The 917,809-nt window shown below is 66.1% G+C and carries 839 protein-coding genes, 8 tRNA genes, 1 other RNA gene, 7 pseudogenes and 4 riboswitches (2 of these 859 only partly in view); of the genes and pseudogenes, 359 read left to right on the forward strand and 496 right to left on the reverse strand.

Annotated features, from left to right (window positions below):
• Together AzCIB_RS18335 and AzCIB_RS18340 are read left to right on the forward strand one after the other, a co-directional pair.
• Positions 1-633: the 3' portion of a glycosyltransferase family 2 protein gene (locus tag AzCIB_RS18335; RefSeq protein WP_050417214.1), read on the forward strand. The gene continues 273 nt to the left of window position 1, outside the view; the window shows 633 of its 906 coding nt (coding positions 274-906); its start codon lies off the left edge, out of view; the stop codon is at positions 631-633.
• Positions 630-3,812, forward strand: a complete 3,183-nt coding sequence (locus AzCIB_RS18340; protein WP_198149563.1) for a sulfatase-like hydrolase/transferase — start codon at positions 630-632, stop codon at positions 3,810-3,812. The genes AzCIB_RS18335 and AzCIB_RS18340 overlap by 4 nt, the downstream gene beginning before the upstream one ends.
• On the opposite strand, the gene AzCIB_RS18345 is transcribed toward AzCIB_RS18340, so the two are convergent.
• The 6 genes from AzCIB_RS18345 to AzCIB_RS18370 form a co-directional block, all read right to left on the reverse strand.
• The gene (locus tag AzCIB_RS18345) at positions 3,781-4,620 is read right to left on the reverse strand and encodes a tetratricopeptide repeat protein (protein WP_050417216.1); all 840 of its coding nucleotides are present in this window, start codon (positions 4,618-4,620) and stop codon (positions 3,781-3,783) included. The two genes, AzCIB_RS18340 and AzCIB_RS18345, sit on opposite strands and share 32 nt — an antisense overlap.
• Before the next feature lie 38 nt (positions 4,621-4,658).
• Entirely contained in the window at positions 4,659-5,810 is a 1,152-nt protein-coding gene (locus AzCIB_RS18350) for a glycosyltransferase family 4 protein (protein WP_232299265.1), read from the reverse strand.
• A gap of 22 nt (positions 5,811-5,832) precedes the next feature.
• On the reverse strand, positions 5,833-7,104 hold the full coding sequence (locus AzCIB_RS18355; protein WP_050417218.1) for a hypothetical protein: 1,272 nt from the start codon (positions 7,102-7,104) through the stop codon (positions 5,833-5,835).
• A 16-nt stretch (positions 7,105-7,120) separates the two neighbouring features.
• Positions 7,121-8,641: a glucosyltransferase domain-containing protein gene (locus tag AzCIB_RS18360; RefSeq protein ID WP_050417219.1), complete on the reverse strand. Its 1,521-nt coding sequence runs from the start codon at positions 8,639-8,641 to the stop codon at positions 7,121-7,123.
• Between the two features lie 69 nt (positions 8,642-8,710).
• Entirely contained in the window at positions 8,711-10,147 is a 1,437-nt protein-coding gene (locus AzCIB_RS18365) for an MBOAT family O-acyltransferase (protein ID WP_050417220.1), read from the reverse strand.
• Positions 10,144-11,163 carry a hypothetical protein gene (locus AzCIB_RS18370; RefSeq protein ID WP_050418445.1) on the reverse strand — a complete coding sequence of 340 codons (1,020 nt, stop codon included), beginning with the start codon at positions 11,161-11,163 and terminating at the stop codon, positions 10,144-10,146. The genes AzCIB_RS18365 and AzCIB_RS18370 overlap by 4 nt, the downstream gene beginning before the upstream one ends.
• 104 nt (positions 11,164-11,267) lie before the next feature.
• Between AzCIB_RS18370 and AzCIB_RS18375 the strand changes: the two genes are divergently transcribed.
• Positions 11,268-13,133, forward strand: a complete 1,866-nt coding sequence (locus AzCIB_RS18375) for an asparagine synthetase B family protein (protein ID WP_232299266.1) — start codon at positions 11,268-11,270, stop codon at positions 13,131-13,133.
• Here AzCIB_RS18375 and AzCIB_RS18380 read toward each other — a convergent pair.
• The 18 genes from AzCIB_RS18380 to AzCIB_RS18465 form a co-directional block, all read right to left on the reverse strand.
• On the reverse strand, positions 13,066-14,421 hold the full coding sequence (locus AzCIB_RS18380; protein WP_050417221.1) for a putative O-glycosylation ligase, exosortase A system-associated: 1,356 nt from the start codon (positions 14,419-14,421) through the stop codon (positions 13,066-13,068). The genes AzCIB_RS18375 and AzCIB_RS18380 overlap by 68 nt on opposite strands.
• Positions 14,403-15,260, reverse strand: coding sequence for a formyl transferase (locus AzCIB_RS18385; RefSeq protein WP_050417222.1), 858 nt, complete (start codon positions 15,258-15,260; stop codon positions 14,403-14,405). The genes AzCIB_RS18380 and AzCIB_RS18385 overlap by 19 nt, the downstream gene beginning before the upstream one ends.
• Positions 15,257-16,474, reverse strand: a complete 1,218-nt coding sequence (locus tag AzCIB_RS18390) for a prenyltransferase/squalene oxidase repeat-containing protein (RefSeq protein ID WP_050417223.1) — start codon at positions 16,472-16,474, stop codon at positions 15,257-15,259. Before AzCIB_RS18390 ends, AzCIB_RS18385 begins: the two co-directional genes overlap by 4 nt.
• A complete protein-coding gene (locus AzCIB_RS18395) occupies positions 16,471-17,862 on the reverse strand; it encodes a phenylacetate--CoA ligase family protein (RefSeq protein ID WP_050417224.1) in 1,392 nt (463 codons plus the stop codon). The genes AzCIB_RS18390 and AzCIB_RS18395 overlap by 4 nt, the downstream gene beginning before the upstream one ends.
• A 13-nt stretch (positions 17,863-17,875) precedes the next feature.
• Complete coding sequence (locus AzCIB_RS18400) at positions 17,876-18,985, reverse strand: glycosyltransferase family 4 protein (RefSeq protein WP_050417225.1); 1,110 nt, start codon at positions 18,983-18,985, stop codon at positions 17,876-17,878.
• A gap of 1 nt (position 18,986) precedes the next feature.
• Positions 18,987-20,585, reverse strand: a complete 1,599-nt coding sequence (xrtA, locus tag AzCIB_RS18405; protein WP_050417226.1) for an exosortase A — start codon at positions 20,583-20,585, stop codon at positions 18,987-18,989.
• Positions 20,582-21,781: a TIGR04063 family PEP-CTERM/XrtA system glycosyltransferase gene (locus AzCIB_RS18410; protein WP_050417227.1), complete on the reverse strand. Its 1,200-nt coding sequence runs from the start codon at positions 21,779-21,781 to the stop codon at positions 20,582-20,584. The genes xrtA and AzCIB_RS18410 overlap by 4 nt, the downstream gene beginning before the upstream one ends.
• 15 nt (positions 21,782-21,796) lie before the next feature.
• On the reverse strand, positions 21,797-23,725 hold the full coding sequence (locus tag AzCIB_RS18415) for an XrtA/PEP-CTERM system amidotransferase (RefSeq protein WP_050417228.1): 1,929 nt from the start codon (positions 23,723-23,725) through the stop codon (positions 21,797-21,799).
• A gap of 16 nt (positions 23,726-23,741) precedes the next feature.
• Positions 23,742-24,887 carry a TIGR03088 family PEP-CTERM/XrtA system glycosyltransferase gene (locus tag AzCIB_RS18420; protein WP_083447066.1) on the reverse strand — a complete coding sequence of 382 codons (1,146 nt, stop codon included), beginning with the start codon at positions 24,885-24,887 and terminating at the stop codon, positions 23,742-23,744.
• Positions 24,830-26,155, reverse strand: a complete 1,326-nt coding sequence (locus tag AzCIB_RS18425; RefSeq protein ID WP_083447067.1) for a TIGR03087 family PEP-CTERM/XrtA system glycosyltransferase — start codon at positions 26,153-26,155, stop codon at positions 24,830-24,832. The genes AzCIB_RS18420 and AzCIB_RS18425 overlap by 58 nt, the downstream gene beginning before the upstream one ends.
• Positions 26,156-26,157: 2 nt before the next feature.
• The gene (locus AzCIB_RS18430; RefSeq protein WP_050417229.1) at positions 26,158-27,195 is read right to left on the reverse strand and encodes a FemAB family XrtA/PEP-CTERM system-associated protein; all 1,038 of its coding nucleotides are present in this window, start codon (positions 27,193-27,195) and stop codon (positions 26,158-26,160) included.
• Positions 27,196-27,218: 23 nt separating this feature from the next.
• On the reverse strand, positions 27,219-28,055 hold the full coding sequence (locus AzCIB_RS18435; RefSeq protein WP_050417230.1) for an XrtA system polysaccharide deacetylase: 837 nt from the start codon (positions 28,053-28,055) through the stop codon (positions 27,219-27,221).
• A 1-nt stretch (position 28,056) separates the two neighbouring features.
• Positions 28,057-29,145 (reverse strand): non-hydrolyzing UDP-N-acetylglucosamine 2-epimerase, encoded by a 1,089-nt coding sequence (gene wecB / locus AzCIB_RS18440; RefSeq protein WP_502685640.1) that lies wholly within the window; start codon positions 29,143-29,145, stop codon positions 28,057-28,059.
• A gap of 55 nt (positions 29,146-29,200) precedes the next feature.
• On the reverse strand, positions 29,201-30,283 hold the full coding sequence (locus AzCIB_RS18445) for an XrtA/PEP-CTERM system-associated ATPase (protein WP_050417232.1): 1,083 nt from the start codon (positions 30,281-30,283) through the stop codon (positions 29,201-29,203).
• A gap of 11 nt (positions 30,284-30,294) precedes the next feature.
• Entirely contained in the window at positions 30,295-31,839 is a 1,545-nt protein-coding gene (locus AzCIB_RS18450; protein ID WP_050417233.1) for a TIGR03016 family PEP-CTERM system-associated outer membrane protein, read from the reverse strand.
• Entirely contained in the window at positions 31,805-32,800 is a 996-nt protein-coding gene (locus tag AzCIB_RS18455) for an XrtA-associated tyrosine autokinase (protein ID WP_050417234.1), read from the reverse strand. Before AzCIB_RS18455 ends, AzCIB_RS18450 begins: the two co-directional genes overlap by 35 nt.
• A gap of 22 nt (positions 32,801-32,822) precedes the next feature.
• Entirely contained in the window at positions 32,823-34,358 is a 1,536-nt protein-coding gene (locus AzCIB_RS18460) for an XrtA system polysaccharide chain length determinant (RefSeq protein WP_050417235.1), read from the reverse strand.
• Positions 34,359-34,420: 62 nt separating this feature from the next.
• Positions 34,421-35,053, reverse strand: coding sequence for an XrtA/PEP-CTERM system exopolysaccharide export protein (locus AzCIB_RS18465; protein ID WP_050417236.1), 633 nt, complete (start codon positions 35,051-35,053; stop codon positions 34,421-34,423).
• A 262-nt stretch (positions 35,054-35,315) separates the two neighbouring features.
• Between AzCIB_RS18465 and AzCIB_RS24305 the strand changes: the two genes are divergently transcribed.
• A complete protein-coding gene (locus tag AzCIB_RS24305) occupies positions 35,316-36,014 on the forward strand; it encodes an N-acyl amino acid synthase FeeM domain-containing protein (protein WP_157058529.1) in 699 nt (232 codons plus the stop codon).
• A 102-nt stretch (positions 36,015-36,116) separates the two neighbouring features.
• On the opposite strand, the gene AzCIB_RS18480 is transcribed toward AzCIB_RS24305, so the two are convergent.
• Complete coding sequence (locus tag AzCIB_RS18480; protein WP_050417239.1) at positions 36,117-37,223, reverse strand: porin; 1,107 nt, start codon at positions 37,221-37,223, stop codon at positions 36,117-36,119.
• A 322-nt stretch (positions 37,224-37,545) separates the two neighbouring features.
• The gene (locus AzCIB_RS18485) at positions 37,546-38,679 is read right to left on the reverse strand and encodes a porin (RefSeq protein ID WP_050417240.1); all 1,134 of its coding nucleotides are present in this window, start codon (positions 38,677-38,679) and stop codon (positions 37,546-37,548) included.
• A gap of 388 nt (positions 38,680-39,067) precedes the next feature.
• Between AzCIB_RS18485 and rpoH the strand changes: the two genes are divergently transcribed.
• Entirely contained in the window at positions 39,068-39,916 is an 849-nt protein-coding gene (gene rpoH / locus AzCIB_RS18490) for an RNA polymerase sigma factor RpoH (RefSeq protein WP_050417241.1), read from the forward strand.
• Between the two features lie 47 nt (positions 39,917-39,963).
• Here the strand turns inward: rpoH and AzCIB_RS18495 are convergent, their stop codons facing one another.
• From AzCIB_RS18495 to AzCIB_RS18585, 20 genes are all read right to left on the reverse strand, one after another.
• A complete protein-coding gene (locus AzCIB_RS18495) occupies positions 39,964-40,557 on the reverse strand; it encodes an SCO family protein (protein ID WP_050417242.1) in 594 nt (197 codons plus the stop codon).
• A gap of 28 nt (positions 40,558-40,585) precedes the next feature.
• A complete protein-coding gene (gene cyoE / locus AzCIB_RS18500; protein WP_050417243.1) occupies positions 40,586-41,509 on the reverse strand; it encodes a heme o synthase in 924 nt (307 codons plus the stop codon).
• On the reverse strand, positions 41,481-42,518 hold the full coding sequence (locus AzCIB_RS18505; protein WP_050417244.1) for a COX15/CtaA family protein: 1,038 nt from the start codon (positions 42,516-42,518) through the stop codon (positions 41,481-41,483). Before AzCIB_RS18505 ends, cyoE begins: the two co-directional genes overlap by 29 nt.
• Entirely contained in the window at positions 42,515-43,198 is a 684-nt protein-coding gene (locus tag AzCIB_RS18510) for a redox-active disulfide-containing membrane protein (protein WP_050417245.1), read from the reverse strand. The genes AzCIB_RS18505 and AzCIB_RS18510 overlap by 4 nt, the downstream gene beginning before the upstream one ends.
• Complete coding sequence (locus AzCIB_RS18515; RefSeq protein ID WP_050417246.1) at positions 43,176-43,916, reverse strand: SURF1 family protein; 741 nt, start codon at positions 43,914-43,916, stop codon at positions 43,176-43,178. The genes AzCIB_RS18510 and AzCIB_RS18515 overlap by 23 nt, the downstream gene beginning before the upstream one ends.
• A 13-nt stretch (positions 43,917-43,929) precedes the next feature.
• The gene (locus tag AzCIB_RS18520) at positions 43,930-44,781 is read right to left on the reverse strand and encodes a cytochrome c oxidase subunit 3 (RefSeq protein ID WP_050417247.1); all 852 of its coding nucleotides are present in this window, start codon (positions 44,779-44,781) and stop codon (positions 43,930-43,932) included.
• 110 nt (positions 44,782-44,891) lie between these two features.
• Positions 44,892-45,134, reverse strand: a complete 243-nt coding sequence (locus AzCIB_RS18525; protein WP_050418448.1) for a DUF2970 domain-containing protein — start codon at positions 45,132-45,134, stop codon at positions 44,892-44,894.
• A 5-nt stretch (positions 45,135-45,139) separates the two neighbouring features.
• On the reverse strand, positions 45,140-45,703 hold the full coding sequence (locus AzCIB_RS18530) for a cytochrome c oxidase assembly protein (protein ID WP_050417248.1): 564 nt from the start codon (positions 45,701-45,703) through the stop codon (positions 45,140-45,142).
• Positions 45,700-45,822 carry a hypothetical protein gene (locus AzCIB_RS24925; protein WP_286130871.1) on the reverse strand — a complete coding sequence of 41 codons (123 nt, stop codon included), beginning with the start codon at positions 45,820-45,822 and terminating at the stop codon, positions 45,700-45,702. Before AzCIB_RS24925 ends, AzCIB_RS18530 begins: the two co-directional genes overlap by 4 nt.
• Positions 45,823-45,976: 154 nt before the next feature.
• On the reverse strand, positions 45,977-47,557 hold the full coding sequence (gene ctaD, locus AzCIB_RS18535; RefSeq protein ID WP_050417249.1) for a cytochrome c oxidase subunit I: 1,581 nt from the start codon (positions 47,555-47,557) through the stop codon (positions 45,977-45,979).
• Between the two features lie 41 nt (positions 47,558-47,598).
• A complete protein-coding gene (coxB, locus tag AzCIB_RS18540) occupies positions 47,599-48,726 on the reverse strand; it encodes a cytochrome c oxidase subunit II (RefSeq protein WP_083447069.1) in 1,128 nt (375 codons plus the stop codon).
• 158 nt (positions 48,727-48,884) lie between these two features.
• Positions 48,885-49,307 (reverse strand): nuclear transport factor 2 family protein, encoded by a 423-nt coding sequence (locus AzCIB_RS18545; RefSeq protein ID WP_050417250.1) that lies wholly within the window; start codon positions 49,305-49,307, stop codon positions 48,885-48,887.
• On the reverse strand, positions 49,304-50,092 hold the full coding sequence (locus AzCIB_RS18550) for an SDR family NAD(P)-dependent oxidoreductase (protein ID WP_050417251.1): 789 nt from the start codon (positions 50,090-50,092) through the stop codon (positions 49,304-49,306). Before AzCIB_RS18550 ends, AzCIB_RS18545 begins: the two co-directional genes overlap by 4 nt.
• Entirely contained in the window at positions 50,079-50,612 is a 534-nt protein-coding gene (locus AzCIB_RS18555; protein ID WP_232299452.1) for a DUF3833 domain-containing protein, read from the reverse strand. Before AzCIB_RS18555 ends, AzCIB_RS18550 begins: the two co-directional genes overlap by 14 nt.
• Entirely contained in the window at positions 50,606-51,874 is a 1,269-nt protein-coding gene (locus AzCIB_RS18560) for an MFS transporter (protein WP_050417253.1), read from the reverse strand. Before AzCIB_RS18560 ends, AzCIB_RS18555 begins: the two co-directional genes overlap by 7 nt.
• Positions 51,864-52,451 carry a chalcone isomerase family protein gene (locus AzCIB_RS18565; protein WP_157058530.1) on the reverse strand — a complete coding sequence of 196 codons (588 nt, stop codon included), beginning with the start codon at positions 52,449-52,451 and terminating at the stop codon, positions 51,864-51,866. Before AzCIB_RS18565 ends, AzCIB_RS18560 begins: the two co-directional genes overlap by 11 nt.
• Entirely contained in the window at positions 52,420-53,640 is a 1,221-nt protein-coding gene (locus tag AzCIB_RS18570; RefSeq protein ID WP_050417255.1) for an SAM-dependent methyltransferase, read from the reverse strand. Before AzCIB_RS18570 ends, AzCIB_RS18565 begins: the two co-directional genes overlap by 32 nt.
• Positions 53,637-54,419, reverse strand: coding sequence for a DUF1365 domain-containing protein (locus AzCIB_RS18575; protein ID WP_050417256.1), 783 nt, complete (start codon positions 54,417-54,419; stop codon positions 53,637-53,639). Before AzCIB_RS18575 ends, AzCIB_RS18570 begins: the two co-directional genes overlap by 4 nt.
• Positions 54,416-55,777: an NAD(P)/FAD-dependent oxidoreductase gene (locus AzCIB_RS18580; RefSeq protein WP_050417257.1), complete on the reverse strand. Its 1,362-nt coding sequence runs from the start codon at positions 55,775-55,777 to the stop codon at positions 54,416-54,418. The genes AzCIB_RS18575 and AzCIB_RS18580 overlap by 4 nt, the downstream gene beginning before the upstream one ends.
• Complete coding sequence (locus AzCIB_RS18585) at positions 55,774-56,019, reverse strand: hypothetical protein (RefSeq protein ID WP_050417258.1); 246 nt, start codon at positions 56,017-56,019, stop codon at positions 55,774-55,776. Before AzCIB_RS18585 ends, AzCIB_RS18580 begins: the two co-directional genes overlap by 4 nt.
• Positions 56,020-56,097: 78 nt before the next feature.
• On the opposite strand from AzCIB_RS18585, the gene AzCIB_RS18590 reads away from it, so the two are divergent.
• Both AzCIB_RS18590 and rfaE2 read left to right on the forward strand, forming a co-directional pair.
• Positions 56,098-57,015 carry a MerR family transcriptional regulator gene (locus AzCIB_RS18590; protein ID WP_050417259.1) on the forward strand — a complete coding sequence of 306 codons (918 nt, stop codon included), beginning with the start codon at positions 56,098-56,100 and terminating at the stop codon, positions 57,013-57,015.
• 86 nt (positions 57,016-57,101) lie between these two features.
• Positions 57,102-57,590, forward strand: a complete 489-nt coding sequence (gene rfaE2, locus AzCIB_RS18595) for a D-glycero-beta-D-manno-heptose 1-phosphate adenylyltransferase (RefSeq protein WP_050417260.1) — start codon at positions 57,102-57,104, stop codon at positions 57,588-57,590.
• 14 nt (positions 57,591-57,604) lie between these two features.
• Here the strand turns inward: rfaE2 and AzCIB_RS18600 are convergent, their stop codons facing one another.
• The 3 genes from AzCIB_RS18600 to AzCIB_RS18610 form a co-directional block, all read right to left on the reverse strand.
• On the reverse strand, positions 57,605-59,602 hold the full coding sequence (locus AzCIB_RS18600) for a sensor histidine kinase (RefSeq protein WP_232299267.1): 1,998 nt from the start codon (positions 59,600-59,602) through the stop codon (positions 57,605-57,607).
• Between the two features lie 127 nt (positions 59,603-59,729).
• Positions 59,730-61,964 carry a putative bifunctional diguanylate cyclase/phosphodiesterase gene (locus AzCIB_RS18605; RefSeq protein WP_050417261.1) on the reverse strand — a complete coding sequence of 745 codons (2,235 nt, stop codon included), beginning with the start codon at positions 61,962-61,964 and terminating at the stop codon, positions 59,730-59,732.
• Between the two features lie 10 nt (positions 61,965-61,974).
• Positions 61,975-62,247 carry a hypothetical protein gene (locus tag AzCIB_RS18610; protein WP_050417262.1) on the reverse strand — a complete coding sequence of 91 codons (273 nt, stop codon included), beginning with the start codon at positions 62,245-62,247 and terminating at the stop codon, positions 61,975-61,977.
• A 175-nt stretch (positions 62,248-62,422) separates the two neighbouring features.
• Between AzCIB_RS18610 and recQ the strand changes: the two genes are divergently transcribed.
• The gene (gene recQ / locus AzCIB_RS18615) at positions 62,423-64,252 is read left to right on the forward strand and encodes a DNA helicase RecQ (protein WP_050417263.1); all 1,830 of its coding nucleotides are present in this window, start codon (positions 62,423-62,425) and stop codon (positions 64,250-64,252) included.
• Positions 64,253-64,265: 13 nt separating this feature from the next.
• On the opposite strand, the gene AzCIB_RS18620 is transcribed toward recQ, so the two are convergent.
• A complete protein-coding gene (locus AzCIB_RS18620; protein ID WP_050417264.1) occupies positions 64,266-64,868 on the reverse strand; it encodes an EAL and HDOD domain-containing protein in 603 nt (200 codons plus the stop codon).
• A 325-nt stretch (positions 64,869-65,193) separates the two neighbouring features.
• Between AzCIB_RS18620 and AzCIB_RS18625 the strand changes: the two genes are divergently transcribed.
• Positions 65,194-65,868, forward strand: coding sequence for a cytochrome b/b6 domain-containing protein (locus AzCIB_RS18625; RefSeq protein ID WP_050417265.1), 675 nt, complete (start codon positions 65,194-65,196; stop codon positions 65,866-65,868).
• A gap of 55 nt (positions 65,869-65,923) precedes the next feature.
• On the opposite strand, the gene AzCIB_RS18630 is transcribed toward AzCIB_RS18625, so the two are convergent.
• Positions 65,924-66,784 (reverse strand): cation diffusion facilitator family transporter, encoded by an 861-nt coding sequence (locus AzCIB_RS18630; protein WP_050418451.1) that lies wholly within the window; start codon positions 66,782-66,784, stop codon positions 65,924-65,926.
• Between the two features lie 75 nt (positions 66,785-66,859).
• Here AzCIB_RS18630 and AzCIB_RS18635 point away from each other — a divergent pair, with 75 nt between their 5' ends.
• Positions 66,860-67,357: a YidB family protein gene (locus tag AzCIB_RS18635; protein WP_083447071.1), complete on the forward strand. Its 498-nt coding sequence runs from the start codon at positions 66,860-66,862 to the stop codon at positions 67,355-67,357.
• A 68-nt stretch (positions 67,358-67,425) separates the two neighbouring features.
• Here AzCIB_RS18635 and AzCIB_RS18640 read toward each other — a convergent pair whose 3' ends face one another.
• The 3 genes from AzCIB_RS18640 to AzCIB_RS18650 form a co-directional block, all read right to left on the reverse strand.
• A complete protein-coding gene (locus tag AzCIB_RS18640) occupies positions 67,426-68,478 on the reverse strand; it encodes a Glu/Leu/Phe/Val dehydrogenase dimerization domain-containing protein (RefSeq protein ID WP_050417267.1) in 1,053 nt (350 codons plus the stop codon).
• Between the two features lie 270 nt (positions 68,479-68,748).
• Complete coding sequence (locus AzCIB_RS18645; protein ID WP_050417268.1) at positions 68,749-72,354, reverse strand: indolepyruvate ferredoxin oxidoreductase family protein; 3,606 nt, start codon at positions 72,352-72,354, stop codon at positions 68,749-68,751.
• A 291-nt stretch (positions 72,355-72,645) separates the two neighbouring features.
• Entirely contained in the window at positions 72,646-73,917 is a 1,272-nt protein-coding gene (locus AzCIB_RS18650; protein WP_050417269.1) for an Hsp70 family protein, read from the reverse strand.
• A gap of 387 nt (positions 73,918-74,304) precedes the next feature.
• On the opposite strand from AzCIB_RS18650, the gene AzCIB_RS18655 reads away from it, so the two are divergent.
• The 5 genes from AzCIB_RS18655 (at position 74,305) to AzCIB_RS18675 (ending at position 79,165) form a co-directional block, all read left to right on the forward strand.
• Positions 74,305-75,450: a branched-chain amino acid ABC transporter substrate-binding protein gene (locus AzCIB_RS18655; protein ID WP_050417270.1), complete on the forward strand. Its 1,146-nt coding sequence runs from the start codon at positions 74,305-74,307 to the stop codon at positions 75,448-75,450.
• A gap of 162 nt (positions 75,451-75,612) precedes the next feature.
• On the forward strand, positions 75,613-76,545 hold the full coding sequence (locus tag AzCIB_RS18660; protein WP_050418452.1) for a branched-chain amino acid ABC transporter permease: 933 nt from the start codon (positions 75,613-75,615) through the stop codon (positions 76,543-76,545).
• A 19-nt stretch (positions 76,546-76,564) separates the two neighbouring features.
• Complete coding sequence (locus AzCIB_RS18665) at positions 76,565-77,653, forward strand: ABC transporter permease subunit (RefSeq protein ID WP_050417271.1); 1,089 nt, start codon at positions 76,565-76,567, stop codon at positions 77,651-77,653.
• The gene (locus AzCIB_RS18670; RefSeq protein ID WP_050417272.1) at positions 77,650-78,420 is read left to right on the forward strand and encodes an ABC transporter ATP-binding protein; all 771 of its coding nucleotides are present in this window, start codon (positions 77,650-77,652) and stop codon (positions 78,418-78,420) included. Before AzCIB_RS18665 ends, AzCIB_RS18670 begins: the two co-directional genes overlap by 4 nt.
• Positions 78,410-79,165 carry an ABC transporter ATP-binding protein gene (locus AzCIB_RS18675; protein WP_050417273.1) on the forward strand — a complete coding sequence of 252 codons (756 nt, stop codon included), beginning with the start codon at positions 78,410-78,412 and terminating at the stop codon, positions 79,163-79,165. Before AzCIB_RS18670 ends, AzCIB_RS18675 begins: the two co-directional genes overlap by 11 nt.
• Before the next feature lie 35 nt (positions 79,166-79,200).
• On the opposite strand, the gene AzCIB_RS18680 is transcribed toward AzCIB_RS18675, so the two are convergent.
• From AzCIB_RS18680 to AzCIB_RS18765, 18 genes are all read right to left on the reverse strand, one after another.
• The gene (locus tag AzCIB_RS18680) at positions 79,201-79,659 is read right to left on the reverse strand and encodes an Lrp/AsnC family transcriptional regulator (protein WP_050417274.1); all 459 of its coding nucleotides are present in this window, start codon (positions 79,657-79,659) and stop codon (positions 79,201-79,203) included.
• 113 nt (positions 79,660-79,772) lie between these two features.
• The gene (locus AzCIB_RS18685) at positions 79,773-80,117 is read right to left on the reverse strand and encodes an FKBP-type peptidyl-prolyl cis-trans isomerase (protein ID WP_050417275.1); all 345 of its coding nucleotides are present in this window, start codon (positions 80,115-80,117) and stop codon (positions 79,773-79,775) included.
• Between the two features lie 33 nt (positions 80,118-80,150).
• Positions 80,151-80,714 carry a peptide-methionine (S)-S-oxide reductase MsrA gene (gene msrA, locus AzCIB_RS18690; RefSeq protein WP_050417276.1) on the reverse strand — a complete coding sequence of 188 codons (564 nt, stop codon included), beginning with the start codon at positions 80,712-80,714 and terminating at the stop codon, positions 80,151-80,153.
• A 56-nt stretch (positions 80,715-80,770) separates the two neighbouring features.
• Positions 80,771-84,784, reverse strand: coding sequence for a translocation/assembly module TamB domain-containing protein (locus tag AzCIB_RS18695; RefSeq protein WP_050417277.1), 4,014 nt, complete (start codon positions 84,782-84,784; stop codon positions 80,771-80,773).
• Positions 84,785-84,796: 12 nt separating this feature from the next.
• A complete protein-coding gene (gene trpC, locus AzCIB_RS18700; protein WP_050417278.1) occupies positions 84,797-85,585 on the reverse strand; it encodes an indole-3-glycerol phosphate synthase TrpC in 789 nt (262 codons plus the stop codon).
• A gap of 13 nt (positions 85,586-85,598) precedes the next feature.
• Positions 85,599-86,630 carry an anthranilate phosphoribosyltransferase gene (gene trpD / locus AzCIB_RS18705; protein WP_050417279.1) on the reverse strand — a complete coding sequence of 344 codons (1,032 nt, stop codon included), beginning with the start codon at positions 86,628-86,630 and terminating at the stop codon, positions 85,599-85,601.
• Positions 86,631-86,699: 69 nt separating this feature from the next.
• Positions 86,700-87,275 carry an aminodeoxychorismate/anthranilate synthase component II gene (locus tag AzCIB_RS18710; RefSeq protein WP_050417280.1) on the reverse strand — a complete coding sequence of 192 codons (576 nt, stop codon included), beginning with the start codon at positions 87,273-87,275 and terminating at the stop codon, positions 86,700-86,702.
• Between the two features lie 82 nt (positions 87,276-87,357).
• A complete protein-coding gene (gene trpE, locus AzCIB_RS18715; protein WP_050417281.1) occupies positions 87,358-88,845 on the reverse strand; it encodes an anthranilate synthase component I in 1,488 nt (495 codons plus the stop codon).
• A 229-nt stretch (positions 88,846-89,074) separates the two neighbouring features.
• Positions 89,075-89,752, reverse strand: a complete 678-nt coding sequence (locus AzCIB_RS18720) for a phosphoglycolate phosphatase (protein ID WP_050417282.1) — start codon at positions 89,750-89,752, stop codon at positions 89,075-89,077.
• 8 nt (positions 89,753-89,760) lie between these two features.
• Entirely contained in the window at positions 89,761-90,456 is a 696-nt protein-coding gene (gene rpe / locus AzCIB_RS18725; protein ID WP_050417283.1) for a ribulose-phosphate 3-epimerase, read from the reverse strand.
• An 84-nt stretch (positions 90,457-90,540) separates the two neighbouring features.
• Positions 90,541-92,901, reverse strand: coding sequence for a GspE/PulE family protein (locus AzCIB_RS18730; protein WP_050417284.1), 2,361 nt, complete (start codon positions 92,899-92,901; stop codon positions 90,541-90,543).
• An 80-nt stretch (positions 92,902-92,981) separates the two neighbouring features.
• Positions 92,982-93,749 carry a 3',5'-cyclic-nucleotide phosphodiesterase gene (locus AzCIB_RS18735; RefSeq protein WP_050417285.1) on the reverse strand — a complete coding sequence of 256 codons (768 nt, stop codon included), beginning with the start codon at positions 93,747-93,749 and terminating at the stop codon, positions 92,982-92,984.
• Between the two features lie 115 nt (positions 93,750-93,864).
• A complete protein-coding gene (locus tag AzCIB_RS18740) occupies positions 93,865-94,569 on the reverse strand; it encodes an FHA domain-containing protein (protein ID WP_050417286.1) in 705 nt (234 codons plus the stop codon).
• Positions 94,570-94,596: 27 nt separating this feature from the next.
• Positions 94,597-95,367, reverse strand: coding sequence for a PP2C family protein-serine/threonine phosphatase (locus AzCIB_RS18745; protein ID WP_050417287.1), 771 nt, complete (start codon positions 95,365-95,367; stop codon positions 94,597-94,599).
• Between the two features lie 25 nt (positions 95,368-95,392).
• Entirely contained in the window at positions 95,393-96,346 is a 954-nt protein-coding gene (locus tag AzCIB_RS18750; RefSeq protein WP_050417288.1) for an ornithine cyclodeaminase family protein, read from the reverse strand.
• Positions 96,347-96,471: 125 nt separating this feature from the next.
• Positions 96,472-97,755, reverse strand: coding sequence for a TRAP transporter large permease (locus AzCIB_RS18755; RefSeq protein ID WP_050417289.1), 1,284 nt, complete (start codon positions 97,753-97,755; stop codon positions 96,472-96,474).
• Positions 97,752-98,456: a TRAP transporter small permease gene (locus AzCIB_RS18760; RefSeq protein WP_050417290.1), complete on the reverse strand. Its 705-nt coding sequence runs from the start codon at positions 98,454-98,456 to the stop codon at positions 97,752-97,754. The genes AzCIB_RS18755 and AzCIB_RS18760 overlap by 4 nt, the downstream gene beginning before the upstream one ends.
• Positions 98,457-98,550: 94 nt before the next feature.
• Complete coding sequence (locus AzCIB_RS18765) at positions 98,551-99,555, reverse strand: TRAP transporter substrate-binding protein (protein WP_050417291.1); 1,005 nt, start codon at positions 99,553-99,555, stop codon at positions 98,551-98,553.
• A 158-nt stretch (positions 99,556-99,713) separates the two neighbouring features.
• Here AzCIB_RS18765 and AzCIB_RS18770 point away from each other — a divergent pair, with 158 nt between their 5' ends.
• The 3 genes from AzCIB_RS18770 to AzCIB_RS18780 all read left to right on the forward strand — a co-directional run bounded on the left by AzCIB_RS18770 (position 99,714) and on the right by AzCIB_RS18780 (position 102,743).
• The gene (locus tag AzCIB_RS18770; RefSeq protein ID WP_050418453.1) at positions 99,714-101,684 is read left to right on the forward strand and encodes a two-component system sensor histidine kinase NtrB; all 1,971 of its coding nucleotides are present in this window, start codon (positions 99,714-99,716) and stop codon (positions 101,682-101,684) included.
• A complete protein-coding gene (locus tag AzCIB_RS18775; RefSeq protein WP_050417292.1) occupies positions 101,681-102,298 on the forward strand; it encodes a response regulator transcription factor in 618 nt (205 codons plus the stop codon). The genes AzCIB_RS18770 and AzCIB_RS18775 overlap by 4 nt, the downstream gene beginning before the upstream one ends.
• A 73-nt stretch (positions 102,299-102,371) precedes the next feature.
• The gene (locus AzCIB_RS18780) at positions 102,372-102,743 is read left to right on the forward strand and encodes an RNA-binding S4 domain-containing protein (RefSeq protein ID WP_050418454.1); all 372 of its coding nucleotides are present in this window, start codon (positions 102,372-102,374) and stop codon (positions 102,741-102,743) included.
• A gap of 30 nt (positions 102,744-102,773) precedes the next feature.
• On the opposite strand, the gene tilS is transcribed toward AzCIB_RS18780, so the two are convergent.
• Together tilS and AzCIB_RS18790 are read right to left on the reverse strand one after the other, a co-directional pair.
• Positions 102,774-104,108: a tRNA lysidine(34) synthetase TilS gene (tilS, locus tag AzCIB_RS18785; RefSeq protein ID WP_050417293.1), complete on the reverse strand. Its 1,335-nt coding sequence runs from the start codon at positions 104,106-104,108 to the stop codon at positions 102,774-102,776.
• Positions 104,077-105,045, reverse strand: coding sequence for an acetyl-CoA carboxylase carboxyltransferase subunit alpha (locus AzCIB_RS18790; RefSeq protein WP_050417294.1), 969 nt, complete (start codon positions 105,043-105,045; stop codon positions 104,077-104,079). Before AzCIB_RS18790 ends, tilS begins: the two co-directional genes overlap by 32 nt.
• 449 nt (positions 105,046-105,494) lie before the next feature.
• Between AzCIB_RS18790 and AzCIB_RS18795 the strand changes: the two genes are divergently transcribed.
• Positions 105,495-106,829 (forward strand): hemolysin family protein, encoded by a 1,335-nt coding sequence (locus tag AzCIB_RS18795; RefSeq protein ID WP_050417295.1) that lies wholly within the window; start codon positions 105,495-105,497, stop codon positions 106,827-106,829.
• A 48-nt stretch (positions 106,830-106,877) separates the two neighbouring features.
• Positions 106,878-109,568 (forward strand): cation-translocating P-type ATPase, encoded by a 2,691-nt coding sequence (locus AzCIB_RS18800; RefSeq protein WP_050417296.1) that lies wholly within the window; start codon positions 106,878-106,880, stop codon positions 109,566-109,568.
• A gap of 76 nt (positions 109,569-109,644) precedes the next feature.
• Here the strand turns inward: AzCIB_RS18800 and AzCIB_RS18805 are convergent, their stop codons facing one another.
• The 3 genes from AzCIB_RS18805 to AzCIB_RS18815 form a co-directional block, all read right to left on the reverse strand.
• The gene (locus AzCIB_RS18805) at positions 109,645-110,310 is read right to left on the reverse strand and encodes a Bax inhibitor-1/YccA family protein (RefSeq protein ID WP_050417297.1); all 666 of its coding nucleotides are present in this window, start codon (positions 110,308-110,310) and stop codon (positions 109,645-109,647) included.
• 42 nt (positions 110,311-110,352) lie between these two features.
• Positions 110,353-110,700, reverse strand: a complete 348-nt coding sequence (locus AzCIB_RS18810; RefSeq protein ID WP_050417298.1) for an HPF/RaiA family ribosome-associated protein — start codon at positions 110,698-110,700, stop codon at positions 110,353-110,355.
• Positions 110,701-111,016: 316 nt separating this feature from the next.
• Positions 111,017-111,101 (reverse strand) — tRNA-Leu (locus tag AzCIB_RS18815).
• A 48-nt stretch (positions 111,102-111,149) separates the two neighbouring features.
• Here AzCIB_RS18815 and queA point away from each other — a divergent pair.
• The 6 genes from queA to AzCIB_RS18845 all read left to right on the forward strand — a co-directional run bounded on the left by queA (position 111,150) and on the right by AzCIB_RS18845 (position 117,306).
• Positions 111,150-112,187 carry a tRNA preQ1(34) S-adenosylmethionine ribosyltransferase-isomerase QueA gene (gene queA, locus AzCIB_RS18820; RefSeq protein ID WP_050417299.1) on the forward strand — a complete coding sequence of 346 codons (1,038 nt, stop codon included), beginning with the start codon at positions 111,150-111,152 and terminating at the stop codon, positions 112,185-112,187.
• Positions 112,177-113,289 (forward strand): tRNA guanosine(34) transglycosylase Tgt, encoded by a 1,113-nt coding sequence (gene tgt, locus AzCIB_RS18825; RefSeq protein WP_050417300.1) that lies wholly within the window; start codon positions 112,177-112,179, stop codon positions 113,287-113,289. The genes queA and tgt overlap by 11 nt, the downstream gene beginning before the upstream one ends.
• Positions 113,290-113,430: 141 nt before the next feature.
• Entirely contained in the window at positions 113,431-113,757 is a 327-nt protein-coding gene (gene yajC / locus AzCIB_RS18830) for a preprotein translocase subunit YajC (protein WP_050417301.1), read from the forward strand.
• A gap of 81 nt (positions 113,758-113,838) precedes the next feature.
• On the forward strand, positions 113,839-115,698 hold the full coding sequence (gene secD, locus AzCIB_RS18835) for a protein translocase subunit SecD (protein ID WP_050417302.1): 1,860 nt from the start codon (positions 113,839-113,841) through the stop codon (positions 115,696-115,698).
• A gap of 38 nt (positions 115,699-115,736) precedes the next feature.
• A complete protein-coding gene (gene secF, locus AzCIB_RS18840; protein ID WP_050417303.1) occupies positions 115,737-116,666 on the forward strand; it encodes a protein translocase subunit SecF in 930 nt (309 codons plus the stop codon).
• Positions 116,667-116,685: 19 nt separating this feature from the next.
• Positions 116,686-117,306 carry a MarC family protein gene (locus AzCIB_RS18845; RefSeq protein WP_050417304.1) on the forward strand — a complete coding sequence of 207 codons (621 nt, stop codon included), beginning with the start codon at positions 116,686-116,688 and terminating at the stop codon, positions 117,304-117,306.
• Positions 117,307-117,356: 50 nt separating this feature from the next.
• Here AzCIB_RS18845 and AzCIB_RS18850 read toward each other — a convergent pair whose 3' ends face one another.
• Both AzCIB_RS18850 and purB read right to left on the reverse strand, forming a co-directional pair.
• Positions 117,357-117,674: a DUF2322 family protein gene (locus AzCIB_RS18850; RefSeq protein ID WP_050417305.1), complete on the reverse strand. Its 318-nt coding sequence runs from the start codon at positions 117,672-117,674 to the stop codon at positions 117,357-117,359.
• 89 nt (positions 117,675-117,763) lie between these two features.
• Positions 117,764-119,131, reverse strand: a complete 1,368-nt coding sequence (purB, locus tag AzCIB_RS18855; protein ID WP_050417306.1) for an adenylosuccinate lyase — start codon at positions 119,129-119,131, stop codon at positions 117,764-117,766.
• 107 nt (positions 119,132-119,238) lie between these two features.
• Here purB and apaG point away from each other — a divergent pair, with 107 nt between their 5' ends.
• A complete protein-coding gene (apaG, locus tag AzCIB_RS18860) occupies positions 119,239-119,622 on the forward strand; it encodes a Co2+/Mg2+ efflux facilitator ApaG/CorD (RefSeq protein ID WP_050417307.1) in 384 nt (127 codons plus the stop codon).
• Positions 119,623-119,629: 7 nt separating this feature from the next.
• On the opposite strand, the gene AzCIB_RS18865 is transcribed toward apaG, so the two are convergent.
• The 4 genes from AzCIB_RS18865 to secA all read right to left on the reverse strand — a co-directional run bounded on the left by AzCIB_RS18865 (position 119,630) and on the right by secA (position 126,978).
• A complete protein-coding gene (locus AzCIB_RS18865; RefSeq protein ID WP_232299268.1) occupies positions 119,630-121,195 on the reverse strand; it encodes a PAS domain-containing sensor histidine kinase in 1,566 nt (521 codons plus the stop codon).
• A gap of 99 nt (positions 121,196-121,294) precedes the next feature.
• Positions 121,295-122,533: a bifunctional glutamate N-acetyltransferase/amino-acid acetyltransferase ArgJ gene (argJ, locus tag AzCIB_RS18870; RefSeq protein WP_050417309.1), complete on the reverse strand. Its 1,239-nt coding sequence runs from the start codon at positions 122,531-122,533 to the stop codon at positions 121,295-121,297.
• An 84-nt stretch (positions 122,534-122,617) separates the two neighbouring features.
• Positions 122,618-124,165, reverse strand: coding sequence for an HDOD domain-containing protein (locus AzCIB_RS18875; RefSeq protein WP_050417310.1), 1,548 nt, complete (start codon positions 124,163-124,165; stop codon positions 122,618-122,620).
• Between the two features lie 89 nt (positions 124,166-124,254).
• Complete coding sequence (secA, locus tag AzCIB_RS18880; protein WP_050417311.1) at positions 124,255-126,978, reverse strand: preprotein translocase subunit SecA; 2,724 nt, start codon at positions 126,976-126,978, stop codon at positions 124,255-124,257.
• Positions 126,979-127,146: 168 nt separating this feature from the next.
• Between secA and AzCIB_RS18885 the strand changes: the two genes are divergently transcribed.
• Positions 127,147-127,581 (forward strand): DciA family protein, encoded by a 435-nt coding sequence (locus tag AzCIB_RS18885; RefSeq protein WP_050417312.1) that lies wholly within the window; start codon positions 127,147-127,149, stop codon positions 127,579-127,581.
• A gap of 108 nt (positions 127,582-127,689) precedes the next feature.
• Here the strand turns inward: AzCIB_RS18885 and AzCIB_RS18890 are convergent, their stop codons facing one another.
• The 21 genes from AzCIB_RS18890 to rsmI form a co-directional block, all read right to left on the reverse strand.
• The gene (locus AzCIB_RS18890) at positions 127,690-127,878 is read right to left on the reverse strand and encodes a hypothetical protein (RefSeq protein ID WP_050417313.1); all 189 of its coding nucleotides are present in this window, start codon (positions 127,876-127,878) and stop codon (positions 127,690-127,692) included.
• A 10-nt stretch (positions 127,879-127,888) separates the two neighbouring features.
• Positions 127,889-128,806, reverse strand: coding sequence for a UDP-3-O-acyl-N-acetylglucosamine deacetylase (lpxC, locus tag AzCIB_RS18895; RefSeq protein ID WP_050417314.1), 918 nt, complete (start codon positions 128,804-128,806; stop codon positions 127,889-127,891).
• A gap of 206 nt (positions 128,807-129,012) precedes the next feature.
• Complete coding sequence (ftsZ, locus tag AzCIB_RS18900) at positions 129,013-130,152, reverse strand: cell division protein FtsZ (RefSeq protein ID WP_050417315.1); 1,140 nt, start codon at positions 130,150-130,152, stop codon at positions 129,013-129,015.
• Between the two features lie 145 nt (positions 130,153-130,297).
• Positions 130,298-131,527, reverse strand: a complete 1,230-nt coding sequence (gene ftsA, locus AzCIB_RS18905) for a cell division protein FtsA (RefSeq protein ID WP_050417316.1) — start codon at positions 131,525-131,527, stop codon at positions 130,298-130,300.
• Positions 131,524-132,372, reverse strand: coding sequence for a cell division protein FtsQ/DivIB (locus AzCIB_RS18910; RefSeq protein WP_050417317.1), 849 nt, complete (start codon positions 132,370-132,372; stop codon positions 131,524-131,526). The genes ftsA and AzCIB_RS18910 overlap by 4 nt, the downstream gene beginning before the upstream one ends.
• Entirely contained in the window at positions 132,356-133,270 is a 915-nt protein-coding gene (locus AzCIB_RS18915) for a D-alanine--D-alanine ligase (RefSeq protein WP_050418455.1), read from the reverse strand. Before AzCIB_RS18915 ends, AzCIB_RS18910 begins: the two co-directional genes overlap by 17 nt.
• A 38-nt stretch (positions 133,271-133,308) precedes the next feature.
• Positions 133,309-134,724: a UDP-N-acetylmuramate--L-alanine ligase gene (gene murC, locus AzCIB_RS18920; RefSeq protein WP_050417318.1), complete on the reverse strand. Its 1,416-nt coding sequence runs from the start codon at positions 134,722-134,724 to the stop codon at positions 133,309-133,311.
• Positions 134,721-135,791 (reverse strand): undecaprenyldiphospho-muramoylpentapeptide beta-N-acetylglucosaminyltransferase, encoded by a 1,071-nt coding sequence (gene murG / locus AzCIB_RS18925; RefSeq protein ID WP_050417319.1) that lies wholly within the window; start codon positions 135,789-135,791, stop codon positions 134,721-134,723. The genes murC and murG overlap by 4 nt, the downstream gene beginning before the upstream one ends.
• The gene (gene ftsW / locus AzCIB_RS18930) at positions 135,788-137,020 is read right to left on the reverse strand and encodes a putative lipid II flippase FtsW (protein WP_050417320.1); all 1,233 of its coding nucleotides are present in this window, start codon (positions 137,018-137,020) and stop codon (positions 135,788-135,790) included. Before ftsW ends, murG begins: the two co-directional genes overlap by 4 nt.
• The gene (gene murD / locus AzCIB_RS18935) at positions 137,017-138,414 is read right to left on the reverse strand and encodes a UDP-N-acetylmuramoyl-L-alanine--D-glutamate ligase (protein ID WP_050417321.1); all 1,398 of its coding nucleotides are present in this window, start codon (positions 138,412-138,414) and stop codon (positions 137,017-137,019) included. Before murD ends, ftsW begins: the two co-directional genes overlap by 4 nt.
• Positions 138,411-139,499 (reverse strand): phospho-N-acetylmuramoyl-pentapeptide-transferase, encoded by a 1,089-nt coding sequence (gene mraY / locus AzCIB_RS18940; protein WP_050417322.1) that lies wholly within the window; start codon positions 139,497-139,499, stop codon positions 138,411-138,413. Before mraY ends, murD begins: the two co-directional genes overlap by 4 nt.
• 3 nt (positions 139,500-139,502) lie before the next feature.
• Positions 139,503-140,903, reverse strand: a complete 1,401-nt coding sequence (locus AzCIB_RS18945; RefSeq protein WP_050417323.1) for a UDP-N-acetylmuramoyl-tripeptide--D-alanyl-D-alanine ligase — start codon at positions 140,901-140,903, stop codon at positions 139,503-139,505.
• Entirely contained in the window at positions 140,897-142,405 is a 1,509-nt protein-coding gene (locus AzCIB_RS18950) for a UDP-N-acetylmuramoyl-L-alanyl-D-glutamate--2,6-diaminopimelate ligase (protein WP_050417324.1), read from the reverse strand. The genes AzCIB_RS18945 and AzCIB_RS18950 overlap by 7 nt, the downstream gene beginning before the upstream one ends.
• Complete coding sequence (locus AzCIB_RS18955) at positions 142,402-144,156, reverse strand: peptidoglycan D,D-transpeptidase FtsI family protein (RefSeq protein WP_050417325.1); 1,755 nt, start codon at positions 144,154-144,156, stop codon at positions 142,402-142,404. Before AzCIB_RS18955 ends, AzCIB_RS18950 begins: the two co-directional genes overlap by 4 nt.
• A complete protein-coding gene (gene ftsL / locus AzCIB_RS18960) occupies positions 144,153-144,419 on the reverse strand; it encodes a cell division protein FtsL (RefSeq protein WP_050417326.1) in 267 nt (88 codons plus the stop codon). The genes AzCIB_RS18955 and ftsL overlap by 4 nt, the downstream gene beginning before the upstream one ends.
• The gene (gene rsmH, locus AzCIB_RS18965) at positions 144,416-145,354 is read right to left on the reverse strand and encodes a 16S rRNA (cytosine(1402)-N(4))-methyltransferase RsmH (RefSeq protein WP_050417327.1); all 939 of its coding nucleotides are present in this window, start codon (positions 145,352-145,354) and stop codon (positions 144,416-144,418) included. The genes ftsL and rsmH overlap by 4 nt, the downstream gene beginning before the upstream one ends.
• Positions 145,351-145,794 carry a division/cell wall cluster transcriptional repressor MraZ gene (gene mraZ / locus AzCIB_RS18970; protein WP_050417328.1) on the reverse strand — a complete coding sequence of 148 codons (444 nt, stop codon included), beginning with the start codon at positions 145,792-145,794 and terminating at the stop codon, positions 145,351-145,353. Before mraZ ends, rsmH begins: the two co-directional genes overlap by 4 nt.
• A 294-nt stretch (positions 145,795-146,088) precedes the next feature.
• An RNA gene (gene rnpB / locus AzCIB_RS23565) (RNase P RNA component class A) lies at positions 146,089-146,471 on the reverse strand.
• 27 nt (positions 146,472-146,498) lie between these two features.
• The gene (locus AzCIB_RS18975; protein WP_050417329.1) at positions 146,499-146,918 is read right to left on the reverse strand and encodes a hypothetical protein; all 420 of its coding nucleotides are present in this window, start codon (positions 146,916-146,918) and stop codon (positions 146,499-146,501) included.
• Between the two features lie 12 nt (positions 146,919-146,930).
• Positions 146,931-147,965, reverse strand: a complete 1,035-nt coding sequence (gene pyrC / locus AzCIB_RS18980) for a dihydroorotase (protein ID WP_050417330.1) — start codon at positions 147,963-147,965, stop codon at positions 146,931-146,933.
• A gap of 56 nt (positions 147,966-148,021) precedes the next feature.
• A complete protein-coding gene (rsmI, locus tag AzCIB_RS18985; protein ID WP_232299269.1) occupies positions 148,022-148,888 on the reverse strand; it encodes a 16S rRNA (cytidine(1402)-2'-O)-methyltransferase in 867 nt (288 codons plus the stop codon).
• Here rsmI and AzCIB_RS18990 point away from each other — a divergent pair.
• The 3 genes from AzCIB_RS18990 to AzCIB_RS19000 all read left to right on the forward strand — a co-directional run bounded on the left by AzCIB_RS18990 (position 148,881) and on the right by AzCIB_RS19000 (position 150,654).
• Positions 148,881-149,300, forward strand: a complete 420-nt coding sequence (locus tag AzCIB_RS18990; RefSeq protein WP_050417332.1) for a YraN family protein — start codon at positions 148,881-148,883, stop codon at positions 149,298-149,300. The genes rsmI and AzCIB_RS18990 overlap by 8 nt on opposite strands.
• 128 nt (positions 149,301-149,428) lie before the next feature.
• Positions 149,429-150,022 (forward strand): phosphoheptose isomerase, encoded by a 594-nt coding sequence (locus tag AzCIB_RS18995; RefSeq protein ID WP_050417333.1) that lies wholly within the window; start codon positions 149,429-149,431, stop codon positions 150,020-150,022.
• Positions 150,022-150,654, forward strand: a complete 633-nt coding sequence (locus AzCIB_RS19000; RefSeq protein ID WP_050417334.1) for a BON domain-containing protein — start codon at positions 150,022-150,024, stop codon at positions 150,652-150,654. The genes AzCIB_RS18995 and AzCIB_RS19000 overlap by 1 nt, the downstream gene beginning before the upstream one ends.
• A 215-nt stretch (positions 150,655-150,869) precedes the next feature.
• Here AzCIB_RS19000 and mpl read toward each other — a convergent pair whose 3' ends face one another.
• The gene (gene mpl, locus AzCIB_RS19005) at positions 150,870-152,234 is read right to left on the reverse strand and encodes a UDP-N-acetylmuramate:L-alanyl-gamma-D-glutamyl-meso-diaminopimelate ligase (RefSeq protein WP_050417335.1); all 1,365 of its coding nucleotides are present in this window, start codon (positions 152,232-152,234) and stop codon (positions 150,870-150,872) included.
• Between the two features lie 97 nt (positions 152,235-152,331).
• Between mpl and AzCIB_RS19010 the strand changes: the two genes are divergently transcribed.
• Genes AzCIB_RS19010 through AzCIB_RS19045 form a run of 8 tightly spaced genes read left to right on the forward strand, consistent with a single transcriptional unit; the run spans position 152,332 to position 158,354 of the window.
• Entirely contained in the window at positions 152,332-152,949 is a 618-nt protein-coding gene (locus AzCIB_RS19010) for a hypothetical protein (protein ID WP_050417336.1), read from the forward strand.
• A gap of 12 nt (positions 152,950-152,961) precedes the next feature.
• Positions 152,962-153,513 carry a TlpA family protein disulfide reductase gene (locus AzCIB_RS19015; protein ID WP_050417337.1) on the forward strand — a complete coding sequence of 184 codons (552 nt, stop codon included), beginning with the start codon at positions 152,962-152,964 and terminating at the stop codon, positions 153,511-153,513.
• A gap of 57 nt (positions 153,514-153,570) precedes the next feature.
• Complete coding sequence (aroQ, locus tag AzCIB_RS19020; RefSeq protein ID WP_050417338.1) at positions 153,571-154,062, forward strand: type II 3-dehydroquinate dehydratase; 492 nt, start codon at positions 153,571-153,573, stop codon at positions 154,060-154,062.
• Positions 154,063-154,115: 53 nt separating this feature from the next.
• Complete coding sequence (gene accB, locus AzCIB_RS19025) at positions 154,116-154,565, forward strand: acetyl-CoA carboxylase biotin carboxyl carrier protein (RefSeq protein ID WP_050417339.1); 450 nt, start codon at positions 154,116-154,118, stop codon at positions 154,563-154,565.
• Between the two features lie 10 nt (positions 154,566-154,575).
• Positions 154,576-155,937 carry an acetyl-CoA carboxylase biotin carboxylase subunit gene (gene accC / locus AzCIB_RS19030; RefSeq protein WP_050417340.1) on the forward strand — a complete coding sequence of 454 codons (1,362 nt, stop codon included), beginning with the start codon at positions 154,576-154,578 and terminating at the stop codon, positions 155,935-155,937.
• A 19-nt stretch (positions 155,938-155,956) separates the two neighbouring features.
• Positions 155,957-156,865, forward strand: a complete 909-nt coding sequence (prmA, locus tag AzCIB_RS19035; RefSeq protein ID WP_050417341.1) for a 50S ribosomal protein L11 methyltransferase — start codon at positions 155,957-155,959, stop codon at positions 156,863-156,865.
• Positions 156,865-157,941 carry a zinc-ribbon and DUF3426 domain-containing protein gene (locus AzCIB_RS24740; protein ID WP_050417342.1) on the forward strand — a complete coding sequence of 359 codons (1,077 nt, stop codon included), beginning with the start codon at positions 156,865-156,867 and terminating at the stop codon, positions 157,939-157,941. Before prmA ends, AzCIB_RS24740 begins: the two co-directional genes overlap by 1 nt.
• Positions 157,942-157,961: 20 nt before the next feature.
• Positions 157,962-158,354, forward strand: coding sequence for a diacylglycerol kinase (locus tag AzCIB_RS19045; protein WP_050417343.1), 393 nt, complete (start codon positions 157,962-157,964; stop codon positions 158,352-158,354).
• Between the two features lie 36 nt (positions 158,355-158,390).
• Here AzCIB_RS19045 and AzCIB_RS19050 read toward each other — a convergent pair whose 3' ends face one another.
• The 3 genes from AzCIB_RS19050 to AzCIB_RS19060 are packed head-to-tail and all read right to left on the reverse strand — an operon-like array spanning position 158,391 to position 160,262.
• On the reverse strand, positions 158,391-158,822 hold the full coding sequence (locus tag AzCIB_RS19050) for an outer membrane lipoprotein (protein WP_232299270.1): 432 nt from the start codon (positions 158,820-158,822) through the stop codon (positions 158,391-158,393).
• Between the two features lie 38 nt (positions 158,823-158,860).
• On the reverse strand, positions 158,861-159,796 hold the full coding sequence (locus AzCIB_RS19055; protein ID WP_050417345.1) for a carbohydrate kinase family protein: 936 nt from the start codon (positions 159,794-159,796) through the stop codon (positions 158,861-158,863).
• A 55-nt stretch (positions 159,797-159,851) separates the two neighbouring features.
• Positions 159,852-160,262 carry an HIT family protein gene (locus AzCIB_RS19060; protein ID WP_050417346.1) on the reverse strand — a complete coding sequence of 137 codons (411 nt, stop codon included), beginning with the start codon at positions 160,260-160,262 and terminating at the stop codon, positions 159,852-159,854.
• Between the two features lie 118 nt (positions 160,263-160,380).
• Here AzCIB_RS19060 and AzCIB_RS19065 point away from each other — a divergent pair, with 118 nt between their 5' ends.
• Both AzCIB_RS19065 and AzCIB_RS19070 read left to right on the forward strand, forming a co-directional pair.
• Entirely contained in the window at positions 160,381-161,139 is a 759-nt protein-coding gene (locus AzCIB_RS19065; protein WP_050417347.1) for a GNAT family N-acetyltransferase, read from the forward strand.
• Between the two features lie 95 nt (positions 161,140-161,234).
• Entirely contained in the window at positions 161,235-162,026 is a 792-nt protein-coding gene (locus AzCIB_RS19070; RefSeq protein ID WP_083447074.1) for a lysophospholipid acyltransferase family protein, read from the forward strand.
• Here AzCIB_RS19070 and vapC read toward each other — a convergent pair.
• The 19 genes from vapC to AzCIB_RS19160 all read right to left on the reverse strand — a co-directional run bounded on the left by vapC (position 161,980) and on the right by AzCIB_RS19160 (position 183,143).
• A complete protein-coding gene (gene vapC, locus AzCIB_RS19075; protein ID WP_050417348.1) occupies positions 161,980-162,375 on the reverse strand; it encodes a type II toxin-antitoxin system VapC family toxin in 396 nt (131 codons plus the stop codon). The two genes, AzCIB_RS19070 and vapC, sit on opposite strands and share 47 nt — an antisense overlap.
• Positions 162,375-162,584, reverse strand: a complete 210-nt coding sequence (locus tag AzCIB_RS19080) for a type II toxin-antitoxin system VapB family antitoxin (RefSeq protein WP_050417349.1) — start codon at positions 162,582-162,584, stop codon at positions 162,375-162,377. Before AzCIB_RS19080 ends, vapC begins: the two co-directional genes overlap by 1 nt.
• Before the next feature lie 70 nt (positions 162,585-162,654).
• Positions 162,655-163,452, reverse strand: coding sequence for a symmetrical bis(5'-nucleosyl)-tetraphosphatase (locus tag AzCIB_RS19085; protein WP_050417350.1), 798 nt, complete (start codon positions 163,450-163,452; stop codon positions 162,655-162,657).
• Positions 163,453-163,580: 128 nt separating this feature from the next.
• Entirely contained in the window at positions 163,581-165,437 is a 1,857-nt protein-coding gene (locus tag AzCIB_RS19090) for a polysaccharide biosynthesis protein (RefSeq protein ID WP_232299271.1), read from the reverse strand.
• Between the two features lie 175 nt (positions 165,438-165,612).
• On the reverse strand, positions 165,613-166,647 hold the full coding sequence (locus tag AzCIB_RS19095; protein ID WP_050417352.1) for an MraY family glycosyltransferase: 1,035 nt from the start codon (positions 166,645-166,647) through the stop codon (positions 165,613-165,615).
• Positions 166,644-167,588, reverse strand: coding sequence for an NAD-dependent epimerase/dehydratase family protein (locus AzCIB_RS19100; RefSeq protein WP_050417353.1), 945 nt, complete (start codon positions 167,586-167,588; stop codon positions 166,644-166,646). The genes AzCIB_RS19095 and AzCIB_RS19100 overlap by 4 nt, the downstream gene beginning before the upstream one ends.
• 268 nt (positions 167,589-167,856) lie before the next feature.
• Positions 167,857-168,981: a glycosyltransferase gene (locus tag AzCIB_RS19105; RefSeq protein ID WP_050417354.1), complete on the reverse strand. Its 1,125-nt coding sequence runs from the start codon at positions 168,979-168,981 to the stop codon at positions 167,857-167,859.
• A 21-nt stretch (positions 168,982-169,002) separates the two neighbouring features.
• Positions 169,003-170,145 (reverse strand): glycosyltransferase family 4 protein, encoded by a 1,143-nt coding sequence (locus AzCIB_RS19110; RefSeq protein WP_050418456.1) that lies wholly within the window; start codon positions 170,143-170,145, stop codon positions 169,003-169,005.
• The gene (locus AzCIB_RS19115) at positions 170,142-171,035 is read right to left on the reverse strand and encodes a GDP-mannose 4,6-dehydratase (RefSeq protein WP_050417355.1); all 894 of its coding nucleotides are present in this window, start codon (positions 171,033-171,035) and stop codon (positions 170,142-170,144) included. Before AzCIB_RS19115 ends, AzCIB_RS19110 begins: the two co-directional genes overlap by 4 nt.
• Positions 171,036-171,046: 11 nt before the next feature.
• Positions 171,047-172,081 carry a GDP-mannose 4,6-dehydratase gene (gmd, locus tag AzCIB_RS19120; protein ID WP_050418457.1) on the reverse strand — a complete coding sequence of 345 codons (1,035 nt, stop codon included), beginning with the start codon at positions 172,079-172,081 and terminating at the stop codon, positions 171,047-171,049.
• An 86-nt stretch (positions 172,082-172,167) separates the two neighbouring features.
• Complete coding sequence (locus AzCIB_RS23915) at positions 172,168-173,145, reverse strand: flippase-like domain-containing protein (RefSeq protein ID WP_083447075.1); 978 nt, start codon at positions 173,143-173,145, stop codon at positions 172,168-172,170.
• A 46-nt stretch (positions 173,146-173,191) separates the two neighbouring features.
• A complete protein-coding gene (locus tag AzCIB_RS24310; protein WP_157058532.1) occupies positions 173,192-175,138 on the reverse strand; it encodes a DUF7024 domain-containing protein in 1,947 nt (648 codons plus the stop codon).
• A 98-nt stretch (positions 175,139-175,236) separates the two neighbouring features.
• Positions 175,237-176,568, reverse strand: coding sequence for an NAD(P)/FAD-dependent oxidoreductase (locus AzCIB_RS19130; protein ID WP_050417357.1), 1,332 nt, complete (start codon positions 176,566-176,568; stop codon positions 175,237-175,239).
• 28 nt (positions 176,569-176,596) lie between these two features.
• On the reverse strand, positions 176,597-177,655 hold the full coding sequence (locus tag AzCIB_RS19135; protein WP_083447171.1) for a lysylphosphatidylglycerol synthase transmembrane domain-containing protein: 1,059 nt from the start codon (positions 177,653-177,655) through the stop codon (positions 176,597-176,599).
• Positions 177,655-178,431: a glucose-1-phosphate cytidylyltransferase gene (gene rfbF / locus AzCIB_RS19140; RefSeq protein ID WP_050417358.1), complete on the reverse strand. Its 777-nt coding sequence runs from the start codon at positions 178,429-178,431 to the stop codon at positions 177,655-177,657. The genes AzCIB_RS19135 and rfbF overlap by 1 nt, the downstream gene beginning before the upstream one ends.
• Positions 178,432-178,450: 19 nt before the next feature.
• A complete protein-coding gene (locus AzCIB_RS19145) occupies positions 178,451-179,428 on the reverse strand; it encodes a glycosyltransferase family 2 protein (RefSeq protein ID WP_198149565.1) in 978 nt (325 codons plus the stop codon).
• Between the two features lie 27 nt (positions 179,429-179,455).
• On the reverse strand, positions 179,456-180,391 hold the full coding sequence (locus tag AzCIB_RS19150) for an NAD-dependent epimerase/dehydratase family protein (protein WP_050417359.1): 936 nt from the start codon (positions 180,389-180,391) through the stop codon (positions 179,456-179,458).
• 1 nt (position 180,392) lies between these two features.
• Complete coding sequence (rfbG, locus tag AzCIB_RS19155; protein WP_050417360.1) at positions 180,393-181,493, reverse strand: CDP-glucose 4,6-dehydratase; 1,101 nt, start codon at positions 181,491-181,493, stop codon at positions 180,393-180,395.
• A gap of 81 nt (positions 181,494-181,574) precedes the next feature.
• Complete coding sequence (locus AzCIB_RS19160) at positions 181,575-183,143, reverse strand: glycosyltransferase (RefSeq protein ID WP_050417361.1); 1,569 nt, start codon at positions 183,141-183,143, stop codon at positions 181,575-181,577.
• 176 nt (positions 183,144-183,319) lie between these two features.
• Between AzCIB_RS19160 and AzCIB_RS19165 the strand changes: the two genes are divergently transcribed.
• Complete coding sequence (locus tag AzCIB_RS19165) at positions 183,320-184,450, forward strand: ISAs1 family transposase (RefSeq protein ID WP_083446821.1); 1,131 nt, start codon at positions 183,320-183,322, stop codon at positions 184,448-184,450.
• Between the two features lie 1,649 nt (positions 184,451-186,099).
• Here the strand turns inward: AzCIB_RS19165 and AzCIB_RS19175 are convergent.
• The 7 genes from AzCIB_RS19175 to AzCIB_RS19205 form a co-directional block, all read right to left on the reverse strand.
• Positions 186,100-188,421 carry a hypothetical protein gene (locus tag AzCIB_RS19175; RefSeq protein ID WP_050417363.1) on the reverse strand — a complete coding sequence of 774 codons (2,322 nt, stop codon included), beginning with the start codon at positions 188,419-188,421 and terminating at the stop codon, positions 186,100-186,102.
• On the reverse strand, positions 188,418-189,683 hold the full coding sequence (locus tag AzCIB_RS19180) for an ABC transporter ATP-binding protein (RefSeq protein WP_050417364.1): 1,266 nt from the start codon (positions 189,681-189,683) through the stop codon (positions 188,418-188,420). Before AzCIB_RS19180 ends, AzCIB_RS19175 begins: the two co-directional genes overlap by 4 nt.
• The gene (locus tag AzCIB_RS19185) at positions 189,683-190,477 is read right to left on the reverse strand and encodes an ABC transporter permease (protein ID WP_050417365.1); all 795 of its coding nucleotides are present in this window, start codon (positions 190,475-190,477) and stop codon (positions 189,683-189,685) included. Before AzCIB_RS19185 ends, AzCIB_RS19180 begins: the two co-directional genes overlap by 1 nt.
• A gap of 118 nt (positions 190,478-190,595) precedes the next feature.
• The gene (locus AzCIB_RS19190) at positions 190,596-192,044 is read right to left on the reverse strand and encodes a mannose-1-phosphate guanylyltransferase/mannose-6-phosphate isomerase (protein WP_050417366.1); all 1,449 of its coding nucleotides are present in this window, start codon (positions 192,042-192,044) and stop codon (positions 190,596-190,598) included.
• Between the two features lie 188 nt (positions 192,045-192,232).
• Entirely contained in the window at positions 192,233-193,240 is a 1,008-nt protein-coding gene (locus AzCIB_RS19195) for an NAD-dependent epimerase (RefSeq protein ID WP_050418460.1), read from the reverse strand.
• A gap of 219 nt (positions 193,241-193,459) precedes the next feature.
• Positions 193,460-193,885, reverse strand: a complete 426-nt coding sequence (locus AzCIB_RS19200; RefSeq protein WP_198149566.1) for a putative toxin-antitoxin system toxin component, PIN family — start codon at positions 193,883-193,885, stop codon at positions 193,460-193,462.
• Positions 193,882-194,106 (reverse strand): AbrB/MazE/SpoVT family DNA-binding domain-containing protein, encoded by a 225-nt coding sequence (locus AzCIB_RS19205; RefSeq protein WP_050417369.1) that lies wholly within the window; start codon positions 194,104-194,106, stop codon positions 193,882-193,884. The genes AzCIB_RS19200 and AzCIB_RS19205 overlap by 4 nt, the downstream gene beginning before the upstream one ends.
• A gap of 199 nt (positions 194,107-194,305) precedes the next feature.
• Here AzCIB_RS19205 and waaA point away from each other — a divergent pair, with 199 nt between their 5' ends.
• Positions 194,306-195,568, forward strand: coding sequence for a lipid IV(A) 3-deoxy-D-manno-octulosonic acid transferase (gene waaA / locus AzCIB_RS19210; RefSeq protein WP_050417370.1), 1,263 nt, complete (start codon positions 194,306-194,308; stop codon positions 195,566-195,568).
• A gap of 99 nt (positions 195,569-195,667) precedes the next feature.
• Here the strand turns inward: waaA and AzCIB_RS19215 are convergent, their stop codons facing one another.
• From AzCIB_RS19215 to AzCIB_RS19245, 7 genes are all read right to left on the reverse strand, one after another.
• On the reverse strand, positions 195,668-196,981 hold the full coding sequence (locus tag AzCIB_RS19215; RefSeq protein WP_050417371.1) for a TolC family outer membrane protein: 1,314 nt from the start codon (positions 196,979-196,981) through the stop codon (positions 195,668-195,670).
• 31 nt (positions 196,982-197,012) lie between these two features.
• The gene (locus tag AzCIB_RS19220) at positions 197,013-197,336 is read right to left on the reverse strand and encodes a rhodanese-like domain-containing protein (RefSeq protein ID WP_050417372.1); all 324 of its coding nucleotides are present in this window, start codon (positions 197,334-197,336) and stop codon (positions 197,013-197,015) included.
• A gap of 11 nt (positions 197,337-197,347) precedes the next feature.
• Positions 197,348-198,001 (reverse strand): protein-L-isoaspartate O-methyltransferase family protein, encoded by a 654-nt coding sequence (locus tag AzCIB_RS19225; protein ID WP_050417373.1) that lies wholly within the window; start codon positions 197,999-198,001, stop codon positions 197,348-197,350.
• 67 nt (positions 198,002-198,068) lie between these two features.
• The gene (locus AzCIB_RS19230) at positions 198,069-201,284 is read right to left on the reverse strand and encodes an efflux RND transporter permease subunit (protein ID WP_050417374.1); all 3,216 of its coding nucleotides are present in this window, start codon (positions 201,282-201,284) and stop codon (positions 198,069-198,071) included.
• On the reverse strand, positions 201,281-202,375 hold the full coding sequence (locus AzCIB_RS19235) for an efflux RND transporter periplasmic adaptor subunit (RefSeq protein WP_050417375.1): 1,095 nt from the start codon (positions 202,373-202,375) through the stop codon (positions 201,281-201,283). Before AzCIB_RS19235 ends, AzCIB_RS19230 begins: the two co-directional genes overlap by 4 nt.
• Complete coding sequence (locus tag AzCIB_RS19240; RefSeq protein WP_050417376.1) at positions 202,372-203,019, reverse strand: TetR/AcrR family transcriptional regulator; 648 nt, start codon at positions 203,017-203,019, stop codon at positions 202,372-202,374. Before AzCIB_RS19240 ends, AzCIB_RS19235 begins: the two co-directional genes overlap by 4 nt.
• Before the next feature lie 191 nt (positions 203,020-203,210).
• Positions 203,211-204,611 (reverse strand): carbonic anhydrase, encoded by a 1,401-nt coding sequence (locus AzCIB_RS19245; protein ID WP_050417377.1) that lies wholly within the window; start codon positions 204,609-204,611, stop codon positions 203,211-203,213.
• A 149-nt stretch (positions 204,612-204,760) separates the two neighbouring features.
• Positions 204,761-204,941: riboswitch (yybP-ykoY riboswitch) on the forward strand.
• Position 204,942: 1 nt separating this feature from the next.
• Between AzCIB_RS19245 and AzCIB_RS19250 the strand changes: the two genes are divergently transcribed.
• Positions 204,943-205,521, forward strand: a complete 579-nt coding sequence (locus AzCIB_RS19250) for a TMEM165/GDT1 family protein (protein ID WP_050417378.1) — start codon at positions 204,943-204,945, stop codon at positions 205,519-205,521.
• A 31-nt stretch (positions 205,522-205,552) separates the two neighbouring features.
• On the opposite strand, the gene AzCIB_RS19255 is transcribed toward AzCIB_RS19250, so the two are convergent.
• From AzCIB_RS19255 to AzCIB_RS19280, 6 genes are all read right to left on the reverse strand, one after another.
• Positions 205,553-206,386 carry a thiazole synthase gene (locus AzCIB_RS19255; protein ID WP_050417379.1) on the reverse strand — a complete coding sequence of 278 codons (834 nt, stop codon included), beginning with the start codon at positions 206,384-206,386 and terminating at the stop codon, positions 205,553-205,555.
• A 3-nt stretch (positions 206,387-206,389) separates the two neighbouring features.
• Positions 206,390-206,593: a sulfur carrier protein ThiS gene (thiS, locus tag AzCIB_RS19260; protein WP_198149567.1), complete on the reverse strand. Its 204-nt coding sequence runs from the start codon at positions 206,591-206,593 to the stop codon at positions 206,390-206,392.
• 136 nt (positions 206,594-206,729) lie between these two features.
• Positions 206,730-207,698 (reverse strand): lipoyl synthase, encoded by a 969-nt coding sequence (gene lipA / locus AzCIB_RS19265; protein ID WP_050417381.1) that lies wholly within the window; start codon positions 207,696-207,698, stop codon positions 206,730-206,732.
• A 53-nt stretch (positions 207,699-207,751) separates the two neighbouring features.
• The gene (locus AzCIB_RS19270) at positions 207,752-208,876 is read right to left on the reverse strand and encodes an acetoin dehydrogenase dihydrolipoyllysine-residue acetyltransferase subunit (protein ID WP_050417382.1); all 1,125 of its coding nucleotides are present in this window, start codon (positions 208,874-208,876) and stop codon (positions 207,752-207,754) included.
• On the reverse strand, positions 208,876-209,886 hold the full coding sequence (locus tag AzCIB_RS19275) for an alpha-ketoacid dehydrogenase subunit beta (protein ID WP_050417383.1): 1,011 nt from the start codon (positions 209,884-209,886) through the stop codon (positions 208,876-208,878). Before AzCIB_RS19275 ends, AzCIB_RS19270 begins: the two co-directional genes overlap by 1 nt.
• A 29-nt stretch (positions 209,887-209,915) precedes the next feature.
• Positions 209,916-210,890, reverse strand: coding sequence for a thiamine pyrophosphate-dependent dehydrogenase E1 component subunit alpha (locus AzCIB_RS19280; RefSeq protein WP_050417384.1), 975 nt, complete (start codon positions 210,888-210,890; stop codon positions 209,916-209,918).
• Between the two features lie 393 nt (positions 210,891-211,283).
• On the opposite strand from AzCIB_RS19280, the gene AzCIB_RS19285 reads away from it, so the two are divergent.
• Complete coding sequence (locus AzCIB_RS19285) at positions 211,284-213,314, forward strand: sigma-54-dependent Fis family transcriptional regulator (RefSeq protein WP_050417385.1); 2,031 nt, start codon at positions 211,284-211,286, stop codon at positions 213,312-213,314.
• A gap of 54 nt (positions 213,315-213,368) precedes the next feature.
• On the forward strand, positions 213,369-213,728 hold the full coding sequence (arsC, locus tag AzCIB_RS19290) for an arsenate reductase (glutaredoxin) (RefSeq protein WP_050417386.1): 360 nt from the start codon (positions 213,369-213,371) through the stop codon (positions 213,726-213,728).
• Positions 213,729-213,844: 116 nt separating this feature from the next.
• Here arsC and AzCIB_RS19295 read toward each other — a convergent pair whose 3' ends face one another.
• The 3 genes from AzCIB_RS19295 to AzCIB_RS19305 form a co-directional block, all read right to left on the reverse strand.
• Entirely contained in the window at positions 213,845-214,276 is a 432-nt protein-coding gene (locus tag AzCIB_RS19295; RefSeq protein WP_232299272.1) for a c-type cytochrome, read from the reverse strand.
• Between the two features lie 94 nt (positions 214,277-214,370).
• Complete coding sequence (locus AzCIB_RS19300) at positions 214,371-216,032, reverse strand: pyrroloquinoline quinone-dependent dehydrogenase (RefSeq protein ID WP_050417387.1); 1,662 nt, start codon at positions 216,030-216,032, stop codon at positions 214,371-214,373.
• A gap of 28 nt (positions 216,033-216,060) precedes the next feature.
• Complete coding sequence (locus AzCIB_RS19305; protein ID WP_083447077.1) at positions 216,061-216,960, reverse strand: transporter; 900 nt, start codon at positions 216,958-216,960, stop codon at positions 216,061-216,063.
• Between the two features lie 379 nt (positions 216,961-217,339).
• Between AzCIB_RS19305 and thiD (AzCIB_RS19310) the strand changes: the two genes are divergently transcribed.
• The 14 genes from thiD (AzCIB_RS19310) to mgtE all read left to right on the forward strand — a co-directional run bounded on the left by thiD (AzCIB_RS19310) (position 217,340) and on the right by mgtE (position 232,203).
• A complete protein-coding gene (gene thiD / locus AzCIB_RS19310) occupies positions 217,340-218,179 on the forward strand; it encodes a bifunctional hydroxymethylpyrimidine kinase/phosphomethylpyrimidine kinase (RefSeq protein WP_050417388.1) in 840 nt (279 codons plus the stop codon).
• 145 nt (positions 218,180-218,324) lie between these two features.
• A riboswitch (TPP riboswitch) is annotated at positions 218,325-218,434 on the forward strand.
• Positions 218,435-218,484: 50 nt separating this feature from the next.
• Entirely contained in the window at positions 218,485-220,401 is a 1,917-nt protein-coding gene (gene thiC / locus AzCIB_RS19315) for a phosphomethylpyrimidine synthase ThiC (RefSeq protein ID WP_050417389.1), read from the forward strand.
• A 255-nt stretch (positions 220,402-220,656) separates the two neighbouring features.
• Positions 220,657-221,658 carry a c-type cytochrome gene (locus AzCIB_RS19320; RefSeq protein WP_050417390.1) on the forward strand — a complete coding sequence of 334 codons (1,002 nt, stop codon included), beginning with the start codon at positions 220,657-220,659 and terminating at the stop codon, positions 221,656-221,658.
• Between the two features lie 361 nt (positions 221,659-222,019).
• Positions 222,020-222,547, forward strand: coding sequence for a DUF2478 domain-containing protein (locus AzCIB_RS19325; RefSeq protein WP_157058533.1), 528 nt, complete (start codon positions 222,020-222,022; stop codon positions 222,545-222,547).
• Between the two features lie 3 nt (positions 222,548-222,550).
• Positions 222,551-222,808: a YkgJ family cysteine cluster protein gene (locus AzCIB_RS19330; protein ID WP_050417391.1), complete on the forward strand. Its 258-nt coding sequence runs from the start codon at positions 222,551-222,553 to the stop codon at positions 222,806-222,808.
• A 110-nt stretch (positions 222,809-222,918) separates the two neighbouring features.
• A complete protein-coding gene (locus AzCIB_RS19335) occupies positions 222,919-223,743 on the forward strand; it encodes an undecaprenyl-diphosphate phosphatase (RefSeq protein ID WP_050417392.1) in 825 nt (274 codons plus the stop codon).
• A gap of 62 nt (positions 223,744-223,805) precedes the next feature.
• Positions 223,806-224,393: a YqiA/YcfP family alpha/beta fold hydrolase gene (locus AzCIB_RS19340; protein ID WP_050417393.1), complete on the forward strand. Its 588-nt coding sequence runs from the start codon at positions 223,806-223,808 to the stop codon at positions 224,391-224,393.
• Positions 224,390-225,238 (forward strand): methyltransferase domain-containing protein, encoded by an 849-nt coding sequence (locus tag AzCIB_RS19345; protein WP_050417394.1) that lies wholly within the window; start codon positions 224,390-224,392, stop codon positions 225,236-225,238. The genes AzCIB_RS19340 and AzCIB_RS19345 overlap by 4 nt, the downstream gene beginning before the upstream one ends.
• Positions 225,235-226,134: an EamA family transporter RarD gene (gene rarD / locus AzCIB_RS19350; protein ID WP_050417395.1), complete on the forward strand. Its 900-nt coding sequence runs from the start codon at positions 225,235-225,237 to the stop codon at positions 226,132-226,134. The genes AzCIB_RS19345 and rarD overlap by 4 nt, the downstream gene beginning before the upstream one ends.
• Before the next feature lie 72 nt (positions 226,135-226,206).
• On the forward strand, positions 226,207-228,120 hold the full coding sequence (locus tag AzCIB_RS19355; RefSeq protein ID WP_050418464.1) for a ribonuclease catalytic domain-containing protein: 1,914 nt from the start codon (positions 226,207-226,209) through the stop codon (positions 228,118-228,120).
• A 12-nt stretch (positions 228,121-228,132) separates the two neighbouring features.
• A complete protein-coding gene (locus AzCIB_RS19360; RefSeq protein WP_083447078.1) occupies positions 228,133-229,089 on the forward strand; it encodes an energy transducer TonB in 957 nt (318 codons plus the stop codon).
• A 13-nt stretch (positions 229,090-229,102) separates the two neighbouring features.
• On the forward strand, positions 229,103-229,936 hold the full coding sequence (gene aroE / locus AzCIB_RS19365; RefSeq protein WP_050417396.1) for a shikimate dehydrogenase: 834 nt from the start codon (positions 229,103-229,105) through the stop codon (positions 229,934-229,936).
• The gene (gene mtgA / locus AzCIB_RS19370; RefSeq protein WP_050417397.1) at positions 229,933-230,625 is read left to right on the forward strand and encodes a monofunctional biosynthetic peptidoglycan transglycosylase; all 693 of its coding nucleotides are present in this window, start codon (positions 229,933-229,935) and stop codon (positions 230,623-230,625) included. Before aroE ends, mtgA begins: the two co-directional genes overlap by 4 nt.
• 135 nt (positions 230,626-230,760) lie before the next feature.
• Positions 230,761-232,203, forward strand: a complete 1,443-nt coding sequence (mgtE, locus tag AzCIB_RS19375) for a magnesium transporter (RefSeq protein WP_050417398.1) — start codon at positions 230,761-230,763, stop codon at positions 232,201-232,203.
• Between the two features lie 144 nt (positions 232,204-232,347).
• On the opposite strand, the gene hemL is transcribed toward mgtE, so the two are convergent.
• The 3 genes from hemL to thiD (AzCIB_RS19390) all read right to left on the reverse strand — a co-directional run bounded on the left by hemL (position 232,348) and on the right by thiD (AzCIB_RS19390) (position 235,306).
• Positions 232,348-233,631, reverse strand: coding sequence for a glutamate-1-semialdehyde 2,1-aminomutase (hemL, locus tag AzCIB_RS19380; RefSeq protein WP_050417399.1), 1,284 nt, complete (start codon positions 233,629-233,631; stop codon positions 232,348-232,350).
• 84 nt (positions 233,632-233,715) lie between these two features.
• The gene (gene thiE, locus AzCIB_RS19385; protein WP_050417400.1) at positions 233,716-234,360 is read right to left on the reverse strand and encodes a thiamine phosphate synthase; all 645 of its coding nucleotides are present in this window, start codon (positions 234,358-234,360) and stop codon (positions 233,716-233,718) included.
• Positions 234,341-235,306, reverse strand: coding sequence for a bifunctional hydroxymethylpyrimidine kinase/phosphomethylpyrimidine kinase (gene thiD / locus AzCIB_RS19390; protein WP_198149568.1), 966 nt, complete (start codon positions 235,304-235,306; stop codon positions 234,341-234,343). The genes thiE and thiD (AzCIB_RS19390) overlap by 20 nt, the downstream gene beginning before the upstream one ends.
• A gap of 390 nt (positions 235,307-235,696) precedes the next feature.
• Here thiD (AzCIB_RS19390) and AzCIB_RS19395 point away from each other — a divergent pair, with 390 nt between their 5' ends.
• From AzCIB_RS19395 to AzCIB_RS19415, 5 genes are all read left to right on the forward strand, one after another.
• On the forward strand, positions 235,697-236,092 hold the full coding sequence (locus AzCIB_RS19395) for a response regulator (protein WP_050417401.1): 396 nt from the start codon (positions 235,697-235,699) through the stop codon (positions 236,090-236,092).
• A 16-nt stretch (positions 236,093-236,108) separates the two neighbouring features.
• Entirely contained in the window at positions 236,109-236,474 is a 366-nt protein-coding gene (locus AzCIB_RS19400; protein WP_050417402.1) for a response regulator, read from the forward strand.
• Between the two features lie 6 nt (positions 236,475-236,480).
• The gene (locus AzCIB_RS19405) at positions 236,481-236,996 is read left to right on the forward strand and encodes a chemotaxis protein CheW (protein ID WP_050417403.1); all 516 of its coding nucleotides are present in this window, start codon (positions 236,481-236,483) and stop codon (positions 236,994-236,996) included.
• Between the two features lie 67 nt (positions 236,997-237,063).
• Positions 237,064-239,199 carry a methyl-accepting chemotaxis protein gene (locus tag AzCIB_RS19410; RefSeq protein WP_050417404.1) on the forward strand — a complete coding sequence of 712 codons (2,136 nt, stop codon included), beginning with the start codon at positions 237,064-237,066 and terminating at the stop codon, positions 239,197-239,199.
• A gap of 29 nt (positions 239,200-239,228) precedes the next feature.
• On the forward strand, positions 239,229-245,156 hold the full coding sequence (locus AzCIB_RS19415; RefSeq protein WP_050417405.1) for a hybrid sensor histidine kinase/response regulator: 5,928 nt from the start codon (positions 239,229-239,231) through the stop codon (positions 245,154-245,156).
• A gap of 25 nt (positions 245,157-245,181) precedes the next feature.
• On the opposite strand, the gene AzCIB_RS19420 is transcribed toward AzCIB_RS19415, so the two are convergent.
• On the reverse strand, positions 245,182-246,621 hold the full coding sequence (locus tag AzCIB_RS19420; protein WP_050417406.1) for a cryptochrome/photolyase family protein: 1,440 nt from the start codon (positions 246,619-246,621) through the stop codon (positions 245,182-245,184).
• Positions 246,622-246,717: 96 nt separating this feature from the next.
• Between AzCIB_RS19420 and AzCIB_RS19425 the strand changes: the two genes are divergently transcribed.
• The 5 genes from AzCIB_RS19425 to AzCIB_RS19445 are packed head-to-tail and all read left to right on the forward strand — an operon-like array spanning position 246,718 to position 250,490.
• Positions 246,718-247,284 (forward strand): YqgE/AlgH family protein, encoded by a 567-nt coding sequence (locus AzCIB_RS19425; protein WP_050417407.1) that lies wholly within the window; start codon positions 246,718-246,720, stop codon positions 247,282-247,284.
• A complete protein-coding gene (ruvX, locus tag AzCIB_RS19430) occupies positions 247,277-247,756 on the forward strand; it encodes a Holliday junction resolvase RuvX (RefSeq protein WP_050417408.1) in 480 nt (159 codons plus the stop codon). The genes AzCIB_RS19425 and ruvX overlap by 8 nt, the downstream gene beginning before the upstream one ends.
• Positions 247,743-248,243, forward strand: a complete 501-nt coding sequence (gene pyrR, locus AzCIB_RS19435; protein WP_050417409.1) for a bifunctional pyr operon transcriptional regulator/uracil phosphoribosyltransferase PyrR — start codon at positions 247,743-247,745, stop codon at positions 248,241-248,243. The genes ruvX and pyrR overlap by 14 nt, the downstream gene beginning before the upstream one ends.
• Entirely contained in the window at positions 248,236-249,210 is a 975-nt protein-coding gene (locus AzCIB_RS19440) for an aspartate carbamoyltransferase catalytic subunit (protein ID WP_050417410.1), read from the forward strand. Before pyrR ends, AzCIB_RS19440 begins: the two co-directional genes overlap by 8 nt.
• Positions 249,210-250,490, forward strand: a complete 1,281-nt coding sequence (locus AzCIB_RS19445; RefSeq protein WP_050417411.1) for a dihydroorotase — start codon at positions 249,210-249,212, stop codon at positions 250,488-250,490. Before AzCIB_RS19440 ends, AzCIB_RS19445 begins: the two co-directional genes overlap by 1 nt.
• 24 nt (positions 250,491-250,514) lie before the next feature.
• On the opposite strand, the gene AzCIB_RS19450 is transcribed toward AzCIB_RS19445, so the two are convergent.
• The 4 genes from AzCIB_RS19450 to AzCIB_RS19465 are packed head-to-tail and all read right to left on the reverse strand — an operon-like array spanning position 250,515 to position 252,920.
• Complete coding sequence (locus AzCIB_RS19450) at positions 250,515-250,817, reverse strand: DUF167 domain-containing protein (RefSeq protein WP_050417412.1); 303 nt, start codon at positions 250,815-250,817, stop codon at positions 250,515-250,517.
• Positions 250,814-251,392 carry a YggT family protein gene (locus tag AzCIB_RS19455; protein ID WP_050417413.1) on the reverse strand — a complete coding sequence of 193 codons (579 nt, stop codon included), beginning with the start codon at positions 251,390-251,392 and terminating at the stop codon, positions 250,814-250,816. Before AzCIB_RS19455 ends, AzCIB_RS19450 begins: the two co-directional genes overlap by 4 nt.
• A gap of 5 nt (positions 251,393-251,397) precedes the next feature.
• Positions 251,398-252,210, reverse strand: a complete 813-nt coding sequence (gene proC, locus AzCIB_RS19460) for a pyrroline-5-carboxylate reductase (protein WP_050418467.1) — start codon at positions 252,208-252,210, stop codon at positions 251,398-251,400.
• Between the two features lie 8 nt (positions 252,211-252,218).
• Positions 252,219-252,920 (reverse strand): YggS family pyridoxal phosphate-dependent enzyme, encoded by a 702-nt coding sequence (locus tag AzCIB_RS19465; protein ID WP_050417414.1) that lies wholly within the window; start codon positions 252,918-252,920, stop codon positions 252,219-252,221.
• Between the two features lie 102 nt (positions 252,921-253,022).
• Between AzCIB_RS19465 and AzCIB_RS19470 the strand changes: the two genes are divergently transcribed.
• Both AzCIB_RS19470 and AzCIB_RS19475 read left to right on the forward strand, forming a co-directional pair.
• The gene (locus AzCIB_RS19470; RefSeq protein ID WP_050417415.1) at positions 253,023-254,063 is read left to right on the forward strand and encodes a type IV pilus twitching motility protein PilT; all 1,041 of its coding nucleotides are present in this window, start codon (positions 253,023-253,025) and stop codon (positions 254,061-254,063) included.
• Positions 254,064-254,194: 131 nt separating this feature from the next.
• Entirely contained in the window at positions 254,195-255,328 is a 1,134-nt protein-coding gene (locus AzCIB_RS19475; RefSeq protein ID WP_050417416.1) for a PilT/PilU family type 4a pilus ATPase, read from the forward strand.
• A gap of 82 nt (positions 255,329-255,410) precedes the next feature.
• Here AzCIB_RS19475 and AzCIB_RS19480 read toward each other — a convergent pair whose 3' ends face one another.
• From AzCIB_RS19480 to AzCIB_RS19490, 3 genes are all read right to left on the reverse strand, one after another.
• Positions 255,411-256,571: a THUMP domain-containing class I SAM-dependent RNA methyltransferase gene (locus tag AzCIB_RS19480; RefSeq protein ID WP_050417417.1), complete on the reverse strand. Its 1,161-nt coding sequence runs from the start codon at positions 256,569-256,571 to the stop codon at positions 255,411-255,413.
• Between the two features lie 85 nt (positions 256,572-256,656).
• On the reverse strand, positions 256,657-257,076 hold the full coding sequence (locus tag AzCIB_RS19485; protein ID WP_050417418.1) for a CopD family protein: 420 nt from the start codon (positions 257,074-257,076) through the stop codon (positions 256,657-256,659).
• 9 nt (positions 257,077-257,085) lie between these two features.
• Entirely contained in the window at positions 257,086-257,970 is an 885-nt protein-coding gene (locus tag AzCIB_RS19490; RefSeq protein WP_050417419.1) for an NAD-dependent epimerase/dehydratase family protein, read from the reverse strand.
• A gap of 21 nt (positions 257,971-257,991) precedes the next feature.
• Between AzCIB_RS19490 and AzCIB_RS19495 the strand changes: the two genes are divergently transcribed.
• Complete coding sequence (locus AzCIB_RS19495) at positions 257,992-259,011, forward strand: CDP-6-deoxy-delta-3,4-glucoseen reductase (RefSeq protein WP_050417420.1); 1,020 nt, start codon at positions 257,992-257,994, stop codon at positions 259,009-259,011.
• Positions 259,012-259,015: 4 nt separating this feature from the next.
• Positions 259,016-260,152 (forward strand): EAL and HDOD domain-containing protein, encoded by a 1,137-nt coding sequence (locus tag AzCIB_RS19500; RefSeq protein WP_050417421.1) that lies wholly within the window; start codon positions 259,016-259,018, stop codon positions 260,150-260,152.
• Positions 260,153-260,219: 67 nt separating this feature from the next.
• On the opposite strand, the gene AzCIB_RS19505 is transcribed toward AzCIB_RS19500, so the two are convergent.
• The 4 genes from AzCIB_RS19505 to AzCIB_RS19520 form a co-directional block, all read right to left on the reverse strand.
• A complete protein-coding gene (locus AzCIB_RS19505) occupies positions 260,220-260,528 on the reverse strand; it encodes a c-type cytochrome (RefSeq protein ID WP_050417422.1) in 309 nt (102 codons plus the stop codon).
• A gap of 176 nt (positions 260,529-260,704) precedes the next feature.
• Positions 260,705-261,397 carry a PA4824 family protein gene (locus tag AzCIB_RS19510; RefSeq protein WP_232299274.1) on the reverse strand — a complete coding sequence of 231 codons (693 nt, stop codon included), beginning with the start codon at positions 261,395-261,397 and terminating at the stop codon, positions 260,705-260,707.
• A gap of 128 nt (positions 261,398-261,525) precedes the next feature.
• Positions 261,526-262,377, reverse strand: a complete 852-nt coding sequence (gene queF, locus AzCIB_RS19515) for an NADPH-dependent 7-cyano-7-deazaguanine reductase QueF (protein ID WP_050417423.1) — start codon at positions 262,375-262,377, stop codon at positions 261,526-261,528.
• Between the two features lie 143 nt (positions 262,378-262,520).
• Positions 262,521-263,984 (reverse strand): TolC family outer membrane protein, encoded by a 1,464-nt coding sequence (locus AzCIB_RS19520; protein ID WP_050417424.1) that lies wholly within the window; start codon positions 263,982-263,984, stop codon positions 262,521-262,523.
• 236 nt (positions 263,985-264,220) lie between these two features.
• Between AzCIB_RS19520 and AzCIB_RS19525 the strand changes: the two genes are divergently transcribed.
• Positions 264,221-264,928 carry a transglutaminase-like cysteine peptidase gene (locus AzCIB_RS19525; protein ID WP_050418469.1) on the forward strand — a complete coding sequence of 236 codons (708 nt, stop codon included), beginning with the start codon at positions 264,221-264,223 and terminating at the stop codon, positions 264,926-264,928.
• 37 nt (positions 264,929-264,965) lie between these two features.
• Positions 264,966-266,882 carry a bifunctional diguanylate cyclase/phosphodiesterase gene (locus tag AzCIB_RS19530; protein ID WP_050417425.1) on the forward strand — a complete coding sequence of 639 codons (1,917 nt, stop codon included), beginning with the start codon at positions 264,966-264,968 and terminating at the stop codon, positions 266,880-266,882.
• Positions 266,883-266,947: 65 nt separating this feature from the next.
• Here the strand turns inward: AzCIB_RS19530 and AzCIB_RS19535 are convergent, their stop codons facing one another.
• Genes AzCIB_RS19535 through AzCIB_RS19550 form a run of 4 tightly spaced genes read right to left on the reverse strand, consistent with a single transcriptional unit; the run spans position 266,948 to position 271,435 of the window.
• The gene (locus tag AzCIB_RS19535; RefSeq protein ID WP_232299275.1) at positions 266,948-267,253 is read right to left on the reverse strand and encodes a hypothetical protein; all 306 of its coding nucleotides are present in this window, start codon (positions 267,251-267,253) and stop codon (positions 266,948-266,950) included.
• Positions 267,254-267,273: 20 nt separating this feature from the next.
• Positions 267,274-267,897, reverse strand: coding sequence for a LuxR family transcriptional regulator (locus AzCIB_RS19540; protein ID WP_050417427.1), 624 nt, complete (start codon positions 267,895-267,897; stop codon positions 267,274-267,276).
• A complete protein-coding gene (locus AzCIB_RS19545; RefSeq protein ID WP_157058534.1) occupies positions 267,894-269,312 on the reverse strand; it encodes an HlyD family type I secretion periplasmic adaptor subunit in 1,419 nt (472 codons plus the stop codon). The genes AzCIB_RS19540 and AzCIB_RS19545 overlap by 4 nt, the downstream gene beginning before the upstream one ends.
• Entirely contained in the window at positions 269,312-271,435 is a 2,124-nt protein-coding gene (locus AzCIB_RS19550) for a type I secretion system permease/ATPase (protein WP_232299455.1), read from the reverse strand. Before AzCIB_RS19550 ends, AzCIB_RS19545 begins: the two co-directional genes overlap by 1 nt.
• 332 nt (positions 271,436-271,767) lie before the next feature.
• Between AzCIB_RS19550 and AzCIB_RS19555 the strand changes: the two genes are divergently transcribed.
• From AzCIB_RS19555 to AzCIB_RS19575, 6 genes are all read left to right on the forward strand, one after another.
• Entirely contained in the window at positions 271,768-272,133 is a 366-nt protein-coding gene (locus tag AzCIB_RS19555) for a PilZ domain-containing protein (RefSeq protein ID WP_050417429.1), read from the forward strand.
• A gap of 69 nt (positions 272,134-272,202) precedes the next feature.
• Positions 272,203-272,646, forward strand: coding sequence for a Fur family transcriptional regulator (locus AzCIB_RS19560; RefSeq protein ID WP_050417430.1), 444 nt, complete (start codon positions 272,203-272,205; stop codon positions 272,644-272,646).
• Positions 272,647-272,708: 62 nt separating this feature from the next.
• Complete coding sequence (locus AzCIB_RS24315; protein WP_157058535.1) at positions 272,709-272,903, forward strand: hypothetical protein; 195 nt, start codon at positions 272,709-272,711, stop codon at positions 272,901-272,903.
• Positions 272,900-273,658: a zinc ABC transporter ATP-binding protein AztA gene (gene aztA, locus AzCIB_RS19565; protein ID WP_050417431.1), complete on the forward strand. Its 759-nt coding sequence runs from the start codon at positions 272,900-272,902 to the stop codon at positions 273,656-273,658. The genes AzCIB_RS24315 and aztA overlap by 4 nt, the downstream gene beginning before the upstream one ends.
• Complete coding sequence (locus AzCIB_RS19570) at positions 273,655-274,524, forward strand: metal ABC transporter permease (RefSeq protein WP_157058536.1); 870 nt, start codon at positions 273,655-273,657, stop codon at positions 274,522-274,524. Before aztA ends, AzCIB_RS19570 begins: the two co-directional genes overlap by 4 nt.
• A 16-nt stretch (positions 274,525-274,540) precedes the next feature.
• Positions 274,541-275,488, forward strand: a complete 948-nt coding sequence (locus tag AzCIB_RS19575; protein WP_050417432.1) for a metal ABC transporter substrate-binding protein — start codon at positions 274,541-274,543, stop codon at positions 275,486-275,488.
• 20 nt (positions 275,489-275,508) lie between these two features.
• Here AzCIB_RS19575 and rhtB read toward each other — a convergent pair whose 3' ends face one another.
• The 6 genes from rhtB to ilvD all read right to left on the reverse strand — a co-directional run bounded on the left by rhtB (position 275,509) and on the right by ilvD (position 281,186).
• Complete coding sequence (gene rhtB, locus AzCIB_RS19580; RefSeq protein WP_050417433.1) at positions 275,509-276,123, reverse strand: homoserine/homoserine lactone efflux protein; 615 nt, start codon at positions 276,121-276,123, stop codon at positions 275,509-275,511.
• A gap of 31 nt (positions 276,124-276,154) precedes the next feature.
• Entirely contained in the window at positions 276,155-276,961 is an 807-nt protein-coding gene (locus tag AzCIB_RS19585; protein ID WP_050417434.1) for a sulfite exporter TauE/SafE family protein, read from the reverse strand.
• Positions 276,962-277,288: 327 nt separating this feature from the next.
• Positions 277,289-277,591: a cell division protein ZapA gene (locus tag AzCIB_RS19590; RefSeq protein ID WP_050417435.1), complete on the reverse strand. Its 303-nt coding sequence runs from the start codon at positions 277,589-277,591 to the stop codon at positions 277,289-277,291.
• 1 nt (position 277,592) lies between these two features.
• Positions 277,593-277,787 (reverse strand): hypothetical protein, encoded by a 195-nt coding sequence (locus tag AzCIB_RS19595; protein WP_050417436.1) that lies wholly within the window; start codon positions 277,785-277,787, stop codon positions 277,593-277,595.
• A 46-nt stretch (positions 277,788-277,833) separates the two neighbouring features.
• Positions 277,834-279,279, reverse strand: a complete 1,446-nt coding sequence (locus tag AzCIB_RS19600) for an EAL and HDOD domain-containing protein (protein WP_050417437.1) — start codon at positions 279,277-279,279, stop codon at positions 277,834-277,836.
• Positions 279,280-279,335: 56 nt separating this feature from the next.
• The gene (gene ilvD, locus AzCIB_RS19605) at positions 279,336-281,186 is read right to left on the reverse strand and encodes a dihydroxy-acid dehydratase (RefSeq protein WP_050417438.1); all 1,851 of its coding nucleotides are present in this window, start codon (positions 281,184-281,186) and stop codon (positions 279,336-279,338) included.
• Between the two features lie 141 nt (positions 281,187-281,327).
• On the opposite strand from ilvD, the gene AzCIB_RS19610 reads away from it, so the two are divergent.
• The 6 genes from AzCIB_RS19610 to AzCIB_RS19635 all read left to right on the forward strand — a co-directional run bounded on the left by AzCIB_RS19610 (position 281,328) and on the right by AzCIB_RS19635 (position 288,475).
• A complete protein-coding gene (locus AzCIB_RS19610) occupies positions 281,328-282,014 on the forward strand; it encodes a YceH family protein (RefSeq protein WP_050417439.1) in 687 nt (228 codons plus the stop codon).
• Between the two features lie 19 nt (positions 282,015-282,033).
• Positions 282,034-282,834: a prolipoprotein diacylglyceryl transferase gene (gene lgt, locus AzCIB_RS19615; RefSeq protein WP_050417440.1), complete on the forward strand. Its 801-nt coding sequence runs from the start codon at positions 282,034-282,036 to the stop codon at positions 282,832-282,834.
• A gap of 130 nt (positions 282,835-282,964) precedes the next feature.
• A complete protein-coding gene (locus AzCIB_RS19620) occupies positions 282,965-284,344 on the forward strand; it encodes a malonyl-CoA decarboxylase (RefSeq protein ID WP_050417441.1) in 1,380 nt (459 codons plus the stop codon).
• A gap of 21 nt (positions 284,345-284,365) precedes the next feature.
• Positions 284,366-286,819: an EAL domain-containing protein gene (locus AzCIB_RS19625; protein WP_083447079.1), complete on the forward strand. Its 2,454-nt coding sequence runs from the start codon at positions 284,366-284,368 to the stop codon at positions 286,817-286,819.
• A complete protein-coding gene (locus AzCIB_RS19630; RefSeq protein WP_050417442.1) occupies positions 286,816-288,042 on the forward strand; it encodes a porin family protein in 1,227 nt (408 codons plus the stop codon). The genes AzCIB_RS19625 and AzCIB_RS19630 overlap by 4 nt, the downstream gene beginning before the upstream one ends.
• A gap of 10 nt (positions 288,043-288,052) precedes the next feature.
• The gene (locus AzCIB_RS19635; protein WP_050417443.1) at positions 288,053-288,475 is read left to right on the forward strand and encodes a hypothetical protein; all 423 of its coding nucleotides are present in this window, start codon (positions 288,053-288,055) and stop codon (positions 288,473-288,475) included.
• Between the two features lie 45 nt (positions 288,476-288,520).
• Here AzCIB_RS19635 and AzCIB_RS19640 read toward each other — a convergent pair whose 3' ends face one another.
• Complete coding sequence (locus AzCIB_RS19640) at positions 288,521-289,228, reverse strand: fumarylacetoacetate hydrolase family protein (RefSeq protein ID WP_050417444.1); 708 nt, start codon at positions 289,226-289,228, stop codon at positions 288,521-288,523.
• A gap of 131 nt (positions 289,229-289,359) precedes the next feature.
• Here AzCIB_RS19640 and hemP point away from each other — a divergent pair, with 131 nt between their 5' ends.
• The 18 genes from hemP to AzCIB_RS19725 all read left to right on the forward strand — a co-directional run bounded on the left by hemP (position 289,360) and on the right by AzCIB_RS19725 (position 306,159).
• Positions 289,360-289,599: a hemin uptake protein HemP gene (gene hemP / locus AzCIB_RS19645; RefSeq protein ID WP_232299276.1), complete on the forward strand. Its 240-nt coding sequence runs from the start codon at positions 289,360-289,362 to the stop codon at positions 289,597-289,599.
• A 43-nt stretch (positions 289,600-289,642) separates the two neighbouring features.
• Positions 289,643-289,879 (forward strand): (2Fe-2S)-binding protein, encoded by a 237-nt coding sequence (locus AzCIB_RS19650; RefSeq protein ID WP_050417446.1) that lies wholly within the window; start codon positions 289,643-289,645, stop codon positions 289,877-289,879.
• On the forward strand, positions 289,876-290,352 hold the full coding sequence (gene bfr, locus AzCIB_RS19655; protein ID WP_050417447.1) for a bacterioferritin: 477 nt from the start codon (positions 289,876-289,878) through the stop codon (positions 290,350-290,352). The genes AzCIB_RS19650 and bfr overlap by 4 nt, the downstream gene beginning before the upstream one ends.
• A 111-nt stretch (positions 290,353-290,463) precedes the next feature.
• Positions 290,464-290,589, forward strand: a complete 126-nt coding sequence (locus tag AzCIB_RS24930; protein WP_286130874.1) for a hypothetical protein — start codon at positions 290,464-290,466, stop codon at positions 290,587-290,589.
• A gap of 24 nt (positions 290,590-290,613) precedes the next feature.
• Positions 290,614-291,423: an energy transducer TonB gene (locus AzCIB_RS19660; protein ID WP_083447080.1), complete on the forward strand. Its 810-nt coding sequence runs from the start codon at positions 290,614-290,616 to the stop codon at positions 291,421-291,423.
• 2 nt (positions 291,424-291,425) lie between these two features.
• Positions 291,426-292,181, forward strand: coding sequence for a MotA/TolQ/ExbB proton channel family protein (locus tag AzCIB_RS19665; RefSeq protein WP_050417448.1), 756 nt, complete (start codon positions 291,426-291,428; stop codon positions 292,179-292,181).
• Entirely contained in the window at positions 292,181-292,597 is a 417-nt protein-coding gene (locus AzCIB_RS19670; protein ID WP_050417449.1) for an ExbD/TolR family protein, read from the forward strand. Before AzCIB_RS19665 ends, AzCIB_RS19670 begins: the two co-directional genes overlap by 1 nt.
• Positions 292,598-292,865: 268 nt before the next feature.
• On the forward strand, positions 292,866-294,161 hold the full coding sequence (locus tag AzCIB_RS19675; RefSeq protein WP_050417450.1) for an efflux RND transporter periplasmic adaptor subunit: 1,296 nt from the start codon (positions 292,866-292,868) through the stop codon (positions 294,159-294,161).
• Positions 294,158-296,146: a MacB family efflux pump subunit gene (locus AzCIB_RS19680; protein WP_050417451.1), complete on the forward strand. Its 1,989-nt coding sequence runs from the start codon at positions 294,158-294,160 to the stop codon at positions 296,144-296,146. The genes AzCIB_RS19675 and AzCIB_RS19680 overlap by 4 nt, the downstream gene beginning before the upstream one ends.
• 7 nt (positions 296,147-296,153) lie before the next feature.
• A complete protein-coding gene (locus AzCIB_RS19685) occupies positions 296,154-297,554 on the forward strand; it encodes an efflux transporter outer membrane subunit (protein ID WP_050417452.1) in 1,401 nt (466 codons plus the stop codon).
• 199 nt (positions 297,555-297,753) lie between these two features.
• Complete coding sequence (locus tag AzCIB_RS19690; RefSeq protein WP_050417453.1) at positions 297,754-298,524, forward strand: N-acyl amino acid synthase FeeM domain-containing protein; 771 nt, start codon at positions 297,754-297,756, stop codon at positions 298,522-298,524.
• 165 nt (positions 298,525-298,689) lie between these two features.
• Positions 298,690-299,235 carry an iron transporter gene (locus AzCIB_RS19695; RefSeq protein ID WP_050417454.1) on the forward strand — a complete coding sequence of 182 codons (546 nt, stop codon included), beginning with the start codon at positions 298,690-298,692 and terminating at the stop codon, positions 299,233-299,235.
• Entirely contained in the window at positions 299,235-300,743 is a 1,509-nt protein-coding gene (locus tag AzCIB_RS19700) for a carbohydrate porin (protein WP_050417455.1), read from the forward strand. The genes AzCIB_RS19695 and AzCIB_RS19700 overlap by 1 nt, the downstream gene beginning before the upstream one ends.
• Before the next feature lie 78 nt (positions 300,744-300,821).
• Positions 300,822-301,169 (forward strand): cupredoxin domain-containing protein, encoded by a 348-nt coding sequence (locus AzCIB_RS19705; RefSeq protein WP_050417456.1) that lies wholly within the window; start codon positions 300,822-300,824, stop codon positions 301,167-301,169.
• A 21-nt stretch (positions 301,170-301,190) separates the two neighbouring features.
• The gene (locus tag AzCIB_RS19710) at positions 301,191-302,009 is read left to right on the forward strand and encodes an FTR1 family iron permease (RefSeq protein ID WP_050417457.1); all 819 of its coding nucleotides are present in this window, start codon (positions 301,191-301,193) and stop codon (positions 302,007-302,009) included.
• Complete coding sequence (locus AzCIB_RS19715) at positions 302,006-303,382, forward strand: 4Fe-4S binding protein (RefSeq protein ID WP_232299277.1); 1,377 nt, start codon at positions 302,006-302,008, stop codon at positions 303,380-303,382. Before AzCIB_RS19710 ends, AzCIB_RS19715 begins: the two co-directional genes overlap by 4 nt.
• 111 nt (positions 303,383-303,493) lie before the next feature.
• Positions 303,494-303,967: a (2Fe-2S)-binding protein gene (locus AzCIB_RS19720; RefSeq protein ID WP_050417458.1), complete on the forward strand. Its 474-nt coding sequence runs from the start codon at positions 303,494-303,496 to the stop codon at positions 303,965-303,967.
• A complete protein-coding gene (locus AzCIB_RS19725) occupies positions 303,964-306,159 on the forward strand; it encodes a xanthine dehydrogenase family protein molybdopterin-binding subunit (protein ID WP_050417459.1) in 2,196 nt (731 codons plus the stop codon). Before AzCIB_RS19720 ends, AzCIB_RS19725 begins: the two co-directional genes overlap by 4 nt.
• 139 nt (positions 306,160-306,298) lie before the next feature.
• Here the strand turns inward: AzCIB_RS19725 and AzCIB_RS19730 are convergent, their stop codons facing one another.
• Positions 306,299-308,404, reverse strand: coding sequence for a TonB-dependent receptor (locus AzCIB_RS19730; RefSeq protein WP_050417460.1), 2,106 nt, complete (start codon positions 308,402-308,404; stop codon positions 306,299-306,301).
• 348 nt (positions 308,405-308,752) lie between these two features.
• Between AzCIB_RS19730 and AzCIB_RS19735 the strand changes: the two genes are divergently transcribed.
• The 5 genes from AzCIB_RS19735 to AzCIB_RS19755 all read left to right on the forward strand — a co-directional run bounded on the left by AzCIB_RS19735 (position 308,753) and on the right by AzCIB_RS19755 (position 315,516).
• Positions 308,753-310,879 carry a TonB-dependent receptor gene (locus AzCIB_RS19735; RefSeq protein WP_050417461.1) on the forward strand — a complete coding sequence of 709 codons (2,127 nt, stop codon included), beginning with the start codon at positions 308,753-308,755 and terminating at the stop codon, positions 310,877-310,879.
• A gap of 73 nt (positions 310,880-310,952) precedes the next feature.
• On the forward strand, positions 310,953-313,073 hold the full coding sequence (locus AzCIB_RS19740; protein ID WP_050417462.1) for a TonB-dependent siderophore receptor: 2,121 nt from the start codon (positions 310,953-310,955) through the stop codon (positions 313,071-313,073).
• Between the two features lie 7 nt (positions 313,074-313,080).
• Positions 313,081-313,722: a PepSY-associated TM helix domain-containing protein gene (locus tag AzCIB_RS19745; RefSeq protein ID WP_050417463.1), complete on the forward strand. Its 642-nt coding sequence runs from the start codon at positions 313,081-313,083 to the stop codon at positions 313,720-313,722.
• A gap of 281 nt (positions 313,723-314,003) precedes the next feature.
• Positions 314,004-314,471: a rhodanese-like domain-containing protein gene (locus tag AzCIB_RS19750; RefSeq protein WP_050417464.1), complete on the forward strand. Its 468-nt coding sequence runs from the start codon at positions 314,004-314,006 to the stop codon at positions 314,469-314,471.
• Positions 314,472-314,604: 133 nt separating this feature from the next.
• Positions 314,605-315,516: a bestrophin family protein gene (locus AzCIB_RS19755; protein ID WP_050418474.1), complete on the forward strand. Its 912-nt coding sequence runs from the start codon at positions 314,605-314,607 to the stop codon at positions 315,514-315,516.
• A gap of 144 nt (positions 315,517-315,660) precedes the next feature.
• Here the strand turns inward: AzCIB_RS19755 and AzCIB_RS19760 are convergent, their stop codons facing one another.
• The 7 genes from AzCIB_RS19760 to AzCIB_RS19790 all read right to left on the reverse strand — a co-directional run bounded on the left by AzCIB_RS19760 (position 315,661) and on the right by AzCIB_RS19790 (position 320,259).
• Entirely contained in the window at positions 315,661-315,987 is a 327-nt protein-coding gene (locus AzCIB_RS19760) for an AzlD domain-containing protein (RefSeq protein ID WP_050417465.1), read from the reverse strand.
• On the reverse strand, positions 315,981-316,688 hold the full coding sequence (locus AzCIB_RS19765) for an AzlC family ABC transporter permease (RefSeq protein WP_050417466.1): 708 nt from the start codon (positions 316,686-316,688) through the stop codon (positions 315,981-315,983). Before AzCIB_RS19765 ends, AzCIB_RS19760 begins: the two co-directional genes overlap by 7 nt.
• A gap of 90 nt (positions 316,689-316,778) precedes the next feature.
• On the reverse strand, positions 316,779-317,243 hold the full coding sequence (locus tag AzCIB_RS19770) for a c-type cytochrome (protein ID WP_050417467.1): 465 nt from the start codon (positions 317,241-317,243) through the stop codon (positions 316,779-316,781).
• Positions 317,233-317,568 (reverse strand): hypothetical protein, encoded by a 336-nt coding sequence (locus tag AzCIB_RS19775; protein WP_050417468.1) that lies wholly within the window; start codon positions 317,566-317,568, stop codon positions 317,233-317,235. Before AzCIB_RS19775 ends, AzCIB_RS19770 begins: the two co-directional genes overlap by 11 nt.
• Before the next feature lie 53 nt (positions 317,569-317,621).
• Complete coding sequence (locus AzCIB_RS19780) at positions 317,622-318,092, reverse strand: DUF411 domain-containing protein (RefSeq protein ID WP_050417469.1); 471 nt, start codon at positions 318,090-318,092, stop codon at positions 317,622-317,624.
• Between the two features lie 14 nt (positions 318,093-318,106).
• Positions 318,107-319,588 carry a heavy metal sensor histidine kinase gene (locus tag AzCIB_RS19785; protein ID WP_050417470.1) on the reverse strand — a complete coding sequence of 494 codons (1,482 nt, stop codon included), beginning with the start codon at positions 319,586-319,588 and terminating at the stop codon, positions 318,107-318,109.
• Positions 319,588-320,259: a heavy metal response regulator transcription factor gene (locus AzCIB_RS19790; RefSeq protein ID WP_050417471.1), complete on the reverse strand. Its 672-nt coding sequence runs from the start codon at positions 320,257-320,259 to the stop codon at positions 319,588-319,590. The genes AzCIB_RS19785 and AzCIB_RS19790 overlap by 1 nt, the downstream gene beginning before the upstream one ends.
• 155 nt (positions 320,260-320,414) lie before the next feature.
• On the opposite strand from AzCIB_RS19790, the gene AzCIB_RS19795 reads away from it, so the two are divergent.
• From AzCIB_RS19795 to AzCIB_RS19820, 6 genes are all read left to right on the forward strand, one after another.
• Positions 320,415-320,774, forward strand: a complete 360-nt coding sequence (locus AzCIB_RS19795) for a copper-binding protein (RefSeq protein WP_050417472.1) — start codon at positions 320,415-320,417, stop codon at positions 320,772-320,774.
• A gap of 228 nt (positions 320,775-321,002) precedes the next feature.
• Positions 321,003-322,355 carry a TolC family protein gene (locus AzCIB_RS19800; RefSeq protein WP_050418475.1) on the forward strand — a complete coding sequence of 451 codons (1,353 nt, stop codon included), beginning with the start codon at positions 321,003-321,005 and terminating at the stop codon, positions 322,353-322,355.
• The gene (locus tag AzCIB_RS19805) at positions 322,352-323,890 is read left to right on the forward strand and encodes an efflux RND transporter periplasmic adaptor subunit (RefSeq protein WP_050417473.1); all 1,539 of its coding nucleotides are present in this window, start codon (positions 322,352-322,354) and stop codon (positions 323,888-323,890) included. The genes AzCIB_RS19800 and AzCIB_RS19805 overlap by 4 nt, the downstream gene beginning before the upstream one ends.
• Positions 323,891-324,084: 194 nt before the next feature.
• Positions 324,085-327,255 (forward strand): efflux RND transporter permease subunit, encoded by a 3,171-nt coding sequence (locus tag AzCIB_RS19810; protein ID WP_050417474.1) that lies wholly within the window; start codon positions 324,085-324,087, stop codon positions 327,253-327,255.
• Between the two features lie 58 nt (positions 327,256-327,313).
• Positions 327,314-327,616 carry a hypothetical protein gene (locus tag AzCIB_RS19815; protein WP_050417475.1) on the forward strand — a complete coding sequence of 101 codons (303 nt, stop codon included), beginning with the start codon at positions 327,314-327,316 and terminating at the stop codon, positions 327,614-327,616.
• Positions 327,613-328,161 (forward strand): hypothetical protein, encoded by a 549-nt coding sequence (locus AzCIB_RS19820; protein WP_050417476.1) that lies wholly within the window; start codon positions 327,613-327,615, stop codon positions 328,159-328,161. The genes AzCIB_RS19815 and AzCIB_RS19820 overlap by 4 nt, the downstream gene beginning before the upstream one ends.
• 103 nt (positions 328,162-328,264) lie before the next feature.
• Here AzCIB_RS19820 and AzCIB_RS19825 read toward each other — a convergent pair whose 3' ends face one another.
• Both AzCIB_RS19825 and AzCIB_RS19830 read right to left on the reverse strand, forming a co-directional pair.
• Positions 328,265-328,528, reverse strand: a complete 264-nt coding sequence (locus AzCIB_RS19825; protein ID WP_050417477.1) for a type II toxin-antitoxin system RelE family toxin — start codon at positions 328,526-328,528, stop codon at positions 328,265-328,267.
• On the reverse strand, positions 328,515-328,748 hold the full coding sequence (locus AzCIB_RS19830; protein ID WP_050417478.1) for an RH3 domain-containing protein: 234 nt from the start codon (positions 328,746-328,748) through the stop codon (positions 328,515-328,517). Before AzCIB_RS19830 ends, AzCIB_RS19825 begins: the two co-directional genes overlap by 14 nt.
• A gap of 357 nt (positions 328,749-329,105) precedes the next feature.
• Between AzCIB_RS19830 and AzCIB_RS19835 the strand changes: the two genes are divergently transcribed.
• On the forward strand, positions 329,106-329,534 hold the full coding sequence (locus AzCIB_RS19835) for a pilin (protein ID WP_050418476.1): 429 nt from the start codon (positions 329,106-329,108) through the stop codon (positions 329,532-329,534).
• A gap of 425 nt (positions 329,535-329,959) precedes the next feature.
• On the forward strand, positions 329,960-331,063 hold the full coding sequence (locus tag AzCIB_RS19840) for a transposase (RefSeq protein WP_050417479.1): 1,104 nt from the start codon (positions 329,960-329,962) through the stop codon (positions 331,061-331,063).
• Positions 331,064-331,162: 99 nt separating this feature from the next.
• On the opposite strand, the gene AzCIB_RS19845 is transcribed toward AzCIB_RS19840, so the two are convergent.
• The 6 genes from AzCIB_RS19845 to AzCIB_RS19870 all read right to left on the reverse strand — a co-directional run bounded on the left by AzCIB_RS19845 (position 331,163) and on the right by AzCIB_RS19870 (position 336,462).
• Positions 331,163-331,648: a hypothetical protein gene (locus AzCIB_RS19845; RefSeq protein WP_050417480.1), complete on the reverse strand. Its 486-nt coding sequence runs from the start codon at positions 331,646-331,648 to the stop codon at positions 331,163-331,165.
• Complete coding sequence (locus AzCIB_RS19850; protein WP_050417481.1) at positions 331,645-331,944, reverse strand: nucleotidyltransferase domain-containing protein; 300 nt, start codon at positions 331,942-331,944, stop codon at positions 331,645-331,647. The genes AzCIB_RS19845 and AzCIB_RS19850 overlap by 4 nt, the downstream gene beginning before the upstream one ends.
• Positions 331,945-332,037: 93 nt before the next feature.
• Positions 332,038-333,429 carry a sigma-54-dependent transcriptional regulator gene (locus AzCIB_RS19855; RefSeq protein ID WP_050417482.1) on the reverse strand — a complete coding sequence of 464 codons (1,392 nt, stop codon included), beginning with the start codon at positions 333,427-333,429 and terminating at the stop codon, positions 332,038-332,040.
• Positions 333,426-334,994, reverse strand: coding sequence for a sensor histidine kinase (locus AzCIB_RS19860; RefSeq protein ID WP_157058538.1), 1,569 nt, complete (start codon positions 334,992-334,994; stop codon positions 333,426-333,428). The genes AzCIB_RS19855 and AzCIB_RS19860 overlap by 4 nt, the downstream gene beginning before the upstream one ends.
• A gap of 2 nt (positions 334,995-334,996) precedes the next feature.
• A complete protein-coding gene (locus AzCIB_RS19865) occupies positions 334,997-335,251 on the reverse strand; it encodes a PP0621 family protein (protein ID WP_050417483.1) in 255 nt (84 codons plus the stop codon).
• A 53-nt stretch (positions 335,252-335,304) separates the two neighbouring features.
• On the reverse strand, positions 335,305-336,462 hold the full coding sequence (locus AzCIB_RS19870; RefSeq protein WP_050418478.1) for a pyridoxal phosphate-dependent aminotransferase: 1,158 nt from the start codon (positions 336,460-336,462) through the stop codon (positions 335,305-335,307).
• Between the two features lie 67 nt (positions 336,463-336,529).
• Between AzCIB_RS19870 and mtnA the strand changes: the two genes are divergently transcribed.
• Entirely contained in the window at positions 336,530-337,597 is a 1,068-nt protein-coding gene (mtnA, locus tag AzCIB_RS19875; RefSeq protein WP_050417484.1) for an S-methyl-5-thioribose-1-phosphate isomerase, read from the forward strand.
• On the forward strand, positions 337,594-338,247 hold the full coding sequence (locus AzCIB_RS19880) for a class II aldolase/adducin family protein (protein WP_050417485.1): 654 nt from the start codon (positions 337,594-337,596) through the stop codon (positions 338,245-338,247). Before mtnA ends, AzCIB_RS19880 begins: the two co-directional genes overlap by 4 nt.
• 226 nt (positions 338,248-338,473) lie before the next feature.
• Here the strand turns inward: AzCIB_RS19880 and AzCIB_RS19885 are convergent, their stop codons facing one another.
• A complete protein-coding gene (locus AzCIB_RS19885) occupies positions 338,474-339,352 on the reverse strand; it encodes an NAD(P)-dependent oxidoreductase (protein ID WP_050417486.1) in 879 nt (292 codons plus the stop codon).
• Entirely contained in the window at positions 339,352-340,236 is an 885-nt protein-coding gene (locus tag AzCIB_RS19890; protein WP_050417487.1) for a 2-hydroxy-3-oxopropionate reductase, read from the reverse strand. Before AzCIB_RS19890 ends, AzCIB_RS19885 begins: the two co-directional genes overlap by 1 nt.
• A 49-nt stretch (positions 340,237-340,285) precedes the next feature.
• Between AzCIB_RS19890 and ybiB the strand changes: the two genes are divergently transcribed.
• The gene (gene ybiB / locus AzCIB_RS19895) at positions 340,286-341,188 is read left to right on the forward strand and encodes a DNA-binding protein YbiB (protein WP_050417488.1); all 903 of its coding nucleotides are present in this window, start codon (positions 340,286-340,288) and stop codon (positions 341,186-341,188) included.
• Between the two features lie 241 nt (positions 341,189-341,429).
• Here the strand turns inward: ybiB and AzCIB_RS19900 are convergent, their stop codons facing one another.
• On the reverse strand, positions 341,430-342,323 hold the full coding sequence (locus AzCIB_RS19900) for a pirin family protein (protein ID WP_050417489.1): 894 nt from the start codon (positions 342,321-342,323) through the stop codon (positions 341,430-341,432).
• 98 nt (positions 342,324-342,421) lie between these two features.
• Positions 342,422-343,021 carry an FMN-dependent NADH-azoreductase gene (locus AzCIB_RS19905; RefSeq protein WP_050417490.1) on the reverse strand — a complete coding sequence of 200 codons (600 nt, stop codon included), beginning with the start codon at positions 343,019-343,021 and terminating at the stop codon, positions 342,422-342,424.
• 233 nt (positions 343,022-343,254) lie between these two features.
• Between AzCIB_RS19905 and AzCIB_RS19910 the strand changes: the two genes are divergently transcribed.
• Positions 343,255-343,761 (forward strand): disulfide bond formation protein B, encoded by a 507-nt coding sequence (locus AzCIB_RS19910; protein ID WP_050417491.1) that lies wholly within the window; start codon positions 343,255-343,257, stop codon positions 343,759-343,761.
• Between the two features lie 18 nt (positions 343,762-343,779).
• Here the strand turns inward: AzCIB_RS19910 and AzCIB_RS19915 are convergent, their stop codons facing one another.
• The 6 genes from AzCIB_RS19915 to AzCIB_RS19940 all read right to left on the reverse strand — a co-directional run bounded on the left by AzCIB_RS19915 (position 343,780) and on the right by AzCIB_RS19940 (position 350,199).
• A complete protein-coding gene (locus AzCIB_RS19915; RefSeq protein ID WP_157058539.1) occupies positions 343,780-344,097 on the reverse strand; it encodes a PilZ domain-containing protein in 318 nt (105 codons plus the stop codon).
• Between the two features lie 178 nt (positions 344,098-344,275).
• Complete coding sequence (locus AzCIB_RS19920; RefSeq protein WP_050417493.1) at positions 344,276-344,503, reverse strand: YgaP family membrane protein; 228 nt, start codon at positions 344,501-344,503, stop codon at positions 344,276-344,278.
• Positions 344,500-347,754 carry an efflux RND transporter permease subunit gene (locus tag AzCIB_RS19925; RefSeq protein ID WP_050417494.1) on the reverse strand — a complete coding sequence of 1,085 codons (3,255 nt, stop codon included), beginning with the start codon at positions 347,752-347,754 and terminating at the stop codon, positions 344,500-344,502. The genes AzCIB_RS19920 and AzCIB_RS19925 overlap by 4 nt, the downstream gene beginning before the upstream one ends.
• Before the next feature lie 10 nt (positions 347,755-347,764).
• Positions 347,765-348,817 (reverse strand): efflux RND transporter periplasmic adaptor subunit, encoded by a 1,053-nt coding sequence (locus tag AzCIB_RS19930; protein ID WP_050417495.1) that lies wholly within the window; start codon positions 348,815-348,817, stop codon positions 347,765-347,767.
• Positions 348,818-348,988: 171 nt separating this feature from the next.
• Positions 348,989-349,381, reverse strand: coding sequence for a sirohydrochlorin chelatase (locus AzCIB_RS19935; RefSeq protein ID WP_050417496.1), 393 nt, complete (start codon positions 349,379-349,381; stop codon positions 348,989-348,991).
• A complete protein-coding gene (locus AzCIB_RS19940) occupies positions 349,378-350,199 on the reverse strand; it encodes a tRNA threonylcarbamoyladenosine dehydratase (protein ID WP_050417497.1) in 822 nt (273 codons plus the stop codon). The genes AzCIB_RS19935 and AzCIB_RS19940 overlap by 4 nt, the downstream gene beginning before the upstream one ends.
• A gap of 101 nt (positions 350,200-350,300) precedes the next feature.
• On the opposite strand from AzCIB_RS19940, the gene AzCIB_RS19945 reads away from it, so the two are divergent.
• Entirely contained in the window at positions 350,301-350,978 is a 678-nt protein-coding gene (locus AzCIB_RS19945; RefSeq protein ID WP_050417498.1) for a tetratricopeptide repeat protein, read from the forward strand.
• A gap of 19 nt (positions 350,979-350,997) precedes the next feature.
• On the opposite strand, the gene AzCIB_RS19950 is transcribed toward AzCIB_RS19945, so the two are convergent.
• Positions 350,998-351,963 (reverse strand): MBL fold metallo-hydrolase, encoded by a 966-nt coding sequence (locus AzCIB_RS19950; RefSeq protein ID WP_050417499.1) that lies wholly within the window; start codon positions 351,961-351,963, stop codon positions 350,998-351,000.
• Positions 351,964-352,078: 115 nt separating this feature from the next.
• On the opposite strand from AzCIB_RS19950, the gene AzCIB_RS19955 reads away from it, so the two are divergent.
• Positions 352,079-353,245, forward strand: coding sequence for a MalY/PatB family protein (locus AzCIB_RS19955; RefSeq protein ID WP_050418479.1), 1,167 nt, complete (start codon positions 352,079-352,081; stop codon positions 353,243-353,245).
• 44 nt (positions 353,246-353,289) lie between these two features.
• Here the strand turns inward: AzCIB_RS19955 and AzCIB_RS19960 are convergent, their stop codons facing one another.
• The 13 genes from AzCIB_RS19960 to AzCIB_RS20020 form a co-directional block, all read right to left on the reverse strand.
• A complete protein-coding gene (locus AzCIB_RS19960) occupies positions 353,290-355,335 on the reverse strand; it encodes a sigma-54-dependent Fis family transcriptional regulator (protein WP_198149570.1) in 2,046 nt (681 codons plus the stop codon).
• A 361-nt stretch (positions 355,336-355,696) separates the two neighbouring features.
• Positions 355,697-356,344: a CoA transferase subunit B gene (locus AzCIB_RS19965; protein WP_050417500.1), complete on the reverse strand. Its 648-nt coding sequence runs from the start codon at positions 356,342-356,344 to the stop codon at positions 355,697-355,699.
• A 3-nt stretch (positions 356,345-356,347) separates the two neighbouring features.
• Complete coding sequence (locus AzCIB_RS19970; protein ID WP_050417501.1) at positions 356,348-357,046, reverse strand: CoA transferase subunit A; 699 nt, start codon at positions 357,044-357,046, stop codon at positions 356,348-356,350.
• A gap of 21 nt (positions 357,047-357,067) precedes the next feature.
• Positions 357,068-359,062: an AMP-binding protein gene (locus AzCIB_RS19975; RefSeq protein ID WP_050417502.1), complete on the reverse strand. Its 1,995-nt coding sequence runs from the start codon at positions 359,060-359,062 to the stop codon at positions 357,068-357,070.
• A 132-nt stretch (positions 359,063-359,194) separates the two neighbouring features.
• Positions 359,195-360,523, reverse strand: a complete 1,329-nt coding sequence (locus tag AzCIB_RS19980) for a DUF1329 domain-containing protein (RefSeq protein WP_050417503.1) — start codon at positions 360,521-360,523, stop codon at positions 359,195-359,197.
• A gap of 17 nt (positions 360,524-360,540) precedes the next feature.
• On the reverse strand, positions 360,541-362,160 hold the full coding sequence (locus tag AzCIB_RS19985; protein ID WP_157058540.1) for a DUF1302 family protein: 1,620 nt from the start codon (positions 362,158-362,160) through the stop codon (positions 360,541-360,543).
• An 80-nt stretch (positions 362,161-362,240) separates the two neighbouring features.
• On the reverse strand, positions 362,241-364,616 hold the full coding sequence (locus AzCIB_RS19990; RefSeq protein WP_050417504.1) for an efflux RND transporter permease subunit: 2,376 nt from the start codon (positions 364,614-364,616) through the stop codon (positions 362,241-362,243).
• Positions 364,617-364,626: 10 nt separating this feature from the next.
• Positions 364,627-365,646, reverse strand: a complete 1,020-nt coding sequence (locus AzCIB_RS19995; RefSeq protein ID WP_050417505.1) for a WD40/YVTN/BNR-like repeat-containing protein — start codon at positions 365,644-365,646, stop codon at positions 364,627-364,629.
• Between the two features lie 194 nt (positions 365,647-365,840).
• Positions 365,841-366,347, reverse strand: coding sequence for an acetone carboxylase subunit gamma (locus AzCIB_RS20000; RefSeq protein ID WP_050417506.1), 507 nt, complete (start codon positions 366,345-366,347; stop codon positions 365,841-365,843).
• Positions 366,348-366,370: 23 nt separating this feature from the next.
• Positions 366,371-368,695, reverse strand: coding sequence for a hydantoinase B/oxoprolinase family protein (locus AzCIB_RS20005; RefSeq protein WP_050417507.1), 2,325 nt, complete (start codon positions 368,693-368,695; stop codon positions 366,371-366,373).
• 90 nt (positions 368,696-368,785) lie between these two features.
• On the reverse strand, positions 368,786-370,939 hold the full coding sequence (locus AzCIB_RS20010) for a hydantoinase/oxoprolinase family protein (RefSeq protein WP_050417508.1): 2,154 nt from the start codon (positions 370,937-370,939) through the stop codon (positions 368,786-368,788).
• 444 nt (positions 370,940-371,383) lie between these two features.
• Positions 371,384-371,878 carry a single-stranded DNA-binding protein gene (gene ssb, locus AzCIB_RS20015; protein ID WP_050417509.1) on the reverse strand — a complete coding sequence of 165 codons (495 nt, stop codon included), beginning with the start codon at positions 371,876-371,878 and terminating at the stop codon, positions 371,384-371,386.
• A gap of 24 nt (positions 371,879-371,902) precedes the next feature.
• On the reverse strand, positions 371,903-373,087 hold the full coding sequence (locus tag AzCIB_RS20020) for an MFS transporter (protein WP_050418482.1): 1,185 nt from the start codon (positions 373,085-373,087) through the stop codon (positions 371,903-371,905).
• Between the two features lie 134 nt (positions 373,088-373,221).
• On the opposite strand from AzCIB_RS20020, the gene uvrA reads away from it, so the two are divergent.
• Both uvrA and AzCIB_RS20030 read left to right on the forward strand, forming a co-directional pair.
• Positions 373,222-376,056, forward strand: a complete 2,835-nt coding sequence (uvrA, locus tag AzCIB_RS20025) for an excinuclease ABC subunit UvrA (protein ID WP_050417510.1) — start codon at positions 373,222-373,224, stop codon at positions 376,054-376,056.
• Positions 376,057-376,168: 112 nt separating this feature from the next.
• Positions 376,169-376,468, forward strand: coding sequence for a hypothetical protein (locus AzCIB_RS20030; protein WP_050417511.1), 300 nt, complete (start codon positions 376,169-376,171; stop codon positions 376,466-376,468).
• Positions 376,469-376,508: 40 nt separating this feature from the next.
• Here the strand turns inward: AzCIB_RS20030 and galE are convergent, their stop codons facing one another.
• The 47 genes from galE to AzCIB_RS20260 all read right to left on the reverse strand — a co-directional run bounded on the left by galE (position 376,509) and on the right by AzCIB_RS20260 (position 409,681).
• Positions 376,509-377,528 (reverse strand): UDP-glucose 4-epimerase GalE, encoded by a 1,020-nt coding sequence (gene galE, locus AzCIB_RS20035; RefSeq protein WP_050417512.1) that lies wholly within the window; start codon positions 377,526-377,528, stop codon positions 376,509-376,511.
• A gap of 104 nt (positions 377,529-377,632) precedes the next feature.
• On the reverse strand, positions 377,633-378,037 hold the full coding sequence (gene rplQ / locus AzCIB_RS20040; protein WP_050417513.1) for a 50S ribosomal protein L17: 405 nt from the start codon (positions 378,035-378,037) through the stop codon (positions 377,633-377,635).
• A gap of 27 nt (positions 378,038-378,064) precedes the next feature.
• Positions 378,065-379,045, reverse strand: a complete 981-nt coding sequence (locus AzCIB_RS20045; RefSeq protein WP_050417514.1) for a DNA-directed RNA polymerase subunit alpha — start codon at positions 379,043-379,045, stop codon at positions 378,065-378,067.
• A gap of 39 nt (positions 379,046-379,084) precedes the next feature.
• Positions 379,085-379,714, reverse strand: coding sequence for a 30S ribosomal protein S4 (gene rpsD, locus AzCIB_RS20050; RefSeq protein ID WP_018987843.1), 630 nt, complete (start codon positions 379,712-379,714; stop codon positions 379,085-379,087).
• A gap of 14 nt (positions 379,715-379,728) precedes the next feature.
• Positions 379,729-380,118: a 30S ribosomal protein S11 gene (rpsK, locus tag AzCIB_RS20055; RefSeq protein ID WP_011237995.1), complete on the reverse strand. Its 390-nt coding sequence runs from the start codon at positions 380,116-380,118 to the stop codon at positions 379,729-379,731.
• 12 nt (positions 380,119-380,130) lie between these two features.
• Entirely contained in the window at positions 380,131-380,493 is a 363-nt protein-coding gene (gene rpsM, locus AzCIB_RS20060) for a 30S ribosomal protein S13 (protein ID WP_050417515.1), read from the reverse strand.
• A gap of 53 nt (positions 380,494-380,546) precedes the next feature.
• A complete protein-coding gene (gene rpmJ / locus AzCIB_RS23920) occupies positions 380,547-380,660 on the reverse strand; it encodes a 50S ribosomal protein L36 (protein ID WP_076603157.1) in 114 nt (37 codons plus the stop codon).
• Positions 380,661-380,681: 21 nt separating this feature from the next.
• Entirely contained in the window at positions 380,682-380,900 is a 219-nt protein-coding gene (gene infA, locus AzCIB_RS20065; protein ID WP_050417516.1) for a translation initiation factor IF-1, read from the reverse strand.
• Positions 380,901-380,903: 3 nt separating this feature from the next.
• A complete protein-coding gene (secY, locus tag AzCIB_RS20070) occupies positions 380,904-382,229 on the reverse strand; it encodes a preprotein translocase subunit SecY (RefSeq protein ID WP_050417517.1) in 1,326 nt (441 codons plus the stop codon).
• Positions 382,230-382,243: 14 nt separating this feature from the next.
• Positions 382,244-382,681, reverse strand: a complete 438-nt coding sequence (gene rplO / locus AzCIB_RS20075; protein WP_050417518.1) for a 50S ribosomal protein L15 — start codon at positions 382,679-382,681, stop codon at positions 382,244-382,246.
• A gap of 1 nt (position 382,682) precedes the next feature.
• Positions 382,683-382,865 (reverse strand): 50S ribosomal protein L30, encoded by a 183-nt coding sequence (gene rpmD, locus AzCIB_RS20080; RefSeq protein WP_050417519.1) that lies wholly within the window; start codon positions 382,863-382,865, stop codon positions 382,683-382,685.
• Positions 382,866-382,868: 3 nt separating this feature from the next.
• The gene (rpsE, locus tag AzCIB_RS20085; RefSeq protein WP_050417520.1) at positions 382,869-383,393 is read right to left on the reverse strand and encodes a 30S ribosomal protein S5; all 525 of its coding nucleotides are present in this window, start codon (positions 383,391-383,393) and stop codon (positions 382,869-382,871) included.
• Between the two features lie 12 nt (positions 383,394-383,405).
• Positions 383,406-383,759 (reverse strand): 50S ribosomal protein L18, encoded by a 354-nt coding sequence (rplR, locus tag AzCIB_RS20090; protein ID WP_050417521.1) that lies wholly within the window; start codon positions 383,757-383,759, stop codon positions 383,406-383,408.
• A gap of 12 nt (positions 383,760-383,771) precedes the next feature.
• Entirely contained in the window at positions 383,772-384,305 is a 534-nt protein-coding gene (rplF, locus tag AzCIB_RS20095) for a 50S ribosomal protein L6 (RefSeq protein ID WP_050417522.1), read from the reverse strand.
• Positions 384,306-384,314: 9 nt separating this feature from the next.
• Positions 384,315-384,710, reverse strand: coding sequence for a 30S ribosomal protein S8 (rpsH, locus tag AzCIB_RS20100; RefSeq protein WP_050417523.1), 396 nt, complete (start codon positions 384,708-384,710; stop codon positions 384,315-384,317).
• A gap of 12 nt (positions 384,711-384,722) precedes the next feature.
• The gene (gene rpsN, locus AzCIB_RS20105; protein ID WP_050417524.1) at positions 384,723-385,028 is read right to left on the reverse strand and encodes a 30S ribosomal protein S14; all 306 of its coding nucleotides are present in this window, start codon (positions 385,026-385,028) and stop codon (positions 384,723-384,725) included.
• A gap of 7 nt (positions 385,029-385,035) precedes the next feature.
• Positions 385,036-385,575, reverse strand: a complete 540-nt coding sequence (rplE, locus tag AzCIB_RS20110; RefSeq protein WP_050417525.1) for a 50S ribosomal protein L5 — start codon at positions 385,573-385,575, stop codon at positions 385,036-385,038.
• Positions 385,576-385,584: 9 nt separating this feature from the next.
• Positions 385,585-385,902, reverse strand: a complete 318-nt coding sequence (gene rplX / locus AzCIB_RS20115; protein ID WP_050417526.1) for a 50S ribosomal protein L24 — start codon at positions 385,900-385,902, stop codon at positions 385,585-385,587.
• 12 nt (positions 385,903-385,914) lie between these two features.
• A complete protein-coding gene (gene rplN / locus AzCIB_RS20120) occupies positions 385,915-386,283 on the reverse strand; it encodes a 50S ribosomal protein L14 (RefSeq protein WP_050417527.1) in 369 nt (122 codons plus the stop codon).
• A gap of 148 nt (positions 386,284-386,431) precedes the next feature.
• A complete protein-coding gene (rpsQ, locus tag AzCIB_RS20125) occupies positions 386,432-386,701 on the reverse strand; it encodes a 30S ribosomal protein S17 (RefSeq protein WP_050417528.1) in 270 nt (89 codons plus the stop codon).
• Entirely contained in the window at positions 386,698-386,892 is a 195-nt protein-coding gene (gene rpmC, locus AzCIB_RS20130; RefSeq protein ID WP_050417529.1) for a 50S ribosomal protein L29, read from the reverse strand. The genes rpsQ and rpmC overlap by 4 nt, the downstream gene beginning before the upstream one ends.
• Before the next feature lie 2 nt (positions 386,893-386,894).
• Positions 386,895-387,308 carry a 50S ribosomal protein L16 gene (rplP, locus tag AzCIB_RS20135; RefSeq protein ID WP_050418483.1) on the reverse strand — a complete coding sequence of 138 codons (414 nt, stop codon included), beginning with the start codon at positions 387,306-387,308 and terminating at the stop codon, positions 386,895-386,897.
• Positions 387,308-388,099, reverse strand: a complete 792-nt coding sequence (rpsC, locus tag AzCIB_RS20140) for a 30S ribosomal protein S3 (RefSeq protein ID WP_050417530.1) — start codon at positions 388,097-388,099, stop codon at positions 387,308-387,310. Before rpsC ends, rplP begins: the two co-directional genes overlap by 1 nt.
• Positions 388,100-388,108: 9 nt before the next feature.
• Positions 388,109-388,438 (reverse strand): 50S ribosomal protein L22, encoded by a 330-nt coding sequence (rplV, locus tag AzCIB_RS20145; RefSeq protein WP_018987827.1) that lies wholly within the window; start codon positions 388,436-388,438, stop codon positions 388,109-388,111.
• Positions 388,439-388,447: 9 nt separating this feature from the next.
• A complete protein-coding gene (gene rpsS, locus AzCIB_RS20150; RefSeq protein ID WP_018987826.1) occupies positions 388,448-388,723 on the reverse strand; it encodes a 30S ribosomal protein S19 in 276 nt (91 codons plus the stop codon).
• Between the two features lie 10 nt (positions 388,724-388,733).
• Entirely contained in the window at positions 388,734-389,561 is an 828-nt protein-coding gene (gene rplB / locus AzCIB_RS20155; RefSeq protein WP_050417531.1) for a 50S ribosomal protein L2, read from the reverse strand.
• Between the two features lie 5 nt (positions 389,562-389,566).
• Complete coding sequence (gene rplW, locus AzCIB_RS20160) at positions 389,567-389,872, reverse strand: 50S ribosomal protein L23 (protein ID WP_050417532.1); 306 nt, start codon at positions 389,870-389,872, stop codon at positions 389,567-389,569.
• The gene (gene rplD / locus AzCIB_RS20165) at positions 389,869-390,489 is read right to left on the reverse strand and encodes a 50S ribosomal protein L4 (protein ID WP_050417533.1); all 621 of its coding nucleotides are present in this window, start codon (positions 390,487-390,489) and stop codon (positions 389,869-389,871) included. Before rplD ends, rplW begins: the two co-directional genes overlap by 4 nt.
• Before the next feature lie 11 nt (positions 390,490-390,500).
• Positions 390,501-391,145, reverse strand: coding sequence for a 50S ribosomal protein L3 (gene rplC, locus AzCIB_RS20170; protein WP_050417534.1), 645 nt, complete (start codon positions 391,143-391,145; stop codon positions 390,501-390,503).
• A gap of 115 nt (positions 391,146-391,260) precedes the next feature.
• On the reverse strand, positions 391,261-391,572 hold the full coding sequence (rpsJ, locus tag AzCIB_RS20175) for a 30S ribosomal protein S10 (RefSeq protein ID WP_018987821.1): 312 nt from the start codon (positions 391,570-391,572) through the stop codon (positions 391,261-391,263).
• 63 nt (positions 391,573-391,635) lie between these two features.
• The gene (tuf, locus tag AzCIB_RS20180; RefSeq protein ID WP_050417535.1) at positions 391,636-392,826 is read right to left on the reverse strand and encodes an elongation factor Tu; all 1,191 of its coding nucleotides are present in this window, start codon (positions 392,824-392,826) and stop codon (positions 391,636-391,638) included.
• Positions 392,827-392,851: 25 nt separating this feature from the next.
• Positions 392,852-394,951, reverse strand: coding sequence for an elongation factor G (fusA, locus tag AzCIB_RS20185; RefSeq protein WP_050417536.1), 2,100 nt, complete (start codon positions 394,949-394,951; stop codon positions 392,852-392,854).
• Between the two features lie 107 nt (positions 394,952-395,058).
• Positions 395,059-395,529 carry a 30S ribosomal protein S7 gene (gene rpsG / locus AzCIB_RS20190; RefSeq protein WP_050417537.1) on the reverse strand — a complete coding sequence of 157 codons (471 nt, stop codon included), beginning with the start codon at positions 395,527-395,529 and terminating at the stop codon, positions 395,059-395,061.
• Between the two features lie 32 nt (positions 395,530-395,561).
• On the reverse strand, positions 395,562-395,939 hold the full coding sequence (rpsL, locus tag AzCIB_RS20195; protein ID WP_018987817.1) for a 30S ribosomal protein S12: 378 nt from the start codon (positions 395,937-395,939) through the stop codon (positions 395,562-395,564).
• Between the two features lie 131 nt (positions 395,940-396,070).
• Complete coding sequence (gene rpoC / locus AzCIB_RS20200; RefSeq protein WP_050417538.1) at positions 396,071-400,300, reverse strand: DNA-directed RNA polymerase subunit beta'; 4,230 nt, start codon at positions 400,298-400,300, stop codon at positions 396,071-396,073.
• Positions 400,301-400,341: 41 nt separating this feature from the next.
• Positions 400,342-404,475, reverse strand: coding sequence for a DNA-directed RNA polymerase subunit beta (rpoB, locus tag AzCIB_RS20205; protein ID WP_050417539.1), 4,134 nt, complete (start codon positions 404,473-404,475; stop codon positions 400,342-400,344).
• A gap of 177 nt (positions 404,476-404,652) precedes the next feature.
• Entirely contained in the window at positions 404,653-405,027 is a 375-nt protein-coding gene (gene rplL / locus AzCIB_RS20210) for a 50S ribosomal protein L7/L12 (RefSeq protein ID WP_050417540.1), read from the reverse strand.
• 39 nt (positions 405,028-405,066) lie between these two features.
• A complete protein-coding gene (gene rplJ / locus AzCIB_RS20215; RefSeq protein ID WP_050417541.1) occupies positions 405,067-405,567 on the reverse strand; it encodes a 50S ribosomal protein L10 in 501 nt (166 codons plus the stop codon).
• Positions 405,568-405,800: 233 nt separating this feature from the next.
• A complete protein-coding gene (gene rplA / locus AzCIB_RS20220; RefSeq protein WP_050417542.1) occupies positions 405,801-406,499 on the reverse strand; it encodes a 50S ribosomal protein L1 in 699 nt (232 codons plus the stop codon).
• A gap of 2 nt (positions 406,500-406,501) precedes the next feature.
• The gene (gene rplK / locus AzCIB_RS20225) at positions 406,502-406,933 is read right to left on the reverse strand and encodes a 50S ribosomal protein L11 (protein ID WP_050417543.1); all 432 of its coding nucleotides are present in this window, start codon (positions 406,931-406,933) and stop codon (positions 406,502-406,504) included.
• A gap of 104 nt (positions 406,934-407,037) precedes the next feature.
• On the reverse strand, positions 407,038-407,571 hold the full coding sequence (gene nusG / locus AzCIB_RS20230; protein WP_050417544.1) for a transcription termination/antitermination protein NusG: 534 nt from the start codon (positions 407,569-407,571) through the stop codon (positions 407,038-407,040).
• Between the two features lie 2 nt (positions 407,572-407,573).
• Positions 407,574-407,921, reverse strand: a complete 348-nt coding sequence (gene secE, locus AzCIB_RS20235) for a preprotein translocase subunit SecE (RefSeq protein ID WP_050417545.1) — start codon at positions 407,919-407,921, stop codon at positions 407,574-407,576.
• 26 nt (positions 407,922-407,947) lie between these two features.
• Positions 407,948-408,023 (reverse strand) — tRNA-Trp (locus AzCIB_RS20240).
• Positions 408,024-408,097: 74 nt separating this feature from the next.
• Complete coding sequence (gene tuf / locus AzCIB_RS20245; protein WP_050417535.1) at positions 408,098-409,288, reverse strand: elongation factor Tu; 1,191 nt, start codon at positions 409,286-409,288, stop codon at positions 408,098-408,100.
• A gap of 68 nt (positions 409,289-409,356) precedes the next feature.
• Positions 409,357-409,431: transfer RNA gene (locus AzCIB_RS20250), tRNA-Thr, on the reverse strand.
• Positions 409,432-409,458: 27 nt separating this feature from the next.
• A tRNA-Gly gene (locus AzCIB_RS20255) sits at positions 409,459-409,532 on the reverse strand.
• Between the two features lie 64 nt (positions 409,533-409,596).
• A tRNA-Tyr gene (locus AzCIB_RS20260) sits at positions 409,597-409,681 on the reverse strand.
• 175 nt (positions 409,682-409,856) lie between these two features.
• Here AzCIB_RS20260 and AzCIB_RS20265 point away from each other — a divergent pair.
• The 4 genes from AzCIB_RS20265 to AzCIB_RS20280 all read left to right on the forward strand — a co-directional run bounded on the left by AzCIB_RS20265 (position 409,857) and on the right by AzCIB_RS20280 (position 416,568).
• Positions 409,857-411,263 carry an FAD-binding oxidoreductase gene (locus AzCIB_RS20265; protein WP_050417546.1) on the forward strand — a complete coding sequence of 469 codons (1,407 nt, stop codon included), beginning with the start codon at positions 409,857-409,859 and terminating at the stop codon, positions 411,261-411,263.
• 107 nt (positions 411,264-411,370) lie between these two features.
• Entirely contained in the window at positions 411,371-414,943 is a 3,573-nt protein-coding gene (locus AzCIB_RS20270; protein ID WP_050417547.1) for an indolepyruvate ferredoxin oxidoreductase family protein, read from the forward strand.
• 59 nt (positions 414,944-415,002) lie between these two features.
• Positions 415,003-415,758 (forward strand): class I SAM-dependent methyltransferase, encoded by a 756-nt coding sequence (locus AzCIB_RS20275; protein WP_050417548.1) that lies wholly within the window; start codon positions 415,003-415,005, stop codon positions 415,756-415,758.
• Between the two features lie 96 nt (positions 415,759-415,854).
• A complete protein-coding gene (locus AzCIB_RS20280) occupies positions 415,855-416,568 on the forward strand; it encodes a P-loop NTPase family protein (RefSeq protein ID WP_050417549.1) in 714 nt (237 codons plus the stop codon).
• Between the two features lie 54 nt (positions 416,569-416,622).
• On the opposite strand, the gene AzCIB_RS20285 is transcribed toward AzCIB_RS20280, so the two are convergent.
• Positions 416,623-417,252 (reverse strand): response regulator transcription factor, encoded by a 630-nt coding sequence (locus tag AzCIB_RS20285; protein ID WP_050417550.1) that lies wholly within the window; start codon positions 417,250-417,252, stop codon positions 416,623-416,625.
• A 334-nt stretch (positions 417,253-417,586) separates the two neighbouring features.
• On the opposite strand from AzCIB_RS20285, the gene AzCIB_RS20290 reads away from it, so the two are divergent.
• The 3 genes from AzCIB_RS20290 to AzCIB_RS20300 all read left to right on the forward strand — a co-directional run bounded on the left by AzCIB_RS20290 (position 417,587) and on the right by AzCIB_RS20300 (position 420,980).
• The gene (locus tag AzCIB_RS20290) at positions 417,587-418,534 is read left to right on the forward strand and encodes an ABC transporter substrate-binding protein (RefSeq protein ID WP_050417551.1); all 948 of its coding nucleotides are present in this window, start codon (positions 417,587-417,589) and stop codon (positions 418,532-418,534) included.
• Complete coding sequence (locus AzCIB_RS20295) at positions 418,531-420,456, forward strand: hybrid sensor histidine kinase/response regulator (protein WP_083447081.1); 1,926 nt, start codon at positions 418,531-418,533, stop codon at positions 420,454-420,456. Before AzCIB_RS20290 ends, AzCIB_RS20295 begins: the two co-directional genes overlap by 4 nt.
• A gap of 89 nt (positions 420,457-420,545) precedes the next feature.
• The gene (locus tag AzCIB_RS20300; protein WP_050417552.1) at positions 420,546-420,980 is read left to right on the forward strand and encodes a PhaM family polyhydroxyalkanoate granule multifunctional regulatory protein; all 435 of its coding nucleotides are present in this window, start codon (positions 420,546-420,548) and stop codon (positions 420,978-420,980) included.
• A gap of 52 nt (positions 420,981-421,032) precedes the next feature.
• Here the strand turns inward: AzCIB_RS20300 and AzCIB_RS20305 are convergent, their stop codons facing one another.
• The 15 genes from AzCIB_RS20305 to AzCIB_RS20375 all read right to left on the reverse strand — a co-directional run bounded on the left by AzCIB_RS20305 (position 421,033) and on the right by AzCIB_RS20375 (position 440,971).
• Positions 421,033-421,923, reverse strand: a complete 891-nt coding sequence (locus AzCIB_RS20305; RefSeq protein WP_050417553.1) for an AEC family transporter — start codon at positions 421,921-421,923, stop codon at positions 421,033-421,035.
• 74 nt (positions 421,924-421,997) lie between these two features.
• On the reverse strand, positions 421,998-423,164 hold the full coding sequence (locus tag AzCIB_RS20310) for a CaiB/BaiF CoA transferase family protein (RefSeq protein ID WP_050417554.1): 1,167 nt from the start codon (positions 423,162-423,164) through the stop codon (positions 421,998-422,000).
• A 79-nt stretch (positions 423,165-423,243) separates the two neighbouring features.
• Positions 423,244-424,476: a phenylacetate--CoA ligase family protein gene (locus AzCIB_RS20315; protein ID WP_050417555.1), complete on the reverse strand. Its 1,233-nt coding sequence runs from the start codon at positions 424,474-424,476 to the stop codon at positions 423,244-423,246.
• 230 nt (positions 424,477-424,706) lie between these two features.
• Positions 424,707-425,516: an ABC transporter ATP-binding protein gene (locus AzCIB_RS20320; protein WP_050417556.1), complete on the reverse strand. Its 810-nt coding sequence runs from the start codon at positions 425,514-425,516 to the stop codon at positions 424,707-424,709.
• 114 nt (positions 425,517-425,630) lie between these two features.
• The gene (locus tag AzCIB_RS20325; protein ID WP_050417557.1) at positions 425,631-426,956 is read right to left on the reverse strand and encodes an ABC transporter substrate-binding protein; all 1,326 of its coding nucleotides are present in this window, start codon (positions 426,954-426,956) and stop codon (positions 425,631-425,633) included.
• Between the two features lie 90 nt (positions 426,957-427,046).
• Entirely contained in the window at positions 427,047-428,111 is a 1,065-nt protein-coding gene (locus tag AzCIB_RS20330; RefSeq protein ID WP_050417558.1) for a branched-chain amino acid ABC transporter permease, read from the reverse strand.
• Positions 428,112-428,141: 30 nt separating this feature from the next.
• On the reverse strand, positions 428,142-429,071 hold the full coding sequence (locus tag AzCIB_RS20335) for a branched-chain amino acid ABC transporter permease (RefSeq protein WP_050417559.1): 930 nt from the start codon (positions 429,069-429,071) through the stop codon (positions 428,142-428,144).
• A 14-nt stretch (positions 429,072-429,085) separates the two neighbouring features.
• A complete protein-coding gene (locus AzCIB_RS20340) occupies positions 429,086-429,928 on the reverse strand; it encodes an ABC transporter ATP-binding protein (RefSeq protein WP_050417560.1) in 843 nt (280 codons plus the stop codon).
• Between the two features lie 10 nt (positions 429,929-429,938).
• A complete protein-coding gene (locus AzCIB_RS20345; protein ID WP_050417561.1) occupies positions 429,939-431,915 on the reverse strand; it encodes an AMP-dependent synthetase/ligase in 1,977 nt (658 codons plus the stop codon).
• Between the two features lie 314 nt (positions 431,916-432,229).
• Positions 432,230-434,209 (reverse strand): cytochrome c, encoded by a 1,980-nt coding sequence (locus AzCIB_RS20350; RefSeq protein WP_050417562.1) that lies wholly within the window; start codon positions 434,207-434,209, stop codon positions 432,230-432,232.
• A gap of 179 nt (positions 434,210-434,388) precedes the next feature.
• The gene (locus AzCIB_RS20355; protein WP_050417563.1) at positions 434,389-436,554 is read right to left on the reverse strand and encodes an MtrB/PioB family decaheme-associated outer membrane protein; all 2,166 of its coding nucleotides are present in this window, start codon (positions 436,552-436,554) and stop codon (positions 434,389-434,391) included.
• 19 nt (positions 436,555-436,573) lie between these two features.
• Positions 436,574-437,572 (reverse strand): DmsE family decaheme c-type cytochrome, encoded by a 999-nt coding sequence (locus tag AzCIB_RS20360; protein ID WP_050417564.1) that lies wholly within the window; start codon positions 437,570-437,572, stop codon positions 436,574-436,576.
• Between the two features lie 78 nt (positions 437,573-437,650).
• Positions 437,651-437,998, reverse strand: coding sequence for a c-type cytochrome (locus AzCIB_RS20365; RefSeq protein ID WP_050417565.1), 348 nt, complete (start codon positions 437,996-437,998; stop codon positions 437,651-437,653).
• 287 nt (positions 437,999-438,285) lie between these two features.
• Positions 438,286-438,936 carry a response regulator gene (locus tag AzCIB_RS20370; RefSeq protein ID WP_050417566.1) on the reverse strand — a complete coding sequence of 217 codons (651 nt, stop codon included), beginning with the start codon at positions 438,934-438,936 and terminating at the stop codon, positions 438,286-438,288.
• A 13-nt stretch (positions 438,937-438,949) separates the two neighbouring features.
• A complete protein-coding gene (locus tag AzCIB_RS20375) occupies positions 438,950-440,971 on the reverse strand; it encodes a PAS domain S-box protein (RefSeq protein WP_050417567.1) in 2,022 nt (673 codons plus the stop codon).
• Positions 440,972-441,229: 258 nt separating this feature from the next.
• Between AzCIB_RS20375 and AzCIB_RS20380 the strand changes: the two genes are divergently transcribed.
• Together AzCIB_RS20380 and AzCIB_RS20385 are read left to right on the forward strand one after the other, a co-directional pair.
• On the forward strand, positions 441,230-441,871 hold the full coding sequence (locus tag AzCIB_RS20380; protein WP_050417568.1) for a DedA family protein: 642 nt from the start codon (positions 441,230-441,232) through the stop codon (positions 441,869-441,871).
• A 140-nt stretch (positions 441,872-442,011) separates the two neighbouring features.
• Positions 442,012-443,892, forward strand: coding sequence for a putative bifunctional diguanylate cyclase/phosphodiesterase (locus tag AzCIB_RS20385; protein ID WP_050417569.1), 1,881 nt, complete (start codon positions 442,012-442,014; stop codon positions 443,890-443,892).
• A 27-nt stretch (positions 443,893-443,919) separates the two neighbouring features.
• Here the strand turns inward: AzCIB_RS20385 and gdhA are convergent, their stop codons facing one another.
• A complete protein-coding gene (gene gdhA / locus AzCIB_RS20390; protein WP_050417570.1) occupies positions 443,920-445,263 on the reverse strand; it encodes an NADP-specific glutamate dehydrogenase in 1,344 nt (447 codons plus the stop codon).
• 354 nt (positions 445,264-445,617) lie between these two features.
• A complete protein-coding gene (gene icmF / locus AzCIB_RS20395; protein WP_050417571.1) occupies positions 445,618-448,896 on the reverse strand; it encodes a fused isobutyryl-CoA mutase/GTPase IcmF in 3,279 nt (1,092 codons plus the stop codon).
• 150 nt (positions 448,897-449,046) lie between these two features.
• Here icmF and AzCIB_RS20400 point away from each other — a divergent pair, with 150 nt between their 5' ends.
• From AzCIB_RS20400 to AzCIB_RS20415, 4 genes are all read left to right on the forward strand, one after another.
• Positions 449,047-450,138, forward strand: coding sequence for an AraC family transcriptional regulator (locus tag AzCIB_RS20400; protein ID WP_050417572.1), 1,092 nt, complete (start codon positions 449,047-449,049; stop codon positions 450,136-450,138).
• Positions 450,139-450,293: 155 nt separating this feature from the next.
• Positions 450,294-452,405 (forward strand): PAS-domain containing protein, encoded by a 2,112-nt coding sequence (locus AzCIB_RS20405; RefSeq protein WP_502685641.1) that lies wholly within the window; start codon positions 450,294-450,296, stop codon positions 452,403-452,405.
• Positions 452,402-453,154 (forward strand): response regulator transcription factor, encoded by a 753-nt coding sequence (locus AzCIB_RS20410; protein ID WP_050417574.1) that lies wholly within the window; start codon positions 452,402-452,404, stop codon positions 453,152-453,154. The genes AzCIB_RS20405 and AzCIB_RS20410 overlap by 4 nt, the downstream gene beginning before the upstream one ends.
• A 121-nt stretch (positions 453,155-453,275) precedes the next feature.
• A complete protein-coding gene (locus AzCIB_RS20415) occupies positions 453,276-453,752 on the forward strand; it encodes a VOC family protein (RefSeq protein WP_050417575.1) in 477 nt (158 codons plus the stop codon).
• Between the two features lie 8 nt (positions 453,753-453,760).
• Here the strand turns inward: AzCIB_RS20415 and ypfJ are convergent, their stop codons facing one another.
• From ypfJ to scpA, 8 genes are all read right to left on the reverse strand, one after another.
• Positions 453,761-454,633 (reverse strand): KPN_02809 family neutral zinc metallopeptidase, encoded by an 873-nt coding sequence (gene ypfJ, locus AzCIB_RS20420; protein WP_050417576.1) that lies wholly within the window; start codon positions 454,631-454,633, stop codon positions 453,761-453,763.
• 54 nt (positions 454,634-454,687) lie between these two features.
• Positions 454,688-455,848, reverse strand: a complete 1,161-nt coding sequence (locus AzCIB_RS20425; protein ID WP_050417577.1) for a S1C family serine protease — start codon at positions 455,846-455,848, stop codon at positions 454,688-454,690.
• 40 nt (positions 455,849-455,888) lie between these two features.
• Positions 455,889-456,044: a hypothetical protein gene (locus AzCIB_RS24495; RefSeq protein ID WP_198149571.1), complete on the reverse strand. Its 156-nt coding sequence runs from the start codon at positions 456,042-456,044 to the stop codon at positions 455,889-455,891.
• An 84-nt stretch (positions 456,045-456,128) separates the two neighbouring features.
• Positions 456,129-456,965: a M48 family metalloprotease gene (locus tag AzCIB_RS20430; RefSeq protein WP_232299278.1), complete on the reverse strand. Its 837-nt coding sequence runs from the start codon at positions 456,963-456,965 to the stop codon at positions 456,129-456,131.
• 151 nt (positions 456,966-457,116) lie between these two features.
• Positions 457,117-459,108 carry an acetyl-CoA carboxylase biotin carboxylase subunit gene (accC, locus tag AzCIB_RS20435; protein ID WP_050417578.1) on the reverse strand — a complete coding sequence of 664 codons (1,992 nt, stop codon included), beginning with the start codon at positions 459,106-459,108 and terminating at the stop codon, positions 457,117-457,119.
• A gap of 22 nt (positions 459,109-459,130) precedes the next feature.
• Positions 459,131-460,663 carry an acyl-CoA carboxylase subunit beta gene (locus AzCIB_RS20440; RefSeq protein WP_050417579.1) on the reverse strand — a complete coding sequence of 511 codons (1,533 nt, stop codon included), beginning with the start codon at positions 460,661-460,663 and terminating at the stop codon, positions 459,131-459,133.
• A gap of 179 nt (positions 460,664-460,842) precedes the next feature.
• Positions 460,843-461,862, reverse strand: a complete 1,020-nt coding sequence (meaB, locus tag AzCIB_RS20445) for a methylmalonyl Co-A mutase-associated GTPase MeaB (RefSeq protein WP_050418486.1) — start codon at positions 461,860-461,862, stop codon at positions 460,843-460,845.
• A gap of 127 nt (positions 461,863-461,989) precedes the next feature.
• Positions 461,990-464,149, reverse strand: coding sequence for a methylmalonyl-CoA mutase (scpA, locus tag AzCIB_RS20450; protein WP_050417580.1), 2,160 nt, complete (start codon positions 464,147-464,149; stop codon positions 461,990-461,992).
• A 340-nt stretch (positions 464,150-464,489) separates the two neighbouring features.
• Here scpA and AzCIB_RS20455 point away from each other — a divergent pair, with 340 nt between their 5' ends.
• Positions 464,490-465,161 carry a GntR family transcriptional regulator gene (locus AzCIB_RS20455; protein ID WP_050417581.1) on the forward strand — a complete coding sequence of 224 codons (672 nt, stop codon included), beginning with the start codon at positions 464,490-464,492 and terminating at the stop codon, positions 465,159-465,161.
• A 214-nt stretch (positions 465,162-465,375) separates the two neighbouring features.
• On the opposite strand, the gene fumC is transcribed toward AzCIB_RS20455, so the two are convergent.
• Positions 465,376-466,776 (reverse strand): class II fumarate hydratase, encoded by a 1,401-nt coding sequence (fumC, locus tag AzCIB_RS20460; protein WP_050417582.1) that lies wholly within the window; start codon positions 466,774-466,776, stop codon positions 465,376-465,378.
• A gap of 202 nt (positions 466,777-466,978) precedes the next feature.
• Here fumC and AzCIB_RS20465 point away from each other — a divergent pair, with 202 nt between their 5' ends.
• From AzCIB_RS20465 to cpaB, 13 genes are all read left to right on the forward strand, one after another.
• Complete coding sequence (locus tag AzCIB_RS20465; protein ID WP_050417583.1) at positions 466,979-468,682, forward strand: sensor histidine kinase; 1,704 nt, start codon at positions 466,979-466,981, stop codon at positions 468,680-468,682.
• A gap of 13 nt (positions 468,683-468,695) precedes the next feature.
• Positions 468,696-469,376, forward strand: a complete 681-nt coding sequence (locus AzCIB_RS20470; RefSeq protein WP_050417584.1) for a response regulator transcription factor — start codon at positions 468,696-468,698, stop codon at positions 469,374-469,376.
• A 220-nt stretch (positions 469,377-469,596) separates the two neighbouring features.
• Entirely contained in the window at positions 469,597-471,210 is a 1,614-nt protein-coding gene (locus AzCIB_RS20475; protein ID WP_050417585.1) for a S8 family peptidase, read from the forward strand.
• 296 nt (positions 471,211-471,506) lie between these two features.
• A complete protein-coding gene (locus AzCIB_RS20480) occupies positions 471,507-471,818 on the forward strand; it encodes a CopG family ribbon-helix-helix protein (RefSeq protein ID WP_050417586.1) in 312 nt (103 codons plus the stop codon).
• Positions 471,815-472,105, forward strand: coding sequence for a type II toxin-antitoxin system RelE/ParE family toxin (locus AzCIB_RS20485; protein ID WP_050417587.1), 291 nt, complete (start codon positions 471,815-471,817; stop codon positions 472,103-472,105). The genes AzCIB_RS20480 and AzCIB_RS20485 overlap by 4 nt, the downstream gene beginning before the upstream one ends.
• A gap of 281 nt (positions 472,106-472,386) precedes the next feature.
• On the forward strand, positions 472,387-473,403 hold the full coding sequence (locus tag AzCIB_RS20490) for a type IV toxin-antitoxin system AbiEi family antitoxin (RefSeq protein ID WP_050417588.1): 1,017 nt from the start codon (positions 472,387-472,389) through the stop codon (positions 473,401-473,403).
• Positions 473,366-474,280 carry a nucleotidyl transferase AbiEii/AbiGii toxin family protein gene (locus tag AzCIB_RS20500; protein ID WP_083447082.1) on the forward strand — a complete coding sequence of 305 codons (915 nt, stop codon included), beginning with the start codon at positions 473,366-473,368 and terminating at the stop codon, positions 474,278-474,280. Before AzCIB_RS20490 ends, AzCIB_RS20500 begins: the two co-directional genes overlap by 38 nt.
• A gap of 232 nt (positions 474,281-474,512) precedes the next feature.
• On the forward strand, positions 474,513-474,923 hold the full coding sequence (locus tag AzCIB_RS20505) for a response regulator (protein WP_157058626.1): 411 nt from the start codon (positions 474,513-474,515) through the stop codon (positions 474,921-474,923).
• 326 nt (positions 474,924-475,249) lie between these two features.
• Positions 475,250-475,441: a Flp family type IVb pilin gene (locus AzCIB_RS20510; RefSeq protein ID WP_050417592.1), complete on the forward strand. Its 192-nt coding sequence runs from the start codon at positions 475,250-475,252 to the stop codon at positions 475,439-475,441.
• A gap of 115 nt (positions 475,442-475,556) precedes the next feature.
• Positions 475,557-475,727 carry a Flp family type IVb pilin gene (locus tag AzCIB_RS20515; RefSeq protein WP_198149572.1) on the forward strand — a complete coding sequence of 57 codons (171 nt, stop codon included), beginning with the start codon at positions 475,557-475,559 and terminating at the stop codon, positions 475,725-475,727.
• Positions 475,728-475,814: 87 nt separating this feature from the next.
• Complete coding sequence (locus AzCIB_RS20520; protein WP_050417594.1) at positions 475,815-476,384, forward strand: A24 family peptidase; 570 nt, start codon at positions 475,815-475,817, stop codon at positions 476,382-476,384.
• A gap of 22 nt (positions 476,385-476,406) precedes the next feature.
• Positions 476,407-477,714 carry an ATP-binding protein gene (locus AzCIB_RS20525; RefSeq protein ID WP_050417595.1) on the forward strand — a complete coding sequence of 436 codons (1,308 nt, stop codon included), beginning with the start codon at positions 476,407-476,409 and terminating at the stop codon, positions 477,712-477,714.
• A 131-nt stretch (positions 477,715-477,845) separates the two neighbouring features.
• Positions 477,846-478,694, forward strand: coding sequence for a Flp pilus assembly protein CpaB (gene cpaB, locus AzCIB_RS20530; RefSeq protein ID WP_050417596.1), 849 nt, complete (start codon positions 477,846-477,848; stop codon positions 478,692-478,694).
• Here the strand turns inward: cpaB and AzCIB_RS25005 are convergent.
• Positions 478,678-478,872, reverse strand: a complete 195-nt coding sequence (locus tag AzCIB_RS25005) for a hypothetical protein (RefSeq protein ID WP_353611525.1) — start codon at positions 478,870-478,872, stop codon at positions 478,678-478,680. The two genes, cpaB and AzCIB_RS25005, sit on opposite strands and share 17 nt — an antisense overlap.
• Between AzCIB_RS25005 and AzCIB_RS20535 the strand changes: the two genes are divergently transcribed.
• From AzCIB_RS20535 to AzCIB_RS24935, 10 genes are read left to right on the forward strand one after another with little or no spacing between them, the layout of a single operon-like run.
• Positions 478,790-480,433 carry a type II and III secretion system protein family protein gene (locus AzCIB_RS20535; protein WP_502685654.1) on the forward strand — a complete coding sequence of 548 codons (1,644 nt, stop codon included), beginning with the start codon at positions 478,790-478,792 and terminating at the stop codon, positions 480,431-480,433. The genes AzCIB_RS25005 and AzCIB_RS20535 overlap by 83 nt on opposite strands.
• Positions 480,434-480,444: 11 nt before the next feature.
• The gene (locus AzCIB_RS20540; RefSeq protein ID WP_050417598.1) at positions 480,445-480,726 is read left to right on the forward strand and encodes a hypothetical protein; all 282 of its coding nucleotides are present in this window, start codon (positions 480,445-480,447) and stop codon (positions 480,724-480,726) included.
• A 31-nt stretch (positions 480,727-480,757) separates the two neighbouring features.
• Positions 480,758-482,023 carry a TadE/TadG family type IV pilus assembly protein gene (locus tag AzCIB_RS20545; protein ID WP_198149573.1) on the forward strand — a complete coding sequence of 422 codons (1,266 nt, stop codon included), beginning with the start codon at positions 480,758-480,760 and terminating at the stop codon, positions 482,021-482,023.
• Positions 482,024-482,060: 37 nt separating this feature from the next.
• Positions 482,061-482,480 carry a TadE family protein gene (locus AzCIB_RS20550; protein WP_232299279.1) on the forward strand — a complete coding sequence of 140 codons (420 nt, stop codon included), beginning with the start codon at positions 482,061-482,063 and terminating at the stop codon, positions 482,478-482,480.
• On the forward strand, positions 482,480-482,932 hold the full coding sequence (locus AzCIB_RS20555) for a TadE/TadG family type IV pilus assembly protein (protein ID WP_050417601.1): 453 nt from the start codon (positions 482,480-482,482) through the stop codon (positions 482,930-482,932). The genes AzCIB_RS20550 and AzCIB_RS20555 overlap by 1 nt, the downstream gene beginning before the upstream one ends.
• Positions 482,933-482,968: 36 nt before the next feature.
• Positions 482,969-484,132 (forward strand): CpaE/TadZ family protein, encoded by a 1,164-nt coding sequence (locus tag AzCIB_RS20560; protein ID WP_050417602.1) that lies wholly within the window; start codon positions 482,969-482,971, stop codon positions 484,130-484,132.
• Between the two features lie 33 nt (positions 484,133-484,165).
• Complete coding sequence (locus tag AzCIB_RS20565) at positions 484,166-485,518, forward strand: TadA family conjugal transfer-associated ATPase (RefSeq protein WP_050417603.1); 1,353 nt, start codon at positions 484,166-484,168, stop codon at positions 485,516-485,518.
• A gap of 7 nt (positions 485,519-485,525) precedes the next feature.
• A complete protein-coding gene (locus AzCIB_RS20570; protein ID WP_050417604.1) occupies positions 485,526-486,500 on the forward strand; it encodes a type II secretion system F family protein in 975 nt (324 codons plus the stop codon).
• A gap of 27 nt (positions 486,501-486,527) precedes the next feature.
• Complete coding sequence (locus AzCIB_RS20575) at positions 486,528-487,469, forward strand: type II secretion system F family protein (protein ID WP_050417605.1); 942 nt, start codon at positions 486,528-486,530, stop codon at positions 487,467-487,469.
• 31 nt (positions 487,470-487,500) lie between these two features.
• Positions 487,501-489,000: a LytR C-terminal domain-containing protein gene (locus AzCIB_RS24935; RefSeq protein ID WP_050417606.1), complete on the forward strand. Its 1,500-nt coding sequence runs from the start codon at positions 487,501-487,503 to the stop codon at positions 488,998-489,000.
• 122 nt (positions 489,001-489,122) lie between these two features.
• Here AzCIB_RS24935 and AzCIB_RS20585 read toward each other — a convergent pair whose 3' ends face one another.
• The 4 genes from AzCIB_RS20585 to AzCIB_RS20600 all read right to left on the reverse strand — a co-directional run bounded on the left by AzCIB_RS20585 (position 489,123) and on the right by AzCIB_RS20600 (position 491,789).
• Positions 489,123-489,407, reverse strand: coding sequence for a type II toxin-antitoxin system RelE/ParE family toxin (locus AzCIB_RS20585; RefSeq protein WP_050417607.1), 285 nt, complete (start codon positions 489,405-489,407; stop codon positions 489,123-489,125).
• Complete coding sequence (locus AzCIB_RS20590) at positions 489,404-489,637, reverse strand: ParD-like family protein (RefSeq protein ID WP_050417608.1); 234 nt, start codon at positions 489,635-489,637, stop codon at positions 489,404-489,406. The genes AzCIB_RS20585 and AzCIB_RS20590 overlap by 4 nt, the downstream gene beginning before the upstream one ends.
• 155 nt (positions 489,638-489,792) lie before the next feature.
• Positions 489,793-491,469 (reverse strand): cation acetate symporter, encoded by a 1,677-nt coding sequence (locus tag AzCIB_RS20595; protein WP_050417609.1) that lies wholly within the window; start codon positions 491,467-491,469, stop codon positions 489,793-489,795.
• Positions 491,469-491,789: a DUF485 domain-containing protein gene (locus AzCIB_RS20600; protein WP_353611527.1), complete on the reverse strand. Its 321-nt coding sequence runs from the start codon at positions 491,787-491,789 to the stop codon at positions 491,469-491,471. The genes AzCIB_RS20595 and AzCIB_RS20600 overlap by 1 nt, the downstream gene beginning before the upstream one ends.
• A gap of 203 nt (positions 491,790-491,992) precedes the next feature.
• On the opposite strand from AzCIB_RS20600, the gene AzCIB_RS20605 reads away from it, so the two are divergent.
• Positions 491,993-492,775: an enoyl-CoA hydratase/isomerase family protein gene (locus AzCIB_RS20605; protein ID WP_050417611.1), complete on the forward strand. Its 783-nt coding sequence runs from the start codon at positions 491,993-491,995 to the stop codon at positions 492,773-492,775.
• Between the two features lie 226 nt (positions 492,776-493,001).
• Here the strand turns inward: AzCIB_RS20605 and AzCIB_RS20610 are convergent, their stop codons facing one another.
• Positions 493,002-494,468 carry a cobyric acid synthase gene (locus AzCIB_RS20610; RefSeq protein ID WP_050417612.1) on the reverse strand — a complete coding sequence of 489 codons (1,467 nt, stop codon included), beginning with the start codon at positions 494,466-494,468 and terminating at the stop codon, positions 493,002-493,004.
• Between the two features lie 57 nt (positions 494,469-494,525).
• Between AzCIB_RS20610 and cbiB the strand changes: the two genes are divergently transcribed.
• The 4 genes from cbiB to AzCIB_RS20630 all read left to right on the forward strand — a co-directional run bounded on the left by cbiB (position 494,526) and on the right by AzCIB_RS20630 (position 498,463).
• Positions 494,526-495,452 (forward strand): adenosylcobinamide-phosphate synthase CbiB, encoded by a 927-nt coding sequence (gene cbiB / locus AzCIB_RS20615; protein ID WP_050417613.1) that lies wholly within the window; start codon positions 494,526-494,528, stop codon positions 495,450-495,452.
• Between the two features lie 123 nt (positions 495,453-495,575).
• On the forward strand, positions 495,576-496,559 hold the full coding sequence (gene cobD, locus AzCIB_RS20620; RefSeq protein ID WP_050417614.1) for a threonine-phosphate decarboxylase CobD: 984 nt from the start codon (positions 495,576-495,578) through the stop codon (positions 496,557-496,559).
• A gap of 1 nt (position 496,560) precedes the next feature.
• Entirely contained in the window at positions 496,561-497,532 is a 972-nt protein-coding gene (gene mnmL / locus AzCIB_RS20625) for a tRNA modification radical SAM protein MnmL/YtqA (RefSeq protein WP_050417615.1), read from the forward strand.
• A gap of 7 nt (positions 497,533-497,539) precedes the next feature.
• Entirely contained in the window at positions 497,540-498,463 is a 924-nt protein-coding gene (locus AzCIB_RS20630; protein WP_050417616.1) for a cobalamin-binding protein, read from the forward strand.
• A 16-nt stretch (positions 498,464-498,479) separates the two neighbouring features.
• Here the strand turns inward: AzCIB_RS20630 and AzCIB_RS20635 are convergent, their stop codons facing one another.
• Positions 498,480-499,613: a M48 family metallopeptidase gene (locus tag AzCIB_RS20635; RefSeq protein ID WP_050417617.1), complete on the reverse strand. Its 1,134-nt coding sequence runs from the start codon at positions 499,611-499,613 to the stop codon at positions 498,480-498,482.
• 324 nt (positions 499,614-499,937) lie between these two features.
• Here AzCIB_RS20635 and AzCIB_RS20640 point away from each other — a divergent pair, with 324 nt between their 5' ends.
• Complete coding sequence (locus tag AzCIB_RS20640; protein ID WP_050418487.1) at positions 499,938-501,485, forward strand: DEAD/DEAH box helicase; 1,548 nt, start codon at positions 499,938-499,940, stop codon at positions 501,483-501,485.
• A gap of 22 nt (positions 501,486-501,507) precedes the next feature.
• Here AzCIB_RS20640 and rquA read toward each other — a convergent pair whose 3' ends face one another.
• Positions 501,508-502,200: a rhodoquinone biosynthesis methyltransferase RquA gene (gene rquA / locus AzCIB_RS20645; protein WP_232299280.1), complete on the reverse strand. Its 693-nt coding sequence runs from the start codon at positions 502,198-502,200 to the stop codon at positions 501,508-501,510.
• Positions 502,201-502,399: 199 nt separating this feature from the next.
• A riboswitch (cobalamin riboswitch) is annotated at positions 502,400-502,622 on the forward strand.
• A 179-nt stretch (positions 502,623-502,801) separates the two neighbouring features.
• Here rquA and cobM point away from each other — a divergent pair.
• The 13 genes from cobM to dinB all read left to right on the forward strand — a co-directional run bounded on the left by cobM (position 502,802) and on the right by dinB (position 515,002).
• Positions 502,802-503,611, forward strand: coding sequence for a precorrin-4 C(11)-methyltransferase (cobM, locus tag AzCIB_RS20650; protein WP_050417619.1), 810 nt, complete (start codon positions 502,802-502,804; stop codon positions 503,609-503,611).
• Positions 503,608-504,570: a sirohydrochlorin chelatase gene (locus AzCIB_RS20655; RefSeq protein WP_050417620.1), complete on the forward strand. Its 963-nt coding sequence runs from the start codon at positions 503,608-503,610 to the stop codon at positions 504,568-504,570. Before cobM ends, AzCIB_RS20655 begins: the two co-directional genes overlap by 4 nt.
• Before the next feature lie 3 nt (positions 504,571-504,573).
• Positions 504,574-505,260, forward strand: coding sequence for a precorrin-8X methylmutase (locus tag AzCIB_RS20660; protein ID WP_050417621.1), 687 nt, complete (start codon positions 504,574-504,576; stop codon positions 505,258-505,260).
• A 15-nt stretch (positions 505,261-505,275) separates the two neighbouring features.
• Entirely contained in the window at positions 505,276-506,439 is a 1,164-nt protein-coding gene (locus tag AzCIB_RS20665) for a cobalt-precorrin-5B (C(1))-methyltransferase (protein ID WP_050417622.1), read from the forward strand.
• Positions 506,418-507,737: a bifunctional cobalt-precorrin-7 (C(5))-methyltransferase/cobalt-precorrin-6B (C(15))-methyltransferase gene (locus tag AzCIB_RS20670; RefSeq protein ID WP_050418488.1), complete on the forward strand. Its 1,320-nt coding sequence runs from the start codon at positions 506,418-506,420 to the stop codon at positions 507,735-507,737. The genes AzCIB_RS20665 and AzCIB_RS20670 overlap by 22 nt, the downstream gene beginning before the upstream one ends.
• A 175-nt stretch (positions 507,738-507,912) precedes the next feature.
• Positions 507,913-508,725, forward strand: coding sequence for a precorrin-2 C(20)-methyltransferase (gene cobI / locus AzCIB_RS20675; protein ID WP_157058628.1), 813 nt, complete (start codon positions 507,913-507,915; stop codon positions 508,723-508,725).
• Positions 508,726-508,861: 136 nt separating this feature from the next.
• Positions 508,862-509,635, forward strand: a complete 774-nt coding sequence (locus AzCIB_RS20680; protein WP_050417624.1) for a cobalamin biosynthesis central domain-containing protein — start codon at positions 508,862-508,864, stop codon at positions 509,633-509,635.
• On the forward strand, positions 509,635-510,057 hold the full coding sequence (locus tag AzCIB_RS20685; RefSeq protein ID WP_198149575.1) for a cobalamin biosynthesis protein: 423 nt from the start codon (positions 509,635-509,637) through the stop codon (positions 510,055-510,057). The genes AzCIB_RS20680 and AzCIB_RS20685 overlap by 1 nt, the downstream gene beginning before the upstream one ends.
• Before the next feature lie 41 nt (positions 510,058-510,098).
• Positions 510,099-510,284, forward strand: coding sequence for a CbtB domain-containing protein (locus tag AzCIB_RS20690; protein WP_050417625.1), 186 nt, complete (start codon positions 510,099-510,101; stop codon positions 510,282-510,284).
• 14 nt (positions 510,285-510,298) lie between these two features.
• Entirely contained in the window at positions 510,299-511,063 is a 765-nt protein-coding gene (locus AzCIB_RS20695; protein ID WP_050417626.1) for a CbtA family protein, read from the forward strand.
• Between the two features lie 116 nt (positions 511,064-511,179).
• Positions 511,180-512,142 (forward strand): precorrin-3B C(17)-methyltransferase, encoded by a 963-nt coding sequence (gene cobJ, locus AzCIB_RS20700; protein ID WP_083447084.1) that lies wholly within the window; start codon positions 511,180-511,182, stop codon positions 512,140-512,142.
• 152 nt (positions 512,143-512,294) lie between these two features.
• Positions 512,295-513,590 (forward strand): acetyl-CoA hydrolase/transferase family protein, encoded by a 1,296-nt coding sequence (locus AzCIB_RS20705; RefSeq protein WP_050417627.1) that lies wholly within the window; start codon positions 512,295-512,297, stop codon positions 513,588-513,590.
• A gap of 272 nt (positions 513,591-513,862) precedes the next feature.
• Positions 513,863-515,002: a DNA polymerase IV gene (gene dinB, locus AzCIB_RS20710; RefSeq protein WP_050417628.1), complete on the forward strand. Its 1,140-nt coding sequence runs from the start codon at positions 513,863-513,865 to the stop codon at positions 515,000-515,002.
• Between the two features lie 54 nt (positions 515,003-515,056).
• Here dinB and AzCIB_RS20715 read toward each other — a convergent pair whose 3' ends face one another.
• Both AzCIB_RS20715 and scpC read right to left on the reverse strand, forming a co-directional pair.
• On the reverse strand, positions 515,057-516,502 hold the full coding sequence (locus tag AzCIB_RS20715) for a YdgA family protein (protein ID WP_050417629.1): 1,446 nt from the start codon (positions 516,500-516,502) through the stop codon (positions 515,057-515,059).
• Positions 516,503-516,718: 216 nt separating this feature from the next.
• Positions 516,719-518,230, reverse strand: coding sequence for a succinyl-CoA:acetate CoA-transferase ScpC (gene scpC / locus AzCIB_RS20720; protein ID WP_050417630.1), 1,512 nt, complete (start codon positions 518,228-518,230; stop codon positions 516,719-516,721).
• Between the two features lie 325 nt (positions 518,231-518,555).
• On the opposite strand from scpC, the gene gcvA reads away from it, so the two are divergent.
• The 3 genes from gcvA to AzCIB_RS20735 are packed head-to-tail and all read left to right on the forward strand — an operon-like array spanning position 518,556 to position 520,615.
• A complete protein-coding gene (gene gcvA, locus AzCIB_RS20725; RefSeq protein WP_050417631.1) occupies positions 518,556-519,515 on the forward strand; it encodes a transcriptional regulator GcvA in 960 nt (319 codons plus the stop codon).
• A gap of 16 nt (positions 519,516-519,531) precedes the next feature.
• A complete protein-coding gene (locus tag AzCIB_RS20730) occupies positions 519,532-520,266 on the forward strand; it encodes an SDR family oxidoreductase (RefSeq protein WP_050417632.1) in 735 nt (244 codons plus the stop codon).
• A 28-nt stretch (positions 520,267-520,294) separates the two neighbouring features.
• Positions 520,295-520,615 carry a heavy metal-binding domain-containing protein gene (locus AzCIB_RS20735; RefSeq protein WP_050417633.1) on the forward strand — a complete coding sequence of 107 codons (321 nt, stop codon included), beginning with the start codon at positions 520,295-520,297 and terminating at the stop codon, positions 520,613-520,615.
• Between the two features lie 137 nt (positions 520,616-520,752).
• Here the strand turns inward: AzCIB_RS20735 and AzCIB_RS20740 are convergent, their stop codons facing one another.
• The 5 genes from AzCIB_RS20740 to AzCIB_RS24760 all read right to left on the reverse strand — a co-directional run bounded on the left by AzCIB_RS20740 (position 520,753) and on the right by AzCIB_RS24760 (position 523,672).
• Positions 520,753-521,379, reverse strand: a complete 627-nt coding sequence (locus AzCIB_RS20740; RefSeq protein WP_050417634.1) for a LysE family translocator — start codon at positions 521,377-521,379, stop codon at positions 520,753-520,755.
• A 49-nt stretch (positions 521,380-521,428) separates the two neighbouring features.
• On the reverse strand, positions 521,429-522,076 hold the full coding sequence (locus AzCIB_RS20745; protein ID WP_050417635.1) for a HugZ family pyridoxamine 5'-phosphate oxidase: 648 nt from the start codon (positions 522,074-522,076) through the stop codon (positions 521,429-521,431).
• Between the two features lie 79 nt (positions 522,077-522,155).
• Complete coding sequence (locus AzCIB_RS20750; RefSeq protein WP_050417636.1) at positions 522,156-522,557, reverse strand: FKBP-type peptidyl-prolyl cis-trans isomerase; 402 nt, start codon at positions 522,555-522,557, stop codon at positions 522,156-522,158.
• A gap of 141 nt (positions 522,558-522,698) precedes the next feature.
• A complete protein-coding gene (locus tag AzCIB_RS20755; protein ID WP_050417637.1) occupies positions 522,699-523,310 on the reverse strand; it encodes a 3'-5' exonuclease in 612 nt (203 codons plus the stop codon).
• A gap of 23 nt (positions 523,311-523,333) precedes the next feature.
• Complete coding sequence (locus AzCIB_RS24760) at positions 523,334-523,672, reverse strand: DUF5710 domain-containing protein (protein WP_353611528.1); 339 nt, start codon at positions 523,670-523,672, stop codon at positions 523,334-523,336.
• Positions 523,673-523,862: 190 nt separating this feature from the next.
• Here AzCIB_RS24760 and AzCIB_RS20765 point away from each other — a divergent pair, with 190 nt between their 5' ends.
• Positions 523,863-525,821, forward strand: a complete 1,959-nt coding sequence (locus AzCIB_RS20765) for a multicopper oxidase family protein (RefSeq protein ID WP_050417639.1) — start codon at positions 523,863-523,865, stop codon at positions 525,819-525,821.
• Positions 525,822-526,051: 230 nt separating this feature from the next.
• On the opposite strand, the gene glmS is transcribed toward AzCIB_RS20765, so the two are convergent.
• Both glmS and glmU read right to left on the reverse strand, forming a co-directional pair.
• A complete protein-coding gene (gene glmS, locus AzCIB_RS20770; RefSeq protein ID WP_050417640.1) occupies positions 526,052-527,878 on the reverse strand; it encodes a glutamine--fructose-6-phosphate transaminase (isomerizing) in 1,827 nt (608 codons plus the stop codon).
• Between the two features lie 15 nt (positions 527,879-527,893).
• On the reverse strand, positions 527,894-529,252 hold the full coding sequence (glmU, locus tag AzCIB_RS20775) for a bifunctional UDP-N-acetylglucosamine diphosphorylase/glucosamine-1-phosphate N-acetyltransferase GlmU (RefSeq protein WP_050417641.1): 1,359 nt from the start codon (positions 529,250-529,252) through the stop codon (positions 527,894-527,896).
• Positions 529,253-529,445: 193 nt separating this feature from the next.
• Here glmU and AzCIB_RS20780 point away from each other — a divergent pair, with 193 nt between their 5' ends.
• Together AzCIB_RS20780 and AzCIB_RS20785 are read left to right on the forward strand one after the other, a co-directional pair.
• The gene (locus AzCIB_RS20780; RefSeq protein ID WP_050417642.1) at positions 529,446-530,858 is read left to right on the forward strand and encodes a bifunctional enoyl-CoA hydratase/phosphate acetyltransferase; all 1,413 of its coding nucleotides are present in this window, start codon (positions 529,446-529,448) and stop codon (positions 530,856-530,858) included.
• Positions 530,855-532,042: an acetate/propionate family kinase gene (locus AzCIB_RS20785; RefSeq protein ID WP_050417643.1), complete on the forward strand. Its 1,188-nt coding sequence runs from the start codon at positions 530,855-530,857 to the stop codon at positions 532,040-532,042. The genes AzCIB_RS20780 and AzCIB_RS20785 overlap by 4 nt, the downstream gene beginning before the upstream one ends.
• Positions 532,043-532,254: 212 nt before the next feature.
• Here AzCIB_RS20785 and AzCIB_RS20790 read toward each other — a convergent pair whose 3' ends face one another.
• From AzCIB_RS20790 to AzCIB_RS20835, 10 genes are all read right to left on the reverse strand, one after another.
• Complete coding sequence (locus AzCIB_RS20790) at positions 532,255-533,718, reverse strand: glutamate synthase subunit beta (protein WP_050417644.1); 1,464 nt, start codon at positions 533,716-533,718, stop codon at positions 532,255-532,257.
• A 2-nt stretch (positions 533,719-533,720) separates the two neighbouring features.
• On the reverse strand, positions 533,721-538,394 hold the full coding sequence (locus tag AzCIB_RS20795) for a glutamate synthase-related protein (RefSeq protein WP_050417645.1): 4,674 nt from the start codon (positions 538,392-538,394) through the stop codon (positions 533,721-533,723).
• 250 nt (positions 538,395-538,644) lie between these two features.
• Positions 538,645-539,769 (reverse strand): deoxyguanosinetriphosphate triphosphohydrolase, encoded by a 1,125-nt coding sequence (locus tag AzCIB_RS20800; RefSeq protein WP_050417646.1) that lies wholly within the window; start codon positions 539,767-539,769, stop codon positions 538,645-538,647.
• Positions 539,766-540,848, reverse strand: a complete 1,083-nt coding sequence (aroB, locus tag AzCIB_RS20805) for a 3-dehydroquinate synthase (RefSeq protein WP_050417647.1) — start codon at positions 540,846-540,848, stop codon at positions 539,766-539,768. The genes AzCIB_RS20800 and aroB overlap by 4 nt, the downstream gene beginning before the upstream one ends.
• 1 nt (position 540,849) lies before the next feature.
• Positions 540,850-541,338: a shikimate kinase gene (locus AzCIB_RS20810; protein WP_050417648.1), complete on the reverse strand. Its 489-nt coding sequence runs from the start codon at positions 541,336-541,338 to the stop codon at positions 540,850-540,852.
• Positions 541,339-541,429: 91 nt separating this feature from the next.
• Positions 541,430-543,604: a type IV pilus secretin PilQ gene (locus AzCIB_RS20815; protein ID WP_050417649.1), complete on the reverse strand. Its 2,175-nt coding sequence runs from the start codon at positions 543,602-543,604 to the stop codon at positions 541,430-541,432.
• A complete protein-coding gene (locus AzCIB_RS20820; RefSeq protein WP_050417650.1) occupies positions 543,601-544,116 on the reverse strand; it encodes a pilus assembly protein PilP in 516 nt (171 codons plus the stop codon). The genes AzCIB_RS20815 and AzCIB_RS20820 overlap by 4 nt, the downstream gene beginning before the upstream one ends.
• 7 nt (positions 544,117-544,123) lie before the next feature.
• Positions 544,124-544,792: a type IV pilus inner membrane component PilO gene (locus AzCIB_RS20825; RefSeq protein ID WP_050417651.1), complete on the reverse strand. Its 669-nt coding sequence runs from the start codon at positions 544,790-544,792 to the stop codon at positions 544,124-544,126.
• Entirely contained in the window at positions 544,789-545,361 is a 573-nt protein-coding gene (locus tag AzCIB_RS20830) for a PilN domain-containing protein (RefSeq protein ID WP_050417652.1), read from the reverse strand. Before AzCIB_RS20830 ends, AzCIB_RS20825 begins: the two co-directional genes overlap by 4 nt.
• Positions 545,358-546,431 carry a pilus assembly protein PilM gene (locus tag AzCIB_RS20835; RefSeq protein ID WP_050417653.1) on the reverse strand — a complete coding sequence of 358 codons (1,074 nt, stop codon included), beginning with the start codon at positions 546,429-546,431 and terminating at the stop codon, positions 545,358-545,360. Before AzCIB_RS20835 ends, AzCIB_RS20830 begins: the two co-directional genes overlap by 4 nt.
• Positions 546,432-546,601: 170 nt before the next feature.
• Between AzCIB_RS20835 and AzCIB_RS20840 the strand changes: the two genes are divergently transcribed.
• Positions 546,602-548,959 (forward strand): penicillin-binding protein 1A, encoded by a 2,358-nt coding sequence (locus AzCIB_RS20840; protein ID WP_050417654.1) that lies wholly within the window; start codon positions 546,602-546,604, stop codon positions 548,957-548,959.
• 27 nt (positions 548,960-548,986) lie between these two features.
• Here the strand turns inward: AzCIB_RS20840 and cyaY are convergent, their stop codons facing one another.
• Positions 548,987-549,310 (reverse strand): iron donor protein CyaY, encoded by a 324-nt coding sequence (gene cyaY / locus AzCIB_RS20845; RefSeq protein WP_050418490.1) that lies wholly within the window; start codon positions 549,308-549,310, stop codon positions 548,987-548,989.
• Between cyaY and lptM the strand changes: the two genes are divergently transcribed.
• On the forward strand, positions 549,309-549,527 hold the full coding sequence (lptM, locus tag AzCIB_RS23925) for an LPS translocon maturation chaperone LptM (RefSeq protein WP_232299281.1): 219 nt from the start codon (positions 549,309-549,311) through the stop codon (positions 549,525-549,527). The two genes, cyaY and lptM, sit on opposite strands and share 2 nt — an antisense overlap.
• Positions 549,524-550,786, forward strand: a complete 1,263-nt coding sequence (gene lysA / locus AzCIB_RS20850) for a diaminopimelate decarboxylase (protein WP_050417655.1) — start codon at positions 549,524-549,526, stop codon at positions 550,784-550,786. Before lptM ends, lysA begins: the two co-directional genes overlap by 4 nt.
• On the opposite strand, the gene AzCIB_RS20855 is transcribed toward lysA, so the two are convergent.
• The 5 genes from AzCIB_RS20855 to rfbB are packed head-to-tail and all read right to left on the reverse strand — an operon-like array spanning position 550,759 to position 554,517.
• Positions 550,759-551,133, reverse strand: a complete 375-nt coding sequence (locus AzCIB_RS20855) for a hypothetical protein (RefSeq protein ID WP_050417656.1) — start codon at positions 551,131-551,133, stop codon at positions 550,759-550,761. The two genes, lysA and AzCIB_RS20855, sit on opposite strands and share 28 nt — an antisense overlap.
• A gap of 3 nt (positions 551,134-551,136) precedes the next feature.
• Positions 551,137-552,030, reverse strand: coding sequence for a dTDP-4-dehydrorhamnose reductase (gene rfbD, locus AzCIB_RS20860; protein WP_050417657.1), 894 nt, complete (start codon positions 552,028-552,030; stop codon positions 551,137-551,139).
• A complete protein-coding gene (rfbC, locus tag AzCIB_RS20865; protein WP_050417658.1) occupies positions 552,027-552,572 on the reverse strand; it encodes a dTDP-4-dehydrorhamnose 3,5-epimerase in 546 nt (181 codons plus the stop codon). The genes rfbD and rfbC overlap by 4 nt, the downstream gene beginning before the upstream one ends.
• A complete protein-coding gene (gene rfbA, locus AzCIB_RS20870) occupies positions 552,572-553,456 on the reverse strand; it encodes a glucose-1-phosphate thymidylyltransferase RfbA (RefSeq protein WP_050417659.1) in 885 nt (294 codons plus the stop codon). The genes rfbC and rfbA overlap by 1 nt, the downstream gene beginning before the upstream one ends.
• Positions 553,453-554,517 (reverse strand): dTDP-glucose 4,6-dehydratase, encoded by a 1,065-nt coding sequence (gene rfbB / locus AzCIB_RS20875; RefSeq protein ID WP_050417660.1) that lies wholly within the window; start codon positions 554,515-554,517, stop codon positions 553,453-553,455. The genes rfbA and rfbB overlap by 4 nt, the downstream gene beginning before the upstream one ends.
• Before the next feature lie 152 nt (positions 554,518-554,669).
• Between rfbB and dacB the strand changes: the two genes are divergently transcribed.
• A complete protein-coding gene (gene dacB, locus AzCIB_RS20880; protein ID WP_050418491.1) occupies positions 554,670-556,118 on the forward strand; it encodes a D-alanyl-D-alanine carboxypeptidase/D-alanyl-D-alanine endopeptidase in 1,449 nt (482 codons plus the stop codon).
• A 20-nt stretch (positions 556,119-556,138) separates the two neighbouring features.
• Here the strand turns inward: dacB and AzCIB_RS20885 are convergent, their stop codons facing one another.
• The 11 genes and pseudogenes from AzCIB_RS20885 to AzCIB_RS20935 all read right to left on the reverse strand — a co-directional run bounded on the left by AzCIB_RS20885 (position 556,139) and on the right by AzCIB_RS20935 (position 565,239).
• On the reverse strand, positions 556,139-556,555 hold the full coding sequence (locus AzCIB_RS20885; protein WP_050417661.1) for a DUF4870 family protein: 417 nt from the start codon (positions 556,553-556,555) through the stop codon (positions 556,139-556,141).
• Between the two features lie 50 nt (positions 556,556-556,605).
• Positions 556,606-558,096 carry a 4-hydroxy-3-polyprenylbenzoate decarboxylase gene (gene ubiD / locus AzCIB_RS20890; protein WP_050417662.1) on the reverse strand — a complete coding sequence of 497 codons (1,491 nt, stop codon included), beginning with the start codon at positions 558,094-558,096 and terminating at the stop codon, positions 556,606-556,608.
• A gap of 31 nt (positions 558,097-558,127) precedes the next feature.
• On the reverse strand, positions 558,128-558,943 hold the full coding sequence (gene pyrF, locus AzCIB_RS20895) for an orotidine-5'-phosphate decarboxylase (protein WP_050417663.1): 816 nt from the start codon (positions 558,941-558,943) through the stop codon (positions 558,128-558,130).
• 120 nt (positions 558,944-559,063) lie between these two features.
• The gene (locus tag AzCIB_RS20900; protein ID WP_050417664.1) at positions 559,064-559,315 is read right to left on the reverse strand and encodes a PA2433 domain-containing protein; all 252 of its coding nucleotides are present in this window, start codon (positions 559,313-559,315) and stop codon (positions 559,064-559,066) included.
• A gap of 81 nt (positions 559,316-559,396) precedes the next feature.
• Positions 559,397-560,284, reverse strand: coding sequence for a 4-hydroxybenzoate octaprenyltransferase (gene ubiA / locus AzCIB_RS20905; RefSeq protein ID WP_502685642.1), 888 nt, complete (start codon positions 560,282-560,284; stop codon positions 559,397-559,399).
• On the reverse strand, positions 560,281-560,838 hold the full coding sequence (locus AzCIB_RS20910; RefSeq protein WP_050417666.1) for a chorismate--pyruvate lyase family protein: 558 nt from the start codon (positions 560,836-560,838) through the stop codon (positions 560,281-560,283). Before AzCIB_RS20910 ends, ubiA begins: the two co-directional genes overlap by 4 nt.
• 72 nt (positions 560,839-560,910) lie before the next feature.
• Positions 560,911-562,928 (reverse strand): annotated as a pseudogene (recG, locus tag AzCIB_RS20915) (ATP-dependent DNA helicase RecG).
• A 19-nt stretch (positions 562,929-562,947) separates the two neighbouring features.
• Positions 562,948-563,328 carry a deaminase RidA gene (gene ridA / locus AzCIB_RS20920; protein WP_050417667.1) on the reverse strand — a complete coding sequence of 127 codons (381 nt, stop codon included), beginning with the start codon at positions 563,326-563,328 and terminating at the stop codon, positions 562,948-562,950.
• A 96-nt stretch (positions 563,329-563,424) separates the two neighbouring features.
• Positions 563,425-563,868, reverse strand: a complete 444-nt coding sequence (fliW, locus tag AzCIB_RS20925) for a flagellar assembly protein FliW (protein WP_050417668.1) — start codon at positions 563,866-563,868, stop codon at positions 563,425-563,427.
• 85 nt (positions 563,869-563,953) lie between these two features.
• A complete protein-coding gene (locus AzCIB_RS20930; RefSeq protein WP_050417669.1) occupies positions 563,954-564,676 on the reverse strand; it encodes an SPOR domain-containing protein in 723 nt (240 codons plus the stop codon).
• A complete protein-coding gene (locus AzCIB_RS20935) occupies positions 564,673-565,239 on the reverse strand; it encodes a DUF2802 domain-containing protein (RefSeq protein ID WP_050417670.1) in 567 nt (188 codons plus the stop codon). Before AzCIB_RS20935 ends, AzCIB_RS20930 begins: the two co-directional genes overlap by 4 nt.
• Positions 565,240-565,357: 118 nt before the next feature.
• On the opposite strand from AzCIB_RS20935, the gene AzCIB_RS20940 reads away from it, so the two are divergent.
• The 9 genes from AzCIB_RS20940 (at position 565,358) to AzCIB_RS20980 (ending at position 578,009) form a co-directional block, all read left to right on the forward strand.
• Positions 565,358-566,131 (forward strand): YdcF family protein, encoded by a 774-nt coding sequence (locus AzCIB_RS20940; RefSeq protein WP_050418492.1) that lies wholly within the window; start codon positions 565,358-565,360, stop codon positions 566,129-566,131.
• A 219-nt stretch (positions 566,132-566,350) separates the two neighbouring features.
• Positions 566,351-568,969 carry a hypothetical protein gene (locus AzCIB_RS20945; RefSeq protein WP_050417671.1) on the forward strand — a complete coding sequence of 873 codons (2,619 nt, stop codon included), beginning with the start codon at positions 566,351-566,353 and terminating at the stop codon, positions 568,967-568,969.
• An 18-nt stretch (positions 568,970-568,987) separates the two neighbouring features.
• Positions 568,988-569,881 carry a hypothetical protein gene (locus AzCIB_RS20950; protein WP_050417672.1) on the forward strand — a complete coding sequence of 298 codons (894 nt, stop codon included), beginning with the start codon at positions 568,988-568,990 and terminating at the stop codon, positions 569,879-569,881.
• A gap of 31 nt (positions 569,882-569,912) precedes the next feature.
• Entirely contained in the window at positions 569,913-571,688 is a 1,776-nt protein-coding gene (locus tag AzCIB_RS20955) for a hypothetical protein (RefSeq protein ID WP_050417673.1), read from the forward strand.
• Between the two features lie 11 nt (positions 571,689-571,699).
• Positions 571,700-573,232, forward strand: coding sequence for a c-type cytochrome (locus AzCIB_RS20960; RefSeq protein WP_050417674.1), 1,533 nt, complete (start codon positions 571,700-571,702; stop codon positions 573,230-573,232).
• 16 nt (positions 573,233-573,248) lie between these two features.
• Entirely contained in the window at positions 573,249-574,757 is a 1,509-nt protein-coding gene (locus tag AzCIB_RS20965) for a c-type cytochrome (RefSeq protein ID WP_050417675.1), read from the forward strand.
• A gap of 33 nt (positions 574,758-574,790) precedes the next feature.
• Positions 574,791-576,413, forward strand: coding sequence for an LCCL domain-containing protein (locus tag AzCIB_RS20970; RefSeq protein WP_050417676.1), 1,623 nt, complete (start codon positions 574,791-574,793; stop codon positions 576,411-576,413).
• Between the two features lie 37 nt (positions 576,414-576,450).
• Positions 576,451-577,344, forward strand: a complete 894-nt coding sequence (locus AzCIB_RS20975) for a pirin family protein (RefSeq protein ID WP_050417677.1) — start codon at positions 576,451-576,453, stop codon at positions 577,342-577,344.
• Positions 577,345-577,373: 29 nt separating this feature from the next.
• Positions 577,374-578,009: a malonic semialdehyde reductase gene (locus AzCIB_RS20980; RefSeq protein WP_050417678.1), complete on the forward strand. Its 636-nt coding sequence runs from the start codon at positions 577,374-577,376 to the stop codon at positions 578,007-578,009.
• A 48-nt stretch (positions 578,010-578,057) separates the two neighbouring features.
• Here AzCIB_RS20980 and AzCIB_RS20985 read toward each other — a convergent pair whose 3' ends face one another.
• From AzCIB_RS20985 to AzCIB_RS21025, 9 genes are all read right to left on the reverse strand, one after another.
• Entirely contained in the window at positions 578,058-578,858 is an 801-nt protein-coding gene (locus AzCIB_RS20985; RefSeq protein ID WP_050417679.1) for an enoyl-CoA hydratase/isomerase family protein, read from the reverse strand.
• A 408-nt stretch (positions 578,859-579,266) separates the two neighbouring features.
• Positions 579,267-580,466 (reverse strand): acetyl-CoA C-acyltransferase, encoded by a 1,200-nt coding sequence (locus AzCIB_RS20990; RefSeq protein WP_050417680.1) that lies wholly within the window; start codon positions 580,464-580,466, stop codon positions 579,267-579,269.
• Positions 580,467-580,479: 13 nt separating this feature from the next.
• On the reverse strand, positions 580,480-582,861 hold the full coding sequence (locus tag AzCIB_RS20995) for a 3-hydroxyacyl-CoA dehydrogenase/enoyl-CoA hydratase family protein (protein WP_050417681.1): 2,382 nt from the start codon (positions 582,859-582,861) through the stop codon (positions 580,480-580,482).
• A 149-nt stretch (positions 582,862-583,010) separates the two neighbouring features.
• Complete coding sequence (locus AzCIB_RS21000; protein WP_050417682.1) at positions 583,011-584,327, reverse strand: OmpP1/FadL family transporter; 1,317 nt, start codon at positions 584,325-584,327, stop codon at positions 583,011-583,013.
• 128 nt (positions 584,328-584,455) lie between these two features.
• Positions 584,456-584,863 carry an acyl-CoA thioesterase gene (locus tag AzCIB_RS21005; RefSeq protein WP_050417683.1) on the reverse strand — a complete coding sequence of 136 codons (408 nt, stop codon included), beginning with the start codon at positions 584,861-584,863 and terminating at the stop codon, positions 584,456-584,458.
• A 16-nt stretch (positions 584,864-584,879) separates the two neighbouring features.
• The gene (locus AzCIB_RS21010; protein WP_050418493.1) at positions 584,880-586,883 is read right to left on the reverse strand and encodes a 3-hydroxyacyl-CoA dehydrogenase NAD-binding domain-containing protein; all 2,004 of its coding nucleotides are present in this window, start codon (positions 586,881-586,883) and stop codon (positions 584,880-584,882) included.
• Positions 586,883-588,163, reverse strand: a complete 1,281-nt coding sequence (locus AzCIB_RS21015; protein WP_050417684.1) for an acetyl-CoA C-acetyltransferase — start codon at positions 588,161-588,163, stop codon at positions 586,883-586,885. Before AzCIB_RS21015 ends, AzCIB_RS21010 begins: the two co-directional genes overlap by 1 nt.
• Entirely contained in the window at positions 588,160-590,649 is a 2,490-nt protein-coding gene (locus AzCIB_RS21020) for an acyl-CoA dehydrogenase (RefSeq protein WP_050417685.1), read from the reverse strand. Before AzCIB_RS21020 ends, AzCIB_RS21015 begins: the two co-directional genes overlap by 4 nt.
• A 90-nt stretch (positions 590,650-590,739) precedes the next feature.
• Positions 590,740-591,441, reverse strand: a complete 702-nt coding sequence (locus AzCIB_RS21025) for a TetR/AcrR family transcriptional regulator (protein ID WP_050417686.1) — start codon at positions 591,439-591,441, stop codon at positions 590,740-590,742.
• Positions 591,442-591,628: 187 nt separating this feature from the next.
• Between AzCIB_RS21025 and AzCIB_RS21030 the strand changes: the two genes are divergently transcribed.
• Positions 591,629-593,464, forward strand: coding sequence for a fibronectin type III domain-containing protein (locus AzCIB_RS21030; RefSeq protein WP_050417687.1), 1,836 nt, complete (start codon positions 591,629-591,631; stop codon positions 593,462-593,464).
• Positions 593,465-593,628: 164 nt separating this feature from the next.
• Here the strand turns inward: AzCIB_RS21030 and AzCIB_RS21035 are convergent, their stop codons facing one another.
• Entirely contained in the window at positions 593,629-594,567 is a 939-nt protein-coding gene (locus tag AzCIB_RS21035; protein ID WP_050417688.1) for a LysR family transcriptional regulator, read from the reverse strand.
• A gap of 107 nt (positions 594,568-594,674) precedes the next feature.
• On the opposite strand from AzCIB_RS21035, the gene AzCIB_RS21040 reads away from it, so the two are divergent.
• Positions 594,675-595,349: a carbonic anhydrase family protein gene (locus tag AzCIB_RS21040; protein WP_050417689.1), complete on the forward strand. Its 675-nt coding sequence runs from the start codon at positions 594,675-594,677 to the stop codon at positions 595,347-595,349.
• Here the strand turns inward: AzCIB_RS21040 and AzCIB_RS21045 are convergent.
• Entirely contained in the window at positions 595,346-596,137 is a 792-nt protein-coding gene (locus AzCIB_RS21045) for an endonuclease/exonuclease/phosphatase family protein (protein WP_050417690.1), read from the reverse strand. The two genes, AzCIB_RS21040 and AzCIB_RS21045, sit on opposite strands and share 4 nt — an antisense overlap.
• Before the next feature lie 276 nt (positions 596,138-596,413).
• On the opposite strand from AzCIB_RS21045, the gene AzCIB_RS21050 reads away from it, so the two are divergent.
• Complete coding sequence (locus AzCIB_RS21050) at positions 596,414-598,222, forward strand: ABC transporter ATP-binding protein/permease (protein WP_050417691.1); 1,809 nt, start codon at positions 596,414-596,416, stop codon at positions 598,220-598,222.
• On the opposite strand, the gene AzCIB_RS21055 is transcribed toward AzCIB_RS21050, so the two are convergent.
• Complete coding sequence (locus AzCIB_RS21055; protein WP_050417692.1) at positions 598,202-599,308, reverse strand: glycoside hydrolase family 5 protein; 1,107 nt, start codon at positions 599,306-599,308, stop codon at positions 598,202-598,204. The two genes, AzCIB_RS21050 and AzCIB_RS21055, sit on opposite strands and share 21 nt — an antisense overlap.
• Positions 599,309-599,530: 222 nt before the next feature.
• Here AzCIB_RS21055 and AzCIB_RS21060 point away from each other — a divergent pair, with 222 nt between their 5' ends.
• A complete protein-coding gene (locus AzCIB_RS21060) occupies positions 599,531-601,204 on the forward strand; it encodes an alpha-glucosidase (RefSeq protein ID WP_198149576.1) in 1,674 nt (557 codons plus the stop codon).
• Here the strand turns inward: AzCIB_RS21060 and AzCIB_RS21065 are convergent.
• On the reverse strand, positions 601,180-602,574 hold the full coding sequence (locus AzCIB_RS21065) for a DNA recombination protein RmuC (RefSeq protein WP_050417693.1): 1,395 nt from the start codon (positions 602,572-602,574) through the stop codon (positions 601,180-601,182). The two genes, AzCIB_RS21060 and AzCIB_RS21065, sit on opposite strands and share 25 nt — an antisense overlap.
• An 86-nt stretch (positions 602,575-602,660) precedes the next feature.
• On the opposite strand from AzCIB_RS21065, the gene AzCIB_RS21070 reads away from it, so the two are divergent.
• The 3 genes from AzCIB_RS21070 (at position 602,661) to AzCIB_RS21080 (ending at position 607,327) form a co-directional block, all read left to right on the forward strand.
• A complete protein-coding gene (locus AzCIB_RS21070) occupies positions 602,661-604,484 on the forward strand; it encodes an ABCB family ABC transporter ATP-binding protein/permease (RefSeq protein WP_050417694.1) in 1,824 nt (607 codons plus the stop codon).
• Between the two features lie 99 nt (positions 604,485-604,583).
• Positions 604,584-606,323 (forward strand): cation:proton antiporter domain-containing protein, encoded by a 1,740-nt coding sequence (locus tag AzCIB_RS21075; RefSeq protein WP_050417695.1) that lies wholly within the window; start codon positions 604,584-604,586, stop codon positions 606,321-606,323.
• A 23-nt stretch (positions 606,324-606,346) separates the two neighbouring features.
• A complete protein-coding gene (locus tag AzCIB_RS21080; protein WP_050417696.1) occupies positions 606,347-607,327 on the forward strand; it encodes an asparaginase in 981 nt (326 codons plus the stop codon).
• Here the strand turns inward: AzCIB_RS21080 and cysB are convergent.
• Positions 607,315-608,256 (reverse strand): HTH-type transcriptional regulator CysB, encoded by a 942-nt coding sequence (gene cysB / locus AzCIB_RS21085; protein WP_050418495.1) that lies wholly within the window; start codon positions 608,254-608,256, stop codon positions 607,315-607,317. The two genes, AzCIB_RS21080 and cysB, sit on opposite strands and share 13 nt — an antisense overlap.
• A 106-nt stretch (positions 608,257-608,362) precedes the next feature.
• Between cysB and AzCIB_RS21090 the strand changes: the two genes are divergently transcribed.
• The 10 genes from AzCIB_RS21090 (at position 608,363) to AzCIB_RS21130 (ending at position 618,822) form a co-directional block, all read left to right on the forward strand.
• Entirely contained in the window at positions 608,363-609,142 is a 780-nt protein-coding gene (locus tag AzCIB_RS21090) for a sulfite exporter TauE/SafE family protein (protein ID WP_050417697.1), read from the forward strand.
• Positions 609,143-609,180: 38 nt separating this feature from the next.
• Positions 609,181-610,863 carry a nitrite/sulfite reductase gene (locus AzCIB_RS21095; RefSeq protein ID WP_050417698.1) on the forward strand — a complete coding sequence of 561 codons (1,683 nt, stop codon included), beginning with the start codon at positions 609,181-609,183 and terminating at the stop codon, positions 610,861-610,863.
• Entirely contained in the window at positions 610,856-611,389 is a 534-nt protein-coding gene (locus AzCIB_RS21100) for a DUF934 domain-containing protein (RefSeq protein WP_050417699.1), read from the forward strand. Before AzCIB_RS21095 ends, AzCIB_RS21100 begins: the two co-directional genes overlap by 8 nt.
• Positions 611,386-612,156 carry a phosphoadenylyl-sulfate reductase gene (locus AzCIB_RS21105; protein ID WP_050417700.1) on the forward strand — a complete coding sequence of 257 codons (771 nt, stop codon included), beginning with the start codon at positions 611,386-611,388 and terminating at the stop codon, positions 612,154-612,156. Before AzCIB_RS21100 ends, AzCIB_RS21105 begins: the two co-directional genes overlap by 4 nt.
• 4 nt (positions 612,157-612,160) lie before the next feature.
• Positions 612,161-612,322, forward strand: a complete 162-nt coding sequence (locus AzCIB_RS24320; protein ID WP_157058545.1) for a hypothetical protein — start codon at positions 612,161-612,163, stop codon at positions 612,320-612,322.
• An 8-nt stretch (positions 612,323-612,330) separates the two neighbouring features.
• The gene (gene cysD, locus AzCIB_RS21110; RefSeq protein ID WP_050417701.1) at positions 612,331-613,266 is read left to right on the forward strand and encodes a sulfate adenylyltransferase subunit CysD; all 936 of its coding nucleotides are present in this window, start codon (positions 612,331-612,333) and stop codon (positions 613,264-613,266) included.
• A gap of 458 nt (positions 613,267-613,724) precedes the next feature.
• A complete protein-coding gene (gene cysN, locus AzCIB_RS21115) occupies positions 613,725-615,005 on the forward strand; it encodes a sulfate adenylyltransferase subunit CysN (protein ID WP_050417702.1) in 1,281 nt (426 codons plus the stop codon).
• A gap of 154 nt (positions 615,006-615,159) precedes the next feature.
• Positions 615,160-616,434 carry a nitronate monooxygenase gene (locus AzCIB_RS21120; protein ID WP_050417703.1) on the forward strand — a complete coding sequence of 425 codons (1,275 nt, stop codon included), beginning with the start codon at positions 615,160-615,162 and terminating at the stop codon, positions 616,432-616,434.
• Positions 616,435-616,621: 187 nt separating this feature from the next.
• Positions 616,622-618,052, forward strand: a complete 1,431-nt coding sequence (locus AzCIB_RS21125; RefSeq protein WP_050417704.1) for an NfeD family protein — start codon at positions 616,622-616,624, stop codon at positions 618,050-618,052.
• Positions 618,049-618,822, forward strand: a complete 774-nt coding sequence (locus AzCIB_RS21130; protein WP_050417705.1) for a slipin family protein — start codon at positions 618,049-618,051, stop codon at positions 618,820-618,822. Before AzCIB_RS21125 ends, AzCIB_RS21130 begins: the two co-directional genes overlap by 4 nt.
• A 16-nt stretch (positions 618,823-618,838) precedes the next feature.
• Here the strand turns inward: AzCIB_RS21130 and AzCIB_RS21135 are convergent, their stop codons facing one another.
• The 6 genes from AzCIB_RS21135 to AzCIB_RS21160 form a co-directional block, all read right to left on the reverse strand.
• Positions 618,839-619,549: an alanyl-tRNA editing protein gene (locus AzCIB_RS21135; protein ID WP_050417706.1), complete on the reverse strand. Its 711-nt coding sequence runs from the start codon at positions 619,547-619,549 to the stop codon at positions 618,839-618,841.
• 17 nt (positions 619,550-619,566) lie between these two features.
• Positions 619,567-620,442, reverse strand: a complete 876-nt coding sequence (locus AzCIB_RS21140; protein ID WP_050417707.1) for an AEC family transporter — start codon at positions 620,440-620,442, stop codon at positions 619,567-619,569.
• Between the two features lie 89 nt (positions 620,443-620,531).
• On the reverse strand, positions 620,532-621,050 hold the full coding sequence (locus AzCIB_RS21145; protein ID WP_050417708.1) for an acyloxyacyl hydrolase: 519 nt from the start codon (positions 621,048-621,050) through the stop codon (positions 620,532-620,534).
• An 8-nt stretch (positions 621,051-621,058) separates the two neighbouring features.
• The gene (gene hslU / locus AzCIB_RS21150; protein ID WP_050417709.1) at positions 621,059-622,390 is read right to left on the reverse strand and encodes an ATP-dependent protease ATPase subunit HslU; all 1,332 of its coding nucleotides are present in this window, start codon (positions 622,388-622,390) and stop codon (positions 621,059-621,061) included.
• Entirely contained in the window at positions 622,387-622,926 is a 540-nt protein-coding gene (hslV, locus tag AzCIB_RS21155; protein WP_050417710.1) for an ATP-dependent protease subunit HslV, read from the reverse strand. Before hslV ends, hslU begins: the two co-directional genes overlap by 4 nt.
• Before the next feature lie 37 nt (positions 622,927-622,963).
• Positions 622,964-624,133, reverse strand: coding sequence for an STAS domain-containing protein (locus tag AzCIB_RS21160; RefSeq protein ID WP_050417711.1), 1,170 nt, complete (start codon positions 624,131-624,133; stop codon positions 622,964-622,966).
• 183 nt (positions 624,134-624,316) lie between these two features.
• Between AzCIB_RS21160 and ybgC the strand changes: the two genes are divergently transcribed.
• The 20 genes from ybgC (at position 624,317) to AzCIB_RS21260 (ending at position 642,718) form a co-directional block, all read left to right on the forward strand.
• Entirely contained in the window at positions 624,317-624,763 is a 447-nt protein-coding gene (ybgC, locus tag AzCIB_RS21165) for a tol-pal system-associated acyl-CoA thioesterase (RefSeq protein WP_050417712.1), read from the forward strand.
• Positions 624,760-625,434, forward strand: a complete 675-nt coding sequence (gene tolQ, locus AzCIB_RS21170; protein ID WP_050417713.1) for a protein TolQ — start codon at positions 624,760-624,762, stop codon at positions 625,432-625,434. Before ybgC ends, tolQ begins: the two co-directional genes overlap by 4 nt.
• A 16-nt stretch (positions 625,435-625,450) precedes the next feature.
• Complete coding sequence (gene tolR, locus AzCIB_RS21175; RefSeq protein ID WP_050417714.1) at positions 625,451-625,861, forward strand: protein TolR; 411 nt, start codon at positions 625,451-625,453, stop codon at positions 625,859-625,861.
• A complete protein-coding gene (locus tag AzCIB_RS21180; protein WP_050417715.1) occupies positions 625,858-626,712 on the forward strand; it encodes an energy transducer TonB in 855 nt (284 codons plus the stop codon). Before tolR ends, AzCIB_RS21180 begins: the two co-directional genes overlap by 4 nt.
• Positions 626,713-626,795: 83 nt before the next feature.
• Entirely contained in the window at positions 626,796-628,088 is a 1,293-nt protein-coding gene (gene tolB, locus AzCIB_RS21185) for a Tol-Pal system beta propeller repeat protein TolB (protein WP_050417716.1), read from the forward strand.
• Between the two features lie 47 nt (positions 628,089-628,135).
• Positions 628,136-628,669 (forward strand): peptidoglycan-associated lipoprotein Pal, encoded by a 534-nt coding sequence (pal, locus tag AzCIB_RS21190; protein WP_050417717.1) that lies wholly within the window; start codon positions 628,136-628,138, stop codon positions 628,667-628,669.
• Positions 628,669-629,397 carry a tol-pal system protein YbgF gene (ybgF, locus tag AzCIB_RS21195; protein WP_050417718.1) on the forward strand — a complete coding sequence of 243 codons (729 nt, stop codon included), beginning with the start codon at positions 628,669-628,671 and terminating at the stop codon, positions 629,395-629,397. The genes pal and ybgF overlap by 1 nt, the downstream gene beginning before the upstream one ends.
• A 7-nt stretch (positions 629,398-629,404) precedes the next feature.
• Positions 629,405-630,067 (forward strand): 7-carboxy-7-deazaguanine synthase QueE, encoded by a 663-nt coding sequence (gene queE / locus AzCIB_RS21200; protein ID WP_050417719.1) that lies wholly within the window; start codon positions 629,405-629,407, stop codon positions 630,065-630,067.
• Positions 630,068-630,119: 52 nt separating this feature from the next.
• On the forward strand, positions 630,120-630,803 hold the full coding sequence (queC, locus tag AzCIB_RS21205) for a 7-cyano-7-deazaguanine synthase QueC (protein WP_050417720.1): 684 nt from the start codon (positions 630,120-630,122) through the stop codon (positions 630,801-630,803).
• Between the two features lie 189 nt (positions 630,804-630,992).
• Positions 630,993-632,792, forward strand: coding sequence for an ATP-binding protein (locus tag AzCIB_RS21210; RefSeq protein WP_050417721.1), 1,800 nt, complete (start codon positions 630,993-630,995; stop codon positions 632,790-632,792).
• Between the two features lie 20 nt (positions 632,793-632,812).
• Positions 632,813-633,799, forward strand: coding sequence for a response regulator (locus AzCIB_RS21215; RefSeq protein WP_050417722.1), 987 nt, complete (start codon positions 632,813-632,815; stop codon positions 633,797-633,799).
• Between the two features lie 68 nt (positions 633,800-633,867).
• Positions 633,868-633,943: transfer RNA gene (locus AzCIB_RS21220), tRNA-Lys, on the forward strand.
• Positions 633,944-633,984: 41 nt separating this feature from the next.
• Positions 633,985-634,060, forward strand: a tRNA-Lys gene (locus AzCIB_RS21225).
• A gap of 145 nt (positions 634,061-634,205) precedes the next feature.
• Positions 634,206-635,867 carry a putative bifunctional diguanylate cyclase/phosphodiesterase gene (locus AzCIB_RS21230; protein ID WP_050417723.1) on the forward strand — a complete coding sequence of 554 codons (1,662 nt, stop codon included), beginning with the start codon at positions 634,206-634,208 and terminating at the stop codon, positions 635,865-635,867.
• A gap of 185 nt (positions 635,868-636,052) precedes the next feature.
• Entirely contained in the window at positions 636,053-637,693 is a 1,641-nt protein-coding gene (locus AzCIB_RS21235) for an acyl-CoA synthetase (RefSeq protein WP_050417724.1), read from the forward strand.
• Positions 637,694-637,999: 306 nt separating this feature from the next.
• The gene (locus AzCIB_RS21240; RefSeq protein ID WP_050417725.1) at positions 638,000-638,755 is read left to right on the forward strand and encodes an ABC transporter ATP-binding protein; all 756 of its coding nucleotides are present in this window, start codon (positions 638,000-638,002) and stop codon (positions 638,753-638,755) included.
• Positions 638,748-639,476, forward strand: coding sequence for an ABC transporter ATP-binding protein (locus AzCIB_RS21245; RefSeq protein WP_050417726.1), 729 nt, complete (start codon positions 638,748-638,750; stop codon positions 639,474-639,476). The genes AzCIB_RS21240 and AzCIB_RS21245 overlap by 8 nt, the downstream gene beginning before the upstream one ends.
• A gap of 28 nt (positions 639,477-639,504) precedes the next feature.
• Positions 639,505-640,722: an ABC transporter substrate-binding protein gene (locus AzCIB_RS21250; RefSeq protein ID WP_050417727.1), complete on the forward strand. Its 1,218-nt coding sequence runs from the start codon at positions 639,505-639,507 to the stop codon at positions 640,720-640,722.
• A gap of 87 nt (positions 640,723-640,809) precedes the next feature.
• Positions 640,810-641,694 carry a branched-chain amino acid ABC transporter permease gene (locus AzCIB_RS21255; protein ID WP_050417728.1) on the forward strand — a complete coding sequence of 295 codons (885 nt, stop codon included), beginning with the start codon at positions 640,810-640,812 and terminating at the stop codon, positions 641,692-641,694.
• A gap of 94 nt (positions 641,695-641,788) precedes the next feature.
• Positions 641,789-642,718 carry a branched-chain amino acid ABC transporter permease gene (locus AzCIB_RS21260; protein ID WP_050417729.1) on the forward strand — a complete coding sequence of 310 codons (930 nt, stop codon included), beginning with the start codon at positions 641,789-641,791 and terminating at the stop codon, positions 642,716-642,718.
• 16 nt (positions 642,719-642,734) lie between these two features.
• Here AzCIB_RS21260 and AzCIB_RS21265 read toward each other — a convergent pair whose 3' ends face one another.
• Positions 642,735-644,648: a flagellar assembly protein A gene (locus AzCIB_RS21265; RefSeq protein WP_232299284.1), complete on the reverse strand. Its 1,914-nt coding sequence runs from the start codon at positions 644,646-644,648 to the stop codon at positions 642,735-642,737.
• 182 nt (positions 644,649-644,830) lie between these two features.
• On the opposite strand from AzCIB_RS21265, the gene thiL reads away from it, so the two are divergent.
• From thiL to ilvA (AzCIB_RS21320), 11 genes are all read left to right on the forward strand, one after another.
• Entirely contained in the window at positions 644,831-645,790 is a 960-nt protein-coding gene (thiL, locus tag AzCIB_RS21270) for a thiamine-phosphate kinase (RefSeq protein ID WP_050418496.1), read from the forward strand.
• A gap of 21 nt (positions 645,791-645,811) precedes the next feature.
• Entirely contained in the window at positions 645,812-646,291 is a 480-nt protein-coding gene (locus tag AzCIB_RS21275; protein ID WP_050417731.1) for a phosphatidylglycerophosphatase A family protein, read from the forward strand.
• A 4-nt stretch (positions 646,292-646,295) separates the two neighbouring features.
• Complete coding sequence (locus AzCIB_RS21280) at positions 646,296-646,775, forward strand: nicotinamide-nucleotide amidohydrolase family protein (RefSeq protein ID WP_050417732.1); 480 nt, start codon at positions 646,296-646,298, stop codon at positions 646,773-646,775.
• Between the two features lie 85 nt (positions 646,776-646,860).
• Positions 646,861-647,895 carry a recombinase RecA gene (gene recA / locus AzCIB_RS21285; protein ID WP_050417733.1) on the forward strand — a complete coding sequence of 345 codons (1,035 nt, stop codon included), beginning with the start codon at positions 646,861-646,863 and terminating at the stop codon, positions 647,893-647,895.
• A 17-nt stretch (positions 647,896-647,912) separates the two neighbouring features.
• Positions 647,913-648,362, forward strand: coding sequence for a recombination regulator RecX (gene recX / locus AzCIB_RS21290; RefSeq protein WP_050417734.1), 450 nt, complete (start codon positions 647,913-647,915; stop codon positions 648,360-648,362).
• Positions 648,349-649,071: an LPS export ABC transporter ATP-binding protein gene (gene lptB, locus AzCIB_RS21295; protein ID WP_050417735.1), complete on the forward strand. Its 723-nt coding sequence runs from the start codon at positions 648,349-648,351 to the stop codon at positions 649,069-649,071. Before recX ends, lptB begins: the two co-directional genes overlap by 14 nt.
• Before the next feature lie 18 nt (positions 649,072-649,089).
• Positions 649,090-650,535, forward strand: a complete 1,446-nt coding sequence (locus tag AzCIB_RS21300; RefSeq protein ID WP_050417736.1) for an RNA polymerase factor sigma-54 — start codon at positions 649,090-649,092, stop codon at positions 650,533-650,535.
• Between the two features lie 29 nt (positions 650,536-650,564).
• Positions 650,565-650,891, forward strand: a complete 327-nt coding sequence (hpf, locus tag AzCIB_RS21305) for a ribosome hibernation-promoting factor, HPF/YfiA family (protein ID WP_050417737.1) — start codon at positions 650,565-650,567, stop codon at positions 650,889-650,891.
• Positions 650,892-651,027: 136 nt separating this feature from the next.
• Positions 651,028-651,513, forward strand: coding sequence for a PTS IIA-like nitrogen regulatory protein PtsN (gene ptsN, locus AzCIB_RS21310; RefSeq protein ID WP_050418497.1), 486 nt, complete (start codon positions 651,028-651,030; stop codon positions 651,511-651,513).
• Entirely contained in the window at positions 651,482-652,423 is a 942-nt protein-coding gene (gene hprK / locus AzCIB_RS21315; protein WP_050417738.1) for an HPr(Ser) kinase/phosphatase, read from the forward strand. Before ptsN ends, hprK begins: the two co-directional genes overlap by 32 nt.
• A gap of 86 nt (positions 652,424-652,509) precedes the next feature.
• On the forward strand, positions 652,510-654,030 hold the full coding sequence (gene ilvA / locus AzCIB_RS21320; protein ID WP_050417739.1) for a threonine ammonia-lyase, biosynthetic: 1,521 nt from the start codon (positions 652,510-652,512) through the stop codon (positions 654,028-654,030).
• Here the strand turns inward: ilvA (AzCIB_RS21320) and AzCIB_RS21325 are convergent.
• A complete protein-coding gene (locus AzCIB_RS21325; RefSeq protein WP_083447086.1) occupies positions 654,009-654,626 on the reverse strand; it encodes a 5-formyltetrahydrofolate cyclo-ligase in 618 nt (205 codons plus the stop codon). The two genes, ilvA (AzCIB_RS21320) and AzCIB_RS21325, sit on opposite strands and share 22 nt — an antisense overlap.
• A 39-nt stretch (positions 654,627-654,665) precedes the next feature.
• Between AzCIB_RS21325 and AzCIB_RS21330 the strand changes: the two genes are divergently transcribed.
• From AzCIB_RS21330 to AzCIB_RS21345, 4 genes are read left to right on the forward strand one after another with little or no spacing between them, the layout of a single operon-like run.
• Positions 654,666-656,597 carry a lytic transglycosylase domain-containing protein gene (locus AzCIB_RS21330; protein ID WP_050417740.1) on the forward strand — a complete coding sequence of 644 codons (1,932 nt, stop codon included), beginning with the start codon at positions 654,666-654,668 and terminating at the stop codon, positions 656,595-656,597.
• A 33-nt stretch (positions 656,598-656,630) separates the two neighbouring features.
• On the forward strand, positions 656,631-657,608 hold the full coding sequence (locus tag AzCIB_RS21335; protein ID WP_050417741.1) for a complex I NDUFA9 subunit family protein: 978 nt from the start codon (positions 656,631-656,633) through the stop codon (positions 657,606-657,608).
• 37 nt (positions 657,609-657,645) lie between these two features.
• A complete protein-coding gene (locus AzCIB_RS21340) occupies positions 657,646-658,302 on the forward strand; it encodes a glutathione S-transferase family protein (RefSeq protein ID WP_050417742.1) in 657 nt (218 codons plus the stop codon).
• Positions 658,302-659,531 carry a multifunctional CCA addition/repair protein gene (locus tag AzCIB_RS21345; RefSeq protein ID WP_050417743.1) on the forward strand — a complete coding sequence of 410 codons (1,230 nt, stop codon included), beginning with the start codon at positions 658,302-658,304 and terminating at the stop codon, positions 659,529-659,531. The genes AzCIB_RS21340 and AzCIB_RS21345 overlap by 1 nt, the downstream gene beginning before the upstream one ends.
• A 39-nt stretch (positions 659,532-659,570) precedes the next feature.
• Here the strand turns inward: AzCIB_RS21345 and AzCIB_RS21350 are convergent, their stop codons facing one another.
• Positions 659,571-659,765, reverse strand: coding sequence for a DUF2905 domain-containing protein (locus AzCIB_RS21350; protein ID WP_050418499.1), 195 nt, complete (start codon positions 659,763-659,765; stop codon positions 659,571-659,573).
• A 238-nt stretch (positions 659,766-660,003) separates the two neighbouring features.
• On the opposite strand from AzCIB_RS21350, the gene AzCIB_RS21355 reads away from it, so the two are divergent.
• Both AzCIB_RS21355 and AzCIB_RS21360 read left to right on the forward strand, forming a co-directional pair.
• Positions 660,004-660,810 (forward strand): alpha/beta hydrolase, encoded by an 807-nt coding sequence (locus tag AzCIB_RS21355; protein ID WP_050417744.1) that lies wholly within the window; start codon positions 660,004-660,006, stop codon positions 660,808-660,810.
• Positions 660,811-661,029: 219 nt separating this feature from the next.
• The gene (locus AzCIB_RS21360) at positions 661,030-661,239 is read left to right on the forward strand and encodes a hypothetical protein (RefSeq protein ID WP_050417745.1); all 210 of its coding nucleotides are present in this window, start codon (positions 661,030-661,032) and stop codon (positions 661,237-661,239) included.
• A 104-nt stretch (positions 661,240-661,343) separates the two neighbouring features.
• Here AzCIB_RS21360 and AzCIB_RS21365 read toward each other — a convergent pair whose 3' ends face one another.
• On the reverse strand, positions 661,344-662,504 hold the full coding sequence (locus AzCIB_RS21365) for a class I SAM-dependent methyltransferase (RefSeq protein ID WP_050417746.1): 1,161 nt from the start codon (positions 662,502-662,504) through the stop codon (positions 661,344-661,346).
• A gap of 109 nt (positions 662,505-662,613) precedes the next feature.
• Here AzCIB_RS21365 and AzCIB_RS21370 point away from each other — a divergent pair, with 109 nt between their 5' ends.
• The 7 genes from AzCIB_RS21370 (at position 662,614) to AzCIB_RS21400 (ending at position 672,161) form a co-directional block, all read left to right on the forward strand.
• Complete coding sequence (locus AzCIB_RS21370; RefSeq protein ID WP_198149577.1) at positions 662,614-663,360, forward strand: pteridine reductase; 747 nt, start codon at positions 662,614-662,616, stop codon at positions 663,358-663,360.
• Between the two features lie 53 nt (positions 663,361-663,413).
• Positions 663,414-664,364, forward strand: coding sequence for a tRNA 2-thiocytidine(32) synthetase TtcA (gene ttcA / locus AzCIB_RS21375; RefSeq protein ID WP_050417747.1), 951 nt, complete (start codon positions 663,414-663,416; stop codon positions 664,362-664,364).
• A 126-nt stretch (positions 664,365-664,490) separates the two neighbouring features.
• On the forward strand, positions 664,491-665,342 hold the full coding sequence (locus AzCIB_RS21380) for an FHA domain-containing protein (RefSeq protein WP_050417748.1): 852 nt from the start codon (positions 664,491-664,493) through the stop codon (positions 665,340-665,342).
• 82 nt (positions 665,343-665,424) lie between these two features.
• On the forward strand, positions 665,425-665,844 hold the full coding sequence (locus tag AzCIB_RS21385; protein WP_050417749.1) for a YqaA family protein: 420 nt from the start codon (positions 665,425-665,427) through the stop codon (positions 665,842-665,844).
• Positions 665,845-665,860: 16 nt separating this feature from the next.
• Complete coding sequence (locus AzCIB_RS21390; RefSeq protein ID WP_050417750.1) at positions 665,861-666,220, forward strand: RidA family protein; 360 nt, start codon at positions 665,861-665,863, stop codon at positions 666,218-666,220.
• 146 nt (positions 666,221-666,366) lie between these two features.
• A complete protein-coding gene (locus AzCIB_RS21395; protein WP_050417751.1) occupies positions 666,367-670,269 on the forward strand; it encodes a DUF3683 domain-containing protein in 3,903 nt (1,300 codons plus the stop codon).
• A 95-nt stretch (positions 670,270-670,364) separates the two neighbouring features.
• Positions 670,365-672,161, forward strand: coding sequence for an ABC transporter transmembrane domain-containing protein (locus tag AzCIB_RS21400; protein WP_050417752.1), 1,797 nt, complete (start codon positions 670,365-670,367; stop codon positions 672,159-672,161).
• 85 nt (positions 672,162-672,246) lie between these two features.
• Here AzCIB_RS21400 and AzCIB_RS21405 read toward each other — a convergent pair whose 3' ends face one another.
• The 4 genes from AzCIB_RS21405 to pyrE form a co-directional block, all read right to left on the reverse strand.
• The gene (locus AzCIB_RS21405) at positions 672,247-673,029 is read right to left on the reverse strand and encodes an NAD-dependent deacylase (RefSeq protein WP_050417753.1); all 783 of its coding nucleotides are present in this window, start codon (positions 673,027-673,029) and stop codon (positions 672,247-672,249) included.
• A complete protein-coding gene (locus tag AzCIB_RS21410; protein ID WP_083447087.1) occupies positions 673,026-675,101 on the reverse strand; it encodes a molybdopterin-containing oxidoreductase family protein in 2,076 nt (691 codons plus the stop codon). The genes AzCIB_RS21405 and AzCIB_RS21410 overlap by 4 nt, the downstream gene beginning before the upstream one ends.
• A 112-nt stretch (positions 675,102-675,213) precedes the next feature.
• Positions 675,214-675,843, reverse strand: coding sequence for a hypothetical protein (locus AzCIB_RS21415; RefSeq protein WP_050417754.1), 630 nt, complete (start codon positions 675,841-675,843; stop codon positions 675,214-675,216).
• On the reverse strand, positions 675,821-676,468 hold the full coding sequence (gene pyrE / locus AzCIB_RS21420) for an orotate phosphoribosyltransferase (protein ID WP_050417755.1): 648 nt from the start codon (positions 676,466-676,468) through the stop codon (positions 675,821-675,823). The genes AzCIB_RS21415 and pyrE overlap by 23 nt, the downstream gene beginning before the upstream one ends.
• A gap of 33 nt (positions 676,469-676,501) precedes the next feature.
• On the opposite strand from pyrE, the gene AzCIB_RS21425 reads away from it, so the two are divergent.
• Positions 676,502-677,284 (forward strand): exodeoxyribonuclease III, encoded by a 783-nt coding sequence (locus AzCIB_RS21425; RefSeq protein WP_050417756.1) that lies wholly within the window; start codon positions 676,502-676,504, stop codon positions 677,282-677,284.
• Positions 677,285-677,296: 12 nt separating this feature from the next.
• Here AzCIB_RS21425 and AzCIB_RS21430 read toward each other — a convergent pair whose 3' ends face one another.
• Positions 677,297-678,352, reverse strand: a complete 1,056-nt coding sequence (locus AzCIB_RS21430) for a GlxA family transcriptional regulator (RefSeq protein ID WP_050417757.1) — start codon at positions 678,350-678,352, stop codon at positions 677,297-677,299.
• A gap of 122 nt (positions 678,353-678,474) precedes the next feature.
• On the opposite strand from AzCIB_RS21430, the gene AzCIB_RS21435 reads away from it, so the two are divergent.
• The 4 genes from AzCIB_RS21435 (at position 678,475) to AzCIB_RS21450 (ending at position 680,994) form a co-directional block, all read left to right on the forward strand.
• Positions 678,475-679,791, forward strand: coding sequence for a tetratricopeptide repeat protein (locus tag AzCIB_RS21435; protein WP_050417758.1), 1,317 nt, complete (start codon positions 678,475-678,477; stop codon positions 679,789-679,791).
• A gap of 189 nt (positions 679,792-679,980) precedes the next feature.
• On the forward strand, positions 679,981-680,292 hold the full coding sequence (locus tag AzCIB_RS21440; RefSeq protein ID WP_050417759.1) for an ElaB/YgaM/YqjD family protein: 312 nt from the start codon (positions 679,981-679,983) through the stop codon (positions 680,290-680,292).
• A 4-nt stretch (positions 680,293-680,296) separates the two neighbouring features.
• Positions 680,297-680,680 (forward strand): phage holin family protein, encoded by a 384-nt coding sequence (locus tag AzCIB_RS21445; protein ID WP_050417760.1) that lies wholly within the window; start codon positions 680,297-680,299, stop codon positions 680,678-680,680.
• Positions 680,677-680,994: a YqjK family protein gene (locus AzCIB_RS21450; RefSeq protein ID WP_050417761.1), complete on the forward strand. Its 318-nt coding sequence runs from the start codon at positions 680,677-680,679 to the stop codon at positions 680,992-680,994. Before AzCIB_RS21445 ends, AzCIB_RS21450 begins: the two co-directional genes overlap by 4 nt.
• On the opposite strand, the gene AzCIB_RS21455 is transcribed toward AzCIB_RS21450, so the two are convergent.
• On the reverse strand, positions 680,987-682,231 hold the full coding sequence (locus AzCIB_RS21455) for a uracil-xanthine permease family protein (RefSeq protein WP_050417762.1): 1,245 nt from the start codon (positions 682,229-682,231) through the stop codon (positions 680,987-680,989). The genes AzCIB_RS21450 and AzCIB_RS21455 overlap by 8 nt on opposite strands.
• An 8-nt stretch (positions 682,232-682,239) precedes the next feature.
• Positions 682,240-682,875, reverse strand: coding sequence for a uracil phosphoribosyltransferase (gene upp, locus AzCIB_RS21460; protein WP_050417763.1), 636 nt, complete (start codon positions 682,873-682,875; stop codon positions 682,240-682,242).
• 114 nt (positions 682,876-682,989) lie between these two features.
• Between upp and AzCIB_RS21465 the strand changes: the two genes are divergently transcribed.
• From AzCIB_RS21465 to AzCIB_RS21495, 7 genes are all read left to right on the forward strand, one after another.
• The gene (locus AzCIB_RS21465) at positions 682,990-683,547 is read left to right on the forward strand and encodes a hypoxanthine-guanine phosphoribosyltransferase (RefSeq protein ID WP_050417764.1); all 558 of its coding nucleotides are present in this window, start codon (positions 682,990-682,992) and stop codon (positions 683,545-683,547) included.
• A gap of 10 nt (positions 683,548-683,557) precedes the next feature.
• Complete coding sequence (locus AzCIB_RS21470) at positions 683,558-683,893, forward strand: DUF1840 domain-containing protein (RefSeq protein WP_050417765.1); 336 nt, start codon at positions 683,558-683,560, stop codon at positions 683,891-683,893.
• Positions 683,881-685,287 (forward strand): fused MFS/spermidine synthase, encoded by a 1,407-nt coding sequence (locus tag AzCIB_RS21475; RefSeq protein WP_050417766.1) that lies wholly within the window; start codon positions 683,881-683,883, stop codon positions 685,285-685,287. Before AzCIB_RS21470 ends, AzCIB_RS21475 begins: the two co-directional genes overlap by 13 nt.
• Positions 685,288-685,471: 184 nt before the next feature.
• On the forward strand, positions 685,472-686,497 hold the full coding sequence (locus AzCIB_RS21480; RefSeq protein WP_050417767.1) for a helix-turn-helix domain-containing protein: 1,026 nt from the start codon (positions 685,472-685,474) through the stop codon (positions 686,495-686,497).
• Positions 686,498-686,629: 132 nt separating this feature from the next.
• On the forward strand, positions 686,630-687,496 hold the full coding sequence (locus tag AzCIB_RS21485; RefSeq protein WP_050417768.1) for a complex I NDUFA9 subunit family protein: 867 nt from the start codon (positions 686,630-686,632) through the stop codon (positions 687,494-687,496).
• Positions 687,493-687,972, forward strand: a complete 480-nt coding sequence (locus tag AzCIB_RS21490; RefSeq protein ID WP_050417769.1) for a DUF2269 family protein — start codon at positions 687,493-687,495, stop codon at positions 687,970-687,972. The genes AzCIB_RS21485 and AzCIB_RS21490 overlap by 4 nt, the downstream gene beginning before the upstream one ends.
• Positions 687,969-688,550 carry a DUF4166 domain-containing protein gene (locus AzCIB_RS21495; protein WP_050417770.1) on the forward strand — a complete coding sequence of 194 codons (582 nt, stop codon included), beginning with the start codon at positions 687,969-687,971 and terminating at the stop codon, positions 688,548-688,550. Before AzCIB_RS21490 ends, AzCIB_RS21495 begins: the two co-directional genes overlap by 4 nt.
• 19 nt (positions 688,551-688,569) lie before the next feature.
• On the opposite strand, the gene AzCIB_RS21500 is transcribed toward AzCIB_RS21495, so the two are convergent.
• Positions 688,570-690,249 (reverse strand): FAD-dependent oxidoreductase, encoded by a 1,680-nt coding sequence (locus AzCIB_RS21500; RefSeq protein WP_050417771.1) that lies wholly within the window; start codon positions 690,247-690,249, stop codon positions 688,570-688,572.
• A gap of 175 nt (positions 690,250-690,424) precedes the next feature.
• Between AzCIB_RS21500 and AzCIB_RS21505 the strand changes: the two genes are divergently transcribed.
• Both AzCIB_RS21505 and AzCIB_RS21510 read left to right on the forward strand, forming a co-directional pair.
• Positions 690,425-691,246, forward strand: coding sequence for an IclR family transcriptional regulator (locus AzCIB_RS21505; RefSeq protein WP_050418502.1), 822 nt, complete (start codon positions 690,425-690,427; stop codon positions 691,244-691,246).
• Positions 691,247-691,309: 63 nt separating this feature from the next.
• The gene (locus AzCIB_RS21510; protein WP_050417772.1) at positions 691,310-692,047 is read left to right on the forward strand and encodes an N-acetylmuramoyl-L-alanine amidase family protein; all 738 of its coding nucleotides are present in this window, start codon (positions 691,310-691,312) and stop codon (positions 692,045-692,047) included.
• 13 nt (positions 692,048-692,060) lie between these two features.
• On the opposite strand, the gene AzCIB_RS21515 is transcribed toward AzCIB_RS21510, so the two are convergent.
• The 6 genes from AzCIB_RS21515 to AzCIB_RS21540 all read right to left on the reverse strand — a co-directional run bounded on the left by AzCIB_RS21515 (position 692,061) and on the right by AzCIB_RS21540 (position 701,686).
• The gene (locus AzCIB_RS21515; RefSeq protein ID WP_050417773.1) at positions 692,061-692,699 is read right to left on the reverse strand and encodes a c-type cytochrome; all 639 of its coding nucleotides are present in this window, start codon (positions 692,697-692,699) and stop codon (positions 692,061-692,063) included.
• 130 nt (positions 692,700-692,829) lie between these two features.
• Positions 692,830-693,846, reverse strand: a complete 1,017-nt coding sequence (murB, locus tag AzCIB_RS21520) for a UDP-N-acetylmuramate dehydrogenase (protein ID WP_050418503.1) — start codon at positions 693,844-693,846, stop codon at positions 692,830-692,832.
• Between the two features lie 19 nt (positions 693,847-693,865).
• Positions 693,866-694,336 carry a PACE efflux transporter gene (locus tag AzCIB_RS21525; RefSeq protein WP_050417774.1) on the reverse strand — a complete coding sequence of 157 codons (471 nt, stop codon included), beginning with the start codon at positions 694,334-694,336 and terminating at the stop codon, positions 693,866-693,868.
• Positions 694,337-694,431: 95 nt separating this feature from the next.
• Complete coding sequence (locus tag AzCIB_RS21530; protein WP_050417775.1) at positions 694,432-696,585, reverse strand: DUF6600 domain-containing protein; 2,154 nt, start codon at positions 696,583-696,585, stop codon at positions 694,432-694,434.
• Positions 696,586-696,718: 133 nt separating this feature from the next.
• Entirely contained in the window at positions 696,719-699,928 is a 3,210-nt protein-coding gene (locus AzCIB_RS21535; RefSeq protein ID WP_050417776.1) for a transglycosylase domain-containing protein, read from the reverse strand.
• 120 nt (positions 699,929-700,048) lie between these two features.
• Entirely contained in the window at positions 700,049-701,686 is a 1,638-nt protein-coding gene (locus AzCIB_RS21540) for a peptide chain release factor 3 (protein ID WP_050417777.1), read from the reverse strand.
• 210 nt (positions 701,687-701,896) lie between these two features.
• Between AzCIB_RS21540 and AzCIB_RS21545 the strand changes: the two genes are divergently transcribed.
• The gene (locus AzCIB_RS21545; protein WP_050417778.1) at positions 701,897-702,163 is read left to right on the forward strand and encodes a hypothetical protein; all 267 of its coding nucleotides are present in this window, start codon (positions 701,897-701,899) and stop codon (positions 702,161-702,163) included.
• A gap of 52 nt (positions 702,164-702,215) precedes the next feature.
• Here AzCIB_RS21545 and AzCIB_RS21550 read toward each other — a convergent pair whose 3' ends face one another.
• On the reverse strand, positions 702,216-702,977 hold the full coding sequence (locus tag AzCIB_RS21550; RefSeq protein ID WP_050417779.1) for a TerC family protein: 762 nt from the start codon (positions 702,975-702,977) through the stop codon (positions 702,216-702,218).
• Between the two features lie 249 nt (positions 702,978-703,226).
• On the opposite strand from AzCIB_RS21550, the gene AzCIB_RS21555 reads away from it, so the two are divergent.
• From AzCIB_RS21555 to AzCIB_RS21575, 5 genes are all read left to right on the forward strand, one after another.
• Positions 703,227-705,263 carry a TonB-dependent receptor plug domain-containing protein gene (locus AzCIB_RS21555; RefSeq protein WP_157058546.1) on the forward strand — a complete coding sequence of 679 codons (2,037 nt, stop codon included), beginning with the start codon at positions 703,227-703,229 and terminating at the stop codon, positions 705,261-705,263.
• Positions 705,260-705,808: a DOMON-like domain-containing protein gene (locus tag AzCIB_RS21560; protein ID WP_050417780.1), complete on the forward strand. Its 549-nt coding sequence runs from the start codon at positions 705,260-705,262 to the stop codon at positions 705,806-705,808. Before AzCIB_RS21555 ends, AzCIB_RS21560 begins: the two co-directional genes overlap by 4 nt.
• A 25-nt stretch (positions 705,809-705,833) precedes the next feature.
• A complete protein-coding gene (locus AzCIB_RS21565) occupies positions 705,834-707,054 on the forward strand; it encodes an exo-beta-N-acetylmuramidase NamZ family protein (protein WP_050417781.1) in 1,221 nt (406 codons plus the stop codon).
• A 354-nt stretch (positions 707,055-707,408) separates the two neighbouring features.
• Positions 707,409-707,720: an EF-hand domain-containing protein gene (locus AzCIB_RS21570; protein WP_050417782.1), complete on the forward strand. Its 312-nt coding sequence runs from the start codon at positions 707,409-707,411 to the stop codon at positions 707,718-707,720.
• Positions 707,721-707,898: 178 nt separating this feature from the next.
• Complete coding sequence (locus tag AzCIB_RS21575) at positions 707,899-708,840, forward strand: ribose-phosphate diphosphokinase (RefSeq protein ID WP_050417783.1); 942 nt, start codon at positions 707,899-707,901, stop codon at positions 708,838-708,840.
• Here the strand turns inward: AzCIB_RS21575 and AzCIB_RS25090 are convergent.
• The 10 genes from AzCIB_RS25090 to AzCIB_RS21625 all read right to left on the reverse strand — a co-directional run bounded on the left by AzCIB_RS25090 (position 708,764) and on the right by AzCIB_RS21625 (position 722,510).
• Positions 708,764-709,777 carry a DedA family protein gene (locus AzCIB_RS25090; RefSeq protein ID WP_232299286.1) on the reverse strand — a complete coding sequence of 338 codons (1,014 nt, stop codon included), beginning with the start codon at positions 709,775-709,777 and terminating at the stop codon, positions 708,764-708,766. The two genes, AzCIB_RS21575 and AzCIB_RS25090, sit on opposite strands and share 77 nt — an antisense overlap.
• Before the next feature lie 113 nt (positions 709,778-709,890).
• Entirely contained in the window at positions 709,891-710,268 is a 378-nt protein-coding gene (locus tag AzCIB_RS21585; protein ID WP_050417784.1) for a hypothetical protein, read from the reverse strand.
• Positions 710,269-710,378: 110 nt separating this feature from the next.
• Positions 710,379-714,068 carry a methionine synthase gene (gene metH / locus AzCIB_RS21590; RefSeq protein ID WP_050417785.1) on the reverse strand — a complete coding sequence of 1,230 codons (3,690 nt, stop codon included), beginning with the start codon at positions 714,066-714,068 and terminating at the stop codon, positions 710,379-710,381.
• 81 nt (positions 714,069-714,149) lie between these two features.
• Positions 714,150-714,219: riboswitch (S-adenosyl-L-homocysteine riboswitch) on the reverse strand.
• Between the two features lie 246 nt (positions 714,220-714,465).
• Complete coding sequence (locus tag AzCIB_RS21595) at positions 714,466-717,702, reverse strand: pilus assembly protein (protein ID WP_050417786.1); 3,237 nt, start codon at positions 717,700-717,702, stop codon at positions 714,466-714,468.
• A 29-nt stretch (positions 717,703-717,731) separates the two neighbouring features.
• A complete protein-coding gene (locus AzCIB_RS21600; RefSeq protein WP_050417787.1) occupies positions 717,732-718,415 on the reverse strand; it encodes a hypothetical protein in 684 nt (227 codons plus the stop codon).
• A complete protein-coding gene (locus AzCIB_RS21605; protein WP_050417788.1) occupies positions 718,403-719,656 on the reverse strand; it encodes a PilW family protein in 1,254 nt (417 codons plus the stop codon). The genes AzCIB_RS21600 and AzCIB_RS21605 overlap by 13 nt, the downstream gene beginning before the upstream one ends.
• A 2-nt stretch (positions 719,657-719,658) precedes the next feature.
• The gene (locus AzCIB_RS21610; RefSeq protein ID WP_050417789.1) at positions 719,659-720,144 is read right to left on the reverse strand and encodes a prepilin-type N-terminal cleavage/methylation domain-containing protein; all 486 of its coding nucleotides are present in this window, start codon (positions 720,142-720,144) and stop codon (positions 719,659-719,661) included.
• On the reverse strand, positions 720,138-720,650 hold the full coding sequence (locus AzCIB_RS21615; RefSeq protein WP_050417790.1) for a GspH/FimT family pseudopilin: 513 nt from the start codon (positions 720,648-720,650) through the stop codon (positions 720,138-720,140). Before AzCIB_RS21615 ends, AzCIB_RS21610 begins: the two co-directional genes overlap by 7 nt.
• Positions 720,644-721,126, reverse strand: coding sequence for a type IV pilin protein (locus tag AzCIB_RS21620; protein WP_050417791.1), 483 nt, complete (start codon positions 721,124-721,126; stop codon positions 720,644-720,646). Before AzCIB_RS21620 ends, AzCIB_RS21615 begins: the two co-directional genes overlap by 7 nt.
• Positions 721,127-721,424: 298 nt before the next feature.
• Entirely contained in the window at positions 721,425-722,510 is a 1,086-nt protein-coding gene (locus AzCIB_RS21625; protein WP_050417792.1) for a c-type cytochrome, read from the reverse strand.
• Positions 722,511-722,904: 394 nt separating this feature from the next.
• Between AzCIB_RS21625 and AzCIB_RS21630 the strand changes: the two genes are divergently transcribed.
• Complete coding sequence (locus AzCIB_RS21630; RefSeq protein ID WP_050417793.1) at positions 722,905-723,273, forward strand: VOC family protein; 369 nt, start codon at positions 722,905-722,907, stop codon at positions 723,271-723,273.
• Between the two features lie 22 nt (positions 723,274-723,295).
• Here the strand turns inward: AzCIB_RS21630 and AzCIB_RS21635 are convergent, their stop codons facing one another.
• The 3 genes from AzCIB_RS21635 to AzCIB_RS21645 form a co-directional block, all read right to left on the reverse strand.
• Positions 723,296-724,132: an alpha/beta fold hydrolase gene (locus AzCIB_RS21635; RefSeq protein WP_050417794.1), complete on the reverse strand. Its 837-nt coding sequence runs from the start codon at positions 724,130-724,132 to the stop codon at positions 723,296-723,298.
• An 83-nt stretch (positions 724,133-724,215) separates the two neighbouring features.
• Positions 724,216-724,812: an outer membrane protein assembly factor BamE domain-containing protein gene (gene bamE / locus AzCIB_RS21640; RefSeq protein WP_502685643.1), complete on the reverse strand. Its 597-nt coding sequence runs from the start codon at positions 724,810-724,812 to the stop codon at positions 724,216-724,218.
• Positions 724,813-724,831: 19 nt separating this feature from the next.
• On the reverse strand, positions 724,832-725,317 hold the full coding sequence (locus tag AzCIB_RS21645; RefSeq protein ID WP_050417795.1) for a hypothetical protein: 486 nt from the start codon (positions 725,315-725,317) through the stop codon (positions 724,832-724,834).
• Between the two features lie 153 nt (positions 725,318-725,470).
• Here AzCIB_RS21645 and AzCIB_RS21650 point away from each other — a divergent pair, with 153 nt between their 5' ends.
• The 6 genes from AzCIB_RS21650 (at position 725,471) to AzCIB_RS21675 (ending at position 732,059) form a co-directional block, all read left to right on the forward strand.
• A complete protein-coding gene (locus AzCIB_RS21650; RefSeq protein WP_050417796.1) occupies positions 725,471-726,583 on the forward strand; it encodes a branched-chain amino acid ABC transporter substrate-binding protein in 1,113 nt (370 codons plus the stop codon).
• A gap of 537 nt (positions 726,584-727,120) precedes the next feature.
• Entirely contained in the window at positions 727,121-728,236 is a 1,116-nt protein-coding gene (locus AzCIB_RS21655) for a branched-chain amino acid ABC transporter substrate-binding protein (protein WP_050417797.1), read from the forward strand.
• Between the two features lie 274 nt (positions 728,237-728,510).
• Positions 728,511-729,443 carry a branched-chain amino acid ABC transporter permease gene (locus AzCIB_RS21660; protein ID WP_050417798.1) on the forward strand — a complete coding sequence of 311 codons (933 nt, stop codon included), beginning with the start codon at positions 728,511-728,513 and terminating at the stop codon, positions 729,441-729,443.
• 18 nt (positions 729,444-729,461) lie between these two features.
• Complete coding sequence (locus tag AzCIB_RS21665; protein ID WP_050417799.1) at positions 729,462-730,562, forward strand: ABC transporter permease subunit; 1,101 nt, start codon at positions 729,462-729,464, stop codon at positions 730,560-730,562.
• On the forward strand, positions 730,559-731,335 hold the full coding sequence (locus AzCIB_RS21670; protein ID WP_050417800.1) for an ABC transporter ATP-binding protein: 777 nt from the start codon (positions 730,559-730,561) through the stop codon (positions 731,333-731,335). Before AzCIB_RS21665 ends, AzCIB_RS21670 begins: the two co-directional genes overlap by 4 nt.
• Positions 731,325-732,059 (forward strand): ABC transporter ATP-binding protein, encoded by a 735-nt coding sequence (locus AzCIB_RS21675; RefSeq protein ID WP_050417801.1) that lies wholly within the window; start codon positions 731,325-731,327, stop codon positions 732,057-732,059. The genes AzCIB_RS21670 and AzCIB_RS21675 overlap by 11 nt, the downstream gene beginning before the upstream one ends.
• A gap of 181 nt (positions 732,060-732,240) precedes the next feature.
• Here the strand turns inward: AzCIB_RS21675 and AzCIB_RS21680 are convergent, their stop codons facing one another.
• Positions 732,241-732,825: a phosphatase PAP2 family protein gene (locus AzCIB_RS21680; RefSeq protein WP_198149578.1), complete on the reverse strand. Its 585-nt coding sequence runs from the start codon at positions 732,823-732,825 to the stop codon at positions 732,241-732,243.
• A gap of 109 nt (positions 732,826-732,934) precedes the next feature.
• On the opposite strand from AzCIB_RS21680, the gene AzCIB_RS21685 reads away from it, so the two are divergent.
• The 5 genes from AzCIB_RS21685 to AzCIB_RS21705 all read left to right on the forward strand — a co-directional run bounded on the left by AzCIB_RS21685 (position 732,935) and on the right by AzCIB_RS21705 (position 737,018).
• On the forward strand, positions 732,935-733,765 hold the full coding sequence (locus tag AzCIB_RS21685; RefSeq protein ID WP_050417803.1) for a TOMM precursor leader peptide-binding protein: 831 nt from the start codon (positions 732,935-732,937) through the stop codon (positions 733,763-733,765).
• A gap of 18 nt (positions 733,766-733,783) precedes the next feature.
• The gene (locus AzCIB_RS24325; RefSeq protein WP_157058548.1) at positions 733,784-734,242 is read left to right on the forward strand and encodes a hypothetical protein; all 459 of its coding nucleotides are present in this window, start codon (positions 733,784-733,786) and stop codon (positions 734,240-734,242) included.
• A 37-nt stretch (positions 734,243-734,279) separates the two neighbouring features.
• Entirely contained in the window at positions 734,280-735,554 is a 1,275-nt protein-coding gene (locus AzCIB_RS21695; RefSeq protein ID WP_198149579.1) for a YcaO-like family protein, read from the forward strand.
• 7 nt (positions 735,555-735,561) lie between these two features.
• Complete coding sequence (locus tag AzCIB_RS21700; protein ID WP_050417806.1) at positions 735,562-736,305, forward strand: SagB/ThcOx family dehydrogenase; 744 nt, start codon at positions 735,562-735,564, stop codon at positions 736,303-736,305.
• A 143-nt stretch (positions 736,306-736,448) separates the two neighbouring features.
• The gene (locus tag AzCIB_RS21705) at positions 736,449-737,018 is read left to right on the forward strand and encodes a metal-dependent hydrolase (protein WP_050417807.1); all 570 of its coding nucleotides are present in this window, start codon (positions 736,449-736,451) and stop codon (positions 737,016-737,018) included.
• Positions 737,019-737,034: 16 nt separating this feature from the next.
• Here AzCIB_RS21705 and AzCIB_RS21710 read toward each other — a convergent pair whose 3' ends face one another.
• The 12 genes from AzCIB_RS21710 to AzCIB_RS21765 form a co-directional block, all read right to left on the reverse strand.
• Positions 737,035-737,880: a fumarylacetoacetate hydrolase family protein gene (locus AzCIB_RS21710; protein WP_050417808.1), complete on the reverse strand. Its 846-nt coding sequence runs from the start codon at positions 737,878-737,880 to the stop codon at positions 737,035-737,037.
• 16 nt (positions 737,881-737,896) lie between these two features.
• Positions 737,897-738,751 carry an SDR family NAD(P)-dependent oxidoreductase gene (locus AzCIB_RS21715; protein ID WP_050417809.1) on the reverse strand — a complete coding sequence of 285 codons (855 nt, stop codon included), beginning with the start codon at positions 738,749-738,751 and terminating at the stop codon, positions 737,897-737,899.
• Positions 738,696-741,335, reverse strand: coding sequence for a PEP/pyruvate-binding domain-containing protein (locus AzCIB_RS21720; protein WP_050417810.1), 2,640 nt, complete (start codon positions 741,333-741,335; stop codon positions 738,696-738,698). Before AzCIB_RS21720 ends, AzCIB_RS21715 begins: the two co-directional genes overlap by 56 nt.
• On the reverse strand, positions 741,332-742,312 hold the full coding sequence (locus AzCIB_RS21725; protein WP_050417811.1) for a peptidase U32 family protein: 981 nt from the start codon (positions 742,310-742,312) through the stop codon (positions 741,332-741,334). Before AzCIB_RS21725 ends, AzCIB_RS21720 begins: the two co-directional genes overlap by 4 nt.
• Before the next feature lie 5 nt (positions 742,313-742,317).
• Entirely contained in the window at positions 742,318-743,247 is a 930-nt protein-coding gene (locus AzCIB_RS21730; RefSeq protein WP_050417812.1) for an ABC transporter substrate-binding protein, read from the reverse strand.
• Between the two features lie 161 nt (positions 743,248-743,408).
• On the reverse strand, positions 743,409-744,365 hold the full coding sequence (locus tag AzCIB_RS21735; RefSeq protein ID WP_050417813.1) for a peptidase U32 family protein: 957 nt from the start codon (positions 744,363-744,365) through the stop codon (positions 743,409-743,411).
• 2 nt (positions 744,366-744,367) lie between these two features.
• A complete protein-coding gene (locus AzCIB_RS21740) occupies positions 744,368-745,312 on the reverse strand; it encodes a peptidase U32 family protein (RefSeq protein ID WP_050417814.1) in 945 nt (314 codons plus the stop codon).
• Between the two features lie 15 nt (positions 745,313-745,327).
• Positions 745,328-746,320, reverse strand: coding sequence for a peptidase U32 family protein (locus tag AzCIB_RS21745; RefSeq protein WP_050417815.1), 993 nt, complete (start codon positions 746,318-746,320; stop codon positions 745,328-745,330).
• 13 nt (positions 746,321-746,333) lie between these two features.
• On the reverse strand, positions 746,334-747,701 hold the full coding sequence (locus tag AzCIB_RS21750) for an aminotransferase class I/II-fold pyridoxal phosphate-dependent enzyme (RefSeq protein ID WP_050417816.1): 1,368 nt from the start codon (positions 747,699-747,701) through the stop codon (positions 746,334-746,336).
• Between the two features lie 186 nt (positions 747,702-747,887).
• Entirely contained in the window at positions 747,888-749,081 is a 1,194-nt protein-coding gene (locus AzCIB_RS21755) for a multidrug effflux MFS transporter (RefSeq protein WP_050417817.1), read from the reverse strand.
• A 64-nt stretch (positions 749,082-749,145) separates the two neighbouring features.
• A complete protein-coding gene (locus AzCIB_RS21760; protein WP_050417818.1) occupies positions 749,146-750,645 on the reverse strand; it encodes a YifB family Mg chelatase-like AAA ATPase in 1,500 nt (499 codons plus the stop codon).
• Positions 750,646-750,757: 112 nt separating this feature from the next.
• On the reverse strand, positions 750,758-751,021 hold the full coding sequence (locus AzCIB_RS21765) for an accessory factor UbiK family protein (RefSeq protein ID WP_050417819.1): 264 nt from the start codon (positions 751,019-751,021) through the stop codon (positions 750,758-750,760).
• Between the two features lie 329 nt (positions 751,022-751,350).
• Between AzCIB_RS21765 and AzCIB_RS21770 the strand changes: the two genes are divergently transcribed.
• The 5 genes from AzCIB_RS21770 (at position 751,351) to AzCIB_RS21790 (ending at position 756,274) form a co-directional block, all read left to right on the forward strand.
• A complete protein-coding gene (locus tag AzCIB_RS21770; protein ID WP_050417820.1) occupies positions 751,351-752,094 on the forward strand; it encodes a TorF family putative porin in 744 nt (247 codons plus the stop codon).
• A 50-nt stretch (positions 752,095-752,144) separates the two neighbouring features.
• On the forward strand, positions 752,145-752,483 hold the full coding sequence (glnK, locus tag AzCIB_RS21775; protein ID WP_050417821.1) for a P-II family nitrogen regulator: 339 nt from the start codon (positions 752,145-752,147) through the stop codon (positions 752,481-752,483).
• Positions 752,484-752,494: 11 nt separating this feature from the next.
• Complete coding sequence (locus tag AzCIB_RS21780) at positions 752,495-753,952, forward strand: ammonium transporter (protein ID WP_050417822.1); 1,458 nt, start codon at positions 752,495-752,497, stop codon at positions 753,950-753,952.
• A gap of 178 nt (positions 753,953-754,130) precedes the next feature.
• Complete coding sequence (locus tag AzCIB_RS21785) at positions 754,131-754,577, forward strand: rhodanese-like domain-containing protein (protein ID WP_050417823.1); 447 nt, start codon at positions 754,131-754,133, stop codon at positions 754,575-754,577.
• Between the two features lie 62 nt (positions 754,578-754,639).
• On the forward strand, positions 754,640-756,274 hold the full coding sequence (locus AzCIB_RS21790) for a methyl-accepting chemotaxis protein (protein WP_050417824.1): 1,635 nt from the start codon (positions 754,640-754,642) through the stop codon (positions 756,272-756,274).
• A 42-nt stretch (positions 756,275-756,316) separates the two neighbouring features.
• Here the strand turns inward: AzCIB_RS21790 and purU are convergent, their stop codons facing one another.
• The 3 genes from purU to ilvA (AzCIB_RS21805) all read right to left on the reverse strand — a co-directional run bounded on the left by purU (position 756,317) and on the right by ilvA (AzCIB_RS21805) (position 759,311).
• Positions 756,317-757,192 carry a formyltetrahydrofolate deformylase gene (gene purU, locus AzCIB_RS21795; RefSeq protein WP_050417825.1) on the reverse strand — a complete coding sequence of 292 codons (876 nt, stop codon included), beginning with the start codon at positions 757,190-757,192 and terminating at the stop codon, positions 756,317-756,319.
• A gap of 4 nt (positions 757,193-757,196) precedes the next feature.
• Entirely contained in the window at positions 757,197-757,808 is a 612-nt protein-coding gene (gene thrH / locus AzCIB_RS21800; RefSeq protein WP_018988526.1) for a bifunctional phosphoserine phosphatase/homoserine phosphotransferase ThrH, read from the reverse strand.
• Between the two features lie 261 nt (positions 757,809-758,069).
• Positions 758,070-759,311 carry a threonine ammonia-lyase gene (gene ilvA / locus AzCIB_RS21805; RefSeq protein WP_050417826.1) on the reverse strand — a complete coding sequence of 414 codons (1,242 nt, stop codon included), beginning with the start codon at positions 759,309-759,311 and terminating at the stop codon, positions 758,070-758,072.
• A 208-nt stretch (positions 759,312-759,519) separates the two neighbouring features.
• Between ilvA (AzCIB_RS21805) and AzCIB_RS21810 the strand changes: the two genes are divergently transcribed.
• A complete protein-coding gene (locus AzCIB_RS21810; protein WP_050417827.1) occupies positions 759,520-760,731 on the forward strand; it encodes an HD-GYP domain-containing protein in 1,212 nt (403 codons plus the stop codon).
• Between the two features lie 202 nt (positions 760,732-760,933).
• Here the strand turns inward: AzCIB_RS21810 and AzCIB_RS21815 are convergent, their stop codons facing one another.
• Positions 760,934-762,865 (reverse strand): ATP-binding cassette domain-containing protein, encoded by a 1,932-nt coding sequence (locus tag AzCIB_RS21815; protein ID WP_050417828.1) that lies wholly within the window; start codon positions 762,863-762,865, stop codon positions 760,934-760,936.
• Between the two features lie 65 nt (positions 762,866-762,930).
• Between AzCIB_RS21815 and AzCIB_RS21820 the strand changes: the two genes are divergently transcribed.
• Positions 762,931-763,563: a hypothetical protein gene (locus tag AzCIB_RS21820; protein WP_232299287.1), complete on the forward strand. Its 633-nt coding sequence runs from the start codon at positions 762,931-762,933 to the stop codon at positions 763,561-763,563.
• 135 nt (positions 763,564-763,698) lie between these two features.
• Here the strand turns inward: AzCIB_RS21820 and AzCIB_RS21825 are convergent, their stop codons facing one another.
• The 6 genes from AzCIB_RS21825 to AzCIB_RS21850 all read right to left on the reverse strand — a co-directional run bounded on the left by AzCIB_RS21825 (position 763,699) and on the right by AzCIB_RS21850 (position 769,893).
• Complete coding sequence (locus AzCIB_RS21825; RefSeq protein WP_050417830.1) at positions 763,699-764,301, reverse strand: 2-hydroxychromene-2-carboxylate isomerase; 603 nt, start codon at positions 764,299-764,301, stop codon at positions 763,699-763,701.
• A gap of 62 nt (positions 764,302-764,363) precedes the next feature.
• On the reverse strand, positions 764,364-765,263 hold the full coding sequence (locus AzCIB_RS21830; RefSeq protein ID WP_050417831.1) for a DMT family transporter: 900 nt from the start codon (positions 765,261-765,263) through the stop codon (positions 764,364-764,366).
• Positions 765,263-766,318 (reverse strand): FAD:protein FMN transferase, encoded by a 1,056-nt coding sequence (locus tag AzCIB_RS21835; RefSeq protein ID WP_083447093.1) that lies wholly within the window; start codon positions 766,316-766,318, stop codon positions 765,263-765,265. The genes AzCIB_RS21830 and AzCIB_RS21835 overlap by 1 nt, the downstream gene beginning before the upstream one ends.
• Positions 766,315-767,271, reverse strand: coding sequence for a glutathione synthase (gene gshB / locus AzCIB_RS21840; protein WP_050417832.1), 957 nt, complete (start codon positions 767,269-767,271; stop codon positions 766,315-766,317). The genes AzCIB_RS21835 and gshB overlap by 4 nt, the downstream gene beginning before the upstream one ends.
• Before the next feature lie 9 nt (positions 767,272-767,280).
• A complete protein-coding gene (gene gshA, locus AzCIB_RS21845) occupies positions 767,281-768,573 on the reverse strand; it encodes a glutamate--cysteine ligase (RefSeq protein WP_050417833.1) in 1,293 nt (430 codons plus the stop codon).
• A gap of 90 nt (positions 768,574-768,663) precedes the next feature.
• Positions 768,664-769,893, reverse strand: coding sequence for an Eco57I restriction-modification methylase domain-containing protein (locus tag AzCIB_RS21850; RefSeq protein WP_050417834.1), 1,230 nt, complete (start codon positions 769,891-769,893; stop codon positions 768,664-768,666).
• 315 nt (positions 769,894-770,208) lie between these two features.
• Here AzCIB_RS21850 and AzCIB_RS21855 point away from each other — a divergent pair, with 315 nt between their 5' ends.
• The 3 genes from AzCIB_RS21855 to AzCIB_RS21865 all read left to right on the forward strand — a co-directional run bounded on the left by AzCIB_RS21855 (position 770,209) and on the right by AzCIB_RS21865 (position 772,338).
• Positions 770,209-770,853 (forward strand): PEP-CTERM sorting domain-containing protein, encoded by a 645-nt coding sequence (locus AzCIB_RS21855; protein WP_050417835.1) that lies wholly within the window; start codon positions 770,209-770,211, stop codon positions 770,851-770,853.
• A gap of 141 nt (positions 770,854-770,994) precedes the next feature.
• Positions 770,995-771,786 (forward strand): EcsC family protein, encoded by a 792-nt coding sequence (locus tag AzCIB_RS21860; protein ID WP_050417836.1) that lies wholly within the window; start codon positions 770,995-770,997, stop codon positions 771,784-771,786.
• A 135-nt stretch (positions 771,787-771,921) separates the two neighbouring features.
• Positions 771,922-772,338: a DUF488 domain-containing protein gene (locus AzCIB_RS21865; protein WP_050417837.1), complete on the forward strand. Its 417-nt coding sequence runs from the start codon at positions 771,922-771,924 to the stop codon at positions 772,336-772,338.
• A gap of 52 nt (positions 772,339-772,390) precedes the next feature.
• Here AzCIB_RS21865 and AzCIB_RS21870 read toward each other — a convergent pair whose 3' ends face one another.
• Positions 772,391-773,530 carry a S8 family peptidase gene (locus AzCIB_RS21870; RefSeq protein ID WP_050417838.1) on the reverse strand — a complete coding sequence of 380 codons (1,140 nt, stop codon included), beginning with the start codon at positions 773,528-773,530 and terminating at the stop codon, positions 772,391-772,393.
• Between the two features lie 208 nt (positions 773,531-773,738).
• Between AzCIB_RS21870 and AzCIB_RS21875 the strand changes: the two genes are divergently transcribed.
• The 9 genes from AzCIB_RS21875 to AzCIB_RS21915 all read left to right on the forward strand — a co-directional run bounded on the left by AzCIB_RS21875 (position 773,739) and on the right by AzCIB_RS21915 (position 785,539).
• Complete coding sequence (locus AzCIB_RS21875) at positions 773,739-774,227, forward strand: C-GCAxxG-C-C family protein (protein ID WP_050417839.1); 489 nt, start codon at positions 773,739-773,741, stop codon at positions 774,225-774,227.
• A gap of 155 nt (positions 774,228-774,382) precedes the next feature.
• Positions 774,383-776,044: a type I restriction-modification system subunit M gene (locus AzCIB_RS21880; RefSeq protein WP_050417840.1), complete on the forward strand. Its 1,662-nt coding sequence runs from the start codon at positions 774,383-774,385 to the stop codon at positions 776,042-776,044.
• Between the two features lie 397 nt (positions 776,045-776,441).
• Entirely contained in the window at positions 776,442-776,861 is a 420-nt protein-coding gene (gene tnpA, locus AzCIB_RS21885) for an IS66-like element accessory protein TnpA (RefSeq protein WP_083446906.1), read from the forward strand.
• Entirely contained in the window at positions 776,858-777,205 is a 348-nt protein-coding gene (gene tnpB, locus AzCIB_RS21890) for an IS66 family insertion sequence element accessory protein TnpB (protein WP_050415268.1), read from the forward strand. Before tnpA (AzCIB_RS21885) ends, tnpB (AzCIB_RS21890) begins: the two co-directional genes overlap by 4 nt.
• Before the next feature lie 63 nt (positions 777,206-777,268).
• Positions 777,269-778,798 carry an IS66 family transposase gene (gene tnpC / locus AzCIB_RS21895; protein WP_050415269.1) on the forward strand — a complete coding sequence of 510 codons (1,530 nt, stop codon included), beginning with the start codon at positions 777,269-777,271 and terminating at the stop codon, positions 778,796-778,798.
• Between the two features lie 2 nt (positions 778,799-778,800).
• The gene (locus AzCIB_RS21900; protein WP_050415270.1) at positions 778,801-779,385 is read left to right on the forward strand and encodes a plasmid pRiA4b ORF-3 family protein; all 585 of its coding nucleotides are present in this window, start codon (positions 778,801-778,803) and stop codon (positions 779,383-779,385) included.
• Positions 779,307-780,395, forward strand: a complete 1,089-nt coding sequence (locus AzCIB_RS21905; RefSeq protein ID WP_083447095.1) for a restriction endonuclease subunit S — start codon at positions 779,307-779,309, stop codon at positions 780,393-780,395. Before AzCIB_RS21900 ends, AzCIB_RS21905 begins: the two co-directional genes overlap by 79 nt.
• Positions 780,392-782,272, forward strand: a complete 1,881-nt coding sequence (locus tag AzCIB_RS21910) for a DUF8451 domain-containing protein (RefSeq protein WP_232299288.1) — start codon at positions 780,392-780,394, stop codon at positions 782,270-782,272. Before AzCIB_RS21905 ends, AzCIB_RS21910 begins: the two co-directional genes overlap by 4 nt.
• A 42-nt stretch (positions 782,273-782,314) precedes the next feature.
• Positions 782,315-785,539, forward strand: a complete 3,225-nt coding sequence (locus AzCIB_RS21915) for a type I restriction endonuclease subunit R (protein ID WP_050417843.1) — start codon at positions 782,315-782,317, stop codon at positions 785,537-785,539.
• Positions 785,540-785,692: 153 nt separating this feature from the next.
• On the opposite strand, the gene AzCIB_RS21920 is transcribed toward AzCIB_RS21915, so the two are convergent.
• Positions 785,693-786,559 carry a YicC/YloC family endoribonuclease gene (locus AzCIB_RS21920; protein ID WP_050417844.1) on the reverse strand — a complete coding sequence of 289 codons (867 nt, stop codon included), beginning with the start codon at positions 786,557-786,559 and terminating at the stop codon, positions 785,693-785,695.
• A gap of 93 nt (positions 786,560-786,652) precedes the next feature.
• Between AzCIB_RS21920 and AzCIB_RS21925 the strand changes: the two genes are divergently transcribed.
• From AzCIB_RS21925 to hemW, 5 genes are read left to right on the forward strand one after another with little or no spacing between them, the layout of a single operon-like run.
• Positions 786,653-787,603, forward strand: coding sequence for a serine/threonine protein kinase (locus AzCIB_RS21925; RefSeq protein ID WP_050417845.1), 951 nt, complete (start codon positions 786,653-786,655; stop codon positions 787,601-787,603).
• 14 nt (positions 787,604-787,617) lie between these two features.
• Positions 787,618-788,535 carry a PP2C family protein-serine/threonine phosphatase gene (locus AzCIB_RS21930; RefSeq protein WP_050417846.1) on the forward strand — a complete coding sequence of 306 codons (918 nt, stop codon included), beginning with the start codon at positions 787,618-787,620 and terminating at the stop codon, positions 788,533-788,535.
• Between the two features lie 9 nt (positions 788,536-788,544).
• Entirely contained in the window at positions 788,545-789,264 is a 720-nt protein-coding gene (gene rph / locus AzCIB_RS21935; protein ID WP_050417847.1) for a ribonuclease PH, read from the forward strand.
• Positions 789,265-789,268: 4 nt separating this feature from the next.
• Complete coding sequence (gene rdgB / locus AzCIB_RS21940; RefSeq protein WP_050417848.1) at positions 789,269-789,865, forward strand: RdgB/HAM1 family non-canonical purine NTP pyrophosphatase; 597 nt, start codon at positions 789,269-789,271, stop codon at positions 789,863-789,865.
• Positions 789,862-791,088, forward strand: coding sequence for a radical SAM family heme chaperone HemW (gene hemW / locus AzCIB_RS21945; RefSeq protein WP_050417849.1), 1,227 nt, complete (start codon positions 789,862-789,864; stop codon positions 791,086-791,088). The genes rdgB and hemW overlap by 4 nt, the downstream gene beginning before the upstream one ends.
• A 3-nt stretch (positions 791,089-791,091) precedes the next feature.
• Here hemW and sppA read toward each other — a convergent pair whose 3' ends face one another.
• The 4 genes from sppA to thiS (AzCIB_RS21965) form a co-directional block, all read right to left on the reverse strand.
• Positions 791,092-792,903, reverse strand: a complete 1,812-nt coding sequence (sppA, locus tag AzCIB_RS21950; RefSeq protein ID WP_050417850.1) for a signal peptide peptidase SppA — start codon at positions 792,901-792,903, stop codon at positions 791,092-791,094.
• 121 nt (positions 792,904-793,024) lie between these two features.
• Positions 793,025-793,786, reverse strand: coding sequence for a tRNA (guanosine(46)-N7)-methyltransferase TrmB (gene trmB, locus AzCIB_RS21955; RefSeq protein ID WP_083447096.1), 762 nt, complete (start codon positions 793,784-793,786; stop codon positions 793,025-793,027).
• A 112-nt stretch (positions 793,787-793,898) separates the two neighbouring features.
• Positions 793,899-794,684 (reverse strand): thiazole synthase, encoded by a 786-nt coding sequence (locus tag AzCIB_RS21960; protein ID WP_050417851.1) that lies wholly within the window; start codon positions 794,682-794,684, stop codon positions 793,899-793,901.
• A gap of 55 nt (positions 794,685-794,739) precedes the next feature.
• Complete coding sequence (thiS, locus tag AzCIB_RS21965; protein WP_050417852.1) at positions 794,740-794,943, reverse strand: sulfur carrier protein ThiS; 204 nt, start codon at positions 794,941-794,943, stop codon at positions 794,740-794,742.
• Between the two features lie 127 nt (positions 794,944-795,070).
• Here thiS (AzCIB_RS21965) and AzCIB_RS21970 point away from each other — a divergent pair.
• Together AzCIB_RS21970 and AzCIB_RS21975 are read left to right on the forward strand one after the other, a co-directional pair.
• Positions 795,071-795,144 (forward strand) — tRNA-Gly (locus AzCIB_RS21970).
• A gap of 223 nt (positions 795,145-795,367) precedes the next feature.
• Positions 795,368-797,236: a tyrosine-type recombinase/integrase gene (locus AzCIB_RS21975; RefSeq protein WP_050417853.1), complete on the forward strand. Its 1,869-nt coding sequence runs from the start codon at positions 795,368-795,370 to the stop codon at positions 797,234-797,236.
• An 85-nt stretch (positions 797,237-797,321) separates the two neighbouring features.
• Here the strand turns inward: AzCIB_RS21975 and AzCIB_RS21980 are convergent, their stop codons facing one another.
• Positions 797,322-797,963 (reverse strand): LysR substrate-binding domain-containing protein, encoded by a 642-nt coding sequence (locus tag AzCIB_RS21980; protein WP_050417854.1) that lies wholly within the window; start codon positions 797,961-797,963, stop codon positions 797,322-797,324.
• Between the two features lie 103 nt (positions 797,964-798,066).
• On the opposite strand from AzCIB_RS21980, the gene AzCIB_RS21985 reads away from it, so the two are divergent.
• On the forward strand, positions 798,067-798,360 hold the full coding sequence (locus AzCIB_RS21985) for a helix-turn-helix domain-containing protein (protein WP_050417855.1): 294 nt from the start codon (positions 798,067-798,069) through the stop codon (positions 798,358-798,360).
• A 27-nt stretch (positions 798,361-798,387) separates the two neighbouring features.
• Here AzCIB_RS21985 and AzCIB_RS21990 read toward each other — a convergent pair whose 3' ends face one another.
• Positions 798,388-799,287 (reverse strand): LysR family transcriptional regulator, encoded by a 900-nt coding sequence (locus AzCIB_RS21990; RefSeq protein WP_050417856.1) that lies wholly within the window; start codon positions 799,285-799,287, stop codon positions 798,388-798,390.
• 222 nt (positions 799,288-799,509) lie between these two features.
• On the opposite strand from AzCIB_RS21990, the gene AzCIB_RS21995 reads away from it, so the two are divergent.
• The 6 genes from AzCIB_RS21995 to AzCIB_RS22020 all read left to right on the forward strand — a co-directional run bounded on the left by AzCIB_RS21995 (position 799,510) and on the right by AzCIB_RS22020 (position 805,304).
• Entirely contained in the window at positions 799,510-800,490 is a 981-nt protein-coding gene (locus tag AzCIB_RS21995; RefSeq protein ID WP_246261329.1) for an IS630 family transposase, read from the forward strand.
• 112 nt (positions 800,491-800,602) lie between these two features.
• Complete coding sequence (locus tag AzCIB_RS22000) at positions 800,603-801,961, forward strand: IS1182 family transposase (RefSeq protein ID WP_050417858.1); 1,359 nt, start codon at positions 800,603-800,605, stop codon at positions 801,959-801,961.
• A 369-nt stretch (positions 801,962-802,330) separates the two neighbouring features.
• The gene (tnpA, locus tag AzCIB_RS22005; RefSeq protein WP_198149581.1) at positions 802,331-802,777 is read left to right on the forward strand and encodes an IS66-like element accessory protein TnpA; all 447 of its coding nucleotides are present in this window, start codon (positions 802,331-802,333) and stop codon (positions 802,775-802,777) included.
• Complete coding sequence (tnpB, locus tag AzCIB_RS22010) at positions 802,774-803,121, forward strand: IS66 family insertion sequence element accessory protein TnpB (protein ID WP_050417860.1); 348 nt, start codon at positions 802,774-802,776, stop codon at positions 803,119-803,121. The genes tnpA (AzCIB_RS22005) and tnpB (AzCIB_RS22010) overlap by 4 nt, the downstream gene beginning before the upstream one ends.
• A 66-nt stretch (positions 803,122-803,187) precedes the next feature.
• On the forward strand, positions 803,188-804,717 hold the full coding sequence (gene tnpC / locus AzCIB_RS22015) for an IS66 family transposase (RefSeq protein ID WP_050417861.1): 1,530 nt from the start codon (positions 803,188-803,190) through the stop codon (positions 804,715-804,717).
• 2 nt (positions 804,718-804,719) lie between these two features.
• Positions 804,720-805,304, forward strand: a complete 585-nt coding sequence (locus AzCIB_RS22020) for a plasmid pRiA4b ORF-3 family protein (protein ID WP_050417862.1) — start codon at positions 804,720-804,722, stop codon at positions 805,302-805,304.
• Positions 805,305-805,597: 293 nt separating this feature from the next.
• Here AzCIB_RS22020 and AzCIB_RS23930 read toward each other — a convergent pair whose 3' ends face one another.
• From AzCIB_RS23930 to AzCIB_RS22070, 14 genes are all read right to left on the reverse strand, one after another.
• On the reverse strand, positions 805,598-806,422 hold the full coding sequence (locus AzCIB_RS23930) for an alpha/beta fold hydrolase (protein ID WP_083447098.1): 825 nt from the start codon (positions 806,420-806,422) through the stop codon (positions 805,598-805,600).
• A gap of 99 nt (positions 806,423-806,521) precedes the next feature.
• Complete coding sequence (locus AzCIB_RS23935) at positions 806,522-807,898, reverse strand: OmpP1/FadL family transporter (RefSeq protein ID WP_083447099.1); 1,377 nt, start codon at positions 807,896-807,898, stop codon at positions 806,522-806,524.
• A 182-nt stretch (positions 807,899-808,080) separates the two neighbouring features.
• On the reverse strand, positions 808,081-808,938 hold the full coding sequence (gene bphD, locus AzCIB_RS22025) for a 2-hydroxy-6-oxo-6-phenylhexa-2,4-dienoate hydrolase (RefSeq protein WP_050417863.1): 858 nt from the start codon (positions 808,936-808,938) through the stop codon (positions 808,081-808,083).
• 50 nt (positions 808,939-808,988) lie between these two features.
• Entirely contained in the window at positions 808,989-810,023 is a 1,035-nt protein-coding gene (dmpG, locus tag AzCIB_RS22030) for a 4-hydroxy-2-oxovalerate aldolase (protein ID WP_050417864.1), read from the reverse strand.
• A gap of 16 nt (positions 810,024-810,039) precedes the next feature.
• Positions 810,040-810,990 (reverse strand): acetaldehyde dehydrogenase (acetylating), encoded by a 951-nt coding sequence (locus AzCIB_RS22035; protein WP_269469643.1) that lies wholly within the window; start codon positions 810,988-810,990, stop codon positions 810,040-810,042.
• 191 nt (positions 810,991-811,181) lie between these two features.
• Positions 811,182-811,964, reverse strand: coding sequence for a 2-oxopent-4-enoate hydratase (gene dmpE, locus AzCIB_RS23940; protein ID WP_083447177.1), 783 nt, complete (start codon positions 811,962-811,964; stop codon positions 811,182-811,184).
• Between the two features lie 171 nt (positions 811,965-812,135).
• Positions 812,136-813,071 (reverse strand): VOC family protein, encoded by a 936-nt coding sequence (locus AzCIB_RS23945; RefSeq protein ID WP_174718467.1) that lies wholly within the window; start codon positions 813,069-813,071, stop codon positions 812,136-812,138.
• 26 nt (positions 813,072-813,097) lie between these two features.
• Positions 813,098-813,931 (reverse strand): cis-2,3-dihydrobiphenyl-2,3-diol dehydrogenase, encoded by an 834-nt coding sequence (bphB, locus tag AzCIB_RS22045; protein WP_050417867.1) that lies wholly within the window; start codon positions 813,929-813,931, stop codon positions 813,098-813,100.
• Between the two features lie 58 nt (positions 813,932-813,989).
• Positions 813,990-815,231 (reverse strand): NAD(P)/FAD-dependent oxidoreductase, encoded by a 1,242-nt coding sequence (locus AzCIB_RS22050; protein ID WP_050417868.1) that lies wholly within the window; start codon positions 815,229-815,231, stop codon positions 813,990-813,992.
• Entirely contained in the window at positions 815,228-815,557 is a 330-nt protein-coding gene (locus tag AzCIB_RS23950; protein ID WP_083447100.1) for a non-heme iron oxygenase ferredoxin subunit, read from the reverse strand. Before AzCIB_RS23950 ends, AzCIB_RS22050 begins: the two co-directional genes overlap by 4 nt.
• A 41-nt stretch (positions 815,558-815,598) precedes the next feature.
• Entirely contained in the window at positions 815,599-816,045 is a 447-nt protein-coding gene (locus AzCIB_RS22055; RefSeq protein ID WP_050417869.1) for a BphX family protein, read from the reverse strand.
• Positions 816,046-816,116: 71 nt separating this feature from the next.
• Complete coding sequence (locus AzCIB_RS22060; protein ID WP_050417870.1) at positions 816,117-816,671, reverse strand: aromatic-ring-hydroxylating dioxygenase subunit beta; 555 nt, start codon at positions 816,669-816,671, stop codon at positions 816,117-816,119.
• Positions 816,672-816,777: 106 nt separating this feature from the next.
• Positions 816,778-818,142, reverse strand: a complete 1,365-nt coding sequence (locus tag AzCIB_RS22065; RefSeq protein WP_174718468.1) for an aromatic ring-hydroxylating dioxygenase subunit alpha — start codon at positions 818,140-818,142, stop codon at positions 816,778-816,780.
• Positions 818,143-818,227: 85 nt separating this feature from the next.
• Positions 818,228-818,962, reverse strand: a complete 735-nt coding sequence (locus AzCIB_RS22070) for a GntR family transcriptional regulator (protein WP_083447101.1) — start codon at positions 818,960-818,962, stop codon at positions 818,228-818,230.
• Positions 818,963-819,265: 303 nt separating this feature from the next.
• Between AzCIB_RS22070 and AzCIB_RS23955 the strand changes: the two are divergent.
• The 4 genes and pseudogenes from AzCIB_RS23955 to AzCIB_RS23960 all read left to right on the forward strand — a co-directional run.
• A pseudogene (locus tag AzCIB_RS23955) lies at positions 819,266-819,511 on the forward strand (IS66 family transposase); the annotation flags it as partial.
• Positions 819,512-819,632: 121 nt separating this feature from the next.
• Positions 819,633-819,989: a hypothetical protein gene (locus AzCIB_RS22075; RefSeq protein ID WP_232299290.1), complete on the forward strand. Its 357-nt coding sequence runs from the start codon at positions 819,633-819,635 to the stop codon at positions 819,987-819,989.
• Between the two features lie 146 nt (positions 819,990-820,135).
• Positions 820,136-820,543, forward strand: a complete 408-nt coding sequence (locus AzCIB_RS24765) for a tyrosine-type recombinase/integrase (RefSeq protein WP_232299460.1) — start codon at positions 820,136-820,138, stop codon at positions 820,541-820,543.
• Between the two features lie 205 nt (positions 820,544-820,748).
• Positions 820,749-820,986 (forward strand): annotated as a pseudogene (locus AzCIB_RS23960) (transposase domain-containing protein); the annotation flags it as partial.
• A gap of 35 nt (positions 820,987-821,021) precedes the next feature.
• Here AzCIB_RS23960 and AzCIB_RS22085 read toward each other — a convergent pair.
• Positions 821,022-821,366 carry a winged helix-turn-helix transcriptional regulator gene (locus AzCIB_RS22085; RefSeq protein ID WP_050417872.1) on the reverse strand — a complete coding sequence of 115 codons (345 nt, stop codon included), beginning with the start codon at positions 821,364-821,366 and terminating at the stop codon, positions 821,022-821,024.
• A 144-nt stretch (positions 821,367-821,510) separates the two neighbouring features.
• Between AzCIB_RS22085 and AzCIB_RS22090 the strand changes: the two genes are divergently transcribed.
• Complete coding sequence (locus AzCIB_RS22090; protein WP_169138093.1) at positions 821,511-822,296, forward strand: NAD(P)H-binding protein; 786 nt, start codon at positions 821,511-821,513, stop codon at positions 822,294-822,296.
• Positions 822,297-822,668: 372 nt separating this feature from the next.
• On the opposite strand, the gene AzCIB_RS24770 is transcribed toward AzCIB_RS22090, so the two are convergent.
• Entirely contained in the window at positions 822,669-822,851 is a 183-nt protein-coding gene (locus AzCIB_RS24770) for a hypothetical protein (RefSeq protein WP_050417873.1), read from the reverse strand.
• A 344-nt stretch (positions 822,852-823,195) separates the two neighbouring features.
• Between AzCIB_RS24770 and AzCIB_RS22100 the strand changes: the two genes are divergently transcribed.
• Positions 823,196-823,456 carry a luciferase domain-containing protein gene (locus tag AzCIB_RS22100; protein ID WP_050417874.1) on the forward strand — a complete coding sequence of 87 codons (261 nt, stop codon included), beginning with the start codon at positions 823,196-823,198 and terminating at the stop codon, positions 823,454-823,456.
• A 10-nt stretch (positions 823,457-823,466) separates the two neighbouring features.
• Complete coding sequence (locus tag AzCIB_RS22105) at positions 823,467-824,558, forward strand: alkene reductase (protein WP_232299291.1); 1,092 nt, start codon at positions 823,467-823,469, stop codon at positions 824,556-824,558.
• 128 nt (positions 824,559-824,686) lie between these two features.
• Here AzCIB_RS22105 and AzCIB_RS22110 read toward each other — a convergent pair whose 3' ends face one another.
• The 14 genes and pseudogenes from AzCIB_RS22110 to AzCIB_RS23965 form a co-directional block, all read right to left on the reverse strand.
• A complete protein-coding gene (locus tag AzCIB_RS22110) occupies positions 824,687-825,793 on the reverse strand; it encodes an ABC transporter permease (protein WP_198149583.1) in 1,107 nt (368 codons plus the stop codon).
• 38 nt (positions 825,794-825,831) lie between these two features.
• The gene (locus tag AzCIB_RS22115; protein ID WP_050417877.1) at positions 825,832-826,986 is read right to left on the reverse strand and encodes an ABC transporter permease; all 1,155 of its coding nucleotides are present in this window, start codon (positions 826,984-826,986) and stop codon (positions 825,832-825,834) included.
• Positions 826,983-828,944: an ATP-binding cassette domain-containing protein gene (locus tag AzCIB_RS22120; protein ID WP_050417878.1), complete on the reverse strand. Its 1,962-nt coding sequence runs from the start codon at positions 828,942-828,944 to the stop codon at positions 826,983-826,985. Before AzCIB_RS22120 ends, AzCIB_RS22115 begins: the two co-directional genes overlap by 4 nt.
• Positions 828,923-830,032: an HlyD family secretion protein gene (locus tag AzCIB_RS22125; protein WP_050417879.1), complete on the reverse strand. Its 1,110-nt coding sequence runs from the start codon at positions 830,030-830,032 to the stop codon at positions 828,923-828,925. Before AzCIB_RS22125 ends, AzCIB_RS22120 begins: the two co-directional genes overlap by 22 nt.
• 13 nt (positions 830,033-830,045) lie before the next feature.
• On the reverse strand, positions 830,046-831,350 hold the full coding sequence (locus tag AzCIB_RS22130; protein ID WP_050417880.1) for a TolC family protein: 1,305 nt from the start codon (positions 831,348-831,350) through the stop codon (positions 830,046-830,048).
• Positions 831,347-834,628 carry an efflux RND transporter permease subunit gene (locus AzCIB_RS22135; protein WP_050417881.1) on the reverse strand — a complete coding sequence of 1,094 codons (3,282 nt, stop codon included), beginning with the start codon at positions 834,626-834,628 and terminating at the stop codon, positions 831,347-831,349. Before AzCIB_RS22135 ends, AzCIB_RS22130 begins: the two co-directional genes overlap by 4 nt.
• On the reverse strand, positions 834,628-835,707 hold the full coding sequence (locus AzCIB_RS22140; RefSeq protein WP_050417882.1) for an efflux RND transporter periplasmic adaptor subunit: 1,080 nt from the start codon (positions 835,705-835,707) through the stop codon (positions 834,628-834,630). Before AzCIB_RS22140 ends, AzCIB_RS22135 begins: the two co-directional genes overlap by 1 nt.
• A 266-nt stretch (positions 835,708-835,973) precedes the next feature.
• A complete protein-coding gene (locus AzCIB_RS22145) occupies positions 835,974-838,502 on the reverse strand; it encodes an MGDG synthase family glycosyltransferase (protein ID WP_232299292.1) in 2,529 nt (842 codons plus the stop codon).
• 2 nt (positions 838,503-838,504) lie between these two features.
• Positions 838,505-839,284: a polyprenyl synthetase family protein gene (locus AzCIB_RS22150; protein ID WP_050417883.1), complete on the reverse strand. Its 780-nt coding sequence runs from the start codon at positions 839,282-839,284 to the stop codon at positions 838,505-838,507.
• Entirely contained in the window at positions 839,277-840,224 is a 948-nt protein-coding gene (locus tag AzCIB_RS22155) for a patatin-like phospholipase family protein (protein ID WP_050417884.1), read from the reverse strand. Before AzCIB_RS22155 ends, AzCIB_RS22150 begins: the two co-directional genes overlap by 8 nt.
• A 2-nt stretch (positions 840,225-840,226) precedes the next feature.
• Positions 840,227-841,897: an ABC1 kinase family protein gene (locus AzCIB_RS22160; protein WP_050417885.1), complete on the reverse strand. Its 1,671-nt coding sequence runs from the start codon at positions 841,895-841,897 to the stop codon at positions 840,227-840,229.
• Complete coding sequence (locus AzCIB_RS22165) at positions 841,897-842,757, reverse strand: DUF2934 domain-containing protein (protein ID WP_083447102.1); 861 nt, start codon at positions 842,755-842,757, stop codon at positions 841,897-841,899. Before AzCIB_RS22165 ends, AzCIB_RS22160 begins: the two co-directional genes overlap by 1 nt.
• A gap of 89 nt (positions 842,758-842,846) precedes the next feature.
• Positions 842,847-843,473 (reverse strand): TetR/AcrR family transcriptional regulator, encoded by a 627-nt coding sequence (locus AzCIB_RS22170; protein WP_050417886.1) that lies wholly within the window; start codon positions 843,471-843,473, stop codon positions 842,847-842,849.
• Between the two features lie 89 nt (positions 843,474-843,562).
• Positions 843,563-843,799 (reverse strand): annotated as a pseudogene (locus AzCIB_RS23965) (transposase); the annotation flags it as partial.
• Between the two features lie 251 nt (positions 843,800-844,050).
• Between AzCIB_RS23965 and AzCIB_RS22175 the strand changes: the two are divergent.
• A pseudogene (locus AzCIB_RS22175) lies at positions 844,051-845,180 on the forward strand (ISAs1 family transposase).
• 314 nt (positions 845,181-845,494) lie between these two features.
• On the opposite strand, the gene mobH reads toward AzCIB_RS22175, so the two are convergent.
• Positions 845,495-847,306 carry a MobH family relaxase gene (gene mobH / locus AzCIB_RS22180; protein ID WP_050417887.1) on the reverse strand — a complete coding sequence of 604 codons (1,812 nt, stop codon included), beginning with the start codon at positions 847,304-847,306 and terminating at the stop codon, positions 845,495-845,497.
• A 246-nt stretch (positions 847,307-847,552) separates the two neighbouring features.
• Between mobH and AzCIB_RS22185 the strand changes: the two genes are divergently transcribed.
• Genes AzCIB_RS22185 through AzCIB_RS22195 form a run of 3 tightly spaced genes read left to right on the forward strand, consistent with a single transcriptional unit; the run spans position 847,553 to position 848,791 of the window.
• Complete coding sequence (locus AzCIB_RS22185) at positions 847,553-847,939, forward strand: type II toxin-antitoxin system PrlF family antitoxin (RefSeq protein ID WP_444541836.1); 387 nt, start codon at positions 847,553-847,555, stop codon at positions 847,937-847,939.
• Positions 847,939-848,403, forward strand: coding sequence for a type II toxin-antitoxin system YhaV family toxin (locus AzCIB_RS22190; RefSeq protein ID WP_050417889.1), 465 nt, complete (start codon positions 847,939-847,941; stop codon positions 848,401-848,403). Before AzCIB_RS22185 ends, AzCIB_RS22190 begins: the two co-directional genes overlap by 1 nt.
• A gap of 19 nt (positions 848,404-848,422) precedes the next feature.
• Complete coding sequence (locus AzCIB_RS22195; protein ID WP_050417890.1) at positions 848,423-848,791, forward strand: DUF3742 family protein; 369 nt, start codon at positions 848,423-848,425, stop codon at positions 848,789-848,791.
• A gap of 25 nt (positions 848,792-848,816) precedes the next feature.
• Here AzCIB_RS22195 and AzCIB_RS22200 read toward each other — a convergent pair whose 3' ends face one another.
• The 20 genes from AzCIB_RS22200 to AzCIB_RS22290 form a co-directional block, all read right to left on the reverse strand.
• A complete protein-coding gene (locus AzCIB_RS22200) occupies positions 848,817-850,346 on the reverse strand; it encodes a conjugal transfer protein TraG N-terminal domain-containing protein (RefSeq protein WP_050417891.1) in 1,530 nt (509 codons plus the stop codon).
• A 15-nt stretch (positions 850,347-850,361) separates the two neighbouring features.
• Positions 850,362-850,718: a hypothetical protein gene (locus AzCIB_RS22205; RefSeq protein WP_050417892.1), complete on the reverse strand. Its 357-nt coding sequence runs from the start codon at positions 850,716-850,718 to the stop codon at positions 850,362-850,364.
• A complete protein-coding gene (locus AzCIB_RS22210; RefSeq protein WP_050417893.1) occupies positions 850,715-852,115 on the reverse strand; it encodes an integrating conjugative element protein in 1,401 nt (466 codons plus the stop codon). The genes AzCIB_RS22205 and AzCIB_RS22210 overlap by 4 nt, the downstream gene beginning before the upstream one ends.
• Before the next feature lie 10 nt (positions 852,116-852,125).
• Entirely contained in the window at positions 852,126-853,076 is a 951-nt protein-coding gene (locus AzCIB_RS22215) for a TIGR03756 family integrating conjugative element protein (RefSeq protein WP_050417894.1), read from the reverse strand.
• Positions 853,073-853,525 carry a TIGR03757 family integrating conjugative element protein gene (locus tag AzCIB_RS22220; protein ID WP_083447103.1) on the reverse strand — a complete coding sequence of 151 codons (453 nt, stop codon included), beginning with the start codon at positions 853,523-853,525 and terminating at the stop codon, positions 853,073-853,075. The genes AzCIB_RS22215 and AzCIB_RS22220 overlap by 4 nt, the downstream gene beginning before the upstream one ends.
• Before the next feature lie 168 nt (positions 853,526-853,693).
• The gene (gene radC / locus AzCIB_RS22225) at positions 853,694-854,188 is read right to left on the reverse strand and encodes a RadC family protein (RefSeq protein WP_050417896.1); all 495 of its coding nucleotides are present in this window, start codon (positions 854,186-854,188) and stop codon (positions 853,694-853,696) included.
• Positions 854,189-854,382: 194 nt separating this feature from the next.
• A complete protein-coding gene (locus AzCIB_RS22230) occupies positions 854,383-855,192 on the reverse strand; it encodes a DsbA family protein (protein WP_050418511.1) in 810 nt (269 codons plus the stop codon).
• Positions 855,193-855,205: 13 nt separating this feature from the next.
• Entirely contained in the window at positions 855,206-858,076 is a 2,871-nt protein-coding gene (locus tag AzCIB_RS22235; protein WP_050417897.1) for a conjugative transfer ATPase, read from the reverse strand.
• A complete protein-coding gene (locus AzCIB_RS22240; protein ID WP_050417898.1) occupies positions 858,076-858,510 on the reverse strand; it encodes a TIGR03751 family conjugal transfer lipoprotein in 435 nt (144 codons plus the stop codon). The genes AzCIB_RS22235 and AzCIB_RS22240 overlap by 1 nt, the downstream gene beginning before the upstream one ends.
• Positions 858,491-859,948, reverse strand: a complete 1,458-nt coding sequence (locus AzCIB_RS22245; protein ID WP_050417899.1) for a TIGR03752 family integrating conjugative element protein — start codon at positions 859,946-859,948, stop codon at positions 858,491-858,493. Before AzCIB_RS22245 ends, AzCIB_RS22240 begins: the two co-directional genes overlap by 20 nt.
• Entirely contained in the window at positions 859,938-860,855 is a 918-nt protein-coding gene (locus AzCIB_RS22250) for a TIGR03749 family integrating conjugative element protein (RefSeq protein WP_050417900.1), read from the reverse strand. The genes AzCIB_RS22245 and AzCIB_RS22250 overlap by 11 nt, the downstream gene beginning before the upstream one ends.
• Positions 860,852-861,541, reverse strand: coding sequence for a PFL_4703 family integrating conjugative element protein (locus tag AzCIB_RS22255; RefSeq protein ID WP_050417901.1), 690 nt, complete (start codon positions 861,539-861,541; stop codon positions 860,852-860,854). Before AzCIB_RS22255 ends, AzCIB_RS22250 begins: the two co-directional genes overlap by 4 nt.
• Complete coding sequence (locus tag AzCIB_RS22260) at positions 861,538-861,975, reverse strand: TIGR03750 family conjugal transfer protein (RefSeq protein WP_050417902.1); 438 nt, start codon at positions 861,973-861,975, stop codon at positions 861,538-861,540. Before AzCIB_RS22260 ends, AzCIB_RS22255 begins: the two co-directional genes overlap by 4 nt.
• 12 nt (positions 861,976-861,987) lie before the next feature.
• On the reverse strand, positions 861,988-862,353 hold the full coding sequence (locus AzCIB_RS22265) for a TIGR03745 family integrating conjugative element membrane protein (RefSeq protein ID WP_050417903.1): 366 nt from the start codon (positions 862,351-862,353) through the stop codon (positions 861,988-861,990).
• A gap of 23 nt (positions 862,354-862,376) precedes the next feature.
• Positions 862,377-862,616, reverse strand: a complete 240-nt coding sequence (locus AzCIB_RS22270) for a TIGR03758 family integrating conjugative element protein (RefSeq protein WP_050417904.1) — start codon at positions 862,614-862,616, stop codon at positions 862,377-862,379.
• Positions 862,613-862,978 (reverse strand): integrative conjugative element protein, RAQPRD family, encoded by a 366-nt coding sequence (locus AzCIB_RS22275; RefSeq protein ID WP_050417905.1) that lies wholly within the window; start codon positions 862,976-862,978, stop codon positions 862,613-862,615. Before AzCIB_RS22275 ends, AzCIB_RS22270 begins: the two co-directional genes overlap by 4 nt.
• 176 nt (positions 862,979-863,154) lie before the next feature.
• Entirely contained in the window at positions 863,155-864,039 is an 885-nt protein-coding gene (locus AzCIB_RS22280; protein ID WP_198149730.1) for an IS630 family transposase, read from the reverse strand.
• A complete protein-coding gene (locus AzCIB_RS24500) occupies positions 864,040-864,183 on the reverse strand; it encodes a hypothetical protein (RefSeq protein WP_198149584.1) in 144 nt (47 codons plus the stop codon). It abuts the gene before it with no gap.
• A gap of 185 nt (positions 864,184-864,368) precedes the next feature.
• Complete coding sequence (locus tag AzCIB_RS24940) at positions 864,369-864,617, reverse strand: transposase (protein WP_050417906.1); 249 nt, start codon at positions 864,615-864,617, stop codon at positions 864,369-864,371.
• A gap of 176 nt (positions 864,618-864,793) precedes the next feature.
• Positions 864,794-865,975, reverse strand: a complete 1,182-nt coding sequence (locus AzCIB_RS22290; RefSeq protein WP_050417907.1) for a multidrug effflux MFS transporter — start codon at positions 865,973-865,975, stop codon at positions 864,794-864,796.
• A 95-nt stretch (positions 865,976-866,070) separates the two neighbouring features.
• Between AzCIB_RS22290 and AzCIB_RS22295 the strand changes: the two are divergent.
• A pseudogene (locus AzCIB_RS22295) lies at positions 866,071-866,871 on the forward strand (IS5 family transposase).
• A gap of 151 nt (positions 866,872-867,022) precedes the next feature.
• Here AzCIB_RS22295 and AzCIB_RS22300 read toward each other — a convergent pair.
• From AzCIB_RS22300 to AzCIB_RS22390, 20 genes are all read right to left on the reverse strand, one after another.
• Positions 867,023-867,814 (reverse strand): crotonase/enoyl-CoA hydratase family protein, encoded by a 792-nt coding sequence (locus tag AzCIB_RS22300; protein ID WP_050417908.1) that lies wholly within the window; start codon positions 867,812-867,814, stop codon positions 867,023-867,025.
• 35 nt (positions 867,815-867,849) lie between these two features.
• Positions 867,850-868,860: an acyl-CoA dehydrogenase family protein gene (locus tag AzCIB_RS22305; RefSeq protein WP_050417909.1), complete on the reverse strand. Its 1,011-nt coding sequence runs from the start codon at positions 868,858-868,860 to the stop codon at positions 867,850-867,852.
• Between the two features lie 12 nt (positions 868,861-868,872).
• Positions 868,873-870,024 carry an acyl-CoA dehydrogenase family protein gene (locus AzCIB_RS22310; RefSeq protein WP_050417910.1) on the reverse strand — a complete coding sequence of 384 codons (1,152 nt, stop codon included), beginning with the start codon at positions 870,022-870,024 and terminating at the stop codon, positions 868,873-868,875.
• Positions 870,021-871,334 carry an acetyl-CoA hydrolase/transferase family protein gene (locus AzCIB_RS22315; protein ID WP_083447104.1) on the reverse strand — a complete coding sequence of 438 codons (1,314 nt, stop codon included), beginning with the start codon at positions 871,332-871,334 and terminating at the stop codon, positions 870,021-870,023. The genes AzCIB_RS22310 and AzCIB_RS22315 overlap by 4 nt, the downstream gene beginning before the upstream one ends.
• A 481-nt stretch (positions 871,335-871,815) precedes the next feature.
• On the reverse strand, positions 871,816-872,952 hold the full coding sequence (locus AzCIB_RS22320) for an acyl-CoA dehydrogenase family protein (RefSeq protein WP_050417912.1): 1,137 nt from the start codon (positions 872,950-872,952) through the stop codon (positions 871,816-871,818).
• A gap of 158 nt (positions 872,953-873,110) precedes the next feature.
• On the reverse strand, positions 873,111-874,136 hold the full coding sequence (locus tag AzCIB_RS22325; protein WP_050417913.1) for a 2-oxoacid:ferredoxin oxidoreductase subunit beta: 1,026 nt from the start codon (positions 874,134-874,136) through the stop codon (positions 873,111-873,113).
• A 40-nt stretch (positions 874,137-874,176) separates the two neighbouring features.
• Positions 874,177-876,084 carry a 2-oxoacid:acceptor oxidoreductase subunit alpha gene (locus AzCIB_RS22330; protein ID WP_083447105.1) on the reverse strand — a complete coding sequence of 636 codons (1,908 nt, stop codon included), beginning with the start codon at positions 876,082-876,084 and terminating at the stop codon, positions 874,177-874,179.
• A 202-nt stretch (positions 876,085-876,286) separates the two neighbouring features.
• Entirely contained in the window at positions 876,287-876,526 is a 240-nt protein-coding gene (locus AzCIB_RS23970; RefSeq protein ID WP_083447106.1) for a YfhL family 4Fe-4S dicluster ferredoxin, read from the reverse strand.
• Positions 876,504-876,929, reverse strand: coding sequence for a hypothetical protein (locus AzCIB_RS23975; protein WP_174718469.1), 426 nt, complete (start codon positions 876,927-876,929; stop codon positions 876,504-876,506). Before AzCIB_RS23975 ends, AzCIB_RS23970 begins: the two co-directional genes overlap by 23 nt.
• A gap of 230 nt (positions 876,930-877,159) precedes the next feature.
• On the reverse strand, positions 877,160-877,930 hold the full coding sequence (locus tag AzCIB_RS22340) for a cyclohexa-1,5-dienecarbonyl-CoA hydratase (RefSeq protein ID WP_050417915.1): 771 nt from the start codon (positions 877,928-877,930) through the stop codon (positions 877,160-877,162).
• A gap of 13 nt (positions 877,931-877,943) precedes the next feature.
• Complete coding sequence (oah, locus tag AzCIB_RS22345; protein ID WP_050417916.1) at positions 877,944-879,080, reverse strand: 6-oxocyclohex-1-ene-1-carbonyl-CoA hydratase; 1,137 nt, start codon at positions 879,078-879,080, stop codon at positions 877,944-877,946.
• Positions 879,081-879,104: 24 nt separating this feature from the next.
• A complete protein-coding gene (gene had, locus AzCIB_RS22350; protein WP_050417917.1) occupies positions 879,105-880,172 on the reverse strand; it encodes a 6-hydroxycyclohex-1-ene-1-carbonyl-CoA dehydrogenase in 1,068 nt (355 codons plus the stop codon).
• Positions 880,173-880,257: 85 nt separating this feature from the next.
• Complete coding sequence (locus AzCIB_RS22355) at positions 880,258-881,121, reverse strand: 3-hydroxyacyl-CoA dehydrogenase family protein (protein ID WP_050417918.1); 864 nt, start codon at positions 881,119-881,121, stop codon at positions 880,258-880,260.
• Positions 881,122-881,133: 12 nt separating this feature from the next.
• A complete protein-coding gene (locus AzCIB_RS22360) occupies positions 881,134-881,904 on the reverse strand; it encodes an enoyl-CoA hydratase/isomerase family protein (RefSeq protein WP_050417919.1) in 771 nt (256 codons plus the stop codon).
• Positions 881,905-881,914: 10 nt separating this feature from the next.
• Entirely contained in the window at positions 881,915-883,111 is a 1,197-nt protein-coding gene (locus AzCIB_RS22365) for a thiolase family protein (RefSeq protein WP_050417920.1), read from the reverse strand.
• Positions 883,112-883,124: 13 nt separating this feature from the next.
• The gene (locus tag AzCIB_RS22370) at positions 883,125-883,967 is read right to left on the reverse strand and encodes an amidohydrolase family protein (protein ID WP_050417921.1); all 843 of its coding nucleotides are present in this window, start codon (positions 883,965-883,967) and stop codon (positions 883,125-883,127) included.
• 621 nt (positions 883,968-884,588) lie between these two features.
• Entirely contained in the window at positions 884,589-885,410 is an 822-nt protein-coding gene (locus tag AzCIB_RS22375) for an acyl-CoA dehydratase activase (RefSeq protein ID WP_050417922.1), read from the reverse strand.
• A 3-nt stretch (positions 885,411-885,413) separates the two neighbouring features.
• On the reverse strand, positions 885,414-886,223 hold the full coding sequence (locus AzCIB_RS22380; protein WP_050417923.1) for an acyl-CoA dehydratase activase: 810 nt from the start codon (positions 886,221-886,223) through the stop codon (positions 885,414-885,416).
• A 21-nt stretch (positions 886,224-886,244) separates the two neighbouring features.
• Positions 886,245-887,411, reverse strand: coding sequence for a 2-hydroxyacyl-CoA dehydratase subunit D (locus tag AzCIB_RS22385; protein WP_050417924.1), 1,167 nt, complete (start codon positions 887,409-887,411; stop codon positions 886,245-886,247).
• Between the two features lie 20 nt (positions 887,412-887,431).
• Positions 887,432-888,769: a 2-hydroxyacyl-CoA dehydratase subunit D gene (locus tag AzCIB_RS22390; protein ID WP_050417925.1), complete on the reverse strand. Its 1,338-nt coding sequence runs from the start codon at positions 888,767-888,769 to the stop codon at positions 887,432-887,434.
• 543 nt (positions 888,770-889,312) lie between these two features.
• On the opposite strand from AzCIB_RS22390, the gene AzCIB_RS22395 reads away from it, so the two are divergent.
• The 6 genes from AzCIB_RS22395 (at position 889,313) to AzCIB_RS22420 (ending at position 895,749) form a co-directional block, all read left to right on the forward strand.
• Positions 889,313-890,506, forward strand: coding sequence for an ABC transporter substrate-binding protein (locus tag AzCIB_RS22395; protein ID WP_050418513.1), 1,194 nt, complete (start codon positions 889,313-889,315; stop codon positions 890,504-890,506).
• 104 nt (positions 890,507-890,610) lie between these two features.
• Positions 890,611-891,483, forward strand: coding sequence for a branched-chain amino acid ABC transporter permease (locus AzCIB_RS22400; RefSeq protein ID WP_050417926.1), 873 nt, complete (start codon positions 890,611-890,613; stop codon positions 891,481-891,483).
• 1 nt (position 891,484) lies between these two features.
• Positions 891,485-892,474 carry a branched-chain amino acid ABC transporter permease gene (locus tag AzCIB_RS22405; RefSeq protein ID WP_083447181.1) on the forward strand — a complete coding sequence of 330 codons (990 nt, stop codon included), beginning with the start codon at positions 891,485-891,487 and terminating at the stop codon, positions 892,472-892,474.
• On the forward strand, positions 892,467-893,243 hold the full coding sequence (locus tag AzCIB_RS22410) for an ABC transporter ATP-binding protein (RefSeq protein ID WP_050417927.1): 777 nt from the start codon (positions 892,467-892,469) through the stop codon (positions 893,241-893,243). Before AzCIB_RS22405 ends, AzCIB_RS22410 begins: the two co-directional genes overlap by 8 nt.
• Positions 893,224-893,937, forward strand: coding sequence for an ABC transporter ATP-binding protein (locus AzCIB_RS22415; protein ID WP_050417928.1), 714 nt, complete (start codon positions 893,224-893,226; stop codon positions 893,935-893,937). The genes AzCIB_RS22410 and AzCIB_RS22415 overlap by 20 nt, the downstream gene beginning before the upstream one ends.
• 231 nt (positions 893,938-894,168) lie before the next feature.
• Entirely contained in the window at positions 894,169-895,749 is a 1,581-nt protein-coding gene (locus AzCIB_RS22420) for a benzoate-CoA ligase family protein (RefSeq protein WP_050417929.1), read from the forward strand.
• Positions 895,750-895,957: 208 nt separating this feature from the next.
• Here AzCIB_RS22420 and AzCIB_RS22425 read toward each other — a convergent pair whose 3' ends face one another.
• The 4 genes and pseudogenes from AzCIB_RS22425 to AzCIB_RS22435 all read right to left on the reverse strand — a co-directional run bounded on the left by AzCIB_RS22425 (position 895,958) and on the right by AzCIB_RS22435 (position 899,399).
• Positions 895,958-896,602, reverse strand: coding sequence for a TetR/AcrR family transcriptional regulator (locus AzCIB_RS22425; RefSeq protein ID WP_050417930.1), 645 nt, complete (start codon positions 896,600-896,602; stop codon positions 895,958-895,960).
• An 88-nt stretch (positions 896,603-896,690) separates the two neighbouring features.
• A pseudogene (locus tag AzCIB_RS25095) lies at positions 896,691-896,865 on the reverse strand (transposase DNA-binding-containing protein); the annotation flags it as partial.
• Between the two features lie 170 nt (positions 896,866-897,035).
• Positions 897,036-897,692, reverse strand: coding sequence for a response regulator transcription factor (locus AzCIB_RS22430; protein WP_050417931.1), 657 nt, complete (start codon positions 897,690-897,692; stop codon positions 897,036-897,038).
• 69 nt (positions 897,693-897,761) lie between these two features.
• Positions 897,762-899,399, reverse strand: a complete 1,638-nt coding sequence (locus AzCIB_RS22435) for a PAS domain-containing sensor histidine kinase (protein WP_050417932.1) — start codon at positions 899,397-899,399, stop codon at positions 897,762-897,764.
• Between the two features lie 305 nt (positions 899,400-899,704).
• Between AzCIB_RS22435 and bssD the strand changes: the two genes are divergently transcribed.
• From bssD to AzCIB_RS22495, 13 genes are all read left to right on the forward strand, one after another.
• A complete protein-coding gene (gene bssD, locus AzCIB_RS22440) occupies positions 899,705-900,703 on the forward strand; it encodes a [benzylsuccinate synthase]-activating enzyme (RefSeq protein WP_050417933.1) in 999 nt (332 codons plus the stop codon).
• 18 nt (positions 900,704-900,721) lie between these two features.
• Positions 900,722-900,904 (forward strand): benzylsuccinate synthase gamma subunit family protein, encoded by a 183-nt coding sequence (locus AzCIB_RS23980; protein WP_083447108.1) that lies wholly within the window; start codon positions 900,722-900,724, stop codon positions 900,902-900,904.
• Positions 900,905-900,927: 23 nt separating this feature from the next.
• A complete protein-coding gene (locus tag AzCIB_RS22445; protein ID WP_050417934.1) occupies positions 900,928-903,522 on the forward strand; it encodes a glycyl radical protein in 2,595 nt (864 codons plus the stop codon).
• Between the two features lie 76 nt (positions 903,523-903,598).
• Positions 903,599-903,829, forward strand: a complete 231-nt coding sequence (locus tag AzCIB_RS22450) for a benzylsuccinate synthase beta subunit family protein (RefSeq protein ID WP_050417935.1) — start codon at positions 903,599-903,601, stop codon at positions 903,827-903,829.
• 47 nt (positions 903,830-903,876) lie between these two features.
• Positions 903,877-904,737, forward strand: a complete 861-nt coding sequence (locus AzCIB_RS22455) for an AAA family ATPase (RefSeq protein ID WP_050417936.1) — start codon at positions 903,877-903,879, stop codon at positions 904,735-904,737.
• A gap of 8 nt (positions 904,738-904,745) precedes the next feature.
• On the forward strand, positions 904,746-906,488 hold the full coding sequence (locus tag AzCIB_RS22460) for a vWA domain-containing protein (protein ID WP_232299294.1): 1,743 nt from the start codon (positions 904,746-904,748) through the stop codon (positions 906,486-906,488).
• A complete protein-coding gene (locus AzCIB_RS22465) occupies positions 906,485-907,057 on the forward strand; it encodes a DUF4125 family protein (protein WP_050417937.1) in 573 nt (190 codons plus the stop codon). Before AzCIB_RS22460 ends, AzCIB_RS22465 begins: the two co-directional genes overlap by 4 nt.
• Positions 907,054-907,335 carry a MoaD/ThiS family protein gene (locus tag AzCIB_RS22470; protein WP_050417938.1) on the forward strand — a complete coding sequence of 94 codons (282 nt, stop codon included), beginning with the start codon at positions 907,054-907,056 and terminating at the stop codon, positions 907,333-907,335. The genes AzCIB_RS22465 and AzCIB_RS22470 overlap by 4 nt, the downstream gene beginning before the upstream one ends.
• A gap of 13 nt (positions 907,336-907,348) precedes the next feature.
• Positions 907,349-907,873, forward strand: coding sequence for a hypothetical protein (locus AzCIB_RS22475; protein WP_050417939.1), 525 nt, complete (start codon positions 907,349-907,351; stop codon positions 907,871-907,873).
• Positions 907,874-907,896: 23 nt separating this feature from the next.
• Positions 907,897-908,481: a YgiT-type zinc finger protein gene (locus AzCIB_RS22480; RefSeq protein ID WP_050418515.1), complete on the forward strand. Its 585-nt coding sequence runs from the start codon at positions 907,897-907,899 to the stop codon at positions 908,479-908,481.
• A complete protein-coding gene (locus tag AzCIB_RS22485; RefSeq protein WP_050417940.1) occupies positions 908,478-909,401 on the forward strand; it encodes a DUF4037 domain-containing protein in 924 nt (307 codons plus the stop codon). Before AzCIB_RS22480 ends, AzCIB_RS22485 begins: the two co-directional genes overlap by 4 nt.
• A gap of 23 nt (positions 909,402-909,424) precedes the next feature.
• Entirely contained in the window at positions 909,425-910,369 is a 945-nt protein-coding gene (locus AzCIB_RS22490; RefSeq protein ID WP_050417941.1) for an SDR family oxidoreductase, read from the forward strand.
• Positions 910,366-911,922, forward strand: a complete 1,557-nt coding sequence (locus tag AzCIB_RS22495) for an amidohydrolase (RefSeq protein ID WP_050417942.1) — start codon at positions 910,366-910,368, stop codon at positions 911,920-911,922. The genes AzCIB_RS22490 and AzCIB_RS22495 overlap by 4 nt, the downstream gene beginning before the upstream one ends.
• A gap of 68 nt (positions 911,923-911,990) precedes the next feature.
• Here the strand turns inward: AzCIB_RS22495 and AzCIB_RS22500 are convergent, their stop codons facing one another.
• The 4 genes from AzCIB_RS22500 to AzCIB_RS22515 all read right to left on the reverse strand — a co-directional run.
• A complete protein-coding gene (locus AzCIB_RS22500; RefSeq protein WP_050417943.1) occupies positions 911,991-915,140 on the reverse strand; it encodes an EAL domain-containing protein in 3,150 nt (1,049 codons plus the stop codon).
• Positions 915,141-915,371: 231 nt separating this feature from the next.
• Complete coding sequence (locus AzCIB_RS22505) at positions 915,372-916,001, reverse strand: YbhB/YbcL family Raf kinase inhibitor-like protein (RefSeq protein WP_050417944.1); 630 nt, start codon at positions 915,999-916,001, stop codon at positions 915,372-915,374.
• Between the two features lie 62 nt (positions 916,002-916,063).
• A complete protein-coding gene (locus AzCIB_RS22510) occupies positions 916,064-916,834 on the reverse strand; it encodes an enoyl-CoA hydratase/isomerase family protein (protein ID WP_050417945.1) in 771 nt (256 codons plus the stop codon).
• Positions 916,835-916,869: 35 nt separating this feature from the next.
• Positions 916,870-917,809: the 3' portion of an acyl-CoA dehydrogenase family protein gene (locus AzCIB_RS22515; RefSeq protein WP_050417946.1), read on the reverse strand. Its footprint extends 281 nt past the window's final position; 940 of the gene's 1,221 nt are visible here — the last part of the coding sequence; its start codon lies off the right edge, out of view; it ends in the stop codon at positions 916,870-916,872.

Consider the following 917,809-nt stretch of genomic DNA (forward strand, 5'->3'; position numbering starts at 1 on the left):
GATGCCGACGATCGCTGGCTACCGTGCAAGCTTGCTCGCCAGGTCGCGATGCTCGGCAGTCACCCGGAGCTGGCGTTTTGCGCCGCCGTCGCGACGATCGAGGACCTGCAGGGCAAGACACTCGGCGAGTGGCGCGGCGCGCAGGGGCGGACCGCCGATGTCGCGGAGGTGTTCGAGAATCATGCTGCGGTGGCGGGCGGGGCATCGGCCGTGCTGGCGCGGCGTGAGCTCGTGGTAAGGCTCGGGGGCTTCGACGAGACGCTCGCCGGCGCCGAGGATACCGATCTCTGGATCCGTCTGGCCGCGCACGGCGGCTTCGCCTGCATCGACGAGCCGATGGTCGTGGTGCTGCGCCGTCCCGACAGCGTGAGCCGCAATTTCGAGGCGATGCGCCGCGGCGCCCTGACAATGATCGGCAAGAATCGCGATCTGCTGCCGGCGGAACTGCGCGACGCGCTCTGGCGCAAAGTCTATGCGGGAACGCTTTGCGACTATGCGAAATGGGCCTATCGCGACGGGCGACGGGGGGCTGCGCTGCGCGACGTCCTGACCGCCCTGTGGGTGTCGCCGCTCGAACGCGGCCGGCTGGCGATCAGTCTCGCGCTGGCGATGCTGACGGGGCAGCGGATATGACGAACACCGGGGCGGCAACAACGGCGGGAATGAGCCTGACGGTGCTGATCTGCACGCACAACCGCGTCGAGTTGCTGGAGCGGGTCATCGCCTCCCTGAATGCGGCGCACCGGCCGCCGGATACCGAGGTGCGATTGCTGGTCGTCGCAAATGCGTGCACCGACGGCACGCACGACCTCATTTCCAACTACCGGATCGGTGACGATCGCCTGCCGCTGGACTGGATCGCGGAACCCACTCCGGGCAAGTCCCACGCCCTGAACCGGGCGCTGCCGCAGGTGAGCGGTCGCGTCGTGGCCTTCGTCGATGACGATCATCGGGTCGACAGCGATTATCTGGTCGAGATCGCGAACGCGGTACGCACGTGGCCCGAGGCGGGCCTGATCTGCGGGCGCATCCTGCCGGACTGGGACGGCACCGAACCCGAGTGGGTGCACGACGACGGCCCCTATCGCATCTATCCGCTCCCGGTGCCGCGCTATGACCAGGGCGACACGCCGATGCAGGTCGACCTCGACGGTGCGATTCCCGGCGGCGGCAATCTCGTCGCGCATACGGACGTGATCCGCGCAACCGGGCCGTTCCTGACGGAACTGGGTCCGACCGGGCACGACCTCGGCGGGGCCGAGGATCTCGAGTGGATCCGGCGGGCGCTGCGTGGCGGGGCCACCCTGCGCTACGCGCCGGCGATCGTCCAGTACCACTACGTCGACGGCGAGCGGCTGACGCTGTCCTACCTGATGCGCAAGGGCTTCCACCGCTCCAAGTCGGTGATGCGCTTTCGCCGCACGGAAAGCGGCGTGCCGCTGTACATGTGGCGCAAGGTCGCCGGCTATGCAAGTGGCTGCGCACTTGCGCTGAACGCGCAGGCGCGGCGCTTCTATCTCGTGCGGATTGCTTCGGCCTTCGGCGAGGTGAGCGGCATGCGCGAGGCCGCGCGGCATCGGCGCCGGCGCGCCCGTCTCCCGTGGCTGCCGGTGCAGACCAGCCTTGCGCTGGCAGGGCTGCTCGGCATCACGGGCTTCGTGCTTGCCGCAAGCCTTGCCTGGCACCGGGCGATGGACGCGCTGCTGCCCGCAGCGCTGGTCGCAGTCGCGCTGGCGCTGTCGCTGGTCGCAAAATCGGTCGTCGACTTCTCGCAGACCGGACCGCAGCTGCGCGAGGAAATCGTCAAGCGCTACCGCGCCTATTTCCCGTTCGCGATGGCCCGCCTGGGCCTATGGACCTTCGCCGTCGGTCTGTTCTGCGCACTGCCGGGGGCGGTCGTCGCGACGGCCTCGGCCGATGCGCAGGGGATGCCGTACGCCCCGTGGCGGGCGGGACTGGGCGCGCTGCTGACGCTCGCCCTCGCAAGCGGCTACCTCACCTGCCGCACCCTCGTGCAGAACCCGGGATTGATCGTTGCTTCATGGCAGTACCGAACCGATCGCCTGCATCGTCTGTGGCGCCTGTTGTCCGCCGACGGCCTCCGCCGGGCTGCATCGCTCGGCGCCATCGGCGTCGCCGGACTTGCCGCGGCGCTGGTGCTTGCGCTCGCCGTTACCGGCCACGGGGAATCCGCCGCGGCCTTGACCAGCCTGGCGATCGGCTACTGGGGCGTGTTCGTGTTCGCCCTGTGGGAGCCGGAGGGCAACACGCCGGTTAAGCACCAGCGCACTCGTCCGAACCTGCTCCTGATCGGCTCGGACACGCTTCGTGCCGATCGCGTCGGCGCGTTGCGGAACGGTCAGTCTCTGACACCGCACATCGACGCACTGGCCAAGCGCGGCACGCGCTTCGACACCTGTTACGTGCCATGCGCGAGGACCGCACCGAGTCTGATCTCCCTGCTTACGGGAACCTGGCCCCACACGCATGGCATACGCGACAACTTCGTGGCCGACGATGAGACGCAGCTCGAAATCCAGGCGTTGCCGATGATCCTGCGTGCGCTCGGATACCGGACGGCGGCCGTCTCCGACTGGTGCGGCGCGGATCTCGGAAAGTTCTCGCTCGGCTTCGACGTCCTCGACCTCCCCGAGGACCAATGGAACCTGAAATACCTGATCAGACAAGGCCCGAAGGACATCCGCCTGTTCCTGTCGGTATTCCTGCACAACCGGATCGGCCGCCTGCTTGTCCCGGAAATCCATTACCTCGGCGGCACGCCGCAGACGACCCAATTGGGCCAACGCACCCGCCGGCTGATCTCGCGCCTCGCGAGCACCGCCGAACCGTTCATGCTCAACGTCTTCTACTCGACGACGCACCCTCCTTTCGCCTCGGAATACCCGTTCTACCTGCGCCATGCCGATCCCGACTATGCCGGCGCTTCGAAATTCGCCATGGCACGACTGACGGACCCGTTCGAGATCATTCGGCGGCAAGGCGAACCGCGCGAGGAATTCGACCTCGACCAGATCCTCGCGCTGTACGACGGATGCGTATCACAGTTCGACGACGAAGTCGGCAAGATCATGAGCCACCTTGAAAGCAGCGGACTCGCCGACAACACGATCGTCGTCCTGTACAGCGATCACGGCATGGAGTTTTTCGAACACGACACCTGGGGCCAGGGCAACTCGGCGGTGGGCGATTTCAGCGCGCGGGTGCCGCTCGTGATTGCCGACCCGCGCAAGAAGCGGCACCCGCGGGTCGATCAGGTGGTGCGCTCGATCGACCTGCTGCCAACCCTGCTCGACCTCCTGGAAGCTCCGTCGGTAAAATGCGACGGCGTCTCGCTGGCCGGCGCGATGGACGACCCGCAACTGGATCTGGGCCTGAAGGCCTTCAACGAAACCGGTATCTGGATCGCCCACGTTCCAGGATTGCCGCCGGATCATCTGAGCTACCCGGACCTGCTGGAACTGCTGGATATTCCCAATGAAACGAGCGGATCGCTGTCGATCAGGCAGGAATACAAGGATCGCGTGATCATCGCCAAGGATCGCATGATGCGCCACGGACGATGGAAACTCGTCTATCAGCCTCTCGAACGCGGCATGCGGCTGGCGCTGTTCGACGTGGAGACCGACCCGGGCTGCACACACGACATCTCTGCGGTAAACCCCGAGCAGGTGGAACTGCTGTGGCACGAATTGCGCAACTGGATCGAGCGCGACCCGGTCGCACGCCGCCATTTGCGGACGTACCACAGCACGCCCGCGGCTACTCCGGCTTCTTCTCCTGCGTTGACTTGAAGGACTCGACCCAGCGGCGATGGATCTCCTCCGGCGGGCAAAAACGACAGGAGCGACCTGCGCTCGCTGCATCCGGCGGCCCTGCCTGTTCTTCTTCGGACGACTTACCCTGCCGTTCTGGAGCTGCATCGACCTGAATGACCGGATCGACGGGCGGCAACCCTTGAGGCTCCGGCACGTCCGGTTCCACGGCCTTCTTTTCCGGTGCAGGCTCAACGCGCGCAATCGGCTCGGGGAAGGGCTTCTTTCCACCGAGTTCAAGATAACGCTTCTGCAACAGCGCGGCGTCGGGGTTGTGCTGCAGCCCGCGTGCAATGGTCTCGCGGGCCTCCGCCTTCTTGCCGCGGTCCTCCTGAAGCAGAGAAAGTTCGACGAAGGCGTTGACCTCCGTTGGATCGATCTCGATCGCGGTGGAGAACTCCTGCGCGGCCAATGTCCTGTCGCCCATGAGCTTCAACGCCCTGCCCTTGTCGACATGGACCTTCGGCCGCATGCTGAATGCTCTTGTCGTATGTTTCAGAACATAGTCGCAACCACCGATCGCGCTCTCGAGGTTGTACCTGAACTCCGCCTTGTCACCCATGGTGCGAATCGCGCGATAGCGGAATCGAATGCAGTCGCAGTAGTGGTGCATGTGCTGCCAATCGCGTCGATTACCCACGTCTTTGGCTCCGGCCCCATACACGTAGGTGGAACAGAGCGCTTCTTCCTGCGGAGTTCTGGCGAACGACTCTACAGCCCCTGCCGGAGCGCCATATGCCGAGACCGCGAGCGCCAGCAGTACCCCAAGCTTCCTTCCGTCCTGCATCGTCGTCAGCTCCTCCAAAGTCCTGCACCCCGCCGGCCCTACAGGGCGGTCCGGGTCCGGATCGCCACCGCGTCCCAGCCAAACTCCCCGCGCGCGCGCTGCATCGCCTGGCGCGCCAGCGCGTCGAGTTGCGCCCCATCCTCGAGCAGGCGACGGATCGCCTCCGCGACGGCAGGCTGATCGTCTCCGTCGGCCCGGACTCCGGTTACGCCGTCGAGTACGGCGGATCCGGTACCACCGGCCTTGCCCGCGATCGAGGCCTTGCCGCAGGCAGCCGCCTCGAGAAAAACGAGCCCGAAGCCCTCCGTATCGCCAGCGATATCGCGATTGACGAGCAAGAACAGGTCGCACGCGTTGTACCAGCGCGGCAGATCGTCCATTGCCACGTGCCCCAGCAGGTGGACACGCTCCTGCACGCCGGCATCACGTGCCACGCTCTCAAGATACGCGCGATCCTCACCGATGCCCACGATCGCGTAATGCACGTCATGCCCTGCTGCGCGCAGGGCCGGCAGGCAGCGGATCACCGTATCGAAACCCTTGCGCCGGCTTAGCCGTCCCACCGACAGGAGCAGGCGCGCGCCGCGCGGCAGCCCGATGCTGTCGCGGAGATCCTGGAACGGGAGGCCGGGGCGGAACCTCTGAATATCGACCCCGGGGTTGATGATGACGATCCGCTCGCGGGAGACCCCCATCCCGGCGAGCACCTCGCAGGTGAAGTCGCTGTTGGCGACAACGTGATCGGCGTGTCGCAGGACGAAGCACATCACCCTGAACTTGTTCCCGCGCCCCCAGCCGGTCAGTTCCTCACCATGTGCGTACACGACCACCGGCCGCCCCGCAAGGCGCGCGACGACCAAGGCGACGAGCCCTTCCGGCAGCGCGCGACCGGCGTGGACCGCATCGAAGCGCTGACGCAAGGCCAGCGCGAGAGACTTTGCGAAGAGCTTGAGGTACATGCCGAGCGATTCGGGTCGCAGCCAGCGCACGCGGCGCAGGCCGACGCGGTGGACGGCATTGGGGTGATCGGCATCATGAGCGGCATCGCCTGGCACTGCGGCAGTGACGATGGCAATCTCCTTCCCCCCCAGACGCCGGTAGACTTCGTCGAACCACACAGCGGTTCCGCCCTTGGTCGGCAGGAACAGTTCGGTAATGACGAGATAGCCCTGCTTCATCGGTCGTCGCATCCATCCAGAATCCCGAAGGAGTCTAGCAACCGGCAGCACCCGGCGAGCGTCGGAATGTCACGTCGCCGAACAAATATCGAGCGGCTCGCAGGACCGCCCCGAGACCGCTGAATTTGAGCAGCCGAGCGGCCTCGGGGTCGCGCTCCAGTCGCGCGCACCAAACGGCGAGACGCTGCCGCAACGCCAGCACGCGCAGGGAGGAACCGGGATCGCGCAGCGCCCCGGCGAGTTCCGCCGTGCTCATGAACCGCAGGTCGGGATGGCGCGCCAGCGCCCCGCGCAGGGCACGCTCCAGCTCCGCGATGGCCGCATCGCGCACCTGGACCGGTCCGACAAAATTCGAGCGGTGAGTCTCCAGCAGGACGGGCCGCCCTTGGGCGACCTTTTCCGCAAGAGCTTCCCACACGCGCTCCGCGCGATGGCCGCGCAGCGGCTCGAAATACACGTCGCGCACGACGTAGCAGACGTCGCCGCAACCGCGCTCACCGTTACGCATGCGCCGTGTCGCCCCAACAAGCTGCCCAGCCGCATCCCGCCCTTCATAGCGGCGGCCCGGTGTCACGACACAGCGCACTCCGCTCGCCGCCCAGGCCTGCTCGACGCGGTCGTCCCAGACGAAGGTGTTGGGCACCGCTACGTCCGGCGCATCGCCGAACACCTGCCGCAAGAGGTCGGCCTCCTCGCGCACCGCGCACTCGACTTCTGCAGTGGCAAGGGGCGAACTCGGCAGTTGTGCGCAATCGGCCCAGCGGCTCTGCAGGTAAGCAGGAAGATCCTCGGTGCGCACATCGGAGGTATGCAGCCAGCGCCGCAACGCATCGGCTTCGGCAGGACTTCCGCTGGAGGAGCCTCCTCGAAGCCGGGCGAGCAGGGACGCAGGCCAGAAATGTTCCAGCCCGTGCCGCTGCAGCGCGAACACACCGCTACTGCAACCGGCGCGTATCGCCATGACGATCGGCGCAAAGTCGGGTTCAGCGAGCGTACGACGGACATACCGCGCCCCCGCCGACGCATCGATCGCGGCACCGTGCGGGACGCCGCTCACGACGCCGAGGGTCATCACCGCAGGATGCCCGCCGGCGTCGCGAACCACCTCCAGAGTATCCAAAAGGACGCCCAAGGCCGTGGCATCCTCCGGTGGCCCCGGCCCCCAATCGTCGCTTTCGATGATCAGCACCGGACACGCCAGCACCGGCTCACGCCATGCCGCAGCAAGCGCCCGCCCGTGCAATGCGATCAGCAAGCCCACCGCGGCGCCGAACCAGCCAATGATCAGGGTGAACAGTGTTTCCATTCAGGGTGACATTTCTTCATTTTCCAGGCGGCGCCTTCGCAAGGACGACGATCCCGACACCGTCCACCACTCCTATGCTTTCCGAATGAGGCCATGCCGGACGAGTTGCCGCGAACGCTAGGGCTTGCGCACTCCCGTCCGCCTCGTGGATCACATCGACTTCGGTTCGCAGGAGTTTCGCCACGGCCCAGAAATGCTCGGCATCGATGAAATCCGTGGCCACACCGGTGGCACGCTTGAACGGATAGTAACCGGGCATCGAATAGTTTCCGATCACCAGAATGCGCCGTCCGTCCCATCCGCTACTCGGCAGAGACCCGAGACGTGACAGGATCTGGGAGGTAGTCGAGAAGTGCGCGACCATGTTCAGATAATTGATACTTGATATCCAGTTGGCCTGGGCAATGAAACCCAGGAGCAGCAGCACCGCAATACAGGTGGTGATATTGCTCAGAGCCGCTTTCCGGAAGCGATAAATCACGGCCAATGCGCCCGCGGCAAGAACCGCATACGCGGTGAGAGTGAGGTTGTGGTAATGCCCGGACGGATGGATGACTTGAAGCACGCGTGGCGCGAGAAAGGCCATCACGATCATCGCCGTTGCCAGCAGCTTATTGGCGATGCCCTTGGGTAACCAGACACCGAGCAGCACGCCGACAATCAGCAAACCGAGCTGAAGATCCTTCAAGTTGGCGGGAAAATAGTTCTCGGGCCAGACAAGGGAGGCCCGCGTTCCGTCCAGAACCGCCCTCAGCGTCAGAAGCCGGTCCGTACCCAGTTGCAGATCAAACGCCTTATCCGCCCCCTGATAGGTGGACAAGGGCAGTCCCAGCGCCTTGACTGCAAGATAGTAGAGGGCTCCGCCGATGCCGATCGCCGCGAGCGTCGCAACCACAGGCAGGATCACAGATCGGCGACCGGAGGCATCCCCTGCCGCAGGGAAGGCGAGTTGCAGGACGATCCAGACCCCGAGGATCGTCAGGGCGTTCGCGATCACGCTCTGATAGATCGAAAAGGCCGCAAAAAGTAGCAGGCTCGCGAGCAGTACCCGCAGAAGCGATGGCCTGATCGCGATCAGCATGGCCAGGGCGCTCAGCGCATGTGCGAGCGGATACAGAGCCATCGAGCTGTTGTACTGATAGGTCTGCCCGACGTAGGGATAAACGCAGACGATGGCCCCTGCCAGCGCAATCTCCAGTGTCCGCTGCAGACCCCAAATGTGGCACACGATCATGCCGTAGACGGCCATCAGCACGATCCCCTGCACCATCTGGACGAGCGGGATGATGCGGGCACCTTGCATGTAGTAGTTCAGCCACCCGAACCCGAAGCGGCCGACGTTGTGCTGCAGGTTGTCGCGCTGAACAAAGATCTGCAACACGTCGTCGTGGTGCAGGATGAGATTGGACATCTCGAATCCGAATGCGAGCACGCTGACCAGGATGCAGAACTGGAACGCCTTCCTGAATGGAGCGGGAAGGGATTCCCATCTCTCCACGACAATGCGGTCGATGGGCTCGGTCAGAAGACTTTTCAAATGCAGGGTCCTCGGGAGAATGGCCCGGCAGACAGCGGAAACAGCAAGCTTCTGCCAGCCGAGAATCCGTCAAAAATCAAAGTAGATGAACTTCTGGGTCGGACCGCCGAAGACGACGATCGCGAGTACCAGAGACGCATAGGCAACGCCACGCAGCGGGAACGGCACCCGCCACCACCAATCCACCCCACGACGTTCGAAAACCGCAACGATGCGCGGCTCGATCAGGACGAGCACGACCGTCACGAGCACGCCGACAATTTCATACAGGCGCACGGACAGGAGGGCGGACGGCTCGGCAAGCCCCAGCATCGCAGCGCACACGGTCCACGCGTCGGAGAAATTCGGCGCGCGGAAGAATACCCAGGTGAAATGGATCGCCACGAAGGTCAGCGGCCAGCCCAGCCACGACAGGGCGCGATCGACCGATGCCCCTTCCGCGATACCCGCCACACGCAGCGCCGCATTGAGCAAACGGTGCCCGATCAGCAGGGTGCCGTGCAGGAATCCCCAGAACACGAAGGTCCAGTTCGCACCGTGCCACAAGCCGCCCAGCAGCATCGTGATCATCAGGTTGCGGTAGCTGGCAAAGCGCCCGCCGCGATTGCCGCCGATCGAAATGTAGAGGTAGTCGCGCAACCAGCGCGACAGCGACATGTGCCAGCGGTGCCAGAACTCGGTCGCGCTGCGTGCCATATAGGGAAAGCGGAAATTCAGCGGCAAGGTAACGCCGAACATGCAGGCGAGGCCGAGAGCCATTTCGCTGTAGCCGGAAAAGTCGAGGTAGATCTCCATGCCGAACCCCAGCGTGGCCAGCCAGGCCAGCAGGAAATCGAGTTTCGCCGGTTGTGCGAACAAGGCATCGACCAGCGGGGCCAGATTGTCGGCCAGAAGCGCCTTCTTGATCAGACCACCGGCAAAGATGAAAGCGCCGATCTTGAGATTGCGCCAGCTCACCGGCTGCAGGTCTTCGAGCTGTGCCACGAGCTCATGGACACGCACGATGGGGCCGGCGATCAGCTGCGGGAAGAAGCTGACGAACAGGCACCAATGGCGGAAGCTGATGCGGCGCGTGCAGTCGCCCCGATAGACGTCGATCATCGCGCTCAGCATGTGGAAGGTGTAGAAGCTGATGCCGAGCGGCAGCACCCAGTCGATCCACGCCGGGCGCGCCACGGCCACCTCCGCCCCCGCAACACGCGCAAGCCACAATGCGGACTCGATCAACAGCGCAAGGTATTTGAAGCAACCGAGCACCGTCAGATTGGCTGCGATCGCGGTGATCATCAGCGCACGCGAGCGCGTCGCCAGCATGCCCCGATACACGAACCAGTTTGCCGTCACCGACGCGCCGAGCAGGATCAGGTAGGCCGGCTTCCACGACGCGTAGAAGATCAGGCTCGCCATGAGCAGCACCGTGGCACGCTGCGTCGGCGAGCGGGCGAGCAGGTACGTCGCCAAAACCGCTGCGAAGAACACGGCGAAGGACACACTGCTGAAGATCATCGCGCACCCACCCTCACGGGGCGAGCCCCGTCATCGGCCAGCGCCCGTCCGAGCATGGCGCTGAAGCGCTGGGCGCCTCGGTCGTTAAGGTGGCCGGCGTTTACGAATTCGGCGGGATCACGGCGCTCGCCGGCGGCCAGTGCCAGCATGGGCACCTCGCGCGCGGCCAACTCGGAACGGATTTTCAGGTAGGGTGCTGCCGCCGGGTGCGCCTCGTCGAGGTAGAGCACCTGACGCGTCAGCAGCGGGGGAAACACCACGCTCGCCCTCACCCCGCGCTGACGGAGCAGATCCAGCATTGCCAGCAGGTCGGCCTCGGCGATGCGGTCGGGCGGCGCGGTGGAGCCCGCCTCCTGACGCATGACCTGTTCGGCATCCTGCGCCGCGGCGCCGAAACCCGGCCGATAGCCCTGTCGCCGCGCGGCCCCGCCGCCGACCGGCTCAACCGGCCCGAGCACGGCGCGAACCAGTTGCTCCAGTTTCGCAGGTTCGCGCAGTTGCTTGAGATTCCCCGCATAGCCCCAGCCACGCAGGATGCTTCGCGCGAGATTCGCGTAGTCACCGTGCGCAAGCATGCGCTCGCGGTCGCCGAAGAACACGAGATAGCCCAGAGAGTCATCGGCCTGCACGAGCCCCTCGTCGAGTCCGATAACGACCTGCTCGATCGCGCCCGGCCTTAACAGGCGCGCGGAGTCCAGCCGGCGGACGATGCCGTAGAGAACGCTCGCATTGGCGCCGGGCAGGCCGAGATTGAAGCCCGACGGGCCGGACCGGCCACCGGCGTGCTCGACGACCGTCACGGGATCGAAGCCGTTGTCGACGCGGCTGTTTCCCAGCAGCAGCAGGCGTGGCGGATTGCCCTCGACATGCAGGAGTTTGTCCATCGCCCGCCCCGCCGCGAACACCGCGCGAAACCGATGCAGGACCGTGTCCGAATGCAGCAGGGCCTCGGCCCCCAGCAACAGCACAATCGCCACGGCAATCCCCGCGCCCGGACGCAGCCATGCCCACTTCATCGCGCTGCCCTCGGACGTTTGCATGTGCAAGCGTGACCTCTGCGGCATTCCCGCCACACTGCATCGGCTACCATTGCCGCAGCCCCGATCAACCGGATGACGGCATGCTCATGAACACTCGACGGATCCTGTGCGGCTGGGTAAATCTCGCGGAGGCTGATGCTGCCCCGCCGGGGGCGCTGCAGGCAATGTTCGCTGCCGATGCGGCCGGCGAACCCGGAGCCCTGCTCGAAATGCACGGCGCGGGCTGCATCGCGACGGGGTCGGCGACAAGCTGGCTGGCCCAGCACGCCGGCGCACGCCATACGGCAGCGTTGCTCGGACGGCCGCGCTGGACGGACGCGGCGACCGCGGCCCACGCGGCTGAGCACGGCCACGCTGCGGCCGCAATCCGGCGTTACGGTGAGGTCGGCGATCGACTCCTGGATGATCTCCAGGGGAACTTCGCGTTGGTCCTGGTCGACCTGGCGAAGGGCCGAGCGTTGCTGGCCGTCGACCGCACCGGCATCGAGCGCCTGTGTTTCGCACGGGTGGGCTCCCTGTTGGTGTTTTCCACCAGCGCGCGCGCCGTCGCCGCACATCCGGCGGTCAATGCCGCACTCGACCGCCAGGCACTGTACGAATACCTGTATTGCCACATGGTGCCCAGTCCCGACACCGCGTTTCGCGCGGTCGAGAAGCTGCTGCCGGCGCAATGTCTGGTAGCGACCGGGGGAGACACGACGCGGCACTTCTACTGGGCGATGCCCTTTGCACCGGACAACGGGGCAGACGAGGCGCACCAGGAACGAACGTTCAGCCAGCTCCTGCGTCAGTCGGTGCAGCGCCACGTGGATGAGCTGCCGGTCGGAGCCTTCCTGTCCGGAGGAACCGACAGCTCGACGGTTACCGGCCTGCTCGGCGAGGTCAGCGGCAAGCCGGCACGCACCTTCTCGATCGGCTTCGACGCCGAGGGCTTTGACGAGCTCGATTACGCGCGCATCACGGCCCGGCATTTCGGTGCCGACGCGACCGAGTTCTACGTCACCCCTGAGCATGTCGCCGAGGCGTTGCCGCTCATTGCCGCCGCCTATGACGAACCCTTCGGCAACGCGTCGGCCGTGCCGACGTACTTCTGCGCCCGCATCGCGCGCGAACACGGCATCGAGGCGATGCTCGCGGGTGACGGCGGCGACGAATTCTTCGGCGGCAACGCGCGCTATGCCAAGCAGGGAGTGTTCGAGCATTACCACTCGCTCGCGCCGGGGCTGCGGCGCATGCTCGAGCCGCTCGTGCTGAATTTTCCGCTCGGATCGGCGTTGATGCCGGTGCGCAAGGCACAGAGCTACATCCGACAGGCGCGCATCCCGCTGCCCGACCGTCTGGAAACCTACAACTTCCTGCATCGCGATCCGCTCACGGAAATCTTCGAGAAGGAGTTCCTCGCCGCGGTCGACACCGAACGTCCGCTGGCGCTGATGCGCGAGGCGTACTTTCGCGCCGCATCGCCGGAACCGGTCGACCGCATGATGCATCTCGATCACAAGATCACGCTGGCCGACAACGATCTGCGCAAGGTGTCGCGGATGTGCGAGGCCGCGGGGGTCGAGGTGCGCTTTCCCTTCCTCGACGAGGATCTGATCGCCTTCTCCGGAACGCTGGCCGTGCGCCAGAAAGTGAGCGGCACCCGCCTGCGTGTATTTTTCAAACAGGCGCTGCGCGACTTCCTGCCGGGCGAGACGATCACCAAATCCAAGCATGGTTTCGGCCTGCCGTTCGGCCTGTGGCTGGCCGCCGACGGCCCGCTGCGTTCGCAGGCGGTCGCCGCACTGGACAGCCTCGCCCGTCGCGGGATCGTTCGTCCGGACTATCTGCAGAAGCTGTGGCGGGAACATTCGTCGGGCCATGCGAGCTATTACGGCGTCATGATCTGGGTACTGACCCAACTGGAACTCTGGCTGCAGCGGAATGGCGGTCCGGCCGAACCTTGACCGGCACTGCCGCAGGCGCCGCCCGTGCAGCGAGACCAACCGTACGCCTCCCGGCGGCTTCGGCTTCACGCACCAGTACTCTCGCGACCACCACGATCAGCACGAGGTTGTAGTAGTAGTCAAAGTACGCCATGCCAAGGAAGGCTCCCGCCGCGAGATAGGCGACGATGCTGACCTGCACCATCGCGGCAAGATCGCCCAGCCAAGCATGCTCGGAATCCGGTTTGACAGCCCTCGCGACGGCGCCCGCCGACCGCCAGGTGAATACCGCCAGCAGCAGGAACAGGAACAGGCCGACGAAGCCGTGTTCGCCCAGCACTTCGAAATAGATCGAGTGCACGTCACGAACGTTGGATGGATCGGGCGCGTACAGATAGAACATTTCGCGCTGGAAGGTTTCGAAACCGCCGCCCAGCGGCCGGTCCATCGCAAGATGAAACGCCATCCACCACGCGTTGATGCGCCCCAGCGCGGACTGGTCCTCCTGGTAGGTATTGATCGTCGCCATGCGTTCGTACCACGCCTCCGGCATGATCAGCCAGATCATCAGAATCGACAGTCCGCCAAGTACGATGACGAGAAACTTGTGTCGCGCCTTGAGCCAGAACACCAAACCCATCGCTGCCATGCCCAGCAACGCGCCGCGCGACTGCGTGCCGATCGCCGCGGTCGCCGTGAGCAGGGTTGCGACGTACACCGCGGGCCGCAGCCAGCCATGCACGGTGCTGCGCGCAAGGAAGTACAGGAGCGGCACGGTCATCGCAAGGGCGAGACCAAGCTCGTTGTTGCCCTCGATGAAGGTGCCCGACGGCCCTTGCACACGGTACACCCCGCCATTGACGATCGTGAAGATGCCGCCCTTGACCCCGTAGAACGCCAAGGACAAGGCGATCGTCCATACGAGGGCTTTGAGCCTCTCGGGTGTGTTGATGAGGATCATCGCGACGAAGATCATCAGTTGGATCTTGATGACCTTCTCGAATTGTGGCCAGGCAAAGATCGGGTAAGCCGCAAATATCGTCGTGACCAGCATCCACACGACAAAAAGCAGCAACACAACGGACTCCCGCTCCCACGGGATGCGCTTCGGCTCCTTCGACAGCAACATCGCGATCAGCGTCGTCAGCGCCACGATGTAGGCGAAGGGCATCGTCGTGCTGAACCCCCACGCGAGGCGATGCGGATTCATGAAACCGAGCCACGTCCACACGAGGATTCCGATCCACGGCCGCCGGAGGATGAACGGCAGGGTTGCGAAGACCGCAAACGTTACTGCGATGTCGCGCATGCGGTGTCGACCTCACGAATATCCCGCGTCTCATCCGCAGGAAACCAGCGGGTACGCGCCGGTAGACGGATGCCGGCCGGAATGCCGTGTGGCATCCGCCGGGCAAGCGCACGCTCGTGCCGCAGCAGGCGGTCCTTCACCTGATAGAGCCGCCCCCGTCCCGGCTGCCGCTGACCAAAGCGCTCGCCCGCGGCGAAACGATCGAGGAGTTCCGCGAAGACATCGGTGCTGTGCGCGACCGCGCGCCAGAACAGCGTCAGCTCGTCGTCGCCGGGCCTGACTTCGGGGCTGGCATGGGCGATGAGGCTGCCGGTGTCGATGCCGGGATCGATGTAGTGGATGGTGCAGCCCACCTGTTCCGGCTCGCCGTTGTGCAGCGCCCAGAACGTGCAGTCGGCGCCACGATACTGCGGCGAAAGGCCCCCATGCAGATTGACGAGCCGCGGACGGCCTGCCTCCAGCAACGCTCCCTTGATCAGCGACGTACCGAACACGGCGATGAGATCGGGCGACAACGCGGCGACGAGATCGGCCACGCCGGGATGATTCACGGTCGGAAAGCTGCGGACGAGGTCAGCGCGATCGAGCGTGGCCGGCACGTCGCCGAAGAAGAACTTCGCCTCGCGGTCGCCCGTGTAGCGCCTCCGGTCGCGCAGCCAGCGCCAGGCTTTGCTGGACAAAGTCTTCGGTCGCAGCACCCGCAGGATCTTCTCGCGGTTCCACTCCCCTCCGCTTTCCTGAACGATCGCGAGGACGTCGGCGCGCCGGCACAAGGCATTCGCGAAATGCAGGTGACGCGGCGCCCCGCCGCAAAGGATCAGCAGGCGCAGCCGGCTCATGCGGGAACCCCGCACTCGCGCCGCGCCACAAGCGGCGGCAGCGCGCGACCGGTCTCGTCCATGATCAGCGCATCGGCAAAGAACTTGGCCGCCCAGTTCGGAAACTCGAACCGCGAATAGTCGCCCCAGATCGGCGCCGAGCCCGGGATTGCGCCGCGCACGATGTCATCCTCGTCGGCGAGGCGCTGCGTCCTCTTCACGTAGCCGATCGCCCGGCGGGCAGCAGCGGTGAAGTCGCACGAACCGGTGATCTGCCCCAGACGCAGCCAATTCAAGGCCATCTGCGCCACACCGGTCACGCAGGCGTAGGAGCAGGTCGTGACCCAGCCGTCTCCATAGCGTCCGGCGAGCCCGCCATTGTCACGCAGCACCCCCATCATTCCGCGCGCTGCGCGCTCCGCGGCCTGCAGGTAGCGCTCGTCGTCGAGCAATGCACCGCATTCGACGAATCCCCGGATCGCGTAAGCGATCGTGTGCGTGAACGGGTCCTGGCCAGCGGTGAAGGCATTGGTCCGGAACCAGCCGCATTCGGTCTGCTGGGTAAGCGCCCAATCGAGATTGCGCCGCGCGCCATCGACGAGGCCCTTTTCACCCGACAGCAGGCCGGTCGCGACGAGCGCCCAGATCGCCCGCGTGTTGTAGACGTGCGGCACACCGTTATGCTCCGAGCGCCGGAAACAACCGTCCGAGTCCTGCTGGCGAATGAGCCACCAGCCGGCGTGCACCGCCGCGTCGAGACACTCGGTGCGCTGCAGGCTAACCGCCCCGGCGATCATGCCGTGCATGATCTGGCCGGTATTGAAGATCACCGGTTGGCTGCCGGGCTCGCCGAAATGCCCGGGGAAGGCGCCGTCCTCATGCTGCAGCGACATCTCCCAGTCGATCATGCGTCGCGCCCGTTCAAGGAGTTCGGGCCGTTCGAGGACCTCGGCGGCAGCAATGAAGGTTTCGATGATGTAGCCGGTGGTCTCGGGGTAACCGGGCAACCAGCCGTCCTCGAAGCTCCACCCGGCCGAAACGCCTCCCGCGTCGGACTCGCGCATGCGCACATCCTGGGCGCGGCACAGCCAGTCGATTGCCGCCTGCAGGTGCATGCGGTGCTCGCGCTCCGGCTGACGTGCGGCGCCGCCAAGGTCGTTGAGGATCAGGCGCGCGTGGCGCGGCGACCACGGCTTGTAGCGCAGGGGCAGGCGCAGGACCGCGAGCGAATTCATGCCGTGACCCCGGTGGCTGACTGGAGGCGGGGCGCCAGCGCGACATGACTGACCACATAGCGGTGTTTGCCTGATGCCTCGGGCGGGATCTCGTCGAGCAGCCGGCATTCGACGCGCAAGTCGGCGCCCAACCGAGCCCTCAGCCCCGTCGCAATCTGCGCCTCACGCTCCGGCGACCAGCCGCGATCCGGGACCACCTGGACTTCGATCACGTCCGGCGCATGCTGGATGCACTTGAACTGCTTGATGCCGTCTACCGCCCGCAGCACATAGATCACCGCCAGCGCGTGCATGACCGTGCCGTCCGAGCGCACGACGAAGTCGGTCTGCCTCCCGGCGACCTGGTCGATGACGTGCAGACCGCGCCCGGCCCGGCAGGCCTCTGCCGACAGGCGCAGCATGTCGCCGGTCCGGTAGCGGATGAAGGGCTGCCCCTCCGAACACAGGCCGGTCATGACAGCCTCCCCCGTCTCGCCGCTGGCAACGGGCTGACCCTGCGCATCCAGCACCTCCAGCACAACGCTCTCGCTGATCAGCAGCATCTGCCCTTCCGGCGTCTCATGCGCGGTGAATCCGATGTCGCGGCTGCCGAATTCGTTGGCGACCGGCACCCCGAATACCGAACCGATCAGCTCCCGCTGGTGCTCGAACAGCGGCTCCCCGGTCGTGCAGACGACCTTCAGCGTTGGCAGGCGCATGTCCGCACCACGATCCTGAGCGTGCGCCGCCAGCAGCGCGATCGAACTGGCGTAGCCATACACGCACGCAGGCCGGTAGGCGCGGATGGCATCGAGATAGCCGTCCATCGTCGCCTCGGACATATTGAACGCATTCAGCACGAGCTGATTGAGCAGTCGATCACGGACGACTTTGACTACATCGGTCTTGTTCAGCTCGACCGGAGCGCCCCACAGATAGACCTCGCGCTCGCCGACCTCCACGCCCCACCAGCGACGCGCGCGCATGCGCCCCGCTGCGTCCGACGCCTGGCGTGCGCGGCCGAAATAGAAGGACAGCGGCACGCCGCTGGATCCGCCGGTGTTGTAGGGAAATACGCCCCCGGGCGCGTCGCGCCAGACGATCTCGTCGCGATGGGCGCGGGCGTCCGCCTTGTCCATCGTCGGCAGCTTGCGCAGATCGGCAAGCGCGAGCTCACGGCCATGAGGGTCGAGCCCGGCCTCGTCGATCCGTTGGGCGAACCACGGGCTGCGCGCGTGTGCCGTGCGTAACAATGCGCTGAGCTTGCGCGCCTGCAGCAATTCGATCTCGTCGCGCGACAACCACTGGCTACGTTCGAGCTCATCGAGATACGTGAAGGTGGGGCGCCCCATCAAGCGCTCGTGGAGCGGAAACAGCGCATCACTGACCAGTCGGGCAGGCAGGCTCATCGATATCTCCAGGTCACCGCGCCGCCATCGGTGCCACTCCGTTCTGCACGGCGGCCGTGTAGCCGGCGAACAGCGTGTCGCGCACGGCCGTCCAGGTATAACGCCGCACTTCGCGACGCCCGCACTCGACCAATTGCTGGCGGAGCTCCGGCGAGCGCAGCAGACGCGTCACGGCGGACGCCATTGCCGCCGCGTCATCACGCGGCACAAGCAGCGCACTGCGACCGTCTTCGACGATATACGGCACGCCGCCGACCGCGGTGCTCACCACCGGCACACCACTCGCAAGCGCCTCCAGTACGGAATTCGGCGTGTTGTCGACACGCGATGGATTCAGCATCACATCGGCGTCACGATAGAGCCTGGCCATTTCGTCGCGATCGAGCCGGCCGGTGAAGCACACATGTCCCTCCAGGCCCAGCTGGGCAGCCAGACGCTCGAGTTCGCCAGCCTGGGGGCCCGAGCCGGCCACGGAAAGCCGCGCCTGCGGGTAATCCGCAAGAATCCGCGCAAACGCCTGCAGGGCCACCGAAATTCCGTAGATCGGCTCAAGGTTGCGCGCGACCACAATATGGGGCGCCCCTCCCCCCCCTTGCCGTGACGAAGCGGGTTTGAAGCGCGCAAGATCGACGACGTTGGGCACGATATGGGTTTCGACCCCATGACGCGAAAAGATCTCGCGCAGAAAACCCGACGGCACCAGTACGCCACCGGCCCGCAGGAGCGTCGGCCTGACCCAACGCGCCGAGCGCGAGAGAAAATCGTCCGCCTCGCCGCCACGGTAGTTCACGACCACCGGCACGCCACGCAGTACGGCAACCCACACCGCCGGCGCGGCAAAAAGGTGCCACGACCAGCCCGAATTGGCCATCACATGCATCAGGTCGGCCCGTCCTGCGGCCGCCCACAGACGCATCAGGTAAGGGACCAGCCGGAATCCCGCGCGCAGGCCCTTCACGCTGCGAACCCAAGCCGGCTTATAGGGCGCATTCACCCGGACGAGCTCCACATCAAGCCCCTCGGCGCGCAACAGCTCCCCCAGCTGGCGCGTCTGGTTCGCGATACCCCCCGCCGGCGGCGGCAGCGGGCCGATCAGTGCGATGCGCTTGCCTGCCCAGTTCACGCTAACGCCCCATCGCCAGAGCGAGGGAGTCACCCAACTCGCTCCCCTTGTCCCGCAGGAATGACGCGAGTGCGGTCTCGGCCGCGCTTCGCTCCCCTTCGCCCAGCGACGTATAGATCATGACGGCGGCCGAATCGTCGCCGCGCCCGCGCAAGCGTGCCAGCGTCTGGTAAAGCTTTGCGGCGTATTCACTGGTCGTCCAATGTCCGTCGATCCAGTACCAGTGCCAGATCAGCAGCCGATCGGTGGCGCCATTGACGATTTCGGTGCTGAGCACATTCACCTCACGCCCGCCGACCTGCACCGGCAGATCCCGATGTGCCGCCACGCTCCATTGCCTGTCTTTGTACTTCAGCACCCGGTTTTCGGAATTGACGAGTTCCTCGCCGGGCCCCTGATTGCGGTAGTAGGCAACGTACAGCCCGATCGGCACATTGCCATTCGCCCATGATTCGCGCAGTTCACCGCGCATACCCGAGTAATGCGGCTTCCAGTCGGGAATGCGGTCGCTCGCAACACGCTGCCAGCCCCCGCCGGACTGCGGCCCGGCAAGGCTCACCGGCCCGTGCGCACCTTGCGCGTTGAGCACGCCGAGCAACGGCGGCCACAACAGCACCAGAGCAACCGCGACGACCGGCATCGGCGCCACGAACCACGACGACCTGGTGGCGGAGCCGCCCGCAGTGACCACTGCACGCGGCGCCGACGCATCGTAAAGCGCATCCTCGCGCCAGCGTGCCCCGACCCAGAACAAGAGCATCATGACCAGCCCGAAGAATACCCAGCCATAGATGAGGTGATCGACACCAGCGGCAATGCGGTTGTCGCTCATGTGCGCGAGCAGCACGATGCCGTAAGCCCTGAGCCAGTTCGCAATGATGGGCAGCACCACAGACAGCGCGACGAAGATCAGGCGCCGGAGCAGCGAACGGTAGGTGAGGTACGCATACAGGCTGCCAACCACCACGGACGCGATCAGATAGCGCACCCCGCTGCAGCCCTCGACGACCTCCCAATGCCCCGACGGAATCACCAGACTGCGCCCCTCCGCGTAAACCGGCACGCCCGAGGCGCGCAATCCCCAGATGATGAAGTCGGTAGTCCGATCCATCATCGCCGGGAACAGGAATTCACCGAAGGGCACGAGGAAGAACAGGAACCCCAGCGGAAAAGCCAGCGCACGCGCGACCCGCGTCCCCATGACAGCCCAAACCAACGCCACAGCCATGCCGACGAAGGCAAACTGCGACACGCTAGCGACGCTCGCGAGTTCGCCGAGCAGCCATGCGAAACCTGCCGCGGCTGCGGCCGCCATGCCGAGCAGAGAATGGGTCAGCGGCAGCCCGCGCAGCCGCTCACGTTCGCGCCAAATCAGCCAGCACGCGATCGGCACGATGAGGTAGCCGTGCGCGAAGGTGTCGGAGCGGCCCCAGATCTCAATCATGGATCCGACCGTGTCGCGGTAGGTCGCGACGAGTGCGACAAGCGCCGCCGCAAGCACCGCGAGACGGATTACCGTCTCGCGCGAAACACCGGCCGCGGGCACCGCAAGTGCAACGCCGCCGGCCTGCTGCCGCACTTGGTCTTCCGGCGCGCTCATGTCGCCCCCGCCAGCCGCGCATAGGGCACACGATACGCCCCGACGCTCTTGCGCCAATTGCGCTCGGACTCGACGAAGCGCCGCCCCGCGACCCGGTAGTCGCCCCACTGGCCCCGCTTGGCCAGCATGTCGACGACCGCCTCGGCGAGCGCCTGCGGATTCCCCGCACGGAACAGTCGCCCGGTCACGCCATCACGCACGAGTTCCTTGTGGCCACCGACATCGGAGGCGACGAAGACCCGCCCCTGCGCCATCGCCTCGAGGGGCTTCAGCGGTGTCACCAGTTCCGTCAGGCGCATCGAGTGCCGCGGGTAGGCCAGCAGGTCGATGAGATCGTAGTAGCGACTCACCTCGTCATGCGGCACGCGGCCGGTGAAGATTACACGGTCGGCGATCCCCAGCCGCTCGGCCCGGGCCTTCAGGCTCGCCTCCTGCGGGCCGCCGCCGACCAGCAGAACGCGCAGGTCGGGCAGACGTTGCAGCAACGCGGGCACCGCTTCGAGCAGCAGGTCCAGGCCCTCATAGGCGTAGAACGAACCGACGAAGCCGACGACCGTCTTGCCCTCCAGCCCGAGACGGGATTTCAGCGCCGCGTCGGGCTCGCCCGAGAGCTGGAAGGATTCGATATCGACCGCGTTGGGAATCACGGTGACGCGCTCGGCGGAGATCCCCCGTCCGACGATGTCGGAGCGCAATCCCTCGCAGATCGTGAAAACGTGATCGACCCGCTTCAATGCCCAGGTTTCCAGCGCATGCGTCATGCGATAACGCAGCCCCTGCTCGCGTGCCGTGCCATGGTCGACCGCGGCGTCCTCCCAGAACGCCCGGATCTCATAGACGACGGGGATGCCCAGCCGACGGCCGGCGCTCAGGGCTGGCAGCACGTTCAGCACCGGCGAATGCGCATGAATCACGTCCGGCCGCAGCGTCGTGGCCACCTCGACGATTCGCTTTCGCAACGCCCGCATCAGTGCCGTCTCGCGGAGCACGGGCGTCGCCGCCGAGACGGGCGGCGTGCGGAAAAATCGGAGACCGTCGACGTCTTCTTCCAAGGCGGCGGTCACGCCCTGCTTCGGCGAAGTCACGTGGAAGGTTTCCCAACCCAGCGCACGCTGTTCGCGCAGGATCGCCGCGGAGCGGAAGGTGTAGCCGCTATGCAAGGGGATCGAATGATCGAAGACGTGCAGGATTTTCATCGCTCAGGTCGCCACTCAGACCGCCACTCTCGACGCTTCGACCGGCCCCGCGAGGGCACCGCTCTGGCGGACGAAGGACTCGAACATCAGCAGCGTCCAGAGCGGCGCGCTGTAATCGCGGGCACCGGATTGATGGGCGTCGACGAGATGGCGCAGGGTATCGGCGTTGAACAGCCCGGTGGACGCAAGCGTCCCGCCCAGCATCGCCTCCCTCACCCGCTCCTTCAGTGGCCCGCGGAACCAGCGCACGAGCGGCACGGCGAAACCCATCTTCGGCCGATACAGCACCTCGTGCGGCAGCAGCGGTTCCATCGCCTTCTTGAACAGATACTTGCCCTCGTTGCCCTTCACCTTGAGGCCGGAAGGCAGCGTCGCCAGCCATTCAACCAGCGGGTGGTCCATCAGCGGCTCACGCACCTCCAGCGAATGCGCCATGCTCGCGCGATCGACCTTGGTGTTGATGTCGCCGACGAGGTAGGTCTTGAGGTCGAGGTACTGAACGAGCGCCAGCGGATCGTCCGTCCCTGCGTTGGCCGCGTGCCGGCGAAACACGTCGACGGCGTTGTAGCCGCCAAGCTGCGCCTTGAAGGTGCTCGAATAGAGCTGCCGGCGCAGGTCGTCGCGCAGGATCGACACGGAATGGAAATAGGCCTGCACCGAATCGCGCGCCAGCGCCTGGAAGGTCGTCTTCGCGCGGAACACGCGCGGCGCCCAGTCGGCCTTGGGATACAGCCGCCCGAGCATGCCGAACATCGGCCGGCGCACACCCAGCGGCAGGCTCGCGCGCAGCTTTTCCTCCATCATGTGCAGGCGGTAGCGGCGATAGCCGCCGAAGCTCTCGTCGCCGCCGTCGCCCGACAGGGCCACGGTCACTTTCTTGCGCGCGAGCTGGCACACGCGCCAGGTGGGGATCGCGGAGCTGTCGGCGTAGGGCTCGTCATACAACGCCGCGAGCTTGTCGATCAGCTCGAAATCGTCGGACTGCACCGTCTCGACGTAGTGGTTCGTGCGATAGCGCCCGGCCACCTGCTGTGCGAAGGCGGCCTCGTCGAAGGCTGGGTCGTCGAAAGCGATGGAGCAGGTATTGACCGGATCGTCGCTCAGACCTGCCATCGTCGCCACCACGGCACTCGAATCCACGCCGCCGGAGAGGAAGGCGCCGAGCGGCACTTCCGCAATCATGCGCAGGCGGACGGACTCGCGCAGGCGTTCGGTCAGCTCCGCGGTCGCGTCGGCCAGCCCGATCGGGTTGTCGAGCGTGAATCGCACGTCCCAGTAACTCTTCGGCGCCGGCACCGGTTCGCCGCGGCGGACTGTCAGCGTTTCGGCGGACCCGAGCTTTCTTGCACCGACAAAGATCGTGCGCGGCTCGGCGACATAGCCGAGCGCGAAATACTCCTCGACCGCGCACGGATCGATGCGCCGGTCCAGCGCCGGATGCTGCATCAGCACCTTCAGCTCGGATCCGAAGGCCAGCGTTCCATCCGGTAGCAGCGCGTAATGCAGCGGTTTGACGCCCAGACGGTCACGCGCGAGAAACAGCGTCTCGCGCTTGCGATCCCACAGCGCGAACGCAAACATCCCGCGGAAGCGGCGCACGCAGTCCTCGCCCCACTCCTCCCACGCGTGCACGATGACCTCGGTATCGCTGCGGGTGTGGAAACGGTGGCCGCAACGCTCCAGTTCGGGCACCAGTTCCTGGTAGTTGTAGATCTCGCCATTGAAAACGACGGCGACCGAACCATCCTCGTTGAAGAGCGGCTGCTGGCCCGTGGAGAGGTCGATGATCGACAGGCGCCGATGGGCAAGCGCAACACCCGGCTCGAAATGCACGCCCCCCTCGTCCGGCCCGCGATGAAACTGGACGTCGTTCATACGCTGCACGAGATCGCGCGGAAATTCCCGCTTGTCACGCGTGTGGAACAGCCCGGCGATTCCGCACATCCACGTTTCTCCCGCTTCAGGTCGCCGGCACCGGACGCCCCGCCGCACTCAACAAGGACTCGTACAGCTGCGCATAGCGCGCCACCATGCCGTCGATGCTGAACTCCGCCTCGGCGCGCTTCCGCGCCGCCTGCCCATGCTGCTGCAGCATCCGGCCGTCCTCGACGTAGCGCGCCAGCGCATCGGCCAGCGCAGCACTCTCTCCGGCCGGAACCAGCATTCCCGTTTCGCCCTCGACCACCAGTTCGGCATTCCCGCCCACCCGCGTCGCGATCACCGGCAAACCACAGGCCATCGCTTCCAGGATGGTGTTGGAGATGCCCTCCGCCCGCGAAGGCAACACGAACACATCCATCGCCCGCATCGCCTCCGGCACGTCGCGCCGCTCTCCGGCCAGCCACACGCAAGCGCCAACGCCCGCCCGGGCGATCTCCGCCTCGAGCTCGGCTCGCAGGGATCCGTCGCCAACGATCATCAGGCGCAAGCGCCGCGCGAGTTCCGGTGCCTGACGGAGCAGTTGCACGAACGCGCCAAGCAGGTTCAGCGGATCCTTGATCGGCTCGAGCCTGCCGACCGTGCCGATCACGCACAGATCGTCGCCCTCGAACGGCGACCCCGCCAGCACCTCGCGTGCCCGCACGCCCGGCCTGAAACGCTGCGTATCGACCCCGTTGCAGATGCGGGTCATGCACGCTGCGCCCACCCCGACCGACGCGTTCAAATATCGCAGGAGATGATCGGACAGCGGTATGTAATGGGTCACGAACGGCCGATACAGCCGACGCATCCATTGAAAGCGCCGCCGCGTTCCGTCGGGATCGGACACGTCCCATCCGTGCTCGCCATGCACGCGCACCGGCACCCCGGCGGCCCACGCGGGCACGACGGCTTCCAGCGCGGCGAGGTTGCGCGTATGCACCACCGCGGGCCGCAACTCGCTGAACAGCCGGAACAGGGCCGGGTACAACTTCACGCCGTGCCCCGGCGGCTTGTGCAGCGAAACGAAACGGACGTCGTCGTGCACGACGCGCTTGCAGAATGCCGGATCACACTCGGTCAGGGCGACGACGGCGTGGCGGAAGCGGCTGACCGGCAGCCGGTTGATCAGGTTGACGACCCCGTTTTCCAGCCCGCCGACCTGAAAGCGATACACGACATGCACGACCAGCGGCCGCGGGTCGTGGTCGGCGGCGTCCGCGCTCGCGGTCGCGCGACGGCTGGCTCGCGCGCCGCGTCGAGCAGCGCATCCAGGCGTCCTAGGTGAGCATCCCAACTGTACTCGGCCAGCACGCGGGCGCGGGCGCACGCGCCCATCCGCTGCGCCCGCTCCGGGTCAGCGAGCAGCCCGAAAATCCGCGCTGCAAACTCATCGGACGTCGCAGCAACCTCGAAGTCATGCCCCGGCTCGCCCGCCAGACCGGTCGCCGACGACGCCGACACCACCACCGGACGCGCCATCGCCATCGCCTCCAGCACCTTGTTCTGGATACCCCGTGCGATCCGCAGCGGCGCCGCGACGACCTGCGCATGCTGGATCCATGGCCGCACGTCGGGCACGCTGCCGGTCACCACCACCGACGGACCGGCCAGCGCCAGCACCGCCGGCGCAGGATTCATCCCGACGATGTAGAAGCGCAAATCCGCACGCGACCGCCGCAGCAGCGGCAGGATGTCCTGCACGAACCACACGACCGCATCGACGTTGGGCCAATAGTCCATCGCCCCGGTGAACGCGACGACCGGCCCGCCGGCAGGATAGGGGTTCGCATGGCCCGCGCCGGGCGAGAAGAACTCCGCATCGACCCCGTTCGGCATCGCCACGACCCGACCGGACACCTCAGGTGCTACCCGCCGGAACAGATCCGCCTCGGCATCGGTCACGAAGATGCTCGCATCCGTCGCGGCAGCCACGTCCCGCTCGAACGCCAGCAGCCTTGCCCCCTCCCGCCGATACAACCAAGACATCGGCCATGCGCGAGCGCCCGCATAGTCGGTCCACTTCGCTGAATCGACATCGCAGAAGTCCACCACCCGACGCTCGAGCCCAGCGTGATCGAGGTACTGCGCCATCGGCCCGGAGAACGCCACCGCACGACGGACCCCCTGGGCCCGGACGGTTGCTTCGACCCAGTCCTGCAGACCCCGACTGCGATAGTAGGGCAGGCTCAGCGCCTCCCCGCTCAACAGCCCGCGCAGACTTGCGAGTCGCGCACGTGCTGGCGACAGCGGAATCGCACAAACCTCTGCGCACCACTCGTGGAGGGTTTCGACATGAGGCGCATCCTCGGCGCGATCGACAAAGGTACCCAGATAGACACGATACGATCGCGCCAGATGACGCAGGATATGGAACGACCGTACCTTGTCGCCCTTGTTCGGCGGATACGGAATCCGATGCACCAGATACAACAGCGGCGGGCGGACGTCCATGCTCACCCCAGGTTGCGCACGATATGCGGCCCCAACGCGTTCGCAATCGGGAGAGGCAGCCGTCGCCACAGTGCGATCAGGGCCCGGTACTTCGGATTCATCGGGTTGTTCTGCGGCACCGCGTCGCGCTTGTACAGGCGATACTCGTACGCCAGAGGCTGCGGCTCGAAGCCCCAGTTCTTCTTGAAACTGTAGGGACCGGTGCCGAGCTTGCTGCGGCCGAAGTCGAACAGGGTCGCCCCGCGGCCGGCAGCCCGCCGCATCAACTCCCAGTACTTGAAATCGTTCGCGGCCAGCTCGCGCGCGGCCGGCGCATCGCCGGCGTAGTAGGGCAGGACTTCATTGCGGAAGTAGAAGCTCAGCACACTGGACATCGGCGTACCCGCCGCATCCGTGACCGTCAGCACCTCGCAGTTCGCGCCGAATTCGCGCAACAGTCGCGCGAAAAAGGCCTTCGGCAGCGCGGGCGTGCCATGCCGCAGCACGTTCCCGGCATACAGCGGGAAGAAGCGCTCCACGCCGTCATCGATCCGCGCGACCAGTCCGTTGCGCATCCCCTTGCGCACCATCGCGCGCTGCTTGCGGGGGATTGCCGACAGGTTGGCCTCGTCGTCGGGAGCGATCTCCTTGCGGAAAGTCACGTACAAGTCCTGGCGCGGCCAATCTGTATGGCGCGCATTCAGGTTGCGGTATTCCAGATGCTGCACGCCAAGCCGCTGCGCCAGCTTTTCGGCTTCCGCCTCCAGCGCGGCGACCGCATCGGACGCACCCGCCACGCCACCGTAGGCGCAGAAAGGCAGCGATGCGAGCGCATGCCCGAAGAGGCGGCTCCTCACCTCCGCCAGCGGCAGGATCGCCACGATCTCGCCGGCCCGCTCGGCGTACAGGAAGTGCGTCCGGTGGCGGAACACGTCCCGGATGATGTCCTGCCACGCCGCCAGGTGAAAGAAAGTCGCCTCAGGGCAGGCGTAAACGAACGCATCCCAGCGTCGACGGTCGGTATCGTCGAGGTGCTTGACCAGCAAGGGCGGACGGTCCATCGCGGTTGCCCTCCCCGGCCGCGTCACAAATCCACAAAAACCCGGTCGGCGCGTCCCCAGGCGAAGTCGCGCAGAAGGCAGCGCAGGCGCCCTTCCGTCCGCTCGAGATTCACGTAGTGGCGAAATTTCGTCTTCATCGACGCCCTGCTCACCCGCGGCTGTTCCGGATCGATCTCCCACGGATGAAAATAGAAGATCGCCGCGCGGGCATCGTCACGATTCACCTTGGTAATCTGCCAGCGCGAAACGGCATAGGGCAGCAGCCGGAAATAGCCCCCGCCGCCGGCCGGCCAGTTGCGCCCCATCCAGCGCATCGTGGTGACCGGCACCTCCAGCAATCCGCTCTCCAGCCGGTACGGAAAGCGGGGCGCGTCAGGCATGCCGTAATGGTCGTGCTGCACCGGGTACACGCTGGAACTGTAGGCATAACCGGCCTCGGCGATGCAATCGTGCGCCCACAGGTTGGCCTTGCCGATGGAAAAACTCGGCGCACGATACCCGGCCACCGATTCGCCACCGATATCCTCCAGTACCGCCTTCGCCAGCACGATGTCGGCCAGGAAGCGATCGCGCGGCTGCGCGCTTGCGCGCTCGTGCTCGTAGCCGTGGCTGGCGATCTCGTGGCCCTGCGCGACAATCATTCGAACCAGTTGCGGGTAACGCTCCGCAACCCAGCCCAGCACGAAGAACGTCGCGCGTGCGTCATGGTCGTCGAGCAACTGGAGGATCAGATTCACGTTCCGCTCCACTCGACACGGCACCTGTTCCCACTCAGCGCGCGGAAAATGGGGCGCGAGCGCGGAGACCTGGAAATAATCCTCCACGTCTATGGTCAGCGCGTTGACAATCCGCTCGCCCATGTCACACGGTCCCCGAAGACACGCGCTCGCTCAACCACTCGACGAGGTGAGCTGCGATGCGCTCGGCAGCATGGCCATCCCAGTACTCCGGCACGCGACCGCGCTTGCCGCCGCCCTCGAGCACCGCGTCGGCAGCGTCACGCAATGCGGCGGGATCGACGCCCACCAGCGTGTTCGTTCCTTGCTCCACCGTGATCGGCCGCTCGGTATTCTCGCGAATCGTCAGGCAAGGCACGCCCAGCGCGGTGGTCTCCTCCTGGATTCCGCCCGAATCGGTCAGCACCATCGTCGCCCCGGCCATCAGGCCGAGCATTTCCAGATACCCCTGCGGCGGCAACACCAGGAAGCCCGGCGCATCGAGCTTGTCCAGCATCCCGAACCGCTCGAGATTCGCACGGGTACGCGGATGCAGCGCAAAAACCAGCGGCAGGCGCCCGCTGATCGTCCGCAGCGCATCGACGATCGGTCCGAGCGTGTCCGCATGATCCACGTTCGACGGCCGGTGCAGCGTCACGACCCCGTATCCCCGTCGCAGACGCTCCAACCCGAATCCCGCCGCCGTCATCAGATCGGACGCCGAAGGCGCCTTCGACAGGTTCGCAAGCAGGCTGTCGATCATCACGTTGCCGACAAACACGACCCGCTCAGGCGCAATCCCCTCGCGCACCAGATTGGCGTGGGCGCTGCGCTCAGTCGTGTAGAGAACGTCCGCAATCTGGTCGGTCAGGACGCGATTGATCTCCTCCGGCATCGTCCGGTCATAGCTGCGCAGGCCCGACTCCACGTGCACGACGGGAATTCCCCGCTTCGACGCGACCAATGCGCAGGCCAGCGTCGAGTTCACATCCCCCACCACGAGGACGGCCCGTGCGCCATGCTCGTCGATCACCGGCTCGAAGCGTTTCATCACCTCGGCCGTCTGCACCGCATGGCTAGCCGACCCGACACCAAGATTCACGTCCGGCTGCGGCAGTTCGAGATCCGCAAACAGACGATCGCTCATCGCCACATCGTAATGCTGCCCCGTGTGAACCAGCAGGACGGGCACCGCGGGCGCATGCGCCTTCAAAGCCCGGATGATCGGCGCCATTTTCATGTAGTTCGGTCGTGCGCCGACCACGCAGATCACGGGGCAAGGGGAAGTCTCAGCGTCCATCCGGCGCCCCGCCTTCGTCGTCGCGGCGGACGGCCTGAAGAAGCTGGTTCAGCACATCCAGCGTCGCCGCCATCGACTGCTCCAGACCGGCGATGCGCGCCTCGATGCGCTGCACGTCGAAGCTCGCCGCCATCCCGGTCACACGGTCGGCAAGCGCCCCCGGAACCTGCAAGCGCCGCGGATCGATCGCGCCCGCGGCATGGGACGCATGCCCGCTACCGTTGAGCCCTCGGGGCGCCGTTGCGTGGAGTCGCGGCGCGGCGAATTCGTCCTTCAATTCACCCACCACCTCCTGCACGTCTGTTTGGACGATCGTGTGCCGGTCCGCGATGAAGGCTGCAAGCATCAGGCGATCGCACAGCGAATTGATGCGGCGCGGAATTCCGTCGGTATTGGCGTAGATGAGCGCGAATGCGGCATCGTCGAAGCTCGGGTTGCTCTGCCAGCCGACATGGTGAAGCCGGTGCTCGATATAGGCACGTGTTTCGGCTGCATCCATCGGCCCCAGGTGATACGACGCAATCACCCGCTGGCGCAGCTGCTGCATCTGCGGCCCCTGCATGATGTCGCGGAATTCCGGCTGCCCGACCAGGAAGCTCTGCAGAAGAGCATGGTCTTCGAGCTGGAAGTTCGACAACATCCGCAGCTCCTCCACCGCCAGCGGGCTCAGGTTCTGCGCCTCGTCGACAATCAGCAACGCACGCTTGCCCTTCGCAGCGAGCGACACGAAGAAGGTTTCGAGGGCCAGCAGCAACCCCGCCTTATCGAGACCACGACTCGGGACGCCGAAAGCCGCCGCAACCATGCGCAGGATGTCATTCTCATCGACCTGCGTGCTCACCAGATTTGCTGCGACCACCTTGTCGGGGTCCAGATGCTCGAGAAGACTGCGCACCAGCGTCGTCTTGCCCGCCCCGATCTCGCCCGTCACGACGATGAAGCCTTCGTTCTGGTGCAGGCCGTACTCCAGGTAGGCCATCGCCCGCTTATGTCCACGGCTGCCGAAGAAGAACGCCGGATCGGGATTCAGCTGAAAGGGCTTGGCGCGCAGCCGGAAATAGGATTCGTACATTCCAATTCTGCTCAGAAGTTCATCGAAATCGTGGCCGTAATCACGTTCTCGATGAAATCGCTCAAGCCTTCCGAGCGCTGGTAGCGGTAGGTCAATCCACCCGAGGTGTTCGGCCCGAGCTGCTTCGACAGCGCAAGGCTGAACGCTGTCCGTTCGGTCTCGGAACCATCTGTTCCGCTTCCGGTCGAGCGCGAGCGTGTCAGACTCGCGCTCAGCGACGTTTGCGGCGCGAGCCGGTGATTCAGCGCAACCGTCGCAGAGCGCGTCTTCACGTTGTCCAGCCGCGCAAAATCGTCCAGCGGGTTCCCCGTCACCGCTGCTCCGAGGCGACTGCGCTCGGACTGCTGTAGCGACAAGGTCAGCACGTTGCGCACCCCGATCAGGGACACGCTCCCGGTCAGGTTGCGCGTCACGAAGCGGGCGTTCGACAGGAACATGTCGCGCGGACCGAGATCCGGGTAACCCAGGAGCCGGCGGACCACGGCTTCACGCAGCAAAGGATCGGGAATCGCGCGCTCGAGGGCATCGTAAAGCAGACGAAACTCCGGATCCCGGAATACATCGACTCCCAGCAGTTCGAGCGAGGAGGAGATGTCCCGCGAATACGAAAGGTTCCAGTTCGACAGTGCATGGCGGTGATTGAACTGGAAGTCATAGCCACGACCGAAGAAGCGCTTCTCCGTCGTACCCGAAATCGTCGTCCGCTCGGTCGGATTCCAGTCGAAACCACCGCCCACGATAGAGCTGCTGTCGCCGGACGCGGTATCGTAATCATTCCGCTCGTGGCCGACGATTCCGCGCAACCTGAATTGCGGCGTCACCGTCACGAACAGGGTTCCTCGCGCGGTTTCTTCCGACGAACTCCCGGTAGTCCCCGCACGCCCCGAGTCGCTTTCCGAACGACTGTACGACACGCCCCAGCCGACACGCCCGAACTGCACCGGATTGGAGACCTGCGCATTCAGATCGGAATCCCGCCGGTTACCCAGCCCCCCGCCTCCACTCATCCAGCGCGTCATGTAACTGGCCGTGCCGCTCGTTTCCGGCCCCAGCCTGAAGTTCAGCCGAGGTCCGATACCGAACATCTGCGTTTCGTTGTCGCTCGAGATATCCTGGGAATCGCCCGCGGCGCGCCCGAAAAACGCCGAGCGGTTATGCCGGCTCATCGAAGCGTCCATATCGATGAACAGGGTCTTTTCGACCGCTTCGAATTGCCCGTGCCCGTTGAGCACCAGGAAGGTGTCGTTGCGGTCGGATTCGCGCATGTACACGATATTGCGCAGCATGGCGTTCAGGTTGCCCCGCAAGCGTCCGCTATCGCGCAGCACGGATACCCCGGGCGCCGCCTCGAGGCTCAGGTCGCCGTCCCCGCCTTGCCCATCGGCTCCGACGTTGTCCGAGTACGTCATCGTCGCGCTGACGTAGGGCCGAACCAGCAGACTCTGGGCATTCGCAATATCCGGCGCGGATATCGTCGCCAACGCCAGTCCGGCGCAAATGGCCTTGAGGAGCGGATTGAGCTCAGGCAACTGCATCCGGGTGCGCGTCGGAGCCATGAGTCCGTCCGTATCCGTAGCCGTAGCCATATCCATAGCCGTAAATGCCACTTCTTCCCCCCTCCGTCGCCTTGTTCAGGACGAGGAGTTTCACCGGGCAATTCTCGATGGTGGCCAAGGCCTGCTTCACGGCACCGTGCGTCGTCCGCCCCGATTCGACCACCATCACCACCTGCCCCATGTGCGACGCGAGGACGCGCGCCTCGGTGGTGGACAGCAATGGGGGTGAATCGAACACGATGATGCGTTCCGCGTATCGGGTCGCAATTTCCTCCAGCATGTGGGTCATCGCATCCGACGCGATCAGTTCCGTCGAACGCTGATGCGTCATGCCGGCAGGCAGGATCGACAACTTCTCCACATTCGTGCGCAGCATGACTTCCGCAAGATCGGAAACATCTCCGACGAGCACATCCATGAGTCCCTTGCGCGGGGGAAGCCCGAAACGCTGCAGGATCGACGGACGGGCGAAATCGGCATCCACGAGCAGCACCGTATTGTCGAGTTCCATCGCGATGCTCATCGCGAGGTTCATGGCCGTGAACGACTTGCCCTCACCCGGCAATGCGCTCGTCACCATGATCAGGTTGCCGTTCTCGACCGGCGCGGCGCCCCGCCCCTGGGCATTGCGTATCAGCGGGCGCTTCACGACGCGGTACTCTTCCGCAATCGCGGATTGCGGAAAATCGGGAGTGACCATGCCCATCTGCTTCAGCCGAGCAAGGTCGAGGACTACCGCATTCGCCGCCCCTGCACCGGCCCCACCGTCGGAATGCGCGCGCGCGGCCTGATGCGCGCTCGCGGCAATCGGCTCCTGCATTACCGCAGCGCCGGCAGGCTGCACACCAACATCGGACTCCTGCGCCGAACGCTCCTCCGCAAACGCATCCGTTCCGGCAAGATCCTGCTCTGCCCGCTTCAGTTGGTCCAGCCGCTCGACTGCCTTCTCGATCAGACTCATGAAACGATCTCCCTGGTGCAGCTCACGTCTGCAGCCACTTGAGCAGCACGGTCATCGCCCCGACCGCAACAGCGAAACTCGCGACCCCTCCGCCGAACAACATCAACCGGCGCCGATCCGCCCTTTCCTTCGCAGGATCGGGCAAGAGGGAGATCACCCCAAGCACGGGCAGCCCCGTCACTTCACGCAAGTCACGAGGTTCGGCGAAAGCGGGGCGCAACTGCGCGATCAGGAAGGTGACTGCAACGCCTGCAGCCAAGGCCAGGAAACCGGCGAGCGGCATCAACAAGAGTCGGTTCGGCGCAGCCGGCGTGCGCGGCAGGGTGGGCGGATCGATCACGCGGAACTCGGTAATCCCGCCCTGGGCACTCATCTCGACGGACATAGAGGCCGATTCACGCCGCTGCACAAGCGTCTCGTAATTTTGCCGATGAACGTTATAGTCCCGATTCAGCTGGGTCTGCTCCGCCTCGATCTTCGGCAACAGTTCCTGCTGCGAGCGCAAGTGCGTCAACCTCGAACTCAACTCGGCGAGGCGGGCGCGAAGTGATGCCACCCTGGCGTCGGCCTCCGAAAGGGCCATCTTCAGTTGCTGAAACACGGGATTGGAACCAGGTGCCGCCCCCTGGCCGCCCCCAGCCTTGAGCATCGATTCGATTTCCTGCTGCTTTTCGGTTTCAAGCTGCGCGATGACCCGTCGCACGCCGACCACATCCGGATGCTCGTTCGTGTAACGCAGCATCATCTCGTCCAGATTCTTCTTCAAGAGCGCCAGGCGCGCGTCCACTTCCGGAACCGACACCATCGACGGATCCGACCGCAGCATCGGATCTTCGACCGCGAGTTGACGCTCGAGCGAACTGCGCGAATTCTCCGCCTCCTTCAGCTCGAGTTCGGCCTCGTTCATGCGATTCGTCAACTCTGCGATCTGCGCTACGTAATCCCTTCCCCCATCTCCAAGCAGGGCCATGTTCCGCAAGCGGAACTCCTTGAGCCGATTCTCGGCCTCGGTCAGCTTTACCTCATAATTCGCGATCTGCTCGTCGATGAAGCGACGGGCCGAGCTCGAGTCCTGCTGCTTCCCGACGAGCCCGGACTCGACGAACAGCGACACAAGCGCCTGTACGACCCGGTGTGCGCGCTCCGGCACCTGATCGCGATAGGCCAGCGTGAAAAGGTTGTCCCGCCCCGTACTGCGAATCTCCAGATCGCTCATCAAGGACGTGATTAACGATTCACGCTCGGTTGGCGTACGCGTCGTGATGTCCAGATCGGCCATCGAGATCAGCTTCTCGACATTCGGGCGCGTGATCAGCGTACGGCTAAGGATTGCAACTTGCTGATCGACGTTCGGCTGCACGGCAAGGCCGGACATCAATGGCCGCAGAACGGACTGCGTATCGACGAAGATCCGGGCCGAAGACTCGAAGCGGTCGGGGATCGAATACACGACAACGCCACCCACGACGCCCACCACCCACGTCACGGCGAGCCCCCACCAGCGGAAGCGCCACATTCCGCGCAGGTAGCCGTACAACCGGGTCAGGAGCTCTTCCATGAATCTACCTGTAAGTTCGCGCGACCGGAATCACGTGGATACCGCGGGGAATCGGCAGCAGATCAGAACCAGCTCTGCGGGATGATCAGGACGTCCCCCGGCCGCATCTCGACATTGGCGGAAACATCTCCACGTTTCACGAGATCCTTCAGGCGGACGCTGTACTGTTTGTTCCCCTCGGCCGTGCGCAGGATCGTCGCTGCGTTGCCGTCAGCGAACTCGGTCACTCCCCCGACCTTGATCATCACGTCAAGCAGGGTCATTTTCTGCTGATAGGCGAGCGTCTGCGGCTGTGCAGCTTCACCCACGACGCGGATCTGCTCGCTGTACGGCCCGATGAAGGACGTCACGATCACGGTGACGACCGGCTCGCGAATGAACTTCGAGAGCGCTTTCTCGATATCGCGGGCCAGGGTTGACGCATCCTTGCCCAGAGCCGGCAGATCTTCGACCAGCGGCGTCGTGATCTTCCCGTCCGGACGCACCGGAACGGACATCGAAAGCTCCGGATTCCGCCACACCACGATGTTTATCGCATCGCCCGGCCCGATCACGTAGTTGTATTCGGCTTCCGCGGCACCGGCCGGTGCGGGCGGATAGCTCCATGTGGCACAACCGGCCAGCACCCCGACGAGCAGCGACAGCAAGCACAGCTTGCTGATCCGCGCCCCCAACTTCGATGCACCGAAACTCATGACTGAAGTCTCCCACGTTCGTCGGCGTCGAATAAGCATAGCGAGCCTTTGCACATGCTAGGTGACTTCGGGTGCGTTTCGACAGGAACAATTACACAACCGCTTACAGCACCTCAACTGCCTCGCCGTTAAAGTCCGCACACCTTGGGACAGATAGTTTCCCGCCGCGTATTGACACATCGGAACTTTCACGAAAATGATGAATAGAGCCGCCAGCATTCATGAAACGCGCCCGCAAAGCGCACGCATTCCGAGCGGGCCAATGCACGCCCGTCGCGGCCTGCGCGGAGACGTTCTCCACCCGGAGTTCGCCCTGCGGCGCAATGGCTACCATCTGCGCGTCGTCCCCCCTCACGGCCCCCTCCGCGCGGACGTCGACCGCCTGATTCACCGGATGTACTCGTGGCGAGGATTGACGCCGTACCAGGGACACGACTCCACGGGGCAACCAATCCAGACCACCTTGGTGGCCTGCAAGGGAGATCGACCGTTCGGAACGCTTACGGTAGGCATGGACGTCGGCAAGGGACTTCTCGCCGACACCCTCTACCGTTCGGAGATCGACTCAATGCGCCATCGCGGCGGGCAGGTGTGCGAAGTGACGCGGCTCGCGATGGATCCCGAGCACAGCACCCCGGAAGCGATGGCGGCGATCTTCCACCTCGGCTTCATCATCGCCCGCCTCGTGCATGGCATGACCGACAGCTTCATCGAGGTACACCCGCGCCATACGTCCTACTACCGCCGCACACTGGGTTACCGTGTCGCAGGCCCGCACCTCACCTGTCCCCGCGTCGGCGCGCCCGCTATCCTCATGCATCTGCCGCTTTCGCATGCAGAGCAGCAAGCCCTGCGCTACGGCGGCAGCGCTCAAGCGCACAGCCGAAACCTGTATCAGCTGTTCCTCTCACCGTCGGAACAGCGCACCGTCCTGAACTCGCTGCACCGCCCGCACGCATAACGGCAGCTTGGCCCGGGCTGCGGCATAGCTGCGCCGCGAACGGCACGCGGAAAATGAAACGGGCGCCGAAGCGCCCGTTGCGGTCACACGATCCGGGAAGGATCAGAAGTTGTGACGCAGGCCGACACCGAAGGAGGTGTTGTCCAGGCCCAGATCCGAGCCCAGGAAGCTGTACGCGCCACCGCCGTCATACGCGCCGCCGTTGTCGATCGACACCTTCTGCTTGTCGTTGTCGATCTTGGTCCATTGTGCGTAGACCTTGGTGCGCTTCGACAGGTTGTAGTTGTAACCCAGCGTGAGCTGCTTGGCACCCGTGTCGTCCGTGCTGCTCCAGTCGCGCGCGACGCCGTAGTTCACATGGAACTCATTGGCACCGACCGGCACCATCGCGGCAACACGATAGTGGTTGCGATGGTGGTCGCCGGTCAGACCCGTGATGTCCTGAAGACCACCATTCTCCGACTTGTTACGCTCGAACAGGCCGCCGATAACAACAGCCTTGAAGTCATACACGGCAGCCAGCGCCAGCGCACTGTCCTTGCTCTTCCCTTCGGCGAAGTTGAAGAACTTGTTGGTGCGGGCGTAGCCGAAACCGACGTGCAGCGGGCCATTGTCGTAATTCAAGGTCGCAGAATAGTGCGTCGGGCGGGCGCTGCGATTGAGAGCGACGGAGTCGGTCGCCCGTTCGTTCAGAGCCGAATACTGAGCCTCGAACACGAACCCGCCGCCAAACGTCGGGCTGGCGTAGGCAACCGAATTGCGCAGGTAGAAGTCTTCCGGATCGTAGGCCGGCACCCACAGGAACGCATCCGACGACGTACCGGTGTCGTGGTTCGACATGCCCAGATAGTCGTGCGTCGCGTAGTACAGCGGGCTGGTGATGCGGCCCAGTTTGACCGTACCCAGAGTGTTGCTCTTCAGGCCGACGAAAGTATCGCGACTGGCGAGATTGCCGCCGCCGGCATCGGAGTTGAAGCCGCTTTCGATCTGGAACAGGGCCGACATGCCGCCGCCCAGGTCCTCGTTTCCACGGAACCCGATACGGGAACTGTTGTTGATCATCTTGGTGACGCTATCCTCACCCTGGACCTTGGTCTGTTCCAGCGAGGTATTCAAACGACCGTAGATGGTCACGTTGGATTGCGCCTGGGCGGCGCCCGCGACACCGATGGCGGCCAGCGCGATGGCCAGCTTCTTGACGTTCAGCATTGATTCGACTCCCCACTTGTAATGGATTGATTGTCGGCTTTCCGCATCAAGGCCGGTCCGGAACCCGGGTAGGGACCCGCAGCCACGGCGGAGGCACCGGGCGATTATAGGTGTGCGCACAATGGAAGGAAGTGAAAGCACATCGGTTCGTCACGCAACTGTCGCATCGTTGCAACAACACGAACGCAGCGGACATCGGGCATGCCGGAACACGGCGAAACAGCCCGTTGGCACGAACCGGCTGCCCGCGCGACCATCGGGCACGTAGACGAAAAAACGGGCGCCGAAGCGCCCGTTTTGATCAATTCCGAAAGACTCGGAATTAGAAGGTGTGACGCAGGCCGAGGCCGAAACCCTGCGGATCCTGGCCGGCCGACGAAACGCCGACTTTGCTCAGGTAGAAGTCCGCAGCCGAGCCGCTGTCGTTGTTCAGGCGGGTGTAGTACGCCTTGACCATCGTGCGCTTGCTCAGAGCGTAGGTGTAGCCCAGGGTCCACTGCGAGAACTCGGTGTTGTCGCAAGCGTCGAAGTCGCATGCGTCGCCGTCCAGTTCCTGCGAACGAGCGTACTGCAGATACACAGCCTGGTTGCCGCCGAACTTCTGCTCAGCACCGACCATCCACGCGTTGCGCTTGACTTCGGTGTCGCCAAGGGAGCTCGAAGCTTCATACTTCGCACGATCGTACAGAGCCGACACCGACGTGTTCGACGGGAAGGTGTACTTCGCGGCGATACGGGCGTCCTTCAGCTTGTCGCTGATGCCAGCCACCGGAACGCCCAGAACCGAGGCCGCAGCCTGGGGATCCTGCGCCACGGCATAACCGGCCGAAACGTACAGCGGGCCGTTCTCGTAGGCGGCAGCCAGCTGGTACGACTGCGAGTTGATGCCCTCGCCGTCGTTGATATCGGGCGACTTGCGGTTTTCGCCAGCCGAGTAGGCCAGCTGAGCCGTCAGGCCGCTGAAGTTCGGGGTCGTGTACATCACGGCGTTGTTGATGCGCTCGTCGATACCGGTCTGAGCAACACCACCGATCGTGCCGTAGGTAGCGGCCTGGAAGCCGATACCGGTAGCGGCCGGGTTGAAGTCAACCTTGGCGCCAGCGGCACGCATGATGGTGGTCAGCTTGCCGAGTTGCACCTTACCGAAGCCACCTTCGAGCCCGACGAAGGTGTCGCGGCCAGCCAGGGTGCCGCCACCCGCGTCAGCGGAGAAGGAGCTTTCAACCTGGAACAGCGCCTTCAGGCCATTGCCCAGGTCTTCGGTGCCACGGAAGCCGATCAGCGAGCTGTTCGACGTGACGCGGGTGCGACGATCGACTTCGAACGCATCGCCGCCGCTCGCCTTAACCGACTCGACGGTCACGTCGACGACGCCGTACACGGTGACGTTGGTCTGCGCGAAAACCGGAGCGGACGCCAGGCCAGCGATGGCCAGGGCGATCAGTTTCTTTTGCATGTATTTCTCCTCTAATTGAAGCTGAAGCCGCGGTCGTGACCCCGGCCCGACTTACCTCTCAAGCGAGAAGTTGTCACGATTGTGCGCAACGGGCCGGCTGCGGTGCAAGAATCGTTCGCCCGGAACACCGCAAATGGATAAAAGTTGTTGCATGGGTGCAACAGACGCCAGGCCGTTCAGCCACCTGTACTTGCCGGGCCAAGCCCTGCACCGACCTGAAAGCCACGCCTGGCACGGTTTTCGGACGAGAGACCATCCGGCCCGGATGGCTTGCAGCGGGAATTTCACGTGGACGGCATAGTCGGTCGCGCCGCGCGGGAACTCTTCTCCTCCCTTAGCACTCCGAGTCGCTGAGTGCTAATATCACGCGCATGGAGGATTACCGTACATGAGCCAAGCCCTGTCCTTCCCCGTCCCGTCCGCGGTCGGCAGCATCGATCAGTACATCCAGTCGGTCAATCGCATTCCGATGCTCACGGAGCGCGAGGAGGTCGATCTGGCGACGCGTCTGCGCGACGAAGGGGACGTGGAGGCGGCGCGACGTCTGGTGATGTCGCACCTGCGCCTGGTGGTCGCAATTGCACGCGGCTACCTTGGCTACGGCCTGCCGCATGCCGACCTGATCCAGGAAGGCAACATCGGCCTGATGAAGGCAGTGAAGCGTTTCGACCCGGCGCGCGGCGTGCGGCTGGTCTCGTTCGCAATCCACTGGATCAAGGCCGAGATCCACGAGTACGTGCTGAAGAACTGGCGGCTGGTGAAGATCGCGACGACGAAGGCGCAGCGCAAGCTGTTCTTCAACCTGCGCAGCCTGAAGAAGGATTCGACGACCCTGAGCGGCGACGAGATCCACGCGGTAGCGATGCAGTTGGGGGTGAAGCCGGAGGAAGTCGTCGAGATGGAAACACGCCTGAGCGGGCGCGACATTCCGCTCGAGGGCGACAGCGACGACGATGACGAGCGCTTCGCGCCCATCGCCTACCTGCCGGACCCGCACGCGGAGCCGCTGGAGGTGCTGGAACGCGCCGAGCTCGCGCACCTGCACGACGTCGGATTGCACCAGGCGCTCGCGAGCTTGGACGAGCGCAGCCGCACCATCGTGCAGCGGCGCTGGCTGACGGAAGGCGACAGCGCGACGTTGCACGAGCTCGCGGCGGAGTACGGCGTTTCGGCGGAGCGCATCCGCCAGATCGAGGCGAAGGCGATGCAGAAGATGCGCGGCCTGCTCACGGTCTGAGCAGCTTTCTCCCCCCGTACGCGGACGGCAGCTTCAGGCTGCCGTTTTCATTTCTTGGCCAGCAGGCTGCGGATGTCCGCGACGATGTTGTCGGCGGTCTCGCCATGCTTCACGTACAAGCGAACCCGTCCCGCGGGATCGAAGACGTAGGTTCCCGTCGAGTGGTCCACAGTGTAGTTGTTGCCGGACGTGTCGCCGCTCTTCTGGAAGAAGACGCGGAATTCCTTGGCGACCGCGGTGGTCTGGGCGGCGTCGCCACGCAGTGCGATGAAGCGCGGATCGAACACGGGGACGTATTGCGCGAGGAGTTGCTGCGTGTCGCGCTCGGGGTCGACGGTGACGAACAGGACCTGCAGGCGCTCCGCGTCGGGGCCGAGCTGGCGCATGACCTCGGCCATGGTCGCGAGGTTCGTGGGACACACGTCCGGGCACTGCGTATAGCCGAAGAACAGCATGACGACCTTGCCGCGAAAATCGGCCAGCGTGCGCGGCGTGCCGTTGTGGTCGGACAGCGCGAGTCCCTTGCCGTAGTCGGCGCCGGTGATGTCGGTGGCGCGGAAGGTGGTCGTGGCGGAGGGGTTGGAGCAGGCGGCGAGGGTGGCGACTGCGAGCGTTGCGGCGACGATCAGGGCGCGGAGCATCTTTCCTGGGACCGGGACATGGAGGGGATCAGAAACGCAGGTAATGATCCGCCAGCAGGGCCGCGAAGAGCAAGAACAGATACAGAATGGAGAAGCGGAAGGCGCGTCGTGCGCGGGCGTCGCTGTAGTCGACGTACAGGCGCCATGCGTGCCCGAGGTAGCAGCCGCCGAGCGCGATCGCGGCGATGAGATAGGGGATGCCGCTCATGCGCGTCGCGAACGGCAGCAGCGTGACGCCGAAGAGGATGCATGTATACAGCAGCACCGACAGCCGCGTGAATTCGGGGCCGTGGGTGACCGGCAGCATCGGCAGCCCGGCGCGCGCGTAGTCGGCGCTGCGGTAGAGCGCGAGGGACCAGAAGTGCGGCGGGGTCCACGCGAAGATGATAAGGAAGAGGAGCAGCGCGTCGGCGCTTACGTCGCCGGTGACGGCAGCCCAGCCGAGCACCGGGGGCATGGCGCCGGAGGCGCCGCCGATGACGATGTTTTGCGGCGTGCGCGGCTTGAGGAAGATGGTGTAGACCACCGCGTAGCCGACGAAGGTGGCGAGCGTGAGCCACATCGTCAGCGGATTGACGAGCTGATGCAGGATCAGGAGGCCGCTGCCGCCGAGCGCGCTGGCGAAGGCGAGCGTCTCGCGCGGGGTGAGCTCGCCGCGCGGCAGTGGGCGCCCGCGGGTACGGGTCATGCGCGCGTCGATCTGCGCTTCGATGAGGCAGTTCATCGCCGCGGCGGCACCGGCGACGCACGCGATGCCGACGGTGGCGGCGAGCACGATGGCGGGCGACGGCAGGCCGTCGGGGACGGCGAGGAACATGCCGATGATGGCGCAGAACACGATCAGGGAATTCACCCGCGGCTTCGTCAGCACGTAGAAGGCGTGCAGACGGGCCGTTGCGACGTGGGAATCCTCGACGTGAGAATCAGGCGTAAGAATTTTCGCGGCCCGCATGACCTGCCCTCCTCTGCGCAGCCGTTGCGGGACTGCGGGCCCCGCGCAGGCTGTGGTTGATCCAGACCATCACGATGACGAGTGCCGCAGCGCCGGCGTTGTGCGCAACCGCGAGCGGCAGCGGCAGACTGAGCACGACGTTGGCGATGCCGAGGGCGAGCTGGGCGGCGAGTGCAAGCAGCAGGACGGCAGCGAGACGGCGCGTGACGGAGCGGCGCAGCAGTGCGCCACCGAGCGCGATCAGCGCCATGCCGGCAATGACTGCTCCGACACGATGCGACCAGTGGATGGCGGTGAGTGCCGCCAGCGGGAGCACTTCGCCGTCGGCGGTCATGCCGAGTTCGCGCACGACGTGGAAGGCATTCGCGTAGTCGGCCGGTGGCCACAAACTGCCCTGGCAGGCCGGAAAGTCGGTGCAGGCGAGCGCGGCGTAGTTGGTGCTCGTCCAGCCTCCGAGCGCAATCTGCACCGCGAGCAGTGCGAAGGCCGCACGGGCGAGGACGAGGAGGCGGCGCGGGACCTCGATCCGCGCCGGCGCTTGGGCATGCAAGGCAAGCCAGGCGAGCAGCGCGAGGGTCGTGAGGCCACCGAGGAGGTGGGCCGTGACGATGGCCGGCTTGAGCAGCAGCGTGACGGTCCATTTTCCGAGCAGGCCCTGGAAAATCACGATACCGACTAGGGCTGCGGCGAGCCGCGGGGCGACGCCCGGGGTGCCGCGGCGGCGCCAGGCGAGGAACGCGATGACGAGGATGAGCAGGCCGAGGGCGGCGGCGAGGTAGCGGTGGATCATCTCCTTCCACGCCTTCGGGAGGCTGACCGGTCCGCGCGGGTCGGCGGCGTGGGTTTCGCGGATCGCGTCGGCGGCGTGGTGCGGGCTGAGCTGGCCGTAGCAGCCCGGCCAGTCGGGGCAGCCGAGGCCGGCGTCGGACAGGCGGACGTAGGCGCCGAAGACGACGACAAGGGTCGTGAGCGCGAGTGCGAGGAGAATCAGGCGGCGGTAGGTGGTCATCGTGCGGTGCGATCGTCGGTGACGGGGGTCGAACGCGCCGGGGGAGTCGTCTGCGCCCGCCCGAGCGCGGAATACTTGAGCAGGCGCTGCAGGTCCTTGATGACGCGGCGCGGCTCGGCGTTCTCGGGGAAGCGCATGATCACGCTGCCACGCGGATCGACCAGATAGACGTGACGCCCCCGCTCGGCGGCAGGCAAACGTGCGAGCCATGCGGGTTCGGCGCGGGCAAGGCGCAGCCCGTCGTGGGCCGCGAGCAGTTCGGCAGCCGGCATCGCGGCGTCGGAGACCAGCCACAGGCGCGCGACGCGCTCCATCTCTTCGCCCTGCGCGAGACGGGACTGGCGCATCAGGTACAGGGCATCCGCACAGGCGCGCTCGCAGGTGGCGGATGCAGCGAGCAGCAGGGTCCAACGGCCCTCGAGTTCCTTGCGCGCGAGATCCGGCTGGCCAGCGACGCCCGGCAGCACCGCGTCGGGCAGGGACGCGGGCACGAGCAGTTCGCCGTAGTTGGCCCGCCCTTCCGGCTGCCAGACGTAATAGGCGAAATAGGAGGCGAGGACGGGCAGCACGCAGACGAAGGCGAGCAGCGCGAGCGTGCGGCGTCCGGTGCGGGTGCGCGCGACGGCGTTCGGCGCGGGTGCGGGTGCAGGCGAGGGCTCAGAGAGGCTGGCGCTGGTCATGCCGGGGACTCCGAAAAGCGTTCCACAGGTAGCACAGGGTGAGCGCCGTCGCGAGGGCTGCGAGGGCGTACCACTGGAGGGCGTAGCCGCGGTGGCGCTCGATGCCGGCATCGGGGTCGGGCCAGCTGCGGATCAGGCCGTCGTCGGCGGGGCTGGTCTGCTGCACGTAGAAGTCGGCCACCGGCAGTCGCGTTTCGCTGCGGTAGCGGGCGAGATCGAGCACCTGCCAGACGCTGCCCGAGGGGGCGTCGGCGGCGAGCATGAAGGGTTTTTCTTCGGGATGGCGCACGCGGCCGGTGACGACGGTCGCGCCGGGCGGGTTGGCGATCCGGGGGGGCGGTTGCGAGCGGTCGGCACCGGCCCCGATCCAGCCGCGGTTGACCAGCACGACGGCCCCCTGCCCTGTGAGTTGCAGCGGCGTGAAGACGTGGTAGCCCGCGCGCCCCGCGTGAACGCGGTTGTCGATCAGGATGCTGCGCCCGGGGAGCCATTCGCCATGGAGTTCGACGCTTTGCCACTCGGCAGGGGGCGTCGAGTCGAGGGGCAGCGCGAGGGGCTGCGCGGGGCGCTCGGCCGCGGCACGGTATTCGGCCTGCAGTTCGGCCTTTTCCGCGGCGCGGCGCGTCTGCCAGTTGCCCAGTTGCAGCGTGAGCAGCGCAAGCGCCACGCCCGCGAGCAGCGGCACGGGATGGAGGCGGACGTGACGACGCAGGCTCATTCGCAGCGGGCGCTTACAGCAGGTAGACGACGACGAAGAGCAGCAGCCATACGACATCGACGAAGTGCCAGTACCACGCGGCGGCCTCGAAGCCGAAGTGGCTGTCGGGGGTGAAATGTCCGGCCAGCGCGCGGCCGAGCATGACCGTGAGCATGATTGCGCCGACCGTGACGTGCAGGCCGTGGAAGCCGGTGAGGAGATAGAAGGTGGAGCCGTAGATGCCGGTATCGAGGCGCAGGTTGAGTTCGGCATAGGCGTGGCGGTATTCGTAGATCTGCAGGCTGAGGAAGAGCACGCCGAGCAGGATGGTGACGAGCAGGCCAAGCTTGAGCTGGTTTCGCTTGTCGTGGCGCAGGCCGTGGTGCGCCCAGGTGAGGGTCGCGCCGGAGCTGAGCAGGATGAGGGTGTTGAGCGCGGGGATGCCCCAGGCGCCCATCGGCGTGAAGGGGTCGGGCTTGTCGGGGCCGGCCGTGGGCCAGCCGCCGGCGAAGCCCTGCCACAGCAGTTCCATGGTGTCGCCGGTGGCGAGCCAGGGGACGGAGAGGACACGGGCGTAGAAGAGCGCGCCGAAGAAGGCGGCGAAGAACATGACTTCGGAGAAGATGAACCAGCCCATCGACCAGCGGAAGGAGCGGTCGACCTTGCGGCCGTACTTGCCGCCTTCGGATTCGTGCACGACCTGGCCGAACCAGCCGAACAGCATGAAGACGAGGATCGCGATGCCGAGGAAGAACGCCCAGGGTCCGGCCTTGAAGCCGTTGAGCCACATCGCGGCACCGCTGCCGAAGAGCAGCAGCGCGATCGAGCCGAAGATGGGGTACTTCGAGGGTTCGGGGACGAAGTATTTTTCGAAGGTTTGCGTCATGTCTACCCTCCTGACTCCCCGGCGTTTTCGCGCGCCGGAACGTAGGGCGGAAAAGCGAAGCGCCTTCCGCCGAATGGCTTGCGGTCATGCCGTGTTGGCCTCGCCATGTCTCAGCCTCCGACGATCAGGCGCACGACGGCGACGAGGGTGAGCACAAACGCGAGCCCTGCGAGCAGGCCGGCGACGACGACTGCGCGCGGGTCGAGCGAACGGGTGTCGTGTTCGTAGTCGTGGCGGCGCCGTATGCCGATGAAGGACCACAGCACGGCGCGCAGCGTGGCGAGGAAGCCGGCGCGGGGCGGCGTGGCGGGATCGTTGTGGGGCGGCGCGTGGCGCGGGTCGTGGTTCTGCATGGCGATCACGAACGGCCTCCCGTGCCGTCACCGGCGACGCGGCGCCCGGCGATTTCGAAGAAGGTGTAGGAGAGGGTGATGACCGTGACGTCCGCGGGCAGGCCGGGGTCGACGACGAAGGCGACGGGCATGGTGCGTTTTTCGCCGGCGGCGAGCGTCTGTTTGGCGAAGCAGAAGCATTCGAGCTTGTGGAAGTACTGGCCGGCGAGTTGCGGGCCGTAGCTGGGGACGGCCTGGCCGGTGACGGGTTCGCTGCGGGTGTTGGAGACTTCGTAGGCGACGGTGGCGAGTTCGCCGGGGTGGACGCTGATCTGGGTCTGCAGGGGGCGGAATTGCCACGGCAGGTCGTGGATGTTGGCGTCGAACTGGACGGTGACGGTGCGCGTGAGGTCGATCTGGGTGTTGGCGGCGGTGTCGGGTTTGAGCAGGTTGTTGATGCCGGTGACTTCGCAGATCTTTTCGTAGAAGGGCACGAGCAGGAAGCCGAAGCCGAACATGACGACGGCGGCGACGGCGAGGCGCACGAGCAAGCGGCGGTTTTCGGCGGCGATGCGGGCTCGCGCACTCATGGAGCGAGCCCCTTGAACTTGAAGAGCGCCGCAAAGAAGAACAGCAGCGCGACGACCGCCAGCAGGAGGGCGGTGCGGCGGTTCGCGGCGCGGCGGGCGGGGTCGTCGCTGTGGGTCATGCTGTTGTTGCCTGCGATCCGCGCCGCGCCGGGTATTCGCGCCGCCGGCTGCGGAACTCGCCCTGCGGGCTCAGACAGTCCTCGCCGGCTCTGCGAACACCCGACACGCCGCTCGCATCGGTACCGGCTCGACGGCTGATTTTGGCTGGGCTGTTCATTTCACCACCGGCGCTTCTTCGAAGGTGTGGTGCGGCGCGGGTGACGGGACCGTCCATTCCAGTCCTTCGGCGCCTTCCCAGGCACGTGCGGCGGCCTTTTCGCCGCCGCGCACGCATTTCACGACCGCAGCAAGGAAGATGAGCTGGGAGAGGCCGAAGCCGAAGGCGCCGATCGAGGCCATCATGTTGAAGTCGGCGAACTGCAGCGCGTAGTCGGGGATGCGGCGCGGCATGCCGGCCAGCCCGAGGAAGTGCATGGGAAAGAAGGTGATGTTGAAGAAGACGATCGAGCACCAGAAGTGCAGCTTGCCGATGCGCTCGTCGGGCATGTGGCCGGTCCACTTCGGCAGCCAGTAGTAGGCGCCGGCGAAGAGCGCGAAGAGGCTGCCGGCGACGAGCACGTAGTGGAAGTGGGCGACGACGTAGTAGGTGTCCTGCACCTGGATGTCGATCGGGGCGATGGCGCAGATGAGGCCGGTGAAGCCGCCCATGGTGAACACGAAGATGAAGCCGACGGCCCACAGCATCGGCGTCTCGAAGGTCATCGAGCCGCGCCACATCGTGGCGATCCAGTTGAACACTTTGACGCCGGTGGGCACGGCGATGAGCATCGTCGCGTACATGAAGAAGAGCTGACCGGCCGCGGGCATGCCGGTGGTGAACATGTGGTGGGCCCACACGCTGAAGGAGAGGATCGCAATCGACGCGGTGGCGTACACCATCGATGCGTAGCCGAACAGCGGCTTGCGCGCGAAGGTGGGGATGATCTGGCTGATGATGCCGAAGGCCGGGAGGATCATGATGTAGACCTCCGGGTGGCCGAAGAACCAGAAGATGTGCTGGTACATCACCGGGTCGCCGCCGCCGGCGGCGCTGAAGAAGCTGGTGCCGAAGTGGCGGTCGGTGAGGACCATGGTCACGGCGCCGGCGAGCACCGGCATCACGGCGATCAGCAGGTAGGCGGTGATGAGCCAGGTCCAGCAGAAGAGCGGCATCTTCATCATCGTCATGCCGGGCGCGCGCATGTTGAGGATGGTGACGACGATGTTGATCGCGCCCATGATGGAGCTCACGCCCATGATGTGGATCGCGAAGATCGCGAGATCCATGCCCATGCCCATCTGCACGGAGAGCGGCGCGTAGAGCGTCCAGCCGGCAGCGGTGGCGCCGCCGGGGACGAAGAAGGAGCCGATCAGCAGGGTCGCGGCCGGCGGCAGGAGCCAGAAGCTCCAGTTGTTCATGCGCGCGAAGGCCATGTCGCACGCGCCGATCATCAGCGGGATCTGCCAGTTCGCGAAGCCGACGAAGGCGGGCATGATGGCGCCGAACACCATCACGAGGCCGTGCATGGTCGTGAGCTGGTTGAAGAACTCGGGCTGCACGACCTGCAGGCCGGGCTGGAACAGCTCCGCGCGGATCGTCAGCGCCATCACGCCCCCCGAGAGGAACATGATGAAGCTGAAGACCAGGTACATCGTGCCGATGTCCTTGTGGTTGGTCGTCGTGATCCAGCGCATCAGGCCGGTGGGGCCGTGATGGTGGTCGCCGTGCAGGTGATCGGGCATTACCGCCGCCATGCTGCCTCCTTGACGATTCAAGCGTTCAGGCGTTCGTGGCTTCACTTGCCCCGCGCCGCCGCGATCTGCGAGGGCTGGATGGCTTCGCCGGTCTTGTTGCTCCAGGTGTTGCGCGTGTAGGTGATGACGGCCGCGATGTCGGCGTCGGACAGCAGCGCGCCGAAGGCGGCCATCGGCGTGCCGGGACGTCCCTTCAGCACGACCTCGATCTGCGCGGGCGCTTCGCCGAGCACGATGGCGGCTCCGTCGAGCGGCGGGAAGGCGGGCGGCAGGCCCTTGCCGTCGGCCTGATGGCAGGCGACGCAGTTCGCTGCGAAGACCTTGGCGCCGTGCTCGACAAGCTCGGCGAGCGCCCATTCGCGCGCCCCGGCGCTGGCGGCGGCGGCCATTGCGGCCTGCCGGTCAGCGACCCACTTGGCGTAGGCCTGCTGCGACACGACATGCACTTCGATGGGCATGAAGCCGTGGTCCTTGCCGCACAGCTCGGCGCAGTTGCCGCGGTAGACGCCTTCCTGGTCGGCACGGAACCATGCGTCGCGGATGAAGCCGGGGATGGCGTCCTGCTTGACGCCGAAGGCCGGCAGCCACCACGAATGGATCACGTCGGCGGCGGTCATCAGCACGCGGATCTTCTTGCCGACCGGGACGACGACGGGGTTGTCGACCTCGACCAGATAATGCTCGCCCTTGGTGGCCTTGCCGTCGACCTGCTCGCGCGGGGTCGACAGGTTGGATACGAAGCGGATGCCCTGCCCTTCGCCCTGCAGGTAGTCGTAGCCCCATTTCCACTGGTAGCCGGTGGCCTTGATGGTGATGTCGGGGTCGCGCGTGTCCTTCATCTCCAGCACCGTCCGGGTCGCCGGCCAGGCCATGCCGAGGAGGATGAGGATGGGGATAACGGTCCAGGCGATCTCGACCGCAGTGTTCTCGTGGAAGTGGGCAGCGACCGCGCCCTTCGACTTGCGGTGGTGGATCACCGCCCAGAACATCACGCCGAACACGATCACGAAGATGAGCAGGCAGATCAGCAACATGAGCGTGTGCATGTCGTAGATCTGCGCGGCGATGCCGGTGGCAGGGGGCTGGAGGTTGTAGCGGCTTTGGGCCTGGAGGGCCGGCGCGGCGATCACGAGGGATACGGCGACTGCATGACGACCGGCAAGACTCATGTCCCAACCCCCATCGAATGCGGCGGCTCCCGCGAGCCGTATTTCAGCGAATGCGAATTGATCATGCCATAGCGGGTTCTCCGGTCGCAATACGAGTTTTTGAGCTTTATCAACATATTGCAGCGCAATATGTGATATTCGCCCGGTCGCAGCAGCGATCAAGGTGCGGCGAGACGGTGCCGCAAGGTGCGCAGGATGCAGCCGATCAGGGGAATGTGCTCGTAGAGCTGGCGCGCGGGATCCCAGTGGTCGATGTGCTCGACGACCCGCCCGTCGGCATCGAAACGCAGGTGCGTGACGCCGCGGATCTCGCGGCACGCGCGCCCGGCGCCGAAGCGGAAGGTCCACGCCAGCATGGCCTGCTGCTCGCCCGCGAGACAGCTCGTCACCTCGAAGCGCGGCGTCTCGACGGTCGCGAACATGTGGCGGAAGATGCGCGCGATGGGGTCGAGGCCGGTGACGTCGTTGAAGGGATCGACAAAACGTGCGTCCGGTGCGTAGAAGTCCGCGAGGGACGCGAGCGACTGCGGCGTGAGCGTCGCATAGAAATCGGCGAGCCTTTCGGCGGCTGCGCGCGTCATGAGCCGGTTACCCGCCGCACGAGCGGAAAGTACAGCCGGTACGGCAGGACGCGCAGCAGCTTCATCAGTCGCGTGAAGCGGCGCGGGAAGTGGGTCTCGAAGTCGCCGCGGGCGAATCCGGCGACGATCTCCGCCGCAGCGTCCTCGGGCTGCATCAGGGCGGGCATCGTGAAGGGGTTCTGCGCCGTGAGGCGGGTTGCGACGAAGCCCGGACTGATGAGGTGGACCGCGACCCCGCGCGGCGCGAGGTCGAGATACAGGGACTCGGCGAAGTTGACGAGCGCGGCCTTCGACGCGCCGTAGGCCGCCGCCTGCGGCAGTCCGCGGTAGGCCGCAACGCTGCCGACGATCGCGATTGCGCCGCGCTCCTGCGCGAGAAGGGTCGGGAGGACGCTCGCGACACCGTCAATCACCCCGAGCAGATTCACGTCGAGGGTCGCGCGCACCGCCTCCGGCTCGAGCTCCCACGCGCGCATCGGCCGATAGGTGCCGGCGTTGAGGACGACGAGGTCGATGCCACCCCAGGCGGCGAGCAGATCGTCGCGCACGCACGCGTATTCCGGCGCCCCCCGCGTGACGTCCATCGTCAGCGCAAGACTGCCGGGGCACTCGGCGGCGACCGCGGCGAGGCGGTCGGCATCGCGCGCCGAGAGCGCGAGCCGCGCACCGCGAGCGGCAAGATCGCGCGCCAGCGCCGCGCCGATCCCGGCCGAGCCACCGACCAGCCAGACGCGCAGGCCGCGCCAGTCCCGGATCGGCGGATTGAGCGGCTCAAGGAAGCGCATGCGCCTTTCTCTTCACGAAGGACAGGCTGACCTCGCCGAGACGGACGCCGAACTTGCTCATCACCGATCGGTTCAGCATCACGCGCTCGTCCATCAGGAACATCCAGTCGTCGAAATCGACGTGCCAGATCCGGTCGCCGACCGGCAGCGCGAGCACGTAGCGCCAGCGCAGCGCGTTGCCGCGCGCCTCGCCCTGCGCCTCGCCGACCACATCGGCCGCGACGCCACCGTAGCGGTGCGCGCCGTGCCGCGTAATCGTCCATACGCGCTGCTGGGTGGTGCCGTCCGAGTAGGTGAAGCGCTCGTCGAGCGTGCCCACATCCCCGCGCCAGCTCGCCTCGATGACGACATGGAAGCGCTTGACGACCTTGCCCGAGCGATCCTGGAACATGCCGTAGGCGTCGAGCGTGCCATCGAAGTAGGTGCGCAGGTCGAGGACCGGCGTTTCGGCGGCGTACTCCTGCACATCGATGCCGGCGCAACCGGCCATCCCCGCGACCATCGCAAGGGTCATCAGCATTCGGCGCATCGCCGCTCCTCCTCCATCAGATCACTCCGGTAACGCCACAGCAGAAACACCGCCAGCGCCTTGAGCGCCACCGGCAACAGTGCGTACACCCCCGCGAGGACGGCCAGCGCGTCGGGGTCGCGGGTGCCGGGTGCGTAGCCCAGCCGGTCGAGGAGCGGCAACGCGAGCCCGGCGGCAATCGCGAGATTGGCCTTGGAGACAAGGTTCCACCACCCGAACCAGGCGCCCGCGCGCGGCCCCGCCGAACGCTCCCGGGCGAGCAGATCCGCGAGCATGGCCGCCGGCAGGGCCAGGTCCGCCCCCAGGGCCGCACCCGAGAGCACGCAGATCAGCGCGAAGCTGCGCAGGTCGCCCGCGCCGAGCGTCGCCGCCCAGGCAAACACCGCCATCGCGAGCAGCATGGCGATCAGCCAGGCACGGTGCTTTCCGAAGACCGACGCGCAACGCACCCACAGGGGCATGCTCGCGGCCCCGGCGAGGAAATACAGGATGAGGAACAGGCCCGATGCGGATTCGGCCTGCAGCACGTCGGAGACGAAGAACAGCACCGTCGCGGCGGGGATCGCGGCGGCGATGCCGTTCGCGGCGAACACCACGAGCAATCGCGCGAAGGGACGACAGGCGAGCGCGTCGCGCATGGCCGAGCGCAGGGACACCGCGCCGCCTTCCACCTTCACCACCGCCGGCGCGAAGCGCAAGGTGAGCCCCGCGCCGAGCAGGAGAATGAAGGGGAAGGTCCAGCCGAGCCACGCCAGGCCGCTGGCGGGGTCGTTCCCAAGCACGGAGGGCAATCCGGCCGCGAGCACGACGCCCGCCAGCGCGAAGCCCTCGCGGCTTGCGACCACGCGCGTGCGCCCATCGGGCGTATCGGCCAGTTCCGCGCCCCACGCGGCGTAGTTGATGGTGGCGAGCGAGTAGCCGAGCGTGACGAGCAGCAGCGACGCCGCCAGCCACAGGAGCCCGGCACCGGCCGGCGGACCGAGCAGCGCGATGAATCCTGCGGCCAGCAGCGGCAGCGCCGCGACGATCCACGCACGTCGCGCCACGAAACGATCGCTCGCCCAGCCGATGATCGGATCGGTGACGGCATCGACGATGCGCACGCCGAGCAGGACGGCGCCGATCGCCGCGAGCGGAAGGCCCAGGCCATCCGCGTAGAGCTTGGGTGCGTGCACATAGATCGGCAGCGCGGCGAAGGCCAGCGGCAACCCCAGCACGCCGTACGCCAGGGCGGGTCCGCGCTCAACCTTCATCGCCGATCCCCAGCAGGCTTGAACGCAGGGCCGGCTCGCGCGTGCGCGGGTCGAGCCAGATCGCGAAGAAGGCGCGCGCGAAGTCCGCGTCACGCAACTCGGCGGTCAGCGCCCCGCGATGGTAGAAAGCCACCCGACCGTCGGGTTCCGCCAGCCCGACGATCGTGTCGCCGGGTTCGACGGACGGGAATGCCCGCGCCAGCAGCGGTCGCCAGGTCTCGCGCCGCTCCGCGTCCGCGAACCCGAGACGCGCCATCTCGTCGAGACTGGCCGCGACGAGGCGCTCGCCGCGGATCGGTCGCGCGTAGCGGATCTCCAGCGCGAAGGGCCGCTCGGGGCGCCAGGGCGAGGCACCGCGCGTCCACAGGCTGGCGTCGTAGAGCGCGAGACCGAACCAGCGCATCGTGCCCTGCCCCACGACGCCCCAACCCGCGCCGACGCCCGGCGCCCGCGCCTCGAGTCCGGACGCGGCCGCGCGCCCGCCCCCGAGCACGCACGCGATCGCGATGCAGCCCGCAAGCAGCAGCGGCCGCAACCCCGCCCGCTCAGCGGTGGGCAAGTTCGAAGTGATGGACATCGATGTCGCCAACGAGGAAACCGGCCTCGCAGTACGCCAGATAGAAGCGCCACAGCCGCATGAAGCGCGCGTCGAAGCCCTGCGCCGCGACCTCGGCGCGCTTCTCGTCGAATTGCACGCGCCAGCGTTCCAGCGTGCGTGCGTAATCGCGTCCGAAGGCGAAGTCCCCGACCAGTGCGAGTCCGGCCGTCTCGGCCTGACGGCGCACGATGGCCGGCGTCGGCAGCATCCCGCCGGGGAAGATGTAGCGCTGGATGAAGTCCGTTCCCCGCCGGTAGCGCGGGAACAGGGCTTCGTCGATCGTGATCGCCTGCACCACGCAGCGACCGCCGCGCCGCAGGCGGCGCGAGAGCGTCGCGAAATAGGTCGGCCAGAAGCGCTCCCCGACCGCCTCGATCATCTCGATGGACACGACGTGGTCGTACTCGCCGAGCACGTCGCGGTAGTCGCACAGCGCGAAGGTCGCGCGATCGGCGAAACCTTCGCGCTCGGCGCGGGCGCGCGCATGGGCAAGCTGCGCGGGCGAGAGCGTGATGCCGAACACGAGACAGCCGAACTCTTTTGCCGCGATCTCGGCGAAGCCGCCCCAGCCGCAGCCGACCTCGAGGATCGTCTGACCCGGCTGCGCATCGAGGCGCTCGAGGATGCGCCGATACTTGCGCCGCTGGGCCGCCTCGAGCGGCTCCGCGGCATCGCCGAAGAGGGCCGCCGAATAGCTCATCGTGGGATCGAGCCACAGCGCGTAGAAGTCGTTGCCGAGGTCGTAGTGCGCCTCGATGTTGCGCCGCGCCCCGCTGCGCGTGTTCGCGCGCAACGCGTTCCACAGGCGGTAGCCCACCAACGGCAGCAGGCGCCCGTAAACGGCGCGCGCCAGGCGTGTGCGGTTCTCCGCCAGCAGCGTCAGCAGTGCGGTCAGGTCGTCGGTGTCCCAGAGCCCGGCCAGGTAGGTCTCGCCGAGACCGATGTCGCCACGTGCCAGCGCCGCCGCGAAGGTCTCGTGGTCGCGCACGCGCCAGTGCGCACGCAGCGGGCCATGACCGAGGCGCAGGGTCTCGCCCCCGGGCAACTCGAGCGCCAGCGCCCCACCCTCGAGCGATTCGAGCAACCCCAGCGCCAGCCGGGTCGCGCGCGGCGCACTGGACGCCGACCACGCCACCGGTTTCGCGAGCGTATTTTCGAGGGAATTCATCGCGTGGTTTCCTCCAGCGGGGGCAACGGTTTGTGAAAGAAGCGGACCCTTTTCAGCCACAGGCGCAGCGCCTGCCAGTGGATTCGCGCGACGACACCTAGGGTCATGAGCGGATAGCGCAGCAGCCAGGCGAGCATCGCCGAGCCATCGAGGGGTCGGGCGCGCCCGCCGACCGCCGTACTGAGGCGGAGCTCGCCGCCCTCCCAGTAATCGATCGCGACGGCCGGAACGACGCCTGCGGCGCGGAAACGGAAGCGGTATTCGCCTGCCACGGGCAGGAAGGGGGACACATGGAAAACCTTGATCGCGCGCATCTCGTCGCCGGGGCGGATCGGCCCCAGGTCGCGGTGATGGATGAGGTAGTTGTGATGTTCGCCGAAGGTGTTGCTCACCTCGGCGAGCACCACCCGGAGGGCGCCGGCACGGTCGTGACAGAACCAGAAACTCACGGGATTGAACAGGAAGCCCAGCATGCGCGGCATCGTCTGCAGCACCACCTCGCCGTCGGCGACCCCGACCAGCCCGTGGCGCGCGAGCAAGCCACTCAGCCACGGCAGCAGCGGCGTGCCGTCGCGCGGACCGTGGTCGCGGCTGCGAAACGAGAAGACGTTCGCGCGCTCGACCCCGAGCAGCGGCACGGACAGGTCGTCCAACCGCGACAAGGGCAGGCGCAGGAAGGCGGTCGGATACATGAAGCGGTTGTGCACCGGCGCGTGGCGCTCGTGAAACACCGCGCCGAAACACACGGCCGGCATCAGCGGGTCGTGCGCCGCGCTCATGCGCCGCACGCCTCCACGACGCTCTCACTCCCGCGCGCACTCCCGCGCCAGGGCACGCGACCGCCCAGCGCCTCGACAATCGGCAAGGCAGACTTCAGGCCGTCCTCGTGAAATCCGTAGCCGGTCCACGCGCCCGCGAACCACGTGCGGCGCACGCCCTGGATGCCGCCGAGCGCACGCTGCGCCGCCACCGCCGCGGCGTCGAACACCGGATGGGCATAGTCGAAACTCGCCAGCACGCGCGCCGGGTCCGGTTCGCGCACGGGATTCAGCGTCACCACCACCGGCGTGTCGAACGGCACGGGCTGCAGCCGGTTGATCAGGTAGCTGACCGAGACGGCGCCCGGGACGGGCTCCGCACTCTCCCCGCCCGGGGCCGCGGCGTAGTTCCACGCCGCCCAGACGCCCTGCCGCCGCGGCAGCAGGCTGGCATCGGTATGCAGCACGGCGCGGTTGGGCTGATAGCGCACCGCCGCCAGGATCTCCCGCTCGCCTGCCGTCGCATCGCCGCCGAGGATCGCCAGCGCCTGGTCGCTGTGGCACGCGAACACGACCTCGTCGAAACGGTCGACCCGCTCCGGGGTATGCACCCACACCGCGTTGGCGTCGCGAAACACCCCCAGCACCGGCGTGTCGAGACGCAGGTCGTCGAGCTGACTGCACATGCGCCGCACGTACTCGCGCCCTCCCCCGCGCACCGTCATCCACTGCGGCCGATCGGCGATCTGCAGCAGGCCGTGGTTGTCGCAGAAGCGCACGAAGGTCTCGAGGGGATAGTCGAGCATGGCCCGCGTCGGGCAAGACCAGATCGCCGCAGCCATCGGCAACAGGTACCAGTCGCGAAACTCGCGGCTGTAGCGGTTCGCCGCCAGGTATTCACCCAGCCGCAGCCCCGCCGCCCCGTCGCCGCCAAGCGCGAACCGGGGGGCCTCGCGGTTGAAGCGCAGGATGTCGCGCAGCATGCGCCAGAACCCCGGCCGCGCCGCATTGCCCGGCTGGGCGAAGAGGCTGCGCAGACTGGTTCCCGACCACTCCAGGTCCGGCTGCGCGAGGCTCACGGAAAACGACATCTCCGTCTCGACGGCCTCGACGCCGAGCAGGCCGAAGAGCGCGATCAGGTTCGGGTAGGTGCGGCGATTGAACACCAGGAAGCCGGTGTCGACGGGGTGAGTCACCCCGTCCAGCGTCACGTCGACCGTGTTCGTGTGCCCGCCCGCCTGCTTGCCGGCCTCGAAGACGGTCACGTCATGCTCGCGCGACAGCATCCACGCACAGGCCAGGCCGGAGATCCCCGCGCCGACGACCGCAATCCGCCGCGCCGGACGCGGCTCCCACGGGAAGGCTTCGCGCATGTTCATGATGAGCACCCCTGCACCGTCGCCGGCGCGTAGTCGCCGCGATGAAGGAAGAGTTTCAGTGCCAACCCCTCGTCCACGGCATAATTGTCCTGGACAGAAACCACTGCCGACGGATCGACCGGCGTGGCCGCAGCGGCCCGCGGAGCTGTCACGTAGATGAACAGCGCAGCACCTGCGACGACCGTCGCCGCAAGCAGCAGGGTGCGTTGCACGAGAGAGAACCTAAGGGTCTTGGCTTTCATTTTGTCCTGGACAAAATTTGTACACGGCTCTAACTTAGAGCCATTCGCACACCGCGTCAAGGATTTGTCCACGACAAAATGAAAAATCTCGCCAACCACCCCGACGGCTTCGGCATTGCCGCGGTCGAACGCGACACCGGGCTGCCCAAGGACACGCTGCGCGTGTGGGAGCGCCGCTACGGCTTTCCGCAGCCCCTGCGCGACGCCAACGGCGAGCGCGTGTACCCCGCCGCACAGGTGGACAAACTGCGCCTCATCCGCCGCCTTCTCGACCAGGGCCTGCGCCCGTCGCGCATCGTCGCGGCCAGCACGGAAGAACTCGCGCAGCTGCTCGAGGCGTCGCCCGAGGCCGCTCCGCCCGCTGCCCCCGCCGGCTGGAACACCCTGCTCGCCTTCATGCAGCGGCAGGACGGCGCAGCCCTCCAGCGCGCACTGCAACAAAGCCTGCTTAAACAGGGCCTGCAGCGCTTCCTCACCGACACGCTCACCCCCCTCACCGATGCGGTCGGGCAGGCGTGGCTGCGCGGCGAACTGAGCGTGGCCGGCGAACACCTGTACACCGAGCAGGTGCACAACGTGTTGCGCGGCGCCATCGCGAACCACGGCGGGCATGGCGGGGCGCCGTCCATCCTGCTCACGACCTTCCCGAACGAACTGCATTCGCTCGGCCTGCTGATGGCCGAGGCCATGTTTGCGCCCGAGGGCGCGCACTGCACCTCGCTCGGCACCCAGACGCCGCTCGCCGACATCGAGCACGCCGCCACGCAGGCCGGCATCGACGTCGTCGCGCTGTCCTTCAGCGCGGCCTATCCGCCGCGCCAGGCGGTCGAGGGCCTCAACACGCTACGCGCCCGCCTGCCCGCCAGCATTGCACTCTGGGCCGGCGGTCTGGCCGTGCGCGAGCAGCAGCGCAAGCTGCCGGGCATCCGCGTCATCGCAGACCTGCACGACGGCATCGCCGCCCTCGCAGAGTGGCGCGCCGCGCATCCCGCATGAGACGCCGGCAGGCGCATCCCGGGCGCGCGCGCTAGAATCGCGCCTTCCGGGACCGCACGCGGTCCCCGTCCCGCTCTCAGGAACCGATGCCCTACCCTCGCCCCGCCTTCGAAGGCAAGATCTGCCCCCCCGAGGCGCTGCGCGCCCGCGCCGCGGCCCTGTCGCGCCCGCTCGTGTTCACCAACGGCTGCTTCGACATCCTGCACCGCGGGCATGTCACCTACCTCGCGCAGGCGCGCGCGCTCGGCGCGGCGATGGTCGTCGCGCTGAACACCGACGCGTCGGTGAAGCGGCTTGGCAAGGGCGACGACCGACCGGTGAATCCGCTGGAGGACCGCGCCGCCGTGATGGCCGCGCTGGAATGCGTCGATCTCGTCACGTGGTTCGACGAGGACACGCCGCTGCAGCGCATCCTCGACGCACGCCCGGAGGTGCTGGTGAAAGGCGGCGACTGGCCGGTGGACCGCATCGTTGGCGCCGCGGAAGTGAGCGGCTGGGGCGGGACGGTGCATTCCATCCCGTTCGAGCACGACCGCTCGACGACCGCCCTGATCGGGCGCATCCGCAGTCTCTGACGCCGGCGCGGCGCTCAGCCCGCCGACGGCCCCCCTGCGCTCACGCCCGCCTGTGCCGTGAGCGGCGCGACACGCGGCAGACGCACGCGCATCGTCGTCCCCGCCCCCGGCTGACTGACGACCGAAATCGTGCCGCCGAGCACGTTCGACAGCAGGCTGTGCACGATGTGCAGGCCCAGGCCGCTGCCGCCCTTGCCGAGGCGCGACGTGAAGAAGGGCTCGAAGATGCGCCCCTGCAGCTCCGGCGGGATGCCGCACCCGTCGTCGCTGACCTCCAGCAACACCCAGTCGGCGCCCTCGGCGCGGCCGACGATCCGCACCTCGCCCTCGTTCCGCCCTTCCAGACCATGCAGGACGGCATTGTTGATGAGGTTCGCGAGCACCTGCCCGAGCGCGCCGGGGTAACTGTCGAGCCGCGCCGACACATCGACCTCGGTCACCAGGCGGAACGGCAGGCGCTTCAGCGAAGGGCGCAGCGTCATGACGATCTCGTCGACCACCTCGCCCAGGCCGAACTCGCGCCGCTGCGCGCTCGACTGGTCCACCGCGACCTGCTTGAAGCTCGCGACGAGTGCCGCGGAACGCTCCAGGTTGCGCTCGATGATCGCGTTGCCGGCCTCCGTGTCTTGGAGATAGCGCTCCAGCGTTGAACGCCGCAGCCCGGATTCGAGCTCGCGCCGCAGCGCGCGCGTCTGGTCGCGCACGGTGTTCGCGGCGATCAGGCTGTTGCCCAGCGGCGTGCCGAGCTCATGCGCGACACCGGCGACGAGCGCACCGAGCGCAGCCATCTTCTCGGAGCGGACCAGTTCCTCCTGCGTCCGCCGCAGGGTTTCGAGTGCCCCTGAAAGCTCCTCGTTGCTGCGGTGCAGCTCCACTGTGCGCTCGGCGACGCGCGTCTCGAGCGTCTGGTTGAGCTCCTGCAGCTCCGCCTGGCTCGCCACGATCGCCGCCTCGCGCTCGCGGATCGCCTGCCCCATGTGCTGGAAGGCGGCGGCGAGCCGGTTGAACTCGCGCACCCGCGAAGACCTCCACGCCAGGTCGTAGCGCCCCCGTTCGACGCCACGGGCGAAGAGCGACAGGTCGCGGAACAGGCGGCCGAAATAGCCGGCCTGGATCGCTGCGCCGACCAGGCCGACGATCCAGGCCGTTGCCAGCCCGACGAGCATGATCAGTTCGGCCGTTTGCGAAGCCCGGAACGCCTCCGACTGCGGCCGGATCACGAGCACCTGCCAGCCCAGCGGCGATACCGGCACGCTGCTGCCGATCATGTCGATGCCGTCCACGGTCAGGAGCACCTGACGGCTGCCGTCGTCGTGGTCGTGCCGCGCCTCGTGCGGCACGTCGGCGAGCACGGGCACCGCCCCGGCCTTCAGGCCGGCGGTGTCGCCGAGGAGCGCCCCGCGGCCATCCAGCAGCAGCGTGCGCAGCCCACCGTCGTCCATCACGTCACCAACGGCGTGCAGCAGCGGCCCGGACGACAGTTCCCCGAACAGCGTCACCCCCGCATGCCGCACGGCGACCACCGCGAGCGCGTCGCCCGCTGACGGCGACAGCACGACGTCTGACCAATGCACGCCCGGCGCGCGCTTCAGCGCCGCCACCAGCGGATGCAGCGACACGTCGCGCCCGACAAGCTCGGCTCGCGACCGGCGGCGTTCCGGCGGCAGCCCCACGGCAAAGATCCTGCCGTCGTCGTCGAGCGCGTACACGGCCGCCAGGGCGTCATTGCTGTCGACGAGGCGGTCGAGCAGCGCCGAAACCGCCTCGGGGCTCCACGGATCGCCCGTCACCAGGACCTGCGAGATCGCACGCACCGCCGCTTCCGGACGCGTGACCTGCGCCTCGATCTGGGCCGCGACCGCGTGCGAGATCTGATGCTGCCGCAGGGTAGTGTCGCGGTCGATCTGCGGCAAAAGCCAGAGCTCCATCAGGCCGTAGACGACTGCGAAAGTCAGCGTCGCGACCAGCAGCGAGCGCAGGAACAGCAGCCGAGAGAGGCGGACCGGGCGCATCAGGCGACGTTCGTGGCAGATCCTGCGGTCACACGGCAACGCTCATCGCCGGACCACGGCGCGACCATGTCTTCCGCAGCATCGCTCGTCACCGCGCGCGGTGCTTGGTGCGGCAGGCCGCGCGCGTTCAGCATCCGGGCTGCGCGCCCGATCCCGACGAGTGCTCGGCCAGCCAGACGCGCCAGTCGTCGGCCGGCATCGGCCGCGCGAAGTGGTAGCCCTGGCCGAGCTGGCAGCCCATCGCCTGAAGCCGCCCGGCCTGCTCGGCCTGCTCGATGCCTTCGGCGATCAGCTCGATGCCCAGCCGGTCGCCCAGCCCGCACACGAGGCCGGCGATATCGCCCCCCTTGCCGGCACCGCCGATGTCGTTGATGAAGGCGCGGTCGATCTTCAGGCGGTCGACGTTCATGCGCTGCAGGTGGCTGAGCGACGAGAAGCCCGTGCCGAAGTCGTCGATCGCGATATCCAGCCCCATCGCCTTGACGTGCCCGAACAGCTCGATCATGCGGTCGCCCTCGCCCATCGCGACCGACTCGGTGATCTCCAGCTCGATCTGCCTCGGCGACACGCCGCTGTCCTCGATCGCGGCGCGCAGGCGGCCGAGGAAGTGCGGATCGCGGAACTGGATCACCGAAACGTTGATCGCCATGCGCACCGCGCCGTGCCCCGCCCGTGCCATGCGCGCGGCCTCCTCGCAGGCACGCCGCAGCACCCACTCGCCGATCGCCACGATCAGACCCGAGCGCTCGGCCAGCGGGATGAAGCGGTCGGGGGGAATCATCGCCCCGTCGCTCGTGCGCCAGCGCAGCAGGGCCTCGGCCCCGACACAGCGCCCGCTCGCGAGTTCGATCTGCGGCTGGAACACGAGGAACAGTTCGTTCGCGCCGAAGGCGCCACGCAGGTTGTGCAACAGGTTCACGCGCCCGCGAATTTCCTCGCTGACGCCGCGGTTGTAGCGCGCGACGGACCCTCGCTCGGCCTGCTTCGCGCGCTTGAGCGCGAGGTAACCGTCCTCCAGCGCCTCGCTACCGTCCCCGGCGACGTCGTCGAGGCGGACGATACCCACGGTCACGGACACGATGACGCTCTCGCCTTCGACCTCCAGCGGATCGGCGAACAGGCCGTCGAGACAGCTCACGTCCGCATCGTGGGCCGTCCAGAACACCGCAAAGCTGTCGCTGCCCACCCGCGCGACACTGACATGAGTGCCGCAGCCGGCAACGATGCGCGCGGCGACGCCCTTGAGCAGCGCATCGCCGTATTGATAGCCGAAGGCGCCGTTGATCTCGCCGAAATGGTCGACGTCCACCACCGCGAGCACGCCGCGACGGCCGTCATGCTCGCGCAGATGTGCGTCGAGCAGCTCCAGCAACTGCCGACGGTTGGGCAACTGCACGAGCGGATCGAAATACGAATACTCGTTGAGCCGCTGCACGAGATCGACGTTGTCCAGGCACACCGACACGTTCGCACAGAACACTTCGAGCAGGGCCGGATCGAGCTCGTCGGCCAGGTAACCCGTTTCCACGTAGGCGGCGAGGTCGCGCCCGGGCCGCGAGCCGAAGTACAGCGCGATGCCCTGCCCCGGTTCGACGACGTTCGCACGCTGCGTCAGCGCGCGTTCGAGGATCGTGCGGATGGCCGGATCCTGCAGCGCGTCGAGCGGCTGGCGGGTGGCGTGGCCGAAACGGCCGGCTGCCGCGATCACTTCGCACGGCGCGCCGGCGTCACGGCGCGCACACACCAGCCCTTCGGGCGGCAGCGCGAGCAAGCCGGCGATCTGCGTGATCACGCCGCCCGCGAAGTCGGCGAGCCCCTCGCAGCGCAGCAGTTCGGCGCTACCGCGCACGATATGCGCCAGCCCGGCACGGCTCGCGCTGACGATGCGGATCTGCTGGTAGGCACGGATCGCGGCGGTGAGTGCCGCGTACAGCCGGGTACGAGAGAGCTCCGACTTGTTCTTGTAGTCGTTGATGTCGTAGTCGCGGATCGCGTCGAGTTCCGGCGCGTACCCGGGCTGGCCGGTGCGCAGGATGATGCGCACGTCGCGCATGTGAAAACGATGGCGGATCTCGTCGACGAGCTGCAAGCCGGCATCCTGCGTTTCCATCACGACGTCGAGCAGGATCACCGCGATGTCGCGCTCGGCGGCGAACAGCGTACGCGCCTCGGCGGCGGAACGGGCATGCAGGAAAGCGAGCGGACGCCCCAGGATCTCGGTGTTGGCGAGGCTCAGCTCGGTGCTGCGATGGACATCTTCGTCGTCATCGACGATCGCGACCTTCCACCGGGCAGACACGGCGACCGGCTGGAGTTGCGCTTCGGCCGCGAATTCGAGCAGATCTTCATCGGGAAGGCTCATCTACGACACGTCACCCCTGGATTCCCCGCCGCGACTCGCCCACGGTGTCGCGCCAGTCGGACGTGATGTTTTCCTCGAATTCCGGAAACTCGCGATCGTGCTCCATCAGCAGACGCAGGATCGTGCGCGCATGGTCGCCGGGAAAGCCTCGCCGCTGGCCGTCGCGCGTGTCGTTCATGAGCCGGTTGATGAACTCGCGGCAGTCGCGCGTTCCCCACAACTCGTCGATCCGCACGAGGTGAGGATAAGCCTCGTAGAGCTTCGAAACGTTGGTCTTCCGCATGGGATCCCCCGCCGTGCATGACCCGCAACTTTAGTGATAGACGAACGATAACACCGTCATCGACCGGAGTCGAACCCCGGTCGGCGCCTGCCGGGCGCACCCATCCCATTGACATTACCATGAAACGTAACCTGGGCGCTTCCCAGCCTGTTTAGAGCCGGCCTGCCCCGGTACAATGCCCGCGATGACCGCACACGCCACGCCCTCCCCGCTCCACGTCCTCGAGCACGTCTTCGGCTACACCGCCTTCCGCGGCGAACAACAGGCCATCGTCGAACACGTGACGGCAGGCGGCGACGCGCTGGTATTGATGCCCACCGGGGGCGGCAAGTCGCTGTGCTACCAGGTTCCGGCCCTGCTGCGCCCCGGCACTGCCGTGGTCGTGTCGCCGCTGATCGCCCTGATGCAGGACCAAGTCAGCGCCCTGAAGGAGGCTGGCGTGGCGGCAGCCTACCTGAACTCGAGCCAGGCGGCCGACGAATCCGTCACGGTGGAACGCGACCTCGTCGGCGGTCGGCTCGACCTGCTGTACGTGGCGCCAGAACGCCTGCTCACCGGCCGGCTGCTGGCGACGCTCGACCGCCTGCACGAGGCCGGCCGCATTGCGCTGTTCGCGATCGACGAGGCGCACTGCGTGTCGCAGTGGGGCCACGACTTCCGCCCGGAGTACCTGCAGCTCTCGGTGCTGTCGGAGCGCTACCCGGGCGTGCCGCGCATCGCGCTGACCGCGACGGCGGACGCCGAGACGCGCGAGGAGATCGCGCAGCGCCTGGGACTCGCCACCGCACGCCGCTTCATCTCCAGCTTCGACCGGCCGAACATCCGCTATCGCATGGTCGACAAGGACAACCCGCGCAACCAGCTGCTCGCCTTCATCCGCGACGACCACGCGGGCGACGCCGGCATCGTCTATTGCCTGTCGCGGCGCAAGGTCGAGGAGACCGCCGCGTGGCTGGAGGAACAGGGGATCCGCGCGTTGGCCTATCACGCCGGGATGCCGCAGGACGTGCGCGCGGCAAACCAGAGCCGCTTCCTGCGCGAGGACGGGCTGGTGATGTGCGCGACGATCGCCTTCGGCATGGGCATCGACAAGCCCGACGTGCGCTTCGTCGCCCACCTCGACCTGCCGCGATCGATCGAGGGCTACTACCAGGAAACCGGCCGCGCGGGCCGCGACGGCCTCGCTTCGCAGGCGTGGATGGCCTGGGGCGCGCAGGACATCGTGCAGCAGCGGCGCATGATCGACGAATCCGAGGGCAACGAGGACTTCAAGCGCCGCGGCCGTGCCCGCCTCGACGCGCTCGTCGGCCTGGTCGAGACGACCGCCTGCCGCCGCCAGCATCTGCTCGCGCATTTCGGCGAGACAGGCCAGCCCTGCGGGAACTGCGACAACTGCCTGGAACCGCCGAGCACCTGGGACGCCACGGATGCCGCGCGCAAGGCGCTGTCGGGCGTGTTCCGCACCGGCCAGCGTTTCGGTGCTGGCCACGTGATCGATGTGCTGCGCGGCGAGCTCACCGACAAGGTGCGCGACTGGGAACATGACAAAGTGAGCACCTTCGGCATCGGCGCCGACGTCGACGAGAAGACCTGGCGCACGCTGTTCCGCCAGCTCGTCGCCCGCGGCCTGCTGGCCGTCGACCACGACCGCCACAACGCGCTGACGTTGACCGATCTGGCGCGACCGCTACTGCGCGGGGAGTCGGGGTTTGCGCTGCGGCTTGCGCCCGAGAAGCGGCGCACGAAGCGCACGCGCAGCAACCGCATGGAGATCCTCGACGGCGTGCCGCTGACGCTGTTCGATCGCCTGCGCGCCTGGCGCGCGGCGACCGCCCGCGAGCGCAATGTGCCGGCGTATGTAATCTTTCACGACGCCACGCTGCGCGAAATCGCGCTCGCGCGGCCCGCATCGATCGAGGAACTCGCACATATCTCGGGTATCGGCGATCGCAAGCTCGAAGCCTACGGGGCGTCGATCATCGCCGAGATCGCGCGCGACGTCTGATCGCGCGCGGCTTTCAGGCCATCAGCAGGGACGGGCGGGCGAAGAAGTAGCCCTGGAAGAGATCGAAGCCGAGCTCGACGCAACGGCGGGCGCGCTCCAGCGTATCCACCTTTTCCGCCAGCAGTTTCGCCGGATGCAGCCGCAGGCGGCGCACCAACCGTTCCAACGCTTCCGGTTCGAGCTGGAGAATGTCAATTTTGACGACATCCACGATGTCGAGCAGCGGCTCCATCTCGCGACTCACGCTGCAGACGTCGTCGAGGGCGAGGCGGTAGCCGAGGTGCTTCAATTCGGAGCAGCGATCCACGACGGCGCAGTCGATCGTGACGGTTTCGAGCAATTCGAGCACCACGCGATCGCGCGGCAGGCTTTCGACGCGACAGCTCATCAGCATTTCCGCATCGACATTAACGAAGCCGGCACGGCCGCCAATCACGCTGTTCAGGCCGAGACGGCCGAAGGCATGCGCAATGACCTGCGCCGTGGCCCGCGCGTCGTCGGTGACGCGGGCTTCGCCCGATTCATCTTCGCGAAAGAGCAGCTCGTAGGCAGCGACCTTGCGCTGCCGGTCGAAAATCGGCTGGCGCGCGAGAAAAATGTCGTTCCTGGATTTCATGGCTGCCTCCTCGGCGGGCGAAATTCCTGCCCCGCAACCGTAACGAGCAATACTCGTGCCGTGTCTGTACTAACGCGCGGACCGCGCGTTCCGCCGACAGAAGGTGTGATTTACCCCAAGCGCCGGCGTCGATTCGGGTGATTTTCCCCACCGATAATGGGGGACCGGTCGTCCGTTCACATTCCGCAACAGAGCATTGCCAACTTGTTAACGGCCGGCTTGACCCGAATCATCCGGGCGCGCGAGGTCGACTGGTAAAATTATGTTTCAGAATCGATTTTCGACCCCGACCGCCAGCAGCGGCGACACACGACACATACAAGACATGAACGACCCGCACGCAGCCAGACTGCAGGCAAGCACAGTTTTTGCACAGACCCGGATCAAGGTCTGGGACATTCTCGTACGCATCTTCCACTGGACCTTGGTGGTGTCCTTCACGACGGGCTACCTGATCACCGACAAGTTCCCGCTGCACGCGTACGCCGGATACACGATCTTCACGCTGATCGTGATCCGCATCGTCTGGGGATTCGTCGGCACGCAATACGCCCGCTTCTCGGCCTTCACCTACAGCGTCAACGAGACCGTGCAGTACTTGCTGTCGGCGCTGCGCATGGGCAAGGCGCGCGAATATCTCAGCCACAATCCCATGGGCGCGCTCATGGTGTATCTATTGCTGACGATGCTGCTATGCAACACCGTGATCGGCACGATGCTGTACGCCGCACAGCAGCTCGAAGGTCCGCTGGCCGAGATCGTGCCGACGATGTGGGACGAAAACCTCGAGGTGGTGCACAAGTTCATGGCCAAAGCCCTGCTCACGCTCGCGGGCTTCCACCTCGCCGGAGTGCTGTGGGCCACCTGGTGGCACCGGCAGAACTACGTGCTCGCGATGTTCACCGGCTACAAGTCGGCCTTCACGCGACGCGATCACCGCGAAGGGGCGGGCGAGGTGTGGACACCCGAGGAACGCGCCCGGCATCGCACCGGCCGCTGAGCGCTCCCCCGGGGCTGCCTGTCTCCACGCAGCGTCCCCGACATCGCCGCAGGCGCTACTCAGCCGGCTCCACATGCGTCGTCAGACGCGCGTCGGCCTGCAGTTCAACCGCCCGCTCGACTTCGTCGGCAAGCGCATGGGCGCGAGCGACCGACCAGTCGCCCGGCAGGCGGATGTCCACATGCGCGAAATGCATCGCTCCGGCAACGCGGGTCTTGAGGTTGGCGAAACGGCAGCCGCGGGCGGTGAATGAGGCGAGCACCGCCTCGATGCGTTCGATGTCCTCGGCGGCGAGCGCGCGGTCCATCAGTCCATCGACCGAGCGCTGCATCAGCCCCCAGCCTTCGCGCAGGATGTTCAGCGCGACTGCCGCGGCGATGAGCGGATCCAGCCACCCGAGACCGCTTGCACTCGCGAGGGCGACGCCGACGACCACCCCGGCAGTGGTCCACACGTCCGTCATCAGGTGGCGAGCGTCTGCCTCCAGCGCCAGCGAGCGGTGCGCGCGCCCGACCTGGAAGAGGATGCGCGCGACGACGAAGTTGACCAGGCTCGCCCCGACCGACAGCCCGGTGCCGATGCCCAGCTCGCCCAGCGGCTGCGGATGAAGCAGGCGCTCGCCGGCGACGAACAGGATCGCCAGCGCGGCGATGAAGATCATCACGCCCTCGAATGCGGCGGAGAAGTATTCGGCCTTGCCGTGGCCATAGGGGTGCGCGGGGTCGGCCGGCGCCCGCGCAAAGGAGACCATCAGCAGCGCAAAGGATGCCCCTGCGAGGTTGACGAGCGATTCGAGAGCATCCGAAAGATAGCCGACCGATCCAGTGAGCCACCACGCACCGGTCTTCATGCCGATGGTCGTGAGCGCGGCAGCGACGGAGAGCAGCAGCGCCTGTTGGGGAGTTAGCGTACGCATGATGTCGGTAAGGTTGCGATAGCCCACATGGTAAACCACGCAGGATGGCCCCATGCGCAATGGCCAGCACCGAAGATGCTTGCGGAATGGATTCGAAGCGCCAACAATGCCCGATCTGTCGCAAACTCCAAGGAGAGCAAAATGGGATTGTTGGACGGACTGGCCGGCCAGGTGCTGGGAAGCGTGTTGGGCGGCGGGCAGCAGCAGGGAGCGCAGGGAACGGGTGGCGCGCTGCTGCAGATCGCGATGAACCTGCTGCAGAACCAGCCGGGCGGACTCGCCGGCCTGCTGCAGCAGTTCCAGAACGCGGGGCTCGGCAATGCGGCGGCGTCGTGGGTCGGTACCGGCCCGAACACCGCGATCAACGGCGATCAGCTTTCGAGCGCGCTCGGGGGCGACACGATTGGCGGCATCGCGAACCAGCTTGGCATCCCGCAGCAGGAAGCAGCGGGCGGGCTCGCGGCACTGCTGCCGCAACTCATCGACCAGCTCACGCCGCAGGGGCGCCTGCCGGACGACAATGCCATGCCGGGCGGCCTGGCGGATCTGGCGTCGAAACTCCTGCGCGGCTGATCGCGCGCCGCGGCCGGCTCCCTTCCTCCGCCGGAGGTTGAGAGCGCCGGCAGCGCGCGCGCCGACGCTCAGCGCTTGAAGCGCTCCTCGGCGATCGCGTCGGCGACTTCCCCGGTCGGGCGCTCTTCCTTGCGCGCACGCGCGAAGATTTCCATCAGGTTGTCGTAGATGCTCTCGATGTGGGACTTCAGCGCGGCGCGGTCGAAGTTGCCGGTGCGCTCGTAATACACGTCGATGATGCCGCCGGCGTTGATGACGTAGTCGGGCGCGTACAGGATGCCCTTGTTCATCAGCGCGAGCCCGTGGCGCGGCTCCGCGAGCTGGTTGTTGGCGGCGCCGGCGACGATCTTGGCCTTCAGTTGCGGAAGGGTCTGGTCGTTGATGATCGCGCCCATCGCGCAGGGGGCGAAGACGTCGACGTCGAGGCCGAAGATTTCGTCCGGCGCGACGACGGTCGCATCGAGTTCCTTGCCCGCGCGGATCAGTGGCTCGCGGTGGATGTCGGTGACCCACAACTGCGCGCCGGCTTCCTTCAGCTGGCGGGCGAGGTCGAAGCCGACATTGCCGAGGCCCTGCACGGCGATTTTCAGACCGGCGAGCGAGTCGCGGCCGAGGCGCTCCTTGACGGCGGCCTTGATGCCGACGAAGGTGCCGTAGGCAGTCGCGGGCGAGGGGTCGCCGCTGCGCACGCCATTCTCGGACGGCTTGTCGATGATGCCGGCGACGTGGTCGGTGAATTGCGACATGAACTTCATGTCGTCGACGCCGGTGCCGGAATCTTCCGCGGCGATATAGCGGCCATTGACGCGCTCGACGGCCTGGGCAAAGGCCTTCAGCAGCTCGGGCGTCTTGTCGGTGCGCGGGTTGCCGATGATCACGGACTTGCCGCCGCCGAGCTTGAGGTTGGCCATCGCCGACTTGTAGGTCATGCCGCGCGACAGGCGCAGCACGTCGCGGATCGCTTCCTCTTCGCTGGCATACGGCCACATGCGGCAGCCGCCCAGCGCCGGGCCGAGGTTGGAGTTATGCACCGCGATGATGGCCTTGAGGCCACTCTTCTCGTCGCTGCAGAAAACGACCTGTTCGTGGTCGGCGAAATCGCTCAGGTTGAAAACGCTCATGATGTCTCCTTCATTGGTCTGGAAAGGGTGCAACGCGCCCTCCGCCACGGCTCGTGGCCGTGGCGGAAGGTTTGCTGCGGGGGGGTTACGTGATCTCAGGTCGAGCGCAGCACTGTCGCTCCCTCCCCTTCAAGGGGAGGGCTGGGGTGGGGATGGGGTTAAGCACACGCGGCCGAAACCCATCCCCCTCCTAACCTCCCCCCTTGAAGGGGGAGGAACAAAGTCCCCGACCGTGCAGTCCATCATTGCTTGCCGGGCTAGCAAGATTCCTTAGCCCGGAATCACCGCAATGGTCTTGCGGACTTTGGCGCCGCTGCCGTCCGCCGGGCGCTCCTTGCGGCGGAAGGCCGCGAGGAGTTCCGCTTCGCGCATCCGCGCGTTGCGCAGGTAGCGCTCGCGGATGTGGCCGAAGCCGCGGATCTGGTCGGGCAGGTTCGCGAGTTCGACGGCGGTTTCGAAGTTCGCCTTCTCGAGCCCGGCGAGGATCTCCTCGACGATGCGCTCGTAGTCGGCGATCAGCTGCCGGTCGAGCTTGCGGTCGTGCGTGCGGGCGAAGGGGTCGAGCGCGCTGCCGCGCAGGCCCTTCATCTTCGCGAGCATGCGCATCGCCTTGAGCATCCACGGGCCGTATTTCTTCTTCTGCAGCTGGCCGGTCTGCGGATCCTTGTCGGCGAGGGCCGGCGGTGCCATGTGGAAGACGAGCTTGTAGTCGCCTTCGAACTGCTCTTCGACGCGCTTCAGGAAGTCGCTGTCGGTGTAGAGGCGCGCCACTTCGTACTCATCCTTGTAGGCGAGCAGCTTGTGGTAGCCGCGCGCGACGGCTTCGGTCAGCAGCGTCATGCCGGGCTGGACCTTGGCTTCGGCGGCACGTACGCGCTCGACGAGCTTCGCGTAGCGTTCGGCGTAGGCGGCGTCCTGGTAGTCGGCGAGGTAGGCCTTGCGGCGGGCGATCACTTCATCGAGCGAGGCCGACAGCTTGTGGTGCTCCGGCGTGCCGTGCTGCGGCTTCGCGGCCTTGGCGACGGCCTCCGGATCGACGGCGGCGCGGCGGCCCCACTGGAAGGCGGACTTGTTGGCGTCGACGCCGGCGCCGTTGAGCTCGATCGCGCGCATGATCGCGTCGCGGGAGAGCGGCACGAGGCCACGCTGCCACGCAAAACCGAGCATGAAGAGGTTGGTCGCGATCGAGTCGCCGAGGATCGCGGTGGCGAGACGCGAGGCCTCGAGGAACTCGACGTTCTGGCTGCCGACGGCGTCGACGATCTGGCTTTCCATCGAGCCGGCCGGGAACTGCGGGTCCGGGTGCTTGACCACGTTGCCGGTGCGCGCCTGGGCGGCGAAACCGCGGACGAACTCGCTGGTGTTGGTCTGGTCGCGGTTGATCACGACGCGGGTGTGGCCGGTACGCATCTTCGCGAGCGATTCGTCGCTCGCGGAGACGACGAGATCGCAGCCGATGACGACGTTGGCTTCACCGGCGGCAACACGTGCGGCGAAGATGTCTTCCGGACGATTCGCGATCTTGACGTGCGACCACACTGCCCCGCCCTTCTGCGCGAGGCCGGCCATGTCGAGGATCGACACGCCCTTGCCTTCGAGGTGCGCGGCCATGCCGAGCAGCGCGCCGATCGTGACGACGCCGGTGCCGCCGACGCCGGTGATGAGGATGCCCCAGGGGGCGTTGGTCGAGGGCAGCGTCGGTTCGGGCAGCGATGCGAACACGTCGGCGGCCGCTGTCGCGGCTTTGCCCTTACGCAGCTTGCCGCCTTCAATCGTCACGAAGCTCGGGCAGAAGCCCTTCACGCACGAGAAGTCCTTGTTGCACGCGGACTGGTCGATGGTGCGCTTGCGGCCGAATTCGGTCTCGACGGCAGCGACCGACATGCAGTTCGACTTCTCGCTGCAGTCGCCGCAGCCTTCGCAGACGAGGTCGTTGATGACGACGCGCATCGCCGGATCCGGGAACTTGCCGCGCTTCCTGCGGCGGCGCTTCTCGGCGGCGCAGGTCTGATCGTAGATGATCGCGGTGACGCCCGGCACTTCGCGCAGCTCGCGCTGCACCGCATCGAGTTCGTCGCGGTGGCGGATCGGCACGCCGTGCGGCAGGTCGGCCGGACCGTAGGCGCGCGGTCCGTCATTGACGACGATGATGTTGCCGATGCCTTCGGCGGCGAGCTGGCGCGCGATGATCGGCACCGACAGCGTGCCGTCGTGCGGCTGGCCGCCCGTCATCGCGACGGCGTCGTTGTAGAGGATCTTGTAGGTGATGTTGACCTTTGCCGCGACGGCCGCGCGGATCGCGAGGATGCCGGAGTGCATGTAGGTGCCGTCGCCGAGGTTGGCGAACACGTGCGGGGTCTTGGTGAAAGGCGCCTGACCGACCCAGGGCACGCCCTCGCCGCCCATCTGGCAGAAGGTCTGCGTCGTCTCGGGGGACAGCCAGGTCGCCATGTAGTGGCAGCCGATGCCGGCGATCGCGCGCGAGCCTTCGGGCACCTTGGTCGAGGTGTTGTGCGGGCAGCCGGAACAGTAGTGCGGCACGCGCTGGATCGACAGGCGCGGCTTCGCGAGCGCGGCTTCCTTGGCATCGAAGAAGGCGAGACGCGCCTTGATGCGGTCGGACGTGTAGAAGCGGGCGATGCGCGCGGCGATCACGCGGGCGATCATCGCCGGCGTGAGGTCGCCGGCCGCGGGCAGCATCCAGTCGCTATGCGGCAGGGCCCATTCGCCCTTTTCGTCGAACTTGCCGATGACGCGCGGGCGGACGTTCTCCTTCCAGTTGTAGAGCTCCTCCTTCAACTGGTATTCGAGGAACTGGCGCTTCTCCTCGATCACGAGGATCTCGTCGAGGCCATCAGCGAATTCGCGCACGCCCTCGGCTTCGAGCGGCCACACCATGCCGACCTTGTACAGGCGGATGCCGATCTCGGCGGCAGTCGCGTCGTCGATGCCGAGATCTTCGAAGGCCTGGCGCACGTCGAGGTAGCTCTTGCCGGAGGTGATGATGCCGAGCTTGGCGTTCGGGCTGTCGATCACCGTCTGGTTGAGCTTGTTGGCGCGGCAGTAGGCGAGCGCCGCGTACAGCTTGTGGTGCATCAGGCGCTTTTCCTGCACCAGCGGGGGATCGGGCCAGCGCAGGTTGAGCCCGTCGGCGGGAATCGGGAAGTCGGCCGGGATGATCGTCTCGACCTTGAACGGGTCGATGTCGACCGAGGCCGAGGTCTCGACGGTGTCGGTCAGCGCCTTGAACGCGACCCAGCAGCCCGAATAGCGCGACAGCGCGAAGCCGTGCAGGCCGTATTCGAGATAGTCCTGGATGCCGGCGGGCGCGAGCACCGGCATCATCATCGCCTTGAAGACGTGCTCGGTCTGATGCGGCAGCGTCGAGGACTTGGCGCCGTGGTCGTCGCCCGCGATCACCAGCACGCCACCGTGCTTCGAAGTGCCCGCGGCGTTGGCGTGGCGGAATACGTCGCCGGTGCGGTCCACGCCCGGGCCCTTGCCGTACCAGATCGAGAACACGCCGTCGTACAGCGCGTTCGGATCGAGGTTCACCTGCTGCGTGCCCCACACGGCGGTCGCCGCGAGGTCTTCGTTGAGGCCCGGCTGGAAGCGGACGTGATGCGGTTCGAGGTATTTCTTCGCCTTCCAGAACTCCTGGTCGACGTTGCCGAGCGGCGAGCCGCGGTAGCCGGTGACGAAGCCGGCGGTATTGAGCCCCGCGGCCTGGTCGCGCAGCCGCTGCATGATCGGCAGGCGCACCAGCGCCTGGATGCCGGTCATGTAGGCACGACCGGAGGTGAGCGTGTATTTGTCGTCGAGTGCGACGGCGGCGGGAGCCTGCGGGGCGTGGGTGTTCGAATGGGTATTCGACATGGCGCGTGAATCGTCGCAAGCCGCTGGACGCGTGGCGCTCGTGACGCCCGTATCCGGCTTGCCGACGTTGTCTCCTGTATGGTTGCTGTTGTGTGCGTCCGCGGCATCGAACGCGAGTGAGCATCGTAAGGAGATGGCGTCGGGGAGTTTTTTCTCGTTGCGGGGGAATTCAGGCTTCGAAGGAAAAATTTTCCCCTGACTGGCGATTTGCGGAAATATCAGCGGGATTGCAGGCATTGCACCGCAGCATCCCGACCTCGCCAGCGTGCACGAGCGCGAAAATCGCCCTGCTCAGCCGTAGCGGCGCGCCGCCTCCACTGCGAGACCAGCCCCGATGCTGCCGTACAGGTCGCCCTCGACGCTGCGCGCCTGCGGCAGTTCGGCAGCGATGCGCGCGCGCAGTTGCGGCACCGCGCTGCCGCCGCCGGTGAAGTAGATCGTATCGACCTGCTCGCGCCGCACGCCCGCCTCGTCAAGCAGCGAACGCACGCAGGCCGCGACGCGGTCGACCAGCGACAGCGTGGCATGGGCGAAATCCGCAGCGGTGATCGTGTGGCCGAGGCCGGCCTGGAGGCGATCGAGGTCCATCGTCGCCGCCGGCGCCGCCGACAGATCGATCTTCGCCTGCTCCACCTGCAGCGCGAGCCAATGCCCCTCGCGATTGCTGATGACCTTCGCGAGACGGTCCAGCTCCGCGCGCGCGGCGGCGTCGCGATAGACGTTCTGCAGGTCCGCCCACGCCTGTCGCGTGTAGGCGAAGTTGATCGTGTGCCAGGTCGCGAGCTGGAAGAACACGCTCGACGGAATCTCGGCGCCGCTCTTCATGCGGCTACGGTAGCCGAGCAGCGGCATCACGCATTCGAGGCTCAGCGCGCGGTCGAAGTCGGTGCCGCCCACATGCACGCCGCCATTGCCGAGCAGGTCCTCGCGGCGGTCGTGCTCGTCGTGCGAGCGTTTCGCCCGCTCAGGCGACAGGCGCACCAGCGAGAAGTCCGCGGTGCCGCCGCCGATGTCGGCGATCAACACCAGTTCCTCGCGCGCGAGCGACAATTCATAGTGCAGCGCGGCACCGATCGGCTCGAACTGGAAGCTCACGTCGCGGAAACCGACCTGGGCGGCGATCTCGGCGAGCGTCTGCTGCGCCCTGCGGTCGGCCGCGTCGTCGTCATCGACGAAGCGCACTGGGCGGCCGAACACCGCCTGGTCGAAGGGGCGTCCGGCCTGCGCCTCGGCGCGTGACTTCAGCTCACCGATGAAGCTCGCGAGCAGGTCGCGAAAGCGCAGCGCCCGCCCCTGCACCTCGGTCTGCCCGTCGATCAGGCTGCTGCCCAGCAGGCTCTTCAGCGCGCGCATCAGGCGGCCTTCGTAGCCGTCCAGGTATTCCGCCAGCGCGGCACGGCCGAACGCGGTCGTCTCCTCGTCGGCGTTGAAGAAGATCGCCGACGGCAGCGTCGGCTTGCCGTCCTCGAGCGCGAGCAGGGTCGTCGCGCCCGGGCGAACCCAGCCGACCGTGGAGTTGGAGGTGCCGAAGTCGATACCGCAGGCGCGGGCGGGGTGGTCCATGAAGCAAGTATCCGCAGGATGGGTCCGCGATGCTACCGGAGCACCGTGCCGGCAGGAACTTTCGCGCAAGGAAATGGCCGCCACGAAGGGATGCGTGTTGCACCGCGCCACACGCTTTCGGCACGAATGCCGCCAAAACCACCCCGGAGCCGGAAGAATTTTCCTCCCGGCATCCGTGAATCCCGCAAAAGCCGCAAAACAATTCCGCACTGCCGTCCGTACCATTCATCACCTCGCAACCGCCCCACGAACGGCTGCGAAAAAAAATACAGGCAGGAGACAAACCATCGTGGATCGACCGGTTGCCGCGCGAGCGGCCGGTGTCCCTTCGTCTCCGCAGCGCCTGTGCAGCAGTACCCGCGCACCGCCCACAAGGAGGAGACACCCATGAAGCAGAACAAACTGATTTTCGCCCTTACTACCGCCGGCCTCGCTGCGAGCCTCGCCGCCGGAGCCGTCCACGCCAAGGACGTCGTCGTGCGCATCGGCCACGCCGGCCCGCTGACCGGCCCGGCCGCCGCCTTCGGCAAGGACGGTGAAAACGGCGCGCGCCTCGCGATCGAGGATGCCAACGCGAAGGGCATCAAGATCGGCGGTGACACGGTCAAGTTCGAGCTCGTCAGCGAGGACGACCAGGCCGACCCGCGCACCGCGACCACCGTCGCGCAGCGCCTGACCGATTCCGGCGTGAAGGGCGTGGTCGGCCACGTCACCTCCGGCGCCTCGATCCCCGCATCGCGCATCTACGAGCAGGCCGGCATCCCGGTGATCACCCCGTCCTCGACCAGCCCCAAGCTGACCCAGCAGGGCTACAAGATGACCTTCCGCGTCATCGCCAACGACCTGCAGCAGGGCAATGCGCTCGGCAAGTACGCGGTCGATCAGTTGAAGGCGAAGAAGATCGCCGTGATCGATGACCGAACCGCCTACGGCCAGGGCCTCGCCGACGCCTTCGCGAACTCGGTGAAGACCTCCGGTGGCCAGATCGCCGGCCGCGAATTCACCAACGACAAGGCGACCGACTTCATGGCGATCCTCACCAAGATCAAGGCCATGAACCCCGACGCCGTGTTCTACGGCGGCATGGACGCCCAGGCCGCTCCGCTCGCGCGCCAGATGAAGCAGCTCGGCATGACGGCCAAGCTGCTGACCGGCGACGGCGGCTGCACCGGCGAGATGATCAAGATGGCCGGCGACGCGCTGTCGGCGACCACCTTCTGCACCCAGGCCGGCATCCCGCTCGACAAGATGCCCGGCGGCGCGGCCTTCCGCACCCAGTTCAAGCAGCGTTACGGCAACGACATCCACGTCTATGCCCCCTACGCCTACGACGCGATGATGTCCGTCATCGAGGCGATGAAGACGGCCAACTCGGTCGAGCCGGCCAAGTACCAGCCCGCGCTGCGCAGCCTCGCCTACCAGGGCGTCACCGGCCCGGTCGCGTTCGACGACAAGGGCGACATCAAGGGCGGTTCGATCACCGTCTATAACTTCGACGCCGGCAAGTGGGCGCCGCTGCAGACCATCCAGTAACAGTTCTCCTCGCGCCGGCCGGCAGTTCCGCGGTCGGCGCACCTCTTCCCCAGATCACGACGCTCGCCCTGCGTCCGCCCACGCGCGGACACAGCGGCAGCGCTCGTCCGGCAATCCGGCGGCGTCCGCCGTCGAGGTGTGCGCAACACCAAGGGTGAATCGATGGAAACCTTCCTGCAACAAACACTGAATGGCCTGGTGTCGGGCAGCATCTATGCGCTCGTCGCCCTCGGCTACACCATGGTCTATGGCATTCTGGGCCTGATCAATTTCGCCCATGGCGACCTGTTGATGGTCGGTGCGCTGGTCGCACTGCAGACCGTCTCCCTGCTCAACGCCGCGGTCCCCGGCCTGCATCCGGCAATCCTGCTGATCGCCGGCATGGCCGTCGCCGTACCGGTGTGCATGGCCGTCGGCTACCTGATCGAGCGCATCGGCTATCGCCGCCTGCGCAACGCCCCCCGCCTCGCTCCGCTGATCACCGCGATCGGCGTGTCCTTCCTGCTGCAGACGCTGGCGATGATCATCTGGGGCCGCGAGTTCCACGTCTTCCCGCAGCTGGTGTCGACGACCCCGATGGAGCCGATGGCGGGCGTCGTCGTGTCGCCGCTGCAGATCTTCACCATCGTCGTCGCCTTTGCGCTGATGGGCGGGCTGATGCTGCTGGTGAACAAGAGCCGCCTCGGCCGCGCGATGCGCGCCACCGCCGAGAACCACCGCGTCGCCGGCCTGATGGGCATCAACGCCAATGGCGTGATCGCCGCCACCTTCATCATCGGCTCGGGCCTCGCCGCGCTCGCCGGCGTGCTGTTCGCGTCGAACTACGCGATCGCGCACTACGCGATGGGCTTCACGCCGGGGCTGAAGGCCTTCACCGCGGCGGTGCTCGGCGGCATCGGCAACCTGCCGGGCGCGATGGTCGGCGGTCTGGTGCTGGGCCTCGTCGAAAGCTTCGGCGCCGGCTACATCGAGCACCTGACCTTCGGCTTCCTCAACTCGAGCTACCAGGACATCTTCGCCTTCGTGATCCTCGGCGCCGTCCTGATCTTCCGCCCGTCCGGCCTGCTCGGCGAACGCGTCGCCGACCGCGCCTGACCTGCACAGGAAAGCATCCATGACCACCACTTCTTCGACCCTCACGCTGCCGGCGGGCTTCGCGCTCGACCGCCGCGTGCAGCGCCCGCTCGTCATCCTGCTAGCACTCGCGGCGCCGCTCATCGCCCTCGCCATGGGCAAGAGTTGGGTGCGCGTGCTCGACTTCGCGCTGCTGTACGTACTGCTCGCGATCGGCCTCAACCTCGTCGTCGGCTTCGCCGGCCTGCTCGACCTCGGCTACATCGCGTTCTACGCCGTCGGCGCCTACACCTGGGCCTTCCTCGCGTCGCCCCACTTCGGCATCCACCTGCCGTTCTGGATCGTGCTGCCGCTGGGCGCGGCCTTCGCGGCGCTCGCAGGCATCGCGCTGGGCTTCCCGACCTTGCGATTGCGCGGTGACTACCTCGCGATCGTGACGCTGGGCTTCGGCGAGATCATCCGCATCTTCATGAACAACCTGAACCAGCCGATCAACATCACCAACGGCCCGCAGGGCATCGACTCGATCGACCCGCTGACCATCGCCGGGCTCGACCTGTCGCGCGACCTCGACCTGTTCGGCTTCCAGATCTCGTCGCTGCTGCTGTACTACTACGCCTTCCTCGCCTGCGTGGTGTTCGCGATCATCCTCGTGCGTCGGCTGCAGATTTCGCGCATCGGCCGCGCCTGGGCGGCGATCCGCGACGACGAGCTGGCCGCCAAGGCAATCGGCATCGACACGCGCATGATGAAGCTGCTGGCCTTCGCGCTCGGCGCGACCTTCGGCGGCGTGTCAGGGGGGCTCTTCGCGGCCTTCCAGGGCTTCGTCAGCCCGGAGAGCTTCAGCCTGATGGAGTCGATCGTCGTGCTGACGATGATCGTGCTCGGTGGCATGGGCAACCTCGCCGGCGTCATCGTCGGGGCGATCCTGCTCACCGCGTTGCCGGAAGTCCTGCGCCACTTCGCGGTGCCGATGCAGATGGCGCTGTTCGGCAAGACCCTGCTCGACCCCGAAGTGCTGCGCATGCTGCTGCTGTCGCTGGCGATGATCGTGATGATGCTCGTCCGCCCCGCCGGCCTGCTCCCCGCCCGTACCCGCTATGCCCACCGTGACCGGAGGAACGCATGATCACGCTGCTCGAATCCCGCGCCGTCAATAAACGCTTCGGCGGCCTGAAGGCGCTCACCGACGTGTCGCTGACGATCCGCAAGGGCGAGGTGTACGGCCTCATCGGCCCCAACGGCGCCGGCAAGACCACCTTCTTCAACGTGCTCACGGGTGCCTACGCGATCGATGGCGGCGAGTTTGTCATGAACGGCGCCGAGCTGCCCGCGGCCAAGCCGCACCTCGTCGTGCAACACGGCATCGCGCGCACCTTCCAGAACATCCGCCTGTTCCGCGAACTCACGGCGCTGGAGAACGTGATGGCCGGCCACCACATCCGCTCGTCCGCGGGGGTGTGGGGCATCCTCACGCAAAACCGCGCCGCCCGCGAGGAGGAGCGCCTGATGCAGGAACGCGCGCTGGAGATCCTCGACTATGTCGGCATCGGCCGCCACGCCGACACCGTCGCGCGCAACCTCTCCTACGGCGACCAGCGCCGGCTGGAGATCGCCCGTGCACTGGCGACCGAACCACAACTGCTGGCGCTCGACGAACCGGCCGCCGGCATGAACGCGACCGAGACCGTCGGCCTGCGCACCCTGGTCGAGACGATCCGCGGCGACGGCATCACCGTGCTGCTGATCGAGCACGACGTGAAACTCATCATGGGACTGTGCGACCGCGTCGCCGTCCTCGACTTCGGCAAGAAGATCGCCGAAGGCACCCCGGCCGAGGTCCAGCGCGACCCCGACGTCATCCGCGCCTATCTGGGAGGCCACCGTGCACACTGAAAATTCCACCGCTCCGATCCTCGAAGTCCGCGGCCTCAAGGTCGCCTACGGCGGCATTCAGGCCGTCAAGGGCATCGACCTGCAGGTGCGCAAGGGCGAGCTGGTATCGCTGATCGGCGCCAACGGCGCCGGCAAGACGACCACGCTCAACACGCTGGCCGGCGTCGTGCCGCATAACGGCGGCGAGATCCTCTACGCCGGTGAGCAAATCGGCAAACTGCCCTCGCACCTGCGCCTGCGCAAGGGCCTCGCGCTCGTGCCGGAAGGCCGCGGCATCTTCACGCGGCTCACCGTCGCGGAAAACCTGCAGACCGGCGCCTACACGCGCCGCGACACGGACGGCATCGCCGCCGACATGGAGAAGGTTTTCGCGCTGCTCCCGCGCGTGAAGGAACGCCTCAACCAGGTCGCCGGCACGCTGTCCGGCGGCGAGCAGCAGATGGTCGCCATCGGCCGCGCGCTGCTGTCGCGCCCGCAGTTGCTGCTGCTCGACGAACCGTCGATGGGCCTCGCGCCACTGGTGGTCGAGAAAATCTTCGAGGTGATCCACTCCATCACGCGCGAAGGCATGGGCGTGCTGCTGGTCGAGCAGAACGCCAACCTCGCGCTCGAAGTGTCCGAACGCGCCTACGTGATGGAGGGCGGCCTCGTCACGCTGGAAGGCACCGGCAAGGCGCTGCTCGACGACCCGAAGGTGCGCAGCGCCTATCTGGGCGAAGACATCGAGGAGCTGGCCGCGGCCTGAGTCGGTCCACCGTCACGCCGACGGCGTTGCCCGCCCTACAGCGGCAGCGCCGTCTCGTTCTTGATCTCGCGCAGCGCGACGCTCGAATTCGTGACGTCGACTTCCGGGATCTTCAGCAGGAAGTTGTGCATGAAGGACGACAGTGCTTCGAGGTTGGGCAGGTAGAGTTTCAGCAGGCAGTCCGTCTCGCCGAGCAACTCGTAGCACTCGATGACCTCGTCGCAGCCCTTCACCGCCTGCTCGAAACGGTCGAGCACTTCGGCGCTATGCTTCTTGAGCTTGACGCGCACCCACACGCAGGTCTCGAGGCCGAGCTTCTTGCGGTCGAGCAGCGCGACGTAGCCGCGGATCAGGCCTGCCTCTTCCAGCTCGCGCACCCGCCGCCAGCACGGCGACGACGACAGTCCCACCTTCTCGGCGAGATTCTGCGTACTGATCGTCGAGTCCTTTTGCAGCAACGCGAGGATGCGCCGCTGTACCGGATCGAGTTTCATGTCTCCCCTCTTGTTGTCGTGACGGGCGAACGGGCGCCCGTGGCGGCGCGCCGGCCGGATGCCCGGCAGCGCGACGCCGGGGCCTATGCGTGGCCCCTTGCCGTATTACGCGATCAGAGAACCTTCAGCAGCTCGACTTCGAACACCAGGGTCGCGTTCGGGGGAATCACGCCGCCCGCGCCGCGCGCGCCGTAGCCCAGCTCGGGGGGAATCGTCAGCTTGCGCTTGCCGCCTTCCTGCATACCCTGCACGCCCTCGTCCCAGCCGCGGATCACGTGGCCGGCACCCAACGGGAAGTCGAAGGGGTCGTTGCGATCCTTGCTCGAATCGAACTTCTTGCCGTCGGTCAGCCAGCCGGTGTAATGCACCGACACGCGCTTGCCCGCAGCGGCGGTGACACCGCTGCCGACTTCCAGTTCCTCGATGACGAGGCCGCTGGCGGTGGTGGTTTGGGACATCGAAACTCTCCTGCGCGGGTTAAAACCGCGATTCTAACCGCCCCGCCGGCGCCGGCTCGCGAACTTCTCGCGGAACTTCGCGATCTTCGGCGCGACGATGTACTGGCAGTAGGGCTGGTCGGTATTCTTCGCGTAGTAGTCGTGATGGTCGTCCTCGGCCGGCCAGAAGGTACCCGCGCGCTCGATCTTGGTGACGATCGCGCTCGGGTACAACCGCGCCTCGCCCATGTGCTCGATGAGGTCCAGCGCCGTGTGCAGCTGCTCGTCGCTCGTCGCGAAGATCGCCGAGCGGTATTGCGTGCCGATGTCGTTGCCCTGGCGGTTGAGGCTGGTCGGATCGTGGATCACGAAGAAGATCTCCAGCAGGTCGCGATAGCTCACGAGCGCCGGATCGAACACGATCTGCACGGCCTCCGCATGGCCGGTACCGCCATCGCATACCTGCCGGTAGGTCGGCGCATCGAGACGACCGCCGATGTAGCCGGAAGTCACCGACTCCACGCCGTCCACTTCCTTGAAGACGGCTTCCAGACACCAGAAACATCCCCCCGCCAGGATGGCGGTGTCGCGTGCTGCGGGTCCTTCAGTCTTCGTCATGCATCCGCCTCCTTCGATCTCGCGACTATGACAGCATCGACGGGCCGCGATTCCCGTCATTCGAACGAGATCGTGTAATAGATATCGGCCGCGTTGTCGCTCCCGCCGCGCGCCACCAGCGACACCCTGCGACTGAGCTGGTAAGTCAGCTTGACGAGGCTTTCGGCCCCGCCCAGGCTCTGCTCGAAGGACAGGACGAGGTCCGACGACAGACGCTTGCCCAGCGTCAGGACCTGCCCGCCGACGTTGTCGCCACCGCTTACGATGGTACCTTCTCCGACAACGCGGCTGGTGGCCGTTCGGGTGACACCGCCAACTTCTCCCTGCCCGATCGACAATTCATCGAAGCCGAGGCTGCGCGACAGCTGTTCGGTCATGCCGCCGCCCGACCCGCCCAACAGGGCTTGCGCCGCCGGCAGCAGCAAACCCATGTCCCCGCCGCCGCCCGCGCTCGGCGCACGCCCGAGCACGATCCACGACAGTTTCTCGGGGTCCGGCACGTTCGGCTCCGACACCAGCCGGATGCGCGGGCGCCGCGCGCTGCCAACGATCTCGATGCCCGCCTCGACCGCCAGGCCCTTGCGCAACGCGACGACGTTCAGGCCGGGGTTGTCGGGCGCGCCCTGGAAGTTGATCCGCCCCCGCTCGATCGCCAGCAACTGGCCATAGCCGCGGTAGGTCCCGCCGGCCGTCGCGATCGTGCCGATCGCGCTCGGCGGCACGCCATCGCGCAGGCGCAGGCGCAGCCCCCCGGTCAGGCGCGTATCCACACCCAGCGCCGACAGGTAGAAATGATCCCCCAGCGCCACCGCGACGTCGGCCGCGACACGCACCCCGCCGCCGCTGGTGCGCGGTTCGCGGCCGAGGATCACGACGTCGTCCGAGAGACTCGGCGCCGGCGTATCGGCCAGCTCGATGTAGCCGGCATCGGCGCTCAGGTTCGCCGCAAGGTCCACGTGCGTCCAGGTGCTGTTGGCCGCACCGACGCCGGACAGGATCAGCCAGCGGTCGCTGCGCTGCAGGATCGGCAGTCGCTCCGCGTCGAAGACGAAATGGCCCTTGCCGCTGTCCAGCGCGATCTCGCCGCTCGCGCTGAGACGCCCCGGCGTGGCCGTGAGCCGCGCCACCGGGGGGCGGGAGTCGCGCGGACGCACCCGGTTGGGCGATGCGAACTCGAGGCGTGCGAGCCGCAGGCGGTCGCGATCGAACTCCGCGAGCAGATCCCCGCCCGACAGGTGCAGCCCCTGATCCACCAGCGCCAGCGACAGCTCGCGCCCCGTGATCGTGCCGCTCGCCCGCGGTGCGGCCGGCGTGCCGGCGAGCGCCAGGCTCGCACCGAGGCTGCCGCCGGTGACGACGTTCTCCTGCATCAGCCGACCGACCCAGGCCACCGACGGCATCGCCAGGTGTGCCGAGCCGAGCAGCGCCGCATCTGGAGCGAGACGCCAGCCGCCACCCGGCGTGCGCTCCGCCTGTGCGGTCGCGGCACCGGCCAGTTCACCCAGCTCGCTGCCGCGCGCCTCCAGCGCCAGCGCGAGGCGGTTGTCGTGGGCCCCGAGGCGCGCCTCCAGATGCTCCAGTCCCAGGCGCGCCGGGATCTCGCCGGTCACGGTGAGGTCGCCCGCCTCGCGGAACACGCGCGCCGAACCCTGCGCCACTTCGCCCAGCGTCAGGTTCCATTCCGCCCCGAGCACCAGCGGCCCCGGCCCGCGACGCGGACGTCCGTCCGGACGCGCCACCAGGCCGAAGGTGAGACCCGTCAGGGAACCGCGCGCGACGATGCGCTGCGGCGACCAGCTGGTTTCATCCAGGCGAATGCGCCCGCGTTCGCCGGCATCGAGCGCCGCCGCGCCCAGCAGCACGCGCTGAGGTCCAAGCTCCAGCGACGCAGACGCGGTCAGGCGCGTGGGCCAGCGCCCCCCCGTTTCCAGTGTCGCCAGACGTCCGCGCCAGGGGACGGTTCCGTCGGCCGTGCGCGCATCCGGCGCGTCGCCGGCGAGGCCGCCTTCCAGCCGCAGGCGCAGGCTGCCCCCCCCCAGACCGGTGGCGACGACATCGACGGCATGCGCACGCCGGGTCCCGCCGATCCGCAGGCTCGCCTCCGTCACCCAGTCCGGCTCGTCGGCGGCGCGCCCACCGGTCGGCGGCGGCTGCGCGTCGCGGGCGACGGACTTGACCCCCCGCAGCCCCATCGCAAGCCGGACCTCGCCGTCCGCCCCTGCCGCGAGCGCCCCCTCGCCGTCGGCCGACGCAATGCGGACGTCGCCCGGCAGGCGCAGCGCCTCGGCCGCGAACTTCACGCTGCCGGCCGGCTGAGCCGCGCCCCCGGAAAGGCTTCCCGCAAACGTCAGCCGGCCGCCGAGCCGCGCATCGAGCGCCGCGAGCGCCGGCGCGTCCACATCCACCTTCAGCACGTCCCGGGGTGCGCCCCAGGCACCGCGCGCGCGCACGCGGTTGCCGGCGAGATCAACGTCCAGCTCCCCGTCGGCAAGGCGCGCCGCTTCCACGACCGCGCGCAGCTTGCCGCGCACGGGCTTGCCGCGCAATTGTCCCGGCTTCAGGTCGACGGCCGTCTCGTAACGGGCTACCTCGCCCAGCGTCGCGCCGAGGCGGAAATCCAGATTCAGCTTCGCCTCGGGGGCGTCGGCGATGAAGATGCGGGGATCGAAGGACGACACGTCGCCGCTCGCGGCGAGGCTGCGCACCCCGGCCTCCCCCTGCGCGGTCACCACCGCCTGGGCACGCATGCGCATGTCCTTGACGCGCAAATCGAGCTCCGCGCTCTGGCGCTCGCGGTCGCCGTCGGCGTTCAGCCGGCCGACCAGCACCGAGGGCGGCAGACGTCCGTCCACGCGCTGCAGCTCGATACCCGCCAGCTGCAGCGTGGCGCTCAGGCGGCCGAGCGGGTCGGCCGCAGGGGGCGCCGCTGCTGCCGCGTCCGCACCCTCGGCCACTACCGCACCGCGCCCCCCCGGCCGCCACTCCACGGCGCCGGTAACCCGCCCCGCCCCCGCCATCTGCAGGACCAGGTCTTCGGCCCGCACCCGCTCGGGCGTCCAGAGCAGCCGTGCGGCAAGCTTCGTGAAGGGCAAGCCCTGCCGGTCGATCGCGTCGGGATGAAGATTCTCGATCGTTATCGGCCCCGACAATCCCCAGCCCCCCTGCCCCTCGCCCTGCGCCGACAGGTCCGCCGCAATGCGCAGCGCCGCGCGCGGCGCGGAAGGCTCGAACACGGCCGGGTCGAGATCGCCCAGCGCGAGGCGCAGCCGGCGCAAGGGCACCGCCTCGAACGGAGATGCAAGCATCTCGCCGTCGCCGCTCAACCCCGCCCCTTCGGCCCCGATCCGCAGTTGCGGCGCAAGCAGATCGCCGGTCGCGACGAGCTGCAACCGGTATTCGTGCCCGTTGTTCGTCACGGTCAGCGCCGCGCTCGCAGACAGTGCGAACGGCGCGCGTCCATCGATCTCGCCGACAAACTCGGCCCGCCCGAAGGGCAGGGTCGCTGCAAGGGATTCGATGCGATGGCGGCCGCCGTCGCTGCGTGCGCGGGCCGCGAGGTCGGCGATTTCGAACACGGACCCGGCAGCGGCAAGTTCGCCGTCCGTCCATTCGTGCACCGCGAGCCGGCCGATGCCGAGCGATTGCGCCGCCAGGGAAACCGGCAGCACGAGGGATTCGGGCGGCGTCCGCTGCGGGAGTTCATCCTGCGGACGTGTGGCGATGTCGACCCGCTCGGCCGTGAGTTCGTCGATTGCGATGCCGCCATCGAACAAGGCGCCCGGACGCCAGGTCAGCGTAAGCCCTTCGACCCGCAGGCGCAGGTCTGGGCCGTCGATGCTCAGCACCCCGATGCGCAGCGGTCCCGCAAGGCGACCAGCCGGGGAGTCCAGCGCCACCTGTCCGCCGCTCAGCACCCTCGCAAGGACGGCGGCCGCCCGCAGGCCGGATTCGGTCAGCACCAGCCACGCCGCCGCCAGTGCGACCAGCACCGGCAACGCGAGCGCCGCCAGCCACAGCCGCGCCGGCCGTCGGCGCGGGCGAACCGGTTTGGCGGGGACCGGCGACGTCATGCGTCGCTCCGCTTAGCCGAACAGCGCGCGCAACTCCTCGCCCGGATCCGGCGCACGCATGAAGGCTTCGCCGACGAGGAAGGCGTGCACGGCGTTCGACCGCATCAGCGCCACGTCCTGCGGCTTGAGGATGCCGGACTCGGTGACGACGATGCGGCCGGCAGGGACGCGCGGCAGCAGGTCCAGCGTCGTCTGCAGGCTGACTTCGAAGCTGCGCAGGTTGCGGTTGTTGATGCCGACGAGCGGGGTCGCGAGCTGCAGCGCGACGTCGAGCTCGGCCGCATCGTGCACCTCGACGAGGACGGCCATGCCGAGACTCGTCGCGATCGCCTCCATCTCCTGCATCTGCGCGAGATCCAGCGCCGCCGCGATCAGCAGGATCGCGTCCGCGCCCATCGCGCGCGCCTCGTACACCTGCCACGCGTCGACGAGGAAGTCCTTGCGCAGCGCCGGCAGGGCGCACGCCGCACGCGCCGCCTGCAGGTAGTCGGGAGCCCCCTGGAAGAACTGCCGGTCGGTCAGCACCGACAGGCAGGCTGCTCCCGCGCGCTCGTACTGCACCGCGATCTCGGCCGGGCGGAAGTCCGCACGGATCACGCCCTTCGACGGGCTCGCCTTCTTGACCTCGGCGATCACCGCGGCGTCGCCGGCGGCGATCTTCGCGCGCATCGCACCGACGAAATCGCGCGCAACCGGCGCAATCTCGGCCTCCGCACGCACGCGCTCCAACGGACGCACCGCCTTGCCCGCCGCCACTTCCTCGGCCTTCACGGCGAGGATCTTGTTCAGGATATCGCTCATGCTAGTGCCTGCCTCACGCGAACTGGCGGTTGAACGCGAGGAACTCCTCGAGCTTCGCCCGCGCCGCGCCGCTGGCGATGATCTCGCGCGCACGCACGATGCCGTCGGCTATCGAGTCGGCGAGATTCGCCGTGTACAGCGCCACCCCCGCGTTCAGGATCACGATGTCGCGCGCCGGGCCCGGCTTGTTGTCGAGCACGCCGAGCAGCACCGCCTTCGATTCCTCGGCGCTCTGCACCTGAAGGTTTCGCGTGCCGGCCATCGCCATGCCGAAGTCCTCGGGATGGATCTGGTACTCGCGGACCTCGCCGTCCTTCAGTTCGCCGACCATCGTCGCGGCGCCCAGGCTCACCTCGTCCATGCCATCCATGCCATAGACGACCAGCACGTGCTTCGCGCCCAGACGCTGCATCACGCGCGCCTGGATGCCGACGAGATCCGGGTGGAACACGCCCATCAGCGTGTTCGGCGCGTCGGCCGGGTTCGTTAGCGGGCCCAAGATGTTGAAGATCGTGCGCACGCCCATCTCGCGGCGCACCGGCGCGACATTCTTCATCGCGCTGTGGTGGGCCGGTGCGAACATGAAGCCGATGCCGGTCGCTTCGATCGAGGCCGCAACCTGTTCGGGCGTCGCGCCGAGCTTCACGCCCAGCGCCTCGAGCACGTCCGCGGCGCCGCTCTTCGACGATACGCTGCGCCCGCCGTGCTTGGCGACGCGTGCGCCGGCCGCCGCGGCGACGAAGATCGTCGTCGTCGAGATGTTGAAGGTGTTGGCGCCGTCGCCGCCGGTCCCGACGATGTCGAGGAAGTTCTGGTCCGGCCCCGCGACCTGCACCTTGGTCGACAGTTCGCGCATCACGGTCGCAGCGGCGGAGATCTCGCCGATCGTCTCCTTCTTCACGCGCAGGCCGGTGAGAATCGCCGCGGTCATCACCGGCGAGATCTCGCCGGCCATGATCTGGCGCATCAGCGACAGCATCTCGTCGTAGAAGATCTCACGGTGGTCGATCGTGCGCTGCAGCGCTTCCTGGGCAGTAATCGTCATGGCAATCCTTGTCTGTTCACGCAGACCACGAGCGTGCGCTCGGGTTCACCTCGGTTGTCACCTGAGCTTTCAATTCTCGCGGCTCTGATCGAGGAAATTCTTGAGCATCGCGTGGCCGTGTTCGGTCAGGATGGACTCGGGGTGGAACTGCACCCCCTCGACCGCGAGCGTCTTGTGGCGTACGCCCATGATCTCGCCGTCGTCGGTCCAGGCGGTCACCGCGAGGCAGTCGGGCAGGCTCTCGCGTTCGATCGCCAGCGAATGGTAGCGCGTGCAGGTCACCGGGTTGGGCAGGCCCTTGAACACGCCGACGTCCTGATGATGTACCGGCGAGGTCTTGCCGTGCATCAGGCGCTTGGCGTGCACGATCTTGCCGCCGAAGGCCGCGCCGATGCTCTGGTGGCCGAGGCACACGCCGAGGAGGGGGATCTTGCCGGCGAACTCGCGGATCGCCGGCACCGAGATACCGGCCTCGGCCGGCGTGCAGGGTCCGGGCGAGATCACGAGCTGCTCGGGCTTCATCAGCGCGATCTGTTCGAGGGTGATTTCGTCGTTGCGATACACCTTCACCTGCGCGCCGAGCTCGCCGAAGTACTGCACGAGGTTGTAGGTGAAGCTGTCGTAGTTGTCGATCATCAGCAGCATGGATGCATTCCTTCTTGCGCGTCGGCACGCGGAGCGCGCCGGACGGGGAACACGGCGGCGCGTCGGCCACCGCTCCGCAGGTTCAGTCGATGCGGGTATCGAGCCCGGATTCCGCCATTTCCGCGGCACGCAGCATCGCCCGCGCCTTGTTCTGCGTCTCCGTCCATTCGGCATCCGGATTGGAGTCGGCGACGATGCCGGCACCGGCCTGCACATGGATGTGACCGTCCTTGATCACCGCAGTGCGGATCGCGATCGCGAGGTCCATGTCGCCGTGGAAGCCGATGTAGCCGACCGCGCCCGCATAGACGCCGCGCTTGACCGGCTCCAGTTCGTCGATGATCTCCATCGCGCGCAGCTTGGGCGCACCGGACACCGTGCCCGCGGGGAAGGTCGCGCGCAGCACCGCCAGCGCGTTGAGATCGTCCTTCAGGCGCGCCTCGACGTTGGACACGATGTGCATCACGTGCGAATAGCGCTCGATCGTGAACTGGTCGGTCACCCGGACGCTGCCCGTCTCGGCAACGCGCCCCGCGTCGTTGCGCCCGAGGTCCAGCAACTGCAGGTGCTCCGCGCGCTCCTTCTCGTCGGCGAGCAGGTCGGCTTCCAGCGCGTCGTCCTCGGCCGGCGTCGCGCCGCGCGGCCGGGTGCCGGCGATCGGGCGCACCGTGACGCGCTTGCCCTGCCCGTCCTCGTCGAGGCGCACGAGGATTTCCGGGGACGCGCCGACGACGTGGAAGTCCTCGAAGTTGAAATAGAACATGTAGGGCGAGGGGTTCAGCGAGCGGATCGCGCGGTACAGCGCCATCGGGCTCGCCGCGTAGGGCTTGCTCATGCGCTGCGACAGCACGACCTGCATGATGTCGCCGTCGACGATGTACTGCTTGGCGCGATTCACCGCCGCCTTGAAGGCTTCCTCGCCGAAGCTCGACACCGCCGGCTGCGGCTCGACGTGCATGTCCTCGGGGATCTGCACCGGCGCGCGCAGCCGCGCGAGGAGTTCGCGCAGGCGCTTCTTCGCGCGCTTGAAGGCGCCCGGCACTTCCGGCTCGGCATACACGACCAGCGTGAGCTTGCCCGAGAGGTTGTCGACGATCGCGATTTCCTCGGACAGCAGCAGCAGGATGTCCGGCGTGCCGATCGTGTCCGGCTTCTGCGCGTGGGCGAGGCGCGGCTCGATGTAGCGCACGGTGTCGTAGCCGAAACAGCCGACCAGGCCGCCCGCAAAGCGCGGCAGGCCGTCGCGCGGCGGCACCTTGATGCGCTCCATGAACTCGGCGACGTAGTTCAGCGGGTCGCCGTAGTCGCGCCGCTCGACGAGGCGGTTGCCGGTCAGCAGCAGCGCCGAGCGGCCATACACCTCGATGCGCGTCGAGGCCGCCAGCCCGATCATCGAGTAGCGACCGAAGCGCTCGCCGCCCTGCACCGATTCGAGCAGGTAGGAATACGGTTCGTTGGCGAGCTTCAGGTAGATCGACAGCGGCGTGTCGAGGTCGGCGAAGGTTTCGAGCGTGACCGGGATGCGGTTGTAGCCCTGCGCGGCCAGCGCGTTGAATTCCTGCTCAAGCATGGAGACTCCACGGAAAACGGTTCTATTCGGCAAGGGGTGCGGGCAAGTCGTCGCCCGCGAAGCATTCGCGTATCAGTGGCCCGCAGGCCACGAGCGCCAGCCGCGCCAGCGCAGTTGCGCGGCGACAAACTGGGTGCTTTCCTTTACCGAATCCCGGTTCCTGTAGATCACGATGTCTCGATCGGATGATGGTGTCTTGCGGCGAGTCTTGCCGAGATGCGCCGGAGTTTCACGCCGCTTCGATGCGGTCGAGCGCCCCGGTAGCGATCGATAGTAGCCCATCGCATTCGATGGTGTCCACCGGCATGCCTTCGCTATATCCATAGGTCACGAGCAGCACCGGCATCCCCGCGCCGCGGGCGGCGAGCGCGTCGTTGGCCGAATCGCCGATCATCAGCGCCTGCGGCGACCGCACGCCCAGCAGCTCGCACGCGTGGTGCAGCACCGCGGGGTCGGGTTTCTTCACCGGCAGCGTGTCGCCGCTGACGACCGCAGCGAAATACGGCGTCAGGCCCATGCGCTCGAGCAGCGGCAGCGTGAAGGCCTCGGCCTTGTTCGTGACGCAGGCCAGGCGCAGCTCCATCGCGCGCATCGCCTCCAGCGTCTCGACCACGCCGGGGTAGATGCGCGTGCTGCGACCGTTTACGACGGCGTAATGCCGCCTGAACACGACGACCGCCTGCTCGATCTCCTCCTCGCCCGCCTCGGCATCCTCGGTCATGCAGCGGCGCACGAGGTTGGGGATGCCCTTGCCGACGAAGGAATGGATCTGTTCGAGCGGGCGCGCCGCACGGCCCATCTCGGCGAGCATCAGGTTGGCCGCGTCGGCCAGGTCGTGGATCGTGTCGAGCAGGGTGCCGTCGAGGTCGAACAGCACCGCCCGCACCGGGAAGCGCGCGAGGCTCACTGATCCGCTCACTGCCCGACCTTGGCGAGCTCGGCGCGCAGCGCGGCGATCACGCTGTCGTAACGGTTGGGATCGCTGTCCTGCCCGGCACCGAACACCGCCGAGCCGGCGACGAAGGTGTCGGCACCCGCGGCGGCGATCTCGGCGATGTTGTCGACCTTCACACCGCCGTCGATCTGCAGCTGGATGTGGCGTCCGGTGGCCGCCTCGTAGGCATCCAGCCGCTCGCGCGTCGCGCGCAGCTTGGCGAGCGTGCCGGGTATGAACTTCTGCCCGCCGAAGCCGGGGTTCACGCTCATCAGCAGCACCATGTCGATGTTGTCGAGCGCGTGGTCGAGGTAGTGCAGCGTGGTGGCCGGGTTGAACACCAGGCCCGCCTTGCAGCCGTGGTCGCGGATCAGCGCGAGCGTGCGGTGGATGTGGTCGGAGGCTTCCGGGTGGAAGGTGATCACGTTGGCGCCGGCCTTGGCAAAGTCGGGGATGATGCGGTCGACCGGCTTCACCATCAGGTGCACGTCGATCGGCGCCGTGGTGTGCGGGCGGATCGCTTCGCACACCAGCGGGCCGATCGTGAGGTTCGGCACGTAATGGTTGTCCATCACGTCGAAATGGATCCAGTCCGCGCCGGCGGCGATGACGTTGCGCACTTCCTCGCCGAGGCGGGCGAAGTCGGCCGAAAGCAGGCTGGGAGCGATGCGGTACATTGTCGTGTTCTCCTGTTGGGCTGGCGCGATTCTAACCGCTCAGGCAACCCGCGCGCCCTCGGGGTTCCCCCCGATCGCGACAGCTCATCGCACGCACACGCGCCGCACCTGCTCCATGTCGGTGACGCCGGCCAAGACCTTCTCGATGCCGTCCTGGCGCAGCGTGCGCAGGCCTTCCGCAAGCGCGAGCGCCAGCAACTGCGCGACGCGCGCGCGCTCCTGGATCAGTCGCTTGACCTCGTTCGAGGCGACCATCAGCTCGTGCAGGCCGACGCGCCCGCGATAGCCGCCGTTGCACTCGGTGCAGCCCACCGGGCGGTACAGCGTGAATTGGCCGTCGGCATCGCCATGCTCGGCCTTCAGCCGGGCCAGCACCGCCGCGCGCGCCGCCGCCGGATCGGCCTGAAAATCCGGCGTCCCCACCATGTCCTCGCAGTACTCGTCGAGGATCTGCTGCACCTCGGCGTCGTCCGGCCGATAGGCCTCCTTGCACTTGCACAGGCGCTTGGTGAGGCGCTGCGCGAGCACGCCGAGCAGCGCGTCGCCGAAATTGAACGGATCCATGCCCATGTCGAGCAGGCGCACGATCGATTCCGGCGCGCTGTTCGTGTGCAGCGTCGAGAACACGAGGTGGCCGGTGAGCGAAGCCTCGATGCCGACCGAGACGGTCTCCTTGTCGCGCATTTCGCCGACCATGATCACGTCCGGGTCGGCACGCAGGAAGGAGCGCATCATCGTCGCGAAATCCAGCCCCGCCTTGCGGTTCACCTGCACCTGGCGCAGGCCCTTCTGCGTAATTTCGACTGGATCCTCGGCGGTCCAGATCTTGGTCTCGGGCGTGTTGATGTGCCCGAGGATGGAATGCAGCGTCGTCGTCTTGCCCGAGCCGGTCGGGCCGCACACGAAGAACAGGCCGTAGGGCTTCACGATCACCGATTTCAGGCGCGCGAGGTTGTGCGGACTGAGCCCGAGCTTGTCGAGCGGCAGCGGTTCGCTGTTGGCGAGCAGGCGCATCACGACGTCTTCCATCCCGCCCGCGGTCGGCACCGTGGCGACGCGCAGCTCGATGTCGAGCGGCGCGAACTTGCGGAACTTGATCTTGCCGTCCTGCGGCCTGCGGCGCTCGGAGATGTCGAGGTCGCACATGATCTTGATGCGCGTGACGAGCGGGTTGCGGTAGCTCGCCGGGATCTGGATGTAGGGCACGAGCGTGCCGTCCTTGCGGAAGCGGATCAGCGTCTTTTCCTTGCCCGGCCGCGGCTCGATGTGAATGTCCGAGGCGCCCTGGCGGTGCGCGTCGATGATGATCTTGTTCACGAGCTTCACGAGCTCGTTGTCGGCCGCCGCGGAGACGTCGTCGGCGACGGAGCCATCCTGCTCGTCGTCCATGAGGTCGTGCAGCAGGTCATCGACCGAACCGCTCTCGATCGTGGGCTCGAAATAATTGTCGACGGTCTGCTCGAACTCGCAGTGCGTCGTCACGCGGTAAGCGAGCTTCTTCCGCGGGAACACGTTCTCGGCAACGCGCGACACGCGCACCTGCTCGGGATCGTAGGTGAGCAGGACGACGCCCTCGTCGGTTTCCTCCAGCGGCAGCCACTGGTTCTGCTGTACGTATTCGCGCTTGATGTTGCGCAGCAGGTCCATCTGCTTGACGCGATCGGAGCGGAACGGCTCGTACGCGACGTTGAAGAAGCGCGCGGCCGCATCGCCGATCAGCGGCAGGCTGAGACCATATTTTTCCACCAGCACGTCCTCGACGTGGGCCCCGGTCTCGCGCGAGATACGCATCGCGTCATCCATCTCGCCCGCGACGATGCGCCCGTCGGCAATCAGCGCGTCGTAGCGCGAGCGCAGCGCTGCCGGCGCGTTGCTGCGCTGCGCGAAGGCCACGCCGAGCGTCTGCGCCAGCCCCAGCAGGCCTTCCTTCGCGACGGACGAGAAATCGGCACCACTCAGCGGATTGATCACCTGGATGACGCCGTGCAGCTTGTCGCTGTTCGGATCGACGATCGGCGCGCACAGCATCTGCCGCGTGCGCACCCCGGCAAGGTTGTCGCTGATGGTGCGAAAACGCAGCGCCGGCGAGATCGCGGCAAGCTCGACGGCATCATAGACGTCATGCAGATTGAGCGCCTCGCGGGTCAGCGCAACGTAACCCGCAATGCTGCTCTCGTCGATCGGCAGGCGTGCGCCCGGCGCCGCTCCGCGGCCGGTCTTGACCCGGGCCACCAAATGCGAGCCGCTTGCGTTGACGACGAAAAACGACAGGCGCTCGGCCGCAAACAGGGCGCACAGATCAGACGACAAGTCCGACACGATCTCGTCGATATCCTTGCTCGCGTGGATACGGGCGGTGATCGCCTGCAGGCCCTTGAAGAAGGCCAGCCGCGTCGCGACCTCTCCCCCGGCTCCGGGTCTTCCTTGCGTCGTGCTGATGGACATGCGGGTACCTGCTGTGCGGGACGGTTGAATGGCAAGCATTCGGAACCGGCCATTCTAGCGATACCCGGGCAGCGCGAGAATCAGAACTCGATGACCTGCCCCTGTCGTAACGCGGTCGCGTGCAGACGCGCCCCCGCGGCCGCGATCTGCGCCATGACGCGCTCGCCCTGCCCCGGCTTGATATGGCTGATATGCACTTCGGGTGTACGCGCGATTTCGTCGAGGAACGCAGCCACCATGCTCGGGCTCATATGGCGTGCAGCGAGCGCGAGTCCGTGCTGCTCGTCGGAAAAAGCGGTTTCGATGATCAGGTGGCGCAGGTCGCGGCAGGCATTGATTGCCGCCACCAGTTCGGGCGAGTACGTGGTGTCCCCCGTATACACCAGCTGGCCGTTCCCGCTGTCGAGGCAATAGGCCACCGCGGGCACGCTGTGCAGCGCCGGCAGCGCAGTGATCGTGCGCGTACCGAGCCTGACCTCCTCGCCGACCTTGATCGCCTGAAATCGCAGGAAGGGTCTGCGCCGATCGGGAATGGCGGTGAAATCGGGCCAGATCAGCCAGTTGAAGACATGGGCGCGCAGGATGCGCAGGACTTCGGGGATCGCATGCACGGTGATCGGCACGCCGCGCATTTCGCCGACCGCATCGACAATCAGCGGAATCGCCGCGATGTGGTCCATGTGCGAGTGCGTGACGAAGATGTGATCGACGGCCGCAAGCGCCTCCAGCGCCAGGTCACCAACCCCGGTGCCGCAGTCGATCAGGATGTCATCGTCGGCGAGGAAGGCGGTCGTGCGGGCCTCGGGTCCGCCAATGCCTCCGCTGCAGCCCAGCACCTTCAGCTTCATCGTCCCCCGCGCTTGCAGCGCCGCTCGACCCGACATCTCGGCAGCTCGTTTTTCGTCCCCGATACGCTAGCATCCACCCTCCGGAAACGTCGTGCACTAAGGCACACGGCCGGGCTCAGTCGGCGAGCGAGAACGCCATGCGCACGCCGGCAATCTCGAGAATGTCCCCGTCGTTGAGCGCATGCGCACCCGCCTCGATCGGGCGGTTGTTCACCTGCGGAAAGCTCCCGCCTTCGGCATGGGCGATGAAATACCCCTGGGGGCGCCGCGTGATCACTGCGACCTGCACGCCCGGCTTGCCCAGCGTGGTCATCGCCTTCGCAAGCCGGAGTTCGCGACCCGCCGTGGGCCCGGTCAAGACCTTGACGATCCCGAGCCGGGAGTTGTCGTCGGTCTCTTCCGCCGTCACGCTCGCGAGCACATCCGGCGGCAGCATCTGCGTCGCATCGCCGCGCTGCTCGGCGAATGAACCCGCGGCCGAGGAGCGCAGTGCCGCCGACGGCTCCACCCGATCCCCGCGCTCGCGGCGCTTCACGTCGGCGATGAACTTGAGCCGGTACTTGCCGAGTTCGATCACGTCGTTGTTGCGCAACACGCACTTCTTCACCGGCTGGCCATTCACATAGCTGCCGTTCGTGCTGTTCTGATCCTCGAGGAAGGAGTCCTCCAGGATGGTCGTGATCAGCGCGTGCTGGCCGCTGATCGCGAGATTGTCGATCTGGATGTCGTTGTTGGGCTTTCGTCCGATGGAGATCTTCTCCTTGTCGAGGGCGATTTCCTTGAGCACCAGACCGTCCATGCTGAGGATGAGCTTCGGCATCGTTACCTTTCCTTCGTCATGCGGCGCTCATGCCGCCATGCGCATCAGAATCACGGAAATATTGTCGCGCCCGCCCTGCGCGTTGGCCAGCGCCACGAGACGGTCGGCGGCTTCTTCGGGACGAGTCGCCAGCGCTTCGACCGGCTGTAGCACCGCCGCGATCGCGCCGTCGTCGAGCATGTCGGTGAGCCCGTCGGAACACAACAGGAAGACGTCACCGGGCCGGGCGGAATGGGTTCCCGGCTCGGGCAGCACCCGTGACGCGACACCCAGGCCGCGGGTCAGCAGGCCGCGGAATTGCGAGTGCGCGACGTCCTCCGGCGCGAGGATGCCGGCGTCCAGCAGCTCCTGCAGCATCGTGTGGTCGCGCGTCAGCCGCTCCAGCAGACCGCCGCGCAGCCGGTACATGCGCGAATCGCCGACATGCACGGTCAGCACGCAATCGGCGAGAAACACCGCGACCACCAGCGTCGAGCCCATGCCGAAGAGATTGGGGTCGCGCCCCGCCTCGGCGCGGATGGCGGCATTGGCATCGTGCACAGCGGCCTCCAGCACCGCCGCGACGCGCACCGGCACACCGTCATCGGGGGCGACCAGATCGCCATGCAGGCGCTGCACGGTTGTCTCCACGGCCATCCGCGATGCGACGTCGCCGCCGCGATAGCCGCCCATGCCGTCCGCCAGCACCGCCCACCCGCGACGCTCGTCGACCGCGAGCGAATCCTCGTTGCGCTTGCGCACCCGCCCGACATCGCTGCGCGTGCACAACTCGAAGCGAAGCGGCGAAACGGCAGACATGACCCGTCGGCTCCCCGGCCCGCCCTCAGTACGGCAACTCGCAGCCGAGGCCGCGTTCTCGCGCGAGGGCGACGACACGCGCCGCGACCGCGATGTCCTGGATCGCCATGCCCTGCGACTCGAACAACGTGATCTGCCCGGGCGAAGTGCGCCCGGGCCGCACGCCCGCGATCACTTCGCCCAGTTCCACCCAGCGCCCCGGCTGCGTGCGCCCCTTCTCCAGCAGCGGCATCAGGTCGCCCGCCTCGCGCACGGCGATTTCGCGCGAATCGACGCAGATGACTGCCGCGCGCTGCACCGCCGCTTCGGACAGTTCCTGACGGGCCAGGCTGTTGGATCCCGCCGCGGTGATGTGCGTACCCTCCTCGAGCCAGTTCGCATCGAAGAGCGGCTTGGGCGAGGTCGTGATCGTCACGACCACGTCCGAACCGCGCACGGTGTCCTCGGCGCTGGCCGCCGGCACCACCTCGCGCCCGGTCTCGCGGCTCATCTGCGCGCAGAAAGTCGCCAGCCGCTCCGGGTTGCGCGCAAACACCTTGACGCGCTCGATCGGCCGCACGGCGCACAACGCAAGCACTTGCCCCTGCGCCTGCCAGCCCGACCCGAACACGCCGGCCACGCGCGCATCGGGCCGCGCCAGCCACCTCGTCGCCACGCCGCCGGCCGCGCCGGTCCGCATCATGCCGAGGCGGTCCGCTTCCAGCACCGCGACCGGATCGCCGCTGGTCGCATCGAACAGATGAACCCAGAAGCGGTTGCGCCCGCCCGCAGACGTGTAAACCTTGAGACCGCTGAGATTCAGCTCCGGCACGCCGCCCTGCAGCAGATGCGTCATCGACGCCGGCAGGCGCACGCGCTGGCGCGGGAAGTCCACCGTTTCGCCGCGCCCGTGGGCCGCCATGACCTGCTCCACGGCATCCAGCACCAGCGGCATGTCCAGCAGGCTGCCGACCTCTTCTTCATTCAGGTAGATCGTCATTTGCGCGAAGTCGTCCTTTCACGATGGGGGAGCCGCACGCGGCCGATAGGTCAGTCTACTCCAGCTTGGCAGCGACGAAAAAAAGCCCGCCGGAACGGGCGGGCTTTTCCGTCGGGCACCGGGCACTACATCATGCCGAGCGCCCTCGGCAGCGCCAGCGAGATCCACGGCACGTAGGTAACGATGACGAGGAAGATCAGCATCGACACCAGCCACGGCCAAACGGCGACCGTCAGCTCGGTGATGCCCATCTTGGTGATGCCCGAGGCGACGTAGAGGTTGAGGCCCACCGGCGGGTGGCACATGCCGACTTCCATGTTCACCACCATGATGATACCGAAGTGCACCGGGTCAATGCCGAGCTTGATCGCGATCGGGAACAGGATCGGCGCCAGGATCAGCACGATCGACGACGGCTCCATGAAGTTGCCCGCGATCAGCATCAAGATGTTGGCCATGATCAGGAAGCCGATCACGCCCACGCCGGTGCCGATCATGAAGTCCGCCATCTCCTGCGGGATGTTCTCGTGCGTCAGCAGGAAGGAGAACAGCACCGCGTTGGTGATGATGTAGAGCAGCATTGCGCTCATGTTCGCGGAGTTCAAGAGCACCCTGGGCACGTCCGACATGCGCAGGTCCTTGTACACGAACACCGCGACGAAGAACGCATACACCGCGCTCATCGCGGCCGCTTCGGTCGGCGTGAAGATGCCGGTATAGATACCGCCCATCACCACGACGATCAGGAACAGGCCCCACGCGGACTCCTTGAACGCCTTCAGCCGCTCGATCCAGCTCGCCTTCGGCTGACGCGGGTAGTCGAACTTGCGCGCGCGGTACCAGGTGGTGAAGCCGAGGAACAGGGCCAGCATCAGGCCCGGCACGACGCCCGCCATGAACAGCGCACCCACCGAAGTGTTGGTCGACACCGAGTACATGACCATCACGATCGACGGCGGGATCAGGATGCCGAGCGCACCGGAGGTGGTGATGACGCCGGCGCCGAACTTGTTCGGGAAGCCCTGCTTCACCATCGCCGGCAGCAGGATCGCGCCGATCGCGACCACCGTCGCGGGGCTGGATCCCGACACCGCAGCGAACAGCGCGCAGGCCATCACGCCGCCGAGACCGAGGCCGCCATACCAGTGCCCGACCATCGAGGTGGCGAAGTTGATCATCCGCCGCGCCACCCCACCGTGGGTGAGGAAGTTACCGGCGAGGATGAAGAACGGGATCGCCATGATCTCGAACTTCTCGATGCCGGTGAACAGCTTCAGCGCGACCGACTCGATCGGCACCTGGGTCATCGTGAACAGGAAGGTCAGGACCGTCAGACCCAGCGAGATCGAGATCGGCATGCCGGTGAGCATCAGCACCAGCAGGATGACGAAGATGATTGCGGCGCTCATTGCTTGCCTCCCTGGCCGTTCGTACGGTCCTCGCCCATCTGCTTGTGCTTGAGGTCGTGCGGATGCAGGTTGTCGCCCATGTCGTAGGGGTTCACATCCACCGGCAGGTGTTCCTCGTCGATGCCGTCCACATGGCCGTGGTCATGGTGCGGCAGTTCGCCAGTGCGGAGGAAGGACACCATCACCTGCAGGAAGCGGAAGCACATCAGGTAGGAGCCGAGCGGAATCGCCGAATACACGATCCAGGTCGGCCATTCGAGGTCGGGCGTCGTCGGGCCTTCATACAGGTCGCCGACATCCATGCCGAACCAGGTCAGGAACTGGTAATGCGCGCCGTTCTCGAGCACGAAGGTCAGGCCCAGCGTACCGACGATGCCGGTGAACAGCGCCCCGGCACCGAGGCCGATGACGACGAACTTGGCACGATTGGCGTCCGACAGGCGGTTGATGAGCACATCGACGCCGACGTGGATGCCGGTGCGCACGCCGTACGCGGCACCGAACTTCGCCATCCACACGAACATGATGATGGTGAGCTCCTGCGCCCAGCCGAAATGCAGGGACAGCAGCCAGTCCTGCACGCCCGGAATGGACAGGCCGGAGCCGTAGCGATGGACAACGGACACGAAGATGATGAGCGTGGCCGCGCCCATGAGGAAGGTGATGAGCCACTCCTCGATGTGATCGAGCACTTTAAGCATGGGGGTCTCCCGTCGCACGGCAAGCCCCCGCCACGCATGCGCGCAGCGGGGTCCCTGCCGGATCAGTTGGCGGTCGTTACGTTACGACGGTGAGTTACAGCTTCGACGGGTCGAACCCCGTGTCCTTGTAGATGGACTGGATGGTCTCGGCGCCAATGCGCGATTCCATCTTCTTGTGCACCGGCACGAGCGCCTTCTTGAACGCCATCTTCTCGGCGTCGGTCGGCTTGTAGATCGCGGTCTTACCCGACGCGCGCACTGCCTCGAGGGCCTTGTCGTTCTCCTCGCGCGCGATCTTGTTCGCGAACTCGGTCGACTCCTTCATCGCCTGCTCAAGCTGGCCACGCAGCTCGGCCGGCAGGCCGTCCCAGAACTTCTTGTTGGTGATCACCGCATAACCCAGGTAACCGTGGTCGGTCAGGATCATGTGCTTCTGCACCTCATGCATCTTCTGCGTGTAGAGGTTCGAATGCGGATTCTCGGTGCCATCCACGACACCCGTCTGCAGCGCCTGGTACACCTCGGAGAAGGCCATCACCTGCGGGATCGCGCCCAGCGTGCGCATCTGCTCCTCGAGCACCTTGGACGACTGCACGCGCAGCTTCTTGCCCTTCACGTCCTCGGGCGCCTTGATCGGCGTGTTCGCCGACAGCGACTTGAAGCCGTTGTCCCAGAACGCCAGGCCCTTGATGCCGCGCCCTTCGAGCTTGCCGAGGAGCTGCTTGCCGACCGGGCCCATCGTCACCTTGTGCAGATCGTCGTAGCCGTCAAAGATGTACGGCAGATCGAAGACCTCGAACTCCTTCACGCCCAGCGGGCCGAACTTCGCCAGCGAGGGAGCGAGCATCTGCACGGCGCCCAGCTGCAGCGCCTCCATTTCTTCCTTGTCCTTGTACAGCGTGCTGTTCGGGTAGACTTCGACCTTGACGGCACCCTTGGTGTACTTCTCTGCGAGTTCCTTGAACTTGTCTGCAGCCTTGCCCTTGGGCGTATCGTTGGCAACGACGTGGCTGAACTTGATGACTACGGGATCGGCGGCGACCGCGGCAGCGGAAAGCCCCATGGCGACAAGACCGATGAAAAGGGCGCGGATCTTCATTTCCCTATCTCCTCCAAATTGCATAGTTATTTACCTGACCCATGTCCGGGCGGGTGCCGTGCAGCAACCAAAAGCGCCGGACACTTTCATCAGTCTATGAAGGCACGCGCATCTATTACATTGTGGACATCCACAACACCGGACACGGACGTGTGCACATGACCCCTCGCCAGACGATCGCCCTGTCCGCCCGGCAGCGCTGGCTCACCGCGGTGCCCTACCTGACGGTGCTGCTGTTCCTCGCGGTGATCGCCGCGCTGGTGTGGTTCACGCGCAGCTACGACGAGGAAGAGCAGCGCGCCACCCTCATCAGCGACGTGCTGTGGATGGAGCAGAACCTGCAGTTCAAGCTCGAGCGCAACGCGTCGCAACTTGCGCAGATCGGCCAGGAGATCCTTGCTGCCGATCGCCACCAGCCGCAGGCCTCGGCCGCGCTGCGCCAGCTCGTGCGCTCGGAAAACGGCCTCGTGCGCGTGATGTGGCTCGACGCCGCGGGCCGTCTGCAGGGTGCCCTGCCGCCCATCGGCGAAGGAGAAATGCTCGGGGAATTGCTGGGCGAACAGTCGGCTTCCAGTTTCCGGCTCGCCCAGGCGCTGGAAAGGCGGGTCTACGGCCAAGCCTATGCGGCTGCGGGCAACCGCCAGCAGTTCGAGGTCCATGTCCCGATCTATACCGAGGACGGCTTCGCCGGCGCAATGGTGGGGGTCTATTCGCTGCACGACCTCGTCACCCAAGAACTGCCATGGTGGTTCGCCGAGCGCTACCGCGTGAGCGTGCTCGACAGCGACGGACGCGAGCTCGTCTCGAAATCCAAGGTTGCGCCGCTATCCGACCGCCAGAGCTACTCGATGGCCTTCGATCCCCCGGGCGGCGGCCTCACGCTGCAGGTCACCGCCTACCAGGGCGAAACGCGCTGGGTCCAGGTCCTGCTGATCGGCTCCATCCTGCTGCTCGGCGGCATCCTGATCTGGAGCGTGCTGCAACTGCGCCACGAACTGCAACGCCGCCACCGGGCCGAACAGGCCCTGCGCAGCGAATCCCTGTTCCGGCGGGCGATGGAAGACTCGATGCTCACCGGTCTGCGCGCACGCGACCTCGACGGACGCATCACCTACGTCAACCCCGCCTTCTGCAGGATGGTCGGCTACAGTGCGGAAGAACTCATCGGCCGCACCCCGCCCATGCCGTACTGGGACCCCGAGTTCCTGCAGCAGACGCAGGAAATCCACGACCGCATCCTCGGCGGCGACGCGTCTCCCGAAGGCTTCGAACTCCGCCTGCGGCGCAAGAACGGCGAGCGCTTCGACGCGCTGATCTTCGAAGCCCCGCTGATCGACGCCGCCGGCCGGCACACCGGATGGATGGGTTCGATGCTCGACATCACCGCACAGAAGCGCGCCGAAGAACTCGCGCGCCAGCAGGAAGAGCGCCTGCAAGCCACCTCCCGCCTGATCACGATGGGCGAGATGGCCTCGACCCTCGCCCACGAACTCAACCAGCCGCTCGCCGCGATCGCCAGCTACAACACCGGCTGCCTCAACCGCCTCGAACAGCCCGACATCGACCGCAGCGAACTGAAGGACATCTTCGACCGCATCGGCCGGCAGGCGCGCCGTGCCGGCGACATCATCCGCCGTGTGCACGATTTCGTGCGCCGCTCCGAGCCCAAGCGCGAGCCGCTCGACATCAACCTGATGATCCGCGAGGCGATCGGCCTGATCGAAGCCGACTCGACCAAGCGCGGCATGCGTATCGAGACCGAACTCGAGGAATCGCTTCCCCCCGTCGCCGCCGACCCCGTGATGATCGAGCAGGTCATCGTGAATCTCGTGCGCAACGGCATGGACGCCATGCGCGACAATCCCCCCGCGCGGCGCACCGTGCGCGTCGGCACGCGGCGCGAGGGCGACACGCTCGTCGTGCGCGTCGCCGACAACGGCACCGGCATCGATGCCGAAACCGGCCGCCGCCTGTTCGAACCCTTCTTCACGACCAAGGCCGAAGGCATGGGCATGGGCCTCAACATCTGCCGCTCCATCGCCGAACTGCACCATGGCCGGCTCGGTTTCGAAACCAACCCAGACGGCGGTACCATCTTCACCCTGTCGCTACCCGTGGAAACCCCATGACCCAGCCCTGCGCCCACATCATCGACGACGACGAAGCGATCCGCGACGCCCTGCAGTGGCTGTTCAAGACGCGCGACGTCGCGTGCGCCACGTGGCCGAGCGCCGAGAGCTTCCTCGCGGCGCTGCAGCCCGGCTGGCGCGGCTGTGCCGTGCTCGACATCCGCATGGAAGGCATGAGCGGCCTGGAATGCTTCGACGTACTGCGCCAGCGCGGCAACCAGCTGCCGGTCATTTTCATCACCGGCCATGGCGACGTGCCGATGGCCGTGGCCGCGCTGAAGAAAGGCGCCTTCGACTTCATCGAAAAACCCTTCAACGACAGCGATCTCGTCGACATCGTCATGCGCGCGCTGGAAATCGACGCCAACAACCAGCGCGCCGAAGCCACGCGCGAAACCGTCGAGGCACGCCTCGCCCTGCTCACCGCGCGCGAGCAGGAAGTCATGGAACTGATCCTCGCCGGCAAGTTCAACAAGGTTATCGCCGACGAGCTGTGCATCTCGATGCGCACCGTGGAAGCGCACCGCTCCAAGGTATTCGAGAAGATGGAAGTGCGCTCCGCCGTTGAGCTCGCGCAACTTGTGAACCTGGTCCGCAACCGCGGCGGCCACTGAACCCTGCAACGGAACCCGCTTCAACGTGCAGCCCCCCGATCACCTCTCCGGCCGCCACTCCGCCACCGAGCGCATGCGCATCGACAAATGGCTATGGGCCGCGCGCTTCTTCAAGACCCGCTCGCTCGCCAACCAGGCCATCGAAGGCGGCCACGTCAGGCTCAACGGCCAGGCGGTGAAGCCCGCGCGCGAACTGCGCGTCGGTGACAACCTCGACATCGTCGCCGGCGGTTCGCACTGGACCGTCATCGTGAGCGGCCTCAACGAACAGCGCCGCCCCGCCGTCGAGGCGCAGCAGCTGTATGAGGAAACGCCCGAATGCGCTGCCCGCCGCGCGGCCGAAAAGGAAGAACGGCGCCTGGCCCCGGCGCCCGGCAGCGACCTGCGCGGTCGCCCGACCAAGAAGGCTCGCCGCCAGCTGCGCGGCTTCAACGAAGGCTTCTGAACGCGCAACGACGCCCGCAGCAGCCGGCCTTCAACGCCGCCACACCGGCACGACGCCCGGTTCGCCTGGTGCGCACAGGAACTCCGCCGCGACGCCGACCTCCCCGACCCACGCCGCCACGCCGTCCACCCTCAGCACCGGCAGGCCGTCACGCAGCCACGCGGGAATGCCGGCCTCCTGGCACAGGTTCTTGAAACTGCGGCGCGGCCGGCCGACCCCTTCGCGCAAAGAGAGCCCTGCCCAGCGCCGCCCCAGCACCACTTCCCGCGCACGTTCGAGGGCCGCGCGGCTCAGCCCCTCGCCGACCGCCTCCACAAAAACCACCCCGCCCGTCCCCCACGGCAATTCCGCCTCGCCGTACCAGACACTCACCTCGGGCGCCGGCATCCCGCCCTCCGGCTCCAGCCACAGCCGGCCGCGATAGGCACAGCAGACGACCGCCCCCAGCGGCAGCCGCAACGCCCGCTCCGGCGCCGCCCGCAGCTGTCGTACCGCCTCGACGAGCCGCGCTCGCACGGGCGCCTCCAGCCCCATCGCGCGGATTCGCCAGCGCAGCAAGTTGCGCACACGCTCGTCGGACAGCAGCAACAGTTTCGCGCGCTCCAGCATCGCCCCGCCGCAAGCAGCCTCATCGAGCCGCGCCAGATCCCCGAGCAGTCCGTCCGCCTCGCGAAACTGCGCGCCCGCACGCGCCAGCACCGGCACCGCACCCGGAAAAGCGGCTTCCAGCACCGGCATCACGCGGTGACGCAGCAGGTTGCGCGTATAACGCTCGTCGGTGTTGCTCTCATCCTCGACCCACGTCAGCCCGTGGGCTCGCGCGTAGGCGACGATCTGCGCGCGCCGCAGGCCCAGCAGCGGCCGTAGCCGTCCCGGCGTTCCCGGATCCACGTCCGCCATCGCCCCCGCTCCGCGCACCCCGGCCCCCCGCAGCAGGCGGAACATCAGCGTCTCGGCCTGATCGTCCTGATGGTGCCCGAAGGCCAGCCAGTCGCACGGCACGCGGGCAAGCGCGGCGTGGCGGGCGGCACGGGCAGCAGCCTCCGGACCGGCCGGATCGTCACGCCGAACCTGCACTCGATAGGGATGGAATGCGACGCCGAGGCCGTCGCAGGACGTGCGGCAGGCCCCCAGCCACGCGTCGGCGTTGGGACTCAGGCTATGGTGGACGTGCGCAGCCGCGAGCGCGAAACCGCCGCGCCCGCGCAGGCGCGCCAGGATGTGCAGCAGCACGGTCGAATCGACCCCGCCGCTCAGCGCCACGCATACGGTCTCGCCCGGCGCGACGCCAGCCGCCGCCAGCACGGCGGCGACAGCCCCTTCCGCGACCGGATCAGGCGGCGTTCTGTTCCTTGTAGCGGCCATAACTCATCAGTCGCTCGAAACGCTTCTCGACGAGTTCGGCCGGCGACAGGTCCGCGACCTGGCGCAGCGCATCCTGCAGCGCCCGCTTGAGCGACTGCGACATCACGCGATAGTCGCGGTGCGCGCCGCCCACCGGCTCATTGACGACGCGGTCGACCAACCCCAGCGACTTCAGGCGCGCGGCCGTAATACCCATCGTCTCGGCCGCCTCGGGGGCCTTCTCGGCGCTCTTCCACAGGATCGACGCGCAGCCTTCCGGCGAGATCACCGAATAGGTCGAATACTGCAGCATCATCACCTGGTCGCCGACGGCGATCGCCAGCGCGCCGCCCGAACCGCCCTCGCCGATCACCGTGGCGATGATCGGCACCTTGAGCTCGGCCATCACATACAGATTGCGGCCGATCGCCTCGGACTGGCCGCGCTCCTCCGCACCGATCCCCGGATACGCACCCGGCGTATCGACGAAGGTGAACACCGGCAACCCGAACTTCTCCGCCATGCGCATCAGGCGCAGCGCCTTGCGGTAGCCCTCGGGGCGCGGCATGCCGAAGTTGCGCAGGATCTTCTCCTTCGTGTCGCGCCCCTTTTGGTGGCCGATCACCATGCAGCTCTGCCCATTGAAACGCGCCAACCCGCCGACAATCGCCTTGTCGTCGGCGAACGAGCGGTCGCCGTGCAGCTCCTGGAAATCGGAGAAGATGAGGCGTGCGTAGTCCAGCGTATAGGGACGCTGCGGATGGCGCGCCACCTGCGCGATCTGCCAAGGCGTGAGCTTGGCGTACAGATCCTTCGTGAGCGACTCGCTCTTGGCTTCGAGGCGAGAGATTTCCTCGGAGATATCCACCGCCGAGTCGTCCTGCACGAATCGCAGCTTCTCGATCTTCTCTTCGAGATCGGCAATCGGCTGTTCGAAATCCAGAAAGGTGGTCTTCATCCGACCCGTTCCAAGTAACCAAAACGCGCCATTGTAACGCTTCGCACGCCGGCATCGCATTGCGGCCTTCACCCGGACGCGTGACAGCGACCGCAGCACTGATGCATCATGCTGAAATCCAGCACACAAGGAAGGAGTAGCGGGGTCTGCACGAACCCCGCGCTATGGGTAGTCGAATTTTGCCTCATCCACGCCGCAGGCCCCGCCTGGCGAGCCCTCCGGGCGCATGCACCCGCACCTCGCCCGGCCGATGTTGTCCGGCGCACCCCGACATCCGACCCGCCCGGGCACACCGACTGCCCGCATGCCTTGCGCACCACGGGCATCCCTCCCTGACGGCTGCGCGATCCCTCCGCGCCGTCGCGGCTCCGCACCATTCGGTTCTCCCCGCACGCCCGCCGTGCACGCCGGCACGCATCGCGCGCCCCTGTCCTGCATAGCCCGCAAAAATGGAAATCATCCTTCTCGTCGCCCTGATCCTGCTCAACGGGGTCTTCGCCATGTCCGAGATTGCCCTCGTCACCGCACGCCGCGGGCGCCTCACTCGCCTTGCCGAGGACGGCGACGCCGCTGCGGTCGTCGCGATCAAGCTCGGCGAGGAGCCGACGCGCTTCCTGTCGACGATCCAGATCGGCATCACCTCGATCGGCATCCTCAACGGCATCGTCGGCGAAGCCGCCCTCGCCGCGCCGCTCGCGATGTGGCTGCAGGAACTCGGCCTCGCGCAGCGCCCGAGCGAAATCGGCGCGACCGTGCTGGTCGTCGTCGTGATCACCTACGTCTCCATCGTGGTTGGCGAACTCGTCCCGAAACGCATCGGACAGATCAACCCGGAAGGGATCGCGCGCCTCGTGGCCCGGCCGATGAACGCGCTCTCCGTCGCATCGCGTCCTTTCGTGCGCTTGTTGAGCTGGTCCACCGTGCTGCTGCTCACGCTGATGGGCAAACGTGACGAGGCCGCACCCGGCGTCACGGAAGAAGAGATCCACGCCCTGCTCGAGGAAGGCTCGGAAGCCGGCGTCATCGAAAAGAACGAGCATGAGATGGTGCGCAACGTCTTCCGCCTCGACGAACGCCAGATCGCCTCGCTGATGGTCCCGCGCTCCGACGTCGTGTGGCTCGACATCACCCTGCCGCTCGACGACAACCTCGCGCGCATGGCCGAATCCGAGCACTCGCGCTTCCCCGTGTGCCGCGGGGGCCTCGACGACATCCTCGGCATCATCTCGTCGAAGCAGCTCTTCAACCAGACCCTCAAGGGCGGCACGACCGACCTCACGAAACAGCTCGAACCCGCGATCTACGTCCCCGAATCGCTCACCGGCATGGAACTGCTCGACCAGTTCCGTGCCTCCAGCACCCACATGGTGTTCGTGATCGACGAGTACGGCGAGATCCAGGGCGTGGTCACGCTGCAGGATGTGCTCGAAGCCGTCACCGGCGAGTTCCGCCCGGCCAGCCTCGACGAGGCCTGGGCCGTCCAGCGCGAGGACGGCTCGTGGCTGCTCGACGGCATGATCCCGGTCCCCGAACTCAAGGACCGCCTCGAGATCAAGGCCGTCCCCGAAGAGGACAAGGGCCGCTACCACACGCTCAGCGGCATGGTCATGTGGCTGCTCGGCCGCATCCCGCACACCGGCGACGTCACGACCTGGGAAGACTGGCGGCTTGAAGTCGTCGACCTCGACGGCAAGCGCATCGACAAGGTGCTCGCGACGCGCTTGGTCGAGATCTCAGCCGAACAGGAAGCCCCCTCGCAGGCCGACACGCCACCTGCCGATTGACGGCAGCGCGGCGACCGCCGCGCCGCCCTGCGCGAGGATACTCCGGCTATGACCCCCGAAACGCCCTGGCACACCCGGTGGCACACACTCGGCCGGACCGCCACGGCGGCCGCCCTCGAAGTCGATCCTGAACGCGGACTCGCCAGCGCGGATGCCGCCCAGCGTCTTGCGCGTAGCGGCGAAAACCGCTTGACCGAGACTCCGCCCCGCCCCGCCTGGCTCAAGTTCCTCGACCAGTTCCGCAGCTTCCTCATCGTCGTGCTGATCTTCGCGTCGGCGCTCGCCTGGGCCATCGGCGAACTCAAGGACGCGCTCGTCATCCTCGCGGTCGTCGTCCTGAACGCCAGCCTCGGCTTCTGGCAGGAACACCGCGCCGAACGCACACTCTCGGCGCTCAAGAACATGCTTGCAGCACGCGCCCGCGTGCGGCGCGACCGCAGACTGATGGAAGTCGACGCGGCGAGTCTCGTACCCGGAGACGTCGTGCTGCTCGAGGCGGGCGATCGCGTGCCCGCCGACGGGCGCCTGCTCGCCGCACACAACCTGGAGGTCGACGAAGCGGCGCTGACCGGGGAGTCCCAAGCCGTCGGCAAGATCACCGACACGCTGGACGCGCCCGAACTTTCCCTCGGCGACCGCGTGAACATGCTCTACATGAACACGGTGGTCACGCGCGGCCGCGCCGAGATGCTGGTCGTCACGACCGGCATGGCGACCGAGATGGGCAGCCTTGCCGGCATGATCGCAAGCACGACCAATAGCGAGACCCCGCTGCAGCGCCAGCTCGACGCGCTCGGCAAACGCCTGGCGCTGATCGCCGGCGGCGTCGTCGCGGTGATTTTCGCCCTGGATGCCGCGCGCGGCCTGCCCTGGATCCAGGCGACGATGACCGCCGTCGCCCTCGCCGTCGCGGCGATTCCCGAAGGCCTGCCGGCGGTCGTCACCGTCACGCTCGCCATCGGCATGTGGCGCATGGCGCAGAACGGCGCGATCCTGAAGAAGCTCGCCGCGGTCGAGACCCTGGGTTCGACGACGGTCATCTGCTCGGACAAGACCGGCACCCTCACGCTCAACCAGATGACCGCCCGTGCCGGCTGGTTCGCCGGCTGCCGTTTCACCGTGGACGGCGAGGGCTATCACGCGAGCGGCCGCATCTGCGGCGAAGGGCTTGCGGACCTGCACCCCCTCCTCCTGCCGATGGCGCTGTGCTCCGACTCCAGCGTGCGCGAGGCCGCACTGGTCGGCGACCCCACCGAAGGCGCACTGTGGGTGCTGGCACAGAAAGGGGGGGTGGATCCGGTCGCCGAGCGCGACCACAACCCACGCATCGCCGAGATCCCTTTCGATTCCGCGCACAAGTTCATGGCGACCTTCCATCACCGCGGCGACTGCGTGGAAATGTGCATCAAAGGCGCCCCCGACGTGCTCCTCGCCCGCTCCTCGGCGTGGCACTCCGGCGCACGGGAAGGCGCACGCGACCGCCCCCTCGACGACGGCGTGCGCGCCACCATCGCCGCGGAAAACGAGCATCTCGCCGGCCAGGCCCTGCGCGTGCTCGCGGTCGCGCGACGACAGATTCCCGCCCGGGATTTCGACCCCGCCGGCGACCTGTGGGCATGGGCGCGCGACTGGACCTTCATCGGCATCGCCGGTCTCATGGACCCGCCACGTGCCGAAGCCGCGGCCGCGATCCGGCGCTGCCGTCAGGCGGGCATCCGCGTCAAGATGATCACCGGCGACCACAAGGCCACCGCCGCCGCGATCGGGCGCGAACTGGGCCTGCAGGGCGAAGTCGCGAGCGGCGCCGAACTCGACGCGATGGACGACGCGACGCTCGCCCGCCGCATCGATTCGATCGGGGTGTTCGCCCGCGTGTCGCCGGCGCACAAGGTCCGTATCGTCAAGGCGCTGAAGGCCGAAGGCCACGTCGTCGCGATGACCGGCGACGGCGTGAACGACGCCCCCGCGCTCAAGGCCGCCGACATCGGCATCGCGATGGGCATCACCGGCACCGCGGTCACGCGCGAAGCGGCGACGATGGTGCTCACCGACGACAACTTCGCGACCATCGTGCGCGCCGTCGAGGAAGGCCGCGTGATCTTCGACAACATCGTCAAGTTCGTGCGCTTCCAGCTGTCGACCAACATCGGCGCCATCCTCACTGTACTCGCCGCGACGCTCGCCGGCCTGCCCTCGCCCTTCACCGCGATCCAGCTGCTGTGGATCAACATCATCATGGACGGCCCGCCGGCGATGACGCTCGGAGTCGAACCTGCACGCCCCGGCATCATGCGCGCACCGCCGCGTCCACAGGCTGCCCACATCCTCACCCTGCACCGGCTCGCCCGCCTCGCCTTGTACGGCGCCACGATGATGGTCGGAACGCTGTGGCTCTTCCACTCCGCACTTGACACGCACGGCGAGCAATACGCGCTCACGCTGGCCTTCACGACCTTCGTGCTGTTCCAGTTCTTCAACGTGTTCAACGCCCGCCGCGAATACGGCAGCGCCTTCAACCGCCAGTTCCTGCACAACGCCAAACTGTGGCTCGCCCTCGGCGGCGTCCTCGCGCTGCAGGCCGTGGTCGTCAACTGGCCGCCCGCGCAAGCCATCTTCGGCACCGTCGCGCTGTCGGGAACGGACTGGCTGCGCTCGGCCCTCGTCGCATCCAGCGTGCTGCTCCTCGACGAAGCCCGCAAGCTCCTGATGCGCATGCTGAAGAAGGCGCCTGCGGCATGAGCCGCCCGTAGACGCAAACGGGGCGACCCGCAGGCCGCCCCGTTCCTTGCCTGCGCCCTCGCCGGGCGCCACGGCATCAGTCGTCGTTCAGGACCCCCAGCAGGTGCAGCAAGCTGGTGAAGAGGTTGTAGATCGACACGTACAGCGTCACGGTTGCCATGACATAGTTCGTCTCGCCGCCATGGATGATGTTGCTGGTCTCGAACAGGATCAGCCCCGACATCAGCAGCACGAACATCGCCGACACCGCCAGCGACAGGCCCGGCATCTCGAAGAACACCGCGCCGAGGCCGGCGAGGAAGGCGACGAGGATACCGACAGTCAGGAACCCGCCCATGAACGAGAAGTCCTTGCGCGTCGTCACCGCGTAGGCCGACAGACCGAGGAAGATCGCCGCCGTGCCGCCCATCGCCTGCATCACGATCTGGTGCCCGTTGGGCAGCGCCAGGTACTTCGACACGATCGGCCCCAGCGTGTAACCCATGAAGCCGGTCAGCGCGAACACGAACAGCACGCCCAGCCCGCTGTCGCGGAACTTGGTCGTCAGGAACAGCAGGCCGAAGTAGCCCACCAGCGTGATGATCAGCCCCGGATGCGGCAGGCCGAGCGCCATCGAAAGCCCCGCGGTCGCCGCCGAAAACACCAGCGTCAGCGACAGCAGCATGTAAGTGTTGCGGATCACCCGGTTGGTCGAGAGGACCGATGCCTCCGGGCGGGTCATTGTTGCGATACGGTTTTCCATCGACCGATTACCTCCTTCAGTTCGAGTTTTAGGTGAATTCCATCAGGCGCCGGCCGGCACGGCTTCCGGCAGGAACTCGCGCACGATGCGGCGCTGACGTTCGAGCCGGCGCGCCAGCACCTGCGCTACGCGGTCGGCCGCGCGGTCGATCGCCGAACGTGCCTCGACTTCGGTGATCGCGAAGACCACGTCGGGCAGGTTGCGCAGACGTAGTTGTACCACGCAACGCTTATCCACGCCGCCCCGCGGCCCATTCACGTCCGCCACCTTGATCCGCGCCCACTTGATCTGATCGCGGAAGCGGCCGATTGCGAATTTCATCCGCCGTGCGACGTATTCACGCAGACCGGCAGGGGGTTCGACACCGTTACATTGCAGATCGATTCGCATTGCACCATCTCCTTCGTGATGAGCCGGCATGCCGGCCCGCAGAAGAAGTATGGCCGCACGACCACTTCTAAAAAAGAAGATCAATAATGAACAACGTTCAGTTTTTTCGGAACTTGAAATCACCTGCCCCGGCCGCTTCCGGCGCATTGCTGCAACGCGTGGCTCAGGATATCCCCGGCTGCACCTCGGAGGGCTCCGTCACGCAGAGAGAATGTCGGACTGGAACGGGCAGACGGAGAAGCGCGCAGCGGACAATCGCCTCCCGCGAACTCTGCTAGAATCCGCGACCTTGCTGCGCTTTCCGCTGGAGAAAGACTGGTGCCGGGAGTGGGACTCGAACCCACACACCTTGCGGCGGCGGATTTTGAATCCGCTGCGTCTACCGATTCCGCCATCCCGGCCCGGGAAGCGCCGCATTATCCATGAAAGCCCCAGCCAGCGGCAAGCGCATGTCACTTACTCTTGACGATTTCGACTACCTGCTCCCCCCCGAACAGATCGCCCAGGCCCCGCTCGCGGAACGCTGTGCGAGCCGTCTGCTCGTCCTTTCCGGCGGCGAACTGGCCGACCGCGGCTTCTGCGACCTGCCCTCGCTCGTCGAACCCGGCGACTTGCTCGTCTTCAACGACACGCGCGTGATCCATGCCCGGATTTACGGGACCAAGGAAACCGGCGGACAGGTCGAAGTGCTGATCGAGCGTGCGATCGGACCCCACGAGGCGCTCGCCCAGGTGCGCGCGAGCAAGTCGCCGCGCGCCGGGGCGCGCCTGCGCCTGGCCGACGCCTTCGACGTCACGGTGCTCGGCCGCGCCGGAGAGTTCTTCCACTTGCGCTTCCCCGAAGACGAAGACCTCCATACGCTGCTGGAAAGACACGGCAAGCTGCCCCTGCCACCCTACATCTACCGGCCCGCGGACGACCATGACGAATCGCGCTATCAGACCGTCTATGCACGCGAGCCGGGCTCGGTCGCGGCACCGACGGCCGGCCTGCACTTCGACCAGACCATGCTCGCCGACCTCGCGCGCAAGGGCGTGAACGGCGCCTGGGTCACACTGCACGTCGGTGCCGGCACGTTCCAGCCGGTGCGCGTCAACGACCTCGGGGAGCACCACATGCACCGCGAGCGCTACGTGATCCCGCAGGAAACGGTCGAAGCGATCGCGCGGACGAAGGCCGCAGGCAAGCGGGTCATCGCCGTCGGCACCACCAGCCTGCGCGCACTGGAAGGCGCCGCACAGGACGGCGCGCTCGGGGCCGGCGTGGGCGAAACGGAACTTTTCATACTGCCCGGCTACCGCTTCCGCGTCGCCGATGCCCTGATCACCAACTTCCACCTGCCGAAGTCGACCCTGCTGATGCTCGTGTCCGCCTTCGCCGGCATGGATCCCATCCGTCGCGCATACGCCCACGCGGTGCGCGAAGGCTACCGATTCTTCAGTTACGGGGATGCCATGTTCATCACCCATTGCAACGATGCAATTTGACCTGATCACCCAAGACGGCGCCGCCCGCCGCGGCCGTCTCACGCTCGCCCACGGCGTCGTCGAAACCCCGGTATTCATGCCGGTCGGCACTTACGGCACGGTCAAGGCGATGACACCTGCCGCGCTCGACGACATCGGCGCGCAGATCTGCCTCGGCAACACCTTCCACCTGTGGCTGCGGCCCGGCCTCGAGGTCGTGGCCGCGCACGGCGGCCTGCACCGCTTCATGGGCTGGGACAAACCCATCCTTACCGACTCGGGCGGATTCCAGGTATTCAGCCTCGGCGCATTGCGCAAGATCAGCGAGGAAGGCGTGAAGTTCGCGTCCCCGATCGACGGCGCGAAGCTCTTTCTCACGCCCGAAATCTCGATGCAGATCCAGCACACGCTGAACTCCGACATCGTCATGATCTTCGACGAATGCACGCCCTATCCGGCGACGCGCGACGAGGCGGCGAAGTCGATGCGCCTGTCGCAGCGCTGGGCGAAGCGCTCGCGTGACGAATTCGATCGGCAGGAAAACCGCAACGCGCTTTTCGGCATCGTCCAAGGCGGCATGTACGAGGACCTGCGCGACGAGTCGCTCGCCGCGCTTGAGGACATCGGCTTCCACGGCTACGCGATCGGCGGCCTGTCGGTCGGCGAGCCCAAGGAAGACATGGAGCGCATCCTCGCCCACACCGCACCGCGCCTGCCGCAACACAAGCCGCGCTACCTGATGGGGGTTGGCACCCCCGAGGACATCGTGGCGGGTGTCGCCGCCGGCATCGACATGTTCGATTGCGTGATGCCCACGCGCAACGCGCGCAACGGCTGGCTGTTCACGCGCTTTGGCGACATCAAGATCAAGAACGCCATCCACAAGCAGGACACCCGCCCGCTCGACCCGTCCTGCGACTGCTATACCTGCCGCAACTTCAGCCGCGCCTACCTGCACCACCTGCACCGCGCCGGCGAGATCCTCGGCAGCATGCTCAACACGATCCACAACCTGCGCTACTACCAGGTCCTCACGGCCGAACTGCGCGCGGCGATCGCCGCGGGCGAGTTCGCTGCCTACCTGGGGCGCTTCCGCAGCGAACGCAACACGGGCACGCAGTGAGCGCCCAGGCGCGGCACCTGCCGCGCCTGTTTGACCGCGGACCGCCATTAGTGCACAGGACGGCCCATTCCGGTTGCCACAGGCGCGTCAAGGCCTGCTGCTATAATCAGCCGCTTTAAGTAACCACCCGGAGTTTCACCCGTGTTCATTTCCAACGCATACGCCCAGGCTGCTGCCAGCGGCGACCCAACCGGCGGCCTGATGGGCATGCTGCCGCTGATCCTGATGTTCATCGTCCTGTGGTTCCTGATGATCCGTCCGCAGATGAAGCGTGCGAAGGAACACAAGGCGATGGTCTCCGCGCTCGCGAAGGGCGACGAGATCGTCACCCAGGGCGGCATCGCCGGCCGCGTGACCCAGGTCAGCGACAACTTCCTGCGCATCGAAATCGCGGACAACGTCAACATCCTCGTGCAGAGCCAGGCCGTCGCCACCGTGCTGCCGAAGGGCACGCTGAAGACCCTGTAAGGTCGCGCGTCATGCGCCGGCCACGCCGGCGCAGCGCAACCGCGACTTTCCGTCGCCTCCTCTTTCCAGCCCATCCAAGTCATGAACCGCTATCCGCTCTGGAAGAACATTCTCATCGGTCTGGTCCTGTTCCTCGGCCTGATCTACACCCTTCCCAACTTCTACGGCGAAGTCCCCGCGGTCCAGGTCTCCAGCGGCAAAGCCACGCTCAAGCTCGATGCTTCCCTCAACGGCACGATCGAGCAGACACTGCGGGATGCCGGGATCGAATACACCGGGCTGTTCATCGACGCCAACAGCATCCGCGTGCGCGTGCCCAGCACCGACGCGCAACTGCGCGCGAAGGACGCGATCGAGAAGCGCCTGAACCCCGATCCGCGCGACCCGTCCTACGTCGTCGCGCTGAACCTGCTTTCCGCCTCGCCGAACTGGCTCACCGCGATCAACGCGCTTCCGATGTACCTCGGCCTCGACCTGCGCGGCGGCGTGCATTTCCTGCTCCAGGTCGACATGCCTGGCGCGATCACCAAGCGTCTCGACGCGACCGCTGCCGACCTGCGCACCCTGATGCGCGACAAGAGCGTGCGCCACGCCGGCATCACGCGCGAAGGCAACAATGTACTGCTGCGCTTCCGTGACGCCGAACAGCGCGAAGCGGCGCGCAAGGCGATTTCCGCCGGCACCGCGGACCTGCAACTCGCCGACCGCGACGACGCGTCCGACGACCTGAAGCTCGTCGCGACCCTGAGCCAGAACGCCCAGAAGAACATCCGCGACTTCGCCATCAAGCAGAACATCACCACGCTGCACAACCGCATCAACGAGTTGGGCGTCGCCGAACCGGTGATCCAGCAGCAAGGCCTCGACCGCATCGTCGTGCAGTTGCCCGGTGTGCAGGACGTCGCCAAGGCCAAGGACATCCTCGGCCGCACCGCGACTCTCGAGGTCCGCCTCGTGGACGAGACGCCCGGTTCGCTCGAAGGCGCCCTTGCGGGCAGCGTGCCGCTGGGCACCGAGCTCTACAACGAACGCGGCGGGTCGCCCGTCCTGGTGCGCAACCAGGTCGTGCTCACCGGCGACCGTCTCACCGACGCACAGCCGGGCTTCGACGGCCAGACCAACGAACCCGCGGTGCATCTGACGCTGGACGCCGCGGGCAGCCGCATCTTCCGCGACGTCACGCGCGAGAACGTCGGCAAGCGCATGGCGATCCTGCTGATCGAGAAGGGCAAGGGCGAGGTCGTGACCGCGCCGGTGATCCGCACCGAGATCGGCGGCGGGCGCGTGCAGATCTCCGGGCGCATGACCACCCAGGAAGCGAACGACGTCGCACTGCTGCTACGCGCCGGCAGCCTCGCCGCACCGATGGACATCATCGAGGAACGCACCGTCGGCCCGAGCCTCGGCGCCGAGAACATCACCAAGGGCTTCCACTCGACGCTGTGGGGCTTCATCGCGATCGCGATCTTCATGAGCGCCTACTACATGCTGTTCGGCCTCGTGTCGGTGATCGCACTCGCCGCCAACCTGCTGCTGCTCGTCGCCTTGCTGTCGCTGCTGCAGGCGACGCTGACGCTGCCCGGCATCGCGGCGATGGCGCTGACCCTGGGCATGGCGATCGACGCGAACGTGCTGATCAACGAGCGCATCCGCGAGGAGCTGCGCAACGGCGTCTCGCCGCAGGCCGCCATCCACGCGGGCTACGAGCGCGCTTTCGACACCATTCTCGACTCGAACATCACGACGTTGATCGCCGGCATCGCGCTGCTGGTGTTCGGCTCCGGGCCGGTGCGCGGCTTCGCGGTGGTGCATTGTCTCGGCATCCTGACCTCGATGTTCAGCGCCATCCTGATCTCGCGCATGCTCGTGAACATCATCTACGGTCGCCGCCGCAAGCTCGAGTCGGTGTCGATCGGGCAGATCTGGAAGCCGGGCAACTGAACGCCGCGCACGCACAAGGCTGAATACAGGGCTGAATCATGGAATTTTTCCGCATCAAGAAAGACATCCCGTTCATGCGCCATGCGCTGACGTTCAACATCATCTCGTTGATCACGTTCGTGCTGGCGGTGTTCTTCCTCGCGACGCGCGGCCTGCACCTGTCGGTGGAATTCACCGGCGGTACGCTGGTCGAGGTCGCCTACGCCGAAGCCCCCCACCTGGAGCCGATCCGCAAAGCGCTCGCCACCAGCGGCTACCCGGACGCTCAGGTGCAGAACTTCGGCAGCGCGCGCGATGTGCTGATCCGTCTGCCGAACCGCGACGACCTCGACACCACCAAGGTGTCCGAGCGCACGATGGCGACGTTGCAGTCCGTGGGCGGCGCACCGGAACTGCGGCGCGTCGAGTTCGTCGGCCCGCAGGTCGGCAAGGAACTCGCCTCCGACGGGGCGATGGCGCTGCTGCTGGTGATCTTCGGCATCGTCGTGTACCTGGCGATGCGCTTCGAGTGGCGCTTCGCGATATCCGCGATCATCGCCAACCTGCACGACGTCGTGATCATCCTGGGCTTCTTCGCCTTCTTCCAATGGGAATTCTCGCTGCCGGTGCTGGCTGCGGTACTCGCGGTGCTGGGCTACTCGGTGAACGAATCGGTGGTCGTCTTCGACCGCGTGCGCGAGACCTTCAAGAAGAAGCGCGGCATGACGACGCCGGAAGTGCTCGACCACGCGATCACGTCGACGATCTCGCGTACCGTCATCACCCACGGCAGCACGCAGATGATGGTGCTGGCGATGCTGCTCTTCGGCGGCGAGACCCTGCACTACTTCGCGATGGCACTGACCATCGGCATCCTCTTCGGCATCTACTCCTCGGTGCTGGTCGCCGCCCCGCTCGTGATGTGGCTGGGCGTCTCGCGCGAACAGTTCATGAAGCCGAAGAAGGAAAAGGAAGAGGCGGTCGTCTGACCCCTGTCTCCACGCGGCGATGAACGAGTTCCTGCAGGCCTTCGTCAGCCTTCTGGCGATCACGAACCCGATCATCGCCGCGCCGATGTTTCTCGGCATCGTCGCCGGCATGCCCGTCGCGGCGCGGCGCCGCTCTGCCGGCCAGGCCGCGATGGCCGTGCTGGCGATCCTCGCCGGCGCAGCGATCGGCGGCCGCTACATCCTTGAGCTCTTCGGCATCTCGCTCGACGCCTTCCGCACCGCCGGCGGCCTCGTCATCATCCTCGTCGGCCTCGACATGCTGCGCGGCAGCCCCAGCGGCATCCAGCACGACGAGGCTTCGCCCGAGGATGCCGAGGACCGCATCGTCGTCCCCTTCGCGATGCCGCTGGTCGCCGGTCCGGGCGCAATTACGACCGCGATCACGCTGTCGGTGGCCTACCCGTCCCGCCTCTACCTGCCGGTCGTCGCGCTGCTCGCGTCGGTCGCGACCGCGGCGGTGCTGTGGGCAACGCTGCGCCTCGCGCTGGTGCGCCAGCGGCTCGCCACGCCGCGCGTCGAGCGCATCTTCACCCGCTTCATGGGCCTGATCCTGGTCGCCATCGGTTTCCAGATCGGCATGCTGGGCATACGCGACTTCTTCGGCCTGGGCGGCGCCTGAAGCGCGCGGGCACGCCGACGGCGCACCCGCTCCTATTCGCCGCTATCCGCTCAGACTGCGAACACCTGCTTCACGCGTAGTACGTCGCCGCGCTCGATGATCCCGATCAACCGGTCGATGTTCGGATGCTTGCCCGGATTCTGGCGCGCATCCTCGGCGTGCTCCGCATACAGGTCCAGCCCCTTCTTCGCCGCCTCGGCACTGATCGAGCCGTAGAGCTGCGCGAGGTGGTTGTACACCGCCACCGATCCGGCCTGACCGGGCTTGTTCTCGATGGTCGCGATGACCGCGCCTGCGGCGTCGAGGAGGTTGAGGGCCGCCAGATGCGACACCTTGGGCAACTGCTTGAGATTGTCGGCAAACGCCATTCCTGCTTCCTTTCCGTCATTGCCATGGAAACGCCACCCGCAGGTGGCGTTCGTCCGTGCGTCCCGTGCCGGCCGCGGCCGGCCACCGCTCAGATGCGCTTCGCGAGCTCCGCCGCCTTGCCCGCGTAGCTTGCCGGCGTCATCTCGAGCAAGCGCTGACGATCGGCATCCGGAATCGCCAGCGTGCGGATGAAGTCCTGCAGCGCCTCACGCGTGATGCCCTTGCCGCGCGTCATCGCCTTCAGCTGCTCATACGGGTTCTCGATGCCGAAACGGCGCATCACCGTCTGCACCGGCTCCGCGAGGACTTCCCAAGCACCGTCGAGATCGGCCGCAAGGCGTGCCGGATCGGCTTCCAGCTTGTTCAGGCCGCGCAGGCAGGAATCCAGCGCCAGCACCGTGTGGCCGAAGCCCACGCCCATGTTGCGCAGCACCGTGGAGTCAGTGAGGTCGCGCTGCATGCGCGACACCGGCAGCTTTTCAGTGAAGTGGCGCAGCACGCCGTTGGCGATGCCGAGGTTGCCTTCGGCGTTCTCGAAGTCGATCGGATTGACCTTGTGCGGCATCGTCGACGAGCCGACCTCGCCCTCCTTCAGCTTCTGCTTGAAGTAGCCGAACGAGACGTACATCCAGATGTCGCGACAGGCGTCGATGAGGATCGTGTTGGTGCGCGCGATCGCATCGAAGAGCTCCGCCATCGCGTCGTGCGGCTCGATCTGGATCGTGTAGGGGTTGAATTCCAGCCCCAGCGATTCGATGAAGCGGCGGTTGAAGCCTTCCCAGTCGAAGGCCGGCCAGGCCGACAGGTGCGCGTTGTAGTTGCCGACCGCGCCGTTGAACTTCGCCGTCAGCGACACCGCGGCGATCGCGGCGCGCGCGCGGAGCAGGCGCGCAGCGATGTTGGCCATCTCCTTGCCCAGCGTGGTCGGGCTTGCGGGCTGGCCATGCGTGCGCGAGAGCATCGGCAGGTCGGCATGCAAGTGAGCGAGCTCGCGGAAGCGCGCGATCACCTTGTCGAGTGCGGGCAGCAGCACCGCGTCCCGGCCTTCGCGCAGCATCAGTGCGTGCGAGGTGTTGTTGATGTCCTCCGAGGTGCAGGCGAAGTGGATGAACTCCGACACCTTGGTGACTTCGGCGTTGTGGCCCAAGCGCTCCTTGAGCCAGTATTCCATCGCCTTCACGTCATGATTGGTGGTGGCCTCGATGGCCTTCACCGCGGCGCTGTCGGCCGGGGAGAATGTCGCGACGACGCCGTCGAGCTCCGCCACCGTCGCCGGCGAGAACGGCGCGATCTCGGCCAGCCCGGGCTCGCCCGCCAGCGCCTTGAGCCATTCGATCTCGACGCGCACGCGATTACGGATCAGACCATGCTCGGAGAAATGCTCGCGCAGGCCCGCGACCTTTTCATGGTAACGGCCGTCGAGCGGGGAAAGAGCGGTCAGGGGTGATACGGACATGGCGGTATTTCCGGACAAAAGTGCTATTTTAACCTCCTGCGCCGCCGTCGAGTGTTCGATGATCCCGAGCGCCCCGGGCAATGGCGCCCATCAGAGAGACTCCGTCAATGAGCGAATCGGAAAAATACCGGATCAAGGTTACCGCGGTGGCGGAATACGTACCGGGCCAGTCCGCGCCGGAAGAAGACCGCTACGTGTTCGCGTACCACATCACGATCAGCAACGTCGGCACCGTCGGCGCACAGCTCCTCAGCCGCCACTGGATCATCACCGACGGTGCCGGCAAAGTGCAGGAAGTGCGTGGCCAAGGCGTGATCGGTGAACAGCCGGCGCTCGCGCCCGGAGAACAGTTCAGTTATTCGAGCGGCTCGGTGCTCGAAACGCCAGTCGGCACGATGCAGGGCAGCTACCAGATGGTCGCCGCGGACGGACACCGCTTCGACGCCGAGATCCCGGCCTTCGTGCTCGCGATGCCGCGCGTGCTGCACTGAGCCGGCACTACGCGACGCCGCCCTCCTGGAGCAGCCGCACCGGCAGCACGACCTGCACCGCGGTGCCCTTGCCGGGCTCCGACTCGACGCGGACGTGACCGTCGTACAGGTGGGTCATCGTGTGCACGACCGCCAATCCCATGCCGGTACCCTGCCCGACATCCTTGGTCGTGAAGAAGGGCTCGAACAGTTTCTCGCGGTGCTCGGGCGCGATCCCCACACCGACGTCCGTGACGGTGATCGCCACATAGTCGCCGCGGAACTCGTGACCACAGGAGTCGCAGCGCTGCATGCTGTCGAAGGACACGCGGCGAGCCGTCAGGCGAATGGTACCGATGCCGGCGATCGCATCGCGCGCATTGATCAGCAGATTCATCATGATCTGATGGACATGCGCCGGATCGACGGACAGCCGCGGCAGATCGGGATCGATGTCGGCAACCACCGCGAGGGTGTCGGGCAGGGTCGCGCGCAGCAGACCGACGGCCTCGCGACCGATCAGTGCGAGCTCGGCGCTGCCCGGCTGCACCGCGCCGCCGCGGCGGAAACTCAGCAGCTGCTGGATCAGTTCCCGCGCACGCTGGCCGGCCGAGCGGATCTCCTCGATGTACTTCAGCACGCGCGGCTGCCCGCCGTCCTGTTTGAGCTGCGTGGCCGCGAGCTGAGAGTAGCCGAGGATGGCGGCGAGGACGTTGTTGAAATCGTGCGCGATGCCTCCCGCCAGGGTGGCGACGAGCTCCATGCGCTCGAGCCGTGCAACGCGCTCGAACAGTTCATGGCGCCGGCGCTCGTCCTCGCGCAGCTGCGTGATGTCTTCCTTCAGCGCGACGAAATGACGGACCTCGCCGCTCTCGTCCCGTACCGGCGACACGGATACCGCCTCGCGGATCAGCCTGCCGTCGCGACCGCGATTAGACATCTCGCCGCGCCAGGTCTCTCCGGCAAGGATTGTCCGCCACAGGCTTGCGTACTCCTCGTGCGTCGTTTCGCCGGACTTGAAGATGCTCGGCCGCGCCCCGATCAGCTCGTCCTCGGAATAGCCGTACGCCTTGCAGCAGGCGGGATTCACGTATTCGATACGCCCGTCCCCATCCGTGATGATGACCGAACAGCCGGACTGAGCGATCGCTTCGGCAAGCGTCCGGTTGCGCGCCTCGCTCGCCCGCAGGGCGTCTTCCGCTCGCTTGATCGGCGTGATGTCGGCGAAGCTGGTGATCACCGACGCGATCCGGCCCGCGGCACCGGCAATCGGCTGGCTGTTGACCTGGATCCACACCGGATCCTGCCCCGGATGGGCGATACCCATCACCACGCCGCGCTGCGGCAGGCCGGTACGCAGCGTGACCATCGCCGGGTGCTGATCGGGCGGACAGGGAGAACCGTCCTCATGGAGAAAGCCGACCGGCAGGCTTTCAGCCGTGTGACCTTCGAGTTCGGCCGCGGAAAGGCCGTAGATCTGCTGTGCCGTGCGGTTGCAGGCCGTGATGCGGCCTGCACCGTCGCGCACGACGACCCCTTCGAGCATGATGTCGAACAGGGGCGAGAGGTCGTCCTGACTCCGCGATTCGCGCATTGACTGCTGCTTGTCTGCCATCTTGATCCAGGTCGATCTGCTTCCCGGATTATACGTACAGCATAGCAATGCAGCCAGTGCGCGATTTGCGCCGGAACATCAACTGCGATAGTCGGCGTTGATCTTCACGTAATCGTACGAAAAATCGCAGGTCCACACCGTGGCGCGCTCGAGGCCGCGACCGAGATCGACACGCACGGTGATCTCGGATTCTTTCATCACGCGCGCACCGGCGTCCTCGCGATACGTTGCCGCACGGCCACCGTTCTCGGCGACGAGCACCTCTTCGTGCGCGCCCCCCAGCCACACCCGCAGCCCGCTCACGTCGAGATCGTCGATACCCGCGTAGCCGATCGCCGCGAGGATGCGCCCGAGGTTGGGGTCCGAGGCGAAGAAGGCGGTCTTGACCAGCGGCGAATGGCCGATCGCATAGGCCACCTTGCGGCACTCCGCTCGGTCCCTGCCGCCCTCGACCGCGATCGTCATGAACTTGGTCGCACCTTCGCCGTCGCGCACGATCGCCTGGGCGAGCCTGATCGAAACGTCGATGAGCGCTTCGCGCAGCGCGCGGAAGTCCTCGCCCAGCGGATCGTTGATCTCGGTGTTGCCGGCCTTGCCGGTCGCGATGATGATGAAGGAGTCGTTGGTCGAGGTGTCGCCGTCGACGGTGATGCTGTTGAACGACAGGTCGGCCGCTTCGCGGGCGAGCGTGTCCAGCAGGGACTGCGAGATTGCCGCATCGCAGGCGAGGAAGCCGAGCATCGTCGCCATGTTGGGCTTGATCATGCCCGCGCCCTTGCTGATGCCGGTCAGCGTGACCGTGCGTCCCGCGATCGTCACCTGGCGCGACACGGCCTTGGCCACGGTATCAGTCGTCATGATCGCGTGCGCCGCATCGAACCAGCCATCGGCACGCAGATTGGCCTGCGCAGCGGGAAGTCCGGCCACCAGGCGATCGACGGGCAGAGGCTCGAGAATCACGCCGGTCGAAAACGGCAGAACCTGCTCGGCCGCGATGCCCAGCAGGCTGGCCACGACCGCACAGGTAGCGTTGGCGTTCGCCAGCCCTTCCTCGCCCGTCCCGGCGTTGGCGACGCCGGTATTGATCACGAGCGCGCGGACGTTGCCGCCGGGAAGGTGATCTTTGCACACCTGCACCGGGGCAGCACAGAAACGGTTGAGCGTGAACACCCCCGCCACGCGGCTGCCGGGCGCCACTTCGATGAGGGTCAGGTCGCGACGGTTCTGCTTGCGGATCGCGGCTTCGGCAACCCCGAGGCGAACGCCTGCAACCGGACACAGCTCCGAGGCAACCGGGGTCGAGAGGTTAACGGGCATGACGGGTCTCCATCGGACAAAGGGCGGCAGGTGCCGCCACGGTTTCATTGGATGCCGGCAAGGACATCGCTGCAAAGCCACGCATCAGCCGTTCTGGCGCGAGGACGAGGCTGCCGCGACGGCGAGCGAGACTTGCTGGGCGAACAGCTGGAAGGCTTCGAATCGTTCGTCATCGACAGCCGCCGCGGCATGGGACCGGTCACCGTAGAAAAGACCGATCGGGCGCCCCTGGGCGAGGATGGGTGCAATGCAGGCGTAGCCGGCATCGGTCACCTGCTGCAGGCGATCGAGCCGGATCCCCGGCGGCGTCTGGCCGGGACCGAAACGCATCGCCCGCGGGTTGCGGAAGAATTCGTTGAACAGATCCCCGGCCGTGCCGTCGAGGGAAAAAATGAACGCCTGCCGCAAGGCCTCGGCGCCGCCACCGAGCGAAGTCTTGCCGATGAGCTGCAGCCGGTTCTGCGACAACAGCGCGAACAGCACGCGGTCGAAGCCGACGCCGCGATAGATACCTTCGAGCACGAGTTGCAGGATTTCGTTGAGGTTCGCACCCGCCGCGATGCGGCCAGAAATCTCGCGCAGGATCCTCAACTGGAGATGCGGATCGGGCTCCATCGCGAGGGTTTCCGCCGCATCGGTCTCATCGGGCTCCGGCGCCCCCGCGGCAGGAGTCGGCCGCGGAATCAACTCCCCGGCTTCGGCGGCACCGAAATATCTGGCAATGCGCGCTGCCTCGACGCTGTTGGCTGCAAGCTCCTCGCGCATCGCCTCGGACGAAAGTCCGGCAAAGGTCGCCAAGCCGCGAACAACCTTTTCCAGGCCCGGGCTGTCCCAGCCGTTTTCAACCTCGACCGCGAAGCGGTGGGCGAAGTGGATGGCCTGCTCCGGCACCCCGCCGCGACTGGTGCCATCGAGCACGGACTGAAGCAGCGGCCCGAGCTTCCACTCGCGCGCCAGCCCCTGCGAGAGCTGGCGCAGGCGAAAGCCGAGCACGCTCATCTGCGCCTCGTCGTCGGACTGGCCTGCGGCAAGGGCCTCGTCCAGCCGCTGCGCGAGCTTGCCGCCGAAGCACCAGAACGCCATCTCGCCCACGCGGGACAGCAGCGCGGCAATGAAGACCTCTTCGCTGCGTCCGTCGCGTCGCAGCGCGGCCAGTGCGCGCGCCTGCACCGCCGCATGGAACACACGCGCCATCTCGTTCACGACACGCTGCCGGACACCGCCGGCCAGCAGGGCATCGATCACGCGGATCGCCACCGCGATCTCCGCGACGGCGTTGAAGCCGAGCACCACGATGGCGCGGCTGATCGTGCTCACGACCTGGCGCGATGGGTTATACAGGACGCTGTTGGCGAGCTTGAGCACCTTCGCGGTCATTGCCGCGTCCTGCAGGATGGCCTGGGCGAGCTTGCCGGTCGGGGATTTTTCGTCCTCCGTGACGGAATGGATCAGCGCCACCGTCGCGCCGAGCGCAGGCATCTCCTGGTCGCGAATGAAGGCAACCCACTCACCGAGGCCGCGCGGCTCGCGCTCCGCTTGCCCGGCGGCATCCACCGGAACGCCGAGTTGCAGTTCCGGAAACAGTGCGGGCGCGCCGGGGCGCCTGCCCTTGGGATCGGCCGGGCCCGTCATGTACGGAAAGGCTGCGCGTGAAGCCAAAAACGGCTCGCGCTGGGCCGTTCAGGGACGCGGCGGGGAAGCGTCGTGCCGCCCATCGTGCCTCAGCTCAGCTTGCCGTGGCAGTGCTTGTACTTCTTCCCCGAACCGCAGGGGCAGGGGTCGTTGCGCCCGACCTTGGGGGCCTGCGCAACGGCAACGCCGCCTTCCTGCTCCTGCGACGCGGAGCCGAGCGCCTCGTCGTAGTCCGCGTGGTGATACTGCACGTTGTCCAGCTCGGGCGGACGCTCGGCCTCCTCCAGCTGCGACTCTGTGCGGACCTGGACGGTCATCAGCAGCTTGGACACTTCACTGCGCACGGACTCGAGCAGCGCTTCGAAAAGCTCGAAGGCCTCGCGCTTGTATTCCTGCTTCGGGTTCTTCTGGGCGTAGCCGCGCAGGTGGATGCCCTGCCGCAGATGGTCCAGCGCTGCCAGGTGCTCGCGCCAGTGCGTGTCGAGGCTCTGCAGCATCACGTCGCGCTCGAACTTGTGCCACGCCCCCGCGTCGACCTGAGCGATCTTCGCTGCATAGGCCTCGTCGGCGGCGGCAAGGATGCGCTTGAGAATGGTCTCGTCGTCCACATTCGACTCGACCTTCAGCCACTCGCTGACCGGAAGGCGGAGCTGGAATTCCGCCGCGAGGGCCTGCTCCAGTGCGGGGATGTCCCACTGCTCCTCGACGCTGTCGACCGGCACGTAGAGGCGGAAGGCGTCGTGCAGCACTCCCTGGCGCATCGCATGGATCGTGTCGGAGATCTCCTCGCTTTCGAGCAGTTCGTTGCGCTGCTGGTAGATCACCTTGCGCTGGTCGTTAGCGACGTCGTCATACTCGAGCAGCTGCTTGCGGATGTCGAAGTTGCGCTGCTCGACCTTGCGTTGCGCGGACTCAAGCGAGCGGGTGACCATCGCGTGCTCGATCGCCTCGCCCTCGGGCATTTTCAGGCGCACCATGATCGCGTTCAGGCGCTCGCCGGCGAAGATCTTCATCAGCGGATCTTCGAGCGAGAGGTAAAAGCGCGAGCTGCCCGGATCGCCCTGGCGGCCGGCACGGCCGCGCAGCTGGTTGTCGATGCGGCGCGACTCGTGGCGTTCGGTGCCGACGATGTGCAGGCCGCCCGCCGCGAGCACCTGCTCGTGGACTTTCAGCCACTCCTCGCGCATTCCGGCGATGCGTGCGTCCTTCTGCTCCTGGGTCAGCGCTTCGTCGTCGCGGATCGCCGCGATCTCGCGCTCGATGCTGCCGCCGAGCACGATGTCGGTGCCGCGACCGGCCATGTTCGTCGCGATCGTGATGACGCCCGGGCGCCCCGCCTGCGCGACGATCTCGGCTTCGTGTTCGTGCTGCTTGGCGTTGAGCAACTGATGGGGCAGCTTCTCGCGCTGCAGCAGCGCGGACAGGAATTCGTTGATCTCGATCGAAGTCGTGCCGACCAGCACCGGCTGGCCGCGACCGACGCATTCGCGGATGTCGCTGATCACCGCATCCCACTTCTCCTTCGCGGTGCGGAAAACCTTGTCGTTGTCGTCGCGGCGCTGCATCGGCCGGTTGGTCGGGACCACAACCGTTTCGAGACCGTAGATCTGATGGAACTCGTAGGCCTCGGTGTCGGCCGTGCCGGTCATGCCGGCAAGTTTGCCGTACATGCGGAAGTAGTTCTGGAAGGTGATCGATGCGAGCGTCTGGTTCTCGGCCTGGATGCGCACGCCTTCCTTGGCCTCGACGGCCTGGTGCAAGCCCTCGGACCAGCGGCGGCCGGCCATCAGGCGGCCGGTGAATTCATCGACGATCACCACCTCGTTGTTCTGCACGACGTAGTGCTGGTCCTTGAAGTACAGCGCGTACGCGCGCAGGGCCGCGTAAAGATGGTGCACCAGCAGGATGTTGCCCGGGTCGTACAGGCTCGTTCCCTCGGCCAGCAGGCCCATGCGGGTGAGGATCTGCTCGGCGTTCTCGTGCCCCTGCTCGGTGAGGAGCACTTGGCGCGCCTTGAGGTCCAGCGTGTAGTCGCCGGGCTTGGTGACCTCCTCGCCCTCGCCTTCCTGCTGCGTGAGCGCCGGGGCGACCTGATTGAGCTTGAGGTACAGCTCGGTGTGGTCCTCGGCCTGGCCGGAGATGATCAGCGGCGTACGCGCCTCGTCGATCAGGATCGAATCGACCTCGTCGACGATCGCGAAGTTGAGGCTGCGCTGCACGCGCTCGCTGGTGGAATACACCATGTTGTCGCGCAGGTAGTCGAAGCCGAACTCGTTGTTCGTGCCATAGGTGATGTCGGCGGCGTAGGCAGCCTGCTTTTCCTCGTGCCCCATGCGCGACAGGTTGCAGCCCGTCGTCAGCCCGAGAAAGCCGTAGATGCGCCCCATCCAGTCGGCGTCGCGGCTCGCGAGGTAGTCGTTGACGGTGACGACATGCACCCCCTTGCCGGCGAGCGCGTTGAGGTAGGCCGGCAGCGTCGCGACGAGGGTCTTGCCTTCGCCGGTGCGCATTTCGGAGATCTTGCCGTTGTGCTGCACCATGCCACCGATCAGCTGCACGTCGAAATGGCGCATGCCGTGGACACGCTTGGCCGCTTCGCGCACGACCGCAAAGGCTTCCGGCAGCAGGCTGTCGAGGTCTTCGCCATTGGCGACGCGCTGCCTGAATTCGTCCGTTTTGGCCCGCAGGGCCTCGTCCGTCAGGGCCGAAATCGTCGGCTCCAGGGCATTGATGGTGCGTACCGTCTGGGAATACTGGCGGATGAGGCGGTCGTTGCGACTACCGAAAATTTTCTTGAGCAGGCCGGAAATCATGTGGGTATCTGGTGGGACCGATTCGGCAAAGCGGGAAGTTTAGCATGCCGACCGCAAGGCCCCGCAGCGGATGCGGCGGCGGGAACGGGGCGCGGCCAGGAAGGTCTGCGCTTGCGGTAGCGGACTCCCCGACCTACCATCTGGGAGCAATCCGACTTCGGCCCCCTCATGACCCAGCTCATCCAGCGCTTCCTGGGCACCGGCGACGCTCTCGCACGCCTGAAGGACCACGCAGCGCGCCTGATGCGCCTGCAGAACCTGCTCCAGCAGCACCTTCCGCCCGCGCTCGCGTCGGCCTGTTCGGTCGCCAACCTGAAGGGCGACACGCTGGTGCTGCTCGCCAACGGCGGCGCCGCCGCCGCACGCCTGAAGCAGATTGCACCGTCGCTGGCCCAGGAGCTTGCCGCCGCGGGCCTGCAGATCAAGGCCGTGCAGGTGAAGGTGAAGGTGCTCGAGACGCGCGAGGAACGACGCCCTCCGCCGCAGCGCACGATCTCGGAAGGCGGCAGCCGCAGTATCGAGGATTTCTCTGCCACGCTGCCGGCGGATTCGCCGCTGCGCGAATCGCTGGAACGCCTGGTCCGGCGCAGTCGTCGCGACTGATTATCGGTCGGACGATCGAAGAGTCCCCCGTTCGCGTCGGGCGTACCGAAAGTCAGCGAGAGCTCTTCGACGGACTCGGCCGAAGCCGTATCTCGCAGTCGACAAAGGCTACATGAACGGCACGAACACGCGCTCGAGCGCGAACAGCGCGAGGAACACGAACAGGACGACGATCCCGGAGCGAAAGCAGTTCCACGCCCACAGGCGGTACTTCGGATTGCCGGTGAGCATCCACGCGACGAGCGATGCGCCGATGCCGATCACCGCAAGGATGGCGAACAGGCGGACCACCAGCATCGCCGGGCGCTCAGGCGAGGGAGAGTTCGAACTGGTGGCTGACCGCCGCCGGGGTCGCGGCGTCCTGCTCGAACGTCACGATCTCCCAGGCGCTACTGTCTTCCAGCAGCACGCGCAGCACCTGGTTGTTCAGCGCATGGCCGGCCTTGTGCGCGGAATAGCGGGCGAGAAGCGGATGGCCGCACAGGTAGAGGTCGCCGATCGCATCCAGGACCTTGTGCTTGACGAACTCGTCCACGTAGCGCAGGCCTTCCGTATTGAGCACGCGGTATTCGTCCATCACGATCGCGTTGTCCAGGCTGCCGCCCAGCGCCAAACCGTTGGAGCGCATGAACTCGACGTCCTGCATGAAGCCGAAGGTGCGCGCACGGGCGACGTCGCGAACGTAGGAGTGTTCGGCGAAATCGATGCTCACCTGCGTCGAGGTCTTGTCGATCGCCGGGTGGTTGAACACGATGGAGAAATCCAGCCTGAAGCCGTCATAAGGTTCGAGGCGCACCCATTTGTCGTCCTCGCGGTACTCGACGGCCTTCTTCACGCGCAGGAAGCGCTTGGGTGCCTGCTGTTCCTCGATACCCGCCGATTGCAGCAGGAACACGAAGGGACCCGCACTGCCATCGAGAATGGGAATTTCCGGTGCATCGACGTCAACGTGCACATTGTCGATGCCGAGACCGGCAAGGGCCGACATCAGGTGCTCGACGGTGCCGACCTTGGCGCCGTCGCGCTCGAGGCCCGAGCACATGCGCGTGTCGCACACGGAATAGGGGTCGGCCGGGAAGTCCACGACCGGATCGAGATCGACGCGGTGAAAGACGATGCCCGTATCGGGCGCAGCCGGACGCAGCACCAGCTGGACCTTGCGTCCGCCGTGCAGACCGACGCCGGTGGCCTTGATGAGCGATTTGAGGGTGCGCTGCCTGATCATTGTTAAATTCCCGTTACACGACAGCAGTTTAGCACGCACACGCGGCATCACACGGCAAGTTTCGCTGCAACGCAGCATGCAACACAGCGTTGCTGCGAACCGCCATCAAGCCCCTGCAGCGCCGGCCGGAACGGAAACGGGCGCATGCTGCGGACCGGAGGCGACGGTCCACAGCATGCGCCCGTAATGGGCGGAGCCGACGGTGCTCAGTCGGCCTGCTTGCGCAGGAAGGCCGGGATGTCGTACGTGCCCATGCCGTTGGCGCTCATCGCCTCGACCGTCGTGCGACGGTTGGTGCGAATGACCGCCGGAACGTCCAGGTTGGTCAGGTCGATGCCGCCGACCGAAGGGCCGTACGTTCCGGTGCCCTGCACTACTTGCATCACCGGCTGGCGCGCAGCGCGCGGCACGCCGAGGCCGGTCGCGACGACGGTGACGCGGACGCAGTCTTCCATCGATTCGTCGAACACCGTACCGTACTTGACGAAGGCTTCGGGCGCGGCGAAGGCCTGGACGGTCTTCACGGCGTCACGCACTTCGGACATCTTCAGCGAGCGGCTGGCCGTGATGTTGATCAGCACGCAGCGTGCGCCGGACAGTTCGGTACCCTCGAGCAGCGGGCTCACGGCGGCCTGCTCGGCGGCGATGCGTGCGCGGTCCATGCCGGAGGCTTCGGCCGAACCCATCATCGCGCGGCCCATCTCGCCCATTGCGGTGCGCACGTCCTGGAAGTCGACGTTCACCAGGCCCGGCACATTGATGATCTCGGCGATGCCGCCAACGGCGCTGCGCAGCACGTTGTCGGCGGAGCGGAAGCAGTCCTCGAAGCCGGCGTCGTCGCCGTACACTTCGAGCAGCTTGTCGTTGAGGACGATGATCAGCGAGTCGACGTAGCGGGTCAGCTCCTCGACGCCGCTTTCCGCGACGCGCAGGCGGTTCTCGAAGTCGAAGGGCTTGGTCACGACCGCGACGGTCAGGATGCCCATCTCCTTGGCGATCTCGGCCACGACCGGCGCCGCGCCGGTGCCGGTGCCGCCGCCCATGCCGCCGGTGATGAAGCACATGTGGGCGCCGTCGAGCGCCGCAGCGATCGCTTCGCGCGAATCCTGCGCCGCGGCACGGCCGGCTTCGGGCTTCGAGCCGGCGCCCAGGCCCGAGTTGCCCAGCTGGATCTTGTTCGGGGCGAGGCAGCGATGGAGCGCCTGCGCATCGGTGTTGGCGACGATGAATTCGACGCCCTGCACCCCTTCCCGGATCATGTGATCGACGGCATTGCCGCCGGCGCCGCCGACACCGATCACCTTGATGATCGTGCCGGTCTGCTCCTTCTCAACGATTTCAAACATTTGCCTCGCCTCCTGAAAAACAACCCCGATACGCACCGAGCCGCCGCCGAGTCTACATCTAGTAATAAATCAAAAGTTTACAACTAAATAAGGGGACCTGATCAACAACTCATTCAATTTGGCTGAAAAATTCCACGCCGTTCCGTCAAAAATTCTTCTCGAACCACGCCTTCATGCGGCCGAACACCTGCTTCACGCTCCGGGTGTCGCGCGCGAGCATGCCGCGGCGGCGCTGGGCATGGCCTTCCATGACCAGGCCCATGGCTGTGGCATAGCGCGGATGGCACACGACATCCGCAAGGCCTCCCGAATACTGCGGTGCGCCCACGCGCACCGGCATGTGGAACACTTCCTCGCCGAGTTCGACCATGCCGAGCATCACGGACGAGCCACCGGCGAGCACGATGCCCGAGGAGAGCAGCTCTTCGTAGCCGCTGCGACGCAGCTCGGCCTGCACGAGTTCGAACAGTTCGGACACGCGCGGCTCGATGACGTCGGCGAGACGCTGGCGCGACAGCGGACGCGGCGGGCGGTCGCCGACGCCGGGTACCTCGATCATTTCCTCGGGATCGGCCAGCGTGTGCATCGCGACGCCGTGGCGGATCTTGATCTCCTCGGCTTCGGAGGTCGGCGTGCGCAGTGCCATCGCGATGTCGTTGGTGATCTGGTCGCCCGCGACCGGCAGCACCGCCGTGTGGCGGATCGCGCCGTGCGTGAAGACCGCGATGTCGGTCGTGCCGCCGCCGATGTCAACGAGGCACACGCCCAGTTCCTTCTCGTCCTCGGTCAGCACCGCATAGCTCGAGGCGAGCGGCTGCAGGATGAGATCCATGACCTCGAGTCCGCAGCGGCGCACGCACTTGATGACGTTCTGGGCCGCCGACACGGCGCCGGTGACGATATGCACCTTGACCTCGAGCTTGACGCCGCTCATGCCGATCGGCTCGCGCACGCCGCCCTGCCCGTCGATGATGAATTCCTGGGTGAGCGTGTGCAGGATCTGCTGTTCCGCGGGCACCGGCATTGCACGGGCGACCTCGATCACGCGCTCGACGTCGAGCGGGGTGACCTCCTTGTCCTTGATCGCGACCATGCCGTTGGAGTTGAAGCTCTTGATGTGACTGCCGGCGATCCCGGTATAGACGTCGCGGATCTTGCAGTCGGCCATCAGCTCGACTTCCTGGATCACGCGCGAGATCGCATCGACGGTGGCCTCGATGTTCACGACCACGCCGCGCTTCAGGCCGCTGGTCGGCTGCGTACCGACGCCCACGACGTTGAGCCGCCCGTCGGGACGAACCTCCGCGACCATGCACGTGACCTTGGCGGTACCGATGTCCAGCCCGACGATCAGGTCCTTGTATTCCTTGCTCATTGCTTGCCTTTCGCTGCCTTGAAGTCCCCCACCGGGGTGAGGGCGAATCCGCTCGGGTAGCGGAGATCCGCTACCGCCACTTGCACACCAACCTTTTCCTTCGCCTGCGACCAGGCGCTCACGAAGCGCTCCAGGCGCTCGCCGATCGGCGCCTTTTCCTGGTCACGGCCGAGCATGATCACCATGCCGTCGTCGAGCTTGAGCTCCCACGCCTCGCGCGCAGAGAGCGCGAGACCGACGAGCTTGCGGCCGAGCGGCTCGAGCATCGCGCCGAATTCGCGGTGCTTCGCCTGGATATAGGCAGCCGACCCCTGCGGCCCGGAGAAGGACGGCAGTTCGGCGTTGCTCGCCGCGACGAAGACCTCGCCCTGGCGGTTGACGAGCTGCGAATCGCCGCTTTCGGACACAGTCCAGTAGGCCGCGGCCTGGTGTTCTTCGAGGCGCAGTTCCAGCACGTCGGGCCAGCGGCGGCGGACTTCGGCGCGCCGGACCCAGGGCAGTTTCTCGAAGGTCTCGCGCACGGTTTCGAGGTCCACCGAGAAGAAGTTGCCGTGGATCGCACTGCGGGCCACGTATTCGAGCTGTTCGGTGGTCACCTGCGCGGGAGGCGTCAACACGACCACCTCGCGCAGCGGAAACAGGGGACGCGACAGGAACCACGCAACGAACGCGTAGCCGAACGCAACCGCCGCGAACAGCATCAGGATGTCCGAGAACAGGTTAAGCACGGCCGGCCGATGCCACACGCCCTCGCGCTCATGCGCGCGACCGGGCATCCGGCTCGTGCCGGAAAGCCCGCGCGCAGCAAGCGGAGAACGCAGGCGGAATTCAGCCAAGGCGGGCATCCTCCAGGATCGAGAGACACAGCTGGGTGAAGTCCATGCCCGCCACGCGCGCCGCCATCGGCACGAGCGAGTGGCCAGTCATGCCAGGACTGGTGTTCATTTCCAGCAGATAGGGACGCCCGTCCTCGGTCAGGATCAGATCGGCGCGGCCCCAGCCGCGGCAACCGAGCACGCGTGCGCTCTGCATGATCAACGCCTGCAGCGCCTGCTCCTGCGCGGCGGGCAGCCCGCAGGGGCACAGATAGCGCGTATCGTCGGTGAAGTATTTGTTCTGGTAGTCGTAGTTGCCGCCGGGCGCTTCGATACGGATCAGCGGCAGTGCCCGGTCATGCAGGAAGGGCGCGGTCAGTTCCGCACCGGAGATGAACTCCTCGGCGATCACGAGATCGTCGAAGCGGGCCGCGAGCTCCCACGCGGCCTTCAGCTGGCCGGGCTCGGTGACCTTGGTCGCCCCCATGCTGGACCCTTCATGCACCGGCTTGACGAAGATCGGCAGGCCGAGATCGGCGACGACCGCATCCCAGTCGGTGTCGGCGTTCAGGATGGCGTAGCGCGGGGTCGGCAGGCCGCAAGCCGCCCACACCATCTTCGTGCGCCACTTGTCCATCGCCAGCGCCGACGCCATCACGCCGCTGCCCGTGTAGGGGATCTTCAGCAGTTCAAGCATGCCCTGCACCGTGCCGTCCTCGCCGCCGCGGCCGTGCAGCGCGATGAAGGCGCGGTCGTACTCCTGCTCTTTGAGGATGTGCAGGTCGAGCTCGGCGGGGTCGAAGCCGTGTGCGTCCACGCCCGCAGCACGCAGCGCCGCGAGCACGGCGCCGCCCGACATCAGCGAGACGTCCCTCTCGGCCGAGGTGCCGCCCAACAGCACCGCGACCTTGCCGAATTTTGCACGCATGGCCGGATCGACCACGGCCTTGTCCATCACTTCGCCGCTCACGCCACTTCCTCGTTGTTCGCCAGTTTTCCGGGCACGGCGCCGATCGAGCCCGCCCCCATCGTGATCACCACGTCGCCGTCGCGCACCGCCGAGAGGATCGTCGCAGGCATGTCGCCGATATCCTCGACGAAGACCGGCTCGACCTTGCCCGACACGCGGATCGCGCGCGCCAGCGAACGCCCGTCCGCCGCGACGACCGGCGCTTCGCCGGCGGCATACACCTCGGCCAACAGCAGGGCGTCGACGGTCGACAACACCTTGACGAAGTCCTCGAAGCAGTCGCGCGTGCGCGTATAGCGGTGCGGCTGGAAGGCGAGGACGAGGCGGCGGCCGGGGAATGCGCCGCGCGCGGCGGCCAGCGTCGCTGCCATCTCGACCGGGTGGTGGCCGTAATCGTCGACCAGCGTAAAGCTGCCGCGCTCGCTGCCATCCTCGCCGCGCAGAGGAATCTCGCCGTAGCGCTGGAATCTCCGCCCGACCCCCTTGAACTCGGAGAGCGCCTTGATGATCGCCTCGTCCGGCACCTGCGCCTCGGTGGCCACGGCGATCGCGGCGAGCGCGTTGAGCACGTTGTGCAGGCCCGGCAGGTTCAGTTCGATCGGCAGGCGGCTGATCGTGCCGTTCACGCGGACGGCGTCGAACAGCATGCGGCCGCCTTCGGCACGGATGTTCTCGGCGCGGATGTTCGCGGTCTCCGACAGGCCGTAGCGGACGATCTGCTTCGACACCAGCGGCATGATCGAACGCACGTGCGGGTCGTCCTCGCACAGTACCGCGACGCCGTAGAACGGCAGGTGCTGCAGGAAATCGACGAAGGCCTGCTTGAGGCGGGCGAAATCGTGCCCGTAGGTGTCCATGTGATCGGCGTCGATGTTCGTGACGACCGAGATCACCGGCGTGAGCAGCAGGAAGGATGCGTCGGACTCGTCCGCCTCGGCGACAAGGAAATCGCCCTTGCCGAGCCGCGCGTTCGCGCCCGCTGCGTTGAGCTTGCCACCGATCACGAAGGTGGGATCCAGGCCGCCCTCCGCGAGGATGCTCGCGACGAGCGAGGTCGTCGTGGTCTTGCCGTGGGTGCCCGCGATCGCGATGCCCTGCTTGAGGCGCATCAGCTCGGCGAGCATCTGGGCACGAGGCACCACCGGGATGTGTCGTGCGCGCGCGGCCGTGACTTCGGGATTATCGTTGCGCACCGCGGTGGAGATCACGACGGCATCGGCTTGGGCGACGTTTTCGGCCGCGTGGCCGGAGACGACACGCGCGCCAAGTGCGCGCAGGCGGCGCGTCGCTGCATTCTCGCCGAGATCCGAGCCGCTGACCGTGTAGCCGAGGTTGACCAGCACCTCGGCGATGCCGCTCATGCCGGCACCGCCGATACCGACGAAATGGATGCGTTTGACTTTGTGCTTCATTGCTTTCTCCCTGCCGCGAGGTCTTCGCAGACCTTCGCGACCGCCTCGGCGGCATGCGGCTTTGCCAGCGCGCGAGCCTTCGTGGCCATGTCGAGCAGGCGCGTGCGATCGAGGCTCGCCAGAATGCCCGCCAGCCGCTCGGCGTTGAGTTCGGTTTGCGGGAGCAGGTATGCCGCTCCCTGATCGGCGAGGAATCGCGCGTTGCCGGTCTGGTGATCGTCTACCGCGTGCGGGAAGGGCACCAGCAGGCTCGCGGCGCCCGCCGCCGCCAGCTCCGCGACGGTCAGCGCACCCGCACGGCAGATGACGAGATCGGCTTCGGCGTATTTCGTCGCCATGTCGTCGATGAATGGCAGCAACTCGCCTTCGACGCCCGCAGCGGCGTAAGCGTTGCGCAGCGCGTCGAGCTGCTTCGTGCCGGCCTGGTGCGTGACGAGCGGGCGCTCGGTCGGCTTCATGCGTGCGAGCGCCTGCGGCACCGTTTCGTTGAGCACCGCTGCGCCCAGACTGCCGCCGACCACAAGCACCCTGAGGGCGCCGCTCCGGCCGGCAAAGCGCTCGGCGGGTGCCGGGACGGCCGCAATGTCGGCACGCACCGGGTTGCCGACCCAGGCGGCCTTCTTCAGCACCTTCGGGAAGCCGGCCAGGACCCGGTCTGCGACGCCGGCGAGCACGCGGTTCGCGAGCCCGGCAACAGAGTTCTGTTCGTGCAGCGCCAACGGACGGCCCGTAAGCGCGGCCATCATGCCGCCAGGAAAGGTCACGTAGCCCCCCATGCCGAGCACGACGTCGGGCCGGATGCGTCCCAGCTCACGCAAGGCCTGCCAGAATCCGCGCAGCAGGTTCAGCGGCAACAGCAGCTTGCGCAGGATGCCCTTGCCGCGCAGCGCGGTGAAGCGCACCCATGCGGTTTCGTAGCCACGCTCGGGGACGAGGCGCGCCTCCATGCCGTCGGGGTTGCCCATCCACACGATGCGCCAGCCGCGCGCGCGCAGGACTTCCGCCACGGCGATGCCGGGGAAGATGTGACCGCCCGTGCCACCGGCCATCACGAGGAGCGTCTTCATGAGCGCCCCCGCATCACTTGCCGATTCTCCCAGTCAACGCGCAGCAGTATCGCGAGCGCGAGACAGTTCGCGACGATGCCCGAGCCGCCGAAGCTCATCAGGGGAAGCGTGAGCCCCTTGGTGGGCAGGAGGCCCGTATTCACGCCCATGTTGATGAAGGACTGCACGCCGATCCACAGACCGATGCCCATCGCCACCAGGCCCGAGAAGTAACGTTCGAGCTTGATCGCCTCGCGTCCGATCATCATCGCGCGATGCACGAGGATCGCGAACAGGACGACGATGGTCAGCACGCCGACGAAACCGAGTTCCTCGGCGATCACCGCAAGCAGGAAGTCGGTGTGCGCTTCGGGCAGGTAGAAGAGCTTTTCGACACTCGCGCCGAGGCCGACGCCGAACCACTCGCCGCGGCCGAATGCGATCAGCGCGTGCGACAACTGGTAACCCTTGCCGAAGGCGTCCTGCCACGGGTCCATGAAGCCGAACAGGCGGTCGCGGCGGTAGGGCGAGAGCCAGACCAGCAGCGCGAGGCCGATCACCGCGACGATTGCGAGGAGGACGAAGACGCGCACGTTGATGCCGCCGAGGAACAGCACCCCGAAGGCGATCGCGGCGACGACGACGAAGGCGCCGAAGTCCGGCTCGCGCAGCAGCAGGAAGCCGACGAGAACGATGGTGATCGCCATCGGCAGGAAGCCGCGCCGGAAGCTGCCCATGTCTGGGAGCTTGCGCACCGTGTAATCCGCGGCATACAGCGCGGCGAAGAGCTTCATCAGCTCGGACGGTTGCAGATTGACCGGACCGAGCGGCAGCCAGCGCTGCGCACCGTTGACTTCCCGGCCGACGCCGGGGATCAGCACGACGACCAACAATGCGAGGCCGGCCAGGAACAGCAGCGGCGCAAACTGCTGCCACTGGCGCATCGTCACCTGGAAGGCCATCAGACCAGCGACCACGCCGATCGAGAGGAAGATCGCGTGGCGGATCACGAAGTAGTACGGCTGGTAACCGGTGAACTTGCTACCTTCGGCGATCGCGATGGACGAGGAATAGACCATCACGAGACCGATCAGCAGCAGCGCGGCCGCGGACCAGATCAGCAGCGGATCGAGGTCGCGAGCGGGTGTCTGAGGGCGCATCAGGCGATTGACCGCGCGGCTCGTGTCCGAACCGATGCCGCCGGTGTTGCGCGAGGCGATCAAGCCGCTGAGGGCCGTCACGAATTTCATGTCGCGCTCACCCCCGGCTGACGAAGCACTGCCGCCACGAACACCTCGGCGCGATGGGCATAGTTGCGGAACATGTCGAGACTCGCGCAGGCGGGCGAAAGCAGCACGACATCGCCCCGTTGCGCGAGCGTCGCAGCGTGGGCAACGGCCGCATCCATGTCGGCCGCACGCTCGGTCGGCACACCCGAACCCGCCAGCGCCGCATCGATGAGTGCGGCATCGCGACCGATGAGGATGACGGCACGGGCGTGGCGCGCAACGGCCTCGCGCAGGGGCGAAAAATCCTGCCCCTTCCCATCACCGCCGGCGATCAGGACGACCGGCCGGCCCAGACCTTCCAGCGCGGCCAGCGTGGCGCCCACATTGGTGCCCTTGGAATCGTCGTAGAACACCACGCCGTCGGTACGCCGCGCAACGGGCTCGACCCGGTGCGGCAGACCGCGGAAGGCCTTCAGACCCTCGATGAGCGCGGGATAGGGAAGGTCGATCGTGCGGGCGAGCGCCAGTGCCGCCATCGCGTTCGCCGCATTGTGCGCACCTGCGATAGGAAGTTCGGCGATGGGCACGAGGCGCTGGCCGCCGCAGGCGAGCCATGCGGCGCCGTCCGCGTCGGTGACAATGCCGTAATCGTCGGGTCCCGTCGGAACGTCGGTACCGAAGGACACGACGCGCCGCCCGGCCTGCGCCATCCCCATCACGCGCGCGTCCTGGCGGTTGAGCACCTGCGCGCCACCGCCGTCGAAGATGTGCGCCTTGATGGCCGCGTAGCGCTCGAGGTCGCCGTGGCGGTCGAGATGATCGTCCGTGACGTTCAGCACCGTCGCGCCTTCGGCATTCAGGCCGGCGGTGGTTTCGAGCTGGAAGCTCGACAGCTCCAGCACCCAGCATTCGGGGAGCGCTGCGCCGCGATCCATCCGCTCCATGAGCACGGTCAGCGCAGCCGGGCTGATGTTGCCGGCGGCGACGGCATCCAGTCCGGCCGCACGGCACAGCGCCGCCGTCAACGCGGTGGTCGTGGTCTTGCCGTTCGTGCCCGTGATCGCAAGGATTCGGGTACGGGAGCGCTCCTGCCCGGCGAGCGCTTCGGCAAGCAGCGTCATCTCGCCGACGATCGCGATGCCGCGGCGACGCGCTTCGGCCAGCACCGGGGTGCGCGCGTCGACGCCCGGGCTGAGCGCAATGCGCGCAACGCCGTCGAGGAGGCTGTCGGAGAACTCGCCGAGGACGATCTCGGCCACCGGCACGCTCGCCCTGAGCACGGAGAGGCCCGGCGGCTCGCGGCGGCTGTCGGCCACGCGCACGCGCGCGCCCTGCCGTGCGCACCATTGTGCCATCGCCAGGCCGGACTCGCCGAGCCCGAGAACCAGCACGAGCTTGTCGGATGCGGCGCTCATCTCAGCTTCAGGGTCGAAAGGCCGAACAGCACGAGCATGATCGTGATGATCCAGAAGCGCACTACGACCTGGGTTTCCTTCCAGCCGCCCAGCTCGTAGTGGTGATGCAGAGGCGCCATGCGGAAGATGCGCTTGCCGCCGCTGTACTTGAAGTACAGCACCTGCGCCATCACCGACATCGTCTCGGCGACGAAGAGGCCGCCCATGATGAAGAGCACAATCTCCTGCCGCACGACGACCGCGACCGTTCCCAGCGCGGCCCCCAGCGCCAGCGCACCGACGTCGCCCATGAAGACTTCCGCCGGATAGGCGTTGAACCACAGAAAACCAAGCCCCGCTCCGCACAGGGCGCCGCAGAATACGGCGAGCTCTCCCGCGCCGTTGATGTAGGGCACGCCGAGATACTTCGAGAATCCGGCATGGCCGGCGACGTAGGCGAAGATCGCGAGCGCGCCGGCGACCATCACGGTCGGCATGATCGCGAGGCCGTCGAGGCCGTCGGTGAGGTTCACCGCGTGGCTCGTGCCGTTGATGACGAAATACGAAAGGGCGATGAAGCCGTAGATGCCCAGCGGGTACGACACGGCCTTGAAGAAGGGCACGATCAGTTCGGTCTGCGCCGGCTCGTGCGCCGTCAGCCCGAGGAACAGCGCTGCGGCCAGCGCGATCAGCGAGGTCCACAGGTACTTCCAGCGGCTCGCCAGGCCCTTCGGGTCGCGATGCACGACCTTGCGCCAGTCATCGACCCAACCGACCACGCCGAAGCCCAGCGTGACGAGCAGTGTCACCCACACGTACTGGTTGCGCAGATCGCCCCACAGCAGCGTCGTGACCGCGATCGCGATGAGGATCAGCGCGCCGCCCATCGTGGGGGTGCCGGCCTTGGTGAGGTGCGACTTCGGGCCGTCGTCGCGCACGGCCTGGCCGATCTTCTTCGCTGCCAACCAGCGGATCAGCGACGGGCCGAAGACGAAGGAAATGATCAGCGCGGTGAGCGCGGCAAGGACCGTGCGCAGCGTAATGTAGCCGAGCACATTGAAGGTGCGGATATCCTGACCCAGCCAGAGGGCGAGTTCGAGCAGCATGGACTAATGAGACTCCTGTGAAGGGGCGCCATTGTGCACCGCCGCAAGCCCGTTCGCCACCCGCTCCATCCGCATGAAACGGGAGCCCTTCACCAGCACCACCGTGTTCGCATCGAGTCGCGGCGCCAAGGCAGCCAACAAGGACTCGGCGGTCGCGAATTTCTGCCCGCCCTCGCCGAAGTTGTGCGCCGCGACCGCGCTCATTTCACCCAGCGCGTAGAGCTCGTCCACGCCCTTGCTCTTGGCGTAGCCTCCGACCTCGTCATGCAGTTGCGCGCTGGTCGTGCCGACTTCGCCCATGTCGCCGAGCGCCAGCACCGTATGCCCGGCCGTCGAGGCCAGCACGTCGATCGCGGCGCGCACGGAGTCGGGATTCGCGTTGTATGTGTCGTCGATGACCAGCGCACCGTTGAGACCGGCGCGCCGCTGCAGGCGGCCCGGCGCACCGCTGAAACCGGACAACCCCTCGACCACCGCAGCCAGTGACGCCCCGGCGGCAAGGCATGCCGCAGCGGCACCTGCCGCGTTGCGCACGTTGTGCTCACCCGGCACCGGCAGGTCAAACGCCACACTGCTCGCGGAAGTGCTCAGCGTGAGGCGGGCGCCGAGGCCATGAAGATCGGCCTCCGCCTTCACGTCCGCCACTTGGCCGGTCGCGAAAGTGACGACGGTGCGTCCGCGGTTCAGCTCCCGCCACAGCGCGCAGTGGGAATCGTCGGCATTCACGACCGCCACACCGCTCTCGCCCAGCCCGCCGTAGATGGCCCCCTTCTCCTTCGCAATCTCCACGAGCGACCCCATGCCCTGCAGATGGGCACGCTGCGCGTTCGTTACGATCGCCACGGTCGGTCGGGCCAGGGCGGTCAGGTAGCCGATCTCGCCCGGATGGTTCATGCCCATCTCGATCACCGCCGCACGGTGGTGATCGCGCATCTCGAGCAAGGTCAGCGGCAGCCCGATGTCGTTGTTGAGGTTGCCAGTCGTCGCGAGGACACAGTCCGCCGTATGCCCGTCATGTCGAGCCTGGGCGCGCATGATCGCGGCGCACATTTCCTTGACCGTGGTCTTGCCGTTGCTGCCCGTCACCCCGATCAACGGGATGTCGAAGCGGCTACGCCAGTGCGCCGCGAGGGTGCCGAGCGCGAAGCGGGTATCGCTCACGACGAGGCGCGGAAACTCGATGTCCTCATGCTCGCGCTGCCACGCCTCGTCGACCAGCGCGGCAGCCGCCCCCTCCGCCGCGGCCTGTTCGACGAAGTCGTGACCGTCGAAATGCTCGCCACGCAGCGCGACGAACAGCTGGCCGGGCCGGATGCGCCGGCTGTCGGTGCCGACGCACGAGAAGGTCGCGTCGCCGACCACGCGAAAACCGCCGAGTTGCCCTACTTCCTGGAGGCTCAGCACGCGCCCGCCCCCTTGAGTCGATTCCACTCGCGCAGGGCGATCTGTGCCTGCTCGACATCCGAAAAGGGCAGACGCACGCCCAGGATCTCCTGATAAGGTTCGTGCCCCTTGCCGGCGAGCACGACGACATCGTCGGCGCCGGCTTCTCCGACCGCGATGCGGATCGCCTGCGCCCGGTCGATCACCCGCTCCACTTGCGGACCCGCGCCCTGCATGATGGCGTCGATGATCTTCGCCGGATCCTCGGTGCGCGGATTGTCGCTGGTGACGATCACCCGATCGGCCCGCTCGCGCACGACCTCGCCCATCAGCGGGCGCTTGCCCGGATCGCGGTCGCCGCCGCAACCGAACACGCACACGAGACGTCCGCCACGCGTCGCGACCGTCGCGCGCACGGACTCGAGCACTTTCGCCAGCGCGTCCGGCGTATGCGCGTAATCGACGACGATCAGCGGCTCGGCCACACCACCCACAAGCTGCATGCGCCCCTGCGGCGGCGTCAGATGCGCGACCGCATGCACGATCTCGTCCAGCGGCAAACCGCGCGCGAGCAGCGCCCCGGCAACCGCGAGCAGGTTGGACACGTTGAACGGCGCCACCATGCGCACGTCCAGTTCGCGCCGCACGCCTTCAAAAGCGATCGCGAAGCGCAACCCCGACGCCGACATCCGGACATCCTGCGCGCTCAGCAGGCGCACACCATGCACGGGCGTCGCCGTGGCGGACTGGGTGTAACCGATCACCGGCAGCCCGGCGCCGGCCAGACGACGCGCCTGATCCAGACCGAAGGCATCGTCCAGATTGACCACCGCGCAGCCCAAGCCGGGCTGGTCGAACAGCCGGGCCTTGGCGGCACCGTAGGCTTCCATCGTGCCGTGATAATCGAGGTGATCGCGGGTCAGGTTCGTGAACACGGCGACGTCGAAAGCGACCGCATTGACGCGCTCCTGGTCGAGGCCGATCGACGACACTTCCATCGTCGCCGCGCTCCCGCCCGCAGACAGGAAGTCGCGCAGGACGCGATGGACTTCGAGCGCATCCGGTGTCGTGTTCAGCGTATCGACAAGCTGCCCGGGGAAGCCGTTGCCCAGCGTTCCGATGACGCCGCACTTTTCGCCGAGCCGTGCCAACGCAGCCGCCAGCCACTGGGTGACGGTCGTCTTGCCGTTGGTGCCGGTCACCCCGACGGTCCACAGCCTGTCGGAAGGGCGACCGTGGATCAGGTGCGCGAGATAACCTCCGACGCGGCGCAGTTCCGCGACGGGAATTGACGGGACCGGCAAGCCGTCCACGCGGAAACCGCCGCGGTCGTCCCACAGCACGGCGGCAGCGCCGCGTTCGACTGCGGCGCCGATGAATTTGCGTCCATCCGAGGCCAGCCCGGGCCACGCGGCGAAGACATCACCCCCGCTTACGCGGCGCGAATCGGCCGTGATGCTGGCCGGCACGACACCGGCCTCGTGAAGGCGTTCGAGGATCGCGGATGCGAGGTCGAGGCTCACATGTTCTCCCGCGAAGGCACGACAATCCCCTGCTTCTGCGCGAGTTGCAGCGGCACCAACGGGGCGTCGGGCGCCACGCCGAGCGCACGCAGCGCGCCTTCGGTAATCTGGGCAAACACCGGCGCCGCAACCGCACCGCCGTAATACTGTCCCGCAGACGGTTCGTCGATCATCACGGCAACGATAAGCCGGGGGTCGGAGACCGGGGCCAGTCCGACATAGGACGATACATATTTGTTCGTGTAGTGCGCCCCTTCCAGCTTGATCGCCGTACCGGTCTTGCCCGCCACGCGGTAGCCCGCGATCTGCGCCTTGGGCGCGGTGCCACCGGGAGCGGACGCCAGCTCGAGCATGCCGCGCATCTCGCGCGCCGTCGCGGCCGAGAAAATGCGCTTGCCACCAACCGGCGGCGCGTCGAGACGGGTCAGCGACAGGGGCACCAGCTCGCCATCGCGCGCGAACGCGAGATAGGCGTGCGCCATCTGGATGAGGCTCACGGAAACGCCGTGACCGTAAGACATCGTTGCCTGTTCGATCGGCTTCCACGTCTTCGCGGGACGCAGGCGCCCCCCGGCCTCGCCGGGGAAGCCGAGGTTCAGCGGCTTGCCGAAACCAAGATCGTCGTACAGCCGCCACATCTCGTCGGGCGAGAAATGCATCGCAACCTTGACGGTGCCGATGTTGGACGACTTCTGGATCACTTGGGCCACGGTCAGCGCGCCGTTGCGGTGCGAATCGGAAATCGTCGCGCGCCCGATCGTCATGCGGCCCGGCGAGGTATCGATGATCGTGCCGGGCTGAACCTTCCCGCGATCGAGCGCGAGGCCGACGATGAAGGGCTTCATGATCGAGCCCGGTTCATACACGTCGGTAAGGACGCGGTTGCGCAGCTGTGCCCCGCTGAGGTTCGTGCGATTGTTCGGGTTATAGGTCGGTGCATTGACCAGCGCGAGCACCTCGCCGGTGCGCGCATCGAGCACCACCGACGCGCCGGCCTTCGCCTTGTGCGTCTGCATCGCCTGGCGCAGCGCCGAATAGGCGAGGTACTGGATCTTGGCGTCGATCGACAACGCGAGATCCTGTCCGTCGCGCGGCGCGCGGATGGCTTCGACGTCCTCGATGATCTGCCCGCGACGGTCGCGGATCACTCGCCGAGCACCCGCCTTGCCGGCCAGGACACCTTCGAAGGCGAGTTCGACGCCCTCCTGCCCCTTGTCATCGACGCCGGTGAAGCCCAGCATGTGGGCCATCACCTCACCACCAGGGTAATAGCGGCGATATTCCTGCTGCTGATGGACACCGGCGAGTTTCAGATCGGCGATCTGCTGTGCAGTCTCGGGCGACACCTGACGTTTCAGGTAGACGAAATCGCGCCCGGCGGCGAGACGGCGATTGAGTTCCTGCACGTCCATTTCCAGCAGGCCCGCGAGCTTGCGCGCGTCCGGCGGAGTGAGATTCACGTCGGTCGGAATCGCCCAGATCGAACGCACCGGGGTGCTCACCGCCAGCATGTCGCCGTGCCGATCCGTGACGCGTCCGCGCGTCGCCGGCACCTCGAGCACCCGCGCGTAGCGCGATTCGCCCTTCGCCTGCAGGAAGTCGTCATTGACCCCCTGCAGGTACATCGCGCGCCCGATCAGCGCCAGCGAGCACGCCATCAGGCCCAGCATCACCACGCGCGGACGCCAGGCAGGCAGGCCGTGGCGCAGCAAGGGGTTGTGATTGAAGGTCACCGTCCGCTGTTTGCTCATTTGACCCCCTCGACCGAAAAGACCTGCCCCGGCACCGGCGCGCGCATCCCGATGCGCTCGCGGGCGATCTTCTCGACGCGCGCATGTGCGGCCCAGGTGCTCTGCTCGAGCTGCAACTGGTCCCACTCCACTTCGAGGCCGTGAGCGCGCGACTGCTCGCGCTCGAGTTCCGAAAACAGCTTGCGGGCCTGGTGCTGCGACGCGACCACGCCCAGCGCGCTCGCCACCGCCACCGCCACGAGGAAGGCGTCGGCGCGGATCATGCCTGCACCTCCGTACGCTCGGCCACGCGCATCACGGCGCTACGCGCACGCGGATTGGCCGCGACCTCCGCCTCGCCGGGACGCACGGCCTTGCCGACCAACGCCAGAGGCGGCTTGGGCAGGTCCGCTGCACGCACCGGCAGACGCGACGGCAATTGCGGCGGACGCGACCCGTCGCGCATGAAACGCTTGACGATACGGTCTTCGAGCGAATGAAAACTGATCACGACGAGGCGTCCGCCCGGCTTCAGCCGCACGACGGTATCGGGCAGGATCAGCGACAGCTCTTCGAGCTCCTGATTGATGAAAATCCGTAGAGCCTGGAAACTGCGAGTCGCCGGGTGCTGCCCCGGCTCGCGTGTACGGACCGCTTTTTCCACGATCGCGGCAAGCTGTCGAGTGGTAGCAACAGCCCCCCCTGTCCGAGCAACTGCAATCGCCTTTGCAATCGCATGAGCAAACCGTTCTTCCCCATAATCCCTGAGCACCTCCGTGATTTGCGCGACAGACGCCTCTGCCAGCCATTGCGCCACGGTCTGCCCGCGGCTCGTATCCATGCGCATGTCGAGCGGCGCATCGAAACGAAAACTCATGCCCCGCTCCGGCTCGTCGAGCTGCGGAGAGGACACGCCAAGATCGAGTAGCACGCCGTCGACCCGGCTGACGCCGAGTCCGTCGAGCTCGTCGGCGAACGAACTGAAAGGCGCATGGACGAGGGTCAGACGGGGATCGGCGATCTCGCGACCGACCTCGATCGCAGACGGATCGCGATCGAAGGCGATGAGCCGCCCCGCGGGCCCGAGCGCTGCAAGAATCGCCCGACTGTGACCACCGCGACCGAAGGTGCCGTCGACGTAAACACCGTCGGGCCGGATCGCCAGCGCATCGACAGCTTCGGAAAGGAGCACGGTCACGTGCTTGGGCAGCAGGCTCACAGCGCGAGGCTCTCGAATCCTGCCGGAAGGGCGGCACCGGACAGCGCCAGCATCGCCTCCTGCTGTTTCTGCCAGCCGGCATCCGACCACAATTCGAAGTGGGTTCCCTGTCCGACCAACCACACCTGCTTGTCCAGCCCCGCCCACTGACGCGACGACGGGGCGATCAGCACACGCCCCGCGCCATCGAGTTCTTCTTCCTGGGCAAAACCTATCAGCAGACGCTTGAGCGCCGCAGCATCGGGGTTGAGGCCGGGCATCGCCGCGACCTGCGCGCGGATCGGCGCCCAGACCGCTTGCGGATAGACCAGCAGACACTTGTGGGGATGGGCAGTGACGACCAGCGGCGCCCCGTCGGGAACGAGGGCGTCACGATGCCGCGCAGGGATCGCAACGCGACCCTTGGCATCGAGACTGAGCGCAGCGGCTCCCTGGAACATTCCACCCCCTGATTTTGCCCGTCGAGGCGGCACGCATATGCCACATCGACCCACTTTTCACCACCAGACCCCACTTTAGAGTAAAGGAATTGGGGGGTCAAGCCGCGCCCAGGGAGTTTTCCGTTGCTACACAATGACTTATGAACGAGCAACGCACCGCCATAAACCCTGAAAAATCAAGGCAGATAGCGCAACTTCATGAGAAAAACGTAGAGATTCGGACGCCGGACGGGCCCGAAGTGGGGAAGTGTGGGAAAACACACACGAAAGTGGGGAAAAACAGCTCGACGGGAGAAGGGAAGTTCGCCGATAAGCCGGGTTTTGTCGAGCGGCCGCGACCTGTGGGCCGCAACCGCCGGGCAGTCATTCCTCTGGGGGCCGTGTTACCACGGCGCTCTAGCAGCCTACCCGGGAGCAGCGCGAGCCACGCCATTGCTCCCCTATTTGGCCTTGCCCCGGATGGGGTTTACCGTGCCAGTCCTGTTGCCAGTCCTGCGGTGGGCTCTTACCCCACCATTTCACCCTTACCTGTGCCTGAGAACAGGCCATCGGCGGTTTGCTTTCTGTTGCACTTTCCGTCGCCTCACGGCGCCCGGCCGTTAGCCGGCATCCTGCTCTGCGGGGCCCGGACTTTCCTCCACGCACACAAGGTACGCAGCGACTGCCTGGCGAACTTCCCGTTGCCGATTATACGCGACGCGCGCTCACTTGCCCGCAGGGATGAAGGTCGCGACGCCGTCCTTGAAGCGGAAGGTGCCGAGAGCGGGTCCCGGAGTCGAACCCGCGGCGTTATCCCAGTCCTGTACCTGGCACTTGTCGGTCCCGACGAGGTACCAGCGGCTACCCTGGTGGAGCGCCCACAGGCGGTCGCCCGCCTCGAACACTTCCATCGGCGTCAGTTCGGTACCGTCCGGATGGATCGGGACGCGCCGCTGGCAGTGCGGCAAACGCGACGCGATGACCGCCTGATTGACAGCACCCTGCCAGAAATAGGGCTTCTCGCGCACCAGAATCAGGGCGTGCTGGCTGCCCTCGATCATGAAGGCGGTCGCGCTGTTCTCACACGCCGCCAGCATGGGCAACAGCGCCAGCGCGACAATCGCTTTTGTCCGGACACTCGGCATAGGAACTCCCGATCAGAGCAGACGCCAGGCGATGGTCTCGCCGGCACGCAGGGGCACCAGCGGGTCGCCGGCGAGATAATCGTAGGCGGCCGGAACCTCCCATACGTGCTTCACTAGCGTGATGCAGCCGGAATTGGGCGGCAGACCATAGAACGCCGGGCCGTTGAGGCTCGCGAACGCCTCGAGCCTGTCCAGCGCCCCGGCCTGCTCGAAGGCCTCGGCGTACAGTTCGATTCCGGCATGCGCGGTGTAGCAGCCCGCACAGCCGCAGCCTGCCTCTTTCGTCGAGCGCGCGTGCGGCGCCGAGTCGGTGCCGAGGAAGAATTTCACACTGCCGGAGGTCGCTGCTTCGACCAGCGCGCGCCGGTGGGTCTCGCGCTTGAGCACGGGCAGGCAGTAATGATGCGGCCGAATGCCGCCGGCGAAGATCGCGTTGCGGTTAAGCAGCAGGTGGTGGGCGGTGATCGTTGCGCCGACGTTGTCGCCCGCCGCCTTCACGAACTGGGCGGCATCGGCGGTCGTGATGTGCTCGAACACAACTCGCAGCCCCGGAAATCTGTGCGTCAGCGGGGCAAGCACGCGCTCGATGAACACCTGCTCGCGATCGAAGACGTCGACATCGCCCTGCGTCACTTCGCCATGCACGCACAGCACCATCCCGACGCGCTCCATCCGTTCCAGCACCGGATAGACCTTCTCGATCGCCGTCACGCCGGCGTCCGAATTGGTCGTCGCGCCTGCCGGATAGAGCTTTGCCGCCACCACCGCACCGCTCGCCCGGGCACGGTCGATTTCGTCCGGCGCCATGCTGTCGGTGAGATACAGGCTCATCAGCGGTTCGAACTCGATGCCGGCCGGCACCGCCGCGCGGATGCGATCGCGGTATTCGAGCGCCTGTGCGGTCGTGGTCACGGGCGGCCGCAGGTTGGGCATGATGAGCGCGCGGCCGAAGCGCTGCGCGGTGTGCGGCACGACGGCCGCGAGCGCCGCGCCGTCGCGCACGTGCAGATGCCAGTCGTCGGGGCGGATAAGGGAAATTTTGTGCATGACGTTCCAGGATCAGGATGCGGGCGCCGTTGGTCGCGCCAATTATATATGCGAGCTCAACTGCCCTTCAGCTCCAGCGCGCGCGCATACAGCAGCTTGCGCGACGCGCCGGTGATGTCGGCAGCGAGCCGCGCAGCGGTCTTTACCGGAAGTTCCTCCAGCAGCAGCGCAAGGGCACGTTCGGCATCGGGCGCAAGGCCCTCGGTCGCGGGCGCACCGGCCACGATCAGCACGAACTCCCCGCGGCAACGGTTCGCATCGGCCGCCAGCCACGCCGACGCCTCGCCCAGCGGCATGCGGGCGATCTGCTCGTAGATCTTCGTAATTTCGCGCGCGATCACGATGTCGCGCGACGGCTCCAGCATCGCAGCCAAATCTGCGACACATTCGGCGATGCGGTGTGGCGATTCGTAGAACACCAACGGCACCGCCTGCGCGCGCAACTCCTCGATCCGCGTCCGCCGCGCCGCCTGCTTGGCCGGCAGGAAGCCGACGAAGCGAAAACCGTCGTCCACGAAACCGGACGCGGACAGTGCCGCAATGGCCGCGCACGGGCCGGGGATAGGCACCACCGGAAAGCCCGCCTCGCGAACGCGCGCAACGGCCCGCGCCCCGGGGTCCGAGATGGCCGGGGTACCGGCGTCGCTGATCAACGCGACATTCTGCCCCGCCTCCAGCATCCGGATCACCTGCCCGACGGCCGCCTGCTCGTTGTGCTCATGCAGCGGAAAGAGCCGGGTACGGATGCCCAGCGCCTCGAGCAGGCGTTGACTGTGGCGCGTATCCTCGGCGGCGATGGCGCCGACTTCCGTCAGAACGCCCCGCGCACGCATGCTGACGTCCTGAAGATTCCCGAGCGGAGTCGCCACCACATACAATGACGGCGTACTTGAAAGCGGAGACGGGCTGTTCGACATGGACATCGGGGATCGCAGCAAAAGGGAAGGCATTGTCCGGCGGCCGGCGCCTCTCACGCAAGCACGCGGCAAAGCAGGCGAGGAGCTCGCTGAGCGATTCCTCGCGCGCCGGGGCCTCACCCCTCTCGCACGCAACGTCCGCTGCCGCGGCGGAGAAGTCGATCTCGTGTGCCTGGACCGCGGCACCGTGGTGTTCGTGGAAGTCCGTCTGCGCAGCAATCCAAGCTTCGGCGGCGCGGCGGCGAGCATCACCGCGACAAAGCGCCGGCGCGTCGTGCTTGCGGCACGCTGGTGGCTCGCGGGCGCGGGCCGGCGCTACGCACAAAGCCCCTGCCGCTTCGACGCAGTGCTGATGAGCGCACTCGACGAAGCAACGGTGGAATGGCTGCGCGGCGCGTTCGACGCCGACTCGTGGTAAGCGTCTGTAAGGAAGCCCACCGCTTCAGCGCCGGGCACGGCACACTTGCGCCGCGCGGCGGCAGCGGCGGGACCGGCCTCCGCCTCGTGCTAGACTTTTGCCCCCGACAGAAGTGACCCGAGCCCCTCATGGACCTGATTCACCGCATCTCCCGACAATTCGAAGACAGCGCCCGCACCAAGCTCGACTCGCTGGAGGCGCTGGCCGCCCCGATCGCGGGAGCGGTGGAGATCATGACCGGCTGTCTGCTCAACAACGGCAAGATCCTCGCGTGCGGAAACGGCGGCTCGGCTGCCGATGCGCAACATTTCGCCGCCGAGCTGGTCAATCGCTTCGAGATGGAGCGCCCGCCGCTCGCCGCGGTGGCGCTGACGACGGACACCTCCACGCTGACCTCGATCGCCAACGATTACGACTACACCCAGGTATTTTCCAAGCAGGTGCGCGCGCTCGGGCAACCGGGCGACGTCCTGCTCGCGATCTCGACCAGCGGCAACTCTCCCAACGTCATCGCTGCGATCGAGGCCGCCCACGAACGCGAGATGCGCGTCATCGCGCTGACCGGCAAGGGCGGCGGCAGGATGGGGGAAATGCTCGGCAACGGCGACATCCATCTGTGCGTACCCGCTGAGCGCACGGCACGCATCCAGGAAGTTCATCTGCTCGTCCTGCACTGCCTGTGCGACGGCATCGATTGTCTGTTACTCGGAGTTGAAGACTAATGAACAACAAGACCCTTCAAGCCAGCCGGCGCACCCTGCTTCTCGGCCTGGGCGCAGCGGCGACGCTGCCGCTGCTGCAGGGCTGCTTCCCGCTCGTCGCGGGCGGGGTCGGAGCGGGCGCGGCCATGGTTGCCGACCGCCGCACCTCGGGCGCCTACGTCGAGGACGAAGGCATCGAATGGCGCACCTCGAGTGCGCTGCGCGATCGTCTCGGCGATGCCGTGCATATCAACGTGACGTCCTTCAACCGTAACGTGCTGCTCACCGGGGAAGCCCCCAGCGAGGCGCACCGCGCCGAAGCGGAGCGCGTGGCCGGCGGCATCGCCAACGTCAAGGGCATCGTCAACGAAGTCCAGGTCGCCGGCACCTCGTCGCTGACCTCGCGCGGCAACGACTCGCTGATCACGTCGAAGGTCAAGGCGCGCTTCGTCGATTCGGCGCAGTTCAGCGCCAACCACATCAAGGTCGTGACCGAGGCGGGAACCGTATTCCTGCTCGGCATCGTGACGCGCCGCGAGGCGGACGCCGCGACCGAGGTGGCGCGCCGCACGGACGGCGTGCGCAAGGTCGTGAGGGTGTTCGAGTACATCACCGACCAGCAGGCCCGCCAGCTCGAAGGCAAGAAGGACTGAAGCGCCGGATCGTCGGCCGGAGCGGCTTAGGCGATGCTATTAACCCCGCTGGCAATTGGCGACGTCAGGTTGAGGGCAGCGCGGTCACTCCCTCCCCTTCAAGGGGGAGGGTTGGGGTGGGGATGGGTTAAACAACCGTGACCGAAACCCATCCCCCTCCTAACCTCCCCCCTTGAAGGGGGAGGAACAAGGCGTCCGACCGCTCCCACACTTCGTCAACCCGCCTGGCGGGAGCGCAAAGCGGCGAGCAGCTTGTCGTGCACGCCGCCGAAACCGCCGTTGCTCATGACCAGCACGTGATCGCCGGGGCGGGCCTCGGTGACGACGGCCGCAACCAGTTCATCCAGCGAATCGAAGGTACCGGCCCGCCCGCCCAGCGGCGCAAGCGCTTCGCCCGCGTCCCAGCCGAGAGCGTTCGCATAGCAGTAGACGCGATCGGCCAGCGCCAGGCTGTCGGGCAGGCGACTCTTCATCACCCCGAGCTTCATCGTGTTGGAACGCGGCTCCAGCACGGCGAGGATGCGCCCCTGCGGTTCGCGTTTACGCAGGCCTTCGACCGTCAGCGCGATCGCCGTCGGATGATGGGCAAAATCGTCATAGACGGTGACCCCGTCTACGCGGCCACGCACCTCCATGCGACGCTTGATCCCCTGGAAGCGCGCGAGACTCGCGATGGCCTGCGCCGGCGTCACGCCGACATGCCGGGCCGCAGCAATCGCCGCAAGTGCGTTGCTGCGATTGTGGCTGCCCGACATCGGCATCGCGATGCGCCCCAGCTCCTCGCCGCGCAACCTGAACACGGCCTCGCCCTCGCCCTCCTCCGCGCCCGGCTCGACCGACCACTGGGCGGCATCGCCGAACCATTCCAGCTCAGACCAGCAGCCGCGCGCGAGCACGCGCTTGAGGCTCTCTTCGCCGCCATTCGCGAGGATGCGGCCGGATGCCGGAATCGTCCGCACGAGGTGGTGGAACTGCGTCTCGATCGCCGCGAGGTCGGAAAAAATGTCGGCGTGGTCGAATTCGAGATTGTTGAGGATGGCCGTGCGCGGACGGTAATGCACGAACTTCGAACGCTTGTCGCAGAACGCCGTGTCGTACTCGTCCGCCTCGATGACGAAAAAGGGTGAATCGGTGAGGCGCGCCGACACGCCGAAGTTGCCCGGCACGCCGCCGACGAGGAAGCCGGGATTCAGCCCGGCGTCCTCCAGCATCCACGCCAGCATGGAGGTCGTCGTGGTCTTGCCGTGCGTGCCCGCGACGGCCAACACCCAGCGCCCCTGCAGGACATGCTCGGCCAGCCATTGCGGACCGGACACATAGGGGAGGCCGCGCTCGAGAATGGCCTCCAGCAGCGGATTGCCGCGCGAGATGGCATTGCCGACAACGAACACGTCGGGCGCGAGGTCGATCTGCGCGCCATCGTAGCCTTCCGTCAGGCCGATGCCCTGCGCTTCGAGCTGGGTGCTCATCGGCGGATAGACGTTCGCGTCGCAGCCGGTGACGGTATGCCCTGCCGAACGCGCGAGCAGCGCCACGCCGCCCATGAAGGTGCCGCAGATTCCAAGGATGTGGATATGCATCGAAACTCCGGGACTGACGGACCGCTGCAATGTGCGTGAAACGGGTCCGTGTAGAATGGTGCGCATTCTACATCGACCCTCATCCGGACTCGCGACCATGACTTTCCGCGCGCCCCCCTCCCGCTCCGGAACCCTGAGGCGTGAGATCGCCGCCACGGCGGCCCGCATGATGGCCGAAGACGGCATCAGCGATTTCGGTTTCGCCAAACGCAAGGCCGCGCGCCAACTCGGCGCGTCCGACACGGATTCCCTGCCCAACAACGCCGAGATCGAAGCCGAGCTGCGCGCCTGGCAGGCGCTCTACCAGGACGAGGAGCAGGCCGAGCGCGTGCTCGAGATGCGTCGCGCCGCCATCGGCGTGATGCGCCTGCTCGACGACTTCCGCCCCTACCTCACCGGCGGTGCGCTCGACGGCACCGCGGGTCGCTACACGGAGGTCGATATCGAACTCTTCGCGGAGAGCGCCAAGGAAGTCGAGATCTTCTTCCTCAACCAGAACATTGCCTACGAACACCGCGAACCGCGCCGTCCCGCGCCGCACGCGCCGGAAGCGATCCTGAGCTTCGAGTGGGAACAGGTTCCGATCCGCCTGTCGATCCATCCGGCCGACGCCGAACGTTCCAACCGACGGCGTGCGGACAGGGCGCGCCTGCCTACGGTCGAGGCGCTGCTCGCCCAGGGCGGCAGCGAGACCCAACCCGAACCCGCACGCTGAACCGGTCGCAACATGAAGCCATTCGTCCGCAACGCCTTGATCCTTGGCGTCGCCGCAGCCGCGGGACTCGCCGGCTATCTCACCCAGCGCGCCGCGCCGCCCGCTCGCCCTGCGACGGCGCAGGTCGCCCGCGAGGCCGGGGCACCCATACTCGCGCTGAGCCTGCCCGACAGCAACGGTCAGCCCCAGGCGCTCTCGCAGTGGCGCGGCAAGGTGCTGGTGGTCAATTTCTGGGCGACATGGTGCCCGCCCTGCCTGCGCGAGATCCCCGAATTCGCCGCCGTGAGCCGGCGCTTCGCCGATGCACCGGTGCAATTCGTCGGCATCGGCATCGACCAGCCCGACAACGTGCGCAGATTCGCCGAGGACAACAGGGTCCCCTATCCGCTGTTGATCGCTCCGCTGCAGACGCTAGCCGTGACGAGCGCGCTCGGAAACACGTCCCAGGCACTCCCGTTCACCGCGATCTTCGACCGGCAGGGCGAACTGGATTTCGTGAAGCTCGGCACCTTGAATGAAGCGGAACTTGAGGGCAAAATTCGCGCACTCCTCGCTTCGCGCTGACGTACCCGGAACGCTTTCACTGGACAAAGTGCAGCGATCTGCGGCAAACTTGCCGACATGACGCGCTCAAAACGCAGCAAAACCACCGAGGCCCCACCGCCTCCGCAGACTCGAATCCTGGTTCTGCACGGCCCCAACCTGAACCTCCTCGGCACTCGCGAACCCGATGTCTATGGCCGCACCACGCTGGCCGACATCCATTCCGCGATGGATGCGCGTGCCCGTGCAGCCGGAGTCGTCGTCGAGTCCTTCCAGAGCAATCACGAAGGGCAGCTCATCGACCGCATCCAGGCTGCAGCCGTGGAAGCGATCGACTACATCATCATCAACCCGGCCGGTTACAGCCACACGAGCGTCGCCCTGCGCGACGCGCTGGCCGCGGTAGCGATTCCCTACGTGGAAGTGCACCTGTCCAACATCCACGCGCGGGAACCGTTCCGGCATCACTCCTATTTTTCCGATCGCGCCATCGGCGTCATCTGCGGGCTGGGCGCATACGGCTACATGGCCGCACTCGAATTCGCCCTGACGCAACTGCGGAAAAGCTAAACACAAAACCACTCTGGCGGCCCAGCAAGGCGCCGCATTGTCCGGAGAACAGCATGGATCTGCGCAAGCTGAAGAAACTGATCGACCTCGTCCAGGAATCGGGCATTTCCGAACTGGAGGTTACTGAGGGCGAAGAGAAGGTACGCATCGCCAAACACATCGCCGCCCCCGCGGCTCCCGCCTATCTGGCCGCTGCGCCCATGGCCGCTCCGGCTGTGGTCCCCGCGAACGATGTGGTCGTGGCGCCAGCGGCCAACGCCCTACCCGACGGCAACGTCGTCAAGTCGCCGATGGTCGGCACCTTCTACCGCGCGAGCGCGCCGGGCGCGAAGCCGCTGGCAGACGTCGGCCAGAGCGTCGCCATCGGCGACCGCCTGTGCATCATCGAAGCGATGAAGCTCATGAACGAGATCGAGTCGGAGTTCACCGGCACGATCAAGGCGATCCTGGTCGAGAACGGCCAGCCGGTCGAGTACGGCCAGCCGCTGTTCGTCATCGCCTGATCGGCACGCCATGTTCGATAAGATCCTGATCGCGAACCGCGGCGAGATTGCGCTGAGGGTGCTGCGCGCCTGCCGCGAGCTCGGCATCCGCACCGTCGCCGTGCACTCGGTCGCGGACACCGAGGCCAAGTACGTGAAGCTCGCCGACGAGTCGGTGTGCATCGGCCCCGCCGCCTCGGCGCTGAGCTACCTCAACGTGCCGGCCATCATCTCGGCGGCGGAAGTCACCGACGCCGAAGCGATCCACCCCGGCTACGGCTTCCTGTCGGAGAACGCCGACTTCGCCGAGCGCGTCGAACAGTCCGGCTTCGCGTTCATCGGCCCGCGCGCCGAAACGATCCGCCTGATGGGCGACAAGGTCAGCGCGAAGGATGCGATGAAGGCCGCTGGCGTGCCCTGCGTGCCGGGTTCCGACGGGGCCCTGCCGGAAGACCCCAAGGAGATCGTCAAGATCGCGCGCGCGGTCGGCTATCCGGTGATCATCAAGGCAGCCGGCGGCGGCGGCGGACGCGGCATGCGCGTGGTGCACACGGAAGCTGCGCTGCTCAACGCCGTGCAGACGACCCGCGCCGAAGCGCAGGCGGCATTCGGCAACCCGGTCGTGTACATGGAGAAGTTCCTCGAGAACCCGCGCCATGTAGAGATCCAGGTTCTTGCCGACGCTCACGGCAACGCGGTGTATCTGGGCGAACGCGACTGCTCGATGCAGCGCCGCCACCAGAAGGTCATCGAGGAGGCGCCCGCGCCCGGCATCGACCGCAAGGCCATTGCCAAGGTCGGCGAGCGTTGCGCCGAAGCCTGCCGCAAGATCGGCTATCGTGGCGCCGGCACCTTCGAATTCCTGTACGAAAACGGCGAGTTCTTCTTCATCGAGATGAACACGCGCGTGCAGGTCGAGCACCCGGTCACCGAACTGATCACCGGCATCGACATCGTGCAGGCCCAGATCCGCATCGCGGCAAACGAAAAGCTGTGGTTCGGCCAGAAGGACATCGTCTTCCGCGGTCACGCGGTCGAGTGCCGGATCAACGCCGAAGATCCGTTCAAATTCACCCCCTGCCCCGGCAAGATCACCAACTGGCACACGCCGGGCGGCCCGGGCATCCGCGTCGATTCGCACGTCTACAACGGCTACACCATCCCGCAGCACTACGACTCGATGATCGGCAAGCTGATCGCCTACGGCGACACGCGCGAGCAGGCGATCCGCCGCATGCGCATCGCGCTGTCGGAGATGGTCGTCGAGGGCATCAAGACCAACGTGCCGCTGCACCAGGAACTCATGCTCGACGCGCGCTTCATCGAAGGCGGCACCAGCATCCATTACCTGGAGCACAAGCTGGCCGACCGCAACGAAGTCAAGAAAAGCTGACGAGCCGGAGCCGCCGCTCATGTGGATTTCCGTGACCCTGCAGGCCGAGGCGAAGAAGGCCGAGGCCTTGTCCGAGGCGCTGATGGAGGCGGGCGCGCTCTCCATCAGCATCGACGACGCCGACGCCGGCACCGATGCCGAGAAGCCGCAGTTCGGCGAACCGGGCCATCACCCGGAGGGCCTCTGGGACCACAGTCGCGTGATCGCCCTGTTCGCCGCCGACGCCGATCTCACGGTCGCCCTGGCGCGGGCGGCTGCCGACGCGGGCTTCGACGCGGTGCCGCCCTTCACGCTCGAAGATGTCGCGGAACAGAACTGGGTACAACTCACGCAAAGCCAGTTCGACCCGATCCGCATCACCGACCGGATGTGGATCGTACCTTCCTGGCACACCGCCCCCGATCCGGCCGCCATCAACATCGAGCTCGACCCCGGCATGGCCTTCGGCACGGGCTCGCACCCGACCACGCGCCTGTGCCTCGAGTGGCTGTGCGACACGGTCACGTCGGGCGCCGCCGTGCTCGATTACGGCTGTGGCTCGGGCATCCTCGGCATTGCCGCGGCAAAGCTGGGCGCTGCCGATGTGCTGGGCGTCGACATCGACGACAAGGCACTCGAGGCCGCGCACGACAATGCGGAGCGCAACGGCGTGACGATGCGCCTGCAGCATTCGCGCGAAGCGCTCGACGTGCAGTTCGACATCGTCGTCGCCAACATCCTCACCAACCCGCTGTGCGTGCTCGCGCCCCTGCTGGCCGCGCGCGTGGCGCCCGGCGGACGGATCGCGCTGTCGGGCGTACTCGACACCCAGACCGATCAGGTCATCGCCGCCTACGCCCCCTTCATCGCACTGCGCGTCGGCACGACCCATGAGGGCTGGGCGCGACTGGAAGGCACCCGGCCCGCCACCGGGGCCGGCAACGACTGATGCTCGCCCGCTGCCCGGCCTGCCACACGGTATTCCGGGTGCGGAGCGAACAGCTGCGCGCACACCACGGGCAAGTGCGCTGCGGCAGCTGCCTGCTCCCGTTCGACGCACTGGACAACCTTATCGAGGACGCAACCTCACCTGCAGCACCCAAGGCGCCCGAACCAGCACCGGACCGCTCCGATCGCTTCTTCGTACTCGAAGACAAGGCGGCGGACACGTTCTCCGACGAGCTCGATTTCGAATTGCCCGACGCGCTCGTCCCGCAGCGCGCCGCGCAACGCGAGGCAAACGTTGCGCGACAGGAACCTGAGGAACGCACGCCCGAGCCGGAGCACCGGAGCGAAGAAGACACCGACACGCCCGCTCACCGGTCATGGCGGGATAACGACGATCTGTCGCAGCAGGAACCTGCAGAGGAATACGCGCCCGACACCCTGATGCCCGGCCCTGCGTCGCCTGACCGGCTCGAGCCGGGTTTCGTGACGCCACCACGCGTCGACGAGGATTCGCATGCCGAAGAACCCGCGCCTGCGCTCACCGAACCACCGACGGATACCGAAGACGAGTTCGCAGACTACGCACCGCCTGCGCCCCCTCCTGCCCGCCACGGCCTCACCGGCCTTGCCATCGGCCTGCTGAGCGGGATGCTCGCGGCGCAGTTGCTCTATCTTTTCCGCGCCGACCTCGCACGGGACTGGCCATCCCTGCGACCAGTGCTGGTAAATGCATGCCAAGCCCTGGGCTGCACGGTCGAACTGCCGCACATCGCCGGCCTGATCAGCGTCGAATCCTCGGACTTGCAATCCGAGCCCGGCAAGGCGGCCAACCTCGTCCTGAACGCAACGATCCGCAACCGCGCGCCCCATCCGCTGGCGTGGCCGCACCTCGAACTGACCCTGACCGACGCCCGGGATCGCCCTCTCGTGCGGCGCGTACTCACGCCGCAGGACTGGTTTCCGGACGCAGATCTCGAACAGGGATTCGCCGCCGGACGCGACATCGCCGTCACCTTGCCCTTTTCGGCAGACGGACTGGGCGCGTCCGGATACCGGATCTACGCCTTCTACCCCTGACACTCACGCGACGCCACCCCATGACCCAGCCGCACCACGAGCATCACGAAAGCCCGTTCAAGGGCAAGACCGGACTCACCCGCCTGTTCAACGCCCTGCGCTACTCGTTCGACGGCCTGAGCGCAGCCTTCCGGCACGAGGACGCCTTCCGCCAGGAGTGCATCCTCGCCGCCATTCTCATCCCGCTCGCGCTGTTCATGCCCGTAACCGGGGCGGGCAAGGCCCTGCTCATCGGCAGCGTGCTCTTCGTGATGATTGTGGAGCTGATCAATTCGGCGATCGAGGCGACGGTCGACCGGGTTTCGCTCGAACGCCACCTGCTGGCCAAGCGGGCGAAGGACATCGGCAGCGCCGCCGTCCTGCTTGCGCTCGTCAATCTTGCCTGCGTTTGGGGACTGGTCCTGCTGGGCTGATCGGAGCCTGAACTCCCAATCAGCCCGGGGCCAGGCTCAGCGCGTCACGCGCGTGGTCGATCCGTCGCGCACGATGCGGACCGAATCGCCGGACCGGAAATCCTCGCCCTTGTCGTCCTGAACGACCGCCATGAGCTGATTGTTCTCGAGCCGGACGGTGACCTCCACGCCCTGAGAGCGCGTCGCGCCCTCCTCGATCGCCGAACCGGCAAGGCCGCCTGCGACCGCACCGATCACCGTCGCGATCGCCGCACCACGCCCTTCGCCGATGCCACTGCCCGCAATGCCGCCGATCGCCGCCCCCCCGAGTGCGCCGATCGGGGTCTTGGTGCCCTCGAGTTTCACGTAGCGAACCGATTCGACCACACCGTACTGCACCGTCATTGCCCGGCGTGCTTCGCCGCGCGAGTAGGTCTCGCCGCCCAGCCCGGTCGCGCAACCACCCAGCCCGAGTCCCAGCACCGACATGGCAAATGCCGCTGTAACGGCACACTGCCTCGCACCCATCACCATAATGCCTCTCCAAATTCCTTCGCATAACGCGCGGCGATCGCGTCGCGATCCGGCGCGTGATTCTGCCCGCCGCGACTGGCGATCTTGATCGATCCCATCAGGGACGCCAAGCGCCCGGTCCGCGTCCAATCGTAAGCTTCTGCAATCCCGTACAGCAGACCCGCCCGGTAGGCATCGCCACATCCGGTCGGATCGACCACTTCATCGGTCGGCACGCACGGAATCTCGATGCAACGTCCTTCCGCATAGATGCGCGAGCCTTCGGGTCCCAGCGTGACAACCAGCGCCTCGACGCTTTCCGCCAACTGTTCGATCGTACGCCCGGTCCGCTCGCACAGCAGGCGCGCTTCGTAATCATTGACCGTGCAATAGGTAGCCTGGTTCAGGCAATGCAGCAGCTCCTCGCCCGAGAACAACGGCAACCCCTGGCCCGGATCGAACACGAAGGGGATTCCCGCGTCGGCGAACTGCGCGACATGGTTCAGCATGCCGTCGCGGCCGTCCGGCGAGACGATACCGAGCTTCACGCCGTTCGCGTCCTGGATCCGATTGAGGTGCGAGTAGTTCATCGCTCCGGGGTGAAAGGCCGTGATCTGGTTGTCGTCGAGATCGGTGGTGATGAAGGCCTGTGCGGTGAAGCTGTCCGGTACGTGCTTCACGTGATCCTGGCGCAGCCCGAGCCGCTGCAGGCGCAGGCGGTAGGGCTCCGCGTCGTCCCCCACGGTCGCCATGATCAGCGGTTCCGCGCCCAACAGTTTCAGGTTGTAGGCGATGTTCCCGGCGCACCCGCCGAATTCGCGCCGCATGTCCGGCACGAGAAACGACACGTTCAGGATGTGGATTTGCTCGGGAAGGATGTGGCGCTTGAAACGATCGTGGAACACCATGATCGTGTCGTAAGCCATGGAGCCGCAGACGAGGATGGACATTCAATAACCCGGAGGAAGGATAATCCCGCCATTATAGGGCGCCGCAGCATTGCCCCTACAGCGCCGCCCGCAGCTTCGCCGCCATCTCCTCGAGCGCCTCGCGCGGAGGATTCTTCGCCGGCCACGCCAGCGCCATGCCGTCGCCCTCCCAGCGCGGCACGACGTGAATGTGGAAGTGGAACACGGTCTGGGCCCCCGCCTTCTCGTTCGCCTGCAGCAGCGTCACCCCTTCGCAGCCGACGACCGCCTTCACCGCACGCGCCATGCGGGCCGCGGTGCGGAAAGCGGCACCCGCCAGCTCGTCGTCGAGTTCATAGATATTCGCACGGTGCGGCTTGACGACCACCAGCATGTGGCCGGGATTCACCGACTGCAGATCCATGAACACCAGCGTCGACTCGTCCTCGAACACCCTGGAGGCGGGCAGCTCCCCCTTCACGATGCGGCAGAACACACAGTTTTCCATTGACTCTCCCCAAACGGACGGAACTCGATTTCGTCACCCCATCGTAACGCCCTCGTCATGGCACCGCAACGCAGCATTTCGACAATGCGGGGAACACGCCAGAACAAGGATGAAAGCCATGCTTCAGAAACAGGCGCACACCGCGGAACGCCGCACCCGTAATCTGCACGTCGGGCTCGCAGGCTGCGAAACCGAGATCCTCGAAGCGCAGAAGCTGCGCTACCGCGTATTCGCCGACGAAATGGGCGCCCGCCTGCCGAGCCGCACGCCGGGCGTCGACCGCGACATCTACGACCCCTACTGCGAGCACCTGATCGTGCGCGACGAGGGTGCCGGGCGCATTGTCGGCACCTATCGCATCCTGTCGCCCGCTGCCGCGCGCAAGGTCGGCGGCTACTACTCCGAAAACGAATTCGACCTCACGCGCCTGCAGCACTTGCGCAACCGCATCGTCGAGATCGGCCGCTCGTGCATCGACGCCGACTACCGCAGCGGCGCCGTCATCACGCTGCTGTGGGCCGGCCTTGCCCGCTACATGCGGGAAAACGGCTACGACTACCTGATCGGCTGCGCCTCCGTCAGCATGGCCGACGGCGGACACACTGCCGCCAGCCTGTACAATCGCCTGAAGGACGAGCACGGCGCACCGCTCGAGTACCGCGTCTTCCCGCGCTGCCCCCTGCCCCTCGAGCACCTGCGCAAGGACCTGCCGGGCGACGCGCCGCCGCTCGTCAAGGGCTACCTGCGCGCCGGCGCGTGGATCTGCGGCGAACCGGCCTGGGACCCCGACTTCAACACCGCCGACCTGCCCATCCTGCTGTCGATGAACCGACTCGACGGACGTTACGCCAAGCACTTCATGGAACGCCAAGACTGAAAACGCACGCCACTCAACCGCAGCCCTGCCCACCCGCGCCACGCTGGCTGCGGGCGTGGCGCTACCTGCGCCTCGCACTGCACGTTGCGCAAGGGTTGCTCACGGTTCTCGCCGTCTATCGGCTGACCGATGAAGCGACGCACCGCAACCTGCGCCGCCGCTGGTCGCAAAAGCTGCTTGCCATACTCGGCGTCGAACTGCGGGTGGCCGGCCAGGCGATCCAGCCCGGCTGCATGCTGGTCGCCAACCACATTTCGTGGCTGGACATCTTCGTCATCAACGCCCTCGCGCCCTCGGCCTTCGTGTCCAAGGCTGAGGTGCGCGGCTGGCCGTTGATCGGCTGCCTCGCAGCCAGGAACGAAACCGTCTTCCTGCGCCGCGGCAGCCGCGGTCACGCGAAAATCATCAACGCGGAGATCGCCGCCCGGCTCGATGCCGGACGCAATGTCGCGGTCTTCCCTGAAGGCACCACCACCGACGGCAGCCACGTCCTGCACTTCCACGCCGCGCTGCTGCAGCCGGCGATCGAATGCGGTCACGCTATCCAGCCGGTAGCCCTTTCATACCACGCCCCTGACGGCACCTTCAGCCGCGCCCCGGCCTACGATGGAGACGTCAGCCTCGGCCAGAGCCTCGCAGCGATCATCGCAGAACCGCGATTCATCGCGCGAGTGGTTGTAATAGATCCCCTATCGACCACGAAAGACACGTCGCGCCGCGAAATTGCGCGGAGGGCGCACGACGCAATCGTCAGCACGATCGGGCGGGAGGACACTGAATTCACGAACGCATCCTCACCCGTCGACGACTACCCTCATGAACCGAAGGCAGCAAATTCGATCAGGGCTCAAACAACTGTAGAGGCAGGCACTGCGCAATTGCCTTGAAATCGCGATCCTTGGTGAGCAGAGGAATGCCATCCCGCAGGCACAACTGAGCAATCAGGCAATCTATCGTCGAACGGATGGTGAAGCCCCGTAGGCGACAAACGCGGTAAATCCGCGCGGCCTCGGCGTAATCCGCCCTCGTGGGATCGGCGATCTCCTCGAATGCGCCCAGCAGATCCGCGATGCGCGCCGCCTCCGCGTCGTCCCTGAGCCCGAGCAAAATCTCCGTAAGCACAATGCCCGGAACAGCGATCGACTCCCCCTCGGCGATGGCATCGGCCAATCGCATTGACGCACGGGAGTCGTACCCATTGAAGAAGTCGATCCAGACCGACGTATCCACCAACATTATCGGTCTGCGCCCGCGCGCGGCGAGCGCAAATCGTCAAGATTCCCGCGCCAGTCGACCTTCCCCCGCAAGGCGAGCAACTCCCTTCGCTTGAGCGTTCTTGCGAATTCGAACAAGGCTGCATTGATCGCCGCTTTCTTCGTCGGGAAATGCCCAAGTTGAACGACTTGGGTCAAAAGCTGATCGTCGAGCTCTACATGAGTTCTCATGGGACTAATCGTTACAGATTCGTGTGCATGAATTATACAACATCACGCACCAACGACCAGAACGCAGAGTCTACGCCTGAACCTGGAAGACCTGGCCGTCCTCGAGGCGCACCGCCGTCAGCTTGCCGCCCCACACGCAACCGGAATCGAGCGCGATGAGGCCCGGCGTCCGGTAGAAGCCCAGCGCCGACCAATGGCCGCAGACGATCGTATGGGTCGTGCTCAGGCGCCCGGGTGCCGTAAACCACGGCATCGTGCCGGCCGGCGCGCGCATCGGCGAACCCTTCGCCTGCAATGCCATGCGCCCGTCAGCGCTGCAGAAGCGCATGCGAGTGAGCGCATTGACGACGACCCGATGGCGCTCCAACCCGGTCAGGTTCTCCGACCAAGCATCCGGCTCGTTGCCTCCGAGATGCTTGAGCAAGTCCTGCGCATCCGGACCAACCAGTGCGGCACTCACATCCTCCGCGAGTTCCGCCGCCCGTGCCACGCTCCACTGTGGCAGCAGCCCCGCATGCACCATCGCGAAATCGCCCTCGACATGCATCAGCGGCAAGGTCGCGACCCACGCCAGCAACTCGTCACGGTCCGGCGCCTCCAGCACCTGGAACAGGGTGTCATCGTCGTCCAGCCTCTTGTGTCCTGCCGCGACCATCAGGAGATAGAGATCGTGGTTCCCCAGCACGATCGTCGCCGCCTCGCCCAGACCCGAAAGGAAGCGGAGCGTCTGCACCGACTCGGGGCCGCGATTCACCATGTCGCCCACGACCCACAGGCGATCCTCCTTCGGGTCGAAAGCGATCCGCTCCAGCAGACGCTGAAGCACTGAATAACAACCCTGGATGTCACCTACCGCGAAACTGGCCATGAAAATCGGGTGCGCTACAAGAAATCCGTCGCGAAATTCTATCGCGTCGGAGCTGCTTCAGTCGCGAATCACCGCCGATTCCCCTGTAGGGGCAGCTTCAGCCGCTCCCACACAATTAACTCGCTCCGTCAGGCCTTGCTGCCCGCGCGCACGAAGCCCCGTTCTCCCTCGACCACACGCAAGGCCGGGCGCCCACCCATCGGAACATACTCGGGCACCCAGCGCAGCAGTCCGCGGCGCACCTCGTCGTCGGTAAACGTCCCGTTCTGCATCAGCCAAGTATTCAGCTCGGCAAGCAGCGACGCCACTGCCGGACGAGCACGGGCGATGCGCAGTTTCGGATGGGGCGTCTCGCGCGTTTCCTCCGTGTCGGCAAGCAGCTCCTCGTACAGCTTCTCGCCCGGACGCAGGCCGGTGAACTCGATGCGGATCTCGTCTTCGGAGAAACCCGACAAGCGGATCATGTTGCGAGCCAGATCGACGATCTTTACGGGCTGCCCCATATCCATAACGAATATTTCGCCACCCTGCCCCATCGACGCTGCCTGCAACACCAACTGCGCCGCCTCGGGAATCGACATGAAGTAACGGTTGATCTCCGGATGCGTCACCGTCACCGGCCCGCCACGCGCGATCTGCTCCTGGAACTTCGGAATCACGCTGCCCGTGCTACCAAGCACATTGCCGAAACGCACCATTTCGAACTGCGTCGAATCGCTTCGGTCCTGCAGCGCCTGACAGAGCAGCTCGGCGAGCCGCTTGCTTGCCCCCATGACGTTGGTCGGGTTCACTGCCTTGTCGGTGGAAATCAACACGAAGCGCTCGGCGGCATGACGCTGGGCAGCCTCGGCCACGCGCAAAGTGCCTAGCACGTTGTTGCGCACAGCCTGCCACGCGTTACCAACCTCCATCAAGGGCACATGCTTGTACGCGGCCGCGTGGAACACGACCTGAGGCCGCCATGCGGCGAACACCTCATCGAGGCGCGCTGCATCCTTCACGTCACCCGCGAGTGGAACGACCGCGAGTTCGGGGCAATTCTGCGCAAACCACTGCTCTATCGTGTACAGGGCAAATTCGTTCTGCTCGAATAGCACCACGCGTGCCGGAGTAAAGCGCGACAACTGGCGGCACAGCTCACTTCCGATCGACCCGCCCGCCCCCGTCACGAGCACAACCTTGCCGTGCAGCATGGCCTCGACGTGCGGCGTGTCGATCCACACCGGCTCGCGCCCGAGCAGGTCCTCGATATCCACGCGCCGGATCGACGCCACCGCCACCCGGCCGCCCATCACGTCCTCGAGCCCCGGCACGGTGAACACCTTCGCTCCGGACCGGACTGACAGATCGGTCGCGTGGCGGCGCACACGCGTCGCGGCCGAAGGCATCGCCAGGATCACATGCTGAACACGTTCACTCGCGAGAATCTCCGGCAATTCCTCGACGGACCCCAGCACAGGCAATCCGAGAAGCTCTCGCCCCCACTTGCTCTCGTCGTCATCGACTAGACCGATCACCCTCCAATCCGCGCTGCGCTGGAGCTCACGCACCAGCATCGCGCCCCCGCGCCCCGCGCCGACGATCACCACAGGTTTGCCCTTTGCTACCAAACCACCGTAGAGCCGATGCTCCTTCCACATGCGGTATGCGGCACGCCCCCCAGCCATGATCACGGCAAGGAGGATCGGATAGAGCAAGAGCGTCGAGCGGGGAACAACCGGCTGCGCACGATACAGCGCAACAAAAGCCCAGACAGCTAGAGAGGAAATCGCAACTGCACGCAACACGCGAGCGAGGTCCGGCAGGCTGGCGAATACCCACATGCCGCGGTAGAGGCCGGCCCGACGACAGACGATGCCATGAACCGGCAGCAGAACCAGCAATCCCAGACCGATCTGCGCCCCGTATTCCGCAGGCCACTCGAAGTTGAACCGCAAGAGATACGTGCCGACCCAGGCAGCGCACGCGGCGACGAGGTCGAACAACAGGACAAGGGCGGAACGGCTCAACCACTTCATACTGACCGGTTCCTCGGGGGCAAGATGCTCGCAGAAGTTTGCGCCGATGGCATTCTACTCGGATCTCAATGGATATTCTGCAACGCAACATTTCGCCACAAGAAGGCTGCTCACATTGAGCAAACCTTCGGATCGTTGCGCCTCACGCCGCGCAGCCTTCCTCTTCTCCCGCACGCAGGGCAACGGCGAGGAGAAACAGAGGAGCATATGCTATGGCAATCCCAGGCAAGCCCCCAACATGGCCTGCACCGACGGCGAGAGCAAGCGGAAGCAGCCAGAACAGATTGGTTGCGCAAATGAAAAGGGTCACCGGAAGGTGGCGCCCGAACCGTCGCGCTGCGTGCTGATACGCATGGCTGCGATGTGCTTCGTAGATGCGCCGCCCCTGCACCAGTCGGCGCAAGAGCGTCCACGTTGCATCGACGACAAACACGCCGAGGAGAATCAGCCAGCCCCACAACAGCTCCGGCGAGATCCACCCGGCATGCAAGGACAGCACGCCGAGCACGATACCGAGGAAACCGCTACCCGCATCCCCCATGAAAATCTTCGCAGGCGGGAAGTTCCAGCAAAGGAATCCCGTCACCGCCGCCGCCAGCGCCAGCGGCACCATTGCCAGCACCATCTGGCCGGACAGCGCGTACAACGCTGCCCCGCCAACGCACACGCAAATCGCCTCGACGCCGGCGATCCCGTCGATGCCGTCCATGAAGTTGTACAGGTTCAGCACCCACACGAGATACACCGCCGCTAGCACGGCCCCGGCCCAACCCGTCGCCACCGTGCCACCGAACACCGACAGCGGCGGGCTTCCGCCCAGCCAAGCGAGTGCCCACGCCGCCCCGGCGAAATGCGCGAGCAGCCGCCACCGCGCCGCCACGTGACCGTGATCGTCGAAAAAACCCACCGCCGCCACCAGCCCGCCAGCCCCCGCCAAGGCCCACAGCAACGAAGCATCGAGAGCCCCGCCCAAAAACAGCACCGGCAGGGCCGCCAGCATTCCCAGTACGATCGCCACCCCTCCCCCGCGCGGGGTCGGCACCTGATGCGAACTGCGCGCATTCGGAACGTCGATGAGGCTGTGCGCGAGCGCATAGCGGCGCAACACGCCCGTCAGCACTGCCGAGCCTCCGCCAACCGCCAGTGCGAGCACAGCGAAATATCCCGGACTGCTCATCTCCGGAACCCCTCTGCCGCCCGCCGCAGCGCTTCATCCACGCCAACTGGCGGTCGCCACCCAAGCAGCCGCTGCGTTTCAGTCATGTCCACCTGCAGATTGCCGCACAAGCGGCGCATCATCACGCCCCGCCCCACCAGGGCGGCCACCCCTTGCAGCAACGGAACCGGCACCGACAGCAACCGTGCGGGCACGTCCATCGCCGCGGCCAGACGGCGCAACAACCCCACGGTCGACAAATCCTCGCCGTCGGACACCAGAAAGGTTTGGTTCGCCGCGGCGGGATGCTCGATGCAGGTCACGATAAGGTCCACCAGATTTTCCAGCGCCACCAGCGAACGCCTATTGCTCACGACGGCTCCCAGCGGCAACGGCACCCCGCGCCGCAGCGCGCGCATCAGGCTCAGGAAGTTGGCCTTCACGCCCGGCCCGTAGACCAAGGGCGGCCGCACGATCACGACCTCCATCCCGGTTTCCGCTGCCAGTGCCCTCAGCCCAGCCTCGGCCTCGGCCTTGGAAATCGCGTACGCGTCCTGCGGAGACGGCAAATCTTCCGCAGCAAAGGCACGCCCCGGCGTCGTCTCCTCGCCATTCACCTTGATCGAGCTGAGAAACACAAAGCGCCGCGCACCCGCTGCCGCTGCCTGCCGGGCGAGGTTCAAGGTCCCATCCACGTTCGCAGCTCGATATGCGTCCAAGGGGTCGGACGCCAAGTCCCGCATCACATGGACGCGCGCAGCGGCATGGACGACGAGACCGCAGCCCTCCAGCAACCCCGACCAATCGCCCCCCCGTTCGAGCGCCGGCCCAGGTACGCAGCCGGCAGCAGGTACCGCGCTACGAACCACGCCCAACACCGGCACCCCCAGGTGACGCAAACGTGCAAGCACCGCGGAACCGACGAAACCGCTACCACCGGTCACAAGCGTGCCAGCCATCATATATCTCGCAACACTTCAGCGACCGGAGTGATCAGGCGGAAGCTTCCACGCCAACACGGGCTCGCGCTGCATGGCATCCAGCAATTCACCGAAGTGGGTCTTCGCCTCGCTGGCGGTCATGACCTTCATAAACTTACCTCGCTATCGCCGGAGCGCACTGTATACATTGCAGTCACAATGCTTCATCCTGCAATTCAGCTCATGCACATGCCTGTGAACATGAGAATCACCACCGCCCCGCCGCTCGGGGCCGCGCATGCTGTGCAAATCAACTGCTTGCCACCTCGCGAAACAGCGCAGCATATTCACGCCCCAAGGCCTCACCGGAAAAAAGCCGCTCGTATCGCATCCGCGCTGCTGCCCCCATGCGGTCGCCAAGCCCATCGTCAACCAACAGCTGGTTCATCGCCTCGGCAAGCGCGCTGGCGCACCCTGGCTCGACGACAAAACCGGTTTCCCCGCCGGCATTGACGAACGATGTCCCCGTCCCGATCTCGCACGAGATCATCGGCCGCCCGAGCATCGCCGCCTCGACCAAAACCATTCCGTACGCTTCGGAACGCAGGTGCGACGGCAGCACGAGTGCTCGACAGCGCCGCAGCAGGGCGACCTTTTCCTCATCCGAAATCTGTCCGGCAAACACAACGTTGCGCGCCCCAGTGGTCGCAACGAGGCTATGCAGGGCTCGCCCCTCCGGTCCCGAGCCTGCGATCACGATCTTCGCCCCAACTCGCCCTGCGGCCTGCACCAGACAGTGCAGCCCCTTGTAATAGCGCAGAACCCCGATGAAGAGGAAGAACGGCTCATCCTCGGCGAGGTGCAACCTGCTGAAAACCGCATCGTCGCCACCCCGTGGATAGGACTGCTCGTCGATTCCGAGCGGAATCACCCGCACCCGATCGCGGATCGCCTCATTCGACAACACCGGACTCGTCAGGGCGTACGCCGGAGCATTCGCCACGATCGCGCCCATACCCTTCAGCGTCCTCCACATCAGGGGCGAATAGAGTTTGCCGATCCACTGCTGTCGCACGATGTCGGAAATGTAGGTCAGGAGCGCCGGCTTCCCGGGGGGCATAGCCCAATGCAGCACATCGGCGAACGGCCACGGAAAAAGGTAATGAATGACGTCTGCTTCGCGGGCGAGCCGACGAAACCGTGCGAACGCTGCCACCCCGCCAAGATCGCAGGATGCCGGCGCCGCCCAGGAGCGCTGACGCACCACCCGCGCCTCGCGCCGCTCAAGCTCCGCAGGAACGGGGTCGCGCGACAAGGTAAAGATCGTATTTTCGATCCCGAAAGGCTGCACCGACAGACAAATCTGTCGGATGGCCTCCTGAAGCCCGCCGGGGGGATCCGGAAAATAGGTGCGATAGACGTGTAGTACCTTCACAAATTCGTCGTCGCAAGAAAGTCAGAACTGGACGGCCGCGCGGTAGGCGGCGACCGTTTCCTGCGCGCACCGCTGCCAGCTGAAGCAGCGTGCCCTCTGCAGCCCTTTCTCGATCGCATCGCGCCGCCAGACTTCGTCCTCGAGACCTCGCGCGATCAACCCGGCCAAGGTATCCACATCCTTCGCCGAACAGGTAGCTGCGGCCTCGCCTACGACCTCCGGCAAGGACGACGAATCCGAACACACGACCGGGACCCCCGAGGCCATCGCCTCCAGCACGGGCAGGCCGAACCCTTCATACAAGGACGGAAACGCGAACAGTCGGGCGCCGGAATAAAGCACCGGAAGATGGTCCGCAGGAACGAAACCGAGATAACGCACCCACCCTTCCGCTTGAGCCTCCCGAATCCGGGCGTGAATTTCCTCGCTACGCCACCCCTCATACCCTACGAGCACGAGCGGCCATTGCCTCAGCACCGACGGGGACAACGCCGCGTAGGCATCGAGCAACGTACTGACATTTTTACGCGGCTCGATCGTACCGGCGTAGAGACAGTAGCGCCCAGGAGCCAGACCATAAAGGTTCAACACCGGAGCCAACTCCTCTGAATCGCGGATATGGAACTCGGAAGCACTAGCCAGCGGCACGGCACGGATGCGCTCGATCGGCCAGGAAAAATAATCTGCGAGTTCCCGTCGAGTGAACTCCGAGTCAGTGATCAGCATACGTGCCCGGGCGAGCGATCGTTCGATCTCGCCCTGCATGTAGCGCACCCTCTCGGGCGGATGACAATGCGCCCATGTATACGGCGAGAGGTCGTGCACGGTCAACACATTGCACCCATCGAACGCCGGAAGATAGAAATTCGGTCCGTGAAAAACGTAAGACTCGAAACCGCGCAAGGTGCGAGCCTTAAGTCGGTGGGCGACAAGCCTGTAAAGGCCGACCGCAACGCGGCTTTTCAGCGCCCTGCGCCGAATGCCGTCTGCCTGCGCACGACCAACGGAGGCCGATGGAAGCTCCGCCCGGAAGCTACTTCCGCCGAAATACCGGAGATCGCTGATCTCCGGCATCCCCTCCAACTGTCGCGCCAATTCGTACGTGTATCGCCCAATGCCGGTGAGCGGATAGCGGATCGGGTCAATCGACAGAATGACCTTCAACGCGCGTCCCCGACGAGCATCCACCGAAGCGTTGCGTCGAGCGGGGGCGTCTCCCATTCGCCAATGACCTGGCGGAGCCTGCCCGGATTTCCACACAAGGTCCGAACCTCGTTGGCCCGGACAAACGCGGGATTCACTTCAACCCGCATCGAATGCCCCGTAATCGCCTCAGCGATCGCGATGACCTCGCGCAGCGAATGGGTGCGGCCTGAACACACGTTGAGCGTTTCGCCGACCGGCCGCTTTTCCAGAAGGCGGCGATAGGCACTTGCCACAGCACGCACGTCCGAAAAATCGCGCCACACATCGAGGTTGCCCAACTCGATCACTTCGGCTTGCCGACGGAAGTGTGCGACGATCTTCGGCAACAGGAAGGATTCCGCCTGCCCCACGCCCGTGTAGTTGAACGGGCGCGCGATCACGATCGGCAATTGGTCCATCCACAAGCGCGCCATCCACTCCATCGCCAGCTTGCTGACCGCGTAGTCGTTCGCCGGATTCGGCGGCGTCGACTCGTTCAGAACACCTTCGGTCGCGTTGCCGTACACGTTCGCGCTGCTCGCGAGCAGCACGCACTCAGGCCGCTGCGCGGCGGCAGCCAGCGCGGCCAGGAGGTTGCGCGTGCCGATCAAGTTGACGCGATAGAAGGCGTCGGCATCGCCGTGGCCCACAAAGGCAATCGCCGCGAGGTGAACCACCGCATCCGGCCGCACTTCCGAGATCACCTCTCGCAGGCCGGCGGCGTCCGCCAGGTCAACGTGCCGATACCGGGCACCGCCGGGTTCGTCGTGCGCGCCCGTGCCCCACACTTCCCAGCCGTGTGCCTCCAACTCCGCGGCAACATATCGGCCGGTAAAGCCCTTGACGCCCGTAATCAGCGCTCGCTTCATCACATGTCCGGTCAGAAGGAGAATCCGCGCTCATTGCGGCGGATGTCCGCCTCGACCATCATCTGACACAACTGCTCCAGCGTCGTCTTGGGCTCCCAACCCAGCTCGCGTTTGGCCTTCTCCGGATTGCCGATCAGTAGCTCCACTTCCGCCGGGCGATAAAACTTCGGATTCACGCGCACCAACGTACGACCCGAAATGCGATCGACGCCGATTTCCCGGTCCTCCTTGCCCTCCCACCGCAACTCGTAACCAGCCGCCTTGCCAGCCATCGTTACGAAATCTCGCACGGTAACGGTGCGATTCGTCGCTAGCACATAGGTATCCGGCGTGTCGGCCTGCAGCATGCGCCACATGCCCTCAACATACTCCTTGGCAAATCCCCAGTCGCGCTTCGCATCGAGGTTCCCAAGCTCCAGCACATCCAGCTTGCCCAGCTTGATCTTCGCAATGCTGTCCGACACCTTGCGAGTAAGGAACTCACGCCCACGCAGTGGCGACTCGTGGTTGAAAAGGATACCGCTCGTACCGAAAATGCCGTAGCTCTCGCGGTAATTTACCGTCATCCAATGCGCATAGAGCTTGGCTACGCCATATGGGCTCCGGGGATAAAACGGTGTCGACTCGACCTGCGGAATCGCCTGAACCTTACCAAACATTTCCGACGTACTGGCCTGATAGAAGCGAATCTGCGGATCGACGATGCGGATAGCCTCGAGCAGATTCACCGGGCCGACCCCCGTTATCTCCGCCGTCGTGATTGGCTGTTCGAACGAAACGCCGACGAAGCTCTGCGCCGCCAAGTTGTAGACCTCGGTCGCCCCGGTGGTCTGAAGAAGGCGAATGCTTGAGGACAAATCAGTGAGATCGTATTCGACAAGATGGAGATTCGGATGATTCTGTATCCCCAGCTCCTCGATACGCCAGAAATTGACCGAGCTCGTCCGCCGGTAAGTCCCGTAGACCCTGTATCCCTTTTCCAGCAAGAGCTCAGCAAGATAAGCGCCATCCTGGCCCGAAATGCCGGTGACGACCGCAGTTTTCATAGACATTGATAACCCATCCACAACAAAGACATCAAGAAAAACGCACCAAAAAGTCCGCAGCGCCGGAGTCCGACGCGCCGTCCCCGCTAGACCTCTTCACCTCCCAGTCCTTTCTCCCTGCATGCACGGGCAGCCACGAATAGCGCGAATACTCCGACGGATACGGAAACCCCGATTGTCGTCACGCGGCTAATCATTGTGACGGCGATTGCCTCTGGAAGAAGAATGCCGGCCGCGGTCAGCCCCAACACCATCACCGACTCCGCGCCACCGACGCCTCCAACGACGCCGGCCAGCGCGGCCCCCAGCATGGACAGCGCGAAGATTCCGACGGCCTGAAGAAACCCGACTTCGTAGCTTTGCGACTGCACGATAATGGAAAGCCCAAAGGCCGAAGCGGACCACGCGCCGAGCCCCAGCAATAGGCCGATTGCCGCACGCCGGGAAAACAATGAATGCCGGACCAGAGCTAAGGCCCCCGACACAAAATGAATGAACCGGAGCAGGCGGGAGGAAGCATCCCTCGTACCTTTGTGCAGACGGTCGAACATCCCCGTGCGAAGCACGAGCACGAAAGTCACAAGCATTGCAGTTGCCGGCACAAAAACATATACGCCACCGAAGTCACTGACGTACAGCGTGCCGATCGCCGCCATTGCCAACACTGCGATCAGGTCGAGCGCTCGCTCGCACACGAACAATGAAAAATTCACCTCATGTGAAACTCCGCACCTCTTTAGCAAGACCCCGCGGAAGACCTCACCCAACTTGCCCGGAGAAATCGAAAACGCGAAGCCTGAGAGATAAACCCATATGAGTCTTCCAATACCTACCCCCTTCCGGCCACACCCCAGAAGCACAAACCATCGCACGAATCGTAATGCCAAATTTGTAAGAGACAGGAGTAGTAGCGCCACCGCACCCGAAAAACCGACTCTGTAACATGCATCCAAGATGGCCCCTACCCCACCCAAAATCAAAACGGCGGCGTAAAGAACCACGACAGCACACAGTGCGAACAAGCTCCTGGCTGCGACACTTGATCCGTTCGTCATCGCCATCATTTTTGAAACCAGCTCCGCTTGTCATGCGCGCCTAACCGAGACACACTCACGACTCGCTCACTATCGAAATACTCTTAATCGCTACCCCAAGCCTCCTCGGATCTGCACCTCGGCCAATTTCTTGGGGAGCAACCGCTCCAGGAATATCAAAATCCACTGTGACAACCCTATCAGTACCGAAGTCCACGTTGCCAATATCGAGAACAACATCGCTAGGACCACCGCTCAATTCAACGGTTTTCCGCGCCGAGTTATTAACCACAATCGTCACCCGCTGCGCCGTGGAGTTCCCAACATACGCCGAGGCGAAAATAATACGAAGGTACTTAACGCGTCCGGAAAGCCTATCGGGTAGAACACACGAAAACCGAGCGACACTCTGATCAGACCAACGCCCAAATGACTCCGGAAGGCTAAAGCCATCGACAGAAGCGAGCAACGAGTTTCCTGATTCTGAAAAGTCAATAAAATCCCGACATAGCCGTCCTTGCGCAATAGCGCACTGAGCATCCACGACCATCAAACCTGCGGCAAGCCTGGACTTTACACACTCTTGGCTCCGAAGGCCGCTGTCTTCATCGGTAATAACATAGCGTAACTTTGAGCCATCTTTCGGAAGCGCTCCCTGATAGAAAATCGAATGCGCATCGCCATCTCGAGGGTGATGAAGGGGAGCTATTGTCATCAGATAGTCATCTACTCGACGCGTCCGCCCCCCAAGAAAAACATCACTTCTCCCATCGCCGGGCAATGGATTCTCGGCGTGAAAGCCCCGTGTAACGGACTCAACTTCTGACAGTCGCTTTACGTTTGCAACCGACCCACCCGGCGACACTACTAAGACCCCGCACACAAGAATTACGGCCGGAAAAACAAACCGGACGCCACCGCAAAGCGCCTTCACTACGGCACGCCACCTCTCCACGAAGCTAGGCGCAAACCACTTCACCACCTTTGGAACAAAAAGAGCAAGCAAGAGCACCGCCGCAGTATTTAGCCCAAACCCGTACTTCTTGCACGCATACTCGGAGCCCTGACCAAAGAAAAAGCTAACACGTTGAAGCAAGAAGAGTCCCGCAACAACCAGTCCGTAGGCAGAGACGATTCGAATCGCAGGGTATGCCCTCGTCCGCGCAGCGTCTCTGAGCGACATCACTAAACCAATAACAGAAAGAGCGATGACGACCACACATAGTGCAGTCATACTATTTAGCGTAGGAGTGAATTTAAGGTGCATCCCCCCGTTATGCGCAGCTATCACTTTCATTGCTGCGAAACTTGGGTGCATAATCAACGCCGTTCCTGCCGCAATGAGAATTAAAACGCCAAACAACGGGATCGCCCTGCGTGCCGGTTTAATAATAAACAAATCCGTCACAAAATAAATGACCAAAATCCCCAGCAACTCCATAGCCGGCAAGAGGTGAATACCGGCAGACAATACCCCGAAGATCGCCAGCACTACATAACCGGCCAAGGGCGAACCATATTTATCATTACCCCACGCATGTACAACTAGCGCAAGAAATACAACAGCCTGGCCGACCACCTGAGAGAAAAAATAGTTTTCAACGATTTCGTACCCATGAATTTCAAGCCCCATCCTGCCGGCGATGGCCAGCATGGCGACTGCAAAAATGAGGCTCGCAGGAAGATCAACATCATCCTGGCGTAGCAGGATCGCCGAAATGAAGTACCAGAGCAGAACGAACGCGATGACACCGACAAGATGCATCCCCAGCAAAGGCGAATTTACAAGAATACCCACGATTGCCGCGGCAACATGCGCGTAGCGCGGGTATTGGTTCATTTCGCCGAGCGACGGATCGACACCCAACGGCATTGCCCAGAATTCAGAGAGACGGGCCACCAAAGCATAGTGATGCGCGAAATCGACGCTCGTCGACCAAAGCTGCGGGGCTGCCGTGAGAATCATCGCAGCGATTGTTACTGCGGTAAGCCAACGCTGCGCAATGTCACTGGAGTTTTTCATTGGTTAGCTCTTGCCGCAAGTACTGCCATAACCCAATAGTCCATCACCGACCATCATCCGACCGCACCTCTGTGGCAACTTACGAAACCCGGAACGCATTACTTTCCCGCTGACGTACTGTTTTCAATGCACATTTGCTCGGCTATCTGCCGCCCCTCACGGATTGCGTAGTTTGTTCCGCGGTCCTCCGGGTAGATCTGTGCCATCGTCGAAATATAGGCGTTCTCAAACGGCGTCTCGCGGCCGGGCACATAGGTTGAGAATCCGCGCTCGGTGACCGGCTGCGCGTACTCGGCTCGCCAGACCTTGTGCTCCACGATCCAGGACCGATCGAGGTCCGGGAACATCCTCTTGAGGTGCTCGAGCGCGAACTCCACGTATTGCTCATCGCTGTAACCCCAGACAGGGTCTTCCACCGCGAGGTATCGCGACAGGAAGGCAATGTGGGTCCCCTTGTAATTTTCCGGCGAATCGAAATTGGTGTGCTCGATGACCCCGACAAAAGGAAATCCCGGGTCATTCACATTCAACCAATACGTGCTTGACAGGCTGCGATTCATCCGCAGGACAAGACACATGTTGCCGAGATAGCGGACACGCCGAACGCGGGCGAGCCAGTCGGAATCTGCCGCCCTTTCGAACATGTCGGCGATGATCGGGAACGCCGGAGTGAACAGGAACTGTTTCCCATTGACTACGCCGCTGTCCGTCTGCAACGCAGTGACGCGCTTGCCTTCGGTCTTGACGTCGAGCACCTTCTCGCCGAGGCTAACCTCACCGCCCAAGGCCCGTATCTGGGTCACCATCGCCTCTGCGAGACGCCCGAAGCCACCTTTGAAATACGCGAGTTGCTCGCCGCCCTTGCTGTCGCGGGTACTCCCGCGAAGGACGAGTTTTTTCCAGAACCAGACCGCGTTGACGGATTCGGAGTACAGCGAGAACTTCGACGTGATCAGAGGTTCCCACACGACCTTGAAGACGCGCTTTCCGCAGAGCGGCTCGAGCCATTCGCGGATGCTGAGATGCTCGATGGTACGCCAGTCCTTCACGCGTCGCACCTGGAAAACGAGCAGACCGAGCCGGATTCGGTCTATCAAGGAAAGAGCCTTGAAACGGAGCAGGTCAAGCGGCGTGGAAAGCTTCCACATTCTGCCGTTGTAGTACATCCCGGTGCGGGACGGTAGCGTGAGAACGTCGCCGTCCATGCCGAGCTCCCTGACCAACTCCGGGACGAACTCGTCGTTATTGAACCAATGGTGATAGAACTTTTCGATCTTAACGCCGTCGGAAAATTCGAAGGTGCCGGCGAGTCCGCCCGGGCAGCTGTCGGCCTCGATCACCCGGACCTTGCGGCCTTTCTTTGCCAGCAGGTAGGCTGCCGTTAGACCGGTGAAACCACCCCCGACGATAACGTCATCGTATTGCGTCATAGTTGCATGCTCAAAAAAGACGTTGAATTCAAAGCAGTTGCTTGGTGGCGCTGCGTGCGCGCAAACCGCGGAACATGTTTGGGTTCGCCGCGATCGCCACTGCACCGGCCAGCGTCGTCGGAAGCCATAACCCCAAGTGCGATAGCACCGCAAAGCTCGCGGCTTGCGCCGAGCTTCCCCCGACCATGGAAATTGCGGCATATGCGGCAAGATGAAAGGGGCCCACGTACCCCGGCGAGGACGGCACCAGAGTGGACAAGGTCGCAATCGCCATGATGACCATGGCCAGAGGCAGGCCGTTGTCGAGTCCAAATCCGGACAACACAGACAGGAACAGCCCGGTCTCGCCAAGCCACACGAGCGCCGACACAAGGAACAGCGCCGCCAGTGCGGGCAGCCGCGACATCAGTTCAAAGCTCCGCAGGAGATCGCGAGCGGCACGGAGGGCCTTACTGCGCGCTGATCCCGTATCCGCTTCGTCACAGAAACGATGAATGCGATTCGCGATGGCACCGCTGAACAGGAACACAAGCACGAGCGCAAGCCCGCCCAGCACAGAAAGACTCATCGCAGTCTGTCCGACCCATGCAGGAATGTCGACGCCACCACTCAAGGTAAGCCCTACACCAAGGCATACCAGCAGTGTCAGAAGATCAACCAGCCGCTCCATGAGCAGGCTGCCGGCTGCCGTGACCCGGCTGAGCCCGATTGAGGAGGGAAACACGAGCGCGCGCACGACGTCGCCCAAGCGCAAGGGCAGCACATTGTTGAGCGCGATCGACCCGAGAAACGGCGCAAAGCACCGCCCGACACCTATGGGCGCGCCCGCAGCATGCAGCATGAGGGCCCAGCGCACGACGCGCATCGTGTAGCCGAACGCGAGCGAGAGCACCCCCAGCAGCAAATAGGGCCAGTGGAAAATACTCAATGCCTCACGGATCTCGTCCAGTTTGATCTGGCTAGCGATGAAAAGAAGGCAGGCGCCGGAAATTCCCCAGCCCACGAGGTGAGGACCGAGCCCCCGCGCGCGTCCGCCGGACGAACCGGCTGAAACAGCCGGCTCGCCGCCTTTTGCAGCATCGCTCATCAACGGTCCCATACACGCCACGGTGCTGTACCGCTATTCCACAGCTTTTCGAGCTCGCGCTTGTCGCGCAGCGTGTCGCACGCTTGCCAAAAGCCCTTGTGCTCGAATGCAGCCAGTTCTCCCTCCTTGGCGAGAGTCATGAGGGGCGCGCGTTCCCAGGACGTATCGTCCCCTTCGATGAACTTGATCACTTCCGGGTTCAGAATGAAGAAGCCGCCGTTGATCCATCCGATTTCGTCGCTCGGTTTTTCCTCGAAACTGCTCACCTGCCGATCCTTGTCGATATTCAGGACGCCGAATCGACCCGGCGGCTGGACGGCCGCAACCGTCGCGAGCTTCCCATGTCGACGATGAAAAGCGATCTCCGCCCCAATGTCGATATCCGACAGTCCGTCTCCGTACGTGAGGCAGAACGGCTCGGCGCCAAGATAGGGAGCAACGCGTTTCAGGCGGCCTCCCGTCATCGTATCGGGACCGGTATCCACAAGAGTCACCTTCCAGTCCTCGGACTGACTATTGAGAATCTGGTGCTCGCCGTTCTTGAGGTCGATTCGCATGTCCGCCATATGACGGTAGTAGTTGAAGAAGAACTCCTTGATCACATAACCCTTGTAACCCAGGCAAATCACGAAATCCTTCACGCCATGGTGCGCATAGCACTTCATGATGTGCCACAGTAGCGGGCGCCCGCCCACCTCAACCATCGGCTTCGGCTTGGTGTCGGACTCTTCGGCAATACGAGTGCCCAAACCACCCGCGAGAATGACGGCCTTCATATCAACCCCTTTAATTTGGTTAGAGTTTCAGTTCGTGCGATGAAAAATTCAGACTCTGCTCGATGATCGCAATCGGCTCCGAACGCAGGATCAGATAAATGCGCAGCAAATATTCTCCAATGATCCCCAGCAGCAACGACTGAAGCCCCGTGCCGAACAGGACGAGTATGTGGATACTTGCGAGGCCCTTTGGAAGATCCGGGTGGAGTGCACGAAGCACGAAGTAGTACAGCGCCCCCAGTGCACTTACGCCCAGCATCATCGTGCCGACAAGCGTGGCAAGCCGAAGCGGAACAGACGAGTGGTTGAACACAGCCGTCAAGCCGAGGCGTATCAGTCGCGCGACACCGAATTTGCTTTCGCCGGCGACGCGAGCATCCCGGTCGTACGCGATGCCGGTTTGTTTGAATCCAAGTCCGGCAATCATTCCCCGGAGATAAGGACTCGGCGTACGCATTTTTCCAAGGGCATCAATTACCCTGCGATCGACGAGCCGGAAATCTCCGACATCACGGGGAATCGGGTGTTCGCTTACCTTGTCTATCACCCAATATCCGACTCGCCGAAACGCATTGATAAACATGTTCTCTCTGCGCTTGCGGCGAACACCGTATACGACGTGAAAGCCTTGCTGCCAATACTCGAAGAACTCTTCGAGCAATTCGGGCGGATCCTGCAGATCAGCATCGATCTGCAGCACAGCGTCCCCCCTGGTGTGAAGGTAATTTGCGAGAATCGAGCGTTGAAACCCGACGTTCTTTGCGAATCGCACCGCTCTCACCCGGTCGTCCGACGCACCGAGATTCGAGAGTTTTTCCCAAGTGTCATCGTTCGAGTGATTGTCTGAGAAAACGAACTCGAGCCGGCAGCGGTCCTGCATACGCTCGGCCAGTGCCGTGAGGCGGCCGTACAGCGAGTCGATGTTCTCCGATTCGTTCAGGACAGGTATCGTGATCGAAACCAGCGGCAACGAATGAGCGTTAGTAGTCATAGGCATCAGATTAAATCGTTCAAAACTATGCGGCTATGCTTTAAGCATCGCACAATCGGCGTCGGCCAGCTCTTGAACCGCTGCTACCACGCCTTCCGTTAGCGACCTCGTGGACGACCAGCCGAATGCAGTCTTGAAAGCGCGCGGGTCACCGACGACGGAGGGCAAGTCATCCGGGCGCAGCGGAAGAGCCCCAAAGCGAAGAAGTTCACGGGCCACGTCCAGTGCAGCGGCGACCTCTAGAGCGAAATTCCGCACTGTCGTCCCCCGGCCAGAGGCGAGATTGTACGTGCCTGCAAGCTCGGGATTGCCCGCGAGAACCCCGAGAACAATTTCGATGCCTTCGCACACCTCGTCGACATGCATGAAATCTCGCACTTGCGTCCCGGCAGACAGAGCGACGCAGTCAGATCGACGCAGGCTGGACACGAGCGAGGGGAACAATCGATGGGCCGCCTCGCCCGGACCGAAAACGTTGAACAGTCGCAACACGGCGACGGGGAGACCGCATTGCTCACCCAGCGCCCGCGCGAGCAGTCCACCCGCAGCTTTACTCGCACCGTACAGTCTACGTGCTTCGGGCGGAGAGCTTTCAGTAATTAATTGAAGGGAATCGCTTCCCGCGTACTCGGCGCTGCTCCCCACTTGAACAAAGGATCGTGCCCCGTGATCGGCAGCTAACCTCACGAGCTCCGACGGGAAGCAGGCGTTGATCCGCACCAGACTCTCCGGATCGCGATCACCGGGATGGACGCCGGCGGCGGCCAGATTCACGACGGCGTCGATCCCGCGACCGGCAAGAACTTCGCGGAGCACAGCAATTTGGAGCCCCTCGGCCACGAGCTGCTCGCCCGGAACCGACGGAGCCGCCCTACGAACGACTGAGAACACTTCGTGCCCAGCGAATAGAAGTCTCTGCGCAAGCCTGCCTCCGACGAAGCCGCTCGCGCCAGTGAGAAGCACCCTCATTTCAACGCTGCTCCCTCTTGACGAGCACAGTGCGCCAGGCTTCGATCTGATCCTGCGTAAGCGCGCGGCCGCAGCCCGGATCCCGGTAATACTCCCGATACCAGGCAGCCGTCTGCTCGACGACCTCCTCGGTATCCCAGGCGGGGAGCCACTGGAGAACGTTGCGCGCGAGCGAACTGTCGAGTGCAAGCGCGCTCGCCTCCGGCAACGGATTGTCCATGAATTGGAGATTCGGCCGTTGCCAACTCGCGGACAGCAGTTCCAGAACCTCCCTTACCGAATACTGGCGCGCATCCTGCGGCCCCAGATTCCATGCTCGTGCATAGCGCGAGGGATTGTCTGAGATCAATCCTGCCATGAGCATCAAATACCCGTGAACGAGCGCAAGGACGTGCTGCCAAGGTCGCGTTGCATCGGGATAGCGCAGCGTCAGCTGCGTTCCGTTCGTGACCGCACGGACGAAATCCGGCACGAGCCGATCCTCCGACCAGTCCCCGCCTCCGATGATGTTGCCTCCTCGTGCGGTTGCGATAACGGGCCCTTTCCCATCTTGCCATGAGAAGGATTCGGCGTAGCTTTGGATAACCATCTCGGCGGCCGATTTGGAAGCGCTGTACGGGTCCTTTCCGCCCAAGGGATCGTTTTCCCTGTACGGCCAAGGCCACTCGTTATTCTTGTACACCTTGTCGGTGGTGATGCACAAAACACCACGCACACTCTTTACGGAACGAGCGGCCTCGAGCACATGGGCTGTCCCCTGCGCATTCACGAGAAAGGTTTGCACAGGCTCCCTGTAGGAGCGCCGTACAAGCGGTTGCGCCGCCAGATGGAGGATGAGCTCCGGCTGGAAACGTTCGACTGCGCTCCTAAAGAGCTCGAAATCGCTAATGTCCCCATAGACGGTCGGTACATCTCCTTCATGGCCAAGAGCTTTGAACAGCGAGGGGTCCGTGGCCGGAGGCAAGGAAAAGCCGGACACGTCCGACCCGATGCGTTTGAGCCATTCGACGGCCCACCCCCCTGTGAAACCGGTATTTCCGGTCACTAGAATCCTGCGCTGCGAAACAGCCAGCTCAAATGAAAGCAACTCACGTGAGGTCATCAATTATCACCAAGATAAGTCTATTGAATTCGTTGGGAGCACGTTTCACGCCTGCACATGCCGCGCACACATCATTCGAGCTCACGCGCCGTCTGCCCAGGACAGCTCACGACCTTCGATCTTGGCTGCCGTTGCGGAACGAGATTCCTGGGCCGGCAAAGTATCTTGGGGCAGCAAAACCGCCTTCAGTTGGTCCGTGCTCTCCTTCCACGTCAGCCAAGGGAGGCCATCGGACGTCGGGTACTGCCCGGTACGGAACAGTTCGAGCCATTCATCGATTGCACCAGCCAAGTCAACCGCCGACAGGCCGGTAAAGTAATGGGCGTGTGATCCAGCCACCTCACGAAAGACGGCGAGGTCTCTCGCGATGATCGGCACCTTGTATTGCGCGGCCTCGATTAGCGGGAGTCCAAAGCCCTCCCCCTCGGATGCGGCAATCAAGCAGCTCGACGCAGCATATATTCTATCCAGATACTCATCGCTGATACCCTCCAACCAGAGCAGGCGCTTATCGAGTTCCGGATGGGCGCGAAGTTTCTGGACGAGCGAATCGACCATCCACCCGGCCTTGCCCACTATCACGAGGTTCGCCGCAAGACCGCGCTCCCATAACAACTCAAACGCACTCAGAACCTGCGCATGCCCTTTCCGCGGCTCCAACGTGCCCACCAACAGGAAACTCGGGACGCTCGTGAGCTTTTGCAGAACTACTTCGGCATTCGTGTCCATGCCCTCGCTCGCGCGGCTATTCTTTAAGTCGGCACCGAGATGGAACCAACGAATATCGAGCGGGCGTCTCTTCTGCACGCCGTTAGCTCGCACCCAGTCGGCCATCTCCTGTGCGACGGAACGCGAAATACAGATCGCTGAATCGGCCTTGGAAACGACTCTCAGCCAATCCTCGTGCCCCTCCTTGAAACCCGGGGGATAAACATTTTCGAACTGGATGGGGATCAGGTCATACACGACGAACGCGACGTGAACTCCCGAATTCATGAGCCCCTCATAGACGCCACACCTGTCGGCCTGAATGACGTAACCACCAGCAAGATCAAGACCGATAAGAATATCGCCGACATGGGGCTCGACCCGCTCGTTCGGGAGCCACCCTTGAGTGCATCCTAGCAATGCGAGGGTATAGTCACGAGCGTATCGGTAATGCCAATTCCCGCCTTCATCGCTGAGGTATACCGGCTCGATCAGATATCCGCTCGGCGGCGAATCGATCAGCCCGAGCAACAGAGCTCGGACAACCCGTTGAATACCCGTCTTGAAGTCGTCTCGCACCACTACGGAGACATCGACAAAGAGCTTGCGCGCCGGGCGCTTAGACGGAAAAGCGCGAGACAACGCGTCCGCCAATGCGACGACCTCCTGCCCCCCCTCCTCCTCGCGTATCCTGCACCCAAGTTCGCGAATCAACGCAGCGCGCCCGACGCTGGCTCTGTCATAGAATGCCTCAATGCCCCGAAAATACTGATCGGCACAGACTTCCGGCGAATGAACTGCGTGAACATAGGCCCGGCCCCGTGCTCCAAGGGCCGAACGTTCAGGTGGCTGACGCCTTAGGATTTCCAGGGCCTCCACCAACTGCCCTTCGGCAAAATCGTCCGGCAACATCCAGACTGCATCTGTCGGCAGATCTGCCATTGCTCCGTTTGCATTGACAACGGTAGCCAGTCCGTAGTTGAGGCAATCAAGTACAGCAGGGCAATCGCACCGACTTGGCATATGCGAATGCCAAAGATTGTTAACTTTCATGACCTTACCGAGCCCCTGTTCACAGCGGCATAATTTGTGTAGTTTCCTACCTTTTTGGGCCGCCCATGAAGGCAGGAAACATCATGCCGCTGACGCAGGTGTTCGTCTCGATTTCCGATCCGCGCAGCGCGCGCCACAAGCGCCACGATCTTGCCGAACTGCTCACGGTGGCGGTTTGCGCGGTGCTGTCGGGCGTGGACGACTTCGTCGACATCGAATTGTGGGCCGAGGCCAAGATCGACTGGCTGCGGGGCTTCATGAAGCTTGAGCATGGCATCCCGTCCCATGACACGATCGGTCGCGTGTTCGGCATGATCACGCCCGATGAGTTCGAATCTGCATTCCGGCGCTGGGTTGGCATGGTGGTGCCCGCGTTGGCCGAGGACACGGTCGTGGCAATCGATGGCAAGACCAGCCGACGAACCGCCAGCAAGACCAAGACGCAGGCGAGTCCGCTGCACTTGGTCAGCGCATTCGTGGCCGGTATGGGTGTTGTGTTGGGCCAGACGGCGACCGCCGAGAAATCCAACGAGATCACGGCGATCCCGGAATTGCTCGCCAAGTTGGCGCTCGAGGGCTGCGTGGTGACGATCGACGCGATGGGCACGCAGACGAAGATCGCGCGCACGATCCGCGAGCGTGGCGCCCATTACGTGCTGTGCGTGAAGGACAACCATCCGAAGCTGCTCGACTCGATCATGTTTGCCGGTATCGGTCCGAACGGACCGCTGACACCGAGTTCGACGCACGAGACCAAGAATCCAGGCCACGGTCGTAGCGAAGTCAGGCGATGCTGGGCCTTTGATGCAACCGAGCGGCTCTACAAGGCCGAGGACTGGCAGGACATCGCCAGCTTTGCCGTGGTCGAGCGCGTGCGCACGGTGGGCAATCGCACCAGCACCGAGCGCGCCTACTACATCAGCAGCCTGCCCGCCGACGCCGAGCGCATCGCTCGGGCCGTACGCAGTCACTGGGAGGTGGAGAATCGCCTTCACTGGTGTCTGGATGTGCAGTTCAATGAGGATCAGTCACGGGTGCGCAGCGGTTATGCCGCCAACAACCTGGCCATCGTCCGCCACATCGTGATGAACCTGCTGCGGCTCAATACGACCCGCAAGGCGAGCATCAAATCGAAGCGCATGCTGGCTGCCACCGTCGATGAATTTCGCGCCGAGTTGCTCGGGGTTATGACATGAAGGTGCGATTGCCCTGTCAAGTACAGCCGCCGAGGTTTCCCCCCGAGAAAGGGTTCTGAGTTGTACGGCCACGTCCGCCGCAGCCAGATACAGGCGGTAGGTTTCAGCGTCAACCCAACCGCTGATTCGCACCCCTCGAAGCTCTGGCGCATCTCCAATCCGGTTGGCAAGTTCGATCCCATAGGGAGACTCGTCATTCTCACCAACGAATAGCAACTTGCAGTGCGTGTCTTCGGTTATCAATCGCGAAGCGGCCCAAGCATTCAGAAGCGAGTGGTTCTGCTTTGTCTTGCCTATGAATCCAAAGCTGCAGACTACGAAGTCCTCCTCTGAGAATCCGAGTTTCTTCCTTGCACGCTTCCGGTCGATTTGGCTCGCCCGGAGGCGCAACAACGGGACCACAGAGAGACTATGACCTTGGCCGTACCAGTGCTGAGTGAGACGAACCGAGTTCTCCGAATGGACGATGACTCCGAGCGCATTTGTGATTACGCTGAAATTACACGGATAGCCGAACGCGACGCATTCGTCACCGCTCTGGAACCGCTCCTTCACCGCGCGGTAACCGTGGGCTCGGTATAACTCATCCCAAAGGGCATTGGGCGCTATGTTGTACGTCTCTCGATACCATTGAACACCGCTCAGGAAGAAGTCGTGCAAGACGACGACGCCGGGAGCCTTGCCCAAGAGTTCAAACATCCCGGCGTGCATCGGGTTATTGCCAAAATGGTAGAGCACGCGCTCGTATTCGTGCTTCCGTTCGAGGAATTCGTCGCCTGAAAGAACCTCTGCATTTCTCTGAACCCATTCATCGGTTACCGAAGCCTGAGCTGCTACGACATCGACGTCATAGTAGCGGGCGAGGAAAGGCAACAACTCAGCGCTATAGTCTGCAATTCCAGAACGCTCCGGCGGCAACGGCGACACATAGGCAAGACGAGGTTTCGTGCTCCGCAAAGACGGGCCCAAGGGAAGCGATTGACAGCGATTCGCATGCATTTCCTCAAACCGCGCCAAAAGGCGGGTGGCTTCCGTGTTCAGCTCGCTCTCGGCGTCGAATCCCGGCCCGGTGAACGCCTGAAATATTGCCTCGCGTTCAATAGAGAGGCTCTTCGCGGCACGCTCGACCGTCACCGGCGCGAGCAAATGGCATCCCGCGGCACGTTTCAGAAATTCGAGTTTCCGTGCTCGATGCCCGTCAACCCCAGGCTCCCCAGTCGGGTGAGCAAGGACTTCCTCGGGCACCATGACGACGGTAGGTAATGCGGGGGCGAAGCCTCCTATGCTCACGACAACGTCGTTTGCATATCCCTCAAACAAGGTGGTCAGGTATACGACGTCCGGCTCGAGACTTGCCAAGAACGCCTCCCTGATCAGTTCGCCTCGCAGGATGCGCAGGCCGTTTGCCGAATTGTTCTCACTAAGTGGTCCCGGCGCATTCCAAACCCTGATCTTGTCTTGCGGCAACAGTCCCCGAAACGCGTCACGGATATAGCCAATCGAATCGGGAAAGGAAGCGCTGAGCGCCAAGACGATGTCGTGCTTCCCGCAATTGCGGACGACCGCTTGAACGAAGGACACGGCGAATCGTCCGACGCCGTTCTGCCGGCGCTCCGTTTGCGCCCCCTGCATGTCGATGACAATACGCATCAGCTGGTCCTATTGCTCCGTTGTATCGCTACCTGCAGCTCGGAATAAATCTGCCGCCCAGTGGCGGAAAGATTCGACAACTGCGGCTCCCTCTCGAAGGTGGAGTGAATTGATCCGTCGGCCGCAGCGGAAAAATCACATGGCTGTAGCGAATTCGGTAGCCGGGGACCCGCTTGCGGGAGAAGCCCCGCGTTGCGGGCGAACAGCACGACGTGATTGCGCAGGACCGGGTACCTGTCGAGTGATTTGTTGACCCTGTAACGCAGCCCCGGCCGCTTAAGGGTGGCACGAACCACCAGAACGGCAGGCGCACGAAGCACTCGGCGTACAGGCTGAGAGATCAGACTAGCCGCCCGGCGCAGTGGCGAAAAATCGCCCGAGATCACGCGTTTAGCAGCCCGCACTGGCGCAGTCATTCGCCACGAATTGCTGCCATGGATAGCCAACAAGCGCTCGTGCCACTGTTGCGACTCCACGTACCAGTAATGGGCGCTTCCTTGCGTCGCGACCAATGTTCCATGCAATTCGTTTCGCTCCGCCAGCCAGGCTCCCACCAGTGCGCTTCCTTCAGCCCCCTGCGCTTCGAGCCGCGCTATGAGGTCTTGCTGCTCCTTCAGCGCTATATCCGCGGCAGCGTACGTACGTTCAAGCTCGTCCGCCCGTAACTCGGCATGGCGGGCCCGCTGTTCCAACGCGTCCGCACGCTCCACGGCGAGGACCATCCGACGCTCCAGCCCGACGGCACCGGTTTCGGCCGTGACTGCGCGGACTTCCAGCTCAGCAGCGCGAGCTTCAGCAGCGGCTGCACGACTCTCCATTCCGTCGGCTCGGATTTCGGCCTCGAACACTTGGTACTCGAGCTCACCGACGCGGCTCTCGGCGCCAATAGCGCGCTGTTCGAGCTCATGCACCTGCATCAAAGCTGCCACGACCCTCCGCTTCAGCTCTTCGAGCTGAGCTTCACTCACAGGCTCCCGCAGGGAGTTGTCGGCCTCATCAGTCCCGTCGGATTCACGGACCTCGAGCCCGGCGGCGCGCAATTCGGCCTCGACAACACGAAGTTCCAGATCTTCGATGAACGTCTGGGCAAGTCCCACGCGGTACTCCAACGCGGCTGCCTCAGCCTCGGCTGCCTCGGCCCGGCGCAGGTTCTCGTCCGCCTGCAGTTCGACTGCTCCAGCCTTGACCTCCGCCGCGAGCACCTGTCCTTCGAGGTTCGCTATCTGTTGCGCATACGCCGCGCGCAATTCAACCTCCCTGCGCCCCGATTGCAGGACGAGAGACCGTGCGCGCTCTGCGTCTCGGAGCAGCCCCGACGCCGAGGGACCGGCGTCACCATCGGCCCAGATTCGCGGCTCATTTTCGCGCCTGAGGCAAAGCAAGTCGTTCAATTCGCGCTGCGTCATGCCCGACAAGAGCAACAATCCATGCGCCTTGTCTTCGACACGTTCAAAGAAGTCGCGATCATCCACCCCATACACGGTCTGCGGACTCACACAGTCAGAAAAATCGACTCCGCAGATGCCGTGCCCAGCCATCTTCCCGATCGTCACCTCGCGATACTCCATATCGTCGCTCAAACGATCGATATTCAATAGCAGATCGGCGTGCGCAACGCCTTCCTTGAGGGCGAGCAGCCAAAGCACATAAAAGACGAGGTAGGAATGCTCCGGCGGAAGCGGGGTCTTCAGAAATCTGTCCATCTGTGCAGGCAGATCCTCGCTTTCGAAGCTGCAGAAACCGATTTCCTGACGTAAGCGTGCAATGACCTCCGGATGGCGCGGGGCATTCAGGAACAACTGGCTCGTGGCGTCAAAATAATCCGCGACCTTGTATGACCACCATTGGTCCCACGGGTTACGCCACAAATAGACGTGAAGTCCGCCGAGTTCTTCCTTGATCGCGCCGATTCTGCAGGATGTTCGGCACTCCTGTATGACCGGCTGCCCACGCGATTCCGATATTAAGCTCTTCCAGAACTCGAGACCGAACTGCTCTCCTCCCTGCGCGAAATATGCGTCGTAGACATCCGACTTCTTGAGCGCTCCCAGGCAGCGCTCTGCAACCTCGTAGAGTTCCAGAAAATACGGGTCCGCCAATCTCGGATGGCGCAACATCGCCATCTTGCCGGCATCCTCTCTCAGGAGCATCTCTCTGTTTTCGCGGGCATACAACGAAATCTCGTGCAGAGGCTCCTGGTAACACCAATAGCCAGCGGCCGAACGACGAAAGGCATTGAAGACGTACGTGCTTCCGGCCCGAAACAGAGAATGAATGAAGACGGGGACGCCCGCCGCCAAACGAACCGTGTCTTTTGTCATGCGAGAGCCAATTCAAAGACTGCGGCCGTATTGATCAGGCCGGACTTCACGAAGGTCTGGTCGTCTGACCGGATGCGGAAGATTACCGCATCGACCCGCCGATGCAGGAATACGGGAACATCCGAACTGTCATCCCGAACGCCACAATTGATGTAGAAGACGCCCGGAGCAAATGCGTTTTCGAGCTTGAAACTCGCGATCATCGTATCTCCCGGAGCAAATGAGCGGGCGCTAATGTCGGGCATATGGGACGTATCCATTCCGAACAACGCGACCCCATCGCGAGTCTTCGCCATGAACGCGAACGCGACCCTGGAAGCCATCTGGGCAAAGCGAACCCGGTACTTCAGTACGATCGGTTCGCGACTACCGAACACGTTCGCGCGCTCGCCACTGGCGTTCTCGAGCCAGATCGCTTCGATCAGCGCGCGACCGTCGCCGTACGCAACCTCGCAGTCGCTCGCCAAGCTTTCATCGACCAATGACTCGGGCGCAATTGGGAACCCTTCGCTGACCTTCGCCGTTTCGCGTCCGCCGAAAAGTGCCTTCTCGTACAAGTCGCATACGTTCTTTGCTGACCCGAAGGCGAAAACCTCTCCGTTATTCAGGAACAAAGCTTTTCCGCAAATCCTCTTCACGCTGTCTACGTCGTGACTGACATAGAGCAAACTTGTCCCCTGTTCGCGAAAGTCCTCGATTCGCCGAAAGCATTTCCGCTGGAATGCGGCGTCGCCGACGGCGAGTGCTTCATCGACGATCAGAATCGCCGGCCGGAGCACAGTCGCAACGGCAAAGGCAAGACGCACTTGCATGCCACTCGAGTAGATCCGGACAGGCTGATCCACATAATCGCCGATGTCGGCGAACTGCTCGATTTCGGGCATCAATGTGGTGATCTGCTCAACCGTGAGTCCCTGCAACTGCCCTGCCATGAACGCGTTCTGGCGTCCCGTGAAGTCGGGATGGAACCCCATACCAAGTTCCAGCAGGGCTGCGACACGTCCAGGGCCCACGCGGACGCTCCCGGCAGTCGGTTGCGTAGTACCGGTAATAATCTTCAGGAGAGTGCTCTTCCCCGCGCCGTTGACGCCAAGGATGCCCATGCTTTCGCCTGCGTCAAGATCGAAGGAAACATCCTTTAACACCCATTTAAGGGTGTGGTGAGGTCGATGCCCCGGCGTTACCCATTCCAACAGGCGGGACCATCTGGTCGGGTACTGTTTGAAGGCTTTACCGAGATTGCTGACTTCGATCCTACCCATCACAACTCGTCCACCAATTCACCGGCGTGCCGACGGAAGAGCCCCAGTCCGACGGCGCAGAAAAACAACGCAAGCAAGCACACTGCCCACAGGTTTTCCCATTGTGGCCAACGGTTAGCTATGAATATCTGCTGAAAGCTGTCCATTAGAGCTGCCATCGGGTTCCAGATCATCGCCGCACGCATCTCGTCCGACAAGGCCGCTGTCGGGTAAACAATTGGCGTAAGCCAAAACCAAAAGGTGATGAAAATGCCGAAAAACTGACCAATGTCGCGAAAGAAGACGTTGAGCACCCCAAGCGTGACACCCAATCCGATCGAAAATAGAACGAGTATGACGAGAAGAGGGACGAGAGCAAGGATCGCATTACCGGGGAAATTGCCAGAGAGCAGCAGGAAGGCCGTAAACAGCCCGAAGACGATGCAAAAATTCAGCAACGCGCTCAGGATGATGACCAGCGGCAGGCACATCCGCGGAAAGCAAAGCTTCTTCAGAAGATTTGCATTGTCGATGAAAACGTTCTGGGCGCGACCGACGATCTCGGCGAAAAGCCCCCAGGTCAGGAGTCCTGCGCACAGATAGATACTGTACCCGAACCCGCTATCGACGCCGGGAAGCTTGGCCCGCATGACTTCGGCAAAGATCACCGTATAAACGACAATCATTGCCAAAGGATTTAGAACGGTCCAGAAAGCTCCCAACAGCGAATTGCGGTACTTGGACTGAAACTCGCGTTTGACACTGCCGATGATAAAACCGCGGTAGTTCCAAAGCGCAGCAAACATTGCGCTCATCAAAGCACCCTCGACACACGGAAAACCGGCCCCGCGCGCCGCGCTGAATCCGACATGAAGACCATTTCAGTGTTCTCAGTGGCGCGGCGGGATTCCCCGCGCCCACCACAACAAGCTTTCAAACCGCCACCCGTCCATAAGTATCTTCGAAGCGCACGATGTCGTCCTCGTCGAGGTAGCTACCGGATTGGACTTCAATGATTTCAAGCGGAACCTTGCCGGGATTGGCGAGCCGATGAATATGCCCTAAGGGAATGTAGGTCGACTCGTTTTCCGACAAGAAAAAAACCTTCTCGCCGTTAGTTACCTCAGCTGTACCCTTGACGACAATCCAGTGCTCGGCGCGGTGGTGGTGCATCTGCAGGCTCAGCTTGGCGCCGGGTTTGACGACGATGCGCTTGACCTGAAAACGGTCCCCGAAGTCGATCGAGTCATACCAACCCCAGGGGCGGTAGATCTTGCGATGCGCATCGGCGAGCGTGCGGCCTTCGGCCTTGAGGCGGGTGACGATCTTCTTGACGTCCTGCGTACGAGACTTGTCAACAACCAGGACCGCATCGGGCGTTTCCACGACGATGACGTCTTTAAGGCCAACCCCGGCAACGAGGCGGCCGCCGCCGTACAGCAGACTGCCCTCGCAGCCTTCAACGATGGTTTCGCCGAAGTGCGCATTTCCACTTGCGTCCTTCTCCATGACATCCCAGAGGGCGTCCCACGCCCCTACGTCGGACCAGCCTGCGGACATCGGGATCACTACTCCTTCGATGCCGAGGCCGTTCTGGTTCGCGAGCTTTTCCATCACTGCGTAGTCGATGGAGTCTGACGGACAGGCCGCAAAGGATTGCGGATCGATGCGTAGGAAATCGGCGTCCTGGGCTGCGGCATCGAAGGCCTGCGTGCAGGCGGTGGACATCGACGGATTCAGCTCCTCCAGTGCTTTCAGCCAGACACTGGCGCGCATCATGAAGAGGCCGCTATTCCACAGATACTCACCCGATGCGACGTACTCGGTCGCACGATTCACGTTCGGCTTCTCGACGAAGGCGACGAGTTTGAGTGCGCCATCGTCACGGCGAACGCCGGTGCGGATATAGCCATACCCGGTCTCGGGGCGCACCGGGACGATTCCGAAGGTGACAATCGCGCCATTGGCGGCCGCGGGAAGGCCGTTTGCGACGGCGGACTGAAAGGCAGTGCGATCAGTGACGACGTGATCGGCCGGCATCACGAGGAGGATCGGATCATCGCCATTCAACCTGGCTGCGGCCAGCGCCGCGAGGGTCAGCGCAGGCGCGGTATTCCGCCCCACAGGCTCGAGAACAATGTGCGGATCATCAATGCCCACGGAACGGAGCTGCTCGGCCGCCATGAAGCGATGTTCATTGTTGCACACCACGATGGTCGTGCCGGTGCCCTGCCCCTGCATGAACCCCTCGAGACGCAACGCGGTTTCCTGCAGCATCGTGCGGTCGCCGGTCAGGGCGAGAAGCTGCTTGGGCTGCATTTCGCGGGACAACGGCCAAAGCCGCGTTCCGGAACCGCCAGAGAGGATCACAGGAGTTATCATGTTCGAAGGTGCCAGTGGTTGATTTATACTAAATAGATAAATAATGCGTTTAGCATTACCCGCCCTAAAAAACGGCACTCCTTAAGGGCTGAGCTGGTCGCGCATGTGAACGCGCCAAGCCTGAGAGCAAAGGCTCGAATTATTGCACTGCGGAACGCCAACTACTATTCAACCAAAGTAATAGGAAGTTACGCGTCGTAGTAGCCGCGGTACCAGGCAATGAAACGCCGCACCCCTTCGCGCACGCTCGTGGCCGGCGCGAACCCGGTCCACGCATTGAGCTCCGCTGTTTCCGCGTAGGTCGCCGGCACGTCGCCGTCTTGCATCGGCAGGAAATTCTTCTCGGCCTTCTGCCCGACCGCTTCTTCGATCGCTTCGATGAAGCTCATCAGCTCGACAGGATCGTGATTGCCTATATTGAAGACCCGGTAGGGGGCGGCGCTGCGACCGGGGTCGGGCTGAAGGGGATCGAAGGCGGGGTCCGCTTCGGCCGTATGGTCAAGGGTGCGGATGACGCCCTGGACGATGTCGTCGATGTAGGTGAAGTCGCGCTTCATCTTGCCGTGGTTGAAGACGTCGATGGGACGGCCTTCGAGGATGGCTTTCGTGAAGAGGAAGAGCGCCATGTCGGGGCGGCCCCAGGGGCCGTACACCGTGAAGAAGCGCAGGCCGGTGGTGGGCAGGCCGTAGAGGTGGCTGTAGGTGTGGGCCATCAGCTCGTTGGCCTTCTTCGTGGCGGCGTAGAGACTGACGGGGTGGTCGACGCTGTCGTGCTCGGAGAACGGCATCTTTGTGTTGCCGCCGTAGACGCTGGAGCTGCTAGCGTAGACGAGGTGCTGGACCTTGTTGTGTCGGCAGCCTTCGAGGATGTTGATGAAGCCGACGAGGTTGCTGTCGACGTAGGCGTGCGGGTTCTGCAGGGAGTAGCGCACGCCGGCCTGGGCGGCGAGGTGGATGACGCGGTCGAACTTTTCCTCGGCGAAGAGGCGCTCCATCCCGGCGCGGTCGGCGACGTCGAACTTGACGAAGCGGAAGGCGGGATGTGGGGTGAGGCGCGCGAGGCGGTCCAGTTTGAGCGTCGGGTCGTAGTAGTCGTTGAGGTTGTCGAGGCCGACGACTTCGTCGCCGCGTGCGAGGAGCGCCTCGCTGTTGTGCATACCGATGAATCCGGCGGCGCCGGTTACGAGGATCTTCATACGCAGTACGACCATCCGTGGGAAATTCGACCGCGAATTATCTCACGGACGGAGGGCGCTTTCGTTACAGGACGTTATCGGTGCCGTCCATGCGGCGGATAACGCCTTCGGCTCATCCGCCCGACGGTCTCGAGACCGACAAGGTCGGGGCCGAACAGGTCACCACCGTCAATCGCACGAAACACTGGAAGGGTCAGGCCGACCTGCCGCGATCTTGCCTCAATGCATTTGCAGCCAGTCAGCGAATTCCGCAACCGTGAGGACGGGGATGTGAAATTGCGCCTTGACTGCCTGAATGTCTCCGTCGCCGCTCACCAGAGCATCGGCAGAACCTACGGCCGCGAGGGCCAGAAAAATGACGTCGTCGGCATCGCGAATTTGCGGCAGGCCTTCGGGCGTCGTCTCGACCTTGACGATCTCCACGTAGGGCAGGAATTCTGCCAAAAGGCTCTCCTGCTCGCTCCGGCTGAGCTTGAACTTGGGGTAGTTCAGGACACGAAGAAGTTCGCTGACCGTGTCACGACTGGCCAGGGCGATGAAGCGTTTTGCCTGCCAGGCCTCTCGCAGCCAGACGAATTTACCCCGTGAGAAGATCAGTGCCGACACCAGGCAGTTGGTGTCGAGGACAACGCGGGGGACGCTCATGCGCGCTTTCTTGCCCAGTCGATAGCGTCGCCGACATCCTCTTCCGTGATGCCGAGCTCTTCCAACTTGGCCCGCACCACATCGGCCTGCTGAATGCGAACAGGGGTCAGGATGATCTTCCCGTTCTGTGCGGTGACGTCGTAGTAGTCGGCCTCGCCCACCATCTGCACGACGGCCTTGGGCAAGGTGACCTGGTTCTTGCTCGTGCGCTTGGCCAACATCGCTGCCTCCTGAAACAATGAAGTAAGGAATTCAGATTTTAGCTAGTTTTAGAACGCATTGCCGATTGACTAACTGAAAGTCGGCCAATGAACCACACTTACCCCAGTTCGTACTGGTAACACTGCTCTTGCTCCCTTGCGGACCGATCGTGGACACGGGCGACTATATACTTGGCAGCTCGCCAAACCCTGACGCCCGATGCTAGCCAGATTGTCTTATGCCCTGCTGTGGTTGTGCGCCCTGCCCTTTGTGCTGCTGCGCCTCGTGTGGCGTGCACGGCGGCAGCCCGCCTACCTGAAGCATCTGGGCGAGCGCTTTGGGCGTTATACGGGCCGGACGCCGCTGCCGGTGATCTGGGTGCATGCGGTGTCCGTGGGGGAAACGCGTGCGGCGGAACCGCTGGTGCGCGCGCTACTGGCGCGCTGGCCTGATCACACGGTGCTGCTGACGCACATGACGCCGACGGGGCGCGAGACATCCGAGAGTCTGTTCGGGGGCGAGCCCCGGGTGTTGCGCTGCTATCTGCCGTACGACCTGGGCTTGCCGTGCCGGCGCTTCCTTGAGCACTTCCGGCCGCGCGTGGGCATCGTGATGGAGACCGAGCTGTGGCCGACGCTGCTGGCGAGTTGTCGGGCGCGCGGAGTGCCAGTGCTGCTCGCGAACGCGCGGCTTTCGGAGCGTTCTGCGCGGCGCTATGCACGGTGGCCGACGCTGACGCGCATGACGCTGGGGGCGCTGGCAGCGATCGGGGCGCAGACGGAGGCGGACGCGCGGCGGCTCGGCGAGTTGGGGGCAGAGGGAGTTGCCGTGACGGGCAACATCAAGTTCGACATCTCGCCGCCGGATGCACTGGTCGCGCTGGGGGCGAGCTTCCGCGAACGCTTCGGCGGGCGCCCGGTCGTTCTCGCGGCGAGCACGCGCGAGGGGGAGGAGACGCTGATCCTCGAGGCGTTCCGGGCGCAGGCGCCGGACGATGCGCTGCTCGCACTGGTTCCGCGACATCCGCAGCGTTTCGACGAGGTCGCACGGCTCGTGGAGGCGAGCGGACTCAGGCTGCAGCGGCGTTCGGACGAGGCTCCCGTAGCCGCGGATACACGCGTCTGGCTGGGCGATTCGATGGGCGAGATGTTCGCCTATTACGCAGCGGCGGACGTTGCGCTGATCGGCGGCAGCTGGCTGCCTTTCGGGGGGCAGAACCTGATCGAGGCGTGCGCGGTGGGGACGCCGGTGGTGTTGGGTCCACATACGTTCAACTTCGCCCAGGTGGCCGATCTGGCGATCGCGGCGGGTGCGGCGCGTCGGGCCGGGGACATCGATGAGGGCATGCGGGTCGCGCTCGGGCTGCTGGCCGACGGGGTGGCACGCGAGGCGGTCGGTGCCGCCGGAAAGCAGTTTGCGGCCGCTCATCGCGGGGCGACGGCGCGGACGATGGCGATTGTGGAGAGGCTCAACCGGGGGTGATGTCCGGCCGGATGCCGGACGGTCACTCCCTCCCCTGCATGCGGCGGAAGGCGCTTCGCTTTTCCGCCCTACACCCTACCCGCAGGAGCGCCGGCCAATTTACTCCGCCAGCAGCGCGTCGATGAGCTGGACGTCTTCTTCGCCGAGGGTGCCAGCGGCAGCCTTCAGGCGCAGCTGGGCGAGGATGGTGTCGTAGCGGGCGCGGGCGAGCTGGCGCTGGGTGTCGGCGAGTTGAGACTGGGCGTTGAGGACGTCGATGTTGATGCGCACGCCGACTTCGTAGCCGAGGCGGTTGGCTTCGAGGGCGGAGGTGGATGAGACCTGGGCGGCTTCGAGGGCCTTGACCTGTGCCATGCCGCTGGTGACACCGAGGTAGGCCTGGCGCGCGGCGAGTGCGGCGGAACGGCGGGCGTCGTCGAGATCGGCGTCGGCCTTGAGCTTGAGGGCCGCGGCTTCGCGTTCGCGGGAGGAGACGGCGCCGCCGGCGAAGATGGGGACGTTGAGTTGCAGGCCGACGGTGTTGGCGTCGGTGCGCGTCGAGCCGCCTGCGGCATTGGAGCTGAAGCCGGCGCTGCTGTGGCTGCGGGCAGCGACGACGTCGAGCGTCGGGTAGTGGCCGGCGCGGTTGCGCTCGACTTCGCGCGCGGCGATTTCGCGCGCGAGCTGCTGCGCCTGCACCGCGTAGCTCCCCTGCTCTGCGGCCGTTGCCCACTCTGCGATGTTGTCGGGCTGCGGGCGGGACAGGGAAAGACCCTGCCGCAGACCGGCGAGCGGCGACGGGTCCTTGCCGACGATCTGGACGAGCGTCTGACGGCGTACATCCAGGTCGTTTTGCGCGGCGATTTCCTGCGCCGAGGCGAGGTCGAAGCGCGACTGGGCTTCATGAACATCGGTGATCGTGACGGTGCCGACTTCGAAGCTGGCCTTGCCGAGTTCGAGCTGCTCTGAGGCGGCCTTCTTCAGCTGGGACTGGGCAGAGAGGGCGTCCTGGGCGTTGAGGACGTCGAAATAGGCTTGCGCGACGCGCAGGATCAGGTCGTGGCGCGCCTGTCCGAGCTGGACTTCGGCGAGCGCGGTCTGCAGTTCGCCCTGCTTGTACTGGATCCAGTTCTGCCAGCGGAACAGCGGCTGCGTGAGTTGCACGCCGTAGCCGTTGCTGTTGTATTCGCGCGTACCGAAGACCCGGGTATGCGTGTCGACGTCATTCCAGGTGGTGTTGGCATTGGCGCCGATGGTCGGCAGGAGCCCTGCCCGGCCCTGTACGACACGTTCCTGGCCCGCCTCGTACTGGGCGCGGGCGGCGGCGAAGCGCGCGTCGTTGGCGAGCGCGTCGCGATAGACCTGCAGGAGGTCGACCGACCAGGCGCTGGTCGAAAAGAGGGTGGCGAGACTCAGGGCGATTGCGCGCTTCATCGACTTCTCCGGGGGGCAATTCGCTGTGGTGTCAGTACTGCGGCATGGTCGGGTCGACCTGGGCGGCCCAGGCGGCGACGCCGCCGGCAAGGTTGGTGACCCTGGAGAAGCCCTGACGCTCGAGGAACATGCACACCTGCGCGCTGCGGCCGCCGTGATGGCAGATGACGACGATCTCGTCGTCGGGATCGAGTTCGGTCTGGCGCGCAGGCACCGAGGCCATCGGCATCAGCGTCGAACCCTCGATGCGACAGATCTCGAACTCGACCGGCTCGCGCACATCGAGCAGGAAGGGCTTGTCGCTCTGCGAGTCGGCAAGCCGTTCGGCGAGTTCGGTGGCGGTGATCTGTCGCATGCAGGGGCTCCTCAGAAGCGGAATTCGTCCCCGCGCTGGACGTTCTTCAGCATCGGGACGACGGTTTCGAGCACGTCTTCGGCCTGGCACTGGTCTTCCGAGACGCGCGTGATCAGGCGGGCTTCCATGACCGGCGCCGCGCCGACGAAGGCGAACATGCGGCCGCCGACCTTGAGCTGGTCGAGCAGGCTTTGCGGCACGACCGGCAGACCACCCGAGACGACGATGACGTCGTAGGGCGCACGGCTGCTCCAACCGCGGGCGGCGTCGCCTTCCTCGACGATGACGTTCTCGACGCCAGCGCGGTTGAGGTTGTCGGTCGCGAACTTGACGAGCTCGGGCTCGATCTCGACCGAGCGGACCCAGTCGGTGCGCGCCGCGAGCAGTGCGGCAAAGTAGCCGGAGCCGGTGCCGATCTCGAGCACCGAATCCGAACGCTTGAGCGGCAGCGCCTGCAGGATGCGGCCCTCGATGACGGGCTTGAGCATGATCTGGCCGTAACCGATGGGAATCTCGACGTCCGCGAAGGCAAGCGTCTTGTGGGCGGGAGGAACGAATTCCTCGCGCTTGACCGTCATCAGGAGGTCGAGGACGTCCATATCCAGCACATCCCAGGGGCGGATCTGCTGCTCGACCATGTTGAAGCGGGCGCGTTCGAAGTTCATGGCATTGGCTTCCTGTGCAAATATTAGCACACGCTAATTTAGTGCGCGATAAGTAAACTTTTGCATTTTAGCGTACTTGCTGCACTGCAGGCGGCCCGTTTTCCCCGGTTTTCCGGGGTTCGCGGCGCACCCGGTACCAGGCGGCATACAGTGCGGGCAGGAAGATCAGGGTGAGGACGGTGGCGACGGTGAGGCCACCCATGATGGCGACGGCCATCGGGCCGAAGAAGGCGCTGCGCGAGAGCGGGATCATCGCGAGGATCGCCGCGGCGGCCGTGAGCATGATGGGGCGGAAGCGGCGCACGGTCGATTCGACGATGGCATCCCACGCGCTGCGACCGTGCTCGCGGTCCTGGCGGATCTGGTCGACGAGGATCACCGAGTTGCGCATGATCATGCCGGAGAGCGCGATCGTGCCGAGCATCGCGACGAAGCCGAAGGGTTTGCCGAAGGCGAGCAGGAAGACCGTCACGCCGATCATCCCGAGCGGAGCCGTGAGCATGACCATCGCGACCAGCGAGAAGCTCTGCAGCTGCAGCATGAGCACGGTGAGCACGGCAATGAGGAACAGCGGCATGCCCGCGGCGACGGACTTCCCGCCCTTGGCGCTCTCTTCGACGGAGCCGCCCACCTCGACGCGGTAGCCCAGGGGCAGCGCTGCTTCGATCGATGCGATCTGCGGGGCAAGATCGGCGACGACCACGGCCGGTTGCACGCTGCCATACAGGTTGGCGCGGACCGTGACGGTGGGGATGCGGTTGCGGCGCCAGACGACGCCCTGCTCGAAGCCGTATTCGGCCGTCGCGACCTGGGCGAGCGAGACGCTGCGGCCGCCGCCGACCGGGATCGCGAGATCCGGCAGCAGGCCCAGATGCACGCGCTCGGATTCGGCGCCGCGCAGCATCACGTCGATGGTCTCGGTGCCTTCACGGAACTGGGTGACGGCGAAGCCCTGCACGGAGGTGTTGAGCAGGGTGGCGATGTCCTGTGTCGTGAGGCCGAGAAGCCGCGCCTTATCCTGGTCGACCTTGAGGCGCACGCGCTTGGACGGTTCCTCCCAGTCGAGATGCACGTTGGAGAGCTGGGAGTGCGTGCGCAGCTTCGCGGCGACCTCGTGGGCGACGCGGCGCAATTCGTCGGGATCCTGGCCGCTGACGCGGTACTGGATCGGGAAGCCGACCGGAGGGCCGTTCTCGAGCCGATTTACGACGCCTATGAGTTCCGCCGGGGCCTCATCGAAAAGCTCGATCAGCTTGGTGCGTAGGGCCTCACGCGCCGCCGGGCCGTCCGTGAGGATCACGAACTGGGCGAAGCTCGTCTGCGGGAGCTGCTGGTCGAGCGGCAGGTAGAAACGCGGACTGCCGCCGCCGACCCAGGCGACGTAGTTGTCGATGCCGGTTTGTGCATCGAGGAAGGTTTCCAGGCGCCGGACGGCGCGTTCCGTGGCCTGATGGGACGCTCCCTCGGGAAGGCGCAGATCGACGAGCAGTTCCGGGCGGGTCGATTCGGGGAAGAACTGCTGTGGCACGAAGCGCCCGAAGGCGACGAGCGAGCCCGCAAAGGCGATCAGGGTCAGCGCGATGACGAGCCAGCGGTGCGTGACACACATGTCTACCAGCGCGCGCAAGCGCGTGTAGAAGGAGGTGTGGTAGATCGCATATTCGTCGTGCAGCTCGTGCGCGTGGGCATCGCGCTCGGCAACCCGTGCGCCGAGCCGCGGGGAAAGGCGGCCGAGGAGACGTGCAAGCACGGGCGGCTTGCCGCGCTGGGCGTGGAAGTCCGGCAGGAGGTGGTAGCCGAGCCAGGGAACGAAGAGCACCGCCGCGACCCAGGACACGAGCAGCGCGATAACCGTGACCTGGAAGATCGAGCGCGTGTATTCGCCGGTCGACGACACGGCAGTCGCGATCGGCAGGAAACCCGCCGCGGTCACGAGCGTCCCGGAGAGCATCGGCATCGCCGTCGTGACGTAGGCGGCGCTCGCGGCCTTCGCACGCTCCCAGCCCTGCTCCATCTTCGTTGCCATCATCTCCACGGCGATGATCGCGTCGTCGACGAGCAGGCCTAGCGCGAGGATCAGCGCGCCGAGCGAGATCTTGTGCAGGCCGATGTCGAGGATGCTCATGAACAGGAAGGTGATCGCGAGCACGACCGGAATGATCACGAGCACGACGACGCCGGTGCGCAGACCGAGCGAGAGCAGGCTCACCGCCATGACAATGACAACGGCTTCGACGAGCACCTGGACGAATTCACCGACGGAACGGGCCACCGCGCGCGGCTGGTCGGCGACGCGCTCGAGGCGCACGCCCACGGGGAGTTGCGCGTCGATGCGCGCGATGGCCGCATCGAGGTGGCGGCCGAGCGCGATGATGTCGCCGCCTGCGCGCATCGACACGCCGATGCCGAGCGCGTCCTCGCCCTTGAAGCGCAGGCGTTCGCGCGGCGGGTCGGCGAAGCCGCGACGCACCTCGGCCACGTCGCCGAGGCGGAAGCTGCGGCCCTGCGCGCGGATGACGGTGTCACGGATGGCATCGAGGTCCTCGAACGCGCCGCTCGGGCGCAGCCACACGCGTTCGTCACTGGCATCGAAGAATCCGGCACCGGTGGTGGCGTTCTGGGCCGCGAGCGCGCCGGCGATGTCGCGCACCGAGAGGCCGAAGGTCGCGAGCTTGGTGTTCGAGAGTTCGATATACACGCGCTCGGGCTGTTCGCCGAAAAGGCTGACCTTGGCGACGTCCGGCACGTGCAGGAGTTCGCTGCGGATCGCATCGGCATAGCGCTTGAGCGCGGCGTAGTCCAGGCCTTCTCCGACCAGCGCGAAGATGTTGCCGTAGGTGTCGCCAAACTCGTCATTGAAGGTCGGCCCGACGATGCCCTGCGGCAGGGTGTGGCGGATGTCGCCGACCTTTTTCCGCACCTGGTACCAGACTTCAGGCATCTCGCGCGCCGGCGTCGAGTCCTTGGCGACAAAAAACACCATCGACTCGCCGGGACGCGAGAAGCTGCGCAGTACGTCGACCTGGGCGATCTCCTGCAGCTTCTTCTCGATCTTGTCGGTGACCTGGCGCGCGACCTCCTCGGCGGTCGTACCGGGCCATTCGGTGCGGATCACCATCACCTTGAAGGTGAAGGGCGGGTCCTCCGACTGGCCGAGCCGGGAATAGGAGTACAGGCCGATCACGGCGAGCACGGCCATGAAGTAGAGCACCAGCGTCTGGTGCCGCAGACCCCAGGCGGAGATATTGAAGCGGCCTTCGTCGAACTCGCGCGGGGTTGTCATTTGCGGGCATCCAGCGCGACCGGGGCGGCTTCATCGACCGCACGCACGGTTTCGCCTGCGACGAGGCGATGCACGCCCGTCACCACGACGCGCGAGCCGGCCGACAGGCCGCCGACGACCACGACACCGTCCTCGCGGAATGCCGCCGTGTCCACCGCGAGGGGCGCGAGGTGCGAGGCCTCGTCGACGACCCAGACGGTCGCGCGGCCATCAACGCGGGTCACCGCGGTCAGCGGCAGGACCGTCTGCACCGCATCGCGGGATTCCGTAAAGGCGACGCTCGCCGTGGCGCCGAGCGGCAACCCATCATCGGCGTCCGCGACGCTCACGCGCACGGCGTAGGAGCGGGTCGCGGCGTCGGCCGCGGGGGCGATCTCGCGCACCGCCGCGACATAGGTACGCGCCGGATTTGCCCACGCGCGCACGGCAGCGGGCGACCCCGTCTTCAGCTCGGCAATGCGGCTTTCCGGCACGTGGATCAGCACCTCGCGTTGGTCGGGACGCGCCACGCGCAGCACCGGCTGGCCGGCCGCGACGACCTGCCCGACTTCGGCGGGCGCGGCCGTGACCACGCCCGCGTCGGCGACGGTGAGTGCTGCGTAGCCGGCCTGGTTGCCGGCCGTGGCGAGTTGCGCGCGGGCTTGGCGCAGCCGCGCGTCGGCCGCCTGCAGGGCGGTACGCCGGCCGTCCAGCGCCGAGGCGCTGACGAAATTGCGTGCGTGCAGATTCTGCACCCGCTCGAATTCGGCCCGCGCCAGCGCAACGTCGGCCTCCACCGCCGAAACCTGAGCCGCGGCCGCCTGTTCGGCGAGCTTCACGTCCTGCGGATCGAGGCGCGCGAGCACCGCCCCCGGCCGCACGCGCGCGCCGACGTCCACGTTGCGCTCGACGATTTTTCCGGCGATGCGGAATCCGATATCTGCCTCATGGCGCGCGCGCACCTCGCCGGTGTAGACGCGCAGTTGCGGCTCCGCGGCGTCGTTGCCGATGGTGCGCACCAGCACCGCACGCGGAGGCTTTTCGACCGGCGCGGGACCGGAACAGCCGGCCAGCAGGCCCGCCAGAACGACGCTTGTCAGTATTGTCTTCATCGCGCATCTCCACCGGGCGCCCGGACCAGCAAGCCGTTCAGGATCAGATCGAAATAGGTGTGCAGGTACTGCGCCAAGTCGGTTTCCTGGCCGCAGCAGGGGCCGAAGGAGTGGCGCCACATCGCCCGATAGACGAGCGGAGCGATCAGGACGCTGCAGATCGCGTCAGGATCGACTTCGCGAAACACGCCGCGCTCGATGCCGCGCGCGACCGCCTGGCGCAGGAGCGCTGAGCCGCGCTGTATGACTTCCTGCTGGTAATAGACGGCAACGTCAGGGAAGTTGCGCGCTTCGGACATCATCAGCTTCGGGATGCCGCCCAGTTCGGTACTGCCGATGCGCTCCCACCAGCCCAGCAGGATCGCGCGCAACAGCGCCAGCGGATCGTCGTACTCGTCCAGAAGCGCTTCGCCGGCGTGCAGCGCCGGGACGATGCCTTCCTGGATGACGGCCTTGAACAACGCGTCCTTGCTGTCGAAATAGAGGTACAGCGTGCCCTTGGAAACGCCGGCGCGCTCGGCGATGTCATCGAGCCGCGTCGCGGCGAAGCCCTTCTCGACGAAGAGCGACAGAGCGGCCGCGGTCAGTTCCTGGGGGCGCGCCTCCTTGCGGCGTTGGCGCGGTGCGGGGCGAGTTTCGGCCATGTTCCTTCCATCGGTCGAGGCGGGATCGGCCGGCGAAACACGCAGCGCGCGGCGGGACGATCGGCTATTTAGTTACTGACTGGTCAGTAATTTAGACGCCGAGAATCCGAAACGCAAGAAATGTAGAGGGAGCGGGCGCAGGTCGCAGGCGCGGGAGGGCCGTGCAGCGGACGGGAGAGGCGGCAGCGCCCTCAGCGCGACTCCAGGATCAGCCGCCCGTGGTGCGGCTGGATCGGGCGGCCGTTGCGGGCATAGAGGCGGGCAAAGATCGCGAGCTGGTCGGACGAGAGGAGGAGCGGCTCCTTCATCACCGCCCACAGCACCCCTTCGGTGCAGGGAGGGGATTCGAGCGAGCCCATGAAGAGGTAGTGCGACGAGGACGCGGGCAGCAGGCCCGCCGGGTCTATCGTGACCGTCGGCGTGTAGTCCGTGCCGCGCTCGAGCGGCAGGTTGTTCCACAGGGTCTGGATCAGCGGGTGCGAACGATCGCCGCTTTCGAGCAGCACGGCGACGATCGCAATGTTACCGGCGGCGTCGCGGTGATGGAAATGCACGGCCATGTCGGACGCCTGGCCGCCGACGCGCTCGACCGAGGGACGGTGGAATTCGAAGAATTCGAGCTCGTAACGCTGGCTGCGCAGCACCACGCCCATGCCTGCCCCCACGTGCACGCGCAGCGTGCGGCCGGTATCGGCGATGCGGAAGCCGGTTTCGCGGTAGTCGAAGCGCGGCGCTTCGAGATCGACCGCGATGCCGTTGCGCAGGTCTATCGGCGACTGGCGCTTGCCTTGGGCGCAGACGGCCCATTCCGGGCGCAGCGAGGCCCATTTGTCGGGACCTGTGTCGCCTTCGTAGCTCCATTCAGGACGCCGCAACGCGAAGTCGCGGACGGACGGCGCCCGGGACGGCGTGGGCGCGAGCGAGGCGACCGTCTCGCGGGCAGGTGTCGCACTGCCCCGCGGCGACGATGCCCTCTTCCCGGACGGAGAGGATTCCGCGGGCGCGGATTGCGCCTCGGGTGCCGGCGCCCTGCTCCGCGCGTGGCGCGCGATGCGTTCGGTCTCGCGCGCCGGGGTATCGGTCGGCACGGCGGCCGAACGGCTCAACGGGACCAGCGGGGTGATGCCCGCGTCGGCATTCGCAGACTCAGCGATCGCCGTCACGTCGCGCGCGATTTTCTTCAGATCGGAGACCGAGGGGGGTTTGCACACTTCCTGCCACAGGCGCTCGTCCACACTGTTGCGCGCCGCCAGCACCGGACTCTCGTCGAGGCCGCCCTCCTCGCGCAGAATGACGTGGCGCTCGTCCATGTAGACGCGCTTTAGCGTGAAGAAGCTGCGGTTGTAGCAATCGTAGCGGTTCATCGCCTTCACCGACGCATAACCCTCGATCGCGGCACGCTCGGGCGAGAGCACGATGCGCGCCCACGCGACCTTCTGCCCGCCGTCGGACTGGATCACGCTGGAACGGTCGAGCTCGACCGTGCGCTCGCGGTCGCGCACGACCATGTCCCAGGTCTGCTCGGCCGAGACGAAGCCCGGCAGCAGCAGGGCTGCGAGCAGTGCGCAACGGACGGGAAAGCGAACAGTCATGGCGGGCGGGAAGACAACAGACGAGACGATGCTGACCGGACCCGGCCACGGCCGGATCCTCCATGTGGAAGTCTTCGGCAGCAATCGGCGAATCTTTAGCCTCATCTGCGCGCAGCCCTTCCCTTCATCACCGGCGTGCGGTTACAATCCGCGCCGTCATTAGGGAGTAGCCGCCTCCGAGCCCCTCGGAGGGACCACGTCAACAAACTTGCCCATCCGGGCATGGCGTGTTCAGTCCTCGGACCTGGCGAGACTTTTGACCGCATGCTCTCCGTTTGTTCGGGCCGGGGAGGCGTGCGGTCATCGGTCATGCGCCGGCCCGGAGAACCTGATGAACCTGCCTCTCGAAGCATTTTCCGTTTCCACTGGCATCGTCGCGCTCGCCGAGATCGGCGACAAGACCCAGCTGCTCGCCTTCATGCTCGCCGCGCGCTTCCGCAAGCCGTGGCCGATCATCGCCGGCATCTTCGTCGCGACAATCGCGAACCATGCCTTCGCCGGCGCGGTCGGCACCTGGGTCACGACCGTGCTCGGGCCGGACGTGCTGCGCTGGGTGCTGGGCCTGTCCTTCATCGCGATGGCGGTGTGGATGATGATCCCCGACAAGCTCGACGAGGACGAGATCACGGTGCCGAAGTTCGGGGTGTTCGCAACGACGGTCGTCGCCTTCTTCCTCGCCGAGATGGGCGACAAGACACAGATCGCGACCGTCGCGCTGGCCGCGCAGTACGGCGCTTTCGTGGCGGTCGTCATGGGCACGACGCTGGGCATGATGATCGCGAACGTCCCGGCCGTGCTCGTCGGCAACGGTATCGCGCAACGACTCCCGGTGCGCCTGATCCATGGCGTGGCGGCGTCCATTTTCGCGGTGCTGGGTGTCGCGGCGTTGCTGGGCTTCGGCATGGATTGAGGCCGGCGCAGCCGGGGCGGCGTCCTCCGGGTCAGCGGCCCCCGTCGGCCCGCCCGATGAGCCCGCTGGTCGGCGAACTCGGCGACGCGCCGTAGAACTTCCGCGGCATGCGGTCGGCGAGGAAGGCCTCGCGCCCGGCCGCCACGGCCTTGCCCATCGCATCGGCCATCCTGACCGGGTCGCCCGCGGCGGCGATCGCGGTGTTCATCAGCACGCCGTCGCAGCCGAGCTCCATCGCGATCGCGGCGTCGGACGCGGTGCCCACGCCGGCGTCCACGATCACCGGCACTTTCGCGCGGTCGATGATGAGTCCCAGGTTCCACGGATTGAGGATGCCCATGCCTGAACCGATCAGGGACGCGAGCGGCATGATCGCGACGCAGCCGAGCTCTTCGAGGATGCGCGCCTGCACGGGGTCGTCGGCGCAATACACCATCACGCGGAAGCCGTCCTTCACGAGGCGTTCGGCGGCGTGCAAGGTCTCGGGCATGTTGGGGTACAGCGTGTCGCGGTCGCCGAGCACTTCGAGCTTGACGAGGTCGTGGCCGTCGAGGACTTCGCGCGCGAGGCGCAGCGTTCGGACGGCGTCGTCGGCGGTGTAGCAGCCGGCGGTGTTGGGCAGGATCGTGAAGCGGTCGGGCGGCAGCACGTCGAGCAGGCTGGGCTCGCCGGGGTGCTGGCCGAGGTTGGTGCGGCGGATCGCGACGGTGACGATCTCGGCGCCGCTCGCGTCGATCGCGGCCCGCGTGTGCGCGAAGTCGCGGTACTTGCCGGTGCCAACCAGCAGGCGCGAGCGGTAGCTGCGATTGCCGATCACGAGCGGGTCGTCGCCCGCGGGCCGAACCTGCACCGCCTTTTCTTCCATGTTTTAGCCTCCTCCGACTGCAATGACGATTTCGATGCGGTCGCCGGCGTTGAGCGCGACGTCCGCATAGCACCCGCGCGGCACGATGTCGCCGTTGAGCTCGACGGCGATGCGCTTGCCCGCATGGCCGAGCGCTTCGACGAGGTCGGCGACGCAGCCCCCGCCGGGGATCGGCATCGCGCGACCGTTGACGATAATCGCGCTCACTGGACTGCCCTCCATTCGTCCGCCGCAGAACAAGGGCGGAAAAGCGAAGCGCCTTCCGCCGTATGCTGCCACCTAGCATTGCGCATACGGCGGATAACGCCGCTACGCGGCTCATCCGCCCTACGGAGCCCGGCGCTCACGGGGCCATCATCCCCGCTCCGCCGGTCGTCGCGGCGCGCGCGACTTCGTCGGCGCGGTAGGACGAACGCACCAGCGGCCCCGCGGCGACTTCGACGAAGCCCAGTGCGAGCGCCTCATCGCGCAGGCGTTCGAACTCCGCCGGCGACACGTAGCGATCGACCGGCAGGTGCGCGCTCGACGGGCGCAGGTACTGGCCCAGCGTGACGATGTCGCAACCATGCGCGCGCAGGTCACGCAAAGTCGCGAGCACTTCGTCGTCGGTCTCACCCAGGCCCAGCATCAGGCCGGACTTGGTCGGCACTTGCGGCAGGCGGCGCTTCACCGCTTCGATCAGCGCGAGCGAGCCCGCGTAGTCGCCGCCCGGACGCGCGGCGCGGTAGAGGCGCGGCACGGTCTCGATGTTGTGGTTGAAGACGTCCGGCGGAGCGGCGGCGAGCTGGTCGAGCGCGAGGGCTTCGCGGCCGCGGAAGTCCGGCGTCAGCACTTCGATGCGGATGCCGGCGACGGCGGTGCGGACCTGATGGATGCAGTCCGCGAAATGCGCGGCGCCGCCGTCGCGGAGATCATCGCGGTCGACCGAGGTGACCACGACGTAGCGCAGACGCATCGCCGCGACGACCGCCGCGAGTTCGCGCGGCTCGTCCGGGTCGGGCGGCAGCGGCCTGCCGTGGGCGACGTCGCAGTAGGGGCAGCGGCGCGTGCAGAGGCTGCCGAGGATCATGAAGGTCGCGGTGCCACTGCCGAAGCATTCGCCGATGTTCGGGCAGGCAGCCTCTTCGCAGACCGTGTTGAGTTTGTGCTCGCGCAGCACGGATTGGAGGCGCAGCACTTCGGGCGTGCCGGGGTCGCGTGCACGCAGCCAAGCAGGACGGGGCGCGGACGCGAGGGCCGGGTCGATGCGGACCGAGATGCGCGCGAGCTTGGCGGCGCCGCGCATGCCGGTGCCGGGAAGTGTGGTTTGCATGAGGATTTCTCCTGTGGCGGCCGAGCGGTGCAATACCGCCCGGCCGCTGCGCCTTAGCCGAGGAAGCGCGTGATGAGGCGATTGACTTCGTTCGCCGCTTCCATCTGCACCATGTGCCCCTGCCCCGCCAGCACTTCGACGAGCGCATCCTTGCCGACGGCGCGCGCATGGCTCACCGGGATGATCTGGTCATTCTCGCCCCAGATCACCAGCACCGGCTTGCCTAGTCCGGACGCGACCGACGCGAGGCGGGTCGCCTGGCGGCCATGCTCGAAGAGCGTGCCGCTGATCGTGCGCAGCGCCGCATCGACGCCTTCGAGGCGCTTGTACTTGAGCATGTCGTCGATGAGCTGGCGCGTGACGAGGCCGGCGTCGGAGAAGAGCTGGCTCAGTGCGGGTTTGAGCGCCCGGCGGTCGTTCGCGCCGACGAAGCCGTCGATGTAGGCCCCATTGATCTCGTCGCCGAGTGCAGCGCTGGCGATCAGCGTCAGCGATTTCACACGCGCCGGGGCGGCCTGCGCGACGGCCATCGACACCGCACCGCCCATCGAATGGCCGACGAGGTGCGCGGCATCGAGCCCGACCGCGTCCATGAAGCCGACCACCGCCGATGCCAGGGTCGCGAGCGAGCCGTCGCCGACGTCCTTCGCCGATTCACCGTGGCCCGGCAGGTCGAGCGCATACACCGCGCGATCTGCCGCGAGCGCCTCATGGTTGAACAGCCAGTTGTTGAGGTCGCCACCGAAACCGTGGATCAGGATCATCGGCTCGCCGCTCTCATTTGCCCCCCCTCCGCGTTTCAGGTAACGGATCCTGCGGCCACCGACCTCGACCTTCTCCGGCTTCGGGCCCGCGTCTTCCTCGTCGCCGCTGTCCGGCGTGAAGTTCGCGAGGAAGTCGGCAATGGCCGCGTCGATCTCGGCGTCCGGCACTTCGGCGTCCGCGACGATCCCGAGCAGGCCGCCGACCGGCAGCACATCCTCGCCCGATGCGAGCTGCCGGCGCAGCACGCCCGCGACCGAGGCCTCGACCGCGCCGGCGATCTTCTCGCTCTCGACCTCGACGATCTCGTCGCCCACGGCGATCGCGTCGCCAACCTCCTTCAACCAGCCGTTGACCTTGCCCTCCTGCATCGAGAGGCCCCATTTCGGCATGGTGAGCTTGTGAATCGCGGACATCAGCGGTACTCCTTGACTCGGGTGACGGCCGCTTCGATGCGGGCCGGACTCGGAACGTAAAGATCTTCCAGCGCGTCGCTGAAAGGCACGGGTACGTGCGGGGCGGTGACCTGCTCGATCGGCGCCTTGAGCGCGCCGAAGGCCTTCTGCGCAACGATGCCGGCAATGTCGGAGGCCATGCTGCAACGCGGCGTGGATTCGTCGACGATGACTAGCCGCCCGGTCTTCTCGACGCTTTCGAGGATCGTGTCCTCGTCGAGCGGGGAGGTCGTGCGCGGGTCGATCACTTCGCAGTGGATGCCCTGCTTCTGCAGCGCCGCTGCCGCGGTGAGCGCCTGATTCACCATGCGGCCGAACGCGACGATGGTCACGTCGTCGCCTTCGCGCGCGACGTTGGCCTCGCCGAAAGGCAGCGCGTAGCTCTCCTCCGGCACCTCGCCTTCCATCGTGTACAGCACCTTGTGCTCGAGAAAGATCACCGGGTCCTTGTCGCGAATGGACTGGATCAGCAGGCCTTTAGCGTCGTACGGGTTCGACGGCACGACGACCTTCAGCCCCGGGATGTGCGTGAACATGTTGTACAGGCACTGCGAGTGCTGCGCGGCGGCGCGGAAGCCCGCACCGTACATCGCGCGGATCACGACCGGCGTCTCGGCCTTGCCGCCGAACATGTAGCGGAATTTCGCCGCCTGGTTGTAGATCTGGTCGAAGCACACGCCGAGGAAGTCGACGAACATCAGCTCGGCGACCGGGCGCAGACCGTTGCATGCCGCGCCGACCGCCGCGCCGACGTAGCCGGACTCCGAGATCGGAGTGTCGAGCACGCGGCCCGGATACTTGTGGTACAGCCCCTTCGTGACGCCCAGCACGCCGCCCCACGCATCCTCGTCGCCGGGCGCACCGGCGCCGCCCGCGTTGTCCTCGCCCATGATGATGACGCGCGGATCACGCGCCATTTCCTGGTCCAGCGCCTCGTTGATGGCCTGCTGGTAGGTGATCTTTCTTGCCATTTGAATGTCTCCTTCAGGTTCTTCGAGGCTCAGTACGACACGTACACGTCGGTCAGCAGGTCGGCCGGCGACGGCTTCGGATCGGCCTTGGCGCGCACCACCGAGTCGTCGATCAGCGTCTTCACCTCGCGGTCGATCGCGTCGAGCTGGTCAGCGGTGATCTCGCCGTCGGCAGTCACGCGGCGGCGGAACTGCAGCAGGCAGTCCTTCGTCTCGCGCAGGTTCTGAACCTCGCCCGGCGCACGGTAGGTCTGCTGGTCGCCCTCGAAGTGGCCGTAGTAGCGCGACAGCTTCACTTCCAGCAGCGTCGGACCGCCGCCTTCGCGCGCACGCTTGATCGCCTCGCCCGCCGCCTTATGCACCGCGAAGAAGTCGAAGCCGTCGACGATCACGCCGGGCATGCCGAAGGCGGGCGCGCGGTCGGCGATGTTCTCGCAGGGCACCGAGTACTTCGACGAGGTCGCCTCGGCGTAGCCGTTGTTCTCGGCGACGAAGATCGCCGGCAGCTTCCACACGGCGGCGAGGTTCAACGCCTCGAAGATCGTCCCCTGGTTCGACGCGCCGTCGCCGAAGAAGCACACGCCCACGTCCTTCGTCCCGCGGATCTTCGCGGCGAGCGCAGTGCCGCAGATCAGCGGACCGCCGCCTCCCACGATGCCGTTCGCGCCGAGCATGCCGACCGACAGGTCCGCGATGTGCATCGAGCCGCCCTTGCCCTTGCAGGTGCCGGTGGCCTTGCCCCAGATCTCGGCCATCATCCCGACCGGGTCCACGCCTTTCGCGATGCAGTGGCCGTGGCCGCGATGGGTGCTGGCGATGTAGTCTGCGCCGGTCAGATGCATGCACACGCCGGTCGCCGAGGCCTCCTCACCGGCATACAGATGCACGAAGCCGGGGATCTCGCCGGTCGCAAAGTCGTTATGCACGCGTTCCTCGAACTCGCGGATCGTGCGCATCGTGCGGTAAGCCTTGAGCAGGCTCTCGCGGTTCAGTGTCTCGCTCATCGTTGCTCCTCGCTTGGTTGAGTCGTTTCCAGTGCCGCGCCGCCTGCAAGGCATCCGCGGACCTGGGCAGCCTTCCGCACGGCGCGTGCCAGCCGAGTCTGGATACGCTCCGCCGCTCGCCCCGCAAAGCGCGCAAGCCACTGAAAATACGCAATAAATTTCGGACGAACGAGCACCCGTGAGCGGCGAGGCGAGGTCCGCGTCGGGCGTTTCCGGGGTCCTCAGGCCGGCCCCGTTGAGACACCCGGTCCGAGATTGCCGGGACGGGTGTCTCAGCCGCGTGAGACACCTGTCCGCATTGATTTCGCCTCTTTGCGGGAATAGGCTGAAAGCACAGCAAAAAAGCACTATCCAATGCATCCGGCGCGCGACGTCGGAGACGAGAGGAAGGCAATGAGGAGACCTCAGGAGATCGTCCAGCACGTGGGACGCGTGATCGACGTCGTCGAACGCGGCCTGCCGCTCGGGCGCGACAGCACCTTCGAGCGCCTCGCGCGCTCGTGGCGGCGATCGCTCAGCACGCACCAGGTCGATCCCGCGCTCGCGACCACGCCGCGCGTCGTCACCGCGCAGGAGCTGCGCGAACACCGCGACCGCATCGACGCCTTCATGCGCATCGCACGCGAAGGCATGGACCGCCTGCACGCGCAACTGCGGCCCGTGAACTACTGCGTGCTGCTCACCGACGCCGACGGCGTCACCGTGGACTTTCGCACCGTCGCGGAACTGGACCGCGAGTTCAAGGCCGAAGGCTTCCGCGTCGGCACCTGCTGGTCAGAGGCGGTCGAAGGCACCTGCGGCGTCGGCACGGCACTGATCGACGGCCAGCCGATGCTCGTGCATCGTGACGAGCACTTCCGCTCGCACAACATCGCCTTCAGCTGCAGCTCGGTGCCGATCTTCGGCCCCGACGACCGCCCGATCGCCGTGCTCGACGCCTCGGCGCTGCACGCCCCGGCCCAGCGCGAAAGCCAGCTCCTCGTCTATCGCCTCGTGCTGGACCGCGCGCAGCAGATCGAGAACGCCTTCGCGTGGTACACGCTGCGCCCCTACTGGGTGCTGCAGCTGGGGCGGCTCGCCGAATACCTCAGCGTGCAGACCGACTACCTCGTCGCCTTCGACGACAGCGGCCGCATCGTCGGCGGCAACCGGCGCGCACGGCTCGAACTGCTCGACGGCGACGGCGGCCCACCGCCCGCCTTCATCCACGATCTCTTCGAATGCACGACGAACGAGATCCTCGCCGCCGCCCACGGGCAACCCGGGCAGGCCTTCCCGCTCCGCCTCACGGCCAACGGCGAACGCCTGTTCGCGATCCTGCGTGCCCCGGCGCCGCGCAACCGCAGCGCCGTCGCGCTGCCGACGGCAGTCGATGACGCGGCCGCCGACGACAGCGCCTGTCGCCAGATCCCCGGCTTCTCGCATCTCGCGCTCGACGACGCCCGCCTGCGCGGCAACGTCGAACGCGCGCTGAAAGTCGCCAATCGCGACATCCCGGTGATGCTGCTGGGTGAGACCGGCACCGGCAAGGAAGCCTTCGCGCGCGCGATCCACGACTACAGCGAGCGCCGCAACAAACCCTTCGTCGCGCTCAACTGCGCGGCGATCCCCGAGACGCTGATCGAGAGCGAGCTCTTCGGCTACCGCGACGGCGCCTTCACCGGCGCGCGCAGCAAGGGCGTGCGCGGCAAGATCCTGCAATCCGACGGCGGCACGCTGTTCCTCGACGAGATCGGCGACATGCCGCTGCAACTGCAGAGCCGCCTGCTGCGCGTGCTCGCCGAAGGCGAGGTGCTGCCGCTCGGCGCCGAGACCCCGATCCCGGTGCGCCTGCACGTCGTCTGCGCGACCCACCAGGATCTGCCCGAGCTCGTGCAGCAGGGCCGCTTCCGCGAGGACCTATACTACCGCCTCAACGGCGCGGTATTCCTGCTCCCGCCCCTGCGCGAACGCGACGACATCCGCAGCGTGATCGACAAGGTCACGCGCGAGGAAGCGGCGACGATGGATCGCTCGGATCTCCATCTCGCCGCCGCCACGCTCGACGCCCTCGCCCGCCACGACTGGCCCGGCAACATCCGCCAGCTACGCCACGCGATGCGCTACGCGTGCGCGATCGCCGACGGCGACACGATCCGGCTCGAACACCTGCCGCCCGAGCTCTTCCGCGCCCGGCCTGCCGCTCGTGCCGACACCTGCGACGACATTCCGCCGCTGCACCTGCCGTCCCACACCGACGTCCCGCGCCGCCCGCTGTCGGATACCGAAGCCGAACTGCGCGCCCGCATGCTCGCCGCCCTGCGCCGACATCACTGGCAAGTCACGGTCACCGCGCGCGAACTCGGCATGTCGCGCGCGACCTTCTACCGCAAGATGACCCGGCTGCAGATCGTCAGCCCGAACCGGCGGGAATTCGACGCGTGACGAGCCGACTGCGCTCCGCGAAAATGCGGTCGCCCTCCCCGACACGAGCGCGCCATGAGCGAAATCACGATCTACCACAACCCCAAATGCGGCACCTCCCGCAACACCCTCGCATTGATCCGTGAAAGCGGCATCGAGCCCCAGGTCATCGAATACCTGAAGACCCCGCCGACACGCGAAGAACTCGTTGCCCTGATCGCCGCCAGCGGCCTGTCGGTGCGCGAGATCATGCGCAGCAAGGAAGCGCTCTTCTCCGAACTCGGCCTCGCCGACCAAGCGAAGACCGACGACGAGCTGATCGACGCGATGCTCGCGCACCCGATACTGATGAACCGCCCGATCGTCGTCACGCCGCTCGGCACGCGGCTGTGCCGGCCTGTGGAGGTCGTGCACGAAATCCTGCAGCCGCGCTAGGGACAGTTTCGCCCCAGACCTGCTGGCAACGCTGCTTGGAGTGCAGGCCCCATAGGGCGAAAAAGCGCGGCGCCAACCCGCCCACCATCCGGCGGAAGGCGCCGCGCTTTTTCGCCCTACTGTTCGCCCAAATACTGCAGATACGCCACCAGCTCCCAGATCTGCTCCGCGCTGAACGCCGCGCCCCACGGAGGCATAACATCCGCGCCGACGCGCCCCGTGGTGATCGTCTCGAACATCACGGGGACCGGCAAATCCTTGCGCCCCTTGAAGTCCGGCGCGCGTCCGCCCGTTCCCTCGTAGCCGTGGCAATAGCCCGCGCAGGTCTTGTTGAAGCGCTTGCGGCCGGCCTCGATGCGCGCCGGGTCGGCGAGGTCGAAAGGCGCAGCAACCTGGGATGCGGGCTCGTGCGCAACAACGGGAGCGGCGGGGCCAACGGCGGCGGCGTCGAAGGAGAGGGCCGCGCCCAGCACGAGCTTGAAGAGGAGAGGCGCCGTGCGCAAGGCGCGCCGGAAAGACGGCATCCGAAAGAGCTTCAGTCGATTCATGGCAGTTCCACCGAAAAAATCGGGGGCGGCGGTGGACTGCCGCCCCGCGAGCAAGAGCAGGCGCGGGGCCTGCCAAGGAGGAAGGAGGAAGGCGTCAGTCGACCGTGAAGGCGATCAGCGCCGCGCCGCCGGGCAGGTCCTTGATCTGCGGATAGGCGCCGGCGAGGAAGCCCGGCGCGTGCGAGCCGAGGCCGGTCGGCACGACGACGTACTGGCGTCCGCCCGCGGCGTAGCTCACCGGCCCGCCGCGCAGCCCGGAGCCGGCGCTGAAGCGCCACAGCTCCTTGCCGTCGTCGGCGTCGTAGGCGTAGATGCGCCCTTCCATGTCGCCGGTGAACACCAGCCCGCCGGCCGTCGTCAGCACGCTGGAGAGCGGCGGCATGTCGTAGCGGATGCTCCACTTGACCTTGCCGGTCAGCGGATCGCGCGCGTCGAGCCGGCCGTGCGGCTTGTCGGCCGGCGGCGGCACGAGCCTGATCTCGTCGATGCCCAACGACAGCGAGGAGATCGCCGTGAGGTTGGCCGGATCGTCGCGCCCGGCGACGACCTCGTTGCACACTTCCATCGCGTGCGAATACCACAGGCCGGTGCCGGGGTTGTAGGCGCCGTGGTTCCAGCTGCGCGCGCCAAGCAGGTTCGGGCAGAACAACTTCTTCTTGCCCTCTTCCGGATAGATGGGGTCGATCAGCCGTCCGGTCTTCGGGTCGATGCCCTTGACCCAATTCACGTGCTGCGCGAACTGCCACACGTTCTCGAGCTTGCCGTCGTCCTTGTCCATCACGAACACGAAGCCGCTCTTGTTCAGATGCACGATCACATCCTTGCCGTCCGCGCCCTTCACCATCAGCGCCTCGTAGGCCGAGTCGAAGTCCCACGAGTCGTGCGGGATCTCCTGGCGCGCCCATTTCAGCTTGCCGGTCTTCGGGTCGAGCGCGAGCAGGCTCGCCGTGTACTTGTTGTCGCCCTTGCGGTCGGCGTTGAAGTAGTCCGGCGCGGCGTTCGAGGTGCCGATGTAGAGCGTGTCGGTGCGCGGGTCGTAGGTGCCCGGCATCCACGCGCTGCCGCCGCCGCGCTTGCGGCTGTCGCCCGGCCAGCTCTCGGGGTGGTCGCGCAGGATCTCGAAGGTCCACGCCGGTTTGCCCGTGTCGGCGTTCACCGCATAGATCTTGCCGCTGATCGGTTGGTCGCCGCCGGTCGTGCCGCCGAAGAGCACGTCGCCCGCGAGCTGCGGCGGCGCCGAGAAGAGCGCGCCGTACTGCGTCTTGAGATCCGTGAGCTGGGTCGACCACAGCTCCTTGCCGGTCTTCTGGTCAAGCGCGACGAAGCGCCCGTCGAGCGTGCCCAGATACACCTTGCCGCGCCCCACCGTCACGCCGCGGCTGGCTGCAGCATAGAAAGTCTGCTTCGACAGCGGGTCGAGTTTCGCCTCGTAGCGCCACAGCGAACGCCCGCTCGCCGCATCCACTGCCCACACGTTGTTGTTCGCCGAAACGTAGTACAGCACCCCGTCGATCACGATCGGCGTCGCCTGGATGCCGTGCGTGATGTTGCCCGGCTGGTGGATCCACGCGACTTTCAGGCGCGACACGTTGTCGCGGTTGATCGCCGCGAGCGGGCTGAAGCGCCATGCGTTGTAGCTGCGGTGATACTGCGGCCAGTTGTCGGGGTCGTCGTAGCCGGGCCCGCTCGCCGCCCAGGCGGCACCGGACAATGCGCCCGCACAGGCGAGCGCGGCAATCGTTTGTCTCGTCTTCATGCTGTTCTCCTCCGGAAGCGTGCGCGCCTTACCAGGCGTAGACGTACTTGAGATTGAAGCTGTCGGTCGCGCCGTGGCTCTCGCCGTCGATGCCGCGCGAGTAGCGCACGGTGATCGACTGGTTGCCGTAGTACTTGAACATCACGCCGAGTCCGGCCGTCGTCTCGTGGCTGTCGGGGAGCTTCACGCCCGCGGCGCGGTTCCTCCAGCCTTGCTGGCGTTCGTAGTCGAGCGCGAGGAAGGGTTCGATCGCGTCGTCGATCTGGTAGCCGAGGCGATGGTTGGTATGGAAGAGCGTGCCCGGGGTCGCGTCGGCCGCCGTCGATTCGCCGAAGAACACGAAGCCGGCGTCGGCGGTATAGGTCAGCCTGCCCATCTGCACGTCCCAGAACAGGCTCGTCAGGTTCTTCCACACGTCGCCGCCGCCGATGTCGCTGTCGCCGACCGGCAGCTGCATGAAGCTCTGGATCCCCAGAGTGGAAGCCGGACTGGGCTTGTACCAGGCGGCGAAGCCGGTGATCGGGTCGCCGATGCCGCTCGCGGAGCTGCGCGCATCCGAGTTCCGCACACCGACTTCGGGCACGATGACCTCGTATGCGAGCCCGATCTTCGGGTTCGATTCGGGCGTCCAGAAGCGCACGTACTTGGACAGGCCGACGATCGTGCGCGTCTTCGCCGCGCGACGCCGGTCACCGTCGCCATCCCACTGGCGATCGCCGTCCTGGAAGGTCGCGTATTGCACGAATACGTTGAAGGGCTTGAAATCGACCGGCAGGTCATACTCGTGCGGCCCGATCACGTCGAGCGTGACCTGCGCCTGTGCCGGCGCCACGGCAGCGAGAGCCGCCAGGGCTACGATGGGCGCGGCCTTCCGGATCGGCCGTGTCAGCGCGTCGCTCCCCGCGCGGCCGGAATGTCTGGTGTGCATTGGATGTCTCCTCGTTATGTCTTGCTGTGCGCGGGACGGCAGACGCAGCCCGCGGGATTCCCTTCGCGAATCCCGTGCCACGTCGGGTTTTCTTTTTCTTCAATGACTTGCGAAACGACGAGAGACGGACCGCGAGACAGCCGTCTCGATACGCGGGTGAGACGGGCGATACAGCTGTCTCAGCAGGGGGCGTAGGGCGGAAAAGCGAAAGCGCCTTCCGCCGCATGGAGAAGTCACCGATGGACATGCGGCGGCGCTTTTGCAAACCCGGCCTACGGCTTATCCGACCTACGGAAAATCGCGATTACCCTGACGGCTTGCCAGCACGGAAACGTTTCGGTAGCGTCGCCCGCCTGCTCTCCTGTTTCGAGGTAAGACCGTGCAGCGCCAGATTCCCAACGTCGTCAGCATCGCCGGCGTCGACCCCAGCGGCGGGGCCGGCGTGTTCGCCGACATCAAGACCTTTTCCGCGCTCGGCGCTTATGGCTGCGGCGTCGTCGCCGCGCTCACCGCACAGAACACGCAGGCCGTGACCGGCGTGCATACGCCGCCGACCGACTTCCTGCGCCTGCAGATCGACACGCTGTTCGCGGACGTGAAGATCCACGCGGTGAAGCTGGGCATGCTGGGCAGCGCCGAGATCGTCGCGACGGTCGCGGACCGGCTCGCGCACTTCGACGCGCCCTTCGTCGTTTGCGATCCGGTCATGGTCGCGAAGAGCGGCGACCACCTGCTCGCGCGCAATGCGGTCGCGATGCTGATCGAGGCGCTGCTCCCACGCAGCTTCATGATCACGCCCAACCTCCCGGAAGCCGGCGTACTGCTCGAGCAGCGCCCGCCGGAAACGGTGAAGGAGATGTACCGCGCCGCCGAACGCCTGCGCGAGATGCTGCCGCTGTCGTCCGAGCGCTGGGTGCTGCTCAAGGGCGGTCACCTGCCGGGCAGCGAGGTCGTGGACCTGCTCTTCGACGGCGACCGCATGATCGAGCTGCCATCGCCGCGCATCGAGACGAAGAACACCCACGGCACCGGCTGCACGCTGTCGTCAGCGATCGCGGCCCTGCTGCCGCAGCACGCGGGCGGCTTCCGACCGGTCGAGGCGGCAGTACGCAATGCACGCGACTACCTGCTGCGAGCGATTGCGGCATCCGGCGCCCTCGCCGTCGGAAGCGGACATGGTCCCGTGCATCACTTCCACCGCTGGTGGCCGACGACCTGACGCGCCGCTGCGCGCGACGGGAAACGGCGGCCCGGTAGGCCCGTAATCACGTCCGGACGCCGCCTTCCTCTAAAATCCGATTTATCGAACCATTTGTTCCGATTTTTACTTATTTACACGCACCAAGCTTTGGCGTAACGTGTCGCAACTTACCTAGGGGTCCTGGTCTTCCTTTTGCTTAGGGAGCCGGGTGAGAAAAACCCTTTGAACCTGATCCGGGTAATTCCGGCGAAGGGAAGCGTAGGTGCGTCATGCGCCTCCTCCTTCCGGTCGTCCGCCCGGCCCTGCCCCACCGAGGAGAGCGCATGAACGCCAACGAAAAATTCATCGCAGCGAAGGCCCACGTCGACGAGGCCGCGATCGCCCCGCTGCCCAATTCCCGCAAGATCTACGTCGAAGGCTCGCGCCCCGACATCCGCGTGCCGATGCGCGAGATCTCGCAGGCCGACACGCCGACCGCCTTCGGCGGCGAGAAGAACCCGCCGATCTTCGTCTATGACACGTCCGGCCCCTATACCGACCCAACGGCGAAGATCGACATCCGCTCGGGCCTGCCCGCGCTGCGCAACAAGTGGATCGAGGATCGCGGCGACACCGAAGTGCTCGCGGACCTCTCCTCCGAATTCGGCCGCCAGCGCGCCGCGGACCAGTCGCTCGACGAGCTGCGCTTCCCCGGCCTGCACCGCCATCCGCGCCGCGCCAAGCCCGGCATGAACGTGTCGCAGATGCACTACGCGCGTAAGGGCATCATCACGCCCGAGATGGAATACGTCGCGATCCGCGAGAACATGAACCGCCGCGCCTACGTCGAGACGCTGCGCGGCACAGGCCCGACCGGCGAGAAGATGGCGAAGCTCCTGACCCGCCAGCATCCGGGCCAGCATTTCGGCGCGTCGATCCCCGAGGAGATCACGCCCGAGTTCGTGCGTTCCGAAGTCGCGCGCGGCCGCGCGATCATCCCGAACAACATCAACCACCCGGAAAGCGAGCCGATGATCATCGGCCGCAACTTCCTCGTGAAGATCAACGCCAACATCGGCAACTCGGCGCTCGGTTCGTCGATCTCGGAAGAGGTCGACAAGATGACCTGGTCGATCCGCTGGGGCGGCGACACCGTGATGGATCTCTCGACCGGCAAGAACATCCACGAGACGCGCGAGTGGATCATCCGCAACTCGCCGGTGCCGATCGGCACGGTGCCGATCTACCAGGCGCTGGAAAAGGTGAACGGCAAGGCCGAGGACCTCACCTGGGAGATCTTCCGCGACACGCTGATCGAACAGGCCGAGCAAGGCGTCGACTACTTCACGATCCACGCCGGCGTGCTGCTGCGCTACGTGCCGATGACGGCGAACCGCATGACCGGCATCGTCTCGCGCGGCGGCTCGATCATGGCGAAGTGGTGTCTCGCGCACCACAAGGAAAGCTTCCTCTACACGCACTTCGAGGACATCTGCGAAATCATGAAGGCCTATGACGTGGCCTTCTCGCTCGGCGACGGCCTGCGTCCGGGTTCGATCTACGACGCCAACGACGACGCGCAGCTCGGTGAATTGAAGACCCTTGGCGAGCTCACCGACATCGCGTGGAAGCACGACGTGCAGACCATCATCGAAGGTCCGGGCCACGTGCCGATGCACCTCATCAAGGAGAACATGGATCTCCAGCTCGAGCACTGCAAGGAAGCGCCCTTCTACACGCTCGGGCCGCTGACCACCGACATCGCGCCGGGCTACGACCACATCACCAGCGGCATCGGCGCCGCGCAGATCGGCTGGTACGGCACCGCGATGCTGTGCTACGTGACGCCGAAGGAACACCTGGGCCTGCCGGACAAGAACGACGTCAAGGAAGGCATCATCACCTACAAGCTCGCCGCGCACGCCGCCGACCTCGCGAAGGGCCACCCCGGCGCGCAGATCCGCGACAACGCATTGAGCAAGGCACGCTTCGAGTTCCGCTGGGAAGACCAGTTCAACCTCGGCCTCGACCCGGACAAGGCGAAGAGCTTCCACGACGAGACACTGCCGAAGGAGTCCGCCAAGGTCGCCCACTTCTGCTCGATGTGCGGCCCGCACTTCTGCTCGATGAAGATCACGCAGGACGTGCGCGACTTCGCCGCGAAGGAAGGCCTGAAGGAAGAGGAAGCGCTGCAGAAGGGGATGGAAGTGAAGTCGGTCGAGTTCGTCAAGGCCGGCGCCGAGGTGTACAAGAAGATCTGACGCTATCGCGCGACGCAGCAGGCAACGAAGACGGGCCGCCCAGTGCGGCCCGTATTTTTTTGTGCGGGGCAGCGTGGTCGCCGGCCGCGATCGGCGACGACACCGCCATCGCGCAATCTCTTGATCCATCAAGGTAAACCCCGAGCCCAAAGCGGGCAGTCTTAAGGCTCGAACCGTTGCACGCCTGAAACGGAATCTATAGAGTCTATATATAAGAATTTGATAATTTATTGACACTTAACGAGAGAGAATTTCATGCATGCACGTTTCGCGGCGGCCAGCCTCGGACTCCTGCTGGTGGCGACACCCGCGCTCGCCCAGCAAACTCCCACGCTCAGCCTGATCGACCGTCCCGCCCCCACCCTCGACACCCTGCCGAAGGACGCCTACGGGGAACTCGTGCGCTACGGCCACGAACTCACGACCCGCACATTCGCCGTCATCGGACCGGAAGTGCAGGAGCGCAGCATGCGCTTCGCCGGCAACAACCTCGCCTGCACGTCCTGCCACCAGAACGACGCCACCAAGCCCTACGCGATGCCCTGGGTCGGCGTCGCCGCGACTTTCCCCCAATACCGCGCGCGCGAGGACGCGATCAGCTCGGTCGAGGAACGCGTGAACGGGTGCATGGAGCGCAGCATGAACGGCCAGGCGCTGCCGCTCGATTCGCGCGAGATGAAGGCTTTCGCGGCCTACATCCATTACATGTCCCGCGGCGTGCCGGTTGGCGCGAAGGTCGAGGGCGCCGGAGCGAAGCAGATCAAGGTGCCCAACCGTCGCGCCGACCTCGCCGCCGGCGAGGCCGTGTATGCCAGGAACTGCGCCGCCTGCCACGGCGTGGACGGCCAAGGCCAGCGCCGCGGCAAGCCCGGCGACGCCGAGGGCTATGTATTCCCGCCGCTGTGGGGCAAGGACACCTTCAACAACGGCGCCGGCATGAACCGCATGCTGACCGCGGCGGCCTTCATCAAGCACAACATGCCGCAGGGCACCACCCACGCGGCGCCGGTCCTGAGCGACGACGAAGCCTTCGACGTTGCCGGCTACGTGCTGTCGAAGCCGCGTCCGATCAAGGCCGGCCTCGACAAGGACTTCCCTGCGCGCTGGAACAAGCCGGTGGATGCCGCCTTCCCGCCCTACGTCGATGGCGCCTCGGCCGAGCAGCACCGCTACGGTCCCTATCCGCCGCTGATGGACATGGCGAAGCAGCGTGCCGAGGCAATGAGGGCGGCCCGCGACGCCGCCGCGGCGCGCTGAGAAGCGCCCGACAAAGCCCGCGACGGCACGAACTTCGCCCCTGTCGCCCCCTCCAACATCTACGTTTCGCCGGCACCATCCGCACCAGCGGCTGGCCGGAGGAACGGTCGATGGAGGATCCCGCGATGGGCAGATTGCTGACAGCCCTATTCACGGCGCTCGTCACGAGCCTTCTCGCAGCCGGCACAGGGTGTGCGACGACCGCGACGGACGGCACGCAGTCATCGGCCCCGTCCCGCGACAGCATGCGAGGCGGCGGAGGCGGCTACTGACGAAGGCCCCGCAAGGGGCCGCGCGCCCCCTGTTTCGTCCGGGCGCCGCGGGGTGAGACAATGGCGGATCACCCACGCGCGCCACCACCATGACCACCGACCAATCCCTGCCGATCGCCGCCATCGTCTATCGCCCCACCGACCACATCGAGCCGGTGCTCCTGGAGGCCGCACGCACACTCGCCGGCGCAGGGGTGCGGCTGGGTGGCATCCTGCAACACGACATCCCGACGACGATCAATGACCCCTGCGGCATGGAACTGGAGGATCTCGCATCGGGCGAGCGCTTCGCCCTGTCGCAGGATCTGGGCAGCGGGTCGGAGGCCTGCCGGCTCGATCCGGACGCGCTCGCGCATGCCGCGGTCGCGGTCCGCGGTGCGCTCGAACGCGGCGCGGAACTCGTCTTCATCAACAAGTTCGGCGCGCAGGAAGTGAGCGGAGCGGGACTGCGGACCGAGATGGCGATGGCGGTGACGAGCGGCGTGCCGGTCATCACGGCGGTGGGGGAGCGCTTCCTCGCCGAATGGCAGCACTTCACCGGTGGCCAGTCGACGCTCCTCGAACCGAAGGTCGCCGACATCCTTGCGTGGTGGCGCGCGCTGCCCGCGCGCGCCTGAACGATGGAATGCCGCGCGGCCTGCGCCGCCTGCTGCATCGCTCCGTCCATCTCCAGCCCCATTCCCGGCATGGAGGGCGGCAAGCCCGCCGGCGTGCGCTGCGTCCAGCTCGACGAGGCCGACCGCTGCCGTCTCTTCGGCGACCCGCGTCGCCCCACAGTATGCGGCAGCCTCGCCCCCAGCCCGCAGATGTGCGGCACGCATCGCGAGTCCGCGATGCGGTGGCTGACCGATCTGGAAACGCTCACCGCTCCGGCCTGACGCTTACGTTCCGTTGCGACTGAGGGACGATTTGTGCCGTACTGCAACATGACGAGGGGTATCATCGCGCCTTTCGTTCATCATCGCCCCGGCGCAAGCCGCCACGCCTCATGGATCTCGCCCAGCTGTTCGTCGCCCTGCTTCTCGGCATCATCGAAGGCCTCACCGAATTCCTGCCGGTTTCCTCGACCGGCCACCTGATCATCTTCGGCGATCTGCTCGGCTACAACGACGAGGCCAGCAAGGTGTTCAAGATCGTGATCCAGCTCGCGGCGATCCTCGCGGTGTGCTGGGATTACCGCGAGCGCCTCGTGCACGTCGCGACCGGCGTCGTCAGCGATCCCGCCGCGCAGCGCTTCGTCGGCCTGCTGATCGTCGGCTTTCTGCCCGCAGCCGTGCTGGGCGTGATGTTCCACTCGAAGATCAAGGCGCTGCTCTTCAACCCGCTCACCGTCGCGACCGCGCTGATCGTCGGCGGCTTCGTGATCCTGTGGCTGGAAAAGCGCAGCTACCATCCGCGCATCAATGCCGTCGACGAGATGCGCTGGCCGGACGCGCTCAAGGTCGGCTTCGCGCAGGCGCTGGCGATGATTCCCGGCACCTCGCGCTCGGGCGCGACCATCATGGGCGGGCTGGTGTTCGGCCTGTCGCGCAAGACGGCGGCAGAGTTCTCCTTCTTCCTCGCGATCCCGACGATGTTTGCGGCGACGGCGTACGACCTCTACAAGGCGCGCGACATGCTCCACGCCGGCGACCTGCCGGTGTTCGCGGTCGGCTTCGTCGCGTCCTTCGTCGCCGCGATGTGGGCGGTGAAGACCTTCATCCGCTTCGTCTCCAATCACACCTTCATCGTCTTCGCGTGGTACCGCATCATCTTCGGCCTCATCGTGCTGGCGACGTGGAAGTTCGGTCTCGTCGCGTGGAGCGAGGTCTGAGCGACCGGGAATCCGCCGTCCGTGGTTAAACTAGGGGCTCCGTCACAGCTCCTGCATACGCGATGATCATCTACCTGCACGGTTTCCGCTCGGCTCCCGCGTCGATCAAGGCGCAGGCGCTGCAGCGCCACATGCTTGCGAAGGGGCTGGGCGAGGAATTCTGGTGCGAGCTGCTGCCGCCCGAACCGGACGCCGCGATCGCGCTCGTCGAACGCCGGATCGCGCGCTGCCGCACGGAACGTCCCGCCCTCGCGCCGACGCTGGTCGGCAGCTCGCTGGGCGGCTACTACGCGACGCACCTCGCCGAGAAGCACGACCTCAGGGCCGTGCTCGTGAATCCGGCCGTCGTCGCGCCGCTGTCGCTGGAAGCCTACGTCGGCGAGCAGACCAACCTCTACACGGGTGAAACCTTCGACTTCAAGGACGCCTACATCGCCCAGCTGCGCGCGATGGACGTCGCGACGATCGCGCGCCCGCAGAACTTCTGGCTGATGGTCGAGACCGGCGACGAGGTGCTGGACTACCGCGACGCGGTCGCGAAGTACGCCGGCGCGCGCCAGACCGTGCTCGAAGGCGGCGACCACGGCTTCTCGCGCTGGACCGACTACCTCGACGACGTGATCGCCTTCGCCGGGCTCGCCGCACGATGAGCGCGCCCGCAGACTTCGACGCGCGCCGCTTCAAGGCGCAGGAGCGCGCCGGCTTCAACCGCATCGCCGCGCGCTACGCCGACGGCGCCCATCTGCGCGCCGACCTCGCGCAGGCCTTGCTCGATGCGGCGGATCTAGCGCCCGGCCAGCGGGTGCTCGATCTCGCGAGCGGACCGGGATTGCTCGCCCGCGACGCCGCCGCCCGCATCGCGCCGGGCGGCTGGGTGCTCGCGAGCGACATCGCCGACGGCATGCTCGCCGAGGGCGCCCGCCGCACGGCCACCGAGGGCAAGGCCGACGCGCTCGGCTTCGCCGCGGCCGACGCCGAACGCCTGTGCCTGCCCGACGCGAGCTTCGACCGCGTGCTCGCCGGCCTCGCGCTCTTCATGTTCCCGCACCCGCAGCAGGCGCTCGCCGAGATGCGCCGCGTGCTGCGCCCCGGCGGACGCGTCGCACTCTCGGTGTGGGGCCCGCGCGAGTCCGTGCCGCTGATCGCGCGCGCACAGGACTGCATCGCCCGGCAGCTCCCGCCCCCCAAGGTCGCCCGTCCCTCGGTGTTCCGCTTCGGCGACGACGCCGCACTGACGACCGCTCTGACCGAAGCCGGCTTCGCGGACGTACGCATCGCGCCCTGCCCCTTCCGCTGCCACTTTCCCGACGCGGAAAGCTACTGGCAGGCCTTCCTCGATCTCGCCGGCGGCGCGGCCGAAGCCCTCTCGCGCCTGCCCGAAGCCACTCAAGCTGCCCTGCGCGCCGCAGTCGAAGCCGACCTCGAAAGCCATCGCAGCAAGGACGGCGACTACACCGTCGAAGCCCTCGCGCTGGTCGCGACCGCGCGTTCATGACCGCGGCCGCAATCGATTCGCAACGGCGCCGCCAGGGCGTCGTCGCGACGCTGATCGCATTCACGATCTGGGGGCTGATGCCGCTCTACTTCAAGGCGGTCGGCAGCGTGTCGCCGGGCGAGATCGTCGCGCACCGCGTGCTGTGGTCGGTCGTCTTCCTCCTCGCGCTGCTCGCGCTGTGGCGCGGCTTCGACGGCCTGCGCCGCCTTATGGCCCAGCCGCGCCTGATCGGACTGCTCGCGCTGTCGGCCTCGCTCACCGGCAGCAACTGGCTGGTCTTCGTGTGGGCAATCTCGGAAAACCGTCTCATCGAGGCGAGCTTGGGCTACTTCATCAATCCGCTGGTGAGCATCCTGCTCGGCCGCCTCGTACTCGGAGAGCGCATGCGTCCGCTGCAGCAGGCGGCGGTCGCGCTCGCCTGCGCCGGCGTGGCGTGGCGCGTGTGGCAGGTCGGCGCGCTGCCGTGGATCGCACTCTTCCTCGCGATCACCTTCGGCCTGTATGGCCTGCTCAGGAAGCGCGCGCCGGTCGACGCGATCAACGGTCTGTTCGTCGAAACCCTGGTCACCGCGCCGCTCGCGATCGGCTGGCTGATCTGGCTCGCCAGCCGCGGCAGCCTGCAATTCGGCCAGGACCTCGCCACCGACGCGCTGCTGCCGCTCGCCGGCGTGCTCACCGCCGTGCCGCTGATGCTGTTCGCGATCGGCGCCCAGCGCCTGCCGCTATCCACGATCGGCTTCCTGCAGTACCTCGCACCCAGCATCAACTTCGTGCTCGCGGTGTTCGTCTTCCGCGAACCCTTCGACGCCGGCCAGCTCGCCGGCTTCGCGCTGATCTGGGCGGCGCTCGCCGTCTATTCGGTCGACATGCTGCGGGCGAGCCGCGCGACACGATAGTCCGCGGCAGCCCTCTGCGCCCGGCGGTCGAATCCTTTAAACTGTCGGGCTTGCTCAAGTATGGCGGTTCCGATGTTCGTGCTGTTCGAAGAGGATGGGGCCTTCAAGGCCGGGACCATCCTCGCTGATAACGATTCCTCGCTGCAGGTCGAGACGTCCCACGGCAAGCGCGTGAAGCTGAAAAGCAACCACGTGCTGATGCGCTTCCGCGAGCCGTCGCCGGGCGACCTGCTCAACCGCGCCGAAGCCGGCGCCGAGGAACTGGACACCGCCTTCCTGTGGGAAGTGTGCGGCGACGACGAGTTCGCCTTCGACGCGTTTGCCGCCGAATACCACGGCCACGCACCGAATGCCGTCGAATCCGCGAGCATCCTGCTGCGCCTGCACTCGGCGCCGATGTACTTCCATCGCAAGGGCCGCGGCCGCTTCCGCAAGGCGCCCACCGACATCCTGCAGGCCGCGCTCGCCGGCCAGGAGAAGAAGCGCCAGCAGGCCGAAGCGATCGAGCGCATGCGCGCCGAGCTGGTCGCGGGCCGGATGCCGGCCGAGATCGCCGGCATGCTGCCGCAACTCCTCTACCGCCCCGACCGCAACCGCGTCGAGACCAAGGCCTTCGAGGCCGCCTGCGTAGACGCCGGGCTATCGGCCCCGCGCCTGCTGCTGCAATGCGGCGCGCTGGAGTCGAGCTACGACTTCCACTACAACCGCTTTCTGTTCGAATACTTCGAGGAAGGCACCGCCTTCCCGAGGTTCGAAGCCCCGACCGATCCGGCGGATCTGCCGCTCGCGCAGGTCGCCGCGTTCTCGATCGACGACGCCACCACCACCGAAATCGACGACGCCTTCTCGGTGACGCCGCGCGAAGGCGGCGGCTGGCGCATCGGCATCCACATCGCCGCACCCGCGCTCGGCTTCGCACGCGGCTCCTCGCTCGACGCGATCGCGCGCCGACGCCTGTCCACCGTGTATATGCCGGGCAACAAGATCACGATGCTGCCCGATGCGATCGTCGAGACCTTCACGCTCGCCGCCGGCCGCGAATGCCCCGCCGTATCGCTGTATCTCGACGTCACCGCGGCACTCGCCGTCCAGCGCCACGAGACCGTCGTCGAGCGCGTGCCCATCGTCGCGAACCTGCGCCACCACGATATCGAGCCGCTCTTCAACGAGCAGGTGCTGCACGACCACTCCGGTGGCCCCGACTTCAAGTGGAAGCGCGAACTCACGCTGCTGTGGGATCTCGCCAACGTGCTCGAGGCCGGCCGCGGCAAGGCCGAGGACAACCGCAACCAGGTCGACTTCAACTTCTATGTCGACTGGCAGACGCACACCGCGGACGGCCCTGGCTACGTCACGATCACCCAGCGCAAGCGCGGGTCGCCACTCGACAAGCTGGTCGCCGAGATGATGATTCTCGCCAACTCCACCTGGGGCAAGCTCCTCGACGAAGCCGGCATTCCCGGCCTGTACCGCGTGCAGAGCGGCGGCAAGGTGCGCATGTCCACCGCCGCCGGCCCGCACGACGGCCTCGGCGTGGACTGTTACGCATGGTCGAGCTCGCCGCTGCGCCGCTATGTCGACATGGTCAACCAGTGGCAGATCGTCTCGGTACTGCGCGACGAAGCGCCCGCGTTCGCACCGAAGTCCGCCGACCTGATGGCCGCGATGCGCGACTTCGACGTCACCTACGCCGCCTACGCCGACTTCCAGCGCCAGATGGAACGCTACTGGTGCCTGCGCTGGCTACGCCAGCAGCCGGGCATCACCGTCGATGGCAAGGTGCTGCGCGACAACCTCGTGCGCCTCGACGCGATCCCGCTGATGGTCAAGGTGCCCTCGCTGCCGGTGATGCTGCCGGGCACGCGCGTGCGCCTGACGGTCGAACACAGCGACCTGCTCGACGTCGACATCAGCGCACGCTTCGTCGAGATGCTCGCCGAGCCCGATCCCGCGGAAGCGGCCGACGCAGCACTCGAAGGCAACTGAACGCCGGACGGCATGGATCGCATCATCGCCCCTCGCACACCGCACACGACCAGCGGGCCGGCACGCCCCGCCGCCGTGGTCGCCACGCCACTCACGACCCGACGCGGAACGGGAATCCTGCAAGGCGACCCGCTGCTCGCGATCGCCTTCCTGCTGTCGCTCGCGATCCATGCGCTGGCGCTGTCGATCGGCTTCACGATGGACGTCGGACCGCGACCACGGGAACCCGACCGCGGCCTGGAAGTGGTGCTCGTCAACGCACGCCACGCACGCGCCCCGGAAAAGGCCGACGTGCTCGCGCAGGCCAACCTCGACGGCGGCGGCACCAGCGAACAGAACGTGCGCCCGAAGTCGCCGCTGCCGCCCCAGCCCACGCAGCGCGACGGCGACACCCTCACCGAGTCGCGCAAGCGTACCTCGGATCGCAGCGCCGCCCGCCCCGAGGTCATGACGGCACCAAAATCGGCCGCGCAGACCCAGGCCGCCGTGCAGCAGCCCGATCCTGCGGCCATCGAGCCGAAACCGTCGGGCCTCGACCTGCTCGACAGCGTGGCGGCCGCCGCGCGCCTCGAGGCCGAGATCGAACGCAAACTTGAGGAATACGCGAAGCGTCCGCGCAAGACGCCGCTCACCGCGGCGCGCGCGAAGGAATATCGTTTTGCGCAGTACGTCGAGGACTGGCGGCAGAAGATAGAACGCGTCGGCACCCTCAACTACCCTGACGCTGCGCGCGGCCGACTGTATGGCAGTTTATTGCTGTACGTTGCGATCAAGGCCGACGGTTCGGTCGAACGAGCCGAAATCATGCGTTCCTCGGGAGAGAAAGTGCTCGACGAAGCCGCGCTGCGCATCGTCAAGCAAGCCGGCCCGTTTGCCCCCTTTCCCGACAACATCCGCGCGGACACCGACATCCTCGAGATCGTGAGGACCTGGACCTTCACCAACGCCGACCGGCTCACCGCCCACTAGACACGCCACGCTCATGGACCGCTACGCCGTCATCGGAAACCCCGTCGCGCACAGCAAATCGCCGGTGATCCACGCCGCCTTTGCCACGCAGACCGGACAGACGCTCACCTACGAGGCGCTGCTCGCGCCGCTCGACGGCTTCGCCGCAACGGTCGCCGGGTTCCGCGCCGCCGGCGGACGCGGCTGCAACGTCACGGTCCCGTTCAAGCTCGAAGCCTTCGCGCTGGCCGAGCGCCGCTCGCCGCGCGCACAGGCCGCCGGCGCCGTGAACACCCTCAAGTTCGACGCCGACGGCATCTACGGCGACAACACCGACGGTGCCGGCCTCGTGCGCGATCTCACGCACAACCTCGACTGCCCGCTCGCCGGCCGCCGCATCCTGCTGCTCGGCGCGGGCGGCGCCGCGCGCGGCGTGATGCTGCCCCTGCTGTCGGCCACCCCCGCCCGCCTCACGCTCGCGAACCGCACCGTGCCGCGCGCCGAAGCGCTCGTCGCCGAATTCTCCACGGCCGCCGGCAGCACGCCGCTCGCCGCCGGCAGCTTCGCGGATCTCGCCGGATCGCAGTTCGACGTCGTCATCAACGCGACCGCTGCGAGCCTCGCCGACGAGGCCCCGCCGCTGCCGCCCGGCCTGTACGCACCCGGCGCGCTAGCCTACGACATGATGTACGGCCGCGGCGAGACGCCCTTCCTCGTCGCGGCCCGCAGTGACGGCGCCGCACGGCTCGCCGACGGCCTCGGCATGCTCGTCGAGCAGGCGGCAGAGAGCTTCCTGCTGTGGCGCGGCGTGCGCCCCGCGACCGCACCGGTCCTCGCCGAGTTGCGGCACCAGATTGAAGGCAGATGAAAACGCTCCTGCGGCGCGCGGGCTGGGTGTGCGTGGCGCTCGTCGCGCTGCTGCTGTTGTACCAGCTGTGGATTCTCCTGCTGGTGCTGTGGTGGAGCCACTTCAACCCGTCCAGCACCAGCTTCATGGACATCCGCCTCGACGAGCTGCAGGAGAAGCGCCCCAATGCCGAACTGCGCCACGAATGGGCGCCCTACGAGCGCATCTCCATCCACCTCAAGCGCGCCGTGATTGCCGCCGAGGACGACAGCTTCGTCGACCATGAAGGCTTCGACTGGGAAGGCATCCAGCGCGCAATGGAGAAGAACCAGCGCAAGGGCCGTGCGGTCGCGGGCGGCTCCACGATCAGCCAGCAGCTTGCAAAGAACCTGTTCCTGTCGCCGACGCGCAGCTACTTCCGCAAGGCACAGGAAGCGGTCATCACCGTGATGATCGAGACCGTGTGGAGCAAACGCCGCATCCTCGAGGTGTATCTCAACGTCGTCGAATGGGGGACCGGCATCTTCGGTTGCGAAGCGGCCGCGCGCCGCTACTACGGCGTTCCGGCCAGCCGGCTGGGCCCCGACCAAGCCGCGCGCCTCGCGGTGATGCTGCCCAATCCGCGCAAGTACGAGAAGCAGTTCGGCCCACGGCTGGCGGCCCACGCGGCACGCATCCGCGGGCGCATGGCCTACGCCCAGGTGCCTTGAGCCGTCTTCACAGCCGCGCCACGGCGCGCGACTGACGCGTCGCAACATTTTCGGCCTTCCGGGGTCGCAAGAGCACCGCGAAGTCCGTAGAATTCGCGCCTTACGACAGATCCCACACACCGCCCGGAGGCGCCGATGAGCGAGCAGGACGAACGCCACCCGGAAGACGTCCAGCAGCACCTGCGCGAAGTGCAGGAGCTGCTGGCACGCCACAAGGTGGTGGAAGATCTCGTCCATCGGCAGGACATGCCCCGCCACGAGCTGGTCGAGAATCTCGTCCACAAGCAGCACGTCGCCGAACTCCAGGCCAAGCTCGACACGCTGCACCCCGCAGACATCGCCTACATCCTCGAGGCGCTGCCGCTCGAGGACCGCCTGTTCGTGTGGGATCTCGTCAAGGCCGAGCGCGACGGCGACATCCTGCTGGAAGTCTCCGACGCGGTGCGCGAGTCCCTCATCGAGACGATGGACCCGCACGAGCTCAAGGCCGCAGCGGAAACCCTCGATGCGGACGAGCTCGCCGACCTCGCGCCCGACCTGCCGCCCGAGGTCATGCTGGACGTGTTCCAGTCCCTCGACAGCGAGGAACGCGAACAGCTGCGCGCGGCGATGTCCTTCCCGGAGGAATCGGTCGGCGCACTGATGGACTTCGACATGGTGACGGTCCGCGAGGACGTCACGCTCGAGGTCGTGCTGCGTTACCTGCGCCGCTTCGACGAGCTGCCGGACCACACCGACAAGCTCTTCGTGATCGACCGCGAAGACCACCTGAAAGGCATCCTGACGCTGGAATCGCTGCTCATCAACGACCCCGAGATGGTCGTCGGCGAGGTCATGCACAAGGAAAACGTCATCAGCTTCGAGCCCGAGGACGAAGCCGACGACGCGGCCCAGGCCTTCGAACGCTACGACCTCATATCGGCGCCGGTGATCGATGGCGAGAAGCGCGTGATCGGCCGGCTGACGGTCGCCGATGTCGTCGATTACATCCGCGAGGAATCCGAGCACGAGATCCTCAGCCACGCCGGTCTGCGCGAAGAGGAAGACATCTTCGCCTCGGTGTGGGACTCGGTTAAGAACCGCTGGGCGTGGCTGGCGATCAACCTCGTCACCGCCTTCATCGCCTCGCGCGTGATCGGCGCCTTCGAGGGTTCGATCGAGAAACTCGTCGCGCTGGCCGCGCTGATGCCCATCGTCGCCGGCATCGGCGGCAACTCGGGCAACCAGACGGTCACGATGATCGTGCGCGCGATCGCGATGGGCCAGGTCGAGCAGTCCGCGATGCAGCGCCTGATGCGCAAGGAGATGGGCGTCGCCGTCGTCAACGGCCTCGTGTGGGGCGGGCTGCTCGGGCTCCTCGCCTGGGCACTCTACGGCAGTGCCTCGCTCGGCGCGGTGATGACCGCGGCGATGACGCTGAACCTGTTGCTCGCCGCCTGCGCCGGCGTGCTGATCCCCATGGTGCGCCTGCGCTTCGGTGCCGACCCGGCCATGGGCGGCTCGGTGATGATCACCGCCCTCACCGACTCGGGCGGCTTCTTCATCTTCCTCGGACTCGCGACGCTGATCCTGCTCTGAAGCAAGGAGCCTACGCGTTGCGGGATAGGCCGTAGGGCGGAAAAGCGAAGCGCCTTCCGCCACGCAGCGCCCGAAATTTGCACATACGGCGGAGTGATTGCCAAATGAGGCCTCGGCTCATCCGCCCTACGCTCACGCCTCCGCTCAGCGCAGCGCTGCGAACACCGTCCTTGCCGCCGCGATCGTCGCGTCCACATCCGCCGCCGTGTGCGCCGCCGACACGAAGCCCGCCTCGAAGGCCGAGGGCGCGAAGTAGTGCCCGGCATCCAGCAACGCGTGGAAGAAGCGGTTGAAGGTGTCGCGGTCCGAGGCCATCACTTCGGTGTAGGAGCGCGGCACGCCCTGCGCGAAATACAGGCCGAACATGCCGCCGACCGAATCGGCGCAGAAGGTCACGCCCGCGTCGCGCGCCGCCGCCGACAGCCCGTCCACCAGCTGCGTCGCACGCGCCGCGAGCGTGTCGTAGAAACCCGGCTCGCGCACCAGCTGCAGCGACACCAGGCCCGCCGCGACCGCGACCGGGCTGCCCGACAGCGTGCCGGCCTGATACACCGAACCCAGCGGCGCGATGTGATGCATGATGTCGCGCCGGCCGCCGAAGGCGCCCACCGGCATGCCGCCACCGATCACTTTGCCCAGCGTCGTCAGGTCGGGGGTGATGCCGTAGAGGCCCTGCACGCCCTGCGGGCCGACGCGGAAGCCGGTCATGACCTCGTCGAAGATCAACACGGCGCCGTACTTCGTGCACAGCTCGCGCAGCCCCTCGAGGAAGCCCGGCAGGGGCTTGATCAGGTTCATGTTGCCGGCAATCGCCTCGACGATCACCGCGGCGATCTCGTTGCCGCGCGCCTTGAAGACGTCCTCGACCTGCCCCAGGTCGTTGTAGTCGAGCACGATCGTGTGCTTCGCGAAGTCCGCCGGCACGCCGCCCGAGGACGGGTTGCCGAAGGTCAGCAGGCCCGAGCCCGCCTTCACCAGCAGGCTGTCGGCGTGGCCGTGGTAGCAGCCCTCGAACTTGATGATCCCATCGCGCCCGGTGAAGCCGCGTGCGAGGCGGATCGCGCTCATCGTCGCCTCGGTGCCCGAGCTCACCAGCCGCACCATTTCGATCGACGGCATCAGTTCGCAGATCAGTTCGGCCATCTCGACTTCGCCTTCGGTCGGTGCGCCGAAGGACAGCCCGCGCAGCGCCGCCTCGCGCACCGCCTCGACGATGGCCGGATGGGCGTGACCGGTGATCGCCGGCCCCCACGAACCGACGTAGTCGATGTAGTCCTTGCCGTCCGCATCCCATACGCGCGCCCCTTGCGCACGCTCGATGAAGCGCGGCGAACCGCCGACCGAGCGGAAGGCCCGCACGGGCGAATTGACGCCACCGGGGATGGTTTTCTGGGCACGCTGGAAGAGGAGTTCGTTCTTGCTCGTCATATCGGGTTGCACTCGTCGATTGGCAAAGAGGAAATGGATCGAAAAAAGGAAACTGCGGGAAGGGCGGAATACCGCGCCACGGACTCAGCCGGACAGCCCGAAGGCGGCGCGATACGCCGCCGCACGCCCCCCTGGATCAGGATCATCGAAGACGTCGGAAATCACCGCCAGCAGGTCGGCTCCCGCCTTAATCGCCTGCGGAGCGTTGTCCAGCGTGATGCCGCCGATCGCCGCAATCGGCAGCTTCAGCTCGCGGCGCGCGCGAGTCAGCAGTTCGAGCGGCGCATGCACCGCGGCGGGCTTGGTCGGGGATGCGAACAGCGCACCGAAGGCGACGTAATCGGCTCCCGCGGCGGCCCCCTCCTCCGCCCGCGCCCATTCGTTGTAGCAGGTCACGCCGAGGATGCGCTCCGGCCCCAGCGCTGCACGCGCCGCACGCAGGTCGCCGTCGTCGCGCCCGAGGTGCACGCCATCGGCCCCTACCGCGAGCGCGAGTTCGAGGCTGTCATTGACGATGAAGGGCACGGCAGCCTCGCGGCACAGTACCGCGATCGCTGCCGCCTGCTCCCGTCGCCGCGCCACATCCGCCTGCTTGCTGCGGTACTGCAGCAGCGCGGGGCGCCCGGCGAGCGCGCTGCGGACACCGGTCAGCAGCGCCTCACTGTCCGCCGTATCGGGGGTGATCAGATATAGCCCGCGCAAGGCGTGCTCACGCTTTGCCATCGTCATCCTCGTTCGCCCTCGCCCAGAAGAAACGGTCCGGAACGGCCATGCCCATACCGGGCCGATAGGCGCTGGACAACGCCTGCCAGGTGAATTCCTGCGCCTCGCCCATCGCCTCGGCCACCGTCATGCCATGCGCCAGCGCCCCGACGAGCGCAGCGGCCAGCGTCGCGCCGGCGCCAAGGAAGCGGCCCGGCAGGCGCTCCCACGCATCCGTGCGCACGACGCCCTCGCGCCCGACCAGCACGTTGACGAACTGCGGCCCGGGCTCGCCGGCGCCAGTCAGCAGCACGTAGCCCACGCCACGCCCGAGCACGCGCGCGATCGCATCCGCAAGCGACAGGGCATCGTCCTCCTCGTCCGCGTCGTCGTCATCCCCGACGACGTCTCCTTCCATTTCGCCGGGCGCGAAAAGCTCGCCGAGCTCGTCGAACTCGTCGGCGTCGACGGCCTCGTCGCTGTCGTCATCGTCGCCGCCCGGGGGCGTCAGGGCGGCCAACTGCAACACCTCGCTGCGACTCGCGACCAGCACCGTCACCTGCGGCAGCACCAGCTCCGCAAGCGCCGCCAGCATGTCCTCGCCCGCGGCCTCCTCGCCATCCACGATGGACAGCGCCGGCTCCAGCACCAGCGGGACATCGGGATAATCGGAGAGAATTTCGGCGATCGCCGCGACATTCTCGACGCTGCCGACCATGCCCAGCTTGAAGGCCTGCACCGGGATGTCCTCGAGCAAGGCACGCGCCTGCGCATCGACGGCGTCGCTATCCAGCGCCAGCAACTCCTCGACGCCGCGCGTGTCGCGCACCGAGATCGCCGCGACGACCGACAGGGGGTGACATCCCATGCTCGCAAGCGTCAGCACATCCGACTGGAGGCCGGAGCCGGCAGTCGCGTCGCTGGTCGCAAAGCACAGCACGACAGGGGGAACAGCGGTGAATCCGAGGGGCATGAAGGAATCTGCCGTCTATACCAGACGGCTGATCTGGCACGGCATGAAAAATGCGGTAAGATGCGGCGGATTTTACAGCCAATTTGCCCGGAGCATGCTTATAGATGGCCAATACGCGCCCCCATACCGGAAGCATCCGGCGCGCGCGCTCATCGGCCACCCTGGCGGGGGCACTTGTGCCTGCGGCAAGGCTTGGGGCCTCCGTGAGCGCACCCCGGCAGCCGGGCGGGCAGCGGCATGCAGGACGCTCGACGCCGCACCTCCGCAGCATGCCCCGAACGACACACGGATATGTCGCCGCACTGGACCAGGCGGCATGTCGCAGCACCCGCGCGATGCACGGACGCGCGCGCTGCGACCACCCCGGGCCCGCCAGCAAGGATTGAAGCCATGGATCTGACCGGACTCAAGGTGATGGTGATCGACGACAGCAACACCATCCGCCGCAGCGCCGAGATATTTCTCACCAACTCCGGCTGCCAGGTGCTGCTGGCCGAGGACGGCTTCGACGCGCTCGCGAAGATCGCCGACCATCATCCCGACGTGATCTTCGTCGACATCATGATGCCGCGCCTCGACGGCTACCAGACCTGTGCGCTGATCAAGAAAAACTCGCAGCTCGCCGCGACGCCCGTGATCATGCTGTCGTCCAAGGATGGCCTGTTCGACCGCGCACGCGGTCGCATGGTCGGGTCCGACGAGTACCTCACCAAGCCCTTCACCAAGGACAGCCTCCTCAAGGCGGTCGCCACCCATGCCGCACGCAAGGCCGGCACGGATCATTGACTGGAGTCCCATCGCAATGCCAATCAAGAAGATACTGGTGGTCGACGATTCCCCGACCGAACGCCTCGCCCTGACCGAACTTCTGACGGCCAAGGGCTACCAGGTCGTCACCGCCGATAGCGGCGAGGATGCCATCGTGCGTAGCAAGAGCGAAAAGCCCGACCTCATCCTGATGGACGTCGTCATGCCCGGCATGAACGGCTACCAGGCCACGCGCACCATCTCGCGCGACGCGGCGACGAGCGGCATCCCGATCATCATGTGCACCAGCAAGGGGCTTGAGACCGACCGCATCTGGGGCATGCGCCAGGGCGCGCACGACTACCTCGTCAAGCCGGTCAATCCGGCCGATCTCATCGCACGCATCCAGGCGCTGGGCTGACGCTCGATGGCCAAGCGACTCAGCCTGCGCGAATTCCAGGAAGACCTGGTACGGCGCTTTGCCGAAGCACAAAGCGGCAACCGCCGCGCACTGCTGGGCGTGCGGGCGGGACGCGAAAACTGGCTCATCAATCTCACCGACAGCGGCGAGATCCTGCCCGCTCCACCGCTGGCGTCCGTACCGCTCACGCACGAGTGGTTTCGCGGCCTCGCGAACGTGCGCGGCACGCTGTTCAGCGTCGTCGACTTCTCCGCCTTCCACAACGGTCCGCTCACGGTTCCCGGCGGACCGGCACGCCTGCTGCTCGTTGGCGCACGCCACGGCACGAACTGCGCGCTGCTGATTTCGAACGCCCTCGGACTGCGCAACCCGGACGACTTCCGCACCGATCCCGACGGCGGCGCGGACGAGCGGCCCTGGGTCACCGAGCGCTTGCTCGACGCCCGCGACCAGCACTGGCTGCGGCTCGACGTGCCGACGCTGCTTGCGCACCGCGCCTTCCTCCAGGCCGGACTCGAGTGAGTACGCACGCGGCCCGTTCCTCCAACCATTACGGCAACCCATCATCCGATCTCGCGGAGCACACACCATGGCCCTCAAGCTTCCGACGCTGAACTTCAAGAAAAAGAAGAAGGCCGACCCGGAAGGCGCGCCACTCGCCACCACGATCATGGAGGCGGCCCCGCCTCGGCGCGGTCCCGAGCCGGCAGCATCCAAGGGCGGCGCGAAGCGCGCCAACGGCACCGCCAACCGGTTCGCCATGCTCGCCACGGTGTTCGCGGCAGCCTCCTTCGCAGGTCTGGGCCTGCTCTACTACCAGTACCGCCAATCGGGCAACGCCACCGCTTACATCGCGGCGGCAGGCGAAATGGAGACCACCTCGCAGCGCATCGCCAAGGCCGCCCAGCTCGCCCTGCAGGGCAACGCACAGGCCTTCGCCGAACTGCGCACGAGCACGAACCGCTTCACCGGCCTGCTCGAAGCGCTTGCCAAGGGCGGCAACATCGAAGGCCGCGACCTACCGGCCGCGCCCGCGGGCGTCCAACCGCAGGTGGATAACCTCGCGGCGAAATGGCGTCCGACTGCCGAACTCGCGAATCAGCTGATCGCCCAGGAAAAGAATCTCCTCGTGCTCAACCAGTCGGTGGCCACGATCAATCAGCAGAACGAGGCCCTGTACGAGCAGGCACGGCAGATCGTGCAGGCGCGAGTCGGCAGCAACGCACGCGACGTCACGGCCGCTACCAACAGCGTCGTGCTGACGCAGCGCATCGCGAAGAACGCGAACGCGCTGCTGGTCGCGAACGCGATCGATCCGGAAACGGCATTCGCGCTCGGCAAGGATGCCAAGTCGCTCACCGAAGTGATCAACGAGTTGCGCACGACGACCACCGATCCCGAAGGGCGGCGACGCGTGAATGAATTCGCGACCGGCGCGACCGAAACCCTCGACGCCATCGACGACATCCTGCAGCACATCCAGGCCCTCGTGCAGGCGAAGAAGGCGGGCAGCGACATCTTCGGCGCTTCCGAACCCCTATCGACGAGTGCGCGCGATCTCTCCGCCGCGCTGTCCTCTGCAAACAGCGGCCTGTCGCCGGCCACACTCGGCATCGCGCTCGCCGCGATCGTCGGCCTCATCGCCCTGAGCCGCATGGCACAGGTGAACACGCGCGAACTCGCCGCGCGCCAGCTCGAAGCGGAGCAGCATCAGCGCGCTGCGGAAAACGAGCGCAACGTCGCGCAGCAGGCGATCCTGCGCCTGATGAACGAGATGGGCGACCTCGCCGACGGCGACCTCACCGTACGCACCACCGTTTCGGAAGACATCACCGGCGCGATCGCGGACTCGGTCAACTACACCATCGAGGAGCTCTCGGTGCTCGTGCGGCGAATCAACGACGCCGCGACGCGCGTCACGCAGGCAACCGAATCCGCGCAGAAGACCTCGAGCGAACTCCTCGGCGCAACCGAACGGCAGTCGCGCGAGATCGAGGAAGTCGGCACCACCGTCGAGCAGATGGCCAAGACCATGACGGAATCGTCCGAACGCGCCCTGCGCTCCGCCCAGGTCGCGCGCCGCTCGCTCGAATCCGCACGCAAGGGCGCGGGCGCGGTGGAAAACACCATCAAAGGCATGAACGGCATCCGCGAGCAGATCCAGGAAACTTCGAAGCGGATCAAGCGCCTCGGCGAATCCTCGCAGGAGATCGGCGAGATCGTCGAACTGATTTCCGACATTACCGAGCAGACCAACGTCCTCGCGCTGAACGCCGCCATCCAGGCGGCCTCCGCCGGCGAAGCGGGCCGCGGCTTCACCGTCGTTGCGGAAGAAGTGCAGCGCCTCGCGGAACGCTCTGCCGAGGCGACCAAGCAGATCGCGGCGATCGTGAAAACGATTCAGACCGACACCAAGGACGCCGTCGGCTCGATGGAAAACGCGACCCGCGACGTGGTCGAGGGCGCCCAGCTGTCCGACGCCGCCGGCCAGGCGCTGGCCGAGATCGGCGAGGTCTCGACCGAGGCCGCGCGCCTCATCGAACAGATCTCCAGCGACACGCAGCACCAGGCAGCCACCGCGACGCGCGTCGCGGCAACCATGAAGGAAATTCTCGCGATCACCGAACAGACCGCGACCGGCACGCGCCAGACCGCGGTGTCGGTTGGCCAGCTCGCCGACCTCGCCGTCGAACTCAAGGGCTCGGTGTCGGGCTTCAAGGTCTGACGCACTCGCCCCTCGCTAGGGAACCGGCCATGACGCACCCTTCTGAACTGGATCTGGGCCCACTCACCTGGGTCAAGAACGAAATCGATCTCGCCCTCGCGCGGGCCGACGAGTCGCTCGAACAGGCGCTGTCCGCGTCCGATGCCCCGGGCCGCGTGCAGTTCGCACAGACCCACCTCCATCAGGTGCGCGGCGCACTCTCGATCGTCGGGCTGGACGGCCTCACCCAGTTCGCCTCCTCGCTCGATCAGTCCCTCGGGCAGTTTGCCCGCGGCGAACGCCCCATCGACGCCACGACCATTTCCCTGGCGCGGCGCGCGCTCGCGACGATGGGCAACTATCTCGAAGAGCTCGTGCATGGCACGCCCGACCAGCCGCTGCGCCTGCTGCCGCTGTACCGGGAAATCGGCGCCATCCGCAGCGCGGACCCGGTCTCGCCGGCGGAACTGTTCCTCCCTGACCTCACGCAACGTCCGCCGCGCCGCCAGATCGCCAGCGTCACGCTGTCCGACGACGCCCGTCAGGCGCAACTGCGGGCGCAGCGCGCACTGTTCCAGCGCGGTTTGCTCCAGTGGCTGCGCACGCCGAACGACCCGGCCGGCCCCTCGGCCATGCTCGACGCCGTCAAGGGCATGGAGGTGCTGCATACCGGCGTCCCCGTCACCAACCTGTGGTACGCCGCGCAGGCCTTCCTCGAAGCCCTCGTGAATGCGGATGTGCCGGCCCTGCCGGAAGTCAAGCGACTGTGTTCGCAGCTCGACGCGCAGCTCAAGCGGCTGGCCGAGTTGCCGGCCTCGATACCCGACCGCCTCATCCGCGAACTGCTGTACTGGACCGCACAGGCCCCTGCACGCACCGCCCAGCAGCAGGCCGTGCGCGACACGTGGCACCCCCACACCCTGATCCCCGAGGCGGGCTCGACCATCAGCGTCACGCCGCTCGCGCCGCTGCTCAAGTCGCTGCAGGCCACGATGGCCGCGACCAAGCACGCCTGGGACGAGTTCTCCGAAGGCCACGCCGCGGCCCTGCCGCGCTTCGCGAGCAATCTCGCCGACCTTGCCGCCCAGGCGCCCCAACTCGGGCGGCCGTCACTCGACCGCCTGCTCGAAGCCCTGATCGAGTTCGTCCGCTGGCTGCGCAAGGATCCCCTGCAGAACACCAGCAAGGTCGCCATCGAGGCCGCGACCGCACTGCTGCTGGCAGAAGGGGCGCTCGACCGCGTCGTGCCGGACGCCGGTTTCTCCATCCAGGTTGCCGACACCGTCAGCCGCCTGGGCGCAATCATCCGCGGCGAAGCCGTCGAGCCCGCCGAACATTCGCCGACGGTGGAAACGGCACGCCGCCTGCAGGAGCGCGAGGCGGTCGGTCAGCTCGCGCGGGAAATCCTGTCGAGCCTTGCGCAGGTCGAACAGATCCTCGACGATTTCTTCCGCAACCAACAGAAGCGCGCACCGCTCGCGAATCTCGCGACCCCGCTCAAACAGGTCGAAGGGGCGCTGACCCTGATCGGCGACCCCGATGCGATCGCGCTCGTGCACGACGCGGCAACGACCGTCGCCCGCTTCGCGGCGACCGACGCCGAACCCGAAGCGGGCCAGTTCGAAGGACTCGCGCAGCGGCTGTCGGCCCTCGGCTTCTACGTCCAGACCCTGCAGCACGGCCCGGCAAGTCTCCAGACCTTCCTCGATCCGACCGCCCGCCGCGAACAGGCCAGCGCCGAAACGCCCGCCCTCAAGATCGACCTGCCGCGCTTCGCCGAAGTGGTTCCGCCGGCCACGAAGGCCGCCCCGACTGCAGCGCCCCTCGCGACACCCGCGCCGGAGCCGGTGGTCGAAGCGCCCGCGCCTGCTGCGCCCGAAGCTCCCGCCCGCGAAGTCCTGGCCGCGGAGGAGCCCGCGATCGAGCCCCTCGTGCCGATCGAGGAAGTCGAAACCGACCTCAATTTCCAGCCGCCGCTCGAACCCGCCGAACCGGCCCCGCCCGAGATCCGCTTCGATTTCGCGCCAATCGAGTTGCCGCCCGAAATACCGGAGGCCGCACCAACGGCTCCGCCGGCATTGCCGGTTGCAGCACCGGCCGCCCCGGCGCCCAGCGCGGCCGAGATCGACGCGGAGCTGCTCGAGATCTTCATCGAGGAAGCCCACGAAGTCCTCGCCAACGTCGCGGAACAGCTCGAGCTGTCGCGCACGTCACCGGGCAACGTCGAGCACCTTACGTCGATCCGGCGCGGCTTCCACACCCTCAAGGGGAGCGGTCGCATGGTCGGCCTGCGCGATCTCGGCGAAGCCGCATGGGGCGTGGAACAGACGCTCAATCGCTGGCTCCAGCTCGAATGGCCCCCCACACCGGCGCTCCACCACCTCCTCGGGGACGCTTGCGAGAGTCTCGCCGAATGGGTTTCGGAGCTGGAGGCCGGCGGCAGCCAGACGCGCGACGTCGCCGCCCTGATGGCCGAGGCCGAACGCCTGCGCAGCAGCGACGCGCCGATCAGCGAACCGGCGCCCGAGGCGACGCCCGCGCGCGCGGCTGAGCCCGCGGCAACGGAAGAGGCCGCCCTCGGGCTCGCAACGCTCGAACTGGCGGAAACCGGCGAAATCCTGCCCATCGCGGCGCCCGCCGCCGAAGAGGAGGTCGTCGTCGAAGAAGCGCTCGAAGCACTCGAACTCGAGGCGCCGGGCGAAGAAATCGCGCTCGATGAGGCGGCTGCAGGCGAGGGCTTCGAGCCGGCGATCGCGAGCGAGTACGTTGCCGCGGCAAGCCCGCTTGCCGCGGAAGAGACGGCCGGCGAAATCGCTTTGCCGGAAGAGGCCGCGACGTTCGAGGAATTGTCTCTCGAACCAGCAGTTGACTTGACTGCAGCAGCCGAGGAATCGATCACTCTCGATGCACTGCCCGGGTTCGAGCTCCCGCCGGCAGCCGAAGAGCTTCTCGCGCTCGACGCATCCGTCGCATTGGAGCGGACAGCCGGGATAGATGCACCCATCGAACTGGTGGAATCGACGGAGGCCGAGGACGCCGAAAGGCTAGAGGAACTGGCCGAACTCGAGGAGGTGGTCGATCTCGAGGACACGATCGATCTCGAGGAAGCCCTCGAGCTGGAGGCCCCCCTCGAGGAGGAAGCGCCCGCCGCAGCCGTCGTATCGGAGGAACTCGAGGAAGCGACCGTCGACCTCGAGGAAATCGATACGCCGATCGATCGTGACGTCGTCTACGTCGGCGACAGCGAGATCAGCCGGCCCCTTTACGACCTGTATCTCGGCGAAGCGCGGCACCACCTGGGCACCCTGCGGGACGAGCTCGGCCGCCTTGCTGCCAACCCGCTGCTGGTCCCCACCGAGGCCGCCTTGCGCGCCGCGCACACGCTCGCCGGCATCTCGGGCACCACACGCCTGATGAGCGCGCAAGCGCTTGCCCGCGCGCTCGAACACGCGATCGAGCGACTGCGCGAGGGCGCCCACCCGCCGACCGCGGAGCAGTCGGCGGTCATGAAGAGTTCCAACGACACCCTCGAGGCGATGGTCGCCCAGATCGCGCTGCGCCAGATGCCGCTCGAGGTGCCCGAACTGACCGAGCAGCTCGACGGCATCGGTCGCACGATTGCGCTCGACACCGGTTTCGAGCCCGACGGCGTGGCCGTCGAGGAAGCCGCCCCCGAACTGCCGTCGGCCGCAACCGAAGCTGCCGAGGGCGCCGCCCGCGCGGCGACCGTCGCCGATGACCTCGACGAGCAACTACTGCCGGTCTTCCTCGAGGAAGGCGCGGAGCTGCTTGCAGACCTGCACGCGACGCTGCGGCGCTGGAGCAGCGGCGACGCCTCGGACGATCACGCCAAGGCGACGGCCCGGCTGCTGCACACGCTGAAGGGCAGCGCGCGCATGGCCGGAGCGATGAGCCTCGGCGAACACGTGCACCAGCTCGAATCGCAACTCGAGGCGGGCCGCGAAGCCGGGCGCGACGCCGCCGAGATGATCGACGAACTGGTCGGTGGCCTGGACCGCACCGAGCAGTTGATGGGCGCGCTCACCGGCGCTCCTGCCCCGGCAGCCGCGGCCACCGGCACGGCGACCGAAGTCGCGGTCTCCGTCGTCACCCCGGAAACGCCGACAGCCGAAGGCGAAGGCAGCGCAACGGCCACGTTGCGCGTGCGCGCAGACACCGTCGACCGCTTCGTCAACGAAGCCGGCGAGATCGGCATCGCGCGCACCCGCATCGCTGGCGAACTGCGCACGCTGCGCCGCTCGCTGCTGGACCTGACCGAAAACGTCATCCGCCTGCGCAACCAGTTGCGCGAGGTCGAGATCCAGGCCGACGTGCAGATGCAGTCGCGCATCGCCCATACCGGCACGCACGAAGGCGAATTCGACCCACTGGAGATGGACCGCTACACCCGCCTGCAGGAACTCACGCGGATGATGGCGGAGAGCGTCGGCGACGTCACGACGGTGCAGCAGAGCCTGCTGCGCAACCTCGACGGCGCCGAACTCGCGCTGAACAGCCAGGCCAGGCTGTCGCGCGACCTGCAGCAGGCGCTGATGCAGGTGCGCATGGTGCCCTTCGACAGCCTCGCCGACCGCCTCTACCGCGTGACGCGCCAAACCGCGAAGGACCTCGGCAAGCGCGCGAACCTCGATCTGCGCGGCGGGCGCATCGAAATCGACCGCAGCGTGCTGGAACATATCACCGCGCCGCTCGAACACCTGCTGCGCAACGCCATCGCGCACGGCCTCGAGGAGCCCGAGGCCCGCAGCGCCAGCGGCAAGAACGAGATCGGCCAGATCACGCTGAGCGTCAGCCAGGAAGGCAATGAAATCGCGATCAGCCTCGCCGACGACGGCGCGGGCCTCGACTACGAGCGGATCGCCGAACGGGCACGCGCACACGGCCTGCTCGGCCCGGCCGAAATCGCCGACGAGCGCCGCCTGACGAACCTGATCTTCCTGCCCGGCTTCTCGACCGCCAGCAACGTGTCGACGGTGTCCGGCCGCGGTGTCGGCATGGACGTCGTGAAATCCGAGACCGCGGCGGTCGGCGGACGCATCGACATCCGCTCGACGCGCGGCGCCGGCACGGAATTCCGCATCTACCTGCCCCTCACGCTGGCCGTGACGCAGGCCCTGCTGGTCAGCGCGGGCGGCCGCACCTTCGCGATTCCGTCGAGCATGGTCGCCCAAGTGATGGAGCTGAAGATGGGCGCGCTGCAGGAGCTGCGCGCCGCCGGCGGCACGGACTGGCAGGACATGCACTTCAACTACCGCTACCTGCCGCGTCTGCTCGGCGACCCGACGAGCCAGCCGGAGGAACAGCGCTTCAACTGGGTGCTGCTGCTGCGCGCCGGCGCCCAGACGCTCGCGCTGCACGTCGATGCGCTACGCGGCAACCAGGAAATCGTCGTCAAGAACGCCGGCCCGCAACTCGCGCGCGTCGTCGGCATCTCCGGTGCGACGGTGCTGGGCGACGGCGAGATCGTGCTGATCCTCAACCCCGTCGCGCTCGCCAGCCGCAGCCTCGCGGAGACCACGGCGGAAGGCGTCGCGGACGCGGGCGCTACCGCAGCGGTCGAACCGGCGCAGGCCGTCCAGCCGACCGTGATGGTCGTCGACGACTCGCTGACGGTGCGCAAGATCACCGGCCGCCTGCTCGAGCGCGAAGGCTATCGCGTGATCACGGCCAAAGACGGCGTCGAGGCGCTGGAGCGCCTTATCGAGTCGGTGCCCGACGTGATCCTGTCGGACATCGAGATGCCGCGCATGGACGGCTTCGATCTGCTGCGCAACATCCGCGCCGACGCGCGCACCCACGACGTGCCGGTGATCATGATCACCTCGCGCCTGGCGGACAAGCACCGCCAGTTCGCCGAGAAGATCGGCGCCAGCGAGTACCTCGGCAAACCCTACGAGGAAGGCGAGCTGCTGGCCCTGCTGCAGCACTACACCGCGAAGGCGCGCGCGGAGGCCTGACGCCGGCGGCGGAGCGCCTCCGGCATCAGCTCCGCACGACGGCGAAGCGCGCGAGCGTGCGCTCGCGCGCCAACCCGTGATCGACGACCGGCGCCGGATAATCCCGGCCGAGGCGCACGCCCGCAGCCACTTGGTCTGCCGCGCCCATCTTCCACGGCGCATGGATGTACTTGTCCGGGACGCGTGCGAGTTCCGGCACGTAGCGGCGGATGAAGCGCCCCTCCGGATCGAAGCGCGCCGACTGCGTCACCGGATTGAAGATGCGGAAATACGGCTGCGCATCGCAGCCCGTCGACGCCGCCCACTGCCATCCGCCGTTGTTTGCCGCCAGATCGTAATCGATCAGTTGGTCGGCGAAATGCCGCTCGCCGCGGCGCCAGTCGATGCCCAAGTCCTTGGTCAGGAAGGACGCGACGATCATGCGCAGGCGGTTGTGCATGTAGCCCGTCGTGTCGAGCTGGCGCATCGCCGCGTCGACGAGCGGATAACCCGTGCGCCCCTCGCACCACGCCGCGAACAGGTCGGGCGCAGCGTCCCACGCGATACGATCGTACTCGGGCCGAAAGCACCCCGTCACGACGCGCGGGTGGTGCCACAGGATCATGTGGTAGAAGTCGCGCCACACCAGCTCGCCGAGCCAACTCTCCGCCCCGGCCCCACCGTCGGCCCACGCGAACGCCGCCAGTTCGCGGATCGACACGGTGCCGAAACGCAGATGCGCGGAAAGATAGGACACGCCCTTCACGGCCGGATAATCGCGCGCCTCGCGGTAGCGCCCGATACGCCCGGCGAAGTCCCCGAACAGGGCGCGGCCGCCGGACATGCCGGTCGGCAGGCGCAGTTCGGCGAGGTTCGTCGCCACGAAGCCAAGCTCATCGAGGCCCGGCACGCGCTCCCCGTCCGCCTTGGGCGCCAGCTGCGCGGCGTAGCGTTCGACCGGATACGCCTGCACGTAGAAGCCATCGAGCTTCTTCAGCCACGCGTTCCGGTAGGGCGTGAACACGCTGTACGGTTGCCCGCCCTGCGTGAGAATCTCGTCGCGCTCGAAGATCACCTGGTCCTTGAAATCCTCGAAACCGATCCCTTCCGCGGCGAGGCCCTCCGCCACCCGCCGGTCGCGTGCGATCGCGGCAGGCTCGTAGTCGCGATTGGTCAGCACCGCCGTCACGCCCAGCTGCGCCGCCAGGGCCGGGATCAATTCGTCGGAGCGCCCGTGCCGCACGACGATGCCCGCCCCGCCGCCGCCCGCCCGGCGCGACAGCGCGTCGAGCTCGATATCCAGCTCCTGCAGGCTGCGCCAGATGAACTCGACGCGCCGGTCGCTGCGGCCCGGCAAGGCGTCGAGGATCTCCGTGTCGAAGACGAACGCGCAATGCCCTTGGTCGAAGCGGCTCAGCGCGTGATACAGCGCGGCGTGATCGTGACTGCGCAGGTCGCGGCGGAACCAGACGAGGGCGGAACGCATCGGGGGAAGTCAGCGAAAGCGGAAAGTCGCATTGTGACGCAATCATGCCGCGCAGGTTCCTGCTCAATGCCCCGCGCGAGAGGCTAAAATGCAGCCATGAGCGAAATCATGTCGAACCTCACGCATCATTTTCTGATCGCCATGCCCAGCATGGCCGATCCGAATTTCTCGCGTACGCTGACCTACATCGCCGAGCACAACGACCAGGGCGCGCTCGGGATCATCGTCAACCGCCCGATCGACATGACGCTCGGTACCCTCTTCGAGCGCGTCGAACTGCCGCTCGACGCCGCAGGGTTCGCCGAACAGCCGGTGTATTTCGGCGGTCCGGTGCAGACCGATCGCGGGTTCGTGCTGCATCGGCCGGCAGGCGAATGGCACTCGACCCTGAACGTGAACGACGAAGCCGGCCTGACGAGTTCGCGCGACATCCTGCAGGCGATCGGCAGCACCGGCCAGCCGTCCGACGTGCTCGTGACGCTGGGCTACGCCGGCTGGACTGCCGGCCAGCTCGAGCAGGAGATCGCCGACAACGCGTGGCTCACCGTGCGCGCCGATCTCTCCATCGTCTTCGGCCTGCCGCCCGAAGAGCGCCTCGCCGCCGCCATGCAGAAGCTCGGCATCGACTTCACGAACCTCAGCGAGACGGCCGGGCATGCCTGAGGCGGCCGCGCCCGAACCCCGGCCAGCCCCGGACCTCCCCGCACGCGGCACCCTGCTCGGCTTCGACTTCGGCCTCGTACGCCTCGGCGTCGCCATCGGCGAACTCGAAACCGGTCAGGCCAGTGCCCTCATGACAATCAGCGGCGAGGCCAACGCCCCGCGTTTCGCCGCGATCGAAACGCTCATCGCGGAGTGGCGCCCGGCCGCCCTCGTCGTCGGCATTCCCACGCACCTCGACAGCACCCCGCACGAGATGACCGCACGCTGCCGCCGCTTCGCGAACCAGCTGCGCGGCCGCTACGGCCTTCCCGTCATGGAAAGCGACGAACGCCTGTCCTCCGCCGCGGCCGAAGCCGCGTTGGAGGAAGCGGGGCAGCGCAGCTGGCGCGCACGCAAGCCGATGCTCGACGCCGTCGCCGCCCAGATCATCCTGCAACACTTCCTGGACACCCTCCAACATGCAAAAGCTTGATGCCGAAGCGCTCTTCCAGACCCTGGTCGAGCAGATGCGGCCGCACGTGACGCCCGACACCGCACTGGTCGGCATCCACACGGGCGGCGTCTGGCTGGCCGAACGCCTGCACCAGGCCCTGGGCCTGAAGCAGCCGCCGGGCTCGATCGACGTGTCCTTCTACCGCGACGACTTCGGCTCCAAGGGCCTGCACCCTCAGCCCAAGCGCACCGACATCCCGTTCGATGTCGAAGGCGCCCACGTCATCATCGTGGACGACGTGCTCTACACCGGCCGCACGACGCGCGCCGCAATCAACGAGCTGTTCGACTTCGGCCGCCCCGCGCGCGTCGACCTCGCGGTGCTGATCGACCGCGGCGGCCGCGAACTACCGATCGCCGCGCGCTACTGCGCCCTCACCCTGCCCCAACCCTTGCCCGCAAGCCAGAACCTGCAGCTTGAAACCGACGCTGCCGGCGCGCTCACCCTGAGGCTGATCGATGCGTAACCCCCAGCTCAACCAACACGGCGAACTGCAGCACCTGCTGACGATCGACGGCCTGCCACGCGACGTCATCACCGCGATCCTCGACACCGCCGCCCCCTTCACCGAGGTCGCCGAGCGCGAAGTGAAGAAACTGCCGCTGCTGCGCGGCAAGAGCATCTTCAACCTGTTCTTCGAGAACTCGACGCGCACGCGCACCACCTTCGAGATCGCCGCCAAGCGCCTGTCGGCCGACGTCGTGAACCTCAACGTGTCGACCAGCTCGACGGCCAAGGGCGAGAGCCTGCTCGACACCGTCGACAACCTGTGCGCGATGCAGGCCGACATGTTCGTCGTGCGCCACGCCGCGAGCGGCGCGCCCTTCCTGATCGCGCAGCACCTGCTGGCGACCGGGCGCGACCACATCCACGTCGTCAATGCCGGCGACGGCCGCCACGCGCACCCGACGCAGGGCCTGCTGGACATGTACACCATCCGGCACTACAAGCGCGACTTCAGCAACCTCACCGTCGCGATCGTCGGCGACGTGCTGCACTCGCGCGTTGCGCGCTCGCAGATCAGCGCCCTCACGACGCTGGGCGTGCCCGAAGTGCGCGTGATCGGCCCCAAGACGCTGCTGCCGACCGAGGTCGAGCGCATGGGCGTGCGCGTCTTCCATGACATCCGCGAAGGCCTCAAGGGCGTCGACGTCGTGATGATGCTGCGCCTGCAGAACGAGCGCATGAACGGCGCGCTGCTGCCGACCCCGCAGGAGTACTACAAGGTGTGGGGCCTCACCGCCGAGAAGCTGGCGCTGGCCAAGCCCGACGCCATCGTCATGCACCCGGGGCCGATGAACCGCGGCGTCGAAATCGACTCCTCCGTCGCCGACGGCGCGCAGGCCGTGATCCTGCCCCAGGTGACCTTCGGCATCGCGGTCCGGATGGCCGTCATGAGCATGCTGGCCGGCCAGCAAGGGAGCAACAAGTAATGAAGATCCGCATCACCAACGGCCGCCTCATCGACCCCGCGAACGGCCTCGACGACAAGCGCGACCTGTATCTCGCCGACGGCAAGATCGTCGCAAGCGGCCAGGCACCGGACGGCTTCGCCGCCGAGCGCACGATCGACGCCGCCAATCTCGTCGTCGCGCCGGGTCTCATCGATCTGGCCGCACGCCTGCGCGAACCCGGCTTCGAATACCGCGCCACGCTCGAATCCGAAATGGACGCGGCGATGGCCGGCGGCGTCACCAGCCTCGCGATCCCGCCCGACACCGACCCCGCACTGGATGAGCCGGGCTTGGTCGAGATGCTGTGCTACCGCGCGAAGCGGCTCAACCGCGCCCACGTCTACCCGGTCGGCGCGCTCACCATCGGGCTCAAGGGCGAACGCCTGTCCGAAATGGCAGAACTGGTGGAGGCCGGCTGCGTCGCCTTCAGCCAGGCCAATGTGCCCATCATCGACAACAACGTGCTGATGCGCGCGCTGCAGTATGCTGCGACCTTCGACTTCCGCGTGTGGCTGCAGCCGCTCGCACCCTTCCTGGCGCGCACCGGTGTCGCGCACGACGGCGAAGTCGCTACGCGACTGGGCCTACCGGGCATTCCCGTCGCGACCGAGACCATCGCTCTGTACACCTACATCCAGCTCGCCCGCGCCACCGGCGCGCGCCTGCATGTCACGCGACTTTCCAGCGCCGCGGGCCTCGCGCTCGTCGAGCAGGCGCGCGCCGAAGGCATGGACATCAGCTGCGACGTCTCGATCAACCACCTGCACCTGTCCGACATGGACATCGGCTACTTCAACAGCAACTGCCACCTCGTGCCGCCGCTGCGCAGCCAGCGCGACCGCGACGCGCTGCGCCAGGGGCTCGCCGACGGCCGCATCGACGCGCTGTGTTCGGACCACACCCCAGTGGACGACGACGGCAAGCTCACCCCCTTCAGCGAATCGGAACCGGGCGCGACCGGTCTCGAACTGCTGCTGCCACTTACGCTCAAGTGGGCGCAGGAAACGGGCCTGCCGCTGGTGAAGGCGCTCGCACGCGTGACCTCGGACGCCGCGCGCATCGTCGGCATCACCAAGGCCGGCCATCTGACGCCGGGCGCGCGCGCCGACTTGTGCCTGTTCGACCCTGCCGCGCATGTCACCGTGAGCCGCGAGCAGCTGCGCAGCCAGGGCAAGAACACGCCCTTCCTGGGCATGGAGCTGCCGGGCCGCGTGCACTACACCCTGGTCGAAGGCCAGGTCATGCACGAACTGGCCTGAGAACGGCCCCGCGGGCCGCCGGCGTCAGCCGAGCGCCCGCAGCCGCGCGAGCGCCCCGGCGCTCGCGCCGTCTATCCGCACCCGCTTGGCGCGCGAAGTATCGCCGCTGAGCAGCGTCACCGCTGCTTTCGGAACATCGCAAAAATCCGCGAGAAAGGCGCACAGCGCCGCGTTGGCCTTGCCATCCACCGGCGGCGCGGCGAGCCGGACCTTCATCGCCTCTCCGTGCAGGCCGACGAATTCGGTCTTCTTCGCACCCGGCTGGATGTGCAGCGTCAGCACGAGGCTGCGGTCAGCCGCCTCGCGCAGCCACACAGCTGCCGTCATCCCACCAGCAGCGAAGCGAAGCTGCCGCGCAGGCTGCCCAGCACCATCAGCACGACCTGCAACACCAGCAGCAGGACCAGCGGTGACAGGTCGACGTTCGCGATCGGAGGGAGGATGCGCCGGAACGGGCGCAGGAAAGGGGCCGAGAGGTTATGGAAGATCGGCGCGGCCGGCGCGTGCGGACTCACCCACGACAGGATCGCCGACATCAGCACGACGCCGAACACCAGATAGATCGCCATACGGGCGACTTCCAGCAGGCCCAGCCCCCACAGACCGAGAATCAGGCCACCGGGACTGCCGCCCAGCGATGCCCCGCGCAGCTGCAGCTCGATGAACACGAACAGCGTCTGGAACACCCACGCCGGCAGCAGGCTGGCGAAGTCCAGCCCCAACACGCCCGGAATCACGCGGCGCAGCGGGCGCACGATCCAGTCGGTGGTGGCGACGACGAAAGCGCCCACCTGATTGCGGAAGGATACGCGTTGCCACTGCATGAAAAAGCGCGCCAGCAGCATCAGCGTGATAAAACCGAAGGCCGTGTCGAGGATCAGGAGCAGTACGTTGCCCAGCATAGCGCTCAGTCCTTCCCCAGCTGCTCGCCGAGTTCGCGCCCGCGCACCTCGGCGGCCTTCACCGCAGTCACCATCGCATCGAAGAAGCCCGACGCCTTCATGCTCGCGAGCGCCGCCTCGGTCGTGCCGCCCTTCGACGTCACCCGCTCGCGCAGCACGCCCGGCGCCTCGTCCGAACCGGCCGCGAGCTTCGCTGCGCCAAGCACCGTGTCGATCGCGAGCTTGCGCGCGGTCGCCGCGTCGAAGCCTAGCGACGCGCCGGCCGCCTCCAGCGCCTCGATGAAGTGGAAGACGTAAGCCGGGCCGCTGCCCGACACCGCCGTGACCGCATCCATCTGCGCCTCGTCGGCGATCCACACCGTGCTACCGACCGCAGCGAGCACGCGCTCGGCCGCGGCACGTCCGGCGGCGTCCACCGACGGATCCGCATACAGGCCCGACACGCCCGCCCCGATCAGCGCCGGCGTGTTCGGCATCACGCGCACGAGCCCGGCATAGCCACCCAGCCAGCGTCCGATGTCGGCGAGGCGCAGGCCCGCCGCGATGCTCACGACCACCTGGCGCGCCAGCCGGCCCGCCAGCGGCGCAAGCGCCGCCTTCATCTGCTGCGGCTTCACCGCCAGCACCAGCACGTCGCAGTCCAGCAGCGCGTCATCGACCGCGCCCACTGCACGCACGCCGAAGCGCTCCGCCAGATGCTTGCGCCCGTCTTCCTGCAGCTCCACGACCTGGATGTCGCCCGCGGCGAACCCGCGCTCCAGCATGCCGCCGATCAACGCCGACGCCATGTTGCCGCCCCCCAGGAAACTGATCCTGATCCGTTCCGTCATGTCTGTTCCTCACGCAGCTTGCGCGTTCCGAAAATCGCGGTACCCACCCGCACCATGGTCGCCCCTTCGGCGACAGCCAGTTCGAGGTCGTGCGACATCCCCATCGACAACGTGTCGAGCGCGAAGTCGGCGGCGTTGAGTTCGTCGCGCAGCCGGCGCAGGGTCGCAAAGCGGCTGCGCAGCAGCCCCTCGTCCCCATCCGGCTCCGGAATCGCCATCAGTCCCCGCAGGCACAACCGCGGCAGGGCTGCCACCTGCCGCGCCAGCCCGGGCACCTCTTCCGGCGCAACCCCACTCTTGCTCGCCTCGCCGCTCACGTTCACCTGGATGCACAGATTGAGCGGCGGCAATTCCGCGTCCCGCTGCTCCGACAGGCGCTCGGCAAGCTTCAGGCGATCGACCGAATGCACCCAGTCGAAGTGGGCCGCGACGGGCCGCGTCTTGTTGCTCTGGAGCGGACCGATGAAATGCCATTCCAGTTCGCGCCCCTTCAGCTCGGCGATCTTCGCGACGCCTTCCTGGACGTAGTTCTCCCCGAACAGCCGCTGCCCGGCATCGGCCGCCTCGGCCACGCGATATGCCGGCCAGGTCTTGCTGACGGCCAGCAGGATGACCTCCTCGGGCCTGCGCCCTGCGTCGATCGCAGCACTGGCGACGCGCTCGCGCACGGCTTGCAAGTTGGCGGCGATTGTTGTCATATAGCGGCGGCACTGGTCTCGAAAATCGGGCCCGGGCGAGTATAGCACCGCGCACCGGCCGGCCTTTCCGCACGCTCCTTTCCGAACACCGTCGAAGAATCCATGGACATCACCGAACTGCTGGCCTTTGCGGTCAAGAACAAGGCCTCCGACCTCCATCTCTCGTCCGGCCTGCCGCCCATGATCCGCGTGCATGGCGACGTGCGGCGCATCAACTTGCCGCCGATGGAGCACAAGGACGTGCACTCCATGGTGTATGACATCATGAACGACCAGCAGCGCAAACAGTACGAAGAAATACTGGAATGCGACTTCTCGTTCGCGGTGCCCAACCTCGCGCGCTTCCGCGTCAACGCCTTCAACCAGAACCGCGGCGCGGCCGCCGTGTTCCGGACCATTCCGTCGAAGGTGCTGAGCCTCGAAGAGCTCAACTGCCCGAAGATCTTCAAGGACATCTCCAACCAGCCGCGCGGCATCGTGCTCGTCACCGGCCCGACGGGCTCGGGCAAGTCGACGACCCTCGCGGCGATGGTCGACCACGTCAACGACAACGAATACGGCCACATCCTCACGATCGAGGACCCGATCGAATTCGTGCATGAGTCGAAGCGCTGCCTGATCAACCAGCGCGAGGTCGCGCGCGACACGCTGTCGTTCAACAACGCGCTGCGTTCGGCGCTGCGCGAAGACCCGGACGTGATCCTCGTCGGCGAATTGCGCGACCTCGAAACCATCCGCCTCGCGCTGACCGGCGCCGAGACCGGCCACCTCGTATTCGGAACCCTGCACACTTCCTCAGCTGCCAAGACCATCGACCGTATCGTCGACGTGTTCCCGGCCGCCGAAAAGGAGATGGTGCGATCGATGCTGTCCGAATCGCTGCGCGCAGTGATCTCGCAGACCCTGCTGAAGACCAAGGACGGCCAGGGCCGCGTCGCCGCGCACGAAATCATGATCGGCACCCCCGCCATCCGCAACCTGATCCGCGAGAACAAGATCGCGCAGATGTACTCGTCGATCCAGACCGGCCAGAACGTCGGCATGCAGACGCTGGACCAGTGCCTGCTCGATCTCGTACGCCGCAACATCATCTCGCCCGCGGAAGCCAAGCTCAAGGCGCAGAACAAGGACAACTTCGGCTGACCGCCGCGCCACGGAACGGCCACTACGTCACGCCCGCCGGCGCATCCCGCTCGCAGCGCCGTTCACGCGGGCACGCGCGAGGAACATAATTCAAATTTGCAGCACCCCGAAACTCCGCTGGAGCGCAACACATGGAACGCGATCAGGCCCTCAAGTTCATGCACGACCTGCTCAGGCTGATGGTGCAGAAGAACGGCTCCGACCTCTTCATCACCGGGGGCTTCCCGCCCGCGATCAAGATCGACGGACGCGTCATCCCGCAATCGAACCAGTCGCTCACGCAGCAGCACACCGCCGAACTCGCGCGCGCGGTCATGAACGACCGTCAGGCGGCCGAATTCGAGTCCACCAAGGAATGCAACTTCGCGATCTCGCCGGCGGGCATCGGCCGCTTCCGTGCCAACGCCTTCATCCAGCAGGGCAAGGTCGGCCTCGTGCTGCGCACGATCGCGCAGAAGATTCCGACCTTCGACGACTTGGGCATGCCCACGGTGCTGCGCGACGTCGCGATGGCCAAGCGCGGCCTCGTGATCTTCGTCGGCGGCACCGGCACCGGCAAGACGACCTCGCTCGCGGCGATGGTGGACTTCCGCAACGAACACTCCTACGGCCACATCATCACGGTCGAGGACCCGATCGAATACGTGCACCTGCACAAGAATTGCATCGTTACGCAGCGCGAGATCGGCATCGACACCGACAACTGGGAAGCGGCACTGAAGAACACCCTGCGCCAAGCCCCGGACGTGATCCTGATGGGCGAAATCCGCGACCGCGAAACCATGGACTACGCGATCGCGTTCGCCGAGACCGGCCACCTGTGCCTCGCCACGCTGCACGCGAACAGCGCAAACCAGGCGCTCGACCGCATCATCAACTTCTTCCCGGAAGACCGCCGCCAGCAGCTGCTGATGGACCTTTCACTCAACCTGCGGGCGCTGATCTCGCAGCGCCTGCTCCCCAAGAAGGGCGAGAAAGGGCGAGTGCCGGCCGTCGAGGTGCTGCTCAACTCGCCGCTGATCTCCGACCTGATCTTCAAGGGCGAGGTGCCGGGCATCAAGGAAGTGATGAAGCGCTCGCGCGAACTCGGGATGCAGACCTTCGACCAGGCACTCTTCGACCTCTACGAGGACGAGAGGATCACCTACGAGGACGCCCTGCGCAACGCCGACTCGGTGAACGACCTGCGCCTGCAGATCAAGCTCAACAGCAAGCTTGGCGAGAAGGACCTCGTGTCAGGAATCCAGCACCTCGACATCGTTTGACGCCAATGCGCTGCGTTTTCCAGCCCCGCACACGCAGCAGATCGTAGGGCGGGATGGAATCCCGCACTACGATCTGGCGGCTTCAGCCCTCTTCCGCCGGTTTGCGCCGGTTGCTGCCCGCGATCACCTTATATTCGAACACGCGGCACTCGAGCGCGCCGTTGAAGAGCGGCGTGCGCTTGCTCGCCTTCAGTCCGATCAGCTTCGGCAGCGCCGGATCCGCCGACAGGAAGTAGCACCGCCAGCCGCTCCAGCGCTTTTTCAGGGCGTCGCCGAACTGCGGATACAGCGCCGCCAGTTCTTCCGCCTCGCCGATGCGCACGCCGTAGGGCGGGTTGGTCACCATCACCCCTTCCGGCGCCGGCACCTCCCGCGCGAGGAAGTCCACGCGATCGAGCGTCACGCAGTCCGCGAGCCCCGCCGCCTGCAGGTTCACGCGCGAGCGCCGCACCTGCTCGCCGACCACGTCGGAGCCGTAGATGCGCAAGGGGCGCGGCGACTTGCGCCGCGCCTCCGCAGCCTTGCGGATGGCCGCCCAGGCGGCACGGTCGAAGTGGCGGAAGCGCTCGAAGGCAAAGCTGCGCCCCAGACCGGGCGCGATGTCGAGCGCGATCTGTGCCGCTTCGATCAGGAAGGTGCCGCTGCCGCACATCGGATCGATGAGCGCCTCGCCCGGCCGCCAGCCGCTGATGCGCAGGATGCCCGCGGCGAGGTTCTCCTTCAGGGGCGCCTCGACGGCTGCAGGCTTGTAGCCGCGCTTGTACAAGGGCTCGCCCGAGGTATCGAGATAGAGCGTGACGCGGTCGCGCGTCAGGAAGGCGTGGATGCGTACCGCCGGGTTCGCCGTATCGACGCTGGGGCGCTTGCCGGTCACGGTGCGGAAGTGGTCGCACACAGCATCCTTGATCTTCAGCGTGACGAACTCGAGACTCCGCAAGGGCGATTGCTTCGCGGTCACGTTGATGCGGATCGTGTCGTCGACGGTGAACCATTTAGCCCAGGTCGCGCCATAGGCGAGCCGGTAAATGTCCTCCTCGGACTGGTAGCGCCCCTGCGCGAGGCGCCACATCACGCGGGTGGCGATCCGGCTCTCGAGGTTGGCGCGGTAACAGGTCTGCCAGTCGCCGGAGAAACCGACGCCGCCGTGGGTCGCCTCGACGTCCCGCGCGCCGAGCGCGGTGAGTTCCTCGGCGAGCATCGGCTCGAGACCGCGCGGACAGGGGGAAAAGAAGGATTCGGACATGAGGGACGAAGTCAGTTGAAGGCGGACGGGAATGGAAATGGCTCGAAGCCCGCGCGGGAAACGATCCCGGCGCGGGCGGTGCCGCTCAGAAGGGTTTCAGCACGACAAGGAACACGGCCGCGAACATCACCAGCACCGGAACCTCGTTGAACACGCGGTACCACTTGTGGCTGCGGGTGTTGCGCCCGGCGGCGAAATCGCGCATGAGCCTGCCGCAGTAGAGGTGATAGACGATCAGGAAGCTCACGAGCGCGGTCTTCACATGCAGCCAGCCACCGATGGCGATCATGTCGCCGTAGCCGAACCACAGCCAGAAGCCGAGCACGACGGCGAGGATTCCCAGCGGCGTCATGAAGCGGTAGAGCTTGTGCTCCATCAGCGCCAGCCGCTCGCGCGTCGCCGCATCATCCACCATCGCATGGTTCACGAACAGGCGCGGGAGGTAGAACAGGCCGGCGAACCAGGCCACGACGAAGGAAATGTGCAGGGCTTTCACTACCAGCATCGAATACTCCTAGCTTGATTGTTTGCGGTTGAGCGCCGCGGCGAAGCCTTCGCGCACGGTCGGGTACAGCAGCCGCGCCCGCAGCTCCCGCCGGATGCGGCGATTGTCCAGCTGCCGCGACTCGCTCATGAAGGACAGGGCCATCGGCGAAATCCGGGTCGCTAGTTCCGCGCGCGACAGGCGCTGCGGCCGCGGCAGGCCGAAGCAGTCGGCGGCGAAATCGAAATAGTCGCCCATCTTCATGCCCGTATCATCGACGGCATTGTAGACGCGTCCCGCGCCGGCACGAAAAAGCGCGAGGCACGCGAGGCGCGCGAGATCCTCGGCGTGGATGTGATTGGTGTGGACATCCTCATCCGCCCGCAGCACCGGTTCGCCGCGCTCCAGCCGCGCCACCGGCAGACGGTCGCCCGCATAGATGCCCGGCGCACGCAGCACGCACACGCGCACCCCGTTGCGCGCCCCGAAGCGCCGCAAGCGATCCTCGGCATCGACGCGCCGCTGCGCCCGCGCAGTCTGCGGCCGGCATGGATAGGTCTCGTCGATGTGCCGTCCACCGCAATCGCCATACACGCCCGTCGTACTTATATAGACGAGGCGCTGTGGTAGACTCGTCGCGCACGCGAGTGCTGCCAGCAGTCTTGCCGTACGCGTATCCCGCGTGCCGCGGTCGGGGGGAGGCGCGAAATGCATGACCGCATCCGCGATCCCGGCCAGGCGCCGCAGGCTGCGCCGGTCGTCGAGGTCGGCGAACACCGGCGTTGCACCGAGCGCCCGCAGTCCGGCGAGCCCGTCTGTGTTGCGCACCAGGGCGAACACCCTGAAGCGCCGCACCAGCCACGGAATCGCGCGCCGGGCCACGTCGCCGCTGCCGACGATCAATATTCTTTTCATCGACGGATTATCTCACGCCCGATGTCGTTCCAGATTTCACTCGAGCCCGGCGGCCAACAGTTCCCTGCCGATGCCGACCAGACCATCCTCGAGGCAGCCCTCGCGGCGGGCCTCGTGCTGCCCTACGGTTGCCGCGACGGCGCCTGCGGCGCCTGCAAGGGCAAGATCATCCAGGGCGAGGTCACCCTCGCCGGCTCGGCCACCGCGCTCAGCGATGCGGACCGTGCGGCCGGCATGACACTCTTCTGCAGCGCGCATGCACATTCGGACCTGGTCCTCGAGGCACGCAACGTGAGCCGCGCCGGCGACATCCCGATCAAGAAGCTCCCGTGCCGCGTGCAGCGCCTGACCCGCGTCGCGCCCGACGTGATGGTGATCGAACTGAAACTCCCCGCGAGCGAGCCCTTCCGCTTCCGGGCCGGCCAGTACGCCGACTTCCTGCTCGCCGACGGCCGCCGCCGCAGCTTCTCGATCGCGAACGGCACCCACCGCGAGGACGTCATGGAGCTGCACGTACGCCTCGTGCCCGGCGGCGAATTCACCGAACACGTGTTCAACGGCATGAAGGAACGGGACATCCTGCGTTTCGAGGGGCCACTCGGCAGCTTCGGGCTGCGCGAGGAGTCGCAGGCGCCGATCGTGCTGCTCGCGGGCGGCACCGGCTTCGCGCCGATCAAGAGCATCGTCGAGCACGCGATCCATGCCGGCATCACGCGGCCGATGACCCTCTACTGGGGTTCGCGCAACCGCGCGGGCCTTTATATGGGCGAACTCGCGCGCTCGTGGGAGAACACCCTTCCCGGCTTCCGCTACATTCCGGTATTGTCCGAAGCCGGGCCACAAGACGACTGGCACGGCCGGACCGGCCTCGTGCATCGTGCCGTCGTCGAGGACCTGCCGAACCTTTCTGCGCACGAAGTCTATGCCTGCGGATCACCGGCCATGATCGACGCTGCGCGCAGCGCATTCACCGCACAGTGTGCGCTGCCGCAGGAGGCGTTCTTCGCGGACGCCTTCACCTTCGCCACCGACGCACGCTGAAGTTATGACCCAGACCACGATCCTCACCCGCGAACCCGTCGTCAACCGGAATCGCGCGATCACGGCCAACCGGCTCATCGCCCACGCACCGAACATCGGTGCGGTGGTCGAGACGCTGAATGGCCTCGCCGACATCTGGCCCACGCATCACACGGTGTTCGTCTGCCTGGGACGGCTCGTTCCGACGCCCGAGCTGATGAACTGGCAGGCGCCTCCCAACGCGATGGTGGAAATTCCGTCGCAGGCGCTCGCGCACCCGCAGACGCAGGCACTGCTACCGCAGTTGCGCGACGCGGGAGTCAGCATGTGCCTGAGCTGGTTCGCCCCGGGAACGGCCCTGCCGCCCGACGCCGACTGGCGCTTTGTGCTGATGGACCACCGCCGGCACACCACACCGGCCGGCTCGCCCGGCATTACCCTCGCTTGGGGCCTGCCCAACGTCAATGCCTTCCAGGAATCCGTACAGGCGGGGTTCGACGGTGCCTCGGGCTGGTTCTTCCTGTATGGCAATCCGGCGGCAAAAGAGCTGTCGCCGGCACACGCGCAGATCGTGCGGCTCCTCAACCTCGTGCGCAACAATGCCGACATCAAGGAGATCGAGGCGGTGCTGCGCCAGGACGTCGCGGTGTCGTACAAGCTGCTGCGCTACATCAACTCGGCGGGTTTCGGCCTGAGCTGCGAGATCCAGTCCTTCCGCCACGCGGTGACCATCCTCGGCTACGCCAACCTGAACAAGTGGTTGTCGCTGCTGCTGGTCAGCGCGAGCCGCGACCCCGGCGCGCCGGCGATGATGCAGACCTCGATCGCACGCGGACGCTTCATGGAGCAGATCGGTGCATCGTTCTTCGACAAGTCGGAGCTCGACAACCTGTTCATCACCGGCGCGTTCTCGCTGCTGAACACACTGCTGGGCACATCGATGCAGAGCGTGCTCGAGGAGATGCACCTGCCCTCGGCTATCACCGACGCGCTGCTGTTCGAGCAGGGCCCGTACGCCCCCTTTCTCAAGCTCGCCAGCCTGTGCGAGTCTTTCGACGCGACCGAACTACAGAAGCAGGCGACCGAGCTGCAGCTCGCGCCCGAGCAGATCAACCGCGCGATCGTCGGCGCGCTGGGCTTCGCCGACAGCCTGCAGTCCTGACCGGCCGACAACCGGGCAACAGAAAGCCAGCCCGCGGGCTGGCTTTTTTTGCACCGACCGAAGCCGATTACTTCTGCGACAGCACCCAGGTAGCCAGGGTCTTGGCTTCTTCGGCGTTGACCTGCGGGTTGGCCGGCATCGGCATCGTGCCCCAGACACCCGAACCACCCTTCTGGATCTTCTCGGCCAGCTTGGCAACGGCGCCAGCGTCGCCGGCGTACTTCTTGGCGACTTCCTGGTAGGCCGGGCCGACCAGCTTCTTGTCTACGGCGTGACAGGCGAGGCAGTTCTTGGCCTTGGCGAGGTCAGCGGAAGCGAAAGCCGGAGCGGCGGAGAGAAGGCCCGCGGCAACCGCGGCAGCAACGAAAACTTTCATGCTCTTTTCCTTTAGATGGTGGTGTGAAACCGGCCGGATATTAAACCAAGCATCCCCGCCTTGACTACCCGGAAAACGCCTCTTGCACTTTGGCGTCCCGGGTTGCCTCGCCGGATCGTCCGACCCATGCATTTAACGCCCCTCCCCGAAGGAGCGTTGACACGAATGCGCGCGCCTCAGAACTCCCACGCGCAACCGACATTGGCGATAGTGCGGTCGCTGCCCCGCCCGACCGCAGCGGACACGGTGAAGCCGTCGACCACTTCGTAGCGCAGGCCGATCTGGCGATCCGGCCGACCATCCTCCGCCCCGAACACTTCGGCACCGAATGTGAGCCGATCACCGAGCGGCTGCTCGAAGCCGACGCCCCAGGTGTTCGCGACCTCGTTCGCGCCGCTGATGCGCACCCATTCGCGACCGAGGTTGAGGTGCACGTGCTGACCCGACGCGAAGCCCCAGCTCAGCAAAGCGGTGATGGCGTTTGCCCGGGCGACTTCGTCCGGCTCGCCGCGAAGGTCGACGCGCGCCCTTTCGTAGTCGTATCTGAGGCCGGCCGACAGGCCCGTCTCGGCCTGCAGCGGCACCCATTTGAGCGCGACGCCGAGGCCGTGCGCCCACAGCGACGGATCGGGATCATGATCGCGCACGCGCGAATAACCCAGCTCGACCTTCAGGTTCTCGAGCGGGATATAGGCGATCGAAGCCTCCCCACCCCGCTCCTTGTGATCGCGCACCCAACCGAATTCGAGCTCTGCGCTGCCCTTCTCGCCCGTAACCGCATCGTCCACGGCCATCGGTCGCTCGGCCAGTGCCGGAGCCGCTACGCAGGCCATGATGACCGCAGCACCGATCAGTGCGATTTGCCGCACGCGTGCGTCCCTCGGTCCATTCTTAGGCTCCACCGACATCCCCCTCTCCCTTGGGTAAAAAACCTCAATGCTAGCGCACTCCCGTGATGCAGGAGCATGGCGCAGCCGAAATCCCCGCGAGCAAGAGGCTACTGGCGGACCTCGGCGTCGTTGTCCGGCGGCAGGAAGGAGCCGGTCGAGCGGAAGGGGTTGATGTCGAGCCCGCCGCGGCGCGTGTAGCGCGCCCAGACCGCGAGTTGCCGCGGGCTGCAACGCTGCAGGATGTCGCAGAAGACGCGCTCGACGCATTGCTCGTGGAACTCGTTGTGCTTGCGGAACGAGACGATGTAACGCAACAGGCCGGCGCGGTCGATCGCCGGCCCGGTATAGCGCACGACGACGCAGCCCCAGTCCGGCTGACCGGTGACGAGGCAGTTGGACTTGAGCAGATGCGAGTACAGGGTTTCGCTGACCTCGCTGCCGTCGCGCGCGGAGGACAGGAAATCCGGGCACGGCTGGTAGGTATCGATGTCGATGTCGAGCTCGTCGAGCGACTCGCCGGGCGGCGGCGCGATCACGCGCACCGGGCAGGCGCCCAGCGGCTGGATCTCGACGGCGACGACGGCGCCCGCAGCCGCGGAGAGATCGTGCGCGAAGGTCGCCTTGACTGCGTCGATGCTGTCGAAGCGCGTCTGGTTGCAGGAGTTGAGGTAGAGCTTGAGCGACTTCGACTCGATCAAGCGCGGCGAATCGGCCGGCACGCGGAAGGTCGCGAGCGCGACGACGGGCTTGCCGCGCGGGTTGAGCCACGACAGCTCGTAGGCGTTCCACAGGTCCTCGCCGACGAAGGGCAGCTTGCCGGCGACGATGCCGATCTCGTCGCGCTTGATCTGGCGCGCGATCGGGAACAGGAGATCGGGAGAATAGGTGTCGCAGTAGTCGGCGGGCTTGCCCAGCGGCGAGGACTCGGCACCATGCGCAAGGGAAGCGGAAGGGTTCATGCGGCGAATTGTACGGGATCGTGCCCGATCGACCGAGGGAGCGGACGGTCGTTCCGGTGCGCCGGATACGTGTGCCGGATACAAAACCGCCGGCCTCCGTGAGGAGGCCGGCGGCAAGGTGACACCTGTCGGCCGTTACCTGCTTACTTGCCCGTGGTGCCGGCCGGAGGCACCGAACCCGCGGCCTTCATCGCTTCCGACAACAGCGCAGCCTTGTCGATGGTCATCGGCACCGGCGAGTCGGGCGGACACATCGTCTCGGGATCGATGCCGGTGCGATCCTGGCCGAGATCGGCCGGCGTCGGCAGATCCTCGCGGGCGACGCCCAGCGTTCCCATCAACTGCCCCATGCCCGAAAGCGCGCGCGCCTGCGCGATGACCTGATCGTAACCCGCATTGACGTAGGCGCGCCGCGCCTGGAAGTACTCGTTCTCGGTATCCAGCAGGTCGAGCAGCGTACGCTGTCCGATATCGAACTGGCGACGATAGGCTTCGCGGGCCTTTTCGATCGACAGTTGGTGCTGGTCGAGGTAACGCATCTGTTCCTGCAGGCGTTGCACGTCGTTATAGGCGATCGCCAGTGTCTGACGCAGGTCGCGGCAGGCTTTTTCGCGCAAGTCCTTGGCCTGGTTGCTCAGATCGCCAGCCTGGCGCAGCCGGGCGTCGTCGGCGCCGCCACGGAAGATGTTGTAGCTGAGCACCAGCTCGACGACGCCTTCGCGAGAATTCCCGTCGAAGCCGTCGAGGTTGTGGTCGACGGCCTGGCGCGCACGCAAGTCGAGGCGCGGATGGAAGGCGGCACGGCGGGAGTCGATGAGCGCCTGACTGGCGCGCACGTTCTCGACGGCCGCATTGAGGCCGGGGCTCGTGTTGAAGGCGGTGCGCAGCGCCTCCTTCGCGGTCGGCGGGATCTGCCCGAGGGCTGTGCCGGCGGGCAGGCCGGGCATGCCCTCCTGCGGCAGCTCGCCGACGATGCGCTGGTAGCGCGCGCTCACGTCGTGCAGGTTCGACACCTCGGTGAGCAGATTGGATTCGGCCAGAGCCAGACGCCCGGTCGCCTGCTCGAGGTCGACACGGCGGCCGACCCCGGCGCCGGCACGCTCGGCGATCTGGTCATAGATCTGCTTGTGCTGCACGTAGTTCGCCTGCGCATGCCGGGTGAGCTCGCGATAGCGCATTACGTCGCCATAGGCGCGCACCGCTTCGAGTGCGGCGCCTTCGGAGGCGTCGACAAGCTCGTAGTAGCGCGTCAGCTTGGCATAGCCGAACCGGGCAACCTCGCTGCGGGTGAAGAACCCGTCATACACCATCTGGTTGAGCGACAGCGTCAGGTTGCGATGGGTAAAGGTGTCGGTCGACTGCCCGGAACGCCGCAACTCCTCACGGCCGACACTCGCGACGGCATCCACCTGAGGCAGATAGCCGGCACGTGCGGCCGCTTGGTCTTCGCGGGCGGCACGGAACGCGTTCCATGTTGCCTGCACTTCGGGATTGGCCACCACGGCCTTGCGCGCCGCATCGCGCAGGGCATCCGGTCCCGCCCCCGTTGCAACGAACGGGAGCGCGGCCAGCAGAGCCATCGCAATCACGGATCGACACGTTTTCATATTTTCTCCAGTCAGAGTGACAGCTATGCATATGGAATATACGCGATTCTCTCGCCATCCAGTGCCGCGTCAACTGCATAATCAATCTTGTAAGAGAATATTACTGCCCACTACCCCCTGCAGAACGCCAAATACGCAACACTGGCGAGGCGAAAAATGCCGAAAGCGCTTGCAGGACGAAGCGCCCGACGACGCTGGTGGCCGATAATGCGCATCACACCATGCCCCCCGACGCGATGACAGGAGCCTCTTGCCCGCGCAGACAGCACGCCTTTCCGGGCGCGTTTTCTGCGGTCGTGTGCAGCCTCGCGGCACTCGCGAGCCTGCTATTCGGCCTGTCGTTCGCGGCACCGGATCTGGATCGCATGCTGCGGCTGGCGCGCGAACGCTACGGCCCGGAAGCGGGCGAATCCGTCGGCGCCTGGCGCCGGATGCTCGGCGACGCGGCCACCCTCGACGAGCAGGAAAAGCTGCAGCGCGTAAACACCTTCTTCAATCGCCGCACCGCGTTTGAAGACGACATCGTGATCTGGCAGCAGAAGGATTACTGGGCCACGCCGCTGGAGACGCTCGGACGCAAGGCCGGCGACTGCGAGGACTTTTCGATCGCCAAGTACATGAGCCTGCGCCTGCTGGGCGTCCCGGCCGACAGGCTGCGCCTGATCTATGTCCGGGCCACCATGGGCGCGCCGGGCAGCGGCATATCGCAGGCGCACATGGTGCTCGGCTATTACCCATCGCCCGCGGACGAACCGCTGGTGCTCGACAACCTCATCGGCGATATCCGCACTGCTGCGCGCCGGCCCGACCTGTTCCCGATCTTCAGCTTCAATGCCGAGGGCCTGTGGGTGAGCGGCGCCAGCAGTTCGTCGGCCGACCCGACGACGCGCTTGTCACGCTGGCGCAGCGTGCTCGAACGCATGCGCGAGGAGGGCTTGCCATGAATGCCGCCACGGCCAGGATTTCCGGAGAACCATCGTCATGTCCCTGATCAAGCAGCTTTGGATCGCGATCGCGATCGTGACGCTCATCGCCCTGGGCGGCAGCCTGGTCGTGAGCACGCTGTCCGCCCGCCATTACCTGGAGCAGCAACTGCAGGTGAAGAACCTCGACAACGCGACCTCGCTCGCGCTATCGCTGTCGCAAATGCCGAAGGACGCTGTGACCGTGGAGTTGCAGATCTCGGCCCAGTTCGACGCAGGCCATTACCGCCTGATCCGGCTGACCAGCCCGACCGGCGAGGTTCTGGCGGAGCGCGAGTATTCCGGCGTCCTCGATGGAGCGCCCGAGTGGTTCATCCGCCTGATCCCGATCGAGCCGCATGCCGGTGTCGCGCAGGTGCAGGACGGATGGCGCCAGTTCGGCACGCTCACGCTGGAAAGTCACCAGCGCTACGCCTATGCAGCACTGTGGCAGGGCACGCTGCAGCTGCTGGGATGGTTCGCGCTGGGCGGGGTGCTGACCGGCCTCATCGGCACACTGATCATCAGGCACATCACGCGCCCCCTCGGTCGCGTGGTCGAGCAGGCCGAGGCGATCGGCGGGCGCCGCTTCGTGACGACCCCCGAACCCAGCACGCGTGAGTTCCGCAGCGTCGTGCGCGCGATGAACACCCTGTCGGAGCGCGTCCGCGCGATCCTGGCGGAGGAATCCCGGCGCCTCGAACAACTGCGGCGGCAGACGCAGCACGACGAGATGACGGGGCTGCTCAATCGCGGCCAGTTCCTGAACCAGCTGGACTCGGCACTTTCCCGCGACGATGCGCACGCGGCCGGTGCCCTGCTGCTGGCACGCGTGGGCGACCTCGCGGGGCTGAACCAGCGCATCGGCCGCGAGGCAACCGACCGCCTGCTGCGCGACCTCGCGGAGCAGTTTGGCGGCTTGGCCGCAAGCAACGGGAACTGGGAAGCCGGGCGCATGAATGGCAGCGACTTCGCACTGCTGGCGCCCGGCCGCGAGGATGCGGGCGAGCTCGCGCACGAGCTGGCGCGAAAACTCCACGACACGCTGGACGCACACCTGAAGGATGTCCGGGTCGCCCTGCCGGTTGCGGCGACGAACTACGCCGCGGGCCAAACCCGCTCGCAGGTCCTTGCCCGTGCGGACGGGGCGCTCGCGACGGCCGAACAGGCGGGCGATCGCAGCCTGCGCGTGGAAAGCGGCGGCACCCACGCGCCCTACCCCGACCTCCAGGCCTGGCGTGCCGCCTTGCTGTCGGCGATCGAGCGCGACGGCGTGCGTCTGGGCGCCTATCCGGTCGTCGCGAATGACGGGCGCCTGCTGCACGACGAAGCGCCGATCCGCGTACTGCTCGATGGCGTCTGGCAACCCGCGGGCTTTTTCATGCCGCACGCCGCACGCCTGGGCGTTATGCCGCGCTTCGACATTGCAGTCGTGCATGCGGCCTTGCGTGCCATCGCGCAAGACGGCAGGGAGCGCGGCATCAACGTGTCGGCCGAATCGCTGCGCGACGCGAACTTCCGCGGCGAACTGTTCTCCTTGCTGCAAGCGGACCCGGCGACGGCGCAGCGGCTATGGATCGAGGTGCCGGAGTACGGCGCGCTGCGCCACCTCGCCGAGTTTCGCACGCTATGCGTGGCCTTGCAGCCGCTGGGCTGCCGGGTCGGCATCGAGCACGTGGGGGCGCATTTCGGCGAGCTGGGCGACCTGCACGAGCTGGGGCTCGACTACGTGAAGATCGACTCGGCAATCGTCCGGGGCATCGACTCCAACGCGGGCAACCAGGCCTTCCTGCGCGGACTGTGCATGATCGCGCACTCGCTCGGACTGATGACGATTGCGGAAGGCGTAAGTTCGGCGGCGGAACAGCAGGCTTTGCCGGGACTCGGCATCGACGGCATGACGGGACCGGCCGTGCGCGAAGGGTCGGCGGCGTAGCGCAGAGCCTCGGGCACGACGAACGGACGGCGCGGCTCAGATCACGCCGTCGTCGTCGAGCAGGCTCAGATCACGCCGTCGTCGTCGAGCAGGCTCAGATGCTGCATCGCCTCGCGCGCGCCGCGGCGCTCCATGAGCTTGTGCTGCGCGGGCACCGGCAGGTCGGTGAAGCGGATCAGCGAGCGCTCGACGAGGAGCTCGATCAGATCCTCCAGCACGCGCACCAGACCGAGGTCGGTAGCCCCCATCGGGTTCGCGCCTTCGATGATGTCGCGCCCGAACCCGAGCAGGTCGGCGTCGTCCGCGCCGGCGGCACTCCAGCCGTCGCCGTCGGCCGGCTCGCGGCTCACGGCGACGATCTTCCCCTGCATGTCTCTTCTTATGTACATCGTCAATGCACCGGCAGCGAAACGTCGCGATGTTCGGACAGGCGCAGCACCAGTTGCAGCCGGTCGCGCACCCCGAGCTTCTCGAAGATCGCGCCCATGTGGGCCTTCACGGTGCGCTCGGTGATGCCGAGCTTCGCGGCGATCTCCTTGTTGCTCAGGCCGTTGACGACCTCGCGGGCCACTTCGGCCTCGCGGCCCGACAGCAGCGGCTGTTGCGCCTCCGCGTGCGGAGCGAGCGCACGTCCGGCGGCGCCGACGACGCGCGCCATTAGTTCGGGGCCGACCCACAGGCCACCGTGGCGGACGACCAGCTCGACGTCCCTGAACACGGAAGGGACCGCCAGCGCGTGACAGTAGGCCCGCGCGCCGCGATCCAGGGCGGCGAGCGCCTCGGCGCTGTCCGGCGTCATGCTGACGACGACGAGGTGACAGCCGGGCAGCGTCGTCACCAGCGTTCCGAGCGTGTCCAGCCAGTTGCCGTGCGCAGCTTCGACCCAGACCACGTCACCGGGGCGGGCCGCCGCGGCCAAGGCTGGCTGCTCGTGGCAGACCCCTTCGGGAAACGCGTCCAGCCAACGCGCCGATGGGCGGACCGTTTCGGAGCAGAGAAAGATGTTCTGGCTCATCGTTCGGATAGTGCGTTGGCCTTGGCCCGCAGGACGGGCTTCAGCAGGTACGAAAGAATGGTCTTCTTGCCGGTGAGGATGTCGATTTCGGCCACCATGCCCGGAATGATCGGCAGGCTCTCGCCCAGGCTCGACTTCAGGGTTCTCACGCGCACAGTGTAGAAGGCATTGCCCTTCTCGTCGGTGACGGTATCCGCACCGATGTGCTCGACGACCGCATCGAGCCCGCCGTAGATCGCGAAGTCGTAAGCCGTGAATTTGACGAGGGCTTTCTGCCCCGGTCGCAGGAAGGCGATGTCCTTGGGCTTGACCTGCGCCTCGAGGATCAGCGCGTCGTCCAGCGGCACGATCTCGACGACCTCCTTGCCCGGCTGCACGACACCCCCGACCGTATTCACGAGCAGGCGCTTGACCGTGCCGCGCACCGGCGAACGCACCTCCGCGTGCTTGACGCGGTCGGCGAGCGCGCGCCCGCCTTCGGTGAGACCGGCAAGTTTGGCCATCGTGTCGGAGAGTTCGTTGCGCTGCACGTTGCGCACGTTCAGCTCCACCTCCTGGATCTTGCGCGTGGCCTCGGAGATCGCGGAATGGATGCGCTGGATCTGCGCCGCGGCCTGGTCGCGCTCGCCCCGCAGGCGTGCGACGTCGCGCTGCAGGCGCAGGATCTCGACCTCGGACACCGCCCCGGAGGTCATCAACGGCCGGGTGACGTTCAACTCCTGCTGCACCAGCTCGAGGCCGCTGCTGCTCTGCGCGTGGCGTGCGCGCACCTCGTTGAGCTCCTGCTGTCGCTGCTCGAGCTGCTGCCGCGCGATCGACAGCTGGGCGTCGAGTTCGGCGACGGTCGAGTTGTACAGGCGCCGTTCATGGTCGGCGATCTCGGGCGCCTCGCGCAGCACGTCGCTTGGCATGTTCAGCGCCGTGCCGGCAGTGACGGCCTCCAGCCGGGCAGCCTTGGCGCGCAGGGCGAAATACTGCGAGCGGTTTTCCGCAAGCGACGCCACGAAGCGCGTCGGGTCGATGCGCAGGAGCAGCGCCCCCGCCTCCACGATCTGACCTTCGCGCACCGGCATCTCCTCGACGACACCGCCATCCACGGTCTGGATGATCTGTACCTGCGAGGACGGAATCACTTTCGCATCGCCGCGCGTGACCTCGTCGACCGACGCGAAGGCCGACCACACCAGCAGCAGCACCAGAACGACGGCAACGACGCGCAGCAGCATGCGCGCACGCAGCGGCTCCTCCTGGATGAGCGCCCAGTCGGCATCCGCGGCCCAGTCGAGGCGTCCGCTTGCGGACGCCTCGGGCACGAAGCGCGCGAAGAGACGGTCGAGCCAAGGCCGCAGCGGCCTGCCGACCCGCTCCGATACGTCGCCGATGCGCCGGAAGGACTCCTGACCGATCTCACTCATCACTTGGCCCTCCCGACCCGCCCCTGACGCAAGGCATCGACGACCTGGTCCTTGGGCCCGTCGGCAACGATCCGCCCGCCATCAACCACGATGATGCGGTCGACCAGCTCCAGCAACGAGGTCCGGTGGGTGACGACGAGCATCGTCCGGCCCTGCGCGAAGCCGCGCAGGCGGCGCTTGAGTTCCTCCTCGCTGGTGAAGTCCATCGATGCGGTGGGCTCGTCGAGCAGCAGCATCGGCGGCTGGTGGATCACCGCCCGCGCGATCGCCACGCACTGGCGCTGCCCGCCCGACAGCGACGCGCCGCGCTCGCCGACCTGCATGTCGAATCCCTGCGGGTGGGTGTTGGCGAACTCCGTCACGCCCGCGATCTCCGCCGCGTGCAGCACTTCGGCATCGTCCGCCAGCGGGCTGGCCAGCGTGATGTTCTCGCGCAGCGTCCCATAGAACAGGATCACGTCCTGCGGCACGTAGCCGATGTGGCGGCGCAGCTCGGCCGGATCGAGCTGACGCTGGTCGATGCCATCGATCAGGATCGCTCCGGAAGTCGGGCGGTACAGGCCGAGGATGAGCTTTTCCAGCGTCGTCTTGCCCGAGCCGACACGGCCGATGATACCCACGTGCTCGCCGGCGCGGATGCGCAGCGAAATGTCGGACAGGGCCGCGGTTTCCTGCCCGGGGTACTGGAAGCCGACATTGCGGAACTCGATCTCGCCGCGGAAGCTCTGGCGACTGATGAAGCTGGTGTCGTCCGGACGCTCCACCTCCTGGTTCATCAGCTTGTCGAGGGAGGTCAGCGCGGTCGCAGCGTTATGGTACTGGACAAGCAGGCCGGCAACCTGGCCGATCGGCGCCATGGCGCGCGACGACAGCATGTAGCACGCGATCAGGCCACCCATGCTGAGCTCGTTGTCGCGGATGAGGTAGACGCCGAGGATGATGATCGCAACGCTGACCGCCTGCTGCACCCACGCGGCACCGTTCATCGCGGTCGACGACAGCAGGCGCAGCTGCGTACCGACACGCGCCAGCAGGGCCGCGCTCTTCTCCCACTTGCGCTGGATCGGCCCTTCGGCACACACCGCCTTCACCGTCTCCATTGCGACCAGCCCTTCGACCAGCGTCGCGTTGCGCTGCGCGCCCGCGCGGTAGGTCGTCTCGGCGAGTTCGTGCATGCGTCCCTGCACCGTCATCGCATACACGAGCAGCACGACGACGCCGACGAGGAAGGGCAATACCAGCGGCCAGCCGATCCAGCCGATCACAATCAGGAACACCAGCGCGAACGGCACGTCGATGAAGGCCACCACGGTCGCCGAGCTGATGAAGTCGCGCACCGACTCGAAGGCGCGCAGGTTCGCGGCGAAGGAGCCGGCCGACTCGGGACGCTGTTCCATGCGCAGGCCGAGCACGCGCTCCATGATCGCCGCCGACAGCTTCACGTCGGCACGGCTGCTCGCGAGATCGACGAAGTAGCCGCGCATCGTGCGCAGGATGAGATCGCCGGCGAGCACGATCAACACGCCGATGCCGAGCACCCACAGCGTTTCGATCGCGTGGTTGGGCACCACCCTGTCGTACACGTTCATGACGAACAGCGGCATCGCGATCGCGAACAGATTGATCATGAAGGCCGCGAGCAGCACGTCGCGATACAGGGCACTGTTTTCCGCAATCACGCCCCAGAACCAGTGCTGACGCTTGACCGGCCGGACTTCCGGCGTGCGCGCATCGAAGCGGAACATCGGACGGGCATAGATCGCATGGCCGTCGTGCCGCGCCGCGAGTTCCGCGCGCGTCATCTCGACCGCGGCCTCGCCCAACTCGGGGAACACGACCTGGGCGCGCTCGCCGTCCTCGCTCCACCCGAGCAGCACGCAGGCCTTCTCGCCCTTTAGCAGGAGCACGGCGGGCAGCAAGGAAGGGTTCAGTCTTTCCGGCGCGCAGCGCACGAGTTTGCTGCTCAGCCCGGCACGCCTCGCCGCGCGCGCGAACAGCGCAGGATTAAGCCGCCCGTCTTCCAGCGGCAGTCCCGCAAGCGCCGCATCCCGCGTCGTCGCCGCACCGTGCGCCCTGGCTATCAGCAGGAGACAGTCGAGGAGCGCATCGGCATCCGCGTGCATCTCATTCGGATTGTTTTCGGGGCGCGCAAACACGCCATTCAGTTCGAACACTTCTGACACGCAATTTCCCGCCATGTGATCACGATGACCCGCGCCCGGTCGCGTCTGCAATTCTCGCAGCAAACGTAACAATATGCGTCATCCGGGTGAATTGTCCCATCTGCCCGGAAACCGGTACGTGACAGGCTGCTCAAACTTCACACCGAGCGGCGATGCCCGGGCACGGGCTCCCGTACCGCGACTCACCCTTGCGACGATGGCGACTCCGTCCCAGAATCGAGCGTAGACACCCGTCCCCACTCCCTCACCATGCATTTTGCAAGGACTCTGCCATGCAGCAAGCGCAACGCAGGCATTTCTCGCGCATCCGCTTCAACGCAGGCGCCCGCTTGCTGGTCGGCGACCGCGAAGCCCCGTGCGACGTCCGCGACCTGTCGCTCAAGGGCGCCCTGATCCGGTCGGCGCCCGAACTGCTACCGGCCCCGGGCGAGCGCTGCCTGCTCGAAATCACACTCGACGACGAAGGCGCAGCGATCCGCATGGAGGGGGACGTCGTACATACCGAAAATGGCTGTATCGGGCTCGCTTGCCGCGAGATCGATCTCGACAGCATCACCCATCTGCGCCGGCTGCTGGAACTCAATCTCGGCGCCCCAGAATTGCTGCAGCGCGAACTCGGAGCGCTGCAGGAGCACTGAGCCGTCCGGCGGTGAACATGGCAGCTAATGCTACAATGTTGCATTAGCTGCCATGTTCACCGCCCCGCGATGCCCACTCCGGATATATCTCCTGCCGCCCACCTGATAGCCGCCTGCGGCGGCCGCGTCACGCGCACGCGCATCGCGGTGCTCGAGATCCTGCAGGACAGCCCGCGCTCGCTGAACCACGACGATGTCGCGGCACGACTTGCGGCGGACGGCATGCCGCACGACCGCGTGACGCTGTACCGCACGCTCGACTGGCTCGTCGAGCAGGGACTCGCGCATCGCATCATCGGCCCCGACCGCGCGCGGCGCTTCAAGGCGGGCGGTGAGCCCCGCAGCCAACACGCGCACTTCCACTGCGACCGCTGCGGCCACGTGCTGTGCCTCGAATCGATCCGGCCCGACGAACAATTCACGCTGCCGGCCGGATACCAGCCGGAGCGGGCCGAACTGGTGTTCCACGGCACCTGCGCGGATTGCGGTCGCCAGCGTGGGGCAAAGGTCTGAGCGCGCGCGACGCTCCGGCCGCAGCCCCTTCAATAACAACAATGCCCCGACACAAAGAGATCATGCCCCCGACATCGAGCAGTGCACTCCCGCACACTCATCACCACCATGACCATGAAGACGGCCATGTGCACGGCGCAGTCGCCGCGGCCTCCTTCCCCGGCACCGCGCTGCTGCTCGGCGTCGGCGCACGCATCGCCCTCGCAGCCGGCGCAGCCGCCGTGCTGTGGCTCACCGTAGGCTGGGCCCTCGCATGAACGCCCGCGACGCCATCCTCGAACTCGACAACCTGACCCTGGGCTATGACCGCCATCCGGCCGTCCACCACCTCAGGTGCCGTATCGCCCCAGGCGCATTGGTCGCGATCGTCGGGCCCAACGGCGCGGGCAAGTCGACGCTTTTCAAGGCGCTGACCGGGGAGCTGCCCCCGCTGCAAGGTCACTTCCGCGTGCACGCGGGCAAGCGCGGCATCGCCTACCTGCCGCAGCAAAGCGAACTCGATCGCAGCTTCCCGGTATCCGTGTTCGACATGGTCTCGATGGGGCTGTGGCGCGAGATCGGCGCCTTTCGCGGACTCAGCCGCAGCCAGGCGGAGCGCGTGCGCGCGGCCCTCGCGGCGGTCGGCCTGTCGGGCTTCGAGGCGCGCCAGATCGGCACCCTCTCCGGTGGCCAGCTGCAGCGCGCGCGCTTTGCGCGGATGATGCTGCAGGACGCGAACCTCCTCCTTCTCGACGAGCCGTTCAACGCGATCGACGCGCGCACGATCGAGGACCTCATCGCCCTGATCCTGCTGTGGCATGCCGAAGGACGGACCATCCTCGCCGTTCTCCACGATCTCACCCTGGTGCGACGCCACTTCCCCGAGTGCCTGCTGCTCGCGCGCGAATGTCTCGGCTTCGGCCCGACCGACGAGATCCTCACCCCCGAACGCCTCGCCACCGCGCGCCGCCTTGCCGGCGAGTTCGACGCCACCGCTCCGGTGTGCCACCGCCCCGAAGCGGAGGCCGCATGATCGCGGAAACCCTGTTCGGCCCCTTCGCCGAATTCGAGTTCATGCGCCGTGCGCTCGCGGGATGTCTCGCGCTTGCGCTGGGGGCGACGCCGGTCGGCGTGTTCCTGCTGCTGCGGCGCATGAGCCTGATGGGCGACGCGATGGCGCACGCGATCCTGCCCGGCGCCGCGCTCGGCTATCTCGCCTTCGGCCTGTCGCTCGGGGCGATGACGGTCGGCGGCATCATCGCCGGCATCGTCGTCGCGCTCGCGGCCGGCCTCGTCGCGCGGTCGTCCATCCTCAAGGAGGATGCCAGCCTCGCTGCCTTCTACCTGCTGTCGATCGCCACCGGCGTGATGATCGTGTCGCTGCGCGGACGCAACCTCGACCTGCTGCACGTGCTGTTCGGCTCCGTGCTCGCGCTCGACGACCCCTCGCTACTGCTGATCAGCGCGATCACGACTGCGACGCTCGTCGCACTCGCGCTGCTGTACCGGCCGCTGGTGCTCGAATGCTTCGATGCCGCCTTCCTGCGCGGCGTCAGCGCCGCCAGCCCGATCGCGCACTACGGCTTTCTGGTGCTCGTGGTGCTCAACCTCGTCGCCGGCTTCCATGCCCTCGGCACGCTGATGGCGGTCGGCATCATGATCCTGCCTTCGGCCGCGGCACGCCTGTGGGTCAAGCGCCTGCCGGCGATGCTCGGCCTCGCAGTCATCATCGCCTTCGCCAGCGGCATCGGCGGGCTGCTCGCCTCCTTCCACGCGGACGTTCCGGCCGGGCCGGCGATCATCCTCGCCGCCGGCATCGTCTACCTGCTGTCGCTCATCCTCGCCCCGGGCGGCATGCTGGGCGCCCGGCTCAACCGCCGCCCCCACCTCGAATCCTGAACTGCTGCACGAACGCATGCGCCACATCCTGCACCGCCTGCTCGCCCCCCTCATTGCGCCATTCCTCGTGCTGCTCGGGCTCGCCGCCCATCCCGTACAGGCAGCCCCCCTCGAAGTGGTCACGAGCTTCAGCATCCTCGGCGACTTCATCCGCCAGGTCGGCGGAGACCGGGTCAAGGTCACGATGCTCGTCGCGGCCGACCAGGACGCACACAACTTCCAGCCCCGCCCCTCCGACGCCCGCCGCATCGGCGCCGCGCAGCTGGTGGTCGCCAGCGGTCTCGGATTCGACCCCTGGCTCGAGCGGCTGGCGCAGACAGCGGGGTACAAGGGTCGCGTCCTCGTCGCCAGCCACGGCGTCGAACCGATCGCGGCCGCCGACGAGCACGACGACGCACACGGTCACGGCAAGGGATCCCATCAGGACGCCGTCGATCCGCACGCGTGGCAGGACGTCGCGCGTGCGCAGCGCTACGTCGCGAACATCGCCGACGCGCTCGCGCAGGCCGACCCGGCGAACGCGAAGGCCTATCGGGACAATGCCGCCAGTTATGCAGCCGAGCTGAAGGCGCTGGACACAGAAATCCGCAACGCCCTGGCCGCAGTCCCGGCCGAGCGGCGCAAGGTCGTCAGCGCCCACGACGCCTTCGGCTACTTCGCCCACGCCTACGGCGTGCGCTTCCTCGCCCCTGCCGGCATCAGCAACCAGTCGGAACCCTCGGCGGCCGGCGTCGCGAAGCTCATACGCCAGTTGCGGCACGAGAAAGTGCCCGCGGTATTCGTCGAGAGCGTCAGTGACCCGCGCCTGATCGAGCGCATCCGCAAGGAGAGCGGCGCGCGCCTCGGCGGCACGCTGTATTCGGATGCGCTATCGGCGGCCGACGGCCCGGCACCGACCTACGTGGCGATGATGCGTCACAACCTGCGCACGCTGCTGGACGGAATGACCCCGACCAGCCGCTAGGACTGCCGCATACGGCCGCTTCAGCGCGACGACGCGGCGAGCAGCGAACCCGCCGCGACGAACATCCCGCCAAACACGCGGTTCTGCGCCTTCATCATGCGCGGACTGCGCAGCCAGCGGCGGCAGCGGCCTGCGAGCAGCGCGTAGCAGGACATCACGACCATGTCGGTGCCGACCATCGTCGCCGCGATGATGAAGAACTGCGGCCACTGCGGCAGCTGCGGGTCGATGAACTGTGGCACCAGCGCGACCATGAAGACGATGGCTTTGGGATTGGTGAGGTTCACAAGCACGCCCTGCAGATACACGCCACGGGCGTCGCGCGCTTCGGCGCCGTCGTCGAGCAACTCGACCGGCGCGCGCCATTTGCGCACACCCAGCCAGATCAGGTAGGCCGCCCCGGCGATCTTCACCGCCAGGAAGGCCGTCGCCGACGCCGCCAGCACGGCGCCCAGGCCGAGCACGACGATCGCGAGCTGGATCAGCAACGCCGTCTGCAGGCCCAGGATCGCGCGCAGCGCGACCGCATAGCCGTGACGCAGCCCCGTCGCCATGCTCAGCACCGCCCCAGGCCCCGGCGACACGGCGATCACCACCGCCGCGGCAAGAAACGCCAGCCACATGTTCCAGCTCATCGCATCCACTCCATACGTTCCATGTCGCCGTTCAGAAGAACAGCGCGTGCAACATCTTCGCCGACAGCAGCATCAGCACGCCGGCGAAGACTTTCCTCAACACCGCGACCGGAAGCCGGTGCGCAAGCCGTGCGCCCAACGGCGCGGTCCAGGTGCTCACGACGCTGATCAGCACCAGCGCCGGAAGGTAGATGAACCCGAGGCTGTACGGCGGCATCCCGGTGCTGCCCCAGCCATTCACCAGATAGCCGATCGTGCCGGCGAGCGCAATCGGCAGGCCGATCGCCGCCGAAGTGCCGATCGCTTGATGCACCTTCACGTTGCACCAGGTCATGAACGGCACCGACAGCGAACCGCCGCCGATCGCCACCAGCGCCGAAACCCCGCCGATGCCGGCCCCCACGGCGCTCATCCCGACCGGCCCGGGCAGCTCGCGTGAGGGCTTGGGCTTGACGTTCGCGAGCATCTGCAGCGACACGTAGGCCATGAAGCAGGCGAAGAAGATCGCCAGCGGCTGCGACTCGATCCGCGCGGCGATGAAGGTCGCAGCGAAGGTGCCGACGAGGATCCCCGGCGCGATGAAGCGCACGACGTCCCAGCGCACCGCGCCGTGCTTGTGGTGCGCGCGCAGGCTCGCGATGGAGGTCATCACGATCGCCGCCATCGAGGTGCCGAGCGCCAGATGCACGACGTTGTCGCGCGGCATCCCCTGCGCAACGAACAGCGAAGCCAGGACCGGCACCATGATCCCGCCGCCGCCGACGCCCAACAGGCCGGCGAAGAAGCCGACAAAGGCCCCCAGCGCGAGGTAGCTCAGCCACCACACATCGAAATCCATCAATTCCTTTCCCGAAGCTGCGCGGAATCCGCTCCGCGGCGTTCCGGCCCGGCGCCGGACAAGGCAAAAAAAGCAAAAAAGAGGCGCGGATCGAAATCCGCGCCTCTCTCGTTTGGCCCCCGCAGTGTCGCCTCCGCCGGCATCCTGAACCTGGGGTTCAGGGAGGTCGCTTTCCTTCCGCATCAGGCTCACCCGGCTAGGGGCGTGCACACCTGCGGCATCCATGGTCCGCGACCAAGTCTCTCGACATTGGTCCAAGGAATCTACGACTTCGACGACACAGCGGGGATTGACCTTACATATGCGCCAACCCGCGCTAACTACCTGTTAGAAAAGCTTTTCCTGCTGCGCCAGAACCCCATCGAGGCGCGCATTCACGAGACCGATTCTACGCTTCGCGGCCTGCATGTCAAACCCGCCGGAACGCTGAAACTGCAAAAATTCGTGCGCGATGTTCAGCGCGGTCATGACAGCCAGTTTCTCGCCGGACGCATTTGTCCGCGCCGCAAGGCTGTTGAGCTTTTCTTCGAGGAAGGCGATGGCCGCGAGCAGACCTTCGCGGTCCTCCGGGCGGCAGGCCACGGAATAGGTCTTCCCGAGCAGGGAGATGTCGAGGGTGTCGGTGGGCATGTCAGGATTCCGGCAACTGCGCGAGCAGGGCTTCGAGCTTTTCCGTTGCAAGCCGGACCTTGTCCGCCAGCACACGGTTCTCGGCCTCCAGACGCACGACGCGCGTGCGCAACTCGCGCCCTTCCGCGCGGCACGATTCGAGCAGGCCGACAATCCGTTCGACCTGGTTCTCCAGCTTATTGAGTTCTGCATCCATCGGCGGGATGGTAGAGGCGCCCCGAAAGGCGGTCAAGGCGGTCCGCTCAGGCCTCGGCCGAATGCACCCAGTCGAGCGCCTCGAACTGCAGCCGGTTGAGTTCGCCGACATCGATGCCCAGCACATTGGCAAACGACGTCACGCGTTGTGCATCGCCGCGCTCGAATGCGAGCACCAGTTCGAGATACGGCGCCATCGGCCCGCGCTGATACAACAGGGCATCCTGCATCGGCTCGGGCAGCTTCAGCGGACGGATCGCATCCTCGAGCGGCACCTTCAATGCAACATCGAGCAGCGAGAACAGGCCCAGCACGAAAAGCTGGGCGGCGGGATCGCGTTCGCCGCGCAGACCGCCCAGGAGCTCCAGCAGACGGCCGCGCACGAGGGCATCCTCCATCACGACCGCGGCACCCGGCGCGCTGCGCGCACTGCCCAGCAACATCATCGACACCCAGCGCTGCAGCGGCTGCTGCCCGAGCACGAGGATCGCCTGTTCGACCGAGCTGATGTGGTGATTGAGACCCCACGCGGCCGCGTTCACGTAGCGCAGCAGCCGGTACGCGAGCGCAAGGTCGTGCTTGAGGATGACGGCGATTTCCTGGGTATCCACGCCGGTGCGCAGGCGCTGCAGCAGGGATGCGAGGCGCATGCCGTGCGGCGACAGCGAGTTGCCCTTCCAGTCCTCGCGGCGCGTCACGAAACCGCCGGAGAACGCCGTGCAGCCAAGTTTGGCCGCGAGTTCGAACTCGTCCGGCGTACCCACCTCCCAGGCCCACACGGGCAGCTCGGCGCGCCGCTGCCGCACTGCGCGGAGGTACAGGCCGAGGTCTTCAGGCAGGCAGAATCCCATGCGGAACAGCGCCGCGTCGGCCTGCGGCAGCACGCTGTCGAGCCACACCCCGGGCTCGCCGTGATCGAGCACGATCTTTACGCCTGCCTCGCGCAGGCGCGCAGCGCTCGCCACAGTTTCGGCGGACGCGGCACGCGTGGGCAGTTCGGGGCGCACGAGCAGGGTCGCGTCGAGCCCCTGCAAGCGCTCCAGTGCGGGGTTGGCGAGGAAGCCCTCCCACACCCTCAGGCACACCCGGCGGGCCTTCAGCGCCGCGCCATGGCCGTAACGGTCGATCTGCTCGACCAGCAGGCTGTCGATGAAATCGCGCGCGCGCCGCCCCGTTGCGCGGATGCGCCCGGCGACGTCCTCGCGCAGTTCGAAGGCGTAACCGGTCAGGTTCTGGTCGCGATCGAGCACCTCGCTGCGACACAGCAGCGAAAGCGACGCGTCGGCTGCGCGCAGCTCGTCCTCGACCGGAGGCGGCACGACGCTCGCGGCAGCCGGCGCGACGGTCGGCGACAGACTCGCAGGCGAAGCGGCGGGCGACGGCTGCGGCGGCACCGCAGATGGCACCGGCTCGCGCGGCGGTAAGGGAATGGCCGGCGAGAACGCCGGCCGCTCGGGCTCGATGCCTAAGAGACGCTTCAACCAGCCCAGCATCTCAGGGCCTGCCGCCGTCGAGGGTCGCCGCAACCGCCGCGCGCCGGTTCATCGTGTCAGCGCTGCACCTGGGTCACGTCGCGCACCGCGCCGGTGTCGGCGCTGGTCGTGAGCGCCGCGTAGGCCTGCAGCGCGGCCGACACGACACGCTGGCGATTGGCCGGCTTCCACGCCAGACTGCCCTTCGCCTCCATGGCGGCACGGCGCCGGGTGAGTTCCTCGTCACTCACCGCCAGGCGGATGCTGCGATTGGGGATGTCGATCTCGATCGTGTCGTCCTCCTCGACCAGGGCGATCGCGCCGCCGCACGCCGCTTCGGGCGAGGCGTGGCCGATCGACAGGCCGGAGGTGCCGCCGGAGAAGCGGCCGTCGGTAAGCAGCGCGCACGCCTTGCCCAGTCCCTTGGACTTCAGGTAGCTCGTCGGGTACAGCATCTCCTGCATGCCGGGGCCACCCTTGGGGCCTTCGTAGCGGATGATCACGACGTCGCCCGCGCCGACCTTGTCGCCGAGGATGCCTTCGACCGCCGCTTCCTGGCTCTCGAACACGCGCGCCTTGCCGGTGAATTTCCAGATCGACTCGTCGACGCCGGCCGTCTTCACGATGCAGCCCTTCTCGGCGATGTTGCCGTACAGCACGGCGAGGCCGCCGTCCTGGGTGAAGGCGTTGGCGCGGTCGCGGATGATGCCCTTGGAGCGGTCCATGTCGAGCTCGTTCCAGCGGCGGTTCTGCGAGAACGCGACCTGGGTCGGCACGCCACCCGGCGCGGCCTTGTAGAACTCGAACACGGCATTGTCGTGCGCCTGCATGATGTCCCAGCGCGCGATCGCTTCGCCCAGGGTCTTGCTATGCACGGTCGGCACTTCGGCGTGCAGCAGACCGGCGCGATTGAGCTCGCCGAGGATGCCCATGATGCCGCCAGCACGATGCACGTCCTCGATATGCACGTCGGCCACCGCGGGCGCGACCTTGCACAGGCAGGGCACCTTGCGCGAGACGCGGTCGATGTCGGCCATCGTGAAATCCACCTGCGCTTCGCGGGCGGCGGCGAGCAGGTGCAGCACGGTGTTCGTGGAGCCGCCCATCGCGACGTCGAGGCTGATCGCGTTTTCGAAGGCCTTGAAGCTCGCGATCGCGCGCGGCAGGACCGACGCGTCGTCCTGCTCGTACCAGCGGCGCGCCATGTCGACGATGGTGCGACCGGCCCTGCGGAAGAGCTGTTCGCGGTCGGCGTGCGTCGCGAGCACGGTGCCGTTGCCCGGCAGCGACAGACCCAGCGCCTCGGTCAGGCAGTTCATCGAGTTCGCCGTGAACATGCCCGAACACGAACCGCAGGTCGGACAGGCGGAGCGCTCGATCGCATCGACCTCTTCGTCGGAGCAGCTACTGTCGGCGGCCTTGACCATCGCGTCGACGAGGTCGAGCGAGATCACCTTGGCTTCCCACTTGACCTTGCCCGCCTCCATCGGACCGCCCGAGACAAAGATCGCCGGGATGTTGAGGCGCAGCGCGGCCATCAGCATCCCCGGGGTGATCTTGTCGCAGTTCGAAATGCACACCATGGCGTCGGCGGTGTGCGCGTTCACCATGTATTCGACGCTGTCGGCGATCAGCTCGCGCGAGGGCAGCGAATACAGCATGCCGCCGTGGCCCATCGCGATGCCGTCATCGACGGCGATGGTATTGAATTCCTTGGCGACGCCACCCGCGGCTTCGATCTCGCGCGCGACGAGCTGGCCGAGGTCCTTCAGGTGCACATGCCCCGGAACGAACTGCGTGAAGCTGTTGACGACGGCGATGATCGGCTTTTCGAAGTCGCCGTCCTTCATGCCGGTGGCGCGCCACAAGGCGCGGGCGCCCGCCATGTTGCGGCCGGCGGTGGAGGTACGGGAACGGTATTGGGGCATGAAGTCCTCGGCTCAGGGTTCGGGCGCACGCTGCATCGGCGGTGCGTCACGCGGAATCAAGACTTGGAATTCTAACCGAAGGGAAACGGCGCTCGGCTATCATTGCCCACCCGAGAACCTGCGCCGACACCAACGATAACCATGACCGAGCAAAGCGCCCCCGATTCCGCCACCGATGGCTTCGACCTCGATCCGATAGAAACCCGCGTGCTGGGCGTCCTGATCGAAAAGGCCTTCGTGACCCCGGACGCCTATCCCTTGTCCCTGAACGGCATCGTCACCGGGTGCAACCAGCTGACCGGGCGCGAGCCCGTGATGAGCCTGTCGGACGGCGAAGTCCAGGCCGCGGTCGACAGCCTGATGGCGCGCAAGCTGGTGTCGCGGCGCGATCAGGCAAGCGGACGGGTGGCCAAGTACGAGCACCTCGTGCGCCTGCGCCATTCGCTGCCGCCGCCCGAACAGTCCGTCCTCGCGGTATTGCTGCTGCGCGGCGCGCAGACGGCCGGGGAAATCCGCCAGCGCGCCGAACGCATGCACCGCTTCGACGACATCGCGGCGGTCGAGACGGTGCTGGAGCACCTCGCGGAGAAGTACCCGCCCATGGCCGACGCGCTGCCGCGCGCACCCGGCACCAAGGAGACGCGCTACGCGCACCTGCTGGGCGGAACGGCGGCCTTCGAGGCGATGGGCGAGTCGCTCGCGGGCGCACCCGCCGGCGGCGCGGCACGCGGGCGCACGACCGAACTGGAAGACGAGGTGCGCCGCCTGCGCGAGGAACTCGACCGGCTGCGCAGCGAATTCGACACCTTCCGCACCCAGTTCGACTGAAGCGGAGCGCGTCGCAACCATGCTGATCCATCCGCAGTTCGACCCGATCGCCCTGTCGATCGGACCGCTGTCGGTCCGTTGGTACGGCCTGATGTATCTCGTCGCGTTCGTGCTGTTCATGCTGCTCGGGCGCGCCCACGCGCGCCGCCGCCCCGAAACGGGATGGACGCCGCAGCAGATCGACGACCTGCTGATGTACGGGATGCTGGGCGTCGTGATCGGCGGACGGCTGGGCGAGGTGCTGTTCTTCCAGCCGGCCTACTATCTCGCGCATCCGGCCGAGATCCTCGCCGTATGGAAAGGCGGGATGAGCTTCCACGGCGGGTTCCTCGGCGTGCTAGCGGCGATGTGGCTGTATGGCAGGCGCACGGGCAAGGGTTTCTGGAACGTCACGGATTTCATTGCGCCGCTGGTGCCGACCGGCCTCGCCGCGGGGCGCATCGGCAACTTCATCAATGGCGAGCTGTGGGGCCGGCCGGTGGACGGCGACCTGCCCTGGGCGATGATCTACCCGTGGGTAGATAGTCTGCCGCGCCATCCGTCGCAGCTCTACCAGGCGGCCGGAGAGGGGCTCCTGCTGTTCGTGCTGCTGTGGCTGTATGCGGCAACGCCACGCCCTGCGCGGGCGGTGTCGGCGATGTTCCTGATCGGATACGCGACATTGCGTTTTGCCGCGGAATTCTTCCGTACCCCGGATCCGGGGATTTTCGGCATTCTCTCGCTGGGGCTGTCGACGGCGCAGTGGCTGTGCGTGCCGATGTTTGTCGCCGGAGCATGGCTGCTCGCAGTGAGTCGCGGCAAGGGTGCAGGCACCCGCTGAAGAATAACCGACGCCCGCGCAGACGGGCGCAACAGATTAGCCAGATGACATAAGCGGCATGCCGGCACCGTGCAAAAGTTCGCACGATGACATGTACATTTCTGGCAGGATGATGCAAAGGAGAGTGCAGATGGCACCCGGATTGGTATCGCGCAGTCTTTCGAAAGTCCGCGAAATCGTCGCCGGCGCGACCGGCCGCAACGGCGAACCGACCGAGAAGCAGCTGGACCGGATCCGCCGTCTACTGCACGAATGTGCGGAGAACCGGGGGGGCGAGGTCTCGACACGCATCCGCGCGGCACGCCTTGCCGACACCTACCTGAAGCTCGACGACGCCGGGCGCCATGCCTTCCTGCGCATCATCGCACTCGAGTTCGGCCCCGAGCCGAAACGCATCGCCAAGGCGCACGAGGCCTATCAGGCTGCCGTCGGCACGGCGAAGCAGTGGGATGCCGAGGCGCAGCTGCGCGCGGCGATGCGCTCGTCGCGCATCCGCATCCTGACCCAGTTCAACGCGATTCCGCAGGGCGTGAAGTTCCTCGTGGACCTGCGCGCCGACCTGCTGCGCTTTCTCGACGACGACAAGGAGCTGAAGTCGCTCGACCGCGAACTCGAGGCGCGCCTCACGGCGTGGTTCGACGTCGGCTTCCTCGAGCTCGCACGGGTGACATGGAACTCTCCCGCGGCGCTGCTGGAGAAGATCGTCCAGTACGAGGCGGTGCACGAGATCCGCTCGTGGAAGGACCTCAAGAACCGGCTCGGCTCGGACCGCCGCTGCTACGCCTTCTTCCATCCGCGCATGCCGCAGGAGCCGCTGATCTTCGTCGAGATCGCGCTGCTCGACGACCTCGCCGACAACGTCCAGAAGCTGCTCGACGAGAACGCACCGGCGGCGGACGCGGAGCGTGCCGACACGGCGATCTTCTATTCGATCAGCGCCACGCAGGACGGATTGCGCGGGGTTTCCTTCGGCAACTTCCTGCTCAAGCGCGTCGTCGATGACCTGCAGCGCGACTTCCCCCGCCTGAAGACCTTTGCAACGCTGTCGCCGATCCCGGGTCTGGTGAAATGGGCGGCCAGGAATGCCAAGGAGATCGTGGCCACGTTCGGCGAAGAGGACTGGAAACGCCTTGCCGCCGCCGGCATAGAAGGGCCGGAATCCCCCCTCCTCGCCCAAGTGCTTGCGGGCGACCCGGAGTGGGCGGGCAATCCGGCCGTCGCCCGCGCGCTGCGCGATCCGCTGCTCAAGGCGACCGCCGCCTATCTCCTCGAAGCCAAGCGCGACAAGCTGCCGCTCGATGCCGTCGCCCGCTTCCATCTCGGCAACGGCGCGCGCGTCGAGCGGCTCAACTGGCTCGCCGACACCTCGGCGAAGGGGCTCGGCCAGTCGTGGGGCGTCATGGTCAATTACCTGTACGACCCGGACCGCATCGTCGACAACGTCGAGGCCTTCGTGGACACGGGCCGTATCGACGCCGCGGCGGGCGTCAGGCGCCTCGCACGACGATAAGCACAGGGAACGGCTCCGATCGTGAAACTCTCGCTCCGTCTCAGCTCGATCCGCATGCGGCTGCTGCTCGCCAGCACCGTGGTGCAGGTCGTGCTCTTGACGCTGCTGCTCGCGAACAGCGTCCGCCTGATGAACCAGGCGACCAACGCGAGCCTCAACACGCTCGTCAACCAGAACGCCACGATGCTGCATGCGATGGCGGTCGCGTACGGCGACATGGGCGAGTTCGACGCCCTGCAGGATGTGCTCGGCGAACTGTTGAGCGAGGCCGACGAAGGCCTCATCTACGTGCGTATCGTCGCGCCGGACCGGCGCGTGCTGGTCAACGCCGGTTTGCCGGACACGCAGTCCTTGCCGGAGGTCGACCACACCAACGCCCGGGGCGGAGCCGGCGGCGGGGTCGTGCATGTGCGCCGGCCGCTGCTGCTCGAACGCAACGAGGTCGGGTTCCTGCAGTTCGGCGTGTCCGTGTCGGTGCTGGCGGCGGCGCGCAAGGCGATCACGGAACAGGGCGCGGCGATCGCGCTGGCGGAAATCCTGCTGACCTTCGGCCTGTTGTCGGGCATCGGCTACCTGCTGACACGCAACCTGAGCCGCTTGCTCGCGGGCAGCGAGGCGATCGCGGCAGGCAAACTGGACCATCGCCTGCCCGAGAACGGCCACGACGAACTGGCCCGGCTGGCACGGCGTTTCAACGTGATGGCGGCGAACCTGCAGGACCGCATCGGCGAACTGCAGGACTCGGCCGAACGCCTGAAGACCAGCGAACAGCGCTACGAACTGGCGATCCAGGGCGCGCACGACGGCCTGTGGGACTGGAACATCCCCGAGGGACAGGTCTACTGCTCGCCGCGCTACTGCGAGATCGCGGGCCTGACGGCCGGACGCCTCTACTACAGCCCCGACGAAGTCCTGACCGGCATCCACCCCGACGATGCGCCGGGCTACCGGGCGAAGATGATCGAGCACCTGAAGGGTTTCAGTACCCAGTTCAAGTGCGAATACCGGGCGCGCCAGCAGGACGGCAGCTACCGCTGGGTCATGACGCGGGGGGTCGCAGTGCGCGGCGGCGACGACCTCGCCGTGCGCATGGCCGGATCGATCAGCGACGTACACGACCACAAGCTGGCACAGGTCCGCCTGCAGTACGACGCGCTGCACGACGGCCTGACCGGACTGCCGAACCGCGCCCTGTTCCTCGAACACGTGCGAAGCGCCCTTGGGCAGCAGCGCCGCGCGGGCGGGCAGGACTTCGCGGTGCTGGCGATCAACCTGCAACGCTTCCGGCTCGTGAATGACAGTTTCGGCCACGAGGCCGGCGATGCGCTGCTCCGCCAGGTCGCGCGCACGCTCCAGGAAACGCTGCGCTACGGCGATATCGCGGCACGGGTCGGCGGCGACCAGTTCGCGCTGCTGCTCAACCGCATCGAGAACCCCGCCGAGGCGCTGCGTCTCGCCGAAGCGCTGCGCGAGCGCCTATCCAAGCCGACCAGTGTTGCGGGCCAGATACTGTATCCGAAGTTCCGCATCGGCATGGCGTTGAGCAGTGACTACCAGGACAGCGAGAACGGCGACACGATGCTGCGCGATGCGGACAACGCGTTGCAGCGCACCCGCCAGCGCGGCGGGGACTCGGTCGCGATCTTCCATGCCTCCATGCACGCGCAGGCGCTGGAAAGCCTGCAGCTCGAGGGCGACCTGCGCGACGCGCTGACGCGCAACGAACTCAGCGTGCATTTCCAGCCCATCGTCGCGCTCGCCAGCGGCTCGATTACTAGCTTCGAGGCACTTGTGCGCTGGCGCCACCCCGCCCGCGGCATGCTGCCGCCGAATCTGTTCGTGCCGCTGGCCGAGACGCTGGGCCTCATCCATGAACTCGACATGCGGGTGCTGACGCGCGCCTGCGAGCGCATCGCGCAGTGGCGCGAACGCGCATGCAACGATGCCGCCGTTCCCAAGGTCAGCGTCAACCTGTCGGCGACGCAGTTCGCGCGCCCGGATCTCGCCGGCGAGATCATCGCCGAGGTGGACCGCCACGGCCTGCCGCGGGAGATGCTGCGCTTCGAGGTCACCGAGAGCGTGCTCGCCCAACCGGAAGGGCCCGCAGCCGAGATCCTGCAGAAGCTACGCACGGCGGGGATGTCGGTACTGATCGACGACTTCGGTACAGGCTATTCGGCACTGAGCTACCTGCACACGATCCCTTGCGACCTCGTGAAGCTCGACGGGTCCTTCGTGCGCTCGCTCGAGAACGACGAGCGCCTGCGCACGATCGTCGCACGCAGCATAGAACTCGCCCACGACCTCGGAATGCGCGTGGTCGCGGAATGCATCGAAACTACACGGCAGGCGGAACTGCTGCTCGGGATGGGCTGCGACTACGGTCAGGGTTATCTGTTCGCACGTCCGCTCGATGACGACGCGGTCGAACACTTGCTGTTCGGCCAACAGTTGGCCCAGGAGGCCAGTGCATGAGCTTGATGAGGCTGCTCCGCCGCCGCGCCGCGACGATCCTCCTCGCATTCGCCGTGGCGCCGGCACATGCGGAAACGGACGCACCGGCATCTCCGCCGCGCTTCGAACTTTCCGGCTTTGGCACGCTGGGCGCAGTGACCACGGACGACAAGGACGTGTGGTTTACGCGCTATGGCGTCAATTTTCCCGGAACAAAGGATCCGGATTTCAGCCCGGACAGTCTCGTCGGCGTCCAGGGCAGCCTGCGTCTCACGCCCTACAACGACATCACGCTGCAAGGGCTGGTGCGCGAGGACGGCGACGCGAGCCAGGATCCGCAGCTGACGCTCGCCTTCTTCCGGCAGACGCTCGCCCCGGGCCTGTCGATGCGCCTCGGCCGCGTTCGCGTGCCCTTCTTCATGCTGTCGGATTCGCTCTACGTGAATTACGCGAATCCGTGGGTGCGCCCCCCCGTGGAAGTCTACGGACTCAATCCGTTCAACGACCTCGACGGCGTGGACTTCATCTACAACACGCGGCTCGGCGCTTTCGACATCGAGATCCATCCGTACTATGGAGGCGGTCGCATTCCATTTCCTCAGGGCAAGGCCCGCCTGAAGGAGGCCCTCGGCGTGAACCTCGGGCTGAGCCGCGGAGATTTCTCGCTGCACCTGGGTCACGGCGAAGGCACCTTCACGCTGGAGCGCGGCGACACCCTGTTCCTCGCGGTTTCGAACATCCTGCAGCTGACCGGCCAGGGCGGGGTGATCTCCGACCTGTCGGGCACGCACGGTCGCACGCGCTTCGATTCCGTCGGCGTGCAGTGGGACGACGGCAGCTGGCAGCTCATTGGCGAGTTCGCGCGGCGCAAGACCAACCGCTACGCCGCGAGCGCTAACGGCTGGTACCTGAGCCTGGGCAGGCGCTTCGGGCCGGTGATGCCGTACGTCGTGGTGGCGCGCCAGACGCTGGATGAACAGTTTGCCGAAGCCAGGCTGCCCCCCGGGCGGCTTGCAGCCGCGTGGGACCTGTTCCGGGTGTCGCGCAACAACGCCCAGCGCAGCGTCACCCTGGGTGCCCGCTGGGAGTTCGCCGCCTATGCCGCGGTGAAGGCTGAAGTCACGCAGGCCAAGCCGGACGATGACGCCTGGGGCTCATATGCTCCGCGGGGCGACGCGCAGACGACTCGCATAGGCGGGCGTACGCTGAACACGTTCAGCCTGTCGCTTGACCTGAGTTTCTGAGGGGGCGCCGGTGATTCGCTTGGTTCGCGCCTGTTTCCTCGTATTTTCGCTGCTGGCTGCGCCCTCCGCGCTCGCCCAGATCGTCATCGTCGCGGGCGCCCGCAGCCCGCTGCCCGAACTCACGCTCGAGCAGGCCGAGCAGTTCTACCTCGGCCGCGCGCACACGCTGCCCGACGGCAGCGGCCTGACGCTGGCGGACCTGCCCCCGGGACAGATCCGCGATCAGTTCTACCAGCAGCTGACGCGCAAGAACGCCAACCAGATCCGTGCCCATTGGTCACGCATGGTGTTCACCGGGCGCGCGCTACCGCCCCAGCAGGCGGAGAGCGTGGCCCAGCTGCGGCTGTGGCTGGCGTCGCAGCCCAACCTCATCGGCTACATGCCCGCCGCGGACGCGGACGGGCGCGTGAAGGTGCTGTTGCGCCTACCCTGACCCCTCTGCATTGAGGCGCCCGGCCCCGACTCGGGGCCTCGGGGCTCAGCGTGGCGCGACGACTTGAAGCGCCAGTTCCCCCACACCGGCGACGACACCGCGCAGGCGATCACCGACGACGACCGGCCCGACGCCCTCCGGCGTACCCGTGAAGATCAGGTCGCCCGCCTCCAGGCGGTAGTAGCGGGAGAAGAAGGCGATGATCTCGGGGATCGTCCAGATCATGTCGGAGAGGTCGCCGCGCTGGCGCATCTCGCCGTTGATGTCGAGGCGGATCTCGCCCGCCTCGAGGACTCGCCCCGCGGCCGGGACGATCTGCGAGATCGGCGCCGCGCAGTCGAAGGCCTTGCCGCTGTCCCACGGCCGGCCGTGGGCCTTCGCTTCGGCCTGCAGGTCGCGGCGCGTCATGTCCAGCCCCACGGCATAACCCCAGATGCAGGCGCGCGCCGCTTCGGGCGTGAGATTGCTGCCGCCGGCCCCCAGTGCGACGACGAGTTCGATCTCGTGGTGCACGTCGCTGCTGGCCGGCGGATAGGGAAACTCGCCGCAACGACCCGCGGTCACGGGCAGCACGGTATCGGCCGGCTTGGTGAAGAAGAAGGGCGCCTCGCGGCTCGGGTCCCCGCCCATTTCGCGTGCGTGTGCCGCGTAGTTGCGCGCGATGCAGTAGATGCGGCGCACGGGGAACAATCCGCCTCCCGCGACGGGCACGGCGGGACGCGGGGCGGGTTCGATCACATAGGCTTCGGACATCTCTCGTTTCTCCGGAATCCGCGGGGGACTTCCGCCCCCGGAACGGAACGCGGAAGGCCATGCATGGCGGCGCATGACGGGTGGCGATCAGAACACAGGGGGAGTTGACCGGGCAAGCGCTCGATGTTGTAATGCGAATCGTTACCATTTGCCTTACCGCTCACATCATGCAGGCACAGGCCAATCCGCATTGCACCCTTCCCCGCTCCGCGGAAGCCGCACCGCACGCCCGCGATGCCGGCCGTCCGGCCAGTGCCGTGATTCCCAGCGAGCGGCTGCTGCTCGGCCAGACCTGCGTGACGATCGACCATGACGGCACCCACTACGTGCTACGCGCCACGCGTGCCGGGAAACTTATCCTGACGAAGTAATCGGCTTCCACCACCACGACAAACGGAACAACGAGGCTAGACTATGTATGTCTGCATCTGCAACGCAGTAACCGAACGCCACATCGGCGAGGCAGTCAGCGAAGGCGTCTCGACCTTGCGCGAGCTGCGGACCCGGCTGGGCGTCGCAGGCGAATGCGGCCGCTGCGCGACGTGCGCACGCGACTGCCTGCGCACTGCGATGGCGGAGCAGACGGCGACCGCGAATCCGGTGATGGCCGGCTTCGCGCCCTCGTATTCCCTTGCCGTGGAGGCCGTATGAAAGGCGACAAGAAAGTCATTCAATACCTCAACAAGCAGCTGACCATCGAACTCACCGCAATCAACCAGTACTTCCTGCATGCGCGCATGTACAAGAACTGGGGCCTCGGAAAACTCGGCCATCACGAGTACGAAGAGTCGATCGAGGAGATGAAGCACGCCGACAAGCTGATCGAACGCGTGCTGTTCCTCGAGGGACTGCCCAACCTGCAGAACCTCAACAAGCTGATGATCGGCGAGAACGTTCCCGAATGCCTGCAGGGCGACCTCAAGCTCGAACAGGGCGGGCGCACGGAGCTGATCGAGGCGATCGCGTACTGCGAATCCTGTAAGGACTATGTGTCGCGGGAGGTCTTCGAGGAGATCCTCGAGGACACCGAGGAGCACATCGACTACCTGGAAACGCAACTCGAACTGATCGACAAGGTCGGGCTGCAGAACTACCTGCAGTCGCAGATGGGCGACGCGAGCTGACGCGCGTCCGTCATTCGCGCCGGCATCACCGTGCCGGCGCCCACGAACACCGCAAGCCAGTTCTCCCGCAGAACGAGCCAGCGTCAATGATCGAACGGAGAACTGGCAAGCATGCATACCCGAACCGTGGGTGAACTCAAGGATCCCGCGCTGCGGCACGGCCCCGCCTTTGCCGTGCACCGCCTCGTGCTGTACGTGGCGTTCGCGGCGCTGCTCATCGACCAGCTGATCCGCTGAACGCTGCGACAAGTCCAGCGACACATGGCCCAGTCCCACGCCCTGCCTTCGGCTTCCTGCGCGCCGCCGCTGAACCCCTCGGGGCGTCGGTCGCTCAATTTTGCGCCGCCGCGCGAACCGGCAGCGCAGCAGGAGGCGGTCACGGCGCACGCCGCACGCAGAGGCCACCACGGGCAACCGCTGCTCCTCGCGCTGGTGGTGTTCGCCCACGCCGCGGGCCTCGCCGGCCTGGCACAGCTCGCCCGGCAACCTGCCGCCGTGGCCGAAACGCCAATTTCCGTGTCGCTGATCGAAATGCCGGTTCCGCGACCGACCGTTGCTCCGACTCCTCCCACGCCCGTCGTCGAACCGCCGCCGAAGCCGGCCCCGCGCCCGCAGACACGCGCACCGAAACCCGCACCGAAGGTGACCGAAGCGCCGACTGCGATCCGCGCCGAAACGCCCCCGCCGCAGGCGACGCCGGAACCCGTACGCGAGACCGTCGCGCCAGCCCCTCCGGCCCCGCCCGCACCGCCGGCGCGCCCTGCCCCCGAGGCGCCGCCCGCGGTTGTCGCCGCCCGTTTCGACGCGGCCTACCTGAACAACCCCGCGCCCGCCTACCCGCCGCTGTCGCGCCGCATGCGCGAGGAGGGCAAGGTGATGCTGCGCGTGCAGGTCACCGCGGAGGGCTTGCCCGCGCAGGTCGATCTGGCGGAGAGTTCCGGCTTCGCACGTCTCGACACTGCTGCGCGCGAGGCGGTGCAGCGCTGGCGCTTCGTGCCGGCGAAACAGGGCGGACAGCCCGTCGCCGCGGCGGTGATCGTCCCCATCGTATTCAAACTCGAAGGAAACTGAACATGCTCACCGACACTTTCGGGCTGTCCCACCTTTGGGCCCAGTCGGATATCGTCATCAAACTCGTCGCCTTCACCCTCGTGGTGATGTCGGTCGCGAGCTGGTATCTGATCGCCGTGCGCACGACGCGCCAGCTGCGCGCCCGCCGCTTCGACAGCGCAGTCGAGGGCTTCTGGAGCGCGGCCAGCCTCGACGAGGGTCTGCGCCGCGTGTCGCAGGTGGCGCCGGACTCGCCCTTCGAGGCGCTTGCGCGCCAGGGCGCGGCGGCCGCCGAGCACCTGCGCCGCCATACCGCGGCGGATACGCTGGGCGGCAAGCTCGACGCCGACGAATTCGTCACGCGCGCGCTGCGCAAGTCGATCGCCCTGTCGACGGCGCAACTCGAATCGGGACTCACGGTGCTCGCCTCCATCGGCTCGACCGCGCCCTTCGTCGGTCTGTTCGGGACCGTGTGGGGCATCTACCACGCCCTGATCGGCATCAGCACCTCGGGCGTCGCGACGCTCGACAAGGTCGCCGGCCCAGTGGGCGAGGCGCTGATCATGACGGCCTTCGGCCTGTTCGTCGCGATTCCCGCCGTGCTCGCGTACAACACCTTCACGCGGGCGAACCGGCTCGAGCTCTCCGAACTCGACGCCTTCGCGCACGATCTGCTGGCCTGGTTCACGACCGGGACGCGCCTTGCGAGCGCCCCCGCCGAACAGGCGCCGCGCGCGGTCGCACCGGCTGCGGCGGCCAAGCTCGCGGGAGCGGCGTGATGGCCTTCGGCAGCTTCAACGAGCAGGGCGGCTCGGCGCCGATGAGCGAGATCAACATGGTCCCCCTCATCGATGTGATGCTGGTGCTGCTGATCGTGTTCATGATCACGGCACCGCTGCTCACGCACTCGGTCAAGATCGACCTGCCGACCGCGGCGAGCCAGGCCAGCAACGAGAAGCCCGACACCGTGACGCTGGCGCTCGACGCGGCCGGCGCGCTGTACTGGAACGACCAGAAGATCGGCGACGAGGAACTGGGCACGCGGCTCGCCGCGGCTGCGGCCCAAGCGGTGCAGCCCGAGCTGCATCTGCGCGCCGACCGCGAGACGCGCTACCAGAAGCTCGCCGAGATCATGTCGGCGGCGCGCGCCGCCGGCATCCAGAAGATGGGCTTCATCACCGTTCCCGAGCACTGAACGACGGGGGCCGCCCGGCCCCTGTCGCGCGTTTCACTCCCCTCCCCCTCGCCGGCAAGCTGCCCCGCTGCAGCTGCGGGGAACCCCGCGCTGCAATACGATACAAAGCAGCAGCGCACATTCGTTATGCTTGCGCCGAGCTGCATGCCGGAGTCCGCCCGACTCCAGCGCGGCGGAATATCCATTTGCCAACCCGCGGCGCAGCGGGGCAAGATCGGTCGCGATCCGCCACAATCCGCCGCAATCCGAAAACCTCCAGAACGAAATCATGACATCCACCCCCGCGTCCAAACCGCGCCGACTGCGCCGCGCCGTGATTGCCCTCGTCACCCTGGGCGTGCTGGGAGCGGGCGGATGGTTCGCGTGGAGCCGATATTTCGCGCCGCCCGACGAGCTGGCGCGCTACCAGTTCGCGACCGTGACGCGCGGGGACATCGAGGACGTCGTCACGGCCACCGGCACGCTGCAGCCGCGCGACTACGTCGATGTCGGCGCGCAGGTGTCGGGCCAGCTGAAGAAGATCCATGTCGAGGTCGGCTCGGAAGTGAAGGCGGGAGACCTGCTCGCCGAGATCGACCCGGTGGTGCTGCAGAGCCGTGTCGACGCGACGCGCGCGTCGCTGCGCAACCTGCGCGCGCAGCTGATGGACCGCGAGGCGAGCCGGACGCTGGCCGATGTGCAGGTGAAGCGCCAGCGCAACCTGATGGCCGAGGACGCCACGACGCGCGAGAGCCTGCAGAACGCGGAGGCCGCACTGCTGTCGGCGCAGGCGCAGGTCGAGGCGATCAAGGCGCAGATCGACCAGACCGATTCGAACCTGCGCGCGGACGAGGCCAACCTGAACTACGCGCGCATCTACGCGCCGATCTCGGGCACCGTCGTGTCGATCACCGCGCGCCAGGGCCAGACGCTGATCGCGAGCCAGCAGGCGCCCGTGATCCTGCGCGTCGCGGACCTGTCGACGATGACGGTGCAGACCCAGGTTTCGGAAGCGGACGTGAGCCGCCTGCGCCTCGGCATGGACGCCTACTTCACCATCCTCGGCGGCGAGGGACGGCGCTGGGAGGGCAAGCTGCGCAAGGTCGAGCCGACGCCGGTGGTGCAGAACAACGTGGTGCTCTACAACGCGCTGTTCGACGTCTCCAACCCGAACCAGGCGCTGATGACGCAGATGACGGCGCAGGTGTTCTTCGTCGTCGCCTCGGCCAGGGACACGCTGCTCGTGCCGATGTCGGCACTGGCCGCCGGCCGCGGCGGGCGCGCGGAACGCATGAAGACCGGGGCGGCAGGCGGGGACGCGCGTCCCTCCGGCGCGCCGGGCGGGGATGCGCCCAAGGGGCCGGATGCCAAGAAGGGCACGGGCGGCACGCCGCGCACGGTGACGCTCAAGGTCGCCCCGGCGGAAGGGCCGTTGCAGGACCGCCAGGTCGAGATCGGCGTGCGCAGCCGCATCCACGCCCAGGTCCTGTCCGGCCTCGAGGAAGGGGAGCGGATCGTGTCCGGCATGGCCCCCGCGGACAAGGGCGGCAACGGCAGCGCACCGCGCCGCACGCCGCGCATATGAAAGCCGAACCGCTGATCGCCGGACTGGACGCGGATTCGCCCCGGCGCCAGCCGTCGGGCGAGCCGCTAATCGAGCTGTCCGGCGTCACCAAGACCTTCCGCACCGGCGAGCTCGCCGTCGAGGTGCTGCACGGCATCGACCTGACGATCTATCCGGGCGAGTTCGTCGCCATCGTCGGCAGCTCGGGTTCGGGCAAGTCGACGCTGATGAACATCCTCGGCTGTCTCGACCGCCCGACCACCGGCACCTACCGCTTCATGGGGCGGGACGTCGCAGGCTTCGAGCGCGACGAGCTCGCGCGCCTGCGGCGCGAGACGTTCGGCTTCGTGTTCCAGAGCTACAACCTGATCGGCGGCGCCAGCGCGCGCGAGAACGTCGAGGTGCCGGCGGTCTACTCGGGCATGCCACCAGCCGAACGCCATGCGCGCGCGATCGAACTGCTGACGACGCTGGGGCTGGGCGAGCGCACGACCAACCGCCCGAGCCAGCTTTCCGGCGGCCAGCAGCAGCGCGTGTCGATCGCCCGCGCGCTGATGAACGGCGGCCGCGTGATCCTCGCCGACGAGCCGACCGGCGCGCTCGACAGCAAGAGCGGCGCCGAGGTGATGCAGCTGCTGCGCGAGCTCTCGGCGGCCGGGCACACGATCATCCTGATCACGCACGAGCGCGAGGTCGCCGAGCAAGCGCAGCGCATCATCGAGATCCGCGACGGCAACGTTGTCTCGGATCCGGGCCCGCGGCCACCCGTGGCCCCCGAACCCGATTTCGCCCCCCACATCGACCGCACCTCCCAGCTCTCGGACGTCGTCGAGGCGACCCGCACGGCGCTGCGGGCGCTGCGCGCCAACCTGTTCCGCGCCGCGCTGACGCTGCTGGGCATCGTCATCGGCGTCGCGGCGGTGATCGCGATGCTGGCGATCGGCGACGGCGCCAAGCAGGACGTCATCGACCGCATCAGCGCGATGGGCACGAACCTCCTCACGGTGCGGCCCGGCGCACCGAACCAGCGCGGCCGCGACACCACCGCGACGCTGGTGCGCGAGGACGTGGAGGCGATCGTCGAACTGCCCAACGTGCTCGCCGCGGTGCCGGAGCAGAGCACGGGCGTGACGGTGCGTTACGGCAACGCCGACCACCGCACCTCGGCGACGGCGACCGGCGCCGACTACACGATCGCGCGCGACTGGCCGGTCGCGCGCGGCACCTTCTTCAGCGCCGCCGACGAGCGCCGCTATGCGACGGTCGCCACCGTCGGCCAGACGGTCGCGAAGGCCCTGTTCGGCGACGAGGATCCGATCGGCAAGTACGTGCTCGTGAACAACCTCGTATTCCAGGTGGTCGGGGTGATGGGGCCGATGGGCGCGACGCCGTGGGGATCGGACCAGGACGACGTGATCTTCGTGCCCTTCTCGACCGGCAGCCTGCGCCTGACCGGCCAACGCCACCTGCGCAGCGCCATCGTCGCGGTGGAGGACGTCGAGCAGATCGACGACACGCAGGAGGCCGTGCGCGCGCTGCTGCAGACGCGCCATTCGGGCATCGAGGACTTCCAGATCCGCAACATGGCGCAGGTGATCGAGAGCGCGTCGGAGACGCAGAACACGCTGACCGTGCTGCTCGGCACGGTCGCGGCGATCTCGCTGCTGGTGGGCGGCATCGGCGTCATGAACATCATGCTGGTGTCGGTTACCGAGCGCACGCGCGAGATCGGCATCCGCATGGCGACCGGCGCGCGCATGAAGAACATCCTGCAGCAGTTCCTGATCGAAGCGCTGGTCGTATCCGCGCTGGGCGGCCTGATCGGGGTCGCCGTCGGCCTCGGTGCCGCGGCGGTGATCGAAGCCTTCGACAAACCTGTCGTGTATTCCCTGCCCCCCGTGCTGCTCGCCTTCGGTTGCGCGTTCGCGACCGGCCTGATCTTCGGCTACCTGCCCGCGCGCAAGGCCGCCCGCCTCGACCCGGTGGTCGCCCTTGCGTCGGAGTGACCCCTCGATGAACCGCATTCCTCCGCGCCGGCTTGCTCCGGTGCTCGCCACCAGCCTCCTGCTCGCATTGTCCGCGTGTGCGGTCACCGAACCGGCGACGCGGGCCGACGTACCCGTGCCTGCCGGCTGGATCGAACCTGCCGCGAGCGGCGCGCAGCAGCCCGACCCGCAGTGGTGGCGCGGCTTCGCGTCGCCCCGGCTGGAATCGCTGGTCGCCGCCGCAGTCGCGGACAACCCGGATTTCCGCGCCGCAGTGGAACGCGTCCGCCAGGCGGAGATCGCGCTGCGCGTCGCCGGTGCGTCGCTGTTGCCCTCCGCCGGCATCGGCGGCGACACCGGGTGGCGGCGCAGCGACCCGGGCGACGGCGGACGCGCAGTCGATAGCGAATCGTCCGGCGCGAGCCTGTCCATCAGCTACGAAGTGGACGTGTGGGGCCGCATCGCGGCCAACGTGCGCGGCGCGGAAGCGAGCTTCGCCGCCAGCCGCCACGATCACGATGCGGCACGCCTGACGCTGGTCGCGGGCGTCGCGAACACCTATTTCCAGCTGCTCGCCGCACGCGAGCGGCTGGTCATCGCGCGCGACAACCTCGCGATCGCCGAGCGCGTGTTCGGCATCGTCGAAGCGCGCTACCGCAACGGCGCGGCGTCCGCCCTAGACGTGAGCCGCCAGCGCAGCACCGTGCTCGCACAGCGTGCCGCCTTGCTGCCGCTGGAGACGCTCGAACGCCAGACGCATAGCGCGCTGGCGCTCCTCGTCGGGCAGGCGCCGCAGGCTTTCAGCCTCGCCGCCGAATCCTTCACCGGCCTCGCAATCCCCCCGGTCGCTCCCGGCTTGCCCGCGGAACTGCTCACGCGCCGCCCGGACCTCGCCAGCGCCGAGGCCCAGCTGGCCGCGGCCGACGCCGATGTCGTGGCGGCGCGTGCGGCCTTGCTGCCGCGCATCGACCTGTCCGGCTCGGCCGGTCTCGCGAGCACCGCGCTGCTGTCGCTGGCGAATCCCGCCAGCACGCTGGGCCTGACGGCCGGCCTCACGCAGAGCCTGTTCGACGGCGGGCGCCTGCGCAACGAAGTCGAAGCGGCACGTTCGCGCCGGCGGGCGCTGGTCGAACACTATCGCTCGGCGGTGCATGTCGCGCTAAAGGAAGTCGAGGATGCCCTCGGCAATGCCGAGCGCGACCGTCGCCTCGAGGACAGCCAGCAGGAGATCCGCCGCGAGGCGGCGCGCAGCCTGCGCCTCGCGGAGATGCGCTACCGCGAAGGGGCGGACGAGCTGCTGACGGTGCTCGACGCGCAGCGCACGCTGTTCCAGGCGCAGGACCAGCTCGCCCAGCTGCGGCTCTCCCGCCTCACGGGCACCGTGGACCTCTACAAGGCGCTCGGCGGCGGCTGGTCCGTACCGGGCTGATCGCACACCCCGGCCGGCGCTCCCGGCGCCGGCGCGCTCCCCGAGCCCTCCCCCCCCCGCGTCATGACGAATGTCATGCACAAGATGGGAGCATATGCGGATGTGCCGGCATGGGCCGAACCCTATGCTGTTGGTCATAGGCGTCCGGGCGGGCCTCCGCAGCCCGCGGCACGCCTCCCGAGCGCATGGGGAGGGTTTCATGTGGGCGATCGCTTCCGCTGATTCCGGCTGCCGCAGCACGCACCCCGAGCCGGGCTGCATTCCGGTTCCCTGCGCGGCGAGCGATGCGCGCAAGGCGGCGTGCAGGGCCTCGATCAATTCCGGCGTATGCGGCTACAAGTGCGGCGGGTACTGCTACGGGATCGCCGAATGCAGCGTACTCGCGCAGGTCCGCGCCCTGGTCGAACGGCTGTATGCGCGGCGCGGCTATCGCACGTCGGAGACCGCGCCGCGCGTGGATTCGCCCGACCGCGTGGTGTTCGCCGGCGCAAGCCGCGGACAGGTGATCGCAACCATCACGCTCGGGCTGGACTCGCCCGCCGGGCTGCTCGTCGATGAGTTGTACGGCCCCGAGGTTGCCGTGTTCCGCCGGATGAAACGCCGGATCTGCGAACTGTCCGCCTTTGCGATCGACCCGCAGTACAGCTCGCACGGCGTGCTCTCCGCGCTGTTCTACCTCGCCTACCTGTACGGACGGACGCGACACCGCGTCACCGACGCGTTCATCGAGGTGAATCCCCGCCACGCGGGGTTCTACGAGCGCATCTTCCGCTTCCGCCGCATCGGAGACGTCCGTCAGTGCCCGCGCGTCGAAGCTCCGGCAGTGCTGATGCACCTAGACCTGGAACGCACCGGCGTCCGCGATGCACCGTCCGGCAAGGCCGAAACGACGCGCACACCCGTTCCGGGCATTGACGCCGCTTCGACCTCGCCAGCCGCGGCGCGCAGCCCGGCCCTCATGCCCGACTAGCGACCGTTCCGCAGCGCGACGCGCGAAGGGCAGCCGATGGCCGCAACACCATTGCTTAAATCATTATTGCGATCAATTCTCATTGTCGTTATCATTCGCAACAGCATTCAACCGATCCGGATACTCGCGATCGTTCCCCACATTCGCCAGAAAGAGGAAAGCTCCATGCTTCGCGTCCCGTTCCGCCCGCTTGCCATTGCGGCCTTCGCCGCCCTGTCTTTCGCCGCACACGCCCTCGAGTACCCGATCGGCGCGCCGCAGCAGCGCAATGGCATGGAGATCGCCGCCGTGTACCTGCAGCCGATCGACATGGAGCCGGAAGGCATGATGAAGAAGGCGGCCGAAACCGACGTCCATATCGAGGCCGACGTCCGTGCGCTGGCGAACAACCCCAACGGCTTCGAGGAAGGCAGCTGGATCCCCTACCTGACGGTGAAGTTCGAGATCGCCAAGGTCGGCAGCGACTGGAAGCTCGCCGGCGAGTTCATGCCCATGGTCGCGAGCGACGGTCCGCACTACGGCGACAACATCAAGCTCGCCGGCCCGGGCAAGTACAAGGTCAAGTACACGATCCTTCCGCCGGGCGCGAGCCACGGCAGCCACTTCGGCCGCCACACCGACCGCGCCACCGGCGTGCGTCCGTGGTTCAAGGCCTTCGAGGTCGAGAACGAATTCACCTACGCCGGCATCGGCAAGAAGGGCGGCTACTGATGAGGGCCGCACGCATTGCCCGCACGGCGATCGCCATCGCCGTGGCGGGCATGTCGTGCGCGAGCCAGGCGGCACCGACGGCGCAGGACACGCTCCTCGCCGAACTGAGACGCCTGGCCGAGCGCGTCGAAAAGCTCGAGAAACGCAACACCGAGCTTGAAGAGAAGCTCGCGACGGGCACCGCGGCGCCGGCGTCGGCCCTCGCGCAGCGCGTGCAGGCCCTGGAGCGGGCGAACCAGGAACTGAATGCGAGCCTCGAAAGCGACCGTATCAGCGAACGCGAACCCGAACTCGCGATCCGGCTCAAGGCCGTCGAGGAGCGCACCAATTCGATGGGCGCGCCGACGCGCCTCGCGAGCGCCCTTGAAGGGATCGCGATCGAAGGCAGCGTCGCCGCGGTGGCCCAGCAGATCAACGGCCGCGCGCGCGACAACGGTGAGCGCGAATCACAGCTGTCGTGGCGTGGCGACCTCGGCATCACCGTGCCGGCCGGTGACCTCGGCCGCGGCACGGGCGAGTTCTTCACCCAGCTGCGCATGGGTCAGGGCGAGAGCTTCACGCGCCTGCACCCGAGCTTCACCGCCGCCTTCAACAGCCTCGCGTTCCAGACCGGCGGCGGCTCGGAGGAGACCTACGCGATCGTCGCGCAGGCCTGGTACCAGCTCACGACACCGCTCGGGGATCGCCCGAACTCGCCCCACAGCCTGCGGTTCACGGTCGGCAAGATGGACCCCTTCGTGTTCTTCGACCAGAACGCGATCGCCGACAACGAGGCGGAGAAATTCCTCAACAACGTCTTCGTGCATAACCCGATGCTGGACTCGGGCGGCGTGGTCGGCGCCGACAGCTACGGCTTCACGCCAGGCGTGCGCCTCGCTTACCGCAACGAGATGGACAAGCCGGACTGGTGGCAGGTCTCGCTCGCGGCGTTCGGCGCCGGCGAAGGCGCGCAGTTCGGCCGCAGCTTCGACAAACCCTTCGTCATCGGCCAGCTCGAATACGGCCGCAAGAACTACGGCTTCGACGGCACCTACCGCCTGTACGCCTGGCGCAACGGCCAGTACGAGGGCTTCGACGGGTCGCGCGACACGGCGAGCGGCTGGGGCGCGAGCGTCGACCAGCGCGTGCATGAGGACGTGACCTTGTTCGCCCGTTACGGACAGGGGACTTCGGGCAAGACGCCGTTCGACCGCGCATTCACTGTGGGCGGCGAACTGACCGGCGACGCGTGGGGCCGCGGCGCCGACAGCGTCGGCCTCGCGTGGGGCTGGCTGCGCGCGAGCAAGGATTTCCGCCGCGAAGCCGCCGGCCTGCAGGACGAGGACGGCAACTTCCTGTTCGGCTACACGCCGAGCGGGGCCGAACAGGTCGCCGAGCTGTACTACCGCTGGCACCTGAACAACCAGCTGTCGCTGACGCCCGACCTGCAGTACGTGCGCCGTGCCGCGGCGAACCGCGACGCGAAGAACATGACCGCTTTCGGGGTGCGCGCCCTGTATGCGTTCTGAGCGCCAACGCTCCTCCTGCCCTGCCCGGCTTTCCGCCGGGCGGGGCTTTTGCATTTCCACGGTGAGAACCTGCCAGCCATGATGAAACCAGCCAGCCTGAGCGCCTCCGTCCTTGGCCTTGCCGCCGCCCTCCTCGCGGCGCCTGCCGTGGCGCGCGCCGACATGCCGACCTTCGAGGTTGTCGCGGAGAACGACCGCTTCACGCCCGAGACGATCGAAGTGCCCGCCAACACGCGCTTCCGCCTGCAGCTCACGAACCGCAACGTCGGCCCCGAAGAGTTCGAGACCAGTACGCCGTTCAAGGAGCTCGTCGTGGGGCCGGGCGTGACCCGCAGCACCATCTTTCCGCCGCTGAAGCCGGGTTCCTACCCCTTCTTCGGCGAGTTCCATCCCGACACGGCCAAGGGCCGCTTCGTCGCGAAGTAAGGCTTTCCGGAGGCAGGCATCATGGGCAACGCCCTGTTCATCGTGTGGCGCGAGAGCGTCGAGGCGATCCTGATCATCAGCATCCTGCTCGCGTGGATCCGCGACCGCGACGATGCGCGCATCGGCGTGCATCACCTGTGGGCGGGCGTCGGCGGCGGACTCGCGCTGGCGGGCTTCCTCGCGCTCGCGATGCTGGGCGTGCACGGCTGGCTCGCGGCCGACGCGCTGGATCTCTTCCAGACCGCCATCGTGTTCGCCGCCGCCGGCCTGATCACGCACATGGTGCTGTGGATGCGTTCGCACGGGCGCCACATGAAGCGCGAGCTCGAAGCGGGTCTCACGCGCGCGGCCCAAACCGCCGGCGGGACTTCGGTCGCCATGCTCGCGGCGATCGCTGTGGGCCGCGAGGGGGCGGAAACGGTGCTGTTCCTGTACGGACTGGCGATGGAGCAGTCCGGCGAAACGCTCGCACGCCTGTTCGCCGGCGCGGGCATCGGCTTCGCGCTGGCGCTCGCGACCGCATGGGTGATCCTGTCGGGCGCGCGCTGGCTGCCGGGGCGCCTGTTCTTCCGCGCGAGCGAGATCGTGCTGTTGCTGCTCGCGGCGGCGTTGCTGGTATCGGGCGTCGAGCGCCTGATCGACATGGAGTGGCTGCCGCCGCTCATCGAGCCGGTGTGGGACAGCTCGGCGCTGCTCGAAGACGGCAGCACCGCAGGCGGCATCGCCGCAGCCTTCGCCGGCTACCGCGCGCAGCCCTCGCTGATGGTGCTGATCGCGTGGCTGGGCTACTGGGGCGTGGTCGCGCTACTCGGGCGCCTACAGCGGAGGACTGCGGCATGAACACCTGCGCGGTCGCTGCCGCCCCCTCAGCCGCCCGCCCATACCTCGCCCGCGTGGGCGAACTGATGCGCCGCCATCGCGGCTGGATCGTCGGCGCGCAATGGGCGATCCTCGCGGCCTACCTGTTCCTCGTCATCACCCCCGCCTTCCTGCCACTGCCGGAATCCGGCGCGCACCTGTGGAACAACCTGACGCTGTTCGCGCAGTTCGCCTTCTGGGGCATCTGGTGGCCCTTCGTGCTGGTGTCGATGATGCTGATGGGGCGCGTGTGGTGCGGCACGATGTGCCCGGAAGGCTTTCTCTCCGAGCAGGTGTCGCGCTTCGGCCTCGGCCGCCCGGTGCCGCGCTGGATCAAGTGGGGCGGCTGGCCCTTCGTCGCCTTCCTCGGCACGACCGTGTATGGCCAGCTCGTGAGCGTGTACGAGTACCCCAAGGCGGCGCTGCTGGTGCTGGGCGGCTCGACCGTCGCGGCGGTCGCCGTGGGCTTGGTCTACGGCCGCGGCAAGCGCGTGTGGTGCCGCCACCTGTGCCCGGTCAACGGCGTCTTCGGCCTGCTGTCGCGGCTCGCGCCGGTGCATTTCCGCACCGACCGCGCGGCGTGGGAGTCGTACGGCGCGAAGAAGGTGATCCCGATCAACTGCGCCCCGCTGGTCGACATCCGCCGCATGGAAAGCGCCGCCGACTGCCACATGTGCGGGCGCTGCGCGGGGCATCGCGACGCGGTGAGCCTCGCCGCGCGCGTGCCCGGCAGCGAGGTCGCGCAGCTCGACGCGCAGGACACGGACCACTGGGAAGTACGCCTGCTGGTGTTCGGCATCATCGGCACGGCGATCGGCGCCTTCCAGTGGTCGGCCTCGCCGTGGTTCGTGCGCGCGAAACTCGCGGCTGCGGAGTGGCTGGTCGAGCGCGACGCCTTCGCGCTGCTCGCGGACGACATCCCGTGGTGGCTGCTGACCCACTACCCCGAAGCGAACGACGTGTTCACCTGGCTCGACGGGATCATGATCCTCGCGTACATCGGCGTCACGGCGCTGGTGCTCGGCGGCTGGATCACGCTGTGGCTGCGCGCCGCCGCCGGCCTGCTCGGCGACACGGCCGCGCGCCTGCGGCTCGCCTACGCGCTGATCCCGCTCGGCGGTGCCGGCGTGTTCCTCGGGCTCTCGGGACTCACCGTGACCCTGCTGACGGCCGAAGGGGTGATCCTCACGGCACTGCCCGAAGCGCGCGCCACCCTGCTCGCGGCGGCGGCACTGGCGAGCCTGGTCCTGGCCGCCATCCACGTCCGCCACAGACGGCGCCGCGGGCGCGCAAGCTCGGCGCCCTGCTCGCCTTCGCCGCGGCGTCGGCAGCCGCGGTCGTGCCGTGGGTGTTGATGTATTACGTCTGGTAATGCGCGCCGGGTCGATCTTGCAAGATAAATAATCTAACCTGTGGGCATCGGCATCCCGGCCGCAGACCGGGGCCGCCCCGACAGGAGATTGCAGATGACCCGATTCATCCTCAACGGGCAGAAGGTCAACACCTCCATGCCCGAGGACACCCCGCTGCTGTGGGTGCTGCGCGACGGACTGGAACTCACCGGCACCAAGTTCGGCTGCGGCATGGGGTTGTGCGGCGCGTGCACGGTGCATGTCGACGGCGTCGCGGTGAAGTCCTGTTCGACGCCGGTTTCGGAGGTCGCCGACAAACACGTCACGACCATCGAACAGATCGGCAGGAACCGCGTCGGCGCGGCGGTGCAGGCGGCGTGGCAGAAGCTCGACGTCGTCCAGTGCGGCTACTGCCAGTCCGGCCAGATCATGGCGGCAACCGCCTTGCTGACGAACACGCCGCGACCGAGCGACGCGGACATCGACGCGGCGATGGCCGCCAACCTGTGCCGCTGCGCGACCTACGTGCGCATCCGCGCCGCGATCCACGAAGCCGCGAAGCGCCTCGCGGGGAGGGGCGCGGCATGACGACCCGCATCGAGAACGTGTCGCGTCGCGACTTCCTCAAGGCCGGCGCCGGCCTCACGCTGGGGCTGGTGCTGCCGGGCGCGGGCTCCGCGCTGGCTGCGACGGCGAAGGACGCACCCCAAGCGGAAGCCGCCTTCGCTCCGAATGCCTTCGTGCGCATCGGCACCGACAACCGCGTGACGGTGATCGCCAAGCATCTGGAGATGGGCCAGGGCACTTACACCGGCCTTGCGACCCTGGTCGCCGAGGAACTGGACGCCGACTGGGCGCAGGTGATGGTCGAAGGCGCTCCGGCCGACGCGAAGCGCTACAACAACCTGCTGTGGGGCCCGTCGCAGGGCACCGGCGGCAGCACCGCGATCGCCAACTCCTTCGACCAGTTGCGCCAGGCGGGCGCGAGCGCGCGGGCAATGCTGGTGCAGGCGGCAGCCGCGCGCTGGAAGGTGCCGGCCGGCGAAATCCGCGTCAGGGCGGGCGTCGTCAGCCATGCGAAGAGCGGCCGCAAGGCGAGCTTCGGCGAACTGGCCGAGGCCGCGGCGAAGCAGGCGGTGCCGCAGGAAGTGCGCCTGAAGGATCCCAAGGACTTCACGCTGATCGGGCGGCACGTGCCGCGCAAGGACAGCGTCGAGAAGACCACCGGCCGCGCGCAGTTCACGCAGGACGTGAAGCTGCCGGGGATGCTCGTCGCGGTCGTCGCGCACCCGCCACGCTTCGGCGCGACCGTGCGCACGGTCGATGAACGCGCGGCGCGCGCGGTGCCGGGCGTGCTGCGCGTCGTGCGCATCCCGCAGGGCGTCGCAGTGCTGGCGCGCGACTACTGGACCGCGAAGAAGGGGCGCGACGCGCTGCAGATCGACTGGGACGACAGCGCCGCCTACCGCGGCAGCTCCGAGCAGATCTTCGCCGATTACCGGAAACTCGCCGCGACGCCGGGACGGGTCGCGCGCCGCGACGGCGACACGGACAAGGCGCTGGCCGAGGGCGCGCAGGCGCTGGACGCGGAATACGCCTTCCCCTACCTCGCGCATGCGCCGATGGAGCCGCTCAACTGCGTGATGCGCCTCGACGCGCAGGGCTGCGAAGTGTGGAACGGCGAGCAGTTCCAGACCGGCGACCAGTACACGCTGGCCGCCTTCTTCGGACTCAAGCCCGAGCAGGTGAAGCTCAACATGCTGTTCGCTGGCGGCAGTTTCGGCCGGCGCGCGAACCCGGCCGCGGATTACGTGCTGGAGACGGCGCACATCGTGAAGGCGATCCGCGGCGAGGCGCCGGTGAAGCTGGTGTGGTCGCGCGAGGACGACATGCGCGCCGGCTACTACCGGCCGCTGTACCTGCACCGCCTGCGCGCCGTGCTCGACGTACAGGGCAAGCCGCTCGCGTGGTCGCAGCGCGTCGTCGGCCAGTCGATCCTCGCCGGCACGCCCTTCGAGAGCGCGATGGTCAAGGACGGCGTCGACGCGACCTCGGTCGAAGGCGCGGCGAACCTGCCCTACGCGATCCCCAACCTGCAGGTCGAGCTGCACACCACCAGCAAGGACGTGAAGGTGCCGGTGCTGTGGTGGCGCTCGGTGGGCTCGACGCACACCGCGTTCGCGGCCGAGGTCTTCCTCGACGAACTGGCGACGGCCGCGGGCGCCGATCCGGTCGCGTACCGGCTCGAGCTCCTCGGCGCGCATCCGCGTCATGCGGGCGTGCTGAAACTCGCCGCCGACAAGGGCGGCTGGGGCAAGCCGCTCGCAGCGGCGAAGAGCGGCAAGCGCGGTCGCGGCGTCGCGGTGCACGAGTCCTTCAACACCTTCGTCGCACAGGTGGTCGAGGTCACGGTCGCGCCCGATGGCGGCTTCACCGTCGATCGCGTCGTGTGTGCAGTGGATTGCGGCATCGCCGTGAATCCGGACGTGATCCGCGCACAGATGGAGGGCGGCATCGGCTTCGGGCTCGCCGCCGCGTTGAGCGGTGCGATCACACTCAAGGACGGGGTCGTCGAGCAGTCGAACTTCCACGACTACCCGATCCTGCGCATCGACCAGATGCCGAAGATCGAGGTGCACATCGTGCCGTCCGCCCAGAAGCCGACCGGGGTGGGCGAGCCGGGGGTGCCGCCGCTCGCGCCGGCGCTGGTGAATGCGCTGTTTGCCGCGACCGGCAAGCGTATCCGCACGCTGCCGATCGGGGAGCAGTTGAAGGCGTGACGTAGACGCTCCCTCCCCTTCAAGGGGAGGGTCGGGGTGGGGATGGGTTGAGCAGACGTCGCAGAAACCCATCCCCCCTCCTAAACCTCCCCCCTTGAAGGGGGGAGGAACAAGGTCTCCGCGCTGGCCGTCCGCCCCATCAGAACGCGTGCGTCAGCGTCAGCCGCGCGTTGAGCGGCGCCCCCGGGCTGATGTTGTTGTCGCTGTGCGCCGTCGGGAAGTACTCCTTGTCGCCGAGGTTCTCGACGTTGAGCGCGACACGCGTCTTGCCGCCGGCAAACGTGTAATACAGCGCGCCGTCGACGCGGGTGAAGGCCGCCAGCTTCACGGTGTTGTTGAAGGACGTGTAGCTCGCCCCCTGGTGGATCACACCGAGACCCGCACCCCAGCCGTGACCGAGGTCGAAGCGGTTCCACAGCGAGGCCATCTGCTCGGGCACCAGGCCGACCTTGCGGCCCTTGGGCGCGCTCGAGGTCGTCTTCGTGATCTCCGACTCCAGGTTCGCGTAGCCCGCGAACACCTGCCACCATGACGTGATCTTGCCCTGCAAGCCGATCTCGACGCCCTCGGTGCGCTGCTCGCCGGTCTGCACGAAGAAGCCCGGGTTCAGCGGATCGGCCGTCCGAACATCCTCGCGCGTCAGCCGGAACAGGGCAGCCGACAGCGTGAGATCCGGATTGAGATCCCAGCGCGCGCCGATCTCATGGTTGATCGCCTTCTCGGGCGCGAGATCCTTGGTGTTCGCGGCGAGGCTCAGCTGCTCGCCCGAGGGCAGGAAGGCGTAGCTGTAGCTGGCGTAATAGGTCTGGGCCGGCGTCGGCGTCCAGATCAGGCCGAAGCGCGGGCTGACCTCGGTGTCGGTGCGCGACAGGTCCCGGCGCGTCGTGGTCGTGCGCTTGTCGTCGAGATCGACCTTGAACTGGTCCCAGCGCAGGCCGGCGAGCACCTTCCACTGGTCGTTCAGCGCGATCTGGTCCTGCAGGTAGGCGGCGACGGTGTCGGACTTGACCGTGTTGTTCGCGTCGGTGCCGTTGAAGCGGAAGCTCGTCGCGGTCGCGACGGGGTTGGCCGCGGATACGGTGGCGCTCGTCGACGCGCCGAAGAAGCCGGTGTGGCGCTCGTTGTCGCTGTCCTGGCGGCCCAGCTCGATGCCCGCGAGCAGCGTGTGCTTGAGGCCGCCGGTCGTGAATTTCGTCGTCAGGTCGGTCTGGTTGAAGACGTTGGTGCGCAGGTTGGAGGCGTTATAGGCCGAGATGCGCACGTTGCCCGCGCCATTCACGGCCCCGCCGGCAAAGACGTTCTGGTAGAACTTGTCGTACTGCGTGACGCTCAGGCTGTTCTTCAGCTGCACGCCGCCGAAGTCGTGCTCCAGCACGGCCGAGAGCGAATCGACCATTGCGCGCGACTTGCTCTGGTCGGCATTGCCGAAGAAGGTGCTGCGCTTGGTGTCGAAGGGGCGATCCCCCTGCGAGGGAATGCCGCGGTCGGCGGTGCGCTCGTCGTACAGGCGCTCGTAGGACAGCGTCAGCGCGGTGTTGCCGCCCGGCGTCAGCGTCACGCTGGGATTGAAGGCGTAGCGCTTGGCATCCACGCCGTCGCGGAAGCTGTCGGCGCGCTCGGCCATCGCGTTCAGACGCCACGCCGCCGCGTCGCTCAGCTTGTTGCCGACATCGACGGTGCCGCGCAGCTGGTCGAAGCTGCCCAGCGTGACGCTCGCCTCGCCCACATGCCCGAACACCGGACGCTTGGTCACGCGGTTGACGATGCCGCCCGCGCCGCCGCGGCCGAAGCTCATGCCGCCCGGCCCCTTGAGCACCTCGACGCGCTCGACGTTATAGAGATCGCGGAAGATCTGCGCGTCGTCGCGGATGCCGTTCACGAAGAAGTCGGCCGTCGTGTTGTTGCCGCGGATCACGATCTGGTCGCGGTTGCCCTCGCCCTGCGCCGCGGTCGTGCCGGGCACGTAGCGCAGCACGTCGGAGATGCTGCGCATCGCCTGGTCCTCGATCACGTTCTCCGGCACGACGGTGATCGATGCCGGCACTTCCTTCAGCGGCGTGTCGGTCTTCGTGAAAGTCGCGGAACGCGTGGCGCGGTAGCCCTGCACCGGGCCGTCGGCGCGCTCGACCTGATCCTGGACGAGCACCGGCGACAGCACCGCATCGGCGGCGAGAGCGACATTGCCGCAAGCGCTTGCGGCGAGCATGGCAAACACGACCGGCTTGAGCCGGGGACGGAACGACATCTTTCTACTCCTGTATGAACCCTGGCTGGCTGGGTAGAGATGTCGCCTGGCTTGCCGTGGATGAACGATCGGTACGGTACGGCCCCCGCGTGCGCCCGCTATGGCCGGTCGGAAACTGCCGGCTTGCGGACGTCACACTTGAGAACGATTCGCACCGTAAATAAGAAGCGTTCGCAACACAATGTGTCGGCGCACATTGCGCGCCGACATTGTGGCGCAAATACAACGATTCTTATTTGCGATTGATTCGCATTTACATGCTGCAATACAATCCGCCGCAAAACCAGCCAGCCACTCCGCCCCCTCCGGTCGGATCGCCAGCCAGCAACGTCCCCGACCGGAGTCCCGATGCGTCCCACCACCCTCGCCGTGGCGATCGCCGCTGCACTGCCTGCCCTCGCTGCCGCCCAGGCCACCCTGCCCGCCGTCACCGTCACTGCCGAACAGGGCGGCGCCGCGCCGTCCTACAACCCGCTCGTCTCCTCCTCGGCGACCAAGGGCACCGCCCCGCTGCGCGACGTCCCGCAGACCGTGAACGTCGTAGGCCCCGAGCTGATCGCCGACCAGGGCGTGCGCTCGCTCGCCGACGCCCTCACCAACGTCCCCGGCGTGACGCTCAACATGGGCGACGGCCAGCGCGACCAGTTCGCGATCCGCGGCTTCACCGCGATCGGCGACACTTTCCTCGACGGCGTGCGCGACGACGCGCTGTACTACCGCGACCTGTCGAACACCGAGCGCATCGAGGTCCTCAAGGGCCCCGCCGCCGTGCTCTACGGCCGCGGCTCCTCGGGCGGCATCATCAACCGCGTGAGCAAGCTGCCGACGACGCAGACGATCCGCGAAATCACCGTGCAACTCGACAGCGAAGGCGAGAAGCGCATCAGCTTCGACACCGCCGGCTCATTGGGCGACGGCGGCCACGCCTTCCGCCTGACCGGCGCCTTCGAGGACTCGACCGGCTTCCGCGACGAATCCTTCCTCAAGCGCGAGGCCATCGCCCCGTCGCTCGACCTCAAGCTCGGCGAGGACACGCGCCTGCTGCTGCAACTGGCGCACAACCGCGATCGCCGCCCGACCGACTTCGGCATCCCCGACAACAACGGCCGCCCGCTCGACGTCGACCATGACACCTACTACGGCTCCGGCGACGCCGAGCGCGACGACACGACCACCGCGACGATGAACACCGCGACGGCGACCCTGTCGCATCGCATCAACGACGACTGGTCGCTGCGCAACGTGTTGCGCTACTACGACTTCAAGCTCGACCGCGACAACACCCTGTACCGCTCGGGCAGCGCCTACACGCTCTCCGGCGGCCAGCTCATGATGCAGCGCACCCACGGCCACGTCGTGCGCGACGAGGAAGGCTGGTTCAACCAGCTCGAACTCACGCAGCGCGTGAAGCTCGCCGGCATGCAGCACACCCTCCTCTACGGCGTCGAAGTCGGCACGCAGGACAAGCAGCTCGACATCGATAACTGGATCGGCATCGACCGCGTGCCGCTCTACAACCCCGGCGGCGCGATCCCGCCCTACACGACACGCGCGCCCAACTCGCGCACCATCGACAACGTCACGACGCAGGACAGCACCGCGTTCTACCTGCAGGACCAGATCGCGCTCGGCGAGCAATGGAAGGCGCTGGTCGGCGTGCGTCACGACGAGTATCGCCAGAAGACCACCGAGCCGACCAAGCGCGACTTCGAACGCACCGACCGCGAATGGAGCCCGCGTGCCGGCCTCGTGTGGCAGCCGACTGCGACCCAGGCCTACTACGTCTCCGTGTCGCGCTCCTTCCAGCCCTCGGGCGAGCAGTTCCAGCTCTCCGCCTCCAACGTCGACGCCGACCCCGAGATCACCACCAACCACGAGATCGGCGCGAAGTGGGACTTCCTCGGCGGCGCGCTGTCGGCCGGCGCGTCGATCTTCCAGCTCGTGCGCGAAGACATGAAGATCACCGATCCGGTCACGCGCCAGACGATCAACGCGGGCAAGCAACGCACCGAGGGCCTGGAACTGTCAGTCTCCGGCCGCCCCGCGCCCGGCTGGCAGGTCCATGCCGGCTACGCCTTCCTCGACACCGAGATCGTGAAGTCGACCGCCACTGGCGGCGCCAACTTCGGCACCCGCCGCGTCACCGTGCCCTTCGAGGGCAAGGACGCCGCACTGACGCCGCGCCACAGCGGCTCGATCTGGGTCGTGCGCGACCTCGGCCGCGGCTGGAGCCTCGGCGGCGGCATGCGCGCGCAGGCCTCGCAATACGCCTCGCCCGACAACCTCGTGCGCCTGCCCGGCTTCGCGGTCTTCGACGCCGCCCTGCTCTACCGCAGCAAGGCCTACGACCTCGCGTTCAACCTCAAGAACGCCTTCGACCGCGAGTACTGGGCGACCGCCCACGGGAGCGTCAACGGCCTGAACCAGCCCGGCGCGCCACGCACGCTGCAGGCGACGGCGACTTTCCGCTTCTGATCCTCCCTTCCGCCCCGGCCGCATCCGCGCCACCGGGGCATTTACCGATCCCTCTCATCCCGGAACACGTCCAATGCGCACGAGACTCCTCGCCCGCCTCATTCCCGCCGCCCTGCTGGCCGCCTACGGCGGCGCCCACGCCCAGGAAAAACAGCTTGAAGCGGTCGAGGTCTTCGCCACCGAATCGAGCTGGCGCTCAGGCAGCGTCGGCGTCGGCACCTTCCGCGACACCCCGGCGAAAGACGTGCCGATGACGATCAACGTCGTCGACCGCGACCTGCTCGACGCGCAGCAGGCCAACAGCCTGTACGAGGCGATGAAGAACACCGCCGGCGTCGCGCGCGCCCAACTCGGCGCCACCGCCTACGACAACCTGTCGATCCGCGGCCTGCTGGTCGAGAACCGCTCCAACTACCGCCTCAACGGCGGCCTGCCGATCGTGAACCTCATCGACCTGCCGCTCGAAAACAAGGAGCGCGTCGAAGTGCTGAAGGGCGTCGGCGGCCTGTATTACGGCTTCGTGCCCCCGTCCGGGATCATCAACCTCGTCACCAAGCGCGCCGGCAGCACGCCGGTCACCGCGGTGCAGTTCTCCACCGACGACAACGGCAGCGCCGTCGCCGGCCTCGACATCGGCCGCCGCTTCGGCGCCAAGGGCGAGTTCGGCGCGCGCGTGAACATCGTCGGCGGCCAGCTGGAGAGCCCGGTGCGCGACGCCGGCGGCGACCGCCACCTCTATGCCGGCGCCTTCGACTGGCAGGTCACCGACCGCTGGCTGCTCAAGCTCGACGTCGAGGACATCGCCAAGGACGTCGTCGAGCAGGCTAGCATCCTCGCGCTGCGCGCCGTGAATGGCGAGATCCCGCTGCCGCGCATCCCCGACCCGAGGAAGCTCATCGCCCCCGACTGGGCGAACTACGACGCGAAGGAGCAGAACGTGCAGCTCCGGAGCGACTTCGCGCTGTCCGACAACTGGATCTGGACCGTCGAGATGGGGCGCTCCTGGCTCGAACGCGACCGCAACTTCTCGCAGCTGCAGAACTACGACATCGCCACCGGCGAAGGCACGCTGCAGATCTCGCGCACCAAGGGCCAGGAATACATCAACCGCAGCCAGCGCACCGAGTTCGCCGGACGCGTCGAGACCGGCGCCCTCACCCACGACCTGACTTTCGGCTATGCCCGCAACGTGCTCAGCCAGACGGCCGGCGCAACGCGCCAGATCACCGTCGCGCAGAACCTCTACAATCCGCGCGACATCCCCGAGACGGCGGTGGTCTATCCGGATCGCGCCCTCCACTCGCGCACCTACGATCAGGGCTGGTACGCCTTCGACCGCATCGCGCTCGGCGACTGGCTGCTGATGGCGGGCGCGCGCGGCAGCGAGTTCGAGTTCGAGCACGCGACCAACCCGGCCCTCGACTACACCAAGCGCCGCGTCACACCGACCGTCGCCGCGGTGTACAAGCTCACTCCGCGCACCAACCTCTACGCCGGCTACCTCGAAGGCCTCGAGGATGGCGGCATCGCGCCCGCGCGCACCGTCAATGAAGGCGACTCGCTGAAACCCATCGTCAGCCGCCAGTGGGAAGGCGGCATCAAGAGCGAGTGGCGGGGCCTGCAGACCAACGCGGCGCTGTTCCAGATCGAGCGCCCGATGAACGGCGTCAATTCCCAGGGCACAGCCAGCACCGCGGACGACGTGTATGAGCGCCTCGGCGAGGGCCGCTACCGCGGCGTCGAACTCTCGGCCGGCGGGCGCTTCGCGCCGCGCTGGAGCCTGTTCGCCTCCGCCCAGTGGCTCGACGCCGAATTCACGGACGCCGAGAACGACCCGCGCCTCGTCGGCAAGCGCCCGGCCAACACGCCCAAGGTCACGGCCAGCCTCTTCGTCGAGCACAGCCTCGCCGCCGTGCCGGGCCTCGCGCTGTCGGCCGGCGCGTACTACACCGGCGAGCGCGAGGTGAACCCGCTCAACCAAGCCCAGGTCGACGCCTTCACCCGCTATGACCTCGGCGCGCGCTACCGCACCAAACTCTCTGGCCGCCAACTCGACCTCGTCGCGAACCTGGAAAACGTCGCCGACGAGCGCTACTGGGCCGCGGCCGGCGACAGCCGCGTCAATTCCAACAGCCCGCTGCTCGCGGTCGGCATGCCGCGTACACTGCGCCTCTCCGCAAAACTGAGCTTCTGAGCCCGCCGTGATCCACCTCCACCACCGCCCGCCCAGCCATCGCGGCAACTCGCAGAAGTGGCTGCGCCGCATCCACGCGTGGATCGGCCTGGGCCTCGCCGCGATGCTGCTGTTGTTCGCGACGACCGGCTTCCTGCTCAACCACCGCGCGGTGATGAAGATCCCCGCGCTCGATCGCAAGGAGGTCACGCAGCTGCTGCCCGTCGAGGCGACGCCCGCCGATCCGGCGGCGCTCGCCGCCGCGCTCGCACCGGCGCTGGGACTCGACGCGGCGACGCTCAAGTCCCGCGTCGAACCCGCGAAGGCGGTGGGCTGGGGCGGCGGAGACATCCGCCAGCCCGAACGCTGGACCCTGCGCGCGGACACACCATCCGAATCGGTGCAGATCGACTATTGGGTGGGCAGCCGCCATGCCGAAGCGAAGCGTACCAAGCCCAACCTGTGGCTCTACCTCGCACGCCTGCACATGGCGATCGGCACTGGCCCGACGTGGGTGCTGCTCTCCGACGCCGCCGCGCTGGGCCTCGCCTTCCTCGGCCTGTCCGGCTTCTGGCTGTGGGGCCGGCTGCACGGCTCGCTGCGACGGCTCACGCTGCTCGCGAGCGGCGGCCTCGCGATGGCTGCCGGGTTGGCGTGGGTCGCGGGCTGACGCAAGCCGCGGCCAAAGGGATTCCGTAGGGCGGATGAGCCGCGCAGCGGCGTTATCCGCCGCATGGAGGGCATGCCGACGACGCCCATGCGGCGGAAGGCGCTGCGCTTTTGGCTACGCCGAAACTTCGTTTTCCGCCCTACGACGGGTTCAGGGGACGGTCGCTTGGTCGATGCGAGGCCTCCGACTTACATACAAGCACATGCTAATATGCAGAACTCCACCCCCTGCTGACGGTCTCATTTATCTCTGTCAGCACCCGCCGTATTCCGGAGTTCCTCATGGCCCTCGCCCTTTCCCTTACCCGCCGCCGCACGCTCCTTGCCGTCGCAGCGGCAATCCTCCTCCCCCTTTCGCCGGTCCACGCCCAGCAGGGCGCGGTCCCCGAAATCACCCCCGCCGAGGCGCAGGCGCAGGCCAAAGCCGGGAAGATCACGCTGATCGACGTGCGCACGCCCGAAGAATGGCGCGAAACCGGTGTCGCACCGGGCGCCACGCCGATCAACCTGTACCACCCGGGCGGAGCGGAAGGCTTCGTCAAGGAAGTGGTCGCCCGCGTCGGCGGCAAACGCGACACCCCCATCGCCTTCATCTGCCGCAGCGGCAACCGCAGCGGCCAAGCGCAACGCCTGCTCGCTGCACAGGGCTTCACCAACGTGTACAGCGTGCGCGAAGGCATGAGCGGCAGCACCGCCGGTCCGGGCTGGATCAGGAGCGGCCTGCCGGTCGAAGCCTGCAAGGTTTGCTGAACGGGACTCGACGGAGTCGCGCCGCGCGGCTCCGTTGCACAGACGCTGCACTGCAGCAACTTCCACCCAAGGGGCGCGCGAAACCTGCGAGAATCGCGCCTTCCGTCGCATCAGCGACCAGCCCGCCCCCGCCGTGATCCTCCGTCCCCGCCCGCACTGGGTCCATCTGCTTTTCGTCCGCCGCGGCTCGCTCGTCCCGCGCATTCTGTCCCAGCAACTGTTCATCTTCACGCTGTCCTGCGCCGTCGTGCTGCTGCACGGGCAGCTCTTCCACTGGAAAGTCACGCTCACGGCGGCGCCGTTCTCGCTGATGGGCGTCGCGTTCGCGATCTTCCTCGGCTTCCGCATCAACGCGAGCTACGACCGCTACTGGGAAGCGCGCAAGCTGTGGGGCGCCGTGCTCGTCGAAGCGCGCAATCTCGCACGCCAGGCCCTCAACCTCGCTGCACCGACTACGACGCAGCGTGCGTTCGTGCTGGGCCTGGTCGGCTTTGCGACGGCGATGCGCAACCAGCTGCGCGCACGTCCGCGCGACACCGACCTCGCGGGACTGCTGCCGACCGAACTGGTCGAGCGCGTGCGCACCGCGCGCTTCGCCCCCGCGCTGATCCTGCTGTGGCTGGGCGAATGGCTGCGCGAGCGGCGCACGGCCGGCGAACTCGATGCCATCGCCGCGCAGCAGATGGACCAGTCGCTCAACAACCTGTCCGGCGCGCTCGGCGGCTGCGAACGCATCGCCAACACGCCGCTGCCCTTCACCTACTCGGTGATCCTGCATCGCAGCGCCTACTTCTACTGCATGCTGCTGCCCTTCGGCCTCGTCGATTCGATCGGCATCATGACGCCGCTGATCGTGTGCTTCGTGTCCTACACCTTCTTCGCACTCGAAGCGCTCAGCGACGAAATCGACGATCCCTTCGGCACGATGCCCAACGATCTCGCGCTCGACGCGCTGGTGGCCGGCATCGACGCCAGCCTGCGCGAAATGCTCGGCGAGCCCCTGCCGCCCGCCCCCGTCCCCGACGCGAACTACCTGCTCACCTGAACGCCGTCCGCTACCAACCCAGCGCAACATCGTAGGGAGGGAGGAGCGAAGCGCATCCCGCCAATGCCAGGCGCCGGGATCCATCCGAACGCCGCATGGCGGGATACGCCTTCGGCTCCTCCCGCCCTACCGACCATCACGGCGCTACCAGCCCAGCCCCTTGCGCAGCAGGAGCAGCACGCCCATGCCGGCGATGAAGGGCAGCCACGGACTACGCGAGCGCACCGCGGCGAGCGCGACAACGATGCCCGCGACGAGCTTGGGATTCGCCGGATCGAACGCGCCCGCGTCGAGCAGCAGGTCCGGCATGATCAGCGCCGACAGCGCCGCGGCCGGCGCATAGCGCAGCGCGCGCTGCAGCGCCGGCGGCAGGCGCGCGCCGTCGCCACTCAACACGAAGCTGCCACGCGTGAGGATCGTCGTCGAGCCGATCGCGAACAGCGTCAGCCATAGCCACACCCCCTCTACCATGCCTGCCTCCGCTTCTCCGACCAGTGCTCGGCAATGAAGCCCGCCGCGATGCCCAGCGCGATCCCGGCGATGACGCCGAGCCGGAGCGGCAAGCCGCGCAGCAGGACGGCGCCCAGGCCGCCGACCAGCGCCGCGACGAGCATCGCGCGCTGTTTCACCATCGGCACCAGCATCACCATCAGCGCGATCGTCGTCATGAACTCCAGCGACCAGTCCTTCGGGAACACGCCCGCACCGAGCACGCCGACGAGCCCGCCGAGCTGCCACATGCTCCAGCACAGCATGGCCGGGGCCACGTAGAAGCCCCAGCGCCAGTGCGGATCGTCGCTGCGCAGCAAGCGGTCCGCGCACAGCACGAACAGGCCGTCGACGAGCAGATAGCCCGACAGCAGGCGCTTCGACCACGACGCGCCGTGGAAGGCCGGCGCCAGCGCGGCGCTGAAGATCACGAAGCGCAGGTTGAGCACCAGCGCGGTGACGAAGATCAGCCACAGCGGCGCGCCGGCGGCGATCAGCGGCAGCGTGCCGAGCTGGGCGGTGCCGGCGTAGACGATCAGGTTCATGCCCAGCGACTCGACCGCCGACAGGCCCGTCGAACGCATCGCCACGCCGGTGACAATCGCCCACGGAAGGAGGCCGACCGACATCGGCAGCATCAGCCGGAGCCCCTCGCGGGCGCCGCGCTTGAAGGATTCATTCATTGGGGAAGCTCACCCGAAACGGGAAAGCGCTTTAGGATACCAGTCCTGTCGCCCGGGGCAACGCGCGAACGACTGGGCCACGCCGCGCTGTCAGCGCCGCTGCTGCGCCATCTGCGCGCGCGCGGGCCACACCTCGGCCGGCCAGGTGCTCTGGATGAAGGCCAGCGTCGCTCGGATCTCGTCGTCGGACAGCACGCGGGCGAACGCCGGCATGTCGCTCGCGTAGCCCTCGGGCGCCCACGGCGGCACCATGCCGTCGCGCGTGATGTTCACCAGCAGTTCGTTCGGATGATGCCAAGTGTGGCCGGACGCATCGTGCGGCGGCGCGGGCAGCCGTCCGTCGGCCTTGCGCTGGCGCCACTCGGGCTGACCTTCGAGCTTCGCGCCATGACACGCCGCGCAGTGCGTGCGGTACAACGCCTCGCCGCGCGCGACCTGCGCCGCATCCTTCGGATCGATGCTGCCCTCGGCCCCGCCGCCACAGCCTGCCACGCCCGCAAGCACGGCCGCCGCGAGCGCAGCGGCATTCAGCCCCCCGCCCGCTTTACGGATCACGCCGGTCGCCGCACGGGTGGCGGTCCGCCCCGCAGTGCTGGAAGTCGCCGAGCGGGCGGTTGAACGTGTACTCGAACGGCTTGCCGACGAGTTCGTGCGCGGCATCGCCGGCGGAGCCCGTCGGCAGCGTGAAGGGCAGCGCGACGAAGAACACCGCGGCACCGATCACCGTGCCGACCACGCCGAGCGGGCGCACAAGAAGGAGGTCGGCCGTCATGTCGCCGGCACGGTCGCCGGTAACGGTTCCCGCCTGCTGCGCGAACACCCCCGCGCTCGTCGTCAGCAACACGGCCGCTCCCAAGGCGGCAGCAAGTTTCCTGCACATGATCGACTCTCCGGAGCCCCTCGTAATGGGGCTCAACGAGGCTCAATGAAGGCTCAATGGCTGGCGAAGACCCGGGTCTTGCCGTCCGCGGTGACGCTCACGACATCGTAGCGGTCCGCCGGGAAAGTTCCTTCCATCCCCGGCGAACCCTGCGGCATGCCCGGCGCCGAGATGCCCGCGACCTTCGGCTTCTCCGCCAGCAGGCGCTTCACGTCGGCTGCCGGCACATGCCCTTCGACGAAATAGCCGCCGACCTTGGCAGTATGGCAGGAGGCCTGCGCCTGAGGCACCCCCGCCTCGCGCTTGATCGTACCCATGTCGGAGCTCTTGACCTCCTTCACGGAAAAACCCGCCGCGCGCATGTGCTCGGCCCACTTGCCGCAGCAGCCGCAGTTGGGATCCTTGTACATCACCACTTCCTCGCCGGCGGCGAACACCGGCGCGGCGAACGCGGCGGCCAGCGCCAGCGTGGCGACCAAGGCGAGGGGACGGCGGGCGGGACGGGACGGGGTATGCGACTTCATGATCTTCCTCGGATTCAGACGGTTGCCGACGTTTGGCCGGCTGCGGGAGACGGAGGTTCCGCCCCGCGCGCACCGGCTGCCGCGAATCGCGCATCGGCGGACGCGAGCGGCAGATACAGCGTGAAGGTGGTGAGGCCGCCGGCGGATTCCACGCCGACGCGGCCGCCGTGCGCCTCGACGATGGAGCGCGTGATCGCGAGCCCCAGTCCTGCGCCGTCGCCCTGGCGGGTGCGCGCCGGGTCGACGCGATGGAAACGGTCGAAGATGCGCGCGAGATGCTCGGGCGGGATCGCCTCGCCGGGGTTGCTCACCGCGAGCCGCGCCTCGCCCCCGGCCGTGTCGATCGCAATGCGCACGACGCCACCCGACGCCGAATGCCGCAGCGCGTTCGACAACAGGTTCGACACCGCGCGCCGCAGCATCAGCCGGTCGCCCTGCACGCACGCGTCGCCCGCCACCGCCAGCCGCAGGCCCTTCTCCTCGACCAGCGCCTCGTAGAACTCCGCCAGCGCGCCCGCCTCCCCGGCGAGCGACAGCGTCTCGGCCGGCCGCGGCAGCAGGCCGTTGTCCGCCTGCGCGAGGAACAGCATGTCGGCGATCATGCGCGCGAGCCGCTCGTACTCCTCGAGGTTCGACAGGAGGATCTCGCGATACTCGTCCGCATTGCGCGCGCGCCCGAGCGCGACCTCGGTCTGCGTCATCAGGTTGCTCACCGGCGTGCGCAACTCGTGCGCGATGTCCGACGAGAACTCGCTCAGCCGCCGGAAACCCTCCTCCAGCCGCGCCATCATCGCGTTGAGCTCGCCCGCCAGCGCCTCCAACTCCACCGGCAGCCTGCGCGTGTCGATGCGCGCCGCGAGACGCTGCGCCGACACGCCGCGCGCGACCTCCGCCATCTTGCGCAGCGGCGCGAGCCCGCCGCGCGCCGCGACCGCGCCGAGCAGGCCCGTCGCGACGATCGCCAGCGCCACCGCGAACCACAGCGAACGCTCGAAGTCGCGCATGAAGCTGCGGTGATGTTCGATGTCCATCGACACCACGACGCGCGCCGCCGGGGCGCCGGCGATGCCCGTGCGTGCGCTCGCGACCACGCCGCGGTAGATGTGCCCGCCCTGTTCCCAGGTGCGCGCCGGCGGATAGACGGCCGCATCGGCGCCTGGGTCGATCCGCGCCGCCTGCGCGGGGAAGTCCGCCCCCGACGACGCGAACAGGATCTCGCCGCGGCCCTCGTCCCTCAACACCGCGATCGACAGGCTGTGGTGCCCCACCAGCGCGCTGTCGAGCTGCTGCGCGACGTTCGCGAAATCCGCCTCCTCGCCCACCTGCGCGAGCACCGAGCGTGCGAGTTCGAGCTTGCCATGCAGCTCGACGAGGTCGCCCTCCTCGAAATGGCGCTCGACGGTCGCCGAGATATAAATGCCCAGGCCCAGCAGCACCGCGGCGAAGAGCCCGCCGAAGAGCAGCGTCAGGCGCAGCGTCAGCGACAGCCGCGGCATCACGGCGCCTCGAGCACGTAGCCCATGCCGCGCACGGTGCGGATCAGCTTGGGCTCGAACGGGTCATCGACCTTGGCGCGCAGGCGGCGCACCGCGACCTCGATCACATTGGTGTCGCTGTCGAAGTTCATGTCCCACACCTGCGAGGCGATCAGCGAGCGCGGCAATACCTCGCCCTGGCGGCGCAGCAGCAGCTCCAGCAGGCCGAACTCCTTCGCGGTCAGATCGATGCGCTGCCCCGCCCGCGTCACGCGCCGGCGCAGCAGGTCCAGCTCGAGGTCAGCCGCGCGCAGCGTCTCCGGCTCCTTCGACTTGCCCCGGCGCAGCAGCGTGCGCACGCGCGCGAGGAGCTCGGAAAACGCGAAGGGCTTGACGAGGTAGTCGTCGGCGCCCAGCTCCAAGCCGCGCACGCGGTCCTCGACCTGGTCGCGCGCGGTCAGGAACAGCACCGGCATCTCGCGCCCCGCGCGGCGCACCGTCTGCAGCACGCTCCAGCCGTCCAGGCCGGGCAGCATCACGTCGAGCACCATCAGGTCGTACTCGCCGGTCAGCGCGAGGTGCAGCCCATCCATGCCGTCGCGCGCGAGGTCGACGACGAAGCCGGCCTCGACCAGGCCCTGCCTGAGATAATCGCCGGTCTTGGCCTCGTCTTCGACGATCAGGATCTTCACCACTGGCTCCTTGCCACCATCACACCACGGATCGCATTGTGCCCGCCCCCACCGGGTGCGGATCAAGATTACAAAGATGTAACCCCGGAGTCAGCTTTCTGTCCTCACGCCCTTTTCATACTGACCCCATTCCTGCCATGCATGGAGCTCTCCCGATGAAAACCACGCTTCTGATCGCGACCCTGGGCCTCTTCGCCGCCTCGACGGGACAGGCGTTCGCGCAAAGCGGCCATGACGCCGGTCACAGTCACCACATGGCGCAGAACGCCGCACCGACGAACGCCTCCGCTGCGCGGATGAGCGAGGGCACGGTCAAAAAAGTCGACAAGGCGGCCGCGAAGATCACGATCGCCCACGGCCCGCTCGAGAACCTCGGCATGCCGGGGATGACGATGGCCTTCCGCGCCGCCGACGCGGCGATGCTCGACAAGGTCAAGGCCGGCGACAAGATCCGCTTCACCGCCGAACGCGTCGACGGCGTGTTCAGCGTCACGCAACTCGAAGTCGCCAAGTAGGGGGCCGCTTCCGGCGACTGACTATTAACTCGGCAAGCAATCACGTGATATCCGGTTGAGCACGGCACAGTCACTCCCTCCCCTTCAAGGGGAGGGCTGGGGTGGGGATGGGTTAGAGCCGGTCCGCCGGAAACCCATCCCCCTCCTAACCTCCCCCTTGAAGGGGGAGGAACAAGGTGACGGCAGCCCCGCCGCCCCAAACAACAACGCCTTCGCGGAGTCCCGATGATGAACTCGTCCAACGCGAGAACGCGCCGGCCGCACGCGCCGGCCTCGCTCCTGGTCGCAAGCCTGCTGGCCCTCGCGACGACGGTCCATGCCCAGGACGCCGCCCCGCCACTAGCCCGAACTTTCCCGATCACTCCGACCGCTCCTGCGGTGAATCAGACCCCTGCCCTCGGCGCCGACATCGCCGGCCTTCTGGAACACGCCCGCAGCACGAACCCCGCCTTCGCCGCCCAGCGCGCCGAGAGCGCAGCCGCCCGCGAGCGCATAGCCTCTGCCGGCGCCCTGCCCGACCCGAACGTCCAGGTCGAGCTGATGGACTTCACCAACGAGATGCGCGGCGGCGGCACGACGCTGGTGCCCGGCCGCGTCGGCGAGACCCGCTACCGTTTCATCCAGCCGCTGCCGGGCTGGGGCAAGCGCGACCTGCAGAGCCGCACCGCCGCCGCCAAGGCCGAGCAGGCCGTGGCCGGACTCGACGCCGCCTGGCTGGATCTCGCCATGACCATCAAACAGGCCTGGCTGCGCTACTACGCCGCCGACCGCGAAGCCACCCTCGCGCGCGAATCGCTCGCGCTGCTCGGCGGCCTCGAGGAAGCCACCCTCGCACGCTACCGCCAGGGCCTCGCCCCGCAGCAGGCGGTGCTGCGCGCCCAGCGCGAGATCACCAGCCAGCGCCTCGCGCAGGTCGGCATCGAACAGCGCCGTCGCGGCGCCAGCGCGGCCCTTAACGGCCTGCTCGCGCGCGCCCCGCACGCGCCGCTTGCGGCTCCCGCCGAACCGCCCGCCCTGCCCGACACACTAGACCTTCCTGCCCTCGTCGACCGCGCCCGCAGCACCAACCCCGCCCTCACGGCGGATGAGCGCGGCATCGAAGCCGCCCGCCTGGAACGCGAACGCACCTGGGCCGACCGCTACCCCGACTACACGATCGGCGTCACGAACAACCGCCCGCGCGGCGAGGACCAATCCTGGGACCTGATGTTCGAGGTGATGATCCCGCTGCAGCAATCCGCGCGCCGCGCCCGCGAACGCGAGGCCACCCACATGCTCACGGCCGCCGACGCGAAGCGCGAGGCAACCGGTGCGCGCCTCGCGGGCGAGCTCGGCGGCGCCTGGGCAAACTACACGAGCAGCCGGGAAAGCCAGCGCCTCATCCGCGCCACGCTGCTGCCGCAGGCGCAGGCGACGCGAGACGCGACGCGCACAGCCTTCGAGACCGGCCGCGCCGACTTCGACGCGGTGCTCGAAGCCGAGCGCCAGCTGGTCGACACCCGCATGAGCCTGCTGCAGTCGGAAGTCGAGGCGCGCATGGCCCTGTACGAAATCGAGAAACTGGTCGGAGAAGCCCTGTGAAGCCCGCCGCACAACTCGCCGCCGGCGCCGCCGCGGTCGCCCTTGCCCTCGCCGCCGGCTACTTCGCCGGCACCCGCAACGCGGACCATCCCGCCCCCGCCCCCGCCACGTCGGCCGACGCCACGGCGCCCGCGGAAAACACGGGCGACAAGAAGATCCTGTACTACCGCAACCCGATGGGCCTGCCCGACACCTCGCCGGAGCCGAAGAAGGACGCCATGGGCATGGACTACATCCCGGTATATGAAGGCGAGGACGATGGCGCCGACGACACCGGCGCCGTCACCGTGAGCCCGTCGCGCCTGCAGACGCTGGGCGTGCGCACCGCGATCGCCGAGCTGCGCGCGCTAGACGAGCCCGTCCGCGTCGTCGGCCGTGTCGCCATCAACGAGCGCACCACCGTCGACGTCGCGCCCCGCTTCGAAGGCTGGATCGAACGCCTGCACGTCAGCGCCAGCGGCGACCCGGTACGCCGCGGTCAGGCGCTGTTCTCCGTGTACAGCCCGGAACTGGTGTCGGCCGGCAGCGAACTGCAGATCGCCGAACGCCTGCAACGCGACGCCGCCGCCGACCCGGAAGCAGCCGAATCGGCCCGCCGCCTCGCGGACGCCACCCGCGCACGCGTCTCGAACTGGCAGATGAAGCTGCCCGAGGGGGCGAAAGCCGGTAACGGACGGCTCACCTTCACCTCGCCCGCAAACGGCATCGTGCTGGAGAAGAAGGCCGTCGAAGGCATGCGTTTCATGCCCGGCGAGGCGCTCTACCGCATCGCCGACTTGTCGAGCGTCTGGGTGCTCGCCGACGTGTATGAGCGCGACCTCGCGCGCGTAAAACCCGGCCAGTCGGCGAGCGTGACGCTCGACGCCTTCCCCGGACGCAGCTTCCCGGCGAAGGTCGCCTACCTGTATCCGACGCTCGACGCAGCGACCCGCACGGTGTCCATCCGCCTCGAACTCGCAAACCCCGAAGGCCTCCTGCGCCCGGGCCTCTTCGCGCACGCCGAGGTCGCCACCGGCAAGGCCGCCCCCGTGCTGACCATCCCCGCCTCCGCGATGATCGACAGCGGCGAGCGCCAGGTCGTGCTCGTCGCGCAGGACGAAGGTCGCTTCCTGCCGAAGGCGGTCAAGGTCGGCCGCCGCGGCAGCGATCACATCGAGATCATCGAAGGGATCGCCGCCGGCGAGCGCGTCGTCGTGTCGGCGAACTTCCTGATCGATGCCGAAAGCAACCTGCGCGCCGCGCTCGCGACATTCACCGCCGGCAAGGACGGCGGCGCTGCCGTGCAGCACTACTCCGCCGACGGCACCCTGGACGCGATCGACACCTCCGCCGGCACCGTCAGCATCACCCACGGCGCAATCCCCGCGCTGAAGTGGCCGCCGATGACGATGGACTTCAACCTGGCCTCGCCCGAGGTCGTCAAGAACATCGCCCCGGGCACCCCGATCCGCTTCGAGTTCGAACAGCGCACGTCGGGCGAATTCACGATCACGCGCATCGAACCCGCCGCAGTTAGTGACCACAAGGGGCATTGATAACCGTAGGTGCAGTTACGTGATTTCAGGTTGAATCCTGCGCGGTCACTCCCTCCCCTTCAAGGGGAGGGCTGGGGTGGGGATGGGTTAAGCAGACGCCGCCGAAACCCATCCCCCTCCTAACCTCCCCCCTTGAAGGGGGAGGAACTTCGTGCCCGAGCAGACGTTAGATACTCGACTACCGGACAAACAGCATGCTCAACCGCCTCATCGACTGGTCCGCGCGCAACGTCTTCCTCGTCCTGCTCGCGACGCTGTTCGTCAGCGCCGCAGGCCTCTATGCGCTGAAGAACACCCCCGTCGACGCCCTGCCCGACCTCTCCGACGTGCAGGTCATCGTCTACGCCGACTTCCCCGGCCAGGCGCCGCAGGTCGTCGAGGATCAGGTCACCTACCCGCTCACGACCGCGCTGCTCGCGGTGCCCAAGGCCAAGGTCGTGCGCGGCTTCTCGATGTTCGGCGCGTCCTACGTGTACGTAATCTTCGAGGACGGCACCGACATCTACTGGGCGCGCTCGCGCGTGCTCGAGTACCTGTCCTCGGCCGCCGCCCGCATGCCCGCCGGCGTCGCGCCGCAGATCGGCCCGGACGCGACCGGCGTCGGCTGGGTCTATCAATACGCGCTCACCGGCAAGGACCGTTCGCTCGCCGAGCTGCGCAGCCTGCAGGACTGGTACGTGCGCTACCAGCTCACCAAGGCCCACGGCGTCGCCGAAGTCGCGAGCCTCGGCGGCTTCGTCAAGGAATACCAGGTCACCGTCGACCCGCACCGCCTCGCCACCTACGCCATCCCACTCGACCGCGTCGCACAGGTCATCCGCGCCTCCAACCGCGACGTCGGCGGGCGCGTCGTCGAACTGGCCGAAACCGAGTACATGGTGCGCGGCCGCGGCTACCTCAGGAACGCCGAAGACATCGGCAACCTCGTGCTCAAGAGCGAGGGCGGCACGCCGGTGCTGGTGCGCGACATCGCGCGCGTCGAGATGGTGCCGGCCGAGCGGCGCGGCATCGCCGAGCTCAACGGTGAGGGCGAAGTCGCCTCCGGCATCGTCATGGCGCGCTTTGGCCAGAACGCGCTGGAGGTGATCGCCAACGTCAAGGCCAAGATCACCGAGATCTCCGCGGGCCTCCCCGAAGGCACCTCCATCGTCCCGGTCTACGATCGCTCGACGCTGATCGAACGCGCGATCGCCAACCTCAAGACGACGCTGATCGAAGAAAGCGTGATCGTCGCCGCCGTGTGCATCATCTTCCTGATGCACGTCCGCAGCGCGCTGGTCGCCATCATCACCCTGCCGATCGGCATCCTCATCGCCTTCATCGCGATGCATTCCCTCGGCCTCGGCTCCAACATCATGAGCCTGGGCGGCATCGCGATCGCCATCGGCGCGATGGTCGACGCGGCGATCGTGATGATCGAGAACGCCCACAAGCGCCTCGAACAGGTCCCCGACGACGCACCGCATTCCGCGCGCGCCGAAGCGATGATCCGCGCCTGCAAGGAAGTCGGCCCCGCGCTGTTCTTCTCGCTGCTGATCATCACCGTCTCCTTCCTGCCGGTGTTCACGCTCGAAGGCCAGGAAGGCCGCATGTTCTCGCCGCTCGCCTTCACCAAGACCTTCGCGATGGCCGGCGCGGCACTGCTGTCCGTGACGCTCGTGCCCGTGCTGATGATGCTCTTCATCCGCGGCCGCATCATGCCGGAGGCGAAGAACCCGGTGAATCGCGCGCTGATCTGGCTGTACCGCCCCATCATCGCGTGGGTCATGCGCCACCGCTGGCTGACCCTGATCGCCGCTGCGATCTCGATGGCGATCACGATCTTCCCCGCCACCCGCATCGGCGCCGAATTCATGCCGACGCTCAACGAAGGCACCCTCTTCTACATGCCTGCGTCGCTGCCCGGCATGTCGGTCACCAAGGCGGGCGAACTCCTGCAGACCACCGACCGCATCATCAAGACCTTCCCCGAGGTCGAATCCGTCTACGGCAAGGCCGGCCGCGCCAACAGCGCCACCGACCCCGCGCCGCTGGAGATGTTCGAGACCGTCATCAACCTCAAGCCGGAGTCCGAATGGCGTCCCGGCATGACGACCGACAAGCTCATCGCCGAGATGGACGCCGCGCTCAAGTTCCCCGGCGTTGCCAACTCCTGGACCATGCCGATCAAGGCCCGCCTCGACATGCTCTCCACCGGCATCCGCACGCCGATCGGCGTCAAGGTCTTCGGCAAGGACCTCGCCGTCATCGAGCGCCTCGCCCGCGAAGTCGAAGCTGCCGTGCGCGACGTGCCCGGCACCACCAGCGCCTACGCCGAGCGCGTCACCGGCGGCTTCTACCTCGACATCACGCCCGACCGCGCCCAGCTCGCGCGCTACGGCATCACCGTCGACGACTTCCAGATGGTCGTCGCCACCGCCCTCGGGGGCGAACCCGTCACCACCACCGTCGAAGGCCTGGAACGCTACACCGTCGCCGTGCGCTACCCGCGCGACCTGCGCGACGACCCGCGCCGCATCGCATCGGAAGTCTTCGTGCCGCTCCCGGCCGGCGGCAACCTCCCGCTCGGCCAGCTCGCCAAGGTCTCGCTCACCAAGGGTGCCCCCGCGATCCGCACCGAAAACGCGCTCCTCGCCGCCTACGTGTTCGTCGACATCCGCGACCGCGACATCGGCTCCTACGTCGCCGACGCCCGCAAGGCCGTGTCGGAAAAGGTCGACTTCCCCCCCGGCTACTACGCCACCTGGAGCGGCCAGTTCGAATTCATGGAGCGCGCCAAGGAAAAGCTCGTCGTCGTCGTCCCGCTGACGCTCGCGATCATCTTCCTGCTCCTCTACCTCAACTTCCGCCGCCTCACCGAGACCCTCATCGTCATGCTCTCGGTCCCCTTCGCGCTCGTCGGCGGCATCTGGCTGATGTGGTGGCTGGGCTACAACATGAGCGTCGCGGTCGCGGTGGGCTTCATCGCGCTCGCGGGGGTGGCCGCCGAAACCGGCGTCGTCATGCTCATCTACCTCGACCACGCCTGGGAAGCCATCCGCGCCAAACGCGTCGCCGAAGGCCGCCAACCCGACGCCAACGACCTCTACCACGCGATCATGGAAGGCGCCGTCGAGCGCGTCCGCCCCAAGATGATGACGGTGGTCGCGATCATCGCGGGTCTCTTGCCCATCATGTGGGGCACGGGCACCGGCAGCGAGGTCATGAGCCGCATCGCCGCCCCGATGGTCGGCGGCATGCTGTCCTCGACGGTGCTGACGCTGGGCGTGATTCCGGCGATCTATGCGCTAGTGAAGGAGTGGCGGCTGCGGCGGGAGCTGGAATCGGGAGATCGAGTCGGCGAACAGCGGCAGCACGCGGTATGATGGATTCGACTCACCATCTGCCGCACCAAGCTGCGTTTGCCGACTCGTGACCCCGCCGATGCGCCTCTCTCCCGAACAAATTGCCACCGTTCTGAGCATCGCCCACGAAGTGATGGGAGACGACGTCACGGTCAGCGTTTTCGGCTCGCGCCTGGACGACGACCGCCGCGGCGGTGACCTCGACGTCCTCGTGGAAACCGCTGAACGACGGCCCCTGCTGCAACGTGCAGAGCTCAAGCTCCGCCTGGAAGCCGCCCTGGACATCCCGGTCGACATTCTCGCCTGCGCGCGCAACACCGAAGCAACCCCATTCCAGGCGCTGGCAATGGCACGCGCCGTCAGACTGGAGTCCCCGCGTTGAGCCACGATCTGCTCGAAGCCGAACGCAAGCACCTGGCCAATTTGCTCGAAGCGATCCAGCGTTGTGTGTTCTTCCTGCACGAATCGGAATCGAAACACGCCTGGCCTCTCGCCGGTGCGCAGCTGGTAATCCGCAAGAAAGATGTCGCCCTGTTCGAGTCGCTGGCCGCGATCAACGAGCGCTTCGCCAAACTGCAGGACACCCTCGCTGCCGCAATGCGGCATAGCGCCTTGCTGATGGGGGAGCCCACGGACAGCTTCCTGAGGGTACTGGCGCACTTCGAGAAACTGGGCGTAATCGACTCCACCTCCGATTGGCAACGCAGCCGTGCCGCACGCAATCTTGCGGCGCACGACTATGAAACGGACTACGACGACATTGCCGAGCATTTCAATGCGCTGCACGAGCTAACTGGCATGCTTTACGCCGCTGCGCGCCGGCTCACAGACTCGTGCTGGCAGACGCTGCAGATCGGGCCCGTCAGCGCAGATTTCTCGACCGAATTCGGGCGCATCACCGCGCAGTGGGGAGCTCAGGCGGCCTGACTGGAGGTCGATTTCGTGGCGGAAATTGGAGTCTGACCCCATTTCCCGTATCTGCGCTCGGCTCTCGATCGACCTGCTCGTCGCCCGATTCCCCTCTGACAATTCACAACCCGCGATAGATCTCGCGCCGGTGACCGATCTTGATGACCTCGACCACTACCGTGTCATCGTCGATCGAATACACGATACGGTAGTCGCCCTGCCGCACCCGATACAACTCGTGGCCCGCGAGCTTTTCGCTATCCGGCGGACGGGGATTGTCGCGGAGGAGCTCCGCGCGGGCGAGGATGCGGTTCACGCCTTCGCGCGGAACTCCCCGCAAGTCCTTCGCCACGGATCGCTTGAAGCGAAGCTCAAAGCGTTCCATCCGCCTTCAACTGCGCCAGAAACGCCTCATAGGTCAACGAAGGTTCTTTGACGCGTTGCGCCACCGCGGAAAGATCTTCCTCATCCTCGCGCAACGATTCGCGCACTGCATCGGCAACGATGTCCGAAATCGAACGGTGCGTGGCCGCCGCCTTCAGGCGCAGCGCCCTGTGCAAGGCAGGATCCATATATACCGTGGCGCGTGCTTGTACCGAGGCCATGTCCATTACTCCCGAATGATTCTGCACTTTAACGCCAAAACGTTTAGACAACAAGCAAGCGACGGCGCCTCAGGTGACACGCACTGGACAACGTCCCGGACGACCGCGTGACATTGTCAAATCCTGACAACGAACCCGGCGCCCTTTGTCCCGGCTTGACGTAAATTGTGACAATTTTCACGGATACAGACGGAGGAGGAAGCACCGCCGGCGGACGTGGAACGGCGACATGTCCTTGTGTTTGTGGGCGTTTCGTGGATTCCGGACGTGGCAGGCGCGGACTTCGCGGAAGCTGGCACAGCCGTTGCGTTAGGGATACCAAGCGGGTTTTCCGTGGTTTCCATCAAGGAGCGCATCATGAAAAAGGTCCAGCAAGGCTTTACCCTGATCGAACTGATGATCGTTGTGGCGATTATCGGTATTTTGGCTGCTGTGGCGCTGCCGGCGTATCAGGATTACACGATCCGGGCGCGTGTTTCGGAGGCTTTGGTCCAAGCCGCGCCGGCAAAACTCGCCGTTGCCGAAACCGCGGCTGCGCTCGGTGGCCTCGCCAACGTCACGGCAGCCAATAGCGGCTTTGCGTTTAGCGGTACGACGAACGTCAAATCGGTCGACATTACGGATGCAACGGGCGTCATCACTGTAGTCACTCAGGCTACAGGCGCAGCGGTCGATCCGGCATTTACGCTGACCCCCACGCCCGGCGCGTCGACCGACGACCCGCTCACTTGGGCGTGCGCCAAAACGGCTGGCGAGACGAAGCACCTGCCTGCAACCTGCCGTTAAGCTAGAAAGGAATTAAATGGGGGTCAGACTCGATTTCCTACTAGCCTGACTTGGCAACACCGAAAAAGACCGCTGCGGCGGTCTTTTTCATTGAAAGAAGGAAACAAAGCTAGCGTAGGGCGGAAAAGCGAAGCGCCTTCCGCCGCATGAAAGAAGGGACCGCCTCGGCGGCCCCTTCTGCTTTTTGGACGAGGGAACCAAGGGGCACCCACTTTGTTTCCCACTTAAACAAAGGGACACCCACTTTGTCTCCCGCACCGTGTTACGCTAACGGCATAAGCAGGAGACCCGCCGTGACTCGCGCCCGCTCAGCCCTTGTTTCGTTAGCCGACACCCCTTGGTACCACGTCGTCTCACGAAACAAAGGGACACCCACTTTGTCTCCTGCACCGTGTTACGCTAACGGCATAAGCAGGAGACCCCCCGTGACTCGCGCCCGCTCAGCCCTTGTTTCGTTAGCCGACACCCCTTGGTACCACGTCGTCTCACGCTGCGTGCGGCGCGCGTTCCTGTGCGGCAAGGACCATTACTCCGATCGCTGCTTCGAGCATCGCCGAGGCTGGATCGTCGATCGAGTCAAGCAACTCTCCGCCGTGTTCGCCATCGATGTCGCGGCCTATGCGGTCATGAGCAACCATTACCATCTCGTGGTGCGCGTCGACGCCGAGCGCGCCACCAGCTGGAGCCGCGACGAGGTCCTGCAACGCTGGACGCAACTCTTCGACGGCCCGCCTGCAGTGCGATCCTTCCTGGCAGGTCGTGGCAACACGCTGGACGCTGCCACCTTGCGCGCCATTGAAGAAATCGCCGAAAAATACCGTGCGCGGCTGCATGACTTGTCGTGGTTCATGCGGATGCTCAATGAATCCATTGCGCGACAAGCCAACGCGGAGGACGAAGTCACGGGCCGCTTCTGGGAAGGCCGCTTCAAGAGCCAGGCACTACTCGACGAGCAGGCCATCCTGTCGGCCATGACCTATGTCGATCTGAACCCTATTCGCGCACAAATGGCCGACACGCCCGAACGCTCGGCGTTCACCTCCGTCGCGGAACGCATCGGCGACCTGACGCGCCCGCCCTCCACCATTTCCGCGACGACCGCTTCGCCTGCCGCCTCCGCCCTCGCACCCCCTCGCGCTGCCGGAGCCCCTGATTCATCGGCGGGGCCGCGCAGCGAGACAAAATTCACCTCGCTGCCCAAACAGCCTTTGATGCCTTTTGATGCCACGGCCCGGTTGTACGCGGCGATCCCCTTTGCCCTTGACGACTACCTCGAACTCGTCGAGACCGCAGGGCGCTGCCTGCGTTCCGACAAGCGCGGTGCCATCCCGATACAAACATCCAAACTGCTCGACCGGCTCGGCATCACCCCCGATCAGTTCATCACCTGCACTACGAGCTTGATGCGGCAATTCGGCAGTGCGGTCGGTGCTCCGGCAAGCCTGCTGCAATTGTGCACAGCACGGCAGATCAAGTACCTGCGGGGGATGGCTGCCGCGAGAGGGATGTTCGAGCGCAAGGCCGCGTGATCGAAGATCGCGCGGGACGCGACCTTGCCGTGGACGATCTTCAGGTCAGCGATCGCCAACCAAGCCTCGCGCCCGTCATCGAGCAGCCATGGAGGCTTTCTATTCCTCGCGGCGCGGCAGATTGCGCGCCACATAATCACGAATCGCGCGGAAAGTCTTGCTCAACTCGCCGGCGAGTTCGCGCGCCTTGCCCAGTGCGGCGGCAAGTTCCGCGGAATCGTCGACATATTCATGCACAAGGCGGTTGCGCAACATGCGCATCCCCAGCCAAGCCTCGGGGTCGGTCACGAAATTCAGCCGATGGGCGAGGTTGAGGTTGTCCAACGCGGTACTGCTGCGCTCGCCAATCGCCACGAGAAAGGTCGGCAAGAGCTTGTCCATCATCGTGTCTTGCATGCGCGAAAACTTGCCGACAAAAGATTCGAGCCGGTCTATCCCTTCCGGCGCAGCGAGGACGCCTTCGAGCCATGCCGCAGTGACCTGCCCGCAACCGCCGAACAGACGCGAGGACACGCCCAGAAGGTGCACCTCCTCGCGCCCGACCAGTTCCAGCAGGTACCAAAGACGTGCCGCCGGTCCGTTCACAGCCTGACCCCTTGGCGCAGTGCCTCACGGTCGATCGGACGCAAGGGAGTTCCCCTTCGGTGCACCACGATGTCAATCCGCTGCTCGCCGAGTTCGCGCTGCAGACTCGCGTAAAACCGCAATTGCCGCTCCAGGACTTCAGCCGCGTCGCCATCCAGTTCGACGTACAGATCGATATCGCCCCCCCGCGCGGCGTCGTCCACGCGGGAGCCAAACAACCACACCTCCGCTTGCTCACCCAGCACACGGGCGGCAGCGTTTCGAATCTGCAAGCGCTGTTGGTCGGTAAGACGCATGGGACAAGTCTATCACCGGGAAACCGGAGCGTGTCCCGGCGCAATCAGCAAACAAACAAAGGGACGGGCAGCCGCGATCTGCCTCCTGTTCTCTTACTCCATCCCCCACTTCTGCAAGCGGTAGCGCAACTGCCTGAGTGTCATCCCCAGGCGCCGCGCAGCCTCGGAGCGGTTCCAGCGGGTCTCGTCGAGCATCCGCAGAATCCGTACGCGCTCGTCCTCGCCGTCCTCGTTGCTATCGACATCCGGATCAACGACGCACGAGTCCGCCGCCCCGAGTGCCCGGAAAGGCTGGGCAATGCCTTCGGTCGGATGCAGGTCGATGTCGCCGGCACGGATTTCGTCGCCGTCGCATAGCGCGCAGGCGCGTTCGAGCAGGTTTTCGAGTTCGCGAACGTTGCCGGGAAAGGCGTGCTGCTTCAGCGCGGCGCTGGCGTCGGGCGCCAGGCGGTGCGGCGGGACGCCGTCGCGCTCGGCGAGCCGCGCGAGGATGTGCCCGGCAAGCTCGGGGACGTCCTCCGGGCGTTCGCGCAGCGGGGGCACCCGCAGCGTGATGACGTTGATGCGGAAGTAGAGGTCCTGGCGGAACTTGCCGTCGGCGACGAGTTGCGCGAGGTCGCGGTGCGAGGCGGACAGGATGCGGACGTCGACGGATTCTTCTGTGTGGGCACCGACGGCGCGCACCGCACGCTCCTGAATCGCGCGCAGCAGCTTCACCTGCATCGCCAGCGGCAGGTCGGCGACCTCGTCGAGGAACAGGGTGCCGCCGCGCGCAGCCTGGAAGAGGCCGTCCTTGTCGAATACGGCGCCGGTGAAGGCGCCCTTGCGGTGACCGAAGAACTCGCTTTCCATGAGTTCGGGCGGAATGGCGCCGCAGTTGACCGGCACGAACGGAGCCGACGCGCGCGGCCCCAGATCGTGGATGAGGCGGGCGATCACTTCCTTGCCGGTGCCGGATTCGCCCTGGATGAAGACCGGCGCCTGGTTGCGCGCGAGCTTGGCGATCTGCGCACGCAGGTGCTCCAGTGCCGGGGAGCTGCCGATGAGCGTGCGCGCCGTGCCGCCGGCGCCGGGCGTCGGTGCCGCCGCGCTCTGCAGTTTCAGCGCGTGGCTGACCAGCTCGCGCAGGGCCTTGAGTTCAACGGGTTTGGTGACGAAATCGAAGGCGCCGCACTTCAGCGCGCGGATCGCGGTTTCGATGCTGCCGAAGGCGGTGATCACCGCGACGGGCAGGCCCGGAGCGTGCGACTGGATGTGCGCGACGAGCTCCAGGCCGTCACCGTCGGGCAGGCGCATGTCGGTGAGGCACAGGCGGTAGTTTCTCTCGCCGAGCAGGCGACGCGCCTCCTCAACGGTCCCGGCCGTATCGCACGCGAGCCCCATGCGCAGCAGCGAGAGCTCCAGAACTTCGCGGATGTCCTCCTCGTCGTCGACGACCAGGACGTCGATTCCGGCAGGGCGGTTGCGTCGTTCGGGTGTGTTCATGGCTGACTCCGTCCGGTGAGCACGAAATGGGCGCCGGGCGCATTGTCGCGCATTTCGAGCGTGGCGCCATTGGCTTCGGCCAGCTCGCGGGAGATGTAGAGGCCCAGCCCGGTACCCTTGGGGTGCGTCGTGAAGAAGGGTTCGAACAGGCGCGGGCGGTCGGCCTCGGCGATGCCGGGGCCGTCGTCGACGACATGCACGGCGACCCGTCCGCCGCCCTCGACGCGCGCATACACATGCACCGAACCGGGCGCACCCGAGCAGTAGCGGCGGGCGTTGCCGATCAGGTTGTCGAGGATCTGGTGCATGTGGGCCCGGTCGATCGCGAAGGTGGCGTCGCCGGGGATGTCCAGCGCGAAGACCTGGCGCTCGGCACCGCCGCTCAGGGCAAACTCGTCGAGCAGGCCGCACGCGAAGGACGCCAGCGGCAATGCCTCGGGCACCGTCTCCTCGCGCCGTCCCAGCGCCAGCACGTCGCGGATCATCCGCTCGATCCGGCGGGCGTTGTCGTTGATGATGCGCACGAGGCGTACCTGAACTTCACCGCGCTTCTCCTCCGTCAACAGTTCGGCCGCCTGCGTGACGGCAGACAGCGGATTGCGGATCTCGTGCGCCATGCTGGCCGTGAGGCGCCCCAGCGCGGCCAGCTTGAGCTGCTGGATATGGGTCTGGATTTCCTCGAAATCGGTGAGATAGATCACCGTCTCGCCGCCCACGGCGCCCTGCCCGTCGATGTCGTCCTGCGCGCCGACGGCACGGCAACGCAGCAGTTTGCCACCCGGCCCCAGGCGGCGCAGGCTGCCTTCGGGAACGCTGCAGCAGGCAGGCACTTCGGCAAAATTCTCGTCAACGTCGGTCAGCCGCAGACCATCGACGCTGGTCAGCCCCAGCAGCTCCGCGGCGCGCGGGTTGGCTTGGCTGACGACGCCGTCCGCGGCAACCACCAGCACGCCGTCCTGCATGTCGTGGATGATGCGCTCGTTGACGGCCTGCTGCTTGGCGAGCGCCTCGCCGCGCTGCACCGCCAGCGATTCGTTGGCCTTCGCGCGCAGCGCGAGGAAGCGCGCCGTGATCGCGATGCCGAAGAAGGCGGTGCAGACGAAAGCGACCTGCACGAAGTCCGCCGCCCGCTCGCCGGCGATCTGCCGCCAGACGTTCTCGGCCAGGACTGCGACCGTCGCGAGCGCGGCGTAGAAGAGCACCATGCGCCCTTGCGCAACGAGGCCGGCCCCGGCAAGCACCACCATCATCAGCACCGGCATGCCGCTGCGGTAGCCGCCGCTGGCCCACATCATCGCGGAGAGGACGCCGATGTCGATGACGACTTGCAGGGTGATGACGCGGTCGACACCAAAACGCCGCGCCGCATCGGGGAATCCGAGCGCCAGCACGGCGGCGAGATAGGCTAATGCCGCGGCGTTGAAGACTTGCGGGGCATCCGAACCCAGATTGAGCTCGAGGCCCGCGACGACGAAGAGTCCGGCGAGGATCAGGCGGAAGAGGTTCAGGTAGCGCAGGGGCCCCCTGCGCTCGAGGTCACGGCGTTCGTCCGCGGCGGCCTGCATCCTCAGGATTCCCGGTGACGCGCGCCCAGCCGGCGATGCTCCTCGCAGCAGAAGAAGAGCTCCCCGTCGCGAACGCCTTCGCTTTCCGGCACGTGCACACCGCAATGGTCACAGCCGAGCATGCGTTCGAGCGCGCCTTTCCGGCCCTCGCCGGCCTGCTTTCCGGCCGACCCGCTCCCGTCACGCGACCGGTTCAGGGCACGACGCACCCACCAGATGCCGACCAGAACGAGGACGAAGAGGAGCAGGTTTCGCACGATGAAGGACGTGAGCGGGATATGAGCCGCAGGAGTTTAGCACGCGGCCCGCGTCAGACCTGCCGCAGGCGTTCGCAGGCTGCCGCCAGCGTCGCCTCGTTCTTCGCGAAGCAGAAGCGGATCACACGCTCGTCGCGGCCGTCGGCGAAGAAGGCGGACACGGGAATCGCCGCGACGCCCGTCGCGCGCGTGAGTCGCTGCACGAAGGCGGTATCGGGTTCGTCGGAGATCGCGCCGTAGCGCGCGAGCTGGAAATAGGTACCGGACGAAGGCAGCAGCTCGAAGCGCGAGCCGGCGAGCGCATCGCGGAAGAAGTCGCGTTTTCCCTCGTAGAAGGCGGCGAGCTTCTCGTGACGTGAGGCGTCCGCCATGTAGTCGGCCAGCGCGAGTTGCACCGGCGTATTCACGGTGAACACGTTGAACTGATGCACCTTGCGGAATTCCGCCATCAGCTCACGCGGCCCGACAACGTACCCGACCTTCCAGCCGGTGATGTGGTAAGTCTTGCCGAAGCTCGACACGATGAGGCTGCGCGCGGCCAGTTCCGGATGACGGGCGCAGCTCTCATGACGCCGGCCGTCGAAGACGATGTGCTCGTAGACCTCGTCCGAGACGATCACGATGCCCGTCCCGTGCGTCAGCGCCGCCAGCCGCGCCATGTCGCCCGCCGTCCACACCGTCGCCGTCGGGTTGTGCGGGCTGTTGATCATGATCATGCGCGTGCGCGGCGTGATCGCCTCGGCCACCGCGCCCCAGTCCGGCCGGTAGTCGGGGGCAGTCAGGTGCATGCGTACGACACGACCGCCCTGCAGCTCGATCGCCGGGGCGTACGAGTCGTACACCGGCTCGAACACGATGACCTCGTCGCCTGGATGCACCAGCGCCGCGACCGCGGTGAACAGCGCCTGCGTCGCACCGGCCGTCACGGTGACCTCGGCCTCGGCGTGGTATTCCGTGCCGTAGAGGGCGGCCACCTTGCCCGCGATCGCCTCGCGCAGCGGTGCCACGCCAGCCATCGGTGCGTACTGGTTGTGCCCCGCGCGCATCCAGTGCGCGACCCGCTCGAACAGCACGTCCTCAGCGTTGAAATCCGGGAATCCCTGTGACAGGTTGATCGCCCCGCATTCCTGCGCGAGGCGAGACATCACGGTGAAGATCGTGGTGCCGACGTTCGGCAGGCGGGATTCGACGGGGGCGGGGAAGTGCGGCATGGCATCGGGCTCTTGTTCGGCGAAGCGAAACATTCTGGCAGACCCGCCGCGCAGATAAAATGGCGCGATGTTTACCCAGCCCATTCCCACGATCCGCCGTGACGGCGACGCCGCCGTCATCCTCGACCAGACCCTGCTGCCGCACGCGTGCGAACTGCGCCGCCTGACAACGCTCGAAGAGGTCGCGACCGCTATCCACTCGATGCAGGTGCGCGGGGCCCCGCTCATCGGCGCGACCGCCGCCTATGGCGTTGCGATCGCCCTCATCACCGACGCGAGCGACGCGCGCCTCGACCATGCGCTGACGACCCTCGCGGCAACTCGGCCGACCGCGGTGAATCTGCACTGGGCGCTCGGACAGATGCGCGAACGCCTGCACTCCCTGGCAGCGACCGAACGCTCCGCGGCGGCCTGGCGCGAAGCCGAAGCGATCCACCGCAACGACGCCGAGATGTGCGCGGCGATCGGCGGGCACGGTTACGCAATCCTCGAACGCCTGGCCGCCGGACTCGGCCGCCCGCTGCGCGTCATGACCCACTGCAACGCCGGCTGGCTCGCCACCTGCGGCGCCGGCACCGCGCTCGCGCCCGTATATGAGGCACAGGCGCGCGGACTCGCGGTCGAGGTGTGGGTCAGCGAGACGCGGCCGCGCAACCAGGGCCTCCTCACCGCGTGGGAACTGCGCGAAGCGGGCGTGCCGCTGCGCCTCATCGCCGACAACGCGGCCGGCATCCTCCTCGCACGGGGCGAGGTCGACGTGGTGATCACCGGCGCCGACCGCGTGGCAGCCAACGGTGACGCCGCGAACAAGGTCGGCACCTATCTCAAGGCGCTGGCCGCGCGCGAGCACGGCGTGCCCTTCTACATCGCTGCCCCGTTCTCGACCGTCGATTTCGGCTGCGCCGACGGCCACGCGATCCCGATCGAGGACCGCGGCCCGACGGAGGTGTGCACGGTGCTCGGGCTCGACAGCGACGGCGCGGTGAAGACCCTGCGCCTCGCGCCCGAAACCACCGCCGCGGCCAACCCCGCTTTCGACGTGACGCCTGCCCAGTGCATCACCGGCATCATCACCGAGCGCGGCGTGTGCGCCCCCGGGCGGCTGCGCGATCTGTATCCGGACGCGGCGCGATGAGCCTCATCGTCGATATCAAGCTGCGCGAGCAACTCCTCGCGACCGCGCGCGCGATGAGCACGACCGGACTCAACACCGGCACCGCGGGCAACGTCAGCGTGCGCATTGACGGTGGCATGCTGATCACCCCCAGCGGCATGCCCCCTTCAACCTGCATGCCGGACGACATGGTGATCGTCGCCGAGGACGGGGCGGCCAGCGGTCGCCTCGCGCCCTCGAGCGAGTGGCGCTTCCACCACGACCTCTACGCGCGACGGCCCGAAGCGGGCGCGATCGTCCACGCGCACGCGCCCTTCGCGACCTCGCTCGCCTGCCAGCGCGTCGAGATCCCGCCCTTCCACTACATGATCGCGCGCTTCGGCGCCAACACCGTGCGCTGCGCGCGCTACGCGACCTTCGGCACGCAGGCACTGTCGGACAACATCCTCGCCGCGATGGAGGGACGCTCGGCCTGCCTGATGGCGAACCACGGCATGCTCGTGTTCGGCCGCGATCTCGACAATGCGCTCGATCTCGCGATCGAGTTCGAGACCCTATGCGAGCAGTACTGGCGCACCCGCCAGATCGGCGAGCCGGTGCTGCTGTCGGATGAGGAGATGGCCGAGGTCGTCGAGCGCTTCCGCTGGTACGGCAAGCCGCGGTCGGGCTAGTACTGGATTAGCAGGTTCCTTCCCCTTCAAGGGGGCGGAGCAGGGGTTTCGGCGAGCACTGCTCGCCGCCTGCAGAGCGGCGAGGTGCAGCCGAGACTACTGGACAGGATGGGGATGGGTTTCTTGCGGACGCTGCGGAGTCCACCCATCCCCACCCCACCCCTCCCCTTGAGGGGAGGGAGCTACGCTGTGCCAACTTGAATGCCGCACAGCATGTAGCACTGCACTAAGCAGCCCTCCCGCTGGAGGCCTCCAGCACGCGGAGCAGGCTCGACGTGTCGTCGTGCGCGCCGCCCTGCGACATCAACGCGTTGAGCTGCTGCCACACCTGCGCGGCGACCGGCAGCGGCGTACCGAGGCGGGCGGCCTCGTCCATCAGGATGCCGAAGTCCTTGTGATGCAGGCGCGCCTCGATGCCGGCGGCGAAATCACGCCGCAGCATGCGGTCACCCATCACGTCGAGCATGCGCGACGATGCCGAGCCGCCCATCAGGGCCTCGCGCACGCGCGACGCATCGACGCCGTGCGCCTGCGCGAGCAGCATCGCCTCGGCACAGGCCTGGATCGCCGCGACCATCACCATCTGGTTGCACGCCTTGGCGACCTCGCCGGCGCCGTTGTCACCGACATGCACGACCGCGCGGGCGAAGCAGTCCAGCAGCGGACGCACGCGCTCCAGCACCGCCGCGTCGCCGCCGACCATCATCGCAACCGTTCCCGCCTCGGCCGCGACCGACCCGCCCGAGACCGGCGCGTCCAGCATCGCCGCCCCGCGTGCGGCCAGCGCGGCCGCGACGCGGCGCGTCGTACCGGGCGCGATGGTGCTCATGTCCACGTGCACCCAGCCGGGCCGCGCGCCTTCGACGAACCCGCCCTCGCCCAACGCGACGCGCTCGACGTCCTCGCTGGTCGTGATGATCGTGAAGGCGACGTCAGTGGCCGCGGCGAGTTCGGCCGGTGTCGCGTGCACGACCGCGTCGGTGCCGGCGAAGGGTGCGACGCTTTCGGGGCGGCGTGCCCACAGGTGCAGCCGGTGGCCGGCGCGCTGCAGATGTTGCGCCATCGGGCGCCCCATCGCGCCCAAGCCGACGAAACCAACCTCCATCAGTCCTGCCCCTCCCCGCCGCTCATGCGTTCGAGGAGCTTCAGCATCGCGATCGAATCGTTCTCACCCAGCCCGCTGCCGACCATCGCATTGAGCATCTGCGCGGTCGCGGCCGAGGTCGGCAGCGCGAGGCCGAGGCGATGAGCCTCTTCCATCACGATGCGCAGGTCCTTCTGGTGCATCCACGCCTTGAAGCCGGGCTTGAAGTTGCGGTCGAGCATGCGCTGTCCGTGGTTCTCCAGCACGCGCGAATAGGCAAAGCCGCCGAGCAGCGCCTCGCGCACCTTGCCGGCATCGACGCCGCTCTTCCGCGCAAAGTTCATCGCCTCCGCCACGGCCGCGACGCCGACGCCGGTGAGGATCTGGTTGCACGCCTTCGCGACCTGGCCGGCGCCGCTCGCCCCGATCAGCGACACGGTCTTGCCCATCGCCTCGAACACAGGCTTCACGCGCTCGAACGCTGCCGCGTCACCTCCGACCATGATCGTGAGGTTCGCGTTGATTGCGCCGACTTCGCCGCCCGATACCGGCGCGTCCAGCATCTCGATGCCGCGCGCCTTGAGCTTCGCCGCGATGGCCTGCGCCGCGGCCGGGGCGATCGTGCTCATGTCGACGAAGATCAGCCCCGGGCGGGCGCCTTCCGCGACACCTTGGGGGCCGAGTGCGACGTGCTCGACGTCGGGCGCATCCGCGACCATCGTGATGACCACTTCGACGCGCGACGCGACCTCCGCCGCACTCGCGCAGTCGCCCGCGCCGGCGTCGAGCAGCGGCTGCATCGACTCGCGCCGACGACTCCACACATGCACCTTGTGACCGGCCTTCATCAGGTTCAGCGCCATCGGGCGCCCCATCAGGCCGAGGCCGACGAATCCGACTTCCATTTCGATTCTCCTGTGGCTGGAACGCGCATGGCGACGCATAATCTTCGCCATGACCTACGCCCCCATCATCAAGGAAATCGGCCGTGGCGCCAAGGGCGCGCGCGACCTCGACGCCGCCCAGGCGGAGCAGCTGTTCGGCGACATGCTGGACGGCAAGGTGCCGGACCTGGAGCTGGGCGCGATCGTCGTGTCGCTGCGCATCAAGAGCGAGTCGCGCGACGAGCTGCTGGGCTTCAAGCGCGCGATCGACGCCCGCTGCCCGCAGCTCGCGGTGCCGCCAGGCCCGCGCTGCGTGGTCCTGCCGACCTACAACGGCGCGCGCCGCCAGGCCAACCTGATGCCGCTCGTCGCGCTGCTGCTCGCGCGCGAAGGGGTGCCGGTGCTGATCCAGGGGCGGCACGATTTCGAGTCGCGCGTGAGTCCGTTCGAACTGCTCGCGGCGCTCGGCATCGGCGAAGCGCACCGCGAGCTCGCCGGAAAACGCATCGCCTGCCTGCGCCTGGACGAACTGCTGCCGGGGCTCGATCGCCTGCTCGCGCTGCGCCTACGCCTGGGCGTGCGGGGAAGCGGGCACACGATGGCGAAGCTTGTGGACCCATGCATCGGCCGCAGCGTGCGGGTGGTCGCGGTCACGCACCCGGAGTATGTCGAACGCATGAACGAACTCCTAATCGTGGACGGCGGACGGGCGCTGCTGATGCGCGGCACCGAGGGCGAGGCCTACGCGAATCCGCGCCGGCGGCCGGCGATGCAGGTGTTCCGTGATGGGGTCGCGGAGCTCGGCTGGACTGCGGAAGAAGGCGGCGCGCCGCCGCTGGACGGGCTGCCGGATGCGCCGGCGGTAGAAGAGAATGCCGCGCTGATCCGCGCGATGCTGGCCGGCGAGGTCCCGGTTCCGCAACCGGTGCTCGATCAGGCCGCGCTGCTCGTGCGGCTCGCCACCGAAGCCTGAACACGTCAGGAGGCGAGGGAATCGTAGGGCGGGAGGAGCGCAGCGCATCCCGCCAATCCAAGCGCGGGAATCCGCCCGACCGCCGCGTGGCGGGATACGCCTTCGGCTACTCCCGCCCTACGAAAGCTGAGTGCGCCCGGCAGGAGAGACCTCAACCGCGACGGAAGCTCAGGGAGGGGAAACTCCCGCCGCGGCTAAAGTCTCTCCTGCCGGGCGCAGGATCGTGGCTTGCGACTCGACCTCAGCCGGCGATCGGCGCGAACCGTCCGTCGCGGTAGTCCGCCAGCGCCTGGTGGATCTCGGCCTGCGTGTTCATCACGAAGGGGCCGTACTGCGCGATCGGCTCGCCCAGCGGGCGACCGGCGATCAGCAGCACGCGCGCCGGAACGTCGCCCGCTTCGATCACGACGCCATCCGCCGCCGCCTCGTTCGCGAGGATCGCCATGCGCTGCACCACCACCTGCGTGCCGGCGACCGTGACGTCACCGCGATACACGTAGATGAAGGCGTTGTGTTCCGTCGGCAGGGACTGCGCGAAGCGGGCGCCCGCGGGCAGATGGATGTCGAGGTAGATCGGCGCAGTGGCGTCTCGCGTCACCGCGCCTTCGACACCGTGGCTCCCGCCGGCGATCACGGTCACCTCGGCGCCGGCCGCGGTCGTGAAGGTCGGCAGCTCGCCCGCGGCGAAGTCCCGGTACCACGGCGCGCACATCTTGTCGCGCCCGGGCAGGTTCAGCCACAGCTGGAAGCCTTCCATCACGCCCTCTTCCTGCTCGGGCAGCTCCGAGTGAATCACGCCGCTGCCGGCCGTCATCCACTGCACGCCGCCGTTCTCGAGCAAGCCCTCGTGGCCCGCGCTGTCGCGGTGGCGCATGCGGCCGGCGATCATGTAGGTGACGGTCTCGAAGCCGCGGTGCGGATGGTCCGGGAAGCCCGCGATGTAGTCGCCCGGATCGTTGCTGCCGAAGGCGTCGAGCATCAGGAAGGGGTCGAGGCGACGCTGCAGCGGCTGGGTGAGCACGCGGGTGAGCTTCACGCCCGCCCCGTCGGAGGTGGCCTGCCCGGCCACGAGCCGTTCGACGCCGCGTGAGCGGGTGACGTCTTCGCTGCTGCGTTGCTGTTGCGTGTCAGACATGGTCTTGTCCTCCGTGTTGGGATCGGGGGTGCTCTCTGTATTTTTCCCGGCGGCAGATCTATGCGTCCGGCGTCCGGGTCGGCAAGGCTGCGAGTCGCTTAGGCGAAAGCCGCCTCGATCTCGCGTTGGGCTTCGGCGAAGGCCTGTTGTTCCGCCTCCGGCCCCATCGCGAGGCCTTCCGCATAGACGAAGGTGATGTCGGTCATGCCGAGGAAGCCGAGCACGATCTTCAGGTAGGGCACCTGCGAATCCCAGTCCGTACCGCGATACTTGCCGCCGCGGGTCAGCGCGACATACACCTTCTTGCCCTTCAGCAGGCCTTCCGCACCGTTCGCGGTGTATTGGAAGGTCACCTTGGCACGGGCGATCGCGTCGATCCAGTTCTTCAGCTGCGCCGGCACGCCGAGGTTGTACATCGGCACGCCCAGCACGACGGCGTCGGCAGCCTGGATCTCGGCAATCAGCGCGTCGTCGAGGGCGACGCGTTCGGCCTGCGCCAGGGTACGCTGCTCGGCGGGGGTGAAGAGCGCGCCGAGGGCCGCTTCGTCGAGGACCGGATGCGGGTTGCGGGCGAGGTCGCGGACGACCAGGCTGGCGCCGGGGTTCTCGGCGCGCAGACGCACGACGATGCTGTTGGCGAGACGGGTGGAAGCGGAACCTTCGCTACGGGCGCTGGAATTGACTTGCAGGATGTTCATTCGGTGCTCCATCAATGTGGTTTGTCGATGGGGTCACTTTAGGGGAAGCATTGTTGCGGAAAAACCCGAATACCTGCACTTCACTGTTGCAGGAATTGCACCACCCTCATCGACTGCCGGATCGTCGCACCCGCAACCCCGGCAGCCGACCGCGCAACTGAACTTTTCCGCTCGGCAGGGGACGAATCCGCCGGACTGACCTACAATCGCGCCTCGTTCACCCGCTCACGCCCATGATGAATTCATCGACCCTGTCCCCCCGGATCCTCTTCCTCGGCCTGTTCGCCGCCTGCGTCGGCCTGCTCGGGTTCGGCATGTACCTGCAGCACGTCGTCGGTCTCGAGCCCTGTCCGATGTGCATCATGCAGCGCTATGCCTTCATCGCGATCGCGCTGTTCGCGCTTGTCGGGGGGCTGCACAATCCGGGGCGGACGGGCACGCGCATCTACTCTGGCCTGATCCTCGTCGCCGCACTCGCGGGCGCGGGCGTAGCGGTGCGCCAGACGTGGATCCAGATCTATCCGCCGGAAATTGCCGAATGCGGCCCCGATCTCGAATTCATGCTCGGCAGCTTCCCGCTGGCCGATGCGCTGCCTATGATCTTCCAGGGGGCGGGGGATTGCTCCAAGATCGACTGGAGCTTCCTGGGCCTGTCGATCGCGAACTGGTCGCTCGTGATGCTGACGCTGATCGCGATCGGGGCGATCACGCTGATCGTGCGCGGAAAGGTCCGCGGCTGAAATCCTGAGCGGTGCGCGTCAGCCGACGACGCGCACGGTTGTCCCACCGATCTCGTACAGGCCCTGCCCCAGTGCGTGGCAGCGCTTGACTTCGAGCCGGGTCACGAGCGGCGGGCGCGACGGGATCGAACCGTTGCTGCCGGGGACCGACACCATCACTTCGAGCACTTCGGCCGCGCCGGGCACGTAGGGCGCCCGCAGGGTCATCCCGCCGACACTGATCTCGACACATTCGGCCCGCACCGTTTCACCGGTTTTCAACCGGATGACGGCGGGGCAGCCGAGCGGGATACGGCGGTCGAGCCGCCGTTCGATGTGGGACGTGCGATCGTTCATGGGCCGGGCTGGCTGCAGGGTCGATGACAGGCCGATTGTAGCCCTCCGCCGTCATCGACGCCGAATCCTTTTGCGGCGGACGGCCGCCATCCGGCGGAAGGCGCTTCGCTTTTCCGCCCTACGATCCGTTCATACGATTGCGCTGTGCGCTGGGCCTCGAAGGCCGCACCGGGGAAAATCAGCGGCAGCCAGCGGCGCTGTCCGGCACGCCGGCCTTGCGCAGGAAGATCTCCAGCGGGCAGAACCGCGTGAAGCCGCTCTGGAACAGGTTCGCGCCGACGAAGGCGGTGAACCACAGGAAGTTCTTGCTCACGAAGAGTGGCGAGCCGTCGACGCCGAGCGCGAGCGAGATCAGCACGAAGGCGCCGGCGAAGATGCGGACGAACTGGTTGACGGTCAGCGTCATGGTGTTTCTCCTTGCAGTTGCGCGATGCGACCCCGCATCGCGGCGAAATACAGCACCGGAATGACCACCAGCGTCAGCACGGTGGACACGAAGATGCCGAAGATCAGGCTGATCGCCAGCCCGTTGAAGATGGGGTCGTCGAGGATGAAGAGCGCGCCGATCATGGCCGCCAGCGCGGTCAGCCCGATCGGCTTGGCGCGCACGGCGGCCGCGCGGATCACCGCCTCGCCGAGATCGACGCCCGCGCGCACCTGCTGATTGACGAAATCGACGAGCAGGATCGAGTTGCGCACGATGATGCCGGCGAGCGCGATCATGCCGATCATCGAGGTGGCGGTGAAATGCGCGCCGAGCAGCGCATGGCCGGGCATGACGCCGATGATCGTGAGCGGGATCGGCGCCATGATGATGAGCGGCACGAGGTAGCTGCGGAACTGCGCGACGACCAGCAGGTAGATCAGGATCAGGCCGACCGCGTAGGCCGCGCCCATGTCGCGAAAAGTCTCGTAGGTGACCTGCCACTCGCCGTCCCACTTCACGCTGTAGCCCGCGTAGGCCTCGGCGGGCTGGCGGATGAACCATTCACCCAGCGTCCCGGCGAGGCCCGGCGCGCCGGCGAGCGGCATGTCGCGGATCTGCGAGCGGATGTCGAACATGCCATAGAGCGGAGAGTCGAGGCTGCCGCTCATGTCGCCCGTCACGTATACGACGGGCAGCAGGTCCTTGCGGTAGATGACCTGCTCGCGTGTCGTCTCCTGCACCGTGACGAGCTCCGACACCGACACCAGCGTGCCGTCGCGCGCACGCACCTTGAGCGCGAGCAGCGCATCGACGCTGGACTGGCGCTCGGACGGCAGCTGGATGCGCACCGGGATCTCGTACTTGTTGTCGCCGCCGTGGATCGGCGTGACGTCCTCGCCCGACAGCCCGAGGCGCACGACCTCGACGATGTCGGCCTGGGCCACGCCCATGCGCGCGGCCTTGGCCTGATCGACGCGCAGCACGAGCTTGGGCGCGGCCTCGTCGACGGTGTCGTCGACGTCCACGATGTCCGCCGTGCCCTCGAACACGGCCCGCACTTTGCGCGCGACCAAGGTCTGGCCCGCGTAGTCCGGCCCGTACACCTCGGCGACGATGGGCGAGAGTACCGGCGGGCCGGGCGGAACCTCGACGGTCTTCGCGTTGCCGCCTGCCGCGCGCGCGATGCGCGTGACCTCGGCGCGCACGGCGGTGGCGATCTCGTGGCTCTTGCGATCGCGATGCGCCTTGTCGACCAGGTTCACCTGGATGTCGCCGACCTCCGGGCCGCTCCTCAGATAGTACTGGCGCACCAGGCCGTTGAAGTTGATCGGGCTCGCGGTGCCGGCATAGGCCTGCCAGTCGCTGACCTCCTCGACCGTGCCGAGGTATTCGCCGATCTCGCGCAGCACGCGCGCGGTTTCCTCGACCGGCGTATCGACCGGCATGTCGAGCACGACCTGGAACTCGCTCTTGTTGTCGAGCGGCAGCATTTTCAGCGCGACGAGCTTGAACACCGGCAGCGCGACCGACACGACGATCAGCGCGACGACGATCAGCCACAGCTTGAGGCGCGCGCCGCCGCCGCGCAAGGGGTCGAGCATCGGCGCCATGATGCGGCGGAAGACACGGTCGAGGCGCGCGGTGAGCTTGTCCTCGCCCTCGTGGTGGTGCGCATCGACGGACTTGAGGAGGCGCTGCGCGAGCCACGGCGTCACGACGAAGGCGACCGCGAGCGAGATGAACATGCCCATCGACGCGTTGATCGGGATCGGGCTCATGTACGGCCCCATCAGGCCGGTCACGAAGGCCATCGGCAACAGCGCCGCGATCACCGTAAAGGTTGCGAGGATCGTCGGCCCGCCGACCTCGTCCACCGCACGCGGGATCAGCTGCCACAGCGGCGTGTCGGGCTCCAGCGTGTGCCAGCGGTGGATGTTCTCGACAACGACGATCGCGTCATCGACGAGGATGCCGATCGAGAAGATCAGCGCGAAGAGGCTGACGCGGTTGAGCGTGAAACCCCACGCCCAGGACGCGAACAGCGTCGCCGCGAGCGTGAGGCCCACCGCGACGCCGACGATCAGCGCCTCGCGTCGGCCGAGCGCGAAGAACACCAGCAGCACGACCGCGGAGGTCGCGAACACGAGCTTGCCGATCAGCGTGTTGGCCTTGTCGTTGGCGGTCTGGCCGTAGTTGCGCGTGACGGTGAAATTCACGCCCTCGGGGATCAGTTCGCCGCGCAGCGCCTCGGCGCGCGCGAGCACGTCGTCGGCGACATCCGCGGCGTTCGCACCCGGCTTCTTCGACACCGACAGCGTGACCGCCGGGAACACGCCCTGCTCGGCGATGCCGACCTTGTCCGCGGCCGCACCGGTACCGAACCACACGTACTGCGTCGGCTGGTCCGGGCCGTCTTCGATGCGCGCGACGTCGCGCATGAACACCGGCTTGCCGCCGGCGGCACCGACAACGAGGCTGCGCACGTCCTCGGCCGATTCGAGATAGGTGCCGGTCTGCACCAGCACCTCGCGGTTGCCGGCGACGAGGCTGCCCGCGGGCTGCGACGCGTTCGCGAGCTGCAGCGCCGCGCGCACGTCCTGCGCGGTGACGCCGTGCGCGTTCATGCGCTGGGTGTCCATCAGCACGCGCACGACGTGCCCCGGTCCACCGATGGTCGTGACGTCGCGCGTGCCCTCGATGCGCTTGATCTCGAGTTCCACCGCGCGCGACACCTGCTGCATGTCGAAGCCGGTGCGCTCCGGGTCGGCAGTCCAGAAGGTCAGGCTCACGATCGGCACGTCGTCGATGCCCTTGGGCTTGACGATGGGCTCGCCGACGCCGAGCTGCGGGCTGAGCCAATCCTTGTTCGAATGCACGGTGTCGTAGAGGCGCACCAGCGCGTCCTGGTTCGGCACGCCGACCTCGAACTGCACCGTGATCACCGCCATGCCGGGGCGCGACACGGAATACACGTGCTCGACGCCCGCCATGCGCGACAGCACCTGCTCGGCGGGGCGTGAAACCAGCGCCTCGACGTCGCGCGCGGAGGCGCCCGGGAAGGGCACCAGCACGTTCGCCATCGTGACGTCGATCTGCGGCTCTTCCTCCTTGGGCGTCACGAGCGTCGCGAACACGCCCATCAGCAGCAGGATCAGCGCGAGGAGCGGCGTCAGCGCGTTGCGCTGGAAGGCGCCGGCGATGCGGCCGGAGATGCCGAGCGGAGCGCTCATCGATGTCCCCTCAGCGCGCGGCGCCGTTGCGGGCGGCACGCATCACAATGCCGGCCTGCACCGGATCGAGCGCGACCTCCTCGCCCCCGACGAGCCCCGCCAGCACCTCGACGCTGCCGTCCGCCAGCGGCTCGCCCGCGCGGATCTGGCGTAGCGCGAAACCGCCCTTGCCGTCGGCGACATAGACGCCGGTCACTTCGCCGCGGCGCAGAATCGCACCGGCGGGAACCGCGATGCGCGAGCCTTCGCCGGTCGCGAAATGCACGCGCGCGAAGGTCCCCGGCACGAGGCCTTCGGCGTTCGCCGGCAGGTCCACGCGCACGCGCACGGTGTGCGTGCGCGGATCGGCCGCCGGCAACACGGTGACGCTCGCGGCATCGAGCCAACGGCCCGAATCGGGCAGCTCGACGCGCGCCCGGATCTGCCCGGGCGCGAGGCCGGCGAGGCGCTGCTGCGGCACATCGACCACGGCACGCATCGCCGCGGGGTCGTACACGGTCACGAGTTGCCGGCCCGGCTGCGCCATCTCGCCCAGTTCGACGTGGCGCGCCGCGACCAGCCCCGCGAGCGGCGCGACGATCGTCGTGTAGCCCTGCACCGTCGCCGCCTGGCCGCGTCCCGCGCGCGCCGCGCGCAGCTGGGCCTCGGCCGCATCGAAAGACGCCTTGGCCTGGTCGAGCGCCGACTGGCTGACGAACTTGCGCTCGACGAGGCTCTTCGTCCGCTCGTAGGCTGCTTTCGCGTTGATCTGGTTGGCCTGCGCCTGCGCGATGCCGGCTTCGGCGCCGGCGACGGCCTGGCTCGCCTCGGCGGCGTCGATGCGCAGCAGCACCTGCCCCTTTGCGACGCGGTCGCCGGCATCGACCTTGAGTTCGACGATGCGCCCCGGCACCTGGGCCGCGAGCGTGGCCTGATGCACCGCCTCCAGCGTGGCCTCGGCGGGATGAGTCAGGCCGACCGCACGCGCTTCGATGCGCTGCGTCGGCACCTGCGCCTGCGCCAGACTTGCAACGACCAGCGCAAGCGCAGGCAACACGATCCGGATGATGGAATATCTCGTCATAAATATAAGTATATTCTTATATTAAGACGAGTCAAGGGTCGGAACACAGGTTCGTAGGGCGGATGAGCCGTAGGCGTTATCCGCCGAATGAAGTGCATCCGTCGCCCGGTACATACGGCGGAAGGCGCTACGCTTTTCCGCCCTACGATTGCGTATGTGGTACCGGGCTGTTCAATCCCCGGCGGAGGCCGCCCCACTGCAACCCAACGCGTAGCTCGCCATCGCGGCGATCACGCCGTCCGCCTCGCCGACGGCCGGTGCGAGCGTGATCTCGCAGCCGGCGTGAAGCGCGCGTGCGGCGCCGATGAGCTTGGGCACGTCGCTTTTCAGGTGCCCGCCCTGGGCGATGAACATCGGCACGACGGTGACATGCCGGATGCCGTCGTGCGCCAGCGCGGCAATCGCGTCTTCGAGCGTCGGCATCATGAATTCGAGGAAGGCCAGTTCGACGCGCAGCCCCGGCGCCTGCGTGTGCAGATGATCGCGCGTGCGCTGCATCGGCCGCGCCCATTCGGGATCGCGGGCGCCGTGCCCGAACAACACCACCGCATGTGCATCGCTCATGATTCGCTCTCGTCAGTTTCGGAACTGGCGTCGACCGGCGGCGCAAGCAGACGTTCGATCGCACGCGCGGCCGCGAACATGCCGACCGAGGCCGTCACCGCAACGCTCGAGCCGTAGCCCGCGCACGCCAGCCCCTGCGGTCCGTGCGGCAGGTCGCACGCGAGGTCGTCGAGGCGCAGCGGTTCGCACGAATACACCGCCTCGATGCCGAACGGGCGCTTGGGATTGCGCGGGAAGCCGTGCTCGCTGCGCAGGCGCTTCCTCACCTTCGCCAGCAGGGGATCCTGCTCGGTCCGCGACAGGTCGTCGACGCGGATGCGGCCCGGATCGGTCTTGCCGCCGGCACCGCCCGCGACGATCAGCGGGATGCGCCGCCGCCGGCACACCAGCACGATCGCGACCTTGGCGCGCACGTTGTCGATCGCATCGACGACGACGTCGAAGCCCTGCAGCAGGTCCGTCGCGTTGTCCGGCGTGACGAAATCCTCGACCACCTCGACGCGCGCATGCGGATTGATCGCGCGGATGCGCTCGGCCATCGCCAGCACCTTGGCCTGCCCCAGCGTCGGATCGAGCGCGTGGATCTGGCGATTGATGTTGGACTCGGCGACATGGTCGAGGTCGATCAGCGTGATGCGCCCCACCCCGCTGCGCGCCAGCGCTTCCGCGATCCACGAGCCGACGCCGCCCACACCGATCACGCACGCATGCGCAGCGTCGAGGCGCGCGGGCGCATCGGCCCCGTACAGGCGGGCGATGCCGCCGAAACGGCGCTCGCGATCGACTTCGACAGGGGATTCGGGACTCAGGCCGGACATGGCAATTACCGTTGCACGCAGAAGCGCGGATGTTACCGCAGCACAGCCGCGATGAACTCGCCTGCGCGCCTCCGCTCCAATGGGCCATTGGAGGACCCACGATGCGCCATCTGGCATGCCGTACGCTGCTGGCCGCCGGCCTGCTCTGCGCCGCAACCGCCCACGCCCCCGCCCGCGCCGATTCCACGCCCCCCGCCGAGCTCGCGCAAAACGCAGTCGGCGCGTACGACGCAGGCCGTTTCGACGAGGCCGCGCAGCTCTTCGAACGCGCCGCGCGCGCCGGGAACCGGCTTGCCCAGTTCAACCTCGCGATGATGCTGTTCCGCAAGGAAACCGTCGCGCCGGAACCCGACGCCGCATGGCGCTGGCTCAGGCGCGCGGCCGGCGCCGGTCTCGCGCAGGCACAGTTCAACTTCGCGCTGCTGTACGACCGCGGCAGCGGGGTCGCGAAATCGCTCCCCATCGCGGCGGAGTGGTACCGCCGCGCCGCCGAGCAGGGGCACACCGACGCCCAGGTCAACCTCGCGACCATGTACTTCGTCGGTCACGGCATGCCGCGGGATTTCGCGGCGGCCGCGCGCTGGTACCTCGCCGCGGCGCGTGCAGGGCACGCCGGCGCGCAGTACATCGTCGCGTCGATGTACGAGTCGGGAGAGGGCGTGCCCGCGGACCTCCGCCAGGCCGAGCACTGGTACGCGCAGGCGGCACTGCAGGGCGACGCGGCCGCGCGGGCGAAGTACGAGGCGCTGCAGGCCCGCCCCGCCGACGCAACGCCCTAGACGTCGGGCCCGCTAAGGATCAGGCGGTGCTCAGTTCGCGCAGCGCGCAGTCGTCGAGCCAGATCCCCAGTCCCTGCGCATTGAGTTCGAGGTCGGTGCGCAGCACCCGGAAGATTTCCTCTTCCGACAGCGTCCATCCATGACGCTCGGCCTCCTCGCGCACGATCTGCTCCAGCCCCGCGAGGATCTCGACGTGGCGGGCGACCCCGTCCCCGCGCGCCGCGCGCGCGACCGCGATCTGCGTGTCGATCAGCCGATGCAGGTCCGCCGCGAGCCGGTCCACGCCGGTCACGCGGCTGTAGTGGGTCAGGTACATCGCATCGGGGCGATAGCTCACCAGGCGGTCGATCGACTCGTGCAGCGCATCCGGATCGAACTGCGTCGGCGTCGTCGTCGGGTACACCGACGGCCGGCCATCGACGTCGAACTCGCGGTACGACAGGCCGAAGGTGTCGCCGGTGAAGAAGGCGCGCGCGGTCTCGTCCCAGATGCAGATGTGGTGCTTCGCGTGCCCCGGCGTGTGCAGGATGCGCAACCTCCGCGAGCCCAGATCGAGCACCATGTCCTCCTCGGTGGCGACGATGCGCTCGGCCTCGACCGGCGCCAGCCGGCCGTACAGCGCGAAGGCGCGCTCCGCGCCATACACGGCCGACGTGCCTTCCCACAGTTTCGCCGGATCGATCATGTGGCGCACGCCGCGCGGATGGACGACGAGCTTCGCGTTCGGGAACGCGCACATCAGGCTGCCGGCGCCGCCGGCGTGATCGAGGTGGATATGCGTCAGGATCACCCACTGCACGCGCTCGGGCACGATCCCGGCCGCGGCCAGCGCCGCCAGCACGCGCGGCGCCGAGGCATTGGTGCCGGTGTCCACGACGGCCGCACGCCCCTCGTGGATGATCAGGTGAATGGCCGCAAGGCCGGGGTGGCAGTAGCCGGAGTCCACCGCCAGAATCCCGTCAGGGTGGGCCGTCAGGTGTTGCACGATTGTCTTCCTCCAACGCCAGCAGATCGTTTTGTGTAATTGTATCCCTCGCTCGCGGACATTTCCCGAAGGGAAATCCCCAACCTACCCAATGCGCCACGAAGGATCCGCAACCATGCCCCCCGCGCCATTCGACTTCGACCACGTTCCCGACCGCAGCACCGTGCCCGGCGAAAAATGGGGCCGCTACGCCGGACGCGACGTGCTGCCGCTGTGGGTCGCGGACATGGACTTCCCCGCGCCGCCGCCGGTCATCGATGCGATCCGCGCACGCATCGACCACCGCGTATTCGGCTATACCGACCCCTGGCCCAGTCTCTCGGAAGCCGTCATCGAGGGCATCGCCCGCGACCACGGCTGGCGCATCGAGGCGGACTGGATCGTGTGGCTGCCGGGCGTCGTCACCGGCTTCAACCTCGCTTGCCGCGCGACCGGCGAAGCCGGCGACGAAGTCTTCACCGCGACCCCCGTGTACCCGCCCTTCCTCACCGCGCCCGGCAACAGCGACCGGCGCCTGGTCACGCGCGCGCTGAAACTCGATAACGGCCGCTGGGGGTGGGACCGCGCGGAAGTGGAAGATGCCATCACCGCGCGCACGCGCCTGCTGATGCTGTGCAATCCGCACAACCCGGTTGGCCGCGTGTTCGACCGCGACGAACTCGAATGGCTCGCCGGCCTCGCCGAACGGCACGACCTGACGATCTGCTCCGACGAAATCCACTGCGGCCTGGTCCTCGATCCGGCCACGCCGCACATCCCGATCTCCGCGCTCGACGCAGCGACCGCCCGCCGCACGATCACGCTGATGGCGCCGTCCAAAACGTGGAACATCCCCGCGCTCTACTGTGCGCTGGCGATCATCCCTGATCCCGGGCTACGCCGGCGCTTCCGCCACGAGATGCGCGGCGTCGTCCCGCACAACAACCTGCTCGGCCTCGTCGCCGCCGAAGCCGCCTACCGCGACGGCGGCCCGTGGCGCGCGGCCCTGCTCGACTACCTGAGCGGCAACCTGGATCTGGTGATGGACGCCGTCGCCGCGATGCCGGGACTGGCGACGACCCGGCCCGAGGCGACTTACCTCGCATGGATCGACTGCCGCGGCGCCGGCCTCGAAGACCCGATGCGCTTCTTCGAGGACGCCGGCGTCGGCCTGTCCGATGGCGGCCCCTTCGGCATGCCCGGCTTCGTGCGCCTGAACTTCGGCTGTCCGCGCGCCCTGCTCACCGAGGCGCTGCGGCGCATGCAGGGCGCCCTGCACGCCCGCCGCTCGGACCAGGCCTAGCCGCGCAGGCGGCGCGAGAAATCGCGCAGGTGCGGACGACGCCCTCAGCCGGCGCGCACCCGCCCGATGTCGCGCTCCAGCCCGTACAGCTTCACCTTCTGGTACAGCGTGCTCTTCGCGATGTCGAGCTCGCGGGCGGCGCGCGTGAGGTTGCCGTGGGTGGCGGCGATCGCGCGGCGGATGAGTTCCGCCTCGCTTTCCGCGATACTGCCGAATGGCACGTTGGTGGCGAGTGCGCCGAGGGCGGTCGCGACCGGTGCACTGACCGGAGAATCGGCCATGCCGAGCAGCTCCGGCGGCAGCGCGTCGATGCCGACGCATTCGCCGTCGCTCATCAGCAGCACGCTCTCGACGACGTTCCTCAGTTCGCGCACGTTGCCCGGCCAGCTGTAACTCTCGAGCCGGGCGAGGAGCTCGTCGTCGAGCTGGCGCGGGCCGAGCTCGTGCTGCTTCGAGAAGCGTTCGACGAAGTGCCGGGCGAGCTCGCGCACGTCGCCGACGCGATCGCGCAGCGGCGGGATGCGGATCGAGGTCACCGCGACGCGGTAGAAGAAGTCCATGCGGAAGCGGCCATCGGCGACTTCCTTGCGCAGGTCGCGGTGTGTCGCGGCGATGAGGCGGAAGCTGACCTTGCGCGGCACGTTCTCGCCCAAGCGGTAGATCTCGCTCTGTTCGAGCACGCGCAGCAGATGCGGCTGCAGGTCGAGCGGCATCTCGCCGATCTCGTCGAGGAACAGCGTGCCGCCGTTGGCGGCCTCGATCTTGCCGACCATGCCGCCGCGCCGCGCGCCGGTGAAGGCGCCGTCGACATAGCCGAAGAGCTCGCTGGCGAGGAGCTCGCGCGACAGGCCGCCGCAGTTCAGCGCGACGTAGGGACCATCGCGGAAGGGGCTGGCCTTGTGCAGGCCCTGGGCGAATTCCTCCTTGCCGACGCCCGTCTCGCCCAGCAGCAGCACCGGGACCTTGGAGCGCGCGAGCTGGTCGGCCTTGCGCACCGCTTCGCGCAGTGCAGTGTCACGAGTGATGATGGAGGTGAAGCCGGAGGGCATGTCGTTCGCCGCCACCACCGACTCGCGGGCGAGGCGGCGTGCGCCTTCCCCGGAGATGGCGCGCCCGATGCGGGGCAGGGGCAGGACGAGCAGAGTGCCGAGGCGCTGGCCCTGTGCGCCATGCACCGGCTCCAGCCATTCGGGGCGCAGCCAGGCGGGTAGCGCCGGCGTGCGCACGAGTTCCCCGTTGTCGCAGATCGCCAGCGCCATGACGCGGCGCGGCGCGGAGAGGTCGAGGTCGGCGCCGAGCGAGGTCATCGCCGCCTGGGCGATCTCGTTGGCGCGCACCGGATAGCCGCGTCGGTCGAACAGCACGAGGCCGTCGGTGCCGTTGGACCAGCGCTGCAGCGAGGCTTCCAGGAGGTGGTAGCGCCGCTCCATCTCGCGCATCGCGATCTTGTTCTCGATGCGGCTCGCGGTCGTGACGACCAGCGCAAGGCTCTGGCGGCTGTAGCTCTCGGACAGGCCCGAGACGTCGACCACGCCGATGATCTCGCCGTCGTGCGGATGGCGGATCACCGTCGCCGAACAGGTCCAGCGCTTGATGCCGGCGCAGTAGTGCTCGGCCGAGTGGATCTGTACCGGTTCGCCGACGGCAAGTGCGGTGCCGATCGCGTTCGTGCCGCAAATGCGTTCGCTCCACGAGACGCCCGGCAACAGGTGGATGCTCTCGGCGGTCCCGATGGTCGGATTGTCGCCCTCCATCGTCAGGATCGTGCAGCTCGTGTCGGCCAGCGCCATCACCGTGCCCGTCTCCGCGAGGAAGTCGCGGGCGTAGGCCATGATCGGCGCGCTGGCCTGCAGCAGTTCGCCGTGGTGCTCCTTCATCGAAGCCAGCATCGATTCGTCGACCGGCGGCGGCGCGCTGCGCTTGTCGGGATCGACGTTGTGCTGCTGGCAGCGCTGCCACGAACGGTCCACGAGCGCGCGCAATGAATCGGACGGACGGCTTTCGCCGTCGAGAAAGCGTTCCCACGCCGCCATCACGGCGGCGTCACTACCCGGGTCGGAAAACATCGGCCCTTCGGGCACCCGTGTCATCAAGTCTCTCCTCCTCCGGCGCTGATCGCTGCGAGCCGCGTCGTGCGCGGCCGAATTGGACTGGTCCTGTAAGTTCTGCAGGCGAAAGCGCGTTGTGTGTGTTTTGCGGTGCGTGAAATCTCCGGCGAATGCGCGTGCAACGAGGTGCCCGCGTCTAGAAATCATAGCAAAGGAGATGCCAGAAACAGGATTTGCTTAAATTGTTTTTCGCCCGCGCCGCGGAACCCTATCGCGGGGGAAATGGCCCAACGCCCTTCGCGTGGCCCTCCTCGCCCGACGGACTTCCGCGAGGGCCGACCGTACGATTTCCGGACGTTTTCGTCCGGACGGCGTTCGAAAATCGTACGGTCGGCCGGACGGATCAGACGGGCACGAGCTCGCCGGGTTCGATCGGGGCGCCGGTGCAGGCGAGGACGTCGCCGACATCGACGCCCGGCGCCGTCTCGACGAGGCGCAGGCCGGTGGGGGTGACGTCGAGCACGCACAGGTCGGTGATGATGCGGTTCACGACGCCGACGCCGGTGAGCGGCAGCTCGCAGCGGCGCAGGATCTTCGGCGCGCCGTCCTTGCTGCAGTGCTCCATCATCACGATCACGCGCCGCACGCCGGCGACGAGGTCCATCGCGCCGCCCATACCCTTCACGAGCTTGCCGGGGATCATCCAGTTGGCGAGGTCGCCGTGCTCGCTGACCTGCATCGCGCCGAGGATCGCGAGGTCGATGTGGCCGCCGCGGATCATCGCGAAGGAGTCGGCGCTGCTGAAGATGCTGCTGCCGGCGAGCGTCGTGACGGTCTGCTTGCCGGCGTTGATGAGGTCGGCGTCGACCTCGGATTCGGTCGGGAACGGGCCGATGCCGAGCAGGCCGTTTTCCGACTGCAGCCAAACGTCCATGCCGAGCGGGATGTGGTTGGCGACCAGGGTCGGCATGCCGATGCCGAGGTTCACGTAGTAGCCGCTGCGCAGTTCCTGCGCGGCGCGGCGCGCCATGTCGTTGCGTGTCCAGGCCATGACTTACTCCTGCCGTGTCGTGCGTTGTTCGATGTGCTTCGCCGGGCGCGGGTTGACGACGATGCGCTGGACGAAGACGCCGGGAGTGTGGATGTGGTCGGGGTCGAGGGTGCCGTTCTCGACCAGCTCCTCGACTTCGGCGACGGTGATGCGGCCGGCGGTCGCGACCACCGGGTTGAAGTTGCGCGCGGTCTTGCGATACACGAGGTTGCCCGCGCGGTCCGCCTTCCACGCCTTCACGAGCGAGATGTCGGCGGTGAGCGAGCGCTCCAGCAGGTAACGCTTGCCATCGATGTCGCGCTCCTCCTTGCCTTCGGCGACCAGGGTGCCGACGCCGGTGCGCGTGTAGAAGGCGGGGATGCCTGCACCGCCGGCGCGCAGCTTCTCGGCCAGCGTGCCCTGCGGCGTGAGCTCGACCTCCAACTCGCCGGACAGGAGCTGGCGCTCGAATTCGGCGTTCTCGCCGACGTAGGAGGCGACCATCTTGCGGATCTGCCGCGTTTCGAGCAGCAGGCCGAGGCCGACGCCGTCCACGCCGGCGTTGTTGCTGATCACGGTCAGGTCCTTGGCCTTCGAGTCGCGCAGGCCGTGGATCAGCATCTCGGGGATGCCGCACAGGCCGAAGCCGCCGACCGCGACGGTCTGGCCGTCGCGCACGACTTCCGCCAACGCGGCCTGCGCATCGGGATAAAGTTTGCTCATGGGGTTCTCCTCGTGTGTGAATCAGGTAGGCAGCGAATCGGCCGGTGCTTGGGCCGCCACCGGGCGGGTCTGCCCCAGCGCGCCGACGGCTGCGATCGCGTCGGGGTTCTCGATGGACGACAGGTCGCCAAGGCCCGTGCCGAGGTAGGCGCCGCGCATCACGCGCCGCACCGTCTTGCCGTTGCGGGTCTTGGGGATCGCATCGACGCGATGCACGCGGGCGGGCCGCAGCGGCTTGCCGAGCTGACGCCCGACGTGCTCGACGAGCTCGGCTTCCACCTCGTCCCACGGACGCCCGGCCAGCTCGCGGTCCGCGACGGTGACGAAGCACACGACCGCCTCGCCCTTGATCGCGTCGGGCACGCCGACCGCAACCGCCTCGACCACCAGTGGATGCGACACCAGCGCCGATTCGAAATCGGCGGGGCCGACGCGCTTGCCGGCGACCTTGATCGTGTCGTCGCTGCGCCCATGCACGAACCAGTGGCCGTCCTCGTCGACGCGCGCCCAGTCGCCATGCACCCACACGTCGGGCCACACCGACCAGTAGGCGTCGCGATAGCGCTCGGGGTCGTGCCAGAAGCCGTTGGTCATGCCGGGCCAGGGCTGCCTGATCGCGAGCTCGCCGACGGTGCCGCGCACCGGGTGGCCTTCGGCATCGAGCACGTCGGCGGCGACGCCGGGGATGGCACCGTTGAACGAGCCGGGCTTTTGCGGCAGGCCGGGGAAGCACGCGAGGATGCCGCCGCCGATCTCGGTGCCGCCCGAATAGTTGATGATGGGACGGCACGCGCGGCCGACCTCTTCGAACAGCCACAGCCACGGCGCCTCGTTCCACGCCTCGCCCGTCGAGCCGAATACCCGCAGCGTCGCGATCGAGTGCGGCGCCGGAATGCTGCCTTCATGCGCCATCAGCAGGCGCACGAGCGTCGGCGACAGGCCGAAGTGCGTGACGCCATGGCGTTCGACGACCTCCCACAGGCGGCCCGCGTCGGGGTAGTCGGGTGTGCCTTCGTAAAAGACCAGGGTCGCGCCCAGCATCAGGCCGCCGTAGACCATCCACGGCCCCATCAGCCAGCCCATGTCGGTGACCCACATCAGCGTGTCGTCCGCGCGCAGGTCGAAGGCCATCTGCAGGTCCTGCGCGGCCTTCACCGGAAATCCGGCGTGCGTGTGCACGACCCCCTTGGGCTTGCCCGTCGTGCCCGACGTGTAGATCAACATCAGGGTCTGGTCCGGGGGAAACGACATGCTCGGGCAGATCGATACCGAAGTGGGCAGGCGTCGGTAGTCGAACTCGATGCAGTCGCCGGGCGTACCGGCTTCCGCGCTGAGGCCGGTACCGAGACGGTCGACGACGACGAGGTGGCGCAGCGAAGGGCATTCCCTCACCGCGGCACGGGCGTCCGCGAGCATGTCGACACGTTTTCCGCGGCGGTAGTAGCCGTTTGCACACACCAGCAGCCGGGCATCGCAGTCCTGCACGCGCTGCGCGACCGAATCCGCGCCGTAGCCGGAGAAGAACGGGATGAAGATCGCGCCGATGCGCGTCGCCGCGAGCATCATCACGGCCGCCTCGGGGATCATCGGCAGGTAGAGCGCGATGCGGTCGCCCTCGCCCACGCCCAACGCGCGCAGGCCCGCGGCCACGCGTTCGACCTCGGCGGCGAGTTCCGCGTAGCTGATCGTGCGCAGTTCGCCGCGGTCGCCTTCCCAACGGATCGCGATCTTCGTCGGCGTCGCGCGGGCGTGCTTGCCGACGAGGTTGTCGACGAGGTCCAGCCGCCCGCCGACGAACCATTTGGGCCACATGACGCCGCCCGATAGATCGAGCGTCTTGTCGTAGGGCGTCACCCAGCGCAGGTCGATGGCCTCGAGCACCTGGTCCCAGAACTGCGCCGGTTCGCGCGCCGCGCGTTCGCGCAGGGCGTCGAGATCGTGGTCGCCGTGGTGCTGGATGAAGCGCGCGAGCTGCGTCTGGGCCCAGTCGCAGCCCGTGGCCTGATATGTCTGCATGTCGGAGTCCTCAGTAGTGCGATTCCGCCGGCGTCAGCCCCGGGATGCTCCCGTGCGAAAAGTGTCCGCCCCCGAGTTGGGCAGGGGCGGACCAAAGGGGAGACTTCGGCGCCGGCGCAGGCGGAGGCGGCGTCAGCGGCTGCCCGCCCCGGTCGCGACTTCCTCGAGGACGTTCAGCGCCACATCCGTGTCCTTCACGCCTTTCGGATTGGATTTCATGTTCGACGACCAGTTGGTCGCGTGGCCGCGCTTGACGTCGATGATGTGGCCGACGACCGGCATCACCGCCTTGTAGCCGTCGTCGCCGGTGTCAGGCCGGTTCTGGAAGATGAACATCTTCCAGAACTCGCCCTTGCGGTCGAGCGCATAGCCGAGGTAGGGACGCGGGAAATCGACCTCGATGTACGCGACCTTCTTGCTGTACGGGTGCTCGGCGGGCGGCGTGCCTTCCACGACGTACACCTCGCGCGGCTCCCACTCGACGTCCTTGGCCGGATTGGCGAACGGCGGCTCGGCCATGTTGATGCGCGGGAAACGCTTCTGCGGCTCGCTCCACGGCTGGGTGATGTCGACGCTGATCTCCGGGCTGTGCGCGATCGCGAGCACCCAGCGCTTCTCGACGAGCTTGTTCTGCGTGTACTTGGTCGGCCACGCGTCCCAGATGTCCCAGTCGTCGTAGAGCTGGTCGGTACCGCCGATGGGGTCCATCCATGCGCCGCCCGAGAGGCGCCGCGTGCGCCGCACCGACTTCAGGTAGGCGTACGAATCGTCGGGCTTGGCCGAGTCGGGCTGGTTGTAGCGCACCGAGAAGGTGCCCAGGCCGCGGATGTCCTGCGGGTAGTGCGCAACGAAGTAGGTCTTCTGCGAGATGTCGCCGTCGCCGACCGAGACCGGGCCGCCGTCGAGCCGCCCTTCCATGTAATAGCGGCGCGACTGGAAGGCCTGCACGCGCTCGTAGCCCTTCTTCGCGTCGAGGAACACCCAGGCGATGTCACGCAGATCCATCGTCGCGCCATAGGTCGCCGCGCGCAGGTTCCAGATCACCTTGTCGCCCGCATTCGGGTCGTCCATCTTGATCGTCTCGGGCGGGAACGGCATGCCGGCCTTCCAGCCGCTGATCGTGCGATCGGCCGGATTGAACTTGACGTCCTTGGACCACTTCTTCGTCGCCTCGACGTACTTCGGGTCCATCTCGATCTTCTTCGAGTGCGCGATCTTGATGGTCAGGCCGTAGTTCGTGATCATCCACTCCAGCTTCTCGGGGATCATGCTGCCGATCGTCTTGCCCTCGAAGGTGTCTTCCTTGACGCTCGCGAGGTTGTCCTTGGTGATGATGAATCCGGGCTCGAGCACCTTGGCGTTCGCACCGTGGGCGCCGAGCAGGAGCATCAGGCCGAGGGCGCTGCCGGTCGCAAGTTGCCGCACCGAGGGACGGGCGGCGGGTCGGAGTTGCTTGTGCATGGTGTGTCTCCTCTTTTTTAGAACTGCCGGGTCAAGCGGAAAACGAGCTGGCTGGCGTTTTCGAAGTAGCCGAAGAGCTGGGAGCGCTGGCCGCTGAAGGCCACCTTGTTCGAACGGTTGCCGCTCCAGAAGATGTCCGCCTCGATGCGCGCGAGCCATTCGTCGTTGAGCGTCAGCGACAGGCTGGGGATCGCGAAACCGCCGCCGTGGCTGAGGTCGAATCCGATCGCGAAACCCGGGTTGATGGTGTCGTTGCGGTAGTTCAGCGTCGTGAAGGCGGTGAGGATGGTGTTGTGCTCGGTGAGCGGCGTGCCGTACGCGAACAGGCGCACGAGGTCGTCGGACTCCTTGAAGTTCAGCACCTGCGTGTCGAACAGCTGGATCGACGAGAACGAGGGCCGCGAGGTGCCGAAGATGCCTCGCAGGTCGAGGTCCTTGTCGATGCGCAGCATCGTCGTCAGCGTGTCCTTGAGCTTCACGCCGCCCAGACCGATGCCGACGTTGCCGGGCACGGTCGGGTTGAGGAAGGCGCCGGTGCCGATGTTGTAGGGCTGGTCCTTGGTGTAGGCCATCTCGGCGCTGAGCACGGCGTCGAGCGTCGAGCTGTAGCCGCTGACGGTCATGCCGTAGACATCGATCTGTGGATGGATGCGGTCGAACACCGCGCCCTCGGGCGTCTTCTTGTAGGGCTTGAACGCAGAGTTCGCGACCGGATCCGCCGAGAAGGTCGTGAGCCACGCGAAGGAATAGCTCAGGCCCAGGGCCTCGCCCGACCAGCGCACGCCGCCGGTGACATCGCGGTAGTCGCCCGACGGGTGATCACAGTCCTTGTCGGTGACCGCCGTGAGGTCGAAGCCGCGGTAGGGCTGGAAGAACCAGCGCCCGCCCTGGATATCGTAGGTATTGCCGATGTCCTGGCAGCGGTCGACGCCGGGGCGGATGTAGGCCGCCAGCATGCCGTCGGCCTCGGGCACGCGGATCTTGGTCGAAATCAGCGTCAGCGGCTTGCGCCACTCCTCGTTCTCGCCCTCGAAGAACAGGCGCCACGACAGGTCGTAACCATGCACGAGGTCCATCGCGTGGAAGAAGTCGGATTCGCCCCACACCAGCTGCTGCTTGCCGGCCTTGACCGTGACGCGCTCGCCCAGCGGGATCTCGGCCCAGAACTCGCGGATCTCGCCGCGGTTATAGTTGTCGAGGATGCTGTTCGCGTGGCCGCCCTGGTCCGTGCCGTTCGTTTCGCGCAGGCGCTCGAGGTCCTTCAGGTAGTCGGTCTTGTATTCGCGATCGACGCGGCCGATCGCCTTCCACTTGATCGCCCCGGTCTTCGCGTCGGCGTCGAGCAGCAGCGAGCCGCGCACCATCGACAGCTTGCCCTTGCTCTTTTCGCCGATCGCCTTGAGTTCGGGCTGGTCCTCCAGGTTCACCGACACCCAGCCGCGCGCGTAGCCGGACAGGTTGAAGCTGAAGTCGTCCGCCGCCCAGGACGCGCCTCCGGTGTCGCTGCCCTGCAAGGCCGCGATCTCGTAGTTGCCCGCAGAGTCGGCGCTCCATGCCGGACTGACTGCGAATCCGCCGAGGGCTGCGGCCACTACCAGCACCGATGCCCTGATCTTCGTTACTCCCTTGCTCCTCATCTCCTCGCTCCTTTTGGTTTTGTCACTGCTCTGAAGGGGTCACGGCCGGGCGCGACAAGGAACTGGCGCGCCCGGCCGAGTCAGCCGACCAGCACCGGTTCGGCCTGCTCGATGGGACGGCGCTTGCTGCCGACGATGAATTCCGGGCGGAACACATAGACGAGGGCCGGCATGATGAAGAGCGCACTGAACGCCGAGATGAACAGCCACAGGGCGATCAGCACCCCCATGTCGGCCTGCAGGCGCAGCGACGAGAAGTGCCACAGCACGACGCTCGTGATCAGCGTCATCGCCGTGATCAGCACGCCCTTGCCCGGGCCCATCAGCGCATTGACGATGGCGCGCTCGACGTTGTGCGAGCGGTGCAGGTTCTCGCGGATGCCATCGACGATGTAGAAGGTGTAATCGACACCCAGACCGATCCCGAGCGCGACCACCGGCAGCGTGTTGATGTTCATGCCGATGCCCTGCCACGCCATGTAGCTGAAGGTGATCGTGTTCGACAGCAGCACCGGGATCATGAAGAACACCCCCGCGACCGTGGAGCGGTAGGTGACCGTGCAGCACACGACCAGCACCAGCAGCGCGAGCGCGATGGCTTCGATCTGCCCGGCGAGGATCACCTCATTCACCGCCGCCAGCACGCCGACCAGACCGCCCGCGAGCAGGTACTCCGCGCCCTTCACCGGGTTCTGCTCGACGTAGTCGCGCACCCGGGCCACCGCGGTGCGGATCGTCTCGCCCTGGTGGTCGCGGAAGAACAGCGTCACGGCGCCGTTCTTCGCGTCGGCGTCGGCGTAGCGATCCATGTCGCCCGGATCGGACCCGGACACGAACATGTACATCAGCTCGGCGTTCTCTTCCGCGCTCTTGCCGAGCTCCTGGTACATCGGATTGCCTTCACGCAGAACGCGATTCACCTGCGGCAGGATGTCGGCGAGCGAGATGCTGCCCCCGACCTCGGGCTGGGCCTCCATGTACTTCTGGAAGCGCGTCATGCTCGAGAGCACCTCGGGCTCGCGCAGCGCCCCCGGCTCCTTTCCGGCGACGACGACGAACATGCGGTCGGAGCCCTGGAACTGGCGGTTGATCTCGGCGGCGTCGCGGTTGTAGCTCGACTCCGGCCACAGGATCGGCGAGCCGGGGTTCGCGTCGCCCACCTTGAGGTTGAACGCGTACAGGCCCGACACGACGAACACCGCCCCCGCCATCCCGAGCACCGCGTAGCGCCACCTCGTCGTGACGATCGCCGAGCACAGCCCGAGGATGCGCATCAGCAGCGGATTGATGTTCACCGGGTGGATGAAGCGCTGGCGCGAGCCGAACCACGACAGCATCACCGGCGTCAGGACCAGCGCGCTGACGGCGATCGTGAGCACCCACACCGTGCCGATGAAACAGATCTTCTGCAGCAGCGGGATCGGCGTGAGCGCGACGACCAGCACACAGCCGGCATCCGCGACGATCGCGAGCATGCTGGGCTTGAACAGGTTGCGCGCGCTCGCCCGTGCCGCGGCCGCGGCGCTCGGAGTGCCCTGCCGCGTCTCGTCGTCGAAGCGCGCGATGAGCTGCACCGAGTTCGAGATCGCCTGCGCGGTGATCAGGAAGGCCACGACGACGACCAGCGGATCGAGGTGGAAGCCCATCAGGCGAGCGGCGCCGAGGGCCCACACCGCACTCACCAGCCCCGCAAGCAGCGGCAGCACCGTGCCGTGCCAGGTCCGCGTGATCAGGCACAGCAGCACGACCAGCGCCGCGACCGCGATGAAGAAGATCGTCAGCGTCTCGTGCAGGTAGTGATTCACCCAGCCGTAGAGCACCGGCTCGCCGACGATGCGGACCTGCACGCCGTCACCCTCCGCCTCGTCCGCCAGCTTCATCAGCTGGTTGAAGGCGCGCGTGTAGTCCATGTTGCCGTCGCTGAAGTCGAGCGTGACGAGCGTCGCCTTCAGGTCCGTCGACACGTAAGGGCCATAGACCAGCGGGTTGTTGAGCACGGCGGCCTTCAGCGCCGCGAGTCCCGCCTCGCCCTGCGGCAGATCGGGCCACATCAGCGGCCGCGATTCCACGCCCTCGGTCGAGGCGCGCACCTCCTTGATCTTCTTCGATGCGAGCGAAATGATCTGGTAGGTATCGACGCCCTCGACCTGCTGCAGGTCGACGGTGAGCTTCTGCACCTTGCCCAGCACGACGGGGTTGAAGATGTCGCCCTGCTCGACCTCGAGCATGATGCTGACCATGTTCGAGCCGCCGAAGGTCTGCTTGAAGCGCTGGTTCACCTCGACGTAGGGATGGTTGCGCGGCAGCAGGTCGCTGAAGACCGTCTTCACCTCGATCTGGCTCGCCTGATAGCCCATCGCCAGCGTGACGAGGGCGACCGCGGCGACGACCAGCGCGCGGAAGCGGATGAGGAAGGCGAAGGCCGCGTCGACCTTGCCGAATGTCGTGTTTTTCATCCTCGGCCCCTCACATGCGCTGGTGGCCGGCGACGCGCAGCGCGCCGTCGTCGAGCACGGCGAGGTTGCTGCCGGCGAGGAAGTAGCGCGAACCGGCGCGTGCGACCTGGGTGCGCCACGACACGTCGCCTTCCGCGACGCGACCGAGCTGCCATTGACCGCCGTCGGGCAGGGCGGTCGCCATCACGCCCTTGTCGCCCACCGCCAGCCAGCGGCCCTCGTCCCACACCACGCTGTAGAAGTGCTCGCGCGTGAAGGCCGGCACCTGCTGCCAGCTCGCACCGCCGTCGACCGTCACAAGCAGCGCGCCGGCCAGACCCGCGGCCACGCCGTGCTGCGCATCACGGAAAGCGACGCTCATCAGGCTGACCTTGTTCGGCATCTCGACGGTGTCCCAGGTCGCGCCGCCGTCGGCGCTCTTCATCAGCGCCCCGAACTCCCCCACCAGCCAGCCGGCGTCGCCGACGAAGGTGATGTCGTTCCATGCGCGGTCTTCTTCCGGAAGTACCCGCGTCCAGCTGGTGCCCCGGTCGTCGGAGCGCAGCAGTGCACCGAATTCGCCGACGGCCCAGGCCGCACCGTTGGCGATGCGCACGCGGAAAAGCTTGTTCGGATTGCTGCTCGCGGGGATCTCGGCGCGCGTCCAGGTGCGCCCCGCATCCGCGGTCACGACGACAACGCCGTTATTGCCGACCGCGATCGCGCCCTGTTCGTCCCACGCGGCGATGCCCTGCAGGTTCGCGTCCGTGCTCGACGCCTGGCGCGTCCAGGATTGGCCGCCGTCCTCGCTGCGTACGATCTTGCCGCCGGAGCCGACCGCCCACACGACACGGTCGTCCGGGGCGGCGACGCCGTAGAAGCTGTCGCGCCGCTCGATCGCCGGTGGTTCGACCTTCTGCACGACCGCCTCGGCCTTCACGAACAGCCCGGCGTACAGCAGGCCGCCGACGATGACCAGCGGTGCGGACGACGTCATCAACGTGACGACGCCGCGGGCGCCGCCTCCATATTTCCTCAATCGACGCAGCATCACTCTCTCCTCCACGCCGTCGCACGGCGCGTGACTTTCGTTTTTTTGCGTAGCCGAGTCCCTGCAGGGCGTTCGCCCCGCATGGGTGTCGGTTGATCCGGGAATTCCGTCGGGCCCGCGGAGGGCCCCGGCCGGTGCCCCGCAAAGGAGGCACCGGCCCGCAGGCGCCGGGCTTACCGCCCGGCGAGGACGGCTCAGGCCGCCTTTTCAGGGATGGGCATGCCGACCCATTCCTTGTAGAACGCTTCGATGTCCGGCTCGAAGTCGTGAATCACCGGGTACCACGGGGTCGGCGCCTCGACGTCGTGCATCGTCCCGCAGGTCGGGCAGTAGTACTCGCGGTACACCTGCCACTGCGTATCCGGCGCCATCAGCTTGGGATACACCTCGGTCATCGCCTCCTCGGTGTCGCGCACGTAGATCGCCGCGTTGAGCTTCCAGTTCTCACGGTAGTCGCCGAACTCGTGGCCGCAGTCGCACATCGTGACCCACTGCTTGGTCTTCGCGGACTGCACGATGTAGAGGTGCGGCCCCAGCGGCAGCACGATCTTGTCGGGGAAGGTGACCTTGGCCTGCAGCGCCTTCAGGTACTGCTCGAAGCGGCTGTTGTCCTTGGGCATCGACAGCATGCGGAAGGTGGTTTCCCAGTCGAGCGAGCCTTCGACGAGGTGGGCGACCTGTTCATTGGTGTAGGTAGACATTTTCCAGCTCCTGGATTCGGTGATTACTCTTCGACCTGGACGACGGTGGTGACGTCGGGCAGGAGGGACAGGTCCATGCGGTGCTTCGAGCCGTAGGTCGGCACGCCGAGCTCGGTCTCCAGCAGCTGCCAGCTTTCCGGCAGGCTCCAGAAGGCTTTGAACTCGTTCGTGAACTTCTCCGACAGTGCGAAGCTGGTCGCGAACATGTGCTGCACCTGGACGGCCGCGTGCTTGTTGATGATCCGTTCGCGCTCCTCCTTCATCCACTCGCGCGTCGGCAGGGCGCGGGCGAGCCGCTCCTTGCGCATTTCGGCACGACGGGCGGCGGTCTTCACCGCATCCACCACGAACGCACCCTTCGCGTCCTGCGTGAAGACCGCGCCATAGACCTTCTGCGCGTACTCCGGCAGCAGGAACTTCTGGTTGAGGTCGTTCTCGATCGCCTTCGGCTCGCGATCGATCGGGTCCCCGAAGCCGGGCCCGCCGCGCAGGTAGTTCAGGTACAGGTCGTGGTTGTCGTAGCAGTCCTCGGTCGTCATGCACTGCTTGTCGCGCTTGACCACGGCCGTCGCGTCGATGTGACGCTCGTAGTCGGGACGCGTCGGATCGAGGTCACCGCCCAGGGGCAACGAGTCACCGATCGCGATGCGCTGCTCCAGACCCGTCTTGTGAGCTTCGAAGCGATAACCGGTCGCCGACGGGTAGCCGCCCATCATTCCCCAGTCGCTGTTCATGAAGCCGTTGCCCATGAAGAACATCGTCCAGTCCTGGGCGTTCCACACCATGCGCAGCGTCTCGAAGCCGCAGCCCCCCCGATACTTGCCGTAGCCGCCGGAGTTGGCCTTCACGTTGCGACCGAGATACAGGAGCGGCTCGGCCATCTCCCAGATCTCGATGTCGCCCATGTCGCCTTCCGGGTTCCAGATCGCCGCCGCGTGGTTCAGGCCGTCCTTCACCGCGCACGCGCCGGTGCCGCAGCTCGAGGCTTCGAAGCTGTTCACCGCGTGGATCTCGCCGTCCTGGTTGATGCCGCCGCCCTGCAGCCAGTTCGAGGTGTTGGCGTTGCCGGCGTTGACCTCTTCCAGATAGCCGCGGCTGAAGTAGGACTGCGAGAGACCGCGCCACAGCGCCGCCCAGCCGGAGACCAGGAAGTGCCAGGCATAGGCGTGACCGGTGCGGCGGTCGTCCGGGTTGCACCAGGTGCCCTTGGGCAGGCGGAACTCGGTCGCGTAGTACGCGCCGTCGTTGATGCGCTGCGTCGGCACCAGGGTCTGGCACATCATCACCCAGATGCCGGACGTGAAGGCCACCTGGTGGGCGTTGAAGGTATGCCAGCCCCAGCGGCTGGCGCCCTCGAAGTCCAGCCTCCACTTGCCGTCCGGCTTGATCGTCATCTCGCAGGGCGAGTGCATGATCGAGTCGAGCTTGGCGAAGGCGTTCGACACCTGCACGTCCTCGTGCTTGAAGGGCACGTCGACGAACGAGACCTTGCGGTACTTGCCCGGCAGGGTCATCGCCTTGATGCGGCTCATCAGGCCGCGGCGGCCTTCCTCGATGACTTCGTAGGCGAACTTCTCGTAGGCCTCGATGCCGTCGGCGCGGATCACCTCTTCCACCAGCTCGCGGATCATGTGGCAGCCCGCGATGCGGGTCTTCTCGTCGAGGATCCAGTACTTCGGCGTGCGCACCGAGCGCTGCGACTCGTGCAGCCAGTCGCGCAGCGGCTCGTCGTTCACCCCGGTCTTGCGGCAGGTGATCATGTAGCCGTCGCCGAAGCGCTGCGTCTGGCCGGTGGACATCGAGCCCGGCGTCACTGCGCCGGTGTCGATCACGTGGGTGACGCCGCCGACCCAGCCGATCAGGCGCCCGTCCCAGAAGATCGGGACGATGGTCGCGATGTCGCACGGGTGCACGTTGCCGATCGCGCAGTCGTTGGTCGTGAACATGTCACCGGGATTGATGCCGGGGTTGCCCTCCCAGTTGTTCTCGATCATGTACTTGATCGCCGCGCCCATCGTCCCGACGTGGATGATGATGCCGGTCGAGGTCAGCACGCAGTCGCCCGCGGCGTTGTACAGCGTGAAGCACAGTTCGCCTTCCTGCTCCACGATCGGGCTCGCGGCAATCTTCTTGGCCGTCTCGCGGGCATGCACCAGGCCGCCGCGCAGCTTGGAGAACAGCTTCTCGTAGCCGATCGGGTCGCTGTCGCGGAATTCCAGCTTCTCCTGGCCGTTGTAGTAGCCAGTCGCCTTGGTGCGCTCGATGATGCCGTCGCGGAACTGCTTCAGCGTCTGGCCGTTCTTCAGCAGGTCGGCGAGGCCGACTTCCTTGTTGCTCAACATATTCATGATGGGTCTCCTCGATGATGGTTGGCCCCCGGGACGGCTCCAGTCCCGCCCCTGCGCGGGGCGCCGGTCGTCCCGGTACGGCCCGGACGGCTACCGGACTTCTTTGAGGTGGAACAGGCGGTGCTTGTCGACCGTGGTCTCGAAGCCGTCGGGCACGACGAAAGTCGTGGCATCCGATTCGATGATCGCGGGCCCGACGATGTGGTTGCCGGCCTTGAGCGATTCCATCTTCCACAGCGCGGCCTCGACCCAGCGCTTGTGGCGGTAGAACGGACGGGTGCCGAGATAGGCTTCCTTGGGCGGGATCGGGCCGCAATCCACGTCTTCCGGCAGCACCGGCTTCTGCGTCACGACCATGCCGCGCAGGATCGCGCCCGTCACCGAGAACCCGAGTTCGGGCGACCGTGCCGAGTTGGCATAGACGCGCCCGTAGGTGTTCTCGAAGGCCTCGATGATCTGGTTCCAGTCGGCCGCCGTCGCTGCGGTCGACACCGGCGACACGATTTCCAGGTCGTTCAGCTGCCCCATGTACTGCATCTTGTAGCCGGGGATCAGCAGCACGTCTTCCGGCTTGTAGCCGTTGATGACGAACTCGTCGATGACCTTCACTGCCAGCTCTTCCCACGCGTCCTGCAGGCTCGCGCAGGCCGCCGCCTTGTCCGCATCGCTTGCGAACTGGGCGACGCCGAGGTCGACCGACTTGTCGTAGCGGTACTCGAAGTCGGCGCACGCGCAGCCGAAAGCCGAGAAGCCGGCGGCCCACGCGGGCACGACCACGTCCTTGAAGCCGACCCCTTCGGTGTAGCCGTAGGTATGCACCGGACCGGCGCCCCCGTACGAGAAGCACGTGAACTCGGCCGGGTTGTAGCCCTTCGCGCTGATGTTGGCGCGCAGGTACTCGGACAGCGTCAGGTCGAGCAGCTCGATCACGCCGGCCGCCGCATCCTCGACCGACAGTCCCAGCGGATCGGCGATCTGCGCCTTGATATGGTCACGTGCGCGCTGCACGTCGAGCTTGATCGCGCCGCCGAGGAAGTTGTTCGGGTTGAGGTAGCCCAGCACCACGTGGCAGTCGGACACCGACACCGTGTCGAGTCCGCTTTCCGGCCAGCAGGTGCCGACGCGGTAGCCGGCGCTGTCGGGACCGAGCTTGATCGACTTGCTGTACGGGTCCAGACGCACGAAGCTGCCCGCGCCCGCGCCCACCGAGTCCATCGCCACCAGCGGCAGCGACAGCACCAGGCGCGCCATGTCCGGATCCGACTTGATCGCGAAGCTGCCCTTGGTGATCAGCGCGACGTCGAACGAGGTGCCGCCGATGTCCGAGCACGCGATGTTCTCGTCCCCCAGGTACTCGCCCAGCAGTTTCGAGCCGATCACGCCCCCGATCGGGCCGGAGACGATGGTGCGTGCCAGTTCCTTCGCCTTCCACGAGATCGTGCCGCCGTGCGTCGCCATCACGCGCAAATCGAACTTCGCGCCGTGCTTCTTGAAACGGTCGCTGACCTTCTTCAGCGTCTGACGCGACGGTTCCGCGCCATAGGCCTCCAGGATCGTCGTGTTCATGCGGTGGCTTTCCTTGCGCGACGGGTAGTAATCCACCGACGCGAACACCGGGATGTCCACCTTCAACTTCTGCAGCTCGTCCTTGACGAGGTCACGCGCCCGCTGCTCGCTCGTTTCATTCTTGTGCGACTGCAGCAGGCAGATCACGATCGCCTGCGATCCGGCTTCGACCAATTCGCGGGTGGCCTGACGCACCTCGTCCTCGCGCAGCGGAATCACGATCCGGCCCTGCACGTCGGTGCGCTCGGCGACGCCGCGGGTGCGCGACACCGGCACCAGCGGCTCGTCGTAGCGATGGGTGTTCAGGTGGATGCGGTCTTCCAGCGCGTAGCCGAGATAGCTCTGCAGCGCGCGCCCCATCGAATGGATCTGCTCGAAGCCGCGGTTGCAGATCAGGCCCACGTCCAGGCCCTTGCGCATCAGGATGCGGTTCAGCATCGCGGTGCCGGAATACACGCAGGTGACGAGTTCGGGATAAACGTCATCAACTTCCCGGCCCCAGTGGGCCAGCGCGTCCACCGAGGAGTTGTAGATCGCGAGCGACTCATCGCCCGGGTTGCTCTGTGCCTTGCCGACGACGAAGCGGCCGTCTTCCCGCACGAAGAAGGTATCGGTCATCGTGCCGCCGGCATCGATGCCCATCACCTGTACTTGTGATGCTGCCTGTTGGACTTCCATGTTTGTCTCCATCATCTCCTGGATTGTCGAGTCGCCGATGCTGCCGGCCCCCGCAAGACCTATTGCAGCGGACGTGCCAGATTTCGGCCGCTGCAACGCACCAGACCGATGAGCCCGGGAATGGCGGAGAAGCGCCGCGCGCCTCGTGCACCGCAACAGGAAACGCTGCGCGGGGCGTACGACCAGAAAATGGATGACCGTCCGGAAGTCGAACGGACGCACCGGTCACCGCTCGGGGCGTCCGGACGATGCGAACAGAAAGAAACGGGACAAACGGGAAGAGGCGGAGACCGTCCGTGTCAGCACGGACGGCATGGAGCGCACCGCGAGGGCGCGTAACCGGGCGGAGCACGAAGCCCCAAGTGCCGTTGCGTACGGCACAAACGAAAATGCGAAGCCACAAGGGCTTCGCATTCGTTGTTTACAACAGGAAAGATTTCTTCGTCAGAACGGGATGTCGTCGTCGAAGTCCCCGAACCCGCCGCCACCGCCCGACTGGCCCGGCGCCTTCTGCGCCGGCGCCTGCTGCGGAGCCTGGCGCGCAGGCGCCGCGGCCGGGGCATCGTAGCCACCGCCCATCGGCGCATCTCCACCGCCGCCGCCCTGGCGCGAACCCAGCATCTTCATCTCGTCGCCGCGGATCTCGGTCGTGTAGCGGTCCTGGCCGTCCTTGTCCTGCCACTTGCGCGTCTGCAGGCGCCCTTCGACGTAGAGCTGGCTGCCCTTGCGCAGGTACTGCGCCGCGATCTCGGCCAGACGGCCGAAGAACACCACGCGGTGCCACTCGGTCGCTTCCTTGCGCTCGCCGGTCGCCTTGTCCTTCCACGTCTCGGTGGTCGCCACGGTGATGTTGCAGATCGCGTCGCCGCTCGGCGCATAGCGGGTTTCCGGATCGCGGCCCAGATTGCCGATCAGGATGACTTTGTTCAACGAAGCCATGAGGTTCTCCTCGGATGTTTCAGGTTAGTGCGCCGCCGACGCCGGCGTTACGCGGCGGGCGGGCGGATTCATTGAGGCTGCGAGCAGCAGCCAGATCACGGCGAGCACGCCGCACACGAGGTTCACGGCGCCCGTGCCGAAGTGTTCGGCCAGCCAGCCCCCCAGCATACCGCCGAGGAACAGCCCGGCCGACTGCAGCGTGTTGTACAGACCGAGCGCCGTGCCTTTCGCATGCGCCGGCGCCACCTTGGAGATCCAGGACGGCAGGATTGCCTCGAGCACGTTGAAGGCGACAAAGAACAGCGTCAGCCACAGGCCCAGCGTCACGACACTCTGGCCGAAAGCGAAGAGCCCCGCCTGCACGACCACCAGCAGCGCAACCGCAGCGCCGAACACCAGCTTCATGCGATTGTGCCGCTCGGCCGCGATAACCGCCGGCACCATCACCGCGAATGACAGCACGACGGCAGGCAGATAGACCTTCCAGTGCTCGGGCAACGGCAGGTTCGCCCCGCTCACCAGCGCAGCCGGCACCATCACCCACATCGCCGTCTGGATCAGGTGCAGCACGAACACGCCGACGTTCAGGCGCATCAGCTGGCCGTCCCGGAACACCTCGCCGAAAAGCCCGGTCGGTGCACGCGGCACTGGCGGCGCAGCCGGCACGACATACAGCACCACGCCGATCGCCGCAGCCGCGAGCACGGCCGTCAGCCAGAAGATCCCGCTCATGCCGATCGCATTATACAGAAGCGGCGCCGCGACCATCGACAGCGCGAACACCAGTCCGATGCTCGAACCGATCATCGCCATCACCTTGGTGCGATGCTGGTCGCGCGTCAGGTCCGCCGCGAGCGCCGTCACCGCCGCCGAGATCGCCCCCGCGCCCTGCAGCGCACGCCCCGCGATCACCGTCCCGATATCGCTGGCCAGCGCCGCAACGGCGCTCCCGATCAGGAACAGCACCAATCCGAACACGATCACCGGCTTGCGCCCGAATCGATCCGACGCCGCGCCGAAGGCCATCTGCAGGAAGGCCTGTGTCAGCCCGTAGGCGCCGATCGCCAGCCCCACCAGGGTCAGGTTGTCACCCCCGGGGATCGTGTGCGCGTGCACCGAGAACACCGGCAGGATCAGGAACAGTCCGAGCATGCGCAGCGCGAAGATCGCGGCAAGGCTCGCGCCAGCCCGGCGTTCTGCGGGGGTCATCGGATCGTGCTCGGGTCGGGCCATCGGTCTCGGGGCGGGAACAAAACGGCGATTCTAGCACCCGCCGCGCGCCGGTTTGGCTTGCGTCGGCGTTCTCTCGTATAGTGGCACGTTACCCTTCGTCAGCCCGCCCCATGGACGAAATCCGCATTCGCGGCGCCCGCACCCACAATCTCAAGAACGTCAGCCTCGAGTTGCCGCGCAACCGGCTCACCGTGATCACCGGATTGTCCGGCTCCGGCAAATCCTCGCTGGCCTTCGACACGCTCTACGCCGAAGGCCAGCGCCGCTACGTCGAATCGCTGTCGGCCTACGCGCGCCAGTTCCTGCAACTGATGGAAAAGCCCGACGTCGACCTCATCGAGGGCCTGTCGCCCGCGATCTCGATCGAGCAGAAAGCCACCAGCCACAATCCGCGTTCGACGGTCGGCACGATCACCGAAATCCACGACTACCTGCGCCTGCTCTTTGCGCGCGCCGGCACCCCGCATTGCCCCGACCACCCCGAGCGCCCGCTCGAGGCGCAGACCGTCTCCCAGATGGTCGACCACGTCCTCGCGCTGCCCGAAGACACGCGCCTGATGATCCTCGCGCCCGTCGTCGCCTACCGCAAGGGCGAACAGAGCGACCTCTTCGCCGACCTGCGCGCGCAAGGCTTCGTGCGCGTGCGCGTCGACGGCCGGATCGCCGAACTCGACGCGATGCCCGCGCTCGAAAAGGGCCGCCGTCACACCGTTGAAGTCGTCATCGACCGCCTCAAGGTGCGCGCCGACCAGCGCGGCCGCATCGCCGAATCCTTCGAGACCGCGCTCACCCACGCCGACGGCCGCGCCGTTGCGCTCGAGATGGACACCGGCACCGAGCACCTCTTCTCCGCTCGCTTCGCCTGTCCCGTCTGCAGCTACGCGCTTGCCGAACTCGAGCCCCGCCTGTTCTCGTTCAACAACCCGGCCGGCGCCTGCCCCAAATGCGACGGACTCGGCCAGGTCGAATTCTTCGATCCCGCACGCGTCGTCGCCCACCCCGAACTCTCGCTCGCCGCCGGCGCGATCCGCGGCTGGGACCGCCGCAACCAGTTCTACTTCCAGATGCTCGCAAGCCTCGCCGACCATTACGGCTTCGACATCGACACCCCCTTCGGCGAATTGTCCGACGAGGTCCGACAGGTCGTCCTGCACGGCTCCGGCCGCCACAAGATCGCCTTCCGCTACCTCTCCGACAACGGACGCATGGTCGCGAAGGAGCACCCCTTCGAAGGCATCGTCCCCAACCTCGAGCGCCGCTTCCGCGAGACCGACTCCACCGCCGTGCGCGAGGAACTCACCAAGCTGCGCGCGACCCAGGCCTGCCCGAGCTGCCACGGCACCCGCCTGCGCACCGAGGCGCGCAACGTCCTCATCGGCGACCGCTCGCTGCACGAAATCAGCCGCATGCCGCTGGGCGAAAGCAAGGCCTTCTTCGACGGACTCGCGCTCACCGGCCACCGCGGCCTCGTCGCGGCCAAGATCGTCAAGGAAATCTCCGACCGCCTCAGCTTCCTGATCAACGTCGGCCTCGACTACCTCTCGCTCGACCGCTCCGCCGACACCCTCTCCGGCGGCGAAGCGCAGCGCATCCGCCTCGCCAGCCAGATCGGCTCCGGCCTCACCGGCGTCATGTACGTCCTCGACGAACCCTCGATCGGCCTGCACCAGCGCGACAACGACCGCCTCCTCGGCACGCTGCGCCAGCTGCGCGACCTGGGCAACACCGTGATCGTCGTCGAGCACGACGAGGACGCGATCCGCTGCGCCGACTACGTCGTGGACATGGGCCCCGGCGCGGGCGTGCACGGCGGCGAAATCGTCGCGCGCGGCACGCCCGCCGACATCGTCGCGAGCGAGGCATCGCTCACCGGCGCCTACCTCGCCGGCCGCTACACCATTCCCGTGCCGGCACGACGCTCCGCCCCCGACCCGGAGCGCCACCTGCTGCTTCTAGGCTGCACCGGCAACAATCTCAAGAACGTCGAACTCACGCTCCCGGTCGGTCTCCTCACCTGCATCACCGGCGTGTCGGGCTCGGGCAAGTCGACGCTCATCAACGACACACTGTACGCCCTCGCCGCCAAGCACCTCTATGGCTCTACGACCGAGCCCGCCCCGTTCTCGGCCGTGCACGGCCTCGACCACTTCGACAAGGTCATCAACGTCGACCAGAGCCCCATCGGCCGCACCCCACGCTCAAACCCCGCGACCTACACCGGGATGCTGACACCGGTCCGCGAACTCTTCGCCGGCGTCCCCGAGGCGCGCGCCCGCGGCTACGGCCCCGGCCGCTTCTCCTTCAACGTCAAGGGCGGGCGCTGCGAAGCCTGTCAGGGCGATGGCCTGATCAAGGTGGAAATGCACTTCCTGCCCGACATGTACGTCCCCTGCGACGTGTGCCACAGCAAGCGCTACAACCGCGAAACGCTGGAAATCCGCTACAAGGGCAGGACCATCTACGAAGTCCTCGACATGACCGTCGAAAACGCCCTCGAATTTTTCCGCGCGGTCCCCACCGTCGCGCGCAAGCTCGAAACGCTGATGGACGTCGGCCTCGGCTATATCCGCCTGGGCCAGAGCGCAACCACGCTCTCCGGCGGCGAAGCCCAGCGCGTGAAGCTCGCGCTGGAGCTATCCAAACGCGACACCGGCCGCACCCTCTACATCCTCGATGAACCCACTACCGGCCTGCACTTCCGCGACATCGAACTCCTGCTCGGCGTACTCCACCGCCTGCGCGACCACGGCAACACCATCGTCGTCATCGAGCACAACCTCGACGTCATCAAGACCGCCGACTGGCTCATCGACCTCGGCCCCGAAGGCGGCGACCGCGGCGGCCGCATCCTGTGCAGCGGCCCACCCGAACTCATCGCCGCGCATCCCGACAGCCACACCGGCCGCTACCTGAAACGCATGCTCACGCCTGCCACGCGCGGGTAATGCAGAAAAATGCAGGCAATCGCGCTTACAATTTGAAGCGGACCACCTTCGAGTATTCCGGACAATACGGCGGCCAGCGCACAGCACCGCCTACAGAATTCAGGAGAACCTCATGCCCGAAGTCCCGAGCGACGTACAGAGCGTCTTCCTCGATCGCATCGAGCGCCGCGTCAAGATCCTCAAGACCCTGCTGGAGGCCGGCCTGGGCGTCTATCAGGCCACCGAGGAACAACAGCGCAAGCGTGCCATCGAGCAGGTCGTGCGCATGACGGCCCGCTCGAGCGAGCTACCCCAGCTCAGACCCGAAACCCTCGCGAAGGCCCATGAAATTGTCGCGGGCCACCTGGACGCGATGCAGAAGGTCCTTCCGCACGACGTCCAGTACCGCAACCGCGTGCGCAAGTCGTGGTGATTGCCGGCTGCGCCCCGCCTGCGGCGCGCAGCCGAAGCCTTCAACCCGGATAACCGTCCGGGTTCTGCGACTGCCACCGCCACGCATCGCGGCACATCGCATCCAGATCGAACTGCGGCTGCCACCCCAGCACCTTGTGCGCCAGGCCCGCGTCCGCCCAGCACGCCGCCACGTCCCCCGGCCGGCGCGCAACGATACGGTAGGGCACCTCCCGCCCCGAGGCGCGCTCGAACGCCCGGGCAACCTCCAGCACGCTGTACCCGCGTCCGGTTCCAAGATTCACACACGTCACGCCGGGCAGGCCGTCCATGCGCTCGACTGCTGCAACGTGCCCGGCGGCGAGATCGACTACATGGATATAGTCCCGGACCCCCGTCCCGTCGGGAGTCGCATAATCCCCGCCGAACACCTGCAGCTCCTTCAGCTTCCCGACCGCCACCTGGCTCACGTACGGCATGAGATTGTTCGGAATCCCGTTCGGATCCTCACCGATCAATCCGCTGGCATGCGCCCCGACCGGATTGAAATAGCGCAGCAAGGCGACATTCCAGCGCGCATCGGCGGCAACGAGGTCGCGCAGTACCTCCTCGCACATCAGCTTCGTACGCCCGTACGGATTCGTCGCCGCGGTCGGAAAATCCTCGCGGATCGGCACGCACGCCGGATCGCCGTACACCGTCGCCGACGAGCTGAACACCACGCGCCGCACGTCGGCCGCGTCCATCGCCTTGAGGAGCGAGAAAAGCCCGCCAATATTGTTCTCGTAGTACGCCAGCGGCTTAGCTACGGACTCGCCCACGGCCTTCAGCGCCGCGAAATGGATCACCGCATCGACGCGATGCTCGGCAAACACCTGCATCAACACCGACACATCGCGAACGTCGCCGCGATAGAACCAGCGCAGCTTTCTGCCAGCAATTTCCTCGACCCGCTCGAGCGCCGCTGGCTTGCTGTTGCACAGATTGTCCACCACGACCACATCGTGCCCCGCTTCCAGCAGGGCCACGCAGGTATGTGAACCGATGTAACCCGCCCCGCCCGTCACGAGTACCGTACTCAAGGCTCCACCTCCGTATCACCCTTCAATCGAACTCGCCCAAGCCGCAAAAAAAATGGGCCGCAAAACGGCCCATTTTCGATGACACTCGGTCGCGAAGCGACTTCTTACGCGGCTGCAGCTTCCTGCACGTCCGCAGCCACTTCACCCTCGGCCGGACGATCCAGCAGTTCGACCAGCGCCATCGGCGCGTTGTCGCCGTCGCGGAAACCGAACTTCAGAATACGCAGGTAGCCGCCATTGCGAGCAGCGAAGCGCGGGCCCAGCTCGTCGAACAGTTTCACGACCATGTCGCGGTCGCGCAGGCGGTTGAACGCCAAGCGACGGTTCGAAAGGCTGGGCTTCTTGCCCAGGGTGATCAGCGGCTCCACCACACGGCGCAATTCCTTGGCCTTGGGCAGGGTCGTCTTGATGACTTCGTGACGCAGCAGCGAATTGGCCATGTTGCGGAACATCGCCTGGCGATGCGCGCTGGTACGGTTAAGCTTGCGAAGACCGTTGCGGTGACGCATTTCTATTCCTCACTCAACTGCGCCGACTCAACCGAGCTTCTCAAGCCCGGCCGGCGGCCAGTTTTCCAGTTTCATGCCGAGCGTAAGCCCACGCGAGGCCAACACTTCCTTGATTTCGTTCAGCGACTTGCGGCCGAGGTTCGGGGTCTTCAGCAGCTCGGTTTCCGTACGCTGGATCAGATCGCCGATGTAGTAGATGTTCTCGGCCTTCAGGCAGTTGGCCGACCGCACGGTCAGCTCGAGGTCATCAACCGGACGCAGCAGCACCGGATCGATCACCTGCGTCGTGGCCACTTCCGCGACCGGCGCCGTACCTTCCAGATCCGCGAACACCGACAGCTGATCCATCAGCACGCGCGCGGCGTAACGGATAGCCTCTTCGGGGTCGACCGCGCCGTTGGTCTCGATATCGATCACCAGGCGATCAAGATCGGTACGCTGCTCGACACGAGCACTCTCGACCAGATAGCTCACCCGGCGCACCGGGCTGAACGACGCGTCCAGCACGACATGACCGATGCTCTTGCTCTCGCCGGCGACCGGACGCACATTACCCGGCACGTAACCGCGACCTTCCTCGACCTTGATCTGCATGTCGAGCTTGCCGCCAGGAGCCAGGTGCGCGATAACGTGATCTGGGTTGATGATCTCGACGTCGTGACCAGCCTCGATGTCGCGCGCGGTGACGACACCGTCACCCGACTTCGACAGGCGCAGCGTGGCCTCACCGCGGTTGTGCAGCTTCAGCACAACGCCCTTCAGGTTCAGCAACAGGTCGACGATGTCCTCGCGCACCCCGTCCAGAGTCGAGTACTCGTGCAGCACGCCCTCAATCGAGACTTCCGTCGGCGCATAGCCCGGCAGCGAGGAAAGGAGGATGCGCCGCAGCGCATTCCCCAGGGTATGACCGAAACCACGCTCGAACGGCTCCATCGTCACGCGCGCCTGAACGGGCGACACGGACTGGACGTCGATGATGCGGGGTTTCAGCAGTGAATTGCTTTGCATCAGCAGTTCCTCGGATCTTTGAGTCTTCAGGCGAGCCCGTTAGCGGGAGTACAGTTCGACGACGAGACCTTCGTTGATCGTCGGCGGCAGCTCGGAACGCTGCGGGTACGCCTTGAACACGCCCTTGCCAGCCTTGGCATCGACTTCCAGCCACTCCGGGAAACCACGCGCAGCAGCGGCTTCAAGCGCGGCCTTGACGCGAAGCTGTCCGCGTGCCCCCTCGGTGAGCTCGACGGTCTCGCCCGGACGTACGACGTACGACGGGATGTTGACGCGCTTGCCATTCACGAGAATGCCGTTGTGACGGACCAGCTGGCGGGACTCAGCGCGCGAACCGCCAAAACCCATCCGGTAAACCACGGAATCGAGGCGACCTTCGAGCAACTGCAGCAGGTTCTCGCCGGTCTGACCGCGACGGCGGTCTGCCTCGGCGTACACCTTGCGGAACTGCGCCTCGAGGACGCCATACAGACGGCGGATCTTCTGCTTTTCACGCAGCTGAACGCCATAACCGGACAGACGCTGTCCGGAACGCTGGCCATGCTGACCAGGAGCATACGAGCGGCGCTCGATCGCGCACTTGTCGGTGAAGCACTTCTCGGCCTTCAGGAACAGCTTCTCGCCTTCGCGACGGCACTGACGGCACTTGGGATCCAGATTACGAGCCACGTTTCAACTCCTTGTCAGATACGACGCTTTTTCGGCGGACGGCAGCCGTTGTGCGGAATCGGCGTGATGTCGGTAATGCTGGAGATCTTCATACCCAGCGCGTTCAGGGCGCGAACAGCGGATTCGCGGCCCGGACCGGGCCCCTTGATGCGCACTTCCAGGTTCTTGACGCCGCATTCCTGCGCGGCCTTGCCTGCGGCTTCAGCGGCAACCTGGGCGGCAAACGGCGTGCTCTTGCGCGAACCCTTGAAGCCCGCACCGCCCGACGTTGCCCACGACAGGGCATTGCCCTGACGATCGGTAATCGTAATGATCGTGTTATTGAAGCTCGCATGAACGTGCGCGATACCCTCGGCAACGTTCTTTTTGACCTTCTTGCGAACTTTCGCAGCAGTTTTAGCCATTATCAGTCCTTATCACTTCTTTCCGGCGATCGCCTTGCGCGGTCCCTTGCGGGTGCGGGCGTTAGTCCGGGTCCTCTGACCGCGCAGCGGAAGGCCGCGACGGTGACGGACACCACGATAGCAGCCCAAATCCATCAGGCGCTTGATATTCATCGTCACTTCACGGCGAAGATCGCCCTCGACGATAAACTTGCCGACCTCGTCACGCAGGCGCTCCATATCCGACTCGGTGAGATCCTTCACCTTGACGGAACGCGCGACGTTGGCGGAATCACAGATATTCTGAGCACGCGAACGGCCAATTCCATAGATGGCGGTCAGCGCAATCTCGGCATGCTTGTGATTGGGAATGTTTACCCCAGCAATACGGGCCATTCGATTACCCCAAAAAGCTAAACATTAAATGTTAATCCCTGAGCGCCCGAAGATCAACCCTGACGCTGTTTATGCCGCGGATCCGCGCAGATGACGCGGACAACACCCTTGCGGCGAACGATCTTGCAATTGCGGCAGAGCCGCTTAACCGATGCCTGAACTCTCATTTCCTTGCTCCTGTTTCTTGATTACTTGGTCCGGAAGACGATCCGGGCCTTGGTCAGGTCATAGGGCGTCAACTGCACGGTGACCTTGTCACCAGGAAGAATGCGGATGTAGTGCATACGCATCTTCCCGGATATATACCCGAGGACCATGTGTCCGTTTTCGAGCCGGACGCGAAACGTTGCGTTAGGGAGGTTCTCGGCAACCTCCCCCTGCATCTCGATAACGTCTTCCTTCGCCATAACTTACCGGATCGGAAGGCCCGCCCCCTTGAAGTTCGCCTTCTTCAGCAGACTCTCGTACTGATGAGACATAACGTAAGCCTGAACCTGCGCCATGAAGTCCATCGTCACCACCACGATGATCAGTAGCGACGTCCCGCCGAAGTAGAACGGAACATTCCACTTCAGGATCAGAAACTCGGGCAGCAGGCATACCAGCGTGATATACACCGCCCCCACCAACGTCAGTCGCGTCAAGATCTTGTCGATGTAGCGCGCCGTCTGGTCGCCCGGCCGAATACCTGGCACGAACGCCCCGCTCTTCTTCAGGTTATCCGCGGTCTCCCGTGCATTGAACACGAGCGCGGTGTAGAAGAAACAGAAGAACACGATCGCCACTGCGTAGAGCATCACGTAGACCGGCTGCCCGGGCGCGAGCTTCGCCGAAAGATCCCGCAGCCAGATCATGCTCTCCGACGAACCGAACCACTGACCCAGCGTCGCGGGAAAAAGGATGATGCTCGACGCGAAAATCGGTGGAATTACGCCGGCCATGTTCAGCTTCAGCGGCAGATGCGAACTCTGGCCGCCGTAGATCTTGTTACCGACCTGGCGCTTTGCGTAGTTCACCAAGATCTTGCGCTGGCCGCGCTCGACGAACACCACGAACGCCGTGACGAGCGCCACCAGCACGCAGATCAGCAGCGCCGTGAAGGGATGCATCGCACCCGTGCGCACGAGCTCGAACAGACCGGCGATCGAGCTCGGCAGCCCCGCCGCAATGCCGGCGAAGATGATGAGAGAGATACCGTTGCCCAACCCGCGTTCGGTGATCTGCTCACCGAGCCACATCAGGAACATCGTGCCCGTCACGAGCGTCGCCACCGTCACGAAACGGAAGGTGAGCCCCGGATCCAGCACCAGCCCGGCCTGCCCTTCGAGCGCAATTGCGATGCCGAGGGACTGAGCCAACGCCAGAATCAGCGTGCCGGCACGCGTGTACTGCGTGATCTTGCGCCGACCGGCCTCACCCTCCTTCTTCAGGGCTTCTAGCGACGGTACCGCCACAGTCATCAACTGCATGATGATCGATGCCGAGATGTACGGCATGATCCCGAGCGCAAAGATAGTGAAGCGCGACAGCGCACCACCCGAGAACAGGTTGAAGACGCCGAGAATTCCCCCCGACTGCGACTGGAACAACTCCGCCAGCCGACTGGGATCGATTCCGGGCACAGGGATGTGCGCACCGATCCGATAGACGATCAGAGCACCGACCAGGAACAACAGTCGGCGCTTCAGATCGCCAAAACGACCGGGCGTTCCCAAGGTGGCAGCGGGATTGGCCACAGCTGGATTCCCGCTTACTCGGTGACGACCGAACCGCCGGCCGCCTGAATGGCCGCGAGCGCGCCCTTCGTAGCACCGACGCCGCGCAACGTGACCTTACGGCCGATGCTGCCGGACAGAACCACCTTCGCCGAAAGCGCATCAGCAGCTATCACGCCGGCCTGCTTCAGCACGAGTAGATCGACCTCATCAACCGGCAGCTTATCCAGTTCCGAGAGACGAACTTCGGCGTTGCGCGATCCGGTCAGCGAGACGAAGCCACGCTTCGGCAGACGGCGCTGAAGCGGCATCTGACCGCCTTCGAAACCGACCTTGTGGAATCCGCCGGCACGTGACTTTTGCCCCTTGTGACCGCGGCCGCAGGTTTTACCCAGGCCACTGCCGATGCCGCGTCCGACGCGCCTGGCGGCTGACTTCGAACCGGCTGCGGGTTTAATCGTATTCAGACGCATCTCAACCCTCACACTTCAGCAGGTAGGACACCTTATTCACCATGCCGCGAACTTCAGGCGTGTCCTGAAGTTCGACGGTATGGTTCAGGCGACGCAAGCCGAGCCCGCGCACCGTAGCACGGTGCGACTGCTTGGTACCGATCACGCTCTTGACCAGCGTAACCTTGATCGTTTTCTCGGCCATGGCTTACCCCAGAATTTCTTCGACGCTCTTGCCACGCTTCGCGGCGATCTCCGCCGGCGTGTTGACCGCCAGGAGACCGTTCAGCGTTGCACGCACGACGTTGTACGGATTCGACGAACCGAGGCACTTGCAGGTCACGTCGGTCACACCCATGACTTCGAAAACCGCGCGCATCGGGCCGCCGGCAATGATTCCGGTACCGCTGGGTGCCGGCTGCATCAGGACCGACGCAGCGCCATGCTTGCCGACCACCGAATGCTGCAGCGTACCGCTCTTCAGCGAGACCTTGACCATCTTGCGGCGCGCCTCGTCCATAGCCTTCTGCACGGCGACGGGCACTTCGCGGGACTTGCCTTTACCCATGCCGATGCCGCCATCGCCATCGCCAACCACCGTCAGCGCCGCAAAACCGAGGATACGACCGCCCTTCACGACCTTGGTCACGCGGTTGATGGCGACCATCTTCTCGCGCAGGCCGTCGTCACGCTCCTCGGAAGCCTGCGGACGCTTGCTTTGTTGCTTAGCCATACGATTCCTCGCTTAGAACTTGAGACCGCCTTCGCGGGCGGCCTCGGCCAGCGCCTGGACGCGACCGTGATACTGGAAGCCGGCGCGATCGAACGCGACGGACTCGATACCCGCGGCCTTCGCACGCTCGGCGATCAGCTTGCCGACGATCACGGCAGCAGCCTTATTGCCGCCGTGCGACAGTTGCGAACGCACGTCCGCCTCGACCGTTGAGGCAGCCGCGAGCACACGCGCACCGGAACCATCGATGATCTGGGCGTAGATATGGGAATTGGAACGGAACACAGTCAGACGAACCGCCTTCAGTTCCGCGATTTTGGCTCGGGTTTTACGAGCACGACGCAGACGAACCACTTTCTTGTTCATATCGAACCGCCCTTACTTCTTCTTGGTTTCCTTGAGCACGACCACCTCGTCCGCGTAGCGGACGCCCTTGCCCTTGTAAGGCTCAGGAGCGCGGTATGCACGCACTTCGGCAGCGACCTGCCCGACTTGCTGCTTGTCGATGCCCTTGATGACGATTTCCGTCTGCGTCGGGGTTTCCACCTTCACACCGGCCGGCATCTGGTGCACGACAGGATGCGAAAAACCGAGCGTCAGATTCAGCTTGTCGCCCTGCGCCTGCGCACGATAACCGACGCCCACGAGGTTCAGCTTGCGCTCGAAACCCTTCGTCACGCCGGTGACCATGTTATTCACCAGCGCGCGCACGGTACCCGACATCGCACGGCCATTCGCAGCACCGGCAACGGCGGCGAACACGAGCGCATCGCCTTCGCGCTGCACCGAGACAGCGTTGCCGATGTACTGCTTGGCGGTACCCAGCGGCCCCTTGACGGAAACCTCGCCAGCCGCGACGTTCACATCGACGCCCTGGGGGATTGCCACCGGATTCTTAGCTACACGAGACATGAGACCCCCTTAAGCGACGTAACAGATGACTTCGCCGCCCACGCGCCCGGCACGTGCCGCACGGTCGGTCATGACGCCACGCGGCGTCGACACGATCGCAACACCAAGACCGTTCATGACACGCGGCAGATCGTCACTGCCCTTGTAGACACGCAGACCGGGACGGCTGACACGCTCGATGCGCTCGATGACAGGACGACCGGCGTAGTACTTCAACTCCACGTCGAGCTGGGCCTTGCCCTCGGCATCACGCACTGCATAGCCGTCGATGTAACCTTCATCCTGCAGGACCTTGGCAATCGCAACCTTCAGCTTCGAGCTGGGCATTGACACGCTCTGCTTTTGAGCCTGCTGACCATTGCGGATGCGGGTCAGCATATCGGCGATCGGATCGGACATACTCATTCGATAATCTCCTTACCAGCTCGCCTTGGTCATACCCGGAACTTCGCCGCGGAACGCGAGATCGCGCAGCTTGTTGCGGCACAGCCCGAATTTGCGGAACACGCCGCGCGGACGACCCGTCAGGGCGCAGCGATTGCGCTCGCGAACGGGGCTTGCGTTGCGGGGAAGCTGCTGCAGCTTCAGACGAGCAGCCATGCGCTCTTCTTCAGGCAACTTGAAATCGTTGATCTGAGCGATCAGCGCGGCACGCTTCGCGGCGAATTTCGCCACCAGCTTGCGACGCTTCTCTTCTCGATTGATCAGAGCCAGTTTTGCCATAACACCCTCAATTCTTGAACGGGAACTTGAACGCCGCGAGCAGAGCGCGAGCTTCCTGATCGGTCTTGGCCGTCGTCGTGATGCTGATATTCATACCCCGCAGAGCATCGATCTTGTCGTACTCGATCTCGGGAAAAATGATCTGCTCTTTGACGCCCAGGTTGTAGTTGCCGCGACCGTCGAAGCCCTTGCCGGCGATACCGCGAAAATCGCGAATGCGCGGCATGGCGATCGTCACCAGACGATCGAGGAATTCGAACATCTTCTCGCCACGCAAGGTCACCATGCAGCCGATCGGATAACCGTCACGAATCTTGAAACCCGCGATCGACTTGCGCGCCTTGGTCACCACCGGCTTCTGACCCGCGATCTTCTGCATGTCGCCAACAGCATGATCGAGAATCTTCTTGTCACCAACCGCCTCGCCGACACCCATGTTCAGCGTGATCTTCGTAACACGAGGCACTTCCATCACGGACTTGTACCCGAACTGCTTCAGCAGATCGAGAGCAATCGTTTCCTTGTAGTACTGCTGCAAGCGCGCCATCACCACTCCTTACGCGTTCACCAGTTCGCCATTCGACTTGAAGAAGCGCACCTTGCGACCATCCTCAAGCACACGAATACCCACGCGATCACCCTTCTGAGTGGCGGAGTTGAACAGCGCAACGTTCGAAACGTGCAGCGGCATCTCCTTCTCAACGATGCCACCCACTTCCCCCTTGAGCGGATTCGGACGCACATGCTTCTTCGCACGATTCACACCCTCAACCACCAGATGATCCTCGTCGACACGACGCAGCACGACACCGCGACGACCACGGTCCTTGCCCGTCAGGACAACAACCTCATCACCCTTGCGGATCTTGTTCATCTCGATAACTCCTTAGAGCACTTCAGGCGCCAGCGAGACGATCTTCATGAACCGCTCGGTACGCAGCTCGCGCGTCACCGGCCCGAAGATACGCGTGCCGATCGGCTCGAGCTTATTATTCAGCAGGACGGCCGCATTGCCATCGAACCTTACCAACGAACCGTCCGGACGACGCACGCCCTTCGCGGTACGCACCACCACGGCACTGTAGATATCGCCCTTCTTGACGCGACCCCTCGGTGCTGCATCCTTCACGGTCACCTTGATGATGTCGCCGATGCCAGCATAGCGACGCTTCGAACCACCAAGGACCTTGATGCACATCACCGAACGCGCGCCAGTATTGTCGGCGACATCCAGAATGGACTGCATTTGAATCATGAATTTATCTCCAACTTGCCCCGCTACAGCGGTCAGTCTTGGAACCCGTACGGGTAGGGAGCCCCGAAGAGCGAAAAGCAAAGAAAGAAAATTATAACAGCTTGGCAGTCACCTGCCAAGCTGTCCACAGCAGTAGCCCGTACTCTGCTTAGATTACGCTTACCTTCTCGAGTACCTTCGCGACGCGCCAGGACTTGGTCTTGGAAATCGGACGGCACTCCTCGATCTCAACCAAATCGCCGGCGGCAGCGATGCCGCCCTCGACGTGCGCATGATACTTCGCCGAACGCGTAATCACTTTTCCGTACAGTTCGTGCTTGACGCGACGCTCAACCAACACGGTAACCGTGTTCTGCATCTTGTCGCTGACTACACGGCCGACGAGGGCGCGACGCACCTTTTCGATTTGTTCGCTCATTTCTGCCCTGCCTTTTCACGCAGAACGGTACGCACACGCGCGATGTCGTGGCGAACCTTTCCGAGTTGGCTTGTGTTGCCGAGCTGCTGCGTCGCAAGCTGCATACGCAGCGAGAACTGCGCCTTCAGCAACTCGAGCAATTCCTGATTCAATTCACCGGCGCTTTTCGCGCGGAGTTCACTCGCTTTCATGATTACCCCAGTTGACGGTGAACAAACACGGTCTCGAGCGGCAGCTTCGCGGCTGCGAGGCGGAACGCTTCACGCGCCAGCGCCTCATCGACACCATCCATCTCGTACAGGACCTTGCCCGGCTGAATCTCGGCAACCCAGTACTCGGGGTTACCCTTGCCGTTACCCATACGGACTTCTGCAGGCTTCTTCGAGATCGGCTTGTCCGGGAAGATCCGGATCCAGATCCGGCCGCCGCGCTTGATATGCCGAGTCATCGCACGACGGGCAGACTCAATCTGGCGGGCCGTCAGGCGACCGCGCCCAATTGCCTTGAGGCCGAATTCGCCGAAGCTAACTTTCGCACCGCGCGTTGCCACTCCGGTGTTACGGCCCTTCTGCTCCTTTCGATATTTCCTTCTCGTCGGCTGAAGCATCATTCACCCCTGCTTTCTTGCGGCTGCTTGGCCTGCCCTTCAGCACCGCCACGGCGTGCGGGACGGCGACCGGGGCGACCTTCACCCTCGGCACCGCGCGGCGCGCCGCGTCGGCCCCGACGAGCCTCGTTCTCGTTTTCGACGACTGCCGGACGCTCATTACGACCGAGCATCTCGCCCTTATAGACCCAAACCTTGATGCCGATGATGCCGTAAGTCGTGCTTGCTTCCGCGACCCCGTAGTCAATGTCGGCACGCAGGGTATGCAGCGGCACGCGACCTTCGCGGTACCACTCCGTGCGCGCGATCTCGGCGCCGTTGAGGCGACCGGCGCTCATGATCTTGATGCCTTGTGCACCAAGACGCATCGCGTTCTGCATCGCGCGCTTCATGGCGCGGCGGAACATGATGCGCTTCTCGAGCTGCTGGGCGATCGAATCGGCGATCAGCTTGGCATCGACTTCCGGCTTGCGCACTTCCTCGATATTGACGTGCACCGGCACACCCATGATCTTCTGGAGCTCGCGCTTCAGCAGCTCGATGTCTTCGCCCTTCTTGCCGATCACTACACCGGGGCGCGCACTGAATAGCGTTATGCGCGCGTTCTTGGCCGGACGCTCGATGATGATGCGACCGACCGATGCGTGCGCAAGCTTCTTCTTCAAGAAGTCGCGAACCTTGATGTCCTCGTGCAGCATCTTGGAGTAGTCGCGGCTCGAAGCGAACCAGCGGGAGCTCCAGTCGCGCGTAACCGCCAGACGGAATCCGGTCGGATGAATTTTCTGACCCATATTTTCCCCTTACTCCCCGACGGTCACGTAGACATGGCAGGTCGGCTTCAGGATGCGGTTGCCGCGCCCTTTAGCGCGCGCCGTGAACCGCTTCAGCGACGTGCCTTCCTCGACGTAGATCGTCTTCACCTTGAGGGTGTCGATGTCTGCGCCATCGTTGTGTTCGGCGTTCGCGATCGCCGACTCGACGACCTTGCGGATGATCTGCGCGCCCTTCTTCGGCGAGAAGGCGAGAATGTTCAGGGCCTGATCAACCGGCTTGCCCCGCACCTGGTCCGCAACCAGCCGGCCTTTCTGGGCCGACAGGCGAACACCGCGGAGGATTGCTTTGGTTTCCATGGTGACTCCTTACCTCTTCGCCTTCTTGCTCGCTGCATGACCCTTGAACGTACGGGTCAGCGCGAACTCGCCCAGCTTGTGGCCGACCATGTTCTCGGAGACGAACACCGGAACATGCTGGCGACCGTTATGCACCGCGATCGTGAGACCGACGAAGTCGGGCAGCACCGTGGAACGGCGCGACCACGTCTTGATCGGACGCTTGTCGTTGCTCACCCGCACGGCGTCGACCTTCTTCAGGAGGTGCGCGTCGACAAACGGGCCTTTTTTGATTGAACGTGCCATCTGTTACCCCTTAACGCTTGTGACGACGCTGCACGATCATGGTATCGGTGCGCTTGTTGCTGCGCGTACGATAACCCTTGGCCGGCTGACCCCACGGGCTACGCGGCACACCACCTTCGCCAGTGCGGCCTTCACCGCCACCGTGCGGGTGATCGACCGGGTTCATCGCCACGCCGCGAACGGTCGGGCGGATACCACGCCAGCGGTTTGCACCGGCCTTGCCGATCTTGCGCAGACCATGCTCTTCATTACCCACGACCCCGATCGCGGCGCGACACTCGACGTGCACGCGACGCACTTCGCCAGAGCGCAGACGAATCTGGGCATAAGCGCCTTCACGCGCCAGGAGTTGAACCGACGTACCGGCGGCGCGCGCGATCTGCGCACCCTTGCCAGGCATCATCTCGACGCAGTGGATCGTCGAACCGACCGGAATATTGCGGATCGGCAGGACGTTGCCCGGCTTGATCGGCGCTTCGGCGCCACTCATCACCTGAGCACCGACTTCCAGACCCTTCGGGGCGATGATGTACGCACGCTCGCCATCGACATAGCAGACGAGCGCGATGTTCGCCGAGCGGTTCGGGTCGTACTCGATGCGCTCGACACGCGCCGCGATCCCGTCCTTGTTGCGACGGAAGTCGACCAGACGGTAGTGCTGCTTGTGACCGCCGCCCTTGTGGCGGACGGTAATGTGGCCGTTGTTGTTACGACCGGCATTCTTCGACTGCTTCTCGACGAGCGCGGCGAGCGGACGACCCTTGTAGAGGTCGGCATTCACCACCTTGACCATCGCACGACGGCCGGCAGACGTAGGCTTGAGTTTTACCAGTGCCATGACTATTACTCCCCGGCCGCGAAGTTGATTTCCTGGCCCGGCCTCAGGCACACGAAGGCCTTCTTCCAGCCTTTGCGACGACCGGTCATCTTGCCGAAGCGCTTGACCTTGCCCTTCACGTTCGCGATCTGGACCGACTTGACCTCGACCTTGAACAGCAACTCGACGGCAGCCTTGACTTCAGGCTTCGTCGCGCACGACGCGACCTTGAACACGACCTGCTCGTTCTTGTCGGCGATAAAAGTCGCCTTCTCGGAGATCTGGGGCGCGAGCAGCACCTGCATCAGACGCTCTTGGCTAAATCCGCTCATTGCCAGGCCTCCTCCATCTTGGCCAGCGCACCCTTGGTCACGATCACGCGATCGTAGTGCACCAGGGCCACCGGATCCGTCTCGCTGACTTCGAGCACCAGCACCCTGTGCAGGTTACGCGACGACAGGAACAGGTTCTCGTCGAACTGATCCGTGATAACCAGCACGGAGTCCAACCCCATACCCTTCAGCTTCTGCGACAGAAGCTTGGTCTTCGGCGCCTCGACGCTGAAGTTCTCGACCACCGCCAGACGGTCTTCGCGCGCCAGCTGCGACAGAATCGACGCAACGCCCGCGCGGTACATCTTGCGGTTCAGCTTCTGCGAAAAATTCTCTTCCGGGGAATTCGGGAAGGTCCGACCACCACCGCGCCACAGCGGACTCGATGCCATACCGGCACGGGCACGGCCCGTACCCTTCTGGCGCCACGGCTTACGGGTCGACTTCGCGACCTCGGAACGCCCCTTCTGCGCACGATTACCCGAGCGTGCGTTAGCCATATAGGCAACGACGACCTGGTGAATCAGCGCCTCGTTGTAGTCGCGCCCGAAGAGCGCATCAGAAGCCTGCAGCGTCGCCGCCTGCACACCCTGATCGTTCAATACTTTAAGTTCCATCACGTCCTCGCTCAGCCACGGGCCTTGACCGCGGGACGGACGATAACGTCGCCGCCCTTCGAACCCGGCACTGCCCCCTTGACCAGGAGCAACTGACGCTCGACATCAACGCGAACCACTTCGAGACTCTGCGTCGTGCGGGTCACATTGCCGTATTGGCCAGCCATACGCTTGCCCGGGAATACGCGACCCGGATCCTGCGCCATACCGATCGAACCCGGGCTGTTATGCGACACCGAGTTACCGTGCGACGCACGGTTCGACGAGAAATTGTGTCGCTTGATGACACCCGAAAACCCCTTACCGATCGAGGTACCGGTCACATCGACCGTCTGACCGACCGCAAAGAGTTCCACGCTGATCACGTCACCAGCCTTCAGGCCAGCCAGCTGCGCCGGATCGACAGTGAATTCGCGGAGGGTATGACCGGCTTCAACGCCAGCCTTGGCGAGATGCCCGGCGAGCGCCTTATTGACGCGACTCGCACGGCGCTTGCCGAAAGCCACCTGAACCGCGGCATAGCCGTCGGTTTCAGGCGTCTTGACTTGGGTAACGCGGTTATTGGCAACATCAAGCACCGTCACCGGGACGCTACGACCGTCCTCGGCGAAAATGCGAGTCATGCCAACCTTGCGTCCTACAAGGCCTAGACTCATTTTTTTCTCCTGATCCCCGGTTACGATTGACCGGGCCCTATCACATGAATTGCGCCAAAAGACGCAAAGGCCGGATTATACCGGCCTTTTTTCAAACTCCGCAAGCGCGGACGACTTACTGCAGCTTGATCTCAACGTCGACGCCGGCCGGCAGGTCCAGCTTCATCAGCGCATCGACCGTCTTGTCAGTCGGATCGATGATATCCATCAGACGCTGATGGGTGCGAATCTCGAACTGGTCGCGCGAGGTCTTGTTGACGTGCGGCGAACGCAGAAGGTCAAAGCGTTCGATCCGGGTCGGCAGCGGGACGGGACCGCGAACGACAGCACCGGTACGCTTGGCGGTGTCGACGATCTCGAGCGCCGACTGGTCGATCAATCGGTAGTCGAAGGCCTTCAGACGGATACGAATCTTCTGGTTTTGCATGTTGCAGTCCTTAAAAGAGCAAAAACCCCGGGGCAACTACCCCGGGGGCATTGAACGAAGCTATTACTCGATGATCTTGGCGACGACGCCGGCGCCAACGGTACGGCCGCCTTCGCGGATCGCAAAACGCAGACCTTCTTCCATGGCGATCGGAGCCAGCAGCTTCACCGTGATCGACACGTTGTCACCCGGCATGACCATCTCGGTGCCTTCCGGCAGCACGATCGAACCGGTCACGTCGGTGGTACGGAAGTAGAACTGCGGACGATAGTTGTTGAAGAACGGGGTGTGACGCCCACCCTCTTCCTTCGACAGCACGTACACTTCGCCCGTGAAGTGGGTGTGCGGCTTGATCGAGCCCGGCTTGCACAGGACCTGACCACGCTCGACGTCTTCGCGCTTGGTGCCGCGCAGCAGCACGCCGACGTTGTCGCCCGCCTGGCCCTGATCGAGCAGCTTGCGGAACATTTCGACGCCGGTGCAGATGGTCTTGACCGTGGGCTTGATGCCGACGATTTCGACTTCTTCACCAACCTTGACGATGCCACGCTCGACACGACCGGTGACCACGGTGCCACGACCGGAGATCGAGAACACGTCTTCGATCGGCAGCAGGAAGGGCTTGTCGATCGCGCGCTCGGGCGTCGGGATGTAGCTGTCCAGCGCTTCGGCCAGCTTCATGATGGCGCCTTCGCCCAGGTCGCCCTTGTCGCCTTCGATCGCCTTCAGCGCCGAACCCTTGATGATGGGAATGTCGTCGCCCGGGAAGTCGTACTTCGACAGCAGTTCGCGCACTTCCATCTCGACGAGCTCGAGCAGCTCTTCGTCGTCGACCATGTCGCACTTGTTCATGAAGACGATGATGTACGGGACACCGACCTGACGCGCCAGCAGGATGTGCTCGCGGGTCTGCGGCATCGGGCCGTCAGCGGCCGACACGACCAGGATCGCGCCATCCATCTGCGCCGCACCGGTGATCATGTTCTTGACGTAGTCGGCGTGCCCCGGGCAATCGACGTGAGCGTAGTGACGCGCAGCCGTCTCGTATTCGACGTGCGCGGTGTTGATCGTGATGCCGCGCGCCTTTTCTTCCGGCGCCGCGTCGATCTGGTCGTAGGCCTTCGCCTCGCCGCCGAACTTCGACGACAGAATCGTCGTGATCGCTGCCGTCAGGGTCGTCTTGCCATGGTCAACGTGGCCGATCGTCCCAACGTTTACGTGCGGTTTCGTCCGCTCAAACTTGCCTTTAGCCATTGTGAGAATCCTCGCTTGAGTTCCGTTACTTGCTACGATTGCTGATCACCGCCTCCGCAACGCTCTTCGGCGCTTCGGAGTAGTGCTTGAATTCCATCGAGTACGTCGCACGCCCCTGCGACAGCGAACGCAACTGCGTCGCGTAGCCGAACATTTCGGCCAGCGGCACCTCCGCCTTCACTTCCTTCATGCCGCCAGGCAGATCATCCATACCCTGAACGATACCGCGGCGACCGGACAGGTCACCCATGACGTTACCCATGTAGTCTTCGGGCGTCTCGACGACAACCGCCATCATCGGCTCGAGCAGAACCGGGCTGGCCTTGCGCATCGCATCCTTGAATGCCATCGACGCCGCCATCTTGAACGCGTTTTCATTCGAGTCGACGTCGTGATAGGAACCGTCGAACAGCGTAACCTTCACGTCGACAACCGGGAAACCTGCGAGAACGCCGGCCGGCAGGGTCTCCTGCAAACCCTTGTCGACGGCGGGAATGTACTCGCGCGGGACCGTGCCGCCTTTGATCGCATCGACGAATTCGTAGCCCTTGCCGGTCTCGTTCGGCTCGACCTTGATCCAGACATGACCGAACTGGCCGCGGCCGCCTGACTGCTTGACGAATTTGCCTTCCTGCTCGACCGCCTTGCGGATCGCCTCACGATAGGCCACCTGCGGCGCGCCGACGTTCGCCTCAACGTTGAACTCGCGCTTCATGCGATCAACGATGATCTCCAGGTGCAGTTCGCCCATACCCGAGATGATCGTCTGGCCCGACTCCTCGTCGGTGCGCACACGGAAGGACGGGTCTTCGGCAGCCAGACGGCTTAGCGCGATGCCCATCTTTTCCTGATCGCTCTTGGTCTTCGGTTCGACCGCGACGTGGATCACGGGCTCAGGAAAGACCATGCGCTCGAGGATGATCGGAGCGCTCGGGTCGCACAGCGTCTCGCCCGTCGTCACTTCCTTGAGGCCCACACACGCGGCGATGTCGCCGGCGAGAACTTCCTTGATCTCGTGACGCTCGTTGGCATGCATCTGCAGAATACGGCCGATGCGCTCCTTCTTCCCCTTGACCGAGTTCAGCACGGTCTCGCCCGACTGCAGGACGCCGGAGTAAACGCGCACGAACGTGAGCTGACCGACGAACGGGTCCGTCATGAGCTTGAACGCGAGCGCAGAGAACTTCTCCGAATCATCCGCCTTGCGAACGACCGGCTTTTCGTCGTCATCGGTACCCGAAACCGGCGGGATGTCCACCGGTGAAGGGAGCAACTCGATCACGGCATCGAGCATGCGCTGCACGCCCTTGTTCTTGAACGCGGTGCCGCACAGCATCGGCTGAATTTCGCAGGCAATGGTGCGCTGGCGCAGACCGGCGTTGATCTTGTCGGTCGACAGGTCGCCGTTCTCGAGGTACTCGTTCATGAGCTCCTCGCTGGCTTCGGCAGCCGCTTCGACCATTTTCTCGCGCCATTCCTGCGCATCCGCCTCAAGTTCAGAGGGGATATCGCGGTACTCGAACTTCATACCCTGACTGGCTTCGTCCCAGTAGATCGCCTTCATACGAACCAGGTCAACGACGCCGACGAACGATTCTTCGGCACCAATCGGGATCACGATGGGCACCGGATTCGCCTTCAGGCGGGTGCGCATCTGCTCGTATACCTTAAAGAAGTTCGCGCCCTGGCGATCCATCTTGTTCACGAAAGCTAGTCGCGGCACCTTGTACTTGGTCGCCTGACGCCACACGGTTTCCGACTGGGGCTGAACGCCGCCGACCGCGCAATACACCATGCACGCACCATCGAGCACGCGCATCGAGCGCTCGACCTCGATCGTGAAGTCCACGTGCCCCGGGGTGTCGATGATGTTGAAACGGTGCTCGGGGAACGACAGGTCCATGCCCTTCCAGAAGCAGGTCGTCGCAGCCGAGGTAATGGTGATACCCCGCTCCTGCTCCTGCTCCATCCAGTCCATGGTCGCGGCGCCATCATGAACTTCACCGATCTTGTGATTCACACCGGTGTAGAAAAGAATGCGCTCGGTCGTCGTTGTCTTGCCGGCGTCGATGTGAGCGGAGATACCGATATTGCGGTAGCGCTCAATGGGAGTCTTGCGAGCCACGGTTTATCCTGCCTTCCAGAATTCGCGCTAGGCGCGAAAGTCCAAGTGTCTTATTACAAAACAATCGAGCCCTTGCCAGGGCCCGATTAACCGCTGTCCGAAGCCGCTTAGAAGCGGTAGTGCGAGAACGCCTTGTTCGCCTCGGCCATACGGTGCACTTCTTCGCGCTTCTTCATCGCGGCACCACGACCTTCGGCAGCCTCAAGCAGTTCGCCGGCGAGGCGCTGAGCCATCGACTTCTCTGCGCGCTTGCGGGCCGCTTCGCGCAGCCAGCGCATCGACAGCGCCATGCGGCGCGACGGGCGCACTTCGACCGGAACCTGGTAGTTGGCACCACCAACGCGACGGCTTTTGACCTCGACTACCGGCTTGACATTCGCGACCGCAGACGAGAAGACCTCTAGCGGGTCCTTCCCGGCCTTGCCGGAGATGTGCGCGAACGCGCCGTAGACGATGCGCTCAGCAACCGACTTTTTGCCGGCCTGCATGATCACATTGATGAACTTGGAAACATCCTGGGAACCGAACTTCGGATCCGGCAGGATTTCACGCTTGGGTACTTCGCGACGACGGGGCATGGCAACCTCTAGCTATTTCTGAATGCCGACAATTAGGATTTCTTCGGACGCTTGGCGCCGTACTTCGAGCGCGACTGCTTACGATCCTTGACGCCCTGCAGGTCGAGCGAACCGCGGACGATGTGGTAGCGCACACCCGGCAAGTCCTTCACACGACCGCCGCGAATCAGGACCACCGAGTGCTCCTGAAGGTTGTGGCCTTCGCCACCGATATACGAGATCACTTCGAAGCCGTTCGTCAGACGAACTTTCGCGACCTTTCGCAGCGCAGAGTTCGGCTTCTTAGGCGTCGTGGTATAGACGCGAGTGCACACGCCACGCTTCTGCGGACATGCATCGAGCGCCGGCACTTTGCTCTTGACGACTGCAAGTTGCCGGGGCTTGCGGACGAGCTGATTAATTGTTGGCATAGCTTGAGAATTTTCCATTATACCGGGACAGCCCTTGAGGCCGCCCCGGGCGGTTGATTCCGGCTGAGGCTGACTACGATTGGTCAGTCCACAAAAAGAGGCCGGATGTTATCCCGACAAGCCGGCAAAAGTCAACCGGCCTGCACATCTTGCGAGACGCCGTCGGGTACTTCCGACGGTTGTTCCTGCATCGCCGCCCATGCATGCTCGGCGCCGAGATCCTCGCCCGCCGTCTGCGCGCGGCGGTTGCGGTGGTACGCCATGCCAGTACCGGCGGGAATGAGCCGGCCGACGATGACGTTTTCCTTGAGCCCGCGCAGTTCGTCGCGCTTGCCCATGATGGCCGCTTCGGTCAGCACGCGCGTCGTTTCCTGGAAGGATGCGGCGGAGATGAACGAATCGGTCGATAGCGATGCCTTGGTGATGCCGAGCAGGACGTTCTGGTACTGCGCCGGCAGCTTGCTGTCGCCTTCGACACGATCGTTCTCGTCGAGGACTTCGGAACGCTCGACCTGCTCCTCGCGGATGAACTTGGTGTCGCCGGCGTCCGTGATGACCACGCGACGCAGCATCTGGCGAACGATCACCTCGATATGCTTGTCGTTGATCTTAACGCCCTGCAAACGGTACACGTCCTGCACTTCGTCGATGATGTAGCGGGCCAGCGCCTCGATACCCTGCAGACGCAGAATGTCGTGCGGGTCCGCAGGGCCGTCGACGATCAACTCGCCCTTGTTGACGACCTGCCCGTCGTGCACCATGACGTGCTTGTCCTTCGGGATCAGGAACTCGTGCACCGTGCCGTCGGCCTCGGTGATCACCAAACGCTGCTTGCCCTTGGTGTCCTTGCCGAACGAAACGGTGCCGGTGTATTCCGCAAGCACGCCGGCGTCCTTCGGCGGACGAGCTTCGAACAGTTCAGCGACGCGCGGCAGACCGCCGGTAATGTCGCGAGTCTTCGCCGACTCCTGCGGAATACGCGCAAGGATGTCGCCGACGCCGATGACCTGGCCGTCCTTCACGGTGATGAGTGACCCGACCTGGAAGGTGATCGCCACCGAATGATCGGTGCCGGCGATTTTCACCTCCTCCCCGTTCTCGTCGAGCAGCTTCACTTGCGGGCGCACGCCCTTCGACGACGAACCGGTGCTACGGCGCTTGCCGTCGATAACGACCAGGGTCGACAGACCAGTCACCTCGTCGATCTGCTTCGCGACGGTGACGCCTTCCTCGACGTTCTCGAACTTCACGGTACCGGAGTATTCCGTGACGATCGGACGGGTGTGCGGATCCCACGTCGCGAGCATGACCCCTGCCTTGATCGCCGCACCGTCATCGACCAGCAGGGTCGCGCCGTACGGCAGCTTGTGGCGCTCGCGCTCGCGGCCCATGTCGTCGGCGACAACGATCTCGGCAGAACGCGCGATGATGACTTTCTCGCCCTTCGCGTTCGACACATAACGCATGTTGCCGGCGAAGCGGATCGTACCGGCCGACTTCGATTCGACGCCGCTCGCAGCGGCTGCCCGCGACGCTGCACCACCGACGTGGAAGGTACGCATTGTGAGCTGCGTGCCCGGCTCGCCGATCGACTGCGCCGCGATAACGCCGACCGCTTCGCCGACGTTCACCTCGCTGCCACGACCGAGATCGCGCCCGTAGCACTTGCCGCAGAGGCCATAGCGCGTTGCGCAGGTCAGCGCAGTGCGGACCTTCACTTCGTCGATGCCGAGGCGTTCGATCAGATCGACAGCATCCTCGTCGAGCAGCGTGCCCGCCTCGATTTCCGTTTCCTGGGAGTCCGGATTCACGACATCTTCGGCACAGACACGACCGAGAATCCGTTCGCGCAGCGCTTCGATGACTTCGCCGCCCTCGATGAGTGCCTTCATCACGAAGCCGTCGCGCGTGCCGCAGTCGTCCTCGGTGACGACCAGATCCTGAGTCACGTCAACCAGACGGCGGGTCAGGTAACCGGAGTTGGCGGTCTTCAGCGCGGTATCCGCCAGGCCCTTACGCGCACCGTGCGTTGAGATGAAGTACTGCAGAACGTTCAGACCTTCGCGGAAGTTCGTCGTGATCGGCGTCTCGATGATGGAGCCGTCCGGCTTCGCCATCAGGCCGCGCATGCCGGCGAGCTGACGGATCTGCGCAGCCGAACCACGCGCACCGGAGTCGGCCATCATGTAGATGGAGTTGAACGACTCCTGCTTGACGGTGTCGCCGTTGCGATTGACGACATCTTCCTGGCCGAGCTGGTCCATCATCGCCTTGGCGACTTGGTCACCGGCACGGCCCCAGATATCGACGACCTTGTTGTAGCGCTCGCCGTCCGTCACGAGACCGGACGTGTACTGGCGGGCGATCTCCTTGACCTCCTGTTCGGCTGCATGGATCAGCGAGTCCTTCAGAGTCGGGACCAACATGTCCTTGACGGCGATCGAGATGCCGGCGCGCGTTGCCAGGCGGAAGCCGAACTGCATCAGTTTGTCCGCAAACACGACCGTTTCCTTCAGACCGCAGCGACGGAACGAGGCGTTGATCAGCTTGGAGATTTCTTTCTTTTTCAGCGGCTTGTCGATCACGCTGAAGGGCAGTCCCGGCGGCAGGATTTCCGACAGCATAGCGCGGCCGGCCGTCGTGTTGTAACGGGTGATCTTCTCGCGGCGCTCGCCGTCGGCGCCGACTTCGATTTCCTTCAGGCGGACTGACACACGAGCGTGCAGCGACAACTGCTTCGACTCGTAGGCGCGCTTCAACTCGCCGACGTCCGACAATGCCATGCCTTCGCCGAGCGCGTTCACGCCCTCGCGGGTCGCGTAGTACAGGCCGAGAACGATGTCCTGCGACGGCACGATGATCGGCTCGCCGTTAGCGGGCGAGAGCACGTTGTTCGACGCGAGCATCAGCGTGCGCGCTTCCATCTGTGCCTCAAGCGACAGCGGCACGTGGACGGCCATCTGGTCACCGTCGAAGTCGGCGTTAAACGCGACGCAGACGAGCGGGTGCAACTGGATCGCCTTGCCTTCGATCAGGACGGGTTCGAAGGCCTGGATACCGAGACGGTGCAGCGTCGGCGCACGGTTCAGCATGACCGGATGCTCGCGGATCACCTCTTCGAGGATGTCCCACACCACCGGCTCCTGGCTCTCGACCATCTTCTTCGCCTGCTTGATGGTCGTCGCGAGCCCCATCAGTTCGAGCTTGTTGAAGATGAAGGGCTTGAACAGTTCGAGCGCCATCAGCTTGGGCAGGCCGCACTGGTGCAGCTTGAGCTGCGGGCCGACCACGATGACCGAACGGCCCGAGTAGTCGACGCGCTTGCCGAGCAGGTTCTGTCGGAAGCGGCCGCCTTTGCCCTTGATCATGTCGGCGAGGGACTTCAGCGGTCGCTTGTTCGCACCGGTCATCGCCTTGCCGCGGCGGCCGTTGTCGAGCAGCGAGTCGACCGCTTCCTGCAGCATGCGCTTTTCGTTGCGCACGATGATCTCGGGCGCCTTGAGTTCGAGCAGGCGCTTGAGGCGGTTGTTCCGGTTGATGACGCGACGATAGAGGTCGTTGAGGTCGGAGGTTGCGAAGCGGCCACCGTCCAGCGGCACCAGCGGACGCAGGTCCGGCGGCAGCACCGGCAGGACCTCGAGAATCATCCACTCGGGCTTGATGCCAGACTGCTGGAAGGCCTCGAGCACCTTCAGGCGCTTGGAGTACTTCTTGATCTTGGCTTCCGAGTTGGTTGTCTCGAGGTCACCGCGCAGCTTCTCGATCTCGAGCTGGACATCGAGCGTGCGCAACAGGCCGCGGATACCCTCGGCGCCCATCAGCGCGTCGAACTCGTCACCATACTCCTCGACCTTCGCGAGGTAGTCGTCCTCGGTGAGCAGCTGGGCGCGGTTGAGCGGAGTCATGCCCGGCTCGACCACCACGAAGGCTTCGAAATACAGCACGCGCTCGATGTCGCGCAGGGTCATGTCGAGCACCATGCCGAGGCGGCTGGGCAGGCTCTTCAGGAACCAGATGTGCGCGGTGGGGCTCGCGAGTTCGATGTGCGCCATGCGTTCGCGGCGCACCTTCGACAGCGTCACCTCGACGCCGCACTTCTCGCAGATCACGCCGCGGTGCTTGAGGCGCTTGTACTTCCCGCACAGGCATTCGTAATCCTTCACCGGCCCGAAGATCTTGGCGCAGAACAGGCCGTCGCGCTCGGGCTTGAAGGTACGGTAGTTAATGGTCTCGGGCTTCTTAACCTCACCGTACGACCACGAGCGGATCTTGTCCGGCGATGCGAGGCCGATGGTGATCGCGTCGAACTGGTCTTCGTTCGGCAGGGTTTGCTTGAACAGGTCAGCGAGCAGGCTTTTCATAAATCACTCCGTCCGGGTGGCTTCGTGGGCATTAACCCGGTTCAGTACGTGTCCAGATCGATGTCGATCGCGAGCGAGCGGATTTCCTTCACCAGCACATTGAAGGACTCGGGCATGCCCGCATCGATCTTGTGCTCGCCCTTGACGATGCTTTCGTACACCTTGGTACGGCCGGTCACGTCGTCGGACTTCACGGTGAGCATTTCCTGCAGCGTATAGGCCGCGCCGTAGGCCTCGAGCGCCCACACTTCCATTTCACCGAAGCGCTGGCCACCGAACTGCGCCTTGCCGCCCAGCGGCTGCTGGGTAACGAGGGAGTATGGGCCGGTCGAACGGGCGTGCATCTTGTCATCGACCAGGTGGTGCAGCTTCAGCACGTGCTTGTAGCCGACCGTGACCTTGCGGTCGAAGGCCTCGCCGGTACGGCCGTCATACAGCGCGACCTGCCCGCCGGACTCGATGCCCGCCAGCGCGAACATGGCCTCGATCTCCTCTTCCTTCGCGCCGTCGAACACCGGCGTCGCAAACGGCACGCCCTTGCTCAGGTTCGAAGCGAGCTCCACGACTTCCTTGTCGTTGAGGCTCGCGAGATCCTCGGGATGACCCTTCGTGTTGTAAATCTGCTCGAGCAGGTCGCGGATTTCAGCCGCTGCGGTGTTCGAGCGGACCATCTGACCGATCCGGTTGCCGAGCGCCTTCGCTGCCCAGCCGAGATGAGTCTCGAGGATCTGGCCGATGTTCATACGCGACGGCACACCCAGCGGGTTCAGCACGATGTCCACCGGCGTACCGTCGGCCATGTGCGGCATGTCCTCGACCGGAACGATGCGCGAGACCACACCCTTGTTACCGTGACGACCGGCCATCTTGTCGCCGGGCTGCAGGCGACGCTTCACGGCGAGGTAGACCTTGACCATCTTCTGCACGCCCGGGGGCAGTTCGTCGCCCTGGGTGAGCTTTTTCTTCTTGATCTCGAAGGCCTGCTCGAAGTCCTTGCGGGTCTTTTCCAGACCTTCGCGGACCGCCTCGAGTTGAGTCGCCAGTTCTTCGTCCGCCATGCGGATGTCGAACCAGTGATAGAACTCGAGCGAGTCGAGGTAGTCGGCGGTGATCTCGGCACCCTTCGCCAGCTTCTTCGGCCCGCCGTTGGCCTTGTGGCCGGTGATCAGGCGACGGATACGCGCGAAGGCGTCGCGCTCGACGATACGCATCTGGTCGGCGAGGTCGGTCTTGAAGCTGCGCAGCATGTCGTCGATGATCGACTGGGCACGCTTGTCGCGCTCGATACCTTCGCGGGTGAACACCTGCACGTCGATGACGGTGCCGTTCATGCCGGAGGGCACGCGCAGCGAGGTGTCCTTAACGTCGGACGCCTTTTCGCCGAAAATCGCGCGCAGCAACTTCTCTTCGGGAGTGAGTTGGGTCTCGCCCTTCGGCGTGACCTTGCCGACGAGCACGTCGCCAGCATCCACTTCCGCACCGATGTACACGATGCCCGACTCGTCGAGTCGCGACAGCTGCGCCTCGCCCAGAGAAGCGATGTCGCGCGTGATTTCCTCGGGCCCGAGCTTGGTGTCACGCGCAACGACCGTCAGCTCCTCGATGTGGATCGAGGTGAAGCGGTCCTCGGCGACGACGCGCTCGGAGATGAGAATCGAGTCCTCGAAGTTGTAGCCGTTCCACGGCATGAATGCGACCAGCATGTTCTGGCCGAGGGCGAGCTCGCCGAGGTCGGTCGAGGCACCGTCGGCGATCACGTCGCCCTTGCCGATGAGGTCGCCGACCTTCACGATCGGGCGCTGGTTGATGTTGGTGTTTTGGTTCGAGCGCGTGTACTTGATCATGTTGTAGATGTCGACGCCGACTTCGCCCGCGAGGGTTTCGTCGTCATTGACACGCACCACGATCCGGTTCGCGTCGACATAGTCGACCATGCCGCCGCGCATCGCCTGCACGGCCGTGCCCGAGTCCACCGCGACCGTGCGCTCGATGCCGGTACCGACCAGCGGCTTTTCGGGACGCAGGCAGGGAACCGCCTGACGCTGCATGTTCGCGCCCATAAGCGCGCGGTTCGCGTCGTCGTGCTCGAGGAACGGGATCAGGGAAGCTGCAACCGATACGATCTGGCCGGGCGCGACGTCCATGTACTGGACTTGGTCGGCCATCGCCAGCGTGAATTCGCCCTTATGACGGCACGACACAAGGTCGCCCTGCAGGGTGCCGTCTTCGCCGATGTCGGCGTTCGCTTGAGCGATAACGTACTGACCTTCCTCGATCGCCGACAGAAAATCGATCTGGTCGGTGACCTTGCCGTCGGCGACCTTGCGGTACGGCGTTTCGAGGAAGCCGTGGCGATTGGTCTGCGCATACACGGCCAGCGAGTTGATCAGGCCAATGTTCGGACCTTCCGGCGTCTCGATCGGGCACACGCGGCCGTAGTGCGTCGGATGCACGTCGCGCACCTCGAAGCCGGCACGCTCGCGCGTCAGACCGCCCGGGCCGAGGGCCGAGACCCGACGCTTGTGCGTGATCTCGGACAACGGGTTGGTCTGGTCCATGAACTGCGACAACTGGCTGGAGCCGAAGAACTCCTTGATCGCGGCCGAAATCGGCTTCGCATTGATCAGGTCGTGCGGCATCAGGTTGTCGGATTCCGCCTGCGACAGGCGTTCCTTGACGGCGCGCTCGACGCGCACCAGCCCGGCACGGAACTGGTTCTCGGCGAGCTCGCCAACCGAACGCACGCGGCGGTTACCGAGGTGGTCGATGTCGTCGATCTCGCCGCGGCCGTTGCGCAGTTCGACCAGAACGCTCATCACAGCGAGGATGTCCTCGTTCGAAAGGGTCGCGGTACCCTCTTCACCGCGAGCACCGACGATCTCGTAGAAGCGCTTGAGCCAACCAGGCGCCTTGTCCTCGATTTTCTCGGGATAGGCGCGGCGGTTGAACTTCATGCGGCCAACCGACGACAGGTCGTAGCGCTCTTCCGAGTAGAAGAGACCCTGGAACAGCGCCTCGACGGCGTCCTCGGTGGGCGGCTCGCCCGGGCGCATCATGCGGTAGATGGCGACGCGCGCGGCCCACTGGTCGGCCGTCTCATCGATACGCAGCGTCTGCGAGATGTAGGGGCCGCGATCGAGGTCGTTGACGTACAGAGTCTGCAGATCCTTCACGCCCGCGTCGCGCAGCTTGCCAAGCAGGTCTTCCGTGATCTCGTCATTGGCGCGCGCGATCAGTTCACCGGTCTCGGGGTCGACGACGTTGCGGGCAACGATGCGCCCCAGCACGAAATCGTCGGGCACGACCATGGTCTTGATGCCGGCCTGCTCGAGCTCGCGGATGTGCTTTGCCGTGATGCGCTTGTCGCGCGCGACGATGACCTTGCCGTCACCGTCGGTGATGTCGAACTTGGCCACGTCGCCGCGCAGGCGATCCGGTACCAGCTCGAAGGCGACCTCTTCACCCCTGAGCTGGAACGTATCGAAGTCGTGGAAAGTCTCGAGGATCTGCTCCGGCGTCATGCCGATGGCACGCAGCAGGATCGTCGCGGGCATCTTGCGGCGACGGTCCACGCGGAAGAACAGGCAGTCCTTCGGATCGAATTCGAAGTCGAGCCAGGAACCGCGGTAGGGAATGATACGTGCCGAGAACAGCAGTTTGCCCGACGAGTGAGTCTTGCCGCGGTCGTGCTCGAAAAACACGCCAGGCGAGCGGTGGAGCTGCGACACGATCACGCGCTCGGTGCCGTTGATTACAAACGAACCGGTAGAGGTCATGAGCGGAATCTCGCCCATGTACACTTCCTGCTCCTTGACTTCCTTCACCGTCTCCTTCGGCGCGTCGCGGTCGAGGATCACCAGGCGCACCCGCGCGCGCAGCGGCGACGCGAAGGTCAGACCGCGCTGCTGGCATTCCTTCACGTCGAACGCCGGCTCGCCGAGCATGTATTGCACGAATTCGAGCCGCGCATTGCCACTGTGGCTTGCGATCGGGAAGATCGAGGTGAAAGCGGCCTGCAAGCCCTGATTCAGGCGTGTCAGCGGCGGCGTTTCGGCCTGCAGGAACGAGGCGAACGACTCGATCTGGGTGGCGAGGAGGAAAGGTACGTCCAGCACTGCCGCGCGCTTGGCGAAGCTCTTGCGGATACGTTTCTTTTCGGTGTAGGAATACGCCATGGATGCTCCGGGTAGAGGTCGGACGTCAAAGAGACAGAACACAGCGCCCCGAGGAGATCGGGCCAGGCGATAGGCTTTTGGACACCGTAACTCGCGCTGGGTTCTGGCTTCTTGGATTTACAAAGCACGAAAGGGCTGGCGCCCGGATGAGCGCCAGCCCCGAGAGACAACTCGGTATTACTTGATCTCGACCTTCGCGCCAGCGTCTTCGAGTTGCTTCTTGAGCGCCTCGGCGTCGGCCTTCGGAGCAGCTTCCTTGACGGTCTTCGGTGCACCGTCGACCAGGTCCTTCGCTTCCTTCAGGCCCAGGCCCGTGGCAGCGCGGACGACCTTGATCACTTCAACCTTCTTCTCGCCAGCTGCAAGCAAGACGACGTCGAATTCGGTCTTCTCTTCAACGACCGCAGCTGCGGCGCCTGCGCCCGGGGCTGCAACCGCCATCGAGGCAGCGGAAACACCGAACTTCTCTTCGAACGCCTTCACCAGGTCGTTCAGTTCCATCACGGTCATCGAGCCAACGGCTTCGAGGATGTCTTCTTTGCTGATAGCCATGTCAAATCACTCCTAAATCGAAACTTTTTCGGAAAACGGTCAGGCAGCCGCCTCTTCCTCGCGCTTCTTGGCGAGGGCGGCCAGCGTGCAAGCGAAGCCGGTAACCGGCGCCTGCATGACGCCCAGCAGCTTGGCGAGCAACTCTTCGCGGCTCGGGATCGATGCGAGCGCCTGCACGCCGGCCTTGTCGAGCGTATTGCCCGCATAGGAACCGGCCTTCAGCACCAGCTTGTCGTTGCCCTTGGCGAAGTCGTTCAGCACCTTGGCTGCAGCAACCGGATCTTCCGAAATGCCATAGATCAGCGGACCAGTCAGCTGATCCGACAACCCGGCGAACGGGGTTTCGGCGATCGCACGGCGCACCAGGGTGTTCTTCAGCACACGCAGGTACACGCCAGCTTCGCGGGCCTTCGCACGCAGCACAGTGAGATCACCCACTTCAATGCCGCGATACTCGGCCACCGCGATGGTCTGAGCGTTGGCCACCCGTGCCGACACCTCTGCCACTACGGCTTTCTTGTCATCAAGATTGAGACCCACAGGCCTTTCCTCCTTTCAAGTCCACACGCGAACCACACTTCACGGCTCGCACCCACGGCGACCTGGATCAGGAGCGCGGCCGACGAATCGGCCAGAATCCTGTTCTGGGCACACCGTCTGCGCAGGCCATCCGAGGATGCTTAAGCAGTCGCCGGAGCGTCCACACCTGCGGTCTTTGACGATCCGCTCCGCACTTGCGCGCGAAGCGTCCCAAAGTTCGTTGTACAGCCCAATCAGGCTGCGTTGATGCTCGACGGCTCGACGCGCACGCCGGTACCCATGGTGCTCGACACGGCGACGCGGCGCAGGTAGACGCCCTTCGAGGCGGCCGGCTTGGCCTTCTGCAGCGCTTCGACGAGCGCGCCGAGGTTCTGCTGCAGCGCCTCGACGGAGAACGAAGCGCGGCCGATCGTGGCATGCACGATGCCCGCCTTGTCGGTGCGGTACTGGACTTGACCGGCCTTGGCGTTCTTGACGGCGGTGGTGACATCCATGGTCACGGTACCGACCTTCGGGTTCGGCATCAGGCCGCGCGGACCGAGGATCTGGCCCAGCTGACCGACGACACGCATGGCGTCCGGCGTGGCAATGCAGAGGTCGAAGTCGATGTTGCCAGCCTTGACCTGCTCGGCGAGATCGTCGAAACCGACGACGTCGGCGCCGGCGGCGCGGGCAGCTTCGGCCTTGTCGCCTTGGGCGAACACGGCAACGCGCACGCTCTTGCCGGTACCAGCCGGCAGCACGACGGAGCCGCGCACGACCTGATCGGACTTGCGTGCATCAACGCCGAGATTCACGGCGATATCGACCGATTCGTCGAACTTGGCGGTCGCGCACTCCTTCACCAGCGCGAGAGCCTCGGCGACGGTGTAGACGCGATTGGCGTCAACCTTGGCGCGCAGCGCCTGAACTCGTTTCGAAAGCTTCGCCATGATCAGAGCCCCTCCACCGTGATGCCCATGCTGCGCGCGGAACCGGCGATGGTACGCACGGCGGCGTCCATGTTCGCGGCGGTCAGGTCAGGCATCTTGGCCTTGGCGATTTCTTCGACCTGAGCACGCGTAATCGAACCGACCTTGTCGGTGTGCGGCTTGGCCGAACCCGACTTGATGCCGGCCGCCTTCTTGATGAGGACCGTCGCGGGCGGGGTCTTCATAATGAAGGTGAAGCTCTTGTCGGCAAACGCCGTGATCACCACAGGAATCGGCAGACCGGGCTCCATGCCCTGGGTCTTGGCGTTGAACGCCTTGCAGAATTCCATGATGTTCAGGCCACGCTGACCGAGCGCCGGGCCGATCGGGGGACTGGGGTTGGCCTTACCAGCTGGTACTTGCAGCTTGATATAGCCGATGATTTTCTTTGCCATCGCGGCTAGCTCCTATTATGAGTGCAAACGCGCCGGCATCGACCGGCGCTCCTCGCTTGTGCCCGCACGAGGCGGGCATGTCAGGGCCATGCGGCCCACCTGCTTCAGGTTTTTTCGACCTGACTGAAATCCAGCTCCACCGGGGTGGCACGACCGAAGATCGTGACCATCACACGCAGCTTGCTCTTGTCATAATTGACGTCTTCCACGGAACCGTGGAAGTCGGTAAACGGGCCTTCCTTGACGCGCACGACCTCGCCCGCCTCCCACAGCACCTTCGGGCGGGGCTTCTCGACGCCCTCCTGCATCTGCTGCATGATCTTCTCGACTTCCTTCTCGGAAATCGGGGTGGGCTTGTTGGCGGTACCGCCGACAAAACCGGTGACCTTGGGAGTGGACTTGACCAGATGCCAGCTCTCGTCGTTCATGTCCATCTCGACGAGGACGTAACCGGGGAAGAACTTCCGCTCGGAAATGCTCTTCTGGCCGCTCTTCATCTCGATGACTTCTTCAACGGGCACGAGGATCTGCCCGAAGGAATCCTGCATTCCCGCGCGCGCGATGCGCTCGACGAGCGCGCGTTGGACGGACTTCTCGAACCCCGAATAGGCATGCACCACGTACCAGCGCTTCGTCATGATCACTTCCAGCCCAAGATGAGGTCGTAGAGAACCCACTCGAGGCTCTTGTCGGTCAACCACAGAAAAACCGCCATCACCACGGCGAAGGCGAACACCATTCCGGTCGTCTGCATCGTTTCCTTGCGCGAAGGCCAGACCACCTTCTTCGCCTCGGTGATCGCCTCGCGCGCGAACTCGACGAAACGGCGCCCCGGCTCGGATTGCCACGCGACCGCCACGCCAGCCGCAACCCCGGCGAGCACGGACAGCACGCGCAAGACCAGCGCTTGCTCGGAAAGCTGGTAAAAGCCGACTACGCCGGCTGCAAGCAGGGCGAGAGCCAGCGCAAACTTGAACTTATCGGCCATCTAGATATTGAAAACCCGGAATTGAGTGGCAGGGGCAGAGGGAATCGAACCCCCAACCTTCGGTTTTGGAGACCGACGCTCTGCCAATTGAGCTATACCCCTGCAGCAGAGACTACAAGGCGCCCCGACTTGCGAGGCGCCTTCGATCAGGCAATTGCTTCGGTTTTCAGCCGCAATTACTCGATGATCTTGGCGACGACGCCGGCGCCAACGGTACGGCCGCCTTCGCGGATCGCAAAACGCAGACCTTCTTCCATGGCGATCGGAGCCAGCAGCTTCACCGTGATCGACACGTTGTCACCCGGCATGACCATCTCGGTGCCTTCCGGCAGCACGATCGAACCGGTCACGTCGGTGGTACGGAAGTAGAACTGCGGACGATAGTTGTTGAAGAACGGGGTGTGACGCCCACCCTCTTCCTTCGACAGCACGTACACTTCGCCCGTGAAGTGGGTGTGCGGCTTGATCGAGCCCGGCTTGCACAGGACCTGACCACGCTCGACGTCTTCGCGCTTGGTGCCGCGCAGCAGCACGCCGACGTTGTCGCCCGCCTGGCCCTGATCGAGCAGCTTGCGGAACATTTCGACGCCGGTGCAGATGGTCTTGACCGTGGGCTTGATGCCGACGATTTCGACTTCTTCACCAACCTTGACGATGCCACGCTCGACACGACCGGTGACCACGGTGCCACGACCGGAGATCGAGAACACGTCTTCGATCGGCAGCAGGAAGGGCTTGTCGATCGCGCGCTCGGGCGTCGGGATGTAGCTGTCCAGCGCTTCGGCCAGCTTCATGATGGCGCCTTCGCCCAGGTCGCCCTTGTCGCCTTCGATCGCCTTCAGCGCCGAACCCTTGATGATGGGAATGTCGTCGCCCGGGAAGTCGTACTTCGACAGCAGTTCGCGCACTTCCATCTCGACGAGCTCGAGCAGCTCTTCGTCGTCGACCATGTCGCACTTGTTCATGAAGACGATGATGTACGGGACACCGACCTGACGCGCCAGCAGGATGTGCTCGCGGGTCTGCGGCATCGGGCCGTCAGCGGCCGACACGACCAGGATCGCGCCATCCATCTGCGCCGCACCGGTGATCATGTTCTTGACGTAGTCGGCGTGCCCCGGGCAATCGACGTGAGCGTAGTGACGCGCAGCCGTCTCGTATTCGACGTGCGCGGTGTTGATCGTGATGCCGCGCGCCTTTTCTTCCGGCGCCGCGTCGATCTGGTCGTAGGCCTTCGCCTCGCCGCCGAACTTCGACGACAGAATCGTCGTGATCGCTGCCGTCAGGGTCGTCTTGCCATGGTCAACGTGGCCGATCGTCCCAACGTTTACGTGCGGTTTCGTCCGCTCAAACTTACCCTTAGCCATGCCAGTACCTCTTTGACAGATTCAGAAAACCGGACCGAACAGATCGACCACAACAACACGAAAAACCGTGGTGCCCATGACGTGGATTGAACACGTGGCCTCTCCCTTACCAAGGGAGTGCTCTACCACTGAGCTACATGGGCTCCGTAAAAACTTTAGCGCGCCAAGCCTGGAGCGGGTGAAGGGAATCGAACCCTCGTCATAAGCTTGGAAGGCTTCTGCTCTACCATTGAGCTACACCCGCATACAACGCAGACGAAACGCTTTACACCCTGACCGACCCAAACAGCGAGCCGATCTCAGAAACTTGGTGGAGGGGGAAGGATTCGAACCTTCGAAGGCAGTGCCGTCAGATTTACAGTCTGATCCCTTTGGCCACTCGGGAACCCCTCCAAACGGAAGACGCGCACTATAGGGGATCATTCTGCGCGTGTCAAACACTCTTCGAACATTTTTTGCAGGAGGGCTGAGTTTCCCTGCGTCGGCACGGGCGCCCATGCGGCGACGCATCGTGCCGCAGCAATGAAAAAGGGGGAAGATGGCGGACTTTCCTCCTGGAGTTGCGGCGATGACGGTCCCCACCCCCGGATTGCGCAAGACGCTTCCCGCCGCCTTTGTCGATGCGCTGCGCGCACGCTTCGGCGAACGTTTTTCGACGGCGGAGGCGGTGCGTGCGCATCACGGGCACGATGAATCACACTTCCCGGACATGCTGCCGGATGCAGTCGTGTGGCCGCACACGACCGGCGAGGTCGCGGAGATCGCACGCGCGTGCCACGCGCATCGCGTGCCCATCGTTCCTTTCGGGGTCGGCAGTTCGCTGGAGGGGCATGTGCTAGCGCTGCACGGCGGCGTGAGCGTGGACTTCTCCCAGATGAACAGGGTGCTCGCGGTCCACGGCGACGACATGGATGCGGTGATCCAGCCGGGCATGACGCGCAAGCAGCTCAATGCCGCACTGCACGGCACCGGGCTGTTTTTTCCGGTCGATCCCGGCGCCGATGCGAGCCTCGGGGGGATGGCTTCGACGCGCGCCTCGGGGACGAATGCGGTGCGCTACGGGACGATGCGCGACAACGTGATGGCGCTGGAGGTGGTGCTCGCGGACGGGCGCGTGATCCGCACCGGCGGACGGGCGCGCAAATCCTCGGCGGGTTACGACCTCACCGCGCTGATAGTCGGCTCGGAAGGCACGCTGGGGCTGATCACGGAACTGACGGTGCGGCTGCACCCGCTGCCGGAGGCGGTGTCCGCAGCGGTGTGCGCCTTCCCGGACGTCGATGACGCGGTGCGCACGGTGATCCAGACGATCCAGCTCGGCGTGCCGGTGGCGCGCATCGAGCTACTGGACACACTGACCGTGCAGGCGATCAACCGTTACAGCAAGACGAGCCTGCGCGAGGCGCCGATGCTGTTCTTCGAGTTCCACGGTTCGGCGGCGGGCGTCGAGGAGCAGGCGCAGACCGTGCAGGAGATCGCGCGCGAGAACGGTGGCCAGGATTTCGAATGGGCAACGCGCCCGGAGGACCGCAGCCGACTGTGGGCGGCGCGCCATGACGTGTATTTCGCGTCGATCAACCTGCGCCCGGGCTGCCGCGGCGTTACCACCGACGTGTGCGTGCCGATTTCGCGGCTCGCGGATTGCATCGCCGGGGCGCGCGAGGACATCGCGGCGAGCGGGTTCATCGCACCCATCGTCGGCCACGTCGGCGACGGCAACTTCCATACGGTGATCCTGGTCGATCCGGAAAGCCCCGACGAGATCGCACGCGCCGAAGCGCTCAACCGCAGGATCGTCGAGCGGGCGCTCGCAATGGACGGGACCTGCACGGGGGAACACGGGATCGGCTTCGGCAAGCAGGATTTCCTCGTCGCCGAACACGGGGATACCGCGGTGGACGCGATGCGTGCGCTGAAGCTGTCGCTGGATCCGCACAACCTGATGAATCCGGGCAAGGTCGTCCCCGCGGGCTGAACGCTCGCCCCATTGCCACGCCCGACGCGAGGGGATAGGCTGGCTCGGGTCGCGGCGACTTGTCCGCGCGGTGGTCCGGAAACGCAGTTCTTGCGCAGGGAGTCGCCATGGCCGAAGCCGATCCGAACAGTCGTTCATCGACAGCGAGGAACGTCAGCCTCGAGGACAAGTACACGCAGGCGGCGGGACGCGTGTACCTCACGGGGTACCAGGCGCTGGTGCGCCTGCTGATGATCCAGAAGGAGCGCGACCGGGCGGCGGGGCTGAATACCGCCGGCTTCGTGTCGGGCTACCGCGGCTCCCCGCTGGGCGGGCTCGACCAGACGCTGTGGAAGGCGCAGACGCATCTTTTCAGCCACGACATCGTGTTCCAGCCGGGCGTGAACGAGGATCTCGCGGCCACCGCGGTGTGGGGCACGCAGCAGGTCAATCTGTCGCCGCAGGCGAAGTACGACGGCGTGTTCGCGATGTGGTACGGCAAGGGGCCGGGCGTCGATCGCAGCGGCGACGTGTTCCGCCACGCGAATGCGGCCGGGACCTCGCCGCATGGCGGCGTGCTGGTGGTGGCGGGCGACGACCACGCGGCGAAATCCTCGACCTTGCCGCACCAGACGGATCATTTCTTCAAGGCCATGATGATGCCGGTGCTGGCACCGGCGGGCGTGCAGGAGTACATCGACTTCGGCGTGCATGGCTTCGCGCTGTCGCGCTATTCGGGCTGCTGGGTGGCGTTCAAAGCGCTCGCCGACACGGTGGAAACCTCGGCGTCGGTGGATGTGGATCCGCGCCGCGTGGAGGTCGTGATCCCGACCGACTTCGCGCTGCCGCCCGACGGGCTCAACATCCGCTGGCCGGATCCGCCGCTGGTGCAGGAGAAGCGCCTGCTGAACTACAAGCTGTACGCGGCGCTGGCGTACTGCCGGGCCAACGGGCTCAACCGCATCATGATCGACTCGCCGGCGCCGCGACTGGGGATCATTACCTGCGGCAAGTCCTATCTCGACGTGCGCCAGGCGCTCGACGAACTCGGCATCGACGAAGCGCTCGCGGCCGAGATCGGCATCCGCCTGTACAAGGTAGGCATGGTGTGGCCGCTGGAGGCCGAGGGGGTACGCCGCTTCGCGGAGGGGTTGGACGAGATCCTCGTGATCGAGGAGAAGCGCCAGCTGCTGGAGTACCAGTTGAAGGAGGAGCTGTACAACTGGCGTGAGGATGTCCGCCCGCGCGTGGTCGGGAAGTTCGACGAGAAGGGCGAGTGGGCGATGATCCCGCAGACAGGCGGGGGCGTGGATCACGGCGAATGGCTGCTGCCGGCGGCCGGCGAGCTGACGCCGGCGATGATTGCGCAGGTGATCGCGGGCCGCGTCGGGCGCTTCTTCACGTCGGCACGCATCGAGGCGCGGCTCACCTTCCTGCAGAAAAAGGAGAAGGCGCTGGCCGAACGCTTCTTTGCGATCGACCGCGTGCCGACCTTCTGCCCGGGCTGTCCGCACAACACGTCGACGCACGTGCCGGAGGGCAGTCGCGCGGTGGCCGGCATCGGCTGCCACTACATGGCGACGTGGATGCCGGAACGGCGCACCGGCACGTTCACGCAGATGGGCGGCGAGGGCGTACCGTGGGTCGGGCAGGCACCGTTCACGCACGAACAGCATGTATTCGCGAACCTCGGTGACGGCACCTATTTCCATTCGGGCCTGCTGGCGATCCGCCAGGCGGTCGCGGCGCGGGTGAACATCACCTACAAGATCCTGTTCAACGACGCGGTGGCGATGACGGGCGGGCAGCCGCTGGACGGCGGGCTGACGGTGCCGAAGATCGTGCGCCAGCTGCAGGCCGAGGGTGTGAGCAACATCGTCGTCGTGACCGACGGCACCGATCGCCATTACGGTCCGTCGGACATCCCGCACGTCCCGGTGCGGCATCGTGACGAGCTGGACGCGGTGCAGCGCGAGCTGCGCGCGTCGCCGGGCGTCACGGCGCTGATCTATGACCAGACCTGCGCGGCCGAGAAGCGCCGGCGCAGGAAGCGCGGCGCGTTCCCCGATCCGGCGCGGCGCGTGTTCATCAACGAGGCGGTGTGCGAGGGCTGCGGGGATTGCGGCGTGCAGTCGAATTGCATGGCAGTGGTGCCGGTGGAGACACCGTTCGGGCGCAAGCGTCAGATCGACCAGTCGGCATGCAACAAGGATTACTCGTGCCTCAAGGGCTTCTGCCCGAGCTTCATCACGATCGAGGGCGGGCGTTTGCGCAAGGGCGGCGCGCAGGCGGCCGACGGCGCGTGGATCGCCACGCTGCCCGAACCGGAGCTACCGGGGACGGCCGCCCCCTTCGGCATCCTCGTGACCGGCGTGGGCGGATCGGGGGTCGTGACGATCGGCGCGCTGATCGGGATGGGTGCGCACATCGACGGCAAGGGCGTGACCGTGCTGGACATGACCGGGCTCGCGCAGAAGGGCGGCTCGGTGTTCAGCCACATCCGCGTCGCGGATCGCCCCGACGACCTGCACGCGGTGCGCATCGCGGCGGGCGAGGCGCAGGCGGTGATCGGCGGAGATCTCGTCGTCACGGCGAGCGTCGAGGCCCTGGCGAAGATGGCGGCCGGACGTACGCGCGCGATCGTGAATACGGCGGAGACGCCGACGTCGGAGTTCGCGCGCAATCCCGACTGGAGTTTCCCGATCGAGCGCATGGAGCGAGCGATCCGCGAGGCGGTCGGCGACAGTCCGGCACAGCCGGCGGCCGATTTCATCGACGCGCAGCGGATGGCGACGGCGCTGATGGGCGACGCCATCGCAACCAACGCCTTTCTGCTCGGTTACGCGTGGCAGAAGGGCATGGTGCCGGTGACGCGCGCGGCGCTGCTGAAGGCGATCGAGCTCAATGCGGTGGCGGTCGCGATGAACGCGCAGGCCTTCGAGTGGGGGCGGCGCGCGGCGGTCGCGCCCGAGGCGATTGCGCGGGCGCTGGCACCCGCGAAGGTCGTTCCGATCCGGCCGGAGACGCTCGACGGGCTGATCACGATGCATGAGGAGACGCTGACGGCGTACCAGGATGCGGCTTACGCGGGCCGATACCGCCATTTCGTCGAACGGGTCAGGGAAGCGGAGACGCGCATTGCCGGGAGCGGCGCGACGCTGCGACTCACGGACGCGGTGGCGCGCAACTATTTCAAGTTGATGACCTACAAGGACGAGTACGAAGTCGCGCGGCTATACACCGATCCGGCCTTCTGGGAGCGCGTCGAGGCGAGCTTCGAAGGGGACTACGAGGTGCGCTTCCATCTCGCGCCCCCGCTGCTCGCGCGCCCGGATCCGAACACGGGGAAGCTGCGCAAGAAGGCCTACGGCCCGCGCATGCTGATGGCGTTCCGCTGGCTCGCGCGGCTGCGGCACCTGCGCGGTACGGCCTGGGACGTCTTCGGCTACAGCGCGGAACGACGTGCCGAGCGGGCGCTGATCGTGCAGTACGAGCGCGACGTCCTCGAGTTGCTGGAGACGCTGTCCTTCCTGCGCCTGCCCGCGGCGGTCGAGATCGCGAAGCTGTCCGAGCAGATCCGCGGCTATGGTCACGTCAAGGCACACAACATGGAGCAGGTCGCGGCAAGGCGAGCGGAACTGCTGGCAGCCTGGCGCGAGCCCGTCGGCGAGGGGCATGCGGGCGCCTCCGCGGCGGCCTAACGGCTCGCCGACAGGGGAGCGCGGTATGATCGCGCTCCCCTGCCCTTCCTCGTCCCTGCATGCCGCCTGCGCTCAAAGCCCTGTTCGCCCAGATTGCCGGCTGGGCCTGCGCCCTGCTGCTCGCGGGCGCCGGATGGCTGCCACCGGGCATCTGGCCGCTGGCCGGGACGCAGGCGCTGTGCGCGACGGCCGCGGCGGCGGCGATGCGCAGCGCGCGCTGGTGGCTGGCGATCCATGCGGTGTTCGCGCCGTTGCTGGTCGTCGCCGGGCGGGCGGGCATCGCTCCGGCATGGTATCTCGCCGCCTTTGCGTTGCTGCTCGTCGTGTATTGGACGAGCTTCCGCACACAGGTGCCGCTCTACCTGTCGAACCGTGCAACCATTCGCGCGCTGGCAGCTCTGTTGGCCGCGGAGCGGCCGGTGCGCGTACTGGACCTGGGCAGCGGCACGGGCTCACTGCTGCGGGGGCTGGCGCGCCTGCGCCCGGACTGCCGCTTCGACGGCGTCGAGGCGGCTCCCGCGCCGTGGCTGCTGAGCCGCCTGCTCGCTCGCACGGCGGACCGGATTGCCGTGCGGCGCGGGGATTTCTTTGCGCAATCGTGGGCCCCCTATGACGTCGTCTATGCCTTCCTGTCGCCGGTTCCGATGGCGCGCGTGTGGAGCAAGGCGCAGCAGGAACTCACGCCCGGCGCGCTCGTCGTAAGCAACAGTTTTCCAATTCCCGGCCGTAAACCGGACGAGGTCGTGGAGGTCGGCGACAGGCGGGCGACGCGGCTGTACGTGTATCGGGTGACGGACGGGCGGGCATCGAAATAGCGGGCTTATCCGGGCGCTTTTTTGCCCCTTGTGCGCTGCCTCCCCCGCCGATAATGGAATCGTGCGGCGTGAGTGCCGCGAGTGAGGAACACCGGCATGGCTGAAATCATCTGTGTGATCGGTAACAAGGGCGGTACGGGCAAGACCACCCTGTCGCACATGCTGTCGCAGGGACTGGGCCTGTTGGGCCACCGCGCCGCCTGCGTGCTGACCGACACGTCGCGCGAACCGCTGAGCCCCGCGGGGCGCCGCTATATCACCGCCGATGCACGCACGCGCGAGGCGCTCACCAAGGTCGTCGACAAGCTGCGCGCTCTTGAAGGCTGGCTGGGAGTGATCGACGGCGGCGGCAATCGCACCGAGATGGACCGCAAGTTGTACGCGTTGTCGGACATCGTGCTGCTGCCCTTCCGCGAGTCGCATGAGGACATCCGCACCGTCGTGCGCGACCTGGAGATGTTCCCGCGCGCCTATGCGGTGCCGACGCAGTGGCCGACCAACGCATGGCAGCGCGAGGCGGTCGATCGCAGCGTCGCGCAGTTGATGGGCGCGTACCGCCACCGCATCCTGCATCCCGTGCTGGCGCTGTCAGGCACCAAGCTGCTGCTGCAGAAGCAGCTTCCGGAGCACCTGCCGACGCCCGTCGCGAATGCGTGCCGTGCGCTGGCGCGGCAGGTTCTCGATCTCATGGACATCGAACACGCGGAGACGCGAGCCGCAGCGGACGACGAGGACGAGCCGCAGCTGAGCGGCCGGCTGTCGCCGGCCGACATGCCGATGCGCCTGCAGGCGAACCGGCGCCCCCACTGACGCAGCTTTGCTGCGGCATCCACTAACGCGGCCGGACTGCGCCAGCCACGCGGATCAGAGCCGCGAGCCGTGGCGGGCGATGACGATCAGCGCCTGGGCGCGGCTGCTGACATTGAGCGCGCGGAAGATCGCCGACATGTGCACCTTGACGGTGCCTTCGGAAAGACCGAGCAGGTCGGCGATCTCGCGATTGGTTTTCCCCTGGGCGAGGAGTTCCAGTACGCGGGTCTGGCCGGCGGTCAGGCCGAAGCGTTCGCTCACGGGCGCGCCGGAGCGCTTGGCAGCCGGGTCATTGGCAATGTCGGGCGCATACACGCCGCCATCGAGCACGCACCGCACCGCTTCGCGCAGCGTGTCGCCCGAATCCGCCTTGGACACGAAACCCGACGCGCCGCCCTTCATCGCACGCCGGATCGACGCGGGGTCGTCGAGGGCGGAGACGACGATCGTGGGGACGTCCGGAAAGCGCTTCGCGAGCACGCCCAGCAGCGAGAAGCCGTTCAGGTCCGGCAACATCAGGTCGATCACGGCCAGATCCCAGTCGGGGTTGGCCTCGAGTTTGGCCAGCGCGTCCTCGGAACCCTTTGCCTCTACACACTCGACGCCCGCCTCGAGGCGCGCAAGGGTCTGCGCCATGGCTTCACGAACAAGGGCATGGTCTTCGACGATGAGAATCCGGGTCACGACGCGCTCCGCTATGCTGCTATTCCAAAGGCGTGAGGATAGCATGCGGGGACTGTCTCAAAAGATTGGAGCAATTCCCCCCCTTGCCGGCAAGAAATCGGGGAAAATTACCCTGTTATATTCGGACGCCCCATCATAACGACCACCACACGGACATCACGCATTGTCATGGGGGTGTCGGGAAACTATTATCACTCGATGAGCATACGAGTTCCGCATCCGGCCGGGCTTTGGCCGACACCTGCCGCGACATCCGCGCGAGTGGACGGAGCCCGTCGTTTACCCGCGCGCGCACTCGGCGTCACGCTCACGGAGCGGCCCCGCTGAAGCGCCGATGCAGCAGTTCGACCATCGCCTTCTGCGCGCCTTGTTGCTGGCGCTTACCATCCTTGCGGTCTGTTGCGGGAGCGCATTCGCCGGCCCGCGCGTCGTGGTGGTCACTGCCGAACGCAGCGGCGCCCACGAGGAAACCCTCGTCGCACTGCGCAATGCGCTCGCTCCGGACGTCCCCGATGGCGACTTGGCGGTGGTCGGCCTGCGCGACCTCGAACGCGGGGTGCTGGCCGATGCGCGCATCGTCGTCACGATAGGCACGCAGGCGGCCAAGGCCGTCGGCATCCGCACGCCCGCAGCGCCCGTGCTGCACACGCTGATTCCCCGCGAAGCATTCGACCTCATCCAATACGGGGCGCATGCCGAACGATATTCGGCGATCTTCCTCGACCAACCCGTGCACCGGCAGATCGCGCTGCTGAACATCGCCCTTCCGCACAAGCCCAACGTGGCCCTGCTCGCAAGCCCGGCCTCGGACGAGCTGGCGCGCCGGCTGGCATCGGTCGCGCGGGAGCAGCAGCTGCGGGCGATCGTCGAGAAGATTTCCACCGCGGACGAGATCTACCCCGCGCTGGAGCGCCTGCTGGCCGAACCCGCAGTCCTGCTGGCGCTGCCCGACAGCACGCTGTTCAACAGCTACACGATCCAGAACGTGCTGCTGACGAGCTACCGCCACCGCGCGCCGCTGATCGGATTTTCGCCCGCCTATGTACGGGCGGGAGCACTGCTGGCGCTGTATTCGACCCCGGCGCAGATCGCCCGCCAGGCCGCCGATGCGGTGCGTCAGGTGCTCGCGGGGGGAGGCTTGCCCCCGCCGCAGGCGCCGCGCGAGTTCGAGATCGCAACGAACCCCAATGTCGCACGCTCGCTGGCGATCGAACTGGAATCGGCGGAGCGTATCACCGCCCGCCTGCGCCAGCGTGAGGGACGCGCGGAGGTGAGGCCGTGATCGACACGTGGGGAGTCCGCGCGCGGGTCATGCTGGTGGCCGTGCTGCCGATGCTGGTGCTGGCCATCGTGCTCACGGCGTTCTACACCCGCTCGCGCGTCGCCGATCACGAGGAGGCGTATCGCGCCCGTGGCCAGGCCTTCGCCCGGCAGCTCGCGGCAGCGAGCGAGTACGCGCTGTTTTCGGGCAACCGCGACACGCTGCATCGCCTGGCAACGACGATGCTCGCCGAAGACGACGTGACCGGCGTGCTGATCGTCGACCGCGGCGGCGAAGTGCTGGCGCGCAGCGGCTACCTGGACGAGTCGCTGCCCGTGCTCTCCCAGCTGACGCCCTCGCGACGCCTGCTCGACACGCCGAAGACGCTGCGCATCATCGAGCCGGTCCTTCCCAGCACGGTTGATCTCGATGACGACCTGTCAGGACACTCGCCGGGCACCGCGCTGGCAGCCGCTCCGCCACCGATGCTGGGGGCGGTGGTGGTCGACATGTCGCGCGCACGCCTCGACGACCGCCAGCGCGAACTGCTGCTGACCGGAAGCGTTGCGATCGTGCTCGTGCTCGTGGGCAGCATGATGCTGGCCAATTACATGAGCCGGGGCGTGACCGGGCCGATCCGCCAGGTCGCGGTGACGGTGGAGCGCATCGGCAGGGGGCAGTTCTCCGCCCGTGTCCCGCCCGTCGGCGGCGGCACGCTGCGCACGCTGACGGATGGCGTGAACCAGATGGCGGCGCAGCTCGCGAGCGCTCATGACGACATGAGCCGCCAGATCGCAGACGCGACGGCGGAGCTGCGCGAGAGCAAGGACGAGGCGGAGCGGGCGACGCTGTCGAAGTCGCGCTTCCTGGCGGCGGCGAGCCATGACTTGCGCCAACCGATGCATGCGCTGGGCCTCTTCATCGCGGAACTCTCGCAGCACGAGCACGCAGCGGACGCGCACCGGCTCGTCGAGCGCATCGCCGCCTCTGCGGCGGCGATGGAGAACCTGCTCGACAGCCTGCTGGACATCTCGCGCCTCGACGCCAACGTGGTACAGCCCAATGTCCGCGCCTTCCCGCTGCAGCCCCTGCTCGACCGCATCGCGGCCGACGAGCGCCCCGGCGCCGACGCCCGCGACCTCGAGCTGAAGGCGCGACCGACGGATGCGTGGATCAGCAGCGACCCGGTGCTGTTCGAGCGCATCCTCAGCAACCTCGTGAGCAATGCGGTGCGCTACACGCGCAGGGGGCGCGTGCTGGTGGCGTGCCGCAGGCGCGGCGACCGGTTGCGCATCGAAGTGCGCGACAACGGCGTCGGCATCCCGGCGGAATCGCACGAGGCGATCTTCCAGGAGTTCGTGCAGCTGCATAACCCCGAGCGCTCCCGCGACAAGGGTCTGGGACTCGGTCTGCCGATCGTGCGGCGCCTGACCGAACTGCTCGGTCACCATCTGACGCTGCGCTCCAGCCCCGGACGGGGGTCGGTTTTCGCGATCGAAGCCCCGCTCGCACAGCCCGAGGCCACCCCGGTCGGCAGCGAGGCGGGACGCATGCCCGGCGATCTGGGCGGCTTGCACGTGGCCTTGGTGGACGACGATCCGCTGGCGCGTGGCAGCATGCAGAGCCTGCTCACGTCGTGGGGCTGCAAGGTCGCGGCGGCCGGCGACGCCGAATCGCTCGTCGATCAGCTCAACCGCGAGGGGGCCATTCCGGAACTGATCATCAGCGACTTCCGTCTGGACGGCAGCTGCAACGGCATCGAGGTGATCCGCAGTCTGCGTGCATGGCAGGGCGCGGACATTCCGGCAGTACTCGTGACGGGCGACACCGGGCCAGACACGCTGCGCCAAGCCCAGGAAGAAGGCCTGCCCCTGCTGCACAAGCCGGTGCGCCCGGCACGCCTGCGGGCCTTGTTGAATCGGCTGCCGGGAAGTCGGGACTAAGCGCGGCGCGGCCGGATGAGGGTTCGCCCCCGTCCCGTCGATACGCGGGAGGAGTAAGATGAAAATGTATTCATTGGAGGGGGAGCGGCATGGCAAATGACAACGCGGCGAAAGATCCGCTCGAATTCGTGCGCGGCATGTGGAGCAGCATGGGTTTCTCACTGCCCGGCATGATCACGCCGACGCTGGATGTCGACGAACTGGACAAGCGCATCACCGACCTGAAGGCGGTGGAGAACTGGCTGAAGATGAACCTCAGCATGCTGCAGATGACAACGCAGGGCCTGGAGGTGCAGCGCGCGGCGATTGCAGCCGTGCAGGCGATGAGCCAGCAGGCGCGCGAGTCGGGCTCGAAGGCTCAGGCCGAAGCGCAGGCCAATCCGTTCGCTTCGGCGGCGATGTGGCCGTGGGCAGCGATGACCGGGACTCAGGCTCCCGGCGCCCAAGCGGGTGGTGCGAATCCTGCTGCGGCAGGCGCAGGTCCGGCGGCGGGCCCGCGCAAGTCCGCGGCGGAAAAGAAGTAAGCCGTCGCGGGGGCGGACGCCGAGGCGCCGCCCCCGTGCGCTGCGCTGCCTGTCACAGGAGGTGCAGCCAGAGTGTCAGCGAGGGAACGGCGAGGAGCGTCGTCGCCGAGATCAGCCACGCGACACCGGCGCCGTCGCCGCCCATGCGCATCGCGAGGATGTAGGCCGAACTCGCGCTCGGCAGCGCGGCGAACAGCACCAGCGTATCGAAGGCGACACCCTCGACCCCCAGCGCGCGACCGATCTGCCAGGCCACGGCGGGCAGGAACAGCAGCTTCACCGCGACGATCCACGCGGCGCCGGTCCAGCGTCCGCCCACCATTTCCCAGCGCAGTGCGGCACCGACCGCAAGCAGCCCCAGCGCCACCGCGGCATCGCCGAGGCGCTTGAGAAACGCCGCCAGCGGACCGGGCAGATCGAGCCCGGCGAGGTTGAACAGCAGACCGGCGAGCGTCGCGAGCACCAGCGGGTTGCGCGACAGTTCCCGCAGCAGGCTGCCCTGCCCGTGGCGCGCGAGCATGCCCACTGCCATCACGTTGGCGAACGGCACCATCGCGCCGCACAACCCGCCCATCAGCGCGATGCCCGCAGCGCCGTGCAGCTTGCCGGCGATCGCGATGCCGATGTAGGTGTTGAAGCGATAGGCGCATTGCAGGCGCGACGCGAAGCCCATTGCATCGAGCCCCATGAGGCCGCGCCCGAGCCAGCCGAGCGCGAAGCCCGCGACCATCGTGCCGAGCCCGGAGAGGAAGAGCGGCAACGCGCGGCCCGGGTCGATGTCGGCGGTCGCGAGCGCGTTGAACAGCAACGCGGGGAACAGCACGAAGTAGACCAGCCTCTCGACGCCGCTCCAGAAGGCGTCGCCGTCGACGAGGTAGCGGCGCAAGGCCGTGCCGAGAAGGATCAGCGAGAAATCGGGAAGCAGCAGGAGCAGGCTTTGCATCGGTGAAGCTTATCGCGCGGCCGGCTGCGCCGCGACTGCGGCTTCTACCCCCTGCTCCCGGTCCCTGCGGCGGCTCAGATCACGCCGGCCGCACGCAGGCGTTCGATCTCCCCGGCGTCGAGGCCGAGCGCCGCCAGCACCGCTTCATTGTCGGCACCCGCCTGCGGCGCGGGCGTAAAGGGGCCGGGCTGGTAGCCGGACAGGCGCACCGGGGGGCCGAACTGGCGCACGCCGTCGACCGTGGTGACCATGCCGCGCGCGAGGAGCTGCGGGTTCTCCAGGCTTTCCTCGACGCGCAGGACGGGCGTCACGCAGCAGTCCACGCCGTCGAAAAGGGCTGCCCATTCGGCCTGCGTGCGGCTGCGGAAGATCGCGGTGACCTCGGCGCGCGCGCGGGAGCCCTCGTCACCGGTCGCGAGATGCGCGGGCTTGAGGTCGGGACGGCCGAGGGTGTCGCACACGAGGTGCCAGAACTTCTCTTCGAGCGAACCGACCGCCATGTGGCGTCCGTCGGCGGTCTCGTACACGCCGTAGCAGGGCACGCCGCCGGTCAGGAGATCCTCGCCGCGCGGCTTCACGCCGCCGTGCGCGAGCACTTCGGCGAGCGGGAAGATTGCATGCGCCAGCGCGGCGTCGGTCATCGAGACGTCGACGTGCCGCCCCTGCCCGCTCGCGCGCGCGTCCAGCACGGCGACCAGCAGGCCGAACAACGCGGACATCGTGCCGCCGAGGAGGTCGCCGACCTGCAGGTTCGAGAGCGCCGGCGCGCCGCCGGCGGTGCCGATCTGGTCGAGCACCCCGGCGTAACCGATGTAGTTGATGTCATGACCGGCGCGCAGCGCGTAGGGGCCGGTCTGGCCGTAACCGGAGATGCTGCACACGACGATCTTGGGGTTCCGCTCCGCCAGCGCGTCATAGCCGAGTCCCAGCTTGTCCATCACGCCGGGGCGGAAGCCCTCGACGACCACGTCGGCGGTGTCGACGAGGCGCAGGAACAGTTCGCGGCCTTCGGCCTGCTTGAGGTCGAGGCGAACGCTCTTCTTGCCGCGGTTGCACACCTGGTAGAAGTAGCTCGTGTCGCCGTTCATCGCGCCCATCGTGCGCGCGTAGTCGCCGGCGCCGGTGTCCTCGATCTTGATCACTTCGGCGCCGTAGTCGGCGAGGTGCTGGGTCGCGAGCGGGCCAGGCAGGAGGCGGGTGAGGTCGAGGACGCGCAGGTTCGCGAGGGGCTTCTGTCTCATGCTGTCGGTATCAATTGTGGGGACGCGCAATTCTACCGTCCGCGCGGCGCGACGGCCCGGAACGATGCCCGCGCGGCCTTCAGTCGTACTTGCGCACGTCGTCGATGACCTTGCCGTCGTTGGCGAGGCTGCCGGGCGTGCAGAAGCTCACTTCGCCGCGAAGTTTCGTGAGCTCGCGGATGCTCGCCGCGATTGCGCCGGCGAGCGCCTCGCCTGACTGCGCCGCCTCGCAGTGCAGGGTCATGCGGTCGTTGAGGTCCGGGTTGTCGACGACAAGGCGCGCACGCACGATCTCCGGGTGGCGCTTCACGACCGCAGCGACCTGACCGGGATGCACGAACATGCCCTTGACCTTGGTCGTCTGGTCCGCGCGCCCCATCCAGCCCTTGATGCGCACGTTGGTACGGCCGCAGGGCGAGATGCCGGGCATCAGCGCCGAGAGGTCGCCGGTGCCGAAACGGATCAGCGGGTAGTCGGGGTTGAAGGTCGTGACGACGACCTCGCCGACCTCGCCCGGAGCGACCGGGTCGCCGGTGCCGGGGCGCACGATCTCGAGGATGACGTCCTCATCTAACACCATACCCTCCCGCGCCGGCGTCTCGTAGGCGATGAGGCCGATGTCGGCCGTCGCGTAGGCCTGGTAGGCGGAAATCCCGCGCGCGGCGAACGCATCGCGCAGCGCAGGCGGGAAGGCCTCGCCGGAGACGAAGGCCTTCGTGAAGCTGGGCGCGATGCCCAGCTCCTCGGCCTTGTCGAGGATGATGCGCAGGAAGGACGGCGTGCCGACGTAGGCGTTCGGCCGCAGATCGGCGACCGCGGCGACCTGCTGCTCGGTCTGCCCGACGCCCGCCGGGAAGACCGTGCAGCCGAGCGCGTGCGCCGCCGTCTCCATCATCGAGCCAGCCGGCGTGAAGTGGTAGGAGAAGGTGTTGTGCACGAGGTCGCCTTCGCGGAAGCCGGCAGCGAAGAAGGCTCGGGCAAGGCGGTAGTAGTCCGGCCGGGCGCTTTCCGGTTCGTAGAGCGGACCCGGCGAGGCGAACACGCGGCGGCAGCCGGCCCCCCAACTCGTCGCGGCGAAGCCGCCGAACGGGCGCGCGGCCTTCTGACGTTCGAGCAGTTCCGACTTGCGCGTGACCGGCAGGCTGGCGAGCGCCTCGCGGCTCGTGATCGTGGCCGAATCGACGCCTTCGAGCAGCCCCGCAAAGGCCGGCGCATTCGCCTGCGCATGCGCGATCTGGGCCGGCAGGCGGGCCATCAACTCCCGCTCGCGCTCGGCGGGGTCACGGGTTTCTCTGGCGTCGTAGAAGTTCATCTCAAAATCCTTGCACACGGCGGACGCTTATTGGCTCCGCAGGCAATTACGCGATTTCAGCTTGAGTGCTGTGCGGTCACTCCCTCCCCTTCAAGGGGAGGGTTGGGGTGGGGAAGGGTTTATCAGGCGCCGCAGAAACCCATCCCCCACCTAACCTCCCCCCTTGAAGGGGGAGGGACAAGATGCCCTCGGCACGGCGATGAAGAGAAGCACGCCACGATCTTCCGTCGTCAAGACAGCCAGCGCTTGCGCCTGCGGTAATGTTTCACGTCTCGGAAGCTCTTCCTCCCCTCCCCCGACAGGCCGAGGTAGAACTCCTTGACGTCCTCGTTATCGGCCAGGCTCTTCGCCTCGCCCTCCATCACGATGCGGCCGTTCTCGACGATGTAGCCGAAGTCGGAGTAGCGCAGCGCGACCATGGTGTTCTGTTCGGCGAGCAGGAAGCTCACCTTTTCCTTCACGTTCAAGTCCTTCACGATCTCGAACACTTCTTCGACGATCTGCGGCGCGAGGCCCATCGAGGGCTCGTCGAGCAGCACCATGCGCGGGTTCGACATCAACGCGCGGCCGATCGCGCACATCTGCTGTTCGCCACCCGAGGTGTAGGCGGCCTGGCTGGTGCGACGGGTCTTCAGGCGCGGGAAATAGGTATAGACCTTGTCGAGATTGGCGGCGATCTCGCCCTTGTCCTTGCGCGTGTAGGCGCCAGCGAGCAGGTTTTCCTCGATCGTCAGGTGGGCGAAGCAGTGCCGCCCCTCCATCACCTGCACGACGCCGCGGCGCACCAGGTCGGACGGCGACAGGCTCTCGACGCGTTCGCCCTTGAGCTCGATCGTGCCCTTCGTGACCTCGCCGCGCTCGCCCTTGAGCAGGTTCGACACCGCGCGCAGCGTCGTCGTTTTGCCCGCGCCGTTGCCGCCCAGGATCGCGACGATGCGGCCTTCAGGCACCTGCAGCGACACGCCCTTCAACACCAGCGCGACGTGGTTGTAGATCACCTCGATGCCGTTCACATTGAGGAGGAGGTTCGACGTATCCATCGGTTCATCCGGTAAGTCGTTTTCGCTCCGGCCATGCGCAGGCACGGCCGGTTCCGCGGAAAGCCCGCGTGCTGCAGCCGGCCGAAGCCGGTCTGCCGCACGCGCTTGCGGCGATCAGGCCGCGCAGTCGCTCGCGTCGCGACGCTTGAGCTGCTTGTCGGTCGCGTACTTGTCTGCGGCCTCCTTCACCAGCGGGTCGATCACGCTCTTGTCGGCCTCGTACCAGTCCGGCTGCATCTTCCAGGTCGTGCCGTCCCACGAGTGGATGCGCACGGAGGTAGAGCCCATGTGGTCGGCGCAGCTCGTCTTGATCGGACGGATCAGGCCGGCCAGCCCCAGTTCGCCGATGCGCTTCTCATCGACGTTGAGGTTCTCCAGGCCCCAGCGCACCTGCTCGCCGGTCATGACCTTGCCCTTGCCGAACTTCGCCTGCGCCGTGCGCACCGCCTCCACCGCAAGCATCTGGATCAGCAGGCCACGCATGTACAGCACCGAGCCGACTTCCTCGCGCGGGCCGGCGCCGTTGCCGGCGTCATGCACCTTCTTGAGGATGTCCTTGACCAGCGGCGAGTCCGTGCCGTGCGGGTTGAGCGCGAGCGCGCTGTAGCCCTTGGCGTTGGCGCCGACGTCCTTGACGTCCGGCTCCGAGCCCGACCACCACACGCCGAGCAGCTTCTCGCGCGGGTAGCCGGTCGCGACCGCCTCTTTCAGCGCGGTGGAGTTCATCACGCCCCAGCCCCACAGCAGCGTGTAATCCGGACGTTGCTGGCGCACCTGCAGCCAGGTCGCCTTCTGTTCGACGCCGGGCGCCGTGACCGGCAGCAGCACGAGTTCGAAACCATGCATCTGCGCGCGCTTCTGCAGCAGCGGGATCGGCTCCTTGCCGAAGGGCGAGTCGTGATAGACGAGGGCGATCTTCTTGCCCTTGAGCTTGTCGAGCCCGCCTTCCTTCTTGCCGAGGTGCTGGATCAGCGCATCGGCCGCGGTCCAGTAGCTGCCCATCAGCGGGAAGTTCCACTTGAATACGCCGCCGTCCTGCGACGCTGCGAGGCCGTAACCCAGCGTGATCAGGGGGATCTTATCGACCGGCGCCTTGTCGGTGAGCGCGAAGGTGATGCCGGTGGCCTGCGGGTCGATGACCGTCGGCTTCTTGCTCTTCAGCCGCTCGTAGCACTCGACGCCCTTGTCGGTCGCGTAGCCGGTCTCGCACTCCTCCCACGCGATCTTCACGCCGTTGATGCCGCCGGTGGCATTCACGTATTTGACGTAATCCTGCTTGCCGTTCGCCCAGGGCGTGCCGTTCGGGGCGTATGCGCCGGTGCGATAGACGAGCAGCGGGAAGAACTGCTCGGTGTCCTGCTGCGCCGCGACGGGCGCGGACAGGGTGCCGGCACCGAATGCCGCCAGAGCGGCGACGAGCGCAAAAGTCTTACGATTCATGGTGTCTCCTCCATTATTTTCGATGGCACTTGCGGCGTGCCTGCCGTTTTCTTGCCCAACCACGACTACGTTGAACCGGGGCCTTCTGCGTCAGTGCGGGAAGGGCCACAGGCGCATCTTCTGCTTGCCAATGCTCCACAGCTTCGCCAGCCCGTGCGGCTCGGCGATCAGGAAGAACACGATCAGCGCCCCGAAGATCATGTGCACGAGGTGCGAGGTGGTCGCCGTCGACAACGGGATGCCGAACCAGTGCGGCACCTGGTCGAGGATGATGGGCAGGACCACGATGAAGGCCGCGCCGAAGAAGGCGCCCATGATCGATCCCAGCCCGCCGATGATGACCATGAAGAGCAGCTGGAAGGAGCGGTCGATGCTGAATGCGGCCGGCTCCCACGCGCCCAGATGCACGAAGGCCCACAGCACGCCGGCGACGCCGACGATGAAGGAACTCACCGCGAAGGCGGTCAGCTTCGCGTACACCGGACGGATGCCGATCACTGCCGCGGCGACGTCCATGTCGCGGATCGCCATCCACTGCCGGCCGGTGGCGCTGCGCGTCAGGTTCTTGGCCGCGAGCGCGAACACGCACACGACCGTCAGGCAGAACAGGTACTTCGCGACGGGCGACTCGATCGGCACGCCGAAGACGTTGAGGCCGGCGACACTGACGGAACCCGAGGTCGAGTTGTTCGTGAACCAGCTCACGCGCAGGAAGGCCCAGTCGGTAAAGAACTGTGCCGCGAGCGTCGCGACCGCGAGGTACAGGCCCTTGATGCGCAGCGAGGGGATGCCGAACAGCACCCCGACCACGGTCGCCGTCAGCCCCCCGAGCAGCATCGCGACGATCAGCGGCATGCCGTCGATGCGCACCAGGAAGTTGTACGCCGCGTAGGCGCCCACCGCCATGAAGGCGCCGGTGCCGAGCGAGATCTGGCCGCAGTAGCCAACCAGGATGTTCAGCCCTAGCGCGGCGAGCGCTAGGATCAGGAAGGGGATCAGCACGGCGCGGAACAAGTATTCCGAACCGGTCATCGGCATCACGACGAAGGCGACGAGGAGCAGCAGGCCGATCGCCAGGCGGTCCTGGGCGATGGGGAAAATCTGCTGGTCGGCCGCGTAGCTCGTCTTGAACTGGCCGTTTTCTCTATAGAGCATGTAGAAACTCTCCCGGGATGTGCCGCCGCGTCAGACGCGGTCGATGATTTTTTCGCCGAACAGGCCCTGCGGACGCACCAGCAGGAAGCCCAGCGCCAGGACGTAGGCGAACCAGATCTCGATGCCGCCGCCGAAGAAGGAACCGAGGTAGATCTCCGACAGCTTCTCGCCGACGCCGATGATCAGGCCGCCGAGGATCGCCCCGGGCACCGACGTCAGGCCACCCAGGATCACCACCGGCAACGCCTTCAGCGCCACGAGCGAGAGCGAGAACTGCACCCCGAGCTTGGAGCCCCAGATGATGCCGGCGACCAGCGCGGCGAAGCCCGCGACCGACCACACGATCACCCAGATGCGGTTCAGCGGGATGCCGATCGACTGGGCGGCCTGATGGTCGTCGGCCACCGCGCGCAGCGCCCGGCCGGTCGCGGTCTTCTGGAAGAACAGCGCCAGCGCCAGCACCAGCGCGGCGGAGATGAGCGCGGCGACGAGGTCCTCCTTGCTGATCAGGAGTCCGCCCTCGAACGTGCCTTCGAGGATCATCGCCGGATCCTTGGGCATGCCGACGTTGATGCTGTAGATGTCGTTGCCGAACAGCGTCTGGCCGAGGCCGTCGAGGAAGTAGCTGATGCCCAGGGTCGCCATCAGCAGCGTGATGCCTTCCTGGTTCACCAGCTTGGACAGGCACAGGCGCTCGATCAACCACGCAAGCACGATCATCAGCGCCATCGCGACGATGAACGCGAGCAGGTTCGCGAGCAGCAGGCTCTCGAAGCCCAGCCACTTCGGAATCCACTCGGCGAAACGCGCCATCGCGAGTGCCGCGAACAGCACCATCGCGCCCTGCGCAAAGTTGAACACGCCCGAGGCCTTGTAGATCAGCACGAAGCCGAGTGCGATCAGCGAATACAACATGCCGGCCATCAAGCCGCCGAACAAGGTTTCAAGAAAGAATCCCATTGCGAAGCTCCCGCTCAGTGCGACGTGCCGAGATAGGCACGGATGACATCCTCGTTGGCGCGCACCTCTTCGGGCACGCCGTCGCCGATCTTCTTGCCGTAGTCGAGCACGACGACGCGGTCGGAGATGTCCATCACGACCCCCATGTCGTGCTCGATGAGCACGATCGTCGTGCCGAACTGGTCGTTCACATCGAGGATGAAGCGGCACATGTCCTGCTTTTCCTCGACGTTCATGCCCGCCATCGGCTCGTCGAGGAGCAGCAGGCTGGGCTCGGCAGCGAGCGCGCGGCCGAGCTCGACGCGCTTCTGCAGGCCGTAGGGCAGGGCGCCGACCGGCGTCTTGCGGATGTCCTGGATCTCGAGGAAGTCGACAATCTCCTCGACCTTTACGCGGTGCTCGATCTCCTCCTTCTGCGCGCGGCCCCAGTACAACGCATGGGCGAGCAGGCCGCACTTCATCTTCAGGTTGCGCCCGGTCATGATGTTGTCGAGCACGCTCATGCCCTTGAACAGCGCGATGTTCTGGAAGGTGCGCGCGATACCCTGCGCGGCCGCCATGTGCGGCTCCATCCTGCGGCGCTCCTCGCCGCGAAACAGGATGCGCCCCTCCTGCGGATGGTAGACGCCGTTGATCACGTTCAGCATCGAGCTCTTGCCGGCACCGTTCGGGCCGATGATCGAGCGGATCTCGTGCTCGCGCACGTTGAAGCTGATATCGGTCAGCGCCTTCACCCCGCCGAAGGACAGCGAAATGTTCTGCAGGTCGAGGACCACGTCGCCGATGCGCCGCCCCCTCATTTGCGTCGACTCCTGCGTTTGGTCCTGCACTGCCTGCGGCATGTCGTTCATCATCATCGCCCTCCCCTCACGCCGCCTGCTTCGCCGCCTGCGGCGCGAAGGTCTTCACTTCCTCGATGCGCAGGTCCGCGCTGATGCGTCCCTCGCGCCCGTCCTCGTACTTCACGACGGTCTCGATGTGTTGCGTCTGCTTGCCCTCGAACAGCGCCTCGATCAGCTCCGCGTAGCGCTCGCTGACGAAGTTGCGACGCACCTTGCGCGTGCGGGTCAATTCGCCGTCGTCGGCGTCGAGCTCCTTGTGCAGGATCAGGAAGCGTTTGACCTGCGAGCCGCTCATCTGCGGATCGGCAGCAAGATCGGCGTTGACCTTCTCGACGCAGTCACGGATCAGCTCATACACCGCCGGCTGCGACGCGAGATCGGTGTAGCCGGAGTACCCCAGCCCGCGCCGCTCGGCCCAGTTGCCGACCGCCTCGAGGTCGATGTTGATGAAGGCGGTGACGCAGTCGCGGCCGTTGCCGAAGGTCACGGCCTCCTTCACATGCTGGAAGAACTTGAGCTTGTTCTCGATGTAGTTGGGCGCGAACATCGAACCGTCGCTGAGCTTGCCGACGTCCTTGGCGCGGTCGATGATCTTCAGGTGGCCGTCCTCGTCGAAGTAGCCCGCGTCGCCGGTCATGAAGTAGCCCTCGGCGTTGATCGACTCGGCGGTCGCATCGGGGCGCTTGTAGTAGGCCTTCAGCAGCATCGGCCCCTTCACGAGGATCTCGCCGTTGTCGGCGAGCTTCACCTCGACGAAGGGCGCAGGCTTGCCGACCGAATCGAGCTTGATCTGGCCGTCCGGCTGCAGGCACACGTAGGCGCAGGTCTCGGTCTGGCCATAGAGCTGCTTGAGGTTCACGCCAATGGAGCGATAGAAGCGGAAGAGATCCGGCCCGATCGCCGCACCCGCGGTATAGGCCACGCGGATGCGACTCATGCCCAGCACGTTCTTCAGCGGGCCGTAGACCAGCAGGTTGCCGAGCGCATACTGCAGGCGGTCGCCCGCGGACACCGGCTTGCCGTCGAGGATGTCGGCCCCGCAGCGGCGGGCGACGTCCATGAAATGCGCGAAGAGCTTGCGCTTGAGCGCGCTCGCATCCTCCATGCGGATCATCACCTGCGTGAGCAGGTTCTCGAACACGCGCGGCGGAGCGAAGTAGTAGGTCGGGCCGATCTCGCGCAGGTCGGTCATCACGGTGTCGCCGGATTCCGGGCAGTTGATCGTGAAGCCCGCGACCATCGCCTGAGCGAAGGAGAACAGGTGGTCGCCCACCCAGGCCATCGGCAGGTAGGACAGGATGTCTTCCTGCTCGGTGAGCTTGTCGAAGCCCATCGCACCGGTCGCCGCGGCGATGAAGGCCGCATGGGTCTGGCATACCCCCTTGGGCTTGCCGGTCGTCCCCGAGGTGTACAGCATCACCGAGATGTCGTCGCTCGCCCCCTTGGCGATCTCCCCGTCGAGGAAATCGGTGTGGTTGCGATCGTGGATGGCGCCCATCTCCTGCAGCTCGTCGAGGCCCTTCAGCATCGGCTGGCTGTAGTGACGCAGCCCGCGCGGATCGTCGTAGATCACGTGCTCGAGGAAGGGCACCTCGGGGTAGATCTCGAGCATCTTGTCGACCTGCTCCTGATCCTCGACCACGGCAAAGCGGATCTCCGCGTCCTGCAGCACGTAGGTCATTTCCGCAGCGACCGCGTCCTGATACAGCATCACGGGAATTCCGCCGAGGCACTGGCAGGCGGCCACCGACCAGTACAGGCGCGGGCGGTTGTCGCCGATGATCGCGAGCCGGTCGCCGCGCTTGAAGCCCAGCTCCGCCAGCCCGCAGGCGATGGCGCGCACGTTGCGCGCGACTTCGGCCCAGCTGTAGGTCTGCCAGATGCCGAATTCCTTCTCGCGCATCGCGGGCCGGCCGGGTCGAACCGCCGCATGCTGCATCAGCAGCCGCGGAAAGGTGTCCAGGGCGGCCGCTTGCTCGGCCAGCCCATTCCTGTCGGACATACCATCTCCTCCTTTGGTTTTTATCCTGCGTCTCCACCCGGCCGGATTTGTCCTTATCGGCTCCGGGGTCCGGCGCAATCGTGTGCGCCGCAGCGTCGGCGGCAGCATCGTTGCTACCGCTCGCGCTTTTGTGTGCGTGCAGTCTCGCAAGCCATGTTTGCGCAACTGTTTGTGAAATGTAGTGAATTGTTGCAGTCGTCCGGAACGCCTCCGCAACGGCCCGGATGCCGCGCCGCGGCGCCTTGCGCGCCGGGCCGTGGACGAAAAAAAGGGGAGGTCGCCCTCCCCTTCTTCGTTACGCCTTCAGACTGCGATCAGCTGAAGAAACCGGTCACCACCAGCACCAGCAGCACGAGGCCGACGGTGATCAGCGTGAGGCCGAGGATCACCGAGCTGACATGCAGCTGGCGCGACGGCGCATCGACCAGGTACTTCTCCAGCTCGCCGGATTCCACCAGGCGCTGGTAGTGCGCCGGATGCTCGCGCTGGAACTCCTCCAGCGACTGCGTGCCGGTGAACATCACCACGTCCGGCGGCGGCAGCTTGTCGGGGCGGAAGTGGTTGTTGAAGAAGTGCACCGTGAAGAGGAACACCGCCGCGAGGAAGGCTTCCTCGCCGTGCACCAGCGTGCCGACGTTGAACACCCAGCCCGGCAGGAAGCTTGCCGTCACATGCGGGAAGGCCAGCATCAGGCCGCTCCAGCCGATGATGTTCACACCCCAGAACACCGCCCAGTAGTCGAACTTTTCGAAGTAGGTCCAGCGGTCGAACTTCGGCTTCGGCCCCTTCCCGAAGAACCACTTGAACATGCCCACGCAGTCGGCGAGGTCCTTCCAGTTCGGGATCAGCGAATCCGGCCCGAACCAGCGGAACTTGCGATCACGGAGCAGGCGCGACATCACATACACGAAGTGGATCATGAAGATGCCGACGAAGAGCACGGCGGCGACACGGTGGATGATGCCCATCACCTTCGGCCCGCCCAGCGCCGCGGCAACCGTGGGCGCCCACGCGCTGTCGGCGAACATCACGGTCGTGCCGGTCAGCACCAGGGTCATCGTCACCAGCGCGAAGCTCAGGTGCGCGATGCGCCAGCCGCTGGCGAAGCGCACGAAGTGCTTCTCGGGAACAATGCCCATACCTTCGGTACGCACGTGCGGCACGGCCTTGCGTTCCTTACGTTCCTTCCACTCGCGGTAGTACCACAGACCGCTGTGCAGCCAGAAGAACGCGAACACGCCGATCAGCAGCGCCTCCATGAATTTTCCGGTCACCCACATGCGCGGATATTTCTCGAAGTCGTGCGTGTTGGCATGCGGGCCGAAGGTCACGAAGCCGGCGGTCGCCGTGACCATGCCCGGTTTCTTGTCGTCGTGGCACTTCTGGCAGGTCTTCAGGCGGTTGTCCGGATGCACGCGCGACTTCGGATCGTCGCCCGCCTTGATGTTGTGGCTGCCGTGGCAGTCTGCACACTTGGCCGTATACACGAAGCCGAGGCGGTTCACCTGCCCGTGGTAGGTGTCACGATAGCTGTGCAGCTCGTCCTTGTGGCAGTCGCCGCAGGCGATCACGTTCTTGAGCTTGAACAGCTCCGACGACGAACTGCGGATCTCGTGCGTGGTGTGGCAGTCGATGCACACCGCGCCCTTGGGGTCGCCCTTGGCGGTGAGCTGACCGTGCACAGAGTCCGCCAGATCCTCCATGTGGTCCTCGTGACAGGACGTGCCGCAGCTCTCGGGGATGGTCAGGCGCCACAGGTCGCGCTCGGGCGTGCCGGCGGGCGGCACGGCGAAGTCGTGCGTAGCGTGGCACTGGTTGCACGCGGCCTTCGGACGGTCGGGATAATCCGCGTCCGGGCGGGCGTGGTACGACTCCTTGTAGGCCGCGATGTTCTCGACGACGACGCCCAGGCGCTCCTTACCGGCGGTCTGGTTGTTCTTCTTCGCCTCGTCCCACAGCTTCTCGTGGCAGCCGGCACAGTCGGGCTTCGCGGAACTGGCCGCTTTCTCGTGCTTTTCCTTCGCGTCGACGATGTCGGTGTGGCAAGCGACGCAGTCGAGCTTCGCGTGCACACCCTTCGCGACCTTTGCGGGGTCGACGGCGGGAAGGGCGACCTCTTCGCCTTCCGAATCCTCGATCTTGATTTCCGGCTTGCCCGCGGCGTGGCAGTTCAGACAGGTGGCGTTATCGAGCGCGGCTGGCGCGTCGCTGCCGGCCGCATGGCCCGCCAAAGGCCAGAGCAGTGCGGCAGACGCGACCGCCGCCAGCAGGCCCCGAATGTTGCTTGTTTTCACGTTATTGCTCCCGTTTCTCGGCGCGACCAGCGCGCCGCAGACAAAATAAGGGGGCCGGCACGTCGCACGCCAATCTTCAGACGCGCAAGCGTCATATGTGCTCGTGGGCCCCCTGCCCGGCGACTCCCTGTCCCCGGACGAGACCGGGCCGATCGCGGCCCGGTCGTTGCTGCCTTGAATCAGAATGCGTGCGAGAGCGTCACCGCAATCACGCGCGTTATCTGATCCGGATTCACAAGGACCTTCGTCCCGTCCGAGTAGGTCCAGCTCGACCACGTGTAGTCGTCCAGCTCGCGCCGGTCCCAGACGTAGTCTAAACGAATAGCCGTGGCCTTGGTCACTGCGTACTTCGCGAATAGCCGCAGGGTATTCAGGGTGTACTCGGTGTCCGGGAGAACCCCGGCGCCCTGACGGATCGACGAGAATCCCGGGCCCACGCGGGGTGATGCGAACGCCCCCTGATCCGCGTAGGAGATGTCGTACTGGTTCTCATCGCGGCTGTAGAGGTATTGCCCGCCCACCGACAGCTTCGAACTGATCTGCCCGTCGAAGCCGGCGCCCAAGGCATTGGAACTCAGCTTGAGGTCGGCGCCCCACGGCACGCAGGTGTTGGAAATCGAGGCCCCGTTGCACAGCGAATTGAACGTGCTGTTCAAGGACTTCTGCTCGATGTCGTTGGTGCTGTGCGAGTACCACATGTTCGCCTTCCAGCGGTCATTGAAGCGGTACGACGCATCGAGCGAGAACAGCTCGGAGCGCCCCTCGTTCAGACCGACGTCGAGCATGCGCGTCTTGTAGTCGTCGAGCGCGTACTCGTAGGCAAATTGCACGGACAGGGGATCGATGGGCATCCAGTCGACCATCAGCTTGAGCTTGTCGCGCTCGCGGTCGGAGAACTGCGTCGGCGCGGTCCAGTGCAGGCCGACTGCGTGGCCGTCATTCACCATGTTCGGCGTGGTGCCCCAGCTCGAGCCGTCACGCTCACTGTGCGCGAGCGTCACGCTGCCGTTGACCGTGTCACCGAGGGACTTGCGCACATCGACCCGGTAGGTGTTCTCGGTGATCTCGTCGCGGAACAGCTCGTCCATGCCTTCGTACTTCTTGAAGTCATAGTCGTAGCCGGCGGTCAGGTTGAATCCCTGCGGCAGGCGGTAGCTCGCCTCGAACTTGCCGCGATGCGTCTTCTGCGACTCGGGGTTGTTCTGCAGGATCGCGCCGCCGTGGCCCACGTCGACCAGGTAGTCGACCTTCGGCGTCCGGTCATCGCGATCCTCGTACGCCCACGATGCCAGCAGGCCGAGCTTGTCCGTGACACGCGAAGTCAGCGACCCGAACACGTTGGTCGTTTCGACCTTGCCGCCCAGGTCCGAGCGCTTCATGCCCGGGTAGTACGGCACGCGTGCGGAATTGGGCAGGAAGCTGTCGTCCTGCGTCGCGAAGCTCTTGCTGATCTTCAGGTTCGCGCGCGTGTCGCGGCTCCAGTTGTAGCCACCGGCGAGGTGGAACTGGTGTGCCTGATTGTCCGGCGCGAGCGACAGCGGGCTCATCTGCGTCGGGGTCGCAGAGGTCGCGACCGGGCTGCCTCCAAAGAGCCCCGCCGGGGTACCGTAATTGACGAACAGCCCCTTGCCCGCCTTGTTCTCGAAGAAGCTGCCGTAATACCCGCCCGAGACGTAGAACTTCTCGGTGGCGTAGTCGAGCGAGGCCTCGATCTGCTTGTGGTTCGAGTCGATCGGTTCGGGTGCGAACAGCTGGCCGACGAACCCGGCCGCGCTCGCGTTGGCGCCAAACAGGCGCTCGCCCTTCTTGTCCTCGTTCTTGAAGGTGACGCTCGCCTGCAAGCTCTTGCTGATGAACTTGGTGGCGGTGAGCGAGGTCGCGGTGCGCTCGGTCTTCAGGTCCTTGTCGTCGAAGCGGGTGCCGAGGTTGAGCGTGTCATGTCCGATGCCGGTCACGCGCGTGGAGACCTCGAACGGCGCATAGCGGGGAATCTGGTTGTAGTCGATGCCCAGTTTCCAGTCGCCCTGCTGTTCGATCGACGCGCCGAACTCCTGCGTGCGCAGGCCCAGGTCGCGGCCCTCGATGCGCAGCCAGCGGCCCTCGTCGGAGCGGCGGATGACCTTCAGGTCGGCGCTGCCGTGAATGCCTTCATCATTGATGCCGTAGTACTGGCGATAGAGCGGATTGACCTCGTTGAGGTGCTGCAGCTTGATGCTCGCTTCGGCAACGTTCGGGCTGATCAGCTCTGCGACTTCATCTTCCTGGGCGATGGCGGACGAGACAGGGAAGGCCAACGACACGGCCAGCGCGAGCACGGTCCGCTTGAAAACGCGATTGTTGTGCATGGTTTCTTCTCCCTGACTCTTAACGCCAGAAGCGCAATGCCTTGGAGGCATTCGCCGGACTGTTGCTGCCGTGGATCTCGGTGTGGCAGTTCAGGCAGGCACGGCCCTGAGTGATGCCGACCGAGTTGAGGGCATTGTTCTGCACTGCTGCTTGACCGGGAATGACAACCCCATTCACGTTGCGGCTGAGATTCGTGTTCTCCGCGACACCCGGAATCGTGCCGAGGTGGTTGGCGGGGTCATGGCACTGCTGGCACAGGAAGGGCGGACGGGTCTTGAGCATCGCATCGGCGACGGTGCCGTGCGGGTTGTGGCAGTTGGCGCAGTCTTCGGTGACCGGAGCATGGTTATGCACGAAGGGACCGCGCTTCTCCGCGTGGCAGGTGTAGCAGGTCGCGTTGGTGCTGTCCTTCACGAGCAGCTTCGGACCAGTGGTGCCGTGCGGGTTGTGGCAGTCCGAGCAGGACATCTTGCCTTCGGGAATCGGGTGGTGCGACGGACGGTTGACCTGCGCGCGCTGCTCCTTGTGGCAGGCGAAGCACACTTCGGCCTGGGTGCGCTTGTCGCGGACCTTGTCGTCGGCGGCGTGCGTGTCGTGGCAGGAACTGCAGGCAACGTCGCGGCGCTCGTGCGTGCTGCCTGCCCACAGGTGGCGCTTGGGATCGGCCTGATGACAGGACAGACAGGCGGCGTTGCGGTCGGCAACGGGCGTCGCGGACTGCTTGTCGAAGGTACGGTCGGGCTTGGGCGGCTTGTCGCTGCCCTTGTAATTCACGTGCTTGTCGCTATCGCCGTGGCAGTCGGTACAGGTCGGCGTGCGGCCGTCGGCGCGCGTGCCGTGTTTCGTCTTGCCGATGTGCAGCACGCCGGGGGCGTCCGCCTCGTCGTGACAGGACGTGCATTTGGCATCACCGGCGAGAACGATGTCCTTGGGCGCCTCCTTGGGCGCATCCGCGGCGTACACCGCCCCGGAGCAGAGGCTGCCGATACAGGCCAGCACTGCAAGCAAGCTTCGCATTTTTTTCATGTTACCCCCTTGTTACGAAACGTCATTGCCGCACCGCCCAGCCGGGCGGTGCGATTCAGGCCACGCTGCTTACTGCGAAAGGATCCACTCCATGAGGTTCTTGAGCTCGGCCTCGTTCTTGGTGTTGATGACTTTGTGCTCTTCTTCGGTACCGTCTTCGAGCTTCACCTTCGGGCCGGTGGTGATGTTCTTCTTCATCTTCTCGAAGCCTTCGGCTTCCTTGCCCTTGTACTTGGCGGCGATCTTCTTGTACGAGGGGCCTTTCTTGGTCTTGTCGATGGCGTGGCACTTGAAGCAGTCGTTGTCCTTCGCGAGCGACTTGGCGGCGTCGGCATCCACGGCGTAGGACGAGGACGAGGCGAGGATCGCGGCGGTGGCGGCCACGAGCAGCGACACGCGGTTGAGACGGAATTGCATTTGAACTCTCCTGTTGAAGCTGGACTTTCGTCGTATCGACCGCTATTGGGGACGCGGTCCGACGTGACGGAATTTTCACGAATTCGCGCAAACCCATATATCGGACAGGGTTTAAATTGCGTGTAGGAAAATTCCTAATGCACCGCGATCCGCGGCCGCGTGCGATGACGCGCAACAGCAGGACGCGCGCGGTCGCGCCGCGGCCTGCACGGCATTGCGACGCGTTCCGGCGGGACCGGAGAGAGGGGGGCAGAAAGCGGGAGGCGCCGCGCGGGTGCGGCGCAGGCTTACACGTCGGTCGACTTCACCAGGTGGTGAGCGACCGCATAGCGGATCAGCTCGGAGCTGTTCGTCATCGCCATCTTCTGCAGGATGCGCGTCTTGTGCGTGCTGATGGTTTTGACGCTGAGCGACAGCTCGTTGGCGATGTCGGTGAGGCCCTGCCCGAGCACGAGGCGGTGGAAGATCTGGTATTCGCGATCCGACAGGGTGGTGTGCGGCAGCTCGCTCGCGGCGGGCATGAGGCCGCGTGCGATCAGCTGGGCGACGGTGTCGCTCACGTACACGCCGCCACGCGCCACGCGGCGGATCGCTTGCACGAGCAGTTCGGCGTCGCTCTCCTTGGTCAGGTAGCCCGACGCACCGGCGTGCAGCGCGCGCACCGCATACTGCTCCTCGTGGTGCATGCTCAGGATCAGGATGGGGAGCTTGGGTTTCTCGTCCCGGATCAGGCGGATGAGATCGAGACCGCTGCGCCCGGGCATGGAGATGTCGAGCACGATGACGTCCCACTCCTGCTCGCGCACGAGCTGCAGGGCCTCGTTGCCGTTGGCCGCCTCGCCGCACACCGCGAGGTCTTCCGTGTCGGCGAGGATCTGCTTCAGGCCGTCGCGGATGATCGCGTGGTCGTCGGCGAGCAATACCCTGAGTTTTTCCATCTTGCTTTCCTCATTACCTGACGGGCACGGTGACGTCGATGGTCGTGCCGTCGCCGGGCGTGGAATGGATCGCGAAGGTTCCCTGCACCAGGCGGATGCGCTCGCGCATGCCCAGCAGGCCGAATCCTGCCTGGTTCGCCGCGTCGAGCACGAAGCCGACGCCGTCGTCGCGGACGGTCAGGCGCCAGTCGTCGCCGTCGCGCCGGCATGCCACCCATACGGTACTCGCCTGCGCGTACTTCGTGACGTTGGTGAGCGATTCCTGCAGCACGCGGAACAGCGTCGTCGCCTCCGTGCAGCCCCGCTCGGGTTCGTCGTCGTCCAGATCCAGCACCAGTTCGATGTCGGTCCGTTTGGAGAAATCGTCCGTGAGCCAGGAGATCGCGGCGCGCAGGCCGAGGTCGTCGAGAATCAGCGGCCGCAGCTCGTAGGTGATGCGCCGCACGGAGGCGATCGTCTGGTTGAGCTGCTCCTTGATGACGCCCACCTTGTCCATCAGGTCGGCGCGCTCGCCCGGCAGGCGGCTGCCCAGCCACGAGAGTTCGAGCTTGATTGCGGTGAGCCGCTGCCCGAGTTCGTCGTGCATTTCGCGCGCGATGCCGGCCCGTTCGTCTTCGCGCACCCGCTGCAGCGCGGTGGACAGTTCCTGCAGCTGGCGATTGGTTTCGCGCAGATGGGTCTCGATGCGCTTGCGCTCGGTCAGATCGCGCAGGACCACGGTGAGGAAACGCCGCCCCTGGGTCTCGGTGGACGAGAAGGTGGCGTCGGCCGGAAATTCGCGGCCGTCGGCGTGGCGGGCAGTGAGTTCTGCACGGCCGCGGCGCGCGTGCCGCGGCTCGCCCGAGTTGCGCCGCCGCCCGACGATGGCGTGGTAGGCGCCACGCGACTCGCTCCCCAGCAGGCGGTCGAAGGGTTTGCCGAGGGCGTCGTCGGCACCGACGCCGAACATGTGCTCGGCCGCGCGATTGAACAGCACGACGGACAGATCCTCGTCGATCGTGACGATCGCATCCATCACCGACTCGACCATCTCGCGCAGGCGCTCTTCGCTGTGCTGCAGCGCGCTCGCCATCAGCGCCCGCCGGCGCATGCTCCACACCACACCGCAGGAGGCCGCCAGCAGCAGCGCGGCGACGATGCCGGCGCCCGCCACGATGGGACGCGCGGTCATCGGCCAGGACACCAGCGCCGAATCCTGATCCACGGCGACGCCGATCAGGAAGGGGTAGCGCGGCACGGGGTGGTAGGCCACGAAACGGTTCTCACCGGCCAGGGTCTCGGTAACGAGGATCGTGCCGGCCGGGTCGGCGGCCTTCTCGGTGAGCGTGGGCAGCCCCGTGACCGGCTGGTCGACCTTGTCCATGTCGCTGGGGAAGCTCGCGACCAGGTTGCCGCGCGCGTTGATCAGCTGGATCTGCTTGCCGAAGCGCAGGTCCAGCCGGCGGTAGAACGATTCGAAATAGTTCGCGACCACCGCCGAAGCGACGACGCCACGGAAATTGCCGCCGGCATCGACGAGGCGCGCGCTGAGGTAGAAGGTCCACTCGCCGTCGAAGCGGCGGCGGTACATCTGGCTGACGAAGAGCCCTTCGTCCTTGCGCACGAGACTCGCAAAGTAGTCGCGGTCCGCTTCGTTAAAGCCGGGACGCGAGCCCAGCAGGGTCGAGTTCATGACGACACCGCTGGCATTGACGACGAACATCGACGAGTACTGCGGCAAGCCTTCGGCACGGGCCTTGAGGAGCGCCTGAACAGGGAAGCTGTCGAGTTCGAGCTGCAGCCCGATGCCGTCGGACAGCCTTTCCTGGGCGCCGCGCAGCGCCATCGCGACGCCGTCGAGCGTGCGCGCGGTCTGCTCGGCAAGGATGCGGCTCAGGGTCGAGATCTCGCTGCGCGCGTATTCGATCTCGCGCTGGCGCATGTCGTACAGCAGGAAGGCTGTGCCGCCGGCCAGCACGGCCAGCATCAGCGCGGTCAGCAGCATCACCGCGCGCACGGGCGGCTCGATCCAGAACTTGCGTAACAGGCCTGACATCCGGAATTCCCGAGCTAAGGCCGGCACACCCCTTCCGACCCGATCGTCGGACGCGGCGCCGCCGGTGCGGGCGCAATATAGAAGGCGCAGCCGCGCTCGGCAAGTTTGAAACAAACAATTCATCGTGGCGGTTCCTGCAACAATCGCCCGCCAGAATGTGCGGTCCCGCTATCCGTTCGCGACGCCGCCGCCCGGCATTCCGGTCGCCGGCCCGGGCGTCGGGTAGAATTCCGCCCTTTCCCACCTGCGCACCCGTCCATGGATTTTCTCGCCCCGCTGCTCGACATCGTCCTTCACCTCGACAAGCACCTCGAAGCGCTGGTCAGCGCATACGGCATCTGGATCTACGCGATTCTGTTCGCGGTGATCTTCAGCGAAACCGGCTTCGTCGTGACGCCCTTCCTGCCCGGCGACTCGCTGCTGTTCATCGCCGGCGCGCTCGCGGCGCTGGGCAATATGGACATCTCGCTGCTGATCCTGACGCTGACCGCCGCCGCGATACTCGGCAACACCGTCAACTACTCGATCGGTCGCTACTTCGGCCCCAAGGTCTTCCACTGGGAGAATTCGCGCCTCTTCAACAAGGCAGCGTTGATGAAGACGCACCTGTACTACGAGAAACACGGCGGCAAGACGCTCGTGATCTCGCGCTTCCTGCCGCTGTTCCGCACCTTTGCGCCCTTCGTCGCGGGCATCGGCAGCATGAGCTACGCGCGCTTCACGCTGTTCAACGTGATCGGCGCAGTGGCGTGGGTCGTGTCGCTGACGCTCGCCGGCTACTGGTTCGGCAACATGCCGTGGATCAAACAGAACCTCACGCTGGTGATCGTCGGCATCATCGTGTTGTCGCTGCTGCCGCTGGTGATCGGCGCACTGAAGGCGCGCTCTACCGCCTCCTGAGCGTGACGTAAGTGGCGGCGCAGCGTTGCGCCGTTGCGCGCCGGGCACTAGGATGAATTGCCGTCGGCGCGAGCGCGCGCCGACGGCACGGCGATCGGGCCGACAGACGCCGTTGCGGTGCACGCGCAAAGGAGAGCGTCATGAGCTACGCCGAACGCGCGCTGCGCACGCTGAGCGCGGGCAACCGCACGCTGTTGCGGGCGCAGGACGAACCAACGCTGCTGCAGGACATGTGCCGGGTGATCGTCGAACTCGGCGGCTATCGCATGGCGTGGGTCGGCTACGCCGAGCATGACAAGGAGCAGACCATCCGTCCGATGGCGCACCACGGCGTCGAGGAGGGATTCCTGACGCTCGGCCACTTCAGCTGGGCCGAAGGCGACACGCCCGACGCGCGCGGCCCGACGGCCACGGCGATCCGCAGCGGCAAGCCGGTCGTCATCCAGGACCTTCACAACATCCACGACGTGCAGCTGCCGATATCGCTCAATGAGTCCTTCAGGCGCGGGTACGCGGCGCTCGCGGCCTTCCCGCTGATCATCAAGGGCGAAACCATCGGCAACCTGACCATCTTTGCTGCCGAGCCGGACGCTTTCGACGAATGCGAGACCCGGCTCCTGGCCGAGATGGCGGACGACCTCGCCTTCGGCATCGCGATGCTGCGCATGCGCGAGCGCCATCGCGAAGCGGAGGAAACGATCCGCCACATGGCATTCTTCGACGCGCTGACCGACCTGCCCAACCGCAGCTCGGTAGGCGAGACGCTCGCCGCGGAGATCGCGCAGGCGCAGCAGGAAAACCAGTCGATGGCAGTGCTGTTGCTGAAGGTCGGGCGTTTCCAGGAGATCAGCGACACCCTCGGCTACCAGGAAGGCGACCACCTGATCGTCGAGATGGCCGGGCGCCTGAAGCACATCGCCGGCCCGAACAAGTCGGTCGCGCGCGTCGGCGAAGACGAGTTCGCACTCATCATGCCGCGCTCGAGCGCGGAGGCGGCGATGCGCGTCGCGCACCATGCGATGCGCGAGGTGTGCGATCCGGTGATCTTTGCCGGGCTGGCGATGGACCCGCACGCCTATATCGGCATCTCGCTGTACCCCGGGCATGGCAATACGCCCGAGGCGCTGCTGCGGCGGGCGAAGATCGCCGCAGTGCAGGCGCGCAGGACGGCCTGCAAATACACGCTGTACAAGGGCACGGAAGACCGCGAGAGCACGCGCCGGCTGGAGCTGATGAGCGAACTGCGCAGCGCGATCGACCAGAACGAGCTGCTGCTGTACTGCCAGCCGAAAGTCTCCATCCGCAGCGGCGTGATCTGCGGTGCGGAGGCGCTGGTGCGCTGGCAGCACCCGCAGCACGGCATGATCGCTACCGGCGAATTCATCGCACTCGCCGAACATGCCGGCCTGATCATGCCGCTCACGCGCTGGGTGCTGGAGGCGGCCTTCCGCCAATCCTATGCGTGGCACGAAAAAGGGATCAAAAGGCCGCTGTCGGTGAACCTGTCGGCGCAGGACCTGCGCGATCCGCGTCTGATCGACCGCATCAGCGGCCTGTTCGCGACCTGGGCGCTGCCGCCCGAGCTGGTGCAGTTCGAACTCACGGAGAGCGCGCTGATGGAGGACCCGGCGGGCGCGCTGGAGACCCTCGGCCAGCTCAAGGACCTCGGCGTCGAACTCTTCATCGACGACTTCGGCATCGGCTATTCCAGCCTGAGCTACCTGCAGAAGCTGCCGGTCGATTCACTGAAGATCGACCATTCCTTCGTGACCAGCATGCTGACCAACGCAGGTTCCGCGGTCATCGTTCATTCGACCGTGGAACTCGGGCACAACCTTGGCTTGGGCGTGGTCGCCGAGGGCGTGGAGAGCGAGGCGCTGTGGGACCGGCTCCTGGAGCTGAACTGCGACACCGCGCAGGGTCACTTCGTCGGCCGGCCGATCCCGACCGGACAGTTTGACGATTGGGAGGCGCAGTCGCCGTGGAGCCGTTCGCCGGGCGGCGACGTCGCGCTGCACTGAGCGCTCCGCCCCGCCCGTACGCAGACGTCAGATGACGCCCTGCGCGAGCATTGCGTCGGCCACCTTCACGAAGCCGGCCACGTTCGCCCCATCCACATAGCTGACCGAGCCATCCGCACGGCGGCCGTGTTGCACGCAGGCATCGTGGATGCTGTGCATGATGCCGAGCAGGCGCGCGTCGACCTCCTCGCGCGGCCACGACAGGCGCATCGCGTTCTGGCTCATCTCCAGACCCGAAGTCGCCACACCGCCGGCGTTGCTGGCCTTGCCGGGCGCGTACAGCACGCCGGCGTCCTCGAACACGCGCACCGCCTCCGCCGTCGACGGCATGTTGGCGCCTTCGGCGACGCACTTGACGCCGTTCTTCACCAACTTGCGCGCATCCTCGCCGTCGAGCTCGTTCTGCGTCGCGCACGGCAGCGCGACGTCCACCGGCACGTGCCACGGCGATGCTTCAGGCAGGAAATTCGCCTTCACGCGCTGCGCGTAGTCGCTGACGCGGCCGTAGAGGTGGTTCTTCACTTCCATCAGCTCGGCGAGCTTCTCGGTCGTGAAGCCGTCTTCGTCGATCACCGTGCCGCTCGAATCGGACACCGTGACGACCTTCGCGCCGAGCGCCATCGCCTTCTCGACCGCGTACTGCGCGACGTTGCCCGAACCGGACACGCTCACGCGCAGGCCGTCGAAGGACATGTCCTTGCGCTTGAGCATCTGCTCGGCGAAATACACGGTGCCGTAACCGGTCGCCTCGGGGCGGATCAGCGAGCCGCCGAAAGCCAGGCCCTTGCCCGTGAACACGCAGTCCGCACGATTCGACAGCTTCTTCATCATGCCCGCCATGAAGCCCACCTCACGGCCGCCCACGCCGATATCGCCCGCCGGCACGTCGGTGTCGGAGCCTACGTGGCGGAACAGCTCGCTGACGAAGGCCTGGCAGAAGCGCATCACTTCGGCGGGGCTCTTGCCCTTCGGGTCGAAGTCCGAGCCGCCCTTGCCCCCGCCCATCGGCAGTGTCGTGAGCGCGTTCTTGAAGGTCTGCTCGAAGCCGAGGAACTTGAGGATGGAGAGGTTCACCGAAGGGTGGAAGCGGATGCCGCCCTTGTAGGGGCCGATCGCCGAGCTGTGCTGGATGCGGTAGCCGCGATTGACCTGCACGTCGCCGTGGTCATCGACCCAGGAGACGCGGAACATGATCACGCGCTCGGGCTCGACCAAGCGATCGAGGAGCCCCTGCTCCGCATACTTCGGATGACTGGAGATGAAGGGCCACAGGCTTTCGATCACTTCGGTGACGGCCTGCAGGAATTCCGGCTGTCCCGGGTTGCGCGCGGCGACGTGTTCCAGAAAATTCTCGAGCGACTGGTATTTCATTGAGATCCCTCAAATGGTGCATTCGGACGAATCAGCGGTGGTTCGCCCGCCTTTATGCACCATTACAGGGCGAGCAATCAACGATTTTCTAGATTCCCCAGCGAATTTCGCCCCAGCTTGGTGCGCATGCGTTTTACATGGCAGGGCAGAGAAAGAAAACGTCGCTCCCGGTCGTGACGGCAGGAATGCATGGCTCACCAGCGCCGCGCAACCCTCTGGACCGGAATTCGCATGTTGAAGGTGTGGCAGGCGTTCGCTTTGTGAAAAAGCAAACGTAGGAGCGTCACACACGACCAGTGAAGAAAAAACGGCGCCCGCAGGCGCCGTTTTCTTGTTGCAGCCACATAGGACGGCTTACATGCTGCGGCGATACTGCCCGCCCACCTCGTACAGCGCACTGGTGATCTGACCCAGCGAGCAGTAACGCACCGCATCGACCAGCACTTCGAACACGTTGCCGTTCTCGATCACCGTCTGGCGCAGCTTGGCCTGCCACTTCGGCGCCTCGGCCTTGTTGCGGGCGTGGAAGTCCGCGAGGCGCGTGAGCTGGCCCTGCTTCTCTTCCTCGGTCGAACGGGCAAGCTCGATCTCCTGCTGCGCCTGGCCCTTCGGGTTGAGGAAGGTATTCACGCCGATGATCGGGTAGGAGCCGTCGTGCTTCTTGTGCTCGTAGTAGAGCGACTCCTCCTGGATCTTGCCGCGCTGGTAGCCGGTCTCCATCGCGCCGAGCACGCCGCCGCGCGAGGCGATGGCTTCGAACTCCTTGAGCACCGCTTCCTCGACCAGATCCGTGAGCTCGTCGATGATGAAGGCGCCCTGGTTCGGGTTCTCGTTCTTCGCCAGGCCCCATTCGCGGTTGATGATCAGCTGGATCGCCATCGCGCGGCGCACCGATTCCTCGGTCGGCGTGGTGATCGCCTCATCGTAGGCGTTGGTGTGCAGCGAGTTGCAGTTGTCGTAGATCGCGATCAGCGCCTGCAGCGTCGTGCGGATGTCGTTGAAGTCCATCTCTTGCGCGTGGAGCGAGCGGCCTGAGGTCTGCACGTGGTACTTCAGCTTCTGGCTGCGCTCGTTCGCGCCGTACTTGTTCTTCATCGCAACGGCCCAGATGCGGCGCGCGACGCGGCCGATCACGGAGTATTCCGGGTCCATGCCGTTGGAGAAGAAGAAGGACAGGTTCGGGGCGAAGTCGTCGATGTGCATGCCGCGCGCGAGGTACGACTCGACGTAGGTGAAGCCGTTCGACAGCGTGAAGGCGAGCTGCGAGATCGGGTTCGCGCCGGCCTCGGCGATGTGGTAACCGGAGATCGACACCGAGTAGAAATTCTGCACCTTGTGATGGACGAAGAACTCCTGGATGTCGCCCATCATCTTCAGCGCGAATTCCGTCGAGAAGATGCAGGTGTTCTGGCCCTGGTCTTCCTTGAGGATGTCGGCCTGCACGGTGCCACGCACCGAGGACAGCGTCCATTCTTTGATCTTCTGGAATTCGGTCTCGGTCGGCTCGCGGCCGTTGTCAGCGCGGAACTTCGCGACCTGCTGGTCCATCGCGGTGTTGAAGAAGCACGCGAGGATGATCGGCGCCGGGCCGTTGATCGTCATCGACACCGAGGTCGTCGGCGCGCACAGGTCGAAGCCGTCGTACAGCACCTTCATGTCGTCGAGCGTCGCGATCGACACGCCCGAGTTGCCGATCTTGCCGTAGATATCGGGACGCGGGTCGGGGTCGCAGCCATACAGCGTCACCGAGTCGAACGCGGTCGACAGGCGGTGGGCGGGCATGCCTTCGGACACGCGCTTGAAGCGGCGGTTGGTGCGGAAGGCGTCGCCTTCGCCGGCGAACATGCGGGTCGGATCCTCGCCCTCGCGCTTGAACGCGAACACGCCCGCGGTGTAGGGGAAGGAGCCGGGGACGTTTTCCTTCATCAGGAATTTCAGCGATTCACCATCGTCGTCGAAGCTCGGCAGCGAGACCTTGCGGATCTTGGTGCCGGACAGCGAATCGGAGGTCAGCTTGGTGCGGATCTCCTTGTCGCGGATCTTCACGACGTATTCGTCGGCGGCGTACAGCTCCTTGGTGCGCGGCCACATGTCCAGCAGCTTCTTCGCCGCCGGCGTCAGCTCACCGTCCTTCCAATCGATCATTTCGGCGAACGAGCCCGCTTCCTTGCCGCACTGCTCGAACAGGCCCTTCGCGATCTTCAGCGACTGGCGCTCACGGGCGACGCGGGCCTGTTGCTGCACGTGCTTGTGGTAGTCGCGCACGCTGTCCGCGATCTCGGCGAGGTAGCGCACACGCTCGGCCGGGACGATCGCGCGACCGCGGCTCGAGGCCTTGATCGTGACTTTCGGTAGCGAACCCGGCTTGGCCTTCAGGCCTTTTTCGACCAGACGGGGGAAGATCGCCTGATACAGCGCGGTGATGCCGTCGTCGTTGAAACGCGCCGCCATCGTGCCGAACACCGGCATTTCGTCGGTCGGCGTGCTGAAGAGTTCGCGGTTGCGCTGGTACTGCTTGCGCACGTCGCGCAGCGCGTCCTCGGCGCCCTTGCGGTCGAACTTGTTGATCGCGACGAAGTCGGCGAAGTCGAGCATGTCGATCTTCTCGAGCTGGCTCGCGGCGCCGAACTCGGGGGTCATCACGTACAGCGACAGGTCGACGTAGGGGACGATCGCAGCGTTACCCTGGCCGATGCCGGAGGTCTCGACGATGACGAGGTCGAAGCCGGCGAGCTTGGCGGCGGCGATGACTTCGGGCAGCGCAGCCGAGATCTCCGAACCGGTGTCGCGCGTCGCCAGCGAGCGCATGAATATGTTCTCGTGCTCGATCGCGTTCATGCGAATGCGGTCGCCCAGCAGCGCGCCGCCGGTGCGCTTGCGCGAGGGGTCGATCGAGACGATGCCGACGCGCAGCTTGTCGTTCTGGTCGAGGCGGAAGCGGCGCACGAGTTCGTCGGTGAGCGAGCTCTTGCCCGCGCCGCCGGTGCCGGTGATGCCCAGCGTCGGAGTCTTGACCTTGGCGGCGGCTTCGATCAGCGCCTTCTTGACGTCGTCGCCATAGGCGCCGTTTTCCAGCGCCGTGATGATGCGCGACAGGCTGCGCAGTTGCGTCTTGCGTTCACCGGTGGTGAGCGCCTTGATGACGGCGTCGGCCGAACCCGGCGCGGCGCCGGTCAGGTCGAAATCGGAGTTCGCGACCAGGTCGTTGATCATGCCCTGCAGGCCCATCAGCGCACCGTCTTCCGGCGAGTAGATGCGGGTGACGCCGTACTCGTGCAGTTCCTTGATCTCGGACGGGACGATCACGCCGCCGCCACCGCCGAACACCTTGATGTTCTCGCCGCCATTGGCCTTCAGCAGGTCGATCATGTATTTGAAGAATTCGACATGACCACCCTGGTAGCTGGTAATCGCGATGCCTTGCACGTCTTCCTGCAGCGCTGCGTTCACGATCTCGCCAACCGAGCGGTTGTGGCCCAGGTGGATGACCTCGGAGCCGGTCGATTGCAGAATCCGCCGCATGATGTTGATCGACGCGTCGTGGCCGTCGAACAGTGCGGCCGCGGTGACGAAGCGGACCTTGTGCTGCGGCTTGTAGGTGACGAGCTTCTTGGCTTCGCTGAGATTGGTCATGCCTTCTTCCCTCTTGTTGGCGCCCGGACGGGGCTCCCTCATGGTTGTGGGCTTAATGTTAGAAGGTGGACGAGGCATTTGCCATTGTGCGTGCCGACGACTATCGTGCAAAATCCGCCAATCGCTCAGTGACCGTCCGGACGCTTCCGCATGCCCACTCCCCCGCAGCCTCCCGCCACCGACGCGGCGCCGCTTCGCCCGAAGCGGGCCACGGTGGCGATGGGGTTCGTCACCGGCATGCTGTCTGGCCTGCCGCGGCGCGGGCGCGACGCGGTGCCCTTCCTCGCCGCCGCCGGCATCGACCTTGCAGACCCCGCCACCCGCGTGCCGATCGACCGCTACGCAAAGCTGTATAACGACATCACGCGCGCACTCGACGACGAGGGCTTCGCGCTGTTCGCGCAACCCATGCGAACGGGCAGCTTCGAATTCCTGTGCCGCGGGATGCTCGGCGCGGGGACACTGGGCGAAGCGCTCGACCGCGCGGCGCGCTTCCTGCGCATCGTGCTGCCCGACCTTGCCGTGAGCGTACGCCGCGCCGAGGACCCCGATGACGAGCGCGCCGAACTGCGCATCTCGGAGACGCGCCGCCTCACCGACTACCGCGGCGACCCTGCGCGCGTGTTCGCCTTCGAATGGTTGCTGCGCCTCATCCACGCGGTGTCGTGCTGGCTCGTCGGCCGCGGCCTGGCGCTCGACTCGGTGCATTTCCCCTACCCGCGCCCGGCGCACGCCGACGACTACGCGCTGGTCTATACGGAACATTCCTTCTTCGACGCCGGCACGCTGGTCGCACGCCTGCGCGACAACCTGCTCGACCTGCCGGTGCGCCGCGACGAAGCGGCGCTGAATGCCTTCCTCGACGGCGCGCCGGGCAAGATCACGATGCTGTACCGGCGCGACCGCGACATGGTGCTGCGTGTGCGCGACCTGCTGCGCGACGCGCTGCCGGCGAGCCTCGCGCTGGAAGACATCGCCGCTCGCCTGCATCTTTCGCCGCGCACGCTGCACCGCCGCCTCGAGGACGAGGGCGCGACCTTCCGCTCGATCAAGGACGCGCTGCGCCGCGACATCGCCTTGTCGCGGCTCACGAAGACGCCACTGCCGGTCGCGACGATCGCCGCGGAGCTCGGCTACGCCGACACCTCGGCCTTCTACCGCGCCTGCGTCGCCTGGACCGGGGTGTCGCCCGAACGCTTCCGCCGGCAGCTTCATCATCAGGCGGGCGGCCGTCCGGCGTAGGGCGGGAGAAGCCGAAGGCGCATCCCGCCGATCGGCGTCGGGAGAACCCCCGGGCGGTGGTGGAGGGATTCGCTGCGCTGCTCCCGCCCTACGATTCGGCCTGCGGCGGCGACCTGCTCTAGAATGGTGCAGACTCCGCCGAGACACCCCGCCCGATGCTACGCAACGCCCCCTCGCCCGAGCCCTCCAGACCCGCTCCGCACCGCATGTCCTCGCACGAGCTGCGGCGCTACGACCTGCTGCTCGCCGGCCTCGACCTGCTCGACCAGGCCATCGCGGTGTTCGACGCGACACCGAAACTCGTCACCTGGAACAAGGCGATGCTGCGCCTGCTCGACTTTCCCGAGAGCATGGTGCGCGTCGGCACGCCCTTCGAGGAGTTCGTGCGCTTCAATGCCGAGCGCGGCGAATACGGCGAAGGCGAACTGGAGAAGCTGGTTTCCGAACGCATGGCGGCGGCGCGCGCCTTCCTGCCGCACTACGCCGAACGCAAACGCCCCAACGGCAAGATCCTCGCGATCCGCGGCGTGCCGATTCCCAACCTCGGCTTCGTCTCGCTATGGACCGACATCACCGAGCAGCGCCGTGCCGAGGAGGTGATCCACCAGCAGAACCTCGAACTGGAAGCCCGCGTCAGGGCGCGCACGCAGGAACTCGAGAACGCCAATGCCCGCCTCGCCCACGCCAACGCCGAGATCGACGAGATCGCCGGCGCGCTGCGCCACAGCGAGGAAAAACTCAAGACCATCATCGACTCGATCCCCGCGCTGATCGCCTACGTCGACCGCAACGAGGTGTACCAGTTCGCCAACCGCGGCTATGCGGAGTGGTTCGGGCTGAACAAGGAGGAGATCGTCGGGCGCACCATCGAAAGCGTGTTCGGCCCCGAGCTCTACCCGCTCGTCCGGCAACGGCTGGCGGTCGTGGACCGCGGCGAGCGCGTGAGCTACGAGTATTCGCGCAAGCTCGCCAACGGGCGCACCGTGCATGCGCGCAGCGTCATCGTCCCCGAGATGTCGGCGCAGGGGGAGGTGCAGGGCTACTTCGTGCTGTCTTCCGACATCACCGAGCAGAAGGCGAGCCAGGCCGCGCTGATCCAGGCGCAGAAGATGGAGGCCGTGGGTCAGCTCACCGGCGGCCTTGCGCACGACTTCAACAACCTGCTGACGATCATCATCGGCAATCTGTCGGCGCTGCAGGCGCAGGCGCCTGGCGCCAGCCTGAGCGAGCACCTCGACCCGGCGCTGCATGCCGCGCGCCGCGGCGCGGAACTCATCAAGCGCCTGCTCACCTTCTCGCGCGGCCAGGCGCTGGAGCCGCGCGCGGTCGAGGTCGGCGCGCTGGTGCAGGACATGGCGCAGCTGCTGGCGCGCTCGCTGACCGAGAACGTGCGCCTGCACACAAACCAGCCGGGCGCGCCGCTGCATGCCTTCGTCGACGCCCACCAGCTCGAGAACGCGCTGCTCAACCTCGCGCTCAACGCCCGCGATGCGATGCCCGACGGCGGCGACCTGACGATCGCGATCGGCGAGCGCCACCTCGACGAAGGGCCGGCCGCGCTGGCCGAGCTGCCGCCGGGCGATTACGTGCAGATCGACGTCACCGACACCGGCAGCGGCATCGATCCGGAACTGCTGCCGCGCCTCTTCGAACCCTTCTTCACGACCAAGCCCTTCGGGCGCGGCAGCGGACTCGGCCTGGCGATGGTGTATGGCTTCGTGCGCCAGTCCGGCGGCAACATCCGCATCCGCAGCACGCCGGGCAAGGGCACGACGGTCACCTTCGTGCTGCCGCGCGCGGACGCCCCCGCGCCGGCCGATGAGAACGTCACGCCCCTGGCCGTGCGAGCGGGTCGCAGCGTGTCCGGCCCGGTCCTGCTGGTCGAGGACGAACCCGAAGTGCGGCGTATCATCCGCCTGCAGCTCACCGCGCTGGGCCACACGGTGATCGAGGCGGCCGATGGGGTCGAAGCGTGGCTGCTGCTCGAAGCGGTGTCCGACATCGCGATCCTCGTCACCGACACCATCATGCCCGGCGGCATCGGCGGGCGCGAACTCGCGACGCGCACGCGCGCCTTGCGTCCCGACATGCCCATCCTCATGATTACCGGTTACGCGAGCGACAACGCCCTCGCCGGCACCGCCGAGCTCGACGTGCCCGTGCTGCGCAAGCCCTTCGAACAGGCTGCACTCGCCGCCGCGCTCGACGAGTTGCTCGAACACCCAGGAACCACAGCCATCCCGAGAGAGGAAGCCCCCGACCGATGACCGGACAAGAGACCTCGCAGCTTAAAGAGACCTCCTCGCCGCTGATCCTCGTGCTGGAAGACGAGCCCGACATCGCGCGCATCATCTGCAGCGCGCTGTCCGGCTACGGCTTCCGCAGCGAACACCTGCGCACCGGGCGCGACCTGCTCGCGCGTGCGCACCAGACCTCGCCCGACCTCGTGATCGTCGACCTCGGCCTGCCCGACATGGACGGCATGCAGGTCGTGCGCGAACTGCAGGACGGCAGCCCCTGCGCGGTGCTGATCCTCACCGGCCGCAACGACGTCACCGACCGCGTGCTGGGCCTCGAGCTCGGCGCCGACGACTACATCGTCAAGCCCTTCGAGCCGCGCGAACTGGTCGCCCGCGTGCGCTCAATCCTGCGCCGCTACGCACGCTCGGCCACGCCCGAGGCCGGCGCCGAGGCGCCCGCCGAACGCACCGTGGCCCGCTTCGGCGACTGGCGTTTCGACACCGGACGCCACTCGCTGGTGCACGCGGACGGCAGCGAAACCGCCCTGTCGTCGGCCGAAGCCGCCCTGCTCCTGACGCTGGTGCGCCGCCCGAACAAGATCCTCAGCCGCGAGCAACTGCTCGGCGAACGCGACGTCGACCCGTTCGACCGCAGCATCGACGTGCGCATTTCGCGCCTGCGCCGCAAGCTCGGCGACGACCCGCACAGCCCCAAAATGATCAAGACGGTCTACGGCGCGGGCTACCTGTTCGCGGCGCAGGTCGGCTGGGAGTGAGTCCGCTCGGCGCAGGCGCGCGATGATGTTCGCACGATTGTCCGCGCCCCTCTCGACGCCCACACGCAGACTCGCCATAATTATGAATTCTTAATCCAATCAGACTCGCGGAGAGAATTCCATGACGCAGCGCCCGTTCAAAATCCTCGGCATCCAGCAGATCGCCATCGGCGGCCCGAGCAAGGACAAGCTCAAGACCCTGTGGGTCGACATGCTCGGACTGGAAGTGACCGGCAACTTCGTGAGCGAGCGCGAGAACGTCGACGAGGACATCTGCGCGATGGGCAAGGGTCCGTTCAAGGTCGAGGTCGACCTGATGCAGCCGCTCGACCCGGAGAAGAAGCCGGCCGTGCATGCGACGCCGCTGAACCACGTCGGCCTGTGGGTGGACGACCTGCCGAAGGCGGTGGAATGGCTCTCCGCCAACGGCGTGCGCTTCGCCCCGGGCGGCATCCGCCGCGGCGCTGCGGGCTACGACATCACCTTCCTGCACCCGAAGGGCAACGACGAATTTCCGATCGGCGGCGAAGGCGTGCTGGTCGAACTGGTGCAGGCCCCGGCGGAAGTCGTCGAGGCGTTTGCGAAGCTGGCGGGCTGAGCTGAGGCCTACAGTCGCCCGACGCTGAAGGTATCGCAGGCCTTCAGCGTGCCCTTCTCCAGGCCGGTGCGGAACCAGCGCACGCGCTGCTGGGAGCTGCCGTGCGTGAAGCTGTCGGGCACCACCTGCCCCTGCGTCTGCTTCTGCAGGCGGTCGTCACCGATCGCGGTGGCGGCCCCCAGCGCTTCCTCTACGTCGCCCGCCTCCAGCACCTGGCGACTGCGATCGGCGTGATGCGCCCATACGCCCGCCAGACAGTCCGCCTGTAGCTCCACGCGCACCGACAGCTGGTTGCCTTCACGCTCCGACACGCGCTCGCGCGCCCGCTGCACCTTTTCCGAGATCCCCAGCAGGTTCTGCACGTGGTGGCCCACCTCATGCGCGATCACGTAGGCCTGCGCGAAGTCGCCGGGCGCGCCGAAGCGCTGCTGCAGTTCCGTGAAGAAGGACAGGTCGAGATAGACCTTCTGGTCCGCCGGGCAGTAAAACGGCCCCATCTCGGACTGGCCGACGCCGCAGGCGCTGCGCGTCGCCCCCGTGTACAGGACCATGCTCGGGTCGCGGTACTGCTTGCCCCCGGCGCTGAAGATCGGCCCCCAGGTGTCCTCGGTATCGGCCAGCACCATCGACGTGAAGCGTGCCAGCTCGTCCTCCGCGGCCGAACGGGGGGCTGCGGGGCGCGCCGATTCCGCCGCAGGCGGCTGCGTGATGCTCGCGGTGTCCAGCACCACGCTTGGGTCGATGCCGAAGTACATCGCCACCAGCGCCAGAATGATGGTGCCGACGCCGATGCTGCGGCCGCCGCCGAAACCACTTCTGCCGCCTCCCTCGCCCCGGCGATCCTCGATGTTGTCGCTCTCGCGGCCCTTGCGAAACAGCATGCGTCGCCCCCGTCTTTCAGTACCCCATGAGATTACATTATGGACCCGCGCACCTCAGTTGCCGGGCTGCAGCGTCACCGACAGGCTCACTTCCTTGCCCTCGCGCAGCACGCCGAGCTTCACGGTATCGCCCACGCGGTGGTCGTCGAGACGGGCGGTGAGCTTCGCCACGGAGCTGACCGCCTGGCCGTCCAGCGACACGATGATGTCGCCCGGGTAGAAACTGCCGTCGCGCTCCTGCCGGATGCCGCGCAGCCCGGCCTTGTCCGCCGCCGAACCGGGCATCACGCGCAGCACCACGACACCCTCGACCTCGAGCTCTTCGAGCAGGCGGACATTCACGTCCTCGTCGATCTGGATGCCCAGCACCGGTCGGACGTACAGGCCGTTCTTGATGAGCTGCGGCACGACACGCATCACCGTATCGACCGGAACCGCGAAGCCGATCCCGGCCGAGGCCCCCGAGGGGCTGTAGATCGCGGTATTGATGCCGATCAGCCGCCCGTTCGAATCCAGCAACGGGCCGCCCGAATTGCCGGGATTGATCGCCGCATCGGTCTGGATCAGGTGCTCGATCGTCGTTTCGCCGTCCTCGCCGGGCAAGGAGCGGTCCAGCGCGGACACGATACCGGTCGTCAGCGTCCAGTCGAGCCCGAAGGGGTTGCCGATCGCGAACACCTTCTGCCCCACCTTGAGGTCGCCGCTCGTGCCGACCGGCACCGGTGGCGGCCGCTTGAAACCCACGCCTATCCGCAACACCGCGATGTCGTGCGCCGGGCTCGCCCCGACCAGCGCGGCCTGGTAGTCGCGTCCGTCGGCAAGCTTCACGGTCGCCTGCGAGGCGCCCCGGATCACGTGGAAGTTCGTCACCACGTGACCGGCGTCATCCCAGATGAAGCCGGAGCCGGAGCCGCGCGGCACCTGCATCACGTTGCGCGTCCACGCATCGCGCACCAGCTGGGCCGTGGTAATGAAAACCACCGAATCACGCGCGTGCTCGAACAATTCGATGGTCGACTTCTCGTCCGCAGCCAAGTCGCCGCGCGGCGTGACGGTGCGCTCGGCCGCCTGCTTCGGACTGAACCAGTCCTCGATGAGCGGCTGCAGCCGCCACAACATCATCAGCGCGGCCACCGCGAGGGTCACGAGGAGCAGTCGCCGCAGGAAACGGTCGCGCACGGGCACGGAGTGGGGATCTCGGTAATCGGGTCTCATGTTCGCATCGACGAGGGGAGCGCTCGGGGTCTACCCGGGATCAGCAGTTCCCCTTCTTCGCCTGTCCCGGCGGACAGAAACCGCCACCCGAGCCTCCGGAGCGTCCCGGGTCGACCACGACCGAACCGGCCGGCGTATACACCGCACATGCGCCGACGAGCGACGCGAGCGCGATCAGGGCAAAGAACCGCTTCATATAACCTCCGCAAATTCAGGAATGCGGCCCAATCATAGCGCAGCCTCGGCCCGGCCTTGGGGCGCGGACTCGTTGCGGATGATTTCAGTCGGGTTCGCGCTCCGCCAGGGCGCGTGCCGCCGCGATGCGTTCGGCACTGTCCGGATGGGTGCCGAGGAAGGCGAAGCGCTCCGGCTGACCGCTGGTGGAGAGCTTCTCGAAGAAGCGCACCGCCCCGGCGGGATCGTAGCCCGCGCGCTGCATGTAGGCGATGCCGGCCTCGTCGGCGTCGCGCTCGTCCTCGCGGCTGTACCCATTCTCCGCCATATTGGAGGCGAGTTCGGCGAAGATCGGCGTCAGGGGGAAGCCCACCACCGTCAGGAGCACGCTCGCGATCGCCACCAGTCCGCCGGTTTCGTTGCGGCGCGACAGGCGCTGCTCCGAATGACGCAGGTTCAGGTGCGCCAGCTCGTGCCCGATCAACGCCGCCCACGCGGCCTCGTCCGCGCCGAGCAGTTCGACCATCCCGGCGTTGATCCCGATCACGCCGTCCTGGCCGGAGCGCATGGCGAAGGCGTTGGCGCTGGGGTCGTCGACCAACAAGTACTGCGGACGCGCACCCGGCGTCGCTGCCCCTACGCGCCGGGCCGCCGTCCAGGCTGCGCGCAAGGCCTGCGCATCGAACCAACGCACGGCGCCCGGCACCCGCACACCGACCCGCCGCCCTTCTGCAGCGCCGAGTTCCGCCAGCGGCCACGCCGTCGCGTGACCGTTGTGTCGCGGCACCTTGCTCCGCTGCGGCGGGTTCTCTGCCGGCGGATGCCCGGCCGGCGGCTGCATCGCACAGCCGCCCGCCAATGCCAACAGCAAAGCCAGCGCACACGTCCGACCCTGGGCAGCGACGGTCATCATCCGGACGGGAAAATCGATGCGCGAATACATTCTTTCAGCATACACAAAGAACATCGCTCGGGGGCAGCGCACCACCCCGGTCACTCCTTACGACGTGCCCAAAAAACGAAAGGGCCTGCTCGCGCAGGCCCTTTCGGCATTCCGGTTGGCGCCGCCGCAGAAGCGGCGGCAACCGTCCCGATCACTCGAACTCGATGATGACTTCGTCCACCGAGAGACTCGCACCCGGCTTCGCGACCAGCTTGCTGACCTTGCCGTCCTGCTCGGCCTTGAGCACGTTCTCCATCTTCATCGCCTCGATGATCGCGAGCTTCTCGCCCGCCTTCACCTCCTGCCCTTCGGCGACGCAGATGTCGCGCAGCAGGCCCGGCATCGGCGACAGCAGGAACTTGGACATGTCCGGCGGCAGCTTCTCCGGCATCATCGACAGCAGCTCGGCGGCACGCTCGGTCATCACGATCGGCTCGACCTGCAGGCCGAAGTGCGAGATGCGGTAGCGCAGGCCGCGACGCTCGATCTGCAGGCAGATCGGCGCGCCATTGACCGTACCTTCGAACAGCAGGTCACCAAAGGTCCAGTCGGAGACGATGCGGTAGGTCTTGTCGGCGTGGGTGATGTCGAAGCCGTCGGCCGAAGCCTGCACCGCCATCGGATACTGCTTGCCGCCCATTACGACCACCCAGTCGGTACCGACCTTGCGGCCGTGGCCGGCGAGCTGGCCGTCGATCTGCACTGCGCGGCCGATGTAGCGCAGGCGCGCGAAGGTCGCGACCGCTGCGAGCAGCGCGGGATCGTCGTGCGGCACCATCGACGCGTCGAAGCCCTGCGGGTACTCCTCGGCGATGAAGCCGGTATTGAAGTTGCCCGAGCAGAAGCGCGGGTGCTGCAGCAGCGCAGCCTGGAACGGGATGTTCGAGCTGATGCCGCGGATCACGAAGGCATTCAGCGCGTCGCGCATGCGCTCGATGGCCTGCTCGCGGTTCGCGCCGTGCACGATCAGCTTCGCGATCATCGAGTCGTAGTACATCGAGATCTCGCCGCCTTCATACACGCCGGTATCGACGCGCACCTGACCCGGAACCTCCTTCGGCGCCTGGAACTTCACCAGACGGCCGGTCGAGGGCAGGAAGCCGCGGAACGGGTCTTCGGCGTTGATGCGGCACTCCATCGACCAGCCGTTGATCTTGACATCGGCCTGGGCGATCGGGAGCTTCTCGCCATAGGCGACGCGGATCATCTGCTCGACCAGGTCGAGGCCGGTGATGAGTTCGGTGACCGGATGCTCCACCTGCAGGCGGGTGTTCATCTCGAGGAAGTAGAACTCCTTGGTCGCACCGCTCACCACGAACTCGACCGTGCCGGCCGATTCGTAGTTCACCGCGCGCGCCAGCGCCACCGCCTGCTCGCCCATCGCCTTGCGCATGGCGGGATCGACGAAGGGGCTCGGCGCCTCTTCGATGACCTTCTGGTGACGGCGCTGGATCGAGCAATCGCGCTCGTTCAGGTACACGTAGTTGCCGTGCGAGTCGCCCAGCACCTGGATCTCGATGTGACGCGGCTCGAGGACGTACTTCTCGATGAACACGCGGTCGTCGCCGAACGAATTCTTGGCTTCATTCACGCACGACGAGAAGCCCTCGAAGGCTTCCTGGTCGTTGTACGCGACGCGCAGGCCCTTGCCGCCACCGCCGGCCGACGCCTTGATCATCACGGGGTAGCCGATCTTCTTGGCGATCTCGACCGCCTCGGCCGGACCGGCGATCGCGTCGTTGTAGCCGGGGATGGTATTCACGCCGGCTTCGATCGCGAGCTTCTTCGACTCGATCTTGTCGCCCATCTTGGCGACCGAATAGTGCTTCGGCCCGATGAACTTGATGCCTTCCTCTTCCAGGCGGCGCGAGAACTCGGCGTTCTCCGACAGGAAGCCGTAGCCCGGATGGACCGCCTCGGCGCCGGTCTGCTTGCAGGCGTCGATGATCTTGTCCATGCGCAGGTAGGACTCTTTCGATGCCGCCGGCCCGATGCACACGGCCTCGTCGGCCATCTCGACGAAGAGCGCGTCCTTGTCGGCCTCGGAGTGCACGGCGACGGTGGCGATGCCCATCTTGCGGGCAGTCTTGATCACGCGGCAGGCGATTTCACCGCGGTTTGCAATCAGGATCTTCTTAAACATATTCCTCATTCTCCCTTGGCGATCAGAGCGGGATGTTGCCGTGCTTGCGCCACGGGTTTTCGAGTTCCTTGTTCTTCAGCATCGACAGCGACCGGCACACACGCTTGCGCGTCTCGTGCGGCATGATCACGTCGTCGATGAAGCCGCGCGAGCCGGCCACGAACGGGTTGGCGAAACGCGCCTTGTACTCGGCTTCGCGCTGGGCGAGCTTCGCCGGGTCGTCCTTCTCGCCGCGGAAGATGATCTCCACCGCGCCCTTCGGGCCCATCACCGCGATTTCCGCCGACGGCCACGCGAAGTTCACGTCGCCGCGCAGGTGCTTGGACGACATAACGTCATAGGCGCCACCGTAGGCCTTGCGCGTGATGAGCGTGACCTTCGGCACCGTGCATTCGGCGTAAGCGTAGAGCAGCTTGGCGCCGTGCTTGATGATGCCGCCGTATTCCTGGGTGGTGCCCGGCATGAAGCCCGGGACGTCGACCAGCGTCACGACCGGGATGTTGAACGCGTCGCAGAAGCGCACGAAGCGCGCCGCCTTGATCGAGCTCTTGATGTCGAGGCAGCCGGCCAGTACCAGCGGCTGGTTCGCGACGATACCGACCGGAGCGCCTTCCATGCGCGCGAAGCCGATGATGATGTTCTTGGCGTAGTCGGGCTGCAGCTCGAAGAAATCGCCATCATCGACCATCTTGATGATGACTTCCTTCATGTCATACGGCTGGTTCGGGTTCGTCGGCACCAGCGTGTCGAGCGAGAAGTCCAGGCGTTCGGCCGGATCGAGCGCCGGCACGGTCGGGGCCTTCTCGCGGTTGCTCGACGGGATGAAACCGATCAGGCGGCGCGTCATCATCAGCGCCTCGACGTCGTTCTCGAACGCGAGGTCGGCCACACCCGACTTGGTGTTGTGGGTCACCGCACCGCCCAGCTCCTCGGCGGTCACTTCCTCGTGCGTCACGGTCTTCACGACTTCCGGACCGGTCACGAACATGTACGACGAATCCTTCACCATGAAGATGAAGTCGGTCATCGCCGGGCTATACACCGCGCCGCCCGCGCAGGGGCCCATGATCAGCGAGATCTGCGGCACGACGCCCGAGGCCATCACGTTGCGCTGGAACACATCGGCGTAGCCGCCGAGCGAATCAACGCCTTCCTGGATCCGCGCGCCGCCCGAGTCGTTCAGCCCGATCACCGGCGCGCCGACCTTCATCGCGTGGTCCATGACCTTGCAGATCTTCTCGGCGTGGGTCTCGGACAGCGAGCCGCCGAACACCGTGAAGTCCTGCGAGAACACGAACACCAGGCGACCGTTGACGGTGCCGTAGCCGATCACCACGCCGTCACCCGGGGTGTGGTCCGCTTCCATGCCGAACTCGGTGCAGCGGTGCTCCTTGAACATGTCCCATTCTTCGAAGCTGCCTTCGTCGAGCAGCAGCTCGATGCGCTCGCGCGCGGTGAGCTTGCCCTTGGAATGCTGCGCGTCGATGCGCTTCTGCCCGCCGCCGAGACGCGCCTTGGCGCGCTTTTCGTCGAGCTGACGAATGATCTCTTGCATTGATGACCTCCTTGACTTGTTCTGCTGTCCCCGACCTTGTGCCGACCGGGCGTTCAACTTCGATTCTTGTTCATGCCACAAAACGTAGAACCGTAGGGCGGATGAGCCGAAGGCGTTATCCGCCGCATGCGGTGCCATCAGACATCCCCATACGGCGGAAGGCGCTTCGCTTTTCCGCCCTACCGGTAAGGCTTTTCCACATAACCGAGCAGACGCAGCGCGGCGGCGGAAGGCGTGGTCGTGCCCTCCTCCACCGCGCGGGCGAGCCCGGGCAATTCATGTTTCACCTGCGGATGGCCGCGGAAATGGCTGCGCAGCCCCGCGTCGATCAGGTCCCACATCCACGCCAGCGCCTGGTGGCGCCGCTTGGCCTCGAACTCGCCCGAGGCCTGCATCGCCTTGCGGTAGTCCGTCACCGCCGTCCAGAAGTCCGCGACGCCCTGCTTCTGCAATGCCGAAAGCGTCAGCACCGGCACCGTCCAGTTGGGGCTCGCCGGACGCAGCATATGCAACGCGGTCTTCATCTGCGACTTCGCCCGCATCGCCGCACCCGCGTCGATGTCAGCCTTGTTGATGACGATGAGATCGGCGATCTCCATGATGCCTTTCTTGATCGCCTGCAGGTCGTCGCCCGCGTTCGGCAACTGCAGCAGACAGAAGATGTCGCTCATGCCGGCGACCGCCGTCTCGCTCTGCCCGACGCCGACTGTCTCGACGATGATCACGTCGAAACCGGCGGCCTCGCACACCAGCATCGTCTCGCGCGTCTTCTCCGCGACGCCGCCGAGGCTCCCCGCCGAGGGGCTCGGGCGGATGAAGGCGGCGGGATTCTGCGACAGCAGCTCCATGCGCGTCTTGTCGCCGAGGATCGAGCCGCCCGTCAGCGACGACGACGGATCGACCGCCAGCACCGCGACGCGCAGGCCCTGTTCGATCAGGTACAGGCCGAGCGCCTCGATGAAGGTCGACTTACCCACGCCCGGCACGCCCGAGATACCGACCCGCATCGCCGCGCCGCCGGTGTGCGGCAGCAGCGCTTCGAGCACGTGGCGTGCGCGCGCCTTGTGATCCTCGCGCTGCGACTCGATCAGCGTGATGGTCTTGGCGAGCGGACGCAGCTGGCGCGCGAGCACGCCATCGACCAGCGCGCGGTCGGCGGCGTCGAGTTGCAGCAGGTGTTCGGGTTTGTTCATCGGCATCGATGCATTAATGCGACGGTTCACGTAGGGCGGGAGAAGCGAAGCGTATCCCGCCATTCCAGCGGTGGAAACGAGTTCGAACGCCGTGTGGCGGGATGCGTTGCACTCCTCCCGCCCTACATGAAGATCAAGCCTTGGAGGCGCGGATCTGCTTCAGCACTTCGCGCGCAGCCGCCGGAATCGGCGTGCCCGGCCCGAAGATGCCTTTTGCCCCGGCAGCATACAGCGCATCGTAGTCCTGCGCCGGGATCACGCCGCCGACGAAGACGACGATGTCGTCCGCGCCGAGCCGCTTCAGCTCGTTCACGATCTGCGGCACCAGCGTCTTGTGACCGGCGGCGAGGCTGGAGCAGCCCACCGCATGCACGTCGTTCTCGACGGCGTGGCGCGCGGCCTCTTCCGGCGTCTGGAAGAGCGGGCCGATGTCGATGTCGAAGCCGAGGTCGGCGAAGGCCGAGGCGACCACCTTCGCGCCACGGTCGTGGCCGTCCTGGCCGAGCTTGGCGATCATGATGCGCGGGCGGCGGCCCTCTTCGGCGACGAAGGCTTCGATGTCGGCCTTCAGTTCCTTCCAGTCGGCATCGTTTTCCACGACGGCTCCATACACGCCGGACACGGCTTGCGGGTTGGCACGGTAGCGGCCGAAGACCTTCTCCAGCGCGTCGGAGATCTCACCGACGGTCGCGCGCAGGCGCACGGCCTTCACCGACAGGTCGAGCAGGTTGCCTTCGCCCGTTTCGGCGGACTTCGTCAGCGCGTCCAGCGCGGCCTGCACGGCGGCGTTGTCGCGCGTCGCACGGATCTTGGTGAGGCGCGCAATCTGCGACTCGCGCACGGCGTGGTTGTCGATGTCGAGGATCTCGATCGGATCTTCCTTCGCCAGCTTGTACTTGTTCACGCCGACGATGACGTCCTTGCCCGAGTCGATGCGCGCCTGCTTGTCCGCCGCGCATTCCTCGACCTTCATCTTGGCCCAGCCCGACTCGACCGCCTTGGTCATGCCACCCATCGCCTCGATCTCCTCGATCAGCGACCAGGCCTTGTCCACCATGTCCTGGGTCAGTTTTTCCATCATGTAGGAGCCGGCCCACGGATCGACGACGTTACAGATGTGCGTCTCTTCCTGGATGATGATCTGGGTGTTGCGCGCGATCCGTGCCGAGAACTCGGTCGGCAGCGCGATCGCCTCGTCGAGCGCGTTGGTGTGCAGCGACTGGGTGCCGCCGAAGACCGCCGCCATCGCCTCGATCGTCGTGCGCACGACGTTGTTGTACGGGTCCTGCTCGGTGAGCGACCAGCCCGAAGTCTGCGAGTGCGTGCGCAGCATCATCGACTTCGCGCTCTTCGGGTTGAACTGCTTCATGATCCGCCACCACAGCAGACGCGCCGCGCGCATCTTGGCGATCTCGAGATAGAAGTTCATCCCGACCGCCCAGAAGAAGGACAGGCGGCCAGCGAAGGTGTCGACGTCCATGCCGCTGTTGATGCCGGTGCGCACATACTCCATGCCGTCGGCGAGCGTGAACGCGAGCTCGATCGCCTGGTTCGCACCCGCTTCCTGGATGTGGTAGCCGGAGATCGAGATCGAGTTGAACTTCGGCATGTGCTGCGCGGTGTACCCGAAGATGTCGGCGATGATCTTCATCGACGGCGTCGGCGGATAGATATAGGTGTTGCGGACCATGAACTCCTTGAGGATGTCGTTCTGGATGGTCCCGGACAGCTTGTCCTGCGAAACGCCCTGCTCTTCGGCGGCGACGATGTAACCCGCAAGGATCGGCAGCACGGCGCCGTTCATCGTCATCGAGACGGAAATCTTGTCGAGTGGGATCTCGTTGAAGAGGATCTTCATGTCCTCGACCGAGTCGATCGCCACGCCGGCCTTGCCGACGTCGCCGGTCACGCGCGGATGATCCGAGTCGTAGCCGCGGTGCGTCGCGAGGTCGAACGCGACCGACACGCCCTGACCGCCGGCGGCCAGCGCCTTGCGGTAGAAGGCGTTCGACGCTTCGGCGGTCGAGAAGCCGGCGTACTGGCGGATCGTCCACGGCTTCACCGCATACATCGTCGGCTGCGGGCCGCGCAGGAAGGGTTCGAAGCCGGGCAGCGTGTCGGTGTGCGACAGGTCGGCGGTATCGGCCTTCGTATACAGCGGCTTCACCGCGATGCCTTCGGGTGTCACCCAGTTGAGCTTCTCCACGTCGCCACCCGGCGCATGTTTCGCGGCAGCCTTGTTCCAGGCTTCCAGGTCCGACTGGGGATAAGCTGGCATCTTGTCGTTCGGCATGACAAACCCTCTCTGATTCCAATGACCGCGGCAGGCGGCGTTAGCGTTGTCTCGTACTGCTGTTTGAACGGCTGGCGGGCGACGACGAGACCGCCCGCAGTCCGAAGACTGCAGGCGGTCGCCGGCGCTCCCATGCATTCGGCGTAGTTCCCTCTCCCTCTCGTTGCGCACCGGACTTGACGTCCGCTTGCGCAAGCTCCCAATCCTACGCCGCACATGGGAAGTTGACTTGTACCGTCGCACGAATAATACTTTATCCATAATTATGAATGCAACTGTCGGCGAGCCGGAATTTCGACGACAATCCGGCTCGCAACATTTCCCGCATCGAACAGCACCCATGATCGCCACCCGCATCGCCCCGCTCGCGCTGTACCAGGAAGTCGCCGAGCGGCTGCGCCAGCTCATCTTCTCGCACGAACTGGCGCCCGGCACCTGGGTCGACGAGCAGGCGCTCGCCGACAACTACGGCATCTCGCGCACGCCCTTGCGCGAGGCGCTGAAGGTGCTCGCCTCCGAAGGGCTCGTCACACTGAAACCGCGCCGCGGGTGCTACGTCACCGAGATCTCCGAGCGCGATCTCGACGAGATCTTCGCCGTGATGGCCCTCCTCGAAGGCCAGTGCGCCCAGGCCACGGCGCAAAAGGCCACCGACGCGGACCTCGATCGCCTGCGTGCGATCCACGCCGAACTGGAAAAGGCCGCAGCGGCGGAAGACATCAACGGCTTCTTCGAATCGAACCAGGCCTTCCACCTCGCGCTGCAGGAAATCGCGGACAACCGCTGGCTGCAGCACGCGATCGAGGATCTGCGCCGCGTGATCAAGCTGTCGCGCCATCACTCGCTGTTCGGCGAAGGCCGCCTCGAGCAGTCGCTCGCCGAACACCGCGAGATCCTCGCCGCCCTCACGGCGCGCCGCGCGGACGACGCGGAACGGCTGATGCGCGCCCACATCGGCAGCGGACGCGCAGCCTTGGGGCGCATCGCCAAGGCACGCAACAAGGTCGCCTGAGGCACCGCGGGCAATACCGACCGTAGGGCGGGAGGAGCCGAAGGCGCATCCCGCCATGCAGCGGTTCAGACAACGCACATGAGGCGGAGCGCGCCTGCGACTCGTCCGCCCCGCAAAAAGACCGCCGCAGACCGTTCAATCGCCGGGCGGCGGGATACGCTGCGCTACTCCCGCCCTACGAAACGACTCACGGCTGGAACGCACACACGGCCCCTCACCCGCCCGGCCGCGTCATCGCCTCCGGATCCACCCACAGGTCGAACTCTTCCGCGCGCACATACCCGCTCGTCAGCGCCGCCTCGCGCAGTGACAGCCCCTCGTGGTGCGCCTTCTTCGCGATCTCCGCGGCGCGGTCGTAGCCGATGTGGCGATTGAGCGCCGTCACCAGCATCAAATTCTTCTCCAGGTTCTCGCGGATGCGCGGCAGATTGGGCCGCAGGCCGCGCGCGCAGTGCGCCTCGAAGGCATCGCAGGCGTCCGCCAGCAGCGCGATGCTCTCCAGCACGTTGTGCGCCATCACCGGCTTGTACACGTTGAGCTGGAAGTTGCCCTGCGTGCCCGCGAACGCGACGGCAGCGTCATTACCGAACACCTGCACGCACACCATCGTCAGCGCCTCGCACTGCGTCGGGTTCACCTTGCCCGGCATGATCGACGACCCCGGCTCGTTCTCCGGAATCAGCAGCTCGCCGATGCCGCAGCGCGGCCCGCTCGCCAGCCAGCGCACGTCGTTGGCCATCTTCATCAATCCGCCCGCCAGCGTGCGCAGCGCGGCCGAGGTCTGCACCAGCGCATCGTGTGCCGCCAGCGCGAAGAAGCGGTCCGGCGCGCTGCGGAACGGATGGCCGGTCAGCTGCGCGATCTGCGCCGCCGCGCAATCGCCGAAGCGCGGATGGGCATTGAGCCCGGTGCCAACGGCCGTACCGCCGATCGCCAGTTCGTAAAGCGCCGGCAGGCTCGCCGTCACCGCGCCGAGGCCGAAATCGATCTGCGCCACCCACGCGCCGATCTCCTGGCCGAGCGTCACCGGCGTCGCATCCTGCAGATGGGTGCGCCCGGTCTTGACGATCTCCTCGCTGCTCTTCGCTTTGTCCGCCAGCGTGTCGCGCAGGCGCCGCACGGCGGGCAGCAGGCGATCATGCAGTTCGCCGACGATCGCGATGTGCATTGCGGTCGGGAATGTGTCGTTCGAAGACTGACCGCGATTGACGTGGTCGTTCGGATGGATCGGCCGCTTCGAGCCGATCGTGCCGCCCGCCAGTTCGATCGCACGATTCGCAATCACCTCGTTGGCGTTCATGTTGGACTGCGTGCCTGAGCCGGTCTGGAACACGACCAGCGGGAAATGCTCATCCAGCTCGCCGGAGATGACCTCGTCGGCGGCACGACCGATCAGCTCGGCAAGCTCGGGCGCCAGTTCGCCCAATTCGGCATTCGCCTGCGCCGCAGCTTTCTTCAGGATTCCCAGCGCCCGGATCATCGCCCTCCCCCAGCGGAAGCGGTCGGTGCCGATCGGAAAATGCGCGAGCGAACGCTCGGTCTGGGCCCCCCAGTAGCGGTCCGCCGCGACCTCGACGGGGCCCATCGAATCGGTTTCGGTACGCGTCGCGTCCATGCTCGTCTCCCGGCCGCTCTTCGGCCACACAGTCTTTGACGTCGGCGCGGGGCCGTGATTCCCCGGTACGGCGTACGCACCGATTCCCGTGACTTTGTAACTTTATGCTGCACAGCCATGCCTATTACATTCAACGGCGGGTACAGGAGCCGTCGCTCCGCGAAGACGCCACAGGCGCGACCCCCGAGGGAGACACGACGCAATGCCTCGAACGGACGACAACAGGAACCTGCAGGCTGGCGCAGCACCAACGACCACGCGCGCGGGCAACAGCCCGGAGCTGCGGCGCGTGCTCGCGAACATCCGCGTGCTGGTCGCCATCGTCGCCGCGACCGAGGCGGTATCGCTGTCGGCCTCCACCCGCCCGACCATGATGCTCGCAGTGCTCGGCTACGCGGCCTGGGCGGGATGGCTATGCTGGGTCGAACTGCACGGCATGCGCCCGATCCGCTCCATGCTGACCTCCTGGGTCGACGCGACCTGGATCCTCCTGTTCGCGTGGCTGGCCGGCACGCAGAGCAGCCTCTACACGCTGCTCCTGCTTTTCCCGGTGCTCTTCGCCGCGCTGAGCTTCGGCTTCGTGCCCGGCCTCGTCATCTCGCTGTTCTCCGCTGCAGGGGCGGCCGGCGAACTCCTCCTGCGCGACATGAACATCGGCAGACTCTCGCCGGAAATCATCCTCCAGCCCTTGTCGATCCTGGTCCTGGGGCCGCTGGTCGCCGGCCTCGCGCGCGCCGGCGTGCAGATGAACGAGCAGATGTCCATCGCCGACCGCCTGCTCGGCGCCGCCGACCCGCGCCTCGGCGTCAAGCGCGTCGCCGAGACCCTGCTGCGGGCCGTCTCGCGGCACTTCTCGGCCGATCTCGGCCTGCTGCTGATCTGGCTCCCGGGCGGCGACGCGCGGCTGTTCCGCTGCGACCGCAACGGCCGGTTCGCCGAACTCGACGGCGAACTGCGCACTGCCCTCGTCGAAGCGCTGGTGCGCCTGCCCGCGGATGTCGTCAGCGTGCACCACCACGCCCACCTCCTCGGCCGCTTGCCGCTGCGTTACACCAGCGGCTTCGACCTGGTGAACAAAACGCCCACGAACGCGGCACGGGAGGCCGTTCAGGATCTCGCCGAAGCGCTCGATGCGCACTCAATGATCGCGATCCCCATCTGCCGCCGCGGCCCCCACCCCTGCCGCCTGGTGCTCGAATCCGCGCACCGCCGCTATCGCTCCCACGACGCCGACCTCCTCGCCGGCGTCATGGATCAGCTCGCCCCCGTGCTCGAGAACGCCGGCCTGCTGGAGCGCCTCGCCGACGAAGCAATGGCCACCGAGCGTGCTCGCATCGGCCGCGACCTCCACGACAACGCGATCCAGCCCTATCTCGGCCTCAAATACGGCATCGAAGCCCTCGCACGCAAGGCCGGCGCGGACAATCCGCTGCGCACGGACATCCTCGCCCTGCAGGAAGTCGCGCTCGACGAACTGCACACCCTGCGCGAGCTCGTGAGCGGCATGCGCAACGGCGCCTCCGGCGGTGACGACGCCCTCTGCCCCGCCTTGCAGCGACAGGCCAAGCGCTTCACCGAACTGTTCGGCATCGACGTGTCGGTGCAGTGCGAAGGCAACCTGTCGATCCGGCGCAAGCTCGCCGCCGCGATCTTCCCGATGGTCAGCGAGGCCCTCACCAACATCCGCCGCCACACTGCCGCCCCCCGTGCGGAGATCCTCGTCCGCGCGGACGACAATGACTACACCGTCGAGATCCGCAACCCGCACGACATCAACTCGCCTCCGGAACCCTTCGTACCCCGCTCTGTTGTCGAACGCGCAGATTCTGTAAGTGGATGTGTCGTAGTCGACATTCAACAGAACGGCATCACTGCTCTAATGATCTCGATCCCGAAAACAACCTGAGCGGCGACCGATCATGATTGAAGTCACCGAACGCCCAATCCGTGTTTTCCTCGTCGATGACCATCGCGCAACGCTGTGGGGCCTCGAACGCCTCGTCGGCGCGGCGCAACGCATGCAACTGGCCGGCAGCGCGACCAGCATCGCCGAACTCCTCGCATCCCCCGAAAGCCGCGAGGCCGACGTCATCGTCATCGACCTCGACCTCGGCGGCCACAATTCCAGCGACTCCTTCGCCGAGCTGCTCTCGACCTACGGCGCGAAGGTCCTCGTCCTCACCGGCGCCCGCGACCTCGATGCCCATCGCCGCGCGGTGATGGCCGGCGCCCGCGGCGTCGTGCGCAAGGAAGAACCCGTCGACGTCCTGCTGCGCGCGATCGAAAAAGTGCACGAAGGCGACGTGTGGGTGAACCGCGCGCTCATCGGCGACATCATGAACATGCTCACGGGCAACAAGAAAGCCGCCGCCCCCGACGACGCCCGCATCGCCAGCCTCACGCCGAAGGAAGTCGAAGTCGTCGGCGCCGTCGTGCGCCACAAGGGCGCGAAGAGCCTGGTCATCGCCGACGACATCGGCATCAGCGAACACACACTGCGCAACCACCTGACCGCCATCTACCACAAGCTGGAAGTGCATGGCCGGCTCGAGCTGTACCTGTACGCCAAGGAACGCGGCATCGGCAACGTCGCGCAATAGCCCGCCGCAGAAACCGCCCCCGCCTCCCTCCTATTAGCCCGGAAACTAAATACCGTTCGGGCTGAGCTTGTCGAAGCCCTGTCGATGCCCTTCGACAAGCTCAGGGCGAACGGTTGTATTTGAATACCGCCTGACAAGGGGCCCGCGCACGAGACACCGCGCGGGGTCGTGCCGTCCACCCCGTCCGTTTCGCACCTGCCGCCACACCGGAGGAGAAACCATGCGTCACGCCACTTTCCTCGGCCCGCTCGCCGCAGCCTGCCTGATGTTCGCCCAGCCTCCGGCACACTCCGGCGGTCTCCCTGCCGGCGTCGCGCCCCCTCCCCGCTTCGCCCCCGACCAATTGCTGGTCGCGTTCCGCCCTGGCACTCCAGGCGCACAGATCGCCCAGGCGCACGCTGCAGCCGGCGCGCAGGTGCTCAAGCGCTTCGACGCCATCGGCGTATATTTCCTGTCGATCCCGTCGGGCGCCGTCGAAGCGACCGCTGCACTCTACGAGCGCAACCCGAACGTCCGCTACGCCGAACCGAACTTCCACCGCCCCCTGGTTCTGCCCACGGAAGGCCGGGACCCGGCCCTGCCCCCCGGGCTGGGCACCGACTACCTGCCACTGCAATGGGGCCTCAACAACACCGGCCAGCCCCTCTACGATTCCGCATCGGGCGCCAACGTGAACGGCACGCTCGACGCCGACATCGACGCAGCGGAAGCGTGGGTCCTCTCGCGCAGCAACGACACCATCAAGATCGCGATCCTCGACAGCGGGGTCGAGTGCACGCATGTCGACCTACTCGGCAAGTGCGTCGAACAGAAGAACTTCACCGCCAGCACCACCACCGCGGACGTCATCGGACACGGCACCCACGTCGCCGGCATCGCCGCGGCGAACACCAACAACGGCAAAGGGACGGCCGGCGTCGGCTGGAACGCGAAAGTCGGATCGCTGAAGGTGTGCCACGAGTGGCCGTCGGAAGATCTCCCCCTCCTCGGCATGTGCGACGTCGCCGACTCCATAGCCGGTCTGATGTACGCGGCCGACAACGGCTACCGCGTCGCCAACATGAGCTACGGCAGCGACCCCGACCCCTACTCCCCTTCGCAAGCCGAAGCCGACGCCATCAAATACGCCTGGAGCAAGGGCGTCGTCCTCGTCGCGGCCGCCGGCAACGACTACGCTTCGACGCGTCACTACCCCGCCGCCTTCCCCGAAGTCATCTCCGTCGCCGCCACCGACCGGCACGACAACCTCGCCTATTTTTCGAGCTTCGGCTCGTCATGGGTGTCCGTCGCGGCCCCCGGTCACGACATCCTCTCGGCCTACCCCAACGTCGCCTGCGGCATCCCGCTGGATGACCCGGAAGGCTGCTACAACTGGCTGTCCGGCACCTCGATGGCATCCCCCCACGTCGCCGGCCTCGCTGCGCTCGTCCTCACCCGCTACGGCAACATCACGAACACCCAGGCCCGCGCCCATATCGAGAACACAGCCAACCCACAAGGCGCCCTCGGCCAGAATTTCCGCGCCTGGGTGCGATACGGCCGCGTCAACGCCCACCTCGCCCTGACCGCCGACAACCCGCCCCCGCCGCCCCCGACCATCACCCTCACTGCGACCGGCTACAAGGTCAAGGGCCAGCAGAAAGCGGATCTACAATGGATGGGCGCGACCACGAACTCGATGGACGTCCTGCGCAACGGCAGCGTCGTCGCCACCACCCAGAACGACGGCGCCTACACCGACCCGATTAATCGGACCGGTGGCGGCAGCTACACCTACAAGGTGTGCGAAGCCGGCACGGCAGTGTGCTCGAACGAGGCGACGATCACCTTCTGACCCCATCCGGGGGCGTTGGACGCCCGGAATCTGTCGCGTTGGCGGCCCGATCATTTCCGGAGCAGCGTATTCGGCAGCGAGGTCGGCATCTGCTTCCCGGTCGCCAAACTCACCGACCAGCCGACCGCTTCGACGCCCTGCGACCGTGTAATCGACGCTACGAGCCTCGAGAAGACTGACGATCGCGAGATTCCGGCTCCCGGACTATTGCCCCCAACGCATGGTGCTGACGTGGATTTACTCCCACCCTCGGTAGTAAGATATCAATACCATCAACACCGTCGCAGGAGACCAGCATGCCGAACCTCTCCGTCAAACTCGACGAGGCCATGCGCCAACGATTGCACGAGGTCGCCGTACGGGAGGGAGTGACGCCGCACGCCCTGATGCTGCGGGCCATCGGCCATGAACTCGATCGTGCCGAGGCAGAAGGCGCCTTTGTAAGTCGGGCCCTGCAGGCACGCCAACGCGTCGAAGCCACCGGGATGGCCATCGATGGCGCAGCCTTCGCCCGCTACCTGCGCACCCGGGTTCGCGGCGAAACCGCGCAACGGCCCGATCCGCAGGACATCACAAAGCGGAGCAAGACCAAGGCATCCGGCGAATGACGCACTGGTGGCTGGCGCCAGAGGCCGCAGAAGACCTCGAACGGCTGGTCGATTTTGTCGCGCGAACCACACCAGAGATCGCCGCCGATACCGTCGAACTTATCCTCAACGCCCTGGAAATCCTGTCCCAACATCCGAGTATCGGCCGCCCGATGCCCCACGGGATGCGCGAATTGGTCATCTCTCGCGGCCGAACTGGCTATGTGGCGCTATACAGCTACGACGAACAGGACGACTCCGTGCTGGTGCTCGCAGTTCGGCACCAGCGGGAGGACGACTACCATTGACGGCGCAGCCCGACACCGCCTCGCCGCCCTGCTCGCGGACGCCAACCCGCGACAGGATATCGAAGACATTTAAGGCGAGCGGAAAGTGCGATACCTAAGCTTTCGCGCCTGGCCATAACCTCATGCTCCGCAGTAAATTGACCCGCCACCCATTTGTTCGAGTTTGACAAATGTTCACGTTTATCGAACAATAAAACATGAACGAGAGCGATGTTCATATTCAACAAATGTTCACGTAACACGAACAAAACCAACCACCAGACATGAATTGAGGCACCCCCTTGAAGGAAGACGAGATCCTTCAGCGAGCGACCGAGGCCTTCGCAGCAGAAACCGGCTTGCGCACGAAAATTTGGTCCGCACCTGCCGACCAAGTTCGAGCCGACGTCATGCTCGATGTCCTTGTAGAAGATCGTACCGTCCGCTTTCTCGCAGAGATCAAAGCGGTCGACCGTTTTCAGACCTTGGGGACAATCAAAGCCAAGGGGGAACATGCGCCGCATCCGCTCATTCTGGTCGCCCCATACATCAGCGCGGTGACCGCCCAACAATGCCGGGAATTGCGTCTCCCGTTCATTGACGAGGCTGGCAACGCATACATTGAAGCGCCCGGGTTGTTCATCTACATCACGGGCAAACGCCGCCCTGTCCAGACGCGTATCACTCCGGCCTATCGCGCCTTGACCCCTGCCGGACTCCGGATCGTCTTTGCGTTGCTCAATCGCCCCAAGCTCGCAGATGCACCATATCGCGACATCGCCAAGGCCGCACGGGTAGCGCTTGGAACTGTGGGTGACATATTGATGGATCTGGAGCACCGCGGCCATCTCGCCCCCGAAAAGCCCGGTCCGCGTCGTCTACTCACCCCGCGTCGCCTTCAGGAAGAGTGGATAACCCACTATCCGATCAAGCTCAGACCCAAGCTGAACGCTCGTCGATTCACCGCACCGAAGATCGACTGGTGGCAGCATCAGGATGTCCGCCAGCACAATGCCTACTGGGGTGGGGAAGTTGCCGCAGCGAAGATTACCGGTTACCTGAAGCCAGCGACTGCCACGATCTACCTCCAAGGCAAGCCGGATGCGCTCATCCTTGCCAATCGACTGCGTCCCGATGTTAACGGTGAAGTCGAACTCCTGGATGCATTTTGGACTCCAGATACCCCGCGTCAAGCCGATGATGTCGCCCCCTCACTGGTCATCTATGCCGACCTGATGGCCACCGCCGATCCGCGCAATGTCGAAGCAGCGAAGTTGATCCATGACCAATACCTCGCAACAACGGACAGTACAGCCTGATCGCCCGGTTGATCCCCTACTTGTCGACATTCTGCGTCGGGTCGATGCCGCCACGCGCGAACTGAGCATCGAATACTTCGTCGGTGGCGCATTGGCGCGCGACCTGATCCTGTTCCACGTCTTTGGCCGACACACAGGCCGAGCTACCCGCGATGTCGATCTGGGAATCCACATAGATGATTGGACCACGCTCGACACGCTGAAAACCCACTTGATACGGGACGGAGTGTTCTCCGAGAAGGCCGGAGTCGCACATCGGCTTATCTACGACGCACACGATGCCGCCTTCGGCATTCCCCTTGATCTGCTGCCGTTTGGCGGCGTCGAATCAACTGACGGAACGATTGCGTGGCCCCCGGGCATGGAGATCCTCATGAGCGTCGCCGGGTTCGTCGAAGCTCGCCAGTCGGCCATGATGGTTGGGGTGACCGACGACGTCTGCATTTCTGTAGCCTCACTGCCGGCCCTTGCGATACTCAAGCTCATCGCCTGGCGTGACCGTCATCTTGAAACCACCAAAGATGCAGCGGATTTCCTGTTGATCGCGCGGAACTACTGCGATGCCGGGAACCTCGACCGGTTGTACGATGCCGAGACGGCCTTGATGCAGGCGGCCGATTTTGATCCAGAACTCGCTGGTGCCATGCTGCTGGGCAAGGACGCTGCCCAAATCTGCCAGCCCCACACGACGCAGGCCGTAACGGTCATCCTGACGGACGTCGGGCTACGGCAGCAACTAATCAGCCAACTCCTGCGAGCCACGCTATCAGTGGGAGATGATGCCGGAAGCTCCCGAGCAGAGCGCTACCTGAACGCATTCCAAAGCGGACTAACGACTGTTGCGACGAAGAAGCCCGAACGCAGACGGACGCGCTGATCACGGCCTGCGTACCGCAAGATCAACCCCTTCTCCTGGACCGACCGCGTAATCGACGCCGCCAGCCTCGCCGAAATCTTCGCCGACGACTGAGCCGACCGGCGCTGCCCGGCGCCCCATCCAGGTGGTTTGTCATGGACCGCCCGCGCGCGTCCTCCTATGGGCGAAACTACCCGGTAAACGGTATGTTGAACCTACCGCGGCCTACGCCGCATGCGTGGAGCACGACACCGTGCCCTGCCTCACCCTCGCCCGTCCGATTGAAGTGCTGCTGATCGATGATCAGCGGGCGATTCTCGCTGGCGTCACCGCGCTTATCGAGAGCGAGGGGCCTGGCATGCACGTTGCAGGCCGTGCCATGACTGGGCAGCAGGCACTCGCCCTTGCATCCAGCGCACAGCCCGACGTCATCGTGCTGGATGTCGATCTCGGCGGAGAGGATGGACTCACGCTGATTCCGGGCCTTCTATCCGCCTGCGGAGCGGCGATCATCGTATTTACCTGCTTGATCGATCCCGCCGCACGCCACCGCGCCGCGCACCTCGGCGCCGCTGGCTTCATACAGAAAACCGCTTCAGGCACCGAACTGATCGCCGCGATACGACGCTCAACGAATTCCGCCGACGTGATCGAGACGGACTGAACAGGGACGGATCACCCTCTCGCTTTGGTGACAGTCTCTACCAGCCGCTCCCATTCTCAACGGTGACGCGTCCCGACGCCCGCCTGGCCATGCAAAACCGTCTGTCCGTCCGCATCCGTCTTTTTCCGATCCGCGCATCCTGCTTCCGCCCGGCGCTCGGACTTCCCAGATGCCGACAGTGGGCACGCGGGCACCGCATTCCCCCATGACAACTGTCCCGACCACGTCCCGTCACATGTACCTATGCGGATTGGGCGCAACTGCCGATGCTCCCAACCCGGAAGATGCCTAATCTGAACTCAAGACGCACAGGACGGAACAACGCGATGAAAACAGCGCAGATAAGCGAAACGCTCAGCGCGTTCTGGTCCGAGGAGGACGGCGTAACTTCAATCGAATACGCGCTTCTGGCGGCTCTGATTTTTGGCGCAATCGTGGCTTCGGTCGGTCTGCTCGGTGACAACGTCAAGGCACTCTATGACGACGTCGCTAAGAAACTTGCAGACGCAGTGTCCTGAGCGATGAGCAAATTTGCTGCGAGCCCTAAAGCGACTCGCAAGGTTTTCCGGAACGGGCCTCCCGCTCCGGGTGTAAGCCGGGAGGTCCGGCGTTTTCTTAATGAAGGAGATGGCCATGTTGGAAATGATGAAGCAGTTTATTCGGGACGAAGAAGGCGTGACGGCGATTGAATACGGGTTGATCGCGGCGCTGATCGCGGTTGTGATCATTGTCTCCGTTGGAAACGTCGGCACAGCGCTTACCGGAATCTTTACGCAAATCGCGACCGCACTCAACGCTGTGTAATACCCGCGACGCATTACGGGCTACCGGTTCGGGCCGCAGCAGGATGCACCCGAACCGGTTGACCCGTCTTTTGCCCAGAGCGAACAAATGAGCATTGGCCTCCTAAGCTTGCTCGGGATTCTGGCAGTGGCCCTGATCACCGACATCCGCACCCGGCGAATCCCCAACCTCCTTGTCTTGGGCGGTCTTCTATCCGCCTTGACGTATCACGTCATCGCTGCGCCGGGAGCAGGAATACTCGAGCCTGCCGGTCGGGCCATCGGCCTCCTTCCCGCCCTTGGCGGAATCGCCGTCGGTTTCGCTTCCCTTTTTCCCCTCTACATGCTGCGCGCCATGGGCGCCGGCGACGTCAAGCTGATGATGATGGTCGGCGCCTTTCTCGGTCCGCTACAGACTTTCGGCGTCGTCGTGCTGACCTTTGCCGCGGGTGGCGTCCTCGCACTGTTCATGGCGCTGTGGCAACGCTCGTTCGCCCAGCTCGCGCTGAACCTGCGCTTTATTCTGACCACCAGCGCGGTGCGTGCCGCGGTTGGTGAGAGTCCCCGCTTCGAGCCGCTGCAGCAGACCGCCGGGCGCATGCCCTACGCGGCAGCAATCGCCGCGGGCACATTGTTGCAGCTCATCCTGGTCCGCTCGGGCGGCTGGGCCTTGAGCTGAATGGATTTTGCGGAGCCCTGTCATGAACGCGCCCTCCACCGCCAAGGTAATTCCCTTCGACGAAGTCAGCGGTTTTCCGCGCGCGCCCCGCACGCTCGAGGAAACCGGCCTGCCACTGCTGTTCCTCGTCGAACTCGCGGCGAAGCTGCTGTTCGTGCGCGGCCAGCTGCGCCTCACCGAGCTGTCGCAGCAACTGCGCCTGCCCGCGACCGTACTCGAAAGCCTGCTCGCGTTCATGCGCGCGGAGCGGCTGTGCGAGGTCATCCGGCGTGGCGAAACCGACGGCGACATCCTCTACGAACTCACCGACGCGGGCCGCATCCGTGCGGCGGAATACCTGAACCGGTGCAAGTACGCCGGTGCCGCGCCGGTCGGTCTCACGGCCTATGTCGCTCAGGTGGAACGCCAGTCGGTAACGAAGATGCGCGTCACCCGCGAGGACGTGAATGAAGCATTCCGCGGCCTGATCATCAAGCCGGAAGTGCGCGACCAGCTCGGCGCCGCGATGGGCTCGGGCCGAGCACTGTTCATGTACGGACCGGCCGGTGCCGGCAAGACCTATCTCGCCGAGCGGCTCGCGCTGCTGCTCGATGGCGACGTCGCCGTGCCGCACGCGATCCTCGTCGACGGCGAGATCATCCAGGTGTTCGACCCGCTGATCCACTCACCAGTCGAGGACGACCAACGTCCCGCCGTGCTCGACAACCTGATGCGCCCGGACCTGCGCTGGGTGCGCTGCCGCCGCCCGGTAGCGATCACCGGCGGCGAACTCACGATGCGCATGCTCGACCTCGACTATGACGCCAGCACTGGCTTCTATCAGGCCCCGCCGCATGTCAAGGCCAACAACGGCCTGTTCGTCGTCGACGATCTAGGGCGGCAACTGGTCACGCCGGAACAGCTGATGAACCGCTGGATCGTGCCGATGGACCGCCATCACGACTATCTCGCGTTGCACAGCGGCACGAAATTCACGCTGCCCTTCGACGTCGTGCTGGTGTTCTCGACCAACCTGATGCCGTCGGAGGTCGCTGACCCCGCGTTCCTGCGCCGGCTCGGCTACAAGATCCATATCGGACCGATGAATGAGGACGAATACAGGAACATATTCACGCGCGTTTGCGAAGAGCGGGGCGTACCTTTTGATGAAGGCGCATTTCAGACGCTGTTGAACGACTATCACGCAGTGCATGGACAGCCGCTGCTGGCGTGCTACCCACGCGACCTGGTGAACCAGATTGCCGACCTGGCCCGCTATCTCGGCGAACCCGCACGACTGACCCCGGACGCACTGCACTGGGCTTGGCACAACTACTTCGCGACCCGCTAGGGCCGCGGTTCGGAGGGAGGCGTCGGCGGTCGGTTCTGCGACCGCCGACGGCAACGCAGAAACGCCCGTCACGGCGGGCATTTGCAGGACCGACAGGCGGTCACTGACGGTCGGGATACAAGGGGACTCACATGAAGGCCAAAGGTCTTGTCTTTCTCTTAGTCGCGATGCTCGCGGGCCTTGCCGCAGTCGTACTCGGAACACGCTGGCTGCAGGAAAAAGCCGGCGGCAACGCCAACCGCATCGCCGTGGCCGCGGTTGAGCTGCAACTTGGCGGCCGCATAATCCCGGAGGCGGTTCGCCTCGTGGACTGGCCGTCCGGCAGCATCCCCACCGGTGCCTTCACCGACCTCGCGGCACTCGACGGCCGCGTCGCGATCACCGGTATCCAGCCGGGCGAGCCGGTGCTCGAATCACGCTTGGCCCCGGTCGGTACAAAAGGCGGGTTATCCGCAGTCGTACCCGACGGCAAGCGCGCGATCACCGTGCGCGTCAATGACGTTGTCGGCGTCGCCGGCTTCACGCTACCCGGCAACTATGTAGACATCATGGTCAATACCGAGGCGGCGGGGGCGAACCGTAACAATCAGGATCAGATGATCTCGAAGATCGTGCTCGAGCGCATCCTGGTCCTCGCGGTCGCCCAGGAGGCCAACCGCGACGAAACCAAGCCGCGCGTGGTAAATGCCGTCACGCTGGAAGTTACCCCCGAGCAGGCAGAGCGGCTGGACCTCGCGCGTAGCGTCGGCAATCTGTCGCTGGTCTTGCGTAACCAGATCGACTCAAACCCCACTGCCACGGCGGGCATCACCAAGGCCATGCTGTTGCGCACGTCGGTCGAGGCGCCGCCTGCTCCGGCCCCGGTCAAGTCCGCGGCCCCGCGCCGCACGGCCGCGAAACCGCGCCCCGCGTCGGCACCCAGCACACAGGTCTGCGTCGAGGTGATCCGCGGCGTCAATAAGGTCAATGAATGCTTCTAGCCCATTCCAACCTATTTCGGATCGCAGGGGACATCATGACGACGAAGAAGAACAAGTCCAGTCGCAGGCTCGCGAGATTTGCCGCACCGGCAATCATTGCGCTGATGCTATCCGGCGCAGCGCACGCAGCGGTGACCAACACGCCGCCGGCGAGAAAACCCGTTGCCGTAACAGCCACCGGCGGTTCGCCCTGCGGGCGAGTTGAAATCGCGCCAATGGTGACGATCCCCGTTGGCAAGTCCTCGGTGATTCGGCCTCAGACGCCGGTCACGCGCATCCTGCTGGGAAACCCGGAAAACGCCCAGGCCGCGCGTCCGAGCACTGAAGCCGCGAAGGACGACAAGGGCGCCCAGCAGCAGGCGAAAAAGGATGATGGTCGCCCTGGCGTCGCCCAAGTCGACGTGCTGCTGCTCAGCCCGAACGAGATCTATCTGCTTGGCAAGACCGTCGGTTCAACCAACATTGTATTGATCGACCGCTCCGGCGGCTGCACCGCGCTCGACGTGACCGTGGGGATGGATGTGACTTCAGTCCAGGGGGCAATTGCGACGTTGCTGCCAGACGAAACCGGCATCAAGGTGAGCTCCGCCTATGACTCTTTGGTCCTGACCGGCACCGTGAGCGATGCGACGAAAGTTGATCGCGCCGTCGAAATCGCCTCGGCCTATGTCCGCGATGGCGGCGGCCAGAACGGGCGCAACATCCGGGTTCTGAACATGCTCAGGGTCGGGGCGCCGCAGCAGGTGATGCTTGAAGTCAAAGTCGCCGAGGTCTCGAAAGCCGTGCTCGATCGCTTCGGCATCGACTTCACCCGCGCCTATGCGTCCGGTGACGGAACCATGATCCGCTTCCTGTCGGGCATTTTCGGCGGCAAGAGCGCCGTCGGCGGACAGGTCTCCGGCACGGTAGGGGCCCGGGTCGGCGGCGGTATTGTCGACTCCCTCAGCAACAGCAGCGGCACCAGCGCGCTCACCGCGCCTATCGGCAACGCGACGATAGGCGGCGACGCGACGACCGTGCCGTTGATCTCCGGCAAGAACAGTACCTTGATCGGCGTCGACGCACTGAAGAGCGACGGTCTGGTCAAGATTCTCGCGGAGCCCACGGTGATGGCAATCAGCGGCCAGGAAGGCAGCTTCCTCGCCGGCGGCAAGATCTTCATCCCGGTGTCGCAGAACGACGGCGGAACACGAACGGTCACGCTTGAAGAAAAGGAATTCGGCGTGTCGGTTAAGTTCACGCCGACCGTGCTCGAAGGCGGACGGATCAACCTTGCCGTGCGTCCCGAGGTATCGGAATTGAATCGTGAAGGGGTCGGCATCACCGCACCGGGCGTCAATGGACTGGCGATCCTTCCTTCCTTCACGACGCGCCGGGCCTTCACCACGGTCCAGCTCCTGGATGGCCAGAGCTTCGCGATCGGCGGCCTGATCAAGAACAACACCACCACGAACATCCGCGCCTTCCCATTCCTCGGCGAAATCCCGGTGCTGGGTGCGCTGTTCCGCAGCACGGAATTCCAGACCGACCGCTCGGAACTCGTGTTCGTCATCACCCCGCGACTGGTAAAGCCGCTACCCCCGGACTTCGTATTGCCGACCGACAACTACGTCGAACCGAGCCGCTCCGACGTGATCTGGCGCGGCAAGGTCGAGGGCGATGGCCCCACACCTGCTGAGAAGGTGGAAGCAACGTCCGGACTAGCCGAACCCACCCGTGGCGGCTTCGAACCCAAGTGAGGAGACGGATCATGAAAAAGTTTGCACTACTGACCGGCGCCTCGGTGATTGTGGCCCTGACCGGCTGTGCCGCCACCTCGCCCAACTGGGACGCCCGTTTCGGCGAAGCGGCGAGGATTGTCGCTGCGCAGCAGATCATCGCCCCGGCCGCATCGCGCAATGCCGACCCGGTCGCCGGAATCGACGGCAAGGCCGCACAAGGGGCAATGGGCGAGTATGCCAAGAGCTTCACGCAGCCAGAACCCCAGCCCGACGCCTTGACCATCGGCGTGGGCGGCGGTTCAGGCCGCTGAGCGTTTGAGCGCCGGGAGAATAACGATGCCAATGGATTGCAGCACACAGTCCCGGCAGCACGGCGCGGTTGCAATCATCACCGCCCTGTCGCTCGTCGCTCTGGTCGGGTTCGCCGGCCTCGCGCTTGACCTTGGGCGGCTGTATGTCAACAAGACCGAACTGCAGAACGCCGCTGACGCCTGTGCGTTGGCGGCGTCCCGCGAATTGACTTGCGACCCTTCGGCTAGCGTCTGCACCGGCAGCTATCTGGAAAACGCGGTGGCTGCGGGCACGGCCGTGGCTGCCCGGAATACCCGCGATTTCCAGGGCAGCGCGGTCACGATTGCCCCCGGGGATGTCCGCTTCTATACCGCACTGGCACCAAATGAGTCGTACACGCCGATGCCAGGCGCCGATGTAAACTCGCGTTTCGTGATGTGCATCGCACGCGCCCAAGGGATCGCACCATGGTTCATGCAGGTCTTGGGGATTGGTGCTAACAACGTTTCCGCTTACGCGGTGGCGACCCTGAGCAAGGCCCAGACCAACTGCGCGATCCCGATCGGCCTGTGCAAACCCCCGGGTGTGCCCCCCACCTCCCCGTTCGACGGCTTCACCGTTGGTCAATGGGTGACAAGCAAACTGACGGAGTCAGCGACGGGGAGCTTTGACTGGATCGACTTCACGCCCGGCGACGGCGGTGGTGCAAGTGAACTTGCAAATCTCCTGAAAGGTTCCGGCCAATGCACGCTTGAAGCGCCGGGCCCGGGGAACCAGGTTGGCCAGCAGGGGAACATTGCGTCTCTCGGCAAAGCGTGGAATACGCGCTTCGGCATCTACAAGGGCAGCGACTCCGTCACCTCCGCACCGCCAGACTGGACAGGTATCAGCTATACGCAGCTTTCCTGGCCTGAGAAGTTCAACGCCTACGCCGGAACGTCGGCGGGCGTCCTGCCCAACTATAAATCTGCGCGATCGCAGTACCTTCCCTATCAGGGGCCATCCTTGGGTCAGGGCTATAAGCCAAGCACCGCCTTTGAACATCAGAGTTACGGCGCGGATCGGCGGACGGTGGTGGTTCCCGTCGTCGACTGCGAGGGATGGAAAGTATCCAATCCACAGACGGTCGCCATTCTTGGTTATGCCTGCGTCCTAATGCTCCACCCGATGACGGGCGAAAACGGCCCCGCGGCAGGCGAGGAAGTGTGGCTCGAGTACCGCGGCGACGCCAGCGATTCGTCTAGCCCTTGTGCCACCGCGGGCTCGGTCGGGGGCCCCGGCAGCATCGGGCCGCTAGTGCCGGCACTGGTCCAGTGAGGGATCAACCATGAGATGCCGACGCAAACAACGTGGAGTGGCCGCAGTAGAACTGGCCCTCGTGATGATTCCGCTAATATTTTTGGCCTTTGGCATCACCGAGTTCGGGCGGGCGATATACCACTACAACACGCTCGCAAAGTCGGTTCGCGACGCCACGCGTTACCTGTCCCAACAGGGACCGGGCGAAGGGTCGGGTACGGCCAGATGCCTCGCAGTGCATGGTAACCGGACTTGCAGCGGCACCCCACTTGCCCCCGGCCTAACTTTGTCAAACGTCCAGGTACACGACCAGAGTACCGACCCTGGCACGCACCAGAACCAGGCCACCGGTAGCGGGGCGATCAACCTGGTAACGGTGACGATCGATGGTTACCAGTTTGTTTCGCTGGTGCCATTTGTCGCAACGAACATCACGTTTGGCGACATCAGCGTCACGATGAGACAGGTGATGTGATGAAACAGAATATGCCCTTCAAGATCGGCAACAGGAGCCAACGGGGCGTGGCCGCAGTAGAGTTCGCGCTCGTGGCCGGACTGTTCTTCAGCCTGCTGATTGGCGTAATGGAGATGGGGCGGGTGCTTTTCTACTGGAACACTGCGACAGAGGCGACCCGCCTCGGAGCGCGAATCGCGGTCGTATGCGACGTCAACGATTCGGCAATCAGGGCAAAGATGAGCAGCCTCTTTCCGATGGTATCTGGAGACACCATTCAGGTTCTGTATTCCCCTGAGGGCTGTGGCGTCGAAACTTGCGATGAAGTTACCGTCCGCATCCAGCCGGTCGCGGTGACAACGCTGATACCGTACATCCCACTCACCCTGAATCTGCCCGCCTTCGCAACCACGCTACCTCGCGAGAGCTTGGCGAGCTCGGTAGATGACGTCAGCAATCCGGTGTGTCAATGACGGACGCAGCAAACGTATGCAACTGAGGACGTGGAAATGAAGATCAAGATTCTTTCCGACAGCCATGACAACGCGGAGCGCCTGCGCGCGACGCTGGTTCAGGCAGGCAGGACGATGGACGTCGCGGTCGGCCATGCGACGTCCAGCGATCCGATCGGTGCGATCAATGGCACGGTGCCCGACATCGTCGTGCTCGATGCCTTCAAGCCGAGCGGCTTGGCAGCACTCGAGCAGTTGACGCTCCGATACCCGCAGGTGGATCCCATCATCATCACCTCGGATACGTCCTCGGAATTTCTGCTGCAGGCCTTCCGTGCCGGCGTCCGCGAAGTCCTGCCGACCGGCCCCTCAGCCGAAGCACTCCAGGCGGCGCTAGCCCGCATCACGCACAAACGCGGGGTCGTCGCCGGCCCTGCCGCCGACGGCAAGATCCTCGCAATGACCTCGTGCAAGGGCGGCAGCGGCGCGACTTTTCTCGCAACCAACCTCGCGTGGGTGCTGGCAGCGGCGCACGGCAAGCGGGTCGCGCTGATCGATCTGAACCTGCAATTCGGCGACGCCGCGATGTACGTCACCGACCAGAAACCGGCAAGCAATCTCGCATTGGTCTGCCAGCAGATCCATCGACTGGACGCCGCGTTCCTCGGCTCGGCAATGATCGAGGTCGCGCCCAACTTCCATCTGCTCGCGGCACCGGACGATCCGGCGCATGCGACTGACGTGAAGGCCGAGCACGTCGAAGCGATCCTCAAGGTCGCGCGTGCGAATTACGACTTCGTCATCGTCGACGTCGGCCGCTCGCTGGACGCGGTAAGCCTGCAGCCATTTGACATGGCAGACATGATCTTTCCGGTGGTGCAACTCACCTTGCCGTTCATCCGCGAGGCAAAGCGGCTCGTCGCTGTGCTGATGTCCCTCGGATACCCCATGTCCAAGGTAGGGCTGATCGTCAATCGTCATCAGAAAAATGCCGAGATCAGCTTGCAGGATCTGGAGCGCACGGTGAATTCGAAAGTCTTCAAGGCGGTGCCGAATTGTTACGAGGAGGTCGCCGCATCGGTGAATCAGGGCGAGCCGATTGCACGGCTGGCAAAGAACAGTCCAGTGACGAAGGCCTTGCGTGAGATCGCCGCGTCGCTCGACACCGCGCCGGAACGGAATGGCAAGGGCTGGCTCTCGCGTCTGTTCACCACTCATTAAGATGCGCGACCACATGCGGAAGGGGAACATGAAATGAGTCTGCGTCAGCGCCTCGAATCAGTCTCGCCGGAAGGCGCCCTGCGCCCGCAGGCCGCGCCCGACACCGGAGCCAGCAAGGCTTACCAAAGCCTGAAGATGCGCATCCATCAATTGCTGCTGTCACGCATCGACCTGGAGGCGATGGAGAACCTCGCCCCCGAGCGGCTGCGCGAAGAATTGCGCCTGATGGTCGAGCGCCTGCTCGCCGAAGAGAACGTCGTCGTCAACGCGAACGAACGGCGCGACCTGGTGCGCGACATCCAGTACGAGATGCTCGGGTTGGGGCCGATCGAACCGCTGCTCGCCGATCCGACCGTATCGGACATTCTGATCAACGGCTCCCAGCAGGTCTACGTCGAACGCCACGGCAAGATCGAGCACACGAACGTCACCTTCAGCGACGACGCGCACCTGATGAAGATCATCGACAAAATCGTGTCGCGGGTCGGACGGCGGGTCGATGAATCGAGCCCGATGGTTGACGCGCGCCTGCCCGACGGTTCGCGGGTGAACGCGATCATCCCGCCGCTCGCGCTCGACGGCCCGGTGGTGTCGATTCGCCGCTTCGCGGCGATTCCGCTGACGATCGAGAAGCTGATCGAGTTCAAGGCACTAACCCCCGGAATGGCTGAACTGCTCGCCGGGCTGGTGCGCGCCAAGGTAAACATCCTGATCTCCGGCGGCACCGGCAGCGGCAAAACGACGCTGCTGAACATCCTGTCGCACAACATTCCCGAGGATGAACGCATCGTCACGATCGAGGATGCGGCCGAGCTGCAGCTGCAGCAGCCTCACGTGGTGCGCCTCGAAACCCGCCCGCCGAACATCGAGGGTAAGGGTGAGGTGACGCAGCGCTCCCTCGTACGCAATGCGCTGCGCATGCGGCCGGATCGCATCATCCTCGGCGAGACGCGTGGCGCGGAGGCCTTCGACGTGCTGCAGGCGATGAATACCGGCCACGAGGGCTCGATGACGACGGTGCATGCGAACACCCCGCGTGATGCGCTGGGCCGCATGGAGAACATGATCGGCATGTCCGGCGCGAATCTGCCGCCAAAGGTCGCGCGCGCCCAGATCGCCAGCGCGATCGGCGTGATCGTGCAGGCGAGCCGCCTGACCGACGGCAAGCGCAAGCTGATGAGCATCCAGGAGATCACCGGCATGGAGGGTGACATGATCACGATGCAGGAGATCTTCACCTTCCGCCAGCAGGGCATCTCGGAGGCGGGTGTTGTGCAAGGGCAGTTCGCAGCAACCGGCGTGCGCCCGCACTTCGCCGATCGCCTGCGTTCCTTCGGCATCCGCTTGCCCGAGGACATGTTCGACCCGACGCGACGCTTCGAGTGAGGCCGACATGGACATCCTGACCCTGCTCTTTGCGCTCGCGATCTTCATCGCGGTCGTGCTTTTCCTCGAAGGCGGCTACCTGTGGTGGGCCTCGACGCACAGCGCGGAAGTGAAGCGCCTCAACCGACGTCTCGAAGAGGTTTCGACCGGCGTGCAGGGCGCGCGCGCTGCATCGCTATATAAGGAGCAGAACGCGACGGGCTCGGCACGGGGCGACCGCCTGCTCTCGGCGATAACGCAGCTGGAAGGCGTGAATCGGATGATCATCCAATCTCGCCTGCCGCTGACGCTCACCCAGTTCCTGGGCTGGACCGTGGCACTCGCTGCGCTCGGCTTCGCGCTGCCGGTGCTGCTGAACCGGCCGATGTTCGTCGGCCTGGTCGGCGGCGGCGTACTGGCCGCGCTACCGACATTTTATGTGCTGCGAGCACGTACCCAGCACATGCAGCGCTTCGAACGGCAGTTGCCGGAGGCCCTCGACCTGATGGGGCGGGCGATGCGTGCAGGGCATGCGTTTCCAACGGCAATCAAGATGGTCGCGGAAGAAATGAAGGACCCGATCGGCGGTGAGTATCGCATTCTGTTCGACGAGATGAATTACGGCGTGCCGCAGCAGACGGCGCTGCTGAACCTTGCCTCACGCACCGACAGCACTGACCTGAGCTACTTCGTGATCGCAGTCCTGATCCAGCGCGAATCCGGTGGCAATCTCGCCGAACTGCTGGACAACATCAGCGCGATCATCCGCGCACGCCTGAAGCTGTATGGCGAGATCCGGACGTTGTCGGCCGAGGGGCGGCTGTCGGCGTGGATTCTCGGCAGTCTGCCGTTCGCGACGGCGGCAATGGTCAACATCGTGAACCCGGACTTCATGAAGGTCCTGTGGGAGGACCCCGCGGGCATCAACTTCATATATGGCGCGCTATGCATGATGGTCTTCGGCGTGCTGTGGATGCGCAAGATCATCCGCATCCGGGTCTAGCCACGCGACAATGACAAGGGGGCAATTATGAACTATACCCAAGTCGCATTTCTTGGACTGCTGTTCGTCGCGGTCTCGGCCGGTGCGTTCTTTGTAATGAGCCTGTTCTCGCGCTCGCCGACAGCCGATCGCCTGAACGCGCTCTCTGGGGGGAAAGTTGCGACGGGCCCGTCTGCCGACACCTGGATCGAGCGCACGGAAAAGCTCACCCGCCCGTTCGCGAAGCTCTCGACCCCTGAGGACAGCGATGACACGTCCGCGCTGCGTGCGCGCTTCATGCATGCGGGCATTCGGCACGCGTCCGCACCGCTCGCCTTCTTCGGTATCAAGACAGCGTTAGCGCTAGGTTTCCCGCTGGTGGCGTATTTCACGGTGCTGATTTCGAGCCCCGGATTAGAATTTCAGGGAACCTTGCTCGTCGTGCTCTTAGCAGCAACCGTCGGCTACTACCTGCCCAACATGGTGCTGAATCGCTTGGTCTTCGTGCGCCAGCGCGAGATCTTCGAGACCTTCCCCGATGCGCTCGACCTGATGACGGTCTGCGTCGAGGCCGGGCTTGGCGTCGAGGCGGCGCTGGTTCGCGTCGCAGATGAGATGCAGCACAAGAGCGAGACGCTCGCGGAGGAGCTGCATCTGGTCACGCTGGAACTGCGCGCCGGCTTGGAGCGCGCGCGCGCCTTGCGCAACCTCGCCAACCGCACCGGTGTCGAGGAGGTCGAAGGCTTCGTCGCGATGATCATTCAGGCCGAGCGGTTCGGCACCAGCATTGCCGCCTCGTTGCGCGTCCATTCCGACATGCTGCGCACGCGCCGCCGCCAGCGCGCCGAGGAAGCCGCCGCGAAAATCGCGCTGAAACTGTTGTTCCCGCTGATCTTCTTCATCTTTCCGTCACTGATGCTGGTGCTACTCGGGCCGGCAATGATCCAGATCTACCGCATCCTGCTGCCGACCATGGCTGGCGGCAATTGACGGCGGCCGACACCGTGTTTGGAGAAGGGCAATGAACAGGTACGCACTCACCCTGAAGCCCGTGCTCGCGGCCATCGTCCTCGGCGCCTGCAGCACCACGCCGGACATGCCCAAAGACGCATGGAAGATTGCCCCCGTACTAACGGTGCGCCATAGCGGCCCGACCGCCGCGGGTTTCTACGCGCTCGGTCGCGTCAAGGAAGCGCAGGGCGCCACCGCGCAGGCCATCGACGCCTACCGCAAGGCGCTCGGCGCCGACCCGAGCCACACTGCGTCCTGGAATGCCATAGGCGCGCTGCACATGCAGTCGGGGCGTATCGAGGAGGGTCTGCAGGCCCTTGAGCGCGCGGTCAGTCTCTCCCCCGCGACCAGCCACCTGCACAACAACCTGGGCTATGCCCTGCTGCTCGCCGGTCGTGATGACGACGCGGCGAAGGCGCTGCGGCGCGCGGTGGAAGTGGATGGCAGCAACCGCCGCGCGTGGAGCAATCTCGCGACCGCGTACCGGCGTCTGGGGGCGCTCGACCAGGCAGAATTTGCGGAAGCACGTGCGAGTGGCCGCTGGCCGACCGCGCCCGCCACACCCACGATGACTGCCAGGACCTCACGCCAGCCTACTGCCCAGGCGGCCGCAAGCGGACCCGCACTGGCCACTCAACAGCCTTTGCCCGCAGTTGCGGTAAACGTCGCGCCGACACCCGCCACGACACCGGCGGCACCGGCGACACCGGCAGCACCGACGACGCCAACCGCACCGGCCGTGACGATCAGCACCGTGCTTAGCGAAGCGTCGCCGGCTGCGACCCCGATCGCAGCTCTGGCGCCTGCCATCGCGACTGCGCCGGCCAAGGCAACCGTCGAAAGCGTTCCGGCTGCCGGCATCGAAACCCAAACCGCCGCCCTCGGCTTCGCTCCGGTAACACCGGCGCCCATCCGGACCGCTGCTGCACCCTTGGCGACTATGACGCCGAGCGCAACCCTGGTGAAAGTGGCGGAAAACGTGTTCGAACTGCGCAACGCGCCAACGGCGACCGGCGCGACCGCAATCGCCGAAGCCGCCGCGATCATCGCTGCGGCAGCGCCTCCGGCGCCAGCCGTTGCTCGTTCTTCCGTGGTTGCAGGAACGACACCGGCTGCGCAATCACTTGCCACCAGCGCAGCGAAATCGGCCGCACGATATGAGGTCGCGAACGGCCATGGCGGCGAAGGGCTCGCGAGGCGGCTTGCGGGGCTGCTCGGCCAGCAAGGTTTCGCCCGCCCGCGTCTGACGAATCAGGTTCCGTACAACCAGGCCGCATCGGTGATCCAGTACCGCGATGGCTATCGCGCTTCGGCCGAAGCCTTCGCATCGCAGCTGCCGTTCCGGCCCACGGTTCTGGCCACGGCGAGCGGCGACCTGAGGGTGGATGTTCGACTGGTGCTCGGACGAGATCTCACGACCAGCGATGCGTGCGCGGTGCTGGGCCTGTGCGCGCGGATCGCCCAAACGCGGGCGCCGAAACTCGCCGCTGCGCGCGGCGGAGCCGATTGAGGCGGCCCCACACAAACTGAGCCACACAGGCGATTTACTACGCAGACGCTCCAAAGAGGGGCGTCACGATTCGTAGTGCAGGTCTCCGTCGTTCGTCGGTGGCGCACTTTCGTGACGGAGGCTCAGGGTCGTTTCAAATCCCTGTAAAAGTTCTCGTGAGGACCAACGGATTCCAGATATACCAACCTGACTTGCTCTGCGACCGTGTATCCAAGCAAATAGAGTTGCCCCTGGCTGCGAAACTTGACGACCATCAGCTCTGCCAAATCCCCTTTCTTGCGCTCACCTATCGCGGGGTTTTCCGCGATGGACGCGACTGCAATGTCGACGTCGACAACGACGTTGTCGTGCAGCTTCTTGTACTGGCGGGCAAATCGGCGCGTTTGCTGAATGTCGTAACCGCTCACTGCTGACGACTCCGGGGCACGAAGGGCGTAGCCTCCTCGCGTGCCTCGGCCATCGATGCGAGAGACTCGGCGACAAAACTTACCGGCAGGTCGGGATTGTCGAGCGCCGCCCTCCCCACCTTTGCCCAGAATTCAATCTGGCCTGCGATGGTGCGATGCTCAGCGGCGGCATCAGCCTTGGCCTGGTTGTAAAGCGTCTGGTCAATTCGAATAGAGGTGGTGGTGGACATGGCAGATCCGTTACTACAATTGTGGTAAAACATCGTAGCGCTGAAAATCGCGCCAGTCCACCCCCAAAAAGAACAAACCCCCGCGGGGCACGAGCCGCGCGGGGGTTTGCGATATTGCTGCGGCACATGTCGTGCCGCGGGCTTCTAAAGAGCGCTCAGTGCGACGAAGCCGTCTCTGCGCCGACGCCGGTCTGCGCGCGCACGTACTGGTCTTCGAAGGCTTCGATTTCCTTCTGTGCGCCGACACTGCTGTCCATCTTCGAAACGACGATCGCGAGGATGAAGGCGATCGGCATCGAGAACAGCGCCGGCTGCGTGTAGGGGAAGATCGCGGCCGCGTTGTGCAGCACGTCCACCCACACCGACTTCGACAGCACGACGAAGGTCACGGCGCTGAACAGGCCGGAGTAACCGCCCCACAGCGCGCCACGGGTCGTCAGGCCCTTCCAGTACATCGACAGGATCAGCACCGGGAAGTTGGCCGAAGCTGCGACGCCGAAGGCGAGCGCGACCATGAACGCGATGTTCATCTTCTCGAAGGCCATGCCGAGCAGGACTGCGACGATGCCGAGGCCGATGGTCGCGAACTTGGACACCTTCAGTTCGGTCGTCTCCGACGCCTTGCCCTTCATGATGACGCGGGAGTAGATGTCGTGCGAGATCGCCGAGGCGCCAGCCAGTGCGAGACCGGCGACGACCGCGAGGATGGTCGCGAAGGCCACGGCCGACAGGAAGCCGAGCAGCAGGTTGCCGCCGACCGCCTTGGCGAGGTGCATGGCGATCATGTTGCCGCCGCCGATGACCTTGCCGCCGAGCTGGCCGCCCTCGAAGAACTCGGGGTTGGTGCCGACGATCAGGATCGCGCACAGGCCCATGATGGCGATGACGTTGAAGAAGTACGCGACGATGCCCGATGCGTAGAGCACCGACTTGCGCGCTTCCTTGGCGTCCGTGACGGTGAAGAAGCGCATCAGGATGTGCGGCAGGCCAGCGGTACCGAACATCAGGCCGAGGCCGAGCGAGATCGCGGTGACCGGATCGGCGAGCAGGCTGCCCGGGGAGAGGAGCTTGCCGCCGAGCTTGTGCACTTCCATCGCACGCGTGGTCAGCTCATCGAAGCTGAAGCCGAACTGGCTGAACGCGAGCAGCATCACGGTGGTGCCGCCGATGAGCAGCATGCAGGCCTTGATGATCTGCACCCAGGTCGTCGCGACCATGCCGCCGAAGGTGACGTACACCATCATCAGCGCGCCGACCACGAACAGCGCGATGTTGTAGTCGAGGCCGAACAGCAGCTTGATGAGCTGGCCGGCGCCGACCATCTGGGCGACGAGGTAGAAGCACACCACGGTCAGCGAGCTGATGGCGGCCATCGTGCGCACCTTGCCCTGGTCGAGGCGGTAGGCGGTGATGTCGGCGAAGGTGAACTTGCCGAGGTTGCGCAGGCGCTCGGCCATCAGGAACAGGATGATGGGCCAGCCGACGAAGAACGCGATCATGTAGATGTACGCATCGACGCCCTGCGTGTACATCATCGCGGTGAGACCGAGCAGGGTCGCGGCGGACATGTAGTCACCGGCGATCGCGAGGCCGTTCTGCCAGCCGGTGATGCCACCGCCGGCGGTGTAGAAGTCAGCGGTCGACTTGGTACGCGAGGCGGCCCAGTAGGTGATGACAAGGGTCAGCACCACGAAGATGAAGAACATCAGGATCGCGTGCAGGTTGAGGCCCTGCTTTTCCGTCTGGGCGATGGCATCACCGGCGACAGCCGATGCGGCGATCGAGAGCGAGAACAGGCCGGCGGCGAAACGGGAAATCGTGGAAGCTTTCATTATTTTTCTTCCTTAAACGCGGCACGCACGATTTCGTTGTTGATGTCGTCGAACTCGCCGTTGGCGCGACGCACGTAGACCAGCGTCAGCACCCAGAAGAACACGAACTGGAACAGGCCGGCGGCGACGCCGAAGGTCAGGTTGCTGCCTTCCGACAGCTGCTTCGCGATCAGCCCGGGCGCGAACGCGACGAGCAGGACGAAGCCGTAGAAGATCGTCAGGACGATGATCGACAGGATCGTCGCGAAGCGGGTGCGCTTCTCGACGAGTTCCATAAAGCGCGGATTGCGCCTGATGTGCGCATACATTGATACAGACATTCCCTCTCCCTCCAAGAAAAGCAACGATGTCACGTCGCTCCGCCACACTCCTCCTTCAGCCGACCCGATGTCTGTTGCACCAGTGCCGACGGGCGGATGATATATCATCTACAAGACTCCATACCATAACGTATGGAGTTTTTTTAATTCATTGATAAATTGAATTTTTCTACCATTCCCGAAGCGACAGACGGAACCCGGCCATGAGCGGCGAGATACTTTTTTCCACCGATGGCGACATCGCCACGCTGACCCTCTCCAACCCCGACAAGCTGAACGCGATCGACTCCGCGATGTGGATCGCGCTGCGCGAAGCCTTCGAGCGCATCGCCGCGACTCCCCCACTGCGCTGCGTGATCCTGCGCGGTGCGGGCGACAAGGCGTTCGCGGCGGGGGGCGACATCGAGGAGTTCCTGACCGTGCGCGCGACCGTCGACGACGCGCTGCATTACCACGACACGCTGGTCGCCGCGGCGCTGGACGCGATCCGCGCGTGTGCGATTCCGACCGTGGCCGCGATCCAGGGCGCCTGCGTCGGAGGCGGGCTGGAGATCGCCGGCTGCTGTGACCTGCGCATCGCCGGCGAGTCGGCGCGCTTCGGTGCCCCGATCAACCGCCTGGGCTTCTCGATGTATCCGGGCGAGATGGCGGGCCTGCTGGATCTGGTCGGCCCGGCGGTGTTGCTGGAGATCCTGCTCGAGGGGCGCATCCTCGACGCGCGCGAGGCGCTGCAGAAGGGGTTGCTGACGCGCGTGACCGACGACGAGAAGGTGCTGGACGAGGCCCGCGCGAGCGCAGCGCGCATCGTCGCCGGCGCCCCGCTGGTCGCACGCTGGCACAAGCAGTGGGTGCACCGGCTGATGCGCGGCGGCGCCCTGAGTGAGGAAGAAAAGCGCGCGGCGTTCGACTTCCTCGCGACGGACGACTACCGCGAGGGGCTGGACGCGTTCTTCGCGAAGCGCAAGCCGGTGTTCACCGGGCGCTGACCTGCGGGCAACCAATTACCGTTCGGGCTGAGCCTGTCGAAGCCCTGGCAGCGCCCTTCGACACGCTCAGGGCGAACGGTTGTATTTGACGCCTTAGTTTGTGGAAGCACGGATTCGTAGGGTGGGAGAAGCGAAGCGCATCCCACCATGAGCCGGCCGGGCGAATTATGGCGCTTGGATTGGCGGGATACGCTGCGCTCCTCCCGCCCTACAGGATTTCAAGCGTTCAGACGAGCCACGCGGCCGGCAACACCGGGGAAAGATCCAGATGTGTCCCAACGCTGTCCGCCAGCCGGTCAAGATCCGCTTCGCGCCGCGCTGCGAGATCGACCGTTTCGACCTCCCCCGCCCCGGCCCACGCGAGCAGCGCGGACAGGGCCGCGGGCGCGTCGAACAGCCCGTGCAGGTAGGTGCCGAGGATCTGCCCGTCGGCCGATAGCGCGCCGTCGGCGCGGCCGTCGTCGAAGTGCAGCGCGGGGCGGGCGAGGGCTGCGCCGCGGCTCACGCCCATGTGGATCTCGTAACCGGCGACGGCGGCTCCGCCGGGCAGGCACAGCACGCCGCTGCGGTTCTCAAGCTGCTTTTCGGCTTCGAGGACGGTTTCCATGTCGAGCAGACCCAGCCCCGCGACGGTGCTCGGCACCCCTTCCAACCCCTGCGGGTCCGCGAGGCGCGTGCCGAGCATCTGGAAGCCGCCGCAGATGCCCGCGACCTTGCCGCCGTAGCGCAGGTGCCGCTTGATCGCCGGCTCCCATCCCTGCGCACGCAGCCAGGCGAGGTCGGCCTGCACGCTCTTGGAGCCGGGCAGCACGATCAGGTCGGCGGGCGGGATGGCCTGTCCGGGCCCGACCCAGCGGAAATCGATCTGCGGATGCAGGCGCAGCGCGTCGAGGTCGGTGTGGTTGGAGATGCGCGGATAGACCGGCGCGACCACGCGCAGGCGCGCCTCGCGCTTGTCGACGCTGGCCTCGCCGAGCGCGTCCTCGGCATCGAGGAACAGGCCGTGCAGGTAGGGCAGCACGCCCAGCACCGGCCGTCCGGTGCGTTGCTCGAGCCAGTCCAGCCCGGACTGCAGCAGGCCAAGGTCGCCGCGAAAGCGGTTGATGACGAAGCCCTTCACGCGCGCCTGCTCCGACGGCGACAGCAGTTCGAGCGTGCCCACCAGATGCGCGAAGACGCCGCCGCGGTCGATATCGGCGACGAGGATCACCGGCACGTCGGCGGCTTCGGCAAAGCCCATATTGGCGATGTCGCGATCGCGCAGGTTGATTTCCGCCGGGCTCCCGGCGCCTTCGACCAGCACGCACTCGTAGGCGCTGGTGAGGCGATCCCAGGACTGCATCACGGCCTTCATCGCGGTCGGCTTGTAGGCGTGATAGTCGCGCGCCGACAGGTTGGCGGCGACCTTGCCGTGGATGACGACCTGCGCGCCGATGTCGGTGGACGGCTTGAGCAGCACGGGATTGAAGTCGGTGTGCGGCTCCAGTCCTGCCGCGAGCGCCTGCAGCGCCTGCGCGCGGCCAATCTCGCCGCCGTCCGCCGTCACCGCCGAGTTGAGCGCCATGTTCTGCGGCTTGAATGGTGCGACGCGCACGCCACGCCGCGCGAGCAGGCGCGCGAGTCCGGCGACCAGCGTGCTCTTGCCGGCGTCGGAGGTCGTCCCCTGCACCATCAGGGTGATTGCTTGCGGCATGGCGTAGAATCCCGGCTCGTTCAAAGCGGCGGATTATCGCCGATAAGCTTCGCCCCGATGATTTCCCTGCTCGTCAAACTCCTCGCCGGCATCGCGCTCGACCACCTGCTCGGCGAGCCGCGCCGCTGGCATCCGCTGGTCGGCTTCGGCCGCTGGGCGGGCTGGCTGGAGGCACGCTTGCGCCCGCGGCTGCCGACCCGTGCGGGCGGCCTACTCGCGTGGCTGTTGGCGATCGGGCCGTGGCTCGCGCTGGCGCTGCTGCTGCGCGCGAGCCATCCCGCCGCGCACTGGCTGGTCGATATCGGCCTGCTCTATTTCGCGCTCGGCGCGCGCAGCCTCGCGCAGCATGCCGAGGCGATCGCGGCGCCGCTCGCGGCCGGCGACCTAGACATGGCGCGCGAGCGCGTCGGCTGGATCGTCAGCCGCGACACGCGCGCGCTGGACGCGGCCGGCGTCGCCAAGGCCGGCACCGAGTCGGTGCTCGAAAACGGAAACGACGCGGTGTTCGGCGCACTGTTCTGGTTCTGCATCGCGGGCGGCGCCGGCGCGCTGGTGTTCCGCCTCGCCAACACGCTCGACGCGATGTGGGGTTACCGCACCGAACGCTTCATCCGTTTCGGCTGGGCGGCCGCGCGCCTCGACGACATCCTGAACTGGCTGCCGGCGCGACTCACGGCGCTGACCTATGCGCTGCTCGGCCGCAGCCGCGACGCGCTGGCGTGCTGGCGCGAACAGGCCTCGGCCTGGGACAGCCCCAACGCCGGACCGGTGATGGCTGCGGGCGCCGGCGCGCTCGGGGTGCAGCTCGGCGGCGCGGCGATCTACCACGGCCACGAAGAGCTGCGCCCGCCGCTCGGCTGCGGCCGCACGCCGGACGCCGCCAGCGTACGCGCCGCGGTACGCCTGATGCAGCACGGGATGCTGCTCTGGACGGGCATCGTTGCCGCCGGCGCGATCGTCGCGGCGCTTGCGGGAGCGCGATGATGGGCTTCGAGGGAGCTGCCATGTGGGAGCGGCAAGGCAATCGCACGAGCGCGTGTAGGGCGGGAGGAGCGCAGCGTATCCCGCCAATCCGGACGTGGGAGCGGCTTCAGCCGCGTATCTCGAATGCTTGAGCACGGCGGACGCCTGCGCCGCGCGGCGCAGCACTACGGCATTCCGCTCGCCGACTGGCTGGACCTGTCGACGGGCATCAACCCGCACGCGTGGCCCGTCCCGCCCATTCCGGCAGACGCCTGGCACCGCCTGCCCGAAGACGGCGACGGGCTCGAGGCTGCCGCCGCGGCCTGCTACGGCACCGACCAGCTGCTGCCGGTCGCCGGCTCGCAACCGGCGATCCAGGCCCTGCCGGCGCTGATCCCCAGCGAGCGCGTGACCGTGCTCGCTCCGACCTATGCCGAGCATCCGCATGCCTGGCGCGGACGCACGCTGCGCGCCGTTGCCGCGGACGCAGTCGAGGGGGCGCTCGACGACACCGACGTGCTGCTGCTCGTGCACCCCAACAACCCGTCCGGCGCACGCTTTTCGCGCGATCGGCTGCTCGGCTGGCACGCGCGGCTCGCGGCGCGCGGCGGCTGGCTGGTGGTCGACGAAGCCTTCATCGATGCGGACCCGGCCGACAGCCTCGCAACTGCCGCCGGGCGCGCGAACCTCGTCGTGTTGCGCTCGCTCGGCAAGTTCTTCGGGCTGGCCGGCGCGCGTGTCGGCTTCGTGCTCGCGCCGACGGACCTGCGCGAACGCCTGGCCGAGCTCCTCGGGCCGTGGACGCTGAGCGGCCCCGCACGTCACGTCGCCCGCGCAGCGCTGGCAGACCGCCCATGGCAGGACGCGATGTGCGAACGCCTGCAAGGCGAAGCCGCGCGCCTCGCCGGCCTGTTGCGGGATAGCGGCCTCGGCGAACCCGCGGGGCCGGCGCTGTTCCAGTGGGTGGGCTGTCCGGACGCGCCGGCGGTGCAGGAGCACCTCGCGCGCGCCGGCATCCTCGTGCGCCGCTTCGACGAACCGGCGAGCCTGCGCTTCGGCCTGCCGCCGGACGAAACCGGCTGGGCCCGCCTCGCCGCGGCGCTCGACGCCTTGCGCAGGGCGGCCTGACATGCAGCTCGACCATTACGTCAACACGATCGGCCGCCACCTGCGCGCGCGCTTCGGCGAACGCGTGCACAAGCTGCCGCTGCACGCGAATTTCACCTGTCCCAACCGCGACGGCACGCTCGGGCGCGGCGGCTGCACCTTCTGCAACGTGCGCGCCTTCAGCGACGAGGCCGAGGCGCCGATCGCGCAGCAGCTCGATGCCGGCCGCGTCCGCGCCGACCGCGCGCGCCGCTACCTCGCCTACTTCCAGGCCTACACCAGCACCTACGCGGAAGTGGAGACGCTGCAGCGGCTGTACGAGGAGGCCCTCGCCGGCGCCGACATCGTCGGGCTGTGCATCGGCACGCGCCCCGATTGCGTACCCGACGCGGCACTGGATCTCCTCGCCGGCTACCGCGAGCGCGGCTACGAGGTATGGTTGGAACTGGGCCTGCAGAGCGCCTTCGACGACACGCTCGCGCGCGTCAATCGCGGGCACGGCTGGGCGGCCTACGCGGATGCGACGGCGCGCGCCCACGCGCGGGGAATTCCGGTGTGCACGCACCTCATCGTCGGCCTTCCGGGCGAAGCGCCCGAGCGCAGCCTGGATACGCTGGAGCGTGTGCTGGAGCTCAGCGTCGAGGGGCTGAAACTGCACCCGCTGATGATCGTCAAGGGCAGCCGCCTCGCCGCCGCGTGGCGCCGCGGCGAGGTCGCGCCGCCGGACGCCGCGCATTACGCCGAGGTCGCCACGGAGATGATCCGGCGCACGCCCGCAAGCGTCGTGTATCACCGCGTGTCCGCGACCGCCAACGCGCCGACGCTGCTTGCACCCGCGTGGTGCGCCGGTCGATTCGAAGGGATCCACGAAATCGCCCGCCGGCTCGCCGCGACCGGCCCGCAGGGCAGCCTCACCGTGCAGCCCCTGGCGCCCCCTTCCCCGCAGCCCCCGACGGAGCGCGCCACCGCACGCACGGCGACCCGCCCCAACTGAGAAGCCGATGACGCAACGCCCATCCCTGTTCCACCGCATCCGCCCCGTTCGCGCCGCGATCCTTGCCGCAGGCGCACTCGCGGTGACAACCGCGCAGGCGGAAATCGCGCTCCGCGACGACACCGGCCGCGAAGTGAAGCTCGCACGCCCGGCCGAGCGCATCGTGAGCCTCGCCCCGCACGTCACCGAGCTGTTGTTCGCCGCCGGCGCCGGGGAGCGCGTCGTCGGCGCGGTTGCGTACAGCGATTACCCTGACGCGGCACGCAAGCTGCCGCGCGTGGGCGGCTACAGCAACGTCGACATGGAAGCAGTCGCGGCACTCAAGCCCGACCTCGTGATCGCGTGGAAGAGCGGCAACCGCGACGCGCACCTGGACAAGCTCGCCGCGCTGGGCATCCCCGTCTTCATGAACGAACCGCGCAACCTGGACGACGTCGCGCGCAGCCTGGAAACGCTAGCCAGGCTCGCCGGCACCGACGCGGCGGGCCGCACCGCCGCCGACGCATTCCGCGCGCGCAAGGGGGCGCTCGCGGCGCGTTTCGGGCAGCGTGCGCGCGTGCGCATGTTCTACCAGATCTGGGACAAGCCGCTGATGACGATCAACGACGAACACCTGATCTCGGACGTGGTCCGCCTGTGCGGCGGCGAAAACGTGTTCGGCAAGCTCACTCAGCTCGCGCCGACGATAGGCGTGGAAAGCGTGCTGGCGGCCGACCCCGAGGTGATCGTCGCGAGCGGCATGGGCGAGGCGCGCCCGGACTGGCTGGACAACTGGAAGCGCTGGCCCAAGCTTGCCGCGACGACGCGCGAGAACCTCTATTTCGTGCCGCCGGAGCTGATCCAGCGCCACACACCGCGCATCCTCGACGGGGCGACGACGCTGTGCGAGCAGCTGGACAAGGCGCGCGGCAAGCGCCCGGCCGGAACCTGATGCGCCCCGGCTGCGCTCAGGCGCCGCGCGCGCGCTCGTAACGCTGACGCCAGTCGCGCCGCGAATCCTGCCACCACGCGCGGTCGAACACCCACGACAGCGTCGGCAGGAGGGGGGCCAGATAGGTGTTTGCCAAGGACTCGCCGCCGCACACCGGGACCTCGGGATCGACGCGCAGCACGCGCAGGCGTTCGGCCAGCGTGGGGTGGAAGTCGGCCTCGGACGCGGCACCGCCGAACATGTCGTGGATGTCCATCGGGCCGGGTTCCGGGCGGCGGAAGCCGGCAAGCACGCCCAGGCCCATCTCGCGGAAGGGGCGGATCAGCGGCTGGGGCGTGGTGCGGCTTTGCGCCATGACCTTGCGCCAGTAATCCTCGTTGAGGAAACGCTCCTTCAGCGCGACCTCGACAAGCGCTTCGCCGACCCGCTGCGCACCGACCACGCGCGCCGCGCCGGCATCGGCCTCGAACTCTTCCAGGCGCGACAGGCGCATCGCGGCGCGCAAGTCGCCCGCGGTCCAGTTGTCCAGCGCGCGACCGAGGCGCGGCGCATCCTCGATGCAGCGGTCGAGGGCGCGGAACCACCAGGCGCGCAGATGCCCCCACCAACCGTCCAGCCCGCGGCGCTGCGCCGCAAGATGGGCGAACTCGTGCGCGAGGATCGCGCCGAACTGGCGCCGGGTCACGCTGTGGGCCAGCGGCAGGCCGATCATCAGATGGGTTTCCAACGGACCGACCCAGCCCCAGCGGGGGCGCTGCAGGATCGCGGCGTTCATGTCACCGACGACCCACACCGCGTCGATGTGGATGCCGCCAAAACGCTTGCCGGTGCGCTCGATGAGGCGAAACAGCCCTTCCGCGAGCTCCGGCGGCAGGCGCACGCCGTCGGGCCGGGCAACCGGCGCGAACAGCCAGCCGCACACCAGCACGCACAAGGCCGTCGCGATCAGGAAGCTGACGACCGCAGCCAAGGCCAGGACCACGTTGCCCGCAACCAGAGCGGACCAGGTTCCCCCTACCAGCAGCACCACGACGGCGCCCAGGGCGACCGCAACCAGCCCCATTGCCGCGAGGCCCGCTGTGGCGCGCAAACCGAGCCGGAACGCAAGACGTGCGCGAGTGCGCGAGAGGCGGTTTTGGACAGCTGCCATGCGTGGCACTCCGAGAAACCATGATCGAAACGCGGAATATACTTAACAAGAAGTAAGCGCAACATTGCACCTTAGTGATACACACACCAACAATTTGCATATAAATCAATGCAAAGGCCGCGCAAACCGGGGAGAATCCGCTTACGCAACTCTTGTTGCGCCGCACGAAAAAAGTGTAGTATCGCAACACCTGTGTCCTTGACCAATCGGTCGCAGGCCCTTCGATAACACCTTGTTGCGACTATTTCCGGTCGCACTACCCTGCCCGCCTCGATTGGTGTCGCTCTAATGCAGCGACAGGCCGTCGCTGGAGCATCCTTCTTGATCAATTCCGAAGTTTCCTTCGCCAGTCTTGGACTGGCCGAACCCCTTTTGCGCGCCATTTCCGAGTCGGGCTACACGCAGCCGACACCGATCCAGGCGCAGGCGATTCCCCTGGTGCTGGCCGGCGGCGACCTGCTTGCCGCAGCCCAGACCGGCACCGGCAAGACCGCCGGCTTCACGCTGCCGCTGCTGCACCGGCTGTCCACAAGCTCGGCCAGCGCCCCCAAGGCGGGGCGCCCCCGCTGCCTGATCCTCACCCCGACGCGCGAGCTCGCAGCACAGGTCGAGGAATCGGTGCAGACCTACGGCAAGCACATGCCGCTGACCTCGATGGTCATGTTCGGCGGCGTGAACATCAATCCGCAGATCTCGGCGCTGAAGAAGCGCGTCGACATCCTCGTCGCGACGCCGGGGCGTCTGCTGGACCATGCCGGCCAGAAGACCGTCGACCTGTCGGGGGTCGAGATCCTCGTCCTCGACGAAGCCGACCGCATGCTCGACATGGGCTTCATCCGCGACATCCGCAAGGTGCTCGCGATGCTGCCCAAGCAGCGCCAGAACCTGCTGTTCTCGGCGACCTTCTCGGACGAGATCCGTTCGCTCGCCAACGGCCTGCTGAACAACCCGGGCTGCGTCGAAGTGGCACGCCGCAACACGACCACCGAACTGGTCGAACAGTCCGTGTATTCGGTGCCGCAGAAACAGAAGCGCGATCTGCTCGTGCATCTGGTCAAGGAACACGACTGGCACCAGGTGCTGGTGTTCACGCGCACCAAGCACGGCGCCAACCGGCTGGCCGAATACCTCGGCAAACACGGCATCCCGGCCGCCGCGATCCACGGCAATAAGAGCCAAGCGGCACGCACGCGCGCGCTGTCGCAGTTCAAGGACAACTCGCTGCCGGTGCTGGTCGCAACCGACATCGCGGCGCGCGGCCTGGACATCGACCAGCTGCCGCAGGTGGTGAACTTCGAGCTGCCAAACGTGCCGGAAGACTACGTGCACCGCATCGGCCGCACCGGCCGCGCGGGATCGAGCGGCAAGGCGATTTCCTTCGTCGACAGCGAGGAGAGGCCCTACCTCGCGTCGATCGAGCGCCTGATCAAGCGCACCATCGATCGCGCCACCGTGCCGGAATTCGTGACCCACGCGCCCGATCCGGGCGACAGCGAGCGACCGCCGCGCGACCCGCGCCAGTCGTCGGGACGGCGCAACGATAGCCGTGCGCCGCGCCAGCCGCTTGCAGAACGCCCGGCGCCGCGCACGCAGCCGCACGGGGCGAACCGCCAGCCGGCACGGCAGGGCGCACAGGCCGACGGCGGCAAGCCGGCAAACCGCCCGGCCCGCAGCGGGGAGGCGCAGGCCAATCGCCCTGCACGCAACGGCGAGGCGAACAAGGCCGGCGCACCGCGTGGCCAGGAGCCCAGCGGCAACCGTGCGCCGCGCACGGGCGACGCCCCGCGCGCACCGGCGCGTCAGGATACGGGACGTAGCCCCGCGCCGCGCGCAGCGCTCTTCAACGCAAAGCCGGGCAATCGCGGCGGCTGAGCGTCACCGCGACGGGTGCGGCTCAGCCGCGCCGCACCCCGACGATCTTCTGATAGAGACCACCGAACAAGGTGGTCTTTTTCCATGCGAATTCCTCGCCCAGCGGCGACAGCGCCGTGATGTCGACGTCGAGCAGCGAGGGCGCGAAAGGCTCGAGCCAGCGGAACACCTGCGCCATGACCGGACGCAGGGGGTGCCATGGGCGGGTGCGATGGTAATCGACGAACACGATCTTGCCGCCCGGCTCGACCGCCCCGAGCAGGTTGTGCACGATGCACGCGCGCTCGACCGGCGGCACTTCATGCAGCAGGAAGAAACAGCACACGGCTTCGTGCGACCCGGCCGCGAGGCAATCCGGTCGCGCCAGATCGCCCTGACGCACCTCGGCATGCGCGAGACCGTCGAGCTTGCGGCGAGCGTTCGCGACCTGGATCGGCGCCACGTCGATGACGTCGAGCGCCCCGTTGCAGCCGACGCGCTCGGCGAGCAGGCGCGAGAACGGGCCATAGACGCACGCCGCCTGCAACAGGCGCTGTCCCGGAGCGAACTCCTCGACTGCCGCTCGCATCAGGCGCCGGGCATTGCCCCACAGGATGGCCGAAACGACCCATTCGCGGTCGAGCCAGGGCAGGGTGCGATGGCTGAGATAGGCCCAGTGATAGGTGCGCGACAGGTAGGACGGCACCGCACAGGCTTTTGTCACGGGCTGCATCATGGCGGAATCGGCAGAAATCTGTGTCATGCCCGCCAGCATAACCGTATCCGCAGCGGGGCGGAACGCCGGTTGCATACCCCGAGAGTATTCACCGGGATGCGGACTACCCGACTCGGGCAGGCGGCTCGAAAGCTGTTGCCGGATGTGCTGCCGAATGACGTAACGGCTACTTGCGCGCCCTGTCCGCTTCCCCTATTCTCTGCGCTGAATTCGATCCGGGTTCCCCGCCATGCGACCGCGTGACGGGGTGAAACGGGAAGTCCGGTGAAGTCCGGGGGCACGCTCCCCTTGACCAGTCCGGCGCAGCCCCCGCTGCTGTAAGCCTGACGGATCCGCCATACGCCACTGAGCCTCGCGCTCGGGAAGGCGGCGGAATCCGAAAGAAGGTGAGCCAGAAGACCGGCCCGATCGATTTGGAAGGTTTGTGCCCCGGGGTGTGGGCTTGCCGACTGGAATCCGATCGCGTCTGTCACGGGCCTCGAGCGCCCGAACGCAGCCACTCATCGACCCAGCCTCAAGTTGCGCCCGACCGTGCCGCCCGTCGGTGCCGTCGGCTGTCGCCATCCCCCGGTGCTTGTTCAATGCACTCGCGGGGAGCCGTATGCATTCCAAGTCCTTGCCGGGAACCGTGTGGTTCGTCGGCGCCGGCCCGGGCGATCCGGACCTGATCACCGTGAAGGGGCGGCGCCTGCTCGAACAGGCGGGCGGCATCCTGTTCGCCGGTTCGCTGGTCGACCAGGCGGCGACGCTCTACGCGCCGGAAGGCTGCGCGATCCGCGATTCGAAGGACATGACGCTCGAGGAGATGGGCACGTGGCTGATCGACGCGGCATCGCGGTGCGTGACCGTCGTGCGGCTGCAGACCGGTGATCCCGGCCTGTACGGCGCGCTCGTCGAGACGACGCGTCTGCTCGATGCGGCCGGCGTGCCGTGGAAGGTCGTGCCGGGCGTGTCCTCGGCGCTGGCCGCGGCCGCCGCGGCGGGTGAGACGCTGACGCTGCCGGAAGTGACGCAGACGGTGATCCTGACTCGCGTCGCGGGCCGCACGCCGATGCCCGCGGGCGAGGAGCTCGACGCGCTGGCCGCACACCGCACGACGCTGTGCATCTTCCTGTCGATCACGCTGCTGCACGAGGTGCAGGACGCGCTGCGCCGTGCCGGCTGGCCGGAGGACGCGCCCATCCTCGTCGTGCACAAGGCGAGCTGGCCGGGCGAGGAGAAGATCGTCCGCGGCACCCTCGCCGACATCAAGAAGAAGTGCCAGGCCGAGAAGATCGCGTCGCAGGCGATGATCATCGCGAGCCCCGCGCTGGGCGCGCGCGACTGGCCCGAGATCGCCCGTTCAAAACTCTACGACCCGGCCTTCAGCCACCGCTTCCGCCGGGCCACCGTCACGGAAGACGCATCATGAAAAACACCACGATCCTGCTGGTCGGCCACGGCTCGCGCAACCGCGCGGGCAACGACGAGATCGAACGCTTTGCCGCGGAGTGGCGCGCACGCCGCCCCGAGTGGCGCATCGAGGCCTGCTTCATCGAGTACGCCGACGTGCTGCTCGACGCGGGACTCGACCGTGCGGCGGCCGGCGCTGCGCGCGTGATCGTGATCCCCTTCATCCTCAACGCAGCGGGCCACGTGAAGATGGAGATCCCGGCGGCGATCGAGCAGGCGCGCGAACGCCACCCCGCCGTCGCCTTCGAATGCACGCGCCACCTCGGCATGGGACGCGAGATTTTTGACGTGCTGATGGGCCGGCTCGACCGCCTGATGCACGCGCTGCACATGCCGGACCCCTGCACCACGGGCGTGATCCTGCTGGGCCGCGGATCGTCGGACGCGGGCGCGAACGGCGAGCTCGCGAAGATGGCGCGCTGGATCTTCGAGGACAGCGACCACGAGCTCGTCGAGCTCGCCTTCACCGGCGTGACCTGGCCGCGGCTGGAGACGGCGGTGCAGCGCCAGGTGCGTCTGGGGATGACGCAGATCGCGGTGGTGCCGGTGTATCTCTTCACCGGCGTGCTGATCGAGCGCATCGACGCGCAGCTCGCGCGGCTGCGCGCGCAGTACCCGCAGATCGCGTTCGCTCTGGGCACGCATTTCGGCTTCGACGCGGGCGTCTTCGAGCTGGTCGAGGCGCGCGTCGCCGACGCCGGTGAAGCCTCGCTGCTCGAATGCGACGGCTGCAAGTATCGCCTGGCCGCCGAGGCCGAGCACCTGCACGACCATAGTCATACCGCGGGCCATCACGACCACGACGGGCACGACCCTCACCACCACCATGATCACGGCCATGCCCACCACGATCATGGCCACGGCTGTTCCCACCACCACGCGCCGCACGCCGGCTGCGCCCAACCCGCCCACGCCTGAACCATGCACAGCAACGTCGTCACCGAACAGCTCACCGCCGCCGGGCGCGCGATCGAGCACGATTCCTTCGCCATCATCGACGCCGAGGTCGGCCGCCACGACTATCGCCCCGAACAGTGGCCGGTCGTGCGCCGCATGATCCACGCCAACGCGGACTTCGAATTCAACGGCCTGACCGACTTCCACCCGGAGGCCGTCACGGCAGGCCTGACAGCGATCCTCGCCGGCGGCACGCGCATCGTCGCCGACGTCGAGATGATTTGCGTCGGCCTGTCGGCCTCACGACTCGCGTACTTCGGCATGAGCACGCACCAGTTCATCTCGGACGCGGACGTGATCGCCCAGGCGAAGGCCGAGGAGACCACGCGTGCGGTGCAGGCGATGCGGAAGGCGCACCGCCAGGGCCTGCTCGACGGTGCGATCGTGGGCATCGGCAATGCGCCGACGGCGCTGATCGAAGTCGTACGCCTGATCCGCGAGGAAGGCGCGCAGCCGGCGCTGGTGATTGGCATGCCGGTCGGCTTCGTGTCGGCGGCCGAGTCGAAGGACCTGATGGCGGAGGTCGCCAATGTGCCGTGGATTGTGATCCGCGGCCGCAAGGGCGGCTCGACGCTGGTCGTCGCGGCGATCCACGCGCTGCTCGGCATCGCCGAAGCGCGCCAGCGCGAACAGCAGGCGCTGACGGCGTAAGCGGAGACGCGATCGATGGCAGCAGGGCACGCCTTGCAGGAGAAGGTGCGCAAGGGGGACGCGAAGCGCGAGCGGGGAAACCGCACCGGCTTCACGACCGGCGCGAACTCGGCCGCCGCGGCGACTGCGGCGACACTCGGGCTCGTGCAGGGCGAAATCCCGGCGGAGATCGAGTGCGTGCTGCCGAACACGATGCAGGTCGTATTCCGCATCACCGACGGGCGCGTCGACGGCGATTGCGCGCACGCGGTGAGCATCAAGGACGCGGGCGACGACCCGGACGCGACCGACAAGGCGCACCTGACCGCCGACGTGCGACGCATCCCGAACGGCGGCGGCGAGGTGATCCTGAAGGGCGGGCCCGGTGTCGGCGTCGTCACGAAGCCCGGCCTCGGGCTGGAGGTCGGCGGCCCGGCGATCAACCCGGTGCCGCACAGGAACATCTGCGAAAACGTCGCCCGTGCGGGTGCCTCGATCCTCGCCGCGGGCGACAGCCTGGAGGTGACGATCTCGGTGCCGGGCGGCGAGGCGATGGCGAAGAAGACGCTGAATGCGCGGCTGGGCATCCTCGGCGGCATCTCAATCCTCGGCACGACCGGGATCGTGCGCCCCTACTCGACCGCGGCCTTCCGCGCGAGCGTGATCCAGGCGGTCGACGTCGCGGCGAACCAGGGCCACACGGCCGTCGTGTTCACGACCGGCGGGCGCACCGAGAAGTGCGCGATGCGCGAATTCCCCGAACTCGACGAGGCCTGCTTCGTCCAGATGGGCGACTTCGTCAAGGCGGCGTTCTCGACCGCAGTGAAGCAGGGGATGCAGCGCGTCATCGTCGGCGCAATGGTCGGCAAGCTGACGAAGATCGCGCAGGGCCTGTCGGTGACGCACGCGTGGCGCGAGGAGATCGACCGCCAGCTGATCGCCGACGCAGCGACCGAGGTCGGCGCACCGACGGATGTCGTCGAGCAGATCCGCGCTGCCGAGACCGCGCGCTTCGCCGCCGAAAGCCTTGCCGAACTGGGGCTCACCGTGCCCTTTCACCGCGCGCTCGCGGTCCGTGCGATCCGCAGCCTGCGGGAACGCTACCCCGGCCCGCACCGCCTCACCGTGCTCGCCTGCAATTTCGAGGGTGTGCCCATCGTTACAGTGGAGGAATCCGAATGTCTGACCCTCGCTGCCTGATCCTGGGCATCCTCGACGATGGCTGGGACGGTCTCTCGGCCGCCGGTCGCGAACGGCTGACCGAGAGCCGTGTCGTGATCGGCGCGCGCCGCACGCTCGACCTGGTCGCGCCGCATCTGGGCAAGGACGTCGAACTGCGCGACATGGACGGCGCGCTCGGCAAGACGCCCGAATGGGTGCGCGCAGCGCTCGCCGACCGCCTGACGGTGACCGTGCTCGCGACCGGCGACCCTTTGTGCCACGGGATCGCGCGCTTTTTGATCGACAAGATTGGCGCAGCGAGCGTGGAAGTGCTGCCGGCGCCATCGACGATCGCGATCGCCTGCGCACGGCTGAAGAAGCCGTGGCAGGACGCTGCGGTCCGCTCATGCCACGGCGCGGATGCCGGCGAATGGCACACCGGCGCGGCACCCGGCCACGGCCTGTACGGACTCGTGCGTGCGGTCGCGGAACACGCGCGCGTGGCCACCTTCACGAGCCCGCACAACAGCCCGGACCGCGTTGCGCGCGCCCTCCTTGCTGCAGGCTACGGCGACGAGCTGCGCATCTCCGTCGCCGCGCGCCTGTGCCTGCCCGACGAGGAAATCTTCGCCGACCTCATGCTCGCGGACGCCGCAGCGCGTGAATTCGCGCATCCCAACATCGCCGTGATCGACCGCGTCACTGCGCCCGCACCGCGCGCGGTCTTCGGTTTCGAGGACGGCGATTTCGTTCAGCGCCAACCTGAAAAGGGCCTCATCACCAAGCTCGAAGCGCGCGCCGTGTCGCTCGCGAAACTCGGGCTGCGCGCGGACAGCGTCGTCTGGGACATCGGCGCGGGCTCCGGCTCTGTCGGACTGGAGGCTTCGCGCATCGCGCGCCTCGGCCACGTCTGGGCGATCGAGAAGAACACCGGCGATGCCGCTAATGCGCGCGAGAACGCGCAGCGCCTGCAGGCGACGAACTACACGCTGGTCGAAGGCAAGGCGCCGGACGGCCTCGACGCGTGGCCCGATCCGGACGCGGTGTTCATCGGCGGCTCGGGCGGCGAACTCGCACAGCTCATCGAACTGTGCCTCGCGCGGTTGCGTCCCGCCGGCCGCCTCGTGATGAACTTCGTCACGCTCGAAAACCTCGCGACCGCGACCGGCGCGCTCGCCGCGGCCGGCGCCGACTGGGACGTGACGATGCTGTCGGCGGCGCGCAGCCAGCCGATCCTCGACATGCACCGACTGGCCGCGCAGAACCCGGTGTGGATTGTGACCGCATTCAAGGCCCTTCCTACCAACGCAGGGAGCAGTGGCGTGATGTCAGGTTGAGGTCCGCGTTTACCCCCTCCCCTTCAAGGGGGAGGGTTGGGGTGGGGATGGGTTCAGCTGCCCCCGACGGAAACCCATCCCCCTCCTAACCTCCCCCTTGAAGGGGGAGGAACAAGGAGTCCCTGTCGATTCGATTACCCGATTAATGAGCCCCCAACCGAAGCACAGAACAATGATGAATGACGCTCTCGCCTCCCCCCGCTACGGCCGCCTGATCGGCGTGTCGCTCGGCCCCGGCGATCCCGACCTGATCACGCGCCGCGGCTGGACCGCGCTGCAGTCGGACGCGCGCTGGACCTACCCGGTGAAGAAGGCCGAGGAACGCTCCTACGCGCTCGACATCGTCGTGCGCGGCGGCCTCGAAGTGCCGGCCGACGCGGTCGAGCTGGTGTTCCCGATGACGCGCGACGCGGTCGCACTCGCCAAGGCCTGGGCGCGCGCCGCGGCCCGCACCGCCGAGCTCCTCGCCGAAGGGCGCGACGTCGCCTTCCTCGTCGAGGGCGACGCCTCCACCTACTCGACCTTCCGCCACCTCGCCCGCGCGGTGCGCGAGCTGGCCCCGGAAGTCGAGGTCGAGACGATTCCCGGCGTCAGTTCCTTCGCCGCGGCCGCCGCCTGCGCGGATGTCGCGCTCGCCGAGGAAGACGAAACCGTCGCGGTGATCCCGGCGGCCTACGGTGTGTCGGTGATCGACCACCTGCTCGACGAGTTCGACACGCTGGTGCTGATAAAGGTGAAGCCGCTGCTCGACGAGGTGCTGGATCTGCTCGAGGCGCGCGACCTGCTGGCGACCAGCTGCTTCGTCGAGAAGGTCGGCTCGCCGGAAGAGCGCGTCGTGCATGACGTCGCGAGCCTGCGCGGCGAGAAGGTCAATTACTTGTCGCTGCTGCTGGTGCAGAACCCCAAGCGGGCGCGCGGCGAACTGCGTCGCGGCTGCCGCAAGCGCGCCGCTGCGATCGAAGCGCTCACGACGGAGGTGTCGGCATGACCGACCGGTTCCGTAGGGCGGATGAGCCGCGAAGCGGCGTTATCCGCCGCATGCGCAAATGCGGTGAGCCGGCATACGGCGGAAGGCGCTGCGCTTTTCCGCCCTACGGTCCACACGGCGAACGGAGGCTAGTCCGATGAGCATGCATCTCCCCTTCCCCAACGAACGCGTCGCGATCGTCTCGATCACCAAGCACGGCATCGCGCTCGCCGGCAAGGTCGTCGCCGCGATCCCCGGCGCACGGCTCTTCGCGCCCGAAAAATTCCGCGCCGAAGCCGAAGCGGCCGCCCCCGGCGCCGCTGCCTGCTACACCGGCAAGACCGGTGACCAGATCCCCGCGCTCTTCGCGGGCTTCGACGGCATCGTCGCGATCGTCTCGCTCGGCGCCGTCGTGCGCCTGATCGCGCCGCACCTGCAGGACAAGGAGCAGGACCCCGGCATCGTCGTGCTCGACGAAGGCGGCCGCTACGCGATCCCGATGCTCTCAGGCCATCTAGGCGGCGCCAATGCGCTCGCGGGCGTGCTCGCCGCGGCGCTCGGCGCGCAGCCGGTGCTGACGACCGCATCGGACGCGCGCGAGACGCTCGCCGTCGACCTGCTGGGCCGCGAACTCGGCTGGACCTTCGATGCGAGCCACGACGAGATCGTGCGCGCAAGCGCCGCGGTCGTGAACGACGAGCCGGTCGCCCTCGTGCAGGAAGCGGGCAGCCTTGATTGGTGGGCTCGTCATGCGAACGGCCGCAGCGGTCCGCTGCCGGCGAACCTGAAACGCTTCGAGCGCCTCGAGGACATCGACCCGGAGAATTTCGGCGCGGTGCTGTGGATCAGCGACCGGGAACTGCCCGCCGGCTGGGCCGAACGCCTCGCCGGACGCCGCGTGATCTACCGCCCGCCGCAGGAGGCGGCGTGATGTCATCGCAAATCGCGTCGTCCGGCGTCGCGTTGGGCCTCGGCTGCGACCGCGGCACGCCGTCGGAGACGATCGCCCGCGCGATCGACGAGGCGCTCGCCCAGGCCGGCGCGAACCTCGCCGACGTCCGTGCAGTGGCGAGCATCGACCTCAAGGCCGACGAGGCCGGGTTGCTCGAACTCGCAGCCCGTCACGGCTGGACGATCGCCTTCCACCCAGCGGCGACGCTCGCCGACGTGCCCGTGCCGAATCCGTCCGAAACGGTACGCCGCTACACCGGCACGCCGTCCGTGTCCGAAGCCGCCGCGCTGCTCGCCGCCGGGGCGGATCTGACGCAGCTGATCGTCGAGAAGCACAAGCTGCGCGGTCCAGACGGGCGCAATGCGACCGTGTCCGTCGCCCGCATGTCGGCATCGAACTGATTTTAAAACGCTGTCACACCCATCGAAGAAGGAGAACCACCATGCAACAGCAAGCCGCCCTGCAAATCGCCCGCCCGAAGAGCGCCCTGACGGCGATCGCCCTGCCCGCCCTCACCGCCGCGCTGCTCGGCGCCGTGATCGTCTATGGCGTCGGCTTCAGCCCGATCGCCGCGGCCCACAACGCCGCGCACGACACCCGCCACGTCAACGTCTTCCCCTGCCACTGAGCGCGGAGTCCGGCATGCTGTTCCGTCGCATCGTCCTGTGCGCCCTGCTGGTGGGCGCGCTCGCCGGACTGCTCGTGAGTGCCGTGCAGCACTGGCAGGCCATCCCGCTCATCGCCGCCGCGGAGGTGTTCGAAGGTTCGGCGGAGCCGGCCACGACCGCGCATGATCACGACCATGCCCACGGCGACGCACACGCACATGACGCGGCAGCGAGGGCGCCGGATGACGCCACGGTACGGCATGTCTGGACCGCCATCGCCAACGTCCTGACCGCGATCGGCTTCGGCCTCGTTCTGGTCGCGGCGATGACGATCTGGGAACACCTGCGCGGTCGTCCCCTCGCGTCGGCCGGCACGGGCCTCGCGTGGGGCGCTGCCGGCTGGATCTGCGTCTTCGGCCTGCCGACTCTGGGGCTGCCGCCCGAGCTTCCCGGCAGCGTCGCCGCTCCGCTCGGCGATCGACAGGCTTGGTGGCTGCTCGCCGCGTGCAGCGGGGCGGCGGGGCTCGGCCTGCTCGCCTTCGTCCGCGGCCCGCTGCGCTTGGCGGGCCTTGCCGTGCTCATGCTGCCCTTCGCGGTCGGCGCCCCGCATCTCGCCAGCGGCCCTTTCGCCGGCTACGACCTCGACATCGCACGCCAGATGGAAGCGCTCGCCGCCCCCTTCGCCATCGCGACCACCATCGCCACCGCCGTGCAATGGCTCGCGCTCGGCGGCTTGTCGGGCTGGGCTGTTGCGCGCTGGGTGCGTCCCGCGCTGGCAGACCTGGCAACGACACCGTAGGGCGGGAGGAGCGTAGCGCATCCCGCCAATCGTACGTAAAGGGTGGCTCAGCCGCCGCTTTGGCGGGATCCGCTGCGCTACTCCCGCCCTACGTCCTCAACACAGAGAAGAACACCATGACCACAGGCAAGATCATGCTGGTGGGCCTCGGGCCCGGCAGCGTCGAGCACATGAGCGGGCGCGCGCGCGCCGCGATCGCCGAGGCCGACACCGTCATCGGCTACGTCACCTACATCCGCCTCGTCGCCGACCTCGTCGAAGGCAGGGAGGTGGTCAAGAAGTCGATGACCGAGGAACTCGACCGCGCGATCGAGGCACTCGACCGTGCGAAGCAGGGCAAGAAGGTCGCGCTGATCTCCTCGGGCGACGCGGGCGTGTACGGCATGGCCGGTCCGACCTTCGAGGTGCTGTTCCAGGCCGGATGGACCCCCGACTCGGATATCGAGGTCGAGATCATCCCCGGTGCCTCGGCGCTGAACACCTGCGCGGCGCTCGTCGGCGCGCCGCTGACACACGACTTCTGCGCGATCTCGCTGTCCGACCTGCTCACACCGTGGCCGGTGATCGCGCGCCGCCTCAACGCCGCGGCCGCCGCCGATTTCGTCGTCGCGCTGTACAACCCCAAGAGCGGCCGCCGCGCGCGCCAGATCGTCGAGGCCCAGCGCCTCTTCCTCGCGCACCGCCGTCCCGACACGCCGGTCGCGATCGTGAAGTCCGCCTACCGGCCGAAGCAGCGCATCGAATTCACGACGCTGGCGCAGATGACCGAGTGCGACATCGGCATGTTGAGCACGGTACTGATCGGCAACTCCAACACCTTCGTGCGCGACGGCCTGATGGTCACGCCGCGCGGCTACGCGAACAAGTACGATGTCGACACGGGCGACACGCGCGACGGCGAAAAAGCCGGCCGCTCCCTGTCGACCGGCCTCGACGGCTGGCTCGAAGCGCTCCGCACCAGCGGCGAGTCCGTCGAAGAACTCGCCCACCGCCACCGCCTACCCACCGACTACATCGCCGCAGCACTTGCGGACAGCAGCAACCACGAACCGGCCGACGCCGGCAAGGCGCTCGCATGAGCGTGAACCACAGGCCACGAAATCGCCTCTCCAGGCGGGATCAATAGACTCGGCCATACGCATCCGTACGTTTTCCATATGCATCAGTATGGACGCGACTATAATCGCGCCCGAATCGATACACAGATAGTCGAAGCCCGGGAGAGGAAGACATGAGCGTACATACCCAGTATCAGCAAAAAAAGGTGAGCCCCGCGGACGCCGCCGGCCTCGTGCAATCGGGCGACACCATCATCGTCCCGACCGGCGTCGGCGAACCGCCCACCCTGCTCGAAGCGCTGTCCGCACGCCGCCAGACCCTGGAAGGCGTCGTCGTCAGCCAGATCCTGCCGCTACGCAAATACGGCTATTTCGATCCCGAGACCGTCGCCAACGTGCGTCACAGCGCGTACTTCTTCGGCGGTGCCTCGCGCCCGGGCGGCCAGGCGGGCTGGGTGGACTTCATGCCCAACTACTTCTCCGAGATCCCGCAGCTCATCGACCGCGGCCTGACGCCCGCCGACGTCGTGTTCTCGATGGCCTCGCCGATGGACGAGCACGGCTACTTCGCGCTCTCGCTCGGGCCGGACTACACGATGGCCGCCGTGAAGAAGGCGCGCGCGGTGGTCCTCGAAGTCAATCCGAACGTCCCCTTCGCCTACGGCGACTGCCACGTGCACATCTCGCAGGTCGCGGCGCTGGTCGAGAGCGACGCCCCCATCCTCGAAGTCGGCCTGCCGACGATCGGGCCGGTGCAGGAAGCGATCGGCAAATATGTCGCCGACCTGATCGACGACGGCTCGACGCTGCAGATCGGCTACGGCGGCATCCCCGACGCCGTCGTGGTGCAGTTGAAGCACAAGCACGACCTCGGCATCCACACCGAGATGATCGGCGACGGCATCCTGTCCCTGATCGAATCGGGCGCCGTGACGAACCGCAAGAAGACACTCAAGCCCGGCAAGATGCTGGCGACCTTCGCGCTCGGCTCGAAGAAGCTGTACCAGTACATGCATCGCAACCCGACGCTCGAAATGCACCCCGTCGACGTCACCAACGACCCGTATTACGCCGCGCAGAACGACAATCTCGTCGCGATCAACGCGACGATGCAGGTCGACTTCCTCGGCCAGTGCGGCTCGGAAAGCCTCGGCCCCTCGCCCTACTCCGGCACCGGCGGCCAGGTTGACTTCGTGCGCGCGGCGAACCGCTCCAGGGGAGGCAAGGCCTTCATCGTGCTGCCGTCCACGGCGAAGGACGACACGATCTCGCGCATCGTGCCGACCCTCACCCCGGGCACGCACGTGACGACCAGCAAGAACGACATCAACTATGTCGTCACCGAATACGGCGTCGCCCAGCTGCGCGGCAAGACCGCCAAGCAGCGCTGCGAGGCCCTGATCGGCATCGCCCACCCGGACTTCCGCGGCGAACTGCGCGAAGCCGCGAAGCGCCTGAACCTGCTGTAAGAAACACCCCCGCGCACCAGCCCGCGGAGGGGCCTTCGCCCGGCGGGCTGCTGTGAGCGCCGTGGCGTAGCGGCCGCGGGGGAAACAAGGCGACGCATGTCTGAACCCGCGCAGCGGGCGAGTTTGCGTCGCCGCCCCCGCGGCCCGCTACGCCACGGAAAGCCGAAGGCTGCGAGCGTCTGCCCGACGGGGGAAGGCCCCTCCGCGCGCCCCCCCCCGCTCGCACGGATGCCGCACAATATCGCCCCATCAACGGCCATCCCGCGCCTCGCATGCAACGCCGCATCGCCCACCTCGACATGGACGCCTTCTTCGCGTCCGTCGAACTCCTGCGCTACCCGCAACTCGCCGGCCTCCCGGTCGTCGTCGGCGGACGGCGCGGCACGCTCGCGGGAGACAGGCTCGAGGACTTCCCCCGCCTGCGCGACTACGTCGGCCGCGGCGTCGCCACCACCGCGACCTACCCCGCCCGCGCGCTGGGCGTGCATTCGGGCATCGGTCTGATGAAGGCTGCGGCGCTCGCCCCCGACGCCATCCTGCTACCGGCCAACTTCGACGACTACATCCGCTACTCGCGCCTCTTCAAGGCCGCGGTCGCCGAGATCGCGCCGCTGATCGAGGATCGCGGCATCGACGAGATCTACATCGACCTCACCGAGGTGCCGGGCGAAACCGTCGAACTCGCCCAGCGCATCAAGGACGCCGTGCGCACCGCGACCGGGCTGTCGTGCTCCATCGGCGTCACGCCCAACAAGCTGCTTTCGAAGATCGCTTCCGACCTGCAGAAGCCCGATGGCCTCACGGTGCTCGACTACGCCGACATCCCCACGCGCATCTGGCCGCTCGCCGCGCGCAAGATCAACGGCATCGGCCCGCGCGCCGGCGAAAAGCTCGACGCGCTGGGCATCCACACCATCGGCGAACTCGCCGCCGCGGCGCCGGAAAAATTGATTGAGGAATTCGGTCAGCACTACGGCCACTGGCTCACCGAAGTCGCACACGGCCGCGACGAGCGTCCGGTCGTGATGGAGCGCGAAACCAAGTCGATCAGCCGCGAAACCACCTTCGAGCGCGACCTCGACGTGCGCGCCGACCGCGACACGCTCACCGACATCCTCGTGAAACTGTGCGACCGCGTCGCCGGCGACCTCAAGCGCAAGGGCTATGTCGGGCGCACGATAGGCCTCAAGCTGCGCTACGACGACTTCCGCACCGTGACGCGCGACATCACGATCGAACAGGCGACCGACGACGCGACGACGATCCTCGCCGCGGTGCGCAGCTGCCTCAAGCGCGTGCCGCTCGACCGCCGCCTGCGCCTGCTGGGCGTGCGCGTCGGCACCCTGCTGCCGCCCGGAGAGGCCGGCCCGCGCCCGCCGCTGCCGGGCGAGAACCTTCGCCTGTTCGATTGAGACCCGCCGGCATGGGCTCGGCCCCGCGTTGCCGAGCCCCCGCCGGCCGGGCGCTTAGCGTTGCGCCATCAGCGAGAAGGGATCGACGAGCGTGCCGTTGACCTTCAGCTGCCCGCCCTTGTACTCGAGCGACGACTTCACGATGCCCGCTTCGCGCTGCAACAGCCCCTGTGCGGCGTAGCCCGAGAGCAGCATCTCCATCGACTGCGCGTCGACCTGGAGATCCTGCGACGACGCCGCGCCGAGCCCCTGCAAGTCCGTCAGCAGCCGCTCGGGAATCGACATGCGCCCACTCAGCTCCAGCTTGGCCATGAGCGCCAGCGGATTGCCCAGATCTTCCGGCTGAAGATCGTTGCCCCGCAGGCGCGCCGCGACCTCGGCCTCGCCGTACGGGCTGCTGAAACTGACGCGATCCAGGCTGAACTCCGGCCCCTGCGCGAGCAAGGCCTTGGCCGGGCGCTCCATCGCGGCGAGCATCGCCTCGCCCTGCGCCTGCGGTGAGGACGCGGCGACATCCCCGCGGTATACCCCCATCACGGCGCGGCTCAGGTCCGCGAGACTGCGCGCATGCATGTGATTGAAACTGAGGTCGTAGTGCGCCGGCCCGAAGTTGCGATTGCCCACCTGCACGACCTCGGCCGCCATCTTCGCGTTGATGTCGACGAATTCGCCCTTCACGGGGACATTCACGTCGTAGGTCAGCCGCTTGAGCTGCATCGGGGCCACGGCTCCGCCCTGCTCGCCCGAGGCACCCTGCGGAACGAGTTTCAGCTCCGCCAGGGCGAACTTCTGCGTTCCGGCGAACAGGAAGGGCTCGTTGTCGAAAATGTGCCGCTGATCGACCTCCATGTGCAGGCCGGTCGCCGTCAGCCGCGAGCTGCCGTCTTCGATCTGCAGCCCCGGGACATCACCACGCAGCCGGTAATCGCGCAGGTCGCGGCCGAAGTCGACGGTCGCCGTGAGCCCTTGCCACGTCAGGCGCATGACCGCGCCGTTCTCGTCGTTCTGCTCGGCGACGAATTCGGGAATCTTCAGCGTGGCCGTGCCGCCGCCGGTGAAGCCATACACGGTGTTGAGCTCGAAGGGCTTGCGGTCGCCGAAGAGACGCGCGACCACCGCGCGGGCGGAGTCGTCGAGCACCAGTTCGGTGTCCGACACCGCCGCGGCGACCGTCGTCATGCCGGGGAAAGGTCCGTGGACGATTTCCGAACGCAGCGTGAAACGCACGGGCTCGACCGGCAGGGAAAGCAGCCCGTCGCCCGACGCTTCCGCCGCATCGCGCAGCAGTTCACCGTTGAGCTCGAACGTCACTGTCTCCGTCGAACGATACCAGCCGCGATCGAACTCGCGCGCGACGATCCGGAAGTGGGGCAGCTCGCCGAGCTTGCTGTACTGCGCATCGAGCGCGGTTTCGATCTGCTTGCCGAACACCCACGACGACGCGGGCAATGCCAGGCCCAACGCGGCCACGGCGACGACGATTCTGACGGGCTTGTTCATGTGTGCGGGACTTCGTGACAGGAGGGTGCCCGCGGGTCTGCGGGCACCCTCCTGTCCGTCCCGCTCACGCACCCGGCCGGTCAGGCGGGCACGCAATCCGGTGCGGGCAGGCAGAAACGCAGAGCCGGCAGCGGGCCGGGCTTGTCATGTTATATGCAAATCCGTGCCCGGAAAATGCCTTTATCATTCAAGCAGCCACTGGCGACCGGCGCCGCCTTACATCCGCTCGCCGCGCAGCGCGCGCAGGTGCCAGCCGAACACTTCCTCGAGCAGGTGCGGCGTCTGCTTGCCGGGCGAGAACTGCAGCGCGCGCTTGTAATAGTCCGACAGCGCCGGGCGGAAGTTCGGGTGCGCGCAGTTCTCGATGATCGCCTTCGCGCGCTGCTTGGGCGACAGTCCGCGCAGGTCGGCGAGCCCCTGCTCGGTGACCAGCACCTGCACGTCGTGCTCGGTATGGTCCACGTGCGAGGCCATCGGCACGATGCACGAGATCGCGCCGTTCTTCGCCTGCGACGGCGTCATGAAGATCGACAGGTACGCGTTGCGCGCGAAGTCGCCCGAGCCGCCGATACCGTTCATGATCTGCGAGCCCATCACGTGCGTCGAATTGACGTTGCCGTAGATGTCGGCCTCGATCATGCCGTTCATCGCGATCACGCCCAGGCGGCGGATCACTTCCGGGTGGTTGCTGATCTCCTGCGGGCGCAGGATGATGCGCTCGCGGTAGCGCGCGAGATCCGCGTTCAGCTCCGCCAGCGCCTCGTTGCTCAGCGAGAACGCCGTCGCCGACGCGCTCGCGAGCTTGCCGGATTTCAGCATCTCCAGCATGCCGTCCTGCAGCACCTCGGTATAAGCGGTCAGGTTCTCGAACGGCCCCTCGTTGAGGCCCGCCATCACCGCGTTCGCGATGTTGCCCACGCCCGACTGCAGCGGCAGCAGCTCGCGCGGCAGACGACCTTTCTTCACCTCGTACTGCAAGAATTCCAGGATGTGGCCGGCGATCTTCTTCGAGCTCTCGTCCGGCGGCGAGAACGCCGAGTTGCGGTCCGGCGCGTGCGTCTCGACGACCGCGATCACCTTCTCCGGGTCGCAACGCAGGTAGGGCTCGCCGATGCGGTCCGAACTGCGCACGAGCGGGATCGGCTGGCGGTTCGGCGGCAGCTGCGTGCCGTACCAGATGTCGTGCATGCCTTCGAGCTGGCTGCTCTGCCACGAATTGACCTCGAGGATCACCTTGTCGGCCTGGTCCAGCCAGGTCTTGTTGTTGCCGATCGACGACGACGGGATCAGGCGCCCGTCCTCGAGGATGCCGGCGACCTCGACCACCGCGACGTCGAGCTTGCCGAGGAAACCGAACCACACGAACTGCGCGACGTGCGACAGGTGGATGTCGATGTACTCCATCTCGCCGGCATTGATGCGCTTGCGGCAGGTCGGATCCGACTGGTAGGGCAGGCGCATCTCGATGCCGTCGACCATCGCCAGCGCGCCATCGAGGTCGGGCGCGGTCGAGGCACCCGTCCACACGCCGATCTTGAAGCGCTTGCCGTTCACGTTCGCGTCCATGATGCGTTTGGCGAGCGCCGACGGCACGGCTTTCGGGTAGCCCGCGCCGGTGAAGCCGCTCATGCCCACGTTCATGCCCGACTGGATCAGGCTCGCCGCCTCGTTGGCGGACATGACCTTGCTGCGCAGCGCCGCACAATGGATGCGGTTTTCTTTGTTCATGTGACTCACGACTCCACGAAAACGGGACGCCGACATTCCGGCGCAAACGACCGCCCGGGGAAGGAGTCCGCAAACCTGACCTGCATGGAATCCGGTGCCGGAACGGCATGGCCAAGGCGCGGCGCTGGAAGCGGCCGCGCAAGCAATGCGCGCCACCGGTAACCCGATGGCGCGCATTCCGATCAATCGACGATTCCCGGCGGTGAAGGAGGGAGGAGGACCGCCGGACACCACGATGGATGTGAAGCGCAGTCTAGGCAGCGGCTGGCCCGGCGACAAACGACGGTTTATGATGCAACGGATTAGAAGAACTTAACTATCGACGATGAGCTACCGCCTGCCCGGCCTCGCCCTGCTGCGCACCTTCGAAGCCGCCGCGCGCCACCTGAGCTTCAAGCAGGCCGCAGCCGAGCTGTGCGTGACCCCCGCGGCCGTCAGCCAGCAGATCAAGGCGCTGGAAGACTGGCTCGGCGTGCCCTTGTTCCGCCGCATGACGCGCGCGCTGGCGCTCACCGAGCACGGCCACGCGATGCAGCCCAAGGTGCGCGAAGGCTTCGACTGCTTCGCCGCGGCCATCGAGAGCACGCGCCAGGCGGTCGCCGGTCCGCTCACGGTGATCGCGCCGCCCTCCTTCGCGAGCCACTGGCTGGTGCCCCACCTCGCCGGCTTCACCCGCGCGCACCCGGAAGTCTCACTGCAGCTGTCGAGCACCGCCGACACCGTGGACCGCCGCGGCCAGGCGGCCGTCGTCGCCGCGCTCGCCGTCGACCCGCGCGACGCCGAGAGCAAGGTCGCCATCCTGTACGGCACCGGCAGCTATCCCGGCCATGTCATCGACCGCCTCTTCGCCCCGGACTACGTCCCGGTGTGCGCGCCCGCGCTGCTGCGCGGCGACAACGCGCTGCGCACGCCGGCCGACCTCGCGCGCCACGTGCTGATCCACGACGACACCCTGCGCGACGCCGGCCCCGGCATCGCGCGCTCCGGCTGGGGGCTGTGGCTGGAGCGCGCGGGCGTCGCGGGCGTCGATCCGGCCCGCGGCCCGCGCTTCGCCAACGCCGCGCTGGCGCTCTCCGCGGTGCTCGCCGGCCAGGGCGTCACGCTCGCGTCGCGTTCGCTGATCGAATCGCGGGTGGCCGAAGGCAGCCTCGCGATCCCCTTCGACATACCGCTGCCCTCACCCTTCGCCTATTATCTGGTCATGCACGAGGCGATCGCGCGGCGCCCGGCCGTCGCCGCCTTCCGCACCTGGCTCACGGCCGAAGCCGCGGCCCAGGCCGCCTGACCCGAGCACAGCGACAATGAAAGCGATCCTCACCGGACACACCCAAGGACTCGGCGCCGCGATCGCCGAAGAGCTCCTCGCCCGCACCATCCCCGTGCTGGGCCTCGCACGGCACGCAAACGACGCCCTCGCCGAGCGCTATCCCGACGACCTCTCGCAGGTGCGCATCGACCTCGCCGACACCGACGTCGTCACGGACTGGCTCGCCGGCGAGACGCTGCGCAGCTTCCTCGCCAACTGCTCGCAGGCGCTGCTCATCAACAACGCCGGCATGCTGCAGCCGGTCGGCCAGCTCGACGTCCTGCCGCCGGAAGCGATCGCGCGTGCCATCGCGCTCAACACCGCGACCCCGCTGATGCTCGCCAGCGCCTTCACCGCCGCCAGCACCGAGGTCGCGGACCGGCGCATCCTGCATGTATCCAGCGGCGCCGCGCGCAGCGCCTATGCCGGATGGAGCGTGTATTGCGCCTCCAAGGCCGCGCTCGACCAGCACGCGCGCGCTGCCGCGATGGACGGCACGCCCGGCCTGAGCATCTGCAGCCTCGCCCCCGGCGTGGTCGATACCGCGATGCAGGCCGAAATCCGCGCGATCTCCGAAGACCGCTTCCCCGTGCGCGCACGCTTCGAAGCGCTCAAGCGCGATGGCGCCCTCGCCCGCCCCGACGAATGCGCGTTCCGGCTCGTGAACTACCTGCTCGGCGACGAATTCGGCCAGGCCGCGACGGCCGACCTGCGCCAGCTCGCACCCTGACCCCTCTTTCACTGCACAGGAATACGCCATGCTGATGACCACCACGCCCACCGTCGAAGGCAGGACCATCCGCGCCTACCACGGCGTCGTCACCGGGGAAGCCATCATCGGCGCGAACTTCCTGAAGGACATGTTCGCCGCCGTGCGCGATTTCGTCGGCGGACGCTCGGGCGCCTACGAGAAGACGCTGCGCTCGGCGCGCGAGACCGCTTTCGAGGAAATGGCCGAAGCCGCGGAAAAACTGGGCGCCAACGCCATCGTCGGCATCGACCTCGACTACGAGGTCCTCGGCGAGAACAACGGCATGCTGATGGTGGCCGTCAGCGGCACCGCCGTGACGATCGTGTAACCGCACCGGCAGGCGCGGACGTAGCCTTACCGTGGGAGCGGCTTCAGCCGCGAATCGGCGTCGAACGAAGCCGCGCGGCTCAATTCGCGGCTGAAGCCGCTCCTACAAGGAAAACAGCTCAGCCCCCATCCATACCCTCAGCGCTCGGCCAGCACCAGCCGCGCCGCGAGCCCCAGGAACACCAACCCCGCCGACTTGTTCAGCACGCGCCGCGCGGTCGCCGAACTGCGCAGGCGCTGTCCGATCGACGCCGCGAAGAGCGCGATCGCGCCGAAGGTCAGCAGCGTCGCGACGATGAACACGAAGCCCAGCCACATCACCTGCAGCGCCACCGGCGCCGCGCCGGCTTCGACGAACTGCGGCAGGAAGGCGAGGAAGAACAGGATCACCTTCGGGTTGGTCAGGTTCATGACGATCCCACGCACATACATGCGCCAGCCGTCCGGCGCCACCTCGCCGACGGCCGGATCGCCCCCGTCGGGCGCAGTCAGCACCTGCCACGCAAGCCACGCCAGATAGGCGGCACCGACGAATTTCAGCACCGTGAAAGCCGTTGGCGACGCCGCGAACACCGCCGCCAGGCCCACGGCGACCGCCGCGGTGTGCCCCAACAGGCCCGTGCACAGCCCCAGAACGACCAGCATCCCTGCCCTGCGTCCGCGCATCGCCGACTGCATCAGCACGAACAGGTTGTCCGGGCCCGGCGCCGCGCCGAGCAACACCGACACGGCAAAGAACGCGAGGGTGGTTTCGACCGAGGTCATGGCCGTTCGGCCCGCCAAGATGCCGGCCGGGATCCGGACGCGCCGGCGCTCACAGCAGCCCGGCCACGATGCGCGGCGCCGTGGCCGCGAGGTTCTCGGCGCTGCGCACCTCGGGGAAGCGCTGCCGCGCCCGCCGCCCGTTCACGGCGTAATCGACGCCGAAGCAGTCCATCCCGAGCAGATGCGTACCGGCCGGCACGCTGCCGGCGAGTTGCTGCAGCAGATCCGCCTCCGTCGCTTCCGGCAGCACGGGCAGCCCGGCCCAGCGCTCGTCCTCGATCCAGCCCATCTTTCCCGGGCCGCCGATATAGCGGATGCGCTTCGGCTGCAGGCGGAAGAAGGCGAAATCGAGTTCCAGGTACTGCTTCGCGTCGGGCTGATAGCGCAGGTAGCGCGCAAGCAGCTCCGCCGACGGTTCGAAGCGCTCGACGTCGCCGATCAGCGTCATGCGCACCCCGGCCTGGACGCTGCCGTTCTCGGTGCCGACCACCGAAAGACTCGCGCGCGGGTCCGCGAGCAGGTTCTTCGTGTGCTCGGCGAGCAGGCTGACGCAAAACAGCGGACGCTGTGCCGCATCCACGACACAGGGCAGCGCCGTCGCGTAGGGGTAGCCCGCGAGCTGCGTCGAATGCGTCGCCAGCGTGGCGTGAGCGGCTTCGTGCAGCAGGTGGATGGCGGGAACGACGGTGATCTTCATGCCTGCCACTGTGTCGCGCCCGCCTGCCGCCGTCAATGAACAATTTCTGCTCCCGACGGAAAATCGCCGCCTTGCCCGCCTAGCGCTTGACCTCGAGCAACTCGACGACAAAGGTCAGCGTGCTGTTGGGCGGAATCGTCCCGGGGATCCCGCGCGCGCCATAGGCCGTCTGCGGCGGACAGGTGATGCGCACCGCCCCGCCCGGCTTCATCAGCTGCAGCACCTCGGTCCAGCACGGAATCACGCCATTGACCGGGAATTCCGCCGGCTGCCCGCGGCCGTACGAGCTGTCGAACTCCCGCCCGTTCGCGAGCGTGCCCTGGTAATGCACGCGCACGACGTCCGTCTTGGTCGGCGCAGCGCCCGTCCCCTCCTTGTAGCGCTCCACCGTCACGCCGGACGGCAGGGTCTCCGCCGCCGGGCCGGCAGCGTGGGCGGCTAACGAGAAACAGGCAAGTACAAGTGCGGAGAACAGGCGCATCACGTGGCTCCAATTACGGCTGGCTATTCCAGCCAGTCAAAGTAGAAAACTCGACACCGGCAGCGGATCTCGCTCTGGCATCGTCCCGGCAATCATCGTCGAAAAACGACACTTCCGTCTCGACCCGCGTACACGACCGCGTCAGCGACTCCGCTCGCGCGCGATGCACCTCGTCAGCTGCCCCTTCGGCACGCATTGAATCCTGCGCAGAAGCTCGACGGAGACGTCATCCACCTCGTGACGTTCACGCAGCTCATCTTCCAGGCGCAGCAGGAGGCTCGCCGCCATTTCTGCATCGGCCAAAGCCCGGTGGTAGCGGCCCGCCACCGGCAGATTCGCATACTCGACCAGTGCACCCAGCTTGTGGCTCGGCGCCAGCGGAAAAATTCGGCGCGACAGCAGCAACGAGCAGACGAACTCCTGCCGCCTGCGTCGCTCGATCCGCGCCAGCTCGGCATCCCAGAATTTGCAGTCGAACGAAGCGTTGTGGGCGACCAAGGGATGGTCGCCCACAAAGTCCGCCACCTCCCGCATCACCTGCGCCGCCGGCGGCGCACGCCGAACCATCTCGTTGGAGATTCCGGTCAGCGACTCGATGAAGGACGGAATGCGCACGCCCGCGTTCATCAGACTCTGGTAGCGGTCGACGATCTTGCCGTCCTCCAGAATCACTGCCGCGACTTCCGTTGCACGGTCACCTTGCGCCGGCGACAGACCCGTCGTTTCAAAGTCGATTACCGCGACGACTTCCATGACCCCATTCCCTCAAGCTGGATTCACAGGGCCGTGGCCCGACACTTCTCGCACACCTCCCACGGCGGGCAATCACACACCCGAGGATGCTCGACGTAGTGACTGCCGACCTGGACCTTGCCTGACGAGTCCTGATTCCTGGCCGAAGCGCTCCTCTGCGTCCGCCCGTCATCAGCAGACGTCTCGTGAGGCGTTGGCGACCACCTGGAAAACGGGCCCAAGTCTTCCTTGCCCTCGATGTACCAGATCTTCCGCCCAGCATCCCACCGCGCACCAAGCTTCTTGGCTTCGTCCTTTTCCGCGAAGGGGACCTTCAGGTTCAGCCTCATCTTGCTCCCACGCCGAGGGTTACGGGCGGCCATTATATGTTGCGTCACCGCTGATCAGGTCGCTGCAGTCAAGTGGCCCGTGGAGCCGTCCGCCGTCGTTACATTTCGCTTGAATGTCATCGGTGGCAGGCTATGTTGAATCAATGACGTGACGAGCGAGTCTCTTCGGCCAGAACGACGAATCAACTTCTCTCCGCTACGCAGCCAATGTCAGGGGTCGGTTATGACCACCAAACGCGAATTCCTGAGAATCAGTACGCTGGCTGGCGCGGGGACTTTCCTCTTCACCAAGTTCGGGTTCATCCGGCGTGCCTTTGCCGCGATACCGGGTGGTACGCTGGATCCCGCGTCAATCACGAAATACGCCATGCCATTGGTCATCCCGCCGGCGATGCCCAAGACAAGCGGCGGGCGAGTCGACTACTACGAGATCGCTGTCCGGCAGTTCCAGCAACAGATCCTGCCTACCCCCCTGCCCCTTACGACGGTATGGAGTTACGGCTCGGCCAACCACCCGGAAACGTTCAATTACCCGGCCTTCACCATCGAAGCCAGGTACGGCAGGCCGGTCCGGGTCAAGTGGATCAACGACCTGAAAGACGCCAACGGCAACTTCCTTCCCCACCTTCTGGCGGTGGATCCGACTCTCCATTGGGCCAACCCCGCGGGCGGCGCCGCGGAGCGGGACATGCGCCCGAGTTTCGCGAGTACGCCGGGACCCTATACCGGCCCGGTCCCGATCGTGACCCATCTGCACGGGGGGCACAGCGCCCAGGAAAGCGACGGCTATGCCGAGGCCTGGTACCTGCCTGCGGCGAACGACATCCCCGCGGGCTTCGCCAACGAGGGCACGTGGTACGAGTCCCTCAAGAGCGAGTTCGCCAGCAAGTTCGGCGAGGTCTGGGAGACTGGCACTGCGACGTTCCAATATGAGAACGATCAACGGGCGAGCACGTTCTGGTATCACGACCATACGCTGGGCATGACCCGTCTGAACGTCTATGCGGGCCCCGCCGGGTTCTATCTCCTGCGCCGCGGACCGAGCGATCTGCCGGACCCGGTTCTCCCCGGTCCGGCCCCGGAGGTGGGGGCGGACCCCTTCGGGAGATTCTATGAGATCCCCATCGCGATCCAGGACCGCTCCTTCAACGCGGATGGCTCGCTGTTCTACCCGAGTACCCGCGAGTTCTTCGACGGCTTCGCGGGGCCCTATATCCCGGTCAGCGATGTCCCGCCGATCTGGAACCCGGAGTTCTTCGGCAACACCATGGTGGTCAACGGGCGCACCTGGCCCCATCTGGAGATCGAGCCACGCCGCTACCGCTTCCGCGTCCTGAATGGCTGCAATTCGCGCTTCCTGATCCTGAAAATCGTCACCGACCCGTCTGCGACGCGGCCGGCGACTGCGGCGCGCCCCTTCTGGCAGATTGGCGCGGCGGGCGGGTTCCTGCCCGCGCCGGTCGAGATCGATTACCTCCTGATGGCCCCCTCGGACCGGGCCGACGTCATCGTCGACTTCACCGGCCTCGCGGTCGGTACCGAGTTGCACCTCATCAACGAGGGCCCCGACGAGCCCTTCGGCGGCGGCACGCCCGGCACGGATTTCGACGCAGCGGATCCCGACACGACCGGTCAAGTCATGAAGCTCGTGGTGGTGCCGCTAAGCAGCAAGGACAACAGCCAGGACCCCGCACGGCTGACCTTGCCGGCATTCAGACCACTTGGGCTGGCAAGCACGACACGGAAGGTGTCGCTCAACGAAAAAGCCAGTTCCTTCCCCGGATTTGACGGCCCCGTCGAAGCGGAGCTGGGCACGCTCGACAGCGCCGGCAATCCGGTCCCGGGGGATTGGGACGATGCGATCACCGAGAACCCGGCGCTCGGTTCGATCGAGATCTGGGAGCTCTACAACTTCACCGAGGACGCGCACCCCATTCACATTCACGAGGTGCAGTTCCAGGTGCTGAATCGCCAGCCGATCGATGACGGTGAGGCCCGCTCGCCGGAGAGCTGGGAGACGGGCTTCCAGGACTCCGTCATCGCCTATCCGGGCGAAATCACGCGAATCAAGGCCCTGTTCGATCTGCCTGGCCTCTACGTCTGGCATTGCCACATCGTCGAGCACGAGGACAACGAGATGATGCGCCCGTACTTTATCGGCCCGAATCCGCCGACGACTTGATCGATGCGATGAAATTGGCCGCGCTTAGGAGCGGCCGACAGGTGGCCGTCGCCGCTGGCGTTCGGCTGCATGCAACTCAGGCACCCGGTCACCGTGTTGCCGGTTTTCACGAATTAGCAAAGAAACGCCCGACAATTCGGGCGTTTCTTTGATGCAATCAAGTTTTCGACTTTAATGCCCAGTTCTCGACCTTAATTGTCAGGAACAATCACTTTATTGCTGCCAATCCCTCATTCCACCGTAACCGATTTCGCCAGGTTACGCGGCTTGTCCACATCGGTCCCCTTCACCAGGGCCGCATGGTAGGACAGTAACTGCAGCGGCACGACGTGCAGCACCGGCGACAGCATGCCGTAGTTCTCCGGCATCTGCAGGATGTGCACACCCTCCGACTCGGGGATCTCGCTGCCGGCATCGGCGAACACGTACAGCTCGCCGCCGCGCGCGCGCACTTCCTGCAGGTTGGATTTCAGTTTTTCCAGCAGCTCGTCGGCGGGGGCGACGGCGATCACCGGCATGTCCTTGTCGACCAGCGCCAGCGGGCCGTGCTTCAGCTCGCCGGCCGCGTAGGCCTCGGCGTGGATGTAGGAGATTTCCTTGAGCTTCAGCGCCCCTTCCATCGCGATCGGCCAATGCTGGCCGCGGCCGAGGAAAAGCGCGTGCTGCTTGCCGGCAAAGCGTTGCGCCCAGCGTTCGATCTCCGGTTCCAACTCGAGCACCTTCTGCACCGCAACCGGCAGGTGACGCAGCGCCGTCAGGTGGCGCACCTCCTCCGCTTCGGGCAGGCGGCCGGCGAGCTTGGCGAGCGACAGCGTGAGCAGCGCCAGCGCCGCGAGCTGCGTCGTGAAAGCCTTGGTGGATGCGACGCCGATCTCGGGGCCCGCGCGCGTGATGAAGCGCAGCGCCGCCTCGCGCACGATCGCCGACTCGGGCACGTTGCAGATCGCCAGGGTCCGCGCCATGCCTTGCGCCTTGGCGTGCTTGAGCGCCGCGAGCGTGTCGGCGGTCTCGCCGGACTGCGAGATCACGACCACCAGCGTGTCGGGGTTCGCGACCGATTCGCGGTAGCGATATTCGCTCGCGATCTCAACGCTGCACGGCACCTTCGCGATCGCCTCGATCCAGTAACGCGCGACCAGCCCGGCGTGGTAGCTCGTACCGCACGCCAGCACCAGCACGCGCCCGACGCCGCCCAGGAGCTCGGGCGCGTGGGTGCCGAACAGCTGCGGCGTGACCGAGCCGCCGCCGGCGATGATTTCGAGCGTGTTCGCCAGCGCCTGCGGCTGCTCGAAGATTTCCTTCTGCATGTAGTGACGGTACTGGCCCAGCTCGACCGCGTCGGCGGACAGGCTGGATACATGCGTTGCACGCTCGACGGGCGTGCCGTCGGGGCGTGCGATGCGGTAACCGTCGAGACGCAGTTCGGCGATGTCGCCATCCTCGAGATAGATCACCTTGCGCGTGACCTGCAGCAACGCCGACGTGTCGGAGGCCGCGTACATCCCGTCCTCGCCCACGCCCAGCAGCAGCGGCGCGCCGTGGCGTGAAACGATCACGCGCGAACGGTCGGTTTCGCTGATCACGCCGATCGCGTAGGCGCCGACGAGCTCGTTCGTGGCCTGCCGCACCGCCTCGAAGAGATCCGGCTGGCTGGCGAGCTTGCTGTGGATCAGGTGGGCGATCGCCTCGGTGTCGGTCTCCGAGACGAACTCGTAGCCCTGGGCCATCAGCCGCTGCTTGATGGCCTCGAAGTTCTCGATGATGCCGTTATGCACGACCGCCAGCCCCGCCGAAACGTGCGGGTGCGCGTTGCGCTCGGACGGCACGCCGTGCGTCGCCCAGCGCGTGTGCGCGATGCCGATGCCGGCGTCGAGCTTCTGTTCGTCGGCACGCGCCGCGAGTTCGGCGACGCGGCCGGCCGCGCGCACGCGCTGCAGCCCGCCGTTGAGCACGGCCAAGCCGGCGGAGTCGTAGCCGCGGTATTCGAGCTTGCGCAGGCCTTCGAGGAGGACGGGGACGACGTTCTTCGTCGCGATGGCAGTGACGATGCCGCACATGATGTTATCTCCGGCTTACTTCTTCTTCACCGGCCGCTTCCAGCCGACGATGGTGATCTGCTTGGCCCGCGACACGGTGAGCTGCTCCGGCGGGGCGTCCTTGGTCAGCGTCGTGCCCGCGCCCAGCGTCGCCCCGCGGCCGACGCGCACCGGCGCGACGAGCTGGGTATCGGAGCCGATAAACACGTCGTCCTCGATGATGGTGCGGAACTTGTTGGCGCCGTCGTAATTGCACGTAATCGTGCCCGCGCCGATGTTCACACGCTGGCCGACGTCCGCATCGCCGACATAGGCGAGGTGGTTGGCCTTCGAGTGGTCGGCGATCGCGCTGTTCTTGACCTCGACGAAGTTGCCCAGATGCACGTCGTCGCCCAGCGTCGTGCCGGGGCGCGTGCGCGCGTACGGCCCGATCACGCATTCGCGCCCGGTGACCGTGTCCTCGATGTGCGAGAAGGGTGCAATTCGGGTGCCCGCGCCGATGCGCGCGTTGCGGATCACGCAGTTCGCGCCGACGCGCACGTCGTCGCCGAGCTCGACGCGCCCCTCGAACACGCAACCGACATCGATCTCGACGTCGCGGCCGCATTCGAGCTCGCCGCGCACGTCGATGCGCGCCGGGTCGAGCACCGTCACGCCCGCGTCCATCAGGTTCTGGGCGATGTTGCGCTGGTGGATGCGTTCCAGTTCGGCAAGCTGCGGCTTGCTGTTCACGCCCAGCGTCTCCCACACCGCGTCCGGCTGCACCGTGACGATCTCGACGCCCTCGGCGACCGCCAAGCCGATGATGTCGGTCAGGTAGTACTCGCCCTGTGCGTTGTCGTTGCCGATGCGCCCGAGCCAGTCGCGCAGGCGAGCGACCGGCGCCACGAGGATGCCGGTATTGACTTCGCGCACGCGGCGCTGCTCGGCGCTGGCGTCCTTCTCCTCGACGATGCGCGTGACGCGGCCGTCGGCGTCGCGCAGGATGCGCCCGTAACCGGTGGGGTTGTCGAGTTCCACGGTCAGCAGCGCGAGCTTGCCGCTGCCGGCAGCGGTCTGCAGGCGACGCAGCGTCGGCGCGCCGATCAGCGGGACGTCGCCGTACAACACCAGCGCCATCTCGCCGTCGGTCAGCTCCGGCAGCGCCTGCTGCACCGCGTGCCCCGTGCCCAGCTGCGGCTCCTGCCGTGCCCAGCGCAGCGCCGCGTCCTGCATGCGCTCGCGCACCACCTCGCCGCCATGGCCGTACACGACGCAGATGCGCGACGCGTCCAGGGTGCGGGCAGCCCCGATCACATGCGCCAGCATCGGCCGCCCGGCGATCGGCTGCAGCACCTTGGGCAATACCGAACGCATGCGCTTGCCCTGCCCGGCCGCGAGAATCACTACTTCCATGAATGCCTCGTCCCTGTTCGAACAGCGGACGATTTTAGCATGCACCCCGAGCCGCCCCCGCGCGGCACACGGCACTGTCGCACGGATGGAACACGGATGCGGCAGCGCAAACAGGTTTTTACAGCGCAGCAGGCAAATCTCTGATAACGCGCCTAAAATGCAGTTTTTGCATCGCAACGGAAACACACCGACCATGGATCGCAACGTCACCGACCTCATCCAGAACCGCACCTTCGACGAGATCCAGGTGGGCGACCGCGCCCAGCTCGTCCGCACCTTGCGGCCCGACGACATCCACCTCTTCGCCGTCATGTCGGGCGACGTGAACCCGACCCACGTCGATACCGAATTCGCCCGCTCCAGCCAGTTCCGCGAAGTCGTCGGCCACAGCATGTGGGGCAGCACGCTGATCTCCACCATCCTCGGCACCGAATTCCCCGGCCCCGGCACCGTGTACGTCTCGCAAGGGCTCAACTTCCACCGCCCGATCACGATCGGCGACACGCTCACGATCACCGTCACCTGCCGCGAGAAGTTCGAGCACAACCATCACATCGTGCTCGACTGCCTCGCGCTCAACCAGGATGGCCTGAAGGTCATCGACGGCGTCGCCGAGGTGCAGGCCCCGACCGAGAAGATCAAGCGCGCCCGCATCCACCTCCCCGAAGTCACGATCTCGGACCGCGAACTGCGCTACGGCCACCTGTTGTCGATCACCGCGGGCAAGGCGCCGATTCCGATCGCCGTCGTCCACCCCTGCGATGCCGAGTCGCTGCGCGGCCCGATCCAGGCCGCCCAGGCAGGCCTCGTCATTCCGGTGCTGGTCGGTCCGGAGACGAAGATTCGCGCAGTCGCCGAGCAGGAAGGCATCGACCTGCACGGCGTGCGCATCATCGACGTCGCGCACAGCCACGAGGCGGCCGAAACCGCCGTCACGCTGGCGCGCGAGGGCCAGGTCGAAGCCCTGATGAAGGGCTCGCTGCACACCGACGAGCTGATGAGCGCCGTCATCTCCAAGGCAGGCGGGCTGCGCACTTCGCGCCGCATCAGCCACGTGTTCATGGCCGATGTGCCGACCTACCCGCACCCGCTGCTGATCACCGACGCCGCGATCAACATCGAGCCCACCCTCGAGGACAAGGTCGACATCATCCAGAACGCGATCGACCTCGCCCACGTCATGGGCCTGCCCGAACCCAAGGTCGCGATCCTCTCCGCGGTCGAGACCGTCACGTCGAAGATCCGCTCGACCATCGATGCCGCCGCGCTGTGCAAGATGGCCGACCGCGGCCAGATCAAGGGCGGCCTCCTCGACGGCCCCCTCGCCTTCGACAACGCCGTGTCGCTCGTTGCCGCCAAGACCAAGGGCATCCGCTCGCTGGTCGCCGGCAACGCCGACATCCTCGTCGTGCCCGACCTCGAGTCCGGCAACATGGTCGCCAAGCAGCTCGAATACCTTGCCAACGCCTTGATGGCCGGCGTGGTGCTCGGCGCGCGCGTACCCATCGTGCTGACCAGCCGTGCCGACACTGCCGAAACGCGCGCCGCCTCGTGCGCGATCGCCCAGCTCATGGCGCACAAGAAGCGCGAGGCGCGTCTCGCATGAAGTCGGTCCTCGTCATCAACGCGGGTTCCAGCAGCCTCAAGTTCGCGCTTTTCCCGATCGAACCGGAACTCGCCCGCAACCCCGCCCTATCCGGACAGATCGAAGGCATCGGCGCCACGCCGCAGCTGTCCGCCAAGGACGCCGACGGCAACCGCTATCAGGAATCGGTGCTGACCGGCGGCAGCCAGGGCGAACAGCACAAAGACTCGCTCAACCACCTGTTCCGCTGGCTGAGCGCGCACAATCCCGATCTCGACATCGTCGCTGCAGGACACCGCATCGTGCACGGCGGCGAGCTCCACAGCGCACCGGTGGTGCTCAACGAGTCGGTGCTTCGCGACCTCGAAGGCTTCATCCCGCTCGCCCCGCTGCACCAGCCGCACAACCTGCGCGCCGTGCGCGCCGTCGCAGCGCTGATCCCGGAGATTCCGCAGGTCGGCTGCTTCGACACCGCGTTCCATCGCACACAGTCCCCGCTTGCCCAGGCCTTCGCCCTGCCGCGCGCGATCAGCGCCGAGGGCGTCAAGCGCTACGGTTTCCACGGACTATCCTACGACTACGTCGCGCGCCAGCTCCCCGAGGTCATCGGCGAACGCGCGAACGGCGCAGTGCTGATCGCCCATCTGGGCAACGGCGCGTCGATGTGCGCGCTGCGCGAGGGCCGCAGCGTCGCCACGACGATGGGCTTCACCGCCGTCGAGGGTCTGATGATGGGCACGCGCACCGGTAGCCTGGATCCCGGCGTGCTGCTCTACCTGATGGAACAGAAGGGCATGAACGCCAAGACCCTGACCAACCTGCTGTACAAGGAATCCGGCCTCCTCGGCGTCTCCGGCATCAGCCAGGACATGCGCACCCTGCTCGCATCCGATGCCCGCGAGGCGCGGGAAGCGGTCGATCTGTTCTGCTACCGCATCGCCCGCGAAATCGGCTCGCTCGCCGCCGCGGCCGGCGGTCTCGATGCACTCGTGTTCACGGGCGGGATAGGCGAGCACGCCGCGCCGGTCCGCGCCCAGGTCGCGAAGCTCTCCGCCTGGCTGGGCGTCGCCATCGACCCGGAAGCGAACGACGTGCACGCGCTGCGTATCGACGCCCCCGACAGCCGCGTAGCCGTCGCCGTCGTCCCGACCAACGAGGAAGGCATGATCGCCCACTACACGCTGGAGCGGCTGGCGCACCACTAAGTCGATAAATTCCCCGCCGCGTCGATAGCAGGTCCCTTCCCCTTCAAGGGGAAGGACAGGATGGGGATGGGTTTCGGCGACGGCTGCTTAACCCATCCCCACCCCAACCCTCCCCTTGACCGGGAGGGAGTGGCCGCGCCGCTCAACGCTGCAAGCAGAAAAAAAGGGCGACCCGCGGATCGCCCTTTTTCATTTCATCTGCTGAAAGTGGCTCAGCGCGGCAGAACCGTCTCGCCCATCAGGAACTGGTCCACCTCGCGCGCGCACTGACGACCTTCCCTGATCGCCCACACGACCAGCGACTGCCCCCGGCGCACGTCGCCGGCAGCAAACACCTTCGGCGCGCTGGTCGCATAGCAGCCGGCACCGTCGGTCGTCGCCTTGGCGTTGCCGCGCGCATCCTTCTCGACGCCGAAGGCCTCGAGCAGCTTGCCCAGCGGGTTCGTGAAGCCCATCGCGAAGAAGACGAGATCGGCCTTCACCTCGAATTCCGAGCCCGCGACCTCCGACATGCGGCCGTCCTTCCACTCGAGACGCACCGCCTTCAGGCCGGTGACCTTGCCGTCCTTGCCGAAGAACTCCTTCGTCGCGACGGCGAAATCGCGCTCGCAACCTTCCTCATGCGACGAGGAGGTGCGCATCTTGATCGGCCAGTACGGCCAGGTCAGCGCCTTGTTCTCCTGCTCGGGCGGCATCGGCATCAGTTCGAACTGGGTCACGCTGGCCGCACCGTGGCGGTTCGACGTGCCGACACAGTCGGAACCGGTGTCACCGCCGCCGATCACGACCACGTGCTTGCCTTCGGCCGAAATCGGGTTCGGGCCGTCACCGGCCACCGCCTTGTTCTGCGGAATCAGGAACTCCAGCGCGAAATGCACTCCGGCAAGTTCGCGGCCCGGCACGGGCAGATCGCGCGGCACTTCCGACCCCGCGGCGAGGACAACGGCGTCGAAGTCCTTCTGCAGTGCTTCTGCGCTGACGAATTCCGTCGCATCGTTGGCGATGCCGGGCTCCGTCGCCTCGGCCCCGACGATCACGCCGGTACGGAAGCGCACCCCCTCGGCCTCCATCTGCGCCATGCGCCGATCGATCAGGCCCTTCTCCATCTTGAAGTCGGGGATACCATAACGCAGCAAACCGCCGATGCGGCTGCTCTTCTCGAACACCGTCACGTCATGGCCGACGCGCGCGAGCTGCTGCGCGGCGGCGAGGCCCGCGGGCCCGGAACCGACGACGGCGATCTTCTTGCCGGTCTTCTCCGCTGCCGGACGCGGCTGCACCCAGCCCTCTTCCCACGCCTTGTCGATGATCGCGTGCTCGATCGACTTGATGCCAACGGCGTCGGCGTTGATGTTCAGCGTGCACGCCGCCTCGCACGGAGCGGGGCAGATGCGGCCGGTGAACTCGGGGAAATTGTTGGTCGAGTGCAGGACCTCGATCGCTTCCTTCCACTGGCCGCGATACACCAGATCATTCCAGTCCGGAATGATGTTGTTGACGGGACAGCCGTTGTTGCAGAACGGGATGCCGCAATCCATGCAGCGCGCACCCTGGACCGCCGCCTGCTCGTCGCTGAGACGAAGCACGAACTCCTTGTACTTCTTCAGGCGCTCGGCAACCGGCTCGTAGGCCTCCGACAGACGCTGATACTCCAGAAATCCGGTGGGCTTGCCCATTTTTACGCGGCCTCCAGTTGCTTCTGCTTCTGCGCGGCCATCTCGGCCAGCGCACGACGATATTCATTCGGCATCACCTTGACGAACTTGCAGCGCCAGGCGGTCCAGTTTTCGATGATTTCGCGGGCACGCGCGCTGCCCGTGTAACGGGCGTGACGCTCGATCAGACCCTTCAGGATGAGCTCGTCGCCCATCTCAAGGTGGTCGATGTCCACACGACCGTGCGACTCGAGATCGTCGCCGGACTCGGAGCCCTTGCGCGCCTCGATCTCCTCGGGCACCGGCTCTAGGGCGACCTGCGCCATGTTGCAGCGCTGTTCGAACGTCCCGTCCTCGTCCAGCACGTAAGCCACGCCGCCCGACATACCGGCCGCGAAGTTGCGCCCGGTCTGGCCGAGGACGACGACCGTGCCGCCCGTCATGTACTCGCAACCGTGGTCGCCCACACCCTCGACGACGGCGGTAGCGCCGGAGTTGCGCACCGCAAAACGCTCGCCGCCCACGCCCGAGAAGTAGGCTTCGCCCTCGATCGCACCGTACAGCACGGTGTTGCCAATGATGATGTTCTCGGTCGATGCGCCGCGGAAGGACGCCTGCGGGCGCACGATCACGCGACCACCCGACAAGCCCTTGGCGACGTAGTCGTTGCCTTCGCCGACGAGTTCCAGGGTCACGCCGCGCGCTGCGAAGGCCGCGAAGCTCTGGCCCGCCGTACCGGTCAGGGTCACGTGGATCGCATCGTCGGGCAGACCGGCGTGGCCGTACTTCTCGGCGACACGCCCGGACAGCATCGCGCCGACCGTACGGTTGATGTTGCGCACCGGCAACTCGATGCGGACCGGCTCGCCGCGCTCGAGTGCGGGCTTCGCCAGATCGATGAGCTGGTTGTCGAGCGCCTTTTCGAGGCCGTGCTCCTGCACCTCCACATGACGCTTCGCCACGCTCGCGGCGACCTTCGGGCGATGGAAGATGCGGCTGTAGTCGAGACCGCGCGCCTTCCAGTGCTCGATGCCCTTCTTCATGTCCAGCAGTTCCGGGCGGCCGATCAGGTCGTCGAACTTGCGAATGCCGATCTGCGCCATCAGCTCGCGCACCTCCTCGGCAACGAAGAAGAAGTAGTTTACGACGTGCTCGGGCTGGCCGGTGAAGCGCTTCCTGAGCTCCGGATCCTGCGTCGCGACGCCGACCGGGCAGGTGTTCAGATGACACTTGCGCATCATGATGCAGCCTTCGACGACCAACGGCGCGGTCGCGAAACCGAACTCGTCCGCACCCAGCAGCGCGCCGATGACGACGTCGCGTCCGGTCTTCATCTGGCCGTCGACCTGCACGCGGATGCGGCTGCGCAGGCTGTTCAGCACCAGGGTCTGCTGCGTCTCGGCGAGACCCAGCTCCCACGGGCTGCCGGCGTGCTTGATCGACGACCACGGCGAAGCGCCGGTGCCGCCGTCGTGACCGGCGATCACCACGTGATCCGCCTTCGCCTTGGCGACACCCGCCGCAACCGTGCCGACGCCGATCTCGGACACCAGCTTGACCGAGATCGACGCAGCCGGCTGGGCGTTCTTCAGGTCGTGGATCAGCTGGGCGAGGTCCTCGATCGAGTAGATGTCATGGTGCGGCGGCGGCGAGATCAGGCCGACGCCCGGCACCGAGTGGCGCAGGAAGCCGATGTACTCGCTGACCTTGTGACCGGGCAGCTGGCCGCCCTCGCCGGGCTTCGCACCCTGCGCCATCTTGATCTGGATCTGGTCGGCGTTGACCAGGTACTCGGTCGTCACGCCGAAACGGCCCGACGCGACCTGCTTGATCGCCGAACGCAGGCTGTCGCCGGCCTTCAGCTCGAGATCGCGCGCGATGCGGTTCTCGCCGACGATCTGCGACAGGCGCATCGCCTGCGTGATCGGCTTGAAGCGCATCGGGTCCTCGCCGCCTTCGCCGGTGTTCGACTTGCCGCCGATGCGGTTCATCGCCACGGCCAGCGTCGTGTGCGCCTCGGTGGAGATCGAACCGAGCGACATCGCGCCTGTCGCGAAGCGCTTGACGATCTCCTTCGCGGACTCGACTTCCTCGAGCGGAACCGGCGGGCCGGCAGGTTTGATCTCGAACAGGCCGCGCAGCGTCATGTGGCGCTTGGTCTGGTCGTTGATCAGCTTCGCGTATTCCTTGTAGGTATCGGCCTTGCCCGAGCGCGTCGCATGCTGCAGCTTGGCGATCGATTCCGGCGTCCACATGTGTTCGTCGCCACGCACGCGGAAGGCGTAGTCGCCACCAGCTTCGAGCATATCGACCAGCACCGGGTCGTTGCTGAAGGCCTTGCGGTGCAGGCGGATGGCTTCGTCCATCACCTCGAACACGCCCATACCCTCGACCTGGCTGGTCGTGCCGGTGAAGTAGCGGTCGCACAGCGACTGCTTCAGGCCGACCGCCTCGAAGATCTGCGCGCCGGTGTAGGACATGTAGGTCGAGATGCCCATCTTGGACATGACCTTCATCAGGCCCTTGCCGACCGCCTTGACGAAATGCTTGATCGCCTTCGCGCCGGCCTCACTATCACCGGCGATTTGCTGCAGCGTCTCCATCGCCACGTAAGGATGGACCGCCTCGGCGCCATAACCGGCCAGCACGGCGAAGTGATGCACTTCACGTGCGGTACCGGTCTCGACGACCAGACCGGCGCGCGTGCGCAGGCCCTTCGACACGAGGTGCTGATGCACGGCGGAGGTCGCCAGCAGCGCGGGGATCGCGACCTTCTCGGCGTCGATCTTGCGATCGGACACGATCAGGATGTTGTAGCCCTGCAGCACGGCATCCTCGGCCTCGGCGCACAAGGTCGCCAGACGCGCCTCGACGCCTTCCTTGCCCCATGCGACCGGATAGCACGCATCCAGCTCGGCCGAGCGGAACCGGCTGTCTGCGTAACGCGCGATGTTGCGGATCTTCGCCATGTCGTCGAAGTCCAGCACCGGCTGCGTCACTTCGAGGCGATACGGCGGGTTGATCTCGTTGATCTCGAGCAGGTTCGGACGCGGGCCGATGAAGGACACCAGCGACATCACCAGCTGCTCGCGGATCGGGTCGATCGGCGGGTTCGTCACCTGCGCGAACAGCTGACGGAAGTAGTTGTAGAGCGGCTTTTCCTTCGCCGACAGCACGGCCAGCGGCGAATCGTTGCCCATCGAGCCGGTCGCCTCCTCGCCCGTCTTGCCCATCGGCTCGAGGATGAACTTGAGGTCTTCCTGCGTGTAGCCGAAGGCCTGTTGGCGATCCAGCAACGAAGCGCCGGGCTGCGCCACGGCGACACCTTCCGGCACCGGCAGGTCGTCGAACTTGATGTTGATGCGACGAATCCACTCGCGATAGGGCTTCGCCTGGGCGAGCGACTCCTTCAGCTCACGGTCGTCGATGATGCGTCCCTGCTCCAGGTCGATCATGAACATCTTGCCCGGCTGCAGGCGCCACTTCTTGACGATCTTGCTGTCGGGGATCGGCAGCACGCCCGACTCCGAAGCCATCACCACGAGGTCGTCGTCGGTCACGAGGTAACGCGCCGGACGCAGGCCATTACGATCGAGCGTCGCGCCGATCTGTCGGCCGTCGGTGAAGGCGACCGCAGCGGGGCCGTCCCACGGCTCCATCATCGCCGCGTGGTATTCGTAGAAGGCGCGGCGCTTCTCGTCCATCAGCGTGTGCGACTCCCACGCCTCGGGGATCATCATCATCACCGCGTGGGCGAGCGAGTAGCCGCTCATCACGAGCAGCTCGAGTGCGTTGTCGAACGAGGCCGAATCGGACTGGCCCGGGTAGATCAGCGGCCAGATCTTCTGGAGGTCATCACCCAGCAGCGGCGAATGCGTGCCCTTTTCGCGCGCGCGCATCCAATTGTAGTTGCCGCGCAGCGTGTTGATCTCGCCGTTGTGGGCGATGTAGCGGAACGGATGGGCCAGGTCCCACTTCGGGAAGGTGTTCGTCGAAAAGCGCTGGTGCACGAGCGCGAGTGCCGACACCGTGCGCACATCGGCGAGGTCGCAGTAGTACTCGCCAACCTGCGTCGCGAGCAGCAGGCCCTTGTAGTTCACGGTGCGAGCCGACATCGACACCATGTAGAATTCCTTGCCGTGCTTGAGCTCCAGCGCGTTGATCGCGTTGGCCGCGCGGCGACGGATCACGTACAGCTTGCGCTCGAGCGCGTCGGTCACGGTGACGGTCGGGCCGCGACCGATGAAGACCTGGCGCATCACCGGCTCCTTGGCCTTCACCGCCGGCGACATCGGCATCTCGCGGTTCACCGGGATGTCACGCCAGCCGAGCACGACCTGGCCTTCGGCGCGCACCGCGCGGCCGATTTCTTCCTCACACGCGAGGCGCGACGCCTGCTCCTTCGGCAGGAACACCATGCCGACGCCATATTCACCGACCGGCGGCAGGTCGATACCCTGCTTCGCCATCTCCTCGCGGTACAACGCATCCGGAATCTGGATCAGGATCCCGGCCCCGTCACCCTGCAACTCATCAGCGCCGACCGCGCCCCGATGATCGAGATTCTTCAGAATCTCCAGCCCCTGGCTGACGATTGCATGACTCTTGACGCCCTTGATATGGGCGACGAAGCCCACACCACAGGCGTCATGTTCATTTGTCGGGTCGTACAGACCCTGCTTCTGGGGGAGATCCATCACGTTCTTCCTCGACACAACACGTTTGCCGGCCAAAAACCGGCGTTGATCGGGCAACGGCAGCGCCGCATGCAAATAACGCACCAAAGTTGTGCAGGCGTCAAAAAGAGCCGGGTGCACGCGCACACCGGCTCCATTCGGCCAGCGCTCGACGCACGGCCACTGCTTACCTTTCAGGCGGACTTCGGAATATACCCCCGCGAAACCCGTGTTTCAAGATTTTTTTGCGGCGCGGTAAGCCTATGATGCCTCAATGAATTTCGCCGACGGCGAAGAGCCGGCGATGCTCTTTCATCGCGTAGCGGTCGGTCATTCCGGCGATATAGTCGGCGATTGCGCGTGGCGTGTCGGCGCGTGCACGCATCTGATATTGCGGCGGAAGAAGGCGGGGATCGCTCATGAAGGCGCCGAACAGATCCTGGATGATGCGCCGCGCCTTGTCCGTCATGCGCAGCACCTGGTAGTGCGCGTAGAGGTTCTGCCGCAGGAACGCCTTCAGCTCGCGCAGGCGCGGCGCGAGCTCCTCCGAATACGCCACCAGTCGCCCGGCGTGACGCACATCCGCGAGGGACTGCACACCCGCACCGACGATGTTCGCCCGCGTCGTGGCGATGAGGTCGAGCGCCATCTCGTTGATCATGCGCCGAATCGTCTCGTGGATCAGCCGGCGCCCTCCAAGACCCGGCCAGCGGGCCTCCGCATCCCGGCGCGCATCCGCGAACACTGCGACCTCGTCGAGCTGTTCCAGGGTGATCAGCCCGGAACGCAGACCGTCATCGACATCGTGGTTGTTGTACGCGATCTCGTCGGCCAGATTGGTGAGCTGCGCCTCCAACGAAGGCTGATGACCGTCGAGGAAGCGCTGCCCCAGTTCGCCCAACTCCTTGGCACGCTCGCGCGAGCAGTGCTTCAGGATCCCCTCGCGCGTCTCGTAACACAGGTTCAGGCCGTCGAAGGCGGCGTAGTGCTCCTCGAGAACATCGACAGTTCGCAGGGACTGCAGATTGTGCTCGAACCCGCCGTACGCCTTCATGCAGGCATTGAGGGCGTCCTGACCCGCATGCCCGAACGGGGTGTGCCCCAGGTCATGGGCGAGCGCGATCGCCTCGACCAGATCCTCGTTGAGCTGCAGCGTCCGTGCCACGCTGCGCGAAATCTGGGCCACCTCGATGCTATGCGTCAGGCGCGTGCGGAACAGGTCACCCTCGTGATTGACGAAGACCTGCGTCTTGTATTCGAGCCGCCGGAACGAGTTCGAATGCACGATGCGGTCGCGGTCGCGCTGGAACTCGCTGCGAATGCCGGGCGAGGGCTCGGAATGAACCCTCCCACGCGAATTCGCCTCGGTCACCGCCCAGTGAGCGAGCGCCATCATGCGCAGCGCGCTTCGATGGCTGCGGCGATCGCTTCGTGCGTTGCATCGGCATGGATGACCGCCCTGCCGATGCCGCGTAGCAGTATCAGCCGCAGCCGCCCGGCCTCCACCTTCTTGTCGTGCGCCATCAGCTCCAGATAGCGTGCAGCACCAAGTTGCGGGCCGTGCACCGGCAACCCGGCGCGCCTGTGCAGCGCCTCGATGCGCGCGACATCGCCAACGCTCAACCACCCCAGGCGGGCCGACAGTTCCGCGGCCATCATCGTTCCCGCCGCCACGGCCTCGCCGTGCAGCCACGCCCCGTAGCCCATGCCGGTTTCGATCGCATGGCCGAAGGTATGCCCGAGATTCAGGAGCGCGCGCTCCCCTTGCTCGGTTTCGTCCGCCGCAACGACGACCGCCTTGTTCGTGCATGAACGCTCTATCGCAAAGGCCAGCGCCTCGGGCTCACGCGCGACCAGGCGCTCGATGTTCGACTCCAGCCAGTCGAAGAACTCCGGATCGCGGATCAAGCCGTACTTGATAACTTCCGCGAGACCTGCGGCCAGTTCGCGTGCCGGCAGGGTGTCCAGCGTTCCGGTATCGGCCAGCACCAGTTTAGGCTGATAGAACGCGCCGATCATGTTCTTGCCGAGCGGATGGTTGATCGCCGTCTTTCCACCCACCGACGAGTCGACCTGCGACAGCAGCGTCGTCGGAATCTGGATGAACGGCACGCCGCGCTGGTAGGTCGCGGCCGCAAATCCGGTCATGTCGCCGATGACGCCGCCCCCCAGGGCAAGGAGGGTCGTCGAGCGCTCGCAGCGCTCAGCCAGGAGCATGTCGAAGATCCGGCTGAGGGTCGACCAATCCTTGTGCGCCTCGCCATCGGACAGCGTCACGGCATGCACCTGCACGCCGCGATGGCGCAGCCCGGCCTGCAGCGGATCGAGGTAAAGCGGGCCGACGACGTCGTTGGTGACGATCGCGACGCGCGGCGTCCTGAGGAAAGGGAGGATCAGCGACGGATCGCTGAGCAGGCCGCGGCCGATATGGATCGGATAAGCGCGGTCGCCAAGTGCCACATTGAGGGTACGCATGTCACTTCTTGAAGTTTTCGATGGCCTTCTCGATCACGCGCACCATCCCGCCTGGATTGCCGCGACCGCCATCGACGATGATGTCCGCGACGGAACGGTACAGCGGATCGCGTTCGCGATAGAGGCTCTCGATGCGTTCGCGCGGGTTGGGCACCTGCAGCAGCGGACGGTTGCGGTCGTGCCGGGTCCGCTCCCACAGGACGGGTGTCGGTACGTTCAGGTACACGACGACACCCCGCTCCGACATCATCGCGCGGTTGTCGGGATTGAGGACGACCCCGCCGCCGGTCGCCAGCACGAGGTCGGATTCCTGCGTCAGCTCGTCGATGAGCTGAGTTTCGCGCCGCCTGAAACCTTCCTCGCCTTCGATCTCGAAGATCGTGGAGACCTTGACCCCCGTACGAGCCTCGATCTCGTGATCGCAATCGACGAAGCGCATGCGATGACGCCGGGCATACTCACGACCTACCGTGGTCTTCCCGGCGCCCATCAAGCCAACCAGAATCACTAACACCAAACCGGCATCCGATACGTAATGCCAGCAACTATACAGCAGGCGAACGAGCCTGCGCGCGTGCCGATCACTTCAGCGTCAGGGTGTCCGAGACGATGCGCGGCGTCAGGAAAACCAGCAGCTCGCGACGCGCCGACTGCGTATTCGTCGAGCGGAACAGGGCGCCGAGGTAAGGGATCTCGCCGAGCAGCGGCACACGGTTTACCGTAGTGGTCTCCTCTTCCTCGAATACGCCACCGATCACCACCGTTCCGCCATTCTCGACCATCACTTCGGTCGTCACGCTCTTCTTGTCGATCGGCGGATTGCCGAGGATGCTGCGCGAGAAATCCGCCCTGTCCTTGCTCACTTCCACCTTCAGCTGGACGCGCCCATCCGGCGTGATGCTCGGGCGCACCTTCAGCATCAGCACGGCATCCTTGAAGCTGACGGTCGGCGGCTCGGTGCCGCTCGAGGGCGTGACGTAGGGAATCTCCTGGCCCTGCTTGATCGTCGCCTCGACCTGGTTGGCCGTGAGGATGCGCGGGCTCGACACGACACGGCCGCGACCGTCCGATTCGAGGGCTGCCAGCTCGAGGTTCAGGAAGCGCGTCAGCGAACGGTTGAACAGGGTCAGGTTCAGAGCGCCGAACGGGTTGGTCGGGAGGAAGCCGTTGCCACTCACCGCATTTTCGCCCACGCGATGAATGATCGTATTGATCGGCGAATCCGGATCCGTGCTGATCTCGCCCGTCTGGGAGTTGAAGTTGCCGAACTCGGACGAACCGAAGCCGATCTTTGCCCCCTCACCGAGGTTCTTCGACTTGCGATCCCCGTAACCCAGACGCACGCCGAGATCGCGGGCGAAATCCTTGTTCGCCTCGACGACCCGCGCCTCGATCATGACCTGGCGCGGCGGGATGTCGATATCCTTGATGAGGCTCGCAAGGGCCGCCAAGCGGCTCGAGACATCGGTGACGAACAGCCGATTACTCCGCTCGTCGACGACGACGCTGCCACGCTTCGACAGCATCGTCTGATCCTTGCTCTTCAGGAAATCGAAGATTTCCTTCGACTTGTGATAATTGATCTGGAAGCTTTCGGTCTGCAGCGGTTCCAGATCGCCGATCTGCGCCTTCGCTTCGAGCTGCAGCTTCTCGCGCGTCGCGAGCTCCTCGCCCGGAGCAATCCAGATGACGTTACCCGACTTGCGCATGTCCAGGCCCTTGGCCTGCAGGATGATGTCGAGGGCCTGGTCCCACGGCACGTCCTTGAGGCGCAGCGTCAGGTTGCCCTGCACCGAGTCGCTGGTGATGATGTTGAAGTTGGTGAAATCGGCGATGACCTGCAGCACCGAACGGACGTCGATGTTCTGGAAATTCAGCGAGAGCTTCTCGCCCTTGTACTGGCCGCGCCCAGCCCCCTGGACCAGCTTGTTCGGATCCTCGACGACGCGGCGCACCTCGAGCACGAACTGGTTGTCGCTCTGGTAGGCGTTGTGCTCCCACTTGCCGTTGGGCGTCACCTGCAGGCGGACGTTGTCGCCCTGCTGCTGCGCGGTCATCGACGTCACCGGGGTGGCGAAGTCGGTGACATCCGAGCGGCGACGCAGATGCTCGGGCAAGGAGGTCTTCAGGAACTCGACGACCAGGCCACCACCCTGCTGACGGATGTCGATGCCTGCGTCGGGACTGGAGAGCTGCACGACCACCCGCCCCTCGCCATCCTTGCCGCGGCGGAAATTGATGTCGCGGATGCTGCTGCCCTCGGCGACCGCATCACGTTTCGGCGCGGCGAAATTGGCCATCGCCTGCGAGACCTGCGTCGTGGTGGCGCCCGAAGGCGCCGCGGCGCCGAGCGAGATGATGACGGTACGCCCCTCGATGCGCGATTCGAAGGGAGTGACTTTGGTGACGTTCAGGACGAGGCGCGTGCGGTCGCCGGACTGGACGATGTTCGCGCTGCGCAGGTCGCCCTGGTCGATTTCCTGCACGCTGCGGCCCAAGCCGTTGATCGTGCCGGGAAAATCGAATGCGATCCGCGCGGGGTTCGCAACGCTGAAACTCGCCGGGGGCGCGGCGAGGGGCTCCTTGAGCGTGAGCTTCAGCAGCACGGAACCACCCTGCTGGGAAACCTCGAGGTCTTCGATGCGGTTCGTCGCGGCCTGGCTTTGCGACGACGCAGCCTGCGCAAGGACGGCGGGCGCAGGAACAGCCAGGGTGAACGCCGCACACAGCAGCGCAATCATGCGTTTGTGATTCATTTCCGTGCCTCCTGCTGCTCCTGCAGCAGCAATGTGCTGATGCGCTCGACCCAATCGCCGTTCATGTCTTCAACCAGCTCTTTCAGGGTGACTTCCGACTCCGAGATCGCCGTCACCAGTCCGAAATTCTGGCCCATGTAGTTGCCGACCTTGACTTGGTGCAGGTTCTGGTCGGCGCGTACCAGAGCGTGCACCTTTCGGTTCTGCGTGAGCACCCCGACCAGTTGCAGGGATTCGAGCGGATAGGCCTCGAGAGGCTCGCGCCTGCGATCGAGGTCGGGGCCGCCACGGCGGGTGGTTTTCGTTTCGGGCTCGATGCGGCTCATCACGAAGGGGTCGGCAGCGCCTTCCGCTTCATACTTCACGACCGGGACCGGCTTGATCTCGGGCAGGGGCTTGATCGTTCCGGTCATCCCCTTTTCCTGCTCGGTCATCCACCCCTGGATGTCCTCCTGATCGCCTGCACAGGCGGTGAGGACAAGGGCGCTTGCAAGTATCAGAAGGCGTTTCATGGCTCTCTCACTTGCCTCCCTTTGTCTTTGCGGCCTTCTCCTGCTGGCGCTTCTGCGCGAGCTCCTCTTCGTCGAGGTAGCGATACGTGACCGCCTTCGCTTCCAGCTTGAGGCCGCCATCCTTCTGGGTTTCGATCGCGACGTTGTCCAGGGTCACGATCCGGGACATGCGGGCAACGTCTTCGGCGAACGCGCCAAGGTCGTTGTAGGCCCCGACGATGCGCACATCGATCGGCATCTCGGCATAGAAGTCCTTGACCGATTCAGAGCCTGGCTTGAAGAGTTCGAACTGCAATCCGCGGCCGACGCCAGCCTGGTTGATGTCGGAGAGCAACGAGTCCATTTCCGCGCGATTCGGAAGCTGCTTCAGCAGCGCGCCGAACTGGCGGTCGGTCTCTTCGAGCTGAAGCTTGTACGCATCCAGATTCACGGCAAGCTTCTTCTTCGTCACCCAGTCGTCGCGCAGTTGCACCTCTTCGGCCTCGCGCTGTTCGAGGAGCGCCACCTGATCGCGCCAGTCGAACCACCATGCGAGAGCGAGGACCGCAACCAGCAACGCGACGAACACCGCGATGCGCGGCGCCAGCGGCCACGCGCCGGGGTCGTTGGGATCGAGGCCCTTGAAATCCTGCGAGAGACGCTCGAAATCGATGCCTTGGAGTTTGCCGACATTCATTTCCTGGCCCCTTGATCGCCTTCGGCCTTGGGCCCTTCGATACCGATGTTGAGGGCGAAATCGCTGACCCGCCGCTTGTTCACGGATGCCGCTTTGATCTCGACCAACCCCGGGTTGGCAAGGTAGGGCGATTCGTCGAGGCTGCGCATCAGCGCCGAAACGCGCGAATTGGACTGCGAGTAGCCGAGCAGGGCAATCTTCGGGCCGGTCTGCTTGATGGAGCGCAGATACACACCGTCGGGCACGCGGCGCGCGAACTCGTTCATGACATTCACCGCCTGGCCCCGCGTGGTCTGCAGGGACTCGATAACCTGCTTGCGCGCGAGCAGGGCATCGATCTGTTCACGCAGACGCTTGATTTCGGCGATCTGCACGTCCAGCTTGGTGATCTCGGACTTGAGGAAATCGTTGCGGCGTTCCTGACGCTCGACGTAGCCGGCGATGACTGTATGCACGACCAGCGCGACCAGCAGGCCGGCAACGACCATCGCGGCGGACACGACAAAGAACTGCTGGCGTCGTTCACGGCGCTTGAGTTCGCGATGGGGCAGCAGGTTGATTCGAATCATGAATCGAATCTCCGGAGCGCCAGTCCGCAGGCAACCATCAGCGACGGTGCATCGGCCAGCAGGTTCTTGGGTCGCACGCGCGACGACATCGACATCCCGACGAAGGGATTCGCGACGATGGACGGGACCTGGGTACGGCCGGCCACCACGTCGGAGAGACCGGGCATGACCGAGCAGCCGCCCGCGAGGACGATGTGGTCGACCTGGTTGTACTGTGTCGAGGTGAAGAAGAACTGCAGCGCCCGCGACACTTCGAGGGCCAGGCTATCCATGAAGGGCCGCATCAGGTCGCGCTCGTAGTCCTCGGGCAGGCCGCCCGCACGTTTCGCGGCCTCGGCGTCCTCGACACTCATGCCGTACTGGCGCGCGATTTCCTGCGTGAGCTGCATGCCGCCGAACGCCTGTTCGCGCGCATAGAGCTGCTGACCATTGCGCAGGACGCTGACGTTCATGACGTTAGCGCCGATGTCGATCACCGCGACGATCTTGTCGGCGCCGCCGCCCGGGAGCTGCCTTGCGACGAGTTCGAAGGCCGCTTCTGCCGCGAAGGACTCGACGTCCATCACCGCGGCCTTGAGGCCGGCGGATTCGACTACAGCGACGCGGTCCTCGACCTTTTCCTTGCGCGATGCGGCGATCAGGACCTCGACCTCTTCGGGGCTGCCCGGCGAGGGGCCGACCACCTGGAAGTCGAGATTGACTTCGTCCAAGGCAAAGGGAATGTACTGACTGGCCTCCGACTCGACCTGGAGTTCCATTTCCTGGTCGCGCAGACCGCCCGGCAGAATCATCTTCTTGGTGATCACGGCCGAAGCAGGAAGCGCGACGGCGACCTGTTTGATGCCCCCGCCCATGCGGCGCACGGCACGCATCACGGCGTCGCTGACACCTTCGAGGTTGGCGATATTGCCGTCGACGACGGCGTCACGCGGCAGGGATTCGATGGCGTACCGCTCCATGCGGTACGCACCCTTTTCGCCCTCTGACAGCTCGACCATCTTCACCGATGAAGATGAGATATCGAGGCCGACCAGCTGGCGTGCCTTGGGGCGAAATAGGGAGAAGTCCATCACAAAGAAAACCCTTAAATTTCTTTATGTTAGGCGCCGAAACTGAATAAGCTTCTGAGATGCTAGCAACAAAGTGTTGCGAGTGCAAACACAGACGGCGGCAGATGCTTTGGAGGCACCGGGTGCGCAAACGTATAATTGCGCTCCCGTCCTCCCTCTATGGATTCCCGATGCGCTGGGTCTTTTATCCCCTCGCGGCACTCATCGCTCTTGTCATTCTCGGCGCGGCAACCATTGCGGCAGTCTCTGCATTCGCATGGCCGAACCTGCCTTCGCTGGACGTTCTGACCGATTACCGCCCGAAGATTCCGCTGCGAGTATACACGTCAGATGGGTATTTACTCGGGGAATTCGGCGAGGAGCGGCGGGTCGTCGTGGCCATGGACGAAGTCCCGACGATTCTCAAGCAGGCCATCCTCGCCGCCGAGGACGAGCGCTTCTACGAACACCCCGGAATCGATGTGATCGGGATCGCGCGCGCCGCGCTCGCGAACGTGGTGTCGGGCGGACGCGGCCAGGGCGCGTCGACAATCACGATGCAGGTGGCGCGCAATTTCTTCCTGACGCGCGAGAAGACCTTCAACCGCAAGCTTTACGAAATTCTCCTTGCATTGCGCATCGAGCGCAGCCTGAGCAAGGATCAGATCTTCGAGCTTTACATCAACCAGATTTTCCTCGGTCAGCGCTCGTACGGATTCTCGGCCGCGGCACGCGCCTACTTCGACAAGCCGCTGAAGGACATCACGGTGGCCGAAGCGGCCATGCTCGCGGGGCTGCCGAAAGCGCCGTCTGCCTACAACCCGATCGCGAACCCGCGCCGGGCGATCCAGCGCCAGCATTACGTGCTGCGCCGCATGGTCGAAGCCGGCTTCATCGACGAGAAGACCTTCGAGACGGCCCGCGCGGAACCGCTCGTGCTGGCGAACGGGCGTTCGGCATCGAGTCCCCTGCGCGGCGACTTCGTTGCGGAGATGGCGCGCCAGCTGGCGGTCGAACAGTTTGGCGATCAGGCCTACGATTCGGGCATCCGCGTGATCACCACGGTGACGCGCGACGAGCAGCAGGCCGCCTACAAGGCCGTCCGCCAGGGAGTGATGGATTACGACCGGCGGCACGGTTACCGCGGCCCCGAGAGCTTTGTCGACCTGAACGGCGTGAAGGCGAACGACGAAGAGCGGCTCGACGAGTTGCTCTCGGACGTCGCCGACTACGATGACCTGATCGCCGCGCTGGTTCTCGAGGCGTCACCAAAATCGGTCACTGTCTATCGCCACGGCGAAGTCTCGAAGATCACCGGCGGGGGACTGGCCTTTGCGGCCCCGATGCTCAACGAACGGGCCCCGCAGGCACGCAAGGTGCGGCGCGGGGCGATCGTGCGCCTCCGCGACCTCGGCGAGAAGGGCTGGGAAATCGCGCAGCTGCCGGACGTGGAAGCGGCACTGATCGCGGTTGACTCGAAGACGGGTGCGGTTCGGGCACTCATCGGCGGCTTCGATTTCAATCGCAGCAAGTTCAATCACGTGACCCAGGCGCTACGCCAGCCGGGATCGAGCTTCAAGCCCTTCATCTATTCGGCGGCGCTCGAACGCGGTTTCTCGCCGAGCAGCGTCGAAGAGGACGGGCCGCTGTTCTTCCCGGCCGGGATCACCGGCAGCAAGGACTGGGAGCCGAAGAACTACGATGGCAAGTACGAAGGACCGATGACGCTACGCGAGGGGCTGGCACGATCGAAGAACATGATCTCGATCCGGGTGTTGCGCTCGATCACACCCGAGTACGCGCAGGACTACATCACGCGCTTCGGTTTCGATGCAGCCCAGCACCCGCCCTATCTGACGATGGCGCTCGGCGCCGGCATGGCGACGCCGTGGCAGATGGCGACCGGCTACGCCGTGTTCGCGAACGGCGGTTACCGCGTCGAACCGTATGTCGTGAAAGAGATGATCGATGGCCAGGGGCATGTCGTCGCCAAGGTGGACCCACCCGTCGCGGGAGAGAGCGCGCCACGCGTGATCGATCCGCGCAACGCGTGGCTGATGACCTCGATGATGCAGGACGTGGTCCGGCGCGGTACGGCAACGCGGGCGCTGACCCTCAAACGCGGCGAACTCGCCGGCAAGACGGGAACGACCAACGACTACGTGGACGCCTGGTTCGCCGGCTTCCACCCGGATCTGGTTGCCGTGAGCTGGATGGGGCACGACCAACCGCGCAATCTGGGACGCGGCGAGACCGGCGGTTCGGCCGCCCTGCCGATGTGGGTGAATTTCATGCGCACCGCGCTGAAGACCCTGCCGGAGAAGTCCCCGGCCCGCCCTGACGGGCTGGTCGCCGTCCATACGGGTTCGGGCCGCGACGAGTTCGTCTATCGCGAGAATGTCCCGTCCGAACCGTTCATGCTCCCGACGGAGACGGAGAACTTGCCCCTACCGGCCGAGGCTCCGGACGAGGCGCTGCCCCAGATTCGCCCGACGGCGGCCCCGGCCCCCGTGGTTGAGCGCACTCCGATACCGGTGCGGCGCCCGTAGGAGAGAATCCCCCGGAGCGCCGCCGGTTCAGCCTGCCTTGACGGCGACGGGCGCCCCGGACTGCTGGCTGACGAGTTGCGACAGCATCGCGTAGAGTTCGACGCCGTCACGCGCGGCGATCCAGCGGCCGGCGTCGTGGCGAAAGTGGAAGCCGCCGGCCTTGGCGGCGACCCAGATCTCGCGCGCGGCCGAGTGGCGGTTGATCACCATCTTGCTGCCGTTCTCGAACTCGATCTCCAGCACGCCGCCGGGCATGGTCTCGATGTCCAGTTCGGCACCGCAGGCTTCGAGCGCGGCTTCGATCCGCACGAGTTCGGCTTCGGCCAGCGCGTTGAACGCCGATTCTTCCATGTTCGCTCCTTCTGTTAGCATTTCCGTTTTTTCGACCGACGACACCATGCGAGCCATTCCGACCGCTGCCGCGCTGTGCTGCGCCCTTGCCCTGAGCGGTTGCGGGATCAAGGGGCCGCTGTATCTGCCCCAGGTTCCGCCCGCACCGGCCAAGGCTGCTCCAGCCGCCGGCGTCGATCATAGCAAAGCCCCCAAAGCGACCGACGACTCACGATGACCTCCCGATTTCCGATTCCCACCCTGACCGAGGGCAGCGACGGCCTTCAGCTCGAAGGCGTGGCGCTTGCCGCCATCGCGACGCAGTATGGCACTCCGGTTTATGTCTATTCGCGCCGCGCGTTGACCGAGGCCTTCTCGGCCTACCGCGAGGCACTTGCGGGCCGCCGCGGGCTGGTGTGCTACGCGGTGAAGGCGAATTCGAACCTCGGCGTGCTGTCGGTGTTCGCGCAACTGGGCGCGGGCTTCGACATCGTCTCGGGCGGCGAGCTCGCGCGGGTGCTGGCCGCCGGCGGCGACGCGGGCAAGGTGGTGTTTTCCGGCGTGGGCAAGAGCCGTGACGAAATGCGCCAAGCGCTGAAGGCAGGGATCCGCTGCTTCAACGTCGAGTCGGACGCGGAGATCGACCGCCTGAACGAGGTCGCGGGCGAACTCGGCAAGGTTGCACCGATCGCCTTCCGCGTGAATCCGGACGTCGATCCGAAGACTCATCCCTACATTTCGACGGGCCTCAAGAGCAACAAGTTCGGCGTCGCGATCGATGCGGCGGCGGATCTGTATCGCCGCGCGGCGAGCCTGCCGAACCTGCGCGTGAGCGGCGTGGCGTGCCATATCGGCTCGCAGCTGCTGGACCCCGCACCGATCGCCGAGGCGGCCGGGAAGATCCTCGACCTCGTCGACCGGCTGGCGACCGAGGGGATCACGCTGGACCACATCGACCTCGGTGGCGGACTCGGCATCCGTTACCGCGACGAGCAGCCGCCAACGGTTGCGGGATACCTTGCTCCGCTGCTGAAGCTGTTCGAGGGGCGCAAGGAGGAGCTGTGCTTCGAACCGGGCCGCTCACTGGTCGGCAACGCGGGCCTGTTGCTGACGCGCATCGAGTACCTGAAGCCGGGCGAGGAGAAGAACTTCGCGATCGTCGATGCGGCCATGAACGATCTGGCGCGCCCGGCGCTGTACGACGCCTACCATGAGGTCGTCGCGGTGCGGCCGCGCACGGGTGCGGCGAAGAACTACGAGATCGTGGGACCGATCTGCGAGAGCGGTGACTTCCTTGCGCATGACCGCGAGCTGGCCGTCGAGGCCGGCGACCTTGTTGCGCTGCTGTCTGCGGGCGCCTACGGCATGGCGATGAGCTCGAACTACAACACCCGTCCGCGCGTCGCCGAGGTCATGGTCGATGGTAGCCGCACGCACCTGATCCGCAGGCGCGAGACCGTCGAGTCGCTCTACGCGCTCGAATCGCCGTTGACCTGAGCCCTCGGGTCGACCTGCTTCCCTTCGGCCTGCGCCTCCTGGATGAGGGCGCGGCCGAAGGCCTTCCAGGCCGGGCCGCCGTGCGTATGCACGCCGGTGTCGGCGCTCTCCTCCATCACACGCAGCATCAGCACGCCCAGCGCGAAGAGTTCGCCGCGTGCGCGCAGGCGTGCGTCCGGGTCGGCGAGGAGCGCCTGAGTGTGGCCGGCGCCACCTTGCAGGGCTTCGCGCGCGAGCTTGCGCATGCCGGCCGCGTCGTCCCAGTCCAGTTTGAGCACGATGCCGCGCTTGAGGATTTCGCGCTCGAGCTGGCAGGCGTCGCGCTCGAAGTGTTCGAATCCGCTCATGGCTCAGCGTGCAATGTCTTCGACGCAGCGGCGCAAGGCGTCCTGCCAGTGTGGCATGGCGATGCCGAAACGCGCCGCGAGCCGGTCGGCGGCGAGGCGCGAGTTGGCCGGGCGGGCGGCCGGCACGGGATAGGCCGAGGCGGGGATCGGTTCGACGATCGCGACCTTCAGGGCCAGATCCGGTAACGCGGTCCGGGCTGTGGCGAAGATCGCCTCGGCGAAGCCGTGCCAGCTCGTTTCGCCGGCCGAGGTGAGGTTGAAGATGCCCGACGCGAACGTACGCTCGCGCCGTTCGCGCTGCGCCTGGGCGACGATTTGGGCGGTGGCGTCGGCGATGTTGCGTGCCCAGGTCGGCGCGCCGTGCTGGTCGGCAACGACACGCAGCTGTTCGCGTTCGGCGCCGAGGCGCAGCATCGTGCGCACGAAGTTGCCGCCGCGGGAGGCGAACACCCAGGTGGTGCGCAGGATCAGGTGATCGCAGCCGGACTCGCGGATCGCCACTTCGCCGGCGAGCTTGCTGCGGCCGTAGGCGTTGACCGGGGCGACGGGGTCGTCCTCGGTGTAGGGCGCCGTCTTCGTGCCGTCGAACACGTAGTCGGTCGAGTAGTGCACGAGCAGCGCACCGACCGTCTTCGCGGCGCGGGCGAGTTCGCCCGGTGCGATACCGTTGATCGTGGTCGCGAGCGCTTCCTCTGACTCGGCCTTGTCCACGGCCGTGTAGGCGGCAGCATTGACGATGACGTCGGGGGCGAGGTCGGCAACCAGTGCCGCCAGGGTCTCGGGGCGCGACAGGTCGCAGCGGCTGCGGTCGAGCGCGATGACGTCGCCGAGCGGCATCAGGCTGCGCGCGAGTTCCCAGCCGACCTGACCGTTGGCGCCGGTGACGAGCAGTCTCATTCGAAAACCTCACATTGTGCGAGGGGCTTGCCCTCGCGGTCTTTTGCCGACAGTTGCGGCTCGCCGGCGAGCGGCCATTCGACGCCGACGGTCGGGTCGTTCCACGCCAGGCAGCGCTCGTGTTCGGGGGCGTAGTAGTCGGTGGTCTTGTAGAGGAAATCCGCGGACTCGGACAGCACGACGAAGCCGTGTGCGAAGCCGGGCGGGATCCACAGCTGGCGGTGGTTGTCCTCGCTGAGCTCGACGCCCGTCCAGCGGCCGAAGCTCGGCGAACGGCGGCGCAGGTCGACGACGACGTCGAACACGGAGCCGCGCACGACGCGCACGAGCTTCCCCTGCGGCTGACGGATCTGGTAATGAAGGCCGCGCAGGACGCCGCGCGCGGAGCGGGAGTGGTTGTCCTGCACGAACTGCTCGTCGAGGCCCGTGGTGTCGCGGAAGGCGCGTGCGTTGAAGCTTTCGAAGAAGAAGCCGCGTGCGTCGCCGAACACCCTGGGTTCGATGATCAGCACGTCGGGGACCGCGGTGGAAATGACCTTCATCAGAACACCTTTTCTTCGAGCACGCGCAACAGGTACTGACCATAGCCGTTCTTCGCGAGCGGCTTGGCGAGTTCGGCGAGTTGGGCGGCGTCGATCCAGCCCGCGCGCCAGGCGATTTCTTCCGGACAGGCGATCTTGAGACCCTGACGCTTTTCGATCGTCTGGATGAAGAGGCCCGCCTCGAGCAGACTCTCGTGCGTACCGGTGTCGAGCCAGGCGTGGCCGCGGCCCATGACCTGCACGTCGAGCGCGCCAGCTTCGAGGTAGTGGCGATTGACGTCGGTGATCTCGAGCTCGCCGCGCGGGCTGGGCTTGAGAGCACGCGCGATGTCGACGACGCGCTCGTCGTAGAAGTAGAGACCGGTGACGGCGTAGCGGCTCTTCGGTTTCGCCGGTTTTTCCTCGATGCTGATCGCGTGACCTGCGGCATCGAACTCGACGACGCCGTAGCGCTCGGGGTCATTCACCGGATAGGCGAAGACGGTCGCGCCGTGTGCACGCTGGCCGGCCTGCCTGAGGTCGTCCGCGAGTTCGTGGCCATAGAAGAGGTTGTCGCCGAGCACGAGGGCCGACGGCGAGCCGGCGATGAACGCCTCGCCGATCAGGAAGGCCTGCGCGAGGCCGTCCGGGCTGGGCTGCACGGCATACTGCAGGCGCAGGCCCCAGCGGCTGCCGTCGCCGAGGAGCTGCTCGAAGCGTGGGGTGTCCTGCGGGGTGGAGATGATGAGGATGTCGCGGATCCCTGCCAGCATCAGGGTGCTGAGCGGGTAGTAGATCATCGGCTTGTCGTACACCGGCAGCAGCTGCTTGGAGACGGCCAGGGTGGCCGGGTGCAGGCGGGTGCCGGAACCACCGGCGAGGATGATGCCCTTGCGTGTGCTCATGCCCGTCGATCTCCATAGTTGCGCGCGACCCATTCGCGATAGGCGCCGCTCTGCACGTCCGCCACCCAGTCCTGGTTCGCGAGGTACCACGCGATGGTCTTGCGGATGCCCGTTTCGAAGGTCTCGGCCGGGCGCCAGCCGAGTTCGCGCTCGATCTTGCGCGCGTCGATCGCGTAGCGGCGGTCGTGGCCGGGACGGTCGGCGACATAGGTGATCAGGCGCGCGTGCGGGCCGGCGGGATCGGGGCGCAGTTCGTCGAGCAGCGCACACACGGTATGCACGATCTCGAGGTTGGGCTTCTCGTTCCAGCCGCCGACGTTGTAGGTCTCGCCGAGGCGGCCACGCGCGAGCACTTCGCGGATCGCGGCGCAGTGGTCGCCGACGTAAAGCCAGTCGCGCACGTTGCGACCGTCGCCGTAGACCGGCAGGGCCTTGCCGGCGAGCGCGTTGGCTATCATCAGCGGGATGAGCTTTTCGGGGAACTGGTAGGGGCCGTAGTTGTTCGAGCAGTTGGTCGTGAGCACCGGCAGGCCGTAAGTGTGGTGCCAGGCGCGCACGAGGTGGTCGGACGCGGCCTTGCTCGCGGAGTACGGGCTGTTGGGTTCGTAGGCCTTGCTCTCGGCGAAGGGCGGGTCGTTCGGGCCGAGCGAGCCGTAGACCTCGTCGGTCGAGACGTGCAGGAAGCGGAAGGCGGCCTGCTCCGCGCCGTCGAGCGCGGACCAGTAGGCGCGCGCCGCTTCGAGCAGCGTGAACGTGCCTTCGACATTGGTGCGCACGAAGGCCGCGGGGCCGTGGATCGAGCGGTCGACGTGGCTTTCGGCGGCGAAATGCACGATCGCGCGCGGGCGGTGTTCGGCGAGCAGTTGGTCGAGGAGCGCGCTGTCGCAGATGTCGCCCTGCACGAAGACATGGCGGGCGTCCCCCTGCAGAGCAGCGAGACTCTCGAGGTTGCCCGCGTAGGTCAGCGCGTCGAGATTCAGCACCGGCTCGTCGCTCGCGCGCAGCCAGTCGAGTACGAAGTTGGCGCCGATGAAGCCTGCACCGCCCGTCACCAGAATCATTGCTCTACCTCGTCAGCCGGAGTGGTCCCGCGGGCTACGGCGTAAAATGCCGGTCCGCGGGAAAAGCGGAATTTGTAATTATATCGCGCCCGCATACGCGCCGCGCCCTCGCGGGCTTCCCGAGTATGTTGCAGGATATCGACGACCACCTCATGACAACGCGACACGTGCTCCGTTTTCTGGCTACCCTGCTTTTTTGCGGAATGTTGGCCTCAGCGCATGCGGTTTCCCTGCCGCCATCGGTGCGGCAGGCACTCGACGCCGCCCGCATTCCTGCCGGCAACGTGGCGGTGTGGGTGCAGGGCGTCGACGCGCCGGCCCCGCAGCTGGAGACCGGTGGCGATCGGCCGATGAATCCGGCGTCGGTGATGAAGGTGGTGACCGCCTTTGCAGCGCTCGACCGGCTGGGACCCGCCTTCACCTGGACGACGCGGGTGGCGACCGGCGGACCGGTGGCCGCGGGCGTTCTGGACGGCAACCTGTACCTGACGGGCGGCGCAGACCCGATGCTGAACTACGAGCGGCTGGCGAGATTGCTGCGCCAGGTGCGTGCGCTGGGCGTCACGACCGTGCGCGGCGACATCGTGCTCGACGGCTCGTCGCTGGCGCTGCCGCCGCACGACCCGGCAGCCTTCGACGGGCGCGCGCTGCGGCCGTACAACAGCGGCGCCTACGGGCTGCTGATGCACTTCAACACGCTGCAGCTGCGCCTCGTGCCGGCGGCCGAATCCGGACAACCGGTGGGGCTTGCGCCCTATCCGGCGCTGACGGGTATCGACATCGACAACCGCATCGCGACGGCTCCCGGCCCGTGCGGCGTGTGGTACGGCAGTCTCGACGCGACGCTCGAAGCGGGGCCGCAGGGGCCGCGGCTGGTGCTGTCGGGGAGCATGCCGGCGAGCTGCGGGCAGCGCGACTGGGCGACCGCGCCTTTGTCGCCCGAGGCCTTCGGGCGTGCGCTCATCGCAGCGCTGTGGAGCGAACTGGGCGGCAAGGTCGAGGGCGCGGTGCGCAGCGGCGTGACGCCGGGCGACGCGGCGACGCTGGTCACGGAGACGTCGCCGCCGCTTTCCGACGTGGTGCGCGAGATGAACAAGTGGTCGAGCAACGTGATCGCGCGCCAGCTGCTTGCGACGCTGGGACGGGAAAGCGGGGCGAACCTGGACATGGTCGCGGGTGGCGCCGAGGCCGTGCGCGCCCTGCTCGCCGCGGACGGCATCGCGACCGCGGGCCTCGTGATCGAGAACGGCTCGGGTCTTTCACGCGTCGAGCGCGTCACGGCGCGCACGCTCGCGGAAGTCCTGCTCGCGGCGTGGCGGCGGCCCTTCATGCCGGAGTACATCGCGGCGCTGCCGATCGCCGGCGAGGACGGCACGGCGCGCGGGCGGCTGTACGACAGCCCGGCACGCGGCTACGCGCACATCAAGACCGGTTCGATCAACGGCGTGAAGTCCCTGGCCGGCTACGTGCTGGACCGCAACGGCCGGCGCCACGCGGTCGTGATGATGGTGAACCACGCCGAGGCCGGGTCCAGCCAGGCCGCGCAGGACGCGTTGCTGGAATGGGTGTGGGCGGGCGGCGACACGGCGCCGGCGCAATAGCGGGGCGGCCGCGTGGCGCCTCAGGCGTCCGTGGGCATCGGCATGGTGCTGCGGTCGAGCAGGTTCAGCCAGCCGCGGACGACGCGGTAGACGATCCACAGGCCGGCACCGACCAGCAGCACGAACGCGAACGGGATTCCGATCAGGGTGACGATCATGGCTGCCGCGACCAGGATCCACAGCAGCGCGAACCAGAAGGTGCGGATCTGCCAGCGGAAGTGGCTTTCCAGCCAGGTGCCGCGCACCGCGTCGCGCTTCATGTAGTTGAGCACCACCGCGAGGATGGACGGCAGGCTCGCGACGAAGCTGCCGATGATGGTCGCGGAGCCGACGACGCCGGTGACCACCGCGAACGCATGCAGCGCATAGATGATGTGCGCGAGCGTGACGAGTCCGCCTAGGTCGGCGGGGGCGCTTCCGGTCCGGTAGTCGGGCATGGCTGGCTCCGTGGTGATGAGGATTCCGGTGGATTCTTACAGGCCCGCTTTTACAGTCCCAACTCGGCCCACATTGCGTCGACGCGCTGCTTGACTGCGGCGTCCATCACGATCGGCCGCCCCCATTCGCGGTTCGTCTCGCCCGGCCACTTGTTGGTGGCGTCGATACCCATCTTGCTGCCGAGGCTCGCGACGGGGCTGGCGAAGTCGAGGTAGTCGATCGGGGTGTTGTCCACCATCACGGTGTCGCGCGACGCATCGACGCGGGTCGTCATCGCCCAGATCACTTCCTTCCAGTCGCGGATATTCACGTCATCATCGACGACGATGATGAATTTCGTGTACATGAACTGACGCAGGAAGCTCCAGATGCCGAACATCACGCGCTTGGCGTGCCCCGGGTACTGCTTGCGGATGCTGACGACCGCGAGGCGGTAGGAGCAGCCTTCGGGCGGCAGGTAGAAGTCGGTGATCTCGGGGAATTGCTTCTGCAGCAGCGGCACGAACACTTCGTTGAGCGCGACGCCCAGCATCGCCGGCTCGTCGGGCGGCTTGCCGGTGTAGGTCGAGTGGTAGATCGGGTTCTTGCGCATCGTGATGCGCTCGATCGTGAATACCGGGAAGTCGGAGACTTCGTTGTAGTAGCCGGTGTGGTCGCCGTAGGGGCCTTCGGGCGCGGTATCGTCGGGGTGGATCACGCCTTCGAGCACGATCTCGGCCGAAGCCGGCACCTGCAGGTCGGAGCCGAGGCATTGCACGAGTTCGGTCTTCGCACCGCGCAAGAGGCCCGCGAACTGGTATTCGGACAGGCTGTCCGGCACCGGCGTGACGGCACCGAGGATGGTCGCGGGGTCGCAGCCGAGGACGACGGCGACCTTGAACGGTTCGCCCGGATGCGCGAGCTGGTGCTCGCGGAAGTCCAGCGCGCCGCCGCGGTGGGCGAGCCAGCGCATGATGACGCGGTTGGGCCCGAGCACCTGCTGGCGGTAGATGCCGAGGTTCTGGCGCTTCTTCCCGGGGCCGCGCGTGACGACGAGGCCCCAGGTGATCAGCGGCGCGACGTCGCCGGGCCAGCAGTGCTGGATCGGCAGCTTCGCCAGATCGACGTCGGCGCCTTCCCACACGACCTCCTGGCAGGGCGCGGAGCGCACTTCCTTGGGCGACATGTTGAGCACCTGGCGGAAGGCCGGGAACTTCTCCCACGCGTCCTTGAGGCCCTTGGGCGGCTCGGGCTCCTTGAGGAAGGCGAGGAGCTTGCCGACTTCGCGCAATGGGGTCTGCCAGTTGCCGTCGGGCAGTTCCTCGCCCATGCCGAGCGCGACACGTTCGGGCGTGCCGAAGAGGTTGGCGAGCACCGGCATCGCCTGCGGCACGCCGCGCGTGACGGGCTTTTCGAACAGCAGCGCCGGGCCGCCGGCGCGCAGCACGCGGTCGGCGATCTCGGTCATCTCGAGGTGGGTGTCGACGGGAACCGTAATGCGCTTCAGTTCGCCACGCTGTTCGAGCTGGGCGATGAAGTCGCGAAGATCGTGGTAACGCATGAAATCCTTTCGGGTACGACGGTATTGCGGTTCAGCGATTGGCGTTGATTGCGTCACGCGTTTCGAGGGCGGCGCGGCGGGCCGCCTCGGCATAGTCTTCGCCACTGCCGGCGAACAGGATCGCGCGCGAGGAGTTGATCATCAGACCGGTGCCGTCGGCGGTGCCGCCGGCCTGCATGGTCTCGGCGATGTCGCCGCCCTGCGCGCCGATGCCGGGCACGAGCAGCGGCATGTCGCCGACGATGCTGCGCACGCGCGCGATCTCGTTGGGGAAGGTCGCGCCGACGACGAGGCCGCAGTTGCCGCTCGCATTCCAGTCGTTCGCGACGAGGCGCGCGACGCGCTCGTACAGCCGCTCGCCACCGCCGACGTCGAGAAACTGCAGGTCGCTGCCGCCCGGATTCGAGGTGCGGCACAGCAGGATCACGCCCTTGTCGGCGTATTCGAGGTAGGGCTCGACGGAATCACGGCCCATGTAGGGATTGACCGTGATCGCGTCGGCGCGGAAGCGCTCGAAGGCTTCGACCGCGTACTGTGCCGCGGTGCTGCCGATGTCGCCGCGCTTGGCGTCGAGGATCACCGGCGTATCGGGGTGGCGCTCGTGGATGTGGGCGATCAGGTCTTCGAGCTGGTCTTCGGCACGCTGCGCGGCGAAGTAGGCGATCTGCGGCTTGAAGCAGCACACGAGGTCGGCAGTCGCATCGACGATGCCCTTGCAGAATTCGAGGATGGCGTCCGGACGCCCCTGCAGGTGGGCCGGGAAACGCGCAGGATAGGGATCGAGGCCGACGCACAGCAGGCTGTTGCGGCTCTGCCAGGCGGCCCGGAGGGCGGTCATGAAGTGCATGGAGGCGTCCTGATGGGTTCGGGGCGAATGATAAGCCGGATGATGCCCTTGCGCGCCCTCGGATGCCGCAAAATGAAAGGGGCCGCGACGGCGGCCCCGGTCTGCTCGGTACGTGTCGGCCTACATGCCGATGTTGAGCATCTTCATCGCCTTCGCGAGCGCCGCCTCGGACTCGGGATGCTTGCCGGCCTTGTGCAGCTCTTCGCCTTCCGCGCGCAGTTTCTTCACTTCCGTCATCTGCTCGGCGGTCAGCGTCGGGTTCTTGGCCATCGCGTCATCGATTTTCTTCATATCCGCGGGGCAATGACGGGCAAAGGCGCTGGTCGACAGCAGGATCGCACACACGCCCGCGAACAACAGGCTTCTTTTCATTGCAGTCTCCTCTGGGGTTGCGCCGCAAAAAAGTCGGGCGCATGTTTTCGACCGTCATCGATGCGGTCGGTTCACCCTAGCTCAGGCGGCGGGAAACGCAATGTAATCAAGGACGATGCCGGCGAAGATGCTCGCCCCGACCCAGTTGTTGTGCAGGAAGGCCTTGAAGCACGGCGCGCGTTCGCGGCCGCGGATCAGCGTGTAGTGGTATCCGGCGATGCCGCAGGCGCCGAGCAGGCCGGCGAAGAAGAACGCACCGCGCCCCGCGGCGACACCGACCGCGGCGAACAGCGCGAAGGCGACTGCGTAGCACAGCATCACCGCGGCAACGTCGAAACGGCCGAAGGTGATCGCGGAGGTCTTGATGCCGATCCTGAGGTCGTCGGGACGGTCGACCATCGCGTACTCGGTGTCGTAGGCGACGGTCCAGAAGATGTTGCCGAGCAGCAGCCACCACGCGAGCGCGGGCACTTCGCCCAGCACCGCGGCAAAGCCCATCGGGATGCCGAAGCCGAAGGCGATGCCGAGGTAGGCCTGCGGGATCGCGAAGAAGCGCTTCATGAACGGATAGCTCGCGGCGAGGAACAGCGCCGGCAGCGACAGCCACAGCACGATGGGCGCGAGCGGCAGGATCAGCACGAAGGCGGCGAGCGAGAGGCCGGCGGCGAGGAGCAACGCTTCGCGGGTGCCGATCGCACGCGTCGCGAGCGGGCGGTTTTTCGTGCGCTCGACGTGGCCGTCGAAATCGCGGTCGGCGTAGTCGTTGATGACGCAGCCGGCCGAGCGCATCAGCACCGTGCCCAGCGTGAAGATCGCGATCAGATGCAGCGGCGGCACGCCGTCGGCGGCAAGCCACAGCGCCCACAGCGTCGGCCACAGCAGCAGCAGGATGCCAATGGGCTTGTCGAGGCGCATCAGCCGCAGGTAGATGGGCAGGCGGGCAGACAGGGGGAGCGGCGCAGACATCATTCGGGCAGGTCCAGGATCGTGGGCAGGAAGGCCTCGCTGACGAGCAACGCGCGACCGTGCAGGCGGAACAGCGAACGCCGCGCCCACACGCGGGGCGGCATCACCATCGGCGCGACCGCGGCAAGGGCGAGATGATAGCGCGCGTCGCGACGGTCGAGGCAGGCGCAGGTCAGCGCGCGGCGGCTGATCGCAGGGTCGGCGAACAGCGCAGCGCCCAGCGGCCGGGCGCCCATGCCGTGAAAGAGGTTCCACGCGCCGCGCACGTTGGCGCGCGGCAGCAGCGAGCGCGCGAACACCACCGGCACGCCGTCGGCGATCAGCAGGACCTCGCGCAGCCACGCGCGTTCGCCGCGACGCAGGCCGAGCAGCGTCGCTTCGTCGCGGTGCGGCACGGCGAGGCACTGGCGCAGCACGCGCACTGAGAAGCTGCCGCAGCGGGCGCGGATGCGCGCGGTGAGCGAGGCGGGATCGGTGAGCCAGGGGCGGAGCGTGCGGGAAACGGTCGCGCGCGGCGGGCGCTTCAGCCAGGTTTCTTTGTGGGGACGGGTGCGCATGGGAAGACGACGTCGGGACGACGCGCATGATACCGGCCGCGAGCCCCGGCCCCAAACCGGGGCGTCGGCCGCTCAGGCACGCAGCAGGCCCTCGCGCCCGCCCAGCCAGCGTTCCATCAGCTGCGTCGCGACCTCGGGGGTGTCCCGCAGCAGGCGTTCGGCGAGCGCGCGCGCGGGCTCGACGAGATCGGCGTCGCCCTCGAGGTCGGCGTAGCGCAGCAGCGGCACCCCGCTCTGGCGCGCGCCGACGAACTCGCCGGGGCCGCGGATGCGCAGGTCCTCGCGCGCGATGGCGAAGCCGTCGCTGTGTTCGTAGATGACCTTAAGGCGCGCACGGCCGTTCTCCGACAGCGGGTGGGCGTAGATCAGGATGCAGGCGGATTCGGCGGTGCCGCGCCCGACGCGCCCGCGCAGCTGGTGCAGCTGTGCGAGGCCGAAGCGCTCGGCGTGCTCGATCACCATCAGGCTCGCGTTGGGCACATCGACGCCGACTTCGATCACGGTCGTCGCGACCAGCAGGTGCAGTTCGCCGGCCGAGAACGCCGCCATCGTCGCGGACTTCTCGTCGGACTTCATGCGCCCGTGCACGAGGCCGATCTTCAGTTCGGGCAGCGCCGCCCCCAGTGTCTCGAAGGTTGCGACGGCGGTCTTCAACTGCAGCGCCTCGGACTCCTCGATCAGCGGACACACCCAGTAGGCCTGCGCCCCGCCGAGGCAGGCGTCGCGCACGCGCGCGATGACCTGGTCGCGGCGCGATTCGGCGACGAGCTTGGTGAGGATCGGCGTGCGCCCCGGCGGCAGCTCGTCGAGCACGGTGACGTCGAGATCGGCGTAGTAGCTCATCGCCAGCGTGCGCGGGATGGGCGTCGCGGACATCATCAACATGTGCGGATGCAGCCCGTCGGCGCCCTTTTCGCGCAGCGCGAGGCGCTGGCGCACGCCGAAGCGGTGCTGCTCGTCGACGATCGCGAGCCCCAGGCGCGGCAAGGTCACAGGATCCTCGATCAGCGCATGCGTGCCGACCGCGAGCAGCACCTCGCCGCTCGCGAGGCGTGCGAGCTCGGCCTCGCGCGCCTTTTTCCGCCGGCTGCCCGAGAGCCACGCGATGCCGACGCCGAGCGGCTCAAGCCACGCGGCGAGCTTCTTCCAGTGCTGTTCGGCGAGGATTTCGGTGGGGGCCATGAGCACGGCCTGGAAACCGTTCTCCGCCGCCTGCAGCATCGCGAGCGCGGCGACGATGGTCTTGCCGCTGCCGACATCACCCTGCAGCAGGCGCTGCATCGGGTGCGGGGTGGCGAGGTCGCGGCCGATCTGCGCGACCGCGCGCGCCTGGGCGCCGGTGAGCCTGAACGGCAGTTGCGCGAGGAGCGCCCCGGTGAGCTTGCCGTTGTCGCGCAGGATGGGCGCGTGCCGCTTGCGGCGGGCGTTGTAGGCGCGGCGCAGCGACAGCTGCTGGACCAGCAGTTCCTCGAACTTGATGCGCTGCCAGGCGGGATGTGCGCGGTCCTCCAGCGCGTACGGATCGACGTCGGGGGGCGGCTGGTGCAGCGTGCGCAGTGCTTCGGCAGGGGGGGCAGCTGCAGGCCGCCGGGCAGGTGCGCGGGCAGCAATTCGGTCATCGGCGGGCGCTGCAGTTCGCGCCCGATGAGCTTGCGCAGCGCCGACTGGGCGAGCCCCGCGGTGGTCGGATAGACGGGCGTGAGCGCCTGCGGCAGCGCCTCGCCGGCCTCGACCGGGTGCACGCGCGGATGCACCATCTCGTTGCCGAAGAAGCCACCGCGCACCTCGCCGAACACGCGCACGCGCCGGCCGGGCGCGAGCTGCTTCTGCTGCGAGGGGTAGAAGTTGAGCCAGCGCGCGGTGAGCGTGCCGCTCGCGTCGCGGATCTGCGCGACGAGCTGGCGGCGCGGGCGCAGCGTGACTTCGCAGGACACCACCTCGCCTTCGACCTGCACCGGCGCACCGGCGCGCGCCGCGGCGATCGGCGTCAGGCGGGTTTCGTCCTCGTAGCGCAATGGCAGGTGCAGGACGAGGTCCTGCGGCCGGCGGATGTCGAGCTTCGCCAGCCGGCCTGCGAGTTGCGGGCCGATGCCGGCCCAAATTTGCTGATCAGCCAAGCACCAGGATGGCGTCGGCCTCGACCACGCCGCCCTTGGGCAGTTCCTTGACGCCGACGGCGGCGCGCGCCGGGAAGGGTTCGGCGAAGTAGCGCGCCATGATCTCGTTGACCTTGGCGAAGTTGGCGAGGTCGGTGAGGTAGATCGTCACGCGCACGGCGTCGGCGAGCGAGCCGCCGGCCGCTTCGGCAACTGCCTTGAGGTTCTCGAACACGCGCACGGTCTGCGCCTCGAAGCCCTCGACCATCTGCATGGTCGCGGGATCGAGACCGATCTGGCCGGAGCAGTAGACGGTATCTCCGACCTTGACGGCCTGCGAGTAGGTGCCGATCGCGGCGGGAGCGTTGGGGGTCGAGATGATGCTGCGACTCATGATCAGATTCCTGTATTTATGCGAACGATCCGGACCAGGGATCGGATGAAACAACGCCCCGGCGCGTCCGGCGCCGGGGCGTGGGGGATACGTCGATCAGCCTTCGGCGCGCAGGGTCACGTCACAGCCCAGACGCGTGATGACCTTCTGGATGCCGCGGCGCGAGGACACGTTGATCACCAGCGGCGCCATGAAGTTCGCGCGCATCCCGGCCGTTGCCGGGTTGCCCGCCTCGCCTTCGTCCTTGCGCACGATCACGGCGACGAAGGCATCGGCAGGGTTCGTGAGCTTGAGCTGGTCCGCTTCGTCGTCCGTGAGACCGAACTCGTAATTGACGCCCAGCCGGTCGGGGCCGGTGATCGAGAAGACGGCTGCGGGATTGTCCAGACTCTGCAGCAGGAACAGGGACGACGTGGATCCGTCCTCATGCACCAGGGCGAACTGCTTGCAGTCCTCGAAACCGGGCAGCCCGGCCGGAAATTCGATCACTTTGTCATCGGGAATATCGACGGTACCGAACACCTGACTTTCGATTTTCATGGAGCCCTCTCCTCTGATTTGATCCGCCTGCGACACCCTTGCGTGCGAGCACGCCGGGCAGGTCTGTCCTCCCCGACCCGCACTGCTACTTGCGCGGAGCCAAGATCATGCCATCCAGCTTGCGTTCGCGGCGAATTTTTTCCTGCGCCGCAAGCGCGGACTCGCGGTCCGGATAGGGACCGAGCACGACCCTGGCCTGCAGATACGCCGGATAGCCCTTTCGCTCGAGCTCCCGGCGCATGCCTTCGGCATTGGCCGTATCGAGAAACACGCCCAACTGGATGAGGTATCCGGACCCCGGCGGCGGCCCCGCATGCAGGCGCGGCGCATCGGCCGGTTGCGCAGCGGCAGCCGGCGCCGGGGGCGCAACCACCGGCGCCTCGGCCTCCCGGGAGGCCTCGACGGAGGCCGCGGGCGGTGCCGGGACGACTGCAGCGGTCCATGCCGGCGGCGACGCCTCCGGAGCGGCCATCGCGCTGTCGGGCACGGCCGGCATCGGCGCGGATGGAGTCTCTGCACTCCCGGCTTGCACGGCTTCGGCAGGAGAACCCTGCTCCGCCACGACTGCAGCCGCCTCCTCCGCAGACGCGACCGGGGCTGCAGGCGCGGCGCTATCCGCGGCGGGGCCAGCCGGTTCGGCGGGCGCGGGAACGGCGGGCGCAACCGGCGGCGCAGCCGCTTCGCGGCCCTCCACCAACCACAGCGATGCCGTCAGCGCCATGAGGGCGACGATCGCCATCAGCGCCCGCTTCAGGCTGGCCTTGCGCGGATTTTCCACATCCGCGCCCGCGGTGAGCGATCGGCTCATGGCTCCTTCCCGGACTCGCCGGCCTGGCTGCGCGCCAGCGATTGCACGAGTTCGGCCTCGGCGACGGTGATGCCGCAGCGCTCGGCGATCGTTTCGGCATCCAGCCCGCGGCGCGCGAACACCAGCGCCTCGTTGTATTCGGGCGACGCACCGTGGGTCACGACGCCCGCATCGGCCTGTTCAGTGCGCGCACGCAGCTGCTCGCGGATTTCGTCGAGTTCGCGCCGCAGTTCGGCCAGCGCGCTACCTTGCTGCTCGAGCTCGCGCCGCAGCTGACGGACCTCCAGCTCGTGCTGGAATGCGTCCGGGGCAGCATCTGCGCCGGCGGACGCGGGACGGCCGACGCTGTAGAGCGGGCCGGGCTCGTCATCGTCGTCGCTTTCGGCGACAACGACATCAACGCTTTCGGGCGCCTCAGTGGGCGCCTCAGCGGGCACTAAGGCCAGCGGCTCGTCCGGCACGGGCGCCGAAGCCTGCGGCGCACGCGATGCGCGGTAGAGCTGGTAGCCGACATAGACCGCAAGGAGCGCGATTGCGGCCAGAATGAGTTCACGCAGTCCCATTCGACCTCACACAGGAGACAGGACAAGAAGGATCGTGCATCGGGAAGGCAAGCCGGAGCAGGCGCGACGACGGATAAGTCGGGGATAATACTGGCGCCCCACTATCCCGACAATGCAGATGGCCTTCGATTCCGCGCTCGCCCTGTTCTGGCTCAAGAAGACCGTCTCGATCATGGTGCAGCCGCCGGTCGCGCCGCTGCTGCTGATCGCCGTCGGACTGCTGCTCGCGGCACGCTGGCGGCGGGGCGGCTTCGCGCTCGCGTGGGCGGGCGTCGTGGCCACCTTGCTGCTGTCGACACCGGCGAGCGTAGGCTGGCTGCTGAACGGCCTCGAGACGGCGCCGGTGGTCGATGCGGCGGCGATGCGCGAGGCGCAGGCCATCGTCGTGCTCGGAGCCGGCAAGCGGCGCCATGCGCCCGAATACGGCGGCGAGACGGTCAACCGCCTTGCTCTGGAGCGGCTGCGCTACGCCGCCCGGCTGGCGCGCAGGACGGGGCTGCCGGTGCTGGTCAGCGGCGGCGCGCCGACGGGCGACGTGCCGGAGGCCGTGCTCATGCAGGCAACGCTCGAAGAAGATTTCCGCGTTCCGGTGCGCTGGGTCGAGAGGGCCTCGCTCGATACGCAACAGAACGCGCTGTTCTCGGCGGTGCCACTGCGCGCCGCGGGCGTGCGCCGCATCCTGCTCGTGACCCACGCCGCCCACATGCCGCGCGCGCAGGCAGCCTTCGAGGACGCCGGGCTGCAGGTCATCCCGGCACCGACTGCGTGGCTCGGCGGCACCGGGGCGGGCGACCAAGTGCTCGGGGAGCTTCCCGGGCCGACCAGCGCCTATGCCGGCTGGTATGCCGTGCACGAGTGGCTGGGGCTGCTGGCATACCGCCTGACGCGCTGAGAGGGCGCGACTAGACCGCCCTGAATAGGGTCGCAGCCCTGCCGCGTGACATGTATCCGTGTTTGCGTTTCGCCGACCGCTTGCCTATAGAAACTTAGGCGCCATAAAAAGCTGTCGCGGCGATTCGCTTGCGGCACTTCGCCGGACCAGCACTGCATATGCGCCTCGGGCATTGCCTCGTCATCGGGGCGGCGGCCCGGAACCCAACAGGAGCGGACCATGAAAGTGCTCGTCACCGCCGGCGTAGCCGTCGGCGCTCTGCTCGCCATGGTGTTCGTTTCGGCCGATCGCGATGCGGGCATCTCCCCCTCCCTCTCCCCCTCCCTCTCCCCCTCCCCGCTGGTCTCCGCTGCCACCGCCCAGCAACCCGCGCCCCTGCCGCCCGTGGTGGCGCCGGACAAGCCGATACCCGAGAGCACGTCCGTCGACCAGGACGCGCCCTATTTCGAGGCCTGTGCACGCGAGGGCCTGTCGGAATCGGCCTGCGTGGGACGGCTGATCTGGTTCAAGGCGACCGCGGGCAACGAGCGCTTCCACACCTATGTGTTCCAGCAGCGCATCGGCGTGCTGCCGGACTGGTATCGCGTGCTGCGAGCCGACCAGCGCGACGACCGCTTCCGCGCGTGGGGCCTGATCAACGACCCGTCGTGCTGCGTGCCGGGCGAGGCGAACTGCCCGGCGAAGAGCCGCGACGAGACCTACGGCTTCGACTGGTGTCCGGGCGACGATGTGTTGCTGAAGCACGTCGGCAAGCCGGGCTACATCGATCCCGCCTGCGGCCTGAAGGACGCGGCGCTCGACCCGGCCGACCCGCACGCGAAGGACGGCCGCGACCAGCGTCATTCGGCCTGCGACCTGCGCTTCGGCACCTCGACCGGGGCGCTGGGCTTCCGCAAGTTCCCGAACCCGCGCTTCGACGCGGAGCAGTGGAAGAAGCTGAACGGCGGCCTCGGCACCTGGGAAGGATTCGGCAAGCGCATGATCGAGCAGACGAAGGTCCCGTCGGACGAGCGTTTCAGCCGCCTCGCGGACGCGTCGGTGGAACCGCCCTTCCTGATCGGCACGAGCTGCGGCGCCTGCCACATCGCCTTCGACCCGCTCAACCCGCCCGCCGACCCGGCGCACCCGCGCTGGGAGAACATCAAGGGCCTGGTCGGCAACCAGTACATCCGCAAGTCGGAGATCCTCGGCTCGGGCATACCGAAGTCCAGCCTGGAATGGCAGATGTTCGCGCACGCGCGGCCCGGGGTGACCGACACGTCGGCGATCCCGCATGACGGCGTGAACAACCCGGGCACGATCAACGCGCTGATCAATGTCGCGCAGCGCCCGATCTTCCCCGGCGAATCGATTGCGAAATGGCGCAAGGCTGCCACTTGCGGCGCGGAGAAGGACGAGACGAAGTGCTGGTGCGAGCCGGGGCGCGAGACGAAGTGCTGGGAGAAGAGCACGCGCAGCGACGACACGACGCTCGGCAAGCCCGGCGTGCATCACATCCTGAAGGGCGGCGAGGACTCGATCGGCGCGCTCGAGGCGATCCAGCGCGTGTATTTCAACATCGGCTCGTGCTCCGAGCAGTGCTGGCTGAACCACCTCACGGACCTGCGCCAGGTCGACCCGCAGGCGCGCTACTTCGGCCAGACGCCGTTCAACATCGGCCAGTGCCGGCGCGACTGCCCGAACTTCCGCGCGATCGAGGACCGGCTGGCGGACATCCTGGCGTTCTTCCTGTCGCCCGAATCGAATGCGACCGATCTCGCCGTCGCGCGCAATGCGGTGCGCAAGGCGGCCGACGCGGCGGCACCCGAATACAGCCGCGACAGCCTCGTCGCCGACCTGGAGATGGAGCACGGGGCGGGGGCCGTCGGACGCGGCGGGGCGGTGTTCGCGGCGAACTGCGCGCGCTGCCACTCGAGCATTCCGGAAAGCGTCGGCGGTCCGTTCGCGAACCGCGACTTCTACGCGCTCGCCGACAACGGCCTGCGCGCCGACTGGCTGGGCAACGACGTCGCCACGCCCGCGACCGAGGTCGGCACGAACCGCTGCCGCGCGCTCCATTCCAATCACATGGCCGGCCACGTATGGCAGGAATACGGCTCGGAGACGCTGCGCACGCGCGCGGCGGACATCAACGTCAAGGAACCGAACGACGGCGGGCGCGGCTACTACCGCAACGTGTCGCTGCTGAACCTGTGGGCGCACGCGCCCTTCATGCACAACAACGCGATCGGGCCGGAACTGTGCGGCAAGCCGGCGAACGCGGCGAACGATTTCTTCCGCGCGCGCGAACTCGACGCCGACGGTAAGCTCGCGGCGACGCAGGGCGAGTGCTTCCAGACCGATCCGGGCGTGGAGGGACGCTACCGGCTGTACCTCGCGTCGATGCACGAACTGCTCTATCCGGACGCGCGCAAGCCCAAGGCGACGCTGACCGACCAGGACGTGGTCCTCGACCTGGGCCCGCGCGTGTGGGACGGCACGAGCGAGAAGCCGCTCGTCGGCAGCGGGCAGGTTCGCATCCCGGCAGGCATTCCGGCCAACTCGATGACCAGCCTGCGGCACAAGGACCTGGTGGTGGATCTGTTCCTCGCCAAGCGCGACCCCGCGAAGCTAGAGGCGCGCGTGGGCAAGGAAACGACCGGGCAGATGCAGAAGCTCGCGGACGACATCCTCGCTGCACCGGAGCAGTTCGCCGGACTGCTGCGCGGCCAGCGCGAGCTGCTGCGCCAGCACTACAGCAACTGCACCGACGAGATCGAGAACGGCGGCCACCGCTTCGGCGAGGACCTGTCGGACGCGGACAAGAAGGCGCTGATCGCCTTCCTCGCGACCCTGTGAGCGAAAGGAGACCGTGCCATGACCCGCCACACCTTTCGCTCCCTGCGCTCCCTTCGCACCCTGGGCCTCCTAGGCGCCGCGCTGGCGCTGCTTGCCGCCTGCGGCAAGACCGAGCCGCCGGCCATCCCCTTCGCGCCGTACGCGACGGATTACGCGAGCAAACCCGACTTCGCCCAGCTCGAGCACCAGTTCCCGCTGACGCCGGCCGAGCTCGCGAAGATCACGCCGGAGAACCTCGCGGTGCTGAACCAGGAGCAGCTCGACCAGATCTATGCGCGCCTCGCAACGGGGCCGATCCCGGACGGCCCCTTCGACGGCAGCATCGTCCTGCCCGAGGGCGAGAGCGGCAAGCTGCGCGCGGGCGAGATCGTCGGCGGACTCGCCGGCTTCGCGCTGCACCTGAAGGGCATCGCTGTCGACAAGATCGGCGAGACGTTGTGGAAGGGCAAGGTGTTCTACCGCAATGAGCGCGTGCTGCGGAACCGCATCGAGGATCTGGAGATCTTCCGCAAGGCCGGTCTCGTCGAAGGCGAACCGAAGAAGATCACCGTCGGACGCAAGGACGCGTGGCTGCTGTTCCCCGCCAAGCTGTACTGCGGCCAGAGCCTCGTCGATTCGCGGCGCGAGTCGGTGATCATCGACTACGCCTTCACCGACGAGCTGCCGGGCTATCAGGAGAAACCGGACTTCCTCGCCGGCCGGCGCGGACTCAAGGTGCGCGACGAGATCCGCATGGTGCGCCCCGGCCTGTACCTCGGACGCGCCTACATGGACCGCGTGTTCGTGCTGAACTTCGTCCTCTACAACAAGGAAATCGCCGAGCGCGACGGTCCGGCCTTCCAGAAGACGGGCAGCGTGCAGGAAGACTGCTGGGGCGGCACGCAGAAGCGGGTCGTCGTCGCAACGAACTAGGCCGGCCACGGGCGGCGAGGAGAATCCGGCGATGCGCGCCGCGAACCGGGCCAGTGTGGCGATGCTCGCGGCGGCGCTCGCGGTCGCGCTGTGGGACTACGGCCGCCGGGCCCCGCCCAGCGCGGCCGAGCCCACCGCGGCGGCGCGCGGCGAAGCCCGCACGACGTCGGCACCGCCTGCCCGCCTGGTGCTTGCGCCGGACGCCTACGGCGAGGACCTGCCACCGGCCGGCGCGTCGCTGTTCGACCAGCGCGTCGCGGCGCTCGGCGGCGCGGCGGCCCTGCCCTATCCGTTCGAGAAACTGCTGCAAGGCCTGGAAGGCGGCGGACAGTGCGCGGACCTGCCCGACGGGCGCTGCCTCGTGCGCGTGCTGATCCCGATCGGCCGTTCGCTGCAACGCCTCGCGGCGGCGCCGGAGTTCTTCCGCCACCCACGCGTCGTCGCCGCCATGGCCGGCGAACCGGCCGCCCACGGCCCGGGTCCGCTGCAGCGCGACCGTCTGTATCTCGGCCACGTCGGCGACAGCGAGGTCATCGAGGTCATCAGCTACAACGAGGCAGCCGCCCGCTTCGAATTCCAGCTCGTGCTCGACTACCGCAGCGGCGCACGGCCACGCGTCGTGTACGCGTCGCGCGCGCTGTGTCTCGCGTGCCACCAGAACCATGCGCCGATCTTCTCGCGCCCGCTGTGGCAGGAGACCAATGCGAATCCGGCGATCGCGGAGAGGCTCGCGGCGCGGCAGGCGAGCGTCGAGGGGGTGCCGGTGCGGCGCGGCATCGACCTCCCCGGCGCGATCGACGCCGCTGCCCAGCGCGCCAACCGCTTCGCGCTGTGGCAGACGCTGTGGCGCACGGGTTGCGGCGACGGCGAGCGCGGCGCACGCTGCCGCGCCGCGCTGTTCGAGGCCGCGCTGCGCTACCGCGCGACGGGACGCCACGAGCACGTCGCGCTGCATGACGCGATCCTGCCCGCCTTCGCCGCCGCTTGGCAGGCCCACTGGCCGGGCGGGCTCGCGCTGCCCGACGCCAACATCCCCAACCGCGATCCGCTGCCGGAAGGACTGGCCCGCGCGGACGGCGTGATGCTCGCGAACATTCCCGCGCCGTTCGAGCCGCTCGCACCGCGGCCGCCGCTCGAAGTCTGGCAGCTGCCGGACACCCGGCGCCTCAACGAAACCGTCGCGGGGCTGGCCGACCTGCTGGGCGAACACGATCTCGCCCGCCTGCGTGCCGCCCTGCGCGGCCATGCGTCGCAGGCGGCCGACTTCGCCCGCGTCGGCGGCGCGATCGCCGCCCTCGCCGCTGCGCCGGGCGGCGGACCGTTCGCCGCGGGGCCGTTCCGGCGCGAAGCGCTGATGGCGGCGCTCCTCACCCGGCTCGGCAGTCCGGAACGCGAATCCGTCCCCCTCGCGACAGCGGCACCGGTGCGCGACAGCCCGCACTTTCCGCCCGCGACGTCCGCCGGCCTGTTCCAGCGCTACTGCACCCCCTGTCACCAGACGCCATCGGGCACCCCGCCGAATTTCCTGCACGGCGACGAGGCGACCGTGCGTGCCCGCCTGACGCACTGCGCCGCGCGCATCCGCTATCGCCTCGCGATGTGGCAGCAGGCGCCGGAGACACGCGCGAAGACGCCGATGCCCCCGCTGCAGGCGCTGCGCCCGCTCGGCGCCGACCCGTCGAGCTGGGCGGCGAGCGCCGAGCTCGCGACGCTCGCCGCCTACGCCACCGAACTCGCGGGCGGCGCACCGATGCCGCAGCCGGACAACTACGAGGCCCTGCCTCCCTGCCTGCCCGCCTCGGGCTAAGGAGCGCGACGATGCCGATCCTGCGCCGATCCTCCCCCAAACCGCCCCCGCCCGCGCCACCCGCAAGACGCTGGTGCTGCGGCGTCTTGCTCGTCCTCGCCGCGCTGATGCTGGTCCCGGCGACGCTCGCCGTTGGGCTGTACGTGCGCTTTTCCGCCGACGAGCCGGTGGGCTACCCGGACATCGAGCGCCACTTCAAGTACGGCTCGACCGGCGGCGAACGCGCATCGGGCTTCCCGTACTGGATCTGGCAGGTGCTGCCCAAGGTGTGCGCGAAGTACCTGCCCGGCGACGGCTACGCCTCGCTCGGCATGATCTTCGAGGAAGGCCGCACGCTGCCGGTTGGCGTGTCGATGCGCCGCAACCTCGGCCTCGACCGCGTCTTCCTCAACTGCGCGGCCTGCCATGCCGGCACTGTGCGCGACACCCCCGAGGCCGCGCCGCGCGTGTATCTGGGGATGCCGGCCCACCAGCTGAACCTGATGGGCTTCGAGAACTTCTTCTTCAACTGCGCCGCCGACGCGCGCTTCAGCCCCGACACCATCATCCCCGAGATCGACGCGCGCGCCGGCAAGCTCAGCCCCTTCGACCGCTACGTCGTGTATCCGGTCGCGATCGCGCTGATGCGCGAGCGCCTGCTGATGCTGCGCGAGCGCTTCGCGTGGTCGCTGTCGCAGGCGCCCTGGGGCCCGGGGCGCGTCGACACCTTCAATCCGTCGAAGGCGCTGTTCAACTTCCCGTCCGAACGCCTCGCGCCCGAGGAGCGCATCGGCACCACCGACTTCCCGTCGATCTGGGAGCAGCGGAAGCGCAAGACGCGCGACGACGGCCAGCCGATGCAGCTGCACTGGGACGGCAACAACACCAAGGCCGAGGAGCGCAACAAGAACGCCGCCTTCGGCACCGGCACGACGCCGCCGACGATAGACCTGGTCGCGATCGGGCGCCTCGAGGAATGGCTGCTCGACGCCGCACCGCCGAAGTACCCCTATGCCATCGACGCGGCGCTCGCCGCACGCGGCGCGCCGCTCTACGCCGAATACTGCGCCGGCTGCCACGGCGCCAGCGGGCAGGACTTCCGCGGCCCGCTGGTCGGCCACGTCACGCCGCTCGCGGGGATCGGCACCGACCGCCACCGCCTCGACTCCTTCACCCCTGAGCTCGCGCAGAACCTCGGCTCGGTCTATGCCGGCTACCCGTGGCGCTTCACCGGTTTCCGCAAGACCTTCGGCTACGCCAACATGCCGCTCGACGGCCTGTGGCTGCGCGGCCCCTACCTGCACAACGGCTCGGTACCGACCGTGCGCGACCTCCTCGAACCGGCCGCGCAGCGCCCGGCGAGCTTCTGCCGCGGCTACGACGTCATCGACCGAGACAAGCTCGGCTTCGTCAGCGACGTGTGCGAGGAAGGCGCGCGCACGTACTTCCGCTTCGACACGGCGATCCCCGGCAACGGCAACGGCGGCCACGAGGGCGGGCCCTACGGCACCGAGCTGCCCGCCGACGACAAGGCCGCGCTGGTCGAATACCTCAAGACCTTCTGATGCCGGAGGCGGCGTGATGCAAGCCACGAACGAGAACGACACGGGCAGCCCGGGCAACGATCCCCTCGCGCCCCCGCCCAGGCACCGCTGGCTGTGGATCGCGCTGACCGTGCTGCTCGCCGCCGGCGCCGCGCTCGCCTACCTCGGCTGGTACCGTTTCCTGCGCGAGGAGGCACAACCGGCGTGGGTCACCGCCACCCCCGAGATGCGCTGGAAGTACGGCTCGATCGGCGCGGAGAACGACGCGGGCATCCCGTACTGGATCTTCTACGTGCTGCCGCGCATCTTCCCCGAGAAGCTCCCCGGCGCGGGCGGCTACGCGTCGCTCGGCGTCGCCTGGGAACAGGGCATGGAGCTGCCGATCGGCTTCACCAAGAAGACCATCGGCTTCCCGCGCGTCGCCAATACCTGCGCCGCCTGCCACACCGCCAGCTACCGCAGCCGCCACGACGAGAACCCGACCTATGTCGCCGCCGGGCCCGGCCACACGCTCAACCTCGAAGCCTTCTTCCGCTACCTCATCGACTGCGCCAAGGACCCGCGCTTCACCCCCGACGTGCTGATGCGCGAGATCGCGCTGGTCACCGAACTCGACTGGCTCGACCGCCTCGCGTACCGCTTCCTCATCATCCCGATCACGAAGAAGCGCCTCCTCGAACGCGAGGCGCAGTTCGCGTGGATCTACCGCAAGGACTTCCCCGACTGGGGGCGCGGGCGCGACGACGCGATGAACCTGACGAAGTACTTCATGATCGAGGCGCCGATGGACGACAGCTTCGGCCCCACCGACATGCCCGCGCTGTGGAACCTCGACAAGTACAAGCCGGAGAAAGGGCATTTCATGAACCTCGCCGGCGACAGCCACGACGCGCGCTCGGTGATCATCGATTCCGCGCTCGGCGTCCTCGGCGCGCCGCCCAAGGACCGCCAGGCCTTCCTCGGCCACGTCGACTGGCTGCACGCCTTCCTCGGCAAGCTGCCGGCGCCGAAATACCCGTTCGCGCTCGACGCCGAGCGCGCCGCCGCCGGCAAGGCCGTGTTCGATGCGCACTGCGCCGCCTGCCACGCCTCCGACCGCACCGGCACGCGCCTGCCGATCGCCGAGCTCGGCACCGACCGCGGGCGGCTGGACAGCTGGAACAAGGAAGCCGCGATCGAGGCCAACCGCGTCGTGCGAGCGATGGGCATCACGCGCAAGGGCCTCGTCGAGGAAACCCTCGACGGCTACGTCATCCCCTTCCTCGACGGCATCTGGCTGCGCGCGCCCTACCTGCACAACGGCTCGGTGCCGACGCTGCGCGACCTGCTCGAACCGCCGTCACGGCGCCCGGTCGAATTCCTGCGCGGCTATGACGTCTATGATCAGGTGAAGGGCGGCTTCGTCACCGCCGGCAGCGATGCCGAACGCGTCGGCACCCTGCACGACACCCGCCTGCGCGGCAACGGCAACGACGGCCACCTCTACGGCACGGAGTTGCCCGACGCCGACAAGGATGCGCTGGTCGAATACCTCAAGACCCTCTGACCCTTCCTCCCTCGCGGACACGGCATCCGACGCATGACTCCCGCACCGACCGCCTTCATCAGCCACGCCGCCGACGACGCCACGACCGCCGCCGAGCTGTGCCGCCACCTCGAATCGCGCGGCATCCGCTGCTGGATCGCCCCGCGCGACGTCACGCCGGGCCGCGAATACGCCGCCGAGATCCTCTCGGGAATCGAATCCTGCAACGCCTTCGTGCTGCTGCTTTCCGGCCACAGCAATGAATCGCTGTTCGTGCACCGCGAAGTCGAACGCGCGACGAGCAAGGGCAAGGCGATCTTCCCGGTGCGCATCGAGAACGTGCTGCCCGACCGCGAGCTCGAACTCTTCATCTCCTCGGCGCACTGGATCGATGCCTGGGAGCAGCCGCAGAGCGACCAATGGGAGCGGCTTGCACAGGCAATCCGGGGCGTTCGCCCGACCTCCACGCCCGCCGGGCTCCGGCACCACACCCCGCCCGCAGGCGCGAGTCGCGCGCGTCACCTGCGCCTCGCCGCCGGCATAGGCATCGTCGTCGTGGCAATCCTCGCCGGCAGCTGGATCATGCGCGGTGAACGCGCACCCGACGCGCCGCCTGCCGATTCCGGACCTCGGCCCGCAGCCCCCGCCGGGCCGTCAGAGGGCCGCGTCACGCCCGACCGCGTCGCTCCGGTCGTCCCCGACGAAGCGCTACGGACGGACTCCCCGCAGCCGGCGCCCGAACAGCCTGCTGCTCGGTCCGCAGGAGCCCCCGAGGCCGTCGCCCCCTGCCCGCAGACCATCGCGTCCGGACCCAAGCGCCCGACGCCGGTCACCTGTGACTGCAGCGCCGACAACATCGGCGCCGGCACGGTCTGGGGCTCGGACCTGTACACCACCGATTCGAATCTCTGCGATGCTGCCGTACATGCGGGAGCGATCACCCGCAGTGGCGGCACCGTCACCGTCGAACGTCGTCCGGGACGCCTGCTGTACGTCGGTTCGTCCCGCAACGGTGTCGTCTCGCACGACTACGGCGCCTTCGGCACCAGCATGCACTTCGCCGGAACCCCCTTGCCGGCGGAACCCGGCCCCTGCCCCGCGCGCCTGTCCGTGAACCTCAACCTCCCCACCCCGTTCACCTGCACCTGCAGCGCCGACCGCGTCGACGACGGCACCGTCTGGGGCTCGAACCTCTACACCACGGATTCCAGTCTGTGCCAGGCGGTCGTACATGCGGGAGCGATCGCCCGCAGTGGCGGCACCGTCACCGTCGAACGTCGGCCGGGACGCCTGCTGTACGTGGGTACACCACGCAATGGCGTCGTCTCGCACGACTACGGCACCTTCGGCACCAGCATGCGCTTCGCCGGCACGCCCGACCCTGCGGAGCCCGGCCCATGCCCCGGCCGGCTGTCGATCAATGCCAACCTCCCCACCCCCTTCACCTGCGTTTGCAGCGCCGACCGCGTCACCGACGGCACCGTCTGGGGCACGGACCTTTACACCGCCGACTCGAGCCTCTGCCGGGCCGCGCTGCACGCGGGGGCGATCGCCCGCAGCGGCGGCACCGTCACCGTCGACTACCAGCCCGGTCTCGAGGCCTACGCCGGTACGCGTCGCAATGGCGTGGCGAGCCACGACTACGGCACCTACCCTTCAAGTATCCGCTTCCGGTGAATTCAGGCGCCGGACCCATCAGATCGAGGATCGCCCCATGACGACCGACCGCACGACCGCAACGCCGCCCCTCGTCGAAACGATCGTCGTGCCGCGCGCGAGCGACCTCGGCGGCGGCTTCAAGGTGCTGCGCGTGCTGCCCTCCGCGCAGCGGCGCATGGTCGGCCCCTTCGTGTTCCTCGACCAGATGGGCCCCGTGCAGCTCGACGCCGGCACCGGCCTCGACGTGCGCCCGCACCCGCACATCGGACTCGCGACGGTGACCTACCTGTTCGACGGCGAGATCCTGCACCGCGACAGCCTCGGCAGCGTGCAGCCGATCCGCCCCGGCGAACTGAACTGGATGACCGCCGGCCGCGGCATCGTCCATTCCGAGCGCACGCCACCCGAGCTGCGCCCTGCCGGACCGCGGCTCTCGGGCCTGCAGGCGTGGGTCGGACTGCCGACACGCGACGAGGAGATGGCGCCCGCGTTCGCGCACCACGGGGCGGACGAATTGCCCGTCATCGCAGAACCCGGCCTGCGCATCCGCGTGATTGCCGGCGAAGTGTTCGGCGTGCGCTCGCCCGCCGAGACGCGCTCGCCGCTGTTCTACGCCGACGTTACGCTCGTACCGCAGCAGCGCCTGCAGATTCCGCCCGAGCACGAGGAACGTGCGGCCTACATCGTTGAAGGCGCCGTGCGCATCGACGGCCAGGCCTATCCGCCCGGCCAGCTGCTGGTATTCGGCCGCGGCGCCGACGTGACGCTCGCCGCGCTGGGGCCGACGCGCCTGATGCTGCTCGGCGGCGAGCCGCTCGACGGCCCGCGCTTCGTATGGTGGAACTTCGTCGCCAGCACGCGCGAACGCATCGAACAGGCCAAGGAGGACTGGCGCGCCGACCGCTTCACGCCGGTGCCCGGGGAAACGGAACGCATTCCGCTGCCCTGACGCGCACCACCCACCACCAGGAGGACCCGATGAGCTCGACCCTGAACGAGGAAGGACGCAACCTGCTGTTCCGTGAAGCACGCACGCACAACGAATGGCTGGACCAACCGGTCGGCGACGACACGCTGCGCGAGTTGTACGAACTGATGAAGTGGGGCCCGACGAGCGTCAATTGCTGCCCCGCGCGCATCCTGTTCCTGCGCACGCCCGAAGCGAAGGCGAGGCTGCTGCCGGCGCTCGCGCCCGGCAACGTGGAGAAGACGCGCAGCGCACCGGTCACCGCCATCATCGGCTACGACGGCCGTTTCTACGACCTTCTGCCGAAGCTCTTCCCGCACGCCGACGCCCGCGCGTGGTTCGTCGATACGCCCGAGCTCGCCGAGGCCACCGCGCGGCGCAACAGCTCGCTGCAGGGCGCCTACTTCATCATGGCTGCGCGCGCGGTCGGACTGGATTGCGGACCGATGTCGGGCTTCGACCAGGCCAAGGTCGACCATGAATTCTTCCCCGCCTCAGGGCGCACGGACAGCGAATTCAGCCAGGAATACTTCCCCGACAGCCACGTGAAGACCAACTTCCTGTGCAATCTCGGCTATGGCGACCGGGCGAAGCTCTTCCCGCGCAGCCCGCGGCTCGATTTCGACGAGGCCTGCAAGCTGCTCTGACCGCGGCGAGCCCCGCGCCGGGCACAACGGGCATGCGGCACCCGCTTGTCAGGCGCCGCGGAACCCGGGCTTGCGCTTTTCGAGGAAGGCATTGATGCCTTCGACGAAATCACCGGTCGCACTGCAGCGCGCGAAGGCCTCGGCCTCGCTCTGCAGCTGGATCTCGATCTTCGCGTCCGCCGACGATGCCAGCAGGCGCTTGATTTCGCCGTAGGCGTGACGTGCCCCGTTCTGCAGGCGGGCGACCAGCGCCGCGGTTTCGGCGTCGAGTTCCGCGGCCGGGACGACGCGATTGACGAGGCTCAGGCGGAACGCCTCGGCGGCATCGAAACGGTCGCCCAGCAACAGCAGTTCCGCCGCCTTGCGCCGACCCACGATGCGCGGCAGGAACCACGACATGCCGCCGTCGGCGGACAGGCCGATCGACGAATAGGCGGTCGTGAATTTCGCGCTGTCGGCGCACAGTGCGAGGTCGCAGCCCAGCATCAGCGACAGGCCGAAGCCCGCGCAGGCGCCGCGCACCTTGGCGATCACCGGCTGCTGCAGGTTCTGCAGGATCTCGACCGCCGGGTTGATGTGCTTCTCGATGATCGCGCGGAAGGCGACCATGCGCGCCTGGGGACCCAGATGGAACTGCGTCGCGAAATCCTTGAGATCGCCTCCGGCCATGAAGTGATCGCCGGCCCCGGCGATCACCACGACGTCGATATCCTTCAGGTCGCGCAACCTGCGTGCAGCGACCAGCAGGTCTTCCATCATCTCGATGGATAAGGCGTTGAGCTGCGCCGGACGGTTCAGCGTGAGAGTCGCTACGCGGTTTTCGACGTCGAGCAGTACGGTGTTGGCCATGAACTTCCTTCCTTGCGATTATGTCTGCCGCGTCGCGGCGTTGGATCCTGATCCTCGTAGTATGCCGCGAGACTGCGTGGGTTGTAATCCGGCCGGAGCGGGGGCGGGGCAATCGCATGAATGCGCTTGTCGTCAGGTCGCTCGCGGAATTGTTCGTCAAGGCACGGACGTAGGGTGGGAGGAGCGCAGCGCATCCCACCACACGGCTTTCGGGGCCATTCCGACGGCCGAAATGGCGGGATACGCTTCGCTTCTCCCGCCCTACACGGGGTCGTACGAGTGCCCTGGCAGCGAGGCGGGGCGGCGGCCTCGCTCTTGTGATCCCGATAAGGGCGTCAAAGGTGTCTGCCGCGAGCCTGACGCCCCCAGCGCACCCGGACCATGAAGATATGGCAATCAACCGCGGGATCACACCCGCTCGAACACCCCCGCCGCCCCCATCCCGGTCCCGATGCACATCGAGATCATGCCGTAGCGCAAGGACGCATCCCGCTGCATCGCGCTCATCAGCGTCGCCGTGCGGATCGCGCCGGTCGCGCCGAGCGGATGTCCCAGCGCGATCGCCCCGCCGAGCGGATTGACCTTCGCCGGATCGAGCGACAACTGCCGCATCACCGCCAGCGCCTGCGCCGCGAAGGCCTCGTTGAGTTCGATCCAGCCGACCTCCCCGAGCGCGACGCCGCCCGCCTTCAGCGCGCGCGGGATCGCCTCCACGGGGCCGATCCCCATGATCTGCGGCGGCACGCCCGCGACGGAATAACTGACGAAACGCGCGATCGGCGTCACCCCATAGCGCTTCACCGCCGCCTCGCTCATCAGCAGCACCGCCCCGGCGCCATCGGACATCTGCGAGCTGTTGCCCGCCGTGACCGAGCCGCGTGCCGCGAACACCGGCTTCAGCTTGCCCAGCGATTCGAGCGATGCATCCGCGCGCGGCCCCTCGTCGGTATCGACCACGCTCTCGACGACGCGTGCCGCGCCGCCCTCGCCGGGCACATGCGCACGCACCGTGTAGGGGCTGATCTCGTTGCGGAAGAGGCCCGCCGCGATCGCCGCGCACGCGCGCTGGTTCGAATGCAGCGCGAAGGTGTCCTGGTCCTCGCGGTTCACCTTCCACTGCTGCGCGACTTTCTCGGCCGTGAGGCCCATGCCGAAGGCGATGCCGACATTCTCCTGCTTCGCGAAGATCGCCGGGTTGAGGCTCACCTTGTTGCCCATGATCTGCGGCATCGCGCTCATCGACTCGGTGCCCGCGGCGATCATCACCTCCGCCTCGCCCAGCCGGATGCGCGCCGCGGCATCCGCGACCGCCTGCAACCCGGACGAGCAGAAGCGGTTGATCGTGATGCCCGGCACGGTGTCGGGCAGGCCCGCCAGCAGCAGGCCGATGCGTGCGACGTTCATGCCCTGCTCGGCCTCCGGCATCGCGCAACCGACGATCACGTCGCCGATCTCCTGCGCGTCCAGCCCCGGCACCTTCGCGACCACCGACGACAGCACGTGCGCGAGCATGTCGTCGGGGCGCACGCTGCGGAACAGGCCGTTGCGCTTGGCGACCGGCGTGCGCGTCGCGGCGACGATGTAGGCTTCCTGAATCTGTCTGCTCATGTCGTTTTCCCCTTCAGTTCCTGAGCGGCTTGCCGGTTTCAAGCGTGTGCGCGATGCGCTGCTGCGTCTTCTCCTGCTTCAGCAGATCGACGAACAGGGCGCGCTCGACGTCGAGGATCCACTGCTCCGTCACGTGCGAATTCGTCTCCACCTCGCCACCGCACAAGGCCGTGGCCGCGGCCTTCGCCACCTTGTAGTCGTAGGGCGAGATGAAGCCGCCCTCGGCCATGTTCACCAGCATCAGCTCGCAGGTCGCGATGCCGTTGCGGCCCGCGACCGTCACCGCGCGCTGCACCAGCGGCGGCCGGTAGCCCGATTCCGCGAGCGCCCGCGCGCGGCGGATCGCGACGTACAACAGTTCCTGCGGATGGAACACGACATCGTCGGTGGGCTTGGCGAAGCCCAGCTGCACCGCCTCCAGCGCGCTCTTCGCGACGGTCGCCATCGCGATCGTCTGGAAACTCTGCTGGATGTAGGGAAACACGTCGCCGCCCGCGGCCTTCTGCGCGAGGGTGTGCGCCTGCAGCGCGAACTCCTTGCTGCCGCCACCGGCCGGGATCAGGCCGACGCCCGCCTCGACGAGGCCGACGTAGCTCTCCAGCGCCAGCACGCGGTGCGCCGAATGCATCGCGAACTCGCAACCGCCGCCCAGCGCCATGCCCTGGATCGCTGCGACGACCGGCACCTGCGCGTGCTTGAGCGTCATCGACGCGCGCTGGAACTTCGCGACCGTGCGCTCCAGCATGTCGAACTGCCCCGCCTTGCACGCCTCGGCGACCTGCTGCAGGTTCGCGCCGACCGCGAACGGCGCCGGATGCCACAGCACGATGCCGTCGAGGTCCGTCTCGGCACGCGCGACCGCTTCCAGCAGCCCGTCCAGCACCTCGTCGCCGATCGCATGCTGCTTCGACTTGAAGGACAGGATGCCGATGCGCGCGTCCTGGTCGGGGCGCGTCCACAACCTGACCCCTTCATTTTCCCACAGCGTCTCGCCACGGTCCGACGGTGCCTCGCCCAGCACCTGCTCCGGATAGAGCTGGCGCCTATAGACCGGCAGCGTCGAGCGCGGCTTCAGCGCGGCCGTTGCCGCGGAATACGAACCCCCCGCCTCATGCACGCCCTTGCGCTCGAACACCCACGCCGGCAGCGGCACCTTGGCCATCGCGCGACCGTGGTCGATGTCGAGCTGGATCGCCTTGGCGATCTCGCTCCAGTCCGCCGCCTGCCAGGTCTCGAACGGACCCTGCGACCAGCCGAAGCCCCAGCGCATCGCCAGGTCGATGTCGCGCGCGTTGTCCGCGATGTCGCCCAGATGCACGGCGCAGTAGTGGAACACGTCGCGGAAGATTGACCACAGGAACTGCGCCTCCAGCAACTCGCTCGCGGCCAGCAGCGAGAAGCGCTCGACCGGGTCCTTGATCCTGAGCATCGTCTCGACCGCCGGGATCACGTCGCCCGCGCTCGGGCGGTAGTCGCCGGTCTTGAGGTCCAGCACCTGGATCTGCTTGCCTTCCTTGCGGTAGATGCCCGCGCGCGTCTTCTGCCCCAGCGCCCCTCTTGCGATCAGCGCCTGCAGCCATTCGGGCGTCTTGAAGTGCGCGTGCCACGGGTCGTCCGGGAGCGTCGCCTGCATCGTGCCGACGACGTGCGCGAGGGTGTCGAGGCCGACGACGTCGGCGGTGCGGTAGGTGGCGCTCTTCGGGCGGCCGATCAGCGGACCGGTGAGGCCGTCGACCTCGTCGAAACCCAGCCCGAGGCGCGCGGTGTGGTGCATCACCGCGAGGATCGAGAACACGCCGACGCGGTTGGCGACGAAGTTCGGCGTGTCCTTCGCGCGCACGATGGACTTCCCGAGCCGCGTCGTGAGCCAGCTCTCGAGCTGATCGAGCATCGCCGCCTCGGTGTCACGCGTCGCGATCAGCTCGACGAGCGACATGTAGCGCGGCGGATTGAAGAAGTGGATACCGCAGAAGCGCCCGCGCAGCGCCGCCGGCATGCCCTCGGCGAGGCCGTTGATCGACAGCCCCGAGGTGTTCGACGCGAAGATCGCGTCCGGGCGGATGAAGGGGGCGACCTTGGCGTACAGGTCCAGCTTCCACTCCATTTTCTCGGCGATCGCCTCGATGATCAGGTCGCACTCGCGCAGCTTTTCCAGGTCGCTGCCGTAGTTCGCCGCGTCGATGAACGTTGCCCGGTCCTTCGCCGCCAAAGGCGCGGGGTCGAGCTTCTTCAGGCCGGCGAGCGCCTTGTCGACGATCGCGTTGGGCTTGCCGTCCTTCGCCGGCAGGTCGAATAGCAGCACCGGCACGTCGGCGTTCGCGCAGTGGGCGGCGATCTGCGCCCCCATCACGCCCGCACCGAGCACTGCGACCTTGCGGATGATGAAATTGCTCATGCCAACTCTCCGGTCAATGCACATGGCATGCATTCGGCGCAGCCGCTGCCCGCGGCGAATGCTGCTCTCTTCTTTTTAGCGGATGATTGCGGCGGATGCCGCGGAAAGGGACGGCGACCGGATGCGGCCGCCGTCCACCTGTCGGGCGATCAGAACGCCATCGAATACTGCGCGCCGAGGATCCACACACTGGACGTGTATTCGCCGGTCACGCGGCCGCGACCGAGCGCGGTCTGGTCGTTGTCGATCTTGGTGTCCGGCACGTATAGATACGCCGCGCCGAGGTCGAGCGTGTTCGTCTTGCTCACCCTCCACTGCGCGCCGGCGCTGAACCAGGTGCGGTCGTTGTCCGGCAGCGAGGTCAGGCGGCGCTCCTTGTCCTTCACCGGCGTCTGGTCGTAAGCGACGCCGAACTTCAACTTCCACGCATCGTTGAGCAGGTAGTTCGCGCCGAGCGCGACGCGCCAGGTGTCCTTGAAATCCGCTTCCAGCTTCTGCGCGACGGAGCCGGCAAGCGGTCCGGACGTCCGCACGATGTCGACCTCATCGACGCTGCTCCAGCCGGTCCAGGACAGGTCGCCGAGCATTTCCCAGCGGTCGTTGAGCTTCTGCGTGACGCTGACGATGAACGTGTCGGGCAGCTCGACGTCGGCTTCGGCCTTGACCGACCGCAGTGACGGCACGACACCGGCGAACGCCGTCGCCGGCCCTTCGACCTTGAGATCGCCCTCGAGCGTGTGATCGACCGTCGAACGGTACGACACGCCGACCTTCATCGACGGCGACAGCGTGAACAGCGCGCCGACGTTCCAGCCCCAGGCGTCCGAGTCGGCGTCCAGTGTCGCCAAGGTCGAGCTCAGCCCCGGCACCGGGGCGATGCCGTTGGGCAGCACCGACACGGTGCGCTCGTATTCGGCTTCGAGACGCTGCCAGCTGACACCGCCGCCGATCGACACCTTGTCGTTCACGCGGAACGCGATGGAGGGATTGATGTTGTAGGTCTTGAGGTCGAATTTGATCGATTGCGCGCGCCCGACCCAGTCGTCGTCGTACTCGGTGATCAGGCCGAACGGCGCGCCGAGACCGACACCGACGTAGAGATCCTTGTTAAGCGCCCAGGAGAGGTAACCGTTCGGCAGGGCCGCCCACGAGCCGGCGTCGCCCCCTCTACCACTTGTCGGGAGGGCCGGCGCGTTCAGGATCACGCTGCCCTTGTTCTTGAAATCGAAGCTCGGCCGCACCGCCGAGATCCCCATCGACACCTCGCGCGCCTGCAGCTGCGTCATGCCGGCGGGGTTGAAAAAGATCGTGCTCGCGTTCTCGGCGACCGCGGCGGAACCCGCGTAAGAGTTGCCGATGCCGCTCGCGTTCTGTTCCAGCAACTGGAAGCCGGCAGCGGACGCGGCCCCCGAACCGAGTGCGAACAGGGCGGCAGGCAGCAGGCGGGCAATCGTGGTTTTCTTCATGTGTCACATCTCCTCGTGAATTGTCTGTGCAATTTCGGCGCGGCAAGTCGGGACCTGCGGCGCGGTCTCCTCAAAAGATCCACGCGAATCCCGGCGCCCCGGGGTCGCGCGAAACTCATCGATGCAACTCAGGCAGGCGGAACGGGCCGCTTGCGCCCCTTGTCGTCGAGCGCGACGTAGGTCAGCGTCGCCTCGGTGACCTTCACGACCACCGGATTCTCGGGATCGCGCTCGGCATACACCTCGACGTCTACAGTGATGGAAGTGCGCCCGACGGCGACGACTTCGGCATAAAAACTTACAAGGTCGCCGACCGAGACCGGCTGCTTGAACACGAAAGAGTTCACCGCGACCGTCGCGGTGCGGCAGCGCGCACGCCGATGCGCGGGAATCGCGCCGGCGATGTCGACCATTGCCATGATCCAGCCGCCGAACACATCGCCCGCCGGATTCACGTCGGCCGGCATCGGCATCATGCGCAAGGCCGGCTGCTTGTTCTCGGGCAGTTTCACCGGCTCGACTGCGTCGTCGCTCATAAGAATCCCCTCACGCTCATCCAGCATGCACGATAGCACCAACCCGGCCGCTGGAATCCGCGCCGGGAATAGTTTCACCCGATTCAGGGGAATAAGTCAGCGGCCCGCCCGTGAAGGGGGCAAAGCCGGTCCCGAATATCACACCGGCATCGGCGAGGTCAGCATCGGCGACCACGCCGTGGTCGACACAGCGCCGTGCCGCCGCGACGAGCGGCGCGACGATGCGCTCCGCCAGCCCGGCCGGAATCGCCCCGACGGCGCCCTTCTGTGCCTTGCCAGCGGCCCAGCGGTAGTAGCCCTGCCCGCTCTTGCGGCCGAGCTGCCCGGCCGCGACGAGCTCCATCAGCCTGCGCGGCGCCTCGGCAGCGTCGCCCGCGAGCGCCTTGCCGGCCGCGACCGCGATATCCAGCCCGACGGTGTCGACCAGCTCGACCGGCCCCATCGGCATGCCGAAGGCGAGCAGCGCGGCGTCGACCGTCTCCGGCGACAAGCCCTCGTCGACGCAGCGCAGCGCCTCCAGCATGTAGGGGCCCAGCACCGCGTTCACGAGGAAGCCCGGCGCGCTCTTCACCGGCAGCGGCAGCTTGTCGATGCGCCGCACGAAGGCCGCCGCGCGGCGCAGCGCCTCGTCGTCGGACGCCTCGCCGCGCACGACTTCGACGAGCGGCATCAGCGCGACCGGGTTGAAGAAGTGGATGCCGACGAGGCGGCGCGGATCCGCGAGCGCCGATGCAATGTCCTCGATGCGCAGGCTGGAGGTGTTGGTCGCGAGCACCGCGTCAGGCTTCGCGCGCCGCTCGAGCTCGCCGAACAGCGCACGCTTCGCCTCCAGGTTCTCGAAGATCGCCTCGATCACGAGGTCCGCGCGCGCGGCGCCATGCCCCTGCGGGTCGGGGATCAGGCGGTCGAGCGCGAAGCGCACCTGCCGCCGGTCGCCGCGGAACTTGCGCTCGAAGAACTTCGCGGCGCGCGCGACCGCCGGCGCGATATGCTCGACGGACTGATCCTGCAGCGTCACCGTCATGCCCGCGAACGCGCACAGCGCGGCGATGTCGCCACCCATCACGCCGGCGCCGACGACATGCACGTGGCGCGGCGAGAAGTCGCCGCTCTTGCCATCACTCTTGCCGAAACCCTTCAGCCGCTCCTGCAGGAAGAACACGCGCACGAGGTTCTTCGCGGTCGGCGAGCGGAAGATCGCCTCCAGCGAAGCCGGATCGTCCGCCGGCACCGCGAGCGCGTTGCCGCCATATTTGCGCCAGATGTCGAGGATCGCGTAGGGCGCCGGGTAGTGCTCGCGCCGCGCCTTCGTGGCGACCTGCTGGCGCGCCTTGTTCGCGACGATCGCCTTCAGCGGGCCGTTGAGCAGCTTGTGCGCAAAGGGCAGGGCACGCCGCGGCTGGCCGGAGCGCACCAGCATGCGCGCGGCGTTTTCCATCACGCGTGGCGGCACGCATTCGTCGGCAAGGCCCAGCTTGCGCGCGCGACGCGCGTCCACGCTCTTGCCGGTGAGCATCATGTCGAGTGCCGCCGCCGGGCCGATCAGCTCGGGCAGGCGCTGCATGCCGCCCCAGCCGGGGACGATACCCAGCATCACCTCGGGCAGCGCGAGCTTGGTGCCAGGCTCGTCGACGACGATACGGTAGCGGCACGCGAGTGCGAGCTCCAGCCCGCCGCCGAGACAATGGCCGCGGATCAGCGCGAGCGTCGGGAACTTCAGGCGCGCGAGCCAGTTGAAGAGCTCCCAGCCGCGCTGCACCAGATCGCGCGCACCCTGCGCCGAGTCGATGCGCGTGAATTCTTCGATGTCGGCACCGGCGACGAATCCGGCCGGCTTCGCCGACGCGATGATCAGCCCCTTGGGCGGATCGGCTTCGAGCTGCGCGAAGGCCGCGGCCAGCTCGTCGAGCAGCTCGCGCGACAGCGTGTTCGTGCTCGCGCCCGCGCGGTCGAGATACAGCCACGCGAGGCCATTTTCATCGCCCTTGCGCGCAAGCACCAGATGCTTGAAATCGCTTATCACAGCGCCTCCACCAGCATCGCGCCGCCCTGCCCGCCGCCGATGCAGATGCTCGCGACGCCGCGTTTCAAGCCCTGCCGCCGCAGCACGTTCAGGAGATGCAGCACGATGCGCGCACCGCTCGCGCCGACCGGGTGGCCCTGCGCAATCGCGCCGCCGTCGAGGTTGAGCTTCGCTTCGTCGAGGCGCCCGAAGGCGTCGGCCAGTCCCAACTCGTCGCGGCAGTAGTCCGCGTCGTCCCATGCGCGCAGACAGGCGATGACCTGCGCGGCGAAGGCCTCGTTGACCTCCCACGCGTCGATGTCGGCGAGCCCCAGTCCGTGGCGCTGCAGCATCGGCGTCGCCGCATGCACCGGCCCGAGGCCCATCTGCGCGGGGTCGAGGCCCGCCCACTGGCTGTCGGCGATGCGCCCCAGCGGCGTCAGGCCGTGGCGCTCGACCGCCGCTGCGGACGCGAGGACCAGCCACGCGGCGCCGTCGGTGATCTGCGAGCTGTTGCCGGCGGTCACGCGGCCGTACTTGCGGTCGAAGAAGGGTTTCAGCTTCGCGAGGTTCTCGGGCGTCGAGTCCGCGCGCACGCCATCGTCGTCCGCATACACGGTGCCGTGGCGATTTATCAGCGGCACAATCTCGCTGAAGTGCCCAGCCTCACGCGCGGCGAGCACGCGGGCGTGGCTGCGCGCCGCGAAGGCGTCCATGTCGGCACGCGAGATGCCGAAACGGTGCGCGAGGTTCTCCGCGGTCTGGCCCATCAGCTGGCCGACGATCGGGTCGGTGAGGCCCTTCATGATGCCGATCACCGGCGCGAGGTAGCCCGGCCTGAAGCGGCGCAGCGCGGCGAACTTCTCGCCGACGCTCTTCGTTGCGTACCAGCCCGACAGCCAGCGCACCATCGCATCGGAGAACAGCAGCGGCGCGCGCGACAGCGCATCGACGCCGCCCGCGAGCACCAGTTGCGAACGTCCCGCCTGGATGTTGGCGATCGCCGAGTCGAGCGCCTGCATGCCCGAGGCGCAGTTCCGCATCACCGTCCAGCCCGGCACCTTCTGCCCGCAGCCCATGCGCAGCGCGACGACGCGGCCGATGTTGACCTCGTCCGGCGAGGGGCTCGCGCAGCCCAGGATCACCTCGTCCAACTGATCGGGAGCGAAGCGCTGGCGCGCGAGCAGGGCTGCGCCAGCGGCGGTCGCGAGGTCGGAGGCCGCGAACGGCCCCGGCGTGTTGCGCGACTTGAGGAAAGGCGTGCGCGCGCCGTCGACGATGAAGATGTCCCGGCTCATGCAGCGGCCTTGACTGACGTGGACGCCTGCGGCTCGATCTCGCCGAGCGCGGCGCGCAGGCCGAAGTCGTAGGGGAAGTCGTCGACGCGGATCACCTTGTCGCGCAACTCGCCGCGGCGCTTCAGCACTGCGAACTCGTCGGCGGTGATCACACCGGCCTCCAGCGCCCGCTGCCACACCGCGTCGACGCCGCCGCCGATCATCAGGCCCGGCTCGAAGCGCCCCGCCTTCTGCGCCTGCCGCACCTTGGCCTCGACCGGCTCGGCGGCGATGGTCGCAGCGAGCGCGGCTTCCAGCGCACCGATCGGCTCCTCGACATCCGTCGTCAGGTACACGTCGGAGGTCAGCCGGTCGCGCGTCGCCGAGGGTTCGATCAGCAGTTTCGCGACTTCATGCCCGAGTTGGTCGGAGGGCACGACATAGGGCCGCCCGAGCGGGAACACGACGATGCGGCGCAGCAGCGTTGCGAAGACGCGGTTCGGAAAGTTCGCGATCACGCCCTCGAAGGCGTTCTGCGCCTTGAACATGCAGTCCCAGATCGCCCAGTGCATCAGCGGCGCATCCGCGGCCTGCCGCCCTTCGGCCTCGTAGCGGCGCAGCACTGCCGAGGCGAGGTACATCAGCGACAGGATGTCGCCGAGACGCGCCGAGAGCTTCTCCTTGCGCTTCAGCGCGCCACCCATCGTGCCCATCGAGATGTCCGAGAGGAAGGCGAAGGCGGCCGAGAAACGCGTGAGCTGCTGGTAGTAGCGCCGCGTCTCGGGAGCGACGCTCTCCGGTACCGCGACGAAGTGCGAGCCGGTGAGCCCCATCACCAGCGCACGCGCGGCGTTCGACACCGTGTAGCCGACGTGACCCCACAGGGCCTCGTCGAAGGCGGCGAGGTCCTTCGCCTGCGCTGCGTGCATCTCGTCGAGCACATAGGGATGGCAGCGGATCGCGCCCTGGCCGAACAGGATCAGGCTGCGCGTGAGGATGTTCGCACCCTCGACGGTGATGCCCACCGGGATCTGCTGGTAGGCGCGCCCCAGCATGTTCTGCGGCCCGAGGCAGATGCCCTTGCCGCCGATCACATCCATGCCGTCATTGACGGTCTGGCGCGCGCGCTCGGTGACGTGGTACTTGACGATCGCGGACACCACCGAGGGCTTCTCGCCGAGGTCGATCGCGCCGGCCGTCATCACGCGCGCCGCGTCGCTGAGATAGGTGTTCGCGCCGATGCGCGTCAGCGCCTCCTCGACGCCCTCGAAGCGGCCGATCGCGGTCTTGAACTGGTAGCGCACCCGCGCATAGGCGCCGACCGCGCGCGCGGTCATCTTCTGCATGCCGGTGTTGGAGCCCGGCAGCGAGATCGAACGGCCCGCCGCGAGGCACTCCATCAACATGCGCCAGCCCTGCCCGGCCATCTTCGGCCCGCCGATGATGAAGTCGAGCGGCATGAAGACGTCGCGACCGCGCACCGGCCCGTTCATCCAGATGCCGTTGAGCGGGAAGTGGCGGCGACCGGTATCGACGCCCGGGTGCTCGGCCGGCACCAGCGCACAAGTGATGCCCAGGTCCGGCTCCTTGCCGAGCAGGCCGTCCGGGTCGTACAGGCGGAACGCCAGCCCGAACACCGTGCACACCGGCGCGAGCGTGATGTAGCGCTTGTCGAAGGACACCCGCATGCCCAGCACCTCGCGCCCCTGCCACGTCCCCTTGCACACGACGCCCGCGTCGGGAATCGACGCGGCGTCCGACCCCGCCCACGGGCTTGTCAGCGCGAAAGCCGGGATCTCCAGCCCCTTCGCCAGCCGCGGCAGGTAGTGGGATTTCTGCTCCGGCGTGCCGTAGTGCAACAGCAGCTCCGCCGGCCCGAGCGAGTTCGGCACCATCACCGTGATCGCGGGCGCCGAGGCACGCGTCGACAGCTTGGTCACGACCTGCGAGTGCGCATAGGCCGAGAAACCCTTCCCGCCATACTCCTTCGGGATGATCATGCCGAGGAAGCCCTTGTCCTTGATGTACTGCCACACCTCGGGCGACAGATCCTGGCGCAGGTTGTCCTGCCAGTCATTGGTGAGCCGGCACAGCTCGCCGGTCTCGTTGTCGAGGAAGGCGCGCTCCTCGGCGCTGAGCTTGGGCCACGGATAGGCGAGCAGCTTCGACCACGCCGGCGCGCCGCGGAAGAGCTCGCCCTCCCACCACACCGTGCCGGCCTCCAGCGCGTCGCGCTCGGTCTGCGACATCGACGGCAGCGCCGCGCGGAAGGCGCGGAACACCGGCGCCGTGACGAGCGCGCGGCGCACGGGCCGCAGCAGGAAGATCGCCATCACGGCCGCAAAGACCACCAGCGCCGCGACGATCGCCGCCGGCGCCCAGCCTCCGGCCCAGCCGGCCGCCGCCAGCCAGACCAGCCCGACACCCACCCAGGCAAAAAGGGGCGCTCGCCCGTAGGCGAGCGCGATTGCCAAGGGAGGGAGCAAAGCGATGAACCACCAGATCATTGTCGTCTCCTGAACGTTTTCGATCCGCCTGCGCCCGGTCGGCCGCGGTCTGTGCCGCGCTGTGCCGCCCCGGACGGGCCTGCATTCAAATCATTGGCGCGTCGGCGCGCCCCTGCCGATTTCCCCCGGCACACCCTGCCCCGGCAGCGGCGCGCGCAGGCCGCCGAGCAGGAAGGACATCAGCCGCGGCAACAGCCGCTCGGGGGCGGCGTCGTCGAACTTGCCGGCGAAGAGCTGCAGCGCGTCAGTGCCGGCAATCGCATAGGACATCGCCCCCATCATGAAATGGAAGCGCCACAGGATTTCCTCGCGCGGCACGTCGGGCAGCGCGCGGTACAGCGCAGCGAGGAAGCGCTCGACCGCCTCGGCGTACTCCTCGGCGAGGAACTGGCGCACGAAACCGTTGGGCTCCGTGTAGGTTCGACCGAGCAGGCGCATGAAAGTGTGGCCGCCGTGCGCGGTATCCGCCGCCATCTCCAGCGCGGTGCCGAAGAAGGCCTCGACGATGCGGCTGGGCTTCAACGGCGCCCCGCCGGCCTCGGCCTCCAGCCGGTCGAGCGCCGCGAGGCGCCGCCGGTTCAGCTCCGTGAGCCGGCGCTTGAACACTTCCTGGATCAGCGCGTCCTTGCTGCCGAAGTGGTAGTTCACCGCAGCGATGTTCGCACCGGCCTGCCCCGTGATCATGCGCATCGAAGTCGCCTCGAAGCCATGCTCGACGAATAGCGCCTCGGCCGCATCAAGGATGCGGTCGCGGGTTTCGGGAGCGGACTGGCGTTCGGTGGGTGCGCGCATGACTGACCATAAATCAAACGATTGTTTTAATCATACGTTTCATTGATTGGAAGTCAAGAAATACTGATGAGCAGGACGGCATAGCGTGGAATGTTGAGCAACATCAAACTTCATGCGGCGCGATGGTGCCGTCAGGTGAATCGCATGCTAGAAACAACAAGGCTCCAGACCATGCGCAGGTGAATCGATGAGCACATGCCCTCTCTCCCTGCGGCGTATCGCGACGCTATATGTCCCTGCGCTGCTGTGCGCGATTCTCCCGGCTTATGCCGCAGCGGACGCGACGCTCGCATGGCTGCAGCAGACCCGAGGCGTCTCGGTCGCGCTGGATGCGAATGACTCCGTGTATACGGTGGACTACGAGCAGGCGCTCGGCGCGGAGATGACGCTGACGAAGCGCCATTCCAACGGCACCCATGCCTGGGTCGCCTCTTACGACCAGACCGACGCAACCAAGTGGGAACGCGCAAGCTGGGTCGTCGCCGACAGCGTCGGCAATGCCATCGTCTGCGGCACCCTCATGTCCGGCTACTCCAATCCCGTGGAAGCCGCCAGCATCGTCATCAAGTTCGACGCCAACGGGGCACTGGTCTGGCGGCGCGTGTTCGAGAGCGGGTTCGACGGCTCGTCCGTGAAGAAGTGCCTCGTTGACCGCTCCGACAATGTTTACGTGTTCGGCATGGGCAACGGCCCCAACGGGCGGGTGACCAAGGTCAAGAAATTCGACCCGGATGGTACGGCGCTATGGTCGTACTTCGATTCCGCCGGCATCGGCGCAGCGGTGAACTTCAAGCTCACCCCGGAATACCACCTCCTGCTCACGGGGCGCTCCATCACCGGGAGCTTCAACGGCTACGCGAAGATCGACCTGAACGGCAACGCCGTGTGGAATCTGCCGGCGGTTCCCAGCCTCACTGTTGGCGATTCCGCTGGCGACGCGTTCGGCAACACCTACGTCGTCCACGGCCAGTACGGGGTGGCCAATCCCGGGACTGTCGTCAAGAAACTCGACCCCGCGGGCGATCTCCTTTGGGAAAACGTCTACCCGCTCGCGGGCTTCCGGATCGAAGCTGGCAGCGACAATGGTGCGGTGGTGAGCGGATTCCCGAACAGCGGAACCCCCGGCGCAGCCTTCGTGAAACTGAACGATAAAGACGGCGCCTTGATCTGGTCGAACCTCGATGCGGACGGACCGCTCGCGCTGCTCGCCCACGCCCACATGTTGCTGGACGTGGACAACAACGCCTACCTGGCCGCCGGGACCCTGTCCGAGATGGCGGTGACCCGCGTCAACGCCGATGGCACATCGGGCTGGACACGCACCATCCCATACGGCTACGCCCAGGCCATCGCACTCGGCAACACGGACAGGAGCGTCTACGTGGTCGGGGGCACGACGGCCCGCCTCAACCAGAGCGACCCGACGCTCGTCCCCACCCAGCCGACGCCGCTGAGCTACTTCGATCTCAAGCCGAACAGCATCTACCTTGGCTGGAGCGACAATTCGACGAACGAGACCGGATTCACGGTCGAACGCTGCCAGGGCGCAGCGGCCGAGTGCGACGCGAACCCGGGCAACTGGACAGTGATCGCCACCTTGGCCGAAAACGTATCGACTTACGTGGACGGCGCACTGTCCAGCGACGTGACCTACAGCTGGCGCGTCCGGGCCTTCAACGGCGCAGGCGCCTCGCCCTACTCCAACACCCTCTCGGTCACCACCCCGCCGCTGCCGCCCCTTGCTCCCTCCAACCTCAAGGCCCAGGCCAAGCGGGTCGGGCCGGCAGTCGAGGTGCGCCTGAGCTGGCTCGACCGCGCCGGCAACGAGACAGGCTTCACGGTGGAACGTTGCACCGGAATCGGCTGCACCAACTTCGCCGCCATCGCATCCCTGCCCGCCAATATCCAGAAATACACCGACCCCGCAGTCGCGCGCGCGACGCGCTACCAGTATCGCGTAATGGCGTCCGGCAAGGGCGGCAACTCCGGGTATTCGAATATCGCACCGATAAAGACGCCCTGACGGCCTGCCGCCGCCCGTTCGTCGCCTTCCGTGGTCCAGTTGCCGCGGGTCATGTCACCTGCGAGCGGCGCCTGCACCGATCGCGACGCCGCGGCGATTCCGAATGCCCTCCGTGCGCTTTTCATGCTCCGCTCCTTCTTTGTGTGATCGGAGTGCATCAGAGATCAAGACTGCGCATTCGGCTCGCCGGCCTTGCCCCGGTCGCGCCGCTCGCTCCATTCGCGCGCGGTGCGTTCGAGGTGCCCGAGAAAGACGGCCGCGACCGGGGATAGCCGCTTGCCGCGCGGATGCAACGTGAACCAGCTGGACTGCAGCGGGAAGCCCACAACGTCGAGGATCGCCAGCTGGTCGTCCGCGGGCCGCGCAGCCAGGGCGTGACGCGAAATCACCGCGAGGCCGAGGCCGCCCGCGACGGCCTGCTTGATCGCCTCGTTGCTGCCGAGTTCGAGGCGAACTTCCGGCACGAAGGCGTTGCGCGCGAAATGCGCGTCGCACGCGAGGCGCGTACCGGAGCCGCGCTCGCGCAGGATGAAGCGCTCGGCGGCAAGGTCGGCGAGTTCGAGCCCGTGCCCCGCCAGTCGGTGCCCTTCGGGGGCGATCACGACGAGCGGGTTGGGCAGGAAGGCGTGCCGTTCGAGGTCCAGGTTCTCGGGCGGCATCGACATGATGTAGAGGTCGTCGCGGTTCTCGCGCAGGCGGGCAACGACGCCATCGCGGTTGAGCACTTCGAGCGCGATCTCGATGTTGGGGTGCTCGGCACAGAAACTGCCCAGCAGGCGCGGCACGAAGTACTTCGCGGTGCTCACCAGCGCGACGCGCAACCGCCCGCGCTCCAGCCCCTTCATCGCGTCGATCGCCTGTTCGAACGCAAGCCACTCGTCGAGCATCGCGCGCGCGGTCGCCGCCAGCGCCTCGCCTGCCGCGGTGAGATAGAGGCGCTTGCCGATCTGCTCGTACAGCGGCAGGCCGACGGCCTCCGCGAGCTCGCGCAGCTGCATCGACACGGTGGGCTGGGTGACGTGGCAGGCCTCGGCGGCGGCGGTGATGCTGCCGTGGTCGGCAAGGGCGAGGAAGAGGCGCAACTGGCGGAAGGTGGCGTTCATAGAGTTTTATCGATACATATCATCATTAATATCGATTATTAATTATTTTCACCCGTCGGTAACATCGCGGCCAACGTCAATTGTGTGAAGGTGAGGTCCGCCCCTCGATGAAAACTCATACGTCCGAAACTCAGGCCAGCGTCACCCCCGCGCTTGCGCTGCAGTTCCTCAGGGAGGGCAACGCCCGCTTCGTCAACAACCTGCGCATGAGCCGCGATCTGTTGCAGCAAGCCAACGCGACGCGCGACGGCCAGTGGCCGTTCGCCACCATCGTCAGCTGCATCGACAGCCGCACGTCGGCCGAACTCATCTTCGACCAGGGCCTCGGCGACATCTTCTCCGTGCGCATCGCCGGCAACGTGATCAACACCGACATCATCGGCAGCCTCGAATTCGCGTGCCACGTGGCCGGATCGAAGCTCATCGTGGTGCTCGGGCACACCTCGTGCGGCGCAATCAAGGGCGCATGCGACCACGTGGAGTTGGGCAACCTGACCGAGCTGCTGTCGAAGATCCAGCCGGCCGTGTACGAAGAGAGCCAGACCCCGGATCCGGCGAAGCGCAACTCGAAGAACGCCACGTTCGTCGAGAACGTGGCCGACCTGAACGTGCGCCGCTCGGTGCGGTCGATCGTGAACCGCAGCACCATCCTCGAGCACCTGATCGCCGCCGGCAAGGTGGGCATCATCGGCGGCAAACACGACCTGGCCAGCGGCGAGGTGACGTTCTTCGACGACACCTGGCTGCACGACGCCGCGTCGCTGCAGATCAGCGCCGGCTAGCTCCGCTCCCGGGTGGGGTTGAGCGCGAGCCGCGCCGTGACCGGGAAGTGGTCGGACGGATAGCGCCGGCCCGCGTGCCAGGTGTCGGCGCCGGCCGCCTCGGTGCGCAAGTGCGGCGAAGCGAGGATCCAGTCGATCGCCTCGCGCACCGGCGCGCGGCCGTAGTCGTGGTAGGTGCCGACTGCCGCACCCGCTTCCTGCAGCACCTCGCGCAGCGCGCCTCCAGCGGTGAGCTCGCGGAAAGTCTCCGAGTCGCGCTCGGCATTGAAATCGCCCGTGACGACGACGCCCTCGTCCCCCGGAACCCCCTGCACCCAGCGTCGCAGCAGGCGCGCCGACGCTTCGCGCGCTGTGCCCTGGTAGTCGAAATGGGTGTTCAGGAAGACGACCGGCGGCGCACCGGATTCTCCCGGCTGCAGCTTCACCCAGCTCGCGGTGCGCGGGTAGGCCGCCCCCCAGGACTGGCGCCCGGGCGTGTCCGGTTCGTCGGCGAGCCAGAAATGGCCGCGCGCGGTCTCCGCGAAAGCGGCGCGCCGGTATAGCAGCGGCGCCATCTCGATCGCCGAATCGCCTTCGCCGAGACGATGCACGCCGACGAATTCGTAATCCGGCAGGGCCGCACGGACGAACGCGGCCTGCTCGTCGTCGCGGCATTCCTGCAGGCCCAACAGGTCGGGATCGAAGGCGCGGATGCGCTCGAGCACGAGCCCCTTGCGGTACGCCCACGCGTGCTCCCCGTCCGGCGCCGATGCACAGCGGATATTGAAGGACATCACCCTGAGCTGCATGTTCTCCTCCGCCTCGATCCTGTGAGGTGACACCCCGAGCACCAGCGCTCCGCGGGCCTGCTACTTAGATCACGGTTGTATTGAGCCCGATTGCGATAGTCTAAGCATTGCAACAATACTTTCACGGGACAGGGACGGCCAGATGATCGTTGCAGCGATGCTTGCCAACGGAGGGGTGGCAGGGCGGCGCCCGTGCGCGGCGGCCTGCTCGCGCCTCGACGGCAAGTTCGCAGTCGCGCGAACGTCCGGCTCGCCACGACCGGCGGGAGACGGCTGATGGTCACCGCCGCACTGCCGCCGGAATCCCGACCCGCCGCCCCCGGCCATGCGGTGCGGCGCTTCGCCCGTCTGGCGCTGCCCTACTGGAAATCGGAGCGACGCTGGCGCATCGCCGGCGCGACCCTGTTGTTCCTGCTGCTGACGATCGGCCAGGTCACGCTCGTGATGTGGACGAGCTACTGGAATCGCGCCTTCTTCGATGCCCTCGAGGCGCGCTCGCTCGACGCGCTGCTGCAGCAGATCCTCGTCTTTGCGCTGATCCTCGTGCTGACGATGGCCGTCACGGCGCTGCACATGCACGTCAAGCGCTGGCTGCAGCTCGACTGGCGGCGCTGGCTCACCGCGAACCTGGTCGAGAAGTGGATGACGCGATCGCGCCACTACCGTCTGCAGTTCCTGAAGGGCGAGCACGACAACCCGGACCAGCGCATCGCCGAGGACATCCGCATCTCCACCGAGGCGGCCATCAGCCTGGCGCATTCGCTGACCTATTCGATGCTGATCGGCTGGGGCTTCATCGCGATCCTTTCGGAAATCTCGGGCAGCGCAACGTTTCCGGGCAGCGAATTCGAAGTGCCCGGCTATATGGTGCTGCTCGCCTTCGCATACGCGGGCGGGGGGGCGACAATCGGCTACCTGCTCGGCCGACCGCTGGTGCGCGCGACGAACCGGCTGCAGAGCGTCGAGGCCAACCTGCGCTTCAGCCTCGCGCGCGCCCGCGAGAACGCCGAAGCGATCGCGCTGACGCACGGCGAGCGCATGGAGCGGCACAGCGCGGCGCGACTCTTCGGCGATATCGCGCGCGTCTGGAACCGCCAGACGCTGGCCTACCTGGGCATCGTGTCGTTCTCGACCGCCTACGGCAACCTGATGCCGGTCTTCCCCATCCTCGTGGCTGCGCCGCAATTCATCGCCGGCGCGCTGACACTCGGCGGCCTGATGCAGGCCGCGCAGGCGTTCGAGCGGCTGGCGTCGGCACTGTCGTGGCCGATCGACAAGCTGGGCGAAATCGCGATGTGGCGGACGTCCGCCGGGCGCGTCGTGAACCTGCACGACGACATGCTGCGGCTCGACGTCATCGACGGCCAGGGCGAGCCGGCACGCATCAGGATCGGGCAATCGACGAACGCCGAACTGCACCTGCGCGGGTTGTCGCTGGACACCCCGGCCGGAGATCCGCTGATCCGCGGCCTGGACCTGCACGTGCGGCGCGGCGAACGGATCCTGATCGTCGGCAATTCGCAGGTAAAGCTCGCGCTGTTCAAGGCCGTGGCAGGGCTGTGGCCGTGGGGCAGCGGCGAGATCTGCCTGCCCGAAGGCCCGGAGATCGTGTTCGTGCCGCAGCATCCTTTCCTGCCCACCGGCAGCCTGCGCGCGGTGCTGTGTTATCCGCTGCGGGTGGATCACTACGACACTGCCGAGTTGCACCGTGCGCTGGAATGTGCCGGCGTCGCGTGGCTGGCGCCGCGGCTCGACGAGACCGACGACTGGAACCACGTGCTGCCGCTGCGCGCCCAGCAACGGCTGAGCACTGCGCGGCTATTCCTGCAGCAACCGGCGTGGGTGTTTCTCGAGGACACCACCGACGCCTTCGATGCCAAGGGCGAGGCGGAGATCATGGAAATGCTGCGTCACGAACTACCCAACACCGCGCTGTTGTGCGTCAGCCGGCACAGCAGCCTCGAGCACTTTTTCGAACGCCGACTGGAACTGCACCGCATCGACGCGCCCGGTGCGAAGCCCCCTGTCGAGGAGCCGGCCGCCAGCCCAGCCCCCCTCACCGGATCAGCGGAAGTGGGACGGTAACCAGCCGCGTGTGACGCAGTCGCGGAAGCTCCAGGCGGGCGTCGTCTCGGTCTTGTAGCTCCAGAAGAACCAGCCCAGGTATTTCTCGAAGGCCAGCAGTTGCGAAGCGCCGTACCCGCGATTCGCGACGTGTTGCTGGAACTCGTCCATGTGCTCGAGCGCGTGGTTGAACGGCCCCTCGGCCCACAGCGACACGACGCGCAGGTCCAGACCCAGGCTCCATTCGCCACACACCGCAGGCAGACGCAGCTCGGCGTTGATCGCGTCAGCCTCGTCGCGCCATTCGCCGCCCGCCTTGGCCTTGTGGCCGAAGATGTCGAGGTCGATGTCCCTGCGGTCGAAACACTGGTAGCGGTGCAGGTCGAAGATCACGTTGCGGTACTCGGGCGCCTGCATGAAGCCGACGTATTCGCGGAAGGAGCGGAAACCATCGTGGAAGACCACCGCGACACGCTCGGCGGGACAATGCTTGCGGATACGCTCGTAGGCCGCAAGATAGAAGTCCTTGAGATAGTCCGTCGGCACATCCCAGTGCGGCTCATTGAGGCATTCGATCGCATGCAGCGCCGGATGCGCGCGATAGCGCTCGGCAATGCGCTCGAGCACCGACAGCGCATGCTCCAGATACTCCGGCTGCGTGTGCCACTCGCACACTCCCATGATCCCGCCGTTATCGAAGCCGTTCTGGCAACCCGGCGCGGCGTGCAGGTCGAGCATTACGCGCAGGCCGAATTCCTGCGCCCAGTCCATTGCGCGATCGAGAACCTCGATGCCGCCTTCGACGAAGGGATGGTCCTTGTCGCCGTAAGTGCGGTGATACGGGTAGTCCGGGCCGAAGATCCAGTGGCCGTAGGGAATGCGCACCGCGTTGAGACCGCGCTCGGCGATCCACGCGAAATCCTCGCGCGTGATCCAGCGCTGCCAGTGGCCGCGCAGGCGCTTCGCGGCCGCGGGGCCGAGTTCGGCGCAGAAGGAGGTCTCGTCGGCCGCGGCAAGTCCCTCGAACAGGCTGGGGACCATCCACCTTTCCAGCAGCAGCCAGCTCCCGAGGTTCACCCCCCGCAGTTTCGGACTGTTCGCATGCATGATTTGACCTCCCTTGGTCAGCGCCCGCCGGCACTGCCGCCGGCAATCCTGATCACACTGTAATCCCCGATGTGCATGCAGTCTTTGCGATATTGCACGGAGCGCGGCGTGCCAGACGGACTTTGCACCGCATCCCATCCCCCTGGCGCCTCGCGACCATCGTCCAAGTGCGGCACACTCCTGAAATGCGATGCCGCGCGAGTGGCGCACGGGAGTCCGGCAATGGAAAGCAGATGGTGGCAGCAGGCGGTGGTCTACCAGATCTATCCGCGCAGCTTCATGGACACGGACGGCGACGGCATCGGCGACATCCCGGGCATCCTGTCGCGGCTCGACTACCTGCAGTGGCTCGGCGTGGACGTGCTGTGGCTGTGCCCGATCTACCGCTCGCCCAACGACGACAACGGCTACGACATCTCGGACTACTGCGCGATCATGAACGAGTTCGGCAGCATGGCCGACTTCGATCGCCTGCTCGCCGCAGCGCACCGCCGCGGCATGCGCGTGATCCTCGACCTCGTCATCAACCACACCAGCGACGAGCACCCGTGGTTCGCCGAGTCGCGCAGGTCGCGCGACAACCCGAGGCGCGACTGGTACATCTGGCGCGACGGCCGCAACGGCGGCCCGCCCAACAACTGGGAGAGCATCTTCCGCGGGTCGGCCTGGGAACACGACGCGGCGACGGACCAGTGGTACCTGCATCTCTTCACGCGCCGCCAGCCCGACCTGAATTGGGAGAACCCGGCCGTGCGCGCGGCGATCCACGCGATGATGCGCTGGTGGCTGGACAAGGGCGTCGACGGCTTCCGCATCGACGCGATCACGCATATCAGGAAGGCGCCGGGGCTGCCCGACATGCCCAATCCGCAGGGCCTCGCGCAGGTCGCCGCCTACCCGTGCCACATGAACGTCGCCGGCATCCTCGACGACATCGACGAGCTCGCCCGCGAGACGCTCGCCGGCCGAGACGCGATGACCGTCGGCGAGGCCAACGGCATCGGCCCCCACGCCGCGGAGGAATGGGTCGGGACGACGCGCGATCGCCTGTCGATGATCCTGCAGTTCGAGCACTGGCACTTGTGGTCGAACGCCCCGCAGGCAGCGCTCGACGTTGTGGCGCTCAGGCGCATCCTCGGCCGCTGGCAGCGCTCGCTGCACGGGCACGGCTGGAACGCGCTGTATCTCGAAAACCACGACCTGCCGCGCGTCGTCTCGCGCTGGGGCGACCCGCAGCGCCACCCGCGCGAGAGCGCCACCGCGCTCGCGACGATGTACTTCCTGATGGAGGGCACGCCCTTCATCTACCAGGGACAGGAACTCGGCCTCGCCAACGCCGAGTTCGCGAGCCTCGCCGAGTTCCGCGACAGCTTCGCCCACAACCGTATCGCCGAGATGCGCGCGTCGGGGATGGGCGAGGACGCGATCCTCGACGAGATGCGCCGCACCGGCCGCGACACCTCGCGCACGCCCATGCCCTGGGACGACGGCCCGCAGGGCGGTTTCACGACCGGCACGCCGTGGCTCGCCGCGCACCAGGATTACCGGCAACTCAACGTCGCGCGCCAGCAGGCCGAACCGGACTCGGTGCTCAAGCACTACCGCGCGCTGATCGCGCTGCGCCGGCGCGAGCCGGTGCTGATCCACGGCCGCTACTGCGCACTCGCCGGACGGAGCACGCGCATCTACGCCTACACCCGCGGCGAGGGCAGCGAGCGCATCGCCGTGATCTGCAACCTGAGCGCCCGTCCCGCGACCTTCCGCCACGCCGGCTTCGCGCTCGACTCGGGCGACCTGCTGCTCACGAACCGCCCGGTCGCACCGCACGGCCCGCGCCACACGCTGAACCTCGCGCCGTGGGAGGCGCGCGTCTACCGCGCCGCGACCGCGTCCTGAGCCGCGGCGGCCAGCGCGGCGACCTCGTCGCCATCCATCGCCGCCTCCACCATCCCCACCGGCAACGCCTTTGCCGGCTTCACTCCCAGCTGCTTCAGCATCTCCGCCTGCCGGATCACGTTGCCGCGCCCGCTCGCGAGCTTGTTGTGCGCGGCGTGATAGGCCTTCTGCGCCTGCTCGATGCGGTTGCCGACCGTTTCCAGATCCTCGACGAAGCCGACCAGCTTGTCGTAGAGCTCCGCGCCGCGCTTCGCGATGTCCTGTGCGTTGCGGCTCTGCGCTTCCTGGCGCCACAGGTGGGCGACCGTGCGCACGACGAAGAGCAGCGTCGACGGGCTCACGAGCAGCACGTTCTTCTGCCACGCATCCATGAAGAGCTCGCGGTCGTGCGTCACCGCGAGCATGAAGGCGGGCTCGACCGGCACGAACATCAGCACGAAGTCGAGCGACTTCAAGCCGTACAGGTCCTGGTAGTTGCGCTCCGACAGGCCCTTGATGTGGCCGCGCACCGAATCGAGGTGGCGCTTGGTCCACGTTTGGCGCTCGCCCTCGTCCTCCGCGGTCACGTACTCCTCGTAAGCGGTCAGCGACACCTTCGCGTCGACGACGAGATGGCGGTCCTCGGGCAGATGGATCACGACGTCGGGCTGCGCGCGCGAGCCGTCGTCGCGCGTGTGGCTCTCCTGCACGTCGTACTCCTCACCCTTCCTCAGGCCCGAAGCCTCCAGCACGCGTTCGAGGATCAACTCGCCCCAGTTGCCCTGCGTCTTGCTGGATCCCTTCAATGCACGCGTGAGATTCTTCGCGTCCTGGCTGAGCGACTGGTTCAGCTCCATCAGCTGGCGCACCTGCTCGGCGAGCGCGCTGCGGTCCTTGCCTTCCTGCACATAGACCTGCTCGACCTTGCCCTGGAATTCCTGCAGCTTCAGGCGCAGCGGGTCGAGGAGCTGGCCGAGGTTGGTCCGGTTCTGCTCGGTGAAGCGTTTGGCCTTCTCCTCGAGGATGTCGTTGGCGAGGCTCTTGAACTGGTCGGCGAGGCTCTCGCGCGCCGCGATCAGCATCGCGAGCTTGTCGTCAGCCGCGCGGCGTTCGGCGTCGAGACGGGCATCGAGTTCGGCAAGCCGGCTGCGCGCCGCGCTCAGCTGTGCGGCCGTCGCCGCCAGCTGCTGTTCCAGCCCCGCGACGCGGGAGGCCCGCTCGGTCGCCGCCGCCAGCTCGACGCGCACCTCCGCGCGCCCCTGCTCGAGCGCCACCGCTGCCGCCTCGGCCGCCCGCCCGCGCAGCAGCAGCCACACCAGCAGGGCGCCCGCAAGCACGCCGCCCAGCACCGCGACCAGCCAAACCACCACCCCCGCCGAACCGCTCACCATCGTTCCGCCATCCCGATTCGTCTGCCGCGCCCCGGACGGGGCGGGCGAAAGGCGAAATGGTAGCGCCCGCACGTTAGAATTGCCCGATGAGACGCGCACCCGCCACCGCCCTGCCCGGCCCCGAGCCGACCGACCGCCACGACTGGCAGACGATCAAGAGCCTGTTCCCCTACATCTGGGCCTACAAGGTCCGCGTCCTGTTCGCGCTGTCCTGCCTCGTTGCCGCCAAGGGCGCGAACGTCACGGTGCCCCTGATCTTCAAGCAGCTCATCGACCGGCTCGCACTCACCACCGAGCAGGCCTTCATCGTCGTCCCCGCGGCGCTGCTGCTCGCCTACGGCGTGCTGCGCTTCTCCACCTCGCTGTTCACCGAGCTGCGCGAGATCGTGTTCGCGCGCGTCACGCAGCAGGCCGTGCGCGAGATCGCGCTGCGCGTGTTCCGCCACCTGCACGCGTTGTCGCTGCGCTTCCACCTCGAACGCCAGACCGGGGGGCTGACGCGCGACATCGAACGCGGCACGCGCTCCATCGGCTCGCTGATCAGCTACACGCTGTACTCCATCCTGCCGACGCTGATCGAGATCGGGCTGGTCGTCGGCATCCTGCTCGTGCAGTACGACGCCGTGTTCGCGCTGATCACGCTCGGCACGCTCGCGCTCTACATCTTCTTCACGGTCCACGTCACCAACTGGCGCACCGCGCTGCGCCGCACCGCCAACGAGCTCGACTCGGCCGCGAACGCGCGCGCGATCGACAGCCTGATCAACTTCGAGACGGTCAAGTACTTCAACAACGAGGACTTCGAGGCGCGCCGCTACGACGAGCAGATGCAGAAGTGGACCAACGCCCAGGTCACCAACCAGATGTCGCTGTCGGCGCTCAACATCGGCCAGGCCGCGATCATCGCCGTCGGCGTCACGGCGATGATGTGGCAGGCCGCCAGCCGCGTCGCAAGCGGTGCGATGACGATCGGCGACATCGTGCTGGTCAACGCCTTCCTGATCCAGCTCTACATCCCGCTCAACTTCCTCGGCGTGCTGTACCGCGAGCTGCGCCAGTCGCTCACCGACATCGAGCGCATGTTCGGCCTGATGCACCAGCACCGCGAGGTCGCCGACGCGCCCGACGCGCTCGCGTTGCTGCCCGGCCCCGCGAGCGTGTACTTCGAGCACGTCGGCTTCGCCTACGATCCCAAGCGCACAATCCTGCACGACGTCGACTTCGCGATTCCGGCCGGGCGCACCGTCGCCGTCGTCGGCCATTCGGGCTCGGGCAAGTCGACGCTCGCCCGCCTGCTGTACCGCTTCTACGACGTCCAGCAGGGCGCGATCCGCGTGAACGGCCACGACCTGCGCGCGCTCACGCAGACGAGCCTGCGCCAGGCGATCGGCATCGTCCCGCAGGACACGGTGCTGTTCAACGACACGCTGTTCTACAACATCCAGTACGGCCGCCCCGACGCGAGCCGCGCCGAAGTCGAGGCCGCCGCGCGCGCCGCGCAGCTCATCGACTTCATCGCGCGCCTGCCCGACGGCTGGGAGACGCGCGTCGGCGAGCGCGGGCTAAAGCTCTCCGGCGGCGAGAAGCAGCGCGTCGCCATCGCCCGCGCGCTGCTGAAGAACCCGGCCATCCTGATCTTCGACGAGGCCACCTCGGCGCTCGATTCCAAGACCGAGAAGGCGATCCAGGCCCAGCTCGACCTCGCCGCCGAAGGGCGCACCGCGCTCGTGATCGCGCATCGGCTCTCCACCATCATGAACGCCGACGAGATCATCGTGCTCGACCAAGGCCGCATCGTCGAGCGCGGCACGCATGCCGAACTGCTCGCGCGCGGCGCCGACTATGCCCGCATGTGGGCCCTGCAGCAGCAGGAACGCGAGGAGGCGCAACTGGCGGACTCCAGTCCGTAAGCCCGGCGCTGCGCGCACCCCGCAGGCAGTGTTGTCCGCAGGTTCTGGGGGCGCACCGATCCGATACACTTACGGCATACGACAAGACAAGATCCGTTAATGGACGCGCACGACGCACCCGCCTTCCTTCACGAAGTCATCCTCTTCCTCGCGCTCGCCGGCGTGCTGATCCCGCTGCTGCAGCGGCGCAGCATCAATCCGGTGCTCGGTTTCCTCACGGTCGGGATGATCGTCGGCCCCTTCGGCCTCGGCCAGCACACGGATGCCTCGCCGTGGCTGCGCTACCTGACCTTCTCGCGCCAGGAAGACGTCGCTGTGTTCGCCGAATTCGGCGTGATCTTCCTGATGTTCATGATCGGGCTGGAGATGTCCATCGACCGCCTGTGGGCGATGCGCCGCCTCGTGTTCGGCCTGGGGCACCTGCAGGTCGGCCTGTCGGCACTCACGATCGGCGGCATCGCCTACGCGTTCGGCAACAGCATCGAATCGTCCGTCGTGCTCGGCGTGGTGCTGTCCTTCTCCTCGACCGCCGTCGTCATGCAGCTGCTCACGCAGCGCCGCGAGCTCGGCACCCCGCTCGGCCAGGCGACCTTCTCGGTGCTGCTGTTCCAGGATCTCGCGGTCGTGCCGTTGCTGGTCCTGGTCACGGTGCTGGGCCAGAAATCGGGGGACAGCGTCGCGGCGCTGATGGCCATCGCCGCCCTCAAGGGCGTCATCACCGTCGGCCTGATCTACTTCATCGGCAGCCGCGTCGTGCGCCCGCTCTTCCACCAGATCGCCGCGAGCCGCCAGTCCGAGTCCTTCATGGCGGTGACGCTGCTGACGACCCTCGGCGTCGCCGTGCTCACGCGCGCGGCCGGCCTGTCGATGGAGATGGGAGCGCTCCTCGCCGGCCTGCTGATCGCCGAGACGGAGTTCCGCCACGAGGTCGAGGTCACGATCGAGCCCTTCAAGGGCCTGCTGATGGGCGTGTTCTTCATGTCCGTCGGCATGGGCATCGACATCAGCGCAATCCTCGCCCAGCCGCTGCTGCTGCCGCTGTCGGTGATCGGCGTGCTCGCGATCAAGGCGCTGATCCTGATCGTGCTGTTCCGCCTCTTCGGCCTGTCCTGGGGCCGCGCGACCGAGGGCGGCATCATGCTCGGCCAGGGCGGCGAGTTCGCCTTCATCGTCATCGGCATGGCGCTCGGCCTCGAGCTGCTCGATCCGCAGGTCGGCCACTTCATGCTGCTGGTCGTCGGCCTGTCGATGCTCATCACGCCCTCGCTCACCCTGCTCGGGCGCAAGCTCGGCAACAGCATCGACGCGCGCGTCGGCAAACCCGTCTTCGAGGAAGAGCGGCAGCTCGAACAGCTCAGCGGCCACGTGATCATCGCCGGCTACGGGCGCGTCGGCCGGCTCATCGGCGAATTGCTGTCCGAACAGGGCATCCCCTACCTCGCGCTGGAATCCGATGCGAAGCTCGTCAAGCAGATGCGGGCGGAGAACGCCCCGGTGTATTTCGGCGACGCCAGCCGCCCGGAGCTGCTGCGCCGCCTGCACCTCGAACGCGCAGTCGCGGTCGTGCTGACGATGGACCGCACCGCCGCCGCGCTGCATGCCGTCAAGGGCATCCGCGCCACCTCGCCCAACATCCGCATCGCCGCCCGCGCGCGCGACGAGGCCCACGCGCAGGCCCTGCGCGACGCCGGCGCGACGGTCGTGATTCCCGAGACGCTGGAATCGGGCCTGCAACTCGCCGGCTCGGTGTTCGAGACGCTGGGCGTCCCCGGCGACGTCGCAACCCGCCTGCTCGATCAGGAACGCGCGCGCCGCATCGCCGTGTTCCGCACCAGCTGATCGCCCGGCCGGAGGAAGCCGCCATGCCCACCCTCGCCCTCATCGCCACCGGCGGCACCATCGCCGGCGCCGCCGCATCCGCGACCGACACCACCGGCTACACCGCCGGCGCGCTCGGCGCGGACGCGCTGCTTGCCGCCGTGCCGCAACTCGCAGGGATTGCAGGGATCCGCGCGGAGCAGCTGTTCAGCCTCGACAGCAAAAACATGGCGCCCGCGCACTGGCTGGTCCTCGGCCGGCGCGTGCAGACCCTGCTCGACGACGACGCCATCGACGGCGTCGTCATCACGCACGGCACCGACACACTGGAAGAGACCGCTGCCTTCCTGGCCCTGACGCACGCCAGCGCCAAACCCGTGGTCCTCACCGCCGCGATGCGCCCCGCGACCGCGCTGTCGGCGGACGGCCCGATGAACCTCTACAGCGCCGCCTGCGTCGCCGCCCACGCGGACAGCGCCGGCCGGGGTGTGCTCGTCAGTTTCGGCGACGCGATCTATCCCGCCCTCGGCGTGCGCAAACGCGAAACCCACCGCCTGGATGCCTTCGGCGGCGCCAGCGCCGGTGCGATCGGCCGCACCGACCCGCTGCGCTACTTCGCGCCTCCTGCGGCCGCGCCCCGACCGCTCATCGCACTCGCGCCGGATCTCGCCGAACTGCCCCGAGTCGACGTCCTCTACATCGGCGCCGGCACGCCGCCCGGACTCCCCGACCTGTTGATCGCGGACGGCGCACGCGGCCTCGTGCTCGCGCTGCCCGGTAACGGCAGCCTGCCCTCGGCATGGGAGCCCCCCGTCGCCGCTGCCGTCGCACGCGGCATCCCGGTGATCCGCGCCTCCCGCGTAGGCATGGGGCCGATCGGCCGCAAGGCCATGGATGATCGCCTCGGCACGCATCCCGCCGGCGAACTGCCCGCGTCGCAGGCCCGCGTCGCGCTGATGCTGGCGCTCGCGGGCGGCGACGCGACAGCGCTCGACCGCCTGCTGGCGGACGACTACATTCCGTAGTCCTCGCCCCCGCCCGCCAGCGCCACATCCACCATGCGTCGCGTCAGGTGCGGCGCGAAGAGCTCGATGAACGCATACACATAGCCGCGCAGGTAGGCATTGCGCCGCAGCCCCACGCGCGTCGTGCTCGACTCGAAGAGATGCGACGCGTCCGCCATCCCCAGCGCCTTGTCGGCCGAAGCGTCATAGGCCATGCGCGCGACGATGCCGATGCCGAGGTCCATCGCGACGTAGGTCTTGATCACGTCGGAGTCCAGCGCCGTCAGCACCACGTTCGGCCGCAAGCCGCGCCCGAGGAAGGCCTTGTTGATCAGGCTGCGTCCGGTGAAGGCGTCGTCGTAGGTGATCACCGGGTAGCGCGAGATCGCCTCCAGCGTCAGCGGATGCTCCTTCAGGATCGGGTGGCGCGGCGTCGCGACGATGCAGCGGTTCCACTGGTAACACGGCAGCATCACCAGTTCGTCGTATTCGGCGATCGCCTCGGTCGCGATCGCGATATCCGCCTCGCCCGACATCACCATGTCGCACACCTGGCGCGGGCTGCCCTGATGCAGCGACAGCTTCACCTGAGGAAAACGCTGCATGAAGTCGCGGATCACCCGCGGTAGCACGTAGCGCGCCTGCGTGTGGGTGGTCGCGATGGAGAGATCCCCCGCGACCTCGTTGGTGAACTCGTCCCCGACCTGGCGCAGGTTGTCGGCGTCGCGCAGCATCCGCTCGGCGATCGCCAGCACCTGCCGCCCCGGCGCCGTCACGTCCACCAGGCGCTTGCCGTGACGCACGAAGATATCGACCCCCAGCTCCGCCTCGAACTGCCGGATCTGCTTCGACACCCCCGGCTGCGACGTGAACAGCGCCTCCGCGGCCTCGGAAACATTCAGCCCGCGACGCGCGACTTCATGGATGTAACGCAGCTGCTGGAGGTTCATCGCCATCCCTTTATAACCAAAACTTCTTAAAGTTTAACGCAAACCATCTTTTTGATCCTGTACCACCCACATACGATGCACCGCACCATACAAGGGGAACGTTTTCATGGACTTTGCCTACACAGTCGCCGGGTTCGCGGTCGGCGCCATCGTCGGATTGACCGGCGTCGGCGGCGGATCGTTGATGACGCCGCTGCTCGTGCTGCTGTTCGGCATCCATCCCTCGGTCGCGGTCGGCACCGACCTGCTCTACGCCGCGATCACCAAGACGGGCGGCACCCTCGCCCACGGCCTGAAAGGCACGGTCGACTGGGCGGTGACAAAGCGCCTCGCCGCCGGTAGCATCCCGGCCGCAATACTCACGCTGGTGCTGGTCGGCAATTTTGCACCGGGCGGCATCGACGGCGCAGCCGCACTGATCAAGGTCGCGCTGGGTGTCGCGCTCCTGCTGACGGCGGTGGCGCTGGTCTTCCGCAAGCAGATCCAGGCCTATGCCCTCAGGCACGTTGGCGCCGAACCCGATCCCGCGCGCACGGCGCGGCTGACCGTGCTGACCGGCGCGGTGCTCGGGGTGCTGGTCTCGATCTCTTCGGTGGGTGCCGGCGCGCTCGGCGTGACTGCGCTGTTTTTTCTTTACCCGGCGATGCCCGCGCTGCGCATCGTGGGCTCGGACATCGCCCACGCGGTGCCGCTGACCCTGGTCGCGGGCATCGGCCACTGGATGCTCGGCAGTGTTGACTGGTTCCTGCTCGGCAGCCTGATCGTCGGCTCGCTCCCCGGCATCTGGCTCGGCAGCCATATTTCGACCAAAGTGCCGGACCGGATCCTGCGCCCGATCCTGGCAACCATGTTGGTCCTGGTGGGTGCCAAGCTGGTCAGCCACTAAGCCACGACAAAACAGACGGATTCAACGAGAGAGACGCGATGTACCGATACGACGCCTATGACCAGAAACTCGTGGATGAGCGCGTCGCGCAATTCCGCGACCAGATGCGCCGCCACCTTGCGGGCGAGCTCAGCGACGACGAGTTCCGTCCCGTGCGCCTGCAGAACGGCCTATACATCCAGCGCCATGCGCCGATGTTCCGGGTCTCGATCCCCTACGGCCACCTCGCCAGCCGCCAGCTGCGCAAGCTCGCCGAACTCGCGCGCACCTACGACAAGGGCTACGTGCACTTCACCACGCGCCAGAACGTGCAGTTCAACTGGTCGCCGCTGGAAGTGATCCCCGAGATGTGCGCGGAGCTGGCCAAGGTCGAGATGCACTCGATCCAGACCTCTGGCAACTGCATCCGCAACTTCACCTCCGACCCCTTCGCGGGCGTCGCCGGCGACGAACTCATCGACCCGCGCCCGTGGGCGGAGATCCTGCGCCAGTGGGCCACCTTCCATCCCGAGTTCGCCTACCTGCCGCGCAAGTTCAAGATCGCCGTGAACGGCGCGAAGGAAGACCGCGCGGTGATCCAGGTGCACGACATCGGCCTCGACCTGAAGAAGAACGACGCGGGCGAGATCGGCTTTCGCATCCTCGTCGGCGGCGGCCTCGGCCGCACCCCGATCATCGGCCGCGAGATCGAATCCTTCATCCCGTGGCAGCACATCATCACCTACTGCGAAGCCATCCTGCGCGTGTATAACCGCTATGGCCGCCGCGACAACAGCTTCAAGGCGCGCATCAAGATCCTCGTCAGCGCGCTCGGCATCGACGAGTTCCGCTGGCAGGTGCGCGAGGAGTGGGCGCACGTCAAGGACGGCCCCAACACCCTCACGGTCGAGGAAGTGCACCGCGTCGCCGACTTCTTCGAGGATCCCGCCTACGAGGCCCTGCCGGCCGACGACGTCGGCTATCACCACCACATCGCCGAGGACCTCGCGTTCGCGTCGTGGGTGAAGCGCAACGTGCGCGCACACAAGAAGCCCGGCTACGCGTCGGTCGTGCTGTCGCTGAAGAAACCGGGCGTGCCCCCGGGCGACATCACCTCCGAGCAGCTCGAACTGGTCGCCGACTGGGCCGACCGCTTCAGCTTCGGCGAAGCGCGCGTCACGCACGAACAGAACCTCGTGTTCGCCGACGTGAAGAAGTCCGAGCTCCACACGCTGTGGCAGCTCGCCCGCAAGGCCGGCCTCGCGACGCCCAACATCGGTCTCCTCACCGACATCATCTGCTGTCCGGGCGGCGACTTCTGCTCGCTCGCGAACGCCAAGTCCATCCCGATCGCGGCTGCGATCCAGGAACGCTTCGACGACCTCGACTACCTGCACGACGTCGGCGACATCGAGATCAACATCTCCGGCTGCATGAACGCCTGCGGCCACCACCACGTCGGCCACATCGGCATCCTCGGCGTCGATAAGAACGGCGAGGAGTGGTACCAGGTCACGATCGGCGGCAGCCAGGGCAACAACGCCGCGATCGGCAAGGTCATCGGCCCGTCGTTCGCGCGCGCCGAGATGCCCGACGTGATCTCGGAACTGATCGAAACCTACATCCAAGAACGCCACGAAGACGAACTCTTCATCGACACCGTGCGCCGCATCGGCCTCGATCCGTTCAAGACGCGCGTGTATGCCGATCGTCAGCCCCACAGGAAGGTCGCCAATGTCTAAAGTCATCAAGAACGGCCGCATCGTCAACGACGACTGGCAGATCCTCACCGTCGCCGAAGGCGAAGAGGCCGCAGCCCTCGACGTGCCCGCCGGCCGCGTGATCGTGCCGCTCGCGACCTGGCTTGCCCGCCGCGACGAACTCGCCGCACGCGGCGACGTCGGCGTGTGGTTCGCCGGCAACGAAGGCCCCGAGGCGCTCGCCGACGACATCGGCCACGTCGCCGTGATCGCCGTGAGCTTCCCGAAATTCGTCGACGGCCGCGGCTACTCGACCGCCGCACTGCTGCGCACGCGTTACGGCTACACCGGCCAGCTCATCGCCTTCGGCGAAGTCCTGCGCGACCAGTTCAACTACCTCACGCGCTGCGGCTTCGACACGCTGCAGCCGCGCGAAGGCCGCTACACCGACGCCCAGCTCGACGCCGCCGTCGCGAGCCTTGCTGACTTCACCGAGCCCTACCAGGCCTCGGTCCTCCACCCGCAGCCGCTGTTCCGCCGCGTCGCGCGCGTCGGAGTGAAGGCATGAGCGGGGCAGTCAGCCTGCTGCGCCCGGCGGCGAAGAATCCGGCCATCCATCCGGCACTCACCGAGCCGCTGGTCGAGGCCGTCAGCAGCAAGACCGACGACGCCCTCGCGCTGCTGCGCGCGGCGGTTGCCGAGTTCGGCACGGCGGGCGAAATCACCTTCGCGAACAGCTTCGGCGCCGAGGACATGGTGCTCACCGACCTGATCCTGCGCGAAAAGCTGCCGATCGAGGTCTTCTCGCTCGACACCGGCCGCCTCCCCGCCGAGACCTACACGCTGATGAGCGAGGTCGAGCAGCACTACGGCACGCGCCTGAAGGTCTTCTTCCCGAAGTCCGACGCCGTCGAGACCTACGTCCGCACCCACGGCATCAACGCCTTCTACGAGTCGGTCGAAATGCGCAAGGCCTGCTGTCACATGCGCAAGGTCGAGCCGCTGCAGCGCGCGCTGGCCGGCAAGCAGGCCTGGATCACCGGCCTGCGCGCCGCGCAATCGGCAACCCGCACCGGCCTGCCGACGCGCGAGTTCGACGAGGGCAACGGACTGGTGAAGTTCAACCCGCTGTCGGATTGGTCCGAGACCGAGGTGTGGGCCTACATCCGCATGCACGAAGTGCCGCACAACGCCCTGCACGAACAGTTCTACCCCAGCATCGGCTGCGCTCCCTGCACCCGCGCCATCGCGGTCGGCGAGGACATCCGCGCCGGCCGCTGGTGGTGGGAAGATCCGACATCCAAGGAATGCGGCCTTCACGTCAAGAAGGGCTGACACCATGAAACACCGACCGGAAACCGAGCAGGCAGGCACTACCGCATACCGTCACTCGCCGGCGGGCCCCTATTCGCACCCCGGCCTGCGCCGACGCCTGGCGGCGCTGCGTGCCGGAATGAAAGCGGCAGTGCGTGCGCTGCGCGCCAAGAACACCAGTAACTGAGAACGAAGATGTCCACGCTGACCCGTCAAACCCTGTCCCACCTCGACTGGCTCGAAGCCGAGGCGATCCACATCATGCGCGAGGTCGCCGGCCAGTGCTCGAACCCCGTGCTGCTGTTCTCCGGCGGCAAAGACTCGATCTGCATGCTGCGCATCGCCGAGAAGGCATTCCGCCCGGGCAAGTTCCCCTTCCCGCTGATGCACATCGATACCGGCCACAACTACAAGGAAGTGGTCGAGTTCCGCGACAAGCGTGCAGCCGAATTGGGCGAGCGGCTGATCGTCCGCTCGGTGGAAGACTCCATGAAGCGCGGCACCGTCGTGCTGAAGCACGAGAACGAGTCACGCAACAAGCACCAGTCGGTGACCCTCCTTGAGGCGATCGAGGAATTCGGCTTCGACGCGTGCATCGGCGGCGCCCGCCGCGACGAGGAGAAGGCGCGCGCGAAGGAGCGGATCATGAGCTTCCGCGACGAGTTCGGTCAGTGGGATCCGAAGAACCAGCGCCCGGAGCTGTGGAACCTGTACAACGCCCGCAGCCATAAGGGCGAGAACATCCGCGCCTTCCCGATCAGCAACTGGACGGAAATGGACGTCTGGCAGTACATCGAACGCGAGAAGCTCGAACTGCCGTCGATCTACTTCGCCCACCAGCGCCCGGTGGTCATCCGCCAAGGCGCCATCGTGCCGGTCAACGTGCCGCTGATGACTGGCGAACTGACCAACCTGCCGAAGGCCGGCGAGGAAATCGTCGAACTGCAGGTACGTTTCCGTACCGTCGGCGACATCTCCTGCACGGCACCGGTGGAGTCGGCCGCCGACACCGTGGAGAAGATCGTGATTGAAACTGCCACCACCACAATCACCGAGCGCGGCGCCACCCGTCTGGACGACCAGACCTCCGAGGCGTCGATGGAGCAGCGGAAGAAGGAAGGGTATTTCTGAGGGTTTCGGATGACGAAGTGCGGGGTGCTAATCGAGCGCGGCGGGGAATTTGCTCCGTCGGCTGCGGAACTCGCAGTACAGCGCGCGTCCGCGCTGTCTGCTCAGACAGTCCTCGCCGCTCCGCAAACACCCCGCCCCGCTCTTACTGAGTGCAGGTTGAACGAAAAGCAAAGACGTTCTGAACCGTTCTTAACAGTACAGGTGCAATGGGAATGACGGCGATGCGAAACAGCATTGAACTGCCCTCCAATAAAGCCCCGAACGTAGCCGGGGACGTGCGGGGTGTTCGCGGCGCGGCGAGGACTGTCTGAGCGCAGGCGCGGAAGCGCGCCGCTGCGCGAGTTCCGCAGCCGCAGAGCGAATACCCCGCGCGGCCCCGGCGGATTAGCAGCACCCACGCCCCAACGGCAACCCAACACGCAGCACCGAATTCTAGAAAGCTTGAAGGAAACAAAACCATGTCCGCCCTCGAAAACCTGCCCGACACCGACCACGGCCTCCTGCGCTTCCTCACCTGCGGCAGCGTCGACGACGGCAAGAGCACGCTGATCGGCCGCCTGCTGTTCGACACCAAGACCATCCTCGCCGACACCCTCAACGCCATCGAGAAGACCTCCGCCAAGCGTGGCATGAGCGCCGTCGACCTCTCACTGCTCACCGACGGCCTGCAGGCCGAGCGCGAGCAAGGCATCACCATCGACGTCGCCTATCGCTACTTCTCCACCGGCACGCGCAAGTACATCATCGCCGACGCCCCGGGCCACGAACAGTACACCCGCAACATGGTCACGGCCGCCTCCACCGCCAACCTCGCGATCATCCTCGTCGATGCACGCAAGGGCGTGCTCACGCAGACCCGCCGCCACTCCTACCTTGCCAGCCTCGTCGGCATCCCGCACCTCCTCGTCGCCGTGAACAAGATGGACCTCGTCGACTACGACCAGACCACCTACGAACGCATCAAGGCCGACTACCTCGCCTTCGCCGAAAAACTCGGCATCAAGGACGTGCGCTTCATCCCGCTATCCGCGCTCAACGGCGACATGATCGTCGACCGCGGCGAACGCCTCGGCTGGTACGACGGCCCCACGTTGCTCGAAATCCTCGAGACCGTGCCCGCCGCCCACACCGAACAGGCCGAAAACTTCCGCTTCCCCGTCCAGTTCGTGTGCCGCCCGCAGGATTCCGCGAACCCCGAATTGCACGACTTCCGCGGCTTCATGGGCCGCGTCGAATCCGGCGAGATCGCCGTCGGCGACGCCGTGACCGTCCTGCCCTCGGGCCGCAGCAGCACCGTCAAGGACATCCAGATCGGCGGCGTCGGTATCGAGCGCGCAATCCACGAACAATCGGTCACGCTCCTGCTCGCCGACGAGATCGACATCTCGCGCGGCGACATGATCGTCAAGAGCGCCGAGCAACCCGAGCAATTGAAACAGATCGATGCAACCCTGTGCTGGCTGTCCGAGACGCCGCTGTCACCGGCGCGCACCTACCTGCTGCGCAACACCACGCGCGAAGTGAAGGCCAAGGTCGCCAAGATCGACTACCGGCTCGACGTGAACACGCTCGAACAGGAACCCGCGACGGCACTGGCGATGAACGATATCGCGCGCCTGACGCTCAAACTCGCGCAGCCAATCTTCGCCGATGCGTACGCCGAGAACCGCGCCACCGGCGCCTTCATCATCATCGACGAGAGCACCAACAACACCGTCGGCGCAGGCATGATCGGCTGAACGGCGCGCCCTCAGGTCCGAGCACGCGCACCCCGACCGTCCCTACGACGGCCGGGGTGCAAGCGCTTTTCCCTTTCCGGGCCCGCCTGTGGGAAAATCCCGCCTTGCCGATTTGTCCGCTGGCCGGCACAGCAACGCAATGTAGAAGACACATATGAAATGTCTCGATGATTTCCGCCTGCGGTTCGGGAGCAGGGAATACGTACCGATCATGATTGGCGGGATGGGCGTAGACATCTCGACGTCGGACCTCTCGCTCGAGGCCGCGCGCCTCGGCGGCATAGGGCATATCTCCGACGCCATGCTGCCGACCGTCAGCGACCGTCGCTACGACACCAAGTACGTGCGCAACAAGCTCAAGCAGTACAAGTACAACGTCGCCAACACCGACAAGTCGGACGTGCAGTTCGACCTCGGGCTGGTCGCCGAGGCGACCCAGACCCACGTACGCCGCACGATGGAGCGCAAGCGCGGTGACGGGCTGATCTTCATCAACTGCATGGAAAAGCTCACGATGAACGGGCCGAAGGAGACGCTGCGCGTGCGCCTTCGTACCGCGATGGATGCCGGCATCGACGGCATCACGCTCGCCGCCGGTCTGCACCTGGGCTCCTTCGGCCTGATCGAGGACCACCCGCGCTTCCGCGACGTCAAGCTCGGCATCATCGTCTCCTCGCTGCGCGCACTCGTACTCTTCCTGCGCAAGTCGGCACGCACCAACCGCCTGCCCGACTACGTCGTCGTCGAAGGCCCCCTTGCCGGCGGCCACCTCGGCTTCGGTATGGACTGGTCCGCGTACGACCTGCACACCATCGTCGCCGAAATCCGCGACTACCTGATCGCCGAAAAGCTCGACATCCCGCTAATCCCGGCCGGCGGCATCTTCACCGGCAGCGACGGCGTGTCCTTCCTCGAAACCGGCGCCGCCGCGATACAGGTCGCCACCCGCTTCACCGTGTCGCACGAATGCGGACTGCCGCCAGACGTGCAGCAGCATTATTTCGACGCCAACGAAGACGACATCGAGGTCAACAACACCTCGCCCACCGGCTATCCGATGCGCATGCTGAAAAGCAGCCCGTCGATCGGCTCCGGCATCCGCCCGAACTGCGAAGCCTACGGCTACCTGCTCGACGGCAACGGCAACTGCGCCTACATCAACGCGTACAACCGCGAACTCGAGCTGCACCCGGACGCCAAGCGGCTCAAGGTGATGGACAAGACCTGCCTGTGCACGCACATGCGCAACTTCGACTGCTGGACCTGTGGCCACTACACCTACCGGCTCAAGGACACCTCGCACCGGCGCGCCGACGGCACCTACCAGATCCTGTCCGCCGAGCACATCTTCCACGACTACCAGTACAGCAAGGACAACAAGATCGCGCTGCCTGCGGTCGAAGCCTGCGAACCGGCCAAGTCGGCCTGATACCCGGCCGGCGCAAGCCGGTCGTGCGTGCGAAGGGCGTGCCCGCCACTCCGGCGGCCACGCCCTTCTTGCATCCGCGCCTCCCGACGGTCGCCGGTAGGGGAACGCTCTCGACCGCGCTGCACTCATACGATCGGATGCTTCGTGCATGCCGCACACCGGATGCATTCCGGCGCCAGGAATGCGTATGCGCAGAACGATTTGGGCGCTGCTCGCGCTCGCCCTGCTGATCCTCGGCTTCCTGCTGCACAACCGCCCGGCCGCCGCCCCGCCGACCGGGGAGGTCGTCGTGTTGCGCATCGACGGCGTGATCGGGCCAGCGACCGCCGATTTCTTCGCACGCGAACTTGCCCGCGCGCGTGCGCGACAGGCCGGACTGGTCGTGCTCGCAATGGACACGCCGGGCGGACTCGACACCTCGATGCGCGCCATCATCAAGGACATCCTCGCCGCCCCGATCCCCGTCGCCACCTGGGTCGGCCCCGAAGGCGCGCGTGCCGCGAGCGCCGGCACCTACATCCTGTACGCCAGCCACATCGCGGCGATGGCGCCCGCCACCAACCTCGGTGCCGCCACGCCGGTGGCGATCGGGATGCCCGGCGGCAAGCCGGAAGACGACGCTGCGCGCAAGGAGAAGACGGACGACAACGCCAAGGACAAGGACGGCAAGGCCGCCGGGAGCGCCGCAGGCACCGGCGATGCCATGATGGAAAAGGTCCGCAACGACGCCGCCGCCTACCTGCGCAGCCTCGCGCAACTGCGCGGGCGCAGCGGCGACTTCGCCGAGCGCGCGGTGCGCGAGGCCGCCAGCCTGTCCGCGGACGAGGCGCTCGCCGCGGGCGTCATCGACCTGATCGCCGCCAACCTTCCCGAACTGATGGCGAAGCTCGACGGCCGCGAGGTGAAACTCGATGGCGGGCGCACGCAGCGCCTGTCGACCGCCACCGCGACGATCACCGAAATCGCGCCCGACTGGCGTGTGCGCGTGCTCGCCCTGCTGTCCAATCCCCAGCTCGCGCTGGTGCTGATGATGATCGGCGTCTATGCGCTGTTCTTCGAATTCACCAGCCCCGGCTTCGGCGTGCCAGGCGTCGCCGGCGCGATCTGCCTGCTGATCGCGCTGTACGCCTTCCAGCTCCTGCCGGTGAACTGGGCCGGCGTCGCGCTGGTCGCCCTCGGCGCCATCCTGATGCTCGCGGAAGCCTTCCTGCCGAGCTTCGGCGCACTCGGCGTCGGCGGCATCGTCGCCTTCGTCGTCGGCGGACTGTTCCTCATGGATACCGAGGCCCCCGGCTTCGGCATTCCCCTGCCCTTCCTGGTCGGGCTCGCAGTCGCGAGCGCGCTGACGATCGCGGCCGTCGGCAGCTTCGCCGCCCGCACACGCCAACGCCCCGTCGTCAGCGGCCGCGAGCAGATGATCGGCATGCTCGCAACGGTCAGCACCGTCACCCCGGAAGGCGCACGGGCCCTCGTCCAGGGCGAATCCTGGCGCGTGCTCAGCACTGCGCCCCTCGCGCCCGGGGATCGCGTACGCATCACCGCCCTCGACGGGCTCACCCTGCACGTCGAGCCGCTCACCCCCGATCCGGCCAATCGCCGCGAAGGAATCCCGCCATGATCTTCGATCTCAACCTGGGCCTCGGCACGATCCTCCTCCTGCTCGTTGCGCTCGCTGCGAGTTCGCTGCGCATCCTGCGCGAATACGAACGCGGCGTCGTGTTCATGCTCGGCCGCTTCTGGAAGGTCAAGGGCCCGGGCCTCGTCATCGTGATCCCGGGCATCCAGCAGATGGTCAAGGTCGACCTGCGCGTCGTCACGCTCGACGTGCCGAGCCAGGACGTGATCTCGCGCGACAACGTCTCCGTGAAGGTCAATGCGATCATCTTCTTCCGCGTCATCGACCCGCAGAAGGCGATCATCCAGGTCGAGAACTACCTCGTCGCCACCAGCCAGCTCGCGCAGACGACGCTGCGCGCGGTGCTCGGCAAGCACGAACTCGACGAGATGCTGGCCGAACGCGAGCGCCTCAACCTCGACGTACAGCAGATCCTCGACGCACAGACCGACGGCTGGGGCATCAAGGTCGCGAACGTCGAAATCAAGCACATCGACCTCAACGAGAACATGATCCGCGCGATCGCCCGCCAGGCCGAGGCGGAACGCGAACGGCGCGCCAAGGTGATCCATGCGGAAGGCGAAAAACAGGCCGCGGAGAGCCTCATGAACGCGGCCGAAATGCTCTCGCGCCAGCCCGCCGCGATGCAGCTGCGCTACCTGCAGACCCTCACCCAGATCGCCGGCGACAAGGCCTCGACGATCGTCTTTCCCGTTCCGGTCGACCTGCTGAAAGGGCTGCTCGACGGACTCTCCCACCCGCCCCGGACCTGAGCCCGGCGCGCCGCGCTCATTGCTCCGCGAAGGCGACCGTCACCCGCTTGTTGCGCTTGCCTTCAGAGCGGATGCGCACGACCTTCAGCGGCCCGACTTCGCCGGTGCGTCGCAGGTGGGTGCCGCCGCAGGGCTGCAGATCGACGCCGGGAATGTGAATCGTGCGCACGCTGCCCTGGCCGCGCGGCGGCTGCACGGACATCGTCTTCACCAGCCCGGGATTCGCATCCAGCTCCGCCTCGCTGATCTCGCCCGCCTCGACCGGCGAATCGGCTGCGACGAGGGCATTGAGCCGCGCCTCGATCTGTGCCGCGTCGAGCCTGTCCATCTCGATGTCGAAATCGAGATGCGCCTTGTCCTCCGCCATGCGCCCGCCGCTCACCGGCGCCGCCACGACCGCGCACAGCAGATGCAGTCCGGTGTGATATCGCATCAAGCGGTAACGCCGCTCCCAGTCGATCTCCGCCGTCACGGCCGCCCCCGCCGGCGGCGCCTCCGCGCCTTCGGCAAGCACATGCACGACCGTCCCGCCCTCGCCCTTCACGGCCTCGACAACCGGCACGCGCGTCCCGTCCGGCCCGATCAGCACCCCGCAATCCCCCGGCTGCCCCCCGCCGGTCGGGTAGAACACGCTGCGGTCGAGCACGACGCGGTTCGTGTCGACCGCGACCACCTGCGCAGTACAGGAACGGGCATAGGCATCCAGGCGAAACAGCGCTTCGGTCATGCGGACCTCCAGTAGTTTCAGGGCAGAACCATCGCCAGCGCGATCGGCAGGAACACGACCGCCGCAACGTTGCCGATCAGCACCATCGACGCGACCACCGCGGGCTCCTGATGGTAGCGTTCGGCGAAGATATAGTTCAGCACCGCCGGCGGCAGGGCACCGAACACGACCACCAGTGCGCGCTCCTGCGCCGACAGGTCGAACATCTGCAGCACCGCCAACGCCAGCACCATGCCTACGACGGGCCGCGCGACGGCGGCATACAGGCCCAGGCCGAGCGAGGCGATGCGCGAATCGGTCAAGCGCACACCCAGCGCGAACAGCATCAGCGGGATCGAAATATCGCCCAGCATCTTGATCGCGAGCATCAGCGGCGGCCACACCTCGATGCCGGCAATCCCGACCGCCAAGCCCGCGAAGGTCGCCAGCACCGACGGCACCCGCCACACCGTCCACACCTTGATGCGATGGTCGAGCAGCCACGCACCGAACGAGAAGTGCAGCAGGTTCGACACCATGAACATCACCACGGCCGGCGCCAGCGCCGCGTCGCCAAACGCCAGCACCGCCAGCGGCAGCCCCAGGTTGCCGCAATTGTTGAACATCAGCGGCGGCACGAAAGTTTTCTGCGCGATGCCCGACAGGCGCGCGAGCACGTAGCCGGCCGCACCCGAACCGATCACCATCAGCAGCGTCGCGACGGTCAGCGAGCCGAACTCCGCGACGCGGAATTCCTTGTTCGCGAGCGCCGCGAACACCAGCGCCGGGATGAACACGTCCATATTGAGCTTGTTCGCATGCGACAGGTCCGGCCGCATCCGCCTGCCGACGAAGTAGCCCAATGCAGTCAGCGCGAACAGCGGGAAGAGGATCGAAACGATGCGGATCAGCATTAAGGGCGAAGAGGTTCAGCGAAACCGCCGCAGGACGGCGGCGACAAAAAAGGGCCCGACAGGGCCCCTCGCGATGCGCAGGCGCAGGCTCAGAAGCTCGCGCCGATCAGCAACTGATGCAGGTCGATGCCGTGGTTGGGCGTCTCGATGTCGCCGTTCGAATAATGCGAAAAGCGCCAGCCCACCGAAAACCGGCCGCCCAGCTCGAGGCCCAAGCCCGCGTGCTGCGAGAACTGGAAGGCCGTCGAGAACACCTTGGGCCCCAGGTCCGTGCGACTCAGGAGCGCGGCACCAAGACCCAACTCGGCGTAAGGCTGGAAATTCCCTTTACCGCGCACCATGCGCAGCATGCCGATCGCACCGGCCTGGTTCAGCGTGTTCGGGCCAGCGCTCGAACCACTGTAATGAAACCGGCTCAATTCCAGTTCCGGGTGCAGACCGGCATGCCACGCGCCCCAGTCGCGCCCCCACAGCGGACCGAGGCGCACGGACAGGCCCGTGCGGTCGTAATTGTCATGCTCGCCGTGAAACACGCTGACGGCCGGCTCCGCCGCCGACACGGCACCCGCCGCCAGCATCGAAGCCGCCACGCACATCAGGAACTTCATTCAGCACCTCACAGAACGTAACGCGCGAGATCCTCACGCTGGGCGAACACCTCAAGCCGCCCATCGACGTATGCCGCGTCGATCATCAGCCTGTCCACGCCGCTCTTGCCGGCCTCGAAGGAAATCTCCTCGAGCAGCTTCTCCATCACCGTATACAGGCGCCGCGCGCCGATGTTCTCGGTCTTCTCATTCACCTGGAAGGCGATCTCGGCGAGGCGGCGGATGCCCGCGTCGGCGAACTCCAGCGTCACCCCCTCGGTCGCGAGCAAGGCCTGATACTGCCGTACGAGGCAGGCGTCAGTCTGCGTGAGGATGCACACGAAATCCTCCACCGACAGGCTCTCGAGCTCGACCCGGATCGGGAAGCGCCCCTGCAGCTCGGGGATCAGATCGCTCGGCTTCGACAGGTGGAACGCGCCGCTGGCGATGAAGAGCACATGATCGGTCTTGATCATGCCGTACTTGGTCGACACCGTCGTGCCCTCGACGAGCGGCAGCAGGTCGCGCTGCACGCCCTGGCGCGACACGTCGGCACCATGCACATCCGAACGCGCTGCGATCTTGTCGATCTCGTCGAGGAACACGATGCCGTTCTGCTCCACTGCACGGATCGCGTCCGCCTTCACTTCCTCGTCGTTGATCAGGCGCACGGCCTCCTCGTCGGCAAGCGCCTTCAGCGCCTCGCCGATCTTCATCTTGCGCAGCTTCTTCTTGCCGCCGCCCAGATTCTGGAACATGCCCTGGATCTGCTGCGTGAGCTCCTCCATGCCCGGAGGCGCGAAAATCTCCGCCGTCATCGCGTTCGCGGCGACCTCGATCTCGATCTCCTTGTCGTCGAGCTCGCCCTCGCGCAGCTTCTTGCGGAATTTCTGCCGTGTCGCCGTGTCCTGCGGCTCCGGGTCGGCGGCGAAGCCAACCGGGCGCGCCGGCGGCAGCAGCGCGTCGAGCACGCGGTCCTCGGCCGCGTCCATCGCACGATCGCGCACCGTCTTCATCTCCCGCTCACGCCCGTCCTTGATCGCGACCTCCACCAGATCGCGGATGATCGTCTCAACATCCCGGCCGACGTAGCCCACTTCAGTGAACTTCGTCGCCTCGATCTTGATGAAGGGCGCGTTTGCCAGGCGCGCCAGGCGGCGCGCGATCTCGGTCTTGCCGACGCCCGTCGGCCCGATCATGAGGATGTTCTTGGGCGTAATCTCGCTGCGCAGCGGCTCCTCGACCTGCGCGCGCCGCCAGCGGTTGCGCAGCGCAATCGCAACGGCCTTCTTCGCCTTGCCCTGTCCGACGATGTGCTTGTCGAGTTCGGAGACGATCTCCGGCGGGGTCATCTGCGTCATCCCTCGATCACCTCGATCACGTGGCTCTGATTGGTATAAATACACAGATCGCCCGCGATCTGCAGTGATTTACGCACGATTTCCTCGGGTGGAAGCTCAGTGTTTTCCAGCAACGCGCGCGCCGCCGACTGCGCATAGGCGCCACCGCTGCCGATCGCGACGATGCCCAGCTCCGGCTCCAACACGTCGCCATTACCGGTGATCACCAGCGAATTGTCGCGATCCGCGACCGCCAGCATCGCCTCCAGTCGCCGCAGCACGCGGTCCGTGCGCCAATCCTTGGCAAGCTCCACCGCGCTGCGCAGCAGGTTGCCCTGATGCTTCTCCAGCTTTGCCTCGAAGCGCTCGATCAGCGTGAAGGCATCCGCCGTGCCGCCCGCGAAACCCGCGAGGATCTTGCCCTGATAGATCGGCCGTACCTTGCGCGCCGTCGCCTTGATGACGATATTGCCCAGGGTGACCTGGCCGTCGCCTCCCAGCGCGACACGATTGCCGCGGCGCACCGAGAGGATCGTGGTGCCGTGATACTGTTCCATTCGATTTTCCTCGAGTCCGAAAGGACGGCGAATCCGGTCAGCTACGCAGCAGCACCACGGCGACCTGATCGACCCCCATCACCCGCAGCAATGCGGCGACCATCGCGTTAACATTGCGCAGCACGACCGTCTTACCCTGCGCCTGCAGGGTTGCAAGAATATTGAAAAGCGTGCCCGCGCTGACGAAATCGATGCGGCGCAACTGGCCACAGTCGACCTCGACGCTCTGCAGGCCGCTCGCGTGCGCGGCCAGCTTGCGGATCTTCTCGACCGCCGCGCTGGTAAGGTCCCCGTCGAGCACGAAATCGTCGCTCGCGGGCGCGTCCAGATCGAGCGCGACCTCATGGACTGCCGTCGTCGAGGCCGCCTGTGCGACGCGCGCCTCCCAGGACGGCGGCGACTCCTCGAAGGTGATCGCGTAATCCACCGCCAGGTTCTCGAAACGCTCCTGCTCGCCGGTGTGCTGCAGCATCTCCAGCATCAGCAGCCAGATGTCCCGCCCGCTGGGCTCGCCGGTGCGCACCTGTCCGGCCAGCATCTCCGCGAGTTGGCCGCAGTTCAGCAGCGACACCTTCACGCGCTCCGCCGCGAGTTCGCGCAACACGTTGCGAAACAGCGTGCATCCGTTTTCATCGACCGAGCGCAGACGCCCCAGATCGATGCGGATCGCGCCGCTCTTCTTGCCGATGATGGCGATCTGCTGGAACTGCGCCGCGGCCTGACCGGAAAGGCTGCCCGACATGTTCACCATCGGCGCCACGTTCGAACGCGGATTTTCCTGCGCACTCGACAAATCCGTCCACGGCGGCGGCGACCGCTCGAAGCGCGTCGCGTAGTCCAGCACCCGCGCCTCGAAACGCTGGCGCTGCCCGGTCAGCCGGTACAGGTCGAGCAGCATCATCCACAGGCCCTCGCCCGTATGGCTGCCCTGCCCGTCCAGCACCGCATTGAGCGCCGCCTCCGCCTCCACCGTGTTTCCGTTCGCGTACAGCACGGCGGCTTCCTCATAGGCAGCACCGATGCCCGCACCCATCTCCTGCACTTCGACCTGGCCGGCGCAATGCGCCAGGGCGTGCGTCGGGTCGCCGACCGAAAAATCCAGCTTGGACAGCTCAGGCGGCTCCGCTGGCGGCGTCGCCGACGAAGGCGCGGTACCTGACGGCGGCGTACCGGGAGCGGGCTTCTTGCCGAAGAATGGAAGAACCACGTTACGACCTGTGCAAACGGAAATGGACTTGTCGGGGATGTGGAAGGATAGCATTTCGGAACCGGCTCTTGCGCCCCTTGCTGCACCGCAGCCGAACGCAGGGCCGACCTCACCTTACCTTTTGCAAAACAGTCCGGGCGCCGCGGATGTTAAATAAGGCGCACCGTCGGCTAGAATGTTGCGATGCACACACCTCGCCCGTCGTCGATCTCCGGCGAAAACTGCGTATTTTCGCTGCCGGTCCGAGTGTATTACGAGGATACCGACGCCGCCGGAGTCATCTACTACGCCAACTACCTGCGCTACTGCGAACGCGCGCGCACCGAATGGCTGCGCGCAGCGGGCTTCGAACAACAGAAGCTGCTGACCGAGCAGCGCATCGGCTTCGTCGTCCGGTCCGTCGCCGGCGATTATCTGTCACCCGGAATGCTCGATGATGCGTTACATGTCACGACGGGGGTCGAAACGCTCCGCGGCGCGAGCCTGGTGTTCGTGCAGAAGGTAATGCGCGGCGAAGAAGTCCTGTTCCGCGGCCGCTTCGTCATCGCCTGCGTCGACCTCGACAGGAAACGCCCAACCCCGCTCCCCGCAGACATGCGCACAAAACTGGAAAAACTCGTACAAGCATGACCGCCACTCACGATCTCTCGATCATCAGCCTCATCGGCCAGGCCAGTGTCCTGGTCCAGCTCGTCATGGCCCTGCTCGCAGGCCTGTCGCTCCTGTCCTGGTACTGGATCTTCCGCAAATCCTTCCAGATCCGCGCCGCCCGCAACAAGACCAACGGCTTCGAGCGCGACTTCTGGAGCGGCGGCGACCTCAACTCGATGTTCCAGTCGGCCGCCGCCGCGCGTCATGAAACCGGCGGCATGGAGCGCATCTTCGAGTCCGGCTACCGCGAATTCACCAAGCTACGCAGCAAGAGCCACGATCACGCGGCGGTCATCGACGGCGCGCGGCGCGCGATGCGCGCCACCTACCAGCGCGAGGTCGACGATCTCGAAGCGCACCTCGCCTTCCTCGCCTCGGTCGGCTCGGTGTCCCCGTACATCGGCCTCTTCGGCACCGTGTGGGGCATCATGAACGCCTTCCGCGGCCTGTCCAACGTCAGCTCCGCAACCCTCGCGAACGTCGCCCCGGGCATCGCCGAGGCGCTGGTCGCCACCGCGATCGGCCTCTTCGCCGCGATCCCAGCGGTGGTCGCCTACAACCGCTTCGCGCACGACATCGACCGCATCAGCATCCGCTTCGAGAGCTTCATGGAAGAGTTCTCGAACATCCTGCAGCGCCAATTGCGCTGAGCGGGAGGAAACACCGATGCGCCAGCGCCGCCTGATGAACCAGATCAACGTCGTGCCTTACATCGACGTGATGCTGGTGCTGCTCGTGATCTTCATGGTCACCGCGCCGATGATCCAGACCGGCAGCGTCGATCTCCCCACCGTGGGCGGAGTGCCGCAACCGCCGGCCGAAGCGATGGTGGTGTCCGTGAAGAAGGACGGCTCGCTGACCTTCAAGGTCACGAGCAACTCGACCGAGCAGAAGATGAGCAACACCGAATTGCTGCGCGAACTGCACAACGCGCTGCAGCGCAATCCGCAGCAACCGATCCTGGTCGCCGCAGACAAGCAGGTGTCGTACGAACGAGTGATGGACACGCTGGACAGCATCCGCAAGGCCGGCTTCCAGAAGGTCGGCCTCCAGACGAGCACCAGCAGCACCCGATGAAAGACACGCACCTTGACCTGCAGCGCGACCAGCCCGGCAAATGGGCCTCGCTGGCGCTGACGGTCGCCGTTCACCTGGGCCTCGTTGCGTTCCTGATCTTCGGCATCCGCTGGCAGAGCAGTCCGCCCGCGGCGCTCGAAGTCGAACTCGTCGCCCCGCCCGCGGCCCAACCGACATTACCGCCGCCCGCGCCGGAACCCAAGCCGGAGCCGAAACCCGAACCCAGGCCGGAGCCGCCCAAACCCCAGCCCAAGCCGGAACCGAAGCCCGAACCCAAGCCCGAGCCGAAGAAACCCGAACCGAAGCCGGACATCGCGACCAAGGCGCCCGAGGTCAAGAAACCGCCCAAACCGGAACCGAAGCCCGAGCCCAAACCGGAACCCAAACCCGAGCCGAAGAAGCCCGAACCGAAGCCGGAGCCCAAGAAGCCCGAGCCCAAGCCGGTGACACCGCCCAAGGACGATTACCTGGCGCAGAAGCTCGCGCAGGAAACGGCGCAAACCCGCGCCCGCGCAGACCTCGAACGCATGATGCGCGAGGATGCCGCACGTTCGTCGGCCACGCGCACGAAGGGCGTCGTCGACGCCTACCGGAACGCGATCAGCACCAAGGTGCGCGGCAATCTGCTGCGCCCGCCCGGTCTGAGCGGCAACCCCGAGGCGGTGTTCGAGGTCGATCAGCTCCCCAGCGGCGAGGTGCTCGCGATCCGCCTCAAGCGCTCCTCGGGCGTCGCGGCGCTCGACGATGCGATCGAGCGCGCGATCCGGCGTTCGAGCCCGTTGCCGCTGCCCAAGGAGCCGGAACTGTTCGAGCGCACCCTCGAACTGCGCTTCCGGCCGCTCGAAGAATAAGGGAACCATTCGAATCAGTTTCGATCTTTAGGCATCGCGTTCGACTCCATTCGTTATAATTCGCCTTTAGGCAAGCCCCAGCCATGAGAAAACTCCGCTCCGCATACCATCTGCTCATCGCTGCCGCACTGACCCTCGTCAGCGCCGTCGCGCATGCACAGCTGTCGATCGAGATCACGGGCGCCGGCGCGAGCCGCTTCCCCGTCGCGATCCCCGTGTTCGAAAACGAAGGCAGCCTGCCGCGTGGCGTCACCGACGTCGTGCGCGCCGACCTCGAGCGCAGCGGACTCTTCAGCCTCGTCGACATGGGCCTCGCCGCCTTCCCCGTTACGGCCGTTCCCGATATGGCCTCGGTCCGCGGCCGCGGCGCCGACGCGGTGCTGACCGGCAGCATCTTTCAGCAAGGCGACGGCCGCTTCGAAGTGCGCTTCCGCCTCTTCGACACGCAGAAGCAAACCGAACTGGGCGGTCTGTCGATGCGCATGGCCCCGGCACAGAACCGCGCCATCGGCCACAAGATCGCCGATTTCGTTTACGAGAAGCTCACCGGCCAGCCCGGCTACTTCTCGACCCGCATCGCCTACGTCGTCAAGAGCGGCCCGAACGCGGCGCCGCGCTACGAGCTGCAGATCGCCGACGCCGACGGCATGAACGCCGCCGCCGCACTGGCCTCGCGCGAACCGATCATCTCGCCCGCCTGGGCGCCGGACGGCCAGCGTCTCGCCTACGTCTCGTTCGAGGCCAAGAAGCCCGTCGTCTACGTGCATACCCTTGCCACCGGCCAGCGCCAGGTGGTCGCGAACTTCAAGGGCTCCAACTCCGCCCCGGCTTGGGCACCGGACGGCCAGCGCCTCGCCGTCGTGCTCACGAAGGACGGCCAGTCGCAGCTCTACGTCCTTAATGCCGACGGCTCCGGCGTGCGCCGCCTCGCCACTTCGCCTGGCATCGACACCGAACCCGCATGGTCGCCCGACGGCGCGTGGATCTACTTCACCTCCGACCGCGGCGGCAGCCCGCAGATCTACCGTACCTCCTCCAGCGGCGGCAGTGCCCAGCGCGTCAGCTTCGAAGGCAACTACAACGTGACCCCGCGCCCCTCGGCCGACGGCACGAGCCTTGCCTTCATCACGCGCAACAGCGGGCGCTTCCAGGTGGCCATCATGGACCTCACCACCCGCCAGACCACGATCCTCACCGACTCGGCGCGTGACGAGTCGCCCAGCTTCGCGCCCAACGGCCGCATGATCCTCTACGCCACCGACGCCGGCGGCCGCGGAGTGCTTGCAGCAGTTTCGTCCGACGGCCGGGTGAAGCAGCGCCTGTCGGTGCAGGCCGCCGATGTCCGCGAGCCCTCCTGGGGCCCGCAGAGCCGGTAACTCCCTCCCGCAAGCAACAACACTGTTCGACTAGATCAGGAAACCCCATGAAAAAAGTGCTCGTCCCCGTCCTCCTTTCCACCCTTCTCGCCGCTTGCAGCAGCACCGGCACCTTCGACCAGCCCGCCGCCGGCGCCGCTGTCGATGAGCGCAGCCAGGGCGCCGGCTCCGGCGTCGCCACCGTGACCGCCCCGAGCGCATCCGGCTCCGGCATCGCCGCGCTGACCGACCCGAAGAACATCCTGTCCAAGCGCAGCGTGATGTTCGACTTCGACAGCTACGTCATCCGTGACGAGGCCCGTCCGCTGGTCGAAGCGCACGCCAAGTTCCTCGTGCAGAACCCGACGATGAAGATGCTGATCCAGGGCAACGCCGACGAGCGCGGCAGCCGCGAATACAACCTCGCCCTCGGCCAGAAACGTGCCGACGCCGTGCGCAAGGCCCTGACCCTGCTCGGCGCCAAGGAAACGCAGATCGAATCCGTCAGCCTCGGCGAGGAAAAGCCGCGCTGCACGGAAGCGACGGAAGACTGCTTCGCGCAGAACCGTCGCGGTGACATGCTCTACTCGGGCGAATTCTGATGACGCGCCTCCTGCCGCTCGCGGTCGTTGCCGCCCTGTCGTACGTCGCGCCGTCCCACGCGCTGTTCGACGACGAGGAGGCGCGGCGCGCAATCACCAACTTGCGCACGGACATCACCCCCCGCATCGAACGGCTGGAGGCCAGCAGCAGCGGGCAGCTCGAACTGGCGAACCAGAACGAGCTGCTTCGCACCGAAGTATCGAAACTCCACGGACAACTCGAAGTCCTCTTGCACGAGATCGAAGCGCTGAAGCAGCGCCAACGCGATTTCTACGTCGATCTCGACAACCGCGTGCGCAAGCTCGAGACCGCACCGGTCGCAGCCGCGCCGGAAGCCCCCGCGCCCGATCCCGCAGCCGAGTCGCGCGACTACGAAGCCGCGCTGAACCTGCTCAAGGAAGGCAAGTACAAGGAAGCGCAAGCCGCCTTCGACCAATTCATCAAGCGCTACCCGCGCAGCGGCGTGCAGCCCGGCGCGCATTTCTGGGCCGGCAATGCCGCCCTGCAGGCGAAGGAAGTCGCTGTCGCCAACAACTATTTCAAGAGCGTGCTGACGAACTGGCCGAACGACCCCGTCGCGCCCGACGCCATGCTCGGCATGGCCAACTGCCAGCAAGCCCTGGGCGACGCCAAGTCGTCGCAGGAAACGCTGAAGAAGCTCGTCGAACGCTTCCCCGACAGCTCCGCAGGCAAGGCGGCCAAGCAGCGCCTCGCACGCAAGTCCTGAAGTCCGCATGACCCTTTCCGAAACCGCCGGCCCCAGGCTGCGGATCACCGAGATCTTCGCGTCAATCCAGGGCGAGTCGACGCGTGTCGGCCTGCCCACGGTGTTCGTGCGCCTGACCGGCTGCCCGCTGCGCTGCAGCTGGTGCGACACCGAATACGCCTTCCAGGGCGGAGAAAACCGCAGCATCGCCGAGGTGCGCGACGCGGTCGCCACTCACGGCATCCCGCACGTGTGCGTCACCGGCGGCGAGCCGCTGGCACAGAAATCCTGCCTCCCGCTGCTCGCGGCCCTGTGCGACGCCGGCTTCTCGGTATCGCTCGAAACCAGCGGCGCGCTCGACATCGCTGCGGTCGATCCACGCGTGTCGCGCATCATGGACCTCAAGCCCCCCGGCTCGGGCGAGGTCTCGCGCAACCGCTGGGAAAACCTCGCCCACCTCACCGCGCACGACGAGATCAAGATCGTCCTCGCCGACGAGGCCGATTACGCGTGGGCGAAGGCCCAGATCGCACTGCACGACCTCGCCGGGCGCTGCACCGTCCTGCTGTCGCCGGTACAGGGCAGCCTCGACCCGACCCTGCTCGCCGAGTGGATCGTGCGCGACCGCCTGCCGGTACGCTTCCAGCTGCAACTGCACAAGATCCTGTGGAACGACGCGCAGGGACGCTGAACGCCCGCGTGCCGCGCCCTGTTGTTTTCGCCTCCGCCCGGAGCCCCCTGCCATGACCAACCATCCCGAGCGCGCCGTCATCCTTCTCTCCGGCGGACTGGACTCCGCCACCTGCCTCGCGATCGCCCGCGACATGGGCTTCGAGACCTACGCACTGTCGGTCGCCTACGGCCAGCGCCATGCAGCCGAACTCGACGCCGCGCGGCGCATCGCCGCCGCGCTCGGCGCACGCGAGCACCGCATCGCGAGCGTCGAGTTGGGCCAGTTCGGCGGCTCCGCACTGACCGACGACAAAATCCCCGTTCCCGTCGAAGGCAGCACCGGCGGCATCCCCGTGACCTACGTCCCGGCACGCAACACCGTGATGCTGTCGATTGCGCTGGCCTGGGCCGAGGTGCTCGGCGCGAACCACATCTTCGTCGGCGTGAATGCGGTCGACTACTCCGGCTACCCGGACTGCCGCCCCGAATTCATCGCCGCCTTCGAGACGATGGCCAACCTCGCCACCAAGGCCGGCGTCGAGGGCACGCGCCTCAGGATCCACGCGCCGCTGATCGCGCTGTCCAAGGCCGACATCATCCGTCGCGGCAGCGCCTTGGGCGTCGATTACGGCCAGACCGTTTCCTGCTATCAGGCCGACGACGCCGGGCGCGCGTGCGGCATGTGCGACGCCTGCCGCCTGCGCCGTGCCGGCTTCGAGGCGGCCGCAGTTCCGGACCCCACGCGGTATGCTTGAATACGCATCGCGCCCGGTCCGCACCGGCGCATGCAGACAATGACGGGTGACTGATTCGCCATCCCCGGCCGGACACCCATTTCGTAATAGGCGCTCAGTCGAAACCCTTTGACCTAGGTCAGCCCTGTTTGCTGAAAGGTTTCGTAACATCTTTGGCTGTAACCTTGCGTCCTCGCGGGAGACCTTTCGATGCAGTTCCGTCTAGTCCGGTATTTCACGCTCGCCAGCCTGGGCATGTTCGCCCTGGTCGCGCTGAGCCTCATCTACTTCGAACGCCAGCAGGGCGACTTCTTCCGCCAGACCGGTGACGATCAACGGACCTTCTTCGGCGAAGTGCAGCAATCCTTCGCCAAGCAGCAAGAAGACTCCGCGCGCCGCGACCTGCTGACGATTCACGAGGCGGGCAACGTCAACCTCACGCGCCTGTTCGCGAACGCCCTATGGGAAAGGGATTTCGCCCCTTTCGTCGCCCAGGCGCAGACCATCGATGCACAGGCCTGCCAGGCAATGGCGGACGTCACCGACGACAAGGGCAAGAAGGTCGCTCCGCCCGAGAAGAAGGCCTGCTTCGCCGAAGTCGGCAAGCGCATTGCGGCCCTGCCCGACTTCAAGTCGATCGATGCAAAGGTGTTCGCATCGATGAAGAAGAGCACCGTGTTCAAAATCAAGGTGTTCGACCTGCGCGGAATCACCGTGTACTCGTCCGAACACGCGCAGATGGGGGAAGACAAGAGCACCAATGCCGGCTGGCGCAGCGCGGCCTTCGACGGTGTACCCAAGAGCGAGCTCACCCACCGCGGCAAGTTCAGCGCCTTCGAGGGCGTCGTCGAGAACCGCGACCTGATCAGCAGCTACCTGCCCGTCCTCGAGCCCGGCAGCTCGCGCATCGTCGGCGTGTTCGAGGTGTATTCCGACGTAACCCCCTTCCTGAAGCAGATCCAGCAGACCTCCGAGCAGATCCGCGCAACCGCGTCCAGCAACCAGGAGAAGCTCGAAGCCGCCGCGGTCGAAAACCAGGCCGCCGTCGACGCGACCTCCTACCGCCAGTTCGCGACGATCGGCCTGCTGCTCGTGCTGCTCTTCGCGGCCCTGCTGGCGATCGTGCGCCGCGCCGACAGGATCATCCAGCAGCAGGAAGCCGAGCGCGCCCACACCCATCAGCAGCTCGCCCAATCCGAGAAGATGGCCTCGCTCGGCCAGATGGTCGCCGGTGTCGCACACCAGCTCAACACGCCGCTCGCGTTCTCGCAGAACAATATCCTGATGGTCAAGGACGCACTCCAGAGCATGGAACTGCCGATGAAGGTCGCCGGCAAGCTCTCGACCATCCTCGAGGACGTCGAAGGCGACAAGGTCACGATCAAGGTGTCGCAGCTCAAGGCAAACCTCGACAAGCTGCAGGAAGGCAATGTCGACGTCGGCATGCTGCAGGAGATGCTCAAGGACGTCCTCGGCGGCATCGACCAGATGTCCGAGCTCGTCGTGAACCTGCGCGACTTCACCCGCCTGGACCGTGCGGCGACGACCAACGCGGATCTCAACAAGTCCCTGCACACGGTCGCCTACATCGCGCAGACGGTGATTCCCAAGGACATCGAACTCGTCGAGGAATATGGCGAACTGCCCGACGTCGAGTGCAACCCCTCGCAGCTCAACCAGGTGTTCCTCAACCTCATCAACAACGCCGCTCACGCGATCGAAGGCCCCGGCCGCATCCGTGTCCGCAGCGTAGCCGAGGGCGACCAGGTCCGCATCGAAGTGCAGGACAACGGCCGCGGCATCCCCGACGACGTGCTGCCGCACATCTTCGACCTCTATTACACGACCAAGCCTGCGGGCGAAGGCACCGGCCTCGGCCTCGCGATTGCGCGTAACATCGTCACCGAACACGGTGGCGACATCACTGTCAGCACGCGCGTCGGCGTGGGCACGACCTTCGCGGTCACGCTGCCGGTACGCCAGCAGCAGCCCCTCGCCAAGGCCGCCTGACACAGGCAGGAGAAAGACACATGACACGATTGGCCGGCAAGGTCCTCTGCGTCGACGACGAACCGGGCATCGTCCGTTCCCTGCAGTGGTTGCTGCAGAAGCAGTTCGAGGTAATCACGGCAACCAGCGGCGCCGAAGCGCTCGAACTCGTGAAGCTGCACGACTTCGACGTCGTGATCAGCGACCAGCGCATGCCGACGATGACCGGCGTCGAGGTTCTGCGCGAAGTGAGGAAGCTGTCGCCGCGCTCGATGCGCATCCTGCTCACCGGCTACTCGGACATGCAGGCGATCGTACGCTCGGTGAATGAAAGCGAGGTGTTCCGCTTCATCAACAAACCGTGGAACATCGCTGAACTTCCCAAGGTCGTCGCGCAGGCCATCACGATCGCCAAGACCCAGCCCGTCGAGGCTGCCGCACCGGAGATTTCAGAGGACGCGCCCATCATCGCGAACGGCGAACGCATCCTCGTCATCGACGACGACCCCGAGATGGGACGCGCCGTCTCCGACCTCGTCGGCGCCAGCGCGAAAGTGTCCTTCACGCGCAACCTCGCCGACGCTGTGGGCATCCTCAACAGCGAGCAGGTGTCGGTGATCGTCTCCGAAACCCGCGTCGGCACCATCGACGCGACGCGGCTGGTACGTCTCATGAAGAGCAAGCATCCCGAGATCGTCACGGTCATGCTCACGGCCGAGAGCGACGCCGACACCATCACGACGCTGATCAACCAGGGCCAGATCTACCGCTTCGTCCCCAAGCCCATCCGCACCGGCTACCTGAAGCTCGTGTTGCAGTCCGCGCTGCGCAAGCACAACGCGCTGGCCAGCGACCCGGCCCTGACTTTCCGCCACACCGTCGAGGCCACGTCGGCGGGCGCCATGGAGGCCCTGATTTCCGACGTCCAGCAGGCCGCACCGCACGCCGAAACGGCCGCCGCAGCCAAGGGCGGCGGCTTCATGGCCTCCCTCGGCGCAGGCTTCCGCCGCCTCTTCGGGGCCGGATAACGCAATTTCTGTCACAATTACTTGACGGAGCTCGAACCGTTGCATAAAATTCGGCTCCTTCTGCACGAGGGTCGTTAGCTCAGCTGGTAGAGCAGCGGACTTTTAATCCGTTGGTCGCAGGTTCGAATCCCGCACGGCCTACCACCTTACCGGTGGAATTTTCCGGCAGAAGATTGGCAGCACCCGGGGGTATAGCTCAGTTGGTAGAGCAGTTGACTCTTAATCAATTGGTCGTAGGTTCGAATCCTACTGCCCCCACCAGACACTGAAAAGGCCAGCTCCCGCAGCTGGCCTTTCTGCTTTCTGCAACGTCGACGACACCCCTGCGATGCAGGCATATGACGTTAAGCAACTCCAGTCGCCGTCGCCTTCGGCATAATATCCGGATGTGCACGAGAGGCGGATCATGACGGCTATCCAGGACTCCGGGCAATTTGCCCACATCGTCTTCCAGAACGCTGCTGAAGGCATCGCGATCACCGACCCCCAGGGACGCATCCTGGCGGTCAATGGCGCATTCACCGCGCTGACCGGATACCCCGCCGGGGACGTCGTCGGCAAGACCCCGGCAATGCTCCGCTCCGGACGGCACGGGCGCGAGTTCTACGCGCGCATGTGGGTCGCGCTGCGCGACGAAGGGCACTGGCAGGGCGAGATCTGGAACCGCCGCAAAAGCGGCGAGATCTACCCGGAGTGGCTGTCGATCAGCACGGTACGGGATGAGACCGGCGAGGTCCTCCACTACGTCGGCGTATTCACCGACATCTCCCGCATCATGGTGGAGCAGGAAAAGCTACGCGACCTTGCTTACCACGACCCGCTTACCCGTCTGCCGAACCGCATGCTGCTGCGCGACCGCTTCGAGCAGGCCGCGCGGCGCAGCCTGCGTGACGCGCATCAGCTCGCGGTGCTGATGGTCGAGGTGGCACCGCAGGGCAAGGTGCCGAACGACCCGTTCCTCGTCGCCGCGTCGGAGCGGCTGGCGACGCACCTGCGCGAAACCGACACGTTCGCGCGCTACGGCGAGAACGAATTCCTGGTATTGATCGAAGGCATCAACGGCCCGCGCGATGCAAGCGTGACGGCCGACCAGCTGCTCAAGGCGCTCGAGAAGCCGCTGTCGGTGGACGGCCTCGACGTTTACGCCACCGCGAACATCGGCATCAGCCTGTATCCGATGGACGGCTACACGCTGGACGACCTCGCAACCGCGGCCGATGCGGCGATGCTGAAGGCGCGCAGCCACGACCGCCACGGATTCCGCTTCTACTCCGCCGAGATGACTGCCTTCGCCAACGAACGCGCGACGATCGAACGCCAATTGCGCCGTGCCATCGCCGACGGCGCGCTGGAACTCCACTTCCAGCCGCAGTTCGACGTCTCGGGCAGCTCGGTGGTGGGCGTCGAGGCGCTGGTGCGCTGGACCGATCCGCAAATCGGCGCGATCGACCCGGACCGCTTCGTGCCGATCGCCGAAGACGACGGCCTCATCCATCCGCTCGGCGAATGGGTGATGCGCAAGGCATTCACACAGTTCGTGTCGTGGCAGGCGGCGGGCATCGCGCCGCCGGTGCTGTCGCTGAACATCTCGGCACGCCAGCTCGAACGCATCGACTTCGTCGACAGCGTCGCGGCACTCGTCGCCGAGACGGGCATTTCGCCGCGCTCGCTGGAGTTCGAGTTCCGCGAGTCGGTGCTCTCTGACGTCGCCTACGTTGTCCCCGCCCTCGAGGCACTCGACCGGATGGGCATCGGGCTGTCGATCGACGGTTTCGGCACGGGGTTCTCGCCGCTCGGAAACCTCAAGACGCTGCCGATCTCGAAGCTCAACATCGACCGCAGCTTCGTGAGCGGCATCGGCAGCAACCAGGGCAACGACACCATCGTGCGCACCGTGCTGGGCGTCGCGCGCACGCTGGGGCTACGCGTGATCGCCGAAGGGGTGGAGACCGAGGACCAGGCCGTATTCCTGCGCAACGAGGGATGCGACGAGTTCCAGGGCCACCTCTACGGGCAGGCGGTGTGCGGGGAAGACTTCGTACGCCGTTTCGCGCGACCGCGAACCTGACGATTTTCGCGCCGATTCCGTGCCGAAATCGCCCATTCCGGCGCGGAACAGTTTGGTGCGTCTAGCGGTTTTGGGTACATTTCCGCTCATCCGCTTCAGGACTCCCAAGGCCGGCAACGGCCGCCCATCCCGACAGGCGCCGGCAACGGCGTCATCGATCAACTACTCCAATAAAGAGGAAAATCGTGTCGAACAGTCCATATGAACAAGGTTTGGGCAAAAACGCCGCGAACTACGTGCCGCTCTCGCCGCTGAGCTACCTCGAGCGCTCGGCGTACGTGTATCCGCAGCGCACGTCGGTGATTCACGGCGACCGCAGCTTCACCTGGGCGCAGACCTACGAGCGCTGCCGGCGCCTCGCCAGCGCACTGGTGCAAAAGGGCGTCGGGCGGGGCGACACGGTCGCCGTAATGCTGCCCAACGTGCCATCCATGTACGAAGCGCATTTCGGCGTACCGATGACCGGCGCGGTCCTGAACACGCTGAACACGCGCCTCGATCCTGAAGCGATCGCGTTCATGCTCGCGCACGGCGAAGCCAAGGTGCTGATCACCGACCCCGAGTTCGCGACCACCATCCGCCGCGCGCTGGACTTGCTCGAGGGACCCAAGCCGCTGGTCATCGACTCACTGGATGCGGAGTACCCCAGCGCCGACCGCTGCGGCGAGATCGAGTACGAGGACTTCATTGCCGGCGGCGATCCGAATTACACATGGCGCCTGCCGCAGGACGAGTGGGACGCGATCGCGCTGAACTACACGTCGGGCACGACCGGCAATCCCAAGGGCGTTGTTTACCATCATCGCGGCGCCTACCTGAACGCGGCCTCGAACATCATCAGCTGGGGCATGCCGCAACACGCGGTGTACCTGTGGACGCTGCCGATGTTCCACTGCAACGGCTGGTGCTTCCCGTGGACGATGGCGGCCAATGCAGGCATCAACGTGTGCCTGCGCAAGGTCGACGTCGCGCTGATCTGCGAGCTGATCCGCAAGCACAAGGTCAGCCATTTCTGCGGCGCGCCGATCGTGCATGGCATGCTGATCAACGCACCCGAAGGCATGCGCGCAGGCATCGAGCACAAGGTGTCGGCGCTGATCGCCGGGGCCGCGCCTCCGGCCGCGATCATCGAGGGCATGGAGCGCATCGGCTTCGACATCACGCACGTATATGGCCTGACCGAGACCTATGGCCCGGCGTCGGTGTGCGCGAAGCACCCCGAATGGGACGACCTGCCGATCGCCAACCGCGCGGAGCGCAACGGTCGCCAGGGGGTGCGCTACCACATGCAGGAAGCGATCACGGTGCTCAATCCGGAGACGATGGAGCCCGTGCCGGCCGACGGCGAGACGATGGGCGAACTCATGTTCCGCGGCAACCTCGTCATGAAGGGCTACCTGAAAAACGAGAAGGCAAGCGAGGAGGCCTTCGCGGGCGGCTGGTTCCACACCGGCGACCTGGGCGTGATGCAGCCGGACGGCTACGTCAAGATCAAGGATCGCTCCAAGGACGTGATCATCTCGGGCGGCGAGAACATCTCGTCGCTGGAGGTCGAGGACGTGCTGTACCGTCATCCGGCGGTGATGACGGCGGCGGTGGTGGCGAAGCCCGATCCGAAGTGGGGTGAGGTGCCGGCGGCCTACATCGAGGTCAAGGAAGGCGTTGCGGTGACGGCCGAGGACATCATCGCGCACTGCCGCGAGCATCTCGCGCGCTACAAGGTGCCGAAGTTCGTCGAGTTCTGCGTGTTGCCCAAGACCTCGACCGGCAAGATCCAGAAGTTCGTGCTGCGCGAGCAGGCGAAGTCGACGTCCGCGATCGAGTAACACGCGACTGCCGGACCGCGTCCGGAAAAGCCGCCGTTGCACAAGCAACGGCGGCTTTTTTCTTGCCGTGCCGCCTGCAGATCGAGCAACCATGCGGGTTCACCCGTAGTCCACACGCATTGACGCCCCGATGCACGGGTGTTAACTTGTGCCGGCCGTGATCAAAGATACATATCTATGCAACACTGATTCTTATAATCGGTTCGTCGCCCGCGACAGGTGAGCCGGGCACGTGTTTCAACCGGCACCCCGCTGCCGGCGCAGTTCAGCTTCGACCCACAGAGAGAGGCAGGATTGGCAGACGCGATGAGCACGGATTACATCCTTCAAACCACCGACCTCACGAAGGAGTTCAAGGGGTTCGTCGCGGTCGACAAGGTCAAGCTGCAGGTGCAGCGGGGCACCATCCATGCCCTGATCGGCCCCAACGGGGCGGGCAAGACGACGGTCTTCAACCTGCTGACGAAGTTCCTCACGCCCACGCGCGGCACGATTCACTTCAACGGCATCGACATCACGCCCGAGAAGTCCGCGCAGATCGCGCGTCGCGGCATCGTGCGCTCGTTCCAGATCTCGGCGGTGTTTCCGCATCTGTCGGTGCTCGAAAACGTGCGCGTCGCGCTGCAGCGCAAGCTCGGCACGAGCTTCCACTTCTGGCGCTCCGCAAGGAGCCTCGACGTGCTCAACGGACGGGCGATGGAGTTGCTGGAAGCCGTCGACCTGCAATCCTTCGCCGACACGTTGACGGTGGAACTGCCCTACGGGCGCAAGCGCGCGCTGGAGATCGCGACGACGCTCGCACTGGAGCCCGAGTTGATGCTGCTCGACGAACCGACGCAGGGCATGGGCCACGAGGACGTAGGACGCGTGGCCGACCTGATCAAGCGCGTCGCGGCCAACCGGACCGTGCTGATGGTCGAGCACAACCTCGGAGTGGTCTCGCATATCTGCGACACGATCACCGTCCTGCAGCGCGGCGCCGTGCTCGCCGAAGGGCCTTACGAGGTCGTCTCGGCCGATCCGCGCGTACTGGAGGCCTACATGGGTACCGCACATGGCTAAGGCGAGCGCATTCACGCCCGACTCCGAGATGCTGCGGGTGCACGACCTGCACGCGTTCTACGGCGAATCGCACATCCTGCACGGCATCGACTTCCAGGTGAACCGCGGCGAGCTGGTGACGCTGCTGGGGCGCAACGGTGCAGGCCGCACGACCACGCTGAAGGCCATCCTGGGGCTGGTCGGCAGGCGCAGCGGCTCGATCATGATCAACGGCCACCAGGTCATCGACCTGCCGACGCATCGCATCGCGCACCTGGGCATCGGCTACTGTCCCGAGGAGCGCGGCATCTACGCGAGCCTGACCACCGAGGAGAACCTGCTGCTGCCTCCCGCGGTGAACAGCTCCGGGATGTCGCTCGACGAGATCTACGAGATGTTCCCCAACCTCAAGGAGCGGCGCAACAGCCCGGGCAGCCGCCTGTCGGGCGGCGAGCAGCAGATGCTCGCGATGGCGCGCATCCTGCGCACGGGCGCACGGCTGCTGCTGCTCGACGAGATCACCGAGGGTCTCGCGCCCGTGATCGTCCAGACCCTGGGCCGCGTCATCGCACAGCTCAAGGAGAAGGGCCTGACCATCATCCTGGTCGAACAGAATTTCCGCTTCGCGGCGCCGCTCGCGGACCGCCACTACGTCATCGAACACGGACGCATCGTCGAGATGGTGAGCAAGGATGAGCTCGATTCGAAGATGCCCGTGCTGCAAAAACTGCTGGGCGTTTGAGCCCCGGCACACGAGGAGGAGAGAGAGGATGAAGCGCAAGATTCTGGGTTCGGCGATCGCGGCAGCAGTCGCGATGGCACCGGCGCTGTCGCCCGCGGCGACGACGGTCAGTGACGGCATCGTGAAGCTGGGCGTGCTCACCGACATGTCGGGCACCTATTCCGACCTCGCCGGCCCCGGCACGGTTGAAGCCACGAAAATGGCGGTCGAGGATTTCATCGCGAAGGAGAAACCCGACTTCAAGATCGAGGTCATCTCCGCCGACCACCAGAACAAGGCCGACATCTCCGCCAACAAGGCGCGCGAGTGGTTCGACACGCAGAAGGTCGACACGATCGTCGACCTCGTGACGACGTCGACGGCGCTCGCGGTAATGAAGGTCGCCAACGAGAAGAATCGCATCTCGCTCGTGTCGGGCGCCGGTTCGACGCCGATCACCAACGAGCAGTGCAACGACACCACCGTGCACTGGACCTACGACACCTACTCGCTGCCGGTCGGCACCGCGAAGGCCGTGGTCAAGCAGGGCGGCAAGAACTGGTATTTCATCACCGCCGACTACGCCTTCGGCCACTCGCTCGAGAAGAACACCTCGGACGTCGTCACGAAGAGCGGCGGCAAGGTGCTCGGCAGCGTGCGCCACCCCTTCCCGGGCAGCGACTTCTCGTCCTTCCTGCTCAGCGCGCAGGCCTCGGGCGCGCAGGTGATCGGCCTCGCCAATGCGGGCGCGGACACGATCAACTCGATCAAGCAGGCCAAGGAGTTCGGCATCACGCCCAAGCAGTCGCTCGCCGGGCTGCTGATGTTCATTTCCGACGTGCATAGCCTCGGCCTCGAAGCGACGGCAGGAATGTACCTGACGACGGGCTTCTACTGGGACTACAACGACGAGACGCGCGCGTGGTCGAAGCGCTTCTTCGAGAAGATGAAGCGCATGCCGACGATGGTGCAGGCCGGCAACTACTCGTCCGTCTATCACTATCTGAAGGCCGTGAAGGCGGCAGGTACCGACGAGGCGAAGGCCGTGATGGCGAAGATGCGCGAGATGCCGGTGAACGATTTCTTCGCGAAGAACGGCAAGGTGCGCGCCGACGGCCGCATGGTGCATGACATGTACCTCGCGCAGGTGAAGAAGCCGTCCGAGTCGAAGTACCCGTGGGACTACTACCACATCCGCGAAGTCATCAAGGGCGACGAGGCCTTCATCCCGCTGGCCGAGAGCAAGTGCCCGCTGGTCAAGAAGTAGGCTCGCCAGCCCGGCCATGAGCAGGGATCGTGAGCGCCGCAGGCGCACACGATCCTGCGGCCCGCACCGACACCCGAGCGTGAGACCATGGACATCTTCGGCATTCCGATCCAGGCCCTGATGGGACAGCTGCTGATCGGGCTCATCAACGGCTCGTTCTACGCGATCCTCAGCTTGGGGCTGGCGATCATCTTCGGCCTGCTCAACATCATCAACTTCGCGCACGGCGCGCTGTACATGATGGGGGCCTTCGGCGCGTGGATCGGCCTGACCTGGCTAGGGCTCAATTACTGGATCGCGCTGGTCGCCGTCCCCGTCGTCGTCGGGGCGTTCGGGATGCTGATCGAGCGCACGATGCTCAAGCACCTGTACAAGCTGGACCACCTGTACGGCCTGCTGCTCACCTTCGGTCTCGCGCTGATCATCGAAGGGCTGTTCCGCTACCGCTTCGGCATCTCGGGCGAAAGCTACCCGGTCCCCGAGCTGCTGGCGGGCGGCCTCAACCTCGGCTTCATGTTCCTGCCGAAATACCGCGCCTGGGTCATCGCGGTGTCGCTGGTCGTGTGCTTCGGCAGCTGGTTCGTCATCGAGCGCACCAAGCTCGGCTCCTACCTGCGCGCAGGCACCGAGAACCCGCAGCTGCTGCAGGCCTTCGGCATCAACGTGCCGCTGATGATCACGCTCACCTACGGCTTCGGCGTCGCGCTCGCGGCCTTTGCCGGCGTGCTCGCGGCGCCGGTGCTCCAGGTGAACCCGGTCATGGGCTCCAACCTCATCATCGTCGTGTTCGCCGTCGTCGTCATCGGCGGCATGGGCTCGATCATGGGCTCCATCGTGACCGGCCTCGGCCTCGGCCTGGTCGAAGGCCTGACCAAGGTGTTCTATCCGGAAGCCTCCGCGGTCGTGATCTTCGTCATCATGGGCATCGTGCTGTTGTTGCGGCCGGCCGGACTTTTCGGGCGGGAGCGCTGAGCGCCATGCCACGTCACCCAGCCGCTCCGCCTCCGGCGCCACAAGGCGCCCCGACCATGCCGCCGAACGGCGCCTTCGCACCGGGAATCGCACCATGAATGGCAAACACATCGGCTGGATCGTCCTGCTCCTGCTCGGGCTGATCGCGCCCTTCGTCGTCTACCCCGTGCTGGTGATGAAGATCCTGTGTTTCGCGCTGTTCGCCTGCGCCTTCAACCTGCTGCTCGGCTACACGGGCCTGCTGTCCTTCGGGCACGCCGCCTTCCTCGGTTCGGCGGGCTACATTTGCGGCTACAGCATGCAGAGCCTCGGCCTGTCGCCGGAACTCGGCCTCCTCGCCGGCAGCGCCGGTGCCGCAGCGCTGGGCTTCATCTTCGGCAGCCTCGCGATCCGCCGTGCCGGCATTTACTTCGCGATGATCACGCTCGCGCTCGCGCAACTGGTGTTCTTCCTCGCGCTGCAGTTCCCCTTCACCGGCGGCGAGGACGGCATGCAGGGCATCCCGCGCGGCCGCCTGTTCGGCCTCATCGACCTCTCGGACACGATGAACATGTACTTCTTCGTGCTCGCGGTGTTCCTGTTCGGCTTCTGGGTCATCGAACGCGCTATCGACTCGCCCTTCGGCCAAGTGCTGAAGGCGATCCGCGAGAACGAGCCGCGGGCGATCTCGCTCGGCTACGACGTCGATCGCTACAAGCTGCTCGCCTTCGTCCTCTCGGCCGCGCTCGCCGGCCTCGCCGGGGCGACCAAGACCCTCGTGTTCCAGCTTGCCTCCCTCACCGACGTGCACTGGCACATGTCCGGCGAAGTCGTGCTGATGACGCTGCTGGGCGGTGTGGGCACGGTGTTCGGCCCCATCGTCGGCGCGAGCATCGTCGTGAGCCTGCAGAACTATGGTGCGGAACTGGGCCAGTGGGTCACCGTGCTGACTGGCGTGATCTTCGTCGTGTGCGTGCTCGCCTTCCGCCGCGGCGTCGTCGGCGAAGTCGCGCTGCTGATCAAGCGCTCGGGCATCCGGCCCTGACGCACGCGCCGGTGGCTCAGCCCGTCTCGCCTGCACTTCCGGCCGGACTCCACTCGAAGTTGCCGCTGCTGCCGGCGAACAGCGGACGACTCCCGCCCGGCGCAGCCCGCAGGAAGGCCCTCAGCTCGCCCTGGGCGAGGCCTTGCGGTGGCTTCGCATCGGCGTTCAGATACCGTGCACGCACGATCAGCTCGCCCGCGATATCGTCGATGCGGCAGTTGATCGATTCGGCCGCTGCCTGCCGTGCCGCTTCGACTCCGGCGATCGCCGCGAGCAGTTTCTCGCGATGCGCCGCGCGCGCCTTCCCCTGCTCCGACAGCTGGGCCATTGCCTTGAGCACTGGCGAGACATTGTCACGCAGCTTGTGAAAGGCGGCCTGCTGCTCGGCGTTCAACGCGATCTCCTGACGATGCACCCTGGCGGCAACGGTCAGGTAGTTGGCCACCCCGGGTCGCACGCGCAGGGTGTCCATGACCTGTCTGGCCTGCTCGTCGGCCGCCTGCAGCTCGTCGAGTTGCGCGCGCGCAGCCTTGATCAGCCCGCCCTGCGCGTCTTCGGGCGGCAGCAGGACGGACACGACGGTCTCGGCCGGTCCGTGCGGACGCACCTGCGCGACGGCGATCCTGCGCCCGGCCAACACCGACGCTTCGGCGAGCGCGATGTCCAGTTCGTCGGCAAGGATGTCGCAACCGACGGCCCGTTCGCGCACAACGACTCGGCGACCGACGATCAGGCTGTTCTCGGCGTGCTGCAACGTCACTTCCCCGTCCGGCGCAAGGATCGTCGCCCCGCTGACGCGCCCCTCCACCGCGACCTGGCCGCCCGGATTCACGATCGAACCGCCGCTCAGATTCTTCTTCAGCACGACCGCGCCGCCACGCGACACAATCTTGCCGAACACGTCCGCGAAGGTCGTCACGTTGAGCCCTTCGACCACGCGGCCTTCCTGGATCTCGCCGTGCTCCTCGTAATCGTCGCCCATCAGCACGAGATCGCCCGTCGTCCGCAAGCTCACGCCGGCACGATTGACGATCTTGTCCGTGACCGAGACCTTGCTCGACGCCTCGTCGATGTCGAGGAAACCGTCGCTCGTCGCGACCAGGAACTCGCCTTCCGGCGTACTCTCGACACGGGTACCCGCACCGGCGAGCGCGGCAAAGTCGATATCCTTCGGCAGCGCGGGCGCCACCGCCCGCCCGTCGAGTTCGCGGCCCGGATCGCCGAGCACCAGCGGCAGTTTGCGCAACAGCTTCTCGCCCGCGCGGATCTGCGGAAAGCGGTTGCGGAAGCGGGCGAGATCGACGCGCCCATCCGGCAGCAGGCCGGGCGCGTCGTCGCGGTGCATGCCCGCCGAGAGCTCCTCGACGCCCGCATCGCGGCCGGCACCAGGCGGAACGGCGTGGGCGATCACGACCCTGCCCGTGCGTTCGCTGTCGATGGCCTCACGCACGGCTGATTCGTCGATGCCGCAGCGCAGGCCCTTCAGCCACGCCTGGGCGATGAACTCGTCGAAGTCGAGGCGGGTCTTCAGCGTGACCGTCTCGAACTCGGGACCATCGGCCGAACCGCCCGCGGCCGTGCGCGGCACCGTGCAATCGATGCTCACCGGCTCGAACAGGTACTCGGCGCGGGCGCCCGAGATCTTGAGTCCACGATAAAGCGGGATGCGCACCGGCAGGATGTGGGTCATGCCCGCGGCGAAGCGCACGCGCGGCGGCCGCCCGGCGGCGGCACATGCCTGGATGGCGTCGTCGACGCGCCCCGCCTCGCAATCGAAGGCCATGCGCACGAAGGCGGGGTAATCGAGCTCCCGGAAACAGATGCCGCGAATGAACGCCTGATCCACCCACGCGCGGAATTCCGCCGACCCGTCCAGCAGCGACAGTTCGACCGACAGCCCGCCGTCGTCGCGGACGATGAAGCCCGGCAACGGTTCGCCTCCTTCCCGCCGAGATTCGTCCACATCGGCGACCATCCCGCCTCCCTGCCTGCAATATTTGTTTTCATCTTACCTGTCCGCGCGCGGCGTGGGCGTTCCGCGTTCCGGCGCCGTTGGTCGCAGCCGCCGCGACTGCGGTAAGCTTGCGCGCGATCAACCGCGCCACGCCGCCCATGTCCTCCGAGTTCGACCTCATCCGCCGCCATTTCACCCGCCCCGCGCATCACACGACGCTGTCGGTCGGCGACGACGCGGCATTGCTCGCGCCGCGAGCGGGCATGCAACTCGCCGTATCCACCGACATGCTGGTCGCCGGCACCCACTTCTTCCCCGATGCCGACCCTGAGGCACTCGGCTGGAAGACCCTCGCGGTGAACGTCTCCGATCTCGCCGCGATGGGCGCCGAACCGCGCTGGGCCGTGCTCGCGCTGTCGCTACCCAAAGCCGACGACGCGTGGATCGAGGCCTTCGCCCGCGGTTTCTTCGCCTGCGCCGACGCGTTCGGCGTCGATCTTGCGGGTGGGGACACCACACGTGGCCCCTTGAACCTGTGCGTGACCATCTTCGGCGAAGTCCCTGCCGGGGCCGCCATCACGCGCAGCGGCGCGCGCACCGGCGACGACCTGTGGATCACCGGCGCGCCCGGCCACGCGGCGCTCGGTCTCGCGCACCTGCGCGGCGAAGTCGCGCTCGGCGCGGAGGCTGCGCGCACTTGCCTCGCCGCCCTGCACCGCCCACAGCCGCGCGTCGCGTTCGGGCAGGCCCTGCGCGGCATCGCCAGCGCGATGCTCGACGTCTCCGACGGGCTGCTCGGCGACCTCGGCCACATCCTCGAATGTTCCGGCCGCGGTGCACGCGTCGACGTCGCCGCACTGCCCCTTGCCGCCCTGCGCGCCTGCGGGGCCGACGCGGCCCTCGCCCGACGCTGCCTGCTGTCGGGCGGCGACGACTACGAACTCCTGTTCACGGCAGCACCGTCGCAACGCGAGCGCCTCGCCGCACTCTCGCACGGGCACGGGCTGGCGCTGTCGCGCATCGGCACGATCACCGCGACCGCCGGCGAACTCGTACTGCGCGAGACCGACGGCCGCGAGCACGCGACCGCTCATGCCGGCTACGACCATTTCGCCTGACCCACGCACCGAAGCCCACCCATGCGCCCCACCGTCCGCCTGCTCCTGAGCCACCCCGCGCACTTCATCTCGCTCGGCTTCGGCTCCGGCCTGTCCCCGCGCGCGCCGGGCACCGCCGGCACCCTCGCCGCGTGGCTGCTCTACCCGCTACTGCGTGCGCCGATCTCCGAATTCGTGTTCCTCGCCCTGCTCGCGAGCTTCTTCGTCGCCGGCATCATCGCGGCCGACCGCACCGGCCGCGCCCTCGGCGCATCCGACCACGGCGCGATCGTGTGGGACGAGATCGTCGCGTTCTGGCTCGTGCTGTTCTTCGCCCCGCCCGGACTGGCGTGGCAGGCGGCCGCCTTCGTGCTTTTCCGCTTCTTCGACATCGTCAAGCCGCAGCCCATCCGCTGGGCCGACAGCCACGTCGGCGGCGGCTTCGGCGTGATGCTCGACGACCTGATCGCCGCCGGCTACGCGATCCTGGCGCTCGCGGTGCTGAAACACTTCCTGGGGTGAGCCGATGATCGACGAAGAACTGCACGCCCTGTCGCGCCGGGTCGGCGACTGGCTCGCCGCGCGCGGCGCGACCCTTGCCTGCGCGGAATCCTGCACCGGCGGCTGGGTCGCGCAGACCGTGACCGCCACCGCCGGCAGCTCCCGCTGGTTCGACCGCGGCTTCGTGACCTATTCCAACGAGGCCAAACAGGAACTCCTCGGCGTCGCCGCCGCAACACTCGCCGGCCACGGCGCCGTCAGCGAGGAAACGGTGCGCGAACTGGTCGCCGGCACCCTCGCGCACAGCCGCGCACGCTTTGCCCTCGCGGTTTCCGGCGTCGCCGGCCCGGGCGGAGGCACCGCCGCCAAGCCGGTCGGGATGGTGTGCTTCGCATGGGGCGAGCGCGACGGCGAGGTCCACAGCGAGACCGTCCGCTTCGCCGGCGACCGCACCGAAATCCGGCGCCAGGCGGTCATCCGCGCGCTCGCCGGACTGATGACATAATCATTTTTGGATCACCGCACAGGCGACCTGCAACACGCCAGCAATCTCTGTGCCATAATTCCCCAACGTTTTGAAAGGACAGGACATGGACGACAACAAGGCCAAGGCCCTCGCCGCCGCGCTCTCGCAGATCGAGAAGCAGTTCGGCAAGGGTTCGATCATGCGGATGGGCGACGGCAACGTCGAGAAGGACATCCAGACGGTCTCGACCGGCTCGCTCGGGCTCGACATCGCGCTCGGCCTCGGCGGCCTGCCGCGCGGCCGCGTCGTCGAAATCTACGGACCGGAATCGTCCGGCAAGACCACGCTGACCCTGCAGGTCATCGCCGAGATGCAGAAGCTCGGCGGCACCGCAGCCTTCATCGACGCCGAGCACGCACTCGACGTCGGCTACGCCGAGAAGCTCGGCGTGAACATCACCGACCTGCTGATCTCGCAGCCCGACACCGGCGAGCAGGCGCTCGAGATCTCCGACATGCTGGTGCGCTCGGGCGGCGTCGACATTGTCGTCATCGACTCGGTCGCGGCCCTGACGCCGAAGGCCGAAATCGAAGGTGAGATGGGCGACCAGCTGCCCGGCCTGCAGGCCCGCCTGATGAGCCAGGCGCTGCGCAAGCTCACCGCCAACATCAAGCGCACCAACACGCTGGTGATCTTCATCAACCAGATCCGCATGAAGATTGGCGTGATGTTCGGCAACCCCGAAACCACCACCGGCGGCAACGCGCTGAAGTTCTACGCCTCCGTGCGCCTCGACATCCGCCGCACCGGCGCGATCAAGAAGGGCGACGAGGTCGTCGGCTCCGAAACCCGCTGCAAGGTCGTCAAGAACAAGGTCGCGCCCCCGTTCAAGGAAGCGCACTTCGACATCCTGTACGGAGAGGGCATCTCGCGCGAAGGCGAGATCATCGACCTCGGCGTGGACAAGAAGATCGTCGACAAGTCGGGCGCCTGGTACTCGTACCAGGGCGACAAGATCGGCCAGGGCAAGGACAACACGCGCGAGTTCCTGCGCGGCAATCCGGCCCTCGCACGCGAGATCGAGAACAAGGTGCGGGTCGCGGTCGGCCTCAAGGAACTGCCGGCCGAACCCGCGCAGCCGGCAGCCGAGGCGGCCTGACGCCCCTTCCCGCGATCATGCCGGTGACGAGCCTGCGGGAACGCGCATTGCGGCACCTCGCGCGTCGCGAGCACTCGCGCGCCGAGTTGGCCCGCAAGCTCGGCCCGCACGGCTCCGCCGAGGAGATCGACGACGTGCTCGACCGCATCACCGAACTCGGCCTGCTCAGCGACCACCGCTTTGCCGAAGCCTGGGTGCGCAGCAAGGCCGCCCGCTTCGGCACCGCGCGCCTGCGGCGTGAGCTCGCCCAGCGCGGCGTCGGGCGCGACACGATAGACGCGGCGCTCGATGCCGAGACGGTCGAGGACGACGTCGACCGCGCACGCGCCGTGTGGCGCGGCAAGTTCGACGCCGCGCCGGCCGACGTGCGCGAGTGGGCGCGTCAGGCGAGATTCCTGCAAGGCCGCGGCTTTGGCACCGACGTGATCCGCAAGATATTGAAAGAGAACCCCGATGAGTCTGCTTAAGGTCGCCGGACTGCAGAAGCGCTACAAGGCCCGCACCGTCGTCCACGATGTCGGCTTCGAAGTCGGCAGCGGCGAGGTGGTCGGTCTGCTGGGCCCCAACGGCGCCGGCAAGACCACCTGTTTCTACATGATCGTGGGCCTCGTGCGCGCCGACGGCGGCGACATCCGCCTCGACGACGCCGAGCTCACGCACCTACCGGTGCACGCGCGCGCGCGCCTCGGCCTGTCCTACCTGCCGCAGGAAATGAGCGTGTTCCGCAAGCTCACCGTCGCCGAGAACATCCGCGCGGTGCTGGAGCTGCAGGGCCTGAACAGCGAACGCGTCGACGCGCGCCTCGAGGAACTGCTCGAGGAGCTGGGCATCGCCCACCTGCGCGACAACACCGCCGTGTCGCTGTCGGGCGGCGAGCGGCGCCGCTGCGAGATCGCCCGCGCGCTGGCGACCGACCCGCGCCTGATCCTGCTCGACGAGCCCTTCGCCGGCGTCGACCCGATCGCGGTGCTCGACATCCAGAAGATCATCCGCTTCCTGCGCGACCGCGGCATCGGCGTACTGATCACCGACCACAACGTGCGCGAGACGCTCGGCATCTGCAACCGCGCCTACATCATCAGCGAAGGCCGCGTGCTCGCGAGTGGACGGCCCGACGAGATCGTCGCCAACGAACAGGTTCGCCGCGTCTATCTCGGCGAGCATTTCCGCCTCTGATCCAGCCAGCGTAGTCCCATGAAACCGTCACTCCAGCTCAAGATCTCGCAGCACCTCACGCTGACGCCGCAGCTGCAGCAATCGATCAAACTGCTGCAGCTGTCGACGCTGGAGCTGAACCAGGAGCTGGAACGCTTCCTCCTCGAGAACCCCATGCTCGAGCGCGAGGACGGCGACGGCAGCGACTTTTCTCCGAGCGTCGCACAGGTTTCGCCGGGCACGACCGAGTCCGGCAGCCAGTCCGACACCCCCGCACCGAGCGAGGAGACGCGTAACGAGGCCGAGCCGGCAAACTTCGACGAGGCCGGCGAGTGGTCGAACGCGGGCAGCGGCTCGTCGAACCGCAACGATGACGACGACACCGACTTCCAGGAACTGCAGGCCGCCGGCACCAGCCTGCGCGACCACCTCGACCAGCAGGTGAGCCTGTCGCCGCTCTCCGATCGCGACCGCGCGCTGGTGCGCTTCATCATGGAGGCGCTCGACGAGGACGGCTACCTCAACCAGTCGCTCGATGAACTGCTGCCGCTGCTGCCGCCGGAACTCGAATACGACCTCGACGACCTCACGATCGCGCTGCACCACGTGCAGAACCTCGACCCGGCCGGCATCGGCGCGCGCACGCCGCAGGAATGCCTGAGCCTGCAGCTCAGGGCGATGCCGTCCTGCCCGACGCGCGACCTCGCACTGAAGATCGTCGACGAACACCTCGACCTGCTCGCCGAGCGCAACTTCCTGCGCATCAAGCGCGCCACCGGCTGCGACGACGACGCGCTGCGCGCCGCGCACGCGCTGATCTGCCGCCTCGACCCGCATCCGGGCTCACAGCACTCGGTGCAGGAGACGCGCTACATCCTGCCCGACGTCGTCGTGCGCAAAGTGCGCAACCGCTGGACGGTCACGCTCAACCCCGAGGCGATGCCCAAGCTGCGCATCAATTCCCTGTACGCCAGCATCCTGCAGCAGAACCGGGGATCGGGCGGCGCGCTCACCAGCCAGCTACAGGAAGCGCGCTGGCTGATCAAGAATGTGCAACAACGTTTCGACACTATCCTGCGGGTTTCCCAGGCGATCGTTGACCAGCAGCGGCAGTTCTTCGATTATGGCGATGTGGCGATGCGACCTCTGACGTTGAGGGAAATCGCGGACCAGCTTGAGCTGCACGAGTCGACGGTCTCGCGAGTCACGACGCAGAAATTCATGGCCACACCGCGCGGCGTGTTTGAGCTGAAGTACTTTTTCGGCAGCCACGTTGCCACCGACACCGGTGGGGCGGCATCTTCCACGGCGATTCGAGCGCTGATTCGCCAGCTGGTGGAGGCCGAAGACAGGAAGAAGCCCCTGTCCGACGCGAAAATTGCCGAATTGTTGGGCCAGCAGGGTATCGTGGTGGCACGCAGGACGATCGCGAAGTACCGCGAGTCACTCAATATCCCGCCGGTCAGCCTGCGCAAAGCGATCTGAAAGACGATCTGACAATACGAGGAAACATCATGAATCTCACCATCACCGGACATCACGTCGAAGTCACCCCCGCGATCCGCGAGTACGTCAACACCAAGCTTGATCGCGTCATCCGCCACTTCGACAACGTGACCAGCGTCAGCGTGATTCTGTCGGTGGAGAAGCTGCGGCAGAAGGCGGAAGTCACGCTGCACGTGCGCGGCAAGGACATCTTCGTCGAGAGCGAGGACGGCGACATGTACGCCGCGATCGACAGCATGACGGACAAGCTCGACCGCCAGGTCCTCAAGTACAAGGACAAGAACTACGACCACGGCCACGACACGCTGAAGCACCAGCAGCCGACCGAGCTGTGATTCTTTAATTCGCGCCGGGGGTCCGGGGTGTGTTTATAATTCGCGCGTTTTCAACCCGCGCCTGCAGCACACTCCGAGCCTCCTCCCGCACCCAACCGGCAGCGGCACGGCCCGTGTCGTGCAGGTGGTGATTCGCATGAGCCTCATCGCCGAACTCCTGCCCCCCTCGAACGTGGTCATCGATCTGGACGCCAGCAGCAAGAAGCGCGTCTTCGAACAAGCCGGACTCCTGTTCGAAAACAACCAGAGCATCGCCCGCAGCGTCGTCTTCGACAGCCTTTTTTCGCGCGAGCGCCTCGGCTCGACCGGGCTGGGCCAGGGCATCGCGATTCCGCACGGCCGCATCAAGGGCCTGAAGGAAGCCGCCGGCGCCTTCTTGCGCCTGTCCGCCCCGGTGCAATTCGACGCTCCCGACGGCCGCCCCGTCACGATGCTGTTCGTGCTGCTGGTGCCCGAACAGGCCAACGAAACCCACCTGCAATTGCTGTCCGAGCTCGCGCAGATGTTCAGCGACCGCGACTTCCGCGACCAGTTGCAGAACGCGCCCGACACCGCGGCAATCCATTCGCTGTTCGCCTCCTGGGGTCCGCATGCGGCAGACCAGCGTCGCGCGGCTGTATGACCTGCACCGCGAGCAGCTGGAGCTGACGCACGTCAGCGGCCGGCTCGACCGGATCATTTCGGTCAACGAAGAACGCATCTGGCCGGCCGACCTTGTCGGCCACCTCAACCTGATCCATCCGACGCGCATCCAGATCCTGGGCGCCGCCGAACTCTCCTGGGCGCAGCGCCATGCGGCCGAGAAGGTCGCCCACCACCTCACCGAGATCATCAGCGCGCGCCCCCCGGCCATCATCGTCGCCGACGGCTGCAACATCCCGGACATCCTGCGCGGCATCTGCGAGTACGCCGACGTCGCCCTGATCACGACGCCGCAGCCTTCCGCGAGCGTGATCGACCAGCTGCGCCTCTACATGTCGCGCGAACTGGCCGAAAAGATCTCGCTGCACGGCGTGTTCATGGACGTGCTGGGCATCGGCGTGTTCATCACCGGCAGTTCCGGCGCCGGCAAGTCCGAGCTCGCGCTGGAACTCATCTCGCGCGGCCACGGCCTCGTTGCCGACGACATCGTCGAGTTCTCGCGCATCGCGCCGACGGTGCTCGAAGGGCGTTGCCCGGAGATGCTCAAGGACTTCATCGAGGTGCGCGGCCTGGGCATCCTCAACATCCGCACGATCTTCGGCGAAACCGCGTGCCGGCGGAAGATGCGCCTGCGCCTGATCGTGCATCTGGAACGCCGCCTGCCGGGCCAGTCCGACCCCTCGCGCCTGCCGGTGCAGCGCGAGACGCAGGACATCCTCGGCGTGCCGGTGATCCGCACCACCCTGCCGGTCGCGGCCGGACGCAACATCGCGGTGCTGCTCGAAGCCGCCGTGCGCTCGACGATCCTGCAGCTGCGCGGCATCGATTCGACGCAGGAATTCATCGACCGCCAGCAGCGCTTGCTCGACGCAGACGGCGAAACCCTCTGATCGCCCGCCGCCGGCAGAGCGCTTGCCGCACTGCCGCATCGGCTGATACGCTCAGGGTCTTTGCGCCTCCCCGCGAAGGCTCCCTGATGACTGCCGCAACACCGGATTACCTGGAAAAGATCCTCAATGCCCGCGTCTACGACGTGGCCGAGGAAACACCGCTGGACCTCGCCACGAACCTCTCGGAACGCGTGCATAACCGCATTTTCCTGAAGCGCGAGGACATGCAGCCGGTGTTCAGCTTCAAGCTGCGCGGCGCGTACAACAAGATGGCGCACCTGTCGCCGCAAGCCCTCAAGCGCGGCGTGATCTGCGCCTCGGCCGGCAACCATGCGCAGGGCGTCGCGCTCTCCGCCCAGCGCATGGGGGTGCGCGCGGTGATCGTGATGCCGACCTCGACGCCGCAGATCAAGGTCGATGCGGTCAGGTCGCGCGGCGGTGAGGTGGTGCTCGCGGGCGACTCGTACTCCGACGCCTACGCCCACGCGGTCGAACTGGAGAAGACCGAGAAGCTGACCTTCGTCCATCCCTACGACGACCCGGACGTGATCGCCGGCCAGGGCACGATCGGCATGGAGATCCTGAGGGCGCACCCGGATCCGATCCACGCCGTGTTCTGCGCGGTCGGCGGCGGCGGCCTGATCGCCGGCGTCGCGACCTATATCAAGCGCCTGCGCCCGGACACAAAGATCATCGGCGTGGAGACCGTGGACGCCGACGCGATGACCCGCTCGCTCGCCGAAGGCCGACGCGTCGTGCTCGACCAGGTCGGGCTGTTCGCCGACGGCACCGCGGTGAAGCAGGTCGGCGAGGAAACTTTCCGCCTGTGCCAGCAACACGTCGACGAAATGATCCTGGTCGACAACGACGCGATCTGCGCGGCGCTGAAGGACGTATTCGAGGACACCCGCTCCATTCTCGAACCCTCGGGCGCGCTCGCGGTGGCCGGCGCGAAGGAATACGCGAAGCGCCACAACCTGCACGGCAAGAGCCTCGTCGCGGTGGCGTCCGGCGCCAACATGAACTTCGACCGCCTGCGCTTCGTCGCCGAGCGTGCCGAGGTCGGCGAGCAGCGCGAGGCGGTGTTCGCGGTGACGATCCCGGAGCGCCCGGGCTCCTTCCGCAAGTTCTGCAGCCTGATCGGCAACCGCCACATCACCGAGTTCAACTACCGTTACGCCGACCCGCAGCGCGCGCACATCTTCGTCGGCGTGGCGGTGCATAACCGCGCCGAGGCCACGCGCGTCGTCGAGATGCTGGAACGCCATGAACTGCCGGCAGTGGACCTGACCGACGACGAGATGGCGAAGAGCCACATCCGGCATATGGTCGGCGGGCACGCGCCGCACGTGAACAACGAGCTGATCTACCGCTTCGAATTCCCCGAGCGCCCGGGCGCGCTGATGAATTTCCTCACCAGCCTGCATTCGGACTGGAACATCAGCCTGTTCCACTACCGCAACCACGGCGCCGATTTCGGCCGCGTGCTGGTGGGCATGCAAGTGCCGCCCGAGGACAAGGGAGCCTTCCAGGACTTCCTCGACCGGCTCGGCTACGAATACGCGGACGAGTCTGCCAACCCGGCCTACCGCATGTTCCTCGGCTGAGCGGGGAAAGCGCCGGCCTCGGTGACGATCCAGTCCATCGGGCGGTCGTGCGGCTGCGGCCAGACGTCGTCGACGCGCGCGAATTCGAAGCCCAGCCCCACCGCGACGGGATTCATCACCGCCAGCGTGCGGTCGAAGTATCCGCCTCCGTAGCCGACGCGGTAGCCCGCGGCATCGAAGGCGTTGCACGGCACGAGGATCAGGTCGGGGGCGACGGGCTCGCCTTCGGCAGGATGGGGAATGCCGTGCCGGTCGAGCGGCATTTCCATGCCGGGAATCCAGCGGCGGAACACCATCGGGCCGGCCTGGTGCGGCACCACCGGCAGCACCGCGACACGCGACGCGTCCGCGGCCAGCCAGTGTGCGACCCAGGCGCGCAGGTCGGGTTCGCCGCGGTAGGGCCAGCAGAAGCCGAGCGTCTTCGGCGCCAGACGGGCGACGAGCTCGCTCAGATGGGCTTCGAAATGGCGCATCAGGGCGGCGCGATGCGTGGCCGTCAGCGCCTGGCGCGCGGCGATGGTGCGGGCACGCAGGGCCCGGCGCTGTTCGGTGGGATCGGCGGAATCCGTTCCGGGGGCAGGATGGGCGGAAATCACTGTGGTATGGTCTGGCTGATCGAAAGGGGATGGTAAGGGATGGCAAAGGGTTTGTGGGCCGCGCTGGCACTTACGCTGGCGAGCCTGACGCAGGGCGCCTACGGGCAGATCGGAGACGACCGCATTCTGGCGGCGCGCGAGGCGCTGCGCACCGGTGACCGCGCAACACTGGAGCGCCTCGCCGCGGAACGCGAGCCGCATGTGCTCGACCCGTACGTACGCTACTGGCGGCTGACGAGCCTCCTCGCCCGCCCGGAAGCGCCACCGGCCGACGAGCTCAAGGAATTCCTGCTGCGCGAACCGGACAGCCTGCTCGCCGAGCGGCTGCGCGGCGACTGGCTGCGGCGCATGGCGCGCGAACAGGACTGGAGCGGCTTCCTGCAGGTCTATGCGGACCTGCGCGAACCGGACGCCGAGCTGCGCTGCCTGCAGCGCAACGCGCGACTGGAGTCCGGCGACATGAGCGTGCTGGAGGAAGTGCGCGCACGCTGGATGGAACTCGCGGACAACCATAACGCCTGCGAACCGGCGTTCCGCACGCTGGCGCTGGCCGGCCACATCGGCAGCGACGAGCTGTGGTGGCGGGCGCGCCGCCAGATCGACAGCCGCAGCCCGTCGAACGCGCGCACGACGCTGTCGTGGATGAAGGCCGGGGAAGCCCCCTCTTTCGCCGACTTCGACCGCATGATGAAGAGCCCGTCGGCCTGGATCGACCACCTGCCGACAAATTTCGCCGTCTCGCGCGCCGGGCGCGAGTTGGCCCTCGCCGCGCTCGTGCGCATCGCGCGCGAGGACGTGTCGTCCGCCTACGCGCGTTTCGCGCGCATCGAGGAGCGGCTGGGCGCCGAAGAGCGCGCCTACATCCATGCGACGCTGGGTCACCACGGATCGCTGCAGGGCTCGCCGGGCGCAGCGCGCTGGTTCCGGGCCGCCGGCAAGGTGCCGATGAGCGCGGAGCAGCGCGCGTGGCGCGTGCGCGCCGAACTGCGCGTCGAGGACTGGCGCGGCGTGCAGGCGGCGATCGAGGGCCTCGCCGCAACCGAGCAGACGCAACCCGAATGGACCTACTGGCTCGGCCGCGCGCTCGCCGCACAGAACCGCCCCGTGGAGGCCGCGGCCCTGTACCAACGCGTCGCCGGACAGCCCAGCTTCTACGGCATCCTCGCCGGCGAGGAGTTGGGCACCGCCTTCGCCGCACCCTCGCGCAGCGGCACCGTCACGGCGGAGGACATCGCGCGCGCCGATGGCGACCCCGGGCTGCGCCGCGCGCTCGCGCTGTACCGGCTGGAGATGCGCACCGAGGGCATGCGCGAATGGAACTGGTCGCTGCGCCGCCGCGACGAGGGCTTCCTGATCGCCGCGGCGCGGCTCGCGCTGCGCAACGAGATCTACGACCGCGCAATCAACACCGCCGAACGCACCGACCCCCAGGCCAACTACGACCTGCGCTTCCTCACGCCCTACCGCCAACTCATCGAGCCGCAGGTGCACCAGCAGGGCCTCGATATGGCTTGGGTATATGGCCTGATGCGTCAGGAAAGCCGCTTCATCGCACCGGCACGCTCGAGCGCCGGCGCCCAGGGTCTGATGCAGGTGATGCCGGCCACGGGCAAATGGGTGGCGCGCAAGATCGGCCTCGCCGGCTATCACCAAGGCATGCTGACCGACCCCGACACCAACGTGCTGCTGGGTACCAGCTACATGCGCCTGATCCTCGAGGATCTCGACGACCATCCGGTGCTGGCGTCCGCCGGCTACAATGCGGGACCGGGTCGCGCGCGCAAATGGCGCGACGAACGCCCGCTCGAAGGCGCGATCTATGCAGAGACGATCCCCTTCGACGAAACGCGCGATTATGTGAAAAAGGTGATGGCCAATGCGGTCATCTATGCCGCGATGCTGGAAGCGAAGCCGCAGTCGCTGAAGGCCCGTCTTGGCACGATCTCACCACGGCTGACGGCGGAACCCTAGGGATCCGTCCGGCCTGCGCAAGGAGGCTGCAGCATGAAACTGGAACGCGTCGTACTCGTCGGCGGCACCGGGTTTGTGGGTCGCGTCGTTGCGAACCGCCTGTCGCGCGAGGGCATAACCGTGCGGATCCCGACGCGGCGCTACATCCATGCGGGCGAGCTGCTGGTGCTGCCGACCGTGGATGTCATCGAAGCCGACATCCATGACCCGGCGACGCTGGAGCGTCTCTTCGCCGGCGCCGACGCCGTCGTAAACCTCGTCGGCATCCTGCACTCGCGCCCGGGCCGGCCCTACGGCCCCGACTTCGCACGCGCCCACGTCGAGCTGCCGCGCAAGATCGTCGCGGCGTGCCGGGCGGCCGGCGTCGCCCGCCTCGTGCACATCAGCGCGCTCGGCGCGGCGGCGGACGGCCCGTCGGAATACCAGCGCTCGAAGGCGGCCGGCGAGGAAGCGATCCGCGCGGCCGGCAGTACCAACAGCTCGCCGGCGTGGACGATCCTGCGCCCGTCGGTGATCTTCGGCCGCGAGGACAGCTTCCTCAACATGTTCGTGCGCCTCGCGCATCTTTTCCCCGTCCTGCCGCTCGCGGGCGCGCATGCGCGCTTCCAACCGGTGCACGTCGAGGACGTCGCCGAGGTCGTGTGGCGCAGCCTCACGGAGCCGTCGGCACGCGGCCAGACCTACGAGGTGGCGGGACCGAAGGTCTACACGCTGCGCGAACTGGTCGAATACGTCAGCGCGCTTTCCGGCCGGCCGCGCCCGGTGATCCCGCTGCCCGAGGGCCTCGCGCTGCTGCAGGCGCGGATGATGGAACTCGCGCCGCAACCGCTGATGAGCCGCGACAACGTGCGCTCGATGCGCGTCGACAACGTCGCCGGCGGCGCCCCCCTGCCCTTCGGCATGACGCCGGCGGGGCTCGAGGCGCTCGCGCCGACCTGGATCGGCGATGGACATCTGCGCGCCCGCTACTACCCGATGCGCAGCCGCGCGCGCCGCCCGCGCCATGGCTGACCTTTTTCCCCCTGCTGCAGAAAACGGAGACGACCGCATGAAGCTCATCATCGGCAACAAGAACTACTCGTCCTGGTCCCTGCGCCCCTGGATGGCCGCGCGCGCCAGCGGACAGATCTTCGAGGAGATCCGCATTCCGCTCTTCATCGAAGGCAGCCGCGAACGCATCCTGCAGCACTCGCCCTCGGGCAAGGTGCCGTGCCTGATCGACCACGGCCTCGCGGTGTGGGATTCGCTGGCGATCTGCGAGTATCTGGCCGAGAAGGCTCCCGCCCTGTGGCCGACCGACCCGGCAGCGCGCGCGGTCGCACGTGCGGTCAGCGCCGAGATGCACTCCAGCTTCCAGGACCTGCGCCAGCACATGACGATGAACATCCGCAAGGACTACGCCGGCAAGGGCCACACCCCCGCCGTCGATGCCAACATCGCGCGCATCGAGGCGATCTGGAACGACTGCCGGGAGCGCTTCGGCGCACGGGCGAATCCGGCCGGCCCCTATCTCTTCGGCGCATTCACGATCGCGGACGCGATGTATGCCCCGGTGTGCTTCCGCTTCAAAACCTACGGCGTGCAGCCCGCCGGCGCGGCTGGCGAGTATCTCGCGGCGATGCTCGCGCATCCGGCGATGAAGGAATGGGAGGCGGCGGCGCTCGCGGAGACCGAATCCATTCCTGGCGAGGACCTGTACGGCTGATGCGCTGCTACGTCGTCGGCGGCGCCGTGCGCGACCGCCTGCTTGGCCTGCCGGTGCAGGACCGCGACTGGGTGGTGGTCGGCGCGACGCCCGAGGAGATGCTCGCGCGCGGTTTCCGCCCGGTCGGCAAGGACTTCCCCGTCTTCCTGCACCCGCAGACCAACGAGGAATACGCCCTCGCGCGCACCGAACGCAAGAGCGGGCGCGGCTACACCGGCTTCGTCGTGCATGCCTCGCCCGACGTCACGCTGGAGGACGACCTGCTGCGGCGCGACCTGACGATCAACGCGATCGCCGCGGACGAGGACGGCACGCTGATCGACCCCTATGGAGGCCAGGCCGATCTCGCCGCGCGCATCTTCCGCCACGTGAGCCCCGCGTTTGCCGAGGATCCGGTGCGCATCCTGCGGGTCGCGCGCTTCGCCGCGCGCTTCGGCGACTTCGGCGTGGAGCCGGAGACGCTGGCGCTGATGCGCGCGATGGTGGGCGACGGCGAGGTCGACCACCTCGTCCCCGAGCGGGTGTGGCAGGAGCTCGCGCGCGGGCTGATGGAAGCGCGCCCCTCGCGCATGCTGCGCGTACTGCGCGACTGCGGCGCGCTGGCGCGCATCCTGCCAGAAGTCGAGCGCCTGTTCGGCGTACCGCAACCGGTCGAACACCACCCGGAGGTCGACACCGGCGAGCATGTGCTGCTGGTGCTCGACCACGCGGCGAAGACCCGGCAGCCGCTCGCCGTGCGCTGGGCCTGCCTGATGCACGACCTCGGCAAGGGCGACACGCCCGCCGACATCCTGCCGCACCACTACGGCCACGAAGCGAAGAGCGCGACCCGCGCGCGCGCGGTGTCGGAGCGCCTGCGCGCGCCGGTCGAGTGCCGCGACCTCGCGGTGATCTTCGCGCGCGAGCACGGGATTCTTCACCAGGTCGAAAAGCTGCGCCCGGAAACCGTCGTCAAGGTGCTGGAGACGGTCGACGCCCTGCGCCGGCCCGAGCGCTTCGCCCTGCTGCTGGAAGCCGCGGCCTGCGACTATCACGGCCGTCCCGGCCGCGAGGCGCCTTACCTCCGCGCGGAGCGCTGGCGTGCGGGGCTGGCCGCGATCCAGGGTGTGGATGCGGGCGCGATCGCGCGTGCCTGCGACGACAAGTCGCAGATCCCGCAGCGCGTGCATGCGGCGCGCGTCGCCGCGGTGAAGGCACTGGGCGGGCGGACTGCCGCCGCTGCGGGCTGAATTCGCGCACCGCGGCACATCATTTGTCGCCGGCCCCGCTCACAGCGCCCGCAGGATTGCCCATGCCGCCAGCGACAGAAGGATGGTGCTGGTAAACGGCAGATGAAAGGCGCGGCCGAAGAGGCGAAAATGCAGGTCTCCGGGCAGGTGACCGAAGCGCAGCCGGGTCAGCCCCGGGCGGAACAGGCCGATAACCAGTACCATCAGCACGATCACGACGAGCCACTTCAACACGCCCTGCTCCGGCAAATAAACGAACATTATCAACCCGCCAAGCAATTACGTGATGTCAGGTTGAGGACTGCACGGTCGCTCCCTCCCCTTGAAGGGGGAGGAACAAGGAGTCCGAGCAGCCTTCATATTGCACGCGCAGCCGGGCCGGGCCAGCCCTCCACAAGATGACGCCAGGAATGAACGACTTCACTTCTCCCACGATACCCCCAGCGACTCCCGTCGCACCGGAACTCCGCACATGAACACCAACCGTTTCGGCGACCTCGAAGTCCTCGCCTGCAGCCCGTCGGGCAAGCCGGCGTTCGCGACGCCCCTGCTCTTCATCCACGGCGCCTACACCGGCGCATGGTGCTGGGCCGAGCACTTCCTGCCCTATTTCGCCGACGCCGGCTACACCTGCTACGCCGTGTCGCTGTCAGGGCACGGCGGCAGCCGGCGGCGCGCGGTGCTCGACACGCTGTCGATCGACGACTACGTGCGCGACGTCGCCGAGGTCGTCTCCCGCCTGCCCGCGACGCCGGTGCTGATCGGCCACTCGATGGGCGGCATGGTCGTGCAGAAGTACCTCGAACGCGCCGGCGCACCCGCCGCGGTGCTGCTGTGCTCGGTGCCGCCGCAGGGGCTCATGGGTTCGGCGATCGGGCTGATGTTCAACAAGCCCAGCCTGGTCAACGACCTCAACAGCATGCTCAACGGCGGACATCCCGAGCCGGAGGGCCTGCGCGAAGCCCTCTTCCACCAGCCCGTCGACGACGACGCGCTGATGCGCTACTACCGCCAGTGCCAGCCGGAATCGCATCGCGCGATCTGGGACATGACGCTGTTCAACCTCCCGCAGCCGGGACGCATGCACCGCCCGCCGATGCTGATCCTGGGCGCGGAGCACGACCACCTCATCCCGCCCGCGCAGGTGTCCATGACCGCCGCGATCTATGGCGAGCCCGCGCACATCTTTCCCGGCCTGGGACACGGCGTAATGCTGGAACGCGACTGGCGCCCGGTGGCCGACCACATCGCGGCGTGGCTTCCGACACAAATTGTTTGATCGCCCACTGGAAATCGTCATCATTCCCATTCATGATGGAAGCGAGGGTGCGAGGAGGCACCCCCGACAGCCCCGCCACGGAACGTGATTCCGCGCCGTGCCGGAGTTGAAAACAAAGCGCAGGTCCGCACATACGGAGCAAGGGCTTCAGGAATCGGACGCGGCTGCCGATAGTTCACCCAGGTAGCCGGATCACCCGAGCACGCAGCGGAGGCCAAAATGGTGACGATCATGGACATGACGACGGGCAAGGCCATCGGGGAGCCGACGGAAGAGTACGGCGACGAGGTGCTCAACGCGAACTGGCTGCCGCCGCAGCCGGAAGTCGCGGCCGGGCTGCAGGAAGTCGAGCACGCCGCGCACGACGCGCAGAAGCCGCCGATCGACGTCGAGCATTTCCTCGAAGCGGTGTACCGCTACCAGGAATGAACGACCCGGGTGTGCGCGCGAGGCCGCGCCGCACCGCCGGTCCGCGCGCAATGACGCGCGCCTGACACCCGCGCCGGGGAGCGCGGGCGGTGCACTGTGTGCCGCTACAGCGCGTGCAGGCGATCGCCGCGCATGAAGCCCAGCAGCGGCTCGCCGATGCCGCGTCCCACCGCGAGCACCTTGAACAGCTCCCCCATCTCCTGCGGCGTCGTCAGGCGCTGCACCGCGCGCGCCGCGCGGATGTAGTCCGCGCTCTCCTCCGGCCCGCGCCGCGCGAGACATTCCAGCACCCCGCAGTTGAACAGGAAGGCCGCTTGGTTCGTGTAGCCCATCACGTCCAGCCCGGCGTCGAACGACGCTTCCGCAACCGCGGTGAAATCGACGAAGGCGGTGATGTCGTTGAGCCCCGGCCACAGAAAGGGGTCAGGATGCGCGTTGTGGCGGTAGTAGCACAGCAGCGTCCCGCTCGAACGCGAAGGCAGGTAGTACTCGGCGCGCGGATAGCCGTAGTCGATCAGCAGCAGCGCACCGCATTCCAGCCGCGCGGCCCACTCGCCGATCCACGCGCGCGCCGCGAGGTTGATCTCGGTGACGTACTCGGCGCTGTCCGAGCGCGGCAGCTCGAGCGCGGCCGCTGCTTCGGCGACCGCGCCGGCGGCGGGCGAATCGGCCCAGCGCAGGATGCCCTCCTCGTCGACCGCGACGCCGCGCTCGAAAAGCGCATCGCCGCGCGTGGCGACCACATGCACCGGCATCACATCGAGCACCTCGTTCGCGACGACGGCGCCGGCGAAGCGCTCGGGCAGCGTATCGAGCCACTTCACGCGCGCCGCCAGATGCGGCACCTTCGCCGCCAGCGTGTCGAACTGGCGCTCGCGCAGCTCCCCCGAGACCTCGAGAATGCCGTAGCTTTCCGGCGCACAGCCGCGGCGCTCGAGTTCGAGCAGCAGGTCCGCGGCCAGCAGCCCCGTGCCGGCACCGACCTCGATCACATGGGGCGCGGACGCGCGCATCACCTGCTCGACCTGCGCCGCGAGCGCCTGGCCGAACAGCGGCGTGAGCTCCGGCGAGGTGATGAAGTCGCCGCCGGGACCGAACTTTCGCGCTCCGCCGCTGTAATACCCGAGACCCGGCGCGTACAGCGCGAGCTCCATGTAGCGCGAGAACGGGATCCATCCGCCGGCTTCGGCGATGGCAGAAGTGATCGTGCGGAGCAGGCGCGTACTCTGTTCGAGGGCGTCGGCGGAGGGTGCGGGCAGGGACATGGGCGACGGGCAGCGGAAAACGCGTATTCTAACCCCCGCCGCACGGCCGGCCCCGCGCGCGGCCACGGACGATCACGCATACAAGAATGAATCACGGACCACCCCAACGATGGACATGCAGGACACTCCCGTCATCCTCATCACCGGCGCCGCGCGGCGCGTCGGCGCCGAAATCGCGCGCACGCTGCACGCCGCGGGCGCAAACGTCGTGCTGCATTACCGCAGTTCGGCCGGCGACGCCGACGCGCTCGCCGACGCACTGAACCGTGTACGCCCCGGATCGGCCTGGACGGCGCATGCCGACCTCAGGGACGACGGCGCCCCCGAGGCGCTGGCCGACGCGGTGCTGACGCGCCACGGCCGCCTCGACGCGCTGGTGAACAACGCGTCGAGCTTCTTCCCGACGCCGCTCGGCACGATAGATGCCACCGCGTGGAGCGACCTGATCGGCTCCAACCTGAAGGGGCCGCTATTCCTGTCGCAGGCCCTCGCCCCGGCGCTGCGCAAGGCACGCGGCGCGATCGTGAATATCGTCGACATCCACGCCGAGCGCCCCCTGCGCCACTACCCGCTGTACTGCGCCGCCAAGGCCGGGCTGCTGGGCCTGACGAAGGCGCTTGCGGTGGAGCTTGCCCCGGAGGTGCGCGTGAACGGCGTGTCGCCGGGCGCCGTGGACTGGCCCGAGAACGGCCAGATCGCCCCCGCGGAGCAGGACGCGATCGTGCGTCACACGCTGCTCGGCCGCGCCGGCAGCCCCGCAGACATCGCCCGCACCGTGCGCTTCCTGGTGTTCGACGCGACCTACGTCACCGGTCAGATCCTCGCCGTCGACGGTGGGCGCAGCGCGCATCTCTGATCCACTGCGCCGAAAGGTATAATTCCGCTCGTTTTTCTTGCAGGACTCCCGCCGTGAACGCCCCCGCCGCTGCCGCCGAGGCAGCACCCCCGCCCCCGCACGCCAACTCCGCCGCTGCGGACGACAGCCGTTTCTCCAACACCTTCCTGCGCCTGAAGAAGAAGCTCGAGCGCGGCGTCGGCAAGGCGATCGGCGACTTCAACATGATCGGCGAAGGCGACACCGTGCTGGTGTGCGTGTCGGGCGGCAAGGACTCCTACACGCTGCTGTCCTGCCTGATGGCGCTGCGCGAGCGCGCACCGGTGAATTTCCGCATCGTCGCGATGAACCTGGACCAGAAGCAGCCGGGCTTTCCCGCCGACGTGCTGCCGGCCTACTTCGAGTCGATCGGCATCGAGTACCGCATCGTCACCGAGGACACCTACTCGATCGTCAGGGACAAGATCCCCGAGGGCAAGACCACCTGCTCGCTGTGTTCGCGCCTGCGTCGCGGCATCATCTACCGCGTTGCCAAGGAGATCGGCGCGACGCGCATCGCGCTCGGGCACCACCGCGACGACATGATCGAGACGCTGTTCCTCAACATGTTCTTCGGCGGCAAGCTGAAATCCATGCCGCCCAAGCTCGTCAGCGACAACGGCGAGCACGTCGTGATCCGCCCGCTGGCCTACTGCACCGAGGCCGAGATCGCCCGCTTCGCGCGCACGATGGACTTCCCCATCATCCCGTGCAATCTGTGCGGCTCCCAGGAAAACGCGCAGAGGAAGCAGATCAAGACCATGCTGCAGGGCTGGGCGCGCGAGTTCCCGGGGCGCATCGAGTCGATCGCGACGGCGATGAGCCAGGTCGTGCCCTCGCACCTCGCGGACAGTGCGCTGTTCGATTTCCCCAATCTCACGCGCGACACGCCGGTCGCCGAGGGCGACATCGCCTTCGACCGCCCCGAACTGCCGTCGCAGAGCCGTGTCATTCCCATCGTGAGTGAATTCACGGACGAGGACTGAGCGTTCATGCCGGTGGCTTGCGTCGCCGGCGCCATTTGACGATCATTTCCAGATTCCGCGATTTCCCCTTCAGCATCGCCCGGCAGCACCCCCCGGCCGGCCCGCAACTGCAACGGAACCCCGGTCATGACCCAGCCGAACAACGTCTGCGTCCTCGTCGCCGAAATACCCGGAGCCGACCGTATCGCCGACGCCCTCGACGCTGCCGAGGCACGGCGCGCGCTGGAGCGCTGCATGCACCGCATCGACCTCGCGATCGAAGCCAACGGCGGTACGGCGCAGCGGCGCGGCGCGGCCCGCGTCTGCGCGACATTTCCGCGCGGCGACGAGGCCGTGCTCTCCGCTTGCGAGATGTTCGACCGCGTGCAGAGCCTGCCCCCGCTGCGCGGCCTGCGCATGACGATCTGCGTCGGCCTGCACTGCGGCGCCGGTGCCGACGAAGCCGAACTCGGCGCCACGCGTCTGGCGGAAACGGCCAAGCCTGGGCACGCGCTCGCAAGCGAGGCCGTCGTCATGCAACTTTCGCCCACCGGGCGGCAGTTCGTCGCCGCCTCGCCCTCGCACAACCCCGCCCTCGCCGGCCTGGGCTGGACCGCCTTCGCGGTGGCGCGCCAGCCCGCCACCGCCGCCTCGGTTCCGGTCGACCGACGGATCGAGCAGCGTGTGCGCATCCGCCACGGCCAGAACACCCTGTTCGTGGATGAAACGCGCCCGGTCGTGCTTCTCGGACGCGAACTCGGCAACGACGTCGTGATCGCGGACCCGCGCGCGTCGCGCCAGCATGCCCGTATCGAACGCCGCCGCGAGGGTTTCGTGCTGATCGACCAGAGCACCAACGGCACCTTCCTCGCCGACGACAGCGGCAACGAGAGCTGTATCAAGGGCGCCGAACTCGTGCTCGCGGGCAGCGGGCGCATCGGCTGCGGCTTCTCGGCGAACGAGGTCGAGCGCGAGCTGGTGTTCATCGACATCGTCTGATGCGCCACGCCGAAATGGATGTAACGCCCGACGGGACGGGATGCGGTCTCGCGGGAACGGAGGTGTGGGAGCGGCATCGCGGATGAGCGTCCTGTCGCTGCTCGACCCCGGCCCCGACGCCGGGCTGGTCGCCCTCTTCGTGTCGAGCTTCCTCTCCGCGACGCTGCTGCCGGGCGGCTCGGAGCTGGTGCTCGCCGGCGTGCTGAGCCTGCGCCCGGAACAGCTCGTGCCCGCCCTGACGCTCGCGACGCTCGGCAACACACTGGGCGGCATGAGCACCTGGGGCCTTGCGCGCCTGCTGCCCCGGCGCGCCGACACCACCCGCCTCGACTGGGTGCGCCGGCATGGCGCACCAGTGCTGCTGCTCTCCTGGGCGCCCGTCGTCGGCGACGCGCTGTGCGCCGCCGCCGGCTGGCTGCGCCTGCCGTGGCTGCCCTGCCTGCTGTGGATGGGCGTGGGCAAGCTGCTACGCTACGCGCTCATCGCCTTTTCCGTCACCTGATCGCCTTCCTGCCCCCATGAACATTCAGCGCCTGGGCACCACCGCCCGCTATTCCGACATCGTCATCCACAACGGCACCGCGTGGATCGTCGAGGTCCCCGCCACCGACGACGCCGACGCCGCGACACAGACCGGCGAGATCCTCGCGAGCCTCGACACGCTGCTGGCCCGCGCCGGAAGCAGCCGCGAACGCCTGCTGTCGGCGACGATCTACCTCATCGACATGGCCGACTACGATGCCATGAACGCGGTGTGGGACGCCTGGCTGCCCCCCGGCACGGCCCCGTCGCGCGCCTGCGTGCAGGTCGCGGGGCTCGCCCGCCCGGGCTGGCGCGTGGAGATCGCGGTCGTCGCTGCCAGCGCGCGCGCCGACTGAACTTTCGCCCCCGCAGCTGTCCGACAACAGTCTCAACCTGCAGAAAAATCAAGACCCTACGCGCCTCAAGGACTTAAAGCGCGCGTCTATTGCACTGCAGTAAGTTACAATTTGCGGTTCACTGCCGTCCGGTACCGGAACATCTCATGACCCAACGCCTGCGCGAGATTCCCTATAACTACACCTCGTTCTCCGACCGCGAGATCGTCATCCGCCTGCTCGGCGCCGACGCGTGGCAGACGCTCAATGCGCTGCGCGAAGAGCGCGTCACCGGACGCTCGGCGCGCATGCTGTATGAGGTGCTCGGCGACATCTGGGTCGTGCAGCGCAACCCCTACCTGCAGGACGACCTGCTGGGCAACCCGGAACGGCGCAAGGCGCTGATCGAGGCGCTGCGCCACCGCCTCACCGAGGTCGAGAAGCGCCGCGAGGAAAGCGCATCCGCGGACGCGGACCGCAGCGACAACGTGGCACGCCTCGTCACTGCGGCGCACGGTGCGGTGGATCGCTTCGCCGCTTTCTTCCACGACACCGGCGCGCTGCGCAGGCAGACGCTCAAGGCGCTCGTCCGCCACACCCGGCGCGACAACATCTGCTTCGATGGACACGCGCGCGTCTCTCACGTCACCGATGCGACCGACTGGCGCGTCGAGTACCCCTTCGTGGTCCTGTATCCCGATACCGAAGAGGAGATGGCCCCGCTCGTGAAGAGCTGTATCGAGCTCGGGCTCACGATCATTCCGCGCGGCGGCGGCACCGGCTACACCGGCGGCGCCGTGCCGCTGGATGCGCGCTCGGTGGTCATCAACACTGAAAAGCTGATCGACCTCGGCAAGGTCGAGGAAATGCTGCTGCCCGACCGCAGCGGCAATCCCGCCCAGCCCTACATGACGATCCGCACCGGCGCGGGCGTCGTCACCGAGCGCGTGGCGGAATCGGCCGCCGCGGCCGGCCGCGTGTTCGCCGTCGACCCGACCTCGGCCAGCGCCTCGTGCATCGGCGGCAACATCGCGATGAACGCTGGCGGCAAGAAGGCCGTGCTGTGGGGCACCGCGCTCGACAACCTGGCGTGGTGGAAGATGGTCACGCCGGACGGCAACTGGCTGGAGGTCGAGCGTCTCGACCACAATTTCGGCAAGATCCACGAGCAGGAAACCGTGCGCTTCCGCCTGCGCCGCTTCGATGCCGCGAACTACGCGCTGCTCGGCGAGGAGACCCTGACGCTGCCGGGCGCCTCGTGCCGCAAGGCCGGCCTCGGCAAGGACGTCACCGACAAGTTCCTCGGCGGCGTACCGGGCGTGCAGAAGGAAGGCACGGACGGCCTGATCGTCGCCGCGCGCTGGGTGCTGCACAAGATGCCGCCGGTGACGCGCACGGTCTGTCTCGAATTCTTCGGCCAGGTGCGCGAGGCCGTGCCGGCGATCGTCGAGATCACCGACTGGTTCAAGCCCGGCGCCGAAGGCCACCGCCTGGGCGTGCAGCTCGCGGGCCTCGAGCACCTCGACGAGCGCTACGTGAAGGCCGTCGGCTACACGACCAAGGCGAAGCGCCACGGCCGGCCGAAGATGGTGCTGATCGGCGACATCGTCGGCCACGACGAGGCCGCCGTGATGGCCGCGGCCTCGGAGGTCGTGCGCATGTGCAACGTGCGTGGCGCCGAAGGCTTCATCGCCGTCAGCCCCGAGCAGAGGAAGCGCTTCTGGCTAGACCGCTCGCGCACCGCGGCGATCTCGCGCCACACCAACGCGTTCAAGGTGAACGAGGACGTCGTGATCCCGCTGCCGCGCATGGGCGACTACTGCGACGGCATCGAGCGCATCAACATCGAGCTGTCCACGCACAACAAGCTGGAGCTGTGCGACGCGCTCACCGAACTCCTGCAGGGCGAGCTGCCGCTCGACCAGGGCGACGCGAACCTCTCCAGCGACGAGCTGATCGGCGACCGCCGCCAGGCCGCGCTCGACTACGTCGCCAGCGTGCGCCGGCGCTGGCAGTGGCTGCTCGACAATCTCGACCTACCGCTCGCGCAGGCCGAGGCCGCCTTTGGCGAGTACGGCGTGCATGCCGGCGAGCTGACGAACCGCGCGGCGAGCCCGAGGCTCTTCCACCGTCTGCAGGACTACTCGGTGCGCACCTCGTGGAAAACCGAGATCAAGCCGCGCCTCGACAAGATCTTCGACGGCGTGGTGTTCCGTGCCGTACTCGCGCGCATCGAGGAAGTGCACAAGGAAGTGCTGCGCGGCCGCGTTTTCGTCGCGCTGCACATGCATGCCGGCGACGGCAACGTGCACACCAACATCCCGGTGAACTCCGACCACTATGAGATGCTGCAGAGCGCCAACCGCGCGGTCGACCGCATCATGGCGCTGGCACGCTCGCTCGACGGCGTGATCTCGGGCGAGCACGGCATCGGCATCACCAAGCTCGACTACCTCACCGACGAGGAGATGGCAAACTTCTGGGCCTACAAGCAGAAGGTCGACCCCGAAGGCCGCTTCAACCGCGGCAAGCTGATGCGCGGCGCCGGCACGCTCACCGGCAACCTCGACAACGCCTACACGCCCAGCTTCAACCTGATGGGCCACGAATCGCTGATCATGGAGCAGACCGAGATCGGCGACATCGCGCACGACATCAAGGACTGCCTGCGCTGCGGCAAGTGCAAGCCGGTGTGCTCGACGCACGTGCCGCGCGCGAACCTGCTCTACAGCCCGCGCAACAAGATCCTCAGCACCTCGCTGCTGATCGAGGCCTTCCTGTACGAGGAGCAGACGCGCCGCGGCGTGTCGCTCGCGCACTGGGCGGAGTTCGAGGACGTCGCCGACCACTGCACGGTGTGCCACAAGTGCGAGAAGCCCTGCCCGGTGGATATCGACTTCGGCGACGTGTCGATCAAGATGCGCAACCTGCTGCGCAAGCAGGGCAAGAAGAGCTTCAACCCCGGCAAGGCCGCGGCGATGGCCTTCCTCACCGCGAAGGATCCGGCGACGATCAAGCTGATCCGCACCGGCATGCTCCAGTGGGGCTACAAGGTGCAGCGCCTCGGCCACCGCATCGGCAAGTCGCTGGGCCTGATCCAGTCCCAGGTGAAGCAGCCGCCCGCGACCCTCGGCAAGCCGCCGCTCAAGGCACAGGTGATCCACTTCATCAACAAGCCGATGCCCGGCAACCTGCCCAAGCGCACCAGCCGCGCGCTGCTCGACATCGAGGACGACAAGGTCATCCCGGTGATCCGCAACCCGCAGCTCAAGCGCGACGAGTCGGAGGCGGTGTTCTACTTCCCCGGCTGCGGCTCGGAGCGGCTGTTCAGCCAGGTCGGCCTCGCCACCCAGGCGATGCTGTACCAGGTCGGCGCGACCACGGTGCTGCCGCCCGGCTACCTGTGCTGCGGGTACCCGCAGACCTCGGCCGGCGAGGACGACAAGGGCCAGCAGATCACGACCGACAACCGCGTGCTGTTCCACCGCGTCGCCAACACGCTGAACTACCTCGACATCAAGACCGTGATCGTGTCCTGCGGCACCTGCATGGACCAGCTGCTGAAGTACCAGTTCGACAAGATCTTCCCCGGCTGCCGCCTGCTCGACATCCACGAGTACCTGATGGAGAAGGGCGTGAAGCTCGAAGGCCTCAGCGGCACCAAGTACATGTACCACGAGCCCTGCCACACGCCGATGAAGGTGCATTCGGGCATCAAGGTCGCGAACGAGCTGATGGGCACGCGCGTCGACCTGAGCGACCGCTGCTGCGGCGAATCGGGCACGCTGGCGGCCGCGCGCCCGGACATTTCGACCCAGGTGCGCTTCCGCAAGCAGCAGGAGATCGAGATCGGCGCCGCGGCGCTGCGCGACGGCGGCCACGACCCGGTCAAGATCCTGACCTCGTGCCCGTCCTGCCTGCAGGGTTTGAGCCGCTATGCGAACGACGCGGGCGGCGTGGATGCCGACTACATCGTCATCGAGATCGCCCGGCACGTGCTCGGCGAGAACTGGATGCCGGAGTACGTGCAGCGCGCCAACAGCGGCGGCATCGAGCGGGTGCTGCTGTAAGCGGCACGCGAGACGGCCCGGCGTCCCGCCGCGGGAGCATTCCCGCGGCGCCTCGCCCGGCGCGCGACGCAAGCCTGCATGACCGATCTTCGGCGATGGACCCCAACGGCGCAGCGCTCGCCCCCGCGTCCCGCAACGTCACCACCCTGACCGGGCTGTGGCCCTTCCTGCGCCCGTATCGCGCGCGCCTGACGCTCGCGTTCGTGCTGCTGTGCCTCGGCTCGGCGATCATGCTGCTGATGCCGCTGGCCTTCCGCGACCTGATCGACTTCGGCTTCCGGCGTGCCCCACCGCTCGCCGAAGGCCTGTTCGGCGGAGCGGACCTCGATGCCCATTTCCTCGCCCTGTTCGGCCTTGCCAGCGCGTGGGCGCTCGTCGTGTCGGCGCGCTACTACACGGTGACGTGGATCGGCGAGCGTGCCACGGCCGACCTGCGCTCCGCGGTCTATGCGCGCGTGCTGGCGCAGTCGCCCCAGTTCTTCGAGACCCTGCAGACCGGCGAAGTGCTGTCGCGCCTGTCCGGTGACACGACGCTGATCCAGACCGTGGTCGGCAGTTCCGTGTCGATGGGGCTGCGCAGCCTGTTCCAGTTCGTCGGCGGGATGGTCATGCTGGCCATCACCAGCCTCCACCTCTTCTCGCTGAATCTCGGCCTGCTGGCCCTGCTGGCCCTGCCGATCGCCGTCATCGGGCGCAAGGTCAAGCGGCTCTCGCGCGAATCGCAGGACCGCATCGCCGACGCCTCGGCGCTGGCGGGCGAGATCCTCAACGCGATGCCCACGGTGCAGGCCTACACGCAGGAGCGCTACGAGGCGGGGCGCTTCGCAGGCGCGGCCGACACCGCCTTCGCCACCGCCGTCCGGCGCACGCGCGTGCGCGCCGCCCTGACCGCGCTGATCATCACGGCGGTGATGGGAAGCATCGTGTTCGTGCTGTGGGTCGGCGCGCAGCAGGTGCGCGCGGGCGACATGACCGAGGGCCAGCTCGCCTCCTTCGTCCTCTATGCCATGCTCGTGGCCGGCGGCGTCGGCACGATGGCCGAGGTCTGGGGCGACATCATGCGCGCCACGGGTGCCGCCGGCCGGCTTCTCGAGCTCCTCCATGCCGACACGGCCGTCCCCGAAGCCGCCCACCCGCGGACGCCGCACCAACCGACACAGGCGGCGCTGCGCTTCGAGCACCTCACCCTGCGCTACCCGGCCCGACCGCAGCTGCGTGCGCTGGACGACATCTGCCTCGAGGTCGCGCACGGCGAAAGCGTCGCGCTCGTCGGCCCCTCGGGCGCCGGCAAGACCAGCCTGTTCCAGGTGCTGCTGCGCTACTACGACGGCAGCGACGGCCACATCCGCCTCAACGGCCAGGACATCCGCGAACTCAGCCTGCACGGCCTTCGCCGCCACATCGCGATCGTGCCGCAGGACCCGGTGATCTTCTCCGCGACCGCGCTCGACAACATCCGCTACGGCCGCCCCGCGGCGAGCGACGCCGAGGTCATCGCCGCCGCGCGGGCCGCGCGCGTGGACGAATTCGTCGAACAGCTGCCCGAAGGCTACCGCAGCTTCCTCGGCGAACGCGGCACCCGCCTGTCCGGCGGCCAGCGCCAGCGCATCGCCATCGCGCGCGCAATCCTGAAAGGCGCCCCGCTGTTGCTGCTCGACGAAGCCACCAGCGCCCTCGACGCCGAATCGGAAATCCTCGTGCAGAAAGGCCTCGACAGCGCGATGCAGGGCCGCACCACGCTCATCATCGCCCATCGCCTGGCGACGGTGCAGAAGGTCGACCGCATCGTCGTGCTGGACCAGGGGCGCATCGTCGAAACCGGTACGCCGGCAGACCTCCGCCGCCAGGGCGGGCTTTACGCGCGACTGGCGGCGCTGCAGCTCGGCGTCTGAGCCGCGGCCGGCAACGCCACACTGGGCTGATTACGCCGCAGGCGGCGTGCCGACCGTTTCCGGAAGTGGCTGCACGCCGTCCGCCTCAGTCCTCGAGCGGAAGCTCCGGGTGCAGGCGCCGCCACAGTTCGGGCATCGCCTCGGCAGCGCCCAGGCGCAGGCGGTGCGTGACGATTTCGCTGACTTCGGTGTCGCCGGGATTGATCTCGACGCTGGGCACGCCGACTTCCCTCGCCCACCATACCGGCCCCGCGATGTAGGGGAACACGCTGGTCGTACCGATCGAGACGACCAGGTCGAGGCCGTGCGCGATCAGGGTCTCGAGCCGGTTGAGCCCCGCTTCGGGCAGCATCTCGCCGAACAGCACGACGTCGGGCCGCAGCACGCCGCCACACTTCGGGCACGCCGGCGGCAGCTGCAGGCCGGCGTAATCCTTGACGCTGCGCTGGTGGCTGCAGTCCATGCAGCGCAGATGATGCACGGTACCGTGGATCTCGATCAGGTGGCGCGAGCCGGCGTCGTGGTGCAGGCCGTCGACGTTCTGCGTCAGCACCCACACGCCCGGCTTCTCGTGCTCCAGCGCCGCGATGATGCGGTGCGCGATGTTGGGCTGCGCGCCGCGGCAGTTGGCCTCGATCTGCGCGATGTACTTCCACGAGATGTCGGGCCGGCGCTGCATCATCTCGCCCGACAACGCCTCCTCGATCATCAACCCCTCGTCAGTGAGGCGCTCGTGGTACAGGCCGCCGATGCCGCGATAGGTCGGCAAGCCGGAGTCGGCCGAGATGCCCGCGCCGGTGATGAAGAGGATGCGCCGGGCGTCGCCGATCAGGCGCGCGACGCGGTCCAGGGTCTGGTTGTCGCTCACGCCTTGCCCACCTCGACGAGACAGTCGTAGAAAGTCGGCCCGCCGCCGAGGTCGGTCAGTGCCGGCGAGGTCACGGCGTTGGCGTTCTCGCCGTCGCCCGAGAGCTTGCGCCACCACACCGAGGGGCACACGACGAGCCCCGGCCGCACGCGCTCGGTGACGACCGCCTGCGCATGGAAGGCGCCGCGTTCGTTGAAGATGCGCAGGCGCTCGCCCGCCGCGATGCCGCGCCGTGCGGCGTCGTCCGGGTGGATCTCGAGCTTCGGTCCGCCCTCCTGCTCGCGGAAGCGCGGCAGGTTGGCGAAGCTGGTATTGAGGAAGTTGCGCGCCGGCGGCGAGATCATCGCGAGCGGATAGCGCGCGGCGAGCGCGGGATTGCTGACCGGGGACTCGTGCGGCGGCACCCAGTTCGGCAGCGGGTCGAAGCCGCGCTGCGCGAGCGATTCCGACCAGAACTCGCACTTGCCCGAAGGCGTCGGGAAATTGCCCTGCGCGAAGGGCGCGAACGGGCGCGGCAGGTTGAGGCGCGCCCAGCCGCGCGTGCGCAGCGTCTCCGGGTCGAGGCCCAGTGCGCGGTTGTCGCGCCGTCGGAAGGCCTGCGCGGCGATCTCGTCGTCGGACTCGGACAGCGCCGCGTCGGTGAAGCCGAGGCGCGCGGCGAGGAGCCGGAACACCTCGCTGTTGGGCTTCGCCTCGCCGAGCGGCGCGATCGCCGGCTCGTTCGTCAGCGCGTAGAGGTGGCCGTAGGCCTTGTGCACATCGCGGTGCTCGAGCTGGCTGGTCGCGGGCAGCAGGATGTCGGCGTAGTCCGCGGTATCGGTCTGGAAGAGCTCATGCACGACGCAGAAGAGATCCTCGCGCATGAAGCCTTCGCGCACGCGCGTGCCGTTCGGGGCGACGGCGACCGGGTTGGAGTTGTACACATACAGCGCGCGGATCGGCGGGTCGTCCGCGGTGAGGAGCGCCTCGCCGATCGTCGCCATGTTGATCGTCCGGGTCGCCCGCGCATGGTGAGCCGTATACAGCTCGGGGCGCTCGAGCGCCTGCTGGTCGACCGGGAAGTTGCCCGAGGTCGACAGCAGCGCACCGCCCGCGGGATGGCGCCACGCGCCGGTGAGCGCCGGCAGGCAGGCGATGTTGCGCATCACGGCCGCGCCGCCGGCGCAGCGGTTAAGCCCGTAGTTGAGGCGGATCGCCGCGGGTGTGGTGCCGCCGTATTCGCGCGCGAGGTCGCGGATCGCGTCGGCCGGCAGGCCCGTCAGCGGCGCCGCCCACTCGGGCGTGCAAGGTTTCACACGCTCGGCGAGCGCGTCGAAGCCGAACGTATGGGCGTCGATGTAGTCGCGGTCGATGAGGCCGTCCGCGATCAGCACCTGCATCATCGCGAGCGCGAGCGCGCCGTCGGTGCCGGGCCAGGGGGCGAGGTGCAGGTCGCACTTCTCGGCCGTCTGCGAGCGCCACGGGTCGATGCACACGAGCTTGGCGCCGCGCCGTTTCGCTTCGAGGATGTAGCGCCAGCCATGCAGGTTGGAGACGATCGGGTTGCCACCCCAGATCAGGATCAGCTTCGCATCGACGATCGCTTCGGGATCCATGCCCACCGAAGCGCCCATCGTCGCCTTCCAGCCCGCCGCGCCGGCCGATGCGCAGATCGTGCGATCGAGCAGCGATGCGCCGAGGCGGTGAAAAAAGCGGCGGTCCATGCTTTCGCCCTGCACCAAGCCCATCGTGCCGGCGTAGCTGTAGGGCAGGATCGCGCGCGGATCGTCGGCGGCGATCGCGGCGAATTTTTCGGCGATGGTGTCGAGCGCCTCGTCCCACGAGATGCGCACGAAGCGCCCCTCGCCCTTGCGGCCGATGCGCTTCATCGGGTGCAGCAGGCGCTGGTCGGAATAGACGCGTTCGAGGTAGTGCGCGACCTTGGTGCACAGCGCGCCGTTCGTGAAGGGCAGATCGTCGGCACCGCGGATCTTCACCGCGCGACCATCCTCGACGGTGACCTCCATCGCACAGGTGTCGGGACAGTCGTGTGGACAGGCGGCGCGGACGACTTTGCTGGCGGCAATGCTCATGACCACTCCTGAATCTCGCCGGGCAGTGCGGCGCGCACCGGCCTGCAGCCAGCGGGCGGGAATCCCGGCGTTTCGCCCGCCGCCGGCCAATGTGGGCCGGCCCGTCTCATGTTCAGCGCTGCTTCGCGGCGGCGCTGCTCAGTTCCACGTAGCGGGCGCGGTCGGCCTCGAAGCGCGTGCGCGTCGCCGCGAGGTCGCTCGACTTCTCCTCGATGAGCCTGCCCTGCGCCGCCAGCTCGCTGTCGATCGAGCGCAGGTTGGCGGCGAGGTCGCGCGGCAGGTCGCGCCCCTTGTGGAACTCGGCTTCCTTTTCGAAGCGCTGGCGTTTCGTGCGCAGCTCCTTGTCGCGCTTGCGCGCCTCGTCGATGCTGCGCTCGATGTCGCCGATCTCGCGGTCGCGGCGACGGTCGAGATCCTCGACGCTCGCGTAGGTCTCGAGCAGGGCCTGGTCGAAGCGGCGCTGCTTGGCCTGGCGCGTCTCGTCATCCTTCTTCTGCTGTTCCGCCGCCCTGCGACGGGCGATTTCGTCGGCACTCAGGGGTGCGGAGACCTCGCGTTTGATCGTGCCCTGCGGGCCGATCTCGCGATATGCACGCCCGTAACAGGCCTGCGGGAGCACGTCGCCGCACTGGCGCCGGCCGTCCCCATCCTCGCAGCAATACACCTTCGCGCCGGCGGTGTTCGCCAGCGTCAGGCCCAGCAGGAGCGCCGCCAGGAGCTCAGGACTGCGTCGCGATGCCATAGGTGTTCCGGTAGGCCTGCACGGCCTCGAGGTTGGCGGCCAACTCCGGGCTGTCGCCCAGAAAGCCGATCAGGTCTTCGAGCGTCGCGACGGCGACGACGGGGATGCCGAAGCTCTCGCGCACTTCCTGCACTGCCGATTTCTCGCCCTTCCCGCGCTCCATGCGGTCGAGCGCGATCACCACGCCCGCCGCTTCGGCGCCGGCGCCGCGGATGATGTCGACCGATTCGCGCACCGAGGTGCCCGCCGAGATCACGTCGTCGAGAATCAGCACGCGGCCCTTGAGCGGTGCACCGACCAAGGTGCCGCCTTCGCCGTGGTCCTTGGCCTCCTTGCGGTTGAAGGCGAAGGGCAGGTTCACGCCCTGCTCGGCCAAGCGGATCGCCACACCGGCGACCAGCGGGATGCCCTTGTAGGCCGGCCCGAAGAGCATGTCGCAGGGCACGCCCGCGGCGACGATCGCGCGCGCGTAGAAGCCGCACAGTTCGCGGAACGAGCTGCCGTCGTCGAACAGCCCGGCGTTGAAGAAGTACGGCGAATTGCGCCCCGCCTTGGTCACGAAGGACCCGAAGCGCAGCACGCCCTTGTCGCAGGCCAACGTGATGAAATCCCGGCTAAAATCCACGCTCTTGCTTCCAGTTCTGGGTTATCCGGCCGAATGTTACGCGTCATCACTCTCAACCTCAACGGCATCCGCTCGGCCACCACCAAGGGCTTTCTCGACTGGCTCGGCGCGCAGGATGCGGACGTCGTCTGCCTGCAGGAACTGAAGGCGCACGCGGGCGACCTGAGCGACGCGATGCGTGCGCCCGGAGGCTACACGGGCTACTTCCATCACGCCGAGAAGAAGGGCTACAGCGGCGTCGGCCTGTACGCGCGGCGCACGCCGGACCGCGTCGTCGAGGGACTCGGCATCGCCGACATCGACGCCGAGGGGCGCTTCCTGCAGCTCGACTTCGGGCAGCTGTCCGTCGTGTCGCTGTACCTGCCCTCCGGATCGAGCTCCGAGGAGCGCCAGCAGATCAAGTTCGGCTTCATGGAGCGCTTCCTGCCGCACATGGAAAACTTGCGCGCGAGCGGGCGCGAGGTCGTGATCTGCGGCGACTGGAACATCGCGCACAAGGAGATCGACCTCAGGAACTGGAAGTCGAACCAGAAGAACTCCGGCTTCCTGCCCGAGGAGCGCGCGTGGATGACGCGCGTGCTCGAAGGGCAAGGCTGGGTCGACGTCTACCGCCGCCTGCATCCGGACACCACCGACGCCTGCTACACGTGGTGGTCGAACCGCGGCCAGGCGTGGGCGAAGAACGTGGGCTGGCGCCTCGACTACCAGCTCGCGACGCCGGGCATCGCCGCGACGGCGCGCACGGCGCAGGTCTATAAGGACCAGCGCTTCTCCGACCACGCACCGCTGACGATCGACTACGACTGGTCCGAGTGAAGCCCGCGCGGCTCAGTGCGCGTGGCCGGCGGCTTCGCGCAGCACCTCGCGCAGGTCGCCGAACTTGCGCCGGTAGCGCGCCGGCGTGAGCTTCACCTCGCGCTTGAACAGGCGCGAGAAGAAGCTCGCGTCCTCGTAGCCGAGCTCCTCCGCAATCGCCTCGATCGGCAGGCGAGTCGCCTCCAGCATCTGCTTGGCCTCCTCGATGCGCACCGCGTGTACGTAGGCGAGCGGCGACATGCCCGTGACCTGGCGGAAGCGGCGCACGAAGGCGCGTTCGGACAGGCCCGTGAGCTCGGCCATCGCGGCGACCGGCGCCGCTTCCGCATAATGCGTCGCGGCCCACACCTGGGCGCGCGCGATCAGCGCGTCGTCGGTCTGCCGGCTCGCCGAGAGGCGCGCGAAGGGCTGCTGGCCGGCGTGATGCCAGTCGATGAGATTCACGCGCGCGAGCTGCATCGCCGCCTCGACGCCCGCGAAGCGCGCGATCAGGTACAGCGCGAGGTCCTGCCAGGTCGTGCCCCCACCCGCCATCACCAGCCGCTGGCCATCGCCGGCGACGACCAGCGAGCGCTGGCACTGCACGCGCACTTCCGGGAAGCGTTCGGCGAGCGCGCCGCAGAAGGCCCAGTGCGTCGTCGCCGGCTCGCCGTCGAGCAGCCCCGCCTGCGCCATCAGCAGCGCCCCGGAACACGCCGACGCGATGACCGCGCCGCCCGCGTAGGCGCCGCGCAGCCACGCGCACTCGGCGTCGAAGCGGCCCCCCAGCGGCTCGGACGGCACGACCGTGAGTTCGGGAATGCATATGAGGTCCGGCTCGGGCACCGCGTCCAGGCGGCAATCGGGACATACGCGCACGCCGTTCGCGACCGTCAGCGGTGCGCCGTCCGCCGACACGACGACCGAGGCCATCAGCGAGGGCCCGGGCATGCCGTGCTCGATCAGGCCCCAGTCGCGCCCGGCCGCATGGAAGAAGTCGTGCATGCCGTACATCACCGAGGCGCTCGTCTCGGCGAAGGCGAGGATGGCGACCCGGGGCGGGCCGCCGGCGGAGCGGGCGGAATGCATGGCGCGATCGTCCTGTTCGTGACCGTTTTCACCTTAGTCCACGCAATCGCTCCGCCATAGGATGCATTCCAGACACCGCCGCCGCGACGGCGCAAGGTGCACCACCCCAACGGAGAGACACGATGAACACGACCGACCTTGCCGGCAATCCCCTCAGCCACGCCGACGACGCAGCCCTCGCGCACTACGCCCGCGCACTGCGGCAATTCCACTGCTACTGCGGCGACCCGGTCGCGACGACGGACGCCGCGACGGCGATCCAACCGGACTTCGTGATGGGCCACTTGCTGCATGCGTGGCTGCACCTGCTCGGCACCGAACCGGACGGCGTCGCCGTCGCCCGCGCGGACGCGGCGAAGGCGGCCGCCTGCGCACCGAACCGGCGCGAACAGGCGCACCTCGACGCGATCGCACATTTCGCCGGCGGGCGCTGTGAAGCGGCGGGACGCGTGCTCGAGGACCTGGCGATCGAGTGGCCGCGCGACGTCCTCGCGCTGCAGGCGGGACACCTCGTCGATTTCTACCGCGGCGACGCGCGCCTGCTGCGCGACCGCATCGCCCGCGCGCTGCCCGCGTGGGACGCGTCCATGCCCGGCTACCACGCCCTGCTCGGCATGCACGCCTTCGGCTGCGAGGAAACGGGCGACTACCGCCGCGCGGAAGCGCAAGGACAGCGCGCGTTGGAGCTCGAACCGGCCGATTCCTGGGCGCACCACGCGGTCGCCCACGTGCTCGAGATGGAGGGACGCACCAGCGACGGCATCGCCTGGATGCGCGAACGCCAGCCGCACTGGGCGGAGGACAACTTCTTCGCAGTGCATAACTGGTGGCACCTCGCCCTCTTCCACCTCGACCGCGACGAGATCGACGAGGCGCTCGCGCTCTTCGACGGCCCGATCCACGGACCACGCTCCGTGCTGATGCTGGACCTCGCGGACGCCTCGGCGATGTTGTGCCGGCTGCAGTTCGCCGGCATCGACGTTGCCGCGCGCTGGAAGAGCGTCGCCGACTGCTGGCGCGCGTCGGCACGGCCGGGGCTGTATTCCTTCAACGACCTGCACGCGATGATGGCGTGGCTCGGCGCGAGCCAGGACGCTTACGCAGGCGACTGGATGGCCGCGCAGCGCAATCTCGACGCGACAGAGATCGGCGACCACGCCGCCATCGGGACCGCGGTCGGCGAGCCGCTGCTGCGCGCCTTCGGCGACCTCGCCGCCGGACGGTACGACAACGCAACCGACACGCTGCGCGCCGTCCGCCCGATCGCCCACCGCTTCGGCGGCAGCAACGCGCAGCGCGACCTCATCGACCTCGCGTTGATCGAGGCGGCGCTGCGCGGCGGACAGGTGCCGCTCGCACGCGCGCTGATCCACGAGCGTCTCGCGCGCAAGCCCGACAGCGCGATCAACCGCCGGCTCGTTGCGCGCCTGCCCCACTGATCCGCGCTGCACGCACGCGCCGCCCCGGGAAAGGGGGCGGCGCGTGCGTGCGTCGTCGTGCCGCCGAGGCATCCCGTCACAAGCGATAAGCCTTTAGCATTTGCCTTCGCGCGGGAATCGGGCTAGCCTGACTTTGCCTCGTGCGCTCGCGCGCACGTCAATGTTGCCAGCACAGAGGGGGTACGAAAAATGTCCAACAATGCCGATGTTTCCCGCGACAAACTCGTTTCGGACTTCAAGGTCGTGATCAGCGACGCCGAGGAGCTTCTGAAGCTGACCGCCGGGCAGGCCGGCGACAAGCTGAGCGAAGTGCGCAGCCGCCTCAGCGACCGCATGGCGACCGCGAAAGACCGCATGTCCGACATGGAAGCGGTCGCCGTGGAGCAAGCGAAGAAGGTCGCCCATGCGACCGACGACTACGTGCACAAGAATCCGTGGCAGGCGGTCGGGATCGCCGCCGGCGTGGCCTTCCTGCTGGGCCTGCTGTCGGGTCGTCGCTGACCCCGTGGCCGAGGAGCACAAGCGGCGCCTCGCGGGCAGCCTGCGCGGCTTCCTGGACGCCGGCCTCGCGACCGCGCAGACGCGGCTGGAGCTGCTCGCCGTCGAGGCGCAGGAAGAGAAGCTGCGCCTCACCGGGCTGCTCTTCAACACCTTGTTGAGCGCGGTGTTTCTCGGCTTCGGCGTCGTGTTCCTGGTGGTGTTCCTGACGGTGCTGTTCTGGGACGACCACCGCCTGCTGGCGCTGGGGCTGGGAACCATCGTGCTGCTCGCGGCAGGCCTCCTGACGGCGCGCAATGCGGCGCGTGAAGTGAAGCGCGGCAGCCGCCTGTTCGCGGCGAGCCTGGGCGAACTCGCGCGCGACCGCGAAGCGCTGCGGCCACGCGAATGAATCCGCGGCTGCTCGAACTGGCGCTGCGCAGGCAGCGACTGCAGTTCGCCGCGGAGCGCCAACGCGAGGTCATCGTTGCCGGCCTCGCGCGCGTCGAATCGGTGCTCGACGTCGTCGACCGCGCCCGCGACCATGTGCGCGGGCTGCGCGACTATGTGCCACTGCTTTCCGCGCTGGCCCTCGCCGTCGTTGTCATCCGGCCGCGCGGGGCGCTACGCGCGGCGCGCCGCGCCTGGTTCGGCTGGCTGCTCTACCGCCGGCTCGGGCGCAGCCTCGATTCCCTGATCGGCTACCTGCGGCGCGTCGCTAGCTGACGCGCCTCTTCGGCAGCACGAAGTTCAGCAGCACCGCCGCGACCCCGCACAGGCTCACGCCCTGCAGCGCGACGCCGTCGAGGTTGAGCGCGAGCCCGCCGATGCCGAACACCAACACCGAGGACACGATCACGAGGTTGCGCGGCTCCTCGAGGTCGACGCGCGCGGCGATCAGCGTCTTCAGGCCGATGCTCGCGACCGAGCCGAACAGCAGCATCATGATGCCGCCCATCACCGGCACCGGGATCGACTGCAGGATCGCGTTGAACTTGCCGAAGAAGGCCATCACGATCGCGAGCACGGCGGCCCAGGTCATGATTGCGGGGTTGAAGTTGCGCGTGAGCGTCACGGCACCGGTCACTTCCGAGTAGGTCGTCACCGGGGGTCCGCCGATCAGGCCGGCAAACGCCACCGCCAGGCCGTCGCCGGCGAGCGTACGGTGCAGGCCGGGGCTCTCGGTGTAGTCCTTGCCGGTGACACCGCCGATCGCGACGATGTCGCCGACGTGTTCGATCGCCGGCGCGAGCGCGACCGGCAGCAGGAACAGGATCGCCGCCCACTCGAAGCGCGGCGCGGCGAGTTGCGGCAGCGCGAGCCACGGCGCGGCGGCGATCTTGCCGAAATCGACCAGCCCGATCGTCGCGGAGAGCATGTAGCCGACCAGTACGCCGGCGAGGATGGGCACGAGCTTGAGGAAGCCGCGCGCGTAGGTCGCCACGACGACCGTCGTGCCGAACGACGCCGCCGCGATGAGCATCGAGGTGGTGTAGGGCACCAGCTCGACCTTGCCGTCGCCGCTGCGGCCCATGGCCATATTGACGGCCACCGCCGCGAGCGACAGGCCAATGATCATGATGATCGGGCCGATCACGACCGGCGGCATGTACTTGTGCACGATGTCCGCACCGTGACGCCACACCAGGCCCGCGAAGACGAAATACACGAGGCTCACGCAGATCATGCCGCCCATTGTCGCGGCCGGACCCCAGGTCTGCATGCTGAAGATGACGGGCGCGATGAAGGCGAAGCTGGAGCCGAGGAAGATCGGCACCTGGCGGCCGGTGACGAGTTGGAACAGCAGCGTGCCCACACCGGCGCCGAGCAGCGCCATGCTGGGGTTGAGGCCGGTGAGCAGCGGCACCAGCACCAGCGCGCCGAAGGCGACGAAGAGAATCTGGGCGCCGGAAATCGCCTGCCGCCACAGCGGCTCGGCGCCCTCGATCGGGAGTTCGCGCATGGAGGGTCTCAGTTGTTGTGCTTGGTGCCGAAGATCTTGTCGCCGGCGTCGCCGAGGCCCGGGATGATGTAGCCGTGCTCGTTGAGGTGGCTGTCGATGCTCGCGGTGAAAATCTTCACGTCGGGATGCTTCTCGTCCATCAGGCGGATGCCCTCGGGCGCAGCGACCAGCACCAGCGCGCGGATCTGCCGGCAGCCGGCGCGCTTGAGCATGTCGACGGTCGCCACCATCGAGCCGCCGGTCGCGAGCATCGGGTCGATGATCAGCGCCATGCGCTCGGCGAGGTTGCCGACGAACTTCTCGACGTAGGGCGCGGGCATCAGCGTCTCCTCGTTGCGCGCGATGCCGACGACGCTGACCTTGGCGCTCGGGATCATGTCGAGCACGCCGTCGAGCATACCCAGCCCGGCGCGCAGGATGGGCACGACGGTGACCTTCTTGCCCTTGATGCGCTCGACTTCGACCGGGCCGGCCCAGCCGTCTATCGTCACCGTTTCGAGCGCGAAGTCCTGGCAGGCCTCGTAGGCCAGCAGGCGGGCGAGTTCGGCGGTGAGTTCGCGGAATTTCTTGGTGCTGATGTCGGCCTCGCGCATCAGTCCGATCTTGTGGCGGACGAGCGGGTGGTTGATCTGTTTCACGGACATGGAGGGTGGCTCCCGGCAGCGGTGTGGAATCGCGCGCCAGTCTAACGCAAGGGCGCGGCGCAAAGCCCTCCGGTAGAATCGGGTCTTTCCACAATATCCGCTGGAGGGAGCGCGATGGCCGTCGATCTGGACGAAATCATCCGCGTGCGCGAGGAAGCCGACTGCCTCGCCGATGGCGCGACCGTGAACGCCGCGCTGGATCGCATGGCGGCGGAGATCACCGCGCAGATGCGCAACAAGAACCCGCTGGTGTACGTCGTGATGAATGGCGGCATGATCCTCGCGGGCCAGATCCTGCCGCGCCTGCCCTTCCCGCTGGAACTGGCCTATCTGCACGCGACGCGCTACGGCCATGCGCTGAAGGGCGCGGACCTCGACTGGCGCATGCGGCCGACGCAGGACTTACGCGGGCGCGCGGTGCTGGTGCTCGACGACATCCTCGATGAGGGCCACACGCTGTACTCGATCCTGGAATACCTGAAAGGCGAAGGCGCCGCGGAAGTGCGTTCCGCGGTGCTCACGCACAAGCTGCACGAGCGCAAGGCCTATCCGGGCATGCGCGCGGACTTCACCGGGCTCGACGTCGCCGACCGCTTCCTGTTCGGCTGCGGCATGGACTACAAGGGCTACTGGCGCAACGCGCCGGGCATCTACGCGGTAAAGGGACTGTGAGGACAAGGCAATGCTGATCACCTTCAAGTCGGCCGCGGGCGCCGACGTCATCATGTTCGGCGACATCGCGAAGAAGCTCGTCGCGATCCTCGGCAAGGATCCGCAGGACGGAAAAGGCATCGTCACCGTCGAACAGCTGCCCGACGCGATCGCGCGCCTGCGCGCGGCGATCGACGAGGACAAGGCACGCCAGGCGGGCCACGCGCAGGACGAGGACGAGGACGAACCCGACCCCGAGCGCCACGGCATGGCCGCGCCGGTAAGCCTCGCGCAGCGCGCGTGGCCGCTGCTCGACCTGCTGCAGCTGTCGCAGAAGGAAGGCGTGCCGGTCGTGTGGGGCGTCTGAGCGCCCTGCCCGGCGTGCGCCCGACCGTGCCGTCCCTGCCCGGCGCGCTGCTGTTCGCCATGGTGTTCATCGAGGGCTTCGCGTCGCTCGGCGCGGAGATCATCGCGCTGCGCCGCCTGGTGCCGCATCTGGGCAGCGCGATCACGATCACGGCGCCGACGATCGGCTTCTTCCTGCTCGCGCTGGCGCTCGGCTACCAGTCCGGCGGGCGCGTCGAACGCGATTTCCTCGCGCGCGTGCGGCTCAACTTCGTCGTCGCCGCCGCGCTGATCGGTATCGGGCTGGCCGGCCCGGTCGTCGATGCGCTGTTCGCGCACGTCCGCCCGCCGCTCGTCGCCTACCTCGTCTTCGTCGCCGGCGTGCTCGGCCCGATCGCGTGGCTCCTCGGCCAGACCGTGCCGGTGCTGACCAACCTGCTGCGTCACGAGCGGGCGGGCGCGCGCAGCGGCGCCGCGCTGTACTGGTCGACGCTGGGCTCCTTCCTCGGCTCGCTGTCGCTGTCGCTGGTCGTGATGCAGTGGCTGGGCGTCTCGGCCGCGGTGCTGGTATGCGCGGCGCTGCTGCTCGTGATCGTGCCCTTCCTCGCTGCGCCCGCCGCCCGGCTGTCGCTGCGCACGCTGGCGCAGCCCGCCCTCGTCGCCGCGGCCGCGCTCGCCTGCAACGTGCTGCTGCCGCAGCAGATCGAGACGGCCTACGCGACCTATCGCGTCGATGCGGCCTCGATGCCCGGACGAACCGACGCACGCGTGTTCCGCAACAACAACTCGGCCGCGTCGATGATCGACGCCAGCGAACCGCCGCGCTACACGCGCTACATCGAGCGCCTGCGCGTGATCCTGCTCGACGAGCTGGGCTTGCGCGGACAGCGCGTCCTGGTGCTGGGCGGTGGCGGCTTCACGCTGTCGCACCGCGAACCGCTGAACGACTATCTCTACGTCGACATCGACCCGGCGATCCGCGAAATCGCAGAGCGCGAGTTCCTGCGCGAGCCGATCCGCGGCCGCTTCGTCGCGGCCGACGCGCGCCGCTTCGTCGCCGACACGAGCGAGCGCTTCGACGCGATCGTCGTCGATGTGTACAGCGCGCTCACGAGCATCCCGGCGCATCTGGTGACGCAGGAGTTCTGGGCGGGCACGCGCCGCGCCCTCGCGCCGGACGGCGTGATGCTGGCGAACCTGATCCTCGACCCGCGCCTCGCATCGCCCTACGCACGCAACCTGCTCGCGACGATCCAGTCGGTGTACGGCCAGTGCGCCGTCGAGGTGCTGTTCCGCGACCGGCCGCAAAGCAACGTGCTGGTGCAGTGCTTTGCCGGCGCGGGCGAGCCGGCGCCGGGCGAACCCTACACCGATGAACGCAACCGCGCGGACATCGACCTGCTGCGCGGCGGCTGAGGCGACGACGCGCAGGCGTTCGCCGCGGGTACGGCGAGGGGGCATCCATGAGGATGCGCCTGCCAGCCGCAGTCCGGATGCTAGAATATTACGCAGGCATGGCCGCGGATGATTTGCGGCGCTTACGGCCTGCGTCGCACACCATCCCCGTCGAAAACCCCTCGCCCCCTGCCGCGTACCCGCCGTGACCGGTCTTGCCATCCTTCTCGTCGGCCACTCGCTGTTCAGCGCCCTGAGCATCGCGCTGACGCATTTCCGCAGCGAGCATTACCGCGACCAGCCCGTGTCGCGGGCCATGGGCCTGATCCTCCTGCTGGCGCTGAGCGGGCTGCAGGCCGCCCATTTCGCCTGGCTGTACCTCGATCTCGAGTGGGTCACCGAGCTCCCTTACCGCATGATCCTGTTCGCCGTGGCGCCGGCTTTCTATATGTTCAGCCGCCCCTTGCTGCGCCCGCAGGCTGCTTCCCCGAACCGCCCCGCCCTGCTCGGTCACGCCCTCCCGCTCCTGATCTGCCCTTTCCTGCCGGAAGGGTCGGCCTTGCCGCTGGCATTCCTGGTCGGCGCCGGCTATCTGCTGTGGCTCGCACGCAGCCTGTTCCGGCTTCGCCACGAGCGCGCCCATTTCCATCTCGAGCTGATCTTGCTCGGGGGCGTCTTCACGATCGCGATCGGCGTCTCGGCGCTCGGGCTCGCGCAGGCATCGCTGCCCGACAGGCTGTTCTTCAGCCTGTACGCGATTGCCATCGGGCTGGCCTTCCTCCTTGTGCAGACGACGCTCGTCCTTCGGCCGCAGTTGTCCGCCGAAGTGCGTGAAACGGTGCAGGCCGCGTACGCCACGTCGACGCTCAACAACGTGGACTGCGATGCGATGCTCGCCAGGCTCGAGGCACTCATGGCAAGCGACCGCATCTACGCCGATCCGGACCTGAGCCTGCCGGGGCTTGCCGAGCGGGTCGGACTCCGTTCCCATCAGCTGTCGGAACTGCTCAATGCCAGGCTGGGGAAAAGCTTCGCGCGCTACCTACGCGAGCGGCGCCTGGCCGCTGCCAAGGCCATGCTGTGCGACGAGCCCTCGGCTTCGGTGCTGTCGGTGGGCCTCAGCGTCGGCTTCACCTCGCAGTCGAACTTCTACGACGCGTTTCGTGAGGTCGAGGGGACGACGCCCGGCCAGTTCCGCAAGCTCAACGCCCGGAGCGGGGCGACGCAATAGCCTTCAACGACGACCAACCGCTCCGGAATGATCCTTCTGGAGCCGAAAAGCGTTCCTTTTCGATAAGAACGGAAGTTCCGCCAGGCACCGTTCCGCAAAGTGGGGGCTCCTGTCATACGAAAGGAGCCCCACATGAACATCCTGCTCAGCGGCGCCAGCGGCTTCATCGGGCGCAACATCGCGACGGCGCTCACTGCCGCCGGCCATCACGTCACCCCCGCCGCACGCGGGAACGGTATCGATTTCCGCCGCATGCACTCGCCCTCGGACTGGCAAGCGCATCTTGCGGGGATTGACGCAGTCATCAACTGTGTCGGCATCATCGGGGAAAGCGGCAGCCAACGGTTCGCGCCGCTGCACACCCTTGCGCCGTCGGCCCTGTTTCGGGCCTGCGCACAGGCCGGGATTCGCAGGGTGCTGCAGATCTCGGCGCTGGGCGCCGACGAGACGGCGTTTTCCGCCTACCACCTGAGCAAGCGCGCGGCCGACGACTGCCTGCGCAGCCTCGACCTCGACTGGTTCGTGCTGCGCCCCTCCCTGATCTATGGCCGCGGCGGCAAGAGCGCCCGCCTGTTCATGCGCCTGGCCGCGCTGCCCCGCATTCCCGTCATCGGAGACGGGCAGCAAGCGATACAGCCGGTGCACATTGGCGACGTAGTGGCGACCGTCTTGCGCTGCCTCGGGTCGCCGCAGGTCCGGCAGACGCTCGACATCGTCGGCCCGGAAACCGTCACGTTCGCGGATTGGCTGCAGCGCATGCGCGAGGCCCAAGGCCTGCCTCGCGCCCGGCTCGTCCGCATCCCCGTTTCCCTGGCGACGGCCCTCGCTCGCGTGGGCCGGTACTTCAACCCGATCCTGCAACCGGAAAACCTGCGCATGCTCGAGATCGGCTACAAGGCCGACCTCCGGCCGCTGGCGCAGTTCCTGGGGCGCATGCCGCGCACCGCCGAGGCACGCCTGTTCTTCTCGGATGGCGCCGATCCAGGGAGCGCATCATGACCTACACCCTGCTCAAGACCTTCCATGTCCTTAGCATGGTGCTGCTGTTCGGCACCGGCCTCGGCAGCGCGTTCTACAAGTGGATGGCCGACCGCAGCGGGAATCTGGCCCACATCGCCGTCACCAACCGGCATGTGGTGCTGGCCGACTGGATCTTCACGACCCCGACGGTGATCCTCCAGCCCGTCAGCGGCTTGTGGATGGTATTCCTGCTCGGCGTACCGGTCATGACGCCCTGGGTGGTCGCGAGCCTGATCCTGTTCCTTCTTGCGGGCGCCTGCTGGCTGCCCGTGGTGTGGCTGCAGATCCGCATGCAGAAGATCGCCGAGGAAGCCGTCGCCCGCGAGACGCCCTTACCCGCGCTGTACTGGCATATGGCGCGCTGGTGGTTCTGGCTGGGCGTCCCCGCCTTCACCGCGATGGTGCTGGTGGTGGCCTTGATGGTGTTCAAACACGTTCCGGGAGTCGGATCATGAAGAGTCTCATGCAACAGGCGCTGGGGGCCGACTGGGAAAAGCTGCCGCCCGCATTGCAAGCCCATTACCGCTTCGGCACGAACACCGACACCGGGCAGATGGAAATCCAGTACCCCGGGTACCTACAGCCCCTGCTGAGCGCCCTGCGGCTCCTTGGCGCCCTGGTGAATCGTCGTGGCAGGCGGGTCGATACGGTGGTCGAAAAGGAGGTGGTCGGCGAGCGCCAGTACTGGCGCAGAACCGTCACCTACCCCGACGGAAGGGTGATCCGCTTCGACAGCTTCTGGGTCTCTGCGGGAGGCGGAGAGCTCATCGAATTCGTCAATCCCGTACTCGGGCTGCAGATGGCTCCGTACGTCCGGGGGGAGCGGCTGCATTATCGCGGCGTGCGCTACGTTGCCAGGCTCGGGCCGCTGCTGCTGCGGATTCCCGAATGGCTGGTGCTCGGGCACGCCACCATCGTCGAGGAGGCGGTCGATGACACCCGGTTCGCCATGGATTTTCGCCTCACGCACCCGCTGCTGGGCGAGGTCTTCCGCTACGCGGGTGAGTTCCAGACCGCCTCGAGCGGATGTTGAGGCTCATGGCGGCGCTCCTTCAGGTGTTGCAGGTCGCGCGGGCGAGCGCGGCGCGCACCTTCGCGACGTCGAAGCTGCGCCAGCGCGCAGCGACATGCTGGTCGGGGCGGATCAGGTAGCACGTGCCCGGCTTGAGGTCGTAGCGTTCGCGGATGCGGCCTTTCGCGTCGATCAGCGTCGCGAGGCGCGCGGGCGCCGTGCCGCGCTCGGCGACGACCCGGGTCTCGACGGGGATCGCGCCTGCGGCGAGCGCCGCGAAAGTGTCGGCCGTCGCGGCATCGACGTCCCCCACATCCGGCATGCAGTACAGCAGCAGGAAGCGGTTGCCGGCCGCCTGCAGCAGCCACTTCTCGCCGCCCTCGCTCTCGACCGGGGCGTCGTCCATCGGCGCACCGGGCACCATGTTGCCGGCGAACACCTCCGTGTCCGGGGTGTTGAGGCGCGACTCGACGAGGACGCTCGGCATCGACAGGCGCCCCGAATTCACCAGCGCACGCGCGAACGGATAGTCCTTCGCCAGCCCCAGCACGGCGTTGCGAAAGGTCCGGCTGGTCGCGCTCTTGGGCGTGATGAAGTCGGTCGAGCGCGTCGAGTTCATGAGGTTCTCGTCGGCGGCGGCGACGCGTTCTTCCGAATAGGTATCCAGCAGCGCTTCGGGCGCCCTGCCGTCCAGCACGAGCTTGAGCTTCCACACCAGGTTGTCGGTGTCCTGGATGCCGGCGTTCGCGCCACGCGCGCCGAAGGGCGAGACCTGGTGCGCGGCGTCGCCCGTGAACAGCAGCCGCCCGTGGCGGAAGGCGTGCATGCGCCGGCACTGGAAGGTGTAGACGCTGACCCACTCGAGCTCGAATTCGCGCTCTTCGGTTGCGTGCCATCCCAGCATCGCCTTGATGCGCGGGATCACCTTCTCCGGCTTCTTCTCCTCCTCCGGATCGACGTTCCAGCCGAGCTGGAAGTCGATGCGCCACACGTTGTCGGCCTGGCGGTGCAGCAGCACCGACTGGTTCGGATGGAAGGGCGGGTCGAACCAGAACCAGCGCTCGGTCGGGTAATCCGCCTTCATCACGACATCGGCAATCAGGAAGCGGTCCATGAAGATCTTGCCTTCGATGTCCAGCCCCATCATGTGGCGGATCGGGCTGCGCGCGCCATCGGCGACCACCACCCAGTCGGTGTCGATCGCGTACGCACCGTCGACGGTCTCGACGCGCAGCGCGACGCGATCGCCGTGGTCGGTCACCGCGATCACGTTGTTCTTCCAGCGCATGTCGATGTTGGGCAGCGACTGCGCGCGGCGCACGAGGTATTCCTCGAGGTAGTACTGCTGCAGGTTGATCATGCCCGGGCGGTGGTGGTCCGGCTCCGGGCACAGGTTGAAGTTGAACACTTCCTGCTCGCGGAAGAAGGTGCGGCCGACGTTCCACGACACGCCCTTCTGCACCATCTCCTCGGCGCAACCGAGGCGGTCCATGATCTCGAGCGCACGCTTCGCGTAGCACACGCCGCGCGAACCGATTGACACGGTGTCGTCGTTGTCGAGCAGCACGACCGGCACGCCGTGGATCGCGAGATCGATCGCCGCCACGAGGCCGACGGGGCCGGCGCCGACGACCACGACCGGATAGCGTCCGTCGCGCCCCTCGGCGATCTCCGGCGGGCGCCGGTATTCGAACCTCGGGTACTGGAACGTGCTCAGCACGGGGGGGCTCCTCCTGAGTTCCAATCGCTGACGGCGCCACCTTCTGCGGGCGGGGAATGAATTTCATCCTAGTCGGCGATTTGTTTATCGTCAATTCGTTTGCTATCGTTTAATCTCAATCAAAGAAGGCGATCCGCGCAACTGCTAAGATTCGCCCTCCATGGGAGACAAGAACTTGGACAACGAAACGCGCGCGGAGCGCCCGGACGAACGGGTCGGCAAACAAGGCGGCGACCGGCGCGGCATCCAGTCGATCGAGGTCGGCGGCGCGCTGCTGCAGGCGCTGGTGCGCCAGGGCGCGCCGATGATCCTCAAGGAGCTCGCGCGCGAGGCACGCATGCCGCCGGCCAAGGCCCACCCCTACCTCGTGAGCTTCGGCAAGCTCGGCCTGATCGAGCAGGACCCGCTCACCGGCCGCTACGGACTGGGCGCCTTCGCGCTGCAGATGGGGCTGTCGGCGCTGCACGGCGTCAATCCGCTGCGCGTCGCGACCCCAGAGGCCGCCAGGCTGTCCGACGAGATTCAGCAGAACGTCGCGATTGCCGTTTGGGGCAACCAGGGGCCCACCATCGTCAGCATCGAGGAATGCAGCCGCCAGGTGCACGTGAACATGCGCGTCGGCACGGTCATGGATCTCCTGACGTCGGCGACCGGACGCACTTTCGCCGCCTTCCTCCCGACGCGCGTGACCCACGCGCTGATCGAGGAGGATTTCGCCCGCCTCTCGGCGGCCAACGACGCCCCCACGCGCGCGCAACTCGCATCGGAACTCGCCGAAATTCGCCGCGAGCGCCTCGCCCGCGCGGTCGGCAAACCCATCCCCGGCATCAACGCCTTCACCGCCCCGGTGTTCGACCACAACGGCCACCTCGCGCTGGCGATCACCGCGATGGGCCCGGCCGCGAACTTCGACCCTGCGTGGGACGGGCCGGTGGCGACGAAACTGCGCGCCTGTGCGGAAGCAATCTCGGCGCGACTGGGCAGCACCGGGACCTGACGCGTGCGCGGGCGGCACGCGGACACGCGGTTACGCGGCGTGGCCCGCACAGGCGCCCGGCTCATGCGGGCGACGCGCTTCGTCACGCTCACGGCCGCCCTTGCGCTGCCGGGCGCCACCGTCGCACAGATGGCGACCGCAAGCCCGCTCGTCGCCGTCGACGTCGGCCACACGCTGGACGCCCCGGGCGCGATCAGCGCCCGCGGCCGCACGGAGTTCGAGTTCAACCGCGAGCTCGCCGGGCGCGTCGTCGCGGCCCTCGAACGACTCGGCCTGCGCGCCGAACTGATCAATGCCGACGGCCGCATCGAGTCGCTGCAGGCGCGGCCGGAGCGCGCTGCGCAGGCGGCGTTCCTCATCTCGATCCACCACGACTCGGTCGGCGAGCGGTACCTCACGCCTTGGGAATGGCAGGGCATGGCGCTCGATTTCAGCGATGCGTGGGCGGGCCACTCGCTCTTCGTGTCGCGCCGCAATCCCGACGTCGCGGCCAGCCTGATGTGCGCCTCGGCGATTGGCGCAAGGTTGCAGCGCGCGGGCTTCGTGCCGACGGAGAAGAACGGCCGCCGGCGCGAATACGCCGACGCGCAGCATGCGACCCATTTTTACGACAACCTCGTCGTGCTCTACCGCGCGCAGCAACCGGCGCTGCTGTTCGAGGCCGGCGTGATCAAGCACCGCGACGAGGAGTTGCTGCTGCGCGACCCGGAGCGCCAGCAGCGCATGGCCGAGGAGATCGCCACCGGCGTCGCCGCCTGCGTCACGGCAGGCGGCCTCGCCGCGGCACGGCACGCTGACTGAGGAAGGAGCGAGGCTACTTCAGGCTCGCCATGTACTGCACGACGGACTCGATGTTCGCCTCGCCGAGTTGGCCGACAGCTGCGCTCATCTCGGCATTGGTGCGCTCGCCGCTGCGCGCCAGGTAGCGCTTCATGCTCAGCCGCAGGTAGGTCGGCTGCTGGCCGGCGATGCGCGCGAAGGTCTCCGTGCCATAGCCGTCCGCCTGGTGGCAGGCCACGCACAGGCGCTTGTAGTGGCCGGCACCGGCGGTGGCTGCAGGCGGCGGCGGAGCGACGGCAGCGGTCGCCGGTTGGTTCGCGTAGAACAGGGCGATGGCCGCCTTCTCGCGGTCGCCCAGGACCTTCATCAGACCCTGCATGAACTCGTTGCGGCGCTTGCCGGACAGAAAGGCGTCGATCTGGCTGACGATGTAGGCCGGATTCTGGCTGGCGAGGTTGGGCACCTCCGGATAGCGGGCGATGCCCTTGTCGCCGTGGCAGTTCTTGCAGAAGAAGGCAGCGGCATCGCCTTCGCGCACGAGGGCCGCGCGGGTTGCGGGATCGGCTGTCGCCTTTGCGATCAGCTGCATCACCGCCTCGTTGCCGGCGAACGCCGTGCCGGTGCAGGCGCCGATCAGCAGCGCCGCGAAGAGAGCCAGACGGCTCCGGATCATGTTCGATTCCCCCGGGGAGAGTGGCGCGCCTTGGCGGCACGCGGTTATGCCGGCAGCAAGGCCGCTGGCGGACAAAGGCCCGCATTTGAGCATGGTTTCAGGGCCCCGGTCCACGGGCGCCGGCGCACGCTCAGACGAAGACCGGCTCGGGCTCAAGATGCACGCCGAAGCGCGCGAAGACGTCGTCCTGGATCGCCCGCGCGATGCGTTCGACATCGGCGCCGGTCGCGCCGCCGCGATTGACGAGCACTAGCGCCTGCTGCTCGTAGGCGCCGACGGGACCCAGGTCGCGCCCCTTCCAGCCGCTGCGGTCGATCAGCCAGCCGGCCGCGAGCTTGAAGCGGCCGTCGGGCTGCGCGTAACGCGGCAGGTCGGGATGGGCGGCGTCGAGCCGCGCGAGCACCGCGGCATCGACGACGGGATTCTTGAAGAAGCTGCCGGCATTGCCGATGCGCGCGGGATCAGGCAGCTTACGCTGGCGGATGGCGATGACGGCATCCGAAACGTCCGGCGCGGACGGCACAGCGATGTCCCGCGCCGCGAGCTCGCGCGCGACGTCGGCATAACCCGTGACCGGCAGCCAGCGCTTGGGCAGGCGGAAGGTGACGGTGGTGATCAGCACGCGACCCGCGAGTTCCTGCTTGAACACGCTGTCGCGGTAGGCGAAGCGGCAGTCCGCCGCGTCGAGCCTCTGCATCTCGCCGGTGTCCAGCGACACCGCCTGCAGGCAGTGGAAGCGCTCGGCCATCTCGAGTCCGTAGGCGCCGATGTTCTGCACCGGGGCGGCACCGACGGTGCCGGGAATCAACGACAGGTTTTCCAGGCCCGGCCAGCCTTGCGCCAGCGTCCAGCGCACGAAATCGTGCCAGTTCTCACCCGCGCCCGCCTCGACGTACCACGCGTCGGCGTCCTCGTCGACGAGGCGGCGCCCGGCGATCTCGACCTTCAGCACCAGGCCGGGGAAGTCGCGCGTGAGCACGAGATTGCTGCCGCCACCCAGCACCAGGCGCGGCAGCGACCACTCCGGGCTGGCGATCAGCGCGACGACCTGCGCCGCGTCTTCGATGGTGGCGAGCCGGGCAGCGCGCGCCGGCAGGCCGAAGGTATTGAAGGGGCGCAGATCGGCGTCGGACACGATCGCGGGCATGGCGGCAGTCACGGACAACTCATTTCGCACGGACGAGTGCCTCGGTCGCGGTCGATTCGATGGGGAAGATGCGGTCGTAACCGAGGTTGAAGGCGAAGGCGTAGATCACGTACGCCGTGGCGAGTCCGAGATCGGCGATCAGCGCGTCCAGCCAGCCCATGCCGGTCCACGCCATGATCACCGGCAGGGTCATCAGCAGCAGGCCGCCCTCGAAGCCGAGCGCGTGCAAGGCGCGCAGCGCGAAGGGGCGGCGGTCGGCGGTGCGGCCGGTGCGGCGCCCCTCGATCCAGTCGAAGGCGGTGTTATAGATGGCGTTCCACAGCGCGGCCATCAGCGCGGTGACGGCGAGCAGGCCCAGCGAATCGCCCATCGGCACGCCGCTCAGCCACGCAAAGGGCGGGGTGGTGAGGGCGAGACCGCCGATTTCGAACAGGATCACCTGTCGGGCGCGATCCCGGGCGGACCGGAGTTTGGGGTGATGGACGGGCAAGGAAGCAGGACTCGGAGGGGCGACCCGAGAAGATAGAACCTCGCCCCCCCAAAATCAACTGCTGCACCGCAACAGTGTCGTCGCGGGCTGCGCCGTCAGCGCCCGCCTTCGAACTGGCCGAAGGGCGGGCGGCGACGCTGCTGCTCTTCCTCGCCGCTGCCACGGTTGTCCCGTTGCGGCGCTTCGCGCTGGATGCGCTGGCGTTCGGCCTGACGCTGCTGTTGTTCGGCCTGACGCTGCTGCTCGGCCTGCCGTTGTTGCTGCTCGGCCTGGCGCTGTTGCTGGAGCTGCATCTGGCGCTGCTGCACCTCACGCTCCCGCTGCTCCGTCTGCTGGCGCAGCGCATCGCGCCGGCGTTCCTGCTCCTGCGCCTGCATCGCCTGCTGGCGGCCGCGTTCTTCGCGCTGTTGCTCGATCTGCTGCCGGCGCGCCTCGCGCTCACCCACCTCCTGCTGGCGCTGCGCTTCGAGCCGTTGCTGACGTTCCTGCTGGCGCTGTTCGACCTCCTCACGCTGGGCACGGCGAGCCTCGTCGCGCCGCTGCTCCTGCTGTTCGCGCAGGGCGGAGCGCTGACGCTGCTGCTCTTCCTGCTGCGCGGCCTCGCGTCGTCCCTGCTCCTCGCGCTCCCGCAAGTTCTGCTGGCGCAGCCCCTCGAGGCGCTCCTGCCGCGTCGCCGCCTCGTCGCGCCGTTCCTGACGCAACTGCTCGCGGCGCTGGTCCGGCTGCTCGCGCTGGAGCTGGCGCTGGCGTTGCTGTTCCTGCTCGCGTACAGCGCGCTCGTCGCGCTCGCGCGCCTGCTGCTGGCGCAGCGCCTCGGTGCGCTCCTGGCGTGACTCCGGGCGCTGCGGGCGCTCGGCCTGACGCTGCTCGCGGATGGCCTGCTGGCGCTCGTCGCGCTCGCCGCGCGGCTGCATGAACTGGGCCGGCTGCACGGTGCGCATGCGCGTGCCGTCGGGGCGCACCACCTCGCGACTCGGGAAGCCGCGTCGCTCCCATTCGCGGAAGCGGTGCTCGCGACGGCGCTCGACGTCGAGCGCAACCGGCTTGGGCGCTCGCAGGATACGTTCCGACACCCGCGTCACCGCCTCGCTGCGGTCGCGGAACGCGTAGCGCACCTGCCGCGGAGTCTTCACGACGCGATCGATCTCGATCACATTGGTGATGTGGGTGATGTTGACCTGGCGCACGTAGGTCGGGCTGTAACGGTAGTGCGGCACATACACTTCGCGCGGCGCGAGCGGGAACCAGCTGACGTTGGGCAGACCGGAGGTGTAGGTGATGCTCACGCCCGGCGTGCCGATCCACCCGACCAGCGCCGGCGCGTAGACCGGGCGCGCGATGTAGCGCCCCGGCACCCAGGCCCACACGCTGCGGATGCGCACCCAGCGGCCGTAGTGGAAGGGCGCGAAGCCCCACGGCGCATCGTCGACCCAGGTCCAGCCCCACGGCGCGATCGAAACCCAGCGGCCGTAGCGGTAGGGCGCCCAGCCATAGGGCACCTCGCGCGGGAACCACACCGGGCCGTAGTCGTCGTACTCGCGCCAGTCGCCGTGTTCGTGCAGGTCCTCGGCACCGGTCATTTCGGGCGAAACATAATTGTTGCGCGCGACGCGGTCGTCGCGCTGGTCGCGCGCGAAGGACCACTCCATGAAGTCGTCCTCGTCGGGCTCGTCCCACTGAACGTTGGTCGGCCCGTCGCTCCAGATCTGGGCGCGGCGCCCCTCGGTGACGCCGACGTGGCGGTCGTCGGTGCGGAAATCCATATGACCGCGGTGGTTGCTCACCAGCGTTCCCGAATCGACGAAGTCGACGCGGTACTGGCCGGGTTCGGCGGGGATGGCAACGCCGTCGCGCGTCTCGACTTCGATCGCGTCCTCGCGGTCGGCGTTGCGGATGCGCAGTGCGACGCTGCCTTCCTTGAGGCGCACGCGGATGCGCTCGTCGTCGAGCTGCAGCACCTCGACCGAGGTCGCCTGGTCGAGGCGCAGGACGCTCGATCCGATGCGCAGTTCGGCGCGCGCGTCGGCTTCGGTCGCGATCTCGTCGCCGGTCGTGACCGGCAGGTTCACGGCCGCGCTCACCCAGTCGCGGCTGCCGTCGCGGCGCAGGGCAACGTCGCCCTCGACGACGGACAGCCGTCCCGCACGTGAGGGCGGGTCGGCCAGGACAGTGCCACTCGCGCCCGTCAGGGCAAGCACCAGCGGCACGATGAACAGCAGTCGCAAGGCGTTCTTCAGATTGCGGACCATTTCGGTGTCACTCCGGACTAGCCCCTACCGGGGCGGACAGATCCGGTACGCCTCGCGTCCTCCGCAAACGCACCGGAATCTGGAGTATTCAACGGCCATCAAATACCGTTGCCGACCACCCACACAAATCTTTTCAATTCGGCGGCCGCGCGCGCTCCGCCTCGCCCTGCCCCTCCGGCGCCGGCACCAGCGGACGCACCTCGCCGGTGGCCATGCCCGCATCCGGGTTGCCGCGCGACGGCTCTTCGGCTGCGGCGTCTGCATCGCGCGCGGCCTCGGTCGGCGGCACACGCGCCGGCTCGGGCTCGGCGACGGTCTGGCTGAGGTAGGGCAACAGCGTCGGGGCCATCGACTTGAGTATCTGCACCGGCAGACCCGAGGTGAATTTGAACGACGCGGCGTCCGCTCCGATCACGTACGCGGTCAGCGTGCCGAAGTGACGCGGGCCGAGGTAGAAGACGAAGGTGGCGGTGCGGTTCATTGCCACCCCCCCCTTCAACTGGCCGCGCGCGCCCGATATCACGATGCGGTTGTCGCCGGTGCCCGTCTTGCCACCGACCACGAGCGGCGTGCCGTCGGGCGCCGCGAAGGCACCGGCGAGGCGGCGGGCGGTGCCGCCCTCGACGACTTCGGACAGGGCACCGCGCAGGGCCGTCGCGACCTCGGAGGACATCACGCGCTCGCCCTCGCTCGGCCGGCGCGCGAACACGGTCTCGTACGGCGTGTCCGGCGCGAAGTGCATGCGGTCGATACGCGCGGTCGGCAGGCGCACGCCGTCGTTAACGATGATGCCCATCAGCTCGGCCAGCGCCGCGGGGCGGTCGCCGGCACTGCCCAGCGCCGTCGCGAGCGAGGGCACCAGGCGGTTGAACGGATAGCCCAGGCGCACCCAGCGGCGGTGGATGTCGAGGAAGGCCTCGACCTCGAGAATCGTGTAGATGCGCGTGTCCTGGGCGCCCTTGTAGCGGGTACGGAACAGCCAGCGGTACACGGCCTGGCGCTCGGCCTTGCTCGCGGCGACCACCTCGTCGAAGCTCGCGTCGGGATGGGTGGCGAGATAGCCGGCGAGCCACAGCTCCAGCGGGTGCACGCGCGCGATGAAGCCCTGGTCGGGCAGATCGAAGGAGCCCGGCGCATAGCGCTTGTACAGCGCGCCCAGCCGCTCTGCGCCGAGCTCCGCAGCCGGCAGACGCTCCGCCACGAAGGCCGAGAAGGTCTTCAGGTCGGCCTGCGGGTTGAGGTAGCGGTAGGTCGCAGCGAGACGGTCGGCGCTCGGACGCAGGCCGTCCATGAAGGTCGCGCGGATCTTCTCCGGGCTCTGACCCTTGTACTTGCGCCAGAAGCGCCGCATGAAGACCTGCGCCTCGCGGTCGGCGAACTTGGCGAGATATTCGCTGCGGCGCGGATCGTCGTCGTCCTGCAGCAGCTTCGCGGTACTGCCGGGCACCGCGTACATCGTGTGGCGCACGATGTCGCGCATCAGGCGCACGAAGGGCAGGTTGATCGAGGCCTGCAGCGCCTGGCGGATCGTCGGCACGCGGCCGTCGTCTTCCTTGCGGAAGTTGTTGAAGGTGTGCAAGCCCCCGCCGGTGAAGAAGGCCTCGCCGGGGCCGGCCGAATAGTTGCGCTCCAGCGCCGCTTCGAGCATCGCCGGCAGGTTGCGGTCCTGCGTGCGGATCAGGTAGTCGATCGCCCAGCGCGTGATCGCGTCGTGGCGGTCGACCTGGACTGCGCGCAGTTCGGCCAAGGACTGCGACGCGTGGCGCTGGTGCAGCTCGGCGATGATTTCGAGGTAGGTCGCGAGCACGCGCAGCTTGGCCGTGGAACCAAGCTCGAGCTTGCTGCCCTCGTTGATGTCGAGCGGCTGGTCGGTGGTGTCGGTCTGCACGCGCACGCGGTTGCCGCCCGGCGTGCGCTCGAACAACGTGAAGCTGTAATGCACCTTGTCGAGCTGCGCCGGGGTGAGCAGACGCTCGCCGATGACGCCGGCGTTGCGGCCGAACTCGGGTTCGGCGAGACGCTGCAGGTAGCCGGTGACGACCTCCTGCAGCTTGCCGTCGAGCGTCGTCGAGGCCCGCAAGTCGAGGCGGTCGAGGTCGTAGAGCGACACGTCGAGCATGCCCGCGATGCGCGTGCGCACCAGCGTCGAACCCTTGTCGGCCGGTACCGGCACGCGCGCGGGGTCGACTGCGGGGTCGCGGAACACGAGCTTCGCCTTGAGGCCCGCATCGCGCAGGCCGGGCCCGATCAGCCCGCCTTCGGCGAGGATGCGCAGGTGCGCATCGGCGAGCTTGGCGAGATCGTCGCGGCCGCGGCCCAGGTAGTGCGAAGGGCGGCGGTGCGCGATCATCAGCGCGAGCACCTGGCGCAGCGCGAGGCCCTGCTCGGCGAGTTCGTCGCCGCTCGCCTCGTCCTTCGCCAGCAGTGCGTTCACGCGCGCGAAATCCGCACCGAACCACACCCACAGGCCGTCGCCCAGACCATGCACCTCGCCATACACGGGCGCGGCCGACAGCGGCACGGTGTTGAGGTAGTCGAGCACCAGTTCGCGCCGCGCCGGCAGCGTTTCCGCGCCATCACGGTAGGCGCGCACGCTAGCGGACACCATCTGGCGCAGCTTCTCCCGCGGCGAGTGGGTGACGCCGTCGGGCGAGTGACGGTATTTCTCGATCTGCGTGGCGAGGGTGCTGCCGCCGGGGCTGTTGAGGTCTTCGTCGACGACCTTCGCGAGCTGGGCGAAGATCGCGCGGCCGAAGCGCGCCCAGTCGACGGCCGGGTTCATGTGCGGCCGCTCGGGATCCAGCAGGTCGCGGTTCTCGATGAACAGCAGCCCCTGCACGATGCGCGGCGGGATGCTGTCGAACTCGGCGTAATGGCGGATCGGATAGCGCGTCGCGTACAGCGATTCGTCGCGCGCGTCACTGACCGCCAGGCCGCTATGCGTCTTTTCGCGGTAGGGCGGGAAATAGCCACGGCTGGCGTAGTCGAGCAGCGCGTCGGAGAAACGCGCCTGGCGTTCGATCGCGTAACCGCGCGCGGCGAGGCGCTCGGAGAAATCCCTGAGCTGGGTGTAGCCCAGACGCTGGTCGAAGGGGCCGTGCTCGGGGAAGCGGATCGCCTCGCTCGGGCCGGGCTGGACCTCGTAGGCGAGCTTCGCCGCGTAGCGCGGGATCTCGCGCGACTGCAGCCAAGACGTTTCGCTTTCGTAATACGCCGCGACGCCGCCGACGATGATCGCCAGGACACACAACCAGAACAGCGAGCGCCGCAGCGTCCTGAGCCACCCTCGCCGTTCCGGCTTCTTGTTGCTGGTGTTACCTGACACGTTGGCGCCCGAATGCATGTGATGCGGGGATTATCCAGCATCGGCACGCCATGCAGATACCCGTGTTGCGTGGAGGAAACAGCTGCGCCGTGCTGCGGCGCAGCATCCGCTGCCCAATTCCGGGGCCGATTCCCCCGCTCAGGCGAGCACCTGACCGTGCTCGCGCGTCGCGTGGAAGCCGACCTTGGGCCACTTCTCCATCGTCACTTCGAGGTTGTAGCGGCTGGTGGCGAGATACACGGGGTTGCCGTCCACATCCTTGCCGATGCGCATCGCCTGCTCGCGCTCGAAGTTGCGCCGCGTGAGCTCGTCGGGGAAGGTGAGCCAGCGCGCGGTGTGGATGTCGGCCGATTCGAAGATCGCGTCGACCTTGTACTCGTCCTTCAGGCGCTGCGCGACGACTTCGAACTGCAGCTGGCCGACCGCGCCGAGCAGCATGTTGCCGCCTTCCTGCTCGAACACCTGGATCGCGCCTTCCTCGCCCAGCTCCTGCAGGCCCTTCTGCAGCTGCTTGGACTTGAGCGGGTCGCGCAGGCGCGCGGCGCTGAAGAGTTCCGGCGAGAAGTAGGGGATGCCCTTGTAGCCGAGGTTCTCGCCTTCGGTGAGGGTGTCGCCGATGTGCAGCTGGCCGTGGTTGTGGATGCCGATGATGTCGCCGGCGACGCCATCCTCCATCAGCACGCGTTCGTTGGCCATGAAGGTCAGCGCGTTGGCGAGCTTCATCTCGCGCCCCATGCGCACGTGCTTGACCTTCATCCCCGAGGTGTAGCGCCCCGAGCAGATGCGGAAGAAGGCGATGCGGTCGCGGTGCTTGGGGTCCATGTTCGCCTGGATCTTGAACACGAAGCCGGTGAAGGGTGCCTCGGCAGGCTGTACGAGGCGCGTGCCGGCGTCGTTCACGCCCGCCGTATTGACGCCAGCGACTCGCGGCTGCGGCGGCGGCGCCCAGTCGAGCAGCGCCTGCAGGATCTCCTGCACGCCGAAGTTGTTGATACCGGAACCGAAGAACACCGGCGTCTGCTTGCCGGCGAGGAAGTCGCCGAGCGAGAACGGGCTCGATGCGCCCTGGATCAGCTCGACATCCTCGCGCAACTTGCCGACTTCGAGCGGGAACAACTCGTCGAGCTGGGCGTTGGCGATGCCCTTGATGAGCTCGCCCTCGCTGCGCTTTTCCTCGCCCGCGGTGAAGCGCAGCACGCGATCCTCGAGCAGCTGATACACGCCGCGGAAGCTCTTGCCCATGCCGATCGGCCAGGTGATCGGGGCGCAGTCGATCTTCAGCACCTCCTCGATCTCCTGCAGCAGGTCGAAGGTCTCGCGCACCTCGCGGTCCATCTTGTTCACGAAGGTGATGATCGGCGTGTTGCGCAGCCGGCACACCTCGAGCAGCTTGATCGTCTGCGCCTCGACGCCCTTCGCGGCGTCGATCACCATCACCGCCGCATCCACCGCGGTCAGCACGCGGTAGGTGTCTTCCGAGAAGTCCTGGTGGCCCGGGGTGTCGAGCAGGTTGATGGTGTGCCCCTGGTACTCGAACTGCATCACCGAGCTGGTCACCGAGATGCCGCGCTGCTTTTCGACTTCCATCCAGTCGGAGGTCGCGTGGCGCGCGCTCTTGCGCGCCTTGACGGTGCCGGCGAGCTGGATCGCGCCGCCGAACAGCAGCAGCTTTTCGGTCAGCGTGGTCTTGCCGGCGTCGGGGTGGGAGATGATGCCGAAGGTGCGGCGTTTCGCAACGTCGCGCATCAGTTCGGGCGGATAGGGGATGTCGGCCATGGATCGGTTCGCAAAAAAACAAAGCCGCCGGCCGGAATCGGCGAGGCGGAGACAAACGCAATTCTATCAAGGAATTAGGGGCGACCGCAGGGAAACGGGCGGAAAGCGTGGAAATCCCGCGCGGAAGCGCACGCGCACCGCCACGCGCGGCGTGCCTGCACGAAAATCTGCGATGATGCGCCCCTCTTCCCTTCGCATCCATGCACGACCATGCCCAAAGCCGCCCCCACGCTGCGCCAGCGCAAGATCTTCGCCCTCACCCGCATCCTCGGCGGCCTCGTCGCGGCCTGCTACCTCGGCTACGTCGTCATCGCGAACCTCGCCAGCGGCATGCCCTTCGACAGCAAGCTGATGTTCACGGCGCTGGTCGCGGCAGCCGGATTCGGCTATGCGGCCTGGTATCTGCGCGATCTTTCCGCGGTCGCGCGTGAGGAACGCGCGCAGGGCGTAAACGGCAACGGCGGCGCGAAGGGCTGAGCCTCCGCACCGCCGTCGGCGCGCCGGGTTTCCCCGGCGCGACCAGCCCGCATCAGCGCGCCGGCTGCTTCTCCGCAACGTAGGGTTCGTGCAGTACCACCGGCTTGACCGCGCGCTTGCGCATGCGCAGGTTGAGCATCTCGACCAGCACCGAAAAAGCCATCGCCGAATAGATGTAGCCCTTCGGCACATGGTGGCCAAAACCTTCTGCAATCAGCACGACGCCCACGACCATCAGGAAGGACAGGGCCAGCATCTTCACCGTGGGGTGGTTGGAGACGAAATTGCCGATCGGCGCCGACGCTACCATCATCAGGCCGACCGACGCGACCACTGCGGCGATCATCACGGTCAGATTGCTCACCATGCCGATCGCGGTGATGATCGAATCGAGCGAGAACACCAGGTCGATGACGATGATCTGCATGATCACGGCAGTGAAGGTCGCCTTGACGGCCGAGGAGGCCTCGCCCTCCTCGCCTTCCATCAGCTGATGGATTTCGCCGGTGCTCTTCCACACCAGGAACAGGCCGCCACCCAGCAGGATCAGGTCGCGCGCCGAAAAACCATGGCCGAACAGCTCGAACAGCGCCTGGTTGAGTCCGGCGAGCCACGCGAGAATGGACAGCAGCGCGAGGCGCATGAACATCGCGAGGAACAGGCCCAGGCGCCGCGCAAACGCACGCCGCTCGGGTGGCAGCTTGTCGACGAGGATCGAGATGAAGATGATGTTGTCGATGCCCAGCACCAGCTCCAGCGCGGTGAGGGTCAGGAAGGCGACGATGAGTTGCGGGTCGGTGAGGAATTCGATCATGGCGGGTCATCAAACGGATAATCCCGTTATATAGCATGCTGCCGGCAAGAAACGCGAATTGCGCAACCGCAGCAAAGCTTCCGTAATTCCTGATTGACGGTGGCCGGCACGCAGCGGGACTGGGGATTAGCGCAGGCGGAGCCGACCGCGGCAGCATAATCACCGGAAATACCCGCGCTATCACCATGGAGGTAGGGAACAGGGTATGCTTGCGGGTTTCTCACCTGCTGCGCCTGGACCGAGATTCAGTTGGCTGCCTTGTCGATCCGCTCCCTCCGCCTGCACTTGACGCTCGCACTGATCGCGAGCGTCGCGATTCCCGCATCCGCGGCCGAATCGCCCTATTTCGAGGAGCTGCCGCTGGTGCTGAGCGCGACGCGCCTGCCCCAGCCCCGGCACGAGGTGCCCGGCGCGGTGACGGTGATCGACCGCGAGCTGATCGCCGCGACCGGCTATCGCGACCTCGCGCGCGTGCTGCGGCTCGTACCCGGAATGCAGATCGGACAGGAGCGCGGGCACGCGCAGTGGGTGACCTACCACGGCCTGTCGAGCGATTACCCGACCGAAATGCAGGTGCTGGTCGACGGCCGTTCGGCGATCAACGGCAGCGCCTTCGGCGGTGTCGACTGGACTGCCCTGCCCCTCACGCTCGACGAGATCGACCGCATCGAGGTGGTGCGCGGGACGAATGCGACGAGCTACGGCGCCAACGCCTTCCTCGGCATCATCAACATCATCACCCGCCACAGCGTCGAGGACCCCGGACTGCGGGTGGACCTGCGCGCGGGCGACGACCGCATCCGCGACGCGACATTCACCTGGACCGGCGGCGGGGACCCGATGACCCTGCGCGCGAGCGCGGCCACGCAGCGGGACGAAGGCTTCGACGGCCTGCACGACACGCGCCGCACCGACACCTTCTCCCTGCGCGGAGACCTGCAGATCGGCGCCGATGACGCCCTGCTCGTGCGGATCGCGAGCAACGCCGGGGTGCGCGGCGAGGGCTATCAGGGCTCGGTGTTCGACAACAACGGCACTCGCCACAGCAGGCACCACAGCCACAACCTCCATCTGCAGTGGCAGCACAACGAGTCCGCGGACACGGAGTGGCTGCTCAACTACTACCGCAATCACGAACGAGCGCGCGAAGCGTGGCTCGCGAGCGCGCCGCCAATCTTCCCGGCAGTGCCGCTCAACCGCAAGCGCGAGAGCGTGCGCGACAGCATTGGCATCCAGCGGCGCAGCACCCCCGCCCCGCAGCTGCAGCTCGTGTGGGGGCTGGAGGCCCAGCGCGAGGATGTCGACGCACCCTTCCTCTATTTCAGCGGCAACCCCGACCCCCAGTACCTGTATCGCGGATCCGGGAACGTCGAGTGGCGCGCGCTGGACGACGTCACGCTGAACCTGGGGGGCGCGGTGGAGCGGTATTCCGGCGGGAAGACGCACTTCAGCCCGCGCGTCTTCGCCAACTGGCAGGCGGCCCCCGGACATACGCTGCGCGCCGGCTATTCCCGCGGCCTGCGCCAGAACAACGTGTTCTCGCGCTACGCGGACATCCGCGCGATCGACCCGGCGAGCGGCCGCGAACTGGTCCGCCCCTACGTGCCCAATCCCGACCTCGAACAGACGCGCGTCGGCGCCCGCGAAATCGGCTACTTCGGCCGCTTCGAGACCTGGAACACGATGCTGGACGTACGGGTGTTCGAGGAGAATATCCACGACTTCGTCGTGCGCGTGCCGCAGCCGGATCCCGTTCCGGCGCCGCTGCTGTCGTCCTTCCTCGGCTCCACGCGCTACGAAAACCTCGACTCCGCCGTGCGCCTGCGCGGCATCGAATACGAGCTGTCGACACGCCCGCGGCCGGGCACGGAGCTGCGTGTCGCGCACGCCATCCTCGACCGCGACAGCCGCAGCGCCGCGATCGAGGACCGCAGCGCCCCCTACACCGCGGCGGTGAGCTGGATCCAGGACTGGGGCGGCGGCTGGAAGAGCATGCTCAGCGTGATGCGCATGGGGCCGCTCGCCGGCGGCGACGGCTATGTGCCGCGTTACCGCTTCGTCGCCCGGCCCTACACGACGGCTGATGCGAACATCACCTACACGACCCGCGTCGCAGGTCACGCCGTGCAACTGGGCCTCACCGCGCAGAACATCGGATCCCGTCACCAGGAATTCGCCGATCGCAGCCAGCAGGCCGCAAGCGGCTCTGACGACCCGGTGAACCGGGTTTGCCCGACCGCCTACCTCTCGCTCAGCATCGCGCTGGAGCGCGGCAAACGCCCGTGACCGCCGCAGCGAAGGCCGAGCTTCGTCCTTATCCTGAGGGGCAACCCTGCCCGATCGATGCGATCGCCGTGACCGTCTTCCGCGAGGACGCGGGCGGACTGCGGCTGCGCTTCGAACTCGTGGGAAAACTCGATCGGATCGCCGTCCCCGGCCCGCGCGCCGCGCGGATGGCGGACGGGCTGTGGGCGCACACCTGCTGCGAGGCCTTCGTCGCCATCCCCGGCAACCCGGCCTACCGCGAGTTCAACTTCTCGCCCTCCGGCGAATGGGCGATCTACGACTTCGATGCCTACCGCGAGCGCAGTGCGCCCGGGATGGTCCCGCCCGCCCCCCTCATCGCGTCGAGGCTCGCAGCGGACCGGCTCGTACTGGACGCCACGCTCGACGCAGCGGCCCTTCCCCACGGCTTGCCGCTCGAGCTCGGGCTCACGACGGTCGTCGAAAGCCTCGACGGCACGTTATCCTATTGGGCCCTGCGCCACCCCGGCGCCCGCCCCGACTTCCACCTGCGCGACGCCTTCACGCTGACCCTGGCTCGGCCCTGAACGCGGCGCAAACGTCCCGCACACTATGACCGCATCCATCCGGTTCGGCCTCGACCGCCTGCTCGAAGACCCCGCGCTGCGCCGCCCGCTCGCCGGCCGCCGCGTCGCCCTGCTCGCCCACCCCGCGTCGGTCACGCGCGAACTCACGCATTCGCTCGACGCGCTTGGCGCCCTGCCCGACATCACGCTCAGCGCCGCCTTCGGGCCGCAGCACGGCCTGCGCGGCGACAAGCAGGACAACATGGTCGAGTCGCCCGACTTCATCGACCCGGCACACGGCATCCCGGTGTTCAGCCTGTACGGCGAGGTGCGCCGGCCGACCGACGCGATGATGGACACGTTCGACGTGCTGCTGGTCGACCTGCAGGATCTGGGCTGCCGCATCTACACCTTCATCACGACGCTGCGCTACGTGCTTGAAGCCGCCGCGCGCCACGGCAAGGCGGTGTGGGTGCTCGACCGCCCCAACCCCGCCGGGCGGCCGGTCGAGGGCCTTCTGCTGCGCCCCGGCTGGGAAAGCTTCGTCGGCGCCGGACCGCTACCCATGCGCCACGGCCTGACGATGGGCGAGCTCGCGCGCTGGTTCGTCGCGACCCTGAAACTCGACCTCGACTGCCAGGTCGTCACGATGGACGGCTGGCAGCCGGACGCGGCGCCCGGCTACGGCTGGCCGCTGGGCGAGCGCAGCTGGGTTAACCCGAGCCCCAACGCGCCCAACCTGTCGATGGCGCGCGCCTACGCGGGCACCGTGATGCTGGAAGGCACGACGCTGTCGGAAGGCCGCGGCACGACGCGCCCGCTGGAGCTCTTTGGCGCCCCCGACATCGACGCACGCGCGATCCGCGCCGAGATGCAGCGCCTCGCCCCGCACTGGCTCGCCGGCTGCGTGCTGCGCGAGTGCTGGTTCGAACCGACCTTCCACAAGCACGCCGGCAAACTGTGCAGCGGACTGCAGATCCATGTCGAGGATCCGGCCCATTACGACCACGCCGCGTTCCGTCCGTGGCGCCTGCAGGCGCTCGCCTTCAAGGCGCTGCGTGCCCTGCAGCCCGACTACCCGCTGTGGCGCGATTTCCCCTACGAGTACGAGCACGACCGCCTCGCGATCGACCTGATCAACGGCAGCGAGCTGTTGCGCCGCTGGGTGGACGATCCGGCCGCGACGCCGGCCGACCTCGACTCCCTGACCGTCCCCGACGAGGGCGAGTGGACCGCGGCGCGCGAACCCCTCCTGCTGTATCGCTGAACGACGCAACGCGGCGACACGGCCCCGGATCGCCGCACCGCAGCATCGAGTATCAGGCTTTCCGCACGCCGCTTTGTAACTTTCCCTGAGTGAACTGCGCCGCAGCGCAGCAAATCCCCAATGCCGTCGCCAGCCGGCGACAACGCAAAGGCCGCGCCACACGCGGCTTTCGGCGCGCAGGCCGGCCTGTCCGTCGCTTCGCGGCGACGCTTTTGCGCCCGCGCGCCCCTCCCCAGCCATGCCAATGGCTTCAACACGCTGATACAAAACACTTTTCCATGACTGGCCCGCCGCTTGCAAAGTGGCGAAGGTGTTCTGCGTTCCCCGCAGGATCCCCCAGGATGGAGAAACAACGTGCTAACCAAACGCCTGATCTGCGCCACGCTCGCGCTGAGCGTGCTGGCCCCGCTGGTCGCCGCCGCCGCCGGGGCCTTCACGCCCGTCGCCCTCGACTCCCAGTCGCAGCGCGCCACGGAACCCGAACCGGACGCGAACTACGTCTTCGGCCTGCTCGACCGCAACAGCGACAGCCGCATCGACGGCGACGAAGCGCGCGCCTCGGCGCCGCTGGTGAAGTACTTCGGCGACATCGACACCGATTCCGACGGCAAGATCAGCCGTCCCGAATGGGTCGCCTATTTCCAGCACATGGATCCGCGCACCTGAGCGCTGCGCCCGCCCCCTCATCGCATTCCTGACCCCGAACGCGCGGGCGCTTCCGAGCGCGTAAGTCGCCTTCCCGCAACGTCGCATCCTGCCGCGGCCCCGTCGCGGCAGCTACAATTCGCAACGAGATGTTGCGCCGGCCCCGCGGCGCGGCACGACCGCCACCGGAGCGAATGCGATGAACGACGCCCTGCGCATCTTTGCGTGCAACTCCAACTGTCCGCTGGCCGCGGAGATCTGCGACACGCTCGGACTGGCGCTGAGCCCGCTGGAGATCTCGCGCTTCTCGAACGACAACCTGCACGTGCAGATCCGCGACAACGTGCGCGAGCGCGACGTGTTCGTCGTGCAGTCCTTCACCGAGCCGGTGAGCGACCACATCATGGAGCTGATGATCACGCTCGACGCGCTGCGCAGCGCCTCGGCGCGGCGCGTGACCGCGGTGATCCCCTACTACTCCTACGCGCGCTCCGACAAGAAGGACGCCCCGCGCATCTCGATCACCGGGCGCCTGATCGCCGACATGCTGCAGACCGCGGGCGCCAACCGTGTGCTGACGATGGACCTGCACGCCGACCAGGTGCACGGCTTCTTCTCGGTGCCGGTCGACCACCTCACCGCGATCCCGACCATCGCCGAGCACTTCCGCCGCCACCACGACCTCGCGCACATGGTCGCAGTCGCGACCGACGCCGGCGGCGCGAAACGCGTCGGGCGCTTCTCCGAGCGCCTGGGCATCCCGATGGCGATCATCGACAAGCGCCGCGTCAGCGACACCAACGTCACCCACGGCGAGGTCGTCGGCAACGTGAAGGGGCACGACGTCGTGATCTTCGAGGACGAGATCTCGACCGGCGGCACGCTGCTGTCGACGATCGGCACGCTGAAAGCCGCCGGCGCACGCTCGATCCACGTCGGCGCCGTGCATGCGGTGCTGTGCGGCCCGGCGATCGACCGCCTGCGCGACGCGCCGATCGAGTCCATCGTCGTCACCAACACCGTGCACATGCCGCCGGGCAAGCGCCTGGACAAGATCACCCAGCTCACCGTCGCGCCGCTGTTCGCGTCGGCGATCGAGCGCATCCACAGCGGCGAGAGCGTCGGCGCGCTGTTCGAGTAGCGTCGTACCGGCTCAGGCCGTCCGATTCGCCGCCAGCCAGGCCTCGTAGCCACCCCTGAGCGGTCGCGCCGCGGCATAGCCGAGCCCGGCCAGCACATGTGCGGCACGCACCGCGGTCGCATCGGCGGGGCACGCGCACATCGTCACGATGGGCCGATCGCGCGGCCAGTCGCCCACGACGTCCATCAATCTTTGCACATCCGCCGTGCGCGCCCCCCGCCACCGGCCCGGTCTCCGCAACCATCGTCGCGCTGCGCAGGTCGAGCAGCAGCGGCGGCGTGTCGGATGCGAGTGCCTCCATCAGTTCCAGCGGCGTGACATGCGGGATCGCGGCGAGCTTCTCGAAGCGGTAGCGCTGCCACAGCTTCCAGGCGATCCATCCGCCCAGCGCAAGCGCCAGCCCGACGATCATCGTCGAACCGTGGCGACTCATCGCCGCGAGCGCGCTCTGCAACTCGTCGCGCAGCCACCAGCCGGCGAGAATGGCGCCCCCCGCCCACAGCGCGGCCCCCGCTGCGGCCGCCGCGAGGAATCCCGGCAGCGGCATGCGCAGCGAACCGGCGATGGGCGGCGCGACGGTCGAGAAACCCGGCACGAACTTCGCAACGACCAGCGACCACACGCCCCAGCGCATGAAGCGCGCCTCGGTCTGCGTCACGCAGGAACCGGGATTGAGCGACAGCCGGCACAGGCCGGACAGCACGCGATAGCCGAAGATACGCCCGGCGAGATACCACACCCAGTCGGCGACGACCGAGGCACCCACCGCCGCAGCGAGCATCGCGCCCGCCTGGCCGGAGCCCGCCGCGAGACTGCCCGCGACCAGCAGCGTCGGCACCGCCGGCACCGGCAAGCCCAGCTGCTGGAGCAGCACATTGACGAACACGACCCAAACGGCGTCGCGCTGGATCGCTTCGGTGATCTGGCTGAGATCCATCACGCCCCTCCCGGCGTCGCCGGGGAGCTCCAAAAGGAAAGAACCACGATTCTCTCGCGAAAACCGTGGTTCCGTATCTCAGCCGGGAGGAAACGGCGCGAGAATGTGCGGGCTCAGCGCTCGGGGTCGCCCTTCAGGCCACGCACGAAGGCCTTGCTGCCGTCACGCACGGTGTGGCCGATCGTAATGCCGGTGCGCTTCATCACGTCCCAGGTCACGACGGCCGCGTCGCGCGCGGTGTGGCCGACCGCCTTGCCGGCGTTCCCGGCCGCATGCCCCACTTCCTTGCCGGCATCGCGTGCGCCGGTGCCGATGTCGTGCATCGTCGAGCCGACGCCGTGGCCGACGTCCTCGGCCGTCGTCGTGCCGCGGGAATCCTGCGCATGGCCCGGCGAGGTAGCCACCACGCCCGCCGCCAGCAGCATGCCGGCGAGGATGGCAGCGGTGGAGGCCGGTGTGCGAGACCGGCCGGATCGGATGCTTGCTTGCATGATCGGGTCTCTCCTGTTGTGGAATCTGCTCGGGCACCACGTTCCTCCCCCTTCAAGTCTAGGCCAGCACCCGACCTCCCGGGGTAAGCACGCGTAACGCCCCGAAACGCTTACAGCAGCGGAGCGAGCCAGCGCGCGGCCTGCTCCGCCGTCATGCCGGTGCGCTTCGCCCAGTCCTCGAGCTGATCGCGACCGATCTTCGGGATCGCGAAGTACTGCGCCTGCGGATGCGCGAGGTAGAAGCCGCTGACCGCGGCCGCCGGACTCATCGCGAAGGATTCGGTCAGCGTCATGCCGGCGTTCCTTGGCGCGTCGAGCAGATCGAACAGCGCGCCCTTCGACGTGTGGTCCGGGCAGGCCGGGTAGCCCGGTGCGGGGCGGATGCCACGGTATTGCTCGCGGATCAGCGCGTCGTTGTCGAGCGCCTCGTCCGCCGCGTAACCCCAGAATTCCGTCCGCACGCGGCGGTGCAGCCATTCGGCGCAGGCCTCGGCCAAACGGTCGGCGAGGCTCTTCAGCATGATCGCGTGGTAGTCGTCGTGCGCGGCCTCGAACTCGGCGAGCTTCGCCTCGATGCCGATTCCGGCCGTCACCGCGAAGGCACCGGCGTAGTCCGCAACGCCCGAATCCTTCGGCGCGACGAAGTCGGCGAGGCAGTAGTGCGGCTTGTCCGCCGGGCGCTCGTGCTGCTGGCGCAGGCCGTGCCAGCTCATCAGCGGCGTCGCGCGAGCCTCGTCGGCATAGAAAGCGATGTCGTCGCCGACGCGGTTCGCGGGGAACAGGCCGAACACCGCACGCGCCTGCAACCAGCCCTCGGCGACGACTCTTTCGAGCATCGCCTTCCCGTCGTTGAAGACGCTGCGCGCGGTCTCGCCGACGACCTCGTCGTCGAGGATCTTCGGGAAGCTGCCGGCGAGATCCCAGGTCTGGAAGAACGGACCCCAGTCGATGAAGGGGACGAGCTCCGCCAGCGGCACGTCGAGCGCTTGCACGCCGAGCACGTTCGGCCTGGTCGGCACATAGCCCGGCACGCCATCCCAGCGGAACGCGTTCGCGCGCGCCGCTTCCAGGCTCACGAGCTGCACGCCCTTCTTGTTCGCATGCTGTGCGCGGATCTTGTCGTAGTCGGCAGCGAGCTGCGTCTTGAAGTCCGCCGCGCCACCTTCGGACAACAGCGCCGTGACGACGCCGACCGCGCGCGAGGCGTCCGGCACGTACACCACCGGCTGCCCGTAATGCGGCGCGATCTTGATCGCGGTGTGCGCACGGCTCGTCGTCGCACCGCCGATCAGCAACGGCACGTCGAAGCCCTGGCGCTGCATCTCGGCCGCGACGTGGCTCATCTCTTCGAGCGAAGGCGTGATCAGGCCCGACAGGCCGATCGCCTGTGCGCCGTGCTCGCGCGCGGCGTTCAGGATCTTCTCGGCCGGCACCATCACGCCGAGGTCGATCACCTCGTAGCCGTTGCAGCCGAGCACGACGCCGACGATGTTCTTGCCGATGTCGTGCACGTCGCCCTTCACCGTCGCCATCACGATGCGGCCCTTGGAGCTCGCGCCGGTCCGCAGCTTCTCGGCCTCGATGTAGGGGATCAGGTGCGCGACCGCCTGCTTCATCACGCGCGCCGACTTGACCACCTGCGGGAGGAACATCTTGCCCGCGCCGAAGAGGTCGCCGACGACGCTCATGCCCGCCATCAGCGGGCCTTCGATCACTGCGAGCGGCGGCTTGCCTGCGGCTTCGAGCTGCGCGCGCACCTCCTCGGTGTCGGCGACGACGAACTCGGTGATGCCCTTCACCAGCGCGTGCGACAGCCGCTCCTCGACCGACAGCGCGCGCCACGCGAGATCCGGCCCGGCATTCTTCGCCTTGCCTTCCTTCACCGACTGCGCGAACTCGACCAGCGCCTCGCCCGCACCCGGGTGGCGGTTCAGCACCACGTCCTCGACCTTCTCGCGCAGCGCGGGTTCGAGGTCGTCATAGACGCCGAGCATGCCGGCGTTGACGATGCCCATCGACAGGCCGGCCTTGATCGCGTGATACAGGAACACCGTATGGATCGCCTCGCGCACCGGGTCGTTGCCGCGGAAGCTGAAGGACACGTTCGACACGCCGCCCGAAGTCTTCGCGTACGGCAGGTTGGCCTTGATCCACGCGACGGCATTGATGAAGTCGACGGCGTAGTTGTCGTGCTCCTCGATGCCAGTGGCGATCGCGAAGATGTTCGGGTCGAAGATGATGTCTTCGGGCGGAAAGCCGATACCGACCAGCAGATCATAGGCGCGCTTGCAGATCTCGGTCTTGCGCGCATAGGTGTCGGCCTGGCCCTTCTCGTCGAAGGCCATCACGATCACCGCCGCGCCGTACTGGCGGCACAGCCGCGCCTGGCGCAGGAACTCGGCCTCGCCTTCCTTCATCGAAATCGAGTTGACGACGCCCTTGCCCTGGATGCACTTCAGGCCCGCCTCCATCACGCTCCACTTCGACGAGTCGAGCATGATCGGCACGCGCGAGATGTCCGGCTCGGACGCGATGAGCTTGAGGAAGCGCTCCATCGCGGCCATCGAGTCGAGCATCGCCTCGTCCATGTTGATGTCGATGACCTGGGCACCGTTCTCGACCTGCTGGCGCGCGACCGCCAGCGCGTCGTCGAAGCGGCCTTCGAGGATCATGCGCGCGAAGGCCTTCGAACCGGTGACGTTGGTACGCTCGCCGACGTTCACGAAGAGGCTCTCCGCGCCGACATTGAAGGGCTCCAGGCCGGACAGGCGCAGCTTCTTCTCGACTTCCGGCACCTTGCGCGGCGCGAGATCCGCGACGGCGTCAGCGATCGCCGCGATGTGCGCCGGCGTCGTGCCACAGCAGCCGCCGACGATGTTCACGAGGCCGGACGACGCCCATTCGCGGATGTCGGTCGCGAGCTGCTCGGGCGTCTCGTCGTAGCCGGTCGGCGACAGCGGGTTGGGCAGGCCGGCGTTGGGGTGCGCGGAGACGTGCGTATCGCACACGTGCGACAGGTCCTCGACGTACTGGCGCAATTCCTTCGCGCCGAGCGCACAGTTGAGGCCAAAGGAGATCGGCCGCGCGTGCGCGAGCGAGTTCCAGAAGGCTTCCGCGGTCTGGCCCGACAGCGTGCGGCCCGACGCGTCCGTGATCGTGCCGGAGATCATCACCGGCACGCGGCGATCCATCTCGGCGAGGAGCTTCTCGACCGCGAACACCGCCGCCTTCGCGTTGAGCGTGTCGAAAATCGTCTCGATCAGCAGGATGTCCGCGCCGCCTTCGAGCAGGCCGCGCGCCGAGTCGTAGTAGTCGTCGACCAGCGCGTCGAACGTGACATTGCGGAAACCCGGGTCGTTCACGTCGGGCGAGATCGACAGCGTGCGCGAGGTCGGTCCGAGCACGCCAGCGCAATAGCGCGGCTTCGCCGGGTTCTGCGCCGTGTATTCGTCGCACAACTCGCGCACGAGACGCGCGCCGGCGACGTTGATCTCGTAGGCGAGCTCCGCCAACCCGTACTCGGCCTGCGACACGCGCGTGCCATTGAAGGTGTTGGTCTCGATGATGTCCGCGCCAGCGTCGAGGTAGGCGCGGTGGATGCCGGCGACGACGTCCGGGCGCGTCAGCACCAGCAGGTCGTTGTTGCCCTTGAGGTCCTTCGGGTGAGCCCGGAAGCGCTCACCGCGGTAGTCCGACTCGCCCAGCTTGTGCTGCTGGATCATCGTCCCCATCGCGCCGTCGAGGATCAGGATGCGGCGGGCGAGAAGGTCGCGGATTTCGTTGGAGCGGTCGGCTTGCATGGTTCTACCTCGGTCGATTCAAACACCGGGCGGAAGCCGCAGGAGCGCACAAAAGCAAACGGCGCGGCAAACCCCGGTGGTGGTTTGCGAGCGCCGTTGTTCGGTTGCCGAGCCTGGCCCGTCAGTTCGGGTCGCAGCGCTCCTCGGCAAGCGCGTGATTCTATGGAATTTTTCCGCCGGTGCCAAGCCGGCACCTCGGGCGGTCACATCAATGCCGTTCCTGCGGCTCCGCCTGCGGATACTGTCGATACCCGGTCGCATTCGTAGGGCGGGAGGAACGAAGTGGATCCCGCCATGTCGGACGCGGGAATCCGCCTGGCCGCCGTGTGGCGGGATACGCTGCGCTGCTCCCGCCCTACGCAAGCTCGTCCGATTGCCGGGAGCCGGGAGCCTGCGGTCACATGAGCGGCCGCCAGTAGATCACGCGCGCGCCCTTCGCCCCCCCGCCTCCGCCGCCCGGCCGGTTGGGAAGCAGATTGGATTTGGTCGTCGCGCCAGTGGTACGCGTCAGGACGAACTTGCCTTTCGAAGTCACGACGATCACCGGGCGGCTGGAGAGGACGTCGCCGATGAATTGCCCGCTGGCATAAACTTCGGAAGAGGTCGAACTCTTGGCGATCGCGCCTCCCGTGCCGGCGTCGATCATCATCAGCCAGCTCGAGCCCCCCTTGCCGCAGATTTCGCGCGTCGGAACGTTCACGGTGAACACGAGGACACCGGAGGCATCCAGCGCCGGATTGGTGTTCACGCGTCCGTACTGCATGGGGATATCCCAGTACCAGCCGCGACTCACGCCGGCCTGCAGCGGGTTCGTGGTCAGGGTCACGGTCGTCGCGGTCAGGCTGGCCGTGCCCTGGCACACGAAGGCGCCGTTACCGCCCCCCGTCGGACAACTGCTGCCATTGCTGCCGCGGATGTTCGGCATCGACGGGGCAAGCGCGCTCACGTCGTCGATGACGCCGTACATCGTCTGCGTCTGCGTTGCATGCGCATTCTGGCCCGTCCCCGGGATATCGGTTTCGCCGAGATACTGACCGGTGCCGACATACACGAGGAACTTGTTCGCATCGCCCGCAACCTGACCGACCGCGGGCGCACTCGTGACGGGCTGCGGGGCTCCCGCGCCATCGGTCAATTCCGCGATCTTCACGGCCGTCCAGTTGGCGAGATCGAAGCGCCAGACATTACCCTGCAGGTCACCGCCGTACAGGTAGTACGCGACATCGTCCGCCGCAGCGATGCTCAGGCGCGAAAGGTGGGTAAGCCCTGCCGGCGACGTGCTCGAGCCGACGCCGGTGGAAATCGTCTTCACGATCCGCCCGTCGGCGGGATCCAGCGCCCACACGTGGCCCTTGCCGTCGGCGTTGTTGTAGCCGGACGTGACGAGCACCAGCCAGCCGTCGTTGGGCGTGCGCACGATCAGCGGCGTGCCGAAGCTGAAGCCGCTGCCGGTCGTGGACGGAACCGTCTCCCATTTCACCATCGCCGCCGCCGCGTCCTGCGTGGCCGGGCGGGGATTGGTGACATTCAACGCGTAATAGCCGTTCCCGCCCTTGCCCAACCCGCCGACCAGGAGCGTCCCCGTGAAGCTCGCGGTGCTGACCTGCGCGAGCGCCGGCGTCGCGTCGATGAAATAGCGGTGCGCGTAGTTCGGATCGGTCAAGCGCGACAGCTCGCCGTGCAGCATCTTCGGCACGTAGGCCCACAACTCGTCGCCGCCGTCGTTGTTCAAGTCGTCGCCGCCGCCGAACGCGTGGAGCATGCCGTCGTTGGCGGCCTGGAAGACCACCGGCCCGCTGGCGAAGCTGCCGTACACCGGCTCGGCGTTGATGATGTCGCCGAGCAGGTGCTGCCGAATCCGGAAGGGATTCGTTCCCACACCTTCATTGCTGCGATCGCCGCGGAGGAAGTCGATCACCGGCGCAGTCAGTCCGGTCGCCGAATCGGCGAAATTGCCTGTGGTGAATGCCGCACCGCTCGACCCTTTCAGCGAGACGATCTTGCGGCTGCTCGCGGGGCTCGCGAGTCCGTCGAGCTTCTTCTGCGCCGACCACAGCGCATCCCCGATCGGCAGGCCGGTGGAGAGGTCGAGCGAGTACGCGATGAGGTCGCCGGTCCAGTAGCCGGACTGATACACCGACTCGTAGCCGATGGTGTTCGCGGCGATGCGCTGGCTGGTCACGGCGACGGCTGCCGCGGCACTGTCCTCCTGCGAGGCGGTATTGACGGCGCTGGTGAAGGCGCGGACCAGCTCAGACTGGCTCCCTGCCTTGCCGGACAGGCCGCCTCCCTGCCGGGCGGCTTCGACCAGCAGCGAATCCTTGCGCGGATCCTTCAGCGGATCGGTGAACGCATCGCCGAACGCGATCGTATAGGTGCGGACGTTGTTGGATTTCTTCTCGCCCCGGGGATGCACGATGTCCGGGCGCAGGTCCGTCTCGTAGAGGGCCTGGGCGACGTCGTCGAGAAAATCGCTGCCGTTCGTGCCATACAGGTGCGTTTCGCCGTTTGGCGCGAGATGCCCCGCGTGCGGCGTCCCGCTGTTCGACTTCATGTCGAAACCACTTCCGCACTTGCTCGCGCCACCGCTGTCCGCGTCGTAATCGCACAGGTAGGAGTTGGATGCCGGCGCCCGGTCTTCGGACGAAAGACCGTCGGTCATCAGGAAGGCGTGGCTGCGCTGGCACCAGTAGCCGGTCTGCACCGGAGCCGTCGCGGTGCCCAGATCCAGGAGGCGATGCGGGGCGGAAGTGCCCTGGCGGAAGAATTCGCCGAGGGTTGCCGTACCGCCCGAGCGCAGGCTGAGCGAACCCGTATAGCCCAGACTGAAATACTGGCCGATGTCGGCGAGTGTCTCGGACAAGGGTGCGGCATCGACACTGGCGGCGGCGCTGATTCCGTCGACGCTCGTATTGAACGCGGTAATGTTCAGTGCCTCCACGGCCCGGACCAGCCGTCCGCCATCGCCGCCGTTGTAGGTGACGAGGCCCGCCCTGACACCGCCTCCGGTCGATGACGCCGGGATCGCCGCAACGGCGTCCTTGAGCGCAGCCTTCGCGACGTCGATACGCGTCCTCGTGCCCGGCTTCCGATCGGCCCATTTCGCGGTTTCATATCCGGGCACGGCCGCTCCGCGGAAGTACCAGTTCAGGTAGTGGCCGGAATAGCGCCCGGGCGCATAGATCATCCCGTTCGTGTCGACGAGCAGGCGCACATTCTCATACGTCAGGGTGTCAGCGAAACAGACCTGATTCGTCTTGTTCAGGTCCGCTCCGACTTCGCACGGGGAGGCGTCAGTACAACTGGGCAGCTTGGACTGGTTGCCGACGATCAATCTCACCCGCGGCTGGTTGCCCACGATCGCAACATAAACGACATCCGTGACCGCGATCTGCCGTTCGATCGGGCAGGCATACGCGCCCGAAGTGGCCGAATAGGGCGACTCCGGCACGATGTTCCGCATCGAGCTCGAATTGTCGAGCACGAACATGTAGTTGGGCGGCGCGTTGTTGCCGACCACCATCGGGGAATCGGCGAGGTCCGTCTGCGCCGCCAGCGGCGGGGCGATGCAGGCGACCAGCAGGGCGACGCAATACGACGACAGCGTGGTGATTCGTCGAATCGGCTTGTGCATGACTCTGCTCCAGGAGCGACGGCGCTCGCTCACGCGCCCGGCTGGGCCTTGGCGGCGAGCATCGCTTCGTAGAAGTTGACGCCGCCGCGCGGGCCGCGCGCGCGGATGATGACGCGGTAATAGACGTCGAGTTTGCCCGCTTCGATGGGCGGCACGGTACTGCCACTTTTTTTGGCAAAGGCGTCAGCTGCGGCGAGCGCGACCGTTTCGGGGTCGACGGTGCACTTGCTGCGGATATCTTCGCCATCGGTCAGCACCGGATCGGACTTGCACTGGCGCTCGATGACGTACTGGATGCGGTAATTGCCGGAATCGGTCGCACAGTTCGTGGCACGGCCGTTTTCGTCGATGCAGGGCACGGCCGTCGATTCCCAGATCGCGTCGGAGGCGATCCGGCCGGCGTCCTTGAAGTTCGGCTTCCCTGCAGCATCCTTGAAGTAGAAGGCGCTGCGATAGTACGTGCGCGCGGTAAAGGCCCCCGACTGCAGTTCCTCGACCGCACGGTTGATCGCGATATCCCCGGCGTACATCGTCGCCTGACGGAACGCGAGGTTGCCGGCGACGAGAGTGCCGGTGTCGGTCGAGCGGATCACCGAGGCGGCGGCTAGGCTCATCAGCACGAGGATGATCAGCGCGATGAGAAGGACCACGCCCGCCTCGGCGCGACGTCCGCGCGGGCTCGCGGGGAAGGCGCGTTCGCTCAGCGGTTCCATAGCGGATTCCTCAGGGGAACGACCGTTTCATGCACCCGGTAGCGATAGTTCTGCCACGTCTTGCCGGCCGGCACGGCAGTGCCGCCGAGATCCAGCGTGATTGCACCGTCGAATACGATGGGCGCTTGCGCGGTGACCGTTCCGGTATCGGGCTCGCGGCTGCGTGCGACCATGGCCAGGCGCACGGCCTTCACGCGCTGAAGCTTCTTGTGGTAGTCGTCGCGCTGTGCCGTGCTGAAGGCAGTGTACTGCGAGGCAGTCGGCGCATTCTCCCACGTGGCGATCTGGTCGCTGCCGTCGGTCGAGATGCCGTACTGGGCCTTCAGCATCACGATGTCGGCGGCCATCGCGTAGTTCTTGTAGGAGGCTGGGCACGTCGTGCGCAGCGCGACGGGATCGACCGTCTTGGGATCGTAGCGCAGCAGCGCGCCGCATGCGACGGCATACTGGATGTACTCGAACTCGGGCTTCACCCAGCCGGGCGGCATCTTGAAGACGAGCGAGCCCGCACTGTAGGACACCGGATTGGTGTAGGTCGTATTCGGATTCGTCGGATTGAAATCGTTCGCCACGTCGCCGGAGGTGCTGCCGAAGTGAACGTTGCAGCCCGTTTTGAAATTCGTGCACTGATCGCTTTGCGTCTGCCCGGAGACCTTGGTGACCTTGAAGCGGGTGCACGGCGCTTTCGTTTCATTCGGCGGCGCCTGGACCACCAGCACCGTGTCGCCGACGTGGATCTGGTCCTCGGACGCCAGGTTCGTGTCGCTGATCTTCATGATGTCGGACGAGCTGGGCATCTCCTTGACGATCGGGAGGATCTCGCCGGAATAGAAGTCCGGCGCCCCCACCATGATCTCGACCATGTCCGACAAAGCAGTCGATGCACCCGACTCGATCCGCACGGGATAATGGAGACTGTACAGATTGCTGTTGTTGGCGGTGACCACGCCCTTGTCGTACATGTTGTAGCCGGGGCACAGGCTCGCGAATGACCCGTTGAACAGGGCAGCCCCCGCACCGCGCAGATCGCGATCCATCAGGGCGACCGCGACCTGTGCTCCCTCCGCCGCGGTGTGCCCTGCCCCGGTGATGCGGAATTGCTTGCCTATGGTCGAGACGGACGACGTGATTGCGAGCGTGATGATCAGCCCGACGACGAGCCCGATCATGAGTTCGATCAGCGAAATCCCGCGACTGGCGCGGGGGGCGAAGGATCGGCTTACACGCGGGGAACGCTGCATGATCACTGCCAATGGAAGCGGTTGGTGACCTGATGACGACGCGGATCGCGCGTCACGACGCTACCGTCCTTGTTCTTGTAGCGCCCCGCCCACTCGAGGGTCACCATCAGCGAGTAAGCCGACACGCCGGCTGGCCGCTCGATGATGATGCTCGCATCGTCGAATTCCGCGCACACCTGCCGGGTCCAGGTATAGGACGGATGCGAGGTGGAAATGCCGTCCGTGCAGGCGGTTCGCGTCAGCAGGTACTTTTCCGACGGGTCCGGGGTGTCGACGGTGTCCTTCAGGGCGACCTCCGCAAACAGGCGATTCACGAGCAGGGAGGCGTTCGCGCGATCATGCGCTTCGGTGCTCAGCTGGACGGCGCGCGCCTGCATCTCGATCAGGCCGAGCGCGCCGACGGAGAACACGAGCAGCGCGACCAGCCCCTCGATCAGGCTGAAACCGCGCTCGCTGCGCGCACCGAGCCGACTTGCGCCCTTCAGCATTTTCTCGAATCGCTCCCCGTCGCGGCCGGATCGCACATCTGCACCAGACCGCCCCCATGCACCTGGACGCGCAGGCTATTCACGCCCGGCACGCGCGTCGTGAGGTCGATGTCCTCGATGCGCGGCGCGGCGGTGTCCACGAGGCCGGTAGGCAGGAAGACAACGTTGGTCTGCGACGCATTCGTCGCGATCGTCACCCCGGCCGCCGAAGTCCCCTTGGCCTCCTGGATCGTACTCACCGGACTCACGGTCGCGACCGACCAGTTGCCGCGGCCATCGGTCAGGGTGAAGCGCACCGGTTGGTTGCGGCGCAACGCCTCGGCGCGCGCGAGTTGCAGCCCGGAGACGAGCCCTTCTGCGGCAACCCGGACGCGAAAATTCACCAAAGTCGTCTCGAAGCTCGGCGCCGCAAGGGACGCCAGAATCGCGAGCACGCCGATGGCGACGAGCGCCTCGACGATCGTGAATCCCCCTTGCCGCCCGGCGCTTCGCCGTCGATTCAGCACGAATCCCCCACGCGGAGCAGCCAGCAGTCGCGCGGGAGGGAGCTCGCGCCGGGGAAGGCCGTCGTCTGCCGCAGGTTGTCGTGGTTGATCGTGAAGGTGAAGCCCGCCATGTTGCGCGACGCCTTGCCGGTCGCCGTCGCGAGGAAGGTCTGGTTGCTGCCGCCGCCGTTGTTGCAGGTGATGTCGAAGGCATCGGCGGACGGCGCTGCAACACCGCAGGCCGAGCCGGTGGAGCCGTAGTTGCGGTTGTCCTGATAGTACTGTTCGAGGCGCATGCGCAGCGTCGCCAGCTCGTTGATCGCCTCGGAGATGCGGCTGCGCTGGACGTACCCGGTGTAGGACGGGATGGCGATCGCCGCGAGGATCGCGACGATCGCAACGGCGATCATCAGTTCGATCAGCGTGAAGCCTGCCTGCCCGGCGCGCCGGGCGCTCACGCGATGGCCCACGCGGGCGCTGAATATGTCGTAAGTCATACGCGGATGTCCAGCCAGGATAGCAGCGGAAAGACCGGGCGGCACGGACCCGGGTGAAATTCCCCGCGCATGCCCGAACGGATTCGGAACAGATGATACCGGACGGCACCAAATCCCTGAAAAGAATTGTAACAATGCGAAAGTTCGGGGAAAAGCGCGACCGGGAGGTTCAAAGGATACGCATTCGGGGTACGAAATGCATCCTTCCCGGCGCCTCGCGGAAGCATCTACCCCGCGCACAAAATGCACAGAGGCCCGGCACGCCGGACCTCTTCGAGACTCCTGCGGGAAAGGCGGATCAGTATCCGAGCGACTGGCGCGCCTGGTTGAGGGCGTCCGTGATCGGCTGGAACGGGCCGTAGATGTGCTGGCTGCGCGAGAAGGCGGGCGGATTGGCCGGATCGATCGACCATGCGCCGGCGGCGTCCTTGCGCGGCATGGTGTAGTCGTAGCTGGCGTCGACCGCGCGCTTGAGCGCGTTCGGCACCCCGTCGGGGCCCACGCCGGCCCAGTCCTGCGTGATGTGGCGCGGATTGAAGGGGCGCTGCTTCGACAGCAGGTAGGCGGTGACGTCCCACGCGTCCTCGGCGGCCATCAGCGTGTTGGGGTCCACAGCGTTCACCTTGTCGTGCGGCATGTTGCTGTAGACGAATGCCGCCGCGGTCTGGAGCCGTCCCATGCCGGCCATCAGACCGTGGCTGCTTGCGCCCCACAGCGCGGGATAGCGGTAGCGCTTTTCGTCGTCGCGCCACACACCCGAACCGTCTTCCTGGTGGCAGCTGCGGCAGCGGTCGTTGTAGATGTTGGCGCCGCGCGTCGGACTGGCGGCACGCGACAGGGCTGCCGGCTTGCGGGTCTCCTGGCCGGGCACCTGCTGCCAGGTGTAGCCGGGCTGCAGGCCGGTCGACAGGAAGTCGACGTAGGCGATGAGATCCTTCATCCACTGGCTGTCGGCCGGGATCATCTCGCCCGCGAGCGAACGCTCGAAGCAGCCGTTGATGCGGATCGGCAGATCGCGTGCGACGTTCTCGCGCGCGCTGAACTTCGGGTCCGCGTACTCGATCGCGGCGACGACGAGCGGCACCGCGTACGGGCGCGTGCCTTCGTCCATGTGGCAGTTGCTGCAGGCGAGCTTGTTGCCGACATAGGGCTTGCCGTTGGCCGCGACGTTTCCGCTTTCGGCGCCGAGGTAGCGGTAGGTGGAGCGGAAGATGTCCTTGCCGCGCGCGGCCGACGTGCTCATCAGGTCGGGGTCCGGGATCTGGTAGGCGGGCGCGTAGAAGGCGTTGTAGTCGGCGGGGTCGGTCCCGCTGCCGGCGAGCGCGCCGGCGGCTGCGGCGCTGAGTGCGAGCCCGATGAGGACGCGCAGGGTGCGGTGTGACATGTCGGTTTTCCTCCGGTTGTCGAACGCTGGAGCCGGGGCCCGCTGCATCGGCCGCGGCGTGGGTGCTGCCCTATGCACCGCCGCAGGCTACGCCCCCATGCCGGCGGAAAACATCCAGACGATGGAGGGGGCGACTAGACGAATGACTCGATTGACATGCGCTCCGGATTCGACTAACAAAGCCGCCCCGCGTGGCACGCGAGTGCCCTGCGGGCCTGGCGTTTCGCCCCGCACGTGCTAGCGTGAAGCATGAACGGCCGCCCCTTTCCCCCGCGACCGCGACCTCCCCGCCGCGCCGAAAGGCACGGCGGCCTTCCTCCTCCGGGGTCCGCCCCCTTGCCGGACGCAGAAGCCGGCCCGTGCCGACGGATTCCGACTTCGACGGCAGATCGACATGAACACCCCCCAACCCGGATTGAAATGCGTGAAGGTCGTCGCGCTCGCGGTGCGCGACGTCGCGCGCGCGAACAGGTTCTACGGCGAAACGCTGGGCCTCGCCCCGGCCAGCGAAGGCGGCCGGCAAGTCGGCTTCGAACTCGGCGGCACGGTGCTGATGCTGAAGGACGACTGGTACGGCACGCCGACCGCGGAGCCGAACCCGCGCATCACGCTGGAATGCGCGGACGCGCGCGCCCTGGAAGCCACCCTGCGCGGACTCGACGTGAATATCTCGGATGTGGTCGAGCTCTACGACGGCAGCTACTACGTCGGCGCCTTCCTCGACAGCGAGGGCAACAAGCTGTGGTTCTGCTCGCCCGGATAGGATCCCGGCCCCCGCCGCGCCCTCAGTCCTCGGCGTCGATGAAGTCGAGCACGTCGCGCGCGAAGCGCTCGCGCTGCCACAGGTGCGGCGCGTGGTCGACGTCGTCGTAGATGTGCAGCAGCGCGTTGGGGATGTTGTCGTGCACGTAGTGGGCGGTGCGCGTGTGGTAGAAGTTGCTCGCGCCGCCGTAGACCAGCAGCGAGGGAACGTCGATCTTCTCCAGCACGTCGCGGTAGTCGGCCGCGGCGAGACTGGACCAGCAGTCGATCAGCGGCTGCGGCGCCATCTCGCGCAGGCGCTGGCGCGCGAGCGCCATGCCCTCGCCGTTCTCCAGGTACTTGCGCCGCGCGCGTTCGTTGAGGCTGTGGCCGACCAGGCGCAGCACGCCTTCGGCGAAGTCTTCCTGCAACGAACGCACGAAGGCGGCGTTGCGCGCGGCGTCGAAGTCAGCGTAGATGCCCCAGCGCCAGTCGCCGTCGGTGAGGATGCGCGGCGACTGGTCGATGATCACGAGCTTGCGCAGGCGGCCGCAGCCGAAGTCGCGGATGTATTGCCACAGCGTCAGCGCGCCCATCGAATGACCGATGACGATCGCGTCGCGCAGGTTCCAGTGTTCGAGCATCTGCTCGAGGTCGCGCGCCATGCGCGCCGCGCTCGGCGGGGTGTCCGTATGCAGGGCATGGCCGCCGTGCCCGCGCGCATCCCAGCGATACACGCGATGGCGCGCGGCGAAGGCCTCGATGAACGGGCTCCAGTCGCGATGGCTGGCGGTCCAGCCGTGCAGCAGCACGAGCGGTGGCCCCTCGCCTTCGATCTTGACGTGGATGTGTTCGCCGTCGTCGGCGATAAAATGGCTCATTGCGTGGATCATCGCGCTACCCGCTGCCGGATTGTGTTGCAGCGCAGTATAAACGCTGACCATGCCGCGGCGGGCGGAACGGATCAGCCTGCGGTCGGGGCCGCCATCATGAGATGGCGCGGGCGCAGGGGATTCGACGGTGCGCGCGGAAACGCCGGAAAGCCGTTCCAGCCGCCCATCTCCGGCCCGTCGTGCGGGAAGATGTAGGTGCGGCTCGTGCGCACGACCTTGCCGTCGATGAAGTGCACGTTGAAATAGGTGTAGATACCCGGACCGTCGTTCTCGATGTTCCAGTCCCACACTTCCTCGCCGCTCAGGCGGAAGAATTCGACCGAGCGATGCGTGCCGAGCAGGCGCGACACCTGCTCGCGCGTCATGCCGCGCTCGACGCGGGCGAGGTTCTCGAAGGACAGCGCGTTCGCCTGCCGCAGCACGGCGCCCCCGGCGTCGACGGTCACCATCAGCGTGACGTGGCCGAAGGGTTGCGTCGGGTACTCCAGCGTGCGCGTGCCGTCCTCGTTCTGCCAGCGCCGTGCCGGCTCGCCATGCACGGCGATGGCCTCCGCCTCGGTCACGAGCGGGCGGGAACCGAGGGTCGTCGCGCAACTGCTGGCGAGCACCGCGGCTGCAAGCAGCGCAGCGATGCGTCCCCATTTCGCGACTGTGGCTCCATGCCTCACTTGGCTCACCTTCCTTGCGTCAGCCCCGCAGTTCGACGAAGCGGCTCGTGCGTGCGACACGCGCGTCATCGTTGAAATGCACCAGGAAGAACACCGGATCGCCCGAAGCCTCCTTGCCGACGCGCCAGCCCCACACGGTTTCCTTCGCGAGGTCGAAACGCTCGCGCGAGCCGGGCGCGCCGAGGATGCGCCGCACTTCGTCGCCGGTCATGCCTCTTTGGATGCGTGCGAAGTTGGTTTCGTTCAGCACCTGGTCGACCTTGCGCAGCACGTCGTCGGTGCCGATGGTCATCATGAAGCACTCCGTGCCCATGGGCTGGCGCGAGTATTCCCACGTCACCGAGCCGTCGTCGTTGTGCCACTCCATCTGCGGCGGGCCGAAGCGCTGACGCACGTCGGCGGCCGTCGACACGCCCGGCTCCAGCTCCTTCAGGTTGAAGTGATCGCAGGCGGCGATCCCCAGCGCCGCGAGCAGGCTGCACAACAGGGTGAAAAGGCGTTTCATCAGGGCGATTCTCCTCACAAGGGGCCGCAGGCGCGCCAAGCGCACCGCATTATGTCGGCGCCGCCGGGCGTGGGCTAGAATCGCACCATACCGGGGCGCGGCACAATCGCGAACCGGCCCCTTGTCCGCATACAACGCTTCGGAGAACGGTTCATGAAGAAGACCCTGATCGCCCTCGCACTCGCCGCGGCCGGCCTGTCGGCCGCCCACGCCCAGACCGTCGTCAAGATCGGCCACGCCGGTCCGCTCACCGGCCCCATCGCCCACATCGGCAAGGACGGCGAGAACGGCGTGCGCCTCGCGATCGAAGACGCCAACGCCAAGGGCACCACCATCGGCGGCCAGAAGGTCAAGTTCGAACTCGTGAGCGAGGACGACCAGGCCGACCCGCGCACCGCGACGACCGTCGCGCAGCGCCTGACCGACGCGGGCGTCAAGGGCGTGGTCGGCCACGTCACCTCGGGTGCGTCGATTCCCGCATCGCGCATCTACGAGCAGGCCGGCGTGCCGGTCATCACGCCGTCGTCGACCAACCCCAAGCTCACGCAGCAGGGCTACAAGGTCACCTTCCGCGTCATCGCCAACGACCTGCAGCAGGGCGCGGCGATGGCCGGCTACGCAACCAAGCTCGGCGCGAAGAAGGTCGCGATCATCGACGACCGCACCGCCTACGGCCAGGGCCTCGCCGACGCCTTCGCCGAGAGCCTGAAGAAGGAAGGGGTACAGGTCGTCGGCCGCGAGTTCACCAACGACAAGGCGACCGACTTCACTGCGATCCTCACCAAGATCAAGGGCAAGCAGCCCGACGCCGTGTTCTTCGGCGGCATGGACGCGCAGGCTGCACCGATGCTGCGCCAGATGAAGCAGCTCGGCCTCGGCGCCAAGTTCCTCGGCGGCGACGGCGCGTGCACCGGCGAGATGATCAAGCTCGCGGGCGACGCGATGAGCGGCGACGCCTATTGCACCCAGGCCGGCATCCCGATGGACAAGATGCCCGGCGGCGCCGCTTTTAACAAGCGCTTCAAGGAAGTTTACAAGGGCGACGTGCAGCTGTACGCGCCGTACAGCTACGACGCCGCGATGGCGCTGATCGAGGCGATGAAGGCCGCCGGCTCGGCCGAACCGGCCAAGTACCTGCCGGCGCTGCAGAAGCTCAACATGACGGGCGTGACCGGGAAGATCGCCTTCGACAAGAACGGCGACATCCTCGACGGCGGCGTCACCCTGTACCGCTTCCAGGGCGGCAAGTGGGAAGCGCTGAACTGATGGCGTGGTGCACCCGCCGCGCACCACTGCCGTGCGGCGGGCAACGAAAATGAACCGGATCGGGGCGCTGCGGCGCCCCTTTTTTTTGCCGCCGGGGGCCTGGCTCCAGGCTCCGTCTCACTGCGGGCCGGCGCCGGCCGCCGGCATTAGGGTTTTCCACAAGCTGGCATGACTTGTGCGATGCATCATGCGTGCAAACACAGGATCCATCCGTTCGAAACCCGCACCAGCTGCCGATCCTTGCCGGAAGTGAAACGCTATGTCATCGACGATGCGCGGTCCCGGCGATCCCTTGCTGCACTGCAGAAGGCACAAACCGGCACATCACTGTTGCAATTTGCGCATCACGGGCTGTTTTTGGGCAGAATACGCGGACTTTTCAGCCCCCCGGGACCGTTGCAATGCAGCGGTGATAGTCGGGGGCGAACGGAAAAGCGGTATCACGTGCAGCACCCTGACGGCCCTTCGGCGCTCACGAAGGCCAGAAGTGTCGTTCAGGCCTTCAATCTCACGAATCGATCTCGCTGGAGGAGCAACATGAAGCAAACCGTCGTCGCACTCGCGATCATGGGTATCGGACTATCCGTCGCCCACGCACAGGAAATGGTCGTCAAGCTGGGCAGCGTCGCACCGCTGACCGGCACGATCGCACACCTGGGCAAGGACAACGAAAACGGCGCGCGCCTCGCAATCGAGGACGCCAACGCCAAGGGCATCACGATCGGCGGCAAGAAGGTCAAGTTCGAGCTGATGGGTGAGGACGACCAGGCCGACCCGCGCACCGGCACCACCGTCGCGCAGCGCCTGATGGATGCCGGCGTGAAGGGCGTCGTCGGCCACCTCAACTCCGGCACGACGATCCCCGCGTCACGCATCTATAACCAGGCCGGCGTACCGATGATCTCGCCGTCGGCGACCAACCCGACGCTGACGCGCCAGGGCTACAAGGCGGTGTTCCGCACGATCGCCAACGACGTGCAGCAGGGCGGAGTGCTCGGCAAGTTCATCGTCGGCCCGCTCGCGGCGAAGACCGTCGCGATCATCGACGACCGCACGGCCTACGGCCAGGGCCTCGCCGACGAGACCGAGAAGGCCGTGAAGGCAGGCGGCGGCAAGGTCGTCGCGCGCGAATTCACGACCGACAAGGCGACCGACTTCAACGCGATCCTGACCAAGATCCGCGGCGCCAAGCCCGACGTGATCTTCTTCGGCGGCATGGACGCCCAGGGCGGCCCGATGCTGCGCCAGTTGAAGCAGCTCGGCGTCGAAGCGAAGTTCGTGACCGGCGACGGCGGCTGCAGCCCCGAGATGATCAAGCTCGCCGGCGAGGCGATCGGCGCCAACGCCTACTGCTCGATGGCCGGCCTGCCGCTCGAGAAGATGCCGGGCGGCACCGAGTTCCGCAACCGTTACAAGGCGCGCTTCAACGCCGACGTGCAGATCTACTCGCCCTACGCGTACGACGCGGCGATGGCGATGATCAAGGCGATGCAGGCGGCCAACTCGACCGATCCCGCCAAGTACCTGCCCGAGCTGAAGAAGAGCAACTACCCCGGCGTGACCGGCACGGTGGCCTTCGACGATCTGGGCGACATCAAGGACGGCGCGGTGACGATGTACCAGTTCAAGGCCGGCACTTGGGCTGCGATGTAAATCCGACGGTCATTCCGGCCCGCCAGTCTGGATGACCCGAAGCGGGGGTTGCGATCACGCAGCACGATCGCACCCCCTTTTTTGTGACTCTCGCGACATGTAACCCGATGTATTTTCAGCCTTTCTGCGGTCCGGCCGACACACCCGCGCCGAACCCGATGCGCGCGCGAACGGCGCACGCGAAACCAGCGTCCGAACGGCGGACCGGCCTCACGACGGCCACCCCGCATCATTCATCCCAGTGCGGCCCGCACCCGACATTCCGAGGGTAAACATGGAAATCTTTCTTCAACAGATCGTGAACGGCCTCGTCGTCGGCAGCGTGTATGCGCTCGTCGCCCTGGGCTACACGATGGTTTACGGCATCCTGGGCCTGATCAACTTCGCCCACGGCGACCTCGTGATGGTCGGCGCACTCACGGCGCTGCAGACCATGATGTTCCTGATGGGCGTCGCTCCCGGCATGTCGCCGATCGCTATGCTGACCCTGTCGCTGCTGGTGGCGATCCCGGTGTGCATGCTGCTCGCGTTCACGATGGAGCGCCTCGCCTACCGCCCGCTGCGCAACGCGCCGCGCCTCGCGCCGCTGATCACCGCGATCGGCGTGTCCTTCCTGCTGCAGACGCTGGCGATGATCATCTGGGGCCGCAACTACCACACCTTCCCGCAGCTGATCTCGACGACCCCGATCCAGCCGATCGAGGGCGTGTTCATCACGCCGATCCAGATCACGATCATCATCGTCTCGGCCCTGATGATGGCCGGCCTGGTGCTGCTGGTGACCAAGACCAAGCTCGGCCGCGCGATGCGTGCGACCGCCGAGAACCATCGCGTCGCGGCGCTGATGGGGGTCGACACCAACATGATCATCGCGCTCACCTTCGTCCTCGGCGCCGCGCTCGCCGCGGTCGCCGGCGTGATGTTCGCGAGCAACTACGGCATCGCGCACTACGGCATGGGCTTCATGCCCGGCCTGAAGGCCTTCACCGCGGCGGTGCTGGGCGGCATCGGCAACCTCGGCGGCGCCATGCTCGGCGGCATCGTGCTGGGCCTGGTCGAGTCGTTCGGCGCCGGCTACATCGAGCAGGCGACCTTCGGCTTCCTCAATTCGTCCTACCAGGACATCTTCGCCTTCATCATCCTCGGCCTCGTACTCATCTTCAAGCCTACCGGCCTGCTGGGTGAACGCGTGTCCGACCGGGCATAACGCGGGAGTGACAAGAACATGAACGAACTCGCACTGGCCGTTCCCTGGCTGGGCAAGCGCAACCCGCAGGCCGCGCGCTGGCTGGTGATCGCGATCGCGATCGGCGCGCCGCTCATCGCGATGATGTTCGGCCGCACCTGGGTGCGCGTGCTCGACTTCGCGCTGCTCTACATCCTGCTGGCGCTGGGCCTGAACCTCGTCGTCGGCTTCGCCGGCCTGCTCGACCTGGGCTACATCGCGTTCTACGCGGTGGGCGCCTACACCGCGGCCTTCCTCGCATCGCCACATTTCGACCTGCACCTGCCGATCTGGATCGTGCTGCCGCTCGCGGCCTGCTTCGCGGCGACCGCGGGCATCGCGCTCGGCTTTCCGGTCTTGCGATTGCGGGGGGACTACCTCGCGATCGTCACGCTGGGCTTCGGCGAGATCGTGCGCATCTTCATGAACAACCTGAACTACCCGATCAACATCACGAACGGGCCGCAGGGGATCAACTCGCTCGACCCGATCATCCTGTTCGGCTGGGATCTGTCGCGCAATATCCAGGTGACCGAAGAACTCGCGATCAACTCGCTGTTACTGTATTACTACTTCTTCCTCGCCTGCGTCGTGGGTTCGATCATCTTCATCTCGCGCCTGCAGATCTCGCGCGTGGGTCGCGCGTGGGCCGCGATGCGCGACGACGAGCTCGCCGCCAAGGCGATCGGCATCAACACGCGCAACATGAAGCTGCTGGCGTTCTCGCTCGGCGCGACCTTCGGCGGCGTCTCGGGCGTGCTGTTCGGGACCTTCCAGGGCTTCGTCTCGCCCGAGTCGTTCTCGCTGATGGAGTCGATCGCGGTGCTGACGATGGTGGTGTTCGGCGGCATGGGCAACATCGCCGGCGCCATCGTCGGCGCGGTCATCCTGTCCGCCCTGCCCGAAATCCTCCGCCACCTCGCGGTGCCGGTGCAGCAGGCCCTGTTCGGCCACGTGCTGCTCGACCCCGAGGTGCTCCGCATGCTGCTGCTGTCGCTCGCGATGATCCTGATGATGCTGCTCCGCCCGTCCGGCCTGATCCCGGCCAACGCCAAGTACTCCCACATCCGCTACCTGAAGGCCAAGGGGGTGACCGAATGATCACCCTGCTCGAAGCCCGCAACATCGGCAAGCGCTTCGGCGGCCTGCAGGCGCTGTCGGACGTCTCGCTGACGATCCGCAAGGGCGAGGTGTACGGCCTGATCGGCCCCAACGGCGCCGGCAAGACAACCTTCTTCAACGTGCTGACGGGCGCCTACACGCCCGACGGCGGCGAGTTCGTGTTCAACGGCGCGGTTCTGCCCTCGGGCAAGCCGCATCTGGTGGTGGCGCAGGGCATCGCGCGGACCTTCCAGAACATCCGCCTGTTCCGCGAGCTTTCCGCGCTCGAGAACGTGATGGCGGGGCATCACATCCGCACCAAGGCCAGCGTGTGGGGCATCCTCACGCAGAACAAGCCCACCGTCGAGGAGGAGCGCCTGACCACCGAGCGCGCCTACGAGCTGCTCAAGTACGTCGGCATCGAGCGCTTCGCCACCGCGACGGCGAAGAACCTCTCGTATGGCGACCAGCGCCGGCTCGAGATCGCGCGTGCGCTGGCGACCGAGCCGCAACTGCTCGCCCTCGACGAACCGGCAGCGGGCATGAACGCGACCGAGACTGTGCAACTCAAGAACCTGATCGAGCAGATCCGCGGCGACGGCGTCACCGTGCTGCTGATCGAGCACGATGTGAAGCTCGTGATGGGCCTGTGCGACCGCGTCGCGGTGCTCGATTTCGGGCGCAAGATCGCCGAGGACGTTCCGGCCGAGGTGCAGAAGAACGAAGCCGTGATCGGCGCCTACCTCGGCGGAGGCCACAAGAATGCACACTAATCCCACCTCTCCCCTGCTCCAGCTCTCCGGCATGGAAGTCGCCTACGGCGGCATCAAGGCGGTGAAGGGCATCGACCTCGAACTCTACCGCGGCGAACTCGTGAGCCTGATCGGGGCCAACGGCGCCGGCAAGACCACCACGCTGAACGCCATCGCCGGCAGCCTGAAGATCGCCGGCGGCGAGATCCTCTACGAGGGTGAAAAGGTCCACGTGCTGCCGGCGCACAAGCGCCTGCGCCGCGGCATCGCGCTGGTGCCGGAAGGGCGCGGCATCTTCACGCGCCTGACGGTCGAGGAGAACCTGCGCATGGGCGCCTACACGCGCAACGACACGGCCGTCATCGAACATGACCTGGAACGCGTGTACACGATGCTGCCGCGCGTGAAGGAGCGCCTCGCCCAAGTGGCCGGCACGCTGTCGGGCGGCGAGCAGCAGATGGTCGCGATCGGCCGCGCGCTGCTGTCGCGCCCCAAGCTGCTGCTGCTCGACGAACCGTCGATGGGCTTGGCGCCGCTGGTGGTGGAGAAGATCTTCGAGGTCGTGCAATCGGTCGCGAAGGAAGGCGTCACGATCCTGCTCGTCGAGCAGAACGCCAACCTCGCGCTGGAGTTCTCGCAGCGCGCCTATGTGATGGAATCGGGCAAGGTCACGCTGACCGGCTCCGGCGCGGAACTGCTGACCAACCCCAAGGTGCGCGCGGCCTATCTCGGCGAAGCGGCCTGATCGACCACGTCGCGGTGCGACAGAACGGGCGGCCGGCGCACTACCGGGCGCCCGTTTTCTTTTCCGGAGGACTCGCGCCATGACGCATGGCACCCTGCACGGCGGCTGGATGACCGGAAAAACCATCGCGCACATGTGATCATTCGACGGCCACGACTGACGAACGGAACTCGCGGCCAGCTCATGCTTGGCGCCTCGGCACCAAAGGGAACAGCAGCACGCACCCCAAGCCCAATCCGAGCCCGGTAATGAGGTCGAAAAGGTAGTGTTGCCAAGTGGTCTGGGTCGACACGGCAATTAGCAGGAACCACGCATGCAGGGGCCAGCGGGGAATGGCTACGATCGAGTTCTTGCGCAGCAGATCCCACAGAACGAGCAGCGTTGCCGCATGGAGTGACGGCGCGAGGTTGCCTGCCATGTCGAAGGCCTGGAGTTCCTTCCAGAGCACCCCGAGGAATCCGTCGACAGGAGGGAAGACTCTTTCGTTGTGCAATGGAAAGAGCCAAAAGCAGGCGAAGCAGGTGAATTGCGCGGTGAGCAGACGTTTGCAGAACTGGGCCAACTCGATACGGTTCGCACAGAGGAAGAACGACAAGGGGTAGATCAGGTTGATGCTCAGGTAGGGAAGCAAGGTCCAGGGCAAAAACGGAACCTTGCGGTCCAACCATGTCTCGGCCTGCCAGGGAAGCGCATTTCCCTGTGCCATTGCGTTGGTCCACTGATAGCCGACGAGAAAAATCGACCCGACGACGGCCAGGGCAATCAACGCAGCCCTCCACGGCAAGTCGTGCTGCGCCAGTGCGGTGTCATTACGTACCATTTGTCGATATACTCGCGCCCGTTGAATGCCAAATGCGTTCTGCAGAGAATGCTATATGGATCGCCTGATTGCCAACCCCAACTGGACCCTGTTTCTCGAAAGGGATTTATTGGTCCTGTCGGCGGGTGGAGACGAAACTTACCTGATCGACGACGTCGTCGACCCTGCGCTTGTCCGGCGCATTCACCAGGCGTATCTGTCGGATAACTTGGCGGAGATCGCTGCGGATCCGGCATGCGCCGGGGTTGTCCGCCAGCTCCTTCAGCTCAAGGCCATCCTTCCTGCCCGCGCCCGGGTCGCGCCGCAACGCGTCGGCGTCGCCTGGCTCGGCCAGCCACTCCCCGCACTGACGGAAAGGCTGCTGTGCGGCAGCACGGCTCAGGGAAGTCCCCCCTGGCTCTGCACCGAAGCCCCCTCCAAGGCCACGGATATCCTCCTGCTGGTGCGCACCAATGCGGGATGGCAGGAAACCCTGAAGGCCTATCGCGACCTGGCGCCGCAAGTGCCGCACCTGTTTGTCGACCTGGCCTATCACCACACGCTGAGCATCGGCCCGTTTGTCGTACCCGGCGAAACCGCATGTCTCGGCTGCTTCGCCAACCGCGTCGCCCATCGCTGGGGAGATCCGCCCTTGCCGCCACGCCCGGCGGTCAACGAGGAAATCGACGTTGCCGTTGCCGTGCTGCGCCGTGCTCTACTCGCCGAGGATGCCTCACCCCGCGCGCCGCTGGCTTTCGTCGAACGCGTGACCAGCCTCGATCTGGGCACCTTGCGTAGCCAGAGCGGCCGCCTGTTTCAGCTTCCGGACTGCCCGACGTGTGGTCCGGAAAACACCGACGCAAGACCATTGCCCCTGCCCTGGCTCGGGGCCGATGCCGTGCGCTGATCCGAACCGAGACAAACAATGTACCGTCTTCCCAACCAATTCAAATCCGCGGCCAGTCAAGTACACAGTGCGGCAGGCGGCGGCTCGACGACGACGACTTGCTCCTGCTGTGTCGTCACCGCTGCCGGGGCGAGCATCCTTACCGCCATCCACTTTTCCGGACTCAGGAAGACCGCGGAAGCAACGCCCCCCATTTCCGGCGACATGGCGCCGCCCGACTCCGGCGGCGACGCAGGACGAATGTTCTCCGGACTGTTCTCGCTCGTTATCGCCACAGTCGTCGGCGCGATGTTTGCGTCAGTCGGCGGTTTCGCACTCGGCGCGATCATGGCCGTGGGCACGTTTGTCGGAATATTTGCCCTCGCCTACGAGTCGGCCGGCCTTCCCTCCGAGAAGGGCATTGTCCGGGCCGTTGCGGTCGTCCTCGCGATTGCCATCTGCGCGGCGATCGAATTCTCCCTTTGGGTAGGGGGTTGAGATTCCGGCCGAAGCAGGGTTTCGAGCAACCGGACAGGTGGCAACGCGGATTTCACTTTTTCAGCACATGTTGACCAGCGCTGCCGCGCTGCGCTGCGGACTGCTGCTCGAACCGCAGTATGTCGCGGAGGAGGCCTGCGACTTGCCGGGCCTGTTCAACGTGGCGGTCCCCGAAGACCCGAGCAACCCGTGGCAAACGGTCTCAGGCGCGGTCGGGATGACCCGTGAGTCGGCCTTGATCGGCGCAATCGCCGAGGGTCTGGAGCGTTATGCCGCAGCCTTCGTGGCGGCCAGGACTGTTCCGCGTTCAAAGATTCCCGACACTGAACGACTCGATGAATGCCAGTTCGCCTGCTTTTCAGACGAGCAGTTCGGCCGCCCCGATTTCCCCTGGGCCACGCAGGCAAAGCCCGAGGATCTGTTCGCCCAGGTCTTCAGCTTGCTCGACAACCGCTCTCGTTGGGTGCCACAAGAGTGGGTGGGGCTCGGGCCACGCACGGGCGAAGCTCGCCTGCCGTCGACATCGAGCGGTCTCGCAGCCTTTCGCCCGGTGGAAGGCGGCCCGTGGATGGCCATGTTGCGCGCCTCCCAGGAGCTGCTCGAACGCGATGCACTTGCGACAACGTGGCTGAACGGACTGGGTGGCCGGGAGATTCCACTACCTGCCGCGTGGCGCGAGCAGGTGCAGGCGCGGGGCGGCGAAGTCTACGCCTTCGACATGACCCAGGAGTGGAACCCGCATCCGGTCGTGGCCGTGGCGGGTGGCATTCCCCGGCGCGGCGAGCCGCGCTATTGCCTGGGGATTGCTTGCCGGGCGACGCGCGACGAAGCGCTGCAGAAGGCCTGGCTCGAATGGGGGCAGGCACTGACCTTCGCGGGCTTCCTCAAGCGCAGCCGGGGTGTGGAGCTGCCGCGTCATGCTGCGCAGTTGCGCCGCTTCGATGAACACGCGGTCTTCTATACGCTGCGCCCGGATCTCTGGCCGAAGACCGCGCTGATCGCCCATCGCCAGCCATTCATTCCGGTCGAGCGGTTTGCCCCGGCACCTGCTGCTGCGATTGATCAGCTGGATCAACTGGTCCATCAACTGGCCCAAAGCGGTGTCGACCTGTATTACCGCGAGCTGACCACCCGCGATGTCGCCGCTGCCGGCTTGCATGTCATACGGGTGCTTTCGCCGCAACTGACCGGCCTGCATGCCGACGAACGCGCGCCCTTCCTCGGCGGCCGCTGCAAGGATGTCCGCTGGCGTTACGGCAATGCTGCCCGCTTCACCGCCTTTCCCAACCCCTTGCCGCATCCCTTGGGGTAATTCATTGATGACCATCGACGACGCCAGCCCGCTTTTTGACGTGTTCTGGGCCAACAGCGAATTGAACGGGACACGAGCCCGCTTGCTGCGCGAGCGCATTGCCGCAGACGCCGCGCAACCATATGAAGCCCCCGAGCCTGTCTATGCCGGGGCGGCGCGCCGACTGCCCATCGTCCGCTCATCGCTGACGGCGGCCTATGAGGGACGGCGCAGCGGCCGGGAATTCTCCGCCGCCGCATTGAGCACGGATGATCTGGCGCACTTGCTTGCGCCCTTCGCCATGCGCCGTGACGGAACGCGCCCCTTGCCCTCCGGTGGCGGGAAATATCCGGTGTGGATCTATGCGGCCTTGCTTGGCGTGGAGGACGCCCCTGACCTCGCTGGACGGATTTGCTGGTACGACCCAAGGACGCATGGCTTGTCCCCCATCGGCGACTGTCCGTCGTGGAATGCGCTGCAAAGCGTGCTGGGGACTTCCTGGGATACCGCGCCATCGGCAGTGTTCTTCGTGGTGGCCAAACGCGGGCCGATGACCGCCAAATACGGCGAGCGCGGGGGCCGTTTCATGCTCATGGAAGCCGGCGGTTATCTTGTTGCGCTGTCGCTGGCGGCAGCCGAGCGACAACTGGCCGCGGTTGCACTCGGCTCCTTCCTCGACCGGCAAGTTTTGTCCCTGCTCGGCCTGGCGTCAGACGAGCATCTGTCCATGTTCGCCTTCGCCGCCGGCCGGCCGGCCGGCATCAGATCGTGAAGCAGTGAGTTCGTGACTGGCGTTTCTGGCGTTCGCCCGGACGATGCGCCATTGGCAATGGTTGATGCCTTGCGCCCCCACGCCCCACGGAATTCATCTCTCTGACGGCACGTGCGCCGACTGAGATCACGACGGAGTTCCCCGTGCCCACAGTCTTCACCCATCCAGTCGTACCGCTCGCGATCGGTGCTGCGCTTGGCAGCAGGATCATTCCGCCCCGGCTGCTTGCCTGCGGCGCAATCGCCGCGATTCTTCCCGATCTCGACGTGATCGCGTTCCGCGTGGGCATCCCCTACGCCGCAGAGTTCGGACACCGTGGCTTTTCCCACTCGTTGCTGTTCGCCTTGGTCGCCGCACTGCTGGGTGCCTGCTGTTTCCGCTGGCTGCATGCAAGCTTCCTTCGATCCTTCATCTTCCTCCTGACGGCGGTCGGCTCCCACGGCCTGCTCGATACGCTGACCAATGGAGGCCTCGGCATCGCGCTGCTCTGGCCCTGGTCGGGGCAGCGCTATTTCGCACCGTTTCAGCCGATCGAAGTCGCTCCACTCGGGCTCGGGCGGTTTTTCTCGTCAAAGGGAGCGAGCGTGTTCCTGTCGGAACTCCTCTGGGTGTGGCTGCCGGCATTTGCGGCGGGAGCGACAGGCCTGTTGGCGCGCGCCGCAGCAAGACGACGCAAGTTTGACGGCACAAAGACCCGGAGGGAAGCGGGGTAGGTTGGCGAGGCGACGCTCAGGGTCGCAAGGGACGAACCCGCGAGCGCTGCTCCCCCAAGCCCGCGATAGTGAGCTGCATCGTCTGACCGGGCCGCAAGTGGCGCGACGGCGATTGCAGGAAGCCGCTGCCCGGCGGGGTGCCGGTGAGGAGCACGTCGCCGGGGTGCAGCGTCATGTAGCGGCTGGCGCAGGCGACGAGTTCGGCGCAGCTGAAAAGCATGTCTGCGGTGTTCGAGGCCTGCATGGTTCCGCCGTCGAGGGTGAGGCGGAGGTCCAGCGCCTGCGGGTCGGGCACTTCGTCGCGGGTGACGAGCCAGGGGCCGAGCGGGCAGAAGGTGTCGCAGCTCTTGCCCTTGTCCCAGGTGGGGCCGCGATCGAACTGGAAGCCGCGCTCGGAGACGTCGTTGGCGATGCAGTAGCCGGCGACGTGCGCGAGCGCGCGGGCGGCGGGGACGGCGCTGGCGCGGCGGCCGATCACCAGCGCGAGCTCCACTTCCCAGTCGCAGCGGGTGGCGCCCGGCGGCAGGCGCACGGCGTCGCGCGCGCCGCACAGCGCGGACGGGGCTTTCAGGAACAGGATGGGCTCGTCGGGCAGGGTGTAGCCTGCCGCGACGTGCGCGCGGTAGTTGAGCCCGGCGGCGACGATCTTGCCCACGCCGGCGACCGGCACGCCCAGACGCGGGCGGCCGGGCACCGCGGGAAGGGTCCGCGGGTCGAGGCGGCGCAGCAAGGCGAGGCTACCGGGGGCGAGCGTCGCAGATCCGATGTCCGGGACGTGCGCGGAGAGATCGCGCAGCACGCCGTCGGCGTCGATCAGCCCCGGGCGTTCGCGGCCGCGCGGGCCATAGCGGACGAGCTTCACGCTTCTGCCATCTCCATCACGCGGGCCAGGTGTGGCTGCCGCCGGCGTTCATCGCGAGGTTGCCTCCATCGACCGGCAGCAGTACGCCATTCACGGCGCGGGCGGCGTCGGAGGCAAGGAAGATGGCCGAGCCGACGTAGTCCTCGGGATCGAGCAGGCGCCCCTGCGGCAGCCCGGCGAGGATGCGCGGCAGGACGTGGTCGCGGAAGCGCGGGTTGTCGAGATGGCCGCGCAGTCCGGGCGTGAGGGTCTGCGCCGGGAGGATCGCGTTCACGCGGATGCCCGCCCCGGCGTATTCGACGGCGAGTTCGCGTGTCATCTGGTGCACCGCGGCCTTGGTGCAGCCGTAGGGCAGCGCGCCGCGCCCGAGCGCCGATTCCCCCGCGTTGGAACCGATGTTGATGATGCTGCCCTGCCCCGCCGGCAGCATGCGGCGCAGCGCGGCCTGGCAGCACAGGAAGTAGCCGGTGAGGTTCACGGCGAGCATGCGCTCCCAGTCGGCGGCGGCCAGTTCGTGCGGGCGCACGCGCGCGGGGAAGGCGAAGGGGACGTTGACGAGGATGTCGAGACGGCCGATGTCGTCGTCGATCGTAGCGAACAGCCCCTCGACGGCGGCGGAGTCGGCGATATCGACGACGCGCGCGAGCGGCGCGGGCCCGATCTCAGCGAGTTCGCGTGCGGTCTGCGCGAGGCCGTCGGCGTCGATGTCGGCGATCGCGACGCGGGCGCCGGCGCGCGCGAGGCCCAGCGCAAGGGCGTGACCGATGCCGCCGTTGGCGCCGGCGCCCGTGACGAGGGCGACGCGGCCGTCGAGGTCAAACCGCGGCGAGTTGGGCGGGAAGTCGCGCTGAGAGGTCGTCGGGGGGTTCATTTGCAGGGTCTCCGGGAGCGGGTTCGAGTACGGCGATGCGACCGCTGGCGCCGTCGAGGACGATGCGCGCGCCGTCGGCGATCAGGCGCGTCGCGTCGGGCAGCGCGATCGCCGGGATGCCGGCTTCGCGCGCCTGGCAGGCGCTGTGGGCGAGGAGCCCGCCGACTTCGACGACGAGCCCCGCGACGATGCGGAAGAGCGGCGTGACGCCGAGGTTGGCGGCGCGCAGGACGAGGATCTCGTCGCCGCGCCAGCCCTCGGCCGGCACTGGGTCGCCGGGGGCGAACACGCGTGCGACGCCGCAGACCTTGCCGGGGGACAGCGGTTCGCCGCTCCAGGCACTCCCCTCCGCCCCGTCGCTAGCACGCGCCGTCGGCACGCCGATGGCGTCGAGGCGCGCGCCGAACACGACGGCCGGGACGCAGTGCAGGCGCGCGGCGAGACGTGCCATCGCGTGCTCGGCGGCGCGGCGCTCGGCGCGGCGGCGCAGCGCTGCGGGGTCGCGCAACGCGGCAGGCAGTTCGCGCGTGTGGAGATGGAAGATCAGCGCCTCGGGCCAGTCGAGATGCGCGGCAAGGTGCAGCGCGGCGTGGCGGATCAGCGCATGGACGGCGGTGTAGTGGTGCTTGATCGTCTCGCGCAGTGGCAGGAAGTGCTGCGCGAAGGCGAGCGCCTCGAAGAGCGCCGCGCGCGCGGCATCGTCCACGCCGGCAGCGGCGAGGCGTTCCCCGAGTTCCGCCTCGGCCGCGCGGCGGGCGGCCTGCTGGCGCGCGAATTCGGCCGCCGGCCGGCGGCCGCTGGTGCGCAGGTTCGCGAGCAGTTCGTCGAGGCGAGCGGGATCTTCGGCGAGCCGCGGCTCGGCGAGTTCGAGTTCGTTGTCGGCTCCGTGGCCGTAGGCGGCGAGGTAATCGGCACGGCTACGGCGCCTCTCTGCGACCTCCTCCAGCCACAGCGCCTGGCGCGTGATGTGGCTGCCGGGCAGGCCGGACAGCAGGCGCGCGCACACGGCTTCGCTGTCCGATCCGAGCAGGGCTTCGAGCGTGCGGCGAACCTCGGCCGCGAAGTGGAAGCCGAGCCGGGCGGCGATGACGAATTCGACACAGGGGCCGGTGCGCAGGAAGCGCACGAGATCCGACACGGCGGCGACGACCCGGCAAGGCTCGGTCGACGCGACGGCTTGCTCGAGCGCCGCCGGCACGCCGAGGCGTGGCACGACCTGCGATTCGTAGCGCGCGAGGTAGGCGCGTGCCGCCGCGCGCAGGCCGCGCTCGAAACGCTCCCGCACTGCGGCGGCGGGAGCATCGAGGGGAAGCCGGCCGTACAGGCGCACTTCCGGATAGTTCGCGAGCGAGGGGTCGGCTACGACGCGGTCGAGGTAGTCGTCCACCGGCGGCTCCGCGCCGTCGCCGAAAGTCGCGGCGTCAACTTCGACATTGAAGCAGAGTTGCCCGGCGACCAGCTCGTACAGGTGATCGACGCAGCGCGGGTCGAAGCGGTAGCCGAGGCGCCGGCGCCCGGTCACGATCGCGCCGCGACGCCCGGCGAAGATGTCGCGGAACAGGCCGAAACTCATCGCGGTCGGCGTCGGCAGCAGCTCGCCGACGTTGCCGTTGCTAAGCACGAGCTGGCTGCCGTGCAGCACACCGCGCCGGCGCAGGTCGGCGAACTTGCGCGCGAGGCGCCGCCGCTCGCCGGCGAGGTAGTTTTCCAGCCCTGCGCCGCCTGCCGTGCTCGCGGCGACGAGCGGGCGCGCCTGCAGCAGCCACACGCCGCACAGGTCGACGGCGAACTCGACATCCTGCGGGCCGCCGAAGAAGGCTTCGGCGCGCAGCGCGAGCAGTGCGACCTCACGCGACTCGGCGGGCGTCAGGCAGGCGACGCGCGCGCGTTGCGGACGCACCGGGTGTGGACCGTCGGCTGCAAGCGCCTCGCGCTTGTGGCCGATGCGCTTGCGCAGCAGGCGGCCGGCGTGGGACAGGACGAAGCTGTCGCCGACGTGCCGCCCCGCGGCGAGCGGTTCCGCCAGCCCCCAGACGGCATCGACGTGCACCTCGCGGCGCCTGGTGTCGAGCGGCGCGCGCGTATAGGCGATACCAGCGGCGACCGCGGGGACGAGGCGTTGCACGAGGATCGCCAGCGCCGCATCGGCATGCCCCAGCCGCGTGCGGTACTCGGCCGCGGCCGGTTCGGCCCACGAGGCGATGCAGCGTTCCAGCGCGGCGAGCAGCGCCGCCTCGCCGTGCACGCCGAGTTCGGTGGCGTACACGCCGGCATAGCTCGCACCCTCGCCGTCCTCCTCGATCGCGGAGCTGCGCACCGCGACGCGCCCGCCGAGCGCGCGATAGGCCGCCAGCAGCGCAACGCACACCGCTTCGCGGTCCGCCCCGCCCTCGCGCCACGCCGCGACGGCTGCCGCGGTGACGCAGAAACCGGGACTCACCGGGAAGCCCGCCGCGAGCAGAAGGCCCTGGCGCAACGCCTTATTGCCCACCGCGCGGGCGTCCGCCGGCGTGAGCGCGGCGAGGTCGCGGATCCAGTCCGACGACACCGGCGCGCTCCCGGCCGCGCCCTCCGCGGCTGTCACGCGGCGACCCCGGCGCGGATCGCGCGGCCCGCCCGTTCCGCCCCGCGGATACGGGAGTCGTCGCGGTTGTCGCGCTCGCCGCTCCAGCGGTCCTTGAGTTCCAGCCATTCCGGCGCGAAGCCTTCGATGCGTTCGCCACGCAGCGACGCGTCGATCACGCGCCGATAGAAGCCAACGATATCCGCGACGAGCGCTGCGGTGCGCTCGCGGCCGGGAATCTTGAAGCGTTCGACGCCCATCGCGACGTATTCGGGCACTTCCCACAGCAGCAGCTCGGGGCTGCTCTTCAGGCGCGGCGAGTCGGGATGAAGGCGATCGCCCGCGGTGAGCGACCACTCGCCGCGACAGATACGGTAGCAGCTGCCGCCGCGCGCCGCCGAGCCGAGGTAGAGATCCTTGTCGTCGTCGCCGCGCAGGTGCTTGACGTGGAAGTAGCTGCTCGAATAGCAGCGCCCCGGGCAGATGCGGCCGCGATGCGGGTTCTGGAACAGGAAGGCTTCGAGCTTCATCGGGCTCGCGGCACGGATCTGCGCGGCCTCGGCGACGCCCCAGCGGTAGGGCAGCACGACGTAGTCCGCTCCCAGCTCGTCATAGAAGCGCACGTCCTCGACGTTGAACACGCCGGCGGTGACGCTGACGTGGATGTCCAGCGCGGGATGCGCGCGGCGCACCAAGGGGATCAGGCCGGGGTCGCACGCCATCACGCCGCTCACGCCGATCTTCGCGAAGCTCGCGACGCGGTCGAGGAACAGGCCGACTTCGTCGGGCGCGGGCATCACGTTGATCGCGACGCGCACGTCCTTGCCGTCGCGCGCGGCCTCGGCGACCAACTCGGCGATCGCGCCGTCGTCAAGCTCGTCGGTGGCCGGACGGCGGCTCCAGCCGCGCGGCCCGACGTAGACGGAGTCGGCGCCGCGCGCGAGCGACGCGAAGGCCATTTCGAGGCTGCCACCGGGGGCCATCAGGATCGGCATCATTCACCTCAGGGATGGAGACCGGCGGCGAGGAGGCCGGCCGGCAGTGCATGTCGGGGAGCGCCGGGCGGCGCCATCAGGTCGGCGAGTTCCTGCAGCCGCGCGGCCATCTGCGGCGCCCACGGAAGGCCGACGCGGGCGAGCCACTTGCGCCGCAGCACGGCGCCGGCCCAGCTGCCCGCCGGCACGCCGGCGACACGCGACCACAGGCCGGGATCGGCGCGCAGGCGATCCGCCGCGGCGGCGGCCGAGCGGGCGAAGCCCTGCAGCAGGGCGGGCGCCGAGCGCGCCAGCGCCTCGTGGCAGACGAAGAAGCTCGTCGGCACCTGGGGCCGCGGGACGGGAAGCGCGGCAAGCAGCGCGGCCAGGTCGCACACCTCGCGGAACGCACCGCCCGCGACGAGCGCGGGCACCTGGTGCCAGTACAGGAGGGCCGCGTCGAGCGCGCCGCCACACAGGGCGTCGTGCAGGTCGCTCTTCGAGCCGGCGGCGATGCAAGGCGACGCTTCAGCCGGGTCGAAGCCGTGGCGCAGCCGGCACGCGGCGCGCAGCAGCAGCCAGTTCTTGTCCTGCGCGTGGACGACGCCGATGCGCTTGCCCGGCAGGTCCGCGAGACCGCGCAGCGCGCTGCCCCGTCGCGCGACGAGGCCGCCGAAGATCGCGCCGTACGGGGCGGCCGCCACCAGCGGCAGGCCGGCGGCGCGATGACGCGCGAGCGACAGCCAGTCGGTGTCGATGAGATCGACCTCGCCGTCGATCAGCCGCGCCTCGGTCGCCTGACGCTCGCCGCGCATGCGGTCGTCGCCCAGCTGCAGCGCCAGGCGGTAGCCGTTGGCCTCGTCGAGGCCGCAGGCGACGATCGCGCGCATCAGCCAGGCGCCGCTGCCAGTGGCTTCGAAGGCCGCGCGCAGGGTCGGGAGGGCACTAACGGCGGACATCCAACCCTCCGCTGAGAGTGCCGTGCTCCGTAGGGCGGGAGGAGCCGCAGGCGGAATGTGCCAACTGCGCCGCCACGCGGCGGTTGGGCGGTGTCGGACGCGCCGGCTGGCGGGATACGCTGCGCTCCTGCCGCCCTACGCGGTCCGCCTCGAAGGCTGGCTCAAGCCACATAATTCGCCGCCCGATCCATCAAGGTGTCGACGCGCTTCGCCTTCTCCCGCACCCAACGCCCGCGCAGCTCGGCGAGTTCCCCGGCGTGGTGATCGAGATCGCTCACGCCGGCGACGACCTCGTCGATCGCACGGCGGTAGAAGCGGACGAGGTCGCGGATCATGCCGACCGGCCGCTCGCGCCCCGACAGCTTGAAACAGGTGACGCCGGCGGCGACGAAGCCCGGCAGCTGCGCGAGCATCAGTCGCGCGTCGCGGCGCAGCTTGATCTCGACCGGGTCCGCCCCCGCCGCGCCGAATTCCCAGTTCGCCTGGCACACGCGGTAGCACTCCTTCGCGCCGCGGTTCGCGCTGCCGTGGAAGTCGCGGCTGCCCTCGACTTCCAGCCAGTCGCGAAAGCGCAGGTAGCTGCTCATGATGCATTTGCCGGGGCACAGCTTGCCGGTCTGCACCGTCTCGAAGAGGAAGGTCTCCAGCCCGATATCGCTCGCACGGCGCACGGCTTCGATCTCGGCGACGTCCCAGCGGTAGGGCAGGATGATCACGTCGGCGCCGGCGTCGCGGTAGAAGGCCGCGTCGGCGAGGTTGCTGATGCCGCTGCCGATGCTCACGTGCAACACCGTGTCCGGGATCTCGCGGCGCAGCGCGCGCATCAGACCGACATCGGTGACGATGAAGCCGGACGCGCCGTCGGCCGCGTAGCGCACGGCCTTGTCGACGAAGCGGCCGAAGTCGTAGGGCGTCGGGAAGGTATTGAGCACCACGCGCAGTTCCGCGCCGCCCGCCCGCGCATAGGCGGCCGCCTCGCGGATCGCGTCGTCGCTCATCTCGGACTCGTAGGGGCGGCGCGAGAAGCCGAGCGGGCCGACGTAGATGATGTCGGCGCCCTCGTCGACCGCCGCGCGCGCCATCTCCAGCGAGCCAGCCGGGGCGAGCAGCTTTACCATCATCAATTCCGCCCGATGTAGCGCTGGCCCGCGCCTTCGAAGTAATAGCCGTTGCACAGCCCTTCGCGCGCGAGGCCCGCGAGCGTGTCGAGCGCCGGCGCGAAATCGGGCGCCGCCTCGCCGGCGAAGGCCCGCGTCAGCGCGTCGCGGTAGATGCGCCCCACCGCCGCCGCGTAGCCCGGCGCCTCGCCCTTGTTATGCACGTAGAAGTGCTTCAGGCCCATGTCTGCCAGCCGGCCGCCGTGCTCGACCATGCACAGGTCCTTGCCCGACAGCGTCATGCGGCCGGTGTCCTTCAGCGACCAGTCGGCACGGCTGCCGTCATCGCGGCCGCGCTTGAGCCAGTGTTCCTGCGTGCACTGATACGAACAGCTGCCGTCGCCGCATGCGCCCTCCGCGCCCTCCTCGGCGTGCTCGAGGATGAAGCAGGTCTCGGAGATCACCAGCGGGATCTTGCCGTGCACCGGCACCAGCACCTCGATGTCGGCGTGCTCGGCGATGTAGCGCACCTCGTCGAGCGACAGCTCCGGATTCGGATACACGCGCGTGACGCCGAAGTCCTTGAGCACCTTCGCGGTCTCGTGCGTGTACAGGTTGCCGAACACGCCGAGGTGGATCGGCGCCGTGCAGCCGCGCTCGCGCAGCATGCGCAGCACGCCCAGGTTGTGCACCTCCAGCGCGTCGAAGGGCAGCTGGAGTGCGGTGTCGATGACGTCGCCGACCCATGCGAGGTCGTCGTTGCCCGGCACCGCGTACAGGCGCAGGTAGGCCTTCTGGCCGCGCGCATGCACGTGCTGCAGCCCCGCTTCGAGCAGCTCCGCATGCGAGCTGAAGTTGTTGGGATACTCGGGACAGGAGAAATCGCCGAGGTAGATCGCGTCGTAGGCCGAGAAATCGCCCTCGCGCAGTTCCTTGAGGTTGCCGACGTCGGTCGAGAGTTCGAACATGGTGTGTCTCCTTGCTTATTGGGTCACGGCCGCGGCGGCGGCGGAAACGCGTACGGATTCGTCGATCGCCTGGCGCAGCAGGCGGTTGTCGCGCTTGTTGCGCTCGGTCATCCAGCGCCCGCGCAGGATCTCGAGCTCCGTGGCGAACACCGAGAGGTCGGGGCGATCCGTTTCGAGGATGGCGTCGACCGCGCGCCGGTACACGCGCACGATGTCGCGCACCAGCACCGCCGAACGGTCGCGCCCGGGCACCTTCAGGCAGTCGACACCGGCGGCGAGGTAGTCCGGCAGTTCCTCCAGCCACAGCGCCGGATTGGTCTTGATCGTCATCGGCATGCGGTAGTCGATGTCGTCGACGTTGAAGTTCCACTCCGTCTGGCACACGCGCAAGCAGTCGCCGCCGCGCGAGGCCGAGCCGAAGAAGTGGTCCTTGCCCTCGGTGTCGAGCCAGCGGCGGAAGCTGAAATAGCTGCTCATGTTGCATTTGCCGGGGCAGATCTTGCCGCCCGACGGCGTCTTGAACAGGAAGACCTCGATGCCGACCTTGCCCGCGCCCTTGATCTGGCGGATCTCCTCCACCGACAGGCGGTAGGGCAGCACGACGTAGTCCGCGCCGAGTTCCCGCAGGAAGCGCACGTCCTCGTAGTTGGTGATCCCGCAGCCGACGCTGGTATGCACGTTCACATGCGGCAGGCGCTCCTTCACCAACCGCATCGCGCCGAGGTCGCTGATCATGAAGCCCTGCGCGCCCCAGCCCGCGTAGCGCTCGACGCGCTCGACGAACATCGGCAGCTCGGTCGAACTCGGCAGCGTGTTCACGACCACGCGCACCTCCTTGCCGCGCGCCATCGCGTAGTCGATCGTGTGGCGGATCTCGTCGTCGTTGAGCTCGTCCTGCGCGCCGCGCCGGCTCCAGCCGACGACGCCGACGTACACCGCGTCCGCCCCTTCGTCGAGCACCGCCTTCGCCATCTCCAGCGTGCCGCCGGGGGCCATCATCATCACCATCTTCACGTCTCCTTCAGGCCGGGATCGCTGCCCGGCATTCGTTGTCCTCGCGCAGCAGCTCACCCAGCACGGCGAGGAAGCGCGCGTTCTCGGCAGGCAGGCCGACGCTGACGCGGATGTGCTGCGGCAGTCCGTAACGGGCCATGCACTTCACGGCGACGCCGCGCTCGGCCAGGCGCGCCAGCGCATCGCGCGGCGCTCGCAGCAGCACGAAATTCGCCGCGGAAGGCACGAAATCGACGCCGAGGCGCGCGAGGGCGCTCATCAGCACGTCGCGCTCGCGCGCATTCGCCGCGATGCTGTCGCGGCGGTGCCCTTCGTCCTGCAGCGCTGCAAGCGCAGCCGCCTGCGCGAGCGAGCCGAGGTGGTATTGCGGGCACAGCGCCGTCATGCGCTGCACGATCTCCGGAGGCGCATAGCCGTAGCCGATGCGCAAGCCCGCGAGCCCCTCGACCTTGGAGAGCGAACGCAGGACGAGCACGGGCGCCCCGTCGCGCAGGTCGGCGATACCGTCGATCAGTTCCTGGTCCATCGCATAGTCGCGATAGGCCTCGTCCAGCAGTAGCGCCGCGCCAGGGGGCAGCGCGTGGCGAAGACGCGTCCAGTCCGCCGGGGCCATCAGCGTTCCGGTCGGGTTATGGGGCGATGCAACGACGACCATCCGTGTCGCCGGCGTGATGCGTTCGCGGAAGGCGTCGAGGCTGTAGTCCGCGCCGTCGAGCGGCACGCGAACCACCCGCGCACCGGTTCGATCCGCTGCGGAGCGATAGGCCGGAAAGGCCGGGTCGGGGATCAGCACCTCGCCGCCGGGGCCGACGAGGCTGCGCATCGCCAGATCGATCAGCTCGCACGCGCCATTGCCTATCAGCACGTGCGCCGACGACAGCCCCGCACGCCCGGCGAGCAAGGTGCGCAGCTTCGCCGCATCGACGGACGGATAGCGGTGCAGCTTCGCCAGCTCGCGCGTGATCGCGGCGCACGCCGCGGGCGAGGGTCCGAAGGGGTTTTCGTTGCCGGACAGATCGATGGCGGGCACAGCCGCCCCGGCGTAATGCGCGCGGATCGACGCGAGCAGCGCGGGATGGGGGTCCGCCTGGGGGCGGGCGGCGCGCACCCGGGTGAAGGCCTCGTCGAGGGGCAGGCCGAGGTATTCGTGCAGGAAGCACGCGGCCAGCGCCGGCGAGCGCGAGATTCCCTGCTCGCAATGCATCAGCACCCGGTGTCCGGCGGCGACGCGGCCGGCGAGGAACGCGGCGGCCTCACGGATCGTCGCGGCGGGCAGCGCCACACGGTCGGCCACCGCCCGTCCCAGCTGCAGCGCCGCACCGTCGGCGGCGTCGGCACGGCTGCCCACGGCCAGCTGCGGCATCACGAAATCCATTCCATCGCCCCCCCGGCCACGCCTGCGAACATGTCGACATCATCGACACATGCGCTCAGGCGCGACACGGCAGGATCATGAAGCGGAGCTCATGATTTTCTGCAAATCCATCTCGTCATTATGGTTATGACCCTCCCGCCGGGCCTGCGTGCTGCCCCGCAGCACACGCATGCCTCGGCTCGCGTCTCAGCGCATGCAGCCGCCGGCGCGGCGGCACCACGCGACGAAGCCGATGCCGCCGAGCGTCAGGAAACCCGCCATGCCCGCCGCCAGCGTCAACGGCGAATGCCACAGCAGCGGCGCGAAGATGCCGGCGATCGTCGAATTGATGCCGACCTGCAGGAAGCTCTGGCAGCTCGACGCCAGCCCGCGGTGCGAGGGGAACAGCTCCAGCGCCAGCAACGTCATGCTCGGCATCGACAGGGCCATGCCGAAGGTGTACAGCACGATCGGCAACACCGACCACGGCAGGCCGGGCGGCAGCAGCGTTGCGACCAGCAGGTTGGCGAGCGCCGCGGTCGCCATGATCGTCATGCCGACCGCGACCGTGCGGCGCACGTGCCAGCGCCCGGCAACCCGCTCCGACAGCGCCGAGCCCGCGCTCATGCCGACCACCGCGGGCACGAACAGCCAGCCGAACTCCTGCGGGCCGAGTCCCAGGTGCTGCATCAGGAAGGCCGGCGCGGACAGCACGTAGAGGAAGAAACCGTTGAAGTTGAAGGCTGCCGCCGCACTGAGCAGCACGAAGGCGCCGCTGCCCAGCACCCGCCGATAGGCGCGGCCGAGCAGCACCGGATGCAGCGGATGGCGATGCCCCGGCGGCAGGGTCTCGGGCAGGAAGCGCCAGGTGAGGACGGCCAGCACGGCGCCCAAGAAGGCGAGGAAGAAGAAGATCGCGCGCCAGCCCGCCGCGGCCAGCAGCAGGCCGCCGATGATGGGCGCGATCGCCGGGGCGACGCCGAAGATCAGCATCACGCGCGACATCAGCCGCTGCGCATGCGCGCCGTCGAACAGATCGCGGATCACCGCGCGCCCGACCACCATGCCCGCACCGCCGACCATGCCCTGCAGCGCGCGACCCACCCACAGCCACTCGATCGACGGCGCCAGCGCGCACACCAGCGAGGCCAGCGCGAACAGCACGCTACCGGCGATGAGCACGTGCCGGCGCCCGAAGTGGTCGGCGAGCGCACCATGCCACAACACCATGAAGGCGAAGGTCGCCATGTAGGCGGTGAGCGTCTGCTGGATTTGCAGCGGCGAGGCGCCGAGCTCCGCCCCCATCGCGCCGAACGCAGGCAGGTAGGTGTCGATCGAAAACGGCCCGATGGCAGCGAGCGCCGCGAGGACAAACGCTAGCCAGGGCGAGGTGGCGGGCATCAGGGGGATCTCTGGGGTCGATGTTGTCCGTACCGGGCATCCCCCGAACGCCCTGGAGGCCGCGTCAGCGCGAGTCGAGGCCGCGCCGGTACTGGATCGCCTCGGCCAGATGCGCGGGACCGACGCGCTCGGCGCCGGCCAGGTCCGCGATCGTGCGGGCGACCTTCAGGATGCGATGATACCCGCGTGCGGACAGATTCAGCCGCCGGATCGCATGATCGAGCAGCGCCTTGCCCTGGTCGTCGGGCGCGCACAGCGTATCGACGCGGCCCGGCGCGAGATGGCTGTTCGCCCCGCCCTGGCGCCCGCGCTGCACCGCCCAGGCCTGCGCGACGCGCTCGCGCACGGTCGCGCTGGGTTCGCCCGCCGCCTGCCCGGTCATCTCGGCATGGTCGAGCAGCGGCACCTCGATGACGATGTCCATACGGTCGAGCAGCGGCCCCGACAGGCGTCCGCGATAACGCGCGACCTGATCCGGCGTGCAGCGGCAGCGTCCGCCCTTGTCGCCGGCGTGGCCGCAGGGACAGGGATTCATCGCCGCGACGAGCTGGAAGCGCGCCGGGAACTCGGTGCGCTGGCGTGCGCGCGACACCGTCACGGAGCCGGTTTCCAGCGGCTCGCGCAGCGCCTCGAGGACGCGGCGGTCGAACTCCGGAAGCTCGTCGAGGAAGAGCACGCCGCGGTGCGCAAGGCTGATTTCGCCGGGCCGCGGTGTCGTGCCGCCGCCGACGAGCGCCGGCGCAGAGGCCGAGTGGTGCGGCGCGCGGTACGGCCGACGGGCCCAGCGGCGGGCGTCGAAACCGCCTTCGAGCGACTGGATCGACGCACACTCGATCGCCTCGGCCTCGTCGAGCGGCGGCAGCAGGCCCGGAAGGCGGCGCGCGAGCATGGACTTGCCGGTCCCCGGCGGACCGAACATCAGCAGCGAATGCTGCCCGGCAGCCGCGACCTCGAGCGCGCGGCGGGCCTGCAGCTGCCCCTTCACCTCGGCCAGATCCGCTTCGTCGTCCCGCCCCTCGGCGACCGCCGGCGGCAGGCGCCGAGTGAGCGCCGTGTGGCTGTTGAGGTGTGCGCACACGGCAAGCAGGCTGGCGGCGGGCAGTACGCTAGCGCCGCGCGCGAGCGCCGCCTCGTCGGCGTTGGCGGCCGGCAGCACCAGCGCGCGACCGGTGCGACCGCTCTCCAGCGCCATCGCGAGGCCGCCGCGCACCGCGCGCAGGCTGCCGTCGAGCGAGAGTTCGCCGACGAACTCGTGCTTCGCGAGCCCCGCCGCATCCACCTGCCCCGATGCCACAAGGATCCCCAGCGCGATCGGCAGGTCGAAGCGCCCGCCCTCCTTGGGGAGGTCCGCGGGAGCGAGATTGACGGTGATGCGGCGTTGCGGGAATTCGAACTGCGAGGTCGCGATCGCGGCGCGCACGCGTTCGCGCGCCTCGCGGACTTCGGTGTCGGGCAGGCCGACCAGGTTGAATGCGGGCAGGCCGTTGGCGAGATGGACTTCCACCGTCACCTCGGGCGCGCCCATGCCTGCGAGCGCCCTGGTGCGTACGAGAGCCAGCGACATCGGTACCTCCGGAATGGACTGCGCTCAGTCTACCGGAGGCTCCGACAATGACGAAAGATTATCTACAAGACATCGATGCGACGCCGTGCGGCGCTCGGAGGGGCGTTGCCGCTCACTCGCCTTCGCGGTCGGCGCGGGCGCGCGCGAGTTCGGACTCCAGCGTGGCGACGCGGTCTTCCAGTTCGGCGAGCTTCTGGCGCGCGTGCGCGAGCACCTCGCGCTGCACGTCGAACTCCTCGCGCGTGACCAGATCGAGCTTGCCGAAGGCGCTGCCGAGCAGGGCCTTCGCGTTCTTTTCGAAATCCCGGGCGGGATTGCTGGCGGCGAGTTCGGACAGCTTGGCGCCGATGTCATCGAGGAAGCGGGGGCCTGCCATGAAGTTACCTCTGGGGCGAAAACAAAGGGGAAAAGTCTAGCACGGGCGCGGGTTCCGGAACGGACGGACACCCGCTCCGCCCCATTGCGGTGAGCGCTCTGCCCACCCGGCGCGTCACGCACCACGAAATTGGCTATAACGCACCATGACGGTGCATTCGACGGCCGAGCGCTCTGCTGCATGTGCACAAAAACGCCCGAAAAACCCTTTCTGAACGCCTTTTTCTCACATACAAACAGTTACTTACGACAACAACCGAAGGACTTGGCACGCCGCGTGCAAAGGAGGACTTGCCAGCAATCAAACACCAACCATCAAGGAGCAACATCATGCACAAGCGCATCCTCGCCCTTGCCGTCGCCGCAGCCCTTCCGCTGATCGCCTCCGGCACGGCCGCCGCCGGCGACAGCCCGATCGCCGCGAACGTCGCCCTCGTGTCCGATTATGCCTACCGCGGCATCAGCCAGACCGACGAGAAGCCGGCGCTGCAGGGCGGTTTCGATTATGCGCATGCGAGCGGCCTGTACGTCGGCGTGTGGGGGTCGAACGTGTCGTGGCTGAGCGACCTTGAGCGCGGCACCGGCGAAAACTCCGGCAACAGCCTCGAACTGGACGTCTACGGCGGCTACAAGGGCACGATCGGCGACATCGGCTACGACGTCGGCCTGCTGCAGTACGTCTATCCGGGCGAGTTCGACTCGGGCTGGCGCAACACCATCGGCCTGAAGCACCCGAACACGCAGGAAGGCTACCTCGGCCTGTCGTGGCAGTTCCTGTCCTTCAAGTACTCGAACTCCTTCACCAACCTGTTCGGCGCGCCGGACTCCAAGGGCAGCCAGTACTTCGACCTGTCGGCCGCCTACGAGGTGATCCCGGGCACGACGCTGAACGCCCACTACGGCCACCAGATGATCGCCGGCCCGGTCGAGTCCTACTCCGACTGGAAGGTCGGCGTCAGCCAAGCCGTCGCGGGCGTGACGCTGGGCCTGCACTACGTCGACACCAACATGAAGGACAAGAGCGACTTCGACGCCGACGGCCGCTACGTCGTGAGCGTCAGCAAGACCTTCTGAGCCTGCAACGCCGCGGGGCTCCGGCCCCGCAAGACTGAAAGGAAACCATCATGAAATTCGTCACCGCCATCATCAAGCCCTTCAAGCTCGACGAAGTGCGCGAGGCCCTCTCGGCGATCGGCGTGCAGGGCATCACCGTCACCGAGGTCAAGGGCTTCGGCCGCCAGAAGGGTCACACCGAGCTGTACCGCGGCGCCGAGTACGTCGTCGATTTCCTGCCCAAGGTGAAGATCGAAGCCGCCGTGCGCACCGAGTTGCTCGAACAGGTGATCGAAGCGATCGAGAAATCCGCCGCGACCGGCAAGATCGGCGACGGCAAGATCTTCGTCTTCGACCTCGAGCAGGCCATCCGCATCCGCACCGGCGAAACGGGCACCGACGCGCTGTAAGGGAGAACACCATGAAAAAACTGTTTGCCATACTGTTTGCGGTGCTCGCGCTCGGCTTCGCCGGGCTCGCCAGCGCCGAGGATGCCCCGGCTGCGGCCGAGGCCGTCACTGCGATCGCCGACGCGGCTGCTGCCGCCCCCGCGGCCGCGGCGCCCGCCCCCACGGTCAACAAGGGCGACACCGCGTGGATGCTGACCTCCACCGCGCTCGTCGCCTTCATGGTGATCCCGGGCCTCGCGCTGTTCTACGGCGGCCTGGTGCGCTCGAAGAACATGCTATCGGTGCTGATGCAGGTCTTCGTGATCTTCTCGCTGATGATCGTGCTGTGGTTCGTCTACGGCTACAGCCTCGCCTTCACCGAGGGCAACGCGTTCATCGGCGGCTTGTCGAAGGCCTTCCTCAGCGGGGTGACGGTCGATTCGATGGCCGCGACCTTCAGCAAGGGCGTCGCGATCCCCGAGTTCGCCTACATCATCTTCCAGGCGACCTTCGCGGCGATCACCCCGGCGCTGATCGTCGGAGCCTTCGCCGAGCGCATGAAGTTCTCCGCGGTGCTGCTGTTCATGGTGCTGTGGTTCACCTTCTCCTACCTGCCGATGGCCCACATGGTGTGGTACTGGGCGGGCCCGGATGCCTACATCGACGCCGCTGCGGGTGAAGCCGCCGCCGCGACCGCGGGCTTCCTGTTCCAGAAGGGCGCGCTCGACTTCGCCGGCGGTACCGTGGTGCACATCAACGCCGCCGTCGCCGGCCTGGTCGGTGCCTTCATGATCGGCAAGCGCATCGGCTACGGCCGCGAATCGATGGCCCCGCACTCGCTGACGCTGACGATGGTCGGTGCCTCGATGCTGTGGATCGGCTGGTTCGGCTTCAACGCCGGCTCCAACCTCGAAGCCAACGGCCTCACCGCGCTGGCCTTCCTCAACACGATGGTCGCGGCCGGCATGGCGGCGATGTCGTGGATGACCGCGGAATGGCTGATGAAGGGCAAGCCCTCACTGCTGGGTGCGGCTTCGGGTGCGGTGTCGGGTCTGGTTGCGATCACCCCGGCCTGCGGCTGGGTCGGCCCGATGGGCGCGATGGTGATCGGCCTGCTGTCAGGCGTGATCTGCCTGTGGGGCGTGAATGGCCTCAAGCGCATGCTCGGCGCCGACGACGCGCTCGACGTGTTCGGCGTGCATGGCGTGGGCGGCATCCTCGGCGCGATCCTCACCGGTGTGTTCGCCAACCCGGACCTCGGCGGCGTCGGCGTGTATGACTACGTCGCCAACGCGGTGGCCCCGTTCTCGACCTCCGCGCAGGTCACCAGCCAGGTCTGGGGCGTGGTCGTCGCGATCCTGTGGTCGGGCGTCGTGTCCGTGGTCGCCTACAAGATCGTCGATGTGCTGATCGGCCTGCGCGTGCCGGAAGAAGAAGAGCGCGAAGGCCTCGACATCACCGCCCACGGCGAGACCGCCTACCACGTCTGAACATCTCCGGATCGATCCCTCGTCCGGTGCTGCAGCGGGCGCCCCTTCGGGGGCGCCCGTTTTCGTTCACGCGGCCGCGCAGCAGGGCGAGGCAAAACATCACCACTAAGTCGAAATAGGTATTACTATTCGAATATGCATGATTGCTTACTTTTTCTTACACACGCCGAGGGATTTCATGATTCGCATCCTGTCACGCATCGCCGCCGCCACGCTGTTCTCCTTCACTGCCCTTGCTGCACACGCCGTCGACAACCCGACCAGCCTGGCCGGGGCAACCGTCGTGACTCCGGAGCAAGCGCGCGATCTGCAGTCGAAGGGCGCAGTGGTCATCGACGCCCGTTCGGCGGCCGAATACGCTGAAGGGCATATCGACGGCGCCATCAACGTACCCTACAAGGAAAAGAGCGAGAAGAAGCCGGACTTCGACGCCGCGGCCGACAGCGTCGACCTCGGCAAGCTGCCCGGGAACAAGGCTCAGCCCATCGTGACCTACTGCAACGGCCACGACTGCTGGAAGAGCTACAAGCTGTCGATTGCCGCCATGAAGGCCGGCCACACCAAAGTCAACTGGCTGCGCGACGGCCTGCCGGGCTGGAAGGCGAAGGGCCTGCCGGTCAAGTAATTCGCTCCACTGCAGTAACTGAGGCTGCGCGCCACGCGCAGCCTTTTTTTTGAGGAATACCGATGCGCCCGACATTTTCGCTGAAGGCAAAACTTTATGCCCTGGCGGCCTTTGCCCTCGTGATGATCGTCGCCATAGCGGCCATGCAGTTCTATGGCAACGCGTCCTCCACCGAAGCGCTGCGCCGGGTGTATGAAGAGAACGTCATCCCGCTGCGCAAGATCCAGACAGTGAGCGACCAGCTCGGCGAGGTGCGCTTCCGCATCGCCGGCGTCATTACCGACCAGATGCCTGCTCCGGGCTCGCGCCGCCACCTCGCGGAAGTGCGCGAGGCACTGCCCCAGTTGTGGTCCGAGTACCGCCAGATGTCCGCGACCGGCGCAGACGAAACGGACGAACTCGCGCTGACCGGAAAAGTCGAACAGGGCCTCGCGACCCTGCCCGGACTTTTCGCCAAGCTCGATGCGGCCTACTCGGCGAGCAACGACAAGGAACTGCTCACAGCCATCCTCGAGGACGACTGGCCGCCCGTCATCACCAGCGTCTCCAAGCCCCTCGCGGAACTCATCGCCCTGCGCACGCAGGAGGTTGAGCAGGTCTATCACGAGGCCGCGCGCATGGAGCGCGAGCTGAACCGGTACGCCACGATTCTCGTCGGCGGCGCCGTCGTGCTGCTCGCGATCTTCACCACGCTGATCATCCGCGCCATCACCCGCCCCGTCGCGGACGTGCAGCGCGCCCTGGCGCAGGTCGCACTGGGGGACCTGACGGCCAAGAGCACGGTGCACAGTGGCGACGAACTGGGGGAAATGGCACGCGCCATCAACGCCTCGCTCGAGACGCTGTGCGGCACGCTGGCGCAGGTGCGCAGCGGATCGGACCGCGTCGCCGAGGCCTCGGACAACGTGCGCACCAGCGCGCAGGACATCCACGACCGCGCGCAGATGCAGTCCGACGAGGTCATGAAGATGACGGCTGCGATGGAACAACTCACCGTCTCCGTCGGCGAGATCTCGACCGGCTCGGCGCAAGTCTCCGAGGCCGCCAACAGTGCCCATGAGGCGGCGGAACGCGGCAGTCAGCTGATGCGCGAGAGCCGCGTTGCCACCGAACGCGCCCAGCGTGCCTCGGGCGAGGCGACCGAGGCCGTGAGCGCCCTGTCCGCATCCATCCAGCAGATCAACGCGATCTCCACCGTAATCCGCGAGATCGCGGACCAGACCAACCTGCTGGCGCTCAATGCGGCCATCGAGGCGGCGCGCGCGGGCGAAGCCGGGCGCGGTTTCGCCGTGGTGGCCGACGAAGTGCGCAAGCTCGCCGAGCGCACCGGCCACAGCACGACCGAGATCGCGAACATCGTGCGCGGCGTGGAACAGCAGGCCGCCTCGGCGGTGCAGGCCATGCGCGCGGTGGATGCCGACGTCGCCGAGGATGCCGACAAGATCGGCCGGCTCGAAGCGGCATTCACGCAGATCGTCGCGGCCGCGGGTCGGGTATCGTCGCTGTCGGAAGATATCGCGCACTCGACGAAGGAGCAGCGCATCGTCGCCGAGCAGACCGCAAACGGCATGGAAGCCATCTCGCAGGCGGTCGAGCACACCAGCGCGACCATTGCACAAATGGCCGCTGCGGCCGAGGATTCGGCGCACACCGCGAATTCGCTGCGTCAGGTGGTGAGCAACTTCCGCACCGCCTGAGGCAAAGGTTCGCTGAACGGCGTGGCCGCCGTTCAGCGAACCTCAGCGGAACACGACCGTCTTGTTGCCGTGCCGCAGCACGCGGCCTTCGAGGTGGTAGCGCAGCCCGCGCGCGAGCACGGTCTTCTCGATGTCCTTGCCGTAACGCACCATGTCCTCGACCGAGTCGGAATGGTCGATGCGGATCACGTCCTGCTCGATGATCGGCCCCTGGTCGAGTTCGGACGTGACGTAGTGGCAGGTCGCGCCGATCAGCTTCACGCCCTTCTTCCACGCCTGGTGGTAGGGCTTCGCGCCGACGAAACTGGGCAGGAAGCTGTGGTGGATGTTGATGATGCGCCCCGGATAGGCGGCGCACAGGTCCGGCGACAGCACCTGCATGTAGCGCGCGAGCACGATCGTGTCGCCGCGCACCTCCTCGACGATGCGCCGCACCTCGGCATAGGCGGACGTCTTCGTGTCCGGGGTGACCGGCACGTGGTGGAAGGGGATGCCGTGCCACTCGACGAAGCCGCGGAAGGTGTCGTGGTTCGAGATCACGCACGGGATCTCGATGTCCAGTTCCTTCGACTGCCAGCGCGCGAGGAGATCGTAGAGGCAGTGCTCCTGCTTCGACACCAGCACGACGACGCGCTTCTTTACCGCCGAGTCGGTGATGCTCCAGTCCATCTCCAGCTCTTCGGCGATCGGGCGGAAGCGTTCGCGGAACTCGGCGAGGTGGAAAGGCAGCGAGTCGGCCTTGATCTCGATGCGCATGAAGTAGCGCGCGACCGCCTCGCCGTCCTCCGGCGGTTCGGCGTGCAGCGAGGTCTCGAGGATCCAGCCGCGGTGCTCGGCGATGAAGCCCGACACGCGCGCGACGATGCCGACGCGGTCGGGGCAGGACGCCGACAGGGTGTAGAAGCGGTCGCGATGCATCGGATTACGCGACGCGCGCGAAGGCCTTGTCGATCTCGCGGCGCAGCTCGGCGTAGCTGCGCGTGACGGGGAACTGCGGGAATTCGCGGATGACGTTCTCGGGCGGGTGGAACAGGATGCCGCCGTGCGCCTCGCCGAGCATCGCGGTGTCGTTGTACGAATCGCCGGCGGCGACGACGGTGAGCTTCAGCTCCTTGAAGCGCTTCACGGCTTCGCGCTTCTGGTCGGGCATGCGCAGGTGGTAGTTCACCAGCACGCCGTTCTCGTCGGCTTCGAGGCGGTGGCACAGCAGGGTCGGCCAGCCGAGCTGCTTCATCAGCGGCTTGGCGAACTCCTGGAAGGTGTCGGAGAGGATCACGACCTGGTAGCTCTCGCGCAGGTCGTCGAGGAAGTCGCGCGCACCGGCCATCGGGCCCATGCTGGCGATCACGTCCTGGATGTCCGGCAGGCCCAGCTTGCGCTCGGCAAGGATCTTGAGCCGATACTTCATCAAGGTATCGTAGTTCGGCTCGTCGCGCGTCGTGCGGCGCAGTTCCGGGATGCCGGTACGCTCGGCGAATTCGATCCAGATTTCGGGGACCAGCACACCTTCGAGGTCGAGACAGACGATCTGCACGGCAAGCTTCCTGTATCGGCGAATAAATGAACCGTGGATTTTAGCAGTCGCCGGCCACCGCAACGCCGCACGCGAAGGCCTCCGCGCTCAAAAAATTTAATCTACCGGGAACCAATTAGGTGACCGGCGGTCTGGGGAATATGGCCCTATAATGGCAGGGCTAAATGCGTAACCCTTGGCCGATGGAGGCCATTTCGCGGGACGACTCCGGTCGTCCCGTTTTTCTTTCTGCCGCCTCCCCGTCGGCCGTTGTTCCCGTGCTCAGCCGCCGAGCAGGTTGCGCACGCGCAGGCCCTGCTGCGCGAAATGCACGCGCAATTCGTCCTGGTGTTCGAAATCGCGCGTCTCCATCTGCAGGATCACCTCGGTCATGCCCACGGGCACGTGCAGCTCGCCGCGCCGGTGTTCGACGTGGCGCACGTTCATGCCCAGATCGGCGACCGTCTTGAGGACCGCGATCAGCTGGCCGGGCGCATCGGAGATGGTCACCGCGACGCACATCAGCCGCCCGCTCGACGCCAGGCCGTAGTCGATCGAGCGCCCGACCAACGTCATGTCCACGTTGCCGCCCGAGATCACCACCACCGCACGGTCATCGGGACACAGCGCGATCTTCTTCTGCATCAGCGCGGCGAGCCCGACGACGCCGGCGCCCTCGCCTATCGTGCGGGTGCGTTCGAGCAGCGTGACGATGGCCTCGGCGATGGCGTTGTCGTCGACGGTGACGATCTCGTCAACGTAGCGCGCGATGACCTGGCGCGTGAGCTTGCCGGGGCGCTTCACCTTGATGCCGTCGGCGATCGTGTGCGCGCCGGGCGGCACCTCCTCCAGCGCGCCGTCGCGCAGGTAGGTGCGCCACGGCGCGACCGCCTCGGCCTGCACGCCGATCACGCGGATCGCCGGGTTCTGCAGCTTGAGCGCGAGCGCGATGCCCGAGATCAGCCCGCCGCCGCCCAGCGGCACGATCGCGACCGTCATGTCGGGGGCGTCCTCCAGCATCTCGAGGCCGCAGCTCGCCTGCCCGGCGATCACGTCCCAGTCGTCGTAGGGATGGAGGAAGGTGAGGCCTTCGGCCTGCGCCAGCTTCATTGCCTCGTCCGTTGCGACTTCCAGCGTCTCGCCGACCAGGCGCACGTCGGCGCCGAGCTTGCGGCAGGACTGGATCTTCGTGAGCGGCGCGTTCACGGGCATGAAGACGACGGCGCGTAGTCCGCACTGGGCGGCCGCGCGCGCGACGCCCTGGGCGTGATTGCCGGCCGACGCGGCGACCACACCGGTGGGCGGATGTTCGCCCGCGAGCAGACGGCCGATCTTGTGCGTGGCGCCGCGCAGCTTGAACGAACCGGTGCGCTGCAGGTTTTCCAGCTTGAGGCGCAGCGGCACGCCCAGCTCCTCGGAGAGCGGATCGTTCTGCCACTGCACGGTGCGCAGGATGGCGTCGCGGATGCGCTCGCGTGCGGCGAGCAGGGCCGGCAAGTCGAGCGGCAGGGCAGCAGCAGGCATGCAGGGGACCTCGGAGCAAGGGTTGCGCGCAGGCGCGACGGGCGGGCGTGAGGAGACTTTAGCGCCACTTTAGCCGCAAACGGCCCGCACCCGGCAGCGCGTCGCGGACGCCGCCGCACGCCGGGAGCGGTCGCGCGACACCCCCGATATGCGGTATAAATCGGAACTACCCCACAAACCACACGCAGTCCCGCACCGCCTCCCGCCGATGATCAAACTGATACGCACCGAACAGCTCGCGCGGGGCATGTTCATCCACGACCTGAACTGCGACTGGATCGACCACGATTTCGTGCTCAGCCGCTTCCTCGTCAAGGACGCGGCAACGCTGGCGCGCGTGCGTGCGATCGGCGTGCGCGAGCTCTACATCGACACCGCACGCGGCGGAGACGTGGCCGACGCGCCGAGCGCAGACGACGCCGCGCGCGAAGTCGACGCCACGCTGGACCGCATCGCGACGACGCGGCCGACCGAGGAACTGGCGATCTCGCCCGAGGCCGAACGCTATCGCGCGCGGCGCCTGCACGGGGAGGCCCGCCGCATCGTGCACGACATGATGGGCGACATCCGCCTCGGCAAGCAGATCGAACTGGAACAGATCGAACCACTGGTCGAGAACATCGTCGCGTCGATCTTCCGCAAGTCCGACGCGCTGCTGCCGCTGCTGCACCTGAAGGATCACGACGACTACACCTTCATGCATTCGGTGTCGGTGTGCGCGCTGATGACGAGCTTCGCGCGCACGCTGGAGCTGCCACGCGAGGTGATCCACGAGATTTCGATCGGCGCCCTGCTGCACGACGTCGGCAAGGCGAAGGTGCCCGAGGACATCCTCAACAAGCCGGGCAAGCTCACCGACGCCGAGTTCGAGGCGATGAAGTCGCACGTCGTGCAGAGCAAGATCATCCTGCAGAACACGCCCGGCATCAGCGAGATCGCGCTCGCCGTCGCCGCGCAGCACCACGAGCGCTTCGACGGCACGGGCTACCCGAACCGCCTCGCGGGCGACGGCATCAGCCTGTACGGGCAGATGGCCGCGATCGTCGACGTGTATGACGCGATCACGTCGAACCGCGTCTACCACCAGGGCATGCCGCCGACCCTGGCGCTGCGCAAGCTGCTCGAATGGAGCAAGTTCCACTTCGCGCCGAAGCTCGTGCACGCCTTCATCCGCTCGATCGGCATCTACCCGACCGGCTCGCTCGTGAGCCTGGAGAGCAAGGCGCTCGCGGTCGTGCAGGAGCAGAACGCGGACAACCTGCTCAAGCCACGGGTGCTGGTGATCTTCGACCTGAAACAGCGCTGCTACACGACGCCGCGCGAGCTGAACCTCGCGGACTCGTCGGACGCGATCGTCGAGCACGAGGATTTCGCGCAGTGGCAGATCGATCCTGCGCGCTGGATCCCGGCGACGGCCTGAGCACGGCCAGACGAGGGGCCGGCTCAATTATCAAGGCGGCAAACAAGCAGGTGATGTCAGGTTGAGTGCGGCACGGTCACTCCCTCCCCTTCAAGGGGAGGGCTGGGGTGGGGATGGGTCTAGCCGGCGCAGCAGAAACCCATCCCCATCCTGTCCTTCCCCTTGAAGGGGAAGGGACGTGCTAAGTCGGTTCGACGGACACTCAATCCGCCGGCATCGCCTCCAGCGCCTCGGAGATCTCCAGCCAGCGCAGCTCCGCCGCGTCGATCCAGCCGGCGAGCTCCCCTTGGCGCTTGAGCAGGGTCTGCAACTGGGCGGAATCGCCGCCCGCGTACAGCGACGGATCCGACAGGCGCGCATCGAGCAGCTTTTTCTCGCCCTGCCAGCCGGCGAGCTTCTTCTCGATCTGGTCGATCTCCTTGACCAACGGACGACGCGCGACAAGCCGCGCCTGGCGATCGGCCGCGGACTGTGCGCGATCCGCCTTGCGCGCGGCCTTGTCGGCCTCGAGGTCGGGGCACTTCGCGGCCTCGGCGGCCTGTGCGCGGCGTGTCGCGAGCCAGTCGCGGTAGTCGTCGAGATCGCCGTCGAAGGGCTGGATGCGGCCGTCGTCGACGAGCAGGAAGCGGTCGCAGGTCGCGCGCAGCAGCGCCCGGTCGTGCGACACCAGCACCATGCCGCCCTCGTAGTCCTGCAGCGCGAGCGTGAGCGCGTGGCGCATCTCGAGGTCGAGGTGGTTGGTCGGCTCGTCGAGCAGCATCAGGTTGGGGCGCTGCCAGATCATCAGCGCGAGCGCGAGGCGCGATTTCTCGCCGCCCGAGAAGGGGCCGCAGGGCGTCGTCGCCGGCGTCGAGGTGCCGCCGACATCGTCGCCGCGGAAATCGAAGCCGCCGAGGTAGTCGCGCAACTCCTGCTCGCGGGCGCGCGAGTCGAGGCGGATCATGTGCTGCAGCGGGGACTCCTCGGCGCGCAGCGTCTCCAGCTGGTGCTGCGCGAAGTAACCGATCGCGAGCCCCTTGCCTTCGGTGCGGCTGCCCGCGGCGAGCTGCAGTTCGCCCGCGAGTAGCTTGATCAGCGTCGACTTGCCGGCGCCGTTGCGGCCGAGCAGCCCGACGCGCTCGCCGGGGCGCAGCGTCAGGCGGACGCGGCCGAGCACGGTGCGCTCGCCGTACGCGACGGCGCCATCCTCGATCTGCAGCAGCGGATCGGGCGCGGCCGGGCCTTCGCGGAAGGTGAAGCCGAAGGGGGTGTCGATGTGGGCCGCGGCAATGCGCTCCATGCGCTCGAGCGCCTTGATGCGGCTCTGCGCCTGGCGGGCCTTGGTCGCCTGGGCGCGGAAGCGGCGGATGTAGTTCTCGATGTGCGCGACCTCGCGCTGCTGCTTCTCGAACATCGCCTGCTGCTGCGCGAGGCGCTCGGCGCGCTGACGCTCGAAGTCGGAATAGCCGCCGGTGTAGAGCGTGAGGCGTTGCTGCTCGATGTGCGCGATGTGGGTGATGCAGGCGTCGAGGAATTCGCGGTCGTGCGAGATCAGCAGCAGCGTGCCGCGGTAGTCGCGCAGCCACTGCTCGAGCCACAGCACGGCGTCGAGGTCGAGGTGGTTGGTCGGCTCGTCGAGCAGCAGCAGGTCGGAGCGGCACATCAGCGCCTGCGCGAGGTTCAGGCGCATGCGCCAGCCGCCGGAAAAGTCCGACACGGGCCGTTCGGGATCGTCGCCGACGAAGCCGAGGCCGTCGAGCAGGGCCGCCGCGCGGGCGCGGGAGGCGTAGCCGCCGATCTCGTGCAGGCGCGCGTGCAGTTCGCCGATCTGCGCGCCGTCGTGCGCCACTTCGGCCGCGGCGAGCTTCGCCTCGACCTCGCGCAGCTCGGTATCACCGTCGAGCACGTATTCGATCGCCGGTTTCGCGAGCGCCGGCGTCTCCTGCGCGACGTGGGCGATCTGCCAGCCGGCGGGGATCTCGAGATCGCCCTGGTCCTGATGCAGCAGCCCGCGCAGCAGCGCGAACAGGCTGGACTTGCCGGTGCCATTGGCGCCCGTGAGGCCCACGCGCCAGCCGGGGTGGATCTGCAGGGAGGCGGAATCGACGAGGACTTTGGCGCCACGGGCGAGGCGGAGGTTGCGAAACTGGATCACGTCAGCGCATCTTCGGGCAAAGGCGTTATTCTACGCATCCCCGAACCCGACCGCCGCCGGACATCGTGCCCCCTCTCCTCCTGCCCCTGCTGCTCGCCCTCGCCTGCGGAGGCGCCATGGCCGCCGACGCTGCCGCGGATGCCAACCCCGAGCTGGAACGCGCCGCGACGCTGCGCGACGAAGCCAAGGCACTGCGCCAGCAGGCCGACGACACGCTCGCCGCCGAGCTGCCGAAGTGCTACGAGCGCTTCCTCGTGAATCGCTGCATCGCCCAGGCAAAGGACGCGCGCCTGGAGGCCGTGGGCAAGGCGCGCGCGCTCGAAGCCGAGGCGAGCCGCACCGAACTGGCGCAGAAGCAGCGCGCCGCCGCGGAAAGCGGGCGCACGCGCACCGACGCGCCGACCGAGCCCGCGGCACCCACGCCGGAAGGCGCCTTCACGATCCAGCCCGACCCGATGGCGGAAAGCACGCGCCGCCAGCGCGAGGCCGACGCGGTGCGCGCGAAGGAGGCGCAACAGACGGAGCGCAAGCAGAAGGACGCGGAAAAGGCCAAGGCGCGCACGCAGGCCGAGGCCGAAGCGGCCGGCCGCGCGGAAGCGGCGGCACGCGACCGCGCGCGTTACGAAGAGCGCATCCGCGAACGCGAGGCCGAGAAGGCGCGGGATGCAGCCAAGGACGCGGCCAAGCCGGCAAACTAGCGGCAATACGCGAACAACCCTCGCCCTGAGCCTGTCGAAGGACCGTAGGGCGGGAGGAGCAGAAGGCGTATCCCGCCAGGGCGGGATCTCGGGCCGGAACCTGCGTGTGGCGGGATTCGCTGCGCTGCTCCCGCCCTACGAAGGGCGCCGCGCCCACGCGAGCGCATCTTCCAGCCGGTCGTTGCCCCAGAAGAGTTCGTCGCCGACGCGGAAACTCGGCGCGCCGAACATCCCGAGTTCGGCGGCACGCTCGGTCTGGCGGCGCAGCGCGCGCTTGTTGTCCTCCGTCACCGCGGCGGTCAGCAGCTCCTCCACCGGCAGACCGAGTTCCGCGAGGATCGCGCCGATCACCTCGGGCTCGCCGATCTCGCGGTCTTCGGCGAAGTTGGCGAGCATCACCTTGCGCGAGAACTCCGCCACCCAGCCCTGCTCCGCTCCGAGCAACGCCAGCCGCGCCGCGAGCAGGCCGTTGCGCGGGAAACGGCTCGGCATGCGGAACGGCAGCCCGTACTTGTCGGAGAGCCGCGCGAGGTCGCGCCACATGTAGCGCCCCTTGGGCGGATAGATATTGAACGGCGAATCGTTCCAGCCCATCGCGAGGAACACCGGGCCGAGCAGGAAAGGCTTCCACTCGACCGCCACGCCGGCGTCACGCGCCAGCGCCTCGATGCGCATCACCGACAGGTAGGAATACGAGCTCGCGAACTCGTACCAGAACTCGATCTTCGGGCCTGACATCTTGTTGCTCCCCCTTGAAGAGGCGGAAGAACGATCACTTTAGCCGATCCGCGGGGCCGCTGTCAGGCCGTCGGCGCGGGGCGGTTGGCGATCCAGATGCCGGTACCGACGAACACCAGCGCAAGCCAGATCGCCGGGGTCATGGCCTCGCCGAGCACGACGACGCCCGCCAGCACGCCCATCACCGGAGTGAGGAAGGAAAACGAAGACAGGCGCGTCGCCGGGTACTGCGAGATCAGCCAGAACCACGCGAGGTAGCTCGCCGCCGCGACGATCACGGTCTGAAAGGCGAAGGCCGTCCACACGCGCGCGTCGGCGGCGAACACGCCCGCCTCGCCGAGGGCGAGCGACAGCAGCGTCAGCGTCAGCGCCGAGACGCCGAGCTGGTACAGCAGCGTCTTCTCCGCCGACGCGCGCGCGAGCGGACTCAGCTTCACCGTGAGCGTCGTCGCGGCCCACGCCACCGCCGCACCCAGCATCATCAGGTCGCCGATCCAGGCCTTTCCGGACGGCTCGAGCAGGCCCTCGCCGAACAGCACCAGTACGCCCGCGAACGCCAGCCCCATGCCAATCCACTGCGCACGGCGCATGTGCTCGTGCGGCAGCAGCCGCACTGCCCCGAGTGCCACCATGAAGGGCGCGGTGTAGAGGAAGATCACGCCGCGCGAGGCGGTGGTGTACTGCAGCGCGGCGAAGATCAGCGCGAACTCGGCGGCGAACAGCAGGCCGGCGATCACGCCGGGCGCGAGCGTGCCGTCGGGCTCCACGAGCCTCACCCCGCGCAGGCGCGCCCACAGCAGGATCAGCACCGTCGCACCGGCCGAGCGCCAGCCGGCCTGCCACAGCGGCGAGATGCCGACGTTGGTGATCTTGATCGCCGCCTGTTGCAGGCCCCAGATCGTGCACAGCACGACCATCATCGAGATCGCGAGGCGATCGAGATGGGGGCGCAGCGGCGGCATCAGTCGACGACCGTGACGGGCGCCGTGCCGGACGGGAACTGCAGGCGCGCGCGCAGCTCGCGCGTGACCTCGATGTGCCCATTGGCGGCGACGCGCAGCGCGTGGTCGATGCCGTAGCGGCGCGTGTATTGGCGCCAGTTGTCGCCGGCAATGAAGGGCGGCTTGCTCGCGGCGTCGGACAACGTGCCGGCCCCTTCGCGCGGGGTCACGAGCACGCTCATGGACTGCGTCGCCTCGGCGGGCCCGCCGCTGCGCGGGTCGAGCAGATGCGAGTAGCGCTTGCCGTCGAGTTCGAAGTAACGCTGGTAGTCGCCCGAGGTGCCGATCGCCTCGCCGTCGTAGAGCGGCAGCGTCGCCAGCGGTTGCGGCTCGCGCGGGTGCTGCAGGCCGATGCGCCACGGGCTATCGCCCTTCTTGCCCAGCGCCAGGACGTTGCCGCCGATGTTGATGAGCGCGTTCTCGATGCCCTTCGCGCGCAGGATCGCCGCCGCGCGGTCGAGCGCGTAGCCCTTGGCATAGCCGCCGAGGTCGAGCTTCACCGCCGGATTGCGGCTTTCGACCTGATTGCCGTTGATGACGAGGTCGGACATGCGCGGCGCCGCGTCCAGCACCGCCCGCAACGCGGCGGGGTCGGGGCGGCGCGGCACGAACTCGTCGGCCTGGAAGCCCCACATCTCGATCAGCGCACCCATCGCGGGATTGAACAGGTTGTCACCCAAGTCCGCCAGCCGGCCCGCGTCCGTCAGCATGGCCGCGAGTTCGCTCGACACGGTCACGACCTCGCCGCGCGCGATCGCGTCGTTCAGCACGGTCAGCTCGGACGGCTGCCACGCATGGTAGGCGCGATGCAGGCGGTCGAACTCACGCAGCACCTCGGCCATCGCCGCCTCGGCCGTCTCGCGCGTCTCGCCATACACGGTCACGTCGACGCGCGTGCCGAACACGTAGGCCTCCTGCTTGTGCAGTTCGGCATTGGTGCACGCCGTCAGCACTGCTGCGCACAGCAGGGCCGTCAGGACGGTAGCGGCATGCCGCAGCGCCTCGCGCACGTTCATCGGGCGCAGGCCTCCTCGAGCATGTCGACGAGCAGCGCGGCGACCGAAAAGCCGCTCTGCTCGGCGATCTCGACGAAGCAGGTGGGGCTCGTGACGTTGATCTCGGTGAGCTGGCCGCCGATCATGTCCAACCCCACGATCAGCAGCCCGCGCCCCCACAGCACCGGCGCCAGGTACGCCGCGACCTCGCGTTCGCGCTCGGTGAGCGGCATCGCGACGCCGCGCCCGCCCGCGGCGAGGTTGCCGCGCGTCTCGCCGGCCTTGGGGATGCGCGCGAGCGAATACGGCACGACCTCGCCACCGACGATCAGCACGCGCTTGTCGCCTTCGGCGATCTGCGGCAGGAAGCGCTGCGCCATGATCGTGCGGACGCCCTCGTGCGTGAGCGTCTCGACGATCACGTTGCGGTTCGGGTCGTCGGCGCGCACGCGGAAGATCTGGCTGCCGCCCATGCCGTCGAGCGGCTTCAGGATCACGTCGCCGAGTTCGTCGATGAAGGCATGCACGTCGGCGCCGTCGCGCGCGATCAGCGTGGTGGGAGCGAACTGCGGGAATTCGCAGATCGCAAGCTTCTCCGAATGGTCGCGGATCGCGCGCGGGTCGTTGAACACGCGCGCACCGGCCGCGACCGCGCGCTCGAGCATCCAGGTCGCAGTCACGTACTCGAAGTCGAAGGGCGGATCCTGGCGCATCAGCACCGCGTCGAAGGCCGTGAGCGGCAGCACCGCCTCCTCGCCGGGAACGTACCACGCGTGGTCGTCAGCGGTCGGGCGGATCGCCAACGCACGCGCCGACACGACGCCATCACGCCAGGTCAGCGCCTCGCGCCGGATCGCGAACACCTCGTGCCCGCGTGCGTGGGCCTCGCGCATCATCGCGATGCTCGAATCCTTGTAGGCCTTCAGGCGGTCGAGCGGGTCGACGATGAAGGCGATCCTGAGACGGTCGGTCATGGGCGCACTTTACGCGACGTCCGCTTCGGCCGGTTCGGTCTCCTCGATCTCGACCGAGGCCGCGAGCAGCGCGAGGCGCGCGACCACGCCGTAGGCGTAGAAGCGGTTCGGCGCGGCATCCGGCGCCTGGCGGCAGTCGGGCAGCGAGCAGCAGGTCTGGAACGCCAGCGGCTTGAAGTGCATGCCCGGCGCGTTGAGGTTCTCGTCGCGGCCGCGTTCGGTATGCACGCGGTAGAAACCGCCGACGACGAAGCGGTCCATCATGTACACGACCGGCTCGGCGACCGCGTCATCGACCGTCTCGAAGGTATGCACGCCTTCCTGGATGATCACTTCCTGCACCTGCAGGCCTTCCTTCACGACGCTCATCTTGTTGCGCTGGCGCCGGTTCAGCCCGATCACCTCGGAGGCGTCGCGCACCGTCATCACGCCCATGCCGTAGGTGCCCGCGTCGGCCTTGACGACCACGAAGGGCGTCTCGTCGACGCCGTGCTCCTTGTATTTCGCGCGGATGCGCGTGAGCAGGCTGTCGACCTCGGCCGCGAGGCTTTCCTCGCCGGTGCGCTCCTGGAAGTTGATCTGGCTGCACGCGCCGAATTCGGGGTTGATGCGCCACGGGTCGATGCCGATCACCTCGCCGAACTCGCGCGCGACGCGGTCATAGGCCGCGGCATGGCGTGTTTTGCGCCGCGTGTGCCAGCCGGCGTGCAGCGGCGGGATCAGCCATTGCTCGTCCAGGCCTGTGAGGATAGCCGGCGTGCCGCCCGACAGGTCGTTGTTGAGCAGGACCGCGCAAGGATTGAAGCCGGCGACTCCGACGCGGTTGCCGGTGCGCAGCAGCGGCTCCAGCGTCAGCGTGCCGCCGTTGGCGAGTTCCAGCGTCGTCGGCGCGGTGATCTCGGGCAGCAGCGAGCCCACCCGCACCTCGAGGCCGGTGAGCTGCAGCACGGACACGAGCTTGGCGACGTTCTGCAGGTAGAACTGGTTGCGCGTGTGGTTCTCGGGGATCAGCAGCAGCTGGCGCGCGTCCGGGCAGATGCGCTCGATCGCGTCCTGCGCGGCCTGCACGCACAGCGGCATGAACACGTCGTTGATGTTGTTCCAGCCGCCGGGGAAGAGGTTGAGGTCGACCGGCGCGAGCTTGAAGCCCGAATTGCGCAGATCGGTCGAGGCGTAGAAGGGCGGCATATGGTCCTGCCACTGCACGCGCATCCAGCGCTCGATCTCCGTGGCATGGCCGAGGAAGTGCTTCTCCAGCTCCAGCAGCGGACCGGTGAGGGCCGTCGTAAGGTGAGGAACCATGGAAATTTTCCCGTAATGGATGCCGCCGGCGAGGCACGCCAACGGCAATGGATTTGTCCGAATACTACAACACCCTATCCTCGCTGGGATTCAGACCGCGGCAAAGGCGCGAAAGTGCTCGGGCAGGGGCGCATTTTCGAGGCTGCGTTGGGTGAACAGGTAACGCCCATCGCACACGAAACCGAGGTCGCCCCAGTCGACGGCGTTGAGCGCGTCGCGAAAGGCCGCGAGATCGATGTCCTCGCGGCGCGGAAACACCGCCAGCACGGAGCCGTCGTAGTGCCGGCAGTCGTGCAGGAAGAAGGGCTGCGCCTGGCGCGTACGTCCATTCACATACACCCGCGGTCGCGCCGACTGGAAATAGCTGCGCCCCCAGTGCCACCAGTTGCGTTCGTCGAAGGAATTCACGCGCCGCGCGATCAAGCGCGCCTTGTGCGGCAACAGCGCCGCGGGCGGCGGATCGGCGGGCTCCACCCACAGCATGCGCCGCGTGTGGCCGGTCTTCACCGTCGCCGAGCACACGAAGTCGCGGTTGCCGGCGAGCACGTCCGCATAGAGATCGTCCGCTCCCGACACCGCGCCGACCTTCACGAAGGCGACGTCCGACAGCCGCAGCGGGTAGTCGCCGCGCGCGAACATCAGGTGGCCGGCGCACTCGACGAGGTGGCGCGTCTGCCATGCCGGCGCCGCGAGCGCATCGGCGAGGCGGTCCGCGACGCCGATCTCCGCGTAGCGCACGTTGCGCTCGAAGTTGTCCTTCTCGAAGCGCCAGATCAGACAGTTCGGCACCGCATCGTCGAACACGCGCGCGTCGCCGAGTTCGATCGCGTCGGTGATCGTGCCGCCCGCCATCATCAGGCGGTTGAGTTTCACCGCCGAAGTCACCTTGAGGAAGTCGCGCGGCGTGATGAAGATCAGCTCGCCGCCCGGCGCGAGGTGGCGCAGGCACTTTTCGATGAAGAACAGATACAGGTTGGAGCGCCCGTCGAAATGCTCGTCGTGCAGCAGCGCGCGCGTCGCCGCCGGGATGTCCTGGAAGCGCACGTAGGGCGGATTGCCGATGATGGTGTCGAAACGCTCGCTTGCCGGATACGCGAAGAAATCGATGTTCGTCGCGCCGGGCGGGCAGTGCGCGCCGTCGTACTCGATGCCGACCGCGCCCGGCAGGTGGCGCAGGAAGGCGCCGTCGCCGCAGGACGGCTCCAGCACGCGCCCGTGCTTGCGACGCAGCGCGAGCATCGTGCGCACGACCGCCTCGGGCGTGAACACCTGGCCGAGCACGGCGACGTCGCGCGGGTGCGCGGGGGCATTTGCGTTCATGTCAGGCTGCATTCGGGGCGATGGGGGAGGACGTGCGCGCAGCGGAACGGAGGGAAGCGCTTCGGCATGGAGCGACAGAGAGGCCCTGAGCGGATGGCGCGGAAGATATACCGCGCGCGCGCCGCACGCAAATCGGCGGCGCGCCTCGAGCGGGAGGCCAATTGCGTCGGCATTTTTTACACACCGGGATCAATTCCTGCCTCTCTGCATAACATTACGTTTTAAATACAGCCACATGCAGAATGCGGCACGAATAATGCACCGAAATGGGGCAGATAGCTCCGCCATTTCGGGAAGTGCCGCCACATCATGCCAATGCTCGCCAAACTCACGCGCTACGCACTCGCGTCCGCCCTCATCGCGACCTTGCCCCCTGCCCAGGCGCAGCTGGCCACGGACGCGGAGAGCCTCGCGGGCTATGCGGGGATTGCGACGCTGACGGTGACGCGCGCCGGTCCGACGCGCTCGTCGACCGAGTCGGGCACCGTTTCCGGCCTCGAAGCGGGAACCACGTTCTCCATTGCATGGACGGCGGCAGGCCCCTATGCCGGCCCGGTCGACGACGCGACGGGTTTGCCGCTGTACGCGATCGACTTCGGATCGGTACTGCCAGGCTACGCGCCGACCAGCCTCGGCAGGCATGTTTTCGACCTCTCGCTCGCTGCAGCCGATCTCGACGTGGATGATCTCGACCTCGCCGGACCGTCGGGCGGAGATCTGCTCGAGCTCGCCGCGCTCCTCGCGGCCGAACACGAGCACGCCGCATGGACGGACGAAGCGAAGCAGGGAATCTTCACCGCGAGCTACCAGTTGATCCTGTTCGACATGCCGGCCGGGCTGCTCACCACGCAGGTCACGGCCGTCGATGACATCAGCGTCGCCGCGGTCCCGGAACCCGGCGTTCTCGCACTCATCGGCATCGCCCTCGTCGGCATCGGACTGAGTCGGCGGCGCCGCTGAAAGGTGCCGCAGCAGCGCCCGTCGCGACACTGGCGCGAACCTGGCGACGTCTTACCGCGTCGAACGGCGGATGTGGCGTGACAATACACGCTGCCGGGTGCCCCACCATTCGCGCCATCGCCAACTTTCCGGATCTTCACCATGTCGCTTTCCCCAGCGGAAGTCGCAGAGTTGCGGCATGCCCGCGAACTCCTCGAACACCCCGGCCTCGCCGCACGCATCAGCGATGCCCTCGGCTCACCGATCGAGCGCGGTTTCGAGATGCTGCCCAAACGCTGGAACGCCGCCGTGACCAGCGCGACGCACAAGGCCATCGCAACCGCCCTCGACGTCGCACTGCGCACCCTGGACCACGAGCGCACCGACGCCCCCGCAAACCGCTGGCACAAGCTCGCCGTCGGCACGACCGGCGCGGCCGGCGGCGCCTTAGGGCTCGCGGCGCTCGCGATCGAACTGCCCGTATCGACGACGATCATGCTGCGCTCGATCGCCGACATCGCACGTAGCGAAGGCGAAGACCTGCGTGACCTCGACACACGCCTGCAATGCCTGCAGGTGCTTGCGCTGGGCGGCCGCGCCGCCGGCGACGACGCCGCCGAAACCGCCTACTTCGCCGCCCGCGCCGCGATGGCGAAGGCGGTGTCGGAGGCCGCACGCTACCTCGCGCAGCAGGGCGCCGTGCAGCACGGCGCACCGGCCATCGTGCGCCTGATCGCGCAGGTCGCCTCGCGCTTTTCGATCACCGTGTCGCAGAAGGTCGCGGCGCAGGCCGTGCCCGTGCTCGGCGCCGTCGGCGGCGCGCTGGTCAACACGGTCTTCATCGGCCACTTCCAGGACATGGCGCGCGGGCACTTCGTCGTGCGGCGGCTGGAACGCCGTCACGGTGCGGAAGAGGTGCGGCGCGTCTATGACGAGATTGCGAGCCGCCGGTGAGGCCCTGGATCGCCGTCCGGACGAGTACCGAACCCGAGGCGGGCCTCCACATCCCGTGACGCACGCGGCGCGCGTAAGATGCCCGCATTCACCGCCGGCCGGCCCCGGGGCTGCCGGCAACGAGGAGAGAACACCGTGGTCCTGCGCATTGTCCGCCTGGGTACGCCGCGTGCAGCCGACGAGGGCCTGCGCATCGGCACCGTGCGGCGCCCGCCGCGCGGCGTGCCGAAGGCCGAGTTCGCGTCGCAGAACTGGTACGACGTGTGGTATCCGAACCTTGCGCCCAGCCTGGAGACGATGAAGCTCGCGCAACAGGCGCAGTCCGCCGCCGAGTGGCAGGCCTTCGTGAAGCGCTACCGCGCCGAGATGTCGACGTCCGACAACAGCCGCTCGCTCGACGTGCTGGCCGCGCTGTCGCACCAGACGAACTTCTCGGTCGGCTGCTACTGCGCCGACGAGGCGCACTGCCACCGCTCGGTGTTGCGCACGCTGCTTGCCGAGCACGGCGCTGCGATCGCTGCGACCGCGCCTGAAACGCGCAGCGAGATATGAACCTCGGGGGTGATGCCCCGCCGCTCACTGAACGGCGGGGCTGAGGCCGGAATCAGCGGTGGCAGATCGGGTCCGGATTACTGTCCCGATCGCCATTGGCGCTGCCGCTGAAGATCGGCGTGCCCAGCAACAGCAGGCCGGCAACGTGCGGGGCCGCCATCGACGTTCCCGACATCGTCGTCACGCCCCCGCCATTGCGCGTCGACACGATACTGACGCCCGGCGCGGCGCAGTCGACGGGCGGATTGCCGTAATTCGAGAACCACGCGAACGTGTCGGTCGAGTCGATCGCCGACACCGTGTAGATGTTGTCGCCGCTGGCGCTGGCCGGCGAATACCCCGCCGCGTCGGCGCTCTCGTTGCCTGCCGCGAGCGCGAACCGGATGCCTTTCGCTGCAGCCCTTACGACTGCGTTGTTGAGCGTCGCGCTGTATCCCCCGCCCAGGCTCATGTTGGCGACGTCACCCGATTTCCCGTTTGCCGCCACGTAGTCGATCCCCTTGATCACGCCGGAGTAGCTCCCTGATCCGTTGTTGTCGAGCACGCGCACCGCGACCAGCGTCGCCCCGGCGGCAACGCCGACGACGTCGCAACCGTTGTCGAGTGCACCGATCGTGCCAGCGACATGGGTACCGTGGCCGTTGCCGTCGTCCGCCGAGGTCTTGCGCAGCAGGAAGCTCTTGCTATTGGTGCGATCCACGATGAGATCGGGATGTTCGAAGTCGATGCCGGTATCGATGACCCACGCTTTGGGCCCGACCGGTGCAGGCTCCCCTCCGCCTACCCGCGTAATACCCCACGGCTTCTGCGGCGCGGTACAGGGATAGGCCGCGGCCGCGCCCGGCTTGCCGAAGGCGTAGGCGATGGCGTCGGGTTCGTAGGACTCGATCAGCGGATTGGCCGCAAGCATGCGCGCGGCGGCCTCGTCGGGCATCTTCGCCGCAAAGCCCTTGATCGACGCAGCGTAGATGTGGGTAACCCTGCCGCCCGCCCCCACCGCGAGTGCGTTGGCGTGACGCCCCACCTCGCTCGCGGGAACATCGTCGCGCAGCACGAAGATGAAGCTGTTCCGCACTTCTTCGCGCACTTCCACCGATACGCCGAGATTCCCCGGCTGCGTCTGGGCCGCGACACCGGCGGGCAAACCGGCAAGACTGCCGATCACGGTCGCCGCAAGTATTCCGTTCCTCATTTTCTGCTCCGATCTATGACTGGGCGGGGACGCCGCTCCGCATGGCACGCACGGATGCTTCCACAACACTGAAATCGTGGTCGCAATCACCGCCCTGCGCGAGCGAAATCCTTGCGATCATGCGGCGTTCCGCACGTCAGCGCAAACATTTTAATGTCATAATTTGTATGCATTGCGATACACCCTATCAGCATATCCTGGAGCGACAATGGACCGGCATATCCACTCGGCACAGAGCAAGGCGGAAGCGGCCTTCGACGGGGGGTTGTATTGCGCCGAAAGCGTGGTGCGGGCGCTCGTGGGCACGGCCGCGGACGCGGACCTGCTGACGCGCGCCGCCACGGGATTCTGCAGCGGCGTGGCGCGCACCTGCGGCCCCTGCGGCGCGCTGAGCGGCGCCATCATCGGCATCGGCCACGTGCTGGGCCGCGAGCACGCCGGCCAACCGGTCGCCGCCGCCTACGGCGCGGTGCAGGATCTGGTCGGCGAGTTCGAGCGCATCTTCGGCGCACGCGACTGCAAACGGCTGCTGGGCTGCGACCTGGGCAGCCCCGAAGGCCAGGCGTTCTTCCGCGAGCAGCAGCTGCAACGGCGCTGCCGCGAATTCACCGCAACCGCGGCCGAACTGGCGACCACCGCGATCGCCCGCCACCTGCCGGCGGCGGAGCCGTCCACATCCGATCGCGTCTCGGCATAGAGATCGCATAGCATCTTTGGCTGCAGCTAGAGTTTGTCGGACAATACCTTCACCCCTCGACTGCCCGGTTATTGGAAGCATCCGGGCATCCAGACCCGTGAAGATGCCCGCATTGACCGTAACGCCGGGCTTGAACTCATAGAAGCAGACAGAACATGCATTGGATCGCCCCCTCCGGAAAAGACGCCGCCACCGCCTCGCTCGAAAAGCGCCTGTGGGATGCCGCCGACCAGTTCCGCGCCAATTCCGGCCTCAAGGCGCAGGAATACTCCGGGCCCATTCTCGGCCTGATCTTCCTGCGCTTTGCCGAGGTGCGCTTCGCCATTCAGCGCACCAAGCTCGAAGCGGCCGGCGCCAGTTCCCGAGAATTTTCCAGACGAAGCAGCCGGGTCGATGAAACTGCCGCCTACCACGCCGAAGGCATCCTCTACCTTGCACCCGAAGCGCGTTTCGACTACCTGCTGACCCTGCCCGAGGTGTCCGACATCGGCGCCAAGGTCAACGCCGCGATGCGCGAGATCGAGAAGCACAACCCGCAGCTCGCTGGCGTGCTGCCCAAGACCTACAACCTGTTCACCAGCACCCTGCTCAAGGAACTGCTGAAGAAGGTGTCCGAGATTCCGGCCACGCTCGACTACGACGCCTTCGGCCGCATCTACGAATACTTCCTCGGCGCCTTCGCCATGACCGAGGGCCAGGGCGGCGGCGAGTTCTACACGCCCTCCAGCATCGTCAAGCTGTTGGCCGAAATCATCGAACCCTTTCACGGTCGCATCCTCGACCCCGCCTGCGGCTCCGGCGGCATGTTCGTGCAGTCGGCGCGCTTCGTCGCCGAGCACCAGAAGAACCCGGCCGCCGAACTCGCCATCTGCGGCGTCGAGAAGACCGACGAAACCGGCCGCCTGTGCCGCCTCAACCTCGCCGTGCATGGACTGGAAGGCGACATCAAACACGGCGGCAACATCAACAGCTACTACGACGACCCGCACAGCGCCACCGGGGCTTTCGACTTTGTCCTCGCCAATCCGCCCTTCAACGTCAATGCGGTAGACAAGGAACGGCTCAAGGACATGGTCGGCACCGGTCGCCGCTTCCCCTTCGGCCTGCCGCGCACCGACAACGCCAACTACCTGTGGATTCAGCTCTTCTACTCGGCGCTCAACGCCACTGGCCGCGCCGGCTTCGTCATGGCCAACTCGGCCTCCGATGCCCGCTCCAGCGAGCAGGAACTGCGGCAGAAGCTGATCGAGGCGCGGGCGGTGGATGTCATGGTCGCCGTCGGCCCCAACATGTTCTACACCGTCACGCTGCCCTGCACGTTGTGGTTCTTCGACAAGGGCAAGGCCAAGACCCCACGCGCCGACACCGTGCTTTTCATCGACGCCCGCCACATCTACCGGCAGGTCGATCGCGCCCACCGCGACTGGACCCCGACGCAGATCGGCTTCATCGCCAACCTCGTCCGCCTCTATCGCGGCGAGGCACTGGACACGACCGTCGGTGGCCCTGAGACAACGGCCAAGCTACGCGAAGTTTTCCCTCCCCTTCAAGGGGAGGGCCAGGGTGGGGATGGGTTGCCCGCCTATCGCGACGTGCCCGGCCTGTGCAAGGCCGCGACGCTGGCCGAGATCGAAGCGCAGGGCTGGTCGCTCAACCCCGGCCGCTACGTCGGCGTCGCGCCGGGCGAGGACGTGAGCGACGAGGACTTCAAGGAACAGCTCGAAACCCTGAACGAGGAACTGGAATCGCTGAACGCCCAAGCGCGTGAATTGGAGCAAACCATCGCCGTGAATGTGGCGGGAATTCTAGAGGCGTGAAAGTGGCCGAGTTTTCGCGTATTCCCGTCGGTGAGCTTGTTGCATCAGGCGAAGCTGAGTTGAAGACTGGCCCTTTCGGCACACAACTCAAAGCCAGCGATTACACGGAGAACGGTACTCCTGTCATCAATGTCCGCAATATCGGCTTCGGTAGCATCAAGGCCGACAAACTGGAGTTCATTTCCCCGTCAACACGCGACCGTCTTTCGTCCCACGTTCTCAAAAACGGGGACATTGTTTTCGGTCGGAAGGGCGCAGTGGAAAGGCATGTGTTCATCCGCCAAGAACAAAACGGGTGGTTTCAAGGCTCTGACGTAAGCGTCCGCCCATCACCGTCTTTCGTTGGTGACAGGGATCGCCCAGAGTGGTGCCCACCAAATTTCTGGTGGGGACCACTTTGGCCACGAATAGCATCACCCGGGTGACCCGCAAGGGGCGGCCGAACTACCCGATCGACTTCAAACGCCACCTTGCCGCGCTCGCCTGCGAGCCGGGGGTCTCGGTGGCTAAGCTCGCCCTCGAACACGGCATCAACGCGAACCTGCTGTTCAAATGGCGTCGTCACTACCGTGCCGGGTGGTTCGGCGAGCCGGGCCCGGCGCATCACGCGGCCCCTCGGCCGCGTGTGGGTGAAGCGCCGAAACTGCTGCCGGTGATGACCGTGTCGCCGACAGTCGGCCTGCAGTTGGCGTCGAAGAGCGTCAAGCCGGCAGCCGCGCTCGAGATCGTTATCGGCGGCGCGACCGTGCGGGTGCTCGGCGAGGTCAGTCGCGACGCACTGCGTACGGTCCTCGACTGTCTGGCCGAGCGGGCATGATTGGCTTGCCGGCAGGCACGCGCATCTGGCTTGTGGCCGGCGTGACCGACATGCGTCGCGGCATGGACGGTCTGGCGGCGATCGTGCAAGGGGCGCTCACTGAGAACCCGTTCTCCGGGCACGTCTTCATCTTCCGCGGGCGGCGGGGCGATCTCGTGAAACTGCTGTGGTGGAGCGGCGACGGGCTGTGCCTGTTCGCGAAGCGCCTCGAACGGGGGCGCTTCATCTGGCCGCAGGCGACCGCGGGGGCGGTGCATCTGACCGCAGCGCAGCTGTCGATGCTGCTCGAAGGCATCGACTGGCGTCGGCCCGAGCGGACCTGGCAGCCCGACTGCGCGGCCTGAAGATCGGAGCATGCCGCCCCCCGGAGGCTGTTCACACGCCACGGCATCGCGTAGACTCACGTCATGCACGCGACGACGCCCCTTCCCGATGACCAGGCTGTGCTCAAGGCCCTGGTGACGGCCCAGCAGGCCGAGATCGCGCGCCTGAACTTCATCATTGCCAAGCTGCGCCGGATGCAGTTCGGTCGCCGCTCGGAACAATTAGACGGCACGCTCGCCCAGCTCGAACTCGCCCTTGAGGGCATCGAGACTGCCCGGCGCGAAGCCGCTGCAGACGTCTCGCCGGACACGACCGCCGGCACAGCGTCGTCACCGAAACGCCCCGCCCGCAAACCCTTGCCCGATCACCTGCCGCGTGAGACGGTCGAGCATGCGCCCGCCGAAGGCGACTGCCCCGACTGCGGCAGCACCTTCGTGAAGCTCGGCGAGGACGTCTCGGAGATGCTCGAGTACGTGCCGGCCCACTTCAAGGTCATCCGGCACGTGCGCCCGAAGCTCGCCTGCTCGCGTTGCGAGTGCATCGTGCAGGCGACTGCACCCGCGCGGCCGATCGAACGCGGACTGCCCGGGCCGGCCTTGCTCGCGCATGTGCTGGTGGGCAAGTTCTGTGACCACCTGCCGTTGTATCGGCAGAGCGCCATCTATGCTCGCTCGGGCATCGAGCTCGACCGCTCGACGCTCGCCGACTGGGTCGGGCAATCGGCACAACTGCTCGCGCCCTTGGTCGAGGCGCTGCGCCGCTACGTGCTCGCCGCCGACAAGGTCCATGCCGACGACACCCCGCTGCCGGTGCTCGCGCCCGGCGAAGGACGGACCAAGACTGCCCGGTTATGGACTTACGTACGCGACGATCGCCCGGCGGGTAGCAATGACCCTCCGGCGGTGTGGTTCGCGTACTCGCCCAATCGCAAGGGCGAGCACCCGCAGCGCCATCTTCGCGCCTTCTGCGGCATCCTGCAGGCCGACGCCTATGCGGGTTTCAATGCGATTTATGCGACTGGGCAGGTGCAGGAAGCCGCTTGCTGGGCCCATCTGAGACGCAAGTTCTTCGATGTGCACCGGGCACAGGCTTCGCCGATCGCTGCCGAGGCGCTCGCGCGGATCGGTCAACTCTACGCGATCGAAGCGAGCGTCCGCGGCGAACTCCCGCCGATCCGCCGCGTGGTGCGGCAGGCCCAGGCGCGTCCATTACTGGAGGATTTGCGGGCTTGGTTGGAAGCGCAGAGCCGGCGCGTGTCGCGCAAGTCCGGCATCAGCGAGGCGATCCAGTACGGCCTGAACCACTGGCAGGCGCTCGTCCGCTACGCAGACGACGGTCGCATCGAAATCGACAACAATGCCGCCGAACGCGCCCTGCGCGCGGTGGCCTTGGGAAGAAAGAATTTCCTCTTCGGCGGTTCGGATGCCGGAGGCAATCGCGCGGCGACCCTCTACAGCCTGATCGGCACCGCCAAACTCAACGATCTCGACCCGGAAGCGTATCTACGCGACGTGCTGGCACGCATCGCCGAGCATCCGATCAACCGGATCGAAGACTTGCTGCCCTGGAATCTGGGCCGCGACCAATCCGACCCCCTGCGCAAGGCCGCCTGACCATGGGCACTGTTGTACGACTTCCCAAGGCGCGACCCGCGCCGCATCTGCTGCAACTGCGGATCGAGCTAGCCAGGATCAAGCCGGCCATCTGGCGTCGGGTGGCGGTCCCGGAAACCATCACGCTGCCGAAGCTGCATCAGGTCATCCAGGCCGTGATGGGCTGGCACGACTGCCATCTGCACGAGTTCGAGATCACCGGCGAGCGCTATGGCGTCCCCGATCCCGATTACGACTTCGAGCCCGTTCGCAACGAACAACGCGTGCGGCTCGCGACCGCGCTCGGCGGCGCCAAATCCTTCCGCTACGTCTACGACTTCGGTGACGACTGGGAGCATCGCATCAAGGTCGAACGCCGCCTACCACCCGACTCGCTCTTCGATACGGCGCTCTGCCTTGGCGGCGCCAACGCCACCCCGCCTGAGGATGTCGGCGGCGCACCCGGCTACGCCGACTTCGTCGCGGCAATGGCCGATCCGGACCATCCTGAACACCACGACATGCTCGAATGGTACGGCGCACCGTTCGATCCGGCCGCCTTCGACATCGCGGCGGTCGATCTGCGCCTCCACAAAATCAAGGTCTGAGCGTCAAGACGGTCTCGGGCGGACGCTTACGCTCTGACTGTCTACGTCTCCGGTTCGCGTCCCACAGGGTAGAACCACTCTTCGCTTCATACTATTTCCTGACTTCGGAGCATCAACGCTGGATGATGAACCAGTGTTCGCATGGCGCTACGATGGCGTCGCTGAACCAAGGAATCTTGGAGCGTATCGAGCTGCCGCTTCCCCCGCTTCCCGTCCAGCAACGCATCGCGGGCATCCTGTCGGTCTACGACGAACTAATCGAGAACAGCCAGCGGCGCATCAAGATTCTGGAGACGATGGCCCGCGCCCTCTACCGCGAGTGGTTCGTCCACTTCCGCTTCCCCGGCCACGAAAACCACCCCCGCGTCCTTTCCCCCCTCGGCGAGATTCCGCAGGGGTGGGAGGCGGTTTCGATTGAGGACGTGTGCGAGCGTGTCACTGACGGGTCACACTCAAGTCCGCAATCGGTAGATGACGGACTGCCGATGGCTTCATCAAAGGACATGCACGACTGGGGGTTGACGATGGAAACATGTCGATCCATCAGTCGCAAGGATTTTGACAATCTTGTCCGCAACGATTGCAAACCGAAACGAAACGACATTCTCATAACCAAAGATGGCGCAAATTACCTGAAATACATCTTTGTGAATCGAGCCGAACAGGATGTGGTATTGCTTTCATCGATCGCTATTCTCCGTTCGAACTCCCGCGTCAATCCACATCTCCTTGCTGCGATTCTTAGCTACCCAGAAAACAAGAACAGACTCAAGAATTACGTTACTGGCGCTGCAATTCCTCGAATCATCCTGAAGGACTTCAAGCGGTTTCAGTTCGTTCTGCCGAGCGCACAAATGCAGACCGAATGGGCGAAACGTGCTGAACCGATAACCGATCTTTGTTGGCGACTTGTGGACCAAATCCAAAACCTCCGCCGCACCCGCGATCTGCTGCTGCCGCGCCTGCTCTCCGGCCAGATCCCCCTTGTCGCGGACGAGCCAAGGCCATGATGCGCGCCGCAGAAGACTTGCTGCAGGAACTCTCGGCGCTGGACGAGTCGCATCGCATCGAGGCCAAGCAGGCCCGCCAGATCGACCGCTCGGTCATGGAAACGATCTGCGCGTTTGCCAACGAACCCGGTCTGGGCGGTGGTTATCTTCTGCTGGGGGTAAGCCGCGACCCGCAAGACCTGTTCACCAACGGCTACAAGATCGACGGCATCGGCAACCCCGACAAGCTTCAGTCCGACCTGGCCAGCCAGTGCGCCAGCGTCTTCAATCGCCCGCTTCGCCCTCGCGTTTCGGTTGAGGAAGTGGGCGGCAAGACGGTCGTCGTGGTGTATGTGCCCGAGGCGGCGCCGACCGACAAGCCCGTCTATATCCAGAACCTGGGACTCCCACGGGGCGCTTACCGGCGCGTCGGCCCGACAGACCAGGAGGGAACGGAAGACGATCTGGTCGCCCTCTACGCCGGTCACCAGCTCGACACCCTGGATGCCGCGTTGCTCCCCGATGCCGACATGGACGACATCGACCCGGCCGCCATCGACGATTACCGACAGCAGCGCAGGGCGATCAATCCGGATGCCGAAGAACTGGTCTGGTCGAACGAAGACCTGCTGCGCTCCCTGGGATGCGCCAAGCGCGACAACGGGCAACTCAAACCCACGGTTGCCGGCATCGTGCTTTTTGGCTCCACCATGGCCTTGCGCCGCTGTTTTCCCATGATGCGCATCGATTACATCCGGGTCCCCGGCCGGCAATGGGTCGAAAACCCCGATCACCGGTTCGACACGCTGGAAATCCGCGCCCCGCTGTTCACCGCCATCCGCCGCGCAACCAATACGGTCCGCGATGAGCTGATCCAGTCTTTCTCCCTGCCCGAAGGCGCACTGGCGCGAGAGGATGAACCCACCTTGCCGCTCAGGGTCATCCGCGAGGCCATCGTCAACGCCGTCATGCATCGCAGCTACCGCATTCACGGCGCGATCCAGATCATTCGTTATGCCAATCGTCTCGAAATCCGCAACCCGGGACATTCCATCAAGGCGGAAGAACAATTGGGCGAGCCCGGCTCGGAAACCCGCAATCCGCGCATCGCCGCCGTGCTGCACGAAGTCAATATCGCCGAGACCAAGGGCAGCGGCATCCGCGCCATGCGCGAGCTGATGCTCGCGCACGGGCTATTGCCGCCCACCTTCGAGTCTTCACGCCGCCCCGATCAGTTTGTCGCCACCTTCCTGTTCCATCACTTCCTGGGGCCAGACGATCTGGCCTGGCTGCGGCAACTGACCCGCGAACCCATCAGCGACGAGGAATCCCGCGCGCTGGTGTTCGTCCGGGAACTGGGCGCCATCGACAATGCGGCGTACCGGGCCATCAACCGTACCGACACCCTGAACGCCTCCGGTCACCTCCGTCGCTTGCGCGACCTGGAGCTGCTGGAGATGAAAGGTGCCGGCAGCCGTACCTACTATGTGCCGGGCCCGCGATTCCTCGTTGCACAAGTGGCGCCGGTACGCGAAATCGTCCCTGATGAGTCAAATAGTTACCAGCCCACCGAGAATAGTCACCAGCCTACCCGGGATAGTCACCAGCCCCTGGTAACTATCCCCCCGGAACTGGCCGATCGAATCCCGCCGGCCGGCAGCAAACCCCGGCGGGACATCTTGCGTGCCGTGATCGTCGATCTATGCCGCTGGCGCGCCTTGAGCGCCCGGGAACTGGCGATCATCCTGCACGGGCGGGAACACAAACCCCTGGTGCGGGATTACTTGACCCCTATGGTCGATGAAGGGCTGTTGGCCTACACGATCCCGGAAATGGAGAAGCACCCGGATCAGCGTTACACCGTGCCGGCCGAGACAGCGGAGGGGCCCCGTGAGTAAGGGTAGGACCTAAATCGCCGCAATGACCGACGGAACGACGCCATGAGCCCCCACGCCTACACCGAAGACCAGCTCGTCGAGCAGCCCGCCATCGGGCTATTCGCCGCCCTTGGCTGGCAAACCGTGTCGGCGCTGGAGGAAACCTTCGGCACCGGCGGTACCTCAACGGCCACCCTTGGCCGCGAAACACGCGGGGAAGTGGTGCTGGTCGAGCGCCTGCGCGCTGCCCTTGGCAAGTTCAACCCGGCCCTGCTGCCGGAGGCGATCAACACCGCCATCGACGAACTGACCCGCGACCGCTCTGCGATGAGCCTGGAGGCGGCCAACCGCGAGGTCTATCACCTGCTCAAGGAAGGCATCACGGTATCCGTTCCCGACCGCGAGAACGGCGGACAAAAGACCGAACGCCTGCGCATGGTGGATTGGGAACATCCGGAGAACAACGATTTCCTGCTGGTCAGCCAGTTCAGCGTGACCGGCGCGCTGTATACCTGCCGGCCCGACTTGGTCGGTTTCGTCAATGGCCTGCCCTGGGTGGTGATCGAACTCAAGAAGCCCGGCGTGCCGGCGCGGGCCGCCTTCGACGAGAACCTGACCCATTACAAGCAGCAGATTCCTTCGCTGTTCTGGAGCAACGCGCTGCTCATCGCCAGCAACGGCACCGACAGCCGCGTCGGCTCGCTGACCGCCGACTGGGGGCGCTGGGTGGAGTGGAAGCGCATCGAGCGCGAGGACGAAGCGCGCCGCGTGTCGCTGGAAGTGATGCTGCGCGGCACCTGCGCGCCCGCGCGCCTGCTCGACCTGGTCGAGAACTTCACGCTGTTCTCGGAGCACAAGGCGGGGCTGGTCAAGATCATCGGCCAGAACCACCAGTTCCTCGGCGTCAATAACGCCATCGCCTCAATGCTCGAAGCCCGCAAGCTGGGCCACGGGCGCGGCGGCGTGTTCTGGCAAACGCAGGGCAGCGGCAAGAGCTTCTCGATGGTGTTCTTCGCCCAGAAGGTGCTGCGCAAGCTGGCCGGCAACTGGACCTTTGTGGTCGTTACCGATCGCGTGGAACTGGACGAGCAGATCGCCAAGACCTTCAAGACGACCGGCGCGGTGAGCGAGGCCGAAGGCGACGCATGCCACGCCGCCAGCGGCGCGCACCTGCGGGAACTCTTGCGGGGCAACCACCGCTATATCTTCACGCTGGTGCACAAGTTTCAGACACCGGAGCTGCTGTGCGACCGCTCCGACGTCATCGTGCTGACCGACGAAGCGCATCGCAGCCAGTACGACACGCTGGCGCTCAACATGCGCGCCGCGCTGCCCAAGGCGATGTTCCTGGCCTTTACCGGCACGCCGCTGATCGCGGGCGAGGAACGCACCAAGGAAGTCTTCGGCGACTACGTCTCGATCTACGACTTCCAGCAGTCCATCGAAGACGGTGCCACCGTGCCGCTGTTCTACGAGAACCGCACGCCCGAATTGCAGCTCGTCAATCCCGATCTGAATGAAGACATTTACCAACTGATCGAGGATGCCGACCTCGACGCAGAGCAAGAGGCCAAGCTGGAGAGGGTACTGGGGCGGCAATACCACCTGATCACGCGCGATGACCGGCTGGAAACGGTGGCGCAGGACATCGTGCGGCACTTTCTCGGCCGCGGATTGTTGGCCGATTCGGTCGGCAAGGCGATGGTGGTATCGATCGACAAGGCCACCGCGCTGCGCATGCACGACAAGGTGAAGGCGCACTGGACCGCGGAAACCGCACGAGTGGAGAAGGAACTGGGCGAGCTCGCCTACCAGCCACGTGGCGGCGAGATGATGCCCGAGCAGGCACGGCGCGACCTGCGCATGGCCGAGCTGAAACAGCGGCTGGAGGTGCTGACCAGCACCGACATGGCGGTGATCGTCTCGCCGGGGCAGAACGAAATCCAGCAGATGCAGACCCTGGGTCTCGACATCGAACCGCACCGCAAGCGCATGAATCTGTCGTCTTCCACCGGGCAGCCGGGGCTGGACGAAAAGTTCAAGGACACCGACGACCCGCTGCGCCTGGTCTTCGTCTGCGCCATGTGGCTGACCGGCTTCGACGCGCCGAGCTGCTCGACGGTGTATCTCGACAAACCGATGCGCAACCACACGCTGATGCAGACCATCGCCCGCGCCAACCGCGTCTTCCCCGGCAAGCACAGCGGCGTCATCGTCGATTACGCCAACGTCTTCGCCTCGCTGGAAAAGGCACTGGCGATCTACGGCGCGGGCAAGGACGGGCAGACGCCGGTCAAGGACAAACAGCAGTTGGTCGACGAGTTGCGCAAGGCGGTGGTCGCTGCCACGGCCTTCTGTGCCGCGCACTGCGTGATGCTGGGCGAGATCGAGGCGACGGCGGTTGGCAGCATGGAGCGCCTGTCGCGCATCGAGGACGGCATGAACGCGCTGATCTCTCCCGACCGGCTGCGGCGCGATCTGTTTGCCCACGAGCGCCTGGTGAGCACGCTCTACCGCGCCGTCACGCCCGACCCGTCGGCGCTGGAATTCGCCAGCCGCGTCGCCTGCCTGACGACCTTGGCCGAGACCATCCGCGCCAGGCTGAACCCGAACCCGCCGGACATTTCGCAGGTGATGGGCCGGATCAACGGCCTGCTCGACGAATCCATCACCGGCCACGAAATTCGCGATCAGGGGCCGCCGGCACTCGACCTGTCGAAGATCAACTTCGAGGCCCTGGCGCAACGTTTCAAGGAATCGAAGCACAAGAACACCGACCTCGAGGTGCTCAAGGCCGCGATCCGCGCCCAGCTGGAAAGGATGATTCGCTTGAACCGCACCCGCGCCGACTTCGCCGAGAAGTTCGAGGCGCTGATCGAAACCTACAACGCCGGCAGCGCCACCATCGAGGCGCTGTACAACGAGCTGCTGGCACTGAGCAACAGCCTGAACGACGAACAGCAGCGCCATGTCCGCGAGAACATGAGCGAGGAAGAGCTGGTGATCTTCGACATCCTGACCCGGCCTGCGCCCGAACTGTCGCCTGCCGAGCGCGCTGCGGTGAAAAAGGCCGCCCGGGAACTGCTTGCGCGGCTCCAGGCTTTGCTGGTGTTGAACTGGCGGCAAAAGTCCTCCGCCCGTTCGCAGCTCAAGCTGACCATCGAAGACATCCTCGATACCGGCCTGCCGCGCGCCTACACGCCGGAGCTATACCACCAGAAGTGCTCGGCGGTCTTCGAGCACGTGTATGAGAGCTACCCGGAGCGGAATGCGGGCGTGTATGCCTGAGCTTTTACCTTAGCGATGGCTGCCATGTCCGTTTCGCCGATGCTGCCGTCTTCCTGCATTCCCGACGCCCCCATGCGGCGCCGGGAATTCGGTCTGAGGTCGCTGAAGCGATAGTGGAGGCTGGCAGCCGGTCGGGGCCGGAAATGCCGGACACTATTCGATGTTCTGCACCTGCTCGCGCATCTGCTCGATCAGCACCTTCATCTCCATCGCGATGCCGGTGACGTCGGTTGCGGAGGACTTCGAGGCGAGCGTGTTGGCCTCGCGATTGAGTTCCTGCATCAGGAAATCGAGGCGCTTGCCGGCGGCGCCGCCGGCCTTGAGGATGCGCTGCACCTCGTCGATGTGCGCGGTCAGGCGCGACAGCTCCTCGGCGACGTCGATGCGCTGGGCGAAGAGGGCGACTTCCTGACGGATGCGGTCCTCGTCGAGCGAGGCGACCGCTTCGCGCAGGCGCGTCGTGAGCTTCTCCTGGTACTCGGCGACCAGCTCGGGGACGCGCGGCTGGGCCTGGGCGACCAGTTCGCGCATGCGGTCGAGGCGTTCGCGGATCATCGCCGCGAGCTTGTCGCCTTCGCGGCGCCGCGTCGCGACCAGCTCGTCGAGCGCGGCCTTCGCGAGTTCGAGCACGGCCGGCTGCAGTTCGTCGAAGCCGACGCTGTCGTCGGCCAGCATGCCGGGCCAGCGCAGGATCTCGGCCACCGACAGGTGTGAGGCGGAGGGCATGCGGTCGCGCACGCGGGCTTCGGCATCGCTCAGCTGGTCGAGCAGCGCGGCGTTGAGGGCGAGGCTGCGCGGGCCGGCACCGTTGGTCTGCAGGTTCAGCCGGCATTCGACCTTGCCGCGGGTCAGGCGCGCGGAGATCAGCTCGCGGATCCCAGGCTCGGCCTGGCGCAGTTCGTCGCCGATGCGGAAAAACAGGTCGAGGTAGCGCGAATTCACGCTGCGCAGCTCGAGGTGGATGCTGACGCGACCGAGGTCGCGGGTCTGCACGGCGAAGCCGGTCATGCTGTGGATCATCGGTAGTGTCTCCGGGAAGCCGCTGCGATCCTGTACACTGCGGGTTCCAAACAAAAAAATGCCGCGGAAAGCCGGGTTCCAGCCTTCCTCCAAATGTCTGCGCAAACAAACTGCCCTCTTCCCGCCGGTTTCCAGCTAGACCAGTACCGGATCGAGCGGCAGCTTTCGCTGGGCGGCTTCTCCATCGTCTACCTCGCCAACGACCAGGAAGGCACGCCGGTGGCGATCAAGGAGTACCTGCCCAATTCGCTCGCCTTGCGCAAGGACGGCGAATTCGAACCGCAGGTTTCCGAGGAGCACTTGCCCGCGTTCCGCTACGGAATGAAGTGCTTCTTCGAAGAGGGCCGCTCGCTCGCGAAACTGATGCACCCCAACGTCGTTCAGGTGCTGAATTTCTTTCGCGCCAACAGCACAGTTTACATGGTGATGAAGTTCGAGCGCGGGCGCACGCTGCACGACTATATCCAGAAACATCGCGGCGAGGTGAGCGAAAGCTTCATCCGCGTGGTGTTCACGCGCCTGCTGAACGGCCTGCGCGAGGTGCATGCGCACAAGCTGCTGCATCTCGACATCAAGCCGTCGAACATCTACCTGCGCAACGACGGCACGCCGGTGCTGCTGGATTTCGGCGCGGCGCGGCAGACGCTGATGAGCGATCAGCCCATCCTGAAGCCGATGTACACACCCGGCTTCGCATCGCCCGAACAGTTCGAGCACCGCGACGCGCTGGGGCCGTGGAGCGACATCTACAGCGTCGGCGCGAGCCTGCACGCATGCATCACGGGCAACCCGCCGCTGCGCTCGGACGAACGCATCAAGAACGACACCTTCGTGCCGCTGCGCAGGACGCACGGCGCACAGTATTCCCCGCAACTGCTGGACACCATCGACTGGTGCCTGAAGCTCGACCCGCTGGCACGCCCGCAGAGCGTGTATTCGCTGCAGAAGGCGCTGATCCGCCGCGACGACGACGGCGACACGGTGCACGCGGGGCTGTTCGGCGACCTCGGCGCACGGCTGAAGTCGTTTATCGGACGTACATAAGGAAGGACGCGACCGTGAAATTCACGATCTACCAGGAAAGCCGGGTTGGCCAGCGCAAGAACAACCAGGACCGGCTCGCCTACAGCTATTCGCGCGACGCGCTGTTGATGGTGGTGGCCGACGGCATGGGCGGGCACCTGCACGGCGAGGTCGCCTCGCACATCTGCGTACAGTTCATCACCGAGGCCTTCCAGCGCGACGCGCGGTCGGTGCAGCGCGACCCGTCGATGTTCCTGTCGCGCGCGCTGACGAACGCGCATAACGCGATCCTCGACTACGCCTTCGACAAGAACCTCGACGAGGCGCCGCGCACGACCGTGGTCGCGTGCATCGTGCAGGACGGCTTCGCCTACTGGGCGCACGCAGGCGATTCGCGCCTGTACGTGCTGCGCCAAGGCAGGATCGCAATGCACACGCGCGACCATTCGCGCGTGCAATTGATGATAGACCAGGGCCTCCTCAACGCCGAGGAGGCCGCGCGCCACCCGGGGCGCAACCGCGTGTATAGCTGCCTCGGCGGCAACCACGCGCCGCAGGTCGAATTCTCCAAGCGCCTGCCGCTGCGCGACGGCGACGTGCTCGCGCTGTGCTCCGACGGCGTATGGGGGCCGCTCGGCGACGCGGCCCTGAGCGAGGGGATGTCGGCCCCCGACATCATGAGGGCGGTCCCTGCCCTGCTCGACCGTGCCGAGGCAATCGCCGGGGCGAGCTGCGACAACCTGTCGATGATCGCGATGCGCTGGCACGACGACGCCACCCAGCCGCACGGCGATGCGGTATCGACGCAGACGATGGCGCTCGACAACTTCACGACGCAGCTCGAAAGCTTCGACACCTCGCGCGCACCCGCATCGCGCTTCGACATCAGCGACGACGACATCGAAAAGGCGATTTCCGAAATCAACGCCGCCATCCAGAAATTCAGCAAATAGGAAAACCGCATGCGCCCGAGCCACCGCCACGCCGACGAACTGCGTATCGTCCGGATCACCCGCAACTTCACCTGCCACGCCGAGGGGTCGGTGCTGGTCGAATTCGGCGCGACGCGCGTGTTGTGCACGGCCAGCATCGAGGAATCCGTGCCGCCCTTCCTGCGCGGCAAGGGCCGCGGCTGGGTGACCGCCGAGTACGGCATGCTGCCGCGCTCGACCCACACGCGCAGCGCGCGCGAGGCTGCCAAGGGCAAGCAGAGCGGGCGCACACAGGAGATCCAGCGCCTGATCGGGCGCAGCCTGCGCGCAGTGGTGGACCTCGCCGCGCTGGGCGAGCGCCAGATCATCGTCGACTGCGACGTGCTGCAGGCCGACGGCGGCACGCGCACCGCGGCGATCACGGGCGCCTGCGTCGCAGTGCATGACGCGATCGCGAAACTGATCGCGGCCGGCAAGCTCGCCGCCAGCCCGATGCGCGACTTCGTCGCCGCGGTGTCGGTGGGCATCCACAAGGGCGTGCCGGTGCTGGACCTCGACTACGCGGAGGATTCCGACTGCGACACCGACATGAACGTGGTGATGACCGGCGCCGGCGGCTTCGTCGAGGTGCAGGGCACGGCCGAGGGCACGCCGTTCACGCGCAAGGAACTCGACGCGCTGCTGGCACTCGCAGAAGGAGGCATTCGCGAGCTGTTCGCAGCACAGCGCGCGGCCATTGCGGAGCAGTGACACGATGAGCAAACGACTGGTACTCGCGAGCAACAACGCCAAGAAGGCCGCCGAGATGGTGGCACTGCTGGCGCCGCTGGGCATCGAGGTGATGCCGCAGTCGGCCTTCGACATTCCGGAGGCGGAGGAGCCGCACAACACCTTCGTCGAGAATGCGCTCGCAAAGGCGCGCCACGCTGCCAGGTTGAGCGGCCTGCCGGCCGTCGCGGACGACTCAGGCCTGTGCGTGACGGCACTGGGCGGCGCCCCGGGCGTGCAGTCGGCGCGCTTTGCCGGCGAACCGAAGTCCGACGCGCGTAACAACGCGCTGCTGATCGAGCGCCTCGCCGATGTCAGCGACCGGCGCGCCTTCTTCTATTCGGTGGTCGTGCTGGTGCGCCATGCGGACGACCCGCGCCCCCTGATCGCAGACGGCGAATGGCACGGCGCGATCCTCGACGCACCGCGCGGCGAGACCGGCTTCGGCTACGACCCGCTGTTCTACGTGCCGCAGCTGGGCCAGACCGCCGCCGAACTCGACGCGAAGCTGAAGAACACGCTCAGCCACCGCGGCGCGGCGATGCGCCACCTGTTGTCGAGGCTGGAAACCGACCCGCTGTGAGCGAACGCCGCATCATCCCGCTGGCAGTCGCGCCGGCCGCGGGCAAGGCGTCGAGCGAACTGCCGGCGCGCCCGCAGCTGACCACCCCGCCGCCGCTCGCGCTGTACGTGCATTACCCGTGGTGCGTGAAGAAGTGCCCGTACTGCGACTTCAACTCGCACGCCCCGCGCGGCGGCGAGATTCCCGAAGCGGCCTACATCGACGCGCTGCTCGCCGACCTCGAAAGCGCCCTGCCGCAGGTGTGGGGGCGGCGCGTGCATTCGATCTTCTTCGGCGGCGGCACCCCCAGCCTGATGTCGGCGCAGGGGCTGGACCGGCTACTGACGGGCATCCGCACGCTGCTGCCGCTCGACCCGATGGCCGAGGTCACGCTGGAGGCCAACCCCGGCACCGTCGAGGCGGCCCGCTTCCGCGACTTTCGCGCGGCGGGCGTGAACCGCCTGTCGCTGGGCATCCAGAGCTTCGACGACCGGCAGCTCGTCCGCCTCGGCCGCATCCACGGCGGCGACGAGGCGCGCCGGGCAATCGACATGGCGCTCGCGCACTTCGAGCGCGTAAACCTCGACCTGATGTACGCGCTGCCCGAGCAGACGCTCGCCGAAGCGCTCGCCGACCTCGACACCGCGCTGGCGTTCGGCGTCACGCACCTGTCGTGCTACCACCTGACGCTGGAGCCCAACACGCCCTTCGCGCACGCGCCGCCGCCGCTGCCCGACGACGACCTGTCGGCCGACATGCAGGAGGCGATCGAGGAGCGGCTCGCCGGCGCGGGCTTCCGCCACTATGAGACTTCGGCCTTCGCGAAGCCGGGCCAGGAGTGCCGGCACAACCTCAACTACTGGACCTTCGGCGACTACCTCGGCATCGGCGCCGGCGCGCATGGCAAGCTGTCGAACCACGAGGGCATCGTGCGCGAGATGCGCCACAAGCATCCGACGCGCTACCTCGACGGTGCGCAGCGGCGCGAGTTCGTGCAGGAACGCCGCGAGGTCGGGGTCGCCGAACTGCCCTTCGAATTCATGATGAACGCGCTGCGGCTCACCGGCGGCTTCCCGCGCCGGCTGCTCGCGGACCGCACGGGCCTGCCCTTCGCGGCGATCGAGGCGGAGTTGATCGAGGCGCGGCAGCGCGGGCTGGTGCAGGTCGACGGCGACGAGATCCGCCCCACCGAACAGGGGCGGCGCTTCCTCAACGACCTGCTGACGCTGTTCCTGCGCGACTAGCGCCTACGGCGCATCGCACAGGCAATGCCCGTACAGGTGCTGCGGGTCGTTCCAGCGCAGCAGGTCCGCGGCCTGCGCCTGCAGGTTGCCGAGGAGGCGTGCGAGTGGCGACTCGGTGGTGATGCCCGCGGGGCCGGCGACCGACATCAGGCGGCGCAGCAGCAGCTGGCGGAGGTTGATCTCCCCGGAGGGCCACACCGTCTCGTAGCGATCGAGCTGCGCGCGCTTCGCCGCGGCGGCGATCGCGTCCTCGATCCCGCCGAGCTTGTCGACGAGGCCCAGGCGCAGCGCTGCCTCTCCGGTCCATACGCGGCCGCGGGCGACGGCATCGACCTCGCCGAGGTCCTTCCTGCGCGCGCTCGCGACGATCTCGAGGAAGCGCCGGTAGCTGTGCTCGACGCCCAGCTGCATCGCCTTCGCCAGCGCGGGGTCGAGCGGACGGCGCGGGTCCAGCGTGCCGGCGAGCGGGCCGGTCGCGACGCGGTCGGTGGTGACGCCGAGACGGGCGAGCGGTTCGGTGAGCTCGGGGAACATCGCGAACACGCCGATCGAGCCGGTGAGCGTCTCCGGCCGTGCCCAGATCTCGTCCGCGCCCGCCGCAACCCAGTAGCCACCGGACGCGGCGACGGAACTCATCGACGCGACGACCGGCTTGCCCGCGCGGCGCGTGAGTTCCAGCTCGCGGCGGATCACCTCCGACGCCCAGGCGCTGCCGCCGGGGCTGTCGATGCGCAGGACTATGGCCTTCACGGCCTCGTCCTCGCGCGCCGCGCGGATCTGCGCCGCGAGGCTGTCGCCGCCGACCGAATCCTCGTCCGCCGCGCCATCGACGATCGCGCCCTGGGCGACCAGCACCGCGACGCGCGCATTCTCGTGCGGGCGCGCGGCGCGCACCGCAGCAAGGTAATCGTCCGCGTCGATGCGCCGGTAGTCCTTGTCATCGGCCCCCTCGCCGACGCGTGCCTTGAGCAGCTCGCGCCATTCGTCGCGCTGGGTCAGCGCATCGACGAGACCGGCGTCGCGCGCGGCACCGGCTGCGTCGCCGCCGGCCGCCTGCAGCAGCCCGGCGTAGTCGTCGACATAGCGGTCGAGCGCCTCGGGGGCGAGCTTGCGGCTGCCTGCGACCCGCTCGCGCATGCCTTTCCACAGCGCGTCGAGCAGCACGCGCGAGGACTCGCGGTCCTCGTCGGACATGTCGGTGCGCGTGAACGGTTCGCTGAAGGACTTGTACTCGCCGACGCGGAACACATGCACCTTCACGCCCAGCGCATCGAGCGCGCCCTTGAAATAGCTGACGTTGCGCGCGAGACCGGGCAGCAGCACGAAGCCGTCGGGCGCGAGATGAACCTCGTCGGCGATGCTCGCGAGGAAGTACTGTCCCTGCAGGAAGCGCTCGCCGCGCGCATACACCGGCTTGCCGCCGCTCTTGAAGTCGAGCACCGCCTCGCGCAGCTCGGCGAGCTTGGACAACCCGCCCTGGCCGAGGAGATCGGTCTCGATGACCAGCGCCTTGATGCGCTTGTCCTCGCGTGCGGCGCGGATCGCCTCGAGCAGGTCGGGCAGCGAGGTCTGGGCTACGGAGACCCCGCCCGAGCGGATGATGCCCAGCGGATCATTGACGCGCACGCGCTCGACCAGGGTGCCCGCAGGCCGCAGCACCAGCGCCGCACCGTCGGGCACGGACGGCCCCGGATACAGCGCGAAGGCCAGGACCAGCGCGAGCGCCAGCACGAACACGAGCGTGACGACGACGCGCCGCAGCGAGTCCACCAGCCACCAGACCCCGCGAAAGACCCTGCCCAAAAAGCTCCACATACGCTTCACCTCGGTTGATCCGGTGGGAGCGGCGTCAGCCGCGGACAAGATGCATGCGGAATGCTATCCGATTCGCGGCTGAGCCCGCTCCCATTGCCATATTCGACGGCATTCCGGGCGTTCACCCACGCCGCCGGAACACCAGATCCCACACGCCGTGACCCAGTTTCAGGCCGCGGTTCTCGAACTTGGTCAGCGGCCGGTAGTCCGGGCGCGGCGCGAAGCCGTCCGCGGTGTTCTCCAGCGCCGGCTCGGCGGAGAGGATCTCCATCATCCAGTGCGCGTACTCCTCCCAGTCCGTCGCGCAGTGCAGGTAACCGCCCGGGGCGAGGCGCGAGGCGATCAGCGCGACGAAGTCGGACTGGATGATGCGCCGCTTGTGGTGGCGCTTCTTGTGCCAGGGATCGGGGAAGAACACATGCACGCCGGCGAGCGCGCCTTCCGGGATCATGTCGCGCAGCACTTCGACGGCGTCGTGCTGCATGATGCGCAGGTTGGCGAGGCCGTTGTCGGCGATCAGCTTGCACAGGCTGCCGACGCCGGGGCCGTGCACCTCGATGCCGAGGAAATCCTTGTCGGGCAGCGCCGCGGCGATCTTCGCGGTGGTCTCGCCCATGCCGAAGCCGATCTCGACGATCGTCGGCGCATGGCGGCCGAAGGCGGCGTCGAGGTCGAGCGGCGCGAGGCGGTAGGGAATCGAGACCCTGGGGAAGGTCTCCTCCATGTGGCGCTGCTGGGCGACGGACATGCGCCCCTGGCGCAGCACGAAGCTGCGGATCGAGCGGCTGGAGAAGCGCGCCTCGGGGTCGCCCGGCGGCGCGTGATGAGGTTCGGCGGAGGCGGTCGGATCGGTATCCGGGTGGTCGGGAGTGGTTGCGGTCATCTTTGCAGGGCAGGAGGCGACGGCACGCAAGCGGCCGCGCTCGGCAGGCGGAACGGAAATGGAGGAATCCGGCAGTCGCAGCGGCCCGCAATGCGCGCCGCTGCGACAAGACTTACGAGCCGATCAGGCCGCTCGTCGGCGAGCTCGGGTCGGCGGTATAGAACTTGCGCGGCATGCGGCCGGCGAGGAAGGCTTCGCGGCCGCACTCGACCGCCTTCTTCATCGCACTGGCCATCAGCACGGGGTTCTTCGCGTGTGCGATCGCGGTGTTCATCAGCACGCCGTCGCAGCCCAGCTCCATCGCGATCGCGGCATCCGACGCGGTGCCGACGCCAGCATCGACGAGCACCGGCACGCTGGCTTGGTCGATGATGAGGCGCAGGTTCCACGGATTCAGGATGCCCATGCCGGAGCCGATCAGCGACGCGAGCGGCATCACCGCGGCGCAGCCCATGTCCTCCAGCATCTTCGCCTGGATGGGGTCGTCGGCGCAGTACACCATCACGTCGAAGCCGTCCTTCACGAGGACCTCGGCGGCCTTGAGCGTTTCGGGCATGTTCGGGAACAGCGTCTTCGGATCGCCCAGCACTTCGAGCTTGCACAGCGGATGGCCGTCGAGGAGTTCGCGCGCGAGGCGCAGCGTGCGCACCGCGTCGTCCGCCGTGTAGCAGCCGGCAGTGTTCGGCAGGATCGTGAAGCGTTCGGGCGGCAGGACGTCGAGCAGGTTGGGCTCGCCGGGGTTCTGGCCGATGTTGGTGCGGCGGATCGCGACGGTGACGATCTCCGCACCGCTCGCGTCGATCGCTTCGCGCGTCTCGGCGAAATCCTTGTACTTGCCGGTGCCGACGAGGAGGCGGGAGCCGTAGGACTTGCCGGCGATGACCAGGGAGTCGTTCATGTTCGACCTGCGGGATTTCGGGGTTGGGGGATATCCAGGAAAGGCAAGGCGGCGTTCAGCCGCCACCCACTGCGACGACTATCTCGAGCCGGTCGCCGTCCGCGAGCAGGGTTTCGGCATGCCGGCCCTTGGGGACGATCTCGCCGTTGCGCTCGACCGCCAGCCGCTTGCCGGCGAGTTGGCGCGCCTCGAGCAGGGCATGCACGGTCAGCGCCTGATCGAGGCGTTCCGGCTGGCCGTTGATAATGAGCTGGATCATGAGGAAACTGTCTGAAGCGTCGAATGAAAATCTTACCACGGCCTGCGGCACCGCCCCGACCACGCATTGCGTCGCACTGCGCCAGTCATTAGAATAGCGCCCTGCCCGACGCAAACCGGGCCGCCGAGCGGGCGTCGTATAATGGTAATACCCTAGCTTCCCAAGCTAGAGCCGTGGGTTCGATTCCCATCGCCCGCTCCAATTAGGCTTCCATGGAGATCCACTGAGCTCCATAAGCTGTTGTCAGCAAAGAATTTTTCGCTAGACAACATTCCAATGAGATCCACCGAAATCCACCCACTGCTGGACTAAATTAGTCCATCCGGCAGTCCATCAAAGCGGTTGTGTTCGAGTCCGGATTGTTCCTTGGGCCGAGCGGGTGCCGGGATGAGCATCTGACTCCTGACTCTGTTCAGGAGCAAGCATGGCACTCACCGACATGTTCGTCCGGCAGGCGAAGGCCACCGGAAAGGACTACACGATCCCCGATTTCGACGGCCTCTCGTTGGCCGTCTCGGACAAGGGCACCAAGTCCTGGCACTTTCGTTACACCTGGCTGGGCCGACAGAAGCGGATGTCCCTGGGGACGTACCCGGAGATCAGCCTGCGCGAAGCGCGGGAGCGCCGCGACAATGCGCGGGCGCTGGTGGCCAAGGGCATCAACCCACAGCGGCAGCGAGAGAAGGATCGGCGCATCGCCACCCAGGCCGAGCAGAACACCTTTGAGGCGGTGTACGACAAGTGGCTCGCCTTCCGGGCGCAGGGGCGCCTCAAGAAAGGCCGGCAGACCACGCTGTCGATGATCCCGCGCATCTTCAAGAACGACATCCTGCCGAGCCTGCGCAAGCGTTCGATCTACGAGATCACCCGCGCCGACCTACTTGAAATCGTCGGCCGCATCGAGAAGCGCGGCGCGCCATCCATCGCCGAGAAGGTGCGCACCTGGTTCAACCAGCTCTTCCGGTATGCCCTCGTGATCGTGCCGGGCCTGGAACAGAACCCGGCCTCCGACCTGGATGTGGTCGCCATGCCCCAGCCGCCGGTACGCCACAACCCCTTCCTGCGCATGCCCGAATTGCCCGAGTTCTTGCAGTTGCTGCGCAAGTACCCCGGCAAGCTGAAAACGCAGCTTGGCCTCCGCCTGCTGTTGCTGACCGGCGTGCGGACCGGGGAACTGCGGCTGGCGACGCCAGACCAGTTCCACCTCGACGATGGCCTGTGGATCATCCCGCCGGAGGTGGTGAAACAGCTGGAATTGAAGATGCAGAAGGAGAACGTCCGGCCGGAGGACATCCCACCCTACATCGTGCCGCTGTCCGTGCAGGCGATCGAGATCGTTCGGCACATGCTCGACCAGTCCAAGCCAGCCCAGACGTACCTGTTCCCGGGGGACAAGAGCCTCAAGCAGCGCATCAGCGAGAACACCCTCAACAAGGCACTGCATCGCTTGGGATACGAGGGCCGGCTGACCGGCCACGGCATCCGCGGAACCATCTCGACCGCACTCAACGAACTGGGGTATCCCGAGAAGTGGGTGGATGCACAGCTTTCCCACGTCGATCCCAACCAGGTTCGCGCAACCTACAACCACGCCAAGTATGTGGAGCAGCGCCGACGCATGATGCAGGACTGGGCGGACCGGCTGGACCTGTTCGAGCAGGGGCAGGTCGAAGCGGCCAGTACGCTGCTGACCATTCAACTGGATGGCTTTCCCGTGGTCGCCACCGAAGCGGAGGAGCAACCGTTGTCGGCGGCCAGGGCTGCTCCCACGCTGGTGGTGTCGCAACCGCTCCAGGGGGCCATGGCGCTGGCCACGGCTCCGGTGCAGCGCCTTTCCGCAGTGCGCGTGCCCAAGATCGAGCCGGCCATCTCCAACGTCCAGCGCGAGCGGATGATCCTGCTCGACATTCTGGAGGCTCCGCACAACCTGTCGGTCGCCGACTATGCCAAGCTCGCAGGCAAGTCCCGTCGCTGGATCACTTACGAAATCCAGGCCGGCAACCTCCTGTCGATCAGCCTGGGCAACCGGGGACAGCGCGTGCCGGATTGGCAGCTCGATCCGCTCAAGCGCAGGCTGATCCAAACCATCCTCAAGCAGATGCCCCCGGGAGTCGACACTTGGCACATCTACCATGCCCTTATACGTCCGAACGATCTCTTCCAAGGGCAGTCCCCCATCGAGGCGGTGACGCCGGAGAATCTGCACCTCGCCGTCCATCTGGTATGCAGCGCCGTCAGCGAAAGGGTGGTGCAACGCGATAGTCGGACTCCACAACTGCCCCGGTACGCCTAGCGATACGCGCGATGGCGAACTTGCACTGCAAGATGCCGCGTGCCGCTTTCGTCTGGAAACACGCGAACGTACGATGGACGCCTCATCACGCCGGCTTGGTCTCCGTGATCTTCGCCGCCCGTTCGGCAAACCTCTCGACAGCCGGCACACACCCTCGCGACGGCAGCAGCAACTGGGTTCGGATGAGATAGGGACCGCCGGCCAGGGGGCGCATGGCAACACCCCAGCCACGTGCCTGCGCGATGCGCGATCGGGGCGCAATGCCGACACCGTAGCCTGCCGCCACCAGCAGAGCCATGAGTTCGAAGGAATTGACCTCCCGGGCAGAACGGTCTTCAGGCCCAATGACAGCATCAACCTGCTGGCTCAGCGCTTCACATGCCCGTGGGCACCGCCGAACCAATGGATAGTGCAGCAGCGCATCCAATGACACCTCGACGTGGGCAAGCAGCGGCGAGCGTAACGGAACCGCCAAAGCCAGTTCGTCACCCCAAAGTGGCTGAGTGTCCAACGCCAGGTGCGTTGACGTCGTCCCCACCGCCATGCCCATGTCGCAATCGCCGTTTTCCAGGCCACGGACCAGATCGCCGGCAGTGGCCTCCTGCAGCAGGACGAGGGTTTCCGGCTCCTCGACACGCTGCAGGGCAAGCAGTGTCGCCAGCTGTGGCGACAGCGCGTCAGCCGAAACGGCGAGTTTGAGTATCGACGATTGGCTGGGGGCACTCATGGATGCCATTTCGTGATGGAGGCCAGACCGTGGCAGCAAGCATCATAGCAAAGAGTTAAATTTAACGTGGTTAAAAGTATCGCGATATTCGACGCTTTTGCCGATGCAAAAGCGTACTGTCCAGCGAGGCCGCCCTGTCGGATCGACCACCTACGAACCTGAGCCTGCGCTGGCCTTCGGCCTGGCGGTTCGTGCGGCACGGATGGAACAGGGAATGGCTCAGGAAGAGCTGGCGTCCTTGGCGGAAATCGAGCGCTCCCACATGGGAAAGATAGAACGGGGTGAGCACATGCCCACGCTGGCGCTGATCCTCAGAATCGCCGGAGCTCTGAACAGAAGTGCCGCTGATCTGATCGCTGTGACGGAGGATAACCTGCGCTCGGGGCCAAAGACGTAACCGGTGAACGGCACCGGGCTTTGCCCGTTACTCGTCGATTTGAGCGTGTAGACGCGCCATAAAGCGGTCCAGAGGTATGGCGGAAGGGGTGTCAGCGCCACTGTCCGGTCGTAACAGGTACGTGGTGTGGGTGACATTTTGGGCCGCGAGAGGACGAGTCACCACGTCGGGGCGATGACAAACTCTAATTCGTGCAGCGTTCGCGAACCCAACGCCATAACCAGCTGCGACCAGCGTCAGCATCATGTCCATCGAGGCGACGTGCTCGACGGCGCCGGGTTTGCCCATCGCGGTGTGCAGCAATCGATCCAGCTCGCAATTGCTCCGCCCGAACAACCGGGGATCAGCCATTACGAGCGGATAACGCACCAACTCCTCCAAGGGCACCTGCTTGTGAACGAGCAGCGGATGCCGTGCCGATACGGCCACGACCAGCGGATCAATCCAGATCGGTTCGGCAACGATTCCATCCCCGACGTCGGTGGTATGTGCAAACCCCACATTGAAGCTGCCCGAACGCAGTCCGCGCACCTGCTCGGCCAGCGTCGCTTCTGTCAAACGTATCTCGACTTCCGGATCTTCCTCGCGACAGCGTGCGAGAAAGCCAGATAGCCGCGGATCGATGCAGCCGCAGGGGACGGCGATGCGAAGAATCCCCTGATAGCCTGACGAAACCGCTTTTACGTTTTCACGGGCAAGTTCCAGCGTCGAGAACAACCGAAGCACATCCTGGAGAAAAACTGCACCGGCCTGTGTCAGCCGTGTGCCGCGGCGGTCACGATCGAATAGCAGTGCGCCAAGTTCGTCTTCGAGCTCCTTGATGGTACGGGACAGGGGGGACTGCTCGATATGCAGCCTTTCAGCAGCACGGGTGAAGTGCAGTTCCTCCGCCAGGACAGCGAAGCAGCGAAGGTGGCGCAACTCCATGGTTTGTCCTCCATCGTGATGTTACCGTACGGTTCCACTTGCAGCCTCGGGATACTTGCAGTTCTAGTCAAATCACGAGGCCTGTCGGTTGGACCGCCTATCCAGAAGCGATGAATTACTAAGAAGTGCGTTGGTTAGCGAACATTGATTGAAGGCGACATGCGATAATTCGGCATGGAAAAGAGAGACGGTCGCTCCCTGTCGCATGCCACGCTCGAAGAAATGCGGATTCGGGCGGTGCAACGAGTTGAAGCGGGCGAGTCGCCCGAAGTCGTGGTCAAGGCGCTCGGCTTTTCGCGCCCGCGCATCTACGAGTGGCTGGCGCTGTACCGTGAAGGCGGGCTCGACGCGCTGCGTGCCAAACCTGTGCCGGGTGCCAAGCCCAAGCTCGACGGCAAGGCGCTCGATTGGCTGTACTGCACGATCACACTGTCGAACCCGCAGCAGTTCAAGTTCGAGTTTGCGCTGTGGACGCGGGCGATGGTTCGAGAACTGATCCGCACCCAGTTCAAAGTGGCAATGTCGGAGGTGAGCGTTGGGCGTCTGCTTCGCAAGTTGGGGCTGTCGCCGCAACGGCCGCCGATGCGCGCCTACCAGCGCGACCCGGCTCTGGTGACCGACTGGATCAAGAATGAGTTTCCGCGCATTCGCGCCGAAGCCAAAGCGGTCGGGGCGGAGATCTTCTTCGGCGACGAGGCCGCGGTGCGCTCGGACTACCATACCGGCACGACCTGGGCGCCGGTGGGGGTGACGCCGGTGGTGAAGACGACCGGCGCCCGCTTCAAGCTCAATCTGATCTCGGCCATCAGCCCAAAGGGGCAGTTGCGGTTCATGTGTACTGAGGGGAACGTCACCGCGGACGTCTTCATCGAGTTTCTGAAGCGACTGATGCAGGGCACAACGCGGCCAATCTTCTTGGTGGTCGATGGTCATCCGGTGCATCGCAGCGCCAAGGTCCGAAAGTTCGTCGAGGGGTTCGATGGCAAATTGCGGCTGTTCCGGCTGCCGGCCTACTCGCCCGATCTGAATCCCGACGAGCACGTCTGGGCACATCTGAAAAGCCACAAACTGGGCCGCAGCATCATCAAGGGGCCCGAGCAGATGAAGAAGCTCGCGCTGCGCTTCATGCACTCGCTGCAGAAAACCCCGGACATTGTGCGTGCGTTCTTCAGGCATCCGAGTACCCGCTATGCGGCCGAATAGAATGTACGGTAACCAACGCACTTTTTAGTACTCGTCAGGCGCTACTGAAATACTAGCAGCCTGTCGGACTATCGCCCGGTAAAATGCCGTGTCACCCTTGGAGCCTGACTGCGTGAGCCGCTTCCGCCCGATCGACCGCCAAACGGACTACCTGCTGCCGCCGTCGGTGCAGGACTGGCTACCCGAATCGCACCTGGCGCGCTACGTGGTCGATGTGGTCGACGGGCTGGACCTGTCGGAACTGGAGCGAGCCTACGCCGGCCGTGGAAGCGACGCCTACCATCCGGCGCTGCTGCTGTCGCTGCTGATCTACGGCTACGCGACGGGGACGCACTCGAGCCGCAAGATCGAGCGGGCCACCTACGATTCGCTGGCCTTCCGCTTCATCGCCTGCGACCAGCACCCGGACCATGACACCTTGGCGAGCTTCCGGCGCCGCTTCGGCGAGCAGTTCGCCGATATCTTCGTGCAGGTACTGCAAGTGGCGCGTGAGAATCGGCTCTCGCGCTTTGGCACGGTGAGTCTGGACGGCTCCAAGATCCACGCCCACGCCAGTCGGCACAGCGCGCTCTCCTACGGACACGCCGAAAAGATCGAAGCCCAGCTCAAGGCCGAAGTGCAGGAAATGCTCAAGCTGGCCGAAGCGGCCGATCAAAGCAGCGTGCCCGAAGGCGTGGATCTGCCGGCGGAAATTGCGCGTCGCGAAGCGCGGCTGGCCGCCATCGCCGCCGCCAAGGCCAAGATCGAGGCGCGCGCCGCCGAACGCTTCGCGCACGAGCAGGCCGAGTACGAGGCCAAGATGGCCAAACGCCAAGCCAAGCAGGCGGCCACGGGCAAGAAGCCCGGTGGCAAGCCCCCCAAGCCGCCCCAGGCGGGTCCGGGCGCCGAGGACCAGATCAATCTCACCGACGAGGACTCGCGCATCATGAAAGTGGCCGGCGGCGGCTTCGAGCAGTGCTACAACGCCCAGGCGGTGGTCGATACCGAATCGATGCTGGTGATGGTCCCCCACGTCACCCAGGCGGGCAACGACAAGGAGCAGGTCGAACCGATGCTGACGCGCATCGGCGCCTTGCCCGAAGGGCTCAATCGGCCCGAACAACTGCTGGCCGACACCGGTTTCTTCAGCGAACGCAACGTCCAGTGCTGCCAGGACGCCGGGGTCGAACCGCTGATCGCCGTGGGGCGTGATGAGCACCATCCCGATTGGCGCAGCCGCTTCGACGAACCCGCGCCGCTCGAGCGCTCAGCCAGCCACGTCGAACAGATGAAGCACGCCCTCAAGACCCGCGCGGGCCGCGCGGCCTACGCGCTCAGGAAACAGACGGTAGAGCCGGTGTTCGGCATCATCAAGTCAGTGATGGGCTTCCGCCAGTTTCTGCTGCGGGGCTTGGACAACGTGTGCAACGAATGGACCCTGGTGTGCCTGGCGTGGAACTTCAAGCGCATGGCCGTATTGCGTCCGCAGTGAGAAAAAAGGACAGGGGCATTGTGATTTCGAACAAAAACCGCCGATTGGAGCCTGAAATGCCCATCGTCTCTCACAATGTGAAATCAATCCCTCGGCCGCGGTGCCCGCGAGCTTGAAGTCCGACAGGCTGCTAGACGGGAACCCAATGGGATTTGCTCGCAGCCTCGCGCCCAAGCCGTTCCGAACCAGGTATGTTTGACCCGTTCAATAACAGCCAAGGCGTGCGTCAGATCGATATGGCTGTACGGGCCGGTACGTGGTGGATAGGCGCGGTCGGTAGCGATACCACAGTAGATCTGCACAGCCTTCCGAGTCAGACGTAAGCGTCCGCCCAGCACCGTCTTTCGGGACTGACAGAGATCGCCCAGAGTGGTCCCCACCAAATATCTGGTGGGGACCACTTTGGCCACGAATGGCAACGCCCGGGTAACCCGCAAGGGGAGCCCAAACTACCCGGTCGATTTCAAACGCCAGCTGGCGGCCCTCGCATGCGAGCCGGGGATTTCGGTGGCGAAGCTCGCACTCGAGCATGGCCTCAACGCCAATCTGCTGTTCAAGTGGCGCCGCCACTATCGTGCCGGCCTGTTCGGCAGCCCACAGCCGGAACATGTAGCGGCTGCGCCGCGGGGCGGAATCATGGCGCCGAAGCTGCTGCCGGTAGTGACCTTGTCGTCGACGGCCAGGCAAGACGCGGAGGGCGTGAAGCAGTCGCCTGCGCTCGAGATCGTCGTGGGCGGCGCCGTCGTGCGGGTGATCGGCGAGGTCAGTCGCAAAGTGCTGCGCACGGTCCTTGACTGCTTGGCCGAGCGGGCATGATCGGTCTACCCGCCGGCACGCGTATCTGGTTGGTAGCCGGGGTGACCGACATGCGACGCGGCATGGATGGCTTGGCGGCGCTCGTGCAAGGGGCGCTCGCCGAGAATCCGTTCTCCGGTCACGTCTTCATCTTCCGCGGTCGACGGGGCGATCTCATGAAGCTGCTGTGGTGGAGCGGCGATGGGCTGTGCCTGTTCGCCAAACGCCTGGAGCGCGGCCGCTTCATCTGGCCGCAGGCGACCGAGGGGGCGGTGCATCTCACCGCGGCGCAGTTGTCGATGCTGCTCGAAGGCATCGACTGGCGACGGCCCGAGCGGACCTGGCAGCCCGACTGCGCGGCCTGAAGCATCGAGGCACGGCGCGCCCGGGAGGGGCTGTTCACGCCCCCCAGCATCGCGTAGACTCTCGTCATGGATGCGACGACGCCTCTTCCCGACGACCAGGCCGTGCTCAAGGCCCTCGTGACGGCGCAGCAGGCCGAGATCGCCCGCCTGAACCTCATCATCGCCAAGCTGCGGCGGATGCAGTTCGGCCGCCGCTCCGAACAACTCGACGCGACGCTCACCCAACTCGAACTCGCGCTCGAAGGCATCGAGACGGTTCGACGCGAAGCGGCCGCAGACGTCTCGCCAGACACGGCGTCCGGCGTAGCCCCGTCACCGAAACGCCCCGCCCGCAAACCCTTGCCTGATCATCTGCCGCGCGAGACGGTCGAGCATGCACCGATCGAAGTCTGCTGCCCCGACTGCGGCAGCACGTTCGTGAAGCTCGGCGAGGACGTCTCGGAGATGCTCGAGTACGTGCCGGCCCACTTCAAGGTCATCCGGCACGTGCGCCCGAAGCTCGCCTGCTCACACTGTGAGCGCATCGTGCAGGCCGCAGCGCCCTCGCGACCCATCTCCCGCGGATTGTCCGGGCCGGCCTTGCTCGCGCATGTGCTGGTGGGCAAGTTCTGCGACCACCTCCCGCTGTACCGGCAAAGCGCCATCTACGCGCGCTCGGGCATCGAACTGGACCGCTCGACGCTCGCGGACTGGGTCGGGCAATCGGCACAGTTGCTCGATCCCCTGGTCGAGGCGCTGCGCCGCTACGTGCTCGCTGCCGACAAGGTCCATGCCGACGACACCCCGCTGCCGGTGCTCGCGCCCGGCGAAGGCAGAACCAAGACCGCGCGGTTGTGGACCTATGTGCGCGACGACCGCCCGGCCGGCAGCGACGATCCACCGGCGGTGTGGTTCGCATACTCGCCCAACCGCAAGGGCGAGCATCCGCAGCGTCATCTGCGCACCTTCAACGGCATCCTGCAAGCGGACGCGTACGCCGGCTTCGACCCCTTGTATGCCACCGGTCGCGTGCAAGAGGCCGCCTGCTGGGCGCACGTGCGACGCAAGTTCTTCGACGTGCATCGGGCACAGGCTTCCCCCATCGCCGCCCAGGCACTCGCGCAGATCGGCCAGCTGTACGCCATCGAAGCGGCTATCCGCGGCGAGCCGCCCCCAATTCGGCGGGAGGTGCGGCACAGCCGGGCGCGCCCGCAACTGGAGGCTTTGCACGCCTGGCTGGAAACCCAGAGCCGGCGCGTGTCGCGCAAGTCCGGCATCGCAGAGGCGATCCAGTACGCCCTGAATCATTGGGGGGCGTTGATCCGCTACGTCGAGGACGGACGCATCGAGATCGACAACAATGCCGCCGAACGCGCCCTGCGCGCGGTGGCATTAGGACGGAAGAATTTCCTCTTCGGCGGCTCGGATGCCGGGGGCGAGCGCGCGGCGGCCCTCTACAGCCTGATCGGTTCGGCCAAGCTCAACGGCCTCGATCCGGAAGCGTATCTGCGCGACGTGCTCGGACGCATCAGTGAGCATCCGATCAACCGGATCGACGACTTGTTGCCCTGGAATCTGGGCCGCGATCAATCCGAACCCTTGCGCCAGGCGGCCTGACCATGGGCAATGTCGTACGAATTGCGAAGGCGCGGCCCGCGCCGCATCGGCTGCAACTGCGCATTGAGCTCGCCTGGGTCAAACCCGCCATCTGGCGCCGGGTGGTCGTGCCGGAAACCATCACGTTGCCGAAGCTGCACCAGGTCATCCAGGCGGTGATGGGCTGGCTCGACTGCCACCTGCACGAGTTCGAGATCGCCGGCGAGCGCTACGGCGTCCCCGATCCCGACTATGACTTCGAACCCGTGCGTACCGAGCAGCGCGTGCGGCTGGCGACCGCGCTCGGCGGCGCCAAGTCGTTCCGCTACGTCTATGACTTCGGCGACGACTGGGAGCATCGCATCAAGGTCGAACGCCGTCTGCCGCCCGACCCGCTCTTCGATACGGCACTCTGCATTGCCGGCGCCAACGCGAGTCCGCCCGAGGACGTCGGCGGCGAACCCGGGTATGCCGACTTCGTCGCGGCGATGGCCGATCCAAATCATCCCGAACACCACGACATGCGGGCATGGCACGGGGAGCCGTTCGACCCGACCGCTTTCGACGTCACAGCGGTCGATCTTCGCCTGCACAGAATCAAGATCTGATCGTCAAGACGGTCTGGGGCGGACGCTTACAGTCAGACGGGACGCGGGGCTGAAGAGCGCAAAGGAAGGCGACTTTCCTTCGCAACTAAAACAGCCCTTTCATTGGACGCGACCACGACCATGCAGGCGATACACGATGAGGCTATGTGAGTCTTGTATAAGAAGGACTTGGTTCCACAACCAGCGGTAACGCCTTCATGAGACCATCAACTCGATTTCTCCTTCCAATCAATTCGGACGCATTACCCAATTATCTGGAAGAAGAAATTTCGCCGGATGCGCAGAACGCTCAATCAATGCGGCTTGCTAAGAAAGTCTACAACCAATCTACAAAAGTCATTGGCGGCTTCAATTTGCACCCAGTGCCCACAGCGAGCAAAAGAATGCAACTGGACGTTCTCCAATAGTTGAAAAAGACGAAGACTGCTTGACAGTGGTACCACCTGGTCATCACGGCCGTGAATCAAGAGCACCTCATTCGCGAGGTTGCGAATTTGCTCATCCGAGCTCGCCAGTGCGTCAACCCAGCGCTGCCGAGGAGCGGGGAACATACTGCCGAATGACTCTTGAAAGCCTGGCCGAATGCTTGCCTCATAACGCAGTTTTGCAAGTTCATCATTCACAAGCGAACGATCAAAGGCAAATATATCCAGCAGGTTGCGCATTTTTTCAATTGACGGCGTATAACCCCAAACTGCATCCAGCCCAGGGGTAAGTTCGAAATGTGTTCCAGCTGCGCCCATCAAGACCAAACGGCCAATGCGGTCGGGGTGCTTAACGGCGGTTGCGATTGCAAGGGCACCACCGAAAGAATTCCCAATAAAATCTGCACGCTCGATTTTCAATGCGTCAAGCATACCTATGATGTGCTCAACCCAATTATCCTTTGAGTAGATGTAATTCTTCGGGCGCTCTGTAAAACCGAACCCTGCCATATCCGGTGCTATGACGCGAAATAATTGCCCCAGTGTTGGCAACACCAAGCGCCAATTTGCATAAGCGCTGACACCTGGACCCGATCCGTGAATAAGAAATACAGGCTCTCCAGTTCCGAGCTCGTGATAATTGGTCTTAATTCCAGCAGCGACGATTTCCTTTCCAATTTCTACGTTGGTCATTTCAATTTCCTAGTTAATTCACCATAAAATATTAAAGCAGGTAGAATCTTGTAATTTTAAGATTTGCACAACCATGACAATTCCAACTTAATATCAAACCTAAAAACGATAAGTGAAGGCAATAGTGGCACTATCTTGGGCGTGATTTATTTCGATAGGAGCAGACGTGTTTGGCAATGAAGAGTTTTGCATCGTCTTTTTAAATGAATGAGTCCAAGCAAAATCAAAACTACTCATAGGTGTAAGTTGGTAACCAAAGCCAAGAGTCCCGAATCTATTTGGAATAGCAGGGATTACAGCCAATACCGTGTCCGATCTCAAAGTCTGTGTAGTAACACGAGCACCTCCGCGCAATGTCCATTTTCCGGAAGTGTAGGCGACACCCAACGACAATGCAGTCTGGTCCTTATAGTTTTGAGGCAGATCAATATCGATATTTTGACCAGCGTTTGAAACAAAGGAGACATGAATATCTTTTACTGCATGTTTCCAGAATACCCTGGAGATATCCGCCACGACCATCCACTGATCGTCAAAACGATGGCTTATTCCGAAATTCAATTGTGCAGGCGATTGGAAGTCCTTAATACGAATCTTTCCATCTAGCTTGACTTGGCCTGCCAAGCCATTAATTGCGGTAAGGGTAGCACTCCCAGTCATGTCATCAAGATGTGATTCAAGAACGTACGAAGCACCCAGGATCGTATCCTTGCTGACCTTGTACGTCAGGCCGATTTTCCCTCCCCAGCCCCAGGCGTCGGCGCCACTCGCAATTGGTTCATTCTTGGTGAAGCTCAAATGCGCACCACGCATATCCGGCAACCCTCCAAGTACAGGGATCAAACTTCCCCGCGCACGCCCGGCGCCAATTAAGGAACCCACTTGATCGGCCCCGAGGAGCATATCTAAATTCAGTCCCTGCCACACTGCATCCACGCTTGCGCCAACGGCAAGACTATCAGTCATCTGAAAGCTTGCGGCCATGGGTATATTTAGTGTCAATAAGCGACTTGAATTTTCCAAACCCGTATTCAATCCACCTGTTGCACGTGAAAGAAAGCTATCCTTTCCGTACTCTGTGCCTACTCCGCCACGTGCAAAGGCTCCAATACCGAATGCAAATCGTTCGGCACGATAAGTATATGCCATTTGCGGAGCCGCATAGGGTCCTCGGTTGTTGGAATGCTCATTGGATTTTGCGGATTCGCCCGTCGCGGTGTTCTTGACTGATAGATCTGCAAAAATGACGTCCATTCCAAGATGCATTTCCTCGCCAGGCTTGCCAAGGGATAAGGTAGCGGGATTTGTCATCATGCCGGCCGCACCGACGTCAAAGGCTGTAGCGGCCCCACCCAATGCCCCTGAAACTGGACCATGACCGACAAGCCGATAAACATCGCTTGTTGTCGCCAAGGCAGTATAGGATACCCCTGCTAGAGCAACGCCCATTACACTAGACTTAAGATTGAATTGCATACAGCCTCCTCCATTTTTATATGTTAATTAAATAAATCAACCCCGTTTTTTCTAAGGGGGGGGGGCTTACTTCCTGTTCCGTTTAATTGCTTCTGATTATTCATCTCGAAAATCCGGAATTCTTACTTCTCGTTCGTAACCGGTGGTTACGTAGTAAAGTGGTCTATCGAGCCCCTTTGGTGTCAATGTTGTAAGAAATCGATCAACAATCGATTAAACTCTTCAGCATGTTCCCATTGCGCCCAGTGACCGCACCGAGGCAAGACATGCAAGCGCGCATCATGGATGTGCCAAGCCAACTTCAATCCATGGTCAAGAGGTACGAAGCGGTCGTCGCGCCCCCAGATGACAAGCGTTTCTGCCTTGATCTCTCCTAATCTCGATGTAACGTCCCAAGCGCTCAATGGCACGCGTTGCGTACTGACAAGAAAATTTCGAAGGTGTACTTGATTATGCTGAATAGCCCGCCAGCGGCCCTCAATCAGTTCATCGGTGATCTGGGTCTGATCAAAAACAAATACCGATAGCATTTGCTTCAAATTTTCAAGCGTAGGCTCGGCATACAGCTTGAAAAGCAATTTGATGCCTTCCATGGGCATCGCGGAAAACAGACTCGAGCCAAGCCCCCCCGGCCCCATCAGAATGAGCTTACCGATGCGCTCCGGATATTCGATGGCAAAATTCAGTGCGGTGGCCCCCCCCATCGAGTTGCCCACCAGGTGCGCTTTTCCGATGTTTAGGGCATCCATCAAACCCTTGACGGCGCGTGCGTTCACGAGACCTCGCTGTTCGTCCATTACGACGGGGTCGGATTTATTAAATCCTGGCGAGTCCTTCAAAATCACGCGATAACCGGCTTGAACCAGCGGGCCCAGATTGCGGCTATAGTTACTCCATCCACCTGCCCCGGGCCCACCACCGTGCAACATGATGACGGCCTCGCCGTCGCCAGCTTCGTTGAAATGAACCTGGAAGTCTTCAAATCCCTTCTCGTTGATCTTGGCAAACCTGCTGGTTGTAGATTCCGTATATTGATTCATTTGCATCTCTCCCCCTGTTAAATATATAAAACGCTCAGCGCCAAGGGGCATTATGCGGAGGCAATAGAGCGATCCTTAGCCATGGTGATGGCGGTATCCTCGATCATGTCCTCCTGCCCGCCGACCATACCGCGGCGGCCCAGCTCGACCAGAATGTCGCGGGCCGGCACGCCGTACTTGGCGGATGCCCGCTTGGCAAAGAGCAGGAAGGAGCCATAGACCCCGGCATAACCCAGGGTCAGCGCATCACGGTCGATGCGGATCGGGAAGTCCATCATTGGCACCACGAGGTCTTCGGCAACGTCGGTGATCTTGGCGACATCGACACCGGTTTCGATGCCCATCAGGCTGCACACGGCGATCAGGACTTCCATCGGCGTATTACCGGCACCGGCACCGAGGCCGGCCGCAGCAGCATCGATGCGGTTGGCGCCGACTTCAATGGCGGCGATGGAGTTGGCGACGCCCATGGCCAGGTTGTGGTGGCCGTGGAAGCCGAGTTCGGTTTCCGGCTTGAGGGCAGCGCGCACAGCACCGAGACGTTCCTTGACGCCTTCCGGAAGCAGATGACCGGCCGAGTCGGTGACGTAGATGCAGTTGGCGCCGTAGCCTTCCATGAGCTTGGCTTGCTTGACGAGACCTTCGGCGCTGTTCATGTGGCTCATCATGAGGAAGCCGACGGTATCCATGTCGAGCTTGCGGGCCATGGTGATGTGCTGCTCGGAGACATCGGCCTCGGTGCAGTGGGTGGCGACACGGATGGTGTTGACGCCGAGTTCGCGCGCCATCTTGAGGTGATCGACGGTGCCAATGCCAGGCAGCAGCAGGGCCGAGACCTTGGCCTTCTTCATCTTGGGAATGACGGTGCCGAGGTATTCTTCGTCGGTATGGGCCGGGAAGCCGTAGTTGACCGAGGAACCACCGAGGCCGTCGCCGTGGGTGACTTCGATCAGCGGGATGCCGGCTTCGTCGAGGCCGGTGGCGATGCTGACCATCTGGTCGAGGGTCATCAGGTGACGCTTGGGATGCATGCCATCCCGCAGGGTCATGTCGTGGACGGTAACGGTCTTGCCTTTGGCGGTCATGATTATTTTCTCCGTATCAGTTGGAACCGCAACCGGCCAGTTTGGGGGAACCGGTAGCAACCCTGGGTTCGAGGGTGAGGCGACCAGCAATAATTTCTTCGGCGAACATTTCGGCGGTACGGGCACCGGCAGCAGTCATGATGTCGAGGTTACCGGCGTAGGTCGGGAGGAAATCCCCGAGTCCGGTGACTTCCATGTAGACGGACACACGGTTGCCGTCGAATACTGGACCGTTGACCAGGCGATAGCCCGGCACGTATTTCTGGACTTCCTTGATCATGGCGTGGATGGATTCAGTTATTTTTTCCTGATCAGGCGCGGTTTCGGTCAGGCAATGCACGGTGTCGCGCATGACAAGCGGTGGTTCGGCCGGGTTGATGATGATGATGGCCTTGCCTTTTTTGGCGCCGCCAACCTTTTCGACAGCACTGGCGGTCGTGCGGGTGAATTCGTCGATATTCTTGCGGGTGCCGGGGCCGGCGCTCTTCGAAGAGACAGTGGCGACGATTTCGCCGTAAGCGACCGGCTGGACACGGGAGACGGCTGCAACCATCGGGATGGTGGCTTGTCCGCCGCAGGTGACCATATTGACGTTCATTTCGCGCTTGCCGACGTGCTCGACGAGGTTGACCGGCGGCACGCAGTAGGGGCCGATGGCCGCCGGCGTCAGGTCGATCATCAGGACGCCGAGCTCATTGAGCTTACGACTATTCTCGGCATGGACGTAGGCGCTGGTCGCATCGAAGGCGATCTGGATGCTATCGGCGAGGACATGCGGCAGGAAGCCATCGACGCCGGTGGCACAGGTCTTGAGGCCCATGTCGGCGGCGCGCTTGAGGCCTTCGGATTCGGGGTCGATGCCGATCATCCACACCGGTTCGAGGAAGGGGCTGCGCTTAAGTTTGTACAGAAGATCGGTGCCGATGTTGCCCGGGCCGATCAGGGCGCACTTAATCTTGTTCATCAAAACTCCAATTCATAAAGCATAGATTTAACATGCACATATACACAATTCTTTTGGGGGTGGCGTTATTTGCATGGCACGTCCCTCTGCAAACTTAGCCTATTGGAAATCAGTATTGCTGAGGAATACCGCAACACAAGGAGCGGCATAGTGACTTAGTGGCATCCAATAACCCCACGTCAATGGCTATCCAGTCAGACAAAGGAGACGGAACAACTACCGATACCTCCAATTGCCACACGATAATGGTCGCCTGCATGAACACTAAACATACTCGCAAGCGCCCCAGAAAGAATAATTTCTCCTGCCTTAAGTGGAATTCCCAGGCCACCAAGTGTATTCCCCAACCAAACTACAGCATTGATAGGAGACCCCAACGCCGCCGCCCCTGCTCCTGTCGCCACAATCTCACCATTCTTTTCCAAGACCATGCCACAAGTTGTTAGATCAAGCTTCCTCGGATCGGCCATGGTGTTTCCGAGCACGAATAGGCCGCAGGAAGCGTTGTCTGCGACCGTATCCTGTATCTGGATTTTCCAGTCCCGAATACGCGAATCGACAATTTCAAAGCAAGGCATAACAAAATCGGTAGCCGCAAGGACTTCGGCTGCGCTGATTCCTGGCCCCATCAAGTCGCGCTTTAACACAAAGGCAATTTCGCCTTCAATTTTTGGCTGAATAAGCGATTCAATTGGAATGCGCGCTCCGTCACTGATAGACATTCCATCGAGCAAATACCCGAAATCAGGCTGATAGACCTTGAGCAGATCCATTACAGGCCGACTTGTGATTCCAATTTTCTTTCCAACAATTCTCTCTCCTGCTTTTTGGCGGCAGGAAATCATCCGTAACTGAATCCTGTAAGCGTCATCAATTGAGATACTGGGATAACGGTTGCTCAAAGGCTCGAGCATTCTTTTTGCACATAATGCGTCGTAAAGCTCGTCTCCCAGCTTGGTGACAATATCTTCATCCATCATGCCATTCAATCTCCTATTCGGAACTTTAGTAAATCCACCGTCTGCCGTCATAGACCGCTAGCTTTTGTTTAGAAAATCACACAGCTCTCACTTTGTCCTAAAGGCGTTTTCCTATCCCCCCCAAACATCTGAAAATCCACCGTTTGGGAAGAATAGTTTGATCACACGCTATTTTTGTTTCCGGAGCGACTTGTGCCCCCACATGGCTGTGCGACTGTGGCGGGTCATTGTCCAGTTGCAATCGTCAACAGCACGAGCGCCCCAACCAAATTCCATTTCGAATCCTGATGGCGTCCGGGCATAAAATGAAACCATATGGTCGTTTACATGTCTGCCAATAGTGGTGGTCAGGTAGCTATTGGGCTTTTCTTCTGCAACTCCAAGATTGGAATCGGTAGTTTGGTCATCAAAACCGTCCAAACGATCACATGCATGCCCAACGTCATCCAGCGTGGCGGCTTGGAGCATGAAATGGTGGATGCGCTTAGGCATGGGGGCTTCAGCGATTGCCATGGTATGGTGACGTCCATTACAATGCAGAAAGTGGCCACGTACCGTCATATCCGGACCTAAAGGAATATCGATTACGTCCGACAATTTGAAGCCAAGCACGTCAACGTAAAATGACAAACCCTTGACAACATCTGGAACGGCATAAAAATAGTGCCCCAACCCTTGCTCTCCCGTTTGAAAGCCTGTTACGCCCGTTGGCGAAACAAAGGGTTTTTCGTAGGAATCCCCCGCGCCATAGAAGATTTCTATTTGCATGCCGAACGGGTCTTTGAAGGCAATCAGATCAAGCACATCGCGCTTTTTCGCGAGATCGCCAACATCGCTTATGATTTTTACTCCAGCTTCCTGAAGTCGGACACGCATTTTTTCTAGAGCGCTAGGATTAGCAACTTCAAATCCTGCGAATGCCAGATCATCCAAGTCGCCTTGTTCTACGCCAATACGCCAGCTTCTCGAATCCATTCGAAAACGGGCCTGTTCATCTGTTGAGCATGGCGTTTCCATCAAACCGGCCAGCTTGGTGAGATACCGCCGCCATTCCGGAACATCGTTTACGGAAAACCCCATATAACCCAATGCCTTGATCTCCATCCTATTTCTCCTTGGTTGGTTATGAATCACTTCTGTAGTTTCAGTTTCTCTTCAAGATCTTTGCCACCAACTGCAGAGAAGAGGCCGCGAACGCCCATCCCACCGTCGTAGTTGAGAACAGCGCCGGTGGCTGGAGCTGCATCTCCGTGGTTGGCAAAAAATACATACGCTCCGGTGTACTCCCTCACATCGGGCATTCGACCAATTGGGAGGACGGATTCAAGTAATTCGCTAAGCGGAATACTCGAAATGGAACGATCCCCCATGCCCAACGATTGCGGGCCGCGTAAATCCGTTGCCATGCCTCCAGGCGCTACACCATTGACGCGGACATAGGGAGCCAGTTCATAAGCAAGCTCTTTTACAACACCAATCAGTGCATGCTTCGATGCGGTATATAGCGGGCCGCCGCCATTGGGATAAAAGCCAGCATTTGAAATCGTGAATATGACCCCCCCCCGACTCGAAACGAGATAAGGAAGAGCAGCCTTCACCGCGAGGAGACCGGATTTGACATTGATATGAAAGATTTCGTCGAAAGACTCATCGATCCTTTCGTCTGGGATATCCACCAACGGGGTGTTGTAATCCCAGATTCCAACATTGGGAATCAGAGTATTGATCTTTCCAAAGGAATCCACGCACCGCTGGACTGCGGTTTTATTGTCAGCCAGCAAGCGGGCATCACCCGCGACTCCGATCACCCGCCCTGGATGCATCGACTCTAGCTCTTGGATGCCTTTCTCGCATCTGTCGAGCACCCCCACCTTTGCACCTTCCGTAACGAAGCGTTCGACGAGCGCACGACCAAGCCCAGATGCACCGCCTGTAATAAAGACAACCTGATCTTTCAGATTCATCTTGCTATCTCCAAATTGAAGCGCGACATACATTCCATATTTTGTCCGTAGTCATCATCTAGGCGGTTACGGTTCGCGCCGCATTCCCCTTGAGTAGTTCGCGGATGCTTATTTCCGTATCAGCGAGGTGGTCAGGCACTATCTCTATTTCGGACATCACTAAACGGCTTACGCCACCGAAGTCCTTGGTCGCATTAATCGCCACCGCAGCCAGCGCCTTGCCGTCCAAGACCCGGAACAGCACGGTTTGCTGATTGGGTTCGAACTCGCCACGCTGCACATATTCACCGGGTCCCTGCATATCCCCAATCATCTGGATGCGGTGCCCTGCGATCTCGGTCCACGATGTAGCGACTTGGGGCACCGGATTGTATTCGCCTAGCATCGCGGCTACCGCCGCTTCCGCCTGTTGCTGCGAGTTGATATAGGTCTCTAGCGCGCGGCGGCCCCCGTGCCTTAGGGGCCACACAGCTACGTCGCCAGCGGCGTAAATATCGGGCGATGATGTTTGTCCGCACGCATCGACCACTACGCCTTGATTGCAGGCGACGCCAGCTGCCTTCAACAGGGTATCTTCCGGATCGCCGCCAATGCTGGCCAATACGAGTTCGGCTTCCAACTCTCTGCCATCAGCAAACACCAGCGAACGCACACTGCGTTCACCGCTAAGATGCGAAATATGCGCATTCAATTCGATTCGAACGCCCATTGCCTCGAGTTGCTCGCGGCACCACGCGCCAACTTGCCGGCCTAGAACGCGCGTCAGTAACTCATCGGCGCATTCCAGGATCGTGACTTCAAGTCCCGCTTTGCGCGCGGAGGTAGCCACTTCACAGCCGATCAGACCCCCACCGATAATTACGAGGGATTTCGCCGCCGTGAAGGCCTGGCGTAACGCGGCGCAATCCGCGAAGTTGCGAAGGCTGAACACGCCTTCCAGATTGCCGCCAGGAATAGACAGCTTGCGCGGTCGCATTCCGGTGGCGAACAAAAGCCGGTCGAAGTCCAGGCTCAAACCTGAGTGCAGGGTTACAAGGCGCTCCTTGGCGTTGATCGCAAATACGGGGTCGCCCAGATGCAGTTCAATCCCTTCGCTCTCAAACCAAGCGGCCTCCATCAGCAGAGGCGGAGTCTCCTGCGCCCCCCCTAGAACCCCTTTTGACAATGATGGGCGATCATAGGGCAGCCGGGATTCGTTGCCGATCAGATGAATCCGTCCGGCATATCCCCTTGCGCGAATGGCGCGCGCAGCCGTTGTCCCGGCGTGTCCCGCGCCAACAATGACGATACTCTTGATCATTGGACAATATCTCCGGCGCTAAAATCGATGTACACAGCATTTCCTTCTACATGTATCGGAAAGACTTTCAGCGGTTTAGTCGGTGGATATGCTTTGACTTTTCCTGTCCGAACGCAGAATTTCCCGCAGTGCAGCGAACACTCAACGACATCCCCGTCCAAGTACCCTCCCTCGGACAGAGACCAATCGCCGTGAGTGCAACGATCTTGTGTTGCAAATAGCTCTCCGTCCACATTGAAGATCGCGACATCGAATTCTTCGCCGGAAATTTTGAGCGCTTCGCCGACAGGGATATCACTAACCTCACAAACTTTCTCAAAACTCATAATTCTTCACCTCGTAGATTGGACTTAACTTTTGAATCCGCTCAATTTTTTTCTGCATCAACAGCATGGGCTTGGTTCAAGCGGTCGCCTACCTGGCGCCAGAGGCTGATTCCCCATATGATCCACACCAAATGAATAGCAAGTGTAGTAAGCCCAAACCACAGGGTCTCGCCATTTAAGACTATGCTATAGACATCCCACATTGCGTCAAAAATCTCGATGAGCACAACGACAGGAATAATGCCTGCATAGCGAATGGGTTCGCGCAGGGCCCAAAGGGCAAGCACACCCACAGCGCCAAGCTGCATCCCGACCACGAGCCATGCATCCTGAAGCAGCATCATGAGTTCCCCTTGAAAGCCATTCGCGACAGAGGGGTACATCAGCATCAGGACGGCAGCACTACGGGCAGGAAGCAGTCCCAAAAAATTTAGTAAATAAAAGATGCCGATTGCAGCCAGGAAACGGCGGATTGCTTTATCGTTCATTGCTTCCTCCTGAACGACAGGATTCACACCCCAGGTGCGAACCCTGTCGTCGGTTCTCCGATACCCCAGCCTTAGAAGAACATGCTCAGATTGTTGGCCGTGATCGTGCCTTGATCGAGCAATACTGTGCGCTTGTCGATCTTGAAACCCAGACCATCATTTACCCGCAGGAGAATATCGCGACGCTCCCCGACGTAAATGTCAGTCATTCGTTCAAGACGATTGCGATAGCACAAGAAGGCGGAACTCACTTCGAGCTTCTCAGCTGACACTTCGCGCACAATCACATTAGTGATCATGTGACGGGATCGGGAAGGGGGGTCTTCGGTCCAGTTAAGGCCTGACAACCTGCCACGGATACGGGCAGTCAATCGACTGTGGTCTTCGTCGAAGTGGGCGTTACATCCCGGACCGTAGTATTCCAGGTTCGAATTCTTTGTGGTCTGAGTGGTCCGAATTGGAACCCAATAATGGATGTCCTCAGTGAGCAGGGTTAACCATTCTTGATATTTACGATGATCAAGAAGTTGCGCTTCCCGATAGTAAAACTGTTCGACTGCGTTTTGGAGCTCAAGACTCACAGGCTTTTCGAGATAATTAAACGGTTGTGTCAATTCTATGGACATGGAACGTCTCCATTATTTCGTTTGGATCGACGTTTCGGCAGGTCTGGCCTGACGAGTAGATCTATTTGGTTAGTGCGGCAGGGATAACGACTTGGGCGGCGGTTAATTACGGCCTGAGGGTTTCCCAGCTCGGCTCGGACATCATGCGGCTCCAGTGGTGATACATACCGCGCGCAGCCTCCTCACCATAGACATAACTGGTCTTCCCGGGGAAATCCGGATTGTTTGCATTAGGCTTACCGACCCCCATTGAGGCGCAGAACGGTCGACTGCGGGCCATATGCCCCCGCAAGACACGCTGTACTTCAACCCAGTTTTCACCATCGTCCTGCTCGTAGGTTCCGCCCTGGTTGAAGGTCATGATGTTCATTCGGCGATATTCGTCCTTGATTTCTGCGGGGGCATCAGCATCAACAACAATGAACGACCAGACTTCGAGTTCGTTCGGTCCACGTGGATGCCAAGTACGAACAGTATTGATGCCCGGCAGGAATGAACAGGTCGGGAAAATTGTCATGTGTTGCGCAACCATGCGGTTAGCTGGCAGTTTGTTGCCAAGCCGCACCTGTGCGCGTTCAGCGGCCGGACCCTTTGTCCAATAGTCCACAACTTTTGGCCCCATAATTGCGTACAGCAGGGAGAAGTCGTCATTGAACCATCCCGTTCCATGGCCACCCCACGCCGCGCGGAATTGGTTCCCAGTAACAGGCAGCTTTACGTCGGATAGGTCTTGATCGGGACGTAGGCTGGAAACGACCCCGGCCACATGCGACATGGTGCACGCGTGATACATGTCGCTACAAAACTGTTCCGCGGCAAATTTCCAATTGCATGGAATGACGGTCCGCTGCATCCCGGTAATCACTTCGGTGCCAGCTTCGGTGCGATCAAACATCACATCCATGTATGGAGTGGCGTCACTGAGATAGTCAATCAAGGGCGGCGCTTTTGCATCCCAGTTGGCAAATACCAAGCCCTTGTAGGTATCTACCCGCGCCTGCAGCGGACCCCAGTCGGCTTTTTCGAAACCACAGTCCCCTTCTTTCTTGTCACAGAAGGCTTCCTTTTCAAACGGAACATTGACAAGATTGCCTGCGATGTCGTAGGCCCAGCCGTGATAGGTGCAAGTAAAGGACTTTGCATTACCATAAGTTGAGCGCTCAATGACCATCCCACGGTGACGGCACTGATTCAGAAACACTTTGATGGAGCGATCCCTTTGGCGAACCACGATAACCGGGTCTTCGCCCATATACGTCGTGATGTAGTCACCTGGATTTGGAATATGCCCCTCGTGGCAAACCAGCAGCCACGAACGAGCGAAAATCCGTTCTAGTTCCAGTTCATACAGATCCTGGTCACTGTAGATACGTGGGTCAAGCAGCCCTAGTTCTTCGTCGACGAGGCCACGAATCTCCTCGGGACTCCACTTTCGAGAAAGCCTAATCGTGGCTTGTGAAACTTCGTTCATTGACGAACTCATATTTATCTCCTCAATTGCCCTTGGTGAAGAGCTGTTAAACGCACCTATAAATTTAGCTTGCGGCGTAGGTGCTTCACCGCAGCAATGCAAACTGCCGAACTACACTGACCGACGACTCAATGTGCTGACGCAGCAGCAGGGAACATTGTTCGGCGTCACGCGCAAGCGCACTTTGAAAAATGAGCTCGTGCTCCGCGTGGACATTTCTCTCGGGCAAAGTGTGGGGCGACGTAAGGCGCCGGTAGCGCTCGAGGTGAATATTCAGAACAGCCAAGAATCTGAAGGTCCAATCGGACGAACAGGCGCTAATAAGTGAACGGTGGAAATTGCGATTCGCTATCTCCCATTGGTCAAACTCGTCATCAGGGTTACGCATTACGTGCTCATCGGACCGAGCGAGTTCGCTATATGCGGCAACCAAATTGCTTTCCCATTCAGAGCCACCACACTTCACACTTTCGCGAACAGATTCACACTCAAGCGCTATGCGGGTTCGAGTGAGCCCCTCCAAGTCTTGCAACGACATTGGCGCCACGAAAAAGCCTCGCTGGGTCTTGGCATGCACCAAGCCATCAGAAACCAGGAGGCTCAGGGCTTCACGCACTGTCCCGCCACTTACATCGAAACGCCTCTGAAGGTCATCAATCAGCAGTCTCGATCCTGCCGACAAGACTCCTTGCACAATTTCGCATCGAAGCCTGTGCATAACTGACTCAATCAGACTGCGCGGCTTTCCTTTAGGCGACGCAACGCCGGCCGCAAAAAGGTCAATGCCAATTGCTTCTTTACCCAACGCTGGCTGATTCATCGCTCTTCTCACCTATCTTTTCTGAAATTGACCTTCGAAAGCGCCTAGAGACAGCACATCGCACTTGTGGCGGCGCTGCTGCTCGACTGGCGACGTACTTGTCACGAGTGTCGATTAACGATAATCGATTTTTTGGAGGTTCGCACGCTGCAGCGCAGCATTGCAAGAGCACCACTAAGTGCTCTGGTACGAACGACTGGCCCAAGCGATGATCTTTTGGGAAGACGAACCCTGCTCAGGGGCGTACATCTGGAAGCACGCTCAGCTCAACACTGACGCGCCGGCCCCGCCTTTCAAGCGCGTCGAACTGCAAGGCCTAGAATCGGGCAACAAGGCATCGGGTTGCTCGAGCCGATCTACACCACGCAGTTCGACTCGATTCGCGCCTCGTGCGTCAAGGCGATGGACGAGACGCCGATCAAGGCCCGGCGTGCGGGGCCGGGGAAGTTGAAAGCGGCGTACTTCTGGCCGGTCTACGGCGAACTCGACGAAATCTGTTTCCCGTTCTTCGAGAGTCGAAGGATCGAGCACGTCGAACAGGCGCTCGGCCTTCCGTCAAAGAGATCGCCGATCTTCTGCGCCACCAAAGCCTCGACACGGCCAACACCTACGCCCGCGTCGATCTGGAAGGGTTGTGGACCGTGGCCCTGCTGTGGCCCGGGAGTCTGCCATGAACGCCCTGGTTTCATGGATGACTCGGGTCGAGACGTATCTGGCGTATCGGCGTCGTCACGGATTCAAGCTCAGCATCGATGCCACGCAGCTTCAATCGTTTGCCCGCTTTGCTGACGAAGCCGGCACGGCAGATCACCTGACGGTGGCGCTGGCCATCGCATGGGCCCGCTCGTCGCGGCGGCGGAATCCGCTCATGTGGGCGAGTCGTAACGAGGTTCTGCGTGGCTTCGCACGTTTCTGCCTGCGCGACGATCCGGCGACGGAGATGCCGCCGCAGGGGCTCTTCGGCCCGGCGCACCGGCGCCTCGTCCCGCACATCTACACGCACAGCAGGTCCTGGCGATACCCATGAAACGCTTCGAGCGGCCCCTGCTCGAGTATCTCTCCCGCGATGAGGTTCAAGCCGTTCTCGCCGCCCCCGACACGAGCACCTGATGTGGTCACCGTGATCGGGTCATGTTCGCGTTGCTCTACAACACCGGCGCGCGAGTTTCCGAAATGATCGGCATCCGGGTGGCCGATGTCACGCTCGCCACGACGTCCTCGGTGCGCTTGCAGGGCAAGGGGCGCAAGCAACGAACCGTGCCGCTGTGGAAGGAGACGGCGGCCGAAATCGGTCACTGGTTGAAGTATGCAGACTTGCGTGCAGACCAGCCCCTGGTCCCCAACCGCAGCGGGCGACCGATGACTCGCACGAATGTGGCCGACCGACTTGCCCTCGCGATCACGGCCGCGACGACGCAGTGTCCGCGGCTGGCGGGGCGCAGAATATCGCCCCATTCCTGGAGGCACACGACGGCCATGCATCTGTGCAGGCCGGTGTCGACATCACGGTCATCGCCTTGTGGCTGGGTCACGAGAGCCCGGTCACGACCCATGGCTATGTCGAGGCTGATCTGGCAATGAAGGAACGTGCCCTCGCGACCCTCGCGCCCCCGGAGACCAAACGCAAACGCTATCGCCCAAGCGACGCCGTCCTCAAATTCCTCGAAAGCCTCTGAATTATGCAAACCTGTGCATGCGGACCACCGTACAGGAGAACGCTCGCGACGGCGTAGCTTGCCTAATAGTTGACCGAGGATAACGGCGCTTATCGAAATATTTCGATAAGCGCCGGAACTGGCTGTTCTGCTGGACCGAACTCGGCGCCAGGCAGGTCGGCATCATGCAGATGCCTGATCGTCACTTGCCGCCTGCACGAAATCGATTCGTATGACTATCTGGTCGATGTCCTGCAGCGAGTTGGTCAGCATCCGGCCAGTCAGGTCCACGAACTGACGCCACGCATGTGGAAGCAACTCTTCGCTAGCAATCCTCTCCGATCGCCTTTGCAAAATCCACAGGCGTAGGCAAGTACGCCGGGCAGTTACCGGTTACGCTTGGCCTACCTGACTGACGCTTGCGTCGGCACTTGCGCCTGAAATCTGGCACGTGCGACGGCGATCGCCGGCTGGTGGTGCTCCGCCCAAGCGATGAGTGCGGTGAGCGGGGGCATGAGCGAGGTGCCGAGCGCCGTGAGTCCGTAACGCACCGCTGGCGGCGTGGTGGAGGTCACCTCGCGCCAGACGAGCCCGTCGCGTTCGAGATGACGCAAGGTTTCGGCGAGCATTCGACGGGAGATGTCGGGTACGGCGCGGAGGAGTTCATTGAAGCGCATGGAGTTGTTGGCAAGGGTGATCAAAATCAAGACCGACCACTTGTCCCCCAGCCGATCAAGCACATCACGCACCGGGCAACTTTCGCCGTGGGTGGGCAAAGGCAGTGGAGTGGTTCCCTTATGATTACCTTGCGACATACGCGTGCCTTCTTGTGCAGTTTGACGACAGTTCCTAGAATGCACCAAGTTCTTTATTGTAACCTGAAAGGTAATGCTATGCCCCATTTTCGCGACGCACGGATTTTCATCACCGGCGCTTCGGGCAAGTTTGCCACTCAGGTGCTGCGGGCGCTCAACGCCCAAGGCGCCCGGTACGTGACCGCAGGGAGCCGGTTCCCGGTGCGGATCAGCGGGCTCGCCGAGTCAAAAATCAGGGTGGATTTCGACGACCCAGTCAGCCTGGACGAAGCCTTCGAGGGTATCGATCGATTGCTGATCGTTGCCACCGATGCTTTGGGTGAACCTGGCAAGCTCGCCCGCCAGCAGAAGGCGGCGATCGAGGCGGCCGCCAAGGCTGGCGTCGGGCATATCCTCTACACCTCGATGACCAACCCTGGACCTGAAAGTCTGATCCCCTTCGCGCCGGACCATCGCAGCAGTGAGGAGGCGGTCATCGCCACCGGCATCCCTTACACCATTCTGCGTAACAACTGGTATTTCGACAACCTGCTGTTCACGATGCCCTCGGTGCTTGCGTCGGGGCGCTGGTACACCGCGGCCGGCGATGGGACAGTGGGCTATGTGACGCGCCTCGACTGCGCGGCAGCGGCCACAGGCGCCCTGCTCACAGAGGACCAGTCATCGATCCAGGACATCACCGGCCCTGTGGCCTTGACCGTTGACGCGCTGGCAACCGCGACCAGCAAGCAACTGGGCAAGCCCATCGAGGTGGTCCAGGTCTCCGACGACGCGCTCGCGGCCGGGATGCGCGACGCAGGGGTCCCCACCCATTCGTTGAGCTCATGGTCGCCTTTGATGCCAACGTGCGCGCAGGGCACATGAACGTGGTCACCGATGCGGTGACATACTTCGCTGGCCGTGAACCGCAAAGCCTGGGCGACTGGCTGGCGGTGAACCGCACGGCCCTGACAAGCTGAGCCCATGCGCCGCCAGCCCACGCGCTACCTCCCTCACTGCGGCGGGCCCCGTTTTTTCATGGGCTGGATCCACCCGACACTTACGAACTCACCTGGCCGGCGCCGGGTGCGCCATGGCTGGCCGAGCGAGCGGGCTGCTCGAGGCCGCAGCCATCGCCACCGCCTTCGACGGACAGGGCTTCGACCACGGGGTGTTCGTGCCACTGAAGATCGCCCCTCCCAAAGCAAGATTTCCATGCGCGCAGACGTCGCTCAAAGCCGGCCTCGGCCTCGACGTTCACTTGACCGCAGGCGCGGCGCTCGCCCCGTTGCGCGAGGAAGGGGTGCTGATCATCGGCTCGGACAACAGCTTCCACAACATGCAGGAGATGATAGCGGGTATGCACGGGCGCAGCCGGGTGCGAGCCGTGAATTCGATGCCTGGCTGGAGGCGGTCGCCGCCGACACGCGTGAGGAACATCTGTTACCCCTGCATGTGGTGGCTGGCGCCGCCGCTGGCGAGCCACGCCGCAAGATGCTGGAAGATCACGTCATGGGCACCGTGGAGAGTGCCTTTGAATATGGAGGTATGGAGGCAGGCCATGAGCTTCGAATTTCCGCCACGCCCGGGCGAACGTCCGCGGACCACGCCTTGTGCACCGCACACCCAGATCAGCCAGAACAGCGCTCCGGAGGTGCACCGGACCTTCAAGGTACACGCATCGAGTTGCCTTCGTGCGCAGCGAGCCATCGAGAATCTCGGTCCCCGGGGCCGAGGCTCTGGTGCTATCCCATGAGCGCGCATGTGGTCCGCCCCAAGCCTTCATGGTCGGTCGCGAGTTCGCCCATGTGCATCCGGCTGATGACGGTTCGATGCACCTGATTCTGCCCCTGGAGCTGGTCAGCAAAGGCTGGGGCGAGCCACATCCCATGGCCGAGGCGGGCTACATCCCGGCCAATGCCGTGATGGCCTACGCGCCCCGGGACATCGCCGAGATCGACATCCTGCTGGGCATCCTGCGCACCTCCTGGGACTTTGCCTGCGGCCATATAAATCTACCTTCAACCATCGTCATCCATGAATGAGGAGAAAGCAGTGACTCAAAACAACCGTGATTTGTACTCACCGGCCACCGTCGCCGGCCACCGGCTACAGAACCGCATCGTCATGGCGCCGATGACGCGCAACCGCGCCATCGAGAATCTGCCCAACGCGCTGATGGCCGAGTATTATGCGCAGCGCGCCTTGGCCGGGCTGATCATCACCGAAGGCACCAGCCCCTCGCCCGAAGGCCTGGGTTATCCGCGCATTCCAGGGCTGTTCTCAGAGGCCCAGGTGGCCGGCTGGAAGGGCGTCACCGGCGCGGTTCACAGCCGCGGCGCCAAGATCTTCGTCCAGTTCATGCACACCGGACGTATTGGCCATCCGCACAATCTGCCGCAGGGCGCGCAGGTACTGGCTCCCTCGGCCATCGCCGCCGCCGGCGAGATCTACACCGACCGCGCCGGCATGCAGCCGCACCCGGCGCCCCGGGCGATGAGCCTCGACGACATCGCCCGCACCCGGCAGGATTTCGTCAAGGCGGCCCAAAACGCCATTGCTGCCGGTTTCGACGGGGTCGAGCTGCACGGCGCCAACGGCTACCTGCTGGAGCAGTTCATCCGCCCCACCAGCAACCAGCGCAGCGACGACTACGGCGGCCCGATCGAAAACCGCGCCCGTTTCGTGCTGGAAGTGGCCAGGGCCACGGCAGAGGCCATCGGCGCCTCCAGGGTGGGCATTCGCCTCTCGCCCTACGGCGTGTTCAACGACATGCCGCCTTACGCGGAAATGGAGGCCGACTACACCTACCTGGCCGAGCAATTGGGCAAGCTGGGGCTGGCGTATCTACACATCGTGGATCATTCCGCCATGGGCGCGCCTGCAGTGCCGGAGCAGATCAAGCAGGCCATGCGCGCGGCCTTCGGCGGCCCCGTCATCCTGGTCGGCGCTTATGACGCGCAGCGCGCCCAGGACGATCTGAACGCCGGCCGCGCGGATCTGATCGCGGTCGGGCGTGATTTTCTCGCCAACCCGGACCTGCCCGACCGGTGGCAACAGGGGTTGGCGCTCAACGCGCCGGACTTCGACACTTTCTACACTCCCGGCGAGAAAGGCTACACGGACTACCCTACCCGCGCCGCTTAGCCGGCCACCTCGCACGCCGCGGTGATCGACAGGGACGATCGGTCATCGCATGGCGGCGCGGCAGAAGCTGATCTACATCACGTGGCCCGATGAACAGAGGGTGCTCGTCACCCGGTTCACGTCATGGCCTAGCCAAACTGCCGCCTGAACCTGCGCACGCCAATACCGAAGATCCCCACCCCCAGCAGCGTCAATCCCAGCAGCGAATCCCACAGCACGTCGAGCCCCGCGCCCTTGAGCAGGATGCCGTAGCCCATCTCGATGAAGTAATAAAGCGGCGAGAGGTACATTGTCTCGCGCAGTCCGGCGGGCATGGCCTCGGGCGGGGTCCAGGCGCCGGACAGGAAGACCATGGGCATGAGGATGAAAATGGCCAGCATCGCCGCCTGGGCCAGGTTGCGGCTCAGGGTGGCGATGTAGAGACCGAGCCCGGAGGTGGCGACGGTGTAGAGGGTGGTCACGGCGAAAAACAGCGGCAGGCTGCCCTTGATGGGCACGCCGAAGACCGGCACCAGGACCAGGAACAGGGAGATTGCGGTGCCCGCGAGGATCACCAGGGTCATGGAGATCACCTTGGGCAGCAGGATCAGCGCCGGGGTCAGCGGCGAAACCAGCAGTTGCTCGATGGTGCCGCGCTCCTTCTCGCGCACCGCGGCGGCGGCCGGCAGCATGATGGCCATGACGGTGATGACGGTCAGCAGCTCCGAGATGGGGATGAACCAGGCATCGTTCTGGTTCGGGTTGTACCAGACGCGGTGCTGGTCCTGGATCATGGGGACAGTGTCGAGGCTCGCCTCGCTCGCCCCCATGCGCGCCAGCGCCGCCTCGAAGCCGTAGCGACCGATGATCTGGCCACTGTAGCTGGCGGCCAGCGTCCCCAGCACGGTGTTGCTGGTGTCCACCAGAACCTGCACGTCCGTGGGCCGGCCGCTCTGCAGGTCACGCTGAAAGTAGGGAGGGATGTCCAGCACCGCCAGCGCCTGCCCCTGGTCCAGCAGCGCCTGCCCTTCGCGGCTGTCCTGGATCTCGCCGCCCAGCTGGAAATAAGGCGGACGGAAGCGGTAGATCAGCTCGCGGGAGGCGGCGCTGTGATCGGCATCGTGCACCACCACCGTGGCATGGTTGAGCTCCAGGCGCACATTGCGGGTCATGTAGATGTCGGCGGTGAACAGGAAGACGATGGCGAACATCAGAAAGCCGTCGCGAAAGAGCTGCAGCAGCTCCTTGACTGTCATCGCTGCCAGCCGCGACCACCAGAGTGTCAACCTTGAGTTCATGTGCGCGGTCTTTTGTGAAAGAGCGCGAAGCTGATCAGCCACAGCACGGCCGCGTAAATGGCCAGCGCCAATGCCTTGCCCCAGAGCTGTTCCAGGCCCACCCCCTTGAGGAAGCTGCCCAAGGCGATGTCGGTGAAATACATGGCGGGAAACAGGTGCGCCTCGAATTGCCCCTGCGGGTCCATGGAGGCGATGGGCACCAGCAGGCCCGAGTACAGCACGGAGGGGATGATGGTCATGACTACGGTCAGCATCATCGCCGCCACCTGGGTGCGCACGATGAGCGAGGCGAGCAGGCCGATGCCCGTGGTGCAGGTGACATAGATCACCGAGGAGAGGAAGAAGAACAGCGGATCGCCCTTGAACGGCACGCCGAACAGACCGGTGGCGAGCGCCCACAGAATGAGGCTGTTGACGATGGAGATACCCACGTAGGGCAGGAGCTTGCCGGCCAGGAATTCGCCGCGGGTGACGGTGGAGGCATAGATGTTGTAGATGGAGCCGCTCTCCTTCTCGCGCACCACCCCCAGCGCGGTGAGGAATGGAGGCGCCACCATCAGCACCAGCATGACCAGCGCCGTGGCGATCGACCAGGTGCTCTTGAGCTCCTGGTTGTAGAGATAGCGCAGCTGCACCCGCACCGGCTGGGCGAGCGCCGCCGCCCGTTCCGGCGCGACGCCGAAGCGGCGGCTGATATAGGCGGCCAGCAGTTCGCCGTTGAAGGCCGCGTTGATGGCGATGACGTAGGCCTTGCTGGTCGAGGCGCGAAACGGGAAGGTGCCGTCGATCAGGCTCTGCACCGCCGCGGGCCGCCCCGCCATGAGGTTCTCCTCGAATTTTGGCGGAACCACGATGGCGAAGCGGATGCGGCTGTCGGCGAGCAGGGGGTCGAGCTCGCGTTCGCTCTTCACATGGCCCCGGTAGTCGAAGTAGCGCGAGTCGATGAAGCGGTGGGTGTAGTCGCGCGAGAGGGCGCTGCGGTCATGGTCCACCACCGCGAACGGGATATGCTCCACGTCGAGCGACAGGCCGTAGCCGAAGACCAGCATCAGCGCAGCGGGCACCACGAAGGCCAGCGCGAGAAACAGGCGGTCGCGCACGATCTCGCGCCACTCCTTGTGGGCCAGCGCCGCGATGCGTGCGAGGTTCATAGCCGCTGCTCCCCCTGTTCCAAGGCCGTGATCCGGTAGACGAACACATCCTCCAGCGAGGGCGGGCGCGGTGTCACGCCGGCGAGCCCGATGCCGCGGCCGGCGAGGATGGTCTGAATCTCGCGCGTCGCGGTGTGCGCATCGCGGGCAAACAGATGGATGTGCCGGCCGAACAGCGCCACCCCCGCGAAGCCCGCCTGCTCCAGCAGCGCCATGGCGGCCAGCGGCCGGTCGGTGGCGACCTCCAGCAGCTCGCCGGCCTCCTCGCGCAGGGCCTGCTTCAATGCCGCGGGCGGGTCGTCGGCGACGATCCGTCCGGCGTGCATCAGGGCCAGGCGGTCGCAATGCTCGGCCTCGCTCATGTAGTGGGTGGTGATGAGGATGGCGACCTGCTCCACGCGGGCGAGATGGACGAGGATGTCCCAGAAGCGGCGCCGGCCGATCGGGTCCACGCCGGAGGTGGGTTCGTCCAGGAACAGGATGCGCGGCCGATGCACCAGGGCGCAGGCGAGCGCCAGGCGCTGGCGGATGCCCAGCGGCAGGCGGCCCGCCAGCTGCCGCTCGCGGCCCGTAAGCCCGGTCAGCTCCGCCACCTGTTCGATGCGCTCGCCAGCCGCGTGCCGCGCTACGCCGTAGATGCGGGCATAGAGGCGCAGGTTCTCCAGCACGCTCAGGTCCTGATACAGGGAAAACGCCTGGGAGGTGTAGCCGATGCGCGCCTTGATCGCCTGCGCGGCAAAGTGCATGTCGGCCCCGGCCACCCGCCCCTCGCCATCGCTGGGCGGCAGAATGCCGGTGAGCATCTTGATCAGCGTGGTCTTGCCGGCACCGTTGGCGCCCACCAGACCGAAGATATCGCCCTGATGGACGGTGAAGCTCGCGCGATCCACGGCACGGAAGCCGTCGAAATCCCGCGTCAGATCCTTGGCGAGGATGGCGACATCGTCGCCAGGCGGATCGCCGTCGCCGGCCCGAGGTTTGGCAACGGCCCTCTCCTCGACCAGCCGCTGCCGGCGCAGGAGGGCGACGAAGGCGTCCTCGAGATCGGGCGTGGTGGCGTGCAGGTCCCGCAGAGACAGTCCCTTGAGGAGCCCGGCTACCGTGCCGACGGCGGCTTCGGGCTCCGCGTCGTCCACGAACACCCGCAGCCGCGGCCCCACCGACTCCGCCTGCGCAAGGCTGGCCTGGATGCGGTCCAGCGCCTCCACCTGCGGCTCGGCCTCGAGTTCCACCACGCTGCCCGGCGTCCGGGCCCGGATCGCATCGGGTTCGCCGCTCGCAAGCACGCGCCCGCCGTGCATCAGGGACAGGCGGTGGAAGCGCTCGGCCTCGTCCATGTAGGCGGTGGAGATCAGGGCGGTGATGCCATTCTCGCGCAACAGCTCGGCGAGGATGGCCCAGAAATCCCGGCGCGAGACCGGATCGACACCGGTGGTGGGCTCGTCCAGGACGATGAGCTCCGGCTCGTGGATCAGGGTGCAGACGAGGCCGAGCTTCTGCTTCATGCCGCCGGAGAGGTGTTTCATCGGCCGGCCGGTGAAGCGGTCGAGCCGCGTCATGGCCAGGAGCTTCGCCTTGCGCGCGGCAATCTCTGCGGCCGGCACGCCGCGCAGGCGGGCGAAAAAGTCGATGTTTTCTTCCACCGACAGCTCGGGATAGAGGTTGAGGCCCAGGCCCTGGGGCATGAAGCCGAGCCGGCCCTTCACCCGCTCGGCCGCCGCCTCCGAATCGATGCGGATGCCGAACATTTCGATCGAGCCCTCCTCGAAGGCGAGCACCCCGGCGACGGCCTTCATGAGGCTGGACTTGCCGGCGCCGTCCGGCCCGATGAGGCCGTAGATTTCACCGCGCCGCACCTCGAGATCGACCCCGGCGACCGCCGCCTGCCGGCGATAGCGCTTGCCGAAACCCTGCACCCGGACGGCCGGCGCGGGCGTTAGCGGCGCGGCTTCGCCCATGGGGTGTCCTCGCGCCAACGGATGATGGCATCGGCCGGCAGCCCCGGCGTGAGGCGGTGCTCCGGGTTTACATCCAGATACAGCTTGACCGCATAGACCAGCTTGACCCGCTCGTCCGGTGTTTGCACCTCCTTCGGCGTGAACTCCGCCCGCGCGGCGATGTAGCGCACCGTGGCGGGGAACGGCCGGTCGGGGAAGGCGTCGGTGTACACCCGCGCCGGCAGCCCCAGGCGCACCTTGCCGATGTCCTTCTCCGGCACATAGGCCTTGAGATAGAGGCGGTCGAGATCGACGATGTCGAAAAGCGGCGCACCCGCGCCGACCACCTCGCCCGCATTCACCAGACGCTGGGTGATGATGCCGTCGGCAGGCGCGACAATGGCGAGATCGGCGAGCACGCTCTCGGCCTCTTTCAGCGCGGCCCGCGCCTGATCGAGCTGGGCGGCCAGGGCCTTGACTTCATCCTCCCTGGCGCGCAGCCGTTCATCGCCCAGACGCGCCTGGGCAAGCTGCCTTTCCGCCACGCGCACGGCCTCTTCGGCCGAGCGCGCCTGGTTGGCCGCAACCTCGGCGGCCAGCGCCATCTGCTCGTAACGGTGCCGATCCACCGTTCCCGCCTCGGCCAGCCTGCGGAAGCGCTCGGCATCCCGCGCCGCCTGCTCCGCGCTGGAGTGGGCCGAGGCGAGCTGCGCGCGGGCATGGGCGAGGTTGGCCTCGGCGGTTTGGATCGCCAGGGGCAGGTCCTTGCGCGCGACTGCGAGCGCCGTCTGCGCAGCCCGCCATTGCGCCTCCATGGCGCTTGCCGCCTGGCGGGCCTGATCGAGTCTGGCGCGGACCTGGGCATCGTCCAGGCGGGCGAGCACCTTGCCCTTCTGCGTGCTATCCCCTTCGCGGGCAGGGAGATCAGCCACCTTACCCGGCATCTTGCCGGCGACGGCATAGTGATCGCCCTCGATACGGCCGTTGGCTTGGATCAGTCCATCAGGCAGCGGCGGCGTGCGCAGCCAGAACCACCAACCCGCGACGGCGAGCAGGGCCAGCACGGTCAATCCGGAAACGAGCCCAACGGACGGGATGTTTTTCTTCACGCTGGCTCCCTCTCTAAAGATCGCCCACGGCACGCTTCAGTCGCAGTCCAGCCAGCGCGGCGTCATAGTGCGCGGCGGCGTGATTGGCCTCGCTGTTGACGCGCAGGGTTTCGGCGTCCAGCACCTCGGTATGGGTGGACAGGCCGTTGGCATAGCGGTCGCGCACCACGCGCAGGTTTTCCTCGGCCTGGTCGATGGCCGAGCGGGTGACCTCGATGCGCTTTCCCGTTTCCTCCACGTCGAGCCAAGTCTGGCGCACCTGCAGGGCGACCACCGAGGCGAGCTCCTCGCGCTGCTCCGTCAACGCTGCCGCCTGGCGCTCGACCGCGCCGGCGCGGTGACCGGCCACACCGCCATCGAACACGTTCCATCGGGCTCCCAGGGTGACCATCCACTGCCCTTCATGCACCTGATAGCGGTTTTGCTGGTAGCCATAGCCGCCGGACAGCGCAATCTGCGGACGATTTTCTCCGCGCACGGCTGCCGCCTGATGGCGTAAGGCCTCGATCTGTCCGGCCAGCGCGGCCAATTCGCTGCGCTGGACGAGCGCCCGCTCGGTCAAGCGCGCCAAGGGTACCCGACCCGCATCGGGGGCCAGTTCATCCAAGCTGACGGCCTGGTCAAGCGGTCGCCCCAGCAGCCGGTTGTAGGCCGCGCGGGCCAGATCCAGGGCATTGGCCGCCTGCAGGGCCTTTTGCCGTGCATCGGCCAGGGCGACCCGCACGGAGAGCAGGTCGCTCCTGGCCACCATGCCCTGCTCGTGCAGGTTTCCCACATCGCGAGCATGGGCCGACAGACTCTCGACATGGCTTTCGGCGACCTTCAGCATCCGGCCGGCGCGCAGCCCGTTGACGTAGGCATCGGCCACGCGCAGCTTGAGGTTCTGCACGTCGGCCGTCTCGCCCAGCCTCGCCGCCTCCAGGCCCGCCGCCGCCGCATCGATGCCGCGCTCGATGCGGCCCCCGGTGTAGAGCGGCAGGGTCGCCATGGCCTTGTAGGCGGCGCTGTCTTGCTGGGCCATCGGCATCTGCAGCGACTGGCCGAGCAGGTCGGCCCTGAACGCCGGCGTCTTGTCGAGGGCGATATAGCCTGCCTCCAGACTCACGCTGGGCAGGCTGCTGGATCGGGCAGCCTCCAGCAGGCTCTCGGCGGCGCCGGTGTTTTCGCGCGCCGCCTTCAGGCCGCGGTCCACGCCCAGGGCGGTGTCCCATGCCTGCGGCAGGGATTCGGCAGCGGCGTTGCCCGCGAGCAGCGCGGCGGCCAGGCCTGCCAGCGGCAGCAGGCCGCGGAGTCTTTTTGGGTGATGAGCGGAATTCATGTTGTTCCTTCTTTTGTGGCCGCTTCTTTGCGCTGTTTGTGGCGCAGCAGCAGATAGAGCAGCAGGGGCACGACGATCAGGGTGAGCACGGTGGAGACCAGCGTGCCGAAGATCAGCGAGATGGCCAGGCCGCCGAACACCGGGTCGGCGAGCATCACGGCGCTGCCCAGGACGATGGCCAGCGCCGTCAGCAGGATGGGACGCAGGCGCACCGCACCGGCTTCGAGGATGGCTTCGCGCAGGTCCATGCCCTGGCGCCGGTAGTCGAGCACGAAGTCGATGATGAGCAGCGAGTTGCGCACCACCACGCCGGCCAGGGCGATGATGCCGATCATGGAGGTGGCGTTGAACGGCTGCCCCATGAGCCAGTGTCCCGGAAAGACACCGGCCAGCCCCAGGGGGATCGCCGCCATAGCGACCAGCGGCAGGCTGAAGGACTGGTAATAGGCCACCAGCACCAGGAAGATGAAGGTGATCGCCAGCCCCAGGGCACCCAGCATGTCGCGGTAGGTATCGAGCGTCATGCGCAGTTCGCCATCCCAGAGCAGGCGGGGGCCGTCCAGGGTGTCGGGCGCCACCGGCTTGAAGCGCAGGTTGCCGGTCACAAGGCGGCTGCCGTCGGCCAGCGCCAGGCCGTCCAGGCGCCGGTCGAGATCGAGCACCGCGTAGACGGGGGCGGTGGATTCGAGCTCGCCGCCCACGAAGGTGACGCGCTCGCCATCCTTGTGCAGGATGGGCCGGTCGGCCCGGGCGGGCGCCACCTGCACCAGTTCCGACAACGGCACCCGCTGGCCCTGCCGATTGGTCAGCGACACCCGTGTCAGCAGTTCGGGGTCGATTTGGTGGCTGCGCGGGATTTGCAAGCGGATGGGCACGGGGTTCTTTTCGCCTTGAACATGGGCGCGCCCCAATGCCTCGCCGTCGATCAAGCGGCGCAGCGCGACGGCCACCTCGGCGACGGTCAGCCCGGAGAGCGCGGCCTTTTCCCGGTCGACGGTCAGGCGGTGTTGGTACACATCCTCGACCTCGGTGTCGGTGACTTCGACCATGTCGTAGGTTTGCCCGAAGGCCGCTTTGACCTGCCCGGAGAGCGCGCGCAGTTGCTGCGGGTCGGTGCCGTAGATTTCGGCCAGCACCGTGGCGCGCACCGGCGGCCCCGGCGGGTCTTCCACCAGCTGCACGGTACTGCCGGGGAAGCGCGCGGCGATGGCCTGCACCGCGGGACGCAGCTCGCGAACGATATCGATTGAGGTCTTGTCGCGCGCCGTTTTGTCCCGGAGGTTGACGCGGACTTCCCCCACATGCGGTCCCTGCTTGCTGCCGGCGCCGCGCAGCAGGCCATTGAAGTCGATCACACCGGCCTGGCCGATCCAGCTCTGGTAATCGCTCACGTCGGGGTTCTGGCGCAACAGGGCACCGATCTCACGGGCGAGGCGATCGGTGGTTTCTACCGGGGTGGTCTCCGGCAGGTCGAAGGTGATGTTGAAGGTATTCTTGTCGTCCTTGGGCATCATCGCCATCTCGACGCCGAACCAGGTCTGCGGCCCGCTCAGACCCGCCGGGCGCACGAACTGCCAGGCGGCCTGGAACAGGGAGAGCACGATCGCCAGGGCGGCCAGCAGAAAGACGCCCCGCCGTCTGGGCGGGCGGTCCACCAAGGGCGCCATGAGCGCGTGGTAGAAGCGGTGCAGGCGGTCCCCGGTGTCGTGGTCTTCCAGGTCGTGCCCCTCGCCCGGTTTGAGCCAGCGGTTGGCCGCCCAGGGCACGACGGCATAGGCCACCAGCAGGGAGGCGGCCATGGCGACGGGGACGTTGAAGGCGACCGGATAGAAATACTGCCCCGTCATGCCGGAGACGATCAGCAGCGAGCCGAACACCAGCATCACCGCCAGCGTCGCCAGGTTGGTGGGGGAGCCGATCTCGTTGACCGCCTGCACCGTGGCCCGCGCCTTGTCCTCCTGGCCGAGGCGGGCGTAGCGGCGGTGGATGTTCTCGATGACGACGATCGCGGCATCGACCAGCAGCCCGAGCGATAGGATCAGCGCGAACAGGGAGACGCGGTTGATGGTCAGGCTCCCGAAATAGGCCGCGCCCAGGGTGAGCGCCAGAATCAGCGGCACCGTCACGCCCACGATCAGCGCCTCCTTCAGCCCCAGGAAGACGGCGGTCACCAGGAACACGGCCAGCACGGCGATGCCCAGGTGCTCGATCAGGCCGTTGACGGCGGCGTCCGCCTTCTGGCCGTCGTTGCGGGTCACCACGAGCTCGACGTCGGCCGGTACGAATTGCACCCGCATCCGCTCGATGCGGGCGAGCACCTCATCAGCAACGACCACGGCATTGGTGCCGGCCTTCTTGGCCACAGCCAGTGTCACCGCCGGCATCTCCGCCTGCTGCACCTTGCCGAAGCGCGCATCGGCCGGACCGAAGGCCATGCGGCTCAGTTTATCCCGCTCTTCGGGGGGGCCGTCGACGACGCGCGCCACCTCGCCCAGGTAGATGGGGCGGCCGGCGTGGTTGCCGACGATCAGGCGCCCGAGCTCCTCCGCCGAGGCGAGGAAGCCGTCCAGGTACACCTGGCGGTTCTCGCCCTGCTGCACCACCGTGCCCAGGGGAGCGGCGACGTTGCCCGCGCTCAGGAAGGCGCGCACCTGGTCCAGCGTCACGCCAAAGGACTGCAGGCGCTGCGGGTCTAGTTCGATGCGCATCTCCCGGTCGCGGCCACCCTGCACGAAAGTGGTGGATACCGCCTCCAGGCTGCGCAGCCCCTCCAGCATGCGGTCGGCCAGCCGCTTCAGCGCATAGTCGTCATAGCGCTCCGAGGCCAGAGTGACCGTGACGATGGGCACGTCGTCTACGTCCACACTGCGGATGAGCGGCTCCATCGCCCCGAGGGGCAGGCGGTCGCGCTGGCCGAGCACGCGGTCGTAGAGCTTGACCAGGGATTTCTCCTTGTTCTCCCCTACCTTGAACTGCACCATCAGCACGCCCAGCGAGTTCATTGCCGTGGCGTAGGTGTGGTCCACCCCCGGGATCTGCTTGACGATACCCTCCAGTGGCCGGATCACTAGTTCCTCCACCTCTTCGGGGGAGGCGCCGGGCAGGGCCACCCGCACCTCGGCGCCGGGCACCACGATCTGCGGGTTTTCCTCGCGCGGGGTGAGCGCCATTGCCAGCAGGCCCAGCAGCGCACAGGCGAGCATGAACAGCACGGTCAGTTTGGAGGAAACGAATATCTCGGCCAGGCGTCCGGCGCTGTTGAGTCTGCGGTCGGTCATCACGGCGCCTCCGCCGGCATGACGCGGTCGCCGTCGCGCAGGGCGGGCTCGACCGCTGCCACCAAGCGCTCGTCGGCTGCCAGACCGGCGCTCACCTCGACCCGGTCGGGCCATTCGCGGCCGGTGCGCAGCCAGCGGAACAGCGCCCGGCCCTCGCCGTCCAGCACGAAAACGCCGGTGAGCCCGCCGCGCTCGGCCAGCGCCCGCCGCGGCACCACCGGCGAGGGGCTTTCCCCGACCGTGAAGACTGCGCGGCCGAACATCCCCGGCATCAGCCCTACCGTCTCTGGCAGCGCGATCTTGACCTGGTAGCTGCGAGTAACAGGATCGCCGGAGGGAACCACCCGGGTCACCGTGCCTTCCAAGGGCGTGGGCAGGCGGTCAAGGCTGACCACCGCCGGCTTGCCCTCGCCCATGGCGGCGACCTGGCCTTCCGCCACGAAGGTCTCGAACAGCAGGCCACGCCCCGACTCCACGGTCAACAACGGCATGCCGGGCACAGCGAGATCGCCGGCCCGTTTCAGGCGGGCCACCACCGTGCCGGCCACGGGGCTGACGATTTCGGCATAGGCGCGCTGGGCCAGCGCCGTGTCGAGACCGGCGCGCGCCTGGTTCAGGACCTCGCGGGCGGCGTCAAACTTCAGGCGCACCTTGCGCATCTCGTTTTCCGAGACGCTGCCGCGTTCGAACAGGCGCTCGAATCGCTCGCGGTCGGTCTGCGCATCCCGGAAGGCGGCCTCGGCTGCGCCTTGGGCCGCGCGCGTTTGGCGGATGCCGCCTTCCACGTCCGCGGCATCGAGGCGGGCAAGCACCTGGCCGCGCCGCACCCGTTCACCCTCCTGCACCCGGATCTCGCGGATATAACCGCTCAGCCGCGAGGCGACCTCGACGCGCTGATCGGACACCACCGAGCCGACCGTAGTGTACTCGACCGGTGCACTGGCGGTCGCCGTCATGACCGGAAGATTCCAGGTCTTGGCGTCGATTTGAGTCGGGGCCTCCGGCGCTTTACCGCATCCGGTCAAGAGAGCGTAGAGCGCCAGCGGCGCCATGTGTGTGAGCAGGTTTTTTCTTTTCATGGGGCGGGTTTTTCCGATTGGACTTTAAATGGTGATTAGCAGGACGCGGGCCAGCCATTCTGCGGACGCGGCCTTGTCGGTGCCGCGAGTGTTGCGGCGGCCGGTGCGGAGCGGCCTCGTAGGCAGCGCGCTCCGGCTGGGGCATCCGCATCTGAAACTGTTTGCCGAGCTGATCGGCACCGAATGCCGGTGTGCTGCCGAAAGACAGAAGAGCGCCGGACAGAACGTGCGAGAGCCACATTGAATGGGGGCGTGGTGAAGGCAAGTTACTTCTCTCTTTTGCGGAAATACACCTGGGCAACGCGGCGAGCAAACACCACCTTTTGACGCCACCAAACATGCAGCGATGTCCGCACTCTGTCGGTCCACGAAGCGCCCGGGGGCAACAGCTCCCGTCCCAGCACCGACTCGAACGCCCGTAGCTGCGCCAAGTAGACCTGGACGTGACGCAATTCGAAGCGCTGCGGGTCGATCTGCCCGTAGTCTTCCACGAGCCGGTTGAATAGCGCGCGCAGCCGGTCCGCGCGAAGACGGAGCAGACCGTCTTCGGCATGCTCCGTCGCCAGCCGGGCGAGTTCGAGTCCCCGATTGACGAGCGCGTCAAACCCCTTGATGGCAGGGCGACCCTCCAAGCGCCCGATCCGCTGGAACGGAAGTTCCAAGTACACCGCGAGCACACGCCGCAAGTCGGCGAGGATCGCCTCCTCCAGTGCCAGGGGAGGACGCTCGACAAGCGGGATATCCTCGGTTCCCGATGCCGACCGGCAGGCCCGCAAGTCCTCGACATAAAGCCGGGAATCGCTGAAATACCCAGTGACCTGTCGGGTTGTTGCCTGCTCAAGCTCGTCGCGAGACGCGTCGCTGAGCACGCGCGCCATCGAGCGCAATGGCTGCCACATCGAGAGCGGAAAACGGGAAAAGCGATAAGGCGCCTGAGTTCCAGGCAGCAAACGGTAGGCGATCAATTCCTCCTGCAACGACGGGTCTTCTTCGAACCGTGCTCGGATGCCCTCGAACACGTCCAAAGGCATGCTCGGCAGCCCTATCCGGTTGCCGAGGGAGCGGCGGCCATAGCCACCGGCCGCAAGCATCTGCGCCACGACGTCCGCGCAATTGAAATCGCTCCGGTGCCATTGCAGGCTGCCATCCCGGAACGCGCCTTCCTGGCGGCGCGCCTCGGCCACCATCGCGGCGCGGCTTTCGGGGGGAACGCCCCGGACGCGCAAACCGAGCGTCTCGCGGCCGTAGGCCATGCCATAGGTGTTGGTATGAACTTGCGATGGGGACGGACGAGTGACACCGTACAAATAGTCCGCAAGGCTCACGTGCTGGAGAAAATTTGGATCGACGGAAGGGTCCGCGATGTAGTTCGCGCTATAAACGACGCCCTCGATACGGATGGCAAGGTGTCCGAACGGATTTTCGCGGACGAGCCGCTCCGGCGTCTGCGAGGTCGCGTAGGAAAGCAGCAACTCGACCTCGGCCGGTGACTCGGCGTCGAGTCGTGCGAGCGCTGCGTCGATACCGAGCACCGGCGCGCCATCTTCGACCCCGTAAGTCGGCAATGGATGTACGGGATCCTCCGCGTCGTCCAGTGCGAACCGGGCGATGCTGACGATGTTCGTCCGCTCTCTGTACTGCCGTTGGGCGGTGAGGATTTCTTCCCGTCGGACCGGATCGGAGAGGATTTCCTCGACCAGTCTTCCCGCGTCTTCCGCATTGCCAGCAAAACTGGCCAGCCCTTGGCGCACGAACAGGGCGGCGTTCTCGCGCTCGTGGCCGCTGATGACATCGAGGAGGATAGTCGGCACGCCGATCGTGAACGCTTCCGCCGGCGTCAGTCCTCCCGCCTTGGTGATCAGGACGTCGGCGGCACCCATGTACGCAGTCATGTCGGATCGTGGCACCAGTCCCACGACCTTCAGTGTTAGCCGCGACGGCAGGCTTCCGCGCAGCTCCTCCAGCCTGGCGCGCAGGCGCGCATTCGCGCCACAGGCGGCGATGATCTGCAGGCTGCCGGGAACATGACGCATCACGCCGTCGATGATGCCCGCATAGTCCCCCTGGCCTTCCTTGCCGCCCGCGAGCGTCAGGGTGGGAATGTCCGGCGATAACCCGATACGCGCGCGGATGTCCTGGCGAGCGACTGCGGACACCGCCTCAAACTGCACCGGCATCCCGCTGGTGATTACCTTGTCCGGTGGCACGCCTGCCGCCAGCCAGCGCGATTCCAGTTCCGGGTGCGCCAGAAAGGTGCGATCAATCAGCTTGGAGATACGTGGAAAGTAGCCCTCGAAAAAGTCCGTATGCAGCCATCCGATTCTTCGATTGGCCAGGAACCCCTTTTCGCGCAGCGTTCCCAGCACCTGGGCGGCGCCGTAGTGGGTCGACAGGATGACGTCCGGCGCCTCTTGGGTCAGGTAGGCGTTAACTTTCCCCTCAGGGTAGTCAGTGGGCAGCATCGACAGCGAGGGAATGCGGTTGCCTCCGGTTTGCGTCGCGTCGAACAGGCTCTCGAAGCACTCGGGCAAGTTGCTGGCGACGAACCAGTACAGGCGTTCGTCGACTCTCCGCCAAACCGGGTGCATGAAGGCGCGAATGTCCTGTAGAACCACCTCGGTGCGCCGGGATTGTCGATGTATTTCAGCCCTTATGGCTTGAGCAGCGCTGATGTGCCCGTAGCCGATCGACGAATAGAAAATGACGATCTTCTTCGGTGGCAAGGACGCGTCCATTTTCATTCCCTGCTGGCTTGTCACGCGGGCCGGCTGAGGGTTGGGGCTCATTAAATTCATGATTACTTTTCACTGCCTCCAGCCTCGATGCTGGCAGCGATCCGTTCAGCCAGTTCGAGTGGACGGCCGTTCCCTGTGGCCGTCGCAAGGGTGCGCGCCTCCTGCGTCGCCTGACGGCACAGGTCGCGCGCGGCGCACAGGAGGGCGGTGCGTGCCTCGCAGCGCTCCATGGCATTGGCTTCTTGCAGCAACACGTGGCTCGCCACGAGGGTTTCGCCGTAGCGCCGAGCGACGCCGGCGAGCGGTTCCGGGTAGCCCGCGAGCGCAGCCCCTGTGGCACCGGCCGCCCCGCCCAGCGGCGCCGCCAACCGTTGACGGGTTCGCACCCGCTGCGTCGGGTCATCGACGCCATCTCGCGCCGGGCTCAGATTGGCGGCCTCCAATTCCGCGGCACGGTTGACCGCATTAGAAACCAGGGCGAGGACTTGCAGGTCAGCGCAGCGCACCAGCAGGCGGAAGGCCCCGGTGGTCAAGTAGTCGCCCGCCAGCACGGTGGCGGCGTTGCCGAGATGCGCGGATGGGCCGCTCGCCGCATCGACGTGGGCATGCAATTGCTGCAGGCTGAGATGGATCAGGTCCAGGGCCGTGCCGGCATCGATGCCCGCCTGCCCGGGATGGAAGCTGCTGGTCACCAGCGCCCGGATCGGAATCTGCTGGCCTGACAGCAACAGGCGCAAGGCAAGCTGGACGGGGGCGGCCTCGCAGGTCAGGGCGCCTGTAATGGCGGCGCGGACGCCCGTCATCACAGCCTCGGGGAAGTTCATGGGATGCCTGTCAGTCATCAGTGGGCGCTCCTGCCCAGCGGGCCAATTGCTGCGCCGCGCTGCGGTAGCCGATCTCGATGATTTCCTCGGCGCGGTCGAACTCCATGAAACGCACCGCGCCCAGCGGCGGGCGGATGAGGATGTCCGACTTGTCCTGCCGCAGGCTGGCCTGGGTCATGCGCGCCTGCATGATGTAGATCGAGCTCAGCAGCACGTCGAAGATGCCCGGCAGCGGTTCCGGCTCCTTGTGCAGCCAGGCTTCGAACTGGGCCAAGCCGGGGTTTGTTCGCAGGCTTGCCATCAGGCGCGCCATGGCCTGGGTATGGAATGTTCCCTGTGAGTTCGAATCTTGGCGGGATACCCGGCTCGCCACGATGTCGTGGTTGAGGTCGACGGCGATGACCAGGCCAGCGCCCATGGCACGCACCACGCTCACCGGCACCGGGTTGACCAGACCGCCGTCGACGAGAATGCGGCCATTGCTGCGCACCGGCGTGAAGATGCCGGGCACCGAGATGCTGGCACGCACCGCATCGATCAGGTCGCCCGAGGCGCACGCCACCTCCTCGCCGCTCATGATGCAGGTGGCCACGGCGCGGAAGGGAATCGGCAGGTCCTCGATGTTTGCCGCTGCCACATGGGCGCGCACGAAGTCCGCGATTCTTTGCCCGTCGATCAGGCCCGAGCGGGGGAGAACGGGGTCGAGCAGACCGGCGATCTGGCGCCAATCGAAGGCGCGAAAACGATCGGCCAAGCCCCCGATCTTGCCGGCGGCATATACCGCGCCCACCACCGCGCCTATGCTGGTGCCGGCGACCAGATCGACCTTGATCCCGGCCTCCTCGATGGCGCGCAGCACGCCGATGTGCGCCAGCCCGCGCGCTGAACCGCTGCCCAGCGCCAGGCCGACCTTGCGCGCGGGCGGATTGGGAACGGTTTCGGGTGCGGGTTTCGCCATCTCTAGCCCTTGCCGCCACGCCAGATGGAGAACAGCACCCAGATGCCGCCGATGACGGCGGCGATGAAGCCGAGCAAGCCGAAAGATGGCAGGCCGGGCTCGCGCTCGACGGTCATGACGATGGCCGAGCCGATGATCAGGGCGGCGGTGACGACGCTGATCGCCAGGCGGCTGGCGGCGCGGTCGAGACGGTCGCCGAAATGCTTGAGGGGCAGGACCTCGACTTGCACCAGGAGCTTGCCGCGCCGCGCGGCGCGCAGGAGCTGGCGCAGGTCTTGCGGCAGCCCGGCGACGAGGGCAAGCGTGTCGCGCAAGGCGCGCCAGCCGCGCCAGACCAGGGCGCCGGGCGCGGCGTGGGCGAGCAGCACCCGTTCGAGAAACGGCGTAGCCTCGCCCGCCATGTCGAAGTCGGGGTCGAGCTGGCGCCCCAGTCCCTCCAGGGCGATGAAGGCCTTGATCAGCAGCGCCAGGTCGGGCGGCAGGGTGAGGCCGTGCTCGCGCAGGATGGCGACCAGGTCGGAGAGCATGGCGCCCAGATCGAGGTTCTTGAGCGGCACGCCGTGATACTGGTCGGCGAAGGCGTCGATCTCGGGCTGCAAGGTCTCGCTGTCGATCTCGGCGCCGCCGCTCCAGTCCAGCAGCACTTCGGCCACCTTCTCCGCATCGTGGCTGACGAGACCGTGCAACAGCACGGCCAGCTGATAGCGGCGCTCCTCGGAAAGGCGCCCGACCATGCCGAAGTCAATGAAGGCGATGCGGTTGTCCGGCAGGTAGAAAACGTTACCGGGATGCGGGTCGGCGTGGAAGAAGCCATCTTCGAGCATCATCTTGAGCACGGCCCGGGCACCGCGACGGGCCAGCAGCCTGCGGTCGAGGCCGGCCGCGTCCACGGCGGCCAGGTCGCGGCCGGCAATGCCATCGACATAGTCCTGCACATTGAGCCGCCCGCCGGTCCACGGCCAGTGGATGCGGGGAACGACGATCTCGGGGTGATCCGCGAAGTGGGCGGCGATGCGCTCGGCGCTGCGGCCCTCGGCGGAAAAATCCAGTTCGCGGCGCAGCGACAGGGTGAAATGGCGCACCACCTCCCGCGGCCGGTAGCGGCGCAACTCGGGCGCTTCCGCCTCGACGATCTCGGCGAGACGGGCCAGCAGGCGCAGGTCAGCCTCCACGATCGGCCGGATGCCGGGGCGCCGCACCTTGAGGATGACCGCCGTGCCGTCAGCAAGCCAGGCGCGATGCACCTGGGCCAGCGAGGCCGCCGCAAGCGCCTGCATCTCCAGGCGCGGAAAGATGGCCTCGGGCGGCTCGCCCAGGTCCTCCGTCAGTTGCGGCAGCAGCTCGGCGAAAGGGATGGCGGGCGCCGCGTCCTGCAGCTTGCTGAACTCGGCGATCCATTCCGGCGGGAACAGATCTACGCGGGTGGCGAGGATCTGCCCCAGCTTGACGAAGCTCGGCCCCAGCTCCTCCAGCGCCCGGCGCAAGCGGGCCGGCGGCTCCAGCCGCGCCAGTTCCTCCGGTTCGTGCCAGTGCAGGGCGCGGCCGGCACGTTCCAGGGCGCCCGCCATGCCGATCCGCCGCACCAGATCGCCGAAGCCGTAGCGGATCAGGACTGAGGCGATGTCATGCAGGCGGCCCAGGTCGCAGACGGCGCCGATCGCTTGCCATAGCATCAAACGTCCTTGCCGGTCTCTTTCGATTCCAGGCGGGCAGCGATGCCTTGGAGCAGGCCGGCGGCCAGACCGGCCAGCAGCGCGGCTTCATGGCGCACGACCTCCGCCCCTTTCTTGGCCTGTTCGCGCGCACCTGCCGTAACGGCCTGGGTCAGTTGCTCGAGCGCGATCCGGGTACGTTGGCCGACGGCCGAGCCACTGCTGCGGGCATGTTCGGCAAGCTCGGTGAAGGTGGCCTGGACAGTGCCCCGGGTATCGCGCGCTGCGTCCTGCAGCGTTTCGATGAACAGCGTCTGCAGCGTGGCCAGTTCGTCCGCCGCCTGCTTCAGCCCCTGCCGGGAGAACTCACTGGTGCGACCCGTGGCCTCCTGAATGGCCAATTGTGCGGCCTCCGCTGCGCCGGCCAGCGCCTCGTCCAGACCGCGCATCGCCTCTTTCAGCGCTTGTCCGCCGCGTTCCCCGAGCGGCACGGCGCCTTCGCGGGCGCCTCTGACCACGGCCGCCGTCACGCGTTTGAGTGCATCGGCATCAAGATGCCCGCGCGTGAGAGCATCGAGCGTGATCGCACGCACCTGAGAGGCGACCGCGGCCGGGTCGGTGGCAAGTGCGCCTTGTACGCGTTGCTCGAGTTCCTCTGGCGTCATGGAGGGAAGACGTCCCTGCTCCTTGAGCATCCGGTCGATCTCGGCCTCGGCCTCCAGCCAGTCCTCTGCCACGTTGCCGCCCACAAAGCCGCTCTTTTCCGCGCGAAAATAGGCGGCCTCCGCGATCATTCGATAGCGTTCCTCGGCGGTGACGGGCGGATTCTTCTCCGCAACGGATTCCTGCGCCGCATTCGAAGTGGAAGTGGATTTGGCCATGGTCGCTGCTCCTTTTCAAAGTGAGAGTGTGGAAAATCCGGCGTGTGCGGGGCCGGGTATCGGTATGAGCTTGTCCAGGCGCCCCATCCTCAGCGTGCCTCCCCATCGGCTGAGGCCAGCCTCCCTCGCAGCAGATCGCATACGTGGCGTGCCAATACCTCGGGGTTGTCCTGCTGGGGCCGGCGTCCTGGCATGAACTTACGGGTTGCACCGGCTTGGAAATGGAAGATCACCAGGCCAAAGATCGACATCGCGAGCAGGTGGGCATCCACATGTGGGTCCAACTCGCTGGCGAGATCGTGGACGGCAACGAACATGTCCCTGAATACCTGTTTGGCCAAGGTACTCTGACGCGCCTCGTTGGTGTCCAGCAGTACCCACTGCACCAGCCGCAGAAAGTCCTTGTCCGAGGCCATCATCCGGGCGAGCCCCGCAACAAAGCATTCAAGCCGTTTCCATGGGGTGCCGTTGCCGGCCAGCATGTCTTTCAGTGCGGCCACTCTTTCCCGGAATTCGTAGGCCACTGTATCGAGATAGAGCTGGTTCTTGTCGGCGAAGTGGTAGTAAAGCGCCGCCTGGGTGAGGCCGACGGCGGCAGCGATATCGCGCATCGAGACGCCGTCATAACCGTGCCGCGCAAACAAAGGCGTCGATAGCTCAAGAATCTCTTCCCGCGTTTTTCGCTTGCGAATGATCCTAATCGGCTGGCGGATCATAGATTGGTGGCCCTTCCGATAAACTTAACGAACGATCAGTATATCGCTGTCAGATGTGGTTTGCACCATCCAGCCTACTGAGAACCTGTTCACAATCCTTTGAGCAGTAGTGCGATGAAGGCCAAGTGGACGAACTGCAAGCTGGTGTTGAGTTTCCGCTCGCAGTTTTTCCAGTGGCGGCGGCATTTCTCGATCCAGGCGAATGACCGCTCGACGACCCATAGCTGAGGCATGACGGCAAAGGAATGCAACTCGCTGTGCTTGGCGATTTGGACTTCAGCGCCAAGCCATTCCTCAACGGCATGAGCGAATGGCTGGCCGACATAGCGTAAGCGCCCGGAAAACTCACCTGTCCCATGGCGCGGTCATCCGCTGAAGATCGTGTCCACCAAGTTCGATGGTGGACACTATGGACTATGGACGTTGGCATCCCGCGCCGAGCCCGGCGAACAGGCAGGGCAATCGCATGAATCCGCGGTGGCGCCCCGTGAGAATTGTCGTTGACAATCATGATGTTACGAAGGGGCTGTTCACAAGCGTTTGTTTTGTGTAGTTTTCTGTCTTTTTGGGGCGACTCATGGAGACGGAAGGCCGGTTGCGGTTGGCGGACGTGTTTGTGTCGATCAGCGACCCGCGTCAGGCGAGGAAGACGCGCACGATCTGGTGGAGGTGCTGGTAGTGGCGGTCAATGGCGTCCTTGCCGGAGCCGATACCTTCGTCGAGATCGAAGGGTGGGCAAACGAGAAGCTCGCGTGGTTTCGGCGTTACCTGAAGCTCGAACACGGCATTCCGTCGCATGACACGTTTGGCCGGCTGTTCGGGCTGATCGATCCGAGCGAATTCGAAGCCGCCTTCCGGCGCTGGGTCAGCAGCATCCTGCCCGCACTGGGGCCTGATGCGGTGGTCGCCATCGACGGCAAGACCAGTCGGCGCACGGGCAAGGTCGATGCGACCGCGTTGCATTTGGTGAGCGCCTTTGCGGCCGGTGCAGGGCTGGTGCTGGGGCAGACGGCCACGGCGCAAAAATCCAACGAGAAGATGGCGATTCCGACGCTGCTGCAAACGCTGGCCCTCGAAGGCTGTATCGTGACGATCGATGCGATGGGCACGCAGGCCAACATTGCGCAGGCAATTCGCAACAAGAACGCCGACTATGTCCTGGCGGTCAAGGACAACCATCCGACGCTCGCCGAGGCGATCGGCGATTTTTTTACCCAGTTCAAGGCAACTGCGCCTGCCAAGACGCCCCACAGTTTCTACCAGGACATCGACAAGAACCACGGACGCATCGAGCATCGCCGCTGCTTTGCCTTCGATCAGCTCGACTGCCTGCACAATCCGGCACAGTGGCCTGATCTCAAATCCTTCGTCGTCATCGAATCCGAGCGCACGATCAAAGGCAAGACCACCTCCGAGCGGCGCTGCTACATCAGCAGCCTGCCGCCCGATGCGCAGCGCCTAGCCCACGCCGTCCGCTCGCACTGGGCCGTCGAGAACCGTCTGCACTGGTGCATGGACGTCGTCTTCGGCGACGACCAGATGCGCGCCCGCACGGGCCACGCCGCTCACAACTTGGCTGTGCTCAAGCACATCACGCTGAACCTCATTCGCCTCGATCCCATCCCCCGCAAAGGCGGAATCAAGCTGCGCAGGCTTATTGCCGCAACATCCGACGAATACCGCGCTCACCTCTTCGGTCTGGAGTAGCCGCATTCATGCGATTGCCCTGGGCGAACAGGTGCTCATTGCCAAGTACCAGGGCATCGTGTGCTACGAACGCAACCGCCAATGACGAGGTGGAAGCGATGCTTTACCAAAGATGAGGGGAGGCCCCTCGAAGTCGGCTTGCAGGGGCGGGCTCTTTGTCAGTTTCTCTCCTGCCGTGAGTGACAGAGCGGCGAAAGCGATGCGGGAGACCATGCGTCACTGGCGGCTGTATCATCGTGGTGACCTTCCTTTGGACGATCTCGTACGTTGGACTCGCTCCGTGATTCATGGGTGGGTTGCCGATAGGTGCCTTCCTACACAGGATCGGCGGCAGCAGATACCGACAGGTAAGGGTTGTTCGGTGGCATATCGCTGAACAGGACTCGCGGGTCTTCCAGCAGGTAGCCGTGGAGTCTCCGCGATTTCCGCGGCCCTGTGACTGCGCATATCCAGATGTTCAGACCATTCTGCTGCTTGCGGTGCAATTGCAGCTTCTCGAAGCGTTTTTGCACCCATTGCCAATCGGCCAGTTGGTCTTGCTTGGCAAGGAAGGCAGTTCTTGGATGTTCCTGAGCGTAACGCTGGAACACGCCAGGGCTGACCAGATAGACGGTATCGGCGACCGTATGCACCAATGCCTTGGTGTCGTTGATGATGAGCTTGCGCTCTTCGATATGCCGGCGCAGCCAGGCGACGAAATGCTCGCCTGACGGCGTTTCCTCCAATCCTGGAGTCGACGCAGACGCCGCCGAGTCGGCCGGTAACCTTGATTCACCTGACTCAAGAGGCGGCTCTTCCAGGGTTGGAGAAAACATTTCGGAGGTCGACGAGAGAACGGCCGATGCGATATCTGGAGTGTCGAGCAGATCCAGAAGCGCCTCGACGCCTTCGCCGGCTGGCTGCGCCGACAGAGGCTCGGAGGCGGCCGAGTCCGGTACGGCGGGCAACGACGCGGAAACTGTTGGTTCCCCCTCTTCCTGCACCACCGTCACTGTGCCGGCGAACGGTGTGGGCCGCTGATTACCTTCCCAGATCAGGGATGGCGCGAGGCGCAGGAGCGTGAAGGTGTGAGACCAGCCCGCGTCGCTGGTGATGGTGGCCTTCCAGATAGCCTTTCCCTCCGGCGTCGGCTGCGCAATGCCATGATCCTGCAGCACGTTGAAGACGGCGGTGTTGCTGGACGGAATGCCATCGACGCCCTGGACCAACAGATGGGCGCGCAGCTTGTCCGAGACCGTTTTGCTGACCAGCCACAGCGCGTCCTGGGTCAGCCATCCGTCCGAGGCCTGGGGCTGGTTCAGCTTGAACTCTTCCTTGAGCAGGTAGCGCAATCCGTCGAGGAGCTTGCGTTGGAGCGCATGGCGGGGGGCCGCCAGCGCCTTGGCCGGATCACCGCCCAGCGCCTGGGCGACCGAGGCCTGATCGGCCTGCACGACCAGTTCCCCGAGCATGCCGGCATGCTCGTACTGGCCGGCCAGCACGTACAGGAGTGCCGACCACAGGTCGGGATATCCGCTGAGCCAGTCGAAGATACCGGCGTCGAGCAGTCGGGCGTAGAGCAGCCCGGTGGCTGCGCTGTGCAGCCGGTATTCGCGCGCCTTGTGGTAGCGGAAGCGGTACGGCTTCCGGAGCGGACCATGCCAGGGATGCCAGATCGTGCCGTCGGCATACTCGACATGCAGGTCGACGGCGACCTTGCCGACGTCGTGCAGCAGTGCTGCGTAGGCGATGCCGGCGGTCCAGGCCTCGGCCTGGGCGGCCTGGGTTTCCGGCGTGGCACCGGCCGGCAGGAGATGGGGCTGTCGCAGCTTCAGCGCGTAGGCCACGATTTCCAGGCCGTGGTCCAGCATGCCGCCCGGGTAGGCGTGGTGGTGGCTTTCCGAGGCTGGGAAATTCTGGACCAGCTCGGCGTAGCGCTCCAGTGGCGCCCGATACAGCGTGGCGAACTGGTCACGGGAGACGGACGTGCGCTGCCAGATGTGTTCCAGCAGCTTCTGCCGGCGCGGTGTCGCCAGCAGTGATGCGGCCGATTCCGTCCGCGTCAGCCCTTTGGGGGGCTCGGCGGAGGGAGTGGGCGTGACTGCGGTGGCAGGTGGCATCCGTTTGCGTTGGAACAGCGAGAGCATGGCGAATCCTGGATGGCGGGCTGTTCGGGGGAGCCTCTTGGCCCTTTCGGGTAGGGCCTTTCCCCTTGACCCCGTTCCCTTGCCCCTTCCCAGCCCTTTGTCCTTTGTCGGAAAGCCTTTGGTATAGGGCAGCGAAGGCAGCCGAGCCACAGCCAATGGGGGACTGGCCCAAATCGGATTCTGGCGGGAAGGCGGCCTGTGCCGGGCCTACGATGGGGCCTTCTCTTTCAACTGGACGGAGGTCCCATGCTCAAGCAGATTGACGATGTAAGGAATATTCCTTACCATGCAAGTATTGTCATCAGGAGAACAGCCATGCCTGAGATCCATGAAGTCGCCACGCTGACCTCCAAGGGCCAGATCACACTGCCCAAGCCCATTCGGCAGGCACTGGGCGTGGACGCCGGCGGAAAAGTGGCCTTCGACCTGCGCGGAGGCGAAATTATCGTGACCCGCGCGGACGCCGAACACGAAGACCCGGCCATCGAGGCCTTCCTGGGCCTGCTGGAGGCCGACATCCGGGCCGGTCGGCACGTCCAGTCCCTGCCGGATGATCTGGCCCGAGCCATGTTGGCGAATGCCGGCCACGCGGTCAATCTCGATGAAGACATCGACGGCGAAGTGGCGCTCTGATGCAGCGGCACGGCTGGACGCTCTTGTTCCACGAGGGCGTGATCGAGCAGTTGCGCAAGCTGCAGGTGGCCGCGGAGCGGGCCGAACAGAGCGACCCGCAAGGATTCGAGGGCAACGCCAACGTCAAGCTGTTTCGGGCGTTGAGCCAGTTGATCATGGAGGTCGTGCCGAGCGATCCCGCGCGGGACGAGTACCGCCAGGGCAACACCCTGGGGCCGGCCTATCGCCACTGGCGGCGCGCGAAGATCGGGCGGCGATTCCGCCTGTTTTTCCGCTACGACTCCAAGGTGAAGGCGATCGTGTTCGCCTGGGTCAACGACGAGCAGACCCTGCGGGCGGCGGGCAGCAGATCCGACCCCTATGCGGTGTTCGAGAAAATGCTGGGCCGAGGCAACCCGCCGAACGATTGGGCGGCGCTGGTGGCGGCGAGCCAGACGGATTGGCGTGCACCGGAGAATCCTTGAAACGTACTTGGTAGCCACCATGAAACCCACTGCACACACCAACTTCGCGGAACGCGCCGGCCGGACGCTGGGTCGGATGTGGCGGGGAATTGTGCGACTTGACCGGAAGGCGCACGGCCTGCTGATTGTGCAAGGATGGGCGCCTGGTGTGGCCTCGGCGGTGCTGCTCGTCATCAAGCTGGTTGTGCTCGGTGTGCTGGCCTACGCCTCACTCTGGCTGGCGGCGCTGCTTGCCCTGCTGGCTCTTGCTGGTTGGAGCGTGCGCGACCCAGCAGCTTGGAACGCGGAGGACGAGAGCAAGCCGGAATGGCGCGAGGGGCACGGCGGCTTTGGCTTGTATGACAAAAGCGAGTGGCGCCGCGACATGGGTGATCCCGACAATCCTTAGGCTAGCGACTGAATCGGGATCACCTTCACTTGGCGGATCCCTTGGCAGACGAGATCGCGAGCCGCGAACCGCTCCCTCCTGCTGATTTCGCGTCGCCGGTTGCAACGGCAAGCCCGTTCAGGACATTGCCGGCCCGAACGCCAACCCATCCCAGCGCAGCCACCCAGAATCCCGGCAGCACGATGAACATCGTCGCCATGACGAAGTTCAGCAGCATATCCCCGAAGGCATTGTTCAGGCCGATCAGGGGATCGAAGTTCGAATGCGGCCGGCTCGCGCCGAAGCCCCAGCCATAGAGCGCATCGAGGATCGTACTGTCGAGCCAGCGCGCGAGCTGGAACCAGAAGTCCACGAAGAACAGCGCGAATTCCGCGCAGCTCACCGCGACCAGGGCCTTCAGCTCGTAGGTACCGACCACCAGCACCAGCGGGATGCAGATGACCAGCGCCATCTTGAGCAGCGACAGCACCATCGGCAACGCCTGGCGGACCACGTCCATGGCCGGAAAGAAGCCCAGCGAGCCTACGGTCATCCCGAGGTCGCCGGCACCGCGGGTCACGATGTTGGGCAGCGTCTTCTCGATCTGTCCGCCGTAGTCGGTATAGACGGCGCCTTGGTTCATCTTCTGCTGCCGGGGAGAGACGACGGCGCGGATCACCGAGTCGTTGACCTCGTTCTGCGACAGGAACCCCGCCCAGCGGCCGATGCGAGAGAGCAGATCGGGATCGACTTGGGCCAGCAGGCGGGCGCGCAGCCCGCTGTTGCCGTCCGACCACCACTGCCGGCAGCTCGGATAGCCGCCGCCGCTGTCCACTTGGGCCAGCCCCGCGTCGCGGGTGGCGTCGTAAGGCCAGGCCGTGCGCGGGGTGCTCGAGTGGTAGGTGTCGTAGAAGCCGGCTGTGTCGAGGAAGTAGCTCGAGCCGATCCAGGTCACGTCGTTCATCTGCTCGTCGGAGAGCGTCGGCCGGCTCATGAACAGCTTGGCGCGCGAAGGTCCATAGCAGTCGTGCACGAAATCACCGACCTCCTGCGCCAGCACCGGGTCGTTGATGCGGGTGGAATCGACGTCCATGCGCATCTGCCGCAGATCGGTCCCGCAGGGAATCGCTGCCACCGCGGCGCCCGTGACGGCCTTGGAGATGGCGTGCATGAAGAACCACCACACCGGCACCAGCGCGCTCTGGTTGTTGAGCGTGGTGTAGGCGTTGGACCAGCCGGTGTCCTTCGGCTGCGGAACGCTGACCTGGCACTGGGCGGAGCGGGTCGTATCGAAGCGGATCGTGCTCAGATCCACCGGAATGAAGGGGATGCCGGCGAACATGATGACCACGATCGCCACCCAGACGCGGTTCTCGATGCGCATCGAGGACAGCACACCTTTGTTGCCCTCGTCCGCGCCTTCCGCGCGCGCCCGCAGCCACTCCTGGATGACGATGGCGACGAACGGCAGCGCGAACACGCCGCTGGCGACGAGGATGTTCCAGATGCCGTTGTTGACCAGCCAGCCCACCAGGGTCAGGTAATACTCCAGGTAGTCGGTCGTGTAGAGGGTCATGGCATCCTCCCCGCCTCAGCCATGGCGCAGCAGCTGACTGGCTTCGAGCAGCACGATGGTCGTCACGGCCGCGATCTCGACGCGCAGCAGGCGGTGATGCGCTTCGGCCGACGGCTCGCGTTGCAGCAGGCGCCGACGCATCCACCACCAGCCATAGGCCGTCGCTGCGTAGAGAAGCAACCGCCAGACGTGGAAGAGGGCGGAATGCGCACGCAGCCACTGCTCCCAGCCGTCGATGCCGCCGACGATGTGAATGCCGACTACATTCACGGCCACCGCGATTCCGGCCACCAGCAGCGTCCATAGCAGTGCGACGCCCACGCGACGGTTGAACAGCCACGTAGGCCACCGCAGCCACGTGCGGCCGGTCATGGCGTGCTCCGGGGCTTCTGGACTTCCTTGAGCCGGTCGCGCGTGGTGTCGCCCTCGAAGATGCCGCGCGAGCCACCGGCGCGGGTGCCGTGGCGCTGGACGATGGCCATCGCGGAGTTGCCCGCCAGCGTGCGCCGCAGCTCCAGCTCGGTCTTGAGGTTGTTGATCTCCTGCTCCAGCGCGCTGTTCTCCTGGTCGACCGCCTTCACGGCCAGCTCGTTGGCCGCGACGTTCGGCTCTTTCTTGCCGGTCAGCAGCGTCCGCTGCAACAGCAGTGCCTTCTCCAGCACGCTGGACAGCGCCGCCTCCGACGCCAGGCGCTTGCCCAGCAGGTCCTGGTCGGGCTCGTCGCGCAAGGCCTCGATCACGCCGCGGGTGATCGGCAGCGAATTGCTGCCGGCCGCTTCCAGGTTCGCTACCGTCGTCGGCTTCGCACCGGTCACCAGTTCCTGCAACGCCTGCAGCTTGGTCTCGTACTCCTCCTGGATCACCGGCGTGAGCCCGACCCCGGGAGTGGTCTGGGTCTTGGTGCAGCTATCGCAGGTGCGCTGCTCACGTTCGCCCAGCACGCGCGTCGCCCAGGCTGCAGCCGCACCAGGCGAGGACCAGGTCTGGCAGGTCAGCCGGTTGCCGCAGGAAGTGCGCGGGATCGACGAGGTGTCCGTCGCGCTGCGCCCGTTGAGCAGGTTGTAGCCCGCGCGCGTCATGTCGCCCACCACCTTGATCGCACTCTGGCCCGATCCGCCCGCGTTGCCGCCGCCGACCCAGGGCACGCCGTTGTTGCCCCTGTTCGACTCGGCCTGCTCGACGGCCGACACGGCATCGGTGCTGCTCACCGCATCGCGCAGTGCCATGCCCTCGGCGAGCTGGTCCCACCCGGCCTGCCCACCCGCCATGTCCGCCAGGCGGTTGGCGATGGCCCGGCAGGTCATCTTCGAGCGGTCGAAGTCCAGGCGAGCCTGCAGGACGCCGTTGGTGAGCAGGTTGTAGAGGCCCGGATCGGCGCGCTGGATGATCAGCGCCGGCAGCGACGCCACCGCACTGGTGGCGTTCTGGATCACGGTGCTCATGATCGCTTGGAAGCCGTTGGTGATGCCGTTGAGCTGGTTCTGCAGCGTGGTCGTGATGCTCATGTTTCCGCAGATCAGGTTGCTGTTCCAGCCGATCCCCACGCCGATGCTCTGCATGTTCCCAGCACCGCCCATGGACACGGCCCTGCCGCCACCGATGCTGTAGAGCACGTCATCGCCGATGACGCTGCCATTCACGCTGACGCTGCTGCGGTCGATGCGGGTCTGCGCCCAGGCGACACCGGCCGCCGTTACGGCACAGGCGAGCGCGACGGCCAGGGTGTAGGGCTTGGCACGCTGAGTGAAGCGGGAAATGAGTGCTTTCATCGGAGACACCTCACTGGAAATCAACGCTGCCGAGGAAGACCTGCCCCCGGCGTCGGCAGCAGGCATAGGGCCGCCACAGTGCCCAGGCGTAGTCGCCTTGCCGGGCTTGCACGCGCGTGTTGGTGTGCGGGAACACCGCGCAGGTGTTCGAGAGGGTCGGCGTCAGTTCCTGCCATTTGCCGGTGGAGGCATCGCCTTCCACCAGGGCACCGGCGGGCCAGTAGCCGGCGCGCGCGGTCGCGAGCAGCGGCTGGTAGACGTGGGGCTGGGCGCGCCGCGTCACGACGTCGCCCGCGCGCTGCGCCACCACGGCGCCGCTCTTGTAGTCGTCGGTCTGGTGCAGGAAGCCGCCGCGCGGATAGACGTTGCCCCACAGGTTCAGCGTCGTGCGGCCGCCGATCTCGCGCATGCCGGGGATCAGCGCTTCCGGGTACACCATCTCGGGGATGTTGTAGCGCCAGGCCAGCGTGTCGAGCGTGCTCAAAAGGTACGGCATGAAGGCGGTGCCGGCGCCCTGGCAGGTGTACCCGGATGCACTGGCGAACTGGCTGAACACCGAGCCCGCGGGATGCCCGATCACGTCCGCGTTCTTGAACTTGGCCAGGTTGTTCTCGTTGTCGTGGTTGGTCGTGCCATCACCGCCGGCCCGTGCTGTGGGATTGGGCATGCTCATCGCCCGCACTTCCACCCATGGGTTTTCGCCGGTGTTCGAGTAGCTGGACACCACGGCATCGGGTACGTAGTGGCGCACCTTGACCGAGGTGCGTACCGAGCAACCGAACATGGTGCAGAACAACCAGTAGCAGATGCCGACGACGCGGTACTCCAGGCAATTCGGCGACACGGCCGAGGAAATGATGGTCGCCGTGTCCAGGGCGAAGGTCGACGTGGCGCCGCAGAGCAGCAGCGAGGCCATGGCTGTCCGCAGGCGCCCGGACGGCGCGGTCGGCAGGCGGGTCATGGCCGTGCGCTCCGGTGGGCATCGATACGAGCGACGGCGCGTGCCACGTCGGGCTCGCCATAGACGACGTAGCGGCGATCGACCACCACCGCGGGAATCGCGGCAATGCCCAGGCCCCAGGCATCGGCGACATCTTGGTAGGCACGCCCGATCCGGCGCTGCAGTGTCTCTTTCCCCTCACGCAACCGCTGCTGCACGATGGCCTCGGCCTGGCCTGGATCGGCCGGCAGGCCGGCGGAGAGTTCGGCCTCGATCCGGGCCGGCAGGTCCAGCTCGATGATTCGCTCGCCACCCATGGTCTTGATCGGGTGATGGCTGTCGGTGACGACCAGCACATCGGCTGCTGCGAGCGGGCTGAACAAGGCCATGCACGACCACGCAGCCACCGCGACAGCCATGGATTTCCACGAAGCAAGGTCAGGAAGAAAGCCATAAGGTGAAAACTGCATGTGGCGCCTCAGTGGTGTCGATGCAGGTCATAGTCGAATCCAATGACGCTCGTGGAGCGACAAAGAATCCGACGCCGGGAAATCCCCGTTTTGCAGGGGCGCTGCCGAAAGAAAGGGAGCCCGAGGGCTCCCATGGGGATGAACGGCACATACCGGGATAGCGGAGAGCTACAGCAGGCCGGCTTCGGCGAAGGAGTATGGGTTGCCCTTGCCGACGATGAAGTGATCCACCACACGCACGTCGACCATGGCCAGGGCGGCTTTCAACCGCTCCGTGAGCGCACGATCGGCGATCGAGGGCTCTGTCACCCCCGAGGGGTGTTGGTGCGCCAGGATCAGCGCCGAGGCGTTGAGGGCCAAGGCACGCTGGACGACCACCCGCGGATACACCGAGGTCTGGTCGACCGAGCCCCTGAACAGCGGCTCGAAGGCGAGCACCTGGTGCTGGCTGTCGAGGAACACGACGGCGAAGACTTCGTTGGGCTCCACGACCAATTTCAGACGCAGATAGTCGCGCACGGCGGCGGGACTGCCCAGAGACGGGCCAGCTTTGAAGACGCGCTTCTCCAGCAAAGTGATGGCCTGCTGGATGATCCAGTCCTCGTGCTGGGCGACGATCAGGGTGAGCGACTCCGGGCGGGAGTCGGCGACGACACAAGACATGGCGAACCTCCAATGGATGAGATCGGAGGGCGCCTGCCCCGGGAGGGCAAACCCTCCAGGGGACGATGGGGATGGGACAGTGGACGAACGGGCATCCACCACCACAGGCGTGGCAGCTGTTCGCGGGCAAGGATGCGAAGCGAACGGGTTCGATCAGCGCGGTAACGACGCGCCGTAGCCTTGAAGATCGGGGGCTACCTAGGCATGTCGCCGACGGACGCGGCGGGCATGTCTCGGGTTTGTGACGACTCCACGCCGGTCTTGTCACCAGCGGCGAGCAGATCGAGGGCCGATAGCAGCGCGTCGCCTTCGACGGGGCCGTGCAGCAGGATCACCTTGTCGGTCTCGCGGTCGCGCAGTTGCAGTATCGGCGTGGCGGTGATGCCGTTCTTTTCCGCTTCCGCAGCTTGGGCGCGGACCACCGCGTCGGGCCGGTCGCTGGCGAGACAGTGCTGCACAGCAGGCGTGAGGTCGGGATAGCGCAGTCCTTCGGGCAGGCCCTGCCCGTCGCCGCGCGTGTGAGCGTAGACCCAATCCACGGCCTGCCAGAACGCGGCGGCGCCCCTGGCCTCACCGATGCACTCGACCAGGCGTGCTTCGGCGGAGGCCGCCGGCTCGTGCATGGCCAGCGGCAGGTGATGCCATTGCCAGTTCACCTCGGGATGCTCGTCGATCCAGCGCTTGAGCACAGGGAAGTACGTCCGGCAGAACGGGCATTCCAGATCCGCGTACTCGACCACCGTGAAACGTGCGTCGGGCCGACCATGGCGCCAGGGCGGCCCGGAAGGCGTCGCTGGTGTTGAAGGCGTCGCTGGTGTTGAAGGCGTCGCTGGTGGTGAAGGCGTCGATGGTGGCGTCTCTGCGTGGCTCGGGGGGCGAGCTTCAACTTGTGCCGCGGCATGTGGGCGCAGGAACGTCCAAGCGACAGAGCCCAGAAGCAAGGCGACCATCAGCAACGCGAGCAGAACGAAACGGCGGGATCGAACGAATCCGGGCAGGTGCATCGTCGCCTCCCCGTCACGCCAACGCATCGAGCGCCAGCGGCTCGATGCCGCGGGCACGGTCGATCTTCTCGGCGACCTTGAAGGCCGCATCCAGCTCACCGATGCCGTATTGCTGGATCAACTGGAAGCGCTCGGCCTTCTCTTCCGGCTCGGTCTGGGCCAGCGCCAGGTATAGGCTGGGCGGCACCGCGCGGAACAGCACTTCCATCGACTTGGACAGGATCACGCCCTCGCTGAACTTGCCGGCCTCCTTGCGCGCCGACAGCATCAGCGCTTTCTGCGCCGGGCTCAGCTCGCGGAAGCGCGCGATCTTTTCCACCTCATCCGGCGGCATGGAGAGGCAGATCCACCACTCGATCATGTTGAGCATCGGTTCGGCCGCCTTCGGCAGATCGTCGATGTTCTGGGTCGCCAGCCAGTACCAGGCGCCGAGCTTGCGCCACATCTTGGTGATCTTGACCACGTAGGGAGCGAGCAGCGGGTTCTTGGTGATGATGTGGCCCTCGTCGGTGACGTTGATGATGGGCCGCCCGAGAAACTGATCGCGCTCGGCGATGTTGTTCACCGTGTTGATGAGGCTGATGTAGGCGATCGAGAGCTGGGCGTTGTAGCCCTCGCGGGCGAAGGTCGCCAGATCGACGATGGTGATGTCGGCCTCGGGCCAGGGCGTTCCGGGGCGGTCGAACATCTCGCCGTCGACGCCTTGGCAGAACATGTCCATGGCGTCGGCCATCTCCAGCAACCGGGTGCGCCGTGCCTCCGGTAGCGTCGCATCGCGGGCGCGTTCGCGCAGCGCATCGCGCACGTCGCGCGTGAGCACCGTGCGTTTCTCCGCCACGCAGCGCTGAGCCGCGTCGAGGATGCACTGGCGGATCAGGCTGCGGTCGGCGCGCGTCATGCGGGCCTCTTCCTTGTCCTCGCCGCCGGTGATCATCAGCCGCGCGGTGATCTCCAGTTCGCCCAGCACATCGCGCTGCTCGTCGGCATCGGCGACCTGCGCTGCTTCCTCGCGGTCCTCGTCCAGGGCGTCGGCGTCGAGGGTCTGCACCTGGCTGGGCGTCTCCACCAGGCGGTGTGCATCGGCGAACGGAGCGAGACTGACCCCTGCGCCGGGTGCGAGCTTCACGCGATGCACCGTCAGCCCCAGCCGCGCCGCGAAGTCGCCAAACAGGCCGAACGAGTTGCCCGCCTCGACGATGAAAAGGCGCGGCCGGTAGATCGCCGTGACCTGGTTCAGGATATTGTTGAGGGTCGCGCTCTTGCCTGAACCCGTCGGGCCGAACAGGAACAGGTGCGCGTTCATCTGCCGGTCGAGGCGATTCAAGGGATCGAAGGTGATCGGACCGCCGCCGCGGTTGAAGAAGGTGATACCCGGATGCCCCGTCCCCTGGCTGCGGCCCCAGACCGGCGCGAGGTTCGCGGCGTGTTGCGCGAACATGAGCTGGGTGTACCACTGGCGCTTGTCGAGGGCCGGGTCGAACACACAGGGCAGCCAGCGCAGGTAGCTGTTGAGCGGCGCCACCTCGTCTTCCTCGCGCACCGGCTGCAGGCCGGCATTGAGCATGACGTTGACCAGTTGCAAGCCGCGGGCGTCGAGCTGCGCCAGATCGCGACCGCGCAGGTAAAATGCCAGCGCGCCGCGATAGAGCTTGTGCGCACTGCCGATCAGGCTGCGCGCCTGCTGGACGTCCTGGCGGGTCTGCTCCGAAGCGAGGGTCTCGCCGACCGACTTCCTGCTCAGGTGGTTCAGGTACGCTTCCAGCACGTCCTGAGGCGTGGCCACGAGCGTCAGGCACATCACCGTGTCTTCCGGCATCTGGTCGAACAGCGCATTGACCGCATCGCCACCCTTGCGGGTCTCCCCGGTGAGGTGTCCCGTCGGCGGTGGCATGCGCAGGCGGTCCATGACGATGACCCGGTGCGGCAGGCCGTCGAGGAACCAGACGCCATTCTCCACATCCGAGCGCGGCTGTCCGAAGAACAGGCGCTGGGCGAAATCTCCGCTGGCCAGCTCGATTTCACCCTCCTCATGCTCCGTTGGATAGCGGGTCAGCGCGTAGAAGCGTTCCCGGTCCTCGACGTTCGGGCCGAGACAAGTCGGATGGGGGTTGAACCAGCGCAGCAGCCAGTCTTGGATGTCGGCGGCGTCCATGCGACGTGCCTTCACACCCGCGTTCGCGAGGCCGCCCACGAGCCGGTCGCAGATCGTCGTCAGCGCCTGCTCGGGCGACTGGCCGCGGCCGGACGACGCAGACATGGGCGTGCGCCGATAGACCACCATGCGCACCCGCCGGATCTGGCCGCGCCATGGCAGGCGCGTCACCGTGGTGTCTTCGAACAGGCCACCGGGCTTGGTGATCGCGCGCAGGTGGTGGGCGAAGAAGCGCAGGTAAAACTCGCTGAAAGCGCTGCCTTGGGCGCGCGGCCGCACGTAGCTGGCCAGCCCGCGCAGATAACCGTCCCAGTTCGCCTCGTCCTGGGCATAGAGCTGGACCACCCAGGGGTTCTCGTCGAGTTCGTCGAAGGAGTCCTGCAGCGCGTTCTCCAGCGCGTCTCGCGCCTGCCACAGCCAGGCCAGCTCGCGGCCTTCGGTGCCGACCGGAGCCAGCTCGAAGAAAGCCGCCACCGACAGGCCATCCTCGAGCAGCATGCTCTTCGAGCCGGGCAGGTACTCGGCCCAGGGCAACAGATCGGCGAAGGACGGAGCCACGTCGTAGAGCGCCTGGGCGTCCGCCTCGGTGGCCGGCTTGCGGCGGCGGACGGCCAGCGCACTGCCGGGCTCGCTGATGCCATGCTCGGTCAGCATCGACACGTGCCGCGTCCAGGCGTCGTCGGCTGGCGTTTCAGCCTGACGTGCCCGCAGGAAGGGAACGGTCCAGGCCATCAGTAGTCCTCCAGACGCTCGCCCGGCATGGCGTACTGCACCCGTTGGTAGAGCGGAAACACCGTGGTGTAGCCGGGTACCGGCACGGGGTCGCTGCCGGCCAGGTGCGGGAAGACGTACATCACCAGGTCCGGGTTCGGCAGCCGGTGGAACTGGCGGTGGATTTCGTTGGCCGCCGTGCGGGTGTAGGCCGCGTTGTTCGCGGGGACGGCCTGCACGTCGGCCTCGGTCAGCGGCCGGCGCAGGCCCTGGCGCGCATCGAGCAGTTGCCGGGCCGGCTGGCCCCCGCCCGCGCTGCCGCCGGTCTCCTGGTTCCAGACATCTAGCATGGTGTGATCGCCATGCGGCAGCACCTTGTCCTTGCTGGTGGCACAGCCGCCCAGCGCCGTGGCCACGAGCATGGCCACGACCGTATCAGTCCAGTTCCGACGCATGGGCTTCTCCGATGCGGTGATTGACCCGGCGCCCCTTGGCGTCGTAGTCGATGTTGAGGGGTTGCTCCAGGTGGACGGCGACCTTCGCGCCTGGCTGCACGTAGATGGCGGCGAAGGCCTGGCCGTAGAGCTTGTTGACCCAATCGGCCATGTCGCGCACGCCACCGGCCAGGATGCGGCCCATGGCCTCGTTGCCCGAGATGCCGACCGTGCCGAGCGAGCCGTTGCTGTTGGAGACGACGGCCACGCTGCCGTTGTCGGACTTGATGAGCGAAGCGGCGCCCGCACCTGCCGCGGTGATCAGCGCCTGCGAGCCGAGGTACTGCTGGGCGTTGCTGCGCCGCTCGCCGGAGACGCATGGGATGCCGTAGGGATCGCTGATCCAGCCCAGGCCGCCCTGGGTGGCGCTGCCGCCCGCGCTGCTGTTGCCGCCCTGGCTGCGCGCGCCGTTCTCCGGCACGGTGCGGATCGTCCCGTCCTGGAACACGAAGGTCACGCTGCGGATCTGGCCGCGCACGCACGAGAGCGTCCAGTCGCCCGAAGCCGTGCCGCTGACGACGGCGCCAGCCACGTCGGGAATGTCGATGCCGTTGGCGGTCAGATTGTCTGGGCCGATCAACACCTTGAACGGGTATGGGTCGTTCACCGTGCCGTCGATCGGCACGCGCCCGATCAGCGCCGTCATGGCAATCGACCCCATCAGCGTCGAGTTCGACGGCACCGTGTAGACAGGCCTGGTGGAGGCGCCCACGGTGCGGCTGCCGGCGTCGGCGATAGTATCCGCAGCACTGGACAGGGTTTTCTGGGCCGGCCCGAAACTCGTCGGGAAGCTCGGCGTGCTGCCGGCGCCGCTGTTCTTGGCCTGGGGCTTGGCGTCGTCGGGTTCGAGCCAACGCGTGCCACTGCCGCTCCCATGAATCCCGCTACCCTGGCCGCCGACGAAATTCTTGCCGTCACCCTCCTCCAGGCCAAGCCCGACGGGTAGATCGGGTTGGCCGCCCTTGCCGGAGAGGCCGTCGAGGCGCCGCTGAAGTTCCTGCAGCAGATTCTGAGTCTGCTGGCGGTCGCCAGCTGCTTGATCGCGGTCCTGCTGCAGGCGGCCACGCTCGCCGTCCAGCGCAGTCTGGATGCGCTGGTCGATCGCGCTCTCGCGTGCGCGCAGGCGCTCATTTTCGGCCTTCTGGTTCTTGTTGTCGTTGAGGGAGGTCTGCAGTTCGTTGCGCAACTGCTTGACCTGGGCCACCAGCGTGGCGACGGTATCGCGCGGCGTGTCGCCCTCGATGCCCAGGGCCTTCATCTCTTCCGGCGTGAGCTGGCTGGCGGTGCCGGGCGGCGCGGACTTGGTGCCGCGCTCGTTTGATGCGAGCTTGACGCCGACGAACACCAGCAGCAGCACCATCGGGATCAGCAGCCACTTGAGCAGCGGATTACTCTTCATCGCGCGCCCCTCCTTCGGGCTGGCCGGCAGCGGCTTCCGGCGGCAGGTTCACCATCGCGTCGATGGGTGCCACTGCCGGCAGTAGCGACTCGGCCAGGCCATGGCCGCGCGTGACGAGGAAGACCACGGTGGTGTCGGTCGAGCGGCCGGCGGGCCCCAGGGTCGTGTGCTGGAAGGTCGCCGCGAGGAAATCGCCCTGCAGGGCGCGCGGATCGAGGTCCAGCCTGCGTGCGGAGGTGTTGGTGAGCTTCACGGCCGTCACCCACTGGTCTTCAAGCCGCCACGCGGCCAGCGCCCGTGCGCGCACCGGGAGCGTAGGCAGCAAAGTGTCCAGCGGCAGATCGCGGCGTAGGTTGACGCGGTCGATACCGGGCACGGGCTCGACCGCCCGCAGGGGGGCATAGAGGTTCTGCGCCGCATGGCGCGTCAGTACCACGGGCACCGGGGTCGCGCGTCGCGTGGCTGCGCTGGCCGTGTCGCGGGGTTCCTCCTCATTTGCGGTGGCACTGGCCTGGCCGGTGCCACGCGACGGCAATCCATCGCCTTCGACGATGCGCACGGGCTCCAGCGGTGTTTGGCCGGCTTTGGCCGGCTCGGCCGCGACGTCGAGCAGGATCAGCGCGCCGGACTCCACGTCCTGCAGTTGCAGCCGCGAAGGCGGGATCGGTTCGCTCGCGCGCAGGTAGATCGCGCCGCCCGCGCTCTGCACACGCAGGTGCGCACCGACGCTTTCCGGCACGCCGATGCGCACGTTGCGGTCGATGAAGATCACGCGTTCCTGTCCGACCACGAGGGGCACGGCCAGGGGTAGACGCTCCCAACGCAGGACCTCCACGGCCTCACCGGTTGAGACGAGCCCCATGCTGAGCAGGAGGCCGGCCAGGGCCGGCAGGACAAGGCGCTTCATGGGGCTCCTCCTTGCAGTTTGGTGGCGACTGCCGGTTGGCTGGCCGACGCCGGTGCCGGCAACGGTTCAATACGCTGCGGCGCGCTCGCGTAGCAATCCAGGGCGAGACCGAAGGGGTTGCGCTCCGGGTCGACGTCCATGCGCACGACCTTCAGCGCATAGCGCACCAGCGCACGCTTGACCTGCTCGGAACCCAGGTACTCGTCGGCACTTACGTCCAGCGTGACGATCCAGTCGTTCGCCGATGCGGCCCGGACGCGCGAAGTGGGATCGTCCCCGTAGCCCCGGCCGGGAATCTCGTAGATGCCGCGCACGCGCTGACGCAGCTCGCCGTTGCCACGCCGGAATTCGTAGTCCTGCTGCAGGAAGGACCGGCAACTCGGCGTGAGGTAGGCGGACAGCGCCTTGAGGTTGCGCGGGTAGTCCTCCTCGCCGTTGGTCGGCCAGCGTTGGGCCTGCTGCCAGATGTAGAAGGTAAAGGCGTAGACGCTCTCCGGAGGGACGTCCCACCACTTGCGGGTACTGCCCGAACGCAGGTCCGGGGGCACGTGGATGGTCAGGCTCTTCGGTGCGCTCCACCAGCCGAAACCGAGCAGCAAGGCCACAACGAAGAGCGCGGTGGCGCCGAAGCGCAAGGTCTTGACGTGCGCCTGCAGGTGCGTGACTTCGTTCTTGAACCGGCTCATGCCGCACCTCGATGGATGGACGTGAAAGAGTGCTGACGCCGCGTGGTCCACCAGCCCGAGCGGGTGATCTGGGACTGCCCGCCCATATGGGCCGCCAGCGCGGGATAGCGCAGCGCGAGCCACCACTGGAGCTGACGGTACAGCCAGGTGTCGGGCCGGCCGCGCTTCTGCCGGCGCATGAAGCCGCCGCCCGCGAAGACGCCGATCCCGACGCCGACGACGATCAACGTGGGCAACATGGCGATGCTGCGGGTCAGCCAGGCCAGCGGCACCCCGACCAGGAAACCTGCCGCGGCCGACAAACCGGCGCAGACCCACAGCTCGTCGGCGGTCAACCCGCGCACGACCACCGGATGGCGGTTCAGGCGATGCGGCAAGAAGGTCACGAGCCCATCGCGCGGTGTCTCCCGCGGACTCTCCGGGTAGCCGGCCATCGGTGCCGGCCCTTACAGCACGCCGGTGGCCTTGGTCAGCAGCCAGATGCCGACGACCAGCAGGATGGCGCCCACCGCCACTGTGAGGCCGAACTGGCCCCAGGTGGCGCGGCCGGTGTGGATCTCCGAATAGCGTGTATAGGCGTGGTAGCAGACCCCGACGAACATCGAGGCGACCACGAGCAGCGCAATCAGCAGCACGATGTCGTAGCCGTAGTTCTGCAGCGTCTGCATGATGCCGCTGCCCGCGCCGCGCGATGGGTCCTCCATGGTCGGCAGGCCCGCCGCGACTGAAGCCAGCGGCGTGGCCGCGAAGACCGGCGGAACGAGCACGGCGGCAATGCGCCCGGTGCGATGAGAAGTCGAGGAAGGATTCATAGCGATTCAACCTTTCGTGGGGGTCAGGACAGGAGGAAGAAGCTCAGCACCAGGTACATTGCGACGAAGCGCACGACCACGCCGAGGAACTGGCGCTGGGTCAGTCGGTTCTCGGCCCAACCGACATAGGCGGTACGCATCGCCCACACGCCCCACAGCAAAAGGACGGCGAAGACGAAGCCGAGGACGACGGTGGAGACGGTCGCGGGCGTGAAACCGCCGTTGGCCTGGAAGGCGGCGACCTGATCGGCGGAGGGCGTCATGGCGCTTGCTCCGCATTCGCGGTTTCGCGGCGGTAGTCGCCGACCAGCGGGACCGGATCGCGCGGTTGAGCGCGCTGCGGCGTCAGGTAGTCGTTGATGCCGGCGCGGATGCGCTCGACGTCCTGGTGCAGGCGGGCGTAGTCGAAGTGATAACGGGCGCGCTCATCCCGAGCGAGGCTCGCGCCGTACTGGGCCGTCCGCTCGAGCATGTCGAGCTGGCGGACCAGGGCCGCCAGCTGTGCGCGCTCCGGGGCGGTATCGCCCGCTGCTGCGGGCGTCGCACTGCCCAGCGCAAGGGCCAGCGTCAGGGCCAGGGCCGGCGCGCGGCGGCAGTCGTTCGTCGGATTGCTAGGGAATGTCATCACGCCGTTTCGCAGTCGTCTGGATGGCGGAATGCTGCGGCGGCCGACGGAGACCTGCTGCAAACAATCGGAACGGGCGCTATGCCGGATTTGCCCGGCTGCAAACCACCGGGGCGACGACGATGCGGAATCGCTCGGGCTATTACTACTAAAAAGTGCGTTGGTTACCGTACATTCTATTCGGCCGCGTAGCGGGTGCTCGGATGCCTGAAGAATGCGCGAACGATATCGGGGGTTTTCTGCAGCGAGCGCATGAAGCGCAGCGCAAGTTTCTTCATCTGCTCGGGCCCCTTGATGATGCTGCGGCCGAGCTTGTGGCTTTTCAGATGCGCCCAGACGTGCTCGTCGGGATTCAGATCGGGCGCGTAGGCCGGCAACCGAAACAGGCGCAGCCGTCCGTCGAGTCCTTCGACGAACTTCCGGACTTTGGCGCTGCGATGCACCGGATGACCATCGACCACCAAGAAGATTGGCCGCGTTGTGCCCTGCATCAGTCGCTTCAGAAACTCGATGAAGACGTCCGCGGTGACGTTCCCCTCAGTACACATGAACCGCAACTGCCCCTTCGGGCTGATGGCGGAGATCAGATTGAGCTTGAAGCGGGCACCGGTCGTCTTCACCACCGGCGTGACCCCCACCGGCGCCCAGGTCGTGCCGGTGTGGTAGTCCGAGCGCACCGCGGCCTCGTCGCCGAAGAAGATCTCCGCCCCGGCCGACTTGGCTTCGGCGCGAATGCGCGGAAATTCGTGTTTGATCCAGTCGGTCACCAGCGCCGGATCGCGCTGATAGGCGCGCATCAGCGGACGTTGCGGCGAAAGCCCCTGCTTGCGCAGCAGGCGCCCAACGCTGATCTCCGACATCGCCACCTTGAACTGGCTGCGGATCAACTCCCGAACCATCGCCCGTGTCCACAGCGCAAACTCGAACTTGAACTGCTGCGGGTTCGACAGCGTGATCGTCCGGTACAGCCAATCAAGCGCCTTGCCGTCGAGTTTGGGCTTCGCGCCCGGCACCGGCTTGGCACGCAGCGCATCAACCCCGCCCTCGCGGTACAGCGCCAGTCACTCGTAGATGCGCGGGCGCGAAAACCCGAGCGCCTTGACCACGACTTCGGGCGACTCGCCCGCTTCAACACGCTGCACCGCCCGAATCCGAATCTCTTCGAGCGTGGCATGCGACAGGGAGCGACCGTCTCTCTTTTCCATGCGCAATTATCGCACGCCGGCATTACTCAATGTACGCTAACCAACACACTTCTTAGTAAGAACTTATCCGCAAATACCTTGCGAAAATTTTGTCATTCACCGACCATGACGTCCTGATCGATGAGAGGTCGAAATTGGCGCGACGTTTGGCAAACTGTAAGCGTCCGGTCTGCTCGGGCGGGCGCTTACGGCAAGCTGGAAGGTATCGGACGAGTTCTGGGCTCGCGTGGAACCGTTGATTCCGACACGTGTACGCACTGGCGTGGATCGTGCAGCGCTTTCGCCACCGCAGCCGACAGGCCGATGCGCTGGTCCACCTGTCGCAGCAGCATCAGGCCTCCGTCCGAACTGAGCGCTCCGCCCTCGAAGTTGGCTTCAATCCGGCGCCGACCCAGGCGCCCAAAGCTCAGTTCATTCGCGGTACACTTCGGCATCGGCGGAACTCCTCTACATACGGCTTCGACACCTGTATTAGAGCGCCTTCCGGCGGTTCCGCCGATACCTCCGATGAAATATCCGGGCTAGGGGGCCGGGAGAAGGTGTGTTCACCGGGTGCTTACGGTAATTTTGGATGCGCGTCGACAATAGCCCCGAAAGTGGCCCCGCGCGGTCAGCGAACGGGCTGACGCACCCACACAAGATAGCTACCGAAGCCAGCGAGCCCCCCCAAGGCCATCACCAGCGCCATCGGCACCACGGTATCGCCCAAGGAGTGGCCGACGAAGATGCCGGCCAGCGCCGCCAGCCCCATCTGCGAGAAGCCCATCAGCGAGGCCGCCGATCCGGTCATGTACGGATAGTTCGCCAGCCCGATCGCCGCCGCGTTAGGCATCGTGAGACCGATCGCGGCGGCAGAGAACCACATCGGCACGATCACCGCCATCGGGCGATGCACGCCCGAGAGCGCCAGCGCCAGCATCGCGACCCCGGCCACCGCGCTCAGCGCCGAGCCCCAGCGCAACAAGCGCTCCGACCCCAGCCGCCGAGACAGCCGGCCCGAGGTCGTCGAGCCGCACATGTAACCCGACACCATCACGCCGAACGCGAGGCCCATCTCCTGCGGCGAAAAACCGAACATGTTGATGAACACAAAGGGGGACGCCGAGATGAAGGCGAACAGCCCCGAATAGGCAAGCCCGTTGCACAGCAGCACGCCGCGGTAACGCCCGTCGCGCAACAGGGTCAGGAAATTGTGCGCCATGCGGGCAGGGTTCGTCGCCGCAGGATCGCGGTGATTGTTCGTCTCGGGGAGCACGAACCACAGCCCCAGCGCAAGCAGCGCCGAATAGCCGGTGAGGAACACGAAGGTCGCGCGCCAGCCTGACCATACCGTCAACCAACCGCCGACTACGGGACCCAACAACGGCGCCAATGCCATCGCGGTACCGATGTAGGAAAGCATGCGGGCGGCGTCGTGCGGGCCGTACACGTCACGCACCACCACCCGTCCGAGCACCGGCCCCGCGCAGGCTCCGAGCGCCTGCAGGAAGCGCGCCGCGATCAGCGTTTCGATCGAATTCGCGAGCGTACATGCGACCGAGGCCAGCACGTAAAGACCGACGCCGAAGAGCAGCACCGGCCGACGCCCGAAGCGGTCCGACAGCGGGCCGTAGGCGAGCTGGCCGGCGGCAAACCCGAACAGGAACACCGACAGCGTGAGCTGAGTGTTCGCAACATCGGCACCCAGGGCCTCGCCGATCGCCGGCAGCGCCGGCAGGTAGAAGCCCATCGACAAGGGCCCGAGGGCGACCAGCGCGGTGATCAGGATGGCAAGCGGCAGGCTGGCGGTCATCGGTAGATAAACGAATATGGGGCGCCTCGAAAAACCTCGGCCCGCCCGCCCTTCGTAAAATTACATCGTCCTGAAACCTGCCGCAGCCCTGTCCGATGAAATCGCGAAGCGCCATCAAGACTGACCTGTTCGCTGACGAACACCACCGCAAGAAGAACGACTCGCTGGGCGATCCGCTGGCCGAGATCAAGTCGTACATCGACTTCGCAGCGCTCGCGGCTGAGATTGATCGCGTCGCGCCGCGCCCGATCAGCGCGCAGGGCGGGCGTCCGCCGTACCCGATCGAGACGATGGTGCGTATCCTCGTGTTGAAGCGCCTGTACAACCTGTCCGTTGAGCAGATGGAGTACCATTAGCTCGACCGCATGCCCGCCGACTGAAAGCCGGCGAATCGGCGCCAGAAGGACACCGCCGCCACGTGGACCAAGAAGCACGACAAGAGCCACTTCGGCTACAAGCTCTCGATCAACGTCGACAAGAAGTACAAGATCATCCGCGAGATCGAGACCGCCAGCACGCACGACAGCCAGCACTTTGACAACGTCTTCGACACGAGCAACACGAGCCGCGCTGTCTATGCCGACCAGGGCTACCCGTCGGAGGGACGTGACCCCTGGCTGAAAGATAACGGCTTCCGAAACCAGATCCAGACGAAGGGCAAGCGCAACAAGACGTTGTCCGAATGCCAGCAGCGGCGCAACAAACGCATCGCCAAGACGCGTGCACGGGTCGAGCATGTGTTCGGAGCGCTCGAACAGATGAGCGGCAAACTGCTGCGCACCATCGGCCAGGCGCAAGCAAATTTTGCGATGACGATGATGGCGGCCTGCTACAACTTGAAGCGGCTGGTCTATTTCCTGGAGGCCGGAATCGAGGCTTTCAGACGCCCTAAATGAGCCGAATTGCCGATGCCCGATGCGATTCGAGGCAAAAGCAGGGCGACACCGCCGGTAAACGAGTTGATTTGCCAGAGAAATTTCACCGAATTCGGTCGCAATCATGGTTACACGGCGGGATTCATTGAAAACCTCGGGTTACTCGAGCCCCCTACTCAAAGCGCGGCGAGCGTTTTTCGAGGAATGCCGCGACAGCCTCCTCATGCTCGGAAGTCTTGTGCGCTAGTGCTTGGTAGGTTGCTGAAAGCTCCAATAGGGACTCCAAGCGCACGTACTGCCCCTCCCGCAGAAGTCGTTTCGTCATACGTAGTGCAGGGCCAGGATTGCAAACAATACGCTGGGCCAACTTGTTAGCCACATCCAGCAACTCCTCACCAGGCACTACACGAGACACCAGACCGCACTCGAGAGCCTCTTGCGCGGAAATTGGATCGCCCGTAAAGGACATTTCCGCCGCCCGCGATTGACCTACTACACGCGGCAGTAACCAAGCCCCCCCATCGCCCGGAACAATCCCGAGCTTCACAAAGGACTCCGCGAAATATGCTGACGTAGCGGCGATCCGGATATCGCACATGCATGCTAGGTCGCATCCTGCGCCGATCGCCCCTCCATTTACTGCCGCAATCACGGGCACCTCAAGATTGTAGAGTGCCAGCGGGAGCCGCTGAATTCCCCGCCGATATTCGTCGCTGATCGTGATCGGATCCACTTTCTCCTTCGAATAGCGCTGCATGTCCTTCAAATTTCCGCCCGCGCAAAACATCGTTCCCGCACCAGTAAGGATGACGGCACGAACCGTCGGATCACGGGCGATTCGGGAACATGCATCGACGAAGTCTTCGACGGCGGAATTGCCTGTCAGCACATTCCGGAGTTCGGGCTGATTCATGGTCATCGTGATCACGGGCCCGTTCTTATCGACCAGCAGGAAACTACCCATTATTCGTCTCTCAATATCAAATTGGATTGGACAGATCAACCGGCAAGGCTCCGACGTACGAAATCCAGAGTTCGTGACGCACCGGTGGCAAGGAGTTCGCGCCCGACGACCTTTGACCAATATACCTCCGTGCCATACGCGAGGCGCCACTCGTGCATCCGGCGTGTGAAAAGTTGCAAATCATATTCCTCTGTAAACCCCATTGCGCCGTGGACGGAATGCGCAATTGACGACACTGTGCCGACCACCTCGCTGGTACGTTGCTTTGCCACAGCGGCAGCCATCAATTTTGGACTTATCCCGTCGGCACTGAAACCGATCTGGGCCGACATTCGGGCCGCAAAAACCTGCTCTGCCATGACACTGATCTGCTGCTGGATGATTTGAAGCTTTGCGATCGGCCTGCCGAATTGCACTCGATCATTGGCATACCCTATCGTCATTTGCAGAATCCGCGCCATGGATCCGGCGAGCATTGCAGAGATCAGACACGCTCCATATGCCCGCCAGTTGGATCCAGGAAGTTCGTTGCCAGAAATCGGCTGTTTCGCCCATCGCATTCGGGCATTGACGCTCCCGCACCCCCCGGCAATGTGCCTTTGGGCACCGGTCGCAGGCAATAGCTGCGCCCGATCGCCGAAATCCACCAAGACCCAGTCAGCCACTTCACCAAACGGCACGTAATTCGATATGATTGTTCCGTCCGGAGTCACCGCGACGTCTCCAGCAATCGTTATAGACCCCTCTGGAAGCTCGGCGTTGGTCTCGGACATGATTCCTCGGACCAATATGGTCTGTATTAACGGTAGCGGCAAGGCATGGCGACCAGCAACAAAGGCGATCGGATAGACATCGGACAGACTCAATCCTGCCCCCCCCATCGCTTCAGCCACCAAGGCGTCGGTAAAGCCGGACTCCTGTAATGCCCCCCAAAGTGCGGCACGTTCCTTCGTGCCGCCCTCTCCCCTCTCGATACGGCGCACATGATTCGGCGTACAGCAATGAGCGAGCAGTTGCTCTATCGCGTCGGATATGATTTCTTGCATGACCGCTGTCCTCTACCGAAGTCCGAGCCCACGGGCGATCATTCCACGCAGGATTTCCCGCGTGCCGCCTCGCAGAGAGAATGAAGGAGAAATTTGTGTCACGTATGCCAGGGTTTTCAACAAGACGGATGGCACCGGACGATCCGGATCGCCCCCCAGGCTGTCAGCAATCAGCAGCGGCATCTGCTGCTCGAATTCCGTTCCCAAGTCCTTGACTAGCGCGGCCTCAATCACCGGACTCTCACCCCGCGCTAGTTTTTCCGTGACCGAAATGGCCATCGCACGCAGCACGCATAGTTGGCTCGCCATGCGCCCGAGTAACGCGACACGCCCATCATCGACACGCGTATCACGACAGAGGAAAGCAAGCCACTCGTCAAAGAGAACCAGCGTGGAATAAATGCGCTCGGGCCCACTGCGTTCGAACGCAAGTTCCGCCGTCACTTGCTCCCAACCGGACCCCTCTGCACCGATCAGCGCATCGTGACCTAGCATCACGTCGTCGAAAAAGACTTCACAGAAATGAGCATCCCCCGTGATATCGTGAATCGGCCGCACAGTCACGCCCTGCAAAGAGAGATCAACGATCATCTGGGACAAGCCCTTGTTCCGATCCGCCGGTTCCCCCGATGTGCGCACAAGTGCAATCATGTAGTGGGAACGGTAAGCGTTTGTCGTCCAGATCTTGCGTCCGTTCAGCTTCCAGCCGCTATCCGTCCTCACCGCCCGAGTTGTCACGCTGGCGAGATCCGAACCCGAGTTAGGCTCACTCATACCGATGCAAAAAAAAGCTTCCGCGCGGCAGATCCTAGGCAGATAGTATTTCTTCTGCGCTTCGGACCCATATTTATGGATCAAGGGGCCGCTCTGGCGGTCGGCAATCCAGTGAGCGGTGACGGGAGCCCCTGCAGAGAGCAGCTCCTCCACGACGACAAAGCGCGCGAACGAACTTCGTCCGCCGCCGCCGTATTCCTTCGGCAGAGTCAAACCGAGCCACCCTTTCGCGGCAAGCCGGCGACTAAAGTCGGCGTCGTAGCCCATCCAGGACCGGGCACGGACATCGGCGGGCACCCCTTCGAGGGCTTCGTCAAGAAATGCACGCACCGAGACTCGCAGACCCTCGTCCTCGGCGGGGATGGATGTAAGCTCAAGCGACTCGATCATGAATTCTCCATCGTTCTATTGAATGTCTCGCCGCGCCGTAGCGCGGCTCGGAAATCCGGATGTGCCACGGCACTGAGCTCTAGTGCCCGCTGCGCAGGCGATTTATTTCGCAGTCGAGCAACCCCATACTCGGTCACCACGTAATCAATGTCTTGCGCACCGATTGTCGTGGGGACTCCCCGACCGAACGTAGTGACAATGTTGCTGACCGCCCCCCCTTTGGTTGCTGCACGGAGTGCGATGATGCTCATACCGCCCTTCGCTGCTGATGCGCCCCTTGCAAAGTCGGGCAATCCTCCGGGCGTTGAGATCACGCGACCACCGATCTGCTCAGCGTTGGCACTGCCATTTATATCGACCTGCAAAACGCTGTTGATCGCAACGAGCCCATCAATGGCCGCGAGGACATCAAGTGCGTGTGTAAACGAGCAGGGATGAAATTCGACCAACGGGTTATGGTCGAGAAAACCATAGAAGGATCGGGTACCTGCAGCCATCGTTGTGACCGTCTTACCCGGCAACACCTTCTTCGTCGCGTTAGTCACGACACCGCGCTCGATCAGCGGCCGAACGCCATCGGTGATGATGCCGCTATGGATCCCCAAATCGTATAGGTGGCTCAGTTCGGTGAACACCAGATCCGGCAAGGCTCCGATGCCAGCCTGCAACACGGCTCCAGACGAGATGAGACCTGCTATATTTCCTGCGATTGTCCGGTCAACATCGTCAGTTTCGTCCGTGTCGGCAGCGCGCACGACCTGTGGGCCGCGATTTGCATTAACGACGAAATCGACCTCCTCGGGCAGCAACGCCGTGTCTCCGCAGGTAAATGGCATCTGCGGGTTCACTTCCGCAACGACGATTGGATCCTGAGCAAGGACCGCCCGCATATAGTCGACCGACACCCCGAGAGACATTCTCCCATTTTCGTCGGGCGTAGAGACCTGTAGTAGCAGGAGATCGGCCCTGATCTCACCGCTGATGAAAAGGGTCGGAATTTCGGACAGCGTGCAGCGCCGAAAAGAAGCGCGGCCTGAATTGATCGGCTCACGCAATCCCTTTCCCGGAAACAGCGCCTGGATCGAAAGATGCTTGGCTGCCTCTATGCCAGCATAGGGCGCTTCGCCCATCGGCATGAGCCCATACACGGTCGCCCCACGGAACACCTCGGCTGCCTCACTCAGTTGCTGAGTCAAGCGCGGAGGCTCGGCACACGCGGAGTGGAGCACTATGCGTGGCGCATCTGGCAAAGCCGAACGTAGGTCTTGGAGGTGCGACAGTTGGAGTCTCTTGCCGCGCGGAGTAGTCATTACTTCTTGTCTCCCTCTTACGTTCAGAATCCTTTGCCAGACTTCTTACCCCAACCGCCCCGCGTACATCTCCTTGCCGATCGGTTGGGCTTGGCCGAAGTAAGACCGGTTTCGTTGCATTCATTCGCGCCAAGTAGGAAACATCAATTTCTTCTGAATCCCAATGGCATATTTGACACCCTAGTCCCCTGACCACGTCGAGATCGACATCGTCGGCCGATGCATGCGCCTCCTTCTCTCAGAGACTCGAGGCCTCGCGGATCAGATCACGAAATATGCGATTCACGATGAAACCGGATATTTCCTTGCTCAGGATCACCCGGTACTTTCCCGAGCGCAATGCAGAACTTCACTAAGCGTTTAACTGCATCAGAAATCGCCGAATGAAAGACAACTCCATCAATTCGATAACCGATGCCGGGGCTTGAGAAACGCAAATTAATTTATCCCGGCAGACGGACCATTGTTGTTTCCTCGCTCTTTATCCCGTTAGGGCACGTGCAATGACCAATCGCTGCATGTCTCCAGTGCCCTCGTATATCTGACAAACTCGAACATCCCGGTAGATCCGCTCGAGTGGAAAATCAGCCAGGTAGCCGTATCCTCCCAAGGTCTGGATCGCATCCGAGCAGACCCGCTCAGCCGTTTCGCTCGCGAGCACCTTCGCCATCGATGCTTCTTTGACGCAGGGTAATCCGGCGTCACGCATGGCCGCGACGTGTAGCACCAACTGCTCAGCCGCTTCGAGCCGCGTGGCCATATCGGCGAGGCGGAATGCAACTGCCTGATGCTCGATGAGGAGTTTGCCGAATTGCCGGCGTTCCTTGGCATAACCCAAGGCGTGCTCAAACGCCGCACGCCCCATACCCACCGACTGGGCCGCGATGCCAAGACGCCCGCCGTCAAGGTGGGAGAACGCAACTCGCAGCCCTTCGCCTTCTCTGCCCAAGAGGCTATCGGCCGAAACCCACATGTCATCGAATGTGAGGGAGCATGTATCGGACGAGCGCTGGCCCATCTTTTCCTCAACGCGGGTCACGGTCCACCCCGGGGTATTGGTGGGCACAACGAAGGCAGAAATTCCCTTCTTGCCGGCGGTTGGGTCGGTAACAGCGAAGACAATGCCCACGCTCGCATTCCGCCCCGAGGTGATGAATTGCTTGGTACCCGAGATGACATACCCCGAACGGCCATCCTTGCGCGCTAGCGTCTTCATGGAGGCCGGGTCGGATCCTGCTTCTGGCTCCGTCAGGCAGAAACAGCCAATCATCTCCCCACGCGCCATAGGACGAAGGAAGCGGTTCTTCTGCTCGTCCGTACCATAGGTGAGCACCGGCAGGCAGCATACCGATGTGTGTTCGCCCATGATGGTCGAAATCGGACCGTCGCCGGCAGCAATTTCCATGATTGCCGCCACATAAGAGACATAATCGGTTTCCGCACCGTCCCACTCCCGTGGCACCACCATGCCCATGAAGCCCAATGTTCCTAACTCGGCGAGTTCCTCAGCAGGAAAACGGCAATTACGGTCGCGCATAGCCGCAGTGGGCGCCAAGCGGTCGCGCGCTATTTTTCGAGCTGTTTCACGGATGAACGATTGCTCCTCGTTGAGAATCATTTCAACACCTCCACCGTTGCGCCAGTCGGTTCGCCCCGGATACATAGCGAAGTCACCGCTCGCCAAAATTCATATTGTCCAAGGGCCACGGGGGTCTCGCAATCATCGGTCTCATATACTGTCAGGATCGCCCTCTACCTTCGTCTAGCTTGAACTCGTCAGACGATCGTCCATGTGTCGCCGCCGTGTAGCAGATCCGCGAGCCGCCCGCGCCCCTTCGCTTCGCGCGTAGCTTCATGCAGATGCGCGTTCAGCTCGTCGCAAGTCGGTTGACGCACTGCGCGGAACACGCCGAGCGGCACAGGCAGCTCCGGGGACTCGAACTGCGACAGGAAGAATGCGAGCCCGCTGTGCATCGCATGCTCGTCATGGACGACGAGCTCCGCCTCGCTCACCGCGCCGTCGCCGAGCTTGATAACCTCCGGAGCCATGCCGGCGAGCCTGATACCCTGATCGCGATTTTTCCCGAACACGAGCGGCTTACCGTGCTCGAGCATGAGCCGTGCGTCGTCGCGCGTGGCCTTCTCGGTCAGCGCATTGTGCGCGCCGTCGTTGAACACGATGCAGTTCTGCAGCACCTCGACGAACGCGGTGCCCTTGTGCACGGCGGCGCGCGCAAGCACCGACGCGAGATGCGGCTGATCGCTGTCGACGGTGCGTGCGACGAACGTCGCGCCCGCGCCGAGCGCGAGCGACACTGGGGAGAACGGCCGGTCGATGCTGCCGAGCGGCGTGCTCTTCGTCCTCTTGCCGAACTCGGACGTCGGCGAGTATTGTCCCTTTGTCAGCCCGTAAATGCGGTTATTGAGAAGAATCACCTTCAGGTCGACGTTGCGGCGCATCGCGTGAATGAAGTGATTCCCGCCGATCGCGAGCGCGTCCCCGTCACCGGTGACGACCCATACCGACAGCTCGGGCCGGGTGAGCTTCAGGCCGCTCGCGATCGCTGGTGCGCGGCCGTGGATGCTGTGTATCCCGTAGGTTTCCATGTAGTAGGGGAAGCGGCTCGAGCAACCGATACCGGAGATGAACGCGAAGTTCTCGCGCGGGATGCCGAGCGTCGGCAGCAGCTTCTGGACCTGCGCGAGGATCGAGTAGTCGCCACAGCCAGGGCACCAGCGCACGTCCTGGTTCGATTCGAAGTCTTTTTTCGTCAGTGCGACAGGTACGGACAGGTCATTCATGATGTTTTCCTGTAAGGGGAGCATGGGGACGCGGCGCACCTCAGCTCAGTTCGAGGATGCGGTCGTGGACTTCGCTGACCTTGAAGGGCTTGCCCTGCACCTTGGTGAGCGGCACGACGTCGCGCAGGAACTGCTCCCGCAGCAGCTTCGAGAGTTGCCCCATATTTAGTTCCGGTACCAGGACTGTCTTGTAGCGCGCCAGCACCTCGCCCAAGTCCGGCGGCAGCGGGTGCAAATGGCGCAGATGCACGTGCGCGACCGAGCGCCCGTCGGCCTCGGCTATTTCGCGCGCCTGCGCGATCGTGCCGTAGGTGCTGCCCCAGCCAACGACGAGGAGCTCGCCGCTCGCCGGCCCCTCGACGCGTGTCGGCGGGATATCCTGCGCAGTACGCGCGACTTTCGCTGCGCGCACCGCAACCATGCGTTGGTGATTCATCGGGTCGTGCGAGATGTTGCCCGACAGGAAGTCCTTTTCGAGGCCGCCGACGCGATGTTCCATCCCGCGCGTGCCCGGCAGCACCCAGGCACGCGCCAGATTCTCGTCGCGCGCATACGGCTGGAAACCTTCCGCATCGGTGCGATAGCGCACTTCGAGTTTCGGCAGACGGGCCACATCGGGGATGCGCCACGGCTCGGCCGCATTCGCAATGCCGCCATCGGTCAGCAGGATCACCGGCGTCATGTATTTGACGGCGATGCGGAAAGCCTCGAGCGCGCAGTCGAAGCAGTCGGAGGGCGAGCGCGCGGAGATGACCGGAATCGGGCACTCGCCGTTGCGCCCGTAGACCGCCTGCAGCAGGTCCGATTGTTCGATCTTCGTCGGCAAACCGGTCGAGGGACCGCCGCGCTGCACGTTGACGATCACCAACGGTAGCTCGAGCATCACTGCGAGGCCCAACGCCTCGGTCTTCAGCGCCATGCCCGGACCGGAGGTCGTCGTCAGGGCGAGCGCGCCACCATAGGCCGCACCGATCGTCGAGCAAATGCCGGCGATTTCGTCCTCGGCCTGGAATGTCGTGACGTCGAAATGCTTCAGCGCCGACAGTTCGTGCAGGATGTCGGTCGCCGGCGTGATCGGGTACGAGCCGAGGAAGAGCCCCACGCCTGAGAGCTCAGATGCGGCGACGAAGCCGAGCGCCGCAGCGTGGTTGCCAGTGATGCTCCGATAGACGCCGGGCTCGGCGGCCGCTTCGCGCACATGGTAGCTCGCGGCGAAGATCTCGGCGGCGTCCGCATACGCGAAGCCGGCACGCAGCGCCTCAACGTTCGCGTCGGCAAATTGGGGGGTCTTCGCGAACTTTTGGTGGATATCGTCGATTTCGTCCTCGATCGACCGGCCATAAAGGCACAGCATCAGGCCGAGCGCGAAATAGTTCTTGCAGCGCGCGACCTCCTTCTTCGACAGCCCCGAGTCCCGCAGCGCCGCGGCGGTCAGTGCCGAGATATCGATGTGGAATATGCGGTAGCCGTCGAGGCTGCCGTCCTCGAGCGGATTAGAGGTATAGCCGGCCTTTACTAGGCTCGCGTCGGTGAAGGCGCCGACGTTAACGATGACGATGCCACCGTGCTTGACGTCGGAAATGTTCGTCCTCAGCGCCGCCGGATTCATTGCGACCAGCGCGTCGGGCGCGTCCCCCGATGTGAACACCTGGCCCGCACCATACTGAATCTGGTAGCCGGACACGCCGAACACCGTTCCGGTCGGAGCACGAATCTCCGACGGGTAATCGGGATGCGTCGCGAAGCCGTGGCCGGCTTTCGCGACCGCTCGCGAAAACTCCGAGCCTGTCAGCTGCATGCCGTCACCGGAGTCGCCGACGAAGCGGATCACGACGCTGTCGAGCGTCTCGACGACACGCTCGCGCAGTCGCTCCGTCCCTGACATGGCGTCGCCGCGCACCGCCTTATTTTCCCGCTCATTTACGAATACATGCTCCAGCTCGGACATACATTCCTCCTCGGTCGAAGCGACGACCTGTGTCACCGCGCACTCGCGGCGTCCCTTCCGCCATTTTGATTGCCTATCAGCTGCTTGAAGCGTACCTGCCTTGATCTTCGTTCAACCTACTGACTTAGCGAACCCCTCTCTTGCCTCGAGCACCAAAAACCGCCCGTGAAGTACGGAACTTGGCGAATGTCGATCCCACTGCTTACAATCGAGCCGCTTTCGCACGCAGTTCAGCCTTCGTTTCGACGTGATCGGGGTCCGCAACAATCGAGTCTACCGGACAGACGTGGACGCATTGCGACTCGTCAAAATGACCTACACATTCTGTGCACAAATTCGGGGCGATCACATAAATATCATTTCCTTGAGTAATCGCCTCGTTCGGGCATTCCGTTTGGCAGGCACCGCAACTAGTGCACTCATCTGTAATCAACAAGGCCATGCATCCCTCTCTCAAAAAGGCGCCGCGTGTTGCGGCTTCTTGCAAAAAACAACCGACTCCGAGACGTGGCGTCCGGTCCAGGCGGCTCGTCCGAGACATCACGCGCCGTCAGACTCTTGTGCGAAGCCCACGCCCGCAGCAACGAACCGTCGGGGCTGAAATGATCTTCCGACATCAGTTCGGCCAATTCGGCGACCACCACCACGCCACCGAACAACTCGCGCATCACGCTCTCCTTGAGGAGTCGATCGAGATTGGCGCTGAACGTCGAGCGATCACATACCGGACCGCCCAGCGTCTTGATCCGGCGCAACGGATGGTCAGGGCCAATTCGGCCTTCGATATTTACGTAGCTGAACAAGGCGTTCTGTCCGTGGTCGATGCCGCGCGTCGGAATAATCAAGCTCGTAATGCGGACGTAATTATATCAACCGCACAATCAGCATCGATGCTGCGAAATACATTAAATTAACACCCTGTTAAAGCCGATTACATCAATGAATGAATGAGTAAGTCGACTCTTGTCGAACCGAAATAGATCCTCTGATTCGATGCAGTCACCTGACATATTTACGGGATAACATCACGCCCAATTTCCGTGCTGCGCGGGTCGTCATCTTCGCTCAACACGTGTTAGCGATTTTTCCAACGCGGAGGCCGCTTTTCCTGAAACGCGAGCAAACCTTCAAGCGCATCAACGCTATTGATGAGGTCTTGCCCACATATCTTTTCGAGTTCGTCGAGGCGTTCCATCACACGGCGTGTCATAGCCCCGCGCGCCGCCTTGACGGCGAAGCGAAGTGCGTTGGTGCTGAGCCCGGCCAGATGTTCATCAAAATAGGCGACCGCGGCAGCCACTGGGTCTTCTGCCACGCAGTTGACGAGCCCGAGCCGCATCGCCTCTGGCGCTGAAACGCTGCGCCCGGAGAACAGCAAATCGTCGGCAGCGCCCTGGCCGATGCGCTCGGGGAGAAGACAACTGGCGGCAGGTGCAAAGAAACCCAACTTGATTTCAGGCTGACCGAATATTGCATCCTCTGCCGCGAAGATCAGACTGCCCGCAAGGGCGACCTCCATTCCCCCACCCAGACACTGGCCGCGCACCGCGACCAGTATCGGGCGCGGGAAATCGAGCATTCGCTTGATTAGGCCGTGAAGTACAGCGAGCATTCCTGTCATCTGATCGGGGAAATGCTCCTCGATGCTCGCGCCGAAGCTGAAGTGCGGCCCAGCATGCTCGAGCAGCACCGCCGACAGATTGCGGTCCTCGGCATGCGCGTCGAGCGCCTGACTGAGCGCTGCGATCATTTGAGCATCGACAATATTAGCTTTAGGACGGTTGAGCCGAAGCCGCAGCAGCTTCGCGCCGCGGTCGAGCCGGACTTCAAGCGGTGTGTCGGTCATCTCTGGGGTCTCCTCAGTTTCTAGTGTGGGGCATCAAGTTGTCGATCAGATCAGGCGTCCAGGGGGCGCCCTTGGCAAGGGCCTGCCGCAGAGCCACGAAATCGATTTCGCGCCCTGCTTCCTTGCTACCTTCGGCAAAAGCGCGAAAACCGGCGCAGGCTTCGGTCATCATGTTCAAAGCGAGCCAGGCGCGGTTGTCTTCCTTGTTGCGGTTCCAGGCCTCGATCTTGGGTTTGCGCAGGGCTTCGAGGCTCTTGGTCAGGCTATCCGGGAACATGGTCACGAACTTGGCGCACAGTTCTTCGACCTTGGCATCGAGCAGGCTCAGGTCAACCTCGCCGAGAGCGAGAAGCGCCTTTCCCTGCAGGAGCGCCTCGCCAGTCTTCGGCTCGCCCAGTACCAATTCTCCGAACTCGTCGACGCAACGGTCGGTGACCACCAACGGATTGGGTACGAAATTGCCGTCCACCTTGAGGGCCGGCACCACGGCAGTGATCATGCCGAGGCGGCGCGCCTTGTGGGCCGAGAGGGACTCGCATAGCGTGCCTACCGCGAGTGCGGCTTCCGCACCGATCATCACCGGCAGGAAGTCCGTCGCCCCGCCGATCATCGCTCCCCCGTGCTTCGGACCGGCGAGTCCGAACAAGGCCAAGTCCTGGGCGATGGTGAAGTCGCAGGCCAATCCCAGTTCCTGAGCGCCGCCGGTGCGCATGCCGTTCACCCGGCAAATCACAGGTTTCTCGCACACCATGACCGCCGACACCGTATCATTGAACAGGCGCATGAATTGGCGGAATTCCTGCGGGTTGCGGGCGTAGTAGCGGGCAAAATCCGTCGCGTTGCCGCCGGTGCAGAACGCTTTGCTGCCCGCGCCTGTCAGGACGACGCTGACGACATCCCGAGCGTTGCTGGCTGTCTTCAACGCCCACTGGATGCCCTTGAGCATGTCGACGCTGTAGGAGTTGAACTGCGCCTGATTGTCGATGGTGATCCAGGCGTGGTAGATACCCTGGGCCAGGTCGCCGCGCGGCGTTCTCGCCGGGCGTTTTTCATAGGCGACGCCCGGCACTACGACGTCGGGAGCCACCCCGTGATCGGTCAACTGCCTGGGTGCCCTGTGGCGCGCAATCTGGTCAGTAACGCTTCTCATGGTCGATTCTCGAATAGCATTCGTCTAGGGAACCAGCACTGCGCGGCGCACCAAGCGGCGGTCGTGTGCCGCCTGGAAGACCTCGTTGATCAGGTCCAGGGGCAACTCCTCCACGAACGGCGCGATCTTCACCTTGTCCTCCAGCACAAGGTCGAGGGCAGGGGCGTAGTTCTTGAGCAGGCATCCCCAGTTGCCGAGCGCGCGGGCATGCAGTGCCATGAAATTGGAAAGCCGCACTTCGACCTTGTCCAGGGTGAAGCCAACCACGCAGAGGGTGCCGCCGCGCACCAGCAGGCTGAAGGCGCTTTCCTGGCCGGCGCGCGTGCCCGAGCACTCGAAGATGGTCCATTCGATGGGGCGCAATCCGCGCTCCCGCGCAAACGCCGCGATGCGCTTCTTCTGTTCGCGGCTGTCGACTTCCCGGGCGTTCAGGGTTAGGGCGGCACCGTAATCGGCAATCATTTTCAGCTTGGCCGGATCGACATCGATCGCGACGACTGTCGCACCCATCGCGCGGGCAATCTGTACGCAATAACCCCCTACCCCACCGACGCCGTTGACGATAGCTATGTCGCCCGGCCCCAAGCCAGATTGCAGCACTGCCTGGTACGGCGTCGTCACAGCATCCGCGACCACGGCCACCGATGCCAGCGACAGCCCGACATCGCGCAGTCGCGACTCGTCGACCGGCACGAGACCTCGAGCTGGCACCCGGATATGCGTGGCGAAGCCTCCATCGATATCGTTGCCAGGCATCCTTTCGTTGCTACAGAGAGTGCCCTTGCCACGTTTGCAGGGATCGCACTCGCCGCATTGGAACATCGCCGGCACGATGACCGCGCGACGCATCCACTCGTCGGCGCCCTTACCGGCCGCCACCACATGGCCGCTGATTTCATGGCCAAGCGTCAATGGCAGCGGATGATTTGTGCGTACCCCATCGTAGTAGAAACCGAGATCGGTGTGACAGACGCCGCAGCCCGCCACTTCGATAACGACCTCGCCCGGTCCAGGAGCGCCCGGGTCGAACAATTCCCGTTCCATAGGCTGGCCGACCGCCTTCATCACCCAGCGATATGCTTGAATCGCCATGAAAGACCTCCACAAATACTAGTTGGCTAGGATGTTGAATATCCCAAAAAAACACAGCCCGCTTCCCCTCACGGGCGCGCCGCGATTACTTTGCTTTGTCGTCCCCGTAGATGTAGAAACCCTTCCCGGACTTCTTCCCCCACTCGCCACGCTCGTACATCTCCTTCAGAAGGCGGTTAGGTTTGGCCGATTCGACGCTGGTCTCTTCGTATTCATCCATACGTGCCAGATACGACACGTCGATTCCGGTCGTATCGAGCAGGCGCAGGGGCCCCATCGGGTGCCCAAGCCCCTTGGTCACGGCAAGATCGATGTCCTCGGCCGAGGCGTAACCCTCCTCGTAGAGGCTGACCGCCTCACGCGTCAGCGCCCGGAAGATGCGGTTGACGATGAACCCCGGGATTTCCTTGCGCAGCACCACCGGGGTCTTTCCGATGCTGCGGCAAAACGCTAGCACCTCTTCAATGATCTCTGCCGGCACAGCGGGATGCACTACGACCTCCACTAGTTCCATCACGAGTGCCGGGTTGAAGAAATGTATGTTAAGCACTCGCTGCGGTCGCGCGGTGACTCCTGCCAAGCGTGAGCCCCGGATATTCGAGCTGTTGGTGCCGAAAATCGTCTGCGGCGGACAAAGTCGATCGAGTGTGCGGAACAGTTCAGCCTTCGGTTCGAATTTTTCGACGATGGCTTCGATTATCAGATCAGCATCGGCGGCAGCGGCCAAGTCCGGCGCCAAATCGAGATTGCCGAGCGCCGTAGCCCTCTGCTCGCTGCTGATGCGCCCCTTGGCGACGCGCTTGTCCAAATGCTCTCGAACGAAGTCCGCCGCCTGCTCCAGACTTTCCTTGCGGCTGTCGTTGAGTACCGTTTTCAGGCCGCTGAGTGCGCACTGCAGCGCTATCTGCCGCCCCATGGCCCCTGCCCCGATGACCGCGATCTTTTCCATGACCTTATTCTCTCAAGAGTGCGCCGGCTTGCGCCCGGCAAATTGGGAGACGCCTTCCTTGCGTTCCTTCGCTGCGTAGCAACCATTGGATATGTCGATATCGAACGACTCGGAATGCTCCATATCGAGCGCATGATCCATGCAGCGCTTGGCACCCCGGACGGCCACTTGGACGTTGCCCCGGATGCATTGCGCCATTTCCAGCGCCTGCGGCATCAGTTCCTCGCCGGAGACGATACGGTTAATCACCCCCATTCGCTCCGCCGCGACCGCGTCGAAGGTGGATGCGGTCAGAATCAGTTCCTTAGCTCGCGCAGCGCCGATCAACTTCGGCAGCTTGCGGCACCCCCCCGCCGCTGGGATCAAACCCCATTTCACCTCAGGCAAACCGAAGGTCGAGCGCGGCGTGGCGAATATCAGGTCGCAGGCCAGTGCGATTTCGAAACCCCCGGCCAAGCAATGGCCATCGACCACGGCGATGGACGGTTTGCGCTTGGCCTCAAACTCGCTGTACATCGGGAACATCTCTTCGAGGCGCAAGACGGCGGCTTCCTCGTCGCTCAGGGTCTGGCGCTCCTTGAGGTCGATGCCGACACAAAAAGCCTTGCCGCCCGAGCCAGCGACGATGATCACATCGACAGCCTCGTCGCTCTCCACGTCCCGAATCGCATCGCGCAGCTTGCGCACCATCGCGCGATTGATGGCGTTCATGGCCTCAGGGCGATTGAGCGTCACGATCGCGATTCCGTCGCTTCGCTTTTTCAGCACGATTTCGTTTGCCATGGCCGTCCCATCAAGATTCGCGGCGGATCACGATGGCTGTGGTGACCCCGCCGCCACCGCAGATCGACGCTACGCCCAATTCGCCGTTCTCGCGCTGCAATATGTTGCCGAGCGTCATTAACAGCCGTGCACCGGACATACCTGTCGGGTGGCTGAGTGCAATCGCCCCCCCGTACACGTTAACCTTGGCTCGGTCCCAGCGGAGCACGCGCTCGTTCGCGAGCATCTGCGCAGCGAATGCCTCGTTGACCTCAATGAAGTCAATGTCGCTCAGCGTCATGCCTGCCTTCTTCAACACCATGGGAATCGCAAGACCGGGCCCATCGCCCATGTGAGCAGGCTCTACTGCAGTCTGCGCCGACGCCACCAGGGAAAACATGGGCGGGCGTCCCAGGAATTTGGCCATAGCGCGCGTGGTCAGCACGATTGCGCAAGCGCCATCGCCCATGCTGCAGGCGTTGCCTGCCGTCACGCTGCCATCTTTCTTGAAGACCGGTTTGAGCTTCGCCAAGCTCTCCAAGCTGGTGTCTGGCCGAATCGCCTCGTCAAGGAAAAGCGTCATTTCGTCCTGGCTTCGTGTCGCCGGCAACGTCACAGGAACGATCTCGCTCGCGGTGAGCCCGCCGCGCCGCGCCTTGGCCGCTCCATCGTGCGAGGCGAGCGCAAACTCGTCCATTTCCTCGCGGGTGATGCCGTACTTGGCCACAAGATTCTCCGCCGTCATGCCCATGCCAAAGCCGCACAAGGGATCGAGCGTATCCGCCCAACCGTCAAGCAGGGTCTTGTCACCGAGCTTGAACCCTTCCCAGCGGACGTTCTTCAGCAAGTACGGCATGGTGCTCATCGATTCCATGCCCCCGGCGACAATGAATCGAGCATTACCGCTGCCAAGCTCCTGGGCGGCGAGCATCACGGATTTCATGCCTGAGGGGCAGGCCATATTGACTGTGAAGGAAGGCGCTTCAACCGGGATGCCGCCCTTCACCGCCGCGGTGCGCGCAGGATTGGGACCATTTCCGGCCTGCCGGCAGTTGGCAAAGATCAACTGGTCAATCTGATCGGAGGGCAGTGCGGCACGCTCGAGAGCCGCCCGAATAGCGATCGCACCCAGTTCCCATACAGGAACTTCGCGCAAGCTGCCGCCAAAACTGCCAAGCGGCGTGCGAGCGGCGCTGATTGCAACAATATCGTTTTCGCTGGTCGTCATTTCCGGTTTCCGGCTACAGCCCATACACGGCCGCAGCGTTCCCGTGCAGGATCTTCTGCGCCACCTTTTCGCTCAGACCGAGGTCGTTCTTGATGCATGCAATGGACTCGCTATGCAGGACGGCCGGGTAATTCGTCCCGTAGATGACCTTGTTCTGGCCGCGGGTCTTCATGAAGTGGATCAGGGTGGGCTCGAGATATTTGGGATGGTGTGCATCGATGCCCAGATAGACGTTCTCGTGCTTCCAGGCGAGCGAGATCATCTCCTCCGTCCAAGGCCATCCCGTATGGGCGCCGATCAGCTTCAGCTCGGGAAAATCAAGCGCGACGATGTCCAGGTAGATCGGACGCCCCAATTCGTTCGGCATATGCTCGGCCGAATGACCCACCTGCATGGACACCGGAATACCCAGCTCGACGCATTTGGCGTACAAGGGGTAGTAGAGGCGATCGTTCAGAGGAATGCCAAAGCCGTAAGTATGGATGTAGACGCCCTTGAACCCGAACTCCTTCACGGCCCGCTCCACCCTGCGTACGCTTTCCAATTTCTGCAGGGGATTGAACCCGCACAGGCCTACCAGGCGATCCGGATATTGACTGACTACGGCATGCACTTCCTCCTCAGTGATGTCCCAGACCATGGTCTTTTTCTGATAGGACATCATGCGGATCGCGGGTATGAACGCCTTGTCGAGACCTGCCTCATCCATCATGGCAATGAACTCGCCGACGGACTTGCCCTGGATGCGCTCTTCCATCCGCCACCACTTGATGAGTCGTAGCATTTCCGGCTGTCCATACCACCACTTATCAATGGCTTCCGACGTGAACAGATTGCAGTGAAAATCGATTGCCATGTTTTCTCCCTCGGTAACCGGCAGCAATTTCGTTATCGACGGACACGCTCGTCCGTTCGGCAGGTCAACGTCATCCCCCGCATGCACGAGGCTAAAGTGCTCGCCGCCAATGCCTTCTTGCGTATACTATACAGTCGGTTTGTCTTGTCAACGTACAGTCCCATTTTTATTACAACACCTAACGATGCGCTCAACCACGTGCGCCCCCTCCCGTCGGAACTGCTCGCCGTAGCAGGTTCCAGCTCCGCTACGGCGGCGGACCAAGGTCGGATTCTCCACTTCAGCGGGCAATGAAACAAACCCAAGAACAACGAAACTGCGCGTCACCTCGCCTGCTTAACGAACACAGCTACAGAATCGCCGAGCACTTCTTTACATCCTGCACAGTTTTCGCTTAAGGCCCTAAGATCGAGCGGCTTCGTTCGAACCTCGAAACCTAGTTCCAGGTAAGAATCAGTGATCTGACGCAGCTGGGATCCATTAGCGTTACAACGCCATTCCCAGCCCTGCTCCTTGAGCCCAACATCTACAGACAAACGACAGCCGAGAACATTGCCCGTGGGTGCGTGGCACCCACCAAGCCGGCTCCCGTCGTCCGCGTGACGGACAACAAGAACCTTTTTACGCCGCTCGGCGATCGGCACCGGAACCTCTCAGCTTCTTCACACGAATGTGACCAAGGATGGCGCAACCCAGCGCGGCGGTAAACTGCGGCATGTCACCTGGCGCGACGTTCGCGTCCAAATTGAGCTCATCGCGAATCGCCTTGGCCATCACGCCCCAGCGCATAATTCCACCGACCAAGGTAATTTGAGGCTCAACATTGATACGCTTCAGCAACTGCACACTGCGCTTGGTCAGCGACATGCCCGCGCCGTACATGATGTCTTCGGGCGGCACGCTGTTGCTCAGGTGATTGATAACCTCCGACTCGGCAAACACGGTACAAACCCCGGAAATGGAGGCAGCTTCCTTGGCGCTGTTCAATAGTCCGTCGATGCCGGCCGTGTCATAGCCCATATAACGCACGGTCTTTTCAAGAAACATGCCGGTACCCGATGCGCACTTGTCGTTCAGGCGAAAGGTTCGAACCTTATGAAAACCGTCAAGGCGACTCGCCTTCATGGTCTGGCCACCAATGTCAAGCACTGTACGCGTCTCAGGAAACAGAAAAACCGCACCCCGGGCCGTGGCGGTCAAATCTGTAACCTGCAAGTCCCGACCGGAATACTGATAGCGACCATAACCAGTGGTAATGCAATAGGCCAGATCGCGCTTATTGATCTTTGCTTGCTCGGCCGTCTCGTTGACCACCAGTTCCGCAGTTCCCTGCAGATCGGCGCCTGTCGGCCTCATATGACGGGCTACAACATTCGAGTCTTCGTCCAGCACGAGCCCTTTTATATACGTGGAACCGATATCCACACCAATCGTATAGACCATAGTTCAAGCCTCCTGTGTCGCCGACTTCTCGCCGGCCTGCAAACTGCCGAGGGCAAAGAGCGCAGCCCCCAGTGCCCCCATGAAATGGCTGTCGTCGCTGACGTTCAGTTTCATTTCGAGCTTTTCCTCCAGCGCCTTGATCATGCCGACATTTTTGGCCACCCCACCAGTGAAGGTGATCTCGGAGGCAATGCCTACGCGGCGCAGCAAGCCGATGGCACGTGCGGCGATAGACTGATGCACGCCCCACAGAATGTCTTCCACCTTCTTGCCTTTTCCCAGCCATGACAAGACCTCGGCTTCGGCAAAAACAGTACACGTGGTGGAGATGCGGACAGGCTTCTCGGACTTGAGCGAAACCTGACCTAGCTCTCCAAGCGGAATGCGTAACGCATCGGCCGCGGCACCCAAAAACCGCCCGGTACCAGCCGCGCATTTGTCGTTCATGCAAAAATCAGTAATCTCCCCATTGGGGGCCACCCGGATCGCCTTGGTGTCCTGCCCCCCCATGTCAATCACCGTCTGCGTACCCGGAAACATGTGGGACGCCCCGCGTCCGTGGCACGAGATTTCGGTTACCTGGCGATCACCGAAGGTTACCTTGTAGCGGCCATACCCGGTCCCGATCACATACCCCACGTGCGACCGCTTAAGCTTCGCACTGGCAAGCGCCTGATCAAAGGCGTTATGTGCTGCCTGGATGACATCGGCACCTGTAAAGATCAGGGCCCGGCCAACAATTTCCTGATCCTCGTTTAGGATAACCGCCTTGGTCTGGGTGGAACCGACGTCCACGCCACCTGTGTATTTCATGCTTGTTTCTCCCGTCTGCGATCAATCGAACATGATGTTTTCAACGAAGGTCTCTAGTTGGATCGCCAACTGGTCGAAGGTATTCTGATTCTCCTCGAATTCTGAAATGAAATAGGGGATTTTAGCCTCCTCCAACGCCTTCGAATAGGCGACCTGTTCCTCTAGACCTGGCTCGCACATCTTGGCCGAAGCAAGGATCACCGTTTCAGCATCAGCGTTGCGCACGCGTTCTAGAAGCATGTGCTCCTTCGGCTTGCGCTGATCGTGCTGTACCGGGCTATAGGACGAGCGATCGATATATGCATCAGCCAAATCGGCAAGAGCATCACCTGAGTCGACCACGTCTTCGACAATGAAACGAAGCCCGATAAAGACGTCGTCATCCACGACATAGCATGAGCGCGTGATGGTTTGAAGCAGGTCGAACGGCGGGGTTTCGCAGAACCCCCCCTCAAGCACGACCCGCATTTTGTCCTGCCGACTCGCCGACCGATCTTTGATCATCGGAATAACCGCTTCCAACAATTCGACAAATTCAGACCGCGGCAGGATACCTGCCAGGCCGACTAGCGCCATCGACTCATCCGCACCCAAGAGCCATGGTTGATTCTTGCGAATGACGTAGAGGTCGCGCATGAGACGGCGCGAATGGTTATAGAGATTGATCGATGCGCGCAGTTCCTGTTCAGTAACTTTGCGCCCAGCGACCGATTCGATATCTCCAAGCAAGCGTCTGTATTCATTCGCGAGATAGCTCTTCGAATGCTTTGAGTTCGGGTTCTGCGGCAAGTACAAAATCTGGCATTTGTAGTCGAAATTTCGCCCCCAAATCGGTGCGAGGTTGCGTGCCGCATCGCAGATCGGGTGGGTAACAAACAGATCCAGCTCAATGTCCCTTGTAAGCGCAATATCGAGGGAAGTCTTGATGATAGAGCACAGATATGAACCGAAATGAGACTCGGATTCATTACCATCTGTCTGCGCACCGCGGATGCGTACGGGCAATAATCCAGCGGCGTGCGCGATCTCTTCCGGGAAATACACCTGAAAGTGACCGATGACACGGCCGCCGTCTGCACGCCAGGCTTTGACCGTGGGATATGCGGGATCCTCGACCAACTCACGACAGAGGTCGAAGATTTCTTTGAGAGGCTTACCCTCCCAACCGGTGAAGTATTTCTTTGCCATTGACTACTCCATTTCTCTGGTTAGGCGGACGCCGTCTGTTGCTGGCGACGGGAAATGAGACCTTCGAAAAAGGCATCAACGCGATTTCTCATCGGCGCTTCGGCCACCACATCGGGATCAACCAGATCCGACTCGATAAATAGGGTCGGCAGTCCCATTTCGTTCGCAACAATGCGGCGCATGTCCGCCTGGCCGGTAGAAACGGTACGACAACTCTTGACCGGATGGAAAACTACGCCGTCAAGCCCGAGCTCCGGAGCCAGTTTCTTTAGGTTATCGGACTCGTGAAACACGCTATCGGAACCCGACGCATGCATGATCAGTTGCCCTTCCGCGTAGCTGTCGATCGGGTCATTGAGATCGTACTGATAACCGGTCAACGCACCAGTCGAGGCGAAATCGAGGTACGACGAATATACGAATACGCCCCCCCACCTTGAGAACATCTCATTAAATTGCCGATAGATTGGATAGCAAGGTGTGCCGACGAGAGCGAGACGAAAGGTCTGCTTCATCGGCACGGTACCTTCGGTGCTCTTATCCAGCGCGCCAATACCATGCGCGACGCGATATTCTAGCTCTTCGACAAGATCCTTGAAGTACTTACTGGCAACCTCGGTGCCACGCAAGGCGTTGGCAACACCCATGTAAATATTCCCATCCGTCAACGCATTGAACACGGCAGGTTTGTTTCTGTTGAGTTCGAGAACCCGCTTCAAACCAGCGTTTACGTCATTCGAAAACGCGAGAATCTGTCGAAACTTGTCGATGTCGAATTTCTTGCCTGTAATTCTCTCACAAACGCTAATGGCTTCCTCGATCTGCCCCTTAAGGTAGGCTTTTTCGTACTCGAATTTCTGCGTTCCGCGTTTCGGCTTTTCTCCGGCTGAGCGCGTCATCGGATAATCGAGATTAATCATCGGACAGTCATAGGTCCGCTCCCAGATCTCACCCCACTTTATAAATGTATTGCAGTAGTTATTGATCATGCCGATTTTTGGTTTCGGGATTTTCCCCATCGGATGCTCGCCATTTCGGCGCTGAAGTGCTACGCCGATTTTCACATATCCGCAGATGTCAGGCGAATAGCCGTAATCTTCCGCGTCATCGATATAGTCGCGGGAAACATTTCGAAACGCGGTCTGCAGAGAATTGATTTCCGGAAAAGTCGCAGGAATATCGAAGGTCCGAAGAATTTCGATTACATTCCCGGCGATAAAACAGTAGGCGGCTCCCTCTCCTCGCTTGGCGACCTCGGTCAAACTGTCGAACCACTCTCGGAACAAACGTGCGCCATCGTACACTCCTCGTCCGACAAGGACTTTTCCTTCGCCGGTCGTCTGGGTCGCTAAAGTCATTTGACGTTCTCCTCCTCACTTGTTTAATGGAAACGCGCTTCGCCCGCTTTCCGCGTTCACTTCCGCTTTGATACCGTCAGAGCATCGAGAGGCGCAGGCTCCCGCGGCTCTTCCACTCCGCACAACATACCAGCTGCCCAGTATCTAACAGCAAAATCTTGTTGCTGTCAACCGCATTTAGTGCGCCTGTAGGGAGCACATAAACTGTCCGAACTTGTAGCACGTGTCTGATCACAACGTAGAGAGTCACGGAAGGATGAGGTCGTGGAGCACTTACCGTAATACCATCTCCTCGCCATGCGCCGTCCATGCTCTCAAAGGTCCTTTTCCCATTTTCCTCCCTCCGATTTCGAGGTCTTCCGTATCAGTCGTTGACACATACCAGCCAGCCGGTATATGGTAGCCGCATGTGGGGACCGGGGCTGTCAGACCTTTTGTTGGCGAGCTCGCGGAAACGCCGTTTTCCGCAATGACTGAATTTCCCCCGACATAGTGCCGCGCGCAGGGGCGCCGGTGCCCGTCTTCATCGTCCAGGAGGGAGAGATGACTGCACAGAAAAAAACGAGCCGTCGGGATTTTCTCAAGGCAACCGGAATTATCACCGCCGGCACGCTGCTGCCCGCCCACTTTGCCATTGGCAATACCGCCAAGATCAAGGTTGGTCTGATGCTCCCTTACACCGGCACGTTCGCGCCACCGGGCAATAGCATCACCAACGCTTTTAAGTTGTACATCGCCGAACAGGGCGGCAGGCTGGCCGGCCGCGAGGTTGAGTACGTTGTAGTCGACGACGAGTCCGATCCCGCTAAGGCCCCCGAGAATACTCACCGGCTCATCGTGCGTGACAAGGTCGATTTCTTGGTCGGAACCGTGCATTCGGGCGTCGCCATGGGCATGGTGAAGGTGGCGCGCGAAGCAGGCACGATCACCATTATTCCGAACGCCGGTACCGACGCAGCCACTGGCCCCATGTGCGCGCCCAACATTTTCCGTGCCTCGTTCTCCACATATCAGACGGCCTTCCCCATGGGCAAGGTCATGGTCGAACGGGGACACAAGCGCGTGGCCATCATCACATGGAAGTACGCCTTCGGCGAGGAATCCGCACGCGCTTTCAAAGAAGGCTATGAAGCCGCGGGGGGCAAGATCGTCAAGGAAATGTTCCTGCCTTTCCCCAACGTCGAGTTCCAGGCGTATCTCACTGAAATCGCGGCCCTCAAACCCGACGCGGTGTTCGTATTTTTCGCTGGTGCGGGCGCAGTAAAGTTCGTCAAGGACTACGCCGCGGCGGGACTCAAGAACACCATTCCCCTCTACGGTTCAGGATTCCTTACCGACGGAACACTCGCCGCCCAAGGCGACTCAGCCGAGGGAGTCCATACCACGTTGCACTACGCCGACGACTTGGGGACTCCACGCGACAATGCTTTCCGCGTGGCCTACAGGAAGGCCTACGGATACGATCCCGACGTGTACGCGGTGCAGGGTTACGACACCGCGCAACTGCTGGCGGCTGGCCTCGACCCAGTCAAGGGCGACGCGGGCGCAAGAGCGGAGATCATCGCGGCCATGGAAAAGGCCACGATCGACAGCCCACGCGGCAAGTTTACGATGTCCAGAGCGCATAACCCGATCCAGGACATCTATCTGCGCAAGGTCGAGGGGGGGCAGAACCGGGTGGTGGGGATAGCGGCCAAGGCTCTCGCCGACCCGGTACGCGGTTGCAAGATGGCATGACGCCATCACCCCGGATTCCGATCCGGGCACGTGACGCCCCCGGCGGCGCGGTCGCCGGGGGCGCTGACCACGAGGCTCCGTGCCTCATCAAAGGATGCGCGGAAATGGATGTCTACACGTTTCTGATCCAGGTACTGAATGGGCTGCAGTATGGGCTACTGCTGTTTCTGGTGGCCAGCGGGCTGACCATGATCTTCGGCATCATGGGTATCATCAACCTCGCCCATGGCAGCTTTTACATGATCGGCGCCTACCTTGCATGGGCGTTCGCTGCCGCGACAGGCAGCCTGTTCAGTGCCATTCTCTTGGGGCTTGTGGTAAGTACCCTGATAGGGGTGATCCTCGAGTGGACCGTTTTCCGGCGGCTCTACCACCGTGACCACCTCTACCAGGTGTTACTCACCTTCGGACTCATCATGATCTTCGAAGAGTTGCGCAGCATGACCTTCGGTGATGATGTGCACAGCGTGGCAATCCCCGCCGTGTTCAGTGCGGCGATCCCACTCACGGACACCCTAAGCTATCCGGTCTATCGGCTGGTGATTTCGGCAACCTGCCTAGTAGTCGCCATGCTGATCTACTGGCTCATCCAACACACCAGACTAGGCATGATGATCCGCGCCGGTGCATCCAACCGGGAAATGGTCCAAGTGCTGGGAATCGACATCAAACTCGTTTACACGCTTGTGTTCGCTCTGGGGCTCGCCCTAGCGGCCTTCGCCGGCATGATCGCCGCACCTATCTCTACCGTTTACCCGAACATGGGGGGGCAGATCCTGATCATCTCCTTCGTTGTGGTAGTCGTCGGCGGCATCGGCTCGGTCAAGGGGACACTACTTGCGGCACTGATGATTGGCATGGCCGACACGTTTGGCAAGATCGTATTACCCCAGATCGCCAGCATGTCCGCATACCTGCTAATGGCCGCCGTTCTTCTGTGGCGCCCCCGAGGCTTGTTTGCTGTGGGCGGGCGCTGACATGACTCAACAGTTGCGACGCTTCTTTCTGTTTTCCGCTGTGGCGGGGCTCGCAATCTATCCTCTCTACGGGGGCGAGTTCTATATCCAGCTTCTGACCAAGATCATGGTCATGGCTGTCTTCGCCATGAGCCTCGACCTGTTGGTGGGCTACGCCGGCTTGGTCAGCCTCGGTCACGCCGCATTCTTCGGTGTCGCCGGCTACGTTGCAGCCTTGCTTATGCCCCAATACGAGGCGGGCAATGTGTGGCTGACGCTGCCCGCCGCCCTGTGTGCCGCCACATTACTCGCGCTTGTCGTTGGCGCTCTGGCGCTGAGAACGTCGGGCGTGTACTTCATCATGGTGACGCTGGCGTTAGCCCAGATGCTCTATTACTTTGTCCACGACGCAGAGTTCGCCGGCGGATCGGATGGCATGCTCATCATGTTGAAGCCCGAAGCGGTGATATTCGGATGGAAGCCCTTCGACCTCAACAGTCCGGCCCACTTCTACTACGTGGTTCTGGCAGTGATGCTTGGAGTCTACTTTCTGTTGCGGGCTGTGCTGCGATCGAGCTTTGGCCACGCCTTGGCAGGCATCAAGTCCAACGAGCACCGCATGCGTTCGCTGGGTTTTCCGGTCTATCGTTACAAGCTCGCCGCCTTTACCCTCGCCGGCACCGTGGCCGGCTTGGCCGGCTATCTGGGCGCGCTGCAGTTCGGCTTCGTCAACCCGGAGTTGCTGGGCTGGCACCAGTCGGGCAACGTCCTGATGATGGTGATCCTGGGCGGCATGGGTAGCCTCACGGGGCCTGTCACGGGAGCGTTCACCCTAGTGCTGCTTCAAGAGTTCTTAACCGGCCTCACCAAGCATTGGCAAGTCCTGATGGGCAGCTTCATCGTGCTGGTTGCGTTGATGCTTCCCCATGGCCTGAGTGGCTTTTCCCTTACACGATACCGATTGAGGGCGCACACCGATACTCGAACCACACCGGAAAAGGACCATGTCTGAACCCATTCTTCGCACCACCGAGTTGACCAAGCACTTTGGTGGGCTTGCCGCAGTCAACCAAGTGTCCCTCGACTTTTACGCGGGGCAAGTGCACGCGCTGCTCGGCCCCAATGGGGCGGGCAAGTCCACCTTCATCAACCTTCTCTCGGGCGATCTAAAGCCAAGCGGTGGAGAAGTGAGCCTGGCCGGGTGCGCGATCGAGGGACTGTCTCCGGAGAAAATTTCGCGCATGGGCGTGGGGCGAACCTACCAGAAGACGAATATCTTTCCCGCATTTACGGTATTCGAGAACGCGCGCCTTGCTGCCCAGTCGCGCCGCCCGCATGCGTTTCACCTGTTCCGCCACGCACTCGCTTGTGGCGACACCTTGGAACTGGCCGAGAAGGTGCTTGCCATGGGGGAGCTGACACACCGCAGGAATGACATGGCAGCCATACTGTCCCATGGCGAGCAGCGCCAACTCGAAATCGCCATGGCGCTCGCCACTGAACCCCAGGTGCTATTGCTTGATGAACCCTTGGCCGGAATGGGGGCCACGGAGTCGGCGGCCATGGTGCGGTTGCTCAAGAAACTCGCAGAGGATCACGCGATTTTACTGGTCGAACACGACATGGATGCCGTGTTTGCGGTCGCCGATGTCGTGACTGTCATGGTCAACGGCACAGTGCTGGAGTCGGGCAGCCCCGGGGCAATCCGTGCGAGTGCCGCCGTTCAGGAAGCCTATCTCGGTGCAGAGGAGGATGAGAGCCATGAACCACTCGTTGCTTGAAGCTCGCGGGATCCATACTTATTATGGCGCTAGTCACATCCTCCGTGGCATTGACTTTACGGTGCGCCGCGGCGAGACGGTCGGTCTAATGGGCCGAAACGGCATGGGTAAAACAACGCTGTTGAAGACGCTGATGGGGGTCGTGCCCTCGCACAAGGGCGAGATCCGGATCAACGGTCACGTCACTACCCGCTCCCAGCCGTGTCGAATTGCTCGCCACGGCGTCGCATACGTGCCGGAGGGGCGGGGAATTTTCCCTAACCTCTCGGTGCGCGAGAATCTCGTCATGGCAGCCCGGCCCGGCGTGGGCGGTCGGCGGGACTGGACCTTCGAGCGTGCACTGAAAACTTTCCCGCGTCTTGGTGAACGGCTAGGCCATGGCGGCGGACAGCTTTCGGGCGGCGAGCAGCAGATGCTGACCATCGGCCGCGCATTGATGACCAATCCGGACCTGCTCATTCTCGACGAGGCTACCGAAGGGTTAGCGCCAATCATCTGCCGCGAGATCTGGACTGTAATTGGTGCCATCAGGGACACCGGTATCGCCACGATCATCGTCGACAAGAACTTTCGCGCCATCTCGTCGATCACCGATCGCAATGTAATTCTGGTGAAAGGCAACGTGGTGTTCGAGGGCGACCGCGAGGCGCTACGGTCGCAACCGGAAGTGTTGAAAAATTTTCTCGGCGTTTGAGGCCCCGCCCAAGTTTTCATTATCTCTAGTACCGGCAAAGAAGGGCCAAACAGATCTATTGCATACTATCCGGTTAGTACGTCTTTTGACCAATTGATCTACACGAGGGGAAACCATGTTCGAGAATTTCAACCATAGTGCTCTGCGTCTTGGAGCGCCAGGCGCTTTAGCGCAGCGTTTGCTGCCGAAGCATCAGGGTCACTATGTTGATGCGCATTGAGGAAACCGACCATGCGACAAGTGCGTATTAACCAAGGCAACAATGGTCCGGAGCTGCAATTCCCACACACCTTCAATGTGGCAAGTGCCTTGATCGATCGCCATCTGGACGAGGGACGGGGAAAAAAGACTGCGATCCTTACCGTCGATGAAACTGTCAATTACGAAACTCTCGTCACGAACGTCAACCGGTACGGCAACGCCTTGAAAAAAATCGGTTTGCTCGCGGGAGACCGGGTGCTGATGGTCATCAAGGATGCGCCGGAATTCTACTACGTGTTCTGGGGATGCATCAAAACGGGGATCATCCCGGTGCCCCTTAACACCATGCTGACATCGGAAGACTACAAGTTCATCATTGCCGATTCGGGCGCGAATGTGCTGGTGTATTCCGAAGAGTTCAAAGACCAGATCACCGCTGCGATCATGGCCGAAACTCCGCTGCAGCATGTATTACCGGCGCGTCACGTTGCCGGAAGTCTGGCCGAACTGGCGCGCGATGAGTCACCAACGCTGGCCGCAAGTCCGGCTGCTGCGGATGACGATTGTTTTTGGCTGTATTCCTCCGGAACCACTGGCCGGCCGAAGGGAGTGGTCCACGCCCACCGCGATATTGTCGCCACCAGTCAGCTCTATAACGTCGGAATTCTCGGTGGAAACGTGAGCGATATCTATTACTCGATCCCCAGGCTTTTCTTCGCCTACGGACTGGGGTGCGGCATGACGTTCCCGCTTTGGGTCGGCGGCACAGCAGTGCTTGACGCCCGTCGTCCCCTGCCGCCGATTACCGCCGAGCTTTTCGCCCGATTCAAGCCGACCATTTTCGCCGCGGTGCCGACCTACTTCTCTGCATTGCTGGCTTCATCCCTGTTGAAGTCGGAACACGTGGTGACGCTGCGTCGCTGCGTTTCCGGCGGTGAAGCGTTGCCTGAAGAATTGCAGCGACGCTGGAGGCAAATCGCACCCGCACCCATCACCGATGGCATCGGCTCGACAGAAGCCCTCCATATCTATATATCAAACACAATCGACGACATTCGTCCCAATTCCAGCGGTCGTGCAGTTCCCGGCTACCAACTGCGAATTATTGACGAAAACGGAGATGCAATTCTCGACGACAGCCCCGGTCGCCTGTTGGTCAAGGGGCCATCGGTGACCCGGCGCTACTGGAACAATCCGGCGAAAACTGCATCCTCGATTGTCGATGGCTGGCTCGATACCGGCGATACCTATTACCGCGATAGCGATGGCTATTATTACTACTGCGGACGTAATGATGACATGCTCAAAGTCGGGGGAATCTGGGTATCTCCATTCGAGATCGAAGCGGCCCTGATTTCCCATCCGGACGTACTCGAGGCGGCGGTAACCGGTCGGGCGGACGATGCGGGTCTCATCAAGCCCGAGGCATGGATCGTACTCAAGATTGCGGCATACGCCGGAGAACTGCTTGCCGAGGATATCCGAACTCTCTGCAAGACCGCCCTCGCGCCATACAAGTATCCCCGATGGATCCATTTTGTTGATGAGTTGCCGAAGACCGCGACTGGCAAGATCCAGCGCTTTAAGCTCAGAAATGCGGCTCATGACTGATCCCGCAGGCAACTCAACAGCAAGCGCTCCACGAACCCCATCCTTACGTAGCCACGGGTGAGCCCATTCCATTACACACATCTCAAAGCTCACCGAGCTCACGGGAGTGACGCAGGCCCGCGGCGAAGTCGGTGACGCGCTGTAATCCGAGCCAGAGGGACATGCGTCCAACCGAAATCCCGCTCTCGGCGGGCAAACGCCTCACATTTCAGAATGTCGGATTTTTGCAGGAGCCTCTATCCACAATCAAGCCATTGAGAAGTACCGATCTCAATGCTTTGGTAAGGGTCTTTCCCGTTAGTTCGTTCGGCCTCCGATACCATTCAATGAGTACTCCGTCATGGGCCGCCATCACGATTGATGCCAGTTCATCACTACCGGAATCGGACCGAAATACACCTTCGGTTTGGCCTTGTGCGATCAACTGTTCGACGTGCCCATACATCCGACGGTAAATGGCCTTAGCCCTTTTCTCAATATCATCTCCGGTACCGGAAAAATCGATGGACACAAGAATAAGCAATAGGACATGCTGCGGCTTAGTCACCCCTAGGAGTGCTTGCATGTTGATGAATTTCACCAGCTTCGCGTCGGCGAGCGGACCCGCGTTCGCCATGTACTCATCGATCGGATCAACAATGTACTTTTCTGCTTCCTCAAGGAGCATCAGCATGATTGCGTCTTTGGTCTTGAAATAGAAATAGATCGCACCCTTGGTCAATCCTGCTCTTGCCGCGATCATGTCGATCGTTGTCGCACGGTAACCATTTTTGACGAAAAGATCGAGCGCACAGCCCAGTATATTCTCGGTACTGGCCTTCCTCTGCTCTTCCTTCTTGTTCAGCTTTCTCATGATGTCTGGAGATGTTCCAATGGATTTGCCTCTCGGCACTTCAGAGAAGGTTGGCAATTTTAAGTGAGAACGCCGCATTCTGAACGTTCGCCAGCCAGTCGACCTCGGGTTGTCCAGAAAGCGGTACGCGGCCACCGTCTCCGCGGATTGGCCAACAACCATTCCATCAGCACCTTCGCCCGCTTGTCCAGTTTCTCGTCACCCAGCGCCATCCCCGAAAATTCCTCCGCCACCCAGGCCTTCGTCGCCAATCGGTCACCCAAACTGTAAGAGTAGACGCATTTTACGCTGAGTTTACAATCGCTTGGTGTAAGTGATTGAAGGTCAATGGATATTTCGGTCGGCGCGTTGGTGGTGAAGAGTTGTGTATAATAATATAAATTACAAGAGTATTTCGTGATGTACGGAATTGATGGATACCTGACTTCGAGCATCACCGCGCGGGCCGGGATGCCCACTTACACTCGAGGCAGTGGCTTTTCGTGAGCATCGACAGTTGAATCAGCTCGCCCAACGAGCGGACGCCCAGCTTGCTCATCAGCCGCCCCCTATGCGCCTCCACGGTTTTGGGGCTGATCCCGAGAAGTCGGGCGATTTCCTTGCTGCTATTTCCATCGACGACGAGATCGAAGATTTCCTTTTCCCTCAGTGAGAGGCTTTCCAGGCAATCACGATATTTGTCGCGCTCACTTTGCTTGCCGATCGCCTCCTTACTCTGAGTCAGCGCAGCATTGACCGCATCAAGCAGATCCTGATTGCGATAGGGCTTCTGCAAGAAATCTATTGCGCCCTTCTTGATCGCCTGCGCGCCCATCTGCGCATCCCCGTATGCCGAGAGAAAAATGATCGGCAAATTGAAGCCGCGCTGGCACAAGATCTCTTGAAGCTGCAGCCCGCTAAGCGCCTGCATTCTCACGTCAAGGATCAGGCAACCGTAGGAACCTGAAATATCCGCGTCGAGAAACGCTTGCGGCGAGTCGTACATCTTCACGTCTAGCGCGATCGAACCAAGCAACCAGCTCAACGAATGGCGGACCGACTCTTCATCATCGACGACGAACACGGTCGGCGAAAGGTTTTCGACCTGCATTGTCTCCTCCTTTGTTCATGGCCTTCGCCGCCCGAGACTCTTCGGTCTTCATGTCGGCGCGGACCTCTCCTACATCGGCAAGGTGAATTGAAACCGTGATCCCCCCCTGCCGATCCTCGAAAACGAAAGCTGCCCGCCGTGCGACTCGACGATCGAGCGGCAGATCGTCAAGCCAATGCCCATCCCATCGGGCTTCGTGGAAAAGTATGGTTCAAACACACGCTTCGCGGACCGCTTCTCCAGGCCCGTGCCGTGGTCCTGGACGAAAACCTTCATCGCCCCACCCTCGCCGACTATCTCGCTTCCGATGACGAGCTTGCGCGCCTCGGATGGCAGGCCCGTCATCGCCTCCATGCCGTTCTTCATCAGGTTGAACAAGACTTGCTGGATCTCTACCTTGCACAGCGGCACCAGCGGTGGATCCTCCAGTAATCGGAGGTCGACACTGACATCATGACGACGGACCTCGAAATTGAGGAACGAGAGCGCATCCTTGATCACCTCGTTGATGTTCTCGGGCTCCTTGTCCGGTTTATGCTTGCAGACGAACTCCTTGACGTGGCGCAGTATCTCGCCCGCTTGCTCGAGATACTTCAGCGCGAACCCCATGGACTCCGAAATCTCCCCCACGCCTTCGACCCGCTCGAGACGGAGCATGCAGCCGTTCAGGTAATTGACCGCCGACACCAGCGGCTGCCCCATCTGGTGCGCGAGGGCGGCCGCCATTTCGGCCATCGAGTTGATCCGGCCGAGCCGCGTGAGCTCCGCGTGGCGCAGCCGTTCGAGCTCTTCGATGCGCTTGCGGTAGGTAATGTCGGTGAAGGCGGCGACGACGAACTGCCGGTCCTTGCGCTCGATCAGCGACGAGCTGACGCTCAGCCAGCGCAGCTTGCGCGCCTTCTCGTCGCGCATCCCGATTTCGATGTTGTTGATCGAATCCTTCTGAAAATCGCGGATCTGCCACGGCAGGCGGTGCCGCGGGATCTCCGTTCCGTCGTGCAGGAAGAAGCGCAGCGGCAGTTTCCGCCAGCTCTCGGGCGAGGCGCGCCGCAAGCCGGCCATCTCCGCGAATTGGCAATTGGCCTCGAGGATGTCGCCCTGCGGATCGGTGATCGAAATCCCGATCGGCAGCATGTGGAAGAGCTTCTGGTATTTCTCGCGATTTTCGTTCGCGGCCTCCTCGGCGCGCTGGCGCGTCGCGACTTCCTCCTCCAGGCTCGCAACGTGCCGGCTAAGCTCCACCGTCCGCTGCTGCACGACGATTTCGAGCTTCTCGACGTCGGCCTTCAATTCATCCTCGATCCGCTTGTGCTCGGAGATGTCCTGCACCACCCAGATACTTCCGAGTTGCAGGTTGCGCGGGTCGAGCAGCGTGCCAGTGACGATGCACCAGATCAAGGTGCCATCCTTCCGAACGAACGGACGCTCGTCCTTGAAAGTGTGCTCGCGCTCGAAAAAATGGCCGTACTTCCGGCCGATTGTCGAAAACGATTCGTCGCTCGGGTAGTGCACCCGGACCGATTGGTTGTCGAGTTCTCCGGGCTCGTATCCGAACAATTCCTCGTATCGTCGGTTACAGCGCTTGATCGTGCGGTTTCGGAGATGGCAGATGGCCACGGGCGTGTTGCGGAAGATCGCCTCGTAGCCGACCGAGACGTCCTCGCCCTGCTCATCGTCGAATTCCACCGCGACCACGTCATTCTTCATGGAGCACTACCTCCTCGCAACCGGCAACCCGGGAACCGGTCTATCTAACCGCGCGCTGGCCCCATTGGCCGCCGATCCGACCCCGTCAACCCTGAGCACTTCCGATTGTGCGCCCGTGACGCAGCGGCCGCACTAGGGACAACCCCTCTTTGCTTAAGTGTTCGCACCAATTGGTCACGTTCGGCGAATGGTGCTTAAATTCAATTCACGGGGCCAGACTCGCGCTGCCGAACCTGACTCCTCCGGTGCATGATACTCGTCTGCTTCCAAAATTGTTTGGTTTGCAATGAACCGCAGAGGCTGTCGTGAGAATTCCTCTTGTTACCGAAATACAGAGGTTCAGCCTGCAGGACGGGCCCGGGATCAGGACGACCATCTTCCTGAAGGGCTGCCCGCTACGTTGCCCGTGGTGCCACAACCCCGAAACCCAGGACGTGAGACAGGAGTTCTACTATTACCCGGCGCGCTGCGTCGGCTGCGGCCGCTGCATGGCCGTCTGCCCCGCGGGAACATCCCGCCTGGTGCACAACTCGGACGGCCGCACGATCGTCGAACTCGACCGCACGGACTGTCAGCGTTGCATGCGTTGCGTCGCCGCCTGCCTGACGGACGCGCGCACCACGGTCGGGCAACGCATGAGCGTCGAGGAAATCCTGCGCGAAGCGCTGTCCGACTCCCCCTTTTACCGCAACAGCGGCGGCGGAGTCACCATCAGCGGTGGCGACCCTCTCTTCCATCCTTCGTTCACATTGGAGCTGGCGCGCAGAATCAAGGAGCGCAACGTCCACGTCGCCATCGAGACTTCCTGCTTTCCCAAGCGTTGGGAGGTTATTCAGCCGCTGCTGGAATTTGTCGATCTGTTCATCGTCGACCTAAAATCGCTGAATCCAAAGAAACATGAAGAAGTCGTTGGTTGGCCACTTCAGCCGATACTCGACAACATCGAGCATCTCATGCGATCCAAGGCCAACATCCGCATCCATATTCCCGTGATCCCTGGATTCAATGATTCCCCCCAGGATTTCGACGACTATATTAGTTATTTGAGTCGCCATACCATGCAGCTGGAGGGTGTCGATATTCTAAATTACCACGTCTATGGAGAAGGAAAATATCGCTCCCTGGGCAGGGAAAAAGAATATCAATATTTAGGTGTGGAAGAGAACCCGCCCGAGAAGGTAGTACCTCTTGTCAAAGGTTTGAAGCTTGCAGGCATCAAGAACGTAACGATTGGCGGTTTGGTTGGCATCACGGCGGACAAAGACGAGACTGATCGCGATGCCGCCACAAGGTGTATTACATAAACAATAGGAGACTCATCTATGGAAACCACCACATGTAAGCAGTGCGCAAACTTCTTTCCTCTTCCCAAGGATGCCGATGATTACGAAGCCGGCAAGGCAGATTGCGTGCGCGAAAAGGAAGATGACAAAGGCAAATACTGGCTCTCCAAACCTATATTCGAGAACAGCACGCGATGTGAAGCCTTTCACGCGAAACGATAAAACCAAAGTTCGAGGAGACTGCCATGAATGACATCGCAAGCGCCAAGGTACTGGAATACAAGGGAAAAACGCTCAATTTCACACCTGAAGATCCGGCCGAAGCAAAGATTCCATCCGACGAGTTGCACGAGCATCTGCAAAAGCCGTCGACCGCAAGAACCAAACGGCTGAAGGAGCGTTGCCGCTGGAAACACGCATCCGCAGGCGAGTTCATCGAAAAGAGCGTCACGGCCGGCATCGAGCGCATGCGCTATCTGACCGAAGCACACAAGGCTAGCGAGGGTCAGCCGGAAGTCATCCGCCGCGCGCTCGGCTTGGCGAATGTTCTGAACAAGTCAACCCTGGTGCTTCAAGAGGACGAATTCATCGTCGGCTACCACGCCGAAGATCCGAACATGTTCCCGCTGTATCCCGAATTGTCCCACATGGCGGTTCAGGACTACCTGAGGAGCGACTACTCGCCTCAACCGGCCGACGAGGCTGCCGCGATCAATGATTACTGGAAGCCGCACAGCCTGCAAAGCAAGTGCCAGCCCTACTTCGACCCGGCCGACCTCGGCCGTATGTACCAGGTCAGCAGCATGGAGGCCCCCCCCTTCGCGTCCGGTTACAACAGTATCGTACCGCCCTACGAAACCGTCCTTGAGGACGGCCTGCTGGCGCGCATCAAGCTCGCCGAGAAACATATCGCCGAAGCCCAGGCCGACATGTCCACCTTCCCGTGGAACGGCACCAAGGGCCTAGACAACATCGCCAAGATCGACCACTGGAAGGCGATGGTCATCGCCTGCAAGGCGGTCATCAGCTGGGCGCGCCGTCAAGGCCGTCTGTGCCGGATCGTCGCCGAGAATTTTGAAACCGATCCGAAGCGTCAGGCCGAGCTGCTCGAAGTTGCTGACATCTGCCATCGCGTTCCCGCCGAGCCCTGCAAGGGCCTCAAAGACGCGATGCAGGCGAAGTTCTTCACCTTCCTGATCTGCCACGCCATCGAGCGCTACGCGAGCGGCTACGCGCAGAAGGAAGACACCCTGCTGTGGCCGTACTACAAGGCCTCCGTCATCGACAAAAAGTTCCAGCCGATGGACCACATGGGCGCGGTGGAACTCGTCGAGATGGAACGTTTGAAGATTTCCGAGCACGGTGCCGGCAAGTCGCGCGCCTATCGCGAAATCTTCCCGGGCTCGAACGACCTGTTCATCCTCACCGTCGGCGGCACGAACGCCAAGGGCGAGGACGCATGCAACGACATGACCGACGCCATCCTGGAAGCGGCCAAGCGGATCCGCACTGCTGAGCCCTCCATCGTCTTCCGCTACAGCAAAAAGAGTCGCGAAAAGACGCTGCGATGGGTTTTCGAGTGCATCCGCGACGGTCTAGGCTATCCGTCGATCAAGCACGACGAGATCGGCACGGCGCAGATGAAGGAATATGCCAAATTCAGCCTCAACGGCAACGGCGCCACCGACGAGGAAGCCCACAACTGGGTCAACGTGCTGTGCATGTCGCCCGGCCTTCACGGTCGCCGCAAGACACAAAAGACCCGATCGGAAGGCGGCAGTTCGGTCTTCCCGGCCAAGGTGCTGGAAATCACGCTCAACGACGGCTACGATTGGTCGTACGCGGACATGCAGTTAGGCCCGAAGACGGGTGAACTCTCCTCGTTGAAGACCTTCGAGGACATCTGGGAGGCCTTCCGCAAGCAGTATCAATACGCGATCAACCTTGGCATCAGCACCAAGGACGTGTCGCGCTACTTCGAGCAGCGCTACCTGCAGTTACCTTTCGTGTCGGCAATCGACGACGGCTGCATGGAATTCGGCATGGACGCTTGCGCCCTGTCCGAACAACCCAACGCCTGGCACAACGAGGTCACGACGGTCGTCGCGGCGAACTCCCTCGTGGCGATCAAGAAGCTGGTGTTCGAGGAGAAGAAGTACACCCTGGAACAACTCAGCCAGGCACTGAAGGCGAACTGGGAAGGCTTCGAGGAAATGCGCGTCGACTTCAAGCGCGCGCCAAAGTGGGGCAACGACGACGAATACGCCGACAGCATCGTCTCCCGATTCTACGAGGAAGTCATCGGCGGCGAATTGCGCAAGATCACCAACTACTCTGGTGGCCCGGTCCTGCCGACCGGTCAGGCTGTCGGCCTGTACATGGAAGTGGGTTCGCGCATGGGCCCGACGCCCGACGGCCGCTTCGGCGGCGAAGCGGCTGACGACGGTGGCATTTCTCCCTACATGGGCACCGACAAGAAAGGCCCGACAGCGGTGTTGCGCTCGGTGTCCAAGGTGCAGAAGAACCAGAAGGCCAATCTGCTGAACCAGCGCTTGTCGGTACCCATCATGCGCTCCAAGCACGGTTTCGAGATCTGGAACGCGTACATGAAGACCTGGCACGAACTGAACATCGATCATGTTCAGTTCAACGTCGTCAGCACCGACGAAATGCGCGCGGCGCAGCGCGAACCAGAGAAGCACAATGATCTCATCGTTCGCGTGTCCGGCTACAGCGCCCGGTTCGTCGACCTTCCAACCTATGGGCAGAACACCATCATTGCCCGTCAGGAACAGGACTTCAGCGCGTCCGATCTCGAATTCCTAAACGTCGAAATCTGAAAAAAGCAGCCAAACGGAGGGGCAGCGTTCTGCGCCCCTCCACCCATAGTCAAACCAAATATATTGGAGCCATAACATGGAAGCGGAAAAGAGCTTGCAAAACCAGCCGTATACCGAAGTCGGCACAGCGAAGCCCTGCCGGATCTGCAAGTGGCAAACCCCTGACCCCACCGATCCGCACCGTGGGCAGTGCACCGCCAACCGCCACGCCATGGGCGGAGTCTGGAAACGCTGGCTTAGGGACGTCGAGAACACGACCTGCTCCAGGCATGAGGAAGGCAAACTGAGCTTCCGCGACCACGTCTGAACACCGGACAGAAGTGGCTTACCTCCCGACCGCGTTGACGATAGATCATGAAAACCTCTCCTAGCACAAATGGCTTGTTCATCCCGGAAGTGGACCCCTACTACTATGTAAGTACGGAAAACCAGAGCTTTCTCGATAAATTCGCCAAGATATCCAAAAAGCACCCCGTCAACGTCTTGGTGGTCGGCAAACAGGGCTGCGGCAAGTCCTCTCTGGTGCGGCAATACGCCGCCGTCAACAGGCTGCCGCTGGCGACCTTTCAGATCGGCATCCTGTCCGAGCCGGGACAATTGTTTGGTGAATACGCGCTGGAGAACGGGGAAACGCGCTACAAGCAGTTCCTCTTCCCTCAGGCCATCCAGACGCCCAACTGCGTCATCCATCTTGAGGAGATCAATCGCCCCGAACACCCGAAGGCGTTGAACATGCTGTTCTCCATCCTCTCCGATGATCGACAGGTATGGATGGACGAACTGGGCCTGCTGCAAGTGGCGCCCGGGGTCGTTTTCTTCGCGACGCTGAACGAGGGCGCCGAATTCGTCGGCACGGAGCTACTCGACCCGGCCCTGCGCGACCGCTTCTATGTCACGACCATGGATTTTCTGCCGAACGAAGTCGAAATGGAGGTGCTGGAAAAGAAGACCGGCGTAACAAACGAGCAGGCCAGGGAAATCATCACGGTGGCGAACAGCATTCGCGCCAATGCCGACCTCGGCGTCGACGTTTCCACACGCAAGATTCTGATGCTCGGCGAGATGATCGCCGCCGGAGGTACGCTGCGCGAGGCCATCGTGACGAGTCTCCAAACCGACAAGAAGACGCTCGAGTCGGTTTTGCTGTCGCTGCACGTCAATCTGGGGAAGGTGGAAAAGAGCAAGACCGAATACGTTCAGTACATTGCCGCCTAAGGTTTTCCATGGCCAAGAACAAGGACACCACACTTCGGCTGATGAACAGCGCGGGAGACGTCAAGCGCTTCGTCATCCCAGGTGAGGAAGGCTATTCGGACTTCTGGCGTCGCGACAAATCCCCGATCGAGTCCGTCGAGTTGGTGAAGCTATTGGTCGCGATTCGCAAACTGTCGACCTTCATCGGACGCAACGTCGGCGAAATCGTCTGGTCGGGAATGGAACTCGACAATGCGCTCGCCCTCGATCCAACCCCGATCATGGGCACGTATCCGGTTCCGGCGGGAAAAACCGATCTGATGGTCGGCATCATGGTGCAAGAGGCGTACAAGCGTGTCGAGTGGTCAGAGCGTCTGCGCGAGATGCTCAGGCTGCGCGTCCAGCCCCCGACGCAGTACGAATACAAGTTCGACATGTTCTTCACCCTTTGCGAGTCCGTCTACGTCGACGGCCTGGCCAACAAGAGCGTGCTCGGTTACTACGCCGAGGTGGCGCGTGACTGGCGTATCGTCAAGACGCTGAAGAGCCTGATCAAGCCGCCCACCCTCTCCGAGATGTTGCACCTGTGGTGGCGCTTGGCGGCCCATCGCGACCCGGAACTCTACAAGCAGGGTCACAGCGATCTCACCCTGGGTGGCCTGGTGATGCGGGGTAGCCTGGACCAGTATTACAGCAAGCCGATGCAGACCATGAACAGCATCGTGCCCGCCCTGCGCCACGACTGCCCGGCGCTCTCGAGCGTCAGCGATCGGCGCGATTTCCGCCTTGATCTCTATGAAAAACTCTGGTGCGAAGTGCTCAAAAACATCCGCTTCTGGCCCGGGGATCGCAGCGATCGTTTCATGATCCCCGACATGGGCGATGATGAACTGGCCCAGGAAGAGGCGGAGCAAGCAGCAGTCAAGGCCACCATCGTCAATTACGCCAACCTGATCGAGGCGGCGCTGCCGCAGAAGAACCGCGATTTCACCGATCAGATCAAAGGGAACGTGGCAAATTTCGAGAACGTCGCCCGAGTTGAGGGCAACGACATCGTCATGATGGCGCGCAACCGCGTCGATCGCCACCTTTTGCACAAGCTTGAGCAAGTGGTGCGGAACGCCACCGATCGCCGCAGCGTCTTCAACCGCGGCCTCAGTTCGGGGAAGATTCATAGTCGGCGGCTTTACCGCGCCCACACCACCGGCGCAGTGTTCCAACAAAAGAATCATGAGTTCGACATGCGCAAGAATGTCGTACTGCTGGTGGACGCGACGGGGTCGATGGCCGACCCGACGCAATGGGACCAGGCGGAAATGATCTACCAGACGCTGTTCACCGCGATTCTGGAATACACTAGCAACGCGCGACTATTCGCCTACAACGATGTCAAGAACGCGTGCCGCATCACCGAGATCTATCGTGGTGGCCGCATGCTGACGGTGCTGCCGCACGGAAGGACTGCTTCCGGCGAAGCCATCATCGCCACGGCATTGAATACCCGCACGCCGGGGAAAAAAACGCTGCTGATCCACATCACCGACGGCGCCTCGAATTGGGGGTGTGGCGTGGCGGATGCCATCAAGTATTGCAAGGGCAACGGTATCAGCCTGCTCACGCTCGGCATCAGTTGCAGTCTGTCCGCAAAGCAATCGCTACGGGACGAATACGGCACTCTCGTGAAGTTCGTCGACAAGACCGAACAATTGCCGAAGTTGTTTGGCGAGTTGATCATCAGTGAAATGCGTGAATCGAGGACGCCACAGAAGTGAACTCGTCCTTGCTCGACCACGTGCTGGAAGCCGAATGGCAGATGTTCGTCCGCGTCAGGAGCGCGCGGCACGCCCCCTGTCAGAGCGCTCCAGACAACTTCAAGACGATCCGCTCCAGTCTGTTCGAGACGTGGACGCAACCGATGCTCGCCTCCTATCTTGCCGATCTGGAACAGGCCGAGGCGGTCGGCCGCAACCTGCTTGCGGAAAAATACGCGCGCATGGACAACCTGATTCCACCACTGTCAAACAGCCCGTTGATCGACATCATCGTCACGATGGAAAGCAATTGGCAGGAAGAGTTGGGACGTCGCTATCCCGCCCTTTATCGGCGATGTTGCCGCAGCATGGATGAAACCGGCGACGGCCGGAACTTCGGAATCTATCTGGGCTGCGAACTGGAAACCTACGGCGATCATACATTGCAGCTGTATTTCGAGAATATCGAGGCAGCCGTCGCCGCCAATCGCAATCTCGCGCTCGAGGCCCTGCGTCGACTGGTATGCAAGAACGGCTATCGCGACCTGGATCACGCCGAGAGCGTATTGAAATACGGAGAGACGGCATGAACATCGACGTCAGGCTGAATCTGCTCGGCGTATTGGGCATCAAACAAAGCGAGCTTGCCATCGATACACCGGCGAATGCCACGGTCGCCACGTTGATCAGCTTGATCGACCAGCACAATCCCGGCTTCGCCGCGGCACTGACGAACGACAGCGGAGGCATCTCGCCCCAGTTCGTATTCTTCATCAATGGCCGAAACGCCGTACATCTGGATGGCATGAACACCAGACTCGACGCAGGCGATGTCGTCAACGTGATTCCGGCCATTGCCGGAGGCTGAAAGGGGGCGTCACATGATCGTCGACCGGCCGGAATCGCATTTCATCTTCGTCGTTCCTCTGGATCACGTCGAGTACCGTTACAACTACATCAACCTGCGCGGCGAACCGCTGACCAACAAGCAATATCTGGAACATTGGGGAAAATGGCTTGTGTTCGGCCTGCGCGAGGAAGTCGAGGAACTGGCAAGGAAGCTGGACCCTTATGTCGAGGAAAAGAAGATTCCCGCGGTCAAATACGACCGCAAGCTGATCACTGAATTCCAGCTCAACCGCTGCGTCATGTGTGTCTATTGCCACGATGAAACCAAGGACGAGGTTTGGGAAATCCTGGCCGCGTTGGGCGTCATGGACAAGGCATGGATGTACGAACGGGAGACGCTGGAGAAATGGCTGCCCGGCGGCGTCAATCTGGAAAAATGGATCCAGGGACGCGGGCTGGATCATGAACAAGCTGAACGCGTACGCGCCGATGCACGTGCGAAGTTCAAGAAAATGTTCGCCGACGAGAATGAAATTTTCACCGGCGTCTATCAGTAGTCGGAACCGTGTTCGGCCAAGCCATGCCCCTTCCCGCCCCCGGCCGCGAAACCGAGTGGATCGCCGCACGCGCCGAAGCCTCGCGCTACGTGCTGTCCGAACACGTGATCCGCTCGCTGATGGCCGGATCCGTCAACGGGGCGCAGATCGAAGCGGCGCTACGCACCGGCCGCATCATCGAGGAGCACAGGCACGTTGAGCGAGTCCCGGCCTACCTGCTGTGCGCCGTCCACGACGGCAAAGCGGTGCACGTGATCGCTGCACCACAGGCCGATGGCGGGCTTGTCGTCACGCACGCCTACGTCCCGGCGCCGCCCTTGTGGCGCACCGCCTTGCATCGCTCCGAGGGGATAGCTGCAATGTCCGATCCGATCACGACCTGCTACTTCTGCGGCGGAGCCATCAAGCAGGTGACTGTCGGCAATTTCGACTACCGCCTGGAAGGACGCCTGTACGTCATCAAGAAGGTGCCCGCCGGACTGTGCCAGCAGTGCGGTGAAAAATACGTCGACGCCAAGGTCGGCCGACGGCTCGACGCACTGATCGCGCAGCAGGCCTTCACCGGCAGCGAGACCGTCGGCGTGATCGACTTCGCGGCTGCGCTGTGAACGGCCTGACCCTCGCCGAGCGGTATTTCGAGCGTTACGGCGGCGACCTGCTCGATGGTGAATTCGCCGCCTGGCGCGAGCGCATCGCGGTCGGACTCGCTGGCGATGGCTCCGACTGCCTCGGGTTCGACGATGAGCAGTCGCGCGACCACGACTGGGGTCCGGGCTTCTGCCTGTGGCTCACCGACGCAGACCACGCCGCGATCGGCGCCGCGCTGCAGCGGGCCTACGAGCGGCTGCCGAAGTCGTTCGCCGGCTTCGGGCGCGCGGTGACCGAATGGGGCAGCGGACGGGTCGGGGTGCTCGAGACCGGCGCTTGGTACAAGCAATACGTCCGCCACCCCGACGGCCCGCAGACGCTTTTCGACTGGCTGCGCATTCCGGAAAAGGATCTGGCAGCCTGCACCGCCGGCCGCGTCTTCCACGACCCGCTCGACGACTTCTCGCGGCGCCGCCGCCGACTACTCTCGTTCTATCCCGACGATGTCAGGCTCGCCAAGATCGGTGCCCGCTGCATGTCGATCGGCCAGTCGGGGCAGTACAACTTCGCCCGCGTGCTCGCACGTGGCGAGGTGTTCGCGGCGCGATACGCGGAGACGAAGTTCTGCAACGATCTGATGTCCCTCGTCTACCTGCTGAACCGCCGCTATGCACCGTATTACAAGTGGCTGCATCGCGGCCTGCTCGCTCTGCCGCGGCTGGGCCGCGTCGTCCATGCGCAGGTCAAGGCCCTGGTGTCTGCGGGCGATGCCGACGAGAAGCGGGCGCACATCGACGCGCTGTGCGCGGCAGCGATCGCCGAACTGCAGGCCGAAGGGCTGACCAGCTCAGACAGCCGCTTTCTCGTCGATCACGGTCCGCTGATCCACGAGCGCATCCACGACCCCGCTTTGCGGCGCCTGAGCGTGCTGGTCGGCTGAGCGAGCGCCAACGGAGACCCTTCATGACGAAACGCGTACTGGTGATCGGCGGCAGTTATTTTTCCGGCCGGGTATTCGTCGAGGAAGCGCTGAAGATGCCCGGCGCCGAGCTGCACGTCTTCAACCGCGGCCATTTCCCGCTGCGCATGGAAGGCGTCACCGAGCATGTCGGCAACCGCGAGCACCCCGAGGAGGTCCGGGATGCGATCCCCGGTGGCGAATGGGACGCGGTTGTCGATTTCTGCGCCTACACGCCCGCTCACGTTGAAACGCTGCTCGGGAATCTGCGCGGTCGGGTTCGCCAGTTTCTGCTGATCAGCACGACGACCGTCTACCGGAACCCAAGCGGCGGGCCGCTCGACGAGAACGCCCCCCTGCTCGACGGTCCGCAGCCGGAACTGGGCGAATACGCCGGTTACGGCTATGAGAAATGCCTCGCCGAAGACGCGGCCCGGCGCGAATGCGAGCGACTGGGGATCGGCCTTACTGTGCTGAGGCCGGCGATCATCTATGGCTATTACAACTACGCACCGCGCGAGACGTATTTTTTTGACCGCCTGCGTAACCGCGAACCCATCGTGATACCCGACCCCACGCGGTCGTCGTTCAATTTCATCTGGGTCGTGGATATGGCGCGCCTCCTGTGGCGCTGCATCGGAGAGCCCGGCGTGGTCGGGGAGACCTTCAATCTCGCCTCGGGCGAGGCGGTGACCTACTCGCGCATCGTCGAGGCGCTCGGCGGGATCGTCGGCAAGCCGGTCGAAACCTTGCCGCTGCCGGTCGGGGAAATCACGCGCCGCAACATTCCGCTGCCCTTCCCGCTCGACGGGCCGCTTCTTTACAGCGGCGCGAAGATCGACCGTCTTTTCGGGTTCGAGCACACGCCCTTCCACGTCGGCCTGCGTGAGGCGCTGAAGTACTACCTGATGACGAAACGACGCGAGGCCGCAGTTGGCGTGGCGCCATGAATGCCGACCTGATCCTTTGCAATCTCGTTGCCTTCACGCCCGGAGCGCCGACTCACGGTGCGGACCTCGTCGCCATCCGCAATGGTCGTATCCTGCACGTGGGAAACCGCTCGGCGCGCGCGTCCCTCACAGGCCCGCACACGCAGGTCGTGGACTGCCAGGGGGCAACCCTGATTCCGGGTTTCAACGACGCGCACTGCCACCCGGTCGCCTTTGCGATGACAACCCGCCATGTCGATTGCGGGCCGCCGCGCGTCGCGAGTATCGCCGATCTCGTCGACGCCCTGCGCGCCCGTGCGGTCGAGACGCGCCCCGGCAACTGGCTGCGCGCGGCGAACTGCGACCCCGCGACTCTTGCCGAGCGACGGCTGCCGAACCGCTGGGAGCTTGACCTCGCGTCGCCCGCCCATCCGGTGATCGTCGTCGAGCGCAGCGGGCAACATTGCGTGCTCAACAGCCGCGCGCTCGCGCTATGCGGCATCGATGAGTCCGCGCGCTCGTCCGACGCCGGCGCAATTCACCGCGACTCCGCGAGCGGCCACGTCAACGGCATCGTATCCGGCAACCACGCCCAGGTCGCCGCCGCGCTGCCGCCGCTCGCGCCCGACGAGGTCGAGGCTGGATTGCGCGCTGCCGACCGCGTCTTCCTCGAATCGGGGATCACCTCCCTGCAGGACACGAGCTGGTCGAACACGCCTGCACATTGGCACGCGATGGCCGACTACAAGCGGCGCGGCCTTGTCACACCGCGCGTATCCTTGTGCGTCGGCGCCGACAGCATCGAAGCGTTCGCCGAGCTGGGGTTGCGCACCGGAAGCCCCCATCGCGACTGCGCGCCGGAAGCGCTGCGCATCGGCGCGGCGAAGATCGCGCTCGACGAGAGCACGGGCGATCCGGATCCGCCGCAGGCGCTGCTCGACGCCACCGCGCTCGCGGCGCACTGTGCCGGGTTCCAGCTCGCATTCCACGTGCCGGACCTCGTGCTGCTCGACCGCTCGCTCAACACGCTCGCATGGTTGGACGAGGCCGGCCTCACACCGTCGCTGCGGCCGCGCTTCGAGCACTGCCCGGCCTGCCCGCGCGAATGGCTGGACCGCGTCGCCGCGAGCGGCGCGATCGTCGTCGCCCAGCCCGCGCTGCTGCCGCTGGCCGCGCCGGCGCTGCATGCCTCTCCGCCCGACCCGGCGCAGCCCCCGCTCTTCCCGTTCCGCTCCTTCCTGCGCCACGGCATCCCGCTCGCGTTCGGCTCCGATGCGCCGCTCGCGTCCTGTGCGCCGCTCGAAGGCCTGAAAGCCGCCGTCACACGGCGCGACGATGCAGGCCGCGCGGTTGCCGCCGAAGAAGCGATTGCGCTCGCCGAGGCGCTGCGTCTCTACACCCGGGGCGGCGCGTGCGCGAGCGGCGATGAGGACGCGACCGGGACGATCGCAGCCGGCCGGCGCGCCGACCTCGTGCTGATCGAAGGCGCAGGCGATTGGGCTGGAGCCGCCGACCTGGCGCGGGCTCGCGTCGCGATGACCCTGATCGGCGGACGGGTGGTGTGGGCGCGCTAGCGCCGCAAGCGCATCCGCTGCGCACGGGGCCATACGGGAACCGCGCCGGGCAGCGGCCGCTTACGGCGCTACTGCCCGTTCGCCCTGAGCGGCCACGGCGCCGCCTTGACCCATCCGTCAAAGTCGCCCACCGGCATCGGCGGGCCGACGTAATAGCCTTGCGCCTCGTCGCATCCGAGGGCGATCAGGCGTTCGAAGATTTCCCGGTTCTCGACGCCTTCGGCAATCACCCGGATACCCAGGCTGTGGCCGAGCTCTATCGTGGAATGCACGATCACTCCGGCATCGCGGTCTTGCAGCATCGGAAGCACGAACGACTTGTCGATCTTGATCGCATCGATGGGCAGTTTCTGCACATACGCGAGCGACGACCAGCCGGTGCCGAAATCGTCGATGACGATGCGAAAGCCCCGGTCGCTCAGGCGACCGAGCGTCGTTTGGGCAGCATGCGGATCCACCATGATCGAGCTCTCCGTGATCTCGAGTTCGATCCAGCGCGCCTCCGCGCCCCAGGTGATCAGCGCGTTCTGCAGGTATTCGTTCAGGCGCGGATCGGCCAGATTGCGCGCCGACAGGTTGATCGCGATCGGCACGCGCAAACGCTTCTGCTGCCAGCGGTGGCAGGCCGCCAGAGCGGCGTCTGCGACCCAGCGCGTGAGCGGCGCGATGAGTCCCGTGCTCTCGATGAGCGGGACGAAACCATCGGGAGAAATGAGGCCGTAGAACGGATGCTGCCAGCGCGTCAGGGCTTCGAGCGCGACGATTTCGCGGGTATTGAGATCGAGCTTGGGCTGGCAGTAGAGCACCAGTTCGCGCCTTGCGATCCCCGCGCGCAATTCCCCCATCAGCTGCAAGCGGCGCGGATTGTACGGATCCTGCTCGGCGCTGTAGAGCGAGTGGGACTTTCCGTCCTGCTGCGCGCGGTAGAGCGCGACTTCCGCGTGGCGCATCAGGACTCCCGCTTCGTCGCCATGACCGGGAAAGATCGCGAGGCCGACGTTGGCGCCGATCTCAATGCCGAAATCGGCAAGCTCGAACGCTTCCTCGAAGCGGGCGACGAGGCGCTCGGCCAGTTCCGAGGCGGCCTGGGCGCCGAGACCGGGACAGAGCACGGCGAATTCGCGGTCGCCGCAATAGGCGAGCGCGTCGTCCGGGTGCAGTACGGACCGGATCCGCGGGCCGATATCCTGTAGCAGGCGGTCGCCGTGCGTCTGGCCCAGCGTGTAGGTGATCTCCTTGAAACGCTCCAGCGAAACGATCAGCAAGGCGAATGGCCGGCCGGCGGCACGCGCGGCGGCGACCGCCTGCTGCAGCATCTCCGTGAGCTGCGCGCGATTGGGCAGATCGGTGGTGGCGTCGAAGAACGCGAGGTGCCGGACCCTTTCCTCGGCGACCTTGCGAGCCTTGAGGCTGCGCTGCAGCGACCGCTTGTTCGAAATGAGCTGCCGGGCCAAGGCGACGAGGTCCACGTTCTGGGTCGCGAGCTCTTGCTGCAAGGCGTCGCGCGCCTGCTTCATCGTCACCAGGTTCCGCACGCGGGCGCGCAGCTCGTGCGGCGAGAACGGCTTGGTGACATAGTCCTGCACCGATTCGGCCAGCAGTTTCAAGCGCAGCTCGGCATCGGCGCTCGCCGAAAGCATCAGCACCGGCAGCTGGGCGAGCGCCGGGCGGGCGCGCAGTTCGCGCACCAGTTGATCGCCGTCGAGCGTCGGCATCACCAGATCCGTGACGACGAGGTCCGGCGGCTCGGCGAGCGCCAGCGCGAGGGCCGCCGCCCCATCGGCAGCCGGCGCGACGCGATAGTCGGCGCCGAGCACCTCGACGATGTATTGCCGCATGTCGGCATTGTCCTCGGCGACGATGACGAGCGGCAGGTCGTCCGCCGCGGGCCGATCGCGCTCAACCGCCTTCACCGCGTCGAAGGGCTTCACGGCCCCGATGACCGCATCGATGTCCCGCAACTCGTCCGCCGCAGGTCCGGCTTCGCGCCCGGGCGCGACCGCCGATCGCCGCGGCAGTTGCACCTCGAACAGCGCACCGCCTTCGGGCGCGTCCGATACCGCCACCGTTCCCCCGTGCAGTTCGGCGAATTCCTTCACGATCGCGAGGCCCAGTCCGGTTCCCCCGAATCCGCGCATTTCGCCGCCCCGCCCCTGTGCGAATCGATCGAAGATGACCGGGCGCATGTCCGGCGCCACGCCCGGCCCGCTATCGCTCACGCGGAGCAGCACGCGGTCTGCCCCCAGGGCTTCGAGCGCACATCGGACTCGCCCGCCGATCGGCGTGAATTTGAAGGCGTTGGACAACAGGTTCAGCACGATGCGGGTCATCTTTTCGGAATCCGCTGCGGCGACAAGCGTAGCGGGCGTCGCCACTTCGTAAGCGACGGAACGCTGCGGCGCGAGTGCTTCGAAATGGGCCGCAACCGTGCGGACCAGATGTGCAAGATCGACCTGCAGACAGTTCGCCCGCAGCTGGCCGGCGTCGAGCTTTGCGAGGTCGAGCAACTCATTGACCTGCTTGAGCAGCATCGCCGCGTTGCGATGGATGACTCCGACGTCGCGGCGCTGCAAGTCGGTGAGATTGTCCCCGTGCGCCAACATCGACTCGGCAGGCCCCATGATCAGCGCCAGCGGCGTGCGCAACTCGTGGCTCAGGTTGGCGAAGAAACCGTTCTTCAGCGCGTCGAGCTGACGCACTTTGTCAATGAGCTGCTGCAATTCCGCGTTCTTGTGCGCGAGCTCGATCTCTGCGTGCTTCTTCTCGGTGATGTTGCGGCCTTCCGGCAGCAGAAAGACGACCCGCCCCTGCTCGTCCCGCACCGGCTGCAGCGAGAAGTCGATGACGACCCGCTCCTTGCCCGCGGCGGCCCCGTACACTTCGAGATCGCATCGGACGAATTCGCCTGTCCGCGCCCGTCGCACGAGATCATGCGCGACCTCGCGCAACTCTTCCGACACGGCCCACCAGCGCGCTTCCCAGAAAGGCTTGCCCCGTATGTCATCGAGCTGCACGCCGGCCCCGTCGAGCGCCCGCCGGGAGATATCGACGATCCGGCCTTCCGGGTCGAGCAGCCCCACGAACTCGAACATGCCGTCGAGGATGATGCGTGCCAGTTTCTGCCGAAATGTCGCATCGTCGTCGGACTCGTTGAGGACCGAATCGCGAACGCGAACCGTTGACGCCTCGGAGAATAACTGACGATCGAACGTCGACATGCGTTACCTTCTACGGCCGAACCCTGCCGCCGGCTGCCCGGGGTCACGTTACGAGGGGATCCGATACGCAGTTGCACTTCCCGGGCCACAATGTGCTGCGAGGCGCCGTTCCGAGGTAATGAACGAGGGCTGGTGGTCGGACGACCCATATCGTTTGTTCGACAATTGCTCGGCCGATTGATTCCGCGGTTCCGCATACTGCGCCTCGCGCGGCCAAGGGCACTCCCTGGCTCAGCCGGCGCTGCGCCGCGGATTAAGACTGTAGCGTGCGGTCAGGGACGCCTGGCCGAGGACATGCCCTTCGATCGTCCGCAGCACGTCCGGCCCGGTGAACCGCCCCTCCAGCGGACAACGATCGAAATCGACCGCGTAGAGCGTGAAGACGTAGCGGTGCACGCGCTCGTCGTTCCACGGCGGGCACGGACCGTCGTAGCCGAAGTACAGCCCCGCCATGTGCTCGTCGCCGGCAAAGCCGCGCGTGAAGTCGTTGAGCCCGTGCCGTGCGCCGTGCCGCGCCGCGGGCCCCGGCTTTCCACGCGGCATGACGCCGTCGGAGAATTTCCCCTCGGCGACGCCGCGGTACGCGGCAGGCAGATCGACGAGCACCCAGTGGAAGAAGTCGACGCGCGGCATCGACTCGGGAATCACGATATCGTCGCGGTTGATCTGCTCGAAACGGCTCGGCACATCCGGATCGTGGCACAGCAGCACGAAGGAACGCGTGCCGGCCGGCGGCTCGTTCCACGTGAAGGCCGGGCTGCGGTTGGCGCCGAAGCGGAAACGGCGTTCGGCGTCCACCACCGCGAAGGCGTTGCGGTCCGGCAGGCGCCGGTTGTCGCCGAAACTGCTGGTCAGACGCATGGTGTGTCTCCTGCACGCGAAGCGGCCCTCGCCCGGCCGCTCCGCCATTCAGGTGATGCCTGTCAGGCGCCGCGGAATTCGGGCGCGCGCCGTTCGCCGAAGGCCTTGAAACCTTCCTTGCGGTCCTCGGTATCGCGCAGCACGCCCCACAGCAGGTGCGAGTACAGGATCCCATGCTCGAGCGGCATATCCAGGCCCAGCACCGCGGCTTGCTTGGTCGCCTGCACGCTCAGCGGCGCCGCGCTGGCGATCTTCTCCGCGTACGTTCGCGCCAGGTCCGCGAGCGCCGACGGCTCGACCACGTCGCTGACAAGCCCGTAGCGCAGCGCCTCCTCCGCAGAGATCATCTCGCCCGTCAGCAGCATCTTCATCGCCACCGCCTGCGGGATCGCGCGCGGCAGCGCCTGCGTGCCGTTGAGGCCGGCGAGGCTCGCGACCTTCACTTCGGTCAGCCCGAACTTGGCATTCGACGAGGCGATCCGCATGTCGCACGCAAGCGCCATCTCGAGCCCGCCACCCACCGCGTAGCCGTTGATCGCGGCGATGATCGGCTTCCACATCTTCATGTGCGGCAGGATCGGCTGGCCCTCGCGCAGATAGGTCGCTGCCATGCACTCGGTGGGCGGCGGTGCCTTCTTCATGTCCGTGCCTGTGCAGAACGCCTTTTCGCCAGCACCGGACAACACGGCCACGCGGATGTCGGGGTCGGTACGCACGCGCGCCCAGATTTCGGCGAGATCGCAGGTCGATTCCGGGTCGAGCGAGTTCATCGCTTCCGGACGGTTCAGGGTGACGTAGGCGACGTGATTCTTTACTTCCAGCGTTACCGGCATTGCTGTTCTCCTCTCTTCCTTTACTCCGGCCCGCCTCAGGCGGCCATGAACGGACTGTAGGTGCGGCCGTCCGCGAGCAACTTCTTAGCGATCGACATGCGATGAATTTCAGATGCGCCCTCGACGATCCGCCAGATCCGCACCATCCGCGAGACGTATTCGATGCCCAGCTCGCGCGACAATCCGAGGCCACCGTGCAACTGGATCGCGCGGTCGGCGACACGCGTGAGCATTTCGGTCGCGGCGATCTTCAGGGACGACGCCTCGATGCGCAGATCCTTGTGGCCCTGATCCGACTTCCAGGCGGTGTAGTAGAGCTGCAGCCGGACCTGCTCGAGTTCGACGGTCGAATCGGCGATCCAGTTTTGCACCGTCTGACGCTCGGCGAGCGGCTCGCCGAAGGTCTTCCGCAGGTTCGCCTGCTCGATCATCATCTGGATCAGCCGCTCGGCCATGCCGGTGCAGTGCGCCGCGAGTTCGATCCGCCGCACGCCGAAGCGGTTCTGCAGCGGAATGAAGGCATCGCCGACCTCGCCCAACACTGCGTCGTCGCCGACCCGCACGTTATCGAGATAGACGGTCCAGGTCGGCATCGCGCCGATCACCGGAATCTCGGCGCCGATGCGCAGTCCCGGCGTATCCTTGTCGAGGATGAAGGCAGTCAAGCGCCGCTTGGTCGCCGCCTCCCTGTCAGTCACCGCGATGCAGATGAAGAACAGATCGTCCTTGTCGCACTTGCTGATGAAGATCTTCGACCCGTTGATGACCCACTGCCCGTCAACGCGCACCGCCGTGGTTGTGAGGCCGCTGATGTCGGAGCCCGCGCCCGGTTCGGTCGCCATCATTGCGGATTCGATCTCCCCGCGGCAGTAGCGTCGCAGGTATTTCTCACGCTGCGCCGGCGTGCCGCACTCGTCGAGGTAATAGAGGTTAGGGGCATCGGGCGGCAGCGTGAAGCCGTGATGCGAGAAACCG

This window comes from Azoarcus sp. CIB, from assembly GCF_001190925.1.
Classification (GTDB): domain Bacteria; phylum Pseudomonadota; class Gammaproteobacteria; order Burkholderiales; family Rhodocyclaceae; genus Aromatoleum.

Coding starts and splice junctions, on each gene's coding strand:
- AzCIB_RS18340 (WP_198149563.1), top strand. CDS start 630: ATGACGAACACCGGGGCGGCAACAACGGCGGGAATGAGCCTGACGGTG.
- AzCIB_RS18345 (WP_050417216.1), bottom strand. CDS start 4,620: ATGCAGGACGGAAGGAAGCTTGGGGTACTGCTGGCGCTCGCGGTCTCG.
- AzCIB_RS18350 (WP_232299265.1), bottom strand. CDS start 5,810: ATGCGACGACCGATGAAGCAGGGCTATCTCGTCATTACCGAACTGTTC.
- AzCIB_RS18355 (WP_050417218.1), bottom strand. CDS start 7,104: ATGGAAACACTGTTCACCCTGATCATTGGCTGGTTCGGCGCCGCGGTG.
- AzCIB_RS18365 (WP_050417220.1), bottom strand. CDS start 10,147: ATGATCTTCAGCAGTGTGTCCTTCGCCGTGTTCTTCGCAGCGGTTTTG.
- AzCIB_RS18370 (WP_050418445.1), bottom strand. CDS start 11,163: ATGAAGTGGGCATGGCTGCGTCCGGGCGCGGGGATTGCCGTGGCGATT.
- AzCIB_RS18375 (WP_232299266.1), top strand. CDS start 11,268: ATGCTCATGAACACTCGACGGATCCTGTGCGGCTGGGTAAATCTCGCG.
- AzCIB_RS18380 (WP_050417221.1), bottom strand. CDS start 14,421: ATGCGCGACATCGCAGTAACGTTTGCGGTCTTCGCAACCCTGCCGTTC.
- AzCIB_RS18385 (WP_050417222.1), bottom strand. CDS start 15,260: ATGAGCCGGCTGCGCCTGCTGATCCTTTGCGGCGGGGCGCCGCGTCAC.
- AzCIB_RS18390 (WP_050417223.1), bottom strand. CDS start 16,474: ATGAATTCGCTCGCGGTCCTGCGCCTGCCCCTGCGCTACAAGCCGTGG.
- AzCIB_RS18395 (WP_050417224.1), bottom strand. CDS start 17,862: ATGAGCCTGCCTGCCCGACTGGTCAGTGATGCGCTGTTTCCGCTCCAC.
- xrtA (WP_050417226.1), bottom strand. CDS start 20,585: ATGAGCGCGCCGGAAGACCAAGTGCGGCAGCAGGCCGGCGGCGTTGCA.
- AzCIB_RS18410 (WP_050417227.1), bottom strand. CDS start 21,781: ATGAAAATCCTGCACGTCTTCGATCATTCGATCCCCTTGCATAGCGGC.
- AzCIB_RS18415 (WP_050417228.1), bottom strand. CDS start 23,725: ATGTGCGGAATCGCCGGGCTGTTCCACACGCGTGACAAGCGGGAATTT.
- AzCIB_RS18425 (WP_083447067.1), bottom strand. CDS start 26,155: ATGGACGTCCGCCCGCCGCTGTTGTATCTGGTGCATCGGATTCCGTAT.
- AzCIB_RS18430 (WP_050417229.1), bottom strand. CDS start 27,195: ATGGACCGTCCGCCCTTGCTGGTCAAGCACCTCGACGATACCGACCGT.
- AzCIB_RS18435 (WP_050417230.1), bottom strand. CDS start 28,055: ATGGGCGAGCGGATTGTCAACGCGCTGACCATAGACGTGGAGGATTAT.
- wecB (WP_502685640.1), bottom strand. CDS start 29,145: ATGGCGCCGATCATCCGGGCTTTGAAGGCGCATGCGCCCGCGGTGCCC.
- AzCIB_RS18445 (WP_050417232.1), bottom strand. CDS start 30,283: ATGTACGAATCCTATTTCCGGCTGCGCGCCAAGCCCTTTCAGCTGAAT.
- AzCIB_RS18450 (WP_050417233.1), bottom strand. CDS start 31,839: ATGGCTCCGACGCGCACCCGGATGCAGTTGCCTGAGCTCAATCCGCTC.
- AzCIB_RS18455 (WP_050417234.1), bottom strand. CDS start 32,800: ATGAGTCTGATCGAGAAGGCAGTCGAGCGGCTGGACCAACTGAAGCGG.
- AzCIB_RS18460 (WP_050417235.1), bottom strand. CDS start 34,358: ATGGAAGAGCTCCTGACCCGGTTGTACGGCTACCTGCGCGGAATGTGG.
- AzCIB_RS18465 (WP_050417236.1), bottom strand. CDS start 35,053: ATGAGTTTCGGTGCATCGAAGTTGGGGGCGCGGATCAGCAAGCTGTGC.
- AzCIB_RS24305 (WP_157058529.1), top strand. CDS start 35,316: ATGCACGCCCGTCGCGGCCTGCGCGGAGACGTTCTCCACCCGGAGTTC.
- AzCIB_RS18480 (WP_050417239.1), bottom strand. CDS start 37,223: ATGCTGAACGTCAAGAAGCTGGCCATCGCGCTGGCCGCCATCGGTGTC.
- AzCIB_RS18485 (WP_050417240.1), bottom strand. CDS start 38,679: ATGCAAAAGAAACTGATCGCCCTGGCCATCGCTGGCCTGGCGTCCGCT.
- rpoH (WP_050417241.1), top strand. CDS start 39,068: ATGAGCCAAGCCCTGTCCTTCCCCGTCCCGTCCGCGGTCGGCAGCATC.
- AzCIB_RS18495 (WP_050417242.1), bottom strand. CDS start 40,557: ATGCTCCGCGCCCTGATCGTCGCCGCAACGCTCGCAGTCGCCACCCTC.
- cyoE (WP_050417243.1), bottom strand. CDS start 41,509: ATGCGGGCCGCGAAAATTCTTACGCCTGATTCTCACGTCGAGGATTCC.
- AzCIB_RS18505 (WP_050417244.1), bottom strand. CDS start 42,518: ATGACCACCTACCGCCGCCTGATTCTCCTCGCACTCGCGCTCACGACC.
- AzCIB_RS18510 (WP_050417245.1), bottom strand. CDS start 43,198: ATGACCAGCGCCAGCCTCTCTGAGCCCTCGCCTGCACCCGCACCCGCG.
- AzCIB_RS18515 (WP_050417246.1), bottom strand. CDS start 43,916: ATGAGCCTGCGTCGTCACGTCCGCCTCCATCCCGTGCCGCTGCTCGCG.
- AzCIB_RS18520 (WP_050417247.1), bottom strand. CDS start 44,781: ATGACGCAAACCTTCGAAAAATACTTCGTCCCCGAACCCTCGAAGTAC.
- AzCIB_RS18525 (WP_050418448.1), bottom strand. CDS start 45,134: ATGCAGAACCACGACCCGCGCCACGCGCCGCCCCACAACGATCCCGCC.
- AzCIB_RS18530 (WP_050417248.1), bottom strand. CDS start 45,703: ATGAGTGCGCGAGCCCGCATCGCCGCCGAAAACCGCCGCTTGCTCGTG.
- AzCIB_RS24925 (WP_286130871.1), bottom strand. CDS start 45,822: ATGACCCACAGCGACGACCCCGCCCGCCGCGCCGCGAACCGCCGCACC.
- ctaD (WP_050417249.1), bottom strand. CDS start 47,557: ATGGCGGCGGTAATGCCCGATCACCTGCACGGCGACCACCATCACGGC.
- coxB (WP_083447069.1), bottom strand. CDS start 48,726: ATGAGTCTTGCCGGTCGTCATGCAGTCGCCGTATCCCTCGTGATCGCC.
- AzCIB_RS18545 (WP_050417250.1), bottom strand. CDS start 49,307: ATGACGCGCGCAGCCGCCGAAAGGCTCGCCGATTTCTATGCGACGCTC.
- AzCIB_RS18550 (WP_050417251.1), bottom strand. CDS start 50,092: ATGCGCTTCCTTGAGCCGCTCAATCCGCCGATCCGGGACTGGCGCGGC.
- AzCIB_RS18555 (WP_232299452.1), bottom strand. CDS start 50,612: ATGCTGATGACCCTTGCGATGGTCGCGGGGATGGCCGGTTGCGCCGGC.
- AzCIB_RS18560 (WP_050417253.1), bottom strand. CDS start 51,874: ATGAAGGTTGAGCGCGGACCCGCCCTGGCGTACGGCGTGCTGGGGTTG.
- AzCIB_RS18565 (WP_157058530.1), bottom strand. CDS start 52,451: ATGTCCATCACTTCGAACTTGCCCACCGCTGAGCGGGCGGGGTTGCGG.
- AzCIB_RS18570 (WP_050417255.1), bottom strand. CDS start 53,640: ATGAATTCCCTCGAAAATACGCTCGCGAAACCGGTGGCGTGGTCGGCG.
- AzCIB_RS18575 (WP_050417256.1), bottom strand. CDS start 54,419: ATGAGCGCGGCGCACGACCCGCTGATGCCGGCCGTGTGTTTCGGCGCG.
- AzCIB_RS18580 (WP_050417257.1), bottom strand. CDS start 55,777: ATGAACATGCGCGAAGCCTTCCCGTGGGAGCCGCGTCCGGCGCGGCGG.
- AzCIB_RS18585 (WP_050417258.1), bottom strand. CDS start 56,019: ATGAAAGCCAAGACCCTTAGGTTCTCTCTCGTGCAACGCACCCTGCTG.
- AzCIB_RS18590 (WP_050417259.1), top strand. CDS start 56,098: ATGAAAAATCTCGCCAACCACCCCGACGGCTTCGGCATTGCCGCGGTC.
- rfaE2 (WP_050417260.1), top strand. CDS start 57,102: ATGCCCTACCCTCGCCCCGCCTTCGAAGGCAAGATCTGCCCCCCCGAG.
- AzCIB_RS18600 (WP_232299267.1), bottom strand. CDS start 59,602: ATGCGCCCGGTCCGCCTCTCTCGGCTGCTGTTCCTGCGCTCGCTGCTG.
- AzCIB_RS18605 (WP_050417261.1), bottom strand. CDS start 61,964: ATGAGCCTTCCCGATGAAGATCTGCTCGAATTCGCGGCCGAAGCGCAA.
- AzCIB_RS18610 (WP_050417262.1), bottom strand. CDS start 62,247: ATGCGGAAGACCAACGTTTCGAAGCTCTACGAGGCTTATCCTCACCTC.
- recQ (WP_050417263.1), top strand. CDS start 62,423: ATGCCCGCGATGACCGCACACGCCACGCCCTCCCCGCTCCACGTCCTC.
- AzCIB_RS18620 (WP_050417264.1), bottom strand. CDS start 64,868: ATGAAATCCAGGAACGACATTTTTCTCGCGCGCCAGCCGATTTTCGAC.
- AzCIB_RS18625 (WP_050417265.1), top strand. CDS start 65,194: ATGAACGACCCGCACGCAGCCAGACTGCAGGCAAGCACAGTTTTTGCA.
- AzCIB_RS18630 (WP_050418451.1), bottom strand. CDS start 66,784: ATGCGTACGCTAACTCCCCAACAGGCGCTGCTGCTCTCCGTCGCTGCC.
- AzCIB_RS18635 (WP_083447071.1), top strand. CDS start 66,860: ATGCTTGCGGAATGGATTCGAAGCGCCAACAATGCCCGATCTGTCGCA.
- AzCIB_RS18640 (WP_050417267.1), bottom strand. CDS start 68,478: ATGAGCGTTTTCAACCTGAGCGATTTCGCCGACCACGAACAGGTCGTT.
- AzCIB_RS18645 (WP_050417268.1), bottom strand. CDS start 72,354: ATGTCGAATACCCATTCGAACACCCACGCCCCGCAGGCTCCCGCCGCC.
- AzCIB_RS18650 (WP_050417269.1), bottom strand. CDS start 73,917: ATGGACCACCCCGCCCGCGCCTGCGGTATCGACTTCGGCACCTCCAAC.
- AzCIB_RS18655 (WP_050417270.1), top strand. CDS start 74,305: ATGAAGCAGAACAAACTGATTTTCGCCCTTACTACCGCCGGCCTCGCT.
- AzCIB_RS18660 (WP_050418452.1), top strand. CDS start 75,613: ATGGAAACCTTCCTGCAACAAACACTGAATGGCCTGGTGTCGGGCAGC.
- AzCIB_RS18665 (WP_050417271.1), top strand. CDS start 76,565: ATGACCACCACTTCTTCGACCCTCACGCTGCCGGCGGGCTTCGCGCTC.
- AzCIB_RS18670 (WP_050417272.1), top strand. CDS start 77,650: ATGATCACGCTGCTCGAATCCCGCGCCGTCAATAAACGCTTCGGCGGC.
- AzCIB_RS18680 (WP_050417274.1), bottom strand. CDS start 79,659: ATGAAACTCGATCCGGTACAGCGGCGCATCCTCGCGTTGCTGCAAAAG.
- AzCIB_RS18685 (WP_050417275.1), bottom strand. CDS start 80,117: ATGTCCCAAACCACCACCGCCAGCGGCCTCGTCATCGAGGAACTGGAA.
- msrA (WP_050417276.1), bottom strand. CDS start 80,714: ATGACGAAGACTGAAGGACCCGCAGCACGCGACACCGCCATCCTGGCG.
- AzCIB_RS18695 (WP_050417277.1), bottom strand. CDS start 84,784: ATGACGTCGCCGGTCCCCGCCAAACCGGTTCGCCCGCGCCGACGGCCG.
- trpC (WP_050417278.1), bottom strand. CDS start 85,585: ATGAGCGATATCCTGAACAAGATCCTCGCCGTGAAGGCCGAGGAAGTG.
- trpD (WP_050417279.1), bottom strand. CDS start 86,630: ATGACGATTACTGCCCAGGAAGCGCTGCAGCGCACGATCGACCACCGT.
- AzCIB_RS18710 (WP_050417280.1), bottom strand. CDS start 87,275: ATGCTGCTGATGATCGACAACTACGACAGCTTCACCTACAACCTCGTG.
- trpE (WP_050417281.1), bottom strand. CDS start 88,845: ATGCTTGAGCAGGAATTCAACGCGCTGGCCGCGCAGGGCTACAACCGC.
- rpe (WP_050417283.1), bottom strand. CDS start 90,456: ATGTACCGCATCGCTCCCAGCCTGCTTTCGGCCGACTTCGCCCGCCTC.
- AzCIB_RS18730 (WP_050417284.1), bottom strand. CDS start 92,901: ATGTCCATCAGCACGACGCAAGGAAGACCCGGAGCCGGGGGAGAGGTC.
- AzCIB_RS18735 (WP_050417285.1), bottom strand. CDS start 93,749: ATGAAGCTGAAGGTGCTGGGCTGCAGCGGAGGCATTGGCGGACCCGAG.
- AzCIB_RS18740 (WP_050417286.1), bottom strand. CDS start 94,569: ATGCCGAAGCTCATCCTCAGCATGGACGGTCTGGTGCTCAAGGAAATC.
- AzCIB_RS18745 (WP_050417287.1), bottom strand. CDS start 95,367: ATGTCTGCCGTTTCGCCGCTTCGCTTCGAGTTGTGCACGCGCAGCGAT.
- AzCIB_RS18750 (WP_050417288.1), bottom strand. CDS start 96,346: ATGACGATCTACCTGAATGAAGAAGAGGTCGGCAGCCTGCTGGACATG.
- AzCIB_RS18755 (WP_050417289.1), bottom strand. CDS start 97,755: ATGAGCGCCGCAATCATCTTCGTCATCCTGCTGGTGCTGATGCTCACC.
- AzCIB_RS18760 (WP_050417290.1), bottom strand. CDS start 98,456: ATGCTTAAAGTGCTCGATCACATCGAGGAGTGGCTCATCACCTTCCTC.
- AzCIB_RS18765 (WP_050417291.1), bottom strand. CDS start 99,555: ATGAAGATCCGCGCCCTTTTCATCGGTCTTGTCGCCATGGGGCTTTCC.
- AzCIB_RS18770 (WP_050418453.1), top strand. CDS start 99,714: ATGACCCCTCGCCAGACGATCGCCCTGTCCGCCCGGCAGCGCTGGCTC.
- AzCIB_RS18775 (WP_050417292.1), top strand. CDS start 101,681: ATGACCCAGCCCTGCGCCCACATCATCGACGACGACGAAGCGATCCGC.
- AzCIB_RS18780 (WP_050418454.1), top strand. CDS start 102,372: ATGCGCATCGACAAATGGCTATGGGCCGCGCGCTTCTTCAAGACCCGC.
- tilS (WP_050417293.1), bottom strand. CDS start 104,108: ATGGCCGCTACAAGGAACAGAACGCCGCCTGATCCGGTCGCGGAAGGG.
- AzCIB_RS18790 (WP_050417294.1), bottom strand. CDS start 105,045: ATGAAGACCACCTTTCTGGATTTCGAACAGCCGATTGCCGATCTCGAA.
- AzCIB_RS18795 (WP_050417295.1), top strand. CDS start 105,495: ATGGAAATCATCCTTCTCGTCGCCCTGATCCTGCTCAACGGGGTCTTC.
- AzCIB_RS18800 (WP_050417296.1), top strand. CDS start 106,878: ATGACCCCCGAAACGCCCTGGCACACCCGGTGGCACACACTCGGCCGG.
- AzCIB_RS18805 (WP_050417297.1), bottom strand. CDS start 110,310: ATGGAAAACCGTATCGCAACAATGACCCGCCCGGAGGCATCGGTCCTC.
- AzCIB_RS18810 (WP_050417298.1), bottom strand. CDS start 110,700: ATGCGAATCGATCTGCAATGTAACGGTGTCGAACCCCCTGCCGGTCTG.
- queA (WP_050417299.1), top strand. CDS start 111,150: ATGTCACTTACTCTTGACGATTTCGACTACCTGCTCCCCCCCGAACAG.
- tgt (WP_050417300.1), top strand. CDS start 112,177: ATGCAATTTGACCTGATCACCCAAGACGGCGCCGCCCGCCGCGGCCGT.
- secD (WP_050417302.1), top strand. CDS start 113,839: ATGAACCGCTATCCGCTCTGGAAGAACATTCTCATCGGTCTGGTCCTG.
- secF (WP_050417303.1), top strand. CDS start 115,737: ATGGAATTTTTCCGCATCAAGAAAGACATCCCGTTCATGCGCCATGCG.
- AzCIB_RS18845 (WP_050417304.1), top strand. CDS start 116,686: ATGAACGAGTTCCTGCAGGCCTTCGTCAGCCTTCTGGCGATCACGAAC.
- AzCIB_RS18850 (WP_050417305.1), bottom strand. CDS start 117,674: ATGGCGTTTGCCGACAATCTCAAGCAGTTGCCCAAGGTGTCGCATCTG.
- purB (WP_050417306.1), bottom strand. CDS start 119,131: ATGTCCGTATCACCCCTGACCGCTCTTTCCCCGCTCGACGGCCGTTAC.
- apaG (WP_050417307.1), top strand. CDS start 119,239: ATGAGCGAATCGGAAAAATACCGGATCAAGGTTACCGCGGTGGCGGAA.
- AzCIB_RS18865 (WP_232299268.1), bottom strand. CDS start 121,195: ATGCGCGAATCGCGGAGTCAGGACGACCTCTCGCCCCTGTTCGACATC.
- argJ (WP_050417309.1), bottom strand. CDS start 122,533: ATGCCCGTTAACCTCTCGACCCCGGTTGCCTCGGAGCTGTGTCCGGTT.
- AzCIB_RS18875 (WP_050417310.1), bottom strand. CDS start 124,165: ATGACGGGCCCGGCCGATCCCAAGGGCAGGCGCCCCGGCGCGCCCGCA.
- secA (WP_050417311.1), bottom strand. CDS start 126,978: ATGATTTCCGGCCTGCTCAAGAAAATTTTCGGTAGTCGCAACGACCGC.
- AzCIB_RS18885 (WP_050417312.1), top strand. CDS start 127,147: ATGACCCAGCTCATCCAGCGCTTCCTGGGCACCGGCGACGCTCTCGCA.
- AzCIB_RS18890 (WP_050417313.1), bottom strand. CDS start 127,878: ATGCTGGTGGTCCGCCTGTTCGCCATCCTTGCGGTGATCGGCATCGGC.
- lpxC (WP_050417314.1), bottom strand. CDS start 128,806: ATGATCAGGCAGCGCACCCTCAAATCGCTCATCAAGGCCACCGGCGTC.
- ftsZ (WP_050417315.1), bottom strand. CDS start 130,152: ATGTTTGAAATCGTTGAGAAGGAGCAGACCGGCACGATCATCAAGGTG.
- ftsA (WP_050417316.1), bottom strand. CDS start 131,527: ATGAGCAAGGAATACAAGGACCTGATCGTCGGGCTGGACATCGGTACC.
- AzCIB_RS18910 (WP_050417317.1), bottom strand. CDS start 132,372: ATGCCCGCCTTGGCTGAATTCCGCCTGCGTTCTCCGCTTGCTGCGCGC.
- AzCIB_RS18915 (WP_050418455.1), bottom strand. CDS start 133,270: ATGCGTGCAAAATTCGGCAAGGTCGCGGTGCTGTTGGGCGGCACCTCG.
- murC (WP_050417318.1), bottom strand. CDS start 134,724: ATGAAGCACAAAGTCAAACGCATCCATTTCGTCGGTATCGGCGGTGCC.
- murG (WP_050417319.1), bottom strand. CDS start 135,791: ATGAAGACGCTCCTCGTGATGGCCGGTGGCACGGGCGGTCACATCTTC.
- ftsW (WP_050417320.1), bottom strand. CDS start 137,020: ATGAAATTCGTGACGGCCCTCAGCGGCTTGATCGCCTCGCGCAACACC.
- murD (WP_050417321.1), bottom strand. CDS start 138,414: ATGAGCGCCGCATCCGACAAGCTCGTGCTGGTTCTCGGGCTCGGCGAG.
- mraY (WP_050417322.1), bottom strand. CDS start 139,499: ATGCTGCTCGAACTCGCCCTCTGGCTGGGTCAGGATATCCGCACCTTC.
- AzCIB_RS18955 (WP_050417325.1), bottom strand. CDS start 144,156: ATGAGCAAACAGCGGACGGTGACCTTCAATCACAACCCCTTGCTGCGC.
- ftsL (WP_050417326.1), bottom strand. CDS start 144,419: ATGATCCGCGCCGACGCCTTCCTCGTGGCGGTGGCGGTGGCGAGCGCG.
- mraZ (WP_050417328.1), bottom strand. CDS start 145,794: ATGTTCCAGGGAGCCGCTGCGCTCAGTCTCGATGCCAAGGGTCGCGTT.
- AzCIB_RS18975 (WP_050417329.1), bottom strand. CDS start 146,918: ATGCCGAGTGTCCGGACAAAAGCGATTGTCGCGCTGGCGCTGTTGCCC.
- pyrC (WP_050417330.1), bottom strand. CDS start 147,965: ATGCACAAAATTTCCCTTATCCGCCCCGACGACTGGCATCTGCACGTG.
- AzCIB_RS18990 (WP_050417332.1), top strand. CDS start 148,881: ATGGACATCGGGGATCGCAGCAAAAGGGAAGGCATTGTCCGGCGGCCG.
- rsmI (WP_232299269.1), bottom strand. CDS start 148,888: ATGTCCATGTCGAACAGCCCGTCTCCGCTTTCAAGTACGCCGTCATTG.
- AzCIB_RS18995 (WP_050417333.1), top strand. CDS start 149,429: ATGGACCTGATTCACCGCATCTCCCGACAATTCGAAGACAGCGCCCGC.
- AzCIB_RS19000 (WP_050417334.1), top strand. CDS start 150,022: ATGAACAACAAGACCCTTCAAGCCAGCCGGCGCACCCTGCTTCTCGGC.
- mpl (WP_050417335.1), bottom strand. CDS start 152,234: ATGCATATCCACATCCTTGGAATCTGCGGCACCTTCATGGGCGGCGTG.
- AzCIB_RS19010 (WP_050417336.1), top strand. CDS start 152,332: ATGACTTTCCGCGCGCCCCCCTCCCGCTCCGGAACCCTGAGGCGTGAG.
- AzCIB_RS19015 (WP_050417337.1), top strand. CDS start 152,962: ATGAAGCCATTCGTCCGCAACGCCTTGATCCTTGGCGTCGCCGCAGCC.
- aroQ (WP_050417338.1), top strand. CDS start 153,571: ATGACGCGCTCAAAACGCAGCAAAACCACCGAGGCCCCACCGCCTCCG.
- accB (WP_050417339.1), top strand. CDS start 154,116: ATGGATCTGCGCAAGCTGAAGAAACTGATCGACCTCGTCCAGGAATCG.
- accC (WP_050417340.1), top strand. CDS start 154,576: ATGTTCGATAAGATCCTGATCGCGAACCGCGGCGAGATTGCGCTGAGG.
- prmA (WP_050417341.1), top strand. CDS start 155,957: ATGTGGATTTCCGTGACCCTGCAGGCCGAGGCGAAGAAGGCCGAGGCC.
- AzCIB_RS24740 (WP_050417342.1), top strand. CDS start 156,865: ATGCTCGCCCGCTGCCCGGCCTGCCACACGGTATTCCGGGTGCGGAGC.
- AzCIB_RS19045 (WP_050417343.1), top strand. CDS start 157,962: ATGACCCAGCCGCACCACGAGCATCACGAAAGCCCGTTCAAGGGCAAG.
- AzCIB_RS19050 (WP_232299270.1), bottom strand. CDS start 158,822: ATGTCGGTGCTGGGACTCGGGCTGGGTGGTTGCGCGACCGGGCTGGGC.
- AzCIB_RS19055 (WP_050417345.1), bottom strand. CDS start 159,796: ATGTCCATCCTCGTCTGCGGCTCCATGGCTTACGACACGATCATGGTG.
- AzCIB_RS19060 (WP_050417346.1), bottom strand. CDS start 160,262: ATGGAAAACTGTGTGTTCTGCCGCATCGTGAAGGGGGAGCTGCCCGCC.
- AzCIB_RS19065 (WP_050417347.1), top strand. CDS start 160,381: ATGCTTCAGAAACAGGCGCACACCGCGGAACGCCGCACCCGTAATCTG.
- vapC (WP_050417348.1), bottom strand. CDS start 162,375: ATGTTGGTGGATACGTCGGTCTGGATCGACTTCTTCAATGGGTACGAC.
- AzCIB_RS19080 (WP_050417349.1), bottom strand. CDS start 162,584: ATGAGAACTCATGTAGAGCTCGACGATCAGCTTTTGACCCAAGTCGTT.
- AzCIB_RS19085 (WP_050417350.1), bottom strand. CDS start 163,452: ATGGCCAGTTTCGCGGTAGGTGACATCCAGGGTTGTTATTCAGTGCTT.
- AzCIB_RS19095 (WP_050417352.1), bottom strand. CDS start 166,647: ATGAGCAGTCCGGGATATTTCGCTGTGCTCGCACTGGCGGTTGGCGGA.
- AzCIB_RS19100 (WP_050417353.1), bottom strand. CDS start 167,588: ATGATGGCTGGCACGCTTGTGACCGGTGGTAGCGGTTTCGTCGGTTCC.
- AzCIB_RS19115 (WP_050417355.1), bottom strand. CDS start 171,035: ATGAAGCGAGCGCTGATTACGGGCGTCAAGGGCTTTACCGGCCGATAT.
- gmd (WP_050418457.1), bottom strand. CDS start 172,081: ATGAAAACTGCGGTCGTCACCGGCATTTCGGGCCAGGATGGCGCTTAT.
- AzCIB_RS23915 (WP_083447075.1), bottom strand. CDS start 173,145: ATGATGGCGATGACGAACGGATCAAGTGTCGCAGCCAGGAGCTTGTTC.
- AzCIB_RS24310 (WP_157058532.1), bottom strand. CDS start 175,138: ATGAAAAACTCCAGTGACATTGCGCAGCGTTGGCTTACCGCAGTAACA.
- AzCIB_RS19130 (WP_050417357.1), bottom strand. CDS start 176,568: ATGACGCAATACGATGACGTTATCGTCGGGGGTGGTTTCACCGGTCTA.
- AzCIB_RS19135 (WP_083447171.1), bottom strand. CDS start 177,655: ATGAGCGATGCTGCAAAAGGCGGCGAGCCGGCTGTTTCAGCCGGTTCG.
- rfbF (WP_050417358.1), bottom strand. CDS start 178,431: ATGAAGGCCGTCATTCTCGCGGGTGGTTTGGGCACTCGTATTGCCGAA.
- AzCIB_RS19145 (WP_198149565.1), bottom strand. CDS start 179,428: ATGCCTATGACTACTAACGCTCATTCGTTGCCGCTGGTTTCGATCACG.
- AzCIB_RS19150 (WP_050417359.1), bottom strand. CDS start 180,391: ATGAGGGTGCTTCTCACTGGCGCGAGCGGCTTCGTCGGAGGCAGGCTT.
- rfbG (WP_050417360.1), bottom strand. CDS start 181,493: ATGACCTCACGTGAGTTGCTTTCATTTGAGCTGGCTGTTTCGCAGCGC.
- AzCIB_RS19160 (WP_050417361.1), bottom strand. CDS start 183,143: ATGGCAGATCTGCCGACAGATGCAGTCTGGATGTTGCCGGACGATTTT.
- AzCIB_RS19165 (WP_083446821.1), top strand. CDS start 183,320: ATGAAGGCAGGAAACATCATGCCGCTGACGCAGGTGTTCGTCTCGATT.
- AzCIB_RS19175 (WP_050417363.1), bottom strand. CDS start 188,421: ATGACAAAAGACACGGTTCGTTTGGCGGCGGGCGTCCCCGTCTTCATT.
- AzCIB_RS19180 (WP_050417364.1), bottom strand. CDS start 189,683: ATGGGTAGGATCGAAGTCAGCAATCTCGGTAAAGCCTTCAAACAGTAC.
- AzCIB_RS19185 (WP_050417365.1), bottom strand. CDS start 190,477: ATGAGCGCAATGTTTGCTGCGCTTTGGAACTACCGCGGTTTTATCATC.
- AzCIB_RS19190 (WP_050417366.1), bottom strand. CDS start 192,044: ATGATAACTCCTGTGATCCTCTCTGGCGGTTCCGGAACGCGGCTTTGG.
- AzCIB_RS19195 (WP_050418460.1), bottom strand. CDS start 193,240: ATGAAGATCCTCGTAACCGGCGCCGCCGGATTCATCGGTATGCACAAC.
- AzCIB_RS19200 (WP_198149566.1), bottom strand. CDS start 193,885: ATGAGCGTCCCCCGCGTTGTCCTCGACACCAACTGCCTGGTGTCGGCA.
- AzCIB_RS19205 (WP_050417369.1), bottom strand. CDS start 194,106: ATGTTGGCCAAGCGCACGAGCAAGAACCAGGTCACCTTGCCCAAGGCC.
- waaA (WP_050417370.1), top strand. CDS start 194,306: ATGCTAGCCAGATTGTCTTATGCCCTGCTGTGGTTGTGCGCCCTGCCC.
- AzCIB_RS19215 (WP_050417371.1), bottom strand. CDS start 196,981: ATGAAGCGCGCAATCGCCCTGAGTCTCGCCACCCTCTTTTCGACCAGC.
- AzCIB_RS19220 (WP_050417372.1), bottom strand. CDS start 197,336: ATGCGACAGATCACCGCCACCGAACTCGCCGAACGGCTTGCCGACTCG.
- AzCIB_RS19225 (WP_050417373.1), bottom strand. CDS start 198,001: ATGAACTTCGAACGCGCCCGCTTCAACATGGTCGAGCAGCAGATCCGC.
- AzCIB_RS19230 (WP_050417374.1), bottom strand. CDS start 201,284: ATGACAACCCCGCGCGAGTTCGACGAAGGCCGCTTCAATATCTCCGCC.
- AzCIB_RS19235 (WP_050417375.1), bottom strand. CDS start 202,375: ATGAAGACAATACTGACAAGCGTCGTTCTGGCGGGCCTGCTGGCCGGC.
- AzCIB_RS19240 (WP_050417376.1), bottom strand. CDS start 203,019: ATGGCCGAAACTCGCCCCGCACCGCGCCAACGCCGCAAGGAGGCGCGC.
- AzCIB_RS19245 (WP_050417377.1), bottom strand. CDS start 204,611: ATGACTGTTCGCTTTCCCGTCCGTTGCGCACTGCTCGCAGCCCTGCTG.
- AzCIB_RS19250 (WP_050417378.1), top strand. CDS start 204,943: ATGAACCTGCCTCTCGAAGCATTTTCCGTTTCCACTGGCATCGTCGCG.
- AzCIB_RS19255 (WP_050417379.1), bottom strand. CDS start 206,386: ATGGAAGAAAAGGCGGTGCAGGTTCGGCCCGCGGGCGACGACCCGCTC.
- lipA (WP_050417381.1), bottom strand. CDS start 207,698: ATGCAAACCACACTTCCCGGCACCGGCATGCGCGGCGCCGCCAAGCTC.
- AzCIB_RS19270 (WP_050417382.1), bottom strand. CDS start 208,876: ATGTCCGCGATTCACAAGCTCACCATGCCGAAATGGGGCCTCTCGATG.
- AzCIB_RS19275 (WP_050417383.1), bottom strand. CDS start 209,886: ATGGCAAGAAAGATCACCTACCAGCAGGCCATCAACGAGGCGCTGGAC.
- AzCIB_RS19280 (WP_050417384.1), bottom strand. CDS start 210,890: ATGAGCGAGACACTGAACCGCGAGAGCCTGCTCAAGGCTTACCGCACG.
- AzCIB_RS19285 (WP_050417385.1), top strand. CDS start 211,284: ATGAGGAGACCTCAGGAGATCGTCCAGCACGTGGGACGCGTGATCGAC.
- arsC (WP_050417386.1), top strand. CDS start 213,369: ATGAGCGAAATCACGATCTACCACAACCCCAAATGCGGCACCTCCCGC.
- AzCIB_RS19295 (WP_232299272.1), bottom strand. CDS start 214,276: ATGAATCGACTGAAGCTCTTTCGGATGCCGTCTTTCCGGCGCGCCTTG.
- AzCIB_RS19300 (WP_050417387.1), bottom strand. CDS start 216,032: ATGAAGACGAGACAAACGATTGCCGCGCTCGCCTGTGCGGGCGCATTG.
- AzCIB_RS19305 (WP_083447077.1), bottom strand. CDS start 216,960: ATGCACACCAGACATTCCGGCCGCGCGGGGAGCGACGCGCTGACACGG.
- thiC (WP_050417389.1), top strand. CDS start 218,485: ATGAACGCCAACGAAAAATTCATCGCAGCGAAGGCCCACGTCGACGAG.
- AzCIB_RS19320 (WP_050417390.1), top strand. CDS start 220,657: ATGCATGCACGTTTCGCGGCGGCCAGCCTCGGACTCCTGCTGGTGGCG.
- AzCIB_RS19325 (WP_157058533.1), top strand. CDS start 222,020: ATGACCACCGACCAATCCCTGCCGATCGCCGCCATCGTCTATCGCCCC.
- AzCIB_RS19330 (WP_050417391.1), top strand. CDS start 222,551: ATGGAATGCCGCGCGGCCTGCGCCGCCTGCTGCATCGCTCCGTCCATC.
- AzCIB_RS19335 (WP_050417392.1), top strand. CDS start 222,919: ATGGATCTCGCCCAGCTGTTCGTCGCCCTGCTTCTCGGCATCATCGAA.
- AzCIB_RS19340 (WP_050417393.1), top strand. CDS start 223,806: ATGATCATCTACCTGCACGGTTTCCGCTCGGCTCCCGCGTCGATCAAG.
- AzCIB_RS19345 (WP_050417394.1), top strand. CDS start 224,390: ATGAGCGCGCCCGCAGACTTCGACGCGCGCCGCTTCAAGGCGCAGGAG.
- rarD (WP_050417395.1), top strand. CDS start 225,235: ATGACCGCGGCCGCAATCGATTCGCAACGGCGCCGCCAGGGCGTCGTC.
- AzCIB_RS19355 (WP_050418464.1), top strand. CDS start 226,207: ATGTTCGTGCTGTTCGAAGAGGATGGGGCCTTCAAGGCCGGGACCATC.
- AzCIB_RS19360 (WP_083447078.1), top strand. CDS start 228,133: ATGGATCGCATCATCGCCCCTCGCACACCGCACACGACCAGCGGGCCG.
- aroE (WP_050417396.1), top strand. CDS start 229,103: ATGGACCGCTACGCCGTCATCGGAAACCCCGTCGCGCACAGCAAATCG.
- mtgA (WP_050417397.1), top strand. CDS start 229,933: ATGAAAACGCTCCTGCGGCGCGCGGGCTGGGTGTGCGTGGCGCTCGTC.
- mgtE (WP_050417398.1), top strand. CDS start 230,761: ATGAGCGAGCAGGACGAACGCCACCCGGAAGACGTCCAGCAGCACCTG.
- hemL (WP_050417399.1), bottom strand. CDS start 233,631: ATGACGAGCAAGAACGAACTCCTCTTCCAGCGTGCCCAGAAAACCATC.
- thiE (WP_050417400.1), bottom strand. CDS start 234,360: ATGACGATGGCAAAGCGTGAGCACGCCTTGCGCGGGCTATATCTGATC.
- thiD (WP_198149568.1), bottom strand. CDS start 235,306: ATGCCCCTCGGATTCACCGCTGTTCCCCCTGTCGTGCTGTGCTTTGCG.
- AzCIB_RS19395 (WP_050417401.1), top strand. CDS start 235,697: ATGGATCTGACCGGACTCAAGGTGATGGTGATCGACGACAGCAACACC.
- AzCIB_RS19400 (WP_050417402.1), top strand. CDS start 236,109: ATGCCAATCAAGAAGATACTGGTGGTCGACGATTCCCCGACCGAACGC.
- AzCIB_RS19405 (WP_050417403.1), top strand. CDS start 236,481: ATGGCCAAGCGACTCAGCCTGCGCGAATTCCAGGAAGACCTGGTACGG.
- AzCIB_RS19410 (WP_050417404.1), top strand. CDS start 237,064: ATGGCCCTCAAGCTTCCGACGCTGAACTTCAAGAAAAAGAAGAAGGCC.
- AzCIB_RS19415 (WP_050417405.1), top strand. CDS start 239,229: ATGACGCACCCTTCTGAACTGGATCTGGGCCCACTCACCTGGGTCAAG.
- AzCIB_RS19420 (WP_050417406.1), bottom strand. CDS start 246,621: ATGCGTTCCGCCCTCGTCTGGTTCCGCCGCGACCTGCGCAGTCACGAT.
- AzCIB_RS19425 (WP_050417407.1), top strand. CDS start 246,718: ATGAGCGAAATCATGTCGAACCTCACGCATCATTTTCTGATCGCCATG.
- ruvX (WP_050417408.1), top strand. CDS start 247,277: ATGCCTGAGGCGGCCGCGCCCGAACCCCGGCCAGCCCCGGACCTCCCC.
- pyrR (WP_050417409.1), top strand. CDS start 247,743: ATGCAAAAGCTTGATGCCGAAGCGCTCTTCCAGACCCTGGTCGAGCAG.
- AzCIB_RS19440 (WP_050417410.1), top strand. CDS start 248,236: ATGCGTAACCCCCAGCTCAACCAACACGGCGAACTGCAGCACCTGCTG.
- AzCIB_RS19445 (WP_050417411.1), top strand. CDS start 249,210: ATGAAGATCCGCATCACCAACGGCCGCCTCATCGACCCCGCGAACGGC.
- AzCIB_RS19450 (WP_050417412.1), bottom strand. CDS start 250,817: ATGACGGCAGCTGTGTGGCTGCGCGAGGCGGCTGACCGCAGCCTCGTG.
- AzCIB_RS19455 (WP_050417413.1), bottom strand. CDS start 251,392: ATGCTGGGCAACGTACTGCTCCTGATCCTCGACACGGCCTTCGGTTTT.
- AzCIB_RS19465 (WP_050417414.1), bottom strand. CDS start 252,920: ATGACAACAATCGCCGCCAACTTGCAAGCCGTGCGCGAGCGCGTCGCC.
- AzCIB_RS19470 (WP_050417415.1), top strand. CDS start 253,023: ATGGACATCACCGAACTGCTGGCCTTTGCGGTCAAGAACAAGGCCTCC.
- AzCIB_RS19475 (WP_050417416.1), top strand. CDS start 254,195: ATGGAACGCGATCAGGCCCTCAAGTTCATGCACGACCTGCTCAGGCTG.
- AzCIB_RS19480 (WP_050417417.1), bottom strand. CDS start 256,571: ATGTCCGAATCCTTCTTTTCCCCCTGTCCGCGCGGTCTCGAGCCGATG.
- AzCIB_RS19485 (WP_050417418.1), bottom strand. CDS start 257,076: ATGCTGGTAGTGAAAGCCCTGCACATTTCCTTCGTCGTGGCCTGGTTC.
- AzCIB_RS19490 (WP_050417419.1), bottom strand. CDS start 257,970: ATGAAAAGAATATTGATCGTCGGCAGCGGCGACGTGGCCCGGCGCGCG.
- AzCIB_RS19495 (WP_050417420.1), top strand. CDS start 257,992: ATGTCGTTCCAGATTTCACTCGAGCCCGGCGGCCAACAGTTCCCTGCC.
- AzCIB_RS19500 (WP_050417421.1), top strand. CDS start 259,016: ATGACCCAGACCACGATCCTCACCCGCGAACCCGTCGTCAACCGGAAT.
- AzCIB_RS19505 (WP_050417422.1), bottom strand. CDS start 260,528: ATGAAAGTTTTCGTTGCTGCCGCGGTTGCCGCGGGCCTTCTCTCCGCC.
- queF (WP_050417423.1), bottom strand. CDS start 262,377: ATGAACCCTTCCGCTTCCCTTGCGCATGGTGCCGAGTCCTCGCCGCTG.
- AzCIB_RS19520 (WP_050417424.1), bottom strand. CDS start 263,984: ATGAAAACGTGTCGATCCGTGATTGCGATGGCTCTGCTGGCCGCGCTC.
- AzCIB_RS19525 (WP_050418469.1), top strand. CDS start 264,221: ATGACAGGAGCCTCTTGCCCGCGCAGACAGCACGCCTTTCCGGGCGCG.
- AzCIB_RS19530 (WP_050417425.1), top strand. CDS start 264,966: ATGTCCCTGATCAAGCAGCTTTGGATCGCGATCGCGATCGTGACGCTC.
- AzCIB_RS19535 (WP_232299275.1), bottom strand. CDS start 267,253: ATGCAGGGGAAGATCGTCGCCGTGAGCCGCGAGCCGGCCGACGGCGAC.
- AzCIB_RS19540 (WP_050417427.1), bottom strand. CDS start 267,897: ATGAGCCAGAACATCTTTCTCTGCTCCGAAACGGTCCGCCCATCGGCG.
- AzCIB_RS19545 (WP_157058534.1), bottom strand. CDS start 269,312: ATGAGTGAGATCGGTCAGGAGTCCTTCCGGCGCATCGGCGACGTATCG.
- AzCIB_RS19550 (WP_232299455.1), bottom strand. CDS start 271,435: ATGCACGCGGATGCCGATGCGCTCCTCGACTGTCTCCTGCTGATAGCC.
- AzCIB_RS19555 (WP_050417429.1), top strand. CDS start 271,768: ATGCAGCAAGCGCAACGCAGGCATTTCTCGCGCATCCGCTTCAACGCA.
- AzCIB_RS19560 (WP_050417430.1), top strand. CDS start 272,203: ATGCCCACTCCGGATATATCTCCTGCCGCCCACCTGATAGCCGCCTGC.
- AzCIB_RS24315 (WP_157058535.1), top strand. CDS start 272,709: ATGCCCCCGACATCGAGCAGTGCACTCCCGCACACTCATCACCACCAT.
- aztA (WP_050417431.1), top strand. CDS start 272,900: ATGAACGCCCGCGACGCCATCCTCGAACTCGACAACCTGACCCTGGGC.
- AzCIB_RS19570 (WP_157058536.1), top strand. CDS start 273,655: ATGATCGCGGAAACCCTGTTCGGCCCCTTCGCCGAATTCGAGTTCATG.
- AzCIB_RS19575 (WP_050417432.1), top strand. CDS start 274,541: ATGCGCCACATCCTGCACCGCCTGCTCGCCCCCCTCATTGCGCCATTC.
- rhtB (WP_050417433.1), bottom strand. CDS start 276,123: ATGAGCTGGAACATGTGGCTGGCGTTTCTTGCCGCGGCGGTGGTGATC.
- AzCIB_RS19585 (WP_050417434.1), bottom strand. CDS start 276,961: ATGGATTTCGATGTGTGGTGGCTGAGCTACCTCGCGCTGGGGGCCTTT.
- AzCIB_RS19590 (WP_050417435.1), bottom strand. CDS start 277,591: ATGCCCACCGACACCCTCGACATCTCCCTGCTCGGGAAGACCTATTCC.
- AzCIB_RS19595 (WP_050417436.1), bottom strand. CDS start 277,787: ATGGATGCAGAACTCAATAAGCTGGAGAACCAGGTCGAACGGATTGTC.
- AzCIB_RS19600 (WP_050417437.1), bottom strand. CDS start 279,279: ATGCTGGGCTGGTTGAAGCGTCTCTTAGGCATCGAGCCCGAGCGGCCG.
- ilvD (WP_050417438.1), bottom strand. CDS start 281,186: ATGCCCCAATACCGTTCCCGTACCTCCACCGCCGGCCGCAACATGGCG.
- AzCIB_RS19610 (WP_050417439.1), top strand. CDS start 281,328: ATGACCGAGCAAAGCGCCCCCGATTCCGCCACCGATGGCTTCGACCTC.
- lgt (WP_050417440.1), top strand. CDS start 282,034: ATGCTGATCCATCCGCAGTTCGACCCGATCGCCCTGTCGATCGGACCG.
- AzCIB_RS19620 (WP_050417441.1), top strand. CDS start 282,965: ATGGCACCCGGATTGGTATCGCGCAGTCTTTCGAAAGTCCGCGAAATC.
- AzCIB_RS19630 (WP_050417442.1), top strand. CDS start 286,816: ATGAGCTTGATGAGGCTGCTCCGCCGCCGCGCCGCGACGATCCTCCTC.
- AzCIB_RS19640 (WP_050417444.1), bottom strand. CDS start 289,228: ATGTCCGAAGCCTATGTGATCGAACCCGCCCCGCGTCCCGCCGTGCCC.
- hemP (WP_232299276.1), top strand. CDS start 289,360: ATGCGAATCGTTACCATTTGCCTTACCGCTCACATCATGCAGGCACAG.
- AzCIB_RS19650 (WP_050417446.1), top strand. CDS start 289,643: ATGTATGTCTGCATCTGCAACGCAGTAACCGAACGCCACATCGGCGAG.
- bfr (WP_050417447.1), top strand. CDS start 289,876: ATGAAAGGCGACAAGAAAGTCATTCAATACCTCAACAAGCAGCTGACC.
- AzCIB_RS24930 (WP_286130874.1), top strand. CDS start 290,464: ATGCATACCCGAACCGTGGGTGAACTCAAGGATCCCGCGCTGCGGCAC.
- AzCIB_RS19660 (WP_083447080.1), top strand. CDS start 290,614: ATGGCCCAGTCCCACGCCCTGCCTTCGGCTTCCTGCGCGCCGCCGCTG.
- AzCIB_RS19665 (WP_050417448.1), top strand. CDS start 291,426: ATGCTCACCGACACTTTCGGGCTGTCCCACCTTTGGGCCCAGTCGGAT.
- AzCIB_RS19670 (WP_050417449.1), top strand. CDS start 292,181: ATGGCCTTCGGCAGCTTCAACGAGCAGGGCGGCTCGGCGCCGATGAGC.
- AzCIB_RS19675 (WP_050417450.1), top strand. CDS start 292,866: ATGACATCCACCCCCGCGTCCAAACCGCGCCGACTGCGCCGCGCCGTG.
- AzCIB_RS19680 (WP_050417451.1), top strand. CDS start 294,158: ATGAAAGCCGAACCGCTGATCGCCGGACTGGACGCGGATTCGCCCCGG.
- AzCIB_RS19685 (WP_050417452.1), top strand. CDS start 296,154: ATGAACCGCATTCCTCCGCGCCGGCTTGCTCCGGTGCTCGCCACCAGC.
- AzCIB_RS19690 (WP_050417453.1), top strand. CDS start 297,754: ATGTGGGCGATCGCTTCCGCTGATTCCGGCTGCCGCAGCACGCACCCC.
- AzCIB_RS19695 (WP_050417454.1), top strand. CDS start 298,690: ATGCTTCGCGTCCCGTTCCGCCCGCTTGCCATTGCGGCCTTCGCCGCC.
- AzCIB_RS19700 (WP_050417455.1), top strand. CDS start 299,235: ATGAGGGCCGCACGCATTGCCCGCACGGCGATCGCCATCGCCGTGGCG.
- AzCIB_RS19705 (WP_050417456.1), top strand. CDS start 300,822: ATGATGAAACCAGCCAGCCTGAGCGCCTCCGTCCTTGGCCTTGCCGCC.
- AzCIB_RS19710 (WP_050417457.1), top strand. CDS start 301,191: ATGGGCAACGCCCTGTTCATCGTGTGGCGCGAGAGCGTCGAGGCGATC.
- AzCIB_RS19715 (WP_232299277.1), top strand. CDS start 302,006: ATGAACACCTGCGCGGTCGCTGCCGCCCCCTCAGCCGCCCGCCCATAC.
- AzCIB_RS19720 (WP_050417458.1), top strand. CDS start 303,494: ATGACCCGATTCATCCTCAACGGGCAGAAGGTCAACACCTCCATGCCC.
- AzCIB_RS19725 (WP_050417459.1), top strand. CDS start 303,964: ATGACGACCCGCATCGAGAACGTGTCGCGTCGCGACTTCCTCAAGGCC.
- AzCIB_RS19730 (WP_050417460.1), bottom strand. CDS start 308,404: ATGTCGTTCCGTCCCCGGCTCAAGCCGGTCGTGTTTGCCATGCTCGCC.
- AzCIB_RS19735 (WP_050417461.1), top strand. CDS start 308,753: ATGCGTCCCACCACCCTCGCCGTGGCGATCGCCGCTGCACTGCCTGCC.
- AzCIB_RS19740 (WP_050417462.1), top strand. CDS start 310,953: ATGCGCACGAGACTCCTCGCCCGCCTCATTCCCGCCGCCCTGCTGGCC.
- AzCIB_RS19750 (WP_050417464.1), top strand. CDS start 314,004: ATGGCCCTCGCCCTTTCCCTTACCCGCCGCCGCACGCTCCTTGCCGTC.
- AzCIB_RS19760 (WP_050417465.1), bottom strand. CDS start 315,987: ATGGTAGAGGGGGTGTGGCTATGGCTGACGCTGTTCGCGATCGGCTCG.
- AzCIB_RS19765 (WP_050417466.1), bottom strand. CDS start 316,688: ATGAATGAATCCTTCAAGCGCGGCGCCCGCGAGGGGCTCCGGCTGATG.
- AzCIB_RS19775 (WP_050417468.1), bottom strand. CDS start 317,568: ATGTGCAGGAAACTTGCTGCCGCCTTGGGAGCGGCCGTGTTGCTGACG.
- AzCIB_RS19780 (WP_050417469.1), bottom strand. CDS start 318,092: ATGAAGTCGCATACCCCGTCCCGTCCCGCCCGCCGTCCCCTCGCCTTG.
- AzCIB_RS19785 (WP_050417470.1), bottom strand. CDS start 319,588: ATGCCGCGGCTGTCGCTGACGCTGCGCCTGACGCTGCTCTTCGGCGGG.
- AzCIB_RS19795 (WP_050417472.1), top strand. CDS start 320,415: ATGAAAACCACGCTTCTGATCGCGACCCTGGGCCTCTTCGCCGCCTCG.
- AzCIB_RS19800 (WP_050418475.1), top strand. CDS start 321,003: ATGAACTCGTCCAACGCGAGAACGCGCCGGCCGCACGCGCCGGCCTCG.
- AzCIB_RS19810 (WP_050417474.1), top strand. CDS start 324,085: ATGCTCAACCGCCTCATCGACTGGTCCGCGCGCAACGTCTTCCTCGTC.
- AzCIB_RS19815 (WP_050417475.1), top strand. CDS start 327,314: ATGCGCCTCTCTCCCGAACAAATTGCCACCGTTCTGAGCATCGCCCAC.
- AzCIB_RS19825 (WP_050417477.1), bottom strand. CDS start 328,528: ATGGAACGCTTTGAGCTTCGCTTCAAGCGATCCGTGGCGAAGGACTTG.
- AzCIB_RS19830 (WP_050417478.1), bottom strand. CDS start 328,748: ATGGCCTCGGTACAAGCACGCGCCACGGTATATATGGATCCTGCCTTG.
- AzCIB_RS19835 (WP_050418476.1), top strand. CDS start 329,106: ATGAAAAAGGTCCAGCAAGGCTTTACCCTGATCGAACTGATGATCGTT.
- AzCIB_RS19850 (WP_050417481.1), bottom strand. CDS start 331,944: ATGCGTCTTACCGACCAACAGCGCTTGCAGATTCGAAACGCTGCCGCC.
- AzCIB_RS19855 (WP_050417482.1), bottom strand. CDS start 333,429: ATGAACACACCCGAACGACGCAACCGCCCTGCCGGAATCGACGTCCTG.
- AzCIB_RS19860 (WP_157058538.1), bottom strand. CDS start 334,994: ATGCAGGCCGCCGCGGACGAACGCCGTGACCTCGAGCGCAGGGGGCCC.
- AzCIB_RS19870 (WP_050418478.1), bottom strand. CDS start 336,462: ATGCCGCACTTCCCCGCCCCCGTCGAATCCCGCCTGCCGAACGTCGGC.
- mtnA (WP_050417484.1), top strand. CDS start 336,530: ATGTTTACCCAGCCCATTCCCACGATCCGCCGTGACGGCGACGCCGCC.
- AzCIB_RS19880 (WP_050417485.1), top strand. CDS start 337,594: ATGAGCCTCATCGTCGATATCAAGCTGCGCGAGCAACTCCTCGCGACC.
- AzCIB_RS19885 (WP_050417486.1), bottom strand. CDS start 339,352: ATGGAGGTTGGTTTCGTCGGCTTGGGCGCGATGGGGCGCCCGATGGCG.
- AzCIB_RS19890 (WP_050417487.1), bottom strand. CDS start 340,236: ATGGAAGTCGGATTCGTCGGCCTCGGCCTGATGGGGCGCCCGATGGCG.
- ybiB (WP_050417488.1), top strand. CDS start 340,286: ATGACCTACGCCCCCATCATCAAGGAAATCGGCCGTGGCGCCAAGGGC.
- AzCIB_RS19900 (WP_050417489.1), bottom strand. CDS start 342,323: ATGTCTGACACGCAACAGCAACGCAGCAGCGAAGACGTCACCCGCTCA.
- AzCIB_RS19905 (WP_050417490.1), bottom strand. CDS start 343,021: ATGAACATCCTGCAAGTCAATTCCAGCGCCCGTAGCGAAGGTTCCGCT.
- AzCIB_RS19910 (WP_050417491.1), top strand. CDS start 343,255: ATGATGAATTCATCGACCCTGTCCCCCCGGATCCTCTTCCTCGGCCTG.
- AzCIB_RS19915 (WP_157058539.1), bottom strand. CDS start 344,097: ATGAACGATCGCACGTCCCACATCGAACGGCGGCTCGACCGCCGTATC.
- AzCIB_RS19920 (WP_050417493.1), bottom strand. CDS start 344,503: ATGACGCTGACCGTCAACCAGTTCGTCCGCATCTTCGCCGGCGCCTTC.
- AzCIB_RS19925 (WP_050417494.1), bottom strand. CDS start 347,754: ATGAGCGCTCCGCTCGGCATCTCCGGCCGCATCGCCGGCGCCTTCCAG.
- AzCIB_RS19930 (WP_050417495.1), bottom strand. CDS start 348,817: ATGACGAGATATTCCATCATCCGGATCGTGTTGCCTGCGCTTGCGCTG.
- AzCIB_RS19935 (WP_050417496.1), bottom strand. CDS start 349,381: ATGAGCGATGCACATGCGGTGGTGTTGTTCGGGCACGGCGCCCGCGAT.
- AzCIB_RS19940 (WP_050417497.1), bottom strand. CDS start 350,199: ATGTCCGGCCTGAGTCCCGAATCCCCTGTCGAAGTCGATCGCGAGCGC.
- AzCIB_RS19945 (WP_050417498.1), top strand. CDS start 350,301: ATGCGCCATCTGGCATGCCGTACGCTGCTGGCCGCCGGCCTGCTCTGC.
- AzCIB_RS19955 (WP_050418479.1), top strand. CDS start 352,079: ATGCCCCCCGCGCCATTCGACTTCGACCACGTTCCCGACCGCAGCACC.
- AzCIB_RS19960 (WP_198149570.1), bottom strand. CDS start 355,335: ATGACACGGGTGCCCGAAGGGCCGATGTTTTCCGACCCGGGTAGTGAC.
- AzCIB_RS19965 (WP_050417500.1), bottom strand. CDS start 356,344: ATGGCCTGGACACGCAACGACATGGCGCGCCGCGCCGCGCAGGAACTG.
- AzCIB_RS19970 (WP_050417501.1), bottom strand. CDS start 357,046: ATGAGCAAACTTTATCCCGATGCGCAGGCCGCGTTGGCGGAAGTCGTG.
- AzCIB_RS19975 (WP_050417502.1), bottom strand. CDS start 359,062: ATGCAGACATATCAGGCCACGGGCTGCGACTGGGCCCAGACGCAGCTC.
- AzCIB_RS19980 (WP_050417503.1), bottom strand. CDS start 360,523: ATGCACAAGCAACTCCGACCCGCCGCCCGTCCCTCGGTGCGGCAACTT.
- AzCIB_RS19985 (WP_157058540.1), bottom strand. CDS start 362,160: ATGAGGAGCAAGGGAGTAACGAAGATCAGGGCATCGGTGCTGGTAGTG.
- AzCIB_RS19990 (WP_050417504.1), bottom strand. CDS start 364,616: ATGAAAAACACGACATTCGGCAAGGTCGACGCGGCCTTCGCCTTCCTC.
- AzCIB_RS19995 (WP_050417505.1), bottom strand. CDS start 365,646: ATGCTGCGTCGATTGAGGAAATATGGAGGCGGCGCCCGCGGCGTCGTC.
- AzCIB_RS20000 (WP_050417506.1), bottom strand. CDS start 366,347: ATGTCTACCTACACCAATGAACAGGTCGCCCACCTCGTCGAAGGCTCG.
- AzCIB_RS20005 (WP_050417507.1), bottom strand. CDS start 368,695: ATGAATATGTTGAGCAACAAGGAAGTCGGCCTCGCCGACCTGCTGAAG.
- AzCIB_RS20010 (WP_050417508.1), bottom strand. CDS start 370,939: ATGGAAGTCCAACAGGCAGCATCACAAGTACAGGTGATGGGCATCGAT.
- ssb (WP_050417509.1), bottom strand. CDS start 371,878: ATGGCTTCGTTGAACAAAGTCATCCTGATCGGCAATCTGGGCCGCGAT.
- AzCIB_RS20020 (WP_050418482.1), bottom strand. CDS start 373,087: ATGACCCCCGCAGAACGCCGGGCTGGCGCGAGCCTTGCCGCGATCTTC.
- uvrA (WP_050417510.1), top strand. CDS start 373,222: ATGGACGAAATCCGCATTCGCGGCGCCCGCACCCACAATCTCAAGAAC.
- AzCIB_RS20030 (WP_050417511.1), top strand. CDS start 376,169: ATGCCCGAAGTCCCGAGCGACGTACAGAGCGTCTTCCTCGATCGCATC.
- rplQ (WP_050417513.1), bottom strand. CDS start 378,037: ATGCGTCACCGCAACGGTCTTCGCAAGCTTAACCGTACCAGCGCGCAT.
- AzCIB_RS20045 (WP_050417514.1), bottom strand. CDS start 379,045: ATGCAAAGCAATTCACTGCTGAAACCCCGCATCATCGACGTCCAGTCC.
- rpsK (WP_011237995.1), bottom strand. CDS start 380,118: ATGGCTAAAACTGCTGCGAAAGTTCGCAAGAAGGTCAAAAAGAACGTT.
- rpsM (WP_050417515.1), bottom strand. CDS start 380,493: ATGGCCCGTATTGCTGGGGTAAACATTCCCAATCACAAGCATGCCGAG.
- rpmJ (WP_076603157.1), bottom strand. CDS start 380,660: ATGAGAGTTCAGGCATCGGTTAAGCGGCTCTGCCGCAATTGCAAGATC.
- infA (WP_050417516.1), bottom strand. CDS start 380,900: ATGGCGAAGGAAGACGTTATCGAGATGCAGGGGGAGGTTGCCGAGAAC.
- rplO (WP_050417518.1), bottom strand. CDS start 382,681: ATGCGTCTGAATACGATTAAACCCGCAGCCGGTTCGAAGTCAGCCGCC.
- rpmD (WP_050417519.1), bottom strand. CDS start 382,865: ATGGCCGAGAAAACGATCAAGGTTACGCTGGTCAAGAGCGTGATCGGT.
- rpsE (WP_050417520.1), bottom strand. CDS start 383,393: ATGGCTAAGCAACAAAGCAAGCGTCCGCAGGCTTCCGAGGAGCGTGAC.
- rplR (WP_050417521.1), bottom strand. CDS start 383,759: ATGAACAAGAAAGTGGTTCGTCTGCGTCGTGCTCGTAAAACCCGAGCC.
- rplF (WP_050417522.1), bottom strand. CDS start 384,305: ATGTCTCGTGTAGCTAAGAATCCGGTGGCAATCCCCCAGGGCGTCGAT.
- rpsH (WP_050417523.1), bottom strand. CDS start 384,710: ATGAGTATGTCCGATCCGATCGCCGATATGCTGACCCGCATCCGCAAT.
- rpsN (WP_050417524.1), bottom strand. CDS start 385,028: ATGGCAAAACTGGCTCTGATCAATCGAGAAGAGAAGCGTCGCAAGCTG.
- rplE (WP_050417525.1), bottom strand. CDS start 385,575: ATGGCGCGCTTGCAGCAGTACTACAAGGAAACGATTGCTCTCGATCTG.
- rplX (WP_050417526.1), bottom strand. CDS start 385,902: ATGAACAAGATCCGCAAGGGTGATGAGGTTGTTGTCCTGACGGGCAAG.
- rplN (WP_050417527.1), bottom strand. CDS start 386,283: ATGATTCAAATGCAGTCCATTCTGGATGTCGCCGACAATACTGGCGCG.
- rpsQ (WP_050417528.1), bottom strand. CDS start 386,701: ATGAGCGAACAAATCGAAAAGGTGCGTCGCGCCCTCGTCGGCCGTGTA.
- rpmC (WP_050417529.1), bottom strand. CDS start 386,892: ATGAAAGCGAGTGAACTCCGCGCGAAAAGCGCCGGTGAATTGAATCAG.
- rplP (WP_050418483.1), bottom strand. CDS start 387,308: ATGCTTCAGCCGACGAGAAGGAAATATCGAAAGGAGCAGAAGGGCCGT.
- rpsC (WP_050417530.1), bottom strand. CDS start 388,099: ATGGGTCAGAAAATTCATCCGACCGGATTCCGTCTGGCGGTTACGCGC.
- rplV (WP_018987827.1), bottom strand. CDS start 388,438: ATGGAAACCAAAGCAATCCTCCGCGGTGTTCGCCTGTCGGCCCAGAAA.
- rpsS (WP_018987826.1), bottom strand. CDS start 388,723: ATGGCACGTTCAATCAAAAAAGGCCCGTTTGTCGACGCGCACCTCCTG.
- rplB (WP_050417531.1), bottom strand. CDS start 389,561: ATGGCACTGGTAAAACTCAAGCCTACGTCTGCCGGCCGTCGTGCGATG.
- rplW (WP_050417532.1), bottom strand. CDS start 389,872: ATGAGCGGATTTAGCCAAGAGCGTCTGATGCAGGTGCTGCTCGCGCCC.
- rplD (WP_050417533.1), bottom strand. CDS start 390,489: ATGGAACTTAAAGTATTGAACGATCAGGGTGTGCAGGCGGCGACGCTG.
- rplC (WP_050417534.1), bottom strand. CDS start 391,145: ATGAGTCTAGGCCTTGTAGGACGCAAGGTTGGCATGACTCGCATTTTC.
- rpsJ (WP_018987821.1), bottom strand. CDS start 391,572: ATGCAAAACCAGAAGATTCGTATCCGTCTGAAGGCCTTCGACTACCGA.
- tuf (WP_050417535.1), bottom strand. CDS start 392,826: ATGGCTAAAGGCAAGTTTGAGCGGACGAAACCGCACGTAAACGTTGGG.
- rpsG (WP_050417537.1), bottom strand. CDS start 395,529: ATGCCCCGTCGTCGCGAAGTACCCAAGCGTGAAATCCTGCCGGATCCG.
- rpsL (WP_018987817.1), bottom strand. CDS start 395,939: ATGCCAACAATTAATCAGCTCGTCCGCAAGCCCCGGCAACTTGCAGTC.
- rpoC (WP_050417538.1), bottom strand. CDS start 400,300: ATGAAAAGCCTGCTCGCTGACCTGTTCAAGCAAACCCTGCCGAACGAA.
- rpoB (WP_050417539.1), bottom strand. CDS start 404,475: ATGGCGTATTCCTACACCGAAAAGAAACGTATCCGCAAGAGCTTCGCC.
- rplL (WP_050417540.1), bottom strand. CDS start 405,027: ATGGCTATCAGCAAAGAAGACATCCTCGAAGCCGTTGGCTCGATGACC.
- rplA (WP_050417542.1), bottom strand. CDS start 406,499: ATGGCGAAGCTTTCGAAACGAGTTCAGGCGCTGCGCGCCAAGGTTGAC.
- rplK (WP_050417543.1), bottom strand. CDS start 406,933: ATGGCAAAGAAAATCATCGGCTATATCAAGCTGCAAGTACCAGCTGGT.
- nusG (WP_050417544.1), bottom strand. CDS start 407,571: ATGACGAAGCGCTGGTACGTGGTGCATGCCTATTCGGGGTTCGAGAAG.
- secE (WP_050417545.1), bottom strand. CDS start 407,921: ATGGCCGATAAGTTCAAGTTTGCGCTGGCTCTCGCCCTGCTTGCAGCC.
- tuf (WP_050417535.1), bottom strand. CDS start 409,288: ATGGCTAAGGGTAAGTTTGAGCGGACGAAACCGCACGTAAACGTTGGG.
- AzCIB_RS20265 (WP_050417546.1), top strand. CDS start 409,857: ATGACGGTCCCCACCCCCGGATTGCGCAAGACGCTTCCCGCCGCCTTT.
- AzCIB_RS20270 (WP_050417547.1), top strand. CDS start 411,371: ATGGCCGAAGCCGATCCGAACAGTCGTTCATCGACAGCGAGGAACGTC.
- AzCIB_RS20275 (WP_050417548.1), top strand. CDS start 415,003: ATGCCGCCTGCGCTCAAAGCCCTGTTCGCCCAGATTGCCGGCTGGGCC.
- AzCIB_RS20280 (WP_050417549.1), top strand. CDS start 415,855: ATGGCTGAAATCATCTGTGTGATCGGTAACAAGGGCGGTACGGGCAAG.
- AzCIB_RS20290 (WP_050417551.1), top strand. CDS start 417,587: ATGCAGCAGTTCGACCATCGCCTTCTGCGCGCCTTGTTGCTGGCGCTT.
- AzCIB_RS20300 (WP_050417552.1), top strand. CDS start 420,546: ATGGCAAATGACAACGCGGCGAAAGATCCGCTCGAATTCGTGCGCGGC.
- AzCIB_RS20305 (WP_050417553.1), bottom strand. CDS start 421,923: ATGCAAAGCCTGCTCCTGCTGCTTCCCGATTTCTCGCTGATCCTTCTC.
- AzCIB_RS20310 (WP_050417554.1), bottom strand. CDS start 423,164: ATGAGACAGAAGCCCCTCGCGAACCTGCGCGTCCTCGACCTCACCCGC.
- AzCIB_RS20315 (WP_050417555.1), bottom strand. CDS start 424,476: ATGAACTTCTACGACGCCAGAGAAACCCGTGACCCCGCCGAGCGCGAG.
- AzCIB_RS20320 (WP_050417556.1), bottom strand. CDS start 425,516: ATGGATACGTCGAACCTCCTCCTCAATGTGAACGGCATCGAGGTGATC.
- AzCIB_RS20325 (WP_050417557.1), bottom strand. CDS start 426,956: ATGAATCGTAAGACTTTTGCGCTCGTCGCCGCTCTGGCGGCATTCGGT.
- AzCIB_RS20330 (WP_050417558.1), bottom strand. CDS start 428,111: ATGCTCTATAGAGAAAACGGCCAGTTCAAGACGAGCTACGCGGCCGAC.
- AzCIB_RS20335 (WP_050417559.1), bottom strand. CDS start 429,071: ATGGGATTCTTTCTTGAAACCTTGTTCGGCGGCTTGATGGCCGGCATG.
- AzCIB_RS20340 (WP_050417560.1), bottom strand. CDS start 429,928: ATGATGATGAACGACATGCCGCAGGCAGTGCAGGACCAAACGCAGGAG.
- AzCIB_RS20345 (WP_050417561.1), bottom strand. CDS start 431,915: ATGTCCGACAGGAATGGGCTGGCCGAGCAAGCGGCCGCCCTGGACACC.
- AzCIB_RS20355 (WP_050417563.1), bottom strand. CDS start 436,554: ATGCACAACAATCGCGTTTTCAAGCGGACCGTGCTCGCGCTGGCCGTG.
- AzCIB_RS20360 (WP_050417564.1), bottom strand. CDS start 437,572: ATGCGAAGCTTGCTTGCAGTGCTGGCCTGTATCGGCAGCCTCTGCTCC.
- AzCIB_RS20365 (WP_050417565.1), bottom strand. CDS start 437,998: ATGCAATTCCGTCTCAACCGCGTGTCGCTGCTCGTGGCCGCCACCGCC.
- AzCIB_RS20370 (WP_050417566.1), bottom strand. CDS start 438,936: ATGGAAAAACTCAGGGTATTGCTCGCCGACGACCACGCGATCATCCGC.
- AzCIB_RS20375 (WP_050417567.1), bottom strand. CDS start 440,971: ATGTCAGGCCTGTTACGCAAGTTCTGGATCGAGCCGCCCGTGCGCGCG.
- AzCIB_RS20380 (WP_050417568.1), top strand. CDS start 441,230: ATGGATTTTCTCGCCCCGCTGCTCGACATCGTCCTTCACCTCGACAAG.
- AzCIB_RS20385 (WP_050417569.1), top strand. CDS start 442,012: ATGAGCTACGCCGAACGCGCGCTGCGCACGCTGAGCGCGGGCAACCGC.
- gdhA (WP_050417570.1), bottom strand. CDS start 445,263: ATGAAATACCAGTCGCTCGAGAATTTTCTGGAACACGTCGCCGCGCGC.
- icmF (WP_050417571.1), bottom strand. CDS start 448,896: ATGACCAATCTCAGCGAAGCCAAGAAGCTCGTCACCTACAAGCCGCAG.
- AzCIB_RS20400 (WP_050417572.1), top strand. CDS start 449,047: ATGCCCACTCCCCCGCAGCCTCCCGCCACCGACGCGGCGCCGCTTCGC.
- AzCIB_RS20405 (WP_502685641.1), top strand. CDS start 450,294: ATGCTACGCAACGCCCCCTCGCCCGAGCCCTCCAGACCCGCTCCGCAC.
- AzCIB_RS20410 (WP_050417574.1), top strand. CDS start 452,402: ATGACCGGACAAGAGACCTCGCAGCTTAAAGAGACCTCCTCGCCGCTG.
- AzCIB_RS20415 (WP_050417575.1), top strand. CDS start 453,276: ATGACGCAGCGCCCGTTCAAAATCCTCGGCATCCAGCAGATCGCCATC.
- ypfJ (WP_050417576.1), bottom strand. CDS start 454,633: ATGCTGTTTCGCAAGGGCCGCGAGAGCGACAACATCGAGGATCGCCGG.
- AzCIB_RS20425 (WP_050417577.1), bottom strand. CDS start 455,848: ATGAGACCCGATTACCGAGATCCCCACTCCGTGCCCGTGCGCGACCGT.
- AzCIB_RS24495 (WP_198149571.1), bottom strand. CDS start 456,044: ATGAAGCGGTTCTTTGCCCTGATCGCGCTCGCGTCGCTCGTCGGCGCA.
- AzCIB_RS20430 (WP_232299278.1), bottom strand. CDS start 456,965: ATGTATTCGCGCATCGATTTTCCCGTCCGGATGATGACCGTCGCTGCC.
- accC (WP_050417578.1), bottom strand. CDS start 459,108: ATGTTTAAGAAGATCCTGATTGCAAACCGCGGTGAAATCGCCTGCCGC.
- AzCIB_RS20440 (WP_050417579.1), bottom strand. CDS start 460,663: ATGCAAGAGATCATTCGTCAGCTCGACGAAAAGCGCGCCAAGGCGCGT.
- meaB (WP_050418486.1), bottom strand. CDS start 461,862: ATGCCGATGAACAAACCCGAACACCTGCTGCAACTCGACGCCGCCGAC.
- scpA (WP_050417580.1), bottom strand. CDS start 464,149: ATGCCGAACGACAAGATGCCAGCTTATCCCCAGTCGGACCTGGAAGCC.
- AzCIB_RS20455 (WP_050417581.1), top strand. CDS start 464,490: ATGATCGCCACCCGCATCGCCCCGCTCGCGCTGTACCAGGAAGTCGCC.
- fumC (WP_050417582.1), bottom strand. CDS start 466,776: ATGGACGCGACGCGTACCGAAACCGATTCGATGGGCCCCGTCGAGGTC.
- AzCIB_RS20465 (WP_050417583.1), top strand. CDS start 466,979: ATGCCTCGAACGGACGACAACAGGAACCTGCAGGCTGGCGCAGCACCA.
- AzCIB_RS20470 (WP_050417584.1), top strand. CDS start 468,696: ATGATTGAAGTCACCGAACGCCCAATCCGTGTTTTCCTCGTCGATGAC.
- AzCIB_RS20475 (WP_050417585.1), top strand. CDS start 469,597: ATGCGTCACGCCACTTTCCTCGGCCCGCTCGCCGCAGCCTGCCTGATG.
- AzCIB_RS20480 (WP_050417586.1), top strand. CDS start 471,507: ATGCCGAACCTCTCCGTCAAACTCGACGAGGCCATGCGCCAACGATTG.
- AzCIB_RS20485 (WP_050417587.1), top strand. CDS start 471,815: ATGACGCACTGGTGGCTGGCGCCAGAGGCCGCAGAAGACCTCGAACGG.
- AzCIB_RS20500 (WP_083447082.1), top strand. CDS start 473,366: ATGACCAATACCTCGCAACAACGGACAGTACAGCCTGATCGCCCGGTT.
- AzCIB_RS20510 (WP_050417592.1), top strand. CDS start 475,250: ATGAAAACAGCGCAGATAAGCGAAACGCTCAGCGCGTTCTGGTCCGAG.
- AzCIB_RS20515 (WP_198149572.1), top strand. CDS start 475,557: ATGTTGGAAATGATGAAGCAGTTTATTCGGGACGAAGAAGGCGTGACG.
- AzCIB_RS20520 (WP_050417594.1), top strand. CDS start 475,815: ATGAGCATTGGCCTCCTAAGCTTGCTCGGGATTCTGGCAGTGGCCCTG.
- AzCIB_RS20525 (WP_050417595.1), top strand. CDS start 476,407: ATGAACGCGCCCTCCACCGCCAAGGTAATTCCCTTCGACGAAGTCAGC.
- cpaB (WP_050417596.1), top strand. CDS start 477,846: ATGAAGGCCAAAGGTCTTGTCTTTCTCTTAGTCGCGATGCTCGCGGGC.
- AzCIB_RS20540 (WP_050417598.1), top strand. CDS start 480,445: ATGAAAAAGTTTGCACTACTGACCGGCGCCTCGGTGATTGTGGCCCTG.
- AzCIB_RS20545 (WP_198149573.1), top strand. CDS start 480,758: ATGGATTGCAGCACACAGTCCCGGCAGCACGGCGCGGTTGCAATCATC.
- AzCIB_RS20555 (WP_050417601.1), top strand. CDS start 482,480: ATGAAACAGAATATGCCCTTCAAGATCGGCAACAGGAGCCAACGGGGC.
- AzCIB_RS20560 (WP_050417602.1), top strand. CDS start 482,969: ATGAAGATCAAGATTCTTTCCGACAGCCATGACAACGCGGAGCGCCTG.
- AzCIB_RS20565 (WP_050417603.1), top strand. CDS start 484,166: ATGAGTCTGCGTCAGCGCCTCGAATCAGTCTCGCCGGAAGGCGCCCTG.
- AzCIB_RS20570 (WP_050417604.1), top strand. CDS start 485,526: ATGGACATCCTGACCCTGCTCTTTGCGCTCGCGATCTTCATCGCGGTC.
- AzCIB_RS20575 (WP_050417605.1), top strand. CDS start 486,528: ATGAACTATACCCAAGTCGCATTTCTTGGACTGCTGTTCGTCGCGGTC.
- AzCIB_RS24935 (WP_050417606.1), top strand. CDS start 487,501: ATGAACAGGTACGCACTCACCCTGAAGCCCGTGCTCGCGGCCATCGTC.
- AzCIB_RS20590 (WP_050417608.1), bottom strand. CDS start 489,637: ATGTCCACCACCACCTCTATTCGAATTGACCAGACGCTTTACAACCAG.
- AzCIB_RS20595 (WP_050417609.1), bottom strand. CDS start 491,469: ATGAAAGCTTCCACGATTTCCCGTTTCGCCGCCGGCCTGTTCTCGCTC.
- AzCIB_RS20600 (WP_353611527.1), bottom strand. CDS start 491,789: ATGTCTGTATCAATGTATGCGCACATCAGGCGCAATCCGCGCTTTATG.
- AzCIB_RS20605 (WP_050417611.1), top strand. CDS start 491,993: ATGAGCGGCGAGATACTTTTTTCCACCGATGGCGACATCGCCACGCTG.
- AzCIB_RS20610 (WP_050417612.1), bottom strand. CDS start 494,468: ATGCCGCAAGCAATCACCCTGATGGTGCAGGGGACGACCTCCGACGCC.
- cbiB (WP_050417613.1), top strand. CDS start 494,526: ATGATTTCCCTGCTCGTCAAACTCCTCGCCGGCATCGCGCTCGACCAC.
- cobD (WP_050417614.1), top strand. CDS start 495,576: ATGCTTGAGCACGGCGGACGCCTGCGCCGCGCGGCGCAGCACTACGGC.
- mnmL (WP_050417615.1), top strand. CDS start 496,561: ATGCAGCTCGACCATTACGTCAACACGATCGGCCGCCACCTGCGCGCG.
- AzCIB_RS20630 (WP_050417616.1), top strand. CDS start 497,540: ATGACGCAACGCCCATCCCTGTTCCACCGCATCCGCCCCGTTCGCGCC.
- AzCIB_RS20635 (WP_050417617.1), bottom strand. CDS start 499,613: ATGGCAGCTGTCCAAAACCGCCTCTCGCGCACTCGCGCACGTCTTGCG.
- rquA (WP_232299280.1), bottom strand. CDS start 502,200: ATGATGCAGCCCGTGACAAAAGCCTGTGCGGTGCCGTCCTACCTGTCG.
- cobM (WP_050417619.1), top strand. CDS start 502,802: ATGCATTCCAAGTCCTTGCCGGGAACCGTGTGGTTCGTCGGCGCCGGC.
- AzCIB_RS20655 (WP_050417620.1), top strand. CDS start 503,608: ATGAAAAACACCACGATCCTGCTGGTCGGCCACGGCTCGCGCAACCGC.
- AzCIB_RS20660 (WP_050417621.1), top strand. CDS start 504,574: ATGCACAGCAACGTCGTCACCGAACAGCTCACCGCCGCCGGGCGCGCG.
- AzCIB_RS20665 (WP_050417622.1), top strand. CDS start 505,276: ATGGCAGCAGGGCACGCCTTGCAGGAGAAGGTGCGCAAGGGGGACGCG.
- AzCIB_RS20670 (WP_050418488.1), top strand. CDS start 506,418: ATGTCTGACCCTCGCTGCCTGATCCTGGGCATCCTCGACGATGGCTGG.
- cobI (WP_157058628.1), top strand. CDS start 507,913: ATGAATGACGCTCTCGCCTCCCCCCGCTACGGCCGCCTGATCGGCGTG.
- AzCIB_RS20680 (WP_050417624.1), top strand. CDS start 508,862: ATGAGCATGCATCTCCCCTTCCCCAACGAACGCGTCGCGATCGTCTCG.
- AzCIB_RS20685 (WP_198149575.1), top strand. CDS start 509,635: ATGTCATCGCAAATCGCGTCGTCCGGCGTCGCGTTGGGCCTCGGCTGC.
- AzCIB_RS20690 (WP_050417625.1), top strand. CDS start 510,099: ATGCAACAGCAAGCCGCCCTGCAAATCGCCCGCCCGAAGAGCGCCCTG.
- AzCIB_RS20695 (WP_050417626.1), top strand. CDS start 510,299: ATGCTGTTCCGTCGCATCGTCCTGTGCGCCCTGCTGGTGGGCGCGCTC.
- cobJ (WP_083447084.1), top strand. CDS start 511,180: ATGACCACAGGCAAGATCATGCTGGTGGGCCTCGGGCCCGGCAGCGTC.
- AzCIB_RS20705 (WP_050417627.1), top strand. CDS start 512,295: ATGAGCGTACATACCCAGTATCAGCAAAAAAAGGTGAGCCCCGCGGAC.
- dinB (WP_050417628.1), top strand. CDS start 513,863: ATGCAACGCCGCATCGCCCACCTCGACATGGACGCCTTCTTCGCGTCC.
- AzCIB_RS20715 (WP_050417629.1), bottom strand. CDS start 516,502: ATGAACAAGCCCGTCAGAATCGTCGTCGCCGTGGCCGCGTTGGGCCTG.
- scpC (WP_050417630.1), bottom strand. CDS start 518,230: ATGAACAAAGAAAACCGCATCCATTGTGCGGCGCTGCGCAGCAAGGTC.
- gcvA (WP_050417631.1), top strand. CDS start 518,556: ATGAGCTACCGCCTGCCCGGCCTCGCCCTGCTGCGCACCTTCGAAGCC.
- AzCIB_RS20730 (WP_050417632.1), top strand. CDS start 519,532: ATGAAAGCGATCCTCACCGGACACACCCAAGGACTCGGCGCCGCGATC.
- AzCIB_RS20735 (WP_050417633.1), top strand. CDS start 520,295: ATGCTGATGACCACCACGCCCACCGTCGAAGGCAGGACCATCCGCGCC.
- AzCIB_RS20740 (WP_050417634.1), bottom strand. CDS start 521,379: ATGACCTCGGTCGAAACCACCCTCGCGTTCTTTGCCGTGTCGGTGTTG.
- AzCIB_RS20745 (WP_050417635.1), bottom strand. CDS start 522,076: ATGAAGATCACCGTCGTTCCCGCCATCCACCTGCTGCACGAAGCCGCT.
- AzCIB_RS20750 (WP_050417636.1), bottom strand. CDS start 522,557: ATGCGCCTGTTCTCCGCACTTGTACTTGCCTGTTTCTCGTTAGCCGCC.
- AzCIB_RS20755 (WP_050417637.1), bottom strand. CDS start 523,310: ATGGAAGTCGTCGCGGTAATCGACTTTGAAACGACGGGTCTGTCGCCG.
- AzCIB_RS24760 (WP_353611528.1), bottom strand. CDS start 523,672: ATGGCCGCCCGTAACCCTCGGCGTGGGAGCAAGATGAGGCTGAACCTG.
- AzCIB_RS20765 (WP_050417639.1), top strand. CDS start 523,863: ATGACCACCAAACGCGAATTCCTGAGAATCAGTACGCTGGCTGGCGCG.
- glmS (WP_050417640.1), bottom strand. CDS start 527,878: ATGTGCGGCATCGTCACTGCCATCGCGACGAAGAACGTCGTCCCCGTC.
- glmU (WP_050417641.1), bottom strand. CDS start 529,252: ATGGAAGTAGTGATTCTCGCGGCCGGGCAGGGCAAGCGCATGCGTTCG.
- AzCIB_RS20780 (WP_050417642.1), top strand. CDS start 529,446: ATGGATCGCAACGTCACCGACCTCATCCAGAACCGCACCTTCGACGAG.
- AzCIB_RS20785 (WP_050417643.1), top strand. CDS start 530,855: ATGAAGTCGGTCCTCGTCATCAACGCGGGTTCCAGCAGCCTCAAGTTC.
- AzCIB_RS20790 (WP_050417644.1), bottom strand. CDS start 533,718: ATGGGCAAGCCCACCGGATTTCTGGAGTATCAGCGTCTGTCGGAGGCC.
- AzCIB_RS20795 (WP_050417645.1), bottom strand. CDS start 538,394: ATGGATCTCCCCCAGAAGCAGGGTCTGTACGACCCGACAAATGAACAT.
- AzCIB_RS20800 (WP_050417646.1), bottom strand. CDS start 539,769: ATGATGGCGCTCGCTCACTGGGCGGTGACCGAGGCGAATTCGCGTGGG.
- aroB (WP_050417647.1), bottom strand. CDS start 540,848: ATGCGTACCCTCAATGTGGCACTTGGCGACCGCGCTTATCCGATCCAT.
- AzCIB_RS20810 (WP_050417648.1), bottom strand. CDS start 541,338: ATGGGCGCCGGGAAGACCACGGTAGGTCGTGAGTATGCCCGGCGTCAT.
- AzCIB_RS20815 (WP_050417649.1), bottom strand. CDS start 543,604: ATGAATCACAAACGCATGATTGCGCTGCTGTGTGCGGCGTTCACCCTG.
- AzCIB_RS20820 (WP_050417650.1), bottom strand. CDS start 544,116: ATGAAACGCCTTCTGATACTTGCAAGCGCCCTTGTCCTCACCGCCTGT.
- AzCIB_RS20825 (WP_050417651.1), bottom strand. CDS start 544,792: ATGAATGTCGGCAAACTCCAAGGCATCGATTTCGAGCGTCTCTCGCAG.
- AzCIB_RS20830 (WP_050417652.1), bottom strand. CDS start 545,361: ATGATTCGAATCAACCTGCTGCCCCATCGCGAACTCAAGCGCCGTGAA.
- AzCIB_RS20835 (WP_050417653.1), bottom strand. CDS start 546,431: ATGGACTTCTCCCTATTTCGCCCCAAGGCACGCCAGCTGGTCGGCCTC.
- AzCIB_RS20840 (WP_050417654.1), top strand. CDS start 546,602: ATGCGCTGGGTCTTTTATCCCCTCGCGGCACTCATCGCTCTTGTCATT.
- lptM (WP_232299281.1), top strand. CDS start 549,309: ATGTTCGCTCCTTCTGTTAGCATTTCCGTTTTTTCGACCGACGACACC.
- cyaY (WP_050418490.1), bottom strand. CDS start 549,310: ATGGAAGAATCGGCGTTCAACGCGCTGGCCGAAGCCGAACTCGTGCGG.
- lysA (WP_050417655.1), top strand. CDS start 549,524: ATGACCTCCCGATTTCCGATTCCCACCCTGACCGAGGGCAGCGACGGC.
- AzCIB_RS20855 (WP_050417656.1), bottom strand. CDS start 551,133: ATGAGCGGATTCGAACACTTCGAGCGCGACGCCTGCCAGCTCGAGCGC.
- rfbD (WP_050417657.1), bottom strand. CDS start 552,030: ATGAGACTGCTCGTCACCGGCGCCAACGGTCAGGTCGGCTGGGAACTC.
- rfbC (WP_050417658.1), bottom strand. CDS start 552,572: ATGAAGGTCATTTCCACCGCGGTCCCCGACGTGCTGATCATCGAACCC.
- rfbA (WP_050417659.1), bottom strand. CDS start 553,456: ATGAGCACACGCAAGGGCATCATCCTCGCCGGTGGTTCCGGCACCCGC.
- rfbB (WP_050417660.1), bottom strand. CDS start 554,517: ATGATTCTGGTGACGGGCGGTGCAGGCTTCATCGGCGCCAACTTCGTA.
- dacB (WP_050418491.1), top strand. CDS start 554,670: ATGACAACGCGACACGTGCTCCGTTTTCTGGCTACCCTGCTTTTTTGC.
- AzCIB_RS20885 (WP_050417661.1), bottom strand. CDS start 556,555: ATGCCCGACTACCGGACCGGAAGCGCCCCCGCCGACCTAGGCGGACTC.
- ubiD (WP_050417662.1), bottom strand. CDS start 558,096: ATGCGTTACCACGATCTTCGCGACTTCATCGCCCAGCTCGAACAGCGT.
- pyrF (WP_050417663.1), bottom strand. CDS start 558,943: ATGCACTTCATGACCGCCCTCCGGGCCGCCTGGCAGAGCCGCAACAGC.
- AzCIB_RS20900 (WP_050417664.1), bottom strand. CDS start 559,315: ATGAAAAGAAGCCTGTTGTTCGCGGGCGTGTGTGCGATCCTGCTGTCG.
- ubiA (WP_502685642.1), bottom strand. CDS start 560,284: ATGATGTCTGCGCCGCTCCCCCTGTCTGCCCGCCTGCCCATCTACCTG.
- AzCIB_RS20910 (WP_050417666.1), bottom strand. CDS start 560,838: ATGCGCACCCGTCCCCACAAAGAAACCTGGCTGAAGCGCCCGCCGCGC.
- ridA (WP_050417667.1), bottom strand. CDS start 563,328: ATGAGTCGCAGCATCATCTCGACCCCCAACGCTCCCGCCGCGATCGGC.
- fliW (WP_050417668.1), bottom strand. CDS start 563,868: ATGAAAATCGAAAGTCAGGTGTTCGGTACCGTCGATATTCCCGATGAC.
- AzCIB_RS20930 (WP_050417669.1), bottom strand. CDS start 564,676: ATGAGCCGATCGCTCACCGCGGGCGCGGATGTGGAAAATCCGCGCAAG.
- AzCIB_RS20935 (WP_050417670.1), bottom strand. CDS start 565,239: ATGGGACTGCGTGAACTCATTCTGGCCGCAATCGCGCTCCTTGCGGTC.
- AzCIB_RS20940 (WP_050418492.1), top strand. CDS start 565,358: ATGGCCTTCGATTCCGCGCTCGCCCTGTTCTGGCTCAAGAAGACCGTC.
- AzCIB_RS20945 (WP_050417671.1), top strand. CDS start 566,351: ATGAAAGTGCTCGTCACCGCCGGCGTAGCCGTCGGCGCTCTGCTCGCC.
- AzCIB_RS20950 (WP_050417672.1), top strand. CDS start 568,988: ATGACCCGCCACACCTTTCGCTCCCTGCGCTCCCTTCGCACCCTGGGC.
- AzCIB_RS20955 (WP_050417673.1), top strand. CDS start 569,913: ATGCGCGCCGCGAACCGGGCCAGTGTGGCGATGCTCGCGGCGGCGCTC.
- AzCIB_RS20960 (WP_050417674.1), top strand. CDS start 571,700: ATGCCGATCCTGCGCCGATCCTCCCCCAAACCGCCCCCGCCCGCGCCA.
- AzCIB_RS20965 (WP_050417675.1), top strand. CDS start 573,249: ATGCAAGCCACGAACGAGAACGACACGGGCAGCCCGGGCAACGATCCC.
- AzCIB_RS20970 (WP_050417676.1), top strand. CDS start 574,791: ATGACTCCCGCACCGACCGCCTTCATCAGCCACGCCGCCGACGACGCC.
- AzCIB_RS20975 (WP_050417677.1), top strand. CDS start 576,451: ATGACGACCGACCGCACGACCGCAACGCCGCCCCTCGTCGAAACGATC.
- AzCIB_RS20980 (WP_050417678.1), top strand. CDS start 577,374: ATGAGCTCGACCCTGAACGAGGAAGGACGCAACCTGCTGTTCCGTGAA.
- AzCIB_RS20985 (WP_050417679.1), bottom strand. CDS start 578,858: ATGGCCAACACCGTACTGCTCGACGTCGAAAACCGCGTAGCGACTCTC.
- AzCIB_RS20990 (WP_050417680.1), bottom strand. CDS start 580,466: ATGAGCAGACAGATTCAGGAAGCCTACATCGTCGCCGCGACGCGCACG.
- AzCIB_RS20995 (WP_050417681.1), bottom strand. CDS start 582,861: ATGAGCAATTTCATCATCCGCAAGGTCGCAGTGCTCGGTGCGGGCGTG.
- AzCIB_RS21000 (WP_050417682.1), bottom strand. CDS start 584,327: ATGAAGAAAACCACGATTGCCCGCCTGCTGCCTGCCGCCCTGTTCGCA.
- AzCIB_RS21005 (WP_050417683.1), bottom strand. CDS start 584,863: ATGAGCGACGACGCAGTCGAGCCGGTGAAACTGCCCGAGAACAAGCAG.
- AzCIB_RS21015 (WP_050417684.1), bottom strand. CDS start 588,163: ATGAGCCGGGACATCTTCATCGTCGACGGCGCGCGCACGCCTTTCCTC.
- AzCIB_RS21020 (WP_050417685.1), bottom strand. CDS start 590,649: ATGATCTGGTGGTTCATCGCTTTGCTCCCTCCCTTGGCAATCGCGCTC.
- AzCIB_RS21025 (WP_050417686.1), bottom strand. CDS start 591,441: ATGCGCGCACCCACCGAACGCCAGTCCGCTCCCGAAACCCGCGACCGC.
- AzCIB_RS21030 (WP_050417687.1), top strand. CDS start 591,629: ATGAGCACATGCCCTCTCTCCCTGCGGCGTATCGCGACGCTATATGTC.
- AzCIB_RS21035 (WP_050417688.1), bottom strand. CDS start 594,567: ATGAACGCCACCTTCCGCCAGTTGCGCCTCTTCCTCGCCCTTGCCGAC.
- AzCIB_RS21040 (WP_050417689.1), top strand. CDS start 594,675: ATGAAAACTCATACGTCCGAAACTCAGGCCAGCGTCACCCCCGCGCTT.
- AzCIB_RS21045 (WP_050417690.1), bottom strand. CDS start 596,137: ATGCAGCTCAGGGTGATGTCCTTCAATATCCGCTGTGCATCGGCGCCG.
- AzCIB_RS21050 (WP_050417691.1), top strand. CDS start 596,414: ATGGTCACCGCCGCACTGCCGCCGGAATCCCGACCCGCCGCCCCCGGC.
- AzCIB_RS21055 (WP_050417692.1), bottom strand. CDS start 599,308: ATGCATGCGAACAGTCCGAAACTGCGGGGGGTGAACCTCGGGAGCTGG.
- AzCIB_RS21060 (WP_198149576.1), top strand. CDS start 599,531: ATGGAAAGCAGATGGTGGCAGCAGGCGGTGGTCTACCAGATCTATCCG.
- AzCIB_RS21065 (WP_050417693.1), bottom strand. CDS start 602,574: ATGGTGAGCGGTTCGGCGGGGGTGGTGGTTTGGCTGGTCGCGGTGCTG.
- AzCIB_RS21070 (WP_050417694.1), top strand. CDS start 602,661: ATGAGACGCGCACCCGCCACCGCCCTGCCCGGCCCCGAGCCGACCGAC.
- AzCIB_RS21075 (WP_050417695.1), top strand. CDS start 604,584: ATGGACGCGCACGACGCACCCGCCTTCCTTCACGAAGTCATCCTCTTC.
- AzCIB_RS21080 (WP_050417696.1), top strand. CDS start 606,347: ATGCCCACCCTCGCCCTCATCGCCACCGGCGGCACCATCGCCGGCGCC.
- cysB (WP_050418495.1), bottom strand. CDS start 608,256: ATGAACCTCCAGCAGCTGCGTTACATCCATGAAGTCGCGCGTCGCGGG.
- AzCIB_RS21090 (WP_050417697.1), top strand. CDS start 608,363: ATGGACTTTGCCTACACAGTCGCCGGGTTCGCGGTCGGCGCCATCGTC.
- AzCIB_RS21095 (WP_050417698.1), top strand. CDS start 609,181: ATGTACCGATACGACGCCTATGACCAGAAACTCGTGGATGAGCGCGTC.
- AzCIB_RS21100 (WP_050417699.1), top strand. CDS start 610,856: ATGTCTAAAGTCATCAAGAACGGCCGCATCGTCAACGACGACTGGCAG.
- AzCIB_RS21105 (WP_050417700.1), top strand. CDS start 611,386: ATGAGCGGGGCAGTCAGCCTGCTGCGCCCGGCGGCGAAGAATCCGGCC.
- AzCIB_RS24320 (WP_157058545.1), top strand. CDS start 612,161: ATGAAACACCGACCGGAAACCGAGCAGGCAGGCACTACCGCATACCGT.
- cysD (WP_050417701.1), top strand. CDS start 612,331: ATGTCCACGCTGACCCGTCAAACCCTGTCCCACCTCGACTGGCTCGAA.
- cysN (WP_050417702.1), top strand. CDS start 613,725: ATGTCCGCCCTCGAAAACCTGCCCGACACCGACCACGGCCTCCTGCGC.
- AzCIB_RS21120 (WP_050417703.1), top strand. CDS start 615,160: ATGAAATGTCTCGATGATTTCCGCCTGCGGTTCGGGAGCAGGGAATAC.
- AzCIB_RS21125 (WP_050417704.1), top strand. CDS start 616,622: ATGCGCAGAACGATTTGGGCGCTGCTCGCGCTCGCCCTGCTGATCCTC.
- AzCIB_RS21130 (WP_050417705.1), top strand. CDS start 618,049: ATGATCTTCGATCTCAACCTGGGCCTCGGCACGATCCTCCTCCTGCTC.
- AzCIB_RS21135 (WP_050417706.1), bottom strand. CDS start 619,549: ATGACCGAAGCGCTGTTTCGCCTGGATGCCTATGCCCGTTCCTGTACT.
- AzCIB_RS21140 (WP_050417707.1), bottom strand. CDS start 620,442: ATGCTGATCCGCATCGTTTCGATCCTCTTCCCGCTGTTCGCGCTGACT.
- AzCIB_RS21145 (WP_050417708.1), bottom strand. CDS start 621,050: ATGAAGTTCCTGATGTGCGTGGCGGCTTCGATGCTGGCGGCGGGTGCC.
- hslU (WP_050417709.1), bottom strand. CDS start 622,390: ATGACGCAGATGACCCCGCCGGAGATCGTCTCCGAACTCGACAAGCAC.
- hslV (WP_050417710.1), bottom strand. CDS start 622,926: ATGGAACAGTATCACGGCACCACGATCCTCTCGGTGCGCCGCGGCAAT.
- ybgC (WP_050417712.1), top strand. CDS start 624,317: ATGCACACACCTCGCCCGTCGTCGATCTCCGGCGAAAACTGCGTATTT.
- tolQ (WP_050417713.1), top strand. CDS start 624,760: ATGACCGCCACTCACGATCTCTCGATCATCAGCCTCATCGGCCAGGCC.
- tolR (WP_050417714.1), top strand. CDS start 625,451: ATGCGCCAGCGCCGCCTGATGAACCAGATCAACGTCGTGCCTTACATC.
- AzCIB_RS21180 (WP_050417715.1), top strand. CDS start 625,858: ATGAAAGACACGCACCTTGACCTGCAGCGCGACCAGCCCGGCAAATGG.
- tolB (WP_050417716.1), top strand. CDS start 626,796: ATGAGAAAACTCCGCTCCGCATACCATCTGCTCATCGCTGCCGCACTG.
- pal (WP_050417717.1), top strand. CDS start 628,136: ATGAAAAAAGTGCTCGTCCCCGTCCTCCTTTCCACCCTTCTCGCCGCT.
- ybgF (WP_050417718.1), top strand. CDS start 628,669: ATGACGCGCCTCCTGCCGCTCGCGGTCGTTGCCGCCCTGTCGTACGTC.
- queE (WP_050417719.1), top strand. CDS start 629,405: ATGACCCTTTCCGAAACCGCCGGCCCCAGGCTGCGGATCACCGAGATC.
- queC (WP_050417720.1), top strand. CDS start 630,120: ATGACCAACCATCCCGAGCGCGCCGTCATCCTTCTCTCCGGCGGACTG.
- AzCIB_RS21210 (WP_050417721.1), top strand. CDS start 630,993: ATGCAGTTCCGTCTAGTCCGGTATTTCACGCTCGCCAGCCTGGGCATG.
- AzCIB_RS21215 (WP_050417722.1), top strand. CDS start 632,813: ATGACACGATTGGCCGGCAAGGTCCTCTGCGTCGACGACGAACCGGGC.
- AzCIB_RS21230 (WP_050417723.1), top strand. CDS start 634,206: ATGACGGCTATCCAGGACTCCGGGCAATTTGCCCACATCGTCTTCCAG.
- AzCIB_RS21240 (WP_050417725.1), top strand. CDS start 638,000: ATGAGCACGGATTACATCCTTCAAACCACCGACCTCACGAAGGAGTTC.
- AzCIB_RS21245 (WP_050417726.1), top strand. CDS start 638,748: ATGGCTAAGGCGAGCGCATTCACGCCCGACTCCGAGATGCTGCGGGTG.
- AzCIB_RS21250 (WP_050417727.1), top strand. CDS start 639,505: ATGAAGCGCAAGATTCTGGGTTCGGCGATCGCGGCAGCAGTCGCGATG.
- AzCIB_RS21255 (WP_050417728.1), top strand. CDS start 640,810: ATGGACATCTTCGGCATTCCGATCCAGGCCCTGATGGGACAGCTGCTG.
- AzCIB_RS21260 (WP_050417729.1), top strand. CDS start 641,789: ATGAATGGCAAACACATCGGCTGGATCGTCCTGCTCCTGCTCGGGCTG.
- thiL (WP_050418496.1), top strand. CDS start 644,831: ATGTCCTCCGAGTTCGACCTCATCCGCCGCCATTTCACCCGCCCCGCG.
- AzCIB_RS21275 (WP_050417731.1), top strand. CDS start 645,812: ATGCGCCCCACCGTCCGCCTGCTCCTGAGCCACCCCGCGCACTTCATC.
- AzCIB_RS21280 (WP_050417732.1), top strand. CDS start 646,296: ATGATCGACGAAGAACTGCACGCCCTGTCGCGCCGGGTCGGCGACTGG.
- recA (WP_050417733.1), top strand. CDS start 646,861: ATGGACGACAACAAGGCCAAGGCCCTCGCCGCCGCGCTCTCGCAGATC.
- recX (WP_050417734.1), top strand. CDS start 647,913: ATGCCGGTGACGAGCCTGCGGGAACGCGCATTGCGGCACCTCGCGCGT.
- lptB (WP_050417735.1), top strand. CDS start 648,349: ATGAGTCTGCTTAAGGTCGCCGGACTGCAGAAGCGCTACAAGGCCCGC.
- AzCIB_RS21300 (WP_050417736.1), top strand. CDS start 649,090: ATGAAACCGTCACTCCAGCTCAAGATCTCGCAGCACCTCACGCTGACG.
- hpf (WP_050417737.1), top strand. CDS start 650,565: ATGAATCTCACCATCACCGGACATCACGTCGAAGTCACCCCCGCGATC.
- ptsN (WP_050418497.1), top strand. CDS start 651,028: ATGAGCCTCATCGCCGAACTCCTGCCCCCCTCGAACGTGGTCATCGAT.
- hprK (WP_050417738.1), top strand. CDS start 651,482: ATGCGGCAGACCAGCGTCGCGCGGCTGTATGACCTGCACCGCGAGCAG.
- ilvA (WP_050417739.1), top strand. CDS start 652,510: ATGACTGCCGCAACACCGGATTACCTGGAAAAGATCCTCAATGCCCGC.
- AzCIB_RS21330 (WP_050417740.1), top strand. CDS start 654,666: ATGGCAAAGGGTTTGTGGGCCGCGCTGGCACTTACGCTGGCGAGCCTG.
- AzCIB_RS21335 (WP_050417741.1), top strand. CDS start 656,631: ATGAAACTGGAACGCGTCGTACTCGTCGGCGGCACCGGGTTTGTGGGT.
- AzCIB_RS21340 (WP_050417742.1), top strand. CDS start 657,646: ATGAAGCTCATCATCGGCAACAAGAACTACTCGTCCTGGTCCCTGCGC.
- AzCIB_RS21345 (WP_050417743.1), top strand. CDS start 658,302: ATGCGCTGCTACGTCGTCGGCGGCGCCGTGCGCGACCGCCTGCTTGGC.
- AzCIB_RS21355 (WP_050417744.1), top strand. CDS start 660,004: ATGAACACCAACCGTTTCGGCGACCTCGAAGTCCTCGCCTGCAGCCCG.
- AzCIB_RS21360 (WP_050417745.1), top strand. CDS start 661,030: ATGGTGACGATCATGGACATGACGACGGGCAAGGCCATCGGGGAGCCG.
- AzCIB_RS21365 (WP_050417746.1), bottom strand. CDS start 662,504: ATGTCCCTGCCCGCACCCTCCGCCGACGCCCTCGAACAGAGTACGCGC.
- AzCIB_RS21370 (WP_198149577.1), top strand. CDS start 662,614: ATGGACATGCAGGACACTCCCGTCATCCTCATCACCGGCGCCGCGCGG.
- AzCIB_RS21380 (WP_050417748.1), top strand. CDS start 664,491: ATGACCCAGCCGAACAACGTCTGCGTCCTCGTCGCCGAAATACCCGGA.
- AzCIB_RS21385 (WP_050417749.1), top strand. CDS start 665,425: ATGAGCGTCCTGTCGCTGCTCGACCCCGGCCCCGACGCCGGGCTGGTC.
- AzCIB_RS21390 (WP_050417750.1), top strand. CDS start 665,861: ATGAACATTCAGCGCCTGGGCACCACCGCCCGCTATTCCGACATCGTC.
- AzCIB_RS21395 (WP_050417751.1), top strand. CDS start 666,367: ATGACCCAACGCCTGCGCGAGATTCCCTATAACTACACCTCGTTCTCC.
- AzCIB_RS21400 (WP_050417752.1), top strand. CDS start 670,365: ATGGACCCCAACGGCGCAGCGCTCGCCCCCGCGTCCCGCAACGTCACC.
- AzCIB_RS21410 (WP_083447087.1), bottom strand. CDS start 675,101: ATGAGCATTGCCGCCAGCAAAGTCGTCCGCGCCGCCTGTCCACACGAC.
- AzCIB_RS21415 (WP_050417754.1), bottom strand. CDS start 675,843: ATGGCATCGCGACGCAGTCCTGAGCTCCTGGCGGCGCTCCTGCTGGGC.
- AzCIB_RS21425 (WP_050417756.1), top strand. CDS start 676,502: ATGTTACGCGTCATCACTCTCAACCTCAACGGCATCCGCTCGGCCACC.
- AzCIB_RS21430 (WP_050417757.1), bottom strand. CDS start 678,352: ATGCATTCCGCCCGCTCCGCCGGCGGCCCGCCCCGGGTCGCCATCCTC.
- AzCIB_RS21435 (WP_050417758.1), top strand. CDS start 678,475: ATGAACACGACCGACCTTGCCGGCAATCCCCTCAGCCACGCCGACGAC.
- AzCIB_RS21440 (WP_050417759.1), top strand. CDS start 679,981: ATGTCCAACAATGCCGATGTTTCCCGCGACAAACTCGTTTCGGACTTC.
- AzCIB_RS21450 (WP_050417761.1), top strand. CDS start 680,677: ATGAATCCGCGGCTGCTCGAACTGGCGCTGCGCAGGCAGCGACTGCAG.
- AzCIB_RS21455 (WP_050417762.1), bottom strand. CDS start 682,231: ATGCGCGAACTCCCGATCGAGGGCGCCGAGCCGCTGTGGCGGCAGGCG.
- upp (WP_050417763.1), bottom strand. CDS start 682,875: ATGTCCGTGAAACAGATCAACCACCCGCTCGTCCGCCACAAGATCGGA.
- AzCIB_RS21465 (WP_050417764.1), top strand. CDS start 682,990: ATGGCCGTCGATCTGGACGAAATCATCCGCGTGCGCGAGGAAGCCGAC.
- AzCIB_RS21470 (WP_050417765.1), top strand. CDS start 683,558: ATGCTGATCACCTTCAAGTCGGCCGCGGGCGCCGACGTCATCATGTTC.
- AzCIB_RS21485 (WP_050417768.1), top strand. CDS start 686,630: ATGAACATCCTGCTCAGCGGCGCCAGCGGCTTCATCGGGCGCAACATC.
- AzCIB_RS21490 (WP_050417769.1), top strand. CDS start 687,493: ATGACCTACACCCTGCTCAAGACCTTCCATGTCCTTAGCATGGTGCTG.
- AzCIB_RS21495 (WP_050417770.1), top strand. CDS start 687,969: ATGAAGAGTCTCATGCAACAGGCGCTGGGGGCCGACTGGGAAAAGCTG.
- AzCIB_RS21510 (WP_050417772.1), top strand. CDS start 691,310: ATGCGGGCGACGCGCTTCGTCACGCTCACGGCCGCCCTTGCGCTGCCG.
- AzCIB_RS21515 (WP_050417773.1), bottom strand. CDS start 692,699: ATGATCCGGAGCCGTCTGGCTCTCTTCGCGGCGCTGCTGATCGGCGCC.
- murB (WP_050418503.1), bottom strand. CDS start 693,846: ATGCCCGCGATCGTGTCCGACGCCGATCTGCGCCCCTTCAATACCTTC.
- AzCIB_RS21530 (WP_050417775.1), bottom strand. CDS start 696,585: ATGGTCCGCAATCTGAAGAACGCCTTGCGACTGCTGTTCATCGTGCCG.
- AzCIB_RS21535 (WP_050417776.1), bottom strand. CDS start 699,928: ATGCATTCGGGCGCCAACGTGTCAGGTAACACCAGCAACAAGAAGCCG.
- AzCIB_RS21540 (WP_050417777.1), bottom strand. CDS start 701,686: ATGGCCGACATCCCCTATCCGCCCGAACTGATGCGCGACGTTGCGAAA.
- AzCIB_RS21545 (WP_050417778.1), top strand. CDS start 701,897: ATGCCCAAAGCCGCCCCCACGCTGCGCCAGCGCAAGATCTTCGCCCTC.
- AzCIB_RS21550 (WP_050417779.1), bottom strand. CDS start 702,977: ATGATCGAATTCCTCACCGACCCGCAACTCATCGTCGCCTTCCTGACC.
- AzCIB_RS21565 (WP_050417781.1), top strand. CDS start 705,834: ATGACCGCATCCATCCGGTTCGGCCTCGACCGCCTGCTCGAAGACCCC.
- AzCIB_RS21575 (WP_050417783.1), top strand. CDS start 707,899: ATGAACGACGCCCTGCGCATCTTTGCGTGCAACTCCAACTGTCCGCTG.
- AzCIB_RS25090 (WP_232299286.1), bottom strand. CDS start 709,777: ATGGATCTCAGCCAGATCACCGAAGCGATCCAGCGCGACGCCGTTTGG.
- AzCIB_RS21585 (WP_050417784.1), bottom strand. CDS start 710,268: ATGCAAGCAAGCATCCGATCCGGCCGGTCTCGCACACCGGCCTCCACC.
- metH (WP_050417785.1), bottom strand. CDS start 714,068: ATGCAAGCCGACCGCTCCAACGAAATCCGCGACCTTCTCGCCCGCCGC.
- AzCIB_RS21595 (WP_050417786.1), bottom strand. CDS start 717,702: ATGCACAAGCCGATTCGACGAATCACCACGCTGTCGTCGTATTGCGTC.
- AzCIB_RS21600 (WP_050417787.1), bottom strand. CDS start 718,415: ATGGAACCGCTGAGCGAACGCGCCTTCCCCGCGAGCCCGCGCGGACGT.
- AzCIB_RS21605 (WP_050417788.1), bottom strand. CDS start 719,656: ATGCAGCGTTCCCCGCGTGTAAGCCGATCCTTCGCCCCCCGCGCCAGT.
- AzCIB_RS21610 (WP_050417789.1), bottom strand. CDS start 720,144: ATGCTGAAGGGCGCAAGTCGGCTCGGTGCGCGCAGCGAGCGCGGTTTC.
- AzCIB_RS21620 (WP_050417791.1), bottom strand. CDS start 721,126: ATGACTTACGACATATTCAGCGCCCGCGTGGGCCATCGCGTGAGCGCC.
- AzCIB_RS21625 (WP_050417792.1), bottom strand. CDS start 722,510: ATGTCACACCGCACCCTGCGCGTCCTCATCGGGCTCGCACTCAGCGCC.
- AzCIB_RS21630 (WP_050417793.1), top strand. CDS start 722,905: ATGAACACCCCCCAACCCGGATTGAAATGCGTGAAGGTCGTCGCGCTC.
- AzCIB_RS21635 (WP_050417794.1), bottom strand. CDS start 724,132: ATGAGCCATTTTATCGCCGACGACGGCGAACACATCCACGTCAAGATC.
- AzCIB_RS21645 (WP_050417795.1), bottom strand. CDS start 725,317: ATGAAACGCCTTTTCACCCTGTTGTGCAGCCTGCTCGCGGCGCTGGGG.
- AzCIB_RS21650 (WP_050417796.1), top strand. CDS start 725,471: ATGAAGAAGACCCTGATCGCCCTCGCACTCGCCGCGGCCGGCCTGTCG.
- AzCIB_RS21655 (WP_050417797.1), top strand. CDS start 727,121: ATGAAGCAAACCGTCGTCGCACTCGCGATCATGGGTATCGGACTATCC.
- AzCIB_RS21660 (WP_050417798.1), top strand. CDS start 728,511: ATGGAAATCTTTCTTCAACAGATCGTGAACGGCCTCGTCGTCGGCAGC.
- AzCIB_RS21665 (WP_050417799.1), top strand. CDS start 729,462: ATGAACGAACTCGCACTGGCCGTTCCCTGGCTGGGCAAGCGCAACCCG.
- AzCIB_RS21670 (WP_050417800.1), top strand. CDS start 730,559: ATGATCACCCTGCTCGAAGCCCGCAACATCGGCAAGCGCTTCGGCGGC.
- AzCIB_RS21675 (WP_050417801.1), top strand. CDS start 731,325: ATGCACACTAATCCCACCTCTCCCCTGCTCCAGCTCTCCGGCATGGAA.
- AzCIB_RS21685 (WP_050417803.1), top strand. CDS start 732,935: ATGGATCGCCTGATTGCCAACCCCAACTGGACCCTGTTTCTCGAAAGG.
- AzCIB_RS24325 (WP_157058548.1), top strand. CDS start 733,784: ATGTACCGTCTTCCCAACCAATTCAAATCCGCGGCCAGTCAAGTACAC.
- AzCIB_RS21700 (WP_050417806.1), top strand. CDS start 735,562: ATGACCATCGACGACGCCAGCCCGCTTTTTGACGTGTTCTGGGCCAAC.
- AzCIB_RS21715 (WP_050417809.1), bottom strand. CDS start 738,751: ATGAACCCCCCGACGACCTCTCAGCGCGACTTCCCGCCCAACTCGCCG.
- AzCIB_RS21725 (WP_050417811.1), bottom strand. CDS start 742,312: ATGATGCCGATCCTGATGGCCCCCGGTGGCAGCCTCGAAATGGCCTTC.
- AzCIB_RS21730 (WP_050417812.1), bottom strand. CDS start 743,247: ATGTCCGCCGTTAGTGCCCTCCCGACCCTGCGCGCGGCCTTCGAAGCC.
- AzCIB_RS21735 (WP_050417813.1), bottom strand. CDS start 744,365: ATGGTAAAGCTGCTCGCCCCGGCTGGCTCGCTGGAGATGGCGCGCGCG.
- AzCIB_RS21740 (WP_050417814.1), bottom strand. CDS start 745,312: ATGTTCGAACTCTCGACCGACGTCGGCAACCTCAAGGAACTGCGCGAG.
- AzCIB_RS21745 (WP_050417815.1), bottom strand. CDS start 746,320: ATGGTGATGATGATGGCCCCCGGCGGCACGCTGGAGATGGCGAAGGCG.
- AzCIB_RS21750 (WP_050417816.1), bottom strand. CDS start 747,701: ATGGATTTCGTGATGCCGCAGCTGGCCGTGGGCAGCCGTGCCGACGCC.
- AzCIB_RS21755 (WP_050417817.1), bottom strand. CDS start 749,081: ATGCCCGCCACCTCGCCCTGGCTAGCGTTTGTCCTCGCGGCGCTCGCT.
- AzCIB_RS21760 (WP_050417818.1), bottom strand. CDS start 750,645: ATGTCGCTGGCTCTCGTACGCACCAGGGCGCTCGCAGGCATGGGCGCG.
- AzCIB_RS21765 (WP_050417819.1), bottom strand. CDS start 751,021: ATGGCAGGCCCCCGCTTCCTCGATGACATCGGCGCCAAGCTGTCCGAA.
- AzCIB_RS21770 (WP_050417820.1), top strand. CDS start 751,351: ATGCACAAGCGCATCCTCGCCCTTGCCGTCGCCGCAGCCCTTCCGCTG.
- glnK (WP_050417821.1), top strand. CDS start 752,145: ATGAAATTCGTCACCGCCATCATCAAGCCCTTCAAGCTCGACGAAGTG.
- AzCIB_RS21780 (WP_050417822.1), top strand. CDS start 752,495: ATGAAAAAACTGTTTGCCATACTGTTTGCGGTGCTCGCGCTCGGCTTC.
- AzCIB_RS21785 (WP_050417823.1), top strand. CDS start 754,131: ATGATTCGCATCCTGTCACGCATCGCCGCCGCCACGCTGTTCTCCTTC.
- AzCIB_RS21790 (WP_050417824.1), top strand. CDS start 754,640: ATGCGCCCGACATTTTCGCTGAAGGCAAAACTTTATGCCCTGGCGGCC.
- purU (WP_050417825.1), bottom strand. CDS start 757,192: ATGCATCGCGACCGCTTCTACACCCTGTCGGCGTCCTGCCCCGACCGC.
- ilvA (WP_050417826.1), bottom strand. CDS start 759,311: ATGCCTGCTGCTGCCCTGCCGCTCGACTTGCCGGCCCTGCTCGCCGCA.
- AzCIB_RS21810 (WP_050417827.1), top strand. CDS start 759,520: ATGATCAAACTGATACGCACCGAACAGCTCGCGCGGGGCATGTTCATC.
- AzCIB_RS21825 (WP_050417830.1), bottom strand. CDS start 764,301: ATGTCAGGCCCGAAGATCGAGTTCTGGTACGAGTTCGCGAGCTCGTAT.
- AzCIB_RS21830 (WP_050417831.1), bottom strand. CDS start 765,263: ATGCCGCCGCTGCGCCCCCATCTCGATCGCCTCGCGATCTCGATGATG.
- AzCIB_RS21835 (WP_083447093.1), bottom strand. CDS start 766,318: ATGAACGTGCGCGAGGCGCTGCGGCATGCCGCTACCGTCCTGACGGCC.
- gshB (WP_050417832.1), bottom strand. CDS start 767,271: ATGACCGACCGTCTCAGGATCGCCTTCATCGTCGACCCGCTCGACCGC.
- gshA (WP_050417833.1), bottom strand. CDS start 768,573: ATGGTTCCTCACCTTACGACGGCCCTCACCGGTCCGCTGCTGGAGCTG.
- AzCIB_RS21850 (WP_050417834.1), bottom strand. CDS start 769,893: ATGAACGCAAATGCCCCCGCGCACCCGCGCGACGTCGCCGTGCTCGGC.
- AzCIB_RS21855 (WP_050417835.1), top strand. CDS start 770,209: ATGCTCGCCAAACTCACGCGCTACGCACTCGCGTCCGCCCTCATCGCG.
- AzCIB_RS21860 (WP_050417836.1), top strand. CDS start 770,995: ATGTCGCTTTCCCCAGCGGAAGTCGCAGAGTTGCGGCATGCCCGCGAA.
- AzCIB_RS21870 (WP_050417838.1), bottom strand. CDS start 773,530: ATGAGGAACGGAATACTTGCGGCGACCGTGATCGGCAGTCTTGCCGGT.
- AzCIB_RS21875 (WP_050417839.1), top strand. CDS start 773,739: ATGGACCGGCATATCCACTCGGCACAGAGCAAGGCGGAAGCGGCCTTC.
- AzCIB_RS21880 (WP_050417840.1), top strand. CDS start 774,383: ATGCATTGGATCGCCCCCTCCGGAAAAGACGCCGCCACCGCCTCGCTC.
- tnpB (WP_050415268.1), top strand. CDS start 776,858: ATGATTGGCTTGCCGGCAGGCACGCGCATCTGGCTTGTGGCCGGCGTG.
- tnpC (WP_050415269.1), top strand. CDS start 777,269: ATGCACGCGACGACGCCCCTTCCCGATGACCAGGCTGTGCTCAAGGCC.
- AzCIB_RS21900 (WP_050415270.1), top strand. CDS start 778,801: ATGGGCACTGTTGTACGACTTCCCAAGGCGCGACCCGCGCCGCATCTG.
- AzCIB_RS21905 (WP_083447095.1), top strand. CDS start 779,307: ATGGTACGGCGCACCGTTCGATCCGGCCGCCTTCGACATCGCGGCGGT.
- AzCIB_RS21910 (WP_232299288.1), top strand. CDS start 780,392: ATGATGCGCGCCGCAGAAGACTTGCTGCAGGAACTCTCGGCGCTGGAC.
- AzCIB_RS21915 (WP_050417843.1), top strand. CDS start 782,315: ATGAGCCCCCACGCCTACACCGAAGACCAGCTCGTCGAGCAGCCCGCC.
- AzCIB_RS21920 (WP_050417844.1), bottom strand. CDS start 786,559: ATGATCCACAGCATGACCGGCTTCGCCGTGCAGACCCGCGACCTCGGT.
- AzCIB_RS21925 (WP_050417845.1), top strand. CDS start 786,653: ATGTCTGCGCAAACAAACTGCCCTCTTCCCGCCGGTTTCCAGCTAGAC.
- rph (WP_050417847.1), top strand. CDS start 788,545: ATGCGCCCGAGCCACCGCCACGCCGACGAACTGCGTATCGTCCGGATC.
- rdgB (WP_050417848.1), top strand. CDS start 789,269: ATGAGCAAACGACTGGTACTCGCGAGCAACAACGCCAAGAAGGCCGCC.
- sppA (WP_050417850.1), bottom strand. CDS start 792,903: ATGTGGAGCTTTTTGGGCAGGGTCTTTCGCGGGGTCTGGTGGCTGGTG.
- trmB (WP_083447096.1), bottom strand. CDS start 793,786: ATGACCGCAACCACTCCCGACCACCCGGATACCGATCCGACCGCCTCC.
- AzCIB_RS21960 (WP_050417851.1), bottom strand. CDS start 794,684: ATGAACGACTCCCTGGTCATCGCCGGCAAGTCCTACGGCTCCCGCCTC.
- thiS (WP_050417852.1), bottom strand. CDS start 794,943: ATGATCCAGCTCATTATCAACGGCCAGCCGGAACGCCTCGATCAGGCG.
- AzCIB_RS21975 (WP_050417853.1), top strand. CDS start 795,368: ATGGCACTCACCGACATGTTCGTCCGGCAGGCGAAGGCCACCGGAAAG.
- AzCIB_RS21980 (WP_050417854.1), bottom strand. CDS start 797,963: ATGAGTGCCCCCAGCCAATCGTCGATACTCAAACTCGCCGTTTCGGCT.
- AzCIB_RS21985 (WP_050417855.1), top strand. CDS start 798,067: ATGCAAAAGCGTACTGTCCAGCGAGGCCGCCCTGTCGGATCGACCACC.
- AzCIB_RS21990 (WP_050417856.1), bottom strand. CDS start 799,287: ATGGAGTTGCGCCACCTTCGCTGCTTCGCTGTCCTGGCGGAGGAACTG.
- AzCIB_RS21995 (WP_246261329.1), top strand. CDS start 799,510: ATGCGGATTCGGGCGGTGCAACGAGTTGAAGCGGGCGAGTCGCCCGAA.
- tnpB (WP_050417860.1), top strand. CDS start 802,774: ATGATCGGTCTACCCGCCGGCACGCGTATCTGGTTGGTAGCCGGGGTG.
- tnpC (WP_050417861.1), top strand. CDS start 803,188: ATGGATGCGACGACGCCTCTTCCCGACGACCAGGCCGTGCTCAAGGCC.
- AzCIB_RS22020 (WP_050417862.1), top strand. CDS start 804,720: ATGGGCAATGTCGTACGAATTGCGAAGGCGCGGCCCGCGCCGCATCGG.
- AzCIB_RS23930 (WP_083447098.1), bottom strand. CDS start 806,422: ATGACCAACGTAGAAATTGGAAAGGAAATCGTCGCTGCTGGAATTAAG.
- AzCIB_RS23935 (WP_083447099.1), bottom strand. CDS start 807,898: ATGCAATTCAATCTTAAGTCTAGTGTAATGGGCGTTGCTCTAGCAGGG.
- bphD (WP_050417863.1), bottom strand. CDS start 808,938: ATGAATCAATATACGGAATCTACAACCAGCAGGTTTGCCAAGATCAAC.
- dmpG (WP_050417864.1), bottom strand. CDS start 810,023: ATGACCGCCAAAGGCAAGACCGTTACCGTCCACGACATGACCCTGCGG.
- dmpE (WP_083447177.1), bottom strand. CDS start 811,964: ATGGATGAAGATATTGTCACCAAGCTGGGAGACGAGCTTTACGACGCA.
- AzCIB_RS23945 (WP_174718467.1), bottom strand. CDS start 813,071: ATGGAGATCAAGGCATTGGGTTATATGGGGTTTTCCGTAAACGATGTT.
- bphB (WP_050417867.1), bottom strand. CDS start 813,931: ATGAATCTGAAAGATCAGGTTGTCTTTATTACAGGCGGTGCATCTGGG.
- AzCIB_RS22050 (WP_050417868.1), bottom strand. CDS start 815,231: ATGATCAAGAGTATCGTCATTGTTGGCGCGGGACACGCCGGGACAACG.
- AzCIB_RS23950 (WP_083447100.1), bottom strand. CDS start 815,557: ATGAGTTTTGAGAAAGTTTGTGAGGTTAGTGATATCCCTGTCGGCGAA.
- AzCIB_RS22055 (WP_050417869.1), bottom strand. CDS start 816,045: ATGAACGATAAAGCAATCCGCCGTTTCCTGGCTGCAATCGGCATCTTT.
- AzCIB_RS22060 (WP_050417870.1), bottom strand. CDS start 816,671: ATGTCCATAGAATTGACACAACCGTTTAATTATCTCGAAAAGCCTGTG.
- AzCIB_RS22065 (WP_174718468.1), bottom strand. CDS start 818,142: ATGAACGAAGTTTCACAAGCCACGATTAGGCTTTCTCGAAAGTGGAGT.
- AzCIB_RS22070 (WP_083447101.1), bottom strand. CDS start 818,962: ATGAATCAGCCAGCGTTGGGTAAAGAAGCAATTGGCATTGACCTTTTT.
- AzCIB_RS22075 (WP_232299290.1), top strand. CDS start 819,633: ATGAACGCCCTGGTTTCATGGATGACTCGGGTCGAGACGTATCTGGCG.
- AzCIB_RS24765 (WP_232299460.1), top strand. CDS start 820,136: ATGATCGGCATCCGGGTGGCCGATGTCACGCTCGCCACGACGTCCTCG.
- AzCIB_RS22090 (WP_169138093.1), top strand. CDS start 821,511: ATGCCCCATTTTCGCGACGCACGGATTTTCATCACCGGCGCTTCGGGC.
- AzCIB_RS24770 (WP_050417873.1), bottom strand. CDS start 822,851: ATGTTCCTCACGCGTGTCGGCGGCGACCGCCTCCAGCCAGGCATCGAA.
- AzCIB_RS22100 (WP_050417874.1), top strand. CDS start 823,196: ATGGTCGGTCGCGAGTTCGCCCATGTGCATCCGGCTGATGACGGTTCG.
- AzCIB_RS22110 (WP_198149583.1), bottom strand. CDS start 825,793: ATGACAGTCAAGGAGCTGCTGCAGCTCTTTCGCGACGGCTTTCTGATG.
- AzCIB_RS22115 (WP_050417877.1), bottom strand. CDS start 826,986: ATGAACCTCGCACGCATCGCGGCGCTGGCCCACAAGGAGTGGCGCGAG.
- AzCIB_RS22120 (WP_050417878.1), bottom strand. CDS start 828,944: ATGGGCGAAGCCGCGCCGCTAACGCCCGCGCCGGCCGTCCGGGTGCAG.
- AzCIB_RS22130 (WP_050417880.1), bottom strand. CDS start 831,350: ATGAATTCCGCTCATCACCCAAAAAGACTCCGCGGCCTGCTGCCGCTG.
- AzCIB_RS22135 (WP_050417881.1), bottom strand. CDS start 834,628: ATGACCGACCGCAGACTCAACAGCGCCGGACGCCTGGCCGAGATATTC.
- AzCIB_RS22140 (WP_050417882.1), bottom strand. CDS start 835,707: ATGAAAAGAAAAAACCTGCTCACACACATGGCGCCGCTGGCGCTCTAC.
- AzCIB_RS22145 (WP_232299292.1), bottom strand. CDS start 838,502: ATGAATTTAATGAGCCCCAACCCTCAGCCGGCCCGCGTGACAAGCCAG.
- AzCIB_RS22150 (WP_050417883.1), bottom strand. CDS start 839,284: ATGACTGACAGGCATCCCATGAACTTCCCCGAGGCTGTGATGACGGGC.
- AzCIB_RS22155 (WP_050417884.1), bottom strand. CDS start 840,224: ATGGCGAAACCCGCACCCGAAACCGTTCCCAATCCGCCCGCGCGCAAG.
- AzCIB_RS22160 (WP_050417885.1), bottom strand. CDS start 841,897: ATGCTATGGCAAGCGATCGGCGCCGTCTGCGACCTGGGCCGCCTGCAT.
- AzCIB_RS22165 (WP_083447102.1), bottom strand. CDS start 842,757: ATGGCCAAATCCACTTCCACTTCGAATGCGGCGCAGGAATCCGTTGCG.
- AzCIB_RS22170 (WP_050417886.1), bottom strand. CDS start 843,473: ATGATCCGCCAGCCGATTAGGATCATTCGCAAGCGAAAAACGCGGGAA.
- mobH (WP_050417887.1), bottom strand. CDS start 847,306: ATGCTCTCGCTGTTCCAACGCAAACGGATGCCACCTGCCACCGCAGTC.
- AzCIB_RS22185 (WP_444541836.1), top strand. CDS start 847,553: ATGCTCAAGCAGATTGACGATGTAAGGAATATTCCTTACCATGCAAGT.
- AzCIB_RS22190 (WP_050417889.1), top strand. CDS start 847,939: ATGCAGCGGCACGGCTGGACGCTCTTGTTCCACGAGGGCGTGATCGAG.
- AzCIB_RS22195 (WP_050417890.1), top strand. CDS start 848,423: ATGAAACCCACTGCACACACCAACTTCGCGGAACGCGCCGGCCGGACG.
- AzCIB_RS22200 (WP_050417891.1), bottom strand. CDS start 850,346: ATGACCCTCTACACGACCGACTACCTGGAGTATTACCTGACCCTGGTG.
- AzCIB_RS22205 (WP_050417892.1), bottom strand. CDS start 850,718: ATGACCGGCCGCACGTGGCTGCGGTGGCCTACGTGGCTGTTCAACCGT.
- AzCIB_RS22210 (WP_050417893.1), bottom strand. CDS start 852,115: ATGAAAGCACTCATTTCCCGCTTCACTCAGCGTGCCAAGCCCTACACC.
- AzCIB_RS22215 (WP_050417894.1), bottom strand. CDS start 853,076: ATGACCCGCCTGCCGACCGCGCCGTCCGGGCGCCTGCGGACAGCCATG.
- AzCIB_RS22220 (WP_083447103.1), bottom strand. CDS start 853,525: ATGCAGTTTTCACCTTATGGCTTTCTTCCTGACCTTGCTTCGTGGAAA.
- radC (WP_050417896.1), bottom strand. CDS start 854,188: ATGTCTTGTGTCGTCGCCGACTCCCGCCCGGAGTCGCTCACCCTGATC.
- AzCIB_RS22230 (WP_050418511.1), bottom strand. CDS start 855,192: ATGCACCTGCCCGGATTCGTTCGATCCCGCCGTTTCGTTCTGCTCGCG.
- AzCIB_RS22235 (WP_050417897.1), bottom strand. CDS start 858,076: ATGGCCTGGACCGTTCCCTTCCTGCGGGCACGTCAGGCTGAAACGCCA.
- AzCIB_RS22240 (WP_050417898.1), bottom strand. CDS start 858,510: ATGCGTCGGAACTGGACTGATACGGTCGTGGCCATGCTCGTGGCCACG.
- AzCIB_RS22245 (WP_050417899.1), bottom strand. CDS start 859,948: ATGAAGAGTAATCCGCTGCTCAAGTGGCTGCTGATCCCGATGGTGCTG.
- AzCIB_RS22250 (WP_050417900.1), bottom strand. CDS start 860,855: ATGAAGCGCCTTGTCCTGCCGGCCCTGGCCGGCCTCCTGCTCAGCATG.
- AzCIB_RS22255 (WP_050417901.1), bottom strand. CDS start 861,541: ATGAGCCGGTTCAAGAACGAAGTCACGCACCTGCAGGCGCACGTCAAG.
- AzCIB_RS22260 (WP_050417902.1), bottom strand. CDS start 861,975: ATGGCCGGCTACCCGGAGAGTCCGCGGGAGACACCGCGCGATGGGCTC.
- AzCIB_RS22265 (WP_050417903.1), bottom strand. CDS start 862,353: ATGAATCCTTCCTCGACTTCTCATCGCACCGGGCGCATTGCCGCCGTG.
- AzCIB_RS22270 (WP_050417904.1), bottom strand. CDS start 862,616: ATGACGCCCTCCGCCGATCAGGTCGCCGCCTTCCAGGCCAACGGCGGT.
- AzCIB_RS22275 (WP_050417905.1), bottom strand. CDS start 862,978: ATGACATTCCCTAGCAATCCGACGAACGACTGCCGCCGCGCGCCGGCC.
- AzCIB_RS24500 (WP_198149584.1), bottom strand. CDS start 864,183: ATGGAAAAGAGAGACGGTCGCTCCCTGTCGCATGCCACGCTCGAAGAG.
- AzCIB_RS24940 (WP_050417906.1), bottom strand. CDS start 864,617: ATGCCGAAGTGTACCGCGAATGAACTGAGCTTTGGGCGCCTGGGTCGG.
- AzCIB_RS22290 (WP_050417907.1), bottom strand. CDS start 865,975: ATGACCGCCAGCCTGCCGCTTGCCATCCTGATCACCGCGCTGGTCGCC.
- AzCIB_RS22300 (WP_050417908.1), bottom strand. CDS start 867,814: ATGGGTAGTTTCCTGCTGGTCGATAAGAACGGGCCCGTGATCACGATG.
- AzCIB_RS22305 (WP_050417909.1), bottom strand. CDS start 868,860: ATGCAAGAAATCATATCCGACGCGATAGAGCAACTGCTCGCTCATTGC.
- AzCIB_RS22310 (WP_050417910.1), bottom strand. CDS start 870,024: ATGATCGAGTCGCTTGAGCTTACATCCATCCCCGCCGAGGACGAGGGT.
- AzCIB_RS22315 (WP_083447104.1), bottom strand. CDS start 871,334: ATGACTACTCCGCGCGGCAAGAGACTCCAACTGTCGCACCTCCAAGAC.
- AzCIB_RS22320 (WP_050417912.1), bottom strand. CDS start 872,952: ATGATTCTCAACGAGGAGCAATCGTTCATCCGTGAAACAGCTCGAAAA.
- AzCIB_RS22325 (WP_050417913.1), bottom strand. CDS start 874,136: ATGAATGACCTGTCCGTACCTGTCGCACTGACGAAAAAAGACTTCGAA.
- AzCIB_RS22330 (WP_083447105.1), bottom strand. CDS start 876,084: ATGTCCGAGCTGGAGCATGTATTCGTAAATGAGCGGGAAAATAAGGCG.
- AzCIB_RS23970 (WP_083447106.1), bottom strand. CDS start 876,526: ATGGCCTTGTTGATTACAGATGAGTGCACTAGTTGCGGTGCCTGCCAA.
- AzCIB_RS22340 (WP_050417915.1), bottom strand. CDS start 877,930: ATGACCGACACACCGCTTGAAGTCCGGCTCGACCGCGGCGCGAAGCTG.
- oah (WP_050417916.1), bottom strand. CDS start 879,080: ATGAGAAGCGTTACTGACCAGATTGCGCGCCACAGGGCACCCAGGCAG.
- had (WP_050417917.1), bottom strand. CDS start 880,172: ATGGCGATTCAAGCATATCGCTGGGTGATGAAGGCGGTCGGCCAGCCT.
- AzCIB_RS22355 (WP_050417918.1), bottom strand. CDS start 881,121: ATGGAAAAGATCGCGGTCATCGGGGCAGGGGCCATGGGGCGGCAGATA.
- AzCIB_RS22360 (WP_050417919.1), bottom strand. CDS start 881,904: ATGGCAAACGAAATCGTGCTGAAAAAGCGAAGCGACGGAATCGCGATC.
- AzCIB_RS22365 (WP_050417920.1), bottom strand. CDS start 883,111: ATGACGACCAGCGAAAACGATATTGTTGCAATCAGCGCCGCTCGCACG.
- AzCIB_RS22370 (WP_050417921.1), bottom strand. CDS start 883,967: ATGGCAATCGATTTTCACTGCAATCTGTTCACGTCGGAAGCCATTGAT.
- AzCIB_RS22375 (WP_050417922.1), bottom strand. CDS start 885,410: ATGGTCTATACGATTGGTGTGGATATCGGTTCCACGTATATAAAAGGG.
- AzCIB_RS22380 (WP_050417923.1), bottom strand. CDS start 886,223: ATGAAATACACAGGTGGCGTGGACGTCGGTTCCACCCAGACCAAGGCG.
- AzCIB_RS22385 (WP_050417924.1), bottom strand. CDS start 887,411: ATGGCAAAGAAATACTTCACCGGTTGGGAGGGTAAGCCTCTCAAAGAA.
- AzCIB_RS22390 (WP_050417925.1), bottom strand. CDS start 888,769: ATGACTTTAGCGACCCAGACGACCGGCGAAGGAAAAGTCCTTGTCGGA.
- AzCIB_RS22395 (WP_050418513.1), top strand. CDS start 889,313: ATGACTGCACAGAAAAAAACGAGCCGTCGGGATTTTCTCAAGGCAACC.
- AzCIB_RS22400 (WP_050417926.1), top strand. CDS start 890,611: ATGGATGTCTACACGTTTCTGATCCAGGTACTGAATGGGCTGCAGTAT.
- AzCIB_RS22405 (WP_083447181.1), top strand. CDS start 891,485: ATGACTCAACAGTTGCGACGCTTCTTTCTGTTTTCCGCTGTGGCGGGG.
- AzCIB_RS22410 (WP_050417927.1), top strand. CDS start 892,467: ATGTCTGAACCCATTCTTCGCACCACCGAGTTGACCAAGCACTTTGGT.
- AzCIB_RS22415 (WP_050417928.1), top strand. CDS start 893,224: ATGAACCACTCGTTGCTTGAAGCTCGCGGGATCCATACTTATTATGGC.
- AzCIB_RS22420 (WP_050417929.1), top strand. CDS start 894,169: ATGCGACAAGTGCGTATTAACCAAGGCAACAATGGTCCGGAGCTGCAA.
- AzCIB_RS22425 (WP_050417930.1), bottom strand. CDS start 896,602: ATGAGAAAGCTGAACAAGAAGGAAGAGCAGAGGAAGGCCAGTACCGAG.
- AzCIB_RS22430 (WP_050417931.1), bottom strand. CDS start 897,692: ATGCAGGTCGAAAACCTTTCGCCGACCGTGTTCGTCGTCGATGATGAA.
- AzCIB_RS22435 (WP_050417932.1), bottom strand. CDS start 899,399: ATGAAGAATGACGTGGTCGCGGTGGAATTCGACGATGAGCAGGGCGAG.
- AzCIB_RS23980 (WP_083447108.1), top strand. CDS start 900,722: ATGGAAACCACCACATGTAAGCAGTGCGCAAACTTCTTTCCTCTTCCC.
- AzCIB_RS22445 (WP_050417934.1), top strand. CDS start 900,928: ATGAATGACATCGCAAGCGCCAAGGTACTGGAATACAAGGGAAAAACG.
- AzCIB_RS22450 (WP_050417935.1), top strand. CDS start 903,599: ATGGAAGCGGAAAAGAGCTTGCAAAACCAGCCGTATACCGAAGTCGGC.
- AzCIB_RS22455 (WP_050417936.1), top strand. CDS start 903,877: ATGAAAACCTCTCCTAGCACAAATGGCTTGTTCATCCCGGAAGTGGAC.
- AzCIB_RS22460 (WP_232299294.1), top strand. CDS start 904,746: ATGGCCAAGAACAAGGACACCACACTTCGGCTGATGAACAGCGCGGGA.
- AzCIB_RS22470 (WP_050417938.1), top strand. CDS start 907,054: ATGAACATCGACGTCAGGCTGAATCTGCTCGGCGTATTGGGCATCAAA.
- AzCIB_RS22475 (WP_050417939.1), top strand. CDS start 907,349: ATGATCGTCGACCGGCCGGAATCGCATTTCATCTTCGTCGTTCCTCTG.
- AzCIB_RS22480 (WP_050418515.1), top strand. CDS start 907,897: ATGCCCCTTCCCGCCCCCGGCCGCGAAACCGAGTGGATCGCCGCACGC.
- AzCIB_RS22490 (WP_050417941.1), top strand. CDS start 909,425: ATGACGAAACGCGTACTGGTGATCGGCGGCAGTTATTTTTCCGGCCGG.
- AzCIB_RS22495 (WP_050417942.1), top strand. CDS start 910,366: ATGAATGCCGACCTGATCCTTTGCAATCTCGTTGCCTTCACGCCCGGA.
- AzCIB_RS22500 (WP_050417943.1), bottom strand. CDS start 915,140: ATGTCGACGTTCGATCGTCAGTTATTCTCCGAGGCGTCAACGGTTCGC.
- AzCIB_RS22505 (WP_050417944.1), bottom strand. CDS start 916,001: ATGCGTCTGACCAGCAGTTTCGGCGACAACCGGCGCCTGCCGGACCGC.
- AzCIB_RS22510 (WP_050417945.1), bottom strand. CDS start 916,834: ATGCCGGTAACGCTGGAAGTAAAGAATCACGTCGCCTACGTCACCCTG.